The organism is Enterobacter cloacae complex sp. ECL352 (genome assembly GCF_020149545.1).
GTDB classification, from domain to species: domain Bacteria; phylum Pseudomonadota; class Gammaproteobacteria; order Enterobacterales; family Enterobacteriaceae; genus Enterobacter; species Enterobacter asburiae_B.
Window position 1 is genome coordinate 1,258,403 of sequence record NZ_CP083709.1, and the last position, 922,746, is coordinate 2,181,148.

876 protein-coding genes, 20 tRNA genes, 7 rRNA genes, 2 other RNA genes, 8 pseudogenes and 1 riboswitch (1 of these 914 running past the window's edge) are annotated in these 922,746 nt (G+C 56.2%); of the genes and pseudogenes, 377 read left to right on the forward strand and 536 right to left on the reverse strand.

What is annotated here, in order from left to right; genetic code table 11:
- Positions 1–1,033 (reverse strand): IS3-like element ISSen4 family transposase gene (locus LBF07_RS06125; RefSeq protein WP_087451024.1). Its coding sequence is split into 2 segments (ribosomal slippage): positions 1–775 and positions 775–1,033, totalling 1,122 coding nucleotides (it extends 88 nt beyond the left edge of the window); the frame shifts between segments, so codons are not numbered across the junction.
- Between the two features lie 77 nt (positions 1,034–1,110).
- Between LBF07_RS06125 and LBF07_RS06130 the strand changes: the two are divergent.
- From LBF07_RS06130 to nudI, 6 genes and pseudogenes are all read left to right on the forward strand, one after another.
- A pseudogene (locus LBF07_RS06130) lies at positions 1,111–1,560 on the forward strand (TolC family protein); the annotation flags it as partial.
- Complete coding sequence (locus tag LBF07_RS06135) at positions 1,557–3,755, forward strand: type I secretion system permease/ATPase (protein WP_112778387.1); 2,199 nt, start codon at positions 1,557–1,559, stop codon at positions 3,753–3,755. The pseudogene LBF07_RS06130 and the gene LBF07_RS06135, both read left to right, overlap by 4 nt.
- Before the next feature lie 10 nt (positions 3,756–3,765).
- Complete coding sequence (locus LBF07_RS06140; protein WP_086374946.1) at positions 3,766–4,935, forward strand: HlyD family efflux transporter periplasmic adaptor subunit; 1,170 nt, start codon at positions 3,766–3,768, stop codon at positions 4,933–4,935.
- 251 nt (positions 4,936–5,186) lie between these two features.
- Entirely contained in the window at positions 5,187–5,486 is a 300-nt protein-coding gene (locus LBF07_RS06145) for a type II toxin-antitoxin system RelE/ParE family toxin (protein WP_033146338.1), read from the forward strand.
- A gap of 10 nt (positions 5,487–5,496) precedes the next feature.
- Positions 5,497–5,844 (forward strand): HigA family addiction module antitoxin, encoded by a 348-nt coding sequence (locus LBF07_RS06150; RefSeq protein WP_094935697.1) that lies wholly within the window; start codon positions 5,497–5,499, stop codon positions 5,842–5,844.
- A gap of 44 nt (positions 5,845–5,888) precedes the next feature.
- On the forward strand, positions 5,889–6,314 hold the full coding sequence (nudI, locus tag LBF07_RS06155) for a nucleoside triphosphatase NudI (RefSeq protein ID WP_033146340.1): 426 nt from the start codon (positions 5,889–5,891) through the stop codon (positions 6,312–6,314).
- Here nudI and LBF07_RS06160 read toward each other — a convergent pair.
- On the reverse strand, positions 6,286–7,017 hold the full coding sequence (locus tag LBF07_RS06160) for an AraC family transcriptional regulator (protein WP_094935696.1): 732 nt from the start codon (positions 7,015–7,017) through the stop codon (positions 6,286–6,288). The two genes, nudI and LBF07_RS06160, sit on opposite strands and share 29 nt — an antisense overlap.
- A gap of 97 nt (positions 7,018–7,114) precedes the next feature.
- On the opposite strand from LBF07_RS06160, the gene LBF07_RS06165 reads away from it, so the two are divergent.
- Positions 7,115–7,534, forward strand: a complete 420-nt coding sequence (locus LBF07_RS06165; protein ID WP_039263434.1) for a nuclear transport factor 2 family protein — start codon at positions 7,115–7,117, stop codon at positions 7,532–7,534.
- 2 nt (positions 7,535–7,536) lie between these two features.
- Here the strand turns inward: LBF07_RS06165 and LBF07_RS06170 are convergent, their stop codons facing one another.
- The 3 genes from LBF07_RS06170 to LBF07_RS06180 form a co-directional block, all read right to left on the reverse strand.
- The gene (locus LBF07_RS06170; RefSeq protein WP_094935695.1) at positions 7,537–8,055 is read right to left on the reverse strand and encodes a DUF6622 family protein; all 519 of its coding nucleotides are present in this window, start codon (positions 8,053–8,055) and stop codon (positions 7,537–7,539) included.
- Between the two features lie 84 nt (positions 8,056–8,139).
- Complete coding sequence (locus tag LBF07_RS06175) at positions 8,140–9,321, reverse strand: PLP-dependent aminotransferase family protein (protein ID WP_094935694.1); 1,182 nt, start codon at positions 9,319–9,321, stop codon at positions 8,140–8,142.
- Between the two features lie 20 nt (positions 9,322–9,341).
- Positions 9,342–10,229 carry a LysR family transcriptional regulator gene (locus tag LBF07_RS06180; RefSeq protein WP_094935693.1) on the reverse strand — a complete coding sequence of 296 codons (888 nt, stop codon included), beginning with the start codon at positions 10,227–10,229 and terminating at the stop codon, positions 9,342–9,344.
- Between the two features lie 97 nt (positions 10,230–10,326).
- Here LBF07_RS06180 and LBF07_RS06185 point away from each other — a divergent pair, with 97 nt between their 5' ends.
- Entirely contained in the window at positions 10,327–10,929 is a 603-nt protein-coding gene (locus LBF07_RS06185) for a short chain dehydrogenase (protein ID WP_094935692.1), read from the forward strand.
- Here LBF07_RS06185 and LBF07_RS06190 read toward each other — a convergent pair.
- From LBF07_RS06190 to LBF07_RS06220, 7 genes are all read right to left on the reverse strand, one after another.
- Positions 10,923–11,657 (reverse strand): bifunctional 2-polyprenyl-6-hydroxyphenol methylase/3-demethylubiquinol 3-O-methyltransferase UbiG, encoded by a 735-nt coding sequence (locus LBF07_RS06190; RefSeq protein ID WP_039263428.1) that lies wholly within the window; start codon positions 11,655–11,657, stop codon positions 10,923–10,925. The two genes, LBF07_RS06185 and LBF07_RS06190, sit on opposite strands and share 7 nt — an antisense overlap.
- A 177-nt stretch (positions 11,658–11,834) precedes the next feature.
- A complete protein-coding gene (locus LBF07_RS06195) occupies positions 11,835–13,214 on the reverse strand; it encodes an amidohydrolase family protein (protein ID WP_094935691.1) in 1,380 nt (459 codons plus the stop codon).
- Between the two features lies 1 nt (position 13,215).
- Entirely contained in the window at positions 13,216–14,172 is a 957-nt protein-coding gene (locus LBF07_RS06200) for a carbamate kinase family protein (protein ID WP_047059377.1), read from the reverse strand.
- Positions 14,169–15,749: a xanthine permease gene (locus tag LBF07_RS06205; protein WP_094935690.1), complete on the reverse strand. Its 1,581-nt coding sequence runs from the start codon at positions 15,747–15,749 to the stop codon at positions 14,169–14,171. Before LBF07_RS06205 ends, LBF07_RS06200 begins: the two co-directional genes overlap by 4 nt.
- Before the next feature lie 11 nt (positions 15,750–15,760).
- Complete coding sequence (locus LBF07_RS06210; RefSeq protein WP_176690105.1) at positions 15,761–17,176, reverse strand: DUF1116 domain-containing protein; 1,416 nt, start codon at positions 17,174–17,176, stop codon at positions 15,761–15,763.
- A complete protein-coding gene (fdrA, locus tag LBF07_RS06215; RefSeq protein WP_094935689.1) occupies positions 17,176–18,717 on the reverse strand; it encodes an acyl-CoA synthetase FdrA in 1,542 nt (513 codons plus the stop codon). The genes LBF07_RS06210 and fdrA overlap by 1 nt, the downstream gene beginning before the upstream one ends.
- Before the next feature lie 107 nt (positions 18,718–18,824).
- A complete protein-coding gene (locus tag LBF07_RS06220) occupies positions 18,825–19,430 on the reverse strand; it encodes an ankyrin repeat domain-containing protein (protein ID WP_039263421.1) in 606 nt (201 codons plus the stop codon).
- 320 nt (positions 19,431–19,750) lie between these two features.
- Between LBF07_RS06220 and LBF07_RS06225 the strand changes: the two genes are divergently transcribed.
- Entirely contained in the window at positions 19,751–20,680 is a 930-nt protein-coding gene (locus LBF07_RS06225; protein ID WP_033146353.1) for a LysR substrate-binding domain-containing protein, read from the forward strand.
- Here LBF07_RS06225 and LBF07_RS06230 read toward each other — a convergent pair.
- Positions 20,677–20,835 carry a YqaE/Pmp3 family membrane protein gene (locus LBF07_RS06230; protein ID WP_023308917.1) on the reverse strand — a complete coding sequence of 53 codons (159 nt, stop codon included), beginning with the start codon at positions 20,833–20,835 and terminating at the stop codon, positions 20,677–20,679. The two genes, LBF07_RS06225 and LBF07_RS06230, sit on opposite strands and share 4 nt — an antisense overlap.
- 179 nt (positions 20,836–21,014) lie before the next feature.
- Here LBF07_RS06230 and LBF07_RS06235 point away from each other — a divergent pair, with 179 nt between their 5' ends.
- The 3 genes from LBF07_RS06235 (at position 21,015) to LBF07_RS06245 (ending at position 22,104) form a co-directional block, all read left to right on the forward strand.
- Positions 21,015–21,314: a helix-turn-helix transcriptional regulator gene (locus LBF07_RS06235; RefSeq protein ID WP_094935688.1), complete on the forward strand. Its 300-nt coding sequence runs from the start codon at positions 21,015–21,017 to the stop codon at positions 21,312–21,314.
- Between the two features lie 9 nt (positions 21,315–21,323).
- A complete protein-coding gene (locus LBF07_RS06240; protein ID WP_039263418.1) occupies positions 21,324–21,845 on the forward strand; it encodes a rhodanese family protein in 522 nt (173 codons plus the stop codon).
- A gap of 79 nt (positions 21,846–21,924) precedes the next feature.
- A complete protein-coding gene (locus tag LBF07_RS06245; protein ID WP_023308920.1) occupies positions 21,925–22,104 on the forward strand; it encodes a hypothetical protein in 180 nt (59 codons plus the stop codon).
- Positions 22,105–22,142: 38 nt separating this feature from the next.
- On the opposite strand, the gene stpA is transcribed toward LBF07_RS06245, so the two are convergent.
- Complete coding sequence (stpA, locus tag LBF07_RS06250; protein ID WP_033146355.1) at positions 22,143–22,547, reverse strand: DNA-binding protein StpA; 405 nt, start codon at positions 22,545–22,547, stop codon at positions 22,143–22,145.
- Positions 22,548–23,042: 495 nt separating this feature from the next.
- Here stpA and alaE point away from each other — a divergent pair, with 495 nt between their 5' ends.
- Positions 23,043–23,492 (forward strand): L-alanine exporter AlaE, encoded by a 450-nt coding sequence (gene alaE / locus LBF07_RS06255; protein ID WP_008502567.1) that lies wholly within the window; start codon positions 23,043–23,045, stop codon positions 23,490–23,492.
- 32 nt (positions 23,493–23,524) lie between these two features.
- Here the strand turns inward: alaE and LBF07_RS06260 are convergent, their stop codons facing one another.
- Positions 23,525–23,869 carry a DUF2002 family protein gene (locus LBF07_RS06260; RefSeq protein ID WP_023308923.1) on the reverse strand — a complete coding sequence of 115 codons (345 nt, stop codon included), beginning with the start codon at positions 23,867–23,869 and terminating at the stop codon, positions 23,525–23,527.
- 160 nt (positions 23,870–24,029) lie between these two features.
- On the opposite strand from LBF07_RS06260, the gene LBF07_RS06265 reads away from it, so the two are divergent.
- The 13 genes from LBF07_RS06265 (at position 24,030) to leuA (ending at position 38,877) form a co-directional block, all read left to right on the forward strand.
- Positions 24,030–24,356, forward strand: a complete 327-nt coding sequence (locus tag LBF07_RS06265; protein ID WP_023308924.1) for a DUF883 domain-containing protein — start codon at positions 24,030–24,032, stop codon at positions 24,354–24,356.
- 242 nt (positions 24,357–24,598) lie between these two features.
- Positions 24,599–24,838 carry a glutaredoxin-like protein NrdH gene (gene nrdH, locus LBF07_RS06270; RefSeq protein ID WP_045889183.1) on the forward strand — a complete coding sequence of 80 codons (240 nt, stop codon included), beginning with the start codon at positions 24,599–24,601 and terminating at the stop codon, positions 24,836–24,838.
- Positions 24,835–25,245, forward strand: a complete 411-nt coding sequence (nrdI, locus tag LBF07_RS06275; protein WP_021241965.1) for a class Ib ribonucleoside-diphosphate reductase assembly flavoprotein NrdI — start codon at positions 24,835–24,837, stop codon at positions 25,243–25,245. The genes nrdH and nrdI overlap by 4 nt, the downstream gene beginning before the upstream one ends.
- Positions 25,218–27,362 (forward strand): class 1b ribonucleoside-diphosphate reductase subunit alpha, encoded by a 2,145-nt coding sequence (gene nrdE / locus LBF07_RS06280; protein WP_064673541.1) that lies wholly within the window; start codon positions 25,218–25,220, stop codon positions 27,360–27,362. The genes nrdI and nrdE overlap by 28 nt, the downstream gene beginning before the upstream one ends.
- Before the next feature lie 9 nt (positions 27,363–27,371).
- Positions 27,372–28,331 (forward strand): class 1b ribonucleoside-diphosphate reductase subunit beta, encoded by a 960-nt coding sequence (gene nrdF / locus LBF07_RS06285; protein ID WP_023333169.1) that lies wholly within the window; start codon positions 27,372–27,374, stop codon positions 28,329–28,331.
- A 331-nt stretch (positions 28,332–28,662) separates the two neighbouring features.
- Positions 28,663–29,874 (forward strand): glycine betaine/L-proline ABC transporter ATP-binding protein ProV, encoded by a 1,212-nt coding sequence (proV, locus tag LBF07_RS06290; RefSeq protein ID WP_039263415.1) that lies wholly within the window; start codon positions 28,663–28,665, stop codon positions 29,872–29,874.
- The gene (gene proW / locus LBF07_RS06295; protein ID WP_094935687.1) at positions 29,858–30,928 is read left to right on the forward strand and encodes a glycine betaine/L-proline ABC transporter permease ProW; all 1,071 of its coding nucleotides are present in this window, start codon (positions 29,858–29,860) and stop codon (positions 30,926–30,928) included. The genes proV and proW overlap by 17 nt, the downstream gene beginning before the upstream one ends.
- A 9-nt stretch (positions 30,929–30,937) precedes the next feature.
- Positions 30,938–31,933 carry a glycine betaine/L-proline ABC transporter substrate-binding protein ProX gene (proX, locus tag LBF07_RS06300; protein ID WP_094935686.1) on the forward strand — a complete coding sequence of 332 codons (996 nt, stop codon included), beginning with the start codon at positions 30,938–30,940 and terminating at the stop codon, positions 31,931–31,933.
- 214 nt (positions 31,934–32,147) lie between these two features.
- Positions 32,148–33,332, forward strand: coding sequence for an MFS transporter (locus LBF07_RS06305; RefSeq protein ID WP_045889178.1), 1,185 nt, complete (start codon positions 32,148–32,150; stop codon positions 33,330–33,332).
- Between the two features lie 313 nt (positions 33,333–33,645).
- A complete protein-coding gene (gene mprA, locus LBF07_RS06310) occupies positions 33,646–34,176 on the forward strand; it encodes a transcriptional repressor MprA (protein WP_023333174.1) in 531 nt (176 codons plus the stop codon).
- A gap of 126 nt (positions 34,177–34,302) precedes the next feature.
- Positions 34,303–35,475, forward strand: coding sequence for a multidrug efflux MFS transporter periplasmic adaptor subunit EmrA (gene emrA / locus LBF07_RS06315; RefSeq protein WP_023308934.1), 1,173 nt, complete (start codon positions 34,303–34,305; stop codon positions 35,473–35,475).
- 16 nt (positions 35,476–35,491) lie between these two features.
- Positions 35,492–37,039, forward strand: a complete 1,548-nt coding sequence (gene emrB, locus LBF07_RS06320) for a multidrug efflux MFS transporter permease subunit EmrB (RefSeq protein ID WP_032660391.1) — start codon at positions 35,492–35,494, stop codon at positions 37,037–37,039.
- Between the two features lie 182 nt (positions 37,040–37,221).
- Positions 37,222–38,877, forward strand: a complete 1,656-nt coding sequence (leuA, locus tag LBF07_RS06325) for a 2-isopropylmalate synthase (protein WP_224435133.1) — start codon at positions 37,222–37,224, stop codon at positions 38,875–38,877.
- On the opposite strand, the gene LBF07_RS06330 is transcribed toward leuA, so the two are convergent.
- The 19 genes from LBF07_RS06330 to mltB form a co-directional block, all read right to left on the reverse strand.
- Positions 38,864–39,628 (reverse strand): helix-turn-helix domain-containing protein, encoded by a 765-nt coding sequence (locus LBF07_RS06330; protein WP_094934783.1) that lies wholly within the window; start codon positions 39,626–39,628, stop codon positions 38,864–38,866. The two genes, leuA and LBF07_RS06330, sit on opposite strands and share 14 nt — an antisense overlap.
- Positions 39,629–39,682: 54 nt before the next feature.
- A complete protein-coding gene (gene luxS, locus LBF07_RS06335) occupies positions 39,683–40,198 on the reverse strand; it encodes an S-ribosylhomocysteine lyase (RefSeq protein ID WP_014884972.1) in 516 nt (171 codons plus the stop codon).
- A gap of 153 nt (positions 40,199–40,351) precedes the next feature.
- Positions 40,352–41,896 carry a glutamate--cysteine ligase gene (gene gshA / locus LBF07_RS06340; protein ID WP_047646220.1) on the reverse strand — a complete coding sequence of 515 codons (1,545 nt, stop codon included), beginning with the start codon at positions 41,894–41,896 and terminating at the stop codon, positions 40,352–40,354.
- A gap of 83 nt (positions 41,897–41,979) precedes the next feature.
- On the reverse strand, positions 41,980–42,408 hold the full coding sequence (locus LBF07_RS06345; RefSeq protein WP_008499541.1) for a YqaA family protein: 429 nt from the start codon (positions 42,406–42,408) through the stop codon (positions 41,980–41,982).
- On the reverse strand, positions 42,405–42,971 hold the full coding sequence (gene yqaB, locus LBF07_RS06350; protein WP_032648006.1) for a fructose-1-phosphate/6-phosphogluconate phosphatase: 567 nt from the start codon (positions 42,969–42,971) through the stop codon (positions 42,405–42,407). The genes LBF07_RS06345 and yqaB overlap by 4 nt, the downstream gene beginning before the upstream one ends.
- A gap of 117 nt (positions 42,972–43,088) precedes the next feature.
- Positions 43,089–43,165: transfer RNA gene (locus tag LBF07_RS06355), tRNA-Arg, on the reverse strand.
- Between the two features lie 160 nt (positions 43,166–43,325).
- Positions 43,326–43,402, reverse strand: a tRNA-Arg gene (locus tag LBF07_RS06360).
- A 29-nt stretch (positions 43,403–43,431) separates the two neighbouring features.
- A tRNA-Arg gene (locus LBF07_RS06365) sits at positions 43,432–43,508 on the reverse strand.
- Positions 43,509–43,572: 64 nt separating this feature from the next.
- Positions 43,573–43,649: transfer RNA gene (locus tag LBF07_RS06370), tRNA-Arg, on the reverse strand.
- 4 nt (positions 43,650–43,653) lie between these two features.
- Positions 43,654–43,746: transfer RNA gene (locus tag LBF07_RS06375), tRNA-Ser, on the reverse strand.
- Between the two features lie 342 nt (positions 43,747–44,088).
- Positions 44,089–44,274: a carbon storage regulator CsrA gene (csrA, locus tag LBF07_RS06380; protein WP_000906486.1), complete on the reverse strand. Its 186-nt coding sequence runs from the start codon at positions 44,272–44,274 to the stop codon at positions 44,089–44,091.
- Between the two features lie 241 nt (positions 44,275–44,515).
- Positions 44,516–47,143: an alanine--tRNA ligase gene (gene alaS, locus LBF07_RS06385; RefSeq protein WP_094934784.1), complete on the reverse strand. Its 2,628-nt coding sequence runs from the start codon at positions 47,141–47,143 to the stop codon at positions 44,516–44,518.
- A 131-nt stretch (positions 47,144–47,274) separates the two neighbouring features.
- Entirely contained in the window at positions 47,275–47,775 is a 501-nt protein-coding gene (recX, locus tag LBF07_RS06390) for a recombination regulator RecX (protein ID WP_033146366.1), read from the reverse strand.
- Positions 47,776–47,843: 68 nt separating this feature from the next.
- A complete protein-coding gene (gene recA, locus LBF07_RS06395) occupies positions 47,844–48,902 on the reverse strand; it encodes a recombinase RecA (protein ID WP_023308943.1) in 1,059 nt (352 codons plus the stop codon).
- A gap of 89 nt (positions 48,903–48,991) precedes the next feature.
- Complete coding sequence (pncC, locus tag LBF07_RS06400) at positions 48,992–49,489, reverse strand: nicotinamide-nucleotide amidase (RefSeq protein WP_023308944.1); 498 nt, start codon at positions 49,487–49,489, stop codon at positions 48,992–48,994.
- A gap of 128 nt (positions 49,490–49,617) precedes the next feature.
- Positions 49,618–50,496 (reverse strand): metal ABC transporter substrate-binding protein, encoded by an 879-nt coding sequence (locus LBF07_RS06405; RefSeq protein ID WP_094934785.1) that lies wholly within the window; start codon positions 50,494–50,496, stop codon positions 49,618–49,620.
- A 14-nt stretch (positions 50,497–50,510) separates the two neighbouring features.
- The gene (locus LBF07_RS06410) at positions 50,511–51,371 is read right to left on the reverse strand and encodes a metal ABC transporter permease (protein WP_206461983.1); all 861 of its coding nucleotides are present in this window, start codon (positions 51,369–51,371) and stop codon (positions 50,511–50,513) included.
- Positions 51,368–52,021 carry a metal ABC transporter ATP-binding protein gene (locus LBF07_RS06415; RefSeq protein ID WP_094934787.1) on the reverse strand — a complete coding sequence of 218 codons (654 nt, stop codon included), beginning with the start codon at positions 52,019–52,021 and terminating at the stop codon, positions 51,368–51,370. Before LBF07_RS06415 ends, LBF07_RS06410 begins: the two co-directional genes overlap by 4 nt.
- Before the next feature lie 269 nt (positions 52,022–52,290).
- Positions 52,291–53,391 (reverse strand): lytic murein transglycosylase B, encoded by a 1,101-nt coding sequence (gene mltB, locus LBF07_RS06420; protein ID WP_176690106.1) that lies wholly within the window; start codon positions 53,389–53,391, stop codon positions 52,291–52,293.
- Between the two features lie 251 nt (positions 53,392–53,642).
- Here mltB and srlA point away from each other — a divergent pair, with 251 nt between their 5' ends.
- From srlA to gutQ, 7 genes are all read left to right on the forward strand, one after another.
- Positions 53,643–54,206, forward strand: a complete 564-nt coding sequence (gene srlA / locus LBF07_RS06425) for a PTS glucitol/sorbitol transporter subunit IIC (RefSeq protein WP_023333189.1) — start codon at positions 53,643–53,645, stop codon at positions 54,204–54,206.
- Positions 54,203–55,162, forward strand: a complete 960-nt coding sequence (locus LBF07_RS06430; RefSeq protein WP_023308950.1) for a PTS glucitol/sorbitol transporter subunit IIB — start codon at positions 54,203–54,205, stop codon at positions 55,160–55,162. The genes srlA and LBF07_RS06430 overlap by 4 nt, the downstream gene beginning before the upstream one ends.
- Before the next feature lie 12 nt (positions 55,163–55,174).
- On the forward strand, positions 55,175–55,537 hold the full coding sequence (srlB, locus tag LBF07_RS06435) for a PTS glucitol/sorbitol transporter subunit IIA (RefSeq protein ID WP_023308951.1): 363 nt from the start codon (positions 55,175–55,177) through the stop codon (positions 55,535–55,537).
- Positions 55,538–55,551: 14 nt separating this feature from the next.
- Positions 55,552–56,331, forward strand: coding sequence for a sorbitol-6-phosphate dehydrogenase (gene srlD / locus LBF07_RS06440; RefSeq protein ID WP_033146371.1), 780 nt, complete (start codon positions 55,552–55,554; stop codon positions 56,329–56,331).
- Between the two features lie 67 nt (positions 56,332–56,398).
- The gene (gene gutM / locus LBF07_RS06445) at positions 56,399–56,758 is read left to right on the forward strand and encodes a transcriptional regulator GutM (protein ID WP_094934789.1); all 360 of its coding nucleotides are present in this window, start codon (positions 56,399–56,401) and stop codon (positions 56,756–56,758) included.
- A gap of 63 nt (positions 56,759–56,821) precedes the next feature.
- A complete protein-coding gene (locus LBF07_RS06450) occupies positions 56,822–57,595 on the forward strand; it encodes a DNA-binding transcriptional repressor (protein WP_032660362.1) in 774 nt (257 codons plus the stop codon).
- Positions 57,588–58,553, forward strand: a complete 966-nt coding sequence (gene gutQ / locus LBF07_RS06455; RefSeq protein WP_094934790.1) for an arabinose-5-phosphate isomerase GutQ — start codon at positions 57,588–57,590, stop codon at positions 58,551–58,553. The genes LBF07_RS06450 and gutQ overlap by 8 nt, the downstream gene beginning before the upstream one ends.
- On the opposite strand, the gene norR is transcribed toward gutQ, so the two are convergent.
- Entirely contained in the window at positions 58,550–60,064 is a 1,515-nt protein-coding gene (gene norR, locus LBF07_RS06460) for a nitric oxide reductase transcriptional regulator NorR (protein ID WP_094934791.1), read from the reverse strand. The two genes, gutQ and norR, sit on opposite strands and share 4 nt — an antisense overlap.
- Before the next feature lie 186 nt (positions 60,065–60,250).
- Here norR and norV point away from each other — a divergent pair, with 186 nt between their 5' ends.
- Positions 60,251–61,696 (forward strand): anaerobic nitric oxide reductase flavorubredoxin, encoded by a 1,446-nt coding sequence (gene norV, locus LBF07_RS06465; protein ID WP_094934792.1) that lies wholly within the window; start codon positions 60,251–60,253, stop codon positions 61,694–61,696.
- On the forward strand, positions 61,693–62,826 hold the full coding sequence (gene norW / locus LBF07_RS06470; protein ID WP_094934793.1) for an NADH:flavorubredoxin reductase NorW: 1,134 nt from the start codon (positions 61,693–61,695) through the stop codon (positions 62,824–62,826). The genes norV and norW overlap by 4 nt, the downstream gene beginning before the upstream one ends.
- A gap of 450 nt (positions 62,827–63,276) precedes the next feature.
- Here norW and LBF07_RS06475 read toward each other — a convergent pair whose 3' ends face one another.
- The 4 genes from LBF07_RS06475 to LBF07_RS06490 form a co-directional block, all read right to left on the reverse strand.
- Entirely contained in the window at positions 63,277–64,299 is a 1,023-nt protein-coding gene (locus LBF07_RS06475; RefSeq protein ID WP_048975979.1) for a HoxN/HupN/NixA family nickel/cobalt transporter, read from the reverse strand.
- Between the two features lies 1 nt (position 64,300).
- On the reverse strand, positions 64,301–66,517 hold the full coding sequence (gene hypF / locus LBF07_RS06480; protein ID WP_094934794.1) for a carbamoyltransferase HypF: 2,217 nt from the start codon (positions 66,515–66,517) through the stop codon (positions 64,301–64,303).
- A 5-nt stretch (positions 66,518–66,522) separates the two neighbouring features.
- Complete coding sequence (hydN, locus tag LBF07_RS06485) at positions 66,523–67,068, reverse strand: electron transport protein HydN (protein WP_039263391.1); 546 nt, start codon at positions 67,066–67,068, stop codon at positions 66,523–66,525.
- A 134-nt stretch (positions 67,069–67,202) separates the two neighbouring features.
- Positions 67,203–68,216 (reverse strand): LacI family DNA-binding transcriptional regulator, encoded by a 1,014-nt coding sequence (locus tag LBF07_RS06490; RefSeq protein ID WP_094934795.1) that lies wholly within the window; start codon positions 68,214–68,216, stop codon positions 67,203–67,205.
- Positions 68,217–68,430: 214 nt separating this feature from the next.
- On the opposite strand from LBF07_RS06490, the gene ascF reads away from it, so the two are divergent.
- Positions 68,431–69,882: a PTS cellobiose/arbutin/salicin transporter subunit IIBC gene (gene ascF, locus LBF07_RS06495; RefSeq protein WP_063408792.1), complete on the forward strand. Its 1,452-nt coding sequence runs from the start codon at positions 68,431–68,433 to the stop codon at positions 69,880–69,882.
- Between the two features lie 18 nt (positions 69,883–69,900).
- Entirely contained in the window at positions 69,901–71,325 is a 1,425-nt protein-coding gene (locus LBF07_RS06500; protein WP_094934796.1) for a 6-phospho-beta-glucosidase, read from the forward strand.
- A 7-nt stretch (positions 71,326–71,332) separates the two neighbouring features.
- On the opposite strand, the gene hycI is transcribed toward LBF07_RS06500, so the two are convergent.
- The 9 genes from hycI to hycA all read right to left on the reverse strand — a co-directional run bounded on the left by hycI (position 71,333) and on the right by hycA (position 79,189).
- The gene (gene hycI, locus LBF07_RS06505) at positions 71,333–71,818 is read right to left on the reverse strand and encodes a hydrogenase maturation peptidase HycI (protein ID WP_048975984.1); all 486 of its coding nucleotides are present in this window, start codon (positions 71,816–71,818) and stop codon (positions 71,333–71,335) included.
- Positions 71,811–72,221: a formate hydrogenlyase maturation HycH family protein gene (locus LBF07_RS06510; RefSeq protein ID WP_039263385.1), complete on the reverse strand. Its 411-nt coding sequence runs from the start codon at positions 72,219–72,221 to the stop codon at positions 71,811–71,813. The genes hycI and LBF07_RS06510 overlap by 8 nt, the downstream gene beginning before the upstream one ends.
- Positions 72,218–72,985, reverse strand: a complete 768-nt coding sequence (locus LBF07_RS06515; RefSeq protein ID WP_033146382.1) for an NADH-quinone oxidoreductase subunit B family protein — start codon at positions 72,983–72,985, stop codon at positions 72,218–72,220. The genes LBF07_RS06510 and LBF07_RS06515 overlap by 4 nt, the downstream gene beginning before the upstream one ends.
- Positions 72,985–73,527 (reverse strand): formate hydrogenlyase complex iron-sulfur subunit, encoded by a 543-nt coding sequence (locus tag LBF07_RS06520; protein WP_094934797.1) that lies wholly within the window; start codon positions 73,525–73,527, stop codon positions 72,985–72,987. The genes LBF07_RS06515 and LBF07_RS06520 overlap by 1 nt, the downstream gene beginning before the upstream one ends.
- A 9-nt stretch (positions 73,528–73,536) precedes the next feature.
- Complete coding sequence (gene hycE / locus LBF07_RS06525) at positions 73,537–75,246, reverse strand: formate hydrogenlyase subunit HycE (protein ID WP_033146383.1); 1,710 nt, start codon at positions 75,244–75,246, stop codon at positions 73,537–73,539.
- A 15-nt stretch (positions 75,247–75,261) separates the two neighbouring features.
- Positions 75,262–76,185, reverse strand: a complete 924-nt coding sequence (locus LBF07_RS06530) for a respiratory chain complex I subunit 1 family protein (RefSeq protein WP_058841085.1) — start codon at positions 76,183–76,185, stop codon at positions 75,262–75,264.
- A gap of 1 nt (position 76,186) precedes the next feature.
- A complete protein-coding gene (gene hycC, locus LBF07_RS06535) occupies positions 76,187–78,049 on the reverse strand; it encodes a formate hydrogenlyase subunit 3 (protein WP_224435134.1) in 1,863 nt (620 codons plus the stop codon).
- The gene (locus tag LBF07_RS06540; RefSeq protein WP_023308971.1) at positions 78,046–78,654 is read right to left on the reverse strand and encodes a 4Fe-4S dicluster domain-containing protein; all 609 of its coding nucleotides are present in this window, start codon (positions 78,652–78,654) and stop codon (positions 78,046–78,048) included. The genes hycC and LBF07_RS06540 overlap by 4 nt, the downstream gene beginning before the upstream one ends.
- Positions 78,655–78,724: 70 nt before the next feature.
- Positions 78,725–79,189, reverse strand: a complete 465-nt coding sequence (gene hycA, locus LBF07_RS06545; RefSeq protein WP_029739532.1) for a formate hydrogenlyase regulator HycA — start codon at positions 79,187–79,189, stop codon at positions 78,725–78,727.
- 211 nt (positions 79,190–79,400) lie between these two features.
- On the opposite strand from hycA, the gene hypA reads away from it, so the two are divergent.
- The 10 genes and pseudogenes from hypA (at position 79,401) to LBF07_RS06595 (ending at position 89,334) form a co-directional block, all read left to right on the forward strand.
- Positions 79,401–79,751, forward strand: coding sequence for a hydrogenase maturation nickel metallochaperone HypA (gene hypA / locus LBF07_RS06550; protein ID WP_094934799.1), 351 nt, complete (start codon positions 79,401–79,403; stop codon positions 79,749–79,751).
- Between the two features lie 3 nt (positions 79,752–79,754).
- Positions 79,755–80,618 (forward strand): hydrogenase nickel incorporation protein HypB, encoded by an 864-nt coding sequence (gene hypB, locus LBF07_RS06555; RefSeq protein ID WP_094934800.1) that lies wholly within the window; start codon positions 79,755–79,757, stop codon positions 80,616–80,618.
- The gene (locus LBF07_RS06560; protein WP_023308975.1) at positions 80,609–80,881 is read left to right on the forward strand and encodes a HypC/HybG/HupF family hydrogenase formation chaperone; all 273 of its coding nucleotides are present in this window, start codon (positions 80,609–80,611) and stop codon (positions 80,879–80,881) included. The genes hypB and LBF07_RS06560 overlap by 10 nt, the downstream gene beginning before the upstream one ends.
- 2 nt (positions 80,882–80,883) lie before the next feature.
- Positions 80,884–82,005 carry a hydrogenase formation protein HypD gene (hypD, locus tag LBF07_RS06565; protein WP_094934801.1) on the forward strand — a complete coding sequence of 374 codons (1,122 nt, stop codon included), beginning with the start codon at positions 80,884–80,886 and terminating at the stop codon, positions 82,003–82,005.
- The gene (gene hypE, locus LBF07_RS06570; protein ID WP_094934802.1) at positions 82,002–83,012 is read left to right on the forward strand and encodes a hydrogenase expression/formation protein HypE; all 1,011 of its coding nucleotides are present in this window, start codon (positions 82,002–82,004) and stop codon (positions 83,010–83,012) included. Before hypD ends, hypE begins: the two co-directional genes overlap by 4 nt.
- 63 nt (positions 83,013–83,075) lie before the next feature.
- On the forward strand, positions 83,076–85,148 hold the full coding sequence (flhA, locus tag LBF07_RS06575) for a formate hydrogenlyase transcriptional activator FlhA (RefSeq protein WP_029739538.1): 2,073 nt from the start codon (positions 83,076–83,078) through the stop codon (positions 85,146–85,148).
- A gap of 153 nt (positions 85,149–85,301) precedes the next feature.
- Positions 85,302–86,300, forward strand: a complete 999-nt coding sequence (locus LBF07_RS06580; RefSeq protein WP_094934803.1) for an ABC transporter substrate-binding protein — start codon at positions 85,302–85,304, stop codon at positions 86,298–86,300.
- Positions 86,300–87,336, forward strand: a pseudogene (locus LBF07_RS06585) (FecCD family ABC transporter permease). The gene LBF07_RS06580 and the pseudogene LBF07_RS06585 overlap by 1 nt, the downstream one beginning before the upstream one ends.
- Positions 87,336–88,097: an ABC transporter ATP-binding protein gene (locus LBF07_RS06590; RefSeq protein ID WP_094934804.1), complete on the forward strand. Its 762-nt coding sequence runs from the start codon at positions 87,336–87,338 to the stop codon at positions 88,095–88,097. The pseudogene LBF07_RS06585 and the gene LBF07_RS06590 overlap by 1 nt, the downstream one beginning before the upstream one ends.
- 16 nt (positions 88,098–88,113) lie before the next feature.
- The gene (locus LBF07_RS06595) at positions 88,114–89,334 is read left to right on the forward strand and encodes an MFS transporter (protein WP_094934805.1); all 1,221 of its coding nucleotides are present in this window, start codon (positions 88,114–88,116) and stop codon (positions 89,332–89,334) included.
- A 5-nt stretch (positions 89,335–89,339) separates the two neighbouring features.
- Here LBF07_RS06595 and LBF07_RS06600 read toward each other — a convergent pair whose 3' ends face one another.
- Positions 89,340–89,684: a nitrous oxide-stimulated promoter family protein gene (locus LBF07_RS06600; RefSeq protein WP_094934806.1), complete on the reverse strand. Its 345-nt coding sequence runs from the start codon at positions 89,682–89,684 to the stop codon at positions 89,340–89,342.
- A 174-nt stretch (positions 89,685–89,858) separates the two neighbouring features.
- On the opposite strand from LBF07_RS06600, the gene LBF07_RS06605 reads away from it, so the two are divergent.
- Both LBF07_RS06605 and mutS read left to right on the forward strand, forming a co-directional pair.
- Entirely contained in the window at positions 89,859–90,089 is a 231-nt protein-coding gene (locus LBF07_RS06605; RefSeq protein ID WP_023333217.1) for a SymE family type I addiction module toxin, read from the forward strand.
- A 113-nt stretch (positions 90,090–90,202) separates the two neighbouring features.
- The gene (gene mutS, locus LBF07_RS06610; protein WP_094934807.1) at positions 90,203–92,764 is read left to right on the forward strand and encodes a DNA mismatch repair protein MutS; all 2,562 of its coding nucleotides are present in this window, start codon (positions 90,203–90,205) and stop codon (positions 92,762–92,764) included.
- Positions 92,765–92,855: 91 nt separating this feature from the next.
- On the opposite strand, the gene LBF07_RS06615 is transcribed toward mutS, so the two are convergent.
- Genes LBF07_RS06615 through LBF07_RS06625 form a run of 3 tightly spaced genes read right to left on the reverse strand, consistent with a single transcriptional unit; the run spans position 92,856 to position 95,107 of the window.
- Positions 92,856–93,077, reverse strand: coding sequence for a non-oxidative hydroxyarylic acid decarboxylases subunit D (locus LBF07_RS06615; protein WP_033146398.1), 222 nt, complete (start codon positions 93,075–93,077; stop codon positions 92,856–92,858).
- A gap of 10 nt (positions 93,078–93,087) precedes the next feature.
- Positions 93,088–94,515, reverse strand: coding sequence for a non-oxidative hydroxyarylic acid decarboxylases subunit C (locus LBF07_RS06620; protein WP_094934808.1), 1,428 nt, complete (start codon positions 94,513–94,515; stop codon positions 93,088–93,090).
- Entirely contained in the window at positions 94,505–95,107 is a 603-nt protein-coding gene (locus LBF07_RS06625; protein ID WP_008499595.1) for a non-oxidative hydroxyarylic acid decarboxylases subunit B, read from the reverse strand. Before LBF07_RS06625 ends, LBF07_RS06620 begins: the two co-directional genes overlap by 11 nt.
- Before the next feature lie 172 nt (positions 95,108–95,279).
- Between LBF07_RS06625 and LBF07_RS06630 the strand changes: the two genes are divergently transcribed.
- On the forward strand, positions 95,280–95,687 hold the full coding sequence (locus LBF07_RS06630) for a MarR family winged helix-turn-helix transcriptional regulator (RefSeq protein ID WP_033146401.1): 408 nt from the start codon (positions 95,280–95,282) through the stop codon (positions 95,685–95,687).
- Here the strand turns inward: LBF07_RS06630 and LBF07_RS06635 are convergent.
- A complete protein-coding gene (locus tag LBF07_RS06635) occupies positions 95,684–96,571 on the reverse strand; it encodes a LysR family transcriptional regulator (RefSeq protein ID WP_094934809.1) in 888 nt (295 codons plus the stop codon). The genes LBF07_RS06630 and LBF07_RS06635 overlap by 4 nt on opposite strands.
- A 108-nt stretch (positions 96,572–96,679) precedes the next feature.
- Between LBF07_RS06635 and LBF07_RS06640 the strand changes: the two genes are divergently transcribed.
- Both LBF07_RS06640 and LBF07_RS06645 read left to right on the forward strand, forming a co-directional pair.
- Positions 96,680–97,882: an MFS transporter gene (locus LBF07_RS06640; protein ID WP_094934810.1), complete on the forward strand. Its 1,203-nt coding sequence runs from the start codon at positions 96,680–96,682 to the stop codon at positions 97,880–97,882.
- Complete coding sequence (locus tag LBF07_RS06645; RefSeq protein ID WP_094934811.1) at positions 97,879–98,256, forward strand: DUF4440 domain-containing protein; 378 nt, start codon at positions 97,879–97,881, stop codon at positions 98,254–98,256. Before LBF07_RS06640 ends, LBF07_RS06645 begins: the two co-directional genes overlap by 4 nt.
- Before the next feature lie 52 nt (positions 98,257–98,308).
- On the opposite strand, the gene rpoS is transcribed toward LBF07_RS06645, so the two are convergent.
- The 13 genes from rpoS to cysG (LBF07_RS06710) all read right to left on the reverse strand — a co-directional run bounded on the left by rpoS (position 98,309) and on the right by cysG (LBF07_RS06710) (position 109,397).
- Complete coding sequence (gene rpoS, locus LBF07_RS06650) at positions 98,309–99,301, reverse strand: RNA polymerase sigma factor RpoS (protein WP_008499600.1); 993 nt, start codon at positions 99,299–99,301, stop codon at positions 98,309–98,311.
- A gap of 59 nt (positions 99,302–99,360) precedes the next feature.
- The gene (gene nlpD / locus LBF07_RS06655; protein WP_033146405.1) at positions 99,361–100,485 is read right to left on the reverse strand and encodes a murein hydrolase activator NlpD; all 1,125 of its coding nucleotides are present in this window, start codon (positions 100,483–100,485) and stop codon (positions 99,361–99,363) included.
- 116 nt (positions 100,486–100,601) lie between these two features.
- Positions 100,602–101,228, reverse strand: coding sequence for a protein-L-isoaspartate(D-aspartate) O-methyltransferase (locus LBF07_RS06660; RefSeq protein ID WP_023333224.1), 627 nt, complete (start codon positions 101,226–101,228; stop codon positions 100,602–100,604).
- Positions 101,222–101,983, reverse strand: a complete 762-nt coding sequence (gene surE, locus LBF07_RS06665) for a 5'/3'-nucleotidase SurE (protein ID WP_023308990.1) — start codon at positions 101,981–101,983, stop codon at positions 101,222–101,224. Before surE ends, LBF07_RS06660 begins: the two co-directional genes overlap by 7 nt.
- Positions 101,964–103,013 (reverse strand): tRNA pseudouridine(13) synthase TruD, encoded by a 1,050-nt coding sequence (truD, locus tag LBF07_RS06670; RefSeq protein WP_094934812.1) that lies wholly within the window; start codon positions 103,011–103,013, stop codon positions 101,964–101,966. The genes surE and truD overlap by 20 nt, the downstream gene beginning before the upstream one ends.
- A complete protein-coding gene (gene ispF, locus LBF07_RS06675) occupies positions 103,010–103,489 on the reverse strand; it encodes a 2-C-methyl-D-erythritol 2,4-cyclodiphosphate synthase (protein ID WP_029741541.1) in 480 nt (159 codons plus the stop codon). Before ispF ends, truD begins: the two co-directional genes overlap by 4 nt.
- Positions 103,489–104,199: a 2-C-methyl-D-erythritol 4-phosphate cytidylyltransferase gene (ispD, locus tag LBF07_RS06680; protein ID WP_094934813.1), complete on the reverse strand. Its 711-nt coding sequence runs from the start codon at positions 104,197–104,199 to the stop codon at positions 103,489–103,491. Before ispD ends, ispF begins: the two co-directional genes overlap by 1 nt.
- A gap of 19 nt (positions 104,200–104,218) precedes the next feature.
- Positions 104,219–104,530: a cell division protein FtsB gene (ftsB, locus tag LBF07_RS06685; protein WP_008499609.1), complete on the reverse strand. Its 312-nt coding sequence runs from the start codon at positions 104,528–104,530 to the stop codon at positions 104,219–104,221.
- A 166-nt stretch (positions 104,531–104,696) separates the two neighbouring features.
- Positions 104,697–105,023, reverse strand: a complete 327-nt coding sequence (locus LBF07_RS06690; RefSeq protein ID WP_008499610.1) for a DUF3561 family protein — start codon at positions 105,021–105,023, stop codon at positions 104,697–104,699.
- Between the two features lie 58 nt (positions 105,024–105,081).
- Positions 105,082–105,687 carry an adenylyl-sulfate kinase gene (gene cysC / locus LBF07_RS06695; protein WP_010434543.1) on the reverse strand — a complete coding sequence of 202 codons (606 nt, stop codon included), beginning with the start codon at positions 105,685–105,687 and terminating at the stop codon, positions 105,082–105,084.
- Entirely contained in the window at positions 105,687–107,111 is a 1,425-nt protein-coding gene (gene cysN, locus LBF07_RS06700) for a sulfate adenylyltransferase subunit CysN (protein WP_094934814.1), read from the reverse strand. Before cysN ends, cysC begins: the two co-directional genes overlap by 1 nt.
- A gap of 9 nt (positions 107,112–107,120) precedes the next feature.
- Entirely contained in the window at positions 107,121–108,029 is a 909-nt protein-coding gene (gene cysD / locus LBF07_RS06705; protein WP_010434549.1) for a sulfate adenylyltransferase subunit CysD, read from the reverse strand.
- Positions 108,030–108,038: 9 nt separating this feature from the next.
- Positions 108,039–109,397, reverse strand: coding sequence for a siroheme synthase CysG (cysG, locus tag LBF07_RS06710; protein ID WP_094934815.1), 1,359 nt, complete (start codon positions 109,395–109,397; stop codon positions 108,039–108,041).
- A 237-nt stretch (positions 109,398–109,634) separates the two neighbouring features.
- On the opposite strand from cysG (LBF07_RS06710), the gene LBF07_RS06715 reads away from it, so the two are divergent.
- Positions 109,635–110,678, forward strand: coding sequence for an aminopeptidase (locus LBF07_RS06715; RefSeq protein WP_047650262.1), 1,044 nt, complete (start codon positions 109,635–109,637; stop codon positions 110,676–110,678).
- 116 nt (positions 110,679–110,794) lie between these two features.
- On the opposite strand, the gene cysH is transcribed toward LBF07_RS06715, so the two are convergent.
- From cysH to cysJ, 3 genes are read right to left on the reverse strand one after another with little or no spacing between them, the layout of a single operon-like run.
- Positions 110,795–111,529 carry a phosphoadenosine phosphosulfate reductase gene (cysH, locus tag LBF07_RS06720; protein WP_023308999.1) on the reverse strand — a complete coding sequence of 245 codons (735 nt, stop codon included), beginning with the start codon at positions 111,527–111,529 and terminating at the stop codon, positions 110,795–110,797.
- Between the two features lie 15 nt (positions 111,530–111,544).
- The gene (gene cysI, locus LBF07_RS06725; protein WP_023309000.1) at positions 111,545–113,257 is read right to left on the reverse strand and encodes an assimilatory sulfite reductase (NADPH) hemoprotein subunit; all 1,713 of its coding nucleotides are present in this window, start codon (positions 113,255–113,257) and stop codon (positions 111,545–111,547) included.
- Positions 113,257–115,062 (reverse strand): NADPH-dependent assimilatory sulfite reductase flavoprotein subunit, encoded by a 1,806-nt coding sequence (gene cysJ, locus LBF07_RS06730; RefSeq protein ID WP_094934816.1) that lies wholly within the window; start codon positions 115,060–115,062, stop codon positions 113,257–113,259. Before cysJ ends, cysI begins: the two co-directional genes overlap by 1 nt.
- Positions 115,063–115,368: 306 nt before the next feature.
- On the opposite strand from cysJ, the gene queD reads away from it, so the two are divergent.
- Positions 115,369–115,731 (forward strand): 6-carboxytetrahydropterin synthase QueD, encoded by a 363-nt coding sequence (gene queD / locus LBF07_RS06735; protein ID WP_023309002.1) that lies wholly within the window; start codon positions 115,369–115,371, stop codon positions 115,729–115,731.
- Between the two features lie 85 nt (positions 115,732–115,816).
- Here the strand turns inward: queD and queE are convergent, their stop codons facing one another.
- Genes queE through LBF07_RS06750 form a run of 3 tightly spaced genes read right to left on the reverse strand, consistent with a single transcriptional unit; the run spans position 115,817 to position 118,809 of the window.
- Positions 115,817–116,488 carry a 7-carboxy-7-deazaguanine synthase QueE gene (queE, locus tag LBF07_RS06740; protein WP_023333236.1) on the reverse strand — a complete coding sequence of 224 codons (672 nt, stop codon included), beginning with the start codon at positions 116,486–116,488 and terminating at the stop codon, positions 115,817–115,819.
- A gap of 54 nt (positions 116,489–116,542) precedes the next feature.
- Positions 116,543–117,250, reverse strand: a complete 708-nt coding sequence (locus LBF07_RS06745) for an N-acetylmannosamine-6-phosphate 2-epimerase (RefSeq protein ID WP_094934817.1) — start codon at positions 117,248–117,250, stop codon at positions 116,543–116,545.
- The gene (locus LBF07_RS06750) at positions 117,250–118,809 is read right to left on the reverse strand and encodes a PTS transporter subunit EIIC (protein WP_048979252.1); all 1,560 of its coding nucleotides are present in this window, start codon (positions 118,807–118,809) and stop codon (positions 117,250–117,252) included. Before LBF07_RS06750 ends, LBF07_RS06745 begins: the two co-directional genes overlap by 1 nt.
- Positions 118,810–118,974: 165 nt before the next feature.
- Between LBF07_RS06750 and LBF07_RS06755 the strand changes: the two genes are divergently transcribed.
- On the forward strand, positions 118,975–119,799 hold the full coding sequence (locus tag LBF07_RS06755; RefSeq protein ID WP_094934818.1) for a MurR/RpiR family transcriptional regulator: 825 nt from the start codon (positions 118,975–118,977) through the stop codon (positions 119,797–119,799).
- Positions 119,800–120,157: 358 nt separating this feature from the next.
- A complete protein-coding gene (locus tag LBF07_RS06760; protein ID WP_094934819.1) occupies positions 120,158–121,267 on the forward strand; it encodes an SDR family oxidoreductase in 1,110 nt (369 codons plus the stop codon).
- A gap of 52 nt (positions 121,268–121,319) precedes the next feature.
- Here the strand turns inward: LBF07_RS06760 and eno are convergent, their stop codons facing one another.
- The 5 genes from eno to rlmD form a co-directional block, all read right to left on the reverse strand.
- A complete protein-coding gene (eno, locus tag LBF07_RS06765) occupies positions 121,320–122,618 on the reverse strand; it encodes a phosphopyruvate hydratase (RefSeq protein ID WP_023309012.1) in 1,299 nt (432 codons plus the stop codon).
- Positions 122,619–122,700: 82 nt separating this feature from the next.
- The gene (gene pyrG / locus LBF07_RS06770) at positions 122,701–124,338 is read right to left on the reverse strand and encodes a glutamine hydrolyzing CTP synthase (protein WP_023309013.1); all 1,638 of its coding nucleotides are present in this window, start codon (positions 124,336–124,338) and stop codon (positions 122,701–122,703) included.
- A gap of 223 nt (positions 124,339–124,561) precedes the next feature.
- Positions 124,562–125,353 carry a nucleoside triphosphate pyrophosphohydrolase gene (gene mazG, locus LBF07_RS06775; protein ID WP_032660259.1) on the reverse strand — a complete coding sequence of 264 codons (792 nt, stop codon included), beginning with the start codon at positions 125,351–125,353 and terminating at the stop codon, positions 124,562–124,564.
- A 67-nt stretch (positions 125,354–125,420) separates the two neighbouring features.
- Positions 125,421–127,652 (reverse strand): GTP diphosphokinase, encoded by a 2,232-nt coding sequence (gene relA, locus LBF07_RS06780; RefSeq protein ID WP_047059994.1) that lies wholly within the window; start codon positions 127,650–127,652, stop codon positions 125,421–125,423.
- A gap of 51 nt (positions 127,653–127,703) precedes the next feature.
- Complete coding sequence (rlmD, locus tag LBF07_RS06785; protein ID WP_094934820.1) at positions 127,704–129,002, reverse strand: 23S rRNA (uracil(1939)-C(5))-methyltransferase RlmD; 1,299 nt, start codon at positions 129,000–129,002, stop codon at positions 127,704–127,706.
- Between the two features lie 57 nt (positions 129,003–129,059).
- On the opposite strand from rlmD, the gene barA reads away from it, so the two are divergent.
- Entirely contained in the window at positions 129,060–131,819 is a 2,760-nt protein-coding gene (gene barA, locus LBF07_RS06790) for a two-component sensor histidine kinase BarA (protein WP_094934821.1), read from the forward strand.
- Between the two features lie 95 nt (positions 131,820–131,914).
- Here barA and LBF07_RS06795 read toward each other — a convergent pair whose 3' ends face one another.
- The 8 genes from LBF07_RS06795 to syd all read right to left on the reverse strand — a co-directional run bounded on the left by LBF07_RS06795 (position 131,915) and on the right by syd (position 140,227).
- Complete coding sequence (locus tag LBF07_RS06795) at positions 131,915–133,054, reverse strand: glycerate kinase (RefSeq protein WP_033146424.1); 1,140 nt, start codon at positions 133,052–133,054, stop codon at positions 131,915–131,917.
- Between the two features lie 77 nt (positions 133,055–133,131).
- Positions 133,132–134,469, reverse strand: coding sequence for a glucarate dehydratase (gudD, locus tag LBF07_RS06800; protein ID WP_094934822.1), 1,338 nt, complete (start codon positions 134,467–134,469; stop codon positions 133,132–133,134).
- A 15-nt stretch (positions 134,470–134,484) separates the two neighbouring features.
- Entirely contained in the window at positions 134,485–135,825 is a 1,341-nt protein-coding gene (locus LBF07_RS06805) for an enolase C-terminal domain-like protein (RefSeq protein ID WP_112778122.1), read from the reverse strand.
- Positions 135,825–137,180, reverse strand: a complete 1,356-nt coding sequence (gene gudP / locus LBF07_RS06810) for a galactarate/glucarate/glycerate transporter GudP (protein WP_023309021.1) — start codon at positions 137,178–137,180, stop codon at positions 135,825–135,827. Before gudP ends, LBF07_RS06805 begins: the two co-directional genes overlap by 1 nt.
- Positions 137,181–137,475: 295 nt before the next feature.
- Positions 137,476–137,925, reverse strand: a complete 450-nt coding sequence (locus tag LBF07_RS06815; protein WP_023333248.1) for a flavodoxin — start codon at positions 137,923–137,925, stop codon at positions 137,476–137,478.
- 24 nt (positions 137,926–137,949) lie between these two features.
- Positions 137,950–138,726: a tRNA pseudouridine(65) synthase TruC gene (gene truC, locus LBF07_RS06820; RefSeq protein WP_045404163.1), complete on the reverse strand. Its 777-nt coding sequence runs from the start codon at positions 138,724–138,726 to the stop codon at positions 137,950–137,952.
- Positions 138,723–139,052, reverse strand: coding sequence for a YqcC family protein (locus LBF07_RS06825; RefSeq protein WP_047060002.1), 330 nt, complete (start codon positions 139,050–139,052; stop codon positions 138,723–138,725). Before LBF07_RS06825 ends, truC begins: the two co-directional genes overlap by 4 nt.
- A 629-nt stretch (positions 139,053–139,681) precedes the next feature.
- Positions 139,682–140,227, reverse strand: coding sequence for a SecY-interacting protein (syd, locus tag LBF07_RS06830; RefSeq protein WP_094934823.1), 546 nt, complete (start codon positions 140,225–140,227; stop codon positions 139,682–139,684).
- 69 nt (positions 140,228–140,296) lie between these two features.
- Between syd and queF the strand changes: the two genes are divergently transcribed.
- The 5 genes from queF to xni all read left to right on the forward strand — a co-directional run bounded on the left by queF (position 140,297) and on the right by xni (position 146,731).
- Complete coding sequence (gene queF / locus LBF07_RS06835) at positions 140,297–141,139, forward strand: NADPH-dependent 7-cyano-7-deazaguanine reductase QueF (RefSeq protein ID WP_112778118.1); 843 nt, start codon at positions 140,297–140,299, stop codon at positions 141,137–141,139.
- 116 nt (positions 141,140–141,255) lie between these two features.
- Entirely contained in the window at positions 141,256–142,620 is a 1,365-nt protein-coding gene (ppnN, locus tag LBF07_RS06840) for a nucleotide 5'-monophosphate nucleosidase PpnN (RefSeq protein WP_023309027.1), read from the forward strand.
- Between the two features lie 514 nt (positions 142,621–143,134).
- Positions 143,135–144,430, forward strand: coding sequence for an HAAAP family serine/threonine permease (locus LBF07_RS06845; RefSeq protein ID WP_029741560.1), 1,296 nt, complete (start codon positions 143,135–143,137; stop codon positions 144,428–144,430).
- Between the two features lie 65 nt (positions 144,431–144,495).
- Positions 144,496–145,863 carry an L-serine ammonia-lyase gene (locus LBF07_RS06850; RefSeq protein WP_033146431.1) on the forward strand — a complete coding sequence of 456 codons (1,368 nt, stop codon included), beginning with the start codon at positions 144,496–144,498 and terminating at the stop codon, positions 145,861–145,863.
- A gap of 112 nt (positions 145,864–145,975) precedes the next feature.
- The gene (xni, locus tag LBF07_RS06855) at positions 145,976–146,731 is read left to right on the forward strand and encodes a flap endonuclease Xni (protein WP_094934826.1); all 756 of its coding nucleotides are present in this window, start codon (positions 145,976–145,978) and stop codon (positions 146,729–146,731) included.
- A 54-nt stretch (positions 146,732–146,785) separates the two neighbouring features.
- Here xni and rlmM read toward each other — a convergent pair whose 3' ends face one another.
- The 4 genes from rlmM to LBF07_RS06875 all read right to left on the reverse strand — a co-directional run bounded on the left by rlmM (position 146,786) and on the right by LBF07_RS06875 (position 149,808).
- Complete coding sequence (gene rlmM, locus LBF07_RS06860; RefSeq protein ID WP_023309030.1) at positions 146,786–147,886, reverse strand: 23S rRNA (cytidine(2498)-2'-O)-methyltransferase RlmM; 1,101 nt, start codon at positions 147,884–147,886, stop codon at positions 146,786–146,788.
- Entirely contained in the window at positions 147,879–148,274 is a 396-nt protein-coding gene (locus tag LBF07_RS06865) for a DUF423 domain-containing protein (protein WP_023309031.1), read from the reverse strand. Before LBF07_RS06865 ends, rlmM begins: the two co-directional genes overlap by 8 nt.
- Before the next feature lie 39 nt (positions 148,275–148,313).
- Positions 148,314–149,231, reverse strand: coding sequence for a glycine cleavage system transcriptional regulator GcvA (gene gcvA / locus LBF07_RS06870; protein ID WP_023309032.1), 918 nt, complete (start codon positions 149,229–149,231; stop codon positions 148,314–148,316).
- 349 nt (positions 149,232–149,580) lie between these two features.
- On the reverse strand, positions 149,581–149,808 hold the full coding sequence (locus tag LBF07_RS06875; RefSeq protein WP_094934827.1) for a YgdI/YgdR family lipoprotein: 228 nt from the start codon (positions 149,806–149,808) through the stop codon (positions 149,581–149,583).
- Positions 149,809–150,000: 192 nt separating this feature from the next.
- Between LBF07_RS06875 and csdA the strand changes: the two genes are divergently transcribed.
- Positions 150,001–151,206 carry a cysteine desulfurase CsdA gene (csdA, locus tag LBF07_RS06880; RefSeq protein ID WP_094934828.1) on the forward strand — a complete coding sequence of 402 codons (1,206 nt, stop codon included), beginning with the start codon at positions 150,001–150,003 and terminating at the stop codon, positions 151,204–151,206.
- Positions 151,206–151,652, forward strand: a complete 447-nt coding sequence (gene csdE / locus LBF07_RS06885) for a cysteine desulfurase sulfur acceptor subunit CsdE (RefSeq protein WP_094934829.1) — start codon at positions 151,206–151,208, stop codon at positions 151,650–151,652. Before csdA ends, csdE begins: the two co-directional genes overlap by 1 nt.
- Here csdE and tcdA read toward each other — a convergent pair.
- Complete coding sequence (gene tcdA / locus LBF07_RS06890; protein ID WP_006811804.1) at positions 151,643–152,449, reverse strand: tRNA cyclic N6-threonylcarbamoyladenosine(37) synthase TcdA; 807 nt, start codon at positions 152,447–152,449, stop codon at positions 151,643–151,645. The genes csdE and tcdA overlap by 10 nt on opposite strands.
- A 75-nt stretch (positions 152,450–152,524) precedes the next feature.
- Positions 152,525–153,622 (reverse strand): murein transglycosylase A, encoded by a 1,098-nt coding sequence (gene mltA, locus LBF07_RS06895; RefSeq protein WP_033146436.1) that lies wholly within the window; start codon positions 153,620–153,622, stop codon positions 152,525–152,527.
- 208 nt (positions 153,623–153,830) lie between these two features.
- Between mltA and LBF07_RS06900 the strand changes: the two genes are divergently transcribed.
- The 3 genes from LBF07_RS06900 (at position 153,831) to LBF07_RS06910 (ending at position 154,149) form a co-directional block, all read left to right on the forward strand.
- A tRNA-Met gene (locus LBF07_RS06900) sits at positions 153,831–153,907 on the forward strand.
- A gap of 44 nt (positions 153,908–153,951) precedes the next feature.
- Positions 153,952–154,028: transfer RNA gene (locus tag LBF07_RS06905), tRNA-Met, on the forward strand.
- Between the two features lie 44 nt (positions 154,029–154,072).
- A tRNA-Met gene (locus LBF07_RS06910) sits at positions 154,073–154,149 on the forward strand.
- Positions 154,150–154,236: 87 nt separating this feature from the next.
- Here the strand turns inward: LBF07_RS06910 and amiC are convergent.
- A complete protein-coding gene (gene amiC, locus LBF07_RS06915; RefSeq protein WP_029740496.1) occupies positions 154,237–155,490 on the reverse strand; it encodes an N-acetylmuramoyl-L-alanine amidase AmiC in 1,254 nt (417 codons plus the stop codon).
- A 227-nt stretch (positions 155,491–155,717) separates the two neighbouring features.
- On the opposite strand from amiC, the gene argA reads away from it, so the two are divergent.
- Positions 155,718–157,049 carry an amino-acid N-acetyltransferase gene (argA, locus tag LBF07_RS06920; protein ID WP_023309037.1) on the forward strand — a complete coding sequence of 444 codons (1,332 nt, stop codon included), beginning with the start codon at positions 155,718–155,720 and terminating at the stop codon, positions 157,047–157,049.
- A 54-nt stretch (positions 157,050–157,103) separates the two neighbouring features.
- Here the strand turns inward: argA and recD are convergent, their stop codons facing one another.
- The 12 genes from recD to rppH all read right to left on the reverse strand — a co-directional run bounded on the left by recD (position 157,104) and on the right by rppH (position 175,421).
- The gene (gene recD / locus LBF07_RS06925; RefSeq protein ID WP_094934830.1) at positions 157,104–158,924 is read right to left on the reverse strand and encodes an exodeoxyribonuclease V subunit alpha; all 1,821 of its coding nucleotides are present in this window, start codon (positions 158,922–158,924) and stop codon (positions 157,104–157,106) included.
- On the reverse strand, positions 158,921–162,463 hold the full coding sequence (recB, locus tag LBF07_RS06930) for an exodeoxyribonuclease V subunit beta (protein WP_094934831.1): 3,543 nt from the start codon (positions 162,461–162,463) through the stop codon (positions 158,921–158,923). Before recB ends, recD begins: the two co-directional genes overlap by 4 nt.
- Positions 162,460–165,327, reverse strand: a complete 2,868-nt coding sequence (gene ptrA, locus LBF07_RS06935; protein WP_094934832.1) for a pitrilysin — start codon at positions 165,325–165,327, stop codon at positions 162,460–162,462. The genes recB and ptrA overlap by 4 nt, the downstream gene beginning before the upstream one ends.
- A gap of 140 nt (positions 165,328–165,467) precedes the next feature.
- Entirely contained in the window at positions 165,468–168,842 is a 3,375-nt protein-coding gene (gene recC / locus LBF07_RS06940; protein ID WP_094934833.1) for an exodeoxyribonuclease V subunit gamma, read from the reverse strand.
- 12 nt (positions 168,843–168,854) lie between these two features.
- Positions 168,855–169,178, reverse strand: coding sequence for a prepilin-type N-terminal cleavage/methylation domain-containing protein (locus LBF07_RS06945; protein WP_094934834.1), 324 nt, complete (start codon positions 169,176–169,178; stop codon positions 168,855–168,857).
- Positions 169,163–169,564, reverse strand: coding sequence for a DUF2509 family protein (locus tag LBF07_RS06950; RefSeq protein ID WP_094934835.1), 402 nt, complete (start codon positions 169,562–169,564; stop codon positions 169,163–169,165). The genes LBF07_RS06945 and LBF07_RS06950 overlap by 16 nt, the downstream gene beginning before the upstream one ends.
- On the reverse strand, positions 169,561–170,121 hold the full coding sequence (locus tag LBF07_RS06955; protein WP_094934836.1) for a prepilin peptidase-dependent protein: 561 nt from the start codon (positions 170,119–170,121) through the stop codon (positions 169,561–169,563). The genes LBF07_RS06950 and LBF07_RS06955 overlap by 4 nt, the downstream gene beginning before the upstream one ends.
- Entirely contained in the window at positions 170,112–170,576 is a 465-nt protein-coding gene (locus LBF07_RS06960) for a prepilin peptidase-dependent protein (RefSeq protein WP_094934849.1), read from the reverse strand. The genes LBF07_RS06955 and LBF07_RS06960 overlap by 10 nt, the downstream gene beginning before the upstream one ends.
- Before the next feature lie 185 nt (positions 170,577–170,761).
- Positions 170,762–171,556 (reverse strand): thymidylate synthase, encoded by a 795-nt coding sequence (gene thyA, locus LBF07_RS06965; RefSeq protein WP_014885081.1) that lies wholly within the window; start codon positions 171,554–171,556, stop codon positions 170,762–170,764.
- 6 nt (positions 171,557–171,562) lie between these two features.
- Positions 171,563–172,438, reverse strand: a complete 876-nt coding sequence (gene lgt / locus LBF07_RS06970; RefSeq protein ID WP_023309046.1) for a prolipoprotein diacylglyceryl transferase — start codon at positions 172,436–172,438, stop codon at positions 171,563–171,565.
- 193 nt (positions 172,439–172,631) lie between these two features.
- Positions 172,632–174,878, reverse strand: a complete 2,247-nt coding sequence (ptsP, locus tag LBF07_RS06975) for a phosphoenolpyruvate--protein phosphotransferase (protein ID WP_094934837.1) — start codon at positions 174,876–174,878, stop codon at positions 172,632–172,634.
- A gap of 12 nt (positions 174,879–174,890) precedes the next feature.
- Positions 174,891–175,421 carry an RNA pyrophosphohydrolase gene (gene rppH / locus LBF07_RS06980; RefSeq protein ID WP_013098553.1) on the reverse strand — a complete coding sequence of 177 codons (531 nt, stop codon included), beginning with the start codon at positions 175,419–175,421 and terminating at the stop codon, positions 174,891–174,893.
- Between the two features lie 683 nt (positions 175,422–176,104).
- Here rppH and mutH point away from each other — a divergent pair.
- From mutH to LBF07_RS06995, 3 genes are all read left to right on the forward strand, one after another.
- Positions 176,105–176,797: a DNA mismatch repair endonuclease MutH gene (mutH, locus tag LBF07_RS06985; protein ID WP_033146444.1), complete on the forward strand. Its 693-nt coding sequence runs from the start codon at positions 176,105–176,107 to the stop codon at positions 176,795–176,797.
- 128 nt (positions 176,798–176,925) lie between these two features.
- On the forward strand, positions 176,926–177,144 hold the full coding sequence (locus LBF07_RS06990) for a YgdI/YgdR family lipoprotein (RefSeq protein ID WP_008499668.1): 219 nt from the start codon (positions 176,926–176,928) through the stop codon (positions 177,142–177,144).
- Positions 177,145–177,275: 131 nt separating this feature from the next.
- Positions 177,276–178,316 (forward strand): NADP(H)-dependent aldo-keto reductase, encoded by a 1,041-nt coding sequence (locus LBF07_RS06995; protein WP_038417288.1) that lies wholly within the window; start codon positions 177,276–177,278, stop codon positions 178,314–178,316.
- 93 nt (positions 178,317–178,409) lie between these two features.
- Here the strand turns inward: LBF07_RS06995 and lplT are convergent, their stop codons facing one another.
- Both lplT and aas read right to left on the reverse strand, forming a co-directional pair.
- The gene (gene lplT, locus LBF07_RS07000) at positions 178,410–179,603 is read right to left on the reverse strand and encodes a lysophospholipid transporter LplT (RefSeq protein WP_045888656.1); all 1,194 of its coding nucleotides are present in this window, start codon (positions 179,601–179,603) and stop codon (positions 178,410–178,412) included.
- Positions 179,596–181,755 carry a bifunctional acyl-ACP--phospholipid O-acyltransferase/long-chain-fatty-acid--ACP ligase gene (aas, locus tag LBF07_RS07005; RefSeq protein ID WP_087823251.1) on the reverse strand — a complete coding sequence of 720 codons (2,160 nt, stop codon included), beginning with the start codon at positions 181,753–181,755 and terminating at the stop codon, positions 179,596–179,598. Before aas ends, lplT begins: the two co-directional genes overlap by 8 nt.
- A gap of 623 nt (positions 181,756–182,378) precedes the next feature.
- On the opposite strand from aas, the gene galR reads away from it, so the two are divergent.
- Positions 182,379–183,395, forward strand: coding sequence for an HTH-type transcriptional regulator GalR (galR, locus tag LBF07_RS07010; protein WP_023309052.1), 1,017 nt, complete (start codon positions 182,379–182,381; stop codon positions 183,393–183,395).
- Here galR and LBF07_RS07015 read toward each other — a convergent pair.
- The gene (locus tag LBF07_RS07015) at positions 183,356–183,832 is read right to left on the reverse strand and encodes a GNAT family N-acetyltransferase (protein ID WP_064673566.1); all 477 of its coding nucleotides are present in this window, start codon (positions 183,830–183,832) and stop codon (positions 183,356–183,358) included. The two genes, galR and LBF07_RS07015, sit on opposite strands and share 40 nt — an antisense overlap.
- 229 nt (positions 183,833–184,061) lie before the next feature.
- Here LBF07_RS07015 and LBF07_RS07020 point away from each other — a divergent pair, with 229 nt between their 5' ends.
- A complete protein-coding gene (locus tag LBF07_RS07020; RefSeq protein ID WP_094934839.1) occupies positions 184,062–185,099 on the forward strand; it encodes a LacI family DNA-binding transcriptional regulator in 1,038 nt (345 codons plus the stop codon).
- On the opposite strand, the gene lysA is transcribed toward LBF07_RS07020, so the two are convergent.
- Positions 185,069–186,331: a diaminopimelate decarboxylase gene (gene lysA, locus LBF07_RS07025; protein ID WP_094934840.1), complete on the reverse strand. Its 1,263-nt coding sequence runs from the start codon at positions 186,329–186,331 to the stop codon at positions 185,069–185,071. The two genes, LBF07_RS07020 and lysA, sit on opposite strands and share 31 nt — an antisense overlap.
- Before the next feature lie 121 nt (positions 186,332–186,452).
- Between lysA and LBF07_RS07030 the strand changes: the two genes are divergently transcribed.
- Positions 186,453–187,379 carry a LysR family transcriptional regulator gene (locus LBF07_RS07030; protein WP_094934841.1) on the forward strand — a complete coding sequence of 309 codons (927 nt, stop codon included), beginning with the start codon at positions 186,453–186,455 and terminating at the stop codon, positions 187,377–187,379.
- On the opposite strand, the gene LBF07_RS07035 is transcribed toward LBF07_RS07030, so the two are convergent.
- The 7 genes from LBF07_RS07035 to LBF07_RS07065 all read right to left on the reverse strand — a co-directional run bounded on the left by LBF07_RS07035 (position 187,374) and on the right by LBF07_RS07065 (position 195,262).
- Entirely contained in the window at positions 187,374–188,066 is a 693-nt protein-coding gene (locus tag LBF07_RS07035; protein WP_094934842.1) for an aspartate/glutamate racemase, read from the reverse strand. The two genes, LBF07_RS07030 and LBF07_RS07035, sit on opposite strands and share 6 nt — an antisense overlap.
- 88 nt (positions 188,067–188,154) lie before the next feature.
- Entirely contained in the window at positions 188,155–189,279 is a 1,125-nt protein-coding gene (gene wzz(fepE) / locus LBF07_RS07040; protein ID WP_094934843.1) for an LPS O-antigen length regulator Wzz(fepE), read from the reverse strand.
- 218 nt (positions 189,280–189,497) lie between these two features.
- Positions 189,498–190,913, reverse strand: coding sequence for a sugar porter family MFS transporter (locus LBF07_RS07045; RefSeq protein ID WP_032660200.1), 1,416 nt, complete (start codon positions 190,911–190,913; stop codon positions 189,498–189,500).
- Between the two features lie 313 nt (positions 190,914–191,226).
- On the reverse strand, positions 191,227–191,988 hold the full coding sequence (gene kduD, locus LBF07_RS07050) for a 2-dehydro-3-deoxy-D-gluconate 5-dehydrogenase KduD (RefSeq protein ID WP_094934844.1): 762 nt from the start codon (positions 191,986–191,988) through the stop codon (positions 191,227–191,229).
- A gap of 63 nt (positions 191,989–192,051) precedes the next feature.
- Positions 192,052–192,888 carry a 5-dehydro-4-deoxy-D-glucuronate isomerase gene (gene kduI, locus LBF07_RS07055; protein WP_094934845.1) on the reverse strand — a complete coding sequence of 279 codons (837 nt, stop codon included), beginning with the start codon at positions 192,886–192,888 and terminating at the stop codon, positions 192,052–192,054.
- Between the two features lie 235 nt (positions 192,889–193,123).
- Positions 193,124–194,302, reverse strand: coding sequence for an acetyl-CoA C-acetyltransferase (locus LBF07_RS07060; RefSeq protein ID WP_038417283.1), 1,179 nt, complete (start codon positions 194,300–194,302; stop codon positions 193,124–193,126).
- Between the two features lie 93 nt (positions 194,303–194,395).
- Positions 194,396–195,262: a LysR family transcriptional regulator gene (locus LBF07_RS07065; protein ID WP_033146457.1), complete on the reverse strand. Its 867-nt coding sequence runs from the start codon at positions 195,260–195,262 to the stop codon at positions 194,396–194,398.
- A 105-nt stretch (positions 195,263–195,367) separates the two neighbouring features.
- Here LBF07_RS07065 and LBF07_RS07070 point away from each other — a divergent pair, with 105 nt between their 5' ends.
- Together LBF07_RS07070 and LBF07_RS07075 are read left to right on the forward strand one after the other, a co-directional pair.
- Positions 195,368–195,829 carry a multidrug/biocide efflux PACE transporter gene (locus tag LBF07_RS07070; protein ID WP_032660189.1) on the forward strand — a complete coding sequence of 154 codons (462 nt, stop codon included), beginning with the start codon at positions 195,368–195,370 and terminating at the stop codon, positions 195,827–195,829.
- A 119-nt stretch (positions 195,830–195,948) separates the two neighbouring features.
- Positions 195,949–197,178 carry an amino acid permease gene (locus tag LBF07_RS07075; protein ID WP_094934846.1) on the forward strand — a complete coding sequence of 410 codons (1,230 nt, stop codon included), beginning with the start codon at positions 195,949–195,951 and terminating at the stop codon, positions 197,176–197,178.
- Positions 197,179–197,233: 55 nt separating this feature from the next.
- On the opposite strand, the gene LBF07_RS07080 is transcribed toward LBF07_RS07075, so the two are convergent.
- Complete coding sequence (locus LBF07_RS07080; RefSeq protein ID WP_029742214.1) at positions 197,234–197,686, reverse strand: Lrp/AsnC family transcriptional regulator; 453 nt, start codon at positions 197,684–197,686, stop codon at positions 197,234–197,236.
- A 115-nt stretch (positions 197,687–197,801) separates the two neighbouring features.
- On the opposite strand from LBF07_RS07080, the gene LBF07_RS07085 reads away from it, so the two are divergent.
- Positions 197,802–198,413, forward strand: coding sequence for a LysE family translocator (locus LBF07_RS07085; RefSeq protein WP_039263308.1), 612 nt, complete (start codon positions 197,802–197,804; stop codon positions 198,411–198,413).
- 27 nt (positions 198,414–198,440) lie between these two features.
- Here LBF07_RS07085 and LBF07_RS07090 read toward each other — a convergent pair whose 3' ends face one another.
- Positions 198,441–198,713: a GNAT family N-acetyltransferase gene (locus LBF07_RS07090; RefSeq protein ID WP_008499687.1), complete on the reverse strand. Its 273-nt coding sequence runs from the start codon at positions 198,711–198,713 to the stop codon at positions 198,441–198,443.
- Between the two features lie 10 nt (positions 198,714–198,723).
- Positions 198,724–198,954, reverse strand: coding sequence for a 4Fe-4S mono-cluster protein YjdI (gene yjdI, locus LBF07_RS07095; RefSeq protein WP_008499689.1), 231 nt, complete (start codon positions 198,952–198,954; stop codon positions 198,724–198,726).
- A 176-nt stretch (positions 198,955–199,130) separates the two neighbouring features.
- Between yjdI and LBF07_RS07100 the strand changes: the two genes are divergently transcribed.
- From LBF07_RS07100 to LBF07_RS07120, 5 genes are all read left to right on the forward strand, one after another.
- On the forward strand, positions 199,131–200,771 hold the full coding sequence (locus LBF07_RS07100) for a sensor histidine kinase (protein ID WP_048975230.1): 1,641 nt from the start codon (positions 199,131–199,133) through the stop codon (positions 200,769–200,771).
- Positions 200,755–201,450: a response regulator gene (locus LBF07_RS07105; protein WP_075202213.1), complete on the forward strand. Its 696-nt coding sequence runs from the start codon at positions 200,755–200,757 to the stop codon at positions 201,448–201,450. Before LBF07_RS07100 ends, LBF07_RS07105 begins: the two co-directional genes overlap by 17 nt.
- Before the next feature lie 168 nt (positions 201,451–201,618).
- Entirely contained in the window at positions 201,619–202,707 is a 1,089-nt protein-coding gene (locus tag LBF07_RS07110) for an ABC transporter substrate-binding protein (RefSeq protein WP_087823241.1), read from the forward strand.
- A gap of 80 nt (positions 202,708–202,787) precedes the next feature.
- The gene (locus LBF07_RS07115) at positions 202,788–204,557 is read left to right on the forward strand and encodes an iron ABC transporter permease (protein WP_023309073.1); all 1,770 of its coding nucleotides are present in this window, start codon (positions 202,788–202,790) and stop codon (positions 204,555–204,557) included.
- Positions 204,550–205,620: an ABC transporter ATP-binding protein gene (locus LBF07_RS07120; protein ID WP_094934848.1), complete on the forward strand. Its 1,071-nt coding sequence runs from the start codon at positions 204,550–204,552 to the stop codon at positions 205,618–205,620. The genes LBF07_RS07115 and LBF07_RS07120 overlap by 8 nt, the downstream gene beginning before the upstream one ends.
- A 427-nt stretch (positions 205,621–206,047) precedes the next feature.
- On the opposite strand, the gene LBF07_RS07125 is transcribed toward LBF07_RS07120, so the two are convergent.
- Together LBF07_RS07125 and LBF07_RS07130 are read right to left on the reverse strand one after the other, a co-directional pair.
- Complete coding sequence (locus tag LBF07_RS07125) at positions 206,048–206,296, reverse strand: hypothetical protein (protein ID WP_058841043.1); 249 nt, start codon at positions 206,294–206,296, stop codon at positions 206,048–206,050.
- Between the two features lie 2 nt (positions 206,297–206,298).
- A complete protein-coding gene (locus LBF07_RS07130) occupies positions 206,299–206,922 on the reverse strand; it encodes a VENN motif pre-toxin domain-containing protein (protein ID WP_224435135.1) in 624 nt (207 codons plus the stop codon).
- Here LBF07_RS07130 and LBF07_RS07135 point away from each other — a divergent pair.
- The gene (locus LBF07_RS07135) at positions 206,911–207,111 is read left to right on the forward strand and encodes a hypothetical protein (protein ID WP_039263302.1); all 201 of its coding nucleotides are present in this window, start codon (positions 206,911–206,913) and stop codon (positions 207,109–207,111) included. The two genes, LBF07_RS07130 and LBF07_RS07135, sit on opposite strands and share 12 nt — an antisense overlap.
- 32 nt (positions 207,112–207,143) lie before the next feature.
- Here LBF07_RS07135 and LBF07_RS07140 read toward each other — a convergent pair whose 3' ends face one another.
- Complete coding sequence (locus LBF07_RS07140; RefSeq protein ID WP_290098969.1) at positions 207,144–207,413, reverse strand: contact-dependent growth inhibition system immunity protein; 270 nt, start codon at positions 207,411–207,413, stop codon at positions 207,144–207,146.
- Between the two features lie 110 nt (positions 207,414–207,523).
- Here LBF07_RS07140 and LBF07_RS07145 point away from each other — a divergent pair, with 110 nt between their 5' ends.
- Together LBF07_RS07145 and LBF07_RS24700 are read left to right on the forward strand one after the other, a co-directional pair.
- Entirely contained in the window at positions 207,524–208,504 is a 981-nt protein-coding gene (locus LBF07_RS07145; protein WP_016156491.1) for an IS5-like element ISKpn26 family transposase, read from the forward strand.
- Positions 208,486–208,680: a hypothetical protein gene (locus tag LBF07_RS24700; protein WP_342707387.1), complete on the forward strand. Its 195-nt coding sequence runs from the start codon at positions 208,486–208,488 to the stop codon at positions 208,678–208,680. Before LBF07_RS07145 ends, LBF07_RS24700 begins: the two co-directional genes overlap by 19 nt.
- Before the next feature lie 568 nt (positions 208,681–209,248).
- Here the strand turns inward: LBF07_RS24700 and LBF07_RS07155 are convergent.
- The 5 genes from LBF07_RS07155 to LBF07_RS07175 all read right to left on the reverse strand — a co-directional run bounded on the left by LBF07_RS07155 (position 209,249) and on the right by LBF07_RS07175 (position 212,785).
- Positions 209,249–209,515, reverse strand: a complete 267-nt coding sequence (locus LBF07_RS07155) for a hypothetical protein (RefSeq protein WP_094935933.1) — start codon at positions 209,513–209,515, stop codon at positions 209,249–209,251.
- Positions 209,512–210,063 (reverse strand): VENN motif pre-toxin domain-containing protein, encoded by a 552-nt coding sequence (locus LBF07_RS07160; RefSeq protein ID WP_198922204.1) that lies wholly within the window; start codon positions 210,061–210,063, stop codon positions 209,512–209,514. Before LBF07_RS07160 ends, LBF07_RS07155 begins: the two co-directional genes overlap by 4 nt.
- Before the next feature lie 429 nt (positions 210,064–210,492).
- Positions 210,493–210,852 (reverse strand): immunity 8 family protein, encoded by a 360-nt coding sequence (locus LBF07_RS07165; protein ID WP_094935375.1) that lies wholly within the window; start codon positions 210,850–210,852, stop codon positions 210,493–210,495.
- A complete protein-coding gene (locus LBF07_RS07170; protein WP_094935376.1) occupies positions 210,849–212,348 on the reverse strand; it encodes a VENN motif pre-toxin domain-containing protein in 1,500 nt (499 codons plus the stop codon). The genes LBF07_RS07165 and LBF07_RS07170 overlap by 4 nt, the downstream gene beginning before the upstream one ends.
- A 269-nt stretch (positions 212,349–212,617) precedes the next feature.
- Positions 212,618–212,785 (reverse strand): hypothetical protein, encoded by a 168-nt coding sequence (locus LBF07_RS07175; protein ID WP_165356709.1) that lies wholly within the window; start codon positions 212,783–212,785, stop codon positions 212,618–212,620.
- Between the two features lie 170 nt (positions 212,786–212,955).
- On the opposite strand from LBF07_RS07175, the gene LBF07_RS07180 reads away from it, so the two are divergent.
- Positions 212,956–213,042 (forward strand): SymE family type I addiction module toxin, encoded by an 87-nt coding sequence (locus tag LBF07_RS07180; RefSeq protein ID WP_224435148.1) that lies wholly within the window; start codon positions 212,956–212,958, stop codon positions 213,040–213,042.
- A gap of 40 nt (positions 213,043–213,082) precedes the next feature.
- On the opposite strand, the gene LBF07_RS07185 is transcribed toward LBF07_RS07180, so the two are convergent.
- The 5 genes from LBF07_RS07185 to actS form a co-directional block, all read right to left on the reverse strand.
- Positions 213,083–213,481 carry a hypothetical protein gene (locus tag LBF07_RS07185; protein ID WP_126327813.1) on the reverse strand — a complete coding sequence of 133 codons (399 nt, stop codon included), beginning with the start codon at positions 213,479–213,481 and terminating at the stop codon, positions 213,083–213,085.
- Positions 213,482–213,491: 10 nt separating this feature from the next.
- On the reverse strand, positions 213,492–226,481 hold the full coding sequence (locus LBF07_RS07190; RefSeq protein WP_290448054.1) for a hemagglutinin repeat-containing protein: 12,990 nt from the start codon (positions 226,479–226,481) through the stop codon (positions 213,492–213,494).
- A 14-nt stretch (positions 226,482–226,495) separates the two neighbouring features.
- On the reverse strand, positions 226,496–228,160 hold the full coding sequence (locus LBF07_RS07195) for a ShlB/FhaC/HecB family hemolysin secretion/activation protein (RefSeq protein WP_094935377.1): 1,665 nt from the start codon (positions 228,158–228,160) through the stop codon (positions 226,496–226,498).
- A gap of 423 nt (positions 228,161–228,583) precedes the next feature.
- A tRNA-Gly gene (locus LBF07_RS07200) sits at positions 228,584–228,657 on the reverse strand.
- 80 nt (positions 228,658–228,737) lie between these two features.
- On the reverse strand, positions 228,738–229,481 hold the full coding sequence (gene actS, locus LBF07_RS07205) for an amidase activator ActS (protein ID WP_039262983.1): 744 nt from the start codon (positions 229,479–229,481) through the stop codon (positions 228,738–228,740).
- Between the two features lie 163 nt (positions 229,482–229,644).
- Here actS and idi point away from each other — a divergent pair, with 163 nt between their 5' ends.
- A complete protein-coding gene (idi, locus tag LBF07_RS07210) occupies positions 229,645–230,187 on the forward strand; it encodes an isopentenyl-diphosphate Delta-isomerase (RefSeq protein ID WP_094935378.1) in 543 nt (180 codons plus the stop codon).
- Between the two features lie 38 nt (positions 230,188–230,225).
- On the opposite strand, the gene lysS is transcribed toward idi, so the two are convergent.
- The 5 genes from lysS to xerD form a co-directional block, all read right to left on the reverse strand.
- Positions 230,226–231,743, reverse strand: coding sequence for a lysine--tRNA ligase (lysS, locus tag LBF07_RS07215; protein WP_023309094.1), 1,518 nt, complete (start codon positions 231,741–231,743; stop codon positions 230,226–230,228).
- 9 nt (positions 231,744–231,752) lie between these two features.
- Positions 231,753–232,851 (reverse strand): peptide chain release factor 2 gene (gene prfB, locus LBF07_RS07220; protein ID WP_096151315.1). Its coding sequence is split into 2 segments (ribosomal slippage): positions 231,753–232,775 and positions 232,777–232,851, totalling 1,098 coding nucleotides; the frame shifts between segments, so codons are not numbered across the junction.
- Between the two features lie 90 nt (positions 232,852–232,941).
- Positions 232,942–234,675, reverse strand: coding sequence for a single-stranded-DNA-specific exonuclease RecJ (recJ, locus tag LBF07_RS07225; RefSeq protein ID WP_039262981.1), 1,734 nt, complete (start codon positions 234,673–234,675; stop codon positions 232,942–232,944).
- A gap of 5 nt (positions 234,676–234,680) precedes the next feature.
- On the reverse strand, positions 234,681–235,394 hold the full coding sequence (gene dsbC, locus LBF07_RS07230; RefSeq protein WP_023309097.1) for a bifunctional protein-disulfide isomerase/oxidoreductase DsbC: 714 nt from the start codon (positions 235,392–235,394) through the stop codon (positions 234,681–234,683).
- Positions 235,395–235,422: 28 nt separating this feature from the next.
- Positions 235,423–236,319, reverse strand: coding sequence for a site-specific tyrosine recombinase XerD (gene xerD / locus LBF07_RS07235; protein ID WP_023309098.1), 897 nt, complete (start codon positions 236,317–236,319; stop codon positions 235,423–235,425).
- 101 nt (positions 236,320–236,420) lie between these two features.
- Between xerD and fldB the strand changes: the two genes are divergently transcribed.
- A complete protein-coding gene (gene fldB, locus LBF07_RS07240) occupies positions 236,421–236,942 on the forward strand; it encodes a flavodoxin FldB (protein WP_064673272.1) in 522 nt (173 codons plus the stop codon).
- 6 nt (positions 236,943–236,948) lie between these two features.
- On the opposite strand, the gene LBF07_RS07245 is transcribed toward fldB, so the two are convergent.
- On the reverse strand, positions 236,949–237,359 hold the full coding sequence (locus LBF07_RS07245) for a protein YgfX (RefSeq protein WP_021242050.1): 411 nt from the start codon (positions 237,357–237,359) through the stop codon (positions 236,949–236,951).
- Positions 237,340–237,606, reverse strand: a complete 267-nt coding sequence (sdhE, locus tag LBF07_RS07250) for an FAD assembly factor SdhE (RefSeq protein ID WP_010435322.1) — start codon at positions 237,604–237,606, stop codon at positions 237,340–237,342. Before sdhE ends, LBF07_RS07245 begins: the two co-directional genes overlap by 20 nt.
- Positions 237,607–237,900: 294 nt before the next feature.
- Between sdhE and ygfZ the strand changes: the two genes are divergently transcribed.
- Positions 237,901–238,881 (forward strand): tRNA-modifying protein YgfZ, encoded by a 981-nt coding sequence (gene ygfZ / locus LBF07_RS07255; RefSeq protein WP_029739202.1) that lies wholly within the window; start codon positions 237,901–237,903, stop codon positions 238,879–238,881.
- Between the two features lie 74 nt (positions 238,882–238,955).
- Here ygfZ and LBF07_RS07260 read toward each other — a convergent pair whose 3' ends face one another.
- Positions 238,956–239,615, reverse strand: a complete 660-nt coding sequence (locus LBF07_RS07260) for a hemolysin III family protein (protein ID WP_033146591.1) — start codon at positions 239,613–239,615, stop codon at positions 238,956–238,958.
- A gap of 165 nt (positions 239,616–239,780) precedes the next feature.
- Positions 239,781–240,092 carry a N(4)-acetylcytidine aminohydrolase gene (yqfB, locus tag LBF07_RS07265; RefSeq protein ID WP_094935379.1) on the reverse strand — a complete coding sequence of 104 codons (312 nt, stop codon included), beginning with the start codon at positions 240,090–240,092 and terminating at the stop codon, positions 239,781–239,783.
- 51 nt (positions 240,093–240,143) lie between these two features.
- Between yqfB and LBF07_RS07270 the strand changes: the two genes are divergently transcribed.
- Positions 240,144–240,875, forward strand: coding sequence for a MurR/RpiR family transcriptional regulator (locus tag LBF07_RS07270; RefSeq protein ID WP_029739204.1), 732 nt, complete (start codon positions 240,144–240,146; stop codon positions 240,873–240,875).
- Positions 240,876–240,991: 116 nt separating this feature from the next.
- Entirely contained in the window at positions 240,992–242,425 is a 1,434-nt protein-coding gene (gene bglA / locus LBF07_RS07275) for a 6-phospho-beta-glucosidase BglA (RefSeq protein ID WP_033146593.1), read from the forward strand.
- A gap of 72 nt (positions 242,426–242,497) precedes the next feature.
- On the opposite strand, the gene LBF07_RS07280 is transcribed toward bglA, so the two are convergent.
- From LBF07_RS07280 to LBF07_RS07315, 8 genes are all read right to left on the reverse strand, one after another.
- Entirely contained in the window at positions 242,498–243,241 is a 744-nt protein-coding gene (locus LBF07_RS07280) for an SDR family oxidoreductase (protein ID WP_032660097.1), read from the reverse strand.
- A gap of 70 nt (positions 243,242–243,311) precedes the next feature.
- Positions 243,312–246,185, reverse strand: a complete 2,874-nt coding sequence (gcvP, locus tag LBF07_RS07285; protein ID WP_033146594.1) for an aminomethyl-transferring glycine dehydrogenase — start codon at positions 246,183–246,185, stop codon at positions 243,312–243,314.
- A gap of 124 nt (positions 246,186–246,309) precedes the next feature.
- Positions 246,310–246,699 carry a glycine cleavage system protein GcvH gene (gcvH, locus tag LBF07_RS07290; RefSeq protein WP_008499718.1) on the reverse strand — a complete coding sequence of 130 codons (390 nt, stop codon included), beginning with the start codon at positions 246,697–246,699 and terminating at the stop codon, positions 246,310–246,312.
- 23 nt (positions 246,700–246,722) lie between these two features.
- On the reverse strand, positions 246,723–247,817 hold the full coding sequence (gene gcvT / locus LBF07_RS07295; protein WP_094935381.1) for a glycine cleavage system aminomethyltransferase GcvT: 1,095 nt from the start codon (positions 247,815–247,817) through the stop codon (positions 246,723–246,725).
- Between the two features lie 397 nt (positions 247,818–248,214).
- The gene (gene ubiI, locus LBF07_RS07300; protein ID WP_094935382.1) at positions 248,215–249,417 is read right to left on the reverse strand and encodes an FAD-dependent 2-octaprenylphenol hydroxylase; all 1,203 of its coding nucleotides are present in this window, start codon (positions 249,415–249,417) and stop codon (positions 248,215–248,217) included.
- Positions 249,418–249,429: 12 nt separating this feature from the next.
- Entirely contained in the window at positions 249,430–250,608 is a 1,179-nt protein-coding gene (gene ubiH, locus LBF07_RS07305; RefSeq protein WP_094935383.1) for a 2-octaprenyl-6-methoxyphenyl hydroxylase, read from the reverse strand.
- Entirely contained in the window at positions 250,605–251,918 is a 1,314-nt protein-coding gene (gene pepP / locus LBF07_RS07310) for a Xaa-Pro aminopeptidase (RefSeq protein ID WP_094935401.1), read from the reverse strand. Before pepP ends, ubiH begins: the two co-directional genes overlap by 4 nt.
- Positions 251,919–251,949: 31 nt before the next feature.
- Positions 251,950–252,528 (reverse strand): YecA family protein, encoded by a 579-nt coding sequence (locus LBF07_RS07315; protein WP_029739212.1) that lies wholly within the window; start codon positions 252,526–252,528, stop codon positions 251,950–251,952.
- A 168-nt stretch (positions 252,529–252,696) separates the two neighbouring features.
- Between LBF07_RS07315 and zapA the strand changes: the two genes are divergently transcribed.
- The 3 genes from zapA (at position 252,697) to LBF07_RS07330 (ending at position 253,872) form a co-directional block, all read left to right on the forward strand.
- On the forward strand, positions 252,697–253,026 hold the full coding sequence (gene zapA, locus LBF07_RS07320; RefSeq protein WP_006811891.1) for a cell division protein ZapA: 330 nt from the start codon (positions 252,697–252,699) through the stop codon (positions 253,024–253,026).
- Between the two features lie 41 nt (positions 253,027–253,067).
- Positions 253,068–253,251, forward strand: a non-coding RNA gene (ssrS, locus tag LBF07_RS07325) — 6S RNA.
- 24 nt (positions 253,252–253,275) lie between these two features.
- Complete coding sequence (locus LBF07_RS07330) at positions 253,276–253,872, forward strand: 5-formyltetrahydrofolate cyclo-ligase (RefSeq protein WP_032660084.1); 597 nt, start codon at positions 253,276–253,278, stop codon at positions 253,870–253,872.
- Between the two features lie 107 nt (positions 253,873–253,979).
- On the opposite strand, the gene serA is transcribed toward LBF07_RS07330, so the two are convergent.
- The gene (gene serA / locus LBF07_RS07335) at positions 253,980–255,212 is read right to left on the reverse strand and encodes a phosphoglycerate dehydrogenase (protein WP_224435137.1); all 1,233 of its coding nucleotides are present in this window, start codon (positions 255,210–255,212) and stop codon (positions 253,980–253,982) included.
- Between the two features lie 266 nt (positions 255,213–255,478).
- On the reverse strand, positions 255,479–256,138 hold the full coding sequence (gene rpiA, locus LBF07_RS07340) for a ribose-5-phosphate isomerase RpiA (protein WP_003860091.1): 660 nt from the start codon (positions 256,136–256,138) through the stop codon (positions 255,479–255,481).
- 127 nt (positions 256,139–256,265) lie between these two features.
- Between rpiA and argP the strand changes: the two genes are divergently transcribed.
- On the forward strand, positions 256,266–257,159 hold the full coding sequence (gene argP / locus LBF07_RS07345) for a DNA-binding transcriptional regulator ArgP (RefSeq protein WP_008499727.1): 894 nt from the start codon (positions 256,266–256,268) through the stop codon (positions 257,157–257,159).
- 48 nt (positions 257,160–257,207) lie between these two features.
- Here argP and LBF07_RS07350 read toward each other — a convergent pair whose 3' ends face one another.
- From LBF07_RS07350 to tkt, 7 genes are all read right to left on the reverse strand, one after another.
- Complete coding sequence (locus LBF07_RS07350; RefSeq protein WP_023309114.1) at positions 257,208–257,948, reverse strand: oxidative stress defense protein; 741 nt, start codon at positions 257,946–257,948, stop codon at positions 257,208–257,210.
- Between the two features lie 91 nt (positions 257,949–258,039).
- A complete protein-coding gene (gene argO, locus LBF07_RS07355) occupies positions 258,040–258,675 on the reverse strand; it encodes an arginine exporter ArgO (RefSeq protein WP_021242063.1) in 636 nt (211 codons plus the stop codon).
- A gap of 143 nt (positions 258,676–258,818) precedes the next feature.
- Complete coding sequence (mscS, locus tag LBF07_RS07360; protein ID WP_024906566.1) at positions 258,819–259,673, reverse strand: small-conductance mechanosensitive channel MscS; 855 nt, start codon at positions 259,671–259,673, stop codon at positions 258,819–258,821.
- Positions 259,674–259,859: 186 nt separating this feature from the next.
- Complete coding sequence (fbaA, locus tag LBF07_RS07365) at positions 259,860–260,939, reverse strand: class II fructose-bisphosphate aldolase (protein WP_029739216.1); 1,080 nt, start codon at positions 260,937–260,939, stop codon at positions 259,860–259,862.
- A 95-nt stretch (positions 260,940–261,034) separates the two neighbouring features.
- A complete protein-coding gene (gene pgk / locus LBF07_RS07370) occupies positions 261,035–262,198 on the reverse strand; it encodes a phosphoglycerate kinase (RefSeq protein WP_023333323.1) in 1,164 nt (387 codons plus the stop codon).
- 49 nt (positions 262,199–262,247) lie between these two features.
- Complete coding sequence (gene epd, locus LBF07_RS07375; RefSeq protein ID WP_039262970.1) at positions 262,248–263,267, reverse strand: erythrose-4-phosphate dehydrogenase; 1,020 nt, start codon at positions 263,265–263,267, stop codon at positions 262,248–262,250.
- A gap of 341 nt (positions 263,268–263,608) precedes the next feature.
- Entirely contained in the window at positions 263,609–265,600 is a 1,992-nt protein-coding gene (gene tkt, locus LBF07_RS07380; RefSeq protein WP_033146601.1) for a transketolase, read from the reverse strand.
- Between the two features lie 272 nt (positions 265,601–265,872).
- On the opposite strand from tkt, the gene LBF07_RS07385 reads away from it, so the two are divergent.
- Positions 265,873–266,631: a M48 family metallopeptidase gene (locus LBF07_RS07385; protein WP_021242066.1), complete on the forward strand. Its 759-nt coding sequence runs from the start codon at positions 265,873–265,875 to the stop codon at positions 266,629–266,631.
- Between the two features lie 210 nt (positions 266,632–266,841).
- A complete protein-coding gene (locus tag LBF07_RS07390; protein ID WP_094935385.1) occupies positions 266,842–268,110 on the forward strand; it encodes an OprD family outer membrane porin in 1,269 nt (422 codons plus the stop codon).
- Positions 268,111–268,162: 52 nt separating this feature from the next.
- On the opposite strand, the gene speB is transcribed toward LBF07_RS07390, so the two are convergent.
- The 3 genes from speB to yqgB form a co-directional block, all read right to left on the reverse strand.
- On the reverse strand, positions 268,163–269,083 hold the full coding sequence (gene speB, locus LBF07_RS07395) for an agmatinase (protein ID WP_014071686.1): 921 nt from the start codon (positions 269,081–269,083) through the stop codon (positions 268,163–268,165).
- A 208-nt stretch (positions 269,084–269,291) separates the two neighbouring features.
- Positions 269,292–271,268 (reverse strand): biosynthetic arginine decarboxylase, encoded by a 1,977-nt coding sequence (speA, locus tag LBF07_RS07400; RefSeq protein ID WP_023309121.1) that lies wholly within the window; start codon positions 271,266–271,268, stop codon positions 269,292–269,294.
- Positions 271,269–271,276: 8 nt separating this feature from the next.
- Complete coding sequence (gene yqgB, locus LBF07_RS24705; protein ID WP_127341063.1) at positions 271,277–271,408, reverse strand: acid stress response protein YqgB; 132 nt, start codon at positions 271,406–271,408, stop codon at positions 271,277–271,279.
- 663 nt (positions 271,409–272,071) lie between these two features.
- On the opposite strand from yqgB, the gene metK reads away from it, so the two are divergent.
- The 8 genes from metK (at position 272,072) to ruvX (ending at position 279,155) form a co-directional block, all read left to right on the forward strand.
- Positions 272,072–273,226: a methionine adenosyltransferase gene (metK, locus tag LBF07_RS07415; protein ID WP_010435443.1), complete on the forward strand. Its 1,155-nt coding sequence runs from the start codon at positions 272,072–272,074 to the stop codon at positions 273,224–273,226.
- 359 nt (positions 273,227–273,585) lie between these two features.
- The gene (galP, locus tag LBF07_RS07420) at positions 273,586–274,983 is read left to right on the forward strand and encodes a galactose/proton symporter (RefSeq protein ID WP_023309123.1); all 1,398 of its coding nucleotides are present in this window, start codon (positions 273,586–273,588) and stop codon (positions 274,981–274,983) included.
- A 58-nt stretch (positions 274,984–275,041) separates the two neighbouring features.
- Positions 275,042–275,539 carry a SprT family zinc-dependent metalloprotease gene (locus tag LBF07_RS07425; protein ID WP_094935386.1) on the forward strand — a complete coding sequence of 166 codons (498 nt, stop codon included), beginning with the start codon at positions 275,042–275,044 and terminating at the stop codon, positions 275,537–275,539.
- A gap of 94 nt (positions 275,540–275,633) precedes the next feature.
- The gene (gene endA / locus LBF07_RS07430) at positions 275,634–276,341 is read left to right on the forward strand and encodes a deoxyribonuclease I (protein ID WP_023333343.1); all 708 of its coding nucleotides are present in this window, start codon (positions 275,634–275,636) and stop codon (positions 276,339–276,341) included.
- A gap of 51 nt (positions 276,342–276,392) precedes the next feature.
- Positions 276,393–277,124, forward strand: a complete 732-nt coding sequence (gene rsmE, locus LBF07_RS07435) for a 16S rRNA (uracil(1498)-N(3))-methyltransferase (protein WP_023309126.1) — start codon at positions 276,393–276,395, stop codon at positions 277,122–277,124.
- Between the two features lie 19 nt (positions 277,125–277,143).
- Positions 277,144–278,091, forward strand: a complete 948-nt coding sequence (gene gshB / locus LBF07_RS07440; RefSeq protein WP_094935387.1) for a glutathione synthase — start codon at positions 277,144–277,146, stop codon at positions 278,089–278,091.
- Positions 278,092–278,178: 87 nt separating this feature from the next.
- A complete protein-coding gene (locus tag LBF07_RS07445; RefSeq protein WP_008499752.1) occupies positions 278,179–278,739 on the forward strand; it encodes a YqgE/AlgH family protein in 561 nt (186 codons plus the stop codon).
- Positions 278,739–279,155 carry a Holliday junction resolvase RuvX gene (gene ruvX / locus LBF07_RS07450; protein ID WP_021242076.1) on the forward strand — a complete coding sequence of 139 codons (417 nt, stop codon included), beginning with the start codon at positions 278,739–278,741 and terminating at the stop codon, positions 279,153–279,155. Before LBF07_RS07445 ends, ruvX begins: the two co-directional genes overlap by 1 nt.
- A gap of 10 nt (positions 279,156–279,165) precedes the next feature.
- Here ruvX and LBF07_RS07455 read toward each other — a convergent pair whose 3' ends face one another.
- Positions 279,166–280,146 carry a type IV pilus twitching motility protein PilT gene (locus LBF07_RS07455; protein ID WP_094935388.1) on the reverse strand — a complete coding sequence of 327 codons (981 nt, stop codon included), beginning with the start codon at positions 280,144–280,146 and terminating at the stop codon, positions 279,166–279,168.
- 17 nt (positions 280,147–280,163) lie between these two features.
- Between LBF07_RS07455 and LBF07_RS07460 the strand changes: the two genes are divergently transcribed.
- The 6 genes from LBF07_RS07460 to LBF07_RS07485 all read left to right on the forward strand — a co-directional run bounded on the left by LBF07_RS07460 (position 280,164) and on the right by LBF07_RS07485 (position 283,904).
- Positions 280,164–280,865, forward strand: coding sequence for a YggS family pyridoxal phosphate-dependent enzyme (locus LBF07_RS07460; RefSeq protein WP_094935389.1), 702 nt, complete (start codon positions 280,164–280,166; stop codon positions 280,863–280,865).
- Between the two features lie 21 nt (positions 280,866–280,886).
- Positions 280,887–281,453, forward strand: coding sequence for a YggT family protein (locus tag LBF07_RS07465; protein WP_087823219.1), 567 nt, complete (start codon positions 280,887–280,889; stop codon positions 281,451–281,453).
- Positions 281,450–281,746: a DUF167 family protein YggU gene (gene yggU / locus LBF07_RS07470; protein ID WP_023309131.1), complete on the forward strand. Its 297-nt coding sequence runs from the start codon at positions 281,450–281,452 to the stop codon at positions 281,744–281,746. Before LBF07_RS07465 ends, yggU begins: the two co-directional genes overlap by 4 nt.
- A gap of 3 nt (positions 281,747–281,749) precedes the next feature.
- Positions 281,750–282,343, forward strand: coding sequence for an XTP/dITP diphosphatase (locus LBF07_RS07475; RefSeq protein ID WP_033146609.1), 594 nt, complete (start codon positions 281,750–281,752; stop codon positions 282,341–282,343).
- A complete protein-coding gene (gene hemW, locus LBF07_RS07480) occupies positions 282,336–283,478 on the forward strand; it encodes a radical SAM family heme chaperone HemW (protein WP_094935390.1) in 1,143 nt (380 codons plus the stop codon). The genes LBF07_RS07475 and hemW overlap by 8 nt, the downstream gene beginning before the upstream one ends.
- A 63-nt stretch (positions 283,479–283,541) precedes the next feature.
- The gene (locus LBF07_RS07485; protein ID WP_094935391.1) at positions 283,542–283,904 is read left to right on the forward strand and encodes an endonuclease domain-containing protein; all 363 of its coding nucleotides are present in this window, start codon (positions 283,542–283,544) and stop codon (positions 283,902–283,904) included.
- A gap of 61 nt (positions 283,905–283,965) precedes the next feature.
- Here the strand turns inward: LBF07_RS07485 and LBF07_RS07490 are convergent, their stop codons facing one another.
- From LBF07_RS07490 to trmB, 3 genes are read right to left on the reverse strand one after another with little or no spacing between them, the layout of a single operon-like run.
- Complete coding sequence (locus LBF07_RS07490) at positions 283,966–284,682, reverse strand: DUF2884 domain-containing protein (RefSeq protein ID WP_024906551.1); 717 nt, start codon at positions 284,680–284,682, stop codon at positions 283,966–283,968.
- Between the two features lie 56 nt (positions 284,683–284,738).
- Positions 284,739–285,065, reverse strand: coding sequence for a YggL family protein (locus LBF07_RS07495; protein WP_094935392.1), 327 nt, complete (start codon positions 285,063–285,065; stop codon positions 284,739–284,741).
- Positions 285,065–285,784 (reverse strand): tRNA (guanosine(46)-N7)-methyltransferase TrmB, encoded by a 720-nt coding sequence (trmB, locus tag LBF07_RS07500; protein WP_033146613.1) that lies wholly within the window; start codon positions 285,782–285,784, stop codon positions 285,065–285,067. Before trmB ends, LBF07_RS07495 begins: the two co-directional genes overlap by 1 nt.
- Before the next feature lie 144 nt (positions 285,785–285,928).
- Between trmB and mutY the strand changes: the two genes are divergently transcribed.
- The 4 genes from mutY (at position 285,929) to LBF07_RS07520 (ending at position 289,942) form a co-directional block, all read left to right on the forward strand.
- Positions 285,929–286,981, forward strand: coding sequence for an A/G-specific adenine glycosylase (mutY, locus tag LBF07_RS07505; protein WP_170864501.1), 1,053 nt, complete (start codon positions 285,929–285,931; stop codon positions 286,979–286,981).
- Positions 286,982–287,007: 26 nt separating this feature from the next.
- Positions 287,008–287,280 carry an oxidative damage protection protein gene (locus LBF07_RS07510; protein WP_094935393.1) on the forward strand — a complete coding sequence of 91 codons (273 nt, stop codon included), beginning with the start codon at positions 287,008–287,010 and terminating at the stop codon, positions 287,278–287,280.
- Between the two features lie 56 nt (positions 287,281–287,336).
- Positions 287,337–288,413, forward strand: a complete 1,077-nt coding sequence (mltC, locus tag LBF07_RS07515) for a membrane-bound lytic murein transglycosylase MltC (protein ID WP_033146615.1) — start codon at positions 287,337–287,339, stop codon at positions 288,411–288,413.
- A 272-nt stretch (positions 288,414–288,685) separates the two neighbouring features.
- Positions 288,686–289,942 (forward strand): nucleoside permease, encoded by a 1,257-nt coding sequence (locus tag LBF07_RS07520; RefSeq protein WP_029740744.1) that lies wholly within the window; start codon positions 288,686–288,688, stop codon positions 289,940–289,942.
- A 79-nt stretch (positions 289,943–290,021) separates the two neighbouring features.
- On the opposite strand, the gene citG is transcribed toward LBF07_RS07520, so the two are convergent.
- From citG to LBF07_RS07560, 8 genes are read right to left on the reverse strand one after another with little or no spacing between them, the layout of a single operon-like run.
- Positions 290,022–290,825: a triphosphoribosyl-dephospho-CoA synthase CitG gene (citG, locus tag LBF07_RS07525; protein WP_094935394.1), complete on the reverse strand. Its 804-nt coding sequence runs from the start codon at positions 290,823–290,825 to the stop codon at positions 290,022–290,024.
- Positions 290,803–291,342, reverse strand: a complete 540-nt coding sequence (citX, locus tag LBF07_RS07530) for a citrate lyase holo-[acyl-carrier protein] synthase (RefSeq protein ID WP_094935395.1) — start codon at positions 291,340–291,342, stop codon at positions 290,803–290,805. The genes citG and citX overlap by 23 nt, the downstream gene beginning before the upstream one ends.
- Before the next feature lie 2 nt (positions 291,343–291,344).
- Positions 291,345–292,862: a citrate lyase subunit alpha gene (gene citF / locus LBF07_RS07535; RefSeq protein ID WP_094935396.1), complete on the reverse strand. Its 1,518-nt coding sequence runs from the start codon at positions 292,860–292,862 to the stop codon at positions 291,345–291,347.
- 10 nt (positions 292,863–292,872) lie between these two features.
- The gene (citE, locus tag LBF07_RS07540; protein ID WP_069303293.1) at positions 292,873–293,748 is read right to left on the reverse strand and encodes a citrate (pro-3S)-lyase subunit beta; all 876 of its coding nucleotides are present in this window, start codon (positions 293,746–293,748) and stop codon (positions 292,873–292,875) included.
- The gene (gene citD, locus LBF07_RS07545) at positions 293,745–294,038 is read right to left on the reverse strand and encodes a citrate lyase acyl carrier protein (RefSeq protein ID WP_008499773.1); all 294 of its coding nucleotides are present in this window, start codon (positions 294,036–294,038) and stop codon (positions 293,745–293,747) included. The genes citE and citD overlap by 4 nt, the downstream gene beginning before the upstream one ends.
- A 16-nt stretch (positions 294,039–294,054) precedes the next feature.
- On the reverse strand, positions 294,055–295,077 hold the full coding sequence (citC, locus tag LBF07_RS07550; protein ID WP_033146620.1) for a [citrate (pro-3S)-lyase] ligase: 1,023 nt from the start codon (positions 295,075–295,077) through the stop codon (positions 294,055–294,057).
- A 10-nt stretch (positions 295,078–295,087) separates the two neighbouring features.
- Positions 295,088–295,951, reverse strand: coding sequence for a fumarylacetoacetate hydrolase family protein (locus LBF07_RS07555; protein ID WP_094935397.1), 864 nt, complete (start codon positions 295,949–295,951; stop codon positions 295,088–295,090).
- A gap of 17 nt (positions 295,952–295,968) precedes the next feature.
- The gene (locus LBF07_RS07560; protein ID WP_033146621.1) at positions 295,969–297,330 is read right to left on the reverse strand and encodes a 2-hydroxycarboxylate transporter family protein; all 1,362 of its coding nucleotides are present in this window, start codon (positions 297,328–297,330) and stop codon (positions 295,969–295,971) included.
- Positions 297,331–297,675: 345 nt separating this feature from the next.
- On the opposite strand from LBF07_RS07560, the gene LBF07_RS07565 reads away from it, so the two are divergent.
- Both LBF07_RS07565 and LBF07_RS07570 read left to right on the forward strand, forming a co-directional pair.
- Entirely contained in the window at positions 297,676–299,301 is a 1,626-nt protein-coding gene (locus LBF07_RS07565; protein ID WP_094935398.1) for a sensor histidine kinase, read from the forward strand.
- A complete protein-coding gene (locus LBF07_RS07570) occupies positions 299,291–299,983 on the forward strand; it encodes a response regulator (RefSeq protein WP_023309148.1) in 693 nt (230 codons plus the stop codon). Before LBF07_RS07565 ends, LBF07_RS07570 begins: the two co-directional genes overlap by 11 nt.
- Positions 299,984–300,096: 113 nt before the next feature.
- On the opposite strand, the gene LBF07_RS07575 is transcribed toward LBF07_RS07570, so the two are convergent.
- Positions 300,097–302,232, reverse strand: a complete 2,136-nt coding sequence (locus tag LBF07_RS07575) for an ornithine decarboxylase (RefSeq protein ID WP_094935399.1) — start codon at positions 302,230–302,232, stop codon at positions 300,097–300,099.
- Between the two features lie 181 nt (positions 302,233–302,413).
- On the opposite strand from LBF07_RS07575, the gene LBF07_RS07580 reads away from it, so the two are divergent.
- The 8 genes from LBF07_RS07580 to LBF07_RS07615 all read left to right on the forward strand — a co-directional run bounded on the left by LBF07_RS07580 (position 302,414) and on the right by LBF07_RS07615 (position 308,338).
- On the forward strand, positions 302,414–303,130 hold the full coding sequence (locus LBF07_RS07580) for a DUF554 domain-containing protein (RefSeq protein WP_094935400.1): 717 nt from the start codon (positions 302,414–302,416) through the stop codon (positions 303,128–303,130).
- 95 nt (positions 303,131–303,225) lie between these two features.
- Positions 303,226–303,301: transfer RNA gene (locus tag LBF07_RS07585), tRNA-Phe, on the forward strand.
- A gap of 129 nt (positions 303,302–303,430) precedes the next feature.
- Positions 303,431–305,005, forward strand: coding sequence for a site-specific integrase (locus LBF07_RS07590; RefSeq protein WP_063448579.1), 1,575 nt, complete (start codon positions 303,431–303,433; stop codon positions 305,003–305,005).
- 44 nt (positions 305,006–305,049) lie between these two features.
- Complete coding sequence (locus LBF07_RS07595; RefSeq protein WP_057060400.1) at positions 305,050–305,985, forward strand: hypothetical protein; 936 nt, start codon at positions 305,050–305,052, stop codon at positions 305,983–305,985.
- Positions 305,986–306,476: 491 nt separating this feature from the next.
- A complete protein-coding gene (gene radC / locus LBF07_RS07600) occupies positions 306,477–306,911 on the forward strand; it encodes a DNA repair protein RadC (RefSeq protein WP_057060399.1) in 435 nt (144 codons plus the stop codon).
- Positions 306,912–307,180: 269 nt separating this feature from the next.
- The gene (locus LBF07_RS07605) at positions 307,181–307,744 is read left to right on the forward strand and encodes a recombinase family protein (protein WP_085425220.1); all 564 of its coding nucleotides are present in this window, start codon (positions 307,181–307,183) and stop codon (positions 307,742–307,744) included.
- 29 nt (positions 307,745–307,773) lie between these two features.
- Complete coding sequence (locus LBF07_RS07610) at positions 307,774–308,118, forward strand: YkvA family protein (protein ID WP_176690040.1); 345 nt, start codon at positions 307,774–307,776, stop codon at positions 308,116–308,118.
- Positions 308,102–308,338, forward strand: coding sequence for a hypothetical protein (locus LBF07_RS07615; protein ID WP_224435138.1), 237 nt, complete (start codon positions 308,102–308,104; stop codon positions 308,336–308,338). Before LBF07_RS07610 ends, LBF07_RS07615 begins: the two co-directional genes overlap by 17 nt.
- A 283-nt stretch (positions 308,339–308,621) precedes the next feature.
- Here the strand turns inward: LBF07_RS07615 and LBF07_RS07620 are convergent, their stop codons facing one another.
- Entirely contained in the window at positions 308,622–309,014 is a 393-nt protein-coding gene (locus tag LBF07_RS07620; RefSeq protein ID WP_094935328.1) for a hypothetical protein, read from the reverse strand.
- Positions 309,015–309,655: 641 nt separating this feature from the next.
- The gene (locus tag LBF07_RS07625; protein WP_045403948.1) at positions 309,656–310,183 is read right to left on the reverse strand and encodes a helix-turn-helix domain-containing protein; all 528 of its coding nucleotides are present in this window, start codon (positions 310,181–310,183) and stop codon (positions 309,656–309,658) included.
- A 672-nt stretch (positions 310,184–310,855) separates the two neighbouring features.
- Here LBF07_RS07625 and pgaA point away from each other — a divergent pair.
- The 4 genes from pgaA to pgaD are packed head-to-tail and all read left to right on the forward strand — an operon-like array spanning position 310,856 to position 316,992.
- A complete protein-coding gene (gene pgaA / locus LBF07_RS07630; RefSeq protein ID WP_094935327.1) occupies positions 310,856–313,294 on the forward strand; it encodes a poly-beta-1,6 N-acetyl-D-glucosamine export porin PgaA in 2,439 nt (812 codons plus the stop codon).
- Positions 313,295–313,302: 8 nt separating this feature from the next.
- A complete protein-coding gene (gene pgaB / locus LBF07_RS07635; protein WP_094935326.1) occupies positions 313,303–315,240 on the forward strand; it encodes a poly-beta-1,6-N-acetyl-D-glucosamine N-deacetylase PgaB in 1,938 nt (645 codons plus the stop codon).
- Positions 315,233–316,561: a poly-beta-1,6-N-acetyl-D-glucosamine synthase gene (gene pgaC, locus LBF07_RS07640; protein WP_059347680.1), complete on the forward strand. Its 1,329-nt coding sequence runs from the start codon at positions 315,233–315,235 to the stop codon at positions 316,559–316,561. Before pgaB ends, pgaC begins: the two co-directional genes overlap by 8 nt.
- Positions 316,561–316,992: a poly-beta-1,6-N-acetyl-D-glucosamine biosynthesis protein PgaD gene (pgaD, locus tag LBF07_RS07645; RefSeq protein ID WP_094935325.1), complete on the forward strand. Its 432-nt coding sequence runs from the start codon at positions 316,561–316,563 to the stop codon at positions 316,990–316,992. The genes pgaC and pgaD overlap by 1 nt, the downstream gene beginning before the upstream one ends.
- A 177-nt stretch (positions 316,993–317,169) precedes the next feature.
- On the opposite strand, the gene gss is transcribed toward pgaD, so the two are convergent.
- The 6 genes from gss to LBF07_RS07675 all read right to left on the reverse strand — a co-directional run bounded on the left by gss (position 317,170) and on the right by LBF07_RS07675 (position 324,530).
- Positions 317,170–319,035, reverse strand: a complete 1,866-nt coding sequence (gene gss / locus LBF07_RS07650; protein ID WP_094935324.1) for a bifunctional glutathionylspermidine amidase/synthase — start codon at positions 319,033–319,035, stop codon at positions 317,170–317,172.
- Positions 319,036–319,146: 111 nt separating this feature from the next.
- Positions 319,147–320,124: an ABC transporter ATP-binding protein gene (locus LBF07_RS07655; RefSeq protein WP_069303302.1), complete on the reverse strand. Its 978-nt coding sequence runs from the start codon at positions 320,122–320,124 to the stop codon at positions 319,147–319,149.
- Complete coding sequence (locus tag LBF07_RS07660) at positions 320,121–321,098, reverse strand: ABC transporter ATP-binding protein (RefSeq protein ID WP_094935323.1); 978 nt, start codon at positions 321,096–321,098, stop codon at positions 320,121–320,123. The genes LBF07_RS07655 and LBF07_RS07660 overlap by 4 nt, the downstream gene beginning before the upstream one ends.
- Complete coding sequence (locus LBF07_RS07665) at positions 321,091–321,936, reverse strand: ABC transporter permease (protein WP_094935322.1); 846 nt, start codon at positions 321,934–321,936, stop codon at positions 321,091–321,093. The genes LBF07_RS07660 and LBF07_RS07665 overlap by 8 nt, the downstream gene beginning before the upstream one ends.
- A 5-nt stretch (positions 321,937–321,941) precedes the next feature.
- Positions 321,942–322,895 carry an ABC transporter permease gene (locus LBF07_RS07670; protein WP_033146639.1) on the reverse strand — a complete coding sequence of 318 codons (954 nt, stop codon included), beginning with the start codon at positions 322,893–322,895 and terminating at the stop codon, positions 321,942–321,944.
- 45 nt (positions 322,896–322,940) lie between these two features.
- Positions 322,941–324,530, reverse strand: coding sequence for an ABC transporter substrate-binding protein (locus tag LBF07_RS07675; protein ID WP_033146640.1), 1,590 nt, complete (start codon positions 324,528–324,530; stop codon positions 322,941–322,943).
- Positions 324,531–324,775: 245 nt separating this feature from the next.
- On the opposite strand from LBF07_RS07675, the gene yghU reads away from it, so the two are divergent.
- The 4 genes from yghU (at position 324,776) to LBF07_RS07695 (ending at position 326,992) form a co-directional block, all read left to right on the forward strand.
- Positions 324,776–325,642: a glutathione-dependent disulfide-bond oxidoreductase gene (yghU, locus tag LBF07_RS07680; protein WP_094935321.1), complete on the forward strand. Its 867-nt coding sequence runs from the start codon at positions 324,776–324,778 to the stop codon at positions 325,640–325,642.
- A gap of 152 nt (positions 325,643–325,794) precedes the next feature.
- A complete protein-coding gene (locus LBF07_RS07685) occupies positions 325,795–326,127 on the forward strand; it encodes a glycine zipper family protein (protein WP_094935320.1) in 333 nt (110 codons plus the stop codon).
- 193 nt (positions 326,128–326,320) lie between these two features.
- Positions 326,321–326,653, forward strand: coding sequence for a type II toxin-antitoxin system RelE/ParE family toxin (locus LBF07_RS07690; RefSeq protein ID WP_033146641.1), 333 nt, complete (start codon positions 326,321–326,323; stop codon positions 326,651–326,653).
- A gap of 12 nt (positions 326,654–326,665) precedes the next feature.
- A complete protein-coding gene (locus tag LBF07_RS07695; RefSeq protein WP_032640599.1) occupies positions 326,666–326,992 on the forward strand; it encodes a DNA-binding protein in 327 nt (108 codons plus the stop codon).
- A gap of 121 nt (positions 326,993–327,113) precedes the next feature.
- Here LBF07_RS07695 and LBF07_RS07700 read toward each other — a convergent pair whose 3' ends face one another.
- From LBF07_RS07700 to LBF07_RS07715, 4 genes are all read right to left on the reverse strand, one after another.
- Positions 327,114–327,368, reverse strand: a complete 255-nt coding sequence (locus LBF07_RS07700) for a hypothetical protein (RefSeq protein ID WP_094935319.1) — start codon at positions 327,366–327,368, stop codon at positions 327,114–327,116.
- Positions 327,369–327,494: 126 nt separating this feature from the next.
- Positions 327,495–329,042: a methyl-accepting chemotaxis protein gene (locus tag LBF07_RS07705; RefSeq protein WP_045888191.1), complete on the reverse strand. Its 1,548-nt coding sequence runs from the start codon at positions 329,040–329,042 to the stop codon at positions 327,495–327,497.
- Between the two features lie 345 nt (positions 329,043–329,387).
- A complete protein-coding gene (locus LBF07_RS07710; RefSeq protein ID WP_023309169.1) occupies positions 329,388–329,876 on the reverse strand; it encodes a TIGR00645 family protein in 489 nt (162 codons plus the stop codon).
- A gap of 81 nt (positions 329,877–329,957) precedes the next feature.
- A complete protein-coding gene (locus LBF07_RS07715) occupies positions 329,958–330,461 on the reverse strand; it encodes an ESA_00282 family adhesion-associated protein (protein ID WP_023309170.1) in 504 nt (167 codons plus the stop codon).
- 103 nt (positions 330,462–330,564) lie between these two features.
- Between LBF07_RS07715 and LBF07_RS07720 the strand changes: the two genes are divergently transcribed.
- Both LBF07_RS07720 and LBF07_RS07725 read left to right on the forward strand, forming a co-directional pair.
- A complete protein-coding gene (locus LBF07_RS07720) occupies positions 330,565–330,969 on the forward strand; it encodes a hypothetical protein (RefSeq protein WP_023309171.1) in 405 nt (134 codons plus the stop codon).
- 1 nt (position 330,970) lies between these two features.
- Positions 330,971–331,420: a cytoplasmic protein gene (locus LBF07_RS07725; protein WP_094935318.1), complete on the forward strand. Its 450-nt coding sequence runs from the start codon at positions 330,971–330,973 to the stop codon at positions 331,418–331,420.
- Positions 331,421–331,462: 42 nt separating this feature from the next.
- Here the strand turns inward: LBF07_RS07725 and exbD are convergent, their stop codons facing one another.
- Positions 331,463–331,888, reverse strand: a complete 426-nt coding sequence (gene exbD / locus LBF07_RS07730; protein ID WP_023309173.1) for a TonB system transport protein ExbD — start codon at positions 331,886–331,888, stop codon at positions 331,463–331,465.
- 4 nt (positions 331,889–331,892) lie between these two features.
- The gene (gene exbB, locus LBF07_RS07735; RefSeq protein ID WP_023333405.1) at positions 331,893–332,624 is read right to left on the reverse strand and encodes a tol-pal system-associated acyl-CoA thioesterase; all 732 of its coding nucleotides are present in this window, start codon (positions 332,622–332,624) and stop codon (positions 331,893–331,895) included.
- A 251-nt stretch (positions 332,625–332,875) separates the two neighbouring features.
- On the opposite strand from exbB, the gene metC reads away from it, so the two are divergent.
- Complete coding sequence (gene metC, locus LBF07_RS07740) at positions 332,876–334,063, forward strand: cystathionine beta-lyase (protein ID WP_045403978.1); 1,188 nt, start codon at positions 332,876–332,878, stop codon at positions 334,061–334,063.
- 143 nt (positions 334,064–334,206) lie between these two features.
- A complete protein-coding gene (gene yghB / locus LBF07_RS07745) occupies positions 334,207–334,866 on the forward strand; it encodes a DedA family general envelope maintenance protein YghB (protein WP_029740714.1) in 660 nt (219 codons plus the stop codon).
- Positions 334,867–334,899: 33 nt separating this feature from the next.
- On the opposite strand, the gene LBF07_RS07750 is transcribed toward yghB, so the two are convergent.
- Positions 334,900–335,799, reverse strand: coding sequence for an AraC family transcriptional regulator (locus LBF07_RS07750; protein WP_094935317.1), 900 nt, complete (start codon positions 335,797–335,799; stop codon positions 334,900–334,902).
- Between the two features lie 195 nt (positions 335,800–335,994).
- Between LBF07_RS07750 and yqhD the strand changes: the two genes are divergently transcribed.
- The gene (yqhD, locus tag LBF07_RS07755; protein WP_094935316.1) at positions 335,995–337,158 is read left to right on the forward strand and encodes an alcohol dehydrogenase; all 1,164 of its coding nucleotides are present in this window, start codon (positions 335,995–335,997) and stop codon (positions 337,156–337,158) included.
- A gap of 105 nt (positions 337,159–337,263) precedes the next feature.
- Positions 337,264–338,091 (forward strand): 2,5-didehydrogluconate reductase DkgA, encoded by an 828-nt coding sequence (gene dkgA, locus LBF07_RS07760; RefSeq protein WP_033146647.1) that lies wholly within the window; start codon positions 337,264–337,266, stop codon positions 338,089–338,091.
- Positions 338,092–338,174: 83 nt separating this feature from the next.
- Here the strand turns inward: dkgA and LBF07_RS07765 are convergent, their stop codons facing one another.
- Positions 338,175–340,346, reverse strand: a complete 2,172-nt coding sequence (locus tag LBF07_RS07765) for a YgiQ family radical SAM protein (protein ID WP_045356051.1) — start codon at positions 340,344–340,346, stop codon at positions 338,175–338,177.
- A 199-nt stretch (positions 340,347–340,545) separates the two neighbouring features.
- On the opposite strand from LBF07_RS07765, the gene LBF07_RS07770 reads away from it, so the two are divergent.
- Positions 340,546–342,021, forward strand: coding sequence for a TrkH family potassium uptake protein (locus tag LBF07_RS07770; protein ID WP_094935315.1), 1,476 nt, complete (start codon positions 340,546–340,548; stop codon positions 342,019–342,021).
- Between the two features lie 30 nt (positions 342,022–342,051).
- Here the strand turns inward: LBF07_RS07770 and ftsP are convergent, their stop codons facing one another.
- The 4 genes from ftsP to LBF07_RS07790 all read right to left on the reverse strand — a co-directional run bounded on the left by ftsP (position 342,052) and on the right by LBF07_RS07790 (position 347,202).
- A complete protein-coding gene (gene ftsP / locus LBF07_RS07775; protein WP_033146650.1) occupies positions 342,052–343,464 on the reverse strand; it encodes a cell division protein FtsP in 1,413 nt (470 codons plus the stop codon).
- 58 nt (positions 343,465–343,522) lie between these two features.
- Entirely contained in the window at positions 343,523–344,260 is a 738-nt protein-coding gene (plsC, locus tag LBF07_RS07780; RefSeq protein ID WP_023333413.1) for a 1-acylglycerol-3-phosphate O-acyltransferase, read from the reverse strand.
- A gap of 163 nt (positions 344,261–344,423) precedes the next feature.
- Positions 344,424–346,682 (reverse strand): DNA topoisomerase IV subunit A, encoded by a 2,259-nt coding sequence (gene parC / locus LBF07_RS07785; RefSeq protein ID WP_047650119.1) that lies wholly within the window; start codon positions 346,680–346,682, stop codon positions 344,424–344,426.
- 118 nt (positions 346,683–346,800) lie between these two features.
- Positions 346,801–347,202: a YgiW/YdeI family stress tolerance OB fold protein gene (locus LBF07_RS07790; protein WP_023309189.1), complete on the reverse strand. Its 402-nt coding sequence runs from the start codon at positions 347,200–347,202 to the stop codon at positions 346,801–346,803.
- Between the two features lie 139 nt (positions 347,203–347,341).
- Here LBF07_RS07790 and qseB point away from each other — a divergent pair, with 139 nt between their 5' ends.
- The 4 genes from qseB to LBF07_RS07810 all read left to right on the forward strand — a co-directional run bounded on the left by qseB (position 347,342) and on the right by LBF07_RS07810 (position 350,368).
- Positions 347,342–348,001 (forward strand): quorum sensing response regulator transcription factor QseB, encoded by a 660-nt coding sequence (gene qseB, locus LBF07_RS07795; protein WP_094935313.1) that lies wholly within the window; start codon positions 347,342–347,344, stop codon positions 347,999–348,001.
- Positions 347,998–349,335 carry a quorum sensing histidine kinase QseC gene (qseC, locus tag LBF07_RS07800; protein WP_094935312.1) on the forward strand — a complete coding sequence of 446 codons (1,338 nt, stop codon included), beginning with the start codon at positions 347,998–348,000 and terminating at the stop codon, positions 349,333–349,335. Before qseB ends, qseC begins: the two co-directional genes overlap by 4 nt.
- Positions 349,336–349,440: 105 nt before the next feature.
- Complete coding sequence (locus LBF07_RS07805; RefSeq protein ID WP_094935311.1) at positions 349,441–350,022, forward strand: NAD(P)H-dependent oxidoreductase; 582 nt, start codon at positions 349,441–349,443, stop codon at positions 350,020–350,022.
- A 31-nt stretch (positions 350,023–350,053) separates the two neighbouring features.
- Positions 350,054–350,368 carry a putative quinol monooxygenase gene (locus LBF07_RS07810; RefSeq protein ID WP_008502984.1) on the forward strand — a complete coding sequence of 105 codons (315 nt, stop codon included), beginning with the start codon at positions 350,054–350,056 and terminating at the stop codon, positions 350,366–350,368.
- A gap of 83 nt (positions 350,369–350,451) precedes the next feature.
- Here LBF07_RS07810 and LBF07_RS07815 read toward each other — a convergent pair whose 3' ends face one another.
- The 5 genes from LBF07_RS07815 to LBF07_RS07835 are packed head-to-tail and all read right to left on the reverse strand — an operon-like array spanning position 350,452 to position 355,125.
- Entirely contained in the window at positions 350,452–351,339 is an 888-nt protein-coding gene (locus tag LBF07_RS07815; protein ID WP_033146656.1) for a MurR/RpiR family transcriptional regulator, read from the reverse strand.
- Positions 351,336–352,286 (reverse strand): iron-siderophore ABC transporter substrate-binding protein, encoded by a 951-nt coding sequence (locus tag LBF07_RS07820; protein ID WP_094935310.1) that lies wholly within the window; start codon positions 352,284–352,286, stop codon positions 351,336–351,338. The genes LBF07_RS07815 and LBF07_RS07820 overlap by 4 nt, the downstream gene beginning before the upstream one ends.
- A gap of 9 nt (positions 352,287–352,295) precedes the next feature.
- On the reverse strand, positions 352,296–353,336 hold the full coding sequence (locus LBF07_RS07825) for an iron ABC transporter permease (protein ID WP_094935309.1): 1,041 nt from the start codon (positions 353,334–353,336) through the stop codon (positions 352,296–352,298).
- Entirely contained in the window at positions 353,333–354,316 is a 984-nt protein-coding gene (locus tag LBF07_RS07830) for an iron ABC transporter permease (RefSeq protein ID WP_047060368.1), read from the reverse strand. The genes LBF07_RS07825 and LBF07_RS07830 overlap by 4 nt, the downstream gene beginning before the upstream one ends.
- A complete protein-coding gene (locus tag LBF07_RS07835; RefSeq protein WP_094935308.1) occupies positions 354,313–355,125 on the reverse strand; it encodes an ABC transporter ATP-binding protein in 813 nt (270 codons plus the stop codon). Before LBF07_RS07835 ends, LBF07_RS07830 begins: the two co-directional genes overlap by 4 nt.
- 386 nt (positions 355,126–355,511) lie before the next feature.
- Between LBF07_RS07835 and LBF07_RS07840 the strand changes: the two genes are divergently transcribed.
- Positions 355,512–357,653, forward strand: a complete 2,142-nt coding sequence (locus tag LBF07_RS07840) for a TonB-dependent siderophore receptor (protein WP_094935307.1) — start codon at positions 355,512–355,514, stop codon at positions 357,651–357,653.
- A gap of 83 nt (positions 357,654–357,736) precedes the next feature.
- Here the strand turns inward: LBF07_RS07840 and parE are convergent, their stop codons facing one another.
- The 5 genes from parE to nudF are packed head-to-tail and all read right to left on the reverse strand — an operon-like array spanning position 357,737 to position 362,145.
- On the reverse strand, positions 357,737–359,629 hold the full coding sequence (parE, locus tag LBF07_RS07845) for a DNA topoisomerase IV subunit B (RefSeq protein ID WP_029740698.1): 1,893 nt from the start codon (positions 359,627–359,629) through the stop codon (positions 357,737–357,739).
- Between the two features lie 28 nt (positions 359,630–359,657).
- A complete protein-coding gene (gene yqiA / locus LBF07_RS07850; protein ID WP_008502976.1) occupies positions 359,658–360,239 on the reverse strand; it encodes an esterase YqiA in 582 nt (193 codons plus the stop codon).
- The gene (cpdA, locus tag LBF07_RS07855; RefSeq protein WP_024906493.1) at positions 360,239–361,066 is read right to left on the reverse strand and encodes a 3',5'-cyclic-AMP phosphodiesterase; all 828 of its coding nucleotides are present in this window, start codon (positions 361,064–361,066) and stop codon (positions 360,239–360,241) included. The genes yqiA and cpdA overlap by 1 nt, the downstream gene beginning before the upstream one ends.
- A gap of 27 nt (positions 361,067–361,093) precedes the next feature.
- A complete protein-coding gene (locus LBF07_RS07860) occupies positions 361,094–361,516 on the reverse strand; it encodes a DUF1249 family protein (protein ID WP_003862516.1) in 423 nt (140 codons plus the stop codon).
- Positions 361,513–362,145, reverse strand: coding sequence for an ADP-ribose diphosphatase (gene nudF / locus LBF07_RS07865; RefSeq protein ID WP_023333429.1), 633 nt, complete (start codon positions 362,143–362,145; stop codon positions 361,513–361,515). The genes LBF07_RS07860 and nudF overlap by 4 nt, the downstream gene beginning before the upstream one ends.
- A 204-nt stretch (positions 362,146–362,349) precedes the next feature.
- On the opposite strand from nudF, the gene tolC reads away from it, so the two are divergent.
- The 3 genes from tolC to LBF07_RS07880 all read left to right on the forward strand — a co-directional run bounded on the left by tolC (position 362,350) and on the right by LBF07_RS07880 (position 365,852).
- Entirely contained in the window at positions 362,350–363,828 is a 1,479-nt protein-coding gene (gene tolC / locus LBF07_RS07870; RefSeq protein ID WP_033146662.1) for an outer membrane channel protein TolC, read from the forward strand.
- A 192-nt stretch (positions 363,829–364,020) separates the two neighbouring features.
- Positions 364,021–364,689 carry a DUF1190 family protein gene (locus tag LBF07_RS07875; RefSeq protein WP_029740695.1) on the forward strand — a complete coding sequence of 223 codons (669 nt, stop codon included), beginning with the start codon at positions 364,021–364,023 and terminating at the stop codon, positions 364,687–364,689.
- 2 nt (positions 364,690–364,691) lie between these two features.
- Positions 364,692–365,852, forward strand: coding sequence for a glutathionylspermidine synthase family protein (locus LBF07_RS07880; protein ID WP_029740694.1), 1,161 nt, complete (start codon positions 364,692–364,694; stop codon positions 365,850–365,852).
- 92 nt (positions 365,853–365,944) lie between these two features.
- On the opposite strand, the gene ygiD is transcribed toward LBF07_RS07880, so the two are convergent.
- Positions 365,945–366,733 carry a 4,5-DOPA dioxygenase extradiol gene (ygiD, locus tag LBF07_RS07885; protein WP_094935306.1) on the reverse strand — a complete coding sequence of 263 codons (789 nt, stop codon included), beginning with the start codon at positions 366,731–366,733 and terminating at the stop codon, positions 365,945–365,947.
- Positions 366,734–366,929: 196 nt separating this feature from the next.
- Here ygiD and zupT point away from each other — a divergent pair, with 196 nt between their 5' ends.
- Positions 366,930–367,703, forward strand: a complete 774-nt coding sequence (gene zupT / locus LBF07_RS07890; protein WP_033146665.1) for a zinc transporter ZupT — start codon at positions 366,930–366,932, stop codon at positions 367,701–367,703.
- A 32-nt stretch (positions 367,704–367,735) separates the two neighbouring features.
- Here the strand turns inward: zupT and ribB are convergent, their stop codons facing one another.
- Positions 367,736–368,389 carry a 3,4-dihydroxy-2-butanone-4-phosphate synthase gene (gene ribB / locus LBF07_RS07895; protein ID WP_023309208.1) on the reverse strand — a complete coding sequence of 218 codons (654 nt, stop codon included), beginning with the start codon at positions 368,387–368,389 and terminating at the stop codon, positions 367,736–367,738.
- Between the two features lie 106 nt (positions 368,390–368,495).
- A riboswitch (FMN riboswitch) is annotated at positions 368,496–368,646 on the reverse strand.
- Positions 368,647–368,765: 119 nt separating this feature from the next.
- On the opposite strand from ribB, the gene ubiK reads away from it, so the two are divergent.
- A complete protein-coding gene (gene ubiK, locus LBF07_RS07900; protein ID WP_064673321.1) occupies positions 368,766–369,062 on the forward strand; it encodes a ubiquinone biosynthesis accessory factor UbiK in 297 nt (98 codons plus the stop codon).
- A 75-nt stretch (positions 369,063–369,137) separates the two neighbouring features.
- Here ubiK and hldE read toward each other — a convergent pair whose 3' ends face one another.
- Genes hldE through LBF07_RS07915 form a run of 3 tightly spaced genes read right to left on the reverse strand, consistent with a single transcriptional unit; the run spans position 369,138 to position 374,787 of the window.
- The gene (hldE, locus tag LBF07_RS07905) at positions 369,138–370,568 is read right to left on the reverse strand and encodes a bifunctional D-glycero-beta-D-manno-heptose-7-phosphate kinase/D-glycero-beta-D-manno-heptose 1-phosphate adenylyltransferase HldE (protein WP_048979123.1); all 1,431 of its coding nucleotides are present in this window, start codon (positions 370,566–370,568) and stop codon (positions 369,138–369,140) included.
- Positions 370,569–370,608: 40 nt separating this feature from the next.
- A complete protein-coding gene (gene glnE / locus LBF07_RS07910) occupies positions 370,609–373,464 on the reverse strand; it encodes a bifunctional [glutamate--ammonia ligase]-adenylyl-L-tyrosine phosphorylase/[glutamate--ammonia-ligase] adenylyltransferase (protein ID WP_094935304.1) in 2,856 nt (951 codons plus the stop codon).
- 21 nt (positions 373,465–373,485) lie between these two features.
- Positions 373,486–374,787, reverse strand: coding sequence for an inorganic triphosphatase (locus LBF07_RS07915; RefSeq protein WP_094935303.1), 1,302 nt, complete (start codon positions 374,785–374,787; stop codon positions 373,486–373,488).
- Between the two features lie 229 nt (positions 374,788–375,016).
- Here LBF07_RS07915 and LBF07_RS07920 point away from each other — a divergent pair, with 229 nt between their 5' ends.
- The gene (locus LBF07_RS07920; RefSeq protein WP_024906484.1) at positions 375,017–375,637 is read left to right on the forward strand and encodes a TIGR04211 family SH3 domain-containing protein; all 621 of its coding nucleotides are present in this window, start codon (positions 375,017–375,019) and stop codon (positions 375,635–375,637) included.
- A 60-nt stretch (positions 375,638–375,697) separates the two neighbouring features.
- Complete coding sequence (locus tag LBF07_RS07925) at positions 375,698–376,939, forward strand: multifunctional CCA addition/repair protein (RefSeq protein ID WP_039263025.1); 1,242 nt, start codon at positions 375,698–375,700, stop codon at positions 376,937–376,939.
- 10 nt (positions 376,940–376,949) lie between these two features.
- Here the strand turns inward: LBF07_RS07925 and bacA are convergent, their stop codons facing one another.
- Together bacA and folB are read right to left on the reverse strand one after the other, a co-directional pair.
- Positions 376,950–377,771 carry an undecaprenyl-diphosphate phosphatase gene (gene bacA, locus LBF07_RS07930; RefSeq protein ID WP_033146670.1) on the reverse strand — a complete coding sequence of 274 codons (822 nt, stop codon included), beginning with the start codon at positions 377,769–377,771 and terminating at the stop codon, positions 376,950–376,952.
- A 105-nt stretch (positions 377,772–377,876) separates the two neighbouring features.
- Complete coding sequence (folB, locus tag LBF07_RS07935; protein ID WP_094935302.1) at positions 377,877–378,245, reverse strand: bifunctional dihydroneopterin aldolase/7,8-dihydroneopterin epimerase; 369 nt, start codon at positions 378,243–378,245, stop codon at positions 377,877–377,879.
- 107 nt (positions 378,246–378,352) lie between these two features.
- Between folB and plsY the strand changes: the two genes are divergently transcribed.
- Both plsY and LBF07_RS07945 read left to right on the forward strand, forming a co-directional pair.
- Complete coding sequence (plsY, locus tag LBF07_RS07940; RefSeq protein WP_048974922.1) at positions 378,353–378,973, forward strand: glycerol-3-phosphate 1-O-acyltransferase PlsY; 621 nt, start codon at positions 378,353–378,355, stop codon at positions 378,971–378,973.
- A gap of 85 nt (positions 378,974–379,058) precedes the next feature.
- Positions 379,059–380,525: an MFS transporter gene (locus LBF07_RS07945; protein WP_048979127.1), complete on the forward strand. Its 1,467-nt coding sequence runs from the start codon at positions 379,059–379,061 to the stop codon at positions 380,523–380,525.
- Positions 380,526–380,565: 40 nt separating this feature from the next.
- Here LBF07_RS07945 and LBF07_RS07950 read toward each other — a convergent pair whose 3' ends face one another.
- The gene (locus LBF07_RS07950) at positions 380,566–380,988 is read right to left on the reverse strand and encodes a MarR family winged helix-turn-helix transcriptional regulator (protein WP_033146671.1); all 423 of its coding nucleotides are present in this window, start codon (positions 380,986–380,988) and stop codon (positions 380,566–380,568) included.
- Positions 380,989–381,135: 147 nt separating this feature from the next.
- Here LBF07_RS07950 and LBF07_RS07955 point away from each other — a divergent pair, with 147 nt between their 5' ends.
- The 9 genes from LBF07_RS07955 (at position 381,136) to ureG (ending at position 387,779) form a co-directional block, all read left to right on the forward strand.
- Positions 381,136–382,149 (forward strand): alpha/beta hydrolase, encoded by a 1,014-nt coding sequence (locus tag LBF07_RS07955; protein ID WP_033146672.1) that lies wholly within the window; start codon positions 381,136–381,138, stop codon positions 382,147–382,149.
- A 144-nt stretch (positions 382,150–382,293) separates the two neighbouring features.
- Positions 382,294–383,121 (forward strand): urease accessory protein UreD, encoded by an 828-nt coding sequence (locus tag LBF07_RS07960; RefSeq protein WP_094935301.1) that lies wholly within the window; start codon positions 382,294–382,296, stop codon positions 383,119–383,121.
- 10 nt (positions 383,122–383,131) lie between these two features.
- On the forward strand, positions 383,132–383,434 hold the full coding sequence (locus LBF07_RS07965; protein WP_006811999.1) for an urease subunit gamma: 303 nt from the start codon (positions 383,132–383,134) through the stop codon (positions 383,432–383,434).
- A gap of 10 nt (positions 383,435–383,444) precedes the next feature.
- The gene (locus tag LBF07_RS07970; protein WP_045404057.1) at positions 383,445–383,759 is read left to right on the forward strand and encodes an urease subunit beta; all 315 of its coding nucleotides are present in this window, start codon (positions 383,445–383,447) and stop codon (positions 383,757–383,759) included.
- On the forward strand, positions 383,752–385,455 hold the full coding sequence (ureC, locus tag LBF07_RS07975; protein WP_094935300.1) for an urease subunit alpha: 1,704 nt from the start codon (positions 383,752–383,754) through the stop codon (positions 385,453–385,455). The genes LBF07_RS07970 and ureC overlap by 8 nt, the downstream gene beginning before the upstream one ends.
- Before the next feature lie 9 nt (positions 385,456–385,464).
- The gene (gene ureE / locus LBF07_RS07980; RefSeq protein WP_032640519.1) at positions 385,465–385,929 is read left to right on the forward strand and encodes an urease accessory protein UreE; all 465 of its coding nucleotides are present in this window, start codon (positions 385,465–385,467) and stop codon (positions 385,927–385,929) included.
- Between the two features lie 9 nt (positions 385,930–385,938).
- Positions 385,939–386,478, forward strand: a complete 540-nt coding sequence (locus LBF07_RS07985) for a HupE/UreJ family protein (RefSeq protein WP_029741751.1) — start codon at positions 385,939–385,941, stop codon at positions 386,476–386,478.
- On the forward strand, positions 386,478–387,152 hold the full coding sequence (locus tag LBF07_RS07990; protein ID WP_094935299.1) for an urease accessory protein UreF: 675 nt from the start codon (positions 386,478–386,480) through the stop codon (positions 387,150–387,152). Before LBF07_RS07985 ends, LBF07_RS07990 begins: the two co-directional genes overlap by 1 nt.
- Before the next feature lie 9 nt (positions 387,153–387,161).
- On the forward strand, positions 387,162–387,779 hold the full coding sequence (gene ureG, locus LBF07_RS07995) for an urease accessory protein UreG (RefSeq protein WP_014071813.1): 618 nt from the start codon (positions 387,162–387,164) through the stop codon (positions 387,777–387,779).
- A 45-nt stretch (positions 387,780–387,824) separates the two neighbouring features.
- On the opposite strand, the gene tsaD is transcribed toward ureG, so the two are convergent.
- Positions 387,825–388,838: a tRNA (adenosine(37)-N6)-threonylcarbamoyltransferase complex transferase subunit TsaD gene (gene tsaD / locus LBF07_RS08000; protein WP_029741753.1), complete on the reverse strand. Its 1,014-nt coding sequence runs from the start codon at positions 388,836–388,838 to the stop codon at positions 387,825–387,827.
- Positions 388,839–389,074: 236 nt separating this feature from the next.
- Here tsaD and rpsU point away from each other — a divergent pair, with 236 nt between their 5' ends.
- The 3 genes from rpsU (at position 389,075) to rpoD (ending at position 393,152) form a co-directional block, all read left to right on the forward strand.
- Complete coding sequence (gene rpsU, locus LBF07_RS08005; RefSeq protein WP_001144069.1) at positions 389,075–389,290, forward strand: 30S ribosomal protein S21; 216 nt, start codon at positions 389,075–389,077, stop codon at positions 389,288–389,290.
- A gap of 115 nt (positions 389,291–389,405) precedes the next feature.
- Complete coding sequence (dnaG, locus tag LBF07_RS08010) at positions 389,406–391,151, forward strand: DNA primase (RefSeq protein ID WP_206461991.1); 1,746 nt, start codon at positions 389,406–389,408, stop codon at positions 391,149–391,151.
- A gap of 153 nt (positions 391,152–391,304) precedes the next feature.
- The gene (gene rpoD, locus LBF07_RS08015; RefSeq protein WP_023309228.1) at positions 391,305–393,152 is read left to right on the forward strand and encodes an RNA polymerase sigma factor RpoD; all 1,848 of its coding nucleotides are present in this window, start codon (positions 391,305–391,307) and stop codon (positions 393,150–393,152) included.
- Between the two features lie 107 nt (positions 393,153–393,259).
- On the opposite strand, the gene mug is transcribed toward rpoD, so the two are convergent.
- Complete coding sequence (mug, locus tag LBF07_RS08020; RefSeq protein ID WP_029741755.1) at positions 393,260–393,766, reverse strand: G/U mismatch-specific DNA glycosylase; 507 nt, start codon at positions 393,764–393,766, stop codon at positions 393,260–393,262.
- A 125-nt stretch (positions 393,767–393,891) separates the two neighbouring features.
- On the opposite strand from mug, the gene LBF07_RS08025 reads away from it, so the two are divergent.
- A tRNA-Ile gene (locus LBF07_RS08025) sits at positions 393,892–393,967 on the forward strand.
- Between the two features lie 161 nt (positions 393,968–394,128).
- On the opposite strand, the gene LBF07_RS08030 is transcribed toward LBF07_RS08025, so the two are convergent.
- The 7 genes and pseudogenes from LBF07_RS08030 to gcvA (LBF07_RS08060) all read right to left on the reverse strand — a co-directional run bounded on the left by LBF07_RS08030 (position 394,129) and on the right by gcvA (LBF07_RS08060) (position 397,392).
- Positions 394,129–394,470 (reverse strand): TA system toxin CbtA family protein, encoded by a 342-nt coding sequence (locus tag LBF07_RS08030; RefSeq protein WP_016243829.1) that lies wholly within the window; start codon positions 394,468–394,470, stop codon positions 394,129–394,131.
- A 20-nt stretch (positions 394,471–394,490) separates the two neighbouring features.
- Complete coding sequence (locus LBF07_RS08035) at positions 394,491–394,808, reverse strand: type IV toxin-antitoxin system YeeU family antitoxin (protein WP_016243830.1); 318 nt, start codon at positions 394,806–394,808, stop codon at positions 394,491–394,493.
- Positions 394,809–394,828: 20 nt separating this feature from the next.
- The gene (locus tag LBF07_RS08040) at positions 394,829–395,050 is read right to left on the reverse strand and encodes a DUF987 domain-containing protein (RefSeq protein WP_007777714.1); all 222 of its coding nucleotides are present in this window, start codon (positions 395,048–395,050) and stop codon (positions 394,829–394,831) included.
- An 8-nt stretch (positions 395,051–395,058) separates the two neighbouring features.
- Positions 395,059–395,535 carry a DNA repair protein RadC gene (radC, locus tag LBF07_RS08045; protein WP_016243831.1) on the reverse strand — a complete coding sequence of 159 codons (477 nt, stop codon included), beginning with the start codon at positions 395,533–395,535 and terminating at the stop codon, positions 395,059–395,061.
- A 15-nt stretch (positions 395,536–395,550) separates the two neighbouring features.
- Positions 395,551–396,012 (reverse strand): antirestriction protein, encoded by a 462-nt coding sequence (locus tag LBF07_RS08050; RefSeq protein WP_224435139.1) that lies wholly within the window; start codon positions 396,010–396,012, stop codon positions 395,551–395,553.
- 112 nt (positions 396,013–396,124) lie between these two features.
- Positions 396,125–396,217, reverse strand: a pseudogene (locus LBF07_RS24710) (DUF905 family protein); the annotation flags it as partial.
- A 272-nt stretch (positions 396,218–396,489) separates the two neighbouring features.
- Positions 396,490–397,392 (reverse strand): transcriptional regulator GcvA, encoded by a 903-nt coding sequence (gene gcvA, locus LBF07_RS08060; RefSeq protein ID WP_221929554.1) that lies wholly within the window; start codon positions 397,390–397,392, stop codon positions 396,490–396,492.
- 115 nt (positions 397,393–397,507) lie between these two features.
- Between gcvA (LBF07_RS08060) and LBF07_RS08065 the strand changes: the two genes are divergently transcribed.
- Together LBF07_RS08065 and LBF07_RS08070 are read left to right on the forward strand one after the other, a co-directional pair.
- A complete protein-coding gene (locus LBF07_RS08065) occupies positions 397,508–397,840 on the forward strand; it encodes a gamma-glutamylcyclotransferase family protein (RefSeq protein ID WP_111975974.1) in 333 nt (110 codons plus the stop codon).
- 67 nt (positions 397,841–397,907) lie between these two features.
- Positions 397,908–398,840 carry a DMT family transporter gene (locus LBF07_RS08070; RefSeq protein WP_111975975.1) on the forward strand — a complete coding sequence of 311 codons (933 nt, stop codon included), beginning with the start codon at positions 397,908–397,910 and terminating at the stop codon, positions 398,838–398,840.
- 393 nt (positions 398,841–399,233) lie between these two features.
- Here LBF07_RS08070 and LBF07_RS08075 read toward each other — a convergent pair whose 3' ends face one another.
- Entirely contained in the window at positions 399,234–400,640 is a 1,407-nt protein-coding gene (locus tag LBF07_RS08075; protein WP_185953663.1) for a TrkH family potassium uptake protein, read from the reverse strand.
- A gap of 345 nt (positions 400,641–400,985) precedes the next feature.
- Between LBF07_RS08075 and kdpF the strand changes: the two genes are divergently transcribed.
- The 8 genes from kdpF to LBF07_RS08115 all read left to right on the forward strand — a co-directional run bounded on the left by kdpF (position 400,986) and on the right by LBF07_RS08115 (position 411,943).
- Positions 400,986–401,075: a K(+)-transporting ATPase subunit F gene (gene kdpF, locus LBF07_RS08080; RefSeq protein ID WP_111975977.1), complete on the forward strand. Its 90-nt coding sequence runs from the start codon at positions 400,986–400,988 to the stop codon at positions 401,073–401,075.
- Positions 401,075–402,754, forward strand: coding sequence for a potassium-transporting ATPase subunit KdpA (kdpA, locus tag LBF07_RS08085; RefSeq protein ID WP_111975978.1), 1,680 nt, complete (start codon positions 401,075–401,077; stop codon positions 402,752–402,754). The genes kdpF and kdpA overlap by 1 nt, the downstream gene beginning before the upstream one ends.
- Positions 402,755–402,774: 20 nt before the next feature.
- Entirely contained in the window at positions 402,775–404,817 is a 2,043-nt protein-coding gene (gene kdpB, locus LBF07_RS08090; RefSeq protein ID WP_111975979.1) for a potassium-transporting ATPase subunit KdpB, read from the forward strand.
- A 10-nt stretch (positions 404,818–404,827) separates the two neighbouring features.
- Positions 404,828–405,403, forward strand: a complete 576-nt coding sequence (gene kdpC, locus LBF07_RS08095; RefSeq protein ID WP_111975980.1) for a potassium-transporting ATPase subunit KdpC — start codon at positions 404,828–404,830, stop codon at positions 405,401–405,403.
- A gap of 11 nt (positions 405,404–405,414) precedes the next feature.
- A complete protein-coding gene (kdpD, locus tag LBF07_RS08100) occupies positions 405,415–408,093 on the forward strand; it encodes a two-component system sensor histidine kinase KdpD (RefSeq protein ID WP_111975981.1) in 2,679 nt (892 codons plus the stop codon).
- Positions 408,094–408,099: 6 nt separating this feature from the next.
- Positions 408,100–408,777, forward strand: coding sequence for a two-component system response regulator KdpE (gene kdpE / locus LBF07_RS08105; protein WP_111975982.1), 678 nt, complete (start codon positions 408,100–408,102; stop codon positions 408,775–408,777).
- Positions 408,778–409,070: 293 nt separating this feature from the next.
- A complete protein-coding gene (locus LBF07_RS08110; protein WP_111975983.1) occupies positions 409,071–410,477 on the forward strand; it encodes a glutamine synthetase family protein in 1,407 nt (468 codons plus the stop codon).
- Between the two features lie 47 nt (positions 410,478–410,524).
- Positions 410,525–411,943, forward strand: a complete 1,419-nt coding sequence (locus LBF07_RS08115) for a trehalose-6-phosphate synthase (RefSeq protein WP_111975984.1) — start codon at positions 410,525–410,527, stop codon at positions 411,941–411,943.
- 746 nt (positions 411,944–412,689) lie between these two features.
- Here the strand turns inward: LBF07_RS08115 and yfjT are convergent.
- The 6 genes from yfjT to LBF07_RS08145 form a co-directional block, all read right to left on the reverse strand.
- Positions 412,690–413,157, reverse strand: a complete 468-nt coding sequence (gene yfjT, locus LBF07_RS08120) for a protein YfjT (RefSeq protein ID WP_111975985.1) — start codon at positions 413,155–413,157, stop codon at positions 412,690–412,692.
- 23 nt (positions 413,158–413,180) lie between these two features.
- Positions 413,181–413,621: a YfjS/YafY family lipoprotein gene (locus LBF07_RS08125; RefSeq protein ID WP_111975986.1), complete on the reverse strand. Its 441-nt coding sequence runs from the start codon at positions 413,619–413,621 to the stop codon at positions 413,181–413,183.
- Positions 413,621–413,857, reverse strand: coding sequence for a protein YpjK (ypjK, locus tag LBF07_RS08130; RefSeq protein ID WP_111975987.1), 237 nt, complete (start codon positions 413,855–413,857; stop codon positions 413,621–413,623). Before ypjK ends, LBF07_RS08125 begins: the two co-directional genes overlap by 1 nt.
- A 40-nt stretch (positions 413,858–413,897) precedes the next feature.
- Positions 413,898–414,599: a WYL domain-containing protein gene (locus tag LBF07_RS08135; RefSeq protein WP_224435140.1), complete on the reverse strand. Its 702-nt coding sequence runs from the start codon at positions 414,597–414,599 to the stop codon at positions 413,898–413,900.
- Between the two features lie 216 nt (positions 414,600–414,815).
- Positions 414,816–415,637: a DUF932 domain-containing protein gene (locus LBF07_RS08140; RefSeq protein ID WP_008324532.1), complete on the reverse strand. Its 822-nt coding sequence runs from the start codon at positions 415,635–415,637 to the stop codon at positions 414,816–414,818.
- Between the two features lie 91 nt (positions 415,638–415,728).
- Positions 415,729–416,592, reverse strand: a complete 864-nt coding sequence (locus LBF07_RS08145; protein ID WP_016243835.1) for a GTPase family protein — start codon at positions 416,590–416,592, stop codon at positions 415,729–415,731.
- A 460-nt stretch (positions 416,593–417,052) separates the two neighbouring features.
- Between LBF07_RS08145 and LBF07_RS08150 the strand changes: the two genes are divergently transcribed.
- Genes LBF07_RS08150 through LBF07_RS08165 form a run of 4 tightly spaced genes read left to right on the forward strand, consistent with a single transcriptional unit; the run spans position 417,053 to position 420,194 of the window.
- Entirely contained in the window at positions 417,053–417,739 is a 687-nt protein-coding gene (locus LBF07_RS08150; RefSeq protein ID WP_224435141.1) for a YafY family protein, read from the forward strand.
- A gap of 14 nt (positions 417,740–417,753) precedes the next feature.
- Entirely contained in the window at positions 417,754–418,737 is a 984-nt protein-coding gene (locus LBF07_RS08155) for a LeoA/HP0731 family dynamin-like GTPase (RefSeq protein WP_224435149.1), read from the forward strand.
- Between the two features lie 41 nt (positions 418,738–418,778).
- Positions 418,779–419,534, forward strand: a complete 756-nt coding sequence (locus LBF07_RS08160) for a PD-(D/E)XK nuclease family protein (RefSeq protein ID WP_094935880.1) — start codon at positions 418,779–418,781, stop codon at positions 419,532–419,534.
- A gap of 15 nt (positions 419,535–419,549) precedes the next feature.
- Positions 419,550–420,194 carry a hypothetical protein gene (locus tag LBF07_RS08165; protein WP_016243844.1) on the forward strand — a complete coding sequence of 215 codons (645 nt, stop codon included), beginning with the start codon at positions 419,550–419,552 and terminating at the stop codon, positions 420,192–420,194.
- A 64-nt stretch (positions 420,195–420,258) separates the two neighbouring features.
- On the opposite strand, the gene LBF07_RS08170 is transcribed toward LBF07_RS08165, so the two are convergent.
- From LBF07_RS08170 to LBF07_RS08185, 4 genes are all read right to left on the reverse strand, one after another.
- Entirely contained in the window at positions 420,259–420,885 is a 627-nt protein-coding gene (locus LBF07_RS08170; RefSeq protein WP_016243845.1) for an inovirus Gp2 family protein, read from the reverse strand.
- Between the two features lie 124 nt (positions 420,886–421,009).
- Positions 421,010–422,431: a YfjI family protein gene (locus LBF07_RS08175; RefSeq protein WP_016243846.1), complete on the reverse strand. Its 1,422-nt coding sequence runs from the start codon at positions 422,429–422,431 to the stop codon at positions 421,010–421,012.
- A 134-nt stretch (positions 422,432–422,565) separates the two neighbouring features.
- Complete coding sequence (locus tag LBF07_RS08180; RefSeq protein WP_016243847.1) at positions 422,566–422,802, reverse strand: AlpA family transcriptional regulator; 237 nt, start codon at positions 422,800–422,802, stop codon at positions 422,566–422,568.
- 119 nt (positions 422,803–422,921) lie between these two features.
- Positions 422,922–423,932, reverse strand: a complete 1,011-nt coding sequence (locus LBF07_RS08185) for a hypothetical protein (protein ID WP_016243848.1) — start codon at positions 423,930–423,932, stop codon at positions 422,922–422,924.
- A gap of 111 nt (positions 423,933–424,043) precedes the next feature.
- Here LBF07_RS08185 and LBF07_RS08190 point away from each other — a divergent pair, with 111 nt between their 5' ends.
- A complete protein-coding gene (locus LBF07_RS08190) occupies positions 424,044–424,259 on the forward strand; it encodes a hypothetical protein (RefSeq protein ID WP_016243849.1) in 216 nt (71 codons plus the stop codon).
- A 286-nt stretch (positions 424,260–424,545) separates the two neighbouring features.
- Here the strand turns inward: LBF07_RS08190 and LBF07_RS08195 are convergent, their stop codons facing one another.
- On the reverse strand, positions 424,546–425,862 hold the full coding sequence (locus tag LBF07_RS08195) for a site-specific integrase (protein WP_016243850.1): 1,317 nt from the start codon (positions 425,860–425,862) through the stop codon (positions 424,546–424,548).
- Between the two features lie 316 nt (positions 425,863–426,178).
- Here LBF07_RS08195 and hdeB point away from each other — a divergent pair, with 316 nt between their 5' ends.
- A complete protein-coding gene (gene hdeB / locus LBF07_RS08200; RefSeq protein WP_007372196.1) occupies positions 426,179–426,430 on the forward strand; it encodes an acid-activated periplasmic chaperone HdeB in 252 nt (83 codons plus the stop codon).
- Between the two features lie 51 nt (positions 426,431–426,481).
- On the opposite strand, the gene LBF07_RS08205 is transcribed toward hdeB, so the two are convergent.
- Genes LBF07_RS08205 through LBF07_RS08225 form a run of 5 tightly spaced genes read right to left on the reverse strand, consistent with a single transcriptional unit; the run spans position 426,482 to position 431,855 of the window.
- Positions 426,482–427,285 carry an MIP/aquaporin family protein gene (locus LBF07_RS08205; protein ID WP_032655135.1) on the reverse strand — a complete coding sequence of 268 codons (804 nt, stop codon included), beginning with the start codon at positions 427,283–427,285 and terminating at the stop codon, positions 426,482–426,484.
- Positions 427,286–427,338: 53 nt separating this feature from the next.
- Positions 427,339–429,150: a diol dehydratase reactivase subunit alpha gene (locus LBF07_RS08210; RefSeq protein ID WP_007372194.1), complete on the reverse strand. Its 1,812-nt coding sequence runs from the start codon at positions 429,148–429,150 to the stop codon at positions 427,339–427,341.
- Between the two features lie 10 nt (positions 429,151–429,160).
- Positions 429,161–429,589, reverse strand: coding sequence for a diol dehydratase small subunit (locus LBF07_RS08215; RefSeq protein ID WP_007372193.1), 429 nt, complete (start codon positions 429,587–429,589; stop codon positions 429,161–429,163).
- 2 nt (positions 429,590–429,591) lie between these two features.
- Positions 429,592–430,176, reverse strand: a complete 585-nt coding sequence (locus LBF07_RS08220) for a propanediol/glycerol family dehydratase medium subunit (protein ID WP_009652918.1) — start codon at positions 430,174–430,176, stop codon at positions 429,592–429,594.
- Between the two features lie 11 nt (positions 430,177–430,187).
- On the reverse strand, positions 430,188–431,855 hold the full coding sequence (locus LBF07_RS08225) for a propanediol/glycerol family dehydratase large subunit (protein WP_016241522.1): 1,668 nt from the start codon (positions 431,853–431,855) through the stop codon (positions 430,188–430,190).
- A gap of 392 nt (positions 431,856–432,247) precedes the next feature.
- Here LBF07_RS08225 and LBF07_RS08230 point away from each other — a divergent pair, with 392 nt between their 5' ends.
- Genes LBF07_RS08230 through LBF07_RS08245 form a run of 4 tightly spaced genes read left to right on the forward strand, consistent with a single transcriptional unit; the run spans position 432,248 to position 434,763 of the window.
- Complete coding sequence (locus tag LBF07_RS08230) at positions 432,248–432,676, forward strand: heme-binding protein (RefSeq protein ID WP_007372190.1); 429 nt, start codon at positions 432,248–432,250, stop codon at positions 432,674–432,676.
- A gap of 22 nt (positions 432,677–432,698) precedes the next feature.
- Positions 432,699–433,862, forward strand: coding sequence for a 1,3-propanediol dehydrogenase (gene dhaT, locus LBF07_RS08235; protein WP_007372189.1), 1,164 nt, complete (start codon positions 432,699–432,701; stop codon positions 433,860–433,862).
- A gap of 16 nt (positions 433,863–433,878) precedes the next feature.
- Entirely contained in the window at positions 433,879–434,232 is a 354-nt protein-coding gene (locus LBF07_RS08240; RefSeq protein WP_007372188.1) for a glycerol dehydratase reactivase beta/small subunit family protein, read from the forward strand.
- Complete coding sequence (locus tag LBF07_RS08245) at positions 434,233–434,763, forward strand: cob(I)yrinic acid a,c-diamide adenosyltransferase (RefSeq protein WP_007372187.1); 531 nt, start codon at positions 434,233–434,235, stop codon at positions 434,761–434,763.
- On the opposite strand, the gene dhaR is transcribed toward LBF07_RS08245, so the two are convergent.
- Both dhaR and LBF07_RS08255 read right to left on the reverse strand, forming a co-directional pair.
- Positions 434,741–436,666 carry a dihydroxyacetone kinase operon transcriptional regulator DhaR gene (gene dhaR / locus LBF07_RS08250; RefSeq protein ID WP_009653098.1) on the reverse strand — a complete coding sequence of 642 codons (1,926 nt, stop codon included), beginning with the start codon at positions 436,664–436,666 and terminating at the stop codon, positions 434,741–434,743. The two genes, LBF07_RS08245 and dhaR, sit on opposite strands and share 23 nt — an antisense overlap.
- A gap of 89 nt (positions 436,667–436,755) precedes the next feature.
- A complete protein-coding gene (locus LBF07_RS08255) occupies positions 436,756–437,853 on the reverse strand; it encodes a glycerol dehydrogenase (RefSeq protein ID WP_007372185.1) in 1,098 nt (365 codons plus the stop codon).
- A 560-nt stretch (positions 437,854–438,413) separates the two neighbouring features.
- On the opposite strand from LBF07_RS08255, the pseudogene LBF07_RS08260 reads away from it, so the two are divergent.
- Positions 438,414–438,629: pseudogene (locus tag LBF07_RS08260) on the forward strand (dihydroxyacetone kinase subunit DhaK); the annotation flags it as partial.
- Here LBF07_RS08260 and LBF07_RS24715 read toward each other — a convergent pair.
- Together LBF07_RS24715 and LBF07_RS08265 are read right to left on the reverse strand one after the other, a co-directional pair.
- A pseudogene (locus LBF07_RS24715) lies at positions 438,619–438,768 on the reverse strand (hypothetical protein); the annotation flags it as partial. The pseudogenes LBF07_RS08260 and LBF07_RS24715 sit on opposite strands and share 11 nt — an antisense overlap.
- A gap of 113 nt (positions 438,769–438,881) precedes the next feature.
- Positions 438,882–439,979 carry a glycerol dehydrogenase gene (locus tag LBF07_RS08265; RefSeq protein WP_007372182.1) on the reverse strand — a complete coding sequence of 366 codons (1,098 nt, stop codon included), beginning with the start codon at positions 439,977–439,979 and terminating at the stop codon, positions 438,882–438,884.
- A 556-nt stretch (positions 439,980–440,535) separates the two neighbouring features.
- Here LBF07_RS08265 and dhaK point away from each other — a divergent pair.
- The 5 genes from dhaK to LBF07_RS08290 all read left to right on the forward strand — a co-directional run bounded on the left by dhaK (position 440,536) and on the right by LBF07_RS08290 (position 446,344).
- Positions 440,536–441,606: a dihydroxyacetone kinase subunit DhaK gene (gene dhaK, locus LBF07_RS08270; RefSeq protein WP_007372180.1), complete on the forward strand. Its 1,071-nt coding sequence runs from the start codon at positions 440,536–440,538 to the stop codon at positions 441,604–441,606.
- A 10-nt stretch (positions 441,607–441,616) separates the two neighbouring features.
- Entirely contained in the window at positions 441,617–442,249 is a 633-nt protein-coding gene (gene dhaL, locus LBF07_RS08275) for a dihydroxyacetone kinase subunit DhaL (RefSeq protein WP_007372179.1), read from the forward strand.
- 10 nt (positions 442,250–442,259) lie between these two features.
- Positions 442,260–443,678: a dihydroxyacetone kinase phosphoryl donor subunit DhaM gene (gene dhaM, locus LBF07_RS08280; RefSeq protein WP_023336797.1), complete on the forward strand. Its 1,419-nt coding sequence runs from the start codon at positions 442,260–442,262 to the stop codon at positions 443,676–443,678.
- A 74-nt stretch (positions 443,679–443,752) separates the two neighbouring features.
- Complete coding sequence (locus tag LBF07_RS08285; RefSeq protein ID WP_007372177.1) at positions 443,753–445,402, forward strand: glycerone kinase; 1,650 nt, start codon at positions 443,753–443,755, stop codon at positions 445,400–445,402.
- A gap of 210 nt (positions 445,403–445,612) precedes the next feature.
- Positions 445,613–446,344: a protein YagJ gene (locus LBF07_RS08290; protein WP_032655142.1), complete on the forward strand. Its 732-nt coding sequence runs from the start codon at positions 445,613–445,615 to the stop codon at positions 446,342–446,344.
- A gap of 90 nt (positions 446,345–446,434) precedes the next feature.
- On the opposite strand, the gene LBF07_RS08295 is transcribed toward LBF07_RS08290, so the two are convergent.
- The 15 genes from LBF07_RS08295 to LBF07_RS08365 all read right to left on the reverse strand — a co-directional run bounded on the left by LBF07_RS08295 (position 446,435) and on the right by LBF07_RS08365 (position 459,056).
- Positions 446,435–447,061 carry an inovirus Gp2 family protein gene (locus LBF07_RS08295; protein ID WP_032655145.1) on the reverse strand — a complete coding sequence of 209 codons (627 nt, stop codon included), beginning with the start codon at positions 447,059–447,061 and terminating at the stop codon, positions 446,435–446,437.
- A 290-nt stretch (positions 447,062–447,351) separates the two neighbouring features.
- Positions 447,352–448,767 (reverse strand): YfjI family protein, encoded by a 1,416-nt coding sequence (locus LBF07_RS08300; protein ID WP_047749160.1) that lies wholly within the window; start codon positions 448,765–448,767, stop codon positions 447,352–447,354.
- A 128-nt stretch (positions 448,768–448,895) separates the two neighbouring features.
- Positions 448,896–449,132 (reverse strand): AlpA family transcriptional regulator, encoded by a 237-nt coding sequence (locus tag LBF07_RS08305; protein WP_044066940.1) that lies wholly within the window; start codon positions 449,130–449,132, stop codon positions 448,896–448,898.
- Positions 449,133–449,224: 92 nt separating this feature from the next.
- A complete protein-coding gene (locus LBF07_RS08310) occupies positions 449,225–449,845 on the reverse strand; it encodes a hypothetical protein (RefSeq protein ID WP_047749159.1) in 621 nt (206 codons plus the stop codon).
- A complete protein-coding gene (locus LBF07_RS08315) occupies positions 449,823–450,236 on the reverse strand; it encodes a hypothetical protein (protein WP_127341057.1) in 414 nt (137 codons plus the stop codon). Before LBF07_RS08315 ends, LBF07_RS08310 begins: the two co-directional genes overlap by 23 nt.
- Before the next feature lie 124 nt (positions 450,237–450,360).
- The gene (locus LBF07_RS08320; RefSeq protein ID WP_224435142.1) at positions 450,361–451,677 is read right to left on the reverse strand and encodes a site-specific integrase; all 1,317 of its coding nucleotides are present in this window, start codon (positions 451,675–451,677) and stop codon (positions 450,361–450,363) included.
- A gap of 325 nt (positions 451,678–452,002) precedes the next feature.
- The gene (locus tag LBF07_RS08325) at positions 452,003–452,203 is read right to left on the reverse strand and encodes an ogr/Delta-like zinc finger family protein (protein ID WP_029741756.1); all 201 of its coding nucleotides are present in this window, start codon (positions 452,201–452,203) and stop codon (positions 452,003–452,005) included.
- A gap of 67 nt (positions 452,204–452,270) precedes the next feature.
- The gene (locus LBF07_RS08330) at positions 452,271–453,425 is read right to left on the reverse strand and encodes a phage late control D family protein (RefSeq protein ID WP_094934435.1); all 1,155 of its coding nucleotides are present in this window, start codon (positions 453,423–453,425) and stop codon (positions 452,271–452,273) included.
- The gene (locus LBF07_RS08335) at positions 453,422–453,886 is read right to left on the reverse strand and encodes a phage tail protein (RefSeq protein ID WP_023309232.1); all 465 of its coding nucleotides are present in this window, start codon (positions 453,884–453,886) and stop codon (positions 453,422–453,424) included. The genes LBF07_RS08330 and LBF07_RS08335 overlap by 4 nt, the downstream gene beginning before the upstream one ends.
- An 11-nt stretch (positions 453,887–453,897) precedes the next feature.
- Positions 453,898–456,177: a phage tail tape measure protein gene (locus LBF07_RS08340; protein ID WP_094934437.1), complete on the reverse strand. Its 2,280-nt coding sequence runs from the start codon at positions 456,175–456,177 to the stop codon at positions 453,898–453,900.
- On the reverse strand, positions 456,170–456,289 hold the full coding sequence (locus tag LBF07_RS08345) for a GpE family phage tail protein (protein WP_023616176.1): 120 nt from the start codon (positions 456,287–456,289) through the stop codon (positions 456,170–456,172). Before LBF07_RS08345 ends, LBF07_RS08340 begins: the two co-directional genes overlap by 8 nt.
- Positions 456,290–456,321: 32 nt before the next feature.
- A complete protein-coding gene (locus LBF07_RS08350) occupies positions 456,322–456,630 on the reverse strand; it encodes a phage tail assembly protein (protein ID WP_033146681.1) in 309 nt (102 codons plus the stop codon).
- 56 nt (positions 456,631–456,686) lie between these two features.
- The gene (locus tag LBF07_RS08355) at positions 456,687–457,205 is read right to left on the reverse strand and encodes a phage major tail tube protein (RefSeq protein ID WP_023309235.1); all 519 of its coding nucleotides are present in this window, start codon (positions 457,203–457,205) and stop codon (positions 456,687–456,689) included.
- Positions 457,206–457,216: 11 nt separating this feature from the next.
- Positions 457,217–458,404 (reverse strand): phage tail sheath protein, encoded by a 1,188-nt coding sequence (locus LBF07_RS08360; RefSeq protein WP_033146683.1) that lies wholly within the window; start codon positions 458,402–458,404, stop codon positions 457,217–457,219.
- 58 nt (positions 458,405–458,462) lie between these two features.
- Positions 458,463–459,056, reverse strand: a complete 594-nt coding sequence (locus LBF07_RS08365) for a recombinase family protein (protein ID WP_094934438.1) — start codon at positions 459,054–459,056, stop codon at positions 458,463–458,465.
- Between the two features lie 155 nt (positions 459,057–459,211).
- On the opposite strand from LBF07_RS08365, the gene LBF07_RS08370 reads away from it, so the two are divergent.
- Together LBF07_RS08370 and LBF07_RS08375 are read left to right on the forward strand one after the other, a co-directional pair.
- Positions 459,212–459,469 (forward strand): hypothetical protein, encoded by a 258-nt coding sequence (locus tag LBF07_RS08370; RefSeq protein WP_223998064.1) that lies wholly within the window; start codon positions 459,212–459,214, stop codon positions 459,467–459,469.
- Positions 459,456–459,650, forward strand: a complete 195-nt coding sequence (locus LBF07_RS08375; protein ID WP_094934439.1) for a hypothetical protein — start codon at positions 459,456–459,458, stop codon at positions 459,648–459,650. Before LBF07_RS08370 ends, LBF07_RS08375 begins: the two co-directional genes overlap by 14 nt.
- 86 nt (positions 459,651–459,736) lie before the next feature.
- On the opposite strand, the gene LBF07_RS08380 is transcribed toward LBF07_RS08375, so the two are convergent.
- The 17 genes from LBF07_RS08380 to LBF07_RS08460 form a co-directional block, all read right to left on the reverse strand.
- Positions 459,737–460,336, reverse strand: a complete 600-nt coding sequence (locus tag LBF07_RS08380) for a tail fiber assembly protein (RefSeq protein WP_094934440.1) — start codon at positions 460,334–460,336, stop codon at positions 459,737–459,739.
- The gene (locus LBF07_RS08385) at positions 460,336–461,385 is read right to left on the reverse strand and encodes a phage tail protein (protein ID WP_094934441.1); all 1,050 of its coding nucleotides are present in this window, start codon (positions 461,383–461,385) and stop codon (positions 460,336–460,338) included. Before LBF07_RS08385 ends, LBF07_RS08380 begins: the two co-directional genes overlap by 1 nt.
- Positions 461,382–461,990 carry a phage tail protein I gene (locus tag LBF07_RS08390; RefSeq protein WP_047060334.1) on the reverse strand — a complete coding sequence of 203 codons (609 nt, stop codon included), beginning with the start codon at positions 461,988–461,990 and terminating at the stop codon, positions 461,382–461,384. Before LBF07_RS08390 ends, LBF07_RS08385 begins: the two co-directional genes overlap by 4 nt.
- On the reverse strand, positions 461,983–462,891 hold the full coding sequence (locus tag LBF07_RS08395; protein WP_033146687.1) for a baseplate assembly protein: 909 nt from the start codon (positions 462,889–462,891) through the stop codon (positions 461,983–461,985). The genes LBF07_RS08390 and LBF07_RS08395 overlap by 8 nt, the downstream gene beginning before the upstream one ends.
- 5 nt (positions 462,892–462,896) lie before the next feature.
- Positions 462,897–463,247 carry a GPW/gp25 family protein gene (locus LBF07_RS08400; protein ID WP_033146688.1) on the reverse strand — a complete coding sequence of 117 codons (351 nt, stop codon included), beginning with the start codon at positions 463,245–463,247 and terminating at the stop codon, positions 462,897–462,899.
- Positions 463,244–463,885: a phage baseplate assembly protein V gene (locus LBF07_RS08405; RefSeq protein WP_094934442.1), complete on the reverse strand. Its 642-nt coding sequence runs from the start codon at positions 463,883–463,885 to the stop codon at positions 463,244–463,246. The genes LBF07_RS08400 and LBF07_RS08405 overlap by 4 nt, the downstream gene beginning before the upstream one ends.
- Before the next feature lie 112 nt (positions 463,886–463,997).
- Positions 463,998–464,465, reverse strand: coding sequence for a phage tail protein (locus LBF07_RS08410; protein WP_094934443.1), 468 nt, complete (start codon positions 464,463–464,465; stop codon positions 463,998–464,000).
- Positions 464,428–464,673, reverse strand: a complete 246-nt coding sequence (lysC, locus tag LBF07_RS08415; RefSeq protein ID WP_231926973.1) for an Rz1-like lysis system protein LysC — start codon at positions 464,671–464,673, stop codon at positions 464,428–464,430. The genes LBF07_RS08410 and lysC overlap by 38 nt, the downstream gene beginning before the upstream one ends.
- Complete coding sequence (gene lysB, locus LBF07_RS08420) at positions 464,561–464,974, reverse strand: Rz-like lysis system protein LysB (protein ID WP_071891638.1); 414 nt, start codon at positions 464,972–464,974, stop codon at positions 464,561–464,563. The genes lysC and lysB overlap by 113 nt, the downstream gene beginning before the upstream one ends.
- Positions 464,975–464,982: 8 nt before the next feature.
- The gene (locus tag LBF07_RS08425; protein WP_047060325.1) at positions 464,983–465,492 is read right to left on the reverse strand and encodes a lysozyme; all 510 of its coding nucleotides are present in this window, start codon (positions 465,490–465,492) and stop codon (positions 464,983–464,985) included.
- Positions 465,476–465,697, reverse strand: coding sequence for an HP1 family phage holin (locus LBF07_RS08430; protein ID WP_029741404.1), 222 nt, complete (start codon positions 465,695–465,697; stop codon positions 465,476–465,478). The genes LBF07_RS08425 and LBF07_RS08430 overlap by 17 nt, the downstream gene beginning before the upstream one ends.
- Complete coding sequence (locus tag LBF07_RS08435; protein ID WP_047174529.1) at positions 465,688–465,891, reverse strand: tail protein X; 204 nt, start codon at positions 465,889–465,891, stop codon at positions 465,688–465,690. Before LBF07_RS08435 ends, LBF07_RS08430 begins: the two co-directional genes overlap by 10 nt.
- 179 nt (positions 465,892–466,070) lie before the next feature.
- A complete protein-coding gene (locus LBF07_RS08440) occupies positions 466,071–466,511 on the reverse strand; it encodes a DinI-like family protein (RefSeq protein ID WP_048981242.1) in 441 nt (146 codons plus the stop codon).
- Positions 466,512–466,620: 109 nt separating this feature from the next.
- A complete protein-coding gene (locus LBF07_RS08445; RefSeq protein WP_094934444.1) occupies positions 466,621–468,810 on the reverse strand; it encodes a replication endonuclease in 2,190 nt (729 codons plus the stop codon).
- Between the two features lies 1 nt (position 468,811).
- Positions 468,812–469,033, reverse strand: coding sequence for a TraR/DksA family transcriptional regulator (locus LBF07_RS08450; RefSeq protein ID WP_045404086.1), 222 nt, complete (start codon positions 469,031–469,033; stop codon positions 468,812–468,814).
- Complete coding sequence (locus LBF07_RS08455) at positions 469,033–469,260, reverse strand: DUF2732 family protein (RefSeq protein ID WP_029741400.1); 228 nt, start codon at positions 469,258–469,260, stop codon at positions 469,033–469,035. Before LBF07_RS08455 ends, LBF07_RS08450 begins: the two co-directional genes overlap by 1 nt.
- A gap of 68 nt (positions 469,261–469,328) precedes the next feature.
- Positions 469,329–469,667, reverse strand: coding sequence for a DUF5347 domain-containing protein (locus LBF07_RS08460; protein ID WP_033146696.1), 339 nt, complete (start codon positions 469,665–469,667; stop codon positions 469,329–469,331).
- A gap of 227 nt (positions 469,668–469,894) precedes the next feature.
- Here LBF07_RS08460 and LBF07_RS08465 point away from each other — a divergent pair, with 227 nt between their 5' ends.
- Together LBF07_RS08465 and LBF07_RS08470 are read left to right on the forward strand one after the other, a co-directional pair.
- Positions 469,895–470,470, forward strand: coding sequence for a phage repressor protein CI (locus tag LBF07_RS08465; RefSeq protein WP_047060318.1), 576 nt, complete (start codon positions 469,895–469,897; stop codon positions 470,468–470,470).
- Positions 470,471–470,752: 282 nt separating this feature from the next.
- Positions 470,753–471,922, forward strand: a complete 1,170-nt coding sequence (locus tag LBF07_RS08470; protein ID WP_033146698.1) for a DNA repair protein — start codon at positions 470,753–470,755, stop codon at positions 471,920–471,922.
- Here LBF07_RS08470 and LBF07_RS08475 read toward each other — a convergent pair whose 3' ends face one another.
- Entirely contained in the window at positions 471,923–472,687 is a 765-nt protein-coding gene (locus tag LBF07_RS08475) for a siderophore-interacting protein (RefSeq protein ID WP_094934445.1), read from the reverse strand.
- A gap of 148 nt (positions 472,688–472,835) precedes the next feature.
- On the opposite strand from LBF07_RS08475, the gene LBF07_RS08480 reads away from it, so the two are divergent.
- On the forward strand, positions 472,836–473,330 hold the full coding sequence (locus tag LBF07_RS08480) for a PadR family transcriptional regulator (RefSeq protein WP_094934446.1): 495 nt from the start codon (positions 472,836–472,838) through the stop codon (positions 473,328–473,330).
- On the opposite strand, the gene LBF07_RS08485 is transcribed toward LBF07_RS08480, so the two are convergent.
- Positions 473,327–474,886: a methyl-accepting chemotaxis protein gene (locus LBF07_RS08485; RefSeq protein WP_023333505.1), complete on the reverse strand. Its 1,560-nt coding sequence runs from the start codon at positions 474,884–474,886 to the stop codon at positions 473,327–473,329. The two genes, LBF07_RS08480 and LBF07_RS08485, sit on opposite strands and share 4 nt — an antisense overlap.
- Before the next feature lie 337 nt (positions 474,887–475,223).
- The gene (locus LBF07_RS08490) at positions 475,224–476,744 is read right to left on the reverse strand and encodes a PAS domain-containing methyl-accepting chemotaxis protein (RefSeq protein WP_094934447.1); all 1,521 of its coding nucleotides are present in this window, start codon (positions 476,742–476,744) and stop codon (positions 475,224–475,226) included.
- A gap of 435 nt (positions 476,745–477,179) precedes the next feature.
- Between LBF07_RS08490 and ygjG the strand changes: the two genes are divergently transcribed.
- Entirely contained in the window at positions 477,180–478,559 is a 1,380-nt protein-coding gene (ygjG, locus tag LBF07_RS08495; protein ID WP_023309267.1) for a putrescine aminotransferase, read from the forward strand.
- 83 nt (positions 478,560–478,642) lie between these two features.
- Here the strand turns inward: ygjG and LBF07_RS08500 are convergent, their stop codons facing one another.
- The gene (locus tag LBF07_RS08500) at positions 478,643–479,245 is read right to left on the reverse strand and encodes a helix-turn-helix domain-containing protein (RefSeq protein ID WP_039260488.1); all 603 of its coding nucleotides are present in this window, start codon (positions 479,243–479,245) and stop codon (positions 478,643–478,645) included.
- A gap of 42 nt (positions 479,246–479,287) precedes the next feature.
- Here LBF07_RS08500 and LBF07_RS08505 point away from each other — a divergent pair, with 42 nt between their 5' ends.
- Positions 479,288–479,974, forward strand: a complete 687-nt coding sequence (locus tag LBF07_RS08505) for a B3/4 domain-containing protein (protein WP_094934448.1) — start codon at positions 479,288–479,290, stop codon at positions 479,972–479,974.
- A gap of 12 nt (positions 479,975–479,986) precedes the next feature.
- Complete coding sequence (locus LBF07_RS08510; RefSeq protein WP_033146705.1) at positions 479,987–480,835, forward strand: dihydrodipicolinate synthase family protein; 849 nt, start codon at positions 479,987–479,989, stop codon at positions 480,833–480,835.
- A 55-nt stretch (positions 480,836–480,890) separates the two neighbouring features.
- Here the strand turns inward: LBF07_RS08510 and lsrG are convergent, their stop codons facing one another.
- From lsrG to lsrA, 6 genes are read right to left on the reverse strand one after another with little or no spacing between them, the layout of a single operon-like run.
- Positions 480,891–481,184 carry a (4S)-4-hydroxy-5-phosphonooxypentane-2,3-dione isomerase gene (gene lsrG, locus LBF07_RS08515; RefSeq protein ID WP_008503162.1) on the reverse strand — a complete coding sequence of 98 codons (294 nt, stop codon included), beginning with the start codon at positions 481,182–481,184 and terminating at the stop codon, positions 480,891–480,893.
- Positions 481,181–482,068: a 3-hydroxy-5-phosphonooxypentane-2,4-dione thiolase gene (gene lsrF / locus LBF07_RS08520; protein WP_033146707.1), complete on the reverse strand. Its 888-nt coding sequence runs from the start codon at positions 482,066–482,068 to the stop codon at positions 481,181–481,183. The genes lsrG and lsrF overlap by 4 nt, the downstream gene beginning before the upstream one ends.
- A gap of 11 nt (positions 482,069–482,079) precedes the next feature.
- Positions 482,080–483,081 carry an autoinducer 2 ABC transporter substrate-binding protein LsrB gene (gene lsrB / locus LBF07_RS08525; RefSeq protein ID WP_094934449.1) on the reverse strand — a complete coding sequence of 334 codons (1,002 nt, stop codon included), beginning with the start codon at positions 483,079–483,081 and terminating at the stop codon, positions 482,080–482,082.
- A gap of 1 nt (position 483,082) precedes the next feature.
- On the reverse strand, positions 483,083–484,060 hold the full coding sequence (lsrD, locus tag LBF07_RS08530; protein ID WP_064673346.1) for an autoinducer 2 ABC transporter permease LsrD: 978 nt from the start codon (positions 484,058–484,060) through the stop codon (positions 483,083–483,085).
- The gene (gene lsrC / locus LBF07_RS08535; RefSeq protein ID WP_048981226.1) at positions 484,061–485,092 is read right to left on the reverse strand and encodes an autoinducer 2 ABC transporter permease LsrC; all 1,032 of its coding nucleotides are present in this window, start codon (positions 485,090–485,092) and stop codon (positions 484,061–484,063) included.
- Positions 485,089–486,576 (reverse strand): autoinducer 2 ABC transporter ATP-binding protein LsrA, encoded by a 1,488-nt coding sequence (gene lsrA / locus LBF07_RS08540; protein WP_094934450.1) that lies wholly within the window; start codon positions 486,574–486,576, stop codon positions 485,089–485,091. The genes lsrC and lsrA overlap by 4 nt, the downstream gene beginning before the upstream one ends.
- Before the next feature lie 215 nt (positions 486,577–486,791).
- Between lsrA and lsrR the strand changes: the two genes are divergently transcribed.
- The 3 genes from lsrR to LBF07_RS08555 all read left to right on the forward strand — a co-directional run bounded on the left by lsrR (position 486,792) and on the right by LBF07_RS08555 (position 491,623).
- Positions 486,792–487,763 carry a transcriptional regulator LsrR gene (lsrR, locus tag LBF07_RS08545; RefSeq protein ID WP_094934451.1) on the forward strand — a complete coding sequence of 324 codons (972 nt, stop codon included), beginning with the start codon at positions 486,792–486,794 and terminating at the stop codon, positions 487,761–487,763.
- A 32-nt stretch (positions 487,764–487,795) separates the two neighbouring features.
- Positions 487,796–489,394: an autoinducer-2 kinase gene (lsrK, locus tag LBF07_RS08550; RefSeq protein WP_094934452.1), complete on the forward strand. Its 1,599-nt coding sequence runs from the start codon at positions 487,796–487,798 to the stop codon at positions 489,392–489,394.
- A 207-nt stretch (positions 489,395–489,601) separates the two neighbouring features.
- A complete protein-coding gene (locus LBF07_RS08555; protein WP_094934453.1) occupies positions 489,602–491,623 on the forward strand; it encodes an NADPH-dependent 2,4-dienoyl-CoA reductase in 2,022 nt (673 codons plus the stop codon).
- A gap of 120 nt (positions 491,624–491,743) precedes the next feature.
- Here LBF07_RS08555 and rlmG read toward each other — a convergent pair whose 3' ends face one another.
- Positions 491,744–492,880 carry a 23S rRNA (guanine(1835)-N(2))-methyltransferase RlmG gene (rlmG, locus tag LBF07_RS08560; RefSeq protein WP_094934454.1) on the reverse strand — a complete coding sequence of 379 codons (1,137 nt, stop codon included), beginning with the start codon at positions 492,878–492,880 and terminating at the stop codon, positions 491,744–491,746.
- Between the two features lie 83 nt (positions 492,881–492,963).
- On the opposite strand from rlmG, the gene LBF07_RS08565 reads away from it, so the two are divergent.
- The 4 genes from LBF07_RS08565 (at position 492,964) to sstT (ending at position 497,216) form a co-directional block, all read left to right on the forward strand.
- Positions 492,964–493,467 carry a YgjP-like metallopeptidase domain-containing protein gene (locus tag LBF07_RS08565; protein WP_023333531.1) on the forward strand — a complete coding sequence of 168 codons (504 nt, stop codon included), beginning with the start codon at positions 492,964–492,966 and terminating at the stop codon, positions 493,465–493,467.
- 70 nt (positions 493,468–493,537) lie between these two features.
- On the forward strand, positions 493,538–494,536 hold the full coding sequence (locus LBF07_RS08570; protein WP_033146716.1) for a Gfo/Idh/MocA family protein: 999 nt from the start codon (positions 493,538–493,540) through the stop codon (positions 494,534–494,536).
- A gap of 250 nt (positions 494,537–494,786) precedes the next feature.
- Positions 494,787–495,755, forward strand: a complete 969-nt coding sequence (locus LBF07_RS08575; RefSeq protein WP_029739669.1) for a TerC family protein — start codon at positions 494,787–494,789, stop codon at positions 495,753–495,755.
- A 219-nt stretch (positions 495,756–495,974) separates the two neighbouring features.
- The gene (gene sstT / locus LBF07_RS08580) at positions 495,975–497,216 is read left to right on the forward strand and encodes a serine/threonine transporter SstT (RefSeq protein ID WP_094934455.1); all 1,242 of its coding nucleotides are present in this window, start codon (positions 495,975–495,977) and stop codon (positions 497,214–497,216) included.
- Between the two features lie 92 nt (positions 497,217–497,308).
- Here sstT and LBF07_RS08585 read toward each other — a convergent pair whose 3' ends face one another.
- Both LBF07_RS08585 and uxaC read right to left on the reverse strand, forming a co-directional pair.
- Complete coding sequence (locus tag LBF07_RS08585; protein WP_094934456.1) at positions 497,309–498,796, reverse strand: UxaA family hydrolase; 1,488 nt, start codon at positions 498,794–498,796, stop codon at positions 497,309–497,311.
- 17 nt (positions 498,797–498,813) lie between these two features.
- On the reverse strand, positions 498,814–500,226 hold the full coding sequence (gene uxaC, locus LBF07_RS08590; RefSeq protein WP_047060289.1) for a glucuronate isomerase: 1,413 nt from the start codon (positions 500,224–500,226) through the stop codon (positions 498,814–498,816).
- 475 nt (positions 500,227–500,701) lie between these two features.
- Between uxaC and LBF07_RS08595 the strand changes: the two genes are divergently transcribed.
- The 11 genes from LBF07_RS08595 to LBF07_RS08645 all read left to right on the forward strand — a co-directional run bounded on the left by LBF07_RS08595 (position 500,702) and on the right by LBF07_RS08645 (position 508,002).
- Positions 500,702–502,000: an MFS transporter gene (locus LBF07_RS08595; RefSeq protein WP_023333537.1), complete on the forward strand. Its 1,299-nt coding sequence runs from the start codon at positions 500,702–500,704 to the stop codon at positions 501,998–502,000.
- A gap of 115 nt (positions 502,001–502,115) precedes the next feature.
- Complete coding sequence (gene exuR / locus LBF07_RS08600) at positions 502,116–502,892, forward strand: transcriptional regulator ExuR (RefSeq protein ID WP_023615584.1); 777 nt, start codon at positions 502,116–502,118, stop codon at positions 502,890–502,892.
- A 344-nt stretch (positions 502,893–503,236) separates the two neighbouring features.
- Positions 503,237–503,899: a DedA family general envelope maintenance protein YqjA gene (gene yqjA / locus LBF07_RS08605; RefSeq protein WP_024906405.1), complete on the forward strand. Its 663-nt coding sequence runs from the start codon at positions 503,237–503,239 to the stop codon at positions 503,897–503,899.
- 2 nt (positions 503,900–503,901) lie between these two features.
- Positions 503,902–504,285 (forward strand): EnvZ/OmpR regulon moderator MzrA, encoded by a 384-nt coding sequence (mzrA, locus tag LBF07_RS08610; protein WP_039260467.1) that lies wholly within the window; start codon positions 503,902–503,904, stop codon positions 504,283–504,285.
- A 142-nt stretch (positions 504,286–504,427) separates the two neighbouring features.
- Positions 504,428–504,796, forward strand: a complete 369-nt coding sequence (locus LBF07_RS08615) for a DUF1090 domain-containing protein (RefSeq protein ID WP_023309291.1) — start codon at positions 504,428–504,430, stop codon at positions 504,794–504,796.
- Positions 504,797–504,827: 31 nt separating this feature from the next.
- Positions 504,828–505,133 (forward strand): YqjD family protein, encoded by a 306-nt coding sequence (locus LBF07_RS08620; RefSeq protein ID WP_008503141.1) that lies wholly within the window; start codon positions 504,828–504,830, stop codon positions 505,131–505,133.
- A gap of 1 nt (position 505,134) precedes the next feature.
- Complete coding sequence (locus tag LBF07_RS08625; RefSeq protein ID WP_023333540.1) at positions 505,135–505,527, forward strand: phage holin family protein; 393 nt, start codon at positions 505,135–505,137, stop codon at positions 505,525–505,527.
- A gap of 2 nt (positions 505,528–505,529) precedes the next feature.
- The gene (locus tag LBF07_RS08630) at positions 505,530–505,826 is read left to right on the forward strand and encodes a YqjK-like family protein (RefSeq protein WP_033146723.1); all 297 of its coding nucleotides are present in this window, start codon (positions 505,530–505,532) and stop codon (positions 505,824–505,826) included.
- A gap of 253 nt (positions 505,827–506,079) precedes the next feature.
- Positions 506,080–506,472 carry a DoxX family protein gene (locus tag LBF07_RS08635; RefSeq protein ID WP_023309292.1) on the forward strand — a complete coding sequence of 131 codons (393 nt, stop codon included), beginning with the start codon at positions 506,080–506,082 and terminating at the stop codon, positions 506,470–506,472.
- Positions 506,473–506,543: 71 nt separating this feature from the next.
- Positions 506,544–507,530: a glutathione S-transferase family protein gene (locus LBF07_RS08640; protein WP_048981210.1), complete on the forward strand. Its 987-nt coding sequence runs from the start codon at positions 506,544–506,546 to the stop codon at positions 507,528–507,530.
- A gap of 106 nt (positions 507,531–507,636) precedes the next feature.
- Positions 507,637–508,002, forward strand: coding sequence for a DUF805 domain-containing protein (locus LBF07_RS08645; RefSeq protein WP_029739660.1), 366 nt, complete (start codon positions 507,637–507,639; stop codon positions 508,000–508,002).
- 46 nt (positions 508,003–508,048) lie between these two features.
- On the opposite strand, the gene LBF07_RS08650 is transcribed toward LBF07_RS08645, so the two are convergent.
- Positions 508,049–508,951, reverse strand: a complete 903-nt coding sequence (locus LBF07_RS08650; protein ID WP_029739659.1) for a LysR family transcriptional regulator — start codon at positions 508,949–508,951, stop codon at positions 508,049–508,051.
- Between the two features lie 104 nt (positions 508,952–509,055).
- Between LBF07_RS08650 and LBF07_RS08655 the strand changes: the two genes are divergently transcribed.
- Entirely contained in the window at positions 509,056–509,757 is a 702-nt protein-coding gene (locus LBF07_RS08655; protein ID WP_033146726.1) for a pirin family protein, read from the forward strand.
- An 81-nt stretch (positions 509,758–509,838) separates the two neighbouring features.
- Here LBF07_RS08655 and LBF07_RS08660 read toward each other — a convergent pair whose 3' ends face one another.
- The 9 genes from LBF07_RS08660 to garL form a co-directional block, all read right to left on the reverse strand.
- Positions 509,839–510,249 (reverse strand): Spy/CpxP family protein refolding chaperone, encoded by a 411-nt coding sequence (locus tag LBF07_RS08660; RefSeq protein WP_094934457.1) that lies wholly within the window; start codon positions 510,247–510,249, stop codon positions 509,839–509,841.
- 151 nt (positions 510,250–510,400) lie between these two features.
- Positions 510,401–512,695 carry a formate C-acetyltransferase gene (gene pflB, locus LBF07_RS08665; RefSeq protein WP_023309297.1) on the reverse strand — a complete coding sequence of 765 codons (2,295 nt, stop codon included), beginning with the start codon at positions 512,693–512,695 and terminating at the stop codon, positions 510,401–510,403.
- A gap of 15 nt (positions 512,696–512,710) precedes the next feature.
- Positions 512,711–513,919, reverse strand: coding sequence for a propionate kinase (gene tdcD, locus LBF07_RS08670; RefSeq protein ID WP_094934487.1), 1,209 nt, complete (start codon positions 513,917–513,919; stop codon positions 512,711–512,713).
- 30 nt (positions 513,920–513,949) lie between these two features.
- Positions 513,950–515,281 carry a threonine/serine transporter TdcC gene (tdcC, locus tag LBF07_RS08675; protein ID WP_094934458.1) on the reverse strand — a complete coding sequence of 444 codons (1,332 nt, stop codon included), beginning with the start codon at positions 515,279–515,281 and terminating at the stop codon, positions 513,950–513,952.
- A gap of 9 nt (positions 515,282–515,290) precedes the next feature.
- Positions 515,291–516,280, reverse strand: a complete 990-nt coding sequence (gene tdcB / locus LBF07_RS08680; protein WP_033147079.1) for a bifunctional threonine ammonia-lyase/L-serine ammonia-lyase TdcB — start codon at positions 516,278–516,280, stop codon at positions 515,291–515,293.
- Between the two features lie 100 nt (positions 516,281–516,380).
- The gene (tdcA, locus tag LBF07_RS08685) at positions 516,381–517,301 is read right to left on the reverse strand and encodes a transcriptional regulator TdcA (RefSeq protein ID WP_008501504.1); all 921 of its coding nucleotides are present in this window, start codon (positions 517,299–517,301) and stop codon (positions 516,381–516,383) included.
- Between the two features lie 676 nt (positions 517,302–517,977).
- Positions 517,978–518,354: RNase P RNA component class A (gene rnpB / locus LBF07_RS08690), an RNA gene on the reverse strand.
- Between the two features lie 59 nt (positions 518,355–518,413).
- Positions 518,414–519,304 carry a 2-hydroxy-3-oxopropionate reductase gene (garR, locus tag LBF07_RS08695; protein ID WP_094934459.1) on the reverse strand — a complete coding sequence of 297 codons (891 nt, stop codon included), beginning with the start codon at positions 519,302–519,304 and terminating at the stop codon, positions 518,414–518,416.
- Between the two features lie 21 nt (positions 519,305–519,325).
- Positions 519,326–520,096 carry a 2-dehydro-3-deoxyglucarate aldolase gene (gene garL / locus LBF07_RS08700; protein ID WP_039260444.1) on the reverse strand — a complete coding sequence of 257 codons (771 nt, stop codon included), beginning with the start codon at positions 520,094–520,096 and terminating at the stop codon, positions 519,326–519,328.
- 373 nt (positions 520,097–520,469) lie between these two features.
- On the opposite strand from garL, the gene garD reads away from it, so the two are divergent.
- Positions 520,470–522,041: a galactarate dehydratase gene (gene garD, locus LBF07_RS08705; RefSeq protein ID WP_094934460.1), complete on the forward strand. Its 1,572-nt coding sequence runs from the start codon at positions 520,470–520,472 to the stop codon at positions 522,039–522,041.
- A gap of 153 nt (positions 522,042–522,194) precedes the next feature.
- On the opposite strand, the gene rsmI is transcribed toward garD, so the two are convergent.
- Positions 522,195–523,058 (reverse strand): 16S rRNA (cytidine(1402)-2'-O)-methyltransferase, encoded by an 864-nt coding sequence (gene rsmI, locus LBF07_RS08710; RefSeq protein WP_023309315.1) that lies wholly within the window; start codon positions 523,056–523,058, stop codon positions 522,195–522,197.
- A 61-nt stretch (positions 523,059–523,119) separates the two neighbouring features.
- Here rsmI and LBF07_RS08715 point away from each other — a divergent pair, with 61 nt between their 5' ends.
- The 4 genes from LBF07_RS08715 to dolP are packed head-to-tail and all read left to right on the forward strand — an operon-like array spanning position 523,120 to position 526,847.
- Entirely contained in the window at positions 523,120–525,297 is a 2,178-nt protein-coding gene (locus LBF07_RS08715; protein ID WP_094934461.1) for a penicillin-binding protein activator, read from the forward strand.
- A complete protein-coding gene (locus LBF07_RS08720) occupies positions 525,255–525,650 on the forward strand; it encodes a YraN family protein (RefSeq protein WP_025756731.1) in 396 nt (131 codons plus the stop codon). Before LBF07_RS08715 ends, LBF07_RS08720 begins: the two co-directional genes overlap by 43 nt.
- Before the next feature lie 21 nt (positions 525,651–525,671).
- A complete protein-coding gene (gene diaA / locus LBF07_RS08725; RefSeq protein ID WP_003861754.1) occupies positions 525,672–526,262 on the forward strand; it encodes a DnaA initiator-associating protein DiaA in 591 nt (196 codons plus the stop codon).
- A 9-nt stretch (positions 526,263–526,271) separates the two neighbouring features.
- Positions 526,272–526,847, forward strand: a complete 576-nt coding sequence (gene dolP / locus LBF07_RS08730) for a division/outer membrane stress-associated lipid-binding lipoprotein (protein ID WP_029739641.1) — start codon at positions 526,272–526,274, stop codon at positions 526,845–526,847.
- Positions 526,848–526,914: 67 nt separating this feature from the next.
- On the opposite strand, the gene LBF07_RS08735 is transcribed toward dolP, so the two are convergent.
- Positions 526,915–527,952 carry a permease gene (locus LBF07_RS08735; protein ID WP_094934462.1) on the reverse strand — a complete coding sequence of 346 codons (1,038 nt, stop codon included), beginning with the start codon at positions 527,950–527,952 and terminating at the stop codon, positions 526,915–526,917.
- Positions 527,953–527,992: 40 nt separating this feature from the next.
- Positions 527,993–528,637: an NAD(P)H-binding protein gene (locus LBF07_RS08740; RefSeq protein WP_033146736.1), complete on the reverse strand. Its 645-nt coding sequence runs from the start codon at positions 528,635–528,637 to the stop codon at positions 527,993–527,995.
- A 128-nt stretch (positions 528,638–528,765) separates the two neighbouring features.
- On the opposite strand from LBF07_RS08740, the gene LBF07_RS08745 reads away from it, so the two are divergent.
- Positions 528,766–529,284 carry a type 1 glutamine amidotransferase domain-containing protein gene (locus tag LBF07_RS08745; RefSeq protein ID WP_023333577.1) on the forward strand — a complete coding sequence of 173 codons (519 nt, stop codon included), beginning with the start codon at positions 528,766–528,768 and terminating at the stop codon, positions 529,282–529,284.
- On the opposite strand, the gene LBF07_RS08750 is transcribed toward LBF07_RS08745, so the two are convergent.
- Positions 529,264–529,698 (reverse strand): YhbP family protein, encoded by a 435-nt coding sequence (locus LBF07_RS08750; RefSeq protein WP_048974680.1) that lies wholly within the window; start codon positions 529,696–529,698, stop codon positions 529,264–529,266. The genes LBF07_RS08745 and LBF07_RS08750 overlap by 21 nt on opposite strands.
- A gap of 14 nt (positions 529,699–529,712) precedes the next feature.
- Between LBF07_RS08750 and LBF07_RS08755 the strand changes: the two genes are divergently transcribed.
- Positions 529,713–530,042 (forward strand): GIY-YIG nuclease family protein, encoded by a 330-nt coding sequence (locus LBF07_RS08755; RefSeq protein ID WP_112778141.1) that lies wholly within the window; start codon positions 529,713–529,715, stop codon positions 530,040–530,042.
- Here the strand turns inward: LBF07_RS08755 and LBF07_RS08760 are convergent.
- Positions 530,029–530,532 carry a GNAT family N-acetyltransferase gene (locus LBF07_RS08760; RefSeq protein ID WP_023309324.1) on the reverse strand — a complete coding sequence of 168 codons (504 nt, stop codon included), beginning with the start codon at positions 530,530–530,532 and terminating at the stop codon, positions 530,029–530,031. The genes LBF07_RS08755 and LBF07_RS08760 overlap by 14 nt on opposite strands.
- Complete coding sequence (locus LBF07_RS08765; RefSeq protein WP_029739636.1) at positions 530,526–531,050, reverse strand: SCP2 domain-containing protein; 525 nt, start codon at positions 531,048–531,050, stop codon at positions 530,526–530,528. Before LBF07_RS08765 ends, LBF07_RS08760 begins: the two co-directional genes overlap by 7 nt.
- Positions 531,051–531,261: 211 nt before the next feature.
- Here LBF07_RS08765 and LBF07_RS08770 point away from each other — a divergent pair, with 211 nt between their 5' ends.
- From LBF07_RS08770 to LBF07_RS08780, 3 genes are all read left to right on the forward strand, one after another.
- Positions 531,262–532,257, forward strand: coding sequence for a peptidase U32 family protein (locus LBF07_RS08770; protein ID WP_023309326.1), 996 nt, complete (start codon positions 531,262–531,264; stop codon positions 532,255–532,257).
- A 7-nt stretch (positions 532,258–532,264) separates the two neighbouring features.
- Entirely contained in the window at positions 532,265–533,143 is an 879-nt protein-coding gene (locus LBF07_RS08775) for a U32 family peptidase (RefSeq protein WP_033146738.1), read from the forward strand.
- A 78-nt stretch (positions 533,144–533,221) separates the two neighbouring features.
- Entirely contained in the window at positions 533,222–534,229 is a 1,008-nt protein-coding gene (locus LBF07_RS08780) for an LLM class flavin-dependent oxidoreductase (RefSeq protein ID WP_047060267.1), read from the forward strand.
- A 63-nt stretch (positions 534,230–534,292) separates the two neighbouring features.
- On the opposite strand, the gene mtr is transcribed toward LBF07_RS08780, so the two are convergent.
- The 12 genes from mtr to LBF07_RS08840 all read right to left on the reverse strand — a co-directional run bounded on the left by mtr (position 534,293) and on the right by LBF07_RS08840 (position 547,986).
- Positions 534,293–535,537: a tryptophan permease gene (gene mtr, locus LBF07_RS08785; RefSeq protein ID WP_048974688.1), complete on the reverse strand. Its 1,245-nt coding sequence runs from the start codon at positions 535,535–535,537 to the stop codon at positions 534,293–534,295.
- Positions 535,538–535,679: 142 nt separating this feature from the next.
- Positions 535,680–537,584: a DEAD/DEAH family ATP-dependent RNA helicase gene (locus LBF07_RS08790; protein ID WP_069303343.1), complete on the reverse strand. Its 1,905-nt coding sequence runs from the start codon at positions 537,582–537,584 to the stop codon at positions 535,680–535,682.
- Positions 537,577–537,657, reverse strand: coding sequence for a protein YrbN (gene yrbN / locus LBF07_RS08795; RefSeq protein ID WP_097397692.1), 81 nt, complete (start codon positions 537,655–537,657; stop codon positions 537,577–537,579). Before yrbN ends, LBF07_RS08790 begins: the two co-directional genes overlap by 8 nt.
- Before the next feature lie 107 nt (positions 537,658–537,764).
- Positions 537,765–538,649: a lipoprotein NlpI gene (gene nlpI / locus LBF07_RS08800; RefSeq protein WP_023309331.1), complete on the reverse strand. Its 885-nt coding sequence runs from the start codon at positions 538,647–538,649 to the stop codon at positions 537,765–537,767.
- A gap of 108 nt (positions 538,650–538,757) precedes the next feature.
- Positions 538,758–540,896, reverse strand: a complete 2,139-nt coding sequence (pnp, locus tag LBF07_RS08805) for a polyribonucleotide nucleotidyltransferase (RefSeq protein WP_024906369.1) — start codon at positions 540,894–540,896, stop codon at positions 538,758–538,760.
- A 242-nt stretch (positions 540,897–541,138) separates the two neighbouring features.
- Complete coding sequence (gene rpsO, locus LBF07_RS08810; RefSeq protein ID WP_003861789.1) at positions 541,139–541,408, reverse strand: 30S ribosomal protein S15; 270 nt, start codon at positions 541,406–541,408, stop codon at positions 541,139–541,141.
- Positions 541,409–541,562: 154 nt separating this feature from the next.
- The gene (gene truB, locus LBF07_RS08815) at positions 541,563–542,513 is read right to left on the reverse strand and encodes a tRNA pseudouridine(55) synthase TruB (protein ID WP_094934463.1); all 951 of its coding nucleotides are present in this window, start codon (positions 542,511–542,513) and stop codon (positions 541,563–541,565) included.
- Positions 542,513–542,917, reverse strand: a complete 405-nt coding sequence (gene rbfA, locus LBF07_RS08820; RefSeq protein WP_003024988.1) for a 30S ribosome-binding factor RbfA — start codon at positions 542,915–542,917, stop codon at positions 542,513–542,515. The genes truB and rbfA overlap by 1 nt, the downstream gene beginning before the upstream one ends.
- An 89-nt stretch (positions 542,918–543,006) precedes the next feature.
- A complete protein-coding gene (gene infB / locus LBF07_RS08825) occupies positions 543,007–545,694 on the reverse strand; it encodes a translation initiation factor IF-2 (RefSeq protein WP_029739629.1) in 2,688 nt (895 codons plus the stop codon).
- 24 nt (positions 545,695–545,718) lie between these two features.
- Positions 545,719–547,221 (reverse strand): transcription termination factor NusA, encoded by a 1,503-nt coding sequence (gene nusA, locus LBF07_RS08830; protein WP_029739628.1) that lies wholly within the window; start codon positions 547,219–547,221, stop codon positions 545,719–545,721.
- A gap of 28 nt (positions 547,222–547,249) precedes the next feature.
- Entirely contained in the window at positions 547,250–547,702 is a 453-nt protein-coding gene (gene rimP, locus LBF07_RS08835) for a ribosome maturation factor RimP (RefSeq protein ID WP_014833432.1), read from the reverse strand.
- 207 nt (positions 547,703–547,909) lie between these two features.
- Positions 547,910–547,986 (reverse strand) — tRNA-Met (locus LBF07_RS08840).
- Between the two features lie 287 nt (positions 547,987–548,273).
- Between LBF07_RS08840 and argG the strand changes: the two genes are divergently transcribed.
- Positions 548,274–549,620, forward strand: coding sequence for an argininosuccinate synthase (gene argG, locus LBF07_RS08845; protein WP_024906366.1), 1,347 nt, complete (start codon positions 548,274–548,276; stop codon positions 549,618–549,620).
- Positions 549,621–549,812: 192 nt separating this feature from the next.
- Here argG and LBF07_RS08850 read toward each other — a convergent pair.
- The 6 genes from LBF07_RS08850 to rlmE all read right to left on the reverse strand — a co-directional run bounded on the left by LBF07_RS08850 (position 549,813) and on the right by rlmE (position 555,405).
- Positions 549,813–549,899: transfer RNA gene (locus LBF07_RS08850), tRNA-Leu, on the reverse strand.
- A gap of 9 nt (positions 549,900–549,908) precedes the next feature.
- Positions 549,909–550,241, reverse strand: coding sequence for a preprotein translocase subunit SecG (gene secG, locus LBF07_RS08855; RefSeq protein ID WP_023333590.1), 333 nt, complete (start codon positions 550,239–550,241; stop codon positions 549,909–549,911).
- A gap of 223 nt (positions 550,242–550,464) precedes the next feature.
- Positions 550,465–551,802, reverse strand: a complete 1,338-nt coding sequence (glmM, locus tag LBF07_RS08860) for a phosphoglucosamine mutase (RefSeq protein WP_023309339.1) — start codon at positions 551,800–551,802, stop codon at positions 550,465–550,467.
- Positions 551,795–552,643: a dihydropteroate synthase gene (gene folP / locus LBF07_RS08865; protein WP_094934464.1), complete on the reverse strand. Its 849-nt coding sequence runs from the start codon at positions 552,641–552,643 to the stop codon at positions 551,795–551,797. The genes glmM and folP overlap by 8 nt, the downstream gene beginning before the upstream one ends.
- Before the next feature lie 98 nt (positions 552,644–552,741).
- Positions 552,742–554,676 (reverse strand): ATP-dependent zinc metalloprotease FtsH, encoded by a 1,935-nt coding sequence (gene ftsH, locus LBF07_RS08870; protein WP_029739626.1) that lies wholly within the window; start codon positions 554,674–554,676, stop codon positions 552,742–552,744.
- A 102-nt stretch (positions 554,677–554,778) separates the two neighbouring features.
- Complete coding sequence (gene rlmE / locus LBF07_RS08875) at positions 554,779–555,405, reverse strand: 23S rRNA (uridine(2552)-2'-O)-methyltransferase RlmE (protein ID WP_003861812.1); 627 nt, start codon at positions 555,403–555,405, stop codon at positions 554,779–554,781.
- 127 nt (positions 555,406–555,532) lie between these two features.
- Between rlmE and yhbY the strand changes: the two genes are divergently transcribed.
- Positions 555,533–555,826 carry a ribosome assembly RNA-binding protein YhbY gene (gene yhbY / locus LBF07_RS08880; protein ID WP_003861814.1) on the forward strand — a complete coding sequence of 98 codons (294 nt, stop codon included), beginning with the start codon at positions 555,533–555,535 and terminating at the stop codon, positions 555,824–555,826.
- 151 nt (positions 555,827–555,977) lie between these two features.
- On the opposite strand, the gene greA is transcribed toward yhbY, so the two are convergent.
- A complete protein-coding gene (gene greA, locus LBF07_RS08885; RefSeq protein WP_014171793.1) occupies positions 555,978–556,454 on the reverse strand; it encodes a transcription elongation factor GreA in 477 nt (158 codons plus the stop codon).
- A gap of 228 nt (positions 556,455–556,682) precedes the next feature.
- Between greA and dacB the strand changes: the two genes are divergently transcribed.
- From dacB to pmrB, 3 genes are read left to right on the forward strand one after another with little or no spacing between them, the layout of a single operon-like run.
- Entirely contained in the window at positions 556,683–558,116 is a 1,434-nt protein-coding gene (gene dacB / locus LBF07_RS08890) for a serine-type D-Ala-D-Ala carboxypeptidase (RefSeq protein ID WP_032659718.1), read from the forward strand.
- A 2-nt stretch (positions 558,117–558,118) separates the two neighbouring features.
- Positions 558,119–558,781: a two-component system response regulator PmrA gene (gene pmrA, locus LBF07_RS08895; RefSeq protein ID WP_033146744.1), complete on the forward strand. Its 663-nt coding sequence runs from the start codon at positions 558,119–558,121 to the stop codon at positions 558,779–558,781.
- Complete coding sequence (pmrB, locus tag LBF07_RS08900; protein ID WP_048981187.1) at positions 558,778–559,821, forward strand: two-component system sensor histidine kinase PmrB; 1,044 nt, start codon at positions 558,778–558,780, stop codon at positions 559,819–559,821. Before pmrA ends, pmrB begins: the two co-directional genes overlap by 4 nt.
- 34 nt (positions 559,822–559,855) lie before the next feature.
- Here the strand turns inward: pmrB and cgtA are convergent, their stop codons facing one another.
- The 4 genes from cgtA to rplU all read right to left on the reverse strand — a co-directional run bounded on the left by cgtA (position 559,856) and on the right by rplU (position 562,697).
- Positions 559,856–561,031 (reverse strand): Obg family GTPase CgtA, encoded by a 1,176-nt coding sequence (cgtA, locus tag LBF07_RS08905; RefSeq protein WP_094934465.1) that lies wholly within the window; start codon positions 561,029–561,031, stop codon positions 559,856–559,858.
- A 15-nt stretch (positions 561,032–561,046) separates the two neighbouring features.
- Positions 561,047–562,012: a DMT family transporter gene (locus LBF07_RS08910; protein ID WP_094934466.1), complete on the reverse strand. Its 966-nt coding sequence runs from the start codon at positions 562,010–562,012 to the stop codon at positions 561,047–561,049.
- Positions 562,013–562,108: 96 nt separating this feature from the next.
- Complete coding sequence (gene rpmA / locus LBF07_RS08915) at positions 562,109–562,366, reverse strand: 50S ribosomal protein L27 (RefSeq protein ID WP_004385076.1); 258 nt, start codon at positions 562,364–562,366, stop codon at positions 562,109–562,111.
- A 19-nt stretch (positions 562,367–562,385) separates the two neighbouring features.
- Positions 562,386–562,697, reverse strand: coding sequence for a 50S ribosomal protein L21 (gene rplU, locus LBF07_RS08920; protein ID WP_003025032.1), 312 nt, complete (start codon positions 562,695–562,697; stop codon positions 562,386–562,388).
- 257 nt (positions 562,698–562,954) lie between these two features.
- On the opposite strand from rplU, the gene ispB reads away from it, so the two are divergent.
- Positions 562,955–563,926 carry an octaprenyl diphosphate synthase gene (ispB, locus tag LBF07_RS08925; protein ID WP_024906360.1) on the forward strand — a complete coding sequence of 324 codons (972 nt, stop codon included), beginning with the start codon at positions 562,955–562,957 and terminating at the stop codon, positions 563,924–563,926.
- Positions 563,927–564,155: 229 nt separating this feature from the next.
- Positions 564,156–564,443, forward strand: coding sequence for a DNA-binding transcriptional regulator SfsB (gene sfsB / locus LBF07_RS08930; RefSeq protein WP_023309348.1), 288 nt, complete (start codon positions 564,156–564,158; stop codon positions 564,441–564,443).
- 60 nt (positions 564,444–564,503) lie between these two features.
- On the opposite strand, the gene murA is transcribed toward sfsB, so the two are convergent.
- The 7 genes from murA to mlaF form a co-directional block, all read right to left on the reverse strand.
- Complete coding sequence (gene murA, locus LBF07_RS08935) at positions 564,504–565,763, reverse strand: UDP-N-acetylglucosamine 1-carboxyvinyltransferase (RefSeq protein ID WP_023309349.1); 1,260 nt, start codon at positions 565,761–565,763, stop codon at positions 564,504–564,506.
- A 50-nt stretch (positions 565,764–565,813) separates the two neighbouring features.
- Positions 565,814–566,068 (reverse strand): BolA family iron metabolism protein IbaG, encoded by a 255-nt coding sequence (gene ibaG / locus LBF07_RS08940; RefSeq protein WP_008501458.1) that lies wholly within the window; start codon positions 566,066–566,068, stop codon positions 565,814–565,816.
- A 126-nt stretch (positions 566,069–566,194) separates the two neighbouring features.
- The gene (gene mlaB / locus LBF07_RS08945) at positions 566,195–566,488 is read right to left on the reverse strand and encodes a lipid asymmetry maintenance protein MlaB (RefSeq protein ID WP_023309350.1); all 294 of its coding nucleotides are present in this window, start codon (positions 566,486–566,488) and stop codon (positions 566,195–566,197) included.
- A complete protein-coding gene (gene mlaC, locus LBF07_RS08950; protein ID WP_033146748.1) occupies positions 566,488–567,123 on the reverse strand; it encodes a phospholipid-binding protein MlaC in 636 nt (211 codons plus the stop codon). The genes mlaB and mlaC overlap by 1 nt, the downstream gene beginning before the upstream one ends.
- Positions 567,124–567,141: 18 nt before the next feature.
- Complete coding sequence (gene mlaD / locus LBF07_RS08955; RefSeq protein ID WP_033147081.1) at positions 567,142–567,690, reverse strand: outer membrane lipid asymmetry maintenance protein MlaD; 549 nt, start codon at positions 567,688–567,690, stop codon at positions 567,142–567,144.
- Between the two features lie 4 nt (positions 567,691–567,694).
- Positions 567,695–568,477 (reverse strand): lipid asymmetry maintenance ABC transporter permease subunit MlaE, encoded by a 783-nt coding sequence (mlaE, locus tag LBF07_RS08960; RefSeq protein WP_010436044.1) that lies wholly within the window; start codon positions 568,475–568,477, stop codon positions 567,695–567,697.
- Between the two features lie 7 nt (positions 568,478–568,484).
- Complete coding sequence (gene mlaF, locus LBF07_RS08965; protein ID WP_024906354.1) at positions 568,485–569,297, reverse strand: phospholipid ABC transporter ATP-binding protein MlaF; 813 nt, start codon at positions 569,295–569,297, stop codon at positions 568,485–568,487.
- 227 nt (positions 569,298–569,524) lie between these two features.
- Between mlaF and LBF07_RS08970 the strand changes: the two genes are divergently transcribed.
- The 11 genes from LBF07_RS08970 (at position 569,525) to npr (ending at position 577,444) form a co-directional block, all read left to right on the forward strand.
- The gene (locus LBF07_RS08970) at positions 569,525–570,502 is read left to right on the forward strand and encodes a calcium/sodium antiporter (RefSeq protein ID WP_094934467.1); all 978 of its coding nucleotides are present in this window, start codon (positions 569,525–569,527) and stop codon (positions 570,500–570,502) included.
- Positions 570,503–570,515: 13 nt separating this feature from the next.
- On the forward strand, positions 570,516–571,502 hold the full coding sequence (kdsD, locus tag LBF07_RS08975) for an arabinose-5-phosphate isomerase KdsD (RefSeq protein ID WP_032659705.1): 987 nt from the start codon (positions 570,516–570,518) through the stop codon (positions 571,500–571,502).
- 14 nt (positions 571,503–571,516) lie between these two features.
- The gene (gene kdsC / locus LBF07_RS08980) at positions 571,517–572,083 is read left to right on the forward strand and encodes a 3-deoxy-manno-octulosonate-8-phosphatase KdsC (protein ID WP_023309356.1); all 567 of its coding nucleotides are present in this window, start codon (positions 571,517–571,519) and stop codon (positions 572,081–572,083) included.
- Positions 572,080–572,655: an LPS export ABC transporter periplasmic protein LptC gene (gene lptC, locus LBF07_RS08985; protein WP_033146749.1), complete on the forward strand. Its 576-nt coding sequence runs from the start codon at positions 572,080–572,082 to the stop codon at positions 572,653–572,655. Before kdsC ends, lptC begins: the two co-directional genes overlap by 4 nt.
- Entirely contained in the window at positions 572,624–573,178 is a 555-nt protein-coding gene (gene lptA, locus LBF07_RS08990) for a lipopolysaccharide ABC transporter substrate-binding protein LptA (protein ID WP_033146750.1), read from the forward strand. The genes lptC and lptA overlap by 32 nt, the downstream gene beginning before the upstream one ends.
- Before the next feature lie 6 nt (positions 573,179–573,184).
- Positions 573,185–573,910 (forward strand): LPS export ABC transporter ATP-binding protein, encoded by a 726-nt coding sequence (gene lptB, locus LBF07_RS08995; RefSeq protein ID WP_033146751.1) that lies wholly within the window; start codon positions 573,185–573,187, stop codon positions 573,908–573,910.
- A gap of 47 nt (positions 573,911–573,957) precedes the next feature.
- Complete coding sequence (gene rpoN / locus LBF07_RS09000; protein ID WP_023309360.1) at positions 573,958–575,391, forward strand: RNA polymerase factor sigma-54; 1,434 nt, start codon at positions 573,958–573,960, stop codon at positions 575,389–575,391.
- Between the two features lie 22 nt (positions 575,392–575,413).
- Positions 575,414–575,701, forward strand: coding sequence for a ribosome hibernation promoting factor (gene hpf, locus LBF07_RS09005; protein ID WP_008501444.1), 288 nt, complete (start codon positions 575,414–575,416; stop codon positions 575,699–575,701).
- Positions 575,702–575,783: 82 nt separating this feature from the next.
- Entirely contained in the window at positions 575,784–576,275 is a 492-nt protein-coding gene (gene ptsN / locus LBF07_RS09010) for a PTS IIA-like nitrogen regulatory protein PtsN (RefSeq protein WP_008501443.1), read from the forward strand.
- Between the two features lie 45 nt (positions 576,276–576,320).
- Positions 576,321–577,175 carry an RNase adapter RapZ gene (rapZ, locus tag LBF07_RS09015; RefSeq protein ID WP_014885397.1) on the forward strand — a complete coding sequence of 285 codons (855 nt, stop codon included), beginning with the start codon at positions 576,321–576,323 and terminating at the stop codon, positions 577,173–577,175.
- A complete protein-coding gene (npr, locus tag LBF07_RS09020; protein WP_003861872.1) occupies positions 577,172–577,444 on the forward strand; it encodes a PTS phosphocarrier protein NPr in 273 nt (90 codons plus the stop codon). The genes rapZ and npr overlap by 4 nt, the downstream gene beginning before the upstream one ends.
- A 39-nt stretch (positions 577,445–577,483) precedes the next feature.
- Here npr and mtgA read toward each other — a convergent pair whose 3' ends face one another.
- From mtgA to lptF, 5 genes are all read right to left on the reverse strand, one after another.
- Positions 577,484–578,209: a monofunctional biosynthetic peptidoglycan transglycosylase gene (gene mtgA, locus LBF07_RS09025; protein WP_094934468.1), complete on the reverse strand. Its 726-nt coding sequence runs from the start codon at positions 578,207–578,209 to the stop codon at positions 577,484–577,486.
- Positions 578,206–578,859, reverse strand: a complete 654-nt coding sequence (gene elbB, locus LBF07_RS09030) for an isoprenoid biosynthesis glyoxalase ElbB (RefSeq protein WP_094934469.1) — start codon at positions 578,857–578,859, stop codon at positions 578,206–578,208. The genes mtgA and elbB overlap by 4 nt, the downstream gene beginning before the upstream one ends.
- A 232-nt stretch (positions 578,860–579,091) precedes the next feature.
- The gene (gene arcB / locus LBF07_RS09035; RefSeq protein ID WP_094934470.1) at positions 579,092–581,425 is read right to left on the reverse strand and encodes an aerobic respiration two-component sensor histidine kinase ArcB; all 2,334 of its coding nucleotides are present in this window, start codon (positions 581,423–581,425) and stop codon (positions 579,092–579,094) included.
- A 135-nt stretch (positions 581,426–581,560) separates the two neighbouring features.
- A complete protein-coding gene (gene lptG / locus LBF07_RS09040; protein ID WP_047058977.1) occupies positions 581,561–582,643 on the reverse strand; it encodes an LPS export ABC transporter permease LptG in 1,083 nt (360 codons plus the stop codon).
- Entirely contained in the window at positions 582,643–583,743 is a 1,101-nt protein-coding gene (gene lptF / locus LBF07_RS09045) for an LPS export ABC transporter permease LptF (RefSeq protein WP_024906345.1), read from the reverse strand. The genes lptG and lptF overlap by 1 nt, the downstream gene beginning before the upstream one ends.
- Positions 583,744–584,009: 266 nt before the next feature.
- On the opposite strand from lptF, the gene pepA reads away from it, so the two are divergent.
- The 5 genes from pepA (at position 584,010) to LBF07_RS09070 (ending at position 590,636) form a co-directional block, all read left to right on the forward strand.
- The gene (pepA, locus tag LBF07_RS09050; protein ID WP_023309366.1) at positions 584,010–585,521 is read left to right on the forward strand and encodes a leucyl aminopeptidase; all 1,512 of its coding nucleotides are present in this window, start codon (positions 584,010–584,012) and stop codon (positions 585,519–585,521) included.
- Between the two features lie 86 nt (positions 585,522–585,607).
- Positions 585,608–586,051, forward strand: coding sequence for a DNA polymerase III subunit chi (holC, locus tag LBF07_RS09055; protein WP_008502815.1), 444 nt, complete (start codon positions 585,608–585,610; stop codon positions 586,049–586,051).
- Positions 586,051–588,906: a valine--tRNA ligase gene (locus tag LBF07_RS09060; RefSeq protein WP_094934471.1), complete on the forward strand. Its 2,856-nt coding sequence runs from the start codon at positions 586,051–586,053 to the stop codon at positions 588,904–588,906. The genes holC and LBF07_RS09060 overlap by 1 nt, the downstream gene beginning before the upstream one ends.
- Before the next feature lie 123 nt (positions 588,907–589,029).
- Positions 589,030–589,533: a GNAT family N-acetyltransferase gene (locus LBF07_RS09065; RefSeq protein WP_039260409.1), complete on the forward strand. Its 504-nt coding sequence runs from the start codon at positions 589,030–589,032 to the stop codon at positions 589,531–589,533.
- Between the two features lie 83 nt (positions 589,534–589,616).
- Complete coding sequence (locus LBF07_RS09070; protein WP_033146757.1) at positions 589,617–590,636, forward strand: NAD(P)-dependent alcohol dehydrogenase; 1,020 nt, start codon at positions 589,617–589,619, stop codon at positions 590,634–590,636.
- Positions 590,637–590,728: 92 nt separating this feature from the next.
- Here LBF07_RS09070 and LBF07_RS09075 read toward each other — a convergent pair whose 3' ends face one another.
- Positions 590,729–592,375 (reverse strand): dihydroxyacetone kinase subunit DhaK, encoded by a 1,647-nt coding sequence (locus LBF07_RS09075; RefSeq protein ID WP_094934472.1) that lies wholly within the window; start codon positions 592,373–592,375, stop codon positions 590,729–590,731.
- A 138-nt stretch (positions 592,376–592,513) separates the two neighbouring features.
- Here LBF07_RS09075 and LBF07_RS09080 point away from each other — a divergent pair, with 138 nt between their 5' ends.
- A complete protein-coding gene (locus LBF07_RS09080; protein ID WP_094934473.1) occupies positions 592,514–594,016 on the forward strand; it encodes a helicase HerA-like C-terminal domain-containing protein in 1,503 nt (500 codons plus the stop codon).
- On the opposite strand, the gene LBF07_RS09085 is transcribed toward LBF07_RS09080, so the two are convergent.
- On the reverse strand, positions 593,996–594,937 hold the full coding sequence (locus LBF07_RS09085) for a TIGR01212 family radical SAM protein (protein ID WP_112778136.1): 942 nt from the start codon (positions 594,935–594,937) through the stop codon (positions 593,996–593,998). The two genes, LBF07_RS09080 and LBF07_RS09085, sit on opposite strands and share 21 nt — an antisense overlap.
- A 687-nt stretch (positions 594,938–595,624) precedes the next feature.
- Between LBF07_RS09085 and gltB the strand changes: the two genes are divergently transcribed.
- Complete coding sequence (gene gltB / locus LBF07_RS09090; protein ID WP_094934475.1) at positions 595,625–600,085, forward strand: glutamate synthase large subunit; 4,461 nt, start codon at positions 595,625–595,627, stop codon at positions 600,083–600,085.
- Positions 600,086–600,094: 9 nt separating this feature from the next.
- Positions 600,095–601,513 carry a glutamate synthase subunit GltD gene (gltD, locus tag LBF07_RS09095; RefSeq protein ID WP_023309377.1) on the forward strand — a complete coding sequence of 473 codons (1,419 nt, stop codon included), beginning with the start codon at positions 600,095–600,097 and terminating at the stop codon, positions 601,511–601,513.
- A gap of 30 nt (positions 601,514–601,543) precedes the next feature.
- On the opposite strand, the gene sspB is transcribed toward gltD, so the two are convergent.
- From sspB to zapE, 5 genes are all read right to left on the reverse strand, one after another.
- Positions 601,544–602,041 (reverse strand): ClpXP protease specificity-enhancing factor, encoded by a 498-nt coding sequence (gene sspB, locus LBF07_RS09100; protein WP_029740078.1) that lies wholly within the window; start codon positions 602,039–602,041, stop codon positions 601,544–601,546.
- Positions 602,042–602,046: 5 nt separating this feature from the next.
- The gene (sspA, locus tag LBF07_RS09105; protein WP_014885418.1) at positions 602,047–602,685 is read right to left on the reverse strand and encodes a stringent starvation protein SspA; all 639 of its coding nucleotides are present in this window, start codon (positions 602,683–602,685) and stop codon (positions 602,047–602,049) included.
- Between the two features lie 308 nt (positions 602,686–602,993).
- Positions 602,994–603,386, reverse strand: coding sequence for a 30S ribosomal protein S9 (gene rpsI, locus LBF07_RS09110; RefSeq protein ID WP_003860436.1), 393 nt, complete (start codon positions 603,384–603,386; stop codon positions 602,994–602,996).
- Between the two features lie 15 nt (positions 603,387–603,401).
- Complete coding sequence (gene rplM, locus LBF07_RS09115) at positions 603,402–603,830, reverse strand: 50S ribosomal protein L13 (RefSeq protein WP_006178824.1); 429 nt, start codon at positions 603,828–603,830, stop codon at positions 603,402–603,404.
- 291 nt (positions 603,831–604,121) lie between these two features.
- On the reverse strand, positions 604,122–605,246 hold the full coding sequence (gene zapE / locus LBF07_RS09120; RefSeq protein WP_094934476.1) for a cell division protein ZapE: 1,125 nt from the start codon (positions 605,244–605,246) through the stop codon (positions 604,122–604,124).
- A gap of 189 nt (positions 605,247–605,435) precedes the next feature.
- On the opposite strand from zapE, the gene zapG reads away from it, so the two are divergent.
- The 3 genes from zapG (at position 605,436) to degS (ending at position 608,532) form a co-directional block, all read left to right on the forward strand.
- Positions 605,436–605,834 carry a Z-ring associated protein ZapG gene (zapG, locus tag LBF07_RS09125; RefSeq protein WP_008502832.1) on the forward strand — a complete coding sequence of 133 codons (399 nt, stop codon included), beginning with the start codon at positions 605,436–605,438 and terminating at the stop codon, positions 605,832–605,834.
- A gap of 171 nt (positions 605,835–606,005) precedes the next feature.
- The gene (gene degQ, locus LBF07_RS09130) at positions 606,006–607,373 is read left to right on the forward strand and encodes a serine endoprotease DegQ (protein WP_094934477.1); all 1,368 of its coding nucleotides are present in this window, start codon (positions 606,006–606,008) and stop codon (positions 607,371–607,373) included.
- 91 nt (positions 607,374–607,464) lie between these two features.
- The gene (gene degS, locus LBF07_RS09135; RefSeq protein WP_023309386.1) at positions 607,465–608,532 is read left to right on the forward strand and encodes an outer membrane-stress sensor serine endopeptidase DegS; all 1,068 of its coding nucleotides are present in this window, start codon (positions 607,465–607,467) and stop codon (positions 608,530–608,532) included.
- A 57-nt stretch (positions 608,533–608,589) separates the two neighbouring features.
- Here the strand turns inward: degS and mdh are convergent, their stop codons facing one another.
- Positions 608,590–609,528, reverse strand: coding sequence for a malate dehydrogenase (gene mdh, locus LBF07_RS09140; RefSeq protein WP_023309387.1), 939 nt, complete (start codon positions 609,526–609,528; stop codon positions 608,590–608,592).
- Between the two features lie 397 nt (positions 609,529–609,925).
- On the opposite strand from mdh, the gene argR reads away from it, so the two are divergent.
- From argR to yhcN (LBF07_RS09155), 3 genes are all read left to right on the forward strand, one after another.
- Positions 609,926–610,396: a transcriptional regulator ArgR gene (argR, locus tag LBF07_RS09145; RefSeq protein ID WP_023309388.1), complete on the forward strand. Its 471-nt coding sequence runs from the start codon at positions 609,926–609,928 to the stop codon at positions 610,394–610,396.
- A 375-nt stretch (positions 610,397–610,771) separates the two neighbouring features.
- Positions 610,772–611,035, forward strand: coding sequence for a peroxide/acid stress response protein YhcN (gene yhcN / locus LBF07_RS09150; protein WP_045888042.1), 264 nt, complete (start codon positions 610,772–610,774; stop codon positions 611,033–611,035).
- Between the two features lie 110 nt (positions 611,036–611,145).
- Entirely contained in the window at positions 611,146–611,412 is a 267-nt protein-coding gene (gene yhcN / locus LBF07_RS09155) for a peroxide/acid stress response protein YhcN (protein ID WP_032659672.1), read from the forward strand.
- 61 nt (positions 611,413–611,473) lie between these two features.
- On the opposite strand, the gene LBF07_RS09160 is transcribed toward yhcN (LBF07_RS09155), so the two are convergent.
- From LBF07_RS09160 to aaeX, 5 genes are all read right to left on the reverse strand, one after another.
- The gene (locus tag LBF07_RS09160; RefSeq protein ID WP_023309391.1) at positions 611,474–611,746 is read right to left on the reverse strand and encodes a barstar family protein; all 273 of its coding nucleotides are present in this window, start codon (positions 611,744–611,746) and stop codon (positions 611,474–611,476) included.
- A 45-nt stretch (positions 611,747–611,791) separates the two neighbouring features.
- Complete coding sequence (locus tag LBF07_RS09165) at positions 611,792–613,246, reverse strand: NAD-dependent succinate-semialdehyde dehydrogenase (protein WP_094934478.1); 1,455 nt, start codon at positions 613,244–613,246, stop codon at positions 611,792–611,794.
- A 90-nt stretch (positions 613,247–613,336) separates the two neighbouring features.
- Complete coding sequence (gene aaeB / locus LBF07_RS09170; RefSeq protein ID WP_112778135.1) at positions 613,337–615,304, reverse strand: p-hydroxybenzoic acid efflux pump subunit AaeB; 1,968 nt, start codon at positions 615,302–615,304, stop codon at positions 613,337–613,339.
- 5 nt (positions 615,305–615,309) lie between these two features.
- Complete coding sequence (gene aaeA, locus LBF07_RS09175; protein ID WP_023309394.1) at positions 615,310–616,242, reverse strand: p-hydroxybenzoic acid efflux pump subunit AaeA; 933 nt, start codon at positions 616,240–616,242, stop codon at positions 615,310–615,312.
- Between the two features lie 7 nt (positions 616,243–616,249).
- Positions 616,250–616,453: a p-hydroxybenzoic acid efflux pump operon protein AaeX gene (aaeX, locus tag LBF07_RS09180; protein WP_003860416.1), complete on the reverse strand. Its 204-nt coding sequence runs from the start codon at positions 616,451–616,453 to the stop codon at positions 616,250–616,252.
- A 179-nt stretch (positions 616,454–616,632) separates the two neighbouring features.
- On the opposite strand from aaeX, the gene aaeR reads away from it, so the two are divergent.
- Positions 616,633–617,559 (forward strand): HTH-type transcriptional activator AaeR, encoded by a 927-nt coding sequence (gene aaeR / locus LBF07_RS09185; RefSeq protein ID WP_094934480.1) that lies wholly within the window; start codon positions 616,633–616,635, stop codon positions 617,557–617,559.
- A gap of 77 nt (positions 617,560–617,636) precedes the next feature.
- Here the strand turns inward: aaeR and tldD are convergent, their stop codons facing one another.
- The 8 genes from tldD to csrD all read right to left on the reverse strand — a co-directional run bounded on the left by tldD (position 617,637) and on the right by csrD (position 629,908).
- Positions 617,637–619,082, reverse strand: coding sequence for a metalloprotease TldD (tldD, locus tag LBF07_RS09190; protein WP_029740073.1), 1,446 nt, complete (start codon positions 619,080–619,082; stop codon positions 617,637–617,639).
- 84 nt (positions 619,083–619,166) lie between these two features.
- On the reverse strand, positions 619,167–622,970 hold the full coding sequence (gene yhdP, locus LBF07_RS09195; protein WP_094934481.1) for an AsmA2 domain-containing protein YhdP: 3,804 nt from the start codon (positions 622,968–622,970) through the stop codon (positions 619,167–619,169).
- A gap of 42 nt (positions 622,971–623,012) precedes the next feature.
- The gene (rng, locus tag LBF07_RS09200) at positions 623,013–624,482 is read right to left on the reverse strand and encodes a ribonuclease G (RefSeq protein WP_010436156.1); all 1,470 of its coding nucleotides are present in this window, start codon (positions 624,480–624,482) and stop codon (positions 623,013–623,015) included.
- Positions 624,472–625,065 (reverse strand): nucleoside triphosphate pyrophosphatase, encoded by a 594-nt coding sequence (locus LBF07_RS09205; RefSeq protein WP_023309398.1) that lies wholly within the window; start codon positions 625,063–625,065, stop codon positions 624,472–624,474. The genes rng and LBF07_RS09205 overlap by 11 nt, the downstream gene beginning before the upstream one ends.
- A 9-nt stretch (positions 625,066–625,074) precedes the next feature.
- On the reverse strand, positions 625,075–625,563 hold the full coding sequence (gene mreD, locus LBF07_RS09210) for a rod shape-determining protein MreD (protein WP_023309399.1): 489 nt from the start codon (positions 625,561–625,563) through the stop codon (positions 625,075–625,077).
- Positions 625,563–626,579: a rod shape-determining protein MreC gene (gene mreC / locus LBF07_RS09215; protein WP_033146767.1), complete on the reverse strand. Its 1,017-nt coding sequence runs from the start codon at positions 626,577–626,579 to the stop codon at positions 625,563–625,565. Before mreC ends, mreD begins: the two co-directional genes overlap by 1 nt.
- 62 nt (positions 626,580–626,641) lie before the next feature.
- Positions 626,642–627,685: a rod shape-determining protein MreB gene (gene mreB, locus LBF07_RS09220; RefSeq protein ID WP_000913396.1), complete on the reverse strand. Its 1,044-nt coding sequence runs from the start codon at positions 627,683–627,685 to the stop codon at positions 626,642–626,644.
- Between the two features lie 282 nt (positions 627,686–627,967).
- Positions 627,968–629,908 carry an RNase E specificity factor CsrD gene (csrD, locus tag LBF07_RS09225; RefSeq protein WP_094934482.1) on the reverse strand — a complete coding sequence of 647 codons (1,941 nt, stop codon included), beginning with the start codon at positions 629,906–629,908 and terminating at the stop codon, positions 627,968–627,970.
- A 182-nt stretch (positions 629,909–630,090) separates the two neighbouring features.
- Between csrD and LBF07_RS09230 the strand changes: the two genes are divergently transcribed.
- The 14 genes from LBF07_RS09230 to LBF07_RS09295 all read left to right on the forward strand — a co-directional run bounded on the left by LBF07_RS09230 (position 630,091) and on the right by LBF07_RS09295 (position 643,007).
- Entirely contained in the window at positions 630,091–631,065 is a 975-nt protein-coding gene (locus tag LBF07_RS09230; protein WP_094934483.1) for an MDR family oxidoreductase, read from the forward strand.
- A 77-nt stretch (positions 631,066–631,142) separates the two neighbouring features.
- A complete protein-coding gene (gene msrP / locus LBF07_RS09235; RefSeq protein ID WP_032659657.1) occupies positions 631,143–632,144 on the forward strand; it encodes a protein-methionine-sulfoxide reductase catalytic subunit MsrP in 1,002 nt (333 codons plus the stop codon).
- Positions 632,145–632,744: a protein-methionine-sulfoxide reductase heme-binding subunit MsrQ gene (gene msrQ, locus LBF07_RS09240; protein ID WP_094934484.1), complete on the forward strand. Its 600-nt coding sequence runs from the start codon at positions 632,145–632,147 to the stop codon at positions 632,742–632,744.
- A 234-nt stretch (positions 632,745–632,978) separates the two neighbouring features.
- The gene (aroQ, locus tag LBF07_RS09245) at positions 632,979–633,431 is read left to right on the forward strand and encodes a type II 3-dehydroquinate dehydratase (RefSeq protein WP_023309405.1); all 453 of its coding nucleotides are present in this window, start codon (positions 632,979–632,981) and stop codon (positions 633,429–633,431) included.
- Positions 633,432–633,452: 21 nt separating this feature from the next.
- Positions 633,453–633,914, forward strand: coding sequence for an acetyl-CoA carboxylase biotin carboxyl carrier protein (gene accB, locus LBF07_RS09250; RefSeq protein WP_010436174.1), 462 nt, complete (start codon positions 633,453–633,455; stop codon positions 633,912–633,914).
- Positions 633,915–633,924: 10 nt separating this feature from the next.
- On the forward strand, positions 633,925–635,274 hold the full coding sequence (accC, locus tag LBF07_RS09255) for an acetyl-CoA carboxylase biotin carboxylase subunit (RefSeq protein ID WP_023333644.1): 1,350 nt from the start codon (positions 633,925–633,927) through the stop codon (positions 635,272–635,274).
- 108 nt (positions 635,275–635,382) lie between these two features.
- Positions 635,383–635,625 carry a YhdT family protein gene (locus tag LBF07_RS09260; protein ID WP_006178860.1) on the forward strand — a complete coding sequence of 81 codons (243 nt, stop codon included), beginning with the start codon at positions 635,383–635,385 and terminating at the stop codon, positions 635,623–635,625.
- Complete coding sequence (gene panF, locus LBF07_RS09265) at positions 635,615–637,066, forward strand: sodium/pantothenate symporter (protein WP_048981157.1); 1,452 nt, start codon at positions 635,615–635,617, stop codon at positions 637,064–637,066. Before LBF07_RS09260 ends, panF begins: the two co-directional genes overlap by 11 nt.
- 11 nt (positions 637,067–637,077) lie before the next feature.
- Positions 637,078–637,959: a 50S ribosomal protein L11 methyltransferase gene (prmA, locus tag LBF07_RS09270; protein WP_039260393.1), complete on the forward strand. Its 882-nt coding sequence runs from the start codon at positions 637,078–637,080 to the stop codon at positions 637,957–637,959.
- Between the two features lie 128 nt (positions 637,960–638,087).
- Positions 638,088–638,828 (forward strand): carbonic anhydrase, encoded by a 741-nt coding sequence (locus tag LBF07_RS09275; protein ID WP_033146772.1) that lies wholly within the window; start codon positions 638,088–638,090, stop codon positions 638,826–638,828.
- A gap of 330 nt (positions 638,829–639,158) precedes the next feature.
- Positions 639,159–640,124: a tRNA dihydrouridine synthase DusB gene (gene dusB / locus LBF07_RS09280; protein WP_023309409.1), complete on the forward strand. Its 966-nt coding sequence runs from the start codon at positions 639,159–639,161 to the stop codon at positions 640,122–640,124.
- Positions 640,125–640,147: 23 nt separating this feature from the next.
- The gene (fis, locus tag LBF07_RS09285) at positions 640,148–640,444 is read left to right on the forward strand and encodes a DNA-binding transcriptional regulator Fis (RefSeq protein ID WP_000462905.1); all 297 of its coding nucleotides are present in this window, start codon (positions 640,148–640,150) and stop codon (positions 640,442–640,444) included.
- A gap of 177 nt (positions 640,445–640,621) precedes the next feature.
- Complete coding sequence (locus LBF07_RS09290) at positions 640,622–640,786, forward strand: DUF2556 family protein (protein WP_008502862.1); 165 nt, start codon at positions 640,622–640,624, stop codon at positions 640,784–640,786.
- A gap of 139 nt (positions 640,787–640,925) precedes the next feature.
- Entirely contained in the window at positions 640,926–643,007 is a 2,082-nt protein-coding gene (locus tag LBF07_RS09295) for a bifunctional diguanylate cyclase/phosphodiesterase (protein ID WP_094934485.1), read from the forward strand.
- Here the strand turns inward: LBF07_RS09295 and envR are convergent.
- Positions 642,923–643,642 (reverse strand): acrEF/envCD operon transcriptional regulator, encoded by a 720-nt coding sequence (gene envR, locus LBF07_RS09300; RefSeq protein ID WP_072057700.1) that lies wholly within the window; start codon positions 643,640–643,642, stop codon positions 642,923–642,925. The genes LBF07_RS09295 and envR overlap by 85 nt on opposite strands.
- Before the next feature lie 385 nt (positions 643,643–644,027).
- Here envR and LBF07_RS09305 point away from each other — a divergent pair, with 385 nt between their 5' ends.
- The 7 genes from LBF07_RS09305 to LBF07_RS09335 all read left to right on the forward strand — a co-directional run bounded on the left by LBF07_RS09305 (position 644,028) and on the right by LBF07_RS09335 (position 653,444).
- Complete coding sequence (locus LBF07_RS09305) at positions 644,028–645,167, forward strand: efflux RND transporter periplasmic adaptor subunit (RefSeq protein ID WP_047059010.1); 1,140 nt, start codon at positions 644,028–644,030, stop codon at positions 645,165–645,167.
- A gap of 11 nt (positions 645,168–645,178) precedes the next feature.
- Positions 645,179–648,292, forward strand: a complete 3,114-nt coding sequence (locus LBF07_RS09310; RefSeq protein WP_094934486.1) for an efflux RND transporter permease subunit — start codon at positions 645,179–645,181, stop codon at positions 648,290–648,292.
- 303 nt (positions 648,293–648,595) lie between these two features.
- Positions 648,596–648,817 carry a lipoprotein gene (locus LBF07_RS09315; protein WP_008502867.1) on the forward strand — a complete coding sequence of 74 codons (222 nt, stop codon included), beginning with the start codon at positions 648,596–648,598 and terminating at the stop codon, positions 648,815–648,817.
- Positions 648,818–649,290: 473 nt separating this feature from the next.
- Entirely contained in the window at positions 649,291–650,316 is a 1,026-nt protein-coding gene (locus LBF07_RS09320; RefSeq protein WP_023333654.1) for an amino acid ABC transporter substrate-binding protein, read from the forward strand.
- Positions 650,317–650,383: 67 nt separating this feature from the next.
- Positions 650,384–651,565, forward strand: a complete 1,182-nt coding sequence (locus LBF07_RS09325) for an amino acid ABC transporter permease (protein ID WP_023309438.1) — start codon at positions 650,384–650,386, stop codon at positions 651,563–651,565.
- Positions 651,566–651,574: 9 nt separating this feature from the next.
- A complete protein-coding gene (locus tag LBF07_RS09330) occupies positions 651,575–652,678 on the forward strand; it encodes an amino acid ABC transporter permease (RefSeq protein ID WP_033146777.1) in 1,104 nt (367 codons plus the stop codon).
- Between the two features lie 7 nt (positions 652,679–652,685).
- Positions 652,686–653,444 carry an amino acid ABC transporter ATP-binding protein gene (locus LBF07_RS09335; protein ID WP_023309440.1) on the forward strand — a complete coding sequence of 253 codons (759 nt, stop codon included), beginning with the start codon at positions 652,686–652,688 and terminating at the stop codon, positions 653,442–653,444.
- Positions 653,445–653,586: 142 nt separating this feature from the next.
- Here LBF07_RS09335 and rrf (LBF07_RS09340) read toward each other — a convergent pair.
- From rrf (LBF07_RS09340) to LBF07_RS09360, 5 genes are all read right to left on the reverse strand, one after another.
- A 5S ribosomal RNA gene (rrf, locus tag LBF07_RS09340) occupies positions 653,587–653,702 on the reverse strand.
- Positions 653,703–653,745: 43 nt separating this feature from the next.
- Positions 653,746–653,821 (reverse strand) — tRNA-Thr (locus tag LBF07_RS09345).
- Between the two features lie 14 nt (positions 653,822–653,835).
- Positions 653,836–653,951, reverse strand: a 5S ribosomal RNA gene (rrf, locus tag LBF07_RS09350).
- Positions 653,952–654,020: 69 nt separating this feature from the next.
- Positions 654,021–656,925: ribosomal RNA gene (locus tag LBF07_RS09355) — 23S ribosomal RNA — on the reverse strand.
- Positions 656,926–657,123: 198 nt separating this feature from the next.
- Positions 657,124–658,665 (reverse strand): 16S ribosomal RNA (locus LBF07_RS09360).
- Together the 16S, 23S and 5S rRNA genes with 1 tRNA gene alongside form the textbook arrangement of a ribosomal RNA operon.
- A 471-nt stretch (positions 658,666–659,136) precedes the next feature.
- Here LBF07_RS09360 and LBF07_RS09365 point away from each other — a divergent pair.
- On the forward strand, positions 659,137–659,691 hold the full coding sequence (locus LBF07_RS09365; protein WP_058841964.1) for a gamma carbonic anhydrase family protein: 555 nt from the start codon (positions 659,137–659,139) through the stop codon (positions 659,689–659,691).
- Here the strand turns inward: LBF07_RS09365 and LBF07_RS09370 are convergent.
- The 6 genes from LBF07_RS09370 to dprA are packed head-to-tail and all read right to left on the reverse strand — an operon-like array spanning position 659,667 to position 663,450.
- Positions 659,667–659,915, reverse strand: a complete 249-nt coding sequence (locus tag LBF07_RS09370) for a DUF1488 domain-containing protein (RefSeq protein ID WP_033146779.1) — start codon at positions 659,913–659,915, stop codon at positions 659,667–659,669. The two genes, LBF07_RS09365 and LBF07_RS09370, sit on opposite strands and share 25 nt — an antisense overlap.
- The gene (aroE, locus tag LBF07_RS09375) at positions 659,912–660,730 is read right to left on the reverse strand and encodes a shikimate dehydrogenase (protein WP_094935730.1); all 819 of its coding nucleotides are present in this window, start codon (positions 660,728–660,730) and stop codon (positions 659,912–659,914) included. The genes LBF07_RS09370 and aroE overlap by 4 nt, the downstream gene beginning before the upstream one ends.
- Positions 660,731–660,734: 4 nt before the next feature.
- Positions 660,735–661,307: an L-threonylcarbamoyladenylate synthase type 1 TsaC gene (tsaC, locus tag LBF07_RS09380; RefSeq protein WP_033146781.1), complete on the reverse strand. Its 573-nt coding sequence runs from the start codon at positions 661,305–661,307 to the stop codon at positions 660,735–660,737.
- Positions 661,300–661,854, reverse strand: coding sequence for a type I DNA topoisomerase (locus LBF07_RS09385; protein WP_023309445.1), 555 nt, complete (start codon positions 661,852–661,854; stop codon positions 661,300–661,302). The genes tsaC and LBF07_RS09385 overlap by 8 nt, the downstream gene beginning before the upstream one ends.
- Positions 661,855–661,880: 26 nt before the next feature.
- Positions 661,881–662,354 (reverse strand): DUF494 family protein Smg, encoded by a 474-nt coding sequence (gene smg / locus LBF07_RS09390; RefSeq protein ID WP_008503477.1) that lies wholly within the window; start codon positions 662,352–662,354, stop codon positions 661,881–661,883.
- Positions 662,326–663,450 (reverse strand): DNA-protecting protein DprA, encoded by a 1,125-nt coding sequence (gene dprA, locus LBF07_RS09395; protein ID WP_094935732.1) that lies wholly within the window; start codon positions 663,448–663,450, stop codon positions 662,326–662,328. The genes smg and dprA overlap by 29 nt, the downstream gene beginning before the upstream one ends.
- Positions 663,451–663,577: 127 nt before the next feature.
- On the opposite strand from dprA, the gene def reads away from it, so the two are divergent.
- The 5 genes from def (at position 663,578) to mscL (ending at position 668,355) form a co-directional block, all read left to right on the forward strand.
- Positions 663,578–664,087 (forward strand): peptide deformylase, encoded by a 510-nt coding sequence (def, locus tag LBF07_RS09400; RefSeq protein ID WP_006812188.1) that lies wholly within the window; start codon positions 663,578–663,580, stop codon positions 664,085–664,087.
- Positions 664,088–664,112: 25 nt separating this feature from the next.
- Entirely contained in the window at positions 664,113–665,060 is a 948-nt protein-coding gene (gene fmt, locus LBF07_RS09405) for a methionyl-tRNA formyltransferase (protein ID WP_094935729.1), read from the forward strand.
- Positions 665,061–665,112: 52 nt separating this feature from the next.
- Positions 665,113–666,399: a 16S rRNA (cytosine(967)-C(5))-methyltransferase RsmB gene (gene rsmB, locus LBF07_RS09410; RefSeq protein ID WP_094935731.1), complete on the forward strand. Its 1,287-nt coding sequence runs from the start codon at positions 665,113–665,115 to the stop codon at positions 666,397–666,399.
- Positions 666,400–666,421: 22 nt separating this feature from the next.
- Positions 666,422–667,798 (forward strand): Trk system potassium transporter TrkA, encoded by a 1,377-nt coding sequence (gene trkA / locus LBF07_RS09415; RefSeq protein ID WP_008503482.1) that lies wholly within the window; start codon positions 666,422–666,424, stop codon positions 667,796–667,798.
- 146 nt (positions 667,799–667,944) lie between these two features.
- Positions 667,945–668,355 (forward strand): large-conductance mechanosensitive channel protein MscL, encoded by a 411-nt coding sequence (gene mscL / locus LBF07_RS09420; RefSeq protein ID WP_023309449.1) that lies wholly within the window; start codon positions 667,945–667,947, stop codon positions 668,353–668,355.
- On the opposite strand, the gene LBF07_RS09425 is transcribed toward mscL, so the two are convergent.
- From LBF07_RS09425 to rpsJ, 31 genes are all read right to left on the reverse strand, one after another.
- Complete coding sequence (locus LBF07_RS09425; RefSeq protein ID WP_023333665.1) at positions 668,356–668,571, reverse strand: alternative ribosome-rescue factor A; 216 nt, start codon at positions 668,569–668,571, stop codon at positions 668,356–668,358. It abuts the gene before it with no gap.
- Between the two features lie 57 nt (positions 668,572–668,628).
- Complete coding sequence (gene zntR / locus LBF07_RS09430) at positions 668,629–669,054, reverse strand: Zn(2+)-responsive transcriptional regulator (protein ID WP_029740638.1); 426 nt, start codon at positions 669,052–669,054, stop codon at positions 668,629–668,631.
- A gap of 2 nt (positions 669,055–669,056) precedes the next feature.
- Entirely contained in the window at positions 669,057–669,425 is a 369-nt protein-coding gene (locus tag LBF07_RS09435; RefSeq protein ID WP_112778407.1) for a DUF1992 domain-containing protein, read from the reverse strand.
- Between the two features lie 107 nt (positions 669,426–669,532).
- Positions 669,533–669,916, reverse strand: a complete 384-nt coding sequence (gene rplQ, locus LBF07_RS09440) for a 50S ribosomal protein L17 (RefSeq protein WP_001216368.1) — start codon at positions 669,914–669,916, stop codon at positions 669,533–669,535.
- A 40-nt stretch (positions 669,917–669,956) separates the two neighbouring features.
- A complete protein-coding gene (rpoA, locus tag LBF07_RS09445) occupies positions 669,957–670,946 on the reverse strand; it encodes a DNA-directed RNA polymerase subunit alpha (RefSeq protein WP_002919219.1) in 990 nt (329 codons plus the stop codon).
- A 25-nt stretch (positions 670,947–670,971) separates the two neighbouring features.
- The gene (gene rpsD / locus LBF07_RS09450) at positions 670,972–671,592 is read right to left on the reverse strand and encodes a 30S ribosomal protein S4 (protein ID WP_004868345.1); all 621 of its coding nucleotides are present in this window, start codon (positions 671,590–671,592) and stop codon (positions 670,972–670,974) included.
- 33 nt (positions 671,593–671,625) lie between these two features.
- Positions 671,626–672,015: a 30S ribosomal protein S11 gene (gene rpsK, locus LBF07_RS09455; RefSeq protein ID WP_003863312.1), complete on the reverse strand. Its 390-nt coding sequence runs from the start codon at positions 672,013–672,015 to the stop codon at positions 671,626–671,628.
- A gap of 16 nt (positions 672,016–672,031) precedes the next feature.
- The gene (gene rpsM, locus LBF07_RS09460) at positions 672,032–672,388 is read right to left on the reverse strand and encodes a 30S ribosomal protein S13 (protein ID WP_003863308.1); all 357 of its coding nucleotides are present in this window, start codon (positions 672,386–672,388) and stop codon (positions 672,032–672,034) included.
- Positions 672,389–672,534: 146 nt separating this feature from the next.
- Positions 672,535–672,651: a 50S ribosomal protein L36 gene (gene rpmJ / locus LBF07_RS09465; RefSeq protein ID WP_000868187.1), complete on the reverse strand. Its 117-nt coding sequence runs from the start codon at positions 672,649–672,651 to the stop codon at positions 672,535–672,537.
- 31 nt (positions 672,652–672,682) lie between these two features.
- Complete coding sequence (gene secY, locus LBF07_RS09470; protein ID WP_003863305.1) at positions 672,683–674,014, reverse strand: preprotein translocase subunit SecY; 1,332 nt, start codon at positions 674,012–674,014, stop codon at positions 672,683–672,685.
- A 7-nt stretch (positions 674,015–674,021) separates the two neighbouring features.
- Positions 674,022–674,456 carry a 50S ribosomal protein L15 gene (gene rplO, locus LBF07_RS09475; protein ID WP_003863304.1) on the reverse strand — a complete coding sequence of 145 codons (435 nt, stop codon included), beginning with the start codon at positions 674,454–674,456 and terminating at the stop codon, positions 674,022–674,024.
- Between the two features lie 3 nt (positions 674,457–674,459).
- Positions 674,460–674,639 (reverse strand): 50S ribosomal protein L30, encoded by a 180-nt coding sequence (gene rpmD, locus LBF07_RS09480; RefSeq protein ID WP_003863301.1) that lies wholly within the window; start codon positions 674,637–674,639, stop codon positions 674,460–674,462.
- Between the two features lie 6 nt (positions 674,640–674,645).
- Positions 674,646–675,146, reverse strand: a complete 501-nt coding sequence (rpsE, locus tag LBF07_RS09485; RefSeq protein WP_003863299.1) for a 30S ribosomal protein S5 — start codon at positions 675,144–675,146, stop codon at positions 674,646–674,648.
- 14 nt (positions 675,147–675,160) lie between these two features.
- Complete coding sequence (gene rplR / locus LBF07_RS09490) at positions 675,161–675,514, reverse strand: 50S ribosomal protein L18 (RefSeq protein ID WP_003863297.1); 354 nt, start codon at positions 675,512–675,514, stop codon at positions 675,161–675,163.
- A gap of 9 nt (positions 675,515–675,523) precedes the next feature.
- Entirely contained in the window at positions 675,524–676,057 is a 534-nt protein-coding gene (gene rplF / locus LBF07_RS09495) for a 50S ribosomal protein L6 (RefSeq protein ID WP_003863296.1), read from the reverse strand.
- A gap of 12 nt (positions 676,058–676,069) precedes the next feature.
- The gene (gene rpsH, locus LBF07_RS09500) at positions 676,070–676,462 is read right to left on the reverse strand and encodes a 30S ribosomal protein S8 (RefSeq protein WP_006178918.1); all 393 of its coding nucleotides are present in this window, start codon (positions 676,460–676,462) and stop codon (positions 676,070–676,072) included.
- Between the two features lie 30 nt (positions 676,463–676,492).
- Entirely contained in the window at positions 676,493–676,798 is a 306-nt protein-coding gene (rpsN, locus tag LBF07_RS09505; protein WP_003863291.1) for a 30S ribosomal protein S14, read from the reverse strand.
- A gap of 14 nt (positions 676,799–676,812) precedes the next feature.
- Complete coding sequence (gene rplE / locus LBF07_RS09510) at positions 676,813–677,352, reverse strand: 50S ribosomal protein L5 (RefSeq protein ID WP_001096206.1); 540 nt, start codon at positions 677,350–677,352, stop codon at positions 676,813–676,815.
- A gap of 14 nt (positions 677,353–677,366) precedes the next feature.
- Positions 677,367–677,681, reverse strand: a complete 315-nt coding sequence (rplX, locus tag LBF07_RS09515) for a 50S ribosomal protein L24 (protein WP_003863287.1) — start codon at positions 677,679–677,681, stop codon at positions 677,367–677,369.
- A 10-nt stretch (positions 677,682–677,691) separates the two neighbouring features.
- Positions 677,692–678,063: a 50S ribosomal protein L14 gene (gene rplN, locus LBF07_RS09520; RefSeq protein ID WP_002919748.1), complete on the reverse strand. Its 372-nt coding sequence runs from the start codon at positions 678,061–678,063 to the stop codon at positions 677,692–677,694.
- Between the two features lie 166 nt (positions 678,064–678,229).
- A complete protein-coding gene (gene rpsQ / locus LBF07_RS09525; RefSeq protein WP_008503489.1) occupies positions 678,230–678,484 on the reverse strand; it encodes a 30S ribosomal protein S17 in 255 nt (84 codons plus the stop codon).
- Positions 678,484–678,675 (reverse strand): 50S ribosomal protein L29, encoded by a 192-nt coding sequence (rpmC, locus tag LBF07_RS09530; RefSeq protein WP_003863282.1) that lies wholly within the window; start codon positions 678,673–678,675, stop codon positions 678,484–678,486. Before rpmC ends, rpsQ begins: the two co-directional genes overlap by 1 nt.
- Positions 678,675–679,085 carry a 50S ribosomal protein L16 gene (gene rplP / locus LBF07_RS09535; RefSeq protein WP_002919759.1) on the reverse strand — a complete coding sequence of 137 codons (411 nt, stop codon included), beginning with the start codon at positions 679,083–679,085 and terminating at the stop codon, positions 678,675–678,677. Before rplP ends, rpmC begins: the two co-directional genes overlap by 1 nt.
- 12 nt (positions 679,086–679,097) lie before the next feature.
- Positions 679,098–679,799 (reverse strand): 30S ribosomal protein S3, encoded by a 702-nt coding sequence (rpsC, locus tag LBF07_RS09540; protein WP_000529945.1) that lies wholly within the window; start codon positions 679,797–679,799, stop codon positions 679,098–679,100.
- Positions 679,800–679,816: 17 nt separating this feature from the next.
- Positions 679,817–680,149: a 50S ribosomal protein L22 gene (gene rplV / locus LBF07_RS09545; RefSeq protein WP_002919773.1), complete on the reverse strand. Its 333-nt coding sequence runs from the start codon at positions 680,147–680,149 to the stop codon at positions 679,817–679,819.
- A gap of 14 nt (positions 680,150–680,163) precedes the next feature.
- Positions 680,164–680,442, reverse strand: coding sequence for a 30S ribosomal protein S19 (gene rpsS / locus LBF07_RS09550; protein ID WP_001138117.1), 279 nt, complete (start codon positions 680,440–680,442; stop codon positions 680,164–680,166).
- Between the two features lie 16 nt (positions 680,443–680,458).
- Positions 680,459–681,280 carry a 50S ribosomal protein L2 gene (rplB, locus tag LBF07_RS09555; protein ID WP_000301859.1) on the reverse strand — a complete coding sequence of 274 codons (822 nt, stop codon included), beginning with the start codon at positions 681,278–681,280 and terminating at the stop codon, positions 680,459–680,461.
- A gap of 17 nt (positions 681,281–681,297) precedes the next feature.
- On the reverse strand, positions 681,298–681,600 hold the full coding sequence (rplW, locus tag LBF07_RS09560; RefSeq protein WP_000617546.1) for a 50S ribosomal protein L23: 303 nt from the start codon (positions 681,598–681,600) through the stop codon (positions 681,298–681,300).
- Entirely contained in the window at positions 681,597–682,202 is a 606-nt protein-coding gene (gene rplD, locus LBF07_RS09565) for a 50S ribosomal protein L4 (protein WP_000424395.1), read from the reverse strand. The genes rplW and rplD overlap by 4 nt, the downstream gene beginning before the upstream one ends.
- Positions 682,203–682,212: 10 nt before the next feature.
- On the reverse strand, positions 682,213–682,842 hold the full coding sequence (gene rplC, locus LBF07_RS09570) for a 50S ribosomal protein L3 (protein ID WP_006178923.1): 630 nt from the start codon (positions 682,840–682,842) through the stop codon (positions 682,213–682,215).
- Positions 682,843–682,874: 32 nt separating this feature from the next.
- Entirely contained in the window at positions 682,875–683,186 is a 312-nt protein-coding gene (rpsJ, locus tag LBF07_RS09575; protein WP_001181005.1) for a 30S ribosomal protein S10, read from the reverse strand.
- A 380-nt stretch (positions 683,187–683,566) separates the two neighbouring features.
- Between rpsJ and LBF07_RS09580 the strand changes: the two genes are divergently transcribed.
- Entirely contained in the window at positions 683,567–684,040 is a 474-nt protein-coding gene (locus tag LBF07_RS09580) for an A24 family peptidase (protein ID WP_064673113.1), read from the forward strand.
- On the opposite strand, the gene bfr is transcribed toward LBF07_RS09580, so the two are convergent.
- From bfr to fkpA, 11 genes are all read right to left on the reverse strand, one after another.
- The gene (bfr, locus tag LBF07_RS09585) at positions 684,024–684,500 is read right to left on the reverse strand and encodes a bacterioferritin (RefSeq protein ID WP_008503492.1); all 477 of its coding nucleotides are present in this window, start codon (positions 684,498–684,500) and stop codon (positions 684,024–684,026) included. The two genes, LBF07_RS09580 and bfr, sit on opposite strands and share 17 nt — an antisense overlap.
- Before the next feature lie 72 nt (positions 684,501–684,572).
- Entirely contained in the window at positions 684,573–684,767 is a 195-nt protein-coding gene (bfd, locus tag LBF07_RS09590; protein ID WP_008503493.1) for a bacterioferritin-associated ferredoxin, read from the reverse strand.
- A 179-nt stretch (positions 684,768–684,946) separates the two neighbouring features.
- Positions 684,947–686,131, reverse strand: a complete 1,185-nt coding sequence (gene tuf, locus LBF07_RS09595) for an elongation factor Tu (RefSeq protein ID WP_014068448.1) — start codon at positions 686,129–686,131, stop codon at positions 684,947–684,949.
- Positions 686,132–686,200: 69 nt separating this feature from the next.
- On the reverse strand, positions 686,201–688,315 hold the full coding sequence (gene fusA, locus LBF07_RS09600) for an elongation factor G (protein ID WP_033146789.1): 2,115 nt from the start codon (positions 688,313–688,315) through the stop codon (positions 686,201–686,203).
- Positions 688,316–688,411: 96 nt separating this feature from the next.
- Complete coding sequence (rpsG, locus tag LBF07_RS09605) at positions 688,412–688,882, reverse strand: 30S ribosomal protein S7 (RefSeq protein ID WP_004106370.1); 471 nt, start codon at positions 688,880–688,882, stop codon at positions 688,412–688,414.
- A 96-nt stretch (positions 688,883–688,978) separates the two neighbouring features.
- Positions 688,979–689,353, reverse strand: coding sequence for a 30S ribosomal protein S12 (rpsL, locus tag LBF07_RS09610; protein WP_000246815.1), 375 nt, complete (start codon positions 689,351–689,353; stop codon positions 688,979–688,981).
- Between the two features lie 124 nt (positions 689,354–689,477).
- Positions 689,478–689,765 carry a sulfurtransferase complex subunit TusB gene (tusB, locus tag LBF07_RS09615; RefSeq protein WP_033146790.1) on the reverse strand — a complete coding sequence of 96 codons (288 nt, stop codon included), beginning with the start codon at positions 689,763–689,765 and terminating at the stop codon, positions 689,478–689,480.
- A 7-nt stretch (positions 689,766–689,772) separates the two neighbouring features.
- Complete coding sequence (gene tusC, locus LBF07_RS09620) at positions 689,773–690,132, reverse strand: sulfurtransferase complex subunit TusC (protein WP_094934898.1); 360 nt, start codon at positions 690,130–690,132, stop codon at positions 689,773–689,775.
- Positions 690,132–690,518 carry a sulfurtransferase complex subunit TusD gene (tusD, locus tag LBF07_RS09625; RefSeq protein WP_033146792.1) on the reverse strand — a complete coding sequence of 129 codons (387 nt, stop codon included), beginning with the start codon at positions 690,516–690,518 and terminating at the stop codon, positions 690,132–690,134. Before tusD ends, tusC begins: the two co-directional genes overlap by 1 nt.
- Positions 690,518–691,240, reverse strand: a complete 723-nt coding sequence (locus LBF07_RS09630; RefSeq protein ID WP_014171909.1) for a transcriptional regulator — start codon at positions 691,238–691,240, stop codon at positions 690,518–690,520. The genes tusD and LBF07_RS09630 overlap by 1 nt, the downstream gene beginning before the upstream one ends.
- Before the next feature lie 167 nt (positions 691,241–691,407).
- Complete coding sequence (gene fkpA, locus LBF07_RS09635) at positions 691,408–692,226, reverse strand: FKBP-type peptidyl-prolyl cis-trans isomerase (protein ID WP_023309460.1); 819 nt, start codon at positions 692,224–692,226, stop codon at positions 691,408–691,410.
- A gap of 238 nt (positions 692,227–692,464) precedes the next feature.
- Between fkpA and LBF07_RS09640 the strand changes: the two genes are divergently transcribed.
- Complete coding sequence (locus LBF07_RS09640; protein ID WP_023309461.1) at positions 692,465–692,683, forward strand: protein SlyX; 219 nt, start codon at positions 692,465–692,467, stop codon at positions 692,681–692,683.
- Between the two features lie 197 nt (positions 692,684–692,880).
- Here LBF07_RS09640 and slyD read toward each other — a convergent pair whose 3' ends face one another.
- The 4 genes from slyD to kefG form a co-directional block, all read right to left on the reverse strand.
- The gene (slyD, locus tag LBF07_RS09645; protein ID WP_014833521.1) at positions 692,881–693,471 is read right to left on the reverse strand and encodes a peptidylprolyl isomerase; all 591 of its coding nucleotides are present in this window, start codon (positions 693,469–693,471) and stop codon (positions 692,881–692,883) included.
- Between the two features lie 94 nt (positions 693,472–693,565).
- Positions 693,566–693,766 carry a YheV family putative zinc ribbon protein gene (locus tag LBF07_RS09650; protein ID WP_033146793.1) on the reverse strand — a complete coding sequence of 67 codons (201 nt, stop codon included), beginning with the start codon at positions 693,764–693,766 and terminating at the stop codon, positions 693,566–693,568.
- A 13-nt stretch (positions 693,767–693,779) separates the two neighbouring features.
- Positions 693,780–695,585, reverse strand: coding sequence for a glutathione-regulated potassium-efflux system protein KefB (gene kefB, locus LBF07_RS09655; protein ID WP_094934897.1), 1,806 nt, complete (start codon positions 695,583–695,585; stop codon positions 693,780–693,782).
- A complete protein-coding gene (gene kefG, locus LBF07_RS09660; protein WP_021242220.1) occupies positions 695,585–696,139 on the reverse strand; it encodes a glutathione-regulated potassium-efflux system ancillary protein KefG in 555 nt (184 codons plus the stop codon). Before kefG ends, kefB begins: the two co-directional genes overlap by 1 nt.
- 135 nt (positions 696,140–696,274) lie before the next feature.
- Here kefG and LBF07_RS09665 point away from each other — a divergent pair, with 135 nt between their 5' ends.
- The 4 genes from LBF07_RS09665 (at position 696,275) to LBF07_RS09680 (ending at position 700,429) form a co-directional block, all read left to right on the forward strand.
- A complete protein-coding gene (locus LBF07_RS09665; protein WP_033146795.1) occupies positions 696,275–698,179 on the forward strand; it encodes an ABC transporter ATP-binding protein in 1,905 nt (634 codons plus the stop codon).
- Positions 698,180–698,291: 112 nt separating this feature from the next.
- Positions 698,292–699,314 carry a hydrolase gene (locus tag LBF07_RS09670; protein WP_087823617.1) on the forward strand — a complete coding sequence of 341 codons (1,023 nt, stop codon included), beginning with the start codon at positions 698,292–698,294 and terminating at the stop codon, positions 699,312–699,314.
- A complete protein-coding gene (locus LBF07_RS09675) occupies positions 699,311–699,529 on the forward strand; it encodes a YheU family protein (protein WP_008503016.1) in 219 nt (72 codons plus the stop codon). The genes LBF07_RS09670 and LBF07_RS09675 overlap by 4 nt, the downstream gene beginning before the upstream one ends.
- 30 nt (positions 699,530–699,559) lie before the next feature.
- Positions 699,560–700,429 carry a phosphoribulokinase gene (locus LBF07_RS09680; RefSeq protein ID WP_023309465.1) on the forward strand — a complete coding sequence of 290 codons (870 nt, stop codon included), beginning with the start codon at positions 699,560–699,562 and terminating at the stop codon, positions 700,427–700,429.
- Between the two features lie 66 nt (positions 700,430–700,495).
- On the opposite strand, the gene LBF07_RS09685 is transcribed toward LBF07_RS09680, so the two are convergent.
- On the reverse strand, positions 700,496–700,900 hold the full coding sequence (locus LBF07_RS09685) for an OsmC family protein (RefSeq protein WP_008503018.1): 405 nt from the start codon (positions 700,898–700,900) through the stop codon (positions 700,496–700,498).
- Between the two features lie 311 nt (positions 700,901–701,211).
- Between LBF07_RS09685 and crp the strand changes: the two genes are divergently transcribed.
- Together crp and LBF07_RS09695 are read left to right on the forward strand one after the other, a co-directional pair.
- Positions 701,212–701,844 (forward strand): cAMP-activated global transcriptional regulator CRP, encoded by a 633-nt coding sequence (crp, locus tag LBF07_RS09690; protein WP_000242758.1) that lies wholly within the window; start codon positions 701,212–701,214, stop codon positions 701,842–701,844.
- 57 nt (positions 701,845–701,901) lie between these two features.
- Positions 701,902–703,989, forward strand: a complete 2,088-nt coding sequence (locus LBF07_RS09695; protein ID WP_094934896.1) for a YccS/YhfK family putative transporter — start codon at positions 701,902–701,904, stop codon at positions 703,987–703,989.
- Here LBF07_RS09695 and LBF07_RS09700 read toward each other — a convergent pair.
- From LBF07_RS09700 to ppiA, 4 genes are all read right to left on the reverse strand, one after another.
- Positions 703,986–705,206, reverse strand: coding sequence for an aspartate aminotransferase family protein (locus LBF07_RS09700; protein WP_172421409.1), 1,221 nt, complete (start codon positions 705,204–705,206; stop codon positions 703,986–703,988). The two genes, LBF07_RS09695 and LBF07_RS09700, sit on opposite strands and share 4 nt — an antisense overlap.
- Before the next feature lie 87 nt (positions 705,207–705,293).
- A complete protein-coding gene (gene pabA, locus LBF07_RS09705; RefSeq protein WP_087823619.1) occupies positions 705,294–705,857 on the reverse strand; it encodes an aminodeoxychorismate synthase component 2 in 564 nt (187 codons plus the stop codon).
- A gap of 30 nt (positions 705,858–705,887) precedes the next feature.
- Positions 705,888–706,472 (reverse strand): putative adenosine monophosphate-protein transferase Fic, encoded by a 585-nt coding sequence (locus LBF07_RS09710; RefSeq protein ID WP_039263091.1) that lies wholly within the window; start codon positions 706,470–706,472, stop codon positions 705,888–705,890.
- Between the two features lie 106 nt (positions 706,473–706,578).
- Positions 706,579–707,151, reverse strand: coding sequence for a peptidylprolyl isomerase A (gene ppiA / locus LBF07_RS09715; RefSeq protein ID WP_064673712.1), 573 nt, complete (start codon positions 707,149–707,151; stop codon positions 706,579–706,581).
- A 278-nt stretch (positions 707,152–707,429) separates the two neighbouring features.
- On the opposite strand from ppiA, the gene tsgA reads away from it, so the two are divergent.
- On the forward strand, positions 707,430–708,614 hold the full coding sequence (gene tsgA / locus LBF07_RS09720) for an MFS transporter TsgA (protein WP_094934895.1): 1,185 nt from the start codon (positions 707,430–707,432) through the stop codon (positions 708,612–708,614).
- A gap of 3 nt (positions 708,615–708,617) precedes the next feature.
- On the opposite strand, the gene LBF07_RS09725 is transcribed toward tsgA, so the two are convergent.
- On the reverse strand, positions 708,618–709,934 hold the full coding sequence (locus LBF07_RS09725) for a cytosine deaminase (RefSeq protein WP_094934894.1): 1,317 nt from the start codon (positions 709,932–709,934) through the stop codon (positions 708,618–708,620).
- A 239-nt stretch (positions 709,935–710,173) separates the two neighbouring features.
- Here LBF07_RS09725 and nirB point away from each other — a divergent pair, with 239 nt between their 5' ends.
- From nirB to LBF07_RS09745, 4 genes are all read left to right on the forward strand, one after another.
- Positions 710,174–712,717, forward strand: coding sequence for a nitrite reductase large subunit NirB (gene nirB / locus LBF07_RS09730; protein ID WP_094934893.1), 2,544 nt, complete (start codon positions 710,174–710,176; stop codon positions 712,715–712,717).
- The gene (gene nirD, locus LBF07_RS09735) at positions 712,714–713,040 is read left to right on the forward strand and encodes a nitrite reductase small subunit NirD (protein ID WP_023309475.1); all 327 of its coding nucleotides are present in this window, start codon (positions 712,714–712,716) and stop codon (positions 713,038–713,040) included. The genes nirB and nirD overlap by 4 nt, the downstream gene beginning before the upstream one ends.
- A 135-nt stretch (positions 713,041–713,175) precedes the next feature.
- On the forward strand, positions 713,176–714,549 hold the full coding sequence (cysG, locus tag LBF07_RS09740) for a siroheme synthase CysG (RefSeq protein WP_094934892.1): 1,374 nt from the start codon (positions 713,176–713,178) through the stop codon (positions 714,547–714,549).
- 143 nt (positions 714,550–714,692) lie between these two features.
- Positions 714,693–714,863, forward strand: coding sequence for a YhfL family protein (locus tag LBF07_RS09745; RefSeq protein ID WP_033146806.1), 171 nt, complete (start codon positions 714,693–714,695; stop codon positions 714,861–714,863).
- 160 nt (positions 714,864–715,023) lie between these two features.
- On the opposite strand, the pseudogene trpS reads toward LBF07_RS09745, so the two are convergent.
- From trpS to pilM, 12 genes and pseudogenes are all read right to left on the reverse strand, one after another.
- Positions 715,024–716,025, reverse strand: a pseudogene (trpS, locus tag LBF07_RS09750) (tryptophan--tRNA ligase); the annotation flags it as partial.
- The gene (gph, locus tag LBF07_RS09755) at positions 716,018–716,779 is read right to left on the reverse strand and encodes a phosphoglycolate phosphatase (protein WP_033146807.1); all 762 of its coding nucleotides are present in this window, start codon (positions 716,777–716,779) and stop codon (positions 716,018–716,020) included. The pseudogene trpS and the gene gph, both read right to left, overlap by 8 nt.
- On the reverse strand, positions 716,772–717,449 hold the full coding sequence (gene rpe, locus LBF07_RS09760; RefSeq protein ID WP_024907923.1) for a ribulose-phosphate 3-epimerase: 678 nt from the start codon (positions 717,447–717,449) through the stop codon (positions 716,772–716,774). The genes gph and rpe overlap by 8 nt, the downstream gene beginning before the upstream one ends.
- 41 nt (positions 717,450–717,490) lie before the next feature.
- On the reverse strand, positions 717,491–718,303 hold the full coding sequence (dam, locus tag LBF07_RS09765) for an adenine-specific DNA-methyltransferase (RefSeq protein ID WP_033146808.1): 813 nt from the start codon (positions 718,301–718,303) through the stop codon (positions 717,491–717,493).
- Between the two features lie 67 nt (positions 718,304–718,370).
- On the reverse strand, positions 718,371–719,669 hold the full coding sequence (gene damX / locus LBF07_RS09770) for a cell division protein DamX (RefSeq protein WP_224435143.1): 1,299 nt from the start codon (positions 719,667–719,669) through the stop codon (positions 718,371–718,373).
- 92 nt (positions 719,670–719,761) lie between these two features.
- Positions 719,762–720,850 (reverse strand): 3-dehydroquinate synthase, encoded by a 1,089-nt coding sequence (aroB, locus tag LBF07_RS09775; protein WP_033146810.1) that lies wholly within the window; start codon positions 720,848–720,850, stop codon positions 719,762–719,764.
- Between the two features lie 57 nt (positions 720,851–720,907).
- Complete coding sequence (gene aroK, locus LBF07_RS09780) at positions 720,908–721,429, reverse strand: shikimate kinase AroK (protein WP_003861630.1); 522 nt, start codon at positions 721,427–721,429, stop codon at positions 720,908–720,910.
- A gap of 286 nt (positions 721,430–721,715) precedes the next feature.
- Positions 721,716–722,939, reverse strand: coding sequence for a DNA uptake porin HofQ (hofQ, locus tag LBF07_RS09785; RefSeq protein ID WP_224435150.1), 1,224 nt, complete (start codon positions 722,937–722,939; stop codon positions 721,716–721,718).
- Positions 722,866–723,270: a HofP DNA utilization family protein gene (locus tag LBF07_RS09790; RefSeq protein ID WP_063441756.1), complete on the reverse strand. Its 405-nt coding sequence runs from the start codon at positions 723,268–723,270 to the stop codon at positions 722,866–722,868. Before LBF07_RS09790 ends, hofQ begins: the two co-directional genes overlap by 74 nt.
- Complete coding sequence (locus LBF07_RS09795) at positions 723,260–723,715, reverse strand: HofO (RefSeq protein WP_094934891.1); 456 nt, start codon at positions 723,713–723,715, stop codon at positions 723,260–723,262. Before LBF07_RS09795 ends, LBF07_RS09790 begins: the two co-directional genes overlap by 11 nt.
- Positions 723,716–723,718: 3 nt before the next feature.
- Positions 723,719–724,213, reverse strand: coding sequence for a PilN domain-containing protein (locus LBF07_RS09800; protein WP_033146814.1), 495 nt, complete (start codon positions 724,211–724,213; stop codon positions 723,719–723,721).
- Positions 724,210–724,986 carry a pilus assembly protein PilM gene (pilM, locus tag LBF07_RS09805; RefSeq protein ID WP_094934890.1) on the reverse strand — a complete coding sequence of 259 codons (777 nt, stop codon included), beginning with the start codon at positions 724,984–724,986 and terminating at the stop codon, positions 724,210–724,212. The genes LBF07_RS09800 and pilM overlap by 4 nt, the downstream gene beginning before the upstream one ends.
- 120 nt (positions 724,987–725,106) lie before the next feature.
- On the opposite strand from pilM, the gene mrcA reads away from it, so the two are divergent.
- Positions 725,107–727,659 (forward strand): peptidoglycan glycosyltransferase/peptidoglycan DD-transpeptidase MrcA, encoded by a 2,553-nt coding sequence (gene mrcA / locus LBF07_RS09810; protein WP_094934889.1) that lies wholly within the window; start codon positions 725,107–725,109, stop codon positions 727,657–727,659.
- 88 nt (positions 727,660–727,747) lie between these two features.
- Here the strand turns inward: mrcA and nudE are convergent, their stop codons facing one another.
- Positions 727,748–728,308 carry an ADP compounds hydrolase NudE gene (gene nudE / locus LBF07_RS09815; RefSeq protein WP_008503041.1) on the reverse strand — a complete coding sequence of 187 codons (561 nt, stop codon included), beginning with the start codon at positions 728,306–728,308 and terminating at the stop codon, positions 727,748–727,750.
- A 324-nt stretch (positions 728,309–728,632) separates the two neighbouring features.
- On the opposite strand from nudE, the gene LBF07_RS09820 reads away from it, so the two are divergent.
- From LBF07_RS09820 to pckA, 5 genes are all read left to right on the forward strand, one after another.
- On the forward strand, positions 728,633–730,768 hold the full coding sequence (locus tag LBF07_RS09820) for an intracellular growth attenuator family protein (protein WP_033146817.1): 2,136 nt from the start codon (positions 728,633–728,635) through the stop codon (positions 730,766–730,768).
- Between the two features lie 68 nt (positions 730,769–730,836).
- Positions 730,837–731,520, forward strand: a complete 684-nt coding sequence (gene yrfG, locus LBF07_RS09825; protein WP_048976270.1) for a GMP/IMP nucleotidase — start codon at positions 730,837–730,839, stop codon at positions 731,518–731,520.
- Positions 731,517–731,918 carry a ribosome-associated heat shock protein Hsp15 gene (gene hslR / locus LBF07_RS09830; RefSeq protein ID WP_029740483.1) on the forward strand — a complete coding sequence of 134 codons (402 nt, stop codon included), beginning with the start codon at positions 731,517–731,519 and terminating at the stop codon, positions 731,916–731,918. The genes yrfG and hslR overlap by 4 nt, the downstream gene beginning before the upstream one ends.
- A 17-nt stretch (positions 731,919–731,935) precedes the next feature.
- The gene (gene hslO / locus LBF07_RS09835; protein ID WP_165356710.1) at positions 731,936–732,820 is read left to right on the forward strand and encodes an Hsp33 family molecular chaperone HslO; all 885 of its coding nucleotides are present in this window, start codon (positions 731,936–731,938) and stop codon (positions 732,818–732,820) included.
- Positions 732,821–733,177: 357 nt separating this feature from the next.
- Positions 733,178–734,797 carry a phosphoenolpyruvate carboxykinase (ATP) gene (pckA, locus tag LBF07_RS09840; RefSeq protein WP_094934888.1) on the forward strand — a complete coding sequence of 540 codons (1,620 nt, stop codon included), beginning with the start codon at positions 733,178–733,180 and terminating at the stop codon, positions 734,795–734,797.
- 97 nt (positions 734,798–734,894) lie between these two features.
- Here pckA and envZ read toward each other — a convergent pair whose 3' ends face one another.
- The gene (gene envZ, locus LBF07_RS09845) at positions 734,895–736,241 is read right to left on the reverse strand and encodes a two-component system sensor histidine kinase EnvZ (RefSeq protein ID WP_010436407.1); all 1,347 of its coding nucleotides are present in this window, start codon (positions 736,239–736,241) and stop codon (positions 734,895–734,897) included.
- Positions 736,238–736,957, reverse strand: a complete 720-nt coding sequence (gene ompR / locus LBF07_RS09850) for a two-component system response regulator OmpR (protein WP_001157751.1) — start codon at positions 736,955–736,957, stop codon at positions 736,238–736,240. The genes envZ and ompR overlap by 4 nt, the downstream gene beginning before the upstream one ends.
- A 232-nt stretch (positions 736,958–737,189) precedes the next feature.
- Between ompR and greB the strand changes: the two genes are divergently transcribed.
- The 5 genes from greB (at position 737,190) to feoC (ending at position 743,240) form a co-directional block, all read left to right on the forward strand.
- Positions 737,190–737,663, forward strand: a complete 474-nt coding sequence (greB, locus tag LBF07_RS09855) for a transcription elongation factor GreB (RefSeq protein WP_014885539.1) — start codon at positions 737,190–737,192, stop codon at positions 737,661–737,663.
- Between the two features lie 87 nt (positions 737,664–737,750).
- Positions 737,751–740,081: a Tex family protein gene (locus LBF07_RS09860; protein WP_094934887.1), complete on the forward strand. Its 2,331-nt coding sequence runs from the start codon at positions 737,751–737,753 to the stop codon at positions 740,079–740,081.
- A gap of 335 nt (positions 740,082–740,416) precedes the next feature.
- Positions 740,417–740,644 carry a ferrous iron transporter A gene (feoA, locus tag LBF07_RS09865; RefSeq protein WP_008503050.1) on the forward strand — a complete coding sequence of 76 codons (228 nt, stop codon included), beginning with the start codon at positions 740,417–740,419 and terminating at the stop codon, positions 740,642–740,644.
- A gap of 30 nt (positions 740,645–740,674) precedes the next feature.
- The gene (gene feoB, locus LBF07_RS09870; RefSeq protein ID WP_033146822.1) at positions 740,675–742,993 is read left to right on the forward strand and encodes a Fe(2+) transporter permease subunit FeoB; all 2,319 of its coding nucleotides are present in this window, start codon (positions 740,675–740,677) and stop codon (positions 742,991–742,993) included.
- A gap of 10 nt (positions 742,994–743,003) precedes the next feature.
- Positions 743,004–743,240: a [Fe-S]-dependent transcriptional repressor FeoC gene (gene feoC, locus LBF07_RS09875; protein ID WP_048976275.1), complete on the forward strand. Its 237-nt coding sequence runs from the start codon at positions 743,004–743,006 to the stop codon at positions 743,238–743,240.
- Between the two features lie 33 nt (positions 743,241–743,273).
- Here feoC and LBF07_RS09880 read toward each other — a convergent pair whose 3' ends face one another.
- Positions 743,274–743,543 (reverse strand): YdgH/BhsA/McbA-like domain containing protein, encoded by a 270-nt coding sequence (locus LBF07_RS09880; RefSeq protein WP_033146824.1) that lies wholly within the window; start codon positions 743,541–743,543, stop codon positions 743,274–743,276.
- Positions 743,544–743,654: 111 nt separating this feature from the next.
- Positions 743,655–744,428, reverse strand: coding sequence for a pimeloyl-ACP methyl ester esterase BioH (gene bioH / locus LBF07_RS09885; RefSeq protein ID WP_045888430.1), 774 nt, complete (start codon positions 744,426–744,428; stop codon positions 743,655–743,657).
- Between the two features lie 36 nt (positions 744,429–744,464).
- Here bioH and gntX point away from each other — a divergent pair, with 36 nt between their 5' ends.
- From gntX to gntT, 3 genes are all read left to right on the forward strand, one after another.
- A complete protein-coding gene (gene gntX / locus LBF07_RS09890; protein ID WP_094934886.1) occupies positions 744,465–745,148 on the forward strand; it encodes a DNA utilization protein GntX in 684 nt (227 codons plus the stop codon).
- 61 nt (positions 745,149–745,209) lie between these two features.
- Complete coding sequence (nfuA, locus tag LBF07_RS09895) at positions 745,210–745,785, forward strand: Fe-S biogenesis protein NfuA (RefSeq protein WP_008503055.1); 576 nt, start codon at positions 745,210–745,212, stop codon at positions 745,783–745,785.
- A gap of 390 nt (positions 745,786–746,175) precedes the next feature.
- Positions 746,176–747,492 (forward strand): gluconate transporter, encoded by a 1,317-nt coding sequence (gene gntT / locus LBF07_RS09900; protein WP_039263070.1) that lies wholly within the window; start codon positions 746,176–746,178, stop codon positions 747,490–747,492.
- Positions 747,493–747,572: 80 nt separating this feature from the next.
- Here the strand turns inward: gntT and malQ are convergent, their stop codons facing one another.
- Together malQ and malP are read right to left on the reverse strand one after the other, a co-directional pair.
- Positions 747,573–749,654, reverse strand: coding sequence for a 4-alpha-glucanotransferase (gene malQ, locus LBF07_RS09905; RefSeq protein ID WP_094934885.1), 2,082 nt, complete (start codon positions 749,652–749,654; stop codon positions 747,573–747,575).
- A gap of 9 nt (positions 749,655–749,663) precedes the next feature.
- Positions 749,664–752,057 (reverse strand): maltodextrin phosphorylase, encoded by a 2,394-nt coding sequence (malP, locus tag LBF07_RS09910; protein WP_033146829.1) that lies wholly within the window; start codon positions 752,055–752,057, stop codon positions 749,664–749,666.
- Between the two features lie 586 nt (positions 752,058–752,643).
- Here malP and malT point away from each other — a divergent pair.
- Entirely contained in the window at positions 752,644–755,349 is a 2,706-nt protein-coding gene (malT, locus tag LBF07_RS09915; RefSeq protein ID WP_029742188.1) for an HTH-type transcriptional regulator MalT, read from the forward strand.
- A gap of 62 nt (positions 755,350–755,411) precedes the next feature.
- Here the strand turns inward: malT and LBF07_RS09920 are convergent, their stop codons facing one another.
- The 3 genes from LBF07_RS09920 to glpE are packed head-to-tail and all read right to left on the reverse strand — an operon-like array spanning position 755,412 to position 757,397.
- Positions 755,412–756,170: a DeoR/GlpR family transcriptional regulator gene (locus LBF07_RS09920; RefSeq protein WP_008503060.1), complete on the reverse strand. Its 759-nt coding sequence runs from the start codon at positions 756,168–756,170 to the stop codon at positions 755,412–755,414.
- Between the two features lie 16 nt (positions 756,171–756,186).
- Positions 756,187–757,017, reverse strand: a complete 831-nt coding sequence (gene glpG / locus LBF07_RS09925) for a rhomboid family intramembrane serine protease GlpG (RefSeq protein ID WP_087823634.1) — start codon at positions 757,015–757,017, stop codon at positions 756,187–756,189.
- A 47-nt stretch (positions 757,018–757,064) separates the two neighbouring features.
- Positions 757,065–757,397, reverse strand: coding sequence for a thiosulfate sulfurtransferase GlpE (gene glpE / locus LBF07_RS09930; RefSeq protein WP_006177908.1), 333 nt, complete (start codon positions 757,395–757,397; stop codon positions 757,065–757,067).
- A 285-nt stretch (positions 757,398–757,682) separates the two neighbouring features.
- On the opposite strand from glpE, the gene glpD reads away from it, so the two are divergent.
- A complete protein-coding gene (gene glpD / locus LBF07_RS09935) occupies positions 757,683–759,191 on the forward strand; it encodes a glycerol-3-phosphate dehydrogenase (protein WP_094934884.1) in 1,509 nt (502 codons plus the stop codon).
- 95 nt (positions 759,192–759,286) lie between these two features.
- On the opposite strand, the gene glgP is transcribed toward glpD, so the two are convergent.
- From glgP to asd, 6 genes are all read right to left on the reverse strand, one after another.
- Positions 759,287–761,734 (reverse strand): glycogen phosphorylase, encoded by a 2,448-nt coding sequence (glgP, locus tag LBF07_RS09940; RefSeq protein ID WP_094934883.1) that lies wholly within the window; start codon positions 761,732–761,734, stop codon positions 759,287–759,289.
- 18 nt (positions 761,735–761,752) lie between these two features.
- Positions 761,753–763,186, reverse strand: a complete 1,434-nt coding sequence (glgA, locus tag LBF07_RS09945) for a glycogen synthase GlgA (protein WP_094934882.1) — start codon at positions 763,184–763,186, stop codon at positions 761,753–761,755.
- Entirely contained in the window at positions 763,186–764,481 is a 1,296-nt protein-coding gene (glgC, locus tag LBF07_RS09950) for a glucose-1-phosphate adenylyltransferase (RefSeq protein ID WP_023337914.1), read from the reverse strand. The genes glgA and glgC overlap by 1 nt, the downstream gene beginning before the upstream one ends.
- A 17-nt stretch (positions 764,482–764,498) precedes the next feature.
- The gene (gene glgX / locus LBF07_RS09955; RefSeq protein WP_094934881.1) at positions 764,499–766,472 is read right to left on the reverse strand and encodes a glycogen debranching protein GlgX; all 1,974 of its coding nucleotides are present in this window, start codon (positions 766,470–766,472) and stop codon (positions 764,499–764,501) included.
- The gene (glgB, locus tag LBF07_RS09960) at positions 766,469–768,655 is read right to left on the reverse strand and encodes a 1,4-alpha-glucan branching enzyme (protein WP_045403403.1); all 2,187 of its coding nucleotides are present in this window, start codon (positions 768,653–768,655) and stop codon (positions 766,469–766,471) included. Before glgB ends, glgX begins: the two co-directional genes overlap by 4 nt.
- 249 nt (positions 768,656–768,904) lie before the next feature.
- Entirely contained in the window at positions 768,905–770,008 is a 1,104-nt protein-coding gene (asd, locus tag LBF07_RS09965; protein WP_033146834.1) for an aspartate-semialdehyde dehydrogenase, read from the reverse strand.
- A gap of 179 nt (positions 770,009–770,187) precedes the next feature.
- Between asd and yhgN the strand changes: the two genes are divergently transcribed.
- Positions 770,188–770,781, forward strand: coding sequence for an NAAT family transporter YhgN (gene yhgN, locus LBF07_RS09970; protein ID WP_003861574.1), 594 nt, complete (start codon positions 770,188–770,190; stop codon positions 770,779–770,781).
- 153 nt (positions 770,782–770,934) lie between these two features.
- Here yhgN and tusA read toward each other — a convergent pair whose 3' ends face one another.
- Positions 770,935–771,177, reverse strand: a complete 243-nt coding sequence (gene tusA, locus LBF07_RS09975) for a sulfurtransferase TusA (RefSeq protein ID WP_008503071.1) — start codon at positions 771,175–771,177, stop codon at positions 770,935–770,937.
- A 167-nt stretch (positions 771,178–771,344) separates the two neighbouring features.
- Here tusA and LBF07_RS09980 point away from each other — a divergent pair, with 167 nt between their 5' ends.
- Both LBF07_RS09980 and LBF07_RS09985 read left to right on the forward strand, forming a co-directional pair.
- Complete coding sequence (locus LBF07_RS09980; protein ID WP_023309514.1) at positions 771,345–772,010, forward strand: 7-cyano-7-deazaguanine/7-aminomethyl-7-deazaguanine transporter; 666 nt, start codon at positions 771,345–771,347, stop codon at positions 772,008–772,010.
- 72 nt (positions 772,011–772,082) lie between these two features.
- The gene (locus tag LBF07_RS09985; RefSeq protein WP_023309515.1) at positions 772,083–772,640 is read left to right on the forward strand and encodes a DcrB family lipoprotein; all 558 of its coding nucleotides are present in this window, start codon (positions 772,083–772,085) and stop codon (positions 772,638–772,640) included.
- Between the two features lie 4 nt (positions 772,641–772,644).
- On the opposite strand, the gene LBF07_RS09990 is transcribed toward LBF07_RS09985, so the two are convergent.
- The gene (locus tag LBF07_RS09990; RefSeq protein WP_094934880.1) at positions 772,645–773,862 is read right to left on the reverse strand and encodes an MFS transporter; all 1,218 of its coding nucleotides are present in this window, start codon (positions 773,860–773,862) and stop codon (positions 772,645–772,647) included.
- A gap of 145 nt (positions 773,863–774,007) precedes the next feature.
- Here LBF07_RS09990 and LBF07_RS09995 point away from each other — a divergent pair, with 145 nt between their 5' ends.
- The 20 genes from LBF07_RS09995 (at position 774,008) to acpT (ending at position 791,100) form a co-directional block, all read left to right on the forward strand.
- Positions 774,008–775,057 carry an AI-2E family transporter gene (locus LBF07_RS09995; protein WP_032662225.1) on the forward strand — a complete coding sequence of 350 codons (1,050 nt, stop codon included), beginning with the start codon at positions 774,008–774,010 and terminating at the stop codon, positions 775,055–775,057.
- Between the two features lie 337 nt (positions 775,058–775,394).
- Positions 775,395–775,784 carry a hypothetical protein gene (locus tag LBF07_RS10000; protein ID WP_023309518.1) on the forward strand — a complete coding sequence of 130 codons (390 nt, stop codon included), beginning with the start codon at positions 775,395–775,397 and terminating at the stop codon, positions 775,782–775,784.
- A 69-nt stretch (positions 775,785–775,853) separates the two neighbouring features.
- On the forward strand, positions 775,854–776,918 hold the full coding sequence (locus LBF07_RS10005; RefSeq protein WP_094934879.1) for a methyltransferase: 1,065 nt from the start codon (positions 775,854–775,856) through the stop codon (positions 776,916–776,918).
- A gap of 66 nt (positions 776,919–776,984) precedes the next feature.
- On the forward strand, positions 776,985–777,707 hold the full coding sequence (locus LBF07_RS10010) for a beta-ketoacyl synthase chain length factor (protein WP_094934878.1): 723 nt from the start codon (positions 776,985–776,987) through the stop codon (positions 777,705–777,707).
- Positions 777,704–778,519, forward strand: a complete 816-nt coding sequence (locus LBF07_RS10015; RefSeq protein WP_094934877.1) for a 1-acyl-sn-glycerol-3-phosphate acyltransferase — start codon at positions 777,704–777,706, stop codon at positions 778,517–778,519. The genes LBF07_RS10010 and LBF07_RS10015 overlap by 4 nt, the downstream gene beginning before the upstream one ends.
- On the forward strand, positions 778,500–778,757 hold the full coding sequence (locus tag LBF07_RS10020; protein WP_008503081.1) for a phosphopantetheine-binding protein: 258 nt from the start codon (positions 778,500–778,502) through the stop codon (positions 778,755–778,757). Before LBF07_RS10015 ends, LBF07_RS10020 begins: the two co-directional genes overlap by 20 nt.
- A gap of 10 nt (positions 778,758–778,767) precedes the next feature.
- Positions 778,768–779,019, forward strand: a complete 252-nt coding sequence (locus LBF07_RS10025; protein WP_024908875.1) for an acyl carrier protein — start codon at positions 778,768–778,770, stop codon at positions 779,017–779,019.
- 6 nt (positions 779,020–779,025) lie between these two features.
- Positions 779,026–779,613: a hypothetical protein gene (locus LBF07_RS10030; protein ID WP_094934876.1), complete on the forward strand. Its 588-nt coding sequence runs from the start codon at positions 779,026–779,028 to the stop codon at positions 779,611–779,613.
- Positions 779,606–780,967, forward strand: a complete 1,362-nt coding sequence (locus tag LBF07_RS10035) for an acyl-CoA synthetase (RefSeq protein WP_206462004.1) — start codon at positions 779,606–779,608, stop codon at positions 780,965–780,967. The genes LBF07_RS10030 and LBF07_RS10035 overlap by 8 nt, the downstream gene beginning before the upstream one ends.
- A complete protein-coding gene (locus LBF07_RS10040) occupies positions 780,954–781,307 on the forward strand; it encodes a hydroxymyristoyl-ACP dehydratase (RefSeq protein WP_039263058.1) in 354 nt (117 codons plus the stop codon). The genes LBF07_RS10035 and LBF07_RS10040 overlap by 14 nt, the downstream gene beginning before the upstream one ends.
- The gene (locus tag LBF07_RS10045; RefSeq protein ID WP_094934874.1) at positions 781,298–782,989 is read left to right on the forward strand and encodes a glycosyltransferase; all 1,692 of its coding nucleotides are present in this window, start codon (positions 781,298–781,300) and stop codon (positions 782,987–782,989) included. Before LBF07_RS10040 ends, LBF07_RS10045 begins: the two co-directional genes overlap by 10 nt.
- A gap of 3 nt (positions 782,990–782,992) precedes the next feature.
- Positions 782,993–783,415 (forward strand): thioesterase family protein, encoded by a 423-nt coding sequence (locus LBF07_RS10050; protein WP_023309526.1) that lies wholly within the window; start codon positions 782,993–782,995, stop codon positions 783,413–783,415.
- Entirely contained in the window at positions 783,412–784,017 is a 606-nt protein-coding gene (locus tag LBF07_RS10055) for an outer membrane lipoprotein carrier protein LolA (protein ID WP_094934873.1), read from the forward strand. The genes LBF07_RS10050 and LBF07_RS10055 overlap by 4 nt, the downstream gene beginning before the upstream one ends.
- Entirely contained in the window at positions 783,986–786,310 is a 2,325-nt protein-coding gene (locus tag LBF07_RS10060) for an MMPL family transporter (RefSeq protein ID WP_094934872.1), read from the forward strand. The genes LBF07_RS10055 and LBF07_RS10060 overlap by 32 nt, the downstream gene beginning before the upstream one ends.
- Entirely contained in the window at positions 786,307–786,885 is a 579-nt protein-coding gene (locus tag LBF07_RS10065; protein ID WP_094934871.1) for a DUF3261 domain-containing protein, read from the forward strand. Before LBF07_RS10060 ends, LBF07_RS10065 begins: the two co-directional genes overlap by 4 nt.
- Position 786,886: 1 nt before the next feature.
- Positions 786,887–788,056: a beta-ketoacyl-[acyl-carrier-protein] synthase family protein gene (locus tag LBF07_RS10070; RefSeq protein WP_094934870.1), complete on the forward strand. Its 1,170-nt coding sequence runs from the start codon at positions 786,887–786,889 to the stop codon at positions 788,054–788,056.
- Positions 788,053–788,526, forward strand: a complete 474-nt coding sequence (locus LBF07_RS10075) for a 3-hydroxy-fatty acyl-ACP dehydratase (protein ID WP_047059877.1) — start codon at positions 788,053–788,055, stop codon at positions 788,524–788,526. The genes LBF07_RS10070 and LBF07_RS10075 overlap by 4 nt, the downstream gene beginning before the upstream one ends.
- Complete coding sequence (locus LBF07_RS10080) at positions 788,523–789,254, forward strand: 3-ketoacyl-ACP reductase FabG2 (protein ID WP_048981450.1); 732 nt, start codon at positions 788,523–788,525, stop codon at positions 789,252–789,254. The genes LBF07_RS10075 and LBF07_RS10080 overlap by 4 nt, the downstream gene beginning before the upstream one ends.
- Positions 789,251–790,480 (forward strand): beta-ketoacyl-ACP synthase, encoded by a 1,230-nt coding sequence (locus LBF07_RS10085; protein WP_094934869.1) that lies wholly within the window; start codon positions 789,251–789,253, stop codon positions 790,478–790,480. The genes LBF07_RS10080 and LBF07_RS10085 overlap by 4 nt, the downstream gene beginning before the upstream one ends.
- A gap of 2 nt (positions 790,481–790,482) precedes the next feature.
- Positions 790,483–791,100: a 4'-phosphopantetheinyl transferase AcpT gene (gene acpT / locus LBF07_RS10090; protein ID WP_048977509.1), complete on the forward strand. Its 618-nt coding sequence runs from the start codon at positions 790,483–790,485 to the stop codon at positions 791,098–791,100.
- Here the strand turns inward: acpT and arnF are convergent.
- The 8 genes from arnF to LBF07_RS10130 all read right to left on the reverse strand — a co-directional run bounded on the left by arnF (position 791,048) and on the right by LBF07_RS10130 (position 799,254).
- On the reverse strand, positions 791,048–791,437 hold the full coding sequence (gene arnF / locus LBF07_RS10095; RefSeq protein ID WP_206462005.1) for a 4-amino-4-deoxy-L-arabinose-phosphoundecaprenol flippase subunit ArnF: 390 nt from the start codon (positions 791,435–791,437) through the stop codon (positions 791,048–791,050). The genes acpT and arnF overlap by 53 nt on opposite strands.
- Entirely contained in the window at positions 791,434–791,769 is a 336-nt protein-coding gene (arnE, locus tag LBF07_RS10100) for a 4-amino-4-deoxy-L-arabinose-phosphoundecaprenol flippase subunit ArnE (protein WP_033146851.1), read from the reverse strand. The genes arnF and arnE overlap by 4 nt, the downstream gene beginning before the upstream one ends.
- Positions 791,769–793,424, reverse strand: coding sequence for a lipid IV(A) 4-amino-4-deoxy-L-arabinosyltransferase (gene arnT / locus LBF07_RS10105; protein WP_064673683.1), 1,656 nt, complete (start codon positions 793,422–793,424; stop codon positions 791,769–791,771). Before arnT ends, arnE begins: the two co-directional genes overlap by 1 nt.
- Positions 793,421–794,323, reverse strand: a complete 903-nt coding sequence (gene arnD, locus LBF07_RS10110) for a 4-deoxy-4-formamido-L-arabinose-phosphoundecaprenol deformylase (RefSeq protein ID WP_094934867.1) — start codon at positions 794,321–794,323, stop codon at positions 793,421–793,423. The genes arnT and arnD overlap by 4 nt, the downstream gene beginning before the upstream one ends.
- The gene (arnA, locus tag LBF07_RS10115; protein WP_094934866.1) at positions 794,320–796,302 is read right to left on the reverse strand and encodes a bifunctional UDP-4-amino-4-deoxy-L-arabinose formyltransferase/UDP-glucuronic acid oxidase ArnA; all 1,983 of its coding nucleotides are present in this window, start codon (positions 796,300–796,302) and stop codon (positions 794,320–794,322) included. The genes arnD and arnA overlap by 4 nt, the downstream gene beginning before the upstream one ends.
- Entirely contained in the window at positions 796,299–797,282 is a 984-nt protein-coding gene (gene arnC / locus LBF07_RS10120) for an undecaprenyl-phosphate 4-deoxy-4-formamido-L-arabinose transferase (protein ID WP_029740674.1), read from the reverse strand. The genes arnA and arnC overlap by 4 nt, the downstream gene beginning before the upstream one ends.
- Position 797,283: 1 nt before the next feature.
- Entirely contained in the window at positions 797,284–798,423 is a 1,140-nt protein-coding gene (gene arnB, locus LBF07_RS10125) for a UDP-4-amino-4-deoxy-L-arabinose aminotransferase (protein WP_023309541.1), read from the reverse strand.
- Between the two features lie 327 nt (positions 798,424–798,750).
- Positions 798,751–799,254, reverse strand: coding sequence for a phenolic acid decarboxylase (locus LBF07_RS10130; RefSeq protein WP_008503103.1), 504 nt, complete (start codon positions 799,252–799,254; stop codon positions 798,751–798,753).
- A gap of 99 nt (positions 799,255–799,353) precedes the next feature.
- Here LBF07_RS10130 and LBF07_RS10135 point away from each other — a divergent pair, with 99 nt between their 5' ends.
- Both LBF07_RS10135 and LBF07_RS10140 read left to right on the forward strand, forming a co-directional pair.
- A complete protein-coding gene (locus tag LBF07_RS10135) occupies positions 799,354–800,235 on the forward strand; it encodes a LysR family transcriptional regulator (RefSeq protein WP_032662157.1) in 882 nt (293 codons plus the stop codon).
- A gap of 32 nt (positions 800,236–800,267) precedes the next feature.
- Positions 800,268–801,062 (forward strand): SDR family NAD(P)-dependent oxidoreductase, encoded by a 795-nt coding sequence (locus tag LBF07_RS10140; protein ID WP_045403298.1) that lies wholly within the window; start codon positions 800,268–800,270, stop codon positions 801,060–801,062.
- A 5-nt stretch (positions 801,063–801,067) separates the two neighbouring features.
- Here the strand turns inward: LBF07_RS10140 and LBF07_RS10145 are convergent, their stop codons facing one another.
- Positions 801,068–801,595, reverse strand: a complete 528-nt coding sequence (locus LBF07_RS10145) for an NlpC/P60 family protein (RefSeq protein WP_029740677.1) — start codon at positions 801,593–801,595, stop codon at positions 801,068–801,070.
- 239 nt (positions 801,596–801,834) lie between these two features.
- Here LBF07_RS10145 and LBF07_RS10150 point away from each other — a divergent pair, with 239 nt between their 5' ends.
- Entirely contained in the window at positions 801,835–802,497 is a 663-nt protein-coding gene (locus LBF07_RS10150; RefSeq protein WP_014885577.1) for an HAD family hydrolase, read from the forward strand.
- 60 nt (positions 802,498–802,557) lie between these two features.
- Here the strand turns inward: LBF07_RS10150 and LBF07_RS10155 are convergent, their stop codons facing one another.
- Complete coding sequence (locus tag LBF07_RS10155; protein ID WP_024908851.1) at positions 802,558–803,583, reverse strand: TerC/Alx family metal homeostasis membrane protein; 1,026 nt, start codon at positions 803,581–803,583, stop codon at positions 802,558–802,560.
- A 166-nt stretch (positions 803,584–803,749) separates the two neighbouring features.
- Positions 803,750–804,148 (reverse strand): potassium channel family protein, encoded by a 399-nt coding sequence (locus LBF07_RS10160; protein WP_023309546.1) that lies wholly within the window; start codon positions 804,146–804,148, stop codon positions 803,750–803,752.
- Positions 804,149–804,465: 317 nt separating this feature from the next.
- Between LBF07_RS10160 and LBF07_RS10165 the strand changes: the two genes are divergently transcribed.
- On the forward strand, positions 804,466–805,800 hold the full coding sequence (locus tag LBF07_RS10165) for an MFS transporter (RefSeq protein ID WP_094934865.1): 1,335 nt from the start codon (positions 804,466–804,468) through the stop codon (positions 805,798–805,800).
- A 37-nt stretch (positions 805,801–805,837) separates the two neighbouring features.
- Here the strand turns inward: LBF07_RS10165 and LBF07_RS10170 are convergent, their stop codons facing one another.
- A complete protein-coding gene (locus LBF07_RS10170; protein WP_033146857.1) occupies positions 805,838–806,575 on the reverse strand; it encodes an IclR family transcriptional regulator in 738 nt (245 codons plus the stop codon).
- Positions 806,576–806,744: 169 nt separating this feature from the next.
- Here LBF07_RS10170 and LBF07_RS10175 point away from each other — a divergent pair, with 169 nt between their 5' ends.
- Together LBF07_RS10175 and LBF07_RS10180 are read left to right on the forward strand one after the other, a co-directional pair.
- Positions 806,745–807,437 (forward strand): RraA family protein, encoded by a 693-nt coding sequence (locus LBF07_RS10175; RefSeq protein WP_094934864.1) that lies wholly within the window; start codon positions 806,745–806,747, stop codon positions 807,435–807,437.
- Positions 807,437–808,375: an NAD(P)-dependent oxidoreductase gene (locus tag LBF07_RS10180; RefSeq protein WP_094934863.1), complete on the forward strand. Its 939-nt coding sequence runs from the start codon at positions 807,437–807,439 to the stop codon at positions 808,373–808,375. The genes LBF07_RS10175 and LBF07_RS10180 overlap by 1 nt, the downstream gene beginning before the upstream one ends.
- 32 nt (positions 808,376–808,407) lie before the next feature.
- Here the strand turns inward: LBF07_RS10180 and LBF07_RS10185 are convergent, their stop codons facing one another.
- A complete protein-coding gene (locus LBF07_RS10185; protein WP_094934900.1) occupies positions 808,408–809,604 on the reverse strand; it encodes an NAD(P)/FAD-dependent oxidoreductase in 1,197 nt (398 codons plus the stop codon).
- 228 nt (positions 809,605–809,832) lie between these two features.
- Here LBF07_RS10185 and pitA point away from each other — a divergent pair, with 228 nt between their 5' ends.
- Positions 809,833–811,332: an inorganic phosphate transporter PitA gene (gene pitA, locus LBF07_RS10190; protein WP_023309552.1), complete on the forward strand. Its 1,500-nt coding sequence runs from the start codon at positions 809,833–809,835 to the stop codon at positions 811,330–811,332.
- A 54-nt stretch (positions 811,333–811,386) separates the two neighbouring features.
- On the opposite strand, the gene uspB is transcribed toward pitA, so the two are convergent.
- Entirely contained in the window at positions 811,387–811,722 is a 336-nt protein-coding gene (gene uspB / locus LBF07_RS10195) for a universal stress protein UspB (protein WP_003861224.1), read from the reverse strand.
- A 282-nt stretch (positions 811,723–812,004) separates the two neighbouring features.
- Here uspB and uspA point away from each other — a divergent pair, with 282 nt between their 5' ends.
- Positions 812,005–812,442: a universal stress protein UspA gene (gene uspA / locus LBF07_RS10200; RefSeq protein WP_003861223.1), complete on the forward strand. Its 438-nt coding sequence runs from the start codon at positions 812,005–812,007 to the stop codon at positions 812,440–812,442.
- A gap of 97 nt (positions 812,443–812,539) precedes the next feature.
- Here uspA and rsmJ read toward each other — a convergent pair whose 3' ends face one another.
- Together rsmJ and prlC are read right to left on the reverse strand one after the other, a co-directional pair.
- Positions 812,540–813,292 carry a 16S rRNA (guanine(1516)-N(2))-methyltransferase RsmJ gene (gene rsmJ, locus LBF07_RS10205; RefSeq protein WP_033146861.1) on the reverse strand — a complete coding sequence of 251 codons (753 nt, stop codon included), beginning with the start codon at positions 813,290–813,292 and terminating at the stop codon, positions 812,540–812,542.
- A 7-nt stretch (positions 813,293–813,299) separates the two neighbouring features.
- Complete coding sequence (prlC, locus tag LBF07_RS10210) at positions 813,300–815,342, reverse strand: oligopeptidase A (RefSeq protein WP_064673676.1); 2,043 nt, start codon at positions 815,340–815,342, stop codon at positions 813,300–813,302.
- A 214-nt stretch (positions 815,343–815,556) separates the two neighbouring features.
- Here prlC and LBF07_RS10215 point away from each other — a divergent pair, with 214 nt between their 5' ends.
- From LBF07_RS10215 to LBF07_RS10225, 3 genes are all read left to right on the forward strand, one after another.
- Positions 815,557–816,399 (forward strand): 23S rRNA (adenine(2030)-N(6))-methyltransferase RlmJ, encoded by an 843-nt coding sequence (locus tag LBF07_RS10215; protein ID WP_032640380.1) that lies wholly within the window; start codon positions 815,557–815,559, stop codon positions 816,397–816,399.
- A gap of 71 nt (positions 816,400–816,470) precedes the next feature.
- Positions 816,471–817,823: a glutathione-disulfide reductase gene (gorA, locus tag LBF07_RS10220; RefSeq protein WP_033146863.1), complete on the forward strand. Its 1,353-nt coding sequence runs from the start codon at positions 816,471–816,473 to the stop codon at positions 817,821–817,823.
- A gap of 181 nt (positions 817,824–818,004) precedes the next feature.
- Positions 818,005–819,654 (forward strand): alpha,alpha-trehalase, encoded by a 1,650-nt coding sequence (locus tag LBF07_RS10225; RefSeq protein ID WP_094934862.1) that lies wholly within the window; start codon positions 818,005–818,007, stop codon positions 819,652–819,654.
- 127 nt (positions 819,655–819,781) lie between these two features.
- On the opposite strand, the gene LBF07_RS10230 is transcribed toward LBF07_RS10225, so the two are convergent.
- Positions 819,782–821,371 carry an STY4199 family HEPN domain-containing protein gene (locus tag LBF07_RS10230; RefSeq protein WP_094934861.1) on the reverse strand — a complete coding sequence of 530 codons (1,590 nt, stop codon included), beginning with the start codon at positions 821,369–821,371 and terminating at the stop codon, positions 819,782–819,784.
- Between the two features lie 148 nt (positions 821,372–821,519).
- Between LBF07_RS10230 and LBF07_RS10235 the strand changes: the two genes are divergently transcribed.
- Entirely contained in the window at positions 821,520–822,059 is a 540-nt protein-coding gene (locus LBF07_RS10235; RefSeq protein ID WP_094934860.1) for a GNAT family N-acetyltransferase, read from the forward strand.
- A gap of 71 nt (positions 822,060–822,130) precedes the next feature.
- Positions 822,131–822,229, forward strand: a pseudogene (locus LBF07_RS24720) (lysozyme); the annotation flags it as partial.
- A 97-nt stretch (positions 822,230–822,326) separates the two neighbouring features.
- Here LBF07_RS24720 and LBF07_RS10240 read toward each other — a convergent pair.
- Positions 822,327–823,085 carry an SDR family NAD(P)-dependent oxidoreductase gene (locus tag LBF07_RS10240; protein ID WP_094934859.1) on the reverse strand — a complete coding sequence of 253 codons (759 nt, stop codon included), beginning with the start codon at positions 823,083–823,085 and terminating at the stop codon, positions 822,327–822,329.
- A 119-nt stretch (positions 823,086–823,204) separates the two neighbouring features.
- Between LBF07_RS10240 and LBF07_RS10245 the strand changes: the two genes are divergently transcribed.
- From LBF07_RS10245 to LBF07_RS10255, 3 genes are all read left to right on the forward strand, one after another.
- A complete protein-coding gene (locus LBF07_RS10245; protein ID WP_048976957.1) occupies positions 823,205–824,104 on the forward strand; it encodes a LysR family transcriptional regulator in 900 nt (299 codons plus the stop codon).
- A gap of 52 nt (positions 824,105–824,156) precedes the next feature.
- Positions 824,157–825,182, forward strand: a complete 1,026-nt coding sequence (yhjD, locus tag LBF07_RS10250) for an inner membrane protein YhjD (RefSeq protein ID WP_094934899.1) — start codon at positions 824,157–824,159, stop codon at positions 825,180–825,182.
- A 260-nt stretch (positions 825,183–825,442) separates the two neighbouring features.
- Entirely contained in the window at positions 825,443–826,765 is a 1,323-nt protein-coding gene (locus LBF07_RS10255; protein ID WP_023309582.1) for an MFS transporter, read from the forward strand.
- A 106-nt stretch (positions 826,766–826,871) separates the two neighbouring features.
- On the opposite strand, the gene LBF07_RS10260 is transcribed toward LBF07_RS10255, so the two are convergent.
- Both LBF07_RS10260 and pdeH read right to left on the reverse strand, forming a co-directional pair.
- The gene (locus LBF07_RS10260) at positions 826,872–828,914 is read right to left on the reverse strand and encodes an AsmA family protein (RefSeq protein ID WP_094934858.1); all 2,043 of its coding nucleotides are present in this window, start codon (positions 828,912–828,914) and stop codon (positions 826,872–826,874) included.
- Between the two features lie 65 nt (positions 828,915–828,979).
- Entirely contained in the window at positions 828,980–829,753 is a 774-nt protein-coding gene (gene pdeH / locus LBF07_RS10265; RefSeq protein ID WP_039263033.1) for a cyclic-guanylate-specific phosphodiesterase, read from the reverse strand.
- A 229-nt stretch (positions 829,754–829,982) separates the two neighbouring features.
- On the opposite strand from pdeH, the gene LBF07_RS10270 reads away from it, so the two are divergent.
- Positions 829,983–830,912, forward strand: coding sequence for a sugar kinase (locus LBF07_RS10270; protein WP_094934857.1), 930 nt, complete (start codon positions 829,983–829,985; stop codon positions 830,910–830,912).
- 344 nt (positions 830,913–831,256) lie between these two features.
- Here LBF07_RS10270 and LBF07_RS10275 read toward each other — a convergent pair whose 3' ends face one another.
- The 9 genes and pseudogenes from LBF07_RS10275 to bcsR form a co-directional block, all read right to left on the reverse strand.
- On the reverse strand, positions 831,257–832,750 hold the full coding sequence (locus tag LBF07_RS10275; protein WP_033146870.1) for a pitrilysin family protein: 1,494 nt from the start codon (positions 832,748–832,750) through the stop codon (positions 831,257–831,259).
- Positions 832,751–832,977: 227 nt separating this feature from the next.
- Entirely contained in the window at positions 832,978–834,264 is a 1,287-nt protein-coding gene (locus tag LBF07_RS10280; protein WP_023309587.1) for a dicarboxylate/amino acid:cation symporter, read from the reverse strand.
- Positions 834,265–834,423: 159 nt separating this feature from the next.
- A complete protein-coding gene (gene hmsP, locus LBF07_RS10285; RefSeq protein ID WP_033146871.1) occupies positions 834,424–836,430 on the reverse strand; it encodes a biofilm formation regulator HmsP in 2,007 nt (668 codons plus the stop codon).
- Positions 836,431–836,549: 119 nt separating this feature from the next.
- A complete protein-coding gene (gene bcsC / locus LBF07_RS10290; RefSeq protein ID WP_094934856.1) occupies positions 836,550–840,032 on the reverse strand; it encodes a cellulose synthase complex outer membrane protein BcsC in 3,483 nt (1,160 codons plus the stop codon).
- A complete protein-coding gene (gene bcsZ, locus LBF07_RS10295) occupies positions 840,014–841,120 on the reverse strand; it encodes a cellulose synthase complex periplasmic endoglucanase BcsZ (protein ID WP_094934855.1) in 1,107 nt (368 codons plus the stop codon). The genes bcsC and bcsZ overlap by 19 nt, the downstream gene beginning before the upstream one ends.
- A 6-nt stretch (positions 841,121–841,126) precedes the next feature.
- A complete protein-coding gene (gene bcsB / locus LBF07_RS10300; RefSeq protein ID WP_094934854.1) occupies positions 841,127–843,547 on the reverse strand; it encodes a cellulose biosynthesis cyclic di-GMP-binding regulatory protein BcsB in 2,421 nt (806 codons plus the stop codon).
- Between the two features lie 10 nt (positions 843,548–843,557).
- Positions 843,558–846,173, reverse strand: a pseudogene (bcsA, locus tag LBF07_RS10305) (UDP-forming cellulose synthase catalytic subunit).
- Positions 846,170–846,922 carry a cellulose biosynthesis protein BcsQ gene (gene bcsQ / locus LBF07_RS10310; protein ID WP_023333774.1) on the reverse strand — a complete coding sequence of 251 codons (753 nt, stop codon included), beginning with the start codon at positions 846,920–846,922 and terminating at the stop codon, positions 846,170–846,172. Before bcsQ ends, bcsA begins: the two are co-directional and overlap by 4 nt.
- A gap of 11 nt (positions 846,923–846,933) precedes the next feature.
- A complete protein-coding gene (gene bcsR / locus LBF07_RS10315) occupies positions 846,934–847,122 on the reverse strand; it encodes a cellulose biosynthesis protein BcsR (protein ID WP_008503237.1) in 189 nt (62 codons plus the stop codon).
- A 186-nt stretch (positions 847,123–847,308) separates the two neighbouring features.
- Between bcsR and LBF07_RS10320 the strand changes: the two genes are divergently transcribed.
- From LBF07_RS10320 to bcsG, 4 genes are all read left to right on the forward strand, one after another.
- Positions 847,309–848,006 (forward strand): IS1-like element IS1B family transposase gene (locus LBF07_RS10320; protein WP_103178130.1). Its coding sequence is split into 2 segments (ribosomal slippage): positions 847,309–847,558 and positions 847,558–848,006, totalling 699 coding nucleotides; the frame shifts between segments, so codons are not numbered across the junction.
- Positions 848,007–848,074: 68 nt separating this feature from the next.
- Positions 848,075–849,637, forward strand: a complete 1,563-nt coding sequence (gene bcsE / locus LBF07_RS10325; protein WP_094934853.1) for a cellulose biosynthesis c-di-GMP-binding protein BcsE — start codon at positions 848,075–848,077, stop codon at positions 849,635–849,637.
- Positions 849,631–849,828 (forward strand): cellulose biosynthesis protein BcsF, encoded by a 198-nt coding sequence (gene bcsF, locus LBF07_RS10330; protein ID WP_024908822.1) that lies wholly within the window; start codon positions 849,631–849,633, stop codon positions 849,826–849,828. Before bcsE ends, bcsF begins: the two co-directional genes overlap by 7 nt.
- Positions 849,821–851,500, forward strand: a complete 1,680-nt coding sequence (gene bcsG, locus LBF07_RS10335; RefSeq protein ID WP_033146878.1) for a cellulose biosynthesis protein BcsG — start codon at positions 849,821–849,823, stop codon at positions 851,498–851,500. Before bcsF ends, bcsG begins: the two co-directional genes overlap by 8 nt.
- 48 nt (positions 851,501–851,548) lie before the next feature.
- Here the strand turns inward: bcsG and LBF07_RS10340 are convergent, their stop codons facing one another.
- The 12 genes from LBF07_RS10340 to pepQ all read right to left on the reverse strand — a co-directional run bounded on the left by LBF07_RS10340 (position 851,549) and on the right by pepQ (position 864,089).
- The gene (locus LBF07_RS10340) at positions 851,549–852,541 is read right to left on the reverse strand and encodes a glycosyl hydrolase family 8 (protein ID WP_094934852.1); all 993 of its coding nucleotides are present in this window, start codon (positions 852,539–852,541) and stop codon (positions 851,549–851,551) included.
- Positions 852,542–852,557: 16 nt separating this feature from the next.
- The gene (birA, locus tag LBF07_RS10345) at positions 852,558–853,520 is read right to left on the reverse strand and encodes a bifunctional biotin--[acetyl-CoA-carboxylase] ligase/biotin operon repressor BirA (protein WP_094934851.1); all 963 of its coding nucleotides are present in this window, start codon (positions 853,518–853,520) and stop codon (positions 852,558–852,560) included.
- Complete coding sequence (gene murB, locus LBF07_RS10350; RefSeq protein ID WP_094934850.1) at positions 853,517–854,545, reverse strand: UDP-N-acetylmuramate dehydrogenase; 1,029 nt, start codon at positions 854,543–854,545, stop codon at positions 853,517–853,519. Before murB ends, birA begins: the two co-directional genes overlap by 4 nt.
- A gap of 126 nt (positions 854,546–854,671) precedes the next feature.
- A 5S ribosomal RNA gene (gene rrf / locus LBF07_RS10355) occupies positions 854,672–854,787 on the reverse strand.
- Positions 854,788–854,857: 70 nt separating this feature from the next.
- Positions 854,858–857,762: ribosomal RNA gene (locus tag LBF07_RS10360) — 23S ribosomal RNA — on the reverse strand.
- A gap of 172 nt (positions 857,763–857,934) precedes the next feature.
- Positions 857,935–858,010: transfer RNA gene (locus tag LBF07_RS10365), tRNA-Ala, on the reverse strand.
- A 42-nt stretch (positions 858,011–858,052) separates the two neighbouring features.
- A tRNA-Ile gene (locus LBF07_RS10370) sits at positions 858,053–858,129 on the reverse strand.
- 69 nt (positions 858,130–858,198) lie between these two features.
- Positions 858,199–859,740 (reverse strand): 16S ribosomal RNA (locus LBF07_RS10375).
- Positions 859,741–860,094: 354 nt separating this feature from the next.
- A complete protein-coding gene (gene hemG, locus LBF07_RS10380; protein WP_029739672.1) occupies positions 860,095–860,640 on the reverse strand; it encodes a menaquinone-dependent protoporphyrinogen IX dehydrogenase in 546 nt (181 codons plus the stop codon).
- Positions 860,641–860,650: 10 nt separating this feature from the next.
- On the reverse strand, positions 860,651–862,102 hold the full coding sequence (gene trkH, locus LBF07_RS10385; RefSeq protein WP_023309600.1) for a Trk system potassium transporter TrkH: 1,452 nt from the start codon (positions 862,100–862,102) through the stop codon (positions 860,651–860,653).
- Positions 862,103–862,143: 41 nt separating this feature from the next.
- Positions 862,144–862,758: an IMPACT family protein gene (locus tag LBF07_RS10390; RefSeq protein WP_033146883.1), complete on the reverse strand. Its 615-nt coding sequence runs from the start codon at positions 862,756–862,758 to the stop codon at positions 862,144–862,146.
- A complete protein-coding gene (gene pepQ / locus LBF07_RS10395; RefSeq protein WP_094935552.1) occupies positions 862,758–864,089 on the reverse strand; it encodes a Xaa-Pro dipeptidase in 1,332 nt (443 codons plus the stop codon). The genes LBF07_RS10390 and pepQ overlap by 1 nt, the downstream gene beginning before the upstream one ends.
- Positions 864,090–864,279: 190 nt before the next feature.
- On the opposite strand from pepQ, the gene fadB reads away from it, so the two are divergent.
- Positions 864,280–866,469 (forward strand): fatty acid oxidation complex subunit alpha FadB, encoded by a 2,190-nt coding sequence (fadB, locus tag LBF07_RS10400; RefSeq protein WP_094935551.1) that lies wholly within the window; start codon positions 864,280–864,282, stop codon positions 866,467–866,469.
- 9 nt (positions 866,470–866,478) lie between these two features.
- Positions 866,479–867,642 (forward strand): acetyl-CoA C-acyltransferase FadA, encoded by a 1,164-nt coding sequence (fadA, locus tag LBF07_RS10405; protein WP_008501515.1) that lies wholly within the window; start codon positions 866,479–866,481, stop codon positions 867,640–867,642.
- A 182-nt stretch (positions 867,643–867,824) separates the two neighbouring features.
- On the opposite strand, the gene fre is transcribed toward fadA, so the two are convergent.
- A complete protein-coding gene (gene fre, locus LBF07_RS10410; protein ID WP_008501516.1) occupies positions 867,825–868,526 on the reverse strand; it encodes an NAD(P)H-flavin reductase in 702 nt (233 codons plus the stop codon).
- 42 nt (positions 868,527–868,568) lie between these two features.
- Positions 868,569–870,059 (reverse strand): 4-hydroxy-3-polyprenylbenzoate decarboxylase, encoded by a 1,491-nt coding sequence (gene ubiD / locus LBF07_RS10415; RefSeq protein ID WP_161496003.1) that lies wholly within the window; start codon positions 870,057–870,059, stop codon positions 868,569–868,571.
- 173 nt (positions 870,060–870,232) lie between these two features.
- Between ubiD and rfaH the strand changes: the two genes are divergently transcribed.
- Complete coding sequence (rfaH, locus tag LBF07_RS10420) at positions 870,233–870,724, forward strand: transcription/translation regulatory transformer protein RfaH (protein ID WP_033146887.1); 492 nt, start codon at positions 870,233–870,235, stop codon at positions 870,722–870,724.
- Here the strand turns inward: rfaH and tatD are convergent.
- The 9 genes from tatD to udp form a co-directional block, all read right to left on the reverse strand.
- Positions 870,721–871,503: a 3'-5' ssDNA/RNA exonuclease TatD gene (gene tatD / locus LBF07_RS10425; protein ID WP_094935549.1), complete on the reverse strand. Its 783-nt coding sequence runs from the start codon at positions 871,501–871,503 to the stop codon at positions 870,721–870,723. The genes rfaH and tatD overlap by 4 nt on opposite strands.
- A 41-nt stretch (positions 871,504–871,544) precedes the next feature.
- Entirely contained in the window at positions 871,545–872,315 is a 771-nt protein-coding gene (gene tatC, locus LBF07_RS10430) for a Sec-independent protein translocase subunit TatC (RefSeq protein WP_023309607.1), read from the reverse strand.
- A gap of 2 nt (positions 872,316–872,317) precedes the next feature.
- Complete coding sequence (tatB, locus tag LBF07_RS10435) at positions 872,318–872,860, reverse strand: Sec-independent protein translocase protein TatB (RefSeq protein WP_047059130.1); 543 nt, start codon at positions 872,858–872,860, stop codon at positions 872,318–872,320.
- Positions 872,861–872,863: 3 nt separating this feature from the next.
- The gene (gene tatA / locus LBF07_RS10440; protein WP_024908000.1) at positions 872,864–873,118 is read right to left on the reverse strand and encodes a Sec-independent protein translocase subunit TatA; all 255 of its coding nucleotides are present in this window, start codon (positions 873,116–873,118) and stop codon (positions 872,864–872,866) included.
- 76 nt (positions 873,119–873,194) lie between these two features.
- Complete coding sequence (ubiB, locus tag LBF07_RS10445; RefSeq protein WP_094935548.1) at positions 873,195–874,835, reverse strand: ubiquinone biosynthesis regulatory protein kinase UbiB; 1,641 nt, start codon at positions 874,833–874,835, stop codon at positions 873,195–873,197.
- Entirely contained in the window at positions 874,832–875,437 is a 606-nt protein-coding gene (ubiJ, locus tag LBF07_RS10450) for a ubiquinone biosynthesis protein UbiJ (RefSeq protein ID WP_094935547.1), read from the reverse strand. The genes ubiB and ubiJ overlap by 4 nt, the downstream gene beginning before the upstream one ends.
- Positions 875,438–875,450: 13 nt before the next feature.
- Positions 875,451–876,206 (reverse strand): bifunctional demethylmenaquinone methyltransferase/2-methoxy-6-polyprenyl-1,4-benzoquinol methylase UbiE, encoded by a 756-nt coding sequence (gene ubiE, locus LBF07_RS10455; protein WP_023309612.1) that lies wholly within the window; start codon positions 876,204–876,206, stop codon positions 875,451–875,453.
- Positions 876,207–876,272: 66 nt separating this feature from the next.
- Complete coding sequence (rmuC, locus tag LBF07_RS10460) at positions 876,273–877,730, reverse strand: DNA recombination protein RmuC (RefSeq protein WP_033146890.1); 1,458 nt, start codon at positions 877,728–877,730, stop codon at positions 876,273–876,275.
- A 139-nt stretch (positions 877,731–877,869) separates the two neighbouring features.
- Positions 877,870–878,631 carry a uridine phosphorylase gene (gene udp, locus LBF07_RS10465; protein ID WP_003860792.1) on the reverse strand — a complete coding sequence of 254 codons (762 nt, stop codon included), beginning with the start codon at positions 878,629–878,631 and terminating at the stop codon, positions 877,870–877,872.
- A gap of 255 nt (positions 878,632–878,886) precedes the next feature.
- Between udp and LBF07_RS10470 the strand changes: the two genes are divergently transcribed.
- The gene (locus LBF07_RS10470; protein ID WP_023333795.1) at positions 878,887–879,693 is read left to right on the forward strand and encodes a dienelactone hydrolase family protein; all 807 of its coding nucleotides are present in this window, start codon (positions 878,887–878,889) and stop codon (positions 879,691–879,693) included.
- A gap of 46 nt (positions 879,694–879,739) precedes the next feature.
- Here the strand turns inward: LBF07_RS10470 and metE are convergent, their stop codons facing one another.
- Complete coding sequence (metE, locus tag LBF07_RS10475) at positions 879,740–882,001, reverse strand: 5-methyltetrahydropteroyltriglutamate--homocysteine S-methyltransferase (RefSeq protein ID WP_033146892.1); 2,262 nt, start codon at positions 881,999–882,001, stop codon at positions 879,740–879,742.
- A gap of 115 nt (positions 882,002–882,116) precedes the next feature.
- Between metE and metR the strand changes: the two genes are divergently transcribed.
- Positions 882,117–883,070, forward strand: a complete 954-nt coding sequence (gene metR / locus LBF07_RS10480) for an HTH-type transcriptional regulator MetR (protein ID WP_033146893.1) — start codon at positions 882,117–882,119, stop codon at positions 883,068–883,070.
- Here metR and LBF07_RS10485 read toward each other — a convergent pair.
- The 3 genes from LBF07_RS10485 to pldB form a co-directional block, all read right to left on the reverse strand.
- Positions 882,958–883,857: a carboxylate/amino acid/amine transporter gene (locus LBF07_RS10485; RefSeq protein WP_094935545.1), complete on the reverse strand. Its 900-nt coding sequence runs from the start codon at positions 883,855–883,857 to the stop codon at positions 882,958–882,960. The genes metR and LBF07_RS10485 overlap by 113 nt on opposite strands.
- Before the next feature lie 82 nt (positions 883,858–883,939).
- The gene (gene yigL / locus LBF07_RS10490; protein ID WP_029741831.1) at positions 883,940–884,740 is read right to left on the reverse strand and encodes a sugar/pyridoxal phosphate phosphatase YigL; all 801 of its coding nucleotides are present in this window, start codon (positions 884,738–884,740) and stop codon (positions 883,940–883,942) included.
- Positions 884,741–884,771: 31 nt separating this feature from the next.
- A complete protein-coding gene (gene pldB, locus LBF07_RS10495; protein WP_033146896.1) occupies positions 884,772–885,764 on the reverse strand; it encodes a lysophospholipase L2 in 993 nt (330 codons plus the stop codon).
- A 110-nt stretch (positions 885,765–885,874) separates the two neighbouring features.
- On the opposite strand from pldB, the gene rhtB reads away from it, so the two are divergent.
- Positions 885,875–886,495, forward strand: coding sequence for a homoserine/homoserine lactone efflux protein (rhtB, locus tag LBF07_RS10500; protein ID WP_008501533.1), 621 nt, complete (start codon positions 885,875–885,877; stop codon positions 886,493–886,495).
- Here the strand turns inward: rhtB and rhtC are convergent.
- The 3 genes from rhtC to pldA all read right to left on the reverse strand — a co-directional run bounded on the left by rhtC (position 886,492) and on the right by pldA (position 889,963).
- The gene (gene rhtC / locus LBF07_RS10505) at positions 886,492–887,112 is read right to left on the reverse strand and encodes a threonine export protein RhtC (protein WP_025757538.1); all 621 of its coding nucleotides are present in this window, start codon (positions 887,110–887,112) and stop codon (positions 886,492–886,494) included. The two genes, rhtB and rhtC, sit on opposite strands and share 4 nt — an antisense overlap.
- 61 nt (positions 887,113–887,173) lie before the next feature.
- Positions 887,174–889,003, reverse strand: coding sequence for an ATP-dependent DNA helicase RecQ (gene recQ, locus LBF07_RS10510; RefSeq protein WP_029741834.1), 1,830 nt, complete (start codon positions 889,001–889,003; stop codon positions 887,174–887,176).
- Between the two features lie 90 nt (positions 889,004–889,093).
- Positions 889,094–889,963 (reverse strand): phospholipase A, encoded by an 870-nt coding sequence (gene pldA, locus LBF07_RS10515; protein WP_023333803.1) that lies wholly within the window; start codon positions 889,961–889,963, stop codon positions 889,094–889,096.
- Positions 889,964–890,126: 163 nt separating this feature from the next.
- Here pldA and yigI point away from each other — a divergent pair, with 163 nt between their 5' ends.
- Both yigI and rarD read left to right on the forward strand, forming a co-directional pair.
- Positions 890,127–890,594, forward strand: coding sequence for an acyl-CoA thioesterase YigI (gene yigI, locus LBF07_RS10520; protein ID WP_008501538.1), 468 nt, complete (start codon positions 890,127–890,129; stop codon positions 890,592–890,594).
- Positions 890,595–890,645: 51 nt separating this feature from the next.
- On the forward strand, positions 890,646–891,542 hold the full coding sequence (gene rarD, locus LBF07_RS10525) for an EamA family transporter RarD (RefSeq protein ID WP_023309622.1): 897 nt from the start codon (positions 890,646–890,648) through the stop codon (positions 891,540–891,542).
- Positions 891,543–891,625: 83 nt separating this feature from the next.
- Here rarD and corA read toward each other — a convergent pair whose 3' ends face one another.
- From corA to LBF07_RS10565, 8 genes are all read right to left on the reverse strand, one after another.
- Positions 891,626–892,576, reverse strand: a complete 951-nt coding sequence (gene corA / locus LBF07_RS10530) for a magnesium/cobalt transporter CorA (protein ID WP_008501540.1) — start codon at positions 892,574–892,576, stop codon at positions 891,626–891,628.
- A gap of 151 nt (positions 892,577–892,727) precedes the next feature.
- Positions 892,728–892,784: a YsgD/CorL family protein gene (gene ysgD / locus LBF07_RS10535; RefSeq protein WP_212743980.1), complete on the reverse strand. Its 57-nt coding sequence runs from the start codon at positions 892,782–892,784 to the stop codon at positions 892,728–892,730.
- A gap of 149 nt (positions 892,785–892,933) precedes the next feature.
- Positions 892,934–895,096, reverse strand: coding sequence for a DNA helicase II (gene uvrD, locus LBF07_RS10540; protein WP_033146899.1), 2,163 nt, complete (start codon positions 895,094–895,096; stop codon positions 892,934–892,936).
- Between the two features lie 107 nt (positions 895,097–895,203).
- The gene (gene yigB / locus LBF07_RS10545) at positions 895,204–895,920 is read right to left on the reverse strand and encodes a 5-amino-6-(5-phospho-D-ribitylamino)uracil phosphatase YigB (RefSeq protein WP_033146900.1); all 717 of its coding nucleotides are present in this window, start codon (positions 895,918–895,920) and stop codon (positions 895,204–895,206) included.
- Positions 895,920–896,822, reverse strand: a complete 903-nt coding sequence (gene xerC, locus LBF07_RS10550) for a tyrosine recombinase XerC (protein ID WP_033146901.1) — start codon at positions 896,820–896,822, stop codon at positions 895,920–895,922. The genes yigB and xerC overlap by 1 nt, the downstream gene beginning before the upstream one ends.
- Positions 896,819–897,526, reverse strand: coding sequence for a DUF484 domain-containing protein (locus LBF07_RS10555; RefSeq protein WP_023309626.1), 708 nt, complete (start codon positions 897,524–897,526; stop codon positions 896,819–896,821). Before LBF07_RS10555 ends, xerC begins: the two co-directional genes overlap by 4 nt.
- The gene (dapF, locus tag LBF07_RS10560) at positions 897,523–898,347 is read right to left on the reverse strand and encodes a diaminopimelate epimerase (protein ID WP_008501545.1); all 825 of its coding nucleotides are present in this window, start codon (positions 898,345–898,347) and stop codon (positions 897,523–897,525) included. The genes LBF07_RS10555 and dapF overlap by 4 nt, the downstream gene beginning before the upstream one ends.
- Positions 898,348–898,382: 35 nt before the next feature.
- Positions 898,383–898,586 (reverse strand): lipoprotein, encoded by a 204-nt coding sequence (locus tag LBF07_RS10565; protein ID WP_014885650.1) that lies wholly within the window; start codon positions 898,584–898,586, stop codon positions 898,383–898,385.
- Between the two features lie 135 nt (positions 898,587–898,721).
- Here LBF07_RS10565 and cyaY point away from each other — a divergent pair, with 135 nt between their 5' ends.
- Complete coding sequence (gene cyaY, locus LBF07_RS10570; RefSeq protein ID WP_023333807.1) at positions 898,722–899,042, forward strand: iron donor protein CyaY; 321 nt, start codon at positions 898,722–898,724, stop codon at positions 899,040–899,042.
- A 95-nt stretch (positions 899,043–899,137) separates the two neighbouring features.
- Here the strand turns inward: cyaY and cyaA are convergent, their stop codons facing one another.
- Positions 899,138–901,681 carry a class I adenylate cyclase gene (cyaA, locus tag LBF07_RS10575; protein ID WP_023309629.1) on the reverse strand — a complete coding sequence of 848 codons (2,544 nt, stop codon included), beginning with the start codon at positions 901,679–901,681 and terminating at the stop codon, positions 899,138–899,140.
- 350 nt (positions 901,682–902,031) lie between these two features.
- Here cyaA and hemC point away from each other — a divergent pair, with 350 nt between their 5' ends.
- From hemC to LBF07_RS10600, 5 genes are all read left to right on the forward strand, one after another.
- Entirely contained in the window at positions 902,032–902,973 is a 942-nt protein-coding gene (hemC, locus tag LBF07_RS10580; protein WP_033146903.1) for a hydroxymethylbilane synthase, read from the forward strand.
- Positions 902,970–903,710: a uroporphyrinogen-III synthase gene (gene hemD, locus LBF07_RS10585; RefSeq protein ID WP_033146904.1), complete on the forward strand. Its 741-nt coding sequence runs from the start codon at positions 902,970–902,972 to the stop codon at positions 903,708–903,710. Before hemC ends, hemD begins: the two co-directional genes overlap by 4 nt.
- A gap of 20 nt (positions 903,711–903,730) precedes the next feature.
- The gene (hemX, locus tag LBF07_RS10590; RefSeq protein ID WP_094935544.1) at positions 903,731–904,933 is read left to right on the forward strand and encodes a uroporphyrinogen-III C-methyltransferase; all 1,203 of its coding nucleotides are present in this window, start codon (positions 903,731–903,733) and stop codon (positions 904,931–904,933) included.
- 2 nt (positions 904,934–904,935) lie between these two features.
- Positions 904,936–906,135 carry a protoheme IX biogenesis protein HemY gene (hemY, locus tag LBF07_RS10595; protein ID WP_008501551.1) on the forward strand — a complete coding sequence of 400 codons (1,200 nt, stop codon included), beginning with the start codon at positions 904,936–904,938 and terminating at the stop codon, positions 906,133–906,135.
- A 172-nt stretch (positions 906,136–906,307) separates the two neighbouring features.
- Positions 906,308–907,519 (forward strand): MFS transporter, encoded by a 1,212-nt coding sequence (locus tag LBF07_RS10600; protein ID WP_094935543.1) that lies wholly within the window; start codon positions 906,308–906,310, stop codon positions 907,517–907,519.
- A 507-nt stretch (positions 907,520–908,026) separates the two neighbouring features.
- On the opposite strand, the gene LBF07_RS10605 is transcribed toward LBF07_RS10600, so the two are convergent.
- From LBF07_RS10605 to rho, 16 genes are all read right to left on the reverse strand, one after another.
- A tRNA-Pro gene (locus LBF07_RS10605) sits at positions 908,027–908,103 on the reverse strand.
- A gap of 45 nt (positions 908,104–908,148) precedes the next feature.
- Positions 908,149–908,234 (reverse strand) — tRNA-Leu (locus LBF07_RS10610).
- Between the two features lie 22 nt (positions 908,235–908,256).
- A tRNA-His gene (locus LBF07_RS10615) sits at positions 908,257–908,332 on the reverse strand.
- 67 nt (positions 908,333–908,399) lie between these two features.
- A tRNA-Arg gene (locus LBF07_RS10620) sits at positions 908,400–908,476 on the reverse strand.
- A 102-nt stretch (positions 908,477–908,578) separates the two neighbouring features.
- Positions 908,579–909,964, reverse strand: a complete 1,386-nt coding sequence (locus LBF07_RS10625; protein ID WP_023309635.1) for an amino acid permease — start codon at positions 909,962–909,964, stop codon at positions 908,579–908,581.
- A 197-nt stretch (positions 909,965–910,161) separates the two neighbouring features.
- A complete protein-coding gene (gene wecG / locus LBF07_RS10630) occupies positions 910,162–910,902 on the reverse strand; it encodes a lipopolysaccharide N-acetylmannosaminouronosyltransferase (protein ID WP_029739560.1) in 741 nt (246 codons plus the stop codon).
- 12 nt (positions 910,903–910,914) lie between these two features.
- Entirely contained in the window at positions 910,915–912,267 is a 1,353-nt protein-coding gene (wzyE, locus tag LBF07_RS10635; protein ID WP_033146908.1) for an ECA oligosaccharide polymerase, read from the reverse strand.
- Positions 912,264–913,343, reverse strand: a complete 1,080-nt coding sequence (locus LBF07_RS10640; protein ID WP_094935542.1) for a TDP-N-acetylfucosamine:lipid II N-acetylfucosaminyltransferase — start codon at positions 913,341–913,343, stop codon at positions 912,264–912,266. Before LBF07_RS10640 ends, wzyE begins: the two co-directional genes overlap by 4 nt.
- Positions 913,340–914,590 carry a lipid III flippase WzxE gene (wzxE, locus tag LBF07_RS10645; RefSeq protein WP_094935541.1) on the reverse strand — a complete coding sequence of 417 codons (1,251 nt, stop codon included), beginning with the start codon at positions 914,588–914,590 and terminating at the stop codon, positions 913,340–913,342. Before wzxE ends, LBF07_RS10640 begins: the two co-directional genes overlap by 4 nt.
- Position 914,591: 1 nt before the next feature.
- Positions 914,592–915,722, reverse strand: a complete 1,131-nt coding sequence (rffA, locus tag LBF07_RS10650; protein WP_023309640.1) for a dTDP-4-amino-4,6-dideoxygalactose transaminase — start codon at positions 915,720–915,722, stop codon at positions 914,592–914,594.
- 4 nt (positions 915,723–915,726) lie between these two features.
- Positions 915,727–916,404, reverse strand: coding sequence for a dTDP-4-amino-4,6-dideoxy-D-galactose acyltransferase (gene rffC, locus LBF07_RS10655; RefSeq protein ID WP_094935540.1), 678 nt, complete (start codon positions 916,402–916,404; stop codon positions 915,727–915,729).
- On the reverse strand, positions 916,401–917,663 hold the full coding sequence (gene wecC, locus LBF07_RS10660; protein WP_094935539.1) for a UDP-N-acetyl-D-mannosamine dehydrogenase: 1,263 nt from the start codon (positions 917,661–917,663) through the stop codon (positions 916,401–916,403). The genes rffC and wecC overlap by 4 nt, the downstream gene beginning before the upstream one ends.
- Complete coding sequence (gene wecB, locus LBF07_RS10665) at positions 917,660–918,790, reverse strand: non-hydrolyzing UDP-N-acetylglucosamine 2-epimerase (RefSeq protein ID WP_094935538.1); 1,131 nt, start codon at positions 918,788–918,790, stop codon at positions 917,660–917,662. Before wecB ends, wecC begins: the two co-directional genes overlap by 4 nt.
- A gap of 56 nt (positions 918,791–918,846) precedes the next feature.
- Positions 918,847–919,893, reverse strand: coding sequence for an ECA polysaccharide chain length modulation protein (gene wzzE / locus LBF07_RS10670; RefSeq protein WP_033146914.1), 1,047 nt, complete (start codon positions 919,891–919,893; stop codon positions 918,847–918,849).
- Between the two features lie 13 nt (positions 919,894–919,906).
- On the reverse strand, positions 919,907–921,010 hold the full coding sequence (gene wecA / locus LBF07_RS10675) for a UDP-N-acetylglucosamine--undecaprenyl-phosphate N-acetylglucosaminephosphotransferase (RefSeq protein ID WP_023309645.1): 1,104 nt from the start codon (positions 921,008–921,010) through the stop codon (positions 919,907–919,909).
- A 242-nt stretch (positions 921,011–921,252) separates the two neighbouring features.
- Complete coding sequence (rho, locus tag LBF07_RS10680; RefSeq protein ID WP_008501566.1) at positions 921,253–922,512, reverse strand: transcription termination factor Rho; 1,260 nt, start codon at positions 922,510–922,512, stop codon at positions 921,253–921,255.
- Positions 922,513–922,746: the final 234 nt, after the last annotated feature.

Below are 922,746 nucleotides of genomic sequence, written 5' to 3' on the forward strand. Positions count from 1 at the left end.
GAGTGCGGGCGGCATTCGTTATAATCCTGCCGCCAGTCATTAATAATTTTCCTGGCATGAACGATATCGCTGAACCAGTGCTCATTCAAACATTCATCGCGAAATCGTCCGTTAAAGCTCTCAATAAATCCGTTCTGCGTTGGCTTGCCCGGCTGGATTAAGCGCAACTCAACACCATGCTCAAAGGCCCATTGATCCAGTGCACGGCAAGTGAACTCCGGCCCCTGGTCAGTTCTTATCGTCGCCGGATAGCCTCGAAACAGTGCAATGCTGTCCAGAATACGCGTGACCTGAACGCCTGAAATCCCAAAGGCAACAGTGACCGTCAGGCATTCCTTTGTGAAATCATCGACGCAGGTAAGACACTTGATCCTGCGACCGGTGGAAAGTGCGTCCATGACGAAATCCATCGACCAGGTCAGATTGGGCGCCGCCGGACGGAGCAGCGGCAGACGTTCTGTTGCCAGCCCTTTACGACGTCTTCTGCGTTTTACGCCCAGGCCACTGAGGTGATAAAGCCGGTACACGCGCTTATGATTAACATGAAGCCCTTCACGGCGCAGCAACTGCCAAATACGACGGTAGCCAAAACGCCTGCGCTCCAGTGCCAGCTCAGTGATGCGCCCTGATAAATGCGCATCAGCAGCCGGACGGTGAGCCTCATAGCGGCAGGTCGACAGGGATAAACCTGTAAGCCTGCAGGCACGACGTTGCGACAGACCGGTCGCATCACACATCAACATCACGGCTTCCCGCTTCTGGTCTGTCGTCAGTACTTTCGCCCAAGAGCCACCTGAAGCGCCTCTTTATCCAGCATGGCTTCGGCAAGCAGCTTCTTGAGTCTGGCGTTCTCTTCCTCAAGCGACTTCAGGCGCTTAACTTCAGGCACCTCCATACCGCCATACTTCTTACGCCAGGTGTAAAACGTGGCATCGGAAATGGCATGCTTGCGGCAGAGTTCACGGGCGGGTACCCCAGCTTCGGCTTCGCGGAGAATACTGATGATCTGTTCGTCGGAAAAACGCTTCTTCATGGGGATGTCCTCATGTGGCTTATGAAGACATTACTAACATCGGGGTGTACTAATCAACGGGGAGCAGGTCAACCCGGGATCGCACCCAGTATTCCGCATGGGTGAAAGTGCAGATGCCGCTCTATCAGGGCGGCGGCCTCACCGCCCGGCGTAACGCTGCCGGACACGCGGTGGAGGCGGCGCAGTCCACCGTTCAGCGCACGCGCCTTGATGTCCGCCAGAAACTGCTGGAAGCCCGCAGCCAGGTGATGAGCCTGCAAAGCACGCTGCAAATCCAGGGTCGCCAGGAAGCCCTCAGCGCCCGCACCCGCGAACTGTACCAGCAGCAGTATCTCGATCTCGGCTCGCGCCCGCTCCTCGACGTGCTCAACGCCGAGCAGGAGGTCTACCAGGCGCGCTTCACCCAGCAGCAGACCCTCGGTCAGCTGCACCAGCTGCAGCTCAACTGCCTGTATAACACCGGGCAGCTGCGTCACGCGTTCGATCTTGATAACCGCACCATCCAGACCGTGGAGATCCAGCCATGAAGCAACGCGAAATCCCGCAGGGCGAAACGATGACCGATGAGGCGCTGGCGCAGTGGGCGCAGGCCTTCGGTTTTGTCGCCACGCGCTACCGCGTGGCCTGCTCCCCCGGCGCGCTGATCGCAGGCGCGCCGTGGCTGAAAGGCAAACCGATGGTGCCCGCCCTCACCCAGCTGGCCCGCGAAGCGGGGCTGTCGTTTCAGCTCCTTACCGACGATCGGCAGGCGATCAACAGCTGGCGTCTGCCGGTGGTAGTGGCGATGCATGACGGCAGGATCGGCGTGATCGAGCATTTCGACGGGGACGATACGCTGGAGGTCAGCTTTTTCGACGATGACACCTACACCAACCGGCTGTCGATGACGGCGATGCTGCCCGCTATCCGCCACGTCATTGCCCTGCGTCCACTCGCCGCGCTGAAGGACAGCCGCGTGGATGCCTATATCTCAAAATACCGCCCGGACTGGCTCTACCGGCTGGTGATGCGCGACCTGCGCCCCTACAGCTGGGTCATGCTGGCCGCCCTCTTTATCAACATGCTGTCGCTCTCCGGGATCGTCTTTTCCATGCAGGTCTATGACCGGGTGATCCCCGCGCAGTCCTACCCGACGCTTTACGTCCTGACCATCGGGGTGCTGATTGCCACCCTGTTTGGCTTTGTGCTGCGCGTGGCGCGCGGGCACATTATGGATCTGCTCGGCAAGCGCTCGGACATGCGCGTTTCGGATCGCGTCTTCGGCCACGCGCTGCGGCTGCGCAACAGCGCGATCCCCCGCTCCACCGGCAGCTTTATCTCTCAGCTGCGCGAGCTGGAGCAGATCCGCGAGATGGTGACCTCGTCCACCATTTCGACCATTGTCGACCTTCCCTTCTTTCTCCTGTTCGTGGTGGTGCTGGCGATCATCGCCCCGCAGCTGGCGTGGATCGCCCCGGTCGCGGCGGTGATCATGGTCCTGCCCGGCCTGCTGCTGCAGAAGAAGCTGGCGGAGCTGGCAAAGCAGTCGGCCCATGAATCGACCCTGCGCAACGCGGTGCTGGTGGAGAGCGTGCAGGGGCTGGAGGACATCAAGCTGATGCAGGCGGAAAACCGCTTTTTGCAGCAGTGGAACAGCTATATCCAGATCACCGCGGAATCCGGCCTGCGCACCCGCGAGCTGACGCAGAACCTGATTAGCTGGGGGATGACCATTCAGAGCCTGGTCTACGCCGGGGTGATTGTGGTCGGCGCCCCGATGGTGATCGACGGCACCCTCACCACCGGTTCGGTGGTCGCCGCGTCGATGCTGGCCTCCCGCATGATCGCCCCGATGGCGACGCTGTGCGGCGTGCTGGCGCGCTGGCAGCAGGTCAAAGCGGCAAAAGAAGGGCTGGACAGCATCATGCAGCTTCCCACCGAAAATCAGCGCGAGGAGACGCCGATCCGCCAGGACGTGCTGCGCGGTCATTACCTCTTCGAGCAGGCGCAGTTCCGCTATCAGCCAGACGATCCGCGCATGGCGCTGCGCATTAACCGGCTGGAGATCCGGCCGGGAGAAAAAGTGGCGATCCTCGGGCGCAACGGCGCGGGCAAATCGACCCTGCTGCAGGCCATGGCGGGCGGAATGGATCTGGCGGCCGGCGAGCTGCGGCTTGATAACTTCAGCCTGCCGCATCTCGACGTCGCCGACGTCCGGCGCAACGTCGGCTTTATGACCCAGAACGCCCGGCTGTTTTACGGCACCCTGCGCGAAAACATCACCCTCGGCATGCCGCGCGCCACCGACGAAGAGATTTTCGAGGCGCTGGAGCTGACCGGCGCGGCAGGCTTCGTGCAGAAGCTGCCCAAGGGGCTGGACTATCCGATCATGGAAAACGGCGTGGGGTTATCCGGCGGGCAACGCCAGTCGATTCTGCTGGCGCGGATGCTGCTGCGCGATCCGAATATTGTGCTAATGGATGAACCCACCGCGTCGCTGGACGAGCACACCGAGCGGGAATTCATCCAGCGTCTTGGCGACTGGCTCGGGCATCGCACACTGATTGTCGCCACGCATCGCGTACCGGTGCTGGAACTGGTGGAGCGCGTCGTGGTGTTGAAAGAGGGGATGCTGGTGATGGACGCGCCAAAAGCCCAGGCGCTGAACAACAGCCGTATGCAGCAGCAACAGCAGCAGGCAGCAACCGGACGGGAGTGGAAAAATGAAAATCAGTCAGCGTGACGTGGCGGCAATGGACGATCTGGATAACGCCCTCGACTCCGAAAGCGGCTATACCGGCGCGCGTCGGATCGTGATCTTCTCGCTGCTGATGTTTGTGGTGCTGGGCGTCTGGGCGTGGTTTGGCGTGCTGGATGAGGTATCAACCGGCTCGGGTAAAGTGATCCCCAGCTCGCGCGAGCAGGTCTTACAGTCTCTCGACGGCGGGATCCTCACCGAGCTGAACGTCCACGAGGGCGATCAGGTGCAGGCCGGGCAGGTGCTGGCGCGGCTCGATCCAACGCGTTCCGAATCGAACGTCGGCGAAAGCGCGGCGCGCTACCGGGCCTCACTGGCCTCCAGCGCCCGCCTGTACGCCGAGGTGAACGATCTCCCGCTGAAGTTCCCCCCTTCGCTGGCAAAGTGGCCGGATCTGATTGCTGACGAAACGCGCCTCTACAACTCCCGCCGCGCGCAGCTGGAGGATACCCAACGGGAGCTGCGCGCCGCGTTAGATCTCGCCAACAAGGAGCTGGCCATCACCCAGCGGCTGGTCAAAACCGGCGCCGCCAGCCACGTGGAGGTACTGCGCCTGCAGCGGCAGAAAAGCGATCTGGAGCTGAAGCTCACCGACGTACGCTCGCAGTATTACGTTCAGGCGCGCGAGGCGTTATCCAAGGCCAACGCCGAGGTGGATATGGTTTCGGCGATCCTCAAAGGCCGCCAGGATTCCGTCACCCGTCTGACGGTAAAATCCCCGGTGCGCGGGATCGTGAAAAACATTAAGGTCACCACCATCGGCGGCGTGATCCCGCCCAACGGCGAGCTGATGGAGATTGTGCCGGTGGACGATCACCTGCTGATCGAAACCCGCCTGTCGCCGCGCGATATCGCCTTTATCCACCCGAACCAGGAGGCGCTGGTTAAAATCACTGCCTACGATTACGCCATTTACGGCGGCCTGCACGGGGTCGTCGAAACAATCTCTCCGGACACCATCCAGGACGAGGCCAAGCCGGAAGTGTTCTATTACCGGGTGTTTATCCGCACCAGCCAGGATTACCTGGTGAATAAGGCCGGCAGGCACTTCTCGATTGTGCCGGGGATGATTGCGACGGTGGACATTAAGACCGGCGAGAAAACGGTGCTGGATTATCTGATCAAGCCGTTTAACCGGGCGAAAGAGGCGCTGAGGGAGCGATAGTCAATCGCCGGGTGGCGGCTCCGCCTTACCCGGCCTACATACCCGGAGGCCCTTGCAAGCGCAGCGCCGCCGGGTATTTAACCGCACGTCAGAACTGGAACCTACCTCGAAATATTAATCTTTAGTCATGCATCCCACTTCCCTTCAGCCATCGCCAAGGTAATATTAACCGCAGACAAAAACGCACTTGCGCACTGTGCAGGAGTGCATTACTATTCAATCAGCTTCAAGGACTGGAGCTCAGCACCATTATGATTAGTTATTTTCGGGATCAATGGCTTGAGGATTTTTTTCTTTACGGCAGATCGAGCAATGTTATTCCTGCAAATCTGGAAACAGCGCTTGCGAGAAAGCTCGATATCATCAGGGCAGCAACCTCGCACAGGGATTTGCGATCGCCACCGGGCAATATGTATGAAGCATTGAATCCTCCGCTAAAGGGATATTCCTCAATCCGGGTAAACAGGCAATACAGGCTCGTATTTCGCTGGACAGAGGGTAAAGCAGAAGATCTCTACCTCTCTCCACACAAGTACACGCAACACAAGTGAGGCATCACCTATGACACTTCAACAGGCACTCCGCAAACCCACCACGCCGGGCGACGTGATGCAGTATGAGTATCTTGAACCGCTCAATCTGAAAATCAGCGATCTGGCGGAGATGCTCAATGTTCACCGCAACACCATCAGCGCGCTGGTCAATAACAATCGCAAGCTGACTGCCGATATGGCGATCAAACTGGCAAAAGCCTTTGATACCACGATTGAATTTTGGCTTAACTTACAGCTGAACGTCGATATCTGGGAAGCGCAATCCAACCCCAGGACGCAGGAGGAGCTAAGCCGTATAAAGACCGTTGCGGACGTCATGGCTAAGCGAAAATCTGGCCAGCCGGATGTAGCCTGATTCGGTAAACACTTCACCTATTAATACTTTTTCAGGAAGAAATCATGCGCCAACGAACCATTGTCTGCCCCATCATCCAGAACGACGGTGCCTACCTCCTGTGTAAAATGGCCGACGATCGCGGCGTGTTCCCCGGCCAGTGGGCTCTCTCCGGCGGTGGAATGGAGCCGGGCGAAACCATGGAACAGGCGTTGCGCCGTGAGATCCGCGAAGAGCTGGGCGAAGCGCTGGAGATTGTCTCGGTTACGCCATGGGCTTTTCGCGATGACATCAGGGTGAAAACCTACGCCGATGGCACCACTGAGGAGATTTACATGATCTATCTGATCTTCGACTGCATCAGCGCCAACCGGGAAGTCACGTTTAATGAAGAGTTTCAGGAGATCGCCTGGGTTAATCCGGAGTCGTTAAAAGAGCTGGATCTCAACGCAGCCACGCGCATTACCTTCGCCCAAAAGGGCCTTCTTTAATCACCCACTGCCCCGGCGTTTTACCTGTCCATGCTCTGAAAACCTCAATAAATGCGCTGACGCTGCTGTAGCCGCAGGACAGCGCAATCCACCCTACCGGCTTCCCCGCCGCCAGCCACTCCATTGCCCGCATGACGCGAGCCAGCTGCCGCCAGTTAACAAAGTTCATTCCGGTCTGGGCGCTAAACCGACGGTTGAACGTACGCACGCTCATCCCAGCATGAACAGCATGGCTCTCGACCGTCTGGTTATCATCGACACACTGCAGCAAATGGCTGACCACGTTCTTCAGACGCGGATCCGTCGGCACGGGCAGAGAAAAGCGAGCCTGGGGCGTCAGGGCAAGCTCATCCAGCAGCAAAGCAAGCTTTCGCGGATCGTACTCGCTCTCTGCATCGCATAAACGGGAAAACAGTGCATGGGTGAGATCGTCGGGCTCGAACAGCGCGGGCGCATCGGGAAGCATTGCGCACACGGCGGGGTCAAGAAAGATAGCGCAGCCTTCTACCGCACTTTCGGAAAAAGCGGCGTGCTGCCGATCCGGAGGGATCCAGCCGATGTGTTTTGCCGGTACGACCGATCGCGCCTGCTGCGTCTCAATGACCAGCAGCCCCGTTGCAATGCGCCACAGCTGGCCGGTGCGATGACTGTGCCGGGGCGTTCGGTACCCGCCGGGATGAAGGAGCGTTTCAACACTGACCATATCATTTTGACCGAAAATCGTTATTCTTCGGCGTATTAGAGAAACTGCGACTTCAGCTGTCAAGGATAATGGTGATTCAACCACATAAGGAGCCCGCATGAGCATTATCACGTCCCTGATAGCCCACACCGACAACGCCGCGCAGCGCGAAAAGATGGCCTGCCTGTTAACCCGCTTATTCAACGGCGATATCGATCCGGCAGAGGTATTTACGCCCGATTACCAGCAGTTTACGGACGGTCACGCGCTTGACTACCGGGGTTTTGTCCAGCATCTGAGCCACGTCAGCTCACAGATCCGCGCAATCGCCTTTACCGTGGTGGAGATAGCCTGCCATGACGAACTTCTGGCTGACCGGCATATCGTAACGGTCACGTATCCTGATGGTCGTCAGGCAGAGATCGAGGTTTACCTGTTTGCCGCGCTGCGTGAAGGGAAAATCTGGCGGATCCATGAAGTCACGCGAGCACTCAGCGGTGATGCTGCAGATCGCACGCTGGCACACGCGACAGAATAACCTTACTCCGCCGGGCGCGATGCGGCACTGTTATATACCCCAACGTAACGCGCAAATTTCCCGAGAAACACGCCGGCAAACACGCCGCCGGAGACGATCGCCAGCGCGCTCATGGCGGGCTGCTGCATCGTCTGGGGAGAGACCGCGCTCATCACGCCCAGCACATACTTCACGCCGAACGCCAGCATCATAAACGGCAGCGCGGTGTAGTCTGCCTGGCGGTAAAGGCTGCGCGGCGCATCTGCGCGGGTGATAACCGCCTGCTTAATCAGGATATACCCCAGCGCGGCCCCGGCGAGGATCCCCGCCGTCCACAATGCGACAGTTCCGGGCGTCAGGGTGCGGTAGACCACCAGATCGTAGATATCCCAGATTAGAAATATTGCCGGAATGATGGCAAGCCTCTCCAGCGTAACGGTGGCAGGCCTGCGGGCTTTAATGCCGCGAGAGATAAGGAAGATAAACAGCACCCACACCCAGGCGGGCGTGTGCGTAACGACACCGAACAGAAATTCAAACATGGAGATCTCCATGGACGATCGCGGCCCGTGCCGCCTGAACGCGTATTGCGCATAACGGCAGGAAAACCATTATGCGCAGGTCTTTTACAGCGATTTTTTCAGGCGTTGAACCGCTTCCTTCAGCTCTTCATCCGTTGGCGTGACAAACGACATACGCAGCGTAGAATGGTCTGGCTCATTGCAGTAGAAAAATTCGCCCGGCACAAATACTACGCCGTTACTTAACGTTTTTTCCAGCCAGCGGGTGGTATTACTACCATTTTTCATATTCGCCCACAGGAACATGCCGCCCTTCGGCTTGTGGAACGACATCACATCGCCCAGCTCGGCCTCCAGCTCGGTTGCGAACGTCTGGTATTTCTGGCGATAGGCTTCGCGGATCGTTTTAATCTGATCGGGCAGACGACCGGTTTTCAGGTATTCATACGTCATCAGCTGCGACAGCGTGCTGGTGTGCAGGTCGGTGGTTTGCTTAAGGTTGACTACTGCGCGCTTCAGCCATTCCGGCACCAGCACCCAGCCCACGCGGGTTCCTGGAGCAAGAATTTTGGAGAAGGTTGAGGTATACACCACGTTCTCTTCGTTGCCGATATCTTTGGCATGGGCAATTAACGGGCGGAAAACTTCATCGGTATAATTAATTTCGCTGTACGGATCGTCTTCAATAATGACGAAATCATAGCGCTTCGATAATTCCACCAGCTGTTTGCGACGCGCCTCAGAAAGGGTTACCCCGCCAGGGTTGCCAAACGTCGGAACAATATAGACCGCTTTGATGGTTTTATTTGCCGCCAGCGCTTCAAGCTCGTCGACCTTCATGCCGTCGCCATCGGTGCCAACGGATTCAAAATTCGCCTGCGCCAGGCCAAATACCTGCAGCGCAGCAAGATAGGTTGGACGCTCAACCACAACGGTATCGCCCGGGTTAATTAATGCACGCGCCAGCACGTCGAGGGACTGCTGTGAACCGGAGGTCACGATCACATCATCCGCCTTGCAGCGGATCCCGCGCCCTTCACAGATGCGCTGAATTTCTTCCCGTAGCCCCGGTACGCCTTCGGTCAGACCGTACTGAAAGGCCTCACCAAAATGCTGTGATAATACGGCATCAGCGGCAATTTTCAGCCCTTCGTGATCGAACAAGGCCGGGTTAGGAATCCCCCCACCCAGCGAAATGACGCCGGCCATTTTGCTATGTTTTAACAATTCACGGATGGCAGATGATTGCAGGCCCTGCGCGCTGCTGGCGAGTTTATTCACAGACATTCTTTGCATACCTTCTTTTTTTATAGTGTGCCCAATCTTAGCAGAATATGGGCGATAAATTCCGTTAGCTTAGGGAGAGGTCGTAAATCCTGACGCCACAGCAAATGCACGGGTCTAGGCGCCGGAATATACGCCTCCAGCACCCGCACCAGCCTGCCGCTTTCCAGATCTTCCGCCACCAGAACCTCCGGCTGCAGCAGCAGTCCCGCCCCGGCTCTCGCGGCCATCCGCAGCCCGTAGCCGTCGTTGCATCTTAAGACCGCGTCCCGCTTCCAGCGCACTTCGCCCTCAACGCCCGGCAGCCGCCACTCGTTGCGCGCGGTCCACACGCTGTGGGACAGGCAGAGATGATCCACCAGATCGGCAGGGGTTTGCGGCGTACCGTAGTGCGCAAGGTAGTCCGGCGCGGCGCAGATCACCATCCGGTAAGGGCAGAGGTATTTCGCCACCAGATCGTCGTTGTGAATGTCGCCAATGCGAATGGCCAGATCGATGCCCTCTTCCACCAGGTCCACCATCCGGTTGGTGAGATCCAGCTCGATGCGCACCTCCGGGTAGCGTTGTAAAAAAGAGGCCGTAAGCGGCGCGATCGCGCTGCCGCCAAACGAGGTGGGCGCCGTCACGCGCAGGGTGCCGGACGGCGCGGCGCGCAGGCGTTCCACGGCGCTTTCGGCGATCGCGACCTGCTCCAGCACCCGCTTCGACTCGTCGAAATAGACCCGCCCGGCGTCGGTCAGGCTCTGGCGCCGCGTGTTACGCTCCAGCAGGCGGGTACCGAGCTGTGATTCCAGCAGCGCAACGTATTTCCCCACCATTACCGCCGACATCTCCAGCCGTGCCGCCGCGCCGGTAAAGCTGCCGCTTTCAACCACGGCAATAAAGGTCTCCATGCTGCGAAGCTTATCCATATTCCAAACTCCTGGTTAGCAATCTTCTAACTTTAGCCCAGTTTATCTCCATTTTTATTTATTAAAGAATGGGGGTTCACAACATAAGGAGTCGGCTATGAAAATCGTCATTATTGGTGCCAGCGGTACGGTCGGTCGTGCGGTAACGGAAGAGCTGAGTCGTCGCCACGAGGTCATCCGCGTCGGCCGCACGCAGGGCGACGAGCAGGTGGATATCACCTCGCAGGCGAGCGTCCAGGCGCTGTTTGAGAAAATCGGCCCGGTGGATGCGATTGTCTCCGCCAGCGGTGGCCTTTACTTTGGCCCACTCGCGACCATGAAGGACAGCGACTTCAACCTGGGCCTGCAGGACAAGCTGCTCGGGCAGGTGCGCCTGGCGTTGACCGGCCAGCATTATCTGAACGAGGGCGGCTCGATTACGCTGATAAGCGGCATCGTGGCGCACGAGCCGATTGCCCAGGGCGTGAATGCCACTACGGTGAATGCGGCGCTGGAAGGGTTTGTCCGCGCCGCAGCCTGCGAGCTGCCGCGCGGGATCCGCATCAACCTGATTAGCCCGACGGTACTCACCGAATCCGTCGAAACCTACGACGGCTTCTTCCCGGGCTTTGAGAGCGTTCCCGCCGCGACCGTGGCGCAGGCCTATCGCCGCAGCGTGGAAGGCGTGCAGAGCGGGCGGGTGTATAGGGTGGGTTATTGAGCCTTACGGGCGGCGATCAGCACCAGCATCGGGCGCTCCGCCTCTTCGGCCAGCGCGGGCCAGGCGTCAATCTGCGCCTGCGCTGGCCCCCACTCGTTGACGTCGCTTATCGTTAATCCGGCCCCGATCAGCGCGTTAAGCGTGGTGCCGAGCGTGCGGTGGTATTTAACCACCCCGTCCGCCAGCCAGTTGCTGACGCGTTTGCCTTCATCCTGATAATGGTTCACGCCCCAGAACCGCTCGCCGTTATCGTCGGTCAGCCAGCCCTGACGGGTGGCGCAGGTGTAGATCGGGTGCTCCATTGAGAACACCAGGCTGCCGCCGGGCTTGAGCGCGCGCTGAACCCTGGCGAATAACGTATCCAGTTCCGGCAGGTAGTGCAGCGCCAGCGAGCTGTAGACCAGATCGAGGCTATTCTCGTTAAGCTTAAGAGATTCCAGATCGCTACGCTGATAGTGAATCTGTGGGTCAGCGGTAAGCTCCGCCGCGCGGGCGAGCATCTTTTCTGAGATATCGACCCCCGTGACGTCAGCAGCGCCCAGCTCGCGGGCCGCGCGGCAGAACCAGCCGTAGCCGCAGCCGAGATCGACAACCGATTTGCCGGTTAAATCCGGCAGCATACTTTTTAGCGCGGGCCACTCCGGCGCGCCGTCCAGACCCTGCACCGAGCGTGGAAGCCGGGCGTAGCCTTCAAAAAACGCCGGATTGTCGTAGATATTTTGTGCCATGGCAGATCCCTCTTTAAGAATATGCATAGCAGTATACTGCATTGTCGGGTGGCGGCTTCGCCTTACCCGACCTACGGAAGTGCGGCCTGATGCCCTCACCCCAACCCTCTCCCACAGGGAGAGGGAGAAATGCACCTCACCCCAACCCTCTCCTACAGGGAGAGGGAGAAATGCACGTCAACCCACCGAGCCCCAGACAAGGTTGCCCTTATGGAACGTCGCGGTGCGCGGAGAAATGCGCGCCACGGCCTCGGCGGAGCAGGAGGCATCCACCAGCACAAAGCTGGCGTCGTCCTGCGCTTTCGGCCACACGCGCTCGCCTTTGTCGTTCAGCGGCAGCACGTCGCCGGTGGCGATACCGAGCGCGCGGGAGAGCGTCTGCTCGTTCGGGCGGATGTAGAGCTGAGCGTAAAGATTCGCTTTCTCCAGCATGTCCCCCAGACCGTACGGCGACCAGTGGTCGATGACGCTGTCGGTCCCCGTCATCACGAACACGCCCTTCTCACGCAGCTGCTTCAGCGGCATATGCAAGGTGCCAATCGGCACGGTGGAGGCGATGGTCACCTGCTGCGCCGCCATGCGGGTGGCGATCTCATCTACCTGCTGCTCGTTGAGCGTCGCCAGCGCGAAGGCGTGGCTGATGGTCAGCTTGCCCTTCAGCTCCGGCGTTTTCTCCACGGTTTCGACCATATAGTTCACCGCCGCCACGCCCGCCGGGCTGGTTTCGTGCAGGTGGATATCCACCCCTTTGTCGTAGTCCAGCGCAATCTGGAACATGGCGTCGAGGGATTTCTCCATCGCGCCGTCGACGTTGGTAGGATCCAGCCCGCCCACGTAGTGCGCCCCGGCCTGCATCGCCTCGCGCATCAGTTTTTCTGAGTTTGACAGCAGCAGCCCGTGCTGCGGAAAAGCGACAATTTCGCAGTCAAAGCCGGGCTTACGGCGCGATAAAACCGCCTGCAGGTTTTCCAGATTCTTCAGGCCGGAGGTCGGCTCGATATTGCAGTGGCTGCGGGCGATGGTGGAGCCTTTCGACTGGATCAGATCGATCAGCTTTTCCGCGCGCTCCTGGGTGTAGGGCTGTAGCTCCGGCAGCAGCTTCTGCTCAAGGCGGATCATGTCCTGAATCGTCGTGCCCGCCGGACGGTTCAGGGAGCGCCACGGACCGCCGTAAAAGGTTTTATCCAGGTGAATGTGCATGTCGCGCATCGCCGGGAGCATCAGCTTGCCGCCTGCGTCATAGTGCGGCAGCGTGGCGTCGGCGTGGCGCTTGTTATCGCGCAGGGCGACGATCTTCCCGTCGTTAATCTCCAGCGTTTTCAGCTCGGTGCGGGTGCTCGTCGCCACGCCGCCGTCGACGTTGAACCCGGCCTCCAGCAGCACGTTGTCCAGATAGTAATGTTTCGCGGTGATGCTCATCGGTTTGCCCGTCTCGCAGGTTGGCTTCGCGGAGTCAGCAGCATACGCGACGGATCCGGTGGCGCCAAACAGCGCGCAGGCGGTGACCATTTTGCCGCTCTGGCTGATAAATTCGCGGCGGCTTTTGTTTTCACTCATCTTATCTTCCTTCATTAACGATATGGGTGCCGGTTTCCCCGCGCAGCGCCGCGGGCAGGCTGTCCGGCGAGGTGATAATCACGCGCCTGCCGCCGTGGTGTAAAAATTCCAGCGAGGCGACGATTTTGGGGAGCATGCTGCCCGCCGGGAAGTGGCCCTCTTCCCTGTAGCGCGTCATCTGCGCCACGCTGACGGTGTCCAGCGCCTGCTGGTTCGGCTTGCCGAAGTTGATGCACACCTTCTCCACGCCGGTGGTGATCGCCAGCACATCGGCGCCGATCTCGCGTGCCAGCAGCGCGGTGGAGAGATCTTTATCAATCACCGCATCGACGCTCTGGTAGTCGCCCTGCTCGCTGCGAATCACGGGGATCCCCCCGCCGCCCGCGCCGATCACCACAAAGCCTTTTTGCGTCAGCGTTTTGATGGCGTCGGCCTCAACGATGCGCAGCGGCTGCGGTGAAGCCACCACGCGACGGTAGCCACGGCCTGAATCCTCGACAAAATGCCAGTCCGGGTGTGCCTGCTGCAGCTCGTCGCGCTGCGCCTCGGTGAAGAACGCACCGATAGGTTTCGTCGGGTGCGTAAAGCCCGGATCGTTTTTATCCACCTCCACCTGCGTGACGACCGTGACCGCTTTTTGCTCCCCGCGCGCGGCCAGGCGGTTGTTGAGCGCCTGCTGGATCAGGTAGCCAATCCCGCCCTGGGTGTCCGCCACGCAGTTTGCCAGCGGGGTTAGCGGCAGCCCTTCCCGCTCGTGGGCGATTTCGGCGCGGCGCAGATCCAGCCCCACCTGGGGGCCGTTGCCGTGGGTGAGCACGATGTCATAGTCGGATGCCAGCATTTCCAGCACCGACTCTGCCACCGCTTTCACCGCCTGCGCCTGGTGTTCAATCGACTGGCTGGCGTTGTCTTTGATAATGCTGTTGCCGCCGATGGCGACGACCATAAGCTCTTTCATTTTGTGTCCTTTAGAAGGTGCGTTCTGGTGCCCTCACCCCGGCCCTCTCCCACAGGGAGAGGGGGAGTAACAGAGAAATCCAGCACATGCTTCACCACAAACATGCCGCCCATCATCAGATACGCGGTGACGAACATCAGCGAACTGCCCTCGGCAAAGCCCACCACCGGGGCATGGATCACGCCAAACAGCGCCAGCAGCGCCCCGACGGCGGCCGCAACGGCTCCGCGCAGCGGCTTGTTGATGATGGCGAAAATGGCGATACAGCCCCACAGCATGCTGGCGAGCGGCGCGCCGTTGCCGAGATGCACCAGGCCTTCGTAGTAAATTCCTTTGCTGTGCAGCACGTCGGTGCCGATCTTCGCCGCGCTGGTGCCCGCCGCCCCCATCACGCTGTTCATCATCGTCAGCGCCCAGTTGGCGATCCACGGGAACAGGCAGATGAAGATCACCGGCACCTCCACTTTGGGCGTTTCCCTTACCACCTGGTTGGCGGTAACAACACCGATAAACACCAGAATCGGCACGATGGCGGTCATCGGAATAATGGCGAGCATAAACGCCCCCAGCCCGAACAGCGGCACGATGAACATAGTCACGCCGGAGGCCAGCGTATAGCCGATGCTCGCGCCCATCGCTTTCCAGCCAGGGTGGCCAACGTAGACCGTCACCGGGAACGGGTTCCCCATCAGGCAGCCGAGCATCGACGCCAGACCGTTCGCCAGCATCACCTTACGCGTCGGGTACGCATCTCCCGCCGCGTGGGCGCTTTCGATGTTCTCCAGGTCAAAGATGTAGTTCGCCAGCCCCAGCGGTACGGCAGAGGCCAGATACGGCAGCGCGTGCGGCAGGCCCTGCATGAAGCTGTCCACGTGCACTTCCGGCGGGTTAAAGCCGAAGGATGACATGGACGCTTTAATCGCTTCCGGGCTTTGCAGGCCGGAGATCCACGCCAGTGCCGTACCGGCAACCAACAGCAGCAGACCGGTCGGGATACGGGCGAAAATCGGCTTTTTACCGAACCAGTTGATGAAGATCAGCAGCAGCACGATGAACGACACGGTCGGCGCTTCGAACGCCTGCAGCATCGGGTTCATCGCCAGCAGCAGCAGGCCCAAACCGGAGAGGCACGACAGCAGCACGGTACGCGGGATCATCTTGCGGATGGTTTCCCCCAGGAACGAACCGCCCGCGAGGATCATCGCCTCCACGAAGCACCACACGAGGCCAATCTGGATCGCGAAGTCCGCATCGCCGGTCTGCTGATACACCGGCATCAGCACCAGGAAAGTCACGGTAAAAATCGACGGCGCGCTCGGGCCGGACGGCAGCGCGGTCACATCCGTACGCCCGGTGGCGCGCGCCATCTGCATGCCGAACCAGGCGTAGCAAATACTCGCGACCAGCACCGCCAGCCCGAAGGCCGGCGCGATGCGTCCATAAACAATCTCCTTCGGGATGCCGACGACAAAAATGAGCAGCCCCATCATGGTCAGCAAATTGGTCAGGTTATTGGTCATCAACCCGAAATACGCCGCCCAGTCACCTCTTTTCCACTCCAGCTTCATGTTTTTCATGGATGCATGCCTTATAAAAAGTAGCGATCGCGGAAGGTCAACAGCGCCTTTTCAAAACAGCTAAACGGCGGGTGAACGATGCCCGCCCCAATCATGCCGATGCCCGCCTCTTTATGAGCAATGGCGGTGTTAATCACCGGCAGAATGCCGCTGCCCGCGACTTTGGTGATGTCGATAGCGGTCGGAATGCCCATAAACGAGAGCAGCGGAATGGTGACGTTCGGGTTTTCGCCGAGGGTGATTTCGCGCATCTGACGGGAGAAGTCGATGGCTTCCTCCACCGTGCCGCCCACCAGCGCAACGATTGCCGGGGCCGTCGCCATCGCAAAGCCGCCAATGCCGTAGGTTTCGGTGATGGCGCTGTCGCCGATGTCCAGCCCGGAGTCTTCCGGCTTATAGCCCGCAAACATCGGGCCAATTACCTGCTGCGCCGGGCCGGTGAACCACTGCCCCGGCAGGCCGGAAACGCGCAGGCCGAACTCGTAGCCGTTACGCGCCATGGTGGTGACGACGGTGCTGTACTCAATGCCGTGAGCGGCGTCCAGCGCGGCTTTACACATCGCCATCCATGTCGGGCCGGAGAAGTAGTCGCTGCTGGCGACAAACTCGAACACCTCGCGCTGCTGCTCCACCGGATAGCCCGCCTGAATCAGCCCCGGCGTCAGCGCCTGGATCAGCAGCGTGGTGCCCGCGTTGTTGCGGTTGTGGCACTCGTCGCCCATGTGCAGCGCCTGGGCCAGCATCAGGCGCAGGTCGATTTCGCCGACGATCTTCATCGCCTCGCGCAGCATCGGGCCAAGCACGTCGCGCATCCAGTTCAGACGGTCGATCACGCTCTGGTCGTTGGCCCCCATGCGCAGGATCTTCGCCATCTGCTCGCTGAGGTTGGTGAACGCGCGGTTGCCGTAGGTTTTGTTCTCCACGATGTGCATAAACATCGACGCGGAGGTGACGCCCGCCATCGAGCCCACGCAGTCGTGCTCGTGGCACGGCGAGAAGGTAATTTCTCCCGAGGCGGCGAGCCTTGCCGCGTCGTCCAGATCTTTCGCCAGCCCTTCAAACACCAGCGCCCCGGTGACCGCGCCCTTCATCGCTCCGCACATGTTCTCCCAGGCGACAGGCGGACCGGCGTGCAGAATGGTGGTGCGGGTCATGCCCGGCACAACGTTAATCGCCTGGTCATAGCCCACCAGCACCGGATGAGACTGAATAATGCGCTCAAGGGCGATTTGGTTAGCGGCGGCGATTTTCTCCGCCAGCGGTTTTTCCGCCAGCTGGTCGAGCGCTTCAACGACCTGCATATTGCCCCGTCCCGGCGGCGTCCAGTCGAGCTGGGTGACGGGAACGTGCTGTTTTTTGAGATCGTCGCTGAACATCGCAATGCCGACGTTAATCACGTTCAGCGGCTGGTTGAATAAGGTCGTCATTATGCTTTCTCCCCTTTGCAGACAAATTCGCGTGCCAGTAATCCGGTGTTGGTGCTGCTGCTGGCCCAGATGACGCCTGCGTCGGTCAGCAGCTGGCACTGCTGCGCCAGCGACTGCGGATCCTGGTCGGTGCCGAGCACGTAGCCGAGAATTTCCAGCGGACGGTTATCGGCCTTCGCGATGGCCTGCGCCTCTTTAATGGCGTCGATCATTACGCCGACCGGATCCTCGTGCGCGCCGAAGCCCAGCACGAAGTCCATCACAATTACCCCGACTTCCGGGTCGCGGGCTTCCTGCAGCAGGCGGCTGATGCGATTGGTCGGGTCGATCATCGGGTGCGGCTTGCCGTTGGTGAAATCGTCGTCGCCAAAGTCGAGGAAGGTATGGGCTTTACTGACGCTTATGTCGCTCAGGCGCTTAGCCGGATCCGGCTGGATGTTGCTGTAGACGTCGTCGAATTTCGCAAGCGCCGCGAACATCGCCTCGTCGCACAGGGTGCCGCCGCAGAACAGGCCGCGAATGTACTTCTGCCGCGGAGTCAGGCGGGCGCGCACCTCTTCAATCAATGGCCAGTTGAGCGGATGCAGATCGAGGGACTCTTTCTTGATGCCGGTGAGCAGGACCGCCTTCAGGGCCGCCTCTTTGGTGCCGCGCGCAAACTGCAGGCCGTCTTCATCGGCGGGCGGTTCGCTGCGGCCGAGGAAACAAACAACCACGGGCTTGCGGCAGGCGCGCGCGCGGGCCAGCACTTTTTCCGCTACGGCTGGCGCTGGCGGCTTGGAGATCAGCGCGATAACCAGGGTGTCCTCGTCGGCTTCCAGCATGTCGATGGCGTCGAGCATCATCAGGCCGCCAATTTTCTCGCTGAGATCGCGCCCGCCGGTGCCGATCAGCTGCGACACGCCGCCGCCGAATTCGTGAATGCGCACGCTCAGCTCCTGGCTGCCGGTGCCGGATGCGCCTACGATGCCAATCGGTCCGCGGCGCACCGCGTTGGCGAAGCACAATCCCGCGCCGTTGATGATGGCGGTGCCGCAGTCCGGCCCCATCATCAGCAGCCCTTTCTTATGCGCCAGCTGCTTCAGCGCCAGCTCGTCGTCGAGCGACACGTTATCGGAAAACAGCATCACGTTAAGATCGTTTTCCAGCGCCTGGCGCGCTTCGCGGGCGGCGAAGGTGCCGTTGACGGAAATCACCGCGAGGTTGCTCTCCGGCCGATGGGTTTTGGCGCTGGCAATCGTGGCGTAGCGCGCTTCATGGGCGCCGCCGCTCTCTTTACGTGTGAACAGCGCTTCGATGGCCGCCAGCGTTTCATCATTCGCCGCGTCGCCTTTAATTACGATCATCAGGTCGCCGTTTTTGGCTTCCGCTAATTCCGGCGTTAATAGCCCGAGGTTTTTTAATACGCCTTTGTTCATTTCCGTCGCCATCGCGACAAACGCCTGCTCGACGCCCGGTAATTTATTGGCTTTGGTGGAAACGGACATTAATGAGACGGAGTCAAAATAGGTGTTCTTTTTTATGACGATTTTTGTGGGCATTATTTTCTCCTGAACGCGGATAAAAGGGGGCCGCCGTCGTGCAAAATGCACGTCGGTAAAAATGCTTTTTAAATTAACGGCCAGCCGGACGCGGCTGACCGAATGCGTTATGCGCCCGCCGCCAGCAGCAGGTCAGCTATTGCATCGAAGCCTTTTTCCCGCGCCAGCTCGAGCGGAGTTTTACCGTATTTATCGGTCATGTGCGGGTTCGCGCCGTGATCCAGCAGCAGCTTCACGATCTCCTGCTGCTTTGCGCCGCCGTCGTTGAGCACGATCGCTTCCAGCAGCGGCGTCCAGCCAACAAAGTTGGTGTGGTTGACGTTGATATCCGTTTTCTCCAGCAGCTCGCGCACGATCTCCACGTGCCCTTTTTCGCTGGCAGGGGTAATGCCCACGCCGCCAAAGCGCGTCAGGCGATCGAGATCCGGATTTGCAGGAAGGACAAGGCGCAGCAGGGTGATATCGTTGGTCAGGCAGCTAATCAGGAAAGGGTTAAAGCAGGTCTGATCCTGTTTATCAATATCCGCCCCGGCGGCAATTAATAACGCCACGCAGTCATAATGTTTTTTCAGGCTGGCAATAATAACGGCGGTTCTTTTCTGTCGATTGGTGGCGTTAATATCCACGCCTTTCTCCAGACAGGCTTTTAGCGCATCGCTATTGCCCTCTTCTGCCGCCAGCAGAAATTCAGTAACGAGTTCGTTCGCAGACATATTCAGACTCCCGATGTTTTTATTTCTGTTGACCTGAGAATAGCAACAGCCTGGTGATAAAAGAATCCGCTTAAAAATGATTCATCGACAGTCAATTCATTGTTGAGGTAAATTCAATAAACTGGTTAAAACGTGCGTCTGTGCAACCTTTTTCTTATGTTTCTCCGCTTTTTAGCGCTTCTGGCTGCATTATGCTTATGCCTGACGAAGCCTTACTGCGTGCGGCTTTCGACAAAGAGTCAGAACTGTGATCGGCTTCAAATGCGTTGTAACGAAGCTGTTAAAATATGTTCAAAACTGATGGCTGAAGGGAGTGAGATATGAATTCCATCTTTACCGAGGAAAACCTGCTGGCCTTTACTACCGCCGCACGCTTCGGCAGCTTCAGCAAAGCCGCCGCCGAACTGGGCGTGACGACCTCTGCCATCAGCTACACCATCAAGCGCATGGAGACCGGGCTGGACGTGGTGCTGTTCGTCCGCAGCACGCGCAGCATCGAGCTGACCGAGTCCGGGTTTTACTTTTACCGTAAGGCCACCGACCTGCTGAACGACTTTCACGCCATCAAGCGCGGGATTGATACCATTTCTCAGGGCATTGAGGCGCGGGTGCGCATCTGTATCAACCAGCTTTTGTATACCCCACGCCACACGGCGCGGCTGCTGCAGGTGCTGAAAAAGCAGTTTCCCACCTGTCAGATCACCGTGACCACCGAGGTCTACAACGGCGTCTGGGACTCCATCATCAACAACCAGGCCAACATCGCGATTGGCGCGCCGGACACGCTGCTGGACGGCGGCGGGATTGATTACACAGAGATCGGCGCCATTCGCTGGGTGTTTGCCATCGCGCCGGAACACCCGCTAGCGTTCACCCCGGAGCCAATAGCGGAAAGCCAGCTGCGCCTGTATCCCAACATCATGGTGGAAGATACCGCGCACACCATTAACAAAAAGGTTGGCTGGCTGCTGCACGGGCAGGAGGCAATTCTGGTCCCGGACTTTAACACCAAATGTCAGTGTCAGATCCTGGGCGAAGGGATTGGTTTTTTGCCGGAATACATGGTCCGCGAGGCGGTAGACGCGGGGCTGCTGGTCACCCGACGGATTAACAACCCGCGTCAGGACTCGCGCATGCTGCTCGCAACGCAGCATGCCGCAACCGGCCAGGTCACGCGGTGGATCAAGCAGCAGTTTGGTCCGGCGGGGGTACTGACCGATATCTATAGCGATTTACTGTGGCGCGCCTAGCTTTTGCTCTGTACCCAAAACGCGTGAATGAGGCCGGGGAAGTAGCCCAGCAGCGTCAGAAGAATGTTGATAATAAACGCCCAGCCAAACCCTTTACCCAACAGCACGCCCAGCGGCGGTATAAGGATCGTAAAAACAATACGCCAAAATCCCATATAAACACTCCGTTCAATCTAATCCATTGAAAATAATAAAGAGAACGTTGTAAGCATAGCCAGTTTATTCGTCTGTACCAGTTCCGGGCCTCGCGTTTACCCTCTTTTACGCTTTTGACGCTAGTTTAATGCACCGGATTAGTTTAGCATTCACTTAATTAAGCAAACACTAAACAATCATGACCGAACTCGAACAGCTTCAGGCCAGCGCCGGGCAGGCCGCCACACTTTTAAAAGCGATGAGCAACCCGCGTCGGCTGCTGATCCTCTGCACCCTGTGCGGAGCGCCCGGCACCAGCGCGGGGGAGCTTGCGCGAGCCACGGGGCTAAGTCCTTCCGCCACGTCGCAGCATCTGGCGCGCATGCGTGAGGAAGGGCTTATCGACAGCACCCGCGACGCGCAGCGCATTCTCTATTCCATTAAAAACGATGCGGTACATCAGCTTATCAGCACCCTGAAAACCTTTTATTGTCCGTAAGGAGCCGCCATGTCACTTCCTCTTCTTTCACCGCGCCAGGCCAATGCCCGCGTCGCTGAAGGCGCAAAACTGATTGATATTCGTGATGCCGACGAGTATGCCCGCGAGCATATTCCCGCCGCGCGGTCCGTGCCGCTGGATACCTTACCCGGCGCACTTAACGCGCTGGCGGGCGATACGGTGATTTTTCACTGCCAGTCCGGCGCCCGGACGTCGGGGAATGCCGAGCGCCTTGCTCAGGCCGCCGCGCCCGCAGAGGCATTTGTGGTCGAGGGGGGGATTCAGGGCTGGAAGCAGGCGGGGCTGCCAACCGTTGAAGACAAATCCCAGCCGCTGCCGCTGATGCGTCAGGTGCAAATTGCCGCCGGGCTGTTGATACTCTGCGGCGTGGTGCTGGGCTATAGCGTCTCCAGCGGCTTTTTCCTGCTCAGCGGTTTTGTCGGAGCCGGGCTGCTGTTCGCCGGTGTGACGGGCTTTTGCGGTATGGCGCGACTGCTCAAGGTGATGCCATGGAATCGGCGTACCTCATAAGCAGTAATCGGTGAATTACGCTGTACCCGGCGTCATGCGTGGGCTAAGGTGAAGATCGCTAAAACGATGAGGAGGTAATATGTTTTCTGTCGGTGATTATGTGCAACCGCGTAAAGGCGGCCCGAAACTGAAAGTGCTCGAAGTGAACGGTGACAGCATTGTGGCGGTTCAGGCCAGCAATGAGCAAGGCGAGAAATATACGCTGAAAGCCGCCGACGTGGCGCCTTATACCGAAGAAGGCGATTTCGGCGTCTGCTGAACAGTCAGCCGGGCGGCGTGTTCCGCCCGGCTCATCCGTTAGATCAGAAAATCATCCAGTGATTTACCGTCTGCCAGCGCGCTGGCGATAGGCTTCGGCGTGCGGCCCTGGCCGGTCCACGTTTTCTCTTCGCCGTTCTGGTCAATAAAGCGATATTTTGCTTCACGCGGCTTACGCTTTTTCGCTGGCTTACCCGCCTGCGCCAGTTCAGAACCCAGCAGGTCAGTCGGGGAAATACCATCGGCTTTCATCCGCTCCAGCAGCGCATTAATTTTTTCCTGCTGCTCAGCACGCTGCTGCTCTAATTCCGTCAGCTCGCTGCGTTTCTCTTCAGTAACGACCCTGACCTTTTCCAGCATTTCCTCAAGAACGTCCAGGGATAATTCACGCGCCATAGCGCGCAGGGTTCGGATATTATTAAGATTCTGTAACGTCAAAGACATATTATTTGAAAACCTTTTCTTTGGGGGATAAATAGATAAATCGCCGACAGAATAATTCATTTGAGTTGAAATATCTACCCAAGGGTCCGTACGGACATCAGCGTTAATATATTTAGAACTCACTGTTAATAATAGCGCAAGGCGCTGACAGGACACCGGTGAATCCAATCATCACATTAATATAAATAGCCAACCTTAATCCAAACCGCAGCATACTCCACCGCTATCAGATGGGGATTCCTGCCTCTCGCCACCGAAAAAACAAGTGATTGATTTTAATATAAAAACCATCAAACGAGACAGATTATAACGATCGGAACAAAAAACGAACAACTTTAGAGAATTTTGTGGACAAAAGGCGATTAAATAAAAATTAATCACTAGTTGTTAGTTAAAACGCAGAGATATACGCTATACACGTCAAACAAACCAACCTAAAGCACTAACCGCTGAAGGAAAATCGTTTCTTTTGTGTTCTTCTCAAGGAGTTCAGACATGTTCTCGCCGCAATCTCGCCTGCGCCACGCGGTGGCGGATACCTTCGCGATGGTTGTTTACTGTTCCGTCGTGAACATGCTGATCGAAATATTCCTCTCCGGAATGTCCTTCGAGCAGTCGCTTTCTTCTCGTCTGGTGGCGATCCCGGTCAATATTATTATTGCATGGCCTTATGGTTTATACCGCGATGCGGTAATGCGCTTCGCGCGTCGTATCAGTCCTGCAGGCTGGGTGAAAAACCTGGCGGACGTTCTGGCGTATGTGACGTTCCAGTCGCCGGTTTACGTAGCCATTCTCCTGACAGTCGGTGCAGACTGGCACCAGATCGCTGCGGCGGTCAGTTCGAATATTGTTATTTCGATGTTGATGGGAGCCGTTTACGGCTATTTCCTCGACTACTGTCGCCGCCTGTTTAAGGTCAGCCAGTACAGCCAGGCAAAAGCGTGATGTGAAGCGACTGGCGCACGCCAGTCGCGGATTTACTGTACGTCGCCAAACAGTCCCTTCAAAAATCGCTCCAGCGCCATACGCGAACTGAAACCGTGCGGAATACCATAATGCTCGTGCCGTTCACCGCCTAAATAGAGCGGAAATTGCTGATAATGATCGCAGGTTTTAATATCCGAGGCAGGCTCAGCAAATGACAGACTTCTGTCTTTCAGCGTCGGGTGAATAATGAGAGCGGTACGTCCCATTCTTGCTTCGCGATTAACATAAACATAATTCTCGCCGCGGCGATATCCATACGCTTTTGGCGTCACCTCATCCATGGTGAATCCCTCTTTTTCAAGAACGCGTGCCACCTCGTCAGGTCGTAAATACATATCTTTTCCTCGTTATCTTTTCCTGCCCGGCAACCTTACAGTATTCAGCAATAGCAGGGCTTTCAGAATAGTCCATAAACTGCCGGATAACGCGTGATGCGCTTCAGATATTAAATTTCTGAACTAAACTGAACGGGAACACAAAATTACGGAGGATCGTATGTTTAACAGACCGAACCGAAACGATATTAACGACGACGCTCAGGATATTCGTAATGATGTCAGCCAATTAGCGGACACGCTGGAAGAGGTGCTGAAGTCCTGGGGAAGTGACGCGAAGGACGAAGCGGATGCCGCAAAGCGTAAGGCTCAGTCTCTGCTCCGTGAAACCCGCGCCCGTATGAACGGACGTTCACGCGCCACGCAGGCTGCCTGCGACATGGCAAGCTGTGCTACGACCTTCGTGCGTGAAAAACCGCTATGTACTCTGGGAACCGTCGCGGCGGTCGGCATCTTCGTCGGTGCCCTGCTCAGCCTGCGTAAATAATCCCGCGTATTCTGCCCCGGTAGCCTCAGGCGCCGGGGCATTTTTATGCCCGTTAGCTTGAAAAACCCGTACAGCCTGCCCTGCCCCGCTGTGCTCATCACAGGGGCGATATCAATCTAAATTTCCCATATCTTGTATGGTTGAAACTTAAGACATCTACATCTAGTATTCCTTTAGCAAGATACACACAACCCGACGCGATGATTCGCGCCGTACCCTCATTTTAAATGGAAATACGAATCATGAGCATTATTATTTACACTCGTAACGATTGTGTTCAGTGCCACGCGACCAAACGGGCAATGGAAAGCCGTGGCGTGGCGTTTGAAATGGTGAATGTTGACCAGGTCCCCGAGGCCGCAGATACCCTGCGCAAGCAGGGTTTTCGTCAGCTTCCGGTGGTGGTCGCCGGGGAAACAAGCTGGTCTGGCTTCCGCCCGGACATGATTAACCGCCTGAGCGCTCAGGCCGCCCGGGCATGAGTGGGCTGGTTTTCTTCTCCAGCAGCTCGGAAAACACGCTCCGCTTTATTGAGCGCGTCGGGCTGCCTGCGGTGCGCATTCCGCTGAACGAGCGGGAGCGGATCCGGGTAGAGGAACCGTACATTCTGGTGGTGCCCAGCTATGGCGGCGGCGGTACGGCAGGAGCCGTGCCTCGCCAGGTGATCCGCTTTCTGAACGATCCTCATAACCGCGGGCTAATCCGCGGCGTGATCGCGGCGGGGAATCGCAATTTCGGCGATGCCTTCGGCCGCGCCGGGGATGTCATTTCTCAAAAATGCGGCGTGCCGTATCTCTATCGTTTTGAGCTGATGGGGACACAGCAGGACGTCGAAAACGTGCGTAAAGGAGTGAACGAATTTTGGCAACGACAACCGCAGAACGGGTGATTCAGGCGACACCGGATTACCACGCATTAAACGCCATGCTTAACCTCTACGATCGGGAGGGGCGCATTCAGTTCGATAAAGATCGTGAGGCGGTGGACGCCTTTTTTGCCGCTCACGTGCGGCCCAACAGCGTGACGTTTGCAAGCCAGAATGAACGCCTCGACTATCTGGTTAACGAGGGCTACTACGACGCGCGCGTGCTCACCCGCTACGACCGCGCCTTTGTGGTGAAGCTGTTCGAGCGCGCCCACGCCAGCGGCTTTCGTTTCCAGACCTTCCTCGGCGCGTGGAAGTACTACACCAGCTACACCCTGAAGACCTTTGACGGTAAACGCTACTTAGAGAGCTTTGAAGATCGCGTGGCGATGGTGGCGCTGACCCTGGCGCAGGGTGATGAAGCGCTGGCGGAGCAGCTCGCCGACGAGATCCTTTCCGGACGCTTCCAGCCCGCCACGCCGACCTTCCTCAACTGCGGCAAAGCCCAGCGCGGCGAGCTGGTCTCCTGCTTCCTGCTGCGTATTGAAGACAATATGGAGTCGATTGGCCGCGCGGTGAACTCGGCGCTGCAGCTTTCCAAACGCGGCGGCGGCGTGGCGTTTCTGCTCTCGAACCTGCGTGAAGCGGGCGCGCCGATCAAGCGCATCGAAAACCAGTCCTCCGGCGTAATCCCGGTGATGAAGATGCTGGAAGATGCCTTCTCCTATGCCAACCAGCTTGGCGCGCGTCAGGGCGCGGGCGCGGTTTACCTGCATGCGCATCATCCGGACATTCTGCGTTTTCTTGATACCAAACGCGAAAACGCCGACGAAAAAATTCGCATCAAAACCCTGTCGCTCGGCGTGGTGATCCCGGACATCACCTTTAAGCTGGCCAAAGAGAATGCCGAGATGGCGCTCTTCTCGCCGTACGACATCGAGCGTATTTACGGCAAAGCGTTTGGCGACGTGGCCATCAGCGAACTTTATGACGAACTGGTGGCCGACGATCGCATTCGCAAAAAAACCATCAACGCCCGCGATTTCTTCCAGCGGCTGGCGGAGATCCAGTTTGAGTCCGGCTATCCGTACATCATGTTTGAGGATACGGTGAACCGCGCGAACCCGATTGCCGGGCGTATCAACATGAGCAACCTGTGCTCGGAGATTTTGCAGGTCAACAGCGCGTCAGCCTACGACGAGAACCTGGACTACGCGGACATCGGCAAGGATATCTCCTGCAACCTCGGGTCGCTGAATATTGCCCACACCATGGATTCCCCCGACTTTGGCCGCACGGTGGAGACCGCCATTCGCGGGCTGACGGCGGTATCGGACATGAGCCACATCCGCAGCGTGCCGTCTATTGAAGCAGGCAACGCCGCGTCGCACGCCATCGGTCTGGGGCAGATGAACCTGCACGGCTATCTGGCGCGGGAAGGCATCGCCTACGGCAGCCCGGAAGGGCTGGATTTCACCAACCTCTATTTCTACACCATTACCTGGCACGCGCTGCACACCTCGATGATGCTGGCGCGCGAGCGCAACCAGCGGTTCGCGGGCTTTGAGCAGTCCCGCTACGCCAGCGGGGAATATTTCAGCCAGTACCTCGAAGGCGACTGGCAGCCGAAAACCGAAAAAGTACGCGAACTGTTTGCCCGAGCGGGGATTACCCTGCCGACGCGAGAGATGTGGCAGCAGCTGCGAGACGAGGTGATGCGCTACGGCATTTATAACCAGAACCTGCAGGCCGTCCCGCCGACCGGATCGATTTCGTACATCAACCACGCCACGTCGAGCATTCACCCGATCGTATCGAAAATTGAAATTCGAAAGGAAGGCAAAACCGGGCGCGTTTACTACCCTGCCCCGTTTATGACCAATGAGAACCTGGCGCTGTATCAGGACGCGTATGAGATCGGCCCGGAGAAAATCATCGATACCTACGCCGAAGCGACAAAACATGTGGACCAGGGGCTGTCGCTGACGCTGTTCTTCCCGGACACCGCCACCACGCGGGATATCAACAGAGCGCAAATCTACGCCTGGAAGAAAGGCATCAAAACGCTCTACTACATTCGCCTGCGCCAGCTTGCGCTGGAAGGCACCGAAATCGAAGGCTGCGTGTCCTGCGCGCTGTAAGGAGAAAGGATGAAACTGTCACGCGTGAGTGCCGTTAACTGGAACAAAATCCAGGACGATAAAGACCTGGAGGTATGGAACCGCCTGACCAGCAACTTCTGGCTGCCGGAAAAGGTTCCGCTCTCCAACGATATTCCGGCCTGGCAAACGCTCGGCCACGCCGAACAGCAGCTGACGATCCGCGTCTTTACCGGCCTGACGCTGCTGGACACCATTCAGAATACCGTTGGTGCACCCGCGCTGATGAGCGACGCGCTCACGCCGCACGAAGAGGCGGTGATGTCGAATATCAGCTTTATGGAGGCGGTGCATGCCCGCTCCTACAGCTCGATTTTCTCGACCCTGTGCCAGACCAAAGACGTGGACGCGGCCTACGCCTGGAGTGAAGAGAGTGAGTCACTACAGAGAAAGGCAGAGCTGGTTCTGGAATATTACCGCGCCGACGAGCCGCTGAAGAAAAAGATCGCCAGCGTGTTCCTGGAATCTTTCCTCTTCTATTCCGGCTTCTGGCTGCCCATGTACTGGTCGAGCCGGGGCAAGCTCACCAACACCGCCGATTTGATTCGGCTCATCATTCGCGATGAAGCGGTGCACGGGTATTACATTGGCTATAAGTATCAGAAAGGGCTGGAGAAAGTCAGCGAGGCGAAGCGCGAGGAGCTTAAAGGCTTTGCGCTCGATTTGCTGATGGATCTGTACGACAACGAGCTGAGCTATACCGAGGAACTCTACGCCGGCACCGGCTGGGAGGACGACGTGAAGGCCTTCCTCTGCTACAACGCCAACAAGGCGCTGATGAACCTGGGCTACGACGCGCTTTTCCCGCCGGAGATGGCGGAGGTGAACCCGGCGATTCTGGCCGCGCTGTCGCCCAATGCCGACGAAAACCACGATTTCTTCTCGGGATCGGGCTCATCGTATGTGATGGGCAAAGCGGTGGAAACCGAGGATGAAGACTGGGATTTTTAATGAACGCTAACGTTCGTTAATTTAATATAAACCCAACAATTCCCGCTCTAATATTTACAAAACAACTACACTGTAATTTCCACGTCATATTCGCCTGAATCATTCCGATTCAGGCGAAATTTCCCGATGCAGCAGCAAAAAATTGAGAAAAATTCAAACCGTCCTCAGCCCTTTATTCATGGGAAATTCAGCCGTTTCGCTTACTTCAAAATTCCGCTCTTAGCCCGACTCAGGGTTGTCTCAGATTCTCAGTATGTTAGGGTTATGCCCGTTAACAATTTATCATGGTAATCATATCGGCATAAACAAATAACAGGACACTCTCTATTGCATGGCAATTAAATTAGAAGTGAAAAATCTTTATAAAGTATTTGGCGAGCACCCGCAGCGCGCATTCAAATATATTGAGAAAGGCCTTACGAAAGAGCAAATTCTGGAAAAAACCGGGCTATCGCTTGGCGTTAAAGACGCCAGTCTGGCCATTGAAGAAGGCGAGATTTTTGTCATCATGGGATTATCCGGTTCGGGTAAATCCACTATGGTTCGCCTTCTCAATCGCCTGATTGAACCCACCCGCGGGCAGGTGCTGATTGACGGCGTGGATATCGCCAGAATATCAGACGCAGAGCTTCGCGAGGTGCGCAGAAAGAAGATCGCAATGGTGTTCCAGTCATTCGCGCTAATGCCGCACATGACGGTGCTGGATAATACCGCTTTCGGCATGGAATTAGCCGGCACGCCGGCTCAGGAACGTCAGGAAAAAGCCCTTGATGCGCTGCGTCAGGTCGGGCTGGAAAATTATGCGCATGCGTACCCGGATGAACTTTCCGGCGGTATGCGTCAGCGCGTGGGATTAGCCCGTGCATTAGCCATTAATCCAGACATATTATTAATGGATGAAGCCTTCTCCGCCCTCGATCCGTTAATTCGCACCGAGATGCAGGATGAGCTGGTAAAATTACAGGCTAAACATCAGCGAACGATTGTCTTTATTTCCCACGATCTGGATGAAGCCATGCGTATTGGCGACCGCATTGCCATTATGCAAAACGGTGAAGTGGTGCAGGTCGGCACGCCGGATGAAATTCTCAATAATCCGGCGAACGATTATGTCCGCACCTTCTTCCGCGGCGTGGATATTAGCCAGGTCTTTAGCGCCAAAGATATTGCCCGCCGAACGCCAAACGGCATTATCCGTAAAACGCCAGGCTTCGGCCCGCGCTCGGCGCTGAAGCTGCTGCAGGATGAAGACCGTGAATACGGTTATCTGGTTGAACGCGGCAATAAATTTGTTGGCATTGTCTCCATCGACTCCCTGAAAACGGCTCTCACTGAGAACCAGGGAATCGATACGGCGTTAATTGACGCTCCGCTTGCCGTGGACGCCGAAACGCCGCTCAGCGAGTTGCTCTCTCACGTGGGCCAGGCGCCGTGCGCCGTGCCGGTCGTGGGTGAGGAACAACAGTACGTCGGCATCATCTCAAAAAGGATGCTGCTGCAGGCTTTAGATCGCGAGGGGGCAAACAATGACCGATCAATCTAACCCGTGGGGCGCCACTGAGGCAGCGGACAGCGCTGCACAATCCACCGACGCGTGGGGTTCCACGCCCGCTCCTGCCGATGGCGGCGGCGCGGCAGACTGGCTCAACAGCGCACCCGTGCCTGCGCCAGAACACTTCAACATCATGGATCCGTTCCATAAAACGCTGATCCCGCTGGACAGCTGGGTTACGGAAGGGATCGACTGGGTGGTCACCCACTTCCGTCCGGTCTTCCAGGGGATCCGCGTCCCGGTGGATTACATCCTGAACGGCTTCCAGCAGCTGATGCTGGGCATGCCGGCGCCGGTGGCGATTATCCTGTTCTCCCTGATCGCCTGGCAGTTCGGTAGCGCGGGCATGGGGCTCGCCACGCTGATCTCTCTGATCGCTATCGGCGCGATTGGCGCGTGGTCGCAGGCGATGATCACCCTGGCGCTGGTGCTGACCGCCCTGCTCTTTTGCATTGTCATCGGCCTGCCGATGGGGATCTGGCTGGCGCGCAGCCCGCGAGCGGCGAAGATAATTCGTCCCCTGCTGGATGCGATGCAGACCACCCCGGCGTTCGTCTATCTGGTGCCTATCGTGATGCTGTTCGGCATCGGCAACGTGCCGGGGGTGGTAGTGACCATTATCTTCGCCCTGCCGCCGATTATTCGTCTGACCATTCTGGGGATTAACCAGGTACCTGCGGACCTGATCGAAGCGTCACGCTCGTTCGGCGCCAGTCCGCGCCAGATGCTGTTTAAGGTTCAGCTTCCGCTGGCTATGCCGACCATCATGGCGGGCGTTAACCAGACGCTGATGCTGGCCCTGTCGATGGTAGTCATTGCCTCGATGATCGCCGTTGGCGGACTGGGTCAGATGGTGCTGCGCGGCATTGGCCGTCTCGATATGGGGCTGGCCACCGTCGGCGGCGTCGGCATTGTGATCCTCGCCATTATCCTTGACCGCCTGACCCAGGCCGTCGGTCGTGATTCACGCAGTCGCGGCAACCGTCGCTGGTATACGACCGGTCCTGTCGGGTTACTCACCCGCCCTTTCACGAAATCAAAATAAGGAACAACGATGCGACATAACGTACTTCTTGCCACAGCGTTTGCCACCCTTGTCTCCACCAGCGCGTTTGCGGCTGACCTGCCTGGCAAAGGCATTACCGTACAGCCGGTGCAGAGCACCATTTCGGAAGAGAGCTTCCAGACCCTGATCGTCAGCCGCGCGCTGGAGAAGCTGGGCTACACGGTTAACACGCCGAGCGAAGTAGATTACAACGTGGGCTACACCTCGATTGCCTCCGGTGACGCCACCTTTACCGCCGTCAACTGGCAGCCGCTGCACGACGACATGTATGCCGCCGCCGGCGGTGACAAGAAGTTCTATCGCGAAGGGACCTTCGTGACGGGTGCGGCGCAGGGGTATCTGATTGACAAGAAAACTGCGGACCAGTACCACATCACCAATATTGAACAGCTGAAAGATCCGAAGATCGCCAAACTGTTCGACACCAACGGTGACGGCAAGGCCGACATGATGGGCTGCTCGCCGGGGTGGGGCTGTGAAGCGGTGATTAACCACCAGAACAAAGCATTCGATCTGGCGAAAACGGTCGACGTGAGCCACGGCAACTATTCAGCGATGATGGCCGACACCATTGCCCGCTTCAAAGAGGGTAAACCGGTGATCTACTACACCTGGACGCCGTACTGGGTGAGCGACGTGCTGAAGCCGGGCAAAGACGTGGTGTGGCTGCAGGTGCCGTTCTCCTCCCTGCCGGGCGAGCAGAAAGATATCGACACCAAGCTGCCGAACGGCATGAACTACGGCTTCCCGGTGAACACCATGCATATCGTGGCTAACAAAGCCTGGGCGGAGAAAAACCCGGCGGCGGCGAAGCTGTTCTCGGTGATGAAGCTGCCGCTGGCGGACATCAATGCCCAGAACGCAATGATGCATGCGGGCAAATCGTCTGAAGCGGATGTGAAAGGCCACGTTGACGGCTGGATCAAAGCCCACCAGCAGCAGTTTGACGGCTGGGTGAAAGAGGCGCTTGAAGCGCAGAAGTAAAAACAAAACCCTACCCCTCACCCTAACCCTCTCCCAGAGGGAGAGGGCACGATGACCTCCCTCTCCCCTTGGGAGAGGGCCGGGGTGAGGGGATCAAACCGCACAATCCCCCTAAACCGCACAATACATCACCCAACAATCCCCCAACTTTCACAATCATTAGCTATTATGGTTTCCGGAAAAATAATCACTCAACTAACGATTCCTGAAACTAATGACAAAAACAACTCAAGGGCTTAGCCCCGCACTCATCCTTTTAATGTCCGTGGCAACGGGTCTGGCGGTCGCCAGCAACTATTACGCGCAGCCTCTTCTCGACACCATCGCCCGCGCGTTCAATCTCTCCGCCAGCTCCGCAGGCTTTATCGTCACCGCTGCACAGCTGGGCTATGCCGCCGGGCTGCTGTTCCTGGTGCCGCTCGGCGATATGTTTGAACGCCGAATGCTGATCGTCTCCATGACCCTGCTGGCCGCCGGTGGGATGCTGATCACCGCCAGCAGCCAGTCGCTGACGATGATGATCGTCGGTACCGCGCTAACGGGGCTGTTCTCCGTGGTGGCGCAAATCCTGGTCCCGCTCGCCGCGACCCTCGCCTCCCCGGAAAAACGCGGCAAGGTGGTGGGCACCATCATGAGCGGCCTGCTGCTGGGGATTTTGCTGGCGCGTACCGTTGCAGGGCTGCTGGCAAGCCTCGGCGGCTGGCGCACCGTATACTGGGTGGCGAGCGTGCTGATGGTCGTCATGGCGCTGGCGCTGTGGCGCGGGCTGCCAAAAGTGAAGCAGGAAAACCACCTGAACTATCCTCAGCTGCTGGCCTCCGTTTTCAGCCTGTTTACGCAGGACAAGCTTCTGCGTACCCGCGCCCTGCTGGGCTGTTTCACCTTCGCTAACTTCAGCATTCTCTGGACGTCAATGGCGTTTCTGCTGGCCGCGCCGCCGTTCAATTATTCCGAAGGGGTGATTGGCCTGTTCGGCCTGGCCGGTGCCGCAGGCGCGCTGGGGGCACGCCCCGCTGGCGGGCTGGCCGACAAGGGCAAATCCCACCTGACCACCTCCGCAGGGCTGGTTTTACTTCTGCTCTCCTGGGCGGCGATCTGGTACGGACACATCTCGGTGCTGGCGCTGATCGTCGGTATCCTGGTGCTCGATCTCACCGTTCAGGGCGTTCACATCACCAATCAGACCGTCATCTATCGCGTGAAGCCAGAGGCGCGTAACCGCCTTACGGCCGGATACATGACCAGCTACTTCATCGGCGGCGCGGCGGGTTCACTCATTTCAGCGTCGGCGTGGCAGCATGCGGGCTGGTCGGGGGTATGCGCGATCGGGGCCATCGTCGCCACCCTCAACCTGCTAGTATGGTGGCGCGGTTATCACCGTCAGGATGCAATTAACTAACATTTACATTGAGTTGGCCTCTTAGGGTGTTAAGAGGCCCTTCACTCTGTTAATGTAAACGTAATCATTTATCCCAGAAATTTTAATGTGGGTGACATATTTACAATCGGCATGAATAGTTCAGACCCCCGTCCTCACATCCTCTCTTCAGCGGGTTCACACCCAACGCTTTCTGTGCTCACCGGGTCACGGACTTACCCGGCGCTTTCTGATGGTGACATAAGTTTGGCGGATATAACCGCACAAATAATTCATTTACATTATTTGTCACTATCGTTACTATATCGGCTGTAATTAATGAGGTTATGCCCAAATGGATAGTTCGTTTACGCCCATTGAACAAATGCTTAAATTCCGCGCCAGTCGCCATGAGGACTTCCCGTATCAGGAAATCCTGCTGACTCGCCTGTGCATGCACATGCAGGGTAAGCTACTGGAAAACCGTAATAAAATGCTGAAAGCTCAAGGGATTAACGAGACGTTGTTTATGGCGTTGATTACGCTGGAGTCTCAGGAAAATCACAGCATTCAGCCTTCCGAACTGAGCTGCGCGCTGGGCTCCTCCCGTACCAATGCGACCCGAATTGCCGATGAACTCGAAAAGCGCGGCTGGATTGAGCGCCGTGAAAGCGACAACGATCGCCGCTGCCTGCATCTGCAACTGACCGATAAAGGTCACCAGTTCCTGCGCGAGGTGCTGCCACCTCAGCACAATTGCCTGCACAAACTCTGGTCTGTACTCAGCACCGCCGAGCGCGACCAGCTTGAGCACATCACTCGCAAGCTGCTCACCCGTCTGGACCAGATGGATGAAGACGGCGCCGTTCTTGAGGCGCTGCGCTAACGCGACGACACGCTCACCATTCCAGATTCATAAGAAAACCGACAGGCCAGCACGTCACAGTGCTGGCCTTTCTGACAACAGGTCGGCTCAGCCGATGTGAAAATAAGAAGATCGTGGAGAACAACAATGAGCGCAAATGCGGAGAGCACTACCCCGCAGCAACCGGCCAACAAGAAAGGCAAACGTAAGAGCGCCCTTCTTCTGTTGACCTTGCTCTTTATCATTATTGCCGTGGCATATGGGATCTATTGGTTTTTAGTACTGCGTCATGCTGAAGAGACTGACGACGCGTACGTGGCAGGGAACCAGGTACAAATTATGGCGCAGGTGTCGGGCAGCGTGACGAAAGTCTGGGCTGACAATACCGACTTTGTGCAAAAAGGCGATGTGTTGGTGACCCTCGATCCAACCGACGCCCAGCAGGCGTTTGAAAAAGCACAGACCGCGCTGGCCTCCAGCGTCCGTCAGACCCGCCAGCTGATGATCAACAGCAAACAGCTGCAGGCCAACATCGACGTGCAGAAAACGGCGCTGGCGCAGGCGCAGAGCGACCTGAACCGCCGCGTACCGCTCGGCACGGCTAACCTGATTGGCCGTGAAGAGCTGCAGCACGCCCGCGATGCCGTTGCCAGCGCTCAGGCACAGCTGGATGTGGCCATTCAGCAGTACAACGCCAACCAGGCGATGGTGCTGGGCACCAGCCTGGAAAACCAGCCTGCCGTACAGCAGGCGGCGACCGAAGTGCGCAACGCGTGGCTTGCCCTGCAGCGTACCAAAATCGTCAGCCCGATGACCGGCTATGTCTCCCGTCGTTCCGTCCAGCCAGGGGCGCAGATTAGCCCAACCACGCCGCTGATGGCGGTCGTGCCGGCAGACAATCTGTGGGTAGACGCCAACTTTAAAGAGACGCAGCTTGCCCATATGCGTATCGGCCAGAGCGCGACGGTTGTCAGCGACATCTATGGCGATGACGTGAAGTACACCGGTAAAGTGGTCGGCCTGGACATGGGGACCGGCAGCGCCTTCTCCCTGCTGCCTGCGCAAAACGCCACCGGTAACTGGATCAAAGTGGTTCAGCGTCTGCCCGTGCGTATTGAGCTGGATGCCAAACAGCTGGCGGATCACCCGCTGCGTATCGGCCTCTCTACGCTGGTAACGGTCGACACCGCCAACCGCGACGGTCAGATCCTGGCAAGCCAGGTGCGCAGCAGCCCGGCTTATGAAAGTAACGCCCGTGAAATTAGCCTCGATCCGGTCAACAAGCTGATCGATGACATCGTGAAGGCAAACGCCGGTTAATCCGAAGGTGAGCGTTATGCAACAGCAAAAGCCGCAAAAACCGCTGGAAGGCGCGCAGCTGGTCATTATGACCATCGCGCTGTCGCTGGCGACATTCATGCAGGTGCTGGACTCCACCATCGCAAACGTAGCGATCCCGACCATCGCCGGTAACCTTGGCTCGTCGCTGAGCCAGGGGACCTGGGTCATTACCTCGTTTGGGGTGGCAAACGCCATCTCCATTCCGATTACCGGCTGGCTGGCAAAGCGCGTCGGTGAAGTGAAGCTGTTCCTCTGGTCAACGGTATTGTTCGTTCTTGCCTCCTGGGCGTGCGGCATGTCCAGCAGCCTGACGATGCTGATTTTCTTCCGCGTCATTCAGGGGATTGTCGCCGGGCCGCTGATCCCGCTGTCGCAGAGCTTACTGCTGAACAACTACCCGCCAGCCAAACGCTCGATTGCGCTGGCGCTGTGGTCAATGACCGTGATTGTCGCGCCGATTTGCGGGCCTATCTTAGGCGGCTATATCAGCGACAACTATCACTGGGGCTGGATCTTCTTCATCAACGTACCGATTGGCGCCCTCGTGGTAATGCTGACGCTCCAGTCGCTGCGCGGCAGAGAAACCCGTACGGAACAGCGGCGTATCGACGCCATTGGTCTGGCACTGCTGGTTGTCGGCATCGGTAGCCTGCAGGTCATGCTCGACCAGGGCAAAGAGCTGGACTGGTTCAACTCCAGGGAGATCATCATCCTGACGATTGTCGCGGTGGTGTCGCTGAGCTTCCTGATTGTCTGGGAGCTGACGGACGATAACCCGATAGTCGACCTGTCGCTGTTTAAGTCGCGAAACTTCACCATAGGCTGTCTGTGTATCAGCCTCGCCTACATGCTCTACTTCGGCGCGATTGTACTGCTGCCGCAGCTATTGCAGGAGGTATACGGCTACACCGCAACCTGGGCAGGTTTAGCCTCGGCGCCGGTTGGATTGATTCCGGTTCTGCTGTCGCCGATTATTGGCCGCTTCGCCCACAAGCTCGACATGCGCCGGCTGGTGACGTTCAGCTTTATCATGTACGCCGTGTGCTTCTACTGGCGCGCGTATACGTTCGAACCGGGAATGGACTTTGGCGCGTCCGCGTGGCCGCAGTTTATTCAGGGCTTTGCCGTGGCGTGTTTCTTTATGCCACTGACCACCATCACGCTTTCCGGTTTACCGCCTGAGCGCATGGCGGCAGCATCGAGCCTGTCGAACTTTACGCGAACGCTGGCGGGCTCGATAGGTACGTCGATCACCACCACCCTGTGGACGAACCGTGAATCGATGCACCATGCCCAGCTGACCGAAGCGGTGAACCCGTTCAACCCGAACTCTCAGCAGATGTACAACCAGCTGCAGGGAATGGGTATGACGGAACAGCAGGCGTCAGGGTGGATTGCCCAGCAGATCACCAATCAGGGTCTGATTATCTCGGCCAACGAGATTTTCTGGATATCGGCGGGGATCTTTATCGTCCTGCTGGGGCTGGTGTGGTTTGCTAAACCACCGTTTGGCGCCGGTAGCGGCGGCGGTGGCGCGCACTAGTCTTGTGACAGTTGCCCGGTGGCGCTGCGCTTACCGGGCCTACGAACGTAGGCCGGATAAGGCGTAGCCGCCATCCGGCAAAAAACCGCACCGTGTCCAGAACGCGACAGCGATTGTCAGTGTCGATAAAGCAGCGCTCCTGAAATCCATTCACGATAGTGAAAAGACAACAGGAGCGCATCATGCTGAACACACCCGCCGACAAGTACCAACCCTATCCGCCCCTTTCCCTGCCCGACCGCCGCTGGCCGGAGCAACGCATCACCCGCGCGCCGCGCTGGCTCTCCACCGACCTGCGCGACGGCAACCAGGCCCTTGCTGAGCCCATGGACAGCACCCGCAAGCTGCAGTTCTGGGATCTGCTGCTGGGCTGCGGCTTTAAAGAAATTGAGGTGGCTTTCCCATCCGCCTCGCAGACAGACTTCAACTTTGTTCGCCAGCTGATTGAAGAGAACCGCATCCCGGATGACGTCACGATTCAGGTATTAACCCAGGCGCGGGAAGATCTCATCCATCGCACTTTCGAATCCCTGCGCGGTGCGAAACAGGCCACCGTCCATCTGTATAACGCCACCGCCCCGCTGTTCCGCCGCCTGGTGTTCGGCATGGAAAAAGCGCAAATCGTTGAGCTGGCGACGCGATCCACGCGGCTTATTCGTCAGCTGTGTGAAGAGAACCCGGACACCCGCTGGCAGTATGAATACTCCCCGGAGACCTTCTGCTTTACCGAGCCGGAGTTTGCGCTGGAGATCTGTGAAGCCGTGGCGGAGATCTGGCAGCCGTGCGACGAACGGCCCATGGTGATCAACTTACCGGCCACCGTCGAAGTGAGCACGCCGAACGTCTATGCCGACCAGATCGAGTATTTCTGTCGCCACTTCAGCCGCCGCCGGGATGTCTGCATCAGCGTGCATCCGCATAACGACCGCGGTACCGGCGTCGCCAGCGCCGAGCTGGCCGTGATGGCGGGGGCAGACCGCGTGGAGGGCTGTCTGTTTGGTAACGGCGAGCGCACGGGCAACGTCTGCCTGGTGACGCTGGCGATGAACCTCTACAGCCAGGGCGTCAGCCCGAATCTCGACTTTAGCGATATGAACCGGATCGTGGAAGTGGTGGAAGTCTGCAACCAGCTGCCGGTGCATCCGCGCCACCCGTGGGCCGGACGGCTGGCCTATACCGCTTTCTCCGGCTCGCACCAGGACGCGATCAAAAAAGGTTTTGATGCCCGCAGGCCTGGCGAGCGCTGGGAGATGCCGTATCTGCCGGTCGATCCGCAGGATATCGGCTGCACCTACGAAGCGGTGATCCGCGTAAACAGCCAGTCAGGGAAAAGCGGCAGCGCGTGGCTCATCGAACAGAATCATGGCCTGAAATTACCCCGCGCCCTGCAGCAGGATTTCAGCCAGCACGTGCAGCAGGAAACCGATCGCCACGGAAAAGAGATGACGCAGAATGCGCTGTGGCAGCTGTTCCGCACCCGCTACGGCCTGGTAGCCACGCCGCAGTTTGCGCTGCAATCCTACCGCAGCGACAGCCAGCAGGACGGCCAGCTGCGTTTGACGGCAAGCATCGCTACGCAGGGGGGAACGCGTCAGCTGGAAGGTCAGGGTAACGGTCTGCTCTCCGCCGCCGCTCACGGCTTAAGCCGCTGGGTCAACGCCCCGTTCGTGATTAAGGATTATCACGAGCATACGTTAGGCGAACGCAGCGACAGCCGCTCGGTGGCCTACATCCGCTGCCTGTTCCAGGACAGCAGCAGCCGCTGGGGCGTGGGCATCGACAGCGACGTGGCGCGCGCGTCGCTTCAGGCGCTCTTAAACGCCGTCAGTCGTTCTTAAAGTAATCGCTGGGTGAGACGCCCATCACCCGGCGGAACATCGCCGTAAAGGCGCTGTGGCTGCCGTAACCCAGATCCAGCGCCACGCGCAGCACCGGCTGGCCCTGCGCCAGCCGCACTAAGGCTTCCAGCAGGCGCGCCCTTCTCAACCACTCGCCGTAGCTTAATCCCGTCTGCTGCTGAAAATGGCGGTTCAGGGTGCGCTCGCTCACGTTCATCATGCTCGCGGCCTGCGCGCTGCTCCAGCTCTCCCCCGCGTTTTGCCGGATTTGCAGACACAGGTGACGTAACGCCTCGCTTTCCGGCTCCGGCAGATGAAACGGCAGCACAGGCATAGTGCGGATTTCATCGAGAATGAGTTCATAGACGCGTTCATCCCGGCTGCCGGGCGAGTACGATTCAGGTAAAGCAAGGGAGACGAGGATCAGCTCGCGCAACAGCGGCGCGATCTGCACGATCTGACAGGTGGCCGGGAGATCGGCCCGCGCCAGCGGATCGATAAACAGCGTTCGCGCCGCCACGTTGCCGGTGATGCGAAGCGAGTGGCGGGTCCCCGCCGGTAGCCAGACGCCGCGACCGGGAGGAACAACCCAACAGCCCGAAGCCGTATCGACCCGTACCACGCCGCTCAGGGTGTGCAACAGCTGCGCGCAGTCGTGCTCATGCCACGGCTCGCTGTCACCATGAACGTAATCATGGGCAAACGGAACGAGGGGACGATGGGTAAAGGAGAATGTTGAGGTTGTGGTCATGGGGTTAAACCACCCTCACCCTACCCTCTCCCGGAGGGAGAGGGAAAAGGTGCACTAGATGTGCAGTTCCTGCAGTTTTTCTTTTGGCAGGGCCAGCTCTTCGTTGCTGTTCACGCGAACATCACGCTCGATGATGTGACGCGCGATGTCCTGCGCTTCTTCCAGAGAGTGCATCTGGTAAGTACCGCACTGGTAAACGTTCAGCTCAGGGATCTGGTTCTGCTCTTTCACCTTCAGCACGTCTTCCATCGCCGCTTTCCACGCATCAGCGACGCGTTTCTCTTCCGGCTGGCCAATCAGGCTCATGTAGAAACCGGTACGGCAGCCCATCGGAGAGATGTCGATGATCTCAACGCCGTTGCCGTTCAGATGGTCACGCATGAAACCGGCGAACAGGTGTTCCAGGGTATGAATGCCTTTCTCTGGCATCACTTCTTTATTTGGCACGCAGAAACGCAGATCGAAGACGGTGATCGTGTCGCCGTGCGGGGTGTGCATGGTCTTCGCCACGCGTACTGCAGGTGCTTCCATACGGGTATGGTCGACAGTAAAGCTATCTAATAACGGCATACGTCACCTCCGATAGTGATTTTTTTTAAAATAAACTGAACTCTTCTACAGAATGCACGTCTGAGTATATGAAAGACGCGCATTTGTTATCATCATCCCTGAATTCAGAGATGTATATTTTGGCCACAGCGATGTGGCCTTTTTCTTTTCTGCTTAAGCCTGCTTCGCCAGAAACGCCTCAAACGACTCGGTATCCGCCGCTTCAACCTCTTTCTGACGCACCACGGACGCATCGCGTTCCGCGGCAAAATCTGCTTCGCTCAGCACTTCTAACGGCTCCTGCATCAGCATCTCGCGGTACTCCGCTGAGAGTGAACGCCCCGTGCCGCCAATGCCCTGATCGATCATAGAACGCAGAATACGCGCTGAGAACGTCAGTTCCGGATTATCAAAACATTCCACCAGCTGGTCGCAGATCTGTTGATACGCGTCGCCGCCGTCAATGCTGTCCATTGTGCGGGCAACACGCTTCAGATCGCGGAACAGATCTTTGCCGACTTTGGTCAGCGGGAACTGTGCTGTTTCACAGCCGATACCCAGCGTCAGACCCGGCTTACGCCCTTCCAGAATCACGCGATTCCAGTTTGTACGGGTACAGAGCAGTTCGTCTGAACTCATTTCCGGCGCATCCGCCAGCACGCACCAGACCATAAACAGATCCAGGAAGCGAATCTGCTGCTCATCAACGCCAATCGGTGAGAACGGGTTGATATCCAGCGAACGCACTTCAATGTATTCGATCCCGCCGCGCTGCAGCGCATCCGACGGGGTTTCACCGCTGCGCGTTACGCGCTTAGGACGAATAGGCGCATACAGCTCGTTTTCAATCTGCAGCACATTGCTGTTGATTTGCAGGCGCTTGCCGTCTTTTTCGAGGCCGATTTTCTCGTACTCTTCCGACGGGGTTTTGATCGCCCGCTTCAATCCTGCCACATATTCGTGCAATTCGTTAAACGTAATACCGAGATTGCTTTGCGATTTATTGGTATAACCGAGATCGCTCAGGCGCAGAGAGGTGGCGTACGGGAGATAGTACATTCCGCACTCGGTCTTCTCGAACGGCAGCGTGGTCGGTTTCCCCTGCAGGAACGAAGAACAGATCGCCGGGGAGGCACCAAACAGATACGGGATCACCCAGCCGAAACGGTAATAGTTGCGGATCAGGCGGAAGTAGCCTTCAGAGATCGCGTCTTTATCCGTTTCACCGCATTTCGCCTGCCAGAACGCCATTGGCAGCGAGAAGTTGTAATGCACGCCCGAGATCGTCTGCATCAACGCGCCGTAGCGGTTTTTCAGCCCTTCGCGATAGAGCGTTTTCAGCCGGCCGATATTTGACGTGCCGTACTGCGCCAGCTCAATCTCCTGGCCCTGCTCGATATAGCACGGCATGCTGAGGGGCCACATACGTTCGTCGCCCATGTTGCGCGCGGTGTAGCGATGGATATCGCGCATGATCGTCAGCATATGATCAATATCACCCTCTACTGGCGTGATGAACTCCAGCAGTGCCTCAGCGAAATCGGTTGTGATCCATTTATGTGTCAGCGCCGAGCCTAACGCCTTCGGGTGACCCGTCGTCGCTAAGCTACCGTCCGCGTTAACGCGCAGCGTTTCACGCTCAAGACCACGCTGAATACCCTTCAATGCCTGAGGGTGGTTTTCCAGCCAGGCCAGCGCCTGAGATACGTCCGGGATCAAATTGACCTCCCGCCTGTCAAAGTAATGTTACTCAGCATAATTGTAATGGTTGACGATTGAAGGTCGCGTATTCATTCCACCAATTAGTGCCACCACGTCATACCCTGTAGTGTTGCCCACGCCACGAGAACATAGCGCAACGCCTTGCCAAGGCACAAAAAAAAGAGCACCGGTCCCCAGGAGATGCGCATCCATCCCGCCAGCAGACACAGTAAATCGCCTATTACAGGCATCCAGCTTAATAACAGCGTGGCAGCGCCATAGCGTTTTAGCCAGCCGACTGCCTTTTCCTGCCAGCGCGATTTTTCGCGCAGCGGAAAGAAACGCCCAAGAATAACGTTAGTCAGCCCTCCAAGGCTATTACCCATTGTTGCTATTAATACAAGCAGCCAGGGCTGACTCACGCCGGACAACAGCATCGCCACCAGCACCACTTCCGAATTTCCCGGTAACAGCGTGGCGCTTAAAAAACTGCTGGCGAATAATGAGGCAAGTGACAGCGCGTCACTCACAGTAAGCGCACATCCACCGCATCCATTCCGGCATCACGCGCGGCCTGGATGCCGAAATCGGCATCTTCAAACACGACACATTTTGCCGCCGGGACGCCCATTAATTCTGCGCAAAGCAGGAAGGTGTCCGGTGCGGGCTTGTGATGTTTAACATGATCGGCGGCGACCACGGCAGAAAAATAGTGGCGCAAGCCAAGATGGTTGAGCAAAGCTTCTGCAATCGCGCTTTCGCTCCCGGTTCCTACAGACATCGGGCGGCGCCCGTGCCACTCTTTTACCACATCAATCAGCGGCAGAGGGCGTACGGTATCTAAAAGCATGGCTTTTACCGCATCGGTTTTTTCGCGCGCGAGCAGGTGCGGGTCGAGATCGGCCTGATTCAGTTCAATCACGGCCTGCGCAATACGCCAGGTGGGAGATCCGTTGAGGGCAATCATCGCCTGAAGATCGAAACGCATTCCGTAGCGGCCCAGGACGTCAGTCCAGGCTTGACGATGCGTGGGTTCGGTATCCAGGAGAGTGCCGTCCATATCGAAGATCAAACCGTCATACTGTGCGTACATCGTGCTCTCGCTAAACGATTAACAAAGCATTACTTTATCGTAAATGGTGATTTTTGTCGCTGACTGAGAGTGTGATTACTGACGGAACGTCGAAGGAATAAACAAAGAAGGAAAAGATGGTGCATCCGGGAGGATTCGAACCTCCGACCGCTCGGTTCGTAGCCGAGTACTCTATCCAGCTGAGCTACGGATGCATCGGGAAATGCTTTTAGAAACAGTAAATGGTGCATCCGGGAGGATTACTCGGCTGCGCCTCGCCCTGCGGGCCGTTGCTGAAGCAACGTTATCCTCCCTGGTGCTCGCGATTAACTCGCAGACCTTGAAACAACAGCGTGGCTATTATCTCGGAGAATATGGTGCATCCGGGAGGATTCGAACCTCCGACCGCTCGGTTCGTAGCCGAGTACTCTATCCAGCTGAGCTACGGATGCATCAGGGTACTGCTTTCAGAAATAGTAAATGGTGCATCCGGGAGGATTCGAACCTCCGACCGCTCGGTTCGTAGCCGAGTACTCTATCCAGCTGAGCTACGGATGCATCGGGATTTACTATTGTACTGCTCGATATTCATATCACTTCTAAAGCAATATGAAGTAATAGATGGTGCATCCGGGAGGATTCGAACCTCCGACCGCTCGGTTCGTAGCCGAGTACTCTATCCAGCTGAGCTACGGATGCAAAATGGCGGTGAGGCGGGGATTCGAACCCCGGATGCAGCTTTTGACCGCATACTCCCTTAGCAGGGGAGCGCCTTCAGCCTCTCGGCCACCTCACCACACAACGCCTCTTTCGAGTGCTTCGAGTTACTCGTTAAGAGCTTCTCGTCGCTGCGTGGCGCATATATTACTTTCTGGGACTTATAAGTCAAACAATTTTCCAAAAGCTTTTATCGTTTGCACAAATCACACGCAATTCGCATGTAAAAGCCGCAAAGAGGGTGTTTTATAAGCGGATTTTGCAGGCATCTTCACAGAAAACCTTTGCAGAAATAGCGGCGTAAGGGCGAGTTCAGGGTAACGGAGTGGTTAAAAAGAGAGCGTTTGAAATTAAACGGTAACGTTGAGCAGGAAAAATGACAGGAGGGTTGCGTCTCGCCCGACAGCGAGACGCGACAATATCAGTAACTGGACTGCTGGGATTTTTCAGCCTGGATACGCTGGTAGATCTCTTCACGGTGGACAGATACTTCTTTAGGAGCGTTAACACCAATACGTACCTGGTTACCCTTTACCCCTAAAACTGTCACGGTGACCTCATCCCCAATCATGAGGGTCTCACCAACTCGACGAGTCAGAATCAGCATTCTTTGCTCCTTGAAAGATTAAAAGAGTCGGGTCTCTTGTATCCCGGCATTATCCATCATATAACGCCAAAAAGTAAGCGATGACAAACACGTAAAGTGTAAGCAGTCACGGCATCACATTCTGTTAAACGTAAGTTTAGCCGATATACACAAACTCAACCTGACTTTATCGTTATCGATAGCACAGTGAACAAGACGCCATAACGTTACCGCTATGGCGTCTGCTTGTGCTTTGTAGTTATTACAGTTTCGCGCTTACCCAGCTTTCAACGCTGGCCAAAGCTTGCGGAAGTGCCGCTGCATCCGTACCACCGGCTTGCGCCATGTCCGGACGACCGCCACCCTTGCCGCCCACCTGCTGAGCGACCATACCAATCAGTTCCCCTGCTTTAACGCGGTCGGTCACATCCTTAGAGACGCCCGCAATCAGAGAAACCTTACCTTCTGCCACTGTCGCCAGCACGATAACGGTAGAACCAAGCTGGTTCTTGAGATCGTCGACCATAGTACGCAGCATCTTAGGCTCAACGCCCGCCAGATCGCTGACCAGCAGTTTGACGCCCTTAATGTCTACAGCCTTGCTGGAGAGGTTTGCACTCTCCTGCGCCGCAGCCTGCTCTTTCAGCTGCTGCAGCTCTTTTTCCAGCTGACGCGTGCGATCCAGCGCAACGCGCACTTTCTCGCCCAGGTTCTGGCTATCGCCTTTCAGCAGCTGCGCGATGTCGTGCAGCTGATCGCTCTGCGCATGCAGGCTGGCGATTGCGCCTTCACCGGTCACCGCTTCAATACGACGCACGCCTGCCGCCGTACCGGATTCGGAAACAATGCGGAACAGGCCGATGTCACCGGTGCGCGATGCGTGCGTACCGCCGCACAGCTCGGTAGAAAAGTCGCCCATGCTCAGCACGCGAACGCGGTCGTCATATTTCTCGCCAAACAGCGCCATCGCACCTTTTTTCTTCGCGTCCTCGAGCTCCATGATGTGGGTCTCGATTGGCAGGTTACGACGGATCTGCGCGTTCACCAGATCTTCCACCGCGCGGATCTCAGACGGTTTCATCGCTTCAAAATGCGAGAAGTCGAAACGCAGCACTTTGTCGTTAACCAGAGAACCTTTCTGTGCAACGTGGTTACCGAGCACGTCGCGCAGGGCTGCGTGCATCAGGTGGGTTGCAGAGTGGTTCAGACGAATGCGCGCGCGGCGAGCTTCATCCACGTTAGCCTGTACGCCCTCGCCCACTTTCAGAGAACCGGAAACCAGTTTGCCCTGGTGACCAATCGCCTGACCGTATTTCTGGGTGTCGCTGACGCTAAAGCTAAAGCCGTTGCCTTTCAGCTCGCCCTTATCGCCAACCTGACCGCCGGATTCCGCGTAGAACGGCGTTTTGTCCAGAATGACAACCGCATCCTGGCCCGCGCTGATGCTGTCCACGGCTTTACCGTCAACAAACAGGGCGGTCACTTTGCCGGTCAGTTCCAGCGCGTCATAACCTTTGAATTCAGACGCGCTATCAACGCGAATCATCGCGTTGTAGTCCGCACCGAAACCGCTGGACTCACGCGCACGACGACGCTGCTCTTCCATCGCGGCTTCGAAGCCCGCTTCGTCAACTTTGATATTGCGCTCGCGGCAAACGTCCGCCGTCAGGTCAACCGGGAAGCCGTAGGTGTCGTACAGGCGGAAAGCGGTTTCGCCATCCAGCGTGTCGCCCTTAAGTTTCGCCAGCTCTTCGTCCAGCAGCGCCAGGCCGCGCTCAAGCGTACGCGCAAACTGCTCTTCTTCGGTTTTCAGAACCTGCTCTACCTGCGCCTGCTGGCGTTTCAGCTCATCACCGGCAGCACCCATCACGCCAATCAGTGGCCCAACGAGTTTATAGAAGAAGGTGTCCTTCGCGCCCAGCATGTTGCCGTGACGGATGGCACGACGAATGATACGACGCAGCACGTAGCCACGGTTTTCATTCGACGGGATTACGCCGTCGGCAATCAGGAACGCACAGGAACGAATGTGGTCCGCGATAACGCGCAGCGATTTGTTGTTCAGATCGGTCGCGCCGGTAACGTTCGCAACGGCTTTGGTCAGGGTGCTGAACAGATCAATTTCGTAGTTGGAGTTAACGTGCTGCAGAACCGCTGCAATACGCTCCAGGCCCATACCGGTATCGACGGAAGGCTTCGGCAGCGGCTCCATCGTACCGTCGGCCTGACGGTTGAACTGCATGAACACGATGTTCCAGATCTCAATGTAGCGATCGCCGTCTTCTTCCGGGCTGCCCGGAGGCCCACCCCAGATGTGGTCGCCGTGATCGTAGAAGATCTCGGTGCACGGACCGCAAGGGCCGGTATCACCCATCTGCCAGAAGTTGTCAGACGCGTATGGCGCGCCTTTGTTATCACCGATGCGAATGATACGCTCGCGCGGGATCCCGACTTCTTTTTCCCAGATTTCGTAGGCTTCGTCATCGGTTTCATAGACGGTAACCCACAGACGCTCTTTTGGCAGGTTGAACCAGTTTTCACCGGTCAGCAGTTCCCACGCATATTGAATAGCATCGTGTTTGAAGTAGTCGCCGAAGCTGAAGTTACCCAGCATTTCGAAGAACGTATGGTGACGCGCGGTGTAACCGACGTTTTCCAGGTCGTTGTGTTTACCGCCCGCACGCACGCAACGCTGTGAGGTTGTGGCGCGGGAATAATTACGCTTGTCGAGACCAAGGAACACATCCTTGAACTGGTTCATCCCGGCGTTGGTAAACAGCAGAGTCGGATCGTTGTTCGGTACCAGGGAGCTGCTGGCAACAACCTGGTGTCCCTTACTATGGAAAAAATCGAGAAACGCCTGACGGATCTCAGCGGTGCTCTTGCTCATAATTATCCTGAAATCAAGCTAACGAAATGTCGTAGCCAGCCTGTATCGGTAAACCGTTGGACAGACCAGCTACTGGAAAAAGTGGGAATAAGATAAGTTTTCTTTAGTGGGAAGTAAAATCCCGCATGCGTTCAATCGGCAAAATTACGCCAGATATCCTGAATATCTTCCATCAGAAAGCCGCGGTAGAGCAAAAAGCGCTGGATTTTAACTTTTTCTGAAAACTCACGCGGCAGCGGTTCGCCGTATTTACGAATCGCCTGTTCTCTGGCCAGCTCGCACCAGTCAGTATCGCATTCGCGCATCGCTTTTTCGATGGACTCCCTGGCCACCCCTTTCTGGTTCAGTTCCTGCCGGATGCGCGCGGGCCCATATCCTTTACGGCCGCGGCTGGCGAGAAACCGTGAGGCAAAACGCTCGTCATCAAGATAACGATGCTCATAGCACCAGGCAATCACGCGGTCATAATCTTCCGCGGTGGCATCAATCTCTTCCGGCCCGTTTTTACTCATCACCGGAGCCGACAGTTTTCGCCGCAGCTCCTGTTCACTGTGGTCACGAACGGCCAGGATGCGCACCGCGCGGTCCAGTAAGCGTGCATACGCGGGTCGACGTGTTGTCGGTTCACTCATAAAAAACCTGCTGATTCAGAAATGCAAAAAGGGCCGCATCAGCAGCCCTTCATTTTTAAACGAAACAATTAAAAGTCTTCGTTAGTTTCTTCAGCATCCGCGGCATCCACCACGAAATCAGGTTTGGAGTCCTGGTTGTTCAGCAGAAGCTCACGCACCTTCTTCTCAATCTCTTTCGCCGCAGCCGGGTTCTCTTTCAGCCAGGAGATCGCGTTCGCTTTACCCTGACCAATCTTGTCACCGTTGTAGCTGTACCAGGCGCCCGCTTTTTCAATCAGCTTCTCTTTCACGCCCAGGTCAACCAGCTCGCCGAGGAAGTTGATCCCTTCGCCGTAGAGGATCTGGAACTCAGCCTGTTTGAACGGCGCGGCGATTTTGTTCTTCACAACCTTCACGCGGGTTTCGCTACCGACCACGTTCTCGCCCTCTTTCACCGCGCCGATACGGCGGATATCCAGACGGACAGAGGCGTAGAATTTCAGTGCGTTACCACCGGTAGTGGTTTCCGGGTTACCGAACATCACACCAATTTTCATACGGATCTGGTTGATGAAGATCAGCAGCGTGTTGGACTGCTTCAGGTTACCCGCCAGCTTACGCATCGCCTGGCTCATCATACGTGCCGCGAGGCCCATATGCGAGTCACCGATTTCACCTTCGATTTCGGCTTTTGGCGTCAGTGCGGCAACGGAGTCGACCACGATAACGTCAACGGCACCAGAACGCGCCAGCGCGTCACAAATTTCCAGCGCCTGCTCACCGGTGTCCGGCTGAGAACACAGCAGGTTGTCGATATCCACGCCCAGCTTGCGGGCATAAACAGGGTCCAGCGCGTGCTCGGCATCGATAAACGCACAGGTTTTACCTTCGCGCTGTGCCGCGGCAATCACCTGCAGCGTCAGGGTGGTTTTACCGGAGGACTCTGGCCCGTAGATTTCTACGATACGGCCCATAGGCAGACCGCCAGCGCCCAGCGCGATATCCAGAGAAAGCGAACCGGTGGAGATGGTTTCCACATCCATGGAACGGTCTTCACCCAGGCGCATGATGGAGCCTTTACCGAATTGCTTTTCGATCTGGCCCAGTGCTGCCGCCAACGCTTTCTGTTTGTTTTCGTCGATAGCCATTATTACTCCTGTCATGCCGGGAGAAGCGACTGTGCTTCACCGTGGATTTCTGTTCTGTTGGTGCAATTATACTGTATGGTCATACAGTATCAAGTGTTTTGTAGAAATTGTTGCCAGAGCGTTTTTAACGCATAAACGGTTGCCTGACGACGCACGCTTTCGCGATCGCCGCTGAAGCACTCCCGGCGGGTGATCCCTTCCCCTTTGGAGGTGGCGAACCCAAACCAGACGGTGCCGACAGGCTTCACGTCGCTGCCGCCGTCCGGGCCTGCAATGCCGCTAATGGAAATGGCGTAATCTGCCCGCGCCTCTTTGAGCGCGCCAATGGCCATCTCGATCACCACCGGTTCGCTGACCGCGCCATGCTGTTCAAGCGTGGATTCACGCACGCCAATCATCTGAGCTTTAGCTTCGTTACTGTAGGTCACAAAACCGCGTTCAAACCAGGCGGAACTGCCGGCAATATCGGTAATCGCTTTCGCCACCCAGCCGCCGGTGCAGGATTCCGCAGTGGTGATTGTCGCGCCACGCTGCTTCAGCGCAAGGCCAACGATCTCGCTAAGCTGCATCAATTCATGGTCAGTCATTCTCGCTCCTGGCATCAGAAAAACGTGCTGCACAAGATAGCACTTTCTCGTCAGATGTGGGGATGGACTTCCGGTTTTACGAGGGGGCTTCAGAAAAAGCCGGTACGGACGCACCGGCGGTGGAAAGGTTATTTCATGCTGTCAGCGAGAGTGTTCACATTGTGGCGAAACGCCTTAATGTAGGTGTCTGCCACCCCACCTTTTGCCGACAGCGCTTCGGGGTAAAGCTCGCCCCCGGGCTGTGCGCCCGTCGCCGACGCAATCTGTTTCACCAGACGCGGATCGAGCTGATTTTCCATAAACCAGGTTTTCACGCCGTCGGCTTTGATCTGATTGATAATCTCAGCGACCTGCGCCGCGCTGGCTTCGCTCTCAGACGACAGCCCCTGCGGCGCCATAAACGTCACGCCGTAAGCGCGGCTGAAATAGCCGAACGCGTCATGGCTGGTCAGCACTTTACGCTTCGCCGGCGGGATCTGGCTAAAGCGCGTTTTGGCCCAGTTATCCAGTTGCGTCAGCTCCGCGATATACGGCTTACCGGTAGCCTCGAGCGCCGCTTTATCTTGCGGATCGGCTTTCACCAGCCCGTTCAGAATATTTTGCGCATAGAGCGCCCCGTTCGCCGCGCTGTTCCACGCATGGGGATCGGTCACAGTCTTTCCATCTTCCTCAAGCGTGTGGGTTTTCACCCCTGTTGAGGCGACAACCAGTTGCCCTTTGAACCCGGAGGCTTTTACCAGACGATCAAGCCAGCCCTCCAGCCCCAGGCCGTTCACCACCACCACATCAGCCTTGCTCAGGGCCGCGCTGTCTTTCGGCGACGGTTCAAAGGTATGCGGATCGCCGTCCGGCCCGACCAGCGTCGTCACGTTCACATGGTCACCGCCTACCTCCTGCGTGATATCCCCCAGAATCGAAAAGCTGGTCACCACATTCAGCGTTTTCGCCATCACGCCGTGCGACATCATCCCCAGCGCGAGCGCCACTACAAATCCTGTACGTTTCATCGTTTCCCCTTGCGTTAAAAATACGCCCGCAGGCTGCCAGCGAGCCTGCTTCGCGTGCCCAGTAAAATGGAAATAAAGAACAGCGCGCTGGCGGTGAGCACGATGGACGGCCCGGCCGGCAGACTCATCGACCAGGAGAGGCTCAGCCCCAGCCATGCGCAGAAGATACCGCTGATACCCGCCATCAGGAGTAAGGCAGGTAACGTGCGCACCCAGTAGCGGGCTGCCACGGCCGGAAGCATCATCAGCCCGACGGCCATCAGCGTGCCGAGCACCTGAAAACCGGCCACCAGGTTAAGCACCAGCAGCGCAAGAAACAGTCCGTGCAGCAACCCAGGCAGCCAGCGGGCGTTCACCTGCAGCCAGGCGGTATCAAACGCTTCTGTCACCAGCCCGCGATAAAAGAGCGCCAGCGTGATAAGGGTGAACATACACACGCCCGTGACGAACAGCGCGGCGTCGTTGTCCACGGCGAGGATGGAACCAAACAGCAGATGCAGCAGATCGACATTCGACCCGCGAAGCGACACCAGCGTGACCCCCAGCGCCAGCGAGCCGAGATAAAACCCGGCAAAGCTGGCATCTTCTTTCAGCGGCGTGCGTCGACTGACCAGACCGGCCAGCAGCGCCACGGTAATTCCCGCGATAAAACCGCCAATACTCATCGCCAGCAGAGACATACCGCTGAGCAAATACCCCACGGCGACACCCGGCAAAATGGCGTGAGAAAGGGCGTCGCCCATCAGGCTCATCCGACGCAGCTGAAGAAACACGCCGAGCGCGGTGGTGCTGACCGAGAGCGCCAGGCAAACCACCAGCGCGCGACGCATAAAGCCGTACTCAATAAACGGCTGAAAAAAGAGATGCCAGATCATGCCACCCTCACCCGCTCGGTTTTCCACTGGGGAACGTCCGCATCCAGCCGCAGCGTCTGCGGAAAATGGCGCGACACGCGCTCGCTGTCGTGCAGTACCGCGAGCAGCGTTTGCCCCTTCATATACATCTCCAGCATCAGATCCATCAGCACGCTGCAGGTAGCTTCATCGACTCCGGTAAAGGGTTCATCCAGCATCACCAGCGGCGCCTGCTGCACCAGGACGCGGGCAAACAGCATGCGCTGAAACTGACCGCCGGAGAGTTCATCGATGGTGGATAACGCCATGGACTCAAGCCCGACGCGCTCAAGCGCGCTGGCAATGCGCAACCGCGTTTCGCGACGAAACCCGGAAAAAAGCGACATGCCCGGCCAGCAGCCCATGCTTACCACGTCCTGTACGGTCAGCGGAAACTGCGCCTCCAGCGCGTGACGCTGTGCCAGCCAGCCGATTACCGGGCGCTTCCCCTGCCAACGGAAGCCGCCGCTGACGGGAGGAATAAATCCCGCCAGCGTTTTCAGCAGCGTGGATTTCCCGCAGCCGTTAGCGCCGATAATGGCGGTCATGCTGCCGCGCTCAATCGTGCCCGAGAGGGGCCGCGTAACGGGCTGACGTTCATATCCCGCGACCAGTTCATTCATCACAATCATGGCAATGCCACCGCCCAGCGCACGGCCAGCCCGATAAAGGCAACAAGCACCAGCGCCAGCAAAAGCCGAGCCAGAGCAGACAGAGAAAAAAGGGACGTTGACATTCTGACACCACGTTAAATGTTATAACATAACAATAATGAAAGGCGGTGAAGATGTAAATGGCGGGTTTGAAAAGGGAGTGTGGCGAAATGTTTCTGCAGGAAATAGGTGCGCGCGGGTGCCCTCACCCCAGCCCTCTCCCACAGGGAGAGGGGGAATAAGATGACTTACTGACTAAACGGAGACGCTGCCGGCACGCGGGCCTGCGATACCGCCAGCCCCAGCTGCCATACGGCCATCGCATAGTGAGTGCTGTGGTTATAACGGGTGATGGTGTAGAAGTTCGGCATGCCGTACCAGTACTGATAACCGGTTCCCACATCCAGACGCAACAGACTTACCTGATCGACATTGCCCAACGGCTGAGTCGGTGTTAAGCCCGCCGCCGTCAGCTGCGCAACGCTGTATTTGGTTTTGAAGCCGTTTTCCAGCCCCGGCGCCTGACCGTTCGCCTGCACCGCCACCTGGCCGCCCGGCGTCCAGCCGTGCGCTTTGAAGTAGTTCGCCACGCTGCCGATGGCATCTACCGGATCCCACAGGTTGATATGACCGTCCCCGTTAAAGTCGACGGCATATTGCTTATAGGAGGACGGCATAAACTGGCCGTAGCCCATCGCGCCGGCAAACGACCCTTTCAGATCGAGCGGATCGTCCTGCTCGCTGCGCGCCATCAGCAGGAAGGTTTCCAGCTCGGAAGAGAAATACTCCGCGCGGCGCGGATAGTTAAAGGAGAGCGTCGCCAGCGCGTCCAGGATGCGGGTTTTACCCATCACGCGGCCCCAGCGGGTTTCTACGCCGATAATCCCGACGATGATTTCAGGCGGTACGCCGTAGACCTGCCACGCGCGGTTGAGCGCATCTTCATACTGATTCCAGAACACCACGCCGTTTTGCACGTTGTCCGGGGTAATAAACTGTTTGCGGTAGCGCAGCCACGCGCCGTTCGGCCCGCTCGGCACCTGGGCGGTTGGAGCCTGCCTGTCCATCAGGCGCAGCACGTAGTCCAGTCGCCTGGCCTGAGACAAAATTTCGTGCAGCTGCTGTCTGTCAAAGCCGTGCTTGCTCACCATTTTATCGATGAACTGCTCGGCCGCCGGGTTATTCGCGAAGTCGCCGCCCATCTGCATCATATTGTGCTGCGGCTCCAGCAGGAATCCTCCGGAAGGCGCGCCCGCCGTTTGCTGAACGGCTTCGGTCTTAGGTTTGCTACTACAGGCAGACAGCAGAATAAGCGCAGGCAACAGCGCTGCATAACGACGCTTGAACATGAGACATCCATTTAACGGGTTCGATAAGAACCCAGTATGGTAAAGCATTCGCAACACCTCAAGGAAGCGGTACGCGCCTCCCCCACGCAAATCCGCCCTTTTTTCCACCGAAATCATTGACCCCATCAATAAACTTTCAAAATAATCCATTTTTCTTTCATTGTGAGATCTAACTAACACTTTAAAACCTTTCAAAGTGATTATTATTAGCCCCGCAACACAAAAACAAAAAAGCCTCACAGGAGAGAAGAATGATAGAAACCATCACCCACGGCGCCGAGTGGTTCATCGGGCTGTTTCAGAAAGGCGGAGAAGTGTTCACCGGCATGGTGACCGGGATCCTGCCCCTGCTGATCAGCCTGCTGGTGATCATGAACGCGCTGATTAACTTTATCGGCCAGCAGCGCATCGAACGCTTCGCCCAGCGCTGTGCCGGTAATCCGCTGTCCCGCTACCTGGTACTGCCGTTCATCGGCACCTTCGTGTTCTGCAACCCGATGACCTTAAGCCTCGGCCGCTTCATGCCGGAAAAGTACAAGCCGAGCTACTACGCCGCCGCCTCCTACAGCTGCCATTCGATGAACGGCCTGTTCCCGCACATTAACCCCGGCGAGCTGTTTGTCTATCTCGGGATCGCCAGCGGTCTCACCACCCTTGGCCTGCCGCTCGGCCCGCTGGCGGTGAGCTACCTGCTGGTTGGCCTGGTCACCAACTTCTTCCGCGGTTGGGTGACCGACCTCACCACCGCCATTTTTGAGAAAAAAATGGGCATCCAGCTTGAACAGAAAGTCCATCTTTCAGGAGCCACAGCATGAACCGGATCCGCATTGAGAAAGGCACGGGCGGCTGGGGCGGCCCGCTGGAGTTCGACGCCACCGAAGGCAAAAAGATCGTCTACATCACCGCAGGCACGCGCCCGGCGATCGTCGACAGGCTGCGCGAGCTAACCGGCTGGGAAGCGGTCGACGGCTTCAAGGAGGGCGAGCCGCCGGAAGCGGAAATCGGCGTGGCGGTGATCGACTGCGGCGGCACGCTGCGCTGCGGTATCTATCCGAAGCGCCGCATTCCGACAGTGAATATTCACTCCACCGGAAAATCCGGCCCGCTGGCGCAGTACATCCTTGAGGACATTTATGTCTCAGGCGTGAAGGAGGACAACATCACTCTGGTGAATGGCACTGCCGCGCCGCAAAAAGCGGCCCCGCGCGAGTACGACACCAGCAAGAAAATCACCGAGCAGAGCGACGGCCTGCTGGCGAAGGTCGGGATGGGCATGGGGTCCGCCGTAGCGGTGCTGTTCCAGTCAGGGCGCGACACCATCGACACGGTGCTGAAAACCATCCTGCCGTTTATGGCATTCGTTTCGGCGCTGATCGGCATCATCATGGCGTCCGGCCTGGGCGACTGGATTGCCCACGGCCTCGCCCCGCTCGCCAGCCACCCGCTCGGGCTGGTGACGCTGGCGCTGATCTGCTCCTTCCCGCTGCTGTCGCCGTTCCTCGGCCCGGGCGCGGTGATTGCCCAGGTCATCGGCGTGCTGATTGGCGTGCAGATTGGTCTGGGGAACATTCCCCCGCACCTCGCCCTGCCCGCCCTGTTCGCCATTAACGCCCAGGCGGCGTGCGATTTCATCCCCGTAGGGCTGTCGCTGGCGGAAGCACGCCAGGACACCGTGCGCGTGGGCGTGCCGTCCGTGCTGGTGAGCCGCTTCCTGACGGGCGCGCCGACGGTGCTGATTGCCTGGTTTGTCTCCGGCTTTATTTATCAATAAGAGGTTCCTGCGATGACCGTGATTTACCAGACCACCATTACCCGCATCGGCCAGAGCGCGGCTGACGCGCTGAGCGACCAGATGCTGATCACCTTCCGCGAAGGCGCCCCGGCGGATATCGAAGAGTTTTGCTTTATCCACTGTCACGGCGAGCTGAAGGGCGAGCTGAAGGCCGGGAGCCAGCTGGAGCTGGGCGAGGCGCGCTATGCCGTGACCGCCGTCGGCGACGTGGCCGAGCAAAACCTGCGCGAGCTGGGCCACATCACCCTGCGTTTCGACGGCCAGCCGCAGGCCGAATATCCCGGCACGGTTCACGTGGCGGGCCCGGTTCCGCAGGCTGTCACCCCAGGCTGCACGTTAAAATTTGTTGCGTAATTAAGGAGAAACACATGAGTCAGGTTGCCGTTGTCATTGGTGGAGGACAAACCTTAGGCGAGTTCCTCTGCCGTGGGCTTGCCGCAGAGGGCTACCGCGTGGCGGTAGTGGACATTCAGAGTGAAAAAGCCGCCCGCGTGGCGGACACCATTAACACCGAGTTTGGTGAAGGGATGGCGTACGGGTTTGGCGCCGACGCCACCAGCGAACAGAGCGTGATGGCGCTGGCCCGCGGCGTGGACGAGATTTTTGGGCGTACCGACCTGCTGGTCTACAGCGCGGGGATTGCGAAAGCGGCCTTTATCAGCGATTTCGAGCTGGGGGACTTTGACCGCTCGCTGCAGGTGAATCTGGTGGGCTATTTCCTCTGCGCCCGCGAGTTTTCCCGTCTGATGATCCGCGACGGCGTTCAGGGGCGCATCATTCAGATCAACTCCAAATCAGGGAAAGTGGGCAGCAAGCATAACTCCGGCTACAGCGCGGCGAAGTTTGGCGGCGTGGGGCTGACGCAGTCTCTGGCGCTGGATCTGGCCGAGTACGGCATTACCGTGCACTCGCTGATGCTGGGCAATCTGCTGAAATCGCCGATGTTCCAGTCCCTGCTGCCGCAGTACGCCACCAAGCTCGGCATCAAGGCTGAGGAAGTGGAGCAGTACTACATCGATAAAGTGCCGCTGAAGCGCGGGTGCGATTATCAGGACGTGCTGAACATGCTGCTGTTTTACGCCAGCCCGAAAGCCTCGTACTGCACCGGGCAGTCGATTAACGTCACCGGCGGGCAGGTGATGTTCTGATCGAGCGGCCTGATGCCCTCACCCTAACCCTCTCCCACCGGGAGAGGGAACAAAACAAGGAGCCGATATGGTCACCGCACTCATCACCGTCGCCGCCCTCGCCTGGATTTGCCAGATGGCGTTTGGCGGCTGGCAGATCCACCAGTTTAACCGCGCGTTTGACGCGCTGTGTCAGAAAGGTCGCGTCGGGGTCGGGCGTTCCGGTGGACGCTTCAAACCGCGCGTGGTCGTCGCCGTTGCGCTGGATGAAAACAATCACGTTTGCGATTCCCTCATCATGCGCGGCATGACCGTCTTTGCCCGACCGATGAAAATCCAGGCAATCAACGGCATTTCGCTGCAGGAATTACGGCCTGATGTGATCTTTCCCCATGATCCACTCTGTCAGAATGCACTATCATTAGCGCTTAATCTGAAACATGGATAATTTCGTTGTGAAAGCTATAGACTTGCGAAATTATCATTTCGCAACCTAAGGAACGAAGCGCCTATGAAACCTCGTCAGCGGCAGGCGGCCATTCTCGAGCATCTGCAAAAGCAGGGAAAATGCTCGGTAGAGGATCTGGCCCACTACTTTGACACCACCGGCACGACAATACGCAAGGACCTGGTATTGCTCGAAAACTCTGGTGCCGTCATTCGAACCTACGGCGGCGTGGTGCTCAATAAGGACGAAGCGGACCCGCCTATCGACCACAAAACGCTGATCAATACCCACCAGAAAGCGCTGATTGCCGAAGCCGCCGTCAAATTTATCCACGATGGCGATTCCATCATTCTGGATGCAGGCAGCACAGTCCTGCAGATGATCCCGCTGCTCAGCCGCTTTAACAACATCACGGTGATGACCAACAGCCTGCACATCGTCAACGCCCTGTCAGAGTTCGACAGCGAGCAGACCATCCTGATGCCCGGCGGCACCTTCCGCAAAAAATCGGCGTCGTTTCACGGCCAGCTGGCGGAGAATGCCTTCGAGCACTTCAGCTTTGATAAACTCTTTATGGGCACCGACGGCATCGACCTGAACGCCGGCGTTACGACGTTCAACGAGGTGTTCAGCGTCAGTAAAGCCATGTGCAACGCCGCGCGGGAAGTGATTTTGATGGCAGACTCGTCGAAATTTGGCCGCAAAAGCCCCAACATTGTCTGTAGCCTTGAAAGCGTTGATAAGCTGATTACCGACGCGGGTATCGATCCGGCGTTCAAGAAAGCGCTGGAAGAGAAAGGAATCGACGTGATCGTAACCGGAGAGAGAGATGAGTGATTTTCTGTTAGAAACGGGCCGCCAGACGCTGATGCTGGAACTGCAGGAAGCCAGCCGCCTGCCGGAACGTCTGGGCGAGGATTTCGTCCGCGCGGCCAACACCATTATCCACTGCGAAGGCAAAGTGATCGTGGCGGGCATCGGTAAATCCGGCCATATCGGCAAAAAGATTGCCGCGACGCTCGCCAGCACCGGCACCCCAGCGTTCTTCGTGCATCCGGCAGAGGCGCTGCACGGCGATCTGGGGATGATTGAAAGCCGCGACGTGATGCTGTTTATCTCCTACTCCGGTTCGGCCAAAGAGCTGGATCTGATTATTCCGCGCCTGCAGGAAAAATCGGTCGCCCTGCTGGCGATGACCGGAAAATCCCGCTCGCCGCTGGCGCTGGCCGCCAAGGCGACGCTGGATATTTCCGTTGAGCGTGAAGCCTGTCCGATGCACCTCGCCCCGACCTCCAGCACCGTTAACACCCTGATGATGGGCGACGCGCTGGCAATGGCGGTGATGCAGGCGCGCGGCTTTAACGAAGAAGATTTCGCCCGTTCGCATCCGGCGGGCGCGCTCGGCGCACGCCTGCTCAACAAGGTTCACCACCTGATGCGCACCGACGATGCCATTCCGCAGGTCAAACTCGATACCAGCGTCATGGACGCGATGCTGGAGCTCAGCCGCACCGGCCTTGGGCTGGTTGCGGTGTGCGATGACGGCGGGAGCGTTAAGGGCGTGTTCACCGATGGCGACCTGCGCCGCTGGCTGGTGGGCGGCGGCAGGCTGGAAACCAAAGTGTCGGACGCCATGACCAAAGGCGGGCTGACGCTGAACGCCGAGAGCCGCGCCATTGAAGCCAAAGAGATGCTGATGAAGCGCAAAATTACCGCCGCACCGGTGGTGGATGACGCCGGCAGGCTGTGCGGCGCCATCAACCTGCAGGATTTCTATCAGGCCGGGATTATCTAACCCTTCAGTCCCAGACGCTTCGCCAGCCTGTGCAGGTTGGCGACGTCCATCTCCAGCGCCCGCGCGCACGCCGCCCAGCTGCGGTTATTCTGCTCCAGCGCGCGGGTAATCATCTGACGCTGAAATGTCTCCGTGGCTTCACGCAGATTTTCATTCGCTATCTCGGGTACTGCCTGGGCGACAGCCGGTGCGGTTTCATCCTGCAGCGCAAAATGACGCGCGTGGAGCACCACTTCATCACCCGAACGCGTCGCCCGCGCCAGCACCACCGCGCGGTGAATCGCATGCTCCAGCTCGCGCACGTTGCCCGGCCAGCCGTAGCTCAGCAGATGCGACCTCGCACCCGGGCTCAGCACCACGCGGGAAAGCCCCATCCTGAGACGGCACTGCTCGCAGAAAAAGCCCGCCAGCAGCACCACGTCGTCCCCGCGCTCGCGCAGCGGCGGCACGGTAAGCGGGAACACGCTCAGGCGATGGAACAGGTCGGCGCGGAACTGCCCTGCCAGCACCGCTTCACGCAGGTCACGGTTGGTGGCCGCCAGCACGCGAACGTCCACTCTGTGGCTGCGGTCATCCCCCACGCGCTGGATGTCGCCGTACTGCAGCACGCGCAGCAGCTTGGCCTGCAGCGACAGGGAGAGCTCACCGATTTCGTCCAGAAACAGCGTGCCGTTATCGGCCATTTCGAACTTGCCGCTGCGGTTGCTGATGGCCCCGGTAAACGCCCCTTTTACGTGACCAAACAGCTCGCTTTCCGCCACGCTTTCCGGCAGCGCGGCGCAGTTGAGGTACACCAGCGGGTTCACCGCGCGCGGCGACGCTTCGTGAATGGACTTCGCCACCAGCTCCTTGCCGGTGCCGGTTTCCCCGAAGATCAGCACGTTCAAATCTGAGGCGGCGACAATCTCAATCTCTTTTTTGAGCTGCGCCATGCCCGGAGAGAGGCCGATCATCTCCGTGTGCGTCACCTGCTCAAACGCCGCCGGGCTGCCGGGAAGAATGTTCTGGCTCTCCAGCTGTTCAATCAGCAGGGCATTGTTCAGCGCCCCGGCGGCCAGGGCGGCAATCAGACGCAGCTCTTCGTCACTAAAGGTGTCAAACTGGTCCGGCGACAGGCCGTCGAGGGTCAGTGCGCCGATCAGGTTTTGTCCGGCAAACAGCGGCAGGCCGATACAGGCGTGCACCTTCAGGCTCTCCTGTCCGGGAATCAACCCGTCGTACGGGTCGGGCAAGTCGCTGTCCGCCGGAAAGCGCACCACGTCACCCGCGCGGGCGATAGTTTCCAGACGCGGATGGCCCTCAAGGGTAAAACGCCGTCCAAGCACGTCCTTCGCCAGCCCGTCGATAGCCAGCGGAATAAACTGCCGTCCTTCGTAGCGCAGCAGCGCGGACGCATCGCACTCAAGCACGTGGCGCAGCGTGGAGATCAGCCGCTGAAAGCGGTCCTGATGGCCGATACCGGTCTGCAGCTCAATGGCGATCTTCGCCAGCACGTCTACGGAAAAGCTCATATTGACCTCGCTGTCATTTTGACAATGGATGTTGTCATATTGACACTGCTTTTGATAGTCATAATGACTAACCACTACGGATCATAAAAATATTAATTAAGTTAAATCAATAAATTAAAAACTGGCACGCAACTTGATATAGGAAAACCATCTTATTTGAAAATGCTGTATTACGTAGAGGTTGCTATGTCTATTCTGGTTAAAAATAACATTCATTGGGTGGGTCAACGTGACTGGGAAGTGCGCGATTTCCACGGGACGGAATACAAAACGCTGCGCGGAAGCAGCTACAACAGCTATCTCATCCGCGAAGGAAAAAACGTGCTGATCGATACCGTCGATCACAAGTTCAGCCGCGAGTTCGTGCAGAACCTGCGCAGTGAAATCGACCTGGACGCCATCGACTACATCATTATCAACCACGCGGAAGAGGACCATGCCGGCGCGCTGACCGAGCTGATGTCCTACATTCCGAACACGCCGATCTACTGCACCACTAACGCCATCGACTCAATCAACGGCCACCACCACCATCCGGAGTGGAACTTCCGCACCGTAAAAACCGGCGACGCGCTGGATATCGGCAACGGCAAGCAGCTGATCTTCGTGGAAACCCCGATGCTGCACTGGCCGGACAGCATGATGACCTACATGACCGGCGACGCGGTGCTGTTCAGCAACGACGCCTTCGGCCAGCACTACTGCGACGAGCGCCTGTTCAACGACGAAGTGGACCAGACCGAGCTGTTCGAGCAGTGCCAGCGCTACTACGCCAACATCCTGACGCCGTTCAGCCGCCTGGTGACGCCGAAAATCACCGAGATCCTCGGCTTTAACCTGCCTGTGGATATGATTGCCACCTCCCACGGCGTGGTGTGGCGTGAAAATCCCCCCCAGATTGTGGAGCTGTACCTGAAGTGGGCGGCGGACTATCAGGAAGACCGCATCACTATTTTCTACGACACCATGTCCAACAACACCCGCATGATGGCGGACGCCATTGCCCAGGGCATCAACGAAGTGGACCCCAACGTGGCGGTGAAAATCTTCAACGTGGCGCGCAGCGATAAGAACGAGGTATTGACCAACGTCTTCCGCTCTAAGGGCGTGCTGGTGGGCACCTCCACCATGAACAACGTGATGATGCCGAAAATTGCCGGTCTGGTAGAAGAGATGACCGGCCTGCGTTTTCGCAACAAGCGCGCCAGCGCCTTTGGCTCCCACGGCTGGAGCGGCGGCGCGGTAGACCGTCTCTCCACCCGTTTACAGGATGCGGGCTTTGAAATGTCCCTCAGCCTGAAGGCGAAATGGCGCCCGGATATCGACGCCCTGGAGGTCTGCCGCCAGCACGGCCGCGACATTGCCCGCCAGTGGGCGCTCGCACCGCTTCCGCAAGCTGCCGAACCGACCGCACAGCAGGAAACCTGCGCCTGCGCCGCCGCGGCAGCCGCCGATCCCGGACCGCGCATGCAGTGCAGCGTCTGCCAGTGGATTTACGATCCTGAACTGGGCGAGCCGCTGCAGGACGTTGCTCCGGGCACGCCGTGGAGTGACGTGCCGGAAAACTTCCTCTGCCCGGAATGTTCACTCGGTAAAGACGTCTTTGACGAACTGGGTACGGAGGCAAAATGAACAACGGTATCGTCATCATCGGCTCGGGCTTTGCCGCCCGCCAGCTGGTGAAAAACATCCGCAAGCAGGACGCCAGCGTGCCGCTGACGGTGATCGCCGCCGACAGCATGGACGAGTATAACAAGCCCGATCTGAGCCACGTCATTAGCCAGAATCAGCGCGCCGAGGACCTCACCCGCCAGACGGCGGGTGAGTTCGCGGAACAGTTTAACCTGCGTCTGTTTCCCTACACCTGGGTCACCGACATCGACGCCGCCGCCCACGTGGTAAAAGCAAAAGAGAAAACCTGGCAGTACGACAGGCTGGTGCTGGCCACGGGTGCCTCTGCGTTTGTGCCGCCGATTGAGGGCCGCGAGCTGACGATCACCCTCAACAGCCAGCAGGAGTACCAGGCCAGCGAAACGGCGCTTCGCGACGCGCAGCGGGTAATGATTGTTGGTGGCGGGCTGATAGGCACCGAGCTGGCGATGGATTTCTGCCGGGCGGGTAAATCCGTGACTCTGGTCGACCATGCGGCGAGCATTCTGTCGTCGCTGATGCCGGCAGAAGTAAGCAGTCGCTTACAGCATCGCCTGACCGACATGGGGGTGCATGTGCTGTTGAAATCGCAGCTGCAAAGCCTGAGCAAAACCGAAGGCGGCATTCGTGCCACGCTCGACCGCAGCCGCAGCGTTGAGGTGGATGTGGTAATCGCTGCAACGGGCCTGCGCCCGGAAACCGCGCTGGCGCATCTCGCAGGCGCCGAAATACAGCGTGGCGTGAAGGTAAATAGCTACCTGCAAACCACGCAACCTGATATTTACGCGTTAGGTGACTGCGCTGAAATTAACGGTCATGTGCTGCCATTTTTACAGCCAATTCAATTAAGTGCGATGTATCTGGCGAAAAACCTGCTCGGCGGCAGCGCGCCGCTGAAATTACCCGCCATGCTGATTAAAGTCAAAACGCCGGAATTACCGCTGCATCTTGCCGGTGAAACGCAGCGTCAGGATCTGAACTGGCAAATTACCCTCGAACCGCAGGGAATGGTCGCGCGCGGCGCCGATAACGAGGGTCAGATTCGCGCTTTTGTGGTTAGTGAAGACCGGATGAAGGAGGCTTTCGCTCTGCTGAAACTGTTACCTGCTTAACCCTCGTTTTGCCGGGTAGCGCTTCGTTTACCCGGCCAACAGCAAGTCTACGCTGTCTTAATCTTTGGATTTTATTATTCACCGCCCCGATATTCCGGGGCTTTTTTTTACGTATTCTATTCATCAAATAAATGCAAAGTAGATATATCATCGCTATCAATCCCTTATTTATTATTTTCGTAAATACTTTAATCTGAAACAGATTAAAAACATCATCCAGCTTTATTATTGTCAGCCGACTCAGTCTGAAAAGACATCATCAGCAGGAGGCGAATCATGGCGAATTTTTATAAATAACTCAATTATCTTTCTCGTTATTTCACACAAGCGAAGAATGCGGAATATATTTATTCCGCAAAAGTTCTACATTTTCAGCATCTTTTTTATCGGTATGCCGCTATGCGCCAGCCATTGAGGAAGTCGCGGAGGTTGCGCCGTGCAGGAGCCGGTTCAGGAACGTACCACCAGCGCGTCATAGCCGCGCCAGCGGTAGTTGACCATGGAGATCAGCCAGCAGGCGACAAACAGCCCCACCACCACAAACCCGGCGTTGCCCAGATTGTCGTTTACCGTGCCAATCAGATCCCACACGCCGCCGCTGAGGGCAAATTTGTCCATCAGCAGACCCAGCGCTTCCAGCCCGCCGATAAACAGCGCCACCACCACGGAGGTGCCGGTGATGGTCATGTTGTAGTAGAGCTTGCGCTGCGGCTTGTTGAACGCCCAGCCGTAGGCGCCGACCATCAGCAGGTTATCGAGGGTATCCACCAGCGCCATGCCGCTGGCGAAGAGCGCCGGGAAGACCATGATTGACCACACCGACATCCCGCTTGACGCGCTGGCGGCAGAGATCCCCAGCACGCCAATCTCGGTGGCCGTGTCAAAACCGAGGCCAAACAGGAAACCGACCAGATACATCTGCCAGCTTTTATTCACCAGGCGGAAGGTTTTGCCAAACAGCCAGTTCATGACGCCGCCCTGGGCAGGGAGCGTAATATCGCCCTGCACGGGCCTGCCCTGTTTCAGCGCCTGAAAACTGCGCCAGACGCCGCGCAGGATCACCATGTTCACCAGCGCCATCGCCAGCAGGAAGGTGGCGGAAACCGCGGTGCCGATCAGGCTGCCGGTTTCGTGGAACCACTCCATGTTTTTCTGAAACGCCGTCGCGGTCGCGGCGATAGCAATAGAGGCCAGCACCACGATGGTGGAGTGCCCCAGCGAGAACCACGCCCCCACGCCGGAAGGACGTTTGCCCTGCTGCATCATCTTACGCGTCACGGTATCAATCGCCGCGATGTGGTCAGCGTCCACCGCGTGACGCAGCCCGTAGCACCATGCCAGCAGGCTGGCGGCCATCAGCGCCGTGCTGCCGCTAAAAGCGTGCCATGCCCATCCCCAGGCCAGCAGGTTTGCCATTACCAGAGCCAGCAGCAGAAGCGCGGCGCGAGGTTCATTGCGTAAGAGTCGTAACATTTTAAGTCCTTTGTGAACATGACCGGGCAGCGGCAACCACCGCCTGCCCGAAGGAGATCGCTCCGTCACCTGCGGGCAGGCGCGAAGGAAAAAGAAGCGTAAAGTCAGAAAGATAATGACGCAGGCGTGCGCGCAGCAGACGGTTGTGCAGCACGCCGCCGCTGAGACAGATTGTTGACAGCGACAGGCGTCGGGCATGGCGCGCGGCGAGTTCCGCCAGCCCTTTTGCCAGCGCGTCGTGAAACGCCCACGCGCGCCCGCAGGATTCCGCCTGCCAGCTCAGCCACTGCTGCCAGAACTGCGCGAGGTTATCCACGTCCAGCGTCACCGGATGGTCGACGCCCGCGCACTGCGAGGCCAGCGCTTCCAGCCGGCAGGCCGCTTCACCTTCCCAGGATTGGGTTTCAATACCCAGCGCGCAGGCGACCGCATCAAACAGACGACCACAGGACGAGGCCTGCGGCGCGTTGATGCAGCGCCGGATCGCCGTTGCCAGCAGCGGCCAGTTTTCACGCTGAACCGCGCGCGTTTCCGGGTACTGCTGCCAGTCAGGGACAAACGCCAGGCAGTGGGCGAGTAAATTACGCCACGGCTGCCGCGCCGCCAGATCGCCCCCCGGCAGCGCAACGGCAGGCAGCCCGCCCAGACGCTCGCACGCGAGATAGTTCACCCGCAGGCACTCCCCGCCCCACAGCGCGCCGTTCTCGCCCATGCCGATCCCGTCCAGCGTCAGGGCAATCGCGTCTCCGCCGTCGAGCGGCCAGCCGTTCTCCGCCAGGCACGCCGCCGCGTGGGCGTGATGGTGCAGCACGGTTTCGACCGGCAGCCCCTGCGCCTGCGCCCATCGTTGTGTGTGATAGCCCGGATGGGCGTCACACACCACGCGATCCGGCTGAAAGGCGTAAATTTTCTGCATCAGCGATAGCGCGCCGCGCCACTGCGCTTCGACGCCCTCGTCACCGAGATCGCCAAAATGCTGGCTCAGCACCGCCTGGCTGCCACGCACCAGGCAGAAGGTGTTTTTCATCTCAGCGCCAGTGCATAGCATGGCGGGGATATTCTCAAAACCCGCAGGCAGCGCGACGGCATCGGGCACAAAACCGCGCGCGCGGCGAAGCATCGCGCCGTCGCGATCCACCACCGAATCGTCCATCCGCTGCAGGATATCGCGGTTGTGCAGCAGGAAGCCGTCCGCGACGTCGCCGAGCTCATCCAGCGCCTGCTGGTTGGTCATGGCAGGCGGTCTGCCGCTAAGGTTGCCGGAAGTCATCACCAGCGGGCGCCGGCAGTCCATCATCAGCAAATGTTGCAGCGGGTTAGCGGGAAGCATGATGCCAATACAATCGAGTCCCGGTGCAATCCCTTCGGGAAACCCGGGAAGCGAGGCTTTTGGGGTCAGCACAATCGGCGCTGCGGAGGAGCGTAACAGCGTCTGGATCGCCTCCGGCACGCCGTCCGCATTCGGGATCATCACCGCCAGCGGCTTCGCGGGACGCTGCTTGCGTGCCCGAAGCGTCGCGACCGCCTGCGGATTACGCGCGTCGCAGACGAGATGAAAACCGCCCAGCCCTTTGACCGCGACTATGCCGCCGCTTTTCAGCATCGCCACCGCCGCGCTCAGCGCAGCCTCACGGGAAGCGGTGATGTTGCCCGCACGCCATTCCAGCGCTGGCCCGCAGTCCGGGCAGGCTACCGGCTGGGCGTGAAAACGTCGATCGGCTGGGTTACGGTATTCCGTCTCACACGGCAGGCAGAGGGGAAATGCGGCCATTGACGTGGCCGGACGGTCATAGGGCATCGCGCGGATAATGGTAAACCGCGGCCCGCAGTGCGTGCAGTTGATGAACGGATAGCGATAGCGGCGCTCGGCAGGGTCGCGCATTTCAGCCAGGCACGCCGGACAGGTCGCGGCGTCGGGGACAATCTGCGTGTCCATCGTCCCGCCCGCGCTGTGGCGGATGGTAAAGTCCTCCGGCACCTGCGCCCACGTAAACGGATGCGTTTCAACGTGGTCAATGCGTGCCAGCGGTGGGCAGTCCTGATGCAGCCTCGCGGTAAAGGCCCCCCCATTACCCGCGAGGCGCACCAGCACGCCCTCTCCATCATTGCAGACGTCGCCGGTCAACTGAAGCGCCTGCGCCAGCTGCCAAACGAAGGGACGAAACCCCACGCCCTGCACCTTGCCCCGCACGCGCAGCTGTACGCCGTTACTGCACATACGGTTCAGAACAGCAGCGATGACGACGTGTCGAATGCCGCACGACGGCGCTTTTCGGCGCTCATCTGCTCAAGCTTCTCGCGATCCACGCAGACCAGCGCATGCGTCGGGCAGGCTTCCATGCAGGCCGGACCGGCGTCGCGGTGATAGCAAAGATCGCATTTGTTGGCTTCGGCTTTCTCCGCACGTACGCTCAGACCCATGCCGCTGTTGCGTACCACCGGACGAACAACCACCTCCATCGCGCCGTACGGGCAGGCGACCACGCAGGTTTTGCAGCCAATGCAGCGCTCCTGCATGACGTGCACAAAGCCTTTCTCGCGTTTAATCGCCCCGTTCGGGCAAACGTTCGCGCACGGTGCGTCTTCGCACTGGCGACAGATGGCGGCGGTGGAAATATTCACGCCTTTGATGACGTGGATGCGCGGCAGGAAGGTGTCAGGGGTGAGCGACGCGCAGTCCTGCTCCGCCTGATGGGAAACCACGCACGCCACTTCACAGGTACGGCAACCAATACACTTACTGGCATCGGCCATAATAAAACGGTTCATCTGCTTCTCCAGCATTACAGTTATGCGCGGAGATATTCATAAACCGTGCCAATAATTAACCTGTTGATTTTAGATGAATTTAACAATCACGATGGTGCTGTCATCGTCACTTATGACGATGACAGCTGTCGACATCAGCGGTGCGGGCCGTCAATAACGGAGTCGCGCAGGACAAGCTCGCCGGAGAAGGTCTGCTGATACTTAAACTCACCGCCGTCGAGCATGAAGATCAGGCGGCTGATGGTCTCTTTGATCATCTCCGTCACCGGAATACGCACGCTGGAGAGCGACGGCACGATGTAGGGCGCGATGGCCACGTCGTCGAAACCGATCACCGACACCGCGTCCGGTGCGGCCACGCCGCTGTCGTGGAGCTGCTTCATGGCGCCGATCGCCATGTCGTCATTACTCGCCACCAGCGCCGTAAACCATTCACCGCGCGCAAGCAGTTCGGCAACCGCCGCCGCGCCGCTGGCGGGGTTCCACTTTCCCTGCGCAATCAGCCCCCCGCGCAGCGGAATACCGTGCTGCGCCAGCGCGTCTTTGTAGCCGGAGAGACGTTCAACCCCGGTGGGAGAATCCAGCGAGCCGGTGATAAACGCGATCTCCCGGTGCCCTTTCGCAATCAGCTGCGACACCGCCTCCTGGCTGGAGGCTTTATGATCTGACCAGACGCAGTGGCTGCTGTTTTTCCGCAGGCGGCGGTTGAGCACCATAATCGGCTGTTCGCACTTCTCGACGATCTCATCCATCTCTTCCACGCTCAGAAAACGCGGATAGATGATCACCGCGTCGCAGCGCATATCGAGCAGGTACTGGATCGCCTCGCGCTCTTCATCCGCGCTGTGCTTGCCGTCCGCGAGGATCAGCTGCCGCCCCTTTTCTTCCGTCATGCGCGCGGCGTGAAACAGCAGTTCGCTAAAGTAGACGCCGTGATAGAGGGTGTTCGTCACCACCAGCCCCAGCGTCTGGGTACGTTTGGTTGCCAGGTTTCGCGCCAGCAAATTCGGGCGATAGCCGCTCTCTTCAATGGCCTGAAACACCCGGTCTTTGGTCTCCTGGCTGACGTAGCCATTTCCCGACAGCACCCGGGACACCGTGGCTTTCGAAACGCCTGCCCGCTTCGCCACTTCAAGCATCGTGGTCATAGTGTTATTCCGTCTGAATCTGATGGAACGCAGTGTACTGCACTGCAAAAAAATTGTCGCAGCGGTGAAATCACGCTTTCGATACCCCATTGCGATCTGCATCACGAAACGAAAAAATGGTCAAAAAGCGATCTTGTTTCATTCACAGAAACTCATGATGATTATGTGGAACCGGTTTCCTACATGTCTCACAACAATAACAGGATCACATCCGATGGCCAAAAATTACGCTGCGCTGGCGAACGACGTTATCAGCGCGCTGGGCGGTAAAGAGAACATCGTCGCCGTCACCCACTGCATGACGCGTCTGCGTTTCGTACTGAAAGACGAAAGCCTGACCGACGCTGCGCGACTGAAAAGCATCAGCGGCGTGCTCGGCGTGGTACGCAACGACAACCAGTGCCAGGTCATTATTGGCAACACGGTTTCACAGGCGTACCGCGAAGTGGTGAGCCTGCTGCCCACGGACCTGCAGCCCGCAGTGCCGGAAGGTCCGCAGAAGATGACCTTACGCCGCGTTGGCGCCGGGATCCTCGACGCGCTGATCGGCACCATGTCTCCGCTGATCCCGGCGATCATCGGCGGCTCGATGGTCAAGCTGCTGGCGATGATCCTCGAGATGACCGGCGTGCTGCCAAAAGGCGCGCCGACGCTCACTATTCTGACCGTCATCGGCGACGGCGCCTTCTTCTTCCTGCCGCTGATGGTGGCGGCCTCGGCGGCGGTGAAATTCAAAACCAACATGTCGCTGGCCATCGCCATTGCCGGCGTGCTGGTGCACCCGAGCTTTATCGAGCTGATGGCGAAAGCCGCGCAGGGCGAGCACGTTGAGTTCGCCTTTATTCCGGTGACGGCGGTGAAATACACCTACACCGTCATCCCCGCGCTGGTAATGACCTGGTGCCTGTCGTACATCGAACGCTGGGTGGATCGCATTACCCCGGCGGTGACGAAAAACTTCCTCAAGCCGATGCTGATCGTGCTGATTGCCGCCCCGCTCGCCATCGTGCTGATTGGGCCGCTGGGGATCTGGATCGGTAGCGCCATCTCCGCGCTGGTCTACACCATTCACGGCTACCTGGGCTGGCTCTCCGTCGCCATCATGGGCGCGCTCTGGCCGCTGCTGGTGATGACCGGGATGCACCGCGTCTTTACGCCGACCATCATTCAGACGATTGCCGAAACGGGCAAGGAAGGGATGGTGATGCCGTCGGAAATCGGCGCCAACCTGTCGCTCGGCGGCTCGTCGCTGGCGGTGGCGTGGAAAACCAAAAACCCGGAGCTGCGCCAGACGGCGCTGGCGGCAGCAGCCTCCGCCATTATGGCGGGGATCTCTGAACCGGCCCTGTACGGCGTGGCGGTGCGTCTGAAACGTCCGCTGATTGCGAGCCTGATCAGCGGCTTTATCTGCGGGGCGGTCGCCGGCATGGCCGGTCTTGCCAGCCACTCGATGGCGGCACCGGGGCTGTTCACCAGCGTGCAGTTCTTTGACCCGGCGAACCCGATGACCATCGTCTGGGTGTTCGGCGTGATGGGGCTGGCAGTGGTGCTGTCGTTTGTTCTGACCCTGCTTTTAGGGTTTGAGGATATCCCGGTCGAAGATGAGGCTGAAAAAGCGCGCGCCCTGCAGACCGCACCGGTACAGAACAACGCAGCAAAAGCATAAATTGAAAGCGAGGTAAGAATGTCTGTTTTTCCACAAGGATTTTTATGGGGCGGCGCGCTTGCCGCCAACCAGAGTGAAGGTGCTTACCGTGAAGGCGGCAAAGGACTGACGACGGTCGATATGATCCCCCACGGCGCGAATCGCCTGGCGGTGAAGCTCGGTAAGGAAAAGCGTTTTTCGCTGCGTGACGACGAGTTCTACCCGAGCCACGAAGCGATTGATTTTTACCATCGCTATAAAGAAGACATTGCCCTGATGGCGGAGATGGGCTTTACGGTGTTCCGCACCTCCATTGCCTGGAGCCGCCTCTACCCGAACGGCGACGAACCGCTGCCGAACAAAGAGGGCATTGCCTTCTATCGCGCGGTGTTCGAGGAGTGCAAAAAGTACAACATCGAGCCGCTGGTAACGCTCTGCCACTTCGACGTGCCGATGCACCTGGTGACGGAATACGGCTCCTGGCGCAACCGTAAGATGGTCGATTTCTTTGCCCGCTACGCCCGCACCTGCTTTGAAGAATTCAACGGGCTGGTGAAATACTGGCTGACCTTCAACGAAATCAACATCATGCTGCACAGCCCGTTCTCCGGCGCGGGGCTGGTGTTTGAGGAAGGCGAAAACGAAGACCAGGTGAAATACCAGGCCGCGCACCACGAGCTGGTGGCAAGCGCGCTGGCGACCAAAATCGCCCACGAGGTAAACCCGGAAAACCAGGTGGGCTGCATGCTGGCGGGCGGCAATTTCTACCCCTACTCCTGCAAGCCGGAAGACGTGTGGATGGCGCTGGAGAAAGACCGCGAGAACCTGTTCTTTATCGACGTGCAGGCGCGCGGCAGCTATCCGGCCTACTCCGCCCGCGCCTTCCGCGAAAAAGGCGTGGTGATTGTGAAAGATCCCGGCGACGACGAGCTGTTAAAAAACACCGTCGACTTTGTCTCGTTCAGCTATTACGCCTCGCGCTGCGCGTCGGCGGATATGAACGCGGGCAACACCAGCGCGGCGAACATCGTGAAGTCCCTGCGTAACCCGCATATTCAGGTGAGCGAATGGGGCTGGGGCATCGACCCGCTCGGCCTGCGCATCACCATGAACATGATGTACGACCGCTACCAGAAGCCGCTGTTCCTGGTGGAAAACGGCCTCGGGGCGAAGGACGTCATTGATGAAAACGGCGAGATCAACGACGACTACCGCATCAGCTACCTGCGCGAGCACATTCGCGCGATGGGCGACGCGATTGAGGACGGCGTGCCGCTGATGGGCTACACCACCTGGGGCTGTATCGACCTGGTGGCCGCCTCAACGGGCGAGATGAGCAAGCGCTACGGGTTTGTGTACGTTGACCGCGACGACGCCGGAAACGGCACGCTGGACCGCAAGCGCAAGAAATCGTTCTGGTGGTATAAGAAGGTGATTGCGAGTAACGGGGGGGATCTGGAGTAGCCTGTCCTTACCCTCTCCCCTCTGGGGAGAGGGCCGGGGTGAGGGGTTCAAACCCTCCATCCCCAACCCACTCCGCAAGCCGTGAATAGACCCGTTCCACCGCCTCCTTCACCGGCGGCGTCATCGGGTAATAAAACCCAACGATGTCCGGCTGAATCCCCAAAAACAGCACCTCGCCCACGTCGTCTTTAATCTGATCGACCAGGTAGTTCAGGGGCATATTGTGGGTGGTCATCATAAACATCTCGGCGATGTCGTCCGGGTCAATCAGGCGGATCTCACCGGGGTTGAGCCCCATATCGGTGGCATCGACGATTAACAGCCTCTCCGGGCGCAGCTCGCGGATGGCGACCACGTCGTTTTCCGGCGCGCTGCCGCCGTCAATCACCACCCAATTGCCCTGCGGATTCGCGGCGCACATCTCTGCCAGCAGGGGGCCCGCGCCGTCGTCGCCCATCATGCTGTTGCCGACACACAGTAAAACGTCAGTCACGTAATCTCCTCACCATCAGGTAGATAGCGCTCTCCTGATGAATATCGTGAAGCATGCTAAGCAGCGTTTTGCTCCACGCCTGTTGCTCGGGAGTTTGCCTGGCGAGCGCCGCGTCAAAGGCGTTGGCGAGCATCGCAATGTGGTTGGCGTCGATGACGATCTCGCCGTACTTCGGCACGCCCTCCATCTTGCGCCGCGCCGTGCTGCCCTCCTCCAGCGTGGCGATCCACGCCAGGTACTCGGGCCACGGGCAGCTCAGCGCCGCCTCCAGGCAGTCAATCACCCCGAGGTGATGCCCAATCGCCAGGCTGTAATAGACCACCTGCTGCGCCGCATCCGGCGTGGCATCGTTCTCATCAATAAACTTACGGCTCAGCTGGCTGAACACCACCGTTTCACTCATCGGATACGCGCCTCATCCACGATGCTGTTCAGGTTTGCCACGATCTCATTGAGACGCGGATCGTTTTCCGCCTCCAGCCAGCGCGCCACCTGATGGTCGCCCTGGCTCAGCAGGCGCAGATAATCATCGGCAATCTGGCGCCCGTAGCGATAGCCCGCCAGCCTGCGCGCCGTGCGGTCAATCTTCACCCGCAGCGGCTGAACCATGTCCGGGTGCAGGATGGCCGCCGGCCGGTTGTCCAGCTCGCCCGGCTCGCGCGCGTGGATTTTCTGCTCCAGCAGGCCAAGCGCCATCGCGAAGCCGTACAGCGTCGCGGCGGGCGTTGGCGGACAGCCCGGAATGTAGACGTCCACCGGCACGATTTTGTCGGTCCCGCCCCAGACGCAGTAGAGGTCGTGGAAGATGCCGCCGCTGTTGCCGCAGGCCCCGTAGGAGATGCAGATTTTCGGGTCCGGCGCGGACTGCCAGGCGCGCAGCGCCGGCGAGCGCATGGCGCGGGTGACGGCCCCGGTAAACAGCAGGATGTCCGCATGACGCGGGGACGGCACCACTTTGATGCCGAAGCGCTCGGCGTCAAACAGCGGCGACAGCGTAGCGAAGATCTCAATCTCGCAGCCGTTGCAGCCGCCGCAGTCCACGCGGTAGACGTAGGCCGAGCGTTTGATTTTTTTCAGCAGCGACGCCTTCATGCTGGCGATGGACTCCTCCACCGTCATCGGCACCGGAATGCCGTTAGCGTCGCGCGGGCCGAGTAAATTTTCCATCAGCTGGCCTCTCTCATATGGCGGGTGATATCAATGCGGTCGGACGGCAGGAGACACTTCTGACGCTTGCACTCCGGGCAGGTTTCAAAGCTTTCGCGGTGATGCTCCGCGCGGGCGTTACCGTTGTGCTGCAGCAGCGCGATGGCGTAGTCGATCTCTTTTTGCACGGCGAACGGGCGCTGGCAGACGCGGCAGCGGCACAGGTCAAAGCGCGACTGCTGGAGGAAGTCCTCCTTCTTCCACACCGCCAGCTCGTACTCCTGCGACAGGCGAATGGCGACCGTCGGGCAGACCTCCTCGCAGCGGCCGCAGAAGATGCAGCGCCCGAGGTTAAACTGCCAGGCCAGCTCGCCGGTTTTGAGATCCGTTTCTACCGTTAAGGCGTTCGACGGGCAGGCGTTGACGCAGGCCGCGCAGCCGATGCACTGCTGCGGGTTGTGCTCCGGCTTGCCGCGAAAATTTTTTTCCACCGGCATCGGCTCCAGCGGATAGCGGCTGGTCTGAGTGCCGGTTTTGATTACTTTTTTGATAAAGGTAAACATGGCGAGTCCTTATTTCAGCGGCGAGTTTTTACGCTCGATGCTGTAGCGCTCAAGCTCTTTGTACGGCACCACCAGGCTTTTCTTCTTGCGCACGTCCACCACGGTCATGCGGTCGGTGCACGAGTAGCACGGGTCGAGGCTGCCGATGATCAGCGGCGCGTCGGAAACCGTGTTGCCGCGCAGCATATAGCGCAGGGTTGGCCAGTTGGCGTAGGTGGCCGCGCGGCAGCGCCAGCGGTAAAGCTTCTGGTTGTCGCCGGTCATGCTCCAGTGGATGTCGTCCCCGCGCGGCGCTTCGGCAAAGCCGAGGGCAAAGCGGTTCGGAATGTAGGTGAAGCCTTCCACCATCAGCGGGCCGCCCGGCAGGTTATCGAGGCCGTAGTCGATCATGTTCAGGGCGGTGAACACCTCGTTGATGCGCACCTTGAGGCGCGAGATGACGTCGCAGCCCTGCTCGCTGTGCACGGTCATCGGCAGCAGGCCGTAGCCGACGAACGGGTGATCGGCACGCGTGTCGCGGGCGTGGCCGCTGGCGCGCACCATCGGGCCGACGTTGCTGAAGTCGCGGGCGATCTCCGGGTCAAGGCGGCCGATGCCGACGGTGCGCTGCTCGATGTTTGGCGTGCTGAGCAGCATGTCCACCAGCTCCTGCACGTCGCGGCGCATCTGCTGCGCCAGCTGGCGGGTCTGGATCATGTCGTCCTTCAGCAGGTCGCGGCGGATCCCGCCGATCAGGTTCAGGCCGTAGGTTTTACGCGCCCCGGTGAGGATCTCCGCCATCTTCATTGACGCTTCACGCACGCGGAAGAACTGCATAAACCCGGAGTCAAAACCGACGAAGTGGCAGGCCAGGCCAAGGTTCAGCAGGTGCGAGTGCAGACGCTCCACCTCCAGCAGAATGGCGCGGATCATCTGCGCGCGCTCCGGCACCACGATCCCCATGCCGTTCTCCACCGAGGTGGTGTAGGCGGTGCTGTGGGCGAAGCCGCAGATGCCGCACACGCGGTCAGAGAGGAACGTCACTTCGTTGTAGCCCATGCGGGTTTCCGCCAGCTTTTCCATGCCGCGGTGGACGTAGAACAGGCGGTAGTCGGCGTCGATGATGTTTTCGCCGTCGACGAACAGGCGGAAGTGGCCCGGTTCGTCGGAGGTAACGTGCAGCGGGCCGATCGGCACCACGTTGTTCTTCTTGCTGCCCAGCTCGTTGATAAACTCGTAGGTTTCGCTGTCGGTGGTCGGCGCCGGGCGCTGGCGGTAGTCCATGCTGTCTTTGCGCAGCGGATAGAGTTCGTCCGGCCAGTCGTCCGGCAGCACCAGGCGGCGCTCGTCCGGCAGGCCGACCGGCACCAGGCCGTACATGTCGCGCACTTCGCGCTCGCCCCAGACGGCGGCGGGCACGCGCGGCGTGACGGACGGGTATTCCGGCTTAGCCGGGTCGACTTCGACGCGCACGGTGAGCCAGCACTTTTCGCCCTGCTCCATCGACATCACGTAGTACACCGCATAGTTGCCGCACAGCTGGCGCTCGTCGTTGCCGAACAGCACCGACAGCCAGCCGCCCTGCTGGTAGTACAGAAACTCCACCACTTCCGGCAGATAGTTCACCTTAATGGTGACGGTTACCTGGTCTTTGGTTTGCCAGGACTCTTCCAGCACCACGCCGGGGAAAGCCTGATGCAACGCGGCGAGATACTGCTGACCTTTCTTTTCTTCAGACATAAATACTCTCTTTAATCACGCCACCAGCAAGGAGACGAACGCTAAAAATGCAAAACCAAAACCGGCCCAGGTGATGCGCGACGTTTCCACAAAACGCAGGCGCGCCATGCTGTTTTCAAACAGGGCAATCACCAGCACGCCGACCAGCAGCTTGAGGGCGGCAATCACGACGGCCAGCACCAGACCGCCTGCGGAGAAGTGCGTCATCTGCCCCCACGGGAAGAAGACGCCGACAAACATCTGCAGCACCACCAGCTGTTTGAGGCTGATGCCCCACTTCAGCACCGCGAAGCCGTAGCCGCTGTATTCGGTAAGCGGCCCCTCCTGCAGCTCCTGCTCGGCTTCCGCGAGGTCGAACGGCAGTTTGCCCATCTCAATAAACGTCGCGAACGCGCAGGCGCACAGCGCCAGCACCAGCGGGATCGAGCGCGCCACCGGCCAGTGGTAAACGGTGTGGGTGATAAAGCTGATGTGGGTAGAGCCCGCGACCTGCGCGGCGACCCACAGCCCCAGCAGCAGGATCGGCTCCACCAGCACGCCGAGCATTGCCTCGCGGCTGGCACCGATGCCGGTAAACGGGCTCCCGGTGTCCAGGCCCGCAATCGCAAAGAAGAAGCGGGCGATAGCAAAGAGGTAAATCAGCGTGATCAGATCGCCAAGCACGGGCAGCGGCGACGCCACCGTCACCACCGGCAGCGCGGTGGCGATGGTCAGCATCACGCCCACCATCACAAACGGCGTCAGGCGGAAGACCCAACCTGCGGCGTCCGGCGCGATGCTCTGACGGGAGAGCAGTTTAAAGAGATCGCGGTATTCCTGAAGCACCCCAGGCCCGCGACGGTTGTGCATCCGGGCGCGCGCCACGCGCGTGACGCCCGACAGCAGCGGCGCAGCGGCGAACAGCACCAGCGCCTGAAGAATTGCCAGTAACAGACTCATGTCAGGCTCCTCGTGAAATCACAATGACCACCAGCACCGCCAGCTCGATGACCGCCAGACGGCGGAACAGAGCGGGTGCGGCGGCGCTCTGCCAGCCGGGTACCCAGCCTACCGGGTTCAGCCAGTGGCGCAGCTTCAGCACGGCGGCGAAGTTCTCCTTCACCGGCATGGCGAAACCGTGGGCGGTGATGACCATCGACTGTTCGTGTTCGTAGCCGCAGGCCCACGCCGCACCGCGCGAGCGGGAGGCGAGTCGGTCGCGTTTGAAGAACAGCATCAGGACGAGCGGCAGCAGCGGTGCGCCAATCAGCAGCAGCGCGATCATGGGCTGAGAGACGGTGGTATTCGCCACGGTCAGCGGCAGCGCGATCATGGGCTGAGAGACGGTGGTATTCGCCACGGTCAGCGGCAGCGGAATGGCGTTGCCCAGCAGCGGCAGCAGCCACGGCGCGGCGACGCCGCCCGCGATGCAGCACAGCGCCAGCGCGACCACGCTGATGCCCATCAACAAGGGTGCGCAGCAGGCGTTTTCCGCTTCGCGGGTGCGCGCCGCGCCGAGGAAGGTCACGCCGTAGACTTTCGCCATACACATCACCGCCAGCGCCCCGGTAATCGCCAGACCGACCGCCAGCAGCGGGCCGAGCAGGTGTGCGATAAATGCGTCGCTCTGGCCGAGCGCGAAGAAGGACTGATAGATCACCCACTCCCCGGCAAAGCCGTTCAGCGGCGGCAGCGCGGCCATTGCCATCAGCCCGACCAGCATCGCCAGCGAAATCACCGGCATCTTTTTGCCAATCCCGCCCAGCTTTTCGATATCCCGATGACCGGTGCGGAACCAGACGCTGCCCGCGCCGAGGAACAGAGTGCTTTTAAACAGGCTGTGGTTGACGAGGTGATAAAGACCGCCGATAAACCCGGCGGCAATCAGCGCCGGATGATTGAGCGCTAGCCCGGTCACGCCCGCGCCAATACCGAGCAGGATAATGCCGATATTTTCCAGGGTGTGGTACGCCAGCAGGCGCTGGATATTGTGCTCCATCAGCGCGTACAGGCCGCCGACGAACGCGGTAATCATTCCGGCGACCAGCAGCACGACGCCCCACCACAGCGGCGGTTGTCCGCCGGCCAGCGTAATCGCCAGAATCCCGAACAGACCCACTTTCATCACCACCGCAGAAAACAGCGCGGCGGCGGGCGCGGAGGCATTCGCATGCGCCTGCGGCACCCAGCCGTGCAGCGGGATAATCCCGGCGAGCAGGCCAAAGCCGATCACGCCCAGCAGCCAGACGTCGTTCCCCAGCGGATGGCCGTTGAGCGCAGCGAAGTCCAGCGTGCCGAAGCGGTGCCACACCAGCCAGCAGGCCAGCGTCAGCAGCAGCGTCCCGAGGCGTCCCAGCGCAAACCACAGCTTGCCGGAGGCGCTGCAGCCCGTCAGGAACACGCCGCACAGCGCCATGATTTCCGCCATCACCACCAGCGCGCCGAGGTTGCTGGCAATAACGGTGCAGACCGCCGCCGCCATCAGCAGGTTAACCAGCAGGCCGTTAGCCCTGGCGTGCGGATGGCGGTGCCAGTCGATATTGAACAGGCTGATAAACAGCCCGCACAGGCCAAACGTCACCAGCCAGATGGCGTTCAGCGGCGTGATCTCAACCGTGTGGCGAATCAGCGGCATCACGGCCTCTGCGGACTGGCCGCCGAGCAGGACAACGCCGCCTGCCGCCAGCGTCATCAGGCTAGCAACCGCCCCGCCGATCCCGGCGATCGCGCCGCTCAGGGTTTTATGGAATGAGAAGATCAGCGCCAGAACAGCGGCGGCAGCAAAACAGGCTACCGCGCTGGTAATCATCATCGCCGCGTTCATTTCGCCCCCTCGTTAAGCGCCTGTAGCAGAGAAAGGTCGCCAAAATCACTGTTGATGGTCAGCTCGCGTTTACGCTTGCTGGTACGGGCGATGTCGCGAATGTTAACCAGAATCAACGCCTTAGTCGGGCAGGTGCGCACGCAGGCCGGGCCCTGCTCATCGAAGCTGCACAGGTCGCATTTCACCGCAACGGCACGGATGCCGGGCACCCAGTCCAGCAGCGTACTTACGCGTGCCGGAGCCGGTGGCGCGGGTGGGGCTTTTGGCGAGTTGGCGTTCGCCGGAATATGCAGCGGACGGCTGCCGGAAAATTCAATCGCGCCGAACGGGCAGGCAATGCCGCACAGCTTGCAGCTTACGCACAGGCTTTCGTTCAGCTGGACAGCGCCATCCACGCGGGTGATGGCATTCACAGGGCAGACACCCGCGCAGGGGGCGTCTTCACAGTGATGGCAGAGCTGCGGGGCAGACTCTTTTTCATTACGCATGACGTGCAGGCGCGGCATGGACTGCAGCCCATGCAGGCGATGCGTTTCCGAGCACGCCGCCTCACAGGTTCGACAGCCAATACAGACCGTCGAGTCAGCAATTACAAAACGGTTCACCGGGTTATCCTCTGGTGATAGTCATTTTTGACGAAAAACTGTCTTGTCGACACTTCTCGACACGCAGGAGTCAGGCCACATTCGCTGAGGCGTTTCCGTCCATCAGCTGCTTCAGGTTGACCGGAAGATCGTGCTCAACGGCGGCGTACAGGCCGTTATAGACCGGCGCGATTTTTTCCAGATAGTGCTCCAGCACCTGCTGGCGATCGCGGTTGCTGACGTGGCCGTCCACCATGCCATCGGCCATCAGCTGCGCCTTCGCAATACACTGTTTTTCGCCGTCTTTTGTCTCGAGGTGGTACTCAATGGTGTGGCTGTTGAAGTTATCCGCCAGGGTAACGTTAATGGTGAAATGGCCGAACAGGACGAAGCGCATGTCGCCCTGCGCCGCGCAGCTCATCGCGTGGTGAAGACGCGCTTTCGAGAGGGTGATGCCCTGAACCAGAGAGTTGCAGTAGAGGTGCCACTGGTCCTGCAGCTGCTGATGACGCTGCGCGATGTAATCCGCTTTTTCGCTGATTTCCCAAATAGTCATAGAAGGTATCCGGTTAATGGAGATAGCGGCTGTTAAGCAGATTCCATGCCAGTTTTTATCTTGCTGATTTTAAATAGATTCAATTACAAAACCGCTGTCAACGCCGCGGTGTCGACGTGTCATTTCGACAGCGTTGACATCGTCACGCCTTAACAAAAATCAAGCTGGCACCGTTATTGCATTCAATGGCGTAATTCATTGAGGAGGCGTCATGCACGAAATCACCCTCTGCCAGCGGGCTCTGGAACTTATCGAACAGCAGGCAGTGCAAAACCACGCGAAGCGCATCACCGGCGTCTGGCTGAAGGTCGGGGCGTTTTCCTGCGTCGAGACCAGCGCCCTGAATTTCTGTTTTGAGCTGGTTTGTCGCGGCACGCTGGCGGAAGGCTGCGAGCTCCATATCGAAGAGCAGCAGGCGGAGTGCTGGTGCGAGCAGTGCCAGCAGTACGTCACCCTGCTGTCATCAAAGGTTCAGCGCTGTCCGCAGTGTCAGAGCACCGGTCTTCGCATCGTGGCGGACGACGGCATGCAGATCCAACGCCTCGAAATCGAGAAGGAGTAAAGTATGTGTAGCACCTGCGGTTGCGCCGAAGGCAACCTGTATATAGAAGGGGATGAACACCGTCCCCATTCCGCGTTTCGCTCCGCGCCCTTTTCGCCTGCCCCGCGGCCTGCTGCGGCTTTAACCGGTATCACCTTCGCCCCGCAACGCTCCGCTGCGGGCGATCTGCACTACGGCCACGGCGAAGCGGGTACCCACGCGCCGGGCATCAGCCAGCGCCAGATGCTGGAGGTGGAAATCAACGTGCTGGACAAAAATAACCAGATCGCCGCCCGCAACCGCGCGCGCTTTGCCGCCCGCAAACAGCTGGTGCTGAACCTGGTCTCCAGCCCCGGCTCCGGCAAAACCACGCTGTTAACGGAAACGCTCAAACGCCTGAACGGGCGCGTCTCCTGCGCGGTGATTGAAGGCGACCAGCAAACCGTTAACGACGCGGCGCGCATTCGCGAAACCGGCACCCCGGCGATTCAGGTCAATACCGGCAAAGGCTGCCACCTGGATGCGCAGATGATTGCCGACGCCGCCCCGCGCCTGCCGCTGGCGCATAACGGCATTCTGTTTATTGAAAACGTCGGCAATCTGGTCTGCCCGGCAAGCTTCGATCTGGGCGAACGCCACAAGGTGGCGGTGCTTTCGGTGACCGAAGGCGAAGACAAGCCGCTGAAGTACCCGCATATGTTTGCCGCCGCCTCCATCATGCTGCTGAACAAAGTCGACCTGCTGCCGTACCTGAACTTCGACGTGGATAAGTGCCTGTCCTGCGCCCGGGAAGTGAATCCCGAGATTGAGATCCTGCTGGTATCCGCCACGCGCGGCGACGGCATGGACGCCTGGCTGAACTGGCTGGAGAGTGAACGATGTGCATAGGCGTACCGGGACAAATCCATTCCATTGACGGGAACCAGGCCAAAGTGGAGGTCTGCGGCATCCTGCGCGACGTGGACCTGACGCTGGTGGGCAGCAGCGATGAAACGGGCGCATCGCGTCTCGGCCAGTGGGTGCTCGTCCACGTGGGGTTTGCCATGAGCGTGATTAACGAAGCGGAAGCCCGCGACACGCTGGATGCCCTGCAAAACATGTTCGACGTGGAGCCGGACGTGGGCGCGCTGCTGTACGGCGAGGAGCGTTAGCCATGCGTTACGTTGATGAATACCGCGCGCCGGAGCAGGTGCTGCAGCTTATCGGGCACCTGAAAACGCGCGCGTCGCTGCTGGACTACACCGCGGAAAAACCGCTGCGGATCATGGAGGTGTGCGGCGGACACACGCACGCCATCTTCAAATTTGGCCTCGACCAGCTGCTGCCAGAGAACATCGAGTTTATCCACGGCCCCGGCTGCCCGGTGTGCGTGCTGCCGATGGGGCGCATCGACAGCTGTATCGAAATTGCCAGCCAGCCCGACGTCATTTTCTGCACCTTTGGCGACGCGATGCGCGTGCCGGGGAAAAACGGCTCGCTGCTGCAGGCGAAAGCGCGCGGGGCCGACATCCGGATCGTCTATTCGCCGATGGATGCCCTGACGCTGGCGGAGGACAACCCCGCGCGCAAGGTGGTGTTTTTTGGCCTGGGGTTTGAAACCACCATGCCCGCCACCGCCATTACGCTGCAGCAGGCGAAAGCGCGCGGCGTCGGGAATTTTTTCTTCTTCTGCCAGCACATTACGCTCATTCCCACGCTGCGCAGCCTGCTGGAAGAGCCGGGAAACGGCATTGACGCCTTTCTGGCACCGGGGCATGTCAGCATGGTAATTGGCACAGACGCCTACGGTTTTATCGCTGAACAGTACAATCGTCCGTTAGTGGTCGCTGGTTTCGAACCACTTGATCTACTGCAAGGTGTCACCATGCTGGTTGAGCAGAAAATAGCGGCCCTGAGTACCGTAGAAAACCAGTACCGCCGCGTGGTACCGGATGCGGGAAATGAGCGGGCGCAGCAGGCGATAGCCGACGTGTTCAGCGTTGAGGGCGACAGCGAGTGGCGTGGTCTGGGGCTGATTGCCGAATCCGGCGTTCGCCTGACGTCAGCCTATCGCGCGTTCGACGCCGAAGCGCATTTCCGCCCGCAGCCGCAGCAGGTTTGCGACGATCCCCGGGCCCGCTGCGGCGACGTGCTCACCGGTAAATGCAAACCGCATCAATGCCCGTTATTTGGCAATACCTGTAACCCGCAAACGGCGTTTGGCGCGCTGATGGTCTCCTCCGAAGGGGCGTGTGCCGCGTGGTATCAGTATCGCAACCAGGAGAGTGAAGCATGAATACGGTTGAAATGGCGCACGGCAGCGGCGGACAGGCGATGCAGCAGCTGATTAACCGGCTGTTTATGGAAGCCTTCAACAACCCCTGGCTCGCCGAACAGGAAGACCAGGCGCGCATTGACCTCGCGACCCTCACCTCGCAGGGCGACAGGCTGGCGTTCTCCACCGACAGTTACGTGATTGACCCGCTGTTCTTCCCCGGCGGCGATATCGGCAAGCTCGCCGTCTGCGGCACGGCCAACGACGTGGCGGTCAGCGGCGCCATTCCGCGCTACCTCTCCTGCGGGTTTATCCTCGAAGAGGGGTTACCGATGGAGACGCTCACGGCAGTGGTCAACAGCATGGCGCACACCGCGCGCGAGGCGGGGATAGCTATCGTCACCGGCGATACCAAAGTGGTGCAGCGCGGCGCGGCCGACAAGCTGTTTATCAACACCGCCGGCATGGGGGCGATCCCCGCCGATATTCACTGGGCGGCACAGCATCTTAGCGTGGGCGACGTGCTGATCGTGACCGGAACGCTGGGCTGCCACGGGGCGACCATCCTAAACCTGCGCGAAGGTCTGGGGCTGGACGGGGAACTGCGCAGCGACTGCGCGGTGCTCACCCCGCTGATCCAGACGCTGAGGGGTATTCCCGGCGTGAAAGCCCTGCGGGACGCGACGCGAGGCGGCGTGAACGCCGTGGTCCACGAATTTGCAGCAAGCTGCGGGTACGGGATTGAACTCACCGAGTGTAGCCTGCCCGTGAAGCCTGCCGTTCGCGGCCTTTGCGAACTGCTGGGCCTTGACCCGCTTAACTTCGCCAACGAAGGCAAACTGGTGATTGGCGTTGAACGCGCGTCAGCGGAAGCGGTTCTTGAACAGCTGCGGGCTCATCCGTCAGGAAAAGAGGCGGCGATGATTGGTGAAGTGGTTGAGCGCAAAGGGGTGCGCCTGGCCGGGCTGTATGGCGTTAAACGGACGCTGGATCTGCCGCATGCGGAACCCTTACCCCGTATTTGCTAGAACCGCGCCAAAAGCGGTCAGCACTGAATGTCTCTTTTTTGCCAGTTTCTATTGGAAAGCAATATGCCGTATACACCGATGAGCGATCTTGGACAGCAGGGCCTGTTTGACATCACGCGCACACTTTTACAGCAGCCCGATCTCGGTGCGCTGAGCGATGCCCTGACGCGGCTGGTCAGGCAATCGGCGCTGGCGGACAGCGCCGCGATTGTGCTCTGGCATAGCGGAACGCAGCGCGCGAGCTACTACTCGACGCGTGATAATGGCAAAACGTTTGAATACGAAGACGAAACGTATCTGGCGCACGGCCCGGTGCGCCGCATACTCTCCCGGCCTGAAGTGCTGCACTGCAACTTTGCGGAATTCCGTCAGGCGTGGCCGAAGCTGGCGGAAAGCGACCTCTATCAGCCTTTCGGGCATTACTGCATGCTGCCGCTGGCGGCAGAGGGCCAGATTTTTGGCGGCTGCGAGTTTATCCGCACGACCGACCAGCCCTGGAGCGAGGCGGAATACGAGCGCCTGCATACCTTCACCCAGATTGTGGCCGTCGTCGCGGAGCAGATCCAAAGCCGCGTCACCAATAACGTCGATTACGACCTGCTGAGCCGCGAGCGCGACAACTTCCGCATTCTGGTCGCCATCACCAACGCCGTGCTCTCCCGCCTGGACATGGACGAGCTGGTCAGCGAAGTTTCGAAAGAGATCCACCACTATTTCAAAATCGACGCCATCAGCATTGCGCTGCGCGGCCATCGCAAGGGCAAGCTGAACATCTACTCCACGCACTATCTCGATGAAGCCAACCCGGCGCACGAGCAGAGCGAGGTTGACGAAGCGGGCACCCTTTCCGAGCGGGTCTTCAAGAGCAAAGAGATCCTCCTGCTCAACCTGAACGAGCAGGACCCGGTCGCGCCGTACGAGCGGATGCTGTTTAACACCTGGGGCAATAAAATTCAGACCCTGTGCCTGCTGCCGCTGATGTCCGGCAACACCATGCTGGGCGTGCTAAAGCTGGCGCAGTGCGAGGAGGGCGTGTTTACCACCGCTAACCTGAAGCTGCTGCGCCAGATTGCCGAGCGTATTTCCATCGCGCTGGATAACGCCCTCGCCTATCAGGAAATTCATCGCCTGAAAGAGCGGCTGGTGGATGAGAACCTGGCCCTGACCGAACAGCTCAACAACGTGGACAGCGAGTTTGGTGAAATCATCGGGCGCAGCGACGCCATGTACAGCGTGCTTAAGCAGGTTGAGATGGTGGCGCAAAGCGACAGCACGGTGCTGATTCTGGGCGAAACCGGCACGGGCAAAGAGCTGATAGCCCGCGCCATCCACAACCTGAGCAACCGCAACAGCCGACGGATGGTGAAGATGAACTGCGCCGCGATGCCTGCGGGACTGCTGGAAAGCGATCTGTTCGGCCACGAGCGCGGAGCATTCACCGGGGCCAGCAGCCAGCGGCTGGGCCGTTTTGAGCTGGCGGACAAAAGCTCGCTGTTCCTCGACGAAGTGGGCGATATGCCGCTTGAGCTACAGCCGAAACTGCTGCGCGTCCTGCAGGAGCAGGAGTTTGAGCGCCTGGGCAGCAACAAGCTTATTCAGACCGACGTGCGGCTGATTGCCGCCACCAACCGTGACCTGAAAAAAATGGTCGCCGACCGCGAGTTTCGCAGCGATCTTTACTATCGTCTGAACGTCTTCCCGATCTTCCTGCCGCCGCTGCGCGAGCGCCCGGAAGATATCCCCCTGCTGGTCAAAGCCTTTACCGCGAAGATCGCTCGCCGGATGGGGCGAAACATCGACAGTATTCCTGCCGAGACGTTGCGCACCCTTTCATCGATGGAATGGCCCGGCAACGTGCGCGAGCTGGAAAACGTCATCGAACGCGCGGTGCTGCTGACGCGCGGTAACGTGCTGCAACTCTCCCTGCCTGAGGTTACGCTTCCTGACGTAACCGCGCCCGCCGCCGAGACAGCGAAAGAGGGAGAAGATGAATATCAGCTCATTATGCGCGTGCTGAAAGAGACCAACGGCGTGGTCGCCGGGCCAAAAGGTGCCGCCCAGCGACTGGGGTTAAAACGCACCACCCTGCTGTCACGCATGAAGCGTCTCGGGATTGATAAAGAGAGCCTCATTTAAGACCTTATTCCGGCGGTGTTTTTCCGACACCGCCTTTTGTTCCCCTGCGTAATTGTCCCTCATTGACACAAAATCGTTTCCTCTGTATAAAATTCCGCCTTAATAATGAGTTTCATTTGCATCAATAATAATTTTAATGAAGGGTAGCGTTTCATGAAAAAGGTCATCTGCGCGTTAGGCCTGGCGATTGCGTCGGTCGGTTCTGCTCTGGCAACCACCTATCCCCTGACGATTGAAAACTGTGGCTACAAAGAGACGTTCACCAAAGCGCCGGAACGCGTCGTGGCCCTGGGCCAGAACACCGTCGAAATTTTGCTCCTGCTGGGCCTGGAAGATAAGGTGAAGGCCAGCGCCTTCTGGCCGACCAAAGTGCTGCCGCAGCTGGCGGAACAGAACGCAAAAATCAACACCCTGACGGTCGAAATCCCGACCCTTGAATCCGTTCTTGCGCAAAATCCTGACTTTGTCCCGGCGCAGTCCCCGCTGCTGCTGGGGCCTGAAAGTAAGGTCGCAAAACGCGAAGACCTGATGACCCTGGGCGTGAACAGCTACGTGTCGCCGGGCATGTGCGCGACCAAAAAAGCCACAGGCGATATGTACGGCAGCCGCCAGAAGCTGTGGGATATGACGTATCTCTATAAAGAGATTGAGGATTTCGCCAAAATCTTTAACGTTGAAGACCGCGGTCAGGCCGTTATTGCCGATTTCAAAAAACGCGAGGCCGACCTGCGTAAGGAATTCGGCAAGAGTAAAAAAGACCTTTCGTTTGTCTTCTGGTTCTCCAGTTCGTCCCCTTCTGCTGACGCCTACGTCGGCGGTAAAAATAGCCCCTCCGGGTTTATCGCCAGCCTGATGGGCGGCCATAACGCCATTACGTCCGAGACCGAATGGCCAACCGTGGGTTGGGAAAGCATTATTGCCGCCAATCCGGATGTCATTGTGGTGTCCAGCCTGGACCGCAACCGCTGGGCGCTGGATAACGCGGAAGAAAAAATCAAATTCCTGAAGAGCGATCCGGCGGTCAGCCAGCTGGACGCGGTGAAAAAAGGCCATATCGTGGTGATGGACGGCCAGGCGATGAACCCGACGATCCGTACGATTTACGGGGCTGAGCAGGTCGGCGAACAGCTCAGAAAGCTGGGGCTGAACTGATGACAACCGCCGTTCTTCAGGCCCGGCAGAGCCTGGTTCTGACGACCTCGGGTTTGCTCGCCCTGGTACTGTTATTTCTGACGATCGCGCTGAGCGTCAGCGTCGGCGAGCTGTCCATCCCGCTGGATAAGGTGTTTTACGCCATCAGCAATAAAATGGGGCTCACCGAGGTTCCGCTCACCCGCATCTATGAGAGCGTGATCTGGGACTTTCGCCTGAGCCGCGCGCTGGTGGCGGCCTGCTGCGGCGCGGGGCTGGCCATCTGCGGTGCCGTATTGCAGAGCCTGCTGAAGAACGCCCTGGCGGAACCTTACGTGCTCGGCGTGTCGGCAGGTGCCTCAACCGGGGCGGTGTCGGTCGTCGTATTGGGGATTGGCACCGGTGCGGTGTCGCTCTCTGCGGGCGCGTTTGCCGGGGCGTTCGCCGCCTTTGCGTTTGTCGCGTTTCTGACGAACGGCGCGCGCGGGGGAAATGAACGTACCATTCTGGCTGGCGTTGCCGCCTCACAGCTGTTCAACGCCATTACTGCCTACACCATCAGCACCTCCGCCAGCGCCCAGCAGGCGCGCGACGTGATGTTCTGGCTGCTGGGCAGCTTCAGCGGCGTACGCTGGCCTGAATTCCAGCTGGCGCTGGTGGTGGTGCTGACTGGATTAGCCGTTTGCCTCTACTATTCCCGGGCGCTGGATGCCTTCACGTTGGTGATGACGCTGCGGCCTCTTTAGGTATTGCCGTCCCGTGGGTGCGCCTGACGCTCTTTACCACTACCGCGCTGATTACCGCGACGATTGTCAGCATGGCGGGCTCAATCGGCTTTGTCGGGCTGGTGGTCCCGCACGTGATGCGTTTCCTGTTCGGGCCGCTGCACCGCACGCTGCTGATTGCCAGCGCGCTGGCAGGGGCGATCCTGATGGTGCTGGCTGATATCGCCTCGCGCATGCTGATTGCGCCGCAAAGCCTGCCCGTCGGCGTGGTCACCGCGCTGGTTGGCGTGCCTTTCTTTGCCGTGATTATCTACCGTTCAAGGAATAAGTGATGAGTATCTGCGCTGAAAATATTACCTGGAAAGTCGGCAAAAAGGTCATCGTTAACAACATCTCGCTGAAGGTTTCCCGGGGCGAAACGGTAGGGCTGCTTGGCCCTAACGGCTGCGGTAAATCGTCTCTTTTACGGATCCTCGCGGGGCTTCGTCGCCCGAATGCTGGCTGCGTTACCCTGGACGGCCAGGACATCTCCCGCATCGCCAAAAAGCAGCTGGCGCGCCGGGTCGCCTTCGTCGAGCAGCACGGCATGACGGACGCCAACATGCGCGTGCGGGACGTGGTGAAACTCGGGCGTATTCCGCACCACTCTGCTTTTTCCAACTGGAGCAACCACGATGACGAAACCGTCACTGCCGCCCTGCAGCGCGTGGATATGCTGGATAAAAGCGGCCAGGGCTGGCTGAGCCTCTCCGGCGGAGAGCGCCAGCGCGTGCATATTGCCCGCGCGCTGGCTCAGGCCCCAACGGAAATCCTGCTGGACGAACCGACCAACCACCTGGACATTCATCATCAGATGCAGCTGATGCAGTTGATCAGCGAATTACCGGTCACCAGCATTGTCGCTATCCACGATCTGAACCACGCCTCGATGTTCTGCGACTCGCTGATTGTGATGCAGAAAGGGCAAATTGTGGCGACGGGGACACCGCAGGACATCTTATCCGAGTCATTATTGTGGGATGTCTTCCGGGTCAAAACCAAAATTGAGATCTCGCCGTTCCATGGCAAAAAGCACATCCACTTTATCGTTTAGGGGCGAGTGAACGACGATGCCCCTTCGCCCTGCCGCCGCGCTCTGGCCGCCCGTCTTACTGGGTAGCCAGTTTGTTTTCAACATTGGCTTTTACGCCGTCGTTCCCTTCCTGGCGATATTCCTGCGCGACGACATGCTGCTCTCCGGCGGACTGATCGGGCTGATCTTGGGCCTGCGTACCTTCTCGCAACAGGGGATGTTTATCGTTGGCGGTGCGCTCTCGGACCGGTTTGGCGCGAAAGTGATTATCCTGAGCGGCTGTATTGTTCGTGTTTCAGGCTATCTGCTGCTGGCCTTCGGGGAATCCCTGTGGCCGATTATTCTGGGCGCGTGTCTGACGGGCGTTGGCGGCGCGTTATTTTCTCCCTCAATTGAGGCACTGCTGGCAAAAGCGGGCACTCACAGCGAGGCAAAAGGCAAACGCAGCCGCGCGGAGTGGTTTGCGCTCTTTGCCGTCTGCGGAGAGCTCGGCGCGGTACTGGGCCCGGCTGCTGGCGCTCTGCTCACCGGCCTCGGCTTTCGTCAGGTGGCGCTGGCGGGAGCAGGCGTCTTTATCATTGCGCTAGTGGTGCTCTACTTTTGCCTGCCTGCTGCTGGCCACCGTTCACAGACGCTGAAAATACAGCCCTGGTGGACAACGTTCCGCCAGCCGCGCTTTGTCGCCTTTATCATTGCCTACAGCTCGTGGCTGTTAAGCTATAACCAGCTTTATCTGGCGCTTCCGGTGGAAATCCAGCGTTCTGGCGGTAACGAGAAAGATCTCGGCCCGCTTTTTATGCTGGCCTCCGTTCTGATCATCACCTTACAGCTGCCGCTGGCGCGCTTCGCCCGTCGCGTGGGCGCGGTGAGAATTCTGCCGGTGGGATTTTTGCTGCTGTCAGCCGCATTTGCGAGCGTGGCGACGTTCGCCCCGATGACGCCGCCGGAAGGCTGGCTGCGCTTACTGCCTTCTGTCTGTTTTGTGACGCTGTTGACGCTGGGGCAAATGCTGCTGGTGCCCTCGGCTAAAGATCTGATCCCTCGGTTTGCGGAGGAATCCACGCTTGGCGCGCACTACGGCGCACTCGCCACCGCCGGAGGCATAGCGGTACTGGCGGGAAACCTGGTGTTTGGCAGCCTGCTGGACCGCGCGCTGGTGCCCTCAACGCAGGCGATGTACCCCTGGCTGCTGCTGGCCCTCTTCCCGCTCTGCAGCGCGCTGGCCCTGAAGATGATTTGCCGCCCGCTGAGACGCTGAACCGATCACTTTTTCGGACGGTACTTCTCCGGCAGTTCCGGCACGGGACGGCGGTCATCCATCAGATGGCGAACGGTAAGAATAGGATGACGCCATAACATACGCGGGCCTGCCCAGCGCATAACCTGCTTCATCTCTTCACGTCTGGCAGGCTGGTAGCAGTGTACGGGACACTGCTTGCAGGCCGGCTTGTCCTCACCGAAAACGCATTTATCCAGGCGCTTATCGGCATACGCGTTGAGCGCCTGATAATACCCTTCCTCCTGAGAGGCCTGTGGACACTGCTTTTCATACAACGCGATCATTTTCGCGATGGTCTCTTTTTCTCGTGAGATGCGTTTACCGGACATAGCGGATTACCGAATAATAAAGTGCATCGATAATACACCTTTCAACGCTGGATTTCAGCGGTTGCATTTCGTTTCCTGAAGGCTGATTCCAGTTTTAGCCCTGCACCGGCGAACAATCACTGGTATTTTATACAGCATCAGAAATGACCTTTGTCCGTGTTGTCTGGAGACCCTATGCAAGAGCTCACGATCGGCAAACCCTATCGCCATTTGAAAGTGGGATATTTTAGAAAGCGCCATGAAGACCGCAATACAAAGATACCGAAGCGCTACAGCGTACATGCGGCGCTGAGCTTAAAAGGTGACTGGCTTGAAAAGGCGGGGTTTACGACCCATTCCCGAGTCAGGGTGGGCGTGGAGCATGGAAAAATTGTCATCGAATTAATGGCGGAAGATGCCTCGTAAAGCCACGACATTTTTCTGCGCCGGACCTTTTTTTCATGCGACAATAGAAGGAACAAACGGCCATTGAGCCCATCAAAACGGTTTATTTTCAAAGAAATGGACATCATAACTCCATGAGCACAATCGACAATTTCGACGCACATACGCCGATGATGCAGCAGTATCTGAAGCTGAAAGCACAGCATCCGGAAATCCTGCTGTTTTACCGTATGGGCGATTTTTACGAGCTGTTTTATGACGATGCTAAGCGTGCATCGCAGCTGCTCGACATCTCGCTGACCAAACGTGGCGCATCGGCAGGCGAGCCCATTCCTATGGCAGGTATCCCGCACCACGCGGTAGAAAACTACCTGGCGAAGCTGGTGAATCAGGGCGAGTCCGTTGCCATCTGCGAACAGATCGGCGATCCGGCGACCTCAAAAGGCCCGGTGGAACGCAAAGTCGTGCGCATCGTTACGCCTGGCACCATCAGTGATGAAGCCCTGTTACAGGAGCGCCAGGATAACCTGCTGGCAGCGCTGTGGCAGGACGGTAAAGGGTTTGGCTACGCGACGCTGGATATTAGCTCCGGACGTTTTCGTCTGAGTGAACCGGCTGACCGTGAAACGATGGCCGCCGAACTGCAGCGCACCAACCCGGCAGAATTGCTCTATGCCGAAGATTTCGCCGAAATGGCGCTGATTGAAGGTCGTCGCGGGTTGCGCCGTCGTCCGCTGTGGGAATTCGAAATTGATACCGCGCGCCAGCAGCTGAATCTGCAGTTTGGCACCCGCGATCTGATTGGCTTTGGCGTGGAAAACGCACCGCGCGGGCTGTGTGCGGCCGGTTGTCTCCTGCAGTACGTGAAAGATACCCAGCGCACCGCCCTGCCGCATATCCGCTCTATCACCATGGAGCGCCAGCAGGACAGCATCATCATGGATGCCGCCACGCGCCGTAACCTGGAGATCACGCAGAACCTGGCGGGTGGCGTAGAAAATACGCTCGCGTCGGTCCTCGATAGTACGGTTACGCCAATGGGCAGCCGCATGCTGAAACGCTGGCTGCATATGCCGATCCGCAATACCGAGACGCTGGTTTGCCGTCAGCAGACGATTGCCGCGCTGCAGGATCGCTATACCGAACTGCAGCCGGTCCTGCGCCAGGTAGGCGATCTGGAGCGTATCCTTGCGCGTCTGGCACTACGAACAGCGCGACCACGCGACCTCGCGCGGATGCGTCATGCTTTCCAGCAGCTGCCGGAACTGCGCGCGCAGCTGAGTGACGTTGACAGCTCGCCGGTACAGAAACTCCGCGAAACCATGGGCGAATTTACCGAGCTTCGCGAACTGCTGGAGCGCGCCATTATCGATGCGCCTCCGGTTCTGGTGCGTGATGGCGGCGTGATTGCCCCAGGCTACAACGAGGAGCTGGACGAATGGCGCGCGCTGGCCGATGGTGCGACGGACTACCTCGATAAGCTGGAAATCCGCGAGCGCGAACGTCTTGGGCTCGACACCCTGAAAGTGGGATATAACGCGGTACACGGTTACTACATTCAGATTAGCCGCGGGCAGAGCCACCTGGCGCCGATTCACTACGTGCGTCGCCAGACGTTGAAAAACGCCGAACGCTACATCATTCCTGAACTGAAAGAGTACGAAGACAAAGTCCTCACCTCGAAAGGCAAGGCGCTGGCGCTGGAAAAACAGCTTTATGACGAGCTATTCGACATGCTGATGCCGCACCTGGGCGACCTGCAGCAGAGCGCCAGCGCGCTGGCGGAGCTGGACGTGCTGGTCAATCTGGCAGAACGCGCTGAAACGCTGAACTACACCTGCCCGACCTTTACCGATAAGCCCGGCATTCGCATCACTGAAGGCCGTCACCCGGTGGTAGAGCAGGTACTCAACGAACCGTTCATCGCCAACCCGCTAAGCCTGTCACCGCAGAGAAGAATGTTGATCATTACCGGTCCGAACATGGGCGGTAAGAGTACCTATATGCGTCAGACGGCGCTTATTGCGCTGCTCGCGTATATCGGCAGCTACGTCCCGGCGCAAAACGTGGAGATTGGCCCCATCGACCGCATCTTTACCCGCGTCGGGGCTGCGGACGATCTGGCGAGCGGACGCTCAACCTTCATGGTCGAGATGACCGAAACGGCAAACATTCTGCATAACGCGACGGAGCACAGTCTGGTGCTAATGGACGAAGTCGGACGCGGAACGTCAACCTATGATGGTCTGTCCCTGGCATGGGCCTGTGCGGAAAGCCTTGCTAATAAAATCAAGGCCATGACGCTGTTTGCCACCCATTATTTCGAACTGACGCAGCTGCCGGAGAAAATGGAAGGGGTTGCGAACGTTCATCTGGATGCGCTGGAGCACGGCGATACCATTGCCTTCATGCACACGGTGCAGGATGGCGCGGCGAGCAAGAGCTATGGCCTGGCCGTCGCGGCGCTGGCAGGTGTGCCGAAAGAGGTGATCAAGCGCGCGCGTCAGAAACTGCGTGAACTGGAAAGCCTGTCACCGAATGCGGCGGCGACGCAGATTGATGGTACGCAGATGTCGCTGTTGGTGCCTGCGGAAGAGACGTCGCCTGCGGTGGAAGCGCTGGAGAACCTCGACCCGGATTCACTGACGCCGCGTCAGGCGCTGGAGTGGATTTACAGGTTGAAGAGTCTGGTTTAGTTTTCTGCGGTCTGTTTTGTCGGGTGGCGGCTTCGCCTTACCCGACCTACAAAACCGTAGGCCCGGTAAGCGCAGCGCCACCGGACTTTTTTTACAGCAGCGGCGGGATCGTCGGCACCTGCGGCGCCTCGTCAATATCCTTCTGCGTCATGCGGAACGCTTCCGGGTAATGCTCGCGGCTGGTACGGCGCAGCGGTTCAGTATTACGCCAGGTATACAAACAATGCTGGCACTGGTAAACGGTCCAGACCCCTTTTACCGGCGACGTCGCCATCACTTCAATATGCTCATCGGCACAACGTGGACAAATCATCTTTTCCTCCTTATTGGCGTGCTGCCAGCATCGCGGTCAGTTTTTCAGCCCAGGCTTTGGTTTCAGGCAGATCCTGTACCGGCTGGCTGTAGTGGCCCCGGGTGTCCGGCGCGACAGGCGTGGTGGCATCGATAATCAGTTTGTCGGTAATGCCCGCCGGGCTGGAGCCAGGATCGAGTTCAAGGACCGACATGTTCGGCAGTTGCACCAGATCCCCTGCCGGGTTCACTTTCGACGACAGCGCCCACATCACCTGCGGAAGGTTGAACGGATCGACATCCTCATCCACCATAATTACCATCTTCACGTAGCCCAGACCGTGCGGCGTGGTCATGGCGCGTAAACCCACCGCGCGGGCAAAACCGCCGTAGCGTTTTTTGGTGGAGATAATCGCCAGCAGACCATGGGTGTACATCGCGTTCACCGCCTGCACTTCCGGGAATTCCGCTTTCAGCTGCTGGTAGAGCGGCACGCAGGTGGCCGGTCCCATCAGATAGTCAATCTCGGTCCACGGCATGCCGAGGTAAAGGGATTCGAAAATCGGCCTGGTGCGGGAAGAGACTTTGTCGATACGGACCACCGTCATGTTACGGCCACCGGAATAGTGTCCGGTAAACTCGCCGAATGGCCCCTCGATTTCACGCTTGCGGCCTTCAATCACCCCTTCCAGGATCACTTCAGACCCCCACGGCACATCGAAGCCGGTCAGCGGCGCGGTGGCAATCGGGTACGGGCTTTCACGCAGCGCGCCGGCCATTTCATACTCGGACTGATCGTATTTCAGCGGCGTGGCGCCCATCAGGGTGATGATCGGGTCGTTGCCCAGCGTAATCGCAATCGGCAGGTCTTCACCGCGCTCTTCCGCCTTCTGCAGATGCAGGGCGATATCGTGCATCGGAACAGGCTGCAGGCCGAGCTTGCGCTTGCCCTTCACTTCCATGCGGTAGATCCCGACGTTCTGCTTGCCGAAGTTGTCCGGGTCGAGCGGATCGCGCGAGACAACGCACGCTTTATCGAGATAAAAACCGCCGTCACCGTCGTTCAGGCGAAACAGCGGCAGGATATCGAACAGGTTAATATCTTCACCGTCCACCGTATTCTGCGCCCAGGCCGGGTTGGCGCGGCGCTCCGGCGTGACGGGAAATTTATCCCAGCGGCGGATAAATTCGTCGATCTGTTTTTTTACCGGAGTGTTCGCAGGGAGCCCCATCGAAATGGCGTGGTTCTGCCAGGAGCCGATGGTGTTCATCACCACGCGGGCATCGGTAAAGCCACGAATGTTGTCGAACCACAGCGCGGGAGCGCCGTCGCCAATGCGGCCGGTCGCGTTGGCTGCCGCCGCGAGATCGGGCTCGGCGTTAACCTCTTCCTCAATTTTCAGCAGCTGCCCTTGCTCATCGAGCGCCTGCAGGAAGCTTCTCAAATCATCAAATGCCATCTTTATTCTCCTGTGAAAAATGTTTCGCCTCCCGCAGCCCGTTCCAGCGGCGCGCCTTTTTATGCTCCAGCCCGAACTGATCGAGCACGCGGGTCACGATGTGCTGGGTAATGTCATCTGCGGTTTGTGGGTGGTTGTAATACGCAGGCATGGGCGGCACCATCGCCACGCCCATGCGGGAAAGTGCGAGCATGTTCTCAAGATGAATGGTGCTGAGCGGTGTTTCACGCGGAACCAGCACCAGCTTGCGCCCCTCTTTTAGCACCACGTCAGCCGCGCGTCCCACCAGCCCTTCGGCGTAGCCCGCGCGGATCCCCGCCAGCGTTTTCATGCTGCAGGGAATGACGATCATGCCGTCGGTACGAAACGAGCCGGAGGAGATGGTGGCGGCCTGGTCAGCCGGACTGTGGACAACGTCAGCCAGGGCAGCAACGTCCTGCGCGGTGTAGGGCGTTTCCAGCTCAATGGTGGTTTTTGCCCACTTAGACATGACCAGATGCGTCTCCACCTCCGGCATTTCCCGCAGCGCCTGCAGCAGCGCCACGCCCAGCGGTGCGCCCGTTGCCCCCGTCATTCCCACTATCAATCTCATTCATCACCTCAATATTTTGTTCGTGTACGAACATTATAAATAAGCTACTCCAGGATCGTTTACCTGACAAGATCGTTCGCATACGATCACACGAATGGCTAAAAGATGCCGCGTTAAAATTGAGAGCAATAGCGGCTATCATAGGGGAGAGATTTTTTCCGTCGGAGTGTTCATGGAACTAAGACAAGAGGCGTTCCACCTGTTACGTCAGCTTTTTCAACAGCATACCGCGCAGTGGCAACATGCCTTACCGGAACTGACCAAGCCACAGTATGCGGTGATGCGCTCTATTGCCGAGCATCCGGGTATTGAACAGGTGGCGTTGACCGAAGTGGCGGTCAGCACGAAAGCGACCCTGGCGGAGATGCTCAGCCGCATGGAGGCGCGCGGGCTGGTGAAACGCGAGCACGATCCGGCTGACAAGCGCCGCCGGTTTGTCTTCCTGACCCCAGAAGGTGAAGCCCTGCTTGCAGGCTGTAAACCGCTTGGCAACGAGGTGGATGAGGCGTTTTTAGGACGTCTTAACAAGGCCGAGCGGGAGCAGTTCTCTGCGCTCATCAAAAAGATGATGCACGATTAATTCACGCTGGTGCGCATAAAATCGATAAACGTGCGCACCTTCGCCGTCACGTGCCGGGCATCGGGATAAACCGCATAGATGCCCTGCTGCGCAAAGGTATATCCCGGTAAAACCGGGACCAGTTTTCCCGCATCAAGCGCATCGCGCGCCAGCCATTCCGGCAGTAACGCCACGCCTCCGCCAGCAAGTGCAAAGGCCATAAGAGCCTGTGCGCTGTCGGCAAACAGGCGCGGCGCTTTTTTTATCTCCAGCGTTTCGGGCGCACCGCTGGCATCCTTCACCTGCCAGCGCAGCGGCGAGGCCAGGCGCTCGTGAATAATCCAGTCGGCGTTGGCAAGGTGCGCAAGCGTTTCGATCGGATGGTTAACGAGCCACACGGGCGTCGCGACGGGGAGAATGGAGAAGTGCGAAATCAGCGCGGCGTGGTTGCGCGAATCGGCAAGCGTTCCCAGCCGGATAGCTACGTCAAAGCGCTCCGAGATAAGGTCGGCGTGCAGGGAGGACGAAACGTGCCGCACGCGAAGATCCGGGTGTTGCTGGCTAAACCTGGCCAGCAGCGGCACCACCACCTGTGAGCCATACTCGGGCGTCGTCGTGATCCGCAGTTCGCCAGTGAGCCCCGCATGATTCGCGCGGACATCATCCTGCAGCCGTTCCGCATCCTTCAGAAGCGCCACGCTGCGTTGATGAAAGAGCGCGCCCGCCTCGGTTAACGTCAGACGGCGGGTGGAGCGCAGCAGCAGCGTAACGCCCAGCTCATCTTCAAGCTGGCGAATATTGAAGCTGACCACGGCTTTTGTCAGCCCCATTGCCTCGGCTGCGGCAGTGAAACTGCCGGTATCGGCCACCGCGACAAACATCTGCGCCCGCTGCAGGTTAATCATCATCACGCCCTTTACTGTCAAAATATTTTTGACAGTATATCGCGCTTTGCCAGGTTTATCCGTTCTTCCCGGATCGATACGATACGCCACCTCACCGGAGGATCCACCATGACGTATCGCAGCAAAGTCGCCGTTGTTTATCTGCTGGGCTTTTTTCTTGATTTGATCAACATGTTCATTGCCAGCGTCGCCTTCCCGGCAATGGCTCACGCCTTTAACACCACGCCTTCAGCCCTTGCCTGGGTCAGTAACGGGTACATTGCCGGCCTGACGCTGGTGATCCCGTTTAGCAGCGTGCTCACGCGACGAATCGGACCTAAGCGCGTCATCCTGCTCTCGCTTTTTCTGTTCAGCGCTGCCTCCGCTGCGGCGGGCCTGTCTGCAACGCTTGAAAGTCTGATCGCCTGGCGAGTGCTTCAGGGCGTGGGAGGAGGCTTACTGACCCCCGTCGGACAGGCGCTGACCTGGCAACAGTTTAAGCCTCACGAGCGGGCCCGACTCTCCTCGGCGGTGATGCTGGTGGCGTTGCTTGCCCCGGCCTGCTCTCCTGCTATCGGAGGACTGCTGGTGCAGACGCTCAGCTGGCGATGGATATTTTTCGCCACGCTACCGGTCGCTATCGTGACCTTTGTTTTGGCCTGCCTGTGGCTTAAACACGAAATGCCCGCGATGAAAGCGGCCAGACTGCTAAACCTGTCGTTGCTCGCGGACCCGCTTTTGCGTTTTTCCATGCTCGTTTATATCTGCGTACCCGGCATGTTTATTGGGGTGAACGTCACGGGCATGTTTTATCTTCAGCACGTGGCGAACATGAGCCCAGCCGCAACGGGGATGCTCATGCTGCCGTGGTCCGTGGCATCGTTTATCGCCATCACGGCAACGGGACGCTATTTTAACCGTATCGGCCCCCGACCGCTGATCGTCATCGGCTGCCTGCTGCAGGCGACGGGTATTCTGCTTTTGATTAACGTCAGTTCGGCTACGCTGCTGCCTGCCATTGCGTTTACCTTAATGGGCGCGGGGGGAAGCCTGTGCAGCAGTACGGCTCAGAGCAGCGCTTTTCTGACGACGCGCCGGGAAGAGATGCCGGATGCCAGCGCGCTGTGGAATCTTAATCGGCAGCTGAGCTTTTTTGCCGGTGCCCTGCTGCTGGCGCAGGCGCTGAGCCTGGCGCAGACCTGGCTGACACCGCTCGCCGCATGGCACGGAATGTTTATTTTTGCCGCAGGCATGACCTTGCTGCCTGTACCGTACGTTTTTCGTCTCAACAATACGCAGGTGCTCACCCAGCTGCGACAGGAGAATTCATGACGCCTTTCGAACACGACATTATCGACCTCCACATTGCGCTTGAAGACTGGTTAGGCAAAGGTGAAGGTGATTCCGACGCCCTGCTCGCCCGCTTCAGCCCGGATTTTCTGATGATCCCGCCGGGCGGCGTTCAGATCGACTATATCGGTCTTGCCAGTTTTCTGGAAAACCAGCGCGGAAGCCGTCCAGGACTGAAGATCGTCATTGACGAATTGTCCACGATCCAGCGCTGGGATCGTGGCGCGGTGCTCCACTACCGGGAGACGCAAACCCGGCCGGACCTGCCCGCCAACGTGCGCTGGTCAACCGCGGTGCTCAATCAGGAAGGCGATCGGATAGTGTGGCGTCTGCTGCACGAAACGGCTAAGCCGTAGCGCAAAAGAAAAAGGCCCGTCTCACGACGGGCCTTTTTTGACGAAAGGTTGCTTATTCGCGGAACAGCGCTTCGATGTTCAGACCTTGCCCCTGCAGGATTTCACGCAGGCGGCGCAGACCTTCAACCTGAATCTGACGAACACGTTCACGGGTCAGGCCAATTTCGCGGCCGACGTCTTCCAGTGTCGCAGCTTCATACCCCAGTAAACCGAAACGACGTGCCAGCACTTCACGCTGTTTGGCGTTCAGCTCGAACAGCCATTTGACGATGCTCTGCTTCATGTCATCGTCCTGCGTGGTGTCTTCCGGACCGTTGTCTTTTTCATCGGCCAGGATGTCCAGCAGCGCTTTTTCGGAGTCGCCACCCAGCGGGGTGTCAACGGAGGTAATGCGCTCGTTGAGACGCAGCATACGGCTTACGTCATCAACCGGTTTATCGAGTTGTTCGGCAATTTCTTCTGCGCTTGGCTCGTGGTCCAGTTTATGGGACAACTCGCGCGCGGTGCGCAGATAAACGTTCAACTCTTTGACGATGTGAATCGGCAGGCGGATCGTACGGGTCTGGTTCATAATAGCCCGTTCGATGGTCTGACGAATCCACCAGGTCGCGTAGGTTGAGAAACGGAACCCGCGTTCCGGGTCAAACTTCTCAACTGCGCGGATGAGACCTAAGTTGCCCTCTTCAATCAGATCCAGCAGAGCCAGACCACGATTGCCATAACGGCGGGCAATTTTCACGACCAGTCGCAGGTTACTTTCAATCATGCGACGACGCGAGGCGACATCACCACGCAAAGCACGACGTGCGAAATAGACTTCTTCTTCGGCCGTTAACAGTGGGGAGTAACCAATCTCCCCAAGGTAAAGCTGAGTCGCGTCCAGTACACGCTGTGTGGCGCCCTGCGATAACAGCTCTTCTTCAGCCAAATCGTTATCACTGGGTTCCTCTTCTACTAAGGCTTTTTCGTCAAAAGCCTCTACTCCGTTCTCATCAAATTCCGCGTCTTCATTTAAATCATGAACTTTCAGCGTATTCTGACTCATAAGGTGGCTCCTACCCGTGATCCCTGAACGAGACACCCTGGCTGGCATGCCCCGTCAAATTATCGCTGCGGCAAATACTGCAGCGGGTTTACGGATTTCCCCTTGTAACGAATTTCAAAATGCAAGCGTGTAGAACTGGTTCCGGTGCTACCCATGGTAGCGATTTTTTGCCCCGCCTTAACTTCTTGTTGTTCCCGGACCAGCATTGTGTCGTTATGGGCGTAGGCACTCAGGTAATCATCGTTATGTTTGATGATAATAAGATTACCGTAACCGCGCAGAGCGTTACCGGCATACACAACGCGCCCGTCTGCGGTCGCGATGATAGCCTGTCCTTTACTCCCTGCGATATCGATCCCTTTATTTCCCCCCTCGGAGGAAGAGAAGTTCTCGATAACCTTGCCGTCAGTTGGCCAGCGCCATGCAGAGATTGGCGAACTGGAGGTCATACTGCTGGCAGTCGGTTCAGTAGAGCTAACCACAGGTGCCGTCACCGGTGCTGTGACAACAGTCGCAGTCCCTTTATTATTCGGCAACATTTTGTTAGCAGTCTGATCACCTGAATCCTCAGAATACGTAATTACAGGTTGTGAAGCAACCACCGTGGTGGATTTTTGTGCAGGCTTAACGCTGTTATTTTGAGCCGTCACATCGGCCGCTGAAACGGTGTTGCCAGGCGTAAGCGGCGTGCCCGTCGCGTTGCCAACCTGGAGCGTTTGCCCAACTTCCAGACCGTATGGGGCCTGGACGTTATTGCGCTGCGCGAGGTCACGGAAATCGTTCCCGGTGATCCACGCAATGTAGAACAGCGTATCCCCGCGTTTCACGGTATAGGTGCTGCCACCGGTATAGCTGCCTTTCGGAATGTTCCCATACTGACGGTTATAGACTATGCGGCCATTCTGGGTCTGAACAGGCTGTTCCACTGGCTGAATCTGCGTCGGCTGCGTCATTGGACGCTGAACCGGCTGGATTGGCGGATTTTGTTGCGCCGTAGAGGTACCCATTTTAGGCGGAGGAGTGATCAACATTCCGCCGGACGTGTTACCCGAGCCGCTGTTTCCGCCGACAGAACTGACGGGCGCAGGCGCGTTATTAGAACTTGTACAGCCTGCCAGCCAGAGCGAAACCAGTGATAATGCCGCAACACGGCTGATGGTGAATTTAGGGCTTCCCGCGCTCATTTATCCCCCAGGAATGTGTTAACTACCAGTGACTTAAAATTTACCGTGATGGCACGAATCTTTCGCGCCACACCATACGCTGAATTTGCCTTAATAACCCTGGATAATTCCGAGTCTCAGGCCAACTCCCCCTTGACCAGAGGCACAAAGCGCACGGCTTCCACGGTGTCGATAATAAACTCTCCGCCGCGCCGACGAACGCGCTTCAAAAGCTGCTGCTCGTCCCCGACGGGCAGAACAAGAATGCCCCCCTCATCCAGCTGCGACAACAGGGCCGCAGGAATTTCAGGCGGGGCCGCCGTCACGATGATCGCGTCAAACGGCGCGCGCGCCTTCCAACCCTGCCATCCATCACCGTGTCGTGTCGAAACATTATGTAAATCAAGTTGTTTCAGGCGACGACGCGCCTGCCACTGTAAACCTTTAATCCGTTCAACGGAGCATACATGATGAACCAGATGCGCCAGGATCGCGGTTTGATACCCCGACCCGGTGCCAATCTCCAGCACGCGGGAGTCAGGCGTCAGCTCCAGCAGCTCCGTCATGCGCGCCACCATGTAAGGCTGCGAAATCGTCTGGCCCTGTCCGATGGGCAGCGCCACGTTTTCCCACGCTTTGTGTTCAAACGCCTCGTCTACAAATTTCTCACGCGGAACCTGAGCAAGCGCTTCAAGCACGTGCTCGTCGCGGATCCCCTGCGCGCGGAGTTGTTCCAGAAGAGTTTGTACACGTTTGTTTACCATTGCGCGTTCACTCCTGCGCGATCCAGCCAGCCCGACACCACATCATGCGCGCTATACGCGGTTAAATCTACGTGCAGCGGGGTAACCGAAACATAGCCTTCATCCACGGCGGCAAAGTCGGTATCCGGACCCGCATCGCACTTATCGCCGGGAGGGCCAATCCAGTAAAGCGTGTTGCCGCGAGGATCCTGCTGCGGGATCACCTGATCGGCAGGATGTCGGCTTCCGCAACGGGTGACGCGAATGCCTTTAATTTCATCGAGAGGAAGATCCGGCACGTTGATGTTGAGGATGCGCCCGGTACGCAACGGCTCGCGACCGAGCGCCCGCAGGATCGAACAGGTCACCGCGGCGGCGGTGTCGTAGTGCGTGTGGCCGTTTAACGAGACCGCCAGCGCCGGGAACCCCAGATGGCGCCCTTCCATTGCGGCCGCCACGGTGCCGGAGTAAATCACGTCATCGCCGAGGTTAGGACCGGCGTTAATGCCGGAAACAACGATATCCGGACGCGGCCGCATCAGCGCGTTCACGCCCAGAAAAACGCAGTCGGTTGGCGTGCCCATCTGCACGGCAATATCGCCATTTTCAAAGGTAAAGGTGCGAAGCGACGACTCCAGCGTCAGTGAGTTAGACGCTCCACTGCGGTTACGATCGGGCGCCACGACCTGCACGTCCGCGAATTCGCGGAGGTGTTTCGCCAGGGTCTGAATGCCTGGCGCGTGGATACCGTCATCGTTACTCAGCAATATTCGCATAATCACCCGAGGTGTTGATAAGTTCCCTGACAACACTGGTGGCAAAGCTACCTGCCGGTAGCCAGAAGCGTAACTCGACGGTCACGTCATCCCACCAGTTCCAGCTTAACTGCTGCGGGTAGAGCAGCATCGCGCGGCGTGCCGCCTCGACTTTTTCCCGCACCAGCAAGGATTGCAATTCTGGCGCATCCGCTACGGCTAACTGCTCGGCAGCCAGCGCGTCGCCCTGCGTTCCCCAGTCGCCCGTACCGGGCAGCGCGGCGGTAATCATCAGCGCTTTTGCGTCCACGCGCGACTGCACATCGGCCATTTCTTCGGCCGTTGCCACAAACCAGCTTCCGCGTCCCGCTAATTGTAGCGCATCGCCAACAACAACTTGATTCGCGTCCGGTTTTTTCAGCCTTTCGCTCACAATCTGATTAAACAACGCGCTGCGGGCCGCCGACAACCAAAAACTGCGTTTATTCCTGTCGCGCACCGGGGCATCGCTTTGCGCCCAGCGCAGCGCACCATGCAGGTTGCTGCCGCCAATGCCAAAGCGCTGCGCGCCAAAGTAGTTCGGCACACCGCGTTCACTGATCGCGTTCAGACGTTTTTCAACATCTTCGCGGTGAGACACTTCACGCAGCACCAGCGTAAAGTCGTTCCCCTTCAACGCCCCCAGACGCAGTTTGCGCTTGTGGCGGGCGAATTCCAGTACCTTACAGCCTTCAAGCTCAAATTTGCTTAAATCAGGCATCGTATTGCCGGGAACGCGCGCGCAGAGCCACTGTTCCGTGACGGCGTGTTTATCTTTCTGTCCGGCAAAGCTCACTTCGCGGGCATGGATTTTGAGGAATTTTGCCAGCGCGTCGGCCACAAAGCGGGTATTGCAGCCATTTTTCAGAATACGCACCAGGATATGTTCGCCTTCGCCATCCGGCTCAAAGCCCAGATCCTCCACCACGAGGAAATCTTCCGGGCTGGCTTTCAGCACCCCGTTCCCCTGCGGTTTAGCGTGCAGGTATGTCAGGTTGTCGAAGTCTGTCATTTGCTCGCCTTCAGCAGCAGCGCCACGGCTTCACAGGCAATTCCTTCTCCACGCCCGGTAAAGCCCAGCTTCTCGGTCGTCGTCGCTTTAACGTTCACGTCGTCCATATGGCAGCCCAGATCTTCTGCAATAAACACGCGCATCTGCGGAATATGCGGCAGCATTTTCGGGGCCTGGGCAATAATCGTCACGTCGACGTTGCCGAGGGTGTAGCCTTTCGCCTGAATGCGGCGCCACGCTTCGCGCAGCAGTTCGCGGCTGTCCGCGCCTTTAAATGCCGGGTCGGTGTCCGGGAACAGCTTGCCGATATCGCCCAGCGCGGCAGCGCCCAACAGCGCGTCGGTCAGCGCATGCAGTGCCACGTCGCCATCAGAATGCGCCAGCAGTCCTTTTTCATAAGGAATGCGCACGCCGCCAATGATAATTGGGCCTTCTCCGCCAAAGGCGTGTACATCAAAACCGTGTCCAATTCGCATTATGCCTTCTCCTGATGGGTCGAACGGGTAAGATAAAATTCCGCAAGCTTTAAATCTTCCGGACGCGTCACTTTAATATTATCAGCGCGTCCTTCAACAAGCTCAGGGTGGAAACCGCAATACTCCAGCGCGGAGGCTTCGTCCGTGATGGTCGCGCCTTCTTTAAGCGCACGCGTTAAGCAGTCGTGGAGTAATTCGCGGGGGAAAAATTGTGGCGTCAGCGCGTGCCATAAATCGACGCGATCGACGGTGTGGGCGATAGCCTGTTTGCCCGGCTCGGCGCGCTTCATGGTGTCGCGCACCGGTGCGGCCAGAATCCCGCCAACCTTGCTTGTTTCGCTTAGCGCCAGCAGGCGCGCAAGATCGTCCTGATGCAGGCACGGACGCGCTGCGTCATGTACCAGCACCCACGACGCGTTTCCGGCGGCCTGAATGCCCGCCAGAACGGAATCGGCGCGTTCGGCGCCACCGTCAACGACGGTAATATGTGGATGATTTGCCAGCGGCAGCTCCGCGAAGCGCGCATCGCCAGGGCTGATAGCGATGATCACACGCGTCACCCGCGGGTGCGCCAGCAGCGCCGCCACGGCGTGCTCGAGGATCGTTTTATCGCCAATAGAGAGGTACTGCTTGGGACATTCTGTCTGCATGCGCCGGCCAAAACCTGCGGCCGGCACCACGGCGCATACGTCCGAAAAAGTTACTGCCATGTCGTAATCCTGGGCCTGATTATCGATTGTTTTGTGCTGAGCCCTGATTGCGTTTAGACGCATCCGGAACCAGACGATAAAAGGTTTCGCCCGGCTTAGTCATACTGAGTTCATTGCGTGCGCGTTCCTCAATCGCCTCTTGCCCGCCATTGAGGTCATCAATTTCAGCAAAGAGTTGATCGTTTCGCGCCTTAAGTTTGGCGTTTGTTGCCTGCTGAGCCGCGACGTCATCGCTCACCCGGCTATAGTCGTGCAGTCCGTTCTTACCGAACCACAGCGAATATTGCAGCCAGATTAGCAAAGCCAGCAACAGCAGCGTTAGTTTACCCATCCTGCCCCCTGAAAAACGGCATCATCATCCCAAGACTTCCCCAGAGCACTACGCCGGGGTAACAGAGATGCCGCAACATCGCGGGCAAATGTACCACATTTTTTCCGCAGAATCGTCCTGCTCAATATCGTTACACAGTTGGTTACGGTTTGAATTATGGCTGAAGTTAGCCCATGAGCCACAAAAATAACAGACCAAACATGAGAACCACCGTCACAATCGTGACCACGGTGCTGTACAGGAGCTTACCGTTGAGCAGCGAGTGCAGCGCAATGCCGACGACAACCGCCACGGGCATCAACGCCAGAAAGAAAGGCCAGGTGTAGAGAAAGAAGAACAGCGTGTTGCCGCCATAGATGAGAAACGGAATGCCAAGCGCCAGCAGCCATGAGACGAAGCCAATGATGGCCCCAGGAAATGACCAGGTCGTTTCGTCGTCGGTCGCTAGCGGCTCCGACCCGGTGGTGGTGATGTAATGTTCACTGTTGCGCATAGCTAATCCTGTGACCGTGACTGATCGTTCGGGAAGACAGCTCCCGAACGATACCGCCTCAGGATCTGATAATATCGTCCCGTCTGAGCAGGTCTAATAATTGGCTTACTAAATTTGTTACCAATTGTTGACCTTCCAGGTGAATTTCAGGCGATTCAGGCGCTTCGTATACCGCGTCAATTCCGGTGAAGTTACGCAGTTCTCCGGCACGCGCTTTCTTGTACAGCCCTTTCGGGTCGCGCGCTTCGCAAATCTCCAGCGGCGTATCGACAAACACCTCGATAAAGCGATCCTGGCCCACGCGTTCGCGCACCATCTGGCGCTCGGCGCGGTGCGGAGAGATAAACGCGGTCAGCACCACCAGCCCGGCGTCAGCCATCAGGCTGGCGACTTCGCCCACCCGGCGGATGTTCTCTTTGCGGTCATCGTCGCTAAACCCTAAATCGCTGCACAGGCCGTGACGCACGTTGTCGCCATCCAGCAGGTACGTGCTTACGCCCTGCTGATGCAACGCCTCTTCCAGCGCGCCGGCCACCGTCGATTTACCCGAGCCGGACAGCCCGGTAAACCACAGCACAACCCCACGATGACCGTGGAGCTGTTCGCGCTGGGCGACGGTGACCGGATGAGGATGCCAGACGACGTTCTCATCATGGGCGGCCATTACTTGCCTCCCAGCAGATCGCGTGCACCCCAGTGCGGGAAGTGTTTACGCACCAGCGCGTTCAGTTCCAGCTCGAAGGCGCTGAATTCAGACGTCGCGGCAGCCTGTTTAATCGGTTCGCGCACCATACCGGCTCCGACGGTAACGTTGGTCAGCCTGTCGATAAAGATAAGACCTCCCGTGACCGGGTTCTGATGATACGGATCCAGCACCAGCGGTTCGTCGAAGGTCAGATCGACCAGACCAATGCCGTTCAGCGGCAGCTCGGTGACGTCACGCTGGGTCAGGTTGTTGATATCCACCTGGAACTGAATACCGTCCACGCGGGCGCGGGTTTTCTTGCCGGCAATTTTGATGTCATAGCTCTGGCCAGCGGTCAGCGGCTGTTCGGCCATCCAGACCACGTCCACGGAAGCCCCCTGCACTGCCGCCAGCGTTTCCTGCGCGTCAACCAGCAGGTCGCCCCGGCTGATATCAATTTCGTCTTTCAGCACCAGCGTTACGGCTTCACCGGCGCCCGCTTCCTGCAGGTCACCGTCGAAGGTGACAATGCGGGCGATAGTCGATTCCACGCTGGATGGCAGCACCTTGACGCGCTGACCTACCTTCACGGAGCCTGACGCGAGGGTGCCTGAGAAGCCGCGGAAATCGAGGTTTGGACGGTTCACGTACTGCACCGGGAAGCGCATCGGCTGGGTATCGACCACGCGCTGAATTTCAACGGTTTCCAGCACTTCCAGCAGCGTCGGACCGCTGTACCACGGCATGTTCGCGCTCTGGGAGGCGACGTTATCCCCTTCCAGCGCCGAAAGCGGTACAAAGCGAATATCCAGGTTGCCCGGCAGCTGTTCGGCAAAGGTCAGGTAGCTCTGGCGGATCTCCTCGAACTTCTCTTCGCTGAAGTTGACCAGATCCATCTTGTTGACCGCCACCACCAGGTGTTTGATCCCCAGCAGCGTCGAGATAAAGCTGTGACGACGGGTCTGATCCAGCACGCCTTTACGCGCGTCCATCAGCAGGATCGCCAGGTCGCAGGTAGACGCGCCGGTCGCCATGTTGCGGGTGTACTGCTCGTGCCCCGGGGTGTCGGCGATAATAAATTTGCGCTTCTCGGTAGAGAAGTAGCGGTAGGCCACATCGATGGTGATGCCCTGCTCGCGCTCCGCCTGCAGGCCGTCCACCAGCAGCGCCAGGTCGAGTTTTTCACCCTGGGTGCCGTGACGCTTACTGTCGTTATGCAGGGAAGAGAGCTGATCTTCGTAAATCTGGCGCGTATCGTGCAACAGGCGGCCAATCAGGGTACTTTTCCCGTCATCCACGCTGCCGCAGGTCAGAAAACGCAGCAGGCTTTTGTGTTGTTGCGCGTGCAGATACGCTTCCACGCCGCCTTCGTTGGCAATTTGTTGAGCAATAGTGGTATTCATGGCGGCTCCTTAGAAATAACCCTGACGTTTCTTCAGCTCCATGGAGCCTGCCTGGTCGCGGTCAATCACGCGCCCCTGTCGCTCGCTGGTGGTGGACACCAGCATCTCTTCGATGATCTCCGGCAGCGTCTGCGCGCTGGATTCCACCGCCCCGGTCAGCGGCCAGCAGCCGAGAGTACGGAAGCGCACCATCTGTTGTTTGATCACTTCGCCCGGCTGCAGGTCGATACGATCGTCGTCGATCATCATCAGCATGCCGTCGCGCTCCAGCACCGGGCGCTCGGCGGCCAGATACAGCGGAACGATTTCAATGTTTTCCAGATAGATGTACTGCCAGATATCCAGCTCGGTCCAGTTGGAGAGCGGGAAGACGCGAATGCTTTCGCCTTTGTTGATCTGGCCGTTGTAGTTGTGCCACAGCTCCGGACGCTGGTTTTTCGGATCCCAGCGGTGGAAGCGGTCGCGGAAGGAGTAGATACGCTCTTTGGCGCGGGATTTCTCCTCGTCACGGCGCGCGCCGCCGAAGGCCGCGTCAAAACCGTATTTGTTCAGCGCCTGCTTAAGCCCTTCGGTTTTCATGATATCGGTGTGCTTGGCGCTGCCGTGCACGAACGGGTTAATGCCCATCGCCACCCCTTCCGGGTTTTTATGCACCAGCAGCTCGCAGCCGTAGGCTTTCGCGGTACGGTCGCGGAACTCGTACATTTCGCGGAATTTCCAGCCGGTATCCACGTGCAGCAGCGGGAACGGCAGCGTGCCCGGATAAAACGCTTTACGCGCCAGATGCAGCATGACGCTGGAATCTTTACCGATGGAGTACATCATCACCGGGTTAGAAAACTCGGCGGCCACTTCGCGGATGATATGGATACTCTCCGCTTCGAGCTGCCGCAGGTGTGTAAGACGTTTTTGGTCCATAACCGTTCCTTAAGCCAAATTTACGACAGAAGAACCAAAGCCTTCTGTATCGGTTGTATGTTGGAACCAGGCGAGCGTGCTGTGCAGCTGCACCACTTCTCCCACCACGATCAGGGCGGGCATCGGGGCGTCTTTCGCCAGGGTTGCAAGATGTTCCAGCGTGCCCGTCGCCACGTGCTGATCGACGCGCGTGCCGCGAGAAATAACGGCAACGGGCGTCGTCGCCTCGCGACCGTGCTGAATAAGTTGTTCGCTGATGTCTGCCGCTTTCATCGTGCCCATGTAGATCGCCAGCGTCTGGCGGCTCTGGGCGAGATACGACCAGTCAAACGGCGTGCTGTCGGCCTTGTAGTGGCCGGTCACGAAGGTCACGCTCTGGGCGTAATCACGATGGGTCAGCGGGATACCGGCGTAGGCCGTCACCGCAGAGGCTGCCGTGATGCCGGGCACCACCTGGAAGGGTATGCCCGCTTCGGCTGCTGCCTGCAGCTCTTCGCCGCCGCGACCGAAAATAAACGGATCGCCTCCTTTCAGGCGCACCACGGTTTTACCCGCTTTGGCGGCGTCAACCAGCATCTGGTTAGTGTCGTGCTGCGGCACAGAGTGCTCGCCAGCCCGTTTGCCGACGCAGATTTGCTCCGCGTCGCGACGGATCAGCTCGCGCACGCCGTCGGTGACCAGATGGTCGTAGAACACCACGTCCGCGTCCTGCAGCACCTGCAGACCGCGCAGCGTCAGAAGCCCGGCATCGCCCGGCCCTGCGCCCACCAGAATGATCTCCCCGCCCGTACTGCCGGGGTTATCCAGTTCGTCCTCGAGAATTTTCTGCGCTGCCGTCTCATTACCGGCATGCATCAGGCTGGCAAAGCGGCCGCGAAACACGCGTTCCCAGAAGCGACGGCGTTCCGTTACGCTGGTCAGGCGCGTTTTCAGGTGGTTGCGCCAGTAGCTGGCTTTTTCCGCCATGCGCCCGAGGCTGGTCGGCAGCAGCGCTTCGATTTTTTCACGCAGCACGCGCGCCAGCACCGGTGCGGTACCGCCGGAGGAGATCGCCACCAGCAGCGGAGAACGGTCAACGATCGACGGGAAGATGAACGAACATAACGGCTGGTCGTCCACCACGTTCACCAGGCGGTAGCGGGCCTGAGCGGCGTCGGAAATCCGCCGGTTCAGGTCGCGATCTTCGGTCGCCGCAATCACCAGCACGACGCTGTCGATTTGTGATTCGTCAAAATCCGCTTCTGCCACTACCCGCACCTGCGCCCCTGCGCGCTGCAAAAACGCGATTTTGCGATCGGCAATTTCACCCGTGCCAACAACCAGCACCGGCTTCTCTTTTATCGCGGCAAATAAGGGCAGATAGTCCACAAGCAACAACTCACTAACAACGAGGAATAAAGGGACTATAGGGGGCGGCTTAGACCGAATGAAATTACGAATTGGAATGAGTAGTTACTCAATGGAATAACGCCGTGAAAAAGCTAATACCAAAAAGTGCTTAACACGCGAAATTTCGGGCATTTAAGACCAATTCAAATTGTGTATGGACGATCACAGTTTCATACTAGGCGGGTTATTATTTTGCTCAGTTTTTAAGGACTCACTATGTTTTCCGCAACGCGCCACCGTATTGCTGCCCTGGCGCTCGGCGTTTGCTTTATTCTTCCTGCCCAGGCAAAAAACCAACCTTATGGTGAAATCGCCACTATGCAGGCGCGGCATATTGCCACCGTCTTTCCAGGCCGCATGACCGGCTCGCCTGCGGAGATGCTCTCCGCAGACTATCTTCGCCAGCAGTTTGCCGGGATGGGCTACCAGAGCGATATCCGGTCGTTTCACAGCCGCTACGTCTATACCTCACGAAATAAAACGAAAAACTGGCATAACGTGACCGGCAGTACGGTTATCGCGGCGCATGAAGGTCGCGCGGCTGAACAGATTATTATCATGGCGCACCTTGATACCTACGCTCCGATGAGCGATGCCGATACGGATAACAACCTCGGCGGGCTGACGCTGCAGGGCATGGACGACAACGCGGCGGGCCTGGGCGTGATGCTCGAACTGGCCGAACGGATGAAAGATATTCCAACCCAGTATGGCATTCGTTTCGTGGCCACCAGCGGTGAAGAAGAGGGCAAACTCGGCGCTGAGAATCTCCTTAAACGCATGAGCGCTGAGGAGAAGAAAAATACGCTGCTGGTGATCAACCTCGATAACCTGATCGTCGGCGATAAGCTTTATTTCAACAGTGGGCAGAGTACGCCGGGACCCGTGCGGAAACTGACGCGCGACCGGGCGCTGGCGATTGCCCGCAGCCATGGCGTTTTTGCCACGACCAATCCGGGCGGGAATCCTGCTTTCCCACGCGGAACAGGCTGCTGCAACGACGGGGAAGTGTTCGATAAGGCGGGCATTCCGGTGCTGTACGTGGAAGCGACAAACTGGGCGTTGGGCAAGAAAGATGGCTATCAGCAACGCGCTAAATCGAAAGCCTTCCCGGACGGGACAAGCTGGCACAACGTGATGCTGGATAATCAGCAGCACATTGACAGCGCGCTGCCGCAGCGGATTGAGCACCGCAGTCGTGATGTGGTGAAGGTCATGCTGCCGCTGGTGAAGGAGCTGGCGAAAGCGGGGAAAGCCTAGTGCTTATTTTCCCCTCACCCTAACCCTCTCCCCAAAGGGGAGAGGGGATTGCTCGGAGCCGTCTTTTCTCCCTCGCCCCTTTGGGGAGAGGGCAGGGGTGAGGGGGGGATAAGGAATCACCCTTCGTGCAGCCCGCACTCGCGCTTCAGCCCAAAGAATCGCGTCTCTTCTTCCGCCATTCCCGGTTCCCATTTGCGCGTGGTGTGGGTGTCGCCCACCGACAGATAGCCCTGGTCCCACAGCGGATGGTACTTCAGCCCGTGTTTTTGCAGATACTGATACACCGTACGGTTATCCCAGTCGATAATCGGCAGCACTTTAAATACCCCGCGCTGGACCGCCAGCACCGGTAAGGTTGCACGGCTGCCGGACTGCTCGCGGCGCAGCCCCGCAAACCACGTCTGCGCATTGAGCTCTTTCAGCGCCCGGTTCATCGGCTCGACTTTGTTGATCTCATTGTATTTCTCAATGCCCTCAACGCCCTGCTCCCACAGCTTACCGTAGCGCGCCTCCTGCCAGGCCGCACTTTCCGTCGCGCGGTACACTTTGAGGTTCAGCTTGAGCTTGTCCGTCAGCTCGTCAATAAACTGGTAGGTTTCAGGAAACAGGTAGCCGGTATCGGTGAGGATCACCGGAATGTCCGGACGGATCTGATTCACCAGATGCAGGCTGACCGCCGCCTGAATACCAAAGCTCGACGAGAGCACATAGTCTCCCGGCAGGTTTTCCAGCGCCCACGCCACGCGCCCTTCGGCGTCCAGCTTTTCAAGGTGGGCATTGGTTTCTGCCAGCGCCAGAATGCGTTCGACTTTAGGCAGATCGTTAAGGGCGTTTAGATCGAGTACGGACATAATTACCTCTCGTGGTTACTCCCAGAAATCCCTTGCGGGATCGAGCACCGGGCGAATGATGCCCGCACGCACCGTAAAGTCGCCGAAGCCTTCACCCGCTTCGCGCTCTTTCGCCCAGCGCCCGACAAGCTCGTCGATGGAATCAAGGATTTCCGGCTCGGTAATGTTCTCGCGGAACATACGCGGAATGCGCGTGCCGATACGGTTACCGCCCAGGTGCAGGTTATAGCGCCCCGGCGCTTTCCCCACCAGACCCAGTTCGGCCAGCATCGCGCGGCCGCAGCCGTTCGGGCAGCCGGTGACGCGCATAACAATATGCTCGTCCGGAATGCCGTGTTTTTCCAGAATCGCTTCCACTTTGTCAGTGAATGACGGCAGGAAACGTTCCGCTTCGGCCATCGCCAGCGGACAGGTCGGGAACGACACGCAGGCCATCGAGTTTTCACGCTGCGGCTTAACCGCATCCATTAATCCGTGGTCGCGCGCCAGCTTCTCGATCTTCGCCTTCTGGCTTTCCGGCACGCCGGCAATAATGAGATTCTGGTTAGCGGTAATGCGGAATTCGCCTTTATGGATCTTAGCAATTTCCAGCAGACCGGTTTTCAGCGGACGGCCCGGATAGTCCAGAATACGGCCGTTTTCGATAAACAGCGTCAGGTGCCATTTATTATCGATACCTTTCACCCAGCCAATGCGATCGCCGCGACCGGTGAATTCGTAAGGGCGGATCGGCTCAAATTTGATGCCCGCACGACGCTCCACTTCCTCTTTGAACGTCTCAACGCCCACGCGCTCCAGGGTGTATTTGGTTTTCGCGTTTTTACGGTCGGTACGGTTGCCCCAGTCGCGCTGCGTGGTCACTACCGCTTCCGCCACGGCCAGCGTGTGCTCCAGCGGCAGGAAGCCGAACTCGCTCGCGGTGCGGGCGTAGGTTTTCTTATTACCGTGCTCAATGGACAGGCCGCCGCCCACCAGCAGGTTAAAGCCAATCAGCTTGCCGTTTTCGGCAATCGCCACGAAGTTCATGTCGTTGGCGTGCAGATCGATATCGTTCTGCGGTGGGATCACGACCGTGGTTTTAAACTTACGCGGCAGATAGGTCTGGCCAAGGATCGGTTCTTCGTCCGTGGTCGCGACTTTTTCCTGATCGAGCCAAATCTCCGCATAGGCGCGGGTGCGCGGCAGCAGGTGCTCAGAGATCTTCTTCGCCCACTCATAGGCTTCGGCGTGCAGCTCGGACTCATACGGGTTCGACGTGCAGAGCACGTTACGGTTCATGTCGTTGGCGGTCGCCAGCGCGTCCAGCCCGACCGAGTGCAGCATCTGATGCACCGGCTTGACGTTCTTCTTCAGAATGCCGTGGAACTGGAATGTCTGACGGTTGGTCAGGCGGATGCTGCCATAAATCGTGTTTTCACCGGCAAACTTGTCGATGGCCTGCCACTGTTTGGTGGTGATCACCCCGCCCGGCAGACGGCAGCGCAGCAGCATCGCATGACGCGGCTCCAGCTTCTGTTCGGCACGCTCGGCGCGGATGTCGCGATCGTCCTGCTGATACATGCCGTGGAAGCGGATCAGCAGGAAGTTGTCGCCTTTGAAGCCGCCGGTGAGACCGTCATTCAGATCTTCAGCAATGGTGCCGCGCAGATAGTTGCTTTCCAGCTTCATGCGCTCGGCGTCTGTCAGTTTACCTTCGACCACCAGTGGCCCTGGATGTTTTTCGCTCATTAGTAGACATCTCGCTGATAACGGCGCTCAACGCGCAGCTCACTTAAAAATTCATCCGCCGTTTCGGCATCCATACCGCCGAATTCGGCAATCACTTCCAGCAGTGCCTGCTCAACGTCTTTCGCCATGCGATTGGCGTCGCCGCAGACATAAATGTGGGCACCGTCATTGATCCAGCGCCACAGCTCTGCGCCCTGTTCGCGCAGTTTATCTTGTACGTATACTTTTTCTTTCTGGTCGCGGGACCAGGCCAGATCGATGCAGGTCAGTACGCCTTCTTTCACATAGCGCTGCCACTCAACCTGGTAGAGGAAATCCTCGGTAAAGTGCGGGTTGCCGAAGAACAGCCAGTTTTTACCCGGCGCTTCATCTGCCGCGCGCTGCTGCATGAAGGCGCGGAACGGCGCAATGCCGGTGCCTGGGCCAATCATGATGACCGGCGTTTCCGGGTTCGCCGGCAGGCGGAAGTTGTCGTTGTGCTCGATAAAGACGCGCACTTCGCCCTCTTCTTCCACGCGATCCGCCAGGAAGCTTGATGCCCCACCCGCACGGGCGCGGCCTTCGATGTCGTAGCGCACCACGCCGACGGTAATATGCACTTCACTCTCCACTTCGGCCTGCGAAGAGGCGATGGAATACAGGCGCGGCGTCAGCGGTCGCAGCAGGCCGATCAGCGCATCGGCATCCAGCTGAGCCGGAGAGAAACGCACCATATCGACAATTGGCGTCGTCGCGGCGTAATGCTGCAGCTTCGCTTTGTCGCCCACCAGCGGCAGCAGGGATTCGCTGCGCGTTAAGGTGGCATAATTTTCGACGATATTCGGGGTATTCACCGTCAGTTCGAAATGCCACTGCAGCGCCTCTGCAAGCGGCTGGGTTTTGCCGTCAACGGTGACGGGCTCGTCACCCTTCAGCCACAGCAGCTCAACCAGCTCTTTCACCAGCGCCGGATCGTTTTGATACCAGATACCCAGCGCGTCGCCCGGCTGATAGCGCAGGCCAGAGTCGCCGAGATCGATCTCGATATGGCGCACGTCTTTTTCCGAATCGCGGCCGGTGATTTTCTGGTTCACCGACAGGCTCGCCGTCAGCGGCGCCTCTTTGGTGTACGGGCTGGTGTGGATGTCGTTGACGGCACCCGTCGCGGTGAACGCGGCCTGCCCCGACGTCTCTTTCGGCACGCGCGCTTTCAGCACCTCAACGATGCGCGCACGCCATTCGGCGGCGGCGGTCTGGTATTCAACATCCGCGTCAACGCGGTCCAGCAGGCGCTCCGCGCCCAGCTCCGCCAGCCTGCTGTCGAAGTCTTTACCGGACTGGCAGAAGAATTCATACGAGGTATCGCCAAGGCCAAATACGGCAAACGCCGTGGCATCCAGCTTCGGCGCTTTTTTCGAGAACAGGAACTTATGCAGGGCCACCGCTTCTTCAGCAGGTTCACCTTCACCCTGCGTAGAGGCGACCACCACCAGCAGTTTTTCTGACGCGATTTGCTTAAATTTATAATCCCCGGCGTTGACCAGGTTCACGTTCAGTTTGGCGGCCAGCAGGTCGTCACGCAGCGCTTCGGCCACGCGGCGCGCATTGCCCGTCTGCGAGGCGGAAATCAGGGTAATGGCCGGAATTTCAACGGCCGTTACCGGTGCACCCGCCACAGCGCCAGGCTGCTGATTGAGCATTCCCCAGAAATAACCGGAGACCCAGGCAAGCTGAGTGGGAGAAAAATCAGAGGTGGCAGCCTGAAGGCGCGCCAGTTGCTCCGGGTTCAGGGGAAGCAAATTTGAAGGTGGGGCCTGTGTTGTCATGCGTCGTTATGTTCCAGTAGCCAAGCGGACTTTAAGCGAATAAATCCAAACTGAAGATAAGGTTAACGGCGAGGATAATAACAATTAAAGAAGGGATGGAAATAATAAATAACCAAATGGACTAACCTGTTTTAGTTGTCATACTTAGCGATAAAAGCGATTAATTAACCCACTGAAAATTATCGATAAAAACAACAAAAAACGCCTGTTAACGAGACGCCTGGCTTCAGAGCCGTTTTAGTTAATGCTAAAAATTGTGCTTTCCGGTACTATGCGGCGGTTTTTTCCGCATTACTGAGAGCGATCATGTCCACCACACTGTTTAAAGATTTCACCTTCGAAGCCGCCCACCACCTTCCGCATGTCCCTGAAGGGCATAAATGCGGCCGTCTGCACGGGCATTCGTTCATGGTGCGTCTTGAGATCACCGGTGAAGTTGATCCGCATACCGGTTGGATCATGGATTTTGCCGAGCTGAAAGCGGCGTTTAAGCCGACCTACGATCGTCTGGATCATTACTACCTGAATGATATCCCGGGCCTTGAAAACCCGACCAGCGAAGTGCTGGCGAAATGGATTTGGGATCAGATGAAGCCGCTGGTGCCGCTGCTGAGCGCGGTGATGATCAAAGAGACCTGTACCGCTGGCTGTATCTATCGCGGGGAGTGATGCTTGCCGGGTGGCGCTGACGCTTACCCGGCTTACAAGAGCCTCGAACCGTAGGCCCGGTAAGCGCTAGCGCCACCGGGCTTTTTTATGCAATATTCAGGTACTTATGCGTCTGCATCGACAGGCGCCAGTTGCGCGCAATACAGGTTTCAATGCACAGGCGCGTCGCGTCGTCTTTCTGGCTGATCGGCTGTAGCGCAATGACGCGCTGCTTTTCATCCGTCAGCGTTGCCAGCAGTTCATCCAGCGCTTCGATATCACGCACGCGCCCAACCGGGTGCTTAATCTCATCCGCGCGTTCCAGCGCCTGAGACAGCACGTCATACCCGCCGCGCATATTCACTTTTGGCGATACCGTCACCCAGGTCGTGTGCGAACAGCGCACTTCATGGGTGCCGCTGGTTTCAATCTGGCAGCTGTAGCCGTTCTTTTCGAGCAGTTCGGTCAGCGGCGTCAGATCGTGGATACAGGGTTCACCGCCGGTGATCACCACGTGGCGCGCCGTCCAGCCCTGACGACCAATAATGGCCAGCAGATCTTCTGAACTGCCCGCGCCCCACTTATCGCTCTCTTTGGTTTTCGCCAGAATGCTAAACAGCGACACTTCCCGATCTGCGAGCTTATCCCACGTATGTTTGGTATCACACCAGGCACAGCCAACCGGGCATCCCTGTAAACGAATGAAAATAGCGGGAACGCCGGTAAAGTAACCCTCGCCTTGCAGGGTCTGGAACATCTCGTTAATCGGGTACTGCATAGTCATCTCAGTAAAGGGGATAAACGATAAGTATCGCAGATCCCCGCCTGATGGTCATGCTCCATCGGTGCTTTGCGCGCCAATCGCCGCCATAAAACGCTCGGTAATTTGCTGTGGACGGGTGATGGCGCCGCCGACGACGACCGTATGCGCGCCCAGCGCCAGGCATCTGGCCGCGCGTTCAGGCGTATCCACGTTGCCTTCGGCAACCACGGGAACCGTCACGGCAGCCAGCGCGGCCTTCAGGAACGCGCAGTCGTTCTCCGGAAGCGAATGGCCCGCCGTTTCCGCCGTATAGCCGTAAAGCGTGGTGCCGACGCAGTCAAAGCCAAGCGCCTGCGCCGTCACGGCTTCGCCCACGGTGGAAATATCGGCCATCAGCAGTACTGAGGGGTAGCGCGAGCGGATGCGCGTGACCAGCGTTTCCAGGGATTCTCCACCGGGGCGCTCCCGCGCCGTCGCATCAAGCGCAATGATTTCCGGAGAGACGGTCATCAGCTCATCCACCTCTTTCATCGTGGCGGTGATAAACACCTCGCTTTCCGGGTAATCCCGTTTGATGATGCCGATGACAGGCAAAGAGACCTGCTGCTTAATGGCCTCGATATCCACCACGCTGTTGGCACGAATGGCAGCGGCTCCGCCCTGTGCCGCCGCCAGCGCCATGCGCGACATAATAAACGGGCTATGCAGCGGTTCATTTTCCAGCGCCTGACAGGAGACGACCAGTTTTCCCTTCAGGTTATCCAGTACAGTTTTCATTACGATAAGATCTCTTCCACTTCGTTTTTGATAATCGTGACGTGCGGGCCATAAATGACCTGAACCCCGTTACCGCGCACGATAACGCCGCGCGCGCCGGTGGCTTTCAGCGCCGCGTCATTCACTTTGCTGCCGTCCTTCACCGTGACGCGAAGACGCGTGGCGCAGCAGTCCACCTCTTCCAGATTCTCTTTTCCGCCTAATCCCGCGATCACCGCAACGGCGCGCTCGCTCTGCGAGAAGGTCGCTTCACTGGCCATCGCCTCCTTTTCCCGACCCGGCGTGGCAAAATCAAAACGGTTAATCAGATAGCGGAAGGTGAAGTAGTAAAGGAAGAACCACGGCACGCCGACCAGCGGAACGAACATCCAGTTGGTTTTGGCCTCTCCCTGCAAAATGCCGAACAGCACGAAGTCAATAAAACCGCCGGAGAAGGTTTGCCCGATGGTGATATGCAGCATGTGCGCGAGCATGAACGCCAGCCCGTCAAACAGCGCATGAATGACGTAAAGCACCGGCGCAATGAACAGGAAGGAAAACTCGATAGGCTCGGTAATTCCGGTCAGGAACGAGGTTAATGCCGCAGAGAGCAGCAGCCCGGCAACGCGCTTTTTATTCTCCGGTTTTGCCGTGTGGTACATCGCCAGACACGCGCCGAGCAGGCCAAACATCATCGTAATAAAGCGCCCGGACATGAAGCGGGACGTGCCCTCATAGAAATGCTGCGTGTTCGGGTCGGCCAGCTGGGCGAAGAAGATCCGCTGTGTGCCCTCGACGAGGTGACCATTAACAATCTCACTGCCGCCGAGCGCGGTGGTCCAGAACGGCAGATAGAAGATGTGGTGCAAACCAAACGGGCCCAGCATGCGTAAAATGAAGCCGTACAGCAGGGTGCCCAGATAGCCGGTGGCATCCACCAGCCCGCCGAGACCAAAAATCAGCTTCTGGAAATGCGGCCAGACCACGGTCATGAGCGCGCCTACGAGTATCGCCGCCAGCGAGCTGATGATGGGAACAAAGCGCGACCCGCCAAAGAACCCGAGGAACTGCGGAAGCGCAATTTTATTAAACCGGTGATGGAGCGTGCAGGTCACCAGCCCAATCACCACGCCGCCAAACACGCCGGTTTCCAGCGTCTGGATCCCCAGCGTCATTCCCTGCCCTACAGCGCCCGGGTTCTCGTGCGCCAGTTTGCCGGTGAGGATCAGCAGCGCGTTGATGGTGGCATTCATCACCAGAAACGCGAGTAGCGCCGCCAGCCCAGCCGTGCCCTTATCGCTTTTTGCCAACCCGACGGCAACACCAACCGCAAACAGCACCGAGAGGTTCGCAAACACGATTGAACCGGCGCTGCTCATGATAGTGAAAATGGCCTGCAGCCAGCCCACATCTAAAAACGGATAAGCCGCCAGCGTATTGGGATTCGATAACGCGCCGCCTATCCCCAGCAGCAGGCCCGCCGCGGGCAGCACGGCGATAGGCAACATAAAGGATTTACCAAAGCGCTGCGCTTTTTCAAACCATCCCCCCGAAGAAGCACCACTGAACATTTGCATCATTTTTTCATCTCCCCTTTAAACGATGAAAATTTTTACCATATAAATATCACTCAGTGAAAATTATCATCAAAAACCAGGAAGCCGATCATACTTTTTCAAAATGACTGGCATCTTTCCCCTCCTTTCCGCCACACTAGTCGCAGCGAAACACATTAAGGACGTGGCATGTCGGACCATGAAAATCTGCTGCTGAAGCTCCGCCAGGAGGCTTCCGGGTACAGCCCAACGCAACAAAAACTCGGTGAGTTTGTCCTCAGCGATCCTGCCCGGGTGCTCTACCTGACGATCACTGAACTGGCGCGCGAGAGCCACACCAGCGAAGCCAGCGTCACGCGCCTTTGCCGGACGCTGGGCTGCAAGGGCTATAACGAATTTAAAATGGCGCTTGCGCTGGATATTCAGCAGGGCCAGCCCGCGCGTCAGGCGGGGGATGAGATTGATAACGTCGTGGATGAGTCGGTGCAGGCTTTGCAGGATACCGCCAGACTCCTCGACCGCACGTTGCTTGAAAAAGCGGCGCTGGCGCTGCATCAGGCGCAATCCGTGCAGATTTATGGCGTCGCGGCCAGCGCGATCCTCGGGGAGTATCTGCATTACAAGCTGCTGCGGCTGGGCAAACCCGCACAGTTGTTTAGCGATATGCACCGCGCGGCCATGAATGCGACAACGCTTTCGAAAGATACGCTGGTTGTGGCCATCTCCAGTTCGGGTTCAACGCGGGATTTACTCCACGTGGTGAAGCTTGCCCGCAAGCGCGGCGTTAAGGTTCTGGCGCTCAGCAATACGCCCCGCAGCCCGCTGGCGTCTCTGAGCGACATGCAGCTGGTTGCCGCCAAACCAGAAGGCCCTCTAAGTGCAGGCGCGCTCAATGCTAAGGTTGGAGTGATGCTGCTGGTCGAGCTGCTGACCACGTCCATGATTGCGCTGGATGGTCATTACGGCAACGTTAGCCAGCAAACAGCTAGCGCCACGCTTCCCCTTTTGCTCTGAAAATCATTCGCAGGCTAAATAAATCGGCCTGCGACGTATGTTGTCTGATTTGAGTTAAGGGGTATTTAAAGCATTTATTCGATAAATATTTGGTGTAACAAATTATTATATTTATTACATTTTGAATTAGGTTTGCTATTCGGCACAGAATTCATAAAAACAATTAAATTCAATGAGTTAAAATTTAAATTTTAATAGAGTGAATTTTTACCCTTGCGATACTGTCCAATATATCCACCTGATTTCCTTTCCTTAAAATAAGCTTAAGACGCCATTGATTTCGGCGTTTTATTATTTAAATGCCGTTTACTTTTGCACGCCTACAATCCGCCTCATCAATCATAATGAGACGGTATTAATGAAGATGTTATTGATTACAGGCGTGACCGGATTTCTGGGTGGTGCAGTTCTTGAAAAAATCCTGACCAGCGATCAACCCGCAAAACTCCTTTTGCTTGCGCGCTCCAGCGATCCGCAGAGCGGGCTGGAGCGCGTGCTGGAGAACATGCGCAAGTTCAACGTTCCCGAGGACAAGCTGGCCTCCCTGAAGGTGGATAATATCCTGATTGGCGACCTCAGCCAGCCTGAAGCCTTTCTCAACGATCCCCGTCTGGATCGGGTCACGCACGTGGTTAACTGTGCGGCCGTCGCCTCATTTGGTAATAACCCGCTGATCTGGAAAGTCAACGTTGAAGGTACGCTCGCGCTGGCGCGCCGTATGGAGCAGGTTACAGGACTGCAGCGTTTCCTCCACGTCGGCACAGCAATGTCATGCACGCCGGAGCAGGATTCACTGGTCGCCGAAAGCGCTGAATTCAGAGAGAATGCAGAACACCTGGTGGAATACACGTTTTCGAAGTCAACTATCGAACAGCTTATGCGCCAGGAGTGTCCGAACCTGCCGCTGCTCATCGCCCGTCCGTCCATCGTTGTCGGCCATACCCGTCACGGCTGCACGCCGTCGAGCAGCATTTTCTGGGTCTTTAGCATGGGCCTGATGCTGCAGAAATTTATGTGCTCAATGGAAGACAGGATCGACGTTGTTCCGGTGGATTATTGCGCCGACGCGATGTTAATGCTGCTCAACAGCAACGCTCGTCCGGGAGAAGTGGTACACATTTCTGCGGGAGAAGAGAACAGCGTTCGCTTTGCGGATATCGATCAGGCAATGGCGCAGGCGCTGGAGAAAGCCCCCGTCGGGGATAAATATGCGCAGGTCAGCTACGAAACGCTGGTCAGAATGCGCCGCGAGCTGAAACATATTTTTGGGCCGTGCAACGAACGTCTGATGCTGAAAGCCATGCGTTTATACGGTGCGTTTGCCACGCTTAACGTGCGCTTCAGCAACGATAAGCTGCTGAGTATGGGGATGCCGAAGCCACCCCGGTTTACGGATTACATCGCCCGCTGCGTGCAAACCACTCAGGGGCTGACCATTCCGGAGCAAATGGCGGTCGATTTTAAATAGCCAAAAAAATGCCAGTCATTCGACTGGCATTTTCATTTTAAGGCTTAAGCAATTATGCCTGGCCTTTGATCTCTTTCAGACCGTTGTATGGTGCTTTTTCGCCCAGAGCTTCTTCGATACGAATCAGCTGGTTGTATTTAGCAACACGGTCAGAACGGCTCATAGAACCGGTTTTGATCTGGCCTGCAGCGGTACCCACAGCCAGGTCGGCAATGGTAGCGTCTTCAGTTTCGCCAGAACGGTGAGAGATAACAGCGGTGTAGCCAGCGTCTTTCGCCATTTTGATCGCAGCCAGAGTTTCGGTCAGAGAACCGATCTGGTTGAATTTGATCAGGATGGAGTTAACGATGCCTTTCTCGATGCCTTCTTTCAGGATCTTGGTGTTGGTTACGAACAGGTCGTCACCAACCAGTTGGATTTTGTCGCCCAGTACTTTAGTCTGGTATGCGAAGCCAGCCCAGTCAGACTCGTCCAGACCGTCTTCGATAGACACGATTGGGTACTGTTTGGTCAGGTCTTCCAGGAAGTGAGTGAACTCTTCGGAGGTGAACGCTTTGTTGCCTTCGCCAGCCAGAACGTATTTACCGTCTTTGTAGAATTCAGATGCTGCACAGTCCATCGCCAGGGTGATGTCTTTGCCCAGCTCGTAGCCAGCAGCTTTTACTGCTTCTGCGATAACAGCCAGCGCTTCTGCGTTAGAACCCAGGTTTGGCGCATAGCCACCTTCGTCACCAACAGCAGTGTTCATACCTTTAGCTTTCAGAACTTTAGCCAGGTTGTGGAACACTTCAGAACCCATACGTACCGCTTCTTTCAGGGATTTCGCGCCAACTGGCTGAATCATGAATTCCTGAATATCAACGTTGTTGTCTGCGTGCTCACCACCGTTGATGATGTTCATCATTGGTACAGGCATGGAGTATTTGCCTGGGGTGCCGTTCAGTTCAGCGATGTGCTCGAACAGTGGCATACCTTTCGCAGCAGCTGCCGCTTTGGCGTTCGCCAGGGAAACAGCCAGGATTGCGTTCGCACCGAAGTTAGATTTGTTTTCAGTACCGTCCAGATCGATCATGATCTTGTCGATGCCAGCCTGGTCTTTGGCGTCTTTGCCAAGGATTGCCTGAGCAATCGGACCGTTTACAGCGCCAACCGCTTTCAGTACGCCTTTGCCCAGGAAGCGGGATTTGTCGCCATCGCGCAGTTCCAGCGCTTCGCGAGAACCAGTAGAAGCACCTGATGGAGCAGCAGCCATACCAACGAAACCACCTTCCAGGTGAACTTCGGCTTCAACGGTCGGGTTACCACGGGAGTCGATGATTTCACGACCGATGACTTTAACGATTTTGGACATTAGATTTTCCTCAGTACAAGTTAAACTAAAACTCCAGACAAACAACGCGTACCAAAGGTACGCGTTGCCGTTCTAACTTTTTTTACTTCGCCTGACGCTTCTGGTAGTCGCTGGCGGCCTTCACGAAGCCTGCAAACAGCGGATGCCCGTCACGTGGCGTTGAAGTAAATTCCGGGTGGAACTGGCAGGCGACAAACCACGGATGGTTTGGCACTTCAATGATCTCGACTAACTGATCATCCCCGGAGCGGCCCGCAACACGCAGGCCCGCGGCTTCAATAGGTTTCAACAACATGTTGTTGACTTCATAGCGGTGACGATGGCGCTCGGTGATGACCGGCTCGCCGTACAGCTTGCGAACCACGCTATCGTCAGACAGCTGGCAGGCCTGTGCGCCAAGACGCATGGTGCCACCCAGATCGCTCTTCTCGGTACGGACTTCGACGTTACCTTCTTCGTCACGCCATTCAGTGATAAGCGCCACAACAGGGTACTTACAGTCTGGCACAAATTCCGTAGAGTTCGCGTTTTCCATTCCCGCTACGTTGCGCGCAAATTCGATCAGCGCAACCTGCATACCCAGACAGATGCCGAGGTATGGAATATTGTTTTCACGCGCATAGCGCGCGGTGGCGATCTTGCCTTCTACACCACGGTAGCCGAAGCCGCCAGGGATGAGGATAGCATCCAGATCTTTCAGGATTTCAACGCCACGCGTTTCAACATCCTGCGAATCAATCAGCTTGATGTTCACGGAAACACGGTTCTTCAGACCACCGTGTTTCAGCGCTTCGATCACTGACTTATAGGCATCCGGCAGTTCAATGTACTTGCCGACCATACCGATAGTCACTTCCCCTGCCGGGTTGGCTTCTTCATAAATAACCTGTTCCCATTCAGACAGGTTCGCTTCCGGACAGTTCAAGCTGAATCGTTTACAAATATAATCGTCCAGGCCCTGAGATTTCAACAGGCCCGGGATTTTATAAATGGAATCGACATCTTTCATTGAAATAACGGCTTTTTCAGGCACGTTACAGAACAATGCAATTTTCGCACGTTCGTTCGCCGGAACCGCACGATCGGAGCGGCAAACCAGGATATCTGGCTGAATACCAATGGAGAGCAGCTCTTTCACAGAGTGCTGAGTCGGCTTGGTTTTCACTTCACCTGCGGCGGCCATGTACGGCACCAGAGTCAGGTGCATGAACAGCGCGTGCTCACGGCCGATATCTACCGCCAGCTGACGAATCGCTTCCAGGAATGGCAGGGATTCGATATCACCCACGGTACCGCCGATTTCAACCAGCACCACGTCGTGGCCTTCGCCACCCGCAACAATGCGTTCTTTGATTGCGTTAGTGATGTGCGGGATAACCTGAACGGTTGCACCCAGATAGTCACCACGGCGCTCTTTACGCAGAACGTCGGAGTAGATGCGGCCAGTCGTGAAGTTGTTACGACGGGTCATTTTGGTGCGGATGAAACGCTCGTAGTGGCCAAGATCCAGATCGGTTTCAGCGCCGTCTTCAGTAACGAACACTTCCCCGTGTTGGATTGGGCTCATGGTGCCCGGATCGACGTTGATGTACGGATCCAGTTTCATCATGGTCACATTGAGGCCACGGGCTTCAAGAATGGCTGCGAGGGAGGCTGCGGCAATGCCTTTACCCAGAGAGGATACGACCCCGCCGGTCACAAAAATATAGTTCGTTGTCATGCTGAACCTGAGAAGTTAGGGTGAAACGATGGAATAACCAGGACGGGAAAGTAGTATACCCGAACACGGCGAGCGCCACAAACTTTCATTCTCCGTCTCCATTCCAGGCCATGACAAACATAAGGAGTGAGAAAATAGCCCCTTTTGGGTAAATGTTTTTGACGCAAATCAAGCGCTTGTCATTTAAAAAATCACACAAATTGCGCTTGATCGCAAAATCTCGTTAGAGATCAGATTCCTGGCGCTTTACTTCTTGCCAGACTTCTTCCATCGCTTCGAGGTCAATTCCGCTCATTTCCAGGCCTCGCGAGGCGACAATCCGCTCAACTTCGCGAAAGCGTCGTTCGAATTTTATGTTGGCTTTTTGCAGGGCGGTTTCCGCTTTTACACCCAGATGGCGAGAAAGGTTGACGGTTGCAAACAGCAGGTCGCCCATCTCTTCCTCAAGCTTTGCTTCATCCACCACCGCCTGCTGCGCTTCGTGCATGACTTCGTCAATCTCTTCGTGCACTTTATCGAGCACCGGGCCGAGGGAGGTCCAGTCAAAACCGACGGCGGAGCAGCGTTTCTGGATTTTATGCGCGCGCATCAGCGCGGGCAGGCTCAGCGGAATATCATCCAGCGCCGAGTGCTGGGATTTTTCCGCCCGCTCGGCGCTTTTGATCTGCTCCCAGCGGGCCAGCACCTCAGCGCTGTTCCCTGCGGTGGCATCGCCGAAGATATGGGGATGACGGCGCTCAAGCTTGTCGCTGATGGCAGCGCAGATATCGTCAAAGTTAAAGCGCCCCTCTTCCTGCGCCATTTGCGCATAGAACACCACCTGGAACAGCAGATCGCCCAGCTCGCCGCGCAGGTCGTCAAAATCTTCGCGGGAAATGGCGTCCAGCACCTCGTAGGTCTCTTCGAGGGTATAAGGCGCGATGGTGGCGAAAGTCTGCTCTTTGTCCCACGGGCAGCCGTTTTCCGGGTCGCGCAGGCGTTTCATGATGCCGAGCAGGCGGTCGATTTGAGTCATAGTGTTTTCCATTAAAAAAACAAGCCGGGTGGCGGCAAAGCCTTACCCGGCCTACAGAAGAGTGTGTTTAACCGCCGTGCAGACGACGCGCGTCAATCACATCCGGCACCTGGTTCAGTTTGCCAAGCACGCGGCCCAGCACCTGCAGGTTGTAGATTTCGATGGTCATATCGATGGTGGCAAGCTGCTCGCGGGTATCGCTGCGGCTGGCGACGCCCAGCACGTTGACCTTCTCGTTGGCGAGAATGGTCGTGATGTCGCGCAGCAGGCCGCTGCGGTCGTTGGCAGTGACGCGCACCACCAGCGAGTAGCCGGCAGAATAGCTCTCACCCCAGACCGCTTCCACGATGCGCTCCGGCGCATGCGACTGCAGCTCGGCAAGCTGGTCGCAGTCGGAGCGGTGAATCGAAATCCCGCGTCCCTGAGTGATAAAGCCGACGATATCGTCGCCCGGAATAGGCTGACAGCAGCGGGCAATGTGGTGCATCAGGTTACCTACGCCTTCAACCACCACGCGGCCGTTGTCTTTGCTGCGCTGCTGCGGCGCATAGGTTTTCTGCTGCAGCTGCTTCAGCGCCGCCGCGTCCTGCTCTGCCGCGCTTGGCTTATTGAACTGCGCCTGCAGGAAGTTCACCATCTGATTCAGACGAATATCACCGCCGCCAATGGCCGCTAGCAGCTCGTCAAGCTCGTTGAAGTTGTAGCGCGGCAGCAGGAATTTCTCCGCCTCTTTCAGGCTTATCCCGATATGCTCCAGCTCGTCGTCGAGGATCTGGCGACCGGCAAGGATGTTCTTGTCACGATCCTGTTTACGGAACCAGGCGTGAATTTTCGAGCGCCCGCGGCTGGTGGTGACGTAGCCCAGGTTCGGGTTAAGCCAGTCACGGCTCGGGTTGGGCTGCTTCTGGGTAATGATTTCAATCTGGTCCCCCATCTGCAGTTGATAGGTGAACGGTACGATACGTCCGCCAATTTTCGCCCCGATGCAGCGGTGCCCCACATCGCTGTGGATGTGGTAGGCAAAATCGAGCGGCGTAGAGCCCGCAGGCAGGTCGACAACGTCCCCTTTTGGAGTAAAGACGTAGACGCGATCGTCAAAGACCTGGCTGCGCACTTCGTCGAGCATCTCGCCGGAGTCGGCCATCTCTTCCTGCCACGCAATCAGCTTGCGCAGCCAGGCAATGCGGTCTTCGTGGCCAGAACGCGCTCCGCCGGAGGTGCCTTCTTTGTATTTCCAGTGCGCGGCCACGCCCAGCTCGGCGTCTTCGTGCATCTGTTTGGTGCGGATCTGAATCTCGACCGTTTTGCCGCCAGGGCCAAGCACAACGGTATGGATAGACTGATAGCCGTTCGGTTTGGGGTTGGCGACATAGTCATCGAACTCATCGGGCAGATGACGGAAGTGAGTGTGTACTATCCCCAGCGCGGCGTAGCAGTCCTGCAGACGATCCGCCACGATACGCACGGCGCGCACGTCAAACAGCTCGTCAAACGCGAGGTGTTTCTTCTGCATTTTGCGCCAGATGCTGTAGATATGCTTAGGCCGGCCGTAGACTTCGGCGCGCACGTTCTCTTCTTTCATCGCCTGGCGCAGGCCGCCGACAAATTCCTCGATATAGTGCTCGCGGTCGATACGGCGTTCATGAAGGAGTTTGGCAATACGTTTATATTCCGCCGGGTGCAGATAGCGGAAGCAGTAATCTTCCAGCTCCCATTTCAGCTGACCAATGCCTAAGCGGTTCGCCAGCGGCGCGTAGATATTTGTACACTCTTTGGCCGCCAGCACGCGCTCGTCTTCCGGCGCATCCTTCACCTCACGCAGGTGGGCAATCCGCTCGGCAAGCTTGATGACCACGCAGCGGAAATCATCCACCATGGCCAGCAGCATCCGGCGTACGTTATCGACCTGCTCAGAGGAGACGGAATCGGTGTGCGCGGCTTTGAGCTGGCGAATGGCCGCCATATCGCGCACGCCGTGGATCAGCTCGACGACGGATTTCCCGACGCTGTCGCGCAGCACGTCTTCGCTGACCACGTCCGCATCCGCTAGGGGGAAGAGAAGCGCGGCCTGCAGCGTTTCAATATCCATGTTCAGCATGGATAAGATTTCCACCATCTCCACGCCGCGCCACAGGAGAAGATCGGCGTCGGGATGCCCCTGCGTGGTGCGCAGACAATAGGCCCAGGTTTCGGTTAAGCGTTCACACGACTGCTGGCTGGAAATTCCCAGACTTGCGATCCATTTTTGTGGGTCAAATTCCCCAGCTTTATTGAGATGTGCACTTCTTACCGCAACCATTGTCCTCTCCTTTAGGGACCTGGGCCTGTCGAAGTCGACAAGCCAAACAAATTAGATGTGCTCGAACAACACCATCGATTCCAGATGTCCAGTGTGCGGGAACATGTCCAGCATTGCCAGACGCTGAATCTGGTAACCCGCGCTGATTAATGCCTCACTGTCCCGGGCAAGCGTTGCCGGGTTACAGGAAACATAGACCACACGCTTTGGCGCGAGTTTAATAATATGTGCCATCACACCCGGGGCACCGGCACGCGCCGGGTCGAGCAAAATTTTATCAAAGCCCTGTTTTGCCCACGGCTGTTGGGTGACATCTTCTTCAAGATTTTGATGAAAGAATGTCACATTTTGCAAGCCGTTCTGCAGCGCGTTCTCCTGCCCTTTAGCCACCAGCGCCTCAACGCCTTCCACGCCGACGACGCTGGCCGCTTTTCGCGCCAGCGGCAGCGTGAAGTTGCCCATTCCGCAGAACAGATCGAGCACCCGATCGCTTTTCTGAACATCCAGCCACGTCAGCGCTTTCTCAACCATCAGTTGGTTAACGCCGTCATTCACCTGAATGAAATCCCGCGGGCTGAACGTTAAGCGTAGCCCGTTTGACGCATACCAGGACGCCTCACCGGTAACCTGCTCAAGTATCTCGCTTTGTGGTGCAAGGAAAAGCGCCAGGTCGTGGGAATGCGAAAAGCGTTCCAGTTTTTCGCGATCTTTTTTCGACAACGGCGCGGTATGGCGGAGGACCATCAGCGGTCCATTGTTGGCCATGACCAGTTCGACATGTCCGAGGTGGCGAACGCCGTCCAGCCCGGAAAGACAGGTGCGCACTTCCGAAAGCAATGCCTCAAGATGGGGCACCAAAATGGGGCAATGCTGCACATCGACGATGTCACTGGAACCGGCCTTGCGAAACCCCATCTCCAGCCGCGCCGTTTTTGGCTGATAGCTGAGGCTCAGGCGCGCGCGTCGACGATAGCCCCAGGGCACATCGGCGAGAATTTCGTTAACGTCATGTTTAAGCTGACGCGCCAGCGCGCGGCTTTTGCTTTTTTGCTGTAATTCTGTGCTCGCATGCTGTTGCTGGCAGCCCCCGCAAACGCCAAAATGTGGGCAGCGGGGCTTCACGCGCTCTGGGCTATCGTTGAGGCGACGCTTAACCTGTCCGCGCGCGAACTGGCGTTTATCTTCCGTCAGCGTAATTTCTGCTCGTTCTGTCGGCAGTAAACCTGTTATAAACAGAGCCTTACCGTTGTGACGTGCCACTCCCTGACCAAACGGATCGAGGTCCGTGGCTTCAACAGTAATGATTTGACGCGTCGTCACGCGTCGCTTTGCAGAGTAGAATTGCGCCATCGCCGAGATTTTTCTCACATAAACATAATTATCTTAATTGTCCCATAACGGAACGCCATGACCAACTACAGCCTGCGCGCGCGCATGATGATTTTGATCCTCGCCCCCACCGTTCTCATCGGTTTGCTGCTGAGTATCTTCTTTGTTGTGCACCGCTATAACGATTTGCAGCGACAGCTTGAGGATGCAGGCGCCAGCATTATCGAACCGCTTGCCGTTTCCAGCGAGTACGGCATGAACCTGCAAAACCGCGAATCCATTGGCCAGTTAATCAGCGTGCTCCACCGCCGTCACTCGGACATCGTACGCGCCATTTCCGTTTACGACGAACATAACCGCCTGTTTGTCACCTCGAATTTTCATCTCGATCCGGCGGCTCTGAAGATCCCGGACGGTACGCCGTTCCCGCGCCACCTCACCGTACTGCGGCGCGGCGATATCATGATCCTGCGCACGCCGATCGTGTCGGAAAGCTATTCGCCCGATGAGTCTGCGCAATCCGATGCCAAATCCAGCAACAATATGCTGGGATACGTGGCGCTGGAGCTGGATCTCAAGTCGGTCCGGCTACAGCAGTACAAAGAAATTTTCATCTCTGGCGTGATGATGCTGTTCTGCATTGGCATTGCGCTGATCTTCGGCTGGCGCCTGATGCGCGACGTGACGGGCCCCATCCGCAACATGGTTAATACGGTTGACCGCATCCGCCGGGGACAGCTCGACAGCCGGGTGGAAGGGTTTATGCTGGGCGAGCTGGACATGCTGAAGAACGGCATCAACTCAATGGCCATGTCTCTGGCGGCGTATCACGAAGAGATGCAGCACAACGTTGACCAGGCCACGTCCGACCTGCGCGAAACGTTGGAGCAGATGGAGATCCAGAACGTTGAGCTGGATCTGGCGAAAAAGCGCGCCCAGGAAGCGGCACGTATTAAGTCGGAATTCCTGGCCAATATGTCGCACGAGCTGCGTACGCCGCTCAATGGCGTGATCGGCTTTACCCGCCTGACGCTGAAAAGCGAGCTTAACCCGACTCAGCGCGATCACCTGCACACCATTGAACGTTCGGCTAACAACCTGCTGGCGATCATCAACGACGTGCTGGACTTCTCCAAGCTGGAAGCGGGCAAGCTGATCCTGGAAAGCATTCCGTTCCCGCTGCGCAGTACGCTCGATGAGGTGGTGACGCTGCTCGCGCACTCGTCGCACGACAAGGGCCTTGAGCTGACGCTCAACATTAAAAACGACGTGCCGGATAACGTCATTGGCGATCCGCTGCGCCTGCAGCAGGTCATTACCAACCTTGTCGGGAATGCGATTAAATTCACCGAAAGCGGTAACATCGACATTCTGGTAGAAAAACGCTCCATCAGCAGCAATAAGGTGCAGATTGAAGTCCAGATCCGCGATACCGGCATCGGTATTCCTGAGCGGGATCAGTCGCGTCTGTTCCAGGCGTTCCGTCAGGCGGACGCCAGTATCTCCCGCCGTCATGGCGGTACCGGCCTGGGGCTGGTGATCACGCAGCGCCTGGTGAACGAGATGGGCGGCGATATCTCTTTCCACAGCCAGCCGAACCGCGGTTCAACCTTCTGGTTCCACATTAATCTGGACCTCAATCCGAACGTTTTGACCGATGGCCCGGTGACGGACTGTCTGAAAGGCAAGCGCCTGGCCTACATCGAACCTAACGCGGCGGCAGCGCAGTGTGCGCTCGATATTTTAAGCACCACGCCGCTGGAGGTGGTCTACAGCCCAACCTTCTCAGCGCTTGCCGTTGAGCATTACGATATTCTGCTGATGGGGATCCCGGTTACCTTCACCGGCGAACTGACCATGCAGCAGGAGCGGCTGGCGAAAGCCGCCTCAATGACCGACTATCTGCTGCTGGCGCTGCCCTGCCACGCCCAGATTAATGCGGAGGAGTTGAAAAACGACGGAGCCGCCGCGTGTCTGCTGAAGCCGCTCACCTCGACCCGCCTCCTGCCCGCGCTCACGGAGTATTGCCGTCTTAGCCAGCATGCTCTCCCTCTGATTGACGACGAGCAAAAATTGCCGATGAGCGTGATGGCGGTGGATGATAATCCGGCCAACCTGAAGCTGATTGGCGCATTGCTTGAGGACCAGGTTCAGCACGTTGAGCTGTGCACCAGCGGCGTGCAGGCGGTTGAACAGGCGAAGCAGATGCAGTTCGATTTAATCCTGATGGATATTCAGATGCCGGGCATGGATGGCATTCGGGCCTGCGAGCTGATCCACCAGCTGCCGCACCAGCAGCAAACCCCGGTCATTGCGGTCACCGCGCACGCGATGGCCGGTCAGAAAGAGAAGCTGCTGAGCGCCGGAATGAATGACTATCTGGCGAAGCCCATCGATGAAGAGAAACTTCATAACCTGCTGTTACGCTATAAGCCGGGTCACATTGGCGGGACGTACACGGTTTCCAGCGAGCCGGTTGAAATCAGCGTTAACCAGAACGCCACCTTTGACTGGCAGCTCGCGCTGCGCCAGGCGGCTGGTAAACCCGATTTAGCCCGCGAAATGCTGCAAATGCTGGTCGCGTTTCTGCCGGAAATTCGCAATAAGGTGGAAGAGCAGCTGGTGGGTGAAAACCCGGAAGATCTGCTGGAAGCGATCCACAAGCTGCACGGCAGCTGCGGGTACAGCGGCGTGCCGCGGCTGAAAAACCTCTGCCAGCTGCTGGAGCAGCAGCTGCGTGCCGGCACGCCGGAATCGGAGCTTGAACCGGAGTTCCTGGAGCTGCTGGATGAGATGGATAACGTAACGCGCGAAGCGACGAAGTTGCTGGGAAGCTGAGATAAAAGCCCGGTGGCGCTACGCTTACCGGGCCTGCAATTGCGGGTGCGGCCTGATGCCCTCACCCCGCCCCTCTCCCACAGGGAGAGGGAGAACTACATTCCCTGCCCCACTTTCAGCACCGCCGCGATATTCCGGGCGGCCATCCTGACGTTCTCGCTGGCATTTTCCAGCGCATCCTCCAGCGAGCAGATGGTGTAGATCACGCTAAACACCGCATCAATACCGTGATCGTGTACCACGCCAACGTCCGCCGTCAGGCTTCCTGCAATGCCGATAACGGGTTTGTTAAAGCGTTTCGCCACTTTCGCCACGCCCACCGGGACTTTGCCGTGGATCGTCTGGCTGTCGATGCGGCCTTCTCCCGTGATCACCAGATCCGCATCGGCCACCTGGTCGGCCAGGTGTAGCGCATCGGTCACGATCTCAATGCCCTGGCGCAGCTCCGCGCCGCAAAAGGCGTACAGCGCGGCCCCCATGCCACCCGCCGCGCCGCCGCCAGCTAGGTTTAGAACATCGATGTCCAGATCCCGGGCAATGACTCTCGCATACTGCGCCAGCGCGTTGTCCAGGGTGACGATCATCTCGGGAGTGGCCCCCTTTTGCGGGCCAAATACGGCTGACGCGCCATCCTTACCGGTGAGCGGATTCGTCACATCACAGGCGACCTCTATCCGGCACTCAGCCAGACGTCTGTCCAGCCCGCTCAGGTCGATACGCGCGAGTTTTCCCAGCTCGCCCCCGCCCTGCCCAAGGGGCTGCCCGCTGTCGTCCAGCAGCTTTGCCCCCAACGCCTGCACCATCCCTGCTCCGCCGTCATTGGTGGCGCTGCCGCCAATGCCGATGATGATATGCTTAACGCCCGCATCCAGCGCGTGACGAATAAGTTCGCCCGTGCCCCACGAGGTGGTTTTCAGGGGATTACGCTGCGAAGGGACGACCAGCTCCAGGCCGCTTGCCGCCGCCATTTCAATAAAGGCACTTTGCTCGTCACCGGATAAGCCATAAAACCCTTCCACGCGCTCACCCAGCGGGCCGGTCACCGGAACATGCACAATGCGTCCCTGCGTTGCCGCAATCATCGCCTCAACCGTCCCTTCGCCACCGTCCGCGACCGGCAGCTTGACGTAAACCGCCTCGGGAAAGATCTCGCGAAAACCACGTTCTATCGCTGTCGCAACCTCAAGCGCACTCAAACTTTCCTTATACGAGTCCGGTGCGATAACAATTTTCATAAGCCATCCTTACGCATAGTCGTTACGTTAAGCATACACCACGTAAAAGACCGCTTGTGGGAGCGGTCCCAATGCGTTTATCGTACCATGCACGGGCGTTTATTGTCGAATGTCCAGTCGGGGATCAGATACTGCATCGCCATGGCGTCGTCACGGGCGCCCAGACCGTGTTTTTGATACAGCTCATGGGCTTTCATGACCTGGTCCATATCCAGCTCAACCCCCAGCCCCGGCGTGGAAGGCACCTGCACCATGCCACCTTTGATCTCAAACGGCTGCTTAGTCAGACGCTGATTACCTTCCTGCCAGATCCAGTGCGTGTCGATAGCGGTAATCGTGCCCGGCGCGGCGGCGGCAACGTGCGTGAACATCGCCAGCGACACGTCGAAGTGGTTATTAGAGTGCGAGCCCCAGGTCAGGCCAAACTCGTGGCACATTTGCGCCACGCGCACCGACCCCTGCATCGTCCAGAAGTGCGGGTCCGCCAGCGGAATGTCGACAGACTGCAATGACAGGGTGTGTCCCATCTGACGCCAGTCGGTGGCAATCATATTGGTCGCGGTCGGCAGCCCCGTGGCGCGACGGAACTCCGCCATAACTTCACGGCCCGAGAAGCCCTGTTCAGCCCCACACGGATCTTCCGCATACGCCAGCACGCCTTTCAGCTGCTTGCCAATTTTGATCGCTTCATCTAGCGACCACGCGCCGTTCGGATCCAGCGTCACGCGCGCCTGCGCGAAACGTTTTGCCAGCGCGGTAACGGCTTCCGCCTCTTCTTCACCTGCCAGCACGCCGCCCTTCAGTTTGAAATCATTAAAGCCATATTTGTCGTATGCGGCTTCCGCCAGGCGCACCACCGCTTCCGGGGTCATCGCCTCGTCGTGGCGAAGTCGGTACCAGTCGCATTGTTCATCCGGCTGGCTCTGATAAGGCAATGGCGTCAGCCTGCGGTTGCCGACAAAGAACAGATAGCCCAGCATTTCCACTTCGCTGCGCTGCTGCCCCTCGCCCAACAGCGACGCAACGTTAACGCCCAGATGCTGACCCAGCAGATCCAGCATCGCGGATTCAATCCCGGTCACCACGTGAATGGTGGTGCGCAGGTCGAAAGTCTGCAGGCCACGCCCTCCGGCATCGCGATCGGCAAAGGTGTTACGCACGGTGTTGAGGACATTTTTATACTCACCCAGCGCTTTGCCCACCACCAGTGGAATGGCATCTTCCAGCGTCTGGCGGATCTTCTCCCCGCCCGGAATTTCGCCCACGCCCGTATGCCCGGAATTGTCTTTGATAATGACAATATTGCGGGTGAAGAATGGCGCATGCGCGCCGCTCAGGTTCATCAGCATGCTGTCATGGCCCGCAACCGGAATGATTTGCATGGAAGTGACGACAGGGGTCGTAAAAGTACTCATCGTGTAATCCTTTTATCAGTGACGTCCGAAAACAGGGCGCTTACGGTCAAATGTCCAGCCGGGGATCAGGTACTGCATCGGGCCCGCGTCGTTACGCGCGCCGCCCGGTAGCTTTTTATACGCCTCATGGGCTTTATGGATCTGATCCCAGTCAATCTCCACGCCCAGGCCCGGCGCATCCGGTACGGCAATCTTGCCGTTGATGATTTCCAGCGGATTTTTCGTCAGGCGGGCTTCCCCTTCCTGCCAAATCCAGTGGGTATCGATGGCGGTCGGGTTACCCGGCGCCGCCGCGCCAACGTGGGTAAACATCGCCAGCGAAATATCAAAGTGGTTGTTAGAGTGACAGCCCCAGGTCAGCCCCCAGTCATCGCACAGCTGCGCCACGCGCACTGCGCCTGAAAGCGTCCAGAAGTGAGGGTCCGCCAGCGGTATGTCGACGGCGTTCAGCATCACCGCATGACCCATTTCACGCCAGTTGGTGGCGATCATGTTGGTCGCGACAGGCAGCCCGGTGGCGCGACGGAACTCAGCCATGACTTCACGGCCCGAGAAGCCCTGCTCCGCGCCGCAGGGGTCTTCCGCATAGGTCAGGACATCCCCCAGCCCCTTGCACAGGCTAATCGCTTCCTCCAGCAGCCAGGCGCCGTTGGGATCGACGGTGATCCGCGCATCAGCAAAGCGTTTTTTCAGCGCCCGGGCCGTATCAATCTCCTGCTCGCCGGGCAGCACGCCGCCCTTCAGTTTGAAATCCTTAAAGCCGTAGCGATCCTGCGCAGCCTCGGCCAGCCGCACCACCGCGTCGCTGGAGAGCGCTTCCTGGTGGCGCAGGCGATACCAGTCGTGATCGCCCGTGGATCGCGCCAGATACGGGAGATCGGTCTTATTGCGATCGCCCACGTAGAACAGATAGCCCAGCACGGTAACCGCATCGCGCTGTTTGCCGGGCCCCAGCAGCTCGCAAACCGGAACATTGAGCGCCTTACCCAGTAAGTCGAGCAGGGCGGCCTCCAGCGCGGCGACCGCGTTGACGCGCAGTTCGAACGTCCAGGCACCTTTACCGAACGTGTCAAAGTCCGCCGACTGATTGCCCTTATGCACCCGCTGAACCACCTTGTTCAGACGGGCGACCTCCTGGCCCACCACCTGCGGAATGGCATCGACCAGCGTCTGGTAAATCACCTCTCCGCCCGGGGCTTCGCCCACGCCGGTATGCCCTGCGCTGTCTTTCAGCACGACGATATTACGGGTAAACCAGGCGTTATGCGCCCCGCCAATATTGAGCAACATGCTGTCCTGCCCGGCCACCGGAATAACCTTCATCTCCGTAACGGTTGGGCTCGATTGCGTTGTCATCATCCACGCTCCGCAACAGGTTTAAGTTCGACGCGTTTGATATCCCCCACCAGCACCAGGTAACTCAGCACCGCCACCAGCGCATGTACCCCGACATAAATCAGCGCACCGTTAAAGGAGCCGGTGGTGCCAACGATGTAGCCGATAGCGATAGGCGTAACAATCCCGGAGATGTTGCCGAACATGTTGAACAGGCCGCCGCTCAGGCCGCTGATCTCTTTCGGCGCCGTATCCGCCATCACCGCCCAGCCCAGCGCGCCAATGCCTTTGCCGAAGAAGGCCATCGCCATAAAGCCGATAATCATCCATTCGGCGTTGACGTAGTTACAGAACACCATGGTCATGGAGAGCAGCATGCCGAGCACAATTGGGGTTTTACGCGCGATGTTCAGTGACCCCGTGCGGCGCATCAGCCAGTCGGAAATCACTCCGCCGAGCACGCCACCGACGAAGCCGCAGATTGCCGGAACCGACGCGACAAATCCCGCTTTCAGAATCGACATGCCGCGAGCCTGCACCAGGTACACCGGGAACCAGGTGATGAAGAAGTAGGTTAAGGCGTTAATACAGTACTGGCCCAGATAGATGCCGATCATCATGCGCGAGCCGACGAGCTGCTTGATCTGCGCCCATTTCTGGCTGAACGGGACTTTTGCTTTTGCGGATTTCTGATCCATGTTGATCAGCGCGCCGCCTTCCGCGATGTACTCCAGCTCTTTTTTGTTCACGCCAGGATGCTGATTGGGTTCGTGGATCACTTTCAGCCAGACGAAGCTGATGACGATCCCAAGCCCGCCCATGAAGAAGAAGACGTGCGACCAGCCCACCTCATGCGTCAGCCAGCCCATGATTGGCGCGAAGATCACCGTTGCGAAGTACTGTGCGGAGTTGAAAATCGCCACCGCCGTTCCCCTCTCCTGCGCCGGGAACCAGGCAGCGACAATGCGGCTGTTCCCCGGGAAAGAAGGTGCTTCCGCTAAACCTACCAGGAAGCGCAGCGTGAAGAGCGCCACGATAATGCCGAAGCCGCTGAAGATATCGACGAAACCCTGCAACAGGGTAAACATCGACCAGATAAAGATGGACCAGAAATAGACGCGTTTAGATCCAAAACGGTCCAGCAGCCAGCCGCCAGGAATTTGCCCGATGACGTAGGCCCATGAGAATGCGGAGAAAACGTAACCCATGCCCACCGGATCAAGGCCGATATCTTTTGCCATTTCCGAACCGGCAATCGACAGCGTGGCGCGGTCACCATAGTTAAAGGATGTGACGATAAACAGCATCACCACTATCCAGTAGCGGGCGTTGGTGCGCTTTTCAGCGCTGCTCGCTGCGTGGCTTAATGTACTCATTGTTGCACTCCTGAAACATAGCTTTCGCCTGGTTCATTCTGTACAGCACCGGTAGGGTAATCAGAATGAGATTGGTGTTTTGTCGTTTTGGTACGGCCTGACGCCGTTTTATAGTGACCGGAAAAGTATATGAAGGAGTGCCTCATCACCTCACCGTGCAGAAACACAGTATTAAAGGGTGTATGAGAGGTTGTTTATGGCATAAGCCCAGGGGAATGGAAGGTGGTTCACGGATTTGGCGTTTGGAGCGGGGTGTATCGCCGGGTGGCGGCTATGCCTTACCCGGCCTGGATAACTATTTAAGGAGAGTTGCCCAGTTCTCCACCCACGGGTTCGATTCGCTTTCGGGTTCAGGATGCTCACCGGCATCAATCAGCAGCATCTCGCCGACGCGCTGGGCGCTCTGCTCCTGCAGGAGCGCATCGAACTGCTTGCCGCCGCCGCAGAAGTTAGCGTAAGAGCTGTCGCCCAGGGCAATGATGCCGTAGTGTACGTCCGGCTGATAGCCAAGCTGGTCTTTAATGCCCTGAAACAGCGGCACGATGCTGTCCGGCAGATCGCCCTGCCCGGTGGTGGAGGTCACCACCAGAATGTACTTATCTTTATACTTTTCCCAGTCTGCCAGTTCCGGGTCTTCATAGACCGTGGCTTTATGGCCCTGGCTGGCGAGTATTGCTTCAGCCTCTTCCGCTACCAGCAGCGAGTTGCCGTACATTGTGCCGACAAAAATGCCTACTTCAGCCATGATATTTTCCCATAATGTATGCGTTTACCGTTCATCCTGAACGTTGCCCGATACAAACTCAACCCTTTCATTTTCGGGGAGTTGTCCCAGCCAGCCAAACTGTGACAGCGCCTGCATCCAGACGTCGTCCAGCCCCGCACGGATAGTCAGCGGTTCGCCGGTAAACGGGTGCGTCAGGCTCAGCTCGCTGGCGTGCAGCATCAGACGATGGCAGCCAAAGTGTTCGGCTGCACTGCGGTTCTGGCGCAAATCACCGTGTTTGCTGTCGCCAATAATCGGATGGCGCAGGTGCGCAAGATGGCGTCGCAGCTGGTGCTTACGCCCGGTTTTAGGCAAAAGCTCAACCAGGCTGTAGCGTGTGGTCGGGAATTTGCTGGTTGCCACCGGCATTTCGGTCGTCGCCATGCCGCGATAATCCGTTACTGCGGGCTGTGGACCTTTGTCATCGCGGGCAAATTTATCGGCGATTTTGTCCAGTTCCTCCACCAGCGGATAGTCCAGCGTGGCGGCTTCCGTCAGCCAGCCGCGCACGATCGCGTGGTAGCGCTTTTGCATCTGATGCTGTTCAAACTGCTGTGACAGCAGACGCCCCGACTCGCTGGAAAGCCCCATCAGCAGCACGCCGGATGTCGGCCTGTCGAGACGATGGGCGGTAAAAACATGCTGACCAATCTGGTCGCGAACGGTCTGCATCACCACCACTTTCTCATCGCGATCGAGCCAGCTGCGGTGTACCAGCCAGCCTGACGGTTTATTCACCGCCACCAGCCACTCGTCCTGATAGAGGATCTCAAGCGTCATGCATCTTCACCGGCAAACAGGGCATCCAGTTTTTCCAGTTCGACCAGCATCACGTCGCGCGCCGGGTGTGTCGCCTCGAGCGCCATTTCATAGTAGGGAGAGACAGCAAACGCCTGCGGAAGCGGGTGATCGCCCTCAAGCAGGGCGTGCATGCGCGGAATTAACACCCACTGCAGCCATTCAAACGGGGCCAGCGTATCCAGGCAGAAGGGCTGAGTGCTCGCGAACGCTTCTGGCTGCGGCGCGGTCTCCTGCCACAGCTGATGTTGGCGCAAAAGGGCTTCGATGGCGTGCAACTGAGCACGAACGCTATCGTGTTGCGTCATAGTAACCTCAACTGAAAAAGTGAACGGCGCGCAGCATAGCATTGCGGAAGGCAGAAATAAAAAAGGGAGCACTGTAAAAACAGTGCTCCCGGTTCGTTTCGCAGCATTCCAGCTACAATTCGTGCTCCCTGCTCATCCGTGACAACTTTTCCTGACGCCCGAAGGCCTGGTCATCCGTAAGCCGATGCATCCTGCACACATCTTCCTGACGTGTTTGTCTCATCCTGAAACGTCCTGGCCTTCCTGACCCACCGACCATCCTGACCGGCTCTCGTTCTCCTTCCTGGAGGTGTCCCTTACGCATCCTGCGTTATCCACTTCGCTTCATCCTGAAGCCTTCCTGAAGCGCCATCCTGACGAGTCCTGTGTGAGAAACGCCATCATCCTGATGTTCGTTTCTCGTGTCGGCGTCCTGTCGACAGAAATAGAATCCGCTATTCCGCTTCGTCTTACAACCCACCCTTTCTGGGTTGTAAGCCGTAAGAAATCCCTAAAAACAATACGATGAACAAGTAATTCATTGAAAAACAGAGCAATATTAATCTGAATTAAATGAGGTAATACTGAATCTTCAGCGATCTCTCACAAACGTTGTAAGAGATCTCTCACACACGCTATAGCATCATGGATTACAGAAGTGGCTCAAGTCGGGTAAGGAAATCCGCAAGAGAGGGGGCGAGAGTCTCGCGATTGCGGGTGCCGATAGTCTCTTTAACCACTTCACCTGACAGGTTACAGACGGAGATAACGTCCAGTTCGCTGTCCAGCGTGGCAATAAAGAGCGTCGGAGAAAGCTTCAGGCGTTTTTGCGTGACCAGGTGACCAATCAGGTTTTCCTGAACACGCTGCAGATCGTCTTCGCTCCAGGTCTGCAACAGCGTCAGCGTGATATCAGCAAAGCGTGCGGGCATATCCCCTGCGAACTGCGTGGTATATAACGCATGAACCGCTGGTTGTACCACAATGTCCATTGCCCGCTCAACCGCATTTACATTTTGCTCGCCATCGAAAGGTTTTGGCTGCCAGATAACGTAATCGTCGACTGAAGAGATAATGCACGGCGAAGGTACGCCATACAAATCAGCACTTTGCGGCCATGTCTGGTCCTTTTCATGCCATGCGTCGCAATAGCGGGTCGTGAAGCTAGTGAGGGCATTTGCAGTTTCGATGTCCACCGATTTCTCTCTTCTTGTCAGACAGGATAAACTCAGGCCATAAGTGTACCTGTAAAGTGGCTATGAAACATGTCTTACGAAAATCATCAGGCGTTAACCGGCTTAACGCTGGGGAAATCGACCGATTACCGCGATACCTACGATGCAAGCCTGCTGCAGGGCGTGCCGCGCAGCCTGAACCGCGATCCTCTGGGCCTGCATGCGGACGCATTGCCGTTTGTCGGCGGTGACATCTGGACGCTGTACGAACTCTCGTGGCTTAACGCGCGCGGTCTGCCGCAGGTGGCAGTGGGCCACGTTGAGCTGGATTACGCCACTGTTAATCTCGTGGAATCCAAAAGCTTTAAGCTCTATCTCAACAGTTTTAACCAGACAAAATTCAACAGCTGGGACGACGTTCAGCACACCCTGGAACGTGATTTAAGCGCCTGCGCGCAGGGAAAGGTGAGCGTTTCACTGTATCGCCTGCACGAACTGGAAGGGCAGCCGGTCGCCCACTTCAACGGGACCTGCATCGACGATCAGGATATCGAGGTGGAGAATTATGAATTCAGCGCCGATTACCTCGAAAACGCGGCGAGCGGAAAGGTGGTCGAAGAGACGCTGGTCAGCCACCTGCTGAAATCCAACTGCCTGATCACCCACCAGCCGGACTGGGGCTCGGTGCAGATCCAGTACCGCGGCCCGAAAATTGACCGGGAAAAGTTGCTGCGCTACCTGGTGTCGTTCCGCCATCACAACGAATTTCACGAGCAGTGCGTGGAGCGTATCTTTAGCGATATTCAGCGTTTTTGCCAGCCAGAAAAACTGAGCGTTTACGCGCGCTACACCCGCCGTGGCGGTCTGGACATCAACCCGTGGCGCACCAACACCGATTTTGTGCCAGCAACGGGGCGGCTGGTGCGTCAGTAATATAAATATTTTCACAATATGCGCGGTATCTTCCGCGCTTTAGGTTGTGAAACGTCACGCGCCAGGGCTATTGTAATCAACAGGGAAAGACGATAATCGTCCCGTAAGGAGCTCACTTGATTACACATATTAGCCCGCTTGGCTCAATGGATATGTTGTCGCAGCTGGAAGTGGACATGCTTAAGCGCACGGCCAGCAGCGATCTTTATCAACTGTTTCGTAACTGTTCACTTGCCGTACTGAACTCCGGAAGCCTGACAGATAACAGTAAAGAACTGCTGTCCCGCTTCGAAAGCTTTGATATCAACGTGCTGCGCCGCGAGCGTGGCGTGAAGCTTGAAGTCATCAACCCGCCGGAAGAGGCCTTTGTCGACGGCCGTATCATTCGTTCACTTCAGGCTAACCTGTTTGCCGTGCTGCGTGACATCCTGTTTGTTAACGGGCAGATCCACAACGCAGGCCGTTTCCAGCATCTCGACCTGGAAAGCTCGGTCCATATCACCAACCTGGTGTTCTCCATTTTGCGTAACGCCCGTGCCCTGCACGTTGGCGAAGCGCCGAACATGGTCGTCTGCTGGGGCGGCCACTCCATTAACGAAACCGAATACCTTTATGCGCGTCGGGTGGGCACACAGCTTGGCCTGCGCGAGCTGAATATCTGTACCGGCTGCGGTCCGGGTGCGATGGAAGCGCCAATGAAAGGTGCCGCAGTGGGACACGCGCAACAGCGTTACAAAGAGGGACGGTTTATCGGCATGACCGAGCCGTCGATCATTGCCGCTGAGCCGCCTAACCCGCTGGTTAACGAGCTGATTATCATGCCGGATATCGAGAAACGTCTTGAAGCGTTTGTCCGTATCGCCCACGGCATTATCATCTTCCCGGGCGGCGTGGGGACAGCGGAAGAGCTGCTCTATCTGCTGGGTATTCTGATGAATCCGGCCAACAAAGATCAGGTTCTGCCGCTGATCCTGACCGGTCCAAAAGAGAGCGCCGACTACTTCCGCGTGCTGGACGAGTTTATCGTGCACACGCTGGGCGAAGCCGCGCGTCGTCACTATCGCATCATCATTGACGATGCCGCGGAAGTGGCGCGCCAGATGAAAAAAGCGATGCCGTTGGTAAAAGAAAACCGTCGCGATACCGGCGATGCGTACAGCTTTAACTGGTCAATCCGTATCGCGCCGGATCTGCAGATCCCGTTCGAGCCAACGCACGAAAATATGGCGAACCTGAAACTCTATCCGGACCAGCCGGTGGAAGTCCTGGCTGCCGATCTGCGTCGTGCCTTCTCCGGGATTGTGGCGGGCAACGTCAAAGAGATGGGCATCCGCGCTATTGAACAGTACGGTCCGTACAAGATCCACGGCGACCCGGAGATGATGCGTCGCATGGACGACATGCTGCAGGGCTTTGTCGCTCAGCACCGCATGAAGCTGCCGGGCTCAGCCTATATTCCTTGCTACGAAATCTGCACATAACGCTCAACAGCATCTCATCAAAGCCGGGTCGCCCTGTTGCGCGTCCCGGCTTTTTTATTACCGAGGTAATTCATACGCATCACTTATGTCTTTTACAAACTATGCGCAAACGCAAACGATTACCTTGTTTTTTCAACCGTAAATTATCAGCCTTAATCCAAATTACCTGCCAGAAAATACTAAAAACCCATTTCTTTACAGCTAAAGACACCTATATCACGGGCCAGTCTTTCAGCTCACATGTCGTTGGTGGTAGCCTTCGCGCCCGTAAATTCTCTTTGACGTTTTTTTAACAGATAAATGGTCTAAAGATGCCCACATCATAAGTGGATTATTGCATTTGGGATCAGGATCACTGATAGATTCATAACTAGAATGTATCTTTCCGCCCGCCAATAGTTACGGGCGAAAATTATTAAAAAACCGTCACTGAACGAATTTCATATTACCGTCAGGCACTTTTTCATCGGATTTGACTAAAAACCTGACAATTTGCTTCCTCCAGGAGATACAGATGGAAACCACTCAAACCAGCACCGTTGCTTCGATTGAATCCCGAAGTGGTTGGCGCAAAACGGATACCATGTGGATGCTTGGCCTTTACGGCACAGCAATCGGCGCTGGTGTACTGTTCCTTCCTATCAACGCAGGCGTCGGCGGTCTGATCCCGCTGATCATCATGGCTATCATTGCTTTCCCGATGACCTTCTTCGCACACCGCGGTCTGACCCGCTTCGTGCTGTCCGGTAAAAATCCGGGCGAAGACATCACTGAAGTTGTTGAAGAGCATTTCGGCGTTGGCGCAGGTAAACTGATTACCCTGCTCTACTTCTTCGCGATTTACCCTATTCTGCTGGTCTACAGCGTGGCGATCACCAACACCGTTGAAAGCTTCATGATGCACCAGCTGCACATGACGCCGCCTCCGCGTGCGATTCTGTCGCTGATCCTGATCGTGGGCATGATGACCATCGTTCGCTTCGGTGAGCAGATGATTGTGAAAGCAATGAGCGTACTGGTCTTCCCGTTCGTTATTGCTCTGATGGTACTGGCTTGCTACCTGATCCCACAGTGGAACGGTGCAGCGCTGGAAACCCTGTCCCTGAGCAGCGCATCGGCAACCGGTAACGGCCTGCTGATGACCCTCTGGCTGGCAATTCCGGTGATGGTGTTCTCCTTCAACCACTCTCCAATCATCTCTTCTTTCGCTGTGGCGAAACGTGAAGAGTACGGTAATGGCGCAGAGAAGAAGTGCTCCAGCATCCTGGCGCGCGCTCACATCATGATGGTACTGACCGTAATGTTCTTCGTCTTCAGCTGCGTACTGAGCCTCTCCCCGGTGGATCTGGCGGCAGCGAAAGAGCAAAACATCTCTATTCTGTCTTATCTGGCGAACCACTTTAACGCACCGGTCATTGCGTGGATGGCACCAATCATCGCGATTATCGCCATCACCAAATCCTTCCTGGGCCACTACCTCGGCGCGCGTGAAGGCTTCAACGGTATGGTGATTAAATCTCTGCGCGGTAAAGGCAAGAGCATTGAAATCAACAAGCTGAACAAAATCACTGCGCTGTTCATGCTGCTCACCACCTGGGCGGTAGCGACCCTGAACCCAAGCATCCTGGGCATGATTGAAACCCTGGGCGGCCCGGTCATCGCGATGATTCTGTTCCTGATGCCGATGTACGCGATTCAGAAAGTCCCTGCTATGCGCAAGTACAGCGGTCATGTGAGCAACGTGTTTGTGGTTATCATGGGTCTTATCGCAATCTCTGCGATCTTCTACTCCCTGTACACCATGTTCTGATTATCACCCGCGCCGTCTTCGGACGGCGCACTCCTCCCTCTCTGACTGAAAGCAATGGACGCATCATGATTAGCGTATTCGATATCTTCAAAATCGGTATTGGTCCTTCCAGCTCTCACACCGTCGGACCAATGAAAGCCGGTAAGCAGTTCACGGATGACTTGATTGCACGCGGCATCTTGCATGACATTACCCGCGTGGTTGTCGATGTATACGGCTCGCTTTCCCTGACCGGGAAAGGCCACCATACTGATATCGCCATTATCATGGGCCTGGCGGGAAACCTGCCGGATACCGTTGATATTGATGCGATCCCTGGCTTCATCCAGGATGTGAACACCCACGGTCGCCTGCTGCTGGCGAACGGTGAGCATGAGGTTGAATTCCCGGTTGACCACTGCATGAATTTCCATGCGGACAACCTGTCGCTGCACGAAAACGGCATGCGCATTACCGCGCTGGCCGGCGACAAAGCGGTATACAGCCAGACGTATTACTCTATCGGCGGCGGCTTTATCGTCGACGAAGACCACTTTGGTCAAACCAATACCTCTTCTGTAGAAGTGCCGTATCCGTACAAAACGGCGGCGGATCTTCAGCGTCACTGCCAGGAGACGGGCCTTTCCCTCTCCGGCCTGATGATGAAAAACGAGCTGGCGCTTCACAGTAAAGAAGAGCTCGAACAGCACTTCACTAACGTCTGGGAAGTGATGCGCGGCGGTATTGAGCGCGGGATCACCACCGAGGGCGTTCTGCCGGGCAAGCTTCGCGTGCCGCGTCGCGCTGCTGCGCTGCGCCGTATGCTGGTGAGCACCGACAAAACGACGACGGACCCGATGGCCGTTGTAGACTGGATCAACATGTTCGCCCTGGCGGTAAACGAAGAGAACGCCGCAGGGGGCCGCGTGGTCACCGCGCCGACTAACGGTGCCTGCGGTATCGTTCCGGCGGTGCTGGCGTACTACGACAAGTTTATCCGTGAAGTGAACGCGAACTCGCTGGCGCGCTACCTGCTGGTCGCCAGTGCGATTGGTTCGCTGTATAAGATGAACGCGTCTATTTCCGGTGCGGAAGTGGGCTGTCAGGGTGAAGTCGGCGTGGCGTGCTCCATGGCGGCGGCGGGTCTGGCCGAACTGCTGGGTGCAAGCCCTACACAGGTGTGCATTGCTGCGGAAATCGGCATGGAACATAACCTGGGACTGACCTGTGACCCGGTTGCCGGACAGGTACAGGTACCGTGCATCGAACGTAACGCGATTGCCTCCGTGAAGGCGGTGAACGCGGCACGTATGGCGCTGCGCCGCACCAGCGAACCGCGCGTCTGTCTCGATAAGGTTATCGAAACCATGTACGAAACCGGTAAAGATATGAACGCCAAATACCGCGAAACCTCTCGCGGCGGCCTGGCGATGAAGATTGTGACCTGCGATTAAGCCTCTCAGGAAGCCTCATTTTGCGAGGCTTCTTCCTGTTTTCCCCACCATTCATAGTTTCACGCTGCTGACAGTGTTACCCTTCACGCATGAGATAGAAGGGAGATTATCTGTGGCCGTTCATTTACTTATCGTCGATGCTCTTAACCTGATCCGCCGTATCCATGCGGTACAGGGGACGCCTTGTAAAGACACCTGTCTGCACGCGCTGGAACAGCTTATCCGCCACAGTGAGCCCACCCACGCGGTCGCGGTATTTGATGACGAAGCCCGCAACACGGGCTGGCGACACCAGCGTCTGCCCGACTACAAAGCCGGACGCGCCCCGATGCCGGACGATCTTCACGCTGAGTTGCCCATGCTGCGCGCTGCATTTGAACAGCGGGGAGTTCCCTGCTGGGGTGCACAGGGAAATGAAGCAGACGATCTCGCGGCCACCCTGGCCGTAAAGGTGGCAAGCGCCGGACATCAGGCCACTATCGTTTCAACCGACAAAGGCTACTGCCAGCTGCTCTCGCCGACTATCCGCATTCGCGACTATTTTCAAAAACGCTGGCTGGACGCGCCGTTTATTGCCAGCGAGTTCGGCGTCTCGCCTGAGCAACTACCGGATTACTGGGGGCTGGCAGGCATCAGCAGCTCTAAGGTTCCGGGTGTCGCCGGTATTGGGCCGAAGAGCGCCGCGCAGCTGCTGATCGATTTTCAGAGTCTGGAAGGGATTTACGCCCGTCTGGATGAGGTACCGGAAAAGTGGCGCAAGAAGCTGGAGGCGCATAAAGAGATGGCGTTTATCTGCCGGGAGATCGCAACGCTACAGACGGATTTACAGCTGGACGGGAATTTACAGCAGTTGAGATTAGAGCGTTAACGCTTTTCTGTAGGCCCGGTAAGCGTAGCGCCACCGGGCAAAACAAAGCACGTACTATCGCTCGTCGCGACGTCCGCCAACCGCAGCCCACCAGCGACGAATATGCACCGTCACCTCTTCACGGTCGTGATACAGCTGACGCGCCTGGATCTCCACGTTAATACCGTGTTCGTCCATCTGCTCCTGAATGTAGGCCAGGTTCTGCGATACTTCCTCATAACGCTTTTTCATCGGCAGCTTGAGGTTGAAAATGGTCTCACGACACCAGCCGTTCACCAGCCAGGAGGCCATCAGCGCGGCGACTTTTGCCGGCTTCTCAACCATATCGCACACCATCCACGAGATGTTGTTACGGTTCGGGCGATAGCGGAAACCGTCTTCCCGCAGCCAGGTAACCTGCCCGGTGTCCATCAGGCTTTGCGCCATTGGACCGTTATCAACGGACGATACCCACATATTGCGTTTCACCAGCTGATAGGTCCAGCCGCCCGGGCACGCGCCAAGGTCGACGGCGTACATGCCGTTTGCCAGACGTTCATCCCACTCATCCGCCGGGATAAAGACGTGGAACGCCTCTTCCAGCTTGAGCGTGGAACGGCTTGGCGCATCGGACGGGAAGCGCAAACGCGGAATGCCCATAAAGAAGGGAGAGTTGTTGGTGGTGTACGAATAGCCTGTATAGCAGCAGCCCGGTGCGATAAAGAAGATATGCACCACCGGACGCTTCGGCGTTTCGTAGTTCGTCAGCACGCCTGCATCACGCAGCGCCGCTCGCAGCGGCACGGTGAACTTACGGCAGAACTTCATCAGCTCTTTACTTTCGTTGGTATCCGCCACTTCAACGCGCAGATCGCCGCCTTTCTCCACCACGCCCTGCAGCATGCCGACAATTGGCGTGATGCGGTCTTCCGGCGGAAGATCCTTCAGCAGCTCACCCGCGACAAACATCTGGCGAGCAAAGATCAGCGAGCTGAACGGCAGCTCGCGCGCCAGCTTGTCTGCGTCTTCAGGCTGATAGCACTCGAATACCACATAGCCCGCGTTTTCTTTTACGCGGGCAAAGCCGAAGACTTCGCGCTTCGCCGCTTTATCGGTAATTTCCGCGGCGCACTCTTTCTCAAACCCCGGGCGACAATATAAAACAACCTTATTCATGAACAACGCCCTTGCGTTTCAGACGGATAGCTCCGATAAACATTAATACCCAACCCGCCAGGAAGCTGAAGCCGCCGACAGGTGTAACGAACGCCCACAGGCGCAAATGTGAGAGCGCAAGGCAGTACAAGCTACCGCTGAACAACACGGTACCCAGCGCCATAAACACGCTGCTCCAGTAAAACCAGATACTGATACGACGCTGCATCGCCACCGCCAGCCCAAAAATAGCCAGCGTGTGAAACGCCTGATATTCAAGGCCGGTCTGGATCCAGCCCATCTCTACTGCGCCCAAAGACTTGCTTAATACATGTGCGCCAAAGGCGCCCAGTGCAACAAAAATAAAGCCACTCACCGCGGCAAAAATCAGCATGAATCGGCTGGTCATGTTTAAGTCCTGAGTTGATGCGTGCCCGGCACACAAACGTTATTGCTCATACCTGAAGCGGAATTTTTCTTGCTCGGTTGCCGCTTTCGCCAGTATCCACTGCCGGAAGGCGGCTATTTTACCCAGTTCTGCCTGACTGTCATGACAAACCAGATAAAACGCATTCTTGCTGACCAGTACATCATTAAAAGGGCAAACCAGGCGGCCTGCCTCAATTTCGGACTGCGCCATGACGTTGTTCGCCAACGCCACGCCCTGCCCGTGAATGGCAGCCTGTAACACCATCGCACTGTGGCTAAAAATGGGTCCCTGCTGCACGTTAATATGTGTAAGACCTAATTGACGGGTATAAGTTTGCCAGTCGCGGCGAGAGGCATCATGCAAAAGCGTATGCTGAGCCAGATCGGCGGGTGACTTCAGCGCCTTCTCACCTGTTAACAGCAGAGGAGAACAGACCGGCAGGAGATATTCTGCGTATAATTTTTCTACGCGCAAGCCCGGCCAGTTACCGCGACCATAAAAAATGGCGACATCCACGTCATCGGCCAGCTTGTCCTCCTGACGATCTACCGCCTGGATTCGAACGTCGATCCCCGGATAAGCTGAGTTAAAGCTTGAGAGTCTTGGCACCAGCCAATGAATGGCAAAACTGGGCAATAAACTGACGGTCAGAGCACCTTTTGCACTGCGAGCCTGCAGCTTACGCGTGGCTTCCGTAAGCTGGGAAAAAATCTCTTTAATATCCTGAAAATAGCTCTGCCCCTCTTCGGTCAACAGCAACGAACGGTTGCGTCGACGAAACAGCTTAAGGCCCAGAAAATCCTCCAGAGACTTGATTTGGTGACTTACTGCGGCCTGTGTCACAAAAAGCTCATCTGCTGCGCGGGTAAAGCTCAGATGACGTGCTGCTGCATCAAAAACTCGTAATGCATTAAGAGGTGGCAATCGCTTTGACATGGTTATCTGGCTTAGATGTTAACGGTATTTAACAAACAGGAAACAACGTTTAACCTATTAGTTTTTTTTATCTGAGCCATTATAATTTGTCCGTTGAGGAACTACCAGCAAATACCTATAGTGGCGGCACTTCCTGAGCCGGAACGAAGAGCTTTTTTCGGAATGCGTGTTCTGAAGGGCTTTTGGCTTACGGTTGTGATGTTGTGTTGTTGTGTTTGCAATTGGTCTGCGATTCAGACCACGGTAGCAACGCTACCAATTTTTCACTTCCTGTACATTTACCCTGTCTGTCCATAGTGATTAATGTAGCACCGCCAATTTGCGGTGCTTTTTTTTCGCCTGCGATCTGTTAATGCTCGATCTCTTTCATCTCTTTCACGTCCGTGCGGTTGATCTGCTGCTTGTTCCCGTTAGCATCTTTGTACGAAATCATCCCGGTATCATTATCGGTAGTCGGTTTCCCTTCCGAAACGATAGAACGACCATCGTTGGTGTGCATCACGTAGTTGTTACTGGAACAGGCGCTCAGGGCAAAAGTAAACGCACAGGCAGAAATGATTGCAGCTGTCTTATTCATGATTATTCTCCTTTAGCAATTAATGCTATTCAAACCTCGATTTATAACAGGCTAAAACATCCGCCTAACACTATTTAGCATAACCTGCTTTTTTGAGGCCGTAAGGATAAGCAGACAATTCTGATAGATATCAACCTCCTTGCCCTGCCGCTGAAATTGCGCGACGATCGCTATATTGAAATGAGGAATCCCATGAACGCTTTCAGTCCTGCGCAGTTCCGCGCACAGTTTCCGGCCCTGGCCGATGCCGGTATTTACCTGGATAGCGCCGCCACCGCCCTTAAGCCACAGGCGGTGATTGAGGCCACGCAGCAGTTCTACAGCCTGAGCGCCGGGAACGTGCATCGCAGCCAGTTTGCCGAAGCGCAGCGATTAACCGCGCGCTATGAAGCCGCACGCGATCAGGTCGCACGCCTGATCAATGCCGAAAGCGGGAAAAACATCGTCTGGACGCGCGGCACGACCGAAGCCATCAATATGGTGGCCCAGTGCTACGCGCGCCCGCTGCTTCAGCCGGGCGATGAGATCGTCGTCAGCGAGGCGGAACATCACGCCAACCTGGTGCCATGGCTGATGGTGGCAGAGCAAACGGGTGCACGCGTGGTGAAGCTTCCACTGGGTGCAGACCTTCTTCCCGACGTTGCCCGTCTCCCAGAGCTGATTACCCCCCGCAGCCGCATTCTGGCGCTCGGACAGATGTCGAACGTCACGGGTGGTTGCCCGGACCTGGCTCAGGCTATTCGCATAGCCCATGCCAGCGGGATGGTGGTGATGGTCGACGGCGCTCAGGGCGTGGTGCACTTCCCCGCTGATGTGCAGGCGCTTGATATCGATTTCTATGCCTTCTCTGGTCATAAGCTCTACGGGCCAACCGGTATTGGGGCGTTGTACGGCAAGCCAGAACTGCTGGCAAAAATGACGCCGTGGCTCGGTGGCGGCAAAATGATCACTGAAGTGTCGTTCGATGGCTTCAAAACTCAGGATGTTCCCTATCGACTGGAAGCCGGTACGCCGAACGTGGCGGGGGTGATTGGCTTAAGCGCGGCGCTGGAGTGGCTGGCAGAAACAGACATCGTTCAGGCTGAAAGCTGGAGCCGGGGGCTGGCGACGCTGGCAGAGGAAGAGCTCAAAAAGCGCCCGGGTTTCCGCTCGTTCCGCGTTCAGGATTCAAGCCTGCTCGCCTTTGATTTTGCGGGCGTTCACCATAGCGACATGGTGACGCTGCTGGCCGGGTACGGCATTGCCCTGCGTGCCGGACAGCACTGCGCCCAGCCGCTGCTGGCGGCGCTTGGCGTTAACGGTACGCTGCGCGCCTCGTTTGCGCCGTACAATACCCAAAGCGATGTCGACGTGCTGGTTGCCGCCGTTGACCGCGCCCTTGAAATACTGGTGGATTAATGACTAGCGCTGCTTTAGCCGGACATCCGTTTGGCACCGTCATCACAGAAGAGACCTTAAAACAGACCTTCGCCCCGCTCCAGCAGTGGGAAGATAAATATCGACAGCTGATCCTGCTGGGTAAACAGCTCCCGGCCCTTTCAGACGATCTTAAAGCGCAGGCGAAAGAGATCGCAGGCTGTGAAAACCGCGTCTGGCTGGGCGTGAGCGTCTCCGGCGAGAAGCTGCACTTCTTCGGCGACAGCGAAGGCCGCATCGTCCGGGGCCTGCTGGCCGTATTGCTGACCGCTGTGGAAGGGAAAAGCGCGGCGGAATTGCTGGCACATTCGCCGCTGGCGTTATTTGATGAGCTGGGGCTGCGCGCGCAGCTCAGCGCCTCGCGTGGTCAGGGGTTGATCGCGCTGGGCGACGCGGTACTGGATGCCGCACGTCAGGCTCAGGCCTGACGTTCCGCCTTCGCCATCATTTTCTTGAGGGCGTGAGACACCGCCACAAAGCCAAAGGAGGCGGTCACCATGGTGGCCGCACCAAAACCTGAGGCGCAATCCATTCGTTTTGGCCCTTCCGCCGTGCTTTTCATCGCGCAGACTGAGCCATCCGCCTGCGGGTAGACCAGCGCTTCGGTCGAGAACACGCAGTCGACGCCGAGCTTGCCTTTGCTGTTCTTCACCACGTTAAAATCGCTCTTCAGGCGCTCGCGCAGCTTGGCCGCCAGCGGATCCTGGATCGTTTTCGCCAGGTCGGCCACCTGGATCTGCGTCGGATCGATTTGCCCGCCCGCGCCGCCCGTCGTGACCAGCGGCACCTTGTAGCGACGGCAGTATGCGATCAACGCCGCTTTTGGCCGCACGCTGTCGATGGCGTCAATCACATAGCTATAGCCTTTGCTCATGTACTCCGCGACGTTATCTGCCGTCACAAAGTCGTCGATCACCGTCACGCGGCACTCCGGGTTGATCAAACGGATACGTTCCGCCATGACCTCAGACTTCGCCAGGCCGACGTTATCGCGCAGGGCGTGGATTTGACGGTTGGTGTTGGTGACGCAAACGTCATCCATGTCAATCAGCGTGATTGCGCCAATACCGGTTCTCGCCAGCGCTTCTGCCGCCCACGACCCCACACCACCAATGCCCACGACGCAGACGTGCGCATCCGCAAACAGCTGCAGGGCTTTTTCACCATATAAACGTGCCGTCCCGCCAAAACGCTGGCGCCAGGCGTCGCTGATTACCACAGACATAAAACCTCAGATGTAAAAAGGGTGAGGTTTTCCTCACCCTGAACAGTAATCCGTATTGCGCTCAGAATACCACAATCAGCCGCTGAATACGTTTCCAGCTCCCGGAGCTGCCTTCAGTACCCACACGCGTCCGTAGTGGTTATACCAGCCCGCGCGATGGCCTGCGTCAGGGCCAATGCCCTGATAGATGTCAAAGTGCTGGCCTTTAATCGCCCCGCCGACGTCCAGCGCCACCATCAGACGCAGCTCATACTGACCGTTGAACTTGCCGTTATTGTCCAGCAGAGGAACCTCAGCCAGCAGCGTGGTGCCTGCAGGAATAATCGAACGATCCGATGCTACCGACGCGCGGCCAATCAGGGGAACTGCACTCGCTCCTTTCACCGGCGCGAAGTTTTGCGGTTTGAAGAAGACGAACGACGGGTTCTGCTCCAGCAGCTCGCGCACCTCGGCTTCGCTGTGTTTCTCGCCCCACTCGCGGATCGCCTGCATCGACATATCTTCTTTCTTCACTTCACCGCGGTCGATCAGCACCTTACCGATACTGCGATAGGCGTGACCGTTTTTACCGGAATAGCTGAAGAAGTTGAGCGGCGACCCGTCGCCAAAATCAATGTAGCCGCTGCCCTGAACGTCCATGATGAAGTTATCCATCAGGGAGTTGCTGTAGGCCAGAACGTAATTTTCGCTCAGCGCACCGGCGTAGATCTCAGCGCGAGACGGCAGACGACCGCGTTTTGGCGGCATACGGTAGATAGGATACTGGAACTCGCCCTGACGCGAGTGTCGTGCCTGGATAACCGGGGTGTAGTAACCGGTAAACTGGACGTTGCCGTAGTTATCGGCCCCTTCCATCTGCCAGGCGTCGATACCAAACTGGCGCATGTTGCGCGTATCGCCGCCTGCTTTAAGCCAGTCCTGGACCGCGTTATACACGCTACTCTGGGCGCCATACAGACGCGGCGACGCGTTGCGGATCTGGTAGACCTGCTCGGAGAAATCACCGGCATTAATCGGTGCGCCGACGGCATCAGGCTGATTAACTAAAGAGAAAGGCTGGGATAACTTCCCGTCTTTATACTGTTGACCGCGATCGGTCGGTTTGGAAGAACAGGCCGCAAGAATCGCTACCATTGCGCCCGCCATCAGATACTTCGCCCAACGTCCTTTCATTATATCTCGTCTTTAAGTTGCCCATTTCCGCGTGATGAAGATAACAAACCGCCAGGGCTAATGAAATGCGATGGCATGCCCTTTGGCAAATTTTGCGCAAAAAATAGTCCGAACAGAGCCATGTCGTTCAATTTGCATACAAAATCATGATTTATGTGAAAAAGGGGTTGCATCACAAACCTATCCGAGTATAGTGCGCATCCACGGACGCGGGGTGGAGCAGCCTGGTAGCTCGTCGGGCTCATAACCCGAAGGTCGTCGGTTCAAATCCGGCCCCCGCAACCAATTAAAATTTGATGAAGTATCTTCTACGACTGTAGAAAGACGGACGCGGGGTGGAGCAGCCTGGTAGCTCGTCGGGCTCATAACCCGAAGGTCGTCGGTTCAAATCCGGCCCCCGCAACCAATCAAATTTGAAGAAGTAAGTTTCTACACGAGTAGAAAGACGGACGCGGGGTGGAGCAGCCTGGTAGCTCGTCGGGCTCATAACCCGAAGGTCGTCGGTTCAAATCCGGCCCCCGCAACCAACACTTCTAAAACAATAAACACCCTTAAGGGTGTTTTTTTGTATCTGTCGTTTGTGCATTTGCCGGGCATTTACCCGGCTGAAAGCGTTATCCGCGTCGCGCCAGCGTCGCCCCGTCAGAGAAATATGCCCGTATCCCCGCCAGAATCGACTCCGCAACCTCCTGCTGGAATTTTGCCGTCTTGAGCTTACGCTCCTCTTCGACGTTACTGATAAAGGCGGTTTCAACCAGGATGGACGGGATATCCGGTGCCTTGAGTACCGCAAACCCGGCCTGTTCAACGCTGTTTTTATGCAGCTTATTGATGTTCCCCAGCTTGCCCAGCACCGCTTTACCAAACTTCAGACTGTCGTTAATGGTCAGCGACTGCACCATATCGAACATGGTGTGGTCGACGTAGCGGTCGCCGCTTTTGCTCACGCCACCAATCAGGTCAGAGGCGTTCTGGCTGTCAGCCAGGAATCTTGCTGCGGTACTGGTCGCGCCTTTGGTTGAGAGCGCAAACACCGAAGAGCCGCTTGGCTGGCGGCTGGTGAAGGCATCCGCATGGATCGACACGAACAAATCGGCGCGCTGCTTCTGCGCTTTCGCCACCCGGACCTTCAGCGGAATAAAGATATCTTCATTGCGCGTCATATAGGCGCGCATATTGCCTTCTTTATCAATCAACGCCTTCAGGCGACGTGCAATTTGCAGCACCACGTCTTTTTCACGCGTGCGGTATTTCCCCACCGCGCCGGAGTCTTCTCCGCCGTGGCCGGGATCGAGCATGATCACAATCGGACGATCGCGCCCTGCTTTTCCGGGCTGCGGGCCGCTTTGCGCAGGCGGTACCTGACGCTGCAAATCGCCCTTGTTGTAATCCTCCAGCAACGCAAGTAGCGGATCCTGGATATCCGTTGCGTTGGCCGGGTAGAGATCCATCACCAGGCGCTCTTTAAACGTCGCGACGGGCGCCAGGGCGAACAGCTGCGGCTTAACGTTCTGTTTAAGCTCAAACACCATGCGCACGGTTTGCGGATCAAACTGCCCGACGCGCGCCGATTTAATAAACGGATCGTCGCCGCGGATCTGCGCCGCCATCCCTTTCAGCACGGAGTTGAGGTTAACGCCTTCGAGATCCACCACCACGCGTTCCGGGTTGCTGAGGGCAAATTGCTTATATTTCAGCACGCGATTGGATTCGACCGTCACGCGCGTATAGGTCGACGACGGCCAGACGCGCACCGCCACCACCTGACTCGTGGCGGCAAGACCGACCTGACTGACGCTAAGCAACCACATTGCCCCGGCCCCTTTTAACAAACGGCGGCGGCTTATTGCTGAATTGGATCCCGACATGCTTCTCCCGAGCAAGAACACTGACTGATATACAAAATGTCCAAATTGACCGAAAACTTTAACGAATGACGCATAAACTGTCATCTATAAAAGGGTAAACAATCATACGCTAACGCACGGATTACTTACCAATTTCTGTGGGTCGCGGAAAATTTGCGCTTGCACACGCGGCCACAATCGAATAAAAATACAGAAATTACGAATAAACATTCATTAAGGGTTGTGCCATGGTGAAGGAACGTAGAACCGAACTGGTCCAGGGATTCCGCCATTCTGTTCCCTATATCAACGCCCATCGGGGAAAAACGTTTGTCATCATGCTTGGCGGCGAAGCCATTGAGCATGAAAATTTTTCCAGCATCGTCAATGACATTGGCCTGCTGCACAGCCTCGGGATCCGCCTGGTGGTGGTTTATGGCGCGCGTCCGCAGATCGACGCCAACCTGGCCGCTCACCACCACGAGCCGATTTACCATAAACATACCCGCGTCACCGATGCCAAAACCCTGGAGCTGGTGAAACAGGCGGCGGGTCTGCTGCAGCTGGATATTACCGCGCGTCTCTCCATGAGCCTGAACAATACGCCGCTGCAGGGCGCGCATATCAACGTCGTGAGCGGCAACTTTATCATTGCCCAGCCGCTCGGCGTGGACGATGGCGTGGATTACTGCCACAGCGGCCGTATCCGTCGTATTGATGAAGAAGCTATTCACCGCCAGCTGGACAGCGGTGCCATCGTGCTGATGGGCCCGGTCGCCGTTTCCGTGACCGGCGAAAGCTTTAACCTGACGTCCGAAGAGATTGCCACGCAGCTGGCGATCAAGCTGAAGGCGGAAAAAATGATTGGGTTCTGCTCCTCCCAGGGCGTCGTGGACGCTGAAGGAACAATCGTACCAGAACTCTTCCCGAATGAAGCCCAGGCCCGCGTGGAAGCGCTGGAAGCCGAAGGCGATTACCACTCCGGCACCGTCCGCTTCCTGCGTGGCGCCGTGAAGGCCTGCCGCAGCGGCGTGCGCCGCAGCCACCTGATCAGCTATCAGGAAGACGGGGCTCTGCTGCAGGAGCTGTTCTCCCGCGACGGTATTGGTACGCAGATTGTGATGGAGAGTGCGGAGCAGATCCGCCGCGCCACCATCAATGACATCGGCGGCATTCTGGAGCTGATCCGCCCGCTGGAACAGCAGGGCATTCTGGTACGTCGCTCACGCGAACAGCTGGAGATGGAGATCGATAAATTCACCATTATTCAGCGCGATAACCTGACCATTGCCTGCGCCGCACTCTATCCGTTCCCGGAAGAGAAGATCGGTGAAATGGCCTGCGTGGCGGTGCATCCTGATTACCGTAGCTCTTCACGCGGCGAAATGCTGCTTGAACGCGTGGCGGCACAGGCGCGCCAGATGGGGCTGAGCAAGCTGTTCGTCCTGACGACGCGCAGCATTCACTGGTTCCAGGAGCGCGGATTCACGCCGGTGGATATCGATTCTCTGCCGGAAACGAAGAAAGAGATGTACAACTATCAGCGTCGTTCAAAGGTGCTGATGGCTGACCTGGGATAATACAACGCTTGCCGGGTCGCGCTGCGCGTACCCGGCCTGCATGTCTGGCGTTGTTCAGAGTGACTCAAATATCGCGCCCAGTCCGCTTCGGCGTTCCGTTCGGGTGGCGATCGCCTGCACCAGCACCCGTTCATCGGCATACAGCGACAGACGCTGACGCGCGCGCGTAATGGCGGTATAGATCAGCTCGCGGGTAACGACGGGTGAAAGCTGCGTGGGCAGGATCAGCGCCGCATGGTTAAACTCGGAGCCCTGGGATTTATGCACCGTCATCGCCCAGGCGGTTTCATGCTCGGGCAAACGACTGGGCTGGAAGGACTTCACGCTCCCGTCCGGCATCTGGAACCAGACGCGCAGGCCCTGACCGCAGTCGAGCGCAATCCCGATATCCCCATTAAACAATCCCAGCGCGCTGTCGTTGCGGGAGATCATCACCGGTCGCCCTTCATACCAGCGCGAGTGCTGGGTACGGTTAATTTTGCGTTTTTGCGCCAGCAGCTGTTCCAGCCTGTCGTTCAAACCCCGGACGCCAAAGGGGCCTTCCCTCAGCGCACAGAGCAGCTGGTATTCGCCAAACGCAGCAATGACCTGCTCCGGCGTACTTTGCTGTTGTACGCCCGTCAGAAAGTGCTGATACCCCTGCAGGGCGTCGTCCAGCATCGCCTGATACTCTTCCCCACTTTGCAGCGATTTTTTCTCAATATCCGTAAAGGTACCGTCAAATACCGCTGTGGTGGTGCGCCGGTCGCCCCGGTTCACCGCCGCCGCAAGCTGGCCGATGCCAGAGTCGCTGCCGAAACGGTAGCTTTTTTGCAGCAGACACAGGCTGTCGCGCAGCGCCCCTGCAAGCGAATGGTTTTCAGACGTGAGCGAACATCCGGTGAGACGGGCCAGCTCCTGCGCGCGTTCCGCGGTATATCCCAGGCTGGCATAGGTGCAGATATCCCCCAATACGGCTCCCGCCTCTACGGAGGCAAGCTGATCGCGATCGCCGAGGAAAATGACGCGCGCGTGCGGCGGTAGCGCATCGATCAAACGCGACATCATCGTCAGGTCAATCATCGACGCTTCATCCACGACCAGCACGTCAAGGTGCAGTGGGTTACCGGCATGATAGCGCAGACGCTGGCTACCCGGCTGTGCGCCAAGCAAACGGTGCAGCGTGCTCGCTTCATTGGGGAAAAGCGCAAGCTGCTCCCCGGTTAGCGGCAGTTTTTGCAGCGCGCCGCCTAACGACTCCGTGAGACGTGCCGCCGCTTTACCGGTGGGGGCCGCCAGGCGAATACGGCACTTTTTCTCACCCGATAGCTGAATCAGCGCGGCAAGCAGTTTTGCCACAGTGGTCGTTTTCCCGGTGCCCGGGCCGCCAGAAATCACCGAGATCCGTCGCGTTAAGGCCACGGCTGCCGCCACTTTTTGCCAGTCTGTCGCGTCGTCAGAGGTAAACAGCGTATCCAGCGTTTGCCGGAGCTGCGCTTCATCGCAGGGAAGCGGGGCGTTGGTCTCGCTGAAGAAGCGCGCTACCGTCAGTTCGTTACGCCACAGCCGGTTAAGATACAAACGCTCGCCGACAAGGATCATTGGCGTCCCGGTATCGGCTCCGCTCACGGCAGGCGAGCCGAGTAATATCTCCTGCCAGTCCACTGCGTCCCCCAGCAGCGCGAAACACGCCTGTAAAGCCGGAGGCATTTTCTCATCCACCGCCAGACGCGACAGCGGCAGACATACGTGCCCTTCCCCCGCGTCTTTACTCAGAATGGCCGCGGCCAGCATGACGGCAGGCTCCTCGCCTGCCACCATCATGGCGAACTGCACATCCAGGTGACGCAGTAACCGTTGTTCAACCGCGTCCAGCAGTAGCGCCTGCATCGTCATGCCACCTCCTTCGTGCTTGCAGCAAACAGATTATCCATTTTTTCAATCAGTTCCGCAGCCGGACGCGTACTAAAGACGCCGGAACGCGGGTCGTTACCATCCACTCCGCGCAGGAACAGGTAAATGACGCCGCCAAAATGATCTTCGTAGCGGTAATCGGCCATGCGATGGCGGAGGTAACGGTGCAGCGCAAGGGTGTAAAGCTGATACTGCAGATCGTAGCGATGCATTTGCATTGCCGATGCCATCGCGTCCTGGGTGTAGGCTTCGCTGCTTTCACCCAGCCAGTTCGATTTGTAATCCAGCAGGTAGTAGCGCCCTTCGTGGCGGAAAACCAGGTCGATAAAGCCTTTGAGCATCCCCTGCACCTGGCGGAAGTTCAGCGGCGGGCACCCGGCGGATAACGGATCGTACTCGCGGATCAGCGCATCAAGCGCCTCGGCCCTGAGCGGGCTGGCGATGGGGAGATAAAACTCCATCTCCACCTGCTTGTCTTTGGCGGTCAACTGGTTCAGCGAGATCCCCTGCGTCGTGAGCGGCGCGTGCAGTACCGCGCGGATCCAGTCGGTGAGAACCGGCTGCCACTGCGCGTCGTAGCCGCCACTCTGTAACATTTTCAGCACCCATTCTTCGGAAACCGGCTGGGTAAAATCCAGCTCTTCAAACAGGCTGTGCAAAAACGTGCCCGGCGAGGCGCCGCGCGGGAACTGGTGCGGCGTGAGAACCGGCTCAGCGGGTACGCTACCGGCTCCTGCTGCATCCACGTCCAGTTTTGGCATCAGATCCTGCGCAATACTCTGCCCGTGCTGCTGCAAACCGGAGTAGCTGGTGACGCGCCAGTCGTCGGCAATGGTACGCACAACCTGGCGGGCATGGAGCTCTGACTCACCCAGCTCCGGCATCTGCCAGCGGCTGTTGTCGGGCTGCGACGGAATATGCAGGGCAACATGCTCCGTGCAAAGCGATTCGATGCACTGGCGCAGGCCCACCGCATCTTTGGGTTCGCCGTGCTGAATAAGCCGCCCCAGCGCGCTCAGATGAAAATCACTCTCCCCGCTCTTTTCGCCACGGCGACGGAACAGCGGCGCAACGCCCAGGCTGCAGTGCCAGACCGAACGGGTCAGCGCCACGTAAAGCAGGCGCAGGTCTTCCGCCAGACGCTCGGCTTCGGCCAGCTCAACGCTGGACTCCGCGTTGCTGAGATCGAGCACCGCCTCAAAAGACTCGCGATCGTGGTAAAAGGCCTGATCCTGCACGCGATAATTGGCGATAAACGGCAGCCAGACCAGCGGATATTCCAGGCCTTTCGACTTGTGAATGGTGACGATCTGCACCAGATGTTTATCACTCTCAAGGCGCATCTGCTGGCTGGACGAATTACTGTTCGGATCGGCAATCTGCTGCGCCAGCCAGCGTACCAGGGCGTGTTCGCTCTCCAGCTGCGTACCGGCTTCCTGCAGCAGTTCGCTGATATGTAAAATATCGGTCAAACGGCGCTCGCCGCCTGCTGTCGCCAGCATATTCTCCGCAATGTGGCGCTGCGCCATGAGCTCGCGCACCATCGCCATGACTCCACGCTTCTGCCATTTTTCGCGGTAGCGAACAAACTCTTCTACCACGGCATCCCACGCGGCTTCGTCATTGTTCAGCGCATCAATATCCCGCGCGTTCAGCCCGAGCATCGCGCTCGCTAATGCGCTACGCAGCGTGCTTTCCCGCTCCGGGGCCAGCACGGCCTGCAGCAGCCATAGCATCTCCTGCGCTTCCAGCGTTTCAAAGACGCTATCGCGGTTCGAGAGATAGACGGAGGGAATATTCAGTAACGTCAGAGCGTCGCGGATGAGCGCGGCCTCCTGACGGCTGCGCACCAGCACCGTGATATCGGATGCCTTTACCGGGGTTGGTTTATCCCCCTTCCACAGCAGCGCTTTACCGTGCGCGCCCGCACTGAGCCAGTCGCGGATTTGCGCGGCACAGTGCTGGGCCATCGCATTTTGATAGTCGGCAACGCCGCAGCCTTCCCCGTCCAGCAGCCAGAAGTTCATGGCAGGCTGCGTCTCGCCGTTGAACTCGAAGCGCAACGAGGCATTTTTCTCGGCAAATTTTACCGGCTGAAACGGGATCTCACGGAACATAAACGCCGTATCCATGCGGCTGAAGAGCGCGTTGACGCTTTCCACCATGCCGGGAGAGGAGCGCCAGTTAGTATCAAGAGTGTAGTGTGCGTCAACTTCGCTACGGGCTTTCATGTAGGTGAAAATATCCGCACCGCGGAAGGCATAAATGGCCTGTTTCGGATCGCCGATTAACAACAGCGCGGTGCCGGGCTGCTGGCGCCAGATACGGCGGAAAATGCGGTATTGTTGAGGGTCGGTATCCTGAAATTCGTCAATCATCGCCACCGGGAAGCGGGTGCGGATCGCGGCGGCAAGCGCTTCGCCATTTTCACTGCACAGCGCCCCATCGAGTCGGCTCAGCATATCGTCAAACCCCAGCTCACCCCGGCGGCGTTTCTCACGCGCGACGGCGTCGCGAATTTCCGTCATGGCGCGGGTAATCATCAGATCGTTGAGCGTTAAGGGCTCAGCCAGCAGGGTTTCAATCGCCACAAACAGAGGATGCTCAGGCACAATGCCGTCGGCTTTGGTCCGCTCAGCCAGGAAACGTTGGGAGAATTTCTCCAGCGCATCCGGGAGCTGGTAGCCTCGCGTCTCCTCCTGCGCCCAGGCGCTGATCTTGTCGATCCATTTCCCCTGATTGCCACGGTTAAACTTGCGTCGGTCAATCCCGGAATTTTCGATGATTGCGTCAATCTCGCCAACGGACTCAATCCATTTTTGCTTAATATCCGTAATTCTCGCGATGATTTTTTCATGGCGTGAGGCCAGGGTTTCATCCGCAGGCGGCGGGGATTTGATGACCGGTGCTTCACCCTGCAGATAACGATCGATAGCGCGCAGCAGCGCCTCCGGGCCCTTCCACAGCGCATGTACCGCTTCGGCGATATCGCGCTGTAACGGGTAGCAGTGGCGACGCCAGAAATCCGCGCAGGCCTGATAGCGAAGCACGGATTCATCTTCAATGAGCTGCTGTTCAAACAGCATCCCGGATTCAAACGCATTCAGGCTCAGCATACGCTGGCAAAAACCGTGAATGGTGAAGACGGACGCTTCATCCATCTGCCGTTCAGCGAGCAATAGCCACTGGGCTGCCTGTTGCTTATCGGCAATTTCTTCCAGAAGGCTCGCGTAGAGAGGGTTATCCGTGCTCTGACGCAGACAGGCGATGCGCAGCTCGTGGATATTGCTGCGAATACGGCCCCGCAGCTCAGCGGTGGCAGCCTCGGTGAAGGTCACCACCAGCAGTTCCTCCACGCTCAAAGGACGTGGAAAAGCGGCGTTGCCGCCAAGCCCCAGCAGCAGACGCAGGTACAGCGCGGCAATGGTGAAGGTTTTTCCCGTTCCCGCTGAGGCTTCAATCAATCGTTCACCCTGCAGAGGTAAACGTAAGGGATCAAGGGACTCAGCGGTATCGGTCATTCTTTCTTACTCCAGGGCATAGATTGCTGCAGCGCGCTGACGCTCTTCCAGACTTTCCAGCCTTTCGGGTTCACGTACTCCGTTTTCCCGTTCTGGCTACCGGAAACCTGAGACAGGATGGTGATTCCCTGCGGCTTAATGACCGCCTGATGGAAGAAGTCTGCAACCTTCTGCGGCGTCAGCTGTTTTATCTCGGCCACTACTTTATCACGCGAATCAAATTTCAGATTACCGCGATCGAAATCTTTGCTCAGCTGCGAGGCTTCTTCACCCAGCGTCTGCGGCGGCTGCATCACCTGTGCGATGACGGCCTGCTGGATTTGCGCAAACTCTTCCGGCTTCATGGCGCGCAGTTTTGCTTCCACCTGCGGGAAGAAGGCCTTGTAACGCTGCCAGAGATACGCCGGCTGTTTATCGCTGCTTTGCAGCAGGAAACCCAGCCCCCACTGTCGGCCTACGTTCATGGAGAAGGCAAACACCGCGTAGCCAAGCTGCTCCTCTGTGCGTAACTGGTTGTAGAACCACGGCTGAATAATTTGCCCCAGAACGGCACTCTGCGCTGAGCTGGCGAATTCATCGTAGCCCGTTGGCACAAATACCGCGGCCAGCGCGGAATCCGTGCTGTTACCCGCCTTTTCAAAAATCACATTCTGTTTTTTCTCAACCAGCACGTCCTGGTTGCGGCACCACTCGTCGCCTTTCGAACCGAGCTGAGTGCGTACATTCTCTGCCAGGGTTTTGGCCTGATCCTCACTCATGTTGCCGACGATCAGGAACTCCGGACGCGTGTTGGTTTTCAGCGCGTCACGGTAAGCCAGCACGTCTTTTAAGGTGATCGAAGGCAACAGCGCGCGGCGATCCTCTCGCTGGAAATAAGGAACTTGCGACAGCATTTGCGCCGGCATAAGCGCCATATCGTAAGCTTTGCCCTTCTCCGCAGAATCCATCATCTGCGCATACCACGATTTAGCCTGTTCAAGCTGCTCTTCCGTCGGCGTATAGCTGAAATAGCCCTCCAGCAGTGCCTGGAACAGCTGAGGCAAACGCTGGGTATAGCCGTTTGCATTGAGCATCAAACCGTTGTTGGCGTTGGTGGAGAAGCTGATCCCGCCCACGGCCGCCTGGTTGCTGAGCTGATCGAGCGCAATCCCGGCGAGATAGTCATTGAGCGCGAACATCACCTGATTTTTGGCGCTGTTCATCGCTTTCGGGTTACGCAGCACCACGCTGACATCGGCCTTTGGCTCGCTTGCGAAGTAGCGGCTGGGGGTGTACACCACGCGCAGCGTCGGTTCATCAACGATGAGCGCCGGGTGCGGGTAATCTTTAGTCGTTTTGGTCAGCGAGAAGTCATCCGGAATATAGGGGTTCAGCTCCGGCAGCTTTAACGCAATCTCCCCGGCCTTCTTCTGCCAGTCGGCGAAGGTCTGCGCGCTGATTTTGTCCACCTGGTAAGGAGCATCGACAAAATACGCCGTCTTGTTATGCGGTTCGTTCGGGCTGATGTACCAGATGCGGGCATTCTCCGGCGTCATCATCGCCAGGCGGGCTTTTACCGCATCGGCATCATAGCGGTCGGCAATATTGACCGCATCGAGGGTGTGTTCCACCGGCACGCGGATCATGGTATCCGCCAGCCACTCAACGTAATCCATATCGCGGGTAATGGACGGGTAACGGAAATCGAGATCCAGCACGTGCGCGAGCTCATCAAAGTAGCGCTTATCGACGCCTTTCTCACGCAGTAAAGAGAGGTAGCTGAAGATCGCCGCCACCACTTCGTCACGGTTTGCCAGCCCTTTGTCGGTCAGGGTGGCGGAGATCGCCAGCACGCCGCTATTGCCGTTCACAACCGGATCGGAGTCGGCGCGAATACCTTCCACCAGCCCCTGTTTTTGCAGCCAGTCAGAAAGCGTACCCGGGCTACGGTTACCTATCAGATAGGTCACCAGCTCATCGGTTTTACTGCGAAACTGTGCGGTGTTGTTATCGATGCGGAATTCCACGCGCAGCACTTTGCGCGGCAGCGCAGGCACGTAGTGGATCACGATGCCCTTTTGCGCATCCGTGACCACCGGTACGTCTATCTGCGGCAGGTCGATATTTTTATTCGGCACCCGGCCAAACGTTTTAGCCGCCATGCCTGCCAGTTCTGGCAACGGTTTATTGCTGTAGATGACCGCTTTCATCAGGTTGGCGGAGTAGTATTTATCGCGAAACGCGTGCAGGGCATCAAGCACCAGGCTGTTCGGTTTGTCGCTTAACGTCTCAAGGTTACCGCCGGAGAAGCGCGAACCCGGGTGCGCAGGGTTGATGGTTTCGGCGCTGACCTGGGCCATGCGCATACCGTCTCGCGTGCGGGCAAGGGTCAACTCAGCATTGACGGCATTGCGTTCACGGTCGGCATATTTTTTATCCAGCAGGGGGGCGGCGATGGAATCAGCAAGGCGATCGACCGCGCCTTCCAGCGCATCATTTTCGACTTCAAGATAAAAGGCCGTGCGGTACGGTGCCGTACTGGCATTGTGGCTGCCGCCATGCATTTTCAAAAATTCGGACAGGCTATCTGGCTGCGGGTATTTTTTTGACCCCATCAGCGTCATATGTTCCAGATAGTGTGCAAGCCCAGGATGCGCGTCAGGATCTTCCAGCGATCCAACCGGCACCACTAATGCCGAGAGGGACTTCACCGCCTGCGGATCGGAAACCAGCAGCACGGTCATGCCGTTATCAAGACGAATAGCCTGATATTGACGGGTATCTTTTTCGCTTTTACGAATAGTTTCCTGAACGGGTTGCCAACCGGAGTCTGCCTGAGTGACAGGTACCCAGAGGGCGAAAAACAAAACAAACGCTTTAAACAAGGTGCTACCTCTTTATCACGGCTACATCATTAATACATTGCGTGCTGGACACGCCAACATCTCTTTATTGGGTACATCAGTCCGTGATAAGAAGTGCATCATAATTGAACACCCCACACTGCGCAATTTTTATACAGCGCTCAGGACTGGTTAAATTTAAACAACGGCAGCAGGTAGCGCTGCGCCTCTTCCGTGATGGCCTCAAAGTACTCTGGCTCAAGCGTTCGCCATAAGCGCTGATACCAGACATCTTCACCTTCGCCCCGTACCATCATGTTACCTTCGTAGGCCTGCATAAATTTACTGCGCGCTTTCTGCAGTGACGCCTCATCCGTTAACATCGCATCATTCTGTGCGTCATAACAGGCTTTTATCCAGGCCCCGCCACTTTCCGGCAGTACCAAGAGCGGTTTGTTCATTCCCTGACGGTAGCCCTCAATGTACAAAGACAGATACCGTAACGCCTGCTCAGACTCCATCGGCGGGAAGCGCCATTCGCCCTCTTTGCGCACGAAAATCCGACTTTCACCTTTATGACCATCCGCACTGTAGACAAGATGTTCCAGCCAGAGTTGCAAACCCTGTGAAACGCTCAGCATAGAAGGCCGCCAGCGCAGCAGCCCGTCCGGCTGAACCTGGGTTAACCAGCCCGTGAGCTGTACACCATTGCAGTTGAGATCGATTTCAATACTTTTCCTTGGCTGTCGGCACGCTCTTACGCGCTCTGCCAGGGCGGTCATCTCCTGACACTGCGCCTCCCACACAATTTCTCCGAACGCCCCATAGGGCAGCTGTCCTGCAGCACGGTAGCGGCGGTAAAGTTTGTCCGCATCTTCCTCTTCAACCAGCGCATTCAACAGCTGCAGGTTTAACTGGTAGCGCTCCAGCCCTTCCAGCGTAAAAGGCTCTGCATCAGGAATTTCACTCTCTTCAGAACGGAAGTTGACCTGCAATCGCTGCTGGAAGAAGGCGCGCACCGGATGTGCCCAAAACCGCTGAAGCTGTTCGAAGGTCAGGGTATCGACAGGGCGCGGGTCAAGCTCCTGAATGAAATCGGTATGTGCACTCCCCTCCTTTTTCGCCGCCGGTAGCCACTCCTGGGCATAGCTCTGGCGCTCGCTGGGCGTGTAGTTCACCGGGTCAAACGGCATGCGGCTGTGGAAACAGGTGATATGGGCTTGCACCCTCTTCTCGCTTTCATCGCAGTTGCGATCTTCATCCCCCGGCAGATAGTGACTCTGGCCTATATAGTCCACCAGCTCCTGCACCAGAACGGAGGGAAAACGCTCGCTGTTGTCCTGAATGGAACGGCCGATATAGCTGATATAGAGCTTACTCTGGGCGGAAATGAGCGCCTCAAGGAAGAGGTAGCGGTCATCATCGCGGCGGCTACGGTCGCCCCGCTTTGGATCTGCACTCATCAAATCGAACCCCAGCGGCGCCAGCGCGCGCGGATAAACGCCGTCGTTCATGCCAAGCAGACAGACCACTTTAAACGGGATAGAACGCATTGGCATCAGGGTGCAGATATTGATGGGGCCTGCCAGGAAACGCTGGCTGATTCGCTCCTGGTCAAGCCGCTGCGTTAGCTCATCCCTCAACAGCGACAGTGGGATTGCCTCCTGATAATGGGAATTCACGCCTTCATCGACGATCGCCTGCCACTGCGTTTCAATCAGTGCCATTGCCGCTTCGGTGTCACTGTCTGGCAGGAAGAAATCATTAAGCAATGCCCTGCAAACCGGGAGCCACGCTTCAAGCGGACGCGGCTGCATCAGCTCGTGTCGCCAGCGGTTAAGCTGCATCAGGAGTGATGCTAAATGCCCCACCAGTTCAGCAATTAACCCGCTGGACTCATCGTAAGGCAGCACCTCATTCCACTCGCCCTGGCTGCTCTCCATGGCGTAGCCCAGCAGCATACGCGTCAGGCCAAAACGCCACGTGTGCTGCCCGGTTGGAGGAAGTTCGAACTCCTGAACGTTATCGTCATCGATCCCCCAGCGTACGCCAGATTCATTCACCCACTGGCGAAGGTAGCGCAGCCCCTCTTCATTGATGTTGAAGCGTGCAGCCAGCACGGGAACATCCAGTAACGCCAGGACATCTTCGGAGATAAAGCGGCTATCCGGCAGTGAAAGCAGAGTGATAAAGGCCTGCAGTGCCGGATGCGACTGACGGGCACGACGGTCAGAGATAGCGTAAGGCAGATATCGCTCGCCCGTCGCACTGCCAAAAACGGCCTGAATGAAGGGACTGTAGCTGTCGATATCCGCCACCATCACCACGATATCGCGCGGGGTGAGTTCGGGATCGTCCTGCAGCATCGCCAGCAACTGGTCGTGAAGCACTTCGACCTCACGCTGAGGGCTATGGCAAACATGGATCGTGACGCTGCGATCGTCAGCATCCAGCTTACGCTTGCTCTCGCTGCGTTCGAATTCTTTCGCCGTCACGCCCATCACGGCACGGTTTTCCAGATCGAGGATATCCAGCTGAATATGATGCAGCAGGCTATCCGGGGTAATATCGACAAAGGCATCCACATCGCCTTCGCCTGATGAGGTGATGTCTGAAAGCATGTGAATATAGTCACGCCCCAGCTTCCCCCACGAGGCAAGCAGTGGATTGGGCAGGTTCTGGATACCGTCTTCATCAAAAAGCTGCCCGGCAGTCGAGCCGTCTTTAAACAGCGGGACGGAACGTTCTTCAAAAAGGCGCTTTCGTTGGCGAGTCACCAGCCGCGCAAGCCAACGTTCGTCGAGGATATCCCCCCAATACTGTCGGCAAGGGTTGGTGAACAAAATATGAATATCAATATGTTTACCCAGCGCGTTCAACGCCTTCAGATAAACAGGCGGTAATGCGGATATCCCGCAGATAAAAACGCGTGACGGCAGTCGGGCCGGGCGCTCCGACGCATTATCGAGTATGGAGATAAACCGATCGTACAGGTTGGCACGGTGCCACTTAGGCTGCCCAAGTTTCTCCGTATGCTCTACCAGCGCTTTCCACAGCGGTGCCTGCCATATTTGCGCCTCCGGTAGCCCTTCAACCAACTCGCCCGCTTCCCAACGAATTAACCAGTCAGAACGGTAAACAAGGTATTGGTCGTAGAGATCGGCGGTGCGCGACGCCAGCTGGAACAGCTTGCGCTTATCGGTATCATCATTGAGGTAGTGGCGCAGCATGGCGAATTCATCGTGCTGCAGCATTTCCGGCAGCAGCGCCATGAGCTTCCAGCTCATGCCTTGCTTGTTGAAGGCGCTCTGCTCCGGAATGTCCGGCAACACGCGCACAAACATCTCCCAGATAAAGCTCGCGGGCAGCGGGAAATCAATATTTGCGGCTATGCCAAATTTACGGGAAAGCGACATTTGCAGCCACTGTGCCATACCGGTGCTCTGCACCAGCACCATTTCAGGCTCAAAAGGATCGTCAAGCCGCTCGCGCTCAACGATAAATTCCATCAGCGCTTCCAGCACATCCAGACGATTTGAGTGGTAGACCCTTAACATAGACGCTCCCGACTACTGGCTAACCGGGCAATGCAGGCGCGTTATCTCACCGCGCCGCCCCAGAGGAGAAATAAGTGTGACCGTGATGCTGACACATCCTGCGTGCGTTGTCTGCCCCCGACTGGCCAGCCAGCCAGCCGGGAGAACATTTGTTGAGAGCTGAGACTGATTCCAGGCATGATGCCAGAGCTGTCGATACTGGTTAAACAGGGTAAACCGAGCCGCCAGCGCCCGATGATAACCGGACAAAGCCGTCACGACGATCACCAGCAGCATCATCGCCAGCAGTACCTCAACCATGCTAAACCCTTTTTCTCTGTTCACGGCAGCTGGCATAACGCGCTCTCCTTAAGGGGACAAAAATCACTCCAGCCGTGAGGCGAAAAGCGAACGTTCCCGTCGACAATCTCTCCTGAGCGCCAGAGCAGCAGGTCGCTGTCTCCGGCAATCAGCAGCACACGCGCCCCACTCAGCTGGCGCAAACACGCTCGCCACGCAGGAGTCTTCTTGCACTGAACCTGTGGCTCTGACGACCAGCTCTGAACCCGTCCCCATTCAAGCGCGGACTGCACCGCCGCCTGCTGCTGAAGCGAACGCTTCTCCCCGCCGACGAGCGCGCTAAAGGTTGTGAGCTGCTGATTGAGACCGGTGAGGATCAGGGTACCGAGCACCAGTAAAAGCAGAACCATCGCCAGCGAAGACATGCCGCGTTGACGATTCACAGGTTGTACCCCGTGACCGTATACAACGCCTGCCAGGGTTCCCCCTGCTCGCCTTTACGAATCGCCGCCAGTTCGATATTCACCTCTGGCGCAAAACCGGCATGTTCCACTGTCCTCACCACAAAATGCGCGATAGTAAGCCTGTCCGGGTCCGTGAGCTTTTCCCATCCTTTTCCTTCACATGAGGTCGCTCCACGCTGGGTTTCAAGAGCGCCAGACTCCAGACGAAAACCGGTGCTGTCATTTTCTGATGCGCTGTTATCCCAGATGCCGTTACTGTTGGCATCCCACCGCACAATGACGCAACTTCCTTGCCTGGCTGTCACCAGCGCCTGTCCCTGACAGTTTCCCGCGCAGTACCCCGCACGCTGGAGCTGTTTGCCCAGGGCGAACAGGTGGTGCCAGACCTCTTCCTCCAGTTGTCTCTGGCCAGATTGCGCTAAGACCGCCCGCTGCAAGCTGGGTAAAAAACGCGATGCGCTTATCAGCAGGAGGCTGCTAATCGCCGTTGCAATCAGAACTTCAGTCAGTGAGAAACCTCGCTGCTTCATCGACATGAACCTCCCGCAGAGACCTTACACATCCTGATGCGTCCTCCATTTGAGACAATAATCAGCCATTCTCCTGCACGACTTTGAACGCGTATCCGCCCTGCCCATGCCGTATCCTTTAATCCATAGAACGCGAGCGACGGCGTTACCTCGCCGATCGCGACCTCAGGCCAGAGTGGTATCAGCACAAAGGGATTGCCCTTCTCACAGCCTTGCGCGGCAGAGCTCAGCAGACAATCCATGCCTCCCACCCGCTGATGGATAATTTGATGGTCGCGGTTGTAGCGGTTGGCATGATTGCGCAGAAACAGCAGGTAATCTCGTACCTGACTGGCGGTTTGCCACAGCCGCTGCTGCCGCTGCCAGCTGTCCCAGCGGTAAAGACCTGAGGCGCTGAGGATAACGACAAGCGAAATCGCGACCAGCGTTTCGATAAGCGTAAAACCGTTCTCTTTTTTCATATCGGGAGTGTGGCGAAGCGCGGTGAACATGACGAGCGACGGATCCTAGTTTTACGAGGCGTTATCCGGAGAATCAGGAGTGTTGCAGCGCGTTGCACGCTTTCTGGATAGCGCTTCGGGAAACGGGATAAAGGCGAAAAAAAAACCGGCGCTAAAGAGCACCGGTTGTGTCACGCTTTATCGCATCAGATAGCGACAGGCGCTTTGATGCCCGGATGCGGGTCATAGCCCTCAATCTCGAAATCATCAAAGCGATAGTCGAAGATTGATGCCGGTTTGCGTTTGATAATCAGCTTCGGCAGCGCACGCGGTTCGCGGGTCAGCTGGAGATGCGTCTGTTCCATATGGTTGCTGTAAAGATGGGTGTCCCCACCGGTCCAGACAAAATCACCCACTTCCAGGTCGCACTGCTGCGCCATCATGTGGACCAACAGCGCATAGCTGGCAATGTTAAACGGCAGGCCGAGGAACACGTCACAGGAGCGCTGGTAGAGCTGGCAGGAGAGCTTGCCGTCAGCGACATAGAACTGGAAGAACGCGTGGCAAGGTGCCAGCGCCATTTTATCCAGCTCGCCGACGTTCCAGGCGGAAACGATGATTCGGCGCGAGTCCGGATCGTTTTTCAGCTGGTTCATCACGGTGGTGATCTGGTCAATATGGCGGCCATCAGGCGTTGGCCAGGCGCGCCACTGCTTGCCGTAAACCGGGCCCAGGTTGCCGTTTTCGTCTGCCCACTCGTCCCAGATTGAGACGTTATTTTCGTGCAGATACGCAACGTTGGTATCGCCTTGCAGGAACCAGAGCAGTTCATGAATGATCGAGCGCAGATGGCAGCGCTTTGTCGTCACCAGTGGGAAGCCTTCTTGCAGGTTGAAGCGCATCTGGTGGCCAAAAATGGAGAGCGTACCGGTGCCGGTGCGGTCGTTTTTCGGCGTGCCCTCGTCGAGCACTTTTTTCATCAATTCAAGATACTGTTTCATGGTTCCTCAGGAAATTTGTTGCTGTGGACGACGACGATACGCCCAAATCATCATAATGGCACCCGCGACAATCATCGGAATGGAGAGGATCTGCCCCATGCTGATGTACTGTACCCATTCGCCGGTAAACTGTGCGTCTGGCTGACGGAAGAACTCGACGATAATACGGAATGCGCCGTAGCCAATCAGGAACAGGCCGGAGACAGCACCCATCGGGCGCGGTTTGCGGATAAACAGGTTGAGGATGATAAACAGCACCACGCCTTCCAGCGCCAGCTCATAAAGCTGAGACATATGGCGCGGCAGAACGCCGTAGGTATCGAAAATGGACTGCCACTCCGGGTGTGATGGCAGCAACGCGATATCTTCTGCGCGAGAGCCCGGGAAGAGCATCGTGTACGGCACGCTCGGGTCGACGCGGCCCCACAGCTCACCGTTGATAAAGTTACCCAGACGGCCAGCGCCCAGCCCAAACGGGATCAGCGGTGCGATAAAATCTGAAACCTGGAAGAAGTTGCGTTTGGTGCGTTTGGCAAAAATCACCATCACCAGGATCACCCCAATCAGGCCGCCGTGGAAGGACATGCCGCCGTCCCACACGCGGAACAGATAGAGCGGATCGTTCAGGAATACCGGGAAGTTATAGAACAGCACATACCCAATACGGCCACCGAGGAACACGCCGAGGAAGCCCGCATAGAGCAGGTTTTCAACTTCGTTTTTCGTCCAGCCGCTGCCCGGACGACTGGCGCGACGGCCAGCGAGCCACATGGCAAAAATGAAGCCCACCAGGTACATCAGACCGTACCAGTGAAGCGAAACAGGTCCTACTGAGAAAATGACCGGATCAAATTCCGGAAAATGCAGATAACCACTGTTCATCTGTCACCACAAGATGTTGTTATTCCGCTGAAAGTGGACAGCGGTAGAAATGCGATTCTGCCGTAAGCAGAGGCTCCAAAGTTGCGAATCATAGCACAAGGCGGGCGTGGAGGATGCGCCAGAGATGTAAAAGATGTGTATAGGGTTTTATGCGCGCTGGAGCCCTCCCCCACAGGGAGAGGGCGAAAGATGATTAGCGGCCGCCGCGGATCAGGCCGCCCATACCGCGTCGTTCCATAAACGCCGCGACCTGATGACGAACCTCAGCGGCCAGCTGCGCGTCAAGGCTGCGTTCAGCCAGCTCGCGGGCATCATTGATGTCGATATGTCGCAGCAGGTACTTCACGCGAGCAACAGCGCGACCGTTCATCGACAGATGGCGGTATCCCAGACCAATCAGGATCGCAACGCACATTGAATCCCCGGCCATTTCACCGCACAGGCGTAAATCAATGCCGTACTGTTCCGCTTCACGGGCAATCATCGCTAACGCGCGAATGATCGCCGGATGCAGGCTGTCGTAGATACTGGCGACGCGGGTATTGTTACGATCGACGGCCAGAATATATTGCGTCAGGTCGTTCGTGCCGACAGAGATAAAATCAACACGGTTTGCCAGCTGCGGCAGCATAAAGACCATAGACGGCACTTCAAGCATCACCCCGATCCGCGGTTTCGGGATCGCATAGCCGATCATCTCTTCCACTTCACGGCCTGCACGCTCGATCAGTCGCCTGGACTCGTCGATCTCATCAATGCTGGTGACCATCGGGAGTAAGATGCTGAGATTGCCCGTCGCCGCGTTGGCGCGCAGCATCGCACGCACCTGGATCAGGAAGATCTCCGGCTGATCGAGCGTAATGCGGATCCCACGCCAGCCCAGGCACGGGTTTTCTTCGCTGATCGGCATATAGGGCAGCTGTTTATCCGCGCCGACATCCAGGGTTCGCAGGGTGACAGGTTTGTCGTTAAACATCTGCAGCATCCCCTGATACTGCGCCACCTGCTCCTCTTCGGAGGGGAAACCGCTCTGCAGCATGAACGGGATTTCAGTACGGTACAGGCCAATACCGTCGATGCGGCTGCCAAGCTTTTCTTCATGCTCAGGGCTTAAACCGGCGTTGAGCATGACTTTGATCCGCTCACCGCTCTTAAGCTGTGCGGGCAGGTTAACGTCATCTTCCGCCAGCTTGCTTAATTCATTCTCTTCGCTGACAAGACGCTGGTATTCCTGGAGCAGAACCGGCTCAGGATCGACCAGCAGCTCACCGCGATAGCCGTCCACTACCAGCGTACGGCGGTGCAGTACCGACGGCTGGATATCCGCGCCCATAACGGTTGGAATACCCAGCGCGCGCACCATAATGGCGGCATGCGAGTTGGCGGCGCCATCGCGCACCACCACACCGGCCAGCCTGTCCTGAGGCAGTTCAGCCAGCGTCGTTGCCGAGAGCTCATCGGCGACCAGAACAAACCGTTTTGGCCAGGCATTCGGCCCCTGAATGGTGTCATCAAGATGGAACAGCAGACGCTGTCCCAGGGCGCGGAGATCGCCAGCCCGTTCTTTCAGGTAACCGTCGGTCAATGCCGCAAATTGGTCGGCAAATTTTTCGATGACCTTCTTAACCGCCCACTCTGCGACCGAGCCTTTATCCACTTCCGCAAACAGCTCACGACGCAGACGCGCGTCGGAGAGCAGGTGCGAATAGAGGTCGAAGATGGCCGCCGTCTCTTTTTGTGCACCTGCGGCAAAGCGCTTGCTGTAACGACGAAATTCATTCGCCGCCTCTTCCAGCGCGGCGGTAAGACGCTCGCGCTCAAGCGCTTCATCTAGCGTTGAGGCTTCGTAAACCTGCTCCATCAGCGGCAGCGTGGCGTCCATCCAGCCTTCCGCAATCGCTACGCCTGGCGATGCCGGAAGGGCACGAATGCGCGTATGGCGATATTGACCAAAGAGCGCGGCAAGCTGGGACTGGGAGAGGATCGCCGCCATCTGAGTGGCCAGAGTGACGAGGAAAGACTCTTCGCTTTCATCGTACTGACGTAGCTCGCGCTGCTGGACAACCAGCACGCCGAGCAGCTGGCGACGCTGGATAATCGGCACGCCAAGAAAAGCGCGGAAGCGCTCTTCTTTTACGGAAGGGATGTATTTAAAGCTGGGGTGTTTTTGCGCGTCAGCAAGGTTGATGGGTTCAGCCAGCCGCCCAACCAGGCCCACGATACCTTCATCAAATGCGAGCGTGACGGTGCGTCCACGTGGTTTTTTCAAACCACGGGTCGCCATCAGGTAATAGCAGCGCCGATCGTGGTCGGCCAGATACACCGAACAGACCTCGGTCTCCATCGCAAGACAGATGTCAGTGACCAGAATATTCAGCGCCTCGTTCAGACGCGGAGCACTGGCCACCTTCTCGACTATTTCTCGCAAGCGGGTGAGCATGATTTGCGTAGCTTAACCTCTTTTACGTCGCCAGGCAGGTGCGCTCTGCGGCTTAGGCGGGATCTCCTGAAGCTGCATTACCACACTTGCAAACTCTTTCATCACCCTACGGTAAACATCGCGTTTAAATGACACGACCTGACGAACAGGATACCAATAGCTCACCCAGCGCCAGCCATCGAACTCCGGCGTACTGCTGGTTTGCATATTGATGTCTGAATCGTTGCCCACCAACTGCAACAGAAACCACTTCTGTTTCTGGCCGATACAAACCGGCTTTGTGTCCCAACGCACCAAACGTTTCGGTAACTTGTAACGCAACCAGTTGCGGGTCGAAGCCAGGATGCGAACATCTTTTCGGCTTAAACCGACCTCTTCAAAAAGCTCCCGGTACATCGCTTGTTCTGGGGACTCTCCCGGATTGATCCCGCCTTGCGGGAACTGCCAGGAGTGCTGACCATATCGCCGGGCCCACATTACCTGGCCCTGACGATTACAAATTACTATTCCTACGTTCGGGCGGTAGCCATCGTCATCAATCACCGGACTACCCCAAACTAAACCTTATATATGAATGATTGTTTCACACTACAGGGAGGCGGTAAACCACTCTCTTACAGGGCTGCAACCTAATAACATTTGAATAACTCACAAATAAGTGCTGAGTTATAAACAGATGAGAGGTGGTGAAGGGAATTTTATTCACCTTTTCTGTGGATATAGTTGTGAAGAAGTGTCTGATTACCGATGAACAACCTCAAACGATGCAGTCTCCCCTTTTTCATCTTAATTAGATAATGCATTTATTTTCAAATAGTTAAATGTATTTCCATGAGCACAAAACAGAATATCGTGACGATCATCACATCAGGGATCGTCATGCTGATGAAAGATCGAACAGCGTCGGTTTTATCCACAGATTGTGCCAATAAGTTAGTCACAATTTGTTTGAAAATTCGATTTTCATCGCACGTCAAGGCTGTAAATTGAAACAGTAGTCAGGGTTATGCCCAGTTATCCCATTTTTCTGTGGATAACATGGTGTAAGATCCTGTTCATTGTCAGTGACCAGATTTGAACAACCGGTTTTCTGAGTCTGGCAAAACGATTTCAAACTAATAAAAAAACATATAAATCATAGACATGGAATATTGGTACAGAAATAGTTAAACTCTATCCACAGGGGACAATTTCTTAGTTTATTTTTTAATCAAAAGGTTACCTTCATGCATCCGCTTACACCCTTGCTCTCACCGCCATCCAGCGAAGGTCAGTTGCTACAGCAGGCACGGCGTCTTGCAGGCTTTTCGCTTGGCGAGCTGGCGGCAATGGCAGGGCTTCAGATCCCGAAGGATCTGAAACGGGATAAAGGCTGGATCGGCATGCTGCTTGAGCTGTGGCTGGGTGCCAGCGCAGGAAGCAAACCCGAGCAGGATTTTGCAGCGCTTGGCGTGGAGTTAAAAACCATCCCGATAGACAGCCAGGGCAAGCCTCTTGAGACCACCTTCGTCTGCGTTGCGCCACTAACCGGCAACACCGGCGTGACGTGGGAAACCAGCCACGTTCGCCACAAGCTGAAGCGCGTGTTGTGGGTACCGGTCGAAGGTGAACGTCAGATCCCCCTGGCTGACCGTCGCGTTGGCGCGCCGCTGCTTTGGAGTCCTAACGACGATGAGGAGCAACAGCTGCGTCTGGACTGGGAGGAGCTGATGGACATGATTGTGCTTGGGCAGGTAGAGCGCATCACCGCCCGACACGGAGAAGTTTTACAATTGCGCCCGAAAGCGGCCAACAGCAAAGCACTTACCGAGGCAATCGGCGCGAAAGGTGAGCCGATACTGACGTTACCGCGCGGTTTTTATCTCAAAAAGAATTTCACCGGCGCACTCCTTGCCCGTCATTTTCTGTTAAAAACATAGTTTTTTACTTATTTTGCGAGCTCTCAAACATAATCGACTGCTTTTTAAGATTTTACCGCTTCCTCAAGTCGCCATATCGGGTTAATACTAGATTATGATTTGATACGCGCCAGATGAGGACGATAACGATGAAAAAATGGGCAGTGTTAGTTTCAGCAGTCGGTTTAGCGTTTGCCGTATCGGGCTGTAGCAGCGATTACGTCATGGCGACAAAAGATGGTCGAATGATCCTGACCGACGGCAAACCCGAAGTCGACGATGATACCGGTCTGGTCAGCTACCGCGACCAGGAAGGCAATAAAATGCAGATCAATCGCGACGAAGTATCGCAAATTATCGAGCGATAAACAGATAAAGGTCAGTAGCTTGCTGGCCTTTTTGATTTTTTTCTTCCCCTTTTGCTTCCCCTCTGCCATGTTTATATTCCTTTGTCGGGCACGCCCTGACGCGGTCTATAAGTCTACTGAGGAAGCCGGCTATGCATTATCACCGTATCCCCCACAGCGCTCTGGAAATTAGCCAACTGGGGTTGGGCACGATGACATTTGGTGAACAAAACAGCGAAGCCGATGCCCATGCACAACTCGATTACGCCGTCAGCCAGGGGATTAACCTGATTGATGTTGCAGAGATGTACCCTGTTCCGCCACGTCCGGAAACGCAGGGACTTACCGAAACCTACGTCGGTAACTGGCTGGCAAAACATGGCAACCGTGAAAAGCTGGTGATTGCCTCAAAAGTCAGTGGCCCCGCGCGCAACAACGATACCGGGATCCGCCCGAATCAGATCCTCGATCGCAAGAATATCCGTGCCGCACTGGACGCCAGCCTGAAGCGCCTGCAAACCGACTATCTCGACCTGTATCAGGTGCACTGGCCGCAGCGTCCAACCAACTGCTTTGGTAAGCTCGGCTACAGCTGGAATGAGAGCGCCCCCGCCGTAACGCTGCTGGAAACGCTGGAAGCGCTGACCGAGTGCCAGCGCGCGGGAAAAATCCGCTACATTGGCGTCTCTAACGAAACGGCCTTTGGCGTAATGCGCTATCTGCATCTGGCGGATAAACACGATCTGCCGCGTATCGTTACCATCCAGAATCCGTACAGCCTGCTTAACCGTAGCTATGAAGTGGGTCTGGCCGAAGTGACGCAATATGAAGAAGTGGAACTGCTCGCCTATTCCTGTCTCGGCTTTGGCACGCTCACGGGGAAATACCTGAACGGCGCGAAACCGGCCGGGGCGAGAAATACCCTCTTTAGCCGCTTTACCCGCTACAGCGGCGAGCAGACGCAGAAAGCCGTTGCCGCCTATGTGGATATCGCAAAGCGTCACGGTCTTGACCCTGCACAGATGGCGCTGGCCTTCGTGCGTCGTCAGCCGTTTGTTGCCAGCACCCTGCTGGGCGCAACCACGATGGAACAGCTGAAAACCAATATTGAGAGCTTCCATCTGAACCTGAGTGAAGAGGTGTTAGCGGAGATTGAAGCGGTGCATCAGGTTTATACGTATCCTGCGCCGTAATAAAAGCAAAACGGCAACGCAGGTTGCCGTTTTTAGGGTTTGCTCCCTCTCCCTGTGGGAGAGGGCCGGGGTGAGGGCATCAGGCCGCACTTATCAGCGCCGACGTTGCCAGACCCACAATCCCGCAATCGCCAGCGCAAACAGCCCACCAAACCCGACGCCAATCCCCACCACCGGCACACCCACTTTTACCGCCAGCGAGTAGAGCCCCAGCATTAACAGCATCGCCAGGTTTTCACCCAGGTTTTGTACCGCGATGGCATTCCCCGCCCCGACGGTCTGTTTGCCACGTTCCTGCAGTAACGCGTTCAGCGGCACCACGAAGAAACCGCCCAGAATACCAATCAGGATCAGGAGGACATACGCAGGCAATAATGCATGCTGCAGCGAGAAAATAAGCACTACGACGCCAATCAGGATCCCTGCAGGCATGCAGCGTGCTACCGTCTCGAGCGTCACCAGCTTCGCCGCCGCGCCGGCCCCCACCACAATGCCGATGGCCACCATCGCGTTAAGATAGGTCGGCGTCGCGTTGTCGGTAATCCCCAGCGCCACCGGCACCCACAGCACCAGCAGGAAGCGCAGCGTGACGCCCGCGCCCCAGAACATGCTGGTCCCCATCAGTGAGAAACGCGTTTCACCGTTACGCCACAGCACGCGACAGGCGGTAAAGAAACTGCCGGTCATCGGTTTAAAGCGCCAGGATTGCCCCGGGCGAGCCACCGGCAGTTTGGGAATAAACAGGTTCGCCACAACCGCCCCGCCATACACCACCGCGCAGATGCCCAGTGCCGCCAGGACATGCCAGTCGGCCAGTACGCCGCCCGCGACGGATCCGAGCAGGATTGCGGCAATGGTTGACGACTCCATCAGGCCGTTGGCTTTCACCAGCTTATCGCCCGTGGTCAGCTCTCCGAGAATGCCATACTTCGCCGGGGAGTAGGCGGCAGCGCCGATGCCCACCAGCGTGTAGCCAATAAACGGGTTGAAGCCAAAGCAAATGCTGGCGGCACCCAGCAGCTTGAGGCCGTTGGCAAACATCATCACCCGGCCTTTCGGGAAACTGTCCGCCACCTGCCCGACGAACGGAGCAAAGATAATGTAAGCGCCCACAAACACCATCTGCAGGATCGGCTGGCTCCAGTCGGGGTAAAACTCGGCTTTCAGCAGCGCCAGCGTGGCAAACAACAGCGCGTTATCACCGAACGCAGAGAGAAACTGCGCGGCGATGACGGCCATCATGCCTTTCGACCTGAGCGATGTGTTAGTGTGTACTGACTCACGCATTTTGCTGTTCCGCCTCTTCAACCATGCCTTTCAGGGTCACGAAATCGGGCTTCCCGCTACCCAGCACCGGGAGTTGCTTCAGGTAGCGAATATCGCGCGGCACCGCCAGTTCAGGAATACCGTGTTCACGCGCATAGCTTAGTAACCTGTCGCGCTTAAGCTCAGCGTCGGTCGTAAACAGCACCAGCGCCTCGCCTTTGCTGGCATCGCTCTTTACTACCGTCGCATGCATCTTATCCGCGGACACGGCCGTCGCCAGTTGCTCAACCATTTCCAGCGAGACCATTTCACCGGCGATTTTGGCGAAGCGCTTCGCGCGTCCCTGAATCTGTACAAAGCCTTGTTCATCAAAACGGACAATATCACCGGTGTCGTACCAGCCGGTTTCAACCTCGCCGTTGACGTTTTCAGCCGTCGGCACCTCAAGCACGCCTGGGTTTTCCACGCGCAGATAACCGTTCATCACGTTTGGCCCTTTCAGCTGCAGACGGCCACCGTCTTCAATGCCCGGCACGGCCAGCAGACGCGCGTCCATCCCCGGCAGAATTCGGCCCACCGTGCCCGGTTTCGCCGCCATCGGTACGTTAATCGAGACCACGGGAGCACACTCGGTAACGCCATAGCCTTCGAGAATGCGCAGGCCAAACTTGTCCTGCCAGATCTGACGCGTGCTCTCCTGCAGTTTTTCCGCACCGGCCACCACATACCGCACGCGATAGAAGTCATACGGATTGGCGAAGCGCGCGTAGTTGCCGAGGAACGTTGAAGTGCCGAACAGGACGGTGCAGTTACGGTCATACACCAGCTCCGGCACAATGCGATAATGCAGCGGACTTGGGTAGAGGAACACTTCTGCGCCGGTCAGCAGCGGCGTAAACAGCCCCACCGTCAGGCCAAAGGAGTGGAACAGCGGCAGCGCCGACATAAAACGGTCATTCGCGGTAAAGTCGGCAATGCTTTTGATCTGCTCAACGTTCGCCAGAATGCTCTTGTGGCTGTGGACAACGCCTTTCGGGTTGCCCTCCGATCCCGACGTGAAGAGGATAATCGCGTCATCTTCCGGCTGCTGTTTGACCTGCGCCAGACGCGGCATCAGCAGGTGAGCAAAAATCCACAGCTTGTCGCCGGTGGTTACGTCCGCTTTCAGATCCTCCAGGAAGACCCAGCGCACCTGGGTGAGCTGCTCGGGAAGATGCCAGAGCTTGCCTTTGTCCAGGAACTGACGAGAGGTAAAAACGGTATTAATCTGGGCAGCGGTGATGGCGCTGGTCAGCCCTTTCACCCCCGCCGTGTAGTTCATCATTGCCGGGATGCGCCCCCGGGAAACCGCACCAAAAATCACCGCCGCGCTGATGCCCGAGTTAGGCAGCATCAGGCCAATCTTTTCGCCCTTCTTGCTGTACTTCTCCAGAATACGGCCCACAAACAGGGTCTTGGTCAGCAGCTTGCGATAGGTATCCGGGGTAAAGTTGATGTCTTCGATGCAGTTTTTCTTCGCGCCATAGCGGTGCTGCGCGGAAAGCAGGGACTCGTACAGCGTTTCGCGCGGGCGCACGGCCATGCGCGCTTCCATCATAATCTGATGCAGCATTTCCCCGGCGATTTTACGGCGATCGCGGGCACGCGGCGCGTCCGGCATTGGTAACGACGTGGGCGGCAGAATATGCAGCGTGATTTTTGGGAACAGGCGCTGCTTCACCAGCCCCTTCAGGCGGCTGAAATGGGTCAGTTCTGCGCCTTCAATGCGCAACGGCACCACGGTCGCTTTTGATTTCGCCGCGACAAACCCCGCGCCGTCGTAGATTTTCATCAGCGAACCGGTCACTGAAATACGCCCTTCCGGGAAAATAACCACCGGACGCCCCTGCTCAACCAGACGCACCAGATGCTTAATCATCATCGGCTTTGTCGGGTCGAGCGGCACAAAATCAATCAGCGGCGTGAGCCAGCGCATGTACCACTGCTGGCTGATAGAGGTATAGACCGCAAACACCGGGCGCACGGGTAAAAATAGCGCCAGCAGAATGCCGTCTATAAAGGAAACATGATTTGGCGTGATGAGAACGCGTTCGCCGCGAAGCGCCTGGGCATCGCCAGTGACGCGGATGCGAAAAAGAATACGGAAGAGTGTACGGAAGAACCCAAATAGCATCTCAACTCCCTTTGCCAGCCAGTGTGGAGGGTTGATAGTAAATGGTGGCAGATTACACGAGAAGTGATACGGGAGCGACAGCAAAAGTGGAGGCGAAAAAAAACCTGCGCATCCGCGCAGGTTGGTGCAAGAGATGAGTACGAAACCGTACTAAGAATTCTCACCAATCAATACCTCTGGGATCTTGATTGTGGCTGTTCGCCCTGCGCTTCGCCAGCAGGAAAACGCAAGGGAATGAGCCTAAGTGCAACCAGGTGTGAATATTCTCTGTTGCTGTTACAGATTGAACTATCAGGCAAAAAAAACCTGCGTAAAAACGCAGGTTGGTGTAAAGCGTGTTAATCAACCGGAGTTGATTCCACCTATCAATACCTCTGGGACTTTGACTGTATCAACCTCTTTGACCACCTCGCCATTGGCCAATCGCAACAGCCTGACGCAAAGTGTAACCAAAGGTTCAGATTGACATTCTTCAGACATGAATGCGCGTGTAACGATTACACTACCAGGGTTGTCCTGCGTCACGTTTGCGGTGCGCGGAAATCCGCTCCCCTTGAATGCGCGCCGCTTTTCCGCAACACTATTTGGTGTGTAAACGCTTACCCCCAATAAGAAGGTAATGAATGGCGACAATAAAGGATGTGGCCCGTCTGGCAGGTGTGTCTGTGGCAACCGTCTCTCGCGTGATTAACGACTCCCCAAAAGCCAGTGACGCATCGCGCCAGGCGGTACAAACCGCCATGGAATCCCTGAATTATCATCCCAATGCCAATGCCCGCGCGCTTGCCCAGCAGTCCACCGAAACCATTGGGCTGGTAGTGGGTGATGTTTCCGACCCCTTTTTCGGTGCCATGGTGAAAGCGGTTGAACAGGTCTCTTATCAGACAGGCAATTTTTTGCTGATCGGCAACGGCTATCATAATGAGCAAAAAGAACGCCAGGCCATCGAGCAGCTGATCCGCCACCGCTGCGCGGCGCTGGTGGTTCACGCCAAAATGATCCCGGATGCCGAACTGATTCACCTGATGAAGCAGATGCCCGGAATGGTGATCATCAACCGCATTATTCCCGGGTTTGAAAAACGCTGTGTGGCCCTCGACGACCGCTACGGTGCCTGGCTTGCGACCCGTCATCTGATTCAACAGGGCCATACCCGGATTGGCTATCTCTGTTCCAATCACCCGATTTCTGATGCGGAAGACCGCCTGCAGGGCTACTACGACGCTCTGCGCGAAAACGGCCTGCCGTGTAATGACCGTCTGGTGGCCTACGGTGAACCGGATGAGAGCGGCGGTGAACAGGCCATGACCGAGCTGCTCGGTCGCGGACGAAATTTCACGGCGGTTGCCAGCTATAACGACTCGATGGCCGCAGGGGCAATGGGGGTGCTGAATGACAACGGGATTGAGGTACCGGCAGAAATTTCGCTGATTGGCTTCGATGACGTGCTGGTCTCTCGCTACGTGCGCCCGCGTCTGACCACCGTGCGCTACCCGATTATCACCATGGCAACGCAGGCCGCCGAGCTGGCGCTAGCGCTGGCTGAACAGCGCCAGCCGCCGGATATTACGCATCTGTTTAGCCCGACGCTGGTTCGCCGTCACTCCGTTGCTTCACCTGCGGAAGCGCAGAGCGAATAGCGATAGAGGTGAACCCGCGTGTTGGGGTATTCCAGCCCATCACCGATATACTGCCAGCCGTAACGTTCGTAGAAGTCGCGGCAGGCAGACCAGAGGTGCAGTTCTTCATATCCCGCCTGCGCGGCCCAGGTAATAACGTGCTGCTGTAGCTTTCCTGCCAGCCCCTTGCCTCGCGCCGCGTCGTCAACGTAGAGCGCCGCCAGCCACGGAAAGAGATCCTGACGGGTGATCAAATCGCAGCGCCAGAGCCCTACCGTACCAACAAGCTGTTCGTCTTCTACGGCGATAAAGGTCAGCGGTAATGCTCCCGGCGTCTGGCTGTGCTCAATAATGCTGTGGAAAAATTCCCGAGAAAGCCCTTCGCCAAAGGCCTGCCAGAGCCAGTCGGTGACCTGCTCCGCATAGTGCGGTGCCTGGTAAAGCGGGAGGATGGCTATGTTTTTCACGTTTCACCTGCGTTTTCTCATGTATTTGCTGGCCTGTCGCCCCAGCTCGGTTCGGCGATTATTTTACCAGAGTCAGACTATTTAGTTTTACTTCACGCAGGCCAGACGAATCGTGACCAAAAAGCGTGATCGTGGCAGAAGTTTTGCGCTTCCCGCATCGCTTATACGCCGTGAGGTCTGTGTTAAACTGCAAATCATTACGTGGAAGCAGGAATGTAGAATGGCAACAATGCTGGATGTCTCACTGCGTGCGGGCGTGTCGAAGGCTACCGTCTCGCGCGTGCTGAACGGCACAGGTCAGGTTAAAGAGAGTACGCGTCAGCAGGTCTTTGCTGCGATGGAAGAGCTGGGATATCGCCCGAACTTCCTCGCGCGTTCGCTGGCTAACCAGACCAGCAACAGCATTGGCCTGGTCGTCTCGACCTTCGACGGCTTTTACTTTGGTCGTCTTCTCCAGCAGGCGTCGCGGCAGACGGAAACTCACGGGAAACAGCTGATCGTCACCGACGGTCACGACGCGCCGGAACAGGAAGAACAGGCGGTGCAGATGCTGGCCGATCGCCAGTGCGATGCCATCGTGCTTTACACGCGCTACATGAGCGAAAAAGCGATCGTCAAACTGATGAACACCGTGAAAACGCCGCTGGTGGTCATTAACCGCGAAGTGAGCCAGGCGCCGGATCGCAGCGTGTTTTTCGAACAGCAGGATGCCGCATTTAAGGCCGTGGATTACCTGATCGCCCAGGGCCATCGGGAGATCGCCTGTATCACCGTTCCGATCCATACCCCAACCGGGAAAGCGCGGCTGATGGGCTATCGTAAAGCCCTGGAAAAGCACGGCATTCGTCTGGACGAGCGTCGGATAAAGTACGGCGATGCGGGAATGACGCGGGGATACGAGCTGTGCAAAGAGTTGATTGCCGACGGTGTGCCGTTTAGCGCCCTGTTTGCCTGTAACGACGATATGGCCCTGGGGGCGTCCAAAGCGTTACACCAGGCGGGGCTTAAAATTCCGCAGGATATTTCACTGTTCGGCTTTGACGATGCCCCAAGCGCGAAATGGCTGGAGCCTGCGCTCTCATCGGTTTATCTGCCCATCGACAATATGATTGTCACGGCCATCGATCAGGCGATCCGGCTGGCAAAAAACCAGCCGGTCGATGCTATCCCGCCGTTTACCGGCACGCTGGTGTTACGCGATTCGGTCACAACGGGGCCGTACTTTCATCAGATGAGTTCTAAAGCCAGCAGTTCCTGAATGGTCTGGCGACGACGGATCAGCCGTGCCTTGCCGTTATCAAACAGCACTTCCGGCAGCAGCGGGCGGCTGTTGTAGTTAGATGACATCGACGCCCCGTAGGCACCGGTATCATGCAGCACAAGATAATCACCCGGTTTGACCTCTGGCAGCGCGCGAGTCTCCACTTTGCCGCCTTCCTGCTGGGTAAACACGTCACCCGATTCGCACAGCGGGCCCGCAACGACCGTCTCAACGCGCGGCGCCTGCGTTAAATCACGGCCGTCGGCAGCCAGGGCGGTAATGTGGTGATAGCTGCCGTACATGGACGGACGCATCAGATCGTTAAAGCCTGCATCAATCAAGACGAAGTGGCGAGACCCCATCTCTTTGACGCTGCGCACCTGCGAAACCAGCACGCCGGCTTCCGCCACCAGGAAACGACCCGGCTCAATTTCCAGCTTCACCGCGTGACCAAGATGCGCGGCGATTTGGTCGCGCGCGGCGCTCCACAGACCGTAATAGTGATCGGTATCGATCGCCTCTTCGCCTTCGCGATAGGGAATGGAGAGGCCGCCACCGGCTGAGATCGCCTCCAGATCCTGACCGAAGTCGACAACCTGGTGCACCATCGCACCGCACACCTGCTCCAGGTGGCCGTAATCGACGCCAGAGCCAATGTGCATATGAATCCCCACCAGCTTCAGGCCATAGCGCTGTAATACCTCCAGCGCGGCAGGCATATCGGCATACCAGATCCCGTGCTTGCTGTTTTCACCGCCGGTATTGGTTTTTTGGCTGTGACCATGACCAAAGCCTGGATTCACGCGCAGCCAGACGCGATGGCCGGGAGAAACCTGACCCAGCTGCTCCAGCATATCTACAGAACCGGCATTCACCGGGATCTGCAGTTCGTGGACGCGCGCAAGCGTCGCATCGTCGATCACATCGGCGGTGAAGACGATCGCGTCGCCGTCGGCTTTCGGATCGAATCCGGCCGCCAGCGCGCGCTCGATTTCGCCAAGCGAGACGGAGTCGACCTTCACGCCCTGCTCACGCATCAGGCGCAGAATATGAATATTGGAGCACGCCTTCTGGGCAAAACGCACCACGTCAAACTGATGCAGGGCGGCGATCTTCTCGCGAACGATCTGCGCGTCGTAGACCCACACCGGACAGCCAAACTCGGCAGGCAGGCGCAGCAGGTTATCGGCGTTCAAATCGGTCTCAGTCTGGCTCAGCGGGCGTGGCATGGTCTTCTCCGGGTAAATGCGTTTTGAAGATTACGCCACAGCGCGAAGAGAATAACAAATATCGTTTTATCGCGAGTCTATGCAAAAATGATATGGACAGTTATCTGCTTTCAGGTGCCCTATGCCCGCCGTCAATTTACGCCACATCGAGATTTTTCACGCCGTGATGACCACCGGCAATCTCACCGAAGCCGCACAGATGCTGCATACCTCGCAGCCGACGGTGAGCCGCGAGCTGGCCCGGTTCGAGAAAGTGCTGGGGCTGAAGCTGTTCGAGCGCACCCGGGGCAGGCTTCACCCGACGGTGCAGGGGTTGCGCCTGTTCGAGGAAGTCCAGCGCTCCTGGTACGGACTGGACAGAATAGTGAGTGCTGCGGAAAGCCTGCGCGAGTTTCGCCAGGGCGAGCTGTCGATCGTCTGCCTGCCCGTCTTTTCGCAATCCTTTTTGCCGATGCTGCTGCAGCCCTTTCTGGCCCGATACCCGGAGGTCAGCCTCACTATTGTGCCTCAGGAATCTCCTCTGCTTGAAGAGTGGCTTTCGGCCCAGCGCCATGATTTAGGGCTAACCGAAACCCTTTCCACGCCAGCGGGAACGGCACGCACGGAGCTGATCTCGTTAGATGAAGTGTGCGTTCTGCCCGCCGGACATCGGCTTGCCGGTAAGGCAGTGCTCACGCCGGAGGATTTCCACGGGGAAAACTACATTAGCCTTTCGCAGACAGACAGTTACAGACAGCTGCTGGATACGCTGTTTGCCGAGCATCAGGTCAAACGGCGAATGGTGGTGGAAACGCACAGTGCGGCTTCGATTTGCGCGATGGTGCGGGCGGGCGTCGGCGTCGCGGTGGTGAATCCGCTCACGGCGCTGGATTATGCCGGAAGCGGGATCGTCATCCGCCGCTTTAGCGTGTCCGTCCCGTTCACCGTGAGCCTGATCCGCCCGCTGCACCGTCCGGCTTCCGCGCTGGTGGACGCTTTCACCGAACACTTAATGGAGCACGCGCGTCAGGTGGCGCTTCGTTTACCTGACCTGCAAAACTCGTTATGACAGCATAAACGCCACGGCATCTGCCGCGTGAATGGCGGTGGTATCAAATACCGGGACGGGGCTTCGCTCGGCCGGCACCAGCAGGCCAATCTCGGTGCACCCGAAGATCACGCCTTCTGCCCCCTGCTGCGCCAGCTTTTCAATCACGCTGACGTAATACGCCCGGGAAGATTCGCTGAAGGTGCCAAGGCAGAGCTCGTCAAAGATAATCTGATTGATGCGCGCCCGATCGTCTTCATCCGGGATAAGGCTCTCGATCCCAAATTCACTGTGCAAACGCCCGCGATAAAAATCCTGTTCCATGGTGTAGCGTGTGCCCAAAAGCGCTACGCGGCGCATACCGGATGCGGCAATCGCACGACCGGTCGCGTCCGCGATATGCAGAAACGGCAGCGAGCAGCGGTCCTCAATATGCGACGCCACTTTGTGCATGGTATTGGTACAAAGCACGATACCCTCGGCGCCGGCACGCTCCAGTCCCAGCGCCGCCTGGGCCAGGATCTCTCCGGCTTTATCCCACTCCCCGCTCGACTGGCAGGCTTCGATTTCATGGAAATCAACGCTGTGCAGCAGCAGGCTTGCGGAGTGCAGCCCCCCCAGACGCTGCTTTACCCCTTCATTAATCAGGCGGTAATAAGGGATTGTCGATTCCCAGCTCATTCCACCTAACAGGCCGATCGTTTTCATCATCCCTCCTTTTCTTTGTTTCTTTTTTAACACAACCGAAGTACATAAAAAAAGGCGCTGTATTCAGCGCCTTTTTAAACTGCAGAGCTTATTTCGCTACCGGTTCTGGCGGCGAAGTACGGGTGAGCATCGCCTCGCGAAGTAAAACGCTACCGCAGGCAAACATCCCCCCCAGAAGCGCCGCCAGAACAACAATCAGAGCCTTGCCCGGGCCATCCTTTTTCACCGGCATGGAGGGAGAAAGCTGGTACCTGAATGGCTCAAGTTTAACATCGGCGAAGGAGAGCTTTTTCAGCTGTGCGAGGTAGTATTCCCTGTTCTGGAAATCCGCATTCAGCTCGGTTACGTCCTTCAAATTTTTTTCAATCTGCAGCTTTTGCGCGATACCGTCAGCACCGAGCGCAACGGAGTAATCCGGATCATCTTTTACGGCCTGCCCGTTGCTGTAAACCGGCCTCTTGATGCCTGCGGCATTTGCCACTTCCAGCGAATAATTCAGTCGCTGCAGGTTGGTATTGTGAATATTGGTCAGACGAACTCGATCCAGTTCCAGCTGCTGCTTAACGACGTTCGTTTTTAGGGCGATCAGGTTGCGGATATTCTGCACCGTCTCTTTTTCTACAATAGCCGCGATATAATCAATGTACCCCGCCAGGACGGCTTGCGCATCGTCAGCTGTCGGCGCAGTAAAGCTCAATGTCCAGGAAACATAAGGCGTTTTATCCGCCTCTTTTCCCTGAGCGTTATTCACCGCTTTCATTCGATCTGAAATGTTGACTATCGCGCGATGCAGCTCAAGCGGATCCACCGTGGTGCCTTGCAGCTTCGATGTTACGTAAGGAGAGGTTGTCATATACTCTTCGAGCAATGACTGTGACTGGAACTTTTTAATAAACAGGTCAAAAATTTGCGGACGGGTAATCTTCACGTGCACATCAAGCACCTGTAACGCCACCATCATCTGGCGCAGTGGGTTCCACTGCAGCTGTTCTGCCGGGGTGATCACCGCTTTACTGGTCCATTTCTGCGGCAGTAAAAATGAAACGGCCAGCCCCACCAGCGCGAAAGTAAAGATAATGGCGGCGATACGTTTTTTCGCCGCCAGAAGGACCTCAAACAATCCCAGAAGATCTATCTCTTTTGCGCTTACAGCCGGGGCGGCAAAACGGGGAAAGTCGAGGTCCGTGCTTTTTCTTAAATCCATTTCTGACATAGTGATTCTTCTTTTTCCGGCTGCAATGCGTCTTTGCTCAATTGATAGCGGTGGCCCGACAATTCAACAATCTAAGAAAAATCCTAATGCCTGTTCCCTCTCTGTGTCTACTCCCTACCAGAGTTAGTAGTGATCTTAGTCACATTATTATTGTGGCTAAGCCACCTTTTTCTTTTCCAGTTACGGCATAGAGTGAAGCCTTCGAACAGGCAAAACAATCACACGCCGATGTTCCGCAGTTTCTCTCCTGCCATCAGCTTGCGCTCGATATGTTCCAGCGTCACGCCTTTGGTTTCCGGGATCAGCCAGAACGTAACGCCAATAAACGCTACGTTCAGCACCGTGTAGAGCCAGAACGTTCCCGCTGCGCCAATCGCGTCCAGCAGCGTCAGGAACGTCGCACCGATGATCATGTTCGACACCCAGTTGGTGGTAGTGGAACAGGTGATGCCAAAGTCACGGCATTTGAGCGGCTGAATTTCGGAGCACAGGATCCACACCACCGGCGCGGCGCTCATCGCGTAACCTGCGATACACATCATGGTCATACCGACAGAAAGCCAGGAAAGCCCGCTTGAGGCCGTGCCGTTATCAAATTGCATCAGGCAGTAGCCCAGAATCAGCGTACCGAGCGCCATCACGCTGAAGCCAATTTTCAGCGCCGGTTTACGCCCGGCTTTGTCCACGGTGAATACCGCAATAAAGGTGGCGAACATGAAGGTCAGCCCGACCACCAGGGTTGCAATCATCTGCTGTTCCGTGGTGGTGAATCCGGCCATTTTGAAAATGCGCGGCGCGTAATACATGATGATGTTCATGCCGGTGAACTGCTGCATTGCCTGCAGCAACATGCCGAGGAAGACCGCGCGGCGCACGTTGCGGTTGATCTTAAACAGCGCCCAGCCGCCCTGCTTTAGCTTCAGGCTTTCGCGGATTTCGTTCAGCTCTTCGCGCGCTTTTTCCGAGGTATCGCGCAGCATGCGCAGAACCTCTTCTGCCTCCACGTGACGCCCTTTTTGCGCCAGCCAGCGCGGGCTGTTTGGCAGGAAAATCACCAGGACGATCAGCACCAGCGCCGGTAAGGCCAGCACGCCCAACATCGCGCGCCAGTTGCCGCTGTAGCTGAAGTAGGTGTCAGACAGGAACGCCAGCACAATACCCAGCGTGACCATCAGCTGATACATGCTGATCATCTTGCCGCGCACGTTTTCGCTCGCCATTTCGGAGAGATAAAGCGGCGCGGTGTAGGAGGCAATCCCCACCGCCACGCCCAGCAGCACGCGGGAGAGCAGGAGGATTTCAACGTTAGCGGCAAACGCCGAGCCAATGGAGCCGGCAACGAACAGAATCGCCCCGACCATCAGGCTGTATTTGCGCCCCAGGCGGAACGACAGCCAGCCGTTGAACAGCGCGCCGATGGCCGCGCCGAGCATCATGCTGCTCACCACCCACTCCTGCAGACGACTGCTGAGGGTAAAGTGATCGGTAATAAACGGTAATGCGCCGGCAATGACGCCGATATCCAGTCCAAATAACAGGCCCGCCACGGCGGCGGCAATGGAGACAAACTGGTTCATGCGGCGAGTATCACGCAGCGCAGCGGGCATTAGGGTAGAGTCATTTATCGATGTCATATTTTTCCTGCCTCAACAGCAAAATTCGTTAACTGAAATTACGAGAAAGCGAGGAAAAGTGTCAGGCAGGAAATCGCGAAGTTATGGATTATTCCGCTACGGCATACGGTTCTGTGATGGACATTACAATTTCAACTGGTGGCGAATAATCACGCATTTTTACTAATCAGTTAATATTTAAGCAATAAAAGTGTGATTGCCGTCATTTGCGATTTTTTAGTATGGATTTTTCATCTTTATCGATATGGACTAAGCCAATTATTGCGCAAAAAAAACCTCCGCCCACAGGCAGAGGTTCTTAATACAGGTGGAATTAACGCGCCAGCCAGCCGCCGTCTACAGCCACGGTGTAGCCGTTGATGTAATCCGATGCGGAGGAGGCCAGGAAGACAATCGGCCCCATCAGATCGCTCGGCAGACCCCAGCGTCCCGCAGGGATACGCTCCAGGATCGCCGCGCTGCGCTCTTCGTCAGCACGCAGCTGCTGCGTGTTGTTGGTCGCCATGTAGCCCGGCGCAATCGCATTCACGTTGATGTTATGTTTCGCCCATTCGTTTGCCAGCAGGCGGGTCACGCCCATCACGGCGCTTTTGGACGCGGTGTACGACGGCACGCGGATGCCGCCCTGGAACGAGAGCATAGAGGCAATATTAATGATTTTGCCGCCTTGCCCCTGCGCAATAAAATGCTTCGCCGCCGCCTGGGACATGAAAAATACGCTCTTGATGTTCAAATCCATCACGTCATCCCAGTCGCGCTCGCTGAAGCCGATCGCGTCTTCGCGGCGGATCAGCCCGGCGTTGTTCACCAGAATGTCGATATGACCGAATTCAACCACCGCGCGGTCCAGCAGTTCAGGAATGGCATCGATTTTACGCAGGTCAGCGGTCAGGCTCAGGAAACGGCGGCCCAGGGCCGTCACGCGTTCGATGGTCTCAGTCGGTTCAACGATATTAATTCCGACGATATCGCAGCCCGCTTCCGCCAGGCCTAACGCCATTCCCTGACCCAGCCCGGTGTCACACCCGGAAACCACAGCCACTTTCCCCTGCAGAGAGAATGCATCCAGAATCATGTTTATTCCTTACTCTTTCAGAGCCTGTCACTCACAGGCAGGTTTATGCTTCACCGCCCGCGACTAGCGCAGATCGCTGACCGCAACGTGGTCCATATCATCAAAGACCTGGTTTTCCCCCACCATTCCCCAGATAAAGGTGTAGGCTTTCGTCCCTACGCCGGAGTGAATGGACCAGCTCGGTGAAATCACCGCCTGCTCGTTGTGCATCACGATATGGCGCGTTTCCTGCGGCTGTCCCATCATGTGGAATACGCAGGCGTCCTCATCCATGTTGAAGTAGAAGTAGACTTCCATCCGGCGCTCGTGGGTATGGCACGGCATGGTGTTCCACAGGTTGCCTGGCGCGAGCTCGGTCAATCCCATGCTGAGCTGGCAGGTCTCCAGCACGTCCGGCACGAAGTATTTATTGATGGTGCGGCGGTTGCTGGTGAGGTTGTCGCCCAGCGTCACGGGTGCGACGTCTGCGGTGGTCACTTTTTTGGTTGGGTAGGTGGAGTGAGCCGGCGCGCAGTTGTAGTAAAACTTCGCAGGCCTGCTGCCGTCGATGCTGGCAAAGACCACGTATTTCGCCCCTTTACCCACATACAATGCCTCGCGATGGCCAATCTCATAGCATTTTCCGTCTACGGTGATGGTGCCCGGCCCGCCGATGTTAATCACCCCCAGCTCGCGACGCTCGAGGAAGTAGCTCACGCCCAGCTGCTTACCGACCTCACCGCCCACGGAGACGCTTTTCGTGACCGGCAGAATCCCGCCCACAATGATGCGGTCGATATGGCTGTAAACCATGGTGTACCTGTCGGCCTCGAATACCTGCTCGACTAAAAATGCATTGCGCAGCCCCTGAGTATCCAGCGTTTTGGCGTGCGCACTGTGGATGCTTTCTCTGACGTCCACGGTAACCTCCAGATGTGGTCATGCCCGAAGGCGGAAATAAACGAAACAGCGTTCCGTTTTTCATAATGAGCACATACTATCGGCATAAAGCGGGCTTTTCAATTATATTTAAAACAACGTTTCATTTTTATTTTTGTTTATAGCGAAAATGATGTTCGGATCACAATTAAGCCGCCGGGAGAAAAAGGACGCGAAAAAAAACCTCCCGGAGGAGGTCATTTTTAATGAGAAGAGGTTAGCGTTCGATGGCCAGCGCCACCCCTTGCCCGCCGCCTATACAGAGTGTGGCAATCCCTTTGCGGGCATTGCGCTTTTTCATTTCGTGGACCAGCGAAACCAGGATCCGGCAGCCGGACGCACCGATAGGATGGCCCAGCGCGATCGCGCCGCCGTTAACGTTGACCCGCAGAGGATCCCACTCCAGCATTTTTCCGACGGAGATCGCCTGCGCGGCATAGGCTTCGTTCACCTCGATCAGATCCACATCCGAAAGCTGCCACCCCGCACGCTCCAGGCAGCGGCGGGTCGCGTAGACCGGTGCGATCCCCATTAACGCAGGATCAACCCCTACGCTGGCGAATGCTTTAATGCGGGCCAGGACCGGAAGATCGAGTTCAAGGGCTTTGCTTTCGCTCATCATCATGACGGCGGCAGCGCCGTCGTTAATGGAAGAGGCATTTCCCGCCGTCACCGAGCCCTGCATTTCAAACGCGGGGTTCAGCCTCGCCAGGCCTTCTGCGCTGGCGTCAGTGCGCGGCTGTTCATCGGTATCCACGAGGATACGCTCGCCGCTCTGACGCTGCGTGCTGACCGGAACAATCTCGTCGCGAAAGCGACCGGAATCAATTGCCGCACGCGCTTTTTGCTGCGAGCTTAGCGCATAGGCATCCTGCACCTCACGGCTGATGCCGTACTCGCGCGCCAGGTTTTCCGCCGTCACGCCCATATGATAGTCATTGAACGCATCCCAAAGCCCGTCATGCACCAGGCTGTCGAGCAGCTGACTGTTGCCAAGCTGTGCGCCGGTCCGGCTGTCGGTCAACACGTGCGGCGCGCGGCTCATATTCTCCTGCCCGCCCGCTATGATCACGTCCGCTTCACCACACTGAATGGCTTGCGTCGCGAGATGCAGCGCTTTTAATCCTGAACCACAGACGTCGTTGATGGTGATGGCCGAAACGGTATTGGGCAGCCCGCCCTTCAGCGCCGCCTGACGCGCAGGGTTTTGCCCGGCACCGGCCGTGAGAACCTGTCCCAGGATCACCTCATCAACTTCATGTGCTGCGATCCCGCTGCGTTCCACCAGCGCTTTTACCACCACGCTGCCCAGGTCAACCGCCGAGTGACGCGCGAGCGCTCCCTGAAAACAGCCGATAGCTGTACGCAACGCACCCACTATTACGACATCTTTCATCACGACCTCTGTGTTAAATGACATGACGATAGTAGAGGATTGTTACTGGCAATTATCTTAATTGTTTAAAAATAGTGAGTTTAATCACAAGGATCAGCGCGCATCCTGCAGATACTGCCGCAGCCAGCTGCCGGCAACGCCGGGAGGGGATCGTTTATTCCACAGCAGATCGATGCCGATCGCCCGCGGCCAGCCGGGAACACTGAGCTGTACCAGGGATTTCGCGGCGGCAAATTCATCCACCAGAGCGCACGGCAGCACGCACCAGCCAAATCCCTGTACCGCCATACTCAAGAGTAACAGGTAATTCGGTGCTGACCAGACGGGCCCGCGCGCGATCTCAGCCTCGCGCTCAAGATAGGTGCTGAGCCGCAGCTCTCGCCAGCCGTGCAGCTCGTCATGCTGAACGTCATGTTGTCCGGCCAGCGGATGCGTGGTCGCGACGTAGATCGCCATGCGGGTCTGCATCGGCAGGCGGGTGACGCCAATATCCGTAGGGTAACTGTCGCGCGCTTCCGTCAGGCCAATCTGCGCTCGCTCCTTTTGCAGCAGATCGATCACGTCCTCTTCCTCGCCAATCAGACATTCGAATTCCGTATGGGGAAAATGCGCGTCAAACTGCTTCATCATCTCTTCCAGCACGTCCGGGTTGAGGGTATCGGAAAGGACAAACGTCAGACGCGCCTCCGTTTGCGCCGTTAGCGATACCGCCAGCTCATCCAGCCGCGTGCTGGCGGCCAGGATCGCCTGCACATAGCCCAGCACCTGTTCTCCCTGGACCGTTAACACCGGCTGGCGCGCCGAGCGGTCAAACAGCTCAAAACCCAGATCGGCTTCAAGATTGGCAATTGACGTGCTGATCGTCGACTGGCTTTTACGCAGCCTTCGCGCGGCAGCGGAAAAAGAGCCCGCCGCAACGGTCTCGACAAACGCCTTAAGGGCTTCGGGTGAATAGCGCATAACCTATCTACTTTAGCGATGGATACTAACTTTAATATATCAGCTTTAGCGATGAAAATAGGCTGCATCAACGCCCATACCGGCGAATTAATGAGGTCTATGACTATGCAACATCAGGATGCACTCCAACGTAAACTGCCGGAGCGGATCTTTCATGCTGTCTGTTTCGAAGGGATTGCGACGGCGATCCTCGCCCCTACGGCGGCGTGGCTCATGCAGCGTTCCGTGGTGGAGATGGGGGGGTTGACCATTATCCTGGCCACTACCGCCATGCTCTGGAACATTCTTTATAACTTCGGCTTCGACCGTTTCTGGCCCGTTCAGCGCGTCAAACGTACCGCAAAAGTACGTGCGCTGCATGCGCTGGGGTTCGAATGCGGGTTTATTGTGATTGGTGTGTCGATTGTCGCCGCCGTGCTGGGCGTTACCCTGCTTCAGGCATTCACGCTGGAAATAGGTTTCTTCCTGTTCTTCCTGCCCTACACCATGTTCTATAACTGGGCATACGATTGCCTGCGCGAGAAATTTCTTAAGCGTCGCCAGCAACGGCGAGCCCTGGCAGGCTAAACCGCCTTTGGCCGGACGCCCGTTCCGGCCAAACTCCGTCGAAGCAACTGCGCTCTTCAGGCATAACTATGGTAAATTGCACGCCATTCCGATGGTTTGATAGTTGATACGTTGCTCTAATGTCGAAAATTTGGTCAAAAGATGAGACTCTCTGGAGTTTCGCTCTCTATGGCACGGCCGTGGGCGCAGGAACGCTGTTCTTGCCCATTCAGCTGGGCTCCGCAGGCGCTATCGTCCTGTTTATTACCGCCCTCGTGGCCTATCCCTTAACCTACTGGCCGCACCGGGCGCTGGTGCAATTTATCCTGTCGTCGAAAACAAAAGGCAACGAAGGGATCACCGGCGCCGTCTCGCACTATTACGGCAGGAAGATTGGCAACCTGATCACCACGCTCTATTTCATCGCCTTCTTTGTGGTGGTGCAGATTTATGCGGTGGCCATCACCAACTCGCTCACGGAGCAGCTGGCGAAACACCTGACGGTGGATACCGCCGTTCGCGTGCTGGTCAGCCTGGGAGTGGTGCTGGTTCTGAATCTGATCTTCCTGATGGGGCGCCATATCACGATAAAAGTGATGGGCTTCCTGGTGTTTCCGCTGATTGCCTATTTTCTGTTTGTCTCGTTCTATCTGACCGGAAGCTGGCAACCTTCGCTGCTGACCAGCCAGATGGCCGTCGATCGTCATACGCTGCATCAGGTATGGATTTCGATTCCGGTGATGGTGTTTGCTTTCAGCCATACCCCGATTATCTCAACGTTTGCCGTTGACCGTCGCGAGAAATTTGCTAACGGCGCCATGGATAAATGCAAGAAAATCATGAAGGTGGCGTACCTGATCATCTGCCTGAGCGTGCTGTTTTTTGTCTTCAGCTGCCTGCTCTCAATTCCGCCGTCGTACATTGTGGCCGCCAAAGAGCAAGGGGTAACGATCCTGTCCGCGCTGTCGATGATGCCTTCTTCTCCGGCGTGGCTGGGCATTTCCGGGATTATCGTGGCGATTATTGCGATGTCGAAATCGTTCCTCGGCACCTATTTTGGGGTGATTGAAGGGGCGACGGAGATCGTGAAGTCGTCGCTCAATCAGGTGGGCGTGAAAAAGAGCCGCGCCTTTAACCGCGCGATTTCCATTATGGGGGTGTCGTTAATCACCTTTGCCGTCTGCTGCATTAACCCGAACGCCATTTCGATGATTTACGCCATCAGCGGCCCGCTTATCGCCATGATCCTGTTTATCATGCCGACGCTGTCGATGTATCTGATCCCCTCACTGAAACAGTACCGCTCCATTGGCAACCTGCTGACGCTGATCGTCGGCGTGCTGTGCGTGTCGGTGATGTTTGTCGGCTAAACGCCCTGCATGCCCGGCGTTCTGCCGGGCATGCCTCTCAGTCTCGCCCTGCTGATTACAGCGGAAAAGGTCTGTCCTGCACGACCGTTTTCATCACAAGCGTAGAGCGAAGGTGCTGCACGCCGGGCATGGCGGAGAGCTTCTCGTCGTAGAGTTTCTGGAAAGCGGACAGGTCGCGGGTCACGACGTGCATCAGATAATCGGGATCGCCAAACAGACGCTGAGCCAGCACGATCTGCGGGATTTCCTCCACCGCCGCTTCAAACGCGCTAACCGCCTTTCTGTCACCCTCCTTCAGCGTCGCAAACACTATCGCCAGGAAGTTGAATCCCATTTTGGCGGGGTCGAGGCTGGCACGGTATCCCGTTATGGCCCCGCTTTGCTCCAGCGCCCGCACGCGACGATGGCACGGCGAGAGGCTCAGATTCACTCTTTCCGCCAGCTCGGTAAGGGATAAGCGGCCATCAGACTGTAGCTCAGCAAGAATTTTTCGATCGATGCTATCCATGTGGAAGATTTTCTCATTTTCACGGTGTTATGAGCATAACATTGAAAGCCTATTTCGCAGGGTTAGCGATATTCTTTTTCTCAACGTTTGACGCACTGCGGGAGTTTTCAGAACGATGGAAATGAGTATTGTGGCCGGCTTTTGGGTGGTTTCTTTTCTGCTCATCATGACGCCGGGCGCCGACTGGGCCTACGCCATTAGCGCCGGGATTAACGGGCGACGCGTGGTACCGGCGGTGATGGGGTTAATGTCCGGGCATCTGTTAGCTACGCTGATTGTGGTGGCTGGCGTGGGCGTAGTGATTGCTCAGCATCCGCTGGCGTTAACCGGGCTGACCGTTGCGGGGGCCGTGTATCTCCTCTGGCTTGGCATCGGGCTGTTGCGTCACCCGGCCGCACCGGAAAAGGCCACCCACCATGCGGGAAACTGGAGACAGTGGGCGGTGAAAGGACTCTGCATTAGCGGCCTTAACCCGAAAGTTTTTTTACTTTTCCTGGCGCTGCTTCCGCAGTTTACCGACCCGACCGGAAGCTGGTCGCTAGCGATGCAAATGTCCGCGCTTGGCGTGATGCACCTTATTACCTGTACGCTGGTCTATCTGCTGGTGGGGTATGGTTCGAAAGCGGTACTGGCGACCCGGCCACAGGCGGCGCGTAGGGTGAGCATGGCGTCAGGAGGGATAATGGTGCTGATCGCGATGGTATTGCTGTTTGAGCAGGTAAGATAAAAAAACACCGGCCATCGCCGGTGTTATTTACGCCCGAATATCGTCATATTCCCGCGTTTTATCAAACTCATGCTTCGCGAACGGGCACAGCGGGATAATTTTACGGTTCTCACCGCGCATCTTCTCCACCACTTTCGCCACCAGCTGTTTACCGACGCCCTGCCCTTTCAGGCTCTCATCCACATCGGTGTGCTCGATAATGCTCAGGTGCTCGCCGGTCGGTACAAAGACAATCTCCGCAACCTGGTTGCCGTTCGCATCATTGACGTAAAACTTGTTATGGCCTTCCAGAATATCCATGGTTCCTCGCTTATTTTTGGCGATACTTCAGCGCACCGCTCGGGCAGGTATCAATCACGCGTACAACCGTTTCAACGTCCACTTCATCGGGAATGATCCACGGCTTACGTTTCAGATTAAACAGCTTTGCGCTCCCACGCACGCAGTTACCTGAGTGTTTGCAGATCCCGGTATTGAAGTAAACGTCAATTTTCTCGCCGGTATAGGCCCGGTAACCCGCATCCAGTAGTTCTTTGTCCATGACATTGCCTCTGTAATTATTATCGTGCTGAATGAAGCATAGCCTTACGGGATCCTGATGGCTATAACGCCGAAAACGAAAAGCCAGGTCACAACTCTTTTCTCGCCAGATTGCGTCCGCTATTGGCCCATGTCAGGCTCGGCAAATGTCACTTTTACATAACTTCCGCAGGTTGAATGAAACGCAGACTCTCTTTTCAGGTAAAGCTGTTTTTAGCGCTGGTGTGCTTCTCCTGCCTGCTGTTAGTTCTGCTGGGAACAATCCTGTTCCATTTTATTGACCGACAGCTCCATCACGATCTCGGCCAGCGCGCCCGGGTTCAGGCCAGCCAGATCGCGCTGATGCCGGGTCTGGCGGCAATGGTAGCGGCCAGAGATATTCCGGGAATAGCCCGGTTAATTCAGCCGCTGCGCGCCGAAAGCGATGCCAGCTACATTGTGATTGGCGATACCGAGGAGCAGCACCTTTATCATTCGGAATCCCCGGAGCGTATTAATTTACCGATGATCGGCGGGGATAATGCCGAGGTGTTAAAGGGCAAAACCATTATTTCCGTGCGTCAGGGCGGAATTGGCGTGTCGCTACGCAGCAAAGCGCCCATCTTCAACGCGCAGCATCAGGTGATTGGTATTGTCTCGGTCGGCTATCTGACGTCGTATATTGCCAATATTAACGCCCGCATTCTCTGGCAGTCCGGGCTATACGGCGCTGCGCTTCTGCTGCTGCTGTTTATTTTCTCCTGGCTGTTTACCCGCAATTTAAAAAAACAGATGTTCCGGCTGGAGCCGAAAGATATCGCTCAGCTGGTTTTGCAGCAGCGCGCGCTATTAGAAGCCATGTACGAAGGGGTATTTGCCGTTAATGGCGAGAAGCAGCTGATTTTAATTAACCGCGCGGCACGCGAAATGCTGGATATTCGGCAAAGTGAGAAAGAACTTATCGGTAAACCGCTGGAAGACATTCTGCAGACGGCGCCGGGGTTTTTATCCCAGCGCTACGCCTCGGTGAGCGCTGGCAGCCACGACCAGATTGCGGTGCTGAACCAGCGCGAGGTGATCGTCAACCGGGTAGCCATTGAGGTCGAACCGGGCGTTGAAAGCGGTTGGGTATACAGCTTTCGCGACAAAAATGACATCAACACGCTCAGCAGCCAGCTCAGTCAGATCAAACGCTATGCGGATAACCTGCGCATTATGCGCCACGAACAGCTGAACTGGACCGCCACTCTCGTCGGGCTACTGCAGATGAAACATTATGACGAGGCCATCCGTTACATCCAGGTGCAGTCAGAAGGCGCGCAGCGCGTGCTGGACTTTGTCTCAGCCCATTTTGTCTCCCCGGCGCTGTGCGGGCTGCTGCTCGGAAAATACGTCAGCGCGCGCGAAAAAGGCATCGAGCTGCTGTTTGACCCCGCCTGCCAGCTCACCCGCATGCCTGCCGCGCTGAGTGAAACGGAGCTGATGTCCATTATTGGTAATCTGCTGGACAACGCCGTGGAGGCGACACTCAACGCGCCGGTCCACGCGCCGGTAGAACTCTACATTTCTGACCGTAACCAGGAGCTGCTGATCGAGGTGGCTGACCGGGGCTGCGGGGTGGACGATGCGTTGAAGCCGCACATTTTCCGCCAGGGATTCAGCAGCAAGCCGGACAGCGAAAACGACATTGTGGGTACCGAGCACGGTATTGGCCTGTTCCTGGTGGCAGGATATATCGACAAGGCCGGCGGCAGCATTGAGATTGCCGACAACACGCCGCAGGGCACTATTTTTTCTGTGTTTATTCCGAATGGGCAACAGCATGACCCGACCACTTGACGTTGTGATAGTTGAAGATGAGCCGCACCTGGCGGAGCTGCATCGCGAGTATATCGAGCAGAATTTCCATCTGCGCGTGGTGGGCATCGCCGCGTCGATTGAGCAGGCATGCAGCCTGATTCGTCAGCACCAGCCGCGACTTATCCTGCTGGACAACTATCTCCCGGACGGTAAAGGCGTGGAGTTAATTGATAATCCGCTACTGAAAAGCTACGAATGCTCGGTGATTTTCATCACCGCCGCCAGCGATATGCAGACCTGCAGCCACGCCATGCGCAGCGGCGCGTTTGACTACCTGATTAAGCCCGTCTTTTTCCAGCGCCTGCACGCCTCGCTGGAGCGGTTTATGCGTTTCATCCACACCGTGCAGCAGGTGAAGGTGGTCGACCAGCATGCGCTGGATCGCCTGTTTAATCTTCCCGCCGCGGAAGCCTCCATTACGCCGTCGACGAAGGGCATTGAACCCCAGACGCTGGAACGGATTAAAAACCTGTTCGCCGAGCATCCCGATACCGCGATGTCGGTTGAAGAGGTGGTGGAAAACGTGGGGATCAGCAAAACCACGGGGCGTCGCTACCTTGAATACTGCGTGGAGAGTGGGTTAATCAGCGTCGAAATGCTGTATGGCAATATAGGTCATCCGCGAAGGTTATACCGCAAAGCGCCCGATAAACCGTAATCCAGAACCGTTCACAGGCTAACGTTCGCGGATTTTATGGTGTTAATTGCTGAAACGACGGCGACAATCACACTTCGGAATCATTGCCCGCTTCACCCTCTTGTGGGTGGAGCCCGATACGCTATGTTGACAATTAGTTCCTCAAATGTAACTAAAAGGTTAACTATAATGTCGAACACGTTCCGAATTTCTCTGCTTACCGCTACTGTACTGTTCTCTGCTTCTGCACTCTCTGCCCTGCCGCAGGGCTATCCTGCTGAATATCAAAAAGTTGTTGATGCCGCAACGAAAGAGGGCAAGGTTGTTATTTACTCCACCACCGACATCAAGGCCGCGGGACCGCTGATCCAGGGCTTCGAAAAAACCTACCCGGGCATTAAAGTCGAATACAACGACATGAACAGCACCGAGCTGTACAACCGCTTCATCAGCGAACAGGCCTCCGGTGGCGTGAGCGGCGACGTGGTCTGGAGCTCCTCTATGGACACCGGCCTGAAGCTCGCCACCGACTACGCCATGGAGTATAAATCGCCGGAGCAAAGCCAGCTGCCGAAATGGGCGGTCTGGAGGGATAAGGCTTATGGCACTACCTATGAGCCGGTGGTCTTTATCTACAACAAGCGCCTGATCCCGGCTGGCGACGTGCCGGATTCTCACGCCGCGCTGGCGAAACTGATTGCCAGCCAGACGGACAAATTCAAGGGCAAAGTCACCACCTACGACATCGAAAAATCGGGTCTGGGCTTTATGCTCTCGGTTCAGGATCACAACGCCGATCCTAATTACTTCAAAACCCTGGCCGACGTCGCCAAAGGTGGCTTATCGGTGCAGTCGTCTACCGGCACCATGATGGAGCGCGTCTCCTCCGGTGAAAACCTGATCGGCTTCAACATCCTCGGTTCCTACGCGGAAGCGCGCGCGAAGAACGATCCTTCGCTCGGCATTTCCTATCCAAAAGATTACACCCTGGTGCTGTCGCGCGTGTCGTTCATCAGCCAGCAATCGCAAAACAGCAACGCCGCTAAGCTGTGGCTGGACTATGTGCTGTCTGAACAAGGGCAAAACATTCTGGCCAATCAGGCGGATATTCCCTCCATTCGTAACGATATCGAAGGGAAAAATGATATCGACGGCCTGACCAAAATCCTCGGTAACGCGCTGAAGCCAATTCCGGTTGATGAAACGCTGCTGGAATACCTGCAGCCGAAAAAACGCCTGGAGTACATCAAAGAGTGGCGTACCGCCGCCGGTAAATAAGCGTCTGAGCGCGGCGCAGGCCGCCGCGCTCCCTTATCGACTGAGTTCGTTTTTCTGGGCCGCAACACCAGGGATACCCCATGAATACATTACGCAGAAAGTGGCAAAGCCTGCCGCGAGGCATCGTCGTGCTGATAACCGCCCTGGTTATCTATACGCCGCTGTCGTTTATCGTGATACAGAGCTTCCTGTCCGCCCCGTTCTTTTCGCCGTCAAAAGAGTGGAGCTTTGAATCATTTGAGTTTATTTTCACCGACCCTGATTTTTATAAGGCCCTGAAAAGCGGCTTTATTCTTGCTTTCGGGCTGGTCTTTATCTCCATCCCGCTGGGTGGCGTGCTGGCGTTTCTGATGGTGCGTACCGACCTGCCCGGCCGCCGGCTGATTGAGCCGCTGATCCTGGTCCCGATCTTCGTTTCACCGATGGTGCTGGGCTTTGGCTACGTGGTGGCCGCCGGTCCGGTGGGCTTTCTCTCCCAGTGGGCTCAGGCGCTGATTGGCTTTGTGCCGTGGAATATCTACGACATGTCGAGCATTGTGGTCATCGCCGGCCTGACGCACGTCCCGCACGCCTATCTGTATATATCGTCTGCGCTGCGCAGCGTGGGCTCCGATGTGGAAGAAGCCGCACGCACCGCGGGCGCGTCGCCCTGGCAGGTCATGACCTCCGTCAGCCTGCCGATGGTGCGCCCGTCCATTCTGTACGCCACCGTGCTGCTGTTCTTCCTCGGGCTGGAAGTGTTCGGCCTGATGCTGGTCCTCGGCGACCCGGAAGGCAACATGGTGCTGGCGACCTATCTCTATAAGCTGACGAACAAGATGGGCACCCCATCCTATAACCTGATGGCGGCGGTTGCCGTGGTGCTGATCTGCATCACCATCCCGCTGGTGATGCTCCAGCGTCGCCTGATGCGCACCGCCAACCGCTTCGTCACCATGAAGGGGAAAGCCTCGCAGGCACGCGCGCTGCCGCTGGGTAAATGGCGCTGGGTGGCTGGCGGAGTGATTGCCTTCTGGCTCACCGTCACCATCGGCGTTCCGCTGCTCGGCGTGGTATTGCGCGCGTTTATCTCCAACTGGGGCGTGGGCGTTTCGCTGTGGGACGAGCTTTCTCTGAACACCTTCCGCACCATCTGGGCGCAGCCCAACCTGCTGCGCGCCATCGTCAACTCCATGGCGATTGGCGTGATTGGCGGCGCGCTGGCCGTGGTGTGCTACCTGTTTGTCGGCATTGCCATGCACCGCAAGCCGGACAACACCACGCGTTTTCTGGACTACAGCGTGCTGGTGCCGCGCGCCGTGCCTGGCCTGCTGGCGGGTCTGGCGTTCCTGTGGGTGTTCCTGTTCCTGCCGATGTGGCTGGATAACTCGCTGAAATCCGGCTGGCTTTCCGGGTTCGCCTGGACCGACTGGATGCGCGAAAACGTCATCGTCTGGCTGCGTTCGCTGCGCAGCACCATTTTCAGCGTCTGGCTGGCCTATACCGTGGTGTGGATGGCTTACGGGCTGAGGCTGATCTCTTCCACGCTGCTGCAGGTAGGGCCAGAGCTTGAGGAAGCGGCGCGCAGCACCGGGGCGACGCGCGGGCAGATCACCCGCCACGTCACCATCCCGCTCTCCCGCTACGGTCTTATCGGTTCGTGGCTGCTGATGTTCCTGATCTTTGAGCGTGAATATTCAACGGGTGTGTACCTGCTTTCACCCGGCACGGAAACCATCGGCTCGATGCTGGTTTCCCTCTGGGCCGCGGGTGCCATCGATATCGTGGCGGCGCTCTCTTTCATTAACATCCTGCTGGTCGTGGTAGGTCTGGGCATTGCCCTTCGTTTCGGAGTGAAAATACATGATTGAATTAGCGGTTGACGATCTGCACTTAACCTACGGCGACAATCCTGTTTTAAAAGGTGTCTCCATGAACCTGAAGCGCGGCGAAGTGGTCTCCCTGTTAGGCCCCTCCGGCAGCGGTAAAACCACCCTCCTGCGCGCCGTTGCGGGTCTGGAAAAACCGACGCAGGGGTCCATTGTCATTGGCAATAATAAAGTTTACGACGGCACGCCGCGCAGCGAGGTCCCGGCGGAAGAGCGTAACCTTGGGCTGGTGTTCCAGTCCTATGCCCTGTGGCCGCACAAGACCGTGTTTGAGAACGTGGCCTATCCGCTCAAGCTGCGCAAAGTCCCGGCCAAAGAGATCCAGCAGCGCGTGCAGGACGTGCTGGACCAGCTTGGTCTGGGCCATCTTGGCAAACGTCACCCGCACCAGCTCTCCGGCGGACAGCAGCAGCGCGTGGCGATTGGCCGGGCGCTGGTGTACAACCCGCCGGTGATTTTGCTGGACGAACCGCTCTCTAACCTCGACGCCAAGCTGCGCGAAGAGGCCCGCGTGTTCCTGCGCGAGCTGATTATCAAGCTCGGGCTATCCGCGCTGATGGTGACGCACGACCAGAACGAAGCGATGTCGATTTCCGACCGCATCCTGCTGCTTAACAACGGCAAAATTGAGCAACAGGGCACGCCGCAGGAGATGTACGGCTCGCCGAAAACGCTTTTTACCGCCGAGTTTATGGGCAGCAACAACCGCCTGCACGGCAAAGTCACCGAAGTGCGCGACGGCAAAGCGCGTATCGAAGGAAAAGGTTGGGTGCTGTGGGGCCAGGCCGGTGAAGGGGTGCAGAGCGGTGAAGAAGCGACGGCGGTGATCCGCGTCGAACGCGTGGCGGTGGTCGAGGGGCCAGGGGAAAATCAGCTTGAGCTGCCGCTGCTCACCAGCATGTATCTCGGCGACCGCTGGGAGTACCTGTTCCGCACGGTGGGAGATGATTTTGTCATTCGTGCGTATGGGCATGAGGTTCGGGATCCGCAGCACTGCCATCTTTCGCTGCCTGAGAAGTATGTGTGGGTGTTCCCGAAAGGGTGAATGGGAGAGAAAAGGCTGCGGGATGCAGCCTTTTTTGCTTTGACAATCCTGCGTAGAGCCAATGCTGCCAGCGCACCCATACCTTCCACTGCGAGCTAATTCCCGTCCAGAGCCTGATTTGCCATCTCCCCCAATAGCTGACCAGGCTTCAGTTTTCATCAGGTTTTTTATGGTATTCGCAACACCCTGATGCTTACCTTCCAGGGCGTTTAGAGCTTTATTGCAGTAACTGTCACCTATCGCCAGGCTGTCAGAGCCAATGCACCATCAGCAGCATAGTCTGCGGAGCCTATTGAAAAATCTCCGGTATCAGAAAGGGTATCGATGATAGCGTTAGTCGTTGCAGGTAATGGGCATTCACCCCCCTTGTCTCTTTTTCCTGACCGATAAAAGTAAGATCCCGGATTGGCGGCCGGGATCTCTAATATCATGATTCCAATAATCGCAACCAATCATTAAAATCATCGATACCATACAAGTAATCTCGATCTGAGGAAGGAAGATCGACAGCACCTAAGCTTTGAATCACTTTCCAGGCAACTTGATCAGTGATTCTAATATCATCCGCATCAATAATTGAAAAAGCCCATTGAGCAACGTAGGTTCTGTCTACCACACCCACTTTCAACTTATTAATTACGCTAGAAATTTCGTAACGCGTTGGAAGTTCGTTCATATTTATCTCCTTCCTTGATAATTCCCATCAGCATCAAAAATATGGTGGTTCTTATCATTAGTAACGGGTTTCGGAGCCACACTACGAATATTGCCAGCATGATCAAGTGTTTCATACCAAGTTCGGGTTTGACCTGTTTTTGGATCCCACTCTCTTACCAGTCGAGCTCCAGCCATTTCTCCAGTTGTTCTGGAAGGCGTCATATCACCATAAAAGCGATAATTTCCATTCTCCAGTTCCTTAACCCCAGCTTGCCCATATTTCTCAGCCTGTCGATAGTATTCTTTTAGCTTCGCTCCTTCCAGGGAACTAACTGCACGCCCCCCACCTTTTGCTATTCCACCGCCACCTTTCAGCAACTCTCCGTCTGCATCCTCAATTCCAATTTTCAGCATTGGATTAATATCGAAGATATTTGGTTTGTCCTTACTCAGCGAGTTATTCTCAACCTCCACCTTCGCCGTTTCCGACGCCGTCGCCGCCATGGAGACACTGCCATCCGTCACCGCAGCGCCCGCCAGACCACCCGCTATACTCACGAGGCTACTGACCAGCCGTTTCTCCTCTGCTGTCAGGTCACTGGATTTTTTATCTCCATACAGCGCGCTAACCAGATGGTCCGTCATCGCCGAGGCCGTAATGGCTCCAATGGCACCAGCCTTCAGGCCATCCGCAGTGCTCCCGCCACTCAGCTGCGTCAGCGCCGCCGCCACAATACCGTGCAGCGCGGCACGGGCTGTCAGGTCTTTCTGCTCCTTGACAAGGGTCGCCAGCTTCGCGCCCAGCGCCGCATTGCGGGTAAACTTAACGGCTGATTAAGCGATCCAGGCACAGTGGCCGGGATTCGTTATATGATTATTTGATTTATTCTTAATATATCTTTTCTTAACTTATTGTTAACGCTTGAATGTGCTAGCTGGTTTATGAGCTTCCTTATTTGGATAAAAGTACTTTTCTGATCTTTTAGATCTTCTCCTTTTATCGTTGATAAGGCAGCAATTAGTTCGCCATCGTAATATTCACCCGCCAACGGATTTTCAGTCAGAACTTCCAACACTTTCGGTATCAACTGATCAATACATAATTTTTGTCGAATAGCGCGACAAAGATCTTCCACTTTTAATCGCCTTGATGGCTGGTAAACAATTCTCGGCTCTAGGGAAGGTGCGAACAAGTTCCTGATATGAGATCATCATATTCATCCGGAGCGCATCCCAGAGGGACATCATGAGCCATCAACTCACCTTCGCCGATAGTGAATTCAGCACTAAGCGCCGTCAGACCCGAAAAGAGATTTTCCTCTCCCGCATGGAGCAGATTCTGCCATGGCAGAATATGACCGCTGTCATCGAGCCGTTTTATCCCAAGGCGGGCAATGGCCGACGGCCCTATCCGCTGGAGACCATGCTGCGTATTCACTGCATGCAGCATTGGTACAACCTGAGCGACGGTGCCATGGAAGATGCCCTGTACGAAATCGCCTCCATGCGCCTGTTTGCCCGATTATCCCTGGATAGCGCCCTGCCGGATCGCACCACCATCATGAATTTCCGCCACCTGCTCGAGCAGCATCAACTGGCCCGTCAATTGTTCAAGACCATCAATCGCTGGCTGGCCGAAGCAGGCGTCATGATGACCCAAGGCACTTTGGTGGATGCCACCATCATTGAGGCACCCAGCTCGACCAGGAACAAAGAGCAGCAACGCGATCCGGAGATGCATCAGACCAAGAAAGGCAATCAGTGGCACTTTGGCATGAAGGCCCACATTGGTGTCGATGCCAAGAGTGGCCTGACCCACAGCCTGGTCACCACCGCGGCCAACGAGCATGACCTCAATCAGCTGGGTAATCTGCTTCATGGAGAGGAGCAATTTGTCTCAGCCGATGCCGGCTACCAGGGAGCGCCACAGCGCGAGGAGCTGGCCGAGGTGGATGTGGACTGGCTGATCGCCGAGCGTCCCGGCAGGGTAAAAACCTTGAAGCAGCATCCGCGCAAGAACAAAACGGCCATCAACATCGAATACATGAAAGCCAGCATCCGTGCCAGGGTGGAGCACCCGTTTCGCATCATCAAGCGGCAGTTCGGCTTCGTGAAAGCCAGATACAAGGGGCTGCTGAAAAACGATAACCAACTGGCGATGTTATTCACCCTGGCCAACCTGTTTCGGGTGGACCAAATGATACGTCAGTGGGAGAGATCTCAGTAAAAACCGGAAATAACGCCAGAAATGGTGGAAAAAATAGCCTAAATAGGCTGATTCGATGTGTTTGCGGGAAAAAAATCGGCCCAGATCCGCGAAATTTTAATCAGCGAGTCAGCTTGGGAAGAAATGACCTGCTTATTCGCACCTTCCCTAATACATTCTCTGAAAACCCAAGATAACCAAGGGCAAAGTCAACTAATGAAGGATCCAGACGACTTTTTAATCCTTCACCAAATTCTCTAATTTCGTCGTTAATATCCATTTCACCCACACTATTTTTTAATAGGTTTTAAAGTTGGAGGAGTCGGATTACTATCCGGAAACGCTGTTACAATTTTCCCACTAGCGGGCTCGTATAGCACACGAACTCTGACACCATCTCGTTCTTCCCAAGCAACCCACCTTGCCGGCCTTCCTGCGTTTGTATACGCCCCACCAGTTCCGGTCTGAGCAAACCATTGGGTATCGGGGGAGGTAGCAATGTCTTCTGCCTGGCCCGTACCGATGGCCGGTGCCAGGTTGCAGTTTTCACCGTTTCCTCTGCCATCCGCGCAGCCGGAAAGCGCCACCGTATAGCTGTTGCCGCTGGTCTGGCAACCGTTGTGGAGATTACTGAAACCCAGCTTGGTGCAGCGGGAGTGCTGAACGATATCGGCGATGTGGTGGTGATTAGGGGCCGGGACGGGTATTTTAGGTGAGCCTGACGGCTAAAAGAAGATCCCGGCCCTGTGGACGGGATCTATTATCTTAGTGAGTTTTTGGCAAATAAAATAACTTTTCAGCAATTATACGATCCAAATCACTATCTCCATTCAAACACATATGATCCGTAGCAACCCAATGTAAATATTGATAAATATCTTCGATTTCTTTTCCCGCGTATAACATCTCACAAATAGGTTGTACATATGCATCATATTCATCACTGGCCTCAATGAGATCATTGATACCTATAGGATCCCATTCTTGTAATAGAACAGATCTAACTTGCTCATATAAAAATCGATCATTCATTTCGTAGGTGCTCCCGGAATTACAGTTACAACATCGCCTGTATTAGTGTTAATTATTACCCGAAGATTGTTGGTTGCATCGTAGTATCCCGTAGTTCCAGGTTTTGTCGGATAAATGTTTCCTGTCTTTATTGTATTTTCTACTGCTGAAGGCGGGACGCCACGCCCCTGCATACGATCAACAGCATGAGCTGAATATGCTCGCTCACCAATTACCGCAGGTGAATTAGAACCTTTGGTATTCATGGGATTACCACTTCTACCTGTAGGATTGTAAGCACCTCTGGAGCCTCCACCTTCAATCAGCGGATTATCGCGGCAGTCCCAAGGACTTTCCGCGCACATCATGCTCTTCAGAGAGTTATTCTCAACCTCCACCTTCGCCGTTTCCGACGCCGTCGCCGCCATGGAGAAACTGCCATCCGTCACCGCAGCGCCCGCCAGCCCACCCGCGATACTCACGAGGCTACTGACCAGCCGTTTCTCCTCTGCCGTCAGGTCACTGGATTTTTTATCTCCATACAGCGCACTGACCAGATGGTCGGTCATCGCCGAGGCCGTGATGGCCCCTATAGCACCGGCCTTCAGGCCATCCGTACTGCTCCCGCCACTCAGCTGCGTCAGCGCCGCCGCCACAATACCGTGCAGCGCGGCACGGGCTGTCGGGTCTTTCTGCTCCTTGACCAGGGTCGCCAGCAGAGGGGCCGCCCCCGCTGCCGCGCCTGCCTTCAGGTTACCGCCAAGCGCGCCTGCCAGTAATCCCGCCGCTGCGCTGCCCTTCGTCCAGAAGGCACTCCCCGGGCCGTACTCGGTATTCTGATATCCGGGCTGCGTCTTCAGGAACGCTTCCTGCTCCTGCGGCGTATCGCCCTGCAGTTTTCCTTCTGACGCCAGCTTCGCGCCCAGTGCCGTATTGTGGGTAAACTTAACGGCTAATTAAACGATCCCGGCAAAGTGGCCGGGATCTGGCTTGCTATGTCAGGGGTGATAATCTTCATATTCCCAAAAGCTCAACCGACTTAATTTTATGGCAGCTTTTGACCAATCACTATCATTGCAGGCAACGATCTGTTCTTCTAAATAAGAAAGGATCTCATCATAATCATATTCTTCTACGATAATCATACCCTTACCAGACAAAGTTTTATTTGATGCTAGCTCGTTTTGAAGCCAAGTTGGCGTGCATACCAACATATCAAAAGCTTCAGCACCATCTTCATCATTCGGTCCAATCATTGCTCTTACCCAACAACCGAAATTGACAGGATCAGTTGGCCAATAGTTTATCAAACTGTCTTCAAGTTCTAGCGATCTCAGTCCTTTCAATTCAATATTCATTTAGTTATATCCAAATGCCCATTGCTAATAGGTCTTCCTGTTGGTGTGAGTTTTTGTTCAAAATTGGCCTGAACTCCCGTCGTGGCATGAGGGCTATTTGGTTTAGATGAAGGTGGTCGATAAACTCTCAATCCGTCAGAGCTTACCCATGCCGTGCCATCACTAGACACTCGATACCCCGGCCCTACCCATGCTTCACCCAATGCATTAGCATCTTTGGCAGTCGCCTGACCTAAACCAAAATTACCTTTATTCCCTTTTGCTGCATCTCTCAATATACCTATTTGCTCTTCAACAGGTAGGGAAGATATGTTACTTACATCGGATTTATTTGGTTGAGACTCGGCGCTCCGAGCATTCTCCTCATCCTGCGGTCCCCAGCCTCCCGGCGTGCCTGATCCCGCCCCCCCCAGTTCTGCCTTCTCTTCATCCGTCCAATTTGCGCCAGTATTTGGCTGTTCTTTATCATTAGTCAGCGCTTCACCGATTGCTACACCTGCACCAGTGGCGGCAGCAGTCCCGCCTCCTGGCACAAACCCACCACCTTCCAGCAATGGATTTCTGCATGCCCACGGCTCCTGTGCGCACATTGCGCTGTTCAGCGAGTTATTCTCAACCTCCACCTTCGCCGTTTCCGAAGCCGTCGCCGCCATGGAGACGCTGCCATCCGTCACCGCAGCGCCTGCCAGCCCACCCGCGATACTCACGAGGCTACTGACCAGCCGTTTCTCCTCTGCCGTCAGGTCACTGGATTTTTTATCTCCATACAACGCACTGACCAGATGGTCGGTCATCGCCGAGGCCGTGATGGCCCCTATAGCACCGGCCTTCAGGCCATCCGTACTGCTCCCGCCACTCAGCTGCGTCAGCGCCGCCGCCACAATACCGTGCAGCGCGGCACGGGCTGTCGGGTCTTTCTGCTCCTTGACCAGGGTCGCCAGCAGAGGGGCCGCCCCTGCTGCCGCGCCTGCCTTCAGGTTACCGCCAAGCGCACCTGCCAGTAATCCTGCCGCTGCGCTGCCCTTCGTCCAGAAGGCACTCCCCGGACCGTATTCGGTATTCTGATATCCGGGCTGCGTCTTCAGGAACGCTTCCTGCTCCTGCGGCGTATCGCCCTGCAGTTTTCCTTCTGACGCCAGCTTCGCGCCCAGCGCCGCATTGGATTCACGCGCTTTCTGCTCCGCATACTTGCCGTAAGCATCCAGCGCAGAGGTAGCCAGCGCCGCGCCTTCGCTCTGGACCGCCAGGTTATCCCTGACCTTCTGCACATCACCGTTCACGTCCACGCCGTGGTGGGCGTCAGCCGTATCACGGCTCAGGTCAGCAATATCCTGTTTCTGTCCCGCCGGGTTGCGAATGACAATGCTACCGCCACTCACCGCTGATGAGGTCGTGCCGGTGTGGCTCTCTTCTGCCTGGCCCGTACCGATGGCCGGTGCCAGGTTGCGGTTTTCACCGTTGCCGCTGCCGCCCGCGCTGCCGGAAAGCGCCACCATGTAGCCGTTGCCGCTGGTCTGGCTCTCGTTGTGGAGATTACTGAAACCCAGCGTGGTGCAGCTCGAGGGGCTGAGCGTCGCCAGTATTAATAGGCCAAAGATGTTACGGTAGCTGGAAGGGTTTCCGGGAGTGCTGAACGATACCGGCGATGTGCTGGTGATGAAGCACCGGGACGGGCATTTTAGGTGAGCCTGACGGCTAAAAGAAGATCCCGGTGCGATGGCCGGGATTCTTTTTAAGCGATCATATTGTCTAAAATACAGCCTATTTAACTAAGTAATGTACAGACCTCTTCTTTCGAAGCCCCTATTCTGGTTTCAAACTCAGGAACAGAGATACCATTACAAATCTCATTCAAAGCTGAATTCAGGATTAATAACTCATTCTCACCAAGAGTTAATTGAGCTTGTTTCCCTGCAATAGATATTACATCCATTCATCACCTCAAATTATCAAAGTATGTCCTACCGTTTACCGGTCTAAAAGACGTTCTGCCATCAGATGCTTTCTGATAACGAATTACAACAGTACCTGTAGACTGTTCCCAATAAGCCGAACGACCACGTACTATTCCCGCATCCCAGCCTGCGCCTTAATGATAACTGGCTGGTAGAGGCGGGATTCAGCACCGACATGCCGGTCACGGTCAGCGTGGAGCAAGGACGGCTGGTGATCAAACCGACCAAGGGCTGACAGGTAAAAAGATCCCGGCTCGAAAGGCGGGATCTTTTTGCTATTGAGAATAAAAAACCTTTAGCTCTTCCGGATCACGTTCAAGTATCCCAACGTAATGTGAGTACGACCTTATCAGCTCAAGATATCCACAGATTGAATGAATCCCAAAAGCCTCAGATAAATCGGCATACCCTTCACTTCTTTCAGTAAGGACACATCCCCACCCGAGAGGAATTTCATCTTCTACAACATCAAATAGGTTTGATGGAACCCACATCGGACCACCTGATGGAGGGCAAACTAAAAAATCTATTCTGGATGCGAAGAACATCAACCCATAAACCTTATATTGCTGGTCTGGTTGCAAAGGTGAGAAGTCAGTTTCATCCGTTTCCCCCATAATTCTTACATTTTCAGGTAATGCTTTTCCTGAAATTGAGCGACATAGAACTAACATTTATAAGGTCCTATTTAAATTTGAAGTCATCAACCTGTCCTGTTTTTGTATTACGAACATAATGAACTTCAACTCCATTGACGTTTTGAGCCATTTTTACCCAACCATCAGCTCTTGGCCATCTTGGGTCCGTCATAATTACAGGCAATTGATGACCTGCAGCAGGATTAGACATAGCCTGCTCCATAGACAATTTCTCCCCTAAAGAGTTTGGTGTGGTCCTTCCGGTTGAACCTCGACCCAGTGGGATAATATCTTTACCGACCCCACCACCATTTTTAATAGGAACTGCCCCAATGCCAAGACCAGCAGTTCCAGGAAGCGGCTTGCCATCTTCGTCAAACAACACCCCGGGCCTGGCAATGTTATGAACTTTTGGCAACCGGTCGCCGTGCTCTTTTTCAAGCTCTTCCTCGTCATGGCCAGGACTCAGCGAGTTATTCTCAACCTCCACCTTCGCCGTTTCAGACGCCATCGCCGCCATGGAGACACTGCCATCCGTCACCGCAGCGCCTGCCAGCCCACCCGCGATACTCACGAGGCTACTGACCAGCCGTTTCTCCTCTGCCGTCAGGTCACTGGATTTTTTATCTCCATACAGCGCACTGACCAGATGGTCGGTCATCGCCGAGGCCGTGATGGCCCCTATAGCACCGGCCTTCAGGCCATCCGCAGTGCTCCCGCCACTCAGCTGCGTCAGCGCCGCAGCCACAATACCGTGCAGCGCGGCACGGGCTGTCGGGTCTTTCTGCTCCTTGACCAGGGTCGCCAGCAGAGGGGCTGCACCCGCTGCTGCGCCTGCCTTCAGGTTACCGCCAAGCGCACCTGCCAGTAATCCCGCCGCTGCGCTGCCCTTCGTCCAGAAGGCACTCCCCGGACCGTACTCGGTATTCTGATATCCGGGCTGCGTCTTCAGGAACGCTTCCTGCTCCTGAGGCGTATCGCCCTGCAGTTTTCCTTCTGACGCCAGCTTCGCGCCCAGCGCCGCATTGGATTCACGCGCTTTCTGCTCCGCATACTTGCCGTAAGCATCCAGCGCAGAAGTGGCCAGCGCCGCGCCTTCGCTCTGGACCGCCAGGTTATCCCTGACCTTCTGCACATCACCGTTCACGTCCACGCCGTGGTGGGCGTCAGCCGTATCACGGCTCAGGTCAGCAATATCCTGTTTCTGTCCCGCCGGGTTGCGAATGACAATGCTACCGCCACTCACCGCTGATGAGGTCGTGCCGGTGTGGCTCTCTTCTGCCAGGCCCGTACCGATGGCCGGTGCCAGGTTGCGGTTTTCACCGTTTCCGCTGCCACCCGCGCTGCCGGAAAGCGCCACCGTGTAGCCGTTGCCGCTGGTCTGGCTCTCGTTGTGGAGATTACTGAAACCCAGCGTACCCGTGTCGAGGCTATTTTTATCTGCAGACGCCGTGGATGCAATCACCGCGCCGTCAAGCTGGGTATGATTTCCGGTGGTGACAGCAAAGCCGCCCTTGCCTGCGAATATCCCGCTCTGTTCAGCGACGCTCTTACCATTCTGGGTGATATTCTCACCCGATGCACTGACGCTACCGGAAGACGCACCATAACACAGCGGCGGTATGCACAGGCTGAGGGACGCGCCTGACGAAGACTGCTTGCTGTTATAACTGGCCGTATCCTGCACGCTGCTGATGGTGAGATCGCGCCCGGTGTTGACCACCACACGGTTACCCTCCAGCTCCGCACCTTTCAGGGTGGTGTCGCGTCCGCTGCTCACCGTAAGCTGTTCATCAGCATGGACAACGCTGTTCGTATTGCGCTGCGACTGGCTGTTTTCCTTACCCTTATGCTGTGACGCTCCCAGCTCCACCGAGATGCCGTTTTGCGCACCAATCAGGCTCACACCGACACCGACGCTGAACTGGCTGCCGCTGTTTTTACTCTCAGAGTGGGTTGTGTTCTGGGAGGCAGACAGCAGAATATCCCGCCCCGCATCCAGCGCCACGTGTTTACCCGCGATCTGTACCCCCATACCGGCAATGTCATTTCCGGCACGAACAGAGACATTCTCGCCGGCATTAATGGTGGTGCCCTGCGTGTCGGTACTGTGGTAACGACTATCCTGAGATGACGTCCCCGCCGTTAAAGACACTTTAGCCTTGATGAGCGACGAGTCCGACATAGCGCCCTGCGCCGCGGTTGCCGCCGACTGGCCTGTTCTGATGGCGGTCAGCCGTGGATCATCGCCGTTTTCTGCGCTGCGGGCCGCCGTCTCTGCGGCTTTAGCAGCCTCAACAGCCCAGCCGCCAGCAGATGCCGTCACACCATACTGGGCGCTGCTGCTGTGGTTTTCACCGTCACGGGTATCCCGGCTCACCCCCATGAGGACATTTTCGCCACTGAGTGAGACCGATTTACCGGCACGGATATCCGTACCTGACAGGGAGAGATCGTTACCGGCCTGCGCGACAACGTTACCGTTTTTGCTGCTTAGCTGGCTGCGCAATCCGTTTTCGAGGCTGCTATCTTCCCGACTGCTGTTTTTTTCATGACGGTAGCCTGCCGTGGCGCTATAACCATCGCCGTCCAGCGTTCCCAGCAATTTTCTGCTGCCGCTGCTCTCACTGCGCGATGTATCGCGTCCGGCAGAAACGGATATATCCCCATGTGTGGCTGACAGCAGAAGATCGTCCGTGGCGGTCATCAGGCTGCCGTTGATATTCACGCTGCCGTCACGACTGTTAACGTAAATATCTGAGCCCTGAATGACCGACGCGTTTTGTGTGGTTCGGGTGCCGCTACTGTTGCTCTCCGCCTTGCTCATCCCGCCCGGCAGGAGCTGATTGCCGTGGGAACCCCCACCCGAGATGGCGCGAACAGCACTTCCGGCACTCAGGTCGCTCGAAAGATTCCAGCCGCTATTTTTAGTGCTGCTGCCGTATTTCTCGCTGTCTGTGGAGGTGGTGATATCAACGTCGCGTTTCGCATCGAGGATCACCGTTTCACCGGCCTTAGCCTGGCTCCCGGCAATCAGGATATTGCCGCTGTTGCTGCCTCCCTGTTTACCGGTGGCAGTCATCTGGATATTGCCTGCGGCGGCAAGATGGCTGCCGCTGTTAAACTCGCCCTCGTAGTGCGACTCAGAGGAAGAGCGGGTGCTTCCTGCGGAAATAGCCATCATCTGGCCTGGTCCGTCAAGCGCGAGCGCACCGCCTTCCGCCCCCAGCCCCTTCACTTTATCGACGGTGCTGTTGCCACTGTTGCCCTTACCACGAACGATATCGCGCACGTTACGCACAGTATCTTCAAATGGCGCTTTCACACTGACCGTAACGCCAGACGATTTGGACTCCTGCTTCATGGACTCAGTGGTCGTATCCCGTCCAGGAAGGATGGCGATGCTGTCGCCAGTGATATCGATATGGCCGGTTTTGCGGGAGGAATCATCCTTCGCTCTTCCGGCAACCACATCTGCCGCACTCAACTGGACGTCATTTCCGGCGCTGATGATGACATTACCGCCAGCAGTGCCCACCGTGCTGCGGGCATCGCTCTGCGTTGTATTTGCCCCCTGTCGGGTGCTTTTTGAAGACTGCGACCCGATGGTGATACCCAATCCCGACCCGCTGGAGAAAACGCCGGATTTCTTCGTCTTCTTCATGTCGTAGTGCGTGTCGGTGTTGGTTGCTGCCTCCACGGTCAGATCATTTCCAGCCTTCAGGGCCACATCGCGCTCAGCGGCAACTGATGAGCCCTGCACCGTCAGGTTGTTACCAGCCCGGAGAGCAACGTTGTCGCCGGAAAGCTGCGTACCTTTCTCACGCGTATGCGTCTCTTCGTGGATGGTGTGAGTGGTTTTCTTGCTGAGGAACCCACCGGACGTCTTTTTCTCCTCCCGGTACGCATAGTCACTTTCCGTCGCAGTGGAAAGGGTGATATCCCGCCCGGCGGCCACGGCTGTATTGCCTGCGGCATAGACATCTGCAGCCTGTGCCGTTACATCCCGTCCGGCGATAACAGTCACATTCCCGCCCGCAGTGATGTCGGTTCCCGACTGGCGAACCGACTCGTTAATCACTTTTTTACGGCCTGATTTATAGCTGTCGCCCTGCGTGGTCTCTGCAGCAGCCAGATTCACGTCGCGACCCGCCTGCAGCCCGACGCTTTTCTCCGCCGCCAGCGCGGCGGCCCGGGCGTTGATATCCTGCCCGGCCTTCAGGACCAGGTTATCGCCTGCGGAAATCGTGGTGCGGTCGAGTCCGGTGCTGTGGGACTCGCTTTTCCCTTTACGGCTGCTTTCGCTGGTCTGTGCCGCGTTCAGGTTCAGATCGTTGCCCGCGCTCAGCCCCGCGCTGCCGCCCGCCTTCAGGTCGCTGGCGGTCACGTCAAGGTTGTGCCCGGCATTCACCAGCAGGTTGCCGCCCGCACTGACGTTACTGCCCTGATACGTGACGGAGGAACGGCTGGTTTTCTCCCGGCTGGAGCTGAATGCGTCGTTGATCTGATTCGCGTTGACGGCAATATCGCCCCACGCGTTCAGCAGCATATCGCCGCCGGAGGCCAGGTTCGCTCCGGTAACGGTGATGTTTTTACCCGCCTCAAGCGACAGGCCATCCTGCGCGGTAATGGACGCCGTGTTGCCCAGCAGGGTGTCCTTCAGGCCGATGTTGCCGTATTTACCTCCGGCGTTGATATCAATCTGCTCAACCTGCGTCAGGTTGTTGATGCTGCCGTCCAGGCTCTCCAGCGCGACCGTTTTGCCGCTGATGGTGGAGCTGATGTTATTGATATCGCCGATGGCGCTCAGGTTCAGGTCGCCGCCCGCTTTCATCAGGCCGTTGCTGAGGTTGCTGATGCTGTTCTGGCTGTCGAGCGTCAGGCTGTTTTTCGCCAGCAGCGTGCTGCCGCCGTTGGTGATGCTGCCGCCCTTCAGGGTGACGTTGTTGCCCGCGATCACGCTGCCGTTATTGACGGTGACGTCCTTCGGCGACAGGTAAAGCTTCGGCACCATCACCGTTTCGCCGTTGACGGTGGCTTTCTCCCACCACAGCAGGCTGTGGTCGAGCGCGGCAATCTGATCGGCGGTCAGCGAGACGCCAAACTGCAGGCCCAGCGACTGCTGCGCCGCCGCGGCGTTGTCCATCAGATAGCGCATCTGATCCAGATCGGAGCCGATGCCGTTCAGGTAGCGGTTACCGGTCTGGTTGAGTACCACGTTGGAAACATAGCGGGTATCGAACGCCGCATCGCCGAGGAAGCGGTAATCGTAGTCCGGGTTCAGGTTGAGGCGCCCCAGCATATAGGACGAGCCGAGGAACTGCTTCTCGTCGGTAAACGCCAGCCGCGTCTCCTGCGGCGCCGTGGACGACGGTTTGATCCCGAGCATCGCGTTCAGATCGGCAAACAGGGCGGGATCAAGCTGTCCGAGACCATTCAGTTTCGGGTTGATGCCGATCAGGTACGGGCTTTTCGGGTTGTCGGAGAAGACAAAATAGCCGTTGTTGCCCGACGGCAGCGGGTAAGCGCTGGTGTCGACGCGCTGGCCCTGATAGTGCCCGACGGCGCCGCCCTGCGCGGTGCGGAGATCGGCGGTGGTGACCCCGGCGTTCGCCAGCGTGCCCAGCTGGCCGAGGTTCGCGTTGCCTTTCTGCGTGGTGCCAATGTTGCTGAGAGGCGTACCGGACGCGCCGCCGTTTTCCAGCGCGCCGCCGCCGTTAAGCTGCTGCAGCGCCCCCTGAAGCCGATCGTTCCACTGCGGCGAGGTCACCGCCACGGTTCCGGCAGCGCTCAGCCCCTGTTTTTGCACACCGCTGCCGATGGTCTGGTTGCTGAGGGTGTTCAGCGACGGGGTGGAGATAACGTTGCTGACGCCGCCTGCGTTGGCGGTGGTATTAGTGTTGCTGATGTTGCTGGTGAAGTTTGCGGTGACGTTGCCGCCCGCCTGGATGACGGCGCGGTATAACGAACCCGGTTCAAAAGATGAATCATGTCCAGTTAAAGCGAAGATTACCGAATCATTATTGAAGGTAATATTTTTTGCTGAAGACAGCTCATTCGTAGCGTACTTAGGCTTAACGTTTTGATATTTAGATGAATATTCATAAACCAAATACTCGTTCTGAATACCCTCTTGCCAACTTTGATTATTAAGCGTCCCACCAGCAAGAATGATGTTTCCTTCTGCAAGAATATTGCTAGCCTGGTTATCCAGAGACGTTGCGTATAGAGCTAAATTTTTTCCTGAATTGATACGACCAGCAGGGTTATTGCCTCCGGTAACCGTTGTAACAGTATTTGACGTTACAAATTTTTGCGTCGAAGCATCCTTAAACGGTGCATAGTAATAAAACATCGCCTCATGATAATTACACCCACCGTTTTGCCCCCCAGCGCAAGTGCCCGTTTGCCATCTTTGTAACTGGGAGTAATAACCATAACTCCCTTCAGCTAAGGCTGTGACAGGGACATTTATAACCGATTCACCTGTCATCCAGCTTTCTGTTGGCATTGAGGTATGCACAGTTGTTGCTTTCAGACCATCCCTTTGGTTCAGCAAATGCCCCGTTCTGATCCCAATATCGCCACCCTGCGTCTCAATATTCCCCGACGTGTTCACCACCTGGCTGTTCGCATTCCCCGCCGCATCCCGCTGCATCCACAGGTTGTTCCCCGCCATGATGTCGCCGCGCCGGTTGGTGATGCTGTCGGCAAACAGCGCCAGGTTATTCGCCGCGTACAGCAGCGCGGTGTTGACGATGGCGCCCGGCGCGCTCAGGGTCAGCGAGCCGCGCGTGCCGGTGAAGCCGTCGACGGTAATGTTGCTCCGGCTGGCGACGGTGATGTCGCCCCCGCCCTGCACCGAGCCCGCGGCGTTCAGCGCCACGCTGCTGCCGGAGAGCGTGCTGGTGCCGCCGCCGGTGGTGATTTGTCCGTTGTTGCTGAGCTGCCCGCCCGCGCTGAGGTTGACCGCCTGCCCCTGCAGCACGCTGCGGTTATCGATGTCGCCGCCGCTGCTGATGGTCAGGGTCCGGCCTGCCGCCACGGCGGTCCGGCTGGTAAACGCGTTCGTCAGCTGCAGCGTTAAGTCCCCCAGGGAGACCAGCTGGCCGGTCAGGTCCAGCCCCCGGCTCTGCAGCCACAGGTTGCCGCCGCTCAGCAGCCTGCCGCCCGCGCTCTGGGTCACCTGGTCCGCGTCGATGTTCAGCTTCGCGTTGCCGAGCAGCGTGCCGCTGTTGGTCAGCTGGCCGTAGTTAACCGTCAGCTGTCCCGCCTGGGTGGTGCCCTGGCTGGTAAAGGTGGTGCCGGTCAGCGTGGCCCGGTCGGCCACCCACGTGCCGCCGTTAGTGGCGTTTGCCGCATTGAGTATCAGGTCGGTGGCCTGCAGCCAGCCGGTGCCGGTGAACTGCGGCGTGCCGAGCGTCAGGCGCGCGCCGGAGAGCAGCCTGCCGTCGTTACGCGCCTGCGAGGAGGCGGTCACGCGCGTCTCGCCGCCGCCCTGAATCAGGCCGTAGTTAAACAGCGCGGGCGTGGTCAGCGTCAGGCCATCGCGGCTGACGATTTCGCCCCCGCTGCTGTTGGTCAGCGTGCCGCTGAGGGCCAGCGTCGCGCCGTTATCGCCCTGCAGACGTCCGCCGTTGGTGAGCGCCCCGGTGGTGATGCCGAGCGTGCTCCCCTGCATTTTGCCGTCGCTGGTGACGGAGGCCGCCGTGACGTTCAGCGCCCCGCCGGAGAGCAGGGTGCCGGTCGACTGCTGGCTGACCGCGCCGGTCTGGCTGAGGGTCAGGCCATTCACCCCGCTGATGGCGCCGCTGTTGCTGAGCGTGCCGCCGGTCAGCGTCAGGTTTTTCGCCGCCCACTGCCCCTGGTTCGCCAGCGTCGCGGCCTGCAGCGTGGCGCTGCCCAGCGCGGTAATCTTACTGCCCGTGGTTCCGGTGAGCGTGTCGGCCAGCGTCATCTGCAGCCCGTCGGCGCTCTGCACCGTGCCGCTGTTGCTGAGCGACTGCGCGTTAAGCAGGATGTTCTGCGCCTGCCAGCTGCCGGCGTTGGTCACCGCCCCGGAGGCAATGGTCAGCGCGCCCTGAGTGAGAAGCCTGCCGCCAGCGCCGTTAATCAGCGCCTGCTGCGGCGCGGCCATAGCCATGCGCGCCATCAGCCGCTGCTGCCCCTGAACGGTCAGGCTCTGCAGGCCGGTCAGGGTGCCCTGGTTGTTAATGCTGTCCTGGCGCAGCGCGAGGGTGTTCCCCTGCACGGTGCCGCTGTTTTTAAGGGTGCTGCCGCCGAGCGTCACGTCTCCTTCGCTGAGGAGCTGCCCGCGGTTATCCAGCGTCTGCGCGGTGATATCCGCCCGCCCCTGGCTCATCAGCGAGCCGGACGAGGTCAGCGTGCCGCCGGTCGCGGCCGTCAGCGCCCCCTGGCTGAGCAGGGACCCGCCGTGCGTCCAGTCGCCGGTGGCGCGGATGTCCGCGCCGTTCCCCTGCAGCGTGCCCTGCGTGGTCAGCTGGCCTGCGTCCAGCGTCAGCATGCCGCCGGAGAGGGTGCGCGAGGCCGCGCCCGTGGTCAGCGCGGTGCCGGTGAGCGCCAGGCCGTTCGTTCCCTGCATCAGGCCGTCGTTGTTCATCTCGCGGGCGGTCAGGGAGAGCGTGCCGCCGGTGATGCGCCCCGGGTTCGCCAGGGTGTCCGCGGTGAAGGTGGTTGCGCCGCCGCTCTGCAGCAGCCCGGTATTGGTTAACGCCCCGCCGAGCGTGCCGCTGAGCCCCGCCAGCCCGTTCACCGTGCCGCTGCTGGTCAGGGTGGTGCCGGTCATGTCCAGCGTCGCGCCCTGCAGCGTACCGGCGTTCGTCAGCTGCCCGCCCGTCAGCGTGAAGCCGCCGCCGGAGAGCCATTTGCCGTTCAGCGCGTTGATAAAGCGGTCAGCGGCGGCGTTAACCGCGCTGCTGCCCTGCATCAGGCCGCTGTTGCGCAGCTCCGTCGCGCCTGCGGTCAGCGTTCTGCCCGCCACCGTGCCGCTGCTGGTCAGCGTCGTCGCGTGAAGCGCGGCATCGCCGGTGGCCACGATGTTCCCGGTATTGCTCAGGGCGTTGCCCAGCCCCAAATCCAGGTCCTGCGCCTGAATATCGCCCCGGTTGGTCAGGTCGCTGCCCCGGAGGGTGAACCCGCCGTTCACCAGCAGCAGACCGGCGTTATCGAGCGTGTCCAGGGACAGATTCAGGCCGCTTCCGCTCACCAGCTGCCCGGTGGCGCCGTTGCTCAGCGCGCGGGTGGTCAGCGCCAGCGTGTCGTTGCCCTGCAGCATGCCGGTGTTGGTCAGCTGCGCGGCGTTCACCGTCAGCGCTTTCCCCGCCAGCCGGCCGTCGTTAAACAGCTGCGCCGCCGTCAGCGTGAACAGGTTCTGGCTGAGCAGGGCGCCGGTGTTGTCCAGCCTGCCGGTTGCAGCAAGCGTCAGGGCGTCCAGCGCCTGAACGCTGCCCTGGTTATTCAGGCCTGCGGCGTCCAGCGTGGCGCTGCGCCCCTGCAGGCTGCCCGCGTTGCTCAGCGTGTGTCCGCTCAGGGTGAGGGTCTCACCGCCCGTCACCTGCCCCTGAGTCTGGTTCGCGAAGGTGTTGCCGGACCAGGCCAGCGTGCTGCTGCCCTGAAGCAGGCCGCTGTTCTGCAGGTCGCCCCGCAGGGTCAGCACTTTCGCCAGCAGCTGGCCCCGGTTATCGGTATTGCCGGCCTGAACGTCCAGCGCCTGCTGGCTGAGCACCTTACCGCTGTTGGTCAGCGCGCCGGTCACCGCCGCCGTCACGCCCGCTTCCCCCAGCGCGTTACCGGTGTTCATCCACTCGCCGGTGGCCAGGTTCAGGGTGTTGCCCTGCATGAGCCCGGCGTTGTTAAGGGTGGTGTGGTGCAGGCCGAGCGCGCCACCGGAGAGCAGCATGCCCGCCTGCAGGTTGCTGAGCTGTGCCCCCGTCGCCGTCAGCGAGCGGGTTCCCTGCAGCGTGCCGCCGTTGGTCACCGACGCGCTGTTGAACTGCGCGTCGGCACCGGCCATCAGCCCGCTGTTGGTCAGGCTGGCGGCGGTCAGCGTCAGGCCGTCCCGGGCAATCACCCGGCCGCCCGCCTCGTTGCTGACCTGACGGGTCAGGTTCAGCAGCAGCGCGGTGGCGCTGAGCTCGCCGCTGCTGGTAAGGGTGTCGCCGCTGAGCGTCAGCGTTCCGCCGCTGCGCAGCGCGCCGCGGTTAGTGAGGTCTGCCACGCCGAGCGTCAGGGCCGCATCCCCCTCGACGGTGCCCTGGTTCTCCAGGCTGTCCGCCGTGATGTGCAGGTCGCCGGCGGCAATACTGCCCGCGTTAACCAGAGTAGTGCCGTTCAGGGTGAGCCGGTCGTCCGCCAGCAGGCGTCCGCTGCTGGTCAGGCTGAGGTAGTCGCTGCTCAGGCTGACGCCGTTGATTTCACCCTGGTTGGTCAGCGTGTCGCCTTTAATGCGCAGCGTGCCGTCGGTGGTAATAAGCCCGCGGTTGGCCAGCACCGGAACGTTCAGCGTTAAATCCTGCGCGCTGTAGACCGACCCGCCCGCGAGGTTCGTGAGTGACCCGGTCTTCAGGCCGAGCAGGGTGGTCCCCTGCAGCAGCCCGCCGTTCTCCACCGAGGCAGCGTCCAGCGAGAGGGTACCGGCAACCAGCGAGCCGCTGCTGGTGATGCGCCCGGGGGCCGTCAGGGTCATGCGGTCCGCTTTTGCGGCGCCGGACTGGAGGATGTTCTGTCCGCTGAGCGTGAGGGTGCCGGCGGTGAGCTCCCCGCCGCTGGTCAGGTCGCCGGACGCGTTAAAGCTCAGCGCGTCACCGGTGGATTTCCCGGCGTGCGCAATCGTGCCCGCCGTCACCGACAGGGCGCCTTTCGCCGCCTGGGTGCCGTTCAGCGCGGCGTTCTGCGCCTGCAGGGTGAGCCCCTGCCCGCTCTGCAGGTGCGCGTCCGGGCCGGTGGTCAGGTCGCCGGCGCTGACGGTGACCGCCCCCGCCGCATCCGTCTGCCCGTTCAGGCTGGCGCTGCGGGTCGCGGTAATCTGTATATTGCCCTGGCTGGTCGTGCGGGACGCCTGACCGCTGGTCAGGGTGCCGGCCTGCGCCGTCAGCGCCGTCGCGCCGGACAGGGTGCCGTTCTGCTCAAGCACGCCGGCGGTCACGTTCATCGCGCCGTCAGCCAGCAGGCTGCCGTCGTTACGCAGGGTCTGCTGCGCCGTGACGTTCGCATTGCCCTTCGCGCTCAGCGTGCCCCGCTGCGCCAGGGTTCCGGCGCTTAACGCCAGGTTGCCGGCGCTCTGCAGGGTGCCGCTGTTGGTCACCGTCTGCCCCTTCAGGGTGACGTCGCTGCCCTGCGCCGTGCCGCCGTTCGTCAGCTCTCCGGCGTTCACGTCCAGACGGCCTTTCGCCGCCAGCAGGCCGCTGCTGGACACCCTGTCGCCGGAGAGCGCAATGTCGCGCCCCGCATTCACCTGCCCCTGGTTACTGACGGTGCTGCCCGTCAGGCGGATATCGGCCGCGGCATCGGCCCGGCTCTGGCCGTCCAGCACCAGCTGCCCGCCGCTCAGCGCCAGGCTCTCCCCTGCCGAGACCGCACTGCCCGTGGATGACAGCGTGCCGCCGCTGCTGAGCGTCGCGCGGGTATCGCTTCCGCTGCGGGTATTCGTCAGGGTGATATCCTTCCCGGCCGCCACGCTGAGCGCGCCCCTGCCGGTGACGCTGCCGCCGCGCTGCGTCAGGCTGCCGCCGGTGGACAGCGTGGTGTCGCCCTGGCCCGTCAGCGTGGCATCCGAAAGTGCCACTCCCTGCCCGCCCGCGACGGTCAGCGCCCCGCCCTGTGCCGACACGCCGCCGCCGTTGACGGTCAGGGTGTCCTGACTGTCCAGCGTCGCCGCGCCGCGGGAGATAAGGGAGGTATTGCTGAGCGTCATCGCCTGCCCGCTGCTGACCGCCAGCGCGCCCGCGCTGTTTGTCCCGCCGCCCGTCATCTGCACTTTCCCCGCCGCGGAAAGGCGCATGTCGCCCTGGCTGGCGAGCGTGCTGTTATTCAGTTCCATATCCTGCGAGCTGGCCACGTTCAGTGCGCCCCCGGCCTGATGGCTGCCGCTGAGGGCCACTCCCGCGCCCTTCGCGCTAATCGAGCCGCTGGCGAGGCTGTTCCTGACCGTCAGTTTCCCGCCCGCATCCAGCTGGATATCGCCCTGGCGCGCGGTGAGGTTGCCGAGGTTCACCCCGACGCCCGCCTCGCTGGAGACCAGGCGGATACGGTTCGCATACATCCCGCCGAGCGCGCCGGTATCCACCGCCACCACGGGCGCGGCGCCCTCGCCGGCAACCGGCCTGACGCTGCCGTCGGCGCCCACGCGGTTCGCCCCTGCGGTCACCGTCAGGTCGTTCGCGTGTATCGCGGCGTTCACTTCCGTTGCGCGCGCAATCAGCGACAGCGCGTCGCTCTTGCTGGCGTCCAGCCCCTGGCCTTCAACCGTGATGGCCCCTTTCGTCACCTCCAGCGCCAGCAGGTTACCGCTGGCGTCAAACTGCGGCTTGCCGGTGGTCAGGGTGACGTTCGGGGTGTTGATAAATCCGCACCCGTTACAGGTAATGCCGTACGGGTTGGCCACCATGACGTTTGCCGCCTTACCGGCGACTTCCGTGTAGCCCTGCAGCTGCGAGCGGCTGGCTCCCGTGACTTCGTTGATGATGCCTTTCGCTTCCCGCCCGGCCTGCAGGTTGGGGTTGTTCTGGATAAGCCCGCCCAGCTGGGTCCGGGTTAAGCGGTCCGTGCCGTTGTTGAGGATAAGCCCCTCGCTGCCGACGTTATATTCACCGAACTGGTTATGCGAGATGCCCGCCCCGTTCGGGGTGGCGATGTTGACGACCGGCACCCCGTTCCCGGCCCGATCGACCGTGGTCTGCCCGGCCGGCGTGAGCGCCGCCGCGACGGCGGGTGCCACCGGCTGCCAGACCATCAGGCCGCAGACAATCCAGCTGATCAGACGCTGCGAGAAACGAACGGGTGGGTGACGGGTATCCATAGTCGTAGAGTCTCTTAAAGCATGAAGGCAATGCGCCAGTTAACGCTCACATGATCCGGGCCGAGCCAGTCGGGGTAGCGCAGGGGCGTGCCGACCGAAATCTGGCTGCTGTACCCGCGTCCTGCGCTGCTCAGCCCCACCGAACCGCCCCACAGCGTGCCGGAGGCAAAGCGGTCCTGACGGTCTTTTTCCAGCCAGCCGCCGTCAACGGCGACCGTTGCGCTTACCGCGCCAATCACCGGGAGGGTGAAGAGGGAATACCCCAGCTCGTTACGCCAGTAGCCGCCGTTGTCCCCGGACAGGTACTGCTCTTTAAAACCGCGCACGGAGCTTTCGCCGCCGAGCGTCAGGCGCTCGGCGCCGTACAGCCGGTCGGGCGACCACTGGCCGTAGGCGCTGGTCAGCCACCACGCGTTACGGGCGACTGGACGCTGGAAGCTGGCGTTCAGGCTCCATTTGCGGAACTCTGCCCGCGGCATATCCCCGGATTTATTTTCGTCGGTTTCGGCATTGAACCACGGCATGCCGTGGCTCCAGGTCGGGTTGAAGGTCGCCACGCCGCCCAGCATTTTTTGCGTATGGGTAATCCCCAGGACCAGGCTCGAGAGGTTGCGCGTGCTGCTCTTAAGCGGCGCGTCGTTCAGCCAGTTGCGGCTGGAGCGCTGAACCACGCCCGCCGCAATGCCGGTTTTGACATCCCCGTTGCGGAAAACCACCCAGGACGCGTTAAGGCGGTGGGTTTTCGTATCGCCCGTGGAGAGCCAGTTGAAGCCCTGGTTACTGATGGTGGTCCGGTAGTTACTCCAGGCGTAGCTGTAGTCCAGCAGGCCGTAGCCAGACGGCACGCTGACGCCCGCCTGGAAATTCTGCGCATCGTACGCGCTGGCAAAATCGCTGCTGCGCCCGCCGCTGACAAACCATTTATCCGCCAGCCCCAGCATATTATTGGCGGTGAGCACGCCGTTCAGCTGGTTTTCACCGGTGCTCTTCTGCCCGCTATTATCCAGGCTCACGGATGCACTTAACGGAAATTCCGGCTTGCCCGTGAGATTAACGATGGAATATCCGGCCTGCGTTCCCGGCAGAATTTCAATCTGAACCGGCTCGGCGCGCAAACGGTTAATTTGCTCCATCCCCTGTTCGATGTCGCGTAAATTAAGGATGCCACCCACCCGTCCCGGAAACGCCATTTTCAGCATGCGCGGCGTTTCACCTTCCAGACGGATCGCTTCCAGCCGCCCTTCCAGCACCACAATATTCAGCTGACCGCCGGAGAGATCCTGCTCGGTAAGAAAGGCGCGGCTGGTGATATATCCCCGGCTGATATACCAGTCAGAAATACGGGCGAGAAGCTCCGTTATTTTCGCCATATCCAGACACCGGCCCTGCCACGGCGCAACCAGGGTCTGCCGCGTTTTCGGGGAAATGAGGGTCGTGCCGGAAAGGGTAATGGTATCAATGGTGAAGCAGGGCCCGGTGCCGGCTGCAGGCAGAGTTCTGGCAGGCGCCGGGCGAGGAATACTCCGCTCCAGCTCTTCACGCTGTTGCTGGTTCTTTAATAACAGTTCCTCCTGCTGCTGACGCACGGTGTCCCGGTCAGCAGGAGTAAGGGGGGCTGCATGGCTCAGAGAGCAAAAAAATAACGAGCAAAAAAAGACGGCTTTGCTGTAATAGCGCATATAAAAGGATAATATTTTTTGGTTTTCTTAATTATGCCAGCTCCGACGCAATAGAGAATAGTCTCAAAAAGAGGGCTACTATAATTAGTAGTAATATTTGCGTTAAGTCTAAAAAAATAAAAATCCGTGATAAAGAAGAGTGTAGTTTCTGAAAGCTTTATTATTCGATCATGGTTCCTTCTTTCACAAAATATTAACTAACCTTCCCAATAATGAGATGTAAACGTCAGCGAGTAGTGCTGATTAAATTACCCGTTACACTCATCGTGCTGCAAACTCTGATGGAGTCTGATATTTCAGTGCTGAATATCGGGGCTCGCGCGATAACGTCTTTGAAGTTATCAATCAACAGCATGACGATATCTGTATGGGAAAGCGTGGACAGGATAAAAACAGGCAAAGGAAGATAACATCAGGAAAAGCTGGAGCGGGCGAAGGGAATCGAACCCTCGTATAGAGCTTGGGAAGCTCTCGTTCTACCATTGAACTACGCCCGCTTTGAGGTGCGTATGGCATTATAGACCTTACGCACCTTCATACAAGCCTCTTAACAACTAACCGGCGATAAAATAATCACTTAGCACTTCGGTTTGCTGCCGGGCGCAGGCAGATAACGCTGCGGGTCGATGGCAGTCGCCTTATAGCGAATCTGGAAGTGCAGCTTCACCGCGTCCGTGCCGGTGCTGCCCATGGTGGCAATCTTCTGCCCGGCTTTGACGTTCTGCCCGTTGTTGACCAGCATCGTGTCGTTGTGCGCATAGGCCGTGATGTAGTCTTCGCCATGCTTAATCATGATCAGGTTACCGTAGCCGCGCAGCTGGTTACCCACGTACACCACCTTCCCTGCCCCGGAGGCATAAACCGGCGTACCGCGCGCAGCGGCGATATCAATACCCTTGTTGCCACCTTCAGAAAGTGAGTAAGGGGCGACCACTTTACCGCTGGCAGGCCAAATCCAGCAGCGCTGTCCAACCGGCGGCCATGATGATTGCGGCACCTGATAGGACGGCGTCACTTTGGCGGTTTTGCCTTTCGAAGAGGATTTTTTGCCCGAGGACGAGCCGCCGCTAACCTTCAACTGCTGCCCCACCTCGATGGTGTAGGGCGGAGAGAGGTTATTCAGCCGCGCCAGATCCTTCACGCTGGTCCCCGTTGCGCGCGAAATCCGGTACAGCGTATCCCCGCGCTTAACGGTATAGACCGAACCGGAATAGCTGCCCATATCCGAAGATTTGCTCCCTGAACAGCCCGCCAGCAATAGCGTCAGCGTCAGGCAAAAAATGGCGGTGATGGGATTTCTCGTCAGGCTTCCTGCAAACAAAACAGATCCTCGGTCAGCGTGAATGGCGCACTATGATAACAGCCAAAACGAATATGGGTCATGCCCTTTTCCGCTCTACGCGCCAAACCGTTCGTATAAGAATGCAGTATAATGTCCCGGCTGATGGTGCTGAACCACTCGGCATTTTGGCACTGGAGCATCAATGAGTATTCAAGAACACGTTATTTTGGTAAACGACCAGGGAATGGTGATTGGCACTCAGGAAAAATATGCCGCGCACACCTTACATACCCCGCTGCATCTGGCTTTCTCTTCCTGGCTTTTTAACGCAAACGGCGAATGTCTGATCACCCGGCGCGCCTTAACCAAAAAAGCCTGGCCCGGCGTCTGGACCAACTCCGTCTGCGGCCACCCGCAGTCCGGCGAAGAGACGATACAGGCGATAATCCGCCGCTGCCGCTTTGAAGTGGGCGCTGAGCTGACCGATATCACCGCCGTCGCCCCTGAATTTCGCTATAGGGAAACCGACCCGTCGGGGATTGTGGAAAACGAAATTTGCCCGGTATTCGCGGCCCGCATCACCAATGACGTGACGATAAACGAAGATGAAGTGATGGACTATCAGTGGGTGGAGCTGGGCGCGTTATTCCGCGCGCTGGACGCGACGCCCTGGGCCTTTAGCCCGTGGATGGTCATGGAAGCGACAACCGCCCGCGAAAAACTCAAAGCCTTCGCGGCGCAATAAAAAAGCCCCTTTCGGGGCTTTTTTTACATCTTAACGCCTTATTTCACCGGGCGCATCGCCGGGAACAGGATCACGTCGCGGATGGTGTGGCTGTTGGTGAACAGCATGACCATACGGTCGATACCAATCCCAAGGCCCGCCGTTGGTGGCAGACCGTGCTCCAGTGCGGTCACGTAGTCTTCGTCGAAGAACATCGCTTCGTCGTCGCCTGCCGCTTTCGCGTCAACCTGATCCTGGAAGCGCTGAGCCTGGTCTTCCGCATCGTTCAGCTCGCTAAAGCCGTTGCCGATTTCACGGCCGCCGATGAAGAATTCGAAGCGATCGGTGATTTCCGGGTTCTCGTCATTACGACGCGCCAGCGGAGAGACTTCAGCCGGGTATTCGGTGATGAAGGTCGGCTGAATCAGGTGCGCTTCGGCCACTTCTTCGAAGATCTCGGTCACGATACGGCCCAGACCCCAGCTCTTCTCAACCTTGATACCGATGCTTTCCGCGATCGCTTTCGCAGAATCGAAGTTATCCAGGTCCGCCATATTGGTTTCCGGACGGTATTTCTTGATCGCTTCGCGCATGGTCAGTTTTTCGAACGGCTTGCCGAAGTCGAAGACTTCTTCACCGTAAGGAACCTGCGTGGTGCCCAGAATGTCCTGCGCCAGGGTGCGGAACAGGGATTCGGTCAGCTCGATCAGATCTTTGTAATCCGCATACGCCATATAGAGTTCCATCATGGTGAACTCTGGGTTATGACGAACGGAGATACCTTCGTTACGGAAGTTACGGTTGATTTCGAACACGCGGTCGAAACCACCGACCACCAGACGCTTCAGGTACAGTTCCGGCGCGATACGCAGGTACATGTCCAGGTCCAGGGCGTTGTGATGGGTGATGAACGGACGCGCAGACGCGCCGCCAGGGATCACCTGCATCATTGGGGTTTCCACTTCCATAAAGTCGCGGTTGACCATGAACTGGCGGATACCGGCCATGATCTGAGAGCGAATTTTGAAGGTCTTACGGGATTCATCGTTAGAGATGAGATCCAGGTAGCGCTGACGATAGCGCGCTTCCTGATCCTGCAGGCCGTGGAATTTGTCCGGCAGCGGGCGCAGGGCTTTGGTCAGCAGACGCAGCTCGGTGCAGTGGATAGACAGTTCACCGGTTTTGGTTTTGAACAGTTTACCTTTCGCGCCCAGGATATCGCCCAGGTCCCACTTCTTGAACTGCTCGTTGTAGATGCCTTCCGGCAGGTCGTCACGGGAAACGTACAGCTGAATACGGCCACCAACGTCCTGCAAGGTCACGAAGGAGGCTTTACCCATGATACGACGGGTCATCATGCGGCCTGCAACGGCCACTTCAACGTTCAGCGCTTCCAGCTCTTCGTTCTCTTTAGCGTCGAAGTCAGCGTGCAGTTGGTCTGAGGTATGGTCACGACGAAAATCGTTCGGGAACGGCACGCCCTGCTCGCGCAGCGCTGCCAGCTTCTCGCGGCGGGTTTTCAGTTCGTTGTTAAGATCGACTACCGCGTCAGCGCCCTGTGCTTGTTGTTCAGACATGTTGGTTCCTCATAACCCTGCTTTCAAACTTGCTTCGATAAATTGGTCCAGGCTGCCGTCCAGCACCGCCTGCGTGTTGCGGGTTTCAACCCCGGTACGCAGGTCTTTGATGCGGGAGTCATCAAGGACGTAAGAACGGATCTGGCTGCCCCAACCGATGTCGGACTTGTTGTCTTCCATCGCCTGTTTCTCAGCATTTTTCTTCTGCATCTCCAGCTCATAAAGCTTCGCTTTCATCTGCTTCATGGCCTGGTCTTTGTTCTTATGCTGGGAACGGTCGTTCTGGCACTGTGTTACCAGCCCGGTAGGAATGTGGGTAATACGCACCGCCGATTCCGTACGGTTAACGTGCTGACCACCCGCGCCGGATGCGCGATAAACGTCGATACGCAGGTCCGCCGGGTTAATTTCGATATCAATATCTTCATCAACTTCCGGGTAAACAAACGCGGAGCTGAAGGAGGTATGACGGCGGCCACCGGAGTCGAACGGGCTCTTACGCACCAGGCGGTGAACGCCGGTTTCGGTACGCAGCCAGCCGTAGGCGTAATCGCCAATGATCTTGATGGTGACGGATTTCAGACCCGCAACTTCACCTTCAGACTCTTCGATAATTTCGGTTTTGAAGCCGCGCGCTTCTGCCCAACGCAGGTACATACGCGTCAGCATGCTGGCCCAGTCCTGCGCTTCGGTGCCGCCAGAACCCGCCTGAATATCGAGATAGCAGTCAGCGCTGTCGTATTCGCCGGAGAACATACGGCGGAACTCAAGCTGCGCCAGCTTCTCTTCCAGCACGTCGAGTTCTGCCACGGCTTCGTTAAAGGTTTCTTCGTCGTCGGCTTCGACGGCCAGCTCCAGCAAACCGGAAACATCTTCCAGCCCCTGAGCCATTTGATCCAGCGTATCTACGATAGCTTCGAGAGAGGAACGCTCTTTACCCAGCGCCTGTGCGCGTTCAGGTTCGTTCCACACGTCCGGCTGTTCCAGCTCGGCGTTTACTTCTTCAAGACGCTCTTTCTTGGCATCGTAGTCAAAGATACCCCCTAAGAACGTCAGAGCGCTCCGTGAGGTCCTGAATACGGTTTTTTACCGGATTAATTTCAAACATGGTCTGTTTTCTTTTATGGACTTGTCAAAATGCGGTGATAAGAGCGGGATTGTACCGAATCCACGCCCTTTTTTATAGAGATTACTGCCGCTAAATTGGCCAGATATTGTCGATGATGATCTGCAGGGTGCGGTTACCGCGAAACTCGTTGATGTCCAGTTTGTACGCCAGCTCAACCTCGCGCACGCCGTTGTCCGGCCATACCGCCGTGTCAACGTTGAAGGCGATGCCGTCCAGCAGCGGACCACCGCCCACGGGCTCGACCATCACTTTCAGATGACGTTCGCCGACAATACGCTGCTGCAGCAGGCGGAAACGCCCGTCGAACAGCGGTTCCGGGAACATCTGCCCCCACGGACCGGCATCGCGGAGCATTTGCGCCACGTCCATCGTCATCTCAAGCGGTGAAAGCTCGCCATCGGACACCACTTCCCCCTGCAACAGGGCCGGATCAATCCAGTCGGTGACCAGTTCACCAAACAGCCGCTGAAACTCGTCGAACTTCGCCTCTTCCAGCGACAGGCCCGCCGCCATCGCATGGCCGCCAAACTTGATCATCAGACCCGGATACAGCGTATCGAGACGCTCCAGCGCATCGCGCATGTGCAAACCCTGAATCGAACGGCCTGAGCCTTTCAGCGTGCCGTCGCCTGCGGGGGCGAACGCGATCACCGGGCGGTGGAAACGCTCTTTAATGCGCGACGCCAGAATGCCGACCACGCCCTGGTGCCACTCAGGATGGTACATCGCCAGGCCGCCCGGCAGCGTATCGCCGCTGCGTTCAAGCTTTTCGCATAGGGTCAGCGCTTCGGCCTGCATCCCCTGCTCAATCTCTTTGCGTGTCTGGTTCAGCGCGTCCAGCTCGTTGGCCAGCACGCGCGCTTCACCGATGTTGTCGCACAGCAGCAGCGCCACGCCGACGGACATATCGTCCAGCCTTCCGGCTGCGTTCAGACGCGGCCCGAGGGCAAAACCCAAATCGCTGGCCGCCAGCTTGAGCGGATCGCGGTTGGCAATCTCCAGCAGCGCCTTGATCCCCGGACGGCACTTGCCTGCCCGGATACGGCTTAGGCCCTGCCAGGTCAAAATGCGGTTATTGGTATCGAGCGGTACCACGTCCGCGACGGTGCCCAGCGCCACCAGATCGAGATATTCGGCCAGGTTCGGTACGGCAATACCGCGAGAGTCGAACCAGCCCTTATCGCGCAGCAGGGTCCGTAACGCCAGCATCAGATAAAACGCTACGCCCACGCCTGCGAGGGATTTCGACGGGAAATCGCAGTCGCGCAGGTTGGGGTTAATAATCGCTTCCGCATCGGGCAGCGTTTCGCCCGGCAGGTGGTGATCGGTGACCAGCACCGGGATCCCCAACGCGTGAGCATGATCGACGCCCGCATGGGAGGAGATCCCGTTATCGACGGTCATGATCATCTGTGCACCACGGGCGTGGGCCTGATCGACCACTTCCGGGCTGAGGCCATAGCCGTCTTCAAAACGGTTCGGTACCAGATACGTGACGTTATCGCAGCCCAGCGCGCGCAGGCTGAGCACGCTCAGCGCGGTGCTGGTTGCGCCGTCGGCGTCGAAATCGCCCACCACCACAATCCGCGTTCCCTCTCGAAGCGCGTTGTAGAGCATTTCGGTGGCTTTTTCGATACCGCTCAGCTGCTGCCAGGGCAGCATCCCTTTCACGCTGCGTTCAAGATCCTCAGCGCGACGCACGCCGCGGCTGGCGTAGAGACGCTTAAGCAGCGCCGGGAGATCGTCCGGTAAATCAACGGGTTCAACCGCCTCGCGGCGGCGCAATTTTATCGGGGCTTTCACGCGGATTATTTACCACCAAACTGTTTCTGGTGCGCGTCGAGGAACTCTTTCATCTCTTTTGGTCCCTGATAGCCCGGAACAACATAGCCGTTGCTCAGGACAATCGCTGGCGTACCGCTCACGCCAAACTGCACGCCGAGCGCATAGTGGTTAGCGATATCAATGTCGCAGGAGGCCGGCTTAACGCCTTTGCCGTTCATCGCGTCGTCGAACGCTTTGTTGCGGTCTTTCGCACACCAGATAGCCTTCATGTCCTGCTCTGGCTGGCTCTGCACGCCCGCGCGCGGGAAGGCCAGGTAACGCACAGTAATGCCCAGCGCGTTATAGTCTTTCATCTCTTCATGCAGCTTGTGGCAGTAGCCGCAGGTGATGTCGGTGAAGACGGTAATGACGTGTTTTTCCTGCGCCGCTTTATAGACGATCATCTCTTTTTCGAGCGCGTTCAGGTTTTTCATCAGCAGCTGGTTGGTGACGTTTACCGGCTGCGCGCCGCTCACGTCGTACATTGGCCCCTGAATAATGTGTTTGCCGTCTTCGGTGACGTACAGCACGCCGCTGTTGGTGAGTACCGTTTTCATGCCGGCAACCGGTGCAGGCTGAATATCGCTACCGGTGACGCCAAGCTTAGCCAGTGACTGTTTGATGGCGGCGTCGTCCGCATGGGCGAAACCGGTAAATGAAGCTGCCAGCAGGGTGAACAGCGCGAAAGTCTTTTTCATATGTGATCCTGTTACAATTCGTCGGCACTCACGCACGAGGGTGGTGCTGTTGGTGTAGCTGCCGCAGGCGTTCCGTCGCGACATGGGTGTAAATTTGCGTCGTGGAAAGATCGCTGTGGCCCAGCAGCATCTGCACCACGCGTAAATCAGCGCCGTGGTTTAACAGATGCGTCGCGAAGGCGTGACGCAATACGTGCGGCGAAAGCTTTTCACTATCGATACCCGCCAGTGTGGCGTAATGCTTGATGCGATGCCAGAACGTTTGCCGCGTCATCTGCTGGGCGCGCTGGCTCGGAAACAGGACGTCGATAGACGTACCATTGAGCAGCCACGGACGACCATGCTCCAGGTAAGTTTCCAGCCAGTAAACCGCCTCTTCACCCAGCGGAACCAGCCTTTCCTTGTTGCCTTTACCAATGACGCGCACCACGCCCTGACGCAGGCTGATGTCGCTCATCGTCAGGCCAACCAGTTCCGAAACGCGCAAGCCGGTAGCATACAATAGCTCAAGCATGGCTTTATCGCGTAACTCCAGCGGCAGGTCAACAGCCGGTGACTGTAATAATCTCTCAACTTGTGCTTCGCTGAGATCTTTCGGCAGCCGCTGCGGGAGCTTAGGAGATGCCAGCAGCGCGCTGGGATCGTCTTCGCGGATCTTCTCACGGTAGAGGTGCTGGAACAGCCGACGCATGGCGCTAAGCAAACGCGCGGAACTGGTGGCTTTGTAGCCCCCTGCGATACGTTCCCCAAGCAGCGCCTGCAGGTCGTCACGCTGCGCGCTCGCAAGGGATAACCCCCGGTGCGCAAGCCACTCCACCAGCATGGTGAGATCGCGACGGTAGGCGCTGAGGGTATTCTCGGCAAGATTTTTCTCCAGCCACAGCGCGTCGAGAAACTGTTCGATCAGTGCGAGATCCTTTTCCACATCAGCCCCTTTGATTTTGCAGTCAGGCCATTATGCCTGATTGCGACCGGTTTCTGGTACACTACGCGCAAAGTCAAAGCAAGTATTGAGATAGTTACGCGATGAATATTGGTCTGTTCTATGGTTCCAGCACCTGCTACACCGAAATGGCGGCAGAGAAAATTCGCGACATCATTGGCCCGGAACTGGTGACGTTGCATAACCTGAAAGATGACGCGGTCGCGCTGATGGAACAGTACGATGTACTGATTCTTGGCATCCCAACCTGGGATTTTGGTGAGATACAGGAAGACTGGGAAGCCATCTGGGATCAACTCGATTCACTCAATCTCGACGGCAAAATCATTGCCATGTACGGCATGGGGGATCAGCTGGGCTACGGGGAATGGTTCCTGGACGCGCTCGGCATGCTGCATGACAAGTTGGCGCCGAAAGGAGTGTCGTTTATCGGCTACTGGCCAACCGAAGGTTACGAGTTCACCAGTAAAAAACCGATTATTGCCGACGGCGAACTGTTTGTTGGACTCGCGCTGGATGAAACCAACCAGTACGATCTCAGCGATGAGCGCCTGCAAAGCTGGTGCGAGCAGATTCTGGGCGAAATGGCTGAAAAGTTTAGCTAACGCGCATTACCCCTGCGTCGTCTGTTGCAACAGCATCCGGCGCAGGTCTCGCCACTCGGCAGCATCCATACTGTCAGCCGCCAGCCACAGATGCTGGCAACGCCCGCCGTCCACCTTGCGTAACCGTAACATCATGCCGCAGTTGAGCATCCAGGGCATACCGAGAATATCCCACTCTTTACCCTGCCAGCGCAGGCGGGAATCCATCAGTAATTTAATCTCTCCCTGACGGGCATTAATGCGACGCTGGCTGCGTACGCTGTCAAAAACGACAAACGACAGTAACAGCAGCCACAGCGGCGTATAGCTCAGCGGCCACGGCATCAGTAAAACAAAGGCCGCGACCAGGCCGTGGAGCAATAAAGACATCCACTGCGAGCGCCACGAGACGCGAAGATCAGATTGCCACAGGACCACGTTCCCGATTCCGTGTTTGAATTAATTGCACCATCCGTTGCAACTCGGTGTCGGCGGGTTTGCCGTGGTTCATCAGCCAGTTGAATAAATCCGGATCGTCAGACTCAAGCAGGCGAACAAACAGACGCTTATCATCATCGCTTAAGCTGTCATACTCATATTCGAAGAAAGGCATGATGGAAATATCAAGTTCACGCATGCCGCGACGGCACGCCCAGTGAATACGGGCCTTGTTGTTAATATCCATGTTCAGTTTCCTGCATTACGTTTGGCACAGTCGGGACCCCGTTCAGTGTTCTTTATTTCTCTACGGGGACACCAGCTAGTGTAACGTGTTTTTGACCGTTTCATTACTGGAATATTGCGATCGCCGAGCAGGCTTCCAGAATAATCCCTACAAAGACAGCGGATTACATTATTTTGCGTAGCGCTACGCATAACTGGTTTAGGGCACAAATGGTCTGTTGAAAGCGCTTGCATTGCCTGCAGGCTCTTTTACCATTAGGCATTATCAAAGCGTTAAGCAATTCAGGATATCGTTATGGCATTTACACCATTTTCTCCTCGCCAGCCCGCCGCCTCTGCGCGTCTGCCGCTGACGCTTATTTCTCTTGATGACTGGGCGCTGGCAACGCTCACCGGTGCCGACGCCGAAAAATATCTGCAGGGCCAGGTGACCGCCGACGTCAGCCAGATGACCGAACACCAGCACCTGCTGGCAGCGCATTGCGATCCAAAAGGCAAAATGTGGAGCAACCTGCGACTCTTCCGCCGTCAGGACGGCTTTGCCTTTATTGAGCGCCGCAGCCTGCAAGAGGCCCAGCTCAAAGAGCTGAAGAAGTACGCGGTCTTCTCCAAAGTCACTATCGCCCCGGACGACGAACATGTCCTGCTGGGAGTGGCCGGTTTTCAGGCGCGTGCGGCGCTGAAAAATCTCTTCAGCGAACTGCCGGATGCAGAAAAGCAGGTGGTCAGCGAAGGCGCGACCTCCATCCTGTGGTTTGAACACCCTGCGGAGCGTTTCCTGTTAGTCACGGATGCGGCAACGGCCGAACGCGTGACAGAAGCGCTGCGCGGCGAAGCGCAGCTCAACAACAGTCAGCAGTGGCTGGCGCTGAATATCGAAGCGGGTCTGCCGGTGATTGACGCCGCAAACAGCGCGCAGTTCATTCCTCAGGCAACGAACCTGCAGGCGCTGGGGGGTATCAGCTTTAAAAAGGGCTGTTATACCGGCCAGGAGATGGTGGCGCGTGCAAAATTCCGCGGAGCTAACAAACGAGCGCTGTGGACGCTGGCGGGCCATGCCAGCCGTGTACCTGAAGCGGGTGAAGACTTAGAGCTGAAGATGGGTGATAACTGGCGCCGCACCGGCACCGTGTTAGCCGCCGTACAGCTCGATGATGGACGTCTTTTGGTACAGGCCGTCATGAACAACGACATGGAAGCCGACAGCGTGTTCCGCGTGCGTGACGATGCGAACACGCTGAGCATCGAGCCGTTGCCATATTCGTTAGAAGAGTAATCGTATCCAGGTGCCCTCCCTCTCCCTGTGGGAGAGGGCCGGGGTGAGGGCGACCGCCCGCACGATGGAAAAAACTACACCTGCCCCACGTACAAATAGATCGCCAAAAAGTGGCATACGCTGCCGCCCAGCACAAAGCCGTGCCAGATGGCATGGTTGTACGGGATGCGCTTGCAGACGTAGAAAATCACGCCGAGCGAGTACACCACGCCTCCTAAGGCCAGAAGCGTCACGCCCCCTACCGACAGTTTGATTGCCAGTTGATACACCACAATCAGCGACAGCCAGCCCATTGTCAGATAGGTGACCAGTGACAGCACCTTAAACCGGTGCGCGATGGTCAGCTTAAACAGGATCCCCAGCAGTGCCAGGCTCCAGATAACAATCATCAGGCCACGCGACAGCGGTGAGTTGAGCCCCACCAGCAAAAACGGTGTGTAAGTGCCTGCAATCAGAAGATAGATAGCGCAGTGGTCAAATTTCTTGAGCCACATCTTGGCCCGCTGATGCGGGATCGCGTGATACAGCGTCGACGCCAGGAACAGCAGGATCATACTCCCGCCATACAGGCTGTAGCTGGTAATGGCCATCGCGCTGGCATTGGCGTCCACCGCCTGCACCAGCAATAACACTAAACCGACAATCCCAAACACCAGGCCAATGCCGTGGCTGATGCTGTTGGCTACTTCCTCAGCCAGCGAATATCCCTGTGCGATTAATGGTCTGCTCACCATACAAAACTCCGGGAAAACAAAAGATGATTATTCATCGCATAACTATGCTAACTGAGAATGATTCCAGTGAACACCTGTTAGCTAAAATAAAGTTAAACATAACATTTCTAAATTACAATCAGACAGTTACACTTTAATTTCAGCGAACGTGCGTTTCGATTTCAATTATAAACATTTAAAATCAATTACATAAAACTGGTTCTGCCTGGGGTAGATCTCTGCGATCACGCTTTTGAATTCATCCAGGGTCATGTTCTCCTGTTCAGCATGTTTTTGCGTCAATGTGTCGAACGTAACGGTTGACGTTCCTGTTACTTCAATGGTGCAAAAATAACCATCATCCTCATAACGCCCCACCCGCAGGATATCGCCGGTTTTGAAATGGGATTCACTTTTATCCCGGATAGTGATGGTTTTACGTCCGGCCAGGATGTCGTCCTGAAAGCGCTGAAAAAAAGTGATGTCGTTTGGCTGCATGTTATTATTCCCTGAAGAAAAGTCTGATGAGTGAGTGTAGCCATTGTGAGCATGTTCTCCCATTCCGCCATTGCCAGTCTCAATAACCTGGAGATGATGGTCTACAACTATGTCATAAAAAATCGTGACAAAGTGATGTACATGACCATCCGCGAGCTGGCGGATGCGGCAGACGTCTCAACCACGACCATCCTGCGCTTTTGCCGCAAGCTTAACTGCGAAGGGTATTCTGAATTTCGGGTGCGCTTTAAGCTTTATCTTGAACAGAACGAGCCCCAGCAGGCAAATTTCGGTGCCAGCGAAATTATCAGCTTTTTTAAAAGCGTGAATAATGAAGAGTTCGATGCGCTATTAGATAATGCGGTTGATATTATTTTATCGTCAGAGCGAATTATATTTGTCGGTGCCGGAACATCGGGTTCGCTGGCAAAATATGGCGCACGCTTCTTTTCTAATATCGGGAAATTCAGTAACCATATTGATGACCCTTATTTCCCGGTCACCAATGATATGGCGAAAAATGCGCTGGCGATTGTGCTTTCCGTCTCTGGCGAGACCGAGGAGATCCTGCGCTTCGCCAGCCAGTTCAGCCTGCATCACTGCAAGGTGCTCTCGATAACCAGCCACGAGCACTCGCGTCTCGCAAAACTGGCGGACTTTAATCTCTCCTGGCATGTTCCTCAGACGCGTATTGCAGGCGTCTACGACATCACCACGCAAATTCCCGTCATTTATATTCTGGAGTCTCTCGGACGTAAACTGGCGAAGAAACTTACAGAATAAAACACCCTGTTTTTTTGATGTAACAAATCACATTTACTGTGAATTGTTATATCGTGACATTCAATTTCGCTTTGCTAGACTCGATGCCAATAAGCCATTTATTGAGAAGAGCAGCGATGAAAAAATTAACCTTACCAAAAGATTTTTTATGGGGCGGCGCGGTTGCCGCTCACCAGGTTGAAGGCGGCTGGAACAAAGGCGGCAAAGGGCCAAGCATTTGTGACGTATTGACCGGCGGTGCGCACGGCGTCCCGCGCGAAATCACCCAGGAAGTAGTGCCGGGTAAATACTACCCAAACCACGAGGCCATCGACTTCCACGGCCACTATAAAGAAGACATCAAGCTGTTTGCCGAGATGGGTTTCAAGTGCTTCCGCACCTCTATCGCCTGGACGCGCATCTTCCCGAAAGGTGACGAAACGCAGCCAAACGAAGAGGGGCTGAAGTTCTACGACGACATGTTCGACGAGCTGCTGAAATACAACATCGAACCGGTGATCACCCTCTCCCACTTCGAAATGCCGCTGCACCTGGTACAGGAGTACGGTAGCTGGACCAACCGTAAAGTGGTCGATTTCTTCGTGCGCTTCGCGGAAGTGGTTTTTGAGCGCTACAAAAACAAGGTCAAATACTGGATGACCTTCAACGAAATCAATAACCAGCGTAACTGGCGCGCGCCGCTGTTCGGTTACTGCTGCTCGGGCGTGGTCTATACCGAACATGACAATCCGGAAGAGACCATGTACCAGGTCCTGCACCACCAGTTTGTGGCCAGCGCCCTGGCGGTGAAAGCCGCGCGCCGCATCAACCCTGAGATGAAAGTTGGCTGCATGCTGGCGATGGTGGCGCTCTATCCGTTCTCCTGCAAACCGGAAGACGTGATGTTCGCCCAGGAATCCATGCGCGAGCGCTATGTCTTTACCGACGTCCAGCTGCGTGGTTACTACCCGTCCTACGTGCTGAACGAGTGGGAGCGCCGCGGCTTCTCCATCAAAATGGAGGCAGGCGATGAGCAGATCCTGCGTGAAGGTACCTGCGACTACTTAGGTTTCAGCTACTACATGACCAACGCGGTGAAAGCGGAAGGCGGGACCGGCGATGCGATTTCCGGCTTCGAAGGCAGCGTGCCGAATCCGCACGTGAAGGCGTCCGACTGGGGCTGGCAGATCGATCCGGTAGGCCTGCGCTATTCCCTGTGCGAACTGTACGAACGTTATCAGAAGCCGCTGTTTATCGTGGAAAACGGGTTCGGCGCCTACGATAAGGTGGAAGAGGACGGCAGCATCAACGACGACTATCGCATCGACTACCTGCGTGCCCACGTGGAAGAGATGATCAAAGCCGTGACGCACGACGGCGTGGATCTGATGGGCTATACGCCATGGGGCTGCATCGACTGCGTGTCGTTCACCACCGGCCAGTACAGCAAGCGCTACGGCTTTATCTACGTGAACAAGCACGACGACGGCACGGGCGACATGTCGCGTTCCCGCAAGAAGAGCTTTAACTGGTATAAGGAAGTGATTGCCAGCAACGGCGAGAAACTTTAACGCCGTAACGCCGGGCGGCGCTACGCTTGCACCGGCCTACGATTGATCCCCTCTCCCCTTTGGGAGAGGGGTTTACTTCCCGCCCGCCAACTCAATAAAACTGCCCGTTACGTACGACGCCTTCTCGCTCAGCAGCCAGACAATCGCCTGCGCCACCTCTTCCGGCTGGCCGCCGCGCTGCATCGGCAGCAAGGATTTCACGCGATCCACTCGCCCCGGCTCTCCGCCGGACGCATGAATATCGGTATAAATCAGACCCGGACGCACGCAGTTGACGCGAATGCCCTGCGCCGCCACTTCCAGCGATAGCCCGGTTGTCAGCGAATCGACCGCCCCCTTGGACGCGGCATAATCCACATATTCACCCGGCGCGCCCAGGCGCGACGCGGCGGAAGAGACGTTCACTATCGCCCCACCCTTGCCGCCATGCCTGAAGGACATGCGTTTTACCGCTTCCCGGCAGCAGAGAAAGTAGCCCGTGACGTTGGTCGCCAGGACGCGGTTAATGCGCTCAGCGGAGAGGTTCTCGATAGTGGATTGCTCAAACAGAATGCCCGCATTATTGACCAGCGCACGAAGCGGCTCGCCTTCACGATCGAGGCTGTCAAACATCGCCAGCACCTGGGCTTCATCACTTATATCCGCGCGGACGGCAAAGGCTTTACCGCCCGCTTCAACGATCTGGTTGATCACGTCCGTCGCGGCTTTAATGTTGTGGTGATAGTTCACCGCCACGGTGTAGCCTTCGCGCGCCAGCTGCAGCGCGGTGGCTTTCCCAATGCCCCGGCTGGCGCCGGTGACCAGTGCTATTGCCATTTTCTTCTCCCAATAAAAAAGCCGGGTGGCGGCTTCGCCTTACCCGGCCTTTATGACTACACCAATAATATTACTGGTATTCGCTCATCGGCACGCAGGAGCAGAACAGGTTACGGTCGCCGTACACGTCATCAAGACGCTTCACGGTCGGCCAGTATTTGTTTGCCACGCCTGCCGGAAAGACCGCCAGCTCGCGGGAATAGCCGTGGTTCCACTCTGCCACCATTTCGTGCTGGGTGTGCGGAGCGTTAACCAGCGGGTTATCTTCCAGCGTCCATTCGCCGTCCTGCACGCGGTCGATCTCCATGCGGATCGCCAGCATTGCGTCGATAAAGCGGTCCAGCTCGGCCTTGCTTTCAGACTCGGTCGGCTCAACCATCAGCGTACCCGCAACCGGGAACGACATGGTTGGCGCGTGGAAGCCGTAGTCGATCAGGCGCTTGGCGATATCCAGCTCGCTGATGCCCGTCGCTTCTTTCAGAGGACGAATATCCAGGATGCACTCGTGCGCCACGCGACCGTCGCGGCCAGTATAGAGCACCGGGAAGGCAGACTTCAGGCGAGTCGCAATATAGTTGGCGTTCAGGATCGCCACCTGGCTCGCCTGCTTCAGCCCTTCCGCGCCCATCATGCGGATGTACATCCAGCTGATTGGCAGGATAGAGGCGCTACCGAACGGTGCCGCAGAGACCGCGCCCTGACGGGTCAGCATGCCTTCAATCTGCACTACGCTGTGGCCCGGTACAAACGGTGCCAGGTGCGCTTTCACGCCGATTGGTCCCATGCCCGGGCCGCCACCGCCGTGCGGGATGCAGAAGGTTTTGTGCAGGTTCAGGTGCGACACGTCCGCGCCGATAAAGCCCGGAGAGGTAATGCCCACCTGAGCGTTCATGTTCGCGCCGTCGAGGTAAACCTGACCGCCGTACTGGTGCACCACTTCGCACACTTCACGGATGGTCTCTTCGTACACGCCGTGGGTAGACGGGTAGGTCACCATGATGCAGGAGAGCTTGTCGCCCGCCTGCTCGGCTTTCGCGCGCAGGTCGGCCAGATCGATGTTGCCGTTCTTATCGCACGCCACCACCACCACTTCCATGCCCGCCATTTGGGCAGAGGCCGGGTTGGTACCGTGGGCGGAGCTTGGGATCAGGCAGATATCGCGGTGACCTTCGTTGCGGCTTTCGTGATAGTGACGGATCGCCAGCAGACCCGCGTATTCGCCCTGCGCGCCGGAGTTCGGCTGCATGCAGAGCGCGTCATAACCGGTCAGTTTCACCAGCCAGTCGGAAAGCTGGTTGATCATCATATGATAACCTTCCGCCTGCTCTGGCGGGCAGAACGGGTGCAGTTCGGAGAATTCAGGCCAGGTGATCGGGATCATCTCCGCCGCGGCGTTCAGCTTCATGGTGCAGGAGCCCAGCGGGATCATCGCCTGGTTCAGCGCCAGATCCTTGCGCTCCAGAGAGTGCATATAGCGCATCATCTCGGTTTCGCTGTGGTAGCGGTTAAACACCGGATGCGTCAGGATCGCATCGTTACGCAGCATGCTTTCCTGAATGGAGCGGCTGTCGAGCGCGACCTCTTTGTCGAGCGCATCAATGTCCAGACCGTGCGCGTCACCCAGTAACACGCTGAACAGGTTAAGGATATCGTCGCGGGTGGTGCTTTCATCCAGAGTAATGCCGACGGCGTTGTGGATGTCGCTGCGCAGGTTGATCTCTGCTGCATTCGCGCGCGCCAGCACGGCCGCTTTGTCCGCCACTTCCACACACAGGGTGTCGAAGTAGTGAGCGTGGCGCAGCTTAAGGCCTTTCTGCTGCAGACCGCAGGCCAGAATATCGGCCAGGCGGTGAATTCGGCTGGCAATGCGTTTCAGGCCAGCCGGGCCGTGGAACACGGCGTACAGGCTGGCGATGTTTGCCAGCAGCACCTGGGAGGTACAGATGTTGGAGTTCGCTTTCTCGCGGCGGATGTGCTGCTCGCGGGTCTGCATCGCCATGCGCAGGGCGGTGTTACCGGCAGCGTCTTTTGAGACGCCGATAATACGGCCTGGCATGGAGCGTTTGAATTCATCTTTCGCGCCGAAGAACGCCGCGTGCGGGCCGCCGTAGCCCATCGGCACGCCGAAGCGTTGCGCTGAACCGAATACGATATCCGCGCCCTGTTTACCCGGCGCCGTCAGCAGCACCAGCGCCATAAAATCGGCGGCAACGCTGACAACCACTTTGCGGGTTTTCAGCTCGGCAATCAGCGCGCCGTAGTCGTGAACTTCGCCGGTGGTGCCCACCTGCTGCAGCAGCACGCCGAAGACGTCCTGGTGATCCAGCACTTTGTCAGCGTCGTCTACGATCACGTCAAACCCGAAGGTCTCTGCGCGGGTACGCACCACGTCCAGCGTCTGGGGATGCACGTCCGCCGCGACGAAGAAGCGGTTGGCATTTTTCAGCTTGCTCACGCGTTTGGCCATCGCCATTGCTTCGGCGGCAGCGGTCGCTTCATCCAGCAGCGAAGCGGAGGCGATGTCCATCCCGGTCAGATCCAGTGTCACCTGCTGGAAGTTCAGCAGCGCTTCCAGACGGCCCTGGGAGACTTCCGGCTGGTACGGGGTGTAAGCGGTGTACCAGCCCGGGTTTTCCAGCATGTTGCGCAGGATAACCGGCGGTAACTGCACGTTGGTGTAGCCCATGCCAATGTAAGACTTATAGCGCTTGTTTAGGCCTGCGATAGCCTTCAGCTCCGCCAGCGCGGCGAATTCCGTGGTGGCTTCCCCCACCTGAGGCGGCGTGGCAAGCTGGATGTCTTTTGGCACAATCTGGCCGATCAGTGCGTTTAATGAATCCGCGCCAACTGTCTTCAGCATCTCCTGCTGTTGCTGAGCATCCGGCCCAATGTGACGTTCAATGAAGGCGCCACGGTTTTCAAGCTGGCTTAAAGTCTGTGTCATGAGCGATGGTTCCTGAAACGTGCAGTGAATTTAAGTTCCCTCTCCCTCTGGGAGAGGGTTAGGGTGAGGGGAAGATGGGCACCCTCGCCCCTGCCCTCTCCCGAAAGGAGAGGGGGATAAACAATTACTCGTCTTCTAACAGTGCTTCGTACGCGGTCGCATCCAGCAGCGCGGCAACCTGAGATTCGTCGCTGGCTTTGATCTTGAAGATCCAGCCGCCTTCATAAGGCTCGCTGTTCACCAGCTCTGGCGAATCGCTCAGCGCGTCGTTGACGGCAACGATTTCGCCGCTCACAGGAGCATAGATGTCAGATGCCGCTTTTACGGACTCCGCCACGGCGCAGTCATCGCCCGCGCTAACGGTCGTGCCCACGTCAGGCAGGTCAACAAACACCATGTCGCCCAGCAGCTCTTGCGCGTGCTCGGTGATCCCTACGGTGTAAGTGCCGTCCGCCTCTTTGCGCAGCCACTCGTGTTCTTTGCTGTATTTCAGTTCTGCTGGCACATTGCTCATTGAAGTTCTCCTGATAAAAATGATTAGGCGACCGGCTTACCGGCGCGAACAAAAATCGGTTTGGTCACGTTGACCGGCATTTCGCGGTTGCGGATTTGCACCACCGCCGTTTCGCCAATGCCCGCCGGCACGCGTGCCAGTGCAATACTGTAGCCCAGCGTCGGGGAGAAGGTACCGCTGGTGATCACGCCTTCGCGAGGATTGCCGTCAGCATCGGTAAAGCGCACCGGCAGTTCACCGCGCAGCACTCCCTTCTCGGTCATCACCAGACCCACCAGCTGTTCAGTGCCCTTCTCGCGCTGCATCTCCAGCGCTTCACGGCCAATAAAATCACGGTCAGCCGGTTCCCATGCGATGGTCCAGCCCATGTTGGCGGCCAGCGGAGAGACGCCTTCATCCATCTCCTGACCGTAGAGGTTCATCCCCGCTTCCAGACGCAGCGTATCGCGCGCGCCCAGACCCGCAGGCTTCACGCCCGCTTCCACCAGCGCGCGCCAGAAATCAGCGGCCTTCTCGTTCGGCATCGCAATTTCGTAGCCCGCTTCACCGGTGTAGCCGGTGGTGGCGATAAACAGATCGCCCGCCTGCACGCCGAAGAACGGCTTCATGCCTTCGGTTGCTTTGTGCTGCTCGTCGTTAAACAGAGATGCGGCTTTCGCCTGCGCGTTCGGCCCCTGTACGGCGATCAGCGACAGGTCGTCACGGACGGTGATGTCGATGGCATAAGGTTCGGCGTGTTGGGTGATCCAGGAGAGGTCTTTTTCGCGGGTGGCGGAGTTGACAACGAGGCGGAAGAAATCTTCAGTGAAGTAATAGACGATAAGGTCATCAATCACGCCGCCCGAGGCGTTCAGCATGCCGGTATAGAGCGCTTTACCCGGCGTTTTCAGTTTGGCGACGTCGTTTGCCAGCAGATAACGCAAAAACTCCCGGGTGCGGCTACCGCGCAGATCGACAATCGTCATGTGGGACACGTCGAACATACCGGCATCGGTGCGCACCGCGTGGTGCTCATCAATCTGCGAGCCGTAGTGCAGCGGCATCATCCAGCCATGGAAGTCCACCATGCGGGCGCCGCATAACACGTGTTGTTCGTACAAAGGAGTCTGTTGAGCCATCTTGTCCTCGTTGAAAAATTCACCGTGAAACCCGGTGTCGGCCCCGTTACCTGGCGCCGACGCAAACGTTCTCTTTTACCCGAACTTACCACCGAAACCGGCGGTTAACCATAAGGTAAAACGGGTCATCACATTAGCTTATGACCAAAAAACGCTAAAAAGCCTACAGAGTTATTCACTGGAAAAATGCGATTAACCCCGCACAAAATTAACAATGATCTAACAGGATTTAGCACATGGTGATATTTCATGCGGAAAAACGGGCCGAATTTCCGTAACATAAAATCTCGTAGATTAGATTTTCTAATGCGAAAAATGACGTGAAATTAGAATATTTCAAACGAGGGAATTTCCCCGGCGCAGAGGCCGGGAAAATAAAGTGTGACGGGGATCGAGATTAGCGTAACCAGTCGGGAAGATCGTTAAGACCCATCGCCTGGCGAAGAAGTTGAGGTTTGACGCCAGGAAGCGTATCGGCCAGTTTAAGACCAATATCGCGCAGCAGTTTTTTCGCCGGATTTGCGCCGGCAAACAGCTCGCGGAAGCCCTGCATGCCCGCCAGCATCATCGCCGCACTGTGCTTGCGGCTGCGCTCGTAGCGACGCAGGTAAAGATGCTGGCCGATATCTTTGCCTTCGCGATGCAGGCGACGCAGTTCCTCAACCAGCTCCGCCGCGTCCATAAAGCCAAGGTTGACGCCCTGCCCTGCCAGCGGATGAATGGTATGCGCCGCATCACCGACCAGCGCCAGACGGTGCGCCGCAAACTGACGCGCGTAGCGGCCGGTTAACGGGAACACCTGCCGCTCGCTTTCAAGGGTGCACAAGCCAAGGCGGTTATCAAACGCCATGCACAGCGCCTGGTTAAAGGCATCCGGCGTCGCCTCCTGCATCAGCTGGGCTTTTTCAGGCACCAGGGACCAGACAATCGAGCACAGGTGCGGATCGGCAAACGGCAGGAACGCCAGAATGCCGTCGTTGTGGAAAATCTGCCGCGCCACGCCGCCGTGCGGCTCCTCGGTACGGATCGTCGCCACCAGAGCGTGATGCCGGTAATCCCAGAAGGTCAGCGGAATATCGGCTTTATTCCGCAGCCAGGAGTTCGCACCGTCAGCACCGACCACCAGACGCGCGGTCAGCATGTCGCCGCTCTGTAAGTTGATAAACGCCTCGTTTTCACCCCACGCCACCTGCTGGATCTGCGCAGGCGCAATCAGCGTCACGTCGCTGCACTGCTGCGCTTTCTGCCACAGCGCGTGGTGGATCACCGCGTTTTCGACGATATGACCCAGATGGCTGTAGCCCATGCTTTCATCATCAAAAGCAATATGACCAAAGCTGTCTTTATCCCACACTTCCATGCCGTGGTAGCAGCTGGCGCGCTGCGCCACAATATCTGCCCAGACGCCAAGGTGCGTCAGCAATTTCTCGCTGGCGGCATTGATCGCCGAGACGCGGAGTTCCGGCGGGGCATCTGGCGCAACGGGCTGAGGCTGCTTTTGCTCCAGCACCGCCACGCGCAGGCCGCTGCCCTGTAAACCACAGGCCAGAGCCAGTCCGACCATACCGCCGCCAACAATGGCGACATCAACATTTTGCACGGTGATAACTCCTTAACGCGCGACCCAACCAAGCGTCCGCTGCGCCAGCACGTCACGTGCCGGAATGAATAATTCCATCGCCATTAGCCCGAGGTTGCGACCCGCAACCAGCGGTGCCCAGCGATTGGCAAAAAGATGGACTAAGCCGTCGGTGACGCCAATCGTCGCCTCTTTATCCACCTGGCGGCGCTTCTGGTAATGGCTGAGCACCGGGTATGCGCCACAGTCTTTTTGTTCGCCCCACGCCTGAGAAAGGGTTTCCGCCAGACTCATAACATCCCGCAGGCCAAGGTTGAACCCCTGCCCCGCGATGGGGTGCAGCGTCTGAGCGGCATTACCGACAAGCGCCAGACGATGGGAGATGGACTGAGAGGCAGTAGTCAGCGAAAGCGGGTAAACCGCCCGCTGTCCAGCATGGGTAATACGCCCCAGCCGCCAGCCAAAGGCTTTCTGCAGCTCGGTACAAAAACGTTCGTCTGACCAGGCTTTAACCTCTTCGGCCTTATCCTGCGGGTGACACCAGACCAGGGAACAGCGCCCGTCCGACATCGGCAGCATCGCCAGCGGGCCATGCTGCGTAAAACGTTCAAACGCCCTGCCGTGGTGTTCAGCTGCGGTCGCGACGTTCGCAATGACCGCAACCTGCCCGTAAGGCTGCTGACGCCACTCCACGCCGCACTGGGCGCCGAGCGATGAACGCGAGCCGTCCGCGGCAACCAGAAGCTGGCCTTCAAGCACGGTGCCGTTTTCCAGCGTCACGCTGACCGACGCCTCACTGCGGCTCACGCTGGCCACGCGCGCCGGGCAATGCAGCGTGACGCCAGGCGCATCCTTGAGCAGACGAAACAGACGCAATCCGACGTCGTGCAGCTCGACAACCTGACCCAGCGCGTCAATGCGGTAATCCTGCGCGTCCAGCGTGACAAAGCCAGCATGGCCGCGATCGCTTACGTGAACGGTTTTAATTGCCGTCGCGCAATCGGCGATGGCCTGCCAGATGCCAATACGGGACAGCTGCTGGCAGGTACCCTGCGCCAGGGCAATAGCGCGGGAATCAAAACCGGGATGATTTTTTGCCTGCGGCGCGATAGCTTCAACCAGGTGCACCGGAAGCTGCCCCTTCGTCAAATGCGAAATGGCCAGCGCCAGCGTGGCCCCGGTCATGCCGCCGCCAACGATAATCACGCTCATGCGCGTGCCGCTGCCATCAGCGCCTCAATATCGTCAGCGTTTTTCACGACGCTCGCGGTCAGGTTTTCGTTACCGGTTTCGGTGATCACGATGTCGTCTTCGATGCGAATGCCAATCCCGCGGTACTCTTCAGGCACGTCGGCATCCGGCGCGATATACAGGCCTGGCTCCACGGTTAACACCATGCCCGGCTCCAGCACGCGCGAACGGTCGGTGCCGTACGCGCCAACGTCATGCACATCCAGCCCCAGCCAGTGGCTTAGGCCGTGCATGAAATACGGTCGATGCGCATTTTCAGCGATCAGGATATCGACCTCCCCTTTCAGGATCCCGAGCCTGACCAGGCCGGTAATCATGATGCGCACCACTTCGCCGGTCACTTCCTGCATGGAGGTACCGGGACGATACAGCCTGAGCGCCGTCTCAAGCGACTCGAGAACGATGTCATAAATGGCGCGCTGTGCCGGTGAGAATTTACCGTTCACCGGGAAGGTACGGGTGATGTCTCCCGCGTAGCCCTGGTATTCGCAACCGGCGTCAATCAGGACCAGATCGCCGTCGCGCAGCGCGCTTTCGTTTTCGGTGTAGTGCAGAATGCAGCCGTTTTCTCCGCCGCCAACAATGGTGTTGTAGGAGGGATAACGCGCGCCGTGGCGGTTAAATTCGTGATGTATTTCGCCTTCCAGCTGGTATTCGAACATCCCGGGACGGCACTTTTCCATGGCGCGGGTGTGCGCCAGGGCGCTGATTTCGCCCGCTCGACGCATCAAATTCAGCTCTTCTTCAGACTTGAACAGGCGCATTTCATGCACCACCGGACGCCAGTCCGTCAGCGTGGCCGGCGCGGACAGGTTCTGCCGCGAGCCTTTGCGCAGCTTATCCAGCGCGGTGAAAACAATCTCATCGGCGTAGGCATATTCACCCTGCGCGTGATAGAGCACGTCGAGGCCGTTAAGCAGCTGATAGAGCTGCTGGTTGATTTCGCTAAACGCCAGCGCGCGGTCAACGCCCAGCTTCGCCGGTGCGGCCTCCTGGCCCAGGCGGCGGCCAAACCAGATTTCGGCCGTTAGATCGCGCACGCGGTTGAAAATCACGCTGTGGTTGTGGGTGTCATTGCTCTTAATCAGCACCAGCACCGCTTCCGGCTCGTTAAAGCCGGTGAAGTACCAGAAATCGCTGCTCTGGCGATAGGGGTATTCGCTGTCGGCGCTGCGCGTGACTTCGGGCGCAGCAAAAATCAGCGCGGCGCTGCCCGGCTGCATTGTTGCCAGAAGCGCCTGACGGCGGCGCGAATACTCTTGACTCGAGATAACCATGACACCCTCCTGTGCGTTATTTTTCTTAATGTAAGGTTGGCTTGCGGACTTCCGGCGCGGTCGGCTGTGAGCGCGTGAAGTTGTCGTGGCACAGCAGTGCCGCCACGCGCACGTACTCGATAATCTCTTCAAGAGACATTTCCAGCTCTTCCTGGTCTTCGTCTTCATCGTAGCCGAGCTGGGCGATGTTACGCAGGTCGTCGATCGCCTCACCCGCTTCGCCGGTCACTTTATCCAGTTTAGGCTGCGTCACGCCCAGCCCCAGCAGATAGTGGTTTACCCAGCCGGCCAGCGCATCGGCGCGATCGAACACGCTGACGTCGTCGCCTTCAGGCAGATAAAGCTGAAAAAGGAAGCCATCGTCTTCCAGCGAATCGCTGGTTGCGGCGTGCATTTTACGCAGCGCTTCCGCCAGCTCGTGACCAAACGCCAGCCCTTCATTCGTGAGGTCGTGGATCAGCGGCTGCCATGAGCTGTCGCTGTTTCCGCCGCACAGCATGCCACTGATCAGACCGTGCATTTCGGCAGGGGTTAAACCGACTCCCTGCTGGTTCAGTAACTGGTTTAAATCCTTGTAACCAGGCATTTCGTTCTGTATAGACATGAGCATTCGTCATCAAAGGGGGGAAGTTTCATGATATGCTACCACTTTGGACCCTGGTGATACCAGAAAAGGGCTTGTATCTTCACATCAGGGTAGCTATAGTGTCGCCCCTTCGCAGCCCCCGGGGCAGTAAGCGAAGGCAGCGCAGTCAATCAGCAGGAAGGTGGCATGTCTGCACAACCCGTCGATCTCCAGATTTTTGGCCGTTCACTGCGAGTGAATTGTCCGCCTGAACAAAGGGATGCTTTGAATCAGGCAGCGGACGATTTGAATCAGCGGTTGCAAGATCTAAAAGAACGCACTAGAGTCACAAATACTGAGCAGCTGGTTTTCATCGCCGCGTTGAACATCAGCTATGAACTGACTCAGGAAAAAGCGAAGACCCGCGACTACGCGGCAAGCATGGAGCAGCGCATTAAAATGCTCCAGCAGACCATAGAACAGGCATTGCTTGATCAAGGTCGCAATCCCGAAAGACCGGGACCAAAGTTTGAATAACACTTCTCAGTTGACTATGGTAGAGTAACTGTGAAGACAAAATTTCTCTGAGATGTTCGCAAGCGGGCCAGTCCCCTGAGCCGATATTTCATACCACAAGAATGTGGCGCTCCATGGTTGGTGAGCATGCTCGGTCCGTCCGAGAAGCCTTAAAACTATGACGACACATTCACCTTGAACCAAGGGTTCAAGGGTTACAGCCTGCGGCGGCATCTCGGAGATTCCCTCTCTTTTCTTCTACCGACTACCATGACCCAATTCCCTGAAGTTTCTGCTTCACGCCAGGACATCCGTCAGTTAATTCGTCAGCGCCGCCGTGCGTTAACCGCCGATCAGCAAGCGCATTTTGCCCAGCAGGCCGCAGCCCGCATGATGGCGTATCCCCCTGTCGTGATGGCGCACACCGTTGCGCTGTTTCTGTCATTTGATGGAGAGCTGGATACCCAACCGCTGATAGAGCAGCTCTGGCGCGCCGGGAAGAAGGTCTATCTGCCGGTGCTGCACCCGTTCAGCGAGGGGAATTTGCTGTTTCTGCACTATCACCCGCACAGCGAGCTGGTGGTGAATCGCCTGAAAATCACCGAGCCGAAACTCGACGTGCGCGACGTGCTGCCGCTGTCACAGCTGGATGTGCTGATCACGCCGCTGGTGGCGTTTGATGAACAGGGCCAGCGTTTAGGGATGGGCGGCGGTTTTTACGACCGGACGCTGCAAAACTGGCAGCAGTACGGGTTGCAGCCGGTGGGTTATGCGCATGATTGTCAGGGCGTAGAGGCGTTGCCTGTGGAGAAGTGGGATGTGCCGTTGCCGGCGGTAGTGACGCCATCGAAGTTATGGGAGTGGTGAAACAGGCGTGCGGCCTGATGCCCTCACCCCAGCCCTCTCCCACAGGGAGAGGGTGAAAACATAAAAAACGGTAACTATCGTTACCGTTTTGCATTTATCTCGCACCATCAGTACAGCAGACGCGCGCGAATCGTCCCCTGAATCGCCTTCATGCTCTGCAGCGCTTTTTCGGCCACATCGTCATCCGCTTCGATATCAATGACCACGTAGCCCATCTGCGAGTTCGTTTGCAGATACTGTGCGGCAATGTTGACGCCCTGCTCGGCAAAGATCTGGTTGATCGCGGTCAGCACGCCCGGACGGTTTTCGTGGATGTGCAGCAGGCGACGACCACCGTGCAGCGGCAGAGACACTTCCGGGAAGTTCACGGCAGAGAGCGTAGAACCGTTGTCGGAATATTTGCTCAGCTTACCCGCCACTTCCAGACCGATATTCTCCTGCGCTTCCTGGGTAGAGCCGCCGATGTGCGGCGTCAGGATCACGTTGTCGAACTCGCACAGCGGAGAGGTAAACGGATCGCTGTTGGTGGCTGGCTCCGTCGGGAAGACGTCGATGGCCGCGCCCGCCAGGTGCTTACGCTTCAGCGCATCCGCCAGGGCCGGGATATCGACAACCGTGCCGCGCGCGGCGTTGATCAGCAGCGAGCCCGGCTTCATCAGCGCCAGCTCTTCCGCGCCCATCATGTTTTTGGTGGACGCATTTTCCGGCACGTGCAGGCTCACCACGTCGCTCATATTCAGCAGGTCAGAAAGGTGTTGAACCTGGGTCGCATTGCCCAGCGACAGCTTGCTTTCGATATCGTAGAAAAACACGTGCATACCCAGGGATTCCGCCAGAATACCGAGCTGCGTACCGATGTGGCCGTAACCGATAATCCCCAGTTTTTTACCACGTGCTTCATATGAGCCGGACGCCAGCTTGTTCCACACGCCGCGGTGCGCCTTGGCGTTCGCTTCAGGAATACCGCGCAGCAGCAGCAGCAGTTCGCCAATCACCAGCTCCGCCACGGAGCGGGTGTTGGAGAACGGGGCGTTGAAGACGGGAATACCGCGTTTGGCGGCAGCATTCAGGTCAACCTGGTTGGTACCGATACAGAAGCAGCCGATAGCCACCAGCTTTTCCGCCGCGGCAATAACCTCTTCAGTCAGGTGAGTACGGGATCGCAGGCCAATGAAGTGGGCATCACGGATGGACGCTTTCAGCTCTTCGGTATCGAGCGCGCCTTTGTGAAATTCGATGTTGGTGTAACCTGCCGCACGAAGGCTATCGATTGCTTTTTGATGCACGCCCTCGACCAGCAGGAATTTAATCTTGTCTTTCTCCAGTGATACCTTTGCCATTTACCCGACCCTGTTTTTGTCTGAACTGATGTTGTGCTGGATATGAATCCGCTGTAGCCAACATATCAAAAAAAACTATTGCAGCAATATGAACGTTTGCGTCGGCACTCTGAAGAAAAGTCATACAGAGCAAAATGTCAGAGGAAAATGCTATGGAAATTTACAAACGCGGCAGGATCGGCAAAAGAGGCGTAAAAACGTGACACAAGTCACCGAATTTAGCTTTTCAAAAATTTTTTAGCGGGGGGAGGACTCCCCCCGTCAGATCATTTTACGATGGTTTTCACGCCGTCAGCGGTGCCGATCAGCGCCACATCCGCGCCACGGTTGGCGAATAGCCCTACGGTCACTACGCCTGGAATACCGTTGATGGCATTTTCCAGCGCAATCGCGTCAAGAATTTCCAGACCGTGAACGTCGAGGATCACGTTACCGTTATCGGTGACTACGCCCTGACGGTATTCCGGACGACCGCCCAGCTTCACCAGCTGACGGGCAACCGCGCTACGCGCCATTGGGATCACTTCGACCGGCAGTGGGAAATTACCCAGAATGTCGACCTGCTTGGAGGCGTCCGCGATGCAGATGAACTTGTCCGCAACGGAGGCGATGATCTTCTCGCGCGTCAGCGCCGCGCCGCCGCCTTTGATCATCTGCATGTGGCCGTTGATTTCATCCGCACCATCAACGTAAATCCCCAGACGATCCACTTCGTTGAGATCGAAAACGGTAATGCCGAGGCTTTTCAGCTTTTCCGTGGAAGCATCAGAGCTGGAAACCGCGCCCTCGATTTGCCCCTTCATCGTGCCCAGTGCATCGATAAAGTGTGCCGCGGTTGATCCCGTACCGACACCGACAATGGTACCCGGCTGCACGTACTGGAGAGCGGCCCATCCTACTGCTTTTTTCAGTTCATCCTGCGTCATGATCGTTTTGCCTGTGGTGTGAAAACTCAGGGCGCATTATAGAACACGTCGAATGGAATTCGTCTGCCACGAAGGGAAAATTGTGTCATAGTGCAGAATAAGCAAAATTAAGGAGCCAGCCAGAGCAATGAAACGTCCGGACTACAGAACACTACAGGCACTTGATGCAGTTATTCGTGAACGCGGTTTTGAGCGCGCGGCGCAAAAGCTTTGCATCACCCAGTCCGCCGTATCACAGCGTATCAAACAGCTTGAAAACATGTTCGGCCAGCCGCTGCTGGTGCGTACCGTGCCGCCACGTCCAACCGAGCAAGGGCAAAAGCTTCTCGCCCTGCTGCGCCAGGTTGAACTGCTGGAAGACGAGTGGCTGGGTGACGAACAAACGGGCTCTACGCCGCTGCTGCTCTCTCTGGCGGTCAACGCCGACAGCCTGGCAACCTGGCTGCTGCCGGCCCTTGCGCCGGTATTAGCGGATTCCCCTATCCGTCTGAATTTACAGGTTGAAGATGAAACCCGTACCCAGGAGCGCCTGCGTCGCGGTGAAGTGGTTGGGGCAGTCAGTATTCAGCCTCAGGCGCTGCCAAGCTGTCTTGTCGATCAGCTGGGCGCGCTGGACTACCTGTTTGTGGGTTCAAAAGCCTTTGCCGAGCGCTACTTCCCGAACGGCGTCACCCGCGCCGCGCTGCTGAAAGCCCCTGCCGTGGCGTTCGACCATCTGGACGATATGCATCAGGCGTTCCTGCAGCAAAACTTCGATCTGCCGCCGGGCAGCGTGCCGTGCCATATCGTCAACTCGTCTGAAGCCTTTGTGCAGCTTGCGCGTCAGGGCACCACCTGCTGCATGATCCCGCATCTGCAGATTGAGAAAGAGTTGAAAAGCGGTGAGCTGATTGACCTCACGCCGGGGCTATATCAGCGCCGGATGCTCTACTGGCACCGGTTTGCGCCAGAAAGCCGCATGATGCGCAACGTCACCGACGCGCTGCTGGCCTACGGGCACAAGGTGTTGAGACAGGATTAATCGATTGAATTCCCTCTCCCTGCGGGAGAGGGTTAGGGTGAGGGCAAATTACTGCGCCTTAGCCGCCTCAGTTTGCTGAGTTTGAGTTGGCTCCAGCTGGAACACCACATCCACCTGATCGTCAAACTGAATGGTTGGCTGCTCGTAAGTTTCCTGAGCGGATACAGGCGCCGCATCGGCCTTCATCATCCGTACCATCGGGCTTGGCTGGTAGTTAGAGACGTGGTAACGCACGCTGTAAACCGGGCCGAGCTTGCTCTTAAAGCCAGAAGCCAGCTGTTCCGCCTGATGAATGGCATCATCAATCGCCGCTTTACGCGCTTCGTCTTTGTATTTCTCCGGTTGCGCAACGCCCAGCGACACGGAACGAATTTCGTTCAGACCCGCCTTCAGCGCGCCATCCAGCAGCGAGTTAAGCTTATCCAGCTGACGCACGGTCACTTCGACGGTACGCACGGCACGGTAGCCTTTCAGGATGCTTTTACCATTCTGGTAGTCGTAATCGGGTTGAGTACGCAGGTTCGCGGAGTTGATATCTTTTTTACCGACACCGTTCTGCTCGAGGAAAGAGAGGTATTGCGCAACACGATCGTCAGCCTGCTTCTTGGCAGATGCCGCATCTTTCGCAGACACATTGACTTCAATTGCCAGCGTTGCGACATCGGGTACCGCGTCCACGCTTGCGGTGCCTGAAGTGACGATGTGCGGGCCATCCGGCAGTTCACTTGCCTGCACCGACACCGCACCAAAACTTACTAATGCCGCCAGGGCCATCACCTTAAACTTCACTGTTATTCCTCCATGTTGCGAAGAGTGCCCATTAACAGGGCGCATGCCAGCAAGCTTAGCGGGTCTTGTTCAGTTGTCCATAAGACAAGGATTAGTTGAACAATTCCTGAACGTGGTGAATCCCCTCTTTTGCCAGCTGAAAAGCAATAAACCACATCACCAGCCCCACCAGCGTATTAATGATGCGCTGGGCTTTGGCCGTACGCAGACGAGGAGCCAGCCATGCAGCCAGAATGGCGAGACCGAAGAACCAGAGGAAAGAGGCGCTAACCGTACCCAGCGCAAACCAGCGTTTCGGCTCAACGTCCAGCTGCCCGCCCAGGCTGCCCAGCACCACGAAGGTGTCCAGATAAACATGCGGATTAAGCCAGGTGACCGCCAGCATGGTGACGATAATCTTCCAGCGGCCCTGCTTCATGACTTCCGCGCTCGCCAGTTCGAGGTTGCTGCTCATCGCGGTTTTCAGGGCACCAAAACCGTACCAGAGCAAAAACGCCACGCCGCCCCAGGTGACCAGCGCCAGCAGCCAGGGAGACTGCATGAGCAATGCGCTGCCGCCAAAAATCCCGGCACAGATCAGCAGTAAATCGCTTACCGCGCACAGCAGGGCAATCATCAGATGATACTGCCGGCGAATGCCCTGGTTCATCACAAACGCATTTTGCGGGCCAAGGGGAAGGATCATGGCCGCACCTAAGGCAAGCCCTTGAAAGTAATAAGATAACATGACGAAATTCTCACAGTGTTGTTCTGGAAGGAGACTATACTGCGCGAATCACATTAGAGGAAATTGATAATATTAATTGGGGATTAGCAGCACTTATAAAAATAAAGCCCGGTGGCGCTAGCGCTGACCGGGCCTGCGAGAAGTTATTCGGCTTCTTTGACTTTTTTGACGTTTACGTCCATCTGAGGGTACGGGAAGCTGATGCCGTTGGCATCGAAGTCGCGCTTAATGCGCTCCAGCACGTCCCAGTACACGTTTTGCAGATCGCTGCTTTTGCTCCAGATACGCACCACGAAGTTAATGGAGGACGCGCCCAGCTCGTTCAGGCGAACCGTCTGCTCTTTGTCTTTCAGAATGCGATCGTCTGAAGCAATGATGTTGCTAATCAGCGACTTAACCTGATCGATGTCGGAGTCGTACGCCACGCTGATAATCAGTTCGTTACGACGCACCGGCTCACGGGAGAAGTTAATGATGTTGCCCGCGATGATTTTCCCGTTCGGCACGACCACAATGCGGCCATCGACGGTACGCATGGTCGTTGAGAAAATCTGCACCTGCAGCACGGTCCCGGCAATGCCGCCAAGGTCAACGTATTCGCCGGAGCGGAATGGACGGAAGGTGACCAGCAGAACGCCTGCCGCCAGGTTTGACAGCGAGCCCTGCAGCGCCAGACCAATAGCCAGACCGGCGGCACCGAGAACGGCAATGACGGAGGCGGTCTGCACGCCCACACGGCCCAGCGCCGCAATCAGCGTAAAGGCGATAATGCCGTAGCGCACCAGAGCGGAGAGGAAGTCAGCCACCGTGGCGTCAATGTGACGGGCCAGCATTACGCGGTTAACCGCGTTCGATACGATACGCGCCACGATCATCCCGACGATGATGATGGCAATCGCCGCGACGATGTTCACGGCATAGCTCAGCAGCAGCGCCTGGTTGCGCACCAGCCAGTTACCGGCGTTATTGATGCTGTCTACAACATCGAGTTGTTCCATTTATTCTTCCTTTTGTTAAACCAAAACACAAAATCCATCCCCCATGGAGACAGGCAGGTCCGTAAAGGGTAAACAAAAAGCGCAAGTATTGCCAAACAGATCACAAAAACCGGCCTGGCAGGGTATTGAAAAAGCATAAAAAAAGGCCCGCATTTGCGGGCCTTCTGATGCTGTTAGCAGCTCAAATTACAGAACGTCTACCGCGTTCAGTTCTTTGAATGCCTGCTCCAGACGAGTAATCATTGAAGTCTGGGCAGCGCGCAGCCATACGCGTGGATCGTAGTATTTCTTGTTCGGCTGGTCTTCGCCTTTCGGGTTGCCCAGCTGACCCTGCAGGTAAGCTTCGTTGGTTTTGTAGTACTGCAGAATACCGTCCCATGTTGCCCACTGGGTGTCGGTATCGATGTTCATTTTCACTACGCCGTAGCTTACGGAGTCTTTGATTTCCTGAGCAGAAGAACCGGAACCGCCGTGGAAGACGAAGTTCAGGCTGTTGTGCGGCAGGTTGTGTTTCTTAGAAACGTATTCCTGAGAATCACGCAGGATAGTCGGGGTCAGAACCACGTTACCTGGTTTGTAAACGCCGTGTACGTTACCGAAGGACGCTGCGATGGTGAAGCGTGGGCTGATTTTGCTCAGCTCGGTGTAAGCGTAATCAACGTCTTCTGGCTGGGTGTACAGTGCAGAAGCGTCCATGTGGCTGTTGTCCACGCCGTCTTCTTCACCACCGGTGCAACCCAGTTCGATTTCCAGAGTCATGCCCATTTTGGCCATGCGCGCCAAGTATTTGGAGCAGATTTCGATGTTTTCGTGCAGTGACTCTTCAGACAGGTCGATCATGTGAGAAGAGAACAGTGGCTTACCGGTAGCCGCGAAGTGTTTTTCACCCGCGTCCAGCAGACCGTCGATCCACGGCAGCAGTTTCTTCGCGCAGTGGTCAGTGTGCAGGATAACTGGAACACCGTAGTGCTCAGCCATCTGGTGTACGTGGTGCGCACCAGAGATAGCGCCCAGGATTGCAGCACCCTGAGGAATGTCAGTTTTCACGCCTTTACCTGCGATGAACGCAGCGCCGCCGTTAGAGAACTGAACGATAACTGGCGCTTTAACTTTAGCGGCAGTTTCCAGTACGGCGTTGATGGAGTCGGTACCCACGCAGTTAACTGCTGGCAGAGCGAAGTTGTTTTCTTTAGCTACCTGGAACACTTTCTGTACGTCATCACCAGTGATAACGCCAGGTTTTACGAAATCAAAAATTTTAGACATGTTGCTTAGTCCTGTATCTTCGGCCGTTAGAAAAGGTGCGAGCTCTTAAAAGCGCGCTGAAAATTGGTGGGCAGGTTTCCCTGCCCTTGAATGGCTTACTTCTTAGCGCGCTCTTCGAGCATTGCTACTGCTGGCAGTACTTTGCCTTCCACGAATTCGAGGAATGCGCCGCCACCAGTGGAGATGTAGGAGATCTTGTCAGCGATACCGAACAGGTCGATTGCCGCCAGGGTGTCACCACCGCCTGCGATAGAAAACGCTTCGCTGTCTGCGATAGCGTTAGCAACGATTTCAGTACCTTTGCGGAAGTTCGGGAATTCGAACACGCCAACAGGACCGTTCCACAGGATAGTTTTTGCGTTTTTGAGGATTTCAGCCAGTTTCTGTGCAGAAACGTCGCCCAGGTCCAGAATCTGCTCTTCATCTTTGATGTCGTTTACAGATTTCAGGGTCGCGGTTGCGGTTTCGGAGAACTCGGTCGCTACGCGAACGTCAGTTGGAACCGGGATATCGCAGGTGCTCAGCAGGCGTTTGGCTTCGTCAACCAGGTCTGCTTCGTACAGGGATTTGCCCACGTTGTGGCCCTGAGCGGCAACGAAGGTGTTCGCGATACCACCGCCAACGATCAGCTGGTCAGCGATTTTAGACAGGGAATCCAGAACGGTCAGTTTGGTAGAAACTTTAGAACCACCAACGATAGCCACCATTGGACGAGCAGGTTCTTTCAGTGCTTTACCCAGCGCTTCCAGTTCGTCAGCCAGCAGAGGACCGGCACACGCTACGTCTGCGAATTTACCGATACCGTGGGTTGACGCCTGAGCACGGTGAGCCGTACCGAATGCATCCATCACGAACACGTCGCACAGTGCAGCGTATTTTTTGGACAGAGTTTCGTCGTCTTTCTTTTCGCCTTTGTTAAAGCGAACGTTTTCCAGAACAACCAGTTCACCGGCTGCAACTTCAACGCCGTCCAGGTAATCTTTAACCAGGCGAACCGGGTTGGACAGTTTGTCTTTCAGGTAATTAACCACTGGCAGCAGAGAGAACTCTTCGTTGTACTCGCCTTCAGTTGGACGACCCAGGTGGGAGGTGACCATCACTTTCGCGCCCTGCTTCAGAGCCAGTTCGATGGTTGGCAGAGATGCACGGATACGCGCGTCGCTGGTCACTTTGCCATCTTTAACCGGTACGTTCAGATCGGCACGGATGAAAACGCGTTTACCAGCCAGATCCAGATCGGTCATCTTAATTACAGACATGGTGAATCCTCTCGTTGATTCTTAAAGTTTTGCAGACGCACAATGCGTCTTACCTGAAACCTTGAGCGGCCATTGCTAACGTGGTGTCGAGCATTCGGTTAGCAAAGCCCCATTCGTTATCACACCAGACCAGCGTCTTGATAAGGTGTGCGCCACTGACTCTCGTTTGCGTGCCATCGACGATGGCGCTGTGCGGGTCGTGGTTAAAATCTACTGAGACCAACGGTAATTCCGTATAGTCAACTATACCATGAAATGCCCCCTGTGCCGCTTTTTGCAGCAACAGGTTGACTTCACAGGCTTTTACCGGTTTTTTCACCGTCACGCTAAGGTCGATTGCGGTGACGTTAATCGTCGGGACACGTACGGCAATCGCTTCAAATCGGTCATTAAACTGCGGAAAAATTCGGGTGATCCCTGCCGCCAGTTTCGTGTCCACCGGAATGATTGACTGGCTCGCTGCGCGAGTGCGTCGCAAATCCGGATGGTAGGCGTCGATAACCTGCTGATCGTGCATGGCGGAATGAATCGTGGTCACGGTACCGGATTCAATGCCATACGCATCGTCTAACAGTTTGATGACCGGAATAATGCAGTTAGTGGTACAGGAGGCGTTGGAAACAATGCGGTGTTCGGCCTGCAGCTCATGCTGGTTGACGCCAAACACGACGGTCGCGTCGAGGTCGTTACTGCCGGGATGAGAAAACAGGACTTTTTTCGCGCCTGCAGCAAGATGCGCTTCGCCATGTTCGCGGTTGCCGTACACGCCGGTACAGTCAAGCACCACATCCACACCCAGTTCACGCCAGGGTAGCCCGGAGATGCTGTTCTCATGCAGCACGCGAATAGCGTCGTCACCCACAAACAGCTGTTCTCTTTCCTGGCGTACATCCCAGGCAAAGCGTCCGTGGCTGGTGTCATATTTCAACAAATGCGCCATGCCCGTAGCATCCGCCAGTTCATTGATTGCCACCACGGTTATTTCCGCCCGACGTCCGGATTCATATAAAGCACGAACCACGTTACGTCCGATGCGACCGAAGCCATTAATCGCTACGCGTACGGTCATAGATCTCCTGCAAAGCAATCCCTGAGTTTGAGGTGGCTGAAAGAGTAATCCAGCTACGCCCGAAGGGGAATCCTTGCTGTCACAAACTGCGATTGATTGGTCAATTGTCGAACATTTAATCGACTGAAACGCTTCAGCAAGAATAAGCGAATCGGGGAATAAAAGGAATGTCTGTCCAGATGAATAAGCGCGCTATATGACTTGCGTCACATTTTAGGTGGAATAATGCCGGCAAGGTAAAAGCAAAACGGTAACCGAGAGGTTACCGTTTTTTAGTGTATGCACCCTCTCCCCGTGGGAGAGGGTTGGGGTGAGGGCATCAGCCCGCACCGTACAAACGATTACAGCAGTTCTTTCGCTTTCGCGACAACGTTCTCAACGGTGAAGCCGAACTCTTCGAACAGCAGCTCTGCCGGAGCAGATTCACCGAAGGTGGTCATACCGACGATAGCGCCGTTCAGGCCCACGTATTTGAACCAGTAGTCAGCGATACCCGCTTCCACTGCCACACGCGCGGAAACCGCTTTAGGCAGGACGGATTCACGGTAGGCAGCATCCTGTTTGTCGAACGCATCGGTAGACGGCATGGAGACCACGCGCGCTTTCACGCCTTCGGCAGTCAGTTTTTCCCACGCTGCAACCGCCAGTTCAACTTCCGAACCGGTGGCGATGAAGATCAGCTCTGGCTGGCCCGCGCAATCTTTCAGCACGTAACCACCGCGAGCGATGTTCGCCAGCTGCTCAGGCGTACGCTCCTGCTGTGCCAGGTTCTGACGGGAGAGGATCAGCGCGGTTGGACCGTCCTGACGCTCAACGCCGTATTTCCACGCCACCGCGGATTCCACCTGGTCACATGGACGCCATGTGCTCATGTTCGGGGTCACGCGCAGGGAAGCCACCTGCTCTACCGGCTGGTGAGTTGGACCATCTTCGCCCAGACCGATGGAGTCGTGGGTGTAGACCATCACCTGACGCTGTTTCATCAGCGCGGCCATACGCACGGCGTTACGTGCATATTCGACAAACATCAGGAAGGTAGAGGTGTACGGCAGGAAACCACCGTGCAGGGAGATACCGTTGGCAATCGCGGTCATACCGAATTCACGTACACCGTAATGGATGTAGTTACCGGCAGTATCTTCGTTGATTGGCTTAGAACCAGACCACAGAGTCAGGTTAGATGGCGCCAGGTCAGCGGAGCCGCCCAGGAATTCTGGAAGCCATGGGCCGAACGCTTCAATCGCATTCTGAGACGCTTTACGGCTCGCGATTTTAGACGGGTTCGCCTGCAGCTTAGCGATGAATTCGTTCGCTTTCGCGTCGAAGTCAGACGGCATTTCACCTTTCATACGACGGGTGAATTCAGCCGCTTCCTGCGGGAACGCTTTCGCATAGGCAGCGAATTTCTCGTTCCAGGCCGCTTCTTTCGCCTGGCCTACTTCTTTTGCATCCCACTGAGCGTAGATCTCAGACGGGATTTCGAATGCAGGGTGTTTCCAGCCCAACGCTTCGCGGGTCAGTGCGATTTCCGCGTCGCCCAGCGGTGCGCCGTGGGAGTCGTGAGTACCCGCTTTGTTCGGCGAACCGAAGCCAATGATGGTTTTGCACATCAGCAGGGACGGTTTGTCCGTAACCGCGCGCGCTTCTTCCACTGCACGTTTAATCGAGTCAGCATCGTGACCATCAACGCCACGCACTACGTGCCAGCCGTAGGCTTCGAAACGTGCTGCGGTGTCGTCGGTGAACCAGCCTTCAACGTGACCGTCGATGGAGATACCGTTGTCGTCATAGAACGCAACCAGTTTGCCCAGCTTCAGGGTGCCTGCCAGGGAGCACACTTCGTGAGAAATGCCTTCCATCATGCAGCCGTCGCCCATGAACGCGTAGGTGAAGTGGTCTACGATGTCGTGACCAGGACGGTTGAACTGCGCCGCCAGCGTCTTCTCGGCAATCGCCATACCCACAGCGTTAGCAATACCCTGACCCAGCGGACCGGTGGTGGTTTCTACGCCAGCGGTGTAACCCACTTCCGGGTGACCTGGAGTTTTAGAGTGCAGCTGACGGAAGTTTTTCAGCTCTTCGATAGGCAGATCGTAGCCGGTGAGGTGCAGCAGGCTATAGATCAGCATAGAGCCGTGGCCGTTGGACAGCACGAAGCGGTCGCGGTCAGCCCATGACGGGTTCTGCGGGTTGTGGTTCAGGAAATCACGCCACAGGACTTCGGCGATATCAGCCATACCCATAGGAGCCCCTGGGTGGCCGGATTTGGCTTTCTGTACTGCGTCCATGCTCAGCGCACGAATAGCATTAGCAAGCTCTTTACGTGAGGACATTTTAACTCCAGATCGGACTGTTAAAGGCCATGCCCTTGACGACAGCGCGTTTTGGGCTACGCCGGAAAAAAGTGCCAACAATGTAACCCAAGCCGCAAGTCATGTACATGGAGCATTCTTTTGCTTGTTAAGAAATCTCTGGATCATGCTCGCATGTTGCGCAATCTGCTCGCCCGGCCCTGTAGATATTCCTTATACTTAGCCCGACACCGGCTTCGCTGACGGTGCCCTTTTCGGATTTTATTCAGTTTAACGAGTACGGAAGCAACCTCATGAAAATGCGTGCAATAGTGCTGGCCCTGGGTACAACGCTCCTGCTGAGCGGCTGTCAGAATATGGATTCTAACGGTCTGATGACGTCAGGCGCAGAGGCCTTTCAGGCCTATTCCCTGAGCGATGCGCAGGTTAAAGCGCTGAGCGACCAGGCCTGTAAAGATATGGACGGAAAAGCCACGCTTGCGCCGGCTAACAGTACCTACACGCAGCGTCTGAATAAGATTGCTTCCGCGCTGGGCGACAACATTAACGGCCAGCCGGTGAACTACAAGGTGTACATGGCGAAAGACGTCAACGCCTTCGCGATGGCGAACGGCTGTATCCGCGTCTATAGCGGGCTGATGGACATGATGACCGACAACGAAGTGGAAGCGGTCATCGGCCACGAAATGGGCCACGTTGCCCTGGGCCACGTGAAGAAAGGGATGCAGGTTGCCCTGGGCACCAATGCCATCCGCGCAGCGGCGGCCTCTGCGGGCGGTATCGTTGGTAGCCTGTCGCAGTCACAGCTTGGCGACGTGGGTGAAAAGCTGGTTAACTCTCAGTTCTCACAGCGTCAGGAGTCCGAGGCGGATGACTACTCCTACGATCTGTTGCGCAAACGCGGCATTAATCCATCAGGCTTAGCCACCAGCTTCGAAAAACTGGCCAAGCTGGAAGCCGGACGCCAAAGCTCCATGTTTGACGATCACCCGGCCTCAGAAGAACGCGCACAGCATATTCGCGATCGTATGGCCGCAGACGGAATTAAATAATTTTGGAAGGAGGCAGATTTGCCTCCTTTTTATTTCGCATGAATTGTTAACTTAACAGCACGTATCGACAACACCCCTGAAAGCCCCGCCAAATCTGCCTCATCACCTTGAAATGTCTGGTCACATAATTATTGCAAAGGTCACTTTTTCCGGTAATTATCACCCCCGCAGTTATTCAAATTACTATATCCAGACAGAGACGTTCCCTCCGTGAAAAAAGAATTATCATTAATTGCTTTAAGTTTATTTGCTGCATTACCTGCCGCTGCAAGCCAGCAATCCGACAGCCAGGGTTTTATTGACGACAGCCATCTGGATCTGTTTTTACGCAATGCGTATATCAGCCGCGACTACCATCAGGGCCAGCAGGACAAAGCCGAGTGGGGTCAGGGGATCATCGCCACGTTTGCATCCGGCTATACCGAAGGGCTGGTGGGCTTTGGCGTGGACGGTATTGCTCAATACGGCGTGCGCCTGGACGGCGGCCGTGGCAAAAGCGGCGCAGGTGGCATCGACTTCTTTAAACAGGAAGAGGATGGCCGGGCAAAATCCGATCTGGCAAAGTTTGGCGCCACCGCCAAAATGCGTATATCAAACACCGTGCTGAGCTACGGAAATCAGCGTCCTGAGCTGCCTGTCATCAATGCCGACAGCTCCCGCCTGCTGTTTGAAAGCTACACCGGCACCATGCTGACCTCGAAAGAGATCGACGGTCTGGAAATCAACGCCGGTTACTTCACCGACGAGCAGCGTAAAAGCGATGACCGCCACGACAGCGGGCTGAAGAGCCTCTCCTTCGGCGGTGCGAGTTATCAGTTTAACGACCAGTTCAGCGGCGCGCTGTACGCCTCTCATAATGAAGAGGTGATGAACAAGCAGTACCTGGGCATGAACTTCAAACAGCCGTTCAGCACCGGGCAGCAGCTGGTGCTCGACTTCAACGGCTATAACTCCCGTCTGGATCAGGGTTACGCGGACAGCCTCGACACGGGCCGCAGCAACACCATCTGGAGCCTGGCGGCGAGCTACATCTGGGATATTCACACGTTCAAAGTGGCGTACCAGCAGAGCAGCGGCAGCACCGGCTACAACTACGGCGGCTATCGCGACAAGGGCGGCGTGGGTGACGGCGGAAACACCATCTGGCTGGCGAACTCCTACTGGTCTGATTTTAATGGCGAAGACGAACGTTCCTGGCAGGCATCCTACGGTCTGGACTTTGGCGGTCTTGGCTTACCGGGCCTGAGCTGGACCACTGCCTACGTACGTGGGGATAATATTAAAACCTCTGAAACCAGCAACGGCAAAGAGCACGAGTGGTTTAACCAGATCCAGTACCAGGTGCAGGATGGTCCGGCGAAGGATCTGAAGCTTAAACTGCGCTACTCCGTACTGCGCGTCTCCGGCAACGCCAGCGAGTACAACGTGGGCGGGGACGAGATCCGGGCTTATGTGGAATACCCGTTTAACGTGTTCTGAAGGCAATAAAAAACCTCTCAATAGAGAGGTTTTTTTTCACGCAAGGTGAGGCTTATTCGCCTTTTTTGGCTGCCTGAATGTAGAGCATTTCCAGCGCCAGAGTCGCTGCGGCCAGCGCGGTGATCTCGGACTGGTCATACGCAGGCGCCACTTCCACCACGTCCATCCCGACAATGTTTAGATCCTTCAGGCCGCGCACCAGCTTGATGGCACGATCTGAGGTCAAACCGCCGATGACCGGCGTACCGGTACCCGGAGCAAATGCCGGATCCAGACAGTCGATGTCGAAGGTCAGATACACGGGCATATCACCCACGATCTGCTTCACCTGCGCGATGATGTCGTCCACGCCGCGATCGTTAACCTGGCCCGCATCCAGCACGGTGAAACCGTTGTCTTTGTCGAACTCGGTGCGAATACCGATCTGCACGGAGTGGTTCGGATCGATCAGACCTTCGTTCGGCGCGGTGAAGAACATGGTGCCGTGGTCAAACTCACAGCCGTTCGCGTAGGTGTCGGTATGTGCATCGAAGTGCACCAGCGCCATTTTACCGAAGTGCTTCGCATGGGCGCGCAGCAGCGGCAGGGTCACGAAGTGGTCGCCGCCGAAGGAGAGCATACGCTTACCGGCAGCCAGCAGCTTCTCGGCGTGCGCCTGCAGCTTCTCGCTCATCTCACGCGCGTCGCCGAAGGCGTACACCAGGTCACCGCAGTCCACGACGTTCAGGCGCTCGCGCATGTCGAAGTTCCACGGGAAGCGGTTATGCTCCCAGGCCAGGTTAGTGGAAACCTGACGAATCGCAGCCGGGCCGTGACGACCACCCGCGCGGCCAGATGTTGCCATATCGAACGGCACGCCGGTGATCACCCAGTCAGCGTCGCTGTCGTACGGCTGGAAGTTCATCGGAAGGCGTAAAAAACCAAACGCGTTAGATACCAGAGAGTTATCGTACTGATGACCTAAAGTGCTCATGTCCTGACCTCTTTTAAAGTCGATACATTAAAAACAGATGAAAAAAAATCCCCTCCGCGTCGTTAAACCCGACGAGGAAGGGATTGATTCGTAAATCGCTTATTGGGGCGAATTATCGCCGGTAATGCATACGGGTTCAAGTGAGTATAGGGCATTGTGCGGTCTGATGCCCTCACCCCGCCCTCTCCCTGTGGGAGAGAGCGTTTTCCTACTCGTCTTCCAGGTAGGTGTACCCGTACAGGCCCGCTTCAAACTCTTCCAGGAACTGCTGCTGGAGCGCATCGTCCAGACCGGTGTTTTTCACCTGGTCGCGGAACTGAGTGAGCAGTTTTTTCGGATCCAGCTGAACGTATTCCAGCATGTCCGCCACGGTGTCCCCTTCATCGGACAGCTCAATTTCCACGTTGCCGTCAGGGAACACGAACACGTCCACCGCTTCGGTATCACCGAACAGGTTGTGCATGTTGCCGAGGATCTCCTGATACGCGCCGACCATAAAGAAGCCCAGCATCGGCGGGTTCTCCGGGTCGTATTCCGGCATTGGCATCGTCGTTGCGATACCGTCGCCGTCGACGTAGTGGTCGATGGCACCGTCGGAGTCACAGGTGATATCCAGCAGCACCGCACGACGTTCCGGGGCGTGGTTCAGCCCTTCCAGCGGCAGAACCGGGAACAGCTGGTCGATACCCCAGGCATCCGGCATCGACTGGAACAGCGAGAAGTTGACGTAAATCTTATCCGCCATACGCTCCTGCAGCTCGTCGATAATCGGACGGTGCGCGCGGTTGCTCGGGTCGAGCTGTTTCTGCACTTCATGGCACATGTTCAGGTAGAGCTGCTCCGCCCACGCGCGCTCCTGCAGGCTGAAGGTGCCTGAAGAATAACCCACGTGAATATCATGCAGGTCCATCTGGCTGTCGTGCAGCCATTCGCGCAGGGAACGACGCGTGCCCGGCTCGTGCATTTCCTGCCAGGTTTCCCACATGCTTTGCAGGGAACGCGGAGCATCGTCTGCCGGAGGCGTCGCTTCGCTGATTTCGCTACGCTCAACGCCGATGATGTTAGAGACCAGCACCGTATGGTGCGCGGTCACCGCGCGACCGGATTCGGTGATCACCGTCGGATGCGGCAAGCCGTTCTCTTCACAGGCATCACCGATTGCCCAGATGATGTTGTTCGCGTATTCGTTCAGGCCGTAGTTCACGGAACAGTCAGACTGCGAGCGGGTCCCTTCGTAGTCCACGCCGAGGCCACCGCCCACGTCGAAGCACTGAATATTCACGCCGAGCTTGTGCAGCTCAACGTAGAAACGCGCTGACTCACGCACGCCGGTGGCGATGTCGCGAATATTGGCCATCTGCGAGCCGAGGTGGAAGTGCAGCAGCTGAATGCTGTCCAGACGACCGCGCTCGCGCAGGATTTCCACCAGCTGCAGCACCTGGTTTGCCGCCAGGCCGAACTTGGATTTCTCGCCGCCTGAGGACTGCCATTTACCGGAACCTTGTGACGCCAGACGCGCACGCACGCCAAGGCGCGGCACCACGTTCAGACGTTCGGCCTCTTCCAGCACGATGGCGATTTCGGTCATCTTTTCGATAACCAGATAGACCTTGTGGCCCATCTTTTCGCCGATCAGCGCCAGACGAATGTATTCTCGGTCTTTATAGCCGTTACAGACGATCACTGAACGGGTCATGCCCGCATGCGCCAGAACCGCCATCAGCTCCGCTTTGGAGCCAGCTTCCAGGCCCAGCGGCTCGCCGGAGTGGATCAGGGATTCAATCACGCGGCGGTGCTGGTTCACCTTGATCGGGTAAACCAGGAAATAGTCGCCTTTATAGCCGTAGGACTCACGCGCGCGCTTGAACGCGGCGTTAATAGAACGCAGGCGATGTTGCAGGATCTGCGGGAAGCAGAACAGTGCAGGCAAACGCTGGCCCTGAGCCTCACGGGCTTTCACCAGTTTCGCGAGATCCACGCGCGCTTCAGGGACGTCCGGATCCGGGCAGACGCTGATGTGGCCCAGTTCGTTGACGTCGTAGTAGTTATTGCCCCACCAGGCAATATTGTAAGTGCGCAGCATCTTGCTGGCTTCCTCGGAGCTCATCGCAACCTCCTGCATAGAACGTAGTACACCCTGTTCGCCCGCTGACGAAGGCGAAAAAGAAGACATGTCGTCAGACATAGCGAACCTCAACTCTTTGTAATAAGTGTAAAACAGTTGACTACTATCGCAGCGTTATACGGCGATAACAACCCATAAACGGCTCCGTTTCCCAGCAGAGTATGCTGAAAACCAGACCGTGCGACCGGTTTCTTATTCATATCATTGTAAAACACGTATCCGAACTCTGTATGACAAGGTTCGGCGAAACCACGAGAAAACTCTTGTATTAACAAGAGCGCCCTTGTTCAGTTTTCACAAAGCGTGACCGGCCCTGGAATCCTGAGAAGCGCCGAGATGGGTATAACATCGGCAGGTTTGCAGACTAGAAATGCGGGTTGCGGGAATCAAATACGCGCCAGAACGGCTGCGCTGAATGTGCGGAAAACGATGGTTCATTATCTCGTATCACCTCCACGGCCGCCTCTGTTGAAACGGACCACAAGCCAAAGCTAAAAGTTCACTGCTTAACCCGGCTGGAAGTGGCGACACGATGAGTTCATCGAGCGCTTATTTTATATGAGCCGCGCGCCGCGTTTTATACCGAGAACAGGGGTAAAAAGCAAAAGATAAATGTGCGTGTTGCCGGGGCCGTCAGGAATTATTGCCAGCAGCAATTTCAACTGAGTGAGAGGTTAGTCAAAAAAAACTGGAAATCGGGCGAAGAAGTGACCTAAAATAGCCGTCCAGATGTTAATCCATCTATACTGATTAACACTCATACTGCCAGTGTCAAAAACCTGCAGGCCTTGGTAGAATTATCTCCTTTGGCTATTCCGCACAGCAGCTTGAGCTAACCAAATTCCTCTTAGGTGAAATAAAACATGGCAAAACACCTGTTTACGTCCGAGTCCGTATCAGAAGGACATCCTGATAAAATTGCTGACCAAATCTCCGATGCGGTGCTGGATGCGATCCTGGCGCAGGATCCTAAAGCGCGCGTAGCGTGCGAAACCTATGTCAAAACCGGCATGGTTCTGGTTGGCGGTGAGATCACCACCAGCGCATGGGTTGATATCGAAGAGATCACCCGTAACACGGTGCGTGAGATCGGCTATGTGCATTCTGATATGGGCTTTGATGCCAACTCCTGCGCGGTTCTGAGCGCGATTGGCAAACAGTCTCCAGACATCAACCAGGGCGTTGACCGTGCCGATCCGCTGGAACAGGGCGCGGGCGACCAGGGCCTGATGTTTGGCTATGCAACCAACGAAACCGACGTGCTGATGCCAGCACCGGTCACCTACGCACACCGTCTGGTGCAGCGTCAGGCTGAAGTGCGTAAAAACGGCACCCTGCCGTGGCTGCGCCCGGATGCGAAAAGCCAGGTCACCTTCCAGTATGACGATGGCAAAATCGTCGGTATTGACGCGGTGGTTCTGTCTACCCAGCACTCCGAAGATATCGATCAGAAATCCCTGCAGGAAGCAGTGATGGAAGAGATCATCAAGCCGGTTCTGCCGACCGAATGGCTGAGCTCTGCGACCAAATTCTTCATCAACCCAACCGGACGCTTCGTTATCGGCGGCCCAATGGGTGACTGCGGTCTGACCGGTCGTAAAATCATCGTTGATACCTACGGCGGCATGGCGCGTCACGGTGGCGGTGCGTTCTCTGGTAAAGATCCGTCTAAAGTTGACCGTTCTGCGGCGTACGCGGCACGTTATGTGGCGAAAAACATTGTTGCAGCCGGCCTGGCTGACCGCTGTGAGATCCAGGTTTCCTACGCGATCGGCGTAGCTGAGCCAACCTCCATCATGGTTGAAACCTTCGGTACCGAGAAAGTGCCTTCAGAACAGCTGACGCTGCTGGTGCGCGAGTTCTTCGACCTGCGTCCATACGGCCTGATTCAGATGCTGGATCTGCTGCACCCAATCTACAAAGAAACCGCGGCATACGGTCACTTTGGTCGTGAACATTTCCCATGGGAAAAAACCGACAAAGCCGCCCTGCTGCGTGAAGCTGCCGGTCTGAAGTAATCGACTGACATCTGCGTGATAAAAGGCCAGCCTTCGGGCTGGCCTTTTTTTGTAGGTGGCGCCGCAAAGGTGCACATATGGTACCGATTACACCGCACCGGATGCGCCTCGCTTTCAGAATATTCTCTTTGCATGATCGCCTTTCTTCTGCTGTTACATCGCCTTTCAGTTAAGTCTGAAATGTGTTCTTTCGCGATGCATATCACCTCGTTTACCTCTATATTTTCAAAGCTTTAATTATTTTTACGGTTGCACGCTAGTGTAACCGATTACACCTATGTGATTAATCTCACATATTTTTACGGGTCACTCACCTACCCTTTACATCAATAAAACTGATAACCCAACTGGAGGGCATAATGCCTGACAATAAAAAACAGGGGCGTACGTCCAACAAGGCGATGACATTCTTCGTCTGTTTCCTCGCCGCCCTGGCAGGATTACTTTTTGGCCTGGATATCGGCGTGATTGCCGGTGCATTACCTTTCATCACTGACGAGTTCCAGATCAGCGCTCACACCCAGGAGTGGGTGGTCAGCTCCATGATGTTTGGCGCTGCAGTGGGTGCCGTCGGCAGCGGCTGGCTCTCCTTCAAGCTCGGGCGTAAAAAGAGCCTGATGATCGGCGCGATCCTGTTCGTTGCCGGTTCACTCTTCTCTGCCGCTGCGCCTAACGTTGAGGTTCTGCTGGTTTCCCGCGTGCTGCTCGGCCTGGCCGTGGGCGTGGCGTCCTATACCGCCCCGCTTTACCTGTCTGAAATCGCGCCGGAGAAAATCCGCGGCAGTATGATTTCGATGTACCAGCTCATGATCACCATCGGTATTTTGGGCGCGTACCTTTCCGACACCGCGTTTAGCTACAGCGGCGCATGGCGCTGGATGCTCGGCGTGATCATCATCCCGGCCATTCTGCTGCTGATTGGCGTCTTCTTCCTGCCGGACAGCCCGCGCTGGTTCGCCGCCAAACGTCGATTCCACGATGCCGAACGCGTACTGATGCGCCTGCGCGACACCAGCGCCGAAGCGAAAAACGAGCTGGAAGAGATCCGCGAAAGCCTGAAGGTCAAACAGTCCGGCTGGGCGCTGTTTAAAGAGAACAGCAACTTCCGCCGCGCGGTGTTCCTCGGCGTGCTGCTTCAGGTCATGCAGCAGTTCACCGGGATGAACGTCATCATGTATTACGCGCCAAAAATCTTTGAGCTGGCGGGCTATACCAACACCACCGAGCAGATGTGGGGGACCGTCATCGTGGGTCTGACCAACGTGCTGGCGACCTTTATCGCCATCGGTCTGGTGGACCGCTGGGGACGTAAGCCAACTCTGACGCTGGGCTTCCTGGTGATGGCGGCCGGTATGGGTGTCCTCGGTACCATGATGCATGTGGGCATTCACTCACCAACCGCCCAGTACTTTGCGGTCGGCATGCTGCTGATGTTTATCGTCGGGTTTGCGATGAGCGCCGGCCCGCTGATTTGGGTGCTGTGCTCTGAGATCCAGCCGCTGAAAGGGCGTGATTTTGGTATCACCTGCTCTACCGCAACCAACTGGATTGCCAACATGATCGTCGGCGCAACGTTCCTGACCATGCTCAATACCCTGGGCAACGCGAACACCTTCTGGGTCTACGCTGGTCTGAACATCTTCTTTATTGTGCTGACTATCTGGCTGGTTCCAGAAACCAAACACGTTTCTCTGGAACATATTGAACGTAACCTGATGAAAGGTCGTCCGCTGCGCGAAATCGGCGCCCACGACTGATCCTCATGCGGGAGGCGCCTCTTGCGCCTCCCCGCTTCGCGCTTTATGCTCTGCCCCTATGAAAGCACCCCGTCTCCCCATTGCCGTTCAGCAAGCCGTTATGCGCAGCCTGCGGGAAAAACTCGCCCAGGCGAACCTGAAGCTCGGCCGTAATTACCCTGAACCTAAGATCGTATATCAGCAGCGCGGAACCGCAGCGGGTACTGCCTGGCTCGAGCCCTATGAGATCCGCCTTAACCCGGTGCTGATGATGGAAAACCAGCAGGCGTTTATCGAGGAAGTGGTACCGCACGAGCTGGCGCATCTGCTGGTGTGGAAACACTTCGGACGCGTCGCGCCCCACGGCAAGGAGTGGAAGTGGATGATGGAAGCGGTGCTCGGCGTTCCGGCACGCCGTACCCATCAGTTCGAGCTGGAATCGTTGCGCCGCAATACCTTCCCCTACCGCTGCCAGTGTCAGCAGCACCAGCTTACCGTCCGCCGCCATAATCGCGTGGTGCGCGGCGAGGCGACCTACCGCTGCGTCAAATGCGGCGAGCCGCTGGTTGCGGAATAATCATCTGAACTTTCAGGAACTTTCCTGATCTGACTGATTGCATACGGGAACAACATTCGTTACGTTGCGGGCTCGTTTTGACACGGAGTGTAAGATGTCCCGTAATTTTTCTCTCGCGGTCGCCTTTCTGACGACGGCGCTCTCAGGCCATGCTCTGGCCGACGGTATCAACAGTTTTTCCCAGGCTAAGGCAGCAGGCGTAAAGGTAAACGCCGATGTGCCGGGCGATTTCTACTGCGGCTGTAAAATTAACTGGCAGGGTAAAAAAGGGGTCGTTGACCTTGAGTCCTGCGGCTATAAGGTGCGTAAAAACGAAAACCGCGCCAGCCGCATTGAATGGGAACATGTCGTTCCGGCCTGGCAGTTTGGCCACCAGCGCCAGTGCTGGCAGGATGGCGGACGTAAAAACTGCGCCAAAGATCCGGTTTATCGCCAGATGGAAAGCGATATGCATAACCTGCAGCCTGCCGTCGGTGAAGTGAACGGCGACCGAGGTAATTTCATGTACAGCCAGTGGAACGGTGGTGAAGGCCAGTACGGCCAGTGCGGTATGAAGGTTGATTTTAAAGAGAAAGTCGCCGAGCCCCCTGCCCGCGCGCGCGGCAGTATCGCCCGCACCTACTTCTATATGCGTGACCGTTACGACCTCAACCTCTCCCGCCAGCAGACGCAGCTGTTCAACGCCTGGGACAAGCAGTATCCGGTGACGGAGTGGGAATGCCAGCGCGACGAACGTATCGCCAGAGTCCAGGGGAATCACAACCCTTACGTCCAGCGGGCTTGCCAGGCGCAAAAGAGCTAACCTACACTACGGCAATTCGCTTATATCGCATGACACATGGAATTTCTGACTATGCGCATTCCCCGCATTTACCATCCTGAACTGATTACCGCAGGCCGCGAAATCGCCCTGTCTGATGACGCCGCCAACCACGTTGGCCGCGTGCTGCGCATGGGCGCAGGTCAGGCAATACAGCTGTTCGACGGCTCGAACCAGGTTTTCGACGCGGAAATCACGCGGTCTGATAAAAAAAGCGTACACGTTAACGTCCTGCGTGGCGAAGTGGATGACCGGGAATCACCGCTGCACATCCATCTGGGCCAGGTGATGTCGCGCGGCGAGAAAATGGAGTTCACCATTCAGAAATCCATTGAACTGGGTGTAAGCCTCATTACGCCACTTTTTTCTGAACGCTGTGGCGTTAAACTGGATGCGGAACGTCTGAACAAAAAGATCCAGCAGTGGCAGAAAATTGCCATTGCGGCTTGCGAACAGAGTGGCCGCAACCGTATTCCGGAGATCCGCCCGGCGATGGATCTGGAGGACTGGTGTGCAGAAGAGGAGAGCGGGCTGAAGCTCAATCTTCATCCGCGCGCCAGCGCCAGCATCAATACGCTGCCTCTGCCCGTTGAGCGCGTACGCCTGCTGATTGGCCCCGAAGGCGGCCTGTCGGCGGACGAAATTGCGATGACGGCACGTTACCAGTTTACTGATATTCTGTTGGGACCTCGCGTTCTGCGCACTGAGACAACGGCACTCACGGCCATTACCGCGCTACAGGTACGGTTTGGCGATCTGGGTTGAAGCATTAACGGAGAAGAACATGATCAAGCTCGGCATCGTGATGGACCCCATCGCAAACATTAACATCAAGAAAGATTCCAGCTTCGCCATGCTGCTGGAAGCGCAGCGTCGCGGCTATGAACTTCACTATATGGAGATGAACGATCTTTACCTGATCAACGGTGAAGCCCGCGCGCGCGCCCGCATCGTTAACGTCGAGCAGAACTACGACAAATGGTACGAGTTCGGCACCGAGCAGGATATTGCCCTGGCCGATCTCAACGTCATCCTGATGCGTAAAGATCCGCCGTTCGACACCGAATACATCTACAGCACCTACATCCTTGAGCGTGCAGAAGAGAAAGGCACGCTGATCGTCAACAAGCCGCAGAGCCTGCGCGACTGCAACGAGAAGCTCTACACCGCCTGGTTCTCTGACCTGACGCCGGAAACCCTGGTGACCCGCAGCAAAGCCCAGTTGAAAGAATTCTGGCAGAAGCACGGCGATATCATCATGAAGCCGCTGGACGGCATGGGCGGCGCGTCGATTTTCCGCGTGAAAGAAGGCGACCCGAACATTGGCGTGATTGCCGAAACGCTGACCGAACTGGGTACGCGCTACTGCATGGCGCAAAACTATATTCCGGCGATCAAAGACGGCGATAAACGCGTTCTGGTGGTAGATGGCGAACCGGTTCCTTACTGCCTGGCGCGTATCCCGCAGGGTGGCGAAACTCGTGGGAACCTGGCAGCCGGTGGCCGCGGTGAGCCGCGCCCGCTGACCGAAAGCGACTGGGAAATTGCCCGCCGCGTTGGCCCGACGCTGAAAGCCAAAGGCCTGATCTTCGTTGGCCTGGATATCATCGGCGATCGTCTGACCGAAGTGAACGTCACCAGCCCGACCTGCATTCGTGAAATCGAAGCGGAATTCCCGATTTCGATCACCGGAATGCTGATGGACGCTATCGAAAAACGTTTACAGAAATAACCTAACAATACTATTAGTGACAGCGCCTGTGTTTGTCCCCATACTGGGCGCTGTCGCTTTTTAAACCAGGAAACAGTACCTCTGACAATGAATTTACAGCATCACTTTCTTATTGCCATGCCTGCTCTCCAGGACCCGATTTTTCGCCGTGCCGTGGTTTATATTTGTGAATACAATGAAGACGGCGCGATGGGTATTATCATCAATAAACCACTGGAAAATCTTCAGGTTGAAGGAATTCTGGACAAGCTGAAAATACCGGCTGAAGCGCGACTGCCGGAAATCCGGCTTGATAAACCGGTGATGCTGGGTGGACCTCTTGCAGAAGATCGCGGCTTTATCCTGCATACGCCGCCGGTATTCTCTTCCAGCATTCGCATCTCCGACAACACCGTTATCACGACATCGCGTGACGTGCTCGAAACGCTGGGCACCGCAGAGCAGCCTTCTGAAGTGCTGGTGGCGCTGGGCTATTCGTCGTGGGAGAAAGGCCAGCTTGAGCAAGAGATCCTCGATAACGCATGGCTTACGGCGCCTGCGGACATGAATATCCTGTTTAAAACCCCTATCGCCGATCGCTGGCGTGACGCGGCGAAGCTGATTGGCATTGATATCCTGACCATGCCTGGCGTAGCGGGGCACGCCTGATGAGCGGAACGCTTCTGGCCTTCGATTTTGGTACCAAAAGCATTGGCGTCGCCGTGGGTCAGCGCATCACCGGTACCGCGCGTCCACTCACGGCCCTGAAGGCTAATGACGGCACGCCAGACTGGAATCTTATCGAACGTCTGCTCAAAGAGTGGCAGCCGGATGACGTGATTGTTGGGCTCCCGCTGAACATGGACGGCACAGAACAGCCGCTTACCGCCCGGGCGCGTAAGTTCGCCAATAAAATCCATGGCCGCTTTGGCGTCTCCGTGAAGCTTCACGACGAGCGTCTCAGCACCGTCGAAGCGCGTGCGGGCCTGTTTGAGCACGGCGGCTTCCGGGCGCTCAACAAAGGCAGCGTGGACTCCGCTTCTGCCGTGATTATCCTCGAAAGCTATTTCGAACAGGGCTTTTAACCACAGGGGCCTACAGCCGCCCCTGCGCCCGTCTCTCCGCCAGGCTCTGGTCAAAGTTCTGCATTCCTGCCTGCTGACCGGTTTGAATGATGCCGGGCAGTTGCCACGTTTTCCCTTCACGAATCAGATTCGCCGCCGCCGCTGTGTTCACCAGCAGTTCATACAACGCGACGCGCCCGCCCTGCAGATCGGGAAGCAGCCTCTGCGCCAGCACCGCCCGCAGGCTGCCGGCCAGCTGGCTACGCACCGGATCTTTCTCCTGCGCCGGGAACGTATCGACCAGCCGTTCAATCGCCTGCGATGCCCCGCGCGTATGCAGCGTCGCCAGCACCAGATGTCCGGTTTCCGCCGCCGTCAGCGCCAGGCGGATCGTTTCGCTGTCGCGCAGCTCCCCCAGCAGAATAACGTCCGGATCCTGGCGTAAGGCGCTGCGCAGCGCTTCAGCAAATGACGGGCTGTGCTGGCCTATCTCCCGCTGCTGGATCAGGCAACGTTCGCTCTGGTAGATAAACTCCACCGGATCTTCAAGCGTGAGGATATGGCCGTCAGCATGGTGGTTTAGAAAATCGACCATCGCCGCCAGCGTAGTGGATTTGCCGCTGCCGGTCGCCCCCGTGACCAGAATCAGCCCGGCGTCATTGGATAACAGTTCCGGGATTACCCGCGGCGCGCCCAGCGAAGCGAGCTGCGGGCAGCTACGCGGCAACAGCCGCAGCGTCACAGAAACACCTCTCATCTGCTTAAAGGCACTGCCGCGCAGGCGCTGGCCTCCCGTTACCGTCGCGGCAAAATCCACCTGGCCCTTTGCCCACCATGTTCCCTGCTGCTCATCGTTAAGCCACGCTTTTAATAACGCCCCAACGTCGGGAGGCTGAAAGGGAGCGGGTTCAAGCCGGCCTAATCTGCGCCAGCGCGGTGGCGAATCACTGCACAGGTGTAGATCGGAGACGTTATGCTTTACACTAAGGGCCACAATTTCTTCCACATCCATAGACTACTCCTCGGAAAATGAACGACATTGCGCATAACCTGGCACAGGTCCGGGACAAAATCTCAGCCGCCGCAGCGCGTTGCGGCCGTGCTTCAGAAGAAATTACGCTGCTTGCAGTCAGCAAAACCAAGCCTGCGAGCGCCATCGCAGAAGCTATTGATGCAGGCCAGCGGGCGTTTGGTGAAAACTACGTGCAGGAAGGCGTGGATAAAATTCGCTACTTCCAGGAACAGGGGAAGACGGATCTGCAGTGGCACTTTATTGGCCCCCTGCAGTCGAACAAAAGCCGTCTGGTGGCAGAGCACTTCGACTGGTGCCACACCATCGACCGCCTGCGTATTGCTACCCGTCTGAATGACCAGCGTCCGGTAGAAATGCCGGCACTCAACGTGCTTATTCAGGTCAACATCAGCGACGAAAACAGCAAGTCCGGCATTGCGCTGAGCGAGCTGGGCGCGCTGGCCGCCGAGGTGGCCGAACTGCCGCGCTTAACCCTGCGCGGGCTGATGGCAATTCCTGCGCCTGAGTCAAGTTATGAAAGGCAGTTTGCCGTGGCACAGCAAATGGCTGTAGCATTTGAGGCGCTTAAAGCGCGCTATAACACGGTAGACACGCTTTCACTGGGCATGTCGGATGATATGGAAGCCGCCATCGCGGCAGGCAGCACTATGGTGCGCATCGGCACGGCAATTTTCGGTGCGCGCGACTACTCAAAATAATAAGGAAACCTGAGGAACGCCATGAAGACGTTGACTTTCCTGCTCTCAACAGTGCTTGAGCTGTATACGATGGCGCTTTTGCTGCGCGTCTGGATGCAGTGGGCCCGCTGTGATTTTTACAATCCGTTCTCGCAGTTTGTCGTGAAAATCACGCAACCTGTTGTCGGACCGCTGCGCCGCATTATCCCGGCGATGGGTCCCATCGACAGTTCGTCTCTGCTGGTGGCGTTTATTCTGAGCGTTATCAAAGCGATCGTGCTGTTTATGGTCATCACCTTCCAGCCGATTATCTGGATTGCTGCGGTCCTGATTTTAATCAAAACCATCGGCCTGCTGATTTTCTGGGTGCTGCTGGTCATGGCCATCATGAGCTGGGTGAGCCAGGGGCGTAGCCCGGTGGAGTATGCGCTGATCCAACTGACCGAACCGCTGCTGCGCCCGATTCGCAGCCTGCTGCCTTCGATGGGCGGTATTGATTTCTCGCCGATGATCCTGGTTCTGCTGCTTTACGTGGTTAATATGGGGATCGCTGAGCTGTTACAGTCCACGGGCGATATGCTGCTGCCGGGGCTGTGGATGGCGCTATGAGTGCCGTAAGCACCTGCGCTGACGGGCTGGTTTTGCGGCTGTATATTCAGCCGAAAGCCAGCCGTGACGGTATTGTCGGGCTGCATGGCGACGAGTTAAAGGTCGCCATCACCGCCCCACCGGTTGACGGCCAGGCGAACGCGCATCTGACCAAATATCTGGCAAAACAGTTTCGCGTCGCCAAAAGCCAGGTCATCATTGAAAAAGGTGAACTTGGGCGACATAAACAGGTAAAAATCCTTAATCCGCAATCTATCCCGACGGAAGTCGCGGCTCTGAAAGAACAGGACTAAACCATGCAGAAAGTTGTTCTCGCGACCGGCAACGCCGGTAAAGTGCGCGAGCTGGCCTCGCTATTAAATGATTTTGGGCTGGACGTGGTCGCCCAGACCGCTCTTGGCGTGGAGTCCGCCGAAGAGACGGGGCTGACGTTTATCGAAAACGCGATCCTGAAAGCACGTCACGCCGCGCAAATTACCGGCCTGCCCGCGATTGCCGACGACTCCGGCCTGGCCGTGGATTTTCTCGGCGGTGCGCCGGGGATTTACTCTGCGCGCTATTCCGGCGTGGACGCCACCGACCAGCAGAATCTGGAAAAGCTGCTTGTCGCCCTGAAAGACGTACCGGACGAACAGCGCACCGCGCAGTTCCACTGCGTGCTGGTCTATATGCGCCACGCGGAAGACCCGACGCCGATTGTCTGCCACGGCAGCTGGCCGGGCGTGATTACCCGTGAAGCGGCTGGCAACGGCGGCTTTGGCTACGACCCGATTTTCTTTGTCCCGACCGAGGGCAAAACCGCTGCGGAACTGACCCGCGAAGAGAAAAGCGCGATTTCCCACCGTGGACGCGCGCTGAAACTGTTACTGGAAGCACTGCGTAATGGCTAATTTGCCGCCTCTGAGTCTGTATATTCACATCCCGTGGTGCGTGCAGAAATGCCCGTACTGCGATTTCAACTCGCACGCGCTGAAGGGCGAAGTGCCGCACGATGACTACGTTGCGCATCTGCTGGCCGACCTGGACGCCGATGTCGCTTACGCACAGGGACGTGAAGTTAAGACCATTTTCATTGGTGGCGGTACGCCGAGCCTGCTGTCCGGCCCGGCAATGCAGACGCTGCTGGACGGCGTGCGTACGCGCCTGAACCTGGCGGCAGATGCTGAAATTACCATGGAAGCCAACCCCGGCACCGTTGAGGCCGACCGTTTTGTCGACTATCAGCGCGCGGGCGTGAACCGCATCTCCATCGGCGTGCAGAGCTTTAGCGAGCCGAAGCTGAAACGTCTGGGGCGCATTCACGGCCCGGAAGAGGCAAAGCGCGCGGCCAACCTGGCGAGCGGGCTGGGCCTTCGCAGCTTTAACCTGGATTTGATGCACGGCCTGCCTGATCAGTCGCTGGAAGAGGCGCTGGACGACCTGCGCCAGGCGATCGAACTGAACCCGCCGCACCTGTCGTGGTATCAGCTCACCATCGAGCCAAACACGCTGTTCGGTTCCCGCCCGCCGGTGCTGCCGGACGACGACGCGCTGTGGGATATCTTCGAGCAGGGACACAGGCTTCTAACCGCTGCGGGCTATCAGCAGTATGAAACGTCCGCATATGCGAAGCCGGGCTATCAGTGCCAGCACAACCTGAACTACTGGCGCTTTGGCGACTATCTGGGAATTGGCTGCGGCGCGCACGGCAAGGTGACCTTCCCGGACGGGCGCATTCTGCGCACCGCCAAAACCCGCCACCCGCGCGGATACATGGAAGGCCGCTACCTGGAGCGTCAGCACGACGTCGAGGCGGCGGATAAGCCGTTTGAGTTCTTTATGAACCGCTTCCGTCTGCTTGAAGCCGCGCCGCGCGCGGAATTTGCGCGTTACACCGGGCTGCCGGAATCGGTGATTCGCCCGCAGATCGACGAGGCGCTGGCGCAGGGGTATCTCACCGAGAGCGAGGAATACTGGCAGATCACCGAGCACGGCAAGCTGTTCTTAAACTCTCTTCTTGAGCTGTTCCTCGCCGAAGAATCCTGAAGGCTGATTCAGGATTTTGCATCCCGCTCTGCCGGCTGAGGGAAAGGCTGGCAGAGTGTGGGGATGGAAATTACTCGTTCTTATGCAAAACAGCTCAGACGTGAGCTGACAAAAGAAGAAAGACGGCTTTGGTATCTACTGCGCAGCCGCCGTTTCGAAAATTATAAATTTCGTCGACAACATCCTGTAGATCACTACATTCTGGATTTCGCCTGCTGCGCGGCTCATCTGGCTGTTGAGCTGGATGGTGGGCAACATGATGAAAAGCAGGAATACGATCGTCAAAGAACGTGCTGGCTTAACGAGAAAGGCTGGCATGTCATTCGATTCTGGAACAACGAACTCTGGAATAACGAAGAGGCGGTGTTAGAAAAGATCCTTGAAACACTGCAAATGCTGCAACCCTCACCCCGGCCCTCTCCCTGAAAGGGAGAGGGAGCAAACCATCCCCTCGCCCCTTTGGGGAGAGGGTTAGGGTGAGGGGAAATTACTTAAGCGTCCCCACCAGCGCTTTCCGGCTATCTTCCAGCGACACCACGCGTTTACACACGTCTTTGCCGAACTGCTGGAAATCATCTTCCTGGTTCTTCCACTCGTTCTGAATGGAGGTCTGCAAGCCGCCCAGACTGCCCAGCACGCCCTGCAGCGGATTACCGCCGCCCTTCAGCACGGCTTTGGCGCCCATCTCGTTGATGCTGTCCTGCAGGATGCCGCCCATAGCCTGGTTCACCAGCTGCTGCCCGTCAGCGCGGACCTGATCGATCGCCTTGTAGTGGAACGTCAGGCCGTCGGAGCGCGTCTCGATAATGCGGTTCATCTGCTCTTTAAGCTGCTTGTCCAGCTTCGTCAGGCGGGTGCGCATATTGCTGCTCTCACCCACCTCTTTGGTGATGATCTTATCCAGCGCGACGCGGCTTTTCTCAACGCGGGTCAGCGCGCCTTCATTAATCCATGGCAGCGCGGTACGCAAATCGGCCTGATAGTCTTTCGCCTGCTCACGCTGTGCGGCAGTCAGGTTGTACTGCTTGCCGTTAAAGGTGACGTTCCCCTGCGGCGTAATCACCAGATTGCCGTTCTCGCCTTTGACCTGCACGGTTTGCGGGCTTAACACCACGTCATCACGCGGGGTGACGCTACATTGATAATCCGCATGGGCGGTGAATCCGGTTGCCATCAAAGCAACAGCCAGCAACGTTTTGCGCATCTTAAACACTCCCTCAGACAAAATGGGCCAGCTAATGCTGGCCCCTTACTGCTTTATTAGTCCCACCAAACGTCGAAAAGTTCGCTGACGCGGACATCTTCGAGCTTGTGGTCTTCAAGCCATTTACGTACCAGGGCCTGATGTTCTTCAGTGCATTTACCCACTTCCTGGGTGCAGATCAGACCTTCCCAGGCCAGGTAGCCGCTACCGTCGAAGGCCAGCTTGTTTGGCTCAATCACGTCATTGATGAACGCGTCAACGTCCTGATCGATCTGCTCTACACTGGTGCCTTCCGGGAAATGCCACGCAACGGAGAAGCCCACTTCCTGGAATTCTTCGATGTGCATCTTTTTACGCAGACGACGGCTACGATTCTTTGCCATTATTTCACCCTCTCGAACATTAAGTCCCATACACCGTGACCAAGACGATGGCCACGCTGTTCAAATTTCGTTACCGGACGCGATTCCGGACGCGGTACATAGTCGTTGCTCTCAGACTGGTTTTTATACCCGTCCAGCGACGACATCACCTCCAGCATATGTTCCGCATACGGTTCCCAGTCGGTCGCCATATGGAAGACACCGCCCAGCTTCAGCTTACTTTTCACCAGCTCGGCAAACGGCGCCTGAACGATACGGCGTTTATTATGACGTGCTTTGTGCCACGGGTCAGGGAAAAAGAGCTGAACCATGGTTAAAGAATTGTCAGGAATCATTTTATGCAGCACTTCCACCGCGTCGTGACACATCACGCGCAGGTTCTCAACGCCCTCTTCATGGGCCGTTGCCAGGCATGCACCCACGCCCGGGGAGTGGACTTCGATACCGAGGAAGTTCTGCTCCGGTCGCGCTTTCGCCATGGCCACCAGCGAGGTGCCCATACCAAACCCGATCTCCAGCGTGACGGGTGCTTCGCGGCCGAACAGTTCGGTAAAGTCCAGAGGCTGCTCGCTGAACTCAACGCCCATCACCGGCCAGTAGTTGTCCAGCGCATGTTGCTGCCCTTTTGTCAGGCGGCCCTGACGGCGGACAAAGCTGCGAATACGGCGCAGCGGGCGACCGTTTTCATCAAATTCCGGTGAAATGACGTCGTTTTTCATAAAAGAGTTGTCTGCTTGTGAGAATGTTCGGGAAACGGGCATTATCCAAAGTTAAGGCTTCTATGCAAGCATGGGAAAGATCCGGTTTACAGCAGATTGACGCTGTGCTGCAATCTGCGTCCCTGATTATGCGAATCGATGACCATGCAAGCCTCTCAATTTTCAGCCCAGGTGCTGGACTGGTACGACAAATACGGGCGTAAAACCCTGCCCTGGCAAATTGAAAAAACGCCTTACAAAGTATGGCTCTCCGAGGTGATGTTGCAACAAACGCAGGTCGCCACGGTGATCCCTTACTTCGAGCGTTTTATGGCGCGCTTCCCGACGGTGACCGATCTGGCCAACGCGCCGCTGGACGAGGTTCTTCATCTGTGGACCGGTCTTGGCTATTATGCCCGCGCGCGTAACCTTCACAAGGCCGCACAGCAGGTCGCGACGCGCCACAACGGGAAATTCCCGGAAACCTTCGATGAGGTGGCCGATCTCCCCGGCGTCGGACGTTCAACCGCAGGCGCCATTCTCTCCCTGTCTTTAGGCAAGCATTTCCCGATCCTCGACGGCAACGTGAAGCGCGTGCTGGCACGCTGCTACGCCGTCGACGGCTGGCCGGGGAAGAAGGACGTCGAAAAACGCCTTTGGGAAATAAGTGAAGCGGTCACCCCGGCCAACGGCGTCGAGCGTTTCAACCAGGCGATGATGGATCTCGGCGCGCTGGTCTGCACGCGCTCAAAACCAAAATGCGAACTCTGCCCGGTGAATAATCTCTGCGTGGCGTATGCCAACCATTCATGGGCGCAATATCCGGGTAAGAAACCCAAACAGACGCTGCCGGAGCGCACCGGCTATATGCTGCTGATGCAGCACGGCGACGAGGTCTTCCTCGCACAGCGTCCACCGAGCGGTCTGTGGGGTGGTCTATACTGCTTCCCACAGTTTGAAGATGAAGATTTGCTGCGTGAATGGCTTAAACAGCGCGGGATTGCTGCCGATAACCTGACGCAGCTGACCGCGTTTCGCCATACGTTCAGCCATTTCCACCTGGATATTGTACCCATGTGGCTTCCCGTGTCGTCATTTGCCTCGTGCATGGATGAAGGCACCGCTCTCTGGTATAACTTAGCGCAACCGCCATCAGTCGGACTGGCGGCTCCCGTGGAGCGCCTGTTACAGCAATTACGTGCCGGTGCAATGGTTTAGCATCGACAAGAAAAAGAGGAATGAGTATGGCCAGAACGATTTTTTGTACTTTCCTGCAGCGTGACGCTGAAGGCCAGGATTTCCAGCTTTATCCGGGCGACCTGGGTAAACGCATCTACAATGAAATCTCCAAAGAAGCCTGGGAACAGTGGCAGAAAAAGCAGACCATGCTGATCAACGAGAAAAAACTCAGCATGATGAACCCGGAACACCGCAAGCTGCTGGAGCAGGAGATGGTGAGCTTCCTGTTCGAAGGTAAAGACGTGCACATCGAAGGCTATACGCCACCGGAAAAATAACAGCGTGCGGGGGAAACCCCGCCGTTAAAGCAAACACAACACGCACTCCCGGAATGATGAAAAAACTTTTAGCGCTAGCCCTTGTTGCGCCGTTGCTTGTCTCGTGTTCGTCAAAAAAAGGCGAAGATTACAACGAAGCCTGGATCAAGGACACCAACGGTTTTGACATTTTGATGGGGCAGTTTGCCCACAACATCGAGAACATATGGGGATTTAACGAAGTTCTTATTGCCGGACCTAAGGACTACGTTAAGTACACCGACGCCTATCAGACCCGTAGCCACATCAACTTTGATGAGGGTACGATCACGATTGAAACCATCGCAGGCACCGACCCTGCGGCACGACTGCGTCAGGCGATCGTCAAAACCCTGCTGATGGGTGACGACCCGGGATCTATCGATCTCTACTCCGATGCCGACGATATCACTATCTCGAAAGAGCCGTTCCTGTACGGCCAGGTCGTCGATCAGACCGGTCAGCCGATCCGCTGGGAAGGTCGCGCCACGAAATTTGCCGACTACCTGCTGCAGACGCGCCTGAAAAGCCGCTCTAACGGCCTGAAGATTATCTACAGCGTCACCATCAACCTCGTCCCGAACCACCTCGACAAGCGTGCGCATAAGTACATTGGGATGGTGCGTCAGGCCTCGCGCAAGTACGGCGTGGATGAGTCGCTGATCCTGGCGATTATGCAGACCGAATCCTCGTTTAACCCATACGCGGTGAGCCGTTCCGACGCCCTGGGGCTGATGCAGGTAGTGCAGCACAGCGCCGGTAAAGACGTCTTCCGCGCGCAGGGGAAATCCGGCACGCCGAGCCGCAGCTATCTGTTCGATCCGCAGAGCAACATTGATACCGGCACCGCCTACCTGGCGATGCTGAACAATGTGTACCTGGGCGGAATTGATAACCCAACGTCGCGCCGCTATGCGGTGATCACCGCCTATAACGGCGGCGCGGGCAGCGTGCTGCGCGTCTTCTCGAATGACAAAGTGCAGGCCGCGAACATCATCAACAGCATGGCGCCGGGGGATGTCTACTCTACCCTCACCACTCGTCACCCGTCTGCGGAATCCCGTCGCTATCTGTATAAGGTGAATACGGCGCAGAAGAACTATCGTCGCCGGTGATCGGCACACCTTCTCCCCTCTGGGAGAAGGTGTTCTGTTTCCCCTCTCCCTGTGGGAGAGGGTCAGGGTGAGGGCATCAGGCCGCACCTATCCAACCCCACCCATACGAAAATGTTATTTGCATCACAATCCAAACTGCAAATTAATGTGGATTGCATTTTTTTGCGGGAGGTAACAAAACATATTGTTGCCAACTGATAGAATTGCATCAAATAACAACCCTGAATGTTCCCAAAACAACATATCTCCCGCTCACTTGTGAGGAAAGTAACATGAACCTTAAGCTGCAGCTTAAAATATTGTCGTTTCTGCAGTTCTGCCTGTGGGGTAGCTGGCTGACCACACTCGGCTCCTATATGTTTGTGACGCTCAAGTTCGACGGTGCGTCAATCGGTGCCGTATACAGCTCGCTCGGTATTGCGGCTGTCTTCATGCCAACGCTGCTGGGCATCGTGGCGGATAAATGGTTGAGTGCGAAATGGCTGTACATGCTTTGCCATCTGGTGGGCGCGGGGACGCTGTTTATGGCAGCCCAGGTGACCACGCCGGGGGCGATGTTCATGGTGATCCTGCTTAACTCGCTGGCCTATATGCCAACGCTTGGCCTGATCAACACCATCTCCTACTACCGCCTGAAATCCGCGGATTTGGATATCGTGACCGATTTCCCGCCAATCCGTATCTGGGGTACCATCGGCTTTATCATGGCGATGTGGGGCGTGAGCTTCGCAGGCTTCGAACTGAGCCATATGCAGCTCTATATCGGTGCGGCGCTTTCCGTGGTGCTGGCGATCTTCACCCTGACGCTGCCAACCATTCCGGTCTCTAACCAGCAGAAAAACCAGAGCTGGAGCACCATGCTCGGCCTGGACGCGTTCGCGCTGTTTAAAAACAAACGCATGGCGATCTTCTTTATCTTCTCCATGCTGCTGGGCGCAGAGCTGCAGATCACCAACATGTTCGGCAACACCTTCCTGCACAGCTTCGATAACAACCCGCTGTTCTCCGGCAGCTTTATCGTTGAACATGCGTCGGTGATGATGTCCATCTCTCAGATCTCTGAGACGCTGTTCATCCTGACCATCCCGTTCTTCCTGAGCCGCTACGGCATCAAAAACGTCATGCTGATCAGTATCGCGGCATGGATGTTACGCTTCGGCCTGTTCGCCTACGGTGACCCGAGCGCGTTTGGTACCGTGCTGCTGGTGCTGTCGATGATTGTTTACGGCTGCGCCTTCGACTTCTTCAACATCTCTGGTTCGGTGTTTGTGGAAAAAGAGGTGAAGCCTGAAATCCGCGCCAGCGCGCAGGGTATGTTCCTGATGATGACCAACGGCTTCGGCTGTATTCTGGGCGGCGTGGTAAGCGGTAAAGTGGTTGAGATGTACACCACCAACGGCATCACCAACTGGCAGCCTGTGTGGCTGATCTTCGCGGCGTACTCGCTGGTGCTGTTCTTCGCGTTCATCGCGCTGTTCAAGTACAAGCACGTGCGCGAGCCGCACGGTGCGCAGCCGATAGCGCATTGATTGTTGTGCCCGGTGGCGCTGCGCTTACCGGGCCTACAAAACCAGACCGTAGGCCGGGTAAGGCGAAGCCGCCACCCGGCTATTTTATTGCAGAGAGCACCCACCCCACTGACAGTAAATCCGCGCTGCCGCCCGGGCTCAGGTTCCGTTCAATCAATGCCTTATCCATCTTAAGCAGCGCCTCGCGATCCCAGCCGTTAGCCAGTAATTCCCGCGCGTAGCCCTGAACGTAGCGCAGCCCTTCAATGCCGCCGCGCGAGACGAGATTACTGTCCTGATTAACCGCCATCAGGCGCAACAGCAGGCCGTGAAGCGACTGTCCGCTCCACTGCGCCAGCGCCCTACGCGCCGTCGCAAAGCCGCTTTCCGCCTCTCCGCGCGCGCCGGTTAAGCCGTACAGCTGAAACTGCCGCTCGCCCGCCGTCGCCTGTCCGCTGCGCGCGGCCAGTTCCCGCGACACCAGCCCGCTGCAGATGTTACTCACCTCACAACAGAGGCTATCTGCGGAGATATTTTTCACACGTCCGGCAGCGAAGCACAGTAAACCCAGGGCAAAAATCCCGCCCTTGTGGGTGTTCACTCCGTTCGTCGCGGCGTACATCGCCTGCTCGCAGGCCATCCCCATCGGGCGGATAATGCGAAGCAGTGCGTCAGCGGGTTTATCTGCATGCGCGTTACCGAGTTCGGCAAAGCGCGAAAACCACGGCGTTATCGCCGCAATGCTGCGGACGAACAGCGCGTGGTCCATATCGCGATGGGAACCGTTATTGAGCTTGTCCACCAGCCCCGGCTTGGGCGTCAGCTCCAGCTCCTGCCATAGCGCCGCCTCGGCAAGCGCGGGCACGTCAACCGGGTGCGGTTTAGTCGCGAGCAAACCAGTCATCGATCGTCTTCTCCACGCGGGAAACCACCTGCTCAAGGGGGTGATTGCGCGAACGGGAACAGGCATGAGCGGGTTCGTCGCAGATCAGGCAGCGTCTGAGATTCGCCCCCAGCGACTGACGCCCGACGTGGCCGTGCTGAGGGCAGATCACGTCCAGATCCCACAGCCTGCCGAGCGGGTGCGTCTGCTCCAGCTCCGCGCAGTGCGCTTTGATTTCCACCGCGGGATGGGCCACGCACCACAGGGCTTCTGGCCCGGTCGGGAGCCACAGCACCTGACGGTCCAGCACCTGCCAGCGGTTTTCCCACAGCAGCTGGTCGCACATTTGCAGCGCCACGCCCATGGTATTGCGATAGCGCAGGCTGTCTTTGATTTCCCCTGGTGTGACCAGCGTGAGGGAAATCACCGGTTGTTGATAGTGCTCAAGCATGTCAGCCTGGCGCGCTGCGCGGCGCTCTTTCGCCGCCAGCAGTTCATCCAGGCTGACACCCGCACGCACGGGTGTCGCTACTGTCATAACTACTCCTTTACCTGTCGCACGGTGTCGATCACGCTGCCGTCGCGGTAGCGGATCACCCCGACGATTTTGTCGGTAAATTCAATTGGTTTCGGTACGCCCGTCAGGGAAATCGCCCGCTCGTAAAGCGCGCTGATATCTACAACTTTGAGCCCAGCTTCCAGCAGGCGCTCGCGGATCTCCGGGCGCGCCGGGTTGACCGCAATGCCGTGGTCGGTGACCAGCACGTCGATGCTTTCGCCCGGCGTGAGGCGCGTGGTGACGCGCTTCACGACCGTTGGAATGCGGCTGCGCAGCAGCGGCGCGACGACGATGGTCAGGTTTGCCGCGGCGGCCACGTCGCAGTGTCCGCCGGACGCGCCGCGCATCACCCCGTCGGAGCCGGTGATAACGTTGACGTTGAAATCAACGTCGATTTCCAGCGCGCTGAGGATCACCACGTCGAGCTGGTCGCAGCTTGCCGCCTTGCTACCGGGGTTGGCGTAGACGTTGGTGGAGATCTCCACGTGGTTCGGGTTGCGCGCAAGCGAGGCCGCCGCCTGACCGTCGAAGCACTGGGTATCGAGCAGCTTTTCGATGAGCCCCTTCTCGTGTAAATCCACCAGGCTGCCGGTGATGCCGCCGAGCGCAAAGCGCGCCTTCACGCCGCTGCGCTCCATCTTCTCTTCCATAAAGCGCGTGCAGGCAGTCGCCGCCGCGCCGGAGCCGGTCTGCATCGAGAAGCCCGGTTTGAAGTAGCCGGAGTGTTCAATGACGTCCGCCGCATAGCGGGCGATCATCAGCTCGCGCGGGTTGCTGGTGACGCGCGCCGCGCCGACGCTGATTTTCGCCGGGTCGCCCACGCTTTCAACCTGCACGATGTAGTCCATCTGGTCCTGCACCAGGCTGGCGGGCATATTCGGAAACGGCACCAGTTTTTCAGTCAGCAGCACTACCTTGCGGGCAAAGTGCGCGTCCACCATCGCGTAGCCCAGGGACCCGCAGCACGATTTACCGTGCGTGCCGTTGGCGTTGCCAAACTCATCGCTGCACGGCACGCCGAGAAACGCTACGTCGATATTCAGCTCGCCGTCCTGGAGCAGCTTCACGCGCCCGCCGTGGGAGTGGATTTGCACCGGCTCGTCCATCAACCCGTGGGAGATGGCGTCCGCCAGCCTGCCGCGCATGCCCGAGGTGTAAATCCGGGTGATGACGCCGCTTTCGATATGCTCGATCAGCGCGTCGTTGCAGGTCATCAGCGAGCTGGAGGCCAGCGTCAGGTTTTTGAAGCCCATTCGCGCCAGCAGCGCCACGACGGTGTTGATCACCCGGTCGCCTTCGCGAAAAGCGTGGTGGAAGGAGATGGTCATCCCGTCCTGCAGGCCGCAACGCTTAACCGCCTCTTCAACAGAGGCGCAGAGCTTGCGGCTGTGCTTCGCCTCGCTGTCCGACAGCCACGGCGTGGCGCTGTGGGCGTTATCAAACGGTTTTAAGTCCCGCAGATGGGGAAAGTTCACGTGAAGAAGTTCTGTCTGATTCATTATTTTATCCTTACCGACGCACGCCGGAGGCCGCCGCGCGCTCCAGCACCACCTGCGCGTGGTTAATAATCGGTGCATCCACCATTTTGCCGTTGAGCGACACCACGCCCAGGCCGTTACGCTCGCCCTCTTCTGCCGCCTCAATCACCCTTTTGGCGTGATCCACCTCTTCCTGCGTCGGGGCGTAGGCGTTGTGCAGCAGGTCAATCTGGCGCGGGTTAATCAGCGATTTGCCGTTGAAGCCCATCTTGCGGATCAGATCGACCTCGCGCAGGAACCCGGCCTCGTCGTTAACGTCTGACCACACCACGTCGAAGGCGTCGATGCCCGCCGCGCGGGCGGCGTGCAGCACGGCGCAGCGGGCGTAGAACAGCTCGGTGCCGTCGCCGCGCTCGGTCTGCATGTCCATCACGTAGTCAAAGGCGGCCAGCGCAATCCCGATGAGGCGCGGAGAGCTGCGGGCAATCGCCACGGCGTTGATGACGCCAATGGCCGATTCAATCGCCGCCATCACGCGGGTGGAGCCAACCTCGCGGCCGCACTCCTGTTCGATACGCTCGAGATGGCTTTCCAGCTCGTAGATATCGTCCGGCGTGTCGGTTTTCGGCAGGCGGATCACGTCCACGCCGGCCCGCACGGCGGCTTCCAGATCCAGCAGGCCAAATGGCGTGCTGAGCGGGTTAATACGCACTACGGTTTCGATATCCTGATACATCGGGTGCTGCAGGGCGTGGAACACCAGCATGCGCGCGGTATCCTTCTCGCGCAGGGCGACGGCGTCCTCAAGATCAAACATGATGGAGTCGGGACGGTAGATAAAGGCGGTTGAGAGCATGGCGGCGTTAGCGCCCGGCAGGAACAGCATGCTGCGGCGGAGTTTGCTCATTTCAGCGCCCCCCAGTTGATGGCCTGTTCATCGGCGGCACGCATCAGCGCGCTTTGCAGGCGGGCGCGGATCACACAGTCCAGCGCCCCTTTGTCTTCAATAATAATTAATCCCTGGTGCACGTTCATGGCGCGCAATGTGTCGTTGACCACCTGGCGAATCTGCTCGCCAAACTGCTTAATCACTTCACTGTGGATGACTATCTCCAGCTCGCCGTGAGCGGGAGCGATTTTCACCATCAGGTCGCTGGACTCCTGCGTTCCGGCCAGCGCCTCCCTTACAATTTTCATGATAAATTCCTGGTAGTTAAGCGACTTCCGCACTCGCACGGTAATGCGTTTCGAGATGCGCGAAGGTGGAGTCCGGGACAATCTCCCGGATCCGGGAAAACTGCTGTGTCTTCAGTAAGCGGCGCACTTCGGACGCTGAAATAGCGTTGCCGGTGGCCTTGATGCGCGGCATTTCCACCACCTCGATATGCGAGGCCAGCAGGTCGTGCAGCGTCTGGTTGTACTGGCGGGTGATATCGCAGAACGGCTCCGAGCCGATGAAGCGGTGCGTGATGCCGAGCGCCGGGGCGATGAAGTCCCGGAAGATCAGCACGTCGATCTCGCTCCACGCCTGCTGCACTTTGCCGGTCTCCTTCAGGAAGTAGGCCGGGAAGGTGGCGCGGGAGATGATGTACTGCGAGCCTTCATGCACCAACACGTTCGGCAGATGCGCCACGCCCGCGCGCACCATCTCGAGGCGAGCGCTGAACGGGAAGAACGAGGCGTCTTCACGCACCACGAACAGGTGCAGGGCGTCGCACCGCTGCGCCGCCTGCTCCACCAGATGGCGGTGGCCGAGGGTGAACGGATTGGCGTTCATCACTATCGCGCCAACGTTCTCCCCGCACTTGCGCTTCGCGCGCAGGGAACGGCAGTAGCGTTCGATCCCCTGCGGGGTGTTTTCCATCAGCACCGCGTTGTTCCCGCTCTGGGCAATCGGCCAGAAGCCGCTGCGGGCAAAGCGCTCCCGGTTGCACGGACGGGTGCAGAGGAAGAGATGAAAATGGCCGCACTCCAGCGCTGCATTTTCCACCTCTGCAAGCAGCCGCGCGCTGAGGTTCTCGCCGCGAAGCTGCTCATTAACCGCCACGCATTTGATGACGTTGGCAGCAAGCCCTGCGCAACCCACCAGCTGCGAGCCGGACCAGGCTTCGACAAACAGCGTGATGTCGTTGTCCAGGCCAAGGCCGCTGTCTGCCAGCAGGTAGCGGATCTGGCTTAAGCGTTCCGGGTGTTTCGCCACCAGCGTGTGGCGAAAATCGATGGGTTGACTGTTCATGCCGTCTTTCTTAATGTGCTGCCGCAAGCCCGACGGCTGGCGCTTCCACGATCACGTTGCTGAGATGACCGATATGCTCGATCTCCACCTCAATGCGATCCCCTTCCTTCATAAACAGCGGCGGATTGCGCTTTTTACCCACTCCGCCCGGGGATCCGGTGATGATCACATCGCCCGGGCTGAGGCGGGTAAAGGTGCTGATGTACTCGATCAGCTCCGCCACCTTGTGGATCATGCTGCTGGTGTTGTCTTCCTGCACCATGCGGCCGTTCAGCCAGGTGCGGATCGCAAGCTGGTGCGGATCCGGGATCTCATCTGCCGTCGCCATCCACGGCCCAAACGCGCCGGTTTTGCGCCAGTTTTTACCGGCGGTGAACCAGGTGTGCTGCCAGTCGCGGGCGGAGCCGTCCATGTAGCAGCTGTATCCCGCCACGTGGCGCAGAGCGTCGTCGCGGCTGATGTTCTCCCCACCTTTGCCGATGATCACCGCCAGCTCGCCTTCATAGTCGAATTCACTGGAGTGGCGCGGCTTCAGCACCGGCTCGTTGTGGCCGGTCTGTGAATCCGGGAAGCGGACAAACAGCGTCGGGGCCGGGTTATGCTGGTCAAACTCCTTGCGCTTGTCGGCATAGTTCATGCCCACGCAGAGGATTTTTTCCGGATGCTCAATCACCGGTAAGAAGGTGATGGCGCTCATCGGCACGTCCACGGCGTCGTTCAGGTAAGGGGTGGCCTGCGCCAGCCCGTTGCCCTGCAGCAGCGCCTTGAGGTCGCTGTAGCGGTCGCCGAGACGGCGGCCTAAATCAATCACGCCGTCGGCCTGGACGATGCCGTAGCTGCGTTTTCCCTGGTATAAAAAGCTTGCGAGTTTCATTGTTCTTTCCTGAAAACTTAAACGAGGAAGTTGCCCAGAATCAGCAGTGAGACAGAGACGTTAATCGCCCCGCCGATACGGGTAGCAATCTGGGCGAACGGCATCAGGCTCATACGGTTGCCTGCGGTCAGGATCGCCACGTCGCCGGTACCGCCCTGGCCGCTCTGGCAGCAGGAGACGATGGCGACATCAATCGGGTGCATACCAATCTTTTTGCCGACGAAGAAGCCGGTTGCCACCAGTGCGGAAACGGTGCTGACAATCACCAACAGGTTGCTGACGGTGAACGCCGCCACCAGTTCATGCCAAGGGGTGATAGCTACGCCGACGGCGAAGAGGATTGGGTAGGTCACGGAGGTCTGGAAGAATTTGTACACCACCTGAGAGCCTTCCAGCAGACGCGGAGAGGCGCCGTTGCAGAGTTTCACCAGGACCGCCATAAACAGCATGCCAACTGGTGCAGGCAGGCCAATCAGCTTGTGGCCGAGCATGCCCAGCATGTAGAGCAGCACCGCCAGCAGCGCGCCGGAGGCAATAGTGGTGACGTCCGCTTTGCCGGAAAACGCAGGCTGAGAGACGGTGGCATCGGCATTCGCGCGGTTAGGCATCAGCTGTCCTTCACCGGTCAGGTGCGGGAAGCGTTTACCGAGCTGGTTCAGGCAGCCGGAGATGATGATTGCCGTCAGACCGCCGAGCATTACCATCGGCAGCACGCGGCCGAGTGCCACGCCCTGGTCCATGTGCAGCAGGGTGGCATAGCCGATGGAAAGCGGGATTGCCCCTTCCCCGACGCCGCCCGCCATAATCGGCAGAATGATAAAGAAGAAGATCTGGAACGGCTCAAGACCCAGCGCCAGGCCGACGCCCATTCCCACCAGCATGCCGACAACTTCACCGCACAGCATCGGGAAGAAGATGCGCAGGAAACCCTGAATCAGCACCGTGCGGTTCATGCTCATGATGCTGCCGACGATAATGCAGCAGATGTAGAGATAGAGAATGTTGGTGGATTTGTAGAACTTGGTGGTGGACTCGACCACCACGTCCGGCAGCAGGCCATAGTAGACCAGCGCGGAAGGGATAAAGGTGGCGCAAATCGCCGCCGCGCCGAGCTTGCCGACAATCGGCAGGCGTTTGCCAAACTCGCCGCAGGCAAAGCCGAAGAAGGCCAGCGTTGCCACCATGACCACGATATCGCTCGGCAGTTTTCCGCCCAGGCAATCAATCGCAATCAGTGCGCCCGCCAGAACGAACAGCGGCAGAGGAATAATCCCAACTTTCCAGGTATCCATAATATGCCACCAGCGCTCTTTGAGCGAAGGCCGCTGAATTTCAATCGGGTCGTGGGTAACAGAGAAAGAATCGTCAGTTGTGCTCATAATAAGCCCCTTGGTTATTTTGCGCGTTCAGCTTAGAGTCACAAAGGCTTACTTTATGTGAGGAATGGCATATTAAAAGCGAAGTTTTAATGGCAGCTATGGTTTTAATGGTTTCTTTTATTTAATGTGATTTATACCTTATTTATTGCCGTGGTTTTTATGGTTTCTTTTCCGAATTGAACAAACAAATAACATTTGTTCGCGCAGCCCGAAGCACGTTCGCCTTCAGGATAACTCTTTTACAGCGCCCGCTGTGCAAGGGATCACAAGTTTTCGGCAAAGCGGGCGTCAGCGCGAAAAAAGATGATATATTGGCGATCTTTGCTGCTACCTCGCGTGATAGTTATGAAAGTTTCTTTCCAGATTAAGCTGTTTATTTCGCTGGTTGCCTTTTTCTCGGTGCTTTTCGCGCTGCTGGGCGGATATTATTATGCCGACGTCGGGAAACAGCTTTATCAGGAAATGAGTACGCGTGCCAAAATACAGGCTGAAGAGATTGCGCTTATTCCGACATTGCGTAATGAAGTTGAACAAAAGAATATCAGCGCCATCCATGATTTTATGCAGAAGATTTCTGCGCACAGTGACGCCAGCTTTATTGTGATTGGTGATAATAAGGGGCAGCATCTTTTTCACTCCGTCTTTGCCGACAGAGTGGGCACAACCCTGGTTGGCGGAGACAATGAAGCCGTATTGCAGGGTAAAAGCACCACCACCATTCGCAAAGGCGGGCTGGGCATTTCGCTGCGCAGTAAAGCTCCCATCTTCAACGCCGCCGGACAGGTGGTCGGCATTGTTTCAGTAGGCTATCTGACCAGCTACCTTGATACCATTACCGTCAGCAAAGTGGTCAATATCCTGATTGCCGCCGTGCTGCTGCTGATCGCTCTCTTTATCTTCTCCTGGTTCTTTACCCGCAGCATCAAGAAGCAGATCTTCTCCCTTGAGCCGCGCGAGATCGGCCTGCTGGTGCGCCAGCAGAAGGCGATGATGGAATCTATTTATGAAGGGGTGATTGCCATTGACGATCGGCGGCGGATTGAAGTCATCAACCAGGCGGCGCGCAAGCTGCTGGGCCTGAGCCAGCCGGCCCGCGAGCTGCGCGGGCAGCTGATAAGCCAGGTGATCGATCCGGTCCCGTTCTTCGACACGCAGACGATGCTGGCGAAAGATACCCATGACGAGATTTGCCGTTTTAACGATCTCACGGTGATTGCCAGCCGGGTGCACATTATGCTTGAGGGGGCGCTGCAGGGCTGGGTGATCACCTTCCGCGATCGCAACGAGATCGACTCGCTGAGCGCCCAGCTCAGTCAGGTAAAACGCTATGTCGATAACCTGCGCATCATGCGCCACGAGCAGTTAAACAGGATGACCACCCTCTCCGGCCTGCTGCATATGGGCCGCTATGAGGAAGCCATTGGCTACATTCAGGCGCAGTCGGAACATGCCCAGGAGCTGCTGGACTTTATCTCTTCGCGCTTCAGTTCCCCGACCCTGTGCGGCCTGCTGCTGGGGAAAGCCGCCCGCGCGCGGGAGAAAGGCGTAGAGCTGTGTTTCGACCCAGGCTGTCGGCTGGACAGACCCTTCCTGCCCCTTGGGGAGCAAGAGCTGATTTCAATTATTGGCAACCTGTTGGATAACGCCATCGAAGCAACACAGCGGTCTCCACTTCCCCACGCGCCGGTAGAAGTGCTGATAAAACTCAGCGAACAGGAGCTGATTATTGAAGTCGCCGACCAGGGCGTTGGCATTACACCGGAGATGCGTGACCGGATCTTTGAACGCGGCATCACCACCAAAACACGCGGCGATCATGGGATTGGCCTGTATCTGATCGAAAGCTACGTCACACAGGCTGGCGGCGCGATAGAAGTTGCCGATAATACGCCACGCGGCGCCATTTTCTCCTTGTTTATCCCGGCCACGGGAATCGCCCGGCAACTGGAAGACACCGACTATGCAACATGAACTTATCGACGTACTGATTGTTGAAGACGAGAACGAACTGGCGCAACTGCACGCGGAGCTGATAGGCAAACACCCGCGTCTGAGGCTGGTAGGCATTGCCTCGTCGCTGGCTGCGGCTCAGGCAGAGCTTGAAAGCAAACAGCCGCAGCTCATGCTGCTGGATAACTATCTGCCGGACGGCAAAGGCATCTCGCTTATCAATAACCCCATGCTGGCCCGCGCCAACTGCTCGGTGATTTTTATTACCGCCGCCAGCGATATGGACACCTGCAGCCAGGCGATTCGCAACGGCGCGTTCGACTACATCCTCAAACCCGTCTCCTGGAAGCGGCTCAGCCAGTCGCTGGAGCGGTTTGTGCAGTTTGCGGAACAGCAGCGCGTGTGGAAGATTGTCGACCAGCAGAACGTGGATTCGCTGTATCAGCTCCAGGCGAAAAACTACCGCCTGGACAACGGCAGTAAAGGCATTGAGGAAAATACGCTGGCGCGGGTGCAGACGCTGTTCAACGACAAGGCAACGCACTGCTTTACCGTGGATGAGGTGGTGAGCGAAACGGGATTAAGCAAAACCACCACCCGGCGCTATCTGGAGCACTGCGTGGAGGCGGGTTTTCTGACGGTGGAGATGCTGTACGGCAAGATTGGGCATCCGAGGAGGATGTACAAGCGTAGTGCGGTTTGATGAAACGTTCCCCTCACCCCGGCCCTCTCCCCAAAGGGGCGAGGGTGAAAAGACGGCCCCGTGCAATCCCCTCTCCCTGTGGGAGAGGGTTAGGGTGAGGGCAACAGCCCGCACTATCTCAATACATACCCATACAGCCGCTTAATCCCGTCGGCATCCTTCTCGCTGTAAACCCCCTGCAGCTCCGGCGAGAAGCCCGGCAGCAGGTTGACGCCCTCCTCCAGCGCGAGGAAGTAACGCTGTACCGCCCCGCCCCAGACCTCACCCGGCACCACGCACAGCACGCCCGGCGGATAGGGCAGCGCCCCTTCGGCAGCAATGCGCCCTGCGGCATCACGTATGCGAACCAGCTCCACGTCACCGCGAATATAGGCCCGGTTCGCATCCTGCGGGTTCATCACCACCTCAGGCAGGCTCTCCTTGCGGAACATCGCCTTCTGCAGATCCTTCACGTCAAAGCTGACGTAGAGATCGTGCATCTCCTGGCACAGCTGGCGAAGGGTGTAATCCCGGTAGCGCACCGGGTATTTCTGGAAGATCGTCGGCAGCACGTCCGCCAGCGGCGTGTCGTCTTCAATATGCTGCTCGAACTGGCCCAGCATCGCCACCAGCTGCGCCAGCTTCTCGCTGCTTTCAGCAGGCGTCAGCAGGAACAGGATCGAATTGAGGTCGCATTTCTCCGGCACGATGCCGTTTTCGCGCAGGTAGTGCGCCAGAATCGTCGCCGGGATCCCGAAATCGGTGTACTCCCCGGTTTCAGCATCGATACCCGGCGTGGTCAGCAGGAGCTTGCACGGGTCGACAAAGTACTGCTCGCGGGCATAGCCCTCAAAGCCGTGCCATTTGGCCCCCGGCTCAAAGCTGAAGAAGCGCAGCTCGCTGGCGATGGCGTGCGTCGGATGATCCTGCCACGGCCGGCCCGCCACCACCGGTGGGATAAACGGTTTGATCATATGGCAATTCGCAATGATTGCCTTGCGCGCTTCAATCCCCAGCTCGACGCACTCCGCCCACAGCCTGCGTCCGCTTTCACCTTCGTGGATCTTGGCATTCACATCCAGCGCTGCGAACAGCGGATAAAACGGGCTGGTGGAGGCATGCAGCATAAACGCGTTGTTCAGCCGCTTGTGCGGGCAGAAGCGCGCCTGCCCGCGAATGTGGTTATCCTTTTTATGGATCTGCGACGTTTGCGAGAACCCGGCCTGCTGTTTGTGCACCGACTGGGTCACGAAAATCCCAGGATCGTTCTCGTTCAATTCCAGCAAGAGCGGGGACGTTTCCGCCATCATCGGAATAAACTGCTCGTAACCCACCCATGCGGAGTCAAAGAGAATGTAGTCGCAGAGATGACCGATCTTGTCGATCACCTGGCGGGCGTTGTAGATCGTCCCGTCGTAGGTGCCAAGCTGAATGATTGCCAGGCGGAACGGGCGCGCCTCGTCGGCCTTCTCCGGCGCCGCCTCGCGGATAAGATCCCGCAGATAGGCATCGTCAAAGCAGTGGTCGTCAATCCCGCCAATAAAGCCAAACGGGTTACGCGCGGCCTCAAGATAAACCGGCGTGGCGCCCGCCTGGATCAGCGCTCCGTGGTGGTTAGATTTGTGGTTATTGCGGTCAAACAGCACCAGGTCGCCGCGGGTCAGCAGCGCGTTGGTCACCACCTTATTGGCCGCTGAGGTGCCGTTCAGCACGAAGTAGGTTTTGTCCGCGTTGAACACTTTCGCCGCGAACTTTTGCGCGTGCTTGGCGGACCCTTCGTGGATCAGCAGATCGCCCAGCTTCACGTCGGCGTTGCACATGTCGGCGCGAAACACGTTTTCACCGAAGAAATCATAGAACTGTCGCCCTGCCGGGTGTTTTTTGAAAAATGCCCCGTGCTGGTGGCCCGGACAGGCGAAAGTGCTGTTGCCCATCTCCACATACTGGCTCAGGGTATCAAAAAAAGGCGGCAGCAGGTTCTCTTCGTAGCGGCTGGCAGCGCTCTCCAGTTCCAGAAACTCCTGAGCTTTACCCGAGATGACCGCGGTGGCGCCGTCGGGTACGTCCGTTGGCTCCTGCGAGAAAATAAACACCGGTAAATGAAAGCCCGTGCGTTTCAGCAGAGCAAGAATGCCGCTGCGACTTTCAGCTGTTGTGATGACGACGGCCGCCACATCGGTAAAATCAGTGCTGTCCAGCGTCACCTTTTCGCGGTGCGTAGACACAGTGGAGAGCAGCTCGCGGCTGACGGCAATTTTCATGGTTTTCATAGGCGCAGTTACCCTCACCGGGCGGTGAGACAGGGAGGAGAAAATTCGCGCAATAATGTCACCTTTTATTTTGAGGTGCAAGAAGGAATCAGTATGCACGAAATCAACCAAAGCTAAGGCCCGCGCAGCCCTGCCGTGTCATAATAATGCAATATCAATGATTAAATAACAGGAGTTAACTTTGGTTATCGGGCCATTTATTAACGCAGGCGCCGTATTGCTGGGCGGCGTACTCGGCGCCGTGCTGAGCCAGCGGTTGCCGGAGCGTATTCGCACCTCCATGCCCTCAATATTCGGCCTGGCATCGTTAGGGATCGGTATTCTTCTCGTGATCAAATGCGCCAACCTGCCGGTGATGGTGCTGGCCACCCTGCTCGGCGCGCTGATTGGCGAGTTCTGCTATCTGGAAAAAGGCATTAACAGCGCGGTGAGTAAAGCCAAAAACCTGATTGCCCGACCGGGCGGCAAGGCGAAACACGGCACGCACGAGTCGTTTATTCAAAACTATGTCGCCATCATCATTCTGTTTTGCGCCAGCGGCACCGGGATTTTCGGTTCAATGCAGGAAGGGATGACCGGCGACCCAAGCATATTAATTGCGAAAGCGTTCCTTGATTTCTTCACCGCCACCATTTTCGCCACTACCCTTGGCGTCGCCGTGGCGGCGATTTGCGTCCCGATGCTGCTTATTCAGCTCGCGCTTGCCACCTGCGCCACGTTGATTCTCCCGCTCACCACGCCGGCGATGATGGCAGACTTTACCGCCGTCGGCGGCCTGCTGCTGTTGGCGACCGGGCTGCGCATCTGTGGGATTAAGATGTTTGCCGTGGTGAACATGCTGCCCGCACTGCTGCTCGCCATGCCGCTCTCCGCGCTCTGGACGCACTTTTTCGCTTAAGGATGCGGCGAAATGGTGAGAGATTGCGCAGTCTGTAACGAAAACAACATTTTTCGTTGACGCCACGGGGCAGATCGGGTTTAATGCGCCCCGTTGCCCGGATAGCTCAGTCGGTAGAGCAGGGGATTGAAAATCCCCGTGTCCTTGGTTCGATTCCGAGTCCGGGCACCACTCATTTATAACCCTCGCTTCGGCGGGGGTTTTTGCTTTCTGAGTCAACAACTTGTTGGTTTATCGGTAGTTACCTCTTTTTAATTTCCTCCGGCCCCGCTTCCCGGTGGTACAGAAAGGTGGTACAAAATGGGCATTATGATAAAGCCTACCAAAGACCGAAACGGCACCTACTACATCCGCAAAGCGGTTCCTCTGGAGCTGCGTTCAGCCATCGGCAAAGGCGAACTAAAACGTTCCCTTGAGACGAAAGACCTCGGACAAGCCAAGCTCAAAGCCCCTGTCGCTCTGGCAAAAATTAACGCTATCATCCAGAACGCCAAAGCAGAGCGCTCCGTAACGCAGGACGATACAGAGGTGATCGCTTCGGTATGGATGACCAGAATCCTCCAGCAGCCAGAAACCATCAAAGCACGTTATGTACGGCAAGACGATTATGGTTATGGCCTGACCGCAGATAACGTGCAATTAAGCGAATGTCTGCGTAAGGGAGAGCAGGCAGACGAGGCAGATTTGCAGCTTGTCACCCAACTTATGCAGCCTGAACTCGAAGAGGCTCTTCGGTGGACGCCAGCAGTACTGACGCCCGCATGGAGACAAAAGCTCGCATGGCGTCTGGCGGAGTACAGGCTCAGTACGGCAGAAATGTATATTATTGATGAACTACCTGTCTACACCGCCATCAACGCCACGCAACAAAAGAAAAGCATGACTTTCGCCAGTCTTTTCGAGCATTACAAAGCACATATCCGGCTAACCGACAAGGACAGAGCTGAGTCACGTATACGGGATTACACACCATCGGCTAACCGATTCATCAAATTCATCGGTGATAAACCCATCCGGGACATCTCGAAGAGTGACCTCGCGGCGTTCCGTACGCTCCTGGAGCTGACCCCGGCTAACCGCAGTAAGGCCGTCAACTTGCTGTCGCTGGAGAATCAGGCCAAAGCTCAGGGCAAGAAACTCAGCGCCAACACCGTGCGAAACAACTTCATGCACCTCTCGGCCATGTTCACTGTTGCACTCCAAGACGACCTCGTGGATGAACATCCCTTCGATAGTTTCAAAATGCGTAAAAAAGTGCAGACGATCAATGAGGATATCCCGTTCACCGACGACGAAATCAGGGTGATGTTCCGGCTACCACTGTTCCACGGGGAGCAATCTCTCTATGGCGAAATGGCCTACTGGATGCCGATAATCCTTTACTACACCGGGGCTCGCGTTGAGGAAATCGGACAGCTACGCAGGGCCGATATCGTGGATGCTTTCGGTGTTCCCTGCTTCAAAATCCAGATGGGGAAAGAGCAATCAGTCAAAACGGCTGGCTCCGTGCGTTACGTCCCGATACACAGCCATATACTGGAGCTGGGTTTTATGGATTTCGTCAATACCAGAGAAGGCCAGCTCTTTGCTGAGAAATCTGTCGTTAACGATAAATACGCCTACAACTATGGCCGCTGGTGGGGCCGGTTGATCCGTAAGCACGGCATCCGTAAGGAAGTTAAACCCTCCCACAGCTTCCGTCACTATTTCATTACGCAATGCCGTGCTCTGGACGTCCGCGAAGACACGCAGAACAACATTCTCGGACATGTTCCCGGCTCCGTTCCACGGCGTTATGGCAGCTATCTGATTGAAACAAGCCGGGTGCTCATTGAGAGGATCCCCAGACTGGAGCTAAAGCGGCTGGAAAACTGACTTTCAGCGGTATAAGGCACAGTAACTTACTGGAGATTATCAAAATGTTAAGAATTCCTGACTCAGACTGGCAGACCGTTGACGGGGTCCCCCAGCTTTCCGTTGCTTTCTTGCGGAAAATGACGCCTCAGGCAACAAGATTTACTCAATGGGCACAGCGGACACATGCCAAATTGCTCAAGGCTCCCGAAAATGTCCTGTCGTGCTGCACATCCGGCCTGATTGACGGTGAAATTCCCGACAAAAACGGCTGGATTCCCGCTGGCGATGCCCTTGCCCTGCTGACTTACAGCATCCACTCCAGCCAGAACGGACTTCTCATTGATGCAATTGAGCTTAAATCTGGTTTGAAACTGCCAGTTAGGTCCGGTGAAAGCCGTCTTGAAGGGCAATTTGGCGTCAAATTACACGATTTGATCGTCGAACTAAGGCAACAACCACGATTCACAAGCTATGAACTCGAACGGCAAAAGCAGATCGGTCCCTACAGAGTAGATTTCTTCCTCACTGAGCAGTGGTACACCGATATGGCAAAAGGAAAAACCGCTAAACGCCAGTTCATCATTGAATTTGATGAGGAGGCTCATAGAACGACACGTTATCAGTTCAACGATAAACGACGGGATCGGTGGTTACGGAAAAATCTGCACGGTACAAAGCTAATCAGGGTCAGACATGCAGAACAGGAAGTATGGCTGGAAGCGGTCCGCCAGCTAAAGCGGTTCGTCAGTCTGGAGGATTGCTATTCCCACTGCCTGCGAATGGCCTGTATCAGCCTTTCAGACTCCACGCTAAAGATAAGCAGCGAGTCAGCCCGAAAAGCCTATGATGCAGCCCATAACGAATGCATTTTCCTGCTAAAAAGCCCACGGCAGCCTCTAAGTGAGATGGGTAAACTGCTGGACAGGCTGACAATCCCCTTTGATAAACGCAGGGACATATACTTCCAACGTGCGAAATTGAGGTCATACGGCATATAAACCGAAAAGTTGCATCAAAAGTTACAACAAAAGCCTAAGGGATTAGGCTTTTCTACCTGTCCAAACGTTGCAACCTTTGAAACCTAACCCCAAGACACTTATATAGATTTATAGGGTTCTATCAATTTTTATTACTCAAATTCATCTTACTCATAGCATCCTACAGATAATAATCCTTAAGCTATCAACGCTAACTCGCATTTACCAAAAGTGCAAAGTTCCCGCCGTATCAATACGTCGAACTGAGCGACAGCTTAATGATTTTGTAGCCTCAACTCCCCAAAAGTTCTTTTCACGTCAGAAGTCACCAGACGCCGTGTAGGCCTCTCACGGCCTTTCTGCATTCTAGGTATGAATCACTCCTGAACGCAGCTCACAGGCCCGTACAGATCGTCAGGCAGGCATCTAAAGCCACTCGCCCAAACCTCCTTTCCAAGATTCCCCGCTCCGCAGGTACAAGAAATATGCAGATCACCACAGGAGGATGAATCATGCATGATGAAATCATCAATCAGGCCCGCGAAATTCTCACTCAACGGCTCTACCGTACCGACACACTGGCATCACCGCAGGACACTGCGAGCTATCTGGCTTTACAGCTTGGCGATCGGGAGCAGGAAGTGTTCAGTGTGATATTCCTCGACAACCGGAATCACGTCCTGAACTATCAGGAAATGTTCCACGGCAGCATAGCGACAACGCCAGTCTACCCCCGCGAGATTGCCCGGCAGGCGCTTAAGCTCAACGCCGCAGGTGTTATCTGTTCCCATAATCACCCATCTGGCAACGCCGAGCCATCCGCTCAGGATAAAGCGATAACGCTCAATATTCAGAAAGTTATGGAGCTAATCGAAGTCCGACTGGTAGATCACATCGTCGTGGGCGGTGGTCAAACAGTTTCATTCGCAGACAGGGGCTGGCTATGAACTGGAAATCCTTACTTGTTGAAGCCCTGATAATGGCTCTGACAACCTTTGCAACCGTCTTCTTCCGGGGAATGGCAGCACGCTACGCCTCAGAAGAAGATTTCCTCTAATCCCCTACTACCGCTAGACCCATACCAATAGCCCATGCCCCAAAGACCTGCCACCGCCGCAACGGTGGAATGCCGCACTCGCCCCTGCTACAGGGTCGGTTTGGTATTCTGGCAGGTCTTTGCAGGGCGGTGAGTCTATTGGCAGGGTAAGGAGTCCACATGGCTACACTCGGTTACGCCCGTGTATCAACTACCGAGCAGAGTCTCGATGCACAAATCGCAGCGTTATCCGGTTGCGAGAAGGTATTCAGGGAAAAGATCAGCGGGGCAAAAGATGACCGCCCAGAACTACAGGCTTTACTGGAGTTTGTTCGCGAAGGCGATATAGTATGTGTAACAAAACTTGACAGACTCGCCCGTAACACTCGACATTTGCTTGAAATTTCGGAGTACCTGCAAGGCAAAGGCGTGGCGTTAAACATCCTTAATATTGGTATCAACACAGCCACTCCGACCGGAAAGTTAATGCTGACCATGATCGGCGCTATCGCCACGTTCGAACGTGAGCTGATGCTGGAGCGTCAGGCCGAAGGCATCGCATTGGCAAAACTAAAAGGCAAGTACAAAGGACGGAGAGCGACCGCCACAAGTAAAACTCAAGAAGTTATAGATTTGGTCGAAAACGGTATGAGTAAACCGGAGATATCCCGCCAGTTAGGTATCGGCATCACTAGTATTTACCGGATTGTTCGGAACGAGCGCCCTGACCTGTTAGATAAGTGATATGAGAACACTACTTTGAGGAAATGTTAATGGATGATACAGGCAAGATCGATATTGGTGACTACAACGAGAGCGGTTTTTGGTCGAAAGTAAAGAAATACTGTAAAACTATCGGAAAAGATTCACTTGAGCAGGTATTCCGTTTGTATTACGGCTTAGAAAGTGACAACTGCACAACTACACACAGAGCAACCATCTACGGCGCGCTGGCTTACTTAGTGTCACCGATAGATATTATCCCCGACTTAACCCCGATACTCGGGTATACCGATGACATGGCTGTAATCGCCGCAGCTCTTGTAGCAGTGGCAGGTTGTATAGACGATGCAGTTAAAGGGAAAGCAAAGGAGAAGGTTGATGAGCTTTTTGACTGACATACGAGATAAACTATTACCTGAGACAGTAAAAGAGAAAATCATTAAGCACGAAGTGAAGAAAATGGTTAATGATAAACTTAAGCTTGATGGTGAGTTAGATAAACATATTGATGCATTCGCAGATAAGGTTATGGATAAGGTGGATCCTTCAACCATATTCAAGGCCAAAGATATGTATGACAAACTGAAGGCTGCTGAATCCAACAAGGATAAGTAGTAAGATCGTCAGCTTTAGTGCTCTTGAATGTGGTACGGAGTAGTGGTACATTCGGAATCGAAGCATAAAGGTAACTTACTGTTATTAGGTGATTTCGTTGCTATAGAAACGAATCCTTGGTTCGATTCCGAGTCCGGGCACCACTATTTAGAAAACCCAGCCTATGGCTGGGTTTTTGCTTTATGGCTACGGCCGATTTCTGGGCGCTGATAAGCGTGGCTTTAATGCAGGCACGCTTACGCTAATAGCCCGGTAAGTTAATACAGGCGGTGGCTCTTTTTTATCACTTAATTTTGCCGGATAAATTGCTGACCTGATTTGAAAGGTTGTCATTGCTCCGCTTCATGTCATCAAGGCTTCTTTGCAATCGCTCGATCTTACTCTCCTGCTCAGAATTCTTTCTCTCAAGCTGTAAAACCTTCTGAGTTAGTTCATCGACTTTGCGGTTGTCGGACTTCATCTTCCTCAGGCCATCCTGCATCTCCTGTAGATCCGACTCCCTGAAATCAGAAGGCTCGATTTCATCTGCATCAGAAATTACCGGGATATATCCTCCATTAGCGCTGCTGGGTTTGATACTAACCTGAACTTTATTTAGCCCCGCAGAGTGCGCGTAACCTATTGAAGAAAAATAAAAAAAAGAAACAACACACAGACCAGACAGAAATTTATTCATTTCTAACGTCCTTTTAAATTTTTCAATCACTTCCAGGAGTCTCCTTCTGGTATCACCCGCTCAGGATAAAACACATGGCTTAGCCTCTGGCAGTTCATAAACGGGGTTAAAGAGCAGAAGATACCATTCGTTTTTCATTATAATACGCGTTTCCTCTCCCCCAAAATCCAACCGCCACCCGCTCATTTTCTGCCACCTTACATCCGCCGGTAGATAGCGGTTTGTACTGCCGATCGCGGAATTTTTTTCTGAGCCGAAACTGAAACCAAAACAGCTCCGGTTCAAAATAATGGTCCATCACAAAGTTGCTCTACTCAATTCCGTACCGGATGAAAAGGTCAAGCAGCATGTCCTCAAGATCTTCAGGTATGAGATTGAAATGCTCCTGGAAGGTCCATTCTTTCTTTGCCGGAGATTTACGGTCACTGTAATTCTCAGTGAGGTAATCTAACAATTCTTGCTCATCATGTAGCATCAGAAAAATTTCCAACCAGTCTCTTCAACCGTGTCCATTACAACGCCCTTTCTCTCGTTTTGAGCCAGAGTAAATCCATAGCTAAAACAAGGATGTCGTCACCGTCCAGTTTTCTTAAAACTCAGAATACCACCCGCAAGTCAGTTCTATGCTTTTGGTTCCCCCCCTAGGGATCGTTCCCACCTGCGTCCAGCAGTTTGTTTTTAAAGATAAACAAACACGCCTCGTTGAAGTTCTCCGCCCCCAGGCGTTCCGAGAGCGCCGTTCGTTTGCGATAGAGGCTTTTGACCGACGTATTCAGCTCATCGGCGATGGCTTCCATCGGCATCCCTGCCCTCAGCAACCGCAGCATGATCGCTTCGTGTGTGCTAAGCCGTAAGTTAAGCAGCCACTTCGTGGTCAGGCGCCTGCCCTTCATATTAAGCACCAGGTTAAATAACGACGCCATATCCGGCGCGGTCAGCGACGTGTTCATAAATAACTTCATACTGAGCAGATTCTCCTCGCGGTGTCGCATATCGAGCATAACGCAGCAGATTGTTTTTTTCGTTCTGGCTGGATGGCGTATCAGGTAATCATATAAACGGAGCGGAGAACGACTATCAATCAATACAGAATATTCATCTGCACCGTTATCAAATATGTTTCTGTCAATCGAGTCGAGCAGGATAATATCCGGGAAAAATATCCGCATCCCTCTGACAAGGTAGCGATCCTGAGTCACTAAAACAATTGAAGTTGCCACTAACCATCCCTTTTAGATTAAAGCAAGCACGATCCCTCGCAAAGAAGGCCGCCTTCGTTTTATAGCGCTGTTATATTAACGATAAATGTATTCTGGCTTTGGACATCCCTCAATACAGACATTGATGAGTAAGACTTCCTGCAGACTATCATTCAATGGCTGCCATTAATTATAAATAAAAAACAATCGCAGAAAAGTCACTTCTCTAAACATTAAGAGTTTTTGTCATGAAACTTCCCAAACATGCACCAGAAAGTACTTTAATTGAGGCAAGTAAACCACATTGAAAATATATACAAAGCTGTCACGATATAAATAAAAAACATATAGTTCAATTACTTACAAATAATCAATCATTTCAATAAAACCGCCAAAAACCACTCGATACAGAATTATCTCAAAACAACACAGCCCCATTTCAACATATTTATCCGGCAACATATCAGGTGTACATTAGCTTTCACCCAGTCCACTGAGATAAGGATCCATAATTACCTTTAGGTAAGTACCCCGTAACATCACTGCATTCAGATTTAATGTTCTCATTTATGGCCTTTAACCCTGAGTTTAAAGGCGGCCGTGTTATGCAATGGATTCATGATAAACAAATGGCAAATAGATATGGAAAGATCGCTTCGCTTCAATACGTTATTCTTTTATCGCGCCCCAACATTATTGTTTCTGTTATTCCTCTTTCCTGTTCTGGCTCAGGCGACTGAATCCGTTTATGAGCAACAGATTCAACAGGCGCGTAACGGTAATTACTCGCCGTTTCTCGATTATCTTCAGCGTTATCAGCAGCAGCATGCCCTGACGCCAGAACACGTTGCGGACTGGTTACAGGTTGCGTCCTGGGCAGGTCATGATGACGAGGTTATTCAGGTCTGGCAGCGTTACGGTATTTATATGCCGCTGCCCGCCCGCGGCGTTGCTGCCGTCGCGCAATCCTGGCGGAATAAAAAAGCCTGGCAGCCAGCCCTGGCGCGCTGGAAAGAGGCGCGTAGCCTTGCGCCGGACAACGACGAGTATCGTATCGGCTACATAAAAACTCTCGCCGATGCCCGCATGGACACGCTTGCCCTGCAGGAAGCCCAACGGCTGGTAGCGGAAAATCCTTCTCAGGCACATCTTGAGACGCTCTCGTATGTCTGGTTACGCCAGGGAAAAAGCTGGGATCGGCTTCTGGCAGACTCGCGCGCGCTGAATATCGCGCCTGAGAATAAAGCGCTCCTCAGCGAGCTGATCGACGCGCTAACGGATAGCCGGGTGAACACCCCCGCGCTGCAGCTTTCACAAAGCGTCACGCTGTCCCCCGCGGAGCGTCGCCGTCTTGAGCGTAATGCCGCCGCCGAACGGGTTCGCCTCGCCGATGTGCCCGGCAGAACAGAAAAGGAGCGCCTGCAGCTTGCGCAAACCGCGCTGAATCGTTACGACGCCCTGCTTTCCCGCTGGCAAAACGATCCGCAGGCGGCGGAAGACGTCGTCCTGGCGCGTATCGACAGGCTTGGCGCGCTGTATGCGCATGGTGATTACCCGCAGGTCATCCGTGAATATCAGGCGCTGACGGCTGAGCAGCATCCGATGCCGGGCTGGGCAATCGGCTGGGTCATCTCCGCGTATCTTCAGGAGAAAAACGCGGCCGCCGCCTTCGCGCTTCTGCAACGCTATCCGCAATACGCTTCCGACCCGCAGGACGAGGAGCACGCGCTTTTCTACGCCTGGCTGGATACGGGAGATTATCAATCCGCCCGCCGATATGCTGAGCGCCAGACCCGCAGCGTCCCGTGGACCCGCTACGATTTCGGCTCCCCTACCCCTCAGCCGAACGATCGGTGGCTTACCGGGCAGTCGCTCCGCTTTAACTATTTGCTGGCGACGAATGCCCTGCCGGAAGCCGAAAAGCTGGCGCACCGTCTGGCGACAACGGCGCCGGGCAATCAGGGATTACAGATTGACTACGCCACCCTGCTTCAGGCGCGGGGCCTGCCGCGTGCGGCCGAGCAAACGCTGAAAAAGGCGGAGGCGCTGGAGCCGTCCAATACAGAGCTAGAGCAACAGCAGGCTTACGTCGCAATGGATCTACAGGAGTGGCGACAGATGGATTTACTGGCCGACGACGTGCTTGCCCGCGCGCCTGCCGACCGCAGCGCCAGGCGTCTCGACAGGCTCAGGACGGTCCACCACATGTCCGAGCTGCGCCTCAACGCGAGCAAGGGTTTGCACTCCGATAGCCCCGTCAGCGGGACGCACGACCTGAGCTGGGACGCCACGCTCTATGGCCCACCCGTAGCGGACAGCTGGCGGCTGTTTGCGGGTACCCGCTACGCGCAGAGTAATTTCGATGAAGGCAAAGGCACCAGCCGTCACCTTTTGGGCGGCGTCGAGTGGCGACCACGCGACCTCCAGCTCGAAGCCGAGCTTTCCAGCAACCGCTATCACGGCGAAAACAAGCCGGGCGCTCGCCTCGCAACAACGTACTTTGTGAACGATAGCTGGCAGGTCAGCGGCAGCCTGGAACGCCTGTCGCGCACTACGCCCCTTCGGGCGTTACGCAACGGCATTAGCGCCAACCGGGGTGAAGGTGGGGTGCGCTGGTATCAAAACGAGCGGCGTGAGTACCAGTTCAGCGCCGCCCTCAGCCGCTTCTCCGACCATAACCGTCGCCAGGAATATACCCTCACGGGCAAGGAGCGTCTCTGGCAGACCCCGTCCCTGACGCTGGATCTCGAGCCGGGGATCGCCGCCAGTAAAAACAGCCTGCGCGACACGCTCTACTACAACCCGGCGCGGGATCTGTCCGTGACGGCTGCCCTGGCCGTTGACCATGAAATGTACCGCCATTACGACACACTCTGGAGCCAGCAGTTCGTGGTCGGAGGCGGCAGCTACTGGCAGAAAAATCAGTCCGCTGGCGCCATCGCCCTGCTGGGTTACGGACAGCGCGTCCAGTGGAACAACGTTATTGATACCGGCGTGATGCTGAACTGGGATAAACGCCCTTACGACGGCAAACGCGAGAGCAATCTCTCCGTCACGTTTGACGCGACTTTACGCTTTTAAGGATGAATATGCTGAACACACGTTTTTCCGTGAGCCTGATACTCCTCGGCTGGCTCTGCCTCAGCGCGAGCGTCTGCGCGCAGGCGATCTCGTTCATTGCGCCCAAAGAGAGGCCGCAACTGGAGGCGAGTAAACCCTGGCCGAAGAACCAGTTTCTGGTCCTGGCCTACCACGACGTCGAAGACGATGCCGCCGATCAGCGCTATCTCTCCGTTCGCACCAGCGCGTTAAACGAGCAGATAAGCTGGCTGCTGCACAACGGCTACCACGCCATCAGCGTGCAGGACATTCTTGACGCGCATGACGGGAAAAAAACGCTGCCGCCAAAAGCCGTTCTGCTCAGCTTTGACGACGGCTACAGCAGCTTTTACACCCGCGTCTGGCCGCTGCTTCAGGCCTGGAACGTCCCCGCGCTGTGGGCGCCGGTGGGCAGTTGGGTCGATACGCCAGCCCATCAAAAGGTGAATTTTGGCGGCCTGATGACGCCCCGGGATCGCTTCGCGACGTGGGACATGGTGCGCGAGCTCAGCCAGTCTCCGCTGATTGAAATCGGATCGCATACCTGGGCCTCGCATTACGGCATTCCGGCCAACCCGCAGGGCAGCCGCGAGCCGGCCATCGCCAATCGCTTTTATGACAAAGCCACGGGTCGCTATGAAACCGACCAGCAGTTCAGCCAGCGGATCGGCGATGACGTTCGTAAAGTGACTGAAAAAATCACGCAGGTGACGGGCAAAGCGCCGCGCGCCTGGGTCTGGCCCTACGGCGCCGCCAGCGGTACGTCGCTCGCTATCGCCAGACAGCAGGGTTACCGGCTGGCCTTCACCCTTGAGGACGGGCTGGGGAACGTGCAGGATCTGGGCAACATCCCCCGCCTGCTGATCGCCGGGAATCCCTCGCTCAAGGCGTTTGCCAGCACGGTCAGCCAGGTTCAGGAGCGCGATCCCGTGCGCGTCATGCACATCGATCTCGACTACGTTTACGATCCCGATGCGGCCCAGCAGACCCAAAACATCAACAGGCTGATCCAGCGGGTTTACGACATGAAGATCAGCCATGTTTTCCTGCAGGCGTTTGCCGATCCGCAGGGCGACGGCAGGATCAAGGCGCTTTATTTCCCCAACCGTCGGCTGCCGGTTCGGGCCGATCTCTTTAATTTTGTCGCCTGGCAGCTGCAAACCCGCGCCGGGGTAAAAGTCTTCGCGTGGATGCCGGTGCTCTCGTTCGATCTCGATCCTTCCCTGCCGCGCGTGCAGCGCCGGGATCGTCAAACCGGCCAGCTGCAAGAAGCCACCGAGCCCTACATCCGGCTTTCCCCGTGGGACCCGCAGGTGCGCCAGCAGGTGACGGACATCTATGAAGATCTGGCCCGCTATGCCAGCTTCAACGGGGTTTTGTTCCATGACGATGCGGCGCTGACGGACGTGGACGATGCCGGTCAGAACACCACGAGCCAGAAAAGCCAGACGCTCATCGGGTTTACCCACGCCCTGAGCCTGGCGGTGAAGCATATCCGCGGCCCGCAGATAAAAACCGCGCGCAATATGTTCGCCTTACCCATTCTGCAGCCCGAAAGCGAGGCGTGGTTCGCGCAGAATCTTGATGATTTTCTGGCGGAGTACGACTGGACGGTGCCGATGGCCATGCCGCTGATGGAGTCCGTTCCGGCAGACGAGAGCGATGCCTGGCTGACTCGTCTGGTTAACGCGGTCGCCGCACGCCCCGGCGCGCTTGATAAAACCATTTTCGAGCTGCAGGCCAGGGACTGGGACCAGAAACCGCAGCGCGCCGTGTCCGACAGCCAGCTTGCGCAGTGGATGCGCGTGCTCCAGCTGAACGGCGTCAAAAACTACGGTTACTACCCCGACGACTTCCTCAACAATCAACCTGATATCTCACGCATCAGGCCTGAATTTTCTTCGTACTGGTACCCTGACAATGACTGATCGCATTATCGCCTTCTCTATTTTATGTCTGGTATTCGGGTTGCCGTTAGGCGTGGCCGCCCTCTTTACCGGCGAACTGATTCTGGATTTCGTGTTCTTCTGGCCGCTGTTCATGTCGGTACTCTGGATAACAGGCGGCCTTTATTTCTGGTTTCAGCTTGAACGCCACTGGTCGTGGGATAAAGACACGCCCGCCCCGACGCTCGCCGGTGAGCCGCTCATCTCCATTCTTATCCCCTGCTTCAACGAGGGACGAAATGCCCGGGAGACCATCAGCGCCGCGCTGGATCAGCGGTATGAAAATATAGAAGTTATCGCCATCAACGACGGATCCTCTGACAACACCGCGCAAGTGCTGCAGGAGTTGGCGCAGGAACAGCCGCGCCTGCGGGTGATTAACCTCGCGGAAAATCAGGGGAAAGCGCTGGCGCTTAAAGCCGGAGCCGCGGCGGCGCGGGGCGATCTGCTGGTCTGCATTGACGGCGACGCCCTGCTCGACCGCGATACCGCCGCTTATCTGGTGGCCCCGCTGATTCAGTACCCCCACGTCGGGGCGGTTACCGGGAACCCGCGCATTCGCACGCGCTCCACGCTGATTGGCCGCATTCAGGTGGGCGAGTTCTCTTCCATTATTGGGCTCATCAAGCGGACGCAGCGGATCTATGGCCGGGTCTTTACCGTCTCCGGCGTCATCGCCGCGTTTCGCCGACAGGCGCTGGCGGACGTCGGGTACTGGAGTCCGGACATGATCACCGAAGACATCGACATCAGCTGGAAGCTTCAGCTGCGCCACTGGGATATCTTTTTTGAGCCGCGGGCGCTGTGCTGGATCCTGATGCCGGAGACGCTGAGGGGCCTGTGGAAACAGCGCCTGCGCTGGGCCCAGGGGGGCGCGGAGGTGTTTCTGGTTAACCTTCGCAGGATCGTGCGCTGGGAGCATCACCGCATGTGGCCGCTGTTTCTGGAGTACGCGCTGTCAACGCTGTGGGCCTTCGCGTACGCGATGACGGTGCTGCTGTTCCTCCTCAGCCAGGTTGCGCCTGTTCCCGCCAGGCTGACCGTGGAGAGCCTTTTTCCACCGGAGTTTACCGGGCTGCTGCTGGGCGTGATGTGCCTGCTGCAGTTCCTGGTCAGCTTGTACATCGAGCGGCGCTATGAACGAAAAGTGGCCAGCTCGCTTTTCTGGGTGATCTGGTTCCCGATGGTGTACTGGATGATCGGCCTGTTCACCACCCTCGTCGCATTTCCAAAAGTCATGCTTAAACGCCAGCGCGCCCGCGCGCGCTGGATCAGTCCGGACCGGGGAAAAGGGAGCATTTAATGAACGAAAATACCTTAATTTTGACCGAGCATCGGCTCTTGCCGCGTCTTTTTGATGCCGCGCTAACGCTGGTGGCGTGGGGAGGATTTCTGTTTTTCCTGTATGCCCGTCTGTGGATGCAGCTAACCGATGAGAGCGACCACCGCTGGAGCGTGATTATCGCGTCCTTTAATACGGTGTTGATCTACCTGCTGTTTGCCGCGCTCAACGGCTGGCTGCTGATTTTGTGGTATCAGTACAACCGCCGTCGCGCCAACGTGAGGCGGCGCCAGCCGGGCTATTTTCACCAGGAGGAGCTGGCCCGCAGCTTTAACGTCTCACCGCAGATCATCTCCGAGATGAGCCAGTACAACCTGCTGACGGTGTACCACGATCAGATTGGCCGCATCATCGATCTGAAGATCAACGAGCAGGAAGAGGAAGAGCAGTAACAAAAAGCCCCCGCAGGAGACCCTGCGGGTTGAGGGATCCACAGTATTTTGTAGCAAGGAACATAACGTGACCTGAGCCGTATGTTCCCCCTCACCCCAGCCCTCTCCCTCAGGGGAGAGGGGGCCGTCCTTGCAGGCATTATTTTGTAGGCAATCCTCAGCCCTGCGGGGGGATTTTTATAGCGAGTCCTTCACCACAATCAGCGGCTCGATATCGCTCTCTTTCTTCACCACCAGCGAGTCATCGCCGCGCAGACAGGTTCCGCCGTAGTTCCCGCCCACGGTGAAGGTGCAGACCTGTATGTACTTGCCGTCGACCTTCGGCAGGCACCACAGCTGCTGGTAGATATTCTTGCGGTCGACAAACTTGCCGCTGGATTTATCCAGCAGTTCGTCCTGGGCGCTGATGAGATCGATATTGCTGCCGCAGCGTCCGGCAATCGGCTTGACGGCATAGCCGGTCTGCTTCAGCAGATCGTTAACCCCAAAATCGGTGTCGAGCAGATAACGGTGATTCGGGAACAGCTGCCACAGGACCGGGAGAATCGCCTTGTTGCCGGGAATAACGGTCCACAGCGGTTCGAAGACCAGCACCTCCGGGCGCAGCAGGACGTCAATCAGGCGCACCTCGCCCTCGGGATGTCCGGTGCGGATCGGCACGGCGGCGTATTCGGTTTCGCTTACCTCGCGGATCTGCTCTATCGCCGTTTCCCACGCCCAGGTTTTCCACACGCAGTTGACGTGGCGACCTTCGTCGTCAATCAGCTGTCCGGCGGCATCCCAGCTGAGCGCCTCCAGCCCGTGCAGAATTTTGGTCTCGAACCCGGCCTGCATCAGCGAACGCTGAATAAAGAGCGCGTGATAGTCCTCTTCGACATCGTTGTCCTGCATGATGTGGACGAACGGCCGCGCGTGGCTGTGCTTCCACGCCCCGGTCAGCTCTTCCAGCAGCCCTTCCGCCGGGTTATGCCCGTTGCCGCGATAGCCGTTTTTCACCCACTCTTCGAGAATCAGCCCGCCCTCGGTATGGCAGGACGCGGAGTCGGCGTTGTACTCGTAGACCTTAATGCCTCGCTCATCCATGCAGAAATCCATACGACCGGTGATCATATGGTGGCGACGCCACTGCCAGGAGAGGCGCAGGCGCGGCCAGAGGATTTTCGGGATGTCGAAAAGCGCCAGCAGGCTGTCGTCTTTCAGCACCTTGTCCGTCGCGTGCAGGTACATCAGGTGCAGTTCGTTGGTGGCCTTGATCAGCTCCTGCTCGGCGCTTTCGGTAATGGTGAAGTACTGGCAGGGATCTTTGTTGATCACATGGCCGTTAGCGCGGATATACGCCTGCTGCAGCGCGTCATTTTCGTTAAGCCATTTGCCGTCGAACTGACGTTTGTTTTTCAGCCGCGCGCCGCTGATTTTCAGCAGTTCGCCGTCGATTTCCGGCTGGGGAATGCTGTGTTCCGCGTCGTCGGTCTGGATCATCCAGCCGAGAATCTCCGTGTCGTTGAAGGTGTCATGGATCGTGTAACACCCGTTCTCCACGCTCAGACGCAGCTCGCGCGTCCACTGCTGCCCGAGCGGCAGCGGGGAGTGAATCACGTTCTGCTCCGCAATACGCACCTTATCGTCGAGAAGCTGGGTGATCACCGCCACGTGGCCGGTCTCGTGAAACTCGCCGCCCTTTTGCCAGATCAGCAGCGCCCCGGCGCGCGGCGCGCGTTTTGAACCGTTGGCAAAAGCCTGAAGGGGCAGAATGTTATCGTTCACCACCTGGCGCAAAAAGCGCAGGGAGAAGATTTCCCACGCCATGCCGACGTCGGTAAACACGAAGCCATAGTTGAGAAACAGGAAACGGCGGGCAAACTCAACGCATTGCCACTTGTGGCCCATGTATTCGTTGCCGATATAGCTGCGAAAATCCGCGTCTTGCGGGTATTTTCGCGGGTCCAGACTGCCGTAATTTGAAGAGTAAATCGCCACGCCACCGGGCGCATAGCCTAACAATGTCCCGAATGGCGCATCACTGCTTAACTTTCCTTTACGCATGTATCCAACCTAAAACAGGCAGGCGGCAATTTTTTTAAGGGTTGTCGTCGTCTGCACGTTGTAATTAACCTGACAGAGGGACATTTATCATACACCTGCGCGGCGCATTAACTACATGTTAAACAGCCAGCATGCCGCGAAATGCCCTGGCGCGATCTCCCGCATGGCAGGCTCCTGCGTCTGGCAAACCGGCATGGCGTGCGGGCAGCGGCTGCAGAACTTACAGCCCGGCAGCGCGGACGTGGGGCCGGGAATGTCGCCGCGCAGGGTGGCGTCTTCGAGATTGCGGATGCGCGGATCGGGCTGGGGAACCGCCGCCAGCAGCGCGCGGGTGTAAGGGTGCGCCGGACGTTGATACAGTTCATTCGCCGGGGCCACCTCCACCAGTTTGCCGAGATACATCACCCCAATGCGGCTGGAGATATGGCGAACCATGGAGAGATCGTGGGCGATGAACAGATAGGTTAGCCCCAGCTCCTGCTGCAGATCCTGTAAAATATTCACCACCTGCGCCTGCACCGAGACGTCCAGCGCAGAGAGCGGCTCATCGCACAGCACAAATTCAGGATGCACGGACAACGCGCGGGCGATACTGATGCGCTGACGCTGGCCGCCGCTGAACTCATGCGGGAACCGTTCAAGGTGCTCGTGCTTCAGCCCCACTTTGTAGAGCAGCGTTTCCGTACGTTCCCGCTGTTCTTCGCGGCTGTAGCCGTGGATCTGCATCGGCTCGGCCACCAGCTGTCGCACCGTCATACCGGGGTTGAGCGAGGAGTAAGGATCCTGAAAAATCGCCTGCATCCGTTTACGCAGCGGCTTAAGCTCTTTTTCACGGGCGTGGGCAATCGCCTGCCCGGCGAAGTGGATCTCACCCGAGGTGATATCGAAAAGGCGCAGGATGGCGCGCCCGAGGGTAGATTTTCCGCAGCCTGACTCCCCCACCAGGCCAAACGTCTCGCCGGGCTGGATATCAAAGCTCACGCCATCAACCGCCTTCACGGCCACGCCTTTACGCAGCAAACCGCCGTTGAGCGGATAGTGCTTGCGCAGATCGCGCACGCTCACTAATGGCGCCAGTTGTTCACTCATGCCTGAATCTCCTTGTCTGCCCATAGCCAGCAGGCGGCGCGATGGCCCTCTCCGGCGGTGTAAAATGCGGGCTGCCGTTCACACTGGGGCATGCGTTTCGGGCAGCGTTCCGCGAACGGACAGCCCGGCGGCGGGTTAAGCAGGCCAGGCGGCGAACCTTCGATCGGCGATAAACGCTGATTGACCTCATCCGGGCGCGGCAGCGAGGCCAGCAGCCCCTGGGTGTAAGGATGCGCAGGGCGATAAAAAATGTCCTCTACGCTCCCCTCCTCCATCACCAGCCCGCCGTACATCACCACCACGCGGCTGCAGACCTGCGCCACCACGCCGAGATCGTGGGTGATCAGCAAAATCGCGGTCCGGGTCTGCTGCTGCAGGCTTTTCAGCAGGCGCAGGATCTGCGCCTGAATGGTCACGTCCAGCGCGGTGGTCGGCTCATCAGCAATAAGAAGCTTCGGGTTGCAGGAGAGCGCAATGGCGATCATCACCCGCTGTCGCATCCCGCCGCTGAACTCGTGGGGATACTGGTCGTATCGCCGTTCCGCCTCGGCAATGCCTACCTGTTCCAGCATGGCGATGGCCGCCGCTTTGGCCGCTTTTTTGCTGAGTCCTTTGTTGCGCATCAGGATCTCAGCCATCTGCTTGCCGATGGTCAGCACCGGATTCAGGGCGGTCATCGGATCCTGAAAAATCATCGCGATCTCGTTGCCGCGAATGGCGCGCATCTGCGCGGGCGTTTTCTGCGCCAGATCCTCATTCTGGAAGCGGATGCTGCCGCCGGTTATCCGTCCGTTGCTCCCCAGAAGCTGGATAATCGACTTGCAGGTGACGCTTTTCCCGCAGCCCGACTCGCCGACGATGCCGACAAGTTCGCCCGGCTGAACCTGAAAGCTCACGCCGCGCACCGCGTGAACCTCGCCCTCGCGCGTGCGGAACGTGGTTTGCAGGTTCTCAAGCGCTAATAAGTTACTCATCGCGATTCGCTCCCGGCTCAAAGGCGGTACGGAACACATCGCCCAGCACGTTAAAGCTGAACACCGTCAGCAGGATCAGAATGCCGGGGAACATCGCCAGCCACGACGCTTCGCCAATATAAGACTGCGCGTTGTTAAGCATGCTTCCCCACGACGCCGCGGGCGCCTGCACGCCCAGCCCTAAGAAGCTGAGGGTTGACTCCATCAGAATGGCCGAGGCGATATTAAGCGTGGCCGCCACGATAATGGTCGGCAGCACGCCGGGAATGATGTGGCGCGCGATAATGCGCAGCGGATGCTCCCCCGACGCGCGGGCATAAAGCACGTACTCGCGCTCTTTCACCGACAGGGTTTCAGCACGCACCAGACGCGACATGTTCATCCACGTCAGCAGGCTGATAATCAGAATGATGTTATCCACGCCCGGCTTGAGGTAGGCATTCACCACCAGCAGCAGGAAGAAGGCCGGAATGGCCATCAGGATATCCACGGCGCGCATCATCAGGTTATCCAGCCAGCCGCCAAAATAGCCGCTCACCGTTCCCACCACCGTGCCGATAAGCGTGGAAAAGAGCATGGCGAGAAAACCGACCATCAGGGAGATCTGGCCGCCATACAGCGCGCGGGTGAAGTAGTCGCGGCCGTATTCGTCGGTGCCAAACCAGTGCGCGGCATCCGGCGGCAACGTGCGCGCGCCGAGCGCCATCTGATCCGGATCGTACGGGCTTAACCCCGCACAGAGCGCGGCGACAACGAAAATAAAAAGCACAAACAGGGAGAACTGCGCCGGACGGTTGCGGCGCAGCTGGTGACGAACCTGCTGCCAGCGTCTGCTCATCCGGGTTACCTCAGCGTACGAATGCGGGGATCGGCGAAGCGATAAAGCACGTCGGCGATCAGGTTACCGACGATCAGCATCATCGACGAGAGCATGATGATCGCCATAATCAGCGGGTAATCCAGCGAGGCGATCGACTGGATCCCGAGCAGCCCCATCCCCGGCCAGGAGAAGACGCTTTCCGTCACATAGGCCCCCACAATCAGCTCTCCGAACGACAGCCCGAACAGGGTAATCACCGGCAGCAGCACGTTTTTCAGAACGTGCCGAAACAGAATACTGGAACGCGTCGCGCCGTAGGCAAGCTGGGTCTGAACGTAGTCGGCCGAGAGCTGCGAGATGGTGTTGGAGCGGATGTAGCGCACGTAGCTGGAGAGGTTGTAGAACGTGAGGGCAATACACGGCAGCACGCCGTGACGCAGCAGATCCAGCCCGTTATCCTCCATGCCGATGGTGCGCATCCCCATGCTGGGGAACCAGTTAAGCTGCACGGCAAAAATGGTGATGAGCAGGATGCCGAACCAGAAAATCGGCACCGAAATGCCAATATAGGCGAACAGGTTCAGCAGATGATCCAGCCAGCGGTGCTTAAATGCCCCCGCCAGCAGCCCCAGCGGGATCGCCAGCACGATCGCCATCATCAGCGACGCGCCCATCAGCCCCAGCGTGGCCGGTATGCGTTCGCCGATCATCTCCAGCACCGGGCGGTGATAAATCAGCGAATAGCCGAGATCGCCCTGCAGGACGTTTTTCAGCCACAGGACGTACTGCGTGACCAGCGGCTTATCCAGCCCCAGGCTCTGGCGAATACGCTCGATATCTTCCGGGGCCATACGCGGCGTAATGTACGCCGCCACCGGATCGCCGGGCGCGAGCTTGACCAGCAGAAACGCCACCAGTGAAATAAAAAACAGCATCGGCAGCAGCTGCAGCAGCCGACGCGTGAGGAGTGTGTTCACGACGTGCCCTTACCAAGGCCCCGACCTGACGGCCGGGGCAATCACTTATTTCTGATAGATTTTTGACAGATCCTGGAACAGATAGACCGGTTTCGGCTCCGCTTCCTGGGTGCCGCCGAAGCGCTTGTCCACCGCGACGGTCGCATTGGTGTAGGCGATCGGGTAGTAGGTCATATCGTTCGCCACGGTCTGCTGAATTTGCTTGTAGATATCGGCACGTTTTGCGGCGTCGGTTTCCACTGCGCCTTTATCCCACAGGGCATCAAACTGCGGATTTTTGTAGTGCGCGTAGTTATAGGCTTCGTTGCTCATGAACAGCGATTTGTAACCGTCCGGCTCGGAGCCCATGATGTAGCCGCCCAGGTTCAGCTCCCACGCGGTGTTGTTCATATCGAGGCTGCGCTGAGACATGGCGTTGGAGTCCAGCGGCATCAGCTCCACGTTCACCCCAATGCCCTTCAGCGCCTGCTGAATGTAGAGCGCCATGCTCTCCTGGGTTTTGTTGGTGTTCACATACGCCAGGCGCAGCTTGAGATTGTCCGGCGCGCCGGACGTCTTCAGCAGCTCTTTGGCTTTTTGCAGATCGAACTTGTACTGCTCGACGTCATCCGTCTTGTAAAGCGTATCTGGCGTCAGGAAGGAGGTCGCCGGTTTAGCGTAGTCCAGCGAGGTAAAGGCGGTCTGGGTGAGCTCGTCTTTGTTGATGGCATACGCGATGGCCTGGCGCAGCGCTTTGCTCTTCATCACCGGCACGTTCTGGTTGAACGTCATATAGGCCAGACGGCCTTCCGGATAGACCACGAAGTCAAACTTACCGGTATTTTTCAGGCGGTTCACGTCCTGCGGGTCAACCATCTTGAGGTTGATTTCCCCGTTTTGCAGCGCAAGGTTGGCGGCGTTGCTGTCTTTGGCGAAACGGTAGGTGACCGAATCAAGCTTCGCTTTGCCGTTCCAGTAATCGTCAAAACGGGTCAGGGCGTAATATTGCCCGGCGCGGTACTCTTTGAATTTGAACGGGCCAGAACCCACGGGCGCATCGTTTTTGCTGCTCTTTTCCAGGTCGCCTTCACCGGCGAACACGTGCTGCGGGATCGGGTAGATTTGTACCAGGGTGCCGGTAAAGGCCGCGCTGACCTGCGGTAGGGTGAATTTGACGGTGCGCTCATCCACCTTGCTCACCTGTACCGGCTTGTCGCCGTAGGTGAACATGCTGCGGAAGAAGCTGTGCTGTTTGGCATCCAGCAGCTTATTGAACGTAAAGACCACGTCGTCCGCCGTCAGCGGCTGGCCGTCCTGCCATTTGAGGTTGGGTTTTAACGTCAGGGTATAGCTCAGGTTGTCGGCGGAAGGCGTCAGGCTTTCCGCCAGGCCCCACTCAATGTTGCCGTTATTAAAACTGTACAGCGGGGCATAGAGCGCCTGCATGATCGTTAACGTCGTACGGTCACTGGCATAGAGCGGATTAACGGCTAACGGGTCGCCGGAGGTAATTCCAATAATTAGCGAACCGCCCTCTTTTGGCGCGTCGTTTTTTGCCGCAGCCGCACTGTTTGTCTCTTTATTTTTCGCATCATCACAGCCCGCCAGGCCTAACGCGAGCGAAACGACCACTGCCGATAACAGAAGCTTGCGCATCTCACTAACTCCTTGCCTTATAAAGTGTTTATTACTGCATCTTTTATTTATGTTGAAGCATCATATTCAGCTTTATCGGTTTACGCATTAATTATGAAAATGCGATTTTCGATTAAGCTTATGCCGGATTTGTTATATATAAGCGCCGGAAGGAATAGCGGCAGATCGATTACGCTCAGTTCGTTAAACGCTTCACAAATCTCCTGCTACACTGCCTCAACACATCACTCAAAAGGCAGGCCAACATGTCAGACAACACGTATCAGCCACCAAAAGTATGGGAATGGAAAAAGAACGGCGGCGGCGCGTTCGCCAACATCAACCGCCCGATTTCCGGCGCGACCCATGAGAAAGATCTGCCCGTGGGCTCCCACCCGCTGCAGCTTTACTCTCTCGGAACACCGAACGGTCAGAAAGTGACGATTATGCTCGAAGAGCTGCTGGCGCTGGGCGTGACGGGCGCGGAGTACGACGCATGGTTGATCCGCATCGGCGAGGGCGATCAGTTCTCCAGCGGGTTTGTTGAGGTGAACCCGAACTCGAAAATACCGGCGCTGCGTGACCACTCCACGAACCCGCCAACGCGCGTCTTTGAATCCGGCAATATCCTGCTCTATCTGGCAGAGAAATTCGGTCACTTCCTGCCGAAAGATCCGGCTGGACGCACCGAGACCCTGAACTGGCTGTTCTGGCTGCAGGGCGCAGCGCCGTTCCTCGGCGGCGGCTTTGGCCACTTCTACAACTACGCGCCGGTAAAAATTGAATACGCGATTGACCGCTTCACCATGGAAGCCAAGCGCCTGTTCGACGTGCTGGATAAACAGCTGGCGCGCGGTCGCTACGTGGCGGGGGAAGAGTATACCATCGCGGATATCGCCATCTGGCCGTGGTTCGGCTGCGTGGCGCTTGGCAGCGTCTATAACGCCGCCGAGTTCCTCGATGCAGAGAAGTACACAAACGTGCAGCGCTGGGCGAAAGACTTGGCGAATCGCCATGCCGTTAAGCGCGGCCGTATCGTTAACCGCACCAGCGGCGAGCTGAACGAGCAGCTCCACGAACGCCACGCGGCGAGCGACTTCGATACCAATACGGAAGATAAGCGTCAGGCGTAATGTTCAGCCGGGCGGGTCCCCGCCCGGCAACTGAGATCCCAGCCCAGGGCATGATTAGCTTAAAGGTTGAGCCGGTATTGCTGGCACTATCTGGACGTTTTTCTCGCGTGAGAAACGACGTCTCAACCGACAGCAGTCACAAAGGATCTGTTATGAAACTTATTAAAACAACGCTGGTTATCAGCGCCCTCATTTTTTCCACCTCGGGAATGGCTATCGACAAAACCGCCGCTGGCGCGGTAGCAGGCGCGGCCATTGGTGCGGCCACGGGCAAAGATCTGAAATCGACCGTTGGCGGCGCCGTCGTGGGCGCAGGCACAGGTGCCATGTTCAAAAACGGCGGCAAAGGTAAAGCCGCGCGTAAGGGCGGCGCGGTAGGGGCTGCCGTGGGAGCAGGTGCCGCAGCGGTTACCGGCAAGAGCGTGCTGAAAGGTGCAGCCGTTGGTGCGGGCACGGGTGCGCTGATTGGTGAAGCGACGTACTGATAAATACAGCCGGGCAGCGCTCTGCGAGCCCGGCCTCGTTGTTATGCAGTCATCCCTCCGCACAAGATCTCACATTTTTGCGATCCGCTTTCAGAAATCACATCTTCCCCACTGCAACAACCCTGTGAACAGTTGCCTGTCGTAGCCTGAAGATTACAATGCATTTGCTTATCGTAAACTACAGGCTACAATAATGGCTAAGGTCAAACACTACATCACAGCAGACGGGTACGACCCTTTTGATGCATATCTGAGAAGTGTGAAAGATCCCATAGCTAAAGCCATGATTGCTACACGTGTCGCCAGAATGTCTACGGGTAACTATGGTGATTGCAAGCCATGCAGAGAGAGCGTTTCAGAACTCAGGATTGACCAGGGGCCGGGTTACCGCGTCTATTTCAGCGAAGTCTTCGATCCGGCAGATGGCGCAGTGAGTCTGGTGCTATTGACTGGAACGAAAAAAAAGCAAAATGCAGATATTGACAGGGCCGTTGAGTATCTCAACGACTACAAGCGCAGAATATAAGAGGAAATCGGAATGGCTAAATCAGTACTTCATGATGACGCAATGGTACAGCTCCTGAAAGATTCTCCGGATTTCGCGCCCGTATATCTTCATCAGGCTTTCATTGAAATTGACGAGCCCGGAGGCTATGAGGCGTTCATGCTGGCTTTACGACATGTGATTGAAGCCTCTGGCGGGATGACCGTCATTGCTAAACGTGCAGGCATTTCTCGCGAATCACTCTATAAATCACTTTCACCAAACGGTAACCCTTCATTTAAGCGTATTGCGGAAGTGGCATCCGCAACGGGATATCCGATTTCCAGAATTGCAGCTGCAGGGTTAAACGCACCAGCGTGAGACGCACGTCAAAATACGCCCTAAGTTCTGGCCGGGCGAAGCATCAATGACGATCGTCATGCTGAAACGCCATTGGAAAAGGCGGTAAGAGACATGCCTGCATGCCGCCTCATCTGTTGCATTAATACTTAATGTCCCGCGCTTTTTGTCTTCCGGACTGTTTCATCTGACGCTTGTCCTGACGGCAGTCGTGATTGCTCTGGTTATTGTTCGCCACGCAGGTCTGCTTCACCTGCCGCGACGCGTCGCGGGTTTCCTGCCTGACATCACGCGCCACGCGCCGCTCCTGCGCCTGCTGGGTCGCACTGGCAGAAACCGAGAACAGCATCAGAAGAATGAAAGAAAGGACGGGAACGACAGATAACGATCTGTTCATAGCAACACCTCGAAGAAGAGAGCCCAGAACGTCAGGGGGTTAGCAAAAGAATAGCAGTTTCAGAAGGGGCTGAATGGGGAAGGCGTTAATAATATAAGGCCGCACAAGGCGGCCTTGTACGTTGCGTTATGCCGTCAGGCGGAACTTCTGCACCGAGCGCTGAAGCTCTTCGGTCTGGCGCTCCAGCGCCGCCGCCGCGGCAGAAACTTCTTCAACCAGCGAGGCGTTTTGCTGGGTCACGCCGTCCATCTGGGTAATGGCAATCCCGACCTGCGAAATACCCTTGCTTTGCTCCTCAGAGGCGGAAGCGATTTGCTTCATGATGGTCGTCACTTCCGTCACGTCGCGCAAAATCGCATCCATGGTGGTGCCGGTGTCGCTCACCAGCTGCGCCCCCTGCTCTACGCGGGAAACGGAATCGGTAATCAGCCCCTCAATCTCTTTAGCCGCGTTGGCGCTGCGGCTTGCCAGGTTACGAACTTCACCTGCCACCACGGCGAAACCACGCCCCTGTTCGCCGGCACGCGCCGCTTCAACCGCCGCATTGAGTGCCAGAATATTGGTCTGGAAGGCAATGCTGTTGATCACGTTGGTGATTTCAGCAATTTTCTTCGAGCTTTCCGAAATACCGCTCATTGTGGTCACCACCTCTTCCACCAGCGAGCCGCCGCGGCTGGCGGTAGTTGAGGCCACATCAGCCAGCTGGCTGGCCTGACGCGCGCTTTCCGCGTTCAGTTTCACCGTGGCGGTCAGCTGTTCCATGCTGGCTGCCGTCTCTTCCAGCGCAGCCGCCTGCTCTTCGGTACGGGAAGAGAGGTCGTTGTTACCGCTGGAGATTTCCGTCGCACCGCGCCAGATATTTTCACTGCCGGAGCGAATCGTACTGACCGCTTCGCGCAGGCTGTCCTGCATCGCGCTCAGCAGCGGCACCAGCTGCCCCACGCAGTTGCGGCCGAACGGCTCAATGGGCTGGCTGAGATCGCCCTGGGCAATCTGGCGGAACTGCTGGCGAATGCGAGCCAGCGGTTTGACCAGCATCGCCACCAGGTAACGGTCGGTGAAGAGCAGGATCAGCAGGCCGATAATCGTGGCGACGATAATCACCGTGCGGGTCATGCTTGTCAGGCCGTCCACCACCACGCGGGTGCTGTCGAGCGACTTCGCGGCGGCATTGTTGAACGCCTCAGCGGCCGCACCGAACGCGCGGCTCAGCGGTGGCGTGACGTTGTTGGCCTGCTGGCGATACCCCTCCAGAGCCCCCTGCTTCGCCTGCTGCATTTGCGGCGTGACGCCCTGTTCGAGCAGCGCCTGCCAGGAGCCGATCACCCGGGAAGAGACCTGCTCGTCCATCGGGCCTGGGGAGATCGCTTTCATCTCGGCCAGTTTCTTGCCCATGTTATCCAGCGCCTGTTGGGCGGAGGACAGATCCGGCGTGCCGCCTGCGGCTTTGACTTCCATTGCGCGGCTCAGACGGGTCACAAAGCGGAAATATTGATCGTTACCCTGGCTGAGTACCGTCATCTGTTTAACCAGCTGGCGATCGACTTCATTGCCATCCGATACGCGAGAAAGGGACCAGGTGCTGTACAACCCAACGCCCGCCCACATTAAACAAAAGATCCCGAGAATCGTCAGCATGACGAAACGGATCGTGAAATTACGGAGCATATTCATAAGTCTTCCTTGCCGTGAGGGTGAGTTCGCCCAGAGGCGAGTACTACTCTCGTTATCGGCAGGAAAGAGGGAAATTATAACGTTTTGTGATCATTTTTAATTAGCGTGGCTTCACTGGTCACACAGCTGCCGTTAATCATTAGGCCCACGCTTAGTGATGCAATTTGTGATGTGATAAGTGCAGAGTGGGAAAGCGCTTTGAATCTGTGGCAGGCGTCGTCGGATAAATAGTGCGGTCTGATGCCCTCACCCCGGCCCTCTCCCACAGGGAGAGGGAGAAAGGCCGCACCGAGCGGTCCCCTCGCCCCTTTGGGGAGAGGGTTAGGGTGAGGGGTAAGGTGTACTTTATTTCTTACTGATCTTATCCAGATACCCCATCACAAACGCAGACAGCACAAACGTCAGGTGGATGATGACGTACCACATCAGTTTGTTATCCGGCACGTTCTTCGCGTCCATAAAAACGCGCAACAGGTGGATAGAAGAGATCGCCACAATCGACGCGGCCACTTTATTCTTCAGCGACGAAGCATCCATTTTGCCCAGCCAGCTGAGCTTCTCTTTACGCTCGTCGATATCGAGCTGGGAGACAAAATTCTCGTAGCCGGAGAACATCACCATCACCAGCAGCCCGCCCACCAGGGTCATGTCCACCAGCGACAGCAGAACCAGAATCAAATCCGCTTCGGCAATAGAAAAAATGTTCGGCAGAACATGCCAGATTTCCTGAAAGAACTTAATCGTCAGTGCGATAAGTGCCAGCGAGAGGCCAAAATAGACGGGGGCCAGTATCCAGCGGGAGGCATACATGGCATTTTCAAAAAAGCGTTCCATAAAGTCCTGTTTGCAAAAGAAACCAGCGCCCAGTATATCTCAACGGCGCTGGCTGTTTGCAATAACTCAACGGTACGTCACTTAGACGTTGTCTGGGTTAACCTCGGGACGTGCGTACTCCGGCCAGACAAGCGCCACCAGTTCAGGATAGGCTTCCAAGCTGAACTCGCGAAAACACTGACGCAAATTTAATACGTCCAGATCGGAATAAGAGACCTTCTCGCCGTTAAGACAGCGCTTTTTAATATTGTCATAATATTTATAGACTGCTGAATTCAGATCGCTACAGCGACGCTGTGCCTCAAACAGTCCAGGCGTGTCATTAATTTCCGACATTTTCATGCGCTTAATTGTCGCGTGTAAAAAGTCAATATATTCGTGGTTCACCCGCCAGTACCAGACAGGCGTAACGGAGTTCATCAATACAGAGAAATGGTCTTCCCCTTCCTCTTTTGTCATCAGTTCAGGTTGCGGGGGTTCACTGGTGTCTTTCGACACTTTCGTTTTATTGAACTCCTGCATCAATAAAAGCACACCAGCGGTCAGTAATAGTAATGTGATGACCGTAAAAAAGATGCTGTTCATGGGTAGGCTCCATTTTTTTTGATTTTAAATTTGCCTCATGATATTGTCAACGAATCTCACGCCTTTACCAACCCCACCCTGTTGAAAATAAAGGAAATTAAAAATGCTGCCCGACTATCTCGTCCCGGCTAAGTACCACATTACGCCTGTGGAACAGCAACCGACGGAAGCAGAAAAAGAGGCCAGTTTCACTCAGGGGAAAAGAAAGCTCTCTGATTTCGAGCCCGATATATTAATTGGTGTTTCCCGAACTGGCAAATCCCGAAATATGTTGCTGGAAGAGCACGATCGCCATATAAAAGACCGCTTATTTCGCGCCATAAAAATTGAAGCCTTTGTCCACCTGCTGAATGACCTGCAGGCCGAGGGTGAAATAGATGCCCAGAAACTAAGTCAAATAATGGCCGAGAAAACCGAAGAAATTAATGAAGCGGGCAATGAAATTTGGCTTAATTTAATTACGCGCGAAAAAAACAACCCAATCTTTTATAGCCTGGGGGAAGATTAACGTGAAAGAAGTTAAAAACAACGACGTTTATTTGACTTTAGATGATAAAAAAAGTGATGAATTTATCTTAAAGCAAAATCTCGACGCGCTAAGAAACACAAAAAATGACGAGATGACGCGTATTACGCAAGACCTGGTATCGATCCCGGCGACGCTGGTTCGTCTGAAGTGGCAGAATCGCCGTGAAATTTATCCGCTACAGGTCAAAGAAGAGATTTACGGTGCCGTGATGAACGCCATCATAGAGCAGCGTCCCGAGCTGAAAGAGAAGCTTCTGGGACGTCTTGAGGCCAATTATCAGTATCTGCTTGCCAGAGAAATCTCCACCCTGCGTCTGACGCGCAAGCTGTCCGACGGTGAGTACCGTACCTCAAACGTCACCTGCGTGGCGCTTGATGAGGACGCGCTGGCAATCCCTTCTACCGCACCGACGGATAATAAAAACGCTTAAGCCGACAGGCATAAAAAAAGCCGGCTTTCGCCAGCTTCTTTATCACTTCGAGGCCGCTTTCTCTTCGCCGACCAGTCCAATCTTCAGGTAACCCGCCTGATGCAGCGTGTCCATTACCTTCATCATGGTTTCATAATCAACGGTTTTATCCGCGCGGAAGAAGACCGTGGTGTCTTTCTTACCGCCCGTAAGCTGCTCCAGCGCCGGGATGACCGAGTCGGCCGTCACCGGGTCGTTCCCGAGGAACATTGATTTATCCGCTTTCACCGACAGGTAGATAGGCTTCTCCGGGCGCGGCTGGGGCTGGCTGGAAGAGGCGGGCAGATTCACCTTCACATCCACCGTCGCCAGCGGCGCGGCCACCATGAAGATAATCAGCAGAACCAGCATGACGTCGATAAACGGCGTCACGTTGATTTCATGCATTTCGCCGTTATCGTCCAGATTTTCGTTTAGACGCATCGCCATACTCTTAACCTGCGCGCAGTTTAGACGCCGCGTGCACCGGCTTAACCGAGCTGGCGTTCAGGTCGAGATCGCGGCTTTGCAGCAGCAGAACCTGCGCGGCAACATCACCCAGCGTGGCTTTGTAGCTGCCAATCATGCGTGCGAAGATGTTGTAGATAACCACCGCCGGGATAGCGGCGACCAGACCGATTGCCGTCGCCAGCAGCGCTTCTGCGATACCCGGCGCCACGACCGCCAGGTTGGTGGTTTGGGTCTGCGCGATACCGATAAAGCTGTTCATGATGCCCCAGACCGTTCCGAAAAGACCGATGAACGGTGAGATCGCGCCGATGGTCGCCAGATAGCCATTGCCGCGTCCCATGTGTCGGCCAACGGCCGCAACGCGACGCTCCAGGCGGAAACCGGTACGTTCTTTGATCCCTTCGTTATCTTCACTGCCAGCGGAGAGTTCCAGCTCGTTCTGCGCTTCGTTCACTAACAGGGTGGTCAGGCTTTTCGCGTGGAAGGATGAGGTCATATCTGAAGCCTGATCCAGAGAGCGGGCTTCAGCCAGCTGCTGCTGTTCCCGCTTAAGGCGACGCTTCTGCGAAAGCAGCTCGGCGCTTTTGCTGAAGAAGATAGCCCAGGTGACAACGGACGCCAGAATCAGGCCGATCATCACAATCTTAACCACGATGTCAGCATGCTGATACATGCCCCAAACGGAGAGATCCGTCTGCATCAAATTATTACCCACTCTGTATCTCCAGGACGCAAATCACAAAATCTGAGCGTAATAATATCAAAACGTCGTCGAATTGATAGTAGTTCTCATTAGTATTTGCATGGTGCCGTAATTTTCGTTCACTTTCCTTGCGCTTACGCAGTAAAAATTTCTTATGCAAATTTTTGCTAATATTTTCTGCTTATTCGATAAGCCCCGGGGTGCAGTTTTTTCCAATCGTGGTAGTCTGGACGTCCAGACGTATAAAAACAGGGTTAGCGAACATGACAAAGAAGCATCTTGATACCACGCTGGTACAGGCAGGACGCAGCAAAAAATATACGCAGGGATCGGTCAACAGCGTGATTCAACGAGCCTCCTCGCTGGTGTTTGATACCGTAGAGGAGAAAAAAATCGCCACGCGTAACCGCGCGAAAGGCGGGCTGTTTTATGGCCGTCGCGGCACGCTGACCCATTTCTCTCTTCAGGAAGCGATGTGCGAGCTGGAAGGCGGCGCGGGCTGCGCGCTGTTCCCGTGCGGGGCGGCGGCGGTCGCCAACACCATTCTGGCGTTTGTGGAACAGGGCGACCATATCCTGATGACCAACACCGCCTACGAGCCCAGCCAGGACTTCTGCACCAAAATCCTCAGCAAGCTCGGCGTAACGACCGGCTGGTTCGACCCGCTGATCGGTGAAGGCATTGCCGAACTTATTCAGCCAAACACGCGCATTGTGTTCCTGGAATCTCCGGGATCGCTCACCATGGAAGTTCACGACGTACCGGCTATCGTGAAGGCCGTGCGCAGCAAAGCGCCAGAGGCGATCGTGATGATCGACAACACCTGGGCGGCGGGCGTGCTGTTTAAAGCCCTGGAGTTCGACATTGATATCTCGATTCAGGCGGCGACGAAATACCTGATAGGCCACTCTGACGGCATGATTGGCACCGCGGTTTCCAACGCGCGCTGCTGGGATCAGCTGCGTGAAAATGCCTACCTGATGGGCCAGATGGTGGATGCAGATACGGCCTACATGACCAGCCGCGGACTCCGCACGCTGGGCGTTCGCCTGCGTCAGCACCATGAAAGCAGCCTGAAGGTGGCCGAATGGCTGGCGCAGCATCCGCAGGTTGAGCGCGTGAATCATCCCGCGCTACCGGGCAGTAAAGGCCACGAATTCTGGCAGCGTGATTTTACGGGCAGCAGCGGTTTGTTCTCGTTCGTACTGAAAAAGCGGCTGAATAACGACGAGCTGGCGAGCTATCTGGATAATTTTACCCTCTTCAGCATGGCCTACTCCTGGGGCGGTTTTGAATCCCTGATCCTGCCTAATCAGCCGGAACAGGTTGCGGCTCTGCGTCCCGGCGGTGAAGTGGACTTCAGCGGTACCCTGATTCGACTGCATATCGGTTTAGAAAATGTTGACGATCTGATTGCCGATTTAGCAGCAGGGTTCGAGCGTATCGTGTAGAGTGCTGGCTGAAAATGTACTCTCTGGACGCTTTTGTGGACACGGCAATGAGAAAAGTCTGCATGAGTTGCGCCCGGGATCAAACCCGACGGGCGAATAAGGGAGTACAATAGCGCTATATCTGCTGTTCCACAGGAAAGTCCATGGCTGTTATTCAAGATATTATCGCGGCGCTTTGGCATCACGACTTTGCCGCGCTGGCGGATCCTCACATCGTTGGTATCGTTTACCTCGTGATGTTCGCAACTCTTTTTCTGGAAAATGGATTACTGCCAGCCTCGTTTTTACCCGGTGACAGCCTGCTTTTACTTGCCGGGGCGTTAATCGGGAAAGGCGTCATGGACTTCACGCCAACAATGGTTATTCTCACCTCCGCAGCCAGCCTGGGCTGCTGGCTGAGCTATCTGCAGGGCCGCTGGCTTGGGAATACCCGCGTCGTAAAAGGCTGGCTGGCGCAGTTACCGCATAAATATCATCAGCGTGCGACCTGCATGTTCGACAGGCATGGCCTGCTGGCCCTGCTGGCGGGGCGTTTCCTCGCGTTTGTTCGCACGCTTCTGCCAACGATGGCGGGCATTTCCGGTCTGTCAAACCGCCGCTTCCAGTTCTTCAACTGGCTGAGCGCTCTGCTGTGGGTGGGTGTGGTCACCACGCTCGGCTATGCGCTGAATATGATCCCCTTTGTGAAACACCATGAAGATCAGGTGATGACCTTCCTGATGGTGCTGCCGATGTTCCTGCTGGTGGCAGGCCTGGTGGGAACCATCGCGGTGGTGATTAAGAAGAAGTACTGCAGCGCGTGATCCCCTCTCCCCATAGGGGAGAGAGGAAAAAGCTTAAGCTCCCTGCATGGTTCGGATGCGTGATGCATCTTCTCCCGGCGTAACGCCAAAATAGCGCTTAAACTCCCGACTGAACTGCGACGCGCTTTCGTAACCCACCCGCATTGCCGCCGCGCTGGCCTTCATGCCGTCGTGGATCATCAGCATCCGCGCCTTATGCAGCCGGTAGGTTTTAAGGTACTGCAGCGGCGAGGTGCTGGTCACCGACTTGAAGTTATGATGAAACGCCGAGACGCTCATGTTCGCTTCCGCCGCCAGCTGGTCGACGCTGAGGTTTTCCGTGTACTGGCTTTCGATACGCTTGAGCACGCGGCTTATCAGGCTGAAGTGGGTCTGTCGGCTCACCAGAGCCAGTAACGCCCCGCCGCCCGGACCCAGCAGCACATGGTAGAGAATTTCGCGGACGATCTGTTTGCCCAGAATACGCGCGTCCAGCGGCCTTTCCATCACGTCCAGCAGACGCTCAATGGCGCAGAGGATATCTTCCGACAGCGTCGCCGAGTTAATCCCGCTCGATGCCATAGACGGCTGGAAGAACTCATCTTCGCCAATCTCCATCAGCAGCTCCTGCAGCTGAAGAATATCGACGTTGACGCGAATACCGGCCAGCGGAACGGCTTCTGTCGCGAAGGTTTCACATTCGAAGGGTAAAGGTACCGTCAGGAGCAGATATTCATTGGTGTCGTAGCGGAACACGCGCTCGTTGATATAGCCAATTTTATGGCCCGAGAAGAGAAAAACGATGCCCGGCTGATACATGACCGGCGTGCGCGTCCCGGGCTGCGTGCCGTAGAGCAGGCGAATGTCAGGAAGCAGATCGCTGACGCCATTTTCTTTATCTATCAGTCTTTTAATCTGCGCAGTGAGCTGATGGCAGATCGCTTCACGGTTCATATTACGTTACTCCGGGTACGGTTTCCGACGTTGACAGTGTGCGTGCTTTTCCGCGCTTTCTCCAGCGCTCTGTAGAAATGGGCAAGACATCGGCAGGAATGTGCATTGAGAGGATAGCCCCGGACGGCCACAATGTGCAGCATCAGGTCGCCCTCTGCGCCACCACGGTTTTTCACCCACTAAAGGGAACGAGCAATGAACAACTTTAATCTTCACACCCCAACCCGCATTCTGTTTGGTAAAGATGCTATCGCCGATCTGCGCGCGCAGATCCCCGCTGACGCCCGCGTACTGATCACCTACGGTGGCGGCAGCGTGAAAAAAACCGGCGTGCTGGATCAGGTTTACAGCGCCCTGGACGGTCTGGACGTGCGTGAGTTCGGCGGCATCGAGCCAAATCCGTCTTACGAAACGCTAATGAACGCGGTGAAAATTGCCCGCGAAGAAAATATCACCTTCCTGCTGGCCGTCGGCGGCGGCTCCGTGCTGGACGGCACCAAGTTCATCGCGGCGGCAGCGCACTACGCTGACGGCATCGATCCGTGGCACATTCTGGAAACCCGCGGCAGCGACATTAAAAGCGCCATCCCGATGGGCTCCGTGCTGACCCTGCCGGCCACCGGCTCTGAATCCAACAAGGGCGCGGTGATCTCCCGTAAAACGACCGGCGACAAACAGGCCTTTATGAACGAACACGTTCAGCCTGTGTTCGCGATCCTGGATCCGGTTTACACCTACACCCTGCCTGCGCGTCAGGTGGCGAACGGCGTGGTCGATGCCTTTGTTCATACCGTTGAGCAGTACGTCACGTATCCGGTAGATGCCAAAATTCAGGATCGATTCGCGGAAGGCATTCTGCTGACGCTCGTCGAAGAAGGTCCAAAAGCGCTGAAAGAGCCGGAAAACTACGACGTTCGTGCCAACGTCATGTGGGCGGCAACGCAGGCGCTGAACGGCCTGATCGGGGCTGGCGTGCCGCAGGACTGGGCAACCCATATGCTGGGCCACGAGCTGACGGCGATGCACGGTCTGGACCACGCTCAGACGCTGGCCGTTGTGCTGCCTGCGCTGTGGAACGAAAAACGGGATACCAAGCGTGCCAAACTGCTGCAGTACGCTGAACGCGTGTGGAACATCACCGAGGGTTCTGACGATGCGCGTATTGATGCCGCCATCGAAGCAACCCGCAGCTTCTTTGAAAGTCTGGGCGTGCCAACGCGTCTGTCTGGCTACGGCCTGGACGGCAGCTCCATCCCTGCCCTGCTGGCAAAACTCGAAGAACACGGCATGACCCACCTGGGCGAGCACGGCGATATTACGCTCGACGTGAGCCGTCGCATCTACGAAGCGGCACGCTAAGCGTTTTTGCCCTCCCGACTTTCGTTTTTTGACATTTCGTCCAGACTTAATGCACAACCCATCGCCGGAGGAACCCTCCGGCGATGCGCACCTGAAGGAGGAAAAATGGCAAACCAAACCGTAATCAAGCTGCAGGACGGCAACGTGATGCCCCAGTTGGGGCTAGGTGTATGGAAAGCCGGTAACGACGAGGTCGTCTCCGCCATTCATAAAGCCCTGGAAGTCGGCTATCGGTCCATTGATACCGCCGCCGCATATAAAAACGAGGACGGCGTGGGTAAGGCACTGGCCAGCGCTGGCGTCCCCCGCGATGAGTTATTCATCACCACGAAACTGTGGAACGACGATCAAAAACGTCCCCGCGAAGCGCTGGAGGAGAGCCTGGAGAAACTCCAGCTCGATTTCGTCGATCTCTGGCTGATGCACTGGCCGGTTCCGGCTATCGATCACTACGTTGACGCCTGGAAAGGGATGATTGAACTGCAGAAAGAGGGGCTGGTGAAAAGCATCGGCGTCTGTAATTTCCAGGTTCATCACCTGCAGCGGCTGATTGACGAGACGGGCGTTGCGCCAGTGATTAACCAGATCGAGCTGCACCCGCTGATGCAGCAGCGCCAGCTACACGCCTGGAACGCTACGCATAAAATCCAGACCGAGTCCTGGAGCCCGCTGGCGCAGGGCGGCGAAGGGGTGTTTGATCAAAAGATTATCCGTGAGCTGGCGGATAAATACGGTAAAACCCCAGCGCAAATCGTCATTCGCTGGCATCTGGACAACGGCCTGGTGGTCATCCCGAAATCGGTCACGCCATCGCGCATCGCCGAGAACTTCGACGTCTGGGATTTCCGTCTGGACAAAGACGAGCTGGGTGAGATTGCGAAGCTGGATAAGGGTAAACGTTTAGGCCCGGACCCGGACCAGTTTGGCGGGTAATCGCGTAAAAAAGCCGGGTGGCGGCTTCGCCTTACCCGGCCTACGTGTCGACATAAAAACCCCGGCTCGCCGGGGTTTTTTATTTACGCTTTGCGCTTCACGGGCTTCTTCACACTCGAATTACCGTTCGAACGCTGATGCACAATCGGCGTGTGCTTGGTCAGCGCCGGGCGCGTATTGCGGTTCTGGCGACGCGCTTCGCGCATCTCATCCAGCGTCGGGGCCGGTACCAGGCAGTCGCGGCGCGAGCCGATCAGGTGTTTTTTACCCATCTCTTCCAGCGCCTGACGGATCAGCGGCCAGTTTTTCGGATCGTGGTAGCGCAGCAGCGCTTTATGCAGACGGCGCTGTTTATCCCCTTTCGGCACCACCACCTCTTCACTCTTGTAGCCAATCTTACTCAGCGGGTTCTTGCCGGTGTAATACATGGTCGTCGAGTTAGCGAGCGGTGACGGATAGAAGTTCTGCACCTGATCCAGGCGGAAGCGACGCTGCTTCAGCCACAGCGCCAGGTTCACCATGTCCTCATCGCGCGTGCCCGGGTGCGCGGAGATGAAGTAAGGGATCAGGTACTGCTCTTTACCCGCCTGCTTTGAATAGGTATCGAACAGCTCTTTAAAGCGATCGTAGCTGCCCATGCCCGGCTTCATCATTTTCGACAGCGGGCCTTCCTCGGTGTGCTCCGGCGCAATCTTCAGATAGCCGCCGACGTGGTGCGTCGCCAGCTCTTTGATGTAGCGCGGATCTTCCACGGCGATGTCGTAACGTACCCCGGACGCGATCAGGATCTTCTTGATGCCCTTCAGGTCCCGCGCGCGGCGGTAGAGGTTGATCGTCGGCTCATGGTTAGTGTCCATATGCTCGCAAATGCTCGGATAGACGCAGGAGAGGCGACGGCAGGTTTGCTCCGCGCGCGGCGACTTGCAGCGCAGCATGTACATGTTCGCGGTTGGGCCGCCAAGGTCGGAAATCACGCCGGTAAAGCCCGGCACCGAGTCGCGAATCGCTTCGATCTCATTGATGATCGAATCTTCAGAGCGGCTCTGGATAATACGCCCTTCGTGCTCGGTAATGGAGCAGAACGAACAGCCGCCGAAGCAGCCGCGCATGATGTTGATCGAGAAGCGGATCATCTCATACGCCGGGATACGGGCGTTACCGTACGCCGGGTGCGGCACGCGCTTGTACGGCAGCGCAAAGACGCTGTCCATCTCTTCGGTGGAGAGCGGGATCGCCGGCGGGTTAATCCAGATAAAGCGCTCGCCGTGCTTCTGCATCAGCGCGCGGGCGCAGCCCGGGTTGGTTTCATGGTGCAGAATACGGGACGCGTGCGCGTAGAGCACCTTGTCGGCTTTCACCTTCTCGTAGGACGGCAGCAGCACGTAGGTCTTTTCCCACGGTTTCGGGCGCGGCGGCTGCACAACGATAGCCTTCGCTTCCGCTTTTTTCGGCTCAACCGGCTTGTTATCGGCACACGGCAGATCTTCGCCGTACGGGTGCGGGATCGGGTCGATTTTGCCCGGCATATCAATGATGCGGGAATCCACCCCGCTCCAGCCCGGCAGCGCCTCTTTTACCATGATGGCGGTATTGCGCACGTCGCGGATGCTGCTCACCGGCTCACCCTGCGACAGACGGTGCGCCACTTCCACCAGCGGACGCTCGCCGTTACCGTAAATCAGCATGTCGGCTTTGGAATCCACCAGCACCGAGCGGCGAACGGTATCTGACCAGTAGTCGTAGTGCGCGGTGCGGCGCAGGCTCGCCTCGATGCCGCCCAGGATCACCGGGACGTCTTTCCAGGCTTCTTTACAGCGCTGGGTATAGACCAGGGTCGCGCGGTCGGGGCGTTTACCCGCCACGTTATCCGGCGTGTAGGCGTCGTCATGGCGCAGCTTGCGGTCGGCGGTATAGCGGTTGATCATCGAGTCCATGTTGCCTGCGGTGACGCCGAAGAACAGGTTCGGTTTACCCAGACGCATAAAGTCGTCTTTGCTGTTCCAGTCAGGCTGGGAGATGATCCCCACGCGGAAGCCCTGCGCCTCAAGCATACGGCCACAGATGGCCATGCCGAAGCTCGGATGGTCAACGTAGGCATCGCCCGTGACCAGAATGATGTCGCAGCTGTCCCAGCCCAGTTGGTCCATCTCTTCCCGGGACATCGGCAGGAATGGCGCCGGTCCAAAGCAGGCCGCCCAGTACTGGGGCCAGGAGAAGAGGTCACGATCCGGCTGGATCAGGGAAATTGCGCTCATAATGCTTCCGAAGAAAAAATAGACAAAAGGAGCGGGATTATACGCTGTTCATCCGCCAGATTTGAAGAAAAGGATGCATGAAGCAGGCAGATATTCGGGGAAGTCGTTAAAATACGGCGCCCTGATAATTTTGAATCATAATATTCACTATATTTTCCGGTGAGTTGCCCCGGAACGTGTTATTGCGCGGAGCTCTGTCGTGAAGCCCAACGATTCGTTACATGTATCCCAGCTGCGGGTTGTCCTTCACCTCTGCGGTTTTCTGGTTCTGCTGTACAGCCTTTCCATGCTGCCGCCGATGGTGATCGCCCTGCTGAATAAAGAGCGGACCTACTTTGCCTTCCTGACCACCTTTTTAACCTTTTTTACTCTCGGAGGGCTAACCTGGCGGGCTACACGTCACGCCGGCATACAGCTTCGCACCCGCGACGGGTTTGTGATTATCGTGCTGTTCTGGCTGCTGTTTTCATTCATTAGCGCCATGCCGCTCTGGATGGATGATGGGCTACAGCTCTCCTTTGCCGACGCGCTCTTTGAAGGGGTTTCCGGGATCACCACCACCGGGGCAACGGTCATCGGGGACGTCAGCGCCCTGCCCAAGTCGTACCTTTATTACCGCGCACAGCTGAATTTCATTGGCGGGTTAGGCGTCATCGTGCTGGCCGTCGCGGTCCTGCCGCTGCTGGGCATCGGCGGCATGAAGCTCTATCAGTCAGAGATGCCGGGGCCGTTCAAAGAGGAGCGTCTGACTCCCCGCCTTGCCGATACCGCGCGCACGCTGTGGGTGACCTACTTCGCGCTGGGCGTGGCCTGCACCCTGGCCTACTGGCTGGCGGGAATGTCATTTTTTGACGCCCTCTGTCACGGGCTGTCGACCGTGTCGTTGGGCGGATTTTCCACCCGCAGCGAGAGCATTGGGTTTTATGACAGCCACGCGATTGAGCTGGTCGCCGGGGCGTTTTCACTGCTCTCCGCGTTCAACTTCACCCTCTGGTACGTCGCCATTGTCAGACGCACCCTGAAACCGATTCGCCGCAGCCCGGAGGTTAAATTCTTTCTGAGCGCCGCCGCGGTGATTATTGTCATCACCGCCTGGCAGGTCTGGCATGCCGGGACGTACAACGCCACGGATAGCCTGGTGCACGCCTTCTTCCTTGCCAGTTCGATGATGACCGATAACGGCCTTTCGACAGCCGACTATGCCCAATGGCCCGCACACACCATCTTCCTGCTGTTGAGCGCCAGCTTTTTTGGCGGCTGCGTAGGCTCGACCTGCGGCGGGATCAAAGCCCTGCGTTTTCTCATTATGTTCAAGCAGAGTATTCAGGAGATGAACCAGCTGGCGCATCCGAGAGCGCTGCTGAGCATTAAGGTGGGCAAAAGCGTGGTGAATGAACGCGTCCTGCGCTCGGTATGGAGCTTCTTTTTTCTCTACGTCATGATCACAGGCTTTTTTGTCTGGTCGCTCAACCTGATGGGCTACGACCTGTTTACCGCATTCGCAACGGTTGCCGCCTGCATCAACAACATGGGGCTGGGGTTTGGCGAGACGGCGTCGACGTTCGGCACGTTAACCGAGGGGGCAAAACTGCTGATGTGCGCGGCGATGATCCTGGGGCGTCTGGAAATTTATCCGGTGCTGATTCTGTTCTCGCGCTTTTTCTGGCGGGCATAAACCATTCCCGGCGAACCGGGAATGACAGGATTATGGCGCAGGGTTGATCAGCATCTGCCCCACGGAGCCCCTGTCCATCATCTCCAGCGTCTGGCTGTGGAACAGGAACGGGAAGTGCGGCCACGAAGGCTGACCGTAATAGACAAGCAGTTCAACCTGGCCGTCCACCCAGACGGTATCTTTCCAGCCGCGGTCTTCCGGGAACGGCATCGCGCCGTTGACGTTGCGGATCAGGAATGCCACCCCTTCAATATGGAACGACTGCGGCATATCTGAACGGACCGTCCAGCGCTCCCAGGTGCCCTGCTGCGCGGTAATGTCGATGCGGTTGACGTCCCACAGCGCGCCGTTGATGCCCGGGTCGTCGCCCAGGCTGATATCACGGCTACGCACCGGCGAGCCGCTCATGATCTCCTGCGGCAGCAGACGCATTGGCAGGCTATCGGTCACCAGCGGCAGCAGACCGGTCGGGCGCAGGGTCAGAACCAGAGTCGAGACAAGAATGCTCGACGGTTCAAAGAACCCGCGAATGCGGTCCACAATGCTGGCCGCTTCACCGCAGGTGACAGACACTTCATCCCCATTGGTCATATCAATGAGAACTTCACGACGTTCGCCCGGCGAGAGCGCCAGCTGTTTGACGGAAACCGGCGCCGGTAAAAAGCCCTGGTCGCCGGAGATCACGTGCAGCGGACGGCCATCGCTCATTTGCAGCTGATAGCGGCGCGAGTTAGACGCGTTGAGCAGACGCAGGCGCACCCAGCCGCGCGAAACTTCCACATACGGGCTTTGCGCGCCGTTGACCAGCAGCGTATCGCCGACAAAGCCACCGCTGCCCGGCTCGCTGTATTCCGGCGTACCGAAATTATCCAGACGCTTGTCCTGGATGATAACCGGGAAGTCATCCACGCCGTAGTGGTTCGGGATCGGCAGGGATTTGCTGACCTCATCTTCCACCAGCCACATTCCGGCCAGGCCATTATAAACCTGCTGCGCCGTGCGGTTAGGCGTGTTGGCGTGATACCACAGGGTGGCCGCGCTCTGGCGAATCGGCAGAACGGGCGCCCAGTCGGCGCTGGGAGACATCATTCGCGCCGCGCCGCCAATTAACGGGCCAGGCACCTGCAGGCCGCTGATGGTCATGGCGACATTTTCAGGGGTACGGTTACTGTAGATGAGCTTTACGTCATCGCCATTCCACACGCGTATGGTCGGCCCAAGGTAACGTCCGTTAATGCCCCAGACCGGCGCGCGCGTCCCCTGGGTAAAGGACCAGTGGCTACGCTGCAGCGTCAGGAAAAGCGGCTGACCGCGACGGGATTCAATTAATGGCGGAATGGGCAGCGGCTGTTGCTGCCCGGCGGCGCTGGCTGTCAGCGGCATCGCACCCGCACAAAGGGCGATCCCGGAAGCCTGAATAAACTGACGCCGACTGAGTGACATATAAGCTCCATCTGAAACGACTAACAACGCGGGAATTCGTTTTCCCTTCAACGCCGGATTAAATCTTACCGGCGGCTTCTCTCTCTGCGACTTCTTTGTCGAGCTGCGCAATATGCTGAGCCATCAGCTCACGGCAGTGCGCTGCCAGCTCGCGCACCTGGTCTTTACCGTATTTGCTGGTATCGACGGGTGGCAGCATTTCGACAATCACCAGCCCGTTATTCAGGCGGTTAAGATTAATCTTATTCGAAGTATTGGAAACGCACACAGGAATAATTGGAACACCTGCCGCAATTGCGGCATGAAACGCACCGGTTTTAAACGGCAGCAGGCCGCGGCCGCGGCTGCGCGTTCCTTCCGGGAACATCCAGATTGAGATTCTGCGCTTTTTAAAATGATTGACCACTTCCGCAATGGTGCTGTGCGCTTTCGCACGGTTGTTACGGTCGATCAGCAGGTTACCGGTCAGCCAGTACAGCTGGCCAAAAAACGGGATCCACAGCAGGCTTTTTTTCCCCACCGTCACGGTCGGTGGCAAAACGATATTTGCGGCGGTCACCATATCGTAATTGTTCTGATGGTTGGCGATATAGATGGCGTTACCGAAATTCTCCGCCCCTTCAGGCAGACGTTTTTCAACCTTCAGACCAAACAGCGGCGCAAGGCGACCGAACATATGGCCGAAGGTGGCAACATGCTTAGGATTACGCGGACTGAACAGGCAATAGATGCAGCCGAAAATACAGACCAGAATGCAGTAGATAACGGTAAGAATAAGACGAACAATATATAGCATAGCGACCTCTGAAGCCCCAACAGCTGACAATTATACTTCACCTGTGGCCAGGTAAGGACTTTATTACGAGCGCGTATTGTTAATCGCAACGCACGAATTAACAACGATTTTACGGGAAATTTTATTGAAACTCCCCCTCCGGGCAGAGGGGGATATCACGACATTACTCTTCGCTGTCACCCGCGGTGCTGCGTGCAGGAGAGTCAATCTCCACGCGGTCGATGCGCTGCAGTCCGCGCATCAGCGAGCCGCGGCGACCGCGCTCACCCACCACTTTCTGCAGCTCTTCCGGACGAAGCTTGATCTTACGCTTGCCGACGTGAATGGTCAGCGTGCTCTGCGGCGGCAGGAGGAAGAGGTGCGCCAGGCTATCTTCGCCTTTCGCGGCTTCCGCCGACGGGATGTTGATGATCTTGTTGCCCTTGCCTTTCGACAGTTCCGGCAGATCGCTGACCGGGAACATCAGCATACGTCCGGCGGTGGTGATCGCCAGCAGCATGTCGCTTTCGTTCTCGATCACCAGCGGCGCCATCACGTGGGCGTTGTCCGGCAGGCTAATCAGCGCCTTACCGGCACGGTTACGGGAGACCAGGTCGTTAAAGGTACAGATAAAGCCGTAGCCCGCATCGGACGCCAGCAGCAGCTTCTGGTCATCGGCTTCCATCAGCATATGGTCAACCGTCGCCCCCGGCGGCAGCGTCAGCTTGCCGGTGAGCGGCTCGCCCTGCCCGCGCGCGGAAGGCAGCGTAATCGGGTCGATGGCGTAGCTGCGGCCGGTGGAGTCGATAAACGCCACCGGCTGGTTGCTCTTGCCTTTCACCGCCGCTTTGAAGCTGTCGCCCGCCTTGTAGCTCAGCCCCGGCGCGTCGATATCGTGGCCTTTGGCGCTACGCACCCAGCCGCTCTGCGACAGAACAATGGTCACCGGCTCGGACGGCTGCATGTCGTGCTCGTTCATGGCCTTCGCTTCTTCGCGCTCGTGCAGCGGAGAACGACGGTCGTCGCCGAAGGCGTCTGCATCGGCCTGCAGCTCTTTCTTCAGCAGGGTGTTCATCTTGCGCTCGGACGCGAGGATCGCCTGCAGCTGATCGCGCTCTTTTTCCAGCTCGTTCTGCTCGCCGCGGATCTTCATCTCTTCCAGTTTGGCGAGATGGCGCAGCTTCAGTTCGAGGATCGCTTCGGCCTGGGTTTCGCTGATGCCAAAGCGCGACATCAGCGCCGGCTTCGGCTCGTCCTCGGTACGGATGATCTCAATCACTTCGTCGATATTGAGGAACGCCACCAGCAAACCTTCGAGGATATGCAGGCGCTTAAGCACTTTCTCCAGACGATGGTTCAGACGACGGCGGACCGTATCGCGGCGGAACGTCAGCCATTCGGTGAGGATCTCCAGCAGGTTTTTCACCGCCGGGCGTCCGTCGAGGCCAATCATGTTCAGGTTGATGCGGTAGCTTTTTTCCAGATCGGTGGTGGCGAACAGGTGGTTCATCACCTGTTCCATGTCCACGCGGTTGGAGCGCGGCACGATCACCAGACGGGTCGGGTTTTCGTGATCCGATTCGTCGCGCAGGTCGTCCACCATCGGCAGCTTTTTATTGCGCATCTGGGAGGCGATCTGCTCCAGCACTTTGGCACCGGAAACCTGATGCGGCAGCGCGGTGATCACCACGGCGCCGTCCTCTTTATTCCACACCGCGCGCATACGCACGGAGCCGCGACCGTTCTGGTAGATTTTGCGGATTTCCGCGCGCGAGGTGATGATCTCGGCTTCGGTCGGGAAATCTGGCCCCTGCACGATATCCAGCAGCTCGTCGAGCGTCGCTTTCGGCTGCTCAATCAGGGTAATGGCGGCTTTCGCCACTTCACGCAGGTTGTGCGGCGGAATGTCCGTCGCCATACCGACCGCGATACCGGTGGTACCGTTCAGCAGGATGTTCGGCAGACGCGCAGGCAGCATCTTCGGCTCCTGCATCGTACCGTCGAAGTTTGGCACCCAGTCAACGGTTCCCTGACCCAGCTCGCCCAGCAGCACTTCGGCATATTTAGAGAGACGGGATTCGGTATAACGCATCGCCGCGAAGGATTTCGGATCGTCCGGCGCACCCCAGTTCCCCTGCCCGTCCACCAGCGGATAGCGGTAAGAGAACGGCTGCGCCATCAGCACCATCGCTTCATAACAGGCGCTGTCGCCGTGCGGATGGTATTTACCCAGTACGTCACCGACGGTACGGGCGGATTTCTTAAACTTGGCGGTGGCGTTCAGCCCCAGTTCGGACATCGCATACACGATGCGGCGCTGAACGGGCTTCAGGCCATCCCCGATAAACGGCAACGCCCTGTCCATGATGACGTACATGGAGTAGTTCAGGTAGGCGTTTTCCGTGAATTCATGTAGCGCGAGGCGCTCTGCCATATCGCTCATTACGTGTGATTCCTCAACTCAGAAACCGAAGGGTTTCAGGCAATATTGCCGCAGATACTACCTCATCTGATGAATTGAGTCACAAAGAAAAAGGGCCGCACAGGCGGCCCATTTCGGGTTATTTGTTCAGCTTAATAACCTGCTTCACGTCGATTTCAAACTCGTTCCAGTCTTTATCGACTTTACCCTGCAGTTCAACTTTATCCTGCGGAGTGACGGTCACGCCGTTCCAGCGCTTGTGGTCAATCTCAACTACGACCGTGCCGGACTCATCGCGGAAGGTGTAGCGGTCATCGGACAGGCGCTCGGTGATGTTCCCGCGCAGCTTCACCCAGGCATCGTCCTTCAGGTCTTTCACTTTTGCCGCAGTGGTGAGGTTGGCGTTGTTATCGACAAAACCGCCCTGCTGAGTTTGCGTCTGGGTCTGTGTGGCCGATGGGCCAGTAAAACCGCCCTGAGCAGCAAAGACCGGCGCGGTGGTCATCATCATGATGGCAGCAATTGCAGCGAATTTTTTCATCTTCATCTCTCCCTTTAATGTCGTTTCGCAGTCCATTTAACAGGGTAATCCTTAACAACTTCTTAAGGGAAAAATTTATTTATTATTGCTGTACAGCAGGCGCTTACAGAGGGTTTACTGACGACATCAAGGAGGGAACATGCGCATTTTACTGGTAGAAGACGACAGGTTAATCGGCGACGGTATCAAGGCGGGGTTGAGCAAAATGGGTTTTAGCGTGGACTGGTTTACCGACGGTAAAACCGGCCAGGCCGCGCTGTCTTCTGCACCCTATGATGCCGTGGTGCTGGATCTGACGCTGCCGGAAATTGACGGTCTGGACATCCTGCGCGCGTGGCGCGAGAGCGGGCGCAGCGAGCCGGTACTGATTCTGACGGCGCGGGATGCGCTTAACCAGCGCGTCGAAGGGCTACGTCTTGGCGCGGATGATTATCTCTGTAAGCCGTTCGCGCTGATCGAAGTGGGTGCCCGCCTCGAAGCGCTGGTCCGCCGCAGCCACGGCCAGGCGCGTAGCGAGCTGCGTCACGGGAAGGTCACGCTCGATCCGAGCCGTCTCATCGCCACGCTGGACGGTGAGCCGCTGACGCTCAAGCCGAAAGAGTTCGCGCTGCTGGAGCTGTTAATGCGTAACACCGGTCGGGTGCTGCCGCGAAAGCTGATCGAGGAAAAACTCTATACCTGGGACGACGACGTCTCCAGCAACGCCATCGAGGTTCACGTCCATCATTTGCGCCGCAAGCTTGGGAGCGAGTTTATCCGCACCGTGCACGGCATCGGCTATACCCTGGGTGACGCATGAAACTGAGCCTGAAGCTGCGCCTGACGCTTCTCTTTTTACTTCTGTCTCTGACGGCCTGGTTTGCCGCCAGCCTGGTTGCCTGGCAGCAGACGACCCACAAGCTCGACAAGCTGTTCGATACCCAGCAGATGCTGTTTGCTAAACGGCTGCTGACGATGGATCTGGACGAGATCCGCGCCCCCGAACGCATGCGCGAGATCCCGAAAAAAGTGAAGCACGGTCGTCTGGACGACGACGCGCTGGCTTTCGCCATTTACGCCGTCGACGGCAAAATGCTCCTCAACGACGGTGAAAACGGACGCGATATTCCGTACCACTATCGCCGCGACGGGTTCGATAACGGGCAGCTGCAGGGCGACAACGACGAGTGGCGTTTTTTATGGCTAACCTCACCCGACGGGAAGTACCGCGTAGTGGTCGGCCAGGAATGGGAGTACCGCCAGGAGATGGCGCTGGACGTGGTCAGCTCGCAGCTGACCCCCTGGCTGGTGGCGCTGCCCGTGATGCTGCTGCTGCTGATCGTCCTCCTGAGTCGGGAGCTGAAGCCGCTGAAAAAGCTGGCGCAGACCCTGCGCTCCCGCTCGCCGGATGCCACCGATAAACTGCCGACCGAGGGCCTTCCTACGGAAGTACGCCCCCTGCTCGACTCGCTGAATCATCTCTTCGCGCGCACCCAGGAGATGATGACCCGCGAGCGCCGCTTTACGTCCGATGCCGCCCACGAGCTGCGCAGCCCGCTGGCGGCCCTGAAGGTGCAAACTGACGTGGCCCAGCTCTCTCATGACGATCCGCAGGCGCGGGAAAAGGCGCTGACGCAGCTGCATGCGGGCATCGACCGCGCTTCCCGGCTGGTGGATCAGCTCCTCACGCTGTCGCGTCTGGACTCGCTGGATAACCTTGACGATGTCGAACCGATTCCCCTGGCCGACTTGCTGCAGTCGGCCGTGCTGGATATCTGGTATCCGGCGCAGCAGGCGGGCATTGATATTCGCCTGAACATCCATGCACCAGAGGTGACACGCACGGGCCAGCAGCTGCTCCTGAGCCTGCTGGTGCGCAACCTGCTGGATAACGCGATTCGCTACAGCCCGCGCGGCAGCGTGGTGGACGTAACGCTGGACGCGCGTGGCTTTACCGTGCGCGACAACGGCCCAGGCATTTCACCGGACGCGCTGGCGCGCATCGGCGAGCGCTTTTATCGCCCGCCGGGTCAGGATGCCACGGGCAGCGGGCTGGGGTTATCCATTGTAAAACGCATCGCCGCCCTGCACGGGATGCGCGTTTCGCTGGGCAATGCCCCTGAAGGCGGTTTTGAAGTGAAGGTCAGCTGGTAAGGGATTATTGCGTTTAACGCAAAAGACTTTGCACATTTTGCTCATTTTACCGCACCGTCCTCGCCCGTAGAATACTGGCCATACTCTCATCATCGAGGACAAATAATGAGCAACATCCTGATTATCAACGGTGCAAAAGAATTTGCGCACTCTAAAGGCCAGCTGAATGACACCCTGACCGAGGTCGCGGACGGTTTCCTGCGCGACGCCGGGCATGATATTAAGGTCGTGCGTGCAGACAGCAGTTATGACGTGAAGGCCGAAGTGCAGAACTTCCTGTGGGCTGACGTGGTGATCTGGCAGATGCCAGGCTGGTGGATGGGCGCGCCGTGGACCGTGAAAAAATACATGGACGACGTGTTCACCGAAGGTCACGGCTCGCTGTATGCCAGCGATGGCCGCACCCGCTCTGACGCCTCCAAAAAATACGGCTCGGGCGGCCTGATTCAGGGCAAAAAATATATGCTCTCGCTGACCTGGAACGCCCCGCTGGAAGCCTTCACCGATAAAGAACAGTTCTTCGAAGGCGTGGGCGTCGACGGCGCGTACCTGCCGTTCCACAAGGCTAACCAGTTCCTGGGCATGGATCCGCTGCCGACCTTTATCGTCAACGACGTGATTAAAATGCCTGACGTCCCGAGCTATATCGCAGAATATCGCAAGCATCTCGCGGAAATTTTTGCTTAACTGGTAGCCTGGAATTAAAGGAGTAGTAAACATGCTTACCGTAATCGCAGAAATCCGTACTCGTCCAGGTCAACATCACCGCCAGGCGGTGCTGGATCAGTTCGCGAAAATTATCCCGACCGTACTGAAAGAAGAAGGCTGCCACGGCTACGCGCCGATGGTGGATGCCGCCACTGACGCCAGCTTCCAGGCGACCGCGCCAGACTCGATCATCATGGTTGAGCAGTGGGAAACCGTCGCGCATCTTGAAGCGCACCTGCAGACCGCGCACATGAAAGCGTGGAGCGACGCGGTTAAGGGTGACGTGCTGGAAACCCACATCCGCATTCTGGAGCAAGGGGTTTAAGTTTCCCCTCCCCCGCCCTCTCCCGAAAGGAGAGGGAGAACAGATCCAGGCCCGGTGAGCGTCAGCGCTACCGGGCTTTGTTTTTAGGTGCTTTTCTTCCCCGGCTTTAACCCACGGTGTAGCTCGTTGATGCGCTTCATCGACTTGATGGTGCGCTGCGGCTCGGTGGAGGCGACGGATAAGATGATCATCTCCAGACACAGCAGCACCGTGCCGTGGAGCGGGATTTTGCCTTTTTCGCCGCCGCGCGGAACGTGGATCACCACGCTGGCCTCCTTGCTGAAACGCGAATCGAGGGCGTTGGTCAGCAATATAGTTGGAATGCCCAGACGTTTTGCTTCACGCAGCGTGGTTTGCCCCTCCCGGTGCGCGGATTTCTGCGCCATCATCACCAGCACGTCGCCGCGCTGAAGCGCAATCAGCTGCTCGGCAAGCCCTATCCCGGTACGGTTAAGCGGCGTGGCGGGTAACCCCATGCGACTGAACAGCCTGGCGGTGTACTCGGCCAGAATGCCGGAGGCGCCAATGCCAAATATGGCAACCTGCCTCGCCTGCGCCAGCAGAGAGACCGCCTGGGCCATCGCGTAGCGGTTGTGGGGCTCGGATAACACCTCGCAGGTATGCTGATGCCCCTCCAGCACGAAATCAATGCTCGCGTTGACGTCGCTGGCGAGCGTATTCACCGTGGTGGACATCTTTTCGCTGGAGGTGACCACCGGACCAAACCACTGCTCCAGCGTCTGCTTGAGATCGCGCAGCCCGGCGAAACCCAGCGCCTGAATGGCGCGGACCACCGTGGCATCCGAGGTTTTCAACAGCGTCGCGATCTCCATTGCGGTCTGTTCCATCACCGCTTCGCGGTTGTCATGGATATAGCGTGCAACCTGCAGCAGACGCGGCGTCAGCTGATGCGCACGCGCGCGAAAGCGGTCGCCATAGACATCCACGCGCCCTTTCTCTTTGCGGATCACCGTGACGCCTCCGGCAGCGGACGCCCGGCAATCTGCGACTGCACCTGCGCGGCCATCAGCCCTAACGAGGCGTACGAATTCGAGATGGCCTCTTCACGCGAGATCAGCACGTAATGCCCGGTTCTGCAGGCATTCAGGAACTGACACCAGCCCGGCATGACCGCATCCATCGCCGCCAGCTCGTCCTGCGGTTTACCGCCCGTATCCCCGCGCCAGGTGGCGAAGACGAAATCGGCATCCAGCTCCGGCAGGCGCTCGGCGCTGACGTCGATGCGCCCTCCGTCCGGGATGGACTCAATCAGCGGCGGGAAGGTGAATCCGGCGTCGCGCAACACGCGGCCCAGCGAGTGGTAGCTGTGCATGGCATTAATCTTTCCCTGATTCGCCTGAATCACGGACACGGTCACCTTGCTGGTATCAATTGTCGCCTTCAGGGCCTTAATCTGCTCCTGATAGCGCCGCTCCAGAACCTTGAGCCGCGCCTGCGTTCCCGTCAGCTGAGCCAGCTTGCGGTAGATCTCCGGCGCGCCGCCGTCGAGATGATCGATGCTCACCGTCGGGGCAATTTTCGCCAGCTGTTCCACCGGGGTGTTACGGGTCGGCTCGGTAACGATCAGGTCAGGCTTTGCGGCGGCGATGGCTTCAATGTCGATATCGGCCGTGCCGATAAATGTAATGTCGGAATTATCGAAGTCGACGCCGGTCAACATGCCGCTGGAGCGCAGAAAGTGGCTGCCGTCCGGCCGCGTGCGGCCATGGCTTGCCACCGGCGGCACGCCAAGCTCAATCAGCGGAATGGTGATATCCAGATCGTGTAAAGAGACAATCCGTTTCGGATGAACCGGCACCACCACTTTTCGGTTCAGATCGTCAGTAAACGTCTGCGTCGGCTCCGCCGCACCCACCGCGAACCCCACCAGCAACAGCATCGAAAACACTACGCGCATCCTAGTCTCCTAAAATCTGTCCCGACGCTGCCAGAGCAGCAGCAGGAAAAACGGTCCGCCAATCAATGAAATCACAATTCCCGCCGGCAGCTGCAGCGGGAGGAACGCCAGACGTCCGACGTTATCCGCCAGCAGCACCAGCAGCGCGCCCAGCACGGCGCTTCCCGTCAGGAGCGCGGTTTGCCCACCGCGCAGCAGCAGGCGCGCCATATGCGGGGCAATAAGCCCCACGAAACCAATACTGCCCACGCACGAGACGCAGGCCGCCGTCAGCACCACCGGGGCGAGAACCCGCAGCAGCGCCAGCCGGGTTGTGCGTACGCCAAGGCCCGCGGCGGCCTGATTGCCAAGCAACGCCACGTCCGCAGCCCGTGCGGTAAACAGCAGCAGCGCAAACGCGGGGGCAGCCCAGAGCGCGGCTAACCCCACCAGCGTCCAGTTTGCCGCATGCAGGCTTCCCGCCAGCCACAGCATCGCCGTCTGCACGTCCCGCACGTCGGCGGTGGTGATAAAGACGCCCATTGCGGCGGCAAACGCCCACGACACGCCGATGCCGATCAGGATGAACCGCGGGCGCGAGATATCGCGCGCCAGGCCGATAACCAGCAGCGCGGTAAGCAGCCCGCCGGCCATGCCGACCAGCGGACGCCAGGCCAGGCCCAGCGCCGGGAACTGAAAAATCAGCAGCAGTACCGCCGCGCTACAGCCCTCCTTCACGCCAATAAGCCCGGGATCGGCCAGACCATTGCGGGTGATGGACTGCATTGCCGCCCCCGCCATGCCGAGCATCGCGCCGCACAGCACCGCCATCAGCAGGCGCGGCAGGCGGATATCCATCACGATGTAGCGCGTCTCCGCCGTCAGGCTCTCAGGAGAAAACAGCGCGCGCCCGATGGCGGAGATGGGAACAGGCAGAGAACCGTGCGTCAGGCCAAAGCCCAGCAGGCTTAACGCCACCAGCGCTAAAAGCGTCAGGCAGGCCAGCGCCCTCGGGCGAACCAGCGCCGATAAACGGCCAATACGGATCGCGCGGAATCCGGCCCGGTTCATTTGAACATCCTCGATGCCATAAAGATGAATACGGGTGCGCCGACCAGGGCCGTCATGATGCCGGTTGCCAGCTCCCAGGGCGTAAACAGCGTGCGGGCGGCGATATCCGCCAGCAGCAGAACCAGCGCGCCACACAGGGCAGACAGCGGCACCATAACGCGTAAATCCACCGACACCAGACGGCGAATGAGCTGCGGCACGACCAGCCCGATAAAGCCAATCGGCCCGGCAATTGAGACGGCCGCGCCGCAGAGCAGCGCGATGGCCAGCAGGGCAAGCAGGCGGGTTTTCAGCAGCGACACGCCAAGCCCCTGCGCCATTCGGTCTCCCAGCGCCAGCATGTTGAGCGAGGGCGACAGCCCGATGGCGAGAACAAAACCGGCTGTTGCAGCCCAAAGGGCGCTCCGGAGCGTCTGCACGTTGATCCCGGCCAGGTCCCCTGCCAGCCATGTGCGCATGGCGAGCAGCGTCTGTTCATCGAGAATTAACACCGCGGCGGTAATCGACGAGGCAAACGCCGACATCGCCACGCCGCACAGCGTGACCTTCATCGGCGTAAGCCCGGTGCGACCGGACGAGGAGAACATCAGCACCAGCAAAAACAGCGCGGCGGCACCGGCGGCGGCAACGAGCGGGCGCCCAAACGGCAGCGACAGCCCAAGCGCGCTGGTAATCACGACCGCCAGCGCGGCCCCGGCGTTGAGCCCCAGAATATGCGGCTCGCCGAGCGGGTTGCGGATCACGGACTGCAGCAGCACGCCCGCCACGCCGAGCGCGGCGCCCGTCACCATCGCGGCGCAGAGGCGCAGCAGTCTTAATTTGATAATGACGTTATGGTCGAAATTGCGCGGATCGAAATGGAAGAATGCCTCCACCACCGTCTGCGGGGCGATGAAGCGTGCGCCGATGCCCAAATGCATAATCGCGCCCAGCGCCAGCAGCAAAGCGAAGATCGGGAAGGCCAGAGAGGAGCGCATCATGGCTGAACAGGGCCCTGGCGAAACGGCATAAAGAACGGCTTGCCGGTCAACGGGTTTATGGACATATGCACGTCCACATCAAACACCGCTTTAATCAGCTCCGGCGTACAGGCATCGCCCTCATGCAATACGCCTTCAACTTTCCCCTGGCGTAAAAAGACCAGCGAATCGCCGTAGTTTACGGCGAAGTTGAGATCGTGCAGCACCACCACGACGGTACGCCCGTGCCGGCGGGTCAGGGTGTGCAGCAGTTCCAGGATCTCCACCTGATAGCGGAGATCGAGAAACGTCGTGGGCTCGTCAAGCAGGATATACGGCGTTTGCTGCGCCAGCGCCATGGCGATCCAGCAGCGCTGACGCTGGCCGCCGGATAAGCTTTCCACCGGCATATGGGCAAACTCCGCCGTGCCGGTCAGGCGCAGGGCCTCTTCCACCGCCAGCTCGTCCTCGTCGCTCCACTGGCGCATAAAGTTCTGCCAGGGAAAACGCCCGCGCGAGACCAGCTCAAAGACGGTCAACCCTTCCGGGAGCAGCGGAGACTGCGGCAGGATACCCAGCTGGCGGGCGACGGCTTTGGTCGGCTGCTCGTGGATCGCCTTGCCGTCGAGAACTGCCGCGCCGCCAAGCGGCTGAAGCAAACGCGCAATGGTGCTCAGCAGCGTGGATTTTCCGCAGCCGTTCGCCCCTACCAGCACGGTCATTTTCTGCTGAGGGATCGCAAGGGAGATATCATCAACGATGATTTTTTTCTGATAGCCCGCAGAGAGGTTCTTCAGAACCAGTCCCGGTTTTTTTGTGTTGTGAGCCACGTGAATGCCAACGTAATAAAAAAGCGCAACAAATATAAATAAAAATCATTCTCTTTTGAGAGTTTGACGCTGCGCCATGTAGTAGTCAAGAGAAGAAACACCCTGATAAAACCAGGGGTAAGCCTGAGGAAAAATGAACAAGGAATGACTTTAAAAAGCATTTAATTCAATAAATTAATAATCATCCCGCTGCGCTTATACGCCCGGCTAAACGTTGTAGTCGATTTTTTCTTTTTTCCATTTACTACTACATTCGCGCATGATTGAATGATTCTCAATTACATGTCCGATGCCCACCGTGGCTAACGGACAGACCGTAAAGGGCAATGACTCACACATTTTTCCGCGAAACGTCATTCGCGGGATATTTCGGGATAACAGATGTAATGGCTACGTTCACACCTTCACTCTCTGGGGTAAAAGGGCGCGCGCTCTTTTCACTGCTGTTTATGGCGCCGCTGGTGCAGGCAGCAGATAACACCGCGACTAAAGACGGCGAAACGCTTACCGTCACCGCCGATCCAAATACGACGGCGGAGGCCACGAATGGCTATCAGCCGTTGAATACCTCCACCGCGACGTTAACCAACATGCCGATGCTGGACATCCCGCAGGTGGTCAATACCGTCAGCGACAAAGTGCTGGCGGATCAGCATGCCACCACGCTGGATGAAGCGCTCTATAACGTCAGCAACGTGGTGCAGACCAACACCCTGGGCGGCACGCAGGATGCCTTTGTGCGCCGCGGATTTGGCGCGAACCGCGACGGCTCGATCATGACCAACGGCCTGCGCACCGTGCTGCCGCGCAGCTTTAATGCTGCAACCGAGCGCGTGGAGGTGCTGAAAGGCCCGGCCTCGACGCTCTACGGCATTCTCGATCCGGGCGGCCTGATTAACGTCGTCACCAAACGCCCGGAGAAGACCTTCGGCGGTTCCCTTTCCGCTACCTCGTCCAGCTTTGGCGGCGGCACCGGACAGGTTGATGTTACCGGCCCGATTGACGGCACGCGCCTGGCGTATCGCCTGACGGGCGAATATCAGGACGAGGATTACTGGCGTAATTTCGGCAACGAACGCAGCACCTTTATTGCCCCGTCGCTGACCTGGTTCGGCGACGATGCCACCGTGACCGTGCTCTATTCGCATCGCGACTATAAAACGCCGTTCGATCGCGGAACGATCTTCGATCTCAACACTAAAAAAGCCGTCAACGTCGATCGCAAAACCCGCTTCGACGAACCGTTTAACGTGACCGACGGACAGTCCGATCTCGCTCAGCTCAACGCGGAGTATCGCCTTAACAGCCAGTGGACCGCGAAGTTCGACTACAGCTACAGCCAGGATAAATACAGCGATAACCAGGCCCGCGTGATGGCCTACGATTCAAAAACCGGCAACCTGACCCGCCGCGTGGATGCGACCCAGGGCTCGACCCAGCGTATGCACACGACGCGAGCGGATCTGCAGGGGAACGTGGACATCGCGGGCTTTTACAATGAGATCCTGACCGGCGTGTCGTATGAGAATTACGATCTGCTGCGTACGGATATGATCCGCTGTAAGAACGTTAAGGACTTCAATATTTACCACCCGAGCTACGGCAGCCTCGGCAAGTGCACCACCGTCTCGGCATCCGACAGCGATCAAACCATTAAGCAGGAAAGCTACTCCGCCTACGCGCAGGACGCGCTGTACCTGACCGATAAGTGGATCGCCGTCGCCGGAATGCGCTATCAGTATTACACCCAGTACGCGGGGAAAGGCCGTCCGTTTAACGTGAACACCGACAGCCGCGACGACCAGTGGACGCCGAAGCTGGGTCTTGTTTATAAGCTCACCCCGGCGGTCTCGCTGTTTGCCAACTATTCCCAGACGTTTATGCCGCAGTCGTCCATTGCGAGCTACATTGGTGACCTGCCGCCGGAAACGTCAAACGCGTATGAAATAGGCGCTAAGTTTGACCTGTTCGACGGCATTACCGCCAATATTGCGCTGTTTGATATCCACAAGCGCAACGTGCTGTACACAGAAAGCGTGGGTGATGAAACCGTCGCCAAAACAGCGGGCCGCGTGCGCTCGCAGGGCGTGGAGGTGGATCTCGCCGGGTCACTGACCGAGAACACCAACATTATCGCCAGCTACGGCTATACCGACGCGAAGGTTCTGGAAGATCCGGACTATGCGGGCAAACCGCTGCCGAACGTGCCGCGCCATACCGGCTCCCTGTTCCTGACCTACGATATTCACAATGCGTTTGCCGGGAATACCCTGACGCTGGGCGGCGGCGGGCACGGCGTAAGCCGTCGCTCAGCAACCAACGGTGCGGATTATTATCTGCCGGGCTATTTCGTGGCGGACGCGTTTGCGGCGTACAAGATGAAGCTACAGTATCCGGTGACGCTGCAGGTGAACGTGAAAAATCTGTTTGATAAGACCTACTACACGTCGTCGATTGCGACCAACAACCTGGGCAACCAGATTGGCGATCCGCGCGAAGTGCAGTTTACGGTGAAGATGGAGTTTTGATGTAAAAAAGCCCGGTGGCGCTAACGCTTACCGGGCCTACGATCCATTCCCTCTCCCGGCGGGAGAGGGTTAGGGTGAGGGCATCAGGCCTCAATATCCGCCATATCGCCTTTCTCCTGCAGCCAGTTACGTCGGTCTTCCGAACGTTTCTTGGCAAGGAGCATATCCATCATGGCGTTGGTTTGCTGCTCGTCTTCATCGCTGATCGTCAGCTGCACCAGACGGCGCGTGTTCGGATCCAGCGTCGTTTCGCGAAGCTGCATCGGGTTCATCTCGCCCAGCCCTTTAAAGCGCTGCACGTTCGGTTTGCCCTTCTTGCGCTTCAGCTGTTCCAGGACGCCCGCTTTCTCTTCTTCCGTCAGCGCGTAGTAAACCTCTTTGCCGAGGTCGATACGGTAGAGCGGCGGCAGCGCCACGTGGACGTGACCATTTTTCACCAGCGTTTTGAAGTGCTTCACGAACAGCGCGCACAGCAGCGTGGCGATGTGCAGACCATCGGAGTCCGCATCCGCGAGGATACAGATCTTGCCATAGCGCAGCTGGCTCAGATCGTCGCTGTCCGGATCGATGCCGATCGCCACCGAAATATCGTGCACTTCCTGCGAGGCCAGCACTTCATCAGAAGAGACCTCCCAGGTGTTCAGGATCTTACCCTTGAGCGGCATGATCGCCTGATATTCACGATCGCGCGCCTGCTTGGCCGATCCGCCCGCCGAGTCCCCTTCCACGAGGAACAGCTCGGTACGGTTGAGATCCTGCGCGGTACAGTCCGCCAGCTTGCCCGGCAGCGCAGGGCCGCTGGTCAGCTTTTTACGCACCACTTTCTTTGCGGCGCGCAGACGACGCTGGGCGCTGGAAATGGCCATTTCGGCCAGCATCTCTGCTGCCTGCACGTTCTGGTTCAGCCACAGGGTAAACGCATCTTTCACCACGCCGGAAACGAACGCCGCGCACTGACGTGACGACAGGCGCTCTTTGGTCTGACCGGCAAACTGCGGATCCTGCATCTTCACGGAGAGCACGTAGGCGCAGCGATCCCAGATATCTTCCGCCGACAGCTTCACGCCGCGCGGCAGAATATTGCGGTATTCGCAGAACTCACGCATCGCGTCCAGCAGCCCCTGACGCAGGCCGTTGACGTGGGTACCGCCGAGCATGGTTGGGATCAGGTTGACGTAGCTTTCGGTCAGCAGCTCGCCGCCTTCCGGCAGCCACAGCAGCGCCCAGTCCACGGCTTCGGTATCGCCGCTAAAGTTACCGACAAACGGTTTTTCCGGCAGCGTCGGCAGGCCGTTTACCGCTTCGCACAGGTAATCGTTCAGACCGTCGGCGTAGCACCAGGTTTGTGCGGTATTGTTAACGTGATCGGTAAAGGTGATTTCCACGCCCGGACACAGCACCGCTTTGGCTTTCAGCAGGTGCGTCAGGCGAGAAACGGAAAAACGCGGGCTGTCGAAGAAGCTTTCGTCAGGCCAGAAGTGGACGCTGGTACCGGTGTTGCGTTTGCCGCACGTGCCGACAACCTGCAGATCCTGCACCTTATCGCCGTTTTCAAACGCGATGTTGTACACCTGACCGTCGCGACGGACGTTCACTTCCACGCGTTTGGACAGGGCGTTCACCACGGAAATGCCCACGCCGTGCAGACCACCGGAGAACTGGTAGTTCTTGTTGGAGAACTTACCGCCCGCGTGCAGACGACAGAGGATCAGCTCAACGGCAGGCACGCCCTCTTCCGGATGGATATCCACCGGCATGCCGCGCCCGTCGTCGATGACTTCCAGCGACTGATCGGCGTGCAGAATGACGTCAACGCGTTTGGCATGGCCCGCCAGCGCTTCGTCCACACTGTTATCAATAACTTCCTGGCCCAGATGGTTTGGGCGCGTCGTATCGGTGTACATCCCCGGGCGGCGGCGAACCGGCTCAAGCCCGGTGAGGACCTCAATGGCATCAGCGTTATAGGTTTGCGTCATGATTTAAACTAGCAATTCGCATTGATTGTCAGTGGCTGTGCAGTCCAAGAAAATCGACAATCTGGGTGAAATGATTCTCAAAGCCCGTGAAAGCATGGTTTCCGCCCTCTTCTATAGTCTGGCGGCAGGAGGCGTAATACGCCACTGCCTGGCGGTAATCCAGCACTTCATCACCCGTCTGTTGCAGCAGCCAGATGAGATCCGGTGCCTCAAGCGGGTCGACCTGCATAACTTTGAGATCGTAAATATGGCGTGACTCTAGCACATATTGCTGCCCGGTGTAGGGGTTCTCGTTTTCGCCAAGAAAGTCCCTCAGCAGCTCAAATGGCCGTACCGCCGGATTAACCACAACGGCGGGCAGCATGAAGCATTGTGAGAGCCAGGTGGCGTAGTACCCGCCCAGGGATGAACCGACCACACCGAAGGTTTCGCCGCCGTGCGCAAGCACAATAGATTCCAGCATCTCCGCGGCCTCTGCCGGGTAAGGCGGCAGCTGCGGGATAATCATCTCAACGTCGGGGTGATGCTCGCTCAGCCACTGGCGAAACTGTGTCGCTTTTGCAGAGCGCGGCGAGCTGTTGAATCCGTGCAGATAAAGGAGCGTAGACATCAATAGCCTTCTGAAGCGGTATCCGGGCGGAATTTTGCACCGGTCAAACGGCAGACTTCCGTGGTCAGCGTGCCGTCGGCATGCAGTTCCAGCCAGCGCCAGCCTGGCGCGATGGTATCCAGCGTAAAGTTGGCGCAGTGCGGCTTAAACTGAACGCAGGTCGACGGCGTCGCCAGCATGCGGCGTCCGTTCCAGTCGAGATCCTGTTCCTGATGAATATGTCCACACAGCAGATTTTTCACCCGTGGGAATTTCGCCAGCACGCGATCCAGCGCTGCGGAGTTGCGCAGGCTGTGCTGATCGAGCCAGCTGCAGCCCGCCGGCAGAGGATGATGATGAAGCAACAGCAGCGTGTGACGTTCAGGTTCAGCAGCCAGTTTGGTCTCAAGCCAGTCGAGCTGAAACTCGCTTAACTCACCGTGCGGGACGCCAAACACCTGGCTATCGAGCAGCAGGATCTGCCACTGTTCACCCGCAAAAACACATTTCGCCGGAGAAATCCCCGCATCCTGGAGAGAACTGTACATGGCGGGCTGGAAGTCATGGTTTCCCGGCAGCCAGACGCAAGGCACGCTAAAGCTCGCGATGCCTTCAGCAAAATGCTGGTAGGCCGCGGAGGACTGATCCTGCGCCAGATCGCCCGTTGCGACAATCAGATCGCATGCACGGTTTTCAGCGTGAATGGCGCTAAGTACCGCCTGATAACTCTCCCAGGTGTTGACCCCCAGTAGCGTTTCATGCTTTTCGGCAAAAAGGTGGGTATCGGTGATTTGTAATATCCTGACTGGCGCCCCACCAGCAACAGTCAGGTTCAACAGGCTTTCCAAATGGTGTCCTTAGGTAGGTTTATGACGCTAACAAACCGGAATCGCCATTGCTCCATGTGCTAAACAATATCTTAGCCAGTCGGCTAAAAACTGGTTAATTTGATGCTTTTCGTCGCGTTGATGCAACTTTTTATTCGGGTAATCATACCGCGCCTTGAAGCGAAAGATCTGCTGGCTTGAACACACTTCAGCGACCATCGCGTCGTGATAGAGGCGCACCGTCATCGACGGCAGGCTCCAGTAGCTAATGCTGGGTGCCGTTTGCTCAATCTCCACCAGCGTAGTGTAGCGCGTTGATTCTGTTATCGTTAACCGATACTGCGCGTTGCTCACCTGATAGCTTACCGTTTCGCCGGGTGCGTCGTTTCGCGGCAGCAGGCGGCGCAATTGTGCGAAATTGGTTTCGCACAGGCGCATCATTTCTGGGAAGTCAGGCGTATAGCGCTTCATTTTTTCCACTCGTTTCGTAATGTCTGATAATGCAGCTGCAGCCATTGCAGGGCGATGACAGACGCTGCGTTGTCGATTTTCCCCTCTTCTACCCACTGATAAGCCTGTTCCCGGCTCACCACATGAACCCGAATATCTTCGTTTTCATCTGCCAGACCGTGGATCCCTTCCGCCGTCGTGGCGTCCACTTCGCCCACCATTATGGACAAGCGCTCGCTGGTACCGCCCGGGCTTGCCAGATAGCTCAGCACCGGTTTTGTACGGCCCACCACCAGTCCGGCCTCTTCCAGCGCCTCGCGACGGGCGACGTCTTCAACAGACTCACCTTCTTCGATCATCCCGGCCACCATCTCCAGCAGCCACGGGCTCTCACTGACGTCATAAGCGGCGATGCGGATCTGCTCCACCAGCACAACTTCGTCACGCACTGGGTCAAAGGGTAGCAAGACTGCCGCATGCCCGCGCTCAAAAATTTCGCGTCTGATTTCGCCGCTCATTTCCCCGTTAAACAGGCGATGCCTGAAACGGTAAAGATCCATTGAAAAAAAACCGCTATAAAGCGTTTCTCGTGCAATAATTTCTACATCGTTTTTGGCGAATGTCACGGGCAACTTTTCTGGTTTTTGCATGAGTCGAGTCCTGGTAGCAATGGTGATGAAATTGTGAATTTCAAGGCTGTTTGGCTGCCGTTTGTAAGGCTATATGGTAGATTGGTGCAAATTACCGCCAGATGGCACGTTACGCCAACCTTTTGGTATGGAAGATTCTGTTAGAATCGGCAATTATTTTTTAATTAGATCAGCGCTAATACTGCTTCACAACAAGGAATGCAAATGAAGAAATTGCTCCCCATCCTTATCGGCCTGAGCCTGACGGGCTTCAGTGCAATGAGCCAGGCGGAAAACCTGTTACAGGTCTACCAGCAGGCACGTCTGGGCAACCCTGATTTACGTAAATCAGCGGCCGATCGTGATGCTGCGTTTGAAAAGATTAACGAAGCGCGTAGCCCCTTGCTGCCACAGTTAGGTTTAGGTGCAGATTATACCTACAGCAACGGTTTCCGCGACGCTAACGGCGTAAACTCCAATGCTACCAGCGCCTCACTGCAATTGACACAGACGCTGTTTGATATGTCCAAATGGCGCGCCCTGACCCTGCAGGAAAAGAGCGCGGGTATCCAGGATGTGACCTATCAGACCGACCAGCAGACGCTGATCCTAAACACCGCCACGGCGTACTTCAACGTGCTGAGCGCGATTGACGCACTCTCCTACACCGAAGCGCAGAAACAGGCGATTTACCGCCAGTTAGATCAAACTACCCAGCGTTTCAACGTGGGCCTGGTCGCGATCACCGACGTGCAGAACGCCCGTTCACAGTACGACACCGTGCTGGCTAACGAAGTGACCGCGCGTAACAACCTCGACAACGCGCTGGAATCCCTGCGTCAGGTCACCGGGAATTACTATCCTGAGCTGGCGTCGCTGAACGTGGACAGCTTTAAAACGGATAAACCGCAGGCCGTTAACGCCCTGCTGAAAGAGGCGGAAAACCGCAACCTGAGTTTGCTGCAGGCGCGTCTGAGCCAGGACCTGGCCCGCGAGCAAATTCGTCAGGCGCAGGACGGCCATCTGCCAACCCTGAGCCTGAGCGCGTCTACCGGTGTCTCTGATACGTCCTATAGCGGCTCTAAAACCAATACGTCCCAGTATGACGACAGCAATATGGGTCAGAATAAAGTGGGTCTGAGCTTCTCCCTGCCACTGTATCAGGGCGGTCAGGTCAACTCTCAGGTGAAACAGGCGCAGTACAACTTTGTTGGCGCGAGCGAGCAGCTGGAAAGCGCCCACCGCAACGTGGTGCAGACCGTACGTTCCTCCTTCAACAACGTGAACGCCTCGATCAGCAGCATCAACGCCTATAAACAGGCCGTTGTGTCTGCGCAGAGCTCTCTGGATGCGATGGAAGCGGGCTACTCGGTCGGTACACGTACTATCGTGGACGTGCTCGACGCGACCACCACGCTGTACAACGCGAAACAGCAGCTCTCAAGCGCGCGTTACCAGTACCTGATTAACCAGCTGAACATCAAACAGGCTTTGGGTACGCTGAACGAGCAAGACCTGCAGATGCTGAACAGCGCGCTGGGCAAACCGGTCTCCACCTCTCCGGACAGCGTTGCGCCGGAGAACCCGGAGCAGGTTGCCGCGGTTGATAACTTCAACGCTAACAGTAGCACCCCTGCGGCACAGCCGGCCGCTGCGCGTACCACTACATCCGCCAGCAAAGGCAATAATCCGTTCCGTAACTAAGAGTGTTATCAGGCCCACTGCGGCCTGATGCCCTCCACCCCGCCCCTCTCCCACAGGGAAAGGGGCGCATCTGAATCACATCCGAACGTAAGCCAACGTAAAGATCCCCCTGATTCCGCCCCTCTTCGCTTCATTTTCAACCACTCATCCTCTATCCTGAGCGTTATTACCACTGGGTCCTGGAAGACAAACATGAAACGGACAAAATCCATAAATCACGCTTCGTTCCGCAAGAGCTGGAACGCGCGTCACCTCACCCCTGTTGCGCTGGCGGTCACGGCTGTCTTTATGCTGGCAGGCTGTGAGAAAAATGACGAAACGGTTTCGCTGTATCAAAACGCAGACGACTGCTCCGCCGCAACCGGCAAAGCCGCCGAATGTAAAACGGCTTACACCAGCGCTCTGAAAGAAGCGGAACGTACTGCGCCGAAATATGCCTCACGCGAAGACTGCGTGGCGGAGTTTGGTGAAGGTCAGTGCCAGCAGGCACCGGCTCAGGCAGGCACCGCACCTGAAAATCAGGCGCAGGCTCAGTCCAGCGGCAGCTTCTGGATGCCGCTGATGGCAGGCTACATGATGGGTCGTCTGATGGGCGGCGGTGCGGGCTACCAGCAGCAGCCGCTGTTTAGCTCGAAAAACCCGGCCAGCCCGGCTTACGGTCAATATACCGATGCCAGCGGCAAAGGCTACGGCGCAGCGACCCCTGGCCGCACCGTGAACGTTCCGAAAACGGCGATGGCGCCGAAGCCTGCGACCACCAGCACCATCACCCGCGGCGGGTTTGGTGAATCTGTGGCGAAGCAGACCAGCATGCAGCGTAGTGCGACAGGCACCTCCTCTACTCGCTCAATGGGCGGCTGATCATGGAACGAGTCAGTATCACCGAGCGCCCGGACTGGCGCGAAAAAGCCACCGAGTACGGTTTTAACTTCCACACCATGTACGGCGAGCCGTACTGGTGTGAAGACGCCTATTACAAGCTCACGCTGGCTCAGGTGGAAAAACTGGAAGAGGTGACGGCCGAGCTGCACCAGATGTGCCTGAAGGTCGTGGAAAAGGTCATCGACAGCGACGAGCTGATGGCAAAGTTCCGCATTCCGAAGCACACATGGGGCTTTGTGCGCCAGTCGTGGAAAACGAATCAGCCTTCGCTTTACTCTCGCCTGGATCTGGCGTGGGACGGCAAAGGTGAACCGAAGCTTCTGGAAAACAACGCCGATACGCCAACCTCTCTGTATGAAGCGGCGTTCTTCCAGTGGATCTGGCTGGAAGACCAGGCCAATGCCGGAAACCTGCCGGAAGGCAGCGACCAGTTTAACAGCCTGCAGGAAAAGCTGATTGAGCGTTTTGCCGAGCTGCGTGAACAGCATGGCTTTAACCTGCTCCATCTCGCCTGCTGCCGCGACACGGAAGAAGACCGTGGCACGGTTCAATATCTGCAGGACTGCGCCGCCGAAGCGGAAGTGGCGACCGAGTTCCTCTATATCGAGGATATCGGCTTGGGTGAAAAAGGTCAGTTTACGGATATGCAGGACCAGGTGATAAGCAACCTGTTCAAGCTCTACCCGTGGGAATACATGCTGCGCGAGATGTTCTCCACCAAGCTGGAAGATGCTGGCGTACGCTGGCTGGAGCCGGCCTGGAAGAGCATCATCTCTAACAAAGCCCTGCTGCCGATGCTCTGGGAGATGTTCCCGAACCACCCGAACCTGCTGCCAGCCTATTTTGCGGAAGATGATTACCCGCAAATGGAAAAATACGTTGTTAAGCCGATCTTCTCCCGCGAAGGCGCAAACGTCTCGATTATCGAAAACGGCAAGACGCTGGAAGCGGTTGAAGGGCCATACGGCGAAGAAGGGATGATCGTCCAGGAGTTCTATCAACTCCCGAAATTTGGCGACAGTTATACCCTGATTGGCAGCTGGCTCATCAACGATCAACCGGCCGGGATTGGCATTCGCGAAGATCGCGCGCTGATCACGCAGGATCTGTCACGGTTTTATCCGCACATTTTTGTCGAATAGGCCGCAGCCTGATGCCCTCACCCCGCCCCTCTCCCACAGGGAGAGGGTGCAAACACTAAAAACGGCAACCTGAGGTTGCCGTTTTGCTTTTATTATCCCACCTGCACCGACAGCATACTCAGACTGCCCATCTCAATACCGTCGACCGGGATCGTCACCGGTTCCTGACCATCCCACGCGCCAAGAACGTACAGCAGCGGCAGGAAGTGTTCCGGCGTCGGGTTAGAGAGCGAACCGCCATCATGATCCAGATAGTTCACCAGCGGATGCTCCTCAAGCGGGCCTTGCCAGGTCAGGTTCGCTTTGACGTAGTCGTTAAAAGAGGTTGCCCACGGGTACGGCGTGTTCTCACCGTGCCAGCGTGCGGTACGCAGGTTATGCACCACGTTGCCGCTCGCCACCAGCATGATGCCTTCATCACGCAGGGTTGCCAGCTTACGCCCCATCTCCAGATGCCAGGCCGCCGGTTTAGTGCTGTCGATGCTCAACTGCACCATCGGGATATCCGCGTCAGGATACATTTTAATCAGCACTCCCCAGGAGCCATGGTCAAAGCCCCAGGCTTCTTTATCCAGCGTCACAGGGACAGGTGCCAGCAACTCTACCAGCTTTTGCGCCAGCTCAGGCGAGCCGGGGGCCGGATAATGCGTGTTGTACAGTGCCTGCGGGAAGCCGCCAAAATCATGAATGGTTTTTGGCGCTTCCATGGCGGTCACGCCCGTCCCACGGGTAAACCAGTGTGCAGACACCACCACGATCGCTTTCGGACGCGGCAACGTCTCGCCAAGATGACGCCAGGCGCGGGTATAGACGTTGTCTTCCAGAACGTTCATTGGGCTACCGTGGCCTAAAAACAGGGCTGGCATACGGGAAGAAGTCATGGTGATATCCTTACAGAAGGTGTCAATTTAATGGTGCTACATTACGCGCAATCCGGCAAAGATGAACGCAGATAAGCGTGAAGATCATCATCAGGAAATTTGAATGTAAGGAATGTGTAAAGCCGGGTTTTCACCCTCGCTTTGCCAGAAATGAATCATTTATATTAATGAGAATGATTATCATAAGGAGCAATGCATGTCAGTCCCCCTGATCCTGACCATACTGGCGGGCGCCGCGACCTTCATCGGTGCGCTCCTCGGCGTGCTCGGCCAAAAGCCCTCTAACCGCGTACTGGCCTTTTCACTGGGCTTTGCTGCCGGGATCATGCTGCTCATCTCCCTGATGGAGATGCTGCCTGCCGCGCTGGGCACGGAAGGCATGTCTCCGCTGCTGGGCTACGGCATGTTTGTCTTTGGCCTGCTGGGATACTTTGCCCTCGATCGGATGCTACCGCACGCGCATCCGCAGGATTTAATGCAGAAAAACGTGACGCCCATGCCGCGCAATATCAAGCGTACCGCCGTGCTGTTAACGCTTGGCATCAGCCTGCACAACTTCCCGGAAGGGGTCGCTACCTACGTGACGGCCAGCAGCAATCTTGAGATGGGCTTTGGCATCGCACTGGCGGTCGCCTTACACAATATTCCTGAAGGACTGGCCGTCGCCGGACCCGTGTATGCCGCAACGGGATCGAAACGCACCGCGGTGTTCTGGGCGGGCATTTCCGGGATGGCCGAAATCCTTGGCGGCGTACTGGCCTGGCTGATCCTTGGTAGCCTGGTCTCTCCGGTAGTGATGGCGGCGATTATGGCCGCGGTAGCCGGGATCATGGTTGCGCTTTCGGTGGATGAACTGATGCCGCTGGCGAAGGAGATCGATCCTAACAACAACCCCAGCTATGGCGTGCTGTGCGGAATGTCGGTGATGGGATTAAGTCTGGTTCTGCTGCAGACCGCAGGAATCGGGTAAAAAAACGCCGGGATATCCCGGCGTTTTTATTTTCAGCTGGCTTTGCGCTCGTGCGCCTGGCGATACTCAACCAGATCTTCAATCGTGACCACCGGCATGTTGTGCAGGCGGGCAAAGGTAATGCATTCCGGCGCGCGCGCCATGGTGCCGTCATCGTTGGTCAGTTCGCACAGCACGCCAGCAGGTTTGAAGCCAGCCAGCGTCACCAGGTCGATCGTCGCTTCGGTGTGACCACCGCGGGTCAACACGCCGCCCGCCTGCGCACGCAGTGGGAAGACGTGGCCTGGACGGTGCAGATCGGATGGCTTCGCACCATCAGCAATCGCTGCACGTACGGTGGTCAGACGGTCAGCCGCAGACACACCTGTGGTCACGCCATGCGCCGCTTCAATGGTCACGGTAAAACCGGTACCAAAGGCGCTGGTGTTGTTTTCGACCATCATCGGCAGATCGAGCTGCTTACGACGATCTTCATTAATACACAGGCATACGATGCCGCTGCCGTGACGGATGGTCAGCGCCATCTGTTCAACGGTCATGTTTTCGGCGGCGAAAATCATGTCGCCTTCGTTTTCACGGTTTTCATCGTCAAGCACCATCACACCGCGGCCTTCGCGCAGTGCATCCAGTGCATGTTCAACACGTTGAGTTGAAGTGCCAAAAGAGGAAAGTAGCGTCTGATTCATGGTAAAAAAACCTCATTAACATTATGGTTACCAGAATCAGGGCAGTCTTAGGAGCGCCGTATAAGCGGCAAAAAGATAACGTGAGCGGGCCCATGCCCGACTTGATCGTTACTCTCTCCCATCCGGACTCTAACCGTCGGCCCCGGAATTACACCGGATCTGCTGACCTTTGAGTATTCACCCAAAGCGCTCGCGGGCTTTCAGCGTCACGCTGATTTACCGCCGGTGGGGAATTTCGCCCCGCCCTGAGAATAAGCGAGATAACTATAACGCTATTGATTATCCTGGGCAATGCATAAGCATCAAACAATTTTGTTTACCCCGGGCATGACGCGCTACAATGGACACTAACACTTTTCCATCAAGGGAAACGCCAATGATTGACCCGAAAAAAATTGAGCAGATCGCGCGTCAGGTTCATGAATCTATGCCAAAAGGCATTCGTGAATTTGGTGATGACGTAGAAAAGAAAATCCGCCAGACGCTCCAGGCGCAGTTGGTTCGCCTTGATTTAGTCAGCCGCGAAGAGTTTGACGTGCAGACCCAGGTTCTGCTGCGCACCCGCGAGAAGCTGGCGCTGCTGGAACAGCGTCTGAGCGAGCTGGAAAACCGCCATGCGCCGGAAGAAGTGAAGCCGGCACCGGCCATTCCACCGGTGGATGACCAGGAGTAAGTGCGGCCTGATGCCCTCACCCCAGCCCTCTCCCACAGGGAGAGGGAGAAAAAAACGGGCCAGCTGGCCCGTTTTTTACTGACTGTCTTTCTGGATCTTCTTGATGATGTTGGTGGTTGAGCACCCGTCCTCAAAGTTGAGCACCATCACCTCGCCGCCGTTGGCCCAGACCTCTTCGCTACCCGCGATTTGCTCCGGCTTGTAATCCCCACCTTTTACCAGCAGGTCCGGCAGAATGCCGGCAATCAGGCGCTGCGGGGTATCTTCTTCAAACGACACCACCCAGTCCACCGCTTCCAGCGCGCCGAGCACAATCATGCGCTGCTCGAGCGGGTTCACCGGACGCGTTTCGCCCTTCAGGCGTTTCGTCGATGCATCGCTGTTAACCGCCACAATCAGGCGATCGCCCAGCTTGCGCGCGTTCGCCAGATACGAAACGTGGCCCGCGTGCAGAATGTCGAACACGCCGTTGGTCATCACCACTTTTTCACCACGCTTGCGCGCGGCGGCGACGGCCACCTTCAGCTCGTCTTCGGTCATGACGCCAAAACCGGTATCCGCACGACCGCGCACCGCGTTTTCCAGCTCGATTGGCGAAACGGTTGAGGTCCCGAGTTTACCGACGACCACGCCCGCCGCGGCGTTAGCGAAGTAGCACGCCTCTTCCAGCGAGTTTCCTGCTGCCAGCGTCGCCGCCAGCACGCCGATCACCGTATCACCGGCACCGGTCACGTCGTACACTTCCTGCGCCTGGGTTGGCATATGCAGCGGCGCTTTGCCCGGCTGCAGCAGCGTCATCCCCTGCTCGGAGCGGGTCACCAGCAGCGCGGACAGCTCGAAATCGGCAATGATCTTCATGCCGCGCTCAACCAGTTCGTCCTCGGTTTTGCATTTGCCCGCCACCGCTTCAAACTCGGAGAGGTTTGGCGTCAGCAGCGTCGCGCCGCGATAGCGCTCAAAATCGGTCCCTTTCGGGTCGATCAGCACCGGCACGTTGGCTTTACGCGCCAGCTGAATCATCGTTTGCACGCTCGCCAGCGCGCCTTTGGCGTAGTCGGACAGCACCAGCGCGCCGATATTGCCCAGCGCCTGGTTGATACGCTCGTGCAGCGGCTCAGGATCAACGCCTTCGAACCCTTCTTCAAAGTCGAGGCGGATCAGCTGCTGGTTGCGCGACAGCACGCGCAGTTTCGTAATCGTTGGGTGGGTCGGAACAGAGACGAAGTCGCACTTCACGTTCACGTCCGCCAGCGACTTGCTCAGCGCGCGCGCCGCATCGTCGATGCCGGTCAAGCCCACCAGACGCGACTGCGCGCCCAGAGAGGCAATGTTCATCGCCACGTTTGCCGCGCCGCCGGGACGCTCTTCAATGGTGTCGACCTTAACCACCGGTACCGGTGCTTCCGGAGAGATGCGGCTGGTAGGCCCATACCAGTAGCGATCCAGCATCACATCCCCAACAACCATTACCCCAGCACGTTCAAACTCTGGCAGTGTTACTTTCATTCCTGACTCCAGAAAGATTCACAATTTGCGCGCGATAATATCACACTTGATTTGTTACGCACGGTTCCACCAGCCACTTCTGCCAGCTGGCCGTAACCTGAGCACGTTCATGAGCAAAACAGTCCAGCGCCACGTGCCCCGGTTGCTCCTGCAGCGCCAGGTGATGAAGCTCATCGCGAAGCGTCGTGTAGGCGCGGGTTAAAGCCTGCGCCTCCTGCTCGTCCATGATGTCGTTTTGCGCCAGCAGCTCCAGAATGCGCACGTTATCGGACCAGCGCGTCAGCTTCGGCTTGTCGTGGGCGTGCAGCAGCACCAGATACTGGGTAATGAACTCAATATCGGTAATCCCGCCCTCGTCGGCTTTAATATCAAAGCGATCGCGGTGTTTATTGCCGAGATGCGCGCGCATTTTCTCGCGCATTTCGCGCACTTCAGTTTGTAATGTGGCGCCCTCTCGCACCGTCGTCAGAACGTCCTTACGGATGACGTCAAACTGCGTTTTGAGCTGCGGATCGCCGTACACCACGCGAGCGCGCACCAGCGCCTGATGCTCCCACGTCCAGGCTTCACTCTTCTGGTAATCGGCGAAGGACTCCGTCGAGGTCACCAGCATGCCCGCCGCGCCGGACGGACGCAGGCGCGCATCCACTTCATACAAAATGCCCGACGAGGTGCGGGTGCTGAAAAGATGCATAATGCGCTGCGCCAGGCGAAGGTAGAACTGGCGCCCGTCAATTTCACGCTCGCCGTCGGTCATTACGTCAACCGGACAGTCGTGCAGGAAGATTAAATCCAGATCGGAGCTATAGCCCAGCTCCCAGCCGCCAAGCTTGCCGTACCCCACGACCGCAAAGCCGCGTCCTTCACGTTCGGCCAGATGTTTCGGCTGGCCGTAGCGCGCCACCATCTGCACCCACGCCTGATGGACCACCGCGTCGATGATCGCCTCTGCCAGCCAGGTTAAGTGATCGCTCACTTTCATCACCGGCAGCGTTCCGGCGATGTCAGCCGCCGCCACGCGCAGCATCTGCGCCTGCTTAAACTGGCGCAGCGCCTCCAGCTGTTGCTCTTCGTCCTCTTCCGGCACGCGCAGCAGATACTGACGCAGCTCGTCCCGGTAGGCATCCGTCGCCGTTGGCTGATACAGCGTGTTCGGGTCGAGCAGCTCATCCAGCAGCAGCGGGTAACGCGCCAGCTTGTTGGCCACCATCGGCGACGCGGCGCAGAGCGTAATCAGGTGCTTCAGTGCCCCCGGAAACTCGCTCAGGAGTTCCAGATACGTGGTACGCGTGATGATCCCGCTCAGCAGCGGCATCATGCGCGACAGCGGCACCGGCGCGTCCGCCCGCGAGCAGACCTCGCTCAGCAGGTGCGGCATCAGGTGATCCAGCACCTGACGACCTCGCGGGCCGATGGCGCGTTTGTTCAGCTCAAGACGGAAATCCGCGATCAGCGCCACCACGCGATGGCGGGCGTCGTCAGTTAAGTGCGTCAGCACCGGCGTGGTGTCATCTTCCTGGAGCGCGTCCTGCCACAGCTCGCGCCAGTGCTCGGAAAGGGCATCGTCCGGTGATTCACTTTCGTCATCACCGATCAGCTCGTTAAAGATGCGGCGCACGCCTGCCATATGGGCATCCAGCCGTTCGGTTAACGCCGCCCAGTCGTCCACACGCATGCCCCAGGCCAGGCGCGCCCGGTTAAGGTCATCGCCCGGCAGGGTCTGGGTCTGTTCGTCGTTGATGCTTTGCAGCAGGTTTTCCAGACGACGCAGGAACAGATAGGCCTCGCGCAGGGTTTGCGCGTCGCCGTCCGGCAGCAGGTGCAGCTGCTCGATGGCGCTCAGCGTCGGCAAAAGCGAGCGGGACTGCAGGGACGGCTCACGACCACCGCGAATAAGCTGGAAGACCTGAACGATAAATTCGATTTCACGGATGCCGCCCGCGCCGAGCTTGATGTTGTCCTTCAGACCACGACGGCGCACCTCACGGGCGATCATCCCTTTCATATTACGCAGGGACTGGATCACGCTGAAGTCGATATAGCGACGGAATACAAACGGGCGCAGCATGGCGCGCAGCTCGTTGGCGTAAGCGTCGTCGCTGTCGCCCATAATCCGCGCTTTAACCATCGCATAGCGCTCCCAGTCGCGCCCCTGCTCCTGGTAGTAATCCTCCAGCGCGGCAAAGCTCAGCACCAGCGGTCCGCTGTCGCCAAACGGACGCAGGCGCATGTCCACGCGGTAAACAAAACCGTCCTGCGTCGGCTGATCCAGCGCCTTAATCAGACGCTGACCGAGACGGGTAAAGAACTGGGCGTTGTCCAGCTCGCGACGGCCGCCGCGCGTGGAGCCGTTCTCGGGCCAGGCAAAAATCAGGTCGATGTCGGAGGAGAAGTTCAGCTCGCAGCCGCCCAGCTTGCCCATCCCCAGAATCAACAGCGGCTGAGGAACCCCTTCCTCGCTGCACGGCGTGCCCCACTCTTTACAGCAGGCGGCGTACAGCCAGTCGCGCGCGGCGACAATCAGCGTTTGCGCCAGCTCGCTTAGCTGCTGCAGCGTACTCTCTTCGCTCACCAGCTCCAGCGCCTGAGCCCAGGCAATGCGCACCATCACCCGACGGCGGAACTGGCGCAGGACGCGCATCAGCGTGGCTTCATCCGCAACGTCTTCGAGCGCGGTTTGCAGCCAGCCGGCATACTGTCGCCACTCGTCCGCCTGCGGCGGTGCGTTCTCAAGCTCTGCCAGCCAGTCCGGGTTGGCGGTGATGCTTTCCTGCACAAAATCACTGAAGGCGAGCACGCTCTTCGCCTGCTCGCTTAACGATGACGCCGGTAATGACTCAGGCAGACGTTCGCAAACGGTCTGCCACTGCTGCTGTAACGGTGAAGAAAGCGGCATTATAGGGGTTCCTTGCCAGAGTTAACGTTTTCCGCTGTGCAGCCAGAACGGCTCCTGCGAAATGGCCTCGTTACGGAAATGCTCAATCTCAATATGCTGGCGGGTTTCAATGGCATGCTTCAGCCCCTGCCAGTTTTCCAGCCAGGCCTGGGTTTTAACGCCGTCATAAGCGCCGGAAAGCAGCAGCATGCTGTCGATGTTGCGCGACAGACGGGGAAGCTGATCGCCATACTGATCGCCGAGCGGATACGCGAAGGTACTCTTCAGCTCGGCGGCATGACGGGAAAGATGAATATCCGCGAAACGCTTAAAGTTTTCCGCGATTTTGGCTTCCGCTTTCGCATCCAGGAAGGCGCGCCAGCCGCGCGTCACCAGAAACTCGGTCAGCGCCAGTTTTGCCGTCGCGGCTTGCGGGCTGTAGATCACCGTTTGCGCCGATACGTCGGAGAGCATCAGCGTTTCGGTTTGCGTCAGCAGGTCACGTAAGTGAGCGCTCGCTTTGCGAGGAACAATACCGCCGAAGAGCGTCAGGGTATGGCGCACCAGGGCAATCGCCGCCAGCACGTGGGATTTCGCGTTTTTCACATTTCGCACCCACAGCTCTTCATGGTATTGCCACTGAGAAAGCGCCAGCTCCAGCGCGGCTTCCAGGCCCTGTTCAACGCTGGCTTTCGGCGCAACGTGCAGGATGGTCGTCTCTTTCAGCACGCGCGGCGCATTTCCGGCGGCCAGATGGTAACCCCGCGCGGCTTTACTCAGGCTTCCCTGACGCAGTCCGGACTGGTTCACCAGCCTGCGCGCCAGCTTCAGCACGTCATTCGCGTCCCCTTCCAGCAGCTCAAGCTCGAGTTCGCAAATCGGTTCCTGGCACTCACCCGCCTTCACGTCGCCCAGATCGAGGGCGATTTCGATGCGGCTTTTGCCTTCCGTCACCAGCCATTTTTCGCGCCAGAAATCAGTGCTGAACAGCGGCTGCACCTGTTCCGCCAGCGTGGAAGGCAGTTCGCCATCCGGCCAGACTTCCGTCGGGAAACGTTCCAGCTCAAGTTCTGGCTTGCTGATGTCGATATTGTATTCCGGGCGCTGATGTAAACCGCCGACCACGCGGCCGGCAATTTTCATCGTCATCTCGTAGCGCCCGCTCGCGCCGCGGATGCGCAGCCCCATATCGTGGCGGCGCAGCCAGTTGTCTGGCGTTTCGTAATAGATATTAAGCAGTTGTACCGGTGCATGGTGTTCGCCGGAAAGCGTATGCAGATGCTGGCGGAGTGCGTCAACGCTGTCTTTTTCGACGATAAACTTTAATTCGATTTCTTGTGCCATAGCCTTGTACTTTTGCGGGCGTCACAGACGCGTCAATGAGGGCGAACTTCCTCGCCATTTGTTTGTCAGTACATAGTATTTTGCGCCAAATTGCCATGCAATGAGCAATTTGTCGGGCGTAAATGTATAGAGTCGTGACACAGATGATTCTGATTGCTGACGAATGCTTTGCGTAGAGACACTGTTGCCACTACTATCGTTCCACTATTTATGAAAATAACGACTAATGATGCTTAAATTACGCCTGATTGGACTTACTTTACTCGCTTTTAGCGCCGCAACCGCAGTGCACGCTGAAGAGAAGCGTTACGTTTCTGACGAACTGAACACCTGGGTACGCAGTGGCCCTGGAGATAATTATCGCCTCGTGGGCACGGTGAATGCCGGCGAGGAAGTCACCCTGTTACAAACCAACGCGGACACCAACTATGGTCAGGTTCGCGACAGTACCGGCCGTACGTCCTGGATCCCGCTGAAAGAGCTGAGCACCGTGCCAAGCCTGCGCACGCGCGTTCCCGATCTGGAAAACCAGGTGAAGACTCTGACCGATAAGCTGAACAACATCGACGGCACCTGGAACCAGCGCACCGCTGAAATGCAGCAGAAAGTGGCGCAAAGCGACGGGGTGATTAACGGTCTGAAAGAAGAGAACCAGAAACTGAAAAACGAGCTGATTGTCGCGCAGAAGAAAGTGAATGCCGCTAATCTGCAGCTCGACGACAAACAGCGCACCATCATCATGCAGTGGTTTATGTATGGCGGCGGCGTGCTGGGCGTGGGTCTGGTGCTGGGTCTGGTCCTGCCGCATCTGATCCCAAGCCGCAAGCGTAAAGACCGCTGGATGAACTAATTCGTCTTCTCTGCCAGACTTACGTATCATTCTGGAAAAGAGAAAACGGGAGAGTTGGGCGTGAAGAGTTATCTGGTCGGTGGTGCGGTACGTGATGCGTTGTTAGGTCTGCCGGTCAAAGATAAAGACTGGGTGGTGGTTGGCGCTACCCCTGAAGAGATGCTCGACGCGGGCTACCAGCAGGTAGGCCGCGATTTTCCCGTGTTCCTGCACCCGAAAAGCCGTGAAGAGTATGCCCTGGCGCGTACCGAGCGGAAATCGGGCTCGGGCTATACGGGCTTCACCTGCTATGCCGCGCCGGACGTGACGCTGGAGCAAGATCTTCTGCGCCGCGATCTCACCATCAACGCGCTGGCGCAGGACGAGGACGGGCAGATCGTTGACGCCTATGGCGGTCAGGACGATCTGCGCAACCGTCTTTTACGTCACGTTTCCCCGGCGTTTTCTGAAGATCCGCTCCGCGTGCTGCGCGTGGCGCGCTTTGCCGCGCGTTACGCCCATCTCAGTTTCCGTATTGCCGATGAGACAATGGCGCTGATGACCGCCATGACAGAGGCGGGCGAGCTTGAACACCTGACGCCAGAGCGCGTCTGGAAAGAGACGGAAAATGCCCTCACCACGCGCAACCCGCAGGTCTTTTTCCAGGTCCTGCGCGACTGCGGCGCGCTGAAGGTGCTGTTCCCGGAAATAGACGCGCTGTTTGGCGTACCTGCCCCGGCAAAATGGCACCCGGAAATTGATACCGGCGTACACACGCTGATGACCCTGAGCATGGCGGCCATGCTCAGCCCTGAGGTGGACGTGCGCTTTTCCACCCTGTGCCACGATCTCGGCAAAGGCCTAACGCCAAAAGAATTCTGGCCTCGCCACCACGGGCACGGCCCGGCGGGGGTGAAGCTGGTCGAGGGGCTGTGCCAGCGTCTGCGCGTGCCGAACGAGATCCGCGATCTGGCGAAACTGGTGGCCGAGTTCCACGATCTGATCCACACCTTCCCTATTCTGAAACCGGCCACCATCGTTAAGCTTTTCGATAACATCGACGCCTGGCGCAAACCCCAGCGCGTCGAGCAAATCGCGCTCACCAGCGAAGCTGACGTGCGCGGTCGTACCGGGTTTGAAGCGTGCGATTACCCGCAGGGACGTTTATTGCGTAAAGCCTGGGACGTAGCGAAAGCGGTGCCCACGAAGGACGTTGTCGAAGCGGGATTCAAAGGGCCGGAAATTCGCGAAGAGCTCACGAAACGGCGAATTCAGGCGGTGTCGGACTGGAAGGAAAAGCATTGCCCTCAGCCGAAAGACTGAGGGCCATCGGTCAGAAGAAGACCACGTACACCGCAGCCGCCACGATAAAGCGATAGATCGCGAACGGAATAAACGAGATACGCTTAATCAGCTGCAGGAAGGTTTTAATGGCAATCAGCGCCACGATAAACGCGGTGATGAAGCCGACGGCGAACATCGGAATGTCGCCAGCCGTCAGGAAGTGATAGCTCTTATAGACGTCGAGTACGGTGGCGCCCATCATCATCGGCACCGCCAGCAGGAACGAGAACTCTGAGGCGGCGTAACGGCTTACGCCCATCAGCATCCCGCCGGAGATGGTTGCGCCTGAACGAGAGAAGCCCGGCCACAGCGCCAGACACTGGAAGCAACCAATGATAAACGCCTGACGATACGTCATATCGTCCAGACCTTCCGCGCGCGGCGTTTTTGGCTTCAGCACTTCCGCGGCGATCAGCAGGAAGCCCCCCACCACCAGCGCGTACATTACGTTAATCGGGTTAAACAGCGATTTGATGGCGTCGTGGAACACCAGGCCCAGCACCACCGCAGGGATCATCCCAAGCAGAATATGGATCAGTGACAGACGACCTTTACTGGCCCCCTCGTGCTGAGGCGGACGGCCAAAATGGATGCCGATCAGGCCAAACAGGCGACGCCAGAACATTACGACCACCGCCAGAATAGACCCCAGCTGGATCACCACTTCAAACGTTTTTGCGGTATCGCCTTCAAAGCCCAGCAGATGGCCAACGATAATCATATGGCCCGTACTGGAGACCGGCAAAAACTCCGTCAATCCTTCGACCACACCCAGTATTGCCGCCACCAGCAGCGAGTGCATATCGCTCATCTATAAACCCCTAAAAAGATATAAAAAAACGGTCGCCCCAACGGCTACCGTGAAAGATACAGCTTTAAGACCGGTATAACCTAAAATGGTTTAGCAATTATGACGTTAATTCTTGCCTTTCAGATTTGTGCCACGCTCAATAATGACGCCAACGTTGGCGGCGCGCACCACCGCTCCCGGCTTGCTCAGCTTGATGCGCACCCACGGTGAATTGAATTTTTTCAACAGCAATTCTGCGACTTCTTCCGCCACCCGTTCGACCAGCGCAAAACGTTGACCTTCAACGTGGGCGATGACCGCTTCACTGATATCGGCATAGCTCAGACAGTCGTTCACGTCATCGCTTTTTGCCGATTTGCGGTTATCCCATCCCATTTCGATATCGAACACCAGCTTCTGCTCGATGGTCTGTTCCCAGTCGTAAACACCAATTGTGGTGATTACCGAAAGTTGCTCTATAAATACAATATCCATCACGACCTGCCTGCTTTTTGGCTAAACCGGATACCACTTCCGGCGAATTATGCGTATTATCCACAGATGCTGAGAATACAGATACATTTTCAAAACGGAACAGCGTTATGAGTGCAATCGCGCCTGGAATGATCCTCCTCGCCTATCTTTGCGGCTCAATCTCCAGCGCCATTCTGGTCTGCCGCATTGCCGGGTTACCTGACCCGCGTGAAAATGGTTCCGGGAATCCGGGGGCGACCAACGTACTACGAATTGGCGGCAAGGGAGCAGCCGTAGCGGTTTTGATTTTTGATGTTCTGAAAGGGATGCTGCCCGTCTGGGGCGCCTATGCGTTGGGCGTTACGCCGTTCTGGCTGGGGCTCATTGCTATTGCTGCCTGCGTTGGCCATATCTGGCCCATTTTCTTTGGTTTTAAAGGCGGAAAAGGCGTTGCGACGGCCTTCGGTGCGATTGCACCTATCGGCTGGGATCTCACCGGCGTCATGGCCGGAACCTGGCTTCTGACCATTCTTCTGAGCGGCTACTCGTCGCTGGGCGCCATCGTCAGCGCGCTGATCGCCCCGTTCTACGTCTGGTGGTTCAAACCCCAGTTCACCTTCCCGGTGTCGATGCTCTCGTGTCTTATCCTGCTGCGTCATCACGACAATATCCAGCGCCTGTGGCGTCGTCAGGAGACCAAAATCTGGACGAAGCTCAAGAGAAAGAAAAAAGACGCTCCGAAGGGTTAGTTATGCCTTATAGCCAAATGTGATTTTGGTCACCTTCTGCCTGTGGTAACTGTTAGAGACACAACACAACCACACAAAAAGAAAAATGGCAGAAATCACAGAACCAACTCCCCTTTCAACGGCAGGAAGCACCCCGGATGGCGACATCCAGTGGGTGCGCAGCGCGTCGGACGTATCACGCCTCGTTAATGACGGCTCTCAGGGCCGGGCAAACGCCCGTATCGTGGTCAGTATCGCGCTGGGCGGTATTTTCCTCGATGCCTACGATCTGGGCGCGCTGGCGTTCGGCATTAAAGACATCACCCGCGAATTTAACCTGACGCCCGCCGGGACCGGTATGGTGGCCTCGGCGATTACCTTTGGCGCCATTGTCGGGGCGCTGCTTGGCGGCTATCTCACGGATAAAATCGGGCGCTACCGCGTTTTTATGGCTGATATGGTGTTCTTCGTGGTGGCAGCGATCGCCTGTGCGCTGGCCCCGAACGAATATGTGCTCGCGGGCGCCCGCTTTGTGATGGGGCTAGGGGTCGGGATCGACCTTCCCGTGGCGATGGCGTTTTTAAGCGAGTTCGCCAGGCTAAAAGGGCCCGGAAATAAGGCCTCCAGCGTCGCGATGTGGTGCCCCACCTGGTATGCCGCCATCAGCATTTCCTACCTGCTGGTGCTTTTCTTCTACGCCGTGCTGCCGGAAAGCCACAGCGACTGGCTGTGGCGTTTGATTCTCGGCTTTGGCGCAGTGCCCGCGCTGGTGATTATCGCCATCCGCAGCCGCTATATGAGCGAATCTCCGGTCTGGGCGGCGAATCAGGGCAACCTGAAAGAGGCGGCGTCAATTTTACGCCAGTCGTATAACATCAATGCCCACGTGCCGCAGGACGCGCTCGGCCAGCCCGCACCCGTCGTGAATAAAGCGAAATGGTCAAACTATCTGAACCTGTTCCGCGGCATCTACTTACGCCGCACGACGCTCGCCACGCTGCTTTCCGTCGTCTCGTCGTTTGCCTATAACGCCGTGGCGTTTGGCCTGCCGGTGATCATCTCCAGTTTCTTTGTCCAGTCGATGCTGACCACCATTCTGATCTCGCTGGCGCTTAACCTGCTGTTCGCGTTTGTCGGCGGACTGCTGGCGGTACGCTACGTGCCGCGCTTCGGCGCCTGGCGGATGTCGCTGGCGGGTTATGCCTGCCAGCTTGTCGCATTGCTTGGCCTGGCGCTGATTGGCCGACCGGAAGGTGCCTCTGAAGGCGTGCTTGCTGTGGCGATGCTGGCGCTTTTCCTGTTCGGTCAGGGCTTCGGCCCGGGCGCGCATACCATGACGTTCGCCTCCCTGAGCTACCCGACCTCGCTGCGCGGCGTGGGCGTGGGCCTCAACCAGACGCTGATGCGCAGCAGCTCGACGCTGTCGCTGTTTCTGTTCCCGCTGCTGGTGGCGTCGCTGGATACCGCCGTCTTCTGGGTGATTGCGCTGGCGCCGTTTATCGGCCTGGCGTCGCTGCTGGCGATCCGCTGGGAGCCGTCCGGGTATGACGTGGATGCGGAGGACTACCGGTAACGACACATCACTTCGGTGGGTTCACCCCGCCGAAGGGTTCTTACAAATCGTCGAGCAGCGTCCGGGAGAGTTTTTTTAGCGTCTCAAGCTCATCGTCATTCATCCGCATGTTGCAGCGAATCTGGTCCGGCAATGCCATCACCCGTTTCTTCAGGTCTTTGGCCTTGTCGGTCAGTACAACATTTTTCATCCTTTCATCACCCACAACCGCGATACGGTTGAGAAATCCTTTTGCCTCAAGCTTTTGTACAAGCGGGGTCAATGTGCCCGAATCAAAAAATGTCTTATCGCTGAGATCGCGAAGTGGGATGTTGTCTTTCTCATAAAGCGCCATCAAAACAACGAATTGCGGATAGGTTAGATCCATCTCTTGCAGTAAAGGGCGATACTGGCGAACGAACGCGTTGGTGACCGAGTACAGCGAGAAACAAAGTAAATCGTCTAGTGTTTTGTTTTCTTTCATTTTTCTATCAACTCCGAATCGGTTTCCTGAAAAAATTATAAATAATGTTTGACTAAAAGTATCTTGCGCGCAAGTATTATACCAACAACTAAATAGCGCACTACATAGTTATCTCATCCGATCAAATACGCTTAAAGAGGTACTACCATGAAAACACTAACCGCCATCCTGGTTTCTTCAGTCTTCGCGTCAGCTGCGGCATCCGCTCAAACCACCAATACCCCAACCCCGACCGCAGGCGTACAGGCATTTCTTAATGTTTTGAATTCCGGCAAGGGTAAGCCAATGGAACAGATGACCCCGCAGGAGGCCCGCCAGGTACTGATTGGCGCACAGCAAGGCGCAAAACTGCCGCCCGCTCAGGTCTCTGAAAAAACGATCCAGGTAAATGGCCAGGCGATAAAACTGAAAATAGTGAAACCTGAAAACGCCAGCGGCACGCTCCCCGCTTTTATGTTCTTTCACGGCGGCGGCTGGGTGCTGGGTGACTTCCCTACCCACGAACGCTTAATCCGCGACCTCGTTCGCGCTTCGGGTGCCGCTGCGGTTTACGTCGATTACACTCCGTCACCTGAGGCCCATTTCCCGGTAGCAATTAATCAGGCCTATGAAGCGACAAAATGGGTCGCCGGGCACGGTCAGGAAATTGGCGTGGACGGTAGCCGTCTGGGTCTGGTGGGTAACAGCGTGGGCGGCAACATGGTGGCTTCGGTGGCGCTGCAGGCCAAACAGTTCAATGGGCCAAAGATTCGCTACAACGTCATGCTCTGGCCGGTTACCGATGCGAACTTTGATACTGCCTCGTATAACCAGTTCGAAAATGGCTATTTCCTGTCGAAAAACATGATGAAATGGTTCTGGGATAACTACACCACCAGCGCTGCCGATCGCAACAATATCCTTGCCTCTCCGCTTCGCGCCAGCACCGCGCAGCTGAAAGGCTTCCCCGAGACGCTGATCCAGACAGCGGAGCTGGACGTTCTGCGGGATGAAGGTGAAGCATTCGGGCGTAAACTGGATGCGGCTGGCGTCCCGGTGACCGTCACGCGCTATAACGGCATGATCCACGACTACGGCCTGCTTAACCCGCTGAGCCAGGAGCCAACGGTGAAAGTTGCCCTTGAGCAGGCAGGTGCAGCATTGCATGAACACCTGAAGTAGGATCGTCATTCATCTACAGAGCACGGCCCCGGCCGTGCTTTTGTATTTCTCCTGCCTGGCCATCCATAAGCGACTCGTATGACAGCCTTCATTTCCGCCAGGGCATACTGAAACGTATCCCGATGGTGTGGAAATGGATGCAGCATGTTAGCAGCTCAGGTCACTGATAATACGTATAAAGGCTGGCAGGCGTCGCTTGCCCTGCAGTTTTGTCACACCCCTGAGAAAACCCTCCTGCACTCCGCCCACCACGTCGGGCCGCTCACCGTTCAACGTCCGTTTTACCCCGAAGGGGAAACCTGCCACCTTTACCTTCTGCACCCGCCCGGCGGGATCGTGGGCGGCGATACGCTGGACATTTCCGTTCGGCTGGACGCCAAAAGCCACGCGCTCATCACCATGCCCGGGGCGAGCAAGTTCTATCGCAGCAGCGGCCCGCAGGCGCGTCTGAACCAGCATTTTTACCTCGATGAAGATTCCACGCTGGAGTGGCTCCCGCAGGACACCATTATCTTCCCCGGCGCGAATGCCGCGCTGCGCTCCGTCTTCCACCTGAAGGCCTCCAGCACGCTGCTGGCGTGGGAGCTGTACTGCCTGGGGCGTCCGGTGATCGGTGAGACCTTTAGCCACGGCACGCTGGAAAGCCGCCTTGAAATCTGGGTTGAAGACGAACCGCGCCTGATCGAGCGTCAGCATCTTAGCGACGGCGATCTCACGCCCGTCGCCGGACATCCGTGGCTCGGCACGCTGCTGTTCTATCCGGCCAAAGAAGAACATCTCGACGCGGTGCGCGAACGGCTCGCACCGCTGGAAAATTATGCAGGTGCAACGCTCACCGATGACCTGCTGTCGGTGCGTTTTCTCTCCGACGACAACCTGATTTGCCAGCGGGTGATGCGCGACATCTGGCAGTCGCTTCGCCCGCTTCTCACCACCAAAAACGCCTGTTCGCCGCGTATCTGGCAGACATAAGAGAAACGTTATGGAACTGACCCCCAGAGAAAAAGACAAGCTGTTGCTGTTCACCGCCGCGCTGGTTGCCGAACGCCGCCTTGCGCGCGGGGTAAAGCTCAATTACCCGGAATCGGTCGCGCTGATCAGCGCCTTCATTATGGAGGGCGCGCGCGATGGCGAAACCGTCGCCTCGCTGATGGAAGCGGGCCGCCACGTCCTGAGGCGCGACCAGGTCATGGAGGGCGTTCCGGAAATGATCCCGGATATTCAGGTGGAAGCCACCTTCCCGGACGGATCGAAGCTCGTCACCGTCCACAACCCGATCGTCTAAGGAGCGCGTGATGATCCCAGGTGAATACCAGATCCAGCCCGGAACGATTGCCCTCAACGTCGGGCGTGAAACCCAACGCGTGGTTGTCGAAAATCACGGCGACAGGCCGATCCAGGTCGGATCGCACTATCACTTTTACGAGGTTAACCCGGCGCTGAAGTTCGATCGGGAAGCCACCAAAGGCTTCCGACTGAACATCCCGGCGGGCACCGCCGTGCGCTTCGAGCCCGGCCAGAAGCGGGAAGTGACGCTGGTTCAGGTCACGGGGGCGCAGCGCATTTTCGGCTTTCGCGGCGAGGTGATGGGCGAGGTGAAACATGGCTGAAATTTCGCGCCGGGCGTATGCCGATATGTTCGGCCCCACCACCGGAGATAAAGTGCGGCTTGCCGACAGCGAGCTGTGGATCGAAGTGGAAGACGATCTCACGGTCTACGGCGAAGAGGTCAAATTCGGCGGCGGAAAGGTGATCCGCGACGGCATGGGCCAGGGGCAGATGACCGCTGACGGCTGCGTGGATCTGGTTCTTACCAACGCGCTAATCGTCGATCACTGGGGGATCGTAAAAGCCGATATCGGCGTCAAGGACGGACGGATCTTCGCCGTCGGCAAAGCCGGGAACCCGGACATTCAGCCCGGCGTGACGATCCCCATTGGCGCGGCAACGGAAGTCATTGCCGCCGAGGGGAAGATCGTCACCGCCGGCGGGATCGACACCCACATCCACTGGATCTGCCCGCAGCAGGCGGAAGAGGCGCTGGTTTCCGGCGTCACCACCATGATCGGCGGCGGCACCGGACCGGCGGCGGGCACCAACGCCACCACCTGCACGCCGGGGCCATGGTATATCGCCCGCATGCTGCAGGCTGCCGATACGCTGCCGGTGAATATTGGCCTGCTCGGCAAGGGTAACGGCTCCAGCCCGGACGCCCTGCGCGAGCAGATTGCCGCGGGCGCCATCGGGCTGAAGATCCACGAAGACTGGGGCGCGACGCCCGCGGCAATTAACTGCTCGCTGGAGGTGGCTGACGAGATGGATATTCAGGTGGCGCTGCACAGCGACACGCTGAACGAGTCCGGGTTTGTCGAAGACACGCTGGCAGCCATCGCCGGACGCACAATCCACACTTTCCACACCGAAGGCGCGGGCGGCGGCCACGCGCCGGATATCATCACCGCCTGCGCGCATCCGAATATTCTGCCCTCTTCCACCAACCCGACCTTGCCCTACACGGTGAACACCATCGACGAGCATCTCGACATGCTGATGGTTTGCCATCACCTCGATCCGGATATCGCCGAGGACGTAGCGTTTGCCGAATCCCGCATTCGTCGTGAAACCATCGCCGCTGAAGACGTGCTGCACGACATCGGCGCGTTCTCGCTCACCTCGTCAGATTCGCAGGCCATGGGCCGCGTCGGGGAAGTGATTATCCGCACCTGGCAGGTGGCGCACCGCATGAAGGTCCAGCGCGGCGCCCTGCCGGAAGAGACCGGCGATAACGACAACTTCCGCGTGAAGCGCTATGTCGCCAAATACACCATTAACCCGGCGCTCACCCACGGCATCGCCCATGAAGTCGGTTCGATTGAGGCGGGCAAGCTGGCGGATCTCGTGGTCTGGTCTCCGGCGTTCTTCGGCGTGAAGCCTGCCACCATCGTCAAGGGCGGGATGATCGCCTGCGCGCCGATGGGCGATATCAACGCCTCGATCCCCACGCCGCAGCCGGTGCATTACCGCCCGATGTTTGGCGCGCTGGGCGCCGCGCGCCACGCTACCCGACTGACGTTTATCTCGCAGGCCGCCAGTGCGAACGGCATTCCGCAGCAGCTCAACCTGCAGAGCGCCACCGCGGTGGTGAAAGGCTGCCGGACGGTGAAAAAGGCGGACATGATCCACAACGGCCTGCAGCCGAATATCACCGTGGACTCGCAAACCTACGAGGTGCGCGTCGACGATGAACTGATAACCAGCGAACCGGCTGACGTTCTGCCGATGGCGCAACGCTATTTCCTGTTTTGAGGAGTGATGATGATCTATTTAACCCAACGCCTGGACCATGCGCACCCGATTACCGCCAGCGTCACGCTGCCGATTGACGTGCGGGTGAAAAGCCGCGCCCGCGTAGCGCTGAACGACGGACGCGAAGCCGGGCTGATGCTGCCGCGCGGCCTGCTGCTGCGCGGGGGCGACCTGCTGACGACCGACGATGGCAGCGAGGTCATCGAAGTGATCGCCGCGCCGGAGTCAGTTTCCGTGGTGCGCTGCGCCGATCCGTTCCTGCTCGCCCGCGCCTGCTACCACCTGGGCAACCGCCACGTGCCGCTGCAGATCATGCCCGGCGAGCTGCGCTATCACCACGACCACGTTCTCGACGATATGCTGCGCCAGTTCGGGCTGGAAGTGGCCTACGCCAGCCTGCCGTTTGAACCGGAAGCGGGCGCTTACGCCAGCGATGCCCACAGCCACAGCCATTCTCACGCTCATTCACATTAAGGATCCATCATGCGCAAGTATTTACCGCTGTTACTGCTGGCTTTTTCCGTTCCCGCGCTCGCGCATCCCGGCCACGGCACGGACAGCTTCCAGGCCGGTTTTCTCCACCCGCTGACAGGGCTCGATCACCTGCTGATGCTCACCGGTGCTGGCGTGCTCTCGGCCCTGAGCGGCCGCAAACTCCTGCTGCCGTTTGCCACCCTCGGGATGATGCTTGTCGGCGCCATTGCGGGCAGCCTGCTCGGCGGCTTCAGCGGCATGGAGATGCTGATTATCGCCTCGCTGGCGGTATCCGGCGTGATGATGTTTAAAACTGAAAACCGTCTGCTGCTGGCGGTACCTGCCCTGGCGATGTTCCACGGCTGGGCGCACGGCGTGGAGATGTCCGGCCACAGCTTCTGGCTCTTCACCAGCGGCTTTATGCTCGCCAGCGCCACGGTGCTGTGCGCCAGCTTTGCTGCGGGGCTGCTGCTGCGCCGTCACGACGGCCTGCGTAAAACCTTCGGCGGCGGGCTGATTGTCTCCGCCCTGCTGGCGCTGATGAGCTGATGGAACACGCCCGCCAGAGGCTACGCCTGATGCAGCTCTCAAGCAGCAGCCTGCCGGTCGGGTCGTTTACCTGGTCGCAGGGGCTGGAGTGGGCCGTTGAGGCAGGCTGGGTCACCGACGCCGACGCGTTCAAACGCTGGCAAATCCACCAGATGGAGCAGAGCTTTTTCTGCGTCGATCTGCCGCTGTTTATCCGTCTTTATCAGGCCTGTGAGCAACGCTCTCTTACAAAAGCAAAACGCTGGACGGCATACCTTCTCGCCTGCCGGGAAACGCGCGAGCTGCGCGAAGAGGAGCGCAACCGTGGGGCGGCGTTTACGCGGCTGATTAAAAGCTGGGAACCTGACTGTCCGCCCGAATGGCTGCCGCTGTTTATGCAAAGCCAGCTCTGCGGCATGGCCTGGCTCGGCGTGCGCTGGGGCATTAGCGCGCGCGAGCTGGCGCTGAGCCTCGGCTACAGCTGGATGGAGAGTGCGGTCATGGCGGGCGTCAAGCTGGTGCCGTTTGGGCAACAGGCCGCGCAGCAGCTGATTATCGAACTGGGCGACCATTACGCCGCCGGGCTTGAACAGGCATTTTTGCGTAGCGACGACGCGCTGGGGGCAGCAACGCCGCTGTCCGCCATCGCCTCCGCGCGCCACGAAACCCAATATTCACGACTATTCCGTTCCTGAGGAGTCAACATGGCTGATTACAAACATCCCCTGCGCGTGGGCGTGGGCGGCCCGGTAGGATCGGGCAAAACCGCGCTGCTGGAAGCGCTCTGCAAGGCGATGCGCGATACCTATCATCTTGCGGTGGTGACCAACGATATCTACACCAAAGAGGATCAGCGCATCCTCACCGAGGCGGGCGCGCTGGAGCCGGAGCGCATCGTGGGCGTGGAGACGGGCGGCTGCCCGCATACTGCCATTCGTGAAGATGCGTCGATGAACCTGGCGGCGGTGGAAGCGTTAAGCGAGAAGTTCGGCAATCTGGATCTGATCTTCGTTGAAAGCGGCGGCGATAACCTGAGCGCGACGTTCAGCCCGGAGCTGGCGGATCTGACCATCTACGTGATCGACGTGGCCGAAGGGGAAAAAATCCCGCGTAAAGGCGGGCCGGGGATCACCAAATCCGATTTTCTGGTGATCAACAAAACCGACCTCGCGCCGTACGTCGGCGCGTCTCTGGAGGTGATGGAGCGCGACACTAACCGCATGCGCGGCGAGCGTCCGTGGACCTTTACCAACCTGAAGGCGGGTGACGGTCTGGCGACGATTATTGCGTTTCTGGAAGAGAAAGGGATGCTGCGGGTGTAGCCAAACGATCCCCTCTCCCTGTGGGGAGAGGGTTAGGGTGAGGGATTACGCCTCCGGCAGTTCCGCCAGCGGCCAGCGCGGACGCACGGACACGCTCAGGTCGGACGTTGCGCCCGCGTTCAGGCGCACCATTCCGGCGTAAGCGATCATCGCGCCGTTGTCGGTGCAGAATTCCGGACGGGCATAGAACACTTCCCCGCGACGCTTTTGCATCATCTCGGCGAGCTTCGCGCGCAGCGTGCGGTTAGCGCTCACGCCACCCGCCATCACCAGACGCTTAAAGCCGGTCTGATCCAGCGCGCGCTTGCACTTGATCATCAGCGTGTCCACCACCGCATCTTCGAACGCGCGGGCGATATCGGCGCGGGTCTGCTCGCTGTCATCGTTATTACGAATCGTATTCGCCGCGAAGGTTTTCAGCCCGGAGAAGCTGAAATCCAGCCCTGGACGGTCGGTCATCGGACGCGGGAAGACAAAGCGCCCTTCCGTTCCCTGCGACGCCATTTTCGACAGCATCGGGCCGCCCGGATAATCCAGACCCAGCAGCTTGGCGGTTTTATCGAACGCTTCACCGGCGGCGTCGTCGATCGACTCGCCCAGCAGCTCGTACTTGCCAATCCCCGTTACGCTAATCAGCTGCGTATGACCGCCGGAGACCAGCAGCGCCACAAACGGGAACTCAGGTGGATTCTCTTCCAGCATCGGCGCCAGAAGATGCCCTTCCATATGGTGAACCGGGATCGCCGGCACATCCCACGCAAACGCCAGCGAACGGCCAACCGTCGCGCCGACCAGCAGCGCGCCGACCAGGCCCGGGCCTGCGGTATAGGCCACAGCGTCGATATCGTTTGAACTCAACCCGGCCTCTTTCAGCGCCGCCTGAATCAGGGGAACCGTTTTACGCACGTGGTCACGAGAGGCCAGTTCAGGTACGACGCCGCCGTAGTCAGCGTGCAATTTCACCTGACTATACAGCTGGTTGGCCAGAAGCCCTTTTTCGTCGTCGTAAATGGCGATGCCGGTTTCATCGCAGGATGTTTCAATACCCAGTACACGCATGACTTGTTTTACCTCGTTTCAATACCGCGCAGTGTAGAGCCTGGGCGGGTTGATGTAAAACTTTGTTCGCCCCAGGAAGAAGGCTCGTGTATACTCCTCACCCTTATTAAAGTCCCTTTCAAAATCGCATCGGTGCTTTACAAAGCAGCAGCATTTGCAGTAAAATTCCGCACCATTTTGAAATAAGCTGGCGTTGATGCCAGCGGCAAACCGAATTTATTAAAGGTGAGAGTTACATGCCGGTAATTAAAGTACGTGAAAACGAGCCGTTCGACGTAGCACTGCGTCGCTTCAAACGTTCATGCGAGAAAGCAGGTGTTCTGGCTGAAGTTCGTCGTCGTGAGTTTTATGAAAAACCAACGACCGAACGTAAGCGCGCTAAAGCTTCCGCTGTGAAACGTCACGCGAAGAAACTGGCTCGCGAAAACGCACGCCGTACTCGTCTGTACTAATTGGTTGAGGGCCTCAGCCCTCAATTGACAGACAGAGTAATAGTCGTAAGGCCGTGCTTCCGGAAGGAATGCGCGGCTTGTTTTCGTTTATGAGTCACTAAAAATAACGGGGCATATGGCCGGAAGAATCCCACGCGTTTTCATCAATGACCTGCTTGCCAGAACCGACATCGTCGATCTCATCGACGCGCGGGTAAAGCTAAAAAAGCAGGGCAAGAACTACCATGCGTGCTGTCCGTTCCATAACGAAAAAACCCCCTCCTTCACCGTAAACGGTGAAAAGCAGTTCTACCATTGCTTCGGCTGTGGCGCACACGGTAATGCCGTCGATTTTTTGATGAACTACGACAAGCTCGAGTTCGTTGAAACCGTCGAAGAGCTGGCGGCGATGCATAACCTTGAAGTGCCGTATGAAGCAGGCAGTGGGCCAAGTCAGATCGAGCGCCATCAACGGCAAACGCTGTATCAACTGATGGATGGCCTGAATTCGTTTTACCAACAGTCTCTTAAGCACTCTGCGGCTGAGCCTGCGCGTCAGTATCTGAACAAGCGCGGACTGAGCGACGATGTCATTGCGCGTTTCGCTATTGGTTACGCCCCGCCCGGCTGGGACAACGTGTTAAAGCGTTTTGGCGGCAATAGCGAAGATCGTAAGTCTCTCATCGATGCAGGCATGCTGGTCACCAACGACCAGGGACGAAGCTACGACCGCTTCCGCGAACGGGTGATGTTCCCGATCCGCGACAAGCGTGGCCGGGTAATTGGTTTTGGTGGTCGCGTGCTGGGTGATGCCCTGCCGAAATACCTCAACTCCCCGGAAACCGATATTTTCCATAAGGGCCGCCAGCTGTACGGCCTTTATGAGGCGCAGCAGAATAATGCGGAACCTCCGCGTCTTCTGGTCGTCGAAGGCTATATGGACGTCGTGGCCCTGGCGCAGTACGACATCAACTACGCGGTTGCGTCGTTAGGAACGTCCAGCACCGCCGATCATATTCAACTGCTGTTCAGGGTGACCAACAACGTCATCTGCTGTTACGACGGTGACCGCGCAGGGCGCGACGCCGCCTGGCGCGCGCTGGAAACCGCGCTACCCTATATGACCGACGGGCGTCAGCTACGCTTTATGTTTCTGCCCGACGGTGAAGACCCGGATACGCTGGTGCGTAAAGAGGGCAAAGCGGCGTTTGAAGCGCGGATGGAGCAGGCTCAGCCGCTCTCCACGTTTTTGTTTAACAGCCTGATGCCGCAGGTCGATTTGAGTACCCCTGACGGGCGCGCGCAGCTCAGTACGCTGGCGTTGCCGTTAATCAGCCAGGTGCCCGGCGAAACGCTTCGCATCTATCTGCGTCAGGAGTTAGGCAACAAGCTCGGCATTCTGGATGACAGCCAGCTTGAACGTTTAATGCCAAAACAGGCTGAAAACGGTGCGGTTCGCCCCGCGCCTCAGCTAAAACGCACAACCATGCGTATACTGATAGGGTTGCTGGTCCAAAACCCCGAGCTTGCGCCGCAGGTGCCATCTCTGGCGGGTTTAAACCACGAAAAATTGCCCGGACTTGGCTTATTTTCAGAACTGGTCAATACGTGTTTGTCTCAGCCAGGTCTGACCACCGGACAACTTTTAGAGCACTATCGCGGCACAAAAGAGGCCGCTACCCTTGAAAAATTGTCGATGTGGGACGATATAGCAGATAAGGACATTGCAGAAAAAACGTTCACCGACTCACTCAACCATATGTTTGATTCGATGCTTGAGCTGCGCCAGGAAGAGTTGATTGCTCGCGAGCGCACACACGGTTTAAGCAGCGAAGAACGCCGGGAGCTCTGGATGATTAACCAGGAACTGGCGAAGAAATAAAAAATTTAACGGCTTAAGTGCCGAATATCGATCGGGAAGCCCCCGGCAGCCGCACTGAGAGGCAGCGGCAAAAATATAAGTACGCCCTCGCTTTAAAGGTTGGCAGCCCCATCGCCGACACCAATCAAACGAATTAAGTGTGGATACCGTCTTATGGAGCAAAACCCGCAGTCACAGCTGAAACTTCTTGTCCAACGTGGTAAGGAGCAAGGCTATCTGACCTATGCCGAGGTCAATGACCATCTGCCGGAAGATATCGTCGATTCAGATCAAATCGAAGATATCATCCAAATGATCAATGACATGGGCATTCAGGTGATGGAAGAAGCACCGGATGCCGATGATCTGTTGCTGGCTGAAACCTCCAACAACACTGACGAAGATGCGGAAGAAGCTGCTGCACAGGTACTGTCCAGCGTGGAATCTGAAATCGGGCGTACCACTGACCCGGTCCGCATGTACATGCGCGAAATGGGTACCGTTGAACTGTTGACCCGCGAAGGCGAAATTGACATCGCAAAACGCATCGAAGACGGGATCAACCAGGTTCAGTGCTCTGTTGCCGAGTACCCGGAAGCGATCACCTATCTGCTGGAGCAGTACGATCGCGTTGAAGCGGAAGAAGCGCGCCTGTCTGACCTGATCACCGGTTTTGTCGACCCGAACGCTGAAGAAGATATGGCGCCAACCGCCACTCACGTCGGTTCAGAACTGTCTCAGGAAGAGATGGATGATGACGAAGACGAAGATGAGGAAGAGAGCGACGACGACACCGCGGACGATGACAACAGCATCGACCCGGAGCTGGCGCGTGAGAAATTTGCCGAGCTGCGTACCCAGTACGAAGTGACGCGTGACACCATCAAAGCGAAAGGCCGCAGCCATGCCGCCGCTCAGGAAGAGATCCTGAAGCTGTCTGAAGTCTTCAAACAGTTCCGCCTGGTGCCAAAACAGTTCGACTACCTGGTGAACAGCATGCGCGTGATGATGGATCGCGTACGTACCCAGGAACGCATCATCATGAAGCTGTGCGTTGAGCAGTGCAAAATGCCGAAGAAGAACTTCATCACCCTCTTCACCGGCAACGAAACCAGCGAAACCTGGTTCAACGCGGCTATCGCGATGAACAAGCCGTGGTCTGAAAAACTGCACGACGTGAAGGACGATGTGCATCGCGGCCTGCAGAAACTGCATCAGATTGAAGAAGAGACCGGCCTGACCATCGAGCAGGTTAAAGACATCAACCGTCGTATGTCCATCGGTGAAGCGAAAGCCCGCCGAGCGAAGAAAGAGATGGTTGAAGCGAACTTGCGTCTGGTTATCTCTATCGCCAAGAAATACACCAACCGTGGTCTGCAGTTCCTGGATCTGATTCAGGAAGGTAACATCGGTCTGATGAAAGCGGTAGATAAGTTTGAATACCGTCGTGGTTACAAGTTCTCCACCTACGCAACCTGGTGGATCCGTCAGGCTATCACCCGCTCTATCGCGGATCAGGCGCGCACCATCCGTATCCCGGTGCATATGATTGAGACCATCAACAAGCTCAACCGTATCTCTCGCCAGATGCTGCAGGAGATGGGCCGCGAGCCGACGCCGGAAGAGTTGGCCGAGCGCATGCTGATGCCGGAAGACAAGATCCGTAAAGTGCTGAAGATCGCCAAAGAGCCAATCTCCATGGAAACACCAATCGGTGATGATGAAGATTCGCATCTGGGTGATTTCATCGAGGATACCACCCTCGAGCTGCCGCTGGATTCTGCCACCACCGAGAGCCTGCGCGCTGCGACGCACGACGTTCTGGCTGGCCTGACCGCCCGTGAAGCAAAAGTCCTGCGTATGCGTTTCGGTATTGATATGAACACCGACCACACGCTGGAAGAAGTGGGTAAACAGTTCGACGTTACCCGTGAACGTATCCGTCAGATCGAAGCGAAGGCGCTGCGTAAGCTGCGTCATCCAAGCCGCTCTGAAGTGCTGCGTAGCTTCCTGGACGACTAATCGGTCCTGACAGTGAAAAAGCTCCCTTCGGGGAGCTTTTTTTTGTTTATTCCCTCTCCCTGTGGGAAAGAGTAAGGGTGAGGGTGAGGGCATCAGGCCTCAAAGGATTACAGCCCCCGCACCATCAGCGCCTCATCCAGCTCCCGATACGCCTCCACCAGCTTATCCAGCGTCGCCCTGTTGAGCCCGCTCGGGTTCGGCAGCACCCACACCTGCGTCACGCCAATCATGATGCTCTGCTTGCCCCACTGCGTTCCACGCTGGCTAAACGCCTGCTCGTAGGCCTGCTTGCCGAGGATCGCCAGCGCGGCGGGCTGATAATCCTCTATCTTCTTGATCAGCTCCCGCCCGCCGCTGCGCAGCTCATGCAGGTTGACCTCGCTTGCCTGCACCGTAGGCCGCTCGACCAGCATGGTGATCCCGCAGCGCGTATCCAGCAGATGCTGCTCCTCTTCGGGCTTGAGTAGCCTGTCGGTAAACCCGGCCTGGTAGATCACCTTCCAGAAGCGATTACCCGGATGGGCAAAGTGAAAACCGGTGTGCGCCGAGGACTTACCCGGGTTGATTCCGCAGAACACCACCCGCAGGCCAGGGGCCAGAATATCGTTGATCATCTTTACTCCCGATCGATACATCGTCAGGGAAGTATAAAGGATTGATTATGCGTTGTTTATAAAAACAGCAGGCAGGTGTGAATGGCTGGATTGCTGCGGGGAGTTACTTTATAATTCACCGCCACGGCCCCTTAGCTCAGTGGTTAGAGCAGGCGACTCATAATCGCTTGGTCGCTGGTTCAAGTCCAGCAGGGGCCACCAAACAAAACAAGGAGTTAGATTAGAAATCGTCTGACTCCTTTTTCTTTGGATGCGATTTGGGTCAGGTAATGGGTCAGGTAAGGAATTGCTACCCTGCCCTCTTCATCTCGCTGCCAGCATCCCCGGATAGTGATGAAAGCCAGTAGCACTGCCTGTAATATTCACCGTACCGAATTTTTACGGCTTTGCCGCAACAAGCCAGTTGCCTGCCGCGCTCGCAGAATGTCTACAGCCCGGAGATAAGGGGATTGTTCCTGCCAGTTAAATCCCTTCCTGTCGATACGCACCAGTTCGTATTTTTCCACCAGAAAATTCACGGCATCAGCCAGCGAGATCCCGGCATCGATATGTTCCTGTATAACACGTTCCTCACTGAACGGTGTGTCGTTGAGGGTGAGACCATAGTGCTGTTCCAGCAGGCGTGTCAGTAGCATTTGCCAGACAGCCACGGGTGACAGGCAGGGCTTCACCGCCCGCTGAGTTGTTGCAGGTAAAGTTTTCATGTTTGCTCTCGTGAAAGTTATTAGCGCTGGGTGGGATAAATGGCGATGTACACGTAACCGCAACTGCCAAGGGTGTCGGCTTCACAGGTGAAACCGTTGTGGAACAGGGTGACACAGTGGGCATTGCGGGGATTCATTTCACCAGTGGTCAGCATCGATTCCATCTGGCGGATAAAGTGCGGGAATGTTTCATCCAGCTTCCGGCATTCGGTGTCACTGAACTTGCCGGTGATGCTGGCCCGGTCAGCCAGATAATGCATCCGGTTCCCTTCCTGCACCAGACGGGCTCCCAGGCGCGGCGTGATATTCCGCTGCAGGCCCCATGTGATGTGAGTCATGACGACTCTCCTTTGTATTGTCAGTTCAGAGTGATGCTCATCAGGCAGGCATAAGGCCCGTTGCGGTCCTGGCGGCGTTCGGCGTATACCGCGAGGACACCTGCGATATCCGGAACGTCCCTGCCGGTGTAATGGCAGACGCTACCGTGCCACTGATATTTTCCACTGCAGTAGCGAAAGATTCGGGACTCAGGATGCTGGCGGTATATCGTCATTGCCCGGCGTTTACTGATAATTTTCATGTCATACCTCACAACAGACCGTGTTCTGCGAACGAATAGATTTGCCTGCCGCCGACAATCAGATGGTCAGGGACGCGGATATCCACCAGTTGAAGCACCTGCACCAGTCGCTGCGTAAGGGCTTTGTCAGCCTGGCTGGGTGTTGTCTCGCCAGAAGGATGGTTGTGCGCGAGTATTACTGCTGCGACATTGAAGTGCAGAGCACGTTTGACCACTTCCCGGGGATGCACCTCAGTACGGTTAATCGTGCCGGTGAAGAGCGTCTCATGGGCAATCAACTGATTCTGGTTGTCCAGATACAACACCCGGAACTCTTCCCGCTCAAGTGCGGCCATATGCAGTCGCAGCCACTCACGGACAGCATGTGAAGAGGTGAAGGCCACGCCGGGCTCATGCAGGTGTCGGTCCAGAGCCCTGAGTGCCCGCTGGATGAGACGCCGGTCCTGTGGCGTCATCTCGCCGGGTAAAAAGGAAAGCTGTTTCATTCGTTGTTACTCCGATCAGTCGATGATACGCAGAATGGCGTGGGCCTCTGGATGCTGCAGGGCATAGTCCCGCAGGCGGTAATAGTGTGCGGTCATCGCGTCACATTCTTTACGGCAGGCATGGTGACTGTACGCAATCAGGCAGACCGCGATGCCTGCCGCTTCTGCACTCATTTCCGCATCATTGCCGTTCATGCTGTTGAGCAGATGCCATTTATCGTCAACGTCAGCATCAGGGGCCATAAACGCGCCGCCATTGCTGAGCGTGTAAAAGGACCAGATACCACTGTTGTACTCGTCACAGAAGCGGTCCATCCAGGCGAAAATGCGGGGTTCCAGCGTTATCCATTGTGGGATAGAGCCAAAGTACTGCGGCCAGAAGCAGATACGCTGTTCGTCGGGTATCTGCGTTACGGTCAGTTCAAATTCGGATTCGTTAGCAGCAGATGCGAGGTTGTTTTTTGTCGCTGTTGTCATGGGTATGTCTCCGTCAATAAAAAAACGCCAGCGGCGATGGCTGGCGTATGCGGTAATAATGAGTGTTCGGGAAGATTAAATGTTGCTGGTAAATCATGCGGAGCCAGCAGATGGATACGTCCGTACAGATGCCTGGCTTGCGGGTATAGCGGTTAAGACCTTCACCGGCATCCGGTTCAAAGTTCCATGCCTGCCCTAGTCGTCTTCAATGTTAACGCCGGTGATACTGGCAGGAACCAATGGCCCTGCTGCGCAATCAGCCGATACCCACTACGGTAGGTCATAAAGCGATTAGTGAAACGACTTCAAACCTTCAGAATTATTCATTACTACCCCCCTGAAAAATAATAAAAAAGCGGCAGAATCGTGAGATTCTGCCGTTAGTTGTGTATGTTCAGAGGAATGATATATATCTGAATATTTTTATAATGCTGATAGGCCGTTTTGTGCCAGGAGCGGACCTTTGTTAGACAGCATTCAATCTTTCAGCGAACTCAATTCTTCAGAGAGCCACTGTCTTAGAATGCTTATTTTAAATGAATCCTGATTATCTGAACGGTAGACTAAATCGTATCCCCGCTCAGCCTTAAGTTTGTACTGTGGAAACGGAACAACAAGCCTTCCAGCAGCTACATCATCTGCAATCAGAAGACTGCGCCCCAGAGCAACACCTTCGCCACGTATAGCAGCCTCAGTCGCCATGCTGCCAAGAGTCCATAAGGGCCCCTGCTGGCAGCTAAAGTTTTTTTCTCCGGCCATCTCAAACCATGCCTTCCAGTTCGCCAGCATTCTGTACTCATGCAGAAGAACACAGTTTAAAAGACCTTTAATCTCTGTCAGACCATTATGTTTCTCGAGAAAATCTGGGCTACATACAGGCGTGACTGTTTCATCGAACATACGTTCAGACGAAACATCTCGATAATTGCCAAGGCCGTAACGAATTGCGGCATCTACCTGACCATCATTAAGGTCCACATTAATGTCAGTAACATCCAGTTCAATATCAAATTCAGGATATCTCTGCCTGAACCGGCTGAGACGCGGTGCTAACCACTTACTGGCAAATGAAACCGTTGTACTTATACGTAAACTCTTTATCAGGTTTCTTCCACGCAGACGCTCAGACTCCCTCATTAAATCACTCAAAAGACGAGTAACCACATGGTGAAATTCAGCCCCTTGCTCCGTCAAAATTATCTGCCGTGTCAGTCTGAAAAATAGCTTTAACCCCAGATGCTCTTCGAGCTTCCGGATTTGCCGGCTTATCGCGCCATGCGTAACGTGCAACTCCGCTGCCGCCAGCGTCATGCTTGAGAGGCGGGCAGTGGCTTCAAAAGCGCGCAGAGTCTGCAATGGGGGAAGGCTATCGAACATCATACGCGTGATAATAATTCACGCGTATTGTGAGAACAAATGATTTGTCAGGTCAGAGTCCGAAAATCAAAATCAACTTAAAGAACATTACTATTTTCATAGCGATACCGGAGGAATTATGGAAAGTTTATTTGTTTACGGGACACTCGGTCCTGGCCGGCCTAATGCTCATATTCTTGAAAATATCGGGGGAATATGGCAGGAGGGCCACGTTGGTGGTTCTTTATTAGAGAAAGGCTGGGGTGCCGAGATGGGTTATCCGGGAATTGTGCTAGATGACTCAGGTAATCGTGTACAGGGCTTTCTTTTCACCTCCGAGAGTTTACCCAATCACTGGGACATCCTCGATGATTTCGAAGGTTCTGAATATGAACGGGTTCCGGTAAAGGTAACCACATTTACCGGTCAAACAGTGCAGTCATGTATCTATATGCTAAAACATGAATTATAAGTCCCGCAGTGGGCGGATTACACAACTGCCAGTGTACTTTAAATAAATCGATTTGATGGAGAATTAAGTGACAATACAGCGAAAACAGGTTGACGCTTATGCCACACTGGTCATGACCTCGCTGTGCGTTATTTGGGGAATTCAGCAGGTTGCAATTAAAGGTGTAGCCGATGAAATTTCTCCGGTTCTACAGGTAGCAATCAGAAGTGGGGTTGCGGCGGGCCTTATATGTTTATTGTTTATTCTTAAAAAAACGCCTCTAAGAAACTTTGCTATTTGCGTCGTTCCCGGGGGAGCAGTGGGCATACTTTTTGGTTTGCAATTCCTATTTGTTGCTGAAGGCCTGCGATATACGTCGGCATCGCACATGTCAGTATTCCTCTACACCGCTCCAATTTTTGCTGCTCTGGGGCTACAGTTTTTTAAGACCGATGAACGACTGTGTGCACCGCAATGGGTAGGGATAGCAATTACATTTGCAGGGATTTGTGTTGCGTTTCTGTCAGGTAAGGCTCCGGGTGGTAACTCCAGCCAAACTCTTGCAGGAGACATAATGGGATTATTTGCAGGCCTGTCATGGGGAACCACTACCGTCCTCGTCCGATGCTCCTCTCTTAGTGAATCGCCGGCTTCTCATACACTTTTTTATCAACTTACAGGAGGTTTTTTTGTTTTATCAGCCTATTCATACTTCTCTGGCCAGAATCATTTTGAACCCGGCACCGTCGGGATTGTTAGTTTAATCTTTCAAAGCGCAATAGTTGGTTTTTTGAGTTATTTAGCCTGGTACAGTTTAATGCGCAAATACATGGCATCACAGCTCGGTGTTCTCTCATTCATGACGCCTGTATTTGGGGTCGTTACGGCAGTGTTTATTTTGAAAGAACAGCTACAACCAGGGTTTATTTCAGGATCGATACTAATCCTGGGTGGCATAAGTATTGTCAGCGGATGGTCCTGGTTCAGGTCGAGATTTTCAACTGGGTCAGTTAACAAATAAAGATGACTGTCGATCTATTACAGGTAATCTGACGATGTGAGTGAGCCAGTTCAGATAAGGCTGATTTAATACCAATTTTACTTAAACGCCTTTCGGGCTCTAATGCAGAGAATAAATCATCCTCAATGCATCATGCTCAAATCCTTAGCCCGATTTATGTCTGCTCTTCGCTCACAGCTGCCAGTGAGCAGCGCTTCGGGTAAGTTAGTGCAAGGAGCGAGCATTCATTCCGAAGTTGCTCAAATGGTAGACTAAACCGATACACGCAATATTGTCCGATAGCGTTGCATCGATCCGTTGATCTCACAGCGAGATGCGGTCCTAAAGGCATTCGTTCAAAGTTAGTTGAAATTTCATGCCTTTATAGTCTTTGCCACTAATAACTGCCTTAATTTACTTACGCCAGAAGAAACGTGAAAAAAGAATCAACACTGGATATATCTCCAGCCTGCCTAATATCATTGCTGCACACATCAGATATTTTGCTTCATCCTTGAGGGTACCAAATGTTGAGGCGGTTTCACCAAACCCGAGGCCCATATTATTAATACACGCAGCCACTGTCGCGAACGACGTCAATAAATCATACCCCATCAGATTCAATGTCCAAATAAAACCCACGGTAAATAAGACATAAAGAAAGAAGAAACTCCACACTGAATGCAATACGCGATCGTTAACAACGCTTCCGCCTACCTTAATGCTCATCATCGCACGGGGATGAGCAAGTTGATGTAACTCGTGTCGACTCTGTTTAAACAAAATAAGGAACCGAAGCGCTTTAATACCACCGCATGTTGAACCTACGCATCCACCAAAAAAACTCATCGACAGCAGGAAGACAATCGTATGCACCGGCCAGTTGGCATAATCAGCGGTTGCCAGACCGTTATCCGTCATCATTGAGCTTGCGAGAAAGAAGGCATGAACAAGGCTGTCAGTGGCATTATACATCCCGGCATGCCAGACCTGAGCCGCCGTAATGAGCGTGACAACAAGCGCGATCCCCAGAAAAAAACGTACTTCGGTGTTTTGACGAAAGGGCTTCAGGGTCCGTTTGGCAAGCGCCACATACCAGAGCGTAAAATTAAGCGCTGACAACAAAGAGAACAATCCGGCCACCAGTTCAATAGCATGGCTGTCATAAAAACCAATACTTTCGCTACGCGTGGAAAATCCCCCGAGTGAAACGGTTGATAAACCGTGACAGAGCGCATCAAAGGCTGGCATCCCGGCAAGCATATAGGCAAAAGAACAGGCCATCCCCAGCAATAAATAGGTTAGCCACAAGGTGCGAGAGGTATCTGCAAGCCGTGGCGTCAGGCGATCCTCTTTAAACGGTCCTGGCATTTCAGACTGGTATAGTTTCGCCCCACCGATACCAAGCAGTGGCAGAACCGCAACCGCAAGGACGATAACCCCTAAGCCTCCGATAAAATTCAGCTGTGAGCGATAGTAAAGATACGATCGAGGCAGCGCACTCACATCACCGACCACTGTCGCACCGGTTGTAGTTATGCCTGAAACGCCCTCAAATAAGGCATCAGCAAAACTCAGTCCCAGCGCACTGTCCAGCCAGATTGGAATAGCACTGATCAAAGAGAAGAGGATCCAGAACAGAACAATAATGACAAATCCATCGCGTGTTCGCAGCTGTATACCCGCCCGTTTGGTCGCAAGCCAGGCTCCACCTCCCAAACTGAAAAAAGTGGCAAAGGTAATAAGAAAAATAAAGAAACTTCTTTCCTTGTTAAACAACGCCACGAGCATTGGCGGCAACATGGAAAAGCTGTAAAGCATCACCAAAAAACCGCATAAATGAATCACGACATGAAACTGGGAAATGTTAATAGAATAGTGATTCTTCAAACGCTGCTCCGCAATGCCATCAATAAACTGTAAGTTGTTTTTCCGTAACCTATGTCTGCGCAGTAAGCCTCACTGCTGACTGAATATAATCATAATCCCACGCGCTGCCATTAAACGACGGATAGCATGCTTTTGCGAGTGCCGCTTGATTACTTTCCGCTCATTTACGTAAATTTTTATACTTTTTTTACACCCACCTGATTACCTTTTTACAAAATTTTTGCATCGAAAAATCTACACTCACCTCCAGTTTAAACGTCTACCTGGAGGTGGAGTGTGAGTACAGGCGTAATAATCGGCATCGTGCTGGTTTTCCTGCTACTGGGCTATCTGGTCTATGCCCTGATTAAGGCGGAGGAATTCTGATGGCTGCGTCAGGTTTTTTATTAATTTCCAGTTTCCTGGTCATTTTGATGCTGTTGGCAAAACCTATTGGCTCTCTCCTTGCACGCTTAATTGAGGGCGAGCCATTGCCTGGTGTCACGGGATTCGAGAGAGGTTTGTGGCGACTATCCGGCATTCAAAACAGCGAAATGGACTGGAAGAGCTACTTAACAGCAATTTTACTCTTCAACGTTCTGGGCATCGTCGTGCTTTTCAGTATCCTGACCGCTCAGGCGATCCTGCCCTTCAACCCACAACAGTTACCGGGGTTATCCTGGGATCTGGCAATGAACACTGCGGTTAGTTTTGTGACAAATACTAACTGGCAGGCGTATTCGGGTGAAAGCACCATGAGCTATTTCAGCCAGATGGCTGGGCTCGCCGTGCAGAACTTCCTTTCCGCTGCGACCGGTATTGCCGTGGTATTTGCACTGACCCGCGCATTTGCGCGCCGCGCGATGACAACCCTCGGTAATGCCTGGCAGGATCTGTCCCGTATCACGCTCTATGTTCTGGTGCCGATCTCTCTGGTTTATGCCCTGTTCCTGATCCAACAAGGCGCGATTCAGAATTTTGCAGAGTATCAGGCTTACACCAGCCTTGAAGGGGTTAAGCAAATGATGCCAATGGGGCCGGTTGCATCCCAGGAAGCGATTAAAATGCTCGGCACCAATGGTGGCGGCTTCTTTAACGTTAACTCTTCGCATCCTTTTGAAAACCCGACTGCGCTGAGTAACTTCGTACAGATGCTGTCGATTTTCCTGATCCCCGCAGGGCTGTGTTTTGCCTTTGGCAAAGTGGTGGGTGATGCTCGTCAGGGACATGCCATTTTGTGGGCAATGACCATTATCTTCGTGATTTGCGTTGCGGTGGTGATGTGGGCAGAAACCAACGGTAACACACACCTGATGGAATTGGGCGCGTCCAGCAATATCAACATGGAAGGTAAAGAGAGCCGCTTCGGCATTCTGGCCAGTAGCCTATTCGCAGTCGTCACAACTGCAGCATCCTGTGGTGCGGTAAATGCGATGCATGACTCGTTTACTGCGCTAGGCGGCATGGTGCCAATGTGGCTGATGCAAGTCGGTGAAGTGATTTTCGGCGGTGTTGGCTCTGGTCTGTACGGGATGCTGATGTATGTCCTGCTGGCCGTATTTATTGCCGGACTGATGATTGGCCGCACCCCGGAATATCTTGGTAAGAAAATCGATGTGCGGGAAATGAAAATGACCGCTATCGCTATTCTGGTAACGCCTGCACTGGTTCTTCTGGGGACAGCGCTGGCACTGATGACAGAGGCTGGTCGCGCAGGGATTTATAACCCGGGTATCCACGGATTTAGCGAAGTGCTGTACGGCGTCTCTTCCGCAGCAAATAACAACGGTAGTGCATTCGCCGGTCTTGGCGCGAATACACCGTTCTGGAACAGCCTACAGGCCTTCTGCATGTTCGTGGGTCGCTTTGGCGTGATTGTTCCGGTGATGGCTATCGCGGGAAGTCTGGTCAGTAAGAATATTCAGCCTGCCAGTACCGGTACATTACCGACAACAGGCGCACTCTTTATCGGCCTGTTGATTGGCACCGTCGTGCTGGTTGGCGCTCTGACCTTTATCCCCGCACTGGCATTAGGTCCAGTGGCGGAACATCTCTCATTACGTTGAGATCCGTGGAGACGTGTTTTATGAGCCGTAAGCAACTGGCCCTGCTCGAACCTGCACTGGTCCGTCAGGCGCTAAAAGATTCAATTATTAAACTGAGCCCACATATTCAGTGGCGTAACCCAGTCATGTTCATTGTCTGGATTGGCAGTGTTCTGACCACCATTCTGGCAATTGCAATGGCGACCGGACATCTTGCAGGAAGTGCCGGGTTTACCGCAGCCATCAGCGCGTGGCTATGGATAACCGTGCTTTTCGCGAACTTTGCTGAAGCGATGGCAGAAGGACGCAGCAAGGCGCAAGCAAACAGTCTGCGTGGCGTGAAGAAAACGGCGTTTGCACGTAAGTTGCGAGCGCCGCAGCATGACGCTCAGGTTGACCACATTCCGGCCTCCGACTTACGCAAAGGCGATGTGGTACTGGTGGAAGCCGGTGACATTATTCCTTGTGATGGTGAAGTCATCGAAGGGGGCGCCTCGGTTGATGAAAGTGCGATTACCGGTGAGTCCGCGCCTGTTATCCGTGAATCCGGTGGTGATTTTGCTTCGGTGACCGGCGGCACGCGCATCTTATCTGACTGGCTGGTGATTCAGTGTAGCGTCAACCCTGGCGAAACATTCCTTGACCGGATGATTGCCATGGTTGAAGGGGCGCAACGTCGTAAGACGCCAAACGAAATTGCCCTGACCATTCTACTGGTCGCGCTGACGCTGATTTTTCTGCTGGCCACCGTAACCATCTGGCCGTTCTCCGCCTATGGCGGTGTGGCTGTCAGCGTCACGGTGCTGGTTGCGCTTCTGGTGTGTTTAATCCCAACAACAATCGGTGGACTGCTATCTGCCATCGGTGTCGCCGGGATGAGCCGTATGCTTGGCGCTAACGTCATAGCGACAAGCGGACGCGCCGTGGAAGCCGCTGGCGATGTTGACGTGCTGTTGCTGGATAAAACCGGGACGATCACCCTGGGTAATCGTCAGGCATCGGCGTTCCTGCCTGCGCCGGGTATTGACGAGAAAGTCCTGGCCGATGCGGCGCAGCTTTCCTCACTGGCGGATGAAACGCCGGAAGGCCGTAGCATTGTGGTGCTGGCCAAACAGCGCTTCAACCTGCGCGAACGCGATGTACATGACGCCACCTTTGTGCCTTTCACCGCGCAAACACGTATGAGTGGCATCAATATCGGCGAACGAATGATCCGCAAGGGCTCAGTTGATGCGATTCGTCGCCATGTTGAAGCTAACGGCGGTCACTTCCCGGCAGACGTTAATACGCTGGTTGAGAGCGTTGCACGCCAGGGGGCTACCCCACTGGTGGTGGTTGAAGGATCAAAAGTACTGGGCGTTATTGCACTGAAAGATATCGTTAAAGGCGGCATCAAAGAGCGATTTGCCCAGTTGCGTAAAATGGGTATCAAGACGGTCATGATCACAGGTGACAACCGCTTAACGGCGGCGGCAATCGCGGCAGAAGCCGGTGTCGATGATTTTCTGGCCGAAGCGACCCCTGAGGCCAAACTGGCGTTGATTCGCCAGTATCAGGCGGAAGGACGTCTGGTCGCGATGACCGGTGACGGTACCAACGACGCCCCTGCGCTGGCGCAGGCAGATGTGGCGGTAGCCATGAACTCGGGTACGCAGGCTGCGAAAGAAGCAGGCAACATGGTGGATCTGGATTCCAACCCCACCAAGCTGATTGAGGTCGTACACATTGGTAAACAGATGCTGATGACCCGTGGTTCGCTGACGACGTTCAGTATTGCCAACGATGTGGCGAAGTATTTCGCCATTATTCCGGCGGCGTTTGCAGCGACCTACCCCCAGTTGAATGCGCTCAATGTAATGCACCTGCATTCACCCACATCGGCGATTCTGAGTGCAGTTATCTTTAACGCTCTGATCATCGTGTTCCTGATCCCGCTGGCACTGAAAGGGGTGAGTTATAAACCGCTCACCGCCTCCGCGATGCTACGCCGTAACCTGTGGGTTTATGGCCTGGGTGGGCTGGTTGTGCCATTTATCGGCATTAAAGTGATCGATCTGTTGTTAACCCTGTTTGGCCTGGTTTGAGGATATTGTTATGACACAGTTACGTCCGGCAATCGTGATGCTGGTTATCCTGATGCTCATCACGGGTGGTCTTTATCCCGTCTTGACGACGCTGCTTGGCCAGTGGTGGTTCCCGCATCAGGCGAATGGCTCACTGATTGAAGTGAATGGTGAAGTACGAGGTTCGGAGTTGTTGGGCCAGAACTTTACTGAGCCGAAGTATTTCCAGGGCCGTCCTTCGGCCACTGCTGAAGCCCCATATAATCCAATGGCAACCAGCGGTAGCAACCTGGCTGGCAGTAACCCAGAGCTGGATAAAGCGTTCAAAGAGCGTGTGGACGCGCTGCGTGCGGCGAATCCACAAGCTGAAGGCGCGGTTCCGGTTGACCTGGTCACTGCATCATCCAGTGGACTGGATAACGGTATATCTCCGGATGCTGCAAAATGGCAGTTGCCTCGCGTAGCGCAAGCTCGGGGTATGTCTGCTCAGGACGTGCAACGTCTGGTAGATGAAAACACCGTGATGCCTCTGTTGAACTTTATTGGCCAGCCTTATGTAAACGTGACCCGGTTAAACCTGGCCCTGGATACATTGCAGAGCAAATAAGGTTATTAATAATGACAGAAGAACCCAATCGCCCCGATCCCGATCGTCTGTTAGAGCAGACAGGTGCTCTTCACCGCGGGAGGCTGAAAATCTTCTTTGGTGCCAGCGCTGGCGTCGGGAAAACGTATGCCATGCTGCAGGAAGCGCAACGCTTGCGTGCGCAGGGGCTTGATATTCTGATTGGGGTAGTCGAAACCCATGGCCGTAAGGAAACGGCCGCCTTACTGGATGGTCTGGCGACGTTACCCGCTAAACGCATAGCTTACCGGGGACGTCTCATTCAGGAGTTTGATCTGGACGCTGCGCTTGCGCGGCGTCCTCCGCTTATTTTGATGGATGAACTGGCGCACACCAATGCGCCGGGTTCACGCCATCCCAAGCGCTGGCAGGATGTAGAAGAACTGCTGGAAGCCGGTATCGATGTTTTCACGACGGTCAATGTACAACATCTTGAAAGTCTTAATGATGTCGTCAGCGGCGTCACGGGCATCCAGGTGCGGGAAACGGTTCCGGACCCCTTCTTTGATGCTGCCGACGAGGTAGTGTTAGTGGATCTCCCTGCTGACGATCTGCGTCAACGCTTAAACGAGGGTAAGGTCTATATAGGCGGCCAGGCCGAGCGGGCAATTGAACACTTTTTCCGTAAAGGGAATTTGATTGCATTACGCGAACTGGCGCTGCGGCGCACAGCCGATCGCGTTGACGACCAGATGCGTGCCTGGCGAGACGATCAGGGTGAGCAAAAAGTCTGGCACACCCGGGATGCCATTTTACTTTGCCTCGGTCATAACAGCGGTAATGAAAAGCTGGTGCGCACTGCTGCGCGTCTGGCCGCAAAACTCGGGAGTGTCTGGCGTGCAGTTTACGTGGAAACCCCTGCCCTGCACAAACTTCCAGAGCAGCAGCGACGCGCCATACTGAGTGCGTTACACCTTGCCCAGGAGTTGGGGGCAGAAACCGCTACACTCTCAGAATCGTTTCCGGAAAAAGCCATTCTGCGCTATGCCCGTGAGCATAATCTCGGAAAAATTGTGATTGGACGTCGCAATCGCCGTCGCTGGTTCTATCGCCCGGGTTTTGCCGAGACACTCGCTGCCTCTGCCCCCGATCTCGATTTGATGGTTATTGCATTGGACGACAAACCCGCCGTTTTGCAGGCCAAAACGGTAGACAATCGCACCTTCAGTGATAAATGGCGCGTACAAATTCAGGGGTGCGTACTGGCGCTGGTGCTGTGCACAGTGATTACCCTTGTCGCGAATCAATGGCTGCTGGCGTTCGATGCCGCCAACCTGGTTATGCTCTATTTGCTCGGCGTCGTCGTCGTGGCAATGTTTTACGGCCGCTGGCCATCGGTGCTGGCTACCTTTATCAATGTCATCAGTTTTGATCTCTTCTTTATCGCCCCCCGTGGCACCCTTGCCGTTTCCGATGTGCAGTATCTGCTGACATTTGCCGTGATGCTGACTGTCGGGCTTATCATCGGTAATCTGACAGCGGGAGTGCGTTATCAGGCGCGTATTGCACGCTACCGTGAGCAGCGCACCCGACAGCTCTATGAAATGTCGAAGGCGCTGGCCGCCGGACGTAACAGCAATGATATTGCGAAGACCAGCGAGATATTCATTCAGTCAACATTTAATGCACTGAGCCAGGTATTACTGCCCGATTCATCCGGAAAACTGAAGGCGGTTGCGCAGAGCCAGGGGATGACGCCCTGGGATGATGGCATTGCGCGCTGGAGTTTTGATAAAGGGCTGCCCGCCGGGGCGGGAACTGATACGTTACCGGGCGTCCCCTACCTGATTTTGCCGCTGAAAAGCGCCAATAAGACACACGGCCTGGTGATTGTTGAACCGTCGAATCTTCGCCAGTTAATGATCCCAGAGCAGCAGAGGTTGCTTGAAACTTTTATTATGCTGATCGCCAGCACCTTTGAGCGCCAGTCATTAATTTCAAGCGAACAACAGGCACGCCTCAATAGTGAACGCGAACAATTACGAAATTCACTGCTTGCTGCGCTGTCACATGACTTACGTACGCCGTTGACCGTGCTTTTTGGCCAGGCGGAGATCCTCACACTCGATCTCGCCAGCGAAGGGTCTAAACATGCCCTGCAGGCAAGTGAAATTCGCCAGCATGTACTGAATACAACGCGTCTGGTTAACAACTTACTGGATATGGCCCGTATCCAGTCTGGTGGATTCAGCCTTAAAAAAGAGTGGATCACGCTTGAGGAGATAGTAGGCAGCGCCTTACGTATTCTGGAGATGTCACTGAACGGACAGAAAATTAAACTTGATATCCCCGAGCCATTGCGACTGGTGTATGTCGACGGGCCATTGTTTGAACGCGTATTGATTAATCTGCTGGAAAACGCCGGTAAATATGCCGGGCGTAATGCCACTATCGGCCTGAATGCACATGTTGATAGCGGATGGATGGAGATTGAAGTCTGGGATAACGGCAAAGGCATATCCGCCGGGCAGGAACAGGCCATTTTCGACAAGTTCTCACGGGGTAATAAAGAATCGGCGATCCCAGGTGTCGGGCTTGGGCTGGCTATTTGTCAGGCGATAGTCGAGGTCCACGGCGGCTCCATTGTGGCCGGAAATCGTGCTGATGGGGGAGCCAGTTTTATCGTCCGTCTGCCACAGGATCCGCCCCCACAGATTGACGGTTTAGAGTGAGGTCATGTGATAACGGTACTGATTATCGAAGACGAAAAAGAAATCCGTCGCTTTGTGCGCCTGGCACTGGAAGCAGAATCAATGCGCGTGTACGAAGCTGAAACACTGCAGCGAGGTCTGATTGAGGCGGCAACGCGCAAACCCGATCTGGTGGTGCTGGATTTGGGATTACCCGATGGTGACGGCGTCGAATTTATCCGGGACTTCAGGCAATGGAGCAAAGTCCCCATCATGGTGCTCTCTGCGCGCAGCAGTGAAGACGATAAAATTGAAGCACTGGATCACGGTGCTGATGACTATCTTTGCAAACCCTTTGGCATCGGCGAATTACAGGCGCGGATGCGGGTGCTGCTCCGCCGACACAGTGCCATAACACCGGTTGACACTGTTTGGCACTTTTCGGATGTGAAAGTGGATATTACCGCGCGAATTGTGACTCGCCGTGGCGTGGAGATCCACCTTACGCCTATTGAATTTCGCCTGTTAGCACTATTGCTTAATAACAACAGCAAAGTGTTGACTCGCCACCAACTCTTAAGCCAGGTGTGGGGACCGAATGCCGTTGAAAATAGTCACTATTTGCGCATTTATATGGGCCATCTCAGGCAGAAACTGGAAATCGATCCGGCAAGACCCCGCCACTTGTTGACAGAAAGCGGTGTGGGTTATCGGTTTGTATTTTAATCAAGCGTAGACAGTTTTCCTCCGCAGGACGCGGAGGAAAAAATCAGGCAGGTTGAATATAAATATTTAACAAGCACTCAGCAATATGATTAAAAAACCAATATCGCCCCCTCATTAATATTTAACTACAGCACACCTAATGACTTGTAAGTAATTTTGCACTATTGTAATGGCCCGTAAATATATAGTTTTTTTACATCATCGCTTTTGTTTTTAACGCTTTCTTTATATCCATGCACATAACCATTTTTTATACTCCTGTTGTCGCCGAAAGGTATATCAGATAGATAATTATGTATTCAATAATGAGATCCTCACTTTTACAAAACATGCGGGCACTTTTGAGCTTCTCGCAGCCGACAGGAAACACTTGTGCAGAGGCTATAGAAAAGCAGAGAGATTCACGAAGTGAATTCCAGCAGGAAGTCAAAGACTATCTTTTACGGTACCCTGAGACAAAGCATGTTGATATCTATCTGAATGATGTCAACGGGACGTTCAGAGGGAAGCGGATCACCGTAGATGACCTCTGGTCTGCCGCAAATGGATGCTATTTCCCGCAATCAGTTTACTCGATGGACTGGGAAGGAAAAGTGGTTTGTCGAGCCTCCGATAGTCTGGTGATGGATGAACCTGACAGACTCTGTTTACCTGTGAAGGGAACATTGCGACCTTCAGCTTATGAGCCTCGTGAAAATGCACAGTTGCTATTGTCTATGCAGGATGCAGAAGGAGTCCCCTATGCCATGGAGCCAAGGGTCATACTGGAGAATGTGCTTCGTCGGTTCCATCATCACGGCTTATACCCGATCATCGCGCCGGAGATTGAATTTTATCTTATTGATCAGCAGACAGCAGAAACACGTGGACAGGGATGTTTTCAGATGGCGGTACCATCAACGTATACGCCGTTTATAGAACGTCTGGAAAAGATGGCTGCCGCGCAAAATCTTTCCCTGACAGGGATTGTCAGTGAAGCGGAACCCGGACAATTCGAGCTTAATTTGCGACATTCGCATCAGGTGGTGGAAGTCTGCGAGAACGTACTGGCACTGCGCCGCTTAACCAGCATTGTTGCCAGTGAGTTTGGTTATAAAGCCAACTTTATGGCAAAGCCCTTTTCTCAGCTTGCGGGCAACGGCTTACATTTCCATATCAGCTTAAATGATATCCATGGCAATAATGTTTTTGCCGCGGCGCCTGATGAGCTGAACGAGATGACACGGCTGTGTCTGGCGGGTTTACTCCACCTGATGCCTGGGTCACTCGCAATCATGGCTCCGGGGGTGAATGCTTTCCGCAGGATGCGTAAAAACCTCAATGAACCACTGTTCAGTTCCTGGGGATATAATAAGCGCTCTGCGGCATTACGTATCCCATGTTCATCAAAAGAAAACAGTCGTATCGAATATCGTCTGGCGGGTGCTGATGCCAACCCATATTTAGTGATGGCAACAATCCTGACCGGAATGTTATATGGCCTGGAAAATATTGATGATGATGATCTTGATAATATTATCCATGTAGCGCCTCCATTACCCCTTTTTCAACAACATGCACTTGACGCTTTTCAGGAATCCCCGTACCTGACGGAGAGTTTGGGCCGAGAATTCTCACAGCAGTGGATCCACAGCAAACTTGCGGAACTGACGCTTTTCGAAAGTATTGTAACGCATGAAGAGTCCGCAATAACGTTCTGAGAAAAGGTTTGCCGCTAACAATTGCTAATGAAAAAGATGAGGTCAATATGTCTCGTTTAATTATTCTGTCTAACCGCAGTGAAACGCGGGATAAAAATATCGCTGATCCATTACTCATCAGCCTTTCGCAGATCTTTAAAAAACATCCCGGGCTGTGGTTTGGCTGGAATGGTGAAATATCTACGGCCAGAAAATCGCGCGCGGTCCAGCATGTCCTGAAACCTGGGTGCCAGGTTTTCTCTTGGGATCTTTCACCTAATGAATACGACAACTATTACCAGGGGTATATTCATAAAGTACTGTGGCCTATATTCCACAACCGCCCCGATCTTGCGTGTTACAAAAAAGAGTTTTTTATCACCTGGAAAACCTATAATACGGATGTGGTTAATGCGGTTATTTCACATATTGAAAAACAAGATATCGTTTGGGTGCATGACTATCACTTGCTGCCGTCAGGAAAAATGCTGAAGGATGCAGGTTGTCAGAACCAATGTGGTTTTTTCCTGCATCAGCCTTTCCCGCCAGGAGAGGTACTCCGTACTGTTCCGGAACATGACTGGCTTATGCAGTCACTGTTACAATATGACCTAATTGGATTTCAATCCAGTGCTGACATAAATAATTTCTTGTCATATGTTTTACGGTACTACCGTGCTGAACGAATCTCAACCGATGCCATTCAAATTAACGGAAGATTAATTAAAGTGGGAATATTTCCCTGTGGTATCGACAACACGCTCATCGACAATATTAATCTGGATGCCGAACCTGTCAGAGAATACCAGAGAGATGTGATCATCAGCAATGACGTTATCAGCGATATAAGTGGGATCCACTATCGACTGGATGCGATGCGCCAGTTGTTAAATAAATATCCGCAATACATTCAGGATGTCAGTTTATTGCAAATTTCAGATCCTTCTCGCGAGTATCCCCATTCTTCACCCGAGCTAAATTCGAGACTTGAACGGTTCTGCGGTGAAATAAATGGTCAATACGGTGATTTTTCCTGGTATCCGGTTAATTACATCCATAACGGACTTTGTAATCGTGACGTCATTTATGCGCTTTACAGAAAAGCGCACGTCGCCATGTTCACACCGCTGTCAGAAGGGATGAGTTTATGTGCCAAAGAGTTCATTCTTGCACAGGATGCCGACAACCCGGGAGTACTGGTGTTATCTGAGTTTTCCGGAGCCGCAGAACAACTGACCGAGGCGATAACAGTAAACCCATATGATGCCTACAATACCAGTGAATCACTTCATTCGGCGCTGATGATGCCTTTGCATGAACGTAAACGCAGGCACAGTAAATTGCTGGCAAAAGTGAAACGTTATGATTGTTACTGGTGGGCGAAGGAGTTTATTACTCGCCTGCAGAAGACCTCACACGATGCACCATCCAGAATGGTGCTGAGCGGCTCACACTTCGGCATATTTACACCTCAAAAAATTTACTGATTTTAAAAGCCTGCCATCTTGCCGAGTTCTGATTAAGCGGTGCAGGCTTAACTTTTTATACAAATCTGTATTTTCGTTTTGCGAACTCTCTGATTTTGGACAGGTCTGATTCATCATCACTTCACTTCAGCGGGTCAGATGAAGTTTGAACGCCTCATTCGCTTTATGTACCAATATTTCAAAAATGGAAAGTCCGCTCTTCGCTCTCAGCGGACCTTTAGTTTAGAAAGCTTGTCCGCTTTATGCTGTGAGTCCAGCGATTGTTGCAAGAATCGAAATACACTAACCAACTGGGAGCGGGTCACGTCGGCAATCGAAGCTGCAGGCAGGTAGCTCCTGCAGCCGGTATTGTTAACATTTTAACAGCAGCACTCTGCTTCTTTTTCACTACATTCTTCACAAACTCTGCAAGAGCAGAAGTCCTCAAGATTATTACACTGGCTACATTTTTTGCAGGTACAATCCGATTCTTTCTCGTCACAGTTCTCACAAGTTCCACAGGTGCATGCACTCATCATGTGTGCACACTTATCACAAATTTTATCCATAGTTTCTCTCAACCGCTAAATAAATAATCTCAACATAACACGTGATTATTTTATCATTTCTATATGGTCAACTAAAACTGGCCACTGCGCTCATTATTCGGAAATGCTTGGACTAATCGGTGGAAATAGAAAGGAAAAAAATAAGCCCTGGCTGCCAGAGGCAGCCAGGTATGTTGTTGTGGATGGAAAGCGCAACAGTCACTCGTTAGTGCAGTCCGCTAATGTTGGCAGTGCCTTCGTAGCGTTCGTTAGGTCAACGCTGAAGGTCCCTGCTTTGCGGTCATTGACGTAGACTTCGAACTGCCTGGCCTTACGGATATCCATGATGAAACTAAACCAGGCATTATCCCCGTTACGCCAGCCAAGGGTTGAGGGAATGGCATATTGCTTATGGTCCATCACCACTGTGATGTCGGTACTGTTATCATGCGAGCTGATCGTTTTATCCCCTGCGAGGGTCAGAAAAACCGAGTGCTGGTAAATACCGTTCTGGTCCGGATTTTCCGTACAGTTGATGGTAAACATTTTCCCACTTGCATCCGTCACGCTGTATTCCGCATTGCCCTGGCCATAACCCTGCTGCCATAGTCCGGGAACCGCTGAGGCATTAAAGCTGGTAAGCAGCACGCCTGAGAGCACATACCGGCTTAGTGAACGTACTTTCATTTCTGTCTCCTTTGTCTTTGTATTTATTCCCGGTTATCAGGATTTGAGGGTATCAGCAGCCGTCCCATCAGTTTGCCGTCATGGGAATATTCAAGGAAACGCTCCCGGGTGCGCGGGTCAGTTTTCTCGTGGTATTCCAGGTTGATGTTGTCGGCAATACATAGCGCATTCATCAGAGGCTGGACGGTTTTTTCCTCCATATCCACCAGATAGTAGTAACTGCCGCCCTCGCAACCATCGGGCGACTGGCGGGTACGTAAGACCTGCAGAGTGGGGCCAGAAAGAGCAATCTGCGACCATTCTTCCCTGACATCATCCTGACGGCTGACCACATCGCTGAAGCGCGGAGGCGTGAGGTCCTTAAATTTACTGATAGCTTTGAGGTCATCACTCCTGTCATCGCAGGCGCTCAGAAACAGAGTGGTGGCAACCAGCGCTAGCAGAGGTAGTGTTTTACGTTTCATTATTTTTTCCCTGAAATCAGACGAACCACTTTGGCAAAGACATAAATCCCCACGAAAATACCCACCGGCACGCCGACGAACGGCGTCAGCGCGACACTAGCAGCACCAGCTGCGCCACCTCCCGTCAGTAGTGCAGCAACGGTGGCGAGTGTCAGGGCTGTGAGGCTCTCGGACACCCCGGTTTTGTTCAGAATAATGACGATGATAACAATGGCGATAATGGCAATAACGGGCACTGGGCTCCTCCCTGTTGCCGGGTTGATAACAACGCCTGCGCTATTCCGGTGGGCTGTCAGCCGGAACAAACGTAAGCAGTGACTGCTGGATAAAGCGAAAATGGGGTAAGGCCTGACTGAAGACCGGGTCTTCAGTCAGGCGGCACAGACTGTCATTGCGGCGAAAAGTCTCCTGCAGGGGTTGAACCAGATGGATTTCATCCAGGGTGAATACGGCGATATGTCCGTCGTGCTCTGCCACCAGATACCAGGCCTGCTGGTGGATAAGTAACCGGCAGGGTGCCAGCCGCTCACAGCGCTGCCCCTCGGCAATCAGCGTCACCCGCCTGCGCCCGGTAATGGCCTGAATCAGTCGCCAGAAAGACAATGCGCCTGATAGCGAAGGAGCCGGACTGGCGGGTGCGATTACGCAGGGAGACTCATCGCACATCAGCAGTGCGTTTACCAGACGACGGTCAAAGCCAGGGAAAAGACCGGCCATCCCGCTGCGGTGGGCAAAGATAAGCACGTCGGGCACCATCTGCGTCTCACTGCCCGCAGTACGTAAGCGGCAATATCCGGACTGATACTCCAGGTCCAGATACATCAGCCGCTCACGAAAATCACGCCGCAGCGTGCGCACCGACACACCAAACTCAGCGGCCAGCTTACGCACACTCAGCGTTTCCCCTGCCACCAGACGGCTGATTATCAGTGACAGCCTGACAGCCAGCCGGTCATGGCGGCGTTCTGCCTGTGTCATGAGACGTTCTCCGTGAAAGTTAACTGACTGAAAATGATGTGATTACTTTAAAGAGGGGGTCGGACAGGGTATGGACATCACAGAAACTATTTTTCATTTCTGCAAAAGCCAGAGGCAGCGGGGGTTACAGGCCATTCCTCAGTGAGTGAGGACCGCCAGCACGGTGCGATGCGGACAGGTGGTGTCCGATATTAACAAAGCGGCAACATTAAACGGTCACTGCAGTTGCGTGAGCATCGCTTCCGCCATCACCCACAGTGCCCGGTTAAGTTTCACGTCCCCGTCTATACCGCGAACGGCACGGGTATGTGACCGTCCTCCTTTGGCATTACGGCCACTGAGCCCACCCTTAATCAGGTTCTCCTGAATACGCTGGTACGTGGTCCACAGGTCGCTACTCTCATCCTGCCAGCGGCGCGGGGAGAGGATCTGCGACTCAGTCACCGGCTGGTGGTCCTCACCAAAGCGGTACGTCAGCGCGGCTTTTGCCAGTGCCTGCTGCGCAGGTGGTGGCAACAGCAACGACTGCATCGCATCCCGCTTCTCCTCCACACGGTCAAAAATGCCCAGCACTTCATAGGCCCCCTCAATCACCTGACTCACTACATCGCCTTTGTGCGGCACACGCACCTCGCCAAATGACTCACCGCAGACGAGCCCGTTCTGACAAACCGCACGAAATAAACCCGGCAACATCTGGTACGAACTGGTGCCATCATGGGAGTTGAGCAGGATAATTTCTGGTACCTGTTTACCGGTAATCTGCCCCTCCCGACGAAGGCGTAGCATGTGTTTTGTGTGCTCGCGTCGACCCGGGTCGCGTACCCGGGTCTGACAGGCAAAGAACGGCTGGAAGCCTTCGCGCTGCAGGCTGTCCAGCAGGGATATGGTGGGTATATAGGTATAACGCTCACTACGGGATGCGTGTTTGTCCTCACTGAATACACTGGGCACCACGCGAAACAGCTCTTCGCGGGTTAACGGGCGGTCGCGACGAATAAGGTTTGCTGCGCCAAAGCGCGAAGCCAGACGGGTCATAAGCAGACTCCTCATAACGGGAAAACAAATAAAAGGGATCCCCGTCGCATCGGCGACAGGGTCAGGGAAATAACAGGAATGGGTTAAATATTCAGAAGAAGAAATCCCAGACGGCGCGGGCCACTGACACCACGGTGTTGCGCACGGCCTGAATGACGGCCCGCACCGGGGCGGGTATCAGGGGAAAGGCACTGATGCTATCGAGTACAGCACCGACGGTTTCACCAAAGTCGCTACGAGCCTGCTCCCGGACTACCGTCGTGCGAAAGGAAGACTGGAGTTGCGACACTACCGGGCTGGTGGCCTCACGTGGCAGGCACTTAATCATTCGCTCGGCCATCACCTTAAGCCCCCATTGTAGACGGACCGACACAGCACACACCGGATGTACGGGCTGGAACAGCTCATGCAGCAGACAGATTTTGCGGCTGATATTCTGCTTCTGCGCCGTGGACAATAGTCCCTCACCGCTGGTGGGTTCGGCCTTATCCGACTGGCTGATCACAAACAGTACTTTATGCCGGTATGCCTCCCCAATTACCTGATGATAAAAGTGCTCATCCACTGCCAGTGCGCGGTCATCGGCTTTAATGAGCCACAGCACCAGGTCGAGGCGAGGAAGCTGTTCGCGGTACAGCGCAGCATACTCGGTATCGCGAGCGCCACTTTCACCCACACCGGGCAGGTCCACCAGCGTCATAAACCGCTCACCAACCTGCAGCCGAAAGCGCAGTGGCTCACGGGTACAGGCAGCAACATCGCTGACTGGCGATACCTCACTGGCAAACAGGGCATTACACAGGCTGGATTTCCCGGCTCCGGATTTACCCATAATGCCGATCACTGGCTCGTAGCGGGTTAACTGATTTATCTGCTGCAATATACGTTCAGATACCCATTGTGGCAGACCATCAAGCGACTGCTGAAACGGCTTCAAACCTTCAGAATTGTTCATTACTACTCCTCTGAAAAATAATACAAAAACGGCAGAATCGTGAGATTCCGCCGTTAGTCGGGTATGTTCAGAAGAATGATATATGTCTGAAAATAATTTGAATTAAGGTAAGCGTTAAACAGCTGCCGCCTGTGATCCCGGCCCCTAAGTCGTTAGGTTATTCTGCCCCCCTCATCCTCAGGCCCGATCAGTGGATAAGGGCAAATTGTCCGAGGGGCGATAGGGCATTGGGCAGTAAGGTTTTATAGTTGTTAGGCATTAATCTAACGTTATAGAAACATCAGCTAATACGATGACTGTCTATATTTGAAACGTCATCTCTTGCTTTTACATAAGTATTAATGCTGATTGTCATCAATTTGATTATAATCATGGCACTTTATTGATTACCGTATTAAATTTTTATTTTTCCCTATAGTGATGATTCATGCCTAGTCCCCCTTGTAAGCGGCTTGACGACTTGAGTCAGGTCCAGCGCGAACGGCTGGCCTACATCGATTTTCGGCTTTACTTCTTCGGTGAGATCGGTCGCCCAGATCTGATTGAGCGCTTTGGCGTTGCTCCAGCAGGAGCGACTCGCGATTTGGCTTTGTACCGGGAGATCGCTCCGAATAACATCACCTTTGATGGTAGCGACAAGATCTATCGTATCGGGCAGGCGTTCTCTCCGTTGTTCGAGCACGCATCGCAGCGTGTTCTGTCGGCGCTGGCTCTGGGCTTTGGCGATGGCGTGAATGGCCCAATGCAGGCGTTGCTACCCTGTGAATCCCCCACAGCCCTGAGCATACCCAAGATGGATGTGTTGGCCGTGATTTGTCGAGCCATCCACTCCAAGCGCCCCGTCGCCATCCGCTACCACTCGATGAGCAGCGGAAAGTCCGAACGGGTCATTGTGCCCTTTGCTTTGGTAGATACCGGCCTGCGCTGGCACGCCCGGGCCTTTGATCGCAAGAGTGGAGAGTTTCGGGATTTCGTCGTCACCCGCATCGAAGCGCCAACATTGCTTGAAGAGGTTCCGCAGGCCAACGAACGACCGGATAATGATATCCAGTGGACGCGCATCGTTGAGTTGGATTTCGTGCCGCACCCACGTGTTGAACGCCCCGAAATCATCGAGATGGACTACGGGATGACCCCTTTGATCTAGGGACTGAGCACTGGCTGGCGAATAGTGAACAGTTTAAATCGTTATCTCACATATCCAGCCTGCAAGCCGCAACCACTGAAAAGATCCAACACAGCGGTGGCAATATGGCTCTGGCCAATGACATGCGCAGCAGCGTTATCCGCGATATTTTGCACAACCAGCTGCCCGTTGCTATTGATAACGATGAAAAAATATCTCAAGAAGTCCTCAAACTCGACAGCCTTTATAGCCGAATGAAAACGGAGCTCGCACAGGCAGATCGGGAAATCGAAAACACCGTGATTAATCTGCGTGAATTTGTCATCCGCTACTTCTCCGATCTAATTCTGCAAGCTCAAGGATGCAGCATGGAAACCTTCAGCGAGTTCTTTGAACGTGAAGTGGGCGATGATGGAATTATCGTCAGCATGCGACTGGAAAACGAATTCAGCCGACAGATTCAGCCGATTGAAATCAACATGGAGAAAATGCAACTAAGCTTTGACACTGAAGTTAATCAGTTCAATACCACTATCAAGGCGTTTGGAAAACAAGGCATTAATCATGTCCTAAAGGGTAATCTGATTAACAACAAGACCGTGATCGGTGCCCGCGATGGTATTGTTGGCATGGGTAAGTTATTTGGTAAGGATTTCGGGAATGCATTAAAATTCAAGCCTTGGGGAGCGACTAAACTGGCGAAAGGGGCAAATGGAGCGTTGATTGTAGTCGGTATAGCGCTGGAGGCGTGGGATAGTTACCAGCAATATCAGCGAGAAAGAGAATTCCAGGAAGCCATTGCAGGTATGATTCAGAACTTTAAGCTTCAGCGTGAGAATCTGAAAGAACTGATAGGAAAAACTCAGTTCAAGGAGCAGTTCTTTGGCGATTTGAAAAGTAATGCCAGAGAACTTGAAGCCAGCCTGAATGCCAGTAGGGAAAGTCAGCAACGATTCCAAGCATGGCGTACTATGGCAGAAACTATCGAAGATGAACTTAATTCCGAGTTACCGGATTAATACAGTCCAAGAACTACATCCTCTTCTGAATGAGTACTCGAATGGATAATGATAATTTTTCACTGGTCGATTGGCTACCGAAATTTTTTCAGCAATGGCCAAAAAATCAGGAATGGACCAGAGAAAAAGATAAAAAAATAAATGTTGATACAGTGCAATTAGCCGAATTTTTTAATCAACTCTCTGACCCACTGAAAGTTTTGCAGCATCGATCTTTATCTTTTGATCCATGGGAAGTTGCTGGCCTCAAACGTAGAGAAGTTCGCAATTCTGCAGTCCTTGCTTGGCTTCTTGATCCCGAAGGGACCCATGGTTTCGGGAGACTACCTTTACAGGCATTCTTACGGACAATACGACGCAACCGGAAAGATATCCCTGAGGATTATCGTAACTACTGCCGAGTACAAGTTGAAACGAATCCTACCGGCGATAATACAAATCGTGTTGATGTAGAGATCAATGCGGATAATTTTTTCCTGCTTATCGAGGTGAAAATTGACGCATATGAGCAGCCGGAGCAAGTTGCCAGATACTGTTCTGATGCCAAAGTACGCGCGATGTCACGTCCTTGGGCCGTTGTCTTTTTAACGCCCCATGGTGGAAAGCCGCTGACCTGTGGGGCACATTTCAAACCAGAGGATGTTCCCTGTATTTCTTGGCGAAGTCTCGCCACAACTTTAGGGTCTTCGTTGCAACCGCATTACAAAGAACTCATTTCTGCCAATGAAAACTCACCTTCACGCCAAATGGCTGCACATGCAGCATTTTGCTTTCTTAATCGAGTTCGTAAATTTTAATTTAAGGGATTAGACATGAACCCACATAGCGAAACGGAACGTCAGGCCGGTATACTGATACTTTCTAAACTAAAGATGTTTAACGAAGCTGTCGTTTATTTTGAACAGTATATAATCCCAGCCTTCTGGAAAAGCTTTGATCAGTGTGTTGAACGATTTATGAACGACAGTAACTGGGTAGGCAAAGCAAATTATGAACATCAGGATTATTGCTGGCTGGCCCACCCAACCTGGGTAATTGAAGGAATTAATTGCAAATATTGGTTTGAAAACAGTTCGACAGTTACTGATGGAAATGATTATATTTTAGCCGTGCTAACTGGTACAGGAACCGAGCAGGGACAGTTTGGTTTTGAGTTTAAACTGAATGCTGGCTTTTTTGGTGGGGCCAAAAAGATTACTAGTTATACGCTTGCAATTCAGCAAAAACATCGTAAGCAACTCCATGAATTAGGATTAGTGGATAGGGGAAAGGGTGGGTATTTTCATCCTGTTACCCTTGACCCAATATTACTTACTGAGTGCTGGAGGGAGTATGGTGAATTTCCAGTGGAGCATGAGGTATTTTCCCCACTAAGAACAGCACTTGAAAAGTTACTGAAATCGACTGAAATTCTGGATGCTATCTTTTCGTCCGATATGCACACCCCAAGCAGCTAATAATTTTAACTGAAGAATATTGGCCTTTCCATCCATAAGAAAGGCCATTGCTGTAAAAAATAAATTACCCGCGACTGCAACCGAAATTACGGTCTCCATCACCGACTATTTTAGTCCTTACTTTGGTCATGTAATCCACCCTGTTCATCAAATCGTTGTAAGTTTGCTCGAAGTTGTTCCTTTTACGATTGAGAAGGTATTTGCCATTTGACGGGTAATTAACTAACTTCCCAGAGTCATCAAGCGGGATGCCAAGTGCACTGTACCAAGCTGTTGTTATCATTGTTCTTAGAGTGTTACGGTTTAAATCGTAATCACCTACATGATAATAAGCATCCTGATTGAAGCACAGTATTAAATGATAATGCCGCTTTCCATTTTTGGTATATTCTCTAACCCATGCGTAACGTAAGGTAGAATGTCGACTCTCAGGCCAGTCTTTTCGTTGAGTTTTAATATGCTTATCGTGTTCAAGCTTTGCTTTTAACGCACTAGTAAAGCGAGATATAGCACCAGAGTCAACCCTGGGTTGAAAGAATGGGTTATCCATATTTTCTGTATCAATTGGGTCATGCAGATCAACACGTAGAATCATTGAATTAGGATGTTCATTGAGAGAGTCATCAATAACCTGTTTGATTCTATCCCGATATAGGGATACGTGTGATCCGTATTCACTATCGTATGTCATATAGCATCCAGTTTTATGATATTGAAGTAAGTGATGAATCTAATATATATTACCTATCATGATAATAAACCCTTAACTGAGGTGGGCTCATGGTTCATTTTTACTCCTGAATTAAAACATTTACTTAGAATGAAGTTGCGGGGTTCAAACCAGCGATAGCTATTAATGTAGTTTTCCCCCTCTTCCCTACAAGGATTTTATTTTGAGAGAACAAAGCACTCAGCAATTCATTTGCTTTACTACGACTCCTGAATTTATTAGGGCCATATTGGAGGATGGTATTTTTAGTAATGTAAGGTACTACAAGGCGATTACAATGGTTTTTTATCCACCAATAAAGCTCATCCGCCTCCGAGATTGCCAGAGTAAATTCTTGAGGCTTAGAAAATAAGTGGATGTACTCATTTAGATACCAGGTCGATATCCTCACAGCATCTTCGACTGCAGAAAGAGGTATATCTCCATCATTGCCATTAAAAAAATGCAGAAGAGCGGCCACTCTTGCCGTATTTTCTGCGATCTTAGATGCATAGTCTTTAAAGTCTGTTAAGGTGCCAAGTAAGCCCATATCTGACTCCACCTTGTTATAAAATTCTATCCAGCGATTTTCCGCTTCTACCAAGAAGCGCAGACAAAGACGTTCATTTTGATTATCTCTAGCAATATTTTCGTTAACTATCTCCATCAGTCGCTGATGGAATATCGGCAAATGTTCACTTGAAATAACTGGGCTGGAGATTATTCTGGAACCTTGCTTTGAATCAGGCTGACATATCAAGCACCGTGCGAAGAATCCGATACCTTTAGCTGCATCACCTTTACGTTGCAGATAACCTTTAAATATATCAGGCTGAACCATCAAACCTAACGTCAGTCTGGCATTTTTGATTAATTTCTCTGGTTCGCTTTTCCTTTCCACGGAAAAAGTTGCACCATCCCACATTTTGTTGATAAAAGGGAGTTCGTTCAGCGTATAACCATTAAAAATGGTACCAGCCTCATCAGACATAATACCGATAGAACGCCAGTAGCCACAGAGGTAATCCTTAATAGCCGCAGGTGTAGCGTCGTTAAATATCTGCTTGAACCTCACTGGTGCTCTAAGATGCGACTCCAGAAACTCTTTCAGACGTTCATTCGTTGCCGAGTGATCTTTATTCTTGCGAATATCTGACTTCAGTTTTGACATCAGGGCTTTCTTTTCAATGTTAAAAACCGTTTCTTCATTCCTCCAGACAACCAAGTCATGGTTATATTTTTCAAACCATTCTTCTTCCAGTTGATACAATGGCTTCATCAGTAGTTTGTCCACAGTACTTTTGCGTTCACCAGATTCCGCCAGCGTCAGTAAGAAAAGTGATACCGGACTGCGCAAATTATTCAGTCGGCACACATCAATACGGTTCTGGCATGCAAGCGAAATAACTCCCAGTACCGATGCGGCAATCAAAGCCTGAGGAGCCTGCGTGTGCTGTTCCACTTCATAAACCGCATTTCTGATAATCTGAGGAAACGAATCAATAGGAAAAGGACGAGCGTTAAACATGCAATACCTCTAATAAAATTAACGTTAAAAAGTTTCGCTCAAGTTGCCATTCCGCTATTAATTGCAGAAATAGCAGGATGAACACGGAGCATTCAGAAAAAAACAAAAAAATAAAAGCACAAAACCTCTGGATCCTAACGTTCGTTAATCCAGCAAAGCAGATCGCTTAACAACCAACCACAGGACTTCAACCCAATAGACTTACGCAACGGAAACTGACCAACTTGCTCCAGTTTCCAAGCCGTTGAACGAGATATCGATGTGATGCACTGACGTTCTTTTTCACGTACGAGGCGATCATGGGGTTCGCCATAGTTGCGTAGGATCTGCAAGCGTTCGCTTGATGTTGGATACTTGAATGTTGTTTTCATACTGCCTCCATTGTTTTGGTAAAAGAAGCATGTATCAGATTTACAACTCAAGAAAGTCATTCTTGTCTTACTAAGCAGTTAATAGCCACTTAGTAAGACAAAATTTTTATGTATTATGATTAAATTATCCATGTGGCTACCTCTAGTTCACTAAAAGTGACTTCACAGTTAAAACAATATTTCTCAGAGTGAATAAATTCATTCAACAAAGATGCAACTGCCATAGGTTCTTTTTTAATGTTTTTCGTACTACAGTACTCAGAAATTAAAATGGACAAAACTTTTTTCTGATCAGACATGCTTCTATATTTTGCATTTATTTGCGGTTTTTCAGCCCATCGTTTAACAGTTGAATGCTTAACTTTTAATTGATGACTCATTTCAAGATGTGTGATCAATTTATTAATCACTACTTCCTCAGATGATCCCGCCCCCCACCATTCATGTATAAAAATATATAGCGCCGCTCTATAGTGTTCAATAAACGGAATTGAATCCACTGACTTTTTTATATCACAATAATTATAATCAATGCTGTCTTTAGAAACTTCCACTTCATCACTTAATAAATAATAATTCTGCAAAAAATCAAAAGATTTACTATCAACATACACCTCAACTAAAATTTTTGACGCCTCATTGGACAAAATTAAATAATCACTATCATCTCGCCCATGAATAGTGATACTCTCAAGGACTTCATTATCACTTAACACAATATTTAGGCCTGGTGATATAATTTTTTCTTTTAAAAAATGGGCTGTTTTTGTTGGTTTCAATCTCCAATAACCATACGCATAACCACTATATGTAAAACGGGATATTCCAAGGTCATTATTTATTAACCTGGCATCAATGTCGGTATTCTTGGTTGGATGGAATTGTCTAACTTTGAATTCCGGCATTAACTCATGTTGATAATAATCCATTCCATTTTTTATTTTTAAAATCTCGTATTTCAACAAAAAAGAATCGGCACCAATATACCGAATAATTCTACAGGGCAAAGAATTCAATTTCATATACAATGAAACCCTATGTTGAAGCCACTCATCAACGATCAACTCAGGATCTATCTTCAATTTATCAGAAACTAATTTTAAAGAATAAAAATAAGACCCAGCTTTCATTTTACTTCCTTATGATATTTTCCACACAATGATGCTATCAATTTATATCAATAAAATCAGTAGCCTTGTTCAGAAATTAAGATACTTATTGCGGATACTGAAAAGTTAGATATGCGAGGCATCTTGTTTAGAGTACTGTTCTTCTCTAAAATTAACAAAATAGTCCAAGAAGAACAGCTCGTGAGAAAAAAAATAGTTACCAAAGCACAAATTTACCGTGCCGTCGCCAGCTCAACCGCAATTGAAACCGGTGTTTCTGTGCAAAAAATTGAGCAACAACTCAAACAAAATCAGGCACAGGCGAAAGCCGTTGGCCTCGCCCGTTAGTCTGGCAAGATGTCGCTAACCAGTCGCATCATAGGGCTGTATTTCCCTGATACACCTGCCTATATTGCCCTGAAGTAAAGGTTTGTGCTCACCCCACAGGCTCTAAATAGCTGCGCCTAATACTGCTACAACTGCCACCTATTGACGTATGGCAGTTACCACAAGAGCAGCAAACCACAAGCCAGATGTAACGCGGCTGAGTGGGTATAATGCTTAACCCCTTGTCCTGCAAGGACTCATCAAAAGTGGAGCACTATTCCGCGCAGCTATTTAGCCCAACGAGTCCTTACCTCCGCCCAAACAAGTTCACAACGTTGTTTTCCTGCTGTCGCTGATAGTTGTTGACCCTATCTTCCCAAATCTCAAGCGCCCTGCGCTTTTCAGGCAAGTAATCATAACGATCATAGTGTTTCGAGCTGACGTCATTCAAAGCGTGATTCTGGATACGGTCGCGGATCTCTTTGCTGATCCCCGCCTCCCCCATCAACGTTTTACAGGTGCGACGTAAATCTCGCGCCGTGAAAACTTTAAACTCAGGATTAAAAGCCCGGAAATACATGATGGAACGCGCCAGACTATCAGTGCGTACCGGTCGATCTCCATTGGTCGAGAGTGGGAAGATATAGGGACTGTTGCTTTCCTTAGTCAGTTCTTTCACTGAGGCTAATTCCTGTAGTGCCGATTCAGTCAGCGGGATCAGATGCTCACGCTTGTTTTTCGATACATCGGCTATGACCAGCAACGTCTTTTGTTGCCAATCAATAGCACTCCACTGGCTGGCAATCATTTCAAACGGACGCTGCCCACCAGCATAAACACAGAAGCGAATCAGATGCTGCATCAGCGGCCCAACGTTGGTGGCCCCGGCGAACTGTTCCATGACAACACGCAACTCTTCCAGTGTTAGCCATGTATCACCCACTTTTTCCGCCGAAGACTGTTTCGGTATGGCCGAGACCGGGTTAACTTCAAGACCAAACGTGATACCCACGCTGGTATTAATCGGATCGTTATCAGCTTTCAGGCCGTAGTTAAATGCCGCCATCAGATACGAGCGAATCCGATTAGCATGCACCACCGCATCACGCTGGATAATGCCTGAGAGGATGGTTTTGATCTGCAGAGGTGTTACATCTTTCGCTTTGGTTTCTCGAGGGATAACCGTGTAGCACTCTTTTTCAAGACGCTTCAGAACATCAGCCCAGGTCCGCTTATTGTCGAGCTTCATCTTGTTAACGTAGCCATGCACCAGCTCTTCAAACGATCCTTGAGAGCGATGGATCTGCATAATGTGCTCTTCGGCCAGGCGTTGTTGCTCAAGCTCTTGTTGGGGCTCTTTTCCTTCAACAAGCCAGGCACCATACTTTTTCGCCAGCTCATTGGCTGTTACGAGTTTCATCTCAGGCCAGATGCCCAACTGGATGAACTTCTCTTTCTTCCCTTTCTCAACGTAATAACGGAAATAAAAAACTTTGCTGCCTGAAGGTTGAACCTTAACGCCAAGCCTGCCAGTACCACGTTGAGCACTGTTGCTCCACACGTAGTACGACGTACTTTTTGTCTTCAATCCACGTATAGCAGTCTCGGTAAGATTAGCGGCCATGAGGTTACCTTTCTGAGGATAAGCGTTACCTGACCCAATGCCCATTTTGGGTCAGGTAATGGGTCAGGTAAGGATAGTACAATGGGGAAATAAGAGAACCAATCAGAAACAAAAATAACTTCATAACCGATTGATTATAGACAATTAAAAATACGAATAGAGACAATGACAAACAATTAAAAACATGCCAATTTTATGACTCATAATGAACCCTGTTCCATGGCTCCAGATGACAAACATGATCTCATATCAGGGACTTGTTCGCACCTTCCCTAAAGCACTCGTATTGACCGTGGCGGCTACCACATTCTGTCTGATGACCAGCCCGGCGTTCGCGGTTGAGGAAACCACGCCGCAGAATATGACCTGTCAGGAATTTATGGATATGAACCCAAAAAGCATGACCCCGGTGGCCTTCTGGGTAGTGAATCGCAACACCGACTTTAGCGGCGGCGACTATGTTGACTGGCATGAAGTCGAGACCGTTTCGGTACCGAAAATGCTGCAGGAGTGCCACAAGAACCCCGCCGCTAAACTTGGCGATCTCAGCGCGGTCATCAAAAAATAACCCCCCCGGCATCAGGCCGGGGAAACCCGCCGCGCTGCGGCGGGTCCCGCTTTACTCATCGATACCGCATTCGCACGGCAGAAAGCGGCCGATAAGCTTGCGATACAAAAACGCCCCGATAATCGCCCCCACCACCGGCGCCAGCAGCGGCACCAGAAAGTAAGGGATCGCCAGCCCACCGGTAAAGGCGATCGAGCCCCACCCGGCCAGACTGGTAAACAGTTTTGGGCCGAAGTCGCGCGCCGGATTCAGCGCAAAGCCGGTTAGCGGCCCCATCGACGCGCCGATCACGGCGATCAGCAAGCCAATCAGCAACGGCGCCAGCGGCCCGCGCGGAATTCCGTTGCCGTCGTCGGTCAGGGCCATGATCATCGCCATCAGGATTGCCGTGATGGTGGTCTCAACGGCAAACGCTTGTATAAAAGTGATATGTGGATGCGGGTACGTGGAAAAGACCCCGGCCAGGTTAAGGCTGGCGGCAGTGCCGCGCACGATATGCTGACTCTGTTCAAGATCGAGAAACAGCTGGCGATAGAGCCCATACACCAGCGCGGCGGCGCAGAAGGCCCCGGCCGTCTGGGCAACAATAAACGGCAGCACCTTGCGGCGTTCAAAACAGGCGAACAGCCACAGGGCAATGGTCACCGCCGGATTAAGGTGCGCGCCGGAGACACCGGCCGTCAGGTAGATGGCCATGGCGACGCCAAGGCCCCAGATAATACTGATCTCCCACTGACCAAAGCTGGCCCCGGCGACCCGCAGCGCAGCGACGCAGCCCGCGCCGAAGAAAATGAGCAATCCGGTGCCAAGAAACTCGGCCACGCACTGCCCGGTTAAGGTAGAAGTCTGGTTCATTATCGGCATCCTGAAATAGCACGTTAAAGAGAGAGGCTGGCGCGAGCGCCCGTTTAATTCGCCTGACCGGCCAGTAGCAGCCCGGTGGCGACCGCATTGCGCGGCCCTTCTGTTCCCCGAATATTGCCCTGCCCGGCGACTACGCCATAGTGCGACAAGGCTTCCGTGATAAGCTGCGGGATCTCAAAGTCCAGCGATGAGCCGCCCACCAGCACCACAAAGGCGATATCGCGAATGGAACCGCCGGGTGAGACCTGGCGCAGCGCGCGCAGGCAGTTGGTGACAAACACTTTCTCTTTCGCCTGCCGGCGCACGAGACGAATTTTTTCCAGCGGGCTGGCGTTATCGATCGGCACCAGTTCGCCCTCCTTGATGTACACCACTTTGGCGAACACCGCCGGGCTGAGGGCTTCCCGAAAGAACTCCACCGCGCCATTCTCGTGACGAATACTGAACAGGCTTTCCACTTTGGCCAGCGGGTATTTTTTTATCGCTTCCGCCAGCGAAAGATCCTCGAGGCCCAGCTCGGTTTTAATCAACAGGCTGACCATATTCCCCGCCCCGGCGAGATGGACCGCCGTTATCTGCCCCTCCGCGTTGACGATCGCCGCATCCGTCGAGCCGGCGCCGAGATCGAGGATCGCCAGCGGCGCCGCACAGCCGGGAGTGGTTAACGCCCCGGCGATGGCCATGTTGGCCTCCACGCCGCCCACCACCACCTCGGTCTGCAGTCGGGCGCTCAGTTCGCGGGCGATAACCTGCATTTGCAGACGGTCCGCTTTCACCATCGCCGCCATCCCGACGGCATTTTCCATGGCGCACTCGCCGGCCATCCCGCCCTGCACCTTGCGCGGAATAAACGTATCCACCGCCAGCAGATCCTGGATGTATATCGCGCTCATCTCATGGCCGGTCAGGGACGCCATTACCTTTCGCACCCGCTCCAGCATGCCGCCTGCGTGCGTGCCTGCTTCACCACGAATATCACACACGGGCGCGCAGGCGCTCATCGCCTGCATAATGGCCTGCGCGCCTTGCGCTACGTCGGCTTCACCGCCACGCTTTTCACCACGGATAAAGATCTTACCCGCCGGGATCACTCTTGATCGCACATCTCCCTGCGGGGTTTTCAGCACCACAGCGGAACGGTTGCCAATCAGCGCTCTGGCGATGGGGACAATAGTTTGTGTTTCCTCAGGGGTCAGGGCAAAGAAGGTTGCGATACCGTAAGGATTCGACAGCACCCGCACCACCTGTCCCGGGGCCGCCACTTCCACCGCCGCCAGCACGCCTTCCGGCACCTTCTCCAGTAGAGTGACTTCATCAACCACCGGTATTGGCCGATGCAGGCGATTATTCACCAGCACGCCATCATCTTTTTTCAGGATGGCCGCCACCACGTTGACGCCGCGATCCAGCGCTTCATTGATAAACCAAACCGCCTCAAGGAAATCCATCTCCTCACCCACCAACGGTATCCAGCCCTGGGCAAATCGATCCTCGCTCAACGCCGCCAACTTCTCCACGGCGATGGTGGTTCCCATGCCCACGCCAACGCCGCCGGGCGTTTGCGGGTTATGACCAATCATCGTTGATTCGGTAATGATGGTTTCAGTGATGGTTTCCATCGCCACATCGCCAATCACCGGTGCGGCCTCGTTGATGCAGATTTTTGCCACGTCCTGCAGCGACCACGGCGTTTTATCCAGCGCCTGCTGCAGGGACGCGACCACCCCGGCGATATTCTCCCGCGTGCCTTTCATCCCGGTCGTGGCGACAATCCCGCTGCCGATAAACCGGCCATCCTGCGCCAACGCCACTTCAGTGGTGGCGTTGCCGATATCGATCCCTGCAATTAACGGCATGCTGCCTCCGTCACTGACTGCCTTTACGCAGCTTATTTCTCTGCTGGTATACCTCTGCCGACTCGCGGACAAACCCGGCGTTCACCGTGGCGTGCCAGGTGTGTTCCAGTTCATCGGCAATGGCCTGCAACTCGGCGAACGAAGAACGAAACGGCCTCAGTGCGTTGTAGATCTCCAGAATGCGGGCATCCGGGATCGCAATCAGTTCTGCCGCACGACGAAAATTGCGCGCCACGGCATGACGCTGCATCTGCTCGGCAATCTGCGCCTGGTACTCCAGCGTTTGCTGAGAAATACGCACATCCTGCGGCCCTACGCGGCCCGCCAGCACATTCTCAAGGGTAATGTCGGTTAGCGGCTTGCCGCCAGGCGTCCGGATTTTCTCCGGGCAGCGGGTGGCTAATGGGTAATCCTGCGCGGTCATGATGTTGTCGTTCATGGTCATTCCCTTACCAGTGCAATATGCAACGTGACAGGCGCAGCATCCTGCACCACGTGTTTGGTTTCTTTGATGTGAAACAGCGCGGCCTTGGCCATAAATTTAGGGCGCACCATCTGGTCATTGACCACTGGCACCGGCGAAGGCGACTCTTTGCGTGCATAGCGTGCGGCGTTTTTACCAATCTGACGATAGGTTTCCAGCGTCAGCAGCGGAGCCTGAGAAAACAGTTCCAGGTTACTTAGCGGCAGCAGATCGCGCTGATGAATCACCGTGGTTCCTTTCGACTGGATACCAATCCCAATGCCTGAGCCGCTGAGATTTGCCGCATCCCATGCCATAAAAGAAACATCTGAGGTGCGCAGGATCCTCACTACTCGCGCATGCAGCCCCTCTTCTTCGATGCCAGCAACCAGCTCTTTCAAAATCGCGTTGTGCGGCATATCAATCAAGGTTTTATGCTGATACTTATCAAAGGCCGGGCCGACGCCTATCACGACTTCATCCACGCGTTCGTCCGCTTTAGCCGCCTCGCCTTCGCTCACCTGTAAGATGAAAACCGGCTTACGTTCAGTTGTGCATTCCACTGTGTACCGCCTTATTCGATCGAGCCGGGCTGAACCACGCCCGCAATATTTTTAATTTCCGCCCAGCGTTCGGCACTGATGCGATAGCCGGTACCAGGTCCCTGATAATCATTGATGTCGTTGACGGCGCTGACGACGTCGAACTGGCGATCCAGAATAGCCGACGTTTGCAGGTAATCACCGGTAACACGCTGTCTCAGCATATTGAGGATGTTACTGGCGATATCTTCGAAACCGCTACGGCTTAGTGCGCCGACGATATCCAGCCCGGTGATATTGCGCTTCATCATCTCTTCCACGGCGGCCAGATCTTCCACCACATTGCGCGCGGGCATATCTTTGCTGCCGTGAGCATAAGTAGCAGCTTCGACTTCTTCATCGCTAATCAGCGGCAGGCCCAGTTCGCGGAACACTGCCTGAATGGCGCGTGCCGCCTTGTTGCGGATGGCGATGGTTTCTTCTTCGGTTACAGGACGCAGACCACCATCAACCATCAGATCGCGTTGCAGAATGTTGTAATCATCGAAGTCTTCCGCGTCGAAGTTCGACCCGGCAAACATGTTGTCGTAGTTCGGTACGGCGCTATAGCCGGAGAAGATAAAGTCGGTGCCGGGAAGCATTTGCATCAGGGTACGGGCGGTACGGCGAATATCAGAGTGGGAAAAGGTCTGGTCATTGGCGGAGGCCACTTCAAGGTCGAGCATTGAGGCAATCAGGTTTTCCGCCAGCACCGCGCGGATCCCCGACGGCACCGCGCCGGTCATGCCAATACAGCTGACCGCACCGTTTTGCAGCCCCTGTACGCCCGCGCCTTTGGTGATAAAGATGCAGCGCGACTCCAGATAGAGCATCGATTTACTCTCGGAATAGCCCATCAGCGCTTCCGAACCGGTGCCAGAGGTGTAACGCATTTTCAGTCCGCGAGACGCATAGGCCGAGGCGAGAAACGCTTTGGACCACGGCGTATCATCGCCGTCGGTAAACACAGACTCTGTACCGTATACCGACACGGTTTCGGCGTAGCTGGTTAACCCGCGCATCCCCAGCTCCAGCTCAGTCGCCTCCTCAACGGAACATTGCGTCAGCACGCCGGGGCGACCGCACTGGGAACCGACCAGCAGCGCCAGGGCGTTAAACGGCGCATAGCGGGCGATCCCGACCGTCGTTTCCTGTTCTGAAAAACCACGGATCCCCGCTTCAGCCGCATCGGCGGCAATCTGTACCGGGTTGTCTTTCAGGTTGGTGACATGGCACTGGTTGGACGGCGTGCGTCTGGCGCGCATTTTTTGCAGCGCCATCATCATTTCCACCACGTTCATTTGCGCCATCACCTCCACCGCTTTCGCCGGGGTGATAGCGGTGGTAATAGCAACAATCTCTTCCCGGCTGACGTGGATATCCACCAGCATTCTGGCGATCTCCAGCGCGTCGAGCCGCATTGCCCGTTCAGTTTCAGCCACGTTAATCGCGTAGTCGGCAATAAAACGGTCAATCATGTCGAACTCGGCGCGGCTCTTGCCGTCCAGCTCAACAATACGACCATTCTCTACCTTCACCGACGAAGCCGGATCGTAGGGGCTTTCCATGGCGATCAGTCCCTCTTCAGGCCATTCGCCAATCAGCCCATCCTGATTTACAGGGCGCTTCGCAAGCACTTCGAATCGTTTTGATCTTCTCATAGTTTATGGACTCAAAAGATAAAAAATAGGGACGCCGGGCCGTATTGCCGGGGACACACCTCCCGGCATTCGCCTTTCATCAGCAATGGCCGAACTCTAAATGAGCACAGCAATAAAAAAATAAAATTAATTTCGTTCCAATTTGGCACGTAATAAAAATTCATCGTTCCATATTGAAACGGTTCTCAGGAATATTCGTAGCGAATTGTGACGAAGTTAAATGATCATTATCAATAAACACTAATACACAAAATTAAATTAATACTTTTTAAATTTTCACCCTATTGACTTAATAACGCGCGGCGAGAAAATAAAGCCAAACCCAATGATAAAAAATAGCTGTATCGCGATATTTTCGTGACATCAGCCCTACAACATTTTCAGGAGAGACTGTGAATAAGAGCCAACCAATCGCCACCATTACGCTGGCGGCGGCGAAAAAAATGGCGCAGGCCGTCGAGGCTAAAGCGCTTGAGATCAACGTGCCGGTGGTCTTTTCCGTGGTGGATCGCGGCGGCAACACGCTGCTGATGCAACGCATGGACGACGCGTTCGTCACCAGCTGTGATATTTCTCTTAATAAAGCGTATACCGCCTGCTGTCTGCGGCAGGGGACCCATGAAATTACCGACGCGGTACAACCGGGTGCGTCACTATATGGTTTACAGCTAACGAATCAACAGCGGATCGTTATTTTTGGTGGCGGCTTACCTGTCATGTTAAACGATAAATTAATCGGTGCTGTCGGCGTAAGTGGCGGTACTGTCGAACAAGACATGTTATTAGCGCAAACCGCACTGAATTGTTTCTCTGAATTATAATTTAAATCTAAGAAGGTAAATTATGAGCTATCGTATGTTTGATTACCTGGTGCCAAATGTGAACTTTTTTGGCCCGAATGCTATTTCCGTCGTGGGCGAACGCTGCAAACTGTTGGGCGGTAAAAAAGCGCTGCTGGTGACTGATAAAGGTCTGCGAGCCATTAAGGACGGCGCGGTTGATAAAACCCTCGAACATCTGCGTGAAGCCGGTATTGACGTGGTGGTGTTTGACGGCGTCGAGCCAAACCCTAAAGACACCAACGTGCGCGACGGCCTGGACGTTTTTCGTAAAGAGCAATGCGATATCATCGTTACCGTCGGCGGCGGTAGCCCGCATGACTGCGGTAAAGGCATCGGTATCGCGGCGACGCACGAAGGCGATCTCTATAGCTATGCCGGGATTGAAACCCTGACCAATCCGCTGCCGCCGATCGTCGCGGTGAATACCACCGCCGGTACCGCCAGCGAAGTCACCCGTCACTGCGTGCTGACCAATACCAAAACCAAAGTGAAGTTTGTGATTGTCAGTTGGCGCAACCTGCCGTCGGTTTCCATTAATGACCCACTGCTGATGCTCGGCAAACCTGCGCCACTGACTGCGGCAACAGGAATGGACGCCCTGACCCACGCCGTTGAGGCCTATATTTCAAAAGATGCCAACCCGGTTACCGACGCCGCCGCTATCCAGGCAATTCGTCTGATCGCCCGCAACTTACGCCAGGCCGTAGCACTGGGCAGCAACCTGAAAGCTCGCGAGAATATGGCCTATGCCTCTTTGCTGGCGGGTATGGCCTTCAACAACGCCAACCTTGGCTACGTTCACGCGATGGCGCATCAGCTTGGCGGTCTGTACGACATGCCGCACGGCGTAGCAAATGCCGTCCTGCTGCCGCACGTGGCGCGCTATAACCTGATCGCTAATCCGGAGAAATTTGCCGACATCGCGGAGTTTATGGGTGAGAACACTGACGGTCTGTCCACCATGGATGCTGCCGAGCTGGCGATTCGCGCCATCGCTCGCCTGTCAGCCGATATCGGTATTCCGCAGCATCTGCGCGAGCTGGGCGTCAAAGAAGCCGATTTCCCGTATATGGCGGAAATGGCGCTGAAAGACGGCAATGCCTTCTCCAACCCGCGTAAAGGGAACGAGAAAGAAATTGCCGGGATCTTCCGTCAGGCATTCTGATCAATAAGGGGGCGCAATGTCACTTTCATCACCGGGCGTACATCTGTTTTATCACTCACGCTGGCAGGATACGCGCGTGCTTGATGAACTATGCTGGGGGCTGGAAGAGCAAGGCGTCCCTTGCCGGACAATCTGTTGCGACGAGCATGACTGCGCGCTGGCCCTCAGCAAGCTGGCGGCTAAAAGCTCAACGCTACGCGTGGGTCTCGGCCTCAGCGCCAGTGGTGATATTGCCCTAACCCACGCCCAGCTACCCGAGGATCGGGCGCTGGTCTGCGGGCATATCGCCGCTGGGATAGCCAGCATCCGCACGCTCGGCGCCAATGCGGGCCAACTGGTCAAAGTGCTTCCCTTCAGCGAGATAAAATAAATGTATCGCATCTATACCCGAACCGGTGATAAAGGCACGACCGCGCTATTTGGCGGCAGCCGTATCGACAAAGACGACATCCGCGTTAACGCCTATGGTACGGTGGATGAACTGATTTCCCAGCTTGGCGTCTGCTATGCCAGCTCGCGCCAGGCAGAATTACGCCAGGATCTGCATGCCATCCAGAAGATGCTGTTTGTGCTGGGGGCGGAACTCGCCAGCGATGAGAAAGGTCTCGCCCGCTTAACGCAGACGATTAACGCCGAGGATATTCAGGCGCTGGAGCAACTTATTGATCGCAATATGGCGCAGAGCGGCCCCCTGAAAGAATTTGTCATTCCGGGGAAAAATCTGGCATCGGCACAACTACACGTGGCGCGCACCCTGGCACGGCGGCTGGAGCGGATCCTCATCGCGATGGACAAAAAGCTGACGTTACGCGATGAACCCAGGCGTTATATCAACCGGCTGTCGGATGCGCTGTTCTCCATGGCCAGAATCGAAGAAACTACTCCAGATGTTTGCGCTTAAACTGGCTGGCGTCGATGTCGTACTGCTTCATCTTACGCCACAAGGTGGTGCGACCAATATTCAGCAGTTGCGACATCTCCTGTACTCGCCCACTGGTGACACGGGCGGCATGGATAATCGCCTCTTTTTCGATAGCGGTAAACGTCAGGCTGGCTGGCAGCAGGGAAGACGCGGTCTCCAGACCGGGACGCTCGGCAAACAGATAATCAGGTAAATTACTCAGCCGGATATGCCCGTTATCGCTACTGATAGCGATGTTTTCGATAATGCTGTTCAGCTCGAAATCATTGCCCGGCCACGAATAAGCCACCAGTTGTGCCAGCGCGTCGTCGTCGATCTTCAGGCTGGATGAGAAGCGTTTTTTCAGGCTATTCAGTCGCGTATAAATCAGCGAGGGAATACTGTTACGCCGCGCCCGTAGCGGCGGGATAACAATCTCAAAAGAGTGCAGCGCGTAATACAGTTGGCGGCTAAAGCGGTTTTGCTCCACCAGATTAGCGAGATCAACCGTAGTGGTGGCGATCACTTTCACATCCACCGGAATCAGCCGACGGGCATCAAGACGGGTTAATACTCCCTGCTTAATCACCTGTAACAGCGCGGATTGCAGCTCCGGTGCCAGATATTCAATTTTCTCCAGAAACAGCGTGCCGCCGTTCGCCAGCTCAAGGCGGCTCAACCGACCATTTTCATCATCGGTAGGCGCACTGCCCATAAAATCCTGCCCCAGCACGCTGTTGGCATACAGCTGACAGTTCACGGCAATATACGGTCCGCTGGCGCGTTCGCTTTCATTGTGAATGGCCTGGCTCAGCAGCTCTTTCCCTACGCCCTCTTCCCCACACAGCAGGATCGGGAAACTCCCCCTTGCCGCCTGGCGACCAAAATGGATCAAGCGTCGGGTTTCCGGATCGTCCGTCGACATCTGCTCAAAGGTGTGGCTCACCTTACCAAGCTGGCTGGTCATCAGCTGACGCATTTGCTCCACCGGGTGCAGCAGCAGGATAAAGCTGTTGCCCTGCTCCTCAACAATCGGCTTCAGGGTGATAACAGCATCAACAAACTGGTGCTGGCTTTCAAAAGTGACTTCGACGTGATTCAGACCGCGGGCATGTTTAATTGCCCGACGCAGCAGCATGGGCATATTGAGCAGGTCGTGAATGTTTTTGCCCTGGCTGGCCTGCGCGTCGAGATGCAAAAGCAGCGCCGCGCGCGCATTGAGGAACTGCAACACCCCCTGCTCATTCCAGGCCATCACGCCATCATCCATGCTCTCCAGCAGCCCGTACATCTGGTTCAGATGGCGGTTGGATTCTGCCAGCAGGCTGTCGGTCAGCAATGAATTGCCGACTTCTCTGGCAATCGCCAGCGTCAGGGATAAATCAGAAACGGACTCATGTTCTACCAGACAGCACAATGAGATGGAGCCAAACAGATGCCCATGGTTATCGAACACCGGCGTCGAGCAGAACGACCACGGATGCAACGCCTGTTTAAAGTGCTGAGCGCCAGAGGTTTTTGTCGGCTGCCCCGGCATCGTCGCCAGCGACAGCGCACAACTGCCGATAATGCTTTCCGCGCAATAGCTGCCGTCGCGAAATCCAAGCTCCGCCAGCTGTTCTATCGTCTGCGGATCGCCGCAACGGCTGAGAATACAGGCTGATTCATCCAGAATCAGCAGTGCGCACGGACGACCGTCCATAAACTCCCAGGCATCTTCCAGCGCGGCCTGCGCAATCGTCAGCAGCGCCGTCTTGCGACGACAAATCGACTCAAAGGTCAGCCCTTGCGCCTGATGCGGCGCCTGCCAGGTTTCCCGCTGCATAAACTTGCTGCAACGATGCCAGGACTGGGCGAGAACCGAAGAGACTTCCTGCCCGATGCTATGCGTGTGCGCCGTCATATCCATTTCCGCTGTTTTGCCATAGACAACCCCTCCGGCAGAGACTGTCAGAGGGGGAGAAGATGCTGGGTAAATTTACCTGTGCCCGATTAACGCGCCAGCCACTGCTGTCCCAGCAGGTCTGCCGTCAAAATAGCGGCATGTACGCTTTCAGGCGTCACCGGGAACGGCATATTGTGAATAGTTTCACCTTCTGCGCAGGTGGCTTTAGCCACGGCCATAATCTTGCCGTCAATGTCGTCTTTCACACCCATTTCCGCTAACGTTACCGGCAGGCCCACTTTCTGACAGAAATTCAGCACGGTTTCGATCTCTTCCATCGGGCTGTTCTGCAGCACCAGCTGCGCCAGCGTACCAAAGGCGACTTTTTCACCGTGGTACAGATGGTGGCACTCTTCCAGAATCGTAAAGCCGTTATGGATGGCATGTGCCCCCGCAAGGCCGCTGCTTTCAAAGCCGATACCGCTGAGGTAGGTGTTGGCTTCGACAATACGTTCCAGCGCATCGGTCACCACGCCAGCCTGGGCGGCTAAGCGTGCCTTTTCGCCTTCCGCCAGCAGGGTATCATAGCACAGGCGCGCCAGGCTCAGCGCCGCCACGGTGGACTGCCCGCCCGCCATGCTGGTCGCCCGAGCGTCATAACAGGCTTTCGCTTCAAACCAGGTCGAGAGCGCATCGCCCATCCCGGCCACCAGCAGACGTACCGGCGCTTTGGCAATAATTGCGGTATCCATCACCACCATATCCGGGTTTTTCGGGTAGATCAGATACTCTTCAAACTCACCCGCTTCGGTATAGATAACGGACAGCGCGCTGGTTGGCGCATCGGTTGAGGCGATGGTCGGGATCACCACTACCGGCAGCTTCTGGTAATAACCAATTGCTTTGGCGGTATCTAACGTTTTCCCACCGCCAATCCCAACCACGCCGCGGCAACCGTGTTTTTTCAGAATGGCAATCAGGCGATTAATTTCAACATGGCTGCATTCACCGTTGAAGCGTTCCGCGTGGCAGCTAATGTCATGGCTGTGCAGGCCATTGAGTACCTTTTCTCCCGCCAGCTTCATGACGAAGTCGTCCGCAATCACGAAAAAGCTGTCCGCCAGATTTTTAGCGTATTGACCAAATAAGGTAGAAGCGTCAGGACCCTGGAGATATTTGGCTGGAGATTGAATAACTTTTAGCATTCCTTTCATCCTCAAATAAGTACATGTTTTTACATGGTGAGCCCTGGCGTTAACCCGTTTAGCCTGATGTTGACGGCGAAAGCGGACGTACCGGAGCGATGTAATAACTGTATGGCGAGGCGTGTACAAAAAAATCTTTCGTCATTTTGTTCTGATATGGAACAGATAAAAATGACATGCGTTTCATATTGGAACGCTTAACCACAAAAATAATGAGATTTGCGATCTCGATCCGTTCCGTTACCGCGAAATTACCGACAAACACGATGATAAATTTCCCCAATTACGCGCCATCCTGGGTAAAGCCCCGCAAAAAAGACTGACTGCGCCGTGTGGCCTGCTCTGATCGCAGGAGGAAAAAGTCGAGCGAGTTCGCATTGTGATGATTTCTCGCCTAATTAAGTTTCATTTCGGAACAAAAAACAGCAATCACGTTTCGTAATGAAACTCATTTTCGTGTTGTTTTTTTCCATGCTGACTTCGCCAGAATCTCTCTATCGCCTCCGCACCATGAACATGCATTCGGGGGTTTGTCTTACACTCAACCTCGAGGAGCCGTTATGTCTCAATTCTTTTTTAATCAACGCCCCCATCTCGTTAGCGACGTGATCGACGGTACAATTATCACCAGCCCGTGGAATAACCTGGCGCGTCTGGAGAGCGATCCGGCCATTCGCATCGTGGTTCGCCGCGACCTTAACAAAAATAACGTGGCGGTGATCTCCGGCGGCGGTTCAGGACACGAACCCGCGCACGTTGGGTTTATTTGCGACGGCAGATCGATTCAAAGGTCAGCCCCTGCGCCTGATGCGGCGCCTGCCAGGTTTCACGCTGCATAAATTTGCTGCAGCGATGCCACGACTGGCTGATAACGGCTGAAACTTCATTTTCCGCACCCTGAGTCTGAGCTGTCATATCCCTTTTCCGCTGGAGTTAACACAGTTAAAACGACAAAACCCTCCGGCAGCGGCTGCCGGAGGGAGGAGTTGATGCCGCAATGCGCCGCGGCATAGAACCTTGTGAAAGACTTAACGCGCCAGCCACTGCTGCCCAAGCAGGTCCGCGGTAAGGATGGCGGCGTAGACGCTATCCGCGGTGACCGGGAACGGCATATTGTGGATGGTTTCGCCTTCCGCGCAGGTGGCTTTCGCCACCGCGTGGATTTTGCTTTCGATACCCTCTTTCACGCCCATCTGGGCAAGGGTGATCGGCAGGCCGACTTTTTCACAGAAGCCCATCACGGTTTCGATCTCTTCCAGCGGGCTATTTTGCAGTACCAGCTGCGCCAGGGTGCCGAAAGCGACTTTTTCGCCGTGATACAGATGGTGGCACTCTTCAAGGATGGTGAAACCGTTGTGAATCGCGTGCGCGCCGGCCAGGCCGCTGCTCTCAAAACCGATACCGCTCAGATAGGTGTTGGCTTCGACAATACGCTCCAGCGCATCGGTCACCACTCCAGCCTGAGCCGCCAGGCGTGCTTTTTCGCCTTCCGCCAGCAGCGTATCATAGCACAGGCGCGCCAGGCTCAAGGCCGCCGCCGTGGACTGCCCGCCCGCCATGCTGGTGGCTCGCGCATCGAAGCAGGCCTTGGCTTCAAACCAGGTGGAGAGCGCATCGCCCATCCCGGCCACCAGCAAGCGTACCGGCGCTTTGGCGATAATCGCCGTGTCCATCACCACCATATCCGGGTTTTTCGGGTAGATCAGATACTCTTCAAACTCGCCCGCCTCGGTGTAGATAACCGACAGCGCGCTGGTCGGCGCATCGGTTGAGGCAATTGTCGGGATCACCACCACCGGCAGCTTCTGGTAATAGCCGATCGCCTTCGCTGTATCGAGGGTTTTCCCGCCGCCGATACCCACCACGCCGCGGCAGCCGTGCTGCTTAAGAATGGCGATCAGGCGGTTGATTTCCGCATGGCTGCACTCGCCGTTAAACCGTTCCGCATGGCAGCTAATATTGTGGCTATGCAGGCCGTTCAATACTTTGTCGCCCGCCAACTTCATCACGAAGTCATCGGCGATAACAAAAAAGCTGTCGGCCAGGTTTTTAGCGTATTCGCCAAACAGCATGGCGGCATCAGGTCCCTGGAGATATTTGGCTGGAGATTGAATAACTTTTAGCATTCCTTTCACCCTCAAATAAGTGCGTATGTTGACACGTGAGCCCAGGCCGTCATGCCGCGGCGCCTGATATCAATGGCGCTTACAGCCACGCTGCCGGAGCGATGCATCCACTGTAGGGCGAGCCGCGGCGAAAAAAATTTTTCCCTTTTTTGTTCTGTTCTGAAACAGATAAAAAAATAATGCGTTTCACATTGAAACAATGTGACTGAGAAAGCGATGGGATTGCGATCGCGATCGGATCATTTTGGCAAAAAAGCCGCTATCGTCTCCCCTCTTTAACGCAGAAAATCGCCTCAATGCGGCACAATGGCGAAAAAAATCATCCTTGCCCCATTTCTGATAGCAGAAAAAAACGGACAAATTATTAGCGCTGGCTCGCATTTCTCCTGTTTATCGGCAATTAATGTTCCATAAAGGAACAAAAATTCTTTTCTACGTTCCGTTATGGAACCAATTTTGACGGCATTTTATTTTGCGCCCGCTCAGCCAGAATCACTACATCGCCGGGCTACCCTTATAGACAGGCGACCTCCCCCTACCCTACGGAGCATAAACAATGAAAAAACTGATTAACCGTGTGGAAGATGTACTGAGTGAACAGCTTATCGGCCTGGCGAAGGCGCATCCTGAACTGACGCTGCACCAGGACCCGGTCTATGTCACCCGCGCTGATGCACCGGTCGCCGGCAAAGTGGCGCTGCTCTCCGGCGGCGGCAGCGGACACGAACCGATGCACTGCGGCTACATCGGCCAGGGCATGCTCTCCGGCGCCTGTCCGGGGGAAATTTTCACCTCGCCGACGCCGGACAAAATGTTCGAATGCGCGATGCAGATTGACGGCGGCGAAGGCGTCCTGCTGATTATCAAAAACTATACCGGCGACATCCTGAATTTTGAGACCGCCACCGAGCTGCTGCACGAAAGTGGCGTTAAGGTTACCACCGTCGTGGTGGATGACGACGTGGCGGTAAAAGACAGCCTCTATACCGCCGGACGCCGCGGCGTCGCCAATACCGTGCTGATTGAAAAACTGGTCGGCGCCGCCGCCGAACGCGGCGACTCGCTGGAAGCCTGCGCTGAACTGGGCCGCCGTTTAAATAACCTTGGTCACTCGATTGGCATCGCGCTGGGCGCCTGCACCGTACCGGCCGCCGGACAGCCCTCCTTTACCCTGAAAGATGATGAGATGGAGTTCGGCGTCGGCATCCATGGCGAGCCGGGTATCGACCGCCGCCGCTTCAGCTCGCTCGACCAAACCGTCGATGAGATGGTCGATACCCTGCTGGAAAACGGCGCATACAGCCGCACGCTGCGCCAGTGGGATAACGTCAAGGGAGCGTGGCAGGAAGTGAAACAGAGCAAAACCGCGCTGCAAAACGGCGATCGGGTTATCGCGCTGGTCAATAACCTCGGCGCCACCCCGCTTTCCGAACTGTACGGCGTTTACAACCGCCTTGCCCAGCGCTGCGAAGCGTCCGGCATTGTGATTGAACGCAACCTCATCGGCAGCTACTGCACCTCGCTGGATATGGCGGGTTTCTCCATCACCCTGCTGAAAGCGGATGATGACACACTGGCGTTATGGGACGCCCCGGTCCATACCCCAGCGCTGAACTGGGGAAAATAAGGAGCACGACATGTCACTGAACAGAACGCAAATCGTCGACTGGCTGTACCGCTGTGGCGACATTTTCACCAAACAGAGCGATTTTCTCACCGGCCTTGATAAAGAGATCGGCGACGCCGACCACGGCCTCAATATGCATCGCGGCTTCAGCAAAGTGGTCGAAAAGCTGCCGTCGATCGCCGATAAAGACATCGGTTTTATTCTCAAGAATACCGGGATGACGCTGCTTTCCAACGTCGGCGGCGCCAGCGGCCCGCTGTTCGGCACCTTCTTTATCCGCGCCGCCCAGGTCACCCAGGCGCATCAGAGCCTGACCCTCGACGAGCTTTATCAGATGATCCGCGAAGGCGCGGACGGCGTCGTCAACCGTGGTAAAGCGGAGCCGGGCGATAAGACGATGTGCGACGTCTGGCTGCCGGTGGTGGAATCCCTGCGTCATTCCAGCGAGCAACATCTGTCTATCCCTGCCGCGCTGGATGCCGCCTGCGAAGTGGCCGAGCGCGCCGCCCACGCCACCATCACCATGCAGGCGCGTAAAGGCCGCGCCAGCTATCTCGGCGAGCGCAGCATCGGGCATCAGGATCCCGGCGCGACCTCGGTGCTGTTTATGGTTCAGATGCTGGCTGCCGCCGCCAAAGAGTAAGGAAATCGCGATGGTAAACCTGGTTATTGTTTCTCATAGCGCCCGGCTGGGCGAAGGTGTCGGAGAACTGGCCCGGCAGATGTTAATGAACGATGGCTGTAAGCTGGCGATCGCCGCCGGGATCGACGATCCCGACAGCCCGATCGGCACCGATCCGATTAAAGTCATGGAGGCGATCGAATCCGTCGCCGATACCGACCATGTTCTGGTGATGATGGATATCGGCAGCGCCCTGCTCAGCGCCGAAACCGCCCTCGATCTGCTCGATCCGGCGATGGCGGCAAAGGTGCGGCTGTGCGCCGCGCCGCTGGTCGAAGGGACGCTGGCGGCCACCGTCAGCGCCGCCTCCGGCGCCGGGATCGACAAAGTTATCGCCGATGCCATGAACGCCCTGGAAGCCAAGCGGGTTCAGCTGGGTTTACCTTCGCACACGCCTGACGCCGCCGCCCCAACGCTTGCTGACGACGGCGATGCTAAATCGGTTTCAGTCATTATTAACAATCACAACGGCCTGCACGTGCGTCCGGCATCAAAGCTGGTCGCCGCGCTGGCGGGTTTTAACGCCGACCTGGTGCTGGAGAAAAACGGCAAATGCGTCACCCCGGACAGTCTGAATCAAATCGCTCTGCTACAGGTGCGCCGCCACGATAAGCTGCGCCTGCTGGCCCGCGGTCCGGACGCCGATGCGGCGCTGGCGGCGTTTCAGGCGCTGGCCGCCGATAACTTCGGCGAGTCGCCGGAGGCGCAGCCGACAGCGGAACCCGCCATACCTGCGCGTGTTGAAGGCGCCGCGATGCTTTATCCGCAGGCGCCGATCCAACCGGCGCTCCCCGCCGCCGCCGACATCGCCCGCGAGCAGCAGCGCCTGCGCCAGGCGATCGACCAGACGCTGGCCGATCTCAATGCGCTCACCGAGCTGGCGGAACACAAATTTAACGCCGATATCGCGGCGATCTTCGCCGGTCATCACACCTTGCTCGACGATGAAGATCTGTTTGATGCCGCCAACGATCGCCTGCTCACCGAACAGTGCTCGGCGGAATGGGCGTGGCATCAAGTGCTGATGGAGCTCAGCCAGCAGTATCGTCAGCTGGATGACGCCTATCTGCAGGCCCGTTATATCGATGTCGACGATATTCTGCAGCGCACGCTGCGCCATCTGCAGGGTATTAAGGAGACGCTGCCATTCGCCAGTGAGCCGACGATTATTATCGCCGACAATATTTATCCCTCGACTGTACTCCAACTGGATGCCAGCAAGGTCACCGGCCTGTGCCTGCGCGACGGCAGCGAACAGGCCCACGGCGCGATTATCGCCCGCGCGGCGGGGATCGCCTGGCTATGCCAGCAGGGCGAAGCGCTGAATGATATTCAGCCTGGCGAAGCCATCACGCTCGATATGCGTCTGCAACGTCTTATTCGTCGCTAAATCCACTTTGACCGTTACCACTCCGGGGGCCCGCCTCCGGAGGGTGAGTTTTCGCTTACTGATCAGGAACCACTATGTCTCAATTCTTTTTTAACCAGCGCGCCAGCCTCGTTAACGACGTGATCGAGGGAACCATTATTGCCAGCCCGTGGAACAACCTCGCCCGCCTGGAGAGCGACCCGGCGATCCGTGTAGTGGTACGCCGCGATCTGAATAAAAACAACGTGGCGGTGATTTCCGGCGGCGGCTCCGGCCATGAACCGGCGCACGTCGGCTTTATTGGTAAAGGCATGCTGACCGCCGCGGTCTGCGGCGATCTGTTCGCCTCGCCGAGCGTCGATGCGGTACTCACCGCGATTCAGGCGGTGACCGGCGAGGCGGGCTGTCTGCTGATCGTTAAAAACTACACCGGCGATCGGCTTAACTTCGGCCTCGCGGCGGAGAAAGCGCGCCGTCTTGGCTATAACGTAGAGATGCTGATCGTCGGCGACGATATTTCGCTGCCGGATAACAAACAGCCGCGCGGTATCGCCGGGACTATTCTTGTGCATAAGGTGGCGGGCTATTTCGCCGAGCGCGGCTTCAACCTCGCCACCGTCCTGCGTGAAGCGCAATACGCCGCCAACCATACCGCCAGCATCGGGGTGGCGCTGGCCAGCTGTCACCTGCCGCAGGAAGCGGAAAGCGCGCCGCGCCATCAGCCCGGCCACGCCGAGCTGGGGATGGGCATCCACGGCGAACCGGGAGCCTCGACGATCGCGACCCATAACAGCGCGGAAATCATGCAGATTATGGTAGAGAAGCTGACCGCCGCCCTACCTGAAACCGGCCGCCTGGCGGTGATGCTCAATAATCTCGGCGGCGTGTCGGTGGCCGAGATGGCGATTCTGACCCGCGAGCTGGCCAACACCCCACTCCATGCGCGCGTTGACTGGTTGATTGGCCCGGCTTCGCTGGTAACGGCGCTGGATATGAAAGGCTTCTCGCTGACCACTATCGTGCTGGAAGAGAGCATTGAAAAGGCGCTGCTGTCGGATGTCGAAACCGCCAGTTGGCAGAAGCCGGTGCAGCCGCGGGCTGTTAATATCATGCCGTCCGCGCTCGCCAGCGCACGCGTCGCCTTTACGCCATCGGCCAACCCGCAGGTGGGCGATTACGTGGCGCAGGTGACCAGCACCCTCTCCGGCCTCGAAACCCATCTCAACGCGCTTGACGCCAAAGTGGGCGACGGCGATACCGGCTCCACTTTCGCCGCTGGCGCGCGTGAGATTGCCGCTCTATTGCAACGCCAGCAACTGCCGCTCAATGATTTACCCACGCTGTTCGCGCTAATTGGCGAACGCCTGACGGTGGTGATGGGCGGCTCCAGCGGCGTATTGATGTCGATTTTCTTCACCGCCGCCGGGCAGAAGCTGGAGCAAGGCGCCAGCATGGCGGAAGCGCTGAACGCCGGTCTGGGGCAGATGAAATTTTACGGCGGCGCCGATGAGGGCGACCGGACGATGATTGACGCTCTACAGCCGGCGCTGGCGGCGCTGCTGGCCGAACCGGATAATCTGCAGGCCGCTTTCGCCGCGGCGCAGGCCGGCGCGGATCGCACCTGCCAGTCGAGCAAAGCCGGCGCCGGACGCGCCTCCTATCTCAATAGCGAGAGCCTGCTCGGCAATATGGACCCCGGCGCCCACGCGGTGGCGATGGTGTTTAAGGCGCTGGCGGAACGCTAAGCCTCACCCGGTGGCGCTGCGCTTACCGGGGCAACATAACACCATTGAAAGGTAGCCCGGAGAAGGCGCAACGCGCCGCCATCCGGGTTTACCACACTGCCGATTATTTGCTATGCCAGTACGCCTGCGAATGCACCAGTTGCTGTCGAATATCTGGCCGATAAGGTTGCGGATCGAGAAGAGGATGCAGAGGAATATCTGGAAGCAATCATGGAGGCTCGTGTTACCGTTGCTGGCATGGGGCTGGTGATGGAGGTGCAGGATTACTTAGATGGCGAGGCCGATAGACTGGCGAAGGCGTGGCTGGCCGAGTACACACCGCAAATCAAGTCGTTGAAAGATGAGCGTAAAGAGGCCTATCGTCAAATCGTCGAAATGAGTACCGAACCGCAGGATGTGGATCTGGTCAGGCCGGCGAACAAGTTTGAAATGACCAGGGTGCGTGAAGGTGAAAAGGAAGCTGACCTTCCAGTCTGGAAACACCATTTGTTGTGTGACGAAAACGGGAACTATCCGGCTCTGTTGAACCATTGGGAAACCAAGGTTTTTGAGATCGAAACCAAACGTGAAGGATTTGCTTTCTGGTATCGTAATCCACAGTACACAGGGCAGTCGTCACTGGGAATCGCTTATGTTGAAGCTGAACAGTACAAGATTGTTCGTCCCGATTTCCTGTTCTTTGCCGAACAGGATGGCAAAATGGTTGTGGACCTGGTAGATCCACATAGCCTACATCTGGCTGATGCTTTGCCCAAACTGAAAGGACTTGCGCTATATGCCGAACATCATTCTGATGCTTACAGGCGAATCGAATCTGTCGCCGAAGTAAAGGGTAAATTACGAGTGTTAGATTTGAAACGGCAGGATGTGCAGGATGCTGTTGCTACCGCTGAAAATGCAGAAACGTTATTTAGTAGCGGACTTGCTGATGACTATCAGTAATCTATAGAAAATTGCGTAACGAAACTGCATTTTAGTAATTTTTTGAAACAATACAAATAAGGCCTTCTCACTGAGAAGGCCATTACCGACTTACAGTTCGATTTGGCTACAGCCGAAGTTACGGTCTCCTTCACCAAACACTTTGCTTTCAACTTTGGTCAGGTAGTCCAGTCGGGTTAACAGCGCCTGGTAGTTCTGCTGGAAGTCAGTACTATTGGTGTCTAGCACATACTTACAGTTTTCAGGAAAATGGACCAGACCAGGGTGATCGTCTCTCTCCAGTCTCAGGGCGCTGTACCAGGCTCCTGTGATCATCCCTCTAAGGTTATCGTCCTGATCGTAATCCCCGAGGTGGTAGTAAGCGTCTTTGTTGAACAACAGGCAAATGTGATAGTGGCATTTACCTGACTCAGAATACTCTTTCGCCCATATAATGAATAAAGGGCAACGGTAGATGCGTTTACCTTCACGCTCCTTACGGGTACGATCAGCCTCCAGCTTAGCTCTGAGGGATTCACGCATCCGGGATATCACCCCAGGCTCCAGATTAGGGAAGCAACAAATATTGTCACCGTCATCAACTATCTTCGGATAGTGGAGATCGACACGTACCGCCGTTAGCCTGGGGTAACGGTTAGTCAAGTAACATAATAATTTATTAATCTTGCTCTGATATTCAAGGATATGAACTCCATGAGTACCTTGATATGTTTTCATCATATAAACCTGTAGTTGGTCCTACGGTCTATAACAGACCGTATAGGGATGCCATACAGGCAGGGCTATTCCTGGTCACTGTTGTCGGTATATACTGGTATCAGATCTTAGTACGCACATACTGATCTGATTACTACCCCTACTGGTTAATACAGGTAGTAAGGGTATACAATGCCATTATAATACCTATCCAACATCTAAATCTGAGACGAAGGTAGCCCCAGCCTGTGATGGCTGTTTAAAAGTCACTCTGCAATTAGCTTCGAGAAAAAATAATATTTCTGATGGAATCAAACCAAATCAGTGGTCTCCACAGGCTGGATAAATATAGTTTTACCTCGCTTCGCAGCCATTATCTTACGCTGTGAGTAAAGAGTGCTTAGTAATTCGCTCACTGTCGCTCTGTTTCTGAACCGATTGGGGCCATACTGCAATATCGTGTTTTTTCTGAGATAAGGGATCGTATTTCTCACGCAATATTCTTTTATCCAACAGTAAAGATCGTGAGCCTCTGAGCCTACAAGTGTCGATTCTTGCTGTTTTGAGAAAAGCCTTACATACTCGTCCACGTACCATGAAATTATCTGTATGGCTGCTTCAACAGCAATGAGTGAAATATCTCCGCCACTCCCCTCGAAGTAGTGCAGTAAAGCAGCTACTCTCGCCATATTCTCTGTGACCTTAGAAGCATAGTCTTTGAAGTCAGAAAGAAAACCAAGCATCCCCATCTCAGATTCAACTTTATTATAAAACTCAATCATTCGTTGTTCCGCCTCAGGACAAAAAAAGAGGCATTCCCTTTTATTTTCATCATGTCGTATCATATTTTCAGTGATGATCTCCATCAATCGTTGGTGGAATACTGGCAAATGTTCGGTTGAAGTCACTGGGCTGGTAATTTTCCTGTAACCCTGGGTTGAGTCTGGCTGACAGAGCAAGGCGCGGGCAAAAAAACCTATCCCTTTAGCCATCTCTCCATTAGACTCCTGATATGCTCTAAAAATAACAGGTTGTAGCATTGCAGACAGAGTAACTCTGGCATCCTTAATAAATTGTTCCGGGCTACATTTCCTTTCCACTGAAAATGTTGAGCCATCCCACATTTTGTTGATGAAAGGCAGATCATTTAGTGTATGACCTTTAAATATGGTGCCTGCTTCATCGGAAGTTATGCCAATAGCCCGCCATTGACCACAGAGAAACTGTTTAATCGCCGCCGGAGTGGCATCATTAAACATCAACTTGTACCTTACTGGCTCTTCCGGGCGGTTTTCCATAAGAGCTTTTAATTGTGCTTCAGTCGCGGAAGAATCTTTATTTCGCCTGATCTCCGATTTCAGCTTTGATGTTAACGCCTTTTGTTGGGTATTAAACACTTGCATGTTATTTTCCCAGGTTTCATAATCCCTCATGTATTGTATAAACTTTTGTTCCTCCAAATCGTACAGCGGCTTCATTAATGCTTTATCCACACTGCTTTTCCTTTCTCCAGAATCAGCCAGTGTCAGCAAAAATAAAGATACGGGACTACGCAAATGATTAAACCGGCAAACATCAATCCCGTTTTGACTGGCAAGGGAAATAGCACCAAGGGCAGATGCGGCAACTAGCGCTAATGGTGCCTGTGTATTTTGAGTTACCTCATAAACCGCATTTCTGATAATCAATGGCAGTACTTGTACAGGGAACGGACGACTAATAAGCATGAAAACCTCTGTATAGATTAAGGATAAATTTATTTCACCTTAGCGGCTATTCCGCTATTAGTAGCGGAAATAGCAAGATGAAACCGTGTTCATTAAAGATAAAACGAACCGAAAACACGACTTTTTGATTAACGAATGCTGATCCAGCAAAGAAGATCACTCAGCAGCCAGGCACAAGATTTTGGCCCAATCGACTTACGTAAAGGGAAGCGGCCTGCTCGTTCAAGTTTCCATGCTGTAGATCGTGATACTGATGTGATACGCTGGCGTTCACGTTCACGAACCAGACGATCTGACCTCTCGCCATAGTTCTGTAAAGCCTGTAAACGCTGCTCGGGGGTAGGTTGAGTAAAAGAATTGTGCATGATTGCCTCCTGTGGTTTCGATGGAGACAATCATGTTTCAGGACGGGAGATTTGGAAAGTGATGCACTTTTGGAGATGCGCTTAGTAAGCGCTTAGTTTTTGGGTTTCTTAAGCCACTTTCTGACATCACTTGTAGTGAATGCGACCGGGAACTGAAAATCGTCCGAGGCCGCCAATTTGTTGAGTTCATCTGCAATTATAGCGGTTTTACTTTTGGAGCCACTTCCATATTTTTGACTGAACATAGTCATAAACAAATATAGACCTTTTATTTTTTCGCCCTTAATTCTTTGCCTTCTATCTGTAAATGCAGCTGGTTTTTCAAACCATTCAAGAAGTGTACTTTCTGATATATTTGCTTTCCACATTTCATCATAATCAACTTTAAATTTACTGACAACAGGAACGCCATTGTTCCTCACGACAGTTTCATGCATAAGCAAACAAACAGCAAAATTCTCTTTTTTAGTTTCAAAAACAGCCTCTTTTGATTTTTTCTCAACTGTTACGCCATTAAATTTATCATCAGGGTTGAATGAAGGAAAGACGGACTTTAGCACATTAACATCGATATAGAGATCATCATTATTGATGCCGTTATCACCGTCAAAAATCAAATAGTCCTCATCGTAAACACTATAGACATATACCGCACCAGATGAATCAGCCTTAAGACTAAATGACTCTTTATCAGTGATGAATATAATTATCATTATTAAAGGCTGCTAGTTTAGTCGGGACAACAACCCAATATCCCAATGCAGTCCCTGCGTATTCATAGTTGAAATACTCACCTTGAATTGATCTTGATATTTTAAAACCTTTAGTTATCTTCAAGTGCGATTTTAGCGGCAGGTCAGGGATGAATTTTAAAATTGAATGTGCCTTACTGTCTTCTGACAGGTAAAATTCATCCCCATTACTAATAAGCTGCTCTCCGCCTATATGTAGCGAAGGCGAAATACAGCGTGACAATCTATATTTTTTGCCATTTCCGCCAAAATACAAAAAAAGTTGTATACGTTTAGAAAACCATGCATCCAGTATTTTCTGAACGATATGCTGATCAGTTATTTTTGACAACGAAAAAAAATTAGAATTCATCCCTCTCTCCCATCAGGCAGACACTTATCATTTGTCGATAATAACAAATTAAGTGTCGCCTGACACAGCAATCGCCCCTAAAAAGTGATCCATCTTATATTTCACTACTCGGGAGTATAACTTACTATGTTCTTTTGAAGAGACTTACCACGTTGTTTTCCTGGTGTCGCTGATAGTTATTAACCCGTTCCTCCCAAATTTCAAGCGCCCTGCGCTTTTCAGTCAGGTAATCATAGCGATCATAGTGTTTCGAGCTGACATCATTCAAAGCGTGATTCTGGATACGATCTCGGATCTCTTTACTGATCCCGGCCTCCCCCATCAGCGTTTTACAGGTACGACGCAAATCTCGCGCCGTGAAAACTTTAAACTCAGGATTAAAAGCCCGGAAATACATGATGGAACGCGCCAGACTATCAGTGCGTACCGGTCGATCTCCATTGGTCGAGAGTGGGAAGATATAGGGACTGTTGCTTTCCTTAGTCAGTTCTTTCACTGAGGCTAATTCCTGTAGTGCCGATTCAGTCAGCGGGATCAGATGCTCACGCTTGTTTTTCGATACATCGGCTATGACCAGCAACGTCTTTTGTTGCCAATCAATAGCACTCCACTGGCTGGCAATCATTTCAAACGGACGCTGCCCACCAGCATAAACACAGAAGCGAATCAGATGCTGCATCAGCGGCCCAACGTTGGTGGCCCCGGCGAACTGTTCCATGACAACACGCAACTCTTCCAGTGTTAGCCATGTATCACCCACTTTTTCCGCCGAAGACTGTTTCGGTATGGCCGAGACCGGGTTAACTTCAAGACCAAACGTGATACCCACGCTGGTATTAATCGGATCGTTATCAGCTTTCAGGCCGTAGTTAAATGCCGCCATCAGATACGAGCGAATCCGATTAGCATGCACCACCGCATCACGCTGGATAATGCCTGAGAGGATGGTTTTGATCTGCAGAGGTGTTACATCTTTCGCTTTGGTTTCTCGAGGGATAACCGTGTAGCACTCTTTTTCAAGACGCTTCAGGACATCAGCCCAGGTCCGCTTATTGTCGAGCTTCATCTTGTTAACGTAGCCATGTACCAGCTCTTTAAACGAGCCCTGCGAGCGATGGATCTGCATGATGTGCTGTTCGGCCAGGCGCTGTTGCTCAAGCTCTTGCTGCGGCTCTTTTCCTTCAACAAGCCAGGCTCCATATTTTTTCGCCAGCTCATTGGCCGTCACCAGTTTCATCTCAGGCCAGATGCCCAACTGAATGAATTTCTCTTTCTTCCCTTTCTCAACGTAGTAACGGAAATAAAAAACTTTGCTGCCTGAAGGCTGAACCTTAACGCCAAGCCTGCCGGTACCACGCTGAGCACTGTTGCTCCACACGTAGTACGACGTGCTTTTTGTCTTCAATCCACGTATAGCAGTCTCGGTAAGATTAGCGGCCATGAGGTTACCTTTCTAAGGATAAGCGTTACCTGACCCGATGCCCATTTTGGGTCAGGTAATGGGTCAGGTAACGATAGTACAATGAGGAGACGAGACAACCAATCAGAAACAAAAACAACATCATAACTGATTGATTATAGACAATTAAAAATACAATAAGCGTCAATAGCGAACGATTAGAAGCATGCCGATTTTATGACTCATAATCGCTTGGTCGCTGGTTCAAGTCCAGCAGGGGCCACCAAATTTTAGTTTTAGAATCATATGATTAAGCCACTCAATTGAGTGGCTTTTTTATTGATTTTTTGAGCCGGCAACGCAGCCGCTAACCGTGGTTTAGCGAAGCCGTTCGGACACGCTCAGAGGCGCCCGGGGTCGCAATCAGGCGCTCCACGGACTCCATCGTCACGAACGTACAGCTGCAGTCTACATTGGTGCACTGGTGATAGCGCTCTTTGGTATTTTCACTTAGATAGCGACTGGTACGCGCATGCGCAGAGTGCTTGCACTTAGGACAATGAAACATGTACCCCTCCACTTGATTCACATTTTGTGAATCAATAATACCCAAAATAAAACCAATAGCAACTACATTACTCACTATCAACAGTAAATTTTTCGTCGCTGACGTTCAGCTCAAGCTTAAGCTGCGTGGTAAATCCGCTATCGTTGAGGGTATGCACCACCTCGCTGATGATCCACGCCTGCTCGTCGATGACGCGTTTAAAACCGTTTACCAGCACCGGCGTTTCGGGGAACAGATCGGCGCGTCCCAGGGCAAGCTGGATGGAAAACTCTACGGTTCCCCGCTGAAGCGCGCGCCACTTAGCCTCTGCGGCCCTGAGCGCCTGCTCTTCAGAGGCATAAACCGTGGTGAGCTCAAATACGTTTTCCGCCGATCCCACCAGCCTCTCTTGCGGTTTCTGCTCCTTGCCTGCTGCTCCCGCTACCGGTGCGGCGGCATCCGGGTGCTGCAGTGCTTCTGTCTGCTGCCCTCCGGACTGACGAGCAATACTCAATTGAGGATTTTGTTGTTTGGGGTCACGCGTTTGCAGCCATTTGGCCGTTACGCCGGAATAATTTTCACGGTCAGCTATGGAAAAAAGGTGCTTATCTCCATCCCCACGTTCAATCATCATTAAGGAAAGCGGAGTGCCGCTGGCCGTCACGGCCTGGCCCGCTTTCATAAAGATAATCTTCCCGGCTTTGATTGAAACAAATGCTCCATTACGTTCAGCAAGGCGGGAGAGGAAGGCCGCGTCTGTCTCCTGAGACTGGTCAATATGAGAGATGGCGATGGATGCAAGCCCCGACGCGACGCTGGCGGTCAACTGGTTACGCTGAGCGATGGTATCGACTATCGCGCCAATCGTCGTGTCATGCCACGACTGTTCGCGCCGCACGTTTAGCTTTCCACGAAAATCTGCGCTGAATCCCTGGATGGTCAGCGTGTCCGGCGCGCCCCGGAAATGAATCGCATCAATCGTAAAGTCCCCTTTCTCCTCGAGCGGGGTTCCCTCCCATCCCAGCCATAAGGACAGCCTTGCCCCCCGGGCAGGCAAGTCCAGCAGCCCGTCGGAATCATCCAGCAGAATATCCAGCTGATCGGCTTCCAGCCCCCGTTTGTCGGTCATGGTCAGGCTGATAAGACGATGGCTGAAATTTTGCGTGATATCACGATCGTCAAGCTTAAGCATAAAATCAGGGGCGATTTTTCCACCCGCCCGGATATTCATTTCGGTGATCATCCCACCAGCCCTCCAATGCTATTCCGTGCGCTTTCCACCAGCTCTGAGGCCTGCGTTCGCAGGTCGCCAAACGTCGTCATCAGCGATTCGTCCACGCGTTTTAGCGACAGGGTAAACTCAATTTTTCGGGCGGTACCGTCACTGTAAAAATCCGAATGCGTGTGCGTGACTTTCTCAATGACAAACATGCCGTGAATGATGCCGGTACCGTCTATCAACGGCCATGCCCGCCCCTCATTTGCCATCAGCTCAACCGCCTTGAGGGAAAGCCGCCCTCCCGTGAGTTCCGGGTAAAGTAAGCCGGAGAGGCTAAAGGATGTCTCACCTTCGCCAAGGTACTGCCAGGCTTTGGGTTTCCCGATGCGAGCGCTGGATGCCCAGCGGTAGTCTTTTGTGAATATCATTGACTGATACGGTAAGGTTCGTCGTTCAAAGACAAACAGACCCAGCACCATTAACATTTTTTCTCTCCTCAACCATACATAAAGCTGGATTGCTGCCGTCTCGCTTTATCCTGTTCAATGCTATCTATCGTCTCCCGGATTTGACGCGTCAGATCCGTTCCGGAGGCCGTGCTCCCCTGCAGCGTGATGTTATATTCGCTTTTACTCTGATCGACGTAAGAGCGTCCTCCAGTAGCGATGGTCGGCTGATACCCCAGGCTGCCGCCAGAGATCCCCGCGCCCGGAATATAAGCGCTGCCCGCCGGTGAGGATGCCGCTTCTGCTTTTGCCGCAGCGGCGTCGAGATCGCCCGACTCGTTTTTGATAATACCGAGCTTCTCCAGCAGCCAGCTGGCCTTGCCGCTCAGGCTATTAAAGAGATCGAGCGGTGCCATTAACGCATCGCCCAGCGCCTGACCAAAAATCACGCCAGCGTTTTTACAGCCATCCAGCGTTTCCTGCGTCGCCTTGATCGGCGTAATCAAGTCGGTGAACCATTGCCAGATACCGCCCAGCTTCTCCGAGATAGCGTCAAACACCGCCATTACCGGTGAGAACAGCGCACCCAGCGGTGCGAAAGCCGTCGAAAGTCCTTCCATCACCCCGCCAAAGAAGGCGCTGATGGGCTCCCAGTATTTAAAAATCAGTAAGGCACCGGCAGCAATCGCCGCGCCAAGGGCAATCACCGGCCAGCTAAGGGCCCCCAGCACCGTCATGATGGCGCCGCCCACCACGCTGAATACCGTTCCCAACATCCCGGCCGCGGTAATAACCATATTGACGCCCGTCAGAACCGGGCCGAGAACCGTGCCTACGCCGCCCAGTACGCCAGCAAACGCCTGCGCGCCGACAACGATGCTGGCGAGGGTCTGCGTCAGCTCAGGGTTGGCATTCACCCAAAGGGAGGCCGTGCCAAGCCAGCCGGTTGCGGTTGTTATCAGGTTGCGCAGAGCGCCATCCGCTTTATCAAATACATCAATCTTCAACCCGTTCCACGCGGCCTGGAATCGGTTGATATCGCCGTCAAGATTATCGGTCTGCACGGAAGCCGCGAGCGCGGTACTGCCCTTTGCCCCCTGCAACTGCTGGCGTTTTTCATCAAGCGATCCATCACCCGCAGCGGAAGCCAGCGCCCCCGCGGCTTTTATGGCATCCGGAGTCTGAACATGGCGCAACATCGCGCTGAGCGCGTCCCCCGCGGCAGCGCCTTTCATTCCTTTTTCTGCCAGAACGCCAAGCAGCGCGGTGGTCTCTTCAAGCCCCATACCGGCGGCACCCGCAGCGGGCGCAGCAGAGGTGACGGCCGCCACCATCTCAGCGAGGCTGGTATTCGAAGAGGCAGAACCGCGCGTAAGCACATCTGCGATGCGTCCCGCGTCCGCATCGGCCAGGCTATACGCGGCCTGCGTGCTGGCGATCATATCGGCCGCTTTAGCCGCGTCGACACTCCCCGCCAGGCTGAGGTTGACCGTTGGCGCGGTGGCCGCAAGTAGCCCATCGGCGTCATAGCCTGAACGAGCCAGTTCGGTTTGTGCCCGGAGGACCGTATCTGCAGGTACTCCGGTCCTGGCGCTGACCTCCCGCGCCTGCTGGCGAATGGCCTCAAGCCGGGAATCCCCCTTCGCCAGGCCAAGGTTTGCCTGAATGGCCGACATCTGCTTTTCAAAGCTGATGCCAGGGGCGATAAACCGGGACGTCTGGTCAAAGCCCGCTTTTGCGATGCCCACGCCCGTATTCGCAAGCTGACGCACCCGCGCGGTAACGCGTTTGCCTGACTCGTAGCGATTCTGAACGACACTCAGCCGCTCCTGCTGCTGATTGACGCGGGCCAGCGCATCCCGCTGTCGGTTAAGCTGCTGCGTTTTTTCGCTGATGTGACTTTTTAAACGACGTTCATCCGACGAGAGCGTGCGCGTGTTCACTCCCGCCTGAGCGAGTTCAGTACGCTGACGCTGTACCGAGTAGCGTAAGCTGTTGTACTCATGCTTCAGGTCGACTGCCGATTTTCGGGCTGCAGTCAGCGCATCAGCCTGCGCCTGGGTGGGGTTTTGCGTGTTTTTAAACTGTACCGCCAGCGCCGCGGCCTGCTGTTTCGCCTGAGCAAGCGACTGCTCCGTCGTGGCGAGCCGGGCATTTGCTTTTCTGAAGCCGTTAATGCGCCCCGCCTGCTCATCGAGCGCCCCCAGCGCCGTCTGCGCATCGCGGATATCGCTCGCGAGAGTGAGGCTGGCGTTCTGGAGAGCGTTAAGCGGTCGGGTTGCCCGGTCGACTGCCTTAAGCAGCTCCTGAAGACTGACATTATTACTCATGGTGGTTTCCGCTTCGCTGCAGCGCTTTTTCGCGCCATAAGAGGAGTTCGGTCACGCTAAGGGAGTACAGTTCTGACGGCGGCCAGTGAAAAATCACCGCGATATCCGCCATCAGATCGTCGACCGACACATTTTCGGGAAATTTTAGCGAGCCGAAGCCGGTGACAAAAAACCGATCACCTTACCTGCAAAAGAGAGCAGATCGCAGGCATCCAGGCGTGCAACCTCATGCTCGGTCAGCGCCGGCGAGGTCATTCGCGGCAGCACCTTAATCAGCGCATCCACGTCAGATTGCGCCAGCGACGCCAGCGATACGCCGCGCAGGGTCCCCGCATTGGGTTTTGCGACGGTCACCTTTTCGATTTTTTGCTCGCCGCGCTGAACGGGGCTATCAAGCGTGACGATGTGTGGGTTTTCACTTTCGTTCATGGCGGTCTCGTTGATATGTTCCATTTCGTTACTCTTCAGAAAGTTAACTCACCGGCCGGTAATCCCGGCCGGTTAAAGGGTTACAGGCCGATGGCCTTACGGTGTTCTGCCAGGCGATCGACCCCGTCGACTTTGAGCACCATGTTGATGATGTCGATTTCGATGATCTCTTTGCCATCAATGGTCAGCTGGTAGTAAGCGCACTCGGTGGACATCTTGGTGGTGCCGCTCTCGCCCTGCTTGTTTTCACCGCCATCAAACTCTTTATGACGGCCGCGCATGACGATTTCGACGGCGGAGATTTCGCCGGTATCATCGCGCTGATAAGAGCCGGTAAAGCGCAGCGGCACGCTGTCCGCGCCCGGAGAGGCATACTGCGCCCACAGCGCGGCGTCCGGCAGGCCGCCAACGGTCCACTCCAGCGCCAGGGCATCATCGTCCAGGCCGAGGTCGACAGAAACCGAGCCCGGCATACCGCCGCCGCGATACTTTTCCAGCTTGCGGGTCAGCTTCGGTAAGGTGACAGACTCGACAACGCCCATGTAGCTCAGGCCATCATTGAACATATTCAGGTACTTAAGTTTGCGTGGTAACGCCATGCTTCAGCTCCTTAGCTGTTAACCGAATCTGACAGGTCTGCCAGATAGGTATCGGTGATGCGCTGGCGCAGGGTCAGATTTTCCAGCGGCGGGACGGGGGTGTAGTCGTAATCGATATACAGTTTCCCCGCTTTCAGGGTGGATGCATCGTTCGACTCAGGGTCATACCAGCAGGAGCCGTCGACGATATAGCCGTTGGTTTTCAGCTCGCGGAACTTGGCGTTAATACCGGAAACGATGTCGCGAATAAGCGTTGGCGTGATGGGTTTATCCATCGCCCACGCGTGCGCTTCCGCCATGGTATCGGCCAGCACCTGCGCGGTACGGGTGTAGTTTTCAAAGACGAATAACGGGTCGTCTGAGCAGGTACGGTTACCCCAGAATTTAAAGCCGTCGTTGCGAATCAGCGTGGTGACGCCAGCCTGGTTAAGCAGGTTCGCATCGGTAGCCTGTTCCTGCAGATCCCAGGAGACAGAGGCGCTTACGCCAGTAACGCCGTTGACGCCAACGTTTGACAGGGTTTTATGCCAGCCCATGGTCTGGTCGATTTTGGCGCGCAGGCCAAGCGCGCGGGCGGTCGCCCAGGCCGTCGTCGTTGCGTTCGTGGTGGTATCCCATGCCAGAAAATCAGGATGGATAACCATCAGCTCGCGCTGGCTGAAGTTTTTGCGATAATTAATCGCTTCAGAAATGGTTTTACATCCCCATGCGCTGACATAGCCGAACGCGCGCAGGCTCTGGCACATGGCGGCCAGTGCGGTCGCCACTTCCTGAGAGTCCAGCCCCGGCACGCCGAGAATACGTGGCTTAACGCCGGTTACCGTTTTCGCTGTGAGAAGCGCCTTCAGACCGGTATATTTACCGTTTTCATCGGTAGTACCGATGATGTTGGAAACGGTCTGCTTGCGCGCCTCTTCCGGGGTTTCAGCGGTACCTTCGGCCACGCGAACAACAACGACAACCGGTTTGCACTGGTCGGCGATCGCTTGCAGAGAAGCGGACAGCGTCCCCGCCTTGCCGGCTTTCGCAATCGCGTTTTGCACGTTGGTAATGAGCACGGGCTCGTTTAAAGGAAATGTCTTGTCGTCAGCATCGCTGGCCGTACAGACCATGCCGATGATTGCCGTCGAGACGGTGGAAATGGTGCGGGTGCCATCGTTGATTTCGATAACTTCCACGCCGTGGTGAAAATCACTCATCCGTTTAACTCCTTGGTTAGTTGGTGAGTGATATTGTCGCGGCTGGGCTTGCTATGAGCTAACCATCCCTGTCCAGCGGCCGCTGGCACAACGATTGTCCGACTATCGTGGCGGGGAATTTTTTATAAAGCGTGGAAATACCCACATCAAAAATTAACGCAACGCGCTGTCGGGATTCCCCGGCAGCAATCAGCCTGCCAGCCTGAGCCCATTCATCCTGCGTCAATTTAGGGCGTCTGCCACCAATTCGTCCCTGTTCCCGCGCTGCGGCTAGCCCGGCGCACGTCCTCTCAACAATGAGTTCACGCTCCATTTCAGCAAGCGCCCCCATGATATGGAAGAAGAAACGACCCATTGGCGTTGAGGTATCAATGCTATCAGTCAAACTGCGGAAGTTAATGCTTCGATGGCGTAGTTCCTCGGTCATTGAAACGAGGTGGCGCATACTGCGCCCGAGCCGATCAAGTTTCCATACAACGAGAGTATCGCCCGCATTAAGTTGTCTGAGGGCTCGATTGAGTCCCGGTCTGTTTGTCGATTTACCGCTGATTTTATCTTCAAAAATGAGCTCACATCCTGAACGCTGTAGTGCGTCACGCTGTAAGGCGGTGTTTTGTTCATTTGTTGACACGCGTACGTATCCAATAAGCATGGTATTTCTCTCCGTCAAAACCGGAAATCATGCCATTTAATGGATAAACACGCATTTTCTAAAACCTTGGTTTGGGAGGAGCTAAATACGTAACCAGTCGAGGAAGTAACGCCAATGGAGCTTGGGTAATATGGTCGGATGGAGCCATTGAGGTTATGGGGTATGGTGTAATCCTTGATAACGGCCTGGCAACGGTTAATTACCCAATTGCGCTGCCAGGTATAAGCCGCTATATCAGCATTGCCGAACGTCTTTCTGCTGATCCCGGTACTACGCCCAACTATGCTCATTCATCAATGATCATTGATGCTTTAACAACAAATGTCGGTTTCAAAGCTCGTTGCACAATGGCTGCAACGGGTGCCCCATCAAATAATGGTTTTTCGTGGAGAGTTTACTATGCGCCTATTTAATCCGATCACGATGACGGAGGTCATTCATGGTTTCCACGAAACTGGAGCTGCTATTCAACTCCCTGAGGATAACTGGTTTTTCACGATACGGGAAATACCAGAGGGAATGCGACTTGACGTCAATGAAAAAGGTGAGCCAACTCTTATGGAAATTAAATCTGATATCTCTGGCAACGATTAAATGAATACGTTGTCTGGCTAAATGCAGAAAATATCAGGTGCTGCTGATGATTATTGATACATCAAAAGCACCCGATATTGAATGACCTATACCTCGGGTTTCGGTGGAAGGTTAAGGTTCGGAGCGGTATCGGTAACAACCTTAGTTAACTTATAACGATACCGCTGCCATTCAGTCAGACGTGGGATATCTGCATCATCAATGTAGCCTCCAGCCTGAGCATCTACCAATGGTGCGATAATTGCAGACGCTTCCGCTAGCAATGCAGTTTTCTGCTGTTCGGCCTTTGCCACATCCGCAGAGTGTTTCGCTTTTGCGTCGGTTATCCACTCGCTGCCATTCCACTTATCATATGGCGTTCCAGGGGCTTGTGTCGTCGTATCTTTCGGATAATCACCCGGTAGGGAAATCGTGACTTTCTCCCCTGACTTTGTGCTATATACAGTTTTACCGCGATGATCAGCGATGTACTCCCATCCGTTTAAGTCAAAGGTGCGGCAAATAGTAAAACCTTCTTTAATTTCACCAGGCGCATCAATGCATGACAAGGCTGGAATACCTACACCTTCCGCTAAATATTCAACCGAGGAGGAAATATATTCGCGCGTTTCACCATCGTAGTTAAACACAGTTATATCACCGGTCACTGTAGCAATAAGCTCATTGTTTAATTTTGCCTTCGCCATTATGCAGCCCTCACGATGTAGTTAAATGCGATGTTACGGGGGCGGGCGCCAAATGATGACTTTTGCCCCGTAATTGAAGAAATTATTCCAGCGGTACTAATATGTGACCATGATGGGCTATTATCGACAACGCTATCGAAATCACTCACTGCAATATATGCAGTTCCATCAGAATAACCGCCAACAAACATCCCAATCCCGGAACCAAACTGGGCTGACAGCAACCCCCTTCCGCTATCTATACCTCTGCCATCATCCCAGCCACGTATAAACTCAGCGCGAAGATCTGGCAGTTTGAGGGCTGGATAGGCAAGCGCCAATTTAGGGTACTGGGAGGCTGTGAACGCCGCTCCGTTGCATTTAAGCCACCCCGTCGGTGGAGTTGCTGACGGCCACGGAACGGGGACGCCAACCGGCAAAGCAGAGCCTTCTCCCAAACCAAGGTTTTTGAGAACCTCAGCGCTTAACCCCGCATCGGCAATTTCTTTTAACGCATTGGCGATTAAAGGGTACTGTTTATGCGGATTATCAGCAGCAATATGCTTTTTCATCTGATCATCAGCGTAGCCCTTTACCTCAATAACTTTATCGTCAACGTACTGACGCGTTGCCAGCACAACCGACGGATCAATTTTCAGGGAAATTGATGATGTGCTCGACACAATAAGAATCATGCGGATGGTCTGCGTGCGGCCACTGCCTTCCTGCAGCTGAGGCTTATATGTCTCCGGGCAGTTAGCCACGGCGATCAGAATGCCGTCGTCGTCATAGAGACCGATCTCTCGGATCCAGAAACCGCCCTCATTCTCGGGAATAATCTGTTCAGCGATGATCTGGCTGGTATTGTTTGGGTCAACAGCGAGCAGGTTCAGCGGCGCTATGCGTTTTTGGTTGACGAGCTTCGTCTGCGCCGGGTCGGGGGTTGGCAACGTTCCGTTGGCGTCGCCTACCGCCATCTGCGTCAGGTTGAGTTGCGTACCAAGTGCCGTCGCGTTAGCTAGCCGCGCCGCGCCCTGATTCGTCAGTATGGCAAAATATTTTGCGGTCATGCGTTCACTCTCAGGTTATCAATCAAATGGATGGCCGAGGCCGGGTAATAATCACCACCGACAATAAGTTCCTCAGTGGTATAGGGGTAAACAGCCAGCGCATCGCCGTGATAGCATCCTGCGCCAACATAAAACTCTCCCGTTGAGCTCAGGCTGATAGCCAGCCCGGTCATGTGTCTACTTGCCGGTTTGGCATCCTCAATGAGCCGTTCAAGCTCCTGATACATTTCGTCCGTGATGCCGTTATCAAGCACACCGACAACCAGACGGAATGTGCCAGGCTCCTCACCGAGCTGCCACCACTCGCGCACCTCAATCAAAAAGCCAAGCGGTTCCACCACACGACGCAATGCGCTGATGGTTCCTTTGTGCTGATGGACGAAAAACGAGGACATAATGACGCTGCGTTTGGTGCTCTCCGGCCACGCCTCATCCCAACGGTCTACCGACAGCGCCCATGCCAGGTAGGGAAGTAAATTCACCGGGCACGCGCTGGGGTTCCATAAGGTGCGTAGCGGTACCGGTACACGCTCAATTTTCGAGAGCGCAGCGGCAGCGGCGACTTCCAGCGGTGAGGACCCAACGGGTAATAGCCTTTCACTCATCCGAACCCCCGATCGCTATCTGATACGAGGTACAGTTCGAGGCCTGCGACTTACTCAGTACAATGTCAGAGTGGGGAGATTCCAGTTCCACGCGCTGCACGCCTTCAACGTGAAGTGCTGCATAGATGGCCGACAGACGAATATCGCGTCCAAGGCGATGCTGTGCGCTGATATAATTCTGCAGCTTCTGCTCTGCAGCTTGCCTGATGGGTTCAGCTTCTGGTCCGGGATAAACGTAGAGCGTTGCGTTTATCTTGTAAGGCACAATTTCTGCTGACTGGACAGTTACACGATCGCCGACCGGGCGGACGGTTTCAGCGTTAAGCGCTTTTTCAACAACCGCCAGTAGTTCAGGACGAGCGGTACCATCACCCTCACGGGATAACACCGAAATCGTCACGTATGCGGGCTGAGGGCTTTCAACCGAAACGTCAGCGACCCGTCCGTCGGCGCTTCGACCATGATATTCATAGGCTCCAACCGGCCCCGCGACGCTCAATCCTTCAAATGCCTGCTGCGCACGCAGTCGCAGGTCAGCATCAGACTCCATGACGGCAGCCGTTGGCGGAATGGTAGTGTCATCGCCCGGGGTGATGGTCAGGCGTTCGGTATTATTGTTTCCCGCAATAACGTCCAGATCGTGACCGGAAGAATAAGCCAGCGTCACGGCCAGCGCAGCCTCATTAACCCGCTGGCGCCAGATAACTTCCCGGTAGGCGTTCTCCTGCAGGAGCTTCACAATCGGCTCGGACTCCAGCGTCAGCGTCCGTGCAATCGCCTCTCGCTCCTCTTCCGGATAGAGGGAGACAAAGGTGGCCTTTCGTTCTGCCAACAGCGTTTCATAATCCACCTCCTCCACGACATCAGGCGCGGCGAGCTGGCTCAGATCAACAATAGCCATAGCGTTTAACTCAGTGAAATGGTGATAGAAAAGGATTGTCCGGAGGTCGGGCGCGTGCCGGTGATATCGACATACAACGTCCCGTCGTTCTCCGAACGCTCGAATGTGATGGCCGTCAGGCTTATTCGCGGCTCCCATTTCTGGATGGCGGAATAACAGGCGGCCATGATTTGCAGTCGCAGCGCCGGGCTCTGCGGCCTGTCGATCATCGCCGCCAGCAGCGAGCCGTAATCCCGCCGCATGACCCGCGAGCCAATCGGCGTAACCAGAATGTCGCGCACGCTTTGCCGGATGTGTTCCGCCTCTGAAAGGCTAAGCCCGGTCTGCCTGTTCATCCCCCTGTAACGCACCGTCATTGTGTCCCCTTAGTCCAGCTTCCACCGCTTTGCACACTGCCGTGCGCGTGGTTATCCACCTGCACCCCGTTGGAGGTGAATTTACCGCCGGAATGCTCAATATTTCCGGCCATCACGCCACCCTTCTGCACTTCAAGAGAGGCGGTAATTAACTTGTTAGTGCACACCACTTCAGGCGTATCCAGCGTGATGCGGGACGTTGACGTCACCCTCACCTCCGGCACGGTGGCGGTCAGCGATTCTGAGGCGGTAATGACGGCCGTTTTAATGCCTGTAACCGTCAGCGCCCCGTGACCGGGTTCGTACTCGATGACCGCCCCGTCAGGAAACGAGACGTGGAACGCATCAGGCGACCCGGACGGCGCCGGATGGTCGTCAGAGAAAATGCCGGGCAGCACAAAGGCGGTATCAAGCTCGCCGCCGATGGCCAGCAGCAGCACCTGTTCCCCCTCAGAAGGGGCCCACCAGACGCGCGAACGTCCCGCACGACAGGTGAGCCAGTTCAGCCAGGTGGTTTTCATCCCGCCGGTCTGGACACGACAAAGTCCTCTGCTGAGGTCAACATCGGTCACAACACCGATACGAATAAGATTGCGGATCGCGCGAGCGATGCCGTTCATGGAAGTTAATGTATTCATGAGAAGAGAATGCCGTTCAGGAGGAACGGCAGCAACGAGACGGGGTTTTCTGCGGGATGATACAACAAGCGGTCCAGACGGCAGGCGGATGGCGGCCTTCAGCGCGGGGAAATTAGTCCTCCCACTGGCTGACCAGCTCGCCGTTAACGTACAGCGCCTTCGGACGCGTGACGGGCTCCGGCAGCGGCGGCTCGGGGGAATACGTCGCGTGCAGAGCGCCCTGCTCCTGGGAAACAAGAATACGCTCGGTTAATTGCACGCTGATGGTGATATTCATCGTATCGTCATCGTTTAAGACGATCGCGAAGGTGTAACCGTTTTTACGGCCTTCATCGAGGGTAAAAATATCCGGCTGGTTTTCCCGAAGCCAGGCCAGCACCGGGACGAAAAATCCCTCGCTGTCGCCGGTGAAGCCGCTAACCTTCACGTTCAGCGCATACCGCTTTTCAAAGGAGAGCGAGGAGGCCTGGCGGGCGTCAATATTGCCGCCTCCGACCGACATCTGCAGGCGCTCCGGGTTGGCATTGAGTTGGGGGATCGCGTCAATTAATGCCTGACGCAGGCTCTTGAGTTTGTGCATCGAGTTTATCCTGACAGTCTTTAATGGTTTCAACCTGCAGCGCGCAGGCGATAAGGGCGTATTCCAGCCTGCGAATATCCGCGCTGAGATCGCCGTTAGTGGCGGGTTCGCTCCCCGGCATCGGGCAGCGGCTCACCTTCGGGCAGGCGTTGTAAACAATGGGCTGCAGAGGCGCAGGCGGTGCGGGTGTGCAGCCTGCGGACAGCATCAGGCAGCTGAGCGGTATACCAGCGGCGTAACGCTTCATTTTCATTGAGTAATCTCCCGATAGTCGCTTCCCGTCTTGCCCTCTCCTCGCCCGCGGTGACAAGCTCCTCACGGAGCCTGACCTGGGCATTTTCATTTGCTCTGGCCATCCGCTGCGACAGGGACAGCTGCTGATTAAGCGTGGCGAGGGCGGTTTTTTGCTCGCTGGCGACCCGGTTGGCCGCGGCTAAGGAACGGGACAGGTTCAGGTTGTCATGACGAAGCCACAGCGCGATGGCCAGCAGCCCGGCCAGCGCCAGCATGAGCGTTCTCACGACAGCCCCTTCATGCACCAGGCCTTCTCGCGGACGCGACGGTTTTCCAGCCCGGCATTTTTGACGCCGTTGACGTACACCCAGCGGGTAAGCTGCCCGCATGCCTGCACCCACTGTTTACGTTTGATAAAGGACACCAACGTCGAACGGCAGGCGGCGCCTGCGCCGACATTAAAGGTAAAACTCACCAGCGCGTCATAGACCCGGGGCGGCATCTCTACTGGCGCACACGCCGCCAGACGCCGCTCAACATTGAGCACATCAGCGACCAGATTTACCGCAGCCTCACGCTCGGTAATGTCCCGCGTCGGCACAACGTTTGCCGTGTGGCCAATGCCGGACGTCCATACGCCGGCGCTACACCGGTAGGGCGAGAGGCGACATCCTTCGAGATCGGCAATCAACGCCAATCCTTCCGGGGACGTTTTCAGTAATCGAAAGTCAGGCATCAGCACCGCCAGGGCCAGCACGCCGGCGACGCTGCAACGCTTAATGATTGAGTTCACGAATGCTCTTCTTATCGAGGCCAAGAGACTGGAGATAGCGCCAGGTTTTTCGCTTAAACCAGTAATTCGTTAATGCGGTAAAAATGGCGCAAAGACTCCCGACGTACAGCGCGACTTTTTCAGGAGACATCGCCCCGAACCAGGCCAGCGCCACGGCCAGCCAGTAGGCGATAAACGTGGTGATTTTCTCCAGGCTCAGTCCCATAGGTTTACGGATTCTTTTGTGGGGGCGCTATTCACCTCCGGCATCTCTACCGGCGTGCCGTGAGGCAAGATAACGCCTGACTCCGCGAGGCCAGGATTGGCCTTCAGAACGGCTTCAACGACGCCAGCCGTGCGCCCATAAAAGCGGGCGCAAACGGCATCAAGCGTGTCCCCCTGCATTGCATAGATTTTCATCAGACGCTCCCAACATCCGGTTTCCAGGTACTGTAGAGTTTCCCGGGCCAGCAGGCTTTTCGCTATCGCTGACGGATGGACAATCGCGGGCACAACAGATCGTCCGCGAGCGGCGAAGCGTGGTTCAACGGAAGCGCAAAACAGGAATGAGGGTGTTGGTACGGGTGATGACGCCGGGGCTAGCGCCAGCTCTCGTCTTCCCAGACTTCCCGGAGGATAGCGTCCAGCGCCTCGCGATCGGCTTCTTTTTCAAGCCCCTGGAGCTCGACACCCGTCACCGATCCTATTTTCACGTTCACCCGCGATGACGGAAACAGGGAGCGTATTCTGCGGGTCAGTTCGCACTGAAAGGCCTCAGCGACGGCAGGGTCAATCTGCTGATCTTTATCGAGAGTAATGTTCACCCGAACGTTGCCCTCTTTTTTGATTCGTTCCGGAACAGGCGATGCTGAGAATACAACGGTAAATGCGTTGTTCTTGATTAAATTTCCCCGCGCAATCTCAGCAATCAAATTCAGGGCAATCTCACGATCTCTTTCCTGACACGTTCCTTCTGTCGTCAGTCGCGCAATCAGCTCAACTCGTTCAATCATGACCTGCTCGTTCAACTCTCTGTCCACACAACCTCCACCACGAGATGCTGTATAAACATACAGTAGCACGTATTCATAAAAAGAGTGAAGCGAAAAATCAGAACCCTTCACGGTATGTACATGATATGGATGGAGATTAGCGGGTTCTCTGAGCGAAGAGATCCGTTAAATACCCAATACGTTCAAGGATTTTCCGCGCCTTTTGCTGGTAAGAACACGGTGCCGGAAATAGCGATCCGTCGGCTGCCCCCCTGCACCATTTATCGTTAAAGCGGCTGATGCCTCCCGCCATCAGATGCAGGGCTTCTGCCCGGCTGATGGCTATCCCGGTGGCGAGCCGTATCTCATCGATCACCTTCTCCGGCACGCCGTTCTGCGGGTCGCTCGCGAAGACGACGGGCGCTGTCGCGCCAGGGCGGATGAATTTGATGCGTTCGGTTAACGCCCGCCTCGCACGTCGGCTGAGGGGTTGAGAAAGATCGGTCTGCGTACAGTTATTGACAGAACTCCGAGAGGATACGGGCGCGTCCTTAAGATCCGCGGCCCGCTTCGGCACAATTTTCCACTGCGTGAGTCGGGTTAAAACTGGGCTGCCCGCGCCAACGGCAGAATCGTACACGCCGCGGATGCGGACCGTTTCCTCGCCGTACTGGTTAAACCCGGCGCGCGGCTCATACAGCGTGCGCACCTGTAAATCATCGCGACGCACAAACGGCCCGCCCTGCGCCGTGACGTAACCCGCCCAGTCCCCGGCATCGGCAGCATCATGGACGGCTGCAAACTCAACGCTCAGACCGCGCGCGGCATCGGTATCCACCAGACGCCGCAGCTCGCGGTAGACCGTTACCGGCGCGCCGCCGATGAACTGAAACTGGCGAATGTGCCAGCGCCCTGCCCAGGCCGACACGGCGGACGCCGTCTCCTTCAGCAGACCACCGCTTTCGTTATCGGTCTCGCCATCGAGCGCATAGCCGTCGATATTCTTTGAGATGTATTTGGCGATATAGCCGGTAGCGCTGCCTTTCTGCGGATCGATCGCGTCCGCGTGAAAGCGCGCCTGTCTGGCGCTTTCGCTCTGCAGCTCGGCAGCATCCTCCTGCCGGGCGTAATCCCCGATAATCCGGCGAACGCATTCGACGTCTTCCGGCAGCATAAACATCAGCATGTGCCAGTGGGGTGTACTGTCGTGATGGGGTTCCGCAACGCGGATACCAAAGATACGGCGCCCGTCCCGGTGCAGTTTTGCCCGGATACGCGCCCACAGTCGGGTAAAGTAGAGTTGCGTATCCGCCGGGCTGGCCTCGTTCCACTTCGCGTTGGGGAAGCCTGATTTCAGCGTCGCGTGATACTGCGCGGGCGCGGTTAAGGTATAGAACTCGCCCACGTAGCCCAGCGCCTCACAGATATTTTCAAACCCGCGGATACGGGTCATCAGTTCACAGCGACGTATCGCCGGGTTGGCCGCCGAGCTGTCGTATTTTTCAATCAGGCTGATGCGGTTGCCCTCTTCATCTTCCAGCTCCATACCCTTGAGAAATTCGCGCGTGCGGCGCTTCTGCTCGCGCCACTCGATCACGCAGCGTTTGCTCGCATACGCCGTTCTCCGTTTGCTGACGTTGCCGAGGGCAATCTGCAAATGCTCGCGCCAGGCAGCCGCGACCCGACGCAGGCGCCCGCGCCACCACGCCTCGGAAAACATGCGGATCACCGCCGCGGCAACGTCATCTTTGTTGAAAAACGTCTTCGACACCCGCTCCCAGTGCGGAGGCGACACGTTGAACTGTCGGGCGATCAGTCCGGCGCGCTGATACCAGACGTACAGCGTCTGGTATTCGCCCATTTCAGCATCGTTAATATTCGCCAGCTCGCCGCGAATAAAGCTGGCAATATCTGCGGCCAGCAGGTCGATGTCCGCGCGGGACATATCCGGAAGGCGGTTATAGCGGGCCACCAGTTCGATCATCCGCGAGGCGAGGTATTGCAAAAGCTGAGTGTCGAAATGGCCGTCGAACACGGCCTTGGAGACTTCGTCGTGCAGGCCTGTGCAGGCATAGCGATCGGAGACCCGTCGCAGGCGAGGTAACATCCTTTTGCAGAAGCGGATCAAAAAGGCGTTAGCCTGCGGGCTGCCCCGATGCTGTTCGAGGGCGTCAACCGTGCGCCAGACCTCGAAGCGTACGCAGTCGGGCTGCTGTGAAAGGGCAATTCTTGCCTGCTGCAGCGCCGCGAAAAGGCGATCGCGGCGCTGCTGTTGGGCGTGGGTGAGATAAGGGCTGGCAATGGCCGACCGTGGGGCATTCCACGGATAAGCAAATGACGTAGCCAACTTATCCTCCCCGGACGTGTTTATTTTTCATCTCCGCGATCTCCTGGCAGGTCACGCACAGGGCTACGCCAGGCACCGCTATTCGGCGCGCCTCCGGTATCGGGGCCTCGCAGTCCTCGCAGAGGAAACGCGAAGGCGATGCGGGTCGTCTGCGGGCGCGATTAATGTATCGCTCTCTGTCTTCCTGCTCGCGCGCCTGCGCAAGATCGATAAAATCGGCCATCAGTGCAGCTCCTGGGATTCACGCTCGTAGCGGGCCGCCTCGTGGCACAGCAGTTCGGCAACGTCTTCTCCGCTCATGCCGGTTTTGTAGATATGGCTCGCCAGGGCCTCCAGACGCAGGGAGACCGCGAGGGCTCGCGCGCATCGTTCCTCTGTTTTTGCCTCTGCCAGCAGGCGCTTCAGTTCTTCACTTCCGGTCGGATAAGGGCGGTTTTCACTGTTTCGCATCACGCGTTCTCCTTAAATTCAGGCAAAAGGATGCCCGGCGGGTTTACGCCATTAGTTTTTGGGTTGGGTTATATCGGCATGGTCAGCCGTTCAGGAAATAAACTCACGACAGCACGAAAATGATTCATGGCGTTAATCAGCGCCCTTTTCTCCTCTGTGGTTAGCTCACTGAGCTCGCACTCATGACGGGCGACGGGCAATCTCGCCAGGAAAAAGAGGGCGGCCAGCGCCCTGCTGTTCTCCTCAAAACAGGGATCGCGCTTATCGCGCAGCTCAGCCATAAACCGCGCCAGCTCTTTTCCGCTATCGCTCCCGTATCGGGCGCGCAGTTCAGCGATGTGGTTAAGCCCGCTAAGGCGAGCTCCCACGCTAAGTGGAACCCTTGCACGGGCAGCTTCTATCGCCATATCTCCCCTCGCGTAAACTCACGCACGCTAGTGCGCTGAAAACGGGCACAGCACGGTTTTTTCCGCCGTTTGATGATTGCGATTTCAGATGCCATGCTGCATGATTCCCATTTTGATAATGTCTGCAATCATTAGCCTCTGTTTGCCAACGCCTGCCGCTGATTGCCCGAATTTGTAATGATACTAATACTCAAGTGAGCATTAGTAAACACCCAAAGGAATATATTTTGATTTTAGATTCTCAAGTGAATAATGAAGAGTTACTCGATAGAATCTGTCAGGTATATGGTTTCACGCAGAAAATCCAGCTGGCCCGGCACTTTAATATCGCCGCCAGCTCGCTTCAGAACCGCTACGCGCGCGGTACCGTCTCTTACGACTTTGCGGTTCAGTGCGCGCTGGACACCGGCGCCAGCCTTCGCTGGCTGATGACCGGACAAGGTGCGCAGTTTGAAGGTCACCCCGCGCCGGGCGATCCGGTTTCGGTTTCCACATTCACACTGAGTGATGGAAAGCTGGAAGAAAATACCACTTTGAGTATTGACTCTGGTTTCTTTAGCAAACCGCTGGCTCGCGGCATCGCCGTTCGGGCGGAGGGAAAGCTGCACTTTATTGAAAAAGAGGCATCGTTAACCGACGGCCTGTGGCTGGTTGAGATTGAAGGCACCGCCAGCATCCGCGACCTCACGCTGCTGCCGGGTAAAAAACTCCACGTGGCGGGCGGCAAGGTTCCGTTTGAATGCGGTATCGACGAGATAAAAACGGTGGGTCGCGTAGTGGGGATTTACAGCGAGGTTAATTGAGGGTGGGTCGGATGCATTCGCCACCAAAGGTGGGGCGCTCGCTTTCGGGTAGGACACGGAAAAACCCGAGGCAGGGGAAAAAGAGGATCGACGCACATTAACAAGGCTGGTGAAGGTGTGGCATGTCGCTCTATCGGGTTTACCCCATAATGAGAGCACCACACATCAACTCATTAAAGAAATCCCCCATCGCGCCGATCATCATCCGTGTGTATTATTTCCTGTAGCTTTTACAACAACTAACCTTAACTCAAATACTTAAGCGCCAAAGCGAAAGGCATCATGAGCACACCGATCAAACGGCTAGAAATCATTAAAAATGCCATTGAACTGGAAGATGACGACATCATCCAGAGTCAGCTGACACGCCTGAAAAATGAAGCGTTTGACGATGAGCTGCAGGCAATCGTCGTGGCGCTTGAGGAGAAGAACTACACCGCTGCGATGGCGGCAATTACCGCCTGGCTGCAGGGCCAGCGCGCCGTAACCCAGTGGCGCGATCCGCAGGTGGCCGCCAGCAAGCTGGAGCTAAAGGCACTGGAAGAGCGTCTACGCGATCTGATTGACCGGCGCAACGCCCGGGTGCAGCAGCTTGATGAGTTCAACGATCTCTATTTTTCTCGCCTCGGGCCGCTGATGCAGCAGATCCTCGCCCTGCGTAAAACGCTGGCCGAGCTCAATCTGCGCCGTCAGCAGGCGGAAGCGCGTCGTCGCGAGGAAGATTACCGTCGCTGCCAGCGCTATATGGCGCAGGCGGTAGAGGTGCTGGCGACGCTCACCCAGCGCTGGCGCGATCTCCCGGCCGACTCCGTGCAGGCCGCTGAGGCGCGTAAGCATCTGGAACAGCAAAGCAATCTGATTGCCAACCTGCTGGCCGAAGCGCTGGAGCTGGAGAGCGGCTTAACGCGCGAAGAGGAGCCTGCGCGTCAGGCGCGCGACGACGCTAACGAAGAGTACGAGAAGTATCGCGAGCAGCATCACGATGCCGAAGTGCGGCTGCGCAAGGGCAAGGATCTTTCGGAAGAGGATCGGAACGAGCTCAAGCGCCTCTGGCGGCAGGCGAGCAAGCTCTGCCACCCGGATCTGGTGGCGGACGACCTGAAAGAGGAAGCTAACGCGATGATGGTCCAGCTCAACCAGGCGAAGCAGCGTGGCGACGTTAAAACCATTCGCTCACTGGTGGCCCGGCTGCAGCAGGGCTTTGAGCCATTGATGGCAAGCGACAGGCTGAACGATCTGGAACGTATCCGCAAAAAAATGGCGCAGGTTCGCGAGCAAATCGACATTTTAGTGAACGAGCTGGCGGAGCTGGAGAAAGAGGAGTCCTGGCTTCTGGTCTCGTCGCTGAACAATATGGAAGCATACTTCGCTCAGCAGGAGAAAGCGCTGCACGAGGTCCGCGCCTCGCTCGAACATCAGGTGAGCGAAGCGCAGCTGGATTCCGCCGCCTGATTATTTGGCGTGCCAGTATGCGCTGGCACGCACCAGTTGAGGGTCAATCGCGTCGGTTTCAAACTGACGGCTCAGCGTCTTCACTACCTTCCCTTCCCCGGTCAGCCAGATGAAGTAATCTTCCCCTGGAACGGTCAGCGCCGCCAGATGGTCCGCTACCGCCTGCTCGTTGTGGCCCACCACCCAGGTGATTTCGAACTCGCTCAGGTGTGCCAGATAGTCTTTATAAGATTCGTCCCCGACCGTCACTACCGCATGAACCTGCGGGCGAACCGGCAGTTTAGCAATGCTTTCTAAGCGTCGACGCAGCGCGGGCATGCCGGACTCGTCGCACACGTACAGCTGCCAGGCGTAATCCTCCGGCACCACCAGCGAACCACGCGGACCGCCGATGGTCAGCCTGTCTCCCGCTTTCGCCTCGACCGCCCAGCGGCTGGCAATGCCGCCGTCGTGAATGAAGAAATCGAGTACCAGCTCATGGTTTGCCTCGTCGTACAGCGGCGTGTAGTCGCGCGTCTGAGGACGTACGCCGTCACCCCAGTCGATGCCTTCATCGGTGACCACCGGCGGTACAAATACCGCCCCAGGAGCCGGGAAAAAGACTTTTGTATGGTCGTCGAAACCGCGGGAGCTAAAGCCCTCCAGCTGCTCGCCGCCTAAAACAATGCGCTGGAAACCCGCGCTGGCGCGCTCAACGCGGAGCACCGTCAGCTCGCGAAAGCGCAGGTCATTACGAACACGCTGTGGGTAACGGGTAGATGCCATTTTTAGCCCCTTCTATGGTGAATACGATATATCTAAATCAATTATCCAAATGATAATGATTACTAGTAAGTAAAAATGCAAGATCTTTTAGATTGCATCTGAATATATCTTAGATATAGTTTAGATATATCAAATTGAGAGAGCTACTATGCGACACGAACACGACAGCGGCAGGCGCCGACCGCGCTTTTTCGGCCACGGCGATCTGCGGCTGGTGATTCTGGATATCCTGACCCGCAGCGCGAGCCACGGCTACGAGCTGATCAAAGAGATCGAGAACCTGACCCAGGGGAATTACACCCCGAGCCCAGGAGTGATCTACCCGACCCTGGATTATCTTCAGGATCAAACCTTTATCACCATTACGGAAGAAGAGAACGGTCGTAAGACGATTACGATTACCGCTGAAGGACAACGCTGGCTGGACGAAAACCGGGAACAGCTGGAACAGATCCAGGTGCGTATCAAAGCGCGTTCCGTCGGTTTTCAGCTGCGCAAAAACCCGCAGATGAAGCGGGCGCTGGATAACTTCAAAGCGGTGTTAGACCTGAAGGTGAATCAGGGAGAGCTCAGCGACGCGCAGCTCAAGCAGATTATCGGCGTTATTGACCGCGCGGCGCTCGAGATCTCCCAGCTGGACTAAGCCGGAGCGTGCTCGCTCACGCGGAAGACGCGTACCAGCTCCTTCAGGTGCATCGCCTGTTCGTTAAGCGATGCTGCCGCCGCGACGGACTCCTCCACCAGCGCGGAGTTCTGCTGGGTGGTGGCATCAATCAGGCCAATCGCGCTGTTAATCTGCGAGATACCTTCCGTCTGCTCGTGGCTGGCCTGGCGGATTTCGCGCAGGATCACGTCCATCTCTTCCACGTTGCCGACCATCCCGTTGATCAACGCACTCGCTTTTTCAACCAGGTTCATCCCGTCCTGGGTCTGGCTGGTAGAGCTCTCAATCAGCTCGCGGATTTCGCTGGCAGACGACGCGCTCTTCTGGGCAAGCTGGCGAACTTCACCCGCCACCACCGCAAAGCCGCGACCGTGCTCGCCGGCGCGCGCCGCTTCCACCGCCGCGTTCAACGCCAGAATATTGGTCTGGAAAGCAATAGCGTCGATCAGGTCGATAATGTCGGACATTCGGTTCGATGTTTCGTTAATCAGGCGCATTTTGCTGGTCACCTGCTTCATCATCTCGCCGTTGTTTTTGACCACAGTGGCGGCATCCGCCGAGAGGTTGGTCGCTTCCCCGGTATGCGAGGCGGTATTTTTCACCGTTGCGGTGATCTGCTCCATCGAGGCGGCGGTCTGTTCTACAGAACTTGCCTGCTCTTCCGTGCGCGCGGCCAGATCCTGGTTCCCGGCGACAATCTGCGCGGCTGCGCTGGAGATATTCTCCGAGCCGGTTTGCACCTGCTGCACGATGTCCAGCAGTCGCGTTTTCATCTCCATCAGCGCATGCAGCAGCAGACCCGTTTCGTCTTTACCATGTGGCGTGATGCTGCCCGTCAGATCGCCCTCAGAAATGGCTTTTGCAAAATGCACCGCCTCGCCGAGCGGACGAGTGATAGCGCGCACGATAAACCAGCCAATCAGGCTGCCTGCCGCAACGCTAAAAAGCGTGAGCAGGATCAGCAGCAGGCGGTTAGACCTGAAATCCCCTTCCACCTGCGCGCCGGCACTCTGCATCTCGCTGTTTTGAATGGTAATCAGCTCCTTCACCTTCGCTTTATAAGCCTGCTGCACGGCGAGGGTGGTGGTCATCATCTCCTGAATAGCGCCCGCACGATTGTTGTTCTGCACCGCCTGCAGAATGCGGTAGCGCGAGTCCAGATACTGCTGGCGCACGCTGCGGATCTCCGCCAGAACCTGCTGAGACTTTTGATCCTGCAACGCGTTGTTCAGCTCGCCCAGGATCACCGTGATGTGCTCGCTGATCTCTTTCAGGCGCTGCTGAGATTGCCCCGTATAGGTGCCCTGCTCGTCCAGCAGCATCAGCTGTTGAGTGCTAATAAATTCCTGGAAGTTATCGATTAACTGGTTCGCTTTTACCGTGGTCGGATAATCACTGGTAATAATCGATTGCATCCCGTTATTAGCCCGGTTCAGGCTCAGCAGAGACAGGCTCGCACTGATGGCCATCAGGACAATAAAGAACCCGAACGCCAGAAATAATTTCGTGCCGATCTTTACGTCATGTAAAAACATATTTTCTCCATCGATGTGATTATTTCTCAGACGATCGCTGTTATCGGTAACGATTTCGCTAACTTTATGAGTTTGATCGTTTTTTTATTTAATAACCCCCGCAATGCATAGGTGTAGGCTATTAATGTAGCCTCATCGATCGTTACCAGACCGTCAAACGGGGTATTTTCGAAATAGCATTCTGAAGAACTGACTTAGGCAGGAATAAATAACTGAGGCAATTTCTTTAGTTATTTAATATTAAATTAACAATAAACCACATTAATAGTCACAATCAGAAAAATAAAAAGCCGTTTATTCCCTACGGTATAAACGGCTTTTTTGGAACATTACTGACTCAGTGGAGCACAGTCACCGCATCCTTTAGGCGTCCGGCGCGGTGCTTCACCATTGCAGAAATGTGGGCGCTCTCCTCGACCAGGTCGGCGTTTTTCTGCGTGATGCTGTCGAGTTCGGCCACCGCGCGGGTCAACTCTGACAGCCCGGTTGCCTGCTCGGAGGTCGCGTGGCTGATCTGGGCGATAAGCTGCGTCACGTTTTTCACCTGCACCACGATATCATCCATCGTGCGGCCTGCGGCGTGAACCTGCTCAGAGCCGGACTGCACCTTGCTGGCGCTGGCATCAATCAGTTTACGAATATCATTGGCGGCACTGGCGCTGCGGCTGGCGAGATGGCGCACTTCGCCCGCGACCACGGCAAAACCTTTTCCCTGCTCTCCTGCCCTTGCCGCTTCAACCGCCGCGTTCAGCGCCAGAATATTGGTCTGGAAAGCGATGTCGTTAATCAGGGAGGTAATCGAGCCAATTCGCTGCGTGCTGTCGGCAATGTCATCCATGGTTTTGACCACGGTCTGCATCGCGTTGCCCCCTTTCGTTGCCGCGCTGCTCGCGGCCATGGAGAGTTTATCCACCTCGGCGGCGGTTTCAGAGTTACTCTGAACGGAAGCGGCCATCTGGTTCATTGTTGCGACGGTCTGCTGCACGTTCGCCACGGTCTGACGCGTGCGATCGTTCAGGTCTTCATTTCCCTGCGCCAGCCTGTCGCTGCCGTCACGGACGCTCACTACCTGGCTCGACACGTCATTGATTAACCAGCGGCACATCAGGCCCAGCTGCCCGACCGCGCGCAGCGTCAGCCCGAGCTCGTCGCTGCGGTTCAGATGCTGCACGCTGTTGCGCTCACCGGTTGCGACCTTCAGGGCCTGTTGCGCCACATTCTCTACCGGGCGGACAATCTGTTGCTCAAACAGCAGCGTTCCCAGCAGCATCACCACCGCGGCAGCAACGAGCGGCATCCACCCGGCGGAAGTCGCGACCAGCGTGGCGGCGAGTAGCGCAAAAAGCGCCGCCATCACGCTACGCACGCGCCAGCGCAGCGGCATTGCCGGCAGTTTGCCCAGCCAGCCTTTTCCAACCACCAGCCCCTTGTGCACGCGTTTCTTACAGCTCCCGTCGTTCAGCGCCCGGTAGAGCGGCTCCACGATCGCAATCTCTTCGGCTGTGGCTTTGGTGCGAATGGACATATAGCCCGTCACCTGCCCGCGGCGCACCATCGGCACCGCATTCGCACGCACCCAGTAGTGGTCGCCGTTTTTGCGCCGGTTTTTGACAATTCCGCTCCACGGCTCGCCCTGCTGCAGCGTGTACCACATATCGGCAAACGCGGCTTTTGGCATGTCGGGGTGGCGGACCAGATTGTGCGGCTGGCCCGTCAGCTCATCCAGCTGATAGCCGCTCACCTGCACAAAGGTGTCGTTGGCGTGTGTGATGTAGCTGTGGACGTCTGTGGTAGACATTAAGGTGGTGTCATCGTCCAGAGAATATTCATTCTGGGTGACATAGGTTGGAGAGGACATCGTGGGCATCCCTTGCAGGTTATTTGAATGTTAATTTTGTGGGTCAATGTTTTTTCGGCGGTAAACAATTTATCTTTAGTTGTTAAACTTGATGAAGATCGCAGATTTCACTTAAACCATACTTTTTGTACGATTTTATAATTCATTGATTTCAAATACTTTCGCAAAGAAATTACCTATAAAGCATGACCAGTTAACGCCCACTTAAGTTGCAGCCAATGCACTTCTTTAGTGCAGATGCGCTTTTCCGGCCTCATTTACCCTTTTTGTCCTGTACCGCTAAATCCCGTTTCGGTTGCTCCGGCATGATTAAATATTGTGCAACATTATTTTAACCTGGCGTTTATCCCGATTTTCGTTAAGTCATCTGAAGTGGCGTAATCCCTGCAATACTTAAACCAGTATCATGTGATACGCGATCCCCGGGAGCACATTTTGAACAGGTTACCTTCCAGCGCCTCGGCTCTTGCCTGTACCGCGCACGCACTGAATCTCATTGAGAAGCGAACGCTCGATCATGAGGAGATGAAACAACTTAACCGAGAGGTCATCGATTACTTTAAAGAGCACGTCAATCCAGGTTTTCTGGAGTATCGCAAATCTGTTACCGCCGGCGGGGATTACGGAGCCGTAGAGTGGCAAGCGGGGAGTCTTAACACGCTTGTCGACACCCAGGGACAGGAGTTTATCGATTGCCTGGGTGGTTTTGGTATCTTCAACGTGGGGCACCGTAATCCAGTTGTGGTTTCCGCCGTACAGAATCAACTTGCGAAACAACCTCTCCATAGCCAGGAACTGCTCGACCCGCTTCGCGCCATGCTCGCGAAAACGCTGGCGGCCTTAACGCCCGGCAAACTGAAGTACAGCTTCTTTAGCAACAGCGGCACGGAATCGGTCGAAGCGGCGATTAAACTCGCCAAAGCGTACCAGTCGCCGCGCGGGAAATTCACCTTTATCGCCACCAGCGGCGCGTTCCACGGTAAATCTCTGGGCGCATTGTCTGCTACCGCCAAATCCACCTTCCGCAAACCGTTTATGCCGCTGCTGCCGGGCTTCCGCCACGTGCCGTTTGGCGACATTAACGCCATGCGCACCGTGCTGAGTGAATGCCGTAAAACCGGTGATGACGTGGCGGCGGTGATCCTGGAGCCGATTCAGGGTGAAGGCGGCGTGATCCTCCCTCCGCAGGGCTATCTGCCCGCCGTGCGTCAGCTGTGCGATGAGTTTGGCGCGCTGCTGATCCTCGACGAAGTCCAGACCGGGATGGGGCGCACCGGCAAGATGTTTGCCTGCGAGCACGAAAACGTTCAGCCGGACATCCTGTGCCTGGCGAAAGCGCTCGGCGGCGGCGTGATGCCGATTGGTGCGACGGTTGCGACTGAAGAGGTGTTCTCGGTGCTGTTCGACAACCCGTTCCTGCATACCACCACCTTTGGCGGTAACCCGCTGGCCTGCGCGGCCGCGCTGGCAACCATCAATGTGCTGCTGGAGCAAAACCTGCCCGCGCAGGCGGAGCAGAAAGGCGACATGCTGCTGGACGGCTTCCGTCAGCTAGGCCGGGAGTATCCGGACCTGGTGCAGGACGCGCGTGGGAAAGGGATGCTGATGGCGATTGAATTTGTCGACAACGAAACCGGCTATAGCTTCGCGAGCGAGATGTTCCGCCAGCGGGTGCTGGTCGCCGGAACGCTCAACAACTCGAAAACCATCCGCATTGAACCGCCGCTGACGCTGACGATTGAGCAGTGCGAGCAGGTGCTGAAAGCGGCGCGTAAAGCGCTGGCAGCGCTGCGAATAAGTGTGGAAGAGGCGTAATCAACGCCGGGTGGCGCTACGCTTACCCGGCCTACAAAATACTGCATGCAGGCCCGGTAAGCGTAGCGCCACCGGGCTGCTTTTTATCGGTGAAATTCCGCCACCGTCATGGTGAAGCGAAGCACGGTATCGCCTTCGTTCGCATATCCGTGCGCCGCTTCCGTTTTCGCCACCGCCGATGCGCCAGCGTTAACCTGGGTCACCGTCTCATCCACCGTCAACGTTAAAACGCCTTCGTTCACGTGCAGCAGCTCAAAGGTTCCCGCCGGGTGCCCCGGAGAGGTAAAGCGCTCTCCCGGCTGCATCTCCCACTGCCATAGCTCAATCATATCCGGGCCTGCGGTTCCCGCCAGCAGTCTGGCGCGTCCACCCTGTGCGCCCTGCCACAGCACCGGAATCGCGGCCTCTTCGATAACGTGCACCAGCGGCTCGCTGGATACGTTGACGATATCCGCTACGGAGATGCCGAGCGCGGCGGCCAGCTTGCACAAGATGGCGATACTGGGGTTGGCTGCGCCCTTTTCGATCTCCACCAGCATGCCTTTGCTAACGCTTGCCCGGCGGGACAACTCGTCCAGAGACAGCTTTTTCTCTTTGCGCCAGTTGCGTATGCGGTTTGCCACGGCCAGGCTTACCAGGGCAACATCGGCACCCTGCGAAGTCATTATATTGACTTTATCAGTCATTGGTCACTACCATGGTATAAAACAGTCAATACAGGATTATTTATGTCTCTCGTTACGCCGTCAATAGATTCGCATCTTGCCGGGATTGCCCCGGGCTTTCGGGCGCTGAGCATTCTGGTTGAAGCTGCGCCGATAACCCACCCCGAGGTTGCGCCCGCCGCGTTGGCGCAGTCCTGCCAGCAGATGTTGAATGATGATGTGCCATGGGCTGATGCACACCTTTCAGACTGGGATGAGGTGTTTAAAGCCTTCGGCGCGAAACCGAAACGCACGCCCTGCTCGGCATCTGCCCTGCGCAAGCGGGTACTGAAAGACGGTTCGCTGCCGTCGCTGGATCCGGTCGTAGATATCTATAACGCGGTGAGTATTCGCTATGCCATTCCGGTGGGCGGGGAAAATCTCGCGGCGTATTCGGGTGCGCCGCGTCTGACGCTGGCCGACGGCAGCGAGCCGTTTGATACCTTCAAAGAGGGACAACCAGTGATGGAACATCCGGAACCGGGCGAGGTTATCTGGCGCGACGATCTCGGCGTCACCTGCCGCCGCTGGAACTGGCGACAGGGGGTACGTACCCGTCTGGACAGGCAGGCACAATCCATGTGGTTTATTCTTGAAAGCCTGCCGTCGATGCCCCTTGCGGCACTGGAAGAGGCAGGAGAAGAACTGGTCAACAACCTGCAGCGGCTGATGCCGGGAGCCACGGCTCGGGTTCAGCTGCTGACGCTGTAGGAGGACAACACGATGTTTCACGGGTTAAGCGCGTTTCCGTTAACCCCCCTGAAAGAGGGGACGTTTGACGAGCACTCCTTCATCAATCTTCTGCGCCCCGTGGTCGACGCTGGTATGGATTCACTGGGCATTTTGGGCTCAACGGGAAGTTACGCCTATCTGACCGTTGAAGAGCGCGGTCGGATCGCACGCTGCGCGGTGGCGCATGCTGATGACATTCCGGTCATCGTCAGCATCGGCGCATTGCGGCTGGACGATATTCTGCGTCTAGCTGACGACGCGCAATCGGCAGGTGTCTCCGGCGTGCTGCTGGCACCCGTGTCGTACCAGCGATTAACGGAAGACGAAGTATTTAATCTGTATGAAACGGTGACCCGCCAGCTCTCAGTACCGCTGTGCATTTACGATAATCCCGCCACAACCGGTTTTTCGTTTAGCGATGAACTGTTATTTGCCGCCGCGGCCCTGCCGAATATAGGGTCCATTAAGCTTGGCCGCGTGCCGGAGGACCTGTTGCAGGTACGCGCTCGTCTTCCTGATACCGTCACGCTGGGCATCGCCGGTGACTGGCGAGCGGCCTCCGCCCTGCAGGCCGGGTTTGACGTCTGGTACTCGGTGGTCGGCGGGTTGTTTCCGCAAACAGCGCTGGCGATTGCCCGTTCGAAAGAGTCGGCACAATCCGAGCGGCTGGAGCCGCTTTGGGCGCTGTTCCGCCATTATGGTAGTTTGCGGGTGGTAGCGGCAGCGGCAGAAATGCTGGGGAAAGTGGAAACACCCGCGCTACCCTTCCCCCTTCAGGCTCTTCAGGGTGAGCCGCGCGAAGCGCTTGCTACGATACTTGCGGATCTGGCGCTGGCTTGAACAACGCCGGGTGGCGCTAGCGCTGACCCGGCCTACAAAACCTTTATAACGCCTGTTACTCCGGCAACAGCCCCACAAAACTGCGTTTCTTGCGCGGCTCCGACATCAGCTCCTCAAGCTTATCCACGCACGCTAGATAGTGCGGGGTTTGCTTGTGCGCCAGCACCGCCTCCTCGTCTTTATAGGCTTCGTAGATAAAGAACCGGGTCTTCACCCTCGGGTCCTGCAATACGTCAAAGCGCAGGTTTCCCGGCTCCTGGATTGCCCCCTCGTGGTTGGCGCGAAACACCTCCAGAAACTCGTCCACCCGCTCGGGCTTAATGTTGATCTCCACCAGCGTCACGTTCATTTTGCTTCTCCCTGTTTCTCATCCTGCCAGAACTGGAACGCATCGCGGGCGTTCCAGTTCTCGTGAACCACTTTTTTCACCGCCTTCAGCATGGCGAGCGGCGCGCTGGACTGGAAGATATTGCGCCCCATGTCCACGCCGGATGCGCCCTGATCGATAGCGCGCCAGCACATCTCCAGCGCCTCGTGCTCCGGCAGCTTTTTGCCCCCGGCGATCACAATCGGCACCGGGCAGCTGGCGGTCACTTTTTCAAAGCCCTCGTCCACGTAGTAGGTTTTGACGAACTGCGCCCCCATTTCGGCGGCGATGCGGCTGGCCAGCGAGAAATAGCGCGCGTCGCGCGCCATCTCTTTCCCCACGCCCGTCACCGCCAGCGTCGGCATACCGTAGCGCGCGCCCGCATCGACAAGCTTGATGATGTTGTTGATCGACTGATGCTCAAACTCGCTGCCAATGTAAACCTGCGCCGCCACCGCGCAGACGTTCAGGCGCAGCGCGTCCTCCATCGCCACCGCCACGCACTCGTTCGACAGTTCGCCCAGAATCGAGTTACCGCCGGACGCGCGCAGCACCACCGGTTTGTTCGTCGCGGCTGGCACCTGGCTCCTGAGGATGCCGCGGGTGCACATCAGCACGTCGGTTTCGCCAAACAGCGGCGCGATGGAGAGATCGATACGCTCAAGGCCGGTGGTCGGCCCCTGAAAGTAGCCGTGGTCAAAGGCCAGCATCACCGTGCGGTTGCTCTGCGGGTTGAAGATGCGCGCAAGCCTGGACTGCATGCCCCAGTCCAGCGAGCCGCAGCCCTTCAGGGTGTACGGCACATTCTGCTGCGGCGTGCCGATGCCAAAATCCTTGCCGTCTTTGATGTCGTCTAAATCAGCCATTTGCTCCCCCGTCAGAAATCGTATTTGCTGATGTTCTCTTTGGTGAACACCACGCGCTCCGGCAGCAGCACGATGCCGTTGCCCTTCGCCTCATACTGGTAGCCCTGCACGCTGTTCGGCTCGACCTTCAGCGCGCCGATATTTTTTACGTCCACGCTGTCGCCGACGTTAAGATCGCCTTTTTTCAGCAGGCGATCGGCGACGTTGACCGCAATTTTGCCCTGTTGTACGACATCCCACAGGCCGAAGGCTTTCACCGTGCCGCGCTCAACGTACGGGCGCATCACGTTCGGCGTGCTGAAGCCGACAATCGCCACCCCTTCCCGCTTCAGGTTTTCCGCCGCCTGCGCCGCCGCTGGAAGCGCGTTGGCGTCCGGGGCGATAATCGCATCCAGATCCGGATAGGCTTTTAAGATCCCTTCGGCGGTTTGCAGGGATTTGGTGGCGTCGTTATAGCCAAACTGGGTCGTCACGACCTGCCACTGGGGGTGATCTTTCTCGATTTTGGCCTTCGCCTCTTTCACCCACTGGTTCTGGTCGGTGACGGTCGGGCTGGAGTAGAAGAACGCTACTTTAGCGTTCGGTTTGGTGACCTGTTTGCCCGCCATCTCCACCAGCAGACCGCCCAGCTGCTCCGGCGTCCCCTGGTTGATGTAGATGCTGCGGCACTCCGGTTTGGTGTCGGAATCCCAGGTCAGGACCTTGACGCCGCGCTGCATCGCGCGCTTGAGCGCCGGGCAGAGGCCGTCCGGCGACACGGCGGAGACGATAATGGCGTTATAGCCCTGGTTAACGAAGTTATTGATGAGCTGCACCTGCCCGGAGACGCTCGGCTCGGTCGGGCCATCGTAGGTCACGTCCACGCCGAGGTCTTTCCCCGTCTCTTTCGCGCCGTTGCCGCCGCTGGTGAAGAACCCCACGCCCACCAGCTTCGGGATAAAGGCAATGCGGTCCGCCGCCTGCGCCGAGGCGAAGCTGAGGGCCATTGCCAGGACTATCAGTTTTGTTTTCATCTTACGCTCCGGATAGTTTTCTAAAGAGAGAACGCACCCACTCGCGGTGCAGACTCAGCGAACGTCCCATCACCACCACAACCAGCAGCGCCCCTGACAGCGCGCTCGACACCTGGTTAGGGATGCCGACCATCTGTAAACCCTGCTGCAGGTAGCCCACCAGCAGCGCCGCCAGCGCCGTACCAACAACCGAACCTGACCCGCCGTAGATATTGGCCCCGCCGAGCACGGCGGCGGTGAGCGCAGGCATCAGCAAATCGCGCCCCAGATCCGAACGCGCGGAGCCGAAATAGGAGACCATCACCAGTGCGGCAATCGCCGAGGCCACGCCCACCAGGCCGTACAGCGCGTAGGGCATGCCGTTCACCGACAGCGCCGCATAGCGCGCCGCGCGCGGGTTTTGCCCAATCAAAAACAGATGACGACCAAAGCGCCCGCGGTGGGTAATCAGCCAGAAGAAAACCGTAATCACCGCGAACAGCACCAGCGGGATCGGCAGGCCCAGCACCGTGAGGTTAGCGAACGCCGTGAAGCCGTCCGGGAAACCGCCGATGCCCTCGTAGCCCGTCGCACCCGCCATGCCGGAGAGCAGCAGCGCGCCGCCGCCGTAGAGGTAAAGCGTGCCGAGGGTGATGACTAAAGGACTAATGCCGGTGTAGTGGATCAGCGCCGCATTCAGCAGCCCGCACAGCAGGCCGAGCAGCAGCGTCAATGGAATAGCGACCGCCATCGGCCACCCGGACTGCATCATCACGCCCAGCGCGATGGCGCACAGGCCGATAGTTGAGCCGAGGGAGATGTCGATCCCGCCGCTGATGATGACCAGCGTGAGCGGCAGCGCCACGATACCGATGCAGATGAAGTCGCTGGTGCTGAAAAGCAGCATGTTGACGTCGAGCATGCGCGGGTTGATGGCGCCAAAGAGCAGGATCTCCAGCACCAGTAAAATCAGCAGCGCGCTTTCCCAGTTAAGCCTCATTTACGCCACCTCTTTTTTGCGTTTGGGAAACGGGGTGACGTGCTTTCCCCCTTTGTTACCCGGCTGGAAGCGGCCGTACTTCAGCGCCCGCTGATGGCGCGCCAGCGCCTGGCGCAGACGCCCGTCGAGCACCAGCACGCCCAGCAGCACCAGCCCGGCGATAAAGTCGTTCCACCACGCCGGGAGCCTGAACAGCACCAGCACGGTGTCGATTTGGGTCAGGAAGAAGGCGCCGAGCAGCGCGCCAATCAGCGTGCCCGTGCCGCCCAGCAGCGAAATACCGCCGAGCACGCAGGCGGCGATGGCCTTCATCTCCAGCCCGCTGCCGGTCTGGTTGGGCACAAAGCCAATCTGCGCGGCAAAGACGATCCCGGCGCAGGCCGCCAGCATGCCGTTGAGGGTAAAGGCGATCATGCGGGTGCGGTTCACCGCCACGCCCAGCTGGCGCGCGGCGGCGAGGTTATCCCCCACCGCGTAGAAATCACGCCCGAACGCGGTGCGCGAGAGCGTCCACGCGCCCGTGACCGCGATAATCAACACCAGCATGCCGAGCGGCGAAATGCCGATGGCGGCAGGCTCAGAGAGGGATTTCAGCCCGGGTGGCAGTCCTTCAATCCACTTTCCGCCGGTCCAGAGCAGCATCGCGCCACGGTACAGCCCCAGCGTGCCGAGGGTGGCGACAATCGCCGGGATGCGCAGCCCCACCACCAGAAACCCGTTGAACGCCCCGGCCAGCGCGCCAACAGACAGCGCGAAGAGAATGGAAATGGGCAGGCTGTAGCCGCTGTTCAGCGCCACGCCGACGGCAATGGCGGACAGCCCGACGGTTGAGCCAACGGACACGTCGATATTGCGGGTCAGCATCACCAGCGCGGCACCGATGGCCAGCAGGATCAGGATCTGCGAGCTGGCGAAAATCATCCCCAGCGTCTGCAGGCTGAAGTAGGACGGATTCAGCGCCACCAGCACGGCGAACAGCGCCAGAATGGCGAGGAACGCGCTCAGCTCGCGGTTTTTCAGCAAGGTCTTCATGACTGCCCTCCGAATGCCAGCGCCATCATCCTGTCGAGGCTGACGGCGTGGCGCGGCAGCTCGCCGCTGAGCACGCCCTGATGCATCACCAGCACGCGGTCCGCAAGGCCCGGGAACTCGTCAAGATCGCTTGAGATCATCAGCACCGCCACGTTCTGCGCCGCCACGCTTTTTATCAGCTGATAGATGTCGGCGCGCGCCGAGACGTCCACTCCGCGCGTCGGTTCATCGACGATCAGCAATAAGGGGTTGGCCTCCAGACAGCGCGCCAGCAGCACCTTCTGCTGGTTGCCGCCGGAGAGCGTCCGCACGGTTTGATCCGCATGATTGAGCTTGATCCCCAGCGCCCGGTGATAACGCTCCACCACCGCAGACTCCCGCTTGCGCTGCTGCCAAATCGATGGCTCGTTCAGCGCCACGGTGTTCCAGCGGATCGGCGCGTCGAGGAACAGGCCGGATACCTGCCTGTCTTCCGGCAGGTAGACCAGCCCTTTTTCCAGGCGTGAACTTACCGGCTCGGCGGTAATGTCCTGATTCTCCAGCCAGACGCGTCCGCCGCGTACCGGCCGCAGGCCGTAGAGCGTTTCCGCAAACTCGGTGCGCCCGGATCCCACCAGCCCGGCCAGGCCGACGATCTCGCCGGCGTAGATCTCAAGGCTGAGATCGATAAAGCCTTCCCCGGTGAGATCCTCCACCCGCAGCACCGGGAAATCCTGCGGCTGGGTGCGGCGGTTGCCCGGCAGCGCCAGCCACAGCTTTTGCGTATCGCTGAGGGATTTCTCCCGGCTTACCGGCGTCATGGCGGCGATCAGGGCGCAGTCGTCAAACTGCGCGGTTTCACCGCTCAGCACCACCGCGCCGTCGCGCATCACCGAGACGTGGCTTGCCAGCTGGCGAATCTCCGGCAGCTTGTGCGAGATAAAGACAATCCCGACGCCGAGCGCCTGCAGGGCGCGGATCTGGCGGAACAGCCGCTCGGTTTCGCCGGGCGTGAGGGAGGCCGTGGGTTCGTCGAGGATCAGGATCCTGGCGTTGCGCATCAGACCGCGCAGGATCTCCACCATCTGCTGGTCCGCCACCTCCAGGGTGCTGGCGGCGGCGTCGAGGTTAAGCTGGCACTGCAGCTGCTGGAGCTTCTCCGCCAGGCGCTTTTCCAGATCGCGTTCGCGCGGCAGGCGAAACAGGATGTTTTCCCGCACCGTCAGGTTGGGGAACAGCAGCGGCTCCTGCGGCACCAGATAAATGCCTAACCCGTGCGCCTGAGCGGGCGTGAGCCGCGCATATGACTGCCCCTCGACAGAAAGTTCACCGCCGTCCGGCGTTTCGACCCCGGCGATGATCTTCATCAGCGTCGATTTTCCCGCGCCGTTTCCGCCCATCAGGGCGTGCACCTGGCCCGCAAGCAGCGTGAAATCAATGCCTTTTAAGACCGGCACGCCTGAGAACTGCTTGCTGATATTCTGCGCGTCGAGAAGTGGTGTCATCATCGCTCCGCTATTGAACAAATGATTTTTAGATTTAATAATGTTCAAAAGCGTAGACGGTGAACTATATTTACAACCGTGCAGGGATCACAGTTTTATCGATTGAGATACAGATAAACCAGAAACGATCTAAAAGATCCGTTTTGTCGCGTGGCTCACACTTTCCCTTCGCGCCATCACGAACATATGATCTAAATTTTTATAAGAGTTCAACTATGAGCGATAAACGCACTGCGGAAGAAGTAAGGTTTGCCGGGCTGGCACTGGCGGAAGAGGAGCTGGTGGCGCGCGTCGCATGGTGCTACTACCACGACGGATTAACCCAGAACGACATCGGCGAGCGGCTCGGGCTGCCGCGCCTGAAGATCTCCCGCCTGCTGGAAAAAGGCCGTCAGTCCGGGGTGATCCGCGTGCAGATCAACTCCCGCTACGAGGGCTGCCTGGCGCTGGAGACCGAGCTACAGCAGCGCTTTGGCCTGAAGCTGGTGCGCGTGATGCCCGCGTTAAATACGCCGCCGATGAACGTGCGGCTCGGCATTGGCGCGGCGCAGTCGCTGATGGGCGTGCTGGAACCCGGCCAGCTATTAGCGGTGGGGTTTGGTGAAACCACCATGAGCTGCCTGCAGCACCTGAGCGGCTTTATCAGCTCGCAGCTGATCCGCCTGGTGACGCTCTCCGGCGGCGTCGGGCCGTACATGACCGGTATCGGCCAGCTGGACGCGGCCTGCAGCGTCAGCATGATCCCCGCCCCGCTTCGCGTGTCATCCGCAGAGGTGGCCGGGATCTTAAAACGCGAAACCAGCGTGCGGGACGTGATCCTCGCCGCGACCGCCGCCGACGTCGCTGTGGTCGGCATTGGTTCAGTGAACCAGCGCCGTGACGCCACGATACTGCGATCCGGCTATATCAGCGAAGGTGAACAGCTGATGTACGCCCGCAAAGGCGCGGTCGGCGACATTCTCGGTTATTTCCTCAATGCCGAAGGGGAATGCGTCGAGGAGCTGGAGATCCACAAAGAACTGCTGGGCGTCACGCTCGATGAACTGGCGCAGCTGCCCACCATCGTTGGCGTGGCCGGAGGAGAAGAGAAAGCCGATGCGATTTATGCCGCACTGAAGGGTCGCCGTATCAATGGCCTGGTGACGGAGGAGACGACAGCCCGCGCGGTGCTGGCTCTGGCCGACTAAGAGCCGCCCTGCGCTAACAACGAGGCAAGCTCATGAGTTACCTTTTAGCGTTAGATGCAGGGACAGGCAGCGTTCGCGCCGTGATTTTCGATTTACAGGGCAACCAGATTGCCGTCGGCCAGGCCGAGTGGAAGCACCTGAGCGTGGAGAACGTGCCGGGATCGATGGAGTTCGATCTGGAGACCAACTGGCAGCTGGCCTGCCGGTGCATTCATCAGGCGCTGGAGCGCGCGCGCCTGAGCGCGGCGGATATTCAGTCCGTCGCCTGCTGCTCCATGCGCGAAGGGATCGTGCTGTACGACCGCAACGGCGAGGCCATCTGGGCCTGCGCCAACGTCGACGCCCGCGCCAGCCGCGAGGTGGCCGAACTCAAAGAGATCCACGACGACCGTTTTGAATCCGAAGTGTATGAGGTTTCCGGCCAGACGCTGGCGCTGAGCGCCATGCCGCGCCTGCTGTGGCTGGCGCACCATCGCCCGGATATTTACCGCAAGGCCGCGACCATCACCATGATCAGCGACTGGCTGGCGGCGAAGCTCTCCGGCGAGCTGGCGGTCGACCCGTCTAACGCGGGCACCACCGGCATGCTGGATCTCTTTTCCCGCGACTGGCGTCCGGCGCTGCTCGACATGGCCGGGCTGCGCGCCGATATCCTCTCCCCGGTGAAAGAGACCGGCACCGTGCTGGGCGCGATTACCAAAGAGGCCGCGCAGCAGAGCGGCCTGCGCGAAGGCACCCCGGTGGTGATGGGCGGCGGCGACGTGCAGCTGGGCTGTCTGGGGCTGGGCGTGGTTCGCGCCGGGCAAACGGCGGTGCTGGGCGGCACCTTCTGGCAGCAGGTCGTAAACCTGCCGCAGGTGCGCACCGACCCCGACATGAACATCCGCGTGAACCCGCACGTTATTCCCGGCATGGCGCAGGCGGAGTCGATCAGCTTCTTTACCGGGCTGACCATGCGCTGGTTCCGCGACGCCTTCTGCGCGGAGGAAAAGCTGATTGCCGAGCGGATGGGGATGGACACCTACTCCCTGCTGGAAGAGATGGCGAGCCGCGTGCCGGCGGGTTCACACGGGGTGATGCCGATCTTCTCCGACGCGATGCATTTCAAGCAGTGGTACCACGCCGCGCCGTCGTTTATTAACCTCTCCATCGACCCGGAAAAGTGCAACAAAGCGACGCTGTTCCGCGCCCTTGAGGAGAACGCGGCGATCGTTTCGGCCTGTAACCTGGCGCAGATTTCGCGTTTCTCCGGCGTGACGTTTGAAAGCCTGGTGTTTGCGGGCGGCGGGGCCAAAGGCGCCCTGTGGAGCCAAATTTTAAGCGACGTCACCGGGCTGCCGGTGCGCGTGCCGGAAGTGAAAGAGGCGACGGCGCTCGGCTGCGTTATTGCCGCAGGCGCGGGCGCGGGGCTGTTTGCGGATATGGCCTCGACGGGCGAGCGGCTGGTGAAGTGGAGCCGCGAGTTCACGCCAAACCCGCAGCACCGCGAGCTGTACGACGGCATGATGCAGAAATGGCAGGCGGTGTACGCCGACCAGCTTGGGCTGGTGGACAGCGGGCTGACGACGTCGATGTGGCAGGCCCCGGGGTTAGTAAAAACCCACACCCCTCACCCTGCCCCTCTCCCCTGAGGGGAGAGGGAAAAAATCAGAGCGAGCCAATTCTTTGAGACCGCACCAGCCAGTCCCTTCTCCCCTTTGGGGAGAGGGTTAGGGTGAGGGGCGAAGTTCTTTGAGATCTATCACAATCATTCGATCCCGCTTTTACCTTTCCGCTCCCGCTGGCTAAATTAGTAACTCATCCGACCACATAACAATAATTTTACACTGGAAGAGACTATGAGCCGCTACCCGTCGTTATTCGCCCCCCTCGATCTGGGGTTCACCACACTCAAAAACCGCGTGTTGATGGGCTCGATGCACACCGGGCTGGAGGAGCATCCGGACGGGGCCGAGCGTCTGGCAGCCTTCTATGCCGAGCGCGCCCGCCACGGGGTGGCGCTGATTGTCACCGGCGGCGTGGCCCCGGCGCCTTCCGGCGTGGGCATGGAGGGCGGCGCGGTTCTGAACGATGCGTCACAGCTGCCGCACCACCGCATTGTGACCGACGCGGTACACCGCGAGGGCGGTAAAATCGCCCTGCAAATCCTGCACACCGGGCGCTACAGCTATCAGCCGAACCTGGTCGCGCCGTCGGCCATTCAGGCGCCAATCAACCGCTTTAAACCTCATGCCCTCAGCCACGATGAGATCCTGGCGCTGATCGACGACTTTGCCCGCTGCGCGGCGCTGGCGCGCGAGGCGGGCTATGACGGCGTGGAGGTGATGGGCTCTGAAGGCTATCTGATTAACGAGTTCCTCGCGGCCCGCACCAACCAGCGCGACGACGAATGGGGCGGCGACTATGCCCGCCGGATGCGCTTTGCCGTGGAGGTAGTGCGAGCGGTGCGCGAACGTGCGGGCGCAGACTTTATTATCGTCTTCCGCCTGTCGATGCTCGACCTGGTGGAAGGCGGCGGCACGTTCGACGAAACCGTGCAGCTGGCGCAGGCGATTGAAGCCGCCGGTGCCACCATTATCAACACCGGCATCGGCTGGCACGAGGCGCGCATCCCGACCATCGCCACGCCGGTGCCGCGCGCGGCGTTCAGCTGGGTAACACGGAAGCTGAAAGGCAAAGTCTCTGTTCCACTGGTCACCACCAACCGCATTAACGATCCGCAGGTAGCGGACGAAGTGATTTCACGCGGCGACGCCGACATGGTGTCGATGGCGCGCCCGTTCCTGGCCGATGCCGAACTGCTTTCCAAAGCGCAAAGCGGCCGTGCGGACGAGATCAACACCTGCATCGGCTGTAACCAGGCCTGTCTGGATCAGATCTTCGTCGGCAAGGTCACCTCTTGCCTGGTTAACCCGCGCGCCTGCCATGAAACCAAAATGCCGATCGTTCCGGCGGTTAATAAAAAGCGTCTGGCCGTGGTGGGCGCTGGCCCCGCGGGCCTGGCGTTTGCGGTGAATGCCGCCTCGCGCGGGCACAGCGTGACGCTGTTTGATGCGCTGGCGGAGATTGGCGGGCAGTTTAATATCGCCAAACAGATCCCCGGCAAAGAGGAGTTCTATGAAACCCTGCGCTACTACCGCCGGATGATCGACCTGACGGGCGTCGAGCTGCGGCTTAATCAGTTTGTCAGCGCGGCGGATCTGATCGGTTTCGACGAGGTGATCCTGGCGAGCGGGATCGTGCCGCGCACGCCTGCGATCGAGGGTATCGATCATCCGAGGGTGTTGAGCTATCTGGATGTATTGCGTGACAAAACGCCGGTCGGCGAGAAGGTGGCGATTATCGGCTGCGGCGGGATCGGCTTTGATACCGCCATGTACTTAAGCCAGCCGGGCGAGGCTACCAGCCAGAACATTGCCGAGTTTTGCGTGGAATGGGGTATCGACACCAGCCTGAACCAGTCCGGCGGGCTACGCCCGGAAGGGCCGCAGCTGCCGAAAAGCCCGCGGCAGATCGTGATGCTGCAGCGCAAGGCCAGCAAGCCGGGCGAAGGGCTGGGCAAAACCACGGGCTGGATCCACCGCGCCACCCTGCTCTCGCGCGGGGTGAAGATGATCCCGGCGGTGGGCTACCAGAAGATCGACGACGAGGGTCTGCACGTCACGATCGGCGGCGAGCCGCAGCTGTTACGTGTGGATCATGTGATTTTATGCGCCGGGCAGGAGCCGAAGCGCGATCTGGCCGATCCGCTGCGCGAAGCCGGTAAAACGGTGCATTTGATCGGCGGGTGCGACGTGGCGATGGAGCTGGACGCGCGGCGGGCAATTGCGCAGGGGACGAAGCTGGCTCTGGCGATCTAGGGTATTGCCGGGCGGCCAGGGTAAAAGCAAAACGGCAACCCAGTTGCCGTTTTTAGCGTTTGCTCCCTCTCCCTGTGGGAGAGGGCCGGGGTGAGGGCATCAGGCCGCACATCCCCAATCTTACCGACGACGTCCCAGCTTCACCGCCTTCAGCACCACGAATTTATTGTTCGTCGCAACGGTGACGCAGTTGCCGAAAATCTTCTTCAGCTTGTGGAAGTAGTCCAGGTGGCGGTTCGCCACGATGTACAGCTCGCCGTTGATTTTCAGGCAGCGGCGCGCGTGGTGGAACATCTCCCACGCGACGTTATCCGTCAGGGCGTGCTTCTGGTGGAACGGCGGGTTGCAGAACACGGCGTTGAAGCGGAACGGCTCTACGCCGGACAGCGCGTTGTTGATCATAAACTCGCAGCGGTCCAGCGCATCCGGCATGTTGGTTTCCACGTTCAGACGGCTGGAGGCCACCGCCATCGGCGACTCGTCACTGAACACCACGCTGGCGTCCGGGTTCTTCGCCAGCAGCGTCAGGCCAATCACGCCGTTACCGCAGCCCAGATCGACAATCTCACCTTCCAGATTTTCCGGCAGATGTTCCATAAAGAAACGCGCCCCGATATCCAGCCCGGTGCGGGAGAAGACGTTCGCATGGTTGTGGATGGTCCAGTCGGTGCCTTCCAGCTTCCAGCTCAGGGTCTCCGGCGCGTCGGCCAGCTCCGGTGCGCTGAAGGTGCAGTTGATCAGGCGCGCTTTTTTCCAGGCCAGCGTCGTGGTGGTCGGGCCGAGGACTTTCTCGAACAGCTCAAGCGTCGAGGTGTGAATATCGCGCGCTTTAGCGCCCGCAATGATGCGCGTTTCCGGCGTCACGACCTTACGCAGCGCGCGCAGCTGTTGCTCCAGAAGCGCCATGGTTTTTGGCACTTTGATCAGCACCACGCCCGGCGCCTGCGGGTAGTCCGCGGTGCTGTCGAGGAACTTCACGCTGGACTCTTCGATGTCGTTATGGCGCAGGTTTTCACGCGTCGCCAGCTCGCTCAGGTAGGAATCGCCGATGCTGTATGGCGTGTGCTCCGCCAGGGCGCAGCCCAGCGCGCCAAAGGCTTCATTCAGGATCAAAACCGGGCCGCGGATTTCAGTCTCATCCAACTGCTGCAGCAGATATTCATCCGCCGCTTCCCACGCCATGAGCGGGTTAACGTCGTCCGTTTCCGGGAAACGTTTAAGGTTGAGTGAACGGAAACCGTTGTCTAAGTGGCTCATCGGCCCTCCTGAATGGTAAAATTTGGCGTATCCCTGAAAAGGGTGCGTGAGTATACCCGTTTTCGCATTAATTTGGGCTTTTGATGAACCAACTTACTTATCTCCAGGGCTATCCGGAGCATTTACTGACTCAGGTTCGCAGCCTGATTGCCGAGCAGAAGCTCGGCGCGGTGCTGGAAAAACGCTATCCCGGCACGCACGATTTCGCGACCGATAAGGCCCTCTGGCAGTATACGCAGGATCTGAAAAGCCGGTATCTGAAGAGCGCGCCGCCGATCAACAAGGTGATGTACGACAACAAGATCCACGTGCTGAAAAACGCGCTTGGCCTGCACACCGCCATTTCCCGCGTACAGGGCGGCAAGCTGAAAGCGAAGGCCGAAATCCGCGTCGCGACGGTTTTCCGTAACGCGCCGGAAGCCTTTCTGCGGATGATCGTGGTCCACGAGCTGGCGCACCTGAAGGAGAAAGAGCACGACAAAGCGTTCTATTCCCTGTGCTGCCACATGGAGCCGCAGTACCACCAGCTGGAGTTTGATACCCGACTATGGCTTACGCATTTATCGTTAAATGGTAATGCGGAATAGCGCACGCGAATTGTCATGATGACGTGCTACAGTGGCTAAAGGTTCCCCGCTACGGAGTACGTAAACGTTTATGATACGTTTCGCAGTCATTGGTACGAACTGGATCACGCGCCAGTTCGTCGACGCCGCCCACGAAACCGGCAAACTTAAGCTTACCGCAGTCTATTCCCGCAGCCTTGAGCAGGCGCAGAGTTTTGCCAACGATTACCTCGTTGAGCATCTCTTCACTTCGCTTGATGACATGGCGCAAAGCGACGCCATTGACGCGGTGTATATCGCCAGCCCGAACTCCCTGCACTTCCCGCAAACGAAGCTGTTCCTCAGCCACAAAAAGCATGTGATTTGCGAGAAGCCGCTGGCGTCAAATATTGAGGAAGTGGAAGCGGCCATTGCGCTTGCCCGCGAAAACCAGGTGGTGCTGTTCGAAGCGTTCAAAACCGCCAGCCTGCCGAATTTCCTGCTGCTGCAGCAGTCCCTGCCGAAAATTGGCAAGGTGCGTAAAGCCTTTATCAACTACTGCCAGTACTCGTCGCGCTACCAGCGCTACCTGGACGGCGAGAACCCGAACACCTTTAATCCGGCCTTCTCGAACGGCTCGATTATGGATATCGGTTTCTACTGCCTGGCCTCTGCCGTGGCCCTGTGGGGCGAACCGCACGGCGTCAGCGCCACCGCCAGCCTGCTGGAGAGCGGCGTGGATGCGCACGGTGTCGCGGTGCTGGATTACGGTGATTTCAGCGTCACGCTGCAGCACTCCAAGGTGAGCGATTCCGTGCTGCCGAGCGAAATTCAGGGCGAAGCGGGCTCGCTGGTTATCGAGAAGATCTCCGAGTGCCAGAAAGTGAGCTTTGTGCCGCGCGGCGGCAAAGCGCAGGAGCTGACGCAGCCTCAGCATATTAACACTATGCTCTATGAGGCAGAGGTCTTCGCCCGTCTGGTGGAAGACAACGAAGTGAATCACCCCGGCCTCGCGGTGAGCCGCACCACGGCGAAGCTGCAAACGGAGATCCGTCGCCAGACCGGCGTGGTATTCCCGGCAGACGGCGTGAGCGCGGAAGCGATCGCGTAAAGCTGTGTAATGAAACGGCGCAGACCATTGACGAAACCGATGGTCTGACATATTTTGTTACCTGCAAAGGGGAGTAACTTCTTCGCCGGTGGATCGTCATTACGATGCGTTAAACACGCATCCGGTCGCCGGGCAACCTTCGTGGTTGTAAGTGAGACCTTGCCGGAAGGCGAGGTCTATGCATAAAAAGCTAACGGCTATCGTCTTCTGACCATGGCCGTTTTTGTTTTTTATGTGTAAGGAAAATAGTATGCATTCTGTCGGCACTCCAATGTTGTGGGGCGGATTCGCGGTTGTCGTGCTCATCATGCTGGCGATCGACCTCTTTTTGCAGGGCCGTCGCGGCGCGCACGGCATGAGCATCAAACAGGCTGCGGCCTGGTCTCTGGTGTGGGTCACCCTCTCCCTGCTGTTTTGTGCCGCCTTCTGGTGGTACCTGGCCTCGACCGAAGGCCGTGCGGTGGCCGACCCTCAGGCGCTCGCCTTCCTCACCGGTTATCTGATTGAAAAAGCCCTGGCGGTTGATAACGTCTTCGTCTGGCTGATGCTGTTCAGCTACTTTGCCGTGCCTGCTGCCCTGCAGCGACGCGTGCTGGTGTATGGCGTGCTGGGCGCGATTATCCTGCGTACCATCATGATCTTCGCCGGCAGCTGGCTGATTACCCAGTTCGAATGGCTGCTGTACGTCTTCGGCGCGTTCCTGCTGTTCACCGGGGTCAAAATGGCGCTGGCGAAAGAAGACGGCTCCGCGATTGGCGATCGCCCGCTGGTGAAGTGGATCCGTGGGCATCTGCGCATGACCGACAAGATCGAGAGCGAGCACTTCTTCGTGCGCAAGAACGGCCTGCTGTTCGCCACTCCGCTGCTGCTGGTACTGATTCTGGTTGAGCTGAGCGACGTGATTTTCGCGGTGGACAGCATTCCGGCGATCTTCGCGGTGACCACCGACCCGTTCATCGTCCTGACGTCTAACCTGTTCGCCATTCTCGGCCTGCGTGCGATGTACTTCCTGCTGGCGGGCGCGGCGGAGCGATTCTCGATGCTGAAGTACGGTCTGTCGGTGATCCTGGTGTTTATCGGCATCAAGATGCTGATCGTCGATTTCTACCATATCCCGATCGCCATTTCGCTCGGCGTGGTGTTTGGCATTCTGATCGTGACGCTGATTATCAATACCTGGGTTAACCGCCAGCACGATAAGAAGCAGCAGGTGGAGTAATCCCCCTCACCCCAGCCCTCTCCCGCAGGGAGAGGGTGAACACACTTTTGTAACGCAGCAGTTAAAAAATATGATGCAACACGTAAAATCCAGCATTTTACGCTTTCTTCCTTTCGCGCATTCCCTATACTCGACCAGGCAAACATTTACTTACATCCGGACATAAATGTGACTAAGAGCACATCCGGGATGGAACGCAATTTCACTCAGGAAATACGTATGAGCACACAATCAAGCGGACTGTTCGCGCGCCTGGCGCAGGGCAGCCTCGTTAAACAAATTCTGGTCGGGCTGGTGCTGGGTATTCTGCTGGCGATGGTGTCAAAACCTGCTGCGGAGGCTACGGGGCTGCTCGGGCCCCTTTTCGTTGGCGCACTGAAGGCCGTCGCACCGGTACTGGTTCTGATGCTGGTCATGGCGTCGATTGCCAACCACCAGCACGGACAAAAAACCAACATTCGCCCCATTCTGTTCCTGTATCTGCTGGGAACCTTCTCGGCTGCCTTAACGGCCGTGGTGTTTAGCTTCCTGTTCCCGTCCACGCTGCACCTGACCAGCGCGGCCGGTGACATCACGCCGCCATCCGGCATTGTCGAAGTGCTTCGCGGACTGCTGATGAGCATGGTTTCTAACCCCATCACCGCGCTGATGAGCGGAAACTACATTGGCATCCTGGTCTGGGCGATTGGTCTGGGCTTCGCGCTGCGTCACGGTAACGACACCACGAAAAACCTGGTCAACGATCTGTCCAACGCCGTGACCTTTATGGTGAAGCTGGTGATTCGCTTTGCGCCAATCGGTATTTTCGGGCTGGTCTCCTCTACGCTTGCAACCACCGGTTTCGACGCGCTGTGGGGCTACGCGCAGCTGCTGGTTGTGCTGGTCGGCTGTATGCTGCTGGTGGCGCTGGTGATCAACCCGCTGCTGGTGTTCTGGCAGATCCGCCGCAACCCGTATCCGCTGGTGCTGACCTGCCTGCGCGAAAGCGGCGTGTATGCCTTCTTCACCCGCAGCTCTGCGGCGAACATTCCGGTTAACATGGCGCTGGCGGAGAAGCTGAACCTGGACCGCGATACCTACTCCGTGTCGATCCCACTGGGCGCAACCGTAAACATGGCGGGCGCGGCAATCACCATTACCGTTCTGACCCTGGCGGCGGTGCATACGCTGGGCATTCCGGTGGATCTGCCAACCGCATTGCTGCTGAGCGTGGTGGCGTCACTGTGTGCCTGTGGCGCATCCGGCGTAGCGGGCGGTTCGCTGCTGCTGATCCCCCTGGCGTGTAATATGTTCGGCATCCCGAACGAGATTGCGATGCAGGTTGTGGCCGTCGGCTTTATCATCGGCGTGCTGCAGGACTCCTGCGAAACAGCGCTGAACTCCTCTACCGACGTGCTGTTTACCGCAGCGGCCTGTCAGGCGGAAGACGCGCGTTTAGCGAAGAACCCCCTGCGAGGCTAACAGCAAAACGGCAACCCTGAGGTTGCCGTTTTTAGTGTTTGTCCCCTCTCCCCGTGGGAGAGGGTCAGGGTGAGGGCATCAGGCCGCACCGATTAAAGCGTCACACCACTCTTAAAGATCGCCAGCTCGCGGAAGTCGTTCTTCTCGTTACAGGTCTGCCTGCCGTTAGCAAATTCCACGATAGTATCCACGAACTCCGTCAGCAGCTGCGGCATCGCTTTGCCGTGAATCAGCTGGCCCGCATCAAAGTCGATCCAGTGCTTTTTCTTTGCCGCCAGCTCGCTGTTGGTAGCGATTTTCACCGTCGGCACAAAACCACCGTACGGCGTACCGCGACCGGTACTGAACAGCACCATATGGCAGCCGGCACCCGCCAGCGCGCTGGTGGCGACCGCATCGTTGCCCGGTGCGCTCAGCAGGTTCAGACCGTGAGTTTTCAGGCGCTCGCCGTAGCGCAGAACGTCGGCCACCTGGCTCGCGCCCGCTTTCTGAGTGCAGCCGAGGGATTTCTCTTCCAGCGTGGTGATCCCGCCCGCTTTGTTGCCCGGCGACGGGTTCTCGTAAATCGGCTGATTGTGGGCGATGAAGTACTGTTTGAAGTCGTTCACCATGGTGACGGTCTTCTCAAAGGTTTCTTCGTCGCGGCAGTGGCTCATCAGAATACGCTCCGCGCCGAACATTTCCGGCACTTCGGTCAACACCGTCGTGCCGCCGTTGGCAATCACGTAATCCGAGAAGCGGCCCAGCATCGGGTTAGCGGTAATGCCGGAAAGGCCATCTGACCCGCCGCACTCCAGCCCAAACTTCAGCTCGCTCAGCTTGCCCGGCTCGCGCCTGTCGTGGCGCATCACCTCATAAAGCTGGTGAAGCTGTTCAACGCCCGCTTCCACTTCGTCGTCCTGATGCTGGCACACCATAAAATGCACGCGCTCGGGATCGAACTCGCCCAGCGTGTCGCGGAAGGCGTCCACCTGATTGTTCTCGCAGCCCAGACCGATCACCAGAACCGCGCCCGCGTTCGGGTGACGCACCATGTTTTGCAGCATGGTGCGGGTGTTAATGTGGTCGTCACCGAGCTGGGAACAGCCGTAGGTGTGGCTGAAGAGATGCACGCCGTCAGTCCCTTCGGCGTTGTTGGTCTCTTTCAGGAAGCGCGTCTGGATCTGGCGCGCAATTCCGTTGACGCAGCCGACGGTCGGGAGGATCCACAGCTCGTTGCGGATCCCCACGTCGCCGCTGGCGCGACGGTAGATCTGCACCTCACGATCCGCCGCCTGACGCTCTTCCGCCGGTAAATCAGGTTGATAGCTGTACTCGTCCAGATCGCTCAGATTGGTGCGGGTATTGTGTGAGTGAATGTATTCACCCGGCGCAATATCCGCCAGCGCATGGCCGATGGGCAAACCGTACTTCACCACGTTCTCCCCTTTCGCAATGGGGATCAGGGCAAACTTGTGTCCACGGACGATCGCCTGACGCAGGGTGACGCTCTGGTTATCAACGGTCACCACGTCGCCTTCAGCGAGATCCGTCAGCGCGACGGCCACGTTATCCAGCGAATGGATTTTGATGTATTGCATATCAACCTCAAACGGCCTTAGTTCAGTTCAATGGCGAAGTAGTCACGCGCATTGTTAAAGCAGATGTTTCTCACCATTTCGCCCAGCAGCTGGATATCCGCTGGCGCTTCGCCCGCGTGTACCCAGCGGCCAATCATCTGGCACAGAATGCGTCGGAAATATTCATGACGGGTATAGGACAGGAAGCTGCGGCTGTCGGTCAGCATGCCGACAAAGCGGCTCAGCAGACCCAGCTGCGCGAGCTGCGTCATCTGACGCTCCATGCCATCTTTCTGATCGTTAAACCACCAGCCGGAACCGAACTGCATCTTGCCCGGCATCCCTTCGCCCTGGAAGTTGCCGACCATGGTACCCAGCACTTCGTTATCGCGCGGGTTCAGGCAGTACAGGATGGTTTTAGGCAGCAGGTTTTGTTCGTTCTGTTTGCTCAGCAGTTTTGACAGCTCTTCCGCCAGCGGACGATCGTTGATGGAGTCGAAGCCCACGTCAGCACCGAGCAGTTTGAACTGGCGCTGGTTATTATTGCGTAGCGCGCCGATATGGTACTGCTGTACCCAGCCGCGACGCGCGTATTCCGCACCGAGGAATACCAGCACCGCCGTTTTGAACTGCGCCACTTCGTGCTCGCTTAAGCCTTCGCCAGAGAGACGACGCGCCAGAATGCTGTCCAGCTCGGCTTCGTTTGATTCCGCAAACAGCACCACGTCCAGCGCGTGGTCAGACACTTTACAGCCGTGCGCCGCGAAGTGATCCAGACGTTTGGTCAGCGCGGTTTGCAGGTCAGCGAAACGACGGATGTCGGTATCCGACACTTCCGCCAGCTTCGCCATGTAGTCGGTGAAGGTGGCCTGCTCAATGTTGAAGGCTTTGTCCGGGCGCCAGCTTGGCAGCACTTTGATATCAAAAGAGGTGTCTTTCGCGACAACGGCATGATGCTCCAGGGAGTCGATCGGATCGTCGGTGGTGCCCACCATCTTCACGTTCATCTGCTTCATGATGCCGCGCGCGGAGAAGTTATCCTGCGCCAGCAGCGCGTTGCAGCGATCCCAGATTTCATCCGCGGTCGTTGGGGAAAGCAGCTTGCCGGTGATGCCAAACGGACGGCGGAGTTCAAGATGGGTCCAGTGGTAGAGCGGGTTGCCGATGGTGTGCGGAACGGTTGCCGCCCAGGCGTCAAACTTCTCGCGGTCGGTCGCATCGCCGGTACACAGGCGCTCAGCCACGCCGTTGGTGCGCATGGCACGCCATTTATAGTGGTCACCCTTCAGCCAGATGTCATACAGGTTTTTGAAGCGATAATTTTCGGCAACCTGCTGCGGCGGTAAATGGCAGTGGTAGTCGAAAATCGGCTGGTCTTTTGCGTAGTCGTGGTACAGGCGGCGAGCAAATTCGGTATCTAACAGAAAATCTTCGGTCATAAACGGCGTCATTATCGTCTTCCTCATTACGGGAGCGCAGAAAGCGTATGTTCATATGCTGCAAAGTTATCACACCAATTTCCACCAACCGAAGCTTTTTTCGTGAGTGAGATCAATAAACGCCAACAAATAAATTACCCTCAATGAAGCAAACCCTTCTGCAGGCCGCGCCAATACTGGCTTTGCGCGCGACGATTAATGTCCCCACAAAGAATCATACATTTGTGATGTCACTCACCTTTTAAAGTTGTATGACAAGTTATCTTTTCGCCGTCGCAAACACTCAGCCGACGGAATGCATTACCGGTGTGAGAGACATCGGGTTTAACGGTACGGATACCGACTTATGCACGCTTACTTATGGCAAGGTTCGGGCCGTTCCGGGACATGCTCCTGGTTACGCCCCTCCCGTTACACAACTGCTCCCGGAAACGGTTGAGAGGTTGCCGTGCTCTGGCGCGGAAATAACATAACGATGAGGTTTTAGATGCGTAAAATTAAAGGGTTACGTTGGTATATGATCGCACTGGTGACGTTAGGCACCGTGCTGGGCTACCTGACGCGTAACACCGTGGCAGCAGCAGCGCCAACGTTGATGGAAGAGCTGCATATCTCCACGCAGCAATACTCCTACATCATTGCCGCCTATTCCGCGGCTTATACCATCATGCAGCCTGTTGCGGGCTATGTGCTGGACATTCTCGGTACCAAAATCGGTTATGCCTTCTTCGCCATCGCCTGGGCGGTGTTCTGCGGTGCAACCGCGCTGGCAGGCAGCTGGGGTGGACTGGCGCTGGCGCGCGGTGCGGTCGGTGCGGCTGAAGCCGCGATGATCCCGGCGGGCCTGAAGGCCAGCTCCGAGTGGTTCCCGGCGAAAGAGCGTTCCATTGCGGTCGGCTACTTCAACGTGGGCTCGTCCATCGGGGCGATGATAGCGCCGCCGCTGGTGGTGTGGGCTATCGTGATGCACAGCTGGCAGATGGCGTTCATTATCTCTGGCGTGCTGAGCTTCGCCTGGGCGATGGCGTGGCTGATTTTCTACAAACACCCGCGCGATCAGAAAAAGCTTTCCGAAGAAGAACGTGAATACATCATTGGCGGTCAGGAAGCGCAGCATCAGACCAACAACGGCAAAAAAATGACCGTCTGGCAGATCCTGGGTACCCGTCAGTTCTGGGGCATCGCCCTGCCGCGTTTCCTGGCTGAACCGGCCTGGGGTACCTTTAACGCGTGGATCCCCCTGTTCATGTTTAAAGTCTACGGCTTTAACCTGAAAGAGATCGCGATGTTCGCCTGGATGCCAATGCTGTTCGCTGACCTGGGCTGTATCGTGGGCGGCTACCTGCCACCGCTGTTCCAGCGCTGGTTTGGCGTGAACCTGATTGTTTCCCGTAAGATGGTGGTGACCATGGGCGCGCTGCTGATGATCGGCCCAGGCATGATCGGCCTGTTCACCAGCCCGTACGTCGCCATTGCCCTGCTGTGCATCGGTGGCTTTGCGCACCAGTCCCTGTCCGGCGCGCTGATTACGCTCTCGTCTGACGTCTTTGGTCGTAACGAAGTGGCAACCGCCAACGGTCTGACCGGCATGGCCGCCTGGACCGCGAGCACCATGTTTGCACTGGTGGTCGGCGCGCTGGCGGATACCATCGGCTTCAGCCCGCTGTTCGCGGTGCTGGCGATCTTCGACCTGATGGGTGCGGTGGTTATCTGGACGGTGCTGAAAAGCAAATCGGCAGAGGAGCTGGCGAAAGAGTCACTCGGGAAACCGGCGACGCAGAGTTAGCGAAAATGCGTTTCGCCGAAGCCGCCTCCGGGCGGCTTTTTTAATGGCAGAATCTGGAGAGTGGCACGCAAAAGTGGTATAACAAATCATCTGCCGTACCCTGCCTGGAGCGCATATGGAAATCACCGAACCACGTCGTTTATATCAACAACTTGCTGCGGAGCTGAAAGATCGCATCGAGCAAGGCGTCTATCTTGTCGGTGATAAACTTCCCGCCGAGCGCTTTATCGCGGATGAAAAAAGCGTCAGCCGCACCGTGGTGCGTGAAGCAATTATCATGCTGGAAGTGGAAGGCTACGTTGAGGTACGCAAAGGCTCCGGCATTCACGTGATTTCTAATCTGCCGAAACACTCTCCCGTCGCGGACGAAAGTCTGGAATTCGCCAGCTATGGCCCGTTTGAGCTGCTCCAGGCTCGCCAGCTGATCGAAAGCAATATTGCTGAGTTTGCGGCGACGCAGGTGACCAAGCAGGACATCATGAAGCTGATGGAGATCCAGGAGAATGCCCGTAAGGAGAAATGTTTCCGCGATTCAGAGTGGGATCTGCAGTTCCACGTTCAGGTCGCCCTGGCAACCCAAAATACGGCCCTGGCGGCAATCGTTGAAAAAATGTGGACTCAGCGCGTTCACAACCCGTACTGGAAAAAACTGCACGACCATATCGATTCCCGTACCGTCGACAACTGGTGCGACGATCACGACCAAATCCTTAAGGCGCTGATTCGTAAAGATCCGCATGCCGCTAAGCTGGCGATGTGGCAGCACCTGGAAAACACCAAGCAGATGCTGTTCAACGAAACCAGCGATGACTTCGAATTTAACGCTGACCGCTATCTTTTTGCCGATAATCCGGTTGTTCATCTCGATACGGCCCCCAGTGCCGCAAAATAGATGACCTTTCTGCTGGCAGGCGCTACGTCGCGCCTTCCGGCTTACAGGAGTAAGCAAAACATATATAGTGTCAGCCTTTGTAAATCCCCTCGCTCACTTCCTGGGCTTACGCCAAAATCAACTCACCCCTGCAAATTCTGTGACGCAGAACGTTGGGCTTTGTTACAATTGGATTCAATTCCTTATTTTGTAAGTTAGTGCTTGCTAACCAGCCAATTAACAGGGAACAGTGTTGGCCACACCGCAATGTGTCCGCGAGCGACCATAATGAAATCACAACAATGTCGCCGTGCTGTTTGTCCCGGATAACAGGCGTGACGTTAACCGATTTCCAGGAACACTGAATGGAACTTTTGACCCAACTACTGCATGCCCTCTGGGCGCAGGATTTTGAAACGCTGGCCAACCCTTCCATGATTGGCATGCTCTATTTCGTCTTGTTTATGATCCTGTTCCTTGAGAACGGTTTGCTGCCTGCTGCTTTCCTGCCCGGTGACAGTTTGCTGGTGCTTGTCGGCGTGCTGTGTGCCAAAGGGGCGATGGCGTTTCCACACACCATTTTATTACTGACCGTTGCGGCCAGCCTCGGCTGCTGGGTGAGCTATATCCAGGGACGATGGCTGGGCAATACCCGGATCGTCCAGAACTGGCTCTCTCATCTTCCCGCGCATTATCACCAGCGGGCGCACCACCTTTTCCACAAGCACGGGCTTTCCGCGCTGCTGATTGGCCGCTTTATCGCCTTTGTTCGCACCCTGCTGCCGACCATTGCCGGTCTGTCGGGGTTGAGCAGCACGCGCTTCCAGTTCTTTAACTGGATGAGCGGCCTGCTATGGGTGCTTATTCTGACGACGCTCGGCTATGCGCTGGGTAAAACGCCGGTCTTTATGAAATATGAAGACCAGCTGATGTCCTGCCTGATGCTGCTGCCTGTGGTTCTGCTGGTCTTCGGCCTGATTGGCTCACTGGTTGTCCTGTGGAAAAAGAAATACGGAGCCAGAGGCTAACGATGGCTATCTCACCGCTCGCCCTGCGCCGTTTTGCCGTTGCCGTGATTACGCTGATCGTCCTCAGCGCCATGCTGCTGGCATGGAGCGCGCTTTCGCATCAGGAATCGACGCTGGCTATTCGCCCGGTAAACCAGGGCGCCAGCGTGCCTGACGGTTTTTCTGTCTGGCATCATCTGGACGCGAATGGGATCCGCTTTAAGAGCATTACCCCGCAGGACGATGTTTTACTGATCAAGTTTGATTCCCGTGCGCAAAGTGCCGCCGCGAAAGTGGTTCTCGACCGTACCCTGCCGCACGGGTATATCATTGCCCAGCAGGAAGATGACAGCCAGCCTGCAGCCTGGCTCTCATTGATTCGCGATACGTCGCATCGGTTTGGATAACTTCCAGGATTCCGAATCTTTTCACTCACTTTGGTGAATCCCCCGTTTACTTACTATGCTTAAGTACGCGGAGCACCCCTCGATGTACTCCGCATAACTTTGGATAGCGGCTAACGCCGCAACACAATGGAAGGTTTCGATAATGAAATTCCGCATGACTCTGGCTCTGGCCCTTTTTTCTTTAAGCACAGCATCCTTCGCAAACTCTCTCTGTCAGGAGAAAGAACAGGATATTCAGCGTGAGATCGGTTATGCCGAAAAGCATAACAATCAGCACCGTGTTGATGGTCTTAAAAAAGCGCTGAGCGAAGTGAAAGCGAACTGTTCAGACAGCAAGCTTCGTGCCGATCACAAGAAGAAAATCGCTGAACAGAAGGACGAGATAGCCGAGCGCCGTCGCGACCTGCAGGAAGCGAAAGAGAAAGGAGATGCGGAAAAAATTGCTAAGCGCGAGAAGAAGTTGAAAGAAGCGCAGGACGACCTGAAAGCGCTGGAAGCTCGCGATTATTGAGTTAACGGAAATCTCAACAGGAGAGAGAATCATGTCAAAAGATACGACGTCTGAACATCTGCGCGCTGAACTGAAATCCCTGGCCGATACCCTTGAAGAGGTGCTGAACTCCTCTGCTGACAAGTCAAAAGAAGAGGTCAGCAAGCTGCGCAGCAAGGCGGAGCAGGCGCTAAAAGAGAGCCGCTATCGCCTGGGTGAAACCGGTGATGCGCTGGCGAAACAGACCCGCGAAGCGGCTGCGCGCGCGGACGAATATGTGCGTGATAATCCATGGACGGGTGTAGGGATTGGTGCCGCAGTGGGTGTGGTACTGGGTGTCCTTCTGACGCGTCGTTGATATGGAAGATCCTCGTCACGCACAAGGGCCTGCTAACAACGTCCTCGGCATCGGCCAGCGTATTTTAACGACGCTGGTCGGGATTGCCGAAACGCGCGTCCGGCTGGCAGTGGTGGAGCTGGAAGAGGAGAAAGCGAACCTCTTCCAGATGCTGCTAATGCTCGGGCTGACCATGCTCTTTGCCGCGTTTGGTCTGATGAGCCTGATGGTGTTAATCATCTGGGCCATCGATCCGCAGTATCGTCTTAACGCGATGATTGCCACCACCGTCGTTCTGCTGGTCGCCGCGTTGATAGGCGGTATCTGGACGCTGCGTAAAGCGCGCAAGTCCACTTTCCTGCGCCATACGCGTCAGGAGCTGGCGAACGATCGCGCTCTGCTGGAGGATGACTAGCCGTGAGCGATAAAGCCGAACGTCAAAAGCGAAAAGCGTACCTGTTAAGCCAGATCCAGCAGCAACGGCTGGATCTGTCAGCCAGTCGTCGCGACTGGATCGACGCGACGCGACGGTTTGACCGGGGCTGGAATACCGTCCTGAGCCTGCGTTCGTGGGCGCTGGTCGGCAGCAGCGTGATGGCGATCTGGACGGTTCGTCATCCGAACATGCTGATCCGCTGGGCTCGTCGTGGATTCGGCGCCTGGAGCGCCTGGCGTCTGGTGAAAGCAACGTTACGGCAGCAGCAGCTGCGGTGATAAAAGCAAAACGGTAATCCTGGTTACCGTTTTTTGTTTTTGCGGCCTCTCTCTGCGGGAGAGGGTTGGGATCAGGGCACCAGCGCGCACGCCCCCTTACTCAATATCTTTGAAGAAGATTGACAGTTTTCCTTGCTAACAATTACCACCCGCCCCGTTTATTATCCTCTCCATCGACAGCAACGCCGCGGTATCTACCCGGAATTGCAGACAAATAATGTTCAGCCGCTCATGTGGTTTCCTGGAGAGTAAAATGAAAAAATTAGAAGATGTTGGTGTACTGGTCGCGCGTATTCTGATGCCAATTCTGTTCATCGTGGCAGGTTGGGGAAAAATCACCGGTTATGCGGGTACCCAGCAGTATATGGAAGCCATGGGCGTTCCGGGGTTCCTGCTGCCGCTGACCATTCTTCTTGAGTTCGGCGGCGGCCTGGCGGTACTGTTCGGCTTCCTGACCCGTACTACCGCGCTGTTTACCGCAGGCTTCACCGTGCTGACAGCGTTCATCTTCCACAGCAACTTTGCGGAAGGCGTGAACTCTCTGATGTTCATGAAAAACCTGACCATCGCGGGTGGCTTCCTGCTGCTGGCCGTCACTGGCCCGGGCGCATACAGCATCGACCGCGTTCTGAATAAGAAGTGGTAAGCACGCTATACTGAATGAACACAAAGCGAGGAGACATCTCCTCGCTTTTGCTATCTGACGGAGGAGAAAAAATGGGACAACTCGTAGACGGCGTATGGCAGGATGTCTGGTATGACACCAAATCCACCGGAGGTCGCTTCAAGCGCTCAGTTTCGGCCTTCCGTAACTGGCTGACCGCCGACGGCGCGCCAGGCCCGAGCGGCGAAGGCGGCTTCGCGGCTGAGAAAGACCGTTATCATCTTTATGTTTCGCTTGCCTGCCCGTGGGCACACCGCACGCTGATTGTGCGCAAGCTTAAAGGTCTCGAATCCTTAATTCCGGTTTCGGTCGTGAACCCGCTGATGCTGGAAAACGGCTGGACGTTTGACAGTGATTTCCCCGCGGCGACCGGCGACGATCTCTACCACCACGATTTCCTTTACCAGCTCTATCTTCGCGCCGATCCTCACTACACCGGGCGCGTTACCGTACCGGTGCTGTGGGACAAGAAAAACCAGACGATTGTCAGCAATGAGTCTGCGGAAATCATCCGCATGTTCAATACCGCGTTTGACGCGCACGGCGCCCGCGCCGGGGATTACTACCCGGTTGAACTGCGCGATAAGATTGATGAGCTGAACGGCTGGATTTACGACAACGTCAACAACGGCGTCTACAAGGCCGGTTTCGCCACCAGCCAGGAAGCGTATGACGAAGCGGTCGGAAAGGTGTTTGAATCGCTTGAGCGTCTCGAGCAGATCCTGGGCCAGCATCGCTACCTGACGGGCGATCGCCTGACGGAAGCGGACATTCGCCTTTGGACCACGCTGGTTCGCTTCGATCCGGTCTATGTCACCCACTTTAAGTGCGACAAGCACCGCATCAGCGATTACCTGAACCTGCATGGTTTCCTGCGTGACATCTACCAGATGCCGGGTATTGCCGACACGGTCGACTTCGACCATATCCGCACCCACTATTTCCGCAGCCACAAAACCATCAACCCGACGGGCATTATCTCCATTGGGCCGTGGCAGGATCTGGATGAACCTCACGGGCGCGACGTCCGATTTGGATAAATACGAAGGGCATCACCAGATGCCCTTTTTTAATTCACAATCTCCATCTATCCTTACCTCGATCGCTTAGAAAACAAGTGATTGACTGACTAATGAGGCAAGGAAAATGGACTGGTATTTAAAAGTACTGCGTAACTACATTGGATTTGGTGGCCGTGCCCGCCGCAAAGAGTACTGGATGTTCGTTCTGGTGAACTTCATTCTCATTATGGTGCTGGGTATTGTGGATAAAATTCTTGGCTGGGAGCGTGCTGGCGGTGAAGGCGTGCTGACCACCATTTATGGCCTGTTAGTCCTGCTGCCATCGTGGGCGGTGCTGTTCCGTCGACTGCACGACACCGATCGTTCAGCGTGGTGGTTATTGCTGCTGCTGATCCCGATTATTGGCTGGATCGTGATTTTGATCTTCAACTGCCAGAGCGGGACGCCGGGCGAAAACCGCTTTGGTCCGGATCCTAAGATCGGCGCATAAAAAAAGCCCGGTGGCGCTTCGCTTACCGGGCCTACCAATTACGATTTTATTTATTGTATTGCGTGAAAAGCTTCGGAATTTCGCGTAAACACCATGATTTGGCTTCGCCCATGCTGTCACGGCGCCACGCCATAATAATATCCACCTCGTGGCTATATTCCGGGCTGACTACGCGCAGCCGCCCTTCTGCAATGTCTTTTTCGACAAACGGGTACGGCATGGTCGCCACGCCCAGACCGGCCAATAGCGCCTGCCGTTTGTCTTCCAGCGAGGTCACCGTCAGACGAGGCTGTTTATCCAGCAGCTGCACCGTCAGCACCGGACGCTCGCGCGCGGTATCCGCTACCGCCACGCCGCGATACTTCACGCGCGTCACTTCAGAGAGCGGCTCCGGCTCCTGGTGAATCGGGTGATTGGGTGCGGCAACATAGACGTTCATCACGCTATAGAGCTTGCGCGAGTTGATTTCCGATGAGGAACGGAAGTGCATGTCCGGCGCAATCACAATATCCGCCCTGCCCGTTTCCAGACGTTCCCACGCGCCTGCCAGCACCTCGGTGATGATTGACAGCTGCGTATTGGCCTTCGCCGCCAGGCGGTCCACCAGCGGGAACAGCGCTTCTGTCGGCACCAGCGCTTCGGTAACTAACGTCAGATGGGTTTCCCAGCCGCGCGCCAGCGCTTCGGCGTCCGTCGTGAGCTTGTCCGCCGCTTCCAGCAGCACGCGGCCGCGCTCCAGCAGCATTCGCCCCACGTTGGTGAATTTTGTTCGATGACCGGAGCGGTCAAACAGCACCACGTCCAGCTCTTCCTCCAGCTTCTGCATGGTGTAGCTTAGCGCAGACGGAACGCGCCCCAGCTCATCTGCCGCCGCCGCAAAACTGCCGCGCCGGTCAATCGCGTCCATGACGCGAAGCGCCTCAAGCGTCAATGCTCTCTCTTTAGCCATCTCGTTCTCATTCAGGAAATTTGAACATACCGGGCAGAATATCTGGCTAACAATGCAGCGTCCATACCTTTACCATTGTTTTAGTGTAAAGAGAGGTCAAGTTTATGATTACGACAAGAACAGCTAAACAGTGCGGACAAGCCGATTTCGGTTGGCTGCAGGCCCGCTACACCTTTTCCTTTGGACACTACTTTGACCCTAAACTCCTCGGTTACGCTTCACTGCGCGTGTTAAACCAGGAAGTGCTCGCCCCGGGCGCCTCCTTCCAGCCGCGTACGTACCCGAAAGTCGATATCCTGAACCTGATCCTGGAAGGCGAGGCAGAATACCGCGATAGCGAGGGCAATCATGTCCAGGCAAAGGCTGGCGAAGCGTTGTTAATTTCCACGCAGCCGGGCATCAGCTACAGCGAGCATAACCTCAGCAAAGACAAAACGCTGACCCGTATGCAGCTGTGGCTGGACGCCTGCCCCGAGCGGGAAAATCCGCTGGTACAGAAGTTAGATTTAACGGGCGATAAGCAGCAGCTGATTGCATCGCCGGACGGCAGTAAAGGTAGTCTGCAGCTGCGCCAGCAGGTCTGGCTGCACCATATCGAACTGAAGAAAGGTGATCAGGCGAGCTTCCAGCTTCATGGTCCGCGCGCCTATTTGCAGTCTATTCACGGTACGGTACATGCGGTGACGCACACGGAAGAGAAAGAAGCGCTCACCTGCGGCGACGGGGCGTTTATTCGTGATGAAGCGAATATCACCCTGGTGGCGGATACGCCGCTGCGCGCGCTGCTGATTGATTTGCCGGTTTAGAGAATGCTCTCACCCTAACCCTCTCCCAATGGGAGAGGGAACCGATCGAGCCACGGCAGAATCATCCGGCGCCGTAAGAAATCACTCTGCCAGCGCGTTAGCCATATCGGTTCTAATCTGCTTACGCTGTTCCGGCGTCAACACCTGGCTGACGTCGAAGTAATATTTCACGCGGTAATAGCGGGTCTGCTCTTCAATTTTGCTAAAGGCAGCAAGCTGGCTTTTCACCGTGCTTTCGTCCCATTTACCCGCCTGGAACATGTCGATCAGCGCGCCGTCCTTCACCCCCGTTATCGGGATCTTGCTGACATTTTGTTCCAGCTGCTTATGCAGATCTTCAATCTTTTTAACCTGCTCATTGCTGAGCTTCAGGTGCTGTACCAGCGGATCCTGCGAGGGAGACGGGGCAGCCTCAACGTTCGCGGCATGTGCCGTAAAACTGCACGCTGCCAGCGAGGCGGCGACCAGCGCAATACGGGTCATTTTCATCATCTTACTGTCCTTACATGCTGTGATAGGGAAAAGCAGGCGTATTGTTTTTCAAGAGCGGATGAATATGTGTGAGTAATTATATAAACAATTTTGTATGTTTAGCGGGCAAAAAAATGCCCCCAGGGTGAGGGGGCATGAGACCTGAATGTCGTCAGATAGATTGCGTAAACGTCCTCGAAATCACATCCTGCTGCTGCTCGCGCGTCAGGGCGTTAAAACGCACCGCATAGCCTGAAACGCGGATCGTCAGGTTCGGGTAATTCTCGGGATGCGCGATGGCATCGAGGAGCATTTCCCGGTTCATGACGTTGACGTTCAGATGCTGCCCGCCCTCAATGGACGCTTCGTGATGGAAGTACCCGTCCAGCAGCCCTACGAGGTTGGTTTTGCGCACCAGCTCGTCCTTGCCCAGCGCCTGCGGCACGATGGAGAAGGTGTAGGAGATACCGTCTTTCGCGTAGGTGAACGGCAGCTTGGCCACCGACGTTAGCGAGGCCACCGCCCCTTTTCTGTCGCGGCCGTGCATCGGGTTTGCGCCAGGCGCAAACGGCGTGCCGCCGCGGCGTCCGTCCGGCGTGTTCCCGGTCTTCTGGCCGTAAACCACGTTGGAGGTGATGGTCAGGATCGACTGGGTTGGCACCGCGTTGCGGTAGGTTGGCAGCGCCTGAATTTTCTTCATAAAGCGCTCCACCAGGTCGCAGGCGATGCTGTCCACGCGGTCGTCGTTGTTGCCGTACTGCGGATAGTCCCCTTCAATCACGAAATCGACCGCCAGACCGGTGTGGTCGCGCACCGGCTTCACCGTGGCGTATTTAATGGCCGACAGGGAATCCGCCGCCACCGACAGCCCGGCAATGCCGCAGGCCATGGTGCGATAGACGTCGCGGTCGTGCAGCGCCATCAGCGAGGCTTCGTAGCTGTACTTATCATGCATGTAGTGAATGAGGTTCAGGGCGCTGATGTACTGCACCGCCAGCCAGTCCATAAAGTGGTCGAGGCTCGCCATCACGGTATCGTAATCCAGCACGTCGTCCAGCAGCGGCTCGGTTTTCGGGCCGACCTGGATCTTCAGCTTCTCGTCCACCCCGCCGTTGATCGCGTACAGCAGCGTTTTGGCGAGGTTGGCGCGCGCGCCAAAGAACTGCATCTGCTTGCCGATCACCATCGGGCTGACGCAGCAGGCAATGGCGTAGTCGTCGCTGTTGAAGTCCGCACGCATCAGATCGTCGTTCTCATACTGCAGCGAAGAGGTGACGATAGACACCTGCGCGGCGTATTTCTTGAACGCGATCGGCAGTTGTTCAGACCAGAGGATCGTCAGGTTCGGCTCCGGCGCAGGCCCCATGGTGTGCAGGGTATGCAGATAGCGGAAGCTGTTTTTGGTCACCAGCGTGCGCCCGTCCAGCCCCATGCCGCCGATCACTTCCGTCGCCCAGATCGGATCGCCGGAGAAGAGCGTGTCGAACTCCGGCGTGCGCAGGAAGCGCACCATGCGGATCTTCATGATGAAGTGGTCGATCAGTTCCTGCGCCTGGACTTCATTCAGCCTTCCTGCCTGCATGTCGCGTTCAATGTAGATATCGAGGAACGAGGCCGTGCGCCCTAGCGACATCGCCCCACCGTTCTGGGATTTCACCGCTGCAAGATAGGCAAAATAGACCCACTGCACCGCTTCCTGGGCGTTCATCGCCGGACGTGAAATATCAAAGCCATAGTTCGCCGCCATCTGCTGGATCTGCAGCAGCGCGCGCCTGTGCTCCGCCAGCTCTTCACGCAGGCGGATCGTCGCCTCCAGATCTTCACCGCGCTCCAGCCTGCCCTGCAGATCGGCAAACTGCAGTTCGCGCTCGCGCACCAGATAAGCGATCCCGTATAGCGCCACGCGGCGATAGTCACCGATGATGCGTCCGCGCCCGTAGCCGTCCGGCAAACCGGTCAGCACGCCGGATTTACGGCAGCGCATCATCTCCGGCGAATAGACGTCAAACACGCCCTGGTTGTGGGTTTTGCGCAGGTCGGTAAACAGGTATTCGAACTGCGGATCCATCTCCCGACCATAGGCTTCGAACGAGCTGCGGATCATGTTGATCCCGCCATACGGGTGCAGCGCGCGCTTGAGCGGCTTATCGGTTTGCAGGCCGACGATCGTCTCCAGATCCTGGTCGATATAGCCCGGCCCGTGGGCCGTAATGGTGGTGGCGATGTTGGTATCAAAATCCACCGGGGCGTGGGTGGCGTTCTCCTGGCGAATGCCGACCATTACCTTCTGCCACAGCGCCGTCGTTGCTGGCGTCGCCTGCGCGAGGAAAGCTTCATCGCCTTCATAAGGGGTGTAGTTATGCTGAATAAAATCGCGGACGTTGACGGCGTTTTTCCATTCTTCACCGCGAAACCCGGCCCATGCGTCGCTGTAGGGCGCGACGCCCGTATCGATTGTTACTTTCATGTGATTCTCGCTTTATCAGGCGTAAGCCGCGGCCGGGGTAACCTTTCCAAGACGGAGGGCGTCCAGCGCGATCATTTTTTCTTCGTTGGTAGGGATAACCGCGCAGGCCACGCGGGACGATTCGGTGGAGATCACGCGCTCACCCGCGCTCCCCGGCAGGGCATTTTTGGCGTCGTCGAGGATGATGCCGAAGACTTTCAGATGTTCCGCCACCAGCGTGCGGACAAGCTTCGAGTTTTCGCCAATTCCGCCGGTAAAGACCACCCCATCCAGGCGGTGCAGCGACGCCGCGTGGCCGGCAATATGTCGCGCAATGCGGTGCACGAAGGTATGGATAGCCAGCTGCGCCCGCTCGTTGCCTTCGTGCCAGGCTTTCTCCAGCGCACGTAAATCGGAGGAGATGCCGGAGATCCCCAGCAGCCCGGACTCTTTATTGACCACGCGCTCCAGATCCTCGAACGACTGGCCGGTCTGCTGGGCAATCCACGCCATCGCGCCGAAGTCCACATCGCCGCAACGCGTACCCATCACCAGCCCTTCCAGCGGCGTCATCCCCATCGAGGTGTCGACGCTTTCGCCGTTGCGCACCGCGCAGATAGACGCCCCGTTGCCGAGATGGGCAATCACCAGGCCGCTGTCGTCGGCGGACAGCCCGAGAAGCGTATGCGCCTGTGCGGCCACGTAGCGGTGAGAGGTGCCGTGGAAGCCGTAGCGGCGCACGCCCAGCTCTTCAAAATAGCGGTACGGCAATCCGTACAGATATGCCTGCGGCGGCAGCGTCTGGTGGAAGCTGGTATCAAATACCGCGACCTGCTGCACGCCCGGGAACAGGCGCTCTGCCGCTTCCACGCCGCTCAGGTTGGCGTAGTTATGCAGCGGCGCCAGCGGGGAGACCTGGCGAATCTGCGCGATCGCCTCTTCCGTGATCAGGGTCGACTCGCTGAAGAGGTTTCCCCCGTGCGCAATGCGGTGGCCAATTAAGGCCACGCTGCTCATCAGGTTACGCTTCTCCAGCTCCAGGGCGATGGCAGCCAGCGCCCCTTCGTAGTCCTGGTGAGCCAGTCTGGCTGGCTCACCCCCGTTCACGGAAATAAAGGCCTTCTCGGTGTTGATCCCGTCTGCAATGCCCGTCATCAGGGCATCGCAGCTGCTGGCGTCGAGCACCGAAAACTTAACAGAGGACGATCCGCAGTTAATAACCAGTACAACCGGAAACTCAATCATCATGTGACTCCGCTCTTCCTGAGCAATGGGTTAGAACAGTTTGTAAACGATATTCAGAATGGTCAGCAGGCCGACCGCGGTAACGAAGATGTTCTCGGTACGCCCTTTGTACTTCGCCAGCGCCGGTGCTTTGCGGATGGCATACATCGGCAGCAGGCACAGCAGAGAGGCAATGATTGGCGCCCCCATGGCTTCAATAAGGTCCAGAATGTTCGGGTTGGCGTAGGCCACAACCCAGGTGGAGCCCATGATGAACACCATGCTGATGGTGTTCAGCTTGCCAACGGAGACTTTCTTCTTATCGCCCTTGTAGCCAAACTTGAGGATCAGGCCGTTCAGCCCTTCCAGCGTGCCCAGGTAATGACCGAAGAAGGATTTGAAGATAGCCACCAGCGCGATGATGGAGGCACCGTATTCCAGTACCGTTGCGAACGTCGATTTGGTTCCTGACATTGACGCAAAGTGGTTCGCCAGGTAGGAGAGCACCGGAATGTTCTGCGCCTTGGCGTCCGCCATGTTCTGCGGAGAGAGCGTAAACAGGCAGCTAAAGGCGAAGAACATCACCACGGCCACCATCAGCATGCTGGCGCGACCGATGATTTTGGAAGATTTCTGCTCGGTGAATTCTTTACCGAACTCCGGTTCGTACTCTTCGCGCTTGGAGACCACAAACGAGGAGACGATAGGCGAGAAGTTGAAGGAGAAGACCATGATGGAGATACCCAGCCACACCGTAACCAGAATGCCGTCATGACCGGTGAAGGCGATATCGCTCAGGTTGACCTGGTCAATCACCGCCGAGTTCCAGTAAGGGATAAGCGACAGGGAAATCAGCACCAGGCTGGCGATAAACGGGAACACCAGGAAGCTCATGACTTTCACCATCAGGTCTTTACCAAACCAGATAACAAAGGCCATCAGCAGCAGCAGGAACAGCGCCACCACGCCGCGGTTCAGCGCAGGCAGCTGGAGCTGGTTTTCCCAGAAGGTCATAAAGGTGTTGGTAATGGTGACGCCGTAAATCCACAGCAGCGGGCAAATGGCGAAGAAGTAGAGGAAAGTGATCACCACCCCACCGGTTTTACCAAAGTGCTCTTCCACCGTTTCGGTGATGTTGCCGGAAACGTTGCTCCCGGAGAGGCACAAACGCGCCAGCGCGCGGTGGCAGTAAAACGCAATCGGGAACGCGAGAACCAGCATCAGCAGGATAGGGATCAATCCACCAAAGCCTGCGCGAATGGGGAAGAACAGCACGCCTGCGCCAATGGCGGTACCAAACAGGCCGAGCGTCCATGTGGTATCAGACTTGCGCCAGGAGGACGTTTTTGTCTGGCCAACGATAATGCTTTCTGTGTTGCTCATAGGTCACCTTTATGCGTCAACGAAGCCGGTAATTTGGGAAACACGGGAGAGATCGATATTGCCGCCGGAAATAATGCAGACGGTTTTTCGACCCTGAATATAGTGGTCAAGCTTGCCGCTTAATAACGCGGCACAGGCCAGCGCGCCGGCACCTTCCGTCACCACTTTATTTCGCTGAATAAGCGCGATCATGCTGTCGCGAATGTTGTCTTCGCTGACCAGCACAATGTCATCAACCAGCTCGCGAACAATTTCGAACGGTAAATTACCGGGGCGAGAAACGTCACAGCCGTCGGCCAGCGTGCCACTAACGCGATGGCTGATTATTTCCCCAGCCTGATACGATGCCGCCATGCCGTGAACATTTTCTGACTGCACGCCGATGATATTAATGGTGGGGTTAATGGATTTAATTGCCGTCGCAATCCCGGCAATTAAACCGCCGCCGCCGATAGGCACAATAACGTTATCCACATCGTATAAATCTTCGAGAATTTCCAGACCGATGGTGCCCTGCCCGGCGATCACTTTGGCGTCATCGTACGGCGGAATAAAAATGCGCCCTTCCATCTCGACGATTTCGCTGACTTTGGCAATGGTGTCGTTGAAGTTCTCGCCGTGCAGCACCACTTCGGCGGAGTAGTCGCGCGTCGCGGCCACCTTAGACTTCGGCGCGCCCATCGGCATCACCACTTTGCCGTCGATGCCAAGCATCGCGCAGGAGAGGGACACACCCTGCGCGTGGTTTCCCGCGGAGCAGGCGACAACGCCTTTGCGTTTTTCAGCGTCGGTCAGCGAGCTTAACTTGTTAAACGCGCCGCGGATCTTAAACGAGCCGGTACGCTGCATGTTCTCAAACTTCAGGAATATTTCGCCCTTGCAGCGTTCGCTAAGATAATTCGAGCGCGGCATACCTGTTTTATATATTTTTCCTGCCAGTCGTTTTCTGGCGTCCTGAATATCTTCAATCGTTACCGGGAGATCGTAGGTAATATGCATAATATCCTCGTTATAATAATTCATTCTTTTCGGGCAAAGTCAGGGTATCAGAGCGTTACAGAGATAAGCTCTGGGTGTTTTTAAAATGATTACTTATTATTCATCGTCGTCTTTCGATATTCATCGACGAATACTGTTTTGCCAGCTCAACTAATACTGACGCCGATTTTTTAATCCTGTAATTTTTTGACCACACGGCGGCATAACGCGCCACGGGTAATTCATCTTCTACGGGCAGCACAATAAACTGGTCAGAACCGAACGGCGCAATCATGTCGCGGGGAATGACCGTCAGATAATCGGCATTCAGGACAAGGTTATAAATGGTGACGACAGAATCGGTCTGGACGATGTTTTCGATGCTGATGTGGTTGTCTTGCAGGGTGGTCAGAAGTTCTTTGTAGTAGCCCATATCGGTTTGCGGCATCACCCACTGCTCGTGCGTGAGCGATGCCAGTGTCGTCGGGCCGGTGCACGTTCGCGTTTTGCTGGCGACCAGCACAAACTCGGACTCAAACAGCGGTTCGACGTGCAGATCCTGCAGCAGCATTTCATCACTCAGCGTGCCGATAGCGAAATCCAGACGACCGTCGCGAATAGCCGGAAGGAAAGAGGAGAGCTGGGCTTCATACATCGAGACGCGTGCTTTCGGGAACACTTCCTTGAATTTTTTGATCATCTCGGACAGGAAGGTAAAGCCGATCAGCGACGGGTAGCCAAAGGAGACGTCCATAACGGTACTGAAGCTCAGGCTGTTAATCTCACTCACCATGTTTTTCATTTCGCGGGTGATCGACTCAGAGTACGAGAGCAGAACCTGGCCCGCGGCGGTGAGTTTTACGCCGGTGTTTTTACGCACCATCACTTCCACGCCGAAGTAGGACTCAATATCGCTGATGATTTTGCTGACGGCGGGTTGCGTCAGGCCAAGCTGTCTTGCTGCAGAACCTATGGAGCCACTTTTAATGACTTCCTGAAATACCACGAGGTGCTGTGTTTTCGGTAGAATAATAGTGTTCATAATATTCTGCGCTTATTTCCCTATGACGGAGCGGATTCTACCTAATAGTGTTTAAGGGGGTATGTGCTGTCACTCACAATTTGCTTTTTCGCACGCTTCACAGGAACAACGAAAACCAAAAAATGCATTTATTATCAATAAGATAAATAAATACAACCACACCATTACGCTGATATCGATCAATAAAAGCAGTAGTAATAAATTTATTTTATGGCGATAACCTTGATAAATTTTTCAGCGTTAAAAAAATCAATAAAGACGATCTTTCAGGCAATTAAAGACCAATAAATAACCGCTATTTGCTTGAAACATTCTTTCAATTTATTAAATTTTTCCGATGCGAATTTTCAGGTTTGCGGAAAAGAGTGGAATGCGTCACATATTCACGGGAGAAATGTATTTGATTTCAATATATGCATATCAAACGAGAAAAGATTCTCGATCATATAGGTAACAAACATAACAAATTATCAATACTGAAAATCACCTGTTTTTTAGCGTGAAATTTTGTGATGGCGATCGTCTACAGATGCAGGAGCGATACGGAAGGGATAAAAACAGTGAAATGTGCTTAATGTCGCAAATATGAGAATTGATGTCGTTTGTCCGGCGCTGCGCTTACCCATCCAGCATCACCCGGAAAGCAAAAACCCCGCCGAAGCGGGGTTTTTTAAGAAGTTGAAGCTGACCGATAAGCCGGGTTCTGTCGTGGACAGTCATTCATCTAGGCCAGCAATCGCTCACTGGCTCAAGCAGCCTACCCGGGTTCAGTACGGGCCGTACCATGTGAACCCCTATTTGGCCTTGCTCCGGGTGGAGTTTACCGTGCCACGGACTGTTACCAGCCGCGCGGTGCGCTCTTACCGCACCCTTTCACCCTTACCTGATCCCGCTTGCGCGGGCCATCGGCGGTTTGCTCTCTGTTGCACTGGTCGTGGGTTTCCCCCCCAGGCGTTACCTGGCACCCTGCCCTATGGAGCCCGGACTTTCCTCCCCTCCGCCCGTCTCCCCCGAAAGGGACGACGACGAAGCGGCGACTGTCTGGTCAGCTTCGGCGCGCAGTATAGAGGGTTTGCGCGCCGCTGTCACCCTCAGGTGTGGGCAAGGCGTGATTAACGCGCCACTTCCACCTTCGCCAGTTTTTCGTAGTAGCACGCAATCGCGCTGTGATCGGCCGTGCCCAGGCCATCGGCACGCAGCGCCTGCATCATCTCCATGACCGCCGCGGTCAGCGGCAGCTGCGCGCCTACGCCGTGTGACGTATCCAGCGCGTTCGCCAGATCTTTAATGTGCAGGTCGATGCGGAAACCGGGTTTGAAATTACGATCCATGATCATCGGCGCTTTGGCATCCAGCACGGTACTGCCCGCTAGACCGCCGCGAATGGCCTGGTAGACCAGATCCGGGTTGACGCCCGCTTTGGTTGCCAGAGTCAGCGCTTCGGACATGGCGGCAATGTTCAGCGCCACAATCACCTGGTTTGCCAGCTTGGTCACGTTACCCGCCCCGATGTCCCCGGTATGCACCACGGAGCCCGCCATGGCTTTCATCAGGTCGTAGTATCTATCGAAAACGGCTTTATCTCCGCCGACCATCACCGACAGCGTGCCGTCGATCGCTTTCGGCTCACCGCCGCTGACCGGCGCATCCAGCATATCGACGCCCTTCGCTTTTAACGCCTCGCTGATTTCACGGCTTGCAAGCGGCGCAATAGAACTCATATCAATCAGCACCAGGCCCAGCTTCGCACCGTCGATAATGCCGTTCTCACCCAGCGCAACCTCTTTAACATGCGGGGAGTTGGGCAGCATGGTGATGATGACATCGCACTGCTCGGCAATGGCCTTCGCGGTGGTGGCCGTTTCAGCGCCCGCCGCTATCACCTCTGCCACGGCCTGCGGATTGTGATCGGATACCACCAGTGAGTAACCCGCTTTGATGAGGTTCTTACTCATTGGTTTACCCATGATCCCCAGGCCAATAAAACCCACTTTCAGCGTCATAATCTGTTTCCTCAATGATGGTTATTTTTTAAAAGCGTCGGCTAATTTCTGCGTGGCCGAGCGGAATACGCCGAGGTCGCTGCCGACGGCAACAAACGTGGCTCCCCACTCCAGATAGCGACGGGCGTCAGCCTCAACCGGCGCCAGAATGCCGCACGGTTTGCCGTGAGCTTTAGCGCGGGCAAAGATGTGCTGGATCGCGCGCTGCACGTCAGGGTGGCTGGCGTTACCCAGATGGCCAAAAGCGGCCGCCAGATCGCTTGGGCCGACGAAGATACCGTCCACGCCGTTTGTGGCTGCAATCGCGTCAACGCTATCAACGCCCTGCTGGCTCTCGATCTGAACCAGAATAGTGATGTTGTTATTGGACTGCGCGAAGTAGTCCGGCACGGTGCCAAACATATTGGCGCGATGCGAAACGGAAACGCCGCGGATCCCTTCAGGCGGATAGCGCGTTGAGGCTACGGCCAGGGCCGCTTGTTCTTCCGTCTCCACAAACGGGATCAGGAAGTTGTAGAAACCGATATCCAGCAGGCGCTTGATAATTACCGGCTCGTTAGTTGGCACGCGCACTACCGGGGCGCTGAGGCTGCCTTTCAGCGCCATCAGCTGCGGAATAAAGGTGCTGATATCGTTCGGCGCATGTTCGCCGTCCAGCACCAGCCAGTCGAACCCGGCCAGGCCCAGCACTTCGGTGCTGATTGGGTTTGCCAGCGCGGACCAGCAGCCAATCTGAATCTGGTGTGCCGCGAGGGCCGCTTTAAATTTATTCGGGAAGATATCGTTACTCATCATATTTACCTTTTTAATTCGCAGCCTATATCAGCATCATTTTATTTATTCAGACACCGCACCAGCATTATATTTATTATTCCGACGTATTTTGGCGTTATAAAATCGTCATTCAGTATAAGACGCAATCCACGACCGCACATTGTTTTAATGCTCAAGTATTGCGTTACACTTCGATAAATTTTTTTGCATATGCACAAGGCGCTGGGCGCTAATGCACAGAATCAGGCATTACTGGTTCTGGAGCGATCGCGATCACATTTTCATATCCCCTATGCTGACATGCTTTATTTCTGAAAGCCGCGTATTTATTTCTACCATTAGAAAATTGGCTGAATTTATTATCAGACACTTTGCTGGAGAATACTGAACAATGGCCGACATTGAAATTCGACAGGCATCGCCGACGGCGTTTTATATAAAAGTCCACGACACCGATAATGTGGCGATAATTGTCAACGACAATGGCTTAAAAGCGGGCACCCGCTTTCCGGACGGGCTGGAACTGATTGAGCATATTCCACAGGGACATAAAGTCGCCCTGGTGGATATCCCTGCTAACAGCGAAATCGTACGTTACGGTGAAGTCATCGGCTATGCCGTTCGCTCTATACCGCAGGGAAGCTGGGTTGAGGAGTCGCTGGTGGCGCTGCCGGAAGCGCCGCCGCTAAACACGCTTCCGCTGGCGACCCGCGTGCCGGAACTGCTTCCTCCGCTGGAGGGCTATACCTTCGAAGGCTACCGCAACGCGGACGGCAGCGTCGGCACCAAGAATCTGCTCGGCATTACCACCAGCGTGCACTGCGTGGCGGGCGTAGTGGATTATGTGGTGAAAATCATCGAGCGCGACCTGCTGCCGAAATACCCGAACGTCGACGGCGTGGTGGGCCTGAACCACCTCTACGGCTGCGGCGTGGCGATTAACGCCCCCGCTGCCGTGGTGCCTATCCGTACCATCCACAATATCGCCCTGAACCCGAACTTTGGCGGCGAGGTGATGGTCATCGGTCTGGGGTGTGAAAAATTGCAGCCAGAGCGCCTGCTGCAGGGCACCGAAGATGTCAAAGCCATTCCGGCAGACGAGGCCAGCATCGTGCGCCTGCAGGACGAACGCCACGTGGGTTTCCGCTCAATGGTCGACGATATCCTGCAGGTGGCTGAACGCCATCTGGACAAGCTCAACAAGCGCCAGCGCGAAACCTGCCCCGCGTCTGATTTGGTGGTGGGCACCCAGTGCGGCGGCAGCGATGCCTTCTCCGGCGTAACGGCCAATCCGGCGGTGGGCTATGCGTCCGATCTGCTTGTCCGCTGCGGCGCCACGGTCATGTTCTCCGAGGTAACCGAAGTGCGTGACGCCATCCATCTGCTCACGCCACGCGCCGTTAATGAAGAGGTCGGCAAGCGCCTGCTTGAGGAGATGGCCTGGTACGATAGCTATCTCGATATGGGCAAAACCGACCGCAGCGCCAACCCGTCTCCGGGGAACAAAAAAGGCGGCCTGGCAAACGTAGTGGAAAAAGCACTCGGGTCGATTGCCAAATCCGGACAGAGCGCGATTGTGGAAGTGCTTTCTCCGGGCCAGCGCCCGACCAAACGCGGCCTGATCTACGCGGCAACGCCGGCCAGCGATTTCGTCTGCGGCACGCAGCAGGTGGCGTCCGGCATTACGGTACAGGTCTTTACCACCGGGCGCGGCACGCCGTACGGCCTGATGGCGGTGCCGGTGATCAAGATGGCGACCCGTACCGAGCTGGCAAACCGCTGGTATGACTTAATGGACATCAACGCGGGCACCATCGCCACCGGAGAAGAGAGCATTGAGGACGTGGGCTGGAAACTGTTCCACTTCATTCTGGATGTCGCAAGCGGGCGGAAGAAAACCTTCTCCGACCAGTGGGGGCTGCATAATCAGCTGGCGGTGTTTAACCCGGCACCGGTGACGTGATTTTTCGCACCACATCTATCCCGCATTTAGGTAACCCGCCGGACACGCCGCAAACCTTCCAGGTTGAGGCGATACCTGTTGGCTAAAAGACGCATAACGATCTGCAGGCCGGGTTAGGCGCAGCCGCCAACCGGCAAAACAGGCGGCAGGGGCTTACTCCCCCTGCTGCTCCAGCGCATGCTTATACAGCGCATTTTTCTTCACGCCGTGAATTTCCGCCGCCAGCGCAGCGGCCTTCTTCAGCGGCAGTTCCGCTTGCAGCAATGCCAGCGTGCGCAGCGCGTCGGCAGGGAGCGCGTCTTCCTGAGCCTTATGCCCTTCGACGATCAGCACCATTTCACCCTTGCGGCGGTTTTCGTCTTCCTTCACCCACGCCAGCAGTTCACCCACTGGCGCACCGTGAATGGTTTCCCAGGTTTTGGTCAACTCGCGCGCCAGCACCACGTAGCGGGCTTCTCCCCACACGGTCACCATATCTTCCAGGCTCTCCAGCAGGCGGTGCGTGGATTCGTAGAAAATCAGGGTGCGCGGTTCCGCTTCCAGATCTTTTAACACGTCACGGCGGCCTTTGGATTTGGCAGGCAGGAAGCCTTCATAGCAGAAACGGTCAGACGGCAGACCCGCGGCACTCAGCGCAGCAATGGCGGCACACGGCCCCGGCAGCGGCACAACGCGAATACCGGCTTCACGACAGGTACGCACCAGGTGATAGCCGGGATCGTTGATCAGCGGCGTACCGGCGTCGGAGACCAGGGCAATGTTCTGCCCCTCTTTCAGCTTCGCCACCAGCGTTTCGGCTTTTTGTTGCTCATTGTGATCGTGCAGAGCAAACAGACGGGCGTTAATCGCGAAATGTTGCAGCAGCAGGCCGGTGTGGCGGGTATCTTCAGCAGCAATTAAATCAACAGCTTGCAGTACGGTGAGCGCACGTTGGGTAATATCAGACAAATTCCCGATAGGAGTAGGTACAATATAAAGCTGGCCTTGAGAATTATCTGCCGTTTCGTGTTGTTTCATTGTTTCGTCCGTATTGCCGATTTAATATTGAGCATTGCATAAAAAAATCACTGGATACAGTATGGTACCGTTAACGTTTCTTCGAAAAAAAGCCACGCGCAGCGTGCCGCTTCTGCTGGCAGCCCTGATCTTTGCAGGCTGTGGCACCCAGGCACCTGACCAGAGCACCGCCCATCTTCAGGGGTCTGCTCAGGCTGATTCTGGCTTTTATCTGCAACAAATGTCGCAGAGTTCAAATGATACCAAGACCAACTGGCAATTACTCGCCATTCGTGCACTGCTGAAAGAGGGTAAAACCCAGCAGGCAGCCGAACTGTTTAACCAGTTGCCAAAAGATCTTAACGACGCCCAGCGTCGTGAGCAGAGCCTGCTCTCTGCCGAGCTGAAGGTCGCGCTGAAAGATTACGCCGCCGCGAAGAAGATCCTCGGTGACATTGACGTGAGCGCGCTGGATAAAAATCAGCAGGCTCGCTTCTGGCAGGCGGGCATTACCGCTGAGCAGGGGCGCCCTTCCCTCACGCTGCTCCGCGCCCTCGTCGCGCAAGAGCCGCTGCTCGGCGGTGCCGATATGCAAAAAAATATTGATGCCACCTGGCAAGCGCTTGCCTCGATGACTCAGGAACAGGCGCAGGCTCTGATCATCAACGCCGATGAAAACGTCCTTCAGGGCTGGCTGGATCTGCAGCAGATGTGGTTTAACAACCGCAGCGATCCAAAGATGCTGAAAGCCGGTATTACGGACTGGCAGACGCGCTACCCGCAAAACCCGGGGGCGAAAATGCTGCCAACCCAGCTGGTAAACGTACAGAACTTTAAACCAGCGTCCACCAGCAAAATTGCCCTGCTTCTGCCGCTCAACGGCCAGGCGGCGGTGTTCGGCCGTACCATTCAGCAGGGCTTTGAAGCCGCGAAAAACGGTACCACTTCGGTAACCGGCAGCGCGGTTCCCGCGCAGGCGGCCCAGGCGGCTAACGTGAATGATGTGGTCAGCCCGTCCGCAGCGGAGACCAGCGATCTGACCACGGCGCAAGCGCCGGCGCAGGGTACGATGCAAAACCCGGTGACGGCCCCGACGACGCCTCCGGCTACAGCTGCACCGGCTGCGGCAGCCCCGGCTACTACAGCACCTGCTACTCAGGCTCCGGCCGAGACGCAAGCGGCACCAGCACCTGAAGCGACAGCAGAACAGCCACAACAGCAGCCTGCACAACCCGCGGCCCAGCCTGCTGCGCAGCCGCAGGCCGTGGCAACCACCAGCGCCAATCCGGGCGCTGAGGTGAAAATTTACGACACCAGCTCGCAGCCGCTTGACCAGGTTCTGGCGCAGGTTCAGCAGGACGGGGCGAGCATCGTTGTCGGTCCGCTGCTGAAAAACAACGTGGAAGAGCTGATGAAGAGCAATACCACGCTGAACGTGCTGGCGCTCAACCAGCCTGAGCAGGTTCAGAACCGGGCCAATATTTGCTACTTCGCGCTTTCCCCTGAAGATGAAGCCCGCGATGCGGCGCGCCATATTCACGAGCAGGGTAAACAGGCTCCGCTGCTGCTCATCCCACGCAGCGCGCTGGGCGATCGCGTGGCCAACGCCTTTGCCGATGAGTGGCAGAAGCTGGGCGGCGGCGTGGTGCTGCAGCAGAAATTCGGTTCCGTCTCTGAACTGCGCGCGGGCGTAAACGGTGGAGCGGGTATCGCGCTCAACGGCAGCCCTGTCACCGCGAGCCTGCCGCAGCAGCAGGGCGTGACGATTGGCGGCCTGACGATCCCTGCCCCGCCTACCGACGCGCAGATTAGCGGTGGCGGTAAAGTGGATGCGGCCTATATCGTTGCCACGCCGCAGGAGATCGCCTTTATCAAACCGATGATCGCGATGCGTAACGGCAGCCAGAGCGGCGCAACGCTTTACGCCAGCTCACGCAGCGCGCAGGGCACCGCAGGCCCGGATTTCCGTCTGGAAATGGACGGTCTGCAGTACAGCGAAATTCCGATGCTGGCAGGCAGCAACCCGGCGCTGATGCAGCAGGCGCTGAGTACCGTACGTAACGATTATTCGCTGGCGCGTCTGTATGCGATGGGTGTCGATGCATGGGCGCTGGCGAACCACTTTACCCAGATGCGTCAGGTGCCGGGCTTTGAGCTTAACGGCAACACCGGCGATCTGACCGCGACTCAGGACTGCGTGATCAACAGGAAGTTATCATGGCTCAAATACCAGCAGGGGCAAATCGTCCCGGCCAGTTAAGCCGTAAAGAGACCGGCGATGCGTGGGAGTTAAAGGCGCGTCGCTGGCTTGAAGGCAAAGGACTGCGCTTTATCGCCGCTAACGTCCGCGGGCGCGGCGGCGAAATTGATCTGATCATGAAAGAGGGTCAGGTCATCGTGTTTGTAGAAGTCCGTTTTCGACAGTCCTCCCGTTTTGGCGGTGCTGCCGCCAGCGTGACGCTCGCCAAACAACATAAATTATTACAGACTGCCCACTTGTGGCTTGCCCGCCATAATGGGAGCTTTGATACTGTGGATTGCCGGTTCGATGTGATAGCCTTCACCGGAAATGAGATCGAATGGCTTAAAAACGCTTTTGGCGAAGACGCATAATTAAGATTTAAAAGGGATAACGTGCTCGAAAGAATTAAAGTGTGCTTCACAGAAAGCATCCAGACTCAGATTGCCGCGGCGGAAGCCCTTCCGGATGCTATCTCGCGTGCCGCAATGACGCTGGTGCAATCCCTGCTTAATGGCAACAAAATCCTCTGTTGTGGCAACGGCACGTCAGCCGCCAACGCACAGCATTTTGCTGCCAGCATGATCAATCGCTTTGAAACAGAACGCCCGAGTTTACCCGCCATTGCACTTAATACCGATAATGTGGTCTTAACGGCGATTGCTAACGATCGTCTGCATGACGAAATTTACGCAAAGCAGGTGCGAGCCCTGGGTCATGCGGGAGATGTGCTGCTGGCCATCTCCACGCGCGGCAACAGCCGGGACATTGTCAAAGCCGTTGAAGCCGCCGTCACCCGCGACATGACCATCGTGGCCTTAACCGGCTATGACGGGGGTGAGCTGGCGGGTCTGCTTGGGCCGCAGGATGTGGAAATCCGCATTCCTTCTCACCGAAGCGCGCGTATTCAGGAGATGCATATGCTCACGGTGAACTGCTTATGTGATTTGATCGATAACACGCTTTTCCCTCACCAGGATGATTAAGGAGTTCTTATGAAGGCTTTATCGACCCTCGCAGTCCTTATGTCTGCATTACTGCTTCAGGGATGTATCGCTGCGGCCGTTGTGGGTACCGCCGCGGTAGGCACCAAAGCGGCAACCGATCCACGCACCGTGGGGACACAGGTGGATGACGGTACGCTGGAGCTGCGCGTCAACAGTGCGCTGTCGAAAGACGAACAAATCAAGAAAGAAGCGCGTATCAACGTGACGGCTTATCAGGGCAAAGTGCTGCTGGCAGGCCAGGCGCCAAATCTGGAGCTCGCCTCGCGTGCGAAACAGATTGCGATGGGCGTCGAAGGGACCACAGAGGTGTTTAACGAAGTGCGCCAGGGCAAGCCAATTGGCCTGGGTGACGCCTCTTCCGATACCTGGATCACCACCAAAGTGCGTTCCCAGCTGCTGGGCTCGGACCAGGTGAAATCCTCCAACGTGAAAGTGACGACTGAAAACGGCGAAGTGTTCCTGCTGGGTCTGGTGACCGACCGTGAAGGGAAAGCGGCGGCGGATATCGCCAGCCGGGTGAGCGGCGTGAAGCACGTCACCACCGCGTTTACTTACATCAAATAAAAAAAATCCCCTCGCTTGAGGGGATTTTTTTGTAGGCCCGGTAAGCGCTAGCGCCACCGGGCTTTTTTTACATCAACGCAATACTGCCCACAATCACCCCGCTCAACGCCACCAGCCCTGCGGTCAGCCACAGCGCTTTCGCCGGGAACGACTTACGCAGCATGATGAGCGACGGCAGGCTGATCGCCGGCAGAGTAATCAGCAGCGCCAGCGCCGGCGCGGTGCCCATACCGGCCAGCATCATGGTCTGAACAATCGGGATTTCCGCCGCCGTTGGGATCACAAACAGGCAGCCCGCAACGGCCATCGCAATGACCCACATCAGCGTGTTGTCGATAGCGCCATCCGCATGCGGGAAGAGCCAGACGCGCGCCGCCCCCAGAACCAGTACCGCCAGGATATAGACCGGGATGGTGCTCCAGAAAAGCTGCCAGAGCGCCCTGCCCCAGCGCGCAAAGAAGCCACCCTGCGGTTCGCTGACGTCCAGCTCAACGGCTGCGGGTTCTGCGGCAGTATCCTTCACCAGTTTTTGCACCAGCGTCGCCACCACCAGCACGGTCAGCAGCCCGGCGACCAGACGGATGAACGCAAAATGCCAGCCCAGCACAAAGCCCATAAACACCAGCGTTGCCGGATTGAGCAGCGGGTTCCCCATCCAGAACGCCAGCGCGCCGCCCATCGACACGCGCTGACGGCGCATCCCTGCAGTCACGGGCGCGGCGCAGCAGGAACACATCATCCCCGGCAGGGAGAAAATCGTCCCCAGCAGCGTGCCCTGAAAGCGCGGCTGCCCAAGGGTTTTCACCAGCCAGTTACGGGGGATAAGCACCTGAATCAGCGAGCCCAGAATGACGCCTAAAACGGCGGCCTTCCAGACGGCAAGGAAGTAGACCATGGCATAGTCCCACGCCGCCTGCAGCGGGCTGGAATCAGCCTGAGCGAGAATAGATTTACCGATGCTGTGCGTTTCGGCGGCGGTGAAGGCTTTGCCGTAGTACGGCTGCCATTTCACGTACCAGAGGCCCACAATGACCACGAGAAAGAAGAGTGCGGGCTTCCACCACTGAACAGGTGTTGCCGCCTGAGATGAAGACTGACCAGTCATAGCATTCCCCGGAGAGTATTAGGTTATTAGCCGGGGGAGTTTACGCCTCGCCCTGCGCGATTTCACGCAGTTTTGCCGAAGGGATAATGTTAACACCCGCTTTCGACGGGGCCAGCCCCTCTTTTAGCATCGCGCGCGCGACGTCCCGCGCCTCGATGGATTTCCAGTTGCCGGGAAGAATGCGAAACAGCGGGGCAAATATCGACTCGTTAAACCGGCGTTCATCCCGGTGGCCGATCAGCATCGAAGGGCGCACAATCGTCAGCTGCTCCCATTTCTGCGCAATCAGCGCATCCTCCATCTTGCCCTTCACCTTGTTGTAGAAGAAAGGCGATCCGGCACTGGCGCCGAGCGCGCTGACCACCAGAAAATGTTTGGCCCCCAGCTTTTTCGCCGTGAGCGCGGTATCCACCACCAGCGTGTAGTCGGCGTGGATAAAGGCCTCTTTGCTGCCCGCCTCCCGCCGCGTGGTGCCCAGACAGCAAAAGGCGATATCAATGGGATCCTGCACCTGCGCCAGCGCGTCGGTCAGCTGAGGATCGTGCGGATTAAAGACGCCGGATAAGTCCGCCAGCGGTCGACGCGTCGGGGCGGCGATATAGTTCACGCGGCGATCCTGAATCAGCAGCCGCAGCAGATGATCGCCCACTAACCCGGTAGCACCCGTAATCAATACCTGACTCATCTTTTCCCCTTTACAGAATTGTCCGTTTGCGAACTCAGCGTCGTCGACCACACTTAGAAGTCTGTTAAAGGTAAGTATTTACCACAAGCGGAGAAAAATCAGTCTGAAGCCAAAACAACGGAGGAAGCATGGGCAAGAAAATCGCAGTCTTGATTACCGACGAGTTTGAAGATTCAGAATTCACCTCTCCAGCAGAGGCGTTCCGCAAGGCGGGACATGAGGTCATCACCATTGAGAAAGAGGCGGGTAAAACGGTGACAGGCCATAAGGGCGAGGCGACCGTGACCATCGATGAAACCATCGATAACGTTAGCCCCTCAGATTTCGACGCTCTGCTGTTACCCGGCGGCCATTCCCCGGATTCCCTGCGCGGGGACGAGCGCTTCGTGACCTTCACGCGGGATTTTGTCTCGACCGGCAAACCGGTCTTTGCCATCTGCCACGGCCCGCAGCTGCTCATCAGCGCAGAAGTGGTCCGCGGGCGAAAGCTTACCGCCGTGAAACCGATCGTTATCGATCTGAAAAACGCGGGGGCCGAGTTTTACGATCAGGAGGTGGTCAACGACAAAGACCAGCTGATCACCAGCCGAACCCCGGACGATCTCCCGGCGTTTAACCGCGAAGCGCTACGCCTCCTCGGCGCGTAACCAGTGCAGCTTCTTGCCAAAGCCCAGGGTGTTGTCGGTAAATTTCAGCTCATCGAGGCGGATTTCCCACACCGGGGCTTTTAGCGCAGCGGCAACGGGAAAGCGGCGCGTGTAGAGCTTACGGCGCGCGTCGCTCTCTTCACCATCCAGACGACGGATCTCCCCTTTAAACTGCACGCCGCGGATCAGCGCGACCGTTTTCGGCTGGCCGTTTACCGTGCCTGCCACCTTTGCCTGCTGGCCGGTCATCTGCGCATGACGCGTTTTGTCTTCACTCATGACATAAAAAGCCACGCGCTCAGGGTCATAGTAGTAAAACGCATTTGCGCACCACATCTCACCCTCGTCACAGACGCACCAGGTGACAACATGCTGCTTCGCCAGCCAGCGGTTAATGGCGGCCAGTGTTTCCATTTTCGTTCTCTCTCATGCTATGGTGCGTTCACCTTAACATACTGAATCCGTTTACCGTGTGCTGGTTTCTCTATCTTGTCCGAACCGCTGATAACGCCCTCTACACCGGGATCACCACCGATGTGGCGCGGCGTTTTTTACAACATCAAACGGGGAAAGGGGCAAAAGCGCTGCGGGGGAAAGGGGAATTACAGCTCGCCTTCTCAGCGGCCGTCGGCGACCGATCGCTGGCGCTCAGGCTGGAATACCGTATCAAGCAGCTGACGAAGCGCCAGAAAGAGCGCCTCGTGAACGGAGACGGCTCCTTTGAGGCGCTGCGCGAGAGCCTGATTAAAAGCGATTGAAATGGTCGTGATACTCGACCAGGCCATTGACGCCGTTGAGCGCGTCGTCCGCCAGTCGATGGACCTGGAAAGCAGATTCCGTACCCGGCCAGCGACAGCGCAGATCGTAATGCGCGGCCTGCTCAAAGCCTAAACGGCCATAGAACGCCGGATCGCCCAGCGTGACCACGGCGGCATAGCCAAACTCGTTGAGCGAGTCCAGCCCTTCATAGACCAGCTGGCGCGCCAGACCTTGCCCGCGATAGCTTTCATCTACCGCCAGCGGCGCCATGCCTACCCACTGCAGCTCTTCTCCCTGGACGATGACCGGACTGAAGGCAACATAGCCCACCACCTGACCTTCGTCATCGGTGGCAACCAGCCCCAGCGTAATCAGGCCGTCTTCGCGGAGGTCGTGGACCAGTTGGGCTTCGGCATCGCTCGCAAAGGCGCGGCGTAACAACGCATCGATCCCCGGCGCATCAATCCCAATTTCGACTCGAATCAGCATGGCTCACCTACTGAAGTGTGTTTACCGTCCGGCGGGGTTTTCAGCCCGGCCTCAACGAAATCTGCCATTTGCATTAACATCACGCGCAGCGCTTTTGGCATCTGCTCCAGCTCAATGGCATCCATTAAATTCTTCACGTACAGGCCCAGCTCCGTGTCGCCTTCAATTACCAGACGGCGCTGGAAGAAGAGCGTATCCGGATCCTGCTTGCGCGCGGCGATCATCAGCAGATCGCTGGCGTTGGCGCTAAAGCTCACATCCGCGTCGGCGGATTCGCGTACGATCAGCTGGTCATTCTCAACGGAGGTAAACCAGCGCAGCCCGATGTCACGCACCTCAATGCTTAACCAGCGGCCTTCCAGGAACTCCAGCTCGCCGTCCTGCAGCGCCTGGCGGAACTGCCAGCTCAGGACCTGCTCCAGCACCTGGCGTTTAAGCGCGAACGGTGCCAGCTTGACCGGCACGCTCAGCATTGATGGACCAAATTGTACGAGACGTGAACGCAGTTTATCCAGCACGAGCTTTACTCCCTGATATCTATAGTCCTGCTATTTTGCCATATCCGAAGCGCAACATAGCGGCGTAAATCAACAAACCGTCGTCAGCCGTACCTCATTATTGGTGTCATCAATACGCCATTAGCTGCCTTAAATCAAAAATTGTCGCGTATGGGTTAATTAAAATCCCAGCTCGTTAACAATTTTGCGATCGACTACATCAGGATAAATTATGGAGCTGCTCTGCCCTGCCGGAAACCTTCCGGCGCTTAAGGCGGCCATCGAAAATGGGGCCGATGCGGTCTATATCGGGCTGAAAGATGACACCAACGCCCGCCATTTTGCTGGCCTCAACTTTACGGAGAAAAAGCTTCAGGAAGCCGTTAACTTCGTTCACCAGCACCGCCGCAAGCTGCATATTGCCATCAATACCTTTGCTCATCCTGACGGCTACGCCCGCTGGCAGCGCGCGGTGGATATGGCAGCACAGCTGGGTGCCGATGCGCTGATCCTGGCCGACCTCGCCATGCTTGAGTATGCGGCAGAACGCTATCCCCATATTGAGCGCCACGTCTCTGTTCAGGCATCTGCCACCAACGAAGAGGCGGTGCGTTTTTACCATCAACACTTTGACGTGGCCCGCGTGGTGCTGCCGCGCGTGCTCTCTATTCATCAGGTTAAGCAACTCGCGCGCGTCACGCCAGTACCGCTGGAAGTTTTTGCCTTTGGCAGCCTGTGCATCATGGCCGAAGGCCGCTGCTATCTTTCCTCTTATTTAACCGGTGAATCGCCGAATACCGTCGGGGCCTGCTCTCCTGCCCGCTTTGTTCGCTGGCAGCAGACCCCGCAGGGGCTGGAGTCTCGCCTGAATGAGGTGCTGATTGACCGCTACCAGGACGGGGAAAACGCCGGTTATCCCACCCTGTGTAAAGGCCGCTATCTGGTCGACGGCGAGCGCTATCACGCGCTGGAAGAGCCGACCAGCCTCAACACGCTGGAGCTGCTGCCGGAACTGCTGGCGGCCAATATTGCCTCGGTGAAAATCGAAGGCCGCCAGCGCAGCCCGGCCTATGTGAGCCAGGTCGCGAAAGTGTGGCGTCAGGCCATCGACCGCTGCATGGCGGACCCGCAGAACTACGCTCCACAGCAGGCCTGGATGGAAACGCTTGGTTCGATGTCCGAAGGCACGCAAACCACGCTTGGCGCGTATCACCGTAAATGGCAGTGAGAAAATCATGAAATATTCATTAGGACCGGTGCTCTACTACTGGCCAAAAGAGACGCTGGAAGATTTTTACCAACAGGCCGCGACCAGCAGCGCCGACGTGATTTACCTCGGCGAAGCGGTGTGCAGCAAGCGCCGCGCCACCAAAGTGGGCGACTGGCTGGATATGGCGAAAGGCCTGGCCGGCAGCGGCAAACAGGTGGTGCTCTCCACGCTCGCGCTGGTGCAGGCGTCTTCCGAACTGGGCGAGCTGAAGCGCTACGTCGAAAACGGCGAGTTCCTGCTGGAAGCGAGCGATCTGGGCGTGGTGAACATGTGCGCTGAACGCAGGCTGCCGTTCGTCGCGGGTCATGCCCTCAACTGCTACAACGCCGTCACCCTGCGCCTGCTGCTCAAACAGGGGATGACCCGCTGGTGCATGCCGGTGGAACTCTCCCGCGACTGGCTGGCTAACCTGCTTAACCAGTGCGACGAGCTGGGCATTCGCAATCAGTTTGAAGTGGAAGTGCTGAGCTACGGCCATCTGCCGCTGGCCTACTCCGCCCGCTGCTTCACCGCGCGCTCGGAAGACCGCCCGAAAGACGAATGCGAAACCTGCTGCATCAAGTACCCGAACGGACGCAGCATGCTGTCGCAGGAGAATCAGCAGGTGTTTGTCCTCAACGGTATTCAGACCATGAGCGGCTATGTCTATAACCTCGGCAACGAGCTGGCGTCGATGGACGGGCTGGTGGATATGGTTCGTCTGTCGCCGCTGGATACCGGCGTGTTCGCGATGCTGGACGCCTTCCGCGCCAATGAAGACGGCGCCGCGCCGCTGCCGCTGACGGCAAACAGCGACTGCAACGGCTACTGGAGACGGCTCGCCGGGCTGGAGCTGCAGGCGTAAAAAAGGCTCACTTTGTTAACAACGGTTATCATTATTTAATGCAGTATTAAAGATTGACCGTCGACAAAGTGAGCTGTTATGACTGACAAAACCATTCCGTTTTCGGTGCTGGATCTGGCGCCGATCCCACAAGGCTCCTCGGCAAGAGAAGCCTTTTCGCACTCTCTCGATCTCGCTCAGCTGGCCGAAAAGCGTGGCTATCACCGCTACTGGCTGGCCGAACATCACAACATGGTGGGCATCGCCAGCGCCGCGACATCGGTACTGATTGGCTATCTGGCTGCAAATACCACCACCCTGCACCTGGGCTCCGGCGGCGTAATGCTGCCAAACCACGCCCCGCTGGTGATTGCCGAGCAGTTTGGCACCCTGAATACCCTCTATCCTGGGCGTATTGATTTGGGTCTTGGTCGTGCACCCGGCAGCGACCAGCCAACGATGCGCGCCCTGCGCCGCCATATGAGCGGCGATATCGACAACTTCCCGCGCGACGTGGCCGAGCTGGTGGACTGGTTCGACGCGCGCGATCCGAACCCGCACGTGCGCCCGGTACCGGGCTACGGTGAGAAGATCCCGGTGTGGCTGTTAGGCTCAAGCCTCTACAGCGCACAGCTCGCCGCACAGCTGGGGCTGCCGTTTGCCTTCGCCTCGCACTTCGCGCCGGATATGCTGCATCAGGCGCTGCATCTTTACCGCACGAACTTTAAACCGTCCGAGCGTCTGGAGAAGCCGTACGCGATGGTGTGTATCAACATCATTGCCGCCGACAGCAATCGCGACGCGGAATTCCTGTTCACCTCAATGCAGCAGGCGTTTGTGAAGCTGCGCCGCGGTGAGACGGGCCAGCTTCCACCACCGGTGGAGAATATGCATCAGCTGTGGTCCGCCTCCGAGCAGTATGGCGTGCAGCAGGCGCTGAGCATGTCGCTGGTAGGCGATAAATCGAAAGTGCGCCACGGGCTGGACGCGGTGCTGCGCGAAACGCAGGCGGATGAGATTATGGTTAACGGCCAGATTTTCGATCACCAGGCGCGTTTGCATTCGTTTGAACTGGCGATGCAGGTGAAAGAGGAACTGGTGGGGTAGTTTTTTGCTTTTCTCCCTCTCCCTATGGGAGAGGGCCGGCGTGAGGGGTTCAAACCGCACGTTTTACTGATAAACGGGCAACAGGTTAAAACTCGACAGCACGTGTACCAGTGCGTTACCAACGCCGAATACCAGAATCAGCGCAATCATCGGCTTACCGCCCCAGACGCGGAATTTCGGGCTGCCGAAGCGTTTACGTGATTTGCGCGCCAGCAGCGCCGGCACAATCGCCGCCCAGATAGTTGCCGCCAGCCCTGCATAGCCGATGGCGTACAGGAAGCCGTTCGGCCACAGCAGGCCACCCACAATCGGCGGCAGGAAGGTCAGCAGCGCGGTTTTTAAACGCCCCATCGCAGAATCATCAAAGCCGAACAGATCCGCCAGATAGTCAAACAGGCCCAGCGTCACGCCCAGGAAAGAGCTCGCCACCGCAAAGTTAGAGAAGATAACCAGCAGCAGATCCAGACTGCGGCTGTTCAGCACGCCGCTCAGCGCCTGCACCAGCACGTCGATGTTACCGCCCTTCTGGGCAATGCCGATAAATTCCGGACGCGGGATGTTGCCCATCGTCCCCAGCAGCCAAATCACATACAGACCCAGCGCCAGCAGCGTGCCGTAGACCAGACACTTCACAATGGTGCGGGGATCTTTGCCGTAGTACTTCATCAGGCTCGGCACGTTACCGTGGTAGCCAAACGACGCCAGACAGAACGGCAGCGTCATCAGCAGGTACGGCGTGTAGGAGGTGTTCACTTCGGCGACGTTAAACAGCGTGGCGGGCGTCACGTGCCCCAGCAGGCTGCCGAAGGTCAGGAAGAAAGTGATGACCTTCGCGCCTAATACGATCGCCGTCATGCGGCTCACCGCTTTGGTACTCATCCAGACGATAAACGCCACAGCCAGCGCAAAACACAGCCCTGCCAGACGCGCCGGAACGTTCATCGACATCTCCGAGAAGGTATGGTGCAGAATCGAGCCGCTCGCTGAAATGTACGCGTAGGTCAGGATATAGAGCACAAACGCGATGGACAGGCCGTTCACCAGGTTCCAGCCTTTGCCCAGCAGATCTTTGGTGATGGTGTCGAAGCTGGAGCCAATGCGGTAGTTCAGGTTTGCTTCAAGGATCATCAGCCCGGAATGGAGCATGCAGAACCAGGTAAAGACCAGCGCCGCCAGCGACCAGAAGAACCACGCACCGGACATGACCACTGGCAGGGAAAACATCCCGGCACCAATGATGGTTCCGCCGATGATCACCACGCCGCCAAGCAGCGAAGGTGACGTTTGGGTGGTGGTTAGTGTCGCCATACAGCCTTTTCTCCAGTCAATCATGCGGTTCTGCATTTTAATGCGACGCACTGTACCAGTACAAGAGTACAAAAGGAATAAAAAAAGCCCCGATAGTGTGTATCGGGGCTGTATATTTTACTTTACGTCAGAAGAGTGAGGCTTACGCGTCACCGAAACGGCGACGGCTGGTGCCTTCTTCACGACGTGGGCCGCGGTTTTCGCGACGCTCGCCGGAGAAACGACGACCTTCACCACCGCGACCTTCGCTGCGGCCGCCTTCACGACGCTCGCCACCGAAGCTGCGACCACCGCCACGACGTTCACCACCGCGGTCTGGACGTGGCTGTGCATCGCCCATCAGCTGCATGTTCATCGGTTTGTTCAGGATGCGGGTACGCGTAAAGTGCTGCAGCACTTCGCCCGGCATGCCTTTTGGCAGCTCGATGGTAGAGTGGGATGCGAACAGCTTGATGTTACCGATGTAACGGCTGCTGATGTCGCCTTCGTTAGCGATCGCGCCAACGATGTGACGAACTTCAACGCCGTCATCACGGCCCACTTCAATGCGGTACAGTTCCATATCACCCGCGTCACGACGTTCACGACGTGGACGGTCTTCACCACCACGCTCTGGACGGTCACCACGTGGGCCACGGTCATTGCGGTCATTACGGTCGCCACGACGTTCGAAGCGATCGTCACGGTCACGGAATTCACGCTTAGGACGCATCGGCGCATCTGGTGGCACGATCAGGCTACGTTCGCCCTGAGCCATTTTCAGCAGTGCTGCAGCCAGGGTTTCCATGTCCAGCTCTTCGCCTTCAGCAACAGGCTGAATCTGCGACAGCAGCGCACGGTACTGGTCCAGATCGCTGCTTTCCAGCTGCTGCTGTACTTTCGCGGCGAATTTTTCCAGGCGGCGTTTGCCCAGCAGATCTGCGTTTGGCAGGTCAGCTTCTGGAATGGTCAGCTTCATGGTGCGTTCAATGTTACGCAGCAGACGACGCTCGCGGTTCTCAACGAACAGCAGCGCACGACCCGCACGACCCGCACGACCGGTACGGCCGATACGGTGAACGTAAGACTCGGAATCCATCGGGATGTCGTAGTTCACAACCAGGCTGATACGCTCAACGTCCAGACCACGTGCTGCCACGTCGGTTGCAATCAGGATATCCAGACGACCGTCTTTCAAACGCTCCAGAGTCTGCTCACGCAGGGCCTGGTTCATGTCGCCGTTCAGCGCTGCGCTGTTGTAGCCGCTACGCTCCAGGGCTTCAGCCACTTCCAGAGTCGCGTTTTTGGTACGCACGAAGATAATCGCCGCATCAAAATCTTCCGCTTCCAGGAAACGTACCAGCGCTTCGTTTTTGCGCATGCCGTACACAGACCAGTAGCTCTGGCTGATGTCCGGGCGAGTGGTTACGCTGGACTGAATACGCACTTCCTGAGGATCTTTCATGAAGCGCTTGGTGATACGACGAATCGCTTCTGGCATGGTGGCAGAGAACAGCGCGGTCTGATGACCGTCCGGGATCTGCGCCATGATGGTTTCGACGTCTTCGATGAAGCCCATACGCAGCATTTCATCTGCTTCATCCAGTACCAGGCCGCTCAGTTTAGAGAGGTCCAGAGTACCGCGCTTCAGGTGATCCAGCAGACGGCCCGGCGTACCGACAACAATCTGTGGGCCCTGGCGCAGGGCGCGTAACTGCACGTCATAACGCTGGCCGCCGTACAGGGCTACCACGTTTACGCCGCGCATATGTTTAGAGAATTCCGTCATGGCTTCTGCAACCTGAACAGCCAGTTCACGGGTTGGAGCCAGGACGAGGATCTGCGGTGCACGCAGGTCCGGATCAATGTTGTTCAGCAGCGGCAGCGAGAATGCTGCAGTTTTACCGCTACCAGTCTGGGCCATGCCCAGCACGTCACGACCAGAAAGCAGGTGTGGGATACACTCAGCCTGGATCGGAGATGGTTTTTCGTAACCCAGATCGTTAAGGGCTTCAAGGATAGGAGCCTTCAGGCCCAGATCTGCAAAAGTGGTTTCGAATTCAGCCATGTAGTACAAGTGCCTCGATATTAATGGCGGCCAGTCTACTTAGCTCATCGTGAAAATGATTAGCAATTTTCATTGAAAAGTGTGAACCGGCTCAAAGTAGGTGTATTGACGAACAACAACGCCCTCACCAGTTAAGGTGATGGCAATCAAAAGATTACGGGCTGATGTTTATGTCGTCAGCTATTGCTGGTCCGATTCTGCCAGGTCGTCATGCTCCTGGCCCAAGAGCGATAATTCCAACAATGCATAACGGTGCTCAACGAAGTTGTGTACGTTGTTAGCAACCGCTAATTTGAACAGTGCCGTAGCGCTGTCCATATCCCCCAGACTTAGGTAGTACTTACCTAAATAGAAGTTGGTTTCACTGAGATGCTCAGCGAGCGAGGTGTTATCCGTTGCGTCCGCCTTGAGGCGTTCCATCAGCGTTGCTTCGCTAATGTTGCCCAGGTAGAACTCGACAATGTTCCATCCCCACTGTTCCTTGTCCGATTTATCGAAGCGCTGTTTCAGTGCCTCTTTTGCCTGCTTCTCATCGAGTTTCCGCTCAACGATGTAAAGCCACAGGCTACGGAAAGGATCATTAGGATCGTCTTGATAAAACGCCAGCAGATCATCTTGCGCTAACTTATCACGACCGCCGTAATACAATGCGATACCGCGATTCAAGTGCGCGTAGTTGTAAGTTGGATCAAGCTCAAGTACAGAATCAAACGCTTCATAGGCAGCATCAAAATTGCCTGCCTGCGTTAAATAAATGCCTAAGTAATTGAATACTTCAGGCATATCAGGTCGGATAGCCAGCGCTTGTGAAAAATCATTTCGCGCCAATGCCCTCAGACCGAGACTATCATACAACACTCCGCGCTCATATAAAAGCTGTGCGCGTTCTTCATCGGTTAAAGCCCGACTGGCAAGTATTTGTTCCATGCGTGCCAGAATCACTTCCTGCTGCAAAGTCGGTTGCAATGGCACTGCGAGGACTTCGCTCTTACGCCAGGCAGAGTTGCTGCATCCTGCCAGCGTTAAAGCTGTCGCAACGAAACACCAGCGCAAAAAAGGCTTCATTTCCCACTCCCGAAGACAACTATTGGATGAACGTCCTGTCCCCCGGCGGCTTAACAAGGCGTCCTGCCTGATAATAGGCCCTCCGCAAAGCGGAGGGCAAATGGCAACTTATTCGCCTTGCTGTTCTGCTGCCTGTGCTTCTGGCGCAGCAGCTGGCTGAGACTGCTCGGTTGCTTCTTTAATGCTCAGACGGATACGGCCCTGGCGATCAACTTCCAGAACTTTCACCGGTACTTCCTGACCCATCTGCAGGTAATCGGTCACTTTCTCAACGCGCTTGTCAGCGATCTGAGAGATGTGAACCAGACCTTCTTTACCGCCACCGATGGCAACGAACGCGCCAAAGTCAACGATACGGGTCACTTTACCTGCGTAGACGCGGCCCACTTCGATCTCTGCCGTGATTTCTTCGATGCGACGGATCGCGAATTTCGCTTTCTCGCCGTCGGTTGCTGCGATCTTCACAGTACCGTCATCTTCGATTTCGATCGTGGTGCCAGTCTCTTCGGTCAGCGCACGGATTACGGAACCGCCCTTACCGATAACATCTTTGATCTTGTCTGGATTGATCTTGATGGTGTGGATACGTGGAGCGAACTGAGAAATGTCGCCACGCGGCGCGTTAATCGCCTGTTCCATCACGCCCAGGATGTGCAGACGCGCACCTTTAGCCTGGTTCAGAGCAACCTGCATGATCTCTTTGGTGATACCTTCAATTTTGATATCCATCTGCAGCGCAGAGATACCTTCGCGGGAACCCGCTACTTTGAAGTCCATATCGCCCAGGTGGTCTTCGTCACCCAGAATGTCAGACAGAACAACGAAGTTGTCGCCTTCTTTCACCAGGCCCATTGCGATACCCGCAACGGCGGCTTTGATTGGCACGCCTGCATCCATCAGCGCCAGAGAAGCACCACACACGGAAGCCATGGAAGAAGAACCGTTGGATTCGGTGATTTCAGAAACCACACGAACGGTGTACGGGAACTTGTCAGCTTCTGGCATTACTGCCAACACGCCGCGCTTCGCCAGACGACCGTGACCAATTTCACGACGCTTCGGCGAGCCAACCATACCGGTCTCACCTACGGAGTACGGAGGGAAGTTGTAGTGGAACAGGAAGCTGTCAGTGCGCTCGCCCATCAGTTCGTCGATGATCTGTGCGTCACGTGCAGTACCCAGGGTCGCGGTTACCAGCGCCTGCGTTTCGCCACGGGTGAACAGCGCGGAACCGTGAGTACGTGGCAGAACGCCAGTACGCACATCCAGACCACGGATCATGTCTTTTTCGCGGCCATCGATACGCGGCTCGCCTGCCAGTACGCGGCTACGAACAACGTTTTTCTCGATTGCGTGCAGGATGTCGCTCAGTTCGTTAGCGTCCAGCGTTTCGTCTTCAGCAACCAGCGTCGCGATAGTTTCAGATTTGATCACGTCAACCTGAGCGTAACGCTCCTGTTTGTCAGTGATGCGGTATGCATCGCTCAGACGAGATTCTGCCAGAGCTGCAACGCGTGCGTTCAGCGCGTCGTTTGCTGCTTCTGGCTGCCAGTCCCAACGTGGTTTACCGGCTTCTTTCACCAGGTCGTTGATGTTCTGGATAACGATCTGCTGCTGGTCGTGGCCAAATACCACAGCGCCCAGCATCTGGTCTTCGCTCAGCAGTTCAGCTTCGGATTCAACCATCAGCACAGCCGCTTCAGTACCTGCAACAACCAGGTCCAGCTTACTTTCTTTCAGCTCTTCCTGGGTTGGGTTCAGCACGTACTGGTCGTTGATGTAGCCAACGCGCGCGGCACCGATTGGGCCATTGAATGGAATACCAGACAGTGACAGGGCAGCGGATGCGCCGATCATGGCAACGATGTCCGGGTTAACCTGTGGGTTAACGGAAACAACGGTCGCGATAACCTGTACTTCGTTAACGAAGCCTTCCGGGAACAGCGGACGAACCGGGCGGTCAATCAGACGCGCAATCAGGGTTTCGCCTTCGCTTGGACGGCCTTCACGACGGAAGAAACCACCCGGGATTTTACCGGCAGCGTAGGTACGCTCCTGGTAGTTAACGGTCAGCGGGAAGAAGTCCTGACCTGGTTTAGCTTTTTTCTGGCCAACAACGGTAACGAATACCGCAGTGTCATCCATGCTTACCATAACGGCAGCAGTAGCCTGACGTGCCATCATGCCGGTTTCCAGCGTGACGGTATGTTGACCATACTGGAATTTACGAACGATCGGATTCAGCAAAGTTCTGTCCTTTCTTAAATGTTTGACAGCACACCACCGGTGTGCTGTCGATTTAACCCGACCTTCTTCGCATCCTCGCGACTAATGACAACCAACACCCCCATGGGTGAAGCCTCTCATTAGCCGCGCGAACCTCTGCAATGAAGATCATTTATAGCAACAATACAATAGTTTCCAGTGAATTGCTGCCGTCTGGTTGAAAAAAGGGGCCATCAGGCCCCCTTTTCTGAAACTCGCAAGAATTAGCGACGCAGACCCAGACGCTCGATCAGCGCGGTGTAGCGTGCAACATCTTTACGTTTCAGGTAGTCGAGCAGTTTACGACGCTGAGAAACCATACGCAGCAGACCACGACGGCTGTGGTGATCTTTTTTGTGCTCTGCAAAGTGACCCTGCAGGTGGTTAATCTGTGCAGTCAGCAGTGCAACCTGAACTTCGGTAGAACCGCTGTCGTTAGTACCACGACCAAACTCAGAAACGATTTTAGCTTTAGCTTCAACGCTTAGAGACATTTTCAAACTCCAAAGTATAAAGAATGTAAGGATGCCGATCTCTAATTCAGCAATCCCATGTACGCCCCGCAGATTGTTAAACAATTTACCAGGCGTTAAGCGGCGATATTCTACTCGTCTCCCCTGCTTATCGCAAGGTGAGCCGTTATCACCGTCACGCGTCGACCGGATATTCGACAACCAGACGACGCGGCGCAACGCGCCCTTCGCCATCCATTTCGCCCATACCGATGAATTTCCCTTCGTCACCTTCGGTCACGCGTACCAGTCCTTCCAGCGGCGCTTGTGCCGTACGAACCGGGTTGCCGTTCTTAAAGTAAACGGACGATGTTAAAGGAAGATTAACAACCGGGAAGTCCGCTGCCGGACTGTCCATCGGCATCAGCAAAGGATCCAGCAAATCTGCCGGCGCAATCCCCTGCGCTTCCGCCTGTTCTACCAGCTCGCGCAGATATTCCAGGGTCACCATCCGCTCCACCGGGTACTTGCTCACCGCCAGGCGGCGCAGGTAAATCACATGCGCGCCGCAGCCCAGCTTTTCACCGAGGTCGTCGATGATAGTGCGAATATAGGTCCCTTTCGAACAGTGTACTTCCAGCTCCAGTTCATCACCTTCGTGGCGAATAAACAGCAGCTCATACACGGTTATCGGACGGGCTTCACGCGGAACGTCAATGCCCTGGCGCGCATATTCGTAGAGCTTCTTGCCCTGATATTTCAGCGCCGAATACATCGACGGCACCTGCATCGTGTCTCCACGGAAGCTCTCCAGCGCAGCATCAAGCTGTTCCGCGCTGAACGTCACCGGACGCTCTTCCACCACCTGGCCATCCGCGTCGGAGGTATCCGTGCGCTGGCCCAGTTTAGCGATAACGCGGTAGCGCTTATCGGAGTCGAGCAGGTACTGGGAAAACTTTGTCGCCTCTCCCAGGCAGACCGGCAGCATGCCGGTTGCCAGCGGATCGAGCGCGCCGGTGTGGCCCGCACGGTTGGCGTTATAAATACGCTTAACTTTCTGCAGCACGTCGTTGCTGGAAGCGCCCTGGGGTTTATCCAGCAGCAGCACACCATGCACGTCGCGACCGCGACGACGAGGACGACTCATTAGTCCTCCTTGCTGTCGTCCGCCGGGTTAACACGACGCTCGTCGTCATGTTTAACCACGCTGGTCACCAGGTTGGACATACGCATACCTTCAACCAGCGAGTTGTCGTAGAAGAAGGTCAGCTCAGGCACGATGCGCAAGCGCATCGCTTTGCCGAGCAGGGAGCGGATGAAACCAGAGGCTTCCTGCAGCGCTTTAATGCCGTTTTTCACTGCCGCTTCGTCCTGATCGTTCAGGAAGGTGACGAACACTTTTGCATAGGCCAAATCGCGGGACATTTCGACACCGGAAACGGTGGTCATCATGCCGACGCGCGGGTCTTTAATTTCACGTTGCAGAATGAGTGCGATCTCTTTCTGCATTTCCTGCGCTACGCGCTGAGGGCGACCAAATTCTTTCGCCATAATAAATTCTCCAGACAAAAAAGGGGCTAAAAGCCCCTTTTAAAATTATTGCCGGGTGGCGCGAGGCGATCCCGGCTTACAATCGGTAATTAAGCGATGGTACGCTGAATTTCGATGATCTCGAACACTTCGATCATATCGCCAACGCGAACGTCGTTGTAGTTCTTCACGCCGATACCACATTCCATGCCGTTACGGACTTCGTTAACGTCATCTTTGAAGCGGCGCAGGGATTCCAGCTCGCCTTCGTAGATAACCACGTTGTCACGCAGTACGCGGATTGGGTTGTGACGCTTGATGTTACCTTCGGTAACCATACAGCCCGCGATCGCACCGAATTTCGGTGATTTGAACACGTCACGTACTTCAGCCAGACCGATGATCTGCTGTTTGAGCTCAGGAGACAGCATGCCGCTCATCGCTGCTTTCACTTCGTCGATCAGGTTATAGATGACGGAGTAGTAACGCAGATCCAGGCTTTCGGCTTCAATTACTTTACGCGCAGATGCATCCGCACGAACGTTGAAGCCAACCAGGATAGCGTTGGAGGCAGCAGCCAGGGTCGCGTCGGTTTCGGTGATACCACCTACGCCAGAACCGATGATCTTCACTTTCACTTCGTCGGTAGACAGTTTCAGCAAGGAGTCGGAGATCGCTTCCACAGAACCCTGAACGTCAGCTTTCAGAACGATGTTCACTTCGTGAACTTCGCCCTCGGTCATGTTGGCAAACATGTTCTCGAGTTTAGATTTCTGCTGACGAGCCAGTTTAACTTCACGGAATTTGCCCTGACGATACAGCGCAACTTCACGCGCTTTCTTCTCGTCACGCACAACCGTCACTTCGTCACCGGCAGCCGGAACACCGGACAGACCCAGGATTTCCACTGGAATGGACGGACCCGCTTCCAGAACTTCCTGACCCAGTTCGTTACGCATCGCACGAACGCGGCCGTATTCGAAGCCACACAGAACGATGTCGCCCTTGTTCAGGGTACCTTCGCGTACCAGAACGGTTGCAACCGGACCACGACCTTTATCCAGGAAGGATTCGATTACCGCGCCGCTCGCCATACCATTACGGATCGCTTTCAGCTCCAGTACTTCAGCCTGCAGCAGGATCGCGTTCAGCAGGTCATCGATACCGGTACCCGCTTTCGCAGATACTGGGATGAACTGCGCTTCACCGCCCCACTCTTCCGGCATAACGCCGTACTGAGACAGTTCGTTCTTCACGCGGTCCAGATCGGCTTCTGGCTTATCGATTTTGTTGACTGCAACAACCAGAGGCACCTGCGCCGCTTTCGCGTGCTGGATAGCTTCGATGGTCTGTGGCATCACGCCGTCGTCTGCGGCAACAACCAGTACAACGATATCCGTTGCCTGAGCACCACGAGCACGCATTGAGGTAAACGCTGCGTGGCCTGGAGTATCCAGGAAGGTGATCATGCCGTTTTCGGTTTCTACGTGGTAAGCACCGATGTGCTGGGTAATACCACCCGCTTCACCAGAGGCAACCTTAGTAGAACGAATGTAGTCAAGCAGAGAGGTTTTACCGTGGTCAACGTGACCCATGATGGTCACAACCGGTGCACGCGGTTCAGCCGCAGCGCCAGTATCACGGTCGCTCATTACTGCTTCTTCCAGCTCGTTTTCACGACGCAGGATAACTTTGTGGCCCATCTCTTCAGCAACCAGCTGTGCGGTTTCCTGGTCGATGACCTGGTTGATGGTCGCCATGGCGCCCAGTTTCATCATCGCTTTGATGACCTGAGAGCCTTTAACCGCCATCTTGTTCGCCAGATCGCCAACGGTGATGGTTTCGCCAATCACGACGTCACGGTTAACGGCCTGAGCAGGCTTCTGGAAGCTCTGCTGCAGAGCGGAACCTTTACGCTTACCGCCTTTACCGCCGCGAACAGCAGCGCGTGCTTCTTCACGGTCAGCTTTGGATTCAGCGTGTTTGTTGCCTTTTTTCGCCGGACGCGCTGCTTTTGCATTACGGCCACGGCCACGACCGCCTTCAACTTCACGGTCGTTATCATCTTCAGCCTGACGCGCATGCTGAGAAGTGGTCACGTGATAGTCGCTGGTGTCTTCAGTCGGCTCAACGGTATTCACACCATTCTTCTCGTTTTCTTCTGCCATACGGCGCGCTTCTTCGGCGACGCGGCGAGCTTCTTCTTCCAGCTTACGGCGGGCTTCTTCTTCCGCTTTACGCTTCAGCTCGGCAGCTTCATTTTCACGGCGGGCTTTTTCAGCCTGGGCGGTTTTGGTCATTTCGTCTGTCTGTTGATTGCTCACTTTGTCTTTTTCCGCAGCGTCACGCTTCACTTTATCACTTGCGTCGCGTTTCGCTTTTTCTGCGGCCTCACGTTCAGCTTTTAATTCTGCTTCACGTTTGGCGGTTGCTTCCGCCTCACGCTGAGCTTGTTCTTCCGCTTCACGCTGTGCCTGCTCTTCCGCGGCAAGGCGTTCTGCCTCTTGCGGATCACGTTTTACAAAGGTGCGCGTCTTGCGGACTTCAATTTGTACCGATTTGCTTTTGCCACCGGTACCAGGGATATTTAACGTGCTACGCGTTTTGCGCTGCAGCGTTAACTTGTCAGGCGTAGAACCGTGTTCACGGTTCAGGTGCGTTAACAAGGTTTGTTTTTCTTGCGCGGTCACCGAGTCATCAGCGGACTTCGGGATCCCTGCATCAGCAAATTGCTGTACCAGGCGGTCCACGGAGGTCTGAATCTCAGCAGCCAGCGATTTTACAGTTACATCAGTCATGCTGTTCCTTCCTGCTACAGTTTATTACGCTTCGTCGCCGAACCAGCAAATATTACGTGCGGCCATGATGAGCTCGCCGGCTTTCTCGTCGGTTAAACCTTCGATATCAGCCAGGTCATCAACGCCTTGCTCAGCGAGATCTTCCAGCGTACAAACACCACGGGCAGCCAGCTTGAACGCAATCGCACGATCAAGACCTTCCAGATTCAGCAGGTCATCAGCCGGCTTCTTATCGCCAAGGCTTTCTTCCTGAGCCAGTGCCAGGGTGGTCAGTGCGTTTTTAGCGCGTTCACGCAGGGCTTCAACGGTTGGTTCATCCAGACCGTCAATTTCCAGCAGCTCTTTCATTGGCACATAGGCCAGTTCTTCCAGCGTAGAGAAACCTTCTTCAACCAGAACAGTGGCGAAGTCTTCGTCAATATCCAGGTATTTAGTGAAGGTATCGATCGCCGCATGGGCTTCAGCCTGATGCTTAGCCTGCAGGTCATCAACGGTCATTACGTTGAGTTCCCAGCCGCTCAGCTGTGACGCCAGGCGTACGTTCTGACCGTTACGGCCGATTGCCTGCGCCAGGTTGCCCGCTTCAACAGCGATATCCATGGTGTGTTTGTCTTCGTCAACAACGATAGACGCCACATCAGCTGGAGCCATTGCGTTGATCACGAATTGCGCCGGGTTGTCATCCCACAGAACGATATCAATACGTTCGCCGCCCAGCTCAGTAGAAACTGCCTGAACGCGCGCACCGCGCATACCGACGCAAGCACCTACCGGGTCGATACGCTTGTCGTTGGTTTTCACCGCAATTTTCGCACGGGAGCCCGGATCGCGAGCCGCCGCTTTAATCTCGATAACTTCTTCACCGATTTCCGGCACTTCGATACGGAACAGTTCTACCAGCATTTCTGGTTTAGAACGGGTCACGAACAGCTGTGCACCACGCGCTTCAGGGCGAACGGCGTACAGAACACCGCGAATACGGTCGCCTGGGCGGAAGTTTTCACGCGGTAGCATATCTTCACGCAGGATCACGGCTTCAGCGTTACCCGGCAACCCTTCGGATTTGATCTCCAGGGAGATGTTGTCGCGGTTCACTTTCTTCACCACGCCGGTGATGATTTCGCCTTCCTGATCGCGGAACTGATCGACAACCAGCGCGCGCTCGGCTTCGCGCACTTTCTGCACGATAACCTGTTTAGCGGTCTGAGTCGTGATACGGTCGAAGGTCACAGATTCAATCTGATCTTCAACGTACTCCCCCACGTTCAGACTTTCGTCTTCAAAACGGGCAGCTTCCAGCGTGATCTCTTTGGTCGGCTGGGTCACTTCTTCAACGATTACCCAACGACGGAATGTATCGAAGTCACCGCTTTTACGATCGATTTCTACGCGAACATCGATCTCTTGTTCGTATTTTTTCTTGGTTGCTGTAGCCAGTGCACTTTCCAGCGCTTCGAAAATCTTCTCACGCGGCAGTGATTTCTCGTTGGAGACGGCTTCAACAACAGCCAAAATTTCTTTGTTCATCGCGGGCTTTTCACCTCAATCCAGACTGTTAAAAGTGGGGAACCAGGTTCGCCTTCTGGATATTACTCAGCGCGAACACTTCATCTTTGCCTTCGACTGTCACCGTGATCATTTCACCATCAACGGCTTTGATAATTCCCTGCCATTTACGGCGGTTCTGTACGGCCATACGCAGAACGAGAGCCACTTCTTCACCGGTAAAGCGCACATAGTGCTCGGCCGTGAACATCGGGCGATCGAGGCCAGGTGAGGAAACTTCCAGGTTGTACGCAACGGTAATCGGGTCTTCAACATCAAGAACCGCACTCACCTGGTGGCTGACATCAGCACAATCATCAACATTGATGCCATCTTCACTATCAATATAGATGCGCAGCGTCGATGTACGGCCGCGAACGAATTCGATGCCGACCAGTTCGTAGCCCAGTGCTTCGACCGGTGCAGTAATCATCTCTGTTAATTTTTGCTCTAATGTGGACAAGCCCACCCCCAAGACATAAAAAAAGGGCGTAAAGCCCAGTTATTCTGTAGTCAGATAACAAAAAACCCCGATAAATCGGGGCTTTAGATAACTGAACCCTATAGCCACAACTGTGGCCTGGAGCACTTTCCGAAAGAATTTTTTCAAATCCAGCTACGAAGGCTCTAAGTCTTCACAGTATATTTGAAAAAGAACTTTATGGGAAAGTGGTTGCGGGGGCCGGATTTGAACCGACGACCTTCGGGTTATGAGCCCGACGAGCTACCAGGCTGCTCCACCCCGCGCCTGAAACGTGGCAAATTCTACGCGTTTTGGACAGAATTTGCAAATAATGCTGGGATTTGGTACCGAAGACGGGACGTAAAATCGGCGTTTAGTATATTGATAGTTGACCCCACCTGTCAACCCAACTTCCGCCAGATCGATTAGACCAAAATTTTTACAAAAAACGCACGACTCTCTTCCGGTCTTCGCCAAAAGATGATTAAATGAATACTCACTTATTTTGCATAAAAATGCACAAGAGAGCGAAAGCGGTCTCTAATCAGTCAATCAAGCAGGGTTTTATTCTATGACGACGATTCTCAAGCATCTTCCGGTAGGACAACGTATTGGCATCGCTTTCTCAGGCGGCCTGGATACCAGCGCTGCACTGCTGTGGATGCGCCAGAAGGGAGCGGTTCCGTACGCCTATACTGCGAACCTGGGTCAGCCGGATGAGGACGACTACGATGCCATACCTCGTCGCGCTAAAGAGTATGGTGCAGAGAACGCGCGCCTGATTGACTGCCGTAAGCAACTGGTCGCTGAAGGTATCGCGGCTATTCAGTGCGGTGCGTTCCATAACACCACCGGCGGCCTGACCTATTTCAACACCACCCCTCTGGGCCGTGCGGTCACCGGCACTATGCTGGTTGCGGCGATGAAAGAAGACGGCGTCAACATCTGGGGTGACGGTAGCACCTATAAAGGTAACGATATTGAACGTTTCTATCGTTATGGCCTGCTGACCAACGCCGAACTGCAGATCTACAAGCCGTGGCTGGATACCGACTTCATCGACGAGCTGGGTGGCCGTCATGAAATGTCCGAGTTTATGATCGCCTGCGGCTTCGACTATAAGATGTCAGTCGAGAAGGCCTACTCCACCGACTCCAACATGCTGGGTGCGACGCACGAAGCGAAAGACCTGGAATTCCTGAACTCCAGCGTGAAGATCGTTAACCCGATCATGGGCGTGAAGTTCTGGGACGAGAACGTAAAAATCCAGGCTGAAGAAGTGACCGTGCGTTTCGAACGCGGCCATCCGGTTGCGCTGAACGGTAAAACCTTCTCTGATGATGTTGAGCTGATGCTGGAAGCTAACCGTATTGGCGGTCGTCACGGTCTGGGCATGAGCGATCAGATTGAAAACCGTATCATCGAAGCGAAAAGCCGTGGCATCTATGAAGCCCCGGGAATGGCACTGCTGCACATCGCTTACGAGCGTCTGCTGACCGGCATTCACAACGAAGACACCATCGAGCAGTATCACTCTCATGGCCGTCAACTGGGTAAACTGCTGTATCAGGGCCGCTGGTTCGATCCACAGGCGCTGATGCTGCGTGATGCGCTGCAGCGTTGGGTGGCAAGCGCGATCACCGGTGAAGTGACGCTGGAGCTGCGTCGCGGCAACGACTACTCCATCCTGAACACCGTGTCTGACAACCTGACCTATAAAGCAGAGCGTCTGACCATGGAGAAAGGTGAATCCGTGTTCTCACCGGACGATCGTATTGGTCAGCTGACCATGCGTAACCTGGACATCACCGATACCCGCGAGAAGCTGTTCAACTATGTTGAGAATGGCCTGCTCTCCGCCAGTTCAGGTAACGGTCTGCCGCAGGTTGAAAACCTGGAGCACAGCGATAAGAAGTAATCGCTGATGTAACGTGCAAAAGGCGCCCACAGGGCGCCTTTTTTATTTTGATTTTCGCAGGCCCGGTAAGCGCAGCGCCACCGGGCAACATGGCGGTTGACGCATGCGCTTACCCGCCCTACAAAAGATCGGAGATCTCGCAGTCTACAGACGAAAAAAAAGACGTCTTTCGACGTCTTTCTTCTGGAATATTGGTACCGAGGATGGGACTCGAACCCACAAGCCCGTTAGGGCACTACCACCTCAAGGTAGCGTGTCTACCAATTCCACCACCTCGGTACAGAATACTTAGTGCGGGATATCGCTGGTTGGCTTAGCCGGTGCAGCTGGCTGAGTTTGCTCAGTTTTCGCTGGCGCGCTCAGATTTTCCCACTCGCTTCCTTTGCTGGTCTTGTTGCTGTTGATATTGCCAAGCACAAGGCTGATGATGAAGAACAGCGTAGCCAGAATCGCCGTTGTGCGGGTCATGAAGTTCGCAGAACCACTTGAACCGAACAGCGTACCGGAAGCGCCTGCTCCGAAGGAGGCTCCCATATCAGCGCCTTTACCTTGCTGCAGCATGATCAGCGCTACGAGAGCGATGGCTACAATAAGGAAAATAACTAAAAGAGCTTCGTACATAATCAACCTGTTCCTTGCGGATTTGCCGCATACCAATGCTTCGACCAATTAGCAGGATTTTTGTTTCCCACTGAAGCGGGTGTGAATACTAACCAAAGCGAATGACCTTCGCAAGGGCATTTTTGACGCATTGTATCAACTGCGGAAAAAAACAGCAAAAAGCCATTAATTGCTTAAAACAAAGGCGACAAAAGCCGCCTTTTTATACATTTAGCGTGCACGATTATGCAGCTTTCACAGCGTCCGCAATACGGTGTGCAAATTCGGTTACCTGCGCTTCGTCTTCACCTTCCACCATCACGCGGATCAGCGGTTCAGTACCGGACTTACGCAACAGCACGCGTCCACGATTGCCCAGGGCCGCTTCAACGTCAGCCATCACCGCTTTGACGTTCTCGTTTTCCAGCGGATCGCCTTTACCGGCAGTGAAGCGTACGTTTACCAGGATCTGTGGGAACATTTTCATCCCGCTGCACAGATCGTGCAGGCTCATATGGTTGCGCGCCATCGCGGCAACCACCTGCAGCGCGGCCACGATACCGTCCCCGGTGGTAGTTTTGTCGAGCAGGATCACGTGACCCGAGTTTTCTGCACCGATGCGCCAGCCCTTCTCCTGCAGTTTTTCCAGCACATAGCGGTCACCCACTTTCGCGCGGACAAACGGAATACCGAGCTGTTTCAGCGCCAGTTCCAGGCCCATGTTACTCATCAGCGTGCCCACCGCACCGCCGCGCAGCTGGCCCTGACGCAGGCCCTCACGGGCAATGATGTAGAGGATCTGATCGCCGTCTACCTTGTTACCTTCGTGGTCGACCATGATCACGCGGTCACCGTCGCCGTCCAGCGCAATGCCCAGGTCGGCTTTCTCTGCCAGAACACGCGCCTGCAAGGCACGAACATCAGTTGCCCCCACCTGCTCGTTAATGTTCAGACCATCCGGCTCGCAGCCAATGGTGATGACTTTTGCACCCAGTTCGCGGAAAACATTCGGAGCGATGTGATAGGTCGCGCCGTTTGCACAGTCCACCACAATTTTGAGGTGAGCCAGGCTCAGCTCATTCGGGAAGGTACCTTTACAGAATTCGATATAACGGCCCGCCGCATCAACGATACGGTTCGCTTTACCCAGCTCTGCGGAATCTACACAGGTGATCTCTTTTTCCATTTCGGCTTCAATCGCTTCTTCCACGTCATCCGGGAGCTTGGTGCCGTCAATGGAGAAGAATTTAATGCCGTTGTCGTAGAACGGGTTGTGAGAAGCTGAGATGACAATCCCCGCTTCCGCACGGAAAGTGCGCGTCAGATACGCGACAGCAGGCGTTGGCATTGGGCCCGTAAAGGAAGCGGACAGTCCAGCCGCCGCCAGACCCGCCTCCAGCGCGGACTCCAGCATATAGCCGGAAATACGGGTGTCTTTACCGATAATGATCTTACGGGAACCATGACGCGCCAGCACTTTGCCAGCAGCCCAGCCGAGCTTCAGGACAAAATCAGGGGTAATGGGAGCATCGCCTACACGCCCACGGATACCATCGGTACCAAAATACTTACGATTACTCATAGCGTTTGTTTTCCTTCGCTGCCAGTGTGGCTTCCACCACACGCATGGCTTCTACTGTTTCTTTGACGTCATGGACACGAATAATGTGCGCGCCCTGCATCGCCGCAATCACCGCGCAGGCCAGGCTGCCGCTCAGGCGTTCGCTCGGCCCCACGTTCAGCAACTGCCCAATCATCGACTTTCTCGACATCCCCACCAGCAGCGGCAGGTCAAAGTGATGGAATTCCGATAAGCGCGCAAGCAACGCATAATTGTGGGAGAGATTTTTACCGAAACCGAACCCCGGGTCGAGCAGCAATTTCTCTTTTGGGATACCTGCACGTTCACAGAGCGCAATATGTTCAATAAAGAAGCGATTCACGTCGGCAAAGACATCGTCGTACTTCGGTGCTTCCTGCATGGTTTTTGGTTGACCCTGCATGTGCATCAGGCATACCGGTAACCCCGTCTCTGCCGCGGCTTCAAGGGCGCCAGGCTCGGTAAGTGAACGAATATCATTGATAATGTGAGCGCCCACTCTCGCCACTTCACGAATCACTTCGGGTTTAGAGGTATCAACGGAGATCCATACTTCAAACCGCTGCGCGATAGCTTCAACCACCGGCACCACGCGCGCCAGCTCTTCTTCCACAGACACGTCAGCCGCACCAGGACGCGTCGATTCGCCGCCCACGTCAATAATGGTGGCCCCCGCATTAATCATTAGATTCGCGTGTTTAACCGCCTCGATAAGCGTGTTATGCGTGCCGCCGTCAGAGAAGGAGTCAGGGGTAACATTCAGGATCCCCATCACATGGGGATGTGAAAGATCGAGATGCGAGTCCTGAGCGAATAATTTCATGGCGAAATCCCTGGTATCTATATCGTTAAACAGAAATGAAAAACCCCGGAGCAAGCTCCAGGGTTTGAGGTACAGACAAACGTTTCAACAGCAGTGACTTACTTATCGCCCAACTGTTCTGACATGGTGTTGCCCGGGTTTGGCGTACGCGGTTCATCAACCGGACGCGGCGCACGCGGGGTGCCATTGTTGTCAGAATTATTGGAAGCGCCTGGGTCTTCCCAGCCCGCTGGCGGACGCACTTCACGGCGCGCCATCAGGTCGTCAATCTGCGGTGCATCGATGGTCTCATATTTCATGAGCGCATCTTTCATCGAATGCAGGATGTCCATATTGTCGGTCAGGATCTGGCGTGCACGTGCGTAGTTACGCTCTACCAGAGATTTTACTTCCTGGTCGATGATACGAGCCGTCTCATCGGACATATGTTTCGCTTTAGCCACAGAACGGCCCAGGAATACTTCACCCTCTTCCTCTGCATACAGCAGCGGACCGAGTTTGTCGGAGAAGCCCCACTGCGTCACCATGTTACGCGCCAGGTTTGTCGCAACTTTAATGTCGTTGGACGCACCGGTAGAAACATGTTCCACACCGTAGATAATCTCTTCTGCCAGACGACCGCCGTACAGGGTCGAAATCTGGCTTTCCAGCTTCTGACGGCTGGCGCTGATCGCGTCGCCTTCAGGCAGGAAGAAGGTCACACCCAGCGCACGACCGCGCGGAATAATCGTCACTTTATGCACCGGATCGTGTTCCGGCACGAGGCGACCGATAATCGCGTGACCCGCTTCGTGGTATGCCGTGGACTCTTTCTGCGCTTCCGTCATCACCATGGAGCGACGTTCCGCACCCATCATGATTTTGTCTTTCGCTTTCTCAAACTCCACCATCGATACGACGCGCTTGTTACCGCGAGCGGCAAACAGAGCAGCTTCGTTGACCAGGTTCGCCAGGTCAGCACCGGAGAAGCCCGGGGTACCGCGCGCAATGATTGCCGCGTCGATATCTGGCGCCAGCGGTACGCGACGCATGTGAACTTTCAGAATCTGTTCACGACCGCGAACGTCCGGCAGACCCACAACAACCTGACGGTCGAAACGGCCTGGACGCAGCAGCGCGGGGTCAAGTACGTCCGGACGGTTAGTCGCCGCGATAACGATGATACCTTCGTTACCTTCGAAGCCGTCCATCTCAACCAGCATCTGGTTCAGCGTCTGTTCACGTTCATCGTGACCACCGCCCAGACCTGCGCCACGCTGGCGGCCCACGGCGTCGATTTCATCGATGAAGATAATGCACGGTGCTGCCTTTTTGGCCTGCTCGAACATGTCACGCACACGAGATGCGCCGACACCCACGAACATTTCGACGAAGTCAGAACCTGAAATAGTAAAGAACGGCACCTTCGCTTCGCCCGCGATGGCTTTCGCCAGCAGGGTTTTACCGGTACCCGGAGGGCCAACCATCAGCACGCCTTTCGGGATCTTACCGCCCAGCTTCTGGAAACGGCTCGGTTCACGCAGGTATTCAACCAGTTCACCCACCTCTTCTTTCGCTTCGTCACAACCGGCGACGTCAGCGAAGGTGGTCTTGATCTGGTCTTCCGTCAGCATACGCGCCTTGCTCTTACCGAACGACATGGCACCTTTGCCACCGCCGCCCTGCATCTGGCGCATAAAGAAGATCCAGACGCCGATAAGAAGCAGCATCGGGAACCAGGAAATGAAGATAGAAGCCAGCAGGCTTGGTTCTTCTGGCGGCTCACCTACCACCTTGACGTTTTTGGTCAGAAGGTTATCAAGCAGCTTAGGATCGTTCACCGGGATGTAAGTCGTGTAACGGTTACTATCTTTCTTGGTAACGTTGATCTCACGTCCGTTGATACGCGCTTCGCGAACCTGGTCCTGATTGACCTCCTGCAGGAAGGTAGAATAATCCACCTTGCGGCCATTCGACTCGCTGGGCCCAAAGCTCTGGAATACTGACATCAGCACAACGGCAATGACCAGCCAGAGTATTAGGTTTTTCGCCATGTCACTCAAGGGATTAACCTCATATTACAACTGTGTTAAAAACAGCGTCAGGATACTCTATATCCAGTTTCATTCAAACTTTCGCCTGAAATCTACCGGTTATCATTTTCGCCCGGTCGCTACAATATACACTTCTCGGGAACGGGCCCGGGAAGAGTCCGGCTTACGAACTTTAACCTTCGCAAACAGGGAGCGAATTTCCTTAAGATACTCCTCGAAACCTTCGCCCTGAAACACCTTCACAACAAAACTACCACCAGGCGCTAGTACATCACGACACATTTCTAACGCTAGCTCCACCAGATACATGGCGCGGGGGATATCCACCGCCGGTGTTCCGCACATATTTGGTGCCATATCAGACATGACAACCTGGACCTTACTATCACCTACACGATCAAGTAACGCTTTCAGCACTAATTCATCACGAAAGTCGCCCTGAAGGAAGTCGACACCGACGATGGGATCCATTGGTAAAAGATCGCACGCGATGATTCGGCCCGTTCCGCCGATCTGCGTTACCGCATACTGGGACCATCCGCCAGGTGCCGCACCGAGGTCAACAACCGTCATCCCCGGCTTAAAAAGTTTGTCACTTTGCTGTATTTCATCAAGTTTAAACCAGGCACGGGAACGTAACCCCTTTTTCTGTGCCTGTTGAACATATTTATCGCTAAAGTGTTCCTGAAGCCAGCGGCTGGAGCTGGCAGAACGCTTTTTACCTGTCATTTAACATTTCCGTCCTGGTTCATCGTTACCTGCCTGTGACGTAAATTTCTACGCAGCTATTTGGCGATATAAGGGAGATGGCGGTAGAATGAACCGTTTTCAATCCCAACGTAAGCAAAAATATACGATGAATCTGAGTACTAAACAAAAACAGCACCTTAAAGGTCTGGCACATCCGCTCAAGCCTGTAGTGATGCTTGGCAACAATGGTTTGACCGAAGGGGTGCTTGCCGAGATTGAACAAGCGCTGGAACACCACGAGCTGATCAAGGTGAAAATCGCCTCTGAAGACAGAGACACTAAAAACCTGATCGTGGAAGCCATCGTGCGCGAAACCGGCGCCTGTAATGTACAGGTCATCGGTAAAACGCTGGTGCTCTACCGCCCATCTAAAGAGCGTAAAATCTCGCTGCCACGCTAAGGATATCCTGAATCAAACACATTTTCTGTGTGAAACGAGGGATTTCTGTCAGCAGGCGAGCAAAATGCCATGCTCCTTGAGTTGATAAAAGGCCGCTATGCGGCCTTTTTCTTTTCTTTACAATGTATCAACATCTTAGTAGAGAAGCGAATTACAGGTATTCAACCTTAATAATTTCGTATTCCACTTCACCGCCAGGGGTGCGAATGGTGACAACATCGTCCTGCTCTTTGCCAATCAGGCCGCGAGCAATCGGGGAGTTCACTGAAATCAGGTTCTGTTTGAAGTCTGCTTCATCATCACCCACGATGCGATAGGTCTGCTCTTCGTCGTTGTCCAGGTTCAGCACGGTCACGGTAGAACCAAAGATCACACGCCCGTTGTTAGGCATTTTGGTGATATCGATAACCTGTGCATTGGACAGTTTTGCTTCGATATCTTTAATACGCCCTTCACAGAAGCCCTGCTGCTCACGCGCGGCGTGGTATTCAGCGTTCTCTTTCAGGTCGCCATGCTCGCGCGCATCCGCGATAGCGGCGATGATTTCAGGACGACGCACGGATTTCAGGAAATCCAGCTCTTCGCGCAGTTTTTCGGCACCACGTAAGGTCATCGGAATAGCTTGCATTTGTTATACCTCTTAAACATTCCTGTTGGGAGCAGTGTTCCCTGCTCCTGCCCCCCTAAGCGGGCAAGAAGCAAAAAGAAAACCGACCCGGGAGCAATGCCCCAGGTCAGCAGCAATTTTTCAATTTGATATGCATTTTACCGCGAAGTTCACTATGGGTCATCGTTTACTTTGCAGTGCCATGCACCGTAGTATGACGGTTTGTTTTCGGGTTGTTAGCGCGAGATTATGCGATTTTCCAGATTTATCATCGGATTGACTACCAGTATAACGTTCACCGCCCAGGCCGCGAATGTTGATGAGTATATTAATCAGCTCCCCGCAGGCGCGAACCTTGCCCTGATGGTGCAGAAGGTTGGCGCACAGGCTCCCGAGATTGACTATCACAGTCAACAGATGGCGCTGCCTGCCAGTACCCAAAAGGTGATCACTGCCCTCGCCGCCCTGCTCCAGCTCGGTCCTGACTTCCGTTTTACCACCACACTCGAGACCAAAGGTAACGTCGAGGGTGGCGAACTGAAAGGCGATCTTATCGCCCGTTTTGGCGGCGATCCGACCTTTAAGCGCCAGGATATCCGCAATATGGTTGCGGTACTGAAAAAATCTGGCGTACAGAAAATTGATGGCAATGTGCTGATCGACACGTCCATCTTTGCCAGCCACGATAAAGCCCCAGGCTGGCCGTGGAACGACATGACCCAATGTTTTAGCGCCCCCCCCGCCGCCGCGATTGTTGACCGTAACTGCTTCTCGGTTTCGCTTTACAGCGCGCCAAAGCCAGATGATTTAGCGTTTATCCGCATAGCGTCCTACTACCCGGTCACAATGTTTAGCCAGGTCCGCACGCTGGCGAAAGGCTCCCCAGATGCGCAATATTGTGAGCTGGACGTCGTGCCGGGCGATCTTAACCGCTTCACGCTTACCGGCTGCCTGACGCAGCGCGCCGATCCGCTGCCGCTGGCCTTTGCGATACAGGATGGTGCAAGCTATGCGGGTGCCATTCTGAAAGATGAACTGAAACAAGCGGGCATAACCTACACCGGCACTCTGCTTCGCCAGACGCAGGTCAACCAGCCCGGCACGGTCATCGCCAGCAAACAGTCTCCGCCGCTGCACGATTTACTGCGAATCATGCTGAAAAAGTCGGACAACATGATTGCCGACACCGTGTTCCGCATGATTGGCCACGCGCGTTTCGGCGTGCCGGGCACCTGGCGCGCGGGTTCAGACGCCGTTCGTCAGATCCTGCGCCAGCAGGCCGGGATCGAGCTGGGTAATACCATCGCCGTCGATGGCTCAGGATTATCGCGTCATAATTTGATCTCTCCGGCCACGATGATGCAGGTGCTTCAGTACATTGCACAGCATGACACTGAGCTAAACTTTATTTCAATGCTGCCGCTGGCCGGGCATGACGGTTCGCTGCAGTATCGCGCCGGGCTTCACGCTGCCGGCGTGGATGGCAAAGTATCCGCTAAGACAGGCTCGCTGCAGGGGGTTTACAACCTTGCAGGCTTCATCACTACCGCCAGCGGACAACGCATGGCATTCGTGCAGTATCTTTCCGGCTATGCCGTCGAACCGACCGACCAGCGCAATCGCCGTATTCCGCTTGTTCGCTTCGAAAGCAGGCTTTATAAGGACATCTACCAGAATAACTAGCGATGAAACTACTCATAGTTGAAGACGATCTGTTATTGCAGGAAGGGCTGGCGCTGGGGCTGGCTAATGAAGGGTATGCCCTCGACTGTGCTGGCACCGCAGCGGAGGCGGACGCCCTGATCCAGAGCGGCGAATACAGTCTGGTGATCCTCGATTTGGGCTTGCCTGATAAAGACGGCGCCACGCTGCTCAGCCAGTGGCGACGCCGCGGTATCGCCAACCCAGTGTTAATCCTGACGGCACGCGATGCCATTGAAGATCGCATCACCGGCCTCGACGCAGGCGCAGATGATTACCTGGTGAAGCCTTTTGCGCTTGCGGAGCTGCAGGCGCGAGTGCGGGCGTTGATTCGCCGCTATCAGGGCCATAGCGATAACTTACTCACCGACGGCGATATTACGCTGAATCTGCAAACCCAGCAGGTACTGCGCCGGGACCAGGCGGTAGAGGTGACGCCAAAAGAGTTCGCCCTGCTTACGCGTCTGATCATGCGCAGCGGACAAACGGTGCACAGAGAGACGCTCCAGCAGGATATCTACTCCTGGCAGGACGATCCGGGGTCAAATACCCTGGAAGTTCACATCCATAACCTGCGTCGCAAGCTCGGCAAGGACAGAATCAAAACCGTCCGTGGCGTTGGCTATCGCCTTGAGAGCCAGAAATGAACAGCATGCGTCGGCGTTTAATGGTGCTGCTGGCGGTCATTCTCTTATTTTTCCAGCTGATAAGCGTCATCTGGCTGTGGCATGAAAGCCGCGAGCAGATCGGTTTTCTGGTGAATGAAACGCTGTCGGCAAAAGCCCGTAATAACCATGTCGAAAAAGAGATCCGCGAAGCGATTGCTTCCCTTCTCGTCCCTTCTCTGGTGATGGTAGGCTTTACGCTGTTTTTCTCTTTCTGGGCAGTCACCTGGATAACCCGACCGCTGAATAAACTGCGTGACAGCCTGGCTAACCGTTCGGCAGATAACTTAACTCCGCTTCCTATGTATTCCGACATGGAAGAAATCGGCGCGGTGACAACCTCCCTGAACCAGCTGCTCGCCCGGCTGGACAATACCATTCAGCAGGAGCGTCTCTTCACCGCTGACGCCGCGCACGAGCTTCGAACGCCCCTTGCCGGTATCCGGCTCCATCTGGAGCTCATGGCGCAGTCAGGCGCACCACAGGCCGCGACGTTAATTAGCCGTATCGATCAGCTCATGCATACCGTTGAGCAACTGCTGATGCTGGCCCGTGCCGGACAGGCAATGGCCAGCGGACACTACGAAACCGTGAGCTGGACGGAAAATATCATTGAACCTCTCGGCCTGGGCCATGAAGCCAAAGAGCATACGGTGATTTGGCCCGCTAAAAGCGCGCTCACGGTTCAGGGAGACGCCGTGCTCCTGCGTCTGATGCTGCGCAACCTGCTGGAGAATGCCGGACGCTACAGCCCGGCAGGGACAACGATTACAGTGACATTAACCGGGGTCGACGGGGGGACGCAGATCGGCGTGATCGATCAGGGGCCCGGTATTGATGACGCGCACCGACAGTCAATTACCGAGCCATTCCGCCGTCTTGACCAGCGCTACGGTGGCAGCGGTCTTGGGCTGAGTATCGTGCAGCGCATCGTGCAGCTCCACCACGGCAGGCTGACGCTTGAGAATGGCGCTGAAGGTGGTTTGATCGCCAGCTGCTGGCTACCCGCAACGCTGGAATAAAAAAAGCCCCCATAATGGGGGCTCTCGACAGATATTAGTGCTTGTAGATGAACTCGACGCCTTCTTCGTCGTCTTCATCCCAGTCATCGTCCCAGTCTTCATCATCATCTTCCGCTTCCAGTTCTTCAAGCTGCTGGCGGTGGTAGTCATCCCACATGAATTCGACTTTTTCAGGCTGTTTCGCTTCTTCTGCCTGAACAACTGGGTTCTCAATGATGAAGGTCATCACATCCCAGCACAGATCTTTCACGCCAACCTGGCTTGCCGCAGAGATCAGGTAGTATTTATCTTCCCAGCCCATCGCTTCAGCAATCGCTTTAGCTTTCGCTTCCGCTTCAGCTTTGTCCATCAGGTCGATCTTGTTGAAGACCAGCCAGCGTGGTTTATTCGCCAGTTTTTCGCTGTATTTTTCCAGCTCACCGATGATGATGCGGGCGTTTTCTACCGGATCGGAACCGTCGATAGGATCGATATCGATAAGGTGCAGCAGCACGCGGCAACGCTCAAGGTGTTTCAGGAAGCGAATACCCAGACCCGCGCCTTCCGCAGCGCCTTCAATCAGACCCGGAATATCGGCAACCACAAAGCTCTTCTCGTTATCCATACGGACAACGCCCAGGCTTGGTACCAGCGTGGTAAACGGATAGTCCGCCACTTTTGGTTTCGCCGCAGAAACGGCGCGAATGAACGTCGATTTACCGGCGTTTGGCATACCCAGCATGCCCACGTCTGCCAGAAGCATCAGCTCCAGCTGCAGATCGCGCTTATCGCCCGGCGTACCCATCGTTTTCTGACGCGGAGTACGGTTAACGGAGGATTTGAAACGGCTGTTACCCAGACCGTGCCAGCCGCCTTTCGCCACCATCAGGCGCTGACCGTGTTTGGTCATGTCACCCATGGTTTCACCGGTCCCCTGGTCAATCACACGCGTACCGACCGGAACCTTAATGGTGACGTCTTTACCGCGTTTCCCGGTACAGTCACGGCTCTGGCCGTTCTGGCCACGTTCAGCGCGGAAGGATTTTTCGAAACGGTAGTCGATCAGCGTGTTGAGGTTCTCATCCGCCTCCAGCCACACGTCACCACCATCCCCGCCGTCGCCGCCGTCAGGACCGCCACGTGGGATATACTTTTCACGGCGGAAGCTCACGCAACCATTGCCGCCATCACCAGCCACGACCAGGATCGTCGCTTCATCAACAAACTTCATTTTACTCTCCGTAACTCATTCGCCTGAGCGGGGGACTACTACAACCGCTTCATTTTTGCGCCAACGTCCCCAAAGACGATGACCAATGGCGGAATACATCGCGCCCGCAACCACGACAAACGCACCGAGATAACCCAACAGGTTGAGCATCGGTCTGACGAAGACATCGGGCCAGGCCATTGATAACAAATCTGAAAATAACAGCGTAAACAGCGGAGTAAGCGTAATTAACGCGCTCACCTGTGCCGCCTGCCAGCGCGCCATCGCTTCGGCCAGCGCGCCATAACCGACCAGCGTGTTCAGCCCACAAAAAATGAGGCACGCCAGTTGCCAGTCGCTAAGCTGGGAAATCACACCCGGCTTTGCTAATGGCAGCAATGCTATTGTACACAAAGTGTACAATAAAAAGAGGATCTGCTGTGAGGCAAGACGACGCAATAACACCTTTTGTGCGACGCCATAGCTCACCCAAACCGTTGCTGCCCCCACACCAAAAATTACACCCCATGTGTAATCCGTCAGGCGGGTGAAAATCTCAATCAGACTGGTGTTGAAGAACATCACCAGACCGCACAGCAGCATGCTCGCCCCGATAATCTGCGTAACGCGCATCTTTTCCTTGAGGATAAAGACGCTGGCGACCATCATGCCCACCGGTGAAAGCTGACCTATCACCTGCGACGCCGTGGGGCTGAGATATTGCAGGGAAGAGCTGAACAGGATGAAGTTACCGAACAGACCGCCCGTCGCGATAGCCAGCAATACCAGCCAGCGCGGTTTGCGGAAGAGCCGCAAGGGTGGAAGCTTACCTTTGATAGCCAGAATGGCCCCGAGGCCGATGCTTGCCATCAGAAAGCGATAAAAGACCACCGTAGGCGGCTCCATCACTTCCAGTACCTGCTTCATTGCAATTGGCAGCGCACCCCAGCACATTGCGGTAGTGAGCGCCAAAAGAATACCAATGCCGGCCTGCTGCTTCATGCCCGTTTTCCCTACAGAAAAAATTACCGGGTTTCCAATGTAAAAAGCCCCGCAACAGGTTGCGGGGCTTTAATCCGTTTCCGGACCGAGAAAACCTTACTCAGCAACGATGCTGATGTATTTACGGTTGTTCGGGCCTTTAACTTCAAATTTCACTTTACCGTCTGCTTTAGCAAACAGAGTGTGGTCACGACCGCAACCTACGTTGTTGCCAGCGTGGAATTTGGTACCACGTTGACGAACGATGATGCTACCCGCCAGAACGGATTCGCCACCGAAACGCTTAACGCCAAGGCGTTTAGCTTCTGAATCGCGACCGTTACGTGTGGAGCCGCCAGCCTTTTTATGTGCCATTTAAATCTCTCCTCAGGTCTTAGGCGCTGATGCCAGTAATTTTCACATCAGTGAACCACTGACGGTGGCCCTGCTGCTTACGGTAGTGCTTACGACGACGAAACTTAACGATTTTAACTTTCTCGCCACGACCGTGTGCAACAACTTCAGCTTTGATAACGCCGCCATCAACGAAAGGAACGCCGATTTTGACTTCTTCACCGTTTGCGATCATCAGAACTTCTGCGAACTCAACAGATTCGCCAGTTGCGATGTCCAGCTTTTCCAGGCGAACGGTCTGACCTTCGCTTACTCGGTGTTGTTTACCACCACTTTGGAAAACCGCGTACATATAAACTCCGCTTCCGCGCACGTCCTCGTATGAATCAGAGTGCGCTATAAATATTCACAATAGGGCGCGAATATTACGCAAAACGCGAGCCTTTGACAAGTGCTACCGTCAATACATGAAGAAAAAAAACACAACACGTACGGTAACGTTTATCTGTGCCGTTTTTTCAGTACAATCAGCACAACTATTGATAAACCGAAACCCTTCGTTACCCCATTGAAGATGGGATCAACAGGATAAAAAGCCCGGCTTTTGCGATGAATTTAGAAAAAATCAACGAGTTAACCGCGCAAGATATGGCGGGTGTGAATGCAGCAATCCTGGAGCAACTCAACTCTGACGTTCAGCTGATCAATCAGTTGGGCTATTACATCGTCAGCGGCGGCGGTAAACGCATTCGTCCGATGATTGCCATTCTGGCTGCCAGAGCCGTTGGCTATCAGGGAAATGCTCACATCACTATCGCAGCGCTCATCGAATTTATTCACACGGCGACGCTTCTGCATGACGATGTTGTGGATGAATCGGATATGCGTCGTGGCAAAGCCACGGCAAACGCCGCTTTCGGAAACGCAGCCAGCGTCCTGGTGGGGGATTTTATCTATACCCGCGCCTTCCAGATGATGACCAGCCTGGGCTCCCTGAAAGTGCTGGAAGTGATGTCCGAAGCCGTAAACGTCATTGCTGAAGGCGAAGTGCTGCAGCTGATGAACGTCAACGACCCTGATATCACCGAAGAAAACTACATGCGCGTCATCTACAGCAAAACGGCGCGCCTGTTTGAAGCGGCTGCCCAGTGTTCCGGCATTCTGGCCGACTGTACTGAAGCCCAGGAAAAAGGCCTGCAGGACTATGGCCGCTATCTGGGTACGGCCTTCCAGCTGATTGATGATTTGCTGGACTACAGTGCGGACGGCGAGACGCTCGGTAAAAACGTGGGCGATGACCTGAACGAAGGTAAACCCACCCTGCCGCTGCTTCATGCTATGCGCAACGGAACAGCCGACCAGGCGAAAATGATCCGTGAAGCGATTGAGCAGGGAAATGGCCGCCATCTTCTGGAACCTGTACTGGAAACTATGGCTATCTGCGGATCGCTGGAATGGACGCGTCAGCGCGCGGAAGAAGAAGCCGACAAAGCCATCGAAGCGCTTCAGGTCATTCCAGACAGCCCGTGGCGCGAGGCACTGATTGGTCTTGCCCACATCGCCGTTCAGCGCGACCGTTAATCCTCTTGTTTCTCCCCGCAGCGATAGCGGGGAGATTCCAGTACACACCTGTAAATTCCGTGTTCATGTAAATTCATCGGTTTAGAGACCGCATGAATAAAGCCGTGTCTTATTCTGAATATCCCTTCAAGTAACGCGAACTTTTTAGAACAAGAAGTTGAAATGGGTATAGTAACCGCGTCGTTTCAGAAGAAACGGCGTAGGTGAATCCGAACTTAAGGACGGCGTTATGGATACGAAATTTATCGACTGGCACACGGCTGATATTATTGCCGCGCTGCGCAAAAGAGGCACTTCACTGGCAGCAGAGTCCCGCCGCCATGGACTGAGTTCTTCCACTCTGGCAAACGCCCTCACCCGCCCCTGGCCCAAGGGAGAATTAATTATCGCGACGGCGCTGGATACGCATCCGTGGGTAATTTGGCCTTCACGCTATCACGATCCCATCACCCATGAATTTATCGACAGATCGCGCATGATTCGCCAGAGAAAGGTAAAAAGAGAACCGCAGGAATAACGCATTTTTGACAGGAACAGCAACCCCCCGGTCATTGCTGGCAGGGGGCTGCCGGAACGATTACTCGCCCTTCACACGCTCGATGTTGGCACCCAGCGCGCGCAGTTTATCTTCGATACGTTCATAACCACGATCGATGTGATAGATACGATCCACGATCGTTGTACCTTCCGCGATACAACCCGCCAGCACCAGGCTTGCAGACGCACGCAGATCGGTTGCCATCACCTGAGCACCTGACAGTTTCTCAACGCCGTGGCAAATCACGGTATTACTTTCGATCTCAGCATGCGCGCCCATACGGATCAGCTCCGGTACGTGCATAAAGCGGTTCTCGAAAATGGTTTCTGTGATGAAGCCAGTGCCTTCGGCAACCAGGTTCAACAGGGTGAACTGTGCCTGCATGTCCGTAGGGAACGCCGGATGCGGCGCCGTACGCACATTGACCGCTTTTGGACGCTGACCGTGCATATCGAGGCTGATCCAGTCTTCACCGATTTCGATATCCGCACCCGCATCGCGCAGTTTCGCCAGCACCGCATCCAGGGTATCTGGCTGCGCGTTGCGACAAACAATCTTCCCGCCAGAAATCGCCGCAGCGACCAGGAAGGTACCGGTTTCGATACGGTCCGGCAGAACGCGATAGACACCACCGCCCAGACGCTCAACGCCTTCGATGGTGATACGGTCGGTACCCTGACCGGAAATCTTTGCCCCCAGCGCCACGAGGAAGTTGGCGGTATCCACAATCTCCGGTTCGCGCGCGGCATTTTCGATGATGGTGGTACCTTCTGCCAGCGTCGCCGCAGACATAATGGTGACCGTTGCGCCCACGCTCACTTTGTCCATGACGATGTGCGCGCCTTTCAGACGACCATTAACGGACGCTTTAACGTAACCTTCTTCCAGCTTAATCTCGGCGCCCAGTTTTTCCAGACCGAAGATGTGCAGATCAACCGGACGTGCACCGATGGCGCAGCCGCCTGGCAGAGAGACCTGTCCCTGACCAAAACGCGCTACCAGCGGGCCAAGCGCCCAGATGGATGCACGCATGGTTTTCACCAGATCGTAAGGGGCTGAGAAGTTGTTCACCTTGCTGGCGTCGATCCAGACGGAACCGTTACGCTCAACTTTCGTGCCCAGCTGGGTGAGCAGCTTCATGGTGGTGTCGATATCTTTCAGCTTCGGTACGTTCTGAATTTCTACCGGCTCTTCAGCCAGCAGCGCAGCAAAGAGGATTGGCAGCGCGGCGTTTTTAGCGCCAGAAATTGTGACTTCGCCCTGGAGACGCGTTGGCCCCTGTACACGAAATTTATCCATTGTGTGCTCTCTTATAAATTCAACCGTGCTGCGGGCCTGTCGCCCTCAGCTCAAAAACCGTTTAGTTTGCGATCGCGTGCCCACTCTTGCGGGGTGAACGCTTTAATCGACAGGGCGTGGATGCGGTTATCCGCAATATATTCCATCAGCGGCGCGTACACAGCCTGCTGTTTCTTCACGCGGCTCATACCGTCGAACATCTCACCCACAGCAATAACCTGGAAGTGACTGCCATCGCCAGTGACGTGGGCTTCCTGGAGGGAGAGTGCATTCATCAGCACTGTCTGGATTTCATGATTTTCCATGGGCTCTTAATCATCTGATAGTGAAAACAAGCCCAACATCTTAGAGCAAAGTGGCGTTGTCTTAAACAAGCAAAAAGCCCCGACGATGAAACAGTCAGGGCTTTCGGAAGTAACGCACTGAAAATATTAACGAGGCAGTACGTCCTGAGGGAGATTGTAGAGCTGCGCAAGGGTCACGACATTATCGCTCGCGCCGTGAAGCGTGACGCTTGTCCCCTGCTTTTTCCCCACGGCAATCAGATGGGCAAGCAGCGCAACACCTGCCGTATCTACCCGCGTGACGTCGGTTAAGTCGATAAGCGTCACGCCCTGCATCGCTTCGTGGCGTTTGTCCCACAGTGGGTTCAGCAGATCCTGATCCAGTTCACCGGACAGCTTTAATGTCTCGCCTTCACGCGACCAGCTGAGTTGCTGTGACATTACTTCTTCTCATCCAGAGTAATTTTCTGGCGAGAGATAGACTGCAACTGAGCGGTCAGGCCATCAATGCCTTTGGTGCGCAGCAGGTCGCTCCATTCGTTCTGTTTGGTGGTGATCATGCTTACCCCTTCGGCAATCATGTCATAAGCCTGCCAGTGACCGGTCTGGCTGTTTTTACGCCACTGGAAATCCAGACGAACCGGCGGACGACCGTTAGGATCGATGATCGTCACACGGATAGGGACGATGGTCGCATCGCCCAGCGGCTGCTCAGGCGCAATCTGATAGGTCTGGCCGTGGTACATCGCCAGCGCCTGGCCATAAGCCTGTTTCAGGTATTCACGGAACGCGGCAAAGTAGGCATCACGCTGCGCAGGGGTCGCGTCTTTGTAATAACGTCCCAGCACCAGCGCACCCGCATATTTAATCTGCACGTACGGCAGCAGTTCCTGGTCAACAACGTCACGCAGATAATCAGGATTAGCACGAATTTTAGGCTGTTCGTTTTTAAGACGGTCGAATGTCTTCTTCGCCGCTTCGTCCATCAGTTTGTACGGGTTACTCTGATCCGCAGCGTGGGCGGCGGTTAGAGGGGCGATGACCAGCATGGCAACCATTAACAGTCGTTTAAACATGAATGACTTCTCCTGATATTAATTCGCAGCACCTGGCGTCGGTGCGACGTCGGTATGATCTTCGCTCTGCGCAGGGGCAGCGTCGGATTTTTTCTCATCCCCTTTACTGTTGTAAAGGAACTGACCAATCATATCCTCCAGAACCATCGCGGATTTCGTATCCTGAATGACGCTACCGTCTTTAAGGATAGTCGTTCCCAGCTCGGGATCTTCAAAGCCAACGTTAAGCGCCAGATATTGTTCACCCAGCAGGCCGGAAGTACGGATAGAAAGGGAACTGGTGTCCGGGATATGGTTGTAACGCTCTTCGATATCCATCGCGACGCGTGGCAGGTAGGTTTTCTCATCCAGCGTAATGTCAGATACGCGTCCGATCACCACGCCGCCGATGCGGACCGGTGAACGCGCCTTCAGCCCGCCGATGTTATCGAAGGTGGCATAGATGCGATACGTCGGCTCGGTGCGTACAGACGTGATATCCGCCGCTCTCAGGCAGATAAACAGCGCGGCCAGCAGCGCCAGCAGCAGGAATACACCGACCCAAATTTCATTTTTTCTCGTTTGCATGAACTCAATTCCCAAACATCAGTGCGGTGAGCACAAAATCCAGACCCAGTACGGCCAGCGACGAATGTACGACTGTACGTGTAGTTGCGCGGCTAATGCCCGCCGACGTCGGGATGGCATCGTAACCATTGAACAATGCAATCCAGGTGACCGTAATGGCAAATACCACGCTTTTAATCAGGCAGTTAACCAGATCCATTCGCAGGTCGATGGCGTCCTGCATCGCGGACCAGAAGAAACCGGCATCAATGCCTTTCCAGTGCACACCAACCAGCGAACCGCCCCAGATACCCACGGCGACAAACAGAATAGTCAGTAACGGTAAAGAGATCACCCCAGCCCAGAAACGCGGCGAGATCACGCGACGCAGCGGATCGACCGCCATCATCTCCATGCTGGAGAGCTGCTCGGTCGCACGCATCAGGCCAATTTCAGCCGTTAATGCCGACCCCGCGCGCCCGGCGAACAACAGCGCCGCCACAACCGGCCCCAGCTCGCGCAGCAGCGAGAGCGCCACCAGCATCCCGAGGCTGGTTTCCGCACTGTAGGTTGTCAGAACCAGATAGCCCTGCAGCCCAAGCACCATACCGATAAACAGACCGGAGACAATGATGATGAGCATCGACAGCACGCCGACATTATAAAGCTGCCGCACCAGCAGCGGTGCGTGCTTACGGAATTCCGGCTTGCCGACCAGCGCGTTGAATAACATCAATCCGGCACGCCCGAACGTCCTGATGGTTTTTATGCCACGGTGTCCGAGAGCGGCCAACGCATTTAACAGCATGAGTGGCTTAACTCCCTATTCCCAGTAAATCGTCACGATAGTCGCCCGCCGGGTAGCGGAATGGCACAGGGCCATCGGCAATACCGTCAAGGAACTGCCGCACGCGCGGATCGCAATTTTCCTGCAGCGCCTGAGCGCTACCGTGTGCGACGATCTTTTTGTCCGCCACAATATAGGCGTAATCGGCAATGCTCAATACTTCCGGTACATCGTGAGATACTACAATGCAGGTGACGCCAAGCGCGCTGTTCAGTTCAGAGATGAGCTTCACCAGCACGCCCATCGTGATGGGATCCTGTCCAACAAACGGTTCGTCGAACATGATTAAATCAGGTTCTAATGCAATGGCGCGTGCCAGCGCGGCGCGGCGCGCCATCCCGCCGGACAGCTCCGAAGGCATCAGCTTTGCAGCGCCCCGCAAACCGACGGCTTCGAGCTTCATCATCACCGTGCTTTTCAGCAGTTCTGGCGGCAGGCTGGTATGCTCACGCAGCGGATAGGCCACGTTATCAAAGACATTCATGTCGGTGAACAAGGCTCCCGACTGAAAGAGCATGCTCATGCGTTTGCGGACAGTATACAGACGCGAGCGTGACATCTCCGGGATGTTTTCGCCATCAAAGAGGATTTCACCGCTATCAGGTGGGATCTGCCCACCAATAAGGCGCAGCAGGGTCGTTTTACCGATCCCGGACGGCCCCATGATGGCAGTGATTTTGCCACGCGGTACGGTCAACGAAATATCATCAAATATCAATCTGTTGGCGCGAGAAAAACTCACGCCGCGAACATCGACTAAATTCGCCATCGTTTGGCTCATTTATGGTTCCTTTATTACCCTGCTCACGTTAAGGCATGCCGCCTGAATCAGCCCTCAACTCCGCATTTTTACAGAATAATAGCCGTTGAGGTTAGCGAAAGCTGGCATTTGTTTTACTTTTCCGGCGCATAAAGTCAAAATTAGGAATTCGTTACGCCTCAGACTGTATGCAGTCCAGCCATTCCCGTGCGATGGACCGACGAGTATACCTGAAGAAAGGACTTTTGATGCTTTTAGCAACAGCACTGTTAATAATTGGTTTACTTTTGGTGGTCTACAGTGCTGACCGTTTAGTGTTTGCTGCATCTATCCTGTGTCGCCTGACCGGCGTACCGCCTGTCGTCATCGGGATGACCGTGGTGAGTGTTGGAACGTCACTTCCTGAAATCATCGTCTCTGTCTCGGCATCGCTGCATGGTCAGTTAGACCTGGCAGTTGGTACCGCGATTGGCTCCAACATCGTCAATATACTCTTGATTTTGGGCCTGGCCGCACTGCTCCATCCATTTCGCGTGCATTCTGATGTTCTGCGCCGTGAATTGCCGCTAATGTTAATCGTAAGCCTGCTGGCAGGCTGCGTATTTTACGATGGTGTGCTGAGCTACAGCGACGGCATTTTCCTGCTGGCGCTGGCCGTCATCTGGCTGCTGTATAGTGTTAAAATCGCCCGTCTGGCTGAGAAGCAGGGTCAGGATAGCCTCACGCGGGAGCAGGTCGCCGAACTGCCGCGAGAAGGCACGCTGCCTGTTGCCCTGCTCTGGCTTGGCGTTGCGCTGATCATCATGCCGATGGCAACGCGCATGGTCGTGGATAACGCGACCGTGCTGGCGAACTATTTCGCCATCAGTGAACTGACCATTGGCCTGACGGTGATTGCCATCGGCACCAGCCTGCCGGAGCTGGCCACGGCCATTGCGGGGGCACGGAAAGGTGAGGATGACATTGCCATTGGTAATATCATCGGTTCCAACATATTTAATATCGCCATTGTGATGGGCCTGCCGGCCCTGATAACGCCAGGGCCCTTTAATCCCCTGGCGTTATCACGCGACTACGGCGTGATGTTATTGGTCAGCGTGATATTTGCCCTGCTCTGCTGGCGGCGGCAACGACAGATCGGCAAAGGCGCAGGCGCGCTGCTGACGGGTGGATTTATCGTATGGATGGCGATGCTGTACTGGCTCTCGCCTCTTCTCTCTGGGTAAACGGAAACGCATTATGTCGCAAATAGAATTGCAGCCGGGTTTTGACTTTCAGAAAGCAGGCAAAGAGGTTCTGGAGATTGAACGTGAAGGTCTGGCGCAGTTAGATCGGTACATTAATCAGGATTTTAGTCTGGCATGTGAGAAGATGTTCTACTGTGCCGGCAAAGTCGTGGTGATGGGGATGGGTAAGTCCGGCCACATTGGACGCAAAATGGCGGCAACGTTTGCCAGTACCGGAACCTCTTCCTTCTTTGTACATCCGGGGGAAGCCGCGCACGGTGACCTGGGTATGGTCACGCCGCAGGATATCGTCATCGCGCTGTCCAACTCCGGGGAGTCCAATGAAATTCTGGCGCTGATCCCGGTACTGAAGCGACTGCAGGTGCCGCTTATTTGCATGACCAGCCGTCCGGAAAGCAGCATGGCGCGGGCAGCCGATATTCACCTGTGCGTGAAAGTGCCCAAGGAGGCCTGTCCGCTCGGCCTGGCGCCGACGTCCAGCACCACCGCCGCACTGGTGATGGGTGATGCGCTTGCCGTCGCGCTGCTCGAAGCCCGCGGTTTTACGCCGGAAGATTTCGCGCTTTCCCACCCGGGCGGCGCGCTGGGGCGCAAGCTTCTGCTTCGGGTAAACGATATTATGCACACCGGGGATGAGATCCCTCACGTCAGTAAAGAAGCCTCCCTGCGTGATGCGCTGCTGGAAATCACCCGTAAGAATCTGGGTATGACGGTCGTGTGCGACGATCTGATGAAAATTCAGGGGATCTTCACCGATGGCGACCTGCGCCGCGTGTTCGACATGGGTGTAGATGTCCGCACGCTCGGCATTGCCGATGTGATGACGCCGGGCGGTATCCGCGTCCGTCCGGGTACGCTGGCCGTGGATGTGCTGAACCTGATGCAGTCCCGCCACATTACCTCAGTGATGGTTGCCGATGGCGACCAGTTGCTGGGTGTGGTACATATGCATGATCTGCTGCGCGCAGGCGTAGTGTAATGAAGGATAAGACAATGAGTAATGCGGGTGCATCCCTTGCAACCTGTTATGGACCGGTCAGTACCCAGATGATGGCAAAGGCGGAAAACATTCGTCTGCTCATCCTGGACGTGGATGGCGTACTTTCCGATGGCCTGATTTACATGGGCAATAATGGTGAAGAGCTGAAAGCGTTTAACGTTCGCGACGGCTACGGTATCCGCTGCGCGCTCACCTCGGGTATTGAGGTGGCTATCATCACCGGGCGAAAAGCTAAACTGGTAGAAGACCGCTGTGAAACCTTAGGAATTACCCATCTGTATCAGGGTCAATCCGATAAGATGGCGGCGTTTAAGGATTTACTGGGTAAACTGGCTATCGCGCCGGAAAACGTAGCCTACGTCGGGGACGATCTGATTGACTGGCCCGTGATGGCTGAAGTCGGGCTGAGCATCGCCGTTGCCGATGCGCATCCGCTGCTGATCCCGCGCGCTGACTACGTTACCCACATCAACGGGGGCCGTGGTGCCGTACGTGAAGTCTGCGATCTGCTTTTGCTGGCGCAGGGCAAGCTTGATGAGGCCAAAGGGCAATCGATATGAGTAAAACCAGACGCTGGATTATCATTTTGCTTTCGCTTGTCGCACTGGTATTGATTGGCGTGAACCTTGCCGATCGCGACGATCCGCAAACGGAAGTGGTCAACAATAACGATCCAACCTATAAAAGCGATCACAGCGACACCGTGGTCTACAGCCCGGAAGGCGCGCTGAACTATCGCCTGATTGCCCAGCATGTTGAATATTTTTCAGATGACGGTATTTCGTGGTTTACCCAACCTGTCATGACCACATTTGATAAGGACAAAGTGCCGACGTGGTCAATTAAGTCAGATCGGGCAAAACTGACAAATGACCGTATGCTTTATCTGTATGGCCACGTTGAAGTCAACGCCCTGACCGCTGACTCGCAACTGCGAAAAATTACGACGGATAATGCCCAAATTAACCTGGTAACCCAGGACGTGACCTCGCAGGATCTGGTCACACTGTATGGCACAACATTTAATTCCAGCGGTTTGAGAATGCGCGGGAACTTACGCAGCAAGAACGCCGAGCTGATTGAAAAGGTTAGAACCTCCTATGAAATTCAAAACAAACAAACTCAGCCTTAAAGTAATTATCGCCAGCGCGATGCTGGCGACCAGTCTCCCCGCGCTTGCTGTAACGGGCGATACCGACCAACCGATCCATATCGAGTCTGATACCCAGTCTCTCGATATGCAGGGCAACGTCGTCACCTTCACGGGTAACGTCGTCATGACTCAGGGCACCATCAAAATTAACGCCGACAAAGTGGTCGTGACCCGTCCGGGTGGCGAGCAGGGCAAAGAGATCATTGATGGTTACGGCAACCCGGCCACCTTCTACCAGATGCAGGATAACGGCAAGCCGGTGAAAGGCCGCGCCTCGCATATGCACTATGAGCTGGCGAAGGACCTGGTCATCCTGACCGGAAACGCGTATCTGGAACAGCTGGACAGCAACATTACCGGCGACCAGATCACCTATCTGGTGAAAGAGCAAAAAATGCAGGCCTCCAGCGAGAAAGGCAAACGCGTCACGACCGTCCTGGTTCCGTCGCAGCTGCAGGACAAAGGCAAAGGCCAGGCCCCGGCACAGAAGAAGAGTAACTAATTCGTTATGGCAACATTAACTGCAAAAAATCTCGCGAAGGCCTACAAGGGCCGCCGTGTCGTAGAAGATGTCAGTCTGACCGTCAACTCCGGCGAAATTGTAGGGCTGCTTGGCCCTAACGGTGCGGGTAAAACCACCACCTTCTACATGGTCGTTGGCATTGTGCCGCGCGATGCCGGCAACATTATCATTGACGATGAAGACATCAGCCTTCTGCCGCTGCACGCGCGCGCGCGTCGCGGGATCGGCTACCTGCCGCAGGAAGCCTCCATTTTCCGTCGTCTTAGCGTTTACGATAACCTGATGGCGGTCCTGGAAATTCGTAACGATCTGACCAGCGAACAGCGTCAGGATCGTGCCAACGAATTGATGGAAGAGTTCCACATTGAGCATCTGCGCGACAGCCTCGGTCAGGCACTCTCCGGGGGTGAACGCCGTCGTGTTGAGATTGCACGTGCGCTGGCCGCAAACCCGAAATTTATCCTTCTGGATGAACCGTTTGCCGGCGTTGACCCGATCTCGGTTATCGACATTAAACGCATCATTGAACACCTGCGTGACAGCGGGCTTGGCGTACTGATCACCGACCACAACGTCCGTGAAACGCTGGCCGTGTGTGAACGCGCGTATATTGTCAGCCAGGGCAATCTGATCGCCCACGGTACGCCGCAGCAGATCCTCGAAGACGATCATGTTAAGCGCGTCTATCTTGGGGAAGACTTCAGACTCTGATAGGGTAGAGGTAACGTAACGCCGAACCGGAGAAAAATGCTCTGAACATGAAGCAAGGTTTGCAATTAAGGCTCAGCCAACAACTGGCAATGACGCCGCAGCTACAGCAGGCAATTCGCCTGTTGCAACTGTCCACGTTAGAACTTCAGCAGGAGCTCCAGCAGGCGCTGGACAGCAACCCCCTGCTGGAACAAACCGATCTTCATGACGAGGTAGATACTCAGCAGTCACAGGATACAGAAGCGCTCGACACCGCGGATGCACTCGAACAAAAAGAGATGCCCGACGAGCTACCGCTGGATGCCAGCTGGGATGAAATCTACACCGCCGGAACTCCTTCCGGTACGCGTGCAGACTACCAGGATGATGAGCTACCGGTCTATCAGGGAGAGACCACCCAGTCGCTGCAGGATTACCTGATGTGGCAGGTGGAACTCACCCCCTTCTCCGATACCGACCGCGCGATTGCCACCTCAATTGTCGATGCCGTTGACGACACCGGCTATTTGACCGTCACGCTGGACGATATCCTGGAAAGCATGGGCGACGACGAGATTGAGCTTGAGGAAGTCGAAGCCGTACTGAAGCGCATCCAGCGTTTCGATCCGGTAGGCGTGGCCGCAAAAGATCTGCGCGACTGCCTGCTGATCCAGCTATCTCAGTTCAGCAAAGAGACGCCATGGATCGACGAGGCGCGCTTAATTATTAGCGATCATCTGGATCTGCTGGCCAACCACGATTTCCGCTCCCTGATGCGCGTCACGCGCCTGAAGGAAGAGGTGCTGAAAGAAGCGGTAAATCTGATCCAGTCGCTCGATCCGCGCCCGGGACAGTCGATCCAAACCAGCGAGCCCGAGTACGTGATCCCGGATGTGCTGGTCAGAAAACACAATGACCGCTGGGTCGTTGAACTGAACTCAGACAGCATCCCTCGCCTGCAAATCAACCAGCAGTATGCCTCCATGTGCACCAGCGCGCGTAACGACTCCGACAATCAATATATTCGTAGCAATCTTCAGGAAGCGCGATGGTTGATCAAAAGTCTGGAGAGCCGAAATGATACGCTGCTGCGCGTCAGCCGCTGTATTGTCGAACAGCAGCAGGCGTTCTTTGAGCAGGGCGAAGAGTATATGAAACCGATGGTACTGGCGGATATCGCCCAGGCCGTCGAAATGCATGAATCAACCATTTCCCGTGTCACCACGCAGAAGTATCTGCACAGTCCACGCGGTATTTTTGAGCTTAAGTATTTCTTCTCCAGCCATGTGAATACCGAGGGCGGCGGCGAAGCGTCGTCAACGGCCATTCGTGCCCTGGTGAAGAAGTTGATCGCCGCGGAGAACCCCGCGAAGCCACTAAGCGACAGTAAGTTAACCACCATGCTGTCCGATCAGGGTATTATGGTGGCACGTCGTACTGTTGCGAAGTATCGAGAGTCTTTATCCATTCCGCCGTCCAACCAGCGTAAACAGCTGGTCTGACACAACCGATAAGGAAGACACTATGCAGCTCAACATCACTGGACAAAACGTCGAAATTACTGAGGCTTTACGCGACTTTGTGAACGCGAAGTTTGCAAAACTCGAGCAGTATTTCGAAAGGATCAATCAGGTCTATATTGTGTTGAAAGTGGAGAAAGTGACTCATATCTCGGATGCCACCCTGCATGTTAACGGGGGTGAACTGCATGCCAGTGCGGAAGGGCAAGACATGTACGCTGCTATCGACGGCTTGATTGATAAGCTTGCACGACAGCTCAATAAACATAAAGATAAACTGAAACAACACTAATTGTCCGGGCAGTTAACGGGTGCAGGACGGCCTGTTGTGAAACACAACAGGCCATTTGTACAGTTAGCGCTTAGGTGAAATTATGATGAACAACGATTCCGCTCTTCAACTGAGCAATGTCCTTAACCAGGAATGTACCCGCAGTGCGGTTCACTGCCAGAGCAAAAAACGTGCGCTGGAGATCATCAGTGAACTGGCTGCCAAACAGCTGGGCCTGCCGCCGCAGGTGGTGTTCGAAGCGATTCTGACCCGTGAAAAAATGGGCAGTACCGGTATCGGCAACGGCATCGCGATCCCGCACGGCAAACTGGAAGAGGATACCCTGCGTGCCGTTGGTGTGTTTGTGCAGCTTGAAACACCCATCGCCTTCGATGCCATTGATAACCAGCCCGTCGATCTCCTCTTCGCGCTGCTGGTACCTGCCGACCAGACGAAAACCCATCTGCATACGCTGTCGCTGGTCGCAAAACGTCTGGCCGATAAAACCATTTGCCGTCGACTGCGCTCGGCCCAAAGTGATGAAGAGCTCTATCAAATTATCACTGAAGCAGAAGGCAATCAGGATGATGCATAACCAGGAGATGGCCTTCACATCTGTTGTCCTGAGGAGAAACGGAACATGGTGCTGATGATTGTCAGTGGCCGTTCAGGGTCGGGGAAATCCGTTGCTCTGCGCGCCCTGGAAGACATGGGTTTTTACTGCGTCGATAACCTGCCGGTCGTGTTGTTACCCGATCTGGCCCGCACGCTGGCGGAGAGACAAACCTCTGCCGCCGTCAGTATCGACGTTCGTAACATGCCTGAATCGCCAGAGATCTTCGAACAGGCCATGAGCAACCTGCCTGACGCGTTCTCGCCTCAGCTGCTGTTCCTCGATGCAGACCGCAATACGCTGATCCGCCGCTACAGCGATACCCGTCGTTTGCACCCGCTATCCAGCAAGAACCTCTCTCTGGAGAGCGCTATCGATGAAGAGAGCGACCTGCTGGAGCCGCTGCGTTCTCGTGCCGACCTGATTGTCGACACCTCTGAGATGTCCGTTCACGAGCTGGCGGAAATGCTGCGTACCCGGCTGTTGGGTAAACGCGAGCGCGAACTGACGATGGTGTTCGAATCCTTCGGCTTTAAGCACGGTATTCCGATTGATGCGGATTATGTTTTCGACGTGCGCTTCCTGCCGAACCCGCACTGGGATCCAAAACTGCGTCCAATGACCGGTCTGGATAAGCCGGTGGCGGCGTTCCTCGACCGGCACACAGAAGTACACAATTTTATCTACCAGACGCGAAGCTACCTTGAGCTATGGTTACCTATGCTGGAGACAAACAATCGTAGCTACCTGACGGTGGCGATTGGCTGTACCGGCGGTAAACATCGTTCGGTTTACATCGCCGAACAGCTGGCCGACTATTTCCGCTCGCGCGGGAAGAACGTTCAGTCCCGTCATCGCACGCTGGAAAAACGTAAAACATGACCGTAAAACAAACCGTTGAGATCACCAACAAGCTGGGTATGCATGCACGCCCGGCGATGAAGTTGTTTGAGCTGATGCAGGGTTTCGATGCAGAGGTTCTGCTGCGGAATGACGAAGGCACCGAAGCGGAGGCGAACAGCGTGATTGCGCTGCTGATGCTGGATTCCGCCAAAGGGCGCCAGATTGAAGTAGAAGCCACCGGCCCTCAGGAAGAGGAAGCGCTGGCGGCGGTGATTGCCCTGTTTAACGCAGGATTCGACGAAGATTAAGGTCTGCTATTCAGGCGGGTAGCGCTGCGCTTACCCGCCCTACATAAGATTATTACGCTGCATAAACCCCTCTCCACCCAGCTGATTCATCTGGCGCATAATCCACGCCTGACGGCTTCGCACATAACCTGATGGGGCACTGGCCTTAAAGCGGATAGGGTTCGGTAACACAGCGGCCAATAGCGCTGCTTCTGACATGCTCAGACGGCTGGCTGGCTTATTGAAATACCGCTGTGCGGCAGCTTCCACGCCAAAAATACCATCGCCAAACTCAGCGACGTTGAGATAGACGGTCAGAATTCGTTTTTTGCTCCAGACCGTTTCCATCCCCAGGGTCAACCCTGCTTCCAGCCCTTTTCGCACCCAGCTTCGACCATCCCACAGAAACAGGTTTTTGGCCGTCTGCTGCGACAAGGTTGATGCCCCGCGCACGCGGTTTTCATGGCGTTCGTTATGGGCTAGCGCCTTCTCAATGGCCGCCACGTCGAACCCCCAGTGCTCCGGGAATTTCTGGTCCTCCGCCGCGATGACCGCCAGCCCCATGAACGGGGAGATCTCGTCCATGCTCACCCAGTCAGAGTGGGCAACATAGCTGAAATCGCCGCTGAACCACGCGCCGAGCTGGCGCTCAACCATAACGGCAGAGAACGGAACCGGCATAATGCTGAATAAAGCCAGCCCGCCGCCCCAGAATACCGCCAGCACAAGTACGATGCGCAAGAGAAAACGTTTCACCCCTGCGCCTGCGGCAAATTTACGCCTCATTCAGTCAGCACCAGCACGCGAGCCACCAGCTTTTCAATACCTGAGGCCGCCTCAGCGATATTATTCGCCAGCATATAAGCCGGCGTGGTGACAATTTTGTTATCTTCATCAACCACAATGTCATCAACCGGGCACGGAACGTGTTCGCCCCCCATTTCCTCGACGATCTCTGCGGTATCAATATCCGTCCCGATAGTCAGGCGCAGCGGGAAATCAAAAATCCTGGGCAGCATTGCCGGCGCGATGCAGATAAAGCCCTGCGGTTTTCCTGCCGCGTGCATGGCTTGCGACAGCGCCTTTAAATGAGGATCGACCTGACACTCCGCTCCCTGCGCAGCAAAGGTACTGAGATTTTTGGCCGCGCCAAACCCACCCGGCACAATAAGCGCATCAAGCTCTGTAGGGTCTGCCTGAATAAGAGGATGGATATCACCTCGCACAATACGCGCGGCTTCAATCAGTACATTACGGGTTTCCGCCATCGGCTCGCCGGTCAGATGATTAATCACATCCGCCTGATTTTTGTCCGGCGCAAAACAAATAACCTCTGCTCCCTGCTTAGCCAGGGCCAGCAGCGTGATTACGGCTTCATGTATTTCAGAACCATCGTAAACACCGCATCCGCTCAGCACGACACCAATCTTTTTCATCATGACAATCCTTTTCTGCAACTTGCTGAAGCACATTAATAATTTTGATTAAAACGCTATGCTTCACACATTTCACTGATTCATGTAACAAACCATTTAAGATTTGCTATCTTATCTGCGTGCGGCCTAAATTTTTCAGGCAGCGCCCTTTCGAAAATAACTTTATAAAACAGGCGCAGCCACGATTTCCCTGGTGTTGGCGCAGTATTCGCGCACCCCGGTTAATCCGGGGTCATTTTTTTCTGGCGTCGACCCAGGCTTTAAGCACCGCCACATCGTTTTGCCACTCTTGTTTCATCTCTTCAACCCAATCACCCACGTTATCTTCCCATGCAGGTAAATCAGGCGACTGAATCTGTTGACCCAGCTGCTGCAGATGGCGTAAACCGACCGAACCGGCGGCGCCTTTGATTTTATGTCCTTCTTCGACGATGCCCTTCTGGTCCCGGGCGGTCAGGTTTGATTCCAGCACGCTCAGATAGCCCGGCATCATTTTTTCGAACACCGCCAGACCATCGGTAATCAGTTTCGGACCCACCAGTTCGATGTACTGCTCCAGCATCGCGGTATCGAGTATCGTTTGGGCTTTTGCGCTATCAACAGACGTCATGGTGCTCTCCTCTTCATCACGGGTATCCCAGAACTTTTTAATCATGGCGGTCAGAGCAGGCACCGCTAGCGGCTTGCTGAGTACATCGTCCATACCGGCATCGAGATACTCTTTTTTGTCTTTCAGCACGTTCGCCGTCAGCGCCACCAGCGGCGGCAGCTCGTCGGCCGCGTACTGACGCGTCAGCTCACGAGAGATATCCAGCCCGGTCATATCCGGCAGCTGGATATCGAGCAGAACAAGATCGTATTCGCCCGGTTTAAACATATCCAGCGCGGCCTTACCGGTCATCGCGACATCCACGCTATTGCCCAGTTTTTCCAGCACCGAGCGCGCCACAATCACGTTCAACTCAATGTCTTCCACCAGCAGAACGTGCAGCGCGGGCAGCGGCATGTCGTCGTTTTCAAAGGTATCCTCAACTTCCTCCGCCACCGCCGGCGCATGGACCGTCAGCGTGAAGGTTGATCCTTTGCCCGGCTGGCTGACAACGGTGATATCGCCCCCCATGCTCTTCGCCAGCCGCTTAGAGACCGCCAGGCCAATGCCCGTTCCTGTCGCCGGTTTCCCGCCGTTGCTGTCCTTCACCTGGTAGTACATCGCGAAAATTTTGTCCTGCTCCTCCTGCGGAATACCCATCCCGGAGTCTTCCACCTCGAAGTGCAGCATATCGCCTTCGTCAAAGCGGATGCGCACCGCCACCTGCCCCTTCTGGGTAAATTTCACCGCGTTGCTGATGAGATTCCACAGGATCTGACGCAGACGCGTGCCGTCGGTCACCACTTTATGCGGCAGCGGCAGGGTGGGATCCATGACAAAGCTCAGTCCCTTCTGCTGCGCCTGCAGGCCGGAGAGATTTTCGAGGTCGGCAAGGAAGCTGGTGAAATCAACCGGCTGATTATCAAGCTGAACTTTACGGCGCTCCATCTTATCCATATCAATAATATCGTTGAAGATATTACCCAGCGTGACCGCGGATACATGGATAGTCTTGAGGTATTTTTCCTGCTCTGCGGTCAGGTCGGTATCCAGCAGAATACGGCTCAGCCCGACAATGCCATTAAGCGGCGTACGCAGCTCGTGGCTGATGGTGGAGATAAAGGTAGTCTTATCGCGGCTGGCGCGCTCCAGGGCATCCTGGTAGCGCTTACGCTCGGTGATATCGCGGCCAAAGCCCATCAGGCCGTGGCGTTTCCCCACGCGGTCATAGTAGGGCACCTTACGGATCTCAAAGCAGGCCTTGCGTCCGTCCGGGTAATCCAGCCACTGTTCATAGGTCAGCGAGACGTTATGGCGGAATACTTTTTCGTCCGTCTCCATAACCTTGGCCGCCGCCTCTTCAGAGTAAACGTCCTGCGGCTTCAGGTTAATCAGCTGCTTCTCGCTTTTCCCGGTGAGCAGCTCCATCGCCCGGTTACAGCCGGAAAATTCTTTATCTTCATTACGGTAAAACACCAGATCCGGCGAAGCATCGAGGAACGACCGCAGGAAAGAGGATTGCTGCTCAAGCTGGATCTGCGTGACCTCGCGCTCTTTCATTTCGATTTTCAGCTGCTCCAGCGTGGCCTGACGCTCGGCTTCCGCCTTCTCACGATCGGAAATCTCCTGATTCAGCTGCGCAATATTGTCTTTAAGCTGGACGTTGAGCTTCAGGTCGCGCTCGCGCATCTCTTCCAGTTTATCGACCAGTTTTGACAGACGCTGACGGGACTCTTCCAGCTGTTCAACCACTACGGAAAGGAAATAGACCGCCCAGGGCGTAATGAGCAAGCCAAAGAAGATGGAGCGGATGACGTCGATACTCTCGACCTGACCATGCAGAACCATGGTGACGGCCATTTGTACGACAATGGCCAGAACGACCAGCGCCAGCGCAAGCAGCATGGAGAAACGCACCAGCCCAAGCTTCATCATCAGGTCGACGTAATACTGGGCAAGCATTCGAATTTGCTTCATAGAGGATCCCTTCACGACTTTATCGCTCAATAATACTCAAATTCAGGGCGAGGCGTTGAAGGTTGTGAGAAAAAGTGCGGGGTGAAACAGGAGATTAGCCTCGCTCCCGGTTAACCGGAAGCGAGGAGAGGTCAATCAGGAGCGTTTCAACAGCAGCCAGAGGCTGATCAGGAGGAAACTGGCGCTTGGCAGCAGCGCACCAATTATCGGCGGAATGCCATAAACCAGCGTCAGCGGACCGAAGATCTGATCGAGCACGTAGAACACAAAGCCGAAACTGATACCGGTCACGACGCGCACGCCCATCGGCACGCTGCGTAACGGGCCGAAGATAAACGACAGCGCCATCAGCATCATCACCGCCACGGACATCGGCTGGAAGATCTTGCTCCACATGTTGAGCTGATAACGTCCTGCGTCCTGTCCGCTCGACTTCAGGTATTTCACATAGTTGTGCAAACCGCTGATGGAGAGCGCGTCAGGATCCAGCGCCACAACACCGAGCTTATCGGGCGTCAGGTTGGTTTTCCACGTACCGATTACCGTCTGAGAACCCGTAATCTGTTTCGGATCGGTCAGGTTAGACTCATCGACCTGGGACAAACGCCACTGTTTATGTTCGGCGTCAAATTTTGCCGAAGAGGCGTGGCGGACTGACTCCAGACGGCGCTGGTCATCGAAAGCATAGATGCTCACCCCACCCAGCTCATCATTCCCCTTCACCCGTTCGATGTAGACGAAGTTTTTACCGTCTTTCGCCCATAAACCTTGTTGAGTCGAGAGCAGCGAGCCGCCGTACATGGCCTGCGCACGGTAGTTACGCGCCATCTGTTCGCCCTGCGGCGCGACCCACTCGCCAATCGCCATGGTCAACAGCACCAGTGGGATCGCGGTTTTCATTACCGACAGCGCAACCTGCATGCGGGTAAAGCCCGAGGCCTGCATAACGACCAGCTCACTGCGCTGCGCCAGCATCCCCAGCCCCAGCAGCGCGCCCAGCAGGGCCGCCATCGGGAAGAAAATCTGCACATCTTTCGGCACGCTGAGCAGGGTATACATCCCCGCGCCCATCGCGTCATAGCTCCCCTGGCCGGCTTTTTTCAGCTGATCGACAAATTTGATAATGCCGGAGAGTGACACCAGCATGAACAACGTCATCATGATGGTGGTAAAAATGGTTTTACCGATATAGCGATCAAGAACGCCAAACGCCTGCATTAGATGGCTCCTTTACGCGAGAATCGGGCACGTATGCGGCGCACAGGCACCGTATCCCACAGGTTTAATCCCAGCGCCAGTAAGATGTACAGGCTGTTGACGAACCATGTCCAGACCATAGGGTCCAGCTTACCCTTCGCGCCGTTAGAACGAATCGAGGTTTGCAGCAGGAAATAGATCAGGTAAAGCAGCATCGCCGGCAGCATAGAGAGCACGCGGCCCTGGCGCGGGTTCACCACGCTCAGCGGAACGACAATCAGCGCCATCATAAACACGGTGAAGACAAGCGTAATACGCCAGTGGAACTCAGCACGCGCTCTGTCGGTATCGGTATTCCACAGGGTACGCATGTCCATTTGCTCGGTATCCGTTGGATCGAGTGCCACCGCCTGATGGCCGATAATGGCCTGATAGTTCTGGAAATCCGTAATACGGAAGTCGCGCAGCATGGCGGTGCCTTCGAAACGGGTGCCTTTGTTCAGCGTCACGATCTGAGAACCATCTTTGCGCTGAGCAAGCTGGCCGGAGTCTGCAACCACCACGGAAGGACGCGCGTTACCTTTGGGACGTAACTGCGCCAGGAATACGTCGTTGAATTTACTGCCGTCAACGCTCTCAATAAACAGCACGGAGTTGCCGTCGGTCGCCTGCTGGAATTGCCCCTGGGCTAAGGCTGCCATGCCGGGGTTGGCTTTCGCTTCGGCCAGCACTTCGTCCTGATGACGGGAAGACATGGGACCCGCCCACATCACATTCACCGCTGCGACAATACCCGTGAACAGCGCCAGTATCATGGCCGCTTTCACCAGTACCGCTTTGCTCAGGCCACAGGCATGCATCACCGTGATTTCACTCTCGGTGTAGAGTTTCCCAAGCGTCATGAGCAGGCCAAGGAAAAGACTTAGCGGCAGGATGAGCTGCGCCATTTCCGGGATCCCTAAGCCAAGCAGGGAAAGCACCAGATTTGTTGGAATTTCGCCGTCAACGGCCGCACCGAGGATCTTAACCAGCTTCTGACAGAAAAAAATCAGCAGCAGGATGAAGAGGATCGCCAGTTGGCTTTTGAGCGTCTCCCGCACCAGATATCTTATGATTATCACTTTAAATACGCCCGTAAAAACCCGTCTCTTTGCTGGAAAATCGCTTGTTTCATGGCTTAAACGTCATTTATTCTCTTGAGTCGTCGAAATCATCGCTAAGATTAAAACATCCGGCGGATTCACGCTTCAGGACTTTTTCTGACGTGTCGAAACCGTAGTAACGTAAGATTAACACGAAGTCACCACAACAGCGGACATGAGTTACGAAAGGTTTCAATTCTATCCGTAGCTGCCGCCGTTGTCTTTAAGATTCAGGAGCGTAGTGCATGGAGTTCAGTGTAAAAAGCGGTAGCCCGGAGAAACAGCGGAGTGCCTGCATCGTTGTGGGTGTCTTTGAACCACGCCGACTCTCCCCGATCGCCGAGCAACTCGATAAAATCAGTGACGGCTATATTAGCGCCCTGCTGCGCCGTGGCGAACTGGAAGGCAAACCTGGGCAGACGCTGTTACTGCACCATGTTCCGAACGTACTGTCAGAACGTATTCTGCTGATTGGCTGCGGCAAAGAACGCGAGCTGGATGAACGTCAGTATAAGCAGGTAATTCAGAAAACAATCAATACGCTGAATGATACCGGCTCAATGGAAGCCGTCTGCTTCCTGACGGAGCTGCACGTTAAAGGGCGTAACACCTACTGGAAAGTGCGTCAGGCGGTTGAAACGGCAAAAGAGAGCCTCTACAGCTTCGATCAGCTGAAGACCAATAAAAGCGAGCCGCGTCGTCCTCTGCGTAAAATGGTCTTTAACGTGCCAACCCGTCGCGAGCTGACCAGCGGCGAACGCGCGATCCAGCACGGTCTGGCGATCGCGGCCGGCATTAAAGCGGCCAAAGATCTCGGCAACATGCCGCCTAACATCTGTAACGCGGCGTACCTGGCCTCTCAGGCACGTCAGCTGGCCGACGCCTACAGCAAAAACGTCATTACCCGCGTCATCGGCGAACAGCAGATGAAAGAGCTGGGGATGCACTCTTACCTTGCGGTCGGTAACGGCTCGCAGAACGAATCCCTGATGTCCGTCATCGAGTACAAAGGCAATCCGTCCGAAGACGCGCGCCCGATTGTGCTCGTCGGTAAAGGCCTGACCTTCGATTCCGGCGGTATCTCCATCAAGCCTGCCGAAGGCATGGATGAGATGAAATACGACATGTGCGGTGCGGCGGCGGTTTACGGCGTGATGCGCATGGTCGCGGAACTGCAGTTGCCTATCAACGTGATCGGCGTACTGGCGGGCTGCGAAAACATGCCTGGCGGGCGCGCCTATCGTCCGGGTGACGTTCTGACCACCATGTCCGGCCAGACCGTTGAAGTGCTGAACACCGACGCCGAAGGCCGTCTGGTGCTGTGTGACGTGCTGACCTATGTTGAGCGCTTCGAGCCTGAAGCGGTGATTGACGTCGCTACCCTCACCGGAGCCTGTGTGATTGCGCTGGGTCACCATATCACCGGCCTGATGTCGAACCACAATCCTCTGGCGCACGAGCTTATTGGTGCCTCAGAGCAGGCCGGGGACCGCGCATGGCGTCTGCCGCTGGGTGACGAGTATCAGGATCAGCTTGAGTCTAACTTTGCGGATATGGCGAACATTGGCGGACGTCCTGGCGGGGCGATCACCGCGGGCTGCTTCCTGGCACGCTTCACCCGCAAGTACAACTGGGCACACCTGGATATCGCGGGCACCGCATGGCGATCCGGTAAAGCCAAAGGCGCAACCGGCCGTCCAGTGGCGCTGCTGTCGCAGTTCCTGCTGAACCGCGCAGGTTTTAACGGCGACGAGTAAGTCAAAACGGCAGTAAACCGTAGGCCGGGTAAGGCGAAGCCGCCACCCGGCTTAAGCATTTAAAGTGAGCACAAGAAGCCCCATATATGAAGAATGCAACGTTCTACCTTCTGGACAACGACACCCATCAGGATGGCCTCAGCGCCGTAGAACAGCTGGTGTGTGAAATTGCCGCAGAACGTTGGCGCGCAGGTAAACGCGTTCTGATTGCCTGTGAAGATGAACAGCAGGCGATTCGCCTGGATGAAGCGCTGTGGGCGCGCCCCCCGGAGAGTTTTGTGCCGCATAATCTGTCGGGCGAAGGCCCGCGCGGCGGTGCACCGGTTGAAATTGCCTGGCCGCAAAAGCGCAACAGCAGCGCGCGCGATATTCTGATTAGCCTGCGGATAGATTTTGCAGATTTTGCCACCGCTTTCACAGAAGTGGTAGACTTTGTCCCTTACGAAGAATCTTTGAAACAACTGGCGCGCGAACGCTATAAAGCGTACCGCCTGGCTGGTTTTAACCTGAATACGGCAACCTGGAAATAATGGAAAAGACATATAACCCACGCGATATCGAACAGCCGCTTTACGAGCACTGGGAACAGCAGGGCTATTTCAAGCCTAACGGCGACGAAAGCAAAGAGTCCTTCTGCATCATGATCCCGCCGCCGAACGTCACCGGCAGTTTGCATATGGGTCATGCTTTCCAGCAGACCATCATGGACACCATGATCCGCTACCAGCGTATGCAGGGTAAAAACACCCTGTGGCAGGCGGGGACTGACCACGCGGGTATCGCGACCCAGATGGTGGTTGAGCGTAAAATTGCCGCTGAAGAAGGAAAAACCCGCCACGACTACGGTCGTGACGCGTTCATCGACAAAATCTGGCAGTGGAAGGCGGAATCCGGCGGCACCATTACCCGTCAGATGCGCCGTCTCGGCAACTCCGTGGACTGGGAGCGCGAGCGCTTCACCATGGACGAAGGCCTGTCCAACGCCGTTAAAGAAGTCTTCGTCCGCCTGTACAAAGAAGACCTGATTTACCGCGGCAAACGCCTGGTAAACTGGGATCCAAAACTGCGCACCGCCATCTCTGACCTGGAAGTGGAAAACCGCGAGTCTAAAGGCTCCATGTGGCACATCCGCTATCCGCTGGCCGATGGCGCAAAAACCGCCGACGGTAAAGATTACCTGGTGGTCGCAACGACCCGTCCGGAAACCCTGCTGGGCGATACCGGCGTGGCCGTTAACCCGGAAGATCCGCGTTATAAAGATCTGATCGGCAAATTCGTGGTGCTGCCGCTGGTAAACCGCCGTATTCCGATTGTGGGCGACGAACACGCCGACATGGAAAAAGGCACCGGCTGCGTAAAAATCACCCCGGCGCACGACTTCAACGACTATGAAGTCGGCCGTCGTCACGCCCTGCCGATGATCAACATTCTGACCTTCGACGGTGATATCCGCGAAAGCGCAGAAGTGTACGACACCAAAGGCAACGAATCCGACGTTTACTCCAGCGACATCCCGGCTGAGTTCCAGAAGCTGGAGCGTTTTGCCGCGCGTAAAGCCATCGTGGCAGCCGTTGACGCGCTCGGCCTGCTGGAAGAGATCAAACCTCACGATCTGACCGTGCCGTACGGCGACCGTGGCGGCGTGGTTATCGAGCCAATGCTGACCGACCAGTGGTACGTGCGTGCCGACGTGCTGGCGAAACCGGCTGTGGAAGCGGTTGAAAACGGCAGCATTCAGTTCGTGCCGAAGCAGTACGAAAACATGTACTTCTCCTGGATGCGCGACATTCAGGACTGGTGTATCTCTCGTCAGCTGTGGTGGGGTCACCGTATTCCGGCGTGGTACGACAACGAAGGCAACGTTTACGTTGGCCGTAGCGAAGACGAAGTGCGTCAGGAAAACAACCTGAGCGCGGACGTTGCGCTGCGTCAGGACGAAGACGTGCTGGACACCTGGTTCTCCTCCGCGCTGTGGACCTTCTCCACCCTCGGCTGGCCAGAAAACACCGACGCGCTGCGTCAGTTCCACCCAACCAGCGTGATGGTGTCCGGCTTCGACATTATCTTCTTCTGGATTGCCCGCATGATCATGATGACCATGCACTTCATCAAAGACGAAGACGGCAAGCCGCAGGTTCCGTTCCATACCGTCTACATGACCGGTCTGATCCGCGACGATGAAGGCCAGAAGATGTCCAAGTCCAAGGGTAACGTTATTGACCCGCTGGACATGGTTGACGGTATCTCTCTGGAAGATCTGCTGGAAAAACGTACCGGCAACATGATGCAGCCGCAGCTGGCTGAGAAAATCCGCAAGCGTACCGAGAAGCAGTTCCCGAACGGGATCGAGTCTCACGGTACCGACGCCCTGCGCTTCACCCTGGCGGCACTGGCCTCAACCGGTCGTGACATCAACTGGGACATGAAGCGTCTGGAAGGTTACCGTAACTTCTGTAACAAACTGTGGAACGCCAGCCGTTTCGTGCTGATGAATACCGAAGATCAGGATTGCGGCTTCAACGGCGGCGAGATGACGCTGTCTCTGGCAGACCGCTGGATCCTGGCGGAATTCAACCAGACGGTGAAAGCGTTCCGCGAGGCGCTGGACAGCTACCGCTTCGATATCGCGGCGGGCATCCTGTATGAATTCACCTGGAACCAGTTCTGCGACTGGTATCTGGAGCTGGCGAAGCCGGTGATGAACGGCGGCACTGAGGCGGAGCTGCGCGGCACGCGCAACACGCTGATTACCGTTCTGGAAGGTCTGCTGCGCCTGGCGCATCCGGTCATTCCATTCATCACCGAAACCATCTGGCAGCGCGTGAAGGTGATTGCGGGCATCAACGCCGATACCATCATGCTGCAGCCGTTCCCGGAATTCGATGCGGCCAAGGTTGATGAAGCGGCGTCCGCGGATACCGAGTGGCTGAAACAGGCGATCGTTGCGGTACGTAACATCCGTGCTGAAATGAACATCGCCCCAGGCAAACCGCTGGAGCTGCTGCTGCGTGGCTGCAGCGAGGCTGCCGTTCGTCGCGTCAACGAGAACAACACCTTCCTGAAAACCATGGCGCGTCTGGAAAGCATCACCGTGCTGCCTGCGGATGACAAAGGTCCGGTTTCCGTGACCAAAATCATCGACGGCGCCGAGCTGCTGATCCCGATGGCGGGCCTGATCGACAAAGACGCCGAGCTGGCTCGTCTGGCGAAAGAAGTGGCAAAAGTCGACGTGGAAATTGGCAAAATCGAAAGCAAGCTGGCGAACGAAGGCTTTGTCGCCCGCGCGCCGGAAGCGGTCATCGCGAAAGAGCGCGAGCGTCTGGTTGCCTTCGCCGATGCGAAGACCAAGCTGATCGAGCAGCAGGCGGTTATCGCAGCCCTGTAATGCTTTTACCCCTTACGCTTCAGGGCGTAAGGGGTATCCTTCCTGAAAACTCCTCGCTTGCACTCCCCTTTCTGCGGTGCTATTAACAGCAGTTATGTGTCAATTTTTGTAATGAGTAATGCTATGAGCGTGATTACCCCCGTCGCGACGACGATGCGCCGGATCGCTGAGCAGGATAACCCGGCAATCGCCGCCGTTATCCGCACCGTTTCTGCCGAATATGGCCTGACGGCTGACAAAGGCTACACGGTTGCCGACCCGAACCTGGACGAGCTTTACCAGCTCTACAGCCAGCCAGGGCATGCCTACTGGGTAATCGAGCAGAACGGTCAGGTTGTGGGCGGCGGCGGCGTGGCGCCCCTCAGCTGCAGCGAGCCGGATATCTGTGAGCTGCAGAAAATGTATTTTCTGCCAACGGCGCGCGGGCAAGGGCTGGCGAAAAAGCTGGCGCTGATGGCGCTGGACCACGCGCGCAAGCAGGGTTTTACCCGCTGCTACCTGGAAACCACCGCTTTCCTCAAAGAGGCCATCGGCCTGTATGAACATCTGGGCTTTGAGCATATCGATGCGCCGCTGGGCTGTACCGGCCACGTTGATTGCGAAGTCAGAATGCTGAAAAGTCTGTAACTTTCGTTCCTGCCCTCTTCTGTTAAGCGGCTGTAAACTGAATGCTCTACACTCTCAGTTCACACCACAACGGGGGAAACACGATGTCGAAGATAAAAAGCTACGCCGCACCGCAGGCGGGTGCAGAACTTGAGCTGTACGAGTACGATGCGGGCGAACTAAAAGCAGAAGACGTCGAAGTACAGGTTGATTACTGCGGGATCTGCCACTCGGATCTCTCGATGATCGATAACGAATGGGGCTTCTCGAGCTATCCGCTGGTTGCCGGGCACGAAGTCATTGGCCGCGTCGTGGCGCTCGGTAGCGCCGCGCAGGACAAAGGGCTGAAGGTAGGCCAACGCGTGGGCATTGGCTGGACGGCACGCAGCTGTGGTCACTGTGACGCCTGTATCAGCGGCAATCAGATCAACTGCCTCGAGGGCGCCGTTCCCACTATTCTGAACAAGGGCGGTTTTGCCGACAAACTGCGCGCCGACTGGCAATGGGTGATCCCGCTGCCGGACAGCATTGATATCGAATCCGCAGGTCCGCTGCTGTGCGGCGGTATCACCGTCTTCAAACCTCTGCTGATGCACCACATCACCGCCACCAGCCGCGTGGGCGTCATTGGTATTGGCGGCCTGGGGCATATCGCCATCAAGCTGCTGCACGCGATGGGCTGTGAAGTCACGGCGTTCAGCTCCAACCCGGCGAAAGAGAAAGAAGTGCTGGCGATGGGTGCGGATAAAGTGGTGAACAGCCGCGATCCTGACGCGCTGAACGCGCTGGCTGGGCAGTTTGACCTGATCATCAACACCGTTAACGTCGATCTCAACTGGCAGCCGTACTTTGAGGCGCTGGCCTACGGCGGTAACTTCCACACCGTAGGTGCCGTAATGAAGCCGCTGCCGGTTCCGGCGTTTACCCTGATCGGCGGGGATCGCAGCGTGTCAGGCTCCGCGACCGGTACGCCGTTTGAGTTGCGCAAGCTGATGAAGTTTGCCGGACGCACCAAAGTGGCGCCGACCACCGAACTGTATCCGATGTCGAAAATCAACGAAGCGATCCAGCACGTGCGTGACGGCAAAGCCCGCTACCGCGTGGTGTTGAAAGCGGATTTTTGATGTGACATTGGCGGGGAATGTGCGGCCTGATGCCCTCACCCCAACCCTCTCCCACAGGGAGAGGGCGCACACACTAAAAACGGTAACGATCGTTACCGTTTTGCATCTACCATGGCCTTAAACACCTCAGCCACCGCGACCGCACCGGGATCCATTACCCCATCCAGATTCTCTTTATTCACATACGATGAACGTCCCGCGCCGGCTTTCGCCATTTTCGCCGTTGCTTCGGCACCGTGCTGTGCGGCCTGCGCCGCTGCCTGAAGATCGCCATTCTTCAATGCTTCAAGCGCCGGCTGCAGCGCGTCGATCAGGGTACGATCGCCGAGATCTGCCCCACCGTACTGCTTCATCTGCGCCAGCCCGCTGAGCAATGCCTCGGGCAGCGGTTGACCATCGTGAAGCTTTTGCCCGGCCGCGGTGAAGAAGATCGACATCAGCACCCCGCTCGATCCGCCCATCACCGTCGCCAGCCGCTCGCCCACCAGCAACAGCAGCGTCGATAGGTTATCAAGCGGGAGCTTGCGATCCTCCAGACGCTGCGCAATATCCCGCGCCCCTTGCGCAAAAGTGGAGCCGGTATCGCCGTCGCCCACTTTGGCATCCAGCGCGTTCAGTCGGTTTTCCAGCTGGAGCAGCGTTTTCGTCACCGAGGAGACATACTCGCCCACCCGCAGATTGTCCGACGGAGTGTATTCCACGCGATCGTGAATGGCGGTATGCGCCACGGTGCGCAGTGGCGCAAACGCCACGGGCTTCTGCCAGCCCAGCGTTTCGACCTCGGCGTGAATCGCCTTTTCAAAGAAGTCATTAAGCTTCAGCAGCGTGAGCGAAAAGCCCTTCATGTCCAGCGCGCTCACCAGCGGCGCGGGGCCTATCAGGTACGCGATCTCCTCTTTCAGCGCCGAATGCGCCAGCTCTTTGGTCAGCAGCGCCATCTCCAGCGCCGATACGCCGCCGAGATTGTTAATCAATACCGCAAACCGCCCTTCTCCCGCCTGCGCGCGTAACGGCGTCACCAGCGTGTCGATAATGGCTTTACTGTTCTGCGTATCCACGACGGAAGCACCGGGCTCGCCGTGAATGCCCAGCCCCAGCTCGACATGGCCCTGCTTAATGCGCCCCTCTTCCTCGTCGCTGCCCGGCAGGTTGCACGTTTGCATCGCAACGCCCAGGCTCCAGAGGTTATCGCAGGCCTGTTGCGCAATATCCCGCACCTCGCTTAGCGATTTACCGTGCTCCGCCGCATAGCCCGCAATCTTGTGCACCAGTGCCGTACCGGCAATACCGCGCGGCTGTTTGTTATCCGGCAGCGCGATATCGTCCGCCACGATCGCCATCTCCACCTTCAGGCCGTAGCGTTTGGCCTTTTCTGCCGCCAGACCAAAGTTCAGGCGATCGCCGGTGTAGTTTTTGACGATCAGCAGACAGCCGCGATCGCCCGTGACCGCCACAATGGCGTTCAGCACCGCATCCACGCTCGGCGAGGCAAACAGATCGCCACACACTGCCGCCGTCAGCATCCCTTTGCCAACAAACCCGGCGTGCGCGGGTTCGTGGCCTGAGCCGCCGCCGGAGATCACCGCCACGCGGCTTTTATCCCAGTCGCCGCGTGCGACGATCCTGATGGCCGGATCGATATCAAGTTTGACGAGATTTGCGTGTGGCGCAGAAAGCAGTATGCCTTCAATGGCATCGTTGACCAGCTGTTTGCGATCGTTAAAGAAGAATCTGGACATCGTTTCCCACTATTTTTGTGAACCGTATGCAAAAGCATAGTCCGCGCTGGATAATGCGCCGCAAAGTCAGGAATTTACTCAACCAAATTGCGGCCAGATTGCCTATACTCCCCCCAGGACAAAGAGAGGAAGCGCATCATGAGTACACCATTGTTAATTGCCAGGACGCTGGAAAAAGAGCTGTATTTACTGCCCTCGATGGCGAACCGCCACGGTCTCATCACCGGAGCGACCGGGACGGGGAAAACCGTCACCCTGCAAAAGCTGGCGGAGTCGCTTTCGGAGATTGGCGTACCGGTCTTTATGGCTGACGTGAAAGGCGATTTAACCGGTGTGGCTCAGGAAGGAACGGCCTCTGAAAAACTGCTCGAACGGCTGAAGAATATTGGCATTACGGACTGGACGCCGCATAACAATCCGGTAGTAGTGTGGGATATCTTTGGTGAGAAAGGCCACCCGGTGCGCGCCACCGTCTCCGATCTCGGCCCGCTGCTGCTGGCCCGTCTGCTTAATCTCAACGACGTGCAGTCCGGCGTGCTGAATATTATCTTCCGCATTGCCGACGATCAGGGGCTGCTGCTGCTTGATTTCAAAGATCTGCGCGCCATTACCCAGTACATCGGCGATAACGCCAAATCCTTCCAGAACCAGTACGGCAATATCAACAGCGCCTCGGTGGGTGCCATTCAACGCGGGTTACTGACGCTGGAGCAACAGGGCGCAGAGCACTTCTTCGGCGAGCCGATGCTGGATATCAAAGACTGGATGCGCACCGACAGCAGCGGCAAAGGCATCATCAACATTCTGAGCTCCGAGAAGCTCTACCAGATGCCAAAGCTCTACGCCGCCAGCCTGCTGTGGATGCTCTCCGAACTGTACGAACAGTTACCCGAAGCGGGCGATCTGGAAAAACCGAAGCTGGTCTTCTTCTTCGACGAAGCGCACCTTCTGTTTAACGACGCGCCGCAGGTCTTGCTGGATAAGATTGAACAGGTCATTCGCCTGATCCGCTCCAAAGGCGTTGGCGTCTGGTTTGTCACGCAAAACCCGTCGGACATTCCGGATAACGTGCTCGGCCAGCTCGGTAACCGCGTGCAGCATGCCCTGCGCGCCTTTACGCCGAAGGATCAGAAAGCGGTGAAAGCCGCCGCGCAAACCATGCGCGCCAATCCTGCCTTTGATACCGAAGCGGCGATTCAGGCGTTGGGCACCGGTGAAGCGCTGATCTCGTTCCTGGATGCGAAGGGCAGCCCGTCCGTGGTGGAACGCGCCATGGTGATCGCGCCCTGCTCGCGCATGGGGCCCGTTACCGACGATGAACGTAACGGCCTGATTAACCACTCTCCGGTTTACGGGAAGTACGAAGACGAGGTGGATCGCGAGTCCGCGTTCGAGATGTTGCAAAAAGGGGTGCAGGCGACAACGGAGTCGCAGGATGCGCCTGCCGCTAAAGGACAGTCCGTCGCCGTGGATGACGGTATTCTCGGGGGGCTCAAAGACATCCTGTTCGGCAGCACCGGGCCGCGCGGCGGCAAGCGCGACGGCGTGGTACAGACCATGGCGAAAAGCGCGGCGCGGCAGGTCACCAATCAGATAGTGCGCGGCATGCTGGGAAGTCTGTTAGGCGGCCGTCGCCGGTAGACGGGGAACCCACGGGCGGCCAAGCGCTGAACCCTGCACACCGTTCTCCTGCAGATAGCGGTCGATTTCCACCATCCCCGTCCAGCGGTTCTCACACCATAGCGGTGCCAGAAGCGTTGGACGGCGGGCGCTGGCCGAGATGCGATGGTAGACAATTTCCGGCGGGGTGTGGCGAATCATCTCCCCCGCCGTCACCGTATAGTCCTCAAGCTCAATATCGCTTAACCGTCCGGCTTCCCAGGCTTTCGCCATAATGCTTCCCGTAACGATATGCAGCGGGTGCAGCTTAATGCCGTCCACGCCGGTCTCAACCACCTTTTCCAGCGTCTCCAGGCCGTGCTGCTGCCCTTCACCCGGCAAGCCGACAATCAGATGCGAGCAGACCTTCAGCCCGCGCTCGCGGGCCAGGCGCGTGGTGCGCTGGTAGCAGGCGAAATCATGGCCACGGTTAATACGGTGCAGGGTTTTGTCATGCGCGGTCTGCAAGCCCAGCTCCAGCCAGATCTCGTAGCCTTGTTCTTTGTACTCGCTGAGCAGGTCCAGCACCGCGTCCGGTACGCAGTCCGGGCGCGTGCCCACGCACAGCCCAACGATGTTAGCCTGGCTGACGGCCTGCTGATACATAGAGCGCAGCACCTGCACCTCCGCCCACGTGCTGGTGTAGGCCTGAAAATAGGCCAGATACTGCTTCGCGCGGTTCACCAGGCTCGCCTGATGGGCAAGCTGTTCAGCGATAGATTTATGCTGCTGGGCTTCGTCAGCAAAGGACGCAACGTTACAGAAGGTGCAGCCGCCGCGCCCGATGGTGCCATCGCGATTCGGGCAGCTAAACCCGCCGTGCAGCGTCAGCTTATGAACCTTTTGCCCGTACCGCTGCAAAAGATCCCCACCAAACATATTGACTAATTTCTGTAACTGCATAATCTGATAGACCGTCCCGGAGAAAGGGGACAAGCCTGCCACTTTTAGCCTCTGTCGGCGATGACCTGGATCAATCGTCCCGGACGGCCTTTATCTATATGAATAAATACTCAGGATTACTGCAATTTCATTCACGCCATTCGTGATTACTTTTCCTTATGTTCTGATTGTTTTTTTCATTTATAGCGCCACCACTGAAAAACAGTGGGTTTATGCGGGTTTTCAGCCGATACCAGATTATTATTCTGCTATAAAACTGCTATTCAGCACGCTACATTGATAATACCGCTTTCATATAGTGAGTCAGATCACACTCCGCTGCGTCCTGCCAGGGCATACATTCAATGTAAAAATAGTTAAATAACATTTACTTTCAAAGATATAAGCGCTCTTTAGCACATTTTTGTATAAATAAGATTGCCATTTGACCTGTGTACCAATTCCCGATAAGTTGGAAATCCGCTGGAAGCTTTCTGGATGAGCGGCCTGCTCATCATATTTATGCAGTAATTGAGATTCCCTCTGAAGCAAGTCCTCAAACTTGTTTACCTGCGCGAAAGGATGAAAAAGAGGGCGAATGCGAGGTCCGCGTATGAAACGCAAACCCCGTCGCCATGCTCTTTCTGTGCCTGTGCGCCACGGTAAAGTTCAGTGGGAAGCCCGACGAGCCTGGGGAGGTTCACTGATATGTTGTACGATAAATCCCTTGAGAAGGATAACTGTGGTTTCGGCCTGATCGCCCACATAGAAGGCGAACCTAGCCACAAGGTAGTGCGTACTGCTATTCACGCACTGGCCCGAATGCAGCACCGTGGCGCTATTCTTGCCGATGGTAAAACCGGCGACGGTTGCGGCCTGCTGCTGCAAAAACCGGATCGTTTCTTCCGCATCGTGGCGGAAGAGCGCGGCTGGCGTTTAGCCAAAAACTACGCTGTCGGCATGCTGTTCCTGAATCAGGATCCTGAAAAGGCTGCCGCCTCACGCCGCATCGTCGAAGAAGAACTTCAGCGTGAAACCCTGTCGATTGTCGGCTGGCGCAATGTGCCAACCAACGAAGGGGTGCTCGGTGAAATCGCCCTCTCCTCGCTGCCTCGTATTGAACAGATTTTCGTTAATGCGCCTGCGGGCTGGCGTCCGCGTGATATGGAACGCCGTCTGTTTATCGCCCGCCGCCGCATTGAAAAACGTCTCCAGGACGATAAAGAGTTCTACGTTTGTAGCCTCTCTAACCTGGTGAACATCTATAAGGGTCTGTGTATGCCGGCTGACCTGCCGCGCTTCTACCTGGACCTGGCGGACCTGCGTCTGGAATCGGCCATTTGCCTGTTCCACCAGCGCTTCTCCACCAACACCGTTCCACGCTGGCCGCTGGCTCAGCCGTTCCGCTACCTGGCGCACAACGGCGAGATCAACACCATCACCGGTAACCGCCAGTGGGCCCGCGCCCGTACCTATAAGTTCCAGACGCCGCTGATCCCCGATCTGCACGATGCCGCGCCGTTCGTGAACGAAACCGGCTCTGACTCCAGCTCCATGGATAACATGCTGGAACTGCTGCTGGCGGGCGGGATGGACATCGTGCGCGCCATGCGTCTGCTCGTGCCACCGGCCTGGCAGAACAACCCGGATATGGACCCTGAGCTGCGCGCGTTCTTCGACTTTAACTCCATGCACATGGAGCCGTGGGACGGCCCGGCGGGCATCGTCATGTCCGACGGCCGCTTCGCCGCCTGTAACCTGGACCGTAACGGTCTGCGTCCGGCGCGCTACGTTATCACCAAAGACAAGCTCATCACCTGCGCCTCTGAAGTCGGTATCTGGGATTACCAGCCTGACGAAGTGGTCGAGAAAGGCCGCGTCGGCCCGGGCGAGCTGATGGTGATCGACACCCGCGGCGGGCGCATTCTGCACTCTGCCGAAACCGATCACGACCTGAAAAGCCGCCATCCGTACAAAGAGTGGATGGAGAAAAACGTCCGTCGCCTCGTGCCGTTCGAAGATTTATCGGATGAAGAAGTGGGTCGCCGCGAACTGGACGACGATACGCTTGCAAGCTTCCAGAAACAGTTTAACTACAGCGCGGAAGAGCTGGACTCTGTTATTCGTGTACTGGGTGAAAACGGCCAGGAAGCGGTCGGCTCTATGGGGGACGATACCCCGTTTGCCGTGCTCTCCAGCCAGCCGCGCATCATTTACGATTACTTCCGTCAGCAGTTCGCGCAGGTGACCAACCCGCCGATCGACCCGCTGCGCGAAGCGCATGTGATGTCGCTGGCCACCAGCATCGGTCGCGAGATGAATGTCTTCTGCGAGGCCGAAGGCCAGGCGCACCGTCTGACCTTTAAATCACCGATCCTGCTGTACTCCGATTTCAAACAGCTCACCACCATGAAAGAGGAGCACTACCGCGCCGACACGCTCGATATTACCTTCGACGTGACCGAAGCGAGCCTCGAAGAGACGGTGAATGCGCTGTGTGACAAAGCCGAACAGATGGTGCGTAACGGTACCGTTCTGCTGGTGCTGTCCGACCGCAATATTGCGAAAAACCGTCTGCCGGTGCCTGCCCCGATGGCGGTTGGCGCTATCCAGACGCGTCTGGTCGACAAGAGCCTGCGCTGCGACGCCAACATCATTGTTGAAACCGCCAGCGCCCGCGACCCGCACCACTTTGCCGTGCTGTTAGGCTTTGGCGCGACGGCGATCTACCCGTACCTGGCCTACGAAACATTGGCACGCCTGGTGGATACCCGCGCGATCGACAAAGATTACCGCGCGGTGATGCTGAACTACCGTAACGGCATCAACAAAGGCCTGTACAAGATCATGTCCAAAATGGGCATCTCGACCATTGCCTCCTACCGCTGTTCGAAGCTGTTTGAAGCGGTCGGCCTGCATGACGAGGTCGCCAACCTCTGCTTCCAGGGCGTGGTCAGCCGCATCGGCGGCGCCGGTTTTGCAGACTTCCAGCAGGACCTGGTGAACCTGTCCAAACGCGCCTGGCTGGCACGTAAGCCGCTGGATCAGGGCGGTCTGCTGAAATACGTTCACGGCGGCGAATACCACGCCTATAACCCGGACGTGGTGCGCACGCTGCAGCAGGCGGTTCAGAGCGGTGAATACAGCGATTACCAGCAGTACGCTGAGCTGGTAAACAACCGTCCGGCGGCAACGCTGCGCGACCTCATTGCCCTCAATCCGGGCGATGAAGCGGTCAGCATTGACGACGTTGAGCCTGCATCGGAACTGTTCAAACGCTTCGATACCGCAGCGATGTCCATCGGCGCGCTGAGTCCGGAAGCCCACGAAGCGCTGGCGGAAGCCATGAACAGCATCGGCGGTAACTCCAACTCCGGCGAAGGCGGTGAAGATCCGGCGCGTTACGGCACCAACAAAGTGTCCCGTATCAAGCAGGTGGCATCCGGTCGCTTTGGCGTGACGCCTGCGTACCTGGTCAACGCCGACGTGATCCAGATTAAAGTCGCTCAGGGTGCTAAACCTGGCGAAGGCGGCCAGCTGCCGGGTGATAAAGTTACTCCGTACATCGCCAAACTGCGCTATTCCGTGCCGGGCGTGACGCTGATCTCCCCGCCGCCGCACCACGATATCTACTCTATCGAGGACTTAGCGCAGCTGATTTTCGACCTGAAGCAGGTCAACCCGAAGGCGATGATCTCCGTGAAGCTGGTTTCCGAACCGGGCGTCGGCACCATCGCGACCGGCGTAGCGAAAGCCTATGCGGATCTCATCACCATCGCCGGCTACGACGGCGGCACCGGCGCAAGCCCGCTCTCCTCCGTGAAATATGCGGGCTGTCCGTGGGAACTTGGCCTGGTGGAAACCCAGCAGGCGCTGGTGGCGAACGGCCTGCGTCACAAGATCCGTCTGCAGGTGGACGGTGGCCTGAAAACGGGCCTCGACATCATTAAAGCGGCGATCCTCGGCGCGGAAAGCTTCGGCTTCGGTACCGGCCCAATGGTTGCGCTCGGCTGTAAATACCTGCGTATTTGCCACCTGAACAACTGCGCAACCGGCGTGGCTACCCAGGACGAGAAGCTGCGTAAGAACCACTATCACGGTCTGCCGTTCAAAGTGACCAACTACTTTGACTTCATCGCCCGCGAAACCCGCGAGCTGATGGCGCAGCTGGGCGTGAAGCGTCTGGTGGACCTGATTGGCCGCACTGACCTGCTGAAAGAGCTGGAAGGCTTCACCGCGAAGCAGCAGAAGCTGGAGCTGAGCAAGCTGCTGGAAACCGCGCAGCCGCACCCTGGCAAAGCGGTCTACTGCACCGAGAACAACCCGCCGTTCGATAACGGCGTGCTGAACGCGCAGCTGTTGCAGCAGGCGAAACCGTACGTGGACGACAAGCAGAGCAAAACGTTCTGGTTCGATATCCGCAACACCGACCGCTCCGTGGGCGCCTCCCTCTCCGGTTATATCGCGCAGACGCACGGTGACCAGGGGCTGGCAGCGGATCCGATTACCGCGCACTTCAGCGGTACCGCGGGTCAGAGCTTCGGCGTATGGAACGCAGGCGGCGTTGAGCTGTACCTGACCGGCGATGCCAACGACTACGTCGGTAAAGGCATGGCGGGCGGTCTGCTGGCGGTGCGTCCTCCGGTTGGCTCAGCCTTCCGCAGCCATGAAGCCAGCATCATCGGTAACACCTGCCTGTACGGCGCGACCGGCGGTCGTCTGTTTGCAGCAGGCCGTGCGGGCGAGCGTTTTGCGGTGCGTAACTCCGGTGCTATCACCGTGGTGGAAGGCATTGGCGATAACGGTTGTGAATACATGACGGGCGGGATTGTTTGCGTTCTGGGTAAAACCGGCGTGAACTTCGGCGCGGGCATGACGGGCGGTTTTGCGTATGTCCTGGATGAAGACGGTGAGTTCCGCAAACGCGTGAACCCGGAGCTGGTGGAAGTGCTGGACGTTGATACGCTGGCTATCCATGAAGAACACCTGCGCGGTTTGATTACCGAACACGTGCAGCATACCGGTTCTTCGCGCGGCGAAGAGATCCTGGCGAACTGGCCAGCGTTCTCTGCGAAATTCGCGCTGGTTAAGCCGAAGTCCAGCGATGTTAAAGCCCTGTTGGGTCACCGTAGTCGTAGCGCAGCAGAGCTGCGCGTGCAGGCGCAGTAAGGAATTCAGATGAGCCAGAACGTATACCAGTTTATCGACCTGCAGCGTGTTGATCCGCCAAAGAAACCGCTGAAGATCCGCAAAATTGAATTTGTTGAAATCTACGAGCCGTTTTCAGAAGGCCAGGCCAAGGCACAGGCAGACCGCTGCCTGTCCTGCGGGAACCCTTACTGCGAATGGAAATGTCCGGTACATAACTACATCCCGAACTGGCTGAAGCTGGCTAACGAAGGACGTATTTTTGAAGCCGCCGAGCTGTCTCACCAGACCAACACCCTGCCGGAAGTGTGCGGCCGCGTGTGTCCTCAGGACCGTCTGTGCGAAGGTTCCTGTACGCTGAACGACGAGTTCGGCGCGGTGACAATCGGCAACATCGAGCGCTATATCAACGATAAAGCCTTCGAGATGGGCTGGCGTCCGGATATGACCGGCGTGAAGCAAACCGACAAGCGCGTGGCCATCATCGGCGCGGGCCCGGCGGGCCTGGCCTGTGCGGACGTGCTGACCCGTAACGGCGTGAAGGCGGTGGTCTTTGATCGCCACCCGGAGATTGGCGGCCTGCTGACCTTCGGTATCCCGGCCTTCAAGCTGGAGAAAGAGGTGATGACCCGTCGCCGTGAAATCTTCACCGGCATGGGCATTGAGTTCAAACTGAACGTGGAAGTGGGCCGCGACGTGCAGCTCGACGACCTGCTGAAGGATTACGACGCCGTGTTCCTTGGCGTGGGCACCTATCAGTCCATGCGCGGCGGTCTGGAGAACGAAGACGCGCCGGGCGTGTACGACGCGCTGCCGTTCCTGATTGCCAACACCAAGCAGATCATGGGCTACGGTGAAACCGCCGATGAGCCGTTCGTCAGCATGGAAGGCAAACGCGTGGTTGTGCTGGGCGGCGGTGATACCGCGATGGACTGCGTGCGTACCTCCATTCGTCAGAATGCGGCACACGTGATCTGCGCCTACCGTCGTGACGAAGAGAACATGCCGGGCTCTAAACGCGAAGTGAAAAACGCGCGTGAAGAGGGCGTGGAGTTCCAGTTCAACATCCAGCCTCTGGGTATTGAAGTGAATGCCAACGGTAAAGTGAGCGGTGTGAAGATGGCGCGCACTGAGATGGGCGCACCGGATGCGAAAGGCCGTCGTCGCGCCGAGATCGTCGCCGGTTCTGAGCACGTGATCCCGGCCGATGCCGTGGTGATGGCGTTCGGCTTCCGTCCTCACAGCATGGAATGGCTGGCGAAGCACAGCGTTGAGCTGGATTCGCAGGGCCGCGTGATTGCGCCAGAAGGCAGCGACAACGCATTCCAGACCAGCAACCCGAAAATCTTCGCCGGTGGCGATATTGTTCGCGGTTCTGACCTGGTGGTAACGGCGATTGCCGAAGGTCGTAAAGCGGCTGACGGGATCCTGAACTACCTGGAAGTGTAAAAAAAAAACAGGCCCGATTGGGCCTGTTTTTTATTTCACGACGCGAAGAGCCGGACGACCACCGCGCGGAGGCGGATCGTCATCAGGGTCATTGTCGTCGTGACGATCGGGTTTATCACCATCGATAAGTGACATCACCGTGTCGCTTTCGCGCTCATCGGATGCGTTGTCATCATTCAGGCTGGCAACATCTTCATCATACGCCGCTTCCGGCTCGAACATGGTACCCGCACCGTTTTCACGCGCGTAGATAGCCAGCACGGCTGCCAGAGGTACGGAAACCTGACGCGGCACGCCGCCGAAACGCGCGTTGAAGCGCACTTCATCGTTTGCCAGCTCCAGGTTACCCACCGCACGCGGCGCAATGTTCAGTACGATCTGCCCGTCACGCGCATATTCCATAGGAACCAGCACACCCGGCAACGTCACATCCACAACCAGGTGCGGCGTGAGCTGGTTATCCAGCAGCCATTCATAGAAGGCGCGCAGCAGATAAGGACGGCGTGGGGTAAGTTGTGACATTTCCACAGTCATTAGCCTCGGCCGAGACGCATTTCACGTTCCGGTTCAGTTAAGGATGCCAGGAAAGAGTCGCGTTCAAATACGCGAGTCATATAGCCCTTCAGCTCTTTCGCGCCAGGACCGCTGAACTCTACGCCCAGGGTTGGCAGACGCCACAGCAGTGGTGCCAGGTAGCAATCCACCAGGCTGAACTCATCGCTCAGGAAGAATGGTTTCTGACCAAACACAGGAGCGATCGCCAGCAGCTCTTCACGCAGTTGTTTACGTGCAGCGTCAGCTTCAGAAGCAGAACCGCTGGTAATCACGTTCATCAGCGAGTACCAGTCTTTTTCGATACGCTGCATGTACAGGCGGCTTTCACCACGCGCGACAGGGTAAACAGGCATCAGTGGCGGATGCGGGAAACGCTCATCCAGATATTCCATAATGATACGGGATTCCCACAGGGTCAGCTCGCGATCCACCAGCGTCGGTACGCTTTGGCTCGGGTTGAGATCGATCAGATCCTGAGGCGGGTTATCCTTTTCCACATGCTCGATCTCAAAACTGACACCCTTCTCGGCCAGCACGATACGAACCTGATGGCTATAAATGTCAGTAGGACCAGAAAACAGCGTCATTACCGAACGTTTGTTGGCAGCGACAGCCATGAAAACCTCCAGGTATATTCAGAATTTTTACTGCTACCAGCCCAACAGGGGCCAGCCAGATGTTGTATCGCCCATCCCAGAGAAAACACATTGTTCAAGAAACGAACAAAAATCGAGTATTCACCGATATTTGGGCAGAAAATTGGATGATAGTTTACCAGATTTTGATGGCTTTGTGGTGAGGGGATTCTGGAAATGTGGAAAAAGAGAAGATATATGCATGGATATTGTGGATAACCTGCGCATTATCCATAAAAAAACCCGCCGAAGCGGGTTTTTCGCCAATCGTTCTGCGTAAGCAGAATGGATTAACGTTTGGAGAACTGTGGACGACGACGTGCTTTACGCAGACCCACTTTCTTACGTTCAACCTGACGCGCGTCACGAGTAACGAAGCCAGCTTTACGCAGTTCAGAACGCAGGGATTCGTCGTACTCCATCAGAGCGCGGGTGATACCGTGACGGATCGCACCTGCCTGACCGGAGATACCACCACCTTTAACGGTGATGTACAGATCCAGTTTTTCTACCATATCAACCAGTTCCAGCGGCTGGCGAACTACCATGCGGGCAGTTTCGCGACCGAAGTATTGTTCCAGAGAACGCTGGTTGATTACGATTTTACCACTGCCCGGTTTGATGAAAACGCGAGCTGCGGAACTTTTGCGGCGACCAGTGCCGTAGTATTGATTTTCAGCCATTGCCTATAATCCCGATTAGATGTCAAGAACTTGCGGTTGCTGTGCCGCGTGGTTGTGCTCGTTGCCTGCGTAAACTTTCAGTTTACGGAACATAGCACGACCCAGCGGGCCTTTTGGCAGCATGCCTTTAACCGCGATTTCAATCACACGCTCAGGACGGCGGGCAATCATCTCTTCAAAGGTCGCTTCTTTGATACCACCGATGTGGCCGGTGTGGTGATAGTACACTTTGTCAGTACGCTTGTTGCCGGTTACAGCAACTTTATCAGCGTTCAGAACGATGATGTAATCACCGGTATCAACGTGCGGAGTGTATTCCGCTTTATGCTTACCGCGCAGGCGACGAGCCAGTTCAGTAGCCAGACGGCCCAGAGTTTTACCGGTCGCGTCAACAACATACCAGTCGCGCTGTACGGTTTCTGGTTTAGCTGTAAAAGTTTTCATTAAAAGCTTACCCAAATAATAAGTTACACGTTGGTGAACACCCAAACGTTTAGTCAGTTGAGGTTCACACGACAAAGTCCGGCAAACCTACCCCTTCGAATAGCACATGCCGACACATAGAAAGTTTCGGGAAAAAAACCTTCTCGTAACGTGGGGTCGCAAGATTATAGAGAAGTTGAGGTCAAAGATCGACCCTTAAATGTGATTTGGAATGGGTTTTTCGAGGGTGGGTATTGTGCGGTCTGGTGCCCTCACCCCCAGCCCCTCTCCCACGGGAGAGGGTGGCATTTGTTACGGCATATGCTCCAGCTTCAGGTATTCCTCGCTCTGCATCTCCTGCAGGCGCGACAGGCAGCGCTGGAACTCGAATTTCAGCCGCTCGCCCTGGTAAATCTCATATAAAGGTGCCTCAGCGCTGACCACCAGCTTGACGTGGCGCTCATAAAACTCGTCCACCAGCGCAATGAAGCGCCGTGCTTCGCTCTCCATCAGCCGCGTCATCACCGGCACGTCCAGCACCATCACGGTGTGGAACAGACGCGAAAGCGCAATGTAGTCGTGCTGGCTGCGGGCATCCACGCAGAGCGTCGTAAAGGAGACCGCCAGCGTTTGGTTTTCGACGCCGAGTGTGGGCAGCGGTCGATGGTTAATCTCGAGCTCCGGGGCGTGCTCGCGTTTTGCTCCCGCCAGCGCCAGCCAGAGTGTATCCATCTCGCGGGTGGTCTCTGCATTTAACGGCGAAAGCCACAGATGCGCCTGGGTCAGCGTGCGCAGACGATAATCGACACCGGCATCGACGTTCATGATGTCGCAGTGCTGCTTGATGGCATCGATGGCGGGCAGGAAGCGTGCCCGCTGCAGGCCATTACGATAGAGCTCATCCGGCGGGATATTCGACGTGGCCACCAGCGTGATCCCGCGGGCAAATAGCGCTTTCATCAGGCCGCCTAACAGCATGGCATCGGTGATGTCGGACACAAAAAACTCGTCGAAGCAGAGCACGTCCGTTTCCGCCTTGAACCTGTCGGCCACAATCTCCAGCGGATCGCTTTTGCCCTGCAGTGCGGTCAACTCTTCATGCACCCGCAGCATAAAACGATGGAAGTGCAGACGCTGTTTACGTGCGCCAGGCAGGCTCAGATAGAACATGTCCATCAGCCAGGTTTTTCCGCGACCGACCCCGCCCCACATATATAAACCGCGCACCGGCGCGTGAGCCTGTGGCGCTTTTTTACCGAGCAACCGCCCAAACGCCGCCTTTAGCCCACCGTTCTGTTCGACTTCAGCGGGTTTTGTCGTGAGCTCCTGATAAATCATCTCCAGACGGTTTACCGCCTCACGTTGAACATCATCAGGCTGATGAGTGCCCTCGTTAAGGGCCAGTTGATATCGCGATGCAGGGGACAGGTTTTGCATAATCTTATTGTTATTCCTTCAATTAACGCTCACCAGCAGACGTGACTGATGAAAAAAAGGCCGTTCTACACTACGCGATGATACGTCAGGATTCCACTTCTGCAGAAATAGCGGTTATAGTGGCATTATCAGGCACAGGCAGGAGCCGAGCCAACACCCTACGGAACAACAAGACAACGGGAGAAGTTCATGACCTGGGAATATGCGCTAATCGGTTTAGTCGTCGGCATCGTCATCGGTGCTGTGGCCATGCGTTTCGGTAATCGCAAATTGCGTCAGCAGCAGTCACTGCAGTACGAACTGGAAAAGAACAAAGCCGAGCTGGAAGAGTATCGTGAAGAGCTGGTCAGCCACTTTGCCCGTAGCGCCGAGCTGCTGGACAACATGGCAACCGACTATCGTCAGCTTTATCAACATATGGCAAAAAGCTCCAGCAGCCTGCTGCCGGAAATGACCGCGGAAACCAACCCATTCCGCAACCGTCTGGCTGACTCTGAAGCCGGTAACGATCAGGCGCCCGTTCAGATGCCTCGCGACTATTCCGATGGCGCGTCCGGCCTGCTGCGCGGCGGTGTAAAACGCGATTAATCGCACAACCTGAATTTATTTTACGGGCGCAGCGATTGCGCCCGTCCTTTCCTGATGACCCCAGCTATCATTTAGTTAAACACCTCATTGTTCAGCAGTTTAAAATTCAATAACATCAACGTGTTTTTAGGGCCGTTTTTCCTTTATTCCAGGTTACGAGAGTCAACATCGATGAAGAAAAAAAACCAGCTGTTGAGCGCTATCGCGTTAAGTGTCGGGTTATCTCTCTCGGCATCCGTCCCTGTATTTGCCGCCATTCCCTCCCAGGTGCCTGGCCAGGCGGCCATTCCAAGCCTCGCGCCTATGCTGGAAAAAGTGTTGCCGGCGGTCGTCAGCGTTCAGGTTGAGGGCACCGCAGTACAAAGCCAACGCGTCCCTGAAGAACTGAAAAAATATTTTGGCGATGAGTCTCCCGACCAGCAGGCTCAGCCTTTTGAAGGCCTGGGTTCTGGCGTCATTATTGATGCGGCAAAAGGCTATATCCTGACCAACAACCACGTCATCAGCCAGGCCGATAAGATCGGCGTCCAGCTGAACGATGGCCGTGAATTTGATGCCAAACTGATCGGCGGCGATGACCAGAGCGACATCGCGCTGCTGCAGGTGCAAAATCCGAGCAACCTCACCCAGATTGCCATCGCGGACTCAGACAAACTGCGCGTCGGCGATTTTGCCGTCGCCGTGGGCAACCCCTTTGGTTTAGGGCAGACCGCCACCTCCGGGATCGTCTCGGCGCTCGGGCGCAGCGGCCTCAATCTGGAAGGGCTGGAAAACTTTATCCAGACCGATGCCTCAATCAACCGGGGTAACTCCGGCGGAGCATTGCTCAACCTTAACGGCGAGCTGATTGGGATTAACACGGCGATTCTGGCCCCGGGCGGCGGCAGCATCGGGATCGGTTTTGCTATCCCCAGCAACATGGCCAAAACCCTGGCGCAGCAGCTGATCCAGTTCGGTGAAATCAAACGCGGACTGCTGGGTATTAAAGGTATGGAGATGAGCGCGGATATCGCAAAAGCGTTCAATATCAACGTACAGCGCGGGGCGTTTGTCAGTGAAGTGCTGCCAAACTCCGGCTCGGCAAAAGCGGGCGTGAAATCGGGAGATGTGATCGTCAGCCTGAACGACAAACCGCTGAACAGCTTTGCAGAACTGCGTTCGCGGATTGCCACAACGGAACCAGGCGCCAAAGTGAAGCTGGGCCTGATACGTGACGGTAAGCCGCTTGACGTTGAGGTGACGCTGGATAAGAGCACCTCTTCCTCGGCCAGCGCGGAGCTTATCGCCCCGGCGCTACAGGGGGCTACGTTGAGCGACGGGCAGCTGAAGGACGGTACGAAAGGCATCAGCATCGACACCGTCGAGAAGAGCAGCCCTGCCGCACAGGCCGGATTGCATCAGGATGACGTGATTATCGGTGTAAACCGCAACCGCGTGCAGTCTATTGCCGAACTGCGCAAGGTGCTGGAAAGCAAACCAGCGGTTATTGCCCTGCAGGTCATGCGTGGCAATGAGTCCATCTATATTCTGTTGCGCTAAGCATTTGCGACCCGGACATCACCGCTGCGTGTGATGTCCGGATAACTCATGTTATGCTGCAAATCGTTCCTTTTTTAACGACACGCGCATCATGCTTTTAAAGCTCTTACGTTCTACTGTCATCGGTTTGATTGTCGCTGGCCTGCTGCTGCTGGCGCTGCCGTCTTTACGTCAGTTCAATAAACTGTCGGCTCCCCAGTTCGATAGCACGGATGAAACGCCGGCCACCTATAACCAGGCCGTCCGCCGTGCCGCACCTGCCGTGGTTAACGTCTATAACCGTGGTCTGAATACCTCAGCCCATAACCAGCTGGAGATCCGTACCCTCGGCTCCGGCGTAATCATGGACGAGCGCGGCTACATTATTACCAACAAGCACGTGATTAACGATGCTGACCAGATCATCGTCGCCCTGCAGGATGGCCGCGTGTTTGAGGCGTTACTCGTTGGGTCTGACAGCCTGACCGACCTGGCCGTTCTGAAAATTAACGCCACGGGCGGTTTGCCGGTCATCCCGATCAACCGTAAACGTACCCCGCATATTGGTGACGTCGTACTGGCTATCGGTAACCCTTACAACCTGGGCCAGACCATCACCCAGGGGATTATCAGCGCGACCGGTCGTATCGGTTTGAACCCCTCCGGGCGGCAGAACTTCCTGCAAACCGATGCCTCCATCAACCACGGTAACTCCGGCGGGGCGCTGGTCAACTCGCTGGGCGAGCTGATGGGTATCAACACCCTCTCGTTCGATAAAAGTAACGACGGTGAGACGCCGGAAGGGATCGGCTTTGCCATTCCGTTCCAGCTGGCGACCAAAATTATGGATAAACTGATCCGCGACGGACGTGTGATCCGCGGCTATATCGGTATCGGCGGGCGCGAAATTGCACCGATGCATACCCAGGGCGGCGGTATCGATCAGATTCAGGGCATCGTGGTTAACGAGGTGGCACCGGGTGGTCCGGCGGCTAACGCGGGGATTCAGGTAAACGATGTCATTGTGTCGGTCAACGGCACGCCAGCGGTCTCCGCGCTGGAGACGATGGATCAGGTGGCAGAAATTCGCCCGGGTTCTATCATCCCTGTTGAGGTCATGCGCAACGATAAGAAACTGACGCTGCACGTGACGATTCAGGAATACCCGGCCACTAACTGACAGGCATAAAAAAACGGAGCGATAAGCTCCGTTTTTTTTACCGGGAGACGGTTCGTATTACTTGTTAACGAACTCTTCGCCCAGAGTGATATCTTTCTTTAGCGTATCCAGCATGCCTTCCATCGCGTGTTGTTCAAACGCGCTCAGCGTACCAATGGATTTACGCTCTTCGATACCGTTTTTACCCAGCAGCAGCGGCTGAGAGAAGAAGCGAGCGTGTTCGCCATCGCCTTCAACGTAAGCGCATTCAACAACGCCTTTCTCGCCCTGCAGAGCGCGAACCAGTGACAGACCAAAACGCGCAGCCGCCTGACCCATAGACAGGGTTGCAGAACCGCCACCCGCCTTCGCTTCCACCACTTCGGTGCCCGCGTTCTGGATGCGTTTAGTCAGGTCAGCCACTTCCTGCTCGGTGAAGCTCACGCCTGGGATCTGCGACAGCAGAGGCAGGATGGTGACGCCAGAGTGACCGCCGATTACCGGTACTTCCACTTCTGTAGGCTGCTTGCCTTTCAGCTCAGCAACAAAGGTGTTGGAACGGATGATATCCAGCGTGGTTACGCCGAACAGTTTGTTTTTGTCGTAAACACCCGCTTTCTTCAGCACTTCTGCCGCGATAGCCACGGTGGTGTTCACCGGGTTAGTGATGATCCCGATGCATGCTTTCGGGCAGATTTCTGCAATCTGCTGCACCAGGTTTTTCACGATGCCCGCGTTGACGTTGAACAGGTCTGAACGATCCATGCCTGGCTTACGCGCCACGCCTGCAGAAATCAGCACCACGTCGGCACCCTGCAGCGCAGGACGTGCATCTTCACCGGAGAAGCCTTTGATTTTTACAGCAGTCGGGATGTGGCTCAGGTCAACCGCCACACCCGGGGTTACCGGAGCAATATCGTACAGGGAGAGTTCTGAGCCTGAAGGCAGTTGGGTTTTCAGTAGTAGGGCAAGCGCCTGGCCGATACCACCAGCAGCGCCGAGGACTGCGACTTTCATCCTAAACTCCTTATTATGGTTAACTTAAGTATCTGTAAATCCGTTGCGGCGACCATAATTCAGCAAGTAAATAATTACAATTTTCGTAGCTAAAGAATTTGAGGTCACGCGACTTTATCTCTCACCAGAAGACTATCTGACGACAGAGGGCAACGCATTAAGAGGTGGTTACAATACACCCTGCCCCGCCACCAAAACAACATCATTTTGATAACATTTAATTTACTTTTAAGCTTATTTGCGCGGCGTGACCCAGGCATGTTTTCTGATAACGAAATCTGATAAAATCACTCCCTTTCATAACATTATTTCAGCCTGGCGCTGAGTAGATAATTTGCATAAAAATTCATCCACATGCATAATAATGTTGTTTCTATCGTCATATTCCGGGTGACTTATGCGAAGCTCGTCTAAGCAAGAAGAATTAGTAAAGGCCTTTAAGGCGCTACTCAAAGAAGAGAAATTCAGTTCTCAGGGAGAAATTGTTCAGGCGCTGCAGGAACAAGGCTTCGATAACATTAACCAGTCGAAAGTCTCCCGCATGTTAACGAAATTTGGCGCGGTGCGTACGCGTAACGCCAAGATGGAGATGGTCTATTGCCTGCCGGCAGAACTTGGCGTGCCGACCACCTCCAGCCCGCTCAAAAACCTGGTTCTGGATATCGATCATAACGACGCCGTCGTGGTGATCCACACAAGCCCGGGTGCCGCGCAGCTCATTGCCCGCATGCTGGACTCGCTGGGTAAAACGGAAGGTATCCTCGGGACTATCGCCGGTGATGACACCATCTTTACCACACCGGCTAGCGGTTTCTCCGTGAAAGATCTCCACGAAGCCATTCTGGTACTGTTCGAACAGGAACTCTAATCCCCTCTCCCCGTAGCGCCGCTGCGGGGATCGTTCTGCTTCCGCTGCGTTCTCCCCTCTTTTCTACTGCCCTTCACTTTGACAAATAGTGCTTTTTACCACCTATTAACATTCATCTGGTGAATGCTAAATCAAAAAATCGCACAAAAAATCAAAAGCTGATATCCATATGATTTTATTAGATATAACCAACTAAAATGAACAAAAAACGCCCAATATTATGCGATTTGGTTATAAAAAACAGACTGGTTAACACGTAATAACAATAGAAACCATTAGTCTGGTATTAATTTTTACCGTTATTAGTGTATACTTGATTTTGTGATGAGGGTCACGAAACAAGACCCCACTAAAAAATTCGACGAGGTAAAAATCATGAAAATCAAATCAACTGTAGCGGCGCTCAGCGTCCTGTCCGTCCTGTCATTCGGTGCTTTCGCAGCTGACTCTATCAATGCTGACCAGGCGCAATCCCGTCAGGCCATCGGTACGGTTTCTGTCGGCGCGGTCGGCACATCGCCAATGGACATGCATGAGATGCTGAACAAAAAAGCGGAAGAACAGGGTGCGTCATCCTATCGCATCATCGAAGCGCGTGCCGGTGACCACTGGCACGCCACCGCTGAGCTGTACAAATAAGTTTTAGTAATAACTGAAGACGTAAATCTCCACTCAACGGCACCAGGCATAAAAATAGCGGTTCAACCCTTCTCGCCGTTGAGTAAAAACCCTATTCAGGAGTAAAGACTATGAAAACCAAATTGATCATCGCAACCCTCGGTCTGGCATCCGTTCTCTCTTTCGGCGCGAGCGCAGCCGTACAGCAGGTAAATGCCGACCAGGCACAAAATCTACAGCGTATGGGCAGCGTCTCCGTAACGTCTGTCACCGGTTCACCGATGGATATTCGTCACGAACTTGCCGCCAAAGCTGAAAAAGCAGGCGCCAGCAGCTATCGCGTCACCGAACTGAATCAGGGTGACCACTGGCATGCAACGGCAGAACTGTATAAATAAACCCTCGTCGTATCTCATCATACGACTTGCCCCTGGCCTTATGGTCAGGGGCTTTTTTCATTCAATGCCGCGCGTTAAAGCGCAGCTGCCCTTCAAGCTCTTCTTCCGCTTCATCGAACAGCAAGATCAGCGCGCCAAAACGTCTTCGCAGCTTATCGGGCAAATGGATGAACTCAATTTCCAGCGGTAGCGGCAACTGACTGCCGGTGACCACGTCCCACAGCGTATCCAGATTCGTCACGCTTTCCCGTTCAAGATCAAACGCCCGGATAAATTCACGGTAGAAGTCTTCCTGACTGTCGATCTCGTCAAAATCAAACGTATAGGTTTTCATTGCCAGCCACCCAGTCCAGGCGAGCGGCAGATGCCGCCCTGTCTTTTATAATCCCCCAATATGCAGGGTTTTAACTTCCAGATACTCTTCCAGCCCCAGCACGGAGCCCTCTCGTCCAAGGCCTGACTCTTTTACGCCGCCAAAGGGCCCAAGCTCCGTGGAGACGGCGCACTCGTTGATGCCGATCATCCCGCTCTCGATGGCCTGTGAAACGCGGAAGACCCGTGAGAGATTCTGGGTATAGAAGTAAGCCGCCAGCCCATAGGGCGTGTTGTTGGCGCGCTGGATGACTTCATCTTCCGAGGTGAAACGGAAGCACGCCGCCACCGGGCCAAACGTCTCTTCTTCTGCCAGCTTCATGCCTTCATGGCAGTCGCCCAGCACGGTTGGCATCCAGAAATTCCCGCCAAGCGGATGGGGCTTACCCCCAGCCAGTACGGTTGCGCCCCGGGCAACGGCGTCGTCGATATGTTCACGCACCTTGTTGACCGCAGAAGGTTCAATCAGCGGCCCGACGACCACCCCCTCCTCAAGACCATTACCCACCTTCAGCGCCTTCACCGCATCGGCGAGTTTATTCACAAATTTGTCGTAGACGGTTTCCTGAATATAAAAACGGTTCACGCTGACGCAGACCTGCCCGGCATTGCGGAACTTGTTGGCGATCGCGCCCTTAACCGCTGCGTCGATATCCGCATCCTCAAAAACGATATACGGGGCATTTCCCCCCAGCTCCATCGAGACTTTTTTCATGGTTTCTGCGGCGTTACGCACCAGCGTTTTGCCGACGGAGGTTGAGCCGGTAAAGGAGATTTTACGCACGTCGCGGCTTGCCATGATCGCATCGCTGATTTCATGCGTATTCCCGGCGACGGCGTTGAGAACACCGTCGGGCACACCGGCCTGTTTCGCCAGCGTAAGCAGCGCAAATGCGCTGAGCGGCGTGTTATTGGCCGGTTTAATGACCCCGGTGCATCCTGCTGCCAGCGCCGGGCCTAACTTGCGGGTGAGCATGGCCATCGGGAAGTTCCACGGCGTAATCGCCGCGACCACGCCAATGGGTTCACGTGTCGCCAGAATGCGTGAGCCGGGTTTGATCGGCGGAATAATTTCACCGTTCGCGCGTTTGGCCTCTTCGGCAAACCACTGGATAAAGCTGGCGGCGTACTCGACTTCTCCCTCCGCTTCTTTCAGGGGTTTGCCCTGTTCTGTGGTCATCAACCGCCCGAGCCAGCTTTTATTCTCAATAATCAGTTCGTACCAGCGGTAGAGAATCGCCGAGCGTTCTTTCGCGGTTTTGGCACGCCATGCCGGGAAGGCCTGGGTAGCCGCTGCAATAGCGTCTTCGGTTTGCGCTTTACCCGCTTTTGCGACTTTAGCAATGACCTCGCCGGTCGCGGGATTCAGCACATCAAAGGTTGTATCCAGCGTTTTCCAGATTCCGTTGACCAGATAACCGGTCTGAAAAAGGATGTGGTCCTGAAGCGCCTGGGTCGTCATGTGTTCTCCCTTTCTGAAATGTAAGAACGTGCTGGGATAAGTATAGCCACAAAAAAACCGACGCTTTTGGCGTCGGTTTTTTTACTTCAGTCAGTTATCCGTGAGGGCATTCTGGTAGCGATGCAGCATAAACACCAGCCGTCCTACCGGCTCGGTCACCTGAGGCGGCGCCTCCCAGTGCTTGAGCTTTTCCTGATAGGTATCGAGCTCTTCAAGCAGCTGCGTAAAGTAGCGACGCCGTTTGTCATCGCTGCTGGCAGAAAGCACGTGATCGGCGGTACGACGCAGCTGGCGGTGGTATGCCGACAAATCGTCGTTGATCGGCACGGGCGCGTTACGCAAACGCTGGTGCGCAATGATCATGGTTAACGCCAGGCGGAACTTCGCGATATCGCCCGGGAACTTGTTCAGCAGCAAAAACAGCTGCTGGTAGAGCGCGGGCAGGTGGTTCTCTTTACGGCGCGCGGTATTGGTTGTCAAAGACGACACGGCAGCCGACACGAACTGGTTCAGCAGCACGCGGCCCGTTCTTGCCTGCGAGTTATCCCGCACCAGCAGTATCACCATCATGGCCAGGAAGCAGCCCACCAGCTGGCCTAACGCGCTGTCGAGGAACTGGCTGAAATGGAAGGTCATCGGGTTATCGAGCACGATGATGTTAATCGTACTCGCCAGCGCCCCCAACGATCCCAGACGCCGCTTTTGCACTTCAATGCCGATAAAGAACGCCATTACCGCCAGGCTAATACAGAGCAGCAGCATGCTCTGTTGCGTCGACGGGATGATGACCAGGAAATAGAGCGCGCCTATCGGCAACGCGGCAATCGTGCCGTAAAGGAAATCAATGGCGACCATACGCGGGTTAGGCAGACGCATCGCCAGTGCGGTCACAACGGCAATCATCACCATCGCGCCGCTGCCGGACGTCCAGCCCGTCCACAGCCAGAACAGCGTGCCGAGCATGCAGGCAAGCGTCGTACGCCAGAAATTGACCATGGCGTGATGGCGCTCGGCGGATTCCGCCTTGATCACCACTTCACCCTGCAACACCTCTTCTTCCGCCGCGCTGATTTTGGTGTTACCGATCACGCCGCGCTTCAGAAGCAGATAGCGCGTCGCGGCGCCGACCCAGGTGTAGATGGTTACCGGCGTGTCGCGCTCCCCGGTCCAGGCAATCACCCGGCGCATGCGCTTAAGCTGCTTATGCACGTCCTGTACGGTTTCCACCGGCTCGGCAAACAGTTCGCGGAACGTATCGGTGACCACTTCCGGCCGGGTGTTCTGAATCAGATAGGTTTCACAGGCCTGGGTAATCAGCGTCAGAGATACGGTGTTGAGGGCTTTCAGGCGACGATTCGCGCGGGCCCAGCGCGACGACTCCATATTAAGGTTGCTGCGCATTCCTTCCAGCGCCTGCGTACGACGTACCAGCCCGCTCCAGGCTTTATCCACCTCTTCGCTGTCGCCATGCTTAATGCACAGCTGCATCAGCTGATACTGGGCAACAATCAGCGCGTCGAGCTCACGGTCGACTTCCTGCTTGATGGAGCGCGGGGAGAAAAGCAGGTCAGCGACGATCGCGCTGACAATACCAATCACAATCTCGCTGCAGCGCTCAACCGCAAACTGCGGGGCGAGCAGCGGTTCACTTTGGATAGTGATGACAATAATCAGCGCGGTATAGCCCGCCAGTCCCCAGGCGTAGGAGTTCTCCACTTTCACCAGAGACGAGAGCCAGGTGCAGAAACCCGCCCAGATACAGCACACCATCAGCATCAGCAGCGGGGTGCGGATCATCAAAATAATAATGGTCAGCGCCGCGAAACAGCCGATAAACGTCCCGATGATACGCAGCATCCCGCGATAGCGGATCGCGCCAGAATAGGGCTCACCGCCCGCGGCAAAGGCCGGGCCCGCTGCAACAATCGCAGCCGTCAGCACTGCCCAGCGAGGGGTTTCAAGCTGGAAGTGAAAGCCAACAAACAGCGCCAGCACGATGGCGCACGCCAGCTTCACGGCGAAGCGAATGTGCTGGCTGGCGATGGAAAAGATACCCATGGCGATTAACCAAACTCGCGCAGGCGGTGGGCAATTTTACGGAAGAACGAGTCCTGGCTGGCATCCCGGTCCTTTTCACCGGTGATCACCACCGTCGCCGTGGTACCCGCAGGCCACAGATTTCCCTGCTGTTCATCCAGATGAATACGTACCGGCACGCGCTGGGCCAGACGCACCCACTCCAGGTTGGAATCGACCGTCGCCATCCCTTTGGCATCGTTAGAACTGCTGGAATTAGTCACCCCTGCGGCAACGCTGTCGACGGTGCCTTTAAAGACGCGGTTGCTGCCGAGCGGCGTGATTTCCGCCCGGTAACCTGGGCGCACGCCTTCCAGCTTGGTCTCTTCCATATAGGCGAGCACGTAGAAGGAGTTCTGTTTAACCAGCGCCACGGCGGTAGAGCCACGGGTAATGAATTCCCCGGCATAGACGTTAAGGTTGGTGACCCAACCATCGGATGGCGCGCGGATCACGGTGCGCTCGAGATCGAGCTTCGCCAGATCGCGCGTTGCCTGCGCTTTCGCCAGCTGGTGCAGCACGGTTTGCAGCACGTTGTTGGACTGGTCAATCTCTTCGCGGGACATTGCCTGAACGCCCAGCTGATTACGGCGCCCTGCCTCGCGGCGTTTCTCCGCAGCCAGCGCCTGATAATAGGCCACGTCCGCTTCCGCCTCTTCCAGCGCTTTCTGGTAACGAGGCTGGTCGATGGTGAACAGGACCTGATCTTTTTTCACCAGCTGGTTATCGTGGACGTTGACCGCCGTGATAAGGCCGGCCACGTCAGGGGCTATTGCCACCACATCGGCGCTGAAGCGTGCATCACGCGTCCACGGTGATTCGGTGTAATAAACCCAGGCGCGGAAAATAGCGATGAAGGCGAGGATAACCAGCGCCATTGTGATGGCAGTGCGGGAGATTTTTCTTGTTAGCGTTTTCACATCAACCTCAGACAAACATGCGCGATATCAGATAAAACAGGCAGCAATACAGCGCGGTATTGAACAATGCAGGGTGCCAGACGAAATCGTAGATCCCGGTAGGGACCAGCACCTTGCGCACCAGCCAGAAGATCGCCAGTGATAAAAGAAGCTCGAAAAATATCGGTGGGAACGACAGACCGAACACCACGATAACGGGAAACAGACTCATGTTGACCTTGATAAGAGAGAGTGCAGGCTTCAGAATTTTTTAGCGCACGCCACCGCAGGAGAGCAAGAAACGCCGGGCGAGAATGGCGCAGCCGTTATGTAATTAATAATATATTAACGTAACTGTTATGCTGTTATCTATAATATGTGATCTAAATCACTTTTAAGCCAGAGTGAACAATGGAACGTTTAAAACGCATGTCGGTCTTCGCCAAAGTGGTTGAGCTGGGCTCGTTTACCGCCGCTGCCCGCCAGCTTCAGATGAGCGTCTCATCCATCAGCCAGACGGTGTCCAAACTGGAAGATGAGCTTCAGGTCAAGCTGCTCAACCGCAGTACCCGCAGCATTGGGCTGACCGAAGCGGGTAAAATTTACTATCAGGGCTGTCGCCGCATGCTGCTTGAAGTGCAGGATGTTCACGAACAGCTGTATGCCTTCAACAACACCCCTATCGGCACGCTGCGCATCGGGTGTTCTTCAACTATGGCACAAAATGTTCTCGCTGCCATGACCGCGGATATGCTGAAAGAGTATCCCGGGCTTACCGTCAATCTGGTGACGGGTATCCCGGCGCCGGATCTGATTGCCGACGGGCTGGACGTGGTGATCCGCGTCGGCGCGTTGCAGGATTCCAGCCTGTTCTCGCGACGGCTGGGCAGCATGCCGATGGTCGTCTGCGCCTCGAAAAGCTATCTGGCGCAGTACGGCGTTCCGGAGAAACCCGGCGATCTCACCAACCACTCGTGGCTGGAGTACAGCGTGCGGCCCGATAATGAATTTGAGCTGATTGCCCCGGAAGGGATTTCTACCAAACTGCTGCCGGAAGGGCGGTTTGTCACTAACGATCCGATGACGATTTCACGCTGGCTGGTGGCCGGCGCCGGGATCGCCTACGTGCCGTTAATGTGGGTGATCAACGAGATCAACAGCGGCGTGCTGGAGATCCTCTTCCCGCGCTATCAGTCCGATCCGCGTCCGGTGTACGCCCTGTATACCGAAAAAGACAAACTCCCGCTCAAGGTTCAGGTGTGTATTAACTATCTGACCGAATATTTTGTGGACGTGGCGGAGCTGTTTCAGGGGATGCGGGGGAGAAGGAAAGAGTAGGCCTTTTTCCATAAGGACGAGGGAGAAAAGACAGCGCGGAGCAGCCCCCTCTCCCCTTTGGGGAGAGGGTCAGGAAATTACGCCGTGCCGCCCACCGTCAGGTTGTCCACCTTCAGCGTTGGCTGGCCCACGCCAACCGGCAGGCTCTGGCCCTCTTTACCGCAGACGCCCACGCCGTTATCCAGCTTCAGATCGTTACCGACCATGGAGATCTGCTGCATGGCTTCAATGCCGGAGCCAATCAGCGTCGCACCCTTCACCGCTTTGGTCACTTTGCCTTTCTCGATCAGATACGCTTCTGACGTGGAGAAAACAAACTTACCGGAGGTGATGTCCACCTGGCCGCCGCCAAAGTTTGGCGCAAAGATACCGTAATCGACGGATTCGATAATCTCCTGCGGCGTCGATTTGCCCGGCAGCATGTACGTGTTGGTCATGCGCGGCATCGGCAGATGCGCGTAAGATTCACGGCGTCCGTTGCCCGTCGGCGCGACGCCCATCAGGCGCGCATTGAGTTTGTCCTGCATGTAGCCTTTCAGCACGCCGTTTTCGATCAGCACATTGTACTGGCCTGGCGTACCTTCATCGTCGATAGCCACCGAGCCGCGACGATCGCGCATGGTGCCGTCATCCACAACGGTGCACAGCTCAGAGGAGACAAGCTGCCCGATCTGACCGCTGAACACGGACGTCCCGCGACGGTTAAAGTCGCCTTCCAGGCCGTGGCCTACGGCTTCGTGTAACAGTACGCCCGGCCAGCCGGCGCCCAGCACCACCGGGAATGAGCCCGCCGGCGCCGCGACGGCATTCAGATTCACCAGCGCCATGCGCACGGCTTCTTTCGCCCACGCGTCGGCGCGTGCTTCACCGTCAACGTCGCCCAGGAACCAGTCATAGCCGAAACGACCGCCGCCGCCGCTTGAGCCGCGCTCGCGTTTGCCGTCGTCATCGACCTGCACGCTGATAGAGAGGCGCACCAGCGGGCGAACGTCTGCCGCAAGGGTACCATCCGTTGCCGCAACCAGAATCAACTCATACACGCCGCTCAGGCTGGCTGAAACTTCCTGCACGCGTTTATCCGCCGCGCGGGCGACTTTGTCCACCCGACGCAGGATATCCAGCTTCTCTTCACGGCTCATGCTCTGCAGCGGATCGATGCTGGTATAAAGCGCTGAGTGCTGCACTTCTCCCAGGGTTTTCACGCGACCATCGCCGGTATCACGCACAATGGTACGTGCGGCCTGCGCGCTCTGCTCGAGTGCGGTGAGGCTAATCTGATCGGCATAGGCAAAACCGGTTTTCTCGCCGCTGACGGCACGGACGCCGACGCCCTGGTCAATGTTGTAGGAGCCATCTTTGATGATGCTGTCTTCTAAAACCCAGGATTCGTGATAGCTCGACTGGAAATAAAGGTCGCCGTAGTCGAGACGGCGTTCGGTCAGTTGACCAAGAATGGAGAACAGGTCCTGATGGCTCAGGCCGTTCGCTGCGAGCAAATGTTCACTTACCAGGTTCAGACTCATCGTATTGCTACTCGTTCGTTGCCGCCCGTGGCGGTATAAAGATCGTATTTATTGAGAGTGAGGCAATTACCTGCCCACGTCAAATCATTGCTGTGCATCTTTGCGCGGCTGGCGCAGCACCTCGTTAATCTGCGGTTTATCTACCGGACCGGTAATGCGGTAGCGCAGAATGGAGACCTTGCTCCACAGCGGCCCCAGCACTTTGCTGGCGGCAAACACTGCCGCACCGACAATCGGGTTCACCACAAAGGCCGCCGCCACGCCCACGCTCGCGGAAATTTCCGGCGCCACCACGGCTTCCATATCCAGCTCGCGACGCACGAGGTTAACGGAGCCTTTCATAGCGATATCCGCTTCCAGGCCATCCACCAGCGTGTCGTCCGTATGCAGAACGCCGTCCTTGATCCACGCCGTGCTGCGGATGGAATCGTAGTAGAAACCTTCGCTGAAGGTATCGCTGAAATCGAAGCGCAGCTTGCGCAGCAGCGCATCAAAACTCAGCAGGCGCAGGATCTGCCCGGCGCGCCCCGTGCTCACGTCGGCAATTTCACCTTTGCCGAAGCGGGTTTTCAGAATGCCGTTCAGCGAGGCCTCATCCGGCTTCCACGGGGCGTCACGCCAGTGAAGATCGTAATCGACGTCAAACGACGAGCCGCGCAGCGGCGTGCTGATTCCAAAGAAATTGGCTGCCGCATCCAGCTTGTTGCCTTTAATGTCGCCCTTCAGGGACGTTCGCTGCTCGCCCGGGTTGTTCACCCATTCCCCTGCGGCCGTCATGCGGCCAAAACCGGTATCAACCAGGCCGCCGGAGAGCGTAAGCGTGTTGGCCTGAATAGTGAAATCACCGTCAATACGGCCGTATTTCTGCCCCCACAGCCAGCACTCTGCACAGCGTAACTGGAGATCGGGCCAGCCGCTAAAATCGACGCGGGAGACATTACTCAGCGGCGACGCTTCTGCCGGTTTATCTTTCCCGCTCGCGGCGCTTGCCGGGTTGTAGTAGAGGTAGCGGATCGCCGCCTGCCACGGCGCGTGATTGCGCATGGTCAGCGTGCCGTTGATCTCCCTTCCCTGGGCCTCCACCTTCGTGCCGTTAGCGCCAGGCTGTGAAACCAGGCTCAGGTTGTTCCACTGCTGCCCGCCCAGCATCAGTGACGGCGTGCGTACGGTAATGGCTTGCGGGAACTGGGCGGTTTCATCAACGTTTTGCCCAACGCCTTTCTGGAACAGCGCCAGCCACTCTGCACCGTCCATCGGCGGGAGATTCAGCTCAATGCCCGCCTGCTCCGGCAGAGGCGGCGTGGAGCGGCTATCCGTTGTCCAGATGGCTTTGTCGAGGGTGAGCTTGCGGTTAAGCAGCCAGCGGCTGTTGAAGTGGTTTGTCCCGCCCGCGCTTCCGGTCAGCGCGAAGCTGTTCAGGTTGCCATCGACGTTCAGCTTTACCGGCAGCGGCTGTCCGGCCTGTTTATCCAGCGGCGCAGGCAGCTGGCTCTGAAGGTTTTTCAGATCGCCCGTGATGTCGACCTTATACTGGGCACCCGCGTGATAAGGCAGGTCGATTGCCACTTTACCCTGCCAGGCGACTGCGCCCTGCACTGACGCCTCAATGGGTTTCGGCAGGACCTCCATGCGCGCTGGCTGCCAGTTACCGTCCAGATTGACGGCTACCTGATAAGCCTTTTCACCCTCGGTGGTCGTGAAGTCGATATTAACGGGCTGATTAAACCAGCTGGCCGTAAGCGGCTCGCTCTTCAGGTTTCCGTTGTCAAAGCTGAACTGCCCGCTGAGATTTTTCAGCGTGCTATCAAGGGGTTTGATGAACAGGCTGTCGTTCTTAAGGCGGACGTCGCCTTTGGCGGTGGTCATCTCGCCGTCCAGCGGGATATCAAGATGTAAGCGAGCATTCACATCGCCATCAAGCTGTAGCTGCTGGAGCGTCGCCGCCAGCGAATCTTTCAGGGGCGTCTCCTCAAAGTACGGCCCCACCGCTTTGCCCGGGCCATTGATGTCGGCATCAATCAGCAGCTTCTCTTTGGAGTAATCCGGGATGTTGGCCGTCAGGTTGCTGGCCGTCACGCCGCCCAGCGCCACGCTGTCGGACTTCATCCATAGTCCGTCATTGAGGAAGTTGAGCTCGATATCCAGGTCTTTCAGCGCGGGCCAGCCGGGCTGGAACGCAAATGTCGCGTTATGCAGCGGCACCAGCACCTGGAACTGGCCTTCATTATGTTTGTACGGGAAAAGATGCGGGTTACCGCCGTACACCAGCGTGGCATTGTCCGCCTGACCGCCCTGAATCGCGCCGCTGAGATAGTCCACCAGGGCTTTTCCCATCAGGTTTTCCGGGAAGTAGCGCCAGGCCTGAGAGCCGTCATCGGTGCTGATCCCGGCCAGAATGCCCAGCCACGGCTCGTCACCTACAGGCTGCAGATAGCGGAAATCGCCGCGCGCGTGCACCGCTTTGGCTTTCACGTCGATATGGCGGCCATCAAGCTGGAAGCCCTTGTCGTTACGGAGCCAGTTAAGCACCGCGCTGCCCTGTTCGATTTCCAGCGGCGCGCGGAAGACCGTCTCGTAAGGCATTTTGGCATCGTGCATATCAACCGTTAGCCTGCCGTTTTCCACGCTGCCTTCCAGCTTGCCGCTAAAGTGCTCCGCCCCCGGCAGCAGCTTCCACTGCTTCCAGGCAAGATCTTTCCACGTTGCCTGGAAGCGGGTTTTTTCCGTCGCCTGGAGCGGGATATCCAGCGCCAGAGCGTCTATTCTCCCGCTCGGCTGCGTTGCCAGCCAGATCTCGCCCAGATCCGGAGAGAGTTTTGCCGCCATCGAGCGCAGGCCTTCAATGGCAGCCAAATCGAGGTTGCTGGCGCGGATGCGCAGCTCGTCGCTGCGTTTACTGGCCGTGCCGCCGACGTCCTGCTCCGGCATCCAGGCCAGCGTCAGCGCACCGCGCGGCCACGGCTTGCCGTCCATGGTGATGCGCGTATCCGGAATGGCAAACTGCCAGCCCTCTTTCTCCTGCGTCACGTGCGCGGTGAGGTTATCGACGGAAAGCTGATGCTGCTGTTTTTCGCCTTTCCAGCTGGCCCCCCCCTGCTTAAGCCAGATATCGCCGCTGGCAAATTCGCCTTTGGTCAGGGTCAGCCAGCCTTCAAGGCTGAAGCGGGCAGTCTCCAGCTGCATATTTTGCTGGAGCCAGTCGCCCAGCCACGGCTTCACGTCCACATCATCGGCCTGCAGCCAGACTTTGCCGTTGTTTAACAGGCCGTCATCGTCCCGCAGATCCATGCGCACCTGCATCACGCCGTGCTGGCCGTTCAGGCTTGAGAGATTGACCTGCCCCTCGGCGCGGTGACGTTCTTTACCGTTGAGCCATGTCAGCTGGGGGATCGCCAGTTCGGCGCGCTGGCCGGAGAGGGTAATGAAGCTCACTTCGCTGTCGCGCAGATCGAAGTGATCGAACTGACGGAGGAAAAGATCGCTGAAGCGGTTGGCTTCCAGACCCTGACCGCTATCGCCGCCGGACAGAGGCGTATTGGTCAGGAACTGGAGTTGATAAAAGGTGAGATCGCGAAACTGCCAGCGCAGATGCAGCAGGCTTTGCCAGACGTCCAGCGCCAGGGTCACGCGTTTGATTTTCAGGTGGCCGCCATCTTTGAGGCTGGCGTTGATATCCCGGACATCGAGCGTCGGGCCAAAATTCTGCCAGTTAGCGCTAATCTGGCTTACGTTCACCGGCACGCCGGTGGTGGATTCGATTTTAGCCAGCAGCTGCGGACGCCAGCTGTCCAGATGCGGTAATACGAGGCGTAGCCCGCTCACGAGCAACGCGACAATCACGACCAGCGTTGCCCCTGTAAGCAATAAAATCCCCGGCAATCGCCTCACGCATCTCTCCTTGTCAGCTTTCGTCACGCAGCGTACTGCGTCTTACATCATCACGACGTCAAACTGCTCCTGGTTATAGAGCGGTTCAATTTGTACTTTTACCTGTTTGCCGACAAAGATTTCCACTTCCGCCAGCGCGTGCGACTCTTCACCTTTCAGCGCTTCAGCCACCGCAGGGGAAGCATAGACCAGAAAACGATCGGAGTCGTAGGCATGATGGACACGAACGATTTCACGCATAATTTCGTAGCAGACGGTCTCAACCGTCTTTACCGTTCCGCGCCCATGGCAGGTTGGGCATTCATTACACAGCACATGCTCAACGCTCTCGCGGGTACGCTTACGCGTCATTTCCACCAGCCCCAGCTGCGAGAAGCCGTTAATGCTGGTTTTCACGCGGTCTTTGCTCAGCGCCTGCTCAAGCGAGTGCAGCACGCGGCGACGATGGTCTTCATTACTCATATCGATAAAGTCGATGATGATAATGCCGCCCAGATTGCGCAGACGAAGCTGGCGCGCAATCGCCTGCGTGGCTTCGATGTTGGTGTTGAAGATGGTGTCATCGAGGTTGCGATGGCCGACAAACGCGCCGGTGTTGATATCGACGGTGGTCATCGCTTCGGTCTGATCGATGATCAGATAGCCGCCTGACTTCAGCTCGACCTTACGCTCCAGCGCGCGCTGGATCTCGTTTTCGACATCATAGAGATCGAAGATCGGCTGACGCCCTGAATAATGCTCCAGCAGGCCAGGCATCTCCGGGATATATTCGGCGGTAAACTCCAGCAGCGCTTCATAGGTCAGACGCGAGTCCACGCGAATGCGGTCGAGCTGGGCATCAGCAAAGTCGCGCAGAACGCGCTGAGCAAGGGCCAGTTCACCGTAGAGCTGGTAGCGGGTCTGGTTGCGTTTTTTACGCTCCATCACCTTGGTCCAGACGCGCTTCAGATAAGCCGCATCCGACGCCAGGTCTTCTTCGCTGATCCCTTCCGCAGCGGTACGGATGATAAACCCGCCCTGTTCATCGCAGTAGGCGCTGACCACTTTCTTCAGACGCTCGCGCTCGGTTTCGCTCTCAATACGCTGCGAAACGCCCACGTGCGACGCGCCGGGCATAAACACCAGATAGCGGGAAGGTAAGGTGATGTCGGTGGTCAGACGGGCGCCTTTGGTACCGAGGGGGTCTTTCACCACCTGCACCATCAGATCCTGTCCCTGACGCACCAGTTCAGAAATATCGCGCACGGCAAACTGCTTTTGCTCTTCGCCCGCGACGCACTCAGTGTGCGGCATGATATCGGAGGCATGTAAAAATGCCGCCTTATCCAGTCCAATATCTACAAAAGCCGCCTGCATACCCGGTAGTACACGACTGACACGACCTTTGTAGATATTGCCTACTATTCCGCGCCGCGCTTCACGCTCAATATGAATTTCCTGAAGAATACCACCATCAATATAGGCCACACGGGTTTCCGATGGCGTTACGTTTACCAACAATTCAGCCGTCATAATTATCCCTTCCCTCACGCAGTGAGTTAAAATTGCTCAGCAACTCATACGTTTCCACCAGCGGTAAGCCGACTACGGCGTGATAGCTGCCATTAATCTTCCTGACAAAACAGCCACCCAGCCCCTGAATACCGTATGCACCTGCTTTATCCATTGGTTCACCGCTGGCAATATAAGCGGCGATGTCGTCGTCGGTAAGTACTCTGAACGTCACTTCGGTCACCACCAGGCAATCCAGCACGTGCTGGCGGTCAGCCAGGGCGACGGCCGTCATCACCTGATGCGTTTGTCCGGACATTTTGTGCAGCATGCGCGCCGCATGATCGGCATCGCGCGGTTTCTCAAGCACTTCACCGTTCAGAATCACGATGGTATCTGCTCCCAGCACGGGAAGATCGCGTGGCACACTGGCCACGCCCGCCTGCGCTTTCTCGCGCGCCAGGCGAGACACGTACTGTTGAGCGCTTTCGCCCTCAGCACGTTTTTCTTCAATGCCGGTAACGATGCGTTCAAAAGAGACGCCTAGCTGCGTCAGGAGTTCCTGACGGCGCGGGGAGCCGGAAGCGAGATACAAAGACGTCATAGAAACCTTTTATTGCACAGCAAACTGCTGGCGAACCTTACGCATCAGCAGGAATAACCAAGGCCAGAGCACACCGTTTACTACACTACTCCAGAACACTTCCGGTCGGAAAGAGACGTTGATCACTAAAAACTCTGCCCAGAAAACAACGATATCCGCAGCGAGCGACAATAGCATCACTACCAGGGCCTGTTGCCAGAGCGCAAGGTTACGAAAGAGCTGGAATTTGAGTGCGACGAGGTACGCAATAATGCTCATGGACAAGGCGCGCACGCCAAGCGTAGAGCCGCTAATGAGATCCAGTATGGCACCCATCACAAAACCTGTGCCGACATTTACGCGATGCGGCAGGGCAAGGATCCAGTAGAGTAAAATGAGTAATACCCAGTTTGGCCGGAAAACGAGAATGTCATCCGGCCAGGGCATCACTTGCAGTAACAGTGCAATGAGAAACGAGAGCCAGATGACCCAGCGTCCCTGGCTACGATAGCTTGCCACTACTGCCCTCCCGAAGAGAGTTTAGGCGGTGGCGGCGCATCCGGCAGCGGCTGCGTTAACCCGGTTGCCGGCGCCGGTACTGGCGCAGGCGGCCCCATGGAATCCGCAGGCGGGAGAACCTGCGGCATCATCTGCATCAGGCGCTCGTTCGCCACGCGATGCACCTCTTCAGGCGTCATCGGATTAGAACCGTTACGATCGGCGCCCCACAGCAGCAGCAGATAGCGCAGACGCTGCAAACCGGCGGTTGGACGGGCCTGAATCACGGTATAGGCACGCTGGGTGTCCAGCTTGACCGAAGAGACCACCGCAACCGGATAGCCTTCAGGGAAGCGTCCACCCAGGCCGGACGTCACCAGCACGTCGCCCACGCGAATATCCGTGTTAGCAGGCAGGTGTTCCAGCTGCAGGTCGTCCGTACAGCCGTTACCAGCCGCAATCACGCGGATGTCGTTGCGCAGAACCTGGATCGGCAGCGCATGCGTGGCATCGCAAATCAGCAGCACGCGGCTGGTCAGTTTAGCCACGGCAACAACCTGGCCCACAACGCCTTTATCGCTGATAACAGGCTGACCTTCATACACCCCGTTCACGCTCCCTTTGTCGATCACAACCTGATCGCTGTAGGGGTCGTTCACGGTGGAGATCACCTGCGTGACCATTTTCTGCTCATCCTGACGCAGCGGCGAGCCGAGCAGCTCACGCAGACGCGCGTTTTCCTGCTTGTATTGCCCCAGCATCAGCAGTTCACTGTTTTTCAGCAGCAGTTCCTGACGTAATGCCCGGTTTTCGAGTTCGAGTTGGTCGCGCGAAGACAGCGTTTGAGAAACGGAGTCGAGCAGTTCACGGGGACCATTTGAAACAAAGTAGAAAGGACTGACGGCGGTATCCATGTACGTTCTGATCTGGCTGAACGTACCGAGGCGGCTATCGGCAATAATGACCCCAAGCGCAACCAGAACCGCCAGAATAAGGCGAAACTGTAGCGATGGGCCACGGCTAAAAATTGGCTTCATAGGCTATGCGTATTCTCGCGTCAGAGAGAAAGGGTAGCAAATTGCTACCCTCTCAAACTCGACTACTCTTCGCTGAACAAATCGCCGCCGTGCATGTCGATCATTTCCAGCGCCTTGCCACCACCACGGGCGACGCAAGTCAGTGGATCTTCTGCAACTACGACAGGAATACCTGTCTCTTCCATTAACAGGCGGTCGAGGTTACGCAGCAGCGCACCACCACCGGTCAGAACCATACCGCGCTCGGAGATATCGGACGCCAGCTCTGGTGGACACTGTTCCAGCGCAACCATTACCGCGCTCACGATGCCCGTCAGTGGTTCCTGCAGAGCTTCCAGAATTTCGTTGGAGTTCAGGGTGAAACCGCGTGGAACACCTTCAGCCAGGTTACGGCCACGTACTTCGATCTCACGCACTTCATCGCCCGGATACGCAGAGCCGATTTCGTGTTTGATACGCTCTGCGGTGGCTTCACCAATCAGAGAGCCGTAGTTACGGCGCACATAATTAATGATGGCTTCATCGAAGCGGTCACCACCGATACGTACGGAAGAGGAGTACACCACGCCGTTCAGAGAGATAACGGCCACTTCAGTGGTACCACCACCGATATCCACCACCATAGAACCGGTAGCTTCGGAAACAGGCAGGCCCGCACCGATGGCCGCAGCCATTGGCTCTTCAATCAGGAACACTTCACGTGCACCTGCACCCTGGGCAGATTCACGGATTGCGCGACGCTCTACCTGGGTTGCGCCAACCGGCACACACACCAGAACACGCGGGCTTGGACGCATGAAGCTGTTGCTGTGAACCTGCTTGATGAAGTGCTGAAGCATTTTTTCAGTCACGAAGAAGTCGGCGATAACGCCGTCTTTCATTGGGCGAATGGCGGCGATGTTGCCAGGGGTACGACCCAGCATCTGCTTCGCGTCATGACCCACTGCAGCAACGCTTTTCGGCGAGCCTGCACGATCCTGACGAATGGCCACAACGGAAGGCTCATTCAATACGATGCCTTGTCCTTTTACATAAATAAGGGTATTCGCGGTACCCAGGTCAATGGACAGGTCATTGGAAAACATGCCACGAAATTTTTTCAACATACTAAGGGATAATCCTGAAAGCTGGGGCGGAAAACAAAATCCGCTTACTTTACCAACCACACGCAGCAGCGACAAGGCGCAAAAATCATCTGCAACGGTGAAAATTTGTGCAGTACGTTTCCTGATGTTACAAAATCATCCCCTGATTCCCTCAGGGCTGAGTAAACAGTAGCGTTCCCCACTGACGTTTGTAACCCGTTACAGGTCGTTCACTGGCTTTTTGCTCGACATACTCAAAGCTACAGGCGCGATATTCTACGTGAAAACAGCGTAAACGGCAGGTCAAACAGAGTATCTTTGCAAATATTTTTTCACGTTGGTGTCAAGCGGTTGAGAGGCAGCAAAAAAATCCCCCTGACCGCCCATCACGCCGCGCGCTGTTAACATCTGCCATTCGCTTCTGGAGCGCACGCCCGTGGCGAATACTTGTGTTCGCGTACCCTTGCACGCTTCTACCAGACTCTGTACCAGCAGCTGGTTTTCCGTACGCTTCTCAATATTCCTTACCAGCCCCGGATGTAGCTTTAATAACTCCACATCCAGCTCCTTGATCCAGTTGGTGCTGACCAGCGTTAAACCTGCCTGCGTCACAGCGATACGAGCACCGAGCGCATTGATCAAACGTACCACCGGACGTAACCGGCTGATGTGTTGACCTACATCGGCCTCAGCAAGTTCAAAAATAATGTGTTTACGTTGCGATTTTTCGCATTGCATTAACGTATCACGTAGCCAGCGCTGAAAACGTGGGCGTATTAACGACTCCACGGTGACCTGTAACGCCAGGTTTTCTTCAGGCCAGAAGGATAAAAACGGAATCAGTCGGGTAATTTGCTGGCGGTCATACTCTTCGGACAGGCCAAATTGCAGCACCATCGGCAGATATTCCGCAGATATAACCTCTTCGATACCGTCAAAAATACGACACATCAGTTCACGGTGATGAACGTTGCCGTTTTTCATGACCGCGGGTTTTTGATAAATACGTGGCCCGCCGCGGCTAAGCATTTGCTCAATCAGCGTGCGCCAGCGCACGTTGCCGCGCCCTTTTTCCGGCAGCGAGTCATCGTAAACCGCCCATCCGTTGGCCCCCTGCAACACGGCGTTGCGGGTAGCGGCTTCCGCGTGCTCCATCACCTGTTCAGTCGATTGTCCGCCACGCCAGGCGCAGATCCCCATGTGGACCATATCGTCCCTGTCGAGCATTTTGCTCTGCGGCAGCGCATCTACCGCCTTCAGCAGCTGGCTGGCGATGCTTTCGGATTCCTTCAGCGTACGATGAGGCAACAGCACGGCAAAGTCGCTGCGGTGATAGCGGGCCAGCAGCGCGCCCGGGTAGCGCATAATAAAGGTGGAGAGCAGGTTGATCAGCGTAAAGAGGTTTTCTTCCGCGGCACGCTGTCCCCAGGTGTCGCGCAGGAGATCGAAATCGGGCAGGCGAATCATCATCACCACCCCGTGTGTCCCCACTTTTTCTGAATCGTCGAGCAGCGTGGCGAGCTGATTATCAAAGAAAAGACGGTTGTTAAGGCCAGTTTTATTATCCTGCGCCGCATAAGAGCGGATCAGCGTATCCATACGGCTGCGCTGGTCGCTGGCAAACTGGATTTCGGAGAGCAGGGTATCGAGCGCGCTGCTGGCGCGTGACGGCCACTCGTGGACAGAGCCACGCACCTGCGGGCCGCGTTCACCGTTCAGGATACGTACGGATCGCATCTCCAGCAGCTCCTGACCGGAAAGCTGGCGGCGCAGCCAGCGGACCGCGAGAAAGATCAGCAGGACGATAAACGCAACAGCGATGGTGAGCGGTGCGGTGGTCATCATGGAACGGAAATAGCTGGCCATCGGATCGAGGTAGACCATGTGTATGGTCATCCCCGGATTTTTAAGGGAATGCACCGTCACTTCCCGATACTGGCTTACCACGCCCGCGGGGCGATAGCTTCCCGGTCGTTCATGGCTTAAAACACGATGATTTCCCTGCAGAATGTCGATCTGAACGATATCAACAGGTACCATCAACTCATCAAGCTCACGGGAGAGCGCCGGTAGGGGCGTCGTCAGCAGACGCGTATCAATCACCGAGGCAACAGACTGTACCCGGTTGACCAGCTTGTCCTGAATGGCGGTGTAAAAACTCAGGGAACAGCCCAGAAGCGTGACAAAAATGGTAAGCCCCGTCAGCAAGGTGATAAAAGCTGAGAACTTCGTCGTTAATCGCATCCTTGAGATTACTCCGTGGGTTGATGGGGTAGCGAGTAAGCGCTAACTTGCATTTCAAATGCGGCATACTACCAAATCGGGCGTATCTGGCAATTTATTGCGTTAAATCGGCACTGCGTTTCCCTGAGCGAGTATAGTCTTCAGAAATTATTTTCCAATCATCTGAGTCGTGAGGACCCCGTATGCAGGCTTTGATCTTAGAACAGCAGGACGGCAAAACGCTTGCCTCAGTGCAGGCGGTTGAAGAGAGTCGCCTGCCGGAAGGCGACGTAACCGTCGACATCGACTGGTCCAGTTTAAATTATAAAGATGCGCTGGCTATTACCGGTAAGGGTAAAATCATCCGAAATTTCCCTATGGTGCCGGGGATCGATTTCGCTGGCCGGGTTCATACCAGCGAGGATCCGCGCTTCCATCCAGGCCAGCAAGTACTGCTCACCGGCTGGGGCGTGGGTGAAAATCACTGGGGTGGGCTGGCAACGCAGGCGCGCGTGAAGGGCGACTGGCTGGTGCCTGTGCCGAAAGGCATGGATGGCCGCAAGGCGATGATCGTCGGCACGGCAGGCTTTACCGCCATGCTGTGCGTGATGGCGCTGGAAGATGCGGGTATTCTCCCTGAGTCAGGGGAAATTGTCGTCACCGGCGCGAGCGGAGGCGTGGGCAGCACGGCAGTCACGCTGCTCCACAAGCTGGGCTATCAGGTCGCTGCGGTTTCCGGCCGAGAAAGCACCCATGACTATCTGCGCCAGCTCGGCGCCAGCCGCATTCTCAGCCGCGACGAATTTGCCGAAACCCGTCCGCTGGAAAAACAGGTTTGGGCTGGGGCGGTGGATACCGTCGGTGATAAGGTGCTGGCAAAAGTCCTGGCGCAGATGAACTACGGCGGATGCGTGGCAGCCTGCGGTCTGGCGGGCGGATTTGCCCTGCCAACCACCGTGATGCCATTTATTCTGCGTAACGTACGCCTGCAGGGTGTGGATTCCGTAATGACCCCGCCGGCCCGTCGTCATGAAGCCTGGGAACGGCTGGTGCGCGATCTGCCGGAATCTTTCTATACCCAGAGCGCAACGGAGATAACCCTCAGCCAGGCGCCGGAATACGCCAGTAAGATCATGGACAACCAGTTCCACGGCCGCGCGCTGGTGAAAATCGCCTAATCTTCAAATTTTCGTGACATATTCGCGCGAATCCCTCTCCTCCGTCATGCTTAGAAAAACGCATGACGGAGGATGCCATGAAAAACCGAAAACTGACGGAAGCCGACGTAACGTCTGAGTCTGTCTTTATGTTACAGCGCCGCCAGATCCTGAAAATGCTTGGCATCAGCGCCACAGCCCTGACGCTCTCTCCCGCGGCACACGCCGACCTGCTCGACTGGTTTAAAGGCAACGATCGGCCAAAAGCCCCATCCGGCGCCCCGCTCACCTTTACGAAACCGGCCGAATGGCAAAACAAGCTGACGCTCACGCCGGAAGATAAAGTTACCGGCTACAACAACTTCTACGAATTTGGTCTCGATAAGGCCGATCCTGCCGCCAACGCGGGGAGCCTCAAAACCGATCCGTGGACGCTGAAAATTGATGGCGAAGTGGCGAAACCCCTGACGCTGGATCACCACGATCTTACTACCCGTTTCCCGCTCGAAGAGCGTATCTATCGCATGCGCTGCGTGGAGGCGTGGTCGATGGTGGTGCCCTGGGTCGGCTTCCCGCTGCATAAACTGCTGGCGATGGTTGAGCCCACCAGCAATGCAAAATATGTCGCTTTCCAGACGCGCTATGCGCCGGACGAGATGCCCGGGCAGAAAGATCGGTTTATCGGCGGCGGGCTTGAATATCCGTATGTGGAAGGGCTACGTCTCGACGAAGCTATGCACCCCCTCACCCTGCTGACCGTTGGCGTATATGGCAAAGCGCTTCCGCCGCAGAACGGTGCCCCTATCCGTTTAACCGTACCGTGGAAATATGGTTTCAAAGGGATTAAATCTATCGTCAGCATTAAGCTTACCCGCGAACGTCCGCCAACCACCTGGAATCTGGCGGCTCCGGACGAATACGGCTTCTTCGCCAACGTTAACCCGCACGTGGATCATCCGCGCTGGTCGCAGGCAACCGAGCGGTTTATCGGTTCCGGCGGTGCGCTGGACGTGAAGCGCCAGCCGACGCTGCTGTTTAACGGCTATGCGGATGAAGTGGCCTCGCTTTACCGTGGTCTCAACTTACGGGAGAATTTCTGAGTGCGTTTAACGGCAAAACAGATTACCTGGCTGAAAGTGCTGCTGCACCTGGCCGGGATGCTTCCTTTTATATGGCTGTTCTGGGCCGCAAGCCAGGGGCTCTTTAGCGCAGACCCGGCGAAGGATATCCAGCATTTTACCGGTCGGATGGCTCTGAAATTTTTGCTGGCCACCTTGCTCGTCTCGCCGCTGGCGCGCTACGCTAAACAGCCCTTATTGATACGCACCCGTCGCCTGTTAGGGCTATGGTGTTTTGCCTGGGCGACGCTGCACCTCACCAGCTACGCCCTGCTGGAACTGGGAATTAACAATCTGGCGCTGCTTGGCCGCGAACTGGTGACACGTCCTTATCTGACGCTGGGTATCGTGAGCTGGGTGGTTTTACTGGCGTTAGCGCTGACATCCACGCAATATGCGCAGCGAAAACTGGGCAGGCGCTGGCAGCTTCTGCATAACTTCGTCTATCTTGTCGCGATCCTCGCTCCCATTCATTACCTGTGGTCGGTGAAGATCCTCTCGCCGCAGCCAATCCTTTATGCACTGGCGGCCGTGGCGCTTTTGGCATGGCGTTACAAGAAGTTCCGCCAGTGGTTGCGATAGTTCGCGAAACTGTGCGTTTTCCCGCAGATTACCCGTCAACCGCAAATCTTTTTCGGATAGCGGTTGATAATCTTCCCTGATAAGACCAGTATTTAGCTGCTAAATGCTACGAAATCGTTATAATGTGCGACCTTGGTTCGCCTGACAGCGGTTTTAAGCCTCTGAAAAGGTGACATTTGCGTTTCGAAGGTATATTTTGTTTTTTACCCGAAAATCGCAGGAGATAGCGGCATAATGACTGATAAATTCCATATCTTAGTTTTGAACGGACCGAACCTGAACATGCTCGGCACCCGTGAGCCAGAGAAGTACGGCACGCTAACATTGAGTGAAATTGTTAACCGTCTGGGAACGGAAGCAGCGTCACTGAATGTGGATTTGGATCATTTTCAGTCGAATGCGGAGTACGCACTCATCGACCGTATTCATCAGGCTAAAGACAATGTGGACTATATCCTGATCAATCCGGCCGCGTTTACGCACACCAGTGTTGCTATCCGCGACGCACTGCTCGCGGTGAGTATCCCGTTTATCGAGATCCACCTGAGTAATGTGCACGCCCGAGAGCCGTTCCGTCACCATTCGTATCTGTCAGATATCGCTGCTGGCGTTATCTGTGGACTGGGCGCAGACGGCTATTCATACGCTTTACAGACAGCGGTAAAACGCTTGTCACAATCACACTAAACAAGAGTACGGAACCCACTCATGGATATTCGTAAGATTAAAAAACTGATCGAGCTGGTTGAAGAATCAGGCATCTCCGAACTGGAAATTTCTGAAGGCGAAGAGTCTGTACGCATCAGCCGTGCAGCCCCAGCCGCTAGCTTCCCGGTAATGCAGCAAGCTTATGCTGCGCCAGTGCAGCAGCCTGCGCTCTCTGCAGCCGTTGCGCCAGCAGCTGAAGCCGCACCTGCCGCTGCAGCAGAAATCAGTGGTCACATCGTACGTTCCCCAATGGTTGGTACTTTCTACCGCACCCCGAGCCCGGACGCGAAGGCGTTCATCGAAGTGGGTCAGAAAGTCAACGTAGGCGATACCCTGTGCATCGTTGAAGCGATGAAAATGATGAACCAGATCGAAGCAGACAAATCAGGTACTGTTAAAGCGATTCTGGTCGAAAGTGGTCAGCCGGTTGAATTTGACGAGCCGCTGGTCGTCATCGAGTAACGAGGCGTACATGCTGGATAAAATTGTTATCGCCAACCGCGGCGAGATCGCACTGCGTATTCTTCGTGCCTGTAAAGAACTGGGCATCAAGACCGTCGCTGTGCACTCAAGCGCGGATCGCGATTTAAAACACGTATTGCTGGCGGATGAGACGGTCTGTATTGGCCCGGCTCCGTCCGTAAAAAGCTATCTGAACATCCCGGCTATCATCAGCGCCGCTGAAATCACCGGCGCGGTGGCAATTCATCCGGGTTACGGCTTCCTCTCTGAGAACGCCAACTTTGCTGAGCAGGTTGAACGCTCTGGCTTCATCTTCATCGGCCCGAAAGCCGACACCATCCGCCTGATGGGCGACAAAGTGTCTGCAATCACCGCGATGAAAAAAGCCGGTGTTCCAACCGTACCAGGCTCTGACGGCCCTCTGACCGACGACATGGATGCTAACCGTGCTCATGCTAAACGCATTGGCTATCCGGTTATCATCAAGGCGTCCGGCGGCGGCGGCGGTCGCGGTATGCGCGTTGTGCGCAGCGATGCTGAACTGGCGCAGTCCATCTCCATGACCAAAGCAGAAGCGAAAGCCGCTTTCAGCAATGACATGGTGTACATGGAAAAATACCTGGAAAACCCACGCCACATCGAAATTCAGGTGCTGGCTGACGGTCAGGGTAACGCGATCTATCTGGCAGAACGTGACTGCTCCATGCAGCGTCGTCACCAGAAAGTGGTCGAAGAAGCACCAGCACCGGGCATTACCCCGGAACTGCGTCGCTACATCGGCGAGCGTTGCTCCAAAGCGTGTGTCGATATCGGCTATCGCGGTGCAGGTACCTTTGAGTTCCTGTTCGAAAACGGCGAGTTCTATTTCATCGAAATGAACACCCGTATTCAGGTTGAACACCCGGTTACCGAAATGATCACCGGCGTTGACCTGATCAAAGAACAGTTGCGTATCGCTGCAGGCCAGCCGCTGTCCATCAAGCAGGAAGAAGTTGTGGTGAAAGGCCATGCGGTAGAGTGCCGTATCAACGCCGAAGACCCGAACACCTTCCTGCCAAGCCCGGGTAAAATCACGCGTTTCCACGCGCCGGGTGGCTTTGGTGTGCGCTGGGAGTCTCATATCTACGCCGGTTACACCGTACCGCCGTACTATGACTCAATGATCGGCAAGCTTATCTGCTACGGCGAAAACCGTGACGTGGCGATTGCCCGCATGAAAAACGCCCTGCAGGAGCTGATCATCGACGGTATCAAAACCAACGTTGATCTGCAGATGCGTATCATGAGCGACGAGCACTTCCAGAATGGTGGAACTAACATCCACTATCTGGAGAAAAAACTCGGTCTGAACGAGAAGTAAGAAACCTGTGTTGCTAAAAGGCCGGATTATCCGGCCTTTTTTATTTCTGGGGCCTGGAAAGCCTCATCATGTACAATCCCCGCTTTCTTCATCCACAAGGGACAAAAAATGGACAAACGTTTTGTTCAGGCCCATAAAGAAGCGCGCTGGGCGCTGTGGCTGACCCTTCTCTATCTCGCAGCATGGTTAGTAACTGCTTACTTACCTGACTCCGCTATTGGCATCACTGGCCTGCCGCACTGGTTCGAAATGGCGTGTCTGCTGGTACCGCTGGTCTTCATCCTGCTGTGCTGGGCAATGGTGAAATTCATCTATCGCGATATTCCGCTGGAGGACGATGATGCAGCTTGAAGTCATTCTGCCGCTTATCGCTTACTTGTTAGTGGTGTTTGGTTTATCCGTTTACGCCATGCGTAAAAGAACGACGGGCACCTTCCTGAACGAGTATTTTCTGGGCAGCCGCTCGATGGGCGGCGTCGTGCTGGCCATGACGCTGACCGCGACCTACATCAGCGCCAGTTCGTTTATCGGCGGACCCGGTGCGGCCTATAAATACGGGTTAGGCTGGGTGCTGCTGGCGATGATCCAGCTTCCTGCCGTCTGGCTCTCGCTGGGCATACTGGGTAAAAAATTTGCCATTCTGGCGCGCCGTTATAATGCCGTGACGCTCAACGATATGCTGTTTGCCCGCTATCAGAGCCGTTTACTGGTGTGGCTGGCCAGCTTAAGCCTGCTGGTGGCCTTTATTGGCGCAATGACGGTACAGTTTATCGGCGGGGCACGCCTGCTGGAAACGGCAGCGGGTATTCCCTACGAGACAGGCTTGATCATCTTCGGAGTCAGCATTGCGCTGTATACCGCGTTTGGCGGATTCCGCGCCAGCGTGCTGAACGATACGATGCAGGGCATGGTTATGCTTATCGGCACTCTTGTCCTGCTGGTCGGCATCGTCCACGCCGCGGGCGGCCTGAGCCATGCGGTTGAAACGCTCGAGACGATCGATCCAAAACTGGTTTCGCCGCAGGGCGCGGATGACATCCTTTCGCCAACCTTTATGACCTCGTTCTGGGTGTTGGTGTGCTTTGGGGTGATTGGCCTGCCGCATACCGCCGTACGCTGTATCTCTTACAAAGACAGCAAAGCCGTGCACAGAGGTATCATTATCGGCACTATCGTGGTTGCGATCCTGATGTTTGGTATGCACCTGGCGGGCGCGTTAGGTCGGGCAGTTATTCCTGACCTTACCGTACCCGATCTGGTTATCCCAACCCTGATGGTTAAAGTGCTGCCGCCATTTGCCGCCGGGATCTTCCTCGCCGCACCGATGGCCGCCATTATGTCGACCATCAACGCTCAGCTGCTGCAAAGTTCCGCTACGATCATAAAAGATCTCTATTTGAACCTGCGTCCTGAGCAGGCAGAGAATGAACGGCGCCTGAAGCGCATGTCGGCCGTTATTACTTTGGTGTTAGGGGCATTGCTGCTGTTAGCCGCGTGGCGCCCGCCAGAGATGATCATCTGGCTGAACCTGCTGGCATTTGGTGGGCTTGAAGCGGTATTCCTGTGGCCGCTGGTGTTAGGGCTCTACTGGGAGCGCGCGAATGCCGCCGGTGCGCTGAGCGCGATGATTGTCGGCGGCGTGCTTTACGCCGTCCTCGCAACGTTTAAGATTCAGTACCTGGGCTTCCATCCAATTGTGCCTTCGTTACTGCTAAGTTTACTGGCGTTTGTGGTGGGGAACCGTTTCGGTCAGCCCGTCCCACAACCCGCTATGATTTCTACTGATAAATAAAGAGTTTTGCCATGCCGTGGATCCAACTAAAACTGAACACAACCGGCGCGAACGCCGAAGAGCTGAGCGATGCGCTGATGGAGGCCGGTTCGGTCTCTATCACCTTCCAGGACACGCATGACACGCCGGTCTTTGAGCCGCTGCCGGGCGAAACCCGCCTGTGGGGTGATACCGACGTTATTGGCCTGTTTGATGCCGAAACCGATATGAAAGAGGTTGTCGCGATTCTGGAGAATCATCCTCTGCTGGGCGCGGGTTTCGTGCATAAAATCGAACAGCTGGAAGACAAAGACTGGGAACGCGAGTGGATGGATAACTTCCACCCGATGCAGTTCGGCAAACGTCTGTGGATCTGCCCGAGCTGGCGCGATGTCCCTGATGAAAGCGCAGTCAACGTGATGCTCGACCCGGGTCTGGCGTTTGGTACCGGTACTCACCCAACCACGTCTCTGTGCCTGCAGTGGCTGGATGGTCTGGATCTGGACGGTAAGACAGTGATCGACTTCGGCTGCGGATCCGGGATCCTCGCGATTGCAGCCCTGAAGCTGGGCGCGGCAAAAGCCATCGGGATCGATATCGATCCGCAGGCGATTCAGGCCAGCCGCGATAATGCCGAGCGTAACGGCGTCTCCGATCGTCTGGAGCTGTATCTGCCGGATGCTCAGCCAGAAGCCATGAAAGCCGATGTGGTGGTCGCTAACATTCTGGCGGGCCCACTGCGCGAACTGGCTCCGTTAATCAGCGTGCTGCCCGTTGAGGGCGGTCTGCTGGGGCTTTCCGGTATCCTGGCAAGCCAGGCCGACAGCGTGTGTGAAGCCTACGCCGATCTCTTTGCCCTCGACCCGGTGGTGGAAAAAGAAGAGTGGTGCCGCATCACCGGCCGTAAAAAATAAGAATCTGGCGTGGTCATCTGACCACGCCTCTCACCCTCTGATAATCCTCTCTCCCCCGTTCATTCTTCGGTAAAATAACCCTACAAATCATGTTGATTTGTATTACAAAAATTCACCGGAAGAATATGATGACACACGTTACAGGCAAGGCAGCGCTGCTGGCGCTGAGCATGATTTCGGCTTCAGCATTTGCATCACACTGGAGCTATGAAGGGGAAGGTTCACCGCAACACTGGGGCGAGATGGACGAGGCATATAAGACCTGTCAAAGCGGTATGAACCAGTCTCCTGTTAATATTGATTCGACCACTAACGCCCATCTCTCCCCGCTACAAACCCACTACGTTGATGGCCCTGTTACACTGACGAACAATGGCCATACCATTCAGGCAGGTGAACAGGCGAACACCCGCGATACCCTTACTCTCGATAAGCAAACCTGGACGTTACAGCAGTTCCATTTCCACGCGCCGAGCGAAAACACCGTACATGGCAAGAGATACGCGATGGAAATGCATCTGGTTCATAAAAATGCCAGTGGGGAACTGACGGTGGTGGCGGTCATGTTTGATAAAGGGGCCGCAAACCCGGAGCTTGAAAAACTGTGGCGCGTTATGCCTCAGCAGGCCGAGCAGAACGTCTCCATCAAACAGGATCTCAACCTGAACAAACTGCTGCCAAAAAATAAAACGTACTGGCGCTTTAGCGGTTCACTGACCACTCCACCGTGTTCAGAAGGCGTTACCTGGATTGTACTTAAACAGCCCCTGACGGTTTCTGCAGAACAACTTGCCAGATTCACCCGGACAATGCATCACGATAATAACCGTCCGGTACAGTCGCTGCATGGGCGCGTCGTGGTCGAATAACAGGCATTTTTCGCATGACGATCATGTTCTAAAATGCGACGCAGATCGCAAAGAAGAAGGGAAATCTGCTGTTAAAAACAGCAGATTATCCCGCTTCAGCGACGCATTTATTCAGAAATGATGAGAAGTTACGGGAAATTGTAAGCGCCCATAAAATAACCATTATCATATAACTTAATGATTTAAATAATGAATAATTTTTAACGAGAAGATTGGGCGGCGATTCCTTGATCTACAACAGTGGATTGTTCAAAGTTTGGCCTTTCATCTCGTGCAAAAAATGCGTAATATACGCCGCCTTGCAGTCACAGTATGGTCATTTCTTAACTCATGCGCATCGGACACCACCAGCTTAGAAATCGCCTGATCGCAGCCCCAATGGCAGGTATTACAGACCGGCCGTTCAGGACGCTGTGCTACGAGATGGGAGCCGGTTTAACCGTATCCGAGATGATGTCGTCTAACCCGCAGGTTTGGGAAAGCGATAAATCCCGCCTTCGGATGGTGCACGTTGATGAACCAGGTATTCGCACCGTGCAAATTGCCGGAAGCGTGCCTGAAGAGATGGCAGATGCCGCGCGGATTAACGTGGAAAGTGGTGCCCAGATTATTGATATCAATATGGGGTGCCCGGCCAAAAAGGTGAATCGCAAGCTTGCAGGTTCAGCCCTTCTGCAATACCCCGACCAGGTGAAAGCTATCCTGACGGCGGTTGTCAGCGCGGTGGACGTTCCTGTTACGTTGAAGATTCGCACGGGTTGGTCGCCGGAACACCGTAACTGTGTAGAGATTGCCCAACTGGCCGAAGACTGTGGCATTCAGGCCCTGACCATCCATGGACGCACTCGCGCCTGTTTGTTCAACGGTGAAGCTGAATACGACAGCATTCGGGCAGTTAAGCAGAAAGTTTCCATTCCGATTATCGCGAATGGCGACATAACTGACCCGCTTAAAGCCAGGGCTGTACTCGACTATACGGGAGCTGATGCTCTGATGATAGGACGTGCAGCTCAGGGAAGACCCTGGATCTTCCGGGAAATCCAGCATTATCTGGACACTGGGGAGCTGCTTGCCCCGCTGCCTTTGGCAGAGGTTAAGCGCTTGCTTTGTTCGCATGTTCGGGAACTGCATGACCACTACGGTCAGGCAAAAGGGTACCGAATTGCGCGTAAACACGTCTCCTGGTATCTCCAGGAGCACGCTCCAGATGACCAGTTTCGGCGCACATTCAACGCCATAGAGGATGCCAGCGTACAGCTGGAGGCGTTGGAGGCATACTTCGAAAATCTTGCGTAATGAAATAAAGAGCTGACAGAACTATGTTCGAACAACGCGTAAATTCTGACGTACTGACCGTTTCTACCGTTAACTCTCAGGACCAGGTAACTCAAAAGCCCCTGCGTGACTCGGTTAAACAGGCACTGAAGAACTATTTTGCTCAACTGAACGGTCAGGATGTTAATGACCTGTATGAGCTGGTACTGGCTGAAGTTGAACAGCCACTGTTGGACATGGTGATGCAATACACCCGCGGTAACCAAACCCGCGCTGCGCTGATGATGGGTATCAACCGTGGTACTCTGCGTAAGAAACTGAAAAAATACGGCATGAACTGATACTAATCAGTTAAATGCTTGTTTAAAAAGGCGCTCTTCGGCATGGGGAAGCGCCTTTTTTATTACCTGCGCTTCTCCGTCAACGCATTGTAAACCTTCGCCTCTCCTGCTTTTCAACCCCGGTTTTTCGTGTATATTTCCCCCACCTTAGTGGCGATCTTCCTGCGGAATGACACAATGATTCGTAAATACTGGTGGCTGGTTGTTTTTGCAATCTCCGTTCTCATTTTCGATGCACTCCTGATGCAGTGGATTGAACTGATGAGCACCGAAACCGATAAGTGTCGCAATATGAACTCCGTCAATCCGCTGAAACTCGTGAACTGCTCAGAGCTCGACTAACCGCCCGATTGCGCAAATCACCCCGTTATTACCCACTAAAAACGGGGATTTAAATCCCTTTGAGCCATTACCTGACGGTGATAATGTCTCGCCCTTCTCAACCGCTCTAGCGTAACCCCACACTCGAGTAGAACCGTCCATGCTGGTCAGCCAATACAACCCTATCCTTGTCGTCCTCTCCTTTGTTGTTGCCATTCTTGCTGCGTATACCGCGCTGAACATGGCTGCACGCGTCGCCGGGAGTCAGGGTGTCGCTGCCCGCGTCTGGCTGGCTGGCGGCGGTATTGCTATGGGGATTGGCGTGTGGGCCATGCATTTTATCGGCATGCTGGCGATGGATCTCTCCATGAGCATGAGCTACAACGCCACCCTGACGGTTTTATCTATGGTCATCGCCGTGGGTTCGTCGCTATTTGCGCTATGGCTTGTGAGCTGCGAGCAACTACGCCTGCGTCGACTGCTGCCCGGCGCGCTGGTGATGGGAAGCGGTATTGTTGCCATGCATTACACCGGCATGGCGGCGCTGGAGGTGATGCCCGGGATAATCTGGGACAAGGTCTGGGTGGCCATTTCGATCGTGATTGCGCTTGCCGCTTCGCTCGCGGCATTATGGCTGACCTTCCGCCTGCGTCGCGAAGCCGCGCAGGTCGTGCTGATGCGCATGGGTGCCGCCATCACGATGGGCATTGCCATTGCCGGCATGCACTATGCCGGGATGAAAGCGGCGCAGTTTCCGATGTCCACAATGGTTCACCATGAGGGTATCAACGGGAGCTGGCTGGCGGTTCTGGTCAGCGTGGTCGCGCTCTCAATTCTTGGGATCACCCTGCTGGTGTCGATGCTGGATGCCCGCCTTCAGGCACGCACCGCCCTGCTGGCCTCGTCGCTGGCAGAAGCTAACCGGGAACTCGCTCAGCTGGCGCTACACGATACCCTGACGCGTCTGCCCAACCGTATCCTGCTGGAAGACAGACTCGATCAGGCCATCAGCAAAGCCGATCGTGAAGGGAATCACTTTGCCCTGATGTTCATGGATCTTGACGGCTTTAAAGCCATCAATGATGCCTACGGCCATGATGTCGGTGACAGGCTGCTGGTCGCCGTTACGCAGCGCCTGCTGCTTCTCCTGAAGGGCCAGTTCACCCTTGCACGTATCGGCGGTGATGAATTTGTTCTGCTGGCAGAGGGAGAAGGTCCGGACGACGCGGCATCGCTGGCGAATTCGCTGGTGCGCGCGATCGATAGCCCGTTCAATCTTAGCCCCTATGAACTGGTGGTGACCCTCAGCATTGGTATCGCGCTGTACCCTCACGACGGCAAAACCGAGCGTGAGCTGATGTTTAACGCCGACGCGGCGATGTATCACACGAAGCATATGGGCCGTAACGGTTATCACTTCTTCCAGCCCTCCATGAACACCCTGGCGCAGACCCATCTCCAGTTAATGAACGATCTGTGGATGGCGATCGATCGCAATGAGCTGCGCCTGCTGTATCAGCCAAAATTTCACGCCCCGGCGGGCCCGGTCCTCGGATTCGAGGCGCTGTTGCGCTGGCAGCATCCTAAGCAGGGGTTACTGACGCCGGACCTTTTTCTGCCGCTGGCGGAAAAAACGGGGCTGATCGTCCCGATTGGCAACTGGGTGATTAATGAAGCCTGTCGCCAGCTGCGGGAATGGCATCTTCAGGGACATCAAAGCTGGTCAATGGCGGTAAACCTGTCGACACTGCAGTTTGAACAACCTTCGCTGGTTAAAACGGTTCTCGACTGCCTGGCACTTCACCAGGTGCCACCGGAAATGTTGATCCTCGAAGTGACGGAAACCACGGCGATGAGCAACCCGGATGAGAGCATACGCGTGCTGACAGAGCTGACGAATGCGGGGGTGAAGGCCTCCATTGATGATTTTGGCACCGGATATTCGAGCCTGCTGTACCTCAAGCGCTTACCGGCCTGTGAATTGAAAATCGACAGGGCGTTTGTGCAAGAGCTCAGCGGCGAGAGCGAGGATGCCACTATTGTCTCTGCGATTGTGGCTCTCGCTAAAACACTTAACCTGAAAGTTGTGGCTGAAGGTGTGGAAACCGAAGCGCAGCAAGCCTTTTTAACCGAGCTGGGCTGTAACACCCTTCAGGGTTATCTGTTAGGTAAACCCGTCAGCGCGCAGACCATAGAAGCACTTTGTGCCCGAGGGGAAATGTTACCTGGCGCTGAACAGTAAGCACCCTCATCTGGCGACACGCGAATAACCGGGAGTGTCGCCAGTATGCTATCGACCAGAGCGGGAGCCTGCTGATAAAGATTAAAACTGTCGTTATTCATTAACCAGTTTTTAATTATTCCGCTAAAAAAACCGTGGAATACAATCAAGGTGAGATCAACATTCACCTGTGGCGAAATGATGTTTCGCGAAATACAGGTCTCCAGCGCGGCGCGTAGCGTGTCATCGTTGAATCCGATACGCTTTCTAATTTCACGTTCAGAAATCATATCGCTGCTAAATTCACACTTATGATACAGAATTTGTAAAAGCGCACATTGCCGGGGTTCATGGGCAATATACTGCAGCGCAGTAATAAATTGCTCACGAAGTTTTAACAATGGATCGTCACTATCGGAAAAGGAAAGCCTGTCGTGAATAATCTCGCGAAGCGGTAATTGCTGTTCCCAGATGGCATTAAATATTTCAGATTTACTGGTGAAGTGCCAGTAGATCGCGCCGCGCGTCACCTTAGCAGCATCAGCGATATCCGTCAGCGTCGTGCTGGCTACGCCCCGCGTCGCAAACTGTTCAATAGCCGCCTCAATCAGCTGCTGCCGGGTTTGTTGAGCCTCTTCTTTCTTTTTACGCGCCATAGGCAACTACTCGTTACTCACAAGGTTTAAAAGTAATATTGCGTTCATGCAAATGTAAGTATTCACTAAAATCCGTTTTAATTTTGCACAAAAAAAGTCACCCCTCTTAATTTATAATCAATATAAATATATCGCTCCAATTAAATTGGCGGAGTGAATAATTAAAAACATTAAACTCATTTACCTGATTAACATGCCTGAAGTATATCCCTGAATGGACCCGGTCTGATTCTGATTTTTTCTACGAGCATGGTCATTCGCACTTATAAATTAAAAAACATTAAATACCCTCATTATTATACGCAGCTACATTTTATTTTTATCCCTCTGCCCCTGCTACCGATTCGCGGCATATATCGGTGAATGGGTATTTAAAGGAACAGTAATGACGAATCATTTCAGACGCTTGCCCTTATCCGGTTTCATTGTCTGCGCGGTACTGCTCACTGGATGCGATGGTCAGGAAAATCAACGGCAACACCAGCAGGCGCCTCAGGTCAGCGTGCATATTGTGAAAAGCGCGCCTCTGGCGGTCACCACTGAACTCCCGGGCAGAACAGATGCATTTCGCGTTGCGGAGGTTCGTCCTCAGGTTAGCGGCATTATCCTGCGCCGTAACTTCGCGGAGGGTAGCGATGTAAAAGCGGGCGAGTCACTTTACCAGATTGATCCTGCGCCCTATCAGGCAGCCTATGACAGCGCGAAAGGCGAACTGGCGAAGGCTCAGGCGGCGGCCAATATTGCGCACCTGACGGTGAAACGTTATCTCCCTCTGGTAGGCACCCAGTATGTCAGTAAGCAGGAGTATGACCAGGCCGTGGCGACGGCTCAGCAGGCAGATGCCAGCGTGGTTGCCGCAAAAGCGGGTGTTGAGAGCGCACGTATCAACCTTGCCTACACCAAAGTGACCTCTCCGGTTGATGGTCGTATCGGAAAATCCAGCGTGACCGAAGGGGCGCTGGTGACGAACGGGCAAGCCGCAGCGCTGGCAACGGTCCAGCTTCTCGATCCGATTTATGTTGATGTCACCCAGTCCAGTAATGATTTTATGCGCCTGAAACAGACAAGCCTGCAAAAAGGTGATATCGCCAGCAACGTTGAGCTGCTGATGGAGAACGGGCAGCCCTACCCGCTAAAAGGCACATTGCAGTTCTCTGACGTCACGGTCGATGAAAGTACCGGCTCGATTACCCTGCGCGCCATTTTCCGGAACCCTCAGCATCTGTTGTTACCCGGCATGTTCGTTCGCGCCCGCATTGATGAAGGCACCCAGCCGGAGGCGATTCTGGTACCACAGCAAGGCGTGACCCGTACACCGCGAGGCGATGCAACCGTCCTGGTGGTGAATGATAAAAATCAGGTTGAGCCGCGAACCGTCGTGGCCCCTCAGGCAATTGGCGATCGCTGGCTGGTGACGGAAGGGCTGAAAAACGGTGACCGCGTGATTGTCAGCGGGCTACAGAAAGTCAGACCCGGGGTAACCGTCGTCGCCACGCCTGATATCACCACGACGCCAGCCGGTTAAGGGACGACGACATGGCTAATTTCTTTATTCAAAGACCGGTTTTCGCCTGGGTACTTGCCATCATTTTGATGATTGCAGGCGGGCTGGCCATTCTCAAACTTCCCGTCGCACAGTATCCGACCATTGCCCCTCCCGCGGTGGCGATATCCGCGACCTACCCGGGAGCCGACGCCCAAACGGTGCAGGATACCGTGACCCAGGTTATCGAACAGAACATGAACGGTATCGATAAGCTGATGTATATGTCCTCCACCAGCGATTCAGCGGGTAACGTCACCATCACCCTGACCTTCGAGTCAGGAACCGATCCGGACATCGCCCAGGTGCAGGTGCAGAACAAGCTGCAGCTCGCCATGCCGCTGCTGCCGCAAGAGGTACAGCAGCAAGGGATTGGCGTGGAGAAATCCAGCAGTAGCTTCCTGCTGGTCGCCGGCTTTGTTTCAGACAACAAAAATCTCACGCAGAATGACATCTCTGACTATGTCGCTTCGAACGTCAAAGATGCCATCAGCCGAACGTCTGGCGTCGGTGACGTTCAGCTGTTTGGCGCTCAATATGCGATGCGCATCTGGCTCGACAGCAATGCGATGAACAAATACCAGCTGACGCCGCAGGATATTATCAACCAGCTGAAAACGCAGAACGACCAGATAGCGGCAGGCCAGCTGGGCGGAACGCCGTCCATTCCCGGGCAGCAGCTGAATGCCTCGATCATCGCGCAAACCCGCCTGAAATCACCGGAGGAGTTTGGCCGCGTGACGCTCAAGGTGAATCAGGACGGCTCGATGGTTCATCTGAAGGACGTGGCTCGTATTGAGCTGGGTGGCGAAAACTACAACATGGTCACTAAAATCAACGGGCAGGCGGCAACCGGCCTGGGGATTAAGCTGGCAACCGGGGCAAATGCGCTGGACACCGCGGCAGCCATTAAGAGCAAGCTGGCGCAACTGCAGCAGTTCTTCCCGCAGGGGCTGAAAGTTGTCTATCCCTACGACACCACCCCTTTTGTGAAAATCTCCATTCACGAAGTGGTGAAGACCCTGTTTGAAGCGATCGTTCTCGTCTTCCTGGTCATGTACCTGTTCCTGCAAAACCTGCGGGCGACGCTCATCCCGACTATCGCGGTGCCGGTCGTTCTGCTGGGTACCTTTGCGGTTCTGGCGGCATTCAGTTTCTCCATCAACACCCTGACGATGTTCGGTATGGTGCTGGCGATAGGTCTGCTGGTCGATGACGCTATCGTGGTCGTTGAGAACGTTGAACGCGTCATGGTCGAAGACAAACTGCCGCCGAAAGAGGCCACGCAGAAGTCGATGGAGCAGATCCAGGGTGCACTGGTGGGGATCGCCATGGTGCTCTCGGCGGTCTTTATTCCGATGGCCTTTTTTGGCGGCTCGACGGGGGCGATCTATCGCCAGTTCTCGCTGACTATCGTTTCCGCTATGGCGTTGTCCGTACTGGTTGCGCTAATCCTTACGCCCGCACTCTGCGCAACGTTGCTTAAGCCCGTATCCGGCGACCATCATGAGAAGAAAGGTGGCTTCTTCGGCTGGTTTAATGCGCTCTTTGATAAAAGCGTGGAGCACTACAGCAACAGCGTGAGCGGTATTTTGCGTAAGACAGGGCGCTATCTGGCGGTGTACATCATTATCGTCGGTGGGATGGCGGTGCTCTTCCTGCGCTTGCCTACCTCCTTCCTGCCCGAAGAGGATCAGGGGGTGTTTATGACGATGGTTCAACTCCCGGCGGGTGCAACCCAGACGCGTACTCAGCAGGTCCTCGATCAGGTTCAGGACTACTATCTGAACAACGAAAAGGCGAACGTGGAATCCGTCTTTACCGTAAACGGCTTTAGCTTTAGCGGCCAGGGTCAGAACGCTGGTATCGCCTTCGTCAGCCTGAAGCCCTGGGAGGAGCGCCCGGGGGCGGAAAACGGCGTTGAAGCCATTGTGGGTCGCGCGACAAAAGCCTTCAGTCAAATTACAGATGGCCTCGTGTTCCCGTTTAACCTGCCTGCAATTATCGAACTGGGTACCGCCACGGGCTTCGATTTTGAATTGATCGATCAGGCCAACCTGGGGCATACCCAGCTGACGCAGGCGCGTAACCAACTGCTCAGCATGGTGCATGAGCACCCTGACCTGCTGGTTCGCGTGCGCCCTAACGGACTTGAAGATACGCCTCAGTTCAAGCTTGATGTCGATCAGGAGAAAGCGCAGGCGCTGGGCGTCAGCCTTTCTGACGTCAACCAGACGATTTCGACGGCCTTAGGTGGCACCTATGTGAATGACTTTATCGATCATGGCCGAGTGAAAAAGGTCTACGTACAGGCCGACGCAAAATTCCGTATGTTGCCGGGAGATATTAACAACCTTTACGTACGCAGCGCGAATGGGGAAATGGTCCCGTTCTCCGCCTTCAGCAACGCTCGCTGGGTGTATGGTTCACCTCGTCTGGAACGCTATAACGGGATGCCCTCTATGGAGATCCTGGGTGAATCAGCCCCGGGTAAAAGCACCGGTGAGGCCATGGCTATGATGGAAAGTCTCGCGGCAAAACTGCCTTCCGGCATCGGCTATGACTGGACGGGGATGTCTTATCAGGAGCGGCTCTCGGGTAACCAGGCGCCTGCCCTGTACGCCATTTCACTGATCGTGGTGTTCCTGTGCCTGGCTGCGCTGTATGAAAGCTGGTCCATTCCGTTCTCCGTTATGCTGGTTGTGCCGCTTGGGGTCATTGGGGCTCTTCTCGCAGCGTCGCTGCGCGGGTTAAACAATGACGTCTATTTCCAGGTCGGCCTGCTGACGACGATTGGTTTATCGGCGAAAAACGCCATCCTGATCGTCGAATTTGCTAAAGACCTGATGGATAAAGAAGGCAAAGGCATTATTGAAGCCACGCTGGAAGCTTCCAGGATGCGCCTTCGACCGATCCTGATGACATCCCTGGCCTTTATTCTTGGCGTCATGCCGCTGGTGATCAGCACCGGGGCCGGGAGCGGCGCGCAAAACGCCGTCGGTACGGGCGTTATGGGGGGAATGCTTTCCGCAACGCTTCTGGCGATTTTCTTCGTGCCCGTTTTCTTTGTGGTTGTTCGGCGACGGTTTACTCACCATAAAGGTTAATGTTTCCCTGAAAAGGCACCTCTGGTGCCTTTTTATTTTTAACTTAAACAACGAATTAGGTTTTACATAAAGGAAGCATTAAGAATATGATGATTTGCATTAAGTGAAAACAGTCTCTTACAACTCCATAATTTCTCCATTAATTCCTCCTGAAACCGACTTTTCTCCACGATTTTTACAAACTACATAATTTGAGATTATTCCTCGTGTAACGAGGACTTACCCCGGTGGTAAAATAACCTCCAGTTCGTTAATAGCCCTCCTGGCTTTATAGCGGATGAGAAATAATACTGAGGTAACATCATGAAAAGATTCATTTCCGTTGCACTTCTCGCTGCGCTGCTTGCTGGTTGCGCGCACGACTCTCCATGTGTACCGGTTTACGACGATCAAGGCCGACTGGTTCATACCAATACCTGTATGAAAGGCACCACCCAGGATAACTGGGAGACTGCGGGTGCTATCGCCGGCGGTGCTGCCGCAGTAGCGGGTCTGACGCTGGGTATTGTTGCCCTGACGAAGTAACATCTGTTGAGAAAGCGCGGCTCTGGCCGCGCTTTTGCTTTTAATGAGTGCAATATTTTCAAATAAGTAAAAAATTAGCCCTGTATTTATTCACTAAATTAATCTAAGCCTGAAGTCAGTCACAGCTTTTTCGCATATTCATTCAAATTACTTATTCTATCGTGATGATTTTCACACATTAAGATTATTGAATACCCTGCCAATATTCACGCTGAAAACTATCTCTTCTTTTTCCTGACCCGACTCGCAACTTTTGCTCCGATTTGTGGCACAGGTTGTAATTTCGCACCGTTTCGGGGCGCTCGTTTTATTTAAGCCTGTCTACACTCAGCATTGAGCGTTCACTCGTCTCTTATTTTGTCGAACGCAAAACTGGCATTACGTTTGCTTTATAAACGTTGGCCAAAGCCACAGACAGGTAAAGCGTTTAAAAACGCCTCTATAACGATAAATTTCGCCACACAGGATGCATTATGAAAAAGACGATGATAGCCAGCCTGGCCGCTGCAGGCATGTTGTTTGCCGTAGCCGGTCAAGCCCATGCGGGAACGACACTGGATGCCGTTAAAAAGAAAGGTTTTGTTCAATGTGGTATCAGTGACGGTTTGCCTGGCTTCTCTTATGCCGATGCGAACGGCAAATTTACCGGTATTGATGTGGATGTCTGCCGTGGCGTTGCAGCCGCCGTTTTTGGCGATGACAGCAAAGTAAAATATACCCCGCTGACGGCGAAAGAACGCTTTACGGCGCTGCAGTCCGGTGAGGTCGACATGCTCTCCCGTAATACCACCTGGACTTCCTCCCGTGATGCCGGCATGGGGATGTCATTTACGGGCGTGACCTATTATGACGGCATCGGCTTCCTGACCCACAATAAAGCGGGCCTGAAAAGCGCCAAGGAACTGGATGGCGCCACCGTTTGTATCCAGGCGGGCACCGATACCGAGCTGAACGTCGCGGATTATTTCAAAGCAAACAACATGAAATACACCCCTGTGACATTCGACCGCTCGGATGAATCGGCCAAAGCGCTGGAATCCGGCCGTTGCGACACGCTGGCCTCTGACCAGTCACAGCTGTATGCCTTACGCATTAAGCTGAGCAACCCGGCAGAGTGGATTGTCCTGCCTGAAGTCATCTCCAAAGAGCCTCTCGGCCCCGTCGTTCGTCGTGGCGATGAAGACTGGTTCTCCATCGTTCGCTGGACGCTGTTTGCTATGCTGAACGCAGAAGAGATGGGCATCAACTCTAAAAACGTTGATGAGAAAGCCGCTAAGCCATCCAACCCGGATATGGCACACCTGCTCGGTAAAGAAGGTGATTTCGGCAAGGATCTGAAGCTGGATAACAAGTGGGCTTACAACATCATCAAACAGGTGGGCAACTACTCTGAGATCTTTGAGCGCAATGTGGGATCGGAAAGCCCGCTGAAGATCAAACGCGGCCAGAACAATCTCTGGAACAACGGCGGTATTCAGTACGCACCACCAGTACGTTAAGTCATAGCTGTAACGGGCACTGCTCCGGCAGTGCCCACTCCAGAGTCATGGTTACTGAGGTTTCTTTATGTCCCATCGCCGCTCAGCCGTAAAAGGATCGCTATCCTTTTCTCATCCCGCGGTCCGCGCCTGGCTATTCCAGATTATTGCTATTGTTGCGGTTGTTCTCATCGCCGTGTATCTCATCCATAACACCATCACCAACCTGAATAACCGCGGCATTACTTCCGGTTTCGCGTTTTTAGATCGCAGCGCGGGGTTCGGTATTGTTCAGCACCTTATTGATTACCAGGAAGGTGACACGTACGGACGCGTGTTCGTGGTCGGTTTACTGAATACGCTATTGGTATCGGCGCTTTGTATCGTCTTCGCGTCGATACTGGGCTTCTTTATTGGCCTGGCGCGTCTTTCTGAAAACTGGCTTCTGCGGAAACTGTCGACTGTTTACATCGAGACGTTCCGCAATATCCCCCCGCTCCTGCAGATCTTCTTCTGGTATTTCGCCGTACTGCGTAACCTTCCCGGTCCCCGCCAGGCCGTCGACGCGTTTGAGCTGTTTTTCCTCAGTAACCGTGGGTTGTCCATTCCTTCTCCTCAACCGGGTGAAGGACTGTACGCTTTTATCGGCGCGATTGTGATAGCGCTTGCGCTCTCTGCGGGGGTATTCCGTTTTAACCGCAAGCATCAGATCAAAACCGGTCAGCTTCGTAGGACCTGGCCCACGGCAGCTGTCCTGATCGTTAGCCTGCCACTAATAGCACACTGGCTGTTTGGGGCAGCGCTGCACTGGGATATTCCACATCTGCGGGGCTTTAACTTTCAGGGCGGGATGGTATTAATTCCCGAGCTGGCAGCCCTGACGCTGGCGCTGTCGATTTATACGTCCGCCTTTATCGCAGAAATCATCCGTGCAGGGATCCAGGCCGTACCTTATGGACAGCACGAGGCGGCACGCTCGCTGGGATTGCCCCATACCGTGACGCTTCGCCAGGTCATCATTCCGCAGGCTTTACGGGTCATCATTCCCCCCCTGACCAGCCAGTATCTCAATATTGTCAAAAACTCGTCGCTGGCCGCTGCCATTGGTTACCCGGATATGGTGTCACTCTTCGCCGGAACCGTGCTTAACCAGACCGGACAAGCCATTGAAACCATCGCCATCACGATGTCTGTCTATCTGATCATCAGCCTGGTGATTTCACTGCTGATGAACCTTTATAACCGCCGTATAGCACTGGTCGAGCGCTAAGGATCTATGATGACAAAAGCGATACTGTCGCACTCCTCGCGCCCTGCCAACTCGACAGGTGGGCGTTTCATTCTGTGGGCGCGTAAGAATCTGTTCTCCAGCTGGAGTAACAGCCTGCTGACGATTGTCTGCCTGTGGCTCATGTGGGAATTGATTCCTCCCCTGCTGAACTGGGCGTTTTTACAGGCCAACTGGGTCGGTTCAACCCGAGCTGACTGTACAAAAGCCGGCGCCTGCTGGGTGTTTATTCATGAGCGTTTCGGTCAGTTCATGTATGGATTGTATCCCCATGAACAGCGCTGGCGGATAAATCTGGCGCTGGTTATCGGCCTGCTCTCTGTCGCGGCTATGTTCTGGAAAAAGCTGCCTCAGCGTGGACGCTATATTGCTGCCTGGGCTGTAGTTTATCCGATTATTGTCTGGGTACTGTTGTATGGCGGTTTCCTGGGACTGGAACGCGTTGAAACACGCCAGTGGGGCGGGCTGACGCTGACGCTGATTATCGCTTCAGTGGGGATAGCTGGTGCTTTACCGTGGGGGATTTTACTGGCCCTGGGACGGCGTTCAAAAATGCCGATCGTCCGTGTGCTCTCCGTTATCTTCATTGAGTTCTGGCGCGGCGTACCGCTTATCACCGTGTTGTTTATGTCGTCGGTCATGCTGCCGCTGTTTATGGCAGAGGGAACAACCATCGACAAGCTGATCCGTGCCCTGGTGGGGGTGATTCTCTTCCAGTCCGCCTATGTCGCTGAAGTTGTACGTGGTGGTCTGCAAGCGTTGCCTAAGGGCCAGTACGAAGCTGCGGAATCACTGGCTCTCGGTTACTGGAAAACGCAGGGACTGGTCATTCTTCCACAAGCACTCAAGCTGGTCATTCCGGGTCTGGTCAACACGATCATTGCCCTCTTCAAGGATACCAGCCTGGTGATCATTATCGGATTGTTCGATCTCTTTAGCAGCGTGCAACAGGCAACCGTTGACCCTGTCTGGCTGGGTATGTCCACCGAAGGATATGTCTTTGCTGCCCTGATCTACTGGATCTTTTGTTTTAGCATGTCGCGCTACAGCCAGCATCTGGAAAAGCGCTTTAACACCGGGCGTACACCGCACTGAGGAAATTATGAGCCAAATAACTATGACACCCGCCGACGCGATGATTACGCTGGAAAATGTGAATAAATGGTACGGACAATTTCATGTCCTGAGGGACATTAATCTTAAGGTAAAGCAGGGAGAACGCATCGTCCTTTGCGGCCCTTCGGGCTCCGGAAAATCCACAACCATTCGCTGTATTAATCATCTTGAAGAACATCAGCAAGGACGCATTGTGGTTGATGGTATCGAGCTGAATGAAGATATCCGCAATATCGAACGCGTACGTCAGGAAGTAGGAATGGTATTTCAGCACTTTAATCTGTTTCCGCACCTGACCGTTCTGCAGAACTGTACGCTTGCGCCGATTTGGGTACGAAAGATGCCGAAAAAGGAAGCGGAGGCGTTGGCAATGCACTACCTTGAACGCGTACGTATCGCAGAGCATGCCAATAAATTCCCTGGCCAGATATCGGGTGGCCAACAGCAGCGTGTGGCTATCGCCCGTTCGCTGTGTATGAAGCCGAAAATTATGCTGTTTGATGAACCGACATCTGCCCTCGATCCAGAAATGGTGAAAGAGGTTCTGGACACCATGATTGGGCTGGCACAATCCGGCATGACCATGCTGTGTGTGACGCATGAGATGGGGTTTGCGCGAACCGTGGCCGACCGGGTGATCTTCATGGACCGCGGGGAGATTGTTGAGCAGGCGCCACCGGATGAGTTCTTTGCGCATCCTAAGTCAGAACGTACGCGAGCCTTCCTGTCGCAGGTGATTCATTAATCTGGTGTCTTGCCCGGTGGCGCGTTGCCTGCCGGGCCTCTGGGCTATGTAGGTCGGGTAAGGCGAAGCCGCCACCCGACTTTTCAGACCGCACAAAGCAAAAAACCCCGCACCTTACGGTACGGGGTTCTTCTTATTTGATGTCTGGCAGTTCCCTACTCTCACATGGGGAGACCCCACACTACCATCGGCGCTACGGCGTTTCACTTCTGAGTTCGGCATGGGGTCAGGTGGGACCACCGCGCTAAAGCCGCCAGACAAATTCTTTTACTTCTTGCCGAACTTTACCCTAAGTATAAAGTGGTGCTGATACCCAGAGTCGAACTGGGGACCTCACCCTTACCAAGGGTGCGCTCTACCAACTGAGCCATATCAGCACGCTAAATTTGATGCCTGGCAGTTCCCTACTCTCACATGGGGAGACCCCACACTACCATCGGCGCTACGGCGTTTCACTTCTGAGTTCGGCATGGGGTCAGGTGGGACCACCGCGCTAAAGCCGCCAGGCAAATTCTGTTAATCTGTATCAGGCTGAAAATCGTCTCTGTCTCTTCGCCGAAACAGCTTCGGCGTTGTAAGGTTAAGCCTCACGGTTCATTAGTATCGGTTAGCTCAACGCATCGCTGCGCTTACACACCCGACCTATCAACGTCGTAGTCTTCAACGTTCCTTCAGGACCCTTAAAGGGTCAGGGAGAACTCATCTCGGGGCAAGTTTCGTGCTTAGATGCTTTCAGCACTTATCTTTTCCGCATTTAGCTACCGGGCAGTGCCATTGGCATGACAACCCGAACACCAGTGATGCGTCCACTCCGGTCCTCTCGTACTAGGAGCAGCCCCCCTCAATTCTCCAGCGCCCACGGCAGATAGGGACCGAACTGTCTCACGACGTTCTAAACCCAGCTCGCGTACCACTTTAAATGGCGAACAGCCATACCCTTGGGACCTACTTCAGCCCCAGGATGTGATGAGCCGACATCGAGGTGCCAAACACCGCCGTCGATATGAACTCTTGGGCGGTATCAGCCTGTTATCCCCGGAGTACCTTTTATCCGTTGAGCGATGGCCCTTCCATTCAGAACCACCGGATCACTATGACCTGCTTTCGCACCTGCTCGAGCCGTCACTCTCGCAGTCAAGCTAGCTTATGCCATTGCACTAACCTCCTGATGTCCGACCAGGATTAGCTAACCTTCGTGCTCCTCCGTTACTCTTTGGGAGGAGACCGCCCCAGTCAAACTACCCACCAGACACTGTCCGCAACCCGGATCACGGGTCTACGTTAGAACACCAGCCATTAAAGGGTGGTATTTCAAGGTCGGCTCCACGCAGACTGGCGTCCACGCTTCAAAGCCTCCCACCTATCCTACACATCAAGGACCAGTGTTCAGTGTCAAGCTATAGTAAAGGTTCACGGGGTCTTTCCGTCTTGCCGCGGGTACACTGCATCTTCACAGCGAGTTCAATTTCACTGAGTCTCGGGTGGAGACAGCCTGGCCATCATTACGCCATTCGTGCAGGTCGGAACTTACCCGACAAGGAATTTCGCTACCTTAGGACCGTTATAGTTACGGCCGCCGTTTACCGGGGCTTCGATCAAGAGCTTCGCGTTGCCGCTAACCCCATCAATTAACCTTCCGGCACCGGGCAGGCGTCACACCGTATACGTCCACTTTCGTGTTTGCACAGTGCTGTGTTTTTAATAAACAGTTGCAGCCAGCTGGTATCTTCGACTGATTTCAGCTCCACCCGCAGGGGCTTCACCTACATATCAGCGTGCCTTCTCCCGAAGTTACGGCACCATTTTGCCTAGTTCCTTCACCCGAGTTCTCTCAAGCGCCTTGGTATTCTCTACCTGACCACCTGTGTCGGTTTGGGGTACGATTTGATGTTACCTGATGCTTAGAGGCTTTTCCTGGAAGCAGGGCATTTGTTACTTCAGCACCGTAGTGCCTCGTCATCACACCTCAGCGTTAAAAGGTACCGGATTTACCTGGAACCTCCGCCTACATGCTTAAACCGGGACAACCGTCGCCCGGCTAACATAGCCTTCTCCGTCCCCCCTTCGCAGTAACACCAAGTACAGGAATATTAACCTGTTTCCCATCGACTACGCCTTTCGGCCTCGCCTTAGGGGTCGACTCACCCTGCCCCGATTAACGTTGGACAGGAACCCTTGGTCTTCCGGCGAGCGGGCTTTTCACCCGCTTTATCGTTACTTATGTCAGCATTCGCACTTCTGATACCTCCAGCATGCCTCACAGCACACCTTCAACGGCTTACAGAACGCTCCCCTACCCAACAACGCCTAAGCGTCGCTGCCGCAGCTTCGGTGCATGGTTTAGCCCCGTTACATCTTCCGCGCAGGCCGACTCGACCAGTGAGCTATTACGCTTTCTTTAAATGATGGCTGCTTCTAAGCCAACATCCTGGCTGTCTGTGCCTTCCCACATCGTTTCCCACTTAACCATGACTTTGGGACCTTAGCTGGCGGTCTGGGTTGTTTCCCTCTTCACGACGGACGTTAGCACCCGCCGTGTGTCTCCCGTGATAACATTCTTCGGTATTCGTAGTTTGCATCGGGTTGGTAAGCCGGGATGGCCCCCTAGCCGAAACAGTGCTCTACCCCCGAAGATGAGTTCACGAGGCGCTACCTAAATAGCTTTCGGGGAGAACCAGCTATCTCCCGGTTTGATTGGCCTTTCACCCCCAGCCACAAGTCATCCGCTAATTTTTCAACATTAGTCGGTTCGGTCCTCCAGTTAGTGTTACCCAACCTTCAACCTGCCCATGGCTAGATCACCGGGTTTCGGGTCTATACCCTGCAACTTAACGCCCAGTTAAGACTCGGTTTCCCTTCGGCTCCCCTATACGGTTAACCTTGCTACAGAATATAAGTCGCTGACCCATTATACAAAAGGTACGCAGTCACACCAAGAAGGTGCTCCCACTGCTTGTACGTACACGGTTTCAGGTTCTTTTTCACTCCCCTCGCCGGGGTTCTTTTCGCCTTTCCCTCACGGTACTGGTTCACTATCGGTCAGTCAGGAGTATTTAGCCTTGGAGGATGGTCCCCCCATATTCAGACAGGATACCACGTGTCCCGCCCTACTCTTCGAGTTCACAACCTGTGTGCTTTCGTGTACGGGACTGTCACCCTGTACCGTGCGACTTTCCAGACGCTTCCACTAACACACAAGCTGATTCAGACTCTGGGCTGCTCCCCGTTCGCTCGCCGCTACTGGGGGAATCTCGGTTGATTTCTTTTCCTCGGGGTACTTAGATGTTTCAGTTCCCCCGGTTCGCCTCGTTAACCTATGTATTCAGTTAACGATAGTGTGACGAATCACACTGGGTTTCCCCATTCGGACATCGCCGGGTCAAAGGTTCATATCACCTCGCCGGCGCTTTTCGCAGATTAGCACGTCCTTCATCGCCTCTGACTGCCAGGGCATCCACCGTGTACGCTTAGTCGCTTAACCTCACAACCCGAAGATGTTTCACTTCTGATTGCGAAAATTTGAGAGACTCGAACACACATAACATGTGTGTCGTTTCAATTTTCAGCTTGATCCAGATTTTTAAAGAGCAAAACTTCTTAATGCACTCAAAAGTACATTCAGAAGTTCATCATTCATCAGACAATCTGTGTGAGCACTGCAAAGGCAGGTTCTTTAAGGTAAGGAGGTGATCCAACCGCAGGTTCCCCTACGGTTACCTTGTTACGACTTCACCCCAGTCATGAATCACAAAGTGGTAAGCGCCCTCCCGAAGGTTAAGCTACCTACTTCTTTTGCAACCCACTCCCATGGTGTGACGGGCGGTGTGTACAAGGCCCGGGAACGTATTCACCGTAGCATTCTGATCTACGATTACTAGCGATTCCGACTTCATGGAGTCGAGTTGCAGACTCCAATCCGGACTACGACGCACTTTATGAGGTCCGCTTGCTCTCGCGAGGTCGCTTCTCTTTGTATGCGCCATTGTAGCACGTGTGTAGCCCTACTCGTAAGGGCCATGATGACTTGACGTCATCCCCACCTTCCTCCAGTTTATCACTGGCAGTCTCCTTTGAGTTCCCGGCCTAACCGCTGGCAACAAAGGATAAGGGTTGCGCTCGTTGCGGGACTTAACCCAACATTTCACAACACGAGCTGACGACAGCCATGCAGCACCTGTCTCAGAGTTCCCGAAGGCACCAATCCATCTCTGGAAAGTTCTCTGGATGTCAAGAGTAGGTAAGGTTCTTCGCGTTGCATCGAATTAAACCACATGCTCCACCGCTTGTGCGGGCCCCCGTCAATTCATTTGAGTTTTAACCTTGCGGCCGTACTCCCCAGGCGGTCGACTTAACGCGTTAGCTCCGGAAGCCACGCCTCAAGGGCACAACCTCCAAGTCGACATCGTTTACGGCGTGGACTACCAGGGTATCTAATCCTGTTTGCTCCCCACGCTTTCGCACCTGAGCGTCAGTCTTTGTCCAGGGGGCCGCCTTCGCCACCGGTATTCCTCCAGATCTCTACGCATTTCACCGCTACACCTGGAATTCTACCCCCCTCTACAAGACTCTAGCCTGCCAGTTTCGAATGCAGTTCCCAGGTTGAGCCCGGGGATTTCACATCCGACTTGACAGACCGCCTGCGTGCGCTTTACGCCCAGTAATTCCGATTAACGCTTGCACCCTCCGTATTACCGCGGCTGCTGGCACGGAGTTAGCCGGTGCTTCTTCTGCGGGTAACGTCAATTGCTGTGGTTATTAACCACAACACCTTCCTCCCCGCTGAAAGTACTTTACAACCCGAAGGCCTTCTTCATACACGCGGCATGGCTGCATCAGGCTTGCGCCCATTGTGCAATATTCCCCACTGCTGCCTCCCGTAGGAGTCTGGACCGTGTCTCAGTTCCAGTGTGGCTGGTCATCCTCTCAGACCAGCTAGGGATCGTCGCCTAGGTGAGCCGTTACCCCACCTACTAGCTAATCCCATCTGGGCACATCTGATGGCAAGAGGCCCGAAGGTCCCCCTCTTTGGTCTTGCGACGTTATGCGGTATTAGCTACCGTTTCCAGTAGTTATCCCCCTCCATCAGGCAGTTTCCCAGACATTACTCACCCGTCCGCCGCTCGCCGGCAAAGTAGCAAGCTACTTTCCGCTGCCGCTCGACTTGCATGTGTTAGGCCTGCCGCCAGCGTTCAATCTGAGCCATGATCAAACTCTTCAATTTAAGTTTGATGCTCGTGAATTAAACTTCGTAATGAATTACGTATGTTCACTCAGAGACTTGGTATTCATTTTTCGTCTTGCGACGTTAAGAATCCATGTCACTTTGAGTGCCCACACAGATTGTCTGATAAATTGTTAAAGAGCAGTGCAACGCGGCGTTAAGCTCACCGTTGCGAGGTCCCGTATATTACGTTTTCCTCTTTCAGAGTCAACCCGTTATTTCAGAATTTTTCTCTTCAACCGACCGCGTTGTCTGTGAAGTGATTCACATCCGCCGTGTCGATGGAGGCGCATTATAGGGATCCCATTTTTTAGCACAAGTATTTTTTAGATCTTTTTTTCCGACTGCTGATTTTCCGCGCTTTTCGCTGAAATCCCGCCCGATCTGCTTAAATATTGACGTATTTTGCCTTGCCGCGATCCATTAATATGATCAAAGTCTTCTGTATAGCGCTCATTGTTAGAGGTAGATATGCCCGCAGTATTACGTCCTTATAAAGATCTGTTCCCCCAAAAAGGCGATCGCGTGATGATCGATGCCAGCAGCGTGGTGATCGGCGATGTCCGAATGGCCGATGATGTCAGCATCTGGCCCCTCGTCGCCATCAGGGGAGATGTTAACTATGTGTCGATTGGCGCCCGTACCAATATTCAGGACGGCAGCGTTCTGCATGTCACGCACAAATCCTCCTATAACCCGGACGGTAATCCCCTCATCATTGGAGAAGAGGTTACCGTCGGCCATAAAGTGATGCTTCACGGCTGCACTATCGGGAATCGCGTACTTGTTGGCATGGGGTCGATTTTGCTGGATGGCGTCATAGTAGAAGATGACGTAATGATTGGTGCCGGCAGCCTGGTCCCGCAGAACAAACGGCTGGAGAGTGGCTATCTCTATCTGGGAAGCCCGGTAAAACAGATCCGCCCCCTGAAGGAGGCGGAGATCGAAGGATTAAAATACTCGGCGAACAACTACGTTAACTGGAAGAATGACTATTTGGATCAGGACAACCAAACCCAGCCCTGATCGTCTTCCTGCTGTTCGCGGATTAAATCGCTGGCTTCCTCTTCCAGATCCCAGCGATTTTCACAAAATATCGCTATCGGGTCTGAACCGCCAAAACGGCGCAACAGCGTCTCCCCATGAATGGCACAGGTAAGTTGCATCCCCTGCACCAGCACCGGAAAACAGACCGCTTGTTTAGTCTCATCCCAGTTCTCTCTGTCCGGGAAATGGATAGCCTGGTTCACGCCGAAAGCCCCTGCTTTAACTTTTCAATGACAGGTTCGACCGCAGGCAACACGCCATGCCAGAGCAGCACCGCATGCGCGGCCTGACCCACCAGCATTCCCAGTCCATCGGCTAACTGCTTCGCGCCGTGTTGTTCACACCAGTTAAGGAAAGGCGTTTTCCCTTTCTGATAAAACATGTCATAGAAGTACATATGCGCGCTGACCAGAGAAGCAGGAATTAACGGGATCTCGCCATTGATGCCGCTGGACGTGGCATTGATGACAAGATCGAACTCACGATCGGCAAGATCGTCAAGCGCTACCGCGCTCACGCTGCCGGTATGCTCAAACAACGCCGCCAGCGCTTCCGCGCGGGAAAAGGTTCTGTTGGTAATGGTCACCGCACAGTCCAGTGAAAGCAGAGGCAACAGTACTCCCCGCGATGCGCCACCCGCACCAATCAGCAGGACCCGAAACCCGGGCTTAATAAACGACAGTCGTTCCAGATCGCTAAGTAAACCAATTCCGTCGGTGTTGTCACCCAAAAGGCGCCCATCCTCAAGCCGTTTTAGGGTATTGACTGCACCAGCCAGTGAAGCGCGCTCGGTCAGTTCATCCGCACGTTCAAAGGCTTCCTCTTTAAAAGGAACCGTCACATTCGCGCCTTTACCGCCCGCGGCGAAAAAAGCCTCCAGCGTTGGAATAAATGCATCCACCGGGGCCAGTACGCGACCATAGGGATGATTTATCTGCAGCTGCTTCGCAAATTGCTGATGGATCAACGGTGACTTGCTGTGTGCAATCGGATTACCAAAAACAGCATAGGTTTCCATGAGATTACCCCTGGCGAAAACGTTCGCCGGTCAAGGCGTCGCGAATTTCAGACGGATTCAGGCGCCCTCCCGTTTCACCGACAGCGACTGGGAAGTCATTCCCGAACTGCGCCAATACTTCTTCGGTTGTCCGACAAGGTGGCAATCCGGTCAGGTTGGCGCTGGTTGAGACCAGCGGTTTACCAAATGCCAGGCAAAGTTCAACCACCAGCGGATGGTCAGTTACGCGAACGGCGAGGGAATCAAAACGTCCGGTTAACCAGCGAGGCGTAGTCGGCTGCGCCGGGAAAACGAAGGTCACCGGGCCAGGCCACGCGGAGAAGATCGTCTCGCGCTGCGCCGGCGTCAGCATGGAGTCATCGATATAGGGTTTAAGCTGCTCATAATTCGCAGCGATCAAAATCAGCCCTTTCTCGACGGGTCTTTGTTTTAAGGCAAGCAGTCGGCTTACGGCCGTCTCGCTGTCAGGATCGCAACCGACTCCAAAAACAGCTTCAGTTGGATAGGCGATGACTTCTTCTTTTTTCAGTACGTCCACAGCATGCGCAATGGAGCCTGATGGCAGGTTATTATTCACTATTTTGATCCGCCGTAACCGGCTTTCCACATTGTTTACTGGCGCAGAAGCGTTTCATGCCTTGCGCGGTTTTCTTCTCTATAAGTAGCGGATAATTGCAATGAGGGCAGGTTCCCGCTACCGGTTTAAAATTGATAACGAACTGGCATTCAGGGTAGCGATCGCACGAATGGAAAGTCTTACCATAACGGGAACGGCGCTGTACCAACTGACCGCGCTGACACTGAGGGCACGCAATTGCCGTTTCATCAGGCTTATCAATTTGTTCCGTATGCTCACATTCCGGGTAGCGGCTACATCCAATAAACATGCCGAATCGCCCCTGCCGCAGGGCTAATTCACCACCGCAGAGTGGGCAATACTGACCCTCCAGAATTTTAACGATATGTCCATCCGCCTGGCTTTTCAGGGGACGGACATAATCACATTCCGGATAGTGTGAACAACCGAGAAACGGGCCGTGTTTCCCGGACCGAATAACAAGTTCAGCCCCGCACTGCGGGCAGGGCTCGTTTTTATGCACCGTGAATAGTGCTGATTTGGCCATAACAACTCTTGGTGCTGCACATTGAATTAGTGCAGCATACCTTCATTCACTTCAAAGAGTAATTCTTCCATTTGCTGATAGGCGTTTTCACAGCCCGGGATATTAAACAGAACCATCAGGATCACCCATTTGAGGTCTTCCAGTTCAAATTCTGCTGTATCCAGCGCCATGACGCGCTCTATCACCATTTCTCTCGTTTCGAGGTTCAGCACCTGAATCTGCTCAAGGAATAAGATGAACCCCCGGCAGCTGGCGTCCAGCCTTTCACACTCTTCCGCTGTATAAATGCGTACTGACAATGGGTCAGAAGCAAGCTGCATCGGTTCGGCGAGGCCTTCCTGATAATCAGCCAGTTTTTCCAGCCACATCAACGCATTATAGATATCTTCCCGCTCAAACCCCGCATCGGTAAGATCCTGTGTCAATTTGTCCTGATCCACTCGCATTTCTGCTTCGTTATGGATGTAAGTCTCAAACAAATACATCAGTACGTCGAACATGGCATGCCCTCCTTAATCGGACATAGCCGCCGGGTACAGCTGCGATCCACCCTGCTAACTCCAGTTCGAGTAGCTGTGCTACCGTTACTGGCACAGGTTGGCCGGCACGTTCAGCGACAACGTCAACAGGTGTTACCTCATCTCCTACGTTAGCCAGGAGCTTGGGAAATGGCAATGCCACCTTTCCCTGATCTGATGAATATTGTCGCTTTTCGGGATCTTCCTGCAGCCATTGCAACCCATATTGCAAATTTTCAAGAATATCTCCTACTTCCGTTACCGGCGTTGCCCCTTGCTTAATCAGCCAGTGGGGCCCCTCGCATCCGGGATTACCTATCGGTCCAGGCAAGGCGAAGACTTCTCTCCCCTGTTCGAGCGCGCATCGCGCCGTGACCAGCGAACCGCTTCGGCGCGCCGCTTCAACCACCAGCACGCCTTTGCTAAGCCCGCTGATAATCCGATTCCGACGCGGAAAGTTTGCCGGCCTGGGCTGTGCGGAAAGCGGAAACTCAGACACTATCGCGCCGTCAGATTCAATAAGCCGCATCGCCAGTGCCTGATGCCGGCGCGGATAAATGCTAAAAAGACCGTTCCCCAGCACCGCTACACTTCGTCCCTTAACTGACAGCGCCGCGCTGTGGGCTACGCCGTCAATACCGCAGGCCAGCCCGCTGGTGATCGTGAAACCGCTTTGAGAAAGTTGTTCGCACAGGATTTTCCCCCATCGCTCGCCGTACCATGACGGCGCACGACTACCTACCACCGCCAGCTGAATGGTATTAAGCGCCTCAGGATTACCTTTTATGAATAACGCCCCGGGATAATCAGGGATCGTGCGGAGCAAAGGGGGATATAGGGGATGGTTGGGCGTTAATAAATGATGTCCCGGCTGCTCAAGCCACACAAGGCTACGTTCCAGCTCGCTCTCATCGAGTGCAAAGAACCGTTCAGCCTGCTTTGCTGTCAGCCCGGCCTCTCTGGCGACGAGCACGTTGAGGTGTTCCAGCTTCTGCAGTCGCGCAGCCGCTTCCAGCATTACATCACCACACAGAGACCCAGTGTGTACTAGCCGTAGCCATATCTCGGTAGACGTCATCCTTTCCCCTGCCATAAGCGGCCTCCGCAATCATTGCGATTGGTCACTGATGCTGTCAATCGATGGGGGATTTGTCTAGAATAGAGAGAGTATTCTTATCAACTCCTGAACACGACTCTGGAAATTTATGGCAGTTTTGCAAGTGTTACATATTCCGGACGAGCGCCTTCGCATCGTCGCTGAACCGGTCAAAGAAGTGAATGCAGAAATCCAGCGTATCGTTGATGATATGTTCGATACCATGTACGCCGAAGAAGGCATTGGCCTGGCGGCGACGCAGGTGGACATTCATAAGCGTATTATCGTGATTGATGTTTCCGAAAATCGCGATGAGCGTCTGGTGCTGATCAACCCTGAGCTGCTCGAAAAAAGTGGCGAAACCGGTATTGAGGAAGGCTGTCTGTCCATTCCTGAACAGCGCGCTTTAGTACCGCGTGCCGAAAAGGTGAAAATTCGCGCGCTGGATCGTGACGGTAATCCGTTCGAACTGGAAGCAGACGACCTGCTGGCAATTTGTATTCAGCATGAGATGGATCACCTGGTCGGTAAACTGTTTATCGATTATCTCTCGCCGCTCAAGCAGCAGCGTATTCGTCAAAAAGTAGAGAAACTGGATCGTTTGCGTTCTCGCGCATAACGTCCCCCCGGATACAAGGATCATCGTGTCTAAAACACTACGTATTATCTTCGCGGGAACCCCTGATTTTGCAGCGCGTCATCTTGACGCGCTGTTATCGTCTGGTCACCAGGTTGTTGGCGTCTTTACCCAGCCGGACCGTCCGGCAGGTCGCGGCAAAAAACTGATGCCGAGCCCGGTAAAGGTGCTGGCAGAAGAACATGGGCTACCCGTATTCCAGCCCGCATCGTTGCGCCCACAGGAAAATCAGCAGCTGGTTGCTGACCTGAATGCCGACGTAATGGTAGTGGTGGCTTATGGTTTAATTCTGCCAAAAGCCGTGCTTGATATGCCCCACCTGGGTTGCATCAACGTGCATGGGTCTCTGCTCCCGCGCTGGCGTGGTGCTGCACCAATCCAGCGCTCGCTGTGGGCTGGTGATGCCGAAACGGGCGTTACTATCATGAAGATGGACGTAGGTTTAGACACAGGCGATATGCTGTATAAACTGGCGTGCCCCATAACGTCAGACGATACCAGCGCTACGCTGTATGACAAACTGGCAGACCTTGGCCCACAAGGGCTTATCGAGACGCTCCAGCAGCTTGCAGACAATACGGCGAAACCGGAAGTTCAGGATGACGCGCTGGTGACTTATGCCGAAAAACTGAGCAAAGAAGAAGCGCGTATCGACTGGTCCCTGTCAGCCGCGCAGCTTGAACGCTGCATTCGCGCTTTTAATCCGTGGCCGATGAGCTGGATGGAGATTGATGAGCAGCCGGTGAAAGTCTGGAAAGCCTCCGTCATTAGCGGTACTACCACGGCTAAACCCGGTACGATTATTGACGCCAACAAGAACGGAATTCAGGTGGCGACTGGGCAAGGGATCCTCAATCTTGAATCGCTACAACCGGCCGGTAAGAAGGCCATGAGCGCTCAGGATCTGTTAAATTCCCGTCGCGAATGGTTTATTCCGGGCAATCGTCTTGCCTGAGCAAATCTATCCTTAAGGCCCGGTGTTTCCGGGCATTTTTATTTTTACGGTTATGAAAAAACAAAATCTACGCAGTATGGCGGCTCAGGCCGTTGAGCAGGTTATCGAGCAGGGCCAGTCACTAAGTAACGTCCTGCCTCCTCTGCAACAAAAAGTCTCTGATAAAGACAAAGCCCTGCTTCAGGAGCTCTGCTTTGGCGTTCTGCGCACGCTTTCTCAGCTTGAGTGGCTGATTAACAAGCTGATGTCACGCCCAATGACAGGCAAGCAGCGCACCGTACACTATTTGATTATGGTGGGTTTTTATCAGCTTCTTCATACCCGCATCCCACCTCATGCTGCGCTGGCTGAGACGGTGGAAGGCGCCGTTGCGATTAAACGCCCTCAGCTGAAAGGGCTGATCAACGGCGTACTGCGTCAGTTCCAGAGACAGCAGGAAGAGCTTCTGGCTGAATTTGCCCAAAGCGAAGCACGTTTCCTGCACCCGGACTGGCTGTTGAAGCGCCTGAAAAAAGCTTATCCACAGCAGTGGCAGGAGATTGCCGATGCCAACAATCAGCGTCCGCCAATGTGGTTACGCGTAAATCGTAATCACCACAGCCGTGACGCATGGCTGAGCTTGCTCGAACAAGCTGGAATGAGTGGATTCCCGCATGAAGCCTATCCGGATGCCGTACGCTTAGCCTCACCTGCACCGGTACATGCATTACCCGGTTTTGATGAAGGTTGGGTAACCGTACAGGATGCCTCGGCGCAGGGTTGCATGACCTGGCTTGAACCCCAAAATGGTGAGCAGATCCTCGATCTTTGCGCCGCACCTGGGGGCAAAACGACGCATATTCTGGAAGTAGCTCCGCAGGCCAGCGTGATGGCAGTGGACGTCGATGAACAGCGTCTCTCACGCGTCTACGACAACCTCAAGCGTCTCGGCATGAAGGCTCAGGTTAAGCAGGGCGATGGACGCAAACCCGCAGAATGGTGTGGTGAAACCCAGTTCGATCGCATTTTGCTGGATGCTCCCTGCTCTGCAACCGGTGTTATTCGTCGTCATCCTGACATCAAGTGGCTACGCCGCGATCGTGATATTAAGGAACTTGCCCAACTGCAATCCGACATTCTCGACGCCATTTGGCCGCATCTTAAGCCTGGTGGAACGCTGGTCTATGCAACCTGCTCCGTGCTGCTGGAAGAAAACAGCCAGCAAATCACGGCCTTCCTTAAACGTACGCCGGACGCCGCGCTGCGCGATACGGGAACGCCTGAATCCCCGGGTCTGCAGAACCTGCCGGGTGCTGAAGAGGGTGATGGCTTCTTTTACGCTAAGCTAATCAAAGAGTGATGTTGAGAACAGGTCACGAGATATGAAGATTATCATTCTGGGTGCAGGACAGGTGGGCGGAACGCTGGCGGAAAACCTGGTTGGCGAAAACAACGACATCACAATTGTTGATACCAACGGCGATCGTCTGCGTGTCTTACAGGACAAGTTTGACCTGCGCGTGGTGCAGGGTCATGGTTCGCACCCACGCGTTCTTCGTGAGGCGGGCGCCGACGATGCCGACATGCTGGTTGCGGTAACCAGTTCTGACGAAACCAATATGGTGGCCTGTCAGGTGGCCTACTCGCTTTTCAACACGCCAAACCGAATTGCGCGTATTCGCTCTCCGGACTATGTTCGCGATGCTGAAAAACTGTTTAATTCCGAAGCGGTCCCTATTGACCACCTCATCGCGCCAGAACAGCTGGTTATCGACAATATCTATCGCCTGATCGAATATCCGGGCGCCCTGCAGGTGGTGAACTTTGCCGAGGGCAAAGTGAGCCTGGCAGTGGTTAAGGCCTATTACGGCGGACCATTGATCGGCAATGCGCTTTCCACCATGCGCGAGCACATGCCGCATATCGATACGCGCGTCGCAGCCATTTTCCGTCACGACAGGCCAATTCGCCCGCAAGGCTCCACGATTGTCGAAGCCGGTGATGAGGTCTTCTTTATTGCGGCCTCACAGCATATTCGTGCGGTGATGAGTGAACTTCAGCGTCTCGAAAAACCCTATAAGCGCATTATGCTGGTCGGCGGTGGCAATATCGGTGCCGGCCTGGCACATCGGCTGGAAAAAGATTACAGCGTGAAGTTGATCGAGCGCGATCAACAGCGTGCTGCTGAACTAGCGGAAAAACTGCAAAATACGATCGTATTTTATGGTGATGCGTCGGATCAGGAGCTACTGGCTGAAGAGCATATTGATCAGGTTGATCTCTTTATTGCCGTCACCAACGACGACGAGGCGAATATAATGTCCGCCATGCTCGCGAAGCGCATGGGGGCTAAAAAAGTCATGGTGCTTATCCAGCGTAAGGCGTATGTCGATCTGGTTCAAGGCAGCGTTATTGATATTGCCATTTCCCCTCAGCAGGCGACAATTTCCGCGCTCCTGAGCCATGTTCGTAAAGCGGATATTGTCGGTGTGTCATCGCTTCGCCGTGGCGTAGCGGAAGCTATTGAAGCCGTTGCTCATGGAGATGAAACGACGTCGCGGGTCGTCGGCCGTTCGATCGACGAAATTAAACTGCCGCCAGGCACGATAATCGGCGCCGTTGTGCGCGGGAATGATGTCATGATTGCCAATGATAATTTACGAATTGAGCAAGGCGATCACGTTATTATGTTCCTTACCGATAAAAAGTTTATTACCGACGTCGAACGTTTATTCCAGCCAAGTCCATTCTTCCTTTAAAGAATTGGGTGCTCGAGTAAGAGCACCCTTACTTTATCCTTTTCATTTCTGTGCCTTTTATTTTTCATAATGTTTAATTATCCCGAATGGCAATTGGCTAATCATTTGTTAAACTTAAACTCGTCAGCTGGCACAAGGAGAGAAAAATGAGTTTTATTAAAGAATTTCGCGAATTTGCGATGCGCGGGAATGTGGTAGATTTGGCAGTGGGTGTCATTATTGGTGCGGCATTCGGCAAGATTGTTTCATCATTAGTGGCCGACATTATCATGCCACCTTTAGGGTTGTTAATCGGCGGCATTGATTTCAAACAGTTCGCTTTCACGCTGCGTGAAGCGCAGGGTGATGTTCCGGCAGTAGTGATGCACTACGGCGTATTTATTCAGAACGTATTTGATTTTGTGATTGTCGCGTTTGCCATATTTATGGCCATCAAGCTGATCAACAGGCTCAACCGTAAAAAAGAAGAGCCGGCTGCAGCACCTGCGCCAACGAAAGAAGAAGTGCTGTTGAGTGAGATCCGCGATCTGTTAAAAGAGCAAAATAACCGCGTCTAATCAACAGATAAAAGCAGGAAGGCCAGTGGTAAATAAGCGATTCGCTTGCTTGCCACTGGCCTCCCAGTTACCCCGTTTTTCATGTTTGTCTTTACGCAGATAACTTCCTTTCCCTTTTTTATTCTTCTCAACGCGCTGCCTGAATAACGGGTCGTGAAGTAACGCCTCAATGGCATTGTCCTTAATTTGTCCTTTCGTGTGCTGATAGCGGCTCATAATGTCTCCAGAGCAGGGTTTATGACGACGGGAGTCTAGACCCGGTTGAACTAAAAATCAACAGCCCTGCGTTTCTCCACTCGCTCCCTGTTCAAGGGCTTCGAGAATTGAACAGTAAATGCTGCTGTGGGCCGTACCGCAGCAGGCATCATTCAGCCTTTGCAGAGAGCGCTGCATGGTTTGCAGTTCCTGTATACGCGCTTCAACTTCATCCAGCCGGGCCTGCACGATGCTTTTAGATTCCTGGCAGGTGTGATGTTCCGGATCGATACGGATCGATAATAACTCGCGGATCGAATCCAGTGTAAAACCGAGCTGCCGCGCATAACGAATAAACCGCAGGCGCTGCAGATCGTTATCGGTATAAAGGCGAAAGCCTCCTTCAGTACGTACTTCATGATCGATCATCTGCTGCTTTTCGTAATATCGGATGGTATCCGGCGTAACGTTCGCAAGCTTCGCAAGTTCACCGATGCGGTACATAACTACTCCTCGCTTATTTTCTGCATCAATCTTTCACCGTATTCACCGTGCAGAAAATCAGTGTTCATCCCAGACTGGCGTAGCTTGAGTTCAAGCAGGGCGAGGCGGCGGCTAAGTTCAGAATGTCGTGGATCGTCATGGCGGATCCCTTTGAGAAGATCGGCCAGTTCAACAGCCTCTCTGCGCTGTTCGAGCTCCGGGGGGAGACAGCCCGCATTTTTCAGCAAACGGTATCCAGCCCGTAATTCCGGTGCGATGTGCGAGTCATCGTCAAGCGCAAGGCGTTCGCCGCTCCCGGGGAGATCGTCGAATTCACCTTTTTTTTGGGCATCGCGAATATGGCGTTCTGCCCACTGGTCGAGCAACCACATTACCAGCTCCAGGAGATGAACAGAATTGATACAGACATTGTAGAGAAGTGGGGATATCGCGGATATAAAAAAACCCGCCGGAGCGGGTTTTTTTACGTTACTGCAGATTACTCTGCAGCAGCTTCTGCTTTCTCTGAACGATCAACCAGCTCGATGTAAGCCATCGGCGCGTTGTCGCCTGCACGGAAACCACACTTCAGAATGCGAGTGTAACCACCGGCACGGCTCGCGAAACGCGGGCCCAGTTCGTTAAACAGTTTTGCCACGATCTCGTTATCACGAGTACGGGCGAATGCCAGACGACGATTAGCAACGCTGTCAGTCTTGGCAAGAGTAATCAGCGGCTCAACTACGCGACGCAGCTCTTTCGCTTTAGGCAGGGTCGTCTTGATGATCTCATGACGAACCAGTGAACCTGCCATGTTGCGGAACATAGCCTGGCGATGGCTGCTGTTGCGGTTCAGTTGACGACCACTCTTACGATGGCGCATGACCTTATCCTTCTCAGTAAAACCTTAACCTGTGATCCGGTTACTCGTCAGCAATGCTTGCTGGTGGCCAGTTTTCCAGGCGCATGCCCAGAGACAGACCACGTGAAGCCAGCACGTCTTTAATCTCGGTAAGAGATTTTTTACCCAGGTTCGGCGTTTTCAGCAACTCAACCTCGGTACGCTGTACCAGATCACCGATATAGTGGATAGCTTCTGCCTTGAGGCAGTTAGCAGAGCGGACAGTCAATTCGAGATCGTCAACAGGGCGCAGCAGGATCGGATCGAATTCTGGTTTCTCTTCTTTCACTTCCGGCTGACGTACATCACGTAAGTCAACGAAAGCTTCCAGTTGTTCTGCCAGGATGGTCGCCGCACGACGAATCGCCTCTTCAGGATCGATTGTGCCATTGGTTTCCATTTCGATGACCAGCTTGTCCAGGTCGGTACGCTGTTCTACACGCGCTGCTTCAACATTGTAGGCAATACGCTCTACAGGGCTGTAGCATGCGTCGACCAGCAGACGGCCGATTGGGCGCTCATCTTCTTCCGAATGAATTCGGGCAGAAGCCGGCACATAACCACGACCGCGCTGAACTTTGATACGCATGCTAATAGCTGCGTTCTCATCGGTCAGGTGGCAGATCACGTGCTGCGGCTTGACGATTTCAACATCACCGTCGTGGGTGATGTCGGCTGCAGTCACAGGGCCAATGCCAGATTTATTCAGAGTAAGAATAACTTCATCTTTACCCTGAACTCTCACCGCCAGCCCTTTCAGGTTGAGCAGGATTTCAAGGATATCTTCCTGAACGCCTTCTTTGGTGCTGTACTCATGAAGTACACCATCAATCTCAACCTCGGTCACCGCGCAACCCGGCATCGATGAGAGCAGAATACGGCGCAGTGCGTTACCCAGAGTATGGCCAAAGCCACGCTCTAAAGGCTCAAGGGTCACCTTGGCGTGCGTCGAACTCACTTGCTCGATATCTACCAGGCGCGGTTTTAGAAACTCTGTCACAGAACCCTGCATTGTGTCCTCTCTTTGGTACTAAGCTTTACTTGGAGTAAAGCTCGACGATCAGGTGTTCGTTAATGTCCGCAGACAGATCAGAACGTTCTGGCTGACGCTTGAACGTACCTTCCATCTTGCCAGCATCAACTTCCAGCCAGGTTGGCTTTTCACGCTGCTCAGCCAGCTCCAGAGCGGCCTTCACGCGAGATTGCTTTTTCGCTTTCTCACGAATGCTAACAACGTCATTCGCTTTAACCTGATAAGAAGCGATGTTAACAACACGACCGTTTACCATGATTGCTTTGTGGCTAACCAGCTGACGTGATTCAGCACGAGTAGCGCCGAAGCCCATACGGTATACAACGTTGTCCAGACGACCTTCCAGCAGAGCCAGCAGGTTTTCACCTGTGTTGCCTTTCAGACGTGCTGCTTCTTTATAGTAGTTACGGAACTGACGCTCCAGCACACCGTACATACGGCGAACTTTTTGCTTTTCACGCAACTGCACACCATAGTCAGACAGACGCGGTTTACGCGCACCGTGCTGGCCAGGAGCTTGTTCAATTTTACACTTGGTATCGATCGCGCGAACGCCAGACTTAAGGAATAAGTCGGTGCCCTCACGACGGCTCAGCTTGAGCTTAGGACCCAAATATCTTGCCATTTTCTATCTCCAACTAACCTAAAAAACGGAGCGTTATACGCGACGTTTTTTCGGCGGACGACAACCGTTATGAGGGATCGGAGTCACATCAGTAATATTCGTGATGCGGAAACCAGCGGCGTTCAGAGCGCGAACAGTAGATTCACGACCCGGACCCGGACCTTTAACCATAACTTCCAGATTCTTGATGCCGTATTCTTTTACGGCTTCTGCGCAACGCTCTGCTGCAACCTGAGCTGCAAACGGAGTGGATTTGCGAGAACCACGGAAACCGGAACCACCGGCTGTTGCCCAACCCAATGCGTTACCCTGACGATCAGTAATAGTAACGATGGTGTTGTTGAAAGAAGCATGGATATGAGCCACGCCGTCAGAGACTTGTTTTCTTACACGTTTACGTGCACGAACTGGTGCCTTTGCCATTATTCAATCACCCCGATTATTTCTTGATCGGTTTGCGCGGACCCTTACGGGTACGTGCGTTGGTCTTAGTACGCTGACCGCGCACTGGCAGACCACGACGATGACGCAAACCGCGATAGCAACCAAGATCCATCAGGCGCTTGATGCTCATGCTGATTTCACGGCGCAGATCACCTTCAACGACAAATTTGGCAACTTCGTCACGCAGCGTGTCGATTTGTTCTTCAGACAGCTCACTGATCTTAACATCTTCAGCGATACCCGCTGCAGCCAGAATGGCTTTAGAACGGGTCTTGCCGACGCCGTAGATCGAAGTTAATGCGATCACAGCATGTTTCTGATCAGGAATGTTAATGCCTGCTATACGGGCCACTATGCACTCCTACTATTTAATATGTACGCACCATGCTGAAAAGCCCGTTTTCAGGATACTCAAATGGAAACGTACAGACATACAAAAGATTGGCTGGCTAATCTAGCCAGCTCAACCCAACTTTGCAAGAAAAATATGCGAAATAATCAGCCTTGGCGCTGTTTATGCTTCGGCTCGGCACTGCAAATCACACGGATGACACCATCACGCTTAACGATTTTGCAGTTACGGCATAATTTCTTGACGGAAGCACGAACTTTCATTTTTACTCTCCGTAACTTCTCAGGCGACCATTTAGCGGCCGTAGCCTTTCAGGTTCGCCTTCTTCAATGCAGACTCGTACTGACTGGACATCATCAGAGTTTGCACTTGAGCCATAAAGTCCATAATCACGACAACAACGATAAGCAGTGAGGTCCCACCGAAGTAGAACGGTACTTTCATTGCATCACGCATGAACTCCGGGATCAGGCAGATAAAAGTAATATAAAGCGCACCAACCAAAGTCAGGCGAGTCATTACTTTATCGATATACTTCGCCGTTTGCTCTCCCGGACGAATTCCTGGTACAAATGCACCGGACTTCTTCAGGTTATCTGCTGTTTCACGCGGGTTGAAGACCAACGCCGTGTAGAAGAAACAGAAGAAGATGATCGCAGACGCATAGAGTAACACATAAAGTGGTTGCCCAGGCTGCAAATACAGCGAAATTGTTGTCAGCCAGTTCCAACCAGTACCGCCCCCGAACCATGACGCGATGGTCGCCGGGAACAGAATAATACTGGAAGCGAAGATAGCCGGGATAACCCCCGCCATGTTCACTTTCAGCGGTAAATGTGTGCTCTGTGCAGCATAGACACGACGACCCTGCTGACGTTTAGCGTAGTTCACCACAATGCGGCGTTGACCACGTTCAACGAAGACAACAAAGAACGTCACTGCAAATACTAATACTGCAACCAACAGCAACAGGAGGAAGTGCAGGTCGCCTTGACGCGCTTGCTCGATAGTATGGGCGATGGCTGGCGGGAGGCCCGCAACAATACCGGCGAAGATAATGATAGAGATACCGTTACCGATACCACGCTCAGTAATCTGTTCGCCGAGCCACATCAGGAACATAGTCCCTGTGACCAGACTTACAACAGCGGTGAAATAGAATGCAAAGCCCGGGTTTAACACCAGGCCCTGCATACCAGGCATATTCGGCAGACCGGTAGCAATACCGATCGACTGGAATATTGCCAGCACCAGAGTACCGTAACGGGTGTACTGACTAATCTTACGACGTCCAGACTCCCCTTCTTTCTTCAACTCTGCCAGGGCCGGATGAACGACCGTCAGCAGCTGGATAATAATAGATGCCGAAATGTACGGCATAATACCCAATGCAAAGATAGAAGCACGGCTGAGAGCACCACCAGAGAACATGTTGAACATTTCAATGATGGTGCCTCGCTGTTGCTCAAGCAGTTTGGCAAGTACAGCGGCATCGATACCAGGGATCGGAATAAAAGAGCCAATACGGAACACAATCAGCGCGCCGATAACAAACAGCAGTCTGCGTTTCAGCTCGCCAAATCCACCTTTGGCACTTTGAAAATCTAATCCCGGTTGCTTAGCCATCTGCTACTTATTCCTCAATTTTACCGCCAGCAGCTTCGATAGCAGCACGAGCACCTTTAGTAACACGCAGGCCACGAACAGTTACCGGAGTAGAAACTTCACCAGCCAGGATCACTTTCGCGAACTCGATCTGGATACCGATAATGTTTGCTGCTTTCAGCGTGTTCAGGTCTACAACGCCGCCTTCAACTTTCGCCAGGTCAGACAGACGGATTTCCGCTGTGATCGCTGCTTTGCGAGAGGTGAAGCCGAACTTCGGCAGACGACGGTACAGTGGCATCTGGCCACCCTCGAAACCGCGACGTACGCCACCGCCAGAACGAGAGTTCTGACCTTTGTGACCACGACCACCGGTTTTGCCGAGGCCAGAACCGATACCACGACCCAGGCGTTTACCCGCCTTTTTAGAGCCTTCGGCCGGAGACAGAGTATTTAAACGCATCTCTTACTCCTCAACTTTAACCATGAAGTAAACCGCGTTGACCATACCACGAACAGCGGGAGTATCCTCGCGCTCAACGGTATGACCAATACGACGCAGACCCAGGCCAAGCAGCGTTGCCTTGTGTTTCGGCAGACGACCGATTGCACTGCGGGTTTGAGTGATTTTAATAGTCTTTGCCATGGTCAATTACCCCAGAATTTCTTCAACGGATTTACCACGCTTGGCAGCGACCATTTCTGGAGAATTCATATTTTCCAGGCCATCAATAGTTGCACGAACCACGTTGATCGGGTTGGTGGAACCATATGCTTTGGCCAGAACGTTATGAACCCCAGCAACTTCCAGAACGGCGCGCATTGCACCACCGGCGATGATACCGGTACCTTCTGAAGCTGGCTGCATGAATACACGAGAACCCGTGTGAACACCTTTAACTGGGTGTTGCAGGGTACCGTTGTTCAGCGCGACGTTAATCATATTGCGACGGGCTTTTTCCATCGCTTTCTGGATCGCTGCTGGAACTTCACGCGCTTTACCGTAACCAAAACCAACGCGACCGTTACCATCGCCTACTACAGTCAGAGCTGTGAAGGAGAAAATACGACCACCTTTAACGGTTTTAGATACGCGGTTTACCGCGATCAGCTTTTCCTGCAGTTCGCCAGCCTGTTTTTCGATGTGAGCCATCTTACACCTCTACCTTAGAACTGAAGGCCAGCTTCACGGGCAGCATCTGCCAGTGCCTGGACACGACCATGATATTGGAACCCGGAACGGTCAAAGGAAACATTACTGATGCCTTTTTCCAGAGCGCGTTCAGCAACAGCTTTACCTACAGCTGCAGCGGCGTCTTTGTTACCGGTGTACTTCAATTGTTCTGAGATAGCTTTTTCTACAGTAGAAGCAGCTACCAGAACTTCAGAACCGTTCGGTGCAATTACCTGTGCGTAAATATGACGCGGGGTACGATGTACCACCAGGCGAGTTGCACCCAGCTCTTTGAGCTTGCGGCGTGCGCGGGTCGCACGACGGATACGAGCAGATTTCTTATCCATAGTGTTACCTTACTTCTTCTTAGCCTCTTTGGTACGCACGACTTCGTCGGCGTAACGAACACCCTTGCCTTTGTAAGGCTCAGGACGACGGTAGGCGCGCAGATCTGCTGCAACCTGACCGATCAGCTGTTTATCAGCGCCTTTCAGCACGATTTCAGTTTGAGTCGGACATTCTGCAGTGATACCGGCCGGCAGCGGATGCTCAACAGGGTGTGAGAAGCCCAGAGACAGGCCTACTGCATTCCCTTTGATAGCTGCACGATAACCTACACCAACCAGCTGAAGCTTTTTAGTGAAGCCTTCGGTAACACCAACAACCATTGAGTTCAGCAGGGCACGCGCGGTACCAGCCTGAGCCCATCCATCCACGAAACCATCACGTGGACCGAAGGTCAGAGCGTTATCTGCATGTTTAACTTCAACAGCTTTGTTGAGGGTACGAGTCAGCTCGCCGTTTTTACCTTTGATCGTAATAACCTGACCGTCGATTTTTACATCAACGCCGGCAGGAATAACGACCGGTGCTTTAGCAACACGAGACATTCTTTCCTCCGATTAGGCTACGTAGCAGATAATTTCGCCACCAAGACCAGCCTGGCGCGCTGCACGATCAGTCATAACACCTTTAGAGGTAGAAACAACTGCGATACCAAGACCAGCCATAACTTTTGGCAGCTCATCTTTTTTCTTATAGATGCGCAGGCCTGGGCGGCTGACACGCTGAATGCTTTCTACAACAGCTTTACCCTGGAAATACTTAAGAGTAAGTTCCAGTTCCGGCTTGGTGTCGCCTTCAACTTTAAAATCTTCGATAAAACCTTCTTCCTTCAGCACGTTGGCAATTGCCACTTTCAGCTTGGCGGAAGGCATGGTGACCGCAACTTTGTTCGCGGCCTGACCGTTACGGATACGGGTCAGCATATCCGCGATCGGATCTTGCATGCTCATCTGTCTTTACTCCCGTGATTCAATTGGTAATTACCAGCTAGCCTTTTTCAAGCCTGGCACTTCACCGCGCATGGCGGCTTCACGCAGTTTGATACGGCTCAACCCAAACTTGCCCACATAACCATGTGGACGACCTGTTTGACGACAGCGGTTACGCTGACGAGACGGGCTGGAATCACGCGGCAGAGACTGCAGCTTGAGAACCGCATTCCAACGATCTTCGTCGGAAGCGTTCACATCAGAAATGATCGCTTTCAGTTCAGCGCGTTTAGCGAAGAATTTATCAGCTAAAGCTACGCGCTTTACTTCGCGTGCTTTCATTGATTGCTTAGCCATTCAGTAACCCTACCTTACTTGCGGAACGGGAAGTCAAAGGCAGCCAGCAGAGCACGGCCTTCTTCGTCAGATTTCGCAGTAGTGGTAATGGTAATATCCAAACCACGCACGCGGTCGACTTTATCGTAGTCGATTTCTGGGAAGATGATCTGCTCACGGACACCCATGCTGTAGTTACCACGACCGTCGAAAGACTTAGCGGACAAGCCACGGAAGTCACGGATACGTGGAACAGCAATAGTGATCAGGCGCTCAAAGAACTCCCACATGCGTTCGCCACGCAGAGTTACTTTACAGCCGATCGGATAGCCCTGACGGATTTTGAAGCCTGCAACAGATTTGCGTGCTTTGGTGATCAGCGGTTTTTGACCGGAGATTGCTGTCAGGTCAGCTGCTGCGTTATCCAGCAGTTTCTTGTCAGCGATCGCTTCACCAACACCCATGTTCAGGGTGATCTTCTCGACCCGAGGGACTTGCATGACAGAATTGTAGTTAAACTCAGTCATGAGTTTGTTAACTACTTCGTCTTTGTAGTAATCATGCAGTTTCGCCATCGTACTACTCCAAATTACTTGATAGTTTCGCTGTTAGACTTGAAGAAACGGACTTTTTTGCCGTCTTCGAATCTAAAGCCTACACGGTCAGCCTTGCCGGTAGCCGCATTGAAGATTGCAACGTTAGAAACCTGAATAGCAGCTTCTTTTTCAACGATGCCACCTGGTTGGTTCAGGGCCGGAACCGGCTTCTGATGTTTCTTAACCAGGTTGATACCTTCAACGACAAGTTTGCCGGAAGACAGAACATTTTTTACTTTACCGCGTTTACCTTTATCTTTACCGGTTAACACGATAACTTCGTCATCACGACGGATTTTCGCTGCCATGATTCGCTCCTTAGAGTACTTCTGGTGCCAGAGAGATAATTTTCATGAACTTCTCAGTACGAAGTTCACGAGTTACCGGCCCAAAGATACGCGTGCCGATAGGCTGCTCGCTGTTATTGTTTAAAATAACGCATGCATTACCATCGAAGCGAATGACAGAACCGTCAGGGCGACGAACACCCTTCTTGGTGCGCACCACTACCGCCTTCAGCACATCACCTTTTTTGACCTTACCACGTGGAATTGCTTCCTTGATGGTGATCTTGATGATGTCGCCTACGCCTGCGTAGCGACGGTGCGAGCCACCCAGAACCTTGATACACATTACGCGACGTGCACCGGAGTTGTCGGCGACGTTCAGCATAGTCTGTTCTTGGATCATTTTAGTGCTCCGCTAATGTCAACTACTACCTGAGACTCTAAAATCAGAGCCGTTAAAAAGCCCCATATCGAGGGCGCGGCATTATAACACCGCTTCTGCAATATGGGTAGAAAAAATAAACGGCTCATCGCTGAGCCGTTTATTCGTATTGAGAAGGCGTACTGTATTACAGAACCGCTTTCTCTACAACGCGAACCAGCGTCCAGGACTTAGTCTTGGACAGTGGACGGCATTCACGGATTTCAACCTTGTCGCCGATACCACATTCGTTGTTCTCGTCATGTACGTGCAGTTTGGTCGTACGCTTGATGAATTTACCGTAGATCGGGTGTTTCACAATACGTTCGATAGCTACAACAATGGATTTCTCCATTTTGTCGCTAACAACACGACCTTGCAGAGTACGGATTTTATCGGTCATTACGCACCCGCCTTCTGAGTCAGTAAAGTCTTAACGCGTGCAACATTGCGACGCACTTGCTTCAGCAGGTGAGTCTGTTGCAGCTGGCCACTTGCAGCCTGCATACGCAGGTTGAACTGCTCACGCAGCAGGTTCAGCAGCTCAGCGTTCAGCTCTTCAACGCTTTTTTCACGCAGCTCTTTTGCTTTCATTACATCACCGTCTTAGTTACAAAGGTGGTTTTGATAGGCAGTTTCGCTGCTGCCAGGCCGAAGGCTTCACGGGCCAGCTCTTCCGGAACACCGTCCATTTCATAAAGGACTTTGCCCGGTTGGATCAAGGCAACCCAGTACTCCACGTTACCTTTACCTTTACCCATACGAACTTCCAGTGGCTTCTCGGTGATCGGTTTGTCCGGGAATACACGGATCCAGATCTTACCTTGACGCTTAACTGCACGGGTCATTGCACGACGTGCTGCTTCGATCTGACGTGCAGTCAGACGACCACGGCCAACAGCTTTCAGACCGAAAGTGCCGAAGCTAACATCCGTACCCTGCGCCAGACCACGGTTGCGGCCTTTGTGCACTTTACGGAATTTTGTACGCTTTGGTTGTAACATCAGCGACGCTCCTTATTTACGGCCTTTACGCTGCTGCTTTTTAGGTTGAGCAGCCGGTTTTTCCGGTTGTTCAACAGCAGCCATACCACCCAGGATCTCACCTTTGAAGATCCATACCTTAACGCCGATTACACCGTAAGTGGTGTGCGCTTCAGAGGTGTTGTAGTCGATGTCAGCACGCAGAGTGTGCAGCGGTACGCGACCTTCGCGGTACCATTCGGTACGTGCGATTTCCGCGCCGCCCAGACGGCCGCTAACTTCAACTTTGATACCTTTAGCGCCCAGACGCATTGCGTTCTGTACAGCACGCTTCATAGCACGACGGAACATAACGCGACGTTCCAGCTGTGAAGTGATGCTGTCAGCAACCAATTTAGCGTCCAGTTCAGGCTTACGAACTTCAGCGATATTGATCTGTGCAGGAACGCCAGCGATATCCGCTACGACCTTGCGCAGTTTTTCTACGTCTTCGCCTTTCTTACCGATAACGATGCCAGGACGAGCAGTGTGAATAGTCACACGGATGCTCTTCGCTGGACGCTCGATAACGATACGAGATACAGACGCTTTAGCCAGTTCCTTAGTCAGGTACTGACGTACTTTAAAATCGCTGTCCAGGTTGTCAGCGAATTCTTTGGTGTTCGCAAACCAGGTAGAGTTCCATGGTTTTACAATACCCAGGCGAATACCATTAGGATGTACTTTCTGACCCATTGCTAGTCTCCAGAGTCTCAGCGATCGGACACAACCACAGTAATGTGGCTGGTGCGCTTCAGGATGCGATCTGCACGACCTTTCGCACGCGGCATAATGCGCTTCATGCTTGGGCCTTCATCTACGAAAATTTTCGCGACTTTCAGATCGTCGATGTCAGCGCCATCGTTGTGTTCAGCGTTAGCAATGGCAGATTCCAGTACTTTCTTGACCAATACCGCAGCTTTCTTGTTGGTATAGGTCAGGATGTCCAGGGCCTGCGACACTTTCTTACCGCGAATCAGGTCAGCAACAAGGCGAACCTTCTGAGCAGAAGAACGAGCATGGCGATGTTGAGCTAAAGTTTCCATCTCTTCCTCCTACCTTATTTCTTCTTCGCTTTTTTATCAGCAGCGTGGCCGCGATAAGTACGAGTCGGTGCGAATTCACCCAGTTTGTGACCAACCATTTCGTCGGTAACAAAGACTGGAACGTGCTGACGACCATTATGGACAGCGATGGTCAAACCGATCATGTTAGGAAAGATCGTTGAACGACGGGACCAAGTGCGCAGGGGCTTCTTGTCTCCGCTTTCCACCGCTTTCTCTACCTTCTTCAGCAAGTGCAGGTCAATAAAAGGACCTTTCTTGAGAGAACGTGGCATGGCTTATCCTCTAAAATTATTTGCTACGGCGACGTACGATAAATTTATCAGTACGCTTGTTGCTGCGGGTCTTCTTACCTTTGGTCTGAACGCCCCACGGAGTTACCGGGTGCTTACCAAAGTTACGACCTTCACCACCACCATGTGGGTGGTCGACTGGGTTCATCGCAGTACCGCGAACGGTAGGACGAACACCACGCCAGCGTGCAGCACCTGCTTTACCCAGAACGCGCAGCATATGCTCAGCATTGCCAACTTCGCCCAGAGTAGCGCGGCAGTCTGCTTCGACTTTACGCATTTCACCAGAACGCAGACGCAGGGTGACATACGCACCATCACGAGCAACGATCTGAACGTAAGTACCAGCGGAACGTGCCAGCTGACCGCCTTTACCTGGTTTCATTTCTACGTTATGAACGGTAGAACCAACCGGGATATTGCGCATCGGCAGGGTGTTGCCTGCTTTGATTGCAGCATCAACGCCAGACTGAATCTGGTCGCCAGCTTTCAGGCCTTTAGGGGCCAGGATGTAACGGCGTTCGCCGTCTTTGTACAGAACCAGCGCGATATTCGCGGAACGGTTCGGATCGTACTCAAGACGTTCAACAACTGCTGGGATACCGTCTTTGTTGCGTTTGAAGTCAACAATACGATAAGCCTGCTTGTGGCCACCACCGATGTGACGAGTGGTGATACGGCCATTGTTGTTACGACCACCGGATTTGCTGTTTTTTTCCAGCAACGGAGCAAAAGGTTTGCCCTTGTGCAGCTCAGGGTTAACCACTTTAACTACGTGGCGACGACCCGGAGATGTCGGTTTACATTTAACAACTGCCATTGTATTACTCCTCCGACTTACTCAGCGCCGCCAACGAAGTCCAGATTCTGGCCTTCTTTCAGGGTGACGTAAGCTTTTTTCCAGTCGCTACGACGACCGATACGCTGTCCGTGACGTTTAACTTTCCCTTTAACTACCAGGGTGTTAACGACTTCGACTTCGACTTCAAACAGTTTCTGCACAGCAGCTTTGATCTCTGCTTTGGTCGCGTCTTTAGCAACTTTGAGAACGATGGTGTTTGTTTTTTCCATCGCAGTAGACGCTTTTTCAGAAACGTGCGGTGCGCGAAGCACCTTCAGCAGACGTTCTTCACGAATCATGCCAGCATCTCCTCAACTTGCTTAACAGCATCAGCAGTCATTACGACTTTGTCGAAGGCGATCAGGCTAACCGGGTCGATACCAGTCGCATCGCGTACGTCAACCTTGTGCAGGTTACGTGCGGCCAGGAACAGGTTCTCGTCCAGCTCACCGGTGATGATCAGCACATCTTCCAGAGCCATGTCTTTCAGTTTCTGTGCCAGCAGCTTAGTTTTAGGCGCTTCAACAGAGAACTTCTCGACAACGATCAGACGATCCTGACGTACCAGTTCGGACAGGATGCTTTTCAGCGCGCCGCGGTACATCTTTTTGTTAACTTTTTGACTGTGGTCCTGTGGACGCGCAGCGAAGGTCACGCCACCTGAACGCCAGATCGGGCTCTTGATAGAACCTGAACGCGCACGGCCGGTACCTTTCTGGCGCCATGGCTTTTTGCCAGAACCAGTTACTTCAGCACGAGTCTTCTGAGCACGAGTACCCTGACGAGCACCAGCTGCATAAGCAACAACAACCTGGTGAACCAGCGCTTCGTTGAAATCACGACCGAAGGTAGTTTCGGAAACAGTCAGCGCGCTCTGCGCGTCTTTCAATACTAATTCCATTGCTATCCCCTTACGCCTTCACAGCTGGTTTAACGATCAGGTCGCTACCGGTTGCACCCGGAACTGCACCTTTAACCAGCAGCAGGTTGCGCTCAGCGTCAACACGTACTACGTCCAGGCTCTGAACGGTCACACGTTCGTTACCCAGCTGACCTGCCATTTTCTTGCCTTTGAACACTTTGCCCGGAGTCTGGTTCTGACCGATAGAACCCGGAACGCGGTGAGACAAGGAGTTACCGTGGGTAGCGTCCTGGGTACGGAAGTTCCAGCGCTTAACGGTACCAGCAAAACCTTTACCTTTAGAGGTACCGGTTACGTCAACTTTTTTAACGTCAGCAAACAGCTCAACGCTAATGTCCTGACCTACGGTGAACTCTTCGCCTTCAGCAAGACGGAATTCCCACAGACCACGGCCAGCTTCTACGCCAGCTTTAGCGAAGTGACCCGCTTCTGGTTTGGTTACACGGTTAGCTTTTTTAGCACCAGTGGTCACCTGAACAGCGCGGTAGCCATCGTTAGCCAGATCTTTAACCTGGGTAACGCGGTTTGCTTCAACTTCGATTACGGTTACTGGGATTGAAACGCCATCTTCAGTGAAGATGCGGGTCATGCCCACTTTTTTACCGACTAAACCAATCATTGTATCAACCTCTCAATCGCTCGATGACCTGATTAACCCAGGCTGATCTGCACGTCTACACCGGCAGCCAGATCCAGACGCATCAGAGCATCAACGGTTTTCTCAGTTGGCTCAACGATGTCAACCAGACGCTTGTGAGTGCGGATTTCGTACTGATCACGCGCGTCTTTGTTGACGTGCGGAGAGATCAGAACGGTGAAGCGCTCTTTGCGGGTCGGCAGCGGGATCGGACCACGGACTTGCGCACCAGTGCGCTTAGCAGTCTCGACGATTTCCGCGGTTGATTGATCGATCAGACGATGATCAAACGCTTTAAGGCGGATACGGATTCTTTGGTTCTGCATGAGACCAGAGCTCCAATTATTTTATAAACGAAAATGATTACTCCTCAAACCCATTACGATTGATGGGAGAGTGTAACCGTTCTTACGTAGCTCCCCAATTGGGAGCATTGTTGAGTAACAAAATGAGCTACTCTGGTTCTGATTGAACCCGCCGTCAATTACGACAAGCCCGCGCATTATACGTAAATCTGGACAAGACGCAAGTGCCGTTTAGAAATTAAGCGCCAGAGGCGCAGTATGCGTAAGGGCGCGCAACTTTTTACGCAATGTATCCCTTCTCAAGGCTTTGTCTCGAGCCCCTACGCAAGTGTCGTTTTTATAGATTGCCGCCCAGGCCGATTATAGCGAGGATGCGCTCAAACCCCTTTGAGGCCTTTTCCATGTTAACCACCCTCCCCTTTTTGCTGGTCTATTTTTCGCTGACTGCCTTTCTCGTCCGTGCAGATATTCGCTACGGACTGCTTCCGGATAAGTTTCTCTGCCCGCTGCTCTGGGCGGGCCTGCTCTTTCAGCTCTGCGTCCAACCTGATTTTCTGCCAAGTGCAGTGGTGGGAGCGATGGCTGGATATGTCGGCTTTGCCGTTATTTACTGGGGATATCGGTTTATCTGCCGGCGTGAAGGGATGGGATACGGCGATGTAAAATACCTGGCGGCGCTTGGTGCGTGGCATGGCTGGTGCATGCTGCCTACGCTGGCGTTACTCGCTGCGCTTATGGCGCTACTTAGCATTCTTGTGTTTTCGTTACTCACCGGCGATAAGGGAGCATTAAAAAACCCACTGCCTTTTGGGCCATTTCTGGCAGCAGCGGGTTTATGCGTAGGCTGGAAGACGGTGGTTACTCTTCCACTTTAATCTGCGACTGAAGGTAGTTCTGCAGACCGATTTTAGCAATCAGATCCAGCTCCGTTTCCAGCCAGTCAATATGGCCTTCTTCATCGGCCAGGATCTGGATCATCATATCGCGACTGACGTAGTCATGTACGCTGTCAGCATAGGCAATGGCTTCACGGAGATCTTTGGCACCTTCAAGTTCCAGCCTGAGGTCGGAACGCAGCATCTCTTCGACATCTTCTCCGATGCCCAGCTTTCCGAGGTCCTGCAGGTTTGGAATGCCTTCAAGGAATAAAATACGCTCGATATATTTATCGGCGTGCTTCATTTCATCGATCGATTCATGGTACTCAACGTCGTTCAGACGCTTAAGCCCCCAGTTTTTGAACATTCTCGCGTGAAGAAAGTACTGGTTAATTGCGACAAGCTCATTTCCCAATAATTTATTGAGATAACTTATGATTTTAACATCACCTTTCATTATATAGTCCCTCCGCTTCCACTCATTGAAGCGTAGATCGGGCTACAGGGATGTCAAAAAAAAGATGGGCGCTTACGCGATCTCTTTGTATTCCGGGATCTGCATCAATTCGTCCTGCATGATCTCTCGCGCAGCACGTACACATTTACCGCATTGATTTCCCACCGGAACAAATTTGCGTAGCTGCTGAAATGACTGAGGCTGAAACTGGCGAACGGCCTGACGTATTTTTTTGTCGCTTACACCATTACATAAACAAACGTACATTGAGACTCCCGTTCAAATTATGCGCAAAGTGTAAGTGAGAATGGTTATGATTACAATAGCACAAACGCCACAATACGGGGCGGGAGCAGGCAAAAAATGCGTAATTTTGTGACAGTAACTGAGCGGCAGAAAACAAAAAAGGACGCCGAAGCGTCCTTTTTTTATTCGGGGATAATTAATTAGCCCAGAACTTTAGCAACAACGCCCGCGCCAACGGTACGGCCGCCTTCACGGATTGCGAAACGCAGACCGTCGTCCATCGCGATTGGGTGGATCAGAGTCACAACCATCTTGATGTTGTCGCCTGGCATTACCATCTCAACGCCTTCTGGCAGTTCGATGGTACCGGTCACGTCAGTTGTACGGAAGTAGAACTGTGGACGGTAGCCTTTGAAGAACGGAGTATGACGGCCGCCTTCGTCTTTAGACAGGATGTACACTTCAGATTCGAACTTGGTGTGTGGCTTGATTGAGCCTGGCTTCGCCAGAACCTGACCACGTTCGATTTCTTCACGTTTGATACCACGCAGCAGAACACCAACGTTCTCACCAGCACGGCCTTCGTCCAGCAGTTTGCGGAACATTTCAACGCCAGTACAGGTAGACTTCGCAGTCTCTTTGATACCAACGATTTCAACTTCTTCACCAACTTTGATGATACCGCGCTCTACACGACCGGTAACAACGGTACCACGACCGGAGATGGAGAATACGTCTTCGATTGGCAGCAGGAATGGCTTGTCAATCGCACGCTCTGGTTCTGGGATGTAAGAATCCAGGAAGCCAGCCAGTTCGATGATTTTAGCTTCCCACTCAGCTTCGCCTTCCAGCGCTTTCAGAGCAGAACCACGAACGATTGGAGTGTCGTCGCCCGGGAAATCGTACTGAGACAGCAGTTCACGAACTTCCATCTCTACCAGTTCCAGCAGCTCTTCGTCATCAACCATGTCGCATTTGTTCAGGAACACGATGATGAAAGGAACGCCTACCTGACGACCCAGCAGGATGTGCTCACGAGTCTGAGGCATTGGGCCGTCAGTCGCAGCAACAACCAGGATCGCGCCGTCCATCTGCGCAGCACCGGTGATCATGTTTTTAACATAGTCGGCGTGGCCTGGGCAGTCTACGTGTGCGTAGTGGCGAGTCGGGGTGTCATATTCAACGTGGGAAGTGTTGATGGTGATACCACGTGCTTTTTCTTCTGGTGCGTTATCGATCTGGTCGAATGCACGAGCAGAACCACCGTAGGTTTTAGCCAGAACGGTAGTGATTGCAGCAGTCAGGGTAGTTTTACCATGGTCAACGTGGCCGATAGTACCAACGTTGACGTGCGGTTTTGTACGTTCAAATTTTTCTTTAGACACGGCTATATTCCTTACTATAGTGCTCTCCCCTGTGGAGAGAGCACGGGACTTAGGTTTTAATCCTGTGGATTACTTACCACGGGCTTCAATAACGGCCTGAGCAACGTTGTTAGGCGCATCATCATACTTCAGGAATTCCATGGTGTATGATGCACGACCTTTGGTCAGAGAACGCAGCTGAGTTGCATATCCGAACATTTCAGACAGCGGAACTTCAGCGTGGATCTTAACGCCAGTTACTTCGGATTCCTGACCACGCAGCATACCGCGACGACGGCTCAAGTCACCGATAACGTCACCGGTGTTCTCTTCAGGAGTTTCTACTTCAACCTTCATGATTGGCTCAAGCAGAACTGGTTTTGCTTTCTTAAAGCCTTCTTTAAAGGCAATAGACGCAGCCAGTTTAAACGCCAGTTCAGAGGAGTCAACGTCGTGGTAAGAACCGAAGTGCAGACGAACACCCATGTCAACAACCGGATAGCCAGCCAGAGGGCCCGCTTTCAGCTGTTCCTGGATGCCTTTATCAACGGCTGGGATGTATTCGCCAGGAATTACACCACCTTTGATGTCGTTGATGAACTCGTAACCTTTCGGGTTAGAGCCCGGCTCCAGTGGGTACATGTCGATCACAACGTGACCGTACTGACCGCGACCACCAGACTGCTTAGCGTGTTTACCTTCAACATCGGTAACTTTCGCGCGAATCGCTTCGCGGTAAGCAACCTGAGGTTTACCCACGTTCGCTTCAACGTTGAATTCACGCTTCATACGGTCAACGATGATGTCCAGGTGCAGTTCACCCATACCAGCGATGATGGTCTGGTTAGATTCTTCATCAGTCCATACGCGGAATGATGGGTCTTCTTTCGCCAGACGGCCCAGAGCCAGACCCATTTTTTCCTGGTCAGCTTTGGTTTTTGGTTCAACTGCGATGGAGATTACCGGCTCAGGGAATTCCATACGCTCCAGAATGATCGGGTGATCCGGGTCACACAGGGTGTCACCAGTGGTCACGTCTTTCAGACCGATAGCTGCAGCGATGTCGCCCGCACGAACTTCTTTGATCTCTTCACGTTTGTTAGCGTGCATCTGTACGATACGGCCAAAACGTTCACGCGCCGCTTTCACGGAGTTCAGGATGGTGTCACCGGAGTTAACCACACCAGAGTAAACGCGGAAGAAGGTCAGGTTACCCACGAATGGGTCGGTAGCAATTTTGAACGCCAGTGCAGAGAATGGCTCTTCGTCGCTTGCGTGACGCTCAGCCGGAGTATCTTTACCGTCGTCCAGGATGCCGTTGATCGCAGGAACGTCAACTGGGGATGGCAGGTAGTCAACTACCGCATCCAGCATCGCCTGAACACCTTTGTTCTTGAACGCAGAACCACAGGTTACCAGGATGATTTCGTTGTTCAGAACGCGCTGACGCAGAGCTTTTTTGATCTCTTCTTCAGTCAGTTCTTCACCACCCAGGTATTTCTCCATCAGCTCTTCAGAAGCTTCAGCAGCGGATTCGATCAGGTTCTGGTGCCATTCGTCAGCCAGGTCCTGCATTGCAGCTGGGATATCTTCGTATTCGAAGGTAACGCCCTGGTCTGCATCGTTCCAGTTGATGGCTTTCATTTTCACCAGGTCGATAACGCCGGTGAAGCCTTCTTCAGCACCAATTGCCAGCTGCAGCGGAACAGGGTTCGCGCCCAGACGGGTTTTGATCTGGCCAACAACTTTCAGGAAGTTAGCACCCATACGGTCCATTTTGTTAACGAACGCGATGCGTGGAACTTTATATTTGTTCGCCTGACGCCATACGGTTTCAGACTGTGGCTGAACACCACCAACTGCGCAATAAACCATTACCGCGCCGTCAAGAACACGCATGGAACGTTCTACTTCGATGGTGAAGTCAACGTGCCCTGGGGTGTCGATGATGTTTACGCGATGCGGTTCGTACTGCTTAGCCATACCTGACCAGAATGCAGTAGTCGCTGCGGAGGTGATAGTGATACCACGCTCCTGCTCCTGTTCCATCCAGTCCATGGTGGCTGCGCCGTCATGAACTTCACCGATTTTATGGTTTACACCGGTGTAGAACAGAATACGTTCGGTAGTAGTGGTTTTACCGGCGTCGATGTGCGCACTGATACCGATGTTACGGTAGCGTGCGATGGGTGTTGTACGAGCCATTTGATTCCTCGTTTATATCTTTAGGCGTTCAGTTAAGTTACCCAGAGCGGGCGGCTTCTCTGAAGCGCCCGCCTGGTGACTAATACTCCGAAGGGATTACCAACGGTAGTGTGCGAACGCCTTGTTGGCTTCTGCCATACGGTGAACGTCTTCACGTTTCTTAACTGCAGTACCTTTGTTGTCTGCAGCATCAGAAAGTTCGTTCGCCAGACGCAGAGCCATGGATTTATCACCGCGTTTACGAGCAGCTTCAACGATCCAACGCATTGCCAGAGCATTACGACGAACCGGACGAACTTCAACTGGAACCTGATAAGTAGAACCACCAACGCGGCGGGACTTAACTTCTACGGTTGGGCGAACGTTGTCGAGAGCGACTTCGAAAGCTTCCAGTTCATTTTTACCAGAACGCTGAGCCAGGGTCTCAAGCGCGCTGTATACGATTGCTTCTGCAGTAGATTTTTTACCATCTACCATCAGGATATTTACAAATTTTGCCAGCAGTTCTGATCCGAATTTCGGATCTGGAAGAATTTTACGCTGACCAATGACGCGACGACGTGGCATGGGAATACTCCGTTGTTAATTCAGGATTGTCCAAAACTCAAAGAGTTTAGTTTGACATTAAGATAAATCAGTTTGGCCTTACTTAACGGAGAACCATTAAGCCTTAGGACGCTTCACGCCGTACTTGGAGCGAGCCTGCTTACGGTCTTTAACACCTGAGCAGTCGAGCGCACCACGAACGGTGTGGTAACGAACACCCGGAAGGTCTTTAACACGACCGCCACGGATCAGGATCACGGAGTGTTCCTGCAGGTTGTGACCTTCACCACCGATGTAGGAAGTCACTTCGAAACCGTTAGTCAAACGCACACGGCATACTTTACGCAGTGCGGAGTTTGGTTTTTTAGGAGTGGTGGTATATACACGAGTACATACGCCACGTTTCTGCGGGCAGGCTTCCAGCGCAGGCACGTTGCTCTTTGCAACTTTGCGTGCGCGTGGTTTGCGTACCAGCTGGTTAACTGTTGCCATTAAATAGCTCCTGGTTTTAGCTTTTGCTTCGTAAACACGTAATAAAACGACCTCATACAATATGAGGACGCGAAATTTTAGGGCTACGTCGAAAAGGTGTCAAGAAATATACAGCGATCTCAAATCACCAGTTCATTTGACTGGCGTGCGTCACAGTAAGATTGACGAAATCAGTATAGCCAACCACGTCAATTTTGGCTGAAATTTGACCAGAAAGACCCCGCGCATCCAGATCGTCCTTCAGCGCAGAGACTGTTATGGGGGCATTCGTGAGAATTTCAACGAAACGACTGCCGTCCAGTGCGGCAAGCACACCATCCTGAATCAGCAGCAGGTCATCACCTTCGCGCAGCATGCTCAGTAACGCATCGATATCACATTGCCACGGTGAATGGCTCAGAGTATGGAGCATGTCAGCCTCAGAAAGTCAGAACGGTGTCGTAGTGGGAAAGGTGTTCGCGCAGTGCAGCAGAAGACAGGACTGTCACATCCAGCACGAAAGGCGTTGCCTCGTTTAAACCGCGCGCGGCCAGGGAGTCGGCACAGACATAGAAGGTTTCGATATCGTAAAGCGGTAACACTTTGAACGTCGTGATGTAATCACGCGCCAGAATGGCCTGAGGCTGCTGCCCCGCCAGAAGCTGAAATACGCCGTCGCCCAAAAAGAAGACACCGATATCTTCGGTCAATGCTGAGGTCGCGAGCAGCGCATCCAGCCCTTCTCTGCCGGACGCATTGCCGTGCGGTGCGGAGGAAAAAACAAACGCGACACGCTTCATCAGAATTGCACCACTCTGTCGCAGGTTAATGCCGCCTGTGCCAGTGCACCCAGGCCACTCAACGAAAAGCCGGGCTGCAGGTTAGAACCCGATAAACCAAGACGTGCGGCTTCGGTTGCATCGGTCACCCCGCGGCGCAGTGCCGCCGCCACGCAGATGTGCAGTTCTACGCCCTGCTTTTCGTTTAATGCCTGCCAGGCGCGCACCAGATCGAATTCGTCGCTCGCCGGTGACGTAAACTGATTCGCGTTATACACCCCTTCCCGATAGAAGAAAACGCTCGCCAGCTCATGTCCGGCCGCCAGTAGCGCATGCGCAAACTGCAGCGCGCTGCTGGCCTGCTGAGTGCCGTACGCCGGGCCTGTCACCATTAACGCAAAACGCATTACTTGTCTTGTCCCTGGAAATCGCCGCTTTTGAACTGGCGAATATAGAGGTAGACCGTGTGCTTGGAGATGTTCAGACGATCGGCCACCTGATTAATGGCGTCTTTAATATCAAAAATCCCTTTTTCGTAGAGATTGAGCACGATCTGGCGATTCTTGGCGTTGTTCGAGACGTTGCGATCGGCATTCACCTCTTCAATCGTAAACTCAAGCGTCTGCGTCACCAGATCTTCAACGGAGGAGGCAAAGTTAACAGAAGAGCCAACGTCCGGCGTTTCTGGTGGAATAAAGGTGCTCATGATTTGCGAGAATGGCACATCAAGGTTCATGTTGATGCACAGCAGCCCAATAACACGATGCTCGCGGTTTCGAATCGCGATGGTTTCTGATTTCATCAGCACGCCGCTTTTGGCGCGGGTGAAATAGCATTTGGAGACGCTGCTGTCCGCGCCGGTCATGTCATGCAGCATACGCAATGCAAGGTCGGTAATTGGCGAACCAATTTTACGGCCAGTATGTTCACCATTCGCAATGCGGATGGCGGAACACTTCAGATCTTGCAGGGAGTGCAATACGATTTCGCAGTGGGAGCCAATGAGCATCGCTAACCCGTCCACTACCGCTTCGTAGGATTTCAGAATATCGAAGTCGGTCTGATCGAAAGGACGTTGATCCAGCAAATCAAGTTCACTGGTTTCGTTGGTTAAAAGCGACCTGGACATGAAAAAAACACTCCTTTTCAGGAGCCTGTCGTTAGGTTTTCAGGGCAGGCTCATTATCTACACGGACAACTAAATTAATACAGCGTGCGTAGCGCTTTCCAGTGTTAATTATATCTGCCCCACAATAAAAAAACCGCCGCCTGAAAGGCGGCGGGTTTTTTTCAACATTACTTCTTAGCAGCAGCGGCTTTATCGTCAGCCGGTGCGTCTGCTTTCGCATCCGCTTTCGGTGCCGGTTTGATATCCAGCAGCTCTACGTCAAAGACCAGCGTAGAGTTAGCAGGGATACCCGGAACGCCGGTTTTGCCATAGGCCAGATCCGGTGGGATAACCATCTTGATCTTGCCGCCTTTCTTGATGTTTTTCAGGCCTTCAGTCCAGCCAGGGATCACACCATCCAGACGGAAGGAGAGCGGCTCACCGCGGGTGTAAGAGTTATCGAACTCTTTACCGTCGATCAGCGTACCTTTGTAGTTCACAACAACGGTGTCGCTGTCTTTAGGCGCATCGCCGGTGCCTTCTTTCTCAACTTTGTACACCAGGCCGGTAGAAGAGGTTTTCACACCTTTCTCTTTGGCAAAGGTATCGCGGTAGGCTTTGCCTTTCGCTTCGTTGTCTTTAGCGTCCGCGTCCATCTTGGTCTGAGCGGCACCCTTCACGCGCGCTTCGAACGCCTGCAGAGTCTGTTCAATTTCCTGGTCAGACAGCTTGCTCTTATCTGCAAATGCGTCCTGAACGCCCGCGATCAGCTGAGCTTTATCCAGTTTGATGCCCAGTTTCTCTTGTTCTTTCAGAGAGTTTTCCATGTAGCGACCCAGAGATGCGCCCAGTGCGTAGGCGGATTTCTGGTCGTCATTTTTGAACGCCGCTTTGCTGTCTGCAGTGGCAGCAGGCTTCGCAGCAGTATCAGCAGCGAATGACAGCGGCGCGTTCAGCGCAACAGCCATCGTCGTCGCCAGCAGCGTTACTTTAAACAGTGATTTCATCCATATCTCCAGGGCCTGGGGACTCTCACCCCAGCGTTAAACGTAAATGAGTTACGTACTATAAAACGTTGCGGAAGAAATCTACAGACAGACACTTCCAATTCTCGCCACTTTTCAGACTATTTTTGTTTAAATAAGTTTCCTGCCAAAGGGATGCAGACTGTACTTAAGGATAAACTCAGTTAAACTGCGCCGCCGCAGGGCCATTATGGCGAATCTGAAATAAACGAGGTGAATGATGAAGGATACAGCAATAGAAGCGAGAATGGCTGAGCTGGAAAGCCGCCTGGCTTTTCAGGACATCACCATCGAAGAGCTAAACCAGACCGTGACCGCACATGAGCTCGAAATGGCAAAACTGCGGGATCATATGCGCCTGCTGACGGAAAAGCTGAAGGCTACACAGCCGTCAAACATTGCCTCTCAGTCAGAAGAGACGCCACCTCCTCATTATTGAGGCGTAAAAAAAGCGGGATTATCCCGCTTTTTTTGTGCCCGGTGGCGCGAAGCTTACCGGGCCAACATACCAAATACCCTATGGATTTCGAGTCGCAGGAAGGCGGCAAGCTTGAAAATCCCCGGGAGCATAGATAACTATGTGACCGGGGTTTGAAAGCGCAGCCAACGCACCTGCGGCTTGAAAGACGACGGGTATTAGTGGCAACCGCAGCCGCCGTTACCGCAACCACCTTTACCGTGGTCGTGACCATGGTCGTGATCGTGGCCGTGACCACCGCAGCAGCCGTCGTGGCCGTGATCGTGGTCATGGTCGTGACCATGCGCACCGTGAACGTGGCCATGAGCCAGCTCTTCTTCGGTCGCTTCACGGATCGCAACAACTTCTACGTTGAACTTCAGGTTCTGGCCAGCCAGCATGTGGTTACCGTCAACCACGACGTGGTCATCTTCCACTTCGGTGATTTCAACAGGAACCGGGCCCTGGTCAGTTTCAGCCAGGAAGCGCATGCCAACCTGCAGTTCGTCAACGCCCATGAACACGTCTTTAGGAACGCGCTGAACCAGGTTGTCGTCATACTGACCGTAAGCGTCGTTCGCGCCTACAGCAACGTCAAATTTGTCGCCAACTTCATGACCTTCCAGCGCGTTTTCCAGGCCGGAAATCAGGGAACCGTGACCATGCAGGTAGTCAAGCGGCGCACTCACCGGAGACTCATCAACCAACACACCGTCTTCTGTACGTACCTGATAGGCCAGGCTGACCACCAGGTCTTTTGCTACTTTCATGATATCTCCTGAGCGTGGGAAAATTGCTGGCGCAGATTGTAGCGGAAATCTGCACCCGTGTACCCTTTAGCTTAAAAAAACTCAGGGCATATCGCTAGTCCGGATGAAAAATCCCGATAACTTGCTCTTCTTTGCGAACGTGATCGCGGGCCTCTTTATCGGCCTCACGCATCTGGTGACCGCACTTAACACACTCAACAACATCAACATTATTTTCCCGCCACATCGCCAGGGTATCTTGCGCCTGACAGGTCGGGCATTTTGCACCCGCGATAAAGCGTTTACGTACAGCCATCTTTCGTTACCCTTTATTCAAATTCATCCCAGCCATCAAGCTGGCGTCGTTCCTGTTGCATCTCTCGCTGGAAGATCTCCTCCAGCTCGCGACGCGCTTCCCGCACGCGGGAGATCTGCGCCGTATCGGTATGTACCGGCATCAGCTCGCGCAGCATCCGCATATCCAGCCGGCGGAAGTGCATCTGGGCGCGCTGCGCCTGATGCGGATGCATGCCGAGCGAGATCAGCGCCTTACGACCCAGCTCCAGCGCACTGGAGAACGTCTCACGGGAGAAGTGTTTCACACCCGCCTGCAACAATTCGTGAGCTTCAACACGTCCCCGCGCACGCGCCAGAATATGCAGATGCGGGAAATGCTGCTGGCACAGATCCACCAGCTTCATCGTGTCTTCCGGATCGTTACAGGTAATCACGATGGACTCTGCCGCTTCCGCCCCCGCCGATCGCAGCAGCTCGAGCTGGGTCGCGTCGCCGTAGTAAACCTTGTAGCCATATTTACGCATCAGGTTGACCGCGCTGATATCCCGCTCCAGTACCGTAATGCGCATTTTGTTCGCCATCAGCAGGCGTCCAATCACCTGTCCGAAACGGCCAAAACCCACCACAATCACCTGCGGCTTATCGTCTTCCACCCACGGCGCTTCGTCTTCATCGTCATTTGGGTTCAGGCGGCGCGACAGCAGTTTATCCACCAGCTTCATCAGCAGCGGCGTGGTCATCATAGACAGCGTGACCGTCACCAGCAAAAGCGCCATCTGATCGTCTTTAAACAGCTTCTGGGAGGATGCGGTCGAGAACAGCACAAACGCGAACTCGCCTCCCTGGCTTAACACGCTGGCAAACTGCATGCGTTCCGAACTGCGCAGCCCGTAGATACGCGCTATGACGTACAGTACCAGCATCTTCACCGCCACCAGAATGGCGACGCTCATTATCACCCACAGCAGATGGGTATAGAGCACACCGAGGTTAAGCGCCATCCCCACAGAAATAAAGAACAGGCCTAACAGCAGCCCTTTGAAGGGATCGATGGCAATTTCCAGCTCGTGCCGATACTCGCTCTCCGCCAGCAGCACCCCGGCGATAAAGGTCCCGAGCGCCATCGACAGCCCCAGCGCGTCCATAAACAACGCCGATCCCAGCACCAGCAGCAGCGTCGCGGCGGTAAACACCTCGCGAACGCCCGACGCGGCAATAAAGCGGAACACGGGACGTAACAGGAAACGACCGCCAATCAGCATGCCCGCGAAGGCCAGCACCTTCATGGCGATTTTAGCCCAGTCGAAGTGATCGTCCCCGGACCCCGCCAGCAGCGGCACCAGCGCCAGCGCCGGGATCACCGCCAAATCCTGGAACAGCAGCACCGAAAAGCCCAGCTGACCGGCTTCGTTACGGTTCATCCCTTTGTCGCGCATCAGCTGTAGCGCCATCGCCGTCGACGACATCGCAAGGCCTATCCCTCCAATCACCGCCGCCTGCCATGAAAAGTGGGTCAGCATTAACAGGCCGCCCAGGATCGCGGCGCTGAATAACACCTGCGCGGCGCCCACGCCAAAGATAGAGCGTCGGAGCTGCCACAATTTCGAAGGATTCAGCTCCAGGCCGATGATGAACATCAGGAACACCACGCCCAGCTCGGAGAAATGGAGGATCTCATCGACATCGCTGATGAATCCCAGCCCCCAGGGACCAATCGCGATCCCCGCCAGCAGATACCCCAGCACCGCACCGATACCAATACGGGCTGCAAGCGGCACCGCGACGACGGCCGCAAATAAAAACAGCACCCCGGCGAGGAGTAAATTCGATCCTTCCATTAACGACCTCCTGCCGGAATGGGCGACGCCAGCCATTCACCGTAGGCTCTGGCGTGGCTTGCCAGCTCTTTCGGATCCTGACGCCGCGCCCAGTAGACAATAATCGGGCTCATCCAGTGCATACGGCACATGGCCGCCGTCAGTTCGAATGGCCTGAGGATATCGCTCATCGGATAGCGGTTCAGCCCGTCGTGACGGTAAGCGCTTTCGGGTTCACCGGTCGTAATCACACTACGCCAGTACTTTCCCGCCAGCTGGTTGCCCCCCACCCCGCTGGAGAAGCCCCGGCTCAGCACGCGGTCCAGCCACTCTTTCAGCAGTGCCGGACAGCTATAGGTATAAAGCGGATGCTGGAACACAATCACGTCATGCTGACGCAGCAGCTCCTGCTCGTAAGGGATATCAATAAAGAAATCAGGATAGTGCGCGTAGAGATCGTGCACCGTTACGTTACTAAGCTGTGTGGCCGGCTTAAGCAGCACCCGGTTTGCCACCGAGTCCTGAGATTCCGGATGGGCATACAGCAGCAGCACTTTTGCTGTCTGAGACATCATTCCCCTCCCGGTCTTGTTTCTGTTTTTGTGTATCGTCGCTGTTTTGGGCTACCATGGCGGCCCGGTGCGGAAAATGGCCCACACCTTACATTATCATAATGACAAATTAACATAGTCGGAACATACGGCGCTTCTATGATTGTTTTCTCCTCGTTACAAATTCGTCGCGGCGTGCGCGTTCTGCTGGATAACGCCACTGCTACCATCAACCCGGGCCAAAAAGTGGGTCTGGTCGGCAAAAACGGCTGCGGCAAATCCACCCTGCTGGCGCTGCTGAAAAACGAGATTAGCGCGGATGGCGGTAACTTTACCTTCCCGGGGAACTGGCAGCTCGCCTGGGTAAACCAGGAGACGCCTGCGCTGAGCGAACCGGCACTCGACTATGTTATCGACGGCGACCGTGAATACCGCAAGCTGGAAGCGGAACTTCATTCTGCTAACGAGCGCAACGACGGTCACGCCATCGCCACCGTTCACGGCAAGCTGGACGCCATCGACGCGTGGACCATTCGCTCCCGCGCCTCCAGCCTGCTGCACGGCCTGGGCTTCAGCAACGAACAGCTGGAACGTCCGGTCAGCGACTTCTCCGGCGGCTGGCGTATGCGCCTCAACCTGGCGCAGGCGCTGATCTGCCGCTCTGACCTGCTGTTGCTCGACGAACCGACCAACCACCTCGATCTCGATGCGGTTATTTGGCTGGAGAAGTGGCTCAAGAGCTATCAGGGCACTCTGATTCTGATCTCCCACGACCGCGACTTCCTTGACCCGGTGGTGGATAAAATTATTCATATCGAACAGCAAACGATGTTCGAGTACACCGGCAACTACAGCTCCTTCGAGCGCCAGCGCGCGACGCGTCTCGCCCAGCAGCAGTCCATGTATGAAAGCCAGCAGCAGCGCGTGGCGCACCTGCAGAGCTTTGTGGATCGCTTTAAGGCCAAAGCCTCAAAAGCCAAGCAGGCCCAGAGCCGCATCAAGATGCTGGAACGCATGGAGATGATTGCCCCGGCGCACGTGGATAACCCGTTCCACTTCAGCTTCCGCGAGCCGGAAAGCCTGCCGAACCCGCTGCTGAAGATGGAGAAGGTCAGCGCGGGCTATGCCGACCGCATTATTCTCGACTCCATCAAGCTCAACCTGGTGCCGGGTTCCCGCATTGGCCTGCTGGGGCGTAACGGCGCCGGTAAATCGACGCTGATCAAACTGCTGGCGGGCGAGCTTAACCCGGTCAGCGGCGAAATCGGCCTGGCGAAGGGCATCAAACTGGGTTACTTCGCCCAGCATCAGCTGGAATTTTTACGCGCGGATGAATCGCCGATTCAGCACCTCGCGCGTCTTGCGCCGCAGGAGATGGAGCAGAAGCTGCGCGACTATCTCGGCGGCTTCGGCTTCCAGGGCGATAAGGTGACTGAAAACACCGAGCGTTTCTCCGGCGGCGAAAAGGCCCGTCTGGTGCTGGCGCTGATCGTCTGGCAGCGTCCGAACCTGCTGCTGCTCGATGAACCGACCAACCACCTGGATCTCGACATGCGTCAGGCGCTGACCGAAGCGCTGATTGAGTTCGAAGGCGCGCTGGTGGTGGTTTCGCACGACCGTCACCTGATCCGCTCCACCACGGACGATCTCTATTTAGTGCACGGCGGCAAAGTCGAACCGTTCGACGGCGATCTGGAAGACTATCAGCAGTGGCTGACGGACGTGCAGAAGCAGGAAAACCAGCCGGAAGAGTCAGCGAAAGACAACGCCAACAGCGCGCAGGCGCGTAAAGATCAGAAGCGCCGTGAAGCGGAGCTGCGCACCCAGACGCAGCCCCTGCGTAAAGAGATTACCCGTCTCGAAAAAGAGATGGAAAAACTCAACGCCACGCTGGCTATCGTTGAAGAGAAGCTCGGCGATAGCGGCCTGTATGACCAGAGCCGCAAGGCTGAGCTGACCGACTGCCTGCAAACCCAAGCGAAGACCAAATCCAGTCTCGAAGAGTGCGAGATGGCGTGGCTCGACGCGCAGGAACAGCTGGAAGCGATGCTGCAGGCTGACTGACTTATTTACCCCGTTTGAAGAGCAGAATCCGTACCGGGTTCGGAAATCCAGCTTAAACGGGGTACAATTCGGAAAGTATCGTAAATTTCCGACAAGAATCAGCATCGCGCTTATGACCCAAATCATTCCATCAGACTTCGACATTGCGGCCGAAGACAGCACTGAGTTCGTGCCTATGCGCGGCGTGGCCAATCCGCATTTGCAGACCATGCTGCCGCGACTGATCCGCCGCAAGGTTCAGTTCACCCCGCACTGGCAACGGCTTGACCTGCCAGACGGTGACTTTCTGGATCTCGCCTGGAGCGAAGCGCCTGAACAGGCTCGCCATAAGCCGCGTCTGGTGGTTTTCCACGGTCTGGAAGGCAGCCTGCACAGCCCGTATGCGCATGGGCTAATTGAGGCGGCAAAAGCGCGCGGCTGGCTCGGCGTGGTGATGCATTTTCGCGGCTGCAGCGGTGAACCGAATCGTCAGAAACGCATTTATCACTCGGGTGAAACCGAAGACGGAACGTGTTTTTTACACTGGCTGCGGGAAAATTATGGCACCGTGCCAACGGCCGCCGTGGGCTACTCGCTGGGCGGCAATATGCTGGCCTGTCTGCTGGCCAAAGAGGGTGAAAGCGTACCGCTGGATGCCGCCGTCATTGTCTCCGCGCCGTTTATGCTTGAGCAGTGTAGCTACCACATGGATAAAGGCTTTTCCCGCGTCTATCAGCGCTACCTGCTCAACCTGCTGAAGGCCAACGCGGCGCGTAAGCTGAAGGCCTACCCGGATACCCTGCCGGTAAGCCTGCGCCAGCTGAAAAAGGTGCGTCGTATCCGCGAGTTCGACGACCTGATCACCGCGAAAATCCACGGCTTCGCCGATGCGATTGACTATTATCGTCAGTGCAGCGCCATGCCGCTGCTCAGCAAGATCACGCAGCCAACGCTGATTATTCATGCCAAAGATGACCCATTTATGGATCATCACTCGATCCCCGCTCAGGAATTCCTGCCCGACAACGTTCACTATCAGTTGACCGAGCATGGCGGCCACGTCGGGTTTATCGGCGGCACGCTGCGCCGCCCGAAAATGTGGCTTGAGGCGCGAATTCCTGACTGGCTGACCCCTTATCTGGACGGTGCAAAATGATTATTCCCTGGCAGGATCTGGCTCCCGAAACGCTCGATAATCTGATTGAAAGCTTTGTATTACGCGAAGGCACCGATTATGGTGAACAGGAACGCTCGCTTGAGCAAAAGGTCAACGATGTTAAGCGCCAGCTGAAAAGCGGCGACGTGGTGCTGGTGTGGTCAGAACTGCATGAGACGGTCAATATCATGCCCCGCAACGCGTTTCACGGCTGATCTTCCACCCTTTTCAGTCAGGGAGTTGCTATGTCTGCCAGACACCCGGTTATTGCCGTTACGGGGTCGAGTGGTGCGGGAACCACCACCACCAGCCTCGCATTTCGCAAGATTTTCGCCCAGCTGAATCTCCGTGCGGCGGAGGTCGAAGGCGACAGCTTTCACCGCTACACGCGTCCGGAGATGGACATGGCCATTCGTAAGGCGCGCGATTCGGGTAAACACATCAGCTACTTCGGCCCGGAGGCCAATGACTTCGGCCTGCTGGAACAAACCTTTATAGAGTACGGTAAGAGCGGCAAAGGGCAGTCCCGCAAGTATCTGCACACCTATGATGAAGCCGTACCCTGGAATCAGGTGCCGGGAACCTTTACCCCGTGGCAGCCGCTGCCGGAACCCACCGACGTCCTCTTTTACGAAGGATTGCACGGCGGCGTGGTCACGCCTCAACACGACGTGGCGCGCCACGTGGATCTGCTGGTCGGCGTGGTCCCTATCGTTAACCTGGAGTGGATCCAGAAGCTGACGCGCGACATGAGCGAGCGCGGCCATTCGCGAGAGGCGGTGATGGACTCCGTGGTGCGCTCCATGGAGGATTACATTAACTTCCTGACGCCGCAGTTCTCCCGCACCCATATCAACTTCCAGCGCGTGCCGACGGTGGATACCTCGAATCCGTTTGCCGCTAAAAGCATCCCGTCGCTGGACGAGAGCTTTGTGGTGATCCATTTCCGCAATCTCGAAGGCATTGATTACCCCTGGCTGCTGGCAATGCTGCAGGGCTCGTTTATTTCACACATGAATACGTTAGTCGTGCCGGGCGGAAAAATGGGGCTGGCGATGGAGCTCATCATGACGCCGCTGGTGGAGCGACTGATGGAAGGGAAGCAGATCGCGTGAGCATGTTCCCTCTCCCTGTGGGAGAGGGTTAGGGTGAGGGCATCAACACGCACGATGCCCCATCAATCACGCCTCGATCACTTCATACGAATGCGTGATTTTTACCGCTTTCTCCAGCATTAACGCCACCGAGCAGTACTTCTCCGCAGACAGGTCCACCGCACGCGAGACCGCCGCGTCTTTCAGCTCTTTACCGGTGACCACAAAGTGCAGGTTAATATGGGTGAACAGGCGTGGCGCCTCTTCGCGACGCTCTGACGTGAGTTTAACCTCACAATCCGTCACGTCATGACGTCCTTTTTGCAGAATCGACACCACATCAATTGCGCTGCATCCGCCTGCCGCCATCAGCACCATTTCCATTGGGCTGGGTGCTTTATCGCCGGAGTTACCGTCCATCAAAATCTGGTGTCCTGACGCGGACTCGCCCAGGAACGTTAAACCTTCAACCCATTTCACGCGCGCTTGCATATTCATTAACTCCAACGTTGCATTTTTGGTGACAGATTACGCGTGCGTTACATTTATCGCAATGGAAGGCGACCTGCATCATGCTGAAGCGAGACACCAGGAGACACGCGGCGAAAGCTATGCTAAAACACTCAGGATGCTACAGTAATACATTGACGTTACACGTGTATGCAGAGGACATCAAACTTTACTGGCTGCGAAACGTTACGGTAGCCGACTTCCCAGGGTATGGGTAAGAATTCGATTGCAACCCCAGAGTCCGGATGCATCTGATGACTCTGGTGACAGCTTATAACAGAGGATAACAGCGCATGGTGCTTGGCAAACCGCAAACAGACCCGACTCTCGAATGGTTCTTGTCTCATTGCCACATTCATAAGTACCCATCGAAGAGCACGCTGATTCACCAGGGTGAAAAAGCGGAAACGTTGTATTACATCGTTAAAGGCTCGGTGGCAGTGCTGATCAAAGATGAAGAAGGGAAAGAGATGATCCTTTCTTATCTGAACCAGGGCGATTTCATCGGTGAACTGGGCCTGTTTGAAGAGGGCCAGGAACGTAGCGCCTGGGTTCGAGCAAAGACAGCATGTGAAGTGGCTGAAATTTCTTACAAGAAGTTCCGTCAGCTGATTCAGGTTAACCCTGACATCCTGATGCGTCTTTCTTCCCAGATGGCGCGCCGTCTGCAGGTCACGTCAGAGAAAGTGGGTAACCTCGCCTTCCTGGACGTTACCGGCCGTATCGCACAAACCCTGTTGAACCTGGCGAAACAGCCAGACGCCATGACCCACCCGGACGGCATGCAAATTAAAATTACCCGTCAGGAAATTGGTCAGATCGTCGGCTGCTCCCGTGAAACAGTGGGCCGTATCCTGAAAATGCTGGAAGATCAAAACCTGATCTCCGCCCACGGTAAAACCATCGTGGTCTACGGAACGCGTTAATTCCGCTTAAACGGCGTGCCATCGCAAGGTGTCACGCCGTTTTTGTCTCTACTCCCCATGTGGCGCAGGCTGATCTATCACCCGGAAGTTAACTACGCACTGCGACAAACGCTGGTGTTGTGTCTTCCTGTGGCCATAGGCCTGATCCTCGGACATCTTCAACAAGGCCTGCTGTTTTCCCTCGTGCCCGCCTGCTGCAACATCGCCGGTCTGGACACGCCGCATAAGCGTTTTTTCAAACGCCTGATCGTTGGTGGCTGCCTGTTTGCGGGCTGTAGCCTCGCCGTACAACTCCTGCTTGCCCGGGATATCCCGCTGCCGCTGATCCTGACCGTACTTGCGATGACCCTTGGCGTCACGGCGGAAATCAGTTCGCTGCACGCTCGCCTGCTTCCCGCCTCGCTGATTGCGGCCATTTTCACGCTGAGCCTCGCCGGGAACATGCCGGTGTGGGAGCCGCTGCTGATCTACGCCTTGGGGACATTATGGTACGGGCTGTTTAACTGGTTTTGGTTCTGGCTGTGGCGTGAGCAGCCGCTGCGTGAATCCCTGAGCCTGCTCTATGTGCAGCTTGCGGATTACTGCGAAGCCAAATACACCCTGCTCACCCAGCATACCGACCCGGAAAAATCCTTACCGCCGCTGCTGACGCGCCAGCAGAAGGTGGTGGATTTCATAAGCCAGTGCTATCAGCAGCTGCATATGCTCGCCGCCAACAAGAACCACGAGTACAAGCGGCTGCTGCGCACCTTCCAGGTCGGGCTGGATCTACAGGAGCATATCTCCGTAAGCCTTCACCACCCGCAGGAGGTGCAAAAGCTGGTCGAGCGCAGCCACGCCGAAGCGGTGATCCGCTGGAACGCGCAGACCGTCTCGGCACGCCTGCGCGTGCTGGCCGATGATATTCTCTATCACCGTTACCCGACGCGCTTTAACATGGACAAGCAGCTGGGCGCGCTGGAGAAAATCGCCCGCCAGCATCCCGATAACCCGGTCGGCCAGTTTGCCGCCTGGCACTTCAGCCGCATCGCCCGCGTGTTGCGCACGCAGCGCCCGCTTTATCCCCGCGACCTGATGGCGGATAAGCAAAAACGGCTTCCGCTATTGCCCGCGCTCAAAAGCTATCTTTCTCTTAAATCGTCCGCTCTGCGCAACGCCGCAAGGATCAGCGTGATGCTCAGTACCGCCAGCCTGATGGGTATGGCGCTGCACCTGCCGAAACCCTACTGGATCTTAATGACCGTGCTGTTTGTCACCCAGAACGGCTACGGCGCCACGCGGGTGCGTATTCTGCATCGGGCTGGCGGAACGCTGGCCGGGCTGATCATTGCAGGCGTGACGCTGCACTTCCACGTGCCGGAAGGCTATACCCTGGCAGGGATGCTGGCGATTACGCTGGTGAGCTACCTGATTATCCGCAAAAACTACGGCTGGGCGATGGTGGGCTTTACGGTGACGGCGGTATATACGCTGCAGTTGCTCACGCTCAATGGCGAACAGTTTATTGTCGCCAGACTGATTGATACCCTGATCGGCTGCCTGATTGCCTTTGGCGGCATGGTCTGGCTGTGGCCGCAGTGGCAGAGCGGGCTGCTGAGGCAGAACGCCCACGACGCGCTGGAAGCCGACCAGCAGGCTATTCGCCTGATCCTGAGCGACGATCCGCAGCCCTCCCCGCTGGCCTATCAGCGGATGAAGGTCAACCAGGCGCACAACGCCCTGTTTAACTCGCTCAACCAGGCGATGCAGGAGCCGGGCTTTAACTCGCACTATCTGGCAGACATGAAGCTCTGGGTGACGCACAGCCAGTTTATCGTCGAGCACATTAACGCCATGACCACGCTGGCGCGCGAGCACACGATGCTGACGCCGGATCTGGCGCAGCGCTATTTGCAGTCGTGTGAAATTGCGTTGCAGAGGTGCCAGCAGCGTCTGGAGTATGACGCGCCGGGCGAGTCGGGCGACTCAAACATTCTGGAAGCGCCGGAGACGTTGACCCACGGGCCAATGAGCACCCTGGAGCAGCATTTACAGCGCGTTCTGGGGCATCTGAACACCATGCACACCATTTCGTCGGTGGCATGGCGTCAGCGTCCGCATCACGGCATTTGGTTAACGCGCCGGCTAAAGCGAACCGAGTATTAGCCTTTTACGATCTTCTCGACCGCTGCGGCAAAGCGGGTTAAACCGTCTTCGATGTCTTTGTCTTCTACCACCAGCGACGGCGCAAAGCGCATCACGTCAGGCCCGGCATTAAGCACCATCACCCCTTCGTGGGCGGCGGCGTGCAGGAAGTCGCGCGCCCGGCCTTTGTACTGCGGCTTCAGCTCGGCGCCAATCAACAGCCCCATCCCGCGAATTTCGCTGAACACATCGTACTGTTCATCAATCTTTTGCAGGTGTTTTACGAACAGCTCGCGCTTCGCGCTCACGGCGTTCAACACCTCCGGCGTGTTGATAATGTCGAATGCGGCACCCGCCACGGCACTCGCCAGCGGGTTACCGCCGTAGGTGGAACCGTGAGAACCGACGTGGAACGCGGAGGCGATCTCCTGCGTCGTCAGTACCGCACTCACCGGGAAACCGCCGCCGAGCGCTTTGGCGCTGGTCAGGATGTCCGGCGTCACGCCGTAATGCATATAAGCGAACAGATCGCCGGTACGCCCCATCCCGCACTGCACTTCATCAAAGACCAGCAGCGCCTGATGCTCGTCGCACAGCGCGCGCAGCCCTTTCAGGAATTCCGGAGTTGCCGCCGTCACGCCGCCTTCCCCCTGGATCGGCTCGACAACAACGGCGCAGGTATGGTCGTCCATGACCGCTTTCACCGCGTGCAGATCGTTAAACGGCACGTGGACAATGTCGGCCGGTTTCGGGCCAAACCCGTCGGAATACTTCGGCTGGCCGCCAACGGAGACGGTAAAGAAGGAGCGTCCGTGGAAGGCATTGTGGAAGGCGATGATTTTGGTTTTGTACGGGCTGTGGCGCGTTGTCGCGTAGTAGCGCGCCAGCTTAAACGCAGTTTCGTTGGCTTCAGTGCCGGAGTTCATAAACAGCACGCGCTCGGCAAAGGTCGCATCGATGATCTTGCGGCCCAGGCGCAGCGCCGGTTCGTTGGTGAACACGTTGCTGGTATGCCACAGGGTTTCGCCCTGGGTTTTCAGCGCCTCAACCAGCGCGGGATGGCAATGACCCAGCGCAGTGACCGCAATACCGCCCGCGAAATCCACATACTCTTTACCCTGCTGATCCCAGACGCGGCTGCCTTTTCCCTTCACCGGGATAAACTCAGCCGGTGCATAAATCGGCAGGATCACTTCATCAAATGTCGCGCGGGTAATTGCTGGTTGTTCAGTTGCCATGTCATGACCATCCATTTTTATGTCACAGTGATTGTGAAAATATAATCACAAAATATGCATAAAAAATCACAGCAAGGCAACAGATATTCAGCGATTGAGGAAATTTGCCAGCAGCGCGTGCCCCTGCTCGCTGAGGATGCTTTCCGGGTGGAACTGCACGCCTTCGAGGTCCCATTCGCGGTGGCGAATCCCCATGATCTCCTGCGTATCGCTCCAGGCGGTCACCTCAAAGCAGTCGGGCAGTGTAGACGGGTCAATCACCAGGGAATGGTAGCGCGTCACGGTTAACGGGTTATTGAGCCCCGTGAATACCCCGGTGCCGGCGTGGGTGACCGGAGAGGTTTTACCGTGCATCACTTTCGCGGCGCGCACGATGGTGGCACCAAACGCCTGAGCAATCGCCTGATGGCCCAGGCAGACACCCAGTATCGGCAGCTTGCCGGCAAAGTGCTGGATCACATCCAGAGAAATACCCGATTCCGACGGCGTACACGGCCCCGGAGAAATCACGATTTTCTGCGGAGCCAGCGTCCCGATATCGGCCAGTCCGATCTCGTCGTTGCGGCGGACAACCACCTCTGCACCCAGTTCACAAAAATACTGGTAAAGGTTCCAGGTGAAGGAATCGTAGTTATCAATCAGCAGAATCATGGCGGCCCCCGAAAAAAATGCCGCCCTATTCTACTCAGATTCCCGCGCTTCGCTCACTACTTTGGCAAAGATAGCGTTCAGCGCGGTTAAATCCCCCGTTGCGCCGCTTCGGTTAGCCGCCACCCACTGGTCGGGATCGATATCGCGCCAGTCCAATGCGTAGCCCGCGTGGAGCGCCAGCTGCTCGAAGAAAACGCGTTGGGCAATACCGTTGCCGCGCATAAACGGATGCAGCATGTTGATTTCGCAGTAATAGTGGCTAACCCGATCAACAAACGCCGCTTTCTCAAGACCCACGAGATACTTTTCGCTTTCCAGCGCCGCCATCAGCTCATTACCCATCTTCTCGATGTATTCGAAATGGCAGAAAGGAATGTCACCCTTAAAAATATCGTCAGTGCGTAACTCGCCTGCCCGCTTCATCTCGCTGCGGTACAAATGACGATGAATAAGGCACAGATGGGGCAACCCGGGCGCGGAAGGCCCAAGCTCCAGCGTCTCAATATGGGGCTCTGAGGGACCATTACCTTTTTCAAGGAGACAACTGGCCTGTAAATTGACGTTACGCTGCTGTTCCCAGAGACGGGATTTTTGCTTGTCGGTGAGCTTTTTCACTTAACGCCTCCCTGAATAGTCCGTTTGCCACAAGTATAAGCAGCAAAACGCGCTTTCGCAGGGAGGGTCATATAACGCGGGCAGAAGAAGCCCGCGCTCAGAAGAATTACGGCAGAACTTTTGCGGAGAGGATAACCACCGGTTTTGTCGGCACATTCTGGTACGGACCGACGTCGTGAGTAGGCACCTGAGAAATCTTATCGGCCACGTCCATGCCTTTCACAATCTTACCGAAAACGGCATAGCCAAAGTCGCGCTGACCGTGGTCGAGGAAGGCGTTATCCGCCACGTTCAGGAAGAACTGGCTGGTCGCGCTGTCTTTGTCTGCGGTACGCGCCATGGAGATGGTGCCGCGCTTGTTCAGCAGGCCGTTGTCCGCTTCGTTTTTGATTGGCGGGTTAGGCTGCTTCTGCTGCATCTGCTCGTTGAAGCCGCCACCCTGCACCATGAAGCCTGGGATCACGCGGTGGAAAGTGGTGTTGTTATAGAAACCACTGTTCACATAGTCGAGGAAGTTTTTTACGGAAACAGGGGCTTTCTGGCTATTCAGTTCCAGCTCAATATTCCCGGCAGAGGTGGTCAGCAGAACGTGAGGGTCCCCTTTGGCTGCCAGCGCAGCAGGGGAAACGGCAGAAAGAGCAAACACAGCTGCGACAGCCGCCAGTGTTGATTTGAGCATGAGAATTCCTTAACAAAGCGCAGTATAAAAAGCGAATGGCTTGATTCTAAAGAGCAGTATGAACGGAGACCAGCCTTTTACCTAATTTTACGAAGTTGAAACAATTATTACCGCGCAAACGATTGGTTACGCCGTCAATTAATGTGATTTAGATCACACTAAAACCTGCAATGACGTAATCATTGCTCTTAAAAGATAGGAATAGATCACTTTAGCGACTAAAATCTGCCCGCTCTCAGCGCCCCCCGGGCGCTTTTCTTTTTCTGAACAGGCCAGACATGACTAACAGCAATCGCATCAAGCTCACATGGATCAGCTTCTTCTCCTACGCCCTGACCGGCGCGTTGGTGATCGTCACCGGGATGGTGATGGGGAATATCGCAGACTACTTCCAGCTGCCCGTTTCCAGCATGAGTAACACCTTTACCTTCCTCAACGCGGGGATCCTGATCTCTATCTTCCTGAATGCCTGGCTGATGGAAATCGTCCCGCTGAAAACCCAGCTGCGCTTTGGCTTTGTGCTGATGGTTGCCGCCGTGGCGGGCCTGATGCTGAGCCACAGCATCGCCCTGTTCTCCGCAGCTATGTTCGTGCTGGGTCTGGTGAGCGGGATCACCATGTCGATCGGTACGTTCCTGATTACCCACATGTATGAAGGCCGCCAGCGCGGCGCGCGTCTGCTGTTTACCGACTCCTTCTTCAGCATGGCCGGAATGATTTTCCCGATGGTCGCGGCGGTTCTGCTGGCGCGCAGCATTGAGTGGTACTGGGTTTATGCCTGCATCGGCCTGGTCTACGTGGCGATCTTTATTCTGACCTTCGGCTGCGAGTTCCCGGTGCTGGGCAAGAAAGCGCAAACCACCGCAGAGCCGGTTGCGAAAGAAAAGTGGGGCATCGGCGTGCTGTTCCTCTCCATCGCCGCGCTGTGCTACATCCTGGGCCAGCTGGGCTTTATCTCCTGGGTACCGGAGTACGCTAAAGGTCTGGGCATGAGCCTGAACGACGCGGGTAAACTGGTGAGCGATTTCTGGATGTCTTACATGTTCGGCATGTGGGCGTTTAGCTTCATCCTGCGCTTCTTCGACCTGCAGCGCATTCTGACCGTGCTGGCGGGGCTGGCGACCGTGCTGATGTACCTGTTCATCAACGGTTCACCGGAGCACATGCCGTGGTTCATTCTGACCCTGGGCTTCTTCTCCAGCGCCATTTATACCTCGATCATCACCCTGGGCTCCCTGCAGACCAAAGTGGCCTCGCCGAAGCTGGTTAACTTCGTCCTGACCTGCGGCACCATCGGCACCATGCTGACCTTCGTGGTCACCGGCCCGATCGTGGCCCACAGCGGCCCGCTGGCGGCGCTGCACACCGCTAACGGTCTGTATGCCGTGGTGTTCATCATGTGCTTCGCTCTGGGCTTCGTGACCCGCCACCGCCAGCACAACGCGGCGGCAGCGTCTCACTAACCCCTACGCCCCTTTGCGCTCGGCAGAGGGGCTGTTTCTGGCAAAACTTACCTCTTCTCCTCCGATATCCATCTGGATCCACGTCTGCGCCAGCTGCGTCGTGGCGATCACCCGCCCCTGACGAATCGACCAGCGCACCGGCACCTGACAGCGCACCGCTTCAAACCCGCTCTCGGCAGGCAGAATAATCAGGTTCGCCGGGTTCCCCGTGGCAATACCGTAATCGCTCAGGCCGAAGGTACGGGCGCTGTTATGGGTGATGAGATTCAGGCCGCTGTCGATTTGCGGATAGCCCATCATCTGACAGACGTGCAGCCCCATGTGCAGCACCTGCAGCATGTTGCCGGTGCCGAGCGGGTACCACGGGTCGAAGACGTCGTCATGACCGAAGCAGACGTTAATGCCCGCTTCCTGCAGCTCTTTCACCCGGGTGATGCCGCGGCGCTTCGGATAGTCATCAAAGCGCCCCTGAAGATGAATATTGACCAGCGGGTTAGCGACGAAGTTAATCCCCGACATTTTCAGCAGACGGAAGAGCCGCGAGGTGTAAGCGCCGTTGTAGGAGTGCATGGCGGTGGTGTGGCTGGCCGTCACGCGCGGGCCGATACCTGCTTCATACGCCAGCGCTGCCACCGTCTCGACAAACCGCGACTGCTCGTCGTCGATTTCATCGCAGTGGATATCCAGCGGACGGTCATACTTCTTCGCCAGTTCAAAAGCGATATGCAGCGACTGCACGCCATACTCGCGGGTGAACTCGAAGTGCGGGATCGCCCCCACCACGTCGGCCCCCAGCCTTAACGCCTCTTCCAGCAGCGCCGCGCCGTTCGGGTAAGAGAGAATACCTTCCTGCGGGAACGCGACGATTTGCAGCGTCACCCACGGGGCAACCTCCTGCTTCACCTCCAGCATCGCCTTCAGGGCGGTGAGCGTCGGGTCGGAGACATCCACATGGGTACGGACAAACTGGATGCCGTTGGCAATTTGCCACTTCAGCGTTTTCCAGGCGCGCGCTTTAACATCCTCATGGCTGAGCAACGCCTTGCGCTCCGCCCAGCGCTCAATGCCTTCGAACAGCGTGCCGGACTGGTTCCAGTTCGGCTCACCCGCGGTCTGGGTCGTATCAAGATGAATATGCGGCTCAATGAACGGCGGGATAGCAAGCCCGCCGCGCGCGTTCAATACTTCATAACTTTCGGCGTGGGTGTCGTCCATCGGGGTGATGTCACCAAATCGCCCGTTCTCAATGGCGAGCTGCCACAGCCCTTCCTGACCCGGTAAACGAACATTCTGAACAAGCCATAACGGTGTTGTAGACATACCCTTCCCCTAAAAAACGCCGCTGATATTCAGGCGTATCGATTTTGGCAAAACCGCCCCTGATTTGTACACAAATTCAACGAGCACGAAAAGCCTGCGATTTCCGCCACTTATAAAAATCCTGACAAATCAGTTATATACCACCTAAGGAGTAGGCGAAGACGTATTTGATTTGCATCAATAAGCGCCCCTGCTGAATCGTTAAGGTAGGCAATAATAGAAAAGAAATCGAGGCAATAATGAGCAAAGTCAGACTCGCTATCATCGGTAACGGCATGGTCGGCCACCGCTTTATCGAGGATCTTCTCGATAAGGCCGATGCTGAGCAGTTCGATATTACCGTGTTCTGTGAAGAACCCCGCAAGGCGTACGACCGTGTGCACCTGTCTTCCTACTTCTCCCATCATACCGCCGAAGAGCTCTCTCTGGTGCGCGAAGGTTTCTACGAGAAGCATGGCGTAAAAGTGCTGGTGGGCGAACGCGCTATCACCATCAACCGTCAGGAAAAAGTGATCCACTCCAGCGCCGGGCGTACGGTTTTTTACGACAAGCTGATCATGGCGACGGGCTCCTATCCGTGGATCCCGCCGATCAAAGGCTCGGAAACTCAGGATTGCTTCGTCTACCGTACCATTGAAGACCTCAACGCCATCGAATCCTGCGCCCGTCGCAGCCGTCGCGGCGCGGTGGTCGGCGGCGGCCTGCTGGGTCTGGAAGCGGCAGGCGCGCTGAAAAACCTCGGCGTTGAAACCCACGTCATCGAATTTGCCCCGATGCTGATGGCCGAACAGCTCGACCACATGGGCGGTGACCAGCTGCGTCGTAAAATCGAAAGCATGGGCGTGAAGGTTCACACCAGCAAAAACACCAAAGAGATCGTTCAGGAAGGGACTGAAGCGCGCAAAACCATGCGCTTTGCCGATGGCAGCGAGCTGGAAGTGGACTTCATCGTCTTCTCCACCGGTATTCGTCCGCGCGACAAGCTGGCGACCCAGTGCGGGCTGGCCGTGGCGCAGCGCGGCGGGATCATGATCAACGACGCCTGCCAGACCTCCGATCCGGATATCTACGCCATCGGCGAATGCGCCAGCTGGAATAACCGCGTATACGGTCTGGTGGCGCCGGGCTACAAAATGGCGCAGGTTGCCGTGGACCATATCCTCGGCAGCGAAAACGCGTTTACCGGTGCAGACATGAGCGCCAAGCTGAAGCTACTGGGCGTGGACGTGGGCGGTATTGGCGATGCGCATGGCCGCACCCCGAATTCCCGCAGCTATGTCTATCTCGACGAAAGCAAAGAAGTCTACAAACGCCTCATCGTCAGCCAGGACAACAAAACCCTGCTCGGCGCGGTGCTGGTGGGCGACACCAGCGACTTCGGCAACCTGCTCCAGCTGGTGCTGAACGCCATCGAGCTGCCGGAAAACCCGGACGCGCTGATCCTCCCGGCGCACGCGTCCAGCGGCAAGCCGTCTATCGGCGTGGATAAACTGCCGGACAGCGCGCAGATTTGCTCCTGCTTCGACGTCACCAAAGGCATGCTAATCTCCGCCATCAACAAAGGCTGCCACACAGTTGCGGCGCTGAAAGCGGAAACCAAAGCCGGTACCGGCTGCGGCGGCTGTATTCCGCTGGTCACTCAGGTGCTGAACGCCGAACTGGCGAAACAGGGCATCGAAGTGAACAACAACCTGTGCGAGCACTTCGCGTATTCTCGCCAGGAGCTGTATCATCTGATCCGCGTGGAAGGCATCAAGTCCTTCGACGAACTGCTGGCGAAACACGGCCAGGGCTACGGCTGCGAAGTGTGTAAACCGACCGTCGGCTCCCTGCTGGCCTCCTGCTGGAACGAGTACGTACTCAAGCCGGAACACACGCCGCTGCAGGACACCAACGACAACTTTCTGGCGAACATCCAGAAAGACGGCACCTACTCCGTTATTCCACGCTCAGCCGGGGGCGAAATCACGCCGGAAGGGCTGGTCGCCGTGGGCCGTATTGCTCGTGAATTTAACCTCTACACCAAAATCACCGGCTCCCAGCGTATCGGCCTGTTTGGCGCGCAGAAAGACGATCTGCCGGAAATCTGGCGTCAGCTGATTGAAGCGGGCTTCGAAACCGGTCACGCGTACGCCAAAGCGCTGCGCATGGCGAAAACCTGCGTGGGAAGCACCTGGTGCCGCTACGGCGTCGGCGACAGCGTGGGCTTCGGCGTGGAGCTGGAAAACCGCTACAAAGGCATCCGCACCCCGCACAAGATGAAGTTTGGCGTCTCCGGCTGTACCCGCGAATGTGCGGAAGCGCAGGGTAAAGACGTAGGTATTATCGCCACCGAAAAAGGCTGGAACCTGTACGTCTGCGGCAACGGCGGGATGAAGCCACGCCACGCGGACCTGCTGGCGGCGGATCTCGATCGCGACACGCTGATTCAGTATCTCGACCGCTTCATGATGTTCTATATCCGCACCGCCGATAAGCTGACCCGTACCGCCTCCTGGCTCGATAACCTGGAAGGCGGCATCGACTACCTGAAAGCGGTGATCATCGACGACAAGCTGGGGCTGAACGAGCATCTGGAAGCCGAGATGGCGCGCCTGCGCGAGGCGGTGATCTGCGAGTGGACGGAAACCGTCAACACCCCGGCGGCGCAGACGCGCTTCAAACACTTTATCAACAGCACCCAGCGCGACCCGAACGTACAGGTTGTACCGGAGCGTGAACAGCATCGTCCGGCGACACCGTATGAACGTATTCCGGTCACGCTGGTGGAGGAAAACGCATGAGCCAGTGGATAAACATTTGCGATATTAACGACATCATCCCGGCCACCGGCGTATGCGCGCTGCTGGGCAGCGAGCAGGTTGCGATTTTCCGCCCTCGCCACGATGAACAGGTTTTTGCCATCAGCAATATCGACCCGTTCTTCGAGGCCAGCGTGCTCTCCCGCGGACTGATTGCCGAGCATCAGGGCGAACTGTGGGTCGCCAGCCCGCTGAAAAAGCAGCGTTTCCGCTTAAGCGACGGCTACTGCATGGAAGATGAGAGTCATTCAGTGAAGCACTATGACGTTCGCGTGAAGGACGGCAAGGTGCAGTTGAAAGGCTAATCCCCCGCCTTTTCAATACGAAAAGCTTATGACCCCTTATGGGTAACGGCAGGAAAAACCGTATGTTTTGTACGATTCCTGCTGTTATCCTGACGTCAATTCTTACCCCCTCCATGAAAGCTGCGAGGTAACGTCGTGGATCACCTGCCGATTTTTTGTCAATTACGCAACCGCGACTGCCTGCTCGTGGGCGGCGGCGACGTGGCTGAACGCAAAGCGCGCCTGCTGTTAGAGGCTGGCGCCCGGCTCACCGTCAACGCCCTCGCCTTCGCCCCACAGTTTGAGGTCTGGGCCCAGGAAGGGATGCTCACGCTGGAACAGGGTGAGTTTAATGAATCCCTGCTCGATACCTGCTGGCTGACGATTGCCGCAACGGACGACGATGAAGTGAACCAGCGCGTCAGCGACGCCTGCGAAGCGCGCCGAATCTTCTGCAACGTGGTGGATGCGCCGAAAGAGGCCAGCTTTATTATGCCGTCGATTATCGACCGCTCGCCGCTGATGATTGCGGTGTCGTCCGGCGGACGCTCGCCGGTTCTCGCCCGCCTGCTGCGGGAAAAGCTGGAGGCCGTGCTGCCGCAGCACCTTGGTCAGATAGCGCATTACGCCGGGCAGCTCCGCTCCCGCGTGAAGAAAACCTTCTCGACCGTTGGCGAGCGTCGTCGCTTCTGGGAAAAATTCTTTGTGAACGACAGGCTGGCGCAGTCGCTGGCGAATCAGGACACCAAAGCCGTTGAAGAGACGACCGAACAGCTGCTCAGCGAGCCGCTGGACCATCGCGGTGAAGTGGTTCTGGTGGGCGCAGGCCCCGGCGATGCGGGCTTGCTGACGCTGAAAGGGCTACAGCAGATCCAGCAGGCCGATACCGTGGTTTACGATCGCCTGGTCTCCGATGACATCATGAACCTGGTACGCCGCGATGCCGACCGCGTATTCGTTGGAAAACGGGCGGGCTATCACTGCGTGCCGCAGGAGGAGATTAACCAGATCCTGCTGCGCGAGGCGCAGAAAGGTAAGCGCGTGGTGCGCCTTAAGGGTGGCGATCCGTTTATCTTTGGTCGCGGCGGCGAGGAGCTGGAAACCCTGTGTGACGCGGGCATTCCGTTCTCCGTGGTGCCGGGCATTACGGCGGCATCCGGCTGCTCAGCTTACTCTGGCATTCCGCTGACCCACCGCGACTATGCCCAGAGCGTGCGTCTGGTGACGGGCCATCTGAAAACCGGCTGCGAGCTGGACTGGCATAACCTGGCCGCGGAAAAGCAGACGCTGGTCTTCTATATGGGGCTGAACCAGGCCGCGACGATTCAGGCGAAGCTGCTGGAGCACGGCATGGAGGCTGATATGCCGGTTGCGCTGGTGGAAAACGGTACGTCCATCAAGCAACGCGTAGTGGATGGCGTACTGACGCAGCTCGGTGAACTGGCGCAGCAGGTCGAAAGCCCGGCGCTGATTGTGGTGGGTCGCGTGGTTGAGCTGCGCGATAAGCTGAACTGGTTCTCGAATCACTAACGCATATTCTTCCTTTGCGGAGTAGTCCTTATGCGGACTACTCCCCTCTTACCGCTGTCGATAACATACCGCCCCGAAGTGGAATTTCTCCCTTTATTCCCTTGAGTTACATCCAACTTTCGTTTTTAAGACAAGGAATGCGTATGTTCAAACTGGCAAAAGCCGCCGTTCTGGTTGGCCTGTTATCGACTCTGACTGCCTGTACCGGTCATGTACAGAACACCAAAAATAACTGCAGCTACGATTACCTGCTGCATCCGGCGATCTCCATTTCGAAGATCATCGGCGGTTGCGGCCCGGCGGCGGATCAGTAAGCGTTTTCAGGCGTAAAAAAACCGGGATATCCCGGTTTTTGGTTGGCGTAGAGCATTTTTTTTATCGGGTGGCGGCTCCGCCTTACCCGACCTACACCTGATATTGTTTTAACTTGGATTTATATAAGGCGTCTTCTTGTTTCTTGTTACTTGATCTTGGCGGCTTTTCAACAAAGCCAATAGCTTTATATACTGCTTTCAGTGTCTTAGACGCACGTTTACTAGCTTTTTTCGCGCCGTCTTTCATCACTCTCTGCAGGAAATCTTCGTCGTTACGGTAGCGGTGATAACGCTCCTGCAGCTCGGTCAGCATGCCGGAAACGGCGTCTGCCACTTCACCTTTCAGGTGGCCGTACATCTTGCCTTCGAAGTGTTTTTCCAGTTCAGGAATGCTCTGGCCGGTCACGCCGGAGAGAATATCCAGCAGGTTGGAGACGCCCGCTTTGTTCTGCACGTCGTAGCGCACTACAGGCGGCTCGTCGGAGTCGGTGACCGCGCGCTTGAGCTTTTTGACGACGGATTTCGGATCTTCCAGCAGGCCGATAACGTTGTTGCGGTTATCGTCAGACTTGGACATCTTCTTGGTCGGCTCCAGCAGCGACATCACGCGCGCGCCGGACTTCGGAATAAACGGCTCTGGCACTTTAAACACATCGCCGTAAATCGCGTTAAAGCGCTGGGCGATATCGCGGCTCAGCTCCAGGTGCTGCTTCTGGTCTTCACCTACCGGTACCTGGTTGGTTTGATACAGCAGGATGTCCGCCGCCATCAGCACCGGATAGTCGAACAGACCGGCGTTGATGTTTTCAGAGTAGCGCGCGGATTTATCCTTGAACTGGGTCATACGGCTCAGCTCGCCGAAATAGGTGTAGCAGTTCAGCGCCCAGCCCAGCTGCGCGTGCTCCGGCACGTGCGACTGAACGAAAATGGTGCTCTTCTCAGGATCGATGCCGCAGGCCAGGTACAGCGCCAGGGTGTCCAGGGTGGCTTTACGCAGCTTCTCAGGATCCTGACGCGCGGTAATCGCATGGAGATCGACGATGCAGTAAATGCAATGGTACTCATCCTGCATGCTGACCCACTGACGTAACGCACCCATGTAGTTACCAATGGTCAATTCACCTGAAGGCTGTGCGCCACTAAAAACGATGGGCTTAGTCATTATTCAATTCCTGATGTTCACTGTGCGAAAGCCCGAGTGCGGGCAACAAATCTTTGAAGTGGTCGAAGACCACATCCGGCTCACTTAATGTGATGGCTTCACCGTAGTTGTAGCCATAGGTTAATCCGACGGAAGGACACCCAGCCGCTCGGGCAGCCAGAATATCATTGCGCGAATCCCCGACAAAGAGCAGCTCCGCAGGCGTTAAGGATAATTTTCCTGCCACCAGCAACAGCGGTTCCGGATGCGGCTTTTTGTTCTGTACGTCGTCGCCGCCCACAATCACGGAGAAATACTTCGCGATATCGAGCGCTTCCAGCAGCGGTGCAACAAACGGCGTCGGTTTGTTGGTCACCAGCCCCAGCGGAATGCCCTTCGCGTGCAGCGCGCTCAGCGTTTCCTGAACGTCCGGGAACAGGAAACTGCCCTCCTCGACGGTCTCTTCATAGAAACGATCGAACAGTTTGCGCAGAATCCGCAGCTGTTCATCCTTAGGGATGTCAGCGTGGTCAACGCTCGGTTTACCCTGCGCGGAACGCTGCGACGCGCGCTCCTGACGCGCCCACGTCAACGCGCGCTCCATCAGGACATCGGCGCCGTTGCCAATCCACGTTACCACGCGCTCTTCCCCCGCAACGGGGAGTTCAAGGGCGTACAGCGCCTGGTCTACGGCGCTCGTTAAGCCCGGCGCGCTGTCGACCAGCGTGCCGTCGAGGTCAAATGCGATACCCCGAATTGCCTGCAATTTATCCATGACTTACCTTCGCCAGCTCACGGCGCATTTCATCAATGACTTTTTTGTAATCCGGTTGGTCGAAAATTGCCGAACCTGCAACGAACATATCCGCGCCGGCTGCCGCAATTTCACCAATGTTATTCACTTTCACACCGCCGTCCACTTCCAGGCGAATATCGTAACCTGACTCATCAATACGACGGCGCACTTCACGCAGCTTATCCAGCGTGTGGGGAATGAACGACTGACCGCCAAAGCCCGGGTTAACGGACATCAGCAGAATCACGTCCAGCTTGTCCATGACATAGTCGAGATAGCTCAGCGGCGTGGCCGGGTTAAACACCAGGCCCGCCTTACAGCCGTTCTCTTTGATCAGCTGCAGCGTGCGGTCCACGTGTTCAGAGGCTTCCGGATGGAAAGTGATGATGCTGGCACCCGCTGCGGCGAAGTCAGGCACGATGCGATCAACAGGCTTAACCATCAGGTGAACGTCGATCGGCGCGGTAATGCCATAGTTACGTAATGCCTTGAGCACCATTGGGCCAATGGTCAGGTTAGGGACGTAGTGGTTGTCCATAACGTCGAAATGGACGACATCTGCGCCAGCCGCGAGAGCTTTGGCGGTGTCTTCACCCAGGCGGGCAAAATCGGCCGACAGAATTGAGGGAGCAATCAAAAACTGTTTCATCCGCTTCTCCTTGAAATGTGTTTACCGGCGGGCAAAACGGCTCAGGGGCGATAAAGAGCCAGAAGTTCGTCCACCTTTTTACGTGTGCCGCCGTTGCTGCTAATGCTACGCCGCACTTTGACCTGAAAATGCTTCGCGGCTTTATACCATTCGCGCGTATCAGGCGTGTCGTGATTCGAAATTAACACCGGAATTCTTTTGCTGACCAGCTTTTCTGCCATCTCCGCCAGACGGGCCTGTTCGGCCGGGCTGAAGCTGTTGGTGTGATAAGCGGTGAAATTCGCCGTTGCAGACAGTGGTGCGTAAGGCGGGTCACAGTAAACCACCGAGTTTACGCCTGCCAGCTCCATACACTCTTCATAGGAGAGGCAATGAAACTCTGCGTTCTGCGCTTTTTCGGCAAAGTGGTACAGCTCGTCCTGCGGGAAATACGGGCGCTTATAGCGACCAAACGGCACGTTAAACTCCCCGCGCAGGTTATAGCGGCACAGGCCGTTGTAACCATGACGGTTGAGATAGAGGAACAGCAGCGCCCGACGGAACGGATCCTGACTCTGATTAAACTCAGTGCGGAACTGGTAGTAAACGTCCGGCTGATTATTCTCCGGCGTAAACAGTTTGCGCGCCTCTGCGACATACTCTTCGGTACGCAGCTTAACAATGTTATAGAGGCTGATGAGGTCGTTGTTGATATCCGCCAGGATATAACGAGAAAAATCAGTGTTCAGGAACACCGATCCTGCGCCCACGAAAGGCTCGATTAGACACTCGCCTTTTGGCAGGTGCTTTTTAATATCATCGAGCAGGGGGTATTTCCCCCCTGCCCATTTCAGAAAAGCGCGATTTTTTTTCATGCTGACTAACTGATTACACCTTCTCCGGCTGTGGAGAAAGCTCCGACAGCATCCTGCGCTTTAAACATTACTTCAGATCGGCCTGAACCTGATGAATCGGCTTCGCCCAGGGATTTTTTGCCTGAACATCCGCTGGCAGTGCCGCTACGGCACGTTTCGCTTCATCTTTGGACGAATAAACGCCGCTGACCAGCACATACCACGGCTGACCGTTACGGGTCGTCTGATAAACAACATAGTCTTTCAGATTTGATTTCTTCGCCCAGCTGTTGAGGTTGTCATAGTTAGACGAACTGCTCAGCTGCAGCGTGTAGTTGCTGGATGGCGCAGACTTCATCGAGCCAACGTTACCTGCAGTTTTGCCTGCGGCGCTGCTGGAGGCTGTTGCCGTGGCTGCCGGAGCCGTTGCTGCAGGTGCAGCTGTGGTTGCCGTTGCTTTCGGCGCAGTCTGCGTGACTGGCGCTTTAGCAGGCTCGCTCACCGCAGCCGTTTCGGTGCGTTTCGGCTGTGCCGGTACCGCTTTCACTTCAGGCGCTTTTACGACTGCCTGAGGTTTGGTTTCACGCTTAGGCTCAATCACCGCCTGCTTACGTTCAGGACGCGTCGCAGTTTGCGTCTGGCGCGGTTTGGTTTCCGTCGCAGCCGTTTGTGGCTGAGCGTTACCACCGCGAATCGGGGCAACGGTTGCCGGCTCAGTTGGCAGCGTAGAGTTAACCACGACGTTATCAACCTGCTGCTGGTTCTGCGGCTGCGTCAGCGCATTGTTCAGATCACTCTGAACTTCTACGCGCTGCTGGCCTTCAGGCGTGGCAGGTGCCTGCCCCTGAGCAGGGGTTGAAGAAACGGGCGGCAGAGAAACATCCTGCGGCGCTGTAGTGTTACCTGCGGTCTGCTCTGCGGAAGTCGCACCCGGTGCAGGCTGTGCGCCATTCGCCTGATTGGTCGCATCGTTACCGGACAGGTTGATGCTCTTCTCAGCGGAAGCAGTTTGCTCGGTTGAGTTCGTTGACGGTGCTTTAAGCGCGGAGCCAATGCCGACAATCAGTAGCACAAGCACCAGAACGCCCAGGCCCATCATGATGTACTGGCGGGAAGCCGGTTTCGGCGCAGCGGCTTTTTTACGTTTACGTGGGCGACGCTCTACAGGCTGTTCGTCCATTGAATCTTCTTCGGACTCATAATCCTCTTCTGCTCGCTCTTCGTGCGCGTTGCGGCTGCGCGAAGGGCGACGATCGTCTGCATCCAGATCAACATCGTCAAAGTTGATCTGCGGCTCGTTATCACGTTCTGAAGATTGACGAGAACGACCAGTACGACGATCGCTGGGATCGGGTTTCAGCTCGTCTTCTGGTTTGAATTCATCCATTTAACACCCCACTCAAAGGCTTATGCTAACGACTTTGCATTTCACCTGAAGCTAAACGACCACCTGCGACAGTGGCCTGACCTTTCTAGTTGTTACGCCTGCTGACAATCAGCGATAGCGCCAAGAACGACATCGTGCGGCACTCCGCCGCGCACTTCACTCTTCCCTATTGCAAGCGGGAGTACAAGACGCATCTCACCTGCCAATACTTTTTTATCGCGCATCATGTGGGGTAAATACGCTTGCGCCGACATCTCCTGCGGCCCGGTTACCGGCAAACCTGCACGCTCAAGCAGCGCAATGATGCGTGCCGTCTCTTCAGGTTTAAACTGCCCCAGACGTTCAGAGGTGCGCGCTGCCATGACCATACCGGCCGCGACGGCTTCACCGTGCAGCCAGTTGCCGTAACCCATCTCGGCTTCAATGGCGTGGCCAAACGTATGCCCAAGATTCAGTAAAGCACGTAAGCCCGTTTCACGCTCGTCTGCAGCGACAACTTCTGCTTTCAGTTCACAACAACGACGAATGCAGTATGCCAGTGTAGCCTCATCCAGGCACAGCAGCGCATCCATATTCTCTTCAAGCCAGCTAAAGAACTCGCCATCCAGAATAATGCCGTATTTGATCACTTCCGCCAGACCCGAAGCCAGTTCGCGCTTCGGCAGGGTTTTCAGACAGTCGAGATCCACCACCACCGATGCGGGCTGGTAGAACGCGCCAATCATGTTTTTGCCGAGCGGATGGTTAACTGCCGTTTTGCCACCCACAGAGGAGTCGACCTGGGACAGCAACGTGGTCGGGATTTGAATAAAACGGACACCACGTTGATAGCTTGCGGCCGCAAAGCCGGTCAGATCGCCCACAACACCGCCGCCCAGGGCAAGCAGTGTTGTATCGCGACCGTGCGGTTTTTGCAGCAATGCGGTAAAGACGGTATCCAGTACCGTCAGGCTTTTATACTGCTCGCCATCGGGGAGAATCACACTGTCGACTTTTACGCCCGCCTGCTCAAGCAGGTGGCGTACGCGGTCGAGATAAAGCGGAGCCAGCGTCTCATTGGTGACCAGCATCGCCTGATCACCCGCTTTCAGTGGTAAAAAGGAAGCTGGGTCGTTAAACAAACCAGCCGCGATGGTGATAGGGTAACTACGTTCCCCGAGAGTAACTGTAATCCTCTCCATGACGCGACATCCACCTTTAATGCTTTTACCCGCAGGCGAGTGTATATAAAGCCAGAATCAGTTGCTTTCCAGCATATGAATAATCTGGTTTGCAACCACTTTAGCGCTCTGGTCGTCAGTACGAATGGTCACGTCGGCAATCTCTTCATACAGCGGATTGCGTTCATCGGCCAACGCTTCCAGAACTTCGCGTGGTGGCGTTTCAACCTGCAGCAGCGGGCGCTTTTTATCGCGCTGCGTACGTGCCAGCTGTTTCTCAATGGTCGTCTCAAGATAGACCACTACGCCACGGGCGGAGAGACGGTTACGGGTTTCGCGAGATTTCACAGAACCGCCGCCTGTTGCCAGAACGATGCCCTGTTTTTCCGTGAGTTCGTTGATCACTTTTTCTTCTCGGTCACGGAAACCTTCTTCGCCTTCTACATCGAAAACCCAGCCCACATCAGCTCCGGTTCGTTTCTCAATCTCTTGATCAGAATCGTAAAATTCCATATTGAGTTGTTGAGCTAACTGACGCCCAATAGTGCTTTTGCCGGCACCCATAGGCCCAACCAGAAAGATATTGCGTTTCTCTGCCATTTTATCGGTACTACTAAGACTATTCGTTAATGGTAATTCCCGCTTCGCAGACACCCAGCGTAGCAGGACATGAACTGAAACCTCATATGCAATAGAGCGAGAGTCAGACTAAAAATTATCTCAATACTCCGGCTTGTTTGGCAACTGATTAAATCACCGCGCCGGGCGCATAAGGTAATAAGACGTAAGTCCAACTCAAATCGGTACTCCTTGTATGCTAATTCATGCCCCACGTCAAACATCTGCAACAAACTGAATGCAAAATCATTGCGGGGATCGTTACCCGTCAGCGAATACCGACCAGACGTGGTGTAATAAACACCACTAGCTCGCGCCGTTCATTATCCTTCCCATCGTGGCGAAAAAGCTGCCCAAGCCAGGGGATTTTCCCCAGCCCCGGCACGCTGTCGCTGCCGGTTTTGTTCTTCTGCGAAAAAATTCCGCCCAACGCCAGCGTTTCTCCACTTTTTACCTCCACCTGGGTTTCTATCTCCTGTTTGTCGATCGCCAGCGTTTCGCCGTCAGCCTGCTGCAGGACTTGTCCCGGCATATTTTCACTGATGTGCAATTTCAGGCGCACGCGCCCTCCCGGTAAGACCACCGGCGTGACCTCCATCCCTAATACCGCCTCTTTAAACTCAACGGAGGTTGCGCCACTTTCGCCGCTTGAGACCTGATACGGAATTTCACTCCCCTGCTTGATGCTGGCCGGTTGCATATGCGAGGCCAGCAGCCGCGGGCTGGCGATGATATCGACCTGCTGTTTTTGCTCCAGCGCAGAAAGCTCCAGATCCAGCAGCCGACCATTGATCCGTCCGATGTTAAAACCCACGTGGCTGGTGGCGCTGGCGACGGAAAGATCGCTGCCAAGCGTGGTGAGCTGGCCAACCTTTCCCGCGTCGGCGGCGTCGGCGAGATTCCATTTCACTCCCAGCTCACGCAGGCTTTTTTCATTAATGGTCACAATATGCGCCGCCAGCTCGACCTGTTCGACAGGAATATCCATCTGAGCGGCCCAGCGCTGCAGCGTCTCCACCACCGTCTGGTTATCGCGAATCAGCAGCCGGTTGGTGCGTTTGTCGAGAGACAAACTTCCCTTTGGGCTCAGGAGTTTTTCAGCGTCTTTTTGCAGCTCTCCGGCATCGGCATAGGAGAAAGCGAGGCTGTGAGAAACCAGCGGTGCCTCAAGCTGTCGACGCGTTCGCTCCTGTTCTGAGCGCTCCTGCTGTTCACGCTGCCAGGCCGCGGTATGTACATAAAAAATACCGCCCTCCTCTCGCAAAACGAGGCCAGCGCTGGTGACAACCGTCTGTAACGCTTGCCGCCAGGGGACGCGCGTCAGGTTGAGCGAAAGCGTGCCGCCGACGTCAGGCGATATCACCAGATTTCGGTTCTCCTGTGCGACCAGGCTCTGCAGCACCTGGACTACAGGCACGTCATCCACCACCAGCGTGACCGGTTTTGGCGCGGCGGCCCACAGCGGATGGCTGAACGCCAGCAGCCACAGCATTATCCGTAAATTCATTCTTATCCGTTCCTTCTCGTTGCCACGTCCATGTTCCTGGTTCACATGTGTCACCCACATCAACAACCAGTTCCGTTTCATTGATGGCTGTTATCGTCCAGCCCGCCGGGAAGCGTTCATGCGTTTTCAGCCGGTACCAGCGCTTTTGCCCATCCTGTAAAATGCCGATAGCCTGCTGTCCTACCACCATGCCGCGATAGCGCCACTGCGCCAGCTCGCCAATGGCACAGGGATCGTCCGGCGGGCGAAACGGATCGCGCATGCCGGTCAATAGCAGCGCTGAGCAAACCAGCAAATATCGCGCGCTATTTCGCATGTTCCAGCTCCAGCCGCAGGCGCAACGCTGTACCTTGTGGTGCAATCGCGAAAGCGGCGATCTGCACATCCCGCTGCGCCAGCCGGGAAAAAAGCGCCGGGAGAGCCTGCCACTCCACCTCCAGCATCAGTTCCCCTCCGTTTTGCAGCGGCTTCCAGTGAACCAGCGTCGCGTTATCACCCTGAAAATCGAGCGGGGAAAACGGCGTCAGCTCGCGTACTTCCGTTGTTTCCGTACGAAACGGCACCTTTCTGACGGCAGGCCATAACGCCGCGTTCGTCCTCGCGTCCTGAATCAGCTGTCGCTGTCGTTCAGCACACTGCCTGTCCAGCGGTCTGAGCAAGGTGCCCCATGCGGCCAGTCCTGCCAGGAGACTCCCCAGACACCAAAAAAGCACCCGATACCAGGGACGGCTTTCGCACCAGCGTTCTAACAGGGTATCCATGCGTTACCCCTCGCTTTTAAGATGGAGGGTGAACATCCAGCGCCCCTGGCTGTCCTGCCGAAGCTCACCCGCCGTTCCGGGCGTAAAACCCGCTATTTGGCCCAGCGCATCGCGCAGAGCAGACAGGGCTGGCAGGGTTATGGCATACCCGGTCAACATCAGAGCAGGAGGCTGATAGCGAAGCTCTGTCAGCCAGACCTGTGAAGGAGTGGCGCGGGAAAGGGATTCCAGCACCGGTTGCCATGCGCGTTGCTGACGTGTCTGCGCTGGCTTCTGCGCCTGTGAGGCGAGTTTCTGCCGGGAGGCAAGCGCGTGCTGCACGGTCTGCATTCCCGTCAGCTCCGTTTGCAGCGCGTGCAGCCTCATAACAGGGTTTATCCGCAGGCAGAAAATGACCGCGAACATCAACAGCACGGTGCCGACACACATTGCCCCCCAGAAACGCAGGCATCGTGCGCGCCGCTGCTGTCGCCAGGGCAGAAAGTTCATGAGGCTCATCCGGGCAACTCGCTCATGGCCAGCGCCAGCGCAACGGTATAATCAGCGCCGCAGTCCGGTAGCGGGGCATGGCAGCGTTCCAGGATTTCCCACGGGTCACGTCGGTTATCAAACAGCGCGATGTCATCCGGACCAAGCGCCAGCAGCGCCGCCAGCTCGGCCACGCTTTCGGCTTCTGTGGTAAAGCGGCGTCCCCACTGGTGGCGCATCGCCCACAGCCACTGCCGGTCGTCGCGCCAGGCGACGCACGTCGCTGGCGCCACCGCAGGAAGAAGATTCGCCAGCGCGCTGGCATCCGGCGTAATGGCCACCAGCCGCAAACGCAGCGTTTTCGCCAGCGCCAGTAGGGTGTCGATCTCGTTGTTTTGCGCGGCGGTCACGTGAAAGGTATTGCTGAAAGTATCCTGCGCGTAATCGAAACAGAGCGTATCGGCAGACATCTCCAGTTCACGCGCGAGCGCCGCGCCAAGCCATGAGAGCTGCTCGCTGTCACGCAGCGCAACGGTCGGGCGGGGGAGCGACCGTTGCAGGGTGCGTGCTGCCGGGAAAGAGAGGAACACCCGATGGTAGTGCGGCAGCGTTTTGCGCCAGTCGCGTAACGCATCAACCAGCTGTTCTGGCTGACAAATTTTGCCGTCACGAATGATGCCCTCGTCCAGAGGAATCGCCCACCAGCGGCGCAAGCACCAGCCCGACTTCTCCCGGGCCAAGGCGACGATCTGCACCCTATCCTGTTGAATATGAACGCCCGTTTGCCATGTTTTGAAAGCCATGCTTCACGATCTCCTTATCGCCCGTCGTCTTGACGGCTATATCAATGAATCAGGCTTGCCTTTATACTACCGCGCGATTGTTTAGAAACTGCCCAAGTGAAACCAAATGGGAAATCTCCGGTGAAGTTCGTAAAGTATTTATTCATCCTTGCAGTCTGTTGCATTCTGCTGGGAGCAGGCTCGATTTACGGTTTGTACAAATATATTGAGCCACAGCTACCTGATGTCGCCACGCTTCGCGATGTGCGCCTCCAGATCCCGATGCAAGTCTATAGCGCCGATGGCGAGCTGATGGCGCAGTATGGCGAGAAGCGTCGTATTCCGCTGACCTTAAACCAAATCCCCCCCGTGATGGTGAAAGCCTTTATCGCCACGGAGGACAGCCGTTTTTACGAGCACCACGGTGTCGATCCGGTGGGGATTTTCCGTGCCGCGAGCATTGCGTTGTTCTCTGGTCACGCCTCTCAGGGGGCGAGTACCATTACGCAGCAGCTGGCGCGTAACTTCTTCCTCAGCCCTGAAAAGACGCTGATACGCAAGATCAAAGAGGTGTTCCTCGCGATCCGTATTGAGCAGCTGCTGAGCAAAGACGAAATCCTTGAGCTGTACCTCAACAAAATCTACCTGGGTTACCGCGCCTATGGCGTGGGGGCTGCCGCACAGGTGTACTTCGGTAAGCCCGTTGAGCAGCTCACCTTAAGCGAAATGGCAACCATCGCCGGTCTGCCGAAAGCGCCGTCCACGTTTAACCCGCTCTACTCGCTCGATCGCGCCACCGCGCGCCGTAACGTCGTTTTGTCACGTATGCTGAGCGAAGGCTACATCAGCCAGAGCGAGTACGACCAGGCGCGTAACGATGTCATTGACGCTAACTACCACGCCCCTGAGATCGCCTTCGCGTCCCCTTACCTGACCGAAATGGTTCGCCAGGAGATGGTGAATCGCTATGGTGACAAGGCCTACGAAGATGGCTATCGCGTGTACACCACCGTCACCCGTAAAGTCCAGCAGGCGGCTCAGGAAGCGGTGCGGAACAACGTGATGGACTACGATATGCGTCACGGCTATCGCGGCCCGTCAAACGTGCTCTGGAAAGTGGGCGAAAGCGCGTGGGACAGTAAAAAAATCACCAGTACGCTGAAGGCGCTGCCAACCTATGGTCCGCTCCTTCCTGCCGTGGTGACGCAGGCCGATCCTCAGGAAGCCGTTGCGACGCTCGCGGACGGTACGTCCGTCTCCCTGCGTATGGACGGTATCCGCTGGGCGCGTCCTTACCGCTCGGATACGCTGCAGGGCGCAACGCCGCGTAAAGTGACCGATGCCGTCCAGACCGGGCAGCAAATCTGGGTGCGGAAAGTAGGCGAATCCTGGTGGCTGGCACAGGTGCCGGACGTCAACTCGGCCCTGGTCTCTATCAATCCACAGAACGGTGCCATCCTGGCCCTGGTCGGCGGGTTTGATTTCAACCAGAGCAAATTTAACCGCGCCACTCAGGCGCTGCGTCAGGTCGGTTCCAATATCAAACCGTTCCTCTACACGGCAGCGATGGATAAGGGCTTGACCCTCGCCAGCATCCTTAACGACGTCCCAATCTCCCGCTGGGATGCCGGTGCCGGTTCCGACTGGCAGCCGAAGAACTCCCCTGCGGAGTATGCCGGTCCTATTCGTCTCCGTCAGGGCCTGGGACAGTCGAAAAACGTGGTGATGGTGCGCGCCATGCGCGCAATGGGCGTCGACTATGCCGCAGAGTATCTGCAGCGCTTCGGTTTCCCGGCGCAGAACATTGTTCGCACCGAGTCGCTGGCGTTAGGCTCCGCCTCGTTTACGCCGCTTCAGGTCGCACGCGGGTACTCGGTGATGGCCAACGGCGGCTTCCTGATTGACCCGTACTTCATCAGCAAGATCGAGAACGATCAGGGCGGCGTGCTCTTCGAAGCGAAGCCGAAAATTGCCTGCCCTGACTGCGATATTCCGGTGATTTATGGCAATACGCCGAAATCCGAGGTGCTTGAAAACAAGGACATGGAAGACCCTGCCGTGTCTCAGGAGCAGCAGAGCGGCGTCGTGCCGCAGCCGCAGCTTGAGCAGGCTAACCAGTCGCTGGTGGCACAGACCGGCGCGCCGGAGTATGCCCCGCACGTGATCAACACGCCGCTGTCGTTCCTGATCAAAAGCGCGCTGAACACCAACATCTTCGGTGAACCGGGCTGGCAGGGCACAGGCTGGCGCGCAGGGCGCGATTTGCAGCGCCATGATATCGGCGGTAAAACGGGGACAACCAACAGCTCGAAAGACGCGTGGTTCTCCGGCTACGGTCCGGGCGTGGTGACGTCGGTCTGGATCGGTTTCGACGATCACCGCCGTGACTTAGGCCGTACAACGGCCTCCGGCGCGATTAAGGATCAGATTTCCGGCTACGAAGGCGGTGCGAAGAGCGCGCAGCCGGCCTGGGACGCCTACATGAAGTCCGTTCTTGAAGGCGTGCCGGAGCAGCCGTTAACGCCACCGCCAGGCGTGGTGACGGTTAATATCGACCGCAGCACCGGTCAACTCGCCAACGGCGGTAATAGTCGCGAAGAGTATTTCATCGAGGGCACGCAGCCAACCACGCAGGCGGTGCACGAGGTGGGGACAGAGATTATTGATAACGGCGAGACGCACGAGCTGTTCTGACAACAAAGCAAAACGGCAACCTCTGGTTGCCGTTTTTGTGTTTGCTCTCTCTCCCGTGGGAGAGGGTTGGGGTGAGGGCATCAGGCCACTACAGTCGCCCCTGCCCCTTCAACCACTCCCGTACCAGGAACAGCGCGCTCACGTTGCGAGCCTCATTAAAGTCAGGGTCTTCAAGCAGATCCATCAGGTGCGCTAGCGGCCAGCGAACCTGCGGCAGCGGCTCCGGCTCATCCCCTTCCAGCGATTCAGGATAGAGATCTTCAGCCACCACGATATTCATTTTGCTGGAAAAATAGGACGGCGCCATGCTTAGCTTTTTCAGGAATGAAAGCTCATTCGCACCGAAGCCGACCTCTTCTTTCAGCTCGCGGTTTGCCGCTTCAAAGACGGTTTCACCCGGGTCGATAAGCCCTTTCGAGAACCCAAGCTCGTAAGATTCCGTTCCCACAGCGTATTCGCGGATCAAAATCAGATGATCGTCGACAATGGGAACAATCATCACCGCTTCGCGCGAAGAGGGGCGCATACGTTCATAAACGCGACGCACACCGTTGCTGAACTCCAGGTCCACACTTTCGACATTAAACAGGCGCGATTTGGCGACAGTTTCAACATTCAGAATGGTGGGTTTTTGTAATGGTTTGCTCATCTTGATGGGTCTTAGCAGTGAGAACTGGCGTTATTGTGCGATATGCCGCACGGTTTCGGCAATGTCAATCGTTCTTTATTTACATTTGTGCAACGTATCAGGGATCAATCCTCAATTCAAAACAAATGTCAAGAGGTTGAAATGTTTCCAGGAATTTGCTGATATCGCGCCATAACAGGCTTTGCTATCATCACCGGTCACTGGGATGCGCTTCAGAATGCTCAAGTTCGACTCCATACTTGCCGATAGCCAGCCACAGACTCTCATTCAATGTAAAGGTGCTACTGACTACACCTGTAAGAAGATAAGTAAGATGGGGAAAGCATGAGCACCATTTTGATTGTTCTCGCTGCTATGCTGGCCGGCGCGTTGGTTGCAGGGTGGTTGTACAGGCGCCGCGTACAGCGCCGTTATCGTCTGCCTTTTTTAAACGCATTTGCGGGTGCGAGCACGCGTAAACTCACGCAGGACGAGCGCGATGCGGTTGAAAACTATCTCGAAATCCTGAACCGTACTCAGTTAACGCCTGGGCCAACGGGAGCCACCGCTGCGCCCGTCGCGCTAAAGCTGAATGCGCAAAGTGATACCGTGCTGTGCGTGACGCGCTCCATCACGCGCTATGGCATCACCACTGATGACCCCAACAAATGGCGCTATTACCTTGATTCCGTCGAAGTGCATCTGCCCCCGTCCTGGGAGCAATACATTAATGACGAAAACAGCGTTGAGCTGATTCACACCGATTCGTTGCCTCTGGTAATCACGCTTAACGGCCATACGCTGAATGAATACCTTCAGGAAGCCCCGCGTTTTGCGCTGGAGCGCGCGAGTTCAACGCAGGCGTCCATTCGTGGCGAAGAGACAGAGCAGATCGAACTGCTGAACATTCGCCAGGAAACGCATGAAGAGTACGCCCTGAGCCGCCCGGACGGCATCCGTGAAGCCATTCTGATCGTTGCTGCTTTCCTGCTCTTTTTTATCTGCCTGCTGACGCCGGATGTGTTTGTCCCCTGGCTGGCTGGCGGCGCGGTGCTGCTGCTGGCCGGCGGGCTTTGGGGTCTCTTTGCTCCACCGGCTAAAACCTCGTTGCGCGAGATCCACTGCCTGCGCGGGACGCCAAAGCGCTGGGGCCTGTTCGGTGAAAACGATCAGGAGCATCTCAACAATATCTCGCTCGGTATTATCGACCTGATCTACCCGCGTCACTGGCAGCCGTGGATCGCACAGGATTTAGGGCAGAAAACCGATATTGATATCTACCTTGACCGCCACGTTGTGCGTCAGGGGCGCTTCCTGTCTCTGCATGATGAAGTGAAAAATTTCCCGCTTCAGCACTGGCTACGCAGTACGGTCATTGCCGGCGGCGCCGCGCTGGTCTTAGCCATGCTGCTGCTTTTCGTGCCGCTGGATATGCCCATTAAATTCACCCTGTCATGGATCAAAGGGGCGCAAACCATTGAAGCGACCAGCGTCAACAAACTGGATGAAGCCGGTGTACGCGTGGGGGACACGCTGCGCCTGAAAGGGACCGGGATGTGTAATATTCACACCCCGGGGGCGTGGAACACGCGTCAGAGCTCGCCGTTCATGCCGTTCGACTGTTCGCAAATTATCTGGAACGACGCGCCGCCGCTGCCGCTGCCGGAATCCGAAGTGGTGAATAAGGCCACGGCTCTCACCCAGACGGTTAACCGCCAGCTGCACCCGAAACCGGACGATGATTCGCGCGTCAGCCCCGCGCTGCGCTCGGCCATTCAGAAATCAGGCATGGTTCTGCTGGATGATTTTGGTGACATCGTCCTGAAAACGCAGGATTTATGCTCCTCTCAGGATGAGTGCATACGCCTTAAAAACGCCCTGGTAAACCTGGGGAACAGCAAAGACTGGGACTCGCTGGTAAAACGCGCCGAAGCGGGACGACTGGATGGCGTTAACGTGCTGCTGCGTCCGGTGAGCGCGGAATCGCTGGATAACCTGGTCGCCACCTCGACGTCGCCGTTCATGATGCGCGAGACCACCCGTGCGGCTCAGGCGCTGAACAGCCCGGCGCCGGGTGGCTTTGTGATAGCAAGCGATGAAGGCAGCGATCTGGTCGATCAGCCCTACCCGCAGGTTGCGCTTTATGACTACCCGGCACAGGAGCAGTGGAGCCAGTTCCAGCGCCTGGCGCAGATGCTGATGCAAACGCCGTTCAGCGCCGAAGGGATTGTCACGAGTATTTATACCGACGCCAACGGCACTCGCCATATCGGCCTGCACCGGATGCCGGATAGCGCAGGCTTGTGGCGTTACATCGGCACCTCTTTGCTGATGACCGCGATGCTGATCGCCATTTTCTGGAACGGCTTTATGGCCCTGCGCCGCTACCAGCGCTCGCGCACCCGGCTTGCAGACATTCAGCAGTATTATGAAAACTGCCTCAATCCAAAGCTGATCCCCTCGTCTGAGAGCCTGATCTGATAACGTCGTTGCGCGGCAAGTTGTGCTACCCTGTCGCGCACGTTTCTTCTGGCTGGAGTTCCCCCCTAATGCATCTTGATATCGCCTGGCAGGAGGTAGATACCGTTCTGCTGGATATGGACGGCACGCTGCTCGATCTCGCCTTTGATAACTATTTCTGGCAAACGCTGGTTCCTGAAACCTATGGCGAGCAGCAGGGGATCTCCCCGGCAGAAGCGCAGGCATTCATTCGTTCGCAATATAGTGCGGTGCAACATACGCTAAACTGGTACTGTCTTGACTACTGGAGCGAGCGCCTCGGTCTGGATATTTGTGCCATGACCACCGCCCAGGGCCCGCGCGCCGTTCTGCGCGAGGATACCGTGCCCTTTCTGGATGCGCTGAAAGCGAGCGGCAAGCGCCGTATTTTGTTGACCAACGCGCATCCACATAATCTGGCGGTGAAGCTGGAGCATACAGGTCTGGCGTCGCACCTTGATTTATTACTTTCCACCCACACATTTGGTTATCCGAAAGAGGATCAGCGGTTGTGGCATGCGGTAAGGGAAGAGACGGGTTTGCAGCCAGAACGTACGTTGTTCATTGATGACAGCGAGCCCATTCTGGATTCCGCGGCAAGGTTTGGCATTCGCTACTGTCTGGGCGTGACCAATCCTGACTCTGGCCTGGCTGAAAAAAGCTATCTGCGCCACCCTGGACTGAACGACTATCGCCAGATGATCCCCTCACTGATCGTGAAGGAGACGCCATGAAAGAAAAACCCTCTGACGGGGTAAGACTGGATAAATGGCTGTGGGCAGCGCGTTTTTATAAAACTCGCGCCCTCGCCCGCGAGATGGTTGACGGCGGAAAAGTGCATTACAACGGCCAGCGCAGCAAACCAAGCAAGCTGGTTGAGCTGAATGCCACCTTAACGCTGCGGCAGGGCAACGATGAACGTACGGTGGTGATTAAAGCCATTACCGAACAGCGTCGACCTGCAGCGGAAGCCGTACTGCTTTATGAAGAGACGGCGGAGAGCATTGAAAAGCGCGAGAAGACCGCGCTGGCGCGCAAAATGAACGCGCTGACGATGCCCCACCCGGACCGGCGACCGGATAAAAAAGAGCGTCGCGATCTGATGAAATTTAAACACGGTGAGACTGATTAACCTCACCCGCACGAGAGATGAAAATGGCCCAACACGACCAATTACACCGCTATCTGTTTGAACAATTCGCCGTGCGCGGCGAGCTGGTCACCGTATCCGAAACCTGGAAACAGATTCTGGAAAACCACAACTACCCGCTGCCGGTGAAGACCCTGTTGGGCGAACTGCTGGTTGCCACCAGCCTGCTGACGGCGACGCTGAAGTTTGCCGGTGATATCACCGTGCAGCTGCAGGGCGACGGCCCGATGACGCTGGCGGTGATCAACGGCAATAACCAGCAGCAGATGCGCGGCGTGGCGCGCGTTCAGGGCGACGTGCCTGAAAATGCAGACCTCAAAACGCTGGTGGGTAATGGCTACCTGGTGATCACCATCTCCCCTGAGGAAGGTGAGCGCTATCAGGGCGTGGTGGGTCTGGAAGGCGATACCCTGGCAGCCTGCCTGGAAGATTACTTCATGCGTTCTGAACAGCTGCCGACGCGTCTCTTCATCCGCACCGGTCAAGTGGACGGTCAGCCTGCTGCGGGCGGTATGCTGCTGCAGGTTCTGCCTGCGCAGGACGCACAGACCAATGACTTTGAGCACCTGGCGACGCTGACCGAAACCATCAAAGCGGAAGAGCTGTTCAACCTGTCGGCGACCGACGTACTGTGGCGTCTGTACCACGAAGAAGAAGTGACGGTTTACGATCCGCAGTCCGTGGAATTTAAGTGCACCTGCTCACGCGAGCGCTGTGCTGGCGCGCTGAAAACCCTGCCGGATGAAGAGATCGACAGCATCATGGCGGAAGACGGCGAAATCGATATGCACTGTGACTACTGCGGTACGCACTACGTGTTCAATTCGATGGATATCGCTGAGATCCGCAATAACGCCTCCCCGGCGGATCCGCAGGTTCACTAAACCTCTTTCCCCTCTCCCTAACCCTCTCCCCTTTGGGAGAGGCTGGTGTGAGGGGCAAAAACCCCCGCTTAAGCTGAATCGTTTTCCTTATGTAACTCTTACGTAATTTTCTTACGTGTATGCGATTACATTCACATTCTTTCCGATAAAATCACCACTCTTTAACCTTTTCGGAACATTTTCCCCAACCAAAAAGCGATTCCTGCGATAATCCGCCTGCGCTGTGACTGGAGTCGCAGCGTTTTCCGTTAGTAAGGGTTTTGTCCAGATGCGTAAATCTATGAGCCCCGTCGCGGTTAACAACCTCAGAAAAACCCTACAATTTCAGGCAGTACATATTGGCTAAGGAGCAGTGATATGCGTGTTACTGGTTTAACCCCGCAAGATCTCAAGGCTTATGGTATTCACGACGTCCAGGAAATCGTCTACAACCCCGACTACGATACGCTGTATCAGGAAGAGCTCAATCCAGCACTGGAAGGATACGAGCGTGGTGTGTTGACGAATCTTGGTGCTATCGCCGTCGATACCGGTATTTTTACCGGTCGTTCGCCGAAAGATAAGTATATCGTCCGAGACGAAACCACCCGCGATACGCTGTGGTGGGCTGACAAGGGCAAAGGGAAGAACGACAACAAACCGCTCTCCCCGGAAACCTGGCAGCACCTGAAAGGGCTCGTCACCCATCAACTTTCCGGCAAGCGTCTGTTCATTGTCGACGCTTTCTGCGGCGCTAACGCCGATACCCGTCTCTCCGTGCGTTTTATCACTGAAGTGGCCTGGCAGGCACATTTCGTGAAAAACATGTTTATTCGTCCAACCGACGAAGAGCTGCAGGATTTCACCCCGGATTTCATCGTGATGAACGGTGCGAAATGCACTAACCCACAGTGGAAAGAGCAGGGTCTGAACTCCGAAAACTTTGTGGCCTTCAACCTGACCGAGCGTATCCAGCTGATAGGCGGTACCTGGTACGGCGGCGAAATGAAGAAAGGGATGTTCTCGGTCATGAACTACCTGCTGCCGCTGCGGGGCATCGCCTCCATGCACTGCTCGGCTAACGTCGGTGAAAAAGGCGACGTGGCGGTATTCTTCGGCCTGTCCGGCACCGGGAAAACCACCCTGTCCACCGATCCAAAACGTCGCCTGATTGGCGATGACGAACACGGCTGGGATGACGACGGCGTATTCAACTTTGAAGGCGGCTGCTACGCGAAGACCATTCGCCTGTCTGAAGAGGCCGAGCCTGATATCTTCCACGCGATCCGTCGCGATGCGCTGCTGGAAAACGTCACCGTGCGTGCCGACGGCTCCATCGACTTCGACGATGCGTCGAAAACGGAAAACACCCGCGTCTCTTACCCGATCTACCACATCGACAATATCGTGAAGCCGGTGTCAAAAGCGGGTCATGCCACGAAGGTCATTTTCCTGACCGCGGATGCGTTCGGCGTGCTGCCTCCGGTGTCTCGCCTGACGGCCAGCCAGACGCAGTATCACTTCCTCTCCGGTTTTACCGCCAAGCTGGCGGGTACCGAGCGTGGCGTGACGGAGCCAACCCCAACCTTCTCCGCCTGCTTCGGCGCGGCCTTCCTGTCGCTGCACCCGACGCAGTACGCTGAAGTGCTGGTGAAACGCATGCAGGCATCCGGCGCGCAGGCATACCTGGTGAACACCGGCTGGAACGGTACCGGCAAACGTATCTCCATCAAAGATACCCGCGCGATTATCGACGCCATTCTGGATGGTTCTCTGGACGACGCCGAAACCTTTACGCTGCCGATGTTTGACCTGGCGATCCCAACGTCTCTGCCGGGTGTGGATACGCATATCCTCGACCCGCGCAACACGTACGGTTCTCCGGAGCAGTGGCGCGAGAAAGCAAAATCGCTGGCGAAGCTGTTTATCGAGAACTTCGAGAAGTACACCGATACCCCGGCGGGTGCTGCGCTGGTGAGCGCAGGACCGAAGCTGTAGGTAAAAACAAAAAGGCAACGAAAGTTGCCTTTTTTAATGTTTTCTCCCTCACCCCGTGGGAAAGGGCCGGGGTGAGGGCATCAGGCCGCACCTTTTTTTAACCCTCTTTCACCTGCCCCCGCGTCACCGGTACCGGCAGCCAGGCGCGAATGCTCAGCCCACCCCGCTCGCTGGTGCCAATCTCCAGCAGTCCGTTGTGGTTATCGATAATACGCTGAACAATCGCCAGGCCTAAGCCCGTGCCGCTGGTGCTGCGCGCGCTGTCGCCGCGCACAAACGGCTGGAACAGATGCTTACGCTGCTCGGGCTTGATGCCCGGACCGTCGTCTTCCACCTGGAACCAGGCGCGGTTGAGTTCAGACCCGCTGCTGACTTTAATCCAGCCATTGCCGTAGCGCGCCGCGTTGACCACCATATTCGCCACTGCACGTTTGATGGAGAGCGGGTGCATGCGTACCTGAATTTCACCCGCCTGCAGGTCGGTATCAATCTCGCGCTCGTAGCCGCTTTCCGCCGCCACCACCTCGCCCAGCACCGCGTTCAGATCCGCCATCTCCATTGGCATCTCTTGCCCGGTGCGCAGGTAGTCGATGAACTGCTCGATGATGGCATTACACTCTTCGATGTCCTTGTTAATGGACTCGGCGAGATAACCGTCCTCTTCCCCCATCATCTCCGTCGCCAGACGAATACGCGTTAGCGGCGTGCGCAGGTCATGGCTTACGCCCGCCATCAGCAGCGTACGGTCATCCGCCAGCTGCTTCACGCCTGCCGCCATATGGTTAAACGCGCGCGTCACCGAACGGACTTCCGAGGCACCATACTCGCGCAGCGGAGGTGGAATAATTCCTTTACCGACCTGCAGCGCAGCGTGCTCCAGGTCGACCAGCGGTCGGTTCTGTATACGGATAAATAGCCACGCGCCGCCTATCGCCAGCAGCATAATCGCCAGGGTGTAGCGGAACAGCGGCGAGAAGTCGCCCTGATGGATTTCGGTCAGCGGAACGCGCACCCAGATATTGGGTGACAGCCACGTTTTCAGCCAGACGACGGGCGAGCTTTTGTTGACCTCAACGCGCACTTCCGTTGGGCCGCCCAGCTGCTGCGCCATCTGCTGGCTGAGGAATTCGTAGTGCTGCGCCCAGCGCAGGCCAGCGTCTTCCGCCGCTTCGTTGGAGTAGAGCGAAATGCCCAGCTCACGGTAGATTTCACGGCGAAACGCCGGGGGAACGACGAGCTGCGTGCCGTCCTCCAGCTGCAGTTTGTCGGTCATCAGCATACGGACTTCGTAGGCCAGGACCTTATTAAACTGCTGGAGGCTCGGCAGGATCGCAAAGTTCAGCACCACCAGATAGGTCGTCACCAGGCTGACGAACAGCAGGGTGACGATCAGCAACAGGGTGCGGGCAAACGAGCTACGCGGCGAGAAGCGCATTCGCCTCATGCTTTAGAGCCGTCCGGGACGAACACGTAGCCCAGACCCCATACGGTCTGAATATAACGAGGATGCGCAGGATCTTCTTCCACCATGCGGCGCAGGCGGGAGATCTGCACGTCAATGGAGCGTTCCATTGCGGAGTATTCGCGACCGCGCGCCAGGTTCATCAGCTTGTCACGGGAAAGCGGTTCACGCGGGTGGCTGACCAGCGCTTTCAGAACCGCAAACTCGCCGCTGGTGAGCGGCATTGGCTCGTCTTCACGGAACATCTCGCGCGTGCCGAGGTTCAGCTTGAACTTGCCGAAGGCGATGACGGCTTCTTCCTGCGACGGTGCGCCAGGCAGTTCGTTCGCCTGACGGCGCAGCACAGCGCGAATACGCGCCAGCAGTTCACGCGGGTTAAACGGTTTTGGAATGTAGTCATCTGCGCCGATTTCGAGGCCGACGATACGGTCAACTTCCTCACCCTTCGCCGTCACCATGATGATCGGCATCGGGTTGCTCTGGCTGCGCAGACGGCGGCAAATAGAAAGCCCGTCTTCGCCAGGCAGCATCAGGTCGAGAACCATCAGGTGGAAAGATTCACGGGTCAGCAGACGGTCCATCTGCTCAGCGTTCGCGACGCTACGAACCTGGAAGCCCTGCTCGGTCAGATAACGCTCCAGCAGCGCGCGCAGGCGCATGTCGTCATCCACGACCAGAATTTTGTAGTTCTCTTGCATTGTGTGTACTCCCAAAGGTTCGGATAGTCTTTGTAACAGCGTATTCTAAAAAAGTGCACGTATTCGACCAGTTAATTCTGGTATAAATTCTAGTCGAAATTGTTACAAAGCATATTTAACAGCAGCTTATCTGCTCATTTCATCACATAAATCATTATTAATCCTGTCTGTTACACTGTGCGGTACGTATTGTGCGCAAGACAGTTAACCGGCAGGCAGCAAAGGCTTTACCATGAAAACGCCCCTGATCACCCGCGAAGGGTACGAAAAGCTCAAAAAAGAGATGGATTACCTCTGGCGCGAAGAGCGTCCTGAAGTAACCAAAAAGGTGACCTGGGCAGCAAGCCTGGGCGATCGCAGCGAAAACGCTGACTACCAGTACAACAAAAAGCGGCTGCGCGAAATTGACCGCCGGGTTCGCTACCTGACGAAGTGTCTCGAGAATCTCAAAATTGTCGATTACTCCCCGCAGCAGGAGGGCAAAGTGTTCTTCGGCGCGTGGGTGGAAATTGAAAACGACGATGGCGACACTCTGCGTTTTCGCATTGTCGGCTACGATGAAATTTTTGGTCGTAAGGATTACATCTCCATCGACTCCCCGATGGCTCGCGCGCTGCTGAAAAAGGAAGTGGGCGATCTGGCCGTCGTTCAGACTCCAGCCGGTGAAGCCAGCTGGTACGTCAATGAGATCGTCTACGTAAAATAGTCCGAGAGCGCCCTCCCCGGCTGGCATTTTGCCGTGTCAGCCCGTATAACTATCCCCTGATTTTTCGACTCAACAGATGATAAAGCCATGATGAAAGATTCGCTCTGCCGCATTATTGCGGGTGATATTCAGGCCAGAGCCGAACAGGTAGAAGCTGCCGTTCGCCTGCTTGATGAAGGGAACACCGTGCCGTTTATTGCACGCTATCGTAAGGAAGTCACCGGCGGTCTGGATGACACGCAGCTGCGTAACCTGGAGACCCGTCTGGGCTATCTGCGCGAGCTGGAAGAACGTCGTCAGGCGATCCTCAAATCCATAGGCGAACAGGGCAAGCTGACCAGCGAGCTTGAAAGCGCCATCAACGGCACCCTGAGCAAAACCGAACTCGAAGATCTCTATCTGCCGTATAAACCGAAGCGCCGCACGCGCGGGCAGATTGCGATTGAAGCGGGTCTTGAGCCGCTTGCCGACCTGCTGTGGAACGAGCCGTCCCACGATCCGGAAACCGAAGCCGCCAAATTCATCGACGCCGACAAAGGCGTAGCGGACACCAAGGCCGCCCTCGACGGCGCGCGCTACATTCTGATGGAGCGCTTCGCCGAAGACGCCGCCCTGCTCGCTAAAGTGCGTGATTACCTGTGGAAGAATGCCCACATCGTCTCTACCGTCGTCGCGGGTAAAGAGGAAGAAGGCGCGAAATTCCGCGACTACTTCGATCACCACGAACCGATCTCTACCGCCCCTTCACACCGCGCGCTGGCGATGTTCCGCGGCCGCAACGAAGGCGTGCTCCAGCTCTCCCTGAACGCCGACCCGCAGTTCGACGAGCCGCCGAAAGAGAGCCACTGCGAGCAGATCATTATCGACCATCTCGGCCTGCGCCTGAACAACGCCCCGGCGGACAGCTGGCGCAAAGGCGTGGTGAGCTGGACCTGGCGCATCAAGGTGCTGATGCACCTCGAAACCGAGCTGATGAGCACCGTGCGCGAGCGCGCCGAAGACGAAGCGATTAACGTCTTCGCCCGTAACCTGCACGACCTGCTGATGGCCGCCCCTGCCGGCCTGCGCGCGACCATGGGTCTCGATCCGGGTCTGCGTACCGGCGTGAAGGTCGCTGTGGTTGACGGCACCGGCAAGCTGGTGGCGACCGATACCATCTATCCGCACACCGGCCAGGCAGCGAAAGCGGCCGTCGTGGTGGCGGCGCTGTGCGAAAAATACAATGTGGAGCTGGTTGCCATCGGCAACGGTACGGCTTCACGCGAAACCGAGCGTTTCTACCTCGACGTGCAGAAGCAGTTCCCGAAAGTGACGGCACAGAAAGTGATCGTCAGCGAAGCGGGGGCATCCGTCTATTCCGCGTCCGAGCTGGCGGCCCAGGAGTTCCCGGACCTGGACGTTTCCCTGCGCGGTGCGGTCTCTATCGCACGCCGCCTGCAGGATCCGCTGGCGGAGCTGGTGAAGATCGACCCGAAATCCATCGGCGTGGGCCAGTATCAGCACGACGTGAGCCAGACTCAGCTGGCGCGCAAGCTGGATGCGGTGGTGGAAGACTGCGTAAACGCCGTCGGCGTTGACCTGAACACCGCTTCCGTTCCCCTGCTGACCCGCGTGGCGGGCTTAACCCGCATGATGGCGCAGAACATCGTCGCCTGGCGTGATGAGAACGGCCAGTTCCAGAACCGTCAGCAGCTGCTGAAGGTGAGCCGTCTGGGGCCAAAAGCTTTTGAGCAGTGTGCGGGCTTCCTGCGCATCAACCACGGCGATAACCCGCTGGATGCCTCCACCGTTCACCCGGAAGCGTACCCGGTTGTGGAGCGCATTCTGGCCGCCACCCAGCAGGCGCTGAAAGATCTTATGGGTGACAGCAGCGCCCTGCGCAACCTGAAAGCCGTTGATTTCACCGACGACAAATTTGGTGTTCCCACCGTTACCGACATCATCAAAGAGCTGGAAAAGCCGGGCCGCGATCCGCGCCCTGAGTTCAAAACGGCGACCTTTGCTGACGGCGTGGAAACCATGAACGACCTGCTGCCCGGCATGGTGCTGGAAGGCGCGGTGACCAACGTCACCAACTTTGGCGCGTTTGTGGATATCGGCGTGCATCAGGACGGTCTGGTGCATATCTCTTCCCTTGCCGACAAGTTCGTTGAAGACCCGCACACCGTGGTCAAAGCGGGCGACATCGTGAAGGTGAAAGTGCTGGAAGTCGATCTGCAGCGCAAGCGTATCGCGCTGACCATGCGTCTGGACGAGCAGCCGGGCGACACCAGCGCGCGCCGCGGCGGCAATGGCGGTGGCCGCGAGCAGCAGCGCCCGGCCGCAAAAGCGGCAAAACCGCGCGGACGTGATGCTCAGCCTGCAGGCAACAGCGCGATGATGGATGCGCTGGCGGCAGCGATGGGTAAGAAACGCTAAGGTTACAATGCCCCTCACCCTAACCCTCTCCTCAAAGGGGAGAGGGGATCGCACGGTGCGGTCTTTCCCCCTCGTCCTCATGGGTGGGGGAATAAAATCATATCGAAATATATGAAACCGATTGCATAGCCATATTTAAACCACGAATTATCACCCCGTTAACAAATACTCCCCTTTTCGTTTTCCTGGCAATTCAGCAAATATTGAGCCAGGTCAAACAGGCCGTAAATTAATACCGTAAACAACATTCCGTCACAGTTTTAATATTGCTGATAAAAACTATTCTCATTATCATCCCATAGTAGATAATTTAACCTTTCGTGGAATCAGGCGTTATGCAATTCACTCCAGACAGTGCATGGAAGATTACCGGTTTTACCCGCGAAATTAGCCCGGCCTATCGGCAAAAGCTGCTGTCGCTGGGCATGCTGCCCGGCTCGTCATTCCAGGTCGTGCGCGTGGCGCCGCTGGGCGATCCGGTTCATATCGAAACCCGCCGCGTGAATCTGGTGCTGCGTAAGAAAGACCTCGCGTTAATAGAAGTCGAAGCCTTATCCCGATAACAAGCCAGCGGTTTCAGTGAGTCTAAAAAAATGAAAAAGTTAACTATTGGCTTAATTGGCAATCCTAATTCCGGCAAGACGACGCTTTTTAACCAGCTAACCGGAGCCCGCCAGCGCGTGGGCAACTGGGCGGGCGTGACGGTTGAGCGTAAAGAGGGCCAGTTCACGACAACGGACAACCAGGTGACGCTGGTTGACCTTCCCGGCACCTACTCCTTAACCACCATTTCGTCGCAAACCTCGCTCGATGAGCAGATTGCCTGCCACTATATTCTTGGCGGCGACGCGGACCTGCTGATCAACGTGGTCGACGCTTCCAATCTCGAACGTAACCTTTATCTGACGCTGCAGCTGCTGGAGCTGGGCATCCCCTGCATCGTGGCGCTCAACATGCTCGACATTGCGGAGAAACAAAAGCTTCGTATCGACGTCGATGCCCTCTCCGCGCGCCTGGGTTGCCCGGTCGTTCCGCTGGTCTCGACGCGCGCTCGCGGTATTGATGCGCTGAAGCTGGCCATTGACCGTCACCAGGGAAATCATGACATTGAGCTGGTGCATTACGCGCAGCCTCTCCTGCGCGAAGCCAATGTGCTGGCGCAGGAGATGGACAAAAGCATGCCTGCGAAACAGCGCCTGTGGCTCGGCCTGCAGATGCTGGAAGGGGATATCTACAGCCGCGCTTACGCCGGGCATGCGGCTGATAAGCTGGACGCGACGGTGGCCCGTCTTAGCGACGAGCTGGACGACCCGGCGCTGCACATCGCCGATGCGCGTTACCAGGCCATCGCCTCGATTTGCGACGTTGTCAGTAACGCGCTGACGGCAGAGCCCAGCCGCTTTACGGCAGCGGTGGATAAGGTCGTGCTTAACCGCTTCCTCGGTTTGCCCATCTTCCTGCTGGTGATGTACGTGATGTTCCTGCTCGCCATTAACATCGGCGGCGCACTCCAGCCTATTTTCGACGCCGGTTCCGTCGCGGTCTTCGTCCACGGAATTCAGTGGGTGGGTTACACTCTGCACTTCCCGGAATGGTTAACCATCTTCCTTGCACAGGGGATCGGCGGCGGTATCAACACCGTTCTGCCTCTGGTGCCGCAGATCGGCATGATGTATCTGTTCCTCTCGTTCCTGGAAGATTCCGGCTACATGGCGCGCGCCGCGTTCGTGATGGATCGTCTGATGCAGGCGCTGGGTCTGCCGGGTAAATCCTTCGTCCCGCTGATTGTCGGCTTCGGCTGTAACGTACCGTCGGTGATGGGCGCACGCACCCTGGATGCGCCACGTGAACGTCTGATGACCATCATGATGGCGCCGTTTATGTCCTGCGGTGCCCGTCTGGCCATCTTTGCGGTCTTTGCCGCAGCCTTCTTTGGTCAGCAGGGCGCGCTGGCGGTCTTCTCGCTGTATGTGCTGGGCATCGTGATGGCTATTCTTACCGGTTTAATGCTGAAGCACACCATCATGCGCGGTGAAGCGTCGCCGTTTGTGATGGAGCTGCCGGTGTATCACGTGCCGCATCTGAAAAGCCTGGCGATCCAGACCTGGCAGCGCCTGAAGGGCTTTGTGCTGCGCGCCGGTAAGGTGATTGTCATCGTCAGCATTTTCCTGAGCGCGCTGAACAGCTTCACCCTCAGCGGGCAGGCGGCAGATAACATCAACGACTCTGCCCTCGCCTCCGTCAGCCGCGTCATCACGCCGGTCTTCAAACCGATTGGCGTGCATGAGGATAACTGGCAGGCAACCGTCGGGCTATTCACCGGCGCGATGGCGAAAGAGGTGGTTGTCGGCACCCTGAACACGCTTTACACCGCCGAGAACATTCAGGAACAGGAATTTAATCCGGCAGAGTTTCATCTCGGTCATGAACTGCTGGGTGCCGTAGAGGAAACCTGGCAGAGCCTGAAAGACACCTTCAGCCTGAGCGTGCTGGCGAACCCTATTGAGGCCAGCAAAGGCGACGGCGAAATGGCAACAGGTGCCATGGGCGTGATGGGCGAGAAATTTGGCAGCGCGTCCGCGGCCTACAGCTACCTCATCTTTGTTCTGCTCTACATTCCGTGCATCTCCGTGATGGGGGCGATTGCCCGCGAGTCCAGCCGCGGCTGGATGGGCTTCTCCATCCTGTGGGGGTTAAACATTGCGTACTCGCTGTCGACGCTCTTTTATCAAACCGTTAATTTCAGCCAGCATCCGCGCTACAGCCTGGTCTGCATTCTCGCGGTTGTGCTGTTTAACGTGATAGTGCTCGGTTTACTGCGGCGTGCGCGCAGCCGCGTCGACATCGACCTGCTGGCAAACCGTAAAACCGCCGCGACCTGCTGCAGCAGCCCGGCGGGCGACTGTCACTAAGGAGTAAACCATGGCATCGTTGATTCAGGTTCGTGACCTGCTGGCACTGCAAGGGCGAATGGAGGCGAAACAGCTGAGCCTCAGCCTGCATACGCCGCAGCCGATGATCGATGCCATGCTGGAAAGACTGGAAGCCATGGGGAAAGCCGTGCGGATTCAGGAAGAAGCGGACGGTTGTCTCTCCGGCAGTTGTAAAAGCTGTCCGGAAGGAAAGGCCTGCCTCAGGGAGTGGTGGACGCTGCGTTAACAAAGCCGGGCATCGCTGCCCGGCTTTATCGTATTACTTGTAGACGTCCGCCGTTGCGCGTACGTTTTTGGTCTGTTTTTCTGCACTGGTGACGACGTAGTACGTTCCGCCCAGCTCATCCGCTTTCTTCGACAGCTCTCTGCGAGCATCCATCGGCGCGGTGGTGTCAGACGTAGAAATCTCACCAATTTTCGTCAGATTCATGCCGGCAACTTTATCTTTTTCCAGCTCTTTTGCCGCAAAGACGCCAAATGACAGTGACCCAATAACCAGAGAAGTGACAATACCTGTAACAAGTTTCATAGCCTGACTCTCCATAGGATTGTTGTTTTGATTATCGTAGGCAGAACAACCGCAACGACATCTGGAGTATGGTTGCGGTGTGTTACTTTTTCCAGGCAGGATAGAAAATAATCAGTCGAAACGTTGACTTAACGCAATCAGCGCTGAACAAAATTCCGTCGGATGAGAGATAAACGGGGCATGTGCGGCTTTGGCAATAATCTGCGATTCACTCTCCGGCCAGAGTGAATCCAGCAGCGGAACCACTTTGCGCGGCACAATCCCGTCGAGGTAACCATAGATACGCAGGTGCGGTACCGTCAGCGCGGCCAGCGGCTCGCGCAGGTCAACCGTTTTCAGGAGCTCAAGTCCGCCGTTTAGCACCTCAACCTCCGGCATCGGCAGCGAAAGCACGGTCTGCTTCAGCGTTCGGGCATCCTTACGCGCGGTGTCAGTGCCCATTGTCTGCAATGCCAGGAACCGCTCTACGGTCCGCTGGAAATCTTCGCTCAGCTGCTGCTGGAAGCCCGCCAGCACGTCAGGCTTGATCCCCGGCCACTCTTCCTGCGCGCTAAAACAGGGCGATGACGCCACCGTCACCAGCGCTTTTACGCGTTCAGGCCGCGACAGCGCAATCTGGCTCGCCACCAGCCCGCCCAGGCTCCAGCCCAGCCAGACCGCGTTTTGCGGCGCAGCGTCCAGAACCTGCTGCGCCATTTCATCAAGCGACAACGCGCCATACCCGCGGCTGCGGCCAAAGCCGGGTAAATCCACCAGATGCAGCGTGAAATGCGAGGCAAGTTCCTCACGTATGCAATGCCATATCTCCGCATTCAGGCCCCATCCGTGCAGCAGCACAAGATGGCAATTTCCTGTCCCTACGGTCTGCCACCACAGCGTCTTCATCAGTTACTGTTCTCTTTTTTCACATGGAGGTTGCACATGCTAACAGTACCCGGCTTGTGCTGGCTATGCCAAATGCCGCTGTCGCTCAGCGGGTGGGGCGTCTGCTCCGTCTGCACGCGATCGCTGCAATGGCGTATCGGGATCTGTCCACAATGTGGTTTACCGGCCACGAACCCCTCGTTGCCCTGTGGCCGCTGCCTGAAAAAATCCCCGCCGTGGAGCGCGCTGGTGGCAGTGGATGATTATGTTCCGCCGCTGAACAGGCTGATCCACGCGCTGAAGTTTTCCGGGCAGAGCTCGCTGGCACAGCCCCTTGCCCGCCTGCTGTTGCTGGCGGTTTTGCAGGCGAGACGTCACCGGGCACTGCCGAAAATTGACATGGTGGTGAATGTCCCTTTATACCGACATCGGCACTGGCGGCGCGGCTATAACCAGAGTGATCTGCTCTGCCGTCCCCTCGCACGGTGGCTCGGCTGCCGGTATGAGGCCCGCGCGCTGACACGCGTTCATGCCACCGCCATCCAGCATCAGCTCAGCGCACGGCTTCGCAAAAGAAACCTCAAAAATGCCTTTCGCCTTGAATTGCCGGTTGACGGTCTCCATATCGCGATTGTGGATGATGTCGTCACCACGGGCAGTACCGTTGCTGAACTTTCCCGACTGCTTTTGCGAAGCGGCGCCGCGTCGGTTCAGGTATGGTGTCTGTGCCGTACCTTGTAGCCCTTCTTCAATGGGCGTATGATTATACCCAGGTAATTTAGTCAACTATTAGGCCAAAGCTATGATCCGTATTTCCGATTCTGCACAAGCGCACTTTGCCAAACTGCTGGCAAATCAGGAAGAAGGGACGCAGATCCGCGTGTTTGTGATTAATCCAGGCACTCCGAATGCAGAATGTGGTGTTTCTTATTGTCCTCCGGATGCTGTGGAAGCGACTGACACTGCCCTTAAATTTGAACAGCTCACCGCCTACGTTGATGAGCTGAGCGCACCGTATCTTGAAGATGCGGAGATCGACTTCGTCACCGATCAGCTGGGTTCTCAGCTGACCCTGAAAGCGCCGAACGCGAAAATGCGTAAAGTGTCTGACGATGCCCCGTTGATGGAGCGCGTTGAGTATCTGCTGCAATCCCAGATCAACCCACAGCTGGCGGGCCACGGCGGTCGTGTTTCCCTGATGGAAATCACCGACGAAGGTTTTGCCATTCTGCAGTTTGGCGGCGGCTGTAACGGCTGCTCAATGGTCGATGTAACGCTGAAAGAAGGGATCGAGAAGCAGCTGCTGAACGAGTTCCCGGAACTGAAAGGCGTGCGTGACCTGACCGAGCACCAGCGCGGCGAGCACTCTTACTACTAATTCAGTATCCGTCTGTATCGCCCGGTGGCGCTGCGCTTACCGGGCCTACAGAAATAGTGAGGTCTGATGCCCTCACCCCCGGCCCTCTCCCACGGGAGAGGGTGAAAACATTAAAAACGGTAACCTCATGGTTACCGTTTTGCGTTTACCTCCCATATGTTGACCTGCGTCTCATAATTCAAATTTAGCCTCCCAGGGTGATTCTCAATCGAGCCATGTTACCCGTATCATTCTCGTGGGCACTCAGCATCCTTATAACAGCCGACTAAACTTAATGGTTTCGAAGGCATCAGTATGAGTGCCGTTAACACTCTGTTCCCAGTTGGGACAATCGGAATTTGTCGTTGAAACAATGACGTTACCCATAACAATTCAAAGGCCAGGTAAATCATGCCATTAGTCATCGTTGCTATCGGTGTTGTGTTATTACTGCTCTTGATGATCCGTTTCAAAATGAACGGATTTATCGCTCTGGTTCTGGTGGCACTTGCAGTCGGTCTGATGCAGGGTATGCCGCTGGTTAAAGTTATCAGTTCCATCAAAGCCGGCGTCGGCGGCACGCTCGGCAGCCTGGCGCTGATCATGGGCTTCGGCGCCATGCTCGGCAAAATGCTGGCAGACTGCGGGGGCGCGCAGCGTATCGCCACCACGCTGATTGCCAAATTTGGCAAGAAGAACATCCAGTGGGCGGTGGTATTAACCGGTTTTACCGTCGGCTTCGCGCTGTTCTATGAAGTGGGCTTCGTGCTGATGCTGCCGCTGGTGTTCACCATCGCGGCTGCGGCAAACATCCCGCTGCTGTATGTCGGTGTGCCAATGGCTGCGGCGCTGTCCGTGACTCACGGCTTCCTGCCGCCGCACCCGGGTCCAACCGCTATCGCAACCATCTTCCACGCGGATATGGGTAAAACCCTGCTGTTCGGTACGATTCTGGCGATCCCAACCGTGATTCTGGCGGGCCCGGTTTATGCCCGCTTCCTGAAAGGCATTGATAAGCCGATTCCGGAAGGTCTGTACAGCGCCAAAACCTTCACCGAAGAAGAGATGCCGGGCTTTGGCGTCAGCGTCTGGACCTCTCTGGTACCGGTGATCCTGATGGCGATGCGTGCCGTGGCGGAGATGATTCTGCCGAAAGGTCATCCGTTCCTGTCCGTTGCAGAATTCCTCGGTGACCCGGTCATGGCAACGCTGATTGCGGTGCTGATCGCGATGTTCACCTTCGGCCTGAACCGCGGCCGTTCTATGGATCAGATCAACGACACGCTGACCTCTTCCATCAAAATCATTGCCATGATGCTTCTGATCATCGGCGGTGGCGGTGCATTCAAGCAGGTTCTGGTCGACAGCGGCGTGGATAAATACATCGCTGCCATGATGCATGAAACCAACGTATCGCCGCTCCTGATGGCCTGGTCTATTGCCGCGGTTCTGCGTATTGCGCTGGGTTCTGCGACCGTTGCAGCGATCACCGCGGGCGGTATCGTTGCCCCGCTGATTGCGACCACGGGTGTTAGCCCTGAGCTGATGGTTATCGCCGTCGGTTCCGGTAGCGTGATTTTCTCTCACGTTAACGACCCTGGCTTCTGGCTGTTCAAGGAGTACTTCAACCTGACGATCGGTGAAACCATCAAGTCCTGGTCCGCGCTGGAAACCATTATTTCGGTGTGCGGTCTGGTCGGGGTACTGCTGTTGAATATGGTGGTTTGATGTAAAAAAGCCGGGTGGCGCTGACGCTTACCCGGCCTACATTCTATTCCCTCTCCCAGAGGGAGAGGGTTAGGGTGAAACTACCGCTTCTTGCCCACCGCTCTTCTGCGCTTGTCTAAATCCTTAATCAGCTTGTTCACCCCGTCATCAGCAAACATCTTCTCAAGCGTTGTGGACAGCTTGCGACGCCAGTTCTTGTACTGATAGCTGGTGCCCGGAATGTTCACCGGCTCCGCCATATCAATCCAGTCTTCCGGCTGCAGGCCCAGCAGGGCGCTGTTGCTGTCGGCAATATAGCGCTGCAAGCCGCGATTGAGGGTAGCGGTCATCGACATCAATGACGCCTTATGTCCGGCACGTTTCGGCAGACAGCCCTGCTTGTGCAGCGCATCCAGCAGCCCCTGTTTGGAGAGCTCGCGATCCTGATACAGGCCGCGCAAAACCTCTTCATCTGGATACAGTCCCAGCGTTTTGCCGAGCGTCAGATCGCCGCTTTCCCAATAGCCACGAAGCGTAGGAAGGTCATGCGTCGTCGCGACTGCCATTGACTGTTCAGGGTACGCTTTCGGCGCGCGGAAGGTTTTCTCATGGTCGTTTTCAAAATAGAGCACTTTATAGGAGTAGACGCCGCTGTCGCGGAGCTTGCTGACAATTTCCACCGGCACGGTACCGAGATCTTCACCGATCACCATGCACTGGTGACGTTTACTTTCCAGGGCCAGGATCGACAGCAGATCGTCAACCGGATACTGCACGTACGCCCCGTGATCGGCCGTTTCACCGTACGGGATCCACCACAGACGCAGCACGGACATCACGTGGTCGATACGCAGCGCGCCGCAGTTCTGCATGTTCGCGCGCAGCAGGTCGATGAACGGCTCGTAGGCGCGCGACGCCATGACGTGCGGATCCATCGGCGGCAACCCCCAGTTCTGACCGAGCGGCCCAAGAATATCCGGCGGCGCGCCGACGGAAGCTTTCAGACAGTAAAGCTCACGGTCGCACCAGGTTTCCGCGCCGCCCTCTGCCACGCCGACGGCCAGATCGCGATACAGGCCGATCGGCATCTTATAGCCCTGGCTCACCTGCCAGCAGGCGGCAAACTGGCTGTACGCCAGCCACTGCAGCCACAGGTAGAAGTCCACTTCATCGGCATATTTTTTACAGAACGCTTTTACTTCAGGCGTGTCGACGGACTGATACGCTTCCGGCCAGACCGGCCAGCCCCAGCGCATTTCGTCCTCCTTCACCTGATACGCGTGCAGCGCATCAAACGCCGCCTGCCAGTACAGGCTCTCGCCCTCCTGCGTTACAAACTGGCGGAACGCGGCCATCTGCTCGTCATCGCGCTGCGAAAAGCCTTTCCACGCCAGACGCAGCGCGGCCATTTTCAGCGCCGTGACGGTGGAATAGTCCACCCAGTCCGCGTCGCGCGCCTGCTTCAGGGCCTGCTGCGTGGTGCTGAGTTTCCACCACGCCTGCGCCTCTTTGCTGTTTTTGAAATCATCTAACGCGTTAACGTCGATATAAATCACGTTCAGCCAGCGACGGGACGACGGGCTGTACGGGCTGGCGCTCTCCGGGTTGGCCGGATAGAGCGCGTGGATCGGGTTGAGCCCGATAAACGCGCCGCCGCGCTCGCCCACATCCACCAGCATCTTTTTCAGATCGCCAAAATCACCGATGCCCCAGTTGCTGTCGGAGCGCAGCGTATAGAGCTGCACGCAGGCGCCCCACAGCTTTTTACCCTCGAGCAACGCCTGCGGCTCGTAGCAGCGTTTTGGCGCGACGATCACCCGGCAGTGGAAACGACGATCGTCCTGGGTGAGCGTTAAGGTGTGATACCCCTCCGGCAGCTTCGCCGGAAGGTTTAACGTTTTGCCGCCGGTGGCGTGGCCTTTGTGCTGATGCCCCTCTTCGGTGGTAAGCAGCCAGCTAAACTCGCCGCGCCCCTCCACCGCCAGCGGCATCTTTTTGCCTGCGGTGAACACCTTCACGTTCGGCACCGGCGCAACCGACGCTTTCGCGTCGGCTTTGTGCATGGCATCCAGCAAACGTCTTTTGGTGTCGGCGCCAATAGACTGCGGTTTGCCGTGCGCATTAATGTAACTGAGGCTGATCCCCGCCGCCTGCGCGGCGCTGTCCAGACGTTTACTCTCCATCGCGCTTCCTTAGCGTTTTGCCTGCCAGATACGGGCCTGATAATCACGGATTGAACGGTCAGAGCTGAACATACCGCAGCGGGCGGTGTTCAGAATGCACGCGCGGGTCCATGCTTCCTGGTCGCGATACAGCACGTCGACCTGCTTTTGCGCTTCAACGTAGGCCGTGAAGTCCGCCATCACCAGATACGGGTCACCGCCGTGTTTGTCCATGCTGTGCAGCATCTGGTCAAACGCGTGCTTGTCGCCGTCGCTGTATTTACCGCTTTCCAGCTCCTTCAGCACCGCATCAAGCACTTTGTCTTTCTTACGCCATTTCACCGGGTCATAGCCTTTGGCCTTGATGGCCTTCACCTCTTCCACGGTATGGCCGAAGATAAAGATATTCTCTTCACCGACCTTCTCGGCGATTTCGACGTTTGCCCCGTCGAGCGTACCGACGGTCAGCGCGCCGTTCAGCGCCAGCTTCATGTTGCCGGTACCGGACGCTTCTTTACCTGCCGTCGAGATCTGCTCGGAAATATCCGCCGCCGGGATCAGCATTTCAGCCGCCGAGACGCAGTAGTCCGGCAGGAACACCACCTTCAGCTTGTCGCCCACTTTCGGATCGCTGTTGATCGCCGCCGCCACTTTATTGATGGCGAGGATAATGTTTTTCGCCAGGTAGTAGCCCGGCGCCGCTTTCGCACCGAACAGGAACACGCGCGGCACGCGGTCGGCCTGCGGGTTCTCGCGGATCTCTTTGTACAGCGCCAGAATGTGCAGCAGGTTCAGGTGCTGGCGTTTGTACTCGTGCAGGCGTTTGATCTGGATATCGAAAATGGCATTCGGGTTGATCTCAATCCCGGTACGCACTTTCACAAACTCCGCCAGGCGAACCTTGTTCTCCAGCTTGATCGCGCGGTACTGCTCGCGGAACTTCGCGTCGTCAGCCTGTTTTTCCAGGTTGATGAGCTGGTCCAGATCGTTGGCCCACTCTTTCTTCAGGGTCTTGTCCAGCAGACCGGCCAGCAGCGGGTTGCACTGCTTGATCCAGCGACGCGGCGTGATGCCGTTGGTCACGTTGTGGAATTTGGTCGGCCAAAGCTGGTGGTATTCCGGGAAGAGATCTTTGACCACCAGATCCGAGTGCAGCGCCGCCACGCCGTTCACCGCAAAGCCGCTGACCACGCACATGTTCGCCATGCGCACCTGCTTGTCATGCACAACCGCCAGCTTCGCCCAGACCGCTTTGTTGCCTGGCCAGGTTTTATCCACCAGGGTTTTAAACTGGTCGTTAATCTTGTTGATGATCTGCATGTGGCGCGGCAGCAGCGTTTTCACCAGCTTCTCATCCCAGCACTCGAGCGCTTCTGGCATCAGGGTGTGGTTGGTGTAGGCAAAGGTACGGCTGGTGATGGCCCAGGCGTCATCCCAGCTCAGCTGGTGCTCGTCGATCAGCACGCGCAGCAGTTCCGGGATCGCAATCGTCGGGTGCGTGTCGTTGAGCTGAATCACTTCGAAGTCCGGCAGCTGCGCCAGCTTGCGGCCCGCCAGATGATGGCGACGCAGAATGTCCGCCACGGAGCAGGCGCACTGGAAGTACTGCTGCATCAGGCGCAGCTTTTTACCGGCCAGGTGGTTGTCGTTCGGGTAGAGGACTTTGGTCAGCTTCTCGGCGTCGATGCCCTGCTGCTCGGCGCGCAGGAAATCGCCGTCGTTGAATTTGGTCAGGTTAAACGGATGCGCGTGCTTCGCCTGCCACAGACGCAGCGGCTGCGCCACGCCGTTACGGTAGCCGAGCACCGGCAGATCCCAGGCTTCACCGGTAATGGTGAACGCCGGTTCCCAGAGCCCCTGCTTTGTCACTTTCCCGCCAATGCCGACCTGCACATCCAGCTGCGCGTTGTGGCGGAACCACGGATAGGTATTGCGATGCCAGTCGTCCGGCGCTTCCATCTGATGGCCATCGGCAAACGACTGACGGAACAAGCCATACTGATAGTTCAGGCCATAGCCAATCGCCGACTGGCCGACGGTCGCCATGGAGTCGAGGAAACAGGCCGCCAGACGTCCCAGACCGCCGTTGCCCAGCGCCGGGTCAATCTCTTCTTCCAGCAGGTCGGTCAGGTTAATGTCGTGTTCTTTAAGGACGTCACCAACGTCCTGATACCAGCCGAGGTTCAACAGGTTGTTGCCCGTCAGGCGGCCAATCAGGAATTCCATTGAAATGTAGTTTACATGGCGCTGGTTCTTCACCGGCTTTGCCAAAGGTTGAGCATCCAGCTGTTCTGCGAGCGCACCGCTCACGGCCTGCCACCACTGGTGAGGCGTCATCTCGTTTGCAGCATGAAGGCCAAAACGCTGCCACTGACGCGTCAGGGCAGCCTGGAATTGAGCTTTGTTGAAGGTAGGCTGTGACATAGGGGATCGGCATCCTTTAGAAAGAAAACACAAGTTGGCGCTAGTGTGCCTGGCTCATTTCCCCTCTTCCTCCTCCTGTGGGGGATTAGACAGGGAGGAGTAGCGGGGATGAGCATAAAAGTGTGATCGAGGCCACTCTCAGAGCATAGTTCGAGTGTGCCCGGAAGATAAAAAAGTAACCGGGGAGAATGTCAAAGAAATGAAATGCAGTTTCGGGTGAAATTAATCCGTTCTGAAATGATTACTTACGTAGAATAATAATTTAGCCATCGGGACAGATCTCAAAAGACTATTACTCTCACTCAACTTTACCCGCACTTTATTAAATTTGACGTCATTATACCTTTCTGAAACCAGTTTCAGCGCAGCGGCAATGTATACAGACAAACCAGCAGTGACGCGGCGTTACGGCCCTTTCGAGAAAGTTCCAACATTTGCCTGAATGTTTTGTGACAGAGTGCAAATTCAGAACCACAAAACCCAGACATAGCTTGCAATAGTTCTCTTTCTGTTCGACCTTATATCGTATTAATTACGAAGCGCAAAAAAAATAAAATCTCTCGTTCCCCACAGTGAAGTGAAACCTATGTTGATTCCGTCTAAATTAAGTCGCCCGGTTCGTCTTGACCATACAGTGGTCCGCGAGCGTCTGTTGGCTAAACTTTCCGGCGCGCATAATTTCCGACTGGCGCTGGTTACGAGCCCTGCAGGCTATGGAAAAACAACGCTCATTTCGCAATGGGCCGCGGGTAAAAGCGATCTTGGCTGGTACTCCCTCGACGAGGGCGATAACCAGCAGGAGCGTTTTGCCAGCTATCTGATTGCCGCCATACAGCAAGCCACCCATGGACACTGCGTCGCCAGTGAGGTGATGGTGCAAAAGCGCCAGTACGCCAGCCTGTCCTCCCTTTTCTCTCAGCTGTTTATCGAACTGGCCGAATGGCATCGCCCGCTCTACGTGGTGATTGATGATTACCATCTCATCACGAATCCGGTGATTCATGAATCGATGCGTTTCTTCCTGCGCCATCAGCCGGAAAACCTGACTTTAGTGGTGCTGTCACGCAACCTGCCGCAGTTGGGTATTGCCAACCTGCGCGTGCGCGATCAGCTTCTGGAAGTGGGCAGCCAGCAGCTGGCCTTTACCCACCAGGAAGCGAAACAGTTCTTTGACTGCCGCCTGACATCACCGATTGAGGCCGCCGAGAGCAGCCGTCTGTGTGATGACGTTGCCGGCTGGGCCACGGCGCTGCAGCTCATCGCGCTCTCTGCCCGACAAAACAACAGTCCGGCGCATCAGTCTGCGCGGCGTCTGGCGGGCATCAATGCCAGTCACCTTTCCGACTATCTGGTGGATGAGGTACTGGACAGCGTCGATCCCTCGACGCGTAATTTCCTGCTGAAAAGCTCGCTGCTGCGTTCCATGAACGATGCGCTCATCGTACGCGTAACGGGCTGTGAAAACGGTCAGCTGCAGCTCGAAGAGATTGAACGTCAGGGCCTTTTCCTGACGCGCATGGACGATCCCGGCGAGTGGTTTAGCTATCACCCGCTGTTTGGCAGCTTCCTGCGCCAGCGCTGTCAGTGGGAACTGGCGGTTGAACTGCCGGAGATCCACCGCGCCGCTGCCGAAAGCTGGATGGCGCAAGGCTTCCCGAGCGAGGCCATCCACCACGCGCTGGCCGCCGGTGATGCCAGCATGCTGCGCGATATCCTCCTCAACCATGCGTGGGGCCTGTTTAACCACAGCGAACTGACCCTGCTGGAAGAGTCCCTCAAAGCCCTGCCGTGGGAAAGCCTGCTGGAGAACCCGCGTCTGGTGCTGCTACAGGCCTGGCTGATGCAGAGCCAGCACCGCTACAGCGAAGTGAACACCCTGCTGGCGCGCGCCGAGCAGGAGATGGAAAGCGAAATGGATACCACCCTGCACGGCGAGTTCAACGCGCTGCGCGCTCAGGTGGCCATTAACGACGGCGACCCGGACGAAGCTGAACGGCTGGCGATGGTCGCGCTGGATGAACTGCCGCTGGCTAACTTCTACAGCCGCATCGTGGCGACCTCTGTGCACGGTGAAGTGCTGCACTGCAAAGGCGACCTCACCCGTTCCCTTTCACTGATGCAGCAAACCGAACAGATGGCGCGTCGACATGATGTCTGGCATTACGCGCTGTGGAGCCTGATCCAACAGAGCGAGATTTTATTCGCGCAGGGGTTCCTGCAGGCCGCCTGGGAAAACCAGGAAAAAGCGTTCCAGCTGATTCGTGAACAGCACCTGGAACAGCTGCCGATGCACGAGTTCCTGTTGCGTATTCGCGCTCAGCTGCTGTGGGCATGGTCGCGTCTGGATGAAGCAGAAAGCTGCGCCCGCCAGGGTGTGGATGTCCTTTCCAGCTTCCAGCCTCAGCAGCAGCTGCAGTGTCTGGCGCTGCTGGTACAGTGCTCGCTGGCGCGCGGCGATCTCGATAACGCCCGCAACCATCTGAACCGCCTGGAGAACCTGCTCGGCAACGGTCAGTATCACAGCGACTGGGTCTCAAACGCCGATAAGGTCCGGGTGATTTACTGGCAGATGACCGGCGATAAAAAATCCGCCGCCAACTGGCTGCGTCAGACGCCAAAACCCGAATTTGCGAACAACCACTTCCTGCAGAGCCAGTGGCGCAACATTGCCCGCGCGCAGATCCTGCTCGGTGAATTAGAGCCCGCAGAGATTGTGCTGGAAGAGCTGAACGAGAACGCGCGCAGCCTGCGTCTGATGAGCGACCTGAACCGCAACCTGCTGCTGCTGAACCAGCTTTACTGGCAGGCGGGTCGTAAAAACGATGCCCAGCGCGTGCTGCTGGAAGCGCTGCAGCTGGCTAACCGCACCGGCTTTATCAGCCACTTTGTGATTGAAGGTGAAGTGATGGCGCAGCAGCTGCGTCAGCTTATTCAGCTCAACACGCTGCCGGAGCTGGACCAGCATCGCGCCCAGCGCATTCTGCGCGAGATTAACCAGCATCATCGACACAAGTTCGCGCATTTTGATGAGAACTTCGTTGAACGTCTGCTGAACCACCCGGAAGTGCCGGAGCTTATCCGCACCAGTCCGCTCACCCAGCGCGAATGGCAGGTTCTGGGTCTGATCTATTCAGGCTACAGCAACGAGCAGATTGCCGGTGAGCTTGCGGTGGCGGCGACCACCATCAAAACGCATATCCGCAATCTGTATCAGAAGTTGGGCGTGGCGCATCGTCAGGATGCGGTGCAGCATGCGCAGCAGCTGTTGAAGATGATGGGGTATGGCGTGTAGGACCTCTGCGGTCTGATGCCCTCACCCCGGCCCTCTCCCACAGGGAGAGGGAGAACGGCTTTTCAACACAACTCTAACTGCAAATTATTATCTTTAATCACCTGCATCACGCCCGCCGGCGGCATCACGTCGGTATAAACAGCATCCACCATGCTGATGCTGCCCATGTTTACCATCGCATTTCGGCCAAACTTCGAATGGTCTACCACCAGCATCACGTGACGTGAGTTCTCAATAATCGCGCGCTTGGTGCGCACCTCGTGATAATCAAACTCCAGCAGCGAGCCGTCGCTGTCGATGCCGCTGATCCCGAGAATGCCGAAGTCGAGGCGGAACTGAGAGATAAAATCGAGGGTCGCTTCGCCGATAATCCCGCCGTCGCGGCTGCGCAGTTCGCCGCCCGCGAGGATGATGCGGAAGTCATCTTTCTGCATCAGGGTATTGGCCACGTTCAGGTTGTTCGTGACCACGCGCAGGTTCTCGTGATCCAGCAGCGCATGGGCGACCGCTTCCGGCGTGGTGCCGATATCAATAAACAGCGTCGCCCCGTTCGGGATCTGGCTGGCGACCTTGCGGGCAATGCGCTCTTTCTCTGCCGTCTGCGTGGCTTTACGGTCATGCCAGGAGGTATTGACCGAACTGGACGGTAGCGCCGCCCCGCCGTGGTGGCGAAGAATGCGGTTCTGATCGGCCAGGTCGTTCAGGTCACGACGGATGGTTTGCGGGCTGACGGCAAACTGCTCCACCAGCTCTTCGGTGCTGACGTATCCCTGTTTTTTTACCAGTTCGATAATAGCGTCATGACGTTGTGTTTGTTTCATCAATTATCCCTGAGAATTATGTTCGTTTTCGCGCATGGAGCGTGTCGGCAAAGGCCATCGCCAGCCCCACGGCCAGCCCGGCGACGTGTGCACCGTTGGCGATAGACATACCAAACAGATCAAACCATCCGGCAATTAGCCATATTAACGCAAAGGTTATTAATCCGCGCTGCAGATAGATGCCGCTTTCCGGATCGCGCTCCCCGCGAAGCCAGACATAGCCCATCAGGGCATACACGACGCCCGACAGCCCGCCGAACCACGGCCCGCTGAACTTGTGCTGCACATAGCCGCTCAGCAGGGCGCTGATAAGGGTGATAACGATCAGCTTGCCGCTGCCCAGACGCTTTTCAACAGCGCCGCCGAGATACCACCACCAGAGCAGGTTGAAGAGGATATGCATCACCGAGAAGTGCATCAGCGCGTGGCTAAAGTAGCGCCAGACGTCAAACTCAAGAGACGGGTCATAGGGCCAGGCCAGGGCAATCATCACGCTCTGGTCGCCCACCACGTTCATGATAATGAAGACGATAATGCAGGCCGCCATCAGCAGCAGCGTAAACGGGCCCGCGCGTTCGCGGATGGTGGTAAGGAAGGGAAAACGGCTGTAGTGCAGTCCGCTGTCGGTCTGCCCGGACTGCCAGCTGGCCGCCAGATAGCGCGGGTCGCCGGGGTTCTCAAGAAAACGCGCCAGCTCTTCGTTTACGCGCGCGGCCTGGCTCTCGTCGGCCAGCCAGACGTCGGTCTGCGTATGTTGCTGAATGGTCAGAATAACGCCCTGCGTCGCCATATAGTCGACAAACGCCTGGGCGACGCGCGGGTTGGTAAAAGAAGTGATCATCAACATGGGCAGCGGTCGCTTATTTCCACACAAAAGGGGACAGTATAGCGGGATCAGCGCTCAAAAGCGTATTCCACTTCTGCCGGGAAATGACGATGCCAGGCATCGAAACCGCCGTCGACGCTGTATACCGCGTCGTAGCCCTGCTGAAGCAGATACTGCGCCGCGCCTTTGCTGCTGTTGCCGTGGTAGCACATGACCATCACCGGCGTCTCGAAGTCGTTATCGCGCATAAACGCGCCCAGCGTGTCGTTAGTGAGATGAAACGCGCCCGGCGTGTGGCCCATCGCAAAACTCTGCGGATCGCGGATGTCCACCAGCACCGCTTTTCCCTGGTGCATCTTCTGGTGGGCTTCTTCTACGTTAATACATTCAAACTGATCCATGGTGTTCTCATCTTATATTCAGGTGTGGTGCGTTTTTCCCCTCACCCTACCCTCTCCCGGAGGGAGAGGAAAACGGATCCCCTTCTCCCCGTGGGAGAGGGCTGGGGTGAGGGCATCAGACCGCACTATTTTACCCCGTAGTGTACGTCCTGGCGGCGGGTAAACGCCATTATGTTATCCATATCACTCTAAATTGTTTTTTTGATGTTACCAAAAGCGCGTTCCTTTGCTATTATGAGCGATATCGAACATTTCTGAGCTTTAACGAAAGTGCATGAGGGTGTTATGGAAACCAAAGATCTGATTGTGATAGGCGGTGGCATCAACGGTGCCGGTATTGCGGTCGATGCCGCAGGACGCGGTTTATCCGTACTGATGCTGGAAGCTAACGACCTCGCCTGCGCGACGTCGTCCGCCAGCTCCAAACTGATTCACGGTGGCCTGCGCTACCTGGAACACTATGAATTCCGCCTGGTCAGTGAAGCACTGGCCGAACGTGAAGTGCTGTTGAAAATGGCCCCGCATCTGGCGATTCCGATGCGCTTCCGCCTGCCCCATCGCCCGCATCTGCGTCCGGCGTGGATGATCCGAATCGGTCTGTTTATGTACGATCATCTGGGTAAACGCACCAGCCTCCCGGGTTCGACAGGTTTGCGTTTTGGCTCAGAATCGGTCCTTAAGCCTGAAATCGTGCGCGGTTTCGAATATTCCGACTGCTGGGTGGACGATGCGCGTCTGGTGCTGGCGAATGCCCAGATGGTCGAGAAGAAAGGTGGCGAGGTGAAAACCCGTACCCGCGCGACCGCTGCCCGTCGTGAAAACGGCCTGTGGATTGTGGAAGCGGAAGATATCGATACCGGCGAGAAATTCAGCTGGAAAGCGCGCGGCCTGGTGAACGCTACCGGCCCGTGGGTGAAGCAGTTCTTCGACGACGGCATGCATCTGCCTTCGCCGTACGGCATTCGCCTGATCAAGGGCAGCCACATTGTGGTACCGCGCGTGCATACCCAGAAGCAGGCCTACATTCTGCAGAACGAAGACAAGCGCATCGTGTTTGTGATCCCGTGGATGGACGAATTCTCGATCATCGGTACCACCGACGTGGAGTACAAAGGCGATCCGAAGAACGTCGAGATCGACGAGAGCGAAGTGAACTACCTGCTCAAAGTGTATAACGCGCACTTCAGGAAGCAGCTGTCACGCGACGACGTGGTCTGGACCTACTCCGGCGTGCGTCCGCTATGTGATGATGAGTCTGACTCACCGCAGGCGATTACCCGCGACTACACGCTCGATATTCACGACGTTGACGGTCAGGCGCCGCTGCTTTCCGTGTTTGGCGGCAAGCTGACCACCTACCGCAAGCTGGCCGAGCACGCGCTGGAAAAACTGGCGCCGTACTATAAAGGCATTGGCCCGGCGTGGACCAAAGGCGCGGTACTGCCCGGCGGTGATATCGGCGACAATCGCGATGATTACGCCGCGAAGCTGCGCCGTCGCTTCCCGTTCATCACCGAAGGGATGGCGCGCCACTATGCCCGCACCTACGGCAGCAATACCGAGCTTTTCCTGGCCGACGCGAAGGACATTGCGGATCTGGGCGAACATTTCGGCCACGAGCTGTACGAAGCCGAGCTGCGCTACCTGGTTGAGCACGAGTGGGTTCGTCGTCTGGATGATGCTATCTGGCGTCGTACCAAAGAAGGGATGTGGCTCAACGCCGAACAGCAGTCTCGCGTGGCGCAGTGGTTACAGCAGAATGCGGGGAAGCGTGAGCTGTCGCTGGCGTCTTGATGCGATCGGTGCGGGCTGATGCCCTCACCCTGACCCTCTCCCACAGGGAGAGGGAACAAACACTAAAAACGGCAACCGAGGTTGCCGTTTTGCTTTTACAACCTCACCGGATTAATATGCCAGATCGTCTCGGCATACTCCTTGATGGTCCTGTCGGACGAGAAATAGCCCATATTGGCGATGTTATACATCGCGGCGCTGGTCCACTTCTCCTGCTGACGGTACAGTTCGTCAACCTTATCCTGACAGTCCACGTAGCTGCGATAGTCCGCCAGCACCTGGTAGTGATCGCCAAAGTTAATCAGCGAATCGACCAGATCGCGATAGCGGCTCGGTTCATCCGGGCTAAACACGCCGGTCGCGATCTGCGTCAGCACCTGACGTAACTCTTCATCCTCTTCGTAATATTGACGCGGCGAGTAGCCTTTCCTGCGCAGCGCCTCCACCTCTTCCGTCGTATTACCGAAGATAAAGATATTTTCTTCGCCCACGTGCTCCAGCATCTCGACGTTCGCCCCGTCAAGCGTACCAATGGTCAGCGCGCCGTTGAGGGCAAACTTCATGTTACTGGTGCCGGATGCTTCCGTACCCGCCGTGGAAATCTGCTCAGAGAGATCCGCCGCCGGGATGATCATCTGCGCCAGGCTCACGCTGTAGTTCGGAATGAACACCACTTTCAGCTTGTCGCCAATGTCCGGATCCTGGTTGACTACCTTCGCCACGTCGTTGATGAGATGAATGATGTGCTTCGCCATGTAGTAGGCGGAAGCCGCCTTACCGGCGAAGATCTTCACGCGCGGCACCCATTCGGCCGTTGGATCGGCCTTAATGCGGTTGTAATGGGTGATCACGTGCAGCACGTTCATCAGCTGACGCTTGTATTCGTGGATGCGTTTGATCTGAACGTCGAACAGCGCTTTCGGGTTTGCCACCACGTTGAGGTGCATCGCCAGCCAGACCGCCAGACGCTTTTTATTTAGCAGCTTGGCTTCGCGCACGGCTTTGTTCACCGTCGGGAAATCAATATGCTGTTCCAGCTCGCTCAGCTGGCTCAAGTCGGTACGCCAGGTACGGCCAATATTCTCGTCCAGCACCTCAGAGAGCGGCTGGTTGGCCAGCGCCAGCCAGCGGCGCGGCGTGACGCCGTTGGTCACGTTGCAGAACCGCGTCGGGAAGATTTTCGCGAAGTCCGCAAAAAGCGACTGCACCATCAGGTTCGAGTGGAGCTCGGACACGCCGTTGACCTTGTGGCTGATGACGACCGCCAGCCAGGCCATGCGCACGCGGCGCCCGTTCGATTCATCAATGATGGAAGCGCGGCTCAGCAGCCCGGTATCGTTCGGGTATTGCTCCTGCAGGGTCTTGAGGAAGTAGTCGTTAATCTCAAAGATAATCTGCAGATGGCGCGGCAGGATTTTGCCGAGCATGTCTACCGGCCACGTTTCCAGCGCTTCGCTCATCAGCGTGTGGTTGGTGTAGGAGAATACCTGACAGGTCACTTCAAACGCGTCATCCCAGCTGAACTTATGCTCGTCGATCAGCAGACGCATCAGCTCCGGAATGGAAAGCACCGGGTGGGTGTCGTTAAGGTGGATCGCGGTTTTCTCCGCCAGGTTGGCGTAGGTTTTGTGCAGCTGATGGTGGCGGCTGAGGATGTCCTGAATCGTCGAGGAGACGAGGAAATACTCCTGACGCAGGCGCAGCTCGCGGCCGGAGTAGGTCGAGTCATCCGGGTACAGCACGCGGGACACGTTCTCGGAGTGGTTTTTGTCTTCTACCGCCGCAAAGTAGTCCCCCTGGTTGAATTTACCGAGGTTGATTTCGCTACTGGCCTGGGCGCTCCACAGGCGCAGCGTGTTGGTGGCATCGGTGTCATAGCCGGGGATAATCTGGTCGTAGGCCACGGCCAGGATCTCTTCCGTTTCTACCCAGCGGGATTTTTTGCCTTCCTGCTGAATACGTCCGCCAAAGCGCACCTTGTAGCGCGTATTGTGGCGCTTAAACTCCCACGGGTTGCCGTACTCCAGCCAGTAGTCCGGCGACTCTTTCTGGCGTCCGTCGACGATGTTCTGTTTGAACATACCGTAGTCGTAGCGAATACCGTAGCCGCGGCCCGGCAGCGCCAGCGTCGCCAGCGAGTCGAGGAAGCAGGCGGCGAGACGCCCCAGGCCGCCGTTGCCGAGGCCCGGGTCGTTCTCTTCGTCGATCAGTTCTTCTAAATCTAACCCCATCTCTTCCAGTGCGGTTTTGACGTCGTCATAAATACCGAGCGACAACAGCGCGTTGGACAGCGTGCGGCCAATCAAAAATTCCATCGACAGGTAGTAAACCTGACGCGTTTCCTGCGAGAGCTGGGCGCGGTTTGAGCGCAGCCAGCGTTCCACTAAACGGTCACGCACCGCAAACAGGGTGGCGTTCAGCCACTCGTGCTTGTTGGCGATAACCGGATCTTTCCCGATGGTGAACATCAGCTTGTAGGCGATGGAGTGCTTTAACGCCTCAACACTGAGCGTGGGTGAAGAGTAGCTAAATGGAGCGTTCATATCAGTAACTTCGCCTCGTTACATCAAGCGTTGATAGAGATCGCGGTATGACTGCGCCGCGACATGCCAGCTAAAGTCCATGGACATCGCCTGACGCTGAACGTAACGCCAGAGCGATGGACGGGACCACAAGACGAAAGCACGCCGAATCGCCCGAAGCAGCGACCAGGCATTACTGTCCTCAAAGACAAACCCGCTGGCGATACCGTCCGCCAGGTTTTCCAGAGAGCTATCGGATACGGTATCCGCCAGTCCGCCCGTGCGGCGCACCAGCGGCAGCGTGCCGTATTTCAGACCGTAAAGCTGCGTCAGGCCGCAGGGTTCGAAACGGCTCGGCACCAGGATGACGTCCGCGCCGCCCATGATGCGGTGCGAGAACGCTTCGTGATAGCCAATCTGCACACCCACCTGCCCCGGATGTTCCGCCGCGGCGGCAAGGAAGCCTTCCTGCAGCACCGGGTCGCCCGCGCCGAGCAGCGCCAGCTGTCCCCCCTGCTCCAGTAAACCGGGCAGCGCCTCCAGCACCAGATCCAGCCCTTTCTGGCTGGTCAGGCGGCTGACCACCGCGAACAGCGGCACTTTATCGTTAACCTTCAGGCCCATCGCAATCTGCAGCTGGCGTTTGTTCTCCGCTTTGTCTTCCACGGAATCACGGCCATAGCGCGCCGCCAGCAGGAGATCGGTTTCCGGGCTCCAGATCTGTTCATCCACGCCGTTCAGAATGCCCGACAGGCGGCCTTCGCGGTGGCGCTGCTGCAGCAACCCTTCCATGCCGTAGCCAAACTCCGGCTGGGTGATCTCACGCGCGTAGGTTGGGCTCACCGCCGTGATGTGATCGGCGTAGTACAGCCCGGCTTTCAGGAACGAGATCTGCCCGTTAAATTCCAGCCCGTGCATGTTATAGAACGATAATGGCAGATCGATTTCACTCATGTGATGGGCATAGTACATCCCCTGATACGCCAGGTTATGCACGGTAAAGACCGATTTCGCCGGATGGCCGCGCGCCGCGAGATACGCCGGGGCAAGCCCGGCGTGCCAGTCGTGCGCGTGCACCACATCCGGGCGCCAGAACGGATCCAGCCCCGTCGCCATTTCTGCCCCGACCCAGCCGAGCAGCGCAAAGCGCAGCACGTTATCGTTGTAGGCGAACAGGTTCGTATCGTGATACGGGCTGCCCGGTCGATCGTATAAGTGCGGCGCGTCGATCAGGTAAATCCCTACGCCATTGTAATGTCCAAACAGCAGGGTGATGCGTCCGGCGAAGGTCTCACGGCGGGTCACCACTTTTGCATCGGGAATACCGCGCCGGATATCCGGAAAGGCGGGCAGCAGGACTCGGGTATCCACGCCTCCGGCGATTTGCGCCGCCGGTAATGCACCCAGAACATCTGCCAGACCGCCCGTTTTTAACAACGGGAACATCTCAGAACATACATGTAAAACCTGCATCATCGCTCCTGTTTGATCTGCAGCTTCCGCAACATTTCCCGTGTGACTAACACGATCCCCTCTTCCGAACGATAGAAACGACGCGCGTCTTCTTCCGCGTTCTCACCAATCACCATCCCTTCTGGAATGACGCAGGCACGATCGATAACGCAGCGACGCAGACGGCACGAGCGCCCTACCCAGACATCAGGCAGTAAGACTGCCGAATCGATATTACAGAATGAATTTATCCGCACGCGGGGGAACAGCACCGACTGCACCACCACCGAGCCTGAAATAATGCACCCGCCGGACACCAGCGAGTTCAGCGTCATACCGTGGCTGCCGGAGCGGTCCTGCACGAATTTGGCCGGCGGCAGCGATTCCATATGGGTACGAATCGGCCAGTTCTGGTCGTACATATCCAGCTCAGGCGTGACCGACGCCAGGTCGAGGTTCGCTTTCCAGTACGCTTCCAGAGTTCCCACATCGCGCCAGTAAGGTTCCGCATTGGGGTCGGACTGCACGCAGGACAGCGGGAAAGGATGTGCATAGGCCATGCCAGCTTTAGTGATTTTCGGAATGATGTCTTTACCGAAGTCGTGGCTGGAGTTTTCGTCTTTGTCATCGTCTTCCAGCAGCTCATAAAGATAATCTGCATCAAAGACATAAATCCCCATGCTGGCGAGCGATTTGGTGTCATCGCCGGGCATGGTTGGCGGGTTCGCCGGCTTTTCAACAAAGTCGATAATTTTGTCGTCGGCATCCACGTGCATCACGCCAAACGCCGTCGCTTCAGCAACGGGCACAGGCAGACACGCTACGGTGCAGCGCGCCCCTTTTTCGACGTGGTCGATGAGCATGTGGGAGTAATCTTGCTTGTAGATATGGTCCCCGGCGAGGATCACGATGTATTCCGCGTTATAGCGGCGAATGATGTCGAGGTTCTGCGTCACTGCATCCGCCGTTCCGCGGTACCAGTTCTCACCGTGGACGCGTTGCTGAGCGGGAAGGAGATCGACAAACTCGTTCATCTCTTCGCTGAAGAATGACCAGCCGCGCTGGATATGCTGAACCAGCGTGTGCGACTGATACTGCGTAATGACGCCAATACGGCGAATGCCCGAGTTAAGGCAGTTGGAGAGCGCAAAGTCGATGATACGGAACTTACCACCAAAGTGAACGGCCGGTTTCGCGCGCTTGATGGTCAAATCTTTCAGACGGGTACCACGTCCACCCGCAAGTATCAGGGCAACCGTTTTTAATGGTAGCTGGCGCGCCAACATTAAGGGATCGTTCTTCTCTAATCTAACCATGACTAACTCCTTTTTTATCATCTTTGGAATACGCACACTCCGTGCGCAGGCCCGTGCCAGACAGCCATTACTACCGGATTATCCGCTCCGGCAAAGGGGGGAACAGCTCGCCATTCCCCTTCAGGTAAAACAATCTCTGCGACGTCATCCGTCGCGTTCAGCGTGACCAGCCATTTATCCGACAGCAGGATTTGCAGGCGTGGTACGCCGTGTTGCCACTCTTGCGCGCTTAACGGTTGCGCGTCTTGATTCAACCAGCGAACGTTGCCGTCACCCTCTTCCCACCAGCGGTCGGCGGTCAGCGCGGGGATCTGCTGGCGAAGATGGATCAGCGCAGCGGTAAAATGAATCAGCCCGCTGTTGGCTTCACCCCAGTCGAGCCAGGTTAACGTGTTGTCCTGGCAATACGCATTGTTGTTACCGTGCTGGCTGTGGCCGTGTTCATCGCCTGCCAGCAGCATCGGCGTGCCCTGCGACAATAAAAGCGTTGTCAGCAAAGCATGAACGCTGGCGCGTCGCCGCTCGATGACGTCCAGGCTACCGCCTAACCCTTCTATACCATGATTAAAGCTATGGTTATTGTTAGTGCCATCGCGATTCTCTTCGCCGTTTGCCTCATTGTGTTTCTGATTGAAACAAACGCAGTCCCTGAGCGTAAAACCGTCGTGTGCCGTCAACAGATTGACGGTGGCCGACGGGCGTTTGCCGTCGCGCTTAAAGAGATCGCTTGAAGCGGCAAAGCGTCCGGCGAACTCCCCCAGCGACAGATTCCGTTCCAGCCAGAAGCGGCGTGCGGCATCGCGGTAGTGATCGTTCCACTCGGCAAACAGCGGCGGGAAATTCCCGACCTGATAACCGCCTTCCCCGATGTCCCACGGCTCGGCAATGAGCTTCACCTGCGAGAGCACCGGACAGTTTTTTATCGCCTCAAACAGCGGAGCCTGCTGGCTGAACGCTGGCGTGCGCCCCATCACGGGCGCCAGATCGAAACGAAAACCGTCGACGTGGAACGTCTCCACCCAGTATTTCAGGCATTCATAAGCAAAATGCGTGACCGCCGGATGGCTGAGGTTGAGCGTGTTACCGCAGCCGGTCCAGTTCTCATAATCGCCATCCTGCCTGATCCAATAATAGCTACGGTTATCAATTCCGCGCATGGAGAGCGTCGGACCGTCGAGATCGCTTTCGGCACTGTGGTTCAGCACGACGTCCAGAATGACCTCAATGCCCGCCGTATGAAGCGCCCTCACCGCATCGCGAAACTCGTCACGCGCCTTTTCCGGATGGGCGGCATAGCGTGGCTCAAGCGCGAACATCGCCAGCGGGTTATAGCCCCAGTAGTTGCTTAGCCCCAGCCGCTGCAGGCGCGGCTCGCTGGCGAAATGGGCGACGGGCAACAGTTCCAGAGCGGTGATGCCGAGGTGTTTCAGGTAGGCAATCATGGTGGGATGCCCGAGCGCCTTATAGGTGCCGCGCATCTCTTTGGGGATCGACGGGTGCAGGTACGTCAGCCCTTTGACGTGGGCTTCATAAATAACGGTATTGCCCCACGGCGTCTGCGGCGGGGCATCGTCTTCCCAGTCATAAAGATCGTTTACCACCACGCTTTTTGGCGCGACGGGCGCGCTGTCGCGGTGGTCGGGCTCGCCGTAGCCCACGTGGAAGAGAGGGTCGTCTTTAAATTCGCCGTCCACGCGGTGCGCGCACGGGTCAATCAACAGCTTCGCCGGGTTAAACCAGTGGCCCTGCGCCGGATCCCACGGACCGTGTACGCGAAAGCCATAGTGCATGCCTGGCCGTCCTCCGGCCAGGTAGCCGTGCCAGGTATCCCCCGTGCGCGCGGGTAAATCGTAACGGTGCTCGTTACCTTCCCCATCAAACACGCACAGTTCTACCCGCTCAGCGTGAGCGGAAAAGAGGGTGAAATTGACACCCTTTCCGTCAAAACGCGCGCCGAGCGGTTCGGGTTTACCTGCCGTAAGCTGCGTCATTCGCCCTCCCGCATCAGCCAGATGGTGCCAAGCGGCGGCAGCGTCAGGCTCAGGGAGTTGGGTCGCCCGTGGCTTTCGATGGCATCGCTCTGGACCAGCCCGCCGTTACCGGCGTTGCTGCCGTGATAGTGCATCGAGTCGGTATTCAGGATCTCGCGCCATTTGCCCGGCTGGTTAATGCCGAAGCGGTAATGTTCGCGCGGCACCGGCGTGAAGTTGCTGGCGACGATGATTTCGTTACCCGCTTTGTCACGACGCACAAAGACAAACACCGAGCGCTCGTGGTCGTCCACCACCAGCCACTCAAAGCCGTACGGATCGAAGTCGAGCTCGTGCAGCGCTTTGTGGTGGCGGTAGGTCAGGTTCAGGTCGCGCACCAGACGCTGCACCCCGTGGTGCCAGTTGTCGCCGCCTTCCAGCAGGTGCCAGTCGAGGCTGGCATCGTGGTTCCACTCGCGTCCCTGGGCGAACTCATTGCCCATAAACAGCAGTTTCTTGCCCGGGAAGGCAAACATCCAGCCGTAGTAGGCGCGCAGGTTGGCAAACTTCTGCCACGCGTCGCCCGGCATGCGGTCGAGAATGGATTTTTTGCCGTGCACCACTTCATCGTGCGACAGCGGCAGCATGAAGTTTTCGGTGTAGTTGTAGAGCATCCCGAACGTCAGCTTATCGTGATGATACTTACGGTGAACCGGATCCAGCTTCATGTAGTCGAGCGTGTCGTGCATCCAGCCCAGGTTCCACTTATACCAGAACCCCAGGCCGCCTGATGACGGCGGACGGGAGACGCCCGCAAAGTCGGTCGACTCTTCCGCCATGGTCACGGCACCGTCCACCTGTTCGCCGATAATGCGGTTTGTATTGCGCAGGAATTCAATCGCTTCCAGATTTTCACGGCCGCCAAACTCGTTCGGGATCCACTCGCCCTCTTTGCGGCTGTAGTCGCGGTAGATCATCGACGCCACCGCATCGACGCGCAGGGCATCAATGCCAAACCGCTCGATCCAGTACAGGGCATTCCCGACCAGATAGTTTGCGACCTCACGGCGACCGTAGTTGTAGATCAGCGTGTTCCAGTCCTGGTGATAGCCTTCGCGCGGGTCGCTGTGCTCGTACAGCTTCGTGCCATCAAACTCTGCCAGCGCAAAGTCATCCGATGGGAAATGGCCCGGCACCCAGTCGAGGATGACGTTCAGCCCGGCGGCGTGCGCGGCATCAATGAAATAGCGGAAGTCATCGCGCGTTCCGAAGCGGCGCGTTGGCGCATACAGCCCGGTGGGCTGATAGCCCCAGCTGCCGTCGAACGGATGCTCGTTGACCGGCAGCAGTTCAAGGTGGGTAAAGCCCATCCATTTGGCGTAGGGCACCAGCTGGTCGGCAAGCTCCCGGTAGCTGAGCCAGAAGTTGTTATCGGTATGGCGACGCCAGGAGCCAAGGTGTACCTCATAGACAGAGATCGGCGCATCAAAGCGGTTGGCCTGTTTGCGCTCCTCCGTCTGGACGACCTTCTCCGGCAGGCCGCAAATCAGCGACGCGGTATCCGGGCGCATCTGCGCTTCGAAGGCATACGGGTCGGCTTTAATGCGCAGCTTGCCGTTGGCGTCGATCATCTCGAATTTATAAAGCTGCCCGGGGTGCGCTCCAGGGATAAACAGCTCCCAGATGCCGCTTTCCCGGCGCAGGCGCATCGGATGGCGGCGACCGTCCCAATAGTTGAACTGGCCGACAACGGAGACGCGCTGGGCGTTAGGCGCCCACACGGAGAATCTCGTGCCGGTAATGCCGTCCATGGTATCGGCATGGGCACCCAGCGTTTCATAAGGGCGAAGATGCGTTCCTTCGGAGAGCAGCCAGGCGTCCATCTCTTTAAGCAGAGGGCCAAAGCTGTAAGGATCGTCAATCAGGTTTTGCTGACCGTGCCAGAGAACGGCGAGCTGATAGCGAAAAGGGTTTTTACGGCGGGGCATCACGCCCGAGAAAAAGCCACGGGAATCGAGGCATTCAAGATTACCGACCTTGCGGCCGGTTTTGGGTTCAATCACCCAGACTTCTGTGGCATCCGGTAACAGTGCCCGAACTTCAAGGCCATCCTCAGTTTGATGCATCCCAAGCACAGAAAAGGGGTCAGCAAAATGACCCGCAATAAGCGCATTAATCACGTCTCTATCCACACGATCGGACATGGTATTCATCCTGTTTTTTATGTCGTCCTTTTTAAGCGCTCCGGGACGACTTTTAATGTGACCTGAACGGGACAGCACAAAAATGTGCATCCATTCTGCTCCGTTCGAACCTCAGGTAAGAAATGACTCTTCCTTAAAGCATAGCCAACGCTCTAGATGACTCCTGATAAAAAATAAGACATACGCGTGTTACTCCATGTAGTACGCAAAAAAAAGGGGTGAAAATCACCCCCGGTAGTTAACAAATTATTACGCCAGCTGGCGCAGCATGCGGCGCAGCGGCTCGGCGGCGCCCCACAGGAGCTGGTCGCCGACGGTGAACGCGGAGAGGTACTCCGGCCCCATGTTCAGCTTGCGCAGACGGCCAACCGGCGTGGTCAGCGTGCCGGTAACGGCAGCCGGGGTCAGCTCGCGCATGGTGATATCGCGATCGTTTGGCACCACTTTCGCCCACGGGTTGTGCGCGGCCAGCAGCTCTTCCACGGTCGGAATAGACACATCTTTTTTCAGTTTAATGGTGAAGGCCTGGCTGTGGCAGCGCAGCGCGCCGATACGCACGCACAGACCGTCAACCGGAATGGTGTTCGCGGTCGCGAGGATTTTATTGGTCTCAGCCTGGCCCTTCCACTCTTCGCGGGTCTGGCCGTTATCCAGCTGTTTGTCGATCCATGGGATCAGACCACCGGCCAGCGGTACGCCGAAGTTGTCCACCGGCAGCTCGCCGCTGCGGGTCAGCTGAGTGACCTTACGTTCTATATCGAGGATCGCGGACGCCGGGTTTGCCAGCTCGGTCGCGACGCTTTGGTGCAGCTGGCCCATCTGGGTCAGCAGCTCGCGCATATGACGCGCGCCGCCGCCGGACGCGGCCTGGTAGGTCGCCACGGAGACCCACTCCACCAGATCCTGCGCGAACAGGCCGCCGAGGGACATCAGCATCAGGCTGACGGTGCAGTTACCGCCGACAAAGGTTTTCACGCCGTTGTTCAGGCCGTCGGTGATGACGCCCTGGTTCACCGGGTCGAGAATGATGATGGCATCGTCTTTCATGCGCAGCGAAGAAGCCGCGTCAATCCAGTAGCCCTGCCAGCCGCTTTCACGCAGCTTTGGATAGATTTCGTTGGTATAATCGCCGCCCTGGCACGTCACAATAATGTCGAGTGCCTTCAGCGCTTCCAGATCGTAAGCATCCTGCAACGTGCCTGTGGTACCACCAAAGGACGGAGCAGCCTGGCCGAGCTGGGAAGTGGAGAAGAAGACCGGGCGGATAGCGTCGAAATCGCGCTCTTCAACCATGCGTTGCATGAGTACAGAGCCGACCATACCGCGCCAGCCGATAAAACCAACGTTTTTCATAGCATTTTTTTCCTGCTGAGGGTGTGTGCTGATTGTGCAAGCCAGTATTGAACTGGGATATGCTTCACATTACAAAATGCTGCCAAAGTCGCAAGCGAAATTAATCGATGATTGCCCGGCAATCAGAAAAAGCGCTAATCATCGGAATAACACTACTAAGTATCAGGGATAATTTAAAGATGAGTGAAATCATTTCCGCGGCGGTTTTATTGATCCTGATTATGGATCCACTGGGAAACCTGCCTATCTTCATGTCGGTGCTGAAGCACACCGAGCCGAAGCGCCGCCGGGCGATCATGATCCGCGAACTGCTCATCGCCCTGCTGGTGATGTTTATCTTCCTGTTTGCCGGTGAAAAAATTCTCGCGTTCCTGAACCTGCGCGCCGAAACCGTGTCGATTTCCGGCGGGATTATTCTGTTCCTGATTGCCATTAAGATGATTTTCCCGAGCGCGGAAGGCAGCAGCAGCGGCCTGCCCGCGGGTGAAGAGCCGTTTATCGTGCCGCTGGCGATTCCACTCGTCGCCGGGCCGACCATTCTGGCCACGCTGATGCTGCTGTCGCATCAGTATCCGAATCAGATGAGCCATCTGGTGATTGCCCTGCTGATCGCCTGGGGCGGGACGTTTATCATCCTGCTGCAGTCGTCGCTGTTCCTGCGCCTGCTGGGTGAGAAAGGGGTGAACGCGCTGGAGCGCCTGATGGGGCTGATTCTGGTAATGATGGCAACGCAGATGTTCCTGGACGGGATCCGCGCGTGGATGAAAGGCTAGGTAAACGCAAAACGGCAATCAAAGATTGCCGTTTTTAGTGTTTGCACCCTCTCCCCGTGGGAGAGGGGCGGGGTGAGGGCATCAGGCCGCAGAGGACACATATTCGTCGGGTGGCGGCTTCGCCTTACCCGACCTACAGCAACGCCAGCCCATCTACCCCTTACGAATCAAATACCGGTACGGCAGCGCCTCGGTCTGCTGTGCCACCAGCTCATGCTCCATAAAGGTACAAAAGCCGGGAATATCGCGGGTCGTGGCCGGGTCGTCGGCAATAATCAACAGCGTTTCACCGGTCTGCATGTTGCGCACGGTCTTACGTACCATCATTACCGGTTCCGGGCAGCGAAGGCCCTGGGCATCAAGAGTGTGGTCTGGGCTGGAAAACAGGTCGGTCATGGTCTTCTCGGTCTGGTAAAAACGGCTGTAGTTTACGCCCGGTTGCGATCAATGCAAACCAGGTTAACGATTGCGTAAAAACTAACCATTGCAATGTCCTGCCAAAGCAGTATCATGCTGCGGTTTTTATTGGGTTCCCTCACCCCAACGTATAAAAAGGTCACAATATGACGTCGTTTTCTGAATCACAGCGCGTAAAAGCGTTGTTCTGGCTTTCGCTTTTCCATTTGCTGGTGATCACCTCCAGCAACTATCTGGTGCAGCTCCCAATCTCCATCTTTGGTTTTCATACCACCTGGGGCGCATTCAGCTTCCCGTTTATTTTCCTCGCGACGGATTTGACCGTGCGTATCTTTGGCGCACCGCTGGCTCGCCGTATTATTTTTTCGGTCATGCTCCCGGCGCTGTTCATCTCGTACGTGGTTTCGTCACTGTTTTATATGGGAAGCTGGCAGGGCTTTGAGGCGTTAACCCACTTCAACCTGTTTGTTGCCCGTATCGCCGCGGCAAGCTTTATGGCCTACGCGCTGGGGCAGATCCTCGACGTGCATGTGTTTAACCGCCTGCGTCAAAATCATCGCTGGTGGATGGCGCCAACCGCCTCCACGCTGTTCGGTAACGTGAGCGATACGCTGGCCTTCTTCTTCATCGCCTTCTGGCGCAGCCCGGATGCGTTCATGGCCGAACACTGGATGGAAATCGCGCTGGTGGACTACTGCTTCAAGGTCCTTATCAGCATTGTGTTCTTCCTGCCGATGTACGGCGTGCTGCTCAATATGCTGCTGAAAAGACTGGCAGATAAATCTGAAATCACGGCATTGCAGGCTGGTTAAGGGTTCGCTTTATCAGTTGTGATAAGATGAGCGAATGAGCCGTTATGGCCGTTTATCGAAAGGAAGAAGTCAATGCGCAATCTGGTTAAATATGTCGGGATTGGCCTGCTGGTTGTGGGTCTTGCAGCCTGTGATAACAGCGACACGAAAACGCCTGCTCAGGGCGCATCCGCAGAGAGCAACGCGACCGGCCAGCCGGTGAATCTGATGGATGGCAAACTCAGCTTCTCTCTGCCAGCCGATATGACCGATCAGAGCGGCAAGCTGGGCACCCAGGCGAACAACATGCACGTTTACTCCGACGCAACCGGGCAAAAAGCGGTCATTGTGATTGTGGGCGACGACACCAGCGAAGACCTGGCCGTCCTGTCCAAACGTCTGGAAGATCAGCAGCGCGGCCGCGATCCGCAGCTGCAGGTCGTGACCAATAAATCCATCGAGCTGAAAGGCCACACGCTGCAACAGCTCGACAGCATCATCTCTGCAAAAGGCCAGACCGCCTACTCTTCTGTGGTGCTGGGCAAGGTTGATAACAAACTGCTGACCCTGCAGATCACCCTGCCAGCCGAAGATCAGCAGAAAGCGCAGACGGCTGCTGAAAACATCATTAACACCATCGTGATCCAATAACGCTTCACGACGATGACGTGGCCTCCGGTGCCTGCACCGGGGGCCATTTTTTTAGCCGCCACGTCAGCAGCAGCGCAATCACCACCAGACCCGCCGCGGCAAGATAGATCACCGGAACCCCTGCCCAGGCCATCACCAGCCCCGCCAGCGGGCCGGTAATGCCTAAAGACATATCCATAAACACCGTATAGGTCGCCAGCGCCGCCCCCTGATTCTGCTGCGGCACGGCTTTTACCGCCACCACGCCCAGCGCCGGGAAGACCAGGGAAAAGCCTGCCCCCGCGAGGAACACACCCACTTTCGCGACCCAGGGCACCATCGCAATTCCGGTCAGCAGCAGCCCGACAATCTCTATCGCAAAGCAGATCATCGCCACATTCAGCCCGCCAAGGCGGTTGATGCCGTTAGGGAAAAGCAGGCGGGCGCCAACAAACGCACAGCTAAACAGGGTTAACGCAAAGGCTGCGCCGTCCCAGCTTTTGGCGTCGTAGAACAGGGTAATGAAGGTCGCAATCACGCCGAAGCCGGTGGTCGCCAGCGCCAGGGCCATACCGTACGGCCAGACGCGCCCCAGCACCGCCCGAAACGGCAGCGGCTTGCCCTTGCTGGCCTTCACTTTCGGACGCGGCAGCGCAAAGAGGATTGCCAGCAGCGCGACCGCCATAATGGTGATGGAAAGCCCATACAGCCCGCCAAGCGCATAGCAGGCCACGCCGAGCGGCGCTCCGAGCGCCATCGCACCGTAGGTGACAATCCCGTTCCAGGAGATCACCCGGCCAATGTGCGGCGCGCCTACCACACCCACGCCCCACAGCGTCGAGCCGGTTCCCGCCAGACTTTGCCCGATGCCAAGAATAACGCGGCCCAGGCAGAGCAGCGCCAGGCTGACCAGCGGCCAGTGGCCGGTTGCGGCAGCCAGCAGGTAGCTCAGGCCACTGAGGAAACAGCCGCACAGTCCCACCACCACGATGCTTTTTGGACCGAACGCGTCCGCGTAGCGCCCGGCATGCGGGCGGCTGAGGAGCGTGGCGAAATATTGCAGGCTAATCACCAGCCCCGCCCAGAAGGCGCTGAAGCCCATCACGTCATGGACATAGCCCGGCAGGACCGCCAGCGGCAGGCCAATGGTCAGATAGCTGGCAAAGTTGAAAATAACAACGGAAACGATGCGCAGATTGAGGCGCAGTCCGCTCAGTGCCGGTTCAGCGGCAGGTTCGGGCATGGGGTTCTACCTGGATTTTTTACAACAGTGTTTCACTATTACCACGGCGCAATAAGAAAATCAGCCCCGACTTTCAGATTAACGGTGCCAGACGAAGCGAAGCCCGGGCACTACACTTATCGGGTCATCATATTAAGGAACACGCATGATCGCTAACCCGTCCGACAAAGCAGGACTCCACATCTTATTAAAACTCGCCTGTCTGGTGGTTATCCTTGCGGGTATCCATGCTGCCGCTGACATTATTGTTCAGCTCCTGCTGGCGCTCTTTTTTGCCATCGTGCTTAATCCTCTGGTCACCTGGTTTTTACGCCGGGGCGTCAGCCGTCCGGTAGCCATCACCATCGTGGTTATTGTCATGCTGATTGGCCTGACGGCGCTCTTCGGCGTGCTGGCGGCATCGCTGAGCGAATTCTCCACCATGCTGCCGCAGTACAACAAAGAGCTGACGCGTAAAATTGTCGCGCTGCAGGAGATGGTGCCATTCCTCAATCTGCATATCTCACCCGAACGGATGCTGCGCAGGATGGACTCCGAGAAGGTCATGACCTACGCCACCACCTTGATGACGGGGCTTTCCGGCGCGATGGCCAGCATTCTGCTGCTGGTCATGACCGTTGTGTTTATGCTGTTCGAAGTTCGCCACGTCCCCTATAAGCTGCGCTTTGCGCTGAACAATCCGCAAATTCACATTGCCGGGTTACACCGGGCCCTGAAGGGCGTCTCCAAATATCTGGCGCTGAAAACGCTCCTGAGCGTATGGACCGGGGTGATTGTCTGGCTGGGGCTGATGCTGATGGACGTGCAGTTCGCGCTGATGTGGGGCGTGCTGGCCTTTCTGCTGAACTACGTGCCCAATATTGGCGCGGTGCTTTCCGCCGTGCCGCCGATGATTCAGGCGTTTCTGTTTAACGGCTTCTACGAATGCATGCTGGTCGGCGCGCTGTTCCTCGTCGTGCATATGGTGCTGGGCAATATTCTTGAACCGCGCATGATGGGACACCGTCTGGGCATGTCGACGCTGGTGGTGTTTTTATCCTTACTGGTTTGGGGATGGCTGCTGGGCCCGGTCGGTATGCTGCTGTCGGTTCCTCTAACCAGCGTATGTAAAATCTGGATGGAGACCACCAAAGGCGGCAGCAAGCTGGCGATCCTGCTCGGGCCGGGGAGGCCGAAAAGCCGGTTACCCGGCTAACCGACCTACCTGTACAGGTAGGTTTAAACCGTCAGTAATACACCGTAAATTACCGCGTCCCTAATCCGTCGCGGTATTTTTATTTGCGTTAAGGCGATACTCATTCTGTTTTTAATTACGCCGCGCGCATTACGTTGAAACGCAACTCATGATTTAACGCAAATTATAAAAAATGAAATTCTTATTTATTTTCCATGTTATTATGCCCGTCTTCGCGTCAACGTAATGTAAACATTAATATTGATTAAAAAATACACCCAGCGATAACAAAAAGCCGGATGAATATTATTTGTAAAAAACACTACCTTTAATTGTTATTATTGATATGGAGTTGTTGATGAAAAAGATCGTTAAATGGTGTGCTGCTGCCGTATTCGTTGGCGCACTGGCAGGCTGTGCGCGCACCGCCCCAATTGCTCAGGTTCACTCTATTGTAAGCGCGGGCCATACTGCCGATCAGGTAAAAACGGCAATTTTGAAAGCAGGCCAAAAACGCGACTGGATCATGACGGAAACCGGCCCGGGAATGATTAAGGGGCGTCTGCAGTCACGCGATCACTCCGTCCAGGTAAGTATTCCGTACACGGCCACAAGCTATTCAATCAACTATGAAAACAGCCTTAACCTGAAAGCGGCAGACGGTAAAATTCACAAAAATTATAACCGCTGGGTGAATAACCTCGACCACGATATTCAGCTGAACCTCTCCGCTGGCGCCGCGCTGTAATATTTTTCTAAAGTCGGGCCGCGTATGGCCCGATAACCTCTCTTTATTAGCTTCAAAGGTTACGCAGGAATGTACGAAAAGGACACACTCAGCGCACTGGATGCCATTACCGAAGCGCAACGCATCGCCTTTGCCCCGATGTTATTCCAGACTGCGCTTTGTCTGCGTAACTCAGGCGTTCTCGCCTGGCTCGATAAACAAGGTAAAAAAGGGGCAAGCCTCGAGGAAATAACCGAACACAGCACGCTCGGCAGCTATGGCGTCAGCGTACTGCTGGATATGGGATTAAGCGGTCGAATCGTTACCCAACAGAATGGACGTTATTTCCTGGCGAAAGTGGGCCATTTTTTACTGCACGACGAAATGACCCGCGTAAATATGGATTTCACCCAGGACGTTTGTTATCAGGGGCTATTTCACCTGGCGGACGCCCTGCAGGAGGAAAAACCTGCCGGATTAGCCGTGTTTGGCAACTGGCCAACCATCTACCCGGCGTTATCCCAATTACCTGCTCCGGCGAAAGAGAGCTGGTTCGCCTTCGATCATTACTATTCTGACGCCGCTTTTGACGCTGCGTTGCCATATATATTCGCAAGCTCGCCGACAAAATTGTACGATGTGGGCGGAAATACGGGTAAATGGTCGTTACGCTGCTGCCGCTATGACGAAAATGTTGCCGTGACGATCCTCGATCTGCCGCAGCAGATAGCGCTGGCGCAGGAAAACATCGCAAAAGCAGGTTTTTCTCATCGTATTGCATTCCATGCTGTCGATATGCTTAGCCCAGCAACATTGCCGGGTGACGCCGACGTCTGGTGGATGAGCCAGTTCCTGGATTGTTTCTCTCCGGATCAGATTGTCGCCATGCTGACGCGCGTCGCACAGGCCATGAAGCCAGGCGCACGTTTGTGCATCATGGAGCTTTTCTGGGATGCTCAGAAATTTGAAGCTGCCTCTTTCAGCCTGAATGCCACCTCGCTCTATTTCACCTGTATGGCGAATGGCAATAGCCGGTTTTACAGCGTAGAGAAGTTCTATCGCTACCTGGAGAGCGCAGGTTTCAGCGTTGAACAGCGGCTGGACAACCTTGGGGTCGGTCATACCCTGCTGATATGCACCAAACGTGAACAATAGAGCAGCTTAGCTGCCGGGTGGCCCAGTCTGCCCTTTGAATACGGTTTTTTTCGCGGACGCGCGTAGATGAAATTTTCACTGAACATTATCGACTGGCAGGCGAGAGCGCCAGGACTCAGCGATGCCACAGAGTGGCAGGCATGGTCGCGCCTGCAGTTGGCCGTTGACCCAGCGGCCCCGCTTCCCCGCCTGACCGCTTTACCCATGATGACCGCGCGCCGCCTCAATTCAGGCAGTAAGCTGGCGGTGGATATTGGTCTTGCCATGCTGCAAAACCACGCCATTGATGCCGTCGTCTATTCCAGCCGCCACGGCGAGCTGGAGCGCAACTACCGTATTCTGCATGCTCTGGCGACCGGGCAGTCCGTTTCACCCACCGACTTCGCGATGTCCGTGCACAATTCCGCGGTGGGCAATCTCACGATCACCGCACGACAGGCCATCGTCTCGTCATCCATTTCTGCCGGGCTGGACACCTTCCAGCAGGCTTTATGCGAAGTGCTGAGCCTGCTGCATGCGGGCTATTCCCGCGTCCTGCTGGTCGATTTTGACGGCGTGCTGCCGGAATTTTACCATCCGGCGCTACCGCCGCAGATGCCCACCTGGCCCTACGCGCTGGCGCTGGTGATTGAATCCGGCAACGGATTGCAGTGTGAAACCCGCAGCGGCAGCACGGGTGAAGAACCCGCCCTGCCGCAAAGCCTGATGTTCCTGCAGCGCTATCTCAGCGAGGAACGTCAGTTTGTGGTGCCCGGCGAACGTTTGCTGTGGCAATGGACGCGCGCATGAACCGCCTGGCTGCACGTATCAACTGGTTATGGCGTCTGGTGATGACCGGCTTCTGCTTCGCGCTGTTTGGCGTGGGCGGGCTGCTGCTGTCGCTGGTCTGGTTCAACCTGCTGCTGATCGTCCAGCGCGACTGCGCCAGCCGTCGCCGCCTGGCGCGTCGCAGCATTGCGGCCAGCTTCCGCTTCTTCCTGACCGTGGCGCGCGGCCTCGGCGTACTGGACTATCGCATTCACAATCTTGACGCGCTGCGCAGCGATCGGGGTTGTCTGGTGGTGGCTAACCACCCCACGTTAATAGACTACGTGATTCTGGCGTCGGTGATGCCCGAAACCGACTGCCTGGTGAAAAGCGCGCTGCTGCGCAACCCCTTTGTCAGCGGCGTTATCCGCGCGGCGGATTATCTGATTAACAGCGAAGCCGAGCCCCTGCTCGCGGCCAGCCAGCAGCGTCTGGCTCAGGGCGACACGCTGTTAATCTTCCCGGAAGGCACGCGTACCCGGTTTGGCGAGGCTATCTCCCTCCAGCGCGGCGCGGCAAATATCGCCGTGCGCTGTAACAGCGATCTGCGGGTGGTGCTGATCCACTGTAGCGAACACCTGCTGGATAAAAAAAGCCACTGGTATGATGTACCGCCAGAAAAACCTGTTTTCACCGTGGATGTCCGCGACCGCGTGAACATCGACGAATTTTACGATGCAAATGAACAAGAACCGGCGCTGGCGGCAAGGCAGTTAAACCGGCATCTGCAGCATCGATTAACATCAGGCCTTCAATCTTTGTCAGGAATTAATGATGCAAGCGCTTTATCTTGAAATTAAGAATCTCATAATCACCACGCTGAATCTGGACGAGCTTACCGCAGAGGATATTGATACCGATGCCGCGCTGTTTGGCGATGGGCTGGGTCTGGACTCCATTGACGCGCTGGAACTGGGTCTGGCGGTAAAAAACCAGTATGGCGTGGTGCTTTCTGCCGAAAGCGAAGAGATGCGCCAGCACTTCTTTTCCGTCGCCACGCTGGCGTCCTTTATCAACGCTCAACGCGCCTGAGATGTGAACGATGACTGAACAAGAAACCATTTATCAGGAAGTCTGCGGCCTTCTGACCAAGCTCTTTGAAATCGACCCGCAGGACATTACGCCCGAAGCCCGTCTTTACGAAGACCTGGAGCTGGACAGCATTGACGCGGTGGACATGATTGTTCATCTGCAGAAGAAAACGGGCAAGAAAATCAAGCCGGAAACCTTCAAGTCGGTTCGTACCGTTCAGGATGTGGTAGACGCCGTCGAACAGCTTCTGCGCGAAGAGTAAGACGTCGTGCGTGGTGGACGGACGTTCCCGGTCATCCCACTGCTGACGGTGCTGATGCTGCTGGCGTGGCCTTTCCTGATTGGATTTGGGCTGACGCACAACAGCCTGCAGTGGCTGTTGCCGGTGATGGCGCTGGTATTGCTGCTGCGGCTGCGCCAGGCGCGGCGGAACGCTGGCCCGATGCGGTATGTGGTGCAGTGCGTGGCGCTCGCGGGCATTGCGCTCTGCGCGGCAAGCTACCTGCTGAAAACCCACCAGTGGCTGCTGTTCTACCCGGTGGTCGTCAACCTTGTGATGCTGGCCGTGTTCGGCGGTTCACTGTGGACCGCGATGCCGCTGGTCGAACGGCTGGCGCGCCTGCGCGAGCCAAACCTGCCCCCGGAGGGCGTGCGCTATACCCGCAAGGTGACCCTCGTCTGGTGCGGCTTTTTCATCGGAAACGGCGCGATGGCGCTGTTCACCGTGCTCCACGGCGACATGCATCTGTGGACGCTGTGGAACGGTATGGTGGCCTACATCCTGATGGGAACGCTGATGGCGACCGAGTGGCTGGTGCGCCAGCGGGTGATAAAAAAAGAGATGCACAATGACTAACCCCCTTCCGCTGGGCCAGTGGTTAAACGCGCCCCGCCCTGACGACATGCCCGTTGCCTGGCTTGACGATCGCACCTGGACGCTTGGCCAGCTGCGCCACGACGTGACCCTGCTGGTCGACACTCTGCATCAGCAGGAAGGCGAGCGCTGGGCGCTGTGCTTTGAAAACAGCTACCTGTTTATCGTTGCGCTGCTGGCCTCGCTGCACGCCGGTAAAACGCCGGTCATCCCCGGCCATAGCCGCGTCTCGCAGCTTGAAGAACAGCATGCGTTGTTTAGCGGCGTTCTGAGCGATCGGACTCTCGATTTCCATGGCAAGCTGATAGTGGTGGCCTCCAGCCATCAGACCACTCGCCGCTGGGCGCCCCTGCCGGCCATTGACGAAAGCCGCTTCGTTGAACTGTTCACCTCCGGCTCAACGGGTACCCCGCGCCGGGTGATTAAGCACATCGTCAGCCTGGATCGCGAAGCCCGTCTGCTGGCTGACCGCTTCGGCGAGCTGCTGACCGGCTGTAGCGTTGTCGCCTCGGTCGTACCGCAACATCTGTACGGGCTGACCTTCCGCATCGTATTGCCGATGGCGCTGGGCCTCCCGCTGCATGCCGCGATGCTCTACTACGCCGAGCAGCTGGCCGCCCTTCCTCATGACCGGCATTATCTGTTCATTAGCAGCCCGGCGTTCCTGAAGCGCCTGGATACGGAACTGCCCGCGCCGCCCGTCAGAATGCTGATTTCAGCAGGCGGAATGCTGCCCTGGTGTGACGTCGCCACCACCGCGGGCTGGCTTAACATCTGCCCGGATGAAATTTATGGCAGCACCGAAACCGGCATCCTCGCCTGGCGCCATCGCCAGCAGGATAACGTCCCGTGGCTTGCCTTCCCCGGCGTTATCTTCCATCAGGAAGATGAAGCCTGTCGCGTCACGTCGCCACTGATCCACGAGGCTGAAGGACTCCAGCTGGACGATATCCTGCACTTCGACAGCGAGGGGCTGTTCAGCATCGCCGGTCGTCGCGGGCGGGTGGTCAAAATTGAAGAAAAGCGCATCTCGCTTAACGAGATCGAACGTCGCCTGCTGGAGCTCGACGGCATTTGCGAAGCGGCGGCACTACCGGTCACGCGCGGAGGCCGTCAGGGGATTGGCGCACTGCTGGTGCTGGACGAAGCGGTTCGCCAGCGCGGCTATATGCAGGATAAAAAAGCGCAGGAGTTCGCCTGGCGTCGCGCCCTGCTGCCGTGGCTTGAGCCGGTCGCCGTTCCGCGCTACTGGCGCATTGTCGATGAAATGCCGGTAAACAGTATGAACAAGCGTGTCTATGCGCAGCTAGAGGAGTTATTTCATGAAAATTCATGAACTTGAGCGCCACCAGACACAGCCGGAGAAGCTGGAAATCATTTTGCATCTCGACGCGGCGCTGTTCTGGTTTCAGGGCCATTTTGCCGTACAGCCGCTGCTGCCCGGCGTTGCGCAGCTTGACTGGGTGATGCACTACGCCACGACGTTACTGGCGCCGGGCTACCGCTTTCACAGCATTCAAAACGTGAAGTTCCAGGCGCCTCTGCTGCCGGAAACCACGGTGACGCTGGTGCTTGAGTGGCATGCCGAACGTCAGATGCTGACCTTCAGCTACCAGCGTCACGCCGGGGCGGAGCGCCATACCGCCAGCAGCGGGAAAATTCGGCTATGTCAGTAACCTTCCGCCCCTGCGTGCTGATCCCGTGCTACAACCACGGCGCCATGATCGCCCGCGTGCTGTCGCGTCTCGCGCCGTTCGGCCTGCCGTGCCTGGTGGTGGATGACGGCAGCGAAGCGAGCACCCGTCAGGAGCTCGAGCGCCTGGCGGCGGAGCAGCCGCAGGTAACGCTGGTCCGCCTGGCGCAAAACGCCGGAAAAGGTGCCGCGGTCATCAGGGGGCTGGAGGAGTGCGCGCGCGCGGGCTATACCCACGCCGTGCAGGTGGACGCGGACGGTCAGCACGCCATCGAAGATATCCCCAAACTGCTGGCGCTGGCGGAGCGCCACCCGGACGCGCTGATTTCCGGCCAGCCCATTTACGATGATTCCATTCCGCGCTCGCGGCTCTACGGACGCTGGGTAACCCACGTATGGGTGTGGATTGAGACCTTATCCCTGCAGCTTAAAGACAGCATGTGCGGCTTTCGGGTCTATCCGGTCTCGCCCACGCTGCGCCTGGCAGCGCGTGAAACGCTCGGCAAACGGATGGACTTTGACACCGAAGTGATGGTCCGTCTCTACTGGCAGGGCAACACCAGCGTCTTTCTGCCGACCCGCGTCACCTACCCGCAGGACGGGTTGTCCCACTTCGACGCGTTAAAAGATAACGTGCGGATCTCCCTGATGCATACCCGGCTGTTCTTCGGCATGCTGCCCCGCATGCCCGGCCTGCTTTTCCGTCGACGCCGCCAGCACTGGGCGCAGCAGGACGAGGTCAAGGGCCTGTGGGGCATGCGCCTGATGCTGCGCGTCTGGAAGCTGATGGGCCGCCGGGCCTTTACCGTGCTGCTGTGGCCGGTGATCGGCGTGTACTGGCTTATCGCACGTCCGGCGCGGCAGGCCTCGCGGCAGTGGATTGAGAGAGTGAAGCAAGAACTGCGTCAGCGGAACATGCCCGTTCCCCCGCGTCTCAACAGCTTTTTCCATTTCATGCGCTTCGGCAACGCGATGCTGGATAAAGTCGCCAGCTGGCGCGGTGAGCTGAAGTTTGATCGCGACGTGGTCTTTGCCCCCGGCGCGAGCGAAACGCTTAATATCGCGGCACCGCAGGGCAAGCTGCTGCTGGCCTCGCATCTTGGCGACGTTGAGGCCTGCCGGGCGCTGGCCCAGCTGGACGGCAGCAAAACTATCACCGCCCTGGTCTTCAGCGAAAACGCCCGGCGCTTTAAGCAAATCATGAGCGAAATGGCGCCCCAGGCGGGCGTGAATTTGATGTCGGTTACCGACATCGGCCCGGACACCGCGATTGCCATCAAAGAGAAGCTTGAGCGGGGAGAATGGGTCGCGATTGTGGGCGACCGCATCGCGGTGAATCCGCAGCGTGGCGGCGAGTGGCGGGTGATCTGGAGCCCGTTTATGGGCCAGCCAGCGCCATTCCCACAGGGGCCGTTTATCCTGGCCTCCATCCTGCGCTGCCCGGTGGTGCTGATTTTTGCCCTGCGCCAGCAGGGTAAGCTCGTCCTGCACAGCGAACCGTTTGCCGACCCGCTGCGCCTGCCGCGCGGCGAACGCCAGCAGGCGTTGCAGGAGACCGTCGATCGCTACGCGCAGCGGCTGGAGCATTACGCCCTCATGTCGCCGCTCGACTGGTTTAATTTTTTCGATTTCTGGCATCTGCCAGAGTCCAGAGAGAAGGAGTAAAGGGTGCTGACCGATCCCCGCTTTACGACTGAAGTTGAGATCACCGTTCCGTTCCACGACGTCGATATGATGGGCGTGGTCTGGCACGGTAACTATTTCCGCTACTTTGAGATCGCCCGCGAGGCGCTGCTCAATCAGTTTGACTATGGCTATCGCCAGATGAAGGCCTCCGGCTACGTCTGGCCCGTCGTCGATACCCGGGTGAAATACCGCGATGCGGTGACCTTTGAGCAGCGTATTCGCGTCCGCGCGCACGTTGAAGAGTATGAAAACCGCCTGCGCATTGCCTATCAAATTTTCGATGCGCAGACCGGCAAACGCACCACGACCGGCTACACCATCCAGGTAGCGGTGGAAGAAGCCACCCGCGAAATGTGCTTTGTGAGCCCGGCAATACTGTTTGAACGAATGGGAGTGACGCCATGAAATGGTGGCCTTTGCTGGCGCTTCTCGTCAGCCCGCTGGTCAGCGCCGTGACGCTGGATGAACTGCAGCAGCGCTTCACCGGGCAGCCCGTCGTGCGCGCGCACTTCGAACAGGTTCGCACCATAAAAGATATGCCGCAGCCGCTGCGCTCGCAGGGCGAGATGCTGATCGCCCGCGACAGCGGCCTGCTGTGGGATCAAAAAGCGCCGTTTCCGATGACGCTCCTGCTGGACGACAAGCGGATGGTTCAGGCCATTAACGGCCAGCCGCCGCAGACCGTCACCGCCGACAATAATCCGCAGATGTTCCAGTTCAACCATCTTCTGCGGGCCCTGTTCCAGGCCGACCGCAGGGTGCTTGAAGAGAACTTCCGCATCGATTTTAAAGACCTGGGAGCGGGCCGCTGGTCGCTGGTGCTTACGCCAAAAACGACGCCGCTGGACAAGATTTTCGCCACCCTCGATCTGGGCGGCGCGACCTATCTGGAGACGATTCGTCTCAACGACAAACAGGGCGACCGTACCGATATCGCCCTTTCACGCCACCAACTGACGCCCGCCAGCCTGACCGATGACGAACGCCAACGCTTTGCCGCACCGTAAATCCCTGCGCCCGGCGCTGCTGTGGGCCACGCTATGCCTGATTCTGCTGGGCGTGCTGTTGTCGCTGCTGCCCGGCGCGCGTCTGAACAGCAGCGTGCTGGCCATGCTGCCGAAGCAGACGCTGGGGGCGATCCCGCCGGCGCTCAACGACGGGTTTATGCAGCGTCTCGACCGCCAGCTGGTCTGGCTGGTCAGCCCTGGCAAAGAGCCCGATCCGCGCGTGGCGCAGCAGTGGCTGGCGCTGCTGCAAAGCAGCGATTCGCTCAGCGAGGTCAAAGGCCCGATGGACGCCGCCGGGCAAAAAGCCTGGGGAGAGTTCTTCTGGCAGCACCGAAATGGCCTGATCGATCCCGCCACCCGCGCCCGCCTGCAAAACGGCGGAGAAGCGCAGGCGCAGTGGATTTTATCTCAGCTCTATTCGGCCTTTTCCGGCGTCAGCGGCAAAGAGCTGCAAAACGATCCCCTGATGCTGATGCGCGGCTCGCAGCTCGCTCTGGCGCAAAACGGCCAGAAGCTGCGGCTGATGGACGGCTGGCTGGTCACACAGGATGAGGCGGGAAACTACTGGTATCTGCTGCACGGCGAGCTGGCGGGCTCGTCATTTGATATGCAGCAGACCCACCGGCTGGTGACGACGCTTAACGCGCTGCAGGAGACGCTAAAAGCCCGTTTCCCGCAGGCGCAGCTGCTTTCGCGCGGGACCGTGTTCTACAGCGATTACGCCAGCCAGCAGGCCAAACGCGACGTCTCGACGCTGGGCATCGCCACCCTGCTTGGCGTGTTCCTGCTCATCGTGGCGGTGTTCCGCTCTCTGCGCCCGCTGCTGCTGAGCGTGCTCTCCATTGCCATCGGCGCGCTGGCGGGTACGGTGGTGACGCTGCTGCTCTTTGGCGAACTGCACCTGATGACGCTGGTGATGAGCATGAGCATCATCGGTATTTCAGCCGACTACACGCTCTACTACCTGACCGAACGGATGGTGCACGGCGCGGAGCACTCCCCCTGGCAAAGCCTGGCCAAAGTACGCAATGCGCTGCTGCTGGCGCTGCTGACGACCGTCGCCGCCTACCTGATTATGATGCTGGCCCCCTTCCCCGGGATCCGCCAGATGGCGGTGTTCGCCGCCGTGGGGCTGAGCGCCTCCTGCCTGACGGTGATTTTCTGGCATCCGTGGCTGTGCCGGGGTTTACCGGTGCGCCCGGTTCCGCTGATGGTTATCATGCTGCGCTGGCTGGCCGCGTGGCGACGCAATAAAAAATTGTCCGTGGGTTTGCCCGTCGCGCTGGCGCTGCTCTCCGCCGTGGGGATGAGCACCCTGAGGGTGGACGACGACATCGCACAGCTGCAGGCGCTGCCGAAAAATATTCTGGCCCAGGAGAAGGCCATTACCGCCCTGACCGGACAGAGCGTCGATCAGAAATGGTTTGTGGTTCATGGCGCCTCGCCTCAGCAAACGCTGGAGCGGCTGGAAGCCTTTACACCGGCGCTGGCACAGGCGCAGAAAGCCGGAGAGATTGCCCGCTGGCGTACGCTGCCGCTGAACTCGCTGGCCCGCCAGAAAAGCGATCTTACGCTGCTGCGCGAGGCTGCCCCTGCGGTAACTAACGTGCTGAAAAGCGCCGGGCTCAACGCCGTATCCCCGAATCTCGACGCCATGCCGGTCAGCGTGGACGCGTGGCTTAAAAGCCCGGCCAGCGAAGGCTGGCGTCTGCTCTGGCTGACCCTGCCCAACGGGGAAAGCGGCGTGCTGGTGCCGGTGGACGGCGCGAAAAACAGCGCTTACCTCGGTGAACTGGCCGCGCGCCATGACGGCGTCGTCTGGGTCGATCGCAAAGCCAGCTTTGACAGCCTGTTTGCCCTCTACCGCACGCTGCTGACGGGGCTACTCTTTGCCGCGCTGGCAGTCATTGCCTGCGGGGCGATGCTGCGCCTCGGCTGGCGTAAAGGGCTGATAAGCCTGGTGCCGTCCGTGCTGTCGCTGAGCTGCGGCCTGGCGGTGCTGGCCGCAACGGGCCACCCGGTGAATCTGTTCTCACTGCTGGCGCTGGTACTGGTGCTCGGCATTGGCATTAACTACACGCTGTTTTTCAGCAACCCGCGCGGTACGCCGCTGACCTCGATGCTGGCGATTACGCTGGCCATGATGACCACGCTGCTGACGCTGGGCATGCTCGTCTTCAGCGCCACCCAGGCCATCAGCAGCTTTGGCATCGTGCTGGTGAGCGGTATTTTTACCGCCTTCCTGCTGGCTCCGCTGGCGATGCCGGATAAGAAAGAGAGAAAACGTAAATGAACGCTTTTTATCGCGCCGTTGCGCTGGCCGCGGCGCTGCTGCTGGCAGGCTGCAGCCATTCGACCGATACCAAAGAGACGCGGCCTCAGGCCTGGCTCCAGCCGGGCACCAGAGTGACGCTGCCGCCGCCCGGCATCAGCCCGGCGGTAAGCTCCCAGCAGCTGCTGACCGGCAGCTTTAACGGACAGACACAGTCCCTGCTGGTGATGCTCAACGCGGATGCGCATAAGGTCACGCTGGCCGGGCTCTCTTCCGTGGGCATTCGTCTGTTCCTGGCAACGTACGATGAGACCGGTATTCATACCGAGCAGTCGATCGTCGTGCCGCAGCTGCCGCCCGCCAGCCAGGTGCTGGCCGACGTGATGCTCAGCCACTGGCTGATTAGCGCCTGGCAGCCGCAGTTGCCGAAGGGCTGGACGTTAACGGACAATGGCGATCGGCGCGAGCTGCGTAACGCCAGCGGCAAGCTGGTGACGGAGATTGTCTACCTGCAGCGCAAAGGCAAGCGCGAGCCGATCAGCATCGAGCAGCACGTCTTTAAATACCACATCACCATTCAATATCTGGGTGACTGAGATGATTTATATATCCGCTGTTGGCATGGTCAACGCGCTGGGCAACTCGCCTGACGAGATTGCCGCGAACCTGACGGCAGGCGTGGCGCCGGGGATGCACGCCCGGACCGGCTGGTTGCAGGGTTTACCCGAAGCCGTTCTGGGCGGCGTGGAAGGCGAGCTTCCGCCCATCCCGGACGCCTTCGCCGCACACCGCACCCGCAATAACCAGCTGCTGCTGGCCGCGCTGTCGCAGATTCAGCCCGCCGTTGACGAGGCCATCGCCCGCGTCGGTCGTGACCGCGTGGCCGTGGTGCTGGGGACCAGCACCTCCGGGCTGGACGAAGGCGATGAGCACGTGCGCCACATGGCCCATGGCGAAGCGAGCACGCGCTGGCAGTATCCGCAGCAGGAGCTTGGCGATCCGTCCCGCTTCCTCGCCAACTGGCTTCAGCTCGAAGGCCCGGCCTATACGATCTCCACGGCCTGCTCTTCCAGCGCGCGGGCGATGATCGGCGGCAAACGCCTGATTGAAACCGGGCTGGTGGATATCGCCATTGTCGGCGGGGCCGATACCCTGAGCCGAATGCCCGTCAACGGCTTTAACAGCCTTGAATCCTTCTCCCCTACGCTCTGCGAGCCGTTCGGCCGCGACCGCCGGGGGATCACCATTGGTGAAGCCGCCGCGCTGATGGTATTGAGGCGGGAGCCCGCCGACGTGGCGCTGCTCGGAACGGGCGAATCCAGCGATGCGTACCATATTTCCGCCCCGCATCCGCAGGGTGAAGGGGCGATAAGGGCTATCGCGCAGGCGCTTAACGAAGCGGATATGCAGCCGCAGGATATCGGCTACATCAACCTGCACGGCACGGCCACGCCGCTCAACGATCAGATTGAATCGCAGGTGGTTCACGATCTCTTCGGGGAAAGCGTGCCGTGCAGCTCAACCAAACACCTTACCGGCCATACGCTGGGCGCCGCCGGTATTACCGAAGCGGCCCTGAGCTGGCTGATTCTGACGCGCGATCTGCCGTTGCCGCCGCAGGACTTCGCCCGCTACGCGCCGGACGACACGCTAGCGCCGTGCGGCCTGCTGCACCAGCGAGCCGCTCTGAAAAAACCGGTCATTTTGTCTAACTCGTTCGCGTTTGGCGGCAATAACGCCAGCATCCTGCTGGGGAGAGCCTCATGAGCTACTTATCACCCGAAGCCTATTTGCCGCACGAGGCGCCAATGATGCTGCTGGGATCCGTTGAGAACGTTACGGACGACACGGCGGTCTGCCGCGTTGCGGTCAACGGGCAAAGCGTGCTGGCGCCGTTTCTCAATGCCGATGGCGACCTGCCGGGCTGGTACGCGCTCGAGCTGATGGCGCAGACCGTCGGCGTCTGGTCAGGCTGGCATCGCCAGCAGCAGGGGCAGGATCATATCGCGCTGGGCATGGTGCTCGGCGCGCGCGAGCTGGTCTGCGCCAGCGGGCGTTTCGCCGCAGGCCTGACGCTGGACATCACCGTTAAGCTGCTGATGCAGGACGAACGCTTCGGCAGCTTTGAATGCGCGATTTCCGCTAATGAAGAGACGCTGGCCACGGGCCGGGTCAACACCTTCCAGCCGAGCGCAGAAGAATTAACATCGCTTTTTAATCAGGGATCTAACGCATGAGTCGTTCCGTACTGGTCACCGGGGCCAGCAAAGGCATAGGGCGCGCCATCGCTCGTCAGCTTGCCGCCGACGGGTTTACCGTAGGCGTGCATTACCATCGTGATGCCGCAGGCGCGCAGGATACGCTGGACGCCATCACGCAGGCGGGTGGCAACGGTCGTTTACTCGCCTTTGATGTGGGCAACCGCGAACAGTGCCGCGAGGTGCTGGAGCAGGAGATTGAAGCCCATGGCGCATGGTATGGCGTGGTCAGCAACGCCGGAATTACGCGCGACGGCGCCTTTCCGGCGCTGAGCGAAGACGACTGGGACAGCGTGATCCACACCAATCTCGACAGTTTTTATAACGTCATTCACCCCTGCATTATGCCGATGATTGGCACCCGTAAAGGGGGGCGCATTATCACCTTATCGTCCGTGTCCGGCGTGATGGGCAACCGCGGTCAGGTGAACTACAGCGCGGCCAAAGCGGGCATTATCGGCGCCACCAAAGCGCTGGCGATTGAGCTGGCAAAACGCAAAATCACCGTCAACTGCATTGCCCCGGGGCTGATTGATACCGGCATGATTGAGATGGAAGAGGCCGCGCTGAAGGAAGCCATGTCCATCATCCCAATGAAACGGATGGGCCAGGCTGAAGAGGTCGCCGGGCTGGCAAGCTATCTGATGTCGGATATTGCGGGCTACGTTACCCGCCAGGTCATTTCCATTAACGGAGGCATGCTATGACGCGTCGCGTGGTGATTACGGGCATGGGCGGCGTGACCGCCTTTGGCGAAACCTGGCAATCCGTTTCCAGCAAGCTGCTGGCGTATGAAAACGCGGTGCGTAAAATGCCGGAATGGCAGGTGTACGATGGCCTGCATACCCTGCTGGGCGCGCCGATCGACGATTTCACGCTGCCGGAACACTATACCCGCAAGCGTATTCGCGCCATGGGCCGCGTGTCGCTGATGTCGACCCGCGCCACCGAGCTGGCGCTGGAGCAGGCGGGGCTGATTGGCGAAGCGGTGCTCACCAACGGCCAAACCGGTATCGCCTACGGTTCTTCGACAGGCAGCACCGGTCCGGTCAGCGAATTCGCGACCATGCTCACCGAAAAGCACACCAATAACATCACCGGGACAACCTACGTCCAGATGATGCCGCACACTACGGCGGTGAATACCGGCCTGTTCTTTGGGTTGCGCGGCCGCGTGATCCCGACGTCGAGCGCCTGTACCTCCGGCAGCCAGGCGATTGGCTACGCCTGGGAGGCGATTCGCCACGGGTATCAGACCGTGATGGTCGCGGGGGGCGCGGAAGAATTGTGTCCGTCTGAAGCGGCGGTGTTTGACACGCTGTTTGCCACCAGTCAGCGTAACGACGAACCCAAAACCACCCCTTCACCGTTCGATACGCAGCGCGATGGTCTGGTCATTGGGGAAGGCGCAGGCACCCTGATTCTGGAAGAGCTGGAGCACGCCAGAGCGCGCGGGGCGACAATCTACGGAGAGATCGTGGGCTTTGCCACCAACTGTGACGCGGCCCATATCACCCAGCCTCAGCGTGACACCATGCAGATTTGCATGGAGCAGTCGCTGGCCATGGCGGGATTAAGCGCCCGGGATATGGGGTATATCTCCGCGCACGGTACCGCCACCGATCGCGGCGATATCGCCGAAAGTCAGGCCACTGCCGCCATCTACGGTGACAGCGTGCCGGTTTCCTCGCTGAAGAGCTATTTTGGCCATACGCTGGGTGCCTGCGGCGCGCTGGAAGCGTGGATGAGCCTGCAGATGATGCGTGAAGGCTGGTTTGCCCCGACGCTCAATTTAACGCAGCCGGATGAGCAATGCGGTGCTTTAGATTATATTATGGGGGAAGCCCGTCAGATTGACTGCGAGTATCTGCAGAGCAATAACTTCGCGTTTGGCGGCATCAACACCTCGATTATCATTAAACGCTGGGCGTAACTATGTACCAGTTTGTACTGGGAAAAATCTCCACCCTTTGCGCGGACCCGCTGGCGTCAGCGCTCGCAGACAGGGCGCCTCAGGGTGCCCGACAGGCCTCCTGGCTGGCCGGGAGGACGCTGCTCGCCAGAACGTTATCCCCTCACCCGCTCCCCGACATCATTTACGGCGAGCAGGGCAAACCGGCCTTTGCGAAGGGTCATCCGCTGTGGTTCAACCTGAGCCACAGCGGTGACGATATCGCCCTGCTGATGAGCGATGAAGGTGAAGTCGGCTGCGATATCGAAGTGATTCGCCCGAGGAAGAACTGGCAGGCGCTGGCTAATGCGGTATTCAGCATGACCGAGCATGACGAGCTGGAGCGTGAAGCGCCCGAGGAACGGCTTTCCGCCTTCTGGCGTATCTGGACGCGGAAAGAAGCGATTGTGAAACAGCGTGGCGGCAGTGCCTGGCAGATTGTCAGCATCGACAGCACGGCGCAGACGCACGCGGTCAGCCAGCTACAGGTCGGCTCGCTGAGCCTTGCCGTCTGCACATCGACCCCTTACACCCTGACCCACGAGTCGATTATTCACGTTGGGACGTTCGGGGCAGAAAAATCACTAACACACCCAGAATAATAAATCCGACGCCCACCAGCCCGTGCCAGGAGAAGCGTTCTCCCCGGCCGGGCAGCAGGATCGCCGCGCCCCACACCAGAATATAGCTGAGGCTCAGCAGGGCATAGGCTTTGCTGAGCGCCATGCGATGCAGCGCCAGATACCAGCAGCCCATCGAGGCCACGTACCCCGTCAACCCCAGCAGCAGCGCACCCGTGCCGGACGAGAAGTGCCACAGCGCGGATATCAGCGCCAGGATCTCACTGACCGGTGGCAATGCCTGCATGGCATTGCGCAGCAACAGCTGCGCCGCGCTGACTAACAGCACGCTGCATAAGGCCCAGAACGCTCCTTTCACAGGCTCCCTCCCAGGATAACAATCCCAATGATGATGAACCCTACCCCCAGCCAGTGATGCGCAGCAACGTGCTCACGCCAGAACGCCTTCGCCGCCAGCGTCACCCAGACAAAATTGAGGCTCAGCATAGGGTACGCGATGCCGACAGGGAGGCGTTGCAGCACCACCAGCCAGACCAGCATCCCGCTGCCCAGCGCCAGCAGTGCCAGGCCAAGCCACAGCGCGATATGCGTCCCGCGCCGCCCGGCTTTCGCCGGACGGGTGGCCTGTTTCTGGCACAGCTGCCCCGCGCAGCTGAGCAGGCTTGCCAGTATCAGCCAGATCCAGGTCATCACTTCGGCAGGTACTCCAGCAAGGCCAGACGCCCCTGGATATAGAGATTGTCCGGCTGCGGTAAATTCGCCCGTGAAATATCGTCGCGTTTTGACAGCAGCATCACCAGCGACACGCGCCCCTGCTGACGATGCGCTGCCAGCCACTGCGCGAAGTCGTCCTCACTGACAAAACGATCTTTCACATCGGGATAATCCAGCCCGTAGCGCAGTTCGCCGCTCTGACCAAACAGCGTGATGTCATTGCGCTTCAGCTCCCACGCCAGGCCCGCGGCCACGCCCACGTTATTGGCCAGCACGAATCGGCTTTCCTGAAGCGGCTCGCGCACGGTATCGACCAGCGACTGCGGCTGTTTGGAATCCACCACCAGGTTAGGAATGGCAAAACCAATCAGCAGCGCCAGCCCTGCGGGGCACAGTGCCGCCAGCCACCAGCGCTGCTGGCTCTGTCTGAAGGTAAACCAGCCTACCGCGGCCCAGATGAGGAACGCCACCACCGCACAGAAGACTTTATACAGTTCGACCGACGTCCAGACCGGATGCTTAGACAGTCCCCACGGCGAGACCACCAGCGCCGCCACCACGCCAATAACGCCAAACGCCAGGTTAATCCCGCCGTTAATGCGTAACGCTCTGGCACCTTTTTCCGCCGCGAGGCAGGCATAGCGCGCCATCAGGATCGCCAGCGGGGCAAAGCACGGCAGGATATAGGTCGGCAGCTTGCCTTTGGCGATGCTGAAGAACAGCAGCGGCATCACCACCCAACCCAGCAGATAGAACCCGCCACCCGCGTTTTGTCGGTCATTCCAGCCGAGACGAATCGCACCGGGCAAAAGCGCAAGCCACGGCAGGCTGCCCGCGATCAGGAACGGTATGTAGTACCAGAACGGGGCTTTGTGCTGCGCGTCGCTCTGGGCAAAACGCTGAATATGCTCAACCCAGAAGAAATAACGCCAGAAGTCAGGTTCACGCTGCGCAATAGCCAGCCCCCACGGCAGAACAATCAGCACGCAGCTCAGGATCGCGAGCCAGCCAAAAATCAGCACCTCTTTCCAGCGCTTATGGGCGATTACCCACGGCAGCACGCCAATCACCGGTACCGCCAGCGCCAGGAAGCCTTTGGTCATCACCCCCATCCCGCAGGCCAGCCCAAGCAGCACATAGCCGCCCGCTTTTCCGGCAACGGTTTGGGCTTGCGATGCCAGCCAGAAGCTGCACATCGCCGCCACCAGCCACAGGGTGATGATAGGATCCAGCACCGCATACGTGCCGATGCCATACACCAGGAACAGGGTCAGGAAGATAAGACCGGAGAAAATGGCGGTCCGCTTATCTCGCCAGAGACGCCAGGCCATCCAGATGACCAGCAGCGCCGCTAACCCGGTTGAGAATATAGATCCGGCGCGCACGGCGAGGTTGGTGTGCCCGAACAGCAACTGCCCGATGCTGTTGATCCAGTAGCCAGCAATCGGTTTTTCAAAGTAACGCAGCCCCAGAAAATGCGGGACTACCCAGTCTCCGGATGCCAGCATTTCGCGGCTGATTTCCGCATAGCGCGTTTCATCAGGCTGCCAGAGCAGACGAATATCGACCGGAATGAGGTAGTAAACGATAAACAGTGCGAGAAGCGCTAAGCCATAACGGGCTGTTTTCATGGGACCGGACTCACGGTTTGTTGATAGCCAAGCCAGCCTTCCCGGCCAGCCATTTCATTACGTACGACTTTGCCCACGGGCAGGGTGCTGAGATCGTCCGGCAGCAGCTCGCTCAACGGGCAAAATTCAATGCCCTCCTGAGCGGCCATCGTCAGCAGTTCATCGAAATCATGCTGATACGCAATCCCTTCCACTTCGGCATGGATGGTATACACCGGCGTGCCGGCGTCACGATGGATGCGGTCCAGAATGTAGCGATTGAACTCATCCGCCTTCACCTCGCGCCCGACCACTTCATCCCAGGTGGGAAGCGTAACCGGAATTTGCACCGTTCCGTAGCGATTTTCACCTAACAGCGGCAAAAAGGGTCCGGTTCCGCGGCAGTCGCTGTTGTAGCGAAACGCAAAGGCTTCTTTGGCCTTCACGACGCGCTGATCCGCACGCCATCCCGCCACGGCGGAGCAACGCACGGGCTGACCGGTAATGGCCTCCAGCTCCAGCATCCCACGCTCGACCTCACGGGACAGGCGCGGGATATCCCAGACGCCCGCCCAGGCTTGCCAGGCATGGTGGTCCCAGGCGTGCAGACCCACCTCATGATGCTGCGCCGCCTCACGGATAACGGCTTCATTACCCGCGCCGATACGTCTGCCGGGCCAGGCGGTGCCGGCCAGCAAAATATCCCAGCCGTAGAGGGATGCTGCGCGCGAGCGCAGCATTTTGAACAGAAATGCCGGTTTAATCAGACGCCATAAATGGCGTCCCATGTTGTCAGGCCCCACGCTGAAGAAAATGCTGGAACGCACACCGTGTTTGTTCAGCAGTTCCAGCAGTTTGGGTACGCCGTCACGCGTTCCCCTGAAGGTGTCGACATCAATGCGTAAACCGACTTTTTTCATGAGACCTGTTCCGACAGCTCCACGGTGCGCAGGAAGAAATCGAGCGTTTCGTCAATGGTCTGCTCCATCTTCACCGTCGGCGTCCAGTTCAGGCAGCGCTTCGCGTTGCGAATGCTTGGCTTACGGTGCTCAACGTCCTGATACCCTTTGCCGTAGTAGCTGCTGCTTTCCACTTCGCGGAAGCCGGCAAACGGCGGGAACTTGTCGCGCAGCGGATGGCGCTCAAAGCTGGCCAGCAGCATCTCTGCCAGCTCGCGAATGCTCGCTTCGTTGTCCGGGTTACCGATGTTGATGATTTCACCGTTGCAGCGGTTATCTTTGTTTTCGATGATGCGGAACAGCGCTTCGATACCGTCGCTGATATCCGTAAAGCAGCGTTTCTGTTTCCCGCCTTCGATAAGCTTAATTGGCGAGCCTTCTACCAGGTTCAGGATCAGCTGGGTGATCGCACGGGAGCTACCAATACGCGCCGCGTTGAGGTTATCCAGACGCGGGCCCATCCAGTTGAACGGACGGAACAGGGTAAAGCGCAGGCCCTCTTTCTCGCCGTAGGCCCAAATCACGCGGTCCAGCAGCTGTTTGGAGACGGAGTAAATCCAGCGCTGTTTGTTGATCGGCCCGACCACCAGATTGGAGGTGTCTTCATCGAAGTTCTTATCGGTACACATGCCGTACACTTCAGACGTGGACGGGAAGATGATGCGCTTGTCGTATTTCACGCAGTCGCGGATGATCTTCAGGTTCTCTTCGAAGTCCAGCTCGAACACGCGCAGCGGGTTACGGGTGTACTCGATTGGCGTGGCAATGGCGACCAGCGGCAGCACCACGTCGCATTTTTTAATGTGGTATTCAATCCACTCGGAATGGATGCTGATGTCCCCTTCCACGAAGTGGAAACGCGGGTTATCGAGGAAACGGCTGATGGCGTCAGAGCCGATATCCAGACCATAGATTTCGTAGTTATCGTCTTTGAGCAGACGTTCCGTCAGGTGGTTACCGATAAAACCGTTCACGCCGAGGATCAGCACGCGGGTACGGCGTTTGATGGCAACAACCGGTGCGCTGGTGATCAGCGCCCCGGCCACCAGACCCAGAGACTGTGCCAGCTGCGTGCCCTGCACGTACAGGCCGTTGTCGGTTTGTCCGGTGACGATCTCCAGCGCCTGCTCGCCGCAGCTCACAATCAGCGGGGAGACGGAGACGACGGTGCCCGGTTTGGCAGCCGGAATATCGTCACGCACGCGGGATTTCCAGACGATAAATTTGCTTACGCCCGCAAAGCTGTACGCGCCCGGCCACGGGTCGGTCACGGCGCGCACCAGGTTGTGCAGCTGGCGGGCAGGCTTGTTCCAGTCCAGACGACCATCTTCCGGCGCGCGGCGGCCAAAGATGCTTGCCTTGCTCTCATCCTGCTCGGTCTCGCTGAAGGTGCCGTTGAGGATGCCTGGAAGGGCATCACGCAGCAGCGTCTGCGCCGTTGCATTCAGCTTTTGATGCAGCTGCAGCGCAGTTTCGTCCGCATCAATAGCGACCTTCTGCTGTGCCACGATAGCGCCCGCGTCAGCACGGCGCACCATGCGGTGCAGCGTCACGCCCGTCTCCGTTTCACCGTTCACCAGCACCCAGTTCAGCGGAGCGCGGCCGCGGTAGGCGGGCAGCAGAGAACCGTGAAGATTAAAGGCGCCTTTTGCGGCCAGACCTAAGATCTCGTCGGAAAGCAGGTTGCGATAGTAGAACGAGAAGATCGCGTCAGGCGCGAGCGCGCGGATGCGATCCACCCACAGCGGGTGGTTGACGTCGTCCGGTGCATAAACCGGGATCCCACGCTCGGCGGCGATACGCGCCACGGAGCCAAAAAAGTTATTCTCTCCGGTCGTGTCCGGATGGGTAAAGATTGCCGCAATGTCATAGCCCGCTTCCAGCAGGGCCAGCGTGCCCGTGCACCCCATATCGTGATAGGCAAATACAACAGCTTTCATGGGTGAATTTCCTCTTGAGATGCTTTGTGTTCCTGACGGACAACACGTTGAATAAAGTAGCGCGGACGCGCGCGAACATCGTTATAAATACGGCCAATGTATTCACCGAGAAGGCCCATCCCGACAAACTGGGCGCCGATGAACATAAACAGCACGGCAAAGAGCATGAAGACCCCTTCCGCCGCCCACTGCGGGCCAAAGACCAGGCGCAGCACCACCAGCAGAACGGACAGCGCAAAACCGGCCACGGCGATGATGCTGCCGAACACGCTCAGCAGACGCAGCGGCGTGGTGGTCAGACAGGTGATGAGGTCATACATCAGGTTGATGAGACGCATAAAGCTGTACTTCGATTCCCCGTGCTCGCGCTCGGCGTGCAGAACCGGAATTTCCGTTGCCTTGCGGGCAAAGGTGTTGGCGAGGATCGGAATAAAGGTGCTGCGCTCATGGCAGTGCAGCATCGCGTCGACAATATGGCGGCGGTAGGCGCGCAGCATGCAGCCGTAGTCGCCCATCGCTTTACCGGTCGTGCGCTGGATAAGGCGGTTGATGGTGCGTGAGGCCAGCTTGCGGAACAGACTGTCCTGACGGTTCTGACGTACCGTGCCGACCACGTCATAGCCTTCATCGGCTTTGGCAACCAGACGCGGGATCTCTTCCGGCGGGTTTTGCAGGTCAGCGTCCAGGGTGATGACCAGATCGCCCGTGACGTGGCTAAACCCCGCCATAATCGCCGAGTGCTGGCCGTAGTTGCGGTTGAGCAGCACGGCAACAATATGGCTGCCTTCGGCCTGCGCGGCCTCGGTCAGCATCAGCGCGGAATTATCGCTACTGCCATCATCTACCAGCAGAATTTCATAAGCCTTGCCCATCGTGTCGCAGGCGGCGGTTGTACGACGGATCAGTTCGGGCAGGCTCTCCTGCTCGTTATAAACCGGGATTACCACGGAAACTTTTTGTACAGGCGGTGCACTGAACATATCAATGTCCTGCAAGCTGATGGAGTGCGGTAATGACGCGGGTTGTGTCGTCATGAGTCATGTCCGGGAAAAGAGGGAGAGAACAAATACGCGCGCTATTCCATTCAGAATTCGGGAGCGATACATCAGGAAAACGCTCGCGGTAGTATTTTTGGGTGTGTGCCGCGCGGAAGTGGAGGCCGGTACCGATGCCTTTCTCTTTCAGCGCCGCCATCAGGTTGTCGCGTGAGATCCCGCAGCGCGCTTCGTCAACGCGAATAATAAACAGGTGCCAGGCGTGCACGTGCGGCCATGACGGAATGGTGAGCGGCTGGAACGGCGTATCGGCAAGCTCACGCAGGTAGCGTTCAGCAATTTCCTGGCGGCGTCTGTTGGCCTCTTTCAGCTTGCCTAACTGCACCAGCGCCAGCGCGGCGTTGATGTCTGCCAGGTTGTATTTATAGCCCGGCGCGATCACTTCCGCCTGCGGCGCGCGGCCGTGCGTCTGGCGGTCATAGGCATCTACGCCCAGGCCATGGAATTTCAGGCTGCGGATCCGCTGCGCCAGCTGGGCATTATCCGTGACGACTAAGCCGCCTTCCGCGCAGGTCATATTTTTAATGGCGTGGAAGGAAAAAATCGCGGTCCCTTTCCATCCCACATGACGGTTCTTGTAGTAGGTTCCGGCGGCATGGGCCGCATCTTCAATAACCGGAATACCGTGACGTTCACCGATGGCATGAATGGCGTCGATTTCACACGGCGCGCCGGCATAATGAACGGGAATAATGGCTTTGGTACGCGGGGTAATGGCGGCTTCAACGGCTTCTGGCGTCACCATTAATGTATCTTTGTCCACATCAATCATGACCGGTGTGGCACCCAGCAACACGATCATATTCAGCGTGGATACCCAGGTCTGGGAAGGGGTAATGACTTCATCGCCCGGGCCAATATCCAGCGCCATCAGCGTGACGTGCATACCCGCGGTGGCTGAACAGACGGCAATCGCATGCTGATTCCCGGTAAGCTGACAAAATGCCTCTTCAAGTTCCTGATTCTTAGGCCCAGTGGTGATCCAGCCCGACATCAAAACGTCCTGAAGCGCCGCAATTTCCTCAGCGCCCATCGACGGCCGCGAAAAAGGCAGAAAATCACTCATTATTAATTTCCTTGCAATAAAAATGGCATGTTTTTGATATTAACCAAATGCCAGCCCGTTTATTTCAACGAACCATAAACTTATATCAAAGTAGCTCTCTTTCCTTAGGGAAAAATTAAGACAACGTTTGCAACGTTATAAGACAACTAGCAGCTAGTTGAAAAACAACAAGTTAAATTAATATTAAATATTTTTAATGTGATTTTTCGCAACATTTTGAAATGGATTCATTTAAACCAATCATCAACAAACAAAAAAAAATCCCGGCCATTTCAAAATAATATGAAATAGCCGGGAACTTTTCTTTTTAGTTAATTGTCGCGCTTATTAGAGATTATCTGGAAAGTTTTTCGGTAATTCACTGGCCGCACAGGCAATAACGCTTTCATTATTGGCTCCGCAGTCGCGCACAAAGGTGATCGTAGCAAATTCATCAATCACTTCCGTTGGATACGCCGGACCCGCATCGCGATAGCTGTTCATCAGCGGAATATGGTCGTTCTGGAAGCAGACGGTTTTTTCCGGATTGTTCATGACCCAGCGTGGGAAGAAGATGGTGCCGTGGAACAGCTTGTCGCCCAGGTTCACGATCAGGCTGACGTCGGTACCGGTTGGTTCGGTCCAGGAAATTTTATAGATGCTCTCGCCTACCCGCACGATATAAGCCTGCTGATCTTTCACCCAACGGTTGGCCACAAGACCGCTGTGAATACGGTAATCAAGCGTGGTCTCATTTTTTACGTAAATCTCGTAGTTCCAGCCGTTATCGTAGGTATATACAAGATGTTTACCAACAAAGCCGCTTAAGTCGTGTTTGTCGAAGGTGTTCATAAGATGTCTCCTTTGTTTTGATGAGACGATCGTACCCCTTCAAAAAATGAATGAATAACGCTATGTTTTAATCAAATTCATCCAAATTTTAGATAAATCATGCATAAGACGACGCTGGAACAATGGGCTTTACTGGAAAGAGTGGTGGAAGCGGGCAGCTTTGCCAAAGCCGCGGAAGAAACCCACCGCAGCCAGTCCTCGGTGAGCTATAACCTGTCGCTGCTGCAGGAGCGGCTCGGCGTGGCGCTGCTGGTCCCGGAGGGGCGACGGGCGGTGTTAACTCCGGCCGGAGAACTTCTTCTCAACCAGGTTAAACCGCTGCTGAAAGCGTTTTCGTACGTTGAGACGCGCGCAGCGACCCTTCGCAACGGGATGCGAACGCGGTTAGATCTGGTGGTGGACTCCATTTTCCCGCGCCGCCGCCTGTTCGCTATTCTTCGTCAGTTCCAGCAGCAGTATCCGCAGACTCAGGTACGTCTGACCGAGGTGCTGGAAAATACCCGCGCCGATGCCATTAACGACGAAGCCGATGTGATGGTCTTAACCCGCCGCCAGGACATTACCGGGCTCGGAGAATGGCTGATGAATATCGACTTTGTTGCCGTGGCCCATTCCCGGCACCCCTTGTTTCACCTCGACGCGCCGCTAAATGATGAGATGCTGCGCCCGTGGCCGCTCATCCAGATTGCGGACAGCCAGCCCGCCGCGCGTGCTGCCGGCGAGTCGTGGACCTTCTCCACCATCGATGCCGCGATTGAAGCCGTCGTCTCTCAGGTCGGCTACGGCTGGCTGCCAGAGGAACGCATCCAGACCCAGCTGGATCAGGGCGTACTCAAACGCCTGCCGCTGAGCCACGGCGCGCGCAGGGCAACGCCGCTTCACCTGATTGTTAAACGTTCCCTCGCCCCGCTTGATGAACAGGTTGAGACGCTGTTGCGCCTTTTTAGCCAGGAGCCGTCATCCTCACCTGCTACGCTTTAAGGTCCGAACGTTAAAACGAGAAGGAGCAGATGATGAAAATCGACTTTGCGGGGAAAGTGGCGCTGGTGACCGCCTCAACCGGCGGGATCGGATTCGCCATTGCCAGAGGTCTGGCAGAAAGCGGTGCGGAAGTGATCGTCAATGGCCGCAGCACGGAATCGGTGAATAAAGGCATTCAGCAGCTCCAGCAGGTGGTGCCGGGCGTACAGGTGCGCGCCGCGATTGCCGATCTCAGCACGGCGGAAGGGGTCGAGTCGCTTCTGAAGGTGGCGAATAACGTCGATATTCTGGTCAACAACGCCGGGATTTACGGTCCGCAGGATTTCTATGCCACCGACGATGAAACCTGGGAGCGTTACTGGCAGACCAACGTGATGTCCGGCGTGCGTCTGTCCCGCGCCCTGCTGCCGGGCATGGTGCAGAAAGGCTGGGGACGCGTGGTGTTTATCTCCTCCGAGTCGGCCTGCAATATTCCGGCGGATATGATCCACTACGGCGTAACCAAAACGGCGCAGCTCTCGCTGGCGCGCGGTCTGGCGAAGTTTGTGGCGGGGAGCGGCGTGACGGTCAACAGCGTCCTGCCGGGCCCGACGATGTCTGACGGTTTCGCCGAGATGATGAAAGATGAAATCGAAAAAACCGGCAAATCGCTGGAGCAGCTGGCGAAAGAGTTTGTGATGGCCAACCGCCCCAGCTCGGTTATCCAGCGCGCGGCCACGGTTGAAGAGGTGGCCAATATGGTGATTTATGTCTGTTCGACCCAGGCCTCCGCCACCTCGGGCGCGGCGCTGCGCGTCGACGGTGGCGTCGTGGATGACATCATCTGACGCTGTCAGGCCGCACTGCCTGCGATGCGACGGGCGGTAATGTAGTGTGCCTGCCAGTAATCATCCGTCAGGGTTGAGACCGTTACGCCCTGACTGGTTGAGGCATGAATAAACTGGTTTTTGCCAATATAAACGCCGACGTGCTTGCGGTTCGGGCCCGTCTGGAAGAAGACCAGATCGCCGGCTCTCAGGCGGTATTGCGCCACCTGCACGCCGCGATGGATCTGTTCACTCGTCGTGCGCGGCAAATTAAGATGCGCCGCATCGGTGAACAGGTGCTGCATCAGTGCGGAGCAATCCACCCCGCGATGCGTGGTTCCGCCCCACCGGTACTGGGTGCCTTTCCATTTCTGGTATTGATCGAGAATACGCGAGCGCAGCGGACCTGTTTCCTGATGCACCAGCGCAGATTTCGCCGGTGATGCCGCCAGCTCGCTGTTCATCGATAACATCGACGCTGGAAGTTGAAAGCTGAACGCAGAAAACGAAGCAAAACTTAACGTGAGGATTGAAATAAGCGATCTAAGAGTCATATCAAGAAAGAAGTAGTGAGTGAGTTTTTCCTTACCTGTGGGGGCCAATGGTTCCCCTAAATATCTTGCGATGTGGCGATAATATAGACAGCTCGTTTTTTCACCAATTGTTATCGAGGCCAAAAATGGACTCACTTTGAGATCGCAAGATCGAGAAAAAAAGAGTGGTGATATAAGGACTGTCCAGCCAAAGCAGGTAAACTGATCCGCAGAATGTGTATTTCAGCTAAGACGTATTTATGACCAATATGATTGCCGACGAGACGGTGGCTAAATCCAGCGTGCTCTCTGTCTTCGACTTTGACGGGACATTAACGCACCACGACAGCTTTATTCCTTTCCTGCGTTTTGCCTTCGGCAAACGTTACTTCGCGGGCCGCCTGGTGCGCATGGCGCTGCCCACGCTCCACTGCGTGCGTCGCAAGCTGACGCGCGATGAGCTGAAGGAAGTGCTGATTAAAACCTTCCTGACGGGCGTGGATGAACACTGGTTACGCCAGCAGGCGGAAGCCTTTTGCGAAAAATACTGGAACAAGCTGATGCGCCCCGAAGGGGTTCTGGCGGTGGCGGCTGAGGTGAATTCCGGTGCGGAAGTGACCATCTGTTCCGCGTCCCCGGCGCTGGTGCTCCAGCCGTGGGCTGACAAACTGGGCATTAAGCTGATTGGCACGCAGCTGGAAGTGAAAGACGGCAAGCTGACGGGGCGCATCACGGGCAATAACTGCCGCTGCGCCCAGAAGGTGGCAAGGCTGGAAAAAGTGTATGGCGATCTGAACGCCTATCACCTGCGCGCCTGGGGAGACACCCGCGGCGACCACGAACTGCTGGCGGCGGCGCAGGATCCGCACTGGCGGCACTTCCATCACCCGCGAAAGCGTCGGAATTCACCGATTAAGGGTTAGGTGCGGTCCGGTGCCCTCACCCCGGCCCTCTCCCACAGGGAGAGGGAGAAAGGCGGTACATCAGGCCTCACGTTTCCCCGGGAACATCACGCTCGCAATAATCCCCAGCGCCAGCACGCCTAATACCACAAACAGACTGGCCGTGGCGCCAATGCTGTAACCGTGATGCCAGAAGTGATCGGTGGCATTTAACCCCAGCTTGAACGCCACGAAGAACAGCAGCAGAACCACGGCTTTCTCGAGGTGCACCAGATACTGCTTCAGCGCTTCCAGCACGAAGTAAAGCGTACGCAGGCCGAGAATGGCGAACATCATGGCGCTGTAGATAATCAGCGGCTCGCGGCTCACGGCAATAATGGCCGGCACGGAGTCAAACGCGAACATGACGTCAGAGAGCTCGACGACGGCTACGCAAAGCAGCAGCGGCGTCGCATAGCGCTTCGCCTTCTTCACGCGGCCAACCATCACGTCCTGGTTTTCCGGCTTTTCAAGCTCCGCATCCACCTCTTTCTGGGTCAGAATAAAGGCGTTGCTGCTGATTTTCGGCCAGACCGGATAGAAGCGCTTCACCAGGCGATAGGCGAGATGACCCGAGTAATCTTCCACTTCGTCGCTCTCTTCATTGCGCCTGAGCATCATCACCGCCGTCCAGCCGACGACCAGCGCGAAGATCACCTCAACGTACGGCCCCAGGCTTAACAGGCTGGTGCCGATAGCCACAAAGATGCCGCGGAAGACTATCGCCCCCAGCACGCCCCAGTAGAGCACGCGGTGACGGTACTTATCCGGCACGCCGAACCAGGCGAAGATTGCCATCATCACAAACAGGTTATCGACGGAGAGCACCTCTTCCAGCGCGTAGCCGGTGAGGAACAGGCTCGCCATCTCGGCGCCGTGGTGAACATACAGGAATCCGGCGAAGGCCATCGCCATCATGACCCAGAAAATGGACCACATCGCCGCGCTTTTCAGCGAGACGGGTTTATCGTGACGGTGCATAAAGAGGTCGATAAACATCGCCCCTACGGCCATCACCACAAAGACAACAACGGTTTCCGTCGGGAAACCGAGATGAGCAGCAGACATACAAAACCCTTTTGGCAGACAAAACACAACACCATGCAAACTGGCGTAAACCAGGAACAGAAAAGGGCGGGCCGTTAATCAGCCTCTTCGCCCTCAAAGTCGCGGCCTTCCGGCCACGCAAGGAGGAGTACTTTACCTTACCAGGCGGGGATCGCGCATCTGCCGTTTAGGCGCTCATGCCGCGCAAACGCTGCAGCACCGCCACCAGAACCGCGACAGACCAGCCCACCATCAACGCGCCCACCAGCCCTTCCACCCCGCCGATGAGCCGCCAGTGCTGGGGTAACGTGACGTCGCCGTATCCCACGGTAGCGTAGCTGACCAGTGAAAAATAGAAGCTGGTGTTCCAGTCATTAAACGCGTCGATGACAAAATAAAACGCAGCAAACAGTCCGGCCTCAAGGAGGTGGGCGAAGATCATGGAGATCACGATACCGACATTGCGTAAAACGATGCGTACCGCCGAATCGACTTCTAATTTGATGAACTTTAAAACGCCAAACATCCACAGCGAATGGATCACCACGGTAAGGGTAAGCAAAATAATAATACTGAGTAGCTGCATGATGCGTGCTCGACCAAAAGGAATCTGGCCCCGCGAACGAGGCGGGGCACCTGGTCGAAGCTTAGTTGAATGACGAGGAAAAGTTGGTGCAATAATTGCGTTGCGTGATTATCTCCCTTGCAGCGTGCCCTCTATGCGGCTGGTTCGACTGCTGTGAGCGATATATCTGCAGCGCACTATCTGTGAGTCACCTCTTATTTACATCATTTAAACCTTCCATTAACTGGATAAAAATAACGCGCCGTCGCTATAGTGGTTTTGTTTAATAAAACTGAGTTGTACCTAATAAAACAAAGAACAAACCCTGCGAGGACACAATGACAGAACATTTACGTAACGGCGCTACCGCCACCGAGGACATAGAAAGAGAGACGATGCGGAAGGTGATCTGGCGTATTCTCCCGTTTCTGATTGTCAGTTACCTGGTCTCCATTATCGATCGCGGGAATATCGGCATGGCTTCGCTGCAAATGAATGAGGACCTTGGCCTCAGCAAAGTGGCCTTTGGCTTCGCCAGCAGCCTTTACTTCGTGGCCTATTTTTTGTTTGAGGTACCCAGCAACCTGGCCATGCAGAAAGTCGGCGCCCGGCTGTGGATCCCGCGCATTATGATCAGCTGGGGCATCGTCTCCATGTGTATGGCCCTGGTGCAGAACACCACGTCGCTCTATATCGTCCGTTTTCTTCTCGGTGCTGCAGAGGCGGGCTTCTTCCCGGGCGTCGTGCTGTATCTGACCTGGTGGATCCCGTCCCGCTACCGCGCACGCATTATTGCGTCCTTTATGGTCGCCATCCCGCTCGCTAACTTCATCGGCTCCCCGCTTTCCGGGTTGATACTGTCACTGGATGGCTGGCTGGGTCTTCGCGGCTGGCATCTGCTGTTCATTATTGAAGGCTTGCCGGCGGTGCTGCTGGGTATTGCAGCCTGGTTTATTCTCCGGGATCGCCCTCATCAGGCGAGCTGGCTCAGTGATGAACAGAAAAAGTGGCTGGAAACCACGCTTGAGACCGAGCGTAGCCAGCAAAAGAACATTGGACACCAGACGACGTGGCAGTTGCTAAAGCATCGTCAGATCTGGCTGATGGCGCTGATTTACGCGGGTGCATCTTCCGCGGGCACCACCATCAGCGTCTGGTCTCCTCAACTGCTGAAATCCTTCCATCTGGATAACCTTGAGACAGGTCTGTTTAACGCCATTCCTTACGGTCTGGCATCGGTTCTGATGATTGTATGGGGACGGAATTCCGATCGTACCAACGAACGCCGCTGGCATACCGCACTCACGCTGTTTATGATTGCCGCAGGTGTGTTCGCCGCCTTTGTAAGCGTCTCGCTGTCTGCCACGATCGTTATCCTGAGCATTATGCTGATAGGCGCTTATTCAATGAAAGGGCCTTTCTGGGCGCTGGCGTCCGGTTGGATGAGCAGTACCTCAGCGGCGGCGGGACTGGCCGCGATTGGCGCCATCGCAAACCTGATAGGTGGGGCGGTGATGGTAAACGCGTACGGCATTATCAATGAGCGGACAGGCAGCTACACGCTGGCAATGCTTCCGCTGGCCGCGCTGTGCGTGGCCGGGGGTATCGCGGTGCTCATTATGGGGCGGCAGGCCCGCCGCGCTCAGCTACACGAAAAACAGGTCACGCATTAACGATGACAGAAGCGGGACATTTGTCCCGCTTCTGCGTTTAAAGATTTTCTTCCGCCGCGTCGCTCGTTTCACCAAAGAACTGCTGACAGAAGGGCTTGCTGGCGCCCATTTTCTGCGACAGACGGCTTGCAGCCGCCTTCATCAACTGCCCTATTTCCTTCTCACGACGATCTTCCGTCAGCCGCGAGATGGGGCCGGTCAGGGCTAACGCCGCAACCAGCTTGTCGTGAACGCCGAAGACAGGCATCGCAAACGCAGCGGTATGGGGGTCGCGCGCGCCTGACGTGTAGAATGGGAGTTCAGCGTCTCCCTCCGGCAGGCTTTCATTGAGCCCCCAATGGCGTAATACCTTACTGATGGCCGAATTATCGAGCGGGAACTGGCTGCCGGGAAGATTGCTGTGTCGCAGGCCATGCGACGCTTCAGCGCGAAACAGGCAAAGCCGCTGCCCTCCCTCCAGCACATACCAGCTGGCACTCTCCTGAGACGCCAGGGATAAGGCCTGAAGCTCTGGCTGAACCACCCGGGAAAGATGGAAAGATTGTTCATACAGCTTGCCGAGGTAAAGCAGACGTGGGCCCAGCGCATAATTGCCGTCTTCATGCCTGACGACGTAATTCATCCGTTCAAGAGAATTCATCAAGCGGTAAACCGTGGTTTTGTGATAACCCGACAGCTGTGCCAGCGCGGTCAGCGTCAGGCTCTCATCTCCAGGACGGAAGCAATCCAGTAAAGCCAGCGCTTTTTCAACCGCTACAACGCCTTCATTCCCCATCATTATCTCCTTTTTAGCCCGGCAGTGAGTGTACCTCAAATTTTGTGAGTCACTTCGTGTTTACATCACAAACGCCACCTCGGGTCTGGCTAAAAGGAAAGCAACACCGCTATAGTTGTTTTGTTCTGTACACCTGCATTGTACTCAGTAAAACAATATGGAGGCATTTATGTCCGTTAATGAAAAAAAACCGATTAATCGCCATTTCGAGCGCGTTTCTGCCGAGGACGTACGTCGGGCGGCCGAGTATCAGGCAGCTATTCTGGCCGACGTGGCCGGTCGCCGCGGTACGCTTCATGGCCGCATCAAACCGCTGGCCCCACACATGTCCGTTGCGGGTCCGGCCATCACCGTTGAAGTCCGCCCGGGTGATAATCTGGCGATTCATGCCGCGATGGCGGTGGCGCAGCCCGGCGATGTCCTGATCGTCGATGGCAAAGGCGACCTGAGCTGCGCTCTGCTTGGCGAAATCATGGCCACTCAGGCTCAGGCGAGCGGCATTGCGGGCATTATTATTGATGGCGCTGTACGTGACGCCGACACCCTGAGCAAAGGTCACTACCCTGTCTTTTCTGTCGGTCTGAACCCCTGCGGCCCGACAAAGTTAATTTCTGGCCGGGTTAATCATCCCATTTCAGTCGCCGGGGCGACGGTTCAGGCCGGGGATCTGGTTGTCGCGGATATCGACGGCGTGGTCGTTATCCCGCGCGATGAGGTTCAGGAGGTTATCGCTCTGGCAAAAGAAAAGCTGGAGATGGAGACCCGGCGTCTTGCCGCCATCCGTGAAGGCGATTTACGTCCACACTGGCTTGATGACGCGCTTCGTAAGGCAGGTATGTTGAGCGACGAGGAGACGCTGTGATGGGGGGCAAAGACGTAGTGCTGGTTACCGGAAGCGACCTGGCGGAGCAGGCCATGGTGATGTTACAGGGCTTTGAGGTAGTGTTTGCGGGCCGCCAGCCCACAGAAGATGACCTGATCGCGCTGTGTAAACGACACAATCCTGTGGCGATCCTGGTACGTTACGGCAGGATCACCGAGAAAGTTATGGATGCCGCCCCGGCTTTGCAGGTTATTTCCAAGCACGGAAGCGGGATCGATGTGATAGACCAGACGGCAGCGGCCGAGCGCAACATCGCCGTCCGGGCTGCGCCAGGTGCAAACGCGGCGGCAGTGGCTGAACATACCTGGGCGCTGATCCTCGCCTGCGCAAAGTCAGTGGTGCCTCTGGACAAGCGGCTGCGAGACGGGCACTGGGATAAGGCGACGCATAAATCCATTGAACTGGAGGGCTTAACGTTAGGGCTAATTGGGTTGGGTGCTATCGGCTCGCGCGTGGCGACTATTGGTCACGCTTTCGGCATGAAGGTGCTGGCTTACGATCCCTATGCTAAGACTATGCCTGCCCTGTGCGAACGCGCAGAAACGCTGAACGGACTTCTTTCCCGTTCCGATGTCATCTCTTTGCACTGTCCGCTGACCGATGAGAATCGGGGGATGATCAATAGCGAAACGCTCGCACACTGCAAGCGGAACGCAATTCTGGTCAATACGGCACGCGGTGGGCTGATCCACGATGAGTCGTTACTGACGGCGCTCAGGGATGGCACGCTGCACAGCGCCGCGCTGGACAGCTTTACCCACGAGCCGCTGACCGCGCCGCACCTCTGGCAGTCCGTAGAAAACGTGGTTATTTCACCGCATATTGGCGGCGTTACCGCAGCGTCATATATCAGGATGGGGACCGTGGCCGCGAGCAATATTCTTGCTGTGACAGACGTCACCACCGTCAGCTCGTAAAGCCAACCGTGACGAGTGGCTGTGCTCTTATGTCACTTGTCTTCTGCCAGCGCCTGAGCGCACGCCCAGGCACTTGCCCATGCCCACTGGAAGTTGTACCCGCCGAGCCAGCCAGTGACGTCCATCACTTCGCCAATAAAATAGAGCCCCGGCACGTTGCGCGCTTCCATGGTGCGGGACGAGAGCTCATTCGTGTCAACGCCACCCAGCGTCACTTCCGCCGTGCGGTAGCCTTCGGTGCCGTTTGGCTGAACGCGCCAGTTTGTCAGGGTCTCGACCAGCGTTTCCTGCTCGCGGCTGTTAAGCTGCTTGAGCGACACGTCCGGGATCTGCCCCAGCGCCTGCAAACATTCCACCAGACGTTTTGGCAGCTGCATTGCCAGGGTGTTTTTGAGGCTTTGATTCGGGTGCGCAGTACGCTGCTCGTTAAGGAACGAGTCCAGATCGCAATCGGGTAGCAGATTCACCGTGACAAACTCCCCCGGCTGCCAGTAGCTGGAGATTTGCAGTACCGCCGGGCCGGAGAGGCCGCGATGGGTAAAGAGCAGATTTTCGCGGAACACCGTCCCGTCTTCGGTGGTAATGACGGAGGGAACGGACACGCCAGACAGCGTCTGAAGCTGTTCAAGAAGCGGTTTATGCAGCGTAAATGGCACCAGCCCGGCGCGCGTAGGCAAGACTTTCAGGCCAAACTGTTCGGCAATCTTATAGCCGAACGGGGAGGCGCCCAGCCCCGGCATAGACAGGCCGCCGCTGGCGATCACCAGGCTGTCAGCGCTGACGGTTTCACCATTCAACTGCAGCGTATAACCCTGGTCGTCGCGGGCGACCTCCAGCACTTCCGTGCGCAGGCGCATGACGACGCCGCCCTTCTCGCACTCGGCCACCAGCATATCGACAATCTGCTGCGCGGAGTCGTCGCAGAACAGCTGCCCCAGCGTCTTTTCATGCCACGCGATACCGTGCTTACCCACCAGGTCGATAAAATCCCATTGGGTGTAGCGCGCCAGCGCAGATTTACAAAAATGACGGTTTTGGCTCAAATAGGCCGCGGGTTCAACATACAGATTAGTAAAGTTGCAGCGCCCGCCGCCGGACATCAGGATCTTACGGCCGGGCTTTTTACCGTTATCCAGCAGCAGCACGCGACGACCCGCCTGTCCGGCCATTGCCGCACAAAACATACCCGCCGCACCGGCGCCAATTACCACGGCATCAAACCTTTCCACGTCAAAACCCTCTTTGTTAACTGCCGCGGATTGTAAAGTTTCCTCTGTGGTCACACCAGCGTAAAAAGATATTACAAAGCCATTCCATTGAAATTTAAAGAATATCCTTTCTGGCTCTTTTCTCAAATCAGGTGGTATGTCAAAAAAAGTCTATATTTCACTTTGCCCGCCGCGCATTTGTCCTGGATAATGCGCCGCGTTCATGTCCTCAAAATGGCGTAACGTCCTATGCTACATTTGTTTGCCGGCCTGGATTTACATACCGGGCTTTTATTATTGCTTGCTCTGGTTTTTGTACTGTTTTACGAAGCGATCAACGGCTTCCACGACACTGCAAACGCAGTAGCGACGGTTATCTACACTCGCGCAATGCGATCGCAGCTTGCGGTTGTTATGGCGGCGGTATTTAACTTTTTTGGTGTTCTCCTGGGCGGACTGAGCGTTGCGTATGCCATCGTGCATATGCTGCCAACGGATCTGCTGCTTAACGTTAGTTCTGGCCATGGCCTCGCTATGGTGTTCTCAATGCTGCTTGCTGCAATTATCTGGAACCTCGGTACCTGGTATTTTGGCCTGCCTGCATCCAGTTCTCACACCCTCATCGGCGCGATTATCGGTATCGGGTTAACCAACGCCCTGATGACCGGGACATCGGTTGTTGATGCGCTGAACCTGCCTAAAGTATTGGGCATTTTCGGCTCCCTGATCATCTCCCCTATCGTGGGTCTGGTAGTCGCGGGGGGATTGATTTTCATCCTGCGTCGCTACTGGAGTAACACGAAAAAACGTGCGCGTATCCACCTGACGCCAGCAGAGCGTGAGAAGAAAGACGGCAAGAAAAAGCCGCCGTTCTGGACGCGTATCGCCCTGATCATTTCTGCTATCGGCGTGGCCTTCTCTCACGGCGCGAACGACGGGCAGAAAGGCATTGGTCTGGTGATGCTGGTTCTGATCGGCGTCGCACCGGCAGGCTTCGTGGTGAACATGAACGCCTCGGGTTACGAAATCACCCGTACCCGCGATGCGGTCAACAACGTTGAAACCTATTTCCAGCAGCATCCTGACCTGCTGAAAAAAGCGACCGGCGTTGATCAATTGATCCCTTCTCCGGAAGCCGGTGCAACCACCGCGCCTGGCGAGTTCCACTGCCATCCGGCAAACGCGATTAACGCGCTGGAACGTGCGAAAGGCATGCTGGGCGATATCGAAAGCTACGACAAACTGGCTGTAGAACAGCGTGGTCAGCTGCGTCGTATCATGCTCTGTATCTCTGATGTGACCGATAAAGTCGCGAAGCTGCCAGAGGTGAATGGTGACGACAAACGTCTGCTGAAGAAACTGAAAAGCGATATGCTCAACACCATTGAGTACGCGCCAATCTGGATCATCATGGCCGTCGCGCTGGCGCTTGGTATCGGTACGATGATTGGCTGGCGTCGTGTGGCGACCACCATCGGCGAGAAGATCGGTAAGAAAGGCATGACCTATGCGCAGGGTATGTCCGCGCAGATGACGGCGGCAGTGTCTATCGGTCTGGCGAGCTACACCGGTATGCCGGTATCCACCACCCACGTACTCTCTTCATCCGTGGCAGGTACCATGATTGTTGACGGTGGCGGTCTACAGCGCAAAACCGTGACCAACATTCTGATGGCCTGGGTGTTCACCCTTCCGGCGTCCATCCTGCTGTCTGGCGGTTTGTACTGGATTTCGCTGAAGCTGATTTAATCGGTTGAAGGCGACAAAAAAGCGGGTCAGGAAGCTGACCCGCTTTTTTTATGCTCAGTGCCAAATCATCAATGCAATCATACTGACTACGACCAGCCCGCACAGGGCGCTGGTCAAAATGAACTGACGACGCAGGCGCTCGCAGCGACGAATAAACTCTTCATCGTGATGATCGCGGTAGCGCTGGTAGTAGATGTACCCCACCAGACGCATCTGCTTGCTGGGCTGTCCATGCGAGGTGAAGAACCCTCCACCGTCCACATACTGATAAAGCAACGGATCGCAACCACGAAGTACCACTAACAGCGCACGTAACGATGAGAAGTAGCGCGCCATATTCACTATGCAAACCACGCATAACGCCCAAAACAATGCGACGGTGCTAATCATACATCCTCCCCGGCGTCCGCCCACGAAGCAAGGCTCCTGAGCTACCGCACCCCAATGCCCTGACAGACAGTTCAGTGAAAGAATGACCAAAATCGATCCGGTTCGCGTTTTAATATCCGAACGGCTCATTTAACAGTGTAGGAGATCCGTTAATTTTTTTGCCACAAGGTTAATCGTTATCAACACCAAAGCTTGAAAAATATGTTTAACTGGGCCGTAATGAAAGTATCAGACGACGGCATTCTCACTTAGTCATCGATAACTTAAGGAAGGAGTAACACTATGGCTTACAAACACATTCTCATCGCGGTTGACCTCTCTCCGGAGAGCAAAGTGCTGGTTGATAAAGCGGTATCCATGGCACGTCCCTACAACGCGAAAGTTTCGCTGATTCACGTTGACGTGAATTACTCCGACCTCTACACCGGTCTGATCGACGTGAATCTTGGCGATATGCAGAAACGCATCTCCGAAGAGACTCACCATGCCCTGAGCGAACTCTCCACCAACGCGGGCTATCCGATTACCGAAACCCTGAGCGGCAGCGGCGACCTGGGCCAGGTGCTGGTTGATGCGATTAAGAAATACGATATGGACCTGGTGGTTTGCGGTCATCATCAGGACTTCTGGAGCAAACTGATGTCTTCAGCGCGCCAGCTGATTAACACCGTTCACGTGGATATGCTGATTGTTCCACTGCGTGACGAAGAAGACGAGTAAGTGCGTTAAACTCCCCTCACCCTAACCCTCTCCCAAAGGGAGAGGGGATAGATCGAGGACACAGGCCGGGTAAGGCAAAGCCGCCACCCGGCTTTTTTTATTCCGGCGTCCCCGGATAAATATCAAACCGGTGCCCTTTGGTGGTCACCGCGTTAGTGGTCGCAACGTCCGCCAGCGGCGGTGCATAGTCCGGGCGCTTTACCACCACCCGCTTCGTGGCAAGCTGACGAGCCGGCTCCAGCAGGCCATCGGCATCCAAATCCGGCCCCACCAGCGACTGAAACACCCGCATCTCTTTCTTCACCAGCGCGCTTTTCTGCTTATGCGGGAACATAGGGTCGAGGTAGACCACCTGCGGGCGCGGGGTGATGTCCGTTAATGCCGTCAGGCTGGAGGCGTGGATCAGCTGCAAACGATCCTGCAGCCAGGGGCCGATTTCCGGGTCCGCGTAGCCTCGCGCCAGCCCGTCGTCGAGCAGCGCAGCGACCACCGGGTTACGCTCCAGCATCCGCACGCGACAGCCGACGGACGCCAGCACAAACGCATCGCGACCCAGTCCCGCCGTGGCATCGACCACGTCCGGGAGGTAGCTCCCTTTGATGCCGACCGCTTTGGCCACCGCTTCGCCGCGACCGCCGCCGAACTTGCGCCGGTGCGCCATCGCGCCGCCGACAAAATCGACGAAAATCCCGCCGAGCTTCGGTTCGTCGCGCTTGCGTAATTCGAGATGTTCCGGCGTCATCACCAGCGCCATCAGATTTTCTTCATCGTGCTCCAGCCCCCAGCGGGCCGCCAGAACAGATAAGGCGCCGTCTCCGGCGCCTGTTTCATCTACTAAGCAGATCTTCACGTAACAATCAGCCTTTGATCCCGTAATGCTCAAGCATCGCGTCCAGCTGCGGCTCGCGGCCGCGGAAGCGTTTGAACAGCACCATTGGCTCTTCAGACCCGCCGCGGGTCAGGATGTTATCGAGGAACGACTGGCCGGTTTCGCGGTTGAAGATCCCCTCTTCTTCGAAGCGGGAGAAGGCATCTGCCGCCAGCACGTCGGCCCACAGGTAGCTGTAGTAGCCCGCCGCGTAGCCGCCGGCGAAGATGTGGCTGAAGGCATGCGGGAAGCGGCCCCAGGTTGGCCCTGGAATAACGGCAACCTGCTTTTTAATCTCGGCCAGGGTCTCAAGGATTTTCGCACCCTGCTCCGGGCTAAACTCGGCGTGAAGGCGGAAATCGAACAGGCCGAACTCCAGCTGGCGCAGAATGAACATCGCCGCCTGGTAGTTTTTCGCCGCCAGCATTTTATCCAGCAGCTCTTTCGGCAGCGGCTCGCCGGTCTCGTAGTGGCCGGAGATAAACGCCAGCGCGTCCGGCTCCCAGCACCAGTTTTCCATAAACTGGCTTGGCAGCTCGACCGCATCCCACGGCACGCCGCTGATACCGGCTACGCCTGCGGTTTCGATACGGGTCAGCATGTGGTGCAGACCATGACCGAACTCGTGGAAAAGGGTGATCACTTCGTCGTGGGTGAACAGCGCCGGTTTGCCGCTTACCGGACGGTTGAAGTTACAGGTCAGGTAGGCGACCGGCTTCTGCAGAGAACCGTCGGCTTTACGCATCTGGCCTACGCAGTCGTCCATCCACGCCCCGCCGCGCTTGTTCTCACGCGCGTAGAGATCGAGGTAGAAGCTGCCGCGCAGCTCGTTTTTCTCGTCATACAGCTCGAAGAAGCGCACGTCCGGGTGCCAGACGTCGATATCGGTACGCTCTTTGGCGGTGATGCCATAGATGCGCTTTACCACTTCGAACAGGCCGTTAACGGCTTTGTTTTCCGGGAAGTACGGGCGCAGCTGCTCATCGCTAATGCTGTAAAGATGCTGCTTCTGTTTTTCGCTGTAGTACGCGATATCCCACGGCTGCAGCTCGTCCACGCCGAACTCGGCTTTCGCGAAGGCGCGCAGCTGGGCCAGCTCTTTCTCACCCTGCGGACGGGCGCGTTTCGCCAGATCGGTCAGGAAGTCGAGCACCTGCTGCGGGTTCTCCGCCATTTTGGTGGCGAGGGATTTATCGGCGTAGTTTTCGAAGCCCAGCAGCTGCGCCAGCTCGTGACGCAGGGCGAGGATTTCCGCCATTACCGGGCTGTTGTCCCACTTACCGGCATTCGGCCCCTGATCGGAGGCGCGGGTGCTGTACGCGCGGTACATCTCTTCGCGCAGGGCCTGGTTGTCGCAGTAGGTCATCACCGGCAGATAGCTCGGGATATCCAGCGTCAACAGGAAGCCTTCCTGCTCTTTCGCTTCGGCCTGGGCTTTTGCCGCCGCCAGCGCGCTTTCCGGCATACCGGCCAGCTCAGCTTCGTCGGTAATCAGCTTCGTCCAGCCCATGGTGGCGTCGAGCACGTTGTTGCTGTACTGGTTGCCCAGCTCGGACAGACGCGCGGCAATTTCGCCGTAGCGGGTCTGCTTCTCTTTTGGCAGGCCAATCCCGGACAGCTCAAAATCACGCAGGGCGTTATCGACCGATTTTTTCTGCGCCGTGTTCAGTTCGGCATAGTGGTCGCCGTCGCGCAGGTCGCGGTAGGCTTTGTACAGCCCTTCGTGCTGCCCGACCCAGGTGCTGTACTCAGAGAGCAGCGGCAGGGTCTGCTCGTAGGCTTCGCGCAGTTCCGGGCTGTTTTTTACCGAGTTCAGGTGGCTCACCGGGGAGAAGATACGCCCCAGCACGTCGTCCACTTCGGCCAGCGGCTGACACAGATTTTCCCAGGTGTACGGCGCGCCCTGCGCTACCACGCTTTCTACCGCCGCGCGGCAGTTGTCCAGCGATTGCGTAACGGCTGGAACAACATGCTCAGGGAGGATTTTAGAAAACGGCGGCAACGAAAAAGGCGTCAGTAATGGATTGGTCATAAACGCTGTCCTGTTGAAATAGGTGAATGAAGCGCGCATCCGGCGCTGTGCATATGAGATCTAGAATGGGGTTAAGTGTAGAGGATTTCAATGCCGGACGTTGCGCTTTCGCGGCGGTGGAAACTTTTCTGTATACTGTGGCGATACGCTCTATTTTTGCCCGATGGCGTTACGCTTATCGGGCCTACGTTTACTACCTGGAACACATTCATCCATGCTCAGTTATCGCCACAGCTTCCACGCAGGCAACCACGCCGACGTCCTTAAACACACCGTTCAGAGCCTGATCATCGAATCGCTCAAAGAGAAAGAGAAGCCGTTTCTCTATCTGGACACGCACGCGGGCGCGGGCCGTTATCAGCTGAGCGGCGAGCATGCCGAGCGTACCGGTGAATATCTGGAAGGGATTGCCCGCATCTGGCAGCAGGACGATCTGCCTGCCGAGCTGGAGCCTTACATCGGCGTAGTGAATCACTTCAACCGCAACGGCCAGCTACGCTACTACCCTGGCTCACCGCTGATTGCACGCCAGCTGCTGCGCGAGCAGGACAGCCTCCAGCTGACCGAACTGCATCCGAGCGACTTCCCGCTGCTGCGTTCCGAATTCCAGAAAGACAGCCGCGCCCGCGTGGAAAAAGCCGACGGTTACCAGCAGCTGAAGGCCAAACTGCCGCCGGTTTCCCGTCGTGGCCTGGTGCTGATCGACCCGCCGTACGAAATCAAAACCGACTATCAGGCGGTGGTAACCGGCATCCACGAAGGCTACAAACGCTTTGCTACCGGCACCTATGCCCTGTGGTACCCGGTGGTGCTGCGCGCGCAGATCAAACGCATGATCAAAGACCTGGAAGCGACCGGCATCCGCAAGATCCTGCAGATCGAGCTGGCGGTACGCCCTGACAGCGATCAGCGCGGCATGACCGCCTCCGGCATGATTGTGATCAACCCGCCGTGGAAGCTCGAAGCGCAGATGAACAACGTGCTGCCGTGGCTGCATAAAACGCTGGTCCCCGCCGGTACAGGCCACGCCACCGTCAGTTGGATCGTGCCGGAGTAATCGCAGTCATCGGTGGAAACTATTGATTTCAGGTATACAATCGCGGCAATTCACGATTAAGGACAAAAGCAATGACTAAGCATTATGACTACATCGCAATCGGCGGCGGCAGCGGCGGCATCGCCTCCATCAACCGTGCGGCCATGTACGGCCAGAAGTGCGCGCTGATTGAAGCCAAAGCGCTGGGCGGCACCTGCGTGAACGTGGGTTGTGTACCGAAGAAAGTGATGTGGCATGCGGCGCAGATCCGTGAAGCTATCCATATGTATGGCCCGGACTACGGCTTTGACACCACCATCAACCGCTTCGACTGGGACAAACTGATCGCCAGCCGTACCGCCTACATCGACCGTATTCACACCTCGTACGACAACGTGCTGGGTAAAAATAACGTCGATGTTATCCACGGTTTCGCCCGCTTTGTGGACGCGAAAACGATCGAAGTGAACGGCGAGACGATCACCGCCGATCACATCCTGATCGCCACCGGCGGTCGTCCGAGCCACCCGAACATCCCGGGCGTGGAATACGGCATCGACTCCGACGGTTTCTTCGAGCTGCCTGCCCTGCCAAAACGCGTTGCCGTTGTTGGCGCGGGCTATATCGCGGTGGAACTGGCTGGCGTGATTAACGGCCTGGGCGCGGAAGCGCACCTGTTCGTACGTAAACACGCGCCGCTGCGCAGCTTTGACCCGCTGATTGTCGATACGCTGGTTGAAGTGATGAACACCGAAGGCCCGACCCTGCACACCAACGCCGTGCCAAAAGCGGTGGTGAAAAACGCGGATGGTAGCCTGACGCTTGAGCTGGAAGATGGCCGCAGCCAGACCGTCGATTGCCTGATCTGGGCGATTGGCCGTGAACCTGCGAACGATAACTTCAACCTGGGCGTGACGGGCGTGAAAACCGACGAAAAAGGCTATATCGTCGTCGATAAATTCCAGAACACCAGCGTACCGGGCATTTATGCGGTCGGCGATAACACCGGCGCGGTTGAGCTGACGCCGGTCGCCGTTGCGGCGGGCCGTCGTCTCTCCGAGCGCCTGTTCAACAACAAGCCGGACGAGCATCTGGACTACAGCAACATCCCAACCGTGGTCTTCAGCCACCCGCCAATCGGCACCGTCGGCTTAACCGAGCCGCAGGCGCGCGAGCAGTACGGCGACGACCAGGTGAAAGTGTATAAATCGGCATTTACCGCGATGTACACCGCCGTCACCTCTCACCGTCAGCCGTGCCGCATGAAGCTGGTCTGCGTAGGTCCGGAAGAGAAGATTGTCGGTATCCACGGCATCGGTTTCGGCATGGACGAGATCCTGCAGGGCTTCGCCGTGGCGCTGAAGATGGGCGCAACCAAGAAAGACTTCGACAACACGGTGGCCATCCACCCTACGGCCGCGGAAGAGTTTGTGACCATGCGTTAATCCTGATGCCCCTCTCCGGAGGGGCATTTTTTTAACATTCATAAATCGTTGCAAAACGAATGCTCCGAAAATAGTGATCTACCGCACATATCCCTCCCCATCTACCGAAGCGAATGTCTACGCTTATAAGACGCCCGGATAAACCTGTCTTTTGAACACACAACCGGAGGTCCCTATCACCATGTTCAACCAGAAACTACAGGCTACCGAGAACATCGAGTTCGAGATTGCAGAAGATCTGCGCTACGAGACCGATCCCTGCGAGTTGAAACTGGATGAAATGATTGAGGCGGAGCCGGAACCCGAAATGATCGAGGGGCTACCCGCCTCCGATGCGTTGACGCCCGCAGACCGCTATCTTGAACTGTTCGAGCATGTGCAGTCGACGCGGCTGTTTGCGGACAGTAAAACCTTCCCCGACTGCGCGCCGAAGATGGATCCGCTGGATATCCTGATCCGCTACCGCAAGGTCAGACGCCACCGGGATTTCGACCTGCGCCAGTTTGTGGAGAACCACTTCTGGATGCCTGAAACGTACGGCACAGAATATGTCTCCGACCCGGGACTCTCCCTGAAAGAGCATATTGATAACCTGTGGCCGGTGCTGACGCGCGAGCCGCAGGATCATATTCCCTGGTCTTCCCTGCTGGCCCTGCCGCAGGCCTATATCGTCCCCGGCGGGCGATTCAGCGAGACCTACTACTGGGATTCCTATTTCTCCATGCTGGGGCTGGCGGAGAGCGGCCGTAACGATCTGCTCAAATGTATGGCGGACAACTTCGCCTGGCTGATTGAACGCTACGGGCATATCCCCAACGGCAACCGCACCTATTACCTCAGCCGCTCACAGCCGCCGGTCTTTGCCCTGATGGTGGAGCTGTTCGAGGAGGACGGCGTGCGCGGTGCGAAACGCTATCTGGATCACCTCAAAATGGAATACGCCTTCTGGATGGACGGCGCGGAGTCGCTGCTGCTTAACCAGGCTTACCGCAGTGCTGTGCGCATGCCGGACGGTTCACTGCTCAACCGCTACTGGGACGACCGTGATACCCCGCGCGACGAATCGTGGATTGAGGACGTGGAAACCGCGCGCCACTCGGGTCGTCCGCCCAATGAGGTATATCGCGACCTGCGCGCGGGTGCGGCGTCCGGCTGGGATTATTCGTCCCGCTGGCTGCGCGATCCGTCGCGGCTCGCCAGCATCCGCACGACGCAGTTTATCCCCATCGATCTGAATGCCTTCCTGTTCAAGCTGGAAAGCGCTATCGCCAACATCTCCGCGTCGAAAGGGGATAAAGAGACGGCAGAGGCGTTCCGCCAGAAAGCCAACGATCGCCGCGCGGCGGTGAACCGCTATCTGTGGGACGAGGAGAGCGGCTGCTACCGCGATTACGACTGGCGACGCGAAGAGCTGGCGCTGTTTTCTGCCGCCAGCATTGTGCCGCTATATGTTGGAATGGCGACGCACGAGCAGGCAGAACGTTTGTCGGATGCGGTCAAGGCGCGTCTGCTGACGCCGGGCGGAATTCTGGCGACCGAGTACGAAACCGGCGAGCAGTGGGATAAACCCAACGGCTGGGCGCCGCTGCAGTGGATGGCGATTCAGGGGTTCAAGCAGTACGGCAACGACTCGCTGGGCGATGAGATCGCCTGGAGCTGGCTGCATACGGTGAACCATTTTTATAAGACGCATCACAAGCTGATTGAGAAGTACCACATCGCCAGCAGCACGCCGCGCGAAGGTGGCGGGGGTGAGTATCCGCTGCAGGACGGTTTCGGCTGGACGAACGGCGTGGTGCGGCGGCTGATTGGGTTGTATGGGGAGCCTTAAGCGGGGTGCGGTCTGGTGCCCTCACCCCTCACCCTAACCCTCTCCCCAGAGGGGAGAGGGGACTGCACGGTGCGCTCTTCATCTCCCTCGCCCCTATGGGGAGAGGGCTGGGGTGAGGGGAAAAATTTTAGCGAATCACCTCATAAATGGCAGTCTGAATAGACTGCCATTTTTTCGTGGTGGCATCCGGCTGCGACTGCGCGCGCCGTGTGGCCATGTCGAGATCGTGCTGCTGGCGTTTCACCACGGCAGGTACGGTGCAGAAAGCTTTGAGATACTCTTTACGAACCGAGGTCAGAGACTCGCCGTTCGACATGGCGTGGCTGAGCGTGTTGATGAAGCGACGGCACGGCTTCTCTTCCACCATGTTCTGGCGGTAGCGTAACATCAGCTCCAGCACATCGTCATAGCCTGCCGACATCGCCTCTTCGGTCCAGGACAGCTTCCAGTCCATACCGCCCTGCAAAAATAGCAGGGTTACGCGGGTATCGTTGCGGTTAATGGCCGAGCGGAAATTATTCTCGTCCCAGGTGACCCCCATGCGCGTGAGCGTTTCGCGCGAAGAAGGCGTCTCGCGCATTTCCTGCGGAGGAGCCGCTTCAGCCGCGCTGGCGGTTGCAGGCTGCGGTTTGCTGCTGGTCACCAGCCAGAAGCCCCCTGCCACGATGGCAATCACCATGACGCCAACCGCCCCCCATAGCGCACCGGAAATGAGCTGCTCGCGTTGTTCAGGGGTACGCGGCGCGCGCTGGGTCGGCTTTTCAATGGTGTCACGGACTTCAAACAGATCCCCCCCAGTGACCCGATCCATTTTCTGCGCCTTTTCCCAGAAGGTATGCAATTCGCTGGCATCTACCGCCATGAATCCGGCCGGATTGACGCGCGTTCTCCCCTCTTCAAACGCGCGCTGAACGGGCCGCGCGATCTGCGCGTAGTAGCTATCCAGCAGCTGAATTTGCGCCGAGCTTAGCGTTTTCTGAACGGTGATGCTGTTGCGGATTTGCCGGATGTCATCGAGGAAGGTTTGCAGCGTTTTGCGCGGTTCTACCAGCAGCGTCAGCATGGACGGGTCGCTGAACAGCGAAGCGTAATAGCGGCTGAACTCTTTTTTATCCACCAGCATCTGCGCCAGTTCACTGAACATCATGCCGCTGAGGACATCGTTGATCTCGCCAAGCTTCAGCCAGCGCCGTACGCGGTCAGCGTTAAACAGGGTCTTTAGATGGTTGTTCAGCCGCACCTGATCGGGCCAGGCCTGCTGGATGAGCCCTTTAATCATCAGCTCAATCGCGCGTACCTGCTTGTGCGCCTGCTGCTGCTGGAGTTCGCTTCCCGGTGCCAGGTCGGTGCTGTAGGTCAACAGCGGCTGCTGCAGGCGAAGATGTTCCAGCGCGGTCACAAACCGCATCGCCGCAATAAGCTGGTTTTCACTCACATCCTGTCCGCTTTCATACTGCGGAACGCGCTGCTGCAGCAGGCGCAGCTGGAGCGTAAATTCCGACATCTCGGCATCATTGAGGTTGAGTTTTTTCGCAACGGCTCCCCAGCCGCCCAGAGCTAATCGCGCGCTGTCGAGTTGTTCCAGAAACCAGCGTGGATCTTTTCCCTCAGAAGCATGTACATTCAGAAGGAGTAAAATTTCAACCGACGCATGGCGAATGACCGCCAGACAGTGTTCAAACTGTTCGCGAATATGATGTGATGTGCTGAGAGTCATTGTTTTCCTTAAGCGACAACGAAGACATCCGGAATGGGCACGAAATGCCCTTTATTCTTTTTATTTATACGCGGTTAACCATACCTGACTTTCTGTTGAAATAAAGTGACAACCCTAAAATGATTTAAAATGTTTCAGGAGAATCTGAATGCCGGTTTTAATTACCTCTCGCCTGACCTGTTCGCCCCTGCAGGAGCAAGACTGGCCCTTTTTTCTGGCGCTACAGCAGCACCAGGACGTGATGCGCTTTGTGGCGGAAGGCCGCCCCGTCGCGGCGATCCGCGAGGCGTTTGATTCGCGCCTGGCCCCATGGGCACCGGGCAGCGCGCACTGGCTTTGTCTCGTCGTGCGTGACATCGCCTCACAGGCCCCGCTGGGTGTTACCGGGTATATTCATCGGGAGGAAGACTGCGCCGAAGTGGGCTTCCTTTTCGCACCCGAGGCGCAGGGGAAAGGTTACGGCTTTGAATCCCTGAAAGCGCTTTGCGATTACGCTTTTCATCAGGGCGGTATACGGCGACTCACCGCCACCGTCACCGCGGGAAATGTCGCGTCAAGACGCCTGCTGGAAAAAGCCCGCTTTCGTCTGGAAGGTGAATTACGCGAGAGCTATTACCTTGCGGGGCGCTGGCAAAATGACTGGCTATTTGGTTTATTACAGCAGGAATACCTGAATAATAATTCCTGACCAACCGCTTTTTAGCAGATATTTCCCGGACGTCGTTTCCTCTTCAGTGTCGCTATTAAGAGGAAACGAATATCAAACGTCATTCGCTGAAAATATTTTCTGCCGCCATTGCGTTAATAAATAATCATCAGGGTCTTTCTCTTGAGAAATATCGTGATGAAAAGGGGTTATCGGCTATGGCTGCCTGCGTTCTTTATCACTGTCAGTATGCAGACACATCCATACTAAGGGTTTCATTAAGGGGTTCCTTCCCCTTAAGCCCGTGCATCACAGGAACATACCGCCTGATACTTCAATACGTTGCGCATTCATCCAGCCCAATTTATCGCTGAGCAGTGCCGCAATGGCATCGCCAATATCGTCCGGCAGCCCCACCCGGCCCAGCGCCGTCTGCGAGGCCAGAAGCTGATTCAGCTCCGCGTTGTCGCGCACGCGTCCGCCGCCAAAGTCGGTTTCAATCGCGCCCGGCGCAATGATATTGACGGAAATTCCGCGCGCGCCCAGCTCTTTCGCCTGATAACGCGTCAGCACTTCCATCGCCCCCTTCATGGCCGCGTAGGTCCCAGAGCCCGGCTGGGTAAAACGGGCCAGCCCGCTTGAGACGTTGAGGATACGCCCCCCGTCGTTAAGCAGCGGCAGCAGGCGCTGGGTCAGGAAGAAAGGTCCTTTGAAATGAATGTTCAGCGCTTCATCAAACTGGGCTTCCGTCGTGTCGGCATAGGGCGCATATAAACCCGTTCCGGCATTGTTCAATAAATAGTCAAAGGTTTCGCGCTGCCAGGCGGTCTTAAGGGTTTCCTGAAGCTGTCGGGCAAAATGATCAAAACTCGTGATATCCCCGACGTTGAGCTGTAATGCCGCTGCGTTGACGCCTTTTTCCTGAATTTCATGCACAACATCCAGCGCTTCCTGCTGGCTACGATTGTATGTCAGGACAATTCCCGTTCCGTCTGCCGCCAGCTTTAACGCAGCGTTTTTACCCAGACCACGGCTACCACCCGTCACTAATGCGATACGTTCACTCATCATAAACCTCGTTTTGGCTGTTAAGGAGATTGAGAAAGAGCTTATTAGGTGATAGAAAATCAATAAAGATGGGTTAAAACGCTTCACTGTTTCAACAGAAACAACAATGAGCTTCCTCTATGGATAAAATTCACGCAATGCAGTTGTTCGTCCGCGTCGCGGAACTGGAGAGTTTTTCCCGCGCGGCCGAAACATTAACCCTGCCGAAAGGCAGCGTCTCGCGGCAAATTCAGGCCCTGGAAAACCGGCTTGGCACCCAGCTATTGCACCGCACCACGCGCCGCGTCAGCCTGACGCAGGACGGCATGGTCTATTACGAACGGGCAAAAGATCTGCTGGCAAACCTTGATGAACTCGACGGTATGTTTCAGCACGATCCCTCCAGCATCAGCGGTCGGCTCCGCGTGGATATGCCCGTCGGCGTTGCTCGAAATTTAGTCATCCCCAAACTGCCTGCTTTTCTGCAGCACTATCCGGGCATTGAACTGGAGCTCAGCAGCAGCGATCGTCTGGTGGATGTGATCCGCGAAGGGTTTGATTGCGTGGTGCGCGTCGGCACATTGAAGGATTCAGGGCTGATTGCCCGTCCGCTGGGCAAGCTGTCGGTGATTAACTGCGCCAGCCCGGATTATCTGGCGCGATTTGGCTACCCGGAAACGCTCGACGATTTAGGCTCGCACGCCGTCATCCACTACGCCGCGATGCTGGGAACCCGCCCGCAGGGCTTTGAGTTTTATAATGGCAGTACGACGCAGTGGATAAAAACGGGCGGGGTGTTAACCGTCAACAGCACGGAAACTTACCAGGCTGCCTGTCTCGCCGGGCTGGGCATTATTCAGGTTCCGCGGGTTGGGGTGCGCGATTTACTGCGCGCGAAGAAACTGATTGAGATCCTCCCGCAATACCGGGCCGAACCGATGCCTGTCTCCCTGATTTACCCTCACCGCCGCAACCTCTCCCGCCGGGTCCATCTGTTCATGGAGTGGCTTACCGAACTCACAAAAGCTTACGTGGACTAGCCGCAAGCTATAATTCAAAAACACATCCAGCTCAACGAAAAGGAAAATGCGCGTGACGCCGGAAAACAACCCGCAACGACCCACCCAACATTTAGAGTATGAGCCCATCAAAAAGATGGAAACCGAGCCTGAAGCGCCCGCAACGCCGGGAACAGCCAGCAAAGCGCTGGGTACGGTTACCAGCATGGCAGAAAAGATCCAGCAGCTTCCCATGATTGCGCACCTGATACGCGCCACAGAACGGTTTAATGACCGCATGGGGAACCAGTTTGGTGCCGCCATCACCTATTTTTCCTTCCTGTCGATGATTCCCATCCTGATGGTGTCGTTTGCGGCAGCCGGTTTTGTGCTCGCGTCGCACCCGACGCTGCTGCAGGATATCTTCAGTAAGATCCTGAATAACGTCAGTGACCCAACCCTTGCCAGCACGCTCAAGAGCACCATCAATACCGCCGTTCAGCAGCGTACCACCGTCGGCATCGTCGGTTTGCTGATTGCCCTTTACTCCGGCGTTAACTGGATGGGCAACCTGCGCGAGGCCATTCGCGCCCAGTCGCGCGACGTCTGGGAGCGTAAGCCGCAGGACCAGGAGAAAATCTGGGTGAAGTATCTCCGCGATTTTGTTTCGCTGATTGGCCTGCTCGTCGCGCTGATCGTGACGCTTTCCATTACCTCCGTGGCGGGCTCGGCGCAGCAGATGATCATCTCCGCGCTCTATCTTGATTACATCGAATGGCTCAAGCCCGCCTGGCGCGGCATTGGGCTGGCCATTTCCATCTTCGCCAACTACCTGCTGTTCTTCTGGATCTTCTGGCGCTTGCCCCGCCATCGTCCGCGCAAGAAGGCGCTGATCCGCGGCACGTTGATTGCGGCGATCGGCTTTGAGGTGATCAAAATCGTGATGACCTACACGCTGCCGTCGCTGGTGAAATCCCCTTCCGGCGCGGCGTTTGGCTCGGTGCTGGGACTGATGGCCTTCTTCTACTTCTTCGCCCGCCTGACCCTGTTCTGCGCGGCATGGATTGCCACCGCCGAGTACAAAGGCGACACGCGAATGCCCGGTAAAACGCACCACTAGCCCCGCTCTCGGGCTGAAATTTCAGCCCGATTCATCATTTCAGCATATAAATCCAGTCCGTAACTTTTATTTAACTGAAAACCAGTTTAATTGACTGATATTTAAAATCTGTGAAGCATTTCATAGACGCGTTTTCGCTGGCCTGAAAATTATCCGCTTTTTGTTGCTTTTATCACCAGCACGCGGCTTTGTTACAGATTGAAATGTCGCTTTTGCTGTGCGTAATATGGCCTTTCGTTCGACAAAAATAAGAAAATATTATGCAAGCAACAGCCACCACACTCGACTCAGGAACGGAAAACGTTCCGGTAAACTCGCGCAATAAAGTTGTCGTCGCCTCGCTGATTGGCACCGCCATTGAGTTCTTCGACTTTTATATTTATGCCACCGCCGCGGTCATCGTCTTCCCGCATATTTTCTTCCCTCAGGGCGATCCGACGGCGGCCACGCTGCAGTCTCTGGCGACCTTTGCCATCGCGTTTGTTGCGCGTCCGATTGGCTCTGCGCTGTTTGGACACTTTGGCGATCGCATTGGCCGAAAAGTCACCCTGGTGGCCTCGCTGCTGACGATGGGCATCTCCACCGTAGCCATCGGTCTCCTGCCGACCTATGAAACCATCGGCATTCTGGCGCCGGTCCTGCTGGCGCTGGCGCGTTTCGGTCAGGGTCTGGGGCTGGGCGGTGAATGGGGCGGCGCGGCGCTGCTGGCCACCGAGAACGCCCCGGCGCGCAAGCGCGCGCTGTACGGTTCATTTCCGCAGCTGGGCGCGCCGATTGGCTTCTTCTTTGCCAACGGGACGTTCCTGCTGCTCTCCTGGCTGCTGACGGATGAACAGTTCATGAGCTGGGGCTGGCGTCTCCCGTTTATCTTCTCAGCCGTGCTGGTGCTGATTGGGCTGTATGTGCGTGTTTCGCTGCATGAGACTCCTGTTTTTGCGAAAGTGGCCGCAGCGAACAAGCAGGTGAAAGTGCCGCTGGGTACGCTGCTGACCAAACACGTCCGCGTGACCGTGCTGGGCACGTTCATCATGCTGGCAACCTATACGCTGTTCTACATCATGACCGTCTACTCCATGACGTTCAGTACCGCCGCCGCGCCGGTTGGGCTGGGGCTGCCGCGTAACGAAGTGCTGTGGATGCTGATGATGGCGGTGATCGGGTTTGGCGTGATGGTACCGATTGCGGGCCTGCTGGCGGATAAATTTGGTCGTCGTGCGAGCATGATTACGATCACCACGCTGATTATTCTGTTCGCGCTGTTCGTCTTCCCGCCGCTGCTGGGTTCAGGTAGCCCGGCGCTGGTGATGGCCTATCTGCTGATTGGCCTGAGCCTGATGGGGCTGACCTTCGGCCCGATGGGCGCGCTGCTGCCTGAGCTGTTCCCGACGGAAGTGCGTTATACCGGCGCGTCGTTCTCCTACAACGTTGCCTCTATTCTGGGCGCGTCCGTTGCGCCGTATATCGCCACCTGGCTGCAGGCGAACTATGGTCTGTTCTATGTGGGCGTCTATCTGGCGGCCATGGCGGCGCTGACGCTGATTGCGCTGCTGCTGACTCACGAGACGAAGCATCAGGCTCTGTAATTCACTGCGGCCTGATGCCCTCACCCCGCCCCTCTCCCACAGGGAGAGGGAGAAAGTCCCGTAGGCCGGGTAAGCGCAGCGCCACCCGGCAAAAACAGGCCGCACCTTACTTCTTCATCTGCGACAAAATAGTCCGGCACTGATTGGCCTCGCCTTCTGACGGCGAAATCAACGCCAGCAGCGCTGCGGCCGGGGTGACCAGCGTCGCCAGGGCCGCAGCCACCGCACCGCGCGCAATCAGCGGTCCGGGCTTCACGCCCGCCTGCGGGTTTTTGAAGGTCCCGCGCACGTAAAGCGGCGAGCGCAGAGTGATGATGCGGATCCCCTTACTTTCCGGGTCAATCGTCAAATCAAGCTGCTCCGAGGCCATGCTGGCGGTCCCGGTCACGTTAATCACCGCGTTTTCCGTGTCGAAGGCAAATATCTGCGGGCGCGCCACGCCGTTAACCAGATCCAGATTGGCCGCCGCGCAGTTCACCCGCACCTCGTCATCACCGAAGATTTGCCCGATGACGTAGTTACCGACGTTCAGCCCCAGGATCTCCATCAGGTTTCGGCTCACCAGCCCGTCGTTCATCAGCAGCTTCAGGTTACCATTGCCGCTGCCCAGCAGCGCCGCCACCGAGTTCCCCACACCGCGAATGTCGGCATCACCGTTCATTTCACCGAGGGTTTTCTGCATCAGCTCTACGTTCGGCATAAGCTCTTTCAGCTTCAATCGACGCGCCTGGATCTCCGCCCGTCCCTGCATCGGCTTCTTATCGCCTTCCAGATGAATGTTCGAGGAAATTGTCCCGCCCGCCATGCCGAACTTCAGCGGCTGCAGGCGCAGGTCGGCATTTTTGAGGAGAATATGGGTCGAAAGATTGCTGATCGGCAGCGTACTGCCATGTTCAATTTTTCCGCCTTTGAAGCGCACATCCGCATCCATCACGTTCCATTTGTCTGTTTCGAAACGATCGTATGGCAGCACTTTGCCCGCAGGCTGAACATCCTTTTTGACCTCTTTCGACCTGGTACCTTTACCCGAGTCCACGCCAATCAGCGGACCAAGATCGGCCAGACGCAGCTGACGGGACTCAACATCCCCTTCCAGTTTCGGGCGCGGTTTTCCGGTGGTGTAGGTCAGCGTGCCGTGGATGTCGCTGTCGCCGATACGGCCGTTGAAGTCCCGGTAGTCAAAAACGGACGATTTTTCGGTATCGATTTTGGCAACCAGATGCCCGTCCGTTTCGAACGGCGGGGTATCCGGCAGCAGCACGCCGGTCAGTTCATACAGTTCGCCCAGCGAATCGCCGGCAAATTTAAGCTGAAGATCGACGCCCCCCATATTCATCGGGTCGTTGACCGTGCCAACGAACGCCACGCGGGTGTTACCGGAACGGAAGTCCGCCTGCACCGGGAACGGCGTGCCTTCGCTCCGCAGCGCCAGCATGCCGCCTATTTTCCCTTTACCGCTGAGAGGCCGATCGTTGTAGCGTCCTTTTGCCGTCAGGCCGAAGACATAGTCACCCACGCTTGCCGCGTCGCCTTTTGCTTTCGTGCCCGTGACCTCGCTAAACGGCAGCGGTTTGCCCAGCGGATCGACGAGGATCTCCACATCCGCCTTGCTGACCTTATCGTCGATGGCGATCCGTCCGCGATCGAAAAGAATATTGTCGAGACGGAATGACCAGGAGGAAGGCCGGGCATTCGGATCTTTTTCGCTGTCGCTGGCAAGGTTAAACGTCCAGTTGTTGTTTTTTTCTGAGAGTCGGATCAGGCGCGCATTGGGCTGCTGAAGTTTGATCCACGGCAGATAGACCGTTTTGGTGAGGAGCGCCAGCGGAGCCAGCGTGGCCTCAACGCGCGGCAGGTGGATCATGGTGACGTCCGGGATATCCGGCGGGTTGCCGAGAATGATGTCGTCGGCATGGACGTGTGGCCAGGGGATCCAGCTGCGCCAGCCGGGCTCCTCTTTCTGACGCTCCCACACCACCCCTAAATCACCGCGTATGGCGAAGGGGCGGTTCAGTTCGGTTGAGACTTTCTGGTTGATGGTCGGCTTGAGACGGTTCCAGTCAAACGTCGCAATAATGATGGCGACGACCACGATCAACAACAAGAAAATCCCTGCTGTCCAGGAGATTACCCTGGTTGTTCTCGTCATTTTTATCCCCTTTCCTGATGACCTGTCCTGTAAAACTATAGTCCAGACAAAGGGAAGCGGGCTTATCAGAGGGTCGTTATCACGCTATCGAGGCGATCCATGGGTACCGGGCGGGAGAGATAATAGCCTTGCGCCGCCGCCGCGGGAGAGTTTTGCACATCACGCCACTCTTCCAGTGTTTCTACACCTTCAACAATCACGCCCTGGCAATAGCGGTTCATCAGCTGTAATAACAGCGTAAACAGATTCCGCCCTTCCGGGGTCTGACGCAGCATAATGAACAGGTCGCGGGCCACTTTGATGTAGTCGTAGCGCACCTCACTCAGGGCGGAGAAGTTCGCCATGCCGGTGCCAAAGTCATCCAGCCACAGCGGGCCGTATTCGCATATCGACGCAAACGAGGAATCCTGCGGCAGGCGGACATGCTCCACCAGCTCAAAGCGCATCCACGGCAGGGTGGCGATCAGCTCCTGCAATTTTGCGTTCTGACGCAGCGCCAGCAGGGTTGGACCATCGACGTTCACCGAGGCGAGGATATCGTGCCGTTCGAAAAAGGACTGCTTCGTCGCCAGCATGCGAAGCTGCTCTTCCAGCACGTCCAGACGCTGGCGAACGGCAACTTCGGCAAAATAGCGATCCGGCGCGATGCGCTGAGTAGGGTTTGAGGGATGCGTAACGACGGTCAAAATTTCAATTGCCATCAGTCGACCATCTGTTCGGTAGATCGGCTGATAGGTGTACGCACGCTCACATTGCAGCCAGTAGCGATGCTCCTGCAAGTTCTCAATACTTGCCTCAGGCGTAGTGCTCAGCCGCTGGATAACCTGCTCTGACTTCATTTCAGATGTCCTGTTGTTGGGATAGCCTTTCTGGACTCGTCACAGGATTATCGGCGCGACAATTGAGAACTTTATGTTCAATTCACCGGGAAAATGAAATTAAGATGACAGAAATGCGCGGGAACACGCGCTGGCTCAAATAAAATAATGGAACGTTGTTTTAATATAGTTGACCGGTTAATTCACTCAGCGCACACTGCTGATAATTCTTCTGTTCAGGTTCACGACTATGTCCAAAAAAATTGCCGTGATTGGCGAATGCATGATTGAGCTGTCACAAAAAGGCGCGGAAGTCAGCCGCGGATTTGGTGGCGATACGTTAAACACGTCCGTTTATATTGCCCGTCAGGTCGCGCCTGAGGCGCTCACCGTGAACTACGTGACCGCCCTGGGTACGGACAGCTTCAGCCAGCAAATGCTGGAGGCCTGGCAGAGTGAACATGTCGAAACGTCGCTGATTCAGCGTATGGAGAACCGCCTCCCAGGGCTTTATTACATCGAAACCGACAGCACCGGCGAACGCACGTTTTATTACTGGCGTAACGAAGCCGCGGCCAAATTCTGGCTGGAGAGCGACGCGGCCGCGGCCATCTGCGAAGAGCTGGCGACCTTTGATTACCTCTATCTGAGCGGGATTAGCCTGGCGATCCTGAGCCCTACCAGCCGTGAAAAGCTGCTCTCGCTGCTGCGCGAATGCCGTGCAAACGGCGGCAAGGTTATTTTCGATAACAACTACCGCCCGCGCCTGTGGGCCAGCCGCGAAGAGACGCAGCAGGTCTATCAGCAGATGCTGCAGTGCACCGACATCGCCTTCCTCACGCTCGACGATGAAGACGCTCTGTGGGGTGAGAAACCGGTAGAGGACGTGATTGCACGCACGCAGGCGGCTGGCGTGAGCGAAGTGGTGATTAAGCGCGGGGCGGATTCGTGCCTGGTCGCGGTGGCGGGCGAAGCGCTGGTTGACGTTCCGGCGGTGAAGCTTGCCAGAGAGAAAGTGATTGATACCACGGCGGCCGGTGATTCATTCAGCGCGGGCTATCTGGCGGTACGTCTGACGGGTGGAACGCCGGAAGCGGCGGCACAGCGTGGTCACCTGACGGCCAGCACGGTGATTCAGTATCGCGGGGCGATTATTCCGCGTGAGGCGATGCCTGTTTAAGGAGGGTGCGGGCTGATGCCCTCCCCCTAACCCTCTCCCACAGGCCTGAGGGTTCCCCACAAAATAATGCCAGCACGGACGACCCCCTCTCCCTTGAGGGAGAGGGCTGGGGTGAGGGGGAACATACGGCTCTGGTGGTCATTCCGTTCACTTTATGTTCCTTGCTACTCTGTAACAACATGACTTGTGAACGTGCCAGGGTGGCTCAGGGCATCGCTGTAAGTCATTCATTTACCTGAAGCAACATTCATCGCTTCAGGTAAAAAATTACTGGTAATTACTCTCCCCACAGGGAGAGTGGACGATGAACACCCCCTCCCTGTGGGAGAGGGAATGTTTAAGCATTACTGCCCTTGCGGAATATCCGTCGCGTCCGGATGTAAATCATCAGCCGTGGCGGCCTGCGCTGGCTGCGGCGCGGTAGCCATAATGGAATCCCAGGTCTTCTGAAGTTCCTTCATGTCATATTCCGGCTCGCCCTTCGGTTGCAGGAGGATCAACGCCATCTCCTGCGACAGCTGCTGACGAAGGTCCTGATTGAGCATCTCGACGGTCAGACCGTTCAGGAAGTCCTGACGCAGTTTCTGGTACTGTTCCGGCGCAATGTCCACCACCTGATTCTGCAGGGAGCGAATACGCTGGCTGATCAGAATGTCGGTATCGGCGCGAGCGTAGGTCGCAAACAGCTTCTGCAGCTCGAGTTTTTTCTGCGCCACGAGAGCGTTGAATTCCTCTTCGGAAAGCCCCTCTTTACGCACTTTTGCCAGCTCTTTTGCGACCACGCCCAGATTGGCATTCAGCTTATCGCCCGGCGACTCAACGTTGATGGCACACTGCGCACGCTGGAACAGCACGCGGCAGTCAAAGCCAAGACCGATATTCTTCACGTTGTTCTTGCTCAGCGTCTGCTGAACGTGCCAGAACAGCGCTTCACGCGCGAGATCGGCACGCCAGTAGCGCAACATCGCTGCGGACTCGCGGATTGGCTGCCAGGCGTTATCCCACATGACGGAGAGGCGATCCTGACGCACGGCGTCCGTCATAATGCTGACAGGCTCTGCACGCAGCGGAGAGAGCGTCGGGACAGGGGCTGGCGTTTCACGCTTGCCTTTCAAATCACCAAACGCTTTGTTGATCTGCTCCACCACCGCGCGGCTGTCCACGTTACCCACCACGATCAGCGTCATCGCATCCGGGGTGTACCACTTCTGGTAGAACGATTTTACCTGTTCGGCGTCCACCGGCTGTTTCAGCGGTTCGGCCGGGTCATGTCCCAGCAGCGTCGAGCCCTTCAGGCGGTAACGCCACCAGCCCTCTTTGGTATCCCCGGGCCAGGTTGCCACCATGTCGCTGTTGCTCAGCGCATAGTTGACGGTGTCCGGCGTAATCGCCAGATTGCCAGAGGCATCGGAGAGATACGTAAGCGCTTCTTTAAGGAGGTCGTTACGGTTATTAGGCAGGCTCAGGTTAAACATGGTGTAGTCATACGAGACCACAGCCGGAGGGAGCGGGCGTTTCGGATCGATGGCCTGCTGCCAAAGCGAACGCACCTGAACCGCTTGCAGGCTGCCGCTCTGCGTGAGCGCCAGCCGGGGAATAAAATGGCTAAAACCGGTTTGCTGAGTGCTTTCCGCGAGGGAACCGGTATTAATGGACAGACGGATTTCTACACGGTCACTGGGACGTTGCGGAGTGGCTAAAACCTGCCACTGAAAACCGTTCGCTAATGTCCCTTGTTGCCAGGCCGGGTCTGGCTGGAGCGCATCTGCCTGCACATAACTGGCTGCTGCCATCATCAGCAAACCGCCGGTTAAGAGTCGAATTTTTGTGCCCTGCATGTGAACCCCTGATCAACATTCCTGGTTAAAAAAGAGTGTTTCGCGACGCGCTTCACTCTTAAAGATGACGATGAAAACACGTCGATTAGACCGCGCGTTCGGCAAAACGTCACGGTCAGAAGTGAAATATACCCAAAAAAAATCTTGTCGAATTATGACAGGTACGAACAGTTATTATGCGCAGGAGCCCGCATCCCGACAAGGGAATACGGGCATTTGTGACAAGATTAAGAGGTTAAGCCAGGATTTTTGCTGTCAGTTGAACGGTTATTCAGAGTATCGTCGAGCTTTTTGTGATCCAGCTCTTTCACCCATTTCGCCACCACCACCGTTGCCACGCCGTTACCCACCAGGTTGGTTAACGCACGCGCCTCTGACATGAAGCGGTCGATACCGAGAATCAACGCCAGACCCGCCACCGGCAGGTGACCCACAGCGGAAATAGTAGCAGCCAGCACGATAAAGCCACTGCCCGTCACGCCTGCCGCGCCTTTAGAGGAGAGCAGGAGCACCACCAGCAGGGTAATCTGATGGAAAATATCCATATGGCTGTTGGTCGCCTGAGCGATAAACACGGCCGCCATCGTCAGGTATATCGAGGTGCCGTCAAGGTTGAAGGAGTAGCCCGTCGGGATCACCAGCCCGACCACCGATTTACGGCACCCCAGCTTTTCCATCTTGTCGAGCATACGCGGCAGCGCCGATTCTGAAGAGGAAGTCCCCAGAACGATCAGCAGCTCTTCGCGTATATAACGGATAAATTTGAAGATGTTGAAACCCGTCGCGCGCGCGATGGAGCCCAGCACCACGACCACGAAAAGGATACAGGTGATATAGAAGCAGATAATCAGCTGACCCAGCTGCACCAGCGTACCGACGCCATATTTACCGATGGTGAAGGCCATCGCACCGAAAGCACCGATCGGCGCCAGGCGCATGATCATATTGATGATGCCGAAGATCACCTGCGAGAAGCTTTCGATCACATTAAAGATAAGCTGGCCTTTGCTGCCCAGACGGTGCAGAGCAAAGCCAAACATCACGGCAAACAGCAGAACCTGCAGGATGTTTCCGCTGGCGAACGCGCCAATGACGCTGCCCGGAATCACGTCCAGCAGGAAGGCCACCACACCCTGATCCTTCGCCTGCTCGGCATATACCGCGACCGCTTTGGCATCCAGCGTTGACGGGTCTACGTTCATCCCCGCGCCCGGCTGCACCACGTTGACGATGATCAGACCGATAATCAGCGCAAGGGTACTGACCACTTCAAAATAGAGAAGCGCCACTGCACCGGTACGGCCGACCGCCTTCATGCTTTCCATGCCAGCGATGCCCGTTACTACCGTACAGAAGATCACCGGCGCGATGACCATTTTGATGAGCTTAACGAACGCGTCGCCAAGCGGTTTCATTTGCGCGCCCAGCTCAGGGTAATAGTGACCCAGCAGAATACCGATGGCGATGGCTGTCAGGACCTGGAAATAAAGACTTTTGAAGAGTGAGGTTTTCATAAGGTGTCCTTGGGAAGAAAAACCACAGGCTTTGTAAGGTTATGGTTAACCTGCGGCTTTAAAATAACACCCACATAACAGGACAGAAATAAACTCAGTTCAAATTTGAAACACAAATGTTAAGAACTTTGAGCTGGCTCGCACAAGCCAGCAACAAAATTACACTTTTGCGTTATTGTCAGCACCAGAAAGGTATCGTTCTTCAAAGACATCCGAAGGAACAGCAGGGGCAAAAAGGAAGCCTTGTCCGCTCTCCACGCCCGCCTCTGCCAGCCAGGCGCGTTGCGCTTCGGTTTCAATTCCCTCGGCAATAAGATGCAAATTGAGGCTGCGCGCCATCTGGATAATCGCCTGCACCATGCTGCTGTCGCCCGGCAGACCGTCGACAAACGCTTTGTCAATTTTGAGCACATCCACCGGAAGGGTTTTCATGTGCTGAAGCTGACGCAGCCCGGCGTATCCCATGCCGAAATCGTCCAGCGCAATGCGAATGCCGGCATTACGCAGCGGTTTCAGGATCGCGACCGCCTGATTAGGGTCGTCGATGCGTCGGCTCTCCGTCACTTCCAGAGTTAACGTATCAGGCTTGATTCGGTAACGATGGATCAGCTCCAGCATCTCTGAAACCATGGTTGGGTGCATCAGCTGTACGGCTGACAAATTGACCGACAGCGGCAGCGTCACGCCGCGCTCCTGCCAGGCGGCAAGCTGACGGCAGGACTCCTCCAGCACCCAGTAGCCGACGGTAACCATCAGGCCACAGGACTCAATGCGCTCAATCAGCCCTTCCGGCAGCTCCCATGAACCATCCGGCTGCTGCACGCGCAGCAGTGCCTCGGCGCTTTTCACTTCTCCCGTCAGCAAATTCACCTGCGGCTGTAGCCAGAGGGCAAACTGGCGGTTATCCAGCGCGGTCAGGATGTCGCTCTCTTCCGTCAGGCGCTGCTGCGCCTTTTCCATCTCTTCCGGCGCGAAGAACTGGATCTGATTTTTCCCTTTGCGCCGGGCGGTGAACGCCGCCGAGAACGCGCGATGATAAAGCTGCTCTGCCGTTAAATCGCCATAGTACATCGCAATACCGATACTGGCGCTTGGACGAAGCTGGATACCCTGAATGGGCAACCGCTCATTAATGACAGTGAGTACTTGCTGACCTAAAGTGATCGCATGCCAGGGCTCTTTTACGCCGTTGGCAATCACCACAAGGTCGTAACCGCTGACCTGGGTCAGCACCATGCGCGGGGCAAGGACAGACTTCACTTTTTCCACCAGGGTCAGCAGCAGCATTTCGCGCTGGCTCTCCCTGAGCACGCCAGCCGTATCCTGCAGGGTTTCACAGGCGATAACCATCAGCGCCGTGGTTTGCTGACGGGCAACGGTCTGCTCCAGCATCGCCATCAGGAAGGCTTTATTGGGAAGCTCCGACACCGGGAAGCGCGTGGCGCTGCTGTTTAACTCATCCTGCTGGCGCTGAATGCGCTGCTGGTTGAGGTTGTAGCTGCGCACCAGCATGCCTATCTCATCGTCATGATGCAGACGCGGCAGCTCAAGCTGATGCCCCATCTGATCCTGCGGCGCAAGCGTATTCAGCTCGCGGGCGATACGGCGCAGCGGATGAACAATCAGCCGGTTAATGCACCAGGTGAGCGCCACGCTGAGAATAAGCGTCATAAGTAAGCAAGTGGTCACTAACGTAACCACCCAGCTCATGACGAATTTATACATGCGGTAGGAATCCGCCTGTAATACCAGGTAGGCCAGCGGCTGCGGATTGGCAGGGCGTTCAAGCGAATAAACGGGCAGCGAAATCTGCACCGGCAGTTCAAACAGGCGCATCACCATCATCGGGACGGGACGCTCCGGGATAAAGCTCATCCGCAGCGCCTGAAACTGATTGGGCAAGACCACATCGGCGCGGCTAACGACGCCGGCAGGCTGAATGCGTTTTAAAATGGTTTCCGCTTCGGGAATATCCCCTTTCAGGATAGCGGCAGAGAGCGGGCCGCGCACCGATCGCGCGATACTTTCTAACTGCGAAGCCGTGTTATAGCGATTCTGCTGTACGGAATGAAACAGCAAAATTACGCAGAAGAGCAGTACAAACAGCATGGTGACGGCAGAAACCATCGCCATCTGTTTGATTGTTAAGGAACGGCTGACACGCAAAATGACTCTCCACAAAACTCGAAGCGCAGGGCGCGCCAGGGTGTAAACCTGGCGCGCCTGAGTATACCCGATTGCCGCGCTATTAAGAGAGACTTACAAATGGATTAAGGATAATCCGATTACCAGTCCGCGTAAGGGATGAGCGGCTGCGGCGGTAAGTCCATATCGCCCTGCCAGCCTGCAGCAGAGTAACGCACATAGATCAGCGCATGGCTTGGGGTATAGTCTTTCGCTTCCTGAATATCCACGCCCATGCCCACAAACCAGTTGGACGTTACGCGGCGTTCGATAATGGCCCGCGCGGTATAACCCGTGCCAGAGGAACTGCTGCCGGTTTCCATCACGCCCCGGTCGGTATAGCGGTCTGGCTCATCGGTCGGGATCAGATTCTGGATCGGGTAGCGCAGTTCGTCTTTGGTTTTCGAGTGAGACCAGGACACCGAGCCGCCCAGCTCCCAGGACCAATTCTCCGTGCGTTTACGCCAGGTCACCGGCAGCGCGAAGGAGACATACTCCTGCGGGCTGTAGTAGCCGCCCTGACCCAGGGTATAACCGCTCAGGTCTTTGTCATAGTGCCAGAGCATATTGGAGACGCCGACCGTCAGGCGCTCGTTGTTTTTATTAATGAGCTTGTAGTAGTAACCCGTCATCCAGCGGACGCGCCAGTTATCTTCCACATTTTTACCCGTCAGCGTTTCCGCGTTCAGGCTTGACCAGACGCCGTTCGCTTCTCCTTTGTCATAGCTCATGCTTACGCCGCCACCGGTGGCACGTACGCCGCCCCAGGTGGTGCCGGTGTTGGTATCTTTTTGTCCGGCGAACGCCAGTAGAGAGCTGGAGATTGGGCGGCGATGGGCGTTAACGGTATAGCCGATGGGGCCCAGATCGCTGCTGTAGCTGATGCCGCCCACCACGTCGACGACGTCAAAGCCCATTGGCGTAGTGCCAATATCCATCGCCCAGGTTTTATTCTGCCAGCCGACGGCGACGCTTGCGCCATTGTCGGACTGATGGGTGTTGCCGCTACACGGCGTTTCGTAACAGGTCCCCCATTTTGGATCGTAGGTCCCGTTATTGTTATCAAATGAACCGGCGTCCATGTTGACCAGATCGCTTCTGAAGAACATGCGCCCGTCAGACAGCGGAGCATCCACCTGCAGCATGGTAGTGTGCGCTTTCAGGTCAGAATAGCCGCCCGTGCCGCTGGAGCCCCAGTAGTCGTGCTGCAGCGTGACGTTAACATCCTGCTGACGGTACAAGTCACCGGCATCGCTGCGCACGCCGCGCTTCAGCCAGTCGTCTTTTTCATCGTTACGCGTCAGACGGGTGAAACTGTCGTTGTCCGCCGGACGCGTCGTGGTGATACCCGTCGACACCATCGCGTCTTTATAGGTTTCCAGCGCCTGCTGAGGCTGACCGTTTTGCGCCTGGAAACGCGCGGCATCACGTAACACCAGCGCGTTTTCCATGGAGCCGGGCTGCGATTTAGCCTGCGGAATGATTTTGTTGAAGGTCTGTTCTGCGGCAGCGGAATCGCCCAGACCTGCCTGCGCCATCGCGATCCGGCGCTGCATGTTGAGCGACAGCGGCTGGCCGTTTTGCGCGGCGGGCAGTTTCGCCAACTCTGCGCGCGCGGCATCTTTGTCGCCCTGCGCGCTGTAAATCTCGGTCAGGCCGAGGATCGCGTCTTCGTTCTGCGGTTCACGCTGCAGAACGGCGTTATACGTCGTTTTCGCCGACGCCAGATCGCCACGCTGCTGCGCCCAGTCCGCCAGCGTCAGGTCGATGCGGGTGGAGGTCGGCTGCTGACGCAGAAGGTTTTCCGCCTCCTGCTCTTTTCCGCTGTCGCGCAGACGGTTGGCGGTTTCCAGCACCTGATTGCTTTGCAGGCGGTCGGCAAGCTCCTGAATATTGCCGTTCCACTGGCTGCGCGGCAGCGTGTCCAGATGCGCCAGCGCGGCGCGGTCCTGATCGTTGCCGGAAAGATAGAGCCCGCTGGCGTACACCTGATCCGGATCGGTCGGTTTCTGGCTGGCAAGCTGACGCATAAGGGTATCCGCCTGGCTGCGCTGACCCGCGCTGTAGAGATCGCGCGAGAGACGATAGGTTATCCAAACGTCGCCGGGAGAGAGCGCCAGACGACGGCGCTGAATCTCTGCCGCCTGGGCGTATTTTCCCTGATTTTCTAGCTGTTCTGCCTGAGCGGAGAGCTGCTCGTTGGTCAGGCTACGTTCAATATCATCAATGCTTCGGCGCTGGCTGGCGGAGAGAGACTGGATAAACTGCGAGGCCTTCTCCGGGGACTGCGCGCGGTAAATATTAGCCAGGCCGCGGACCGCATTGCTGTTGCCGCTGTCCATACGCAGCGCCTGGCGATAGTAACGTTCCGCCGCGTCATTATCTTTACGCGCCGCGGCGGCATCGCCCAACCCCAGCACGGCATAACTGTCGGTATTGTCGATACCGCGTGCCTGCTGATAGTAACGCTCCGCCTGCGCAGGGTTATTCGCCTTCAGGGCCGCATCGCCCTGCTGGATCAGCAGCCAGTAGCGGTTGACCTTCAGCAGACTGTCCCATTTACCCCGGTTATCGCTCTGGGGATCGAGGGCAATCGCCTTTTCAAACTGCGCCACCGCGCGGGCGCGGTCGCCTTTCTGGGAATAGGCCTGGCCAAGGGCACCCACCGCTTCACTGTCGGCATGGTTGGCGCTGACGGCTTTTTGCAGCTCAGCCACCGCCTTACTTCCCTGCCCGGCATCCACCGCCGCCAGCCCTTCCGCTTTCGCGCGGAACGCCGGGTCAGCGAGCTGTTTTTGCTGTTCTTCGAGCTGGGCACGCGCCGCCGCGACGCTATCGCCGTCACTGAATACGCTCAGGTATTTTTGCAGCGCGCTGACGCTGGCGCTGCTGGCAGGCTGGCCTTTGATTTGGTCATACCACATATCAGACGCCTGGCTGCGCCCGTTGGTCGATTTAGCCATCTCCTGCAATACCGCAAAGCCTTCATCACGGCGTCCGCTCTGGAACAAAAGCTGGGACAGCGTCGCCTGCAGCTGTGTATTTCCAGGGCTGCTGGTGTTGATTTTCTTGAGCTGGTTAATGGCCGCATTCCGGCGAGCGGGGTCTTTCGCCACGACGTTCCAGTATTCCGTCGCCACGTCGCCGCCCGGCGGGTTGCCGTCAAACAGCTTGTCATAGGCTGCAATCGCCTCCTGCGTGTGTCCCGTGGTGGCGAGCAAACGCGCCTGCTGGAGCTGCTGGCGGCCATCCGGCGTGGACAGCAGCATCGTGTTGCGTGATGACTGGTATGCACTCGAGCCCGGCGCGATCCCTTTCAGACGATCCAGCTCTTTTTGCGCACCGGCGTTATCGCCCTGGCGCAGCAGGTAGCGAAAGCGTGCGGCAATGACGTCAGGGTTGTTCGGGTCAATCAGCTCAAGACGGTAAAGCGACTGACGAACCAAATCCTCACGCTGTGTCGATTCGCCCAGCCGAACCTGTTCCAGCAGCTGTTTCTGCTGCGGAGAGTTGGCGGCCTCAGCCATCGGCATCAGTGCCAGGCCAAGCGATAAAGTGAGTAGATTTACTGTGAACTTGCGCATTCCTGGCCCCAATCCGGTATTAATTCACCTTTTGCGGTGAAGCGAAAACGATGCTGATCCCATCCTTGCCCAAAGAGAGTCAGCACGTAGCTGTAATAGGCATTGTTATCGGGAAAATGGTCCGCAACGCGCTGGCGCTGAACCGCCTGGGCATCACGTTGTTGTAAAAACGGCAGCATGGCGGCAGAGAACCCGACCGGGCCATTCCCGGTGCGTTTACCCGTCGCCACATCCACTTTCTCCGGCGGCACACCCCGTTTCATTGTCTTTGCCGCCATCGGCTGGAAGCGCGTCAGCAGCCGGGCTTTCTGAGGATCTTTATCACTCATCATTCCCACCCAGAGATAAACGCGGATGGCGTCGTAGCCGCCCACCAGCGATTTATCCTGCTGTAACCGCCAGCCTTTGTTTTTCAGATACTGAACCCAGTCCGGCGAAAACCCTTTCGGCGCGCTCTCCAGCAGCAGACGCTGATTGGTTTCACGAAGCTGGGTCCACGGGGGACCAAAGCGCGTGAAATAACTCGCTAACTGCGGAGGAAGATAGCTGGGGTTAAAACGCCAGACGTTTTCATCGGCAAAACCGACTTTACCGGGAAGCAGCATTGCGCCGAGCCCCGGCACTTTCACCACTTCCTCACTGATAATGCGTTTCAGCAGCGCCTTACCCGTGCGGGTATAGTCCGGATGTTTCCACAACCGGCCCGCTTCGAGCAGAGACCAGGCGATCCAGACATCGGCGTCAGAGGCGGAGTTGGTATCAATCACCGCCCACGTCTCTTTATCTTTCTGGCCCCATAGCCAGGCGGGCAGATGGTCGTTGAGATTGCCGCTGGCAAGATTATCGCGCGTCCAGGTCAGCAGCTGGTCAAACGCGCTGCGATCGTTCGCCGCAAGGGCAAAGAACAAGGCGTAGCTTTGCCCTTCAGATGTCGTAATTTTGCGCGTGTCGCTGGGATCAACGACACGCCCGCCCTCACTGATGTAATCCTTTTTAAACTGCTCCCAGGCAGGCCAGGTACAGGCGGCGCGAAGAGGAAGCGCCGCCAGCATCAACGCTGCTAATGCACACCAGCGAAAGGCTTTCATCACATCTTACTCATCCGGGTTCAGGCGACGACGGCTGATGATACGCAGCAGACGCCACAGCACCCATGCCAGCAAGACCACGCTGACCGCCGCCAGGATGGCGAGCAGAACCGGATGGTTAGCCAGCGCATACCACAGGCGTTCGAACCACGGCAGATGGCCCACGTAGTACACGTCGCCCACGCGCAGGCTATTGACGCCGGACTCACGGATCACCGACACGGATCCAAACATCGCGGCACGTTTACCGCTGTCGTTCATGGCCGTATTGAGCAGTTCATACCCGCGCGGGCTGTCCGCCAGGAGAGCCACCACGCTACGCTGTTCGTTGTAAGGTGACTGGAAGCCCACCACCGCGGCCATTGCCCCCTGAGACGTTACCGTCGTCTGCGTGCTGGCCTGACGGTCGTTCATATCCGGCATAATGCTCGGGAACTCGGTCTGACGCAGCGGCGTGTTAACCCAGGACTGGGCCGCTTTCACCAGCAGATCGATACGTTTGTCATCCTTCAGCTTATCCGGAATGGTACCGATCACCATGATGTCAGCATCTTTGTTCTGGATCTGGCTGCCATCGTCCGTCAACGTGACGTTAATCGCCGGTAATCCCGTCTGTCCCCCAACGGTCGCCATGGTATCCAGCAGGGTCGTGACCTGCCCTTCGCTTGGCGCTTTTGGCATCACAACGATGGACTCAGAGAGATCGGCCATGCGGCTGAACGGGAAACCTGCGTTAGCAAAGGCGCGCAGATCCGGCATCGCCAGGAAGTGATAGTACTTCGAGAAGTCGATGGTCGACTCATCGCCAATCACGACGTGGTTCTGTACGGGCTGGAAGGTGATGCAGTTTTCCGCCGAACCGCCAGGCGTCGGGTTCATGTACTGGAAGTCAAAGCGCAGCTGGTTTATCGCGCCCAGCTTCAGTGCCGGAATGGAGACATCCGTTTTACCGTCCAGCAGCCCCTGCAACACCGGCAGGCGAAGCATCAGGCGGTTAGTATCCTGCGTGCTTTGCAGGCTGAACGATTGCAGGAACTGGTTATTCAGGCTGATATCCATGCGCGAGCTGTCTTTGGTCGCTGGCGCGGTATAACGGTAGTTCAGATTGATATCAATGCCGTTGGTACGCAGCAGATACAGATCCGGCGGCAGATTCAGTGACAGGCTAATCGGCGCTGGCTCAAGCCCCGTCGCCTGCAGCTGTTCTTCATAGGTTTTCAGTTCGCCAAATGTCACCGCACGGTCGGTACGCACCCAGTTTGGCGCATCATAAGGTTTACGCGCCAGCAGCGGTTTGACCTCATCCACTACAACGCTGTTGCCACGGAAAAGGACGTTGCCCTGGGCAATCGCTTTTGCTGCCTGCACCAGATCTTTATCATCACGGCCAAACACCACCAGCAGCTTCACGTACGGGTTTTCCGGGTGGCTTATCATCTCAACGGTCGGCGCTTTGACGTCCGGATGATCGCGCAGGAAGGCCGGGCGTTTCGCGTTGGTCGCAAACACAATGGCATTTCTGTCCGGCAGTTTGTCATACATCGCCGGGAAGCTCTGTCCACGCCAGCCAGCACGTGAACCAAACCAGGACGCCACAATGGTGGCCGCCAGCTGCTCGGTCACGTCCGGGGATGATGCAAACACCATCGGCAGCGTGAGCGGACGGTTATCACGCGGATCGAAGAACGGAACCGGGAATGCCGAGAGATCGTTTTTCAGCGCCAGCGACTGGTAGGTCATCTGCAGCGAGGAGTTACGCCCGACGTCCATCCACAGCGTGTTGCTGGCCGGGTTTTCGCAGACATCGCGATAGTGGCCGACAAATTCCAGACGGATACGGTTAAAGTCGGTGATGAACAGCGGGTTTATCGGCACCTGCGCCTGGGTTTTCTTGCCCAGCTGCTCTTTGGTGACCGGCAGTACGTCCATCAGCTCATCATTCAGGTAGACCTTCAGCTGAGACTGCGTCGGCAGCAGAGACGGCGACGGCGTGTATTCCAGGTTCAGCACCGCATTAGAAACGACCTCATCGCTACGCATGCCAAACTCAATGCCGCCGTTAGGGTTGATGCCGCGCAGCACCATACTGCCCGGAGGCGGTGCAATTTGCGCGAAGGTCAGCTTCACGTCCCGCGACGGCGCATTGTCCGCAACGACAGGCGCATTCGCCCCCCGGACGCCCGGCATCACCTGCCCGATGACCTGGCCGTCTGCCGGCAGGGTGTTCCCCTCCGTTGGCTGGTTCGGCATGATATTTTCTGTTTGACCAGGTGCCGCGGTGACAACCGGATCGGTTGCTTGCGCGACGACAGGTACCGTTGGCGCAGGGGTTGCCGCTGCGTTACCAGGAGCTGCGTTAGCCATTGTTGCGGGGAGGACATTCATCCCCATTGCCACTGCACATAACCAGGAAAGTTTTGTTTTCATCGCGTTATCATCATTGTTGAGCCATAACCGGGTCCGCCTGCTTCGCCTCATCCCGCTCAGGACGACGAGGAATGAACGACACGACCCAGGAAACCAGCGAAGTAAGTGACCGGAAAATTAATTTCACCGACGACGGGGCGAATTCTGCAAGGTGACGATAGCCACGGAACCCCAGCTTCAGAATATCCAGCAGGCTTTCCAGAGGTTTATCTTCCGGGAAGCTGTCCTGCCAGAGAGCCCACGTATCCGCGCGGGCAAACGTACACTGCACAAAATCGATATGTTGCTTTTTGGTCAACGGCATCAGCTGCAAACCGACTTCATTGCCCGCCACGCGCACAACCTGCGTCGGGAAGACATACTCCTGCTGACCGCGCTTAAGCAGCAGGTTAACTTTCTGGCCTTCCAGCACCTTCGCCTGGCCGTTGATTTTGATTCCCAGGCCACCGTCAGAGAAGTCGTGCACGGTACAGGAGAAGAGATGGCCATCTTCACGGGCGATCGCCGCAGGCATGCAGATTTCAACGCGATGCGCACGACGAACCTGCTTGCTCTCCACCGACACCGCCACCGCGCCGCCGAGGATAATCAGGTTGTAGAAGACCCAGGCCATACTCACAAAGACGGTCAGGATTTCGTTTTCCGGGCCGTAGAAGTAACGCCAGATACCGGCGATGACGCCAACGATATTCAGCAATACCAGGAAGATATACGGACGGGAGATCACCCAGTCGACGTACTCCTCTTCCACCAGACCGCCCTTGGCGGTGACGTTAAATTTCCCTTTGTGCGGGTTAATCAGCGCCACCATCGTCGGCGGCGCGATATACCAGGCCAGCACCGTTTCGTAGATTTCACTCCAGAAGGAATGGCGGTATTTACCCTGTATCTTCGAGTTCGTCAGGCTCGCGTGGATCATGTGCGGCAGAACAAACAGCGCAATCATCAGCGCCGGGGCGTAAATGATATAAGCGTGAAGGAGCAGGAACGCCAGCGGCGCGGTCAGGAAGATCAGCCGCGGGATACCGGATAAGAAGTGGAACATGGCGTTGACGTAGCAGAGACGTTGCGCCAGCTTGAGCCCTTTACCAATCAGTGGGTTATCGAGACGGAAAATCTGCACCATGCCGCGCGCCCAGCGAATACGCTGACCAATGTGCGCCGACAGTGACTCCGTTGCCAGACCGGCAGCCTGCGGAATACGCATATACGCAGAGGTATAGCCACGACGGTGCAGGCGCAGAGAGGTGTGCGCATCTTCAGTGACCGTTTAGACGGCGATACCGCCAATTTCATCCAGCGGCTTACGGCGGATAACCGCACAGGAGCCGCAGAAGAAGGTGGCATCCCACATGTCGTTTCCGTCCTGCACCAGGCCATAAAACAGGGTGCCTTCGTTCGGGGTTTTGCGGAAGCGGCCAAGGTTACGTTCAAACGGATCCGGCGAGAAGAAGTGGTGCGGCGTCTGCATCATCGCCAGCTCTTTCTCCTTCAGGAACCAGCCCATGGTCATCTGCAGGAACGAGCGCGTCGGCACGTGGTCACAGTCAAAGATCGAGACAAACTCCCCTGTGGCATACTTCAACGCGTTGTTGATGTTCCCGGCTTTCGCATGTTCGTGAGTCGGACGAGCGATGTACTCGACGCCGACCTCCTCTGCGAACTGGCGGAACGCCGGACGGTTGCCGTCATCCAGGATCCAGACCTTGAGCTTGTCTTTCGGCCAGTCGATGCCCAGCGCAGCATAAATGGTGTTTTTCACCACGCTCAGATCTTCGTTGTAGGTCGGTACAAAGAGATCAACAGACGGCCACTGCGCGGTGTCTTTTGGCAGCGGAACCGGCTGGCGGTTGAGCGGCCAAATAACCTGGAAATAGCCCAACACCAGTACGATCTAGGCGTAGGTTTCGGCAAACAGCAGCACCAGGCCGCACACCAGGCTGACCGGGTCGTCCCAGTTCAGGGTTGAGGTATAACGCCACCAGATGTAGCGACAGGAGACGGTCAACGACAACACAATCAGCATCAGCGCCGAGAAGCGGCCCGGAATACGGCGGACCAGCAGCGCCACGCCCCACAGCAGGATCAGGAAGGTGAACTGCGCCAGAGGATTGAAAGGCTGCGTAATACAGACCAGCGCCAGAATGAGCGAGAACACGACGATCACGCCGAGGATAAAACGCCGCAGGCCCGGGTGAAGATGCCCGAGCTCTTTATGGTTATCCAGATGGCTGGTCTTATCGCTTACGCTGTTGGGCAGTCTGTCCAGCCACTGGTGGTAGCGCTCACGTAACTGCTGAACCCGGGAGAAGCTGCGCCAGTGCGGCGTTATTTTCTCTGAGCGGGATGTCGTGACCACCAGCCAGATGGCCTGAATGAGATAGCGCGCCGGATCCAAAGGACGCGGCCGGTTGGGATTAATATGCGGATATAGCTCACTGTGCCGGGCACGTATGCGCTGCCAGCGCGGGTGTTCGAGTGGAATAAACATCCAGGCCAGAATCATCCAGAAGCAGCCGAGCGCGGCGCTAAATGCCGAAGCACCGTGCCGGCGGAAATGCCGGTAATGTTCGCTCAAACGCGAACTGACCGGTGGGATGAGTAACCAGCTGGCGAGACGACTCATACAGAACTCCCTGCATGCTCCGCCCTGTTGGCGAAGTTCAGCAGACACCAGTTAGCCAGCGTCAGGATCTCTTCTGCCGCCAGTGAATCGCTGCGGTATTCGCCGAGCGGTTGCTTAGACGCTAGGCATTCCGCCATCCCCTCATCACGATGGATGACAATGGGAAGCAGACGGCGCTGGCTTTGCAGCCAGACCTGATACAGATCGTCCTGGATCTGGCTGCCAATGCGCAAATCGTTAATCAGAAGGTGAGCGTTCTGAGGCAGCCCCTGCTGATGCAGGCGGATATGGCAGTTCGCATCGACGTTGACGATGGAAAGTATATGATCGCACTGGGCGATAAGCTGTCGAGTGAGCGTGCCGGCGCCGTGCGGCAGATCCAGCAGGATCCACTTGTAGTGCCCCTTTTCTTTCAGGGTTTGCAGCGCCAGCGTGAACTGCGAAAACAGGCGCTGATACGCGGCTTCATTCTCGCGTTCCGTGGTGGTCAGTTGCCCAAACGGCAGCAGATCAAGCTGGGAGGTATAGCGCATCCCTGCATCCTGCCAGTCTTTATCATCAAGCAGCGCGCGGGCCCAGCCCTCTTCACGAGAAAAGTCGACGTTAAACGACATACGCAACAAATTATCGGCGCAGGCGTCAATAACCAGCACCGATTCACCTAAAAGCTGTAATGACCACGCCAGCGCCGCGGTAACTGATGTGGTACCCACACCGCCACGGACACCCTGTAATCCGAGTATGGCCATCAATGGCTCCCTTATTGTTGATGGGCGAATTCAGCTAATAACGGCCAGCGTTTAATAGCCGCGGCCAACTGTTCCCGCTGGGAAATATCGGTGTAATCTATTTCAGGTAAAGAAAAGGCCTGCGTCAGCGCCAGAAAATCGTTTTGGAATGTGTAACCCAGAGTCGAGTCGACTGGGGTTCCAGGTTCGTTATTATCCATTCTTTTTCCATCCCTTTAAGGAAAATCGCACGCTAAAGAAGTTGCGGGGCTTCCTGCCCTGACAAATTTCATTTACATGCTAAATCTGATGTTCTTTAATTTCAATGTTAGGTTTATTTCTACGCTTTCGCGGTGATGCTGCCAACTTACTGATTTAGTGTATGATGGTGTTTTTGAGGTGCTCCAGTGGCTTCTGTTTCTATCAGCTGTCCCTCCTGTTCAGCTACTGACGGGGTGGTGCGTAACGGCAAAAGCACTGCCGGACATCAGCGCTATCTCTGCTCTCACTGCCGTAAAACATGGCAACTGCAGTTCACTTACACCGCTTCTCAACCCGGTACGCACCAGAAAATCATTGATATGGCCATGAATGGCGTTGGATGCCGGGCAACCGCCCGCATTATGGGCGTTGGCCTCAACACGATTTTCCGCCATTTAAAAAACTCAGGCCGCAGTTGGTAACCTCGCGCATACAGCCGGGCAGTGACGTCATCGTCTGCGCGGAAATGGACGAACAGTGGGGATACGTCGGGGCTAAATCGCGCCAGCGCTGGCTGTTTTACGCGTATGACAGGCTCCGGAAGACGGTTGTTGCGCACGTATTCGGTGAACGCACTATGGCGACGCTGGGGCGTCTTATGAGCCTGCTGTCACCCTTTGACGTGGTGATATGGATGACGGATGGCTGGCCGCTGTATGAATCCCGCCTGAAGGGAAAGCTGCACGTAATCAGCAAGCGATATACGCAGCGAATTGAGCGGCATAACCTGAATCTGAGGCAGCACCTGGCACGGCTGGGACGGAAGTCGCTGTCGTTCTCAAAATCGGTGGAGCTGCATGACAAAGTCATCGGGCATTATCTGAACATAAAACACTATCAATAAGTTGGAGTCATTACCCGCTTTCGCTAGTAAACTGAGATACAGATAAATTAGACGAAAAGAGGGACACCGTGGACTCCATATTTTCTATTGGCATCCAGTCATTATGGGACGAATTGAGCCACATGCCAGTCGGAGGAGTCTGGTGGATTAATACGGACCGTAATGAAGATGCTATCAGTCTGGTAAACCAGACAATTGCTGCTCAGGATAAGGATTCCCGCGTGGCCGTCATTAGCATGGGCGAAGATCCGAAGAAAATTATTACGCTTGAAAGTGGTCGCGGCCCCCAGACGGTGCGATTATTTTCCATGACATCGGAAGCCGATAGTCTATACTTTTTGTCCCGCGACGTTCAGTGCTCTATTGATCCGGATCACTATTTTGTGATTCTGAAATGCGCAAATAACGTCCTGCAAAATATGCCCGCTGAAAAACTGCTGCCCTGGCTGGAAAAAATCAATAAATGGGCAAAATTTCAAAATTGCACGCTATTGATAGTCAATCCCGGCAGTAATAATGACAAGCTGTTCTCACTTTTAATGGGCGAATATAGCTCCCTGTTCGGTCTGGCAAGCATTCGTGACCAGGCAGGCAGCTATCTCTACGATATTGCATTCTGGTGTAATGAAAAAGGCGTGAGCGCCAGGCAACAGCTTACGCTGAAACATATTGAGGGCGAGTGGCACCTGGCGCAGCAGGAAGAAACCGTGGTGCAGCCGCGCAGTGATGAAAAACGCATCCTGAGCCATATCGCGGTTTTAGAGGGGGCACCCGCCCTGTCGGAAAACTGGACATTGTTTGATTCTAACGAAGCCCTTTTCCATGAAGCCCGCACAACCCAGGCGGCAAACCTTATTTTCTCGCTGATGCAGAATAACCAGATTGAGACGCTGGCACGACAAATCCACACCTTACGCCGCCAGCGCGGAAGTGCGTTGAAAATCATCGTGCGCGAAAATAATACCAGCCTGCGCGCCACCGATGAGCGCCTGCTTCTGGGCTGCGGCGCCAATATGGTTATTCCATGGAATGCGCCGTTGTCACGCTGCCTGACGCTTATCGAAAGCGTTCAGGGCCAGCAGTTTAGCCGCCACGTACCGGAAGATATTTCCACGCTGCTCTCCATGACGCAGCCGATGAAGCTGCGTGGGTACCAAAAATGGGATACCTTCTGCGACGCCGTGGGCAACATGATGAGCAACACGCTTCTTCCTGCAGACGGAAAAGGGGTCATGGTTGCCCTGCGTCCTGTACCGGGTATTCGCGTTGAACAGGCTCTCACCTTATGTCGCCCGAACCGTACAGGGGACATCATGACCATTGGCGACAATCGCCTGGTGCTGTTTTTGTCCTTCTGCCGGGTAAACGATCTCGATACGGCGCTTAACCACATCTTCCCTCTGCCTACAGGGGATATTTTCTCGAACCGTATGATTTGGTTCGAAGATAATACGATTAGCGCGGAGCTGGTGCAGATGCGTGCGCTCCAGCCTGAACAATGGGTTAAGCCGCTCGCTATCAAGAGCGATGCCAAACCGATCCTCAATGCCAGGCATGATGGACACGTCTGGCGTCGGGTTCCGGAACCCCTTCGCTTATTAACAGACAACGCGGAGAACGCATCATCATGAACATCAGCGATATCATTCAACTGGTTATATTCTGTGCGCTGATCTTTTTCCCGCTTGGCTACTATGCGCGCCATTCCATCCGCCGTATCCGTGATACGGCCAGAGTGCTGTTTATTAAACCTCGCTATGTAAAACCAGCCGGAACACTGACACGGGCATCACACGTCAAGGCAGACCGAAAACATGACTAATTCTACCTATACCGCTTCGTCACCCTCGCCGCTCTGGCAATACTGGCGCGGCCTTTCCGGCTGGAACTTCTACTTTCTGGTGAAGTTTGGCCTGCTGTGGGCAGGCTATCTGAATTTCCATCCCCTTCTAAACCTCGTGTTTATGGCCTTCCTGCTGATGCCGCTGCCGAATATCAGGTTACATCGCTTGCGCCACTGGGTCGCTATACCTGTCGGCTTTGCGCTGTTCTGGCATGATACCTGGCTACCGGGGCCGGACAGCATTATGAGCCAGGGGTCGCAGGTGGCGGGCTTTAGCGCCAGCTATGTCCTCGATCTGACCGAGCGTTTTATTAACTGGCAGATGATTGGCGCGGTATTTGTGCTGCTGGTTGCCTGGCTGTTCCTGTCACAGTGGATCCGCGTCACGGTGTTTGTCGTCGCGATTATGATCTGGCTTAACGTGCTGACGCTGGCTGGGCCGAACTTTTCGCTGTGGCCTGCTGGTCAACCGACCACCACGGTGACCACCACAGGGGGAAGCGCGGCGGCAACCGTCACAACGGCAGGCGATACGCCTGTGGTGGGCGATATCCCAACCCAGACCGCACCGCCTACTTCTACAAACCTGAACGCCTGGCTCTCCAGTTTCTATACCGCGGAAGACAAGCGACAGACTAAATTCCCGGATGCGCTGCCGGCGGATGCTCAGCCGTTTGAACTGCTGGTGATCAACATCTGCTCTCTCTCCTGGGCCGACGTGGACGCCGCCGGTTTGATGTCTCATCCGCTGTGGTCACACTTCGATATTCAGTTTAAAGATTTCAACTCTGCCACCTCGTACAGCGGCCCGGCGGCGATCCGCCTGCTGCGTGCAAGCTGTGGTCAGACATCGCATAAAAACCTGTATCAACCCGCCGGCAACCAGTGTTATCTGTTCGATAACCTCGCAAAACTGGGCTTTACGCAGCACCTGATGCTGGGGCATAACGGCCAGTTCGGTAACTTCCTGAAAGAGGTGCGCGAACAGGGCGGCATGCAGGCACCGTTAATGGATCAAACCGGTCTTCCCGTCTCTCTGCTGGGCTTCGACGGCTCGCCCGTTTATGACGATACTGCCGTCCTGCAGCGCTGGCTGCAGACCATCGAAAAAGACAGCAATCCACGCAGCGCGACGTTCTTTAACACCCTGCCGCTCCACGACGGTAACCATTTCCCGGGCGTGAGCAAAACGGCTGATTATAAAGTGCGTGCGCAGAAGTTCTTTGACGAGCTGGACGCGTTCTTCACGGAGCTGGAAAAATCGGGCCGTAAAGTGATGGTGGTTGTGGTACCTGAGCACGGTGGTGCGCTGAAAGGTGACAGAATGCAGGTCTCGGGTCTACGTGATATCCCAAGCCCGTCCATCACTAACGTGCCTGCCGGCATTAAATTCTTTGGGATGAAGGCACCGCATCAGGGCGCACCGATTGAGATTACACAGCCAACCAGCTATCTGGCGATCTCAGAGCTGGTTGCCCGCGCCGTTGACGGGAAGCTGTTTGTGGAGGATAGCGTGAACTGGGATCAGCTCACCAGCAACCTGCCGCAAACCGCAGAAGTCTCAGAAAACGCTAACGCAGTCGTCATTCAATATCAAAACAAACCTTACGTTCGCCTGAACGGCGGGGATTGGGTACCATATCCGCAGTAACACGGTATGACGTCCCTCTCCTCATCGGGGAGAGGGATAATGTCGACATTATTGCTGGGCGATCCACACCAGCATTTTCAGACTTGCCGAATAATAGTCGTCTTTAGAGGTGATTTCGGGTTCACCGGAAGACTGCCCCATAGTGAAATCACGTACAGCCAGCAGGCCGCCTTCCATCATGTAGGGCGCATATTCGTTGGTCGTCACGTTAACCCAGGCGGGCGTTTGTTCCCGGGGAAACTGTCCGAACCAGGCCTTCCACGGCGTCAGCAGCGGGCTTTGCTTATCAGACCAGGCAACGTACAGCGGAACACGAATCGCGTCATAGCTCATTCGCGGCGGCCAGCCTTTTGCGGGAGCCAGCTTTCCACCTGATGCCAGTGAAACCCAGTCAGTGGGCAGATTCGCTTTACCCGAGCCCATTTTCCCCAGCAGGCGTTTCCCGTCCTTAATCAAATCGCGCCAGACCGGCAAATGACTGCGTCTGGAGAAGGCCTGCCAGGCCGGAAACACGAAATAGGAAGGATTAAGGACCACTTCACCCTCAAGCTTAAACCCCTGGACGCCGGGCAGCATTACGCGGTAACCGGCATAGCGGATCACGCTGTGGTCAATCAGTGCTTTGGTAATTGCATCCGATGCAGCGCTGTAGCGCTTGTCATGCCAGCGGGCGTCGGCTTTCAGCAACGCCCAGGCAATCAGCACGTCGCCATCTGCAGCGTTGTTTTTGTCGGCGACCGGGTTGGACTCTGCGGGGTTATAGCGCCAGTAAAACAGACCATTTTCTTTGTTCTTCAGCTGACTGTCTGTCCATTGCCAGAGCTTATCGAACGTGGCTTTATCGTCGTTAGCCACCGCCATCAGCATGGCAAAACCCTGACCTTCCGTATGCGACACGCCGCCATTACCGGTATCAACAATGCGGCCTTCCGGTTTGAAAAAGCGGGCCTTGTAACTCTCCCAGGCCCGATCCGCATGAGAGAGAGGCGAAAACAGCACACTCATCATGACGGCCAGCGTTGCGCAGACGGGTTTTCGCATAATTAACTCGATCCGGTTATTCGGCACTTCGCAGTGAAATCTCACCGCCCATCCAGGGTTTGATCACGCCATCCTGCTCCAGGAGCAGCGCGCCCTGTGCGTCAATACCGCGCGAAGTTCCGTAGATCTCTTTATCACCAATCAGCAATTTCACCGGGCGGTTGATGAAGTTATCCAGCTTTTCCCAACGAGACAGGAACGATGCCAGCCCTTCCTGCTCAAAAAGCGTGAGTGAACTGCGCAACTCTTTAATCATACGCACGGCAAGGGTGTTGCGATCGATGACGATCCCCGCCTCCTGGAGGTTAGTCCAGGCCTGATTCACCACATCATTTTGTACATTGCGCATTACCATGTTGAGGCCTGCGCCGATGACGATTTGCGCCGCATCGCCCGTTTTTCCAGTCAGTTCGACCAGAATACCGGCAAGTTTACGATCGTTGAGGTAGAGGTCATTAGGCCATTTAACGCGTACTTTATCCGCCCCCAGATCGTGCAGCACTTCCGCCATGACGATGCCGATGACCAGACTCAGACCAATGGCAGCGGCCGGGCCCTGCTCGAGTCGCCAGTACATGGACAGATAGAGGTTAGCGCCAAATGGCGAAAACCATTTGCGACCGCGACGGCCGCGACCGGCCTGTTGATATTCAGCAACGCAGGCATCGCCGGATTTCAGCTCAGCCAGACGATCCAGAAGATACTGGTTCGTCGAATCAATCACCGGCAGCACCGCAACATTGCCGTGTCCGATCTGACTGCGGATCGCTTCTTCATTCAGCAATTGAATCGGCTCCGGCAGGCTGTAGCCCTTTCCGGGAACCGTGAACACATCAACACCCCAGTCGCGAAGCGTCTGGATATGTTTATTGATAGCAGCACGGCTCATGCCAAGCTGTTCACCCAGCTGCTCGCCAGAATGAAACTCGCCGTCAGCAAGGATGCTAATCAGGGTTAAGGGAACGGTATTGTCCTTCACGCGATAGCCTCCACGGCATTAACTTCACCTGTGCAGCCAATGAAGCGAACTTCTGGCTCCAGCCAGACGTTAAATTTTTCGCTCACACGCTGACGAACATAATGAGCCAGCTGTACAACATCATCGCTGGTCGCATCGCGCTGATTAATCAGCACAAGAGCCTGCTGCTGGTGAACGGCAGCACCGCCTACTGAAGTGCCTTTTAGCTGGCATTGATCGATAAGCCATCCCGCGGCAAGCTTCACGCTGCCATCCGCCTGAGGGTAATGTGGTGCGGCTGGCCATCCTTCAAGAAAGGCTTTTGCATTTTCGCTGCTGATAACCGGGTTTTTGAAGAAACTGCCAGCGTTTCCGTTTACTTTTGGATCGGGAAGTTTGGTCATCCGCATATGGCAAACGGAATCAAAAATGTCGCGGGCGGTTACGGTAGCCGGATCGAGACGCGTTAAATCCCCGTAGGTCAACACGGGCTGCCAGTCCTTCGACAGGCGCAGGCCCACGGCAACAATCACGTAGCGATCCTGATATTCATGTTTGAAAATACTGTCACGATAGCCAAACCGGCACTGTTCCGCCGTTAAACGCTTTGCCGTTCCGGTCGCCAGTTCGATGCAGTCGACATATTCGCAGACATGTTTCAGTTCGATGCCGTAGGCACCGATGTTTTGAATAGGTGACGATCCGGCGCAGCCTGGAATAAGCGCAAGGTTTTCCAGGCCCGGCATCCCTTTTTCGAGGGTGAATTGCACCAGATGATGCCAGTTTTCTCCGGCCCCCACGTGCAGGTGCCAGCTGTCGGCACGCTCTTCCACATCAATTCCCATGATGCGGTTAACGATCACCGTTCCCGCAAAATCATCGAGAAACAGGACATTACTTCCTTCGCCCAGAATCAGTACGGGTTCGTTATTTTCAGTTGCGCTTTGCCATGCATCCAGCAGTTGCTGTGCAGTATCGGCACGTACAATTTGTTTAGCATTGCGTTGAATGCCAAAGGTATTCCAGGGCTTAAGGGAGTGGTTCATAGACGCTATCCTGATGCAAAAACGCAGGTAGTTTACCGTATAAGCAGGGCGTTGGGGGATTAGTTTGTGCAGCCTATAAAAACGCAAAAAGGCCATCCTTGCGGATGGCCTTTCTACTTATTTGATGCCTGGCAGTTCCCTACTCTCACATGGGGAGACCCCACACTACCATCGGCGCTACGGCGTTTCACTTCTGAGTTCGGCATGGGGTCAGGTGGGACCACCGCGCTAAAGCCGCCAGGCAAATTCTGTTTAATCTGTATCAGGCTGAAAATCGTGTCTGTCTCTTCGCCGAAACAGCTTCGGCGTTGTAAGGTTAAGCCTCACGGTTCATTAGTATCGGTTAGCTCAACGCATCGCTGCGCTTACACACCCGACCTATCAACGTCGTAGTCTTCAACGTTCCTTCAGGACCCTTAAAGGGTCAGGGAGAACTCATCTCGGGGCAAGTTTCGTGCTTAGATGCTTTCAGCACTTATCTTTTCCGCATTTAGCTACCGGGCAGTGCCATTGGCATGACAACCCGAACACCAGTGATGCGTCCACTCCGGTCCTCTCGTACTAGGAGCAGCCCCCCTCAATTCTCCAGCGCCCACGGCAGATAGGGACCGAACTGTCTCACGACGTTCTAAACCCAGCTCGCGTACCACTTTAAATGGCGAACAGCCATACCCTTGGGACCTACTTCAGCCCCAGGATGTGATGAGCCGACATCGAGGTGCCAAACACCGCCGTCGATATGAACTCTTGGGCGGTATCAGCCTGTTATCCCCGGAGTACCTTTTATCCGTTGAGCGATGGCCCTTCCATTCAGAACCACCGGATCACTATGACCTGCTTTCGCACCTGCTCGAGCCGTCACTCTCGCAGTCAAGCTAGCTTATGCCATTGCACTAACCTCCTGATGTCCGACCAGGATTAGCTAACCTTCGTGCTCCTCCGTTACTCTTTGGGAGGAGACCGCCCCAGTCAAACTACCCACCAGACACTGTCCGCAACCCGGATTACGGGTCTACGTTAGAACACCAGCCATTAAAGGGTGGTATTTCAAGGTCGGCTCCACGCAGACTGGCGTCCACGCTTCAAAGCCTCCCACCTATCCTACACATCAAGGACCAGTGTTCAGTGTCAAGCTATAGTAAAGGTTCACGGGGTCTTTCCGTCTTGCCGCGGGTACACTGCATCTTCACAGCGAGTTCAATTTCACTGAGTCTCGGGTGGAGACAGCCTGGCCATCATTACGCCATTCGTGCAGGTCGGAACTTACCCGACAAGGAATTTCGCTACCTTAGGACCGTTATAGTTACGGCCGCCGTTTACCGGGGCTTCGATCAAGAGCTTCGCGTTGCCGCTAACCCCATCAATTAACCTTCCGGCACCGGGCAGGCGTCACACCGTATACGTCCACTTTCGTGTTTGCACAGTGCTGTGTTTTTAATAAACAGTTGCAGCCAGCTGGTATCTTCGACTGATTTCAGCTCCACCCGCAGGGGCTTCACCTACATATCAGCGTGCCTTCTCCCGAAGTTACGGCACCATTTTGCCTAGTTCCTTCACCCGAGTTCTCTCAAGCGCCTTGGTATTCTCTACCTGACCACCTGTGTCGGTTTGGGGTACGATTTCGTGTTACCTGATGCTTAGAGGCTTTTCCTGGAAGCAGGGCATTTGTTACTTCAGCACCGTAGTGCCTCGTCATCACACCTCAGCGTTAAAAGGTACCGGATTTACCTGGAACCTCCGCCTACATGCTTAAACCGGGACAACCGTCGCCCGGCTAACATAGCCTTCTCCGTCCCCCCTTCGCAGTAACACCAAGTACAGGAATATTAACCTGTTTCCCATCGACTACGCCTTTCGGCCTCGCCTTAGGGGTCGACTCACCCTGCCCCGATTAACGTTGGACAGGAACCCTTGGTCTTCCGGCGAGCGGGCTTTTCACCCGCTTTATCGTTACTTATGTCAGCATTCGCACTTCTGATACCTCCAGCATGCCTCACAGCACACCTTCAACGGCTTACAGAACGCTCCCCTACCCAACAACGCCTAAGCGTCGCTGCCGCAGCTTCGGTGCATGGTTTAGCCCCGTTACATCTTCCGCGCAGGCCGACTCGACCAGTGAGCTATTACGCTTTCTTTAAATGATGGCTGCTTCTAAGCCAACATCCTGGCTGTCTGTGCCTTCCCACATCGTTTCCCACTTAACCATGACTTTGGGACCTTAGCTGGCGGTCTGGGTTGTTTCCCTCTTCACGACGGACGTTAGCACCCGCCGTGTGTCTCCCGTGATAACATTCTTCGGTATTCGTAGTTTGCATCGGGTTGGTAAGCCGGGATGGCCCCCTAGCCGAAACAGTGCTCTACCCCCGAAGATGAGTTCACGAGGCGCTACCTAAATAGCTTTCGGGGAGAACCAGCTATCTCCCGGTTTGATTGGCCTTTCACCCCCAGCCACAAGTCATCCGCTAATTTTTCAACATTAGTCGGTTCGGTCCTCCAGTTAGTGTTACCCAACCTTCAACCTGCCCATGGCTAGATCACCGGGTTTCGGGTCTATACCCTGCAACTTAACGCCCAGTTAAGACTCGGTTTCCCTTCGGCTCCCCTATACGGTTAACCTTGCTACAGAATATAAGTCGCTGACCCATTATACAAAAGGTACGCAGTCACACCACAAGGGTGCTCCCACTGCTTGTACGTACACGGTTTCAGGTTCTTTTTCACTCCCCTCGCCGGGGTTCTTTTCGCCTTTCCCTCACGGTACTGGTTCACTATCGGTCAGTCAGGAGTATTTAGCCTTGGAGGATGGTCCCCCCATATTCAGACAGGATACCACGTGTCCCGCCCTACTCTTCGAGTTCACAACCTGTGTGCTTTCGTGTACGGGACTGTCACCCTGTTCCGTGCGACTTTCCAGACGCTTCCACTAACACACAAGCTGATTCAGACTCTGGGCTGCTCCCCGTTCGCTCGCCGCTACTGGGGGAATCTCGGTTGATTTCTTTTCCTCGGGGTACTTAGATGTTTCAGTTCCCCCGGTTCGCCTCGTTAACCTATGTATTCAGTTAACGATAGTGTGACGAATCACACTGGGTTTCCCCATTCGGACATCGCCGGGTCAAAGGTTCATATCACCTCGCCGGCGCTTTTCGCAGATTAGCACGTCCTTCATCGCCTCTGACTGCCAGGGCATCCACCGTGTACGCTTAGTCGCTTAACCTCACAACCCGAAGATGTTTCATCTTCTGATTGCGAAAATTTGAGAGACTCGAACACACCAATTAAGATGTGTCGTTTCAATTTTCAGCTTGATCCAGATTTTTAAAGAGCAAAACTTCGCAGTGCACCTTTTCAGGTTCACTCTGAAGTTTTCTTGTGTTCGCAGTAAAAGATGGTGGAGCTATGCGGGATCGAACCGCAGACCTCCTGCGTGCAAAGCAGGCGCTCTCCCAGCTGAGCTATAGCCCCATCGTTTATAATCTCTGTACCGCTCATCCTTTAAAAGGAGTTTGGTAGGCCTGAGTGGACTTGAACCACCGACCTCACCCTTATCAGGGGTGCGCTCTAACCACCTGAGCTACAAGCCTGCAGAGATTTTTACTGCTGTTTTTCATCAGACAATCTGTGTGGACACTACAAAGGCAGGTTCTTTAAGGTAAGGAGGTGATCCAACCGCAGGTTCCCCTACGGTTACCTTGTTACGACTTCACCCCAGTCATGAATCACAAAGTGGTAAGCGCCCTCCCGAAGGTTAAGCTACCTACTTCTTTTGCAACCCACTCCCATGGTGTGACGGGCGGTGTGTACAAGGCCCGGGAACGTATTCACCGTAGCATTCTGATCTACGATTACTAGCGATTCCGACTTCATGGAGTCGAGTTGCAGACTCCAATCCGGACTACGACGCACTTTATGAGGTCCGCTTGCTCTCGCGAGGTCGCTTCTCTTTGTATGCGCCATTGTAGCACGTGTGTAGCCCTACTCGTAAGGGCCATGATGACTTGACGTCATCCCCACCTTCCTCCAGTTTATCACTGGCAGTCTCCTTTGAGTTCCCGGCCTAACCGCTGGCAACAAAGGATAAGGGTTGCGCTCGTTGCGGGACTTAACCCAACATTTCACAACACGAGCTGACGACAGCCATGCAGCACCTGTCTCAGAGTTCCCGAAGGCACCAATCCATCTCTGGAAAGTTCTCTGGATGTCAAGAGTAGGTAAGGTTCTTCGCGTTGCATCGAATTAAACCACATGCTCCACCGCTTGTGCGGGCCCCCGTCAATTCATTTGAGTTTTAACCTTGCGGCCGTACTCCCCAGGCGGTCGACTTAACGCGTTAGCTCCGGAAGCCACGCCTCAAGGGCACAACCTCCAAGTCGACATCGTTTACGGCGTGGACTACCAGGGTATCTAATCCTGTTTGCTCCCCACGCTTTCGCACCTGAGCGTCAGTCTTTGTCCAGGGGGCCGCCTTCGCCACCGGTATTCCTCCAGATCTCTACGCATTTCACCGCTACACCTGGAATTCTACCCCCCTCTACAAGACTCTAGCCTGCCAGTTTCGAATGCAGTTCCCAGGTTGAGCCCGGGGATTTCACATCCGACTTGACAGACCGCCTGCGTGCGCTTTACGCCCAGTAATTCCGATTAACGCTTGCACCCTCCGTATTACCGCGGCTGCTGGCACGGAGTTAGCCGGTGCTTCTTCTGCGGGTAACGTCAATTGCTGTGGTTATTAACCACAACACCTTCCTCCCCGCTGAAAGTACTTTACAACCCGAAGGCCTTCTTCATACACGCGGCATGGCTGCATCAGGCTTGCGCCCATTGTGCAATATTCCCCACTGCTGCCTCCCGTAGGAGTCTGGACCGTGTCTCAGTTCCAGTGTGGCTGGTCATCCTCTCAGACCAGCTAGGGATCGTCGCCTAGGTGAGCCGTTACCCCACCTACTAGCTAATCCCATCTGGGCACATCTGATGGCAAGAGGCCCGAAGGTCCCCCTCTTTGGTCTTGCGACGTTATGCGGTATTAGCTACCGTTTCCAGTAGTTATCCCCCTCCATCAGGCAGTTTCCCAGACATTACTCACCCGTCCGCCGCTCGCCGGCAAAGTAGCAAGCTACTTTCCGCTGCCGCTCGACTTGCATGTGTTAGGCCTGCCGCCAGCGTTCAATCTGAGCCATGATCAAACTCTTCAATTTAAGTTTGATGCTCGTGAATTAAACTTCGTAATGAATTACGTATGTTCACTCAGAGACTTGGTATTCATTTATTGTCCGAAGACATTAAGAATCCATGTCACTTTGAGTGCCCACACAGATTGTCTGATAAATTGTTAAAGAGCAGTGCCGCTTCGCTTTTCGCAGCGGCGCGGGGTGTGCATATTACGCTTTCCCGCTTCAGAGTCAAGTGATTAATTTCGCTTTTCTCTGCTGACCCGGCGGCGTGTGTGCCGTTGTTCCGTGTCAGTGGAGGCGCATTATAGGGAGTTATTCCGACGTGACAAGCATAAAATACAAAAAACTTTTCGTTCGCTCACTTTTCAAACTTAACGCTTATTTATGTCGCGAATCGCCCGTTAAATGTGCGATTTCCCGCGCAAAACTGGCCACCTGCGACCAGTCGGTATAAACCACTTCTTTACGCGTATCGGTTTCACCCCCCGTCATCTTCATAATCAGGCGGATCATAAAGCGGTCATACCAGCGGTAGCGAGGGTAACGCAGCGCGCCGGCAAAGACGGCGCACAGGTCTGGCTGCCACGGCGAGCTGAGTAAAAACTTGCGCGTGTAGCTGTTGGTCTGCGGCGTACGCTTCTCAGCTTTACGTGCGACCAGGTTGACCGAGTAAAACGCACCAGGCAATTTGTTGAGCACCGCCGTGTGCTTTTTCACAAAGCGATCCAGCGCCGGATGGAAATGCCCGTAACGAATTGACGCGCCAATTACCACGCGATCGTACTCCTGCCAGGCAATCTGCTCCGCACGGTTCAGGTTCACCACATCAGAGTAAATACCCAGCTCTTTTAATTCCGATGCCAGATACGCGGCAATCTCGCGCGTTTGCCCGTCTCGCGTAGAGAAAAGAATCAATGTTTTCATCAACGGCTCCTTACTCGCGCCAGAATGTAGGGGTGAACAGCACCAGCAGCGTAAAGACCTCAAGACGACCAAACAGCATATTGGCGATGAGGATCCATTTCGCGACCGGGTTCATGCTGGCAAAGTTATCTGCCACAACGCCCAGGCCGGGCCCGAGGTTATTCAATGTTGCTACGACGGACGCAAAGGCGGAGAAATCATCCACCCCCGTCGCGATAATCGCCAGCATACTGACGATAAAGACCAACGCATACGCCGAGAAGAATCCCCACACCGCTTCGAGGATACGTTCCGGCAGCGCGCGGTTCCCGAGTTTGATGCTGTAAACCGCGTTCGGGTGGACCAGGCGCTTCAGCTCACGGTTCCCCTGCTTAAACAGCAGCAGAATACGAATTACCTTCAGGCCGCCGCCCGTAGAACCCGCACAGCCCCCGATAAATGCCGAGCATAAAAGCAGCACCGGCAGGAACAGCGGCCAGCGCGCGATGCTGTCCGTGGTAAACCCGGCGGTCGTCGCCATCGATACCACCTGGAAGAACGCCTGATTTAGCGTGGTCAGCGCGGAGTTGTAAACATCATGGAACCACAGCACCAGGGTACAGATGATCACCAGCGTAAGCTGGACGCCAATGAACATGCGGAACTCAGGGTCACGCCAGTACACTTTCAGGCTGCGCCCGCTCAGTAAAGAGAAGTGCAGGCCATAGTTACAGCCTGAAATCAGCAGGAAAATGGCAATAATGGTGTTAATCGTAGGGCTGTCGAAGTAGCCGACGCTGGCGTCGTGAGTGGAGAACCCACCGATCGCGATCGTCGCAAAGCTGTGTCCGATGGCGTCGAAAGCGGGCATCCCGGCGAACCATAGCGCCAGCGCACAGGCCACCGTCAGTAATACATAGATAAGCCAGAGGGTTTTCGCCGTCTCGGCAATACGCGGGCGCATTTTGTTATCTTTCAGCGGCCCGGGCATTTCGGCGCGATAAAGCTGCATGCCGCCAACGCCCAGAATAGGAAGAATAGCCACGGCCAGGACGATGATCCCCATCCCCCCGAACCACTGCAGCATCTGACGATAAAAGAGAATGGCGTGCGGGAGTGAATCCAGCCCCACCAGCGTCGTCGCCCCGGTGGTTGTTAAACCGGAGAAGGATTCAAAAAAGGCATCCGTGATGCTCAGGTTAGGCTGTTCAGAGAAGATGAAGGGCAGCGAACCGACGCTCCCCAGCACCGTCCAGAACAGAACCACAATCAGAAATCCTTCGCGAGATTTCAGCTCACCTTTCTGACGACGGTTTGGCCACCACAGCAGCGAGCCGATCGCCAGCGCGACAAAGAAGGTCTGGGTAAATGCCCGCCCCGCGCCGTCCCGGTAGATAAGCGCCACCAGTCCCGGGAGAATCATCGTCCCGGAAAAGAGTATGACCAGCAGTCCAACGATTCGGGTTATGGCACGAAAATGCATCTCTGCCGCTTCCTTTGGTATTCAAAAAAGTGAGGTGGGGATTATTCTTCAATCGGCAGCAATTGCAACGAACCACGACTAAAATCAGCCAGTTTTGCTGAAAAAGCAGCCAGCTCCGCCTGCGGAAGCGCCACGCGTAATTGCACCATTGCCTGATATTCACTGTGCGCGATGACGCCGTTAAACTGTTTGAGCAGCGTTTCAATGCCCGATAGCTGAGCGTAATCGCACAACAAAGTATATTCGGTGAGCGGCGTTTTGCGGGTAGTTGTGAGCATATTCAGTGCCTGCTGAACTCCGCCGCCATACGCTTTTACCAGCCCACCCGTGCCTAACAGGATGCCGCCGTAGTAGCGCACCACCACGGCGGTAATTTCACCCACGCCGCTGCCCATCAGCTGCGAAAGCATGGGTTTACCGGCCGTGCCCGCCGGTTCACCGTCGTCGGAAAACCCCAGCTGTTGCGAATCGTCTGGCGGTCCTGCCACCCACGCCACACAGTGGTGACGCGCGTCAGGATGCTCAGCCCGAACGGATTCGACAAACGCCTTTGCCGCCTCTACGCCGTCGGTATGCGCCAGCAGCGTAATAAAGCGGCTTTTCTTGATTTCCTCAACAAAGGTGACCGGTTCAGCCGGTATCAGCCAGCTTTCCATCAGGCCAGCTTCAGGTCTCGCGTCATATTCTCGATACCGTTTTCGTGAACCACCACGTTATCTTCGATGCGAATACCGCCAAACGGCTTCAGCGCATCAATTTTTTCCCAGTTGAAGTGTTTGCTGAACTGGCCTTCACGCCACGGCGCCAGCAGGGATTCGATATAGTAGATCCCCGGTTCAATCGTCAACACCATACGCGGCTCCAGAATACGGGTGCAGCGCAGGTAAGGATATTTAGACGGTGCCGCCAGGTGCGTCCCGGTATCATCCTGCATAAAGCCCGCAACGTCGTGAACCTGCAGGCCCAGCGGGTGGCCGATACCGTGCGGCATGAATGGCCCGGTCAGATCGTTCTCGACCATCGCTTCTTCGCTCATGTCTTTCACAATCTGATGTTTACGCAGCAGTTTTGCGATGCGCTGATGGAACTGGATGTGGTAATCCACATAGCTGGTTCCGGCCTTCATGGTGGCAATCAGCGCCAGCTGTTCATCGTTCACGTCTTTAATCAGCTGCGCGAAATCGGTATCCGCATTCGCCGCCCAGGTACGGGTCAGGTCGGCCGCGTAACCGTTGTACTCGGCGCCTGCGTCAAGCAGGAAGCTGCGCATCTCCGACGGAACGTGGTGATCCAGTTTGGTGTAGTGAAGCACGGACGCGTGCTCATTCAGCGCGACGATATTGCTGTACGGCACGTCGGTATCACGGTGGCCTGTCGCGGTCAGATAGGCCTGGTTGATATCGAACTCGCTCATGCCGGACTGGAACGCTTCATGCGCCGCACGGTGACCGTTCACCGCCGTTTTTTGCGCTTCACGCATGCAGTAAAGTTCGTAGTCGGTTTTATACGCGCGGTAATAGTGCAGGTAATCCAGCACCCCTTTCGGATTGAGTTTGTCTGCCGGAATATCCAGACCCAGCGCGCGCTCCGGAACAGGGCCAATGTAGCCGATGTTGCCACGCGCCGCAGGCAGCTGGCTGCCAATGCCGTCCGCTTTCGGCAGTGCAATCACATCAATCTCTTCCGTCCAGAAAGAGGTCGGCAGCGGCTCTACGTTGTGCCAGTAATCGACCGGCAGGTAGAACCACAGTTTCGGCTTGTTCACGCCATCCACCAGCAGCCAGCAATTTGGAACCTGAGTCACCGGCACCCAGGCTTTAAACTGCGGGTTCACCTTAAACGGATAAGCGTGGTCATCCAGAAAGGTATTCATCAGCTCGCCGGAGTGGATCAGCAGCGCATCCAGCTTAAAGCGGGCCAGTACATCGCGGGTACGTTCCTGTAGGGTAACGATATGATTTTTATAAAGCGAAGCCAGTGAGTCCATCATTCTTCCTTTCGTTTTTTTGACCTCAAGTCATCGCATCTTAGCACACCTCACTCCGGCTGCGTGATTTCCACCGACCGTGATCAATGCAGCATTTTCTTAATGAGTAATTTGCATTTTATTAACATAAATCCCACACTCCGATTCATCTGGTATGACCAGATCCAATTGCTGGATTCAGGAGACTGACATGCTCTACAAAGGCGACACCCTGTACCTCAACTGGCTGGAAGATGGCATTGCCGAACTGGTGTTCGATGCTCCCGGCTCAGTGAACAAGCTTGATACCGCGACGGTGGCCAGTCTTGGCCAGGCGCTGGATGTTCTTGAAAAACAACCTGAATTAAAAGGGCTGCTGCTGCGTTCGAACAAAGCGGCCTTTATTGTCGGTGCCGATATCACCGAGTTTCTTTCGCTGTTCCTGGTCCCGGAAGAACAGCTGAGCCAGTGGCTGCACTTTGCCAACAGCGTCTTTAATCGTCTGGAAGATCTGCCTGTCCCGACCATTTCCGCCGTTAACGGCTACGCGCTGGGCGGCGGCTGCGAATGCGTACTCGCGACCGACTACCGTCTGGCAACGCCGGACCTGCGCATCGGCCTGCCGGAAACCAGGCTGGGCATCATGCCGGGCTTTGGCGGCTCCGTGCGTATGCCGCGCATGCTGGGTGCCGACAGCGCGCTGGAGATCATTGCCGCAGGTAAAGATGTCGGCGCAGAACAGGCGCAGAAAATCGGCCTGGTCGACGGCGTCGTGAAGCCAGAGAAACTGGTTGAAGGCGCACTCGCCATTCTGCGTCAGGCCATTAACGGCGATCTCGACTGGAAAGCCAAACGCCAGCCGAAGCTGGAACCGTTAAAACTCAGCAAGATTGAAGCCACCATGAGCTTCACCATCGCCAAAGGCATGGTGATGCAGACGGCGGGTAAACACTACCCGGCGCCGATCACGGCGGTGAAAACCATTGAAGCGGCTGCTCGTCTCGGACGCGATGAAGCGCTGAAGCTCGAAAATCAGAGCTTTGTCCCGCTGGCGCACACCAATGAAGCCCGCGCGCTGGTCGGTATCTTCCTCAACGATCAGTTCGTGAAGGGTAAAGCCAAACAGCTGACTAAAAACGTTGAGACGCCAAAACATGCGGCGGTACTTGGTGCGGGCATTATGGGTGGCGGCATCGCTTACCAGTCGGCCTGGAAAGGCGTGCCGGTAGTGATGAAAGACATCAGCGAGGAATCCCTGACGCTGGGCATGACCGAAGCGGCCAAGCTGCTGAATAAACAGCTGGAGCGCGGAAAAATTGACGGGCTGAAGCTTGCAGGCGTGATCTCCACCATTCAGCCTGTGCTGGAATACAGCGGTTTCGACCGTGTGGACGTGGTGGTCGAAGCCGTCGTCGAGAACCCGAAAGTCAAAAAAGCGGTGCTGGCAGAAACGGAAGATAAAGTTCGTCCTGAGACCGTGCTGGCCTCTAACACCTCCACCATTCCAATCAGCGAACTGGCGAGCGTGTTGAAGCGTCCGGAAAACTTCTGCGGGATGCACTTCTTCAACCCGGTACACCGTATGCCGCTGGTCGAAGTGATCCGCGGGGAAAAAACCTCTGACGAAACCATCGCTAAAGTGGTGGCATGGGCCAGCAAGATGGGCAAAACGCCGATCGTTGTTAACGACTGCCCGGGCTTCTTCGTCAACCGCGTGCTGTTCCCTTACTTCGCCGGTTTCAGCCAGCTGCTGCGCGACGGTGCAGACTTCCGCAAAATCGACAAAGTGATGGAAAAACAGTTCGGCTGGCCGATGGGCCCGGCGTATCTGCTGGACGTGGTCGGCATTGATACCGCTCACCACGCTCAGGCGGTGATGGCGGCAGGCTTCCCGCAGCGTATGCAGAAAGATTATCGCGACGCCATTGACGCTCTGTTCGACGCTAACCGCTTCGGCCAGAAAAACGGCCTGGGCTTCTGGCGCTATAAAGAAGACAGCAAAGGCAAACCGAAGAAAGAAGAAGATGCCGTGGTGGACGGCCTGCTGGCCGATGTAAGCCAGCCGAAACGCGACTTCACCGACGATGAGATCATCGCCCGCATGATGATCCCGATGATCAACGAAGTGGTGCGTTGCCTTGAAGAAGGCATCATCGCCAGCCCGGCAGAAGCCGATATGGCGCTGGTGTACGGCCTGGGCTTCCCTCCGTTCCACGGCGGCGCGTTCCGCTGGTTGGACACGCTCGGCAGCGCCCGCTATCTCGATATGGCTCAGCAGTATCAGCACCTCGGCCCGCTTTATGAGGTGCCGGAAGGGCTGCGTAACAAAGCGCGCCATAACGAACCCTACTATCCGGCAGTTGAGCCAGCCCGTCCGGTTGGCGAGCTGAAAACGGCTTAAGGAGTCACAATGGAAAAGGTTGTCATTGTTGATGCGATTCGCACCCCGATGGGCCGTTCAAAAGGCGGTGCATTCCGTAACGTGCGTGCGGAAGACCTCTCCGCGCATCTGATGCGTAGCCTGCTGGCGCGTAACCCGGCGCTGGATCCTGCTGCGCTGGACGATATCTACTGGGGCTGCGTGCAGCAGACTCTGGAGCAAGGTTTCAACATCGCCCGTAACGCGTCGCTGCTGGCGGAGATCCCGCATTCGGTTCCGGCCGTCACCGTCAACCGCCTGTGCGGTTCGTCAATGCAGGCGCTGCACGACGCGGCGCGGATGATCATGACCGGTGATGCGCAGGCCTGCCTGGTGGGCGGCGTTGAGCACATGGGGCACGTGCCGATGAGCCACGGGGTCGATTTTCATCCTGGCATGAGCCGTAACGTGGCGAAAGCCGCGGGGATGATGGGTCTGACCGCCGAGATGCTCTCTCGTCTGCACGGCATTAGCCGTGAAATGCAGGATGCCTTTGCCGCGCGCTCTCACGCTCGCGCATGGGCGGCGACGCAGTCCGGTGCCTTTAAGAATGAGATCATCCCGACCGGCGGCCACGACGCTGACGGCGTACTGAAGCAGTTCAGCTACGACGAAGTCATCCGCCCGGAAACCACCGTAGAAGCGCTTTCTACCCTGCGCCCTGCGTTTGATCCGGTCACCGGTACGGTAACGGCAGGTACGTCGTCGGCGCTGTCAGACGGTGCCGCCGCGATGCTGGTGATGAGCGAAAGTCGCGCCCGCGAGCTGGGCTTAACGCCTCGCGCACGGGTACGTTCGATGGCGGTCGTGGGCTGCGATCCTTCAATCATGGGTTACGGCCCGGTTCCGGCCTCGAAGCTGGCGCTGAAAAAAGCGGGATTAACCGCCAGCGACATCGACCTGTTTGAAATGAACGAAGCGTTCGCCGCGCAGATCCTGCCGTGCATTAAAGATCTGGGGCTGATGGAGCAGATCGACGAGAAGATTAACCTCAACGGCGGCGCGATCGCCCTCGGCCACCCGCTGGGCTGCTCCGGGGCGCGTATCAGCACGACGCTTATCAACCTGATGGAACGCAAAGATGCCCAGTTTGGTCTGGCAACGATGTGTATCGGGCTGGGTCAGGGTATCGCGACGGTGTTTGAGAGAGTGTAAATCAGGAAAAGTATCTCAAAGCCAATGGCGTCAGAACAAGGCGGCAAGCGAGCGAATCCCGATGAGCTTACTCAAGTAAGTGATTCGGGTGAACGAGCGCAGCTAACGCAGTTATGGCGTCATTGGCGAAGAGAGACAGTTTAGTTGCCGTTCTTCCCGCCTGTCAGGGGCGGGTTTTTTATTTATATGAAGGCAAACGCATCGCCAAACAGGCGGTCTTCACGCGCGTCACGTTCGTTGCAGAACAGGTCGCGGGCAATTTTCGCCATCTCAAAACGGCCAGCGATATAGATATCGTGCCCTGCCAGCGTGCCGTGATCCTGCAGCACCGCCGTCAGCACCGTCCCGCTGCGACCACGCCAGCCCTCTTCCGGCTGCTCGACCACCGGCTCAATGCGCAGGTTAGGATGGGTTACGCTCAGCGCTTCCAGCTCAGACAGGTCGTACAGATGTTTCTCTTCGCGGCCACCCCAGTAAATGGTGATGTCACGGTCCGGGTTACGCGCCAGGGCGGTCAACAGAATAGAGCGCACATAAGAGAAGCCCGTACCGCCAGCGATCAGGATCAGCGGACGGTCTTCGTCATCGCGCAGCCACGCATCGCCGTGCGGAATATCCACCACGATTTCACGTTCCTTCAGGATCCGATCCATCACCGCCATCGCATACAGGTTAAGCTCTGACGCACCAATATGAAGCTCAATAAATTCCTGCTCCGCTGGCGTTGAGGCCATAGAGAAAGGACGCTTATCACGCTCATCCATCACAACCATCAGGTACTGACCCGCGCGGAAAGAGAATGGCGCTTCTGGCACTAAACGGACGCGATATACGGTGTCGGTGATGGCATCTACCGAGGTCACTTTACAGCTTAAGGTTGTCATTCGCTCTCTCTGTCGGGAAGTCTATAGGGCTTAACGGTCAGCTCAGGGTTTACCGTTATTCATTATGGCCAGCTCGTCCCAGATCGCGTCAATTCGCGCGGTCACTGCAGGATCTTTTTTGATCGGGCGACCCCATTCACGGTCGGTTTCGCCAGGCCATTTATTTGTGGCATCCAGTCCCATCTTTGAGCCAAGGCCGGAAACCGGCGAGGCAAAATCCAGGTAATCTATCGGCGTATTTTCGACTAACACCGTATCGCGCGCCGGGTCCATTCGCGTGGTAATGGCCCAGATTACGTCATTCCAGTCGCGGGCGTTAACGTCATCATCGCAGACAATAACAAATTTGGTATACATAAACTGGCGCAGGAAAGACCATACGCCCATCATCACGCGTTTAGCATGACCAGGATACTGCTTCTTCATCGTGACCACCGCCATGCGATACGAGCATCCTTCAGGCGGCAGATAAAAATCAACAATTTCCGGGAACTGCTTTTGCAGGATCGGCACAAACACTTCATTCAGCGCCACGCCCAGCACCGCCGGTTCATCCGGTGGACGTCCGGTATACGTGGAGTGATAAATCGCATCTTCACGCTGCGTAATGTGCGTCACGGTAAACACAGGGAAGTTATCCACTTCGTTGTAATAGCCGGTGTGGTCGCCGTAAGGGCCTTCTGGCGCCATTTCACCCTGCTCAAGGTAACCTTCCAGCACAATTTCCGCACTGGCCGGAACTTCGAGATCGTTAGAGATACACTTCACGACTTCGGTTTTCGTTCCGCGCAGCAGGCCTGCAAATGCATATTCAGAGAGCGTATCCGGCACCGGCGTGACGGCTCCCAGAATGGTGGCCGGATCGGCGCCTAAGGCGACAGACACCGGGAAACGCTCCCCCGGATGCGCAGCGCACCACTCCTGGAAATCCAGCGCGCCGCCGCGATGCGACAGCCAGCGCATGATGAGTTTATTCTTGCCAATCAACTGCTGGCGGTAAATACCGAGGTTTTGCCGCTCTTTGTGCGGGCCGCGCGTAACGGTCAGCCCCCAGGTGATAAGCGGAGCGGCATCTTCAGGCCAGCACTGCATGATGGGGATTTTAGTCAGATCAACCGCATCGCCTTCGAGCACTTTCTGCTGGCACGGCGCGCCGCGCAGGCGTTTGGTGGGCATGTTCAGCACCTGCTTAAACTGCGGCAGCTTGTCGAACAGATCGCGGAAGCCTTTCGGTGGCTCCGGCTCTTTCAGAAACGCCAGCAGTTTACCGACTTCACGCAGCGCAGAGACGTCTTCCTGCCCCATTCCCAGTGCAACACGACGCGGTGTACCAAACAGGTTGCACAGCACCGGCATGGAGTAACCTTTCGGATTTTCAAACAGTAATGCGGGGCCACCGGCACGCAGGGTGCGGTCAGCAATTTCTGTCATCTCCAGATAAGGATCGACAGGAAGTGTAATACGTTTGAGTTCACCCTGCTTTTCCAGCAGCGTCAGGAAGTCGCGGAGATCGTGGTATTTCATGCAGTTAATCATGGCCTCTCTGTAAGCGCTTCATTATACGGCGTAAGCCTGCTTGATGCTGTAATTTTGTTAAATAAGCGTGAACTTATGCGTTCTGTTCCATTTTCCCCCATTATAATCAACTTAGCGATCCCGCCAGGGTTTTGATATGCTTGCGCCCCGAACTAAGGGAAAGAGTGATTATGCAGGCCTGGTATTTACTGTATTGCAAACGCGGGCAACTTCAGCGCGCGCAGGAACATCTTGAACGTCAGTCTGTAAATTGCCTGACACCCGTGATCACGCTTGAAAAAATGCAGCGCGGGAAGCGCACAACCGTCAGTGAGCCGTTGTTCCCGAACTACCTGTTTGTGGAGTTCGACCCGGAAGTCATCCACACCACCACCATCAGCGCAACGCGCGGCGTCAGCCACTTCGTTCGTTTTGGTGCCCACCCGGCAACGGTTCCGTCGACGGTCATTCATCAGCTGTCAATTTATCAACAGCCTGAAGGGATCACCGACCCCGAAACTCCTTACTCGGGCGATAGCGTCGTGATTACCGAAGGCGCTTTCGAAGGCCTGCAGGCGATTTTTGCCGAGCCAGACGGGGAAGCGCGCTCTATGCTGTTGCTCAATCTGCTGAACAAGCAGGTGCTGCAGAGCGTTAAAAACACCGACTTCCGCAAGCTTTAAACGTTTATTCCGAACAGATTACGCACGTTGTCATCCGTCTGCGCCGAAAGCCAGTGCGGATCCTCTTCGCGCCACTTCGCGACGCTCTCAACAATGTGCCCCAGATACGCGGGCTCATTTCGCCGCGATGCCGGTTTGGGCTTCATATCGCGCGGTAGCAGATAAGGCGCATCGGTTTCGAGGAGCAGCCGGTCAGCCGGGATTACCGGCAACAGCTCACGAAGTTCAAGCCCGCGGCGCTCATCGCACACCCAGCCAGTAATACCCAGATAAAGCCCTCGCTTCAGGCAATCCAGCGCTTCCTGCCGTGAACCGGTGAAGCAGTGCAGTACCGCGCCGGGCAGTTTCTCCAGCCACGGATCCAGAAGTGCCAGGAAACGCTCATGCGCGTCGCGGCAGTGCATAAACACGGGCATTCCAAGCTCTGCCGCCAGCGCAAGCTGGGCAGTAAACGCCTTTTCCTGCTCTTCAGGCGTGGAAAAGTTACGGTTGAAATCGAGACCGCATTCGCCGATAGCCACAACGTCTGACGTCTTTGCCAGCCTGTACAGGGTGTCGCCACTTTCCGCGGTCCACTGGCTGCTGTCGTGAGGATGCACGCCAGCAGTAGACCAACAGCGATCGTATCGTTGCGCCAGCTGCTGCGCCTGCTCGCTCTCATGCAGGTTGGTGCCCGTCAGCAGCAGTCCTTTCACCCCGGCGGCAAACGCGCGCGCAACCACCTCATCACGATCTTTCGCAAACTGCGAGCTGGTCAGGTTGAGTCCGATATCAAACATGCAAATCCCCATATAACAACCGCCCTGACGGGCGGCTGGTTTTACTCTTCAGTGGTCTTGTCGGACGTATCGTCTTCGTCATCCGCTCGACGTCCTTTACCCACGTAGAAACGCGAGAAGAAAACGCCGACCTCAAACAGACAGTACATCGGTATGGCCAGCAGCGTCTGCGAGAACACATCCGGCGGTGTCAGCAGCATGCCAACAACAAATGCGCCCACAAGGATATACGGACGCTTCTTACGCAGGTCATCCGGGGTCGTTACTCCTACCCAGCAGAGCAGCACAATGGCCACCGGCACTTCGAATGCCACGCCAAACGCCATAAACAGCGCCATCACAAAGCTGAGGTAGCTGGCGATATCCGTCGACACCTGGACCCCTTCCGGCGCAGTATGCGTCAGGAAGCCGAAGGCCAGCGGGAAGACAACGAAATAGGCAAACGCCATGCCGATATAGAACAGCAGCGAGCTGGACACCAGCAGCGGGATAACCAGCTTGCGTTCATGCTTATACAGCGCGGGCGCCACAAACGCCCACACCTGATAAAGAATGACCGGTGCAGAAGCAATCAACGACACCCAGAAGGTCAGCTTGATGGGGGTAAAGAACGGCGAAGCAACGTCTGTTGCAATCATCGTTGCGCCCAGCGGCATCTGCTTGATCAGCGGTGCAGAGACCACCTGATAGATATCGTTGGCAAAATAGACCAGGCACAGGAATATGAGTAAAACCGCAATAATGCAGTTTAACAGGCGCTTACGCAGCTCAATGAGGTGCGTAATCAGCGGTTGAGTATCATCTACTGCCATGTTTACGCTTTATCACTCGACGAGGGGGATGATTCGGAAACGGACGCAGCGGGCTTCACTTCCGCCGTTTTTGCTACCGGCTCTTCCGGCTGCGCCTGTTTTTTCACTTCGGTTTCCTGAGGCGTCTGTTCTGGCGCGGCAGCCTGATGTTCAGCGCTGGCAGGTGTTACGCCCTCGCGCTGCTCCTCGCTGCCCTTCACCACCGGGTTATGGATGGTGTTCGCTTCATCGCTCGCTTTTTCAGGATCGTTAACGCTATAGGAGCGCTTCATCGATTCCGCCGCTTCGCGCAGCTCATCCATTGACGCTTTCAGTTCCGGCGTCAGGTTATCCATGCTCGCCTTCTCGACCTTTTTCAGGCTTTCCTGAAATTCCTGCAGCTTAAGCTCCTGCGCCAGTTCATTCTGAACGGTCGATGCCAGCGATCTCAGCGCACGAACCCAGCCCGCAACGGTTTTCACTGCCACCGGCAGACGCTGCGGCCCCAGCACAATCAGGCCAATCACAAAGACCAGCAGGAGCTCACTAAAACCAATGTCGAACACGACTTACACCTGCTCTTTATCGTGGCGTTTAGCGTCTTCCTTTTTGGCTTCTTCTTGCTTGTCGGCGATGGATTTAGCAGTAAAGTCAGCGTCCTGGCTGGTTTTATCCTGCTTGCTCTCATCATCGCTCATCGCTTTCTTGAAGCCTTTGATAGACGCGCCCAGATCGGAACCAATAGAACCGAGCTTTTTGGTGCCAAACAGCAGCACGACGATGACGGCAATGATCAACAATTGCCAGATACTGATACCACCCATACATGTTCCTCAGGGATAGATGATTAAAGAGTCAGGTCGCATTATACGTATGCAACCCGTCGATAGCGACGCACGCTCAGTGCGTTTTTCGCCAGCCTGCTAGCCAGACTACCACTCCGCCAGCCATCAGCCAGGCGGGCATCATCTGCCAGTCCGGACGGTTGATCAGCAGCAGCGTACCGCTCAGCAGCAGCGTTGCGCCAATCCCAAAGAGATAGCGTGACTGCCCCTGGCGAACGCGGCTGGACTGAAGTTCGCGGGCGATTTTATCCATGCTGTGCTGAAGGTTCTTGCTCTGACGCAAACTGTCATAAACCAGTTCAGGAATTTCAGGCATTTTTTCTATCCAGAACGGGCCTTTCTCTTTCAGCGAGCGCACCAGCGCCGGAATGCCTACCTGATCCTTAATCCAGGATTCAAGGAAAGGTTTCGCGGTCTTCCACAAGTCTAACTGAGGATAGAGCTGTCGGCCTACACCCTCAACGTAAAGTAATGTTTTCTGGAGTAAAACTAGCTGTGGCTGAACTTCCATATTAAAGCGGCGAGCCGTGTTGAACAGGTTTAACAGCACATGCCCGAAGGAAATTTCCGCCAGCGGTTTTTCAAAAATAGGTTCACAAACGGTCCGGATCGCGAACTCGAACTCTTCGACGTTGGTGTCCGGCGGCACCCAGCCGGAATCGACGTGCAGCTCGGCCACCTTACGGTAGTCGCGGTTGAAGAACGCGATGAAGTTCTCAGCCAGATACCGTTTATCTTCCTTGTTCAGCGACCCCACAATCCCGCAGTCGATACCGATATACTTCGGATCCTCAGGATGCTCGTAGCTTACGAAGATATTGCCCGGATGCATGTCCGCATGGAAAAAGCTGTCGCGGAACACCTGGGTAAAGAAGACCTGTACGCCACGTTCAGCCAGGAGCTTCATGTTCGTTCCCTGTTTCTCCAGGGCCACCACATCCGAAACCGGAATACCGTAGATACGCTCCATCACCATCATATTCTGGCTGCAGTAGTCAGAATAGACTTCAGGTACATAGAGCATCGGGCTGTTTTCAAAGTTGCGACGCAGCTGAATGGCGTTTGCCGATTCGCGCAGCAGGTTAAGCTCATCAATCAGCGTTTTTTCATATTCCCGCACCACTTCCAGTGGACGAAGGCGACGCCCGTCCGGCAGCAAGCGTGGCACCCAGCGCGCCAGCCGATAAATCAGCTTCATGTCCGCTTTGATGACTGGCAGGATGTCCGGACGAATGACTTTAATAACGACTTCTTTGCCGTTTTCTTTCAGACGCGCGGTGTGCACCTGCGCGATAGAGGCCGATGCCAGTGGCTTAATATCGAAATCGTCAAACCAGGTCTCGACGGGGACATTTCCCATCGCCTCTTCAATTTGCTTTTTCGCGCGCGCGCCGTCAAACGGTGCAACGCGATCCTGCAGCATCGCGAGCTCATCGGCAATCAGAGGCGGGAAGAGATCGCGGCGAGTCGACAGCATCTGCCCGAATTTAATCCAAACCGGGCCGAGCTCCTGCAGCGCCAGGCGCAGACGCTCACCCAGCGGTTGACCTTTATGGCGATTGGGCATCCAGAAGAGCATCCGCCGCCAGATACGAAGCGGCAGCGTGATACGCATTTTGGGGATAAGCTCGTCGAGCCCGTAGCTCAAAAAGGTGCGAATAATAAAATAGAGGCGCCGAATTTCACCAGGCGTCATTTGCCCTCCAGTTTTTCCAGCCGTTTGGTTAACGCATCAACTGCACGTTCAACAGCAGCGGTCTCTTCCGCAAACCATGCAACTTCCAGTGGCCCGGGCGCCATTCGCCACTCCTCAGTCAGCACTTCCGCCGCATAGCGTTGCTGGCGCTGAAGGCTTTTACGCACAAAGGAGGCGCCACCATGAAGGACTTTCCCGATACCTTCGGCGGCAATGTCGCCGATAAAAGGCGCGAGCAGCTCCGCCGGATCGAACTCCGCCAGATCGGTGAGCGCAACGAAGTTCTGCACGACCTGAATGTCGCCCTCCACTTCCAGCTCACCGCTGCGGATAAGCGCCGTTAACTGCTGGCGATCACGCAGTTTTGGCAGCACGCTCATGTGCGTGATGACCGAGCAGTCGGCCTCACCTTCCCACGCCCCCAGAACGTCAAGCTGACGTTCGCTGAATACCAGCACAAGCGGCGTCGATAACTCTTTTAAAACAATGCGTAATACCTTCCCGTTAAGCCGCTGACGTGCAGCTTTCAGCGCCGGGGCGCGATACAGAAAAGCGTTCAGTACATTCTCGACGCCTGCGGAGACTAAGGGTTTAAAGGGCACGGGACACCTCCACTCAGAATTTGTAACCGCGATGCAGCGCGACGACGCCCGCCGTCAGGTTGAAATATTCAACATTTTCAAATTCTGCATCCTGCATCATGGCTTTTAATGTGTCCTGATCCGGGTGCATACGGATAGATTCCGCCAAATAGCGGTAGCTTTCAGCGTCGTTAGCCACCAGCTCACCAATACGCGGCAGCACGTGGAAGGAATAGGCGTCGTAGGCTTTGCTCAGCGGCTCAATGATCGGTTTAGAGAACTCGAGCACCAGCAGACGTCCACCCGGCTTCAGCACGCGGTACATGGAGCGCAGCGCTTTTTCTTTATCGGTCACGTTACGCAGACCGAAAGAGATCGTGATGCAGTCAAAGGTATTGTCCGGGAATGGCAGCGCTTCGGCATTTGCCTGTACATACTCCACATTCCCCACCACGCCGATGTTACGCAGCTTTTCGCGTCCCATTTTCAGCATGGAGTCATTAATATCGGCGAGAACTACGCGACCGGTTTCGCCCACCAGACGGGAGAATTTCGCGGTTAAATCGCCCGTGCCACCGGCTAAATCCAGCACCGTTTGTCCACGACGTACGCCGCTGCAGTCAATGGTGAAGCGCTTCCACAAGCGATGAATGCCGAACGACATCAGGTCATTCATCACATCGTACTTCGCCGCCACGGAATGAAATACGTGGGCCACCATGTCAGCTTTCTGCGCTTTGGCGACAGTCTGAAAGCCAAAGTGCGTTGTGTCTTGTGAATCGTCAGCCATCTCAGAGCCTGCTTATCAGTAAAATGTTCGTGAAGTGTAACAGATTGGGCGCGTTTGCCCTACGTTTCAACCACCGCGAATGAAACGCGCTGGAGTCTCGTCTGGTGACAAATCCGCCGCTAACGTGTTGTCTTCACTGTTTGTATTTTGTTCATCAGAACCTTCTCGCAGGCGAAATTCGTCGTCCTGGGCGGTGGCCTGTTCGACCAATTCCGGATTAATCTCGCGTTTAACCTCAACCCCCAGGCTGCGGAATGATTCAGCCTGTGCCAGCAGATTGCCGCGTCCGGAGGCGAGTTTTTTCATCGCCTGGCGGTAGTTATCCTGCGCACGATCCAGGCTCTGCCCGACTGAAGACATGTCGTCCACGAAGAGGCGCATTTTGTCGTACAGCTTGCTGGCGCGATCGGCAATCTGCTGCGCGTTGCGGCTCTGGTGCTCATAGCGCCACAGGTTCGCAATGGTGCGTAACGCCACCAGCAGCGTGGTGGGGCTGACCAGCATAATGTTATTTTTGAGCGCTTCGGTGATAAGTTCAGGCTGTCTGTCGAGTGCCAGCAGGAACGCGGGTTCTACCGGGATGAACATCAGGACATAGTCCAGCGAGCGCAGACCCGGCAGCTGCTGGTAGTCTTTTCTGCCAAGCAGGCGAATATGATTACGCACGGAGGCAATGTGCTCCTGCAGCGCAGACTCGCGGGTGTAGTCATCGTCCGCATTAAAGTAGCGTTCATACGCCACCAGCGTCATTTTGGCGTCAATCACCACATCTTTACCCTGAGGCAGCCGCACGATGACATCCGGCTGCATACGCGAGCGGGCATCGTTTTCGATACTCACCTGCGTTTCGTATTCGTATCCTTCGCGCAGACCAGAGGCCTCCAGCACGCGGGTCAGCACCACTTCTCCCCAGTTGCCCTGGGTTTTGTTATCCCCTTTCAGCGCGCGGGTCAGGTTGACCGCTTCCTGCGCCATTTGCGCATTCAGCTGCTGAAGATTGCGAATCTCATGCGCCAGCGTGTGTCGCTCGCGGGCTTCCTGACCAAAGCTGTCCTGCACCTGACGGCGAAAACCGTCCAGCTGTTCGCGCAGCGGCGTCAGCAGGCTGTTCAGGCTCTGGCGGTTCTGTTCGTCAACGCGGCGGTTGCTGTGCTCAAAAATTCGGTTGGCGAGGTTCTCAAACTGTTCGCTGAGGCGCTGCTCGCTGTTGATCATCTGGCGGATTTTGTCTTCCGCATGCAGCTGGGTGGATTCAAGGCGGGTAGTGACTTCGCGGAGATCGGCCTCCAGCGAGGTGTTAATGTCTCGCAGGTTACGCAGCTCGTTGTTGAGCAGTTCGCACTCGTCGCGCCAGTGTTCGCTCAAAGCAAGCTGCTGTTTTGTCGCGCTTAAATCGGCGACCATCTCTTCTCGCTCGGCCAGCTGGTCGGCCTTCTGCTGTGCATGCTGGTAGCTGGAAATTAGCCAGCCAACCCCTAAGCCCACCAGCGCAATCACCGCGTAAATCAGGATTGAGATATCCACAATGCCCCCTGCATCAACGTATTACCCGCACAAAATAGAATTGTGCTGTATAAACGTCCAGTTTGAAAGGGTTTTCCTGCGAGGCGCTACGCAAAAAATAAAGGCCGAACGCGTCGGCCTTTGATTTCAGAAGAGAGGATTAGATCAGGCGACGCGCTGCTTCCACCACGATTTTCACTGCATGACTTTCGGTCTGCTTCATGGTTTCGGCGTTCGGGATCTCCTGCTGGGTGCGGTTGACGATCACGCCCGCCACCATACCGGCACGCAGACCCTGGCTTGCGCACATGGTCAGCAGCGTTGCGGATTCCATTTCGTAGTTCATCACGCCCATGGACTGCCACTCTTCCATTGAGCCTTTGAAACGGCTAACCACGCGGCCTGAGAAGGTGTCGTAACGCTCCTGGCCCGGGTAGAAGGTGTCGGAAGAGGCGGTGACGCCCACGTGGGTGGTTGCGCCCACGGATTTCGCGGCTTCAACCAGCGCGGTGGTGCATTCGAAATCAGCCACTGCCGGGAATTCCATCGGTGCAAAGTGCAGGCTTGCGCCGTCCAGACGAACGGACGCGGTCGTGACCAGCACGTCGCCGACGTTGATGTGCGGCTGGATAGCGCCGGTGGTGCCGATACGCAGGAAAGTACGGATGCCCAGCTGTGCCAGCTCTTCAACAGCAATAGACGTAGACGGACCACCGATACCGGTAGAGCACACGATCACCGCTTTGCCATCCAGCTCTGCGCGCCAGGTGGTGAACTCACGATGGGCAGCCAGCTTGACCGGCTTATCCATCAGCGCGGCGATCTTTTCCACACGCTCAGGATCGCCAGGGACGATAGCGAGCGTAGCCCCTTGTAAATCGTTTTTGGTGAGGCCGAGATGAAAAACATCAGACTTAGACATAGGTGACTCCTCTGTGGGTCGGTTAGTCAGAAGAAGTAAAACGGTACTTTACAGAAGCAGTAAGCATATTTTCGTGACACACCTCACCATGAATGAAAATTATTACATTGAATTTCCATAAAAAAGTGATTCACATCACATTAACAAGTTATAACGCCAGGTGCTGCACAAAAGATAGACCGTTTAAGGCACTGTGAGTTGTTAACCTGGTGTCTATATTTACCTTTGCGCTAACTCATTGGTACGGAGAATGCCATGACTGAAAAAACCGGTTTTGCACCTGCTGCGGCCCCACATGCTTCAACCATCGTGTCGACGCCAGAAGCGGCAATTACCGCGGGCGAGACCTCCATTCCCTCGCAGGGGGAGAATATGCCTGCTTATCACGCACGGCCAAAATCAGCAGACGGTCCGCTGCCCATCGTGATTGTGATTCAGGAGATATTTGGTGTTCACGAACACATTCGCGACCTCTGCCGCCGACTGGCGCTGGAAGGGTATCTGGCCGTTGCGCCAGAGCTCTACTTCCGTCAGGGCGATCCGAACGACTACAGCGATATTCCAACACTGCTCAGCAACCTGGTGAGCAAAGTCCCGGACGCGCAGGTGCTGGCCGATCTCGACCACGTCGCCAGCTGGGCGGCGCGCAACGGCGGCGATCCGCATCGTCTGCTGGTCACGGGTTTCTGCTGGGGTGGACGCATTAGCTGGCTGTATGCCGCGCATAACCCGCAGCTCAAAGCCGCTGTCGCCTGGTACGGCAAACTGGTGGGTGAGAAAACGCTGAATTCACCGAAACATCCCGTCGATATCGCCACGGAGCTAAACGCCCCCGTGTTAGGGCTTTACGGCGGTCAGGACACCGGTATTTCTCTGGATTCGGTAGAGACCATGCGCCATGCGCTCCGTGCGGCCAATGCGAAGGCAGAGATCGTGGTGTATCCGGATGCCGGGCACGCGTTTAACGCCGATTATCGTCCGAGCTATCACGCAGAATCAGCCAAAGATGGCTGGCAAAGAATGCTGGCGTGGTTTAGCCAGTACGGCGGTAAGAAAGCGTAATAAAAAAAGCCCGGTGGCGGCTATGCCTTACCGGGCCTACGCATCATCAAGCCTGACGCAAGTTTTGCGCCGCCTTCACCATGTTCGCCAGCGCCGCGCGCGTCTCCGGCCAGCCGCGGGTTTTCAGTCCGCAGTCCGGGTTCACCCACAGGCGCTCTGCCGGAATGCGCTGGGCCGCTTTTTTCAGCAGGGCTTCAATCCACTCCACGCTCGGCACGTTCGGGGAGTGAATGTCGTACACGCCCGGCCCGATTTCATTCGGGTAGTCGAACTCTTCAAACGACTCCAGCAGCTCCATGTCTGAACGCGAGGTCTCGATGGTGATCACGTCGGCATCCAGCGCGGCAATCGAATCCATGATGTCGTTGAATTCGCAGTAACACATGTGGGTGTGGATCTGGGTGTCGTCCTTCGCCACCGCGGCGTTGATGCGGAACGCCTCCACGCCCCACTGCAGGTAGGCATCCCAGTCGCTGCGGCGCAGCGGCAAGCCTTCGCGCAGGGCCGGTTCGTCAATCTGAATAATGCCAATGCCTGCCGCTTCCAGATCCGCCACCTCATCACGCAGCGCCAGGGCGATCTGTTTGGCAATGGTTTCACGAGTCACGTCTTCACGCGGGAACGACCAGCAGAGAATGGTCACCGGACCGGTGAGCATCCCTTTTACCGGCTTGTCGGTCAGGGACTGGGCATACTTCGCCCACTCCACGGTGATCGCTTCCGGGCGGCTGACGTCACCGATAACCACCGGCGGCTTCACGCAGCGTGAGCCGTAGCTCTGCACCCAGCCGTTCTGGGTAAAGACAAAGCCGTCCAGGTGCTCACCGAAGTATTCCACCATGTCGTTACGCTCGGCCTCGCCGTGCACCAGCACGTCCAGCCCCAGGCGTTCCTGCTCGATAATCGCCTGCTTGATGTGTTCCGCGATGCCGGTGCGGTAGTGATTCGCATCCAGATTGCCCTTTTTAAAGTCCAGGCGCAGGCCGCGGATCTCCGTAGTTTGCGGGAAAGAACCGATCGTCGTTGTTGGCCACGCGGGCAGATTGAAGCGGGCGCGCTGCGCTTCGGCGCGCACCTCGTACGGGCTCTGCCGCTGGCTGTCCCGGGCGGTGATGGCCGCCAGGCGTTTTTCCACCGCCGGGTTGTGCACGCGCGCCGAGTGACGGCGCGCCTGGGTCGGCGCGCTCCATTCGGTAATCGCCGCCGTGTCGCCGCTGTTCAGCGCGTCGCGCAGCAGCGTCAGCTCTTCACATTTTTGCAGGGCGAAAGCAAACCAGCTTTTCACCTCGGCATCCAGACGGGTCTCTACGCTCAGATCGATCGGGCTGTGCAGCAGCGAACAGGACGAGGCCACCCACAGCTCACGTTTGCCGACGATGTCTTTGATTTGCGCGTATTTCTCGGTGAGATCGGCGCGCCAGACGTTACGGCCGTTGATCAGCCCGGCAGAGAGCAGCCAGTCCGCTGGCAAACGCTTGTGCAGCTCCGCCACATCATCTTTACCGTGTACGAGGTCAACGTGCAGGCCCTGGACCGGCAGCGCGGTAATGGTCTTCAGGTTCGGCGTCACGCCTTCAAAATAGGTCGTCAGCAGGAGTTTTACCTGACCGGTGAGCGCGTCATACGCCGGTTTGAAGGCATCGAGCCAATCCTGCGGCAGCTCAAGCACCAGCGCCGGTTCGTCGATTTGCACCCACTGAATGCCGCGTTTGCCCAGCTCACTCAGTACCTGTTTGTAGACCGGCAGAATATCCTTCAGCAGGCTGAGTCGGTCAAACGGCTCGCCCTTTACTTTGCCCAGCCACAGGTACGTTACCGGCCCGAGCAGCACCGGCTTCACCTGGTGGCCCAGCGCCAGCGCTTCATCCACTTCGTCCAGAAGCTGCGTCCAGGCCAGCCTGAACTGCTGACCTTTGACGAACTCCGGCACCATATAGTGATAGTTGGTGTTAAACCACTTGGTCATTTCCGCCGCTGCCGCTGGCTCACCCGTCGGCGCGCGGCCACGGCCGATGCGGAACAGGGTATCGATATCTACCGATCCATCTTTGTTCTGATGACGAGCCGGCACGTTGCCAAGCAGCAGGCTGGTCGTCAGAACATGGTCGTACCAGGCGAAATCGCCCACCGGCAGCAGGTCAATGCCCGCCTGTTTTTGCTGATCCCAGTGGCGGGCGCGCAGCTCGCGTCCTGCCGCCAGCAGTTCTTCACGGGTGGCATTACCCGCCCAGTAGCTTTCTTGCGCTTTTTTCAGCTCGCGACGCAGGCCGACGCGAGGGAAACCGAGAGTGTGATTGCGGATTGTCATGGTGTGCCCCTTGTGAAATTCGTTATTTAGACGTCCAGATGTTTACACTTCTATAATTGGCAGGTACTGTATATTCCTCAAGCGCAATATGTTCATGGCGAAGTGAAGGACTTTCATGATCGAGATTAAACACCTGAAAACGCTACAAGCGTTGCGGAACTGCGGTTCGCTCGCGGCGGCTGCGGCCACGCTGCACCAGACCCAGTCCGCCCTTTCTCACCAGTTCAGCGATCTGGAACAACGCCTCGGCTTCCGTCTTTTTGTGCGTAAGAGCCAGCCGCTACGCTTTACGCCGCAGGGTGAAATTCTTCTTCAGCTGGCGAATCAGGTACTGCCGCAAATCGCGAGCGCGCTGCAGGCGTGTAACGAACCGCAGCAGACCAAACTGCGCATCGCCATTGAGTGCCACAGCTGTATTCAGTGGCTGACCCCCGCGCTTGAAAACTTCCGCCAGAAGTGGCCGCAGGTGGAGATGGACTTCAAATCCGGTGTGACCTTTGACCCGCAGCCGTCGCTGCAGCAGGGCGAGCTGGATCTGGTCATGACCTCTGACATCCTGCCGCGCAGCGGCCTGCACTATTCGCCGATGTTTGATTATGAAGTGCGCCTGGTGCTGGCGCCGGACCACCCGCTGGCCGCCAAAACGCGCGTCACGCCGGAAGACCTGGCGACAGAAACGCTGCTGATTTATCCGGTGCAGCGCAGCCGCCTGGATATCTGGCGCCACTTCCTGCAGCCGGCAGGCATTAGCCCGCAGCTGAAAAGCGTGGATAACACCCTGCTGCTGATTCAGATGGTGGCGGCCAGAATGGGTATCGCGGCGCTGCCGCACTGGGTGGTGGAGAGTTTTGAACGCCAGGGTCTGGTGCAGACCAAAACCCTGGGTGAAGGACTGTGGAGCCGACTGTACGCCGCCGTGCGCGATGGCGAGCAGCGTCAGCCGATTACGGAGGCGTTTATTCGCTCAGCGCGGAACCACGCGTGCGACCATCTTCCGTTTGTGCGGAGCGCGGAGCGACCCATCGGCGATGGACCCACAGCGAAGCCAGGATCACCGCTCCCCCAATAAGGAAGCTCGGCCAGTGCGGCTGTTGCTGCCAGATGGCGAGATTGACCAGCAGCCCTGCCGGGACATGCACGTTGTTCATGATCCCCAGCGTACCGGCGTCTACCTGCGTAGCGCCGTAGTTCCACATGAAGTACCCCAGCCCTGACGCCACTACGCCCAGCCAGACCAGAACGCCCCACTGCACGGCGGTGGTCGGCAGCTTTTGCGGATTACCGAGCATAAACCACGCCACCACCGCGACAATCGCGGCGCCCATATAGAACCAGGCAAACGCGTTATGCTGCGGCATCGGGCGGGTTTCCATCAGGCGTTTGTAGCCCACCATGCCGATGGCGAAGCTGATGTTGGCAAGCTGGACGAACATCAGCCCGGTCCAGAAGTGATCGCTGACTTTGTCATAGCGAATAATCGCCGCGCCGATCACCGCCAGCGCGGCGCTCAGCAGGTATCCCCAGCGCAGACGGCGTCTGCTGAGCAGGTCATAAATCAGCGTGATATAGAGCGGCGTCAGCACGGTAAAGAGCAGGAATTCAGAGACGGACAGGTAGACGTAGGCCCGGAAGCTGAACAAATACATGATGCCGAGCTGCATCGCTCCCACCAGCATATACAGCACAATCGTTTTCAGCGATTGCCCGCGCGCGCGCAGAAACGGCAGGAACACCAGCGCCGCCAGCCCCACGCGCATCAGCACCGAGAAGTAGCTGTCGACCGAACCGGCAAGGTATTCGCCAATCAGGCTAAAGGAGAAGGCCCACAGGATAGTGGTGATAATGAGTAGCGCCACAATGCTTGTCTCTCAGAAAGAAGGAGAGGCATTGTAGCGAACTCTTTAGTTGACAACTGAGCAATAAACAACCGAATGAAGATTATTCAAGGAACAGTTTGCGCAGATACTTCGGTACCGCGTTGTCAGCGTTAGAACCAATCACTTCCAGCTCAGGGTGCAGATCCTTCAGACGCTGGTGCGCGTTCTGCATGATGCAGCCCTTGCCCGCCATCGAAAGCATCTCGGCGTCGTTCATGCCGTCACCGAAGGCGATACAGTCTTTCAGCCCGAAGCCCAGACGTTTCGCAACCGCTTCCAGCGCGTGACCTTTAGAGACGCCTCCCGCCATTACTTCCAGACAGGTCAGGGTTGAGAAGCTCACGTTGACGCGATCGCCCCAGCGGGCGTTGATCGCCTGTTCCAGCGGGAGCAGCTCTTCGTGGCTGTCACAGGTGAAGAACACCTTGCTGATCCCTTCCGGCTCCAGCAGGCCAGGTTCGTAAAGGGAGTAGTTGAATACCGCTTCCTTGAAGAAACGCATTTCGTCCGGGCGGTGGCGGTTCATAAACCAGTCGTCGTCGCGGTAAACATTAGTGACGATAGCCGGGTTGTTATGCACCACGCCAAACAGATCGGCGGCAATATCGCGATCCAGGTTGTGGGTAAAGATCAGGTTGCCGTCGGTATCATGCACGCGCGCACCGTTGGAGGTGATCATGTACGATTTGATCTCAAGATTATCGCGGATCTGCCCCACGTCCACGTGGTGGCGGCCGGTGGCGAACACAAAGTTCACGCCACGGGCAGTCAGGAGTTTTAAGGTCTCTTTCGCGTAAGGCGACAGGGTGTGGTCGGGGGAAAGCAGCGTGCCATCTAAATCAGATGCAACAACCTGGTACATAGGGATTTCAACCTCTGGTGGAAAACAAGAATCAATTATGCCTGTTGAAAAATTCAACAATGGCGTTAAGCGCGACTGAGCGCATAGCGTCCTTTTCAAAAAGGATCTCATGGAACGCGCCGTTAATGACCAGCGGTTTACCCCCTTCACAAGGGTGACCGGCTGCAGCGCGCAGTTCACAATAGCGGTCATGCATGCGGTTATCCACCACACGCTCTTCTTCCGCCTGGATCAGAAGCGTCGGCGTGTCATCATCGCCTACGCCCGCCAGCACCTGCTCACCGGCCAGAATCCCCTCCCGCACCCAGTGCCAGGTCGGGCCGCCGACGCGCAAGCGCGGTTCATCGGCATAAAAGCGCAGGTTGCGGCGATAACGCTGCCGGCTGTGGGTTAAGACGTTGATGGCGAACGGCAGCGCGCGCCAGCGTCCTGTGCCAATGGCATAACCTTCACGAATGCGCTGATGGCCCTCAGCCCAGTCAAGAAGATGGCGCACCATCCAGTCAGGAAAACGGATGACGATACCGTACATCGGCGCGGTGAGCGCAATGGCGTCGCACTGGTGCGCGTAACGCTGCAAAAACAGCGTCGAAATGGCGCCGCCCATGGAGTGCGCAAGAATATACCGCTTGCGCCAGGGGCCAGGCTGAACGTCCTGCTGCCAGAACGCGGCAAAATCATCGACGTAATCGCTGAAGCGATCGACGTGCCCACGGTGCGTGTCCGGCAGCATACGTCCGGACAGCCCCTGTCCACGATGGTCGATGATCAGGACATCGAACCCCATATGGACCAGGTCATAGGCCAGCTCGGCGTATTTAACGTAACTTTCAATACGCCCAGGGCAGACCACAATCACCCGGTCATTTTTTTCATTTCGGAAACGAACGAAACGCACCGGGACGCCCCCGATGCCCGTAAACTCATCTTCCTCACGCTGCCGCCAGAAATCGGTCAGCGGCCCCATAGAGAAAGCAGCAAAAGCGTTTTCTCGTGTTTCCCAGTCCTTTTTCTGCTGAAACATTGGGTTTCCACTCACGTAATCCAGGGAATATCGTTTTTTTCGTCACCGGTCACAAAATGACTCAATAATAGCGTATTGTGGCATAAAAATAGACGGTTCGGGAGTTTCAAATGACCTTCGAATGGTGGTTCGCCTACCTGCTGACATCCATTATCCTCAGCCTTTCTCCGGGTTCGGGTGCTATTAACACCATGACCACCTCCATCAACCACGGCTACCGCGGTGCGGCAGCGTCGATTGCCGGTTTGCAGACCGGGCTGGGCATTCATATTGTGCTGGTCGGGATCGGTCTGGGGACCCTGTTCTCCCGCTCCGTGCTGGCCTTTGAGGTGCTGAAATGGGCCGGGGCAGCGTATCTGATTTGGCTCGGCATCCAGCAGTGGCGCGCGGCAGGCTCCATCAACCTGAATACGCTGGCTCAGACGCAAAACCGCGGCCATCTGTTTAAGCGTGCGGTGTTCGTCAACCTGACCAACCCGAAGAGCATCGTTTTCCTCGCCGCGCTGTTCCCGCAGTTTATCGTTCCGCATCAGCCGCAGGTGATGCAGTACGTGGTGCTCGGCGCGACCACCATTATCGTCGACATCATCGTGATGATTGGTTACGCGACGCTGGCGCAGCGAATTGCGGCGTGGATTAAAGGGCCTAAGCAGATGAAGGCCCTGAATAAAGTCTTTGGTTCGCTGTTTATGCTGGTTGGCGCGCTGCTTGCGTCAGCGCGTCACGCTTAGCGAGAAATGATGAGATGAATGCCGAAGCCGGCGAACAGCGCGCCGGCGAAGCCGTCAATCCACTTCGCGATACGCTGGTAGCCGCGGCGCATCGCCGGTAAGGCGAACAGGCTGGCCACGATGGTAAACCAGGCAAAGGTTTCAACGACGATCAGCAGGAAGATGCCCCAGCGTGCGCCCGCGCCGACGCTATCGCCGACAAACAGCGAGAACACCGAGCCGAAATAGATAATCGCTTTTGGGTTCGCCAGATTGGTCAGCAGCCCTTTTACAAAGCTGCGGCCGCCCGTAGCCAGCTCCACCTTCGGCTCTTGCGGTTTTTTCTCTTCTTTCTTCAGCGCCCCGCGCAGCATCTGGTAGCCCATCCAGCACAGGTACAGCCCGCCGCCGACCATAATGATGTTATGCAGCCAGGCCATCTTCGCCAGGATAAGGTTCAGACCGAGCAGCGCAACGGCCGCCCAGACCATAACGCCCATGGTGATACCGAGCACGCCCATCATCGCCTCTTTGCGGGAGCGGCTGACGGCCGTTTGTGATACGAAGAAAAAGTCCGGGCCGGGGCTCATCAGCGCAACGATGTGCACTAACGCCACGGTGAGAAATAGCATTAACATAATTAGCTCGCGGGGAAATAATTTAGTGAGTCATCATCCTGGCACTTTTTCGCCCGGCTGACTACTCCTCATCATCACCGTCGGCGTGAGAGCGGATGAGCGCCATAAACTCTTTACCGAAGCGCTCCAGCTTGCGCGTTCCCACGCCGTTGACGCTGAGCATCTCGCTGGCGCTGAGCGGCATCTGCTCGGCCATCTCGATCAGCGTCGCGTCGTTGAACACCACGTAAGGCGGGATGTTTTCTTCGTCGGCGATGGCCTTACGCAGCTTGCGCAGTTTGGCAAACAGCTTGCGGTCGTAGTTGCCGCCGTAGGATTTCTGCATCACGCGTGGCTTCAGGGCGATGACGCGCGGCACGGCGAGCTTGAGTTCAACGTCACCGCGCAGGACCGGACGCGCCGCCTCAGTCAGCTGCAGGGCGGAGTGCTGGGCAATGTTCTGCGTGGCGAAGCCGAGGTGGATCAGCTGACGAATGATACTCACCCAGTGTTCGTGGCTCTGCTCCTTGCCAATACCGTAGACGGGCAGCTTGTCGTGGCCCATATCGCGGATACGCTGGTTATTGGCGCCGCGCAGCACCTCCACCACGTAGCCCATCCCGAAGCGTTGATTCACACGGTAAATGGTCGAGAGCGCTTTACGCGCGTCCATCAGGCCATCGTACTGTTTCGGAGGATCGAGGCAGATATCGCAGTTGCCGCACGGCTCCTGGCGCCCTTCACCAAAGTAGTTGAGCAGAACCAGACGACGGCAGGTTTGCGCTTCGGCAAACGCGCCCATCGCGTTGAGCTTGTGGCGCTCGATATCCTGCAGCTGTCCCTGCGGCTTCTCTTCCAGACAGCGGCGCAGCCACGCCATATCGGCCGGATCGTAAAACAGCATCGCTTCCGCAGGCAGACCGTCACGCCCGGCGCGGCCGGTTTCCTGATAGTAGGATTCGATATTGCGCGGGATGTCGAAGTGCACCACAAAGCGCACGTTGGGCTTGTTGATCCCCATCCCAAACGCCACCGTTGCGACCACGATCTGCAGGTCATCGCGCTGGAATTTCTCCTGCACGTCGGCGCGGATGTGGTTCTCTAATCCGGCGTGATAGGCGGCGGCGCTAAAGCCGCGGTTTTGCAGACGCGCGGCGGTGTCTTCCACCTTCGCACGGCTGTTACAGTAGATGATGCCGGACTTGCCGCGCTGCTCCTGGACGTAGCGCAGGAGCTGATCCAGCGGCTTGAATTTTTCCATCAGCATATAGCGGATGTTAGGGCGGTCGAAGCTGCTGACCTGAATATAGGGGTCGTTCAGCCCGAGCAGACGAACGATGTCCAGACGGGTGGTGTCATCCGCCGTGGCGGTAAGCGCCATAAACGGCAGCTCGGGGAAGCGCTGACGCAGCTGGCCGAGGGCCGCGTATTCCGGGCGGAAATCGTGTCCCCACTGGGAAATACAGTGCGCTTCATCCACCGCCAGCAGGACCGGATTCCAGTGCGCCAGGTGGTCGAGGAAGTTATCCAGCATCAGGCGTTCCGGCGCGATATACAGCAGGCGGATCTGCCCGGTACGACAACCGGCCATCACCTCTTGCTGCTGCTCCCGGGTTTGGGTCGAGTTGAGACAGGCCGCCGCCACGCCGTTGGCGAGCAGCTGGTCAACCTGGTCTTTCATCAGAGAAATAAGGGGGGATACCACGACCGTCAGGCCGTTAAGCACCAGCGCGGGCACCTGATAACAAAGGGACTTGCCGCCACCGGTCGGCATCACCACCAGGCAATCACGACCTTCCAGCACCGTTTCAATGATGGTTTCCTGGCCGGGGCGGAACTGCTGGTAGCCAAAGGTTTCATGCAAAACCTGTTTAGCCAGCGACTCCTGATTCAATACTTCCGCCTGCGCCACGTTAACCCCATATGCCAGAAATGAAACAGGCGCTATTTTCAGCGCCTGAGAGAGAAACTTCAACGTTTAACGCAAAAACATTCGAACAGCCTAGAGAATATCGTTCAGCATCACGCCCACGCCGACGCGAGTCTGGTTGAAGTTGTAATCGATAAGCGACTCGCCGTAACCGCTGTACACCTGAGTATAGATGCGGACATGCTTCGTCATTGGATAGCTTAAGCCCACTTCCGCACCGCCGTAGCCGGTGTTCCAGTTGTACTGGCCTTTGGCGCTGAGCACGGCATCACCCAACTGATAGCCGACTTTGAGCTGGTAGTAGCCCATATATTTGGTGATATCCGGGTTGTCATCGGTTTCGCCCACCACATACCACGGCTTCACTTCCACCATCCAGTTACCGTTCTGCGCCATCAGACGCGTATAGGCACGGTTCCAGCTGCGGGATGTCGGGTCAGAGCGACCGTTGGAATCGTGGTTAAAGCCCACTTCGACGTCACGCAGCGTCCAGCCCGCAAACTCATAATCCGTTGCAAAACCGAGGAACAGCTGCGGCTCATAGTTGGTTTCACGGAACGGCGAGGATTCTCCGCTGTTAGAGAGCTGCCACCAGGATTTCTGCGTGTAAGACGCCCCGAGCACCGAGTTCGGCCCCAGAATACCGCGCCAGAACGGGAACGCGAGGCTGAGCTGGAACTTCACCTCATCTTTACGGGCATTATCAGACCAGTTATAGGAGCTTATCGCCTCTTTGTTGAGATCGCTGGTCTGGGTATAAATCACGTAGTTGGTGTCATACGGATAGAGCGTGAACGGATTGTCATGCTCCTGAAGAAGGTTCGCGATAATGCTACCGTGAACGGCAGGTTTATCATGCACCTCTTTGATCGTCGCTTCCTGCGCATATGCTGTGAGGGGCAGCGCAACCGCCGCCAGTAACCAGGCCAGATACGTCCGCATCGGTGGTGTTCTCCTGCAAAAGAGTAAAATTAGCTGAATAGTTATGTGGCGAACATTCTACAGACTTCTGCGACAACTGCTGCATCCTCGTTTCTGAAAGTGGAATTCCTTGTTGCCGAGGCATAAAATCAACATTTCGTTAACAATAAGGATGTGATGCCTCATGTCAGCCATGCTTACCGCCGAAGAAGTGTTAAAACTCGTGGGCGAGATTTTTGTTTACCATATGCCGTTTAACCGCGCGCTGGGACTGGAGCTGGAGCGTTACGAGAAAGATTTTGCCCAGCTGAGCTTCAACAACCAGCCGATGATGGTGGGTAACTGGGCGCAAAGTATTTTGCACGGCGGCGTGATTGCCTCCGCGCTGGACGTGGCGGCAGGTCTGGTCTGCGTGGGCAGCACGCTGACCCGCCATGACACCATCAACGAAGATGAACTCCGCCAGCGTCTGGCGCGCATGGGCACGATTGATTTGCGCGTCGACTATCTTCGCCCGGGGCGCGGAAATCGCTTTACCTGTACCAGCAGCCTGCTGCGCGCGGGAAATAAAGTTGCCGTGGCGCGCGTTGAATTACACAACGAAGAGCAGGTGTATATCGCCAGCGCAACCGCCACTTATATGGTGGGTTGAGGCGGCAAAATCGGGTAAAATTAATTCACTTTTTTGTAACGGATTTTCCCGATGGATGCTAAACAGACGCGGCAGGGCGTTTTACTCGCCCTTGCCGCTTATTTTATTTGGGGTATCGCCCCGGCGTATTTCAAGCTTATCGCCTACGTTCCGGCCGATGAGATCCTGACTCACCGTGTTATCTGGTCATTCTTCTTTATGATTGCACTGATGAGCCTCAGCCGTCAGTGGTCGGGTGTCAAAACGCTGCTGCAAACCCCGAAAAAGATTTTCCTGCTGGCGCTCTCCGCGGTGCTGATTGGCGGCAACTGGCTGCTGTTTATCTGGGCGGTGAATAACCATCACATGCTCGAAGCGAGCCTGGGGTACTTCATTAACCCGCTGGTGAATATCGTGCTGGGGATGATTTTCCTCGGTGAGCGCTTCCGCCGGATGCAGTGGGTGGCGGTGATTCTGGCCTTCTGCGGCGTACTGGTGCAGCTCTGGACCTTCGGCTCGCTGCCGATTATTGCCCTCGGCCTGGCGTTCAGCTTTGCGTTCTACGGCCTGGTGCGTAAGAAGATTGCGGTGGAAGCGCAGACGGGGATGCTGTTTGAAACCCTGTGGCTGCTGCCCGTGGCGGCGATTTATCTCTTCGGCATCGCCGACAGCGCCACCAGTCATATGGGCAGCAACCCGTGGTCGCTGAACCTGATGCTGATGGCAGCGGGCGTGGTGACCACCATTCCACTGCTGTGCTTCACCGGTGCCGCGACGCGCCTGCGTCTCTCCACGCTGGGCTTCTTCCAGTACATTGGCCCGACGCTGATGTTCCTGTTGGCGGTGGTGTTCTACGGTGAGGTGCCGGGGGCGGATAAGATGGTGACGTTCGCCTTTATCTGGGTGGCGCTGGCAATCTTTGTTGCGGATGCGATTTATACCCAGCGCAGGGTGCGCAAAGGGTTGTGATGTTGCCCTCACCCTAACCCTCTCCCACTGGGAGAGGGAATTCGATCGTAGGGCGGGTTAGCGAAGCGCCACCCGCCAGATTTTTACAGCCAGTTCCGGCGCTTAAAGTACAGATACGGCGCCAGCCCCGCGAGGATCATGAAGATAATCGCCCCCGGGTAGCCAAAGCTCCACTTCAGCTCCGGCATAAACTCAAAGTTCATCCCATAGCTGGACGCCACCAGCGTCGGCGGCAGGAACACCACGGACACTACCGAGAAGATCTTGATGATGCGGTTCTGCTCGATGTTGATAAAGCCCATCGCCGCCTGCATCAGGAAGTTCACCTTCTGGAACAGGGATTCGTTGTGCGGCAGCAGGGATTCGATATCTCGTAAAATCTCCCGCGCCTGCTCCAGCTGACCGCCCGGCAGACGCGCCTTGCGCACCAGGAAGTTCAGCGCGCGCTGTGTATCCATCAGACACAAGCGCACCTTCCAGCCGATATCTTCCAGCTCCGCCAGCGTGGAGAGCGCTTCGTCGTACTCATCACCCTGATGGCCTTCCATGATCACGCGGCTCAGCTTTTCCAGATCGCTATAGATGTTTTCAATTTCGTCCGCCAGCTGTTCAATTTTGGTCTCGAACAGATCGAGCAGCAGCTCGTAAGCGTTACCGTCCACCATTGCCTGGCTGCGGGCGCGCATGCGATAGAGGCGGAATGCCGGCAGCTCGCGCTCGCGCAGGGTAAACAGACGGCCGTCGCGAATGGTAAACGCCACGGTGGAGTTACCCGCGTGGTCTTCCGCATCTTCAAAGAAGAAGAAGGAGTGAATATGCAGACCGTCTTCGTCTTCAAAAAAACGCGCGGATGCTTCGATGTCTTCCAGTTCCGGGCGGGTTGCCAGGCTTTGCCCCAGTTCAGATTGTACGCGAAGGCGTTCATCGTCGTCCGGCTCGACCAGATCCACCCATACGGCATCAATGAGGGGCTGTGACTCTTCGGCTTCAAGCCGAGTCAGTCGGTTATTTTCGAGTTGAAATGCGCTCAACATGACCGGGACTCCCAATGCAAAAAATATCGGACAGTTCGGTGGGCACACAGAAACAAATTGGGTTTCAGACCATTAAACAGCCTGACTCAGCGCGACGGGAATAATGCAGGTCGCTGACAACCACTAAGGCCATCAGCAAGAGGAGATAGCCTTAGGAGTTGTTCCTGGATGACAGGGAATTGAGCCAGTATCTACTGGGTGTGTCCAAGGCGAATGTCCTCTTAGCGTAATCGTGCGCGCATGTTACGCCAGCTATAACTATGGCGTCAACACGCAACGGAACGCTGAAGGGCATTAATTGACCTTCGCTGTATAAGGCTAGCAGATTATTACAAAATAATGATATTTTTCTGAATGTTAGACTGTTTCCAGCTTCGCATAGGCCGCCACCAGCCATTTGATCCCCTGCCCCTGGAACGCCACCTGCAGGCGGCTGTGCTCGCCGCTGCCTTCCAGATTCACAATGGTGCCTTCGCCAAACTTCGAATGGCGCACGCGCTGGCCTAGCTTGTAGCCGGTGTCGGTTTCCGCAATTGGCGAGCCCATGCGCTGATGGCTGACCGGACGGCTGATGCTCGCCCGCAGACGCACCTCTTCCACGCACTCTTCCGGCAGCTCGCCGATGAAGCGCGACGGACGGTGATAAACCTCTTTGCCGTACAGGCGGCGGGTTTCGGCGTAGGTTAGCGTCAGCTTTTGCATCGCGCGCGTCACGCCCACGTAGGCCAGACGACGCTCCTCTTCCAGACGTCCGCCTTCATCCAGCGACATCTGGCTCGGGAACATCCCCTCTTCCATCCCGACAATAAACACCTGCGGGAACTCCAGGCCTTTGGCGGAGTGCAGGGTCATCAGCTGAACCGCATCCTGCCAGGTGTCCGCCTGCCCTTCACCCGCTTCCAGCGCGGCGTGGGAGAGGAACGCCTGCAGCGGCATCAGATCTTCGTCTTCTTCGTTGTAGCTGAACTGGCGCGTTGCCGTGACCAGTTCCTCTAAGTTCTCAATACGGGTCTGGCCCTTCTCGCCTTTCTCCTGCTCGTACATGGTTCGCAGGCCGGAGTCTTTAATCACCCGGTCGGTCTGCACGTGCAGCGGCATGTCGGCGGTTTCCTGCGCCAGGGCGTCAATCAGCTCAAGGAAGCGCTGTAATGCGCTGGCGGCACGTCCGGCAAGCGCTTTTTCCTGCAGCAGCTCGCGGCACGCCTGCCACAGCGTCAGCTGGCGATCGCGCGAGGCCTGACGCACAACGTCCAGCGTGCGGTCGCCAATCCCGCGGGTCGGCGTATTGACCACGCGTTCAAACGCCGCGTCGTCGTTACGGTTCGCAATGAGGCGCAGATACGACAGCGCATCTTTGATTTCCTGACGTTCGAAGAATCGCATGCCGCCATAAATGCGGTACGGCATGCTCACCTGCAGCAGCGCCTCTTCCAGCACGCGCGACTGGGCGTTGCTGCGGTAGAGAATGGCGCACTGCTCCAGCGCGCCGCCGTTGTCCTGCCAGGTTTTGATGCGGTTCACCACGAAGCGGGCTTCGTCGAGCTCGTTGAAGGCGCAGTAAATCGAAATCGGTTCGCCGTCGACGCCATCGGTCCACAGCTTTTTACCCAGACGCCCGTTGTTGTTCTCAATGAGGGCGTTGGCCGCGCTCAGGATGTTGCTGGTTGAACGGTAGTTCTGCTCCAGACGGATGGTTTCCGCGCCGGGGAAATCGTTGAGGAAGCGCTGGATATTCTCCACCTGCGCCCCGCGCCAGCCGTAGATCGACTGGTCATCGTCGCCCACGATCATCACCTTGCCGGTATCACCGGCCAGCAGGCGGATCCACGCGTACTGGATGTTGTTGGTATCCTGGAATTCGTCCACCAGGATATTGGTGAAGCGTTCGCGGTAGTGCTGCAGGATGTGCGGCTTGTTGAGCCACAGCTCGTGGGCGCGCAGCAGCAGCTCGGCGAAATCCACCAGGCCGGCGCGATCGCACGCTTCCTGATAGGCCTTGTAGACGTTCTGCCAGGTCTGCTCGACCGGGTTGCCGAAGCTCTGAATGTGGTGCGGGCGCAGCCCCTCGTCCTTCTGGCCGTTGATGTACCACATCGCCTGACGCGGCGGCCACTGCTTCTCGTCGAGGTTCATCGCCTTGATCAGGCGCTTCAGCAAGCGGAGCTGGTCTTCGCTGTCGAGGATCTGGAAATCCTGCGGCAGGTTGGCGTCCATATGGTGCGCGCGCAGCAGGCGGTGCGCCAGGCCGTGGAAGGTGCCAACCCACATGCCGCCCTGGCTGGTGCCCATCAGCTGAGCGATACGGTGGCGCATCTCTGCTGCCGCCTTGTTGGTAAACGTCACCGCCATGATGGAGTACGGGGAGCAGTTCTCCACGCTCTGCAGCCAGGCGATACGGTGAACCAGCACGCGCGTCTTACCACTGCCCGCCCCAGCCAGCACCAGCATGTTGGTGCGCGAGGCGGCAACCGCGTCACGCTGTTTGTCATTAAGGCTGTCGAGCAGGTAAGAAACGTCCATTGGCACCGTCACATAGTATTCAGGAACACAGCGAAGCGCCTGGTGGCGCTTCGCTTACCGGGCCTACAACTGCAAACCCCTGGTAATTTATACAATATTACTGGTGATTATATCAGCGTCGTGAGGGATGCCAACCGTGAAATTTCCACGTGCGGCAGAAGACGGCTGTCGGTTGCGGTCATCAGCTCCGCATTTTCCGGCTTGATCCAGCAGGCCTGCATCCCGCAGCGAATAGCACCGGCCACGTCCGTGGTCAGGTCATCCCCCACGTGCAGAATGTTACCCAGCGGCAGGTTAAGCTTATCCGCCGCCAGATGGTACATATCATTAAACGGCTTCGCGCGCCCGTGCGGGCCCGCGCGCAGCACAAATTCAAAGTAATCGCTGAGGCCAAACAGCTCGGGCTGGGCATTGCCGTTGGTGATGGCCACCAGCGGCCACTTTTCGGCAAGCTTCGCCAGCGTGTCGTGGGTCTCCTGCGGCACGTCGATACGGCTGCGCCATTTGGCAAAGTTTTCCATGGCCGCTTCGGCACCGATGGCCGCGTCCTGCGCGCTTAGGCCAGCATTGAGCATCGCCTGCTCGACCGCACGACGACGCCATTCGGTCACGTCGTGGTAAATGTCCGGCTCGGTTTCCCGCAGGGACTGACGGAGCTTCTGAAAGTCCTTGTTCTGTATCGCTTTCAGCGCGGGGTGGTAGTTCTGCACAAACGCCAGCGACTCCTGCTCGGTACGCAGGATCACCTCGCGGTTGTCATAAAGGGTGTCATCAAGGTCAAACGTCAGAGCTGAGATCTGACCGAGTGGGCGGTAAAAACGCATTATTTCCCCCGTTTGGCGCGTGGATGCGCCGCGTCATACACCGAGGCAAGGTGTTGGAAGTCTAAGTGGGTATAAATTTGTGTGGTCGACAGGTTCGCGTGGCCAAGCAGTTCCTGCACGCCGCGCAGATCGCCGCTCGACTCAAGCATGTGTGTCGCAAAGGAGTGGCGCAGCTTGTGCGGGTGAACGTGGCTGTTCAGCCCCTGCTTAATGCCCCACTCCGCAAAGCGCTTCTGGACGTTACGTGCCGAGATCCGTTTGCCGAGCTTCGACAGGAACAGCGCATCCTCTTCGCTGCCAAACAGCCCGCGCAGGTCAAGCCAGTGCTCAATCCAGGAAACCGCATTGCGGCCAATCGGCAGGCGGCGCTCTTTGCTGCCCTTGCCCATCACCCACACTTCACCGGATTCCAGATCGAGGTGTTTGATATCAAGATTAACCAGCTCGGACAGACGCAGCCCGGCACCGTACATCACCTCCAGCATCGCGCGGTCGCGCACGGCGAGCGGATCGTTAAGGTCGATATCCAGCAGGCGGTTTACGTCGTCGACGTCGATATTTTTAGGCAGATGGCGCGGCGCTTTCGGCGTGGCGATCCCCTTTGCCGGGTTGGCTTTTAAGCCCCCCTGGCTGACCAGCCAGTCGAAGAAACTGCGCAGCGCTGAGAGCCTGAGCGCCAGGCTCGCCGGGCTGAGATTTTTTTTACGGCTACGCACGACGAACCCGCGTACCGTCGCAGCGTCACATTGTTGCCAGCTTTTCAGGCCGATTTCGTCGGCGATCTGCATGATGGCATCAAGCTGACGCTGGTAGTTGAGCAGGGTAATGGGGCTAAGCTGACGCTCCACGCCCAGATAGCGCAGAAAGCGCGAGACGTCAGTGGCGAGCAGTCCGTCCATCATACGCGCTCAATCCAGCGCTCCAGCAGCTCGGGCAGCATCAGGGCGATCTCCTGCAGCAGGTGCGTGGCTTGCCCCTGCTCATAGTGATGCGCATCGCGGCTGGTAAATAACATGACTCCCAGATCGCCATCGCGCCCCATCAGCGACATCGCCACCGAGCCAATCGCTTTGGCTTCCGGTAACACCACCAGTAGCTCAGGCCCGTTCAGCGGCCCCAGATAGTGGTGCTCATGGCCCAGACGCTGAATGCGCAGCGGTTCAAACGCCTGACGGCTGAGCGCCAGATGGGTGAACCCCGACGGTGCGCCAATGCGCCAGCGGTCAGGGAAAAGACGAATCGTTGCGCCCGCCAGCCCCAGCTCGCGAGCCCAGCGGTGGAAGCGGCTGAGGAACTCGTCAAGACTGTGCGCCGACGCCAGACGCGCCTGCAGATGCAGCAGACGATAGAACAGGCTTTCGTTGGTGCTGGCCTGCTCCATCAGCAGCGTCATGTTCTCTTCTAGCTGATTGATGTGGTTGCGCGAGCGCGCCATGTGCCATTCGACCAGCGACACGGTCCCGCGAACCGGATGCGGCACGCGCATCTCTTCGACGACGCGTGCATTACGAATAAAAAACTCAGGATTGCGCAGCAGATAATCAACAACAGCTCTGTCGTCCAGTTCCGTCACTGTTTCCTGCAGTTCTTCCCCTGGTTGTTTCATAGATGGATAAACCCGTCATAGACATGTGCCGCCGGGCCAGTCATATACAGTGGATGACCCGGTCCTTTCCAGGCGATATCAAGCCGACCGCCCGGTAATTCCACGCGAACCTCTTCAGCCAGTAACCCCTGGGAGATGCCCACGGCCACCGCAGCACAGGCACCGCTTCCGCAGGCCTGCGTCTCGCCCGCGCCGCGCTCGTAAACCCGCAGGCGAATGTGCTCACGCTTCACCACCTGCATAAAGCCGATGTTCGCGCGCTCCGGGAAACGTTCGTGGCTTTCCAGCACCGGGCCGAGCGTTTCGACCGCGGCGGTTTCCACATCATCAACCTGAATCACGCAGTGTGGGTTACCCATTGAGACGACGCCGCACAATACTGTCTGCTCGGCCGCACGCATAATATAGGTCTTTTCCGCTTTGTTTGCGCGAAACGGCACGACGGAGGGCTCGAAGTTAGGCTCGCCCATGTTCACGCGCACCAGCTCATCATCGGTGACGCTGAGCACCATGCGGCCATTGGCCGTGCTGACGCGAATATCACGCTTGTTGGTCAGCCCTTTCAGGCGGACAAAGCGGGCAAAACAGCGTGCGCCGTTGCCGCACTGGTTAACTTCGCTGCCGTCCGCGTTAAAAATACGGTAGTGGAAATCGAGGTCGGGATCGTACGGTGGCTCGACCACCAGCAGCTGATCGAACCCCACGCCCAGATGCCGATCCGCCAGGCGACGGATCAGTTCCGGGGAGAAAAACACATTCTGCGTTACCGCGTCGACGACCATAAAATCGTTGCCAAGGCCATGCATTTTAGAGAACTGCATCATTTGCTCCATTGCGCGGGTACAGAACGTTGTCGTCAGAGATTAACCTGAGTCGGGCCACCGTTGTCGCCACGATCGTTAGTATTTGGCGTGGTAGACTCAATGCCGCTTTGCACGGGTTTCGTCGGCGGCGGCGCGGTTTTATCCGCAGGTGGGAAGTACAGTGGTCCCTTCAGTCCGCAGCCAGTCAGGCTAAACAGCGTGATGAGAACGGCAAGCGTTCGGAAAGCGTTTTTCATTATAAAGTTGCCCGTAAGTTCAAATCTGTTTCTATCATCGCAGGAGAAGACACAAAAGCAAGAGTTTGCCGCTTTCCTGCAACGGGAATTATTTAGGGTTATACTGCCGGCATCACGAAAAACAGGAACAAAACCATGAACGACAGTGAATTCCATCGCCTTGCCGACAACCTGTGGATGACCATCGAAGAGCGTCTTGACGACTGGGATGGCGACAGCGATATCGATTGTGAAATCAACGGCGGCATTCTGACCCTGAGCTTCGAAAATGGCAGCAAAATTATTATTAACCGCCAGGAGCCGCTTCACCAGGTGTGGCTGGCCGCGAAACAGGGCGGCTATCATTTCGATCTGAAGGACGGGGAATGGGTTTGCGACCGTAGCGGCGTACCGTTCTGGGATCTGCTGGAACAGGCGGCGACCGCGCAGGCGGGTGAGGCTGTAAGTTTCAGGTAGTTTTGTTGCCGGGTGGCGCTGCGCTTACCCGGTCTACGGGTTCGAGCTGTTGTAGGCCCGGTAAGGCGTAGCCGCCACCGGGCGAGCGAAAAGGCTCAGGAGAAATACTGCTGCAACAGCGGCGCGGTGTCCTGATTGGCAGGCGCGGCTGGCGTTACGGCCTGTGTACGGAACGGGATCACCTGCGTACGTCCGTCGACGTTCACAATCTGGTAGAACTGCGGCAGGTTAAAGTTGATAAAGCTTGAGCCGTAGGTGAAACGGTCATGCGAAGAGGAGTAGAAGCGGCTGACGTCGCGCACCAGCTCCTCTTTACTGCCTTCACAGTGGTGATACACCTCGGCGCGGTTGGTTTCATCCAGAATGTAGATGTTGAACCCGGCATCGTCGCCCGACTCTTCAAAGAAGAACTGAATAATCCCTTCGCTGGCGAATCCGTCCACTACCTGCGGGAGCTTAACGTGGTTGGTTTCCACCTGCACCGACAGGCCATGCAGCTTGTTGTGTGAAATCGCGCCGTAGAACTCGATGGCGTTTTCCAGCTTCTGTACCGACACGTTCAGGCGTTCGAAGAACAGGCCCCAGGTCTGACCGGAGACGCGCAGCGCTTTAAAGCGTCCGGTTTCCTGACGGGTGCTGGACAGACGCAGTTCGATACACTCAGAAACCAGCTGCTGCACGCGGGTACGAATTAAACCGCGCAGGTGCTGGCTGTAGCAGAACACCTCAACGCTGTCCGGCGGTGCGGCATCCTGGTGCATCTTGCCGAGAATCGTTTTCAGCGCTTCGATCATCGCCTGCTCGCCGTTGAAATGCAGGGTACGCACTTCGTTCCACGAGTTGCGGTACAGCAGATCGACGCTGCCCACCAGGCAGTTTTGCTGCTCGCCAAAGCTGAAGACGTCCAGCTTGCGGAAGTCAAAATGAACCACCTGATTGCGGAAGGCCGCCGTCGGGTCGTATTCCAGGTTGACGATAATCGCCAGATGGCGAATTTCGCACGGGCTGTAGAGCGCTTTCGGCGTTGGGGCAGGCAGACGCAGCGGGAAGTGGTGCGAGACATCCGCGACCATCTCCTGCAGCTTAGCGAGATCTACCACCTCGTTACCTTTGATAAACAGGCGCGTGCGCGAGGTCAGCAGGCCGTTAAACCAGGCCCAGGCCACCAGCTTGTTCAGGTAGCGGTTATACTCCAGCGGCTGATGGCTGATGATTGAGTCCATGCTTGGCGCACGGTTATACAGATACCACCCGGTGCGGTTTGCGCGGCCCGGCGGCACGTAGATAAAGGTCAGGTTCGGTTCTGACAGGTCTGGCGAAATCTGCGGGTTAACCAGGGTGACTTTACCCGGCAGCGCTTCAAACGCGGCGTACAGCTTGCGGGTCAAGACCCCGATGTCCTGCGGGCTGGCGGAAACGCTGAGGTTGTTACGGCGCGCAAAGCGGATCAGGTTACGATAGCTTTGCATCATCGCATCGAGCAGTTCGTTGTGCGCTTCACGCACCTGATCGATTTTCCAGTTGGCCCGGTTGTCGAGCATGGACAGACGCGCTTCGTCCCATCCCCACTCTTTCACTAACTGACTGACCACTTCACGACGCCAGCCCACGCAGGCGCGCTCGCGGCTCAATTTCTCACAGACTTTGAGATAGAAACATCGACGCACCAGGTCAAGACGCGTGGTGTCATCAATGGCTTTCAGGTATTCGGTCACGCGCTCCAGCATCATGCAGTAAGCATCCAGCCCGAAGGAGACGATCTCCCCGTCGTGCAGACGCTGCTTGATATCTTTCGCCAGCAGGCGCGGCGTAGGGTATTCCCAGGAATAGGCTTCCAGCAGCAGCGTTTTCAGCACCGCTTTGTACGGTGAGTCGATACTCTTATAGAGCTGCCAGAGGCTTGCGCCAAAGTACTCTTCGGCTGACAGAGAGCTGAGGCCGCCAAGATCCAGCCATTCGTTTGGCGTCAGTACGCCCTGCGCGTAAAGCGACATGACGTAGTCATCGTAATGCTCTTCTTCTTCGCACGGGACCATATTCCACAGAATACGCTTCCCGGCCAGACGCACGGCAGTACGGTAAAATTCATCCAGCAGTAAGATGTGCTGAGTCGAGCCGCAGTCCTCACCACCCAGACTGCCGCTTTCGTTATGGCGGAAACGGTTTTCATCAATCAGGAAGAAGCTTACTTCCACGCCGAGCGAGGCCGCCCAACTCTCCAGCAGGCTGCACTTGCGCTGCAGCAGCTGACGCTCGTCGTTATCGAGCCAGGACTGATGGCAGACCCAGATGTCCAGGTCCGAAGAACAGCTTTGCCCTACCGATGAGGTGCTCCCCATAGAGTAAACGCCGGTAATCGGCAGTTCACCTTTTGGAGACTCCTGTGGCGGCATGCCGCGGTAGAGTTCCAGCTCGTTCAGGTAATGCTGTTGGGTTTCATCAGGCGTGAAAAGGCAAATGCCCTGGGGAACGTTACCGTCAAGGTAGCCAGGCATCAGCGGATGGTGATAGTGCAATAATGTCGGCAGCAGACTGTATACCTGCTGGAAAGCAGGGCCCATGGCAGCAAGCGCGCGATCCACACGCAGTTGATTAATGGCATCCAGTCTCTGTTTCAGAGTCTCAATATAGAGGTACAAGACGTATCGCCTGATGTTTCCGGGTGTCGCAAGCTATTCAAAACACGAATAACAGCGGACCCGCAGTATTTCAAAAAGATAACCGTTACCCTTTTTCGCCCTTATCATTTTTGGTGGTAGCGACGAAAAAATGGTCTAAAACGTGATCAATTTAACACCTTGCCGGTTGACCGTAAAGAAAGATGCGCTACATACAAGTGTAGCACCGTTCTGTACGTGTAAATTCCTGAATACGGCTATGGCTGACGAATACGCCGCCTTGTCCCTCTCACGCTTCATCAACCGTAAAACTGCCATCCCAGAGTCAACAATGTTAGGATGGTTAGCGATTGATAATGACGGTAACAAGCATGTTAGACAATGTTTTGAGAATTGCCACACGCCAAAGCCCCCTCGCGCTCTGGCAGGCACATTATGTGAAGCAGCGCCTTGAAGCCTGCCACAGTGGATTGCGCGTCGAGCTGGTGCCGATGGTCACGCGCGGTGACGTGATCCTCGATACGCCCCTGGCGAAAGTGGGCGGCAAAGGCCTGTTTGTCAAAGAACTGGAACTGGCATTGCTTGAGAACCGCGCCGATATCGCCGTACATTCAATGAAAGACGTGCCTGTCGAGTTCCCGGAAGGGCTGGGGCTGGTGACCATCTGCGAGCGTGAAGATCCGCGCGATGCGTTTGTCTCTAACCACTATGACTCGCTCGACGCGCTGCCGGAGGGTAGCGTGGTTGGCACGTCCAGTTTACGCCGTCAGTGTCAGCTGGCAGAGCGCCGTCCTGACCTGATCATTCGCTCGCTGCGCGGTAACGTCGGCACGCGTCTGGGCAAGCTGGATAACGGCGATTACGATGCCATTATCCTCGCCGTTGCCGGCCTCAAGCGTCTGGGGCTGGAGTCGCGCATTCGCGTGGCGTTGCCGCCAGAGCTGTCGCTTCCGGCCGTGGGCCAGGGTGCCGTCGGCATCGAGTGTCGTCTGGACGATGCGCGTACCCGCGAACTGCTCGCACCGCTGAACCATGACGAGACCGCTATCCGCGTAAAAGCCGAGCGTGCGATGAATACCCGCCTCGAAGGAGGATGTCAGGTACCGATTGGCAGCTATGCTGAATTAACAGAAGGTGAACTGTGGCTGCGCGCGCTGGTGGGCGCTCCGGACGGTTCCCAGATGGTACGCGGCGAACGTCGCGGTAAAGCGCAAGATGCCGAGCAGCTTGGCGTGTCGCTGGCGGAAGAGCTGCTGGATAACGGCGCCCGCGAGATTCTGGCTGACGTTTATAATGGAGAGCCCCCTGCATGAGTATTCTTGTCACCCGCCCTTCTCCCGCAGGAGAGCAGTTAGTGAGCCGTCTGCGCACACTGGGGCAGGTGGCCTGGAGTTTTCCGCTCATTGAATTCTCCCCCGGTCGGGAGCTCTCCGCGCTCGCCGACCAGATGAATACCCTTCAGGAAGGCGACCTGCTGTTTGCGCTGTCGCAACATGCCGTGGAATTTGCCCACGCGCAGCTGCAACAGCAGGGTTTAGCCTGGCCACTTGCCCCCCGCTATTTCGCGATTGGCCGCACAACGGCACTGGCGCTGCATACCGTAAGCAGCGCGGACGTTCGTTACCCGTTAGATCGGGAAATCAGCGAAGTCTTGCTACAATTACCTGAATTACAAACTATTGCCGGAAAGCGTGCGCTCATTTTGCGCGGCAACGGTGGTCGCGAGCTGCTGGGCGAAACGCTGCGTGAACGCGGTGCAGACGTAACGTTCGTTGAGTGCTATCAGCGCTGTGCAAAACACTACGATGGCGCGGAAGAGGCGATGCGCTGGCACGCGCGCGGCATTAATACGCTGGTGGTCACCAGCGGTGAAATGTTACAACAGCTTTGGTCGCTGATACCGCTCTGGTATCGCGAAAACTGGTTACTCCGCTGTCGGCTTCTGGTCGTCAGTGAGCGTCTGGCGAACCAGGCCCGGGAACTGGGCTGGCAGGATATTCGGATCGCTGATAACGCCGACAACGATGCGCTGCTGCGCGCATTACAATAACTCTCAAATGGGAAGCCATAATGACGGAACACGACAAATCCTCCGCCGTGGTTGAAGAGACCAGGGAGACTGTGGAGACGACGCCACAGCCAGAGACGACTGAGAAAACCGCTGAGAAGAAAAACGGCAGCAACAAAACGAGCCTCGCGCTGAGCGCGATTGCCATTGCCATTGCGCTGGCAGCAGGGGTTGGCCTGTACGGCCTGGTGAAGCAACAGGGTGCTAACCAGACGTCCACCAGCGATGCGCTGGTGAATCAGCTCACTGCCCTGCAAAAAGCGCAGGAGACGCAGAAAACCGAGCTGGAAACGGTGATTAAGCAGCAGGCCGCCGCGCTTGCCGAGGCGAACAGCAAACAGGAAGAGCTGGCTAAACAGCTGGGCGACGTGCAGCAGAAAGTCGCCACGATTTCCGGTACCGATGCCAAAACCTGGCTGCTCTCGCAGGCTGACTTCCTGGTGAAGCTCGCCGGACGTAAGCTCTGGAGCGATCAGGACGTCACCACTGCCGCCGCGCTGCTGAAAAGCGCCGATGCGAGCCTGGCAGACATGAACGACCCGAGCCTTATCACCGCGCGACGCGCGATCACCGAGGACATCGCCAGCCTCTCCGCCGTCTCGCAGGTGGATTACGACGGCATTATCCTCAAGGTGAACCAGCTGTCGAATCAGATTGATAACCTGCAGCTGGCGGATAACAACGACGACGATTCCCCGATGGATTCCGACGGTACCGAGCTTTCCAGCTCCCTGAGCGAATGGCGCATAAACCTGCAGAAAAGCTGGCAGAACTTTATGGACAGCTTCATCACTATCCGCCGTCGCGACGAAACCGCCGTGCCGCTGCTGGCGCCGAACCAGGATATCTATCTGCGCGAGAACATTCGTTCCCGCCTGCTGGTGGCGGCTCAGGCCGTGCCGCGTCATCAGGAAGAGACATACAAACAGGCGCTGGATAACGTCTCGACGTGGGTACGCGCCTACTACAACACCGATGATGCGACGACCACCGCCTTCCTCGAAGACATTGATAAGCTGAGCCAGCAGAACATCACCATGAACGTGCCGGATAAGCTGGCCAGCCAGCCGATTCTGGAGAAACTGATGCAGACGCGCGTACGTAACCTGCTGGCGCAGCCGGGCGTACCGGCAGAGCCGACGGACGGAGCGGCACCTGCTCCGGCTCCGGCTCCGGCGCCTGAAAGCGCACCACAAGGAGAGTAATGATGCTAAAAGTTCTCTTACTCTTCATCCTGCTGATCGCCGGGATCGTGCTGGGACCTATGCTTGCGGGTCATCAGGGTTACGTCCTGATCCAGACGGATAACTACAACATTGAAACCAGCGTAACCGGCCTGACGATCATTCTGATCCTCGGCGTGGTGGTGCTGTTTGCGATCGAGTGGATCCTGCGCCGTATTTTCCGCACCGGTGCCCACACGCGCGGCTGGTTCGTTGGTCGTAAACGCCGCCGCGCCCGCAAGCAGACCGAACAGGCGCTGCTTAAGCTTGCCGAGGGTGACTATCAGCAGGTTGAAAAGCTGATGTCGAAAAACGCCGACCATGCCGAACAGCCGGTAGTGAATTATCTGCTCGCTGCCGAAGCGGCGCAGCAGCGCGGTGACGAAGCCCGCGCCAATCAGCATCTGGAGCGGGCGGCAGAGCTGGCTCACGGCGACCCGATTCCTGTAGAAATCACGCGCGTTCGCCTGCAGCTGGCGCGCAATGAAAATCACGCGGCGCGTCACGGTATCGATCGCCTGCTGGAAGTTGCGCCACGTCATCCGGAAGTGCTGCGTCTTGCCGAGCAGGCGTATATTCGTACCGGCGCCTGGGGCTCGCTGCTGGACATCATTCCGTCGATGGCGAAGGCCGAGGTGGGCGACGATGAACATCGTGATGAGCTTCAGCGTCTGGCATGGATTGGCCTGATGGATCAGGCGCGCGCCGACCTGGGCAGCGACGGTCTGAAAACGTGGTGGAAGAATCAGAGCCGTAAGACGCGCCAGCAGGTTCCTCTGCAGGTCGCCATGGCGGAACATCTTATTGAATGTGACGATCATGACACGGCTCAGGAGATCCTCCTCGATGGCCTGAAGCGCCAGTATGACGATCGTCTGGTGATGGTGATCCCGCGTCTGAAAACCAATAATCCTGAGCAAATCGAAAAAGTGCTGCGTCAGCAGATTAAAACCGTCGGTGACCGACCGCTGCTGTGGAGCACGCTCGGTCAGTCGCTGATGAAGCACGGAGAATGGCAGGAGGCGAGCCTCGCCTTCCGCGCGGCGCTGAAGCAGCGTCCGGACGCGTTTGACTACGCGTGGCTTGCCGATACGCTGGACAAGCAGCACAAGCCGGAAGAGGCAGCCGCCATGCGGCGTGACGGATTGCTGCTAACGCTGCAAAATAACGGTACGCAGCAGTAAATAAAAAGGAGGCCAGAGGGTCTCCTTTTTTTATCGCCTTTCTCCTGCTACATTCTTTGCACCCACATCCGCAAACGAATCCGCCAATGTAACGATGTCTTTTCATTAACCTTTTTTCACACACGCGCACATTTTGCAGCGTGGACTAAATCGTTTTTGAAAGGAAATCTCCATGAACTCGCTTTTGTATGCGCTTATTCAAGCGCTGCGTTGCCACCTCTGGCTGCGCCTGCTTGCCTGTGCTTTTATCTTTTCTTCGCTGGGGAATGGCTTAACCCAGGTCGTGGTCTTCGGTTTGCTGCTGGCGTGGTCAGCCCCGCCCGCTCTGCTCACTCTCGCTTTTCTTTTCGCTACGGTACCAGGGTTCATCGGCAGTATCTTCGGCGAAAAGCTATGCTCACGCTTTTCGCCGATATCCCTGCTGATACTGACCGAGGGGCTGGGCCTGCTCGCCCTGCTCTTTCCCCTGCTTGGTGTGGGTTACCACAGCGTTGCCGCATTGCTCGCCGTACAATCCACCGAAGCCCTGCTCAGCGGGATGAGCTGGCCCGCGCTGACTTTGCTCTTTAAGCGCGGACTTAGCGAAGCGGAGCTACCCGCTGCAACCTGTCTGGAAAATATGATTTTTGCTTCTCAGGTGTTGTTAGGGACCGGCCTGGGCGTGGTGCTGTTTCAGAAGACATCCGTGTTTACCCTGCTGGCTATTGATGCCGCCAGCTTTCTCGGGTCAGTGGTACTGCTATGGCTGGCTGGGCGCCGGTTTTCTCCGGCACCACATCCCACCGCTGTGGAAAGGGGAGTTTCTGCAACATTACGCTGGCAGGCGTTGACCGTTCGGCAAAAACGCAGCCTGCTCATCCTGCCGGCGCTGGCTGCCGTCGGCTCACCGGCGATGGCGCTGCTTCCGGCACTGGCCCAGCAGCTTAGTCCTCAGGATGCGGCGGGCCTTGCTTTGCCTCTGCTTTTCGCGAGGAGTCTGGGGCAGCTTTGTGGCCCCCTGCTGCTAAAAAAAGAGAGCCTGATGCGCATTGCGGCCCACACGCCGCGAATAATCGTTTGCCTGAGCATCTTTCTGGCCGCTTATGGCATGCTGCCTTTTTTGTCCGGGTGGACGGTATGCGCGCTGGGGATGATCTTTATCGCGCATCTGGCCTCGAATGTTCTCTTCGCAGCGGGCACGTTTGGGGTACTCAGTAGTTTTCCTCTCACGCAAACCGCTTCGGCCAGCGGTAAAGCCTGGCGCTGGCAAACGCTCAGCGCCTCTCTTTTCACCGGCATTGCAGCGGCGGTGGCTTCAGGGTTTGGCTCAGTACAGGCGCTCTATATTGTCTCGGCATCGGCCCTGCTGATGGTTACCCTGATCATGCGCCTGTATCGGGAATAAGGCATAAAAAAACGCCTGCTATAAAAGCAGGCGTTAAAACAGGTCTGTAAGACAACATATTTGGTGCTTCACTCAACGTTGTGTCCATGGTGTCTGATGAGGCCGAAGCGACATCTGTCAGTGGACGATAAGCACCGTAAATGGCTCTGCGTCATTCCTGAGTTTATGAGGCACTAAGGCGAACATAAGAGATGGAATGAGCATCTACACGCATATTATTGCACGTAACGTGCCAACATGACACCCAGAACTTTTACATGACGCAACATTTTAAGATAAAAGGAAATTATGCTGCCTGGCACCGTCTTAGGCTCTACAACGTATCGGGAAAAGGCGGGAATATGTCGCCAGGAGGAGACAGCAAAACCCATAAATGGTTATTTTTTTAATTTTCAATGAGTTGCATGTCGCTGGATTGCGACAAAGAAAAAGGGTGCTGTCGGGCCATGACTACAGGGATGAGAACTCGCAGAAAACAAAAAACCCCGCCGAAGCGGGGTTCAAAATTGGTCGGCGAGAGAGGATTCGAACCTCCGACCCACTGGTCCCAAACCAGTTGCGCTACCAAGCTGCGCTACTCGCCGATGTACTGCTTTTTGAATTTTTAGTTCAATTCATTTAAAAAGTCGTGGTGCGAGGGGGGGGACTCGAACCCCCACATCCAAAGGACACTAACACCTGAAGCTAGCGCGTCTACCAATTCCGCCACCTTCGCAATTCACAACTCTTTCAAATAATGGGGTGGCTAATGGGATTCGAACCCACGACAACTGGAATCACAATCCAGGGCTCTACCAACTGAGCTATAGCCACCACTGTATTCTTTCACGCGGTACTGACTACTTCTCAGACCACCGCAGCTCTAGCGCCGGGACTAAAATGGCGCGCCCGACAGGATTCGAACCTGAGACCTCTGCCTCCGGAGGGCAGCGCTCTATCCAGCTGAGCTACGGGCGCTTAGCGCCGTTGCGGGGCTGGATATTACGTACCTCCGTCCCCGCTGTCTAGTGCTTTTTTGAAAAAAATGCGCGTTTGGTTATGGTTTGCACATTTTGCCGCTTATTCCTCCACTTTCTGCGTGGTGCCGCGGCGACCCAGTCCAAAAAGCTTATATGCGGCCGTCACAGCCGCCAGGAAGATCATCCCGACAAACAGCGACATGCGGGTATCTTCATTAAAGTACATGCCGATTAATACGCAAATCAGGAACGCCATCGTCAAATAGTTCGCATAGGGGAACAGAATTGAGCGGAACGGATGGCTTTCAATCGCTTTTTTATGCGCATGACGGAAACGCAGCTGGCTGATGAGGATAACAAACCACGGCACCATGCCCGGCAGTACGCTGGCGCTGTAGACGTAAACGAACACGCGCTGCGGGTTAGGAATGATGTAATTCAGGCAAGAGCCAATCAGCAGGATTACAATGGAGACCGCCACACCCGCCACCGGTACGCCGGCACGTGAGACTTTACTCATCGCCGCAGGCAGCTGGTTATTCTTCGAAAGCGCATAGAGCATACGCCCGCAGCTGTACATCCCGCTGTTACAGCCTGACAGCGCTGCCGTCAGGACCACAAAGTTGATGATACCCGCCGCCGCCGTGATACCAATTTTGGCGAAGGTTAATACAAACGGGCTACCCGTCGTGCCAATTTCGTTCCACGGGAAGATGGTCACGATGACGAAGATCGCGCCCACATAGAAAATCAGGATACGCCACAGCACTTTGCCCACCGCGCTACGCAGCGTGACCTGCGGGTTTTTCGCTTCACCGGCGGTAATACCGATCAGCTCCACGCCCTGATACGAGGCCACAACGATACACAGCGCCGTCAGGAAGCCCTTCCAGCCGCCGGCGAAGAAGCCGCCGTTTTCGGTCAGGTTGCCAAAGCCGATAGCGTGCCCACCGTTGCCAAAGCCGAAGAAAATCACGCCCAGGCCGACGACAATCATCACGATAATCGTGGTGACTTTGATCATTGCGAACCAGAACTCAATTTCACCGTAAAGGCGCACGGCGGCCAGGTTTGCCAGCGCCACCAGCCCCACGGCAATGAGCGCGGGTATCCACTGGACCATGTCCGGGAACCAGAACTGGACGTAGACCCCTATCGCGGTGATCTCGGAGATGCCCACCGCCATCCACATAAACCAGTATGACCAGGCCGTCAGGTAGCCGAAGAAGGGGCTCATGTAGCGATGCGCGTAAACGGCGAAAGAGCCGGTTACCGGCTCCAGGAAGAGCATTTCGCCCATGGAACGCATAATGAAGAAAACAAACAGCCCGGCGATAATATACGCCAGTAATACGGAAGGGCCTGCCCATTTAAGCGTGCTTGCGGAGCCCATAAACAGGCCTACGCCGATAGTGCCGCCCAGCGCTATCAGTTCAATATGACGAGCTTCCAGCCCACGCTGTAGCTCCGGTTGTTTCTCTGCCATAGATCCTCGATTGTGTTTGCTGTTTCCCGGCTTAATACCGGGTATTGTTTTTTAGGGGTACTAAAATACGGAGCGAATGGTTTCCTAAAATCTGCCAAATGGCAAACGATGCATTAAAAAAATGAATGCATTGCACAGATTATCAGCAGTTTTGCAGGCGAGTTGCAGCGCGAATAGCATATCGCGCTACATTTTGATTACATTTTCCCGGTGTAATGCCAGGCGAGGTAGCGAAGCAGACGGATCTGTCGTTTAATGCGCGTCGGTTGCGATAGCAGGCGGTACAGCCACTCCAGCCCCAGATTTTGCCAGACCTTTGGCGCACGCTTAACGTGGCCAGTAAAGACGTCGTACGTGCCGCCGACGCCCATGTAGAGGGCATCAGGACAGACCAGACGGCAGTCGCGCATCAGGATCTCCTGGCGCGGGGAGCCCATCGCCACGGTGACAATTTTCGCCCCGCTGTCACGAACGCGCTCAAACAGAGCCTGTCGATCTTCCGGTTTGAAGTAACCATCCTGGCTGCCGACGATATTAACATTCCATTGACGACGCAGTTTCTCCTCCGTCTGGGCCAGTATCTCCGGCTTCCCGCCAATCAGGAACACGGGCGTACCCTGCGCACCTGCGCGGGCCATAAGCTGCTCCCAGAGATCGGCCCCCGCCACGCGGGATACATTAGCGTCAGGATACTTTTTACGGATAGAGCGGACCACGCTGATCCCGTCCGCGTATTTAAATTCAGCCGCTTCAATCAGGCTTTTAACTTCCGCATTATCCTCAACCGCCAGCATTTTTTCCGCGTTGATGGCCACCAGCGTACCGGATTTCATCTGGCCGTCGGCGAACAGAAAGTCCAGCGCGTGCTGCATGTCGCGCCAGCCAATTAGCTGCAGGCCACGTAGCGCGTAGCGCGGTGCAGAAATTTTATCAGTCATTACTATCCTTACTCAGACTTGCGACAGCGTTGTGCTGCCCTGCCGCTCGCGCTTGTGCACGAGCCCTGCGCTGTCAAACAGCCAGTACAACAGTTTGGCCAGTAACAGGCAGAGGCCGAAAACAACCATGAAGAACACCACGCGCGAAACGAACGAGTCCAGCCCTTCGCGCGCCAGAACGATCATATTGAAAATGGCACCAAAGCAGAAACTGTGCAAAATGGCGGCTTTATAGCGGTTGGTCTCTTCGTTGCCGCGCAGGTAAAGCCAGTCGAACCACTTGATAATCAGCCCCACGGCAACCGCCCCGGGCAGAATGAACCACGCCCCCCCCATCACCACCAGGGAACCAATCAGCGTTGGCGAGATTGCCAGACCGGAATGGTTGTTCAGCACTTCCCAGGTAAAGTAATTTGCCGTGTTAAGCACCACGCCGGGCCGGTCCGGCCATAGCCAGGAAGGGATAAAGACGTAGAAGTCGCGAACAATCGGCGCCAGCCCCTGGAAATCAATCTTGTCATAGTTTTGCAGCAGCAATGCCAGGTTTTCCCACGGCGAGAAGGTATCGCGCGTCAGGTAGAGGAACGTGTAAAACGCCTCATCGCCCGCCACGTTCATCCCGTAGCGCTTCAGCGCCAGCCAGAACATCCCCACAATGCCAAACACGCCTGCCGCAACCAGCATCCACAGCGAGATCCAGCCGCGGATGATGCCGATAAACAGGAAGATAGCGAAGGCGATGATGATGTTCGCGCGCGTGCCGCCCACAATCATGTAGGTCAGAATGCCAAACGCGACGGTGCTGACCAGAAAGAACAGCCACGCTTTGCTGTCCTGACGCAGGAAAAAGACCACCAGCATCGCCGGGATGAAGAAGTAGAAGAAACGCTTAAGCGCCACGCCCGAGACTTCGGCCGAAAAAATCTGGCTGTAGGAGTGGAGCTTAAACAGCAGAAAGCCGTTATGCATGAAGAAGATACCGACGCTGACCAGGGCGATGGTCATCAGCATCACCCACGTCAGGTGGGTTTCCACCCGATTCATGGTAAAAAGCGGCCGACGCGGGACTGCAGCCTGCGCTGAACGCAGACGCGTTTTATAGGTGACGTAGTAGACGGCATAGAAGCAGGTCGCCGCCAGAAGCGCCTGGAGCAGGATTTCCGGCGGCGCGACGCTCACGTCAAAACGGAAGACCAGAATGCTGGTCAGCGGGAAGCCGAAAAAGAAGGTCAGCAGAAACAGTAACGAGAAGAAAACGTTAAAGTTGAAACGCACCCGGCGGAATTCAAACCAGGTAAGCGTGGCGATAAACAGGGCGCTCAGAAGCCAGACAACCAGTAAGCCGCTGAATTGCAACTGACTCATGCTTTGTCTCCTGAAGCGATACGCAGCGCGCGATGCCACGGCGTGAGGTAATTCGGGCTGAAAAAATCGATGCTATTTTTATCCACCAGCGTGAGCTGGCGTTGGGCTTCCCGTACCACCTCGACATTCAGCGTGTCTGAGGTAAACAGCACCGGAATATGCTGCTCGGCCATGTCCTGCCAGAACGGGTTGTCGCGGTTGAGCACGCACGGTACACCCGCCTGAATCAGCAGACACAGCGTGCCAATTCCCTGCTGTCGGGCGAAGATGAAATAGCCAAGATCGCATTTTCTCAGCAGCGCAAGATACTCATCAAATTCCAGCTTATTGCTGAGAATGTGCAAATTTTCTGCGCTAAACAGCGCAAGTCCCTGCTGGCGAACCTCAGCAATATAGGCGTCGTTGTTGGCAGGATAGCCCATCGGCACCACCACGTTCACCGTGTCGCCAAACTGCTGATGCACCGCCCTGAGCGCCGCGACGTGTTCGTTACTGCGATCGCCGGAATTCCCCACCAGGATCGTCAGCTTGCCTTCACGCACCGCGTCATTCGCCATGGCGTTCAGCGCCGGATCCATGCGGGTTGGGAAATAGAGTAGTTCTCCGCGCACGTTCGGGTGCTGTTTAGCAAAATAGTTGAGATCGCCGCGGGTGGCAAACACACAGCCTACGCGCCCCTGCGCCATGCGGCGCAGCGGATAGAAAAGACGGAATTTCCAGCCGCGGGAGACTTCGTAGAGATCGGCTCCCCAGATATGCCAGCTGCACTGGGAGGGTTTAATCCCCCCGCTGAGCAGCGCCAGCCACAGGCCGGTATTGAACTGCCCGTGGAAAAAGAAACGTTGCTTACGATCCGCTTTGGCTTTGGCAATGACCGCCTTCGCCAGCGCGGCCTTATCCGGCCAGAAGCGAATCGTCAGCGCCGGAAACGCCTCGCTCAGGCCCTTATCCTGACCTGCAACCATAAACTCACGCGCATCAGGATTACCCGATGCCAGCTCGTCGTTGAAGAACCGCAAAACGGTCTGGTTATGGTGTGGGATATCCGATCCCAGGATGTGAATCAGTGCAGTCATGCGCGTTTACGCCACAATAAAAATACGCCGCAACAGGCAGCGAAATAAACGATATAGGTTGCCATGTAGGCCTGAGCCGCCCCCAGCGCACCGTGCGCGGGTATCAGCCAGTGTGAAAATGCTGTCAGTAACGCAAACTGGCTAATTTCCGCCAGGATATACAGCCGCAGGGACGCTTTTGCAATCACCAGATAGCCGAAAACGTAAGCCCCCACTTTTAGTACATCACCCACCAGCTGCCAGGCAAAGAGATCGCGCATGGCGGTGAACTTCGCCGAGAACAGCAGCCAGATGGCGACATCGCGCAGTAGCCAGACGGTAAAGCTGGCCGCCGCGACGGCTGGCAGCACAAAGCGCAGCGATCGGAAAATCTCACGGGTAATATCCTGTCTGGACGTCAGACGCGATAAGGTTGGCAGCAGGTAAACGCTAAAGGAAGCCGTAATAAACTGGAGATAGGCGTCGGAAATACTGCTTACGCCCTGCCAGATCCCCACTTCATCCCAGCTATAATGCGCCGCCAGCAAATTTCGCATCATCACGTAGGCTACCGGCAGCGTAACAGAGGTGATGAGCGCCATCAGGGTAAATTTACCCAGCTGGCTGGCAAGCATCGTGTCCCATTGCGGTTTCAGGTAGCTCAGAGGGATGACGCCCCGACGCATCAGCATAAATGCCGCAGGCACAACAACCAGTGCCGGGACCAGCGCCAGCCCCAGCAGTGCGCCCTCATAGCCGCCCAGGCGATAGCAGAAGTAATAGGCAATCACGCCGATGACGCTGCCCAGGATTAAGGCAAGCGCGTTCCCGGCGGCATCACGAAAACCTTTCATCAGCGCCAGCAGCAGGTTAGCCCAGGCAATGCCCATCTGAACCAACGCGACCAGACGCACCAGCCCCTGATAATGGGTGTGCCCGAACAATCCCTGGCTAATGGGCGCCGCCGCCAGCAGAAAAACAATCGCCATCAGGGTCGAAAAACCCGTGACCATCGCCGAAGAGGTACCCACCACTCTGCGCAGCTGAGCCGCATCATCGTGATACTGCGCAACGTATTTGGTGACGCCGTTGAAGATACCGGCACCGGCCAGCACGCCAAGGACGGTGACAAGCTGGCGGAAATTACCCGCCAGCCCCACACCAGAGGGGCCAAATGAGACGGCCAACAGCTTGACGACCAGCAGCCCGGCGCCAATTTTTACAAGCGTGGACGCGGCGGTCCACACCGATGCTTTTGCCAGAGACATATCAGCCGAAATAACTCAGAAGGGTATTAATTACCGTACGCTGGTTAACAGGCGCGAGGTTGTAGAACAGTGGCAGGCGAAGCAAACGCTCACTTTCTTTGGTGGTGTAACGATCTTCACCCGCGAACGTGCCAAACGCTTCGCCGGCCGGGCTGGAGTGCAGCGGGATGTAGTGGAACACCGCCATAATTTCGGCCTCTTTCAGCCAGGCGATGAGCTCGCTGCGGTCGTCGTTATCGCGCAGCTTGATGTAGAACATATGCGCGTTGTGGACGCAATCTGCCGGGATGGTCGGCAGCTCAATACGCCCGGCTTTGGCCAGAGGCTCAAGCGCATCGTAATACGTTTGCCACAGGGAAAGACGCTGAAGGTTGATACGTTCCGCCGCTTCCAGCTGCGCCCACAGATACGCCGCCTGCAGATCCGCCATCAGATAGCTGGAGCCGATATCGCGCCAGGTGTATTTATCTACCTGTCCCCGGAAGAACTGGCTGCGGTTGGTGCCTTTTTCGCGGATCACTTCCGCACGCTCCACGAGAGCCCGGTCGTTAATCAGCGTCGCGCCACCTTCTCCACCCGCCGTGTAGTTTTTGGTTTCGTGGAAGCTAAAGCAGCCAATGTGGCCGATCGTGCCCAGCGCGCGTCCCTTGTAGGTGGACATCACGCCCTGCGCGGCATCTTCCACCACGAACAGATTATGTTTTTTGGCGATGGCCATGATGGTGTCCATTTCACAGGCCACGCCCGCGTAGTGAACCGGCACGATCGCGCGCGTTTTGTCAGTGATCGCCGCTTCAATCAGCGTCTCATCAATGTTCATGGTATCCGGACGGATATCCACAAAGACGATTTTTGCTCCGCGCAGCACAAAGGCGTTCGCGGTGGAAACGAAGGTATAGCTCGGCATAATCACTTCATCACCGGGCTGGATATCCAGCAACAGTGCCGCCATTTCCAGCGATGCCGTACAGGACGGGGTCAGCAGCACTTTGGCGCTGCGAAAACGCTGTTCCATCCACTGCTGACAGCGACGGGTAAAACCGCCGTCACCACAGAGTTTGCCGCTGCCCATGGCAGACTGCATATAGTCGAGTTCAGTTCCGACAACGGGTGGTGCGTTAAATGGAATCATCTTGTCACCTGTATAACCAGTAGGCGGTGGCGTCGATGTTGGCACCACTCGCAATATAACGTTTAAGCGCGGCGGTGTTGCCCAGCTGGGTCGCAACCCGCAGCGTCACAAGCTGTTGCTGCTGCGCCCAGTGCAGCGCCGCCTGCATGAGTTTCTCACCCATGCCGCGCCCGGCTAATAAGCCGATACGCGCCTCGCGCTCGTTGAGCTTACGCAGCGAGACGAACCCCTGGATTTGACCGTCCCCTGCACGGAAAACCAGGCAGACGTGGTCAAAGGTGCCTTTGACCGCATTTTCTATCCACTGGGCATAGAAACGTCCGCTATCGTCAGGTGCATACCAGGGAGCACGAAAGCGGCTCTGAGCAAATGCCTGGGCCGCCATCTGACGCAGCGCGGGGATGTCCTGCTCTGTTGCAATTTCCGCGCCGGACGCATCGTGCCGGGTAAGGTTAATGGAAAGGTCTACCTCACCTTCAACCAGCTGAAAGCCGTGTTGCTGCAGCGCATCAAGCAGATCGGCACGCTCGGCCGGGATCTTAGCCTGCACCCGTTGCCAGGCGATAAAATCCGGTTCAGCCAGCACCGGCGCATCATCACGCAGACGCACGATGGCCGACGGCAGGCCGAAAAAGGCACTCTCCCACTGCAGGGACTCGAGCACCCCATTCAGGCTGTTCAACGCCAGACACCTTTGGTATCCACAATATACTGCTGACGAACAGCATCGCCGGACGTCGCTTTAAACTCTTTATGATCCACCAGCAGCACCAGCACATCCGCCGTCGCCAGCGCGTCGTCCAGCGCCGTCAGCGTACAGTGCCCCGCCAGTTTTGCCGGTAATTCATGGATATTCGGCTCAACCACCAGCGTTTCACCCTTGTGCCATTCGGCAATCATCTCGGCAATTTCCATCGCCGGGCTTTCACGCAGATCGTCAATATTGGGTTTGAATGCCAGACCAAAGCAGGCAATTTTCAGCTCGCTGGCGCGCTTGCCGCTCTCTGCCAGACAATCCGCTACCGTCGCTTTAACCTGATTGAGCACCCAGTGAGGCTTGCTGTCGTTCACTTCACGCGCGGCGCGAATCAGACGCGCCTGCGCCGGATTTTGCGCCACGATAAACCACGGGTCGACGGCGATACAGTGTCCGCCCACGCCCGGACCTGGCTGGAGAATGTTCACGCGCGGATGGCGATTCGCCAGGCTAATCAGCTCCCAGACGTTAATCCCCTGATCGGCACAGATCAGCGACAGTTCGTTCGCAAAGGCGATATTGACGTCGCGGAAGCTGTTTTCCGTCAGCTTGCACATCTCGGCAGTGCGGGAGTTGGTCACCACGCATTCACCTTCCAGGAAAATCTTGTACAGCGCGCTGGCACGTTCGGAACAGACGGGCGTCATACCGCCAATGACGCGGTCGTTTTTAATCAGTTCGACCATGACCTGGCCCGGTAGCACGCGCTCCGGACAGTAGGCGATGTTGATATCCGCCTGCTCACCCGCCTGCTGCGGGAAGCTTAAATCAGGGCGCGCGTCGGCCAGCCACTGTGCCATCTGCTCGGTAGCGCCGACCGGAGAGGTTGATTCCAGGATCACCAGCGCCCCTTTCTTCAGCACAGGCGCGATGGATTTTGCCGCCGCCTCGACGAACGCCATGTCGGGCTCGTGGTCACCTTTAAACGGGGTAGGGACGGCAATCAGGTAGGCATCCGCTTCAACTGGCGTCGTGCTGGCACGCAGGAAGCCCCCTTCCACCGCCTCTTTCACCACGCGGTCAAGATCGGGCTCCACAATATGAATCTCGCCACGGTTAATGGTTTCTACCGCCCGTGCGTTGATATCCACACCGACAACCTGTTTCTGACGAGAGGCGAACGCGGCCGCAGTAGGCAAGCCAATGTAGCCAAGACCGATGACAGAGATGGTAGTAAAACTCATAGCGATACCCGATTGTGTTTAAGTGCTTGCAAAATACGGCCACAAGCCTGCCCGTCTCCGTACGGATTATGGGCCCGGCTCATCGCCTGATACGCTTCATCGTCATGCAGCAGGCGCGTGACCTCTTCGACGATGAGCTGCGCGTTGGTGCCGACCAGCCGCACCGTACCGGCTTTGACGGCTTCCGGACGTTCGGTCGTTTCACGCATCACCAGCACCGGTTTGCCGAGGGATGGCGCTTCTTCCTGAATTCCGCCGGAATCGGTGAGGATCAGCCAGGCGTGGTTCATCAGCCAGACAAACGGCATGTAGTCCTGAGGTTCAATCAGAAGGACATTTTCGACATGGCCCAGGATCCGGTTAACCGGCTCGCTGACGTTAGGGTTAAGGTGTACTGGATAGACAATTTGCACATCATCGTTCTGCGCGGCGATTTCAGCCAGCGCGTGACAGATTTGCTCGAAACCCCGGCCAAAGCTTTCGCGACGGTGGCCAGTAACCAGAATGGTTTTTTTGCCGTTGTGAAGGAACGGATAGCGGGCAGCGAGCTCTTTCTGAAGATCGCTATTTGCCAGGACGCGGTCGCGTACCCAAATTAACGCGTCAATGACCGTATTGCCGGTCACAAAGATTTTGTTATCGCCGATATTTTCACGCAGCAGGTTCTGACGCGAGTTTTCCGTTGGCGCAAAGTGGTACATCGCCAGATGACCCGTTAACGTGCGGTTGGCCTCCTCCGGCCACGGCGAATAAAGATTGCCGGTACGCAGACCCGCCTCAACATGCCCCACGGGAATTCGCTGGTAAAACGCGGCCAGGCTTGTCGCCACGGTTGTGGTGGTGTCACCGTGAACCAGCACCACGTCAGGCTTGAATGACTCCAGGATCGGCTTTAGCTCTTGCAGAATGCGACAGGTTATCTCCGTTAATCCTTGCCCCGGTTTCATAATATTAAGGTCGTAATCCGGGACGATGGAGAAGAGCGTTAAAACCTGATCGAGCATCTCACGGTGTTGGGCAGTAACGCACACTTTCGCTTCAATATCAGGATCGCAGGCCAGCGCATGAACCAGAGGTGCCATCTTAATGGCCTCCGGCCTGGTGCCAAATACGGTTAGTACTTTCACATCGATTCTCTTCGATTAGGCGATGAAGGCCGCAGCCTTCATCGTAGACGGCGTTCTTAGTTTTTGCGACGACGCGTTAACGCCACGCCAGCGCCCGTCAGTGCGCCTACAATCCCCCACATAATCATCAGGAATGCACGACGCGGACTATCGCGTTTTACAGGTTCTTCAGGCGTTCGCAAATAACGATAGGTCTGAAAACGCGGGTCCAGAGATGGACCGACATTAAGCGTATTGAGCATCGCGCGATTTTGATCGTAATCGAGGTCAAAATCAGGACCGACGGCCTGGAGGTTTTCCAGACGCGCCTGCAACATAGGGCGACCAAGGAGGAACATCTCTGAATCAGGCAGCTCATCGGCCGGCACGTCAGTCTCAGTACGGGAAATATTGCGCTGTTCCGCAATTTTCAGCGCCTGCTCAATGTTATGCACACGGCGACCGAAAATGGTATTCGCCACCTCTTCCTGACGTTTCACCTGGGCTTTCATCTGGATGGTACGAGCCGCCCAGGCACCTTTAAGCTCTTCGTTAAGATGGCTTGCGGCACGCTGGCTGGCAAACGCGACGTACTGACGCAACAGGTTGTTGGCATCCGGCGCGGTTTCTGCAATCAGCTTGACGCTGTCATTCACGTTACGCAGCGCGTCGCCCGGCATAAACTGAATATTGTTAATCAGATCGTCCAGCAGGGCGGCGTCGGCTTTTGTATTATCAACCCGACGCTGCTTGTAGTAATCCGTCTGGGACCAGAAATCGCGTCGGGTATCCCACGAAGCCAGCTGCATCACAAACTCTTTATAGGCTTCATCCATAACGGAAGCCTGGTCTGGCGTAGCAAGACTGGCTTTGATGTCCAGGTTACGCAGGAATTGCTGCTGGGAATAGTATCCCCCGAGCATGTTAACCGTTGGCTTGTCTGTAATTGCCGTGGCGCTCCACTCTTGTTTTGCAAAGAACGTATAGGCCAGCGCTAACAGTGCAAAACCCAGCGCGATCCCCGCAATCCAAAGTTTGCCTGCCCATAACACGCGAAACAAACCCCGAATATCCAGTTCATTCTCAGTTACCACTGATTTCGCTCCCGCCAACGGTTGAGTCATCATAGTCCCGGTTTTACTTAGTTAATGTTGTATTTTTGCCACTGTTACGACGCATCCTGCGTTTAAGACGTTTAATAAATCGCGCCACTTTCCATGCGCGTTTAATGCAGTAGCCGTACAGGAAAAATGCCAGCAAGAATAATGCCAACATAACCCACTCAGGAATAATATGAGAATATTCTGCAGCTACACCAATCGCGGCCAAAATAGCGGCGGCCAGAGTAATCAGCACAAACGCCTGACGAGAAGTAAAACCCGCACGCATGATGAGATGATGAATATGTTGGCGGTCAGGAGAGAAAGGACTCATCCCTTTGCGCAGGCGGCGATACATAATCGCAACCATATCCATTAATGGAATGGCAATAATCCACAGCGCGGTTACGGGACTTATCGGATGGGTTTGACCCTGTGTGGTTTCAAGCAGGATCCAGATAACCGTAAAACCAATCAGCGTACTGCCCGCGTCTCCCATAAAGACTTTATAGCGACGGCCCAGCACACCGAGGTTTAGGAGGATATAAGGCAGAATGGCGGCAATCATGGCAAAACACCACATTGCCAGACTGTACTGACCATCAAACCATAAAATAATGCCGATTGCGGCGAACGAGACGGACGACAACCCACCGAGCAGGCCGTCAATGCCATCCACCATGTTGAAAGCATTGATTGCCGCCCAGACGGCAAAGAGTGTCAGGAAGAAGCCAAATGGACCCAGGACTAACTCCCAGGGGCCAAATACATAGCCGAGGCTTCGCAGATACAGTCCGCCCACTACCATCATCACCACGCCAATGGCCGCCTGAACGGTAGCGCGTATTTTCACCGCAATATCGAACCGGTCATCAAGGGCCCCAACTAACACAAGGACACCGGCGCAGGCAATGTAGAGGGCGGCATGCGGGATATAATAATCGGCAATACCAAACGTGAAGCAAATCCCTGCGTAAACAGAAATCCCGCCGACTAAAGGAATAAGTCCCTGATGGCGTTTACGAAAATTTGGCTTATCCACCAACCCTATTCGTTTTGCCACCTTGCGCGCAATGAACAAAAAACAGGTTGTGAATAAAAAAATACTGATCAGTTCAGTAACGGCGGTGAATAGATTCACAATGGATTGCTCTCAACAAATGTTAGTCCCGGAAGTATAACCATGAAGCCACAGCCTCAGAAGTAATAAAGATGGCTTCTGACTACTCCCTTTGTATATTTTTCAATCAATTATTTCTTTAGCTGCACAAACGACCCTATTGTCGCACCGACCGGTCAAAATTGGGAGTAGATGGTACTAGCGTATAGTCCATAAAAGAAAAACGCCACGTAAAAACGTGGCGTTCGCTGGCTTTATTTGCGTTACGAGCGCTTCATCATGTCGAAGAAATCGTCGTTGGTTTTGGTCATCGCCAGTTTGTTAATGAGGAACTCCATCGCGTCAATTTCACCCATTGGATGGATGATTTTGCGCAGGATCCACATTTTCTGCAGCTCTTCCTGCGTGGTGAGCAGCTCTTCTTTACGGGTACCGGAACGGTTGTAGTCGATAGCCGGGAAGACGCGTTTTTCAGCGATTTTACGAGAAAGATGCAGTTCCATGTTACCTGTACCTTTAAATTCTTCGTAAATTACTTCGTCCATTTTAGAACCGGTATCGATCAGCGCCGTGGCGATGATGGTCAGGCTGCCGCCCTCTTCCACGTTACGTGCGGCACCGAAGAAGCGTTTCGGGCGATGCAGGGCGTTAGCATCCACACCACCGGTCAGTACTTTACCTGACGCCGGAACGACGGTGTTGTAGGCACGCGCCAGACGGGTGATGGAGTCAAGCAGGATGATCACGTCTTTCTTGTGCTCAACCAGGCGTTTCGCCTTCTCGATAACCATTTCCGCAACCTGAACGTGGCGAGATGCCGGTTCGTCGAAGGTAGAAGCAACCACTTCACCTTTAACCAGACGCTGCATCTCGGTCACTTCTTCCGGACGTTCGTCGATCAGCAGCACCATCAGCACGCAGTCTGGGTGGTTATAAGCGATGCTCTGCGCGATGTTCTGCAGCAGCATGGTTTTACCCGCCTTCGGCGGTGCCACAATCAGACCACGCTGGCCGCGACCAATTGGTGATGCCAGATCCAGAACACGCGCGGTTAAGTCTTCAGTTGAACCGTTACCACGCTCCATGCGCAGGCGAGAGTTCGCGTGCAGCGGCGTTAAGTTCTCAAAGAGGATCTTATTACGCGAGTTTTCCGGTTTGTCGAAGTTAACTTCATTGACTTTCAACAGCGCAAAGTAGCGTTCACCCTCTTTAGGAGGACGAATCTTACCTGAAATGGTGTCACCAGTGCGGAGGTTGAAACGGCGGATTTGGCTGGGGGATACATAGATGTCGTCAGGGCCGGCGAGGTAGGAGCTGTCTGCAGAGCGGAGGAAACCAAATCCGTCTTGCAATATCTCCAGCACACCGTCGCCAAAGATATCTTCGCCACTCTTAGCGTGCTGCTTCAGGATGGCGAAAATGATGTCCTGCTTGCGCATACGGGCCTGGTTTTCCAGTCCCATATTTTCGCCGAGAGTGATCAGCTCAGAAACCGGCGTATTCTTTAATTCGGTAAGATTCATAATGGTGTGGGTTCTTAAACTCGGGGTGATTCTCGAACTTAATGTTGTGAATGGTATGGCAGGGTCATCCATGCCTGTTTAGCGGCCATCAACTCATGTCTGTTCGCTGTCTGGTCACAGGGAAAGAACGCAGAACTGAAACGACAAGACGGATTGAGTGACAAGCCCGGAATTTAGCCACTTCACGCACTGTTCATGTTAACAACGGGAAGTATCGGGTAAAACAAGATTCAA

Coding starts and splice junctions, on each gene's coding strand:
- LBF07_RS07805 (WP_094935311.1), top strand. CDS start 349,441: ATGAGCAACATCCTGATTATCAACGGTGCAAAAGAATTTGCGCACTCT.
- LBF07_RS08715 (WP_094934461.1), top strand. CDS start 523,120: ATGGTACCGTTAACGTTTCTTCGAAAAAAAGCCACGCGCAGCGTGCCG.
- norR (WP_094934791.1), bottom strand. CDS start 60,064: ATGAGCTTTTCCGTAGACGTGCTGGCGAAGATCGCCATTGAGCTGCAG.
- rplM (WP_006178824.1), bottom strand. CDS start 603,830: ATGAAAACTTTTACAGCTAAACCAGAAACCGTACAGCGCGACTGGTAT.
- LBF07_RS07665 (WP_094935322.1), bottom strand. CDS start 321,936: ATGAGCAGACGCTGGCAGCAGGTTCGTCACCAGCTGCGCCGCAACCGT.
- LBF07_RS08395 (WP_033146687.1), bottom strand. CDS start 462,891: ATGGCTATTGTTGATCTGAGCCAGCTCGCCGCGCCTGATGTCGTGGAG.
- LBF07_RS07685 (WP_094935320.1), top strand. CDS start 325,795: ATGAAACTTATTAAAACAACGCTGGTTATCAGCGCCCTCATTTTTTCC.
- LBF07_RS09275 (WP_033146772.1), top strand. CDS start 638,088: ATGACACACGTTACAGGCAAGGCAGCGCTGCTGGCGCTGAGCATGATT.
- yigB (WP_033146900.1), bottom strand. CDS start 895,920: ATGCGTTTTTACCGCCCACTCGGTCAGATCTCAGCTCTGACGTTTGAC.
- LBF07_RS06265 (WP_023308924.1), top strand. CDS start 24,030: ATGTTTAACAGACCGAACCGAAACGATATTAACGACGACGCTCAGGAT.
- LBF07_RS08775 (WP_033146738.1), top strand. CDS start 532,265: ATGAAATATTCATTAGGACCGGTGCTCTACTACTGGCCAAAAGAGACG.
- dusB (WP_023309409.1), top strand. CDS start 639,159: ATGCGCATCGGACACCACCAGCTTAGAAATCGCCTGATCGCAGCCCCA.
- ubiE (WP_023309612.1), bottom strand. CDS start 876,206: ATGGCTGACGATTCACAAGACACAACGCACTTTGGCTTTCAGACTGTC.
- bglA (WP_033146593.1), top strand. CDS start 240,992: ATGAAAAAATTAACCTTACCAAAAGATTTTTTATGGGGCGGCGCGGTT.
- LBF07_RS10070 (WP_094934870.1), top strand. CDS start 786,887: ATGATTTATATATCCGCTGTTGGCATGGTCAACGCGCTGGGCAACTCG.
- emrA (WP_023308934.1), top strand. CDS start 34,303: ATGAGCGCAAATGCGGAGAGCACTACCCCGCAGCAACCGGCCAACAAG.
- rplE (WP_001096206.1), bottom strand. CDS start 677,352: ATGGCGAAACTGCATGATTACTACAAAGACGAAGTAGTTAACAAACTC.
- LBF07_RS06520 (WP_094934797.1), bottom strand. CDS start 73,527: ATGTTTACCTTTATCAAAAAAGTAATCAAAACCGGCACTCAGACCAGC.
- ompR (WP_001157751.1), bottom strand. CDS start 736,957: ATGCAAGAGAACTACAAAATTCTGGTCGTGGATGACGACATGCGCCTG.
- feoB (WP_033146822.1), top strand. CDS start 740,675: ATGAAAAAGTTAACTATTGGCTTAATTGGCAATCCTAATTCCGGCAAG.
- tldD (WP_029740073.1), bottom strand. CDS start 619,082: ATGAGTCTGAACCTGGTAAGTGAACATTTGCTCGCAGCGAACGGCCTG.
- kdpD (WP_111975981.1), top strand. CDS start 405,415: ATGACAGAAGAACCCAATCGCCCCGATCCCGATCGTCTGTTAGAGCAG.
- hycC (WP_224435134.1), bottom strand. CDS start 78,049: ATGAACGCGGCGATGATGATTACCAGCGCGGTAGCCTGTTTTGCTGCC.
- LBF07_RS08735 (WP_094934462.1), bottom strand. CDS start 527,952: ATGACTGGTCAGTCTTCATCTCAGGCGGCAACACCTGTTCAGTGGTGG.
- metC (WP_045403978.1), top strand. CDS start 332,876: ATGACAAAGAAGCATCTTGATACCACGCTGGTACAGGCAGGACGCAGC.
- pgaC (WP_059347680.1), top strand. CDS start 315,233: ATGACTGATCGCATTATCGCCTTCTCTATTTTATGTCTGGTATTCGGG.
- rplQ (WP_001216368.1), bottom strand. CDS start 669,916: ATGCGCCATCGTAAGAGTGGTCGTCAACTGAACCGCAACAGCAGCCAT.
- fldB (WP_064673272.1), top strand. CDS start 236,421: ATGAATATTGGTCTGTTCTATGGTTCCAGCACCTGCTACACCGAAATG.
- rpsK (WP_003863312.1), bottom strand. CDS start 672,015: ATGGCAAAGGCACCAGTTCGTGCACGTAAACGTGTAAGAAAACAAGTC.
- ftsB (WP_008499609.1), bottom strand. CDS start 104,530: ATGGGTAAACTAACGCTGCTGTTGCTGGCTTTGCTAATCTGGCTGCAA.
- bcsQ (WP_023333774.1), bottom strand. CDS start 846,922: ATGGCCATACTCGGATTACAGGGTGTCCGTGGCGGTGTGGGTACCACA.
- LBF07_RS07720 (WP_023309171.1), top strand. CDS start 330,565: ATGCTGCCCGACTATCTCGTCCCGGCTAAGTACCACATTACGCCTGTG.
- gntX (WP_094934886.1), top strand. CDS start 744,465: ATGCTAACAGTACCCGGCTTGTGCTGGCTATGCCAAATGCCGCTGTCG.
- bioH (WP_045888430.1), bottom strand. CDS start 744,428: ATGAAGACGCTGTGGTGGCAGACCGTAGGGACAGGAAATTGCCATCTT.
- mutY (WP_170864501.1), top strand. CDS start 285,929: ATGCAAGCCTCTCAATTTTCAGCCCAGGTGCTGGACTGGTACGACAAA.
- rplV (WP_002919773.1), bottom strand. CDS start 680,149: ATGGAAACTTTAGCTCAACATCGCCATGCTCGTTCTTCTGCTCAGAAG.
- LBF07_RS09685 (WP_008503018.1), bottom strand. CDS start 700,900: ATGCAAGCGCGCGTGAAATGGGTTGAAGGTTTAACGTTCCTGGGCGAG.
- holC (WP_008502815.1), top strand. CDS start 585,608: ATGAAGAATGCAACGTTCTACCTTCTGGACAACGACACCCATCAGGAT.
- pldB (WP_033146896.1), bottom strand. CDS start 885,764: ATGTTTCAGCAGAAAAAGGACTGGGAAACACGAGAAAACGCTTTTGCT.
- LBF07_RS10005 (WP_094934879.1), top strand. CDS start 775,854: ATGTACGAAAAGGACACACTCAGCGCACTGGATGCCATTACCGAAGCG.
- rpsE (WP_003863299.1), bottom strand. CDS start 675,146: ATGGCTCACATCGAAAAACAGGCTGGCGAACTGCAGGAAAAGCTGATC.
- LBF07_RS08300 (WP_047749160.1), bottom strand. CDS start 448,767: ATGCTTATTAGTCGTCCGTTCCCTGTACAAGTACTGCCATTGATTATC.
- argO (WP_021242063.1), bottom strand. CDS start 258,675: ATGTTATCTTATTACTTTCAAGGGCTTGCCTTAGGTGCGGCCATGATC.
- rhtC (WP_025757538.1), bottom strand. CDS start 887,112: ATGTTAATGCTATTTCTCACCGTGGCGTTAGTGCACATCGTTGCGCTG.
- LBF07_RS06805 (WP_112778122.1), bottom strand. CDS start 135,825: ATGACAACGCAATCGAGCCCAACCGTTACGGAGATGAAGGTTATTCCG.
- LBF07_RS09745 (WP_033146806.1), top strand. CDS start 714,693: ATGTTCAAACTGGCAAAAGCCGCCGTTCTGGTTGGCCTGTTATCGACT.
- ptsP (WP_094934837.1), bottom strand. CDS start 174,878: ATGCTCACCCGCTTGCGAGAAATAGTCGAGAAGGTGGCCAGTGCTCCG.
- LBF07_RS06515 (WP_033146382.1), bottom strand. CDS start 72,985: ATGGAAAATTTACTCGGCCCGCGCGACGCTAACGGCATTCCGGTGCCG.
- emrB (WP_032660391.1), top strand. CDS start 35,492: ATGCAACAGCAAAAGCCGCAAAAACCGCTGGAAGGCGCGCAGCTGGTC.
- rpsO (WP_003861789.1), bottom strand. CDS start 541,408: ATGTCTCTAAGCGTTGAAGCTAAAGCTAAAATCGTTTCTGAGTTTGGT.
- bcsG (WP_033146878.1), top strand. CDS start 849,821: ATGACTAATTCTACCTATACCGCTTCGTCACCCTCGCCGCTCTGGCAA.
- LBF07_RS10235 (WP_094934860.1), top strand. CDS start 821,520: ATGCCGGTTTTAATTACCTCTCGCCTGACCTGTTCGCCCCTGCAGGAG.
- gcvH (WP_008499718.1), bottom strand. CDS start 246,699: ATGAGCAATGTGCCAGCAGAACTGAAATACAGCAAAGAACACGAGTGG.
- LBF07_RS06510 (WP_039263385.1), bottom strand. CDS start 72,221: ATGAGTGAAACGGTGGTGTTCAGCCAGCTGAGCCGTAAGTTTATTGAT.
- LBF07_RS06605 (WP_023333217.1), top strand. CDS start 89,859: ATGCAAGAGCTCACGATCGGCAAACCCTATCGCCATTTGAAAGTGGGA.
- LBF07_RS08720 (WP_025756731.1), top strand. CDS start 525,255: ATGGCTCAAATACCAGCAGGGGCAAATCGTCCCGGCCAGTTAAGCCGT.
- aroE (WP_094935730.1), bottom strand. CDS start 660,730: ATGGAAACCTATGCTGTTTTTGGTAATCCGATTGCACACAGCAAGTCA.
- LBF07_RS08470 (WP_033146698.1), top strand. CDS start 470,753: ATGAGCACACCGATCAAACGGCTAGAAATCATTAAAAATGCCATTGAA.
- LBF07_RS06795 (WP_033146424.1), bottom strand. CDS start 133,054: ATGAAAATTGTTATCGCACCGGACTCGTATAAGGAAAGTTTGAGTGCG.
- LBF07_RS09295 (WP_094934485.1), top strand. CDS start 640,926: ATGCTGGTCAGCCAATACAACCCTATCCTTGTCGTCCTCTCCTTTGTT.
- LBF07_RS06715 (WP_047650262.1), top strand. CDS start 109,635: ATGTTTTCCGCAACGCGCCACCGTATTGCTGCCCTGGCGCTCGGCGTT.
- tdcB (WP_033147079.1), bottom strand. CDS start 516,280: ATGCATATTACCTACGATCTCCCGGTAACGATTGAAGATATTCAGGAC.
- zapG (WP_008502832.1), top strand. CDS start 605,436: ATGACCTGGGAATATGCGCTAATCGGTTTAGTCGTCGGCATCGTCATC.
- yqfB (WP_094935379.1), bottom strand. CDS start 240,092: ATGCAGCCAAACGACATCACTTTTTTTCAGCGCTTTCAGGACGACATC.
- LBF07_RS07445 (WP_008499752.1), top strand. CDS start 278,179: ATGAATTTACAGCATCACTTTCTTATTGCCATGCCTGCTCTCCAGGAC.
- nudE (WP_008503041.1), bottom strand. CDS start 728,308: ATGAGCAAACCATTACAAAAACCCACCATTCTGAATGTTGAAACTGTC.
- recB (WP_094934831.1), bottom strand. CDS start 162,463: ATGACCGATACCGCTGAGTCCCTTGATCCCTTACGTTTACCTCTGCAG.
- LBF07_RS08240 (WP_007372188.1), top strand. CDS start 433,879: ATGTCACTTTCATCACCGGGCGTACATCTGTTTTATCACTCACGCTGG.
- gudP (WP_023309021.1), bottom strand. CDS start 137,180: ATGAGTACATTAAGCCACGCAGCGAGCAGCGCTGAAAAGCGCACCAAC.
- LBF07_RS08745 (WP_023333577.1), top strand. CDS start 528,766: ATGGGCAAGAAAATCGCAGTCTTGATTACCGACGAGTTTGAAGATTCA.
- LBF07_RS06600 (WP_094934806.1), bottom strand. CDS start 89,684: ATGTCCGGTAAACGCATCTCACGAGAAAAAGAGACCATCGCGAAAATG.
- LBF07_RS07155 (WP_094935933.1), bottom strand. CDS start 209,515: ATGAATGATCGATTTTTATATGAGCAAGTTAGATCTGTTCTATTACAA.
- LBF07_RS07385 (WP_021242066.1), top strand. CDS start 265,873: ATGAAAATGCGTGCAATAGTGCTGGCCCTGGGTACAACGCTCCTGCTG.
- kdpA (WP_111975978.1), top strand. CDS start 401,075: ATGGCTGCGTCAGGTTTTTTATTAATTTCCAGTTTCCTGGTCATTTTG.
- gorA (WP_033146863.1), top strand. CDS start 816,471: ATGACTAAGCATTATGACTACATCGCAATCGGCGGCGGCAGCGGCGGC.
- kefG (WP_021242220.1), bottom strand. CDS start 696,139: ATGATGTCTCAGACAGCAAAAGTGCTGCTGCTGTATGCCCATCCGGAA.
- rplP (WP_002919759.1), bottom strand. CDS start 679,085: ATGTTACAACCAAAGCGTACAAAATTCCGTAAAGTGCACAAAGGCCGC.
- tusD (WP_033146792.1), bottom strand. CDS start 690,518: ATGCGTTTTGCGTTAATGGTGACAGGCCCGGCGTACGGCACTCAGCAG.
- flhA (WP_029739538.1), top strand. CDS start 83,076: ATGCCGTATACACCGATGAGCGATCTTGGACAGCAGGGCCTGTTTGAC.
- kdsC (WP_023309356.1), top strand. CDS start 571,517: ATGAGTAATGCGGGTGCATCCCTTGCAACCTGTTATGGACCGGTCAGT.
- rpmJ (WP_000868187.1), bottom strand. CDS start 672,651: ATGAAAGTTCGTGCTTCCGTCAAGAAATTATGCCGTAACTGCAAAATC.
- gcvT (WP_094935381.1), bottom strand. CDS start 247,817: ATGGCTCAACAGACTCCTTTGTACGAACAACACGTGTTATGCGGCGCC.
- ubiH (WP_094935383.1), bottom strand. CDS start 250,608: ATGAGCGTGATTATCGTTGGCGGCGGCATGACCGGGGCCACGCTGGCG.
- LBF07_RS09995 (WP_032662225.1), top strand. CDS start 774,008: ATGATCGCTAACCCGTCCGACAAAGCAGGACTCCACATCTTATTAAAA.
- hemW (WP_094935390.1), top strand. CDS start 282,336: ATGGCTAATTTGCCGCCTCTGAGTCTGTATATTCACATCCCGTGGTGC.
- hemY (WP_008501551.1), top strand. CDS start 904,936: ATGCTAAAAGTTCTCTTACTCTTCATCCTGCTGATCGCCGGGATCGTG.
- argP (WP_008499727.1), top strand. CDS start 256,266: ATGAAACGTCCGGACTACAGAACACTACAGGCACTTGATGCAGTTATT.
- rpmA (WP_004385076.1), bottom strand. CDS start 562,366: ATGGCACATAAAAAGGCTGGCGGCTCCACACGTAACGGTCGCGATTCA.
- csrA (WP_000906486.1), bottom strand. CDS start 44,274: ATGCTGATTCTGACTCGTCGAGTTGGTGAGACCCTCATGATTGGGGAT.
- degS (WP_023309386.1), top strand. CDS start 607,465: ATGCTTTTAAAGCTCTTACGTTCTACTGTCATCGGTTTGATTGTCGCT.
- wzxE (WP_094935541.1), bottom strand. CDS start 914,590: ATGTCTCTGGCAAAAGCATCGGTGTGGACCGCCGCGTCCACGCTTGTA.
- rpmD (WP_003863301.1), bottom strand. CDS start 674,639: ATGGCAAAGACTATTAAAATCACTCAAACCCGCAGTGCAATCGGTCGT.
- LBF07_RS08380 (WP_094934440.1), bottom strand. CDS start 460,336: ATGGCGAAGGCAAAATTAAACAATGAGCTTATTGCTACAGTGACCGGT.
- LBF07_RS06205 (WP_094935690.1), bottom strand. CDS start 15,749: ATGAAAAACATGAAGCTGGAGTGGAAAAGAGGTGACTGGGCGGCGTAT.
- LBF07_RS07280 (WP_032660097.1), bottom strand. CDS start 243,241: ATGGCAATAGCACTGGTCACCGGCGCCAGCCGGGGCATTGGGAAAGCC.
- argR (WP_023309388.1), top strand. CDS start 609,926: ATGCGAAGCTCGTCTAAGCAAGAAGAATTAGTAAAGGCCTTTAAGGCG.
- LBF07_RS07135 (WP_039263302.1), top strand. CDS start 206,911: ATGGTCCGTCATCGCCGAGGCCGTAATGGCTCCAATGGCACCAGCCTT.
- ptsN (WP_008501443.1), top strand. CDS start 575,784: ATGATGAACAACGATTCCGCTCTTCAACTGAGCAATGTCCTTAACCAG.
- gph (WP_033146807.1), bottom strand. CDS start 716,779: ATGGATAAATTGCAGGCAATTCGGGGTATCGCATTTGACCTCGACGGC.
- LBF07_RS10270 (WP_094934857.1), top strand. CDS start 829,983: ATGTCCAAAAAAATTGCCGTGATTGGCGAATGCATGATTGAGCTGTCA.
- folB (WP_094935302.1), bottom strand. CDS start 378,245: ATGGATATTGTATTTATAGAGCAACTTTCGGTAATCACCACAATTGGT.
- LBF07_RS07610 (WP_176690040.1), top strand. CDS start 307,774: ATGGATGATACAGGCAAGATCGATATTGGTGACTACAACGAGAGCGGT.
- dkgA (WP_033146647.1), top strand. CDS start 337,264: ATGGCAAACCAAACCGTAATCAAGCTGCAGGACGGCAACGTGATGCCC.
- LBF07_RS09580 (WP_064673113.1), top strand. CDS start 683,567: ATGTTAACCACCCTCCCCTTTTTGCTGGTCTATTTTTCGCTGACTGCC.
- LBF07_RS09060 (WP_094934471.1), top strand. CDS start 586,051: ATGGAAAAGACATATAACCCACGCGATATCGAACAGCCGCTTTACGAG.
- cysC (WP_010434543.1), bottom strand. CDS start 105,687: ATGGCCGCCCATGATGAGAACGTCGTCTGGCATCCTCATCCGGTCACC.
- LBF07_RS07330 (WP_032660084.1), top strand. CDS start 253,276: ATGACCCAATTCCCTGAAGTTTCTGCTTCACGCCAGGACATCCGTCAG.
- dhaK (WP_007372180.1), top strand. CDS start 440,536: ATGAAAAAACTGATTAACCGTGTGGAAGATGTACTGAGTGAACAGCTT.
- LBF07_RS09070 (WP_033146757.1), top strand. CDS start 589,617: ATGTCGAAGATAAAAAGCTACGCCGCACCGCAGGCGGGTGCAGAACTT.
- LBF07_RS06690 (WP_008499610.1), bottom strand. CDS start 105,023: ATGCGCAACAGTGAACATTACATCACCACCACCGGGTCGGAGCCGCTA.
- slyD (WP_014833521.1), bottom strand. CDS start 693,471: ATGAAAGTAGCAAAAGACCTGGTGGTCAGCCTGGCCTATCAGGTACGT.
- LBF07_RS09700 (WP_172421409.1), bottom strand. CDS start 705,206: ATGGCAACTGAACAACCAGCAATTACCCGCGCGACATTTGATGAAGTG.
- rplB (WP_000301859.1), bottom strand. CDS start 681,280: ATGGCAGTTGTTAAATGTAAACCGACATCTCCGGGTCGTCGCCACGTA.
- LBF07_RS06185 (WP_094935692.1), top strand. CDS start 10,327: ATGAAAATCGTCATTATTGGTGCCAGCGGTACGGTCGGTCGTGCGGTA.
- LBF07_RS08475 (WP_094934445.1), bottom strand. CDS start 472,687: ATGGCATCTACCCGTTACCCACAGCGTGTTCGTAATGACCTGCGCTTT.
- hypF (WP_094934794.1), bottom strand. CDS start 66,517: ATGTGCAGTAACGGCGTACAGCTGCGCGTGCGGGGCAAGGTGCAGGGC.
- glgP (WP_094934883.1), bottom strand. CDS start 761,734: ATGAACGCTCCATTTAGCTACTCTTCACCCACGCTCAGTGTTGAGGCG.
- tatD (WP_094935549.1), bottom strand. CDS start 871,503: ATGTTTGATATCGGACTCAACCTGACCAGCTCGCAGTTTGCGAAAGAT.
- LBF07_RS10015 (WP_094934877.1), top strand. CDS start 777,704: ATGAACCGCCTGGCTGCACGTATCAACTGGTTATGGCGTCTGGTGATG.
- LBF07_RS06195 (WP_094935691.1), bottom strand. CDS start 13,214: ATGAGTGAAAACAAAAGCCGCCGCGAATTTATCAGCCAGAGCGGCAAA.
- LBF07_RS07955 (WP_033146672.1), top strand. CDS start 381,136: ATGAAAACACTAACCGCCATCCTGGTTTCTTCAGTCTTCGCGTCAGCT.
- LBF07_RS07460 (WP_094935389.1), top strand. CDS start 280,164: ATGAACGACATTGCGCATAACCTGGCACAGGTCCGGGACAAAATCTCA.
- LBF07_RS08450 (WP_045404086.1), bottom strand. CDS start 469,033: ATGGCCGATTTTATCGATCTTGCGCAGGCGCGCGAGCAGGAAGACAGA.
- LBF07_RS06815 (WP_023333248.1), bottom strand. CDS start 137,925: ATGGCTGAAGTAGGCATTTTTGTCGGCACAATGTACGGCAACTCGCTG.
- LBF07_RS08265 (WP_007372182.1), bottom strand. CDS start 439,979: ATGCTAAAAGTTATTCAATCTCCAGCCAAATATCTCCAGGGACCTGAT.
- LBF07_RS08615 (WP_023309291.1), top strand. CDS start 504,428: ATGAAATTCCGCATGACTCTGGCTCTGGCCCTTTTTTCTTTAAGCACA.
- LBF07_RS08790 (WP_069303343.1), bottom strand. CDS start 537,584: ATGGCTGAATTCGAAACCACTTTTGCAGATCTGGGCCTGAAGGCTCCT.
- LBF07_RS08770 (WP_023309326.1), top strand. CDS start 531,262: ATGGAGCTGCTCTGCCCTGCCGGAAACCTTCCGGCGCTTAAGGCGGCC.
- tsgA (WP_094934895.1), top strand. CDS start 707,430: ATGACTAACAGCAATCGCATCAAGCTCACATGGATCAGCTTCTTCTCC.
- LBF07_RS07110 (WP_087823241.1), top strand. CDS start 201,619: ATGTCGAACACGTTCCGAATTTCTCTGCTTACCGCTACTGTACTGTTC.
- tdcC (WP_094934458.1), bottom strand. CDS start 515,281: ATGAGCAACACAGAAAGCATTATCGTTGGCCAGACAAAAACGTCCTCC.
- lsrG (WP_008503162.1), bottom strand. CDS start 481,184: ATGAACGTGACGCTGGTGGAGATCAACATTAAGCCCGAGCGGGTGGAC.
- LBF07_RS07570 (WP_023309148.1), top strand. CDS start 299,291: ATGCAACATGAACTTATCGACGTACTGATTGTTGAAGACGAGAACGAA.
- lsrK (WP_094934452.1), top strand. CDS start 487,796: ATGAGTTACCTTTTAGCGTTAGATGCAGGGACAGGCAGCGTTCGCGCC.
- dolP (WP_029739641.1), top strand. CDS start 526,272: ATGAAGGCTTTATCGACCCTCGCAGTCCTTATGTCTGCATTACTGCTT.
- lsrB (WP_094934449.1), bottom strand. CDS start 483,081: ATGAAAACAAAACTGATAGTCCTGGCAATGGCCCTCAGCTTCGCCTCG.
- LBF07_RS07790 (WP_023309189.1), bottom strand. CDS start 347,202: ATGAAAAAATTCGCTGCAATTGCTGCCATCATGATGATGACCACCGCG.
- kdpC (WP_111975980.1), top strand. CDS start 404,828: ATGACACAGTTACGTCCGGCAATCGTGATGCTGGTTATCCTGATGCTC.
- LBF07_RS10020 (WP_008503081.1), top strand. CDS start 778,500: ATGCAAGCGCTTTATCTTGAAATTAAGAATCTCATAATCACCACGCTG.
- wzyE (WP_033146908.1), bottom strand. CDS start 912,267: ATGAGTCAGTTGCAATTCAGCGGCTTACTGGTTGTCTGGCTTCTGAGC.
- tdcA (WP_008501504.1), bottom strand. CDS start 517,301: ATGAACACTATTATTCTACCGAAAACACAGCACCTCGTGGTATTTCAG.
- lplT (WP_045888656.1), bottom strand. CDS start 179,603: ATGCGTGAGTCAGTACACACTAACACATCGCTCAGGTCGAAAGGCATG.
- LBF07_RS09435 (WP_112778407.1), bottom strand. CDS start 669,425: ATGTGGTTGCTCGACCAGTGGGCAGAACGCCATATTCGCGATGCCCAA.
- LBF07_RS06755 (WP_094934818.1), top strand. CDS start 118,975: ATGTCGGACCATGAAAATCTGCTGCTGAAGCTCCGCCAGGAGGCTTCC.
- degQ (WP_094934477.1), top strand. CDS start 606,006: ATGAAGAAAAAAAACCAGCTGTTGAGCGCTATCGCGTTAAGTGTCGGG.
- nirD (WP_023309475.1), top strand. CDS start 712,714: ATGAGCCAGTGGATAAACATTTGCGATATTAACGACATCATCCCGGCC.
- LBF07_RS07175 (WP_165356709.1), bottom strand. CDS start 212,785: ATGGATGTAATATCTATTGCAGGGAAACAAGCTCAATTAACTCTTGGT.
- lptC (WP_033146749.1), top strand. CDS start 572,080: ATGAGTAAAACCAGACGCTGGATTATCATTTTGCTTTCGCTTGTCGCA.
- LBF07_RS08350 (WP_033146681.1), bottom strand. CDS start 456,630: ATGGAACATATCAACGAGACCGCCATGAACGAAAGTGAAAACCCACAC.
- LBF07_RS08170 (WP_016243845.1), bottom strand. CDS start 420,885: ATGACATACGATAGTGAATACGGATCACACGTATCCCTATATCGGGAT.
- LBF07_RS06245 (WP_023308920.1), top strand. CDS start 21,925: ATGTTTTCTGTCGGTGATTATGTGCAACCGCGTAAAGGCGGCCCGAAA.
- hypB (WP_094934800.1), top strand. CDS start 79,755: ATGTGTAGCACCTGCGGTTGCGCCGAAGGCAACCTGTATATAGAAGGG.
- LBF07_RS08175 (WP_016243846.1), bottom strand. CDS start 422,431: ATGTTTAACGCTCGTCCTTTTCCTATTGATTCGTTTCCTCAGATTATC.
- LBF07_RS07260 (WP_033146591.1), bottom strand. CDS start 239,615: ATGGTGAGCAGACCATTAATCGCACAGGGATATTCGCTGGCTGAGGAA.
- metK (WP_010435443.1), top strand. CDS start 272,072: ATGGCAAAACACCTGTTTACGTCCGAGTCCGTATCAGAAGGACATCCT.
- yqgB (WP_127341063.1), bottom strand. CDS start 271,408: ATGAATAAGAAACCGGTCGCACGGTCTGGTTTTCAGCATACTCTGCTG.
- LBF07_RS10255 (WP_023309582.1), top strand. CDS start 825,443: ATGCAAGCAACAGCCACCACACTCGACTCAGGAACGGAAAACGTTCCG.
- dhaL (WP_007372179.1), top strand. CDS start 441,617: ATGTCACTGAACAGAACGCAAATCGTCGACTGGCTGTACCGCTGTGGC.
- mscS (WP_024906566.1), bottom strand. CDS start 259,673: ATGGAACAACTCGATGTTGTAGACAGCATCAATAACGCCGGTAACTGG.
- srlB (WP_023308951.1), top strand. CDS start 55,175: ATGACCGTGATTTACCAGACCACCATTACCCGCATCGGCCAGAGCGCG.
- rplC (WP_006178923.1), bottom strand. CDS start 682,842: ATGATTGGTTTAGTCGGTAAAAAAGTGGGCATGACCCGCATCTTCACT.
- LBF07_RS07030 (WP_094934841.1), top strand. CDS start 186,453: ATGCCCGCCGTCAATTTACGCCACATCGAGATTTTTCACGCCGTGATG.
- rpsL (WP_000246815.1), bottom strand. CDS start 689,353: ATGGCAACAGTTAACCAGCTGGTACGCAAACCACGCGCACGCAAAGTT.
- amiC (WP_029740496.1), bottom strand. CDS start 155,490: ATGTCGGGATCCAATTCAGCAATAAGCCGCCGCCGTTTGTTAAAAGGG.
- LBF07_RS08315 (WP_127341057.1), bottom strand. CDS start 450,236: ATGAATTCTAATTTTTTTTCGTTGTCAAAAATAACTGATCAGCATATC.
- uspA (WP_003861223.1), top strand. CDS start 812,005: ATGGCTTACAAACACATTCTCATCGCGGTTGACCTCTCTCCGGAGAGC.
- fusA (WP_033146789.1), bottom strand. CDS start 688,315: ATGGCTCGTACAACACCCATCGCACGCTACCGTAACATCGGTATCAGT.
- yfjT (WP_111975985.1), bottom strand. CDS start 413,157: ATGAAAGTACGTTCACTAAGCCGGTATGTGCTCTCAGGCGTGCTGCTT.
- LBF07_RS07455 (WP_094935388.1), bottom strand. CDS start 280,146: ATGGATGTGGAAGAAATTGTGGCCCTTAGTGTAAAGCATAACGTCTCC.
- argA (WP_023309037.1), top strand. CDS start 155,718: ATGGTGAAGGAACGTAGAACCGAACTGGTCCAGGGATTCCGCCATTCT.
- sdhE (WP_010435322.1), bottom strand. CDS start 237,606: ATGGATATTAACAACAAGGCCCGTATTCACTGGGCGTGCCGTCGCGGC.
- truC (WP_045404163.1), bottom strand. CDS start 138,726: ATGACGCTTGAGATCCTCTATCAGGACGAGTGGCTGGTGGCGGTGAAT.
- pgaB (WP_094935326.1), top strand. CDS start 313,303: ATGCTGAACACACGTTTTTCCGTGAGCCTGATACTCCTCGGCTGGCTC.
- yghU (WP_094935321.1), top strand. CDS start 324,776: ATGTCAGACAACACGTATCAGCCACCAAAAGTATGGGAATGGAAAAAG.
- fbaA (WP_029739216.1), bottom strand. CDS start 260,939: ATGTCTAAAATTTTTGATTTCGTAAAACCTGGCGTTATCACTGGTGAT.
- LBF07_RS06845 (WP_029741560.1), top strand. CDS start 143,135: ATGGAAACCACTCAAACCAGCACCGTTGCTTCGATTGAATCCCGAAGT.
- cysI (WP_023309000.1), bottom strand. CDS start 113,257: ATGAGCGAAAAACATCCAGGGCCACTGGTGGTCGAAGGTAAACTGACA.
- npr (WP_003861872.1), top strand. CDS start 577,172: ATGACCGTAAAACAAACCGTTGAGATCACCAACAAGCTGGGTATGCAT.
- LBF07_RS08370 (WP_223998064.1), top strand. CDS start 459,212: ATGGGGTATGGTGTAATCCTTGATAACGGCCTGGCAACGGTTAATTAC.
- LBF07_RS08345 (WP_023616176.1), bottom strand. CDS start 456,289: ATGGCGGATATCGCGGTGATTTTTCACTGGCCGCCGTCAGAACTGTAC.
- tusB (WP_033146790.1), bottom strand. CDS start 689,765: ATGCTCCATACTCTGAGCCATTCACCGTGGCAATGTGATATCGATGCG.
- rplU (WP_003025032.1), bottom strand. CDS start 562,697: ATGTACGCGGTTTTCCAAAGTGGTGGTAAACAACACCGAGTAAGCGAA.
- rpoS (WP_008499600.1), bottom strand. CDS start 99,301: ATGAGTCAGAATACGCTGAAAGTTCATGATTTAAATGAAGACGCGGAA.
- rpsD (WP_004868345.1), bottom strand. CDS start 671,592: ATGGCAAGATATTTGGGTCCTAAGCTCAAGCTGAGCCGTCGTGAGGGC.
- fdrA (WP_094935689.1), bottom strand. CDS start 18,717: ATGCCCACAAAAATCGTCATAAAAAAGAACACCTATTTTGACTCCGTC.
- LBF07_RS10565 (WP_014885650.1), bottom strand. CDS start 898,586: ATGAAAAACGCTTTCCGAACGCTTGCCGTTCTCATCACGCTGTTTAGC.
- LBF07_RS09695 (WP_094934896.1), top strand. CDS start 701,902: ATGTGGCGCAGGCTGATCTATCACCCGGAAGTTAACTACGCACTGCGA.
- aaeX (WP_003860416.1), bottom strand. CDS start 616,453: ATGAGTCTGTTTCCCGTTATCGTGGTGTTCGGTCTGTCGTTCCCACCG.
- alaE (WP_008502567.1), top strand. CDS start 23,043: ATGTTCTCGCCGCAATCTCGCCTGCGCCACGCGGTGGCGGATACCTTC.
- rbfA (WP_003024988.1), bottom strand. CDS start 542,917: ATGGCGAAAGAATTTGGTCGCCCTCAGCGCGTAGCGCAGGAAATGCAG.
- dhaM (WP_023336797.1), top strand. CDS start 442,260: ATGGTAAACCTGGTTATTGTTTCTCATAGCGCCCGGCTGGGCGAAGGT.
- serA (WP_224435137.1), bottom strand. CDS start 255,212: ATGGCAAAGGTATCACTGGAGAAAGACAAGATTAAATTCCTGCTGGTC.
- mprA (WP_023333174.1), top strand. CDS start 33,646: ATGGATAGTTCGTTTACGCCCATTGAACAAATGCTTAAATTCCGCGCC.
- qseC (WP_094935312.1), top strand. CDS start 347,998: ATGAAACTGAGCCTGAAGCTGCGCCTGACGCTTCTCTTTTTACTTCTG.
- LBF07_RS07690 (WP_033146641.1), top strand. CDS start 326,321: ATGGCTAAGGTCAAACACTACATCACAGCAGACGGGTACGACCCTTTT.
- mutS (WP_094934807.1), top strand. CDS start 90,203: ATGAGCACAATCGACAATTTCGACGCACATACGCCGATGATGCAGCAG.
- LBF07_RS09325 (WP_023309438.1), top strand. CDS start 650,384: ATGTCCCATCGCCGCTCAGCCGTAAAAGGATCGCTATCCTTTTCTCAT.
- lptA (WP_033146750.1), top strand. CDS start 572,624: ATGAAATTCAAAACAAACAAACTCAGCCTTAAAGTAATTATCGCCAGC.
- epd (WP_039262970.1), bottom strand. CDS start 263,267: ATGACCGTACGCGTAGCGATTAATGGCTTCGGTCGCATCGGACGTAAC.
- LBF07_RS06590 (WP_094934804.1), top strand. CDS start 87,336: ATGAGTATCTGCGCTGAAAATATTACCTGGAAAGTCGGCAAAAAGGTC.
- luxS (WP_014884972.1), bottom strand. CDS start 40,198: ATGCCGTTATTAGATAGCTTTACTGTCGACCATACCCGTATGGAAGCA.
- recA (WP_023308943.1), bottom strand. CDS start 48,902: ATGGCTATCGACGAAAACAAACAGAAAGCGTTGGCGGCAGCACTGGGC.
- aroQ (WP_023309405.1), top strand. CDS start 632,979: ATGACTGATAAATTCCATATCTTAGTTTTGAACGGACCGAACCTGAAC.
- cysD (WP_010434549.1), bottom strand. CDS start 108,029: ATGGACCAAAAACGTCTTACACACCTGCGGCAGCTCGAAGCGGAGAGT.
- accC (WP_023333644.1), top strand. CDS start 633,925: ATGCTGGATAAAATTGTTATCGCCAACCGCGGCGAGATCGCACTGCGT.
- LBF07_RS10245 (WP_048976957.1), top strand. CDS start 823,205: ATGGATAAAATTCACGCAATGCAGTTGTTCGTCCGCGTCGCGGAACTG.
- idi (WP_094935378.1), top strand. CDS start 229,645: ATGAGTATTCAAGAACACGTTATTTTGGTAAACGACCAGGGAATGGTG.
- hydN (WP_039263391.1), bottom strand. CDS start 67,068: ATGAACCGTTTTATTATGGCCGATGCCAGTAAGTGTATTGGTTGCCGT.
- gltD (WP_023309377.1), top strand. CDS start 600,095: ATGAGCCAGAACGTATACCAGTTTATCGACCTGCAGCGTGTTGATCCG.
- bcsZ (WP_094934855.1), bottom strand. CDS start 841,120: ATGAAAGCCTTTCGCTGGTGTGCATTAGCAGCGTTGATGCTGGCGGCG.
- csdA (WP_094934828.1), top strand. CDS start 150,001: ATGAACGCTTTCAGTCCTGCGCAGTTCCGCGCACAGTTTCCGGCCCTG.
- leuA (WP_224435133.1), top strand. CDS start 37,222: ATGCTGAACACACCCGCCGACAAGTACCAACCCTATCCGCCCCTTTCC.
- rhtB (WP_008501533.1), top strand. CDS start 885,875: ATGACCTTCGAATGGTGGTTCGCCTACCTGCTGACATCCATTATCCTC.
- LBF07_RS08460 (WP_033146696.1), bottom strand. CDS start 469,667: ATGGCGATAGAAGCTGCCCGTGCAAGGGTTCCACTTAGCGTGGGAGCT.
- hslO (WP_165356710.1), top strand. CDS start 731,936: ATGAAAATGGCCCAACACGACCAATTACACCGCTATCTGTTTGAACAA.
- aroK (WP_003861630.1), bottom strand. CDS start 721,429: ATGGCAGAGAAACGCAATATCTTTCTGGTTGGGCCTATGGGTGCCGGC.
- LBF07_RS06865 (WP_023309031.1), bottom strand. CDS start 148,274: ATGACCAGCCGATTCATGCTGATTTTTGCCGCGGTGAGTGGCTTTATT.
- LBF07_RS06760 (WP_094934819.1), top strand. CDS start 120,158: ATGAAGATGTTATTGATTACAGGCGTGACCGGATTTCTGGGTGGTGCA.
- pitA (WP_023309552.1), top strand. CDS start 809,833: ATGCTACATTTGTTTGCCGGCCTGGATTTACATACCGGGCTTTTATTA.
- fkpA (WP_023309460.1), bottom strand. CDS start 692,226: ATGAAATCACTGTTTAAAGTAACGCTGCTGGCGACGACGATGGCTGTT.
- LBF07_RS07195 (WP_094935377.1), bottom strand. CDS start 228,160: ATGCGCTATTACAGCAAAGCCGTCTTTTTTTGCTCGTTATTTTTTTGC.
- LBF07_RS08180 (WP_016243847.1), bottom strand. CDS start 422,802: ATGAAAACAACATTCAAGTATCCAACATCAAGCGAACGCTTGCAGATC.
- LBF07_RS08505 (WP_094934448.1), top strand. CDS start 479,288: ATGTCTCTCGTTACGCCGTCAATAGATTCGCATCTTGCCGGGATTGCC.
- rsmE (WP_023309126.1), top strand. CDS start 276,393: ATGCGCATTCCCCGCATTTACCATCCTGAACTGATTACCGCAGGCCGC.
- LBF07_RS09680 (WP_023309465.1), top strand. CDS start 699,560: ATGTCTGCCAGACACCCGGTTATTGCCGTTACGGGGTCGAGTGGTGCG.
- LBF07_RS07880 (WP_029740694.1), top strand. CDS start 364,692: ATGGAACGAGTCAGTATCACCGAGCGCCCGGACTGGCGCGAAAAAGCC.
- LBF07_RS10470 (WP_023333795.1), top strand. CDS start 878,887: ATGACTGAAAAAACCGGTTTTGCACCTGCTGCGGCCCCACATGCTTCA.
- hycE (WP_033146383.1), bottom strand. CDS start 75,246: ATGTCTGAAGAAAAGAAAGGTCAGCAGTATCTCGCCGCGTTGCATCAG.
- speB (WP_014071686.1), bottom strand. CDS start 269,083: ATGAGCACTTTAGGTCATCAGTACGATAACTCTCTGGTATCTAACGCG.
- bcsR (WP_008503237.1), bottom strand. CDS start 847,122: ATGGATAATAACGAACCTGGAACCCCAGTCGACTCGACTCTGGGTTAC.
- ygiD (WP_094935306.1), bottom strand. CDS start 366,733: ATGACTTCTTCCCGTATGCCAGCCCTGTTTTTAGGCCACGGTAGCCCA.
- LBF07_RS08050 (WP_224435139.1), bottom strand. CDS start 396,012: ATGACAACAGCGACAAAAAACAACCTCGCATCTGCTGCTAACGAATCC.
- lysA (WP_094934840.1), bottom strand. CDS start 186,331: ATGCCACGCCCGCTGAGCCAGACTGAGACCGATTTGAACGCCGATAAC.
- tatA (WP_024908000.1), bottom strand. CDS start 873,118: ATGGGTGGTATCAGTATCTGGCAATTGTTGATCATTGCCGTCATCGTC.
- LBF07_RS07700 (WP_094935319.1), bottom strand. CDS start 327,368: ATGAACAGATCGTTATCTGTCGTTCCCGTCCTTTCTTTCATTCTTCTG.
- LBF07_RS06875 (WP_094934827.1), bottom strand. CDS start 149,808: ATGAATAAGACAGCTGCAATCATTTCTGCCTGTGCGTTTACTTTTGCC.
- rpoN (WP_023309360.1), top strand. CDS start 573,958: ATGAAGCAAGGTTTGCAATTAAGGCTCAGCCAACAACTGGCAATGACG.
- murB (WP_094934850.1), bottom strand. CDS start 854,545: ATGAACCACTCCCTTAAGCCCTGGAATACCTTTGGCATTCAACGCAAT.
- gcvA (WP_221929554.1), bottom strand. CDS start 397,392: ATGATGTTCGATAGCCTTCCCCCATTGCAGACTCTGCGCGCTTTTGAA.
- LBF07_RS06645 (WP_094934811.1), top strand. CDS start 97,879: ATGACGCCTTTCGAACACGACATTATCGACCTCCACATTGCGCTTGAA.
- xerC (WP_033146901.1), bottom strand. CDS start 896,822: ATGATGGACGGACTGCTCGCCACTGACGTCTCGCGCTTTCTGCGCTAT.
- LBF07_RS08375 (WP_094934439.1), top strand. CDS start 459,456: ATGCGCCTATTTAATCCGATCACGATGACGGAGGTCATTCATGGTTTC.
- LBF07_RS10080 (WP_048981450.1), top strand. CDS start 788,523: ATGAGTCGTTCCGTACTGGTCACCGGGGCCAGCAAAGGCATAGGGCGC.
- glgB (WP_045403403.1), bottom strand. CDS start 768,655: ATGTCCGATCGTGTGGATAGAGACGTGATTAATGCGCTTATTGCGGGT.
- LBF07_RS07060 (WP_038417283.1), bottom strand. CDS start 194,302: ATGAAAGATGTCGTAATAGTGGGTGCGTTGCGTACAGCTATCGGCTGT.
- norW (WP_094934793.1), top strand. CDS start 61,693: ATGAACAACGGTATCGTCATCATCGGCTCGGGCTTTGCCGCCCGCCAG.
- hslR (WP_029740483.1), top strand. CDS start 731,517: ATGAAAGAAAAACCCTCTGACGGGGTAAGACTGGATAAATGGCTGTGG.
- LBF07_RS09085 (WP_112778136.1), bottom strand. CDS start 594,937: ATGCAGTTACAGAAATTAGTCAATATGTTTGGTGGGGATCTTTTGCAG.
- LBF07_RS06640 (WP_094934810.1), top strand. CDS start 96,680: ATGACGTATCGCAGCAAAGTCGCCGTTGTTTATCTGCTGGGCTTTTTT.
- dam (WP_033146808.1), bottom strand. CDS start 718,303: ATGAAAAAAAATCGCGCTTTTCTGAAATGGGCAGGGGGGAAATACCCC.
- yigI (WP_008501538.1), top strand. CDS start 890,127: ATGTCAGCCATGCTTACCGCCGAAGAAGTGTTAAAACTCGTGGGCGAG.
- LBF07_RS07565 (WP_094935398.1), top strand. CDS start 297,676: ATGAAAGTTTCTTTCCAGATTAAGCTGTTTATTTCGCTGGTTGCCTTT.
- csrD (WP_094934482.1), bottom strand. CDS start 629,908: ATGCGATTAACGACGAAGTTCTCAGCTTTTATCACCTTGCTGACGGGG.
- tusC (WP_094934898.1), bottom strand. CDS start 690,132: ATGAAGCGTGTCGCGTTTGTTTTTTCCTCCGCACCGCACGGCAATGCG.
- bfd (WP_008503493.1), bottom strand. CDS start 684,767: ATGTACGTTTGTTTATGTAATGGTGTAAGCGACAAAAAAATACGTCAG.
- LBF07_RS07475 (WP_033146609.1), top strand. CDS start 281,750: ATGCAGAAAGTTGTTCTCGCGACCGGCAACGCCGGTAAAGTGCGCGAG.
- rfaH (WP_033146887.1), top strand. CDS start 870,233: ATGCAGGCCTGGTATTTACTGTATTGCAAACGCGGGCAACTTCAGCGC.
- asd (WP_033146834.1), bottom strand. CDS start 770,008: ATGAAAAACGTTGGTTTTATCGGCTGGCGCGGTATGGTCGGCTCTGTA.
- bcsB (WP_094934854.1), bottom strand. CDS start 843,547: ATGAAAACAAAACTTTCCTGGTTATGTGCAGTGGCAATGGGGATGAAT.
- exuR (WP_023615584.1), top strand. CDS start 502,116: ATGGAAATCACCGAACCACGTCGTTTATATCAACAACTTGCTGCGGAG.
- LBF07_RS10230 (WP_094934861.1), bottom strand. CDS start 821,371: ATGACTCTCAGCACATCACATCATATTCGCGAACAGTTTGAACACTGT.
- LBF07_RS09665 (WP_033146795.1), top strand. CDS start 696,275: ATGATTGTTTTCTCCTCGTTACAAATTCGTCGCGGCGTGCGCGTTCTG.
- nrdI (WP_021241965.1), top strand. CDS start 24,835: ATGAGTGGGCTGGTTTTCTTCTCCAGCAGCTCGGAAAACACGCTCCGC.
- LBF07_RS06170 (WP_094935695.1), bottom strand. CDS start 8,055: ATGTTTGAATTTCTGTTCGGTGTCGTTACGCACACGCCCGCCTGGGTG.
- lsrA (WP_094934450.1), bottom strand. CDS start 486,576: ATGACACCACTTCTCGACGCGCAGAATATCAGCAAGCAGTTCTCAGGC.
- LBF07_RS07170 (WP_094935376.1), bottom strand. CDS start 212,348: ATGGTGGCGCTTTCCGGCAGCGCGGGCGGCAGCGGCAACGGTGAAAAC.
- LBF07_RS09630 (WP_014171909.1), bottom strand. CDS start 691,240: ATGTCCAGGTCGCTTTTAACCAACGAAACCAGTGAACTTGATTTGCTG.
- uxaC (WP_047060289.1), bottom strand. CDS start 500,226: ATGACGCCGTTTATGACCGAAGATTTTCTGTTAGATACCGAATTTGCT.
- LBF07_RS07830 (WP_047060368.1), bottom strand. CDS start 354,316: ATGATGCGCTCCTCTCTGGCCTTCCCGATCTTCGCTTTGCTGCTGGCG.
- LBF07_RS08480 (WP_094934446.1), top strand. CDS start 472,836: ATGCGACACGAACACGACAGCGGCAGGCGCCGACCGCGCTTTTTCGGC.
- LBF07_RS07070 (WP_032660189.1), top strand. CDS start 195,368: ATGCAACATCAGGATGCACTCCAACGTAAACTGCCGGAGCGGATCTTT.
- rpoD (WP_023309228.1), top strand. CDS start 391,305: ATGGAGCAAAACCCGCAGTCACAGCTGAAACTTCTTGTCCAACGTGGT.
- LBF07_RS08555 (WP_094934453.1), top strand. CDS start 489,602: ATGAGCCGCTACCCGTCGTTATTCGCCCCCCTCGATCTGGGGTTCACC.
- LBF07_RS06200 (WP_047059377.1), bottom strand. CDS start 14,172: ATGAAAGAGCTTATGGTCGTCGCCATCGGCGGCAACAGCATTATCAAA.
- LBF07_RS07860 (WP_003862516.1), bottom strand. CDS start 361,516: ATGAAGCGCTATACGCCTGACTTCCCAGAAATGATGCGCCTGTGCGAA.
- LBF07_RS08225 (WP_016241522.1), bottom strand. CDS start 431,855: ATGAGAAGATCAAAACGATTCGAAGTGCTTGCGAAGCGCCCTGTAAAT.
- LBF07_RS09260 (WP_006178860.1), top strand. CDS start 635,383: ATGGACAAACGTTTTGTTCAGGCCCATAAAGAAGCGCGCTGGGCGCTG.
- endA (WP_023333343.1), top strand. CDS start 275,634: ATGTCCCGTAATTTTTCTCTCGCGGTCGCCTTTCTGACGACGGCGCTC.
- LBF07_RS08400 (WP_033146688.1), bottom strand. CDS start 463,247: ATGACGGTGCGTTACAGGGGGATGAACAGGCAGACCGGGCTTAGCCTT.
- rplO (WP_003863304.1), bottom strand. CDS start 674,456: ATGCGTTTAAATACTCTGTCTCCGGCCGAAGGCTCTAAAAAGGCGGGT.
- LBF07_RS06230 (WP_023308917.1), bottom strand. CDS start 20,835: ATGGGATTTTGGCGTATTGTTTTTACGATCCTTATACCGCCGCTGGGC.
- gutM (WP_094934789.1), top strand. CDS start 56,399: ATGGTCACCGCACTCATCACCGTCGCCGCCCTCGCCTGGATTTGCCAG.
- lptG (WP_047058977.1), bottom strand. CDS start 582,643: ATGCAGGCGTTTGGCGTTCTTGATCGCTATATCGGTAAAACCATTTTT.
- lgt (WP_023309046.1), bottom strand. CDS start 172,438: ATGAACAGTGGTTATCTGCATTTTCCGGAATTTGATCCGGTCATTTTC.
- LBF07_RS07960 (WP_094935301.1), top strand. CDS start 382,294: ATGTTAGCAGCTCAGGTCACTGATAATACGTATAAAGGCTGGCAGGCG.
- speA (WP_023309121.1), bottom strand. CDS start 271,268: ATGTCTGACGACATGTCTTCTTTTTCGCCTTCGTCAGCGGGCGAACAG.
- LBF07_RS06580 (WP_094934803.1), top strand. CDS start 85,302: ATGAAAAAGGTCATCTGCGCGTTAGGCCTGGCGATTGCGTCGGTCGGT.
- LBF07_RS08145 (WP_016243835.1), bottom strand. CDS start 416,592: ATGAACAATTCTGAAGGTTTGAAGCCGTTTCAGCAGTCGCTTGATGGT.
- LBF07_RS09385 (WP_023309445.1), bottom strand. CDS start 661,854: ATGGCCAAATCAGCACTATTCACGGTGCATAAAAACGAGCCCTGCCCG.
- LBF07_RS07035 (WP_094934842.1), bottom strand. CDS start 188,066: ATGAAAACGATCGGCCTGTTAGGTGGAATGAGCTGGGAATCGACAATC.
- nrdF (WP_023333169.1), top strand. CDS start 27,372: ATGAAACTGTCACGCGTGAGTGCCGTTAACTGGAACAAAATCCAGGAC.
- cgtA (WP_094934465.1), bottom strand. CDS start 561,031: ATGAAGTTTGTTGATGAAGCGACGATCCTGGTCGTGGCTGGTGATGGC.
- plsC (WP_023333413.1), bottom strand. CDS start 344,260: ATGCTATATATTGTTCGTCTTATTCTTACCGTTATCTACTGCATTCTG.
- mlaD (WP_033147081.1), bottom strand. CDS start 567,690: ATGCAAACGAGAAAAAATGAAATTTGGGTCGGTGTATTCCTGCTGCTG.
- pyrG (WP_023309013.1), bottom strand. CDS start 124,338: ATGACAACGAACTATATTTTTGTGACCGGCGGGGTCGTATCCTCTCTG.
- rlmE (WP_003861812.1), bottom strand. CDS start 555,405: ATGACAGGTAAAAAGCGTTCTGCCAGCTCCAGCCGCTGGCTTCAGGAA.
- ispD (WP_094934813.1), bottom strand. CDS start 104,199: ATGGCAGTAACTTTTTCGGACGTATGCGCCGTGGTGCCGGCCGCAGGT.
- LBF07_RS10155 (WP_024908851.1), bottom strand. CDS start 803,583: ATGTCTGCTGCTCATCTCGGTTTCCCGACGGAAACCGTTGTTGTCTTT.
- nirB (WP_094934893.1), top strand. CDS start 710,174: ATGAGCAAAGTCAGACTCGCTATCATCGGTAACGGCATGGTCGGCCAC.
- LBF07_RS08065 (WP_111975974.1), top strand. CDS start 397,508: ATGGAAAGTTTATTTGTTTACGGGACACTCGGTCCTGGCCGGCCTAAT.
- LBF07_RS09985 (WP_023309515.1), top strand. CDS start 772,083: ATGCGCAATCTGGTTAAATATGTCGGGATTGGCCTGCTGGTTGTGGGT.
- LBF07_RS06410 (WP_206461983.1), bottom strand. CDS start 51,371: ATGATCTGGCATCTCTTTTTTCAGCCGTTTATTGAGTACGGCTTTATG.
- rpsH (WP_006178918.1), bottom strand. CDS start 676,462: ATGAGCATGCAAGATCCGATCGCGGATATGCTGACCCGTATCCGTAAC.
- trmB (WP_033146613.1), bottom strand. CDS start 285,784: ATGAAAAACGACGTCATTTCACCGGAATTTGATGAAAACGGTCGCCCG.
- rplD (WP_000424395.1), bottom strand. CDS start 682,202: ATGGAATTAGTATTGAAAGACGCGCAGAGCGCGCTGACTGTTTCCGAA.
- arcB (WP_094934470.1), bottom strand. CDS start 581,425: ATGAAGCAAATTCGAATGCTTGCCCAGTATTACGTCGACCTGATGATG.
- rpoA (WP_002919219.1), bottom strand. CDS start 670,946: ATGCAGGGTTCTGTGACAGAGTTTCTAAAACCGCGCCTGGTAGATATC.
- tkt (WP_033146601.1), bottom strand. CDS start 265,600: ATGTCCTCACGTAAAGAGCTTGCTAATGCTATTCGTGCGCTGAGCATG.
- ftsH (WP_029739626.1), bottom strand. CDS start 554,676: ATGGCGAAAAACCTAATACTCTGGCTGGTCATTGCCGTTGTGCTGATG.
- rapZ (WP_014885397.1), top strand. CDS start 576,321: ATGGTGCTGATGATTGTCAGTGGCCGTTCAGGGTCGGGGAAATCCGTT.
- LBF07_RS08455 (WP_029741400.1), bottom strand. CDS start 469,260: ATGCGAAACAGTGAAAACCGCCCTTATCCGACCGGAAGTGAAGAACTG.
- metR (WP_033146893.1), top strand. CDS start 882,117: ATGATCGAGATTAAACACCTGAAAACGCTACAAGCGTTGCGGAACTGC.
- nrdH (WP_045889183.1), top strand. CDS start 24,599: ATGAGCATTATTATTTACACTCGTAACGATTGTGTTCAGTGCCACGCG.
- LBF07_RS09205 (WP_023309398.1), bottom strand. CDS start 625,065: ATGACGTCTTTGTATCTCGCTTCCGGCTCCCCGCGCCGTCAGGAACTC.
- LBF07_RS06140 (WP_086374946.1), top strand. CDS start 3,766: ATGGACGATCTGGATAACGCCCTCGACTCCGAAAGCGGCTATACCGGC.
- LBF07_RS07705 (WP_045888191.1), bottom strand. CDS start 329,042: ATGAATATGCTCCGTAATTTCACGATCCGTTTCGTCATGCTGACGATT.
- ureG (WP_014071813.1), top strand. CDS start 387,162: ATGGCTGATTACAAACATCCCCTGCGCGTGGGCGTGGGCGGCCCGGTA.
- LBF07_RS06995 (WP_038417288.1), top strand. CDS start 177,276: ATGCATTATCACCGTATCCCCCACAGCGCTCTGGAAATTAGCCAACTG.
- kdsD (WP_032659705.1), top strand. CDS start 570,516: ATGTCGCAAATAGAATTGCAGCCGGGTTTTGACTTTCAGAAAGCAGGC.
- mltC (WP_033146615.1), top strand. CDS start 287,337: ATGAAAAAACTTTTAGCGCTAGCCCTTGTTGCGCCGTTGCTTGTCTCG.
- rsmI (WP_023309315.1), bottom strand. CDS start 523,058: ATGAAACAACACGAAACGGCAGATAATTCTCAAGGCCAGCTTTATATT.
- LBF07_RS08565 (WP_023333531.1), top strand. CDS start 492,964: ATGAACCAACTTACTTATCTCCAGGGCTATCCGGAGCATTTACTGACT.
- parC (WP_047650119.1), bottom strand. CDS start 346,682: ATGAGCGATATGGCAGAGCGCCTCGCGCTACATGAATTCACGGAAAAC.
- arnT (WP_064673683.1), bottom strand. CDS start 793,424: ATGAAAACAGCCCGTTATGGCTTAGCGCTTCTCGCACTGTTTATCGTT.
- LBF07_RS07990 (WP_094935299.1), top strand. CDS start 386,478: ATGGAACACGCCCGCCAGAGGCTACGCCTGATGCAGCTCTCAAGCAGC.
- LBF07_RS07605 (WP_085425220.1), top strand. CDS start 307,181: ATGGCTACACTCGGTTACGCCCGTGTATCAACTACCGAGCAGAGTCTC.
- yrbN (WP_097397692.1), bottom strand. CDS start 537,657: ATGAAAATTGCTAATCATTTTCACGATGAGCTAAGTAGACTGGCCGCC.
- LBF07_RS10390 (WP_033146883.1), bottom strand. CDS start 862,758: ATGGAAAGCTGGCTGATACCGGCTGAACCGGTCACCTTTGTTGAGGAA.
- LBF07_RS06745 (WP_094934817.1), bottom strand. CDS start 117,250: ATGAAAACTGTACTGGATAACCTGAAGGGAAAACTGGTCGTCTCCTGT.
- LBF07_RS10280 (WP_023309587.1), bottom strand. CDS start 834,264: ATGAAAACCTCACTCTTCAAAAGTCTTTATTTCCAGGTCCTGACAGCC.
- LBF07_RS08325 (WP_029741756.1), bottom strand. CDS start 452,203: ATGTTTCATTGTCCTAAGTGCAAGCACTCTGCGCATGCGCGTACCAGT.
- recX (WP_033146366.1), bottom strand. CDS start 47,775: ATGAGTGAACCGACAACACGTCGACCCGCGTATGCACGCTTACTGGAC.
- rpsG (WP_004106370.1), bottom strand. CDS start 688,882: ATGCCACGTCGTCGCGTCATTGGTCAGCGTAAAATTCTTCCAGATCCG.
- LBF07_RS06235 (WP_094935688.1), top strand. CDS start 21,015: ATGACCGAACTCGAACAGCTTCAGGCCAGCGCCGGGCAGGCCGCCACA.
- bfr (WP_008503492.1), bottom strand. CDS start 684,500: ATGAAAGGTGATGTTAAAATCATAAGTTATCTCAATAAATTATTGGGA.
- LBF07_RS06960 (WP_094934849.1), bottom strand. CDS start 170,576: ATGAAAAAAGAGAACGGTTTTACGCTTATCGAAACGCTGGTCGCGATT.
- LBF07_RS06135 (WP_112778387.1), top strand. CDS start 1,557: ATGAAGCAACGCGAAATCCCGCAGGGCGAAACGATGACCGATGAGGCG.
- cyaY (WP_023333807.1), top strand. CDS start 898,722: ATGAACGACAGTGAATTCCATCGCCTTGCCGACAACCTGTGGATGACC.
- rpsS (WP_001138117.1), bottom strand. CDS start 680,442: ATGCCACGTTCTCTCAAGAAAGGTCCTTTTATTGACCTGCACTTGCTG.
- LBF07_RS10260 (WP_094934858.1), bottom strand. CDS start 828,914: ATGACGAGAACAACCAGGGTAATCTCCTGGACAGCAGGGATTTTCTTG.
- LBF07_RS08490 (WP_094934447.1), bottom strand. CDS start 476,744: ATGTCCTCTCCAACCTATGTCACCCAGAATGAATATTCTCTGGACGAT.
- LBF07_RS06630 (WP_033146401.1), top strand. CDS start 95,280: ATGGAACTAAGACAAGAGGCGTTCCACCTGTTACGTCAGCTTTTTCAA.
- LBF07_RS10145 (WP_029740677.1), bottom strand. CDS start 801,595: ATGACTCTTAGATCGCTTATTTCAATCCTCACGTTAAGTTTTGCTTCG.
- wzzE (WP_033146914.1), bottom strand. CDS start 919,893: ATGACTCAACCGTTGGCGGGAGCGAAATCAGTGGTAACTGAGAATGAA.
- LBF07_RS07090 (WP_008499687.1), bottom strand. CDS start 198,713: ATGGATATTCTGGAAGGCCATAACAAGTTTTACGTCAATGATGCGAAC.
- rlmG (WP_094934454.1), bottom strand. CDS start 492,880: ATGAGCCACTTAGACAACGGTTTCCGTTCACTCAACCTTAAACGTTTC.
- rpe (WP_024907923.1), bottom strand. CDS start 717,449: ATGAAACAGTTTTTGATTGCTCCCTCAATTCTGTCGGCCGATTTTGCC.
- LBF07_RS08650 (WP_029739659.1), bottom strand. CDS start 508,951: ATGGCTAAAGAGAGAGCATTGACGCTTGAGGCGCTTCGCGTCATGGAC.
- LBF07_RS06490 (WP_094934795.1), bottom strand. CDS start 68,216: ATGACCACGATGCTTGAAGTGGCGAAGCGGGCAGGCGTTTCGAAAGCC.
- ureE (WP_032640519.1), top strand. CDS start 385,465: ATGATCTATTTAACCCAACGCCTGGACCATGCGCACCCGATTACCGCC.
- LBF07_RS08115 (WP_111975984.1), top strand. CDS start 410,525: ATGTCTCGTTTAATTATTCTGTCTAACCGCAGTGAAACGCGGGATAAA.
- LBF07_RS08430 (WP_029741404.1), bottom strand. CDS start 465,697: ATGGGACTGAGCCTGGAGAAAATCACCACGTTTATCGCCTACTGGCTG.
- LBF07_RS06635 (WP_094934809.1), bottom strand. CDS start 96,571: ATGATTAACCTGCAGCGGGCGCAGATGTTTGTCGCGGTGGCCGATACC.
- radC (WP_057060399.1), top strand. CDS start 306,477: ATGCATGATGAAATCATCAATCAGGCCCGCGAAATTCTCACTCAACGG.
- LBF07_RS07075 (WP_094934846.1), top strand. CDS start 195,949: ATGTCGAAAATTTGGTCAAAAGATGAGACTCTCTGGAGTTTCGCTCTC.
- LBF07_RS07185 (WP_126327813.1), bottom strand. CDS start 213,481: ATGTTAGTTCTATGTCGCTCAATTTCAGGAAAAGCATTACCTGAAAAT.
- glgX (WP_094934881.1), bottom strand. CDS start 766,472: ATGACGCAGCTTACGGCAGGTAAACCCGAACCGCTCGGCGCGCGTTTT.
- LBF07_RS10025 (WP_024908875.1), top strand. CDS start 778,768: ATGACTGAACAAGAAACCATTTATCAGGAAGTCTGCGGCCTTCTGACC.
- hypA (WP_094934799.1), top strand. CDS start 79,401: ATGCACGAAATCACCCTCTGCCAGCGGGCTCTGGAACTTATCGAACAG.
- LBF07_RS07950 (WP_033146671.1), bottom strand. CDS start 380,988: ATGAAAGAAAACAAAACACTAGACGATTTACTTTGTTTCTCGCTGTAC.
- LBF07_RS07560 (WP_033146621.1), bottom strand. CDS start 297,330: ATGAGCACAACTGACGATTCTTTCTCTGTTACCCACGACCCGATTGAA.
- LBF07_RS10045 (WP_094934874.1), top strand. CDS start 781,298: ATGTCAGTAACCTTCCGCCCCTGCGTGCTGATCCCGTGCTACAACCAC.
- gutQ (WP_094934790.1), top strand. CDS start 57,588: ATGAGTGATTTTCTGTTAGAAACGGGCCGCCAGACGCTGATGCTGGAA.
- norV (WP_094934792.1), top strand. CDS start 60,251: ATGTCTATTCTGGTTAAAAATAACATTCATTGGGTGGGTCAACGTGAC.
- LBF07_RS10085 (WP_094934869.1), top strand. CDS start 789,251: ATGACGCGTCGCGTGGTGATTACGGGCATGGGCGGCGTGACCGCCTTT.
- LBF07_RS08640 (WP_048981210.1), top strand. CDS start 506,544: ATGGGACAACTCGTAGACGGCGTATGGCAGGATGTCTGGTATGACACC.
- zntR (WP_029740638.1), bottom strand. CDS start 669,054: ATGTACCGCATCGGTGAACTTGCGAAGCTTGCGAACGTTACGCCGGAT.
- LBF07_RS06945 (WP_094934834.1), bottom strand. CDS start 169,178: ATGCCAGCTGCCGTGAACAGAGAAAAAGGGTTTAGCATGGTTGAGGTA.
- corA (WP_008501540.1), bottom strand. CDS start 892,576: ATGTTGAGCGCATTTCAACTCGAAAATAACCGACTGACTCGGCTTGAA.
- LBF07_RS07270 (WP_029739204.1), top strand. CDS start 240,144: ATGTTCTCCCATTCCGCCATTGCCAGTCTCAATAACCTGGAGATGATG.
- LBF07_RS07045 (WP_032660200.1), bottom strand. CDS start 190,913: ATGACATCGATAAATGACTCTACCCTAATGCCCGCTGCGCTGCGTGAT.
- rpsJ (WP_001181005.1), bottom strand. CDS start 683,186: ATGCAGAACCAAAGAATCCGTATCCGCCTTAAAGCGTTTGATCATCGT.
- rffA (WP_023309640.1), bottom strand. CDS start 915,722: ATGATTCCATTTAACGCACCACCCGTTGTCGGAACTGAACTCGACTAT.
- LBF07_RS07660 (WP_094935323.1), bottom strand. CDS start 321,098: ATGAGTAACTTATTAGCGCTTGAGAACCTGCAAACCACGTTCCGCACG.
- mlaF (WP_024906354.1), bottom strand. CDS start 569,297: ATGAGCCAAACGATGGCGAATTTAGTCGATGTTCGCGGCGTGAGTTTT.
- LBF07_RS08030 (WP_016243829.1), bottom strand. CDS start 394,470: ATGAAAACTTTACCTGCAACAACTCAGCGGGCGGTGAAGCCCTGCCTG.
- lsrR (WP_094934451.1), top strand. CDS start 486,792: ATGAGCGATAAACGCACTGCGGAAGAAGTAAGGTTTGCCGGGCTGGCA.
- LBF07_RS06240 (WP_039263418.1), top strand. CDS start 21,324: ATGTCACTTCCTCTTCTTTCACCGCGCCAGGCCAATGCCCGCGTCGCT.
- pepA (WP_023309366.1), top strand. CDS start 584,010: ATGGAGTTCAGTGTAAAAAGCGGTAGCCCGGAGAAACAGCGGAGTGCC.
- LBF07_RS06475 (WP_048975979.1), bottom strand. CDS start 64,299: ATGTTACGACTCTTACGCAATGAACCTCGCGCCGCGCTTCTGCTGCTG.
- dacB (WP_032659718.1), top strand. CDS start 556,683: ATGCGATTTTCCAGATTTATCATCGGATTGACTACCAGTATAACGTTC.
- LBF07_RS09795 (WP_094934891.1), bottom strand. CDS start 723,715: ATGGATACCCTGTTAGAACGCTGGTGCGAAAGCCGTCCCTGGTATCGG.
- cysJ (WP_094934816.1), bottom strand. CDS start 115,062: ATGACAACACAGGCCCCACCTTCAAATTTGCTTCCCCTGAACCCGGAG.
- LBF07_RS09290 (WP_008502862.1), top strand. CDS start 640,622: ATGATTCGTAAATACTGGTGGCTGGTTGTTTTTGCAATCTCCGTTCTC.
- mlaB (WP_023309350.1), bottom strand. CDS start 566,488: ATGTCACAGCAACTCAGCTGGTCGCGTGAAGGCGAGACATTAAAGCTG.
- LBF07_RS07820 (WP_094935310.1), bottom strand. CDS start 352,286: ATGCGCGTAGTGTTTTCGATGCTGTTGCTGGTGGGGTTCGCGGTGGGT.
- lysS (WP_023309094.1), bottom strand. CDS start 231,743: ATGTCTGAACAACAAGCACAGGGCGCTGACGCGGTAGTCGATCTTAAC.
- LBF07_RS06225 (WP_033146353.1), top strand. CDS start 19,751: ATGAATTCCATCTTTACCGAGGAAAACCTGCTGGCCTTTACTACCGCC.
- yjdI (WP_008499689.1), bottom strand. CDS start 198,954: ATGGACAAAGAACTACTGGATGCGGGTTACCGGGCCTATACCGGCGAG.
- LBF07_RS08780 (WP_047060267.1), top strand. CDS start 533,222: ATGACTGACAAAACCATTCCGTTTTCGGTGCTGGATCTGGCGCCGATC.
- LBF07_RS10600 (WP_094935543.1), top strand. CDS start 906,308: ATGAACTCGCTTTTGTATGCGCTTATTCAAGCGCTGCGTTGCCACCTC.
- lsrC (WP_048981226.1), bottom strand. CDS start 485,092: ATGAAGACCTTGCTGAAAAACCGCGAGCTGAGCGCGTTCCTCGCCATT.
- msrP (WP_032659657.1), top strand. CDS start 631,143: ATGAAAAACCGAAAACTGACGGAAGCCGACGTAACGTCTGAGTCTGTC.
- fadB (WP_094935551.1), top strand. CDS start 864,280: ATGCTCTACAAAGGCGACACCCTGTACCTCAACTGGCTGGAAGATGGC.
- ygfZ (WP_029739202.1), top strand. CDS start 237,901: ATGGCATTTACACCATTTTCTCCTCGCCAGCCCGCCGCCTCTGCGCGT.
- prmA (WP_039260393.1), top strand. CDS start 637,078: ATGCCGTGGATCCAACTAAAACTGAACACAACCGGCGCGAACGCCGAA.
- LBF07_RS08620 (WP_008503141.1), top strand. CDS start 504,828: ATGTCAAAAGATACGACGTCTGAACATCTGCGCGCTGAACTGAAATCC.
- LBF07_RS10035 (WP_206462004.1), top strand. CDS start 779,606: ATGACTAACCCCCTTCCGCTGGGCCAGTGGTTAAACGCGCCCCGCCCT.
- LBF07_RS07120 (WP_094934848.1), top strand. CDS start 204,550: ATGATTGAATTAGCGGTTGACGATCTGCACTTAACCTACGGCGACAAT.
- bacA (WP_033146670.1), bottom strand. CDS start 377,771: ATGAGCGATATGCACTCGCTGCTGGTGGCGGCAATACTGGGTGTGGTC.
- yqjA (WP_024906405.1), top strand. CDS start 503,237: ATGGAACTTTTGACCCAACTACTGCATGCCCTCTGGGCGCAGGATTTT.
- LBF07_RS08165 (WP_016243844.1), top strand. CDS start 419,550: ATGAACCCACATAGCGAAACGGAACGTCAGGCCGGTATACTGATACTT.
- uvrD (WP_033146899.1), bottom strand. CDS start 895,096: ATGGACGTTTCTTACCTGCTCGACAGCCTTAATGACAAACAGCGTGAC.
- LBF07_RS07920 (WP_024906484.1), top strand. CDS start 375,017: ATGCTTAAATTACGCCTGATTGGACTTACTTTACTCGCTTTTAGCGCC.
- yggU (WP_023309131.1), top strand. CDS start 281,450: ATGAGTGCCGTAAGCACCTGCGCTGACGGGCTGGTTTTGCGGCTGTAT.
- feoC (WP_048976275.1), top strand. CDS start 743,004: ATGGCATCGTTGATTCAGGTTCGTGACCTGCTGGCACTGCAAGGGCGA.
- greA (WP_014171793.1), bottom strand. CDS start 556,454: ATGCAAGCTATTCCGATGACCTTACGTGGTGCCGAAAAACTGCGCGAA.
- srlD (WP_033146371.1), top strand. CDS start 55,552: ATGAGTCAGGTTGCCGTTGTCATTGGTGGAGGACAAACCTTAGGCGAG.
- mreB (WP_000913396.1), bottom strand. CDS start 627,685: ATGTTGAAAAAATTTCGTGGCATGTTTTCCAATGACCTGTCCATTGAC.
- LBF07_RS09335 (WP_023309440.1), top strand. CDS start 652,686: ATGAGCCAAATAACTATGACACCCGCCGACGCGATGATTACGCTGGAA.
- LBF07_RS08750 (WP_048974680.1), bottom strand. CDS start 529,698: ATGGAAACACTGGCCGCCATTAACCGCTGGCTGGCGAAGCAGCATGTT.
- LBF07_RS07100 (WP_048975230.1), top strand. CDS start 199,131: ATGAAACGCAGACTCTCTTTTCAGGTAAAGCTGTTTTTAGCGCTGGTG.
- LBF07_RS08205 (WP_032655135.1), bottom strand. CDS start 427,285: ATGAACCAGACTTCTACCTTAACCGGGCAGTGCGTGGCCGAGTTTCTT.
- qseB (WP_094935313.1), top strand. CDS start 347,342: ATGCGCATTTTACTGGTAGAAGACGACAGGTTAATCGGCGACGGTATC.
- accB (WP_010436174.1), top strand. CDS start 633,453: ATGGATATTCGTAAGATTAAAAAACTGATCGAGCTGGTTGAAGAATCA.
- hldE (WP_048979123.1), bottom strand. CDS start 370,568: ATGAAAGTAACACTGCCAGAGTTTGAACGTGCTGGGGTAATGGTTGTT.
- LBF07_RS10055 (WP_094934873.1), top strand. CDS start 783,412: ATGAAATGGTGGCCTTTGCTGGCGCTTCTCGTCAGCCCGCTGGTCAGC.
- queF (WP_112778118.1), top strand. CDS start 140,297: ATGTCTTACGAAAATCATCAGGCGTTAACCGGCTTAACGCTGGGGAAA.
- def (WP_006812188.1), top strand. CDS start 663,578: ATGGCAGTTTTGCAAGTGTTACATATTCCGGACGAGCGCCTTCGCATC.
- LBF07_RS09165 (WP_094934478.1), bottom strand. CDS start 613,246: ATGACGACCCAGGCGCTTCAGGACCACATCCTTTTTCAGACCGGTTAT.
- LBF07_RS10170 (WP_033146857.1), bottom strand. CDS start 806,575: ATGGGGAATGAAGGCGTTGTAGCGGTTGAAAAAGCGCTGGCTTTACTG.
- kduD (WP_094934844.1), bottom strand. CDS start 191,988: ATGATTCTGGATGCATTCTCTCTGCAGGGGAAAGTGGCTGTGGTTTCC.
- LBF07_RS10240 (WP_094934859.1), bottom strand. CDS start 823,085: ATGAGTGAACGTATCGCATTAGTGACGGGTGGTAGCCGTGGTCTGGGT.
- mazG (WP_032660259.1), bottom strand. CDS start 125,353: ATGACTCAAATCGACCGCCTGCTCGGCATCATGAAACGCCTGCGCGAC.
- LBF07_RS08625 (WP_023333540.1), top strand. CDS start 505,135: ATGGAAGATCCTCGTCACGCACAAGGGCCTGCTAACAACGTCCTCGGC.
- yhcN (WP_032659672.1), top strand. CDS start 611,146: ATGAAAACCAAATTGATCATCGCAACCCTCGGTCTGGCATCCGTTCTC.
- infB (WP_029739629.1), bottom strand. CDS start 545,694: ATGACTGATGTAACTGTAAAATCGCTGGCTGCTGAGATTCAGACCTCC.
- alaS (WP_094934784.1), bottom strand. CDS start 47,143: ATGAGCAAGAGCACCGCTGAGATCCGTCAGGCGTTTCTCGATTTTTTC.
- LBF07_RS06660 (WP_023333224.1), bottom strand. CDS start 101,228: ATGGTAAACAAACGTGTACAAACTCTTCTGGAACAACTCCGCGCGCAG.
- LBF07_RS09860 (WP_094934887.1), top strand. CDS start 737,751: ATGATGAAAGATTCGCTCTGCCGCATTATTGCGGGTGATATTCAGGCC.
- LBF07_RS10010 (WP_094934878.1), top strand. CDS start 776,985: ATGAAATTTTCACTGAACATTATCGACTGGCAGGCGAGAGCGCCAGGA.
- LBF07_RS10075 (WP_047059877.1), top strand. CDS start 788,053: ATGAGCTACTTATCACCCGAAGCCTATTTGCCGCACGAGGCGCCAATG.
- plsY (WP_048974922.1), top strand. CDS start 378,353: ATGAGTGCAATCGCGCCTGGAATGATCCTCCTCGCCTATCTTTGCGGC.
- rarD (WP_023309622.1), top strand. CDS start 890,646: ATGGATGCTAAACAGACGCGGCAGGGCGTTTTACTCGCCCTTGCCGCT.
- envR (WP_072057700.1), bottom strand. CDS start 643,642: ATGGCGCGTAAAAAGAAAGAAGAGGCTCAACAAACCCGGCAGCAGCTG.
- LBF07_RS09820 (WP_033146817.1), top strand. CDS start 728,633: ATGAGCACCATTTTGATTGTTCTCGCTGCTATGCTGGCCGGCGCGTTG.
- mltA (WP_033146436.1), bottom strand. CDS start 153,622: ATGAAAGGACGTTGGGCGAAGTATCTGATGGCGGGCGCAATGGTAGCG.
- LBF07_RS08485 (WP_023333505.1), bottom strand. CDS start 474,886: ATGTTTTTACATGACGTAAAGATCGGCACGAAATTATTTCTGGCGTTC.
- arnC (WP_029740674.1), bottom strand. CDS start 797,282: ATGTTCAGTGCACCGCCTGTACAAAAAGTTTCCGTGGTAATCCCGGTT.
- dhaR (WP_009653098.1), bottom strand. CDS start 436,666: ATGACGGCGCACACGCATAGCATCGGGCAGGAAGTCTCTTCGGTTCTC.
- nlpD (WP_033146405.1), bottom strand. CDS start 100,485: ATGAGCGCGGGAAGCCCTAAATTCACCATCAGCCGTGTTGCGGCATTA.
- gltB (WP_094934475.1), top strand. CDS start 595,625: ATGTTGTACGATAAATCCCTTGAGAAGGATAACTGTGGTTTCGGCCTG.
- LBF07_RS07485 (WP_094935391.1), top strand. CDS start 283,542: ATGGAAATTACTCGTTCTTATGCAAAACAGCTCAGACGTGAGCTGACA.
- LBF07_RS07655 (WP_069303302.1), bottom strand. CDS start 320,124: ATGAGTGAACAACTGGCGCCATTAGTGAGCGTGCGCGATCTGCGCAAG.
- LBF07_RS06825 (WP_047060002.1), bottom strand. CDS start 139,052: ATGACGCAACACGATAGCGTTCGTGCTCAGTTGCACGCCATCGAAGCC.
- arnE (WP_033146851.1), bottom strand. CDS start 791,769: ATGACCTGGATCTGGCTGATACTGGCAAGCCTGCTCAGCTGCGCGGGG.
- LBF07_RS06210 (WP_176690105.1), bottom strand. CDS start 17,176: ATGACGACCTTATTCAACCAGCCGCTGAACGTGATTAACGTCGGCATT.
- LBF07_RS07080 (WP_029742214.1), bottom strand. CDS start 197,686: ATGGATAGCATCGATCGAAAAATTCTTGCTGAGCTACAGTCTGATGGC.
- LBF07_RS08755 (WP_112778141.1), top strand. CDS start 529,713: ATGCTATGGTGCGTTCACCTTAACATACTGAATCCGTTTACCGTGTGC.
- rpmC (WP_003863282.1), bottom strand. CDS start 678,675: ATGAAAGCAAAAGAGCTGCGTGAAAAAAGCGTTGAAGAGCTGAACGCT.
- LBF07_RS06955 (WP_094934836.1), bottom strand. CDS start 170,121: ATGTCGATGAAGCAGCGAGGTTTCTCACTGACTGAAGTTCTGATTGCA.
- mzrA (WP_039260467.1), top strand. CDS start 503,902: ATGGCTATCTCACCGCTCGCCCTGCGCCGTTTTGCCGTTGCCGTGATT.
- LBF07_RS09330 (WP_033146777.1), top strand. CDS start 651,575: ATGACAAAAGCGATACTGTCGCACTCCTCGCGCCCTGCCAACTCGACA.
- LBF07_RS10160 (WP_023309546.1), bottom strand. CDS start 804,148: ATGCAGCTACTCAGTATTATTATTTTGCTTACCCTTACCGTGGTGATC.
- dhaT (WP_007372189.1), top strand. CDS start 432,699: ATGAGCTATCGTATGTTTGATTACCTGGTGCCAAATGTGAACTTTTTT.
- LBF07_RS06220 (WP_039263421.1), bottom strand. CDS start 19,430: ATGTCTGCGAACGAACTCGTTACTGAATTTCTGCTGGCGGCAGAAGAG.
- rho (WP_008501566.1), bottom strand. CDS start 922,512: ATGAATCTTACCGAATTAAAGAATACGCCGGTTTCTGAGCTGATCACT.
- hypE (WP_094934802.1), top strand. CDS start 82,002: ATGAATACGGTTGAAATGGCGCACGGCAGCGGCGGACAGGCGATGCAG.
- LBF07_RS08740 (WP_033146736.1), bottom strand. CDS start 528,637: ATGAGTCAGGTATTGATTACGGGTGCTACCGGGTTAGTGGGCGATCAT.
- hofQ (WP_224435150.1), bottom strand. CDS start 722,939: ATGCTGTGGCTGCTGGCGTTCAGCCATCCGCTGTGGGCCGCCGCGCCA.
- LBF07_RS07020 (WP_094934839.1), top strand. CDS start 184,062: ATGGCAACAATGCTGGATGTCTCACTGCGTGCGGGCGTGTCGAAGGCT.
- LBF07_RS08195 (WP_016243850.1), bottom strand. CDS start 425,862: ATGGCCGCTAATCTTACCGAGACTGCTATACGTGGATTGAAGACAAAA.
- rplW (WP_000617546.1), bottom strand. CDS start 681,600: ATGATTCGTGAAGAACGTCTGCTGAAGGTGCTTCGCGCACCGCACGTT.
- LBF07_RS08510 (WP_033146705.1), top strand. CDS start 479,987: ATGTTTCACGGGTTAAGCGCGTTTCCGTTAACCCCCCTGAAAGAGGGG.
- cysN (WP_094934814.1), bottom strand. CDS start 107,111: ATGAATACCACTATTGCTCAACAAATTGCCAACGAAGGCGGCGTGGAA.
- zapA (WP_006811891.1), top strand. CDS start 252,697: ATGTCTGCACAACCCGTCGATCTCCAGATTTTTGGCCGTTCACTGCGA.
- LBF07_RS10555 (WP_023309626.1), bottom strand. CDS start 897,526: ATGAAACAACCAGGGGAAGAACTGCAGGAAACAGTGACGGAACTGGAC.
- lysC (WP_231926973.1), bottom strand. CDS start 464,673: ATGCTGTCCGCAGGCTGCACACCCGCACCGCCTGCGCCTCTGCAGCCC.
- LBF07_RS09675 (WP_008503016.1), top strand. CDS start 699,311: ATGATTATTCCCTGGCAGGATCTGGCTCCCGAAACGCTCGATAATCTG.
- LBF07_RS07490 (WP_024906551.1), bottom strand. CDS start 284,682: ATGCGCAAAACGTTGCTGGCTGTTGCTTTGATGGCAACCGGATTCACC.
- malT (WP_029742188.1), top strand. CDS start 752,644: ATGTTGATTCCGTCTAAATTAAGTCGCCCGGTTCGTCTTGACCATACA.
- fis (WP_000462905.1), top strand. CDS start 640,148: ATGTTCGAACAACGCGTAAATTCTGACGTACTGACCGTTTCTACCGTT.
- mutH (WP_033146444.1), top strand. CDS start 176,105: ATGCATCCGCTTACACCCTTGCTCTCACCGCCATCCAGCGAAGGTCAG.
- LBF07_RS08575 (WP_029739669.1), top strand. CDS start 494,787: ATGCATTCTGTCGGCACTCCAATGTTGTGGGGCGGATTCGCGGTTGTC.
- LBF07_RS08215 (WP_007372193.1), bottom strand. CDS start 429,589: ATGAACGACAACATCATGACCGCGCAGGATTACCCATTAGCCACCCGC.
- LBF07_RS09800 (WP_033146814.1), bottom strand. CDS start 724,213: ATGAGCCTCATGAACTTTCTGCCCTGGCGACAGCAGCGGCGCGCACGA.
- wecC (WP_094935539.1), bottom strand. CDS start 917,663: ATGAGTTTTACTACCATCTCTGTCATCGGTCTTGGCTACATTGGCTTG.
- pilM (WP_094934890.1), bottom strand. CDS start 724,986: ATGGCTTTCAAAACATGGCAAACGGGCGTTCATATTCAACAGGATAGG.
- folP (WP_094934464.1), bottom strand. CDS start 552,643: ATGAAATTATTCGCTCAGGACTCGCATCTCGATCTTTCACATCCCCAT.
- proW (WP_094935687.1), top strand. CDS start 29,858: ATGACCGATCAATCTAACCCGTGGGGCGCCACTGAGGCAGCGGACAGC.
- LBF07_RS09065 (WP_039260409.1), top strand. CDS start 589,030: ATGAGCGTGATTACCCCCGTCGCGACGACGATGCGCCGGATCGCTGAG.
- rplR (WP_003863297.1), bottom strand. CDS start 675,514: ATGGATAAGAAATCTGCTCGTATCCGTCGTGCGACCCGCGCACGCCGC.
- rplF (WP_003863296.1), bottom strand. CDS start 676,057: ATGTCTCGTGTTGCTAAAGCACCGGTCGTTATTCCTGCCGGCGTTGAT.
- LBF07_RS07970 (WP_045404057.1), top strand. CDS start 383,445: ATGATCCCAGGTGAATACCAGATCCAGCCCGGAACGATTGCCCTCAAC.
- LBF07_RS07595 (WP_057060400.1), top strand. CDS start 305,050: ATGTTAAGAATTCCTGACTCAGACTGGCAGACCGTTGACGGGGTCCCC.
- rplN (WP_002919748.1), bottom strand. CDS start 678,063: ATGATCCAAGAACAGACTATGCTGAACGTCGCCGACAACTCCGGTGCA.
- pncC (WP_023308944.1), bottom strand. CDS start 49,489: ATGACTGACCATGAATTGATGCAGCTTAGCGAGATCGTTGGCCTTGCG.
- LBF07_RS09075 (WP_094934472.1), bottom strand. CDS start 592,375: ATGTCCAGATTCTTCTTTAACGATCGCAAACAGCTGGTCAACGATGCC.
- citF (WP_094935396.1), bottom strand. CDS start 292,862: ATGAATCAGACAGAACTTCTTCACGTGAACTTTCCCCATCTGCGGGAC.
- LBF07_RS07875 (WP_029740695.1), top strand. CDS start 364,021: ATGAAACGGACAAAATCCATAAATCACGCTTCGTTCCGCAAGAGCTGG.
- arnD (WP_094934867.1), bottom strand. CDS start 794,323: ATGAAAAAAGTCGGTTTACGCATTGATGTCGACACCTTCAGGGGAACG.
- panF (WP_048981157.1), top strand. CDS start 635,615: ATGCAGCTTGAAGTCATTCTGCCGCTTATCGCTTACTTGTTAGTGGTG.
- LBF07_RS07590 (WP_063448579.1), top strand. CDS start 303,431: ATGGGCATTATGATAAAGCCTACCAAAGACCGAAACGGCACCTACTAC.
- LBF07_RS09725 (WP_094934894.1), bottom strand. CDS start 709,934: ATGTCTACAACACCGTTATGGCTTGTTCAGAATGTTCGTTTACCGGGT.
- barA (WP_094934821.1), top strand. CDS start 129,060: ATGACCAACTACAGCCTGCGCGCGCGCATGATGATTTTGATCCTCGCC.
- secG (WP_023333590.1), bottom strand. CDS start 550,241: ATGTACGAAGCTCTTTTAGTTATTTTCCTTATTGTAGCCATCGCTCTC.
- LBF07_RS07190 (WP_290448054.1), bottom strand. CDS start 226,481: ATGGATACCCGTCACCCACCCGTTCGTTTCTCGCAGCGTCTGATCAGC.
- LBF07_RS06615 (WP_033146398.1), bottom strand. CDS start 93,077: ATGATTTGTCCACGTTGTGCCGATGAGCATATTGAAGTGATGGCGACG.
- LBF07_RS08365 (WP_094934438.1), bottom strand. CDS start 459,056: ATGCTTATTGGATACGTACGCGTGTCAACAAATGAACAAAACACCGCC.
- ibaG (WP_008501458.1), bottom strand. CDS start 566,068: ATGGAAAATCATGAAATCCAGACAGTGCTGATGAATGCACTCTCCCTC.
- LBF07_RS08390 (WP_047060334.1), bottom strand. CDS start 461,990: ATGAGTGAAAGGCTATTACCCGTTGGGTCCTCACCGCTGGAAGTCGCC.
- dapF (WP_008501545.1), bottom strand. CDS start 898,347: ATGCAGTTCTCTAAAATGCATGGCCTTGGCAACGATTTTATGGTCGTC.
- LBF07_RS09650 (WP_033146793.1), bottom strand. CDS start 693,766: ATGGCTGTACGTAAACGCTTTATCGCGGGTGCAAAATGCCCGACCTGT.
- LBF07_RS07495 (WP_094935392.1), bottom strand. CDS start 285,065: ATGGCAAAGAATCGTAGCCGTCGTCTGCGTAAAAAGATGCACATCGAA.
- lsrF (WP_033146707.1), bottom strand. CDS start 482,068: ATGGCTGATTTAGACGACATCAAAGACGGCAAGGATTTTGGCATCGGC.
- gcvA (WP_023309032.1), bottom strand. CDS start 149,231: ATGTCAAAGCGATTGCCACCTCTTAATGCATTACGAGTTTTTGATGCA.
- yhgN (WP_003861574.1), top strand. CDS start 770,188: ATGAGTGAAATCATTTCCGCGGCGGTTTTATTGATCCTGATTATGGAT.
- LBF07_RS08255 (WP_007372185.1), bottom strand. CDS start 437,853: ATGCTAAAAGTTATTCAATCTCCAGCCAAATATCTCCAGGGTCCTGAC.
- LBF07_RS06430 (WP_023308950.1), top strand. CDS start 54,203: ATGAACCGGATCCGCATTGAGAAAGGCACGGGCGGCTGGGGCGGCCCG.
- malP (WP_033146829.1), bottom strand. CDS start 752,057: ATGTCACAGCCTACCTTCAACAAAGCTCAATTCCAGGCTGCCCTGACG.
- yqaB (WP_032648006.1), bottom strand. CDS start 42,971: ATGTACGCACAGTATGACGGTTTGATCTTCGATATGGACGGCACTCTC.
- acpT (WP_048977509.1), top strand. CDS start 790,483: ATGTACCAGTTTGTACTGGGAAAAATCTCCACCCTTTGCGCGGACCCG.
- metE (WP_033146892.1), bottom strand. CDS start 882,001: ATGACAATCCGCAATCACACTCTCGGTTTCCCTCGCGTCGGCCTGCGT.
- aaeB (WP_112778135.1), bottom strand. CDS start 615,304: ATGGGTATCTTTTCCATCGCCAGCCAGCACATTCGCTTCGCCGTGAAG.
- bcsC (WP_094934856.1), bottom strand. CDS start 840,032: ATGCGCAAGTTCACAGTAAATCTACTCACTTTATCGCTTGGCCTGGCA.
- LBF07_RS06530 (WP_058841085.1), bottom strand. CDS start 76,185: ATGAGTCTGTTACTGGCAATTCTTCAGGCGCTGGTGCTGTTCGCCGCT.
- yhbY (WP_003861814.1), top strand. CDS start 555,533: ATGAATCTGAGTACTAAACAAAAACAGCACCTTAAAGGTCTGGCACAT.
- ispB (WP_024906360.1), top strand. CDS start 562,955: ATGAATTTAGAAAAAATCAACGAGTTAACCGCGCAAGATATGGCGGGT.
- LBF07_RS08585 (WP_094934456.1), bottom strand. CDS start 498,796: ATGCAATACATCAAAATCCATTCGCTGGATAACGTGGCCGTCGCGCTG.
- pgk (WP_023333323.1), bottom strand. CDS start 262,198: ATGTCTGTAATTAAGATGACCGATCTGGATCTGGCTGGTAAACGCGTT.
- gcvP (WP_033146594.1), bottom strand. CDS start 246,185: ATGACACAGACTTTAAGCCAGCTTGAAAACCGTGGCGCCTTCATTGAA.
- LBF07_RS07425 (WP_094935386.1), top strand. CDS start 275,042: ATGAAAGCACCCCGTCTCCCCATTGCCGTTCAGCAAGCCGTTATGCGC.
- tolC (WP_033146662.1), top strand. CDS start 362,350: ATGAAGAAATTGCTCCCCATCCTTATCGGCCTGAGCCTGACGGGCTTC.
- LBF07_RS09790 (WP_063441756.1), bottom strand. CDS start 723,270: ATGCGAAATAGCGCGCGATATTTGCTGGTTTGCTCAGCGCTGCTATTG.
- rpsN (WP_003863291.1), bottom strand. CDS start 676,798: ATGGCTAAGCAATCAATGAAAGCACGCGAAGTAAAGCGCGTAGCTTTA.
- relA (WP_047059994.1), bottom strand. CDS start 127,652: ATGGTTGCGGTAAGAAGTGCACATCTCAATAAAGCTGGGGAATTTGAC.
- kdpB (WP_111975979.1), top strand. CDS start 402,775: ATGAGCCGTAAGCAACTGGCCCTGCTCGAACCTGCACTGGTCCGTCAG.
- radC (WP_016243831.1), bottom strand. CDS start 395,535: ATGAAACAGCTTTCCTTTTTACCCGGCGAGATGACGCCACAGGACCGG.
- LBF07_RS08340 (WP_094934437.1), bottom strand. CDS start 456,177: ATGAGTAATAATGTCAGTCTTCAGGAGCTGCTTAAGGCAGTCGACCGG.
- LBF07_RS08335 (WP_023309232.1), bottom strand. CDS start 453,886: ATGTTAATGGTGCTGGGTCTGTTTGTCTTTGAACGACGAACCTTACCG.
- LBF07_RS08040 (WP_007777714.1), bottom strand. CDS start 395,050: ATGAAAATTATCAGTAAACGCCGGGCAATGACGATATACCGCCAGCAT.
- LBF07_RS06175 (WP_094935694.1), bottom strand. CDS start 9,321: ATGTCTGTGAATAAACTCGCCAGCAGCGCGCAGGGCCTGCAATCATCT.
- garR (WP_094934459.1), bottom strand. CDS start 519,304: ATGACGCTGAAAGTGGGTTTTATTGGCCTGGGGATCATGGGTAAACCA.
- aaeR (WP_094934480.1), top strand. CDS start 616,633: ATGGAACGTTTAAAACGCATGTCGGTCTTCGCCAAAGTGGTTGAGCTG.
- LBF07_RS10150 (WP_014885577.1), top strand. CDS start 801,835: ATGACCAATATGATTGCCGACGAGACGGTGGCTAAATCCAGCGTGCTC.
- mltB (WP_176690106.1), bottom strand. CDS start 53,391: ATGTTCAAGCGTCGTTATGCAGCGCTGTTGCCTGCGCTTATTCTGCTG.
- ribB (WP_023309208.1), bottom strand. CDS start 368,389: ATGAATCAGACGCTACTTTCCTCTTTTGGCACTTCAACTCAACGTGTT.
- glnE (WP_094935304.1), bottom strand. CDS start 373,464: ATGCCGCTTTCTTCACCGTTACAGCAGCAGTGGCAGACCGTTTGCGAA.
- LBF07_RS08190 (WP_016243849.1), top strand. CDS start 424,044: ATGCGAGGCATCTTGTTTAGAGTACTGTTCTTCTCTAAAATTAACAAA.
- LBF07_RS08140 (WP_008324532.1), bottom strand. CDS start 415,637: ATGACCCGTCTGGCTTCGCGCTTTGGCGCAGCAAACCTTATTCGTCGC.
- dprA (WP_094935732.1), bottom strand. CDS start 663,450: ATGACGTCTACCGAGATATGGCTACGGCTAGTACACACTGGGTCTCTG.
- gshB (WP_094935387.1), top strand. CDS start 277,144: ATGATCAAGCTCGGCATCGTGATGGACCCCATCGCAAACATTAACATC.
- LBF07_RS09880 (WP_033146824.1), bottom strand. CDS start 743,543: ATGAAACTTGTTACAGGTATTGTCACTTCTCTGGTTATTGGGTCACTG.
- murA (WP_023309349.1), bottom strand. CDS start 565,763: ATGGATAAATTTCGTGTACAGGGGCCAACGCGTCTCCAGGGCGAAGTC.
- mscL (WP_023309449.1), top strand. CDS start 667,945: ATGAGTTTTATTAAAGAATTTCGCGAATTTGCGATGCGCGGGAATGTG.
- recC (WP_094934833.1), bottom strand. CDS start 168,842: ATGTTAAGGGTCTACCACTCAAATCGTCTGGATGTGCTGGAAGCGCTG.
- thyA (WP_014885081.1), bottom strand. CDS start 171,556: ATGAAACAGTATCTTGAATTGATGAAAAAAGTGCTCGACGAGGGCACG.
- arnA (WP_094934866.1), bottom strand. CDS start 796,302: ATGAAAGCTGTTGTATTTGCCTATCACGATATGGGGTGCACGGGCACG.
- trkH (WP_023309600.1), bottom strand. CDS start 862,102: ATGCATTTTCGTGCCATAACCCGAATCGTTGGACTGCTGGTCATACTC.
- hypD (WP_094934801.1), top strand. CDS start 80,884: ATGCGTTACGTTGATGAATACCGCGCGCCGGAGCAGGTGCTGCAGCTT.
- cysH (WP_023308999.1), bottom strand. CDS start 111,529: ATGTCCGTACTCGATCTAAACGCCCTTAACGATCTGCCTAAAGTCGAA.
- LBF07_RS07825 (WP_094935309.1), bottom strand. CDS start 353,336: ATGAACCGGGCCGGATTCCGCGCGATCCGTATTGGCCGTTTATCGGCG.
- pldA (WP_023333803.1), bottom strand. CDS start 889,963: ATGCGGACGTATCTGGCCTGGTTACTGGCGGCGGTTGCGCTGCCCCTC.
- nusA (WP_029739628.1), bottom strand. CDS start 547,221: ATGAACAAAGAAATTTTGGCTGTTGTTGAAGCCGTCTCCAACGAGAAA.
- LBF07_RS08435 (WP_047174529.1), bottom strand. CDS start 465,891: ATGAAAATCTATGCAATGCAGGGGGACACGCTTGATGCCGTTTGCGCC.
- glpG (WP_087823634.1), bottom strand. CDS start 757,017: ATGTTGATGATCACTTCTTTTACCAACCCGCGCGTCGCCCAGGCGTTT.
- LBF07_RS07750 (WP_094935317.1), bottom strand. CDS start 335,799: ATGAACCGTGAAGCGATCTGCCATCAGCTCACTGCGCAGATTAAAAGA.
- yrfG (WP_048976270.1), top strand. CDS start 730,837: ATGCATCTTGATATCGCCTGGCAGGAGGTAGATACCGTTCTGCTGGAT.
- hemG (WP_029739672.1), bottom strand. CDS start 860,640: ATGAAAACATTGATTCTTTTCTCTACGCGAGACGGGCAAACGCGCGAG.
- LBF07_RS08635 (WP_023309292.1), top strand. CDS start 506,080: ATGAAAAAATTAGAAGATGTTGGTGTACTGGTCGCGCGTATTCTGATG.
- LBF07_RS06450 (WP_032660362.1), top strand. CDS start 56,822: ATGAAACCTCGTCAGCGGCAGGCGGCCATTCTCGAGCATCTGCAAAAG.
- ubiK (WP_064673321.1), top strand. CDS start 368,766: ATGATTGACCCGAAAAAAATTGAGCAGATCGCGCGTCAGGTTCATGAA.
- tcdA (WP_006811804.1), bottom strand. CDS start 152,449: ATGTCTGTGGTAATCAGCGACGCCTGGCGCCAGCGTTTTGGCGGGACG.
- LBF07_RS09640 (WP_023309461.1), top strand. CDS start 692,465: ATGAAGGATACAGCAATAGAAGCGAGAATGGCTGAGCTGGAAAGCCGC.
- lsrD (WP_064673346.1), bottom strand. CDS start 484,060: ATGAGGCTTAACTGGGAAAGCGCGCTGCTGATTTTACTGGTGCTGGAG.
- LBF07_RS08660 (WP_094934457.1), bottom strand. CDS start 510,249: ATGATGAAAATGACCCGTATTGCGCTGGTCGCCGCCTCGCTGGCAGCG.
- LBF07_RS06330 (WP_094934783.1), bottom strand. CDS start 39,628: ATGACCACAACCTCAACATTCTCCTTTACCCATCGTCCCCTCGTTCCG.
- LBF07_RS06405 (WP_094934785.1), bottom strand. CDS start 50,496: ATGAAACGTACAGGATTTGTAGTGGCGCTCGCGCTGGGGATGATGTCG.
- sstT (WP_094934455.1), top strand. CDS start 495,975: ATGAGCACACAATCAAGCGGACTGTTCGCGCGCCTGGCGCAGGGCAGC.
- LBF07_RS07675 (WP_033146640.1), bottom strand. CDS start 324,530: ATGCGCAAGCTTCTGTTATCGGCAGTGGTCGTTTCGCTCGCGTTAGGC.
- LBF07_RS09320 (WP_023333654.1), top strand. CDS start 649,291: ATGAAAAAGACGATGATAGCCAGCCTGGCCGCTGCAGGCATGTTGTTT.
- LBF07_RS08160 (WP_094935880.1), top strand. CDS start 418,779: ATGGATAATGATAATTTTTCACTGGTCGATTGGCTACCGAAATTTTTT.
- yhcN (WP_045888042.1), top strand. CDS start 610,772: ATGAAAATCAAATCAACTGTAGCGGCGCTCAGCGTCCTGTCCGTCCTG.
- LBF07_RS06145 (WP_033146338.1), top strand. CDS start 5,187: ATGATTAGTTATTTTCGGGATCAATGGCTTGAGGATTTTTTTCTTTAC.
- yqiA (WP_008502976.1), bottom strand. CDS start 360,239: ATGTCTACGCTCCTTTATCTGCACGGATTCAACAGCTCGCCGCGCTCT.
- LBF07_RS07915 (WP_094935303.1), bottom strand. CDS start 374,787: ATGGCACAAGAAATCGAATTAAAGTTTATCGTCGAAAAAGACAGCGTT.
- LBF07_RS10275 (WP_033146870.1), bottom strand. CDS start 832,750: ATGCAGGGCACAAAAATTCGACTCTTAACCGGCGGTTTGCTGATGATG.
- LBF07_RS08135 (WP_224435140.1), bottom strand. CDS start 414,599: ATGACACAGGCAGAACGCCGCCATGACCGGCTGGCTGTCAGGCTGTCA.
- LBF07_RS08290 (WP_032655142.1), top strand. CDS start 445,613: ATGGAGGCTCGTGTTACCGTTGCTGGCATGGGGCTGGTGATGGAGGTG.
- citG (WP_094935394.1), bottom strand. CDS start 290,825: ATGACTGGTTTGCTCGCGACTAAACCGCACCCGGTTGACGTGCCCGCG.
- gss (WP_094935324.1), bottom strand. CDS start 319,035: ATGCGTAAAGGAAAGTTAAGCAGTGATGCGCCATTCGGGACATTGTTA.
- rng (WP_010436156.1), bottom strand. CDS start 624,482: ATGACGGCTGAATTGTTGGTAAACGTAACGCCATCGGAAACCCGTGTG.
- truD (WP_094934812.1), bottom strand. CDS start 103,013: ATGACAGACTTCGACAACCTGACATACCTGCACGCTAAACCGCAGGGG.
- LBF07_RS09980 (WP_023309514.1), top strand. CDS start 771,345: ATGACGTCGTTTTCTGAATCACAGCGCGTAAAAGCGTTGTTCTGGCTT.
- LBF07_RS09310 (WP_094934486.1), top strand. CDS start 645,179: ATGGCTAATTTCTTTATTCAAAGACCGGTTTTCGCCTGGGTACTTGCC.
- sspA (WP_014885418.1), bottom strand. CDS start 602,685: ATGGCTGTCGCTGCCAACAAACGTTCGGTAATGACGCTGTTTTCTGGT.
- rpsI (WP_003860436.1), bottom strand. CDS start 603,386: ATGGCTGAAAATCAATACTACGGCACTGGTCGCCGCAAAAGTTCCGCA.
- LBF07_RS10175 (WP_094934864.1), top strand. CDS start 806,745: ATGTCCGTTAATGAAAAAAAACCGATTAATCGCCATTTCGAGCGCGTT.
- LBF07_RS07465 (WP_087823219.1), top strand. CDS start 280,887: ATGAAGACGTTGACTTTCCTGCTCTCAACAGTGCTTGAGCTGTATACG.
- LBF07_RS07710 (WP_023309169.1), bottom strand. CDS start 329,876: ATGGAACGCTTTTTTGAAAATGCCATGTATGCCTCCCGCTGGATACTG.
- LBF07_RS06850 (WP_033146431.1), top strand. CDS start 144,496: ATGATTAGCGTATTCGATATCTTCAAAATCGGTATTGGTCCTTCCAGC.
- LBF07_RS08385 (WP_094934441.1), bottom strand. CDS start 461,385: ATGACCGCAAAATATTTTGCCATACTGACGAATCAGGGCGCGGCGCGG.
- LBF07_RS07125 (WP_058841043.1), bottom strand. CDS start 206,296: ATGAACGAACTTCCAACGCGTTACGAAATTTCTAGCGTAATTAATAAG.
- kefB (WP_094934897.1), bottom strand. CDS start 695,585: ATGGAAGGATCGAATTTACTCCTCGCCGGGGTGCTGTTTTTATTTGCG.
- LBF07_RS08570 (WP_033146716.1), top strand. CDS start 493,538: ATGATACGTTTCGCAGTCATTGGTACGAACTGGATCACGCGCCAGTTC.
- LBF07_RS06165 (WP_039263434.1), top strand. CDS start 7,115: ATGAGCATTATCACGTCCCTGATAGCCCACACCGACAACGCCGCGCAG.
- mtr (WP_048974688.1), bottom strand. CDS start 535,537: ATGGCGACACTAACCACCACCCAAACGTCACCTTCGCTGCTTGGCGGC.
- proV (WP_039263415.1), top strand. CDS start 28,663: ATGGCAATTAAATTAGAAGTGAAAAATCTTTATAAAGTATTTGGCGAG.
- glpD (WP_094934884.1), top strand. CDS start 757,683: ATGGAAACCAAAGATCTGATTGTGATAGGCGGTGGCATCAACGGTGCC.
- LBF07_RS06750 (WP_048979252.1), bottom strand. CDS start 118,809: ATGATGCAAATGTTCAGTGGTGCTTCTTCGGGGGGATGGTTTGAAAAA.
- LBF07_RS06415 (WP_094934787.1), bottom strand. CDS start 52,021: ATGATTGTGATGAATGAACTGGTCGCGGGATATGAACGTCAGCCCGTT.
- ubiB (WP_094935548.1), bottom strand. CDS start 874,835: ATGACGCCTGGTGAAATTCGGCGCCTCTATTTTATTATTCGCACCTTT.
- LBF07_RS07615 (WP_224435138.1), top strand. CDS start 308,102: ATGAGCTTTTTGACTGACATACGAGATAAACTATTACCTGAGACAGTA.
- mlaE (WP_010436044.1), bottom strand. CDS start 568,477: ATGCTGTTAAATGCGTTGGCCGCTCTCGGACACCGTGGCATAAAAACC.
- LBF07_RS07160 (WP_198922204.1), bottom strand. CDS start 210,063: ATGACCGACCATCTGGTCAGTGCGCTGTATGGAGATAAAAAATCCAGT.
- mug (WP_029741755.1), bottom strand. CDS start 393,766: ATGATCAACGATATTCTGGCCCCTGGCCTGCGGGTGGTGTTCTGCGGA.
- LBF07_RS08075 (WP_185953663.1), bottom strand. CDS start 400,640: ATGCTTTACAGCTTTTCCATGTTGCCGCCAATGCTCGTGGCGTTGTTT.
- secY (WP_003863305.1), bottom strand. CDS start 674,014: ATGGCTAAGCAACCGGGATTAGATTTTCAAAGTGCCAAAGGTGGATTT.
- yghB (WP_029740714.1), top strand. CDS start 334,207: ATGGCTGTTATTCAAGATATTATCGCGGCGCTTTGGCATCACGACTTT.
- LBF07_RS09305 (WP_047059010.1), top strand. CDS start 644,028: ATGACGAATCATTTCAGACGCTTGCCCTTATCCGGTTTCATTGTCTGC.
- LBF07_RS09425 (WP_023333665.1), bottom strand. CDS start 668,571: ATGAGCCGCTATCAGCACACGAAAGGACAAATTAAGGACAATGCCATT.
- nlpI (WP_023309331.1), bottom strand. CDS start 538,649: ATGAAGCCTTTTTTGCGCTGGTGTTTCGTTGCGACAGCTTTAACGCTG.
- LBF07_RS08110 (WP_111975983.1), top strand. CDS start 409,071: ATGTATTCAATAATGAGATCCTCACTTTTACAAAACATGCGGGCACTT.
- ftsP (WP_033146650.1), bottom strand. CDS start 343,464: ATGTCACTCAGTCGGCGTCAGTTTATTCAGGCTTCCGGGATCGCCCTT.
- queD (WP_023309002.1), top strand. CDS start 115,369: ATGTCCACCACACTGTTTAAAGATTTCACCTTCGAAGCCGCCCACCAC.
- LBF07_RS08360 (WP_033146683.1), bottom strand. CDS start 458,404: ATGAGTGATTTTCACCACGGCGTGGAAGTTATCGAAATCAACGATGGC.
- citC (WP_033146620.1), bottom strand. CDS start 295,077: ATGAACAGTCAACCCATCGATTTTCGCCACACGCTGGTGGCGAAACAC.
- ppiA (WP_064673712.1), bottom strand. CDS start 707,151: ATGCTCAAATCAACACTGGCGGCTGTCGCAGCTGTGTTTGCTCTTTCT.
- trkA (WP_008503482.1), top strand. CDS start 666,422: ATGAAGATTATCATTCTGGGTGCAGGACAGGTGGGCGGAACGCTGGCG.
- LBF07_RS09670 (WP_087823617.1), top strand. CDS start 698,292: ATGACCCAAATCATTCCATCAGACTTCGACATTGCGGCCGAAGACAGC.
- pgaD (WP_094935325.1), top strand. CDS start 316,561: ATGAACGAAAATACCTTAATTTTGACCGAGCATCGGCTCTTGCCGCGT.
- LBF07_RS10215 (WP_032640380.1), top strand. CDS start 815,557: ATGCTCAGTTATCGCCACAGCTTCCACGCAGGCAACCACGCCGACGTC.
- LBF07_RS06990 (WP_008499668.1), top strand. CDS start 176,926: ATGAAAAAATGGGCAGTGTTAGTTTCAGCAGTCGGTTTAGCGTTTGCC.
- LBF07_RS06595 (WP_094934805.1), top strand. CDS start 88,114: ATGCCCCTTCGCCCTGCCGCCGCGCTCTGGCCGCCCGTCTTACTGGGT.
- LBF07_RS08970 (WP_094934467.1), top strand. CDS start 569,525: ATGCTTTTAGCAACAGCACTGTTAATAATTGGTTTACTTTTGGTGGTC.
- LBF07_RS07115 (WP_023309073.1), top strand. CDS start 202,788: ATGAATACATTACGCAGAAAGTGGCAAAGCCTGCCGCGAGGCATCGTC.
- LBF07_RS07145 (WP_016156491.1), top strand. CDS start 207,524: ATGAGCCATCAACTCACCTTCGCCGATAGTGAATTCAGCACTAAGCGC.
- galR (WP_023309052.1), top strand. CDS start 182,379: ATGGCGACAATAAAGGATGTGGCCCGTCTGGCAGGTGTGTCTGTGGCA.
- ispF (WP_029741541.1), bottom strand. CDS start 103,489: ATGCGAATTGGACACGGTTTTGATGTACACGCCTTTGGCGGAGAAGGC.
- nfuA (WP_008503055.1), top strand. CDS start 745,210: ATGATCCGTATTTCCGATTCTGCACAAGCGCACTTTGCCAAACTGCTG.
- truB (WP_094934463.1), bottom strand. CDS start 542,513: ATGAGTCGTCCTCGTCGTCGCGGTCGCGACGTGCATGGTGTGCTGCTG.
- LBF07_RS08330 (WP_094934435.1), bottom strand. CDS start 453,425: ATGATCACCGAAATGAATATCCGGGCGGGTGGAAAAATCGCCCCTGAT.
- mtgA (WP_094934468.1), bottom strand. CDS start 578,209: ATGAGGCGTAAATTTGCCGCAGGCGCAGGGGTGAAACGTTTTCTCTTG.
- LBF07_RS07765 (WP_045356051.1), bottom strand. CDS start 340,346: ATGAGCGCAATTTCCCTGATCCAGCCGGATCGTGACCTCTTCTCCTGG.
- damX (WP_224435143.1), bottom strand. CDS start 719,669: ATGGATGAATTCAAACCAGAAGACGAGCTGAAACCCGATCCCAGCGAT.
- rsmB (WP_094935731.1), top strand. CDS start 665,113: ATGAAAAAACAAAATCTACGCAGTATGGCGGCTCAGGCCGTTGAGCAG.
- malQ (WP_094934885.1), bottom strand. CDS start 749,654: ATGGAGAGTAAACGTCTGGACAGCGCCGCGCAGGCGGCGGGGATCAGC.
- citD (WP_008499773.1), bottom strand. CDS start 294,038: ATGAAAATTGTAAGGGAGGCGCTGGCCGGAACGCAGGAGTCCAGCGAC.
- arnB (WP_023309541.1), bottom strand. CDS start 798,423: ATGAGTGATTTTCTGCCTTTTTCGCGGCCGTCGATGGGCGCTGAGGAA.
- LBF07_RS08245 (WP_007372187.1), top strand. CDS start 434,233: ATGTATCGCATCTATACCCGAACCGGTGATAAAGGCACGACCGCGCTA.
- hdeB (WP_007372196.1), top strand. CDS start 426,179: ATGACCAGCCCGGCGTTCGCGGTTGAGGAAACCACGCCGCAGAATATG.
- LBF07_RS08500 (WP_039260488.1), bottom strand. CDS start 479,245: ATGACTGATAAAGTCAATATAATGACTTCGCAGGGTGCCGATGTTGCC.
- LBF07_RS08355 (WP_023309235.1), bottom strand. CDS start 457,205: ATGGCGTTACCACGCAAACTTAAGTACCTGAATATGTTCAATGATGGC.
- LBF07_RS06260 (WP_023308923.1), bottom strand. CDS start 23,869: ATGTATTTACGACCTGACGAGGTGGCACGCGTTCTTGAAAAAGAGGGA.
- LBF07_RS10625 (WP_023309635.1), bottom strand. CDS start 909,964: ATGGCAGAGAAACAACCGGAGCTACAGCGTGGGCTGGAAGCTCGTCAT.
- yqhD (WP_094935316.1), top strand. CDS start 335,995: ATGAACAACTTTAATCTTCACACCCCAACCCGCATTCTGTTTGGTAAA.
- gntT (WP_039263070.1), top strand. CDS start 746,176: ATGCCATTAGTCATCGTTGCTATCGGTGTTGTGTTATTACTGCTCTTG.
- LBF07_RS09230 (WP_094934483.1), top strand. CDS start 630,091: ATGCAGGCTTTGATCTTAGAACAGCAGGACGGCAAAACGCTTGCCTCA.
- LBF07_RS06500 (WP_094934796.1), top strand. CDS start 69,901: ATGTCTGTTTTTCCACAAGGATTTTTATGGGGCGGCGCGCTTGCCGCC.
- mreC (WP_033146767.1), bottom strand. CDS start 626,579: ATGAAGCCAATTTTTAGCCGTGGCCCATCGCTACAGTTTCGCCTTATT.
- LBF07_RS08310 (WP_047749159.1), bottom strand. CDS start 449,845: ATGATAATTATATTCATCACTGATAAAGAGTCATTTAGTCTTAAGGCT.
- ascF (WP_063408792.1), top strand. CDS start 68,431: ATGGCCAAAAATTACGCTGCGCTGGCGAACGACGTTATCAGCGCGCTG.
- LBF07_RS10000 (WP_023309518.1), top strand. CDS start 775,395: ATGAAAAAGATCGTTAAATGGTGTGCTGCTGCCGTATTCGTTGGCGCA.
- zupT (WP_033146665.1), top strand. CDS start 366,930: ATGTCAGTCCCCCTGATCCTGACCATACTGGCGGGCGCCGCGACCTTC.
- LBF07_RS07085 (WP_039263308.1), top strand. CDS start 197,802: ATGGAAATGAGTATTGTGGCCGGCTTTTGGGTGGTTTCTTTTCTGCTC.
- LBF07_RS08295 (WP_032655145.1), bottom strand. CDS start 447,061: ATGAAAACATATCAAGGTACTCATGGAGTTCATATCCTTGAATATCAG.
- recD (WP_094934830.1), bottom strand. CDS start 158,924: ATGACGATGCAGGCGCTACTGCTGGACGCGGTTGAACAACGGTTACTG.
- LBF07_RS07965 (WP_006811999.1), top strand. CDS start 383,132: ATGGAACTGACCCCCAGAGAAAAAGACAAGCTGTTGCTGTTCACCGCC.
- pckA (WP_094934888.1), top strand. CDS start 733,178: ATGCGTGTTACTGGTTTAACCCCGCAAGATCTCAAGGCTTATGGTATT.
- crp (WP_000242758.1), top strand. CDS start 701,212: ATGGTGCTTGGCAAACCGCAAACAGACCCGACTCTCGAATGGTTCTTG.
- tatC (WP_023309607.1), bottom strand. CDS start 872,315: ATGGCAGTAGATGATACTCAACCGCTGATTACGCACCTCATTGAGCTG.
- rlmM (WP_023309030.1), bottom strand. CDS start 147,886: ATGAATAAGGTTGTTTTATATTGTCGCCCGGGGTTTGAGAAAGAGTGC.
- rpsQ (WP_008503489.1), bottom strand. CDS start 678,484: ATGACCGATAAAATCCGTACTCTGCAAGGTCGTGTTGTTAGCGACAAA.
- mlaC (WP_033146748.1), bottom strand. CDS start 567,123: ATGTTTAAACGACTGTTAATGGTTGCCATGCTGGTCATCGCCCCTCTA.
- mdh (WP_023309387.1), bottom strand. CDS start 609,528: ATGAAAGTCGCAGTCCTCGGCGCTGCTGGTGGTATCGGCCAGGCGCTT.
- pmrB (WP_048981187.1), top strand. CDS start 558,778: ATGAACAGCATGCGTCGGCGTTTAATGGTGCTGCTGGCGGTCATTCTC.
- LBF07_RS10065 (WP_094934871.1), top strand. CDS start 786,307: ATGAACGCTTTTTATCGCGCCGTTGCGCTGGCCGCGGCGCTGCTGCTG.
- zapE (WP_094934476.1), bottom strand. CDS start 605,246: ATGCAAAACCTGTCCCCTGCATCGCGATATCAACTGGCCCTTAACGAG.
- LBF07_RS10135 (WP_032662157.1), top strand. CDS start 799,354: ATGCATAAGACGACGCTGGAACAATGGGCTTTACTGGAAAGAGTGGTG.
- citE (WP_069303293.1), bottom strand. CDS start 293,748: ATGAGCAAACTCCGCCGCAGCATGCTGTTCCTGCCGGGCGCTAACGCC.
- LBF07_RS07555 (WP_094935397.1), bottom strand. CDS start 295,951: ATGAAACTCGCAAGCTTTTTATACCAGGGAAAACGCAGCTACGGCATC.
- aas (WP_087823251.1), bottom strand. CDS start 181,755: ATGCTATTTGGGTTCTTCCGTACACTCTTCCGTATTCTTTTTCGCATC.
- gudD (WP_094934822.1), bottom strand. CDS start 134,469: ATGAGTACTTTTACGACCCCTGTCGTCACTTCCATGCAAATCATTCCG.
- feoA (WP_008503050.1), top strand. CDS start 740,417: ATGCAATTCACTCCAGACAGTGCATGGAAGATTACCGGTTTTACCCGC.
- rpsU (WP_001144069.1), top strand. CDS start 389,075: ATGCCGGTAATTAAAGTACGTGAAAACGAGCCGTTCGACGTAGCACTG.
- LBF07_RS08305 (WP_044066940.1), bottom strand. CDS start 449,132: ATGCACAATTCTTTTACTCAACCTACCCCCGAGCAGCGTTTACAGGCT.
- dnaG (WP_206461991.1), top strand. CDS start 389,406: ATGGCCGGAAGAATCCCACGCGTTTTCATCAATGACCTGCTTGCCAGA.
- queE (WP_023333236.1), bottom strand. CDS start 116,488: ATGCAGTACCCGATTAACGAGATGTTCCAGACCCTGCAAGGCGAGGGT.
- LBF07_RS07715 (WP_023309170.1), bottom strand. CDS start 330,461: ATGAACAGCATCTTTTTTACGGTCATCACATTACTATTACTGACCGCT.
- surE (WP_023308990.1), bottom strand. CDS start 101,983: ATGCGAATATTGCTGAGTAACGATGACGGTATCCACGCGCCAGGCATT.
- hycA (WP_029739532.1), bottom strand. CDS start 79,189: ATGACTATTTGGGAAATCAGCGAAAAAGCGGATTACATCGCGCAGCGT.
- LBF07_RS09365 (WP_058841964.1), top strand. CDS start 659,137: ATGCCCGCAGTATTACGTCCTTATAAAGATCTGTTCCCCCAAAAAGGC.
- LBF07_RS10225 (WP_094934862.1), top strand. CDS start 818,005: ATGTTCAACCAGAAACTACAGGCTACCGAGAACATCGAGTTCGAGATT.
- pepQ (WP_094935552.1), bottom strand. CDS start 864,089: ATGGACTCACTGGCTTCGCTTTATAAAAATCATATCGTTACCCTACAG.
- LBF07_RS08595 (WP_023333537.1), top strand. CDS start 500,702: ATGCGTAAAATTAAAGGGTTACGTTGGTATATGATCGCACTGGTGACG.
- pabA (WP_087823619.1), bottom strand. CDS start 705,857: ATGATTCTGCTGATTGATAACTACGATTCCTTCACCTGGAACCTTTAC.
- LBF07_RS06190 (WP_039263428.1), bottom strand. CDS start 11,657: ATGGCACAAAATATCTACGACAATCCGGCGTTTTTTGAAGGCTACGCC.
- wecG (WP_029739560.1), bottom strand. CDS start 910,902: ATGACTGATAAAATTTCTGCACCGCGCTACGCGCTACGTGGCCTGCAG.
- LBF07_RS07105 (WP_075202213.1), top strand. CDS start 200,755: ATGACCCGACCACTTGACGTTGTGATAGTTGAAGATGAGCCGCACCTG.
- LBF07_RS09920 (WP_008503060.1), bottom strand. CDS start 756,170: ATGAAACAAACACAACGTCATGACGCTATTATCGAACTGGTAAAAAAA.
- glmM (WP_023309339.1), bottom strand. CDS start 551,802: ATGAGTAATCGTAAGTATTTTGGTACCGATGGTATCCGTGGGCGTGTA.
- rpiA (WP_003860091.1), bottom strand. CDS start 256,138: ATGACGCAGGATGAACTGAAAAAAGCAGTAGGATGGGCCGCTCTCCAG.
- rpsC (WP_000529945.1), bottom strand. CDS start 679,799: ATGGGTCAGAAAGTACATCCTAATGGTATTCGCCTGGGTATTGTAAAA.
- LBF07_RS06180 (WP_094935693.1), bottom strand. CDS start 10,229: ATGGATAAGCTTCGCAGCATGGAGACCTTTATTGCCGTGGTTGAAAGC.
- LBF07_RS09315 (WP_008502867.1), top strand. CDS start 648,596: ATGAAAAGATTCATTTCCGTTGCACTTCTCGCTGCGCTGCTTGCTGGT.
- lysB (WP_071891638.1), bottom strand. CDS start 464,974: ATGCTGGCGCTGGCCGGGCTGCTGGCCATCGCGCTGTGGCTTCGTCAT.
- LBF07_RS08320 (WP_224435142.1), bottom strand. CDS start 451,677: ATGGCCGCTAATCTTACCGAGACTGCTATACGTGGATTGAAGACAAAA.
- LBF07_RS08185 (WP_016243848.1), bottom strand. CDS start 423,932: ATGAAAGCTGGGTCTTATTTTTATTCTTTAAAATTAGTTTCTGATAAA.
- LBF07_RS08655 (WP_033146726.1), top strand. CDS start 509,056: ATGATTACGACAAGAACAGCTAAACAGTGCGGACAAGCCGATTTCGGT.
- LBF07_RS07840 (WP_094935307.1), top strand. CDS start 355,512: ATGGCTACGTTCACACCTTCACTCTCTGGGGTAAAAGGGCGCGCGCTC.
- LBF07_RS07620 (WP_094935328.1), bottom strand. CDS start 309,014: ATGAATAAATTTCTGTCTGGTCTGTGTGTTGTTTCTTTTTTTTATTTT.
- dsbC (WP_023309097.1), bottom strand. CDS start 235,394: ATGAAAAAGACTTTCGCGCTGTTCACCCTGCTGGCAGCTTCATTTACC.
- greB (WP_014885539.1), top strand. CDS start 737,190: ATGAAAACGCCCCTGATCACCCGCGAAGGGTACGAAAAGCTCAAAAAA.
- proX (WP_094935686.1), top strand. CDS start 30,938: ATGCGACATAACGTACTTCTTGCCACAGCGTTTGCCACCCTTGTCTCC.
- LBF07_RS07165 (WP_094935375.1), bottom strand. CDS start 210,852: ATGAATATTGAATTGAAAGGACTGAGATCGCTAGAACTTGAAGACAGT.
- eno (WP_023309012.1), bottom strand. CDS start 122,618: ATGTCCAAAATCGTTAAAGTCATCGGTCGTGAAATCATCGACTCCCGT.
- pflB (WP_023309297.1), bottom strand. CDS start 512,695: ATGAAAGTAACAATCGATACGGGCGTCGCGCCCTACAGCGACGCATGG.
- LBF07_RS09080 (WP_094934473.1), top strand. CDS start 592,514: ATGAGTACACCATTGTTAATTGCCAGGACGCTGGAAAAAGAGCTGTAT.
- LBF07_RS08645 (WP_029739660.1), top strand. CDS start 507,637: ATGGACTGGTATTTAAAAGTACTGCGTAACTACATTGGATTTGGTGGC.
- LBF07_RS07985 (WP_029741751.1), top strand. CDS start 385,939: ATGCGCAAGTATTTACCGCTGTTACTGCTGGCTTTTTCCGTTCCCGCG.
- LBF07_RS06625 (WP_008499595.1), bottom strand. CDS start 95,107: ATGAGATTGATAGTGGGAATGACGGGGGCAACGGGCGCACCGCTGGGC.
- exbD (WP_023309173.1), bottom strand. CDS start 331,888: ATGGCGATGCGTCTAAACGAAAATCTGGACGATAACGGCGAAATGCAT.
- LBF07_RS07510 (WP_094935393.1), top strand. CDS start 287,008: ATGGCCAGAACGATTTTTTGTACTTTCCTGCAGCGTGACGCTGAAGGC.
- LBF07_RS10340 (WP_094934852.1), bottom strand. CDS start 852,541: ATGCGAAAACCCGTCTGCGCAACGCTGGCCGTCATGATGAGTGTGCTG.
- glgA (WP_094934882.1), bottom strand. CDS start 763,186: ATGCAGGTTTTACATGTATGTTCTGAGATGTTCCCGTTGTTAAAAACG.
- LBF07_RS10180 (WP_094934863.1), top strand. CDS start 807,437: ATGGGGGGCAAAGACGTAGTGCTGGTTACCGGAAGCGACCTGGCGGAG.
- LBF07_RS08035 (WP_016243830.1), bottom strand. CDS start 394,808: ATGACTCACATCACATGGGGCCTGCAGCGGAATATCACGCCGCGCCTG.
- sfsB (WP_023309348.1), top strand. CDS start 564,156: ATGGATACGAAATTTATCGACTGGCACACGGCTGATATTATTGCCGCG.
- rplX (WP_003863287.1), bottom strand. CDS start 677,681: ATGGCAGCGAAAATCCGTCGTGATGACGAAGTTATCGTGTTAACCGGT.
- citX (WP_094935395.1), bottom strand. CDS start 291,342: ATGACAGTAGCGACACCCGTGCGTGCGGGTGTCAGCCTGGATGAACTG.
- srlA (WP_023333189.1), top strand. CDS start 53,643: ATGATAGAAACCATCACCCACGGCGCCGAGTGGTTCATCGGGCTGTTT.
- LBF07_RS07695 (WP_032640599.1), top strand. CDS start 326,666: ATGGCTAAATCAGTACTTCATGATGACGCAATGGTACAGCTCCTGAAA.
- LBF07_RS08405 (WP_094934442.1), bottom strand. CDS start 463,885: ATGAATACATTAACTTCCATGAACGGCATCGCTCGCGCGATCCGCAAT.
- hpf (WP_008501444.1), top strand. CDS start 575,414: ATGCAGCTCAACATCACTGGACAAAACGTCGAAATTACTGAGGCTTTA.
- LBF07_RS07625 (WP_045403948.1), bottom strand. CDS start 310,183: ATGCGGATATTTTTCCCGGATATTATCCTGCTCGACTCGATTGACAGA.
- prlC (WP_064673676.1), bottom strand. CDS start 815,342: ATGACCAATCCATTACTGACGCCTTTTTCGTTGCCGCCGTTTTCTAAA.
- galP (WP_023309123.1), top strand. CDS start 273,586: ATGCCTGACAATAAAAAACAGGGGCGTACGTCCAACAAGGCGATGACA.
- LBF07_RS10640 (WP_094935542.1), bottom strand. CDS start 913,343: ATGACTGCACTGATTCACATCCTGGGATCGGATATCCCACACCATAAC.
- nudI (WP_033146340.1), top strand. CDS start 5,889: ATGCGCCAACGAACCATTGTCTGCCCCATCATCCAGAACGACGGTGCC.
- LBF07_RS07130 (WP_224435135.1), bottom strand. CDS start 206,922: ATGACGGACCATCTGGTTAGCGCGCTGTATGGAGATAAAAAATCCAGT.
- ureC (WP_094935300.1), top strand. CDS start 383,752: ATGGCTGAAATTTCGCGCCGGGCGTATGCCGATATGTTCGGCCCCACC.
- elbB (WP_094934469.1), bottom strand. CDS start 578,859: ATGAAAAAGATTGGTGTCGTGCTGAGCGGATGCGGTGTTTACGATGGT.
- udp (WP_003860792.1), bottom strand. CDS start 878,631: ATGTCTAAGTCTGATGTTTTTCATCTCGGCCTCACCAAAAACGATTTA.
- LBF07_RS08410 (WP_094934443.1), bottom strand. CDS start 464,465: ATGCACAAACTCAAGAGCCTGCGTCAGGCATTAATTGACGCGATCCCC.
- glpE (WP_006177908.1), bottom strand. CDS start 757,397: ATGGATCAGTTTGAATGTATTAACGTAGAAGAAGCCCACCAGAAGATG.
- LBF07_RS07945 (WP_048979127.1), top strand. CDS start 379,059: ATGGCAGAAATCACAGAACCAACTCCCCTTTCAACGGCAGGAAGCACC.
- LBF07_RS09160 (WP_023309391.1), bottom strand. CDS start 611,746: ATGAAAACCTATACGTTTGATTTTGACGAGATCGACAGTCAGGAAGAC.
- LBF07_RS07810 (WP_008502984.1), top strand. CDS start 350,054: ATGCTTACCGTAATCGCAGAAATCCGTACTCGTCCAGGTCAACATCAC.
- LBF07_RS08125 (WP_111975986.1), bottom strand. CDS start 413,621: ATGAAACGTAAAACACTACCTCTGCTAGCGCTGGTTGCCACCACTCTG.
- LBF07_RS06305 (WP_045889178.1), top strand. CDS start 32,148: ATGACAAAAACAACTCAAGGGCTTAGCCCCGCACTCATCCTTTTAATG.
- LBF07_RS10140 (WP_045403298.1), top strand. CDS start 800,268: ATGAAAATCGACTTTGCGGGGAAAGTGGCGCTGGTGACCGCCTCAACC.
- tdcD (WP_094934487.1), bottom strand. CDS start 513,919: ATGATTGAGTTTCCGGTTGTACTGGTTATTAACTGCGGATCGTCCTCT.
- tsaD (WP_029741753.1), bottom strand. CDS start 388,838: ATGCGTGTACTGGGTATTGAAACATCCTGCGATGAAACCGGCATCGCC.
- fre (WP_008501516.1), bottom strand. CDS start 868,526: ATGACAACCTTAAGCTGTAAAGTGACCTCGGTAGATGCCATCACCGAC.
- LBF07_RS06620 (WP_094934808.1), bottom strand. CDS start 94,515: ATGGCATTTGATGATTTGAGAAGCTTCCTGCAGGCGCTCGATGAGCAA.
- envZ (WP_010436407.1), bottom strand. CDS start 736,241: ATGAGGCGAATGCGCTTCTCGCCGCGTAGCTCGTTTGCCCGCACCCTG.
- rlmD (WP_094934820.1), bottom strand. CDS start 129,002: ATGGCGCAATTCTACTCTGCAAAGCGACGCGTGACGACGCGTCAAATC.
- stpA (WP_033146355.1), bottom strand. CDS start 22,547: ATGTCTTTGACGTTACAGAATCTTAATAATATCCGAACCCTGCGCGCT.
- parE (WP_029740698.1), bottom strand. CDS start 359,629: ATGACGCAAACCTATAACGCTGATGCCATTGAGGTCCTCACCGGGCTT.
- LBF07_RS07065 (WP_033146457.1), bottom strand. CDS start 195,262: ATGCGCTATTCACCCGAAGCCCTTAAGGCGTTTGTCGAGACCGTTGCG.
- glgC (WP_023337914.1), bottom strand. CDS start 764,481: ATGGTTAGATTAGAGAAGAACGATCCCTTAATGTTGGCGCGCCAGCTA.
- LBF07_RS08760 (WP_023309324.1), bottom strand. CDS start 530,532: ATGCTGATTCGAGTCGAAATTGGGATTGATGCGCCGGGGATCGATGCG.
- LBF07_RS10060 (WP_094934872.1), top strand. CDS start 783,986: ATGACGAACGCCAACGCTTTGCCGCACCGTAAATCCCTGCGCCCGGCG.
- yigL (WP_029741831.1), bottom strand. CDS start 884,740: ATGTACCAGGTTGTTGCATCTGATTTAGATGGCACGCTGCTTTCCCCC.
- garL (WP_039260444.1), bottom strand. CDS start 520,096: ATGAGTAACGATATCTTCCCGAATAAATTTAAAGCGGCCCTCGCGGCA.
- hemD (WP_033146904.1), top strand. CDS start 902,970: ATGAGTATTCTTGTCACCCGCCCTTCTCCCGCAGGAGAGCAGTTAGTG.
- LBF07_RS07315 (WP_029739212.1), bottom strand. CDS start 252,528: ATGTCTATACAGAACGAAATGCCTGGTTACAAGGATTTAAACCAGTTA.
- LBF07_RS10165 (WP_094934865.1), top strand. CDS start 804,466: ATGACAGAACATTTACGTAACGGCGCTACCGCCACCGAGGACATAGAA.
- LBF07_RS09990 (WP_094934880.1), bottom strand. CDS start 773,862: ATGCCCGAACCTGCCGCTGAACCGGCACTGAGCGGACTGCGCCTCAAT.
- csdE (WP_094934829.1), top strand. CDS start 151,206: ATGACTAGCGCTGCTTTAGCCGGACATCCGTTTGGCACCGTCATCACA.
- tusA (WP_008503071.1), bottom strand. CDS start 771,177: ATGACCGACCTGTTTTCCAGCCCAGACCACACTCTTGATGCCCAGGGC.
- LBF07_RS06160 (WP_094935696.1), bottom strand. CDS start 7,017: ATGGTCAGTGTTGAAACGCTCCTTCATCCCGGCGGGTACCGAACGCCC.
- LBF07_RS10130 (WP_008503103.1), bottom strand. CDS start 799,254: ATGAACACCTTCGACAAACACGACTTAAGCGGCTTTGTTGGTAAACAT.
- ruvX (WP_021242076.1), top strand. CDS start 278,739: ATGAGCGGAACGCTTCTGGCCTTCGATTTTGGTACCAAAAGCATTGGC.
- pdeH (WP_039263033.1), bottom strand. CDS start 829,753: ATGAAGTCAGAGCAGGTTATCCAGCGGCTGAGCACTACGCCTGAGGCA.
- pgaA (WP_094935327.1), top strand. CDS start 310,856: ATGGAAAGATCGCTTCGCTTCAATACGTTATTCTTTTATCGCGCCCCA.
- LBF07_RS07575 (WP_094935399.1), bottom strand. CDS start 302,232: ATGAAAACCATGAAAATTGCCGTCAGCCGCGAGCTGCTCTCCACTGTG.
- hemX (WP_094935544.1), top strand. CDS start 903,731: ATGACGGAACACGACAAATCCTCCGCCGTGGTTGAAGAGACCAGGGAG.
- LBF07_RS07520 (WP_029740744.1), top strand. CDS start 288,686: ATGAACCTTAAGCTGCAGCTTAAAATATTGTCGTTTCTGCAGTTCTGC.
- LBF07_RS08285 (WP_007372177.1), top strand. CDS start 443,753: ATGTCTCAATTCTTTTTTAACCAGCGCGCCAGCCTCGTTAACGACGTG.
- LBF07_RS08210 (WP_007372194.1), bottom strand. CDS start 429,150: ATGCCGTTAATTGCAGGGATCGATATCGGCAACGCCACCACTGAAGTG.
- argG (WP_024906366.1), top strand. CDS start 548,274: ATGACGACGATTCTCAAGCATCTTCCGGTAGGACAACGTATTGGCATC.
- pmrA (WP_033146744.1), top strand. CDS start 558,119: ATGAAACTACTCATAGTTGAAGACGATCTGTTATTGCAGGAAGGGCTG.
- lptB (WP_033146751.1), top strand. CDS start 573,185: ATGGCAACATTAACTGCAAAAAATCTCGCGAAGGCCTACAAGGGCCGC.
- LBF07_RS06560 (WP_023308975.1), top strand. CDS start 80,609: ATGTGCATAGGCGTACCGGGACAAATCCATTCCATTGACGGGAACCAG.
- hemC (WP_033146903.1), top strand. CDS start 902,032: ATGTTAGACAATGTTTTGAGAATTGCCACACGCCAAAGCCCCCTCGCG.
- nudF (WP_023333429.1), bottom strand. CDS start 362,145: ATGCAAAAACCAGAAAAGTTGCCCGTGACATTCGCCAAAAACGATGTA.
- LBF07_RS10040 (WP_039263058.1), top strand. CDS start 780,954: ATGAAAATTCATGAACTTGAGCGCCACCAGACACAGCCGGAGAAGCTG.
- uspB (WP_003861224.1), bottom strand. CDS start 811,722: ATGATTAGCACCGTCGCATTGTTTTGGGCGTTATGCGTGGTTTGCATA.
- LBF07_RS06150 (WP_094935697.1), top strand. CDS start 5,497: ATGACACTTCAACAGGCACTCCGCAAACCCACCACGCCGGGCGACGTG.
- aroB (WP_033146810.1), bottom strand. CDS start 720,850: ATGGAGAGGATTACAGTTACTCTCGGGGAACGTAGTTACCCTATCACC.
- garD (WP_094934460.1), top strand. CDS start 520,470: ATGGCCGACATTGAAATTCGACAGGCATCGCCGACGGCGTTTTATATA.
- fadA (WP_008501515.1), top strand. CDS start 866,479: ATGGAAAAGGTTGTCATTGTTGATGCGATTCGCACCCCGATGGGCCGT.
- smg (WP_008503477.1), bottom strand. CDS start 662,354: ATGTTCGACGTACTGATGTATTTGTTTGAGACTTACATCCATAACGAA.
- LBF07_RS08910 (WP_094934466.1), bottom strand. CDS start 562,012: ATGAAGCAGCAGGCCGGCATTGGTATTCTTTTGGCGCTCACTACCGCA.